The 922,746-nt window shown below is 47.6% G+C and carries 879 protein-coding genes, 11 tRNA genes, 7 pseudogenes, 8 riboswitches and 4 other annotated features (1 of these 909 only partly in view); of the genes and pseudogenes, 677 read left to right on the forward strand and 220 right to left on the reverse strand.

From position 1 onward, the window contains the following. The first annotated feature begins 98 nt into the window (after positions 1–98). From ADS79_RS03530 to ADS79_RS03590, 13 genes and pseudogenes are all read left to right on the forward strand, one after another. A tRNA-Val gene (locus ADS79_RS03530) sits at positions 99–174 on the forward strand. A 28-nt stretch (positions 175–202) separates the two neighbouring features. Further along, positions 203–279 (forward strand) — tRNA-Met (locus ADS79_RS03535). 5 nt (positions 280–284) lie between these two features. Further along, positions 285–361 (forward strand) — tRNA-Asp (locus tag ADS79_RS03540). A gap of 39 nt (positions 362–400) precedes the next feature. Continuing rightward, positions 401–473, forward strand: a tRNA-Phe gene (locus ADS79_RS03545). Between the two features lie 7 nt (positions 474–480). Continuing rightward, positions 481–554, forward strand: a tRNA-Trp gene (locus ADS79_RS03550). A gap of 29 nt (positions 555–583) precedes the next feature. Further along, positions 584–659, forward strand: a tRNA-His gene (locus ADS79_RS03555). Positions 660–686: 27 nt separating this feature from the next. Then, positions 687–761, forward strand: a tRNA-Gln gene (locus ADS79_RS03560). 7 nt (positions 762–768) lie between these two features. Continuing rightward, positions 769–844 (forward strand) — tRNA-Gly (locus ADS79_RS03565). A 27-nt stretch (positions 845–871) separates the two neighbouring features. Then, positions 872–945, forward strand: a tRNA-Cys gene (locus tag ADS79_RS03570). 9 nt (positions 946–954) lie between these two features. Continuing rightward, positions 955–1,036 (forward strand) — tRNA-Leu (locus ADS79_RS03575). A 270-nt stretch (positions 1,037–1,306) separates the two neighbouring features. After that, positions 1,307–2,154: pseudogene (locus ADS79_RS03580) on the forward strand (AraC family transcriptional regulator). A gap of 64 nt (positions 2,155–2,218) precedes the next feature. Then, positions 2,219–3,208: an ABC transporter substrate-binding protein gene (locus ADS79_RS03585; RefSeq protein WP_049737060.1), complete on the forward strand. Its 990-nt coding sequence runs from the start codon at positions 2,219–2,221 to the stop codon at positions 3,206–3,208. Between the two features lie 340 nt (positions 3,209–3,548). Beyond that, positions 3,549–4,880, forward strand: a complete 1,332-nt coding sequence (locus ADS79_RS03590) for a purine/pyrimidine permease (RefSeq protein WP_049737061.1) — start codon at positions 3,549–3,551, stop codon at positions 4,878–4,880. A gap of 19 nt (positions 4,881–4,899) precedes the next feature. Here ADS79_RS03590 and ADS79_RS03595 read toward each other — a convergent pair whose 3' ends face one another. Next, entirely contained in the window at positions 4,900–5,571 is a 672-nt protein-coding gene (locus ADS79_RS03595; protein WP_049737062.1) for a B3/B4 domain-containing protein, read from the reverse strand. A 223-nt stretch (positions 5,572–5,794) separates the two neighbouring features. On the opposite strand from ADS79_RS03595, the gene rnhA reads away from it, so the two are divergent. The 4 genes from rnhA (at position 5,795) to ADS79_RS03615 (ending at position 9,110) form a co-directional block, all read left to right on the forward strand. Beyond that, entirely contained in the window at positions 5,795–6,229 is a 435-nt protein-coding gene (gene rnhA, locus ADS79_RS03600; protein ID WP_174769606.1) for a ribonuclease HI, read from the forward strand. Next, positions 6,226–7,368: a tRNA epoxyqueuosine(34) reductase QueG gene (queG, locus tag ADS79_RS03605; RefSeq protein ID WP_049737064.1), complete on the forward strand. Its 1,143-nt coding sequence runs from the start codon at positions 6,226–6,228 to the stop codon at positions 7,366–7,368. The genes rnhA and queG overlap by 4 nt, the downstream gene beginning before the upstream one ends. A gap of 99 nt (positions 7,369–7,467) precedes the next feature. Beyond that, on the forward strand, positions 7,468–8,016 hold the full coding sequence (locus tag ADS79_RS03610; protein WP_049737065.1) for a methylated-DNA--[protein]-cysteine S-methyltransferase: 549 nt from the start codon (positions 7,468–7,470) through the stop codon (positions 8,014–8,016). A gap of 122 nt (positions 8,017–8,138) precedes the next feature. Next, on the forward strand, positions 8,139–9,110 hold the full coding sequence (locus ADS79_RS03615; RefSeq protein ID WP_049737066.1) for an amidase domain-containing protein: 972 nt from the start codon (positions 8,139–8,141) through the stop codon (positions 9,108–9,110). A gap of 1 nt (position 9,111) precedes the next feature. On the opposite strand, the gene ADS79_RS03620 is transcribed toward ADS79_RS03615, so the two are convergent. Continuing rightward, complete coding sequence (locus ADS79_RS03620; protein WP_049737067.1) at positions 9,112–9,813, reverse strand: ferric reductase-like transmembrane domain-containing protein; 702 nt, start codon at positions 9,811–9,813, stop codon at positions 9,112–9,114. Between the two features lie 149 nt (positions 9,814–9,962). Here ADS79_RS03620 and trmL point away from each other — a divergent pair, with 149 nt between their 5' ends. The 3 genes from trmL (at position 9,963) to ADS79_RS03635 (ending at position 11,904) form a co-directional block, all read left to right on the forward strand. Then, positions 9,963–10,433 carry a tRNA (uridine(34)/cytosine(34)/5-carboxymethylaminomethyluridine(34)-2'-O)-methyltransferase TrmL gene (gene trmL, locus ADS79_RS03625; protein ID WP_049737068.1) on the forward strand — a complete coding sequence of 157 codons (471 nt, stop codon included), beginning with the start codon at positions 9,963–9,965 and terminating at the stop codon, positions 10,431–10,433. A gap of 68 nt (positions 10,434–10,501) precedes the next feature. Then, complete coding sequence (locus tag ADS79_RS03630) at positions 10,502–11,227, forward strand: HAD family hydrolase (RefSeq protein ID WP_049737069.1); 726 nt, start codon at positions 10,502–10,504, stop codon at positions 11,225–11,227. A gap of 110 nt (positions 11,228–11,337) precedes the next feature. Further along, the gene (locus ADS79_RS03635; protein WP_049737070.1) at positions 11,338–11,904 is read left to right on the forward strand and encodes a hypothetical protein; all 567 of its coding nucleotides are present in this window, start codon (positions 11,338–11,340) and stop codon (positions 11,902–11,904) included. A 277-nt stretch (positions 11,905–12,181) separates the two neighbouring features. Here ADS79_RS03635 and ADS79_RS03640 read toward each other — a convergent pair whose 3' ends face one another. Continuing rightward, positions 12,182–12,382, reverse strand: a complete 201-nt coding sequence (locus ADS79_RS03640; RefSeq protein WP_049737071.1) for a hypothetical protein — start codon at positions 12,380–12,382, stop codon at positions 12,182–12,184. Between the two features lie 370 nt (positions 12,383–12,752). Here ADS79_RS03640 and ADS79_RS03645 point away from each other — a divergent pair, with 370 nt between their 5' ends. Both ADS79_RS03645 and yhbH read left to right on the forward strand, forming a co-directional pair. Beyond that, on the forward strand, positions 12,753–14,651 hold the full coding sequence (locus tag ADS79_RS03645) for a PrkA family serine protein kinase (RefSeq protein ID WP_049737072.1): 1,899 nt from the start codon (positions 12,753–12,755) through the stop codon (positions 14,649–14,651). Positions 14,652–14,729: 78 nt separating this feature from the next. Continuing rightward, positions 14,730–15,887, forward strand: coding sequence for a sporulation protein YhbH (gene yhbH / locus ADS79_RS03650; RefSeq protein ID WP_049737073.1), 1,158 nt, complete (start codon positions 14,730–14,732; stop codon positions 15,885–15,887). A gap of 43 nt (positions 15,888–15,930) precedes the next feature. Here yhbH and ADS79_RS03655 read toward each other — a convergent pair whose 3' ends face one another. From ADS79_RS03655 to ADS79_RS03665, 3 genes are all read right to left on the reverse strand, one after another. Next, positions 15,931–16,101: a helix-turn-helix transcriptional regulator gene (locus ADS79_RS03655; protein ID WP_201783397.1), complete on the reverse strand. Its 171-nt coding sequence runs from the start codon at positions 16,099–16,101 to the stop codon at positions 15,931–15,933. A 109-nt stretch (positions 16,102–16,210) separates the two neighbouring features. Further along, positions 16,211–16,594 carry a RidA family protein gene (locus tag ADS79_RS03660; RefSeq protein ID WP_049737074.1) on the reverse strand — a complete coding sequence of 128 codons (384 nt, stop codon included), beginning with the start codon at positions 16,592–16,594 and terminating at the stop codon, positions 16,211–16,213. Positions 16,595–16,835: 241 nt separating this feature from the next. Then, a complete protein-coding gene (locus tag ADS79_RS03665) occupies positions 16,836–17,321 on the reverse strand; it encodes a hypothetical protein (RefSeq protein ID WP_174769602.1) in 486 nt (161 codons plus the stop codon). Between the two features lie 444 nt (positions 17,322–17,765). On the opposite strand from ADS79_RS03665, the gene ADS79_RS03670 reads away from it, so the two are divergent. Then, a complete protein-coding gene (locus ADS79_RS03670; RefSeq protein ID WP_141260914.1) occupies positions 17,766–18,158 on the forward strand; it encodes a hypothetical protein in 393 nt (130 codons plus the stop codon). Between the two features lie 76 nt (positions 18,159–18,234). Here the strand turns inward: ADS79_RS03670 and ADS79_RS03675 are convergent, their stop codons facing one another. Both ADS79_RS03675 and ADS79_RS03680 read right to left on the reverse strand, forming a co-directional pair. Then, the gene (locus ADS79_RS03675; RefSeq protein ID WP_049737076.1) at positions 18,235–19,644 is read right to left on the reverse strand and encodes an alpha/beta hydrolase family protein; all 1,410 of its coding nucleotides are present in this window, start codon (positions 19,642–19,644) and stop codon (positions 18,235–18,237) included. Between the two features lie 125 nt (positions 19,645–19,769). Further along, positions 19,770–20,417: a TetR/AcrR family transcriptional regulator gene (locus ADS79_RS03680; protein WP_049737077.1), complete on the reverse strand. Its 648-nt coding sequence runs from the start codon at positions 20,415–20,417 to the stop codon at positions 19,770–19,772. A 382-nt stretch (positions 20,418–20,799) separates the two neighbouring features. Between ADS79_RS03680 and ADS79_RS03685 the strand changes: the two genes are divergently transcribed. Further along, positions 20,800–21,096, forward strand: a complete 297-nt coding sequence (locus ADS79_RS03685) for a hypothetical protein (protein ID WP_049737078.1) — start codon at positions 20,800–20,802, stop codon at positions 21,094–21,096. Between the two features lie 300 nt (positions 21,097–21,396). After that, positions 21,397–21,735 (forward strand): YolD-like family protein, encoded by a 339-nt coding sequence (locus ADS79_RS03690; protein WP_049737079.1) that lies wholly within the window; start codon positions 21,397–21,399, stop codon positions 21,733–21,735. A 191-nt stretch (positions 21,736–21,926) separates the two neighbouring features. Here the strand turns inward: ADS79_RS03690 and ADS79_RS03695 are convergent, their stop codons facing one another. From ADS79_RS03695 to ADS79_RS03710, 4 genes are all read right to left on the reverse strand, one after another. Further along, positions 21,927–22,487, reverse strand: coding sequence for a YdcF family protein (locus ADS79_RS03695; protein WP_049737080.1), 561 nt, complete (start codon positions 22,485–22,487; stop codon positions 21,927–21,929). Between the two features lie 164 nt (positions 22,488–22,651). After that, the gene (locus ADS79_RS03700; RefSeq protein WP_049737081.1) at positions 22,652–24,121 is read right to left on the reverse strand and encodes a methyl-accepting chemotaxis protein; all 1,470 of its coding nucleotides are present in this window, start codon (positions 24,119–24,121) and stop codon (positions 22,652–22,654) included. Position 24,122: 1 nt separating this feature from the next. Then, positions 24,123–24,671 (reverse strand): GNAT family N-acetyltransferase, encoded by a 549-nt coding sequence (locus ADS79_RS03705; RefSeq protein WP_049737082.1) that lies wholly within the window; start codon positions 24,669–24,671, stop codon positions 24,123–24,125. A 260-nt stretch (positions 24,672–24,931) separates the two neighbouring features. Beyond that, positions 24,932–25,015: riboswitch (cyclic di-GMP riboswitch) on the reverse strand. A 177-nt stretch (positions 25,016–25,192) separates the two neighbouring features. Continuing rightward, positions 25,193–26,620, reverse strand: a complete 1,428-nt coding sequence (locus ADS79_RS03710; RefSeq protein WP_049737083.1) for a sigma-54 interaction domain-containing protein — start codon at positions 26,618–26,620, stop codon at positions 25,193–25,195. A gap of 236 nt (positions 26,621–26,856) precedes the next feature. Here ADS79_RS03710 and ADS79_RS03715 point away from each other — a divergent pair, with 236 nt between their 5' ends. From ADS79_RS03715 to ADS79_RS03735, 5 genes are all read left to right on the forward strand, one after another. Next, a complete protein-coding gene (locus ADS79_RS03715; RefSeq protein ID WP_049737084.1) occupies positions 26,857–28,452 on the forward strand; it encodes an amidohydrolase in 1,596 nt (531 codons plus the stop codon). 372 nt (positions 28,453–28,824) lie between these two features. Next, positions 28,825–30,411 carry an amidohydrolase gene (locus tag ADS79_RS03720; RefSeq protein WP_049737085.1) on the forward strand — a complete coding sequence of 529 codons (1,587 nt, stop codon included), beginning with the start codon at positions 28,825–28,827 and terminating at the stop codon, positions 30,409–30,411. Positions 30,412–30,421: 10 nt separating this feature from the next. Continuing rightward, positions 30,422–31,144 (forward strand): amino acid ABC transporter ATP-binding protein, encoded by a 723-nt coding sequence (locus tag ADS79_RS03725; RefSeq protein ID WP_049737086.1) that lies wholly within the window; start codon positions 30,422–30,424, stop codon positions 31,142–31,144. 42 nt (positions 31,145–31,186) lie between these two features. Further along, on the forward strand, positions 31,187–31,981 hold the full coding sequence (locus ADS79_RS03730; RefSeq protein ID WP_049737087.1) for a transporter substrate-binding domain-containing protein: 795 nt from the start codon (positions 31,187–31,189) through the stop codon (positions 31,979–31,981). Positions 31,982–32,018: 37 nt separating this feature from the next. Beyond that, positions 32,019–32,666 (forward strand): amino acid ABC transporter permease, encoded by a 648-nt coding sequence (locus tag ADS79_RS03735; protein ID WP_049737088.1) that lies wholly within the window; start codon positions 32,019–32,021, stop codon positions 32,664–32,666. 190 nt (positions 32,667–32,856) lie between these two features. Here ADS79_RS03735 and ADS79_RS35175 read toward each other — a convergent pair whose 3' ends face one another. After that, positions 32,857–33,000, reverse strand: a complete 144-nt coding sequence (locus tag ADS79_RS35175) for a hypothetical protein (RefSeq protein WP_161807253.1) — start codon at positions 32,998–33,000, stop codon at positions 32,857–32,859. 332 nt (positions 33,001–33,332) lie between these two features. On the opposite strand from ADS79_RS35175, the gene ADS79_RS03740 reads away from it, so the two are divergent. The 7 genes from ADS79_RS03740 (at position 33,333) to ADS79_RS03770 (ending at position 38,704) form a co-directional block, all read left to right on the forward strand. Next, positions 33,333–34,142, forward strand: coding sequence for a TrmB family transcriptional regulator (locus tag ADS79_RS03740; protein ID WP_049737089.1), 810 nt, complete (start codon positions 33,333–33,335; stop codon positions 34,140–34,142). Positions 34,143–34,284: 142 nt separating this feature from the next. After that, positions 34,285–34,959 carry an AzlC family ABC transporter permease gene (locus ADS79_RS03745; protein WP_049738125.1) on the forward strand — a complete coding sequence of 225 codons (675 nt, stop codon included), beginning with the start codon at positions 34,285–34,287 and terminating at the stop codon, positions 34,957–34,959. Beyond that, on the forward strand, positions 34,950–35,273 hold the full coding sequence (locus ADS79_RS03750; RefSeq protein WP_049737090.1) for an AzlD domain-containing protein: 324 nt from the start codon (positions 34,950–34,952) through the stop codon (positions 35,271–35,273). Before ADS79_RS03745 ends, ADS79_RS03750 begins: the two co-directional genes overlap by 10 nt. A gap of 72 nt (positions 35,274–35,345) precedes the next feature. Further along, positions 35,346–36,053 (forward strand): DNA alkylation repair protein, encoded by a 708-nt coding sequence (locus ADS79_RS03755; RefSeq protein ID WP_049737091.1) that lies wholly within the window; start codon positions 35,346–35,348, stop codon positions 36,051–36,053. Positions 36,054–36,382: 329 nt separating this feature from the next. After that, positions 36,383–37,159, forward strand: coding sequence for an amino acid ABC transporter substrate-binding protein (locus tag ADS79_RS03760; RefSeq protein WP_049737092.1), 777 nt, complete (start codon positions 36,383–36,385; stop codon positions 37,157–37,159). 124 nt (positions 37,160–37,283) lie between these two features. Further along, positions 37,284–37,943, forward strand: coding sequence for an amino acid ABC transporter permease (locus ADS79_RS03765; RefSeq protein WP_049737093.1), 660 nt, complete (start codon positions 37,284–37,286; stop codon positions 37,941–37,943). Between the two features lie 14 nt (positions 37,944–37,957). Then, complete coding sequence (locus tag ADS79_RS03770; protein ID WP_049737094.1) at positions 37,958–38,704, forward strand: amino acid ABC transporter ATP-binding protein; 747 nt, start codon at positions 37,958–37,960, stop codon at positions 38,702–38,704. A 66-nt stretch (positions 38,705–38,770) separates the two neighbouring features. Here the strand turns inward: ADS79_RS03770 and ADS79_RS03775 are convergent, their stop codons facing one another. After that, positions 38,771–39,037, reverse strand: a complete 267-nt coding sequence (locus tag ADS79_RS03775; RefSeq protein ID WP_049737095.1) for a KTSC domain-containing protein — start codon at positions 39,035–39,037, stop codon at positions 38,771–38,773. Positions 39,038–39,507: 470 nt separating this feature from the next. On the opposite strand from ADS79_RS03775, the gene ADS79_RS03780 reads away from it, so the two are divergent. From ADS79_RS03780 to ADS79_RS03790, 3 genes are all read left to right on the forward strand, one after another. Further along, positions 39,508–39,834 carry a PadR family transcriptional regulator gene (locus tag ADS79_RS03780; RefSeq protein ID WP_049737096.1) on the forward strand — a complete coding sequence of 109 codons (327 nt, stop codon included), beginning with the start codon at positions 39,508–39,510 and terminating at the stop codon, positions 39,832–39,834. A gap of 2 nt (positions 39,835–39,836) precedes the next feature. Then, positions 39,837–40,550 carry a VanZ family protein gene (locus ADS79_RS03785; protein WP_049737097.1) on the forward strand — a complete coding sequence of 238 codons (714 nt, stop codon included), beginning with the start codon at positions 39,837–39,839 and terminating at the stop codon, positions 40,548–40,550. A gap of 142 nt (positions 40,551–40,692) precedes the next feature. Beyond that, on the forward strand, positions 40,693–43,020 hold the full coding sequence (locus ADS79_RS03790; protein ID WP_049737098.1) for a glycoside hydrolase: 2,328 nt from the start codon (positions 40,693–40,695) through the stop codon (positions 43,018–43,020). 53 nt (positions 43,021–43,073) lie between these two features. Here ADS79_RS03790 and ADS79_RS03795 read toward each other — a convergent pair whose 3' ends face one another. Further along, a complete protein-coding gene (locus ADS79_RS03795) occupies positions 43,074–44,000 on the reverse strand; it encodes a LysR family transcriptional regulator (protein WP_049737099.1) in 927 nt (308 codons plus the stop codon). 141 nt (positions 44,001–44,141) lie between these two features. On the opposite strand from ADS79_RS03795, the gene ADS79_RS03800 reads away from it, so the two are divergent. From ADS79_RS03800 to ADS79_RS03845, 10 genes are all read left to right on the forward strand, one after another. Continuing rightward, positions 44,142–44,897, forward strand: coding sequence for an SDR family NAD(P)-dependent oxidoreductase (locus ADS79_RS03800; protein ID WP_049737100.1), 756 nt, complete (start codon positions 44,142–44,144; stop codon positions 44,895–44,897). Between the two features lie 38 nt (positions 44,898–44,935). Further along, entirely contained in the window at positions 44,936–45,679 is a 744-nt protein-coding gene (locus tag ADS79_RS03805; RefSeq protein ID WP_049737101.1) for an SDR family NAD(P)-dependent oxidoreductase, read from the forward strand. 140 nt (positions 45,680–45,819) lie between these two features. Further along, on the forward strand, positions 45,820–46,062 hold the full coding sequence (locus ADS79_RS03810; RefSeq protein WP_049737102.1) for a spore germination protein: 243 nt from the start codon (positions 45,820–45,822) through the stop codon (positions 46,060–46,062). Positions 46,063–46,395: 333 nt separating this feature from the next. Further along, entirely contained in the window at positions 46,396–47,208 is an 813-nt protein-coding gene (locus ADS79_RS03815; protein ID WP_049737103.1) for a MetQ/NlpA family ABC transporter substrate-binding protein, read from the forward strand. Positions 47,209–47,297: 89 nt separating this feature from the next. After that, positions 47,298–48,320 carry a methionine ABC transporter ATP-binding protein gene (locus ADS79_RS03820; RefSeq protein ID WP_049737104.1) on the forward strand — a complete coding sequence of 341 codons (1,023 nt, stop codon included), beginning with the start codon at positions 47,298–47,300 and terminating at the stop codon, positions 48,318–48,320. Then, on the forward strand, positions 48,313–48,984 hold the full coding sequence (locus tag ADS79_RS03825; protein ID WP_049737105.1) for a methionine ABC transporter permease: 672 nt from the start codon (positions 48,313–48,315) through the stop codon (positions 48,982–48,984). The genes ADS79_RS03820 and ADS79_RS03825 overlap by 8 nt, the downstream gene beginning before the upstream one ends. 29 nt (positions 48,985–49,013) lie before the next feature. Further along, on the forward strand, positions 49,014–49,793 hold the full coding sequence (locus ADS79_RS03830) for an enoyl-CoA hydratase-related protein (RefSeq protein WP_049737106.1): 780 nt from the start codon (positions 49,014–49,016) through the stop codon (positions 49,791–49,793). Positions 49,794–49,837: 44 nt separating this feature from the next. Beyond that, on the forward strand, positions 49,838–50,983 hold the full coding sequence (locus ADS79_RS03835; protein WP_049737107.1) for an alpha-hydroxy-acid oxidizing protein: 1,146 nt from the start codon (positions 49,838–49,840) through the stop codon (positions 50,981–50,983). Between the two features lie 24 nt (positions 50,984–51,007). Further along, a complete protein-coding gene (locus ADS79_RS03840; protein ID WP_049737108.1) occupies positions 51,008–52,195 on the forward strand; it encodes a CaiB/BaiF CoA transferase family protein in 1,188 nt (395 codons plus the stop codon). Between the two features lie 207 nt (positions 52,196–52,402). Further along, positions 52,403–54,535, forward strand: coding sequence for a bifunctional diguanylate cyclase/phosphodiesterase (locus tag ADS79_RS03845; protein ID WP_049737109.1), 2,133 nt, complete (start codon positions 52,403–52,405; stop codon positions 54,533–54,535). Positions 54,536–54,632: 97 nt separating this feature from the next. Here the strand turns inward: ADS79_RS03845 and ADS79_RS03850 are convergent, their stop codons facing one another. Next, positions 54,633–55,991: an Nramp family divalent metal transporter gene (locus ADS79_RS03850; protein WP_049737110.1), complete on the reverse strand. Its 1,359-nt coding sequence runs from the start codon at positions 55,989–55,991 to the stop codon at positions 54,633–54,635. A gap of 294 nt (positions 55,992–56,285) precedes the next feature. Further along, positions 56,286–57,785 (reverse strand): ATP-binding cassette domain-containing protein, encoded by a 1,500-nt coding sequence (locus ADS79_RS03855; protein WP_049737111.1) that lies wholly within the window; start codon positions 57,783–57,785, stop codon positions 56,286–56,288. A gap of 438 nt (positions 57,786–58,223) precedes the next feature. Here ADS79_RS03855 and ADS79_RS03860 point away from each other — a divergent pair, with 438 nt between their 5' ends. Further along, the gene (locus tag ADS79_RS03860) at positions 58,224–59,126 is read left to right on the forward strand and encodes a DMT family transporter (RefSeq protein WP_049737112.1); all 903 of its coding nucleotides are present in this window, start codon (positions 58,224–58,226) and stop codon (positions 59,124–59,126) included. Between the two features lie 62 nt (positions 59,127–59,188). On the opposite strand, the gene nadD is transcribed toward ADS79_RS03860, so the two are convergent. The 5 genes from nadD to ADS79_RS03885 form a co-directional block, all read right to left on the reverse strand. Then, complete coding sequence (nadD, locus tag ADS79_RS03865) at positions 59,189–59,818, reverse strand: nicotinate-nucleotide adenylyltransferase (RefSeq protein ID WP_049737113.1); 630 nt, start codon at positions 59,816–59,818, stop codon at positions 59,189–59,191. Positions 59,819–59,856: 38 nt separating this feature from the next. Then, entirely contained in the window at positions 59,857–60,414 is a 558-nt protein-coding gene (locus tag ADS79_RS03870) for a cysteine hydrolase family protein (RefSeq protein ID WP_049737114.1), read from the reverse strand. Between the two features lie 36 nt (positions 60,415–60,450). Next, complete coding sequence (locus ADS79_RS03875) at positions 60,451–61,239, reverse strand: NUDIX hydrolase (protein ID WP_049737115.1); 789 nt, start codon at positions 61,237–61,239, stop codon at positions 60,451–60,453. A 197-nt stretch (positions 61,240–61,436) separates the two neighbouring features. Further along, complete coding sequence (locus ADS79_RS03880) at positions 61,437–63,560, reverse strand: RNA degradosome polyphosphate kinase (protein ID WP_049737116.1); 2,124 nt, start codon at positions 63,558–63,560, stop codon at positions 61,437–61,439. Between the two features lie 129 nt (positions 63,561–63,689). Beyond that, positions 63,690–65,225, reverse strand: coding sequence for a Ppx/GppA phosphatase family protein (locus tag ADS79_RS03885; RefSeq protein ID WP_049737117.1), 1,536 nt, complete (start codon positions 65,223–65,225; stop codon positions 63,690–63,692). A gap of 140 nt (positions 65,226–65,365) precedes the next feature. Continuing rightward, positions 65,366–65,605: a binding site (T-box leader), on the forward strand. Positions 65,606–65,684: 79 nt separating this feature from the next. On the opposite strand from ADS79_RS03885, the gene ADS79_RS03890 reads away from it, so the two are divergent. Continuing rightward, the gene (locus tag ADS79_RS03890) at positions 65,685–66,185 is read left to right on the forward strand and encodes an Lrp/AsnC family transcriptional regulator (RefSeq protein ID WP_049738126.1); all 501 of its coding nucleotides are present in this window, start codon (positions 65,685–65,687) and stop codon (positions 66,183–66,185) included. Further along, on the forward strand, positions 66,182–67,366 hold the full coding sequence (locus ADS79_RS03895; protein ID WP_049737118.1) for an aminotransferase: 1,185 nt from the start codon (positions 66,182–66,184) through the stop codon (positions 67,364–67,366). Before ADS79_RS03890 ends, ADS79_RS03895 begins: the two co-directional genes overlap by 4 nt. Before the next feature lie 176 nt (positions 67,367–67,542). On the opposite strand, the gene ADS79_RS03900 is transcribed toward ADS79_RS03895, so the two are convergent. Continuing rightward, positions 67,543–68,217, reverse strand: coding sequence for a CidB/LrgB family autolysis modulator (locus ADS79_RS03900; RefSeq protein ID WP_049737119.1), 675 nt, complete (start codon positions 68,215–68,217; stop codon positions 67,543–67,545). Then, positions 68,214–68,585, reverse strand: coding sequence for a CidA/LrgA family protein (locus ADS79_RS03905; protein WP_049737120.1), 372 nt, complete (start codon positions 68,583–68,585; stop codon positions 68,214–68,216). The genes ADS79_RS03900 and ADS79_RS03905 overlap by 4 nt, the downstream gene beginning before the upstream one ends. Positions 68,586–68,696: 111 nt before the next feature. Between ADS79_RS03905 and cidR the strand changes: the two genes are divergently transcribed. Next, on the forward strand, positions 68,697–69,581 hold the full coding sequence (gene cidR, locus ADS79_RS03910) for a cidABC operon transcriptional activator CidR (RefSeq protein WP_049737121.1): 885 nt from the start codon (positions 68,697–68,699) through the stop codon (positions 69,579–69,581). Positions 69,582–69,744: 163 nt separating this feature from the next. Here the strand turns inward: cidR and ADS79_RS03915 are convergent, their stop codons facing one another. From ADS79_RS03915 to ADS79_RS03925, 3 genes are all read right to left on the reverse strand, one after another. Then, positions 69,745–70,668: a TolC family protein gene (locus ADS79_RS03915; RefSeq protein ID WP_236699873.1), complete on the reverse strand. Its 924-nt coding sequence runs from the start codon at positions 70,666–70,668 to the stop codon at positions 69,745–69,747. A 409-nt stretch (positions 70,669–71,077) separates the two neighbouring features. Beyond that, entirely contained in the window at positions 71,078–72,526 is a 1,449-nt protein-coding gene (locus ADS79_RS03920; protein ID WP_049737123.1) for an amino acid permease, read from the reverse strand. Between the two features lie 120 nt (positions 72,527–72,646). Next, positions 72,647–72,833, reverse strand: a riboswitch (Lysine riboswitch). Between the two features lie 96 nt (positions 72,834–72,929). Next, entirely contained in the window at positions 72,930–73,424 is a 495-nt protein-coding gene (locus tag ADS79_RS03925; RefSeq protein ID WP_049737124.1) for a DinB family protein, read from the reverse strand. 168 nt (positions 73,425–73,592) lie between these two features. On the opposite strand from ADS79_RS03925, the gene ADS79_RS03930 reads away from it, so the two are divergent. Next, a complete protein-coding gene (locus tag ADS79_RS03930; protein ID WP_049737125.1) occupies positions 73,593–74,150 on the forward strand; it encodes a CGNR zinc finger domain-containing protein in 558 nt (185 codons plus the stop codon). 138 nt (positions 74,151–74,288) lie between these two features. Then, positions 74,289–75,041, forward strand: a complete 753-nt coding sequence (locus ADS79_RS03935) for an alpha/beta fold hydrolase (RefSeq protein ID WP_049737126.1) — start codon at positions 74,289–74,291, stop codon at positions 75,039–75,041. Here the strand turns inward: ADS79_RS03935 and ADS79_RS03940 are convergent. The 3 genes from ADS79_RS03940 to ADS79_RS03950 all read right to left on the reverse strand — a co-directional run bounded on the left by ADS79_RS03940 (position 75,019) and on the right by ADS79_RS03950 (position 76,512). Beyond that, entirely contained in the window at positions 75,019–75,417 is a 399-nt protein-coding gene (locus ADS79_RS03940; RefSeq protein WP_049737127.1) for a hypothetical protein, read from the reverse strand. The genes ADS79_RS03935 and ADS79_RS03940 overlap by 23 nt on opposite strands. A 42-nt stretch (positions 75,418–75,459) precedes the next feature. Continuing rightward, a complete protein-coding gene (locus tag ADS79_RS03945) occupies positions 75,460–75,984 on the reverse strand; it encodes an ImmA/IrrE family metallo-endopeptidase (RefSeq protein WP_049737128.1) in 525 nt (174 codons plus the stop codon). A 78-nt stretch (positions 75,985–76,062) separates the two neighbouring features. Continuing rightward, positions 76,063–76,512, reverse strand: a complete 450-nt coding sequence (locus tag ADS79_RS03950; RefSeq protein ID WP_049737129.1) for a helix-turn-helix domain-containing protein — start codon at positions 76,510–76,512, stop codon at positions 76,063–76,065. 304 nt (positions 76,513–76,816) lie between these two features. On the opposite strand from ADS79_RS03950, the gene ADS79_RS03955 reads away from it, so the two are divergent. The 5 genes from ADS79_RS03955 to ADS79_RS03975 all read left to right on the forward strand — a co-directional run bounded on the left by ADS79_RS03955 (position 76,817) and on the right by ADS79_RS03975 (position 86,729). Then, a complete protein-coding gene (locus ADS79_RS03955) occupies positions 76,817–78,709 on the forward strand; it encodes an RHS repeat domain-containing protein (protein WP_049737130.1) in 1,893 nt (630 codons plus the stop codon). An 18-nt stretch (positions 78,710–78,727) separates the two neighbouring features. After that, positions 78,728–84,187 (forward strand): RHS repeat domain-containing protein, encoded by a 5,460-nt coding sequence (locus ADS79_RS03960; protein ID WP_049737131.1) that lies wholly within the window; start codon positions 78,728–78,730, stop codon positions 84,185–84,187. 20 nt (positions 84,188–84,207) lie between these two features. After that, positions 84,208–84,516: a hypothetical protein gene (locus ADS79_RS03965; RefSeq protein ID WP_049737132.1), complete on the forward strand. Its 309-nt coding sequence runs from the start codon at positions 84,208–84,210 to the stop codon at positions 84,514–84,516. A gap of 178 nt (positions 84,517–84,694) precedes the next feature. Further along, on the forward strand, positions 84,695–85,651 hold the full coding sequence (locus ADS79_RS03970; RefSeq protein WP_049737133.1) for a phage lytic cycle repressor MrpR family protein: 957 nt from the start codon (positions 84,695–84,697) through the stop codon (positions 85,649–85,651). Positions 85,652–85,814: 163 nt separating this feature from the next. Continuing rightward, on the forward strand, positions 85,815–86,729 hold the full coding sequence (locus ADS79_RS03975; protein WP_049737134.1) for a phage/plasmid replication domain-containing protein: 915 nt from the start codon (positions 85,815–85,817) through the stop codon (positions 86,727–86,729). A gap of 261 nt (positions 86,730–86,990) precedes the next feature. Here the strand turns inward: ADS79_RS03975 and ADS79_RS03980 are convergent, their stop codons facing one another. Continuing rightward, entirely contained in the window at positions 86,991–87,191 is a 201-nt protein-coding gene (locus ADS79_RS03980; RefSeq protein WP_007722198.1) for a helix-turn-helix domain-containing protein, read from the reverse strand. Between the two features lie 171 nt (positions 87,192–87,362). Here ADS79_RS03980 and ADS79_RS03985 point away from each other — a divergent pair, with 171 nt between their 5' ends. The 7 genes and pseudogenes from ADS79_RS03985 (at position 87,363) to ADS79_RS04015 (ending at position 92,351) form a co-directional block, all read left to right on the forward strand. Next, complete coding sequence (locus ADS79_RS03985; protein WP_049737135.1) at positions 87,363–88,142, forward strand: recombinase family protein; 780 nt, start codon at positions 87,363–87,365, stop codon at positions 88,140–88,142. A 14-nt stretch (positions 88,143–88,156) separates the two neighbouring features. Beyond that, positions 88,157–88,396, forward strand: coding sequence for a hypothetical protein (locus tag ADS79_RS03990; RefSeq protein WP_007722200.1), 240 nt, complete (start codon positions 88,157–88,159; stop codon positions 88,394–88,396). A 139-nt stretch (positions 88,397–88,535) separates the two neighbouring features. Beyond that, on the forward strand, positions 88,536–89,768 hold the full coding sequence (locus ADS79_RS03995) for an IS110 family RNA-guided transposase (RefSeq protein ID WP_049737136.1): 1,233 nt from the start codon (positions 88,536–88,538) through the stop codon (positions 89,766–89,768). A gap of 42 nt (positions 89,769–89,810) precedes the next feature. Continuing rightward, a pseudogene (locus ADS79_RS36830) lies at positions 89,811–89,930 on the forward strand (RHS repeat-associated core domain-containing protein); the annotation flags it as partial. 578 nt (positions 89,931–90,508) lie between these two features. After that, positions 90,509–90,955 carry a hypothetical protein gene (locus tag ADS79_RS04005; protein ID WP_049737138.1) on the forward strand — a complete coding sequence of 149 codons (447 nt, stop codon included), beginning with the start codon at positions 90,509–90,511 and terminating at the stop codon, positions 90,953–90,955. A 245-nt stretch (positions 90,956–91,200) separates the two neighbouring features. After that, positions 91,201–91,428, forward strand: coding sequence for a hypothetical protein (locus ADS79_RS04010; RefSeq protein ID WP_049737139.1), 228 nt, complete (start codon positions 91,201–91,203; stop codon positions 91,426–91,428). 266 nt (positions 91,429–91,694) lie between these two features. After that, positions 91,695–92,351, forward strand: coding sequence for a hypothetical protein (locus tag ADS79_RS04015; RefSeq protein WP_049737140.1), 657 nt, complete (start codon positions 91,695–91,697; stop codon positions 92,349–92,351). 106 nt (positions 92,352–92,457) lie between these two features. Here ADS79_RS04015 and ADS79_RS04020 read toward each other — a convergent pair whose 3' ends face one another. Continuing rightward, a complete protein-coding gene (locus tag ADS79_RS04020) occupies positions 92,458–92,808 on the reverse strand; it encodes a helix-turn-helix domain-containing protein (protein WP_049737141.1) in 351 nt (116 codons plus the stop codon). Positions 92,809–93,054: 246 nt separating this feature from the next. Here ADS79_RS04020 and ADS79_RS35180 point away from each other — a divergent pair, with 246 nt between their 5' ends. The 18 genes from ADS79_RS35180 (at position 93,055) to ADS79_RS04110 (ending at position 112,313) form a co-directional block, all read left to right on the forward strand. Continuing rightward, positions 93,055–93,219: a hypothetical protein gene (locus tag ADS79_RS35180; RefSeq protein WP_161807254.1), complete on the forward strand. Its 165-nt coding sequence runs from the start codon at positions 93,055–93,057 to the stop codon at positions 93,217–93,219. A gap of 251 nt (positions 93,220–93,470) precedes the next feature. Beyond that, complete coding sequence (locus ADS79_RS04030) at positions 93,471–93,692, forward strand: hypothetical protein (protein ID WP_049737143.1); 222 nt, start codon at positions 93,471–93,473, stop codon at positions 93,690–93,692. A 1,451-nt stretch (positions 93,693–95,143) separates the two neighbouring features. After that, positions 95,144–97,306, forward strand: a complete 2,163-nt coding sequence (locus tag ADS79_RS04035; RefSeq protein WP_161807255.1) for a phage NrS-1 polymerase family protein — start codon at positions 95,144–95,146, stop codon at positions 97,304–97,306. A gap of 997 nt (positions 97,307–98,303) precedes the next feature. Further along, positions 98,304–99,086: a recombinase family protein gene (locus tag ADS79_RS04040; protein ID WP_049737145.1), complete on the forward strand. Its 783-nt coding sequence runs from the start codon at positions 98,304–98,306 to the stop codon at positions 99,084–99,086. 248 nt (positions 99,087–99,334) lie between these two features. Beyond that, entirely contained in the window at positions 99,335–100,570 is a 1,236-nt protein-coding gene (locus ADS79_RS04045; RefSeq protein WP_049737146.1) for an IS110 family RNA-guided transposase, read from the forward strand. Positions 100,571–100,704: 134 nt separating this feature from the next. Then, on the forward strand, positions 100,705–101,742 hold the full coding sequence (locus ADS79_RS04050; RefSeq protein ID WP_236699874.1) for a polymorphic toxin-type HINT domain-containing protein: 1,038 nt from the start codon (positions 100,705–100,707) through the stop codon (positions 101,740–101,742). Positions 101,743–101,765: 23 nt separating this feature from the next. Continuing rightward, on the forward strand, positions 101,766–102,095 hold the full coding sequence (locus ADS79_RS04055; RefSeq protein ID WP_049737148.1) for a hypothetical protein: 330 nt from the start codon (positions 101,766–101,768) through the stop codon (positions 102,093–102,095). A gap of 314 nt (positions 102,096–102,409) precedes the next feature. Further along, a complete protein-coding gene (locus tag ADS79_RS04060; RefSeq protein WP_049737149.1) occupies positions 102,410–102,925 on the forward strand; it encodes a polymorphic toxin-type HINT domain-containing protein in 516 nt (171 codons plus the stop codon). Between the two features lie 29 nt (positions 102,926–102,954). Then, complete coding sequence (locus tag ADS79_RS04065; protein ID WP_049737150.1) at positions 102,955–103,209, forward strand: hypothetical protein; 255 nt, start codon at positions 102,955–102,957, stop codon at positions 103,207–103,209. 12 nt (positions 103,210–103,221) lie between these two features. Beyond that, positions 103,222–103,539 (forward strand): hypothetical protein, encoded by a 318-nt coding sequence (locus ADS79_RS04070; protein ID WP_049737151.1) that lies wholly within the window; start codon positions 103,222–103,224, stop codon positions 103,537–103,539. Positions 103,540–104,063: 524 nt separating this feature from the next. Beyond that, the gene (locus tag ADS79_RS35925; RefSeq protein WP_049737152.1) at positions 104,064–104,825 is read left to right on the forward strand and encodes a barstar family protein; all 762 of its coding nucleotides are present in this window, start codon (positions 104,064–104,066) and stop codon (positions 104,823–104,825) included. A 318-nt stretch (positions 104,826–105,143) separates the two neighbouring features. Next, complete coding sequence (locus tag ADS79_RS04080; RefSeq protein ID WP_049737153.1) at positions 105,144–105,689, forward strand: hypothetical protein; 546 nt, start codon at positions 105,144–105,146, stop codon at positions 105,687–105,689. A 173-nt stretch (positions 105,690–105,862) separates the two neighbouring features. After that, the gene (locus ADS79_RS04085; protein WP_141260910.1) at positions 105,863–106,369 is read left to right on the forward strand and encodes a hypothetical protein; all 507 of its coding nucleotides are present in this window, start codon (positions 105,863–105,865) and stop codon (positions 106,367–106,369) included. Between the two features lie 33 nt (positions 106,370–106,402). Then, positions 106,403–106,813, forward strand: a complete 411-nt coding sequence (locus ADS79_RS04090) for a hypothetical protein (RefSeq protein ID WP_049737155.1) — start codon at positions 106,403–106,405, stop codon at positions 106,811–106,813. Between the two features lie 415 nt (positions 106,814–107,228). Continuing rightward, the gene (locus tag ADS79_RS04095) at positions 107,229–108,635 is read left to right on the forward strand and encodes an MBOAT family O-acyltransferase (protein ID WP_049737156.1); all 1,407 of its coding nucleotides are present in this window, start codon (positions 107,229–107,231) and stop codon (positions 108,633–108,635) included. 21 nt (positions 108,636–108,656) lie between these two features. Beyond that, positions 108,657–109,943, forward strand: coding sequence for a DHHW family protein (locus ADS79_RS04100; RefSeq protein ID WP_049737157.1), 1,287 nt, complete (start codon positions 108,657–108,659; stop codon positions 109,941–109,943). Positions 109,944–110,089: 146 nt separating this feature from the next. Then, positions 110,090–110,461, forward strand: coding sequence for a BlaI/MecI/CopY family transcriptional regulator (locus ADS79_RS04105; RefSeq protein ID WP_049737158.1), 372 nt, complete (start codon positions 110,090–110,092; stop codon positions 110,459–110,461). Further along, complete coding sequence (locus ADS79_RS04110) at positions 110,454–112,313, forward strand: M56 family metallopeptidase (protein ID WP_049737159.1); 1,860 nt, start codon at positions 110,454–110,456, stop codon at positions 112,311–112,313. The genes ADS79_RS04105 and ADS79_RS04110 overlap by 8 nt, the downstream gene beginning before the upstream one ends. Positions 112,314–112,681: 368 nt before the next feature. Here ADS79_RS04110 and ADS79_RS04115 read toward each other — a convergent pair whose 3' ends face one another. Then, positions 112,682–113,455 (reverse strand): sulfite exporter TauE/SafE family protein, encoded by a 774-nt coding sequence (locus tag ADS79_RS04115; protein ID WP_049737160.1) that lies wholly within the window; start codon positions 113,453–113,455, stop codon positions 112,682–112,684. A 278-nt stretch (positions 113,456–113,733) separates the two neighbouring features. On the opposite strand from ADS79_RS04115, the gene ADS79_RS04120 reads away from it, so the two are divergent. Further along, a complete protein-coding gene (locus ADS79_RS04120) occupies positions 113,734–114,204 on the forward strand; it encodes a hypothetical protein (RefSeq protein WP_049737161.1) in 471 nt (156 codons plus the stop codon). 79 nt (positions 114,205–114,283) lie between these two features. Here the strand turns inward: ADS79_RS04120 and ADS79_RS04125 are convergent, their stop codons facing one another. Then, positions 114,284–114,718: a Dps family protein gene (locus ADS79_RS04125; RefSeq protein ID WP_049737162.1), complete on the reverse strand. Its 435-nt coding sequence runs from the start codon at positions 114,716–114,718 to the stop codon at positions 114,284–114,286. 239 nt (positions 114,719–114,957) lie between these two features. On the opposite strand from ADS79_RS04125, the gene ADS79_RS35830 reads away from it, so the two are divergent. After that, complete coding sequence (locus tag ADS79_RS35830; RefSeq protein WP_049737163.1) at positions 114,958–115,353, forward strand: hypothetical protein; 396 nt, start codon at positions 114,958–114,960, stop codon at positions 115,351–115,353. Between the two features lie 234 nt (positions 115,354–115,587). Next, complete coding sequence (mobA, locus tag ADS79_RS04140; protein WP_236699876.1) at positions 115,588–116,205, forward strand: molybdenum cofactor guanylyltransferase; 618 nt, start codon at positions 115,588–115,590, stop codon at positions 116,203–116,205. A gap of 22 nt (positions 116,206–116,227) precedes the next feature. Here mobA and fdhD read toward each other — a convergent pair whose 3' ends face one another. Then, a complete protein-coding gene (gene fdhD / locus ADS79_RS04145) occupies positions 116,228–117,025 on the reverse strand; it encodes a formate dehydrogenase accessory sulfurtransferase FdhD (protein ID WP_049737165.1) in 798 nt (265 codons plus the stop codon). A 390-nt stretch (positions 117,026–117,415) separates the two neighbouring features. Between fdhD and ADS79_RS04150 the strand changes: the two genes are divergently transcribed. From ADS79_RS04150 to hmpA, 8 genes are all read left to right on the forward strand, one after another. Next, on the forward strand, positions 117,416–118,687 hold the full coding sequence (locus tag ADS79_RS04150) for an L-lactate MFS transporter (RefSeq protein WP_049737166.1): 1,272 nt from the start codon (positions 117,416–117,418) through the stop codon (positions 118,685–118,687). A gap of 53 nt (positions 118,688–118,740) precedes the next feature. Next, entirely contained in the window at positions 118,741–119,106 is a 366-nt protein-coding gene (locus ADS79_RS04155) for a Na-translocating system protein MpsC family protein (protein ID WP_049737167.1), read from the forward strand. A 205-nt stretch (positions 119,107–119,311) separates the two neighbouring features. After that, complete coding sequence (locus ADS79_RS04160) at positions 119,312–121,660, forward strand: FdhF/YdeP family oxidoreductase (RefSeq protein WP_049737168.1); 2,349 nt, start codon at positions 119,312–119,314, stop codon at positions 121,658–121,660. Positions 121,661–121,707: 47 nt separating this feature from the next. Then, positions 121,708–122,967 (forward strand): molybdopterin molybdotransferase MoeA, encoded by a 1,260-nt coding sequence (locus ADS79_RS04165; protein ID WP_049737169.1) that lies wholly within the window; start codon positions 121,708–121,710, stop codon positions 122,965–122,967. A 3-nt stretch (positions 122,968–122,970) separates the two neighbouring features. Further along, on the forward strand, positions 122,971–123,471 hold the full coding sequence (mobB, locus tag ADS79_RS04170; RefSeq protein WP_049737170.1) for a molybdopterin-guanine dinucleotide biosynthesis protein B: 501 nt from the start codon (positions 122,971–122,973) through the stop codon (positions 123,469–123,471). Between the two features lie 200 nt (positions 123,472–123,671). Further along, positions 123,672–124,217, forward strand: a complete 546-nt coding sequence (locus tag ADS79_RS04175) for a GNAT family N-acetyltransferase (protein ID WP_049737171.1) — start codon at positions 123,672–123,674, stop codon at positions 124,215–124,217. 35 nt (positions 124,218–124,252) lie between these two features. Then, a complete protein-coding gene (locus ADS79_RS04180; RefSeq protein WP_049737172.1) occupies positions 124,253–124,735 on the forward strand; it encodes a DinB family protein in 483 nt (160 codons plus the stop codon). 114 nt (positions 124,736–124,849) lie between these two features. Continuing rightward, complete coding sequence (gene hmpA / locus ADS79_RS04185) at positions 124,850–126,067, forward strand: NO-inducible flavohemoprotein (RefSeq protein WP_049737173.1); 1,218 nt, start codon at positions 124,850–124,852, stop codon at positions 126,065–126,067. A gap of 28 nt (positions 126,068–126,095) precedes the next feature. On the opposite strand, the gene ADS79_RS04190 is transcribed toward hmpA, so the two are convergent. After that, complete coding sequence (locus ADS79_RS04190; RefSeq protein WP_049737174.1) at positions 126,096–126,608, reverse strand: Crp/Fnr family transcriptional regulator; 513 nt, start codon at positions 126,606–126,608, stop codon at positions 126,096–126,098. A 250-nt stretch (positions 126,609–126,858) separates the two neighbouring features. Here ADS79_RS04190 and ADS79_RS04195 point away from each other — a divergent pair, with 250 nt between their 5' ends. The 6 genes from ADS79_RS04195 (at position 126,859) to ADS79_RS04220 (ending at position 134,158) form a co-directional block, all read left to right on the forward strand. Further along, positions 126,859–127,806, forward strand: a complete 948-nt coding sequence (locus tag ADS79_RS04195) for an MBL fold metallo-hydrolase (RefSeq protein ID WP_049737175.1) — start codon at positions 126,859–126,861, stop codon at positions 127,804–127,806. A gap of 166 nt (positions 127,807–127,972) precedes the next feature. Further along, positions 127,973–129,763, forward strand: coding sequence for a M3 family oligoendopeptidase (locus tag ADS79_RS04200; RefSeq protein ID WP_049737176.1), 1,791 nt, complete (start codon positions 127,973–127,975; stop codon positions 129,761–129,763). Between the two features lie 265 nt (positions 129,764–130,028). Beyond that, entirely contained in the window at positions 130,029–130,958 is a 930-nt protein-coding gene (locus ADS79_RS04205) for an ArsR/SmtB family transcription factor (RefSeq protein WP_049737177.1), read from the forward strand. Next, complete coding sequence (locus ADS79_RS04210; protein ID WP_049737178.1) at positions 130,955–132,199, forward strand: MDR family MFS transporter; 1,245 nt, start codon at positions 130,955–130,957, stop codon at positions 132,197–132,199. Before ADS79_RS04205 ends, ADS79_RS04210 begins: the two co-directional genes overlap by 4 nt. Positions 132,200–132,541: 342 nt before the next feature. Beyond that, positions 132,542–133,708, forward strand: coding sequence for a bis-aminopropyl spermidine synthase family protein (locus ADS79_RS04215; protein ID WP_049737179.1), 1,167 nt, complete (start codon positions 132,542–132,544; stop codon positions 133,706–133,708). A gap of 78 nt (positions 133,709–133,786) precedes the next feature. Further along, a complete protein-coding gene (locus tag ADS79_RS04220) occupies positions 133,787–134,158 on the forward strand; it encodes a DoxX family protein (RefSeq protein ID WP_049737180.1) in 372 nt (123 codons plus the stop codon). A 58-nt stretch (positions 134,159–134,216) separates the two neighbouring features. On the opposite strand, the gene helD is transcribed toward ADS79_RS04220, so the two are convergent. Further along, the gene (gene helD / locus ADS79_RS04225; RefSeq protein WP_049737181.1) at positions 134,217–136,550 is read right to left on the reverse strand and encodes an RNA polymerase recycling motor HelD; all 2,334 of its coding nucleotides are present in this window, start codon (positions 136,548–136,550) and stop codon (positions 134,217–134,219) included. A gap of 465 nt (positions 136,551–137,015) precedes the next feature. On the opposite strand from helD, the gene ADS79_RS04230 reads away from it, so the two are divergent. The 3 genes from ADS79_RS04230 (at position 137,016) to ADS79_RS04240 (ending at position 139,867) form a co-directional block, all read left to right on the forward strand. Next, complete coding sequence (locus tag ADS79_RS04230; protein WP_049737182.1) at positions 137,016–137,669, forward strand: helix-turn-helix transcriptional regulator; 654 nt, start codon at positions 137,016–137,018, stop codon at positions 137,667–137,669. A 108-nt stretch (positions 137,670–137,777) separates the two neighbouring features. Further along, entirely contained in the window at positions 137,778–138,722 is a 945-nt protein-coding gene (locus ADS79_RS04235; protein ID WP_049738128.1) for an alpha/beta hydrolase, read from the forward strand. Positions 138,723–138,790: 68 nt separating this feature from the next. Then, positions 138,791–139,867: a M42 family metallopeptidase gene (locus ADS79_RS04240; RefSeq protein WP_049737183.1), complete on the forward strand. Its 1,077-nt coding sequence runs from the start codon at positions 138,791–138,793 to the stop codon at positions 139,865–139,867. Between the two features lie 72 nt (positions 139,868–139,939). Here the strand turns inward: ADS79_RS04240 and ADS79_RS04245 are convergent, their stop codons facing one another. The 3 genes from ADS79_RS04245 to ADS79_RS04255 all read right to left on the reverse strand — a co-directional run bounded on the left by ADS79_RS04245 (position 139,940) and on the right by ADS79_RS04255 (position 142,161). Then, positions 139,940–140,698 (reverse strand): SDR family oxidoreductase, encoded by a 759-nt coding sequence (locus ADS79_RS04245; RefSeq protein WP_141260920.1) that lies wholly within the window; start codon positions 140,696–140,698, stop codon positions 139,940–139,942. Between the two features lie 243 nt (positions 140,699–140,941). Continuing rightward, a complete protein-coding gene (locus ADS79_RS04250; RefSeq protein ID WP_049737185.1) occupies positions 140,942–141,565 on the reverse strand; it encodes a DUF6143 family protein in 624 nt (207 codons plus the stop codon). 221 nt (positions 141,566–141,786) lie between these two features. Continuing rightward, entirely contained in the window at positions 141,787–142,161 is a 375-nt protein-coding gene (locus tag ADS79_RS04255; protein ID WP_049737186.1) for a DUF423 domain-containing protein, read from the reverse strand. Positions 142,162–142,362: 201 nt separating this feature from the next. Between ADS79_RS04255 and ADS79_RS04260 the strand changes: the two genes are divergently transcribed. The 38 genes from ADS79_RS04260 (at position 142,363) to ADS79_RS04440 (ending at position 179,673) form a co-directional block, all read left to right on the forward strand. After that, entirely contained in the window at positions 142,363–142,545 is a 183-nt protein-coding gene (locus tag ADS79_RS04260; RefSeq protein ID WP_049737187.1) for a hypothetical protein, read from the forward strand. A gap of 250 nt (positions 142,546–142,795) precedes the next feature. After that, positions 142,796–143,446 (forward strand): hypothetical protein, encoded by a 651-nt coding sequence (locus ADS79_RS04265; RefSeq protein WP_049737188.1) that lies wholly within the window; start codon positions 142,796–142,798, stop codon positions 143,444–143,446. Continuing rightward, on the forward strand, positions 143,443–143,958 hold the full coding sequence (locus ADS79_RS04270; RefSeq protein WP_049737189.1) for an accessory gene regulator ArgB-like protein: 516 nt from the start codon (positions 143,443–143,445) through the stop codon (positions 143,956–143,958). Before ADS79_RS04265 ends, ADS79_RS04270 begins: the two co-directional genes overlap by 4 nt. A gap of 5 nt (positions 143,959–143,963) precedes the next feature. Continuing rightward, the gene (locus ADS79_RS34110) at positions 143,964–144,110 is read left to right on the forward strand and encodes an AgrD family cyclic lactone autoinducer peptide (protein ID WP_084765618.1); all 147 of its coding nucleotides are present in this window, start codon (positions 143,964–143,966) and stop codon (positions 144,108–144,110) included. Between the two features lie 139 nt (positions 144,111–144,249). Beyond that, the gene (locus ADS79_RS04275) at positions 144,250–145,677 is read left to right on the forward strand and encodes a SpoVR family protein (RefSeq protein WP_049737190.1); all 1,428 of its coding nucleotides are present in this window, start codon (positions 144,250–144,252) and stop codon (positions 145,675–145,677) included. 212 nt (positions 145,678–145,889) lie between these two features. Continuing rightward, positions 145,890–146,672, forward strand: a complete 783-nt coding sequence (locus tag ADS79_RS04280; protein WP_236699877.1) for an SDR family NAD(P)-dependent oxidoreductase — start codon at positions 145,890–145,892, stop codon at positions 146,670–146,672. 33 nt (positions 146,673–146,705) lie between these two features. After that, complete coding sequence (locus ADS79_RS04285; protein WP_049737192.1) at positions 146,706–147,185, forward strand: 2,4'-dihydroxyacetophenone dioxygenase family protein; 480 nt, start codon at positions 146,706–146,708, stop codon at positions 147,183–147,185. 349 nt (positions 147,186–147,534) lie between these two features. Next, entirely contained in the window at positions 147,535–148,203 is a 669-nt protein-coding gene (locus ADS79_RS04290; protein WP_049737193.1) for a GntR family transcriptional regulator, read from the forward strand. Between the two features lie 170 nt (positions 148,204–148,373). Next, the gene (locus tag ADS79_RS04295; protein WP_049737194.1) at positions 148,374–149,306 is read left to right on the forward strand and encodes a 3-hydroxyacyl-CoA dehydrogenase family protein; all 933 of its coding nucleotides are present in this window, start codon (positions 148,374–148,376) and stop codon (positions 149,304–149,306) included. Positions 149,307–149,375: 69 nt separating this feature from the next. After that, entirely contained in the window at positions 149,376–150,596 is a 1,221-nt protein-coding gene (locus tag ADS79_RS04300; RefSeq protein WP_049737195.1) for a M20 metallopeptidase family protein, read from the forward strand. A 204-nt stretch (positions 150,597–150,800) separates the two neighbouring features. After that, complete coding sequence (locus ADS79_RS04305; RefSeq protein WP_049737196.1) at positions 150,801–152,783, forward strand: methyl-accepting chemotaxis protein; 1,983 nt, start codon at positions 150,801–150,803, stop codon at positions 152,781–152,783. A 206-nt stretch (positions 152,784–152,989) separates the two neighbouring features. Then, positions 152,990–153,208 (forward strand): hypothetical protein, encoded by a 219-nt coding sequence (locus ADS79_RS04310; protein ID WP_049737197.1) that lies wholly within the window; start codon positions 152,990–152,992, stop codon positions 153,206–153,208. Between the two features lie 69 nt (positions 153,209–153,277). After that, entirely contained in the window at positions 153,278–154,852 is a 1,575-nt protein-coding gene (locus ADS79_RS04315) for a PucR family transcriptional regulator (RefSeq protein ID WP_049737198.1), read from the forward strand. Positions 154,853–155,227: 375 nt separating this feature from the next. Beyond that, positions 155,228–156,838, forward strand: a complete 1,611-nt coding sequence (locus ADS79_RS04320; RefSeq protein WP_049737199.1) for an OPT/YSL family transporter — start codon at positions 155,228–155,230, stop codon at positions 156,836–156,838. A gap of 23 nt (positions 156,839–156,861) precedes the next feature. Next, a complete protein-coding gene (locus tag ADS79_RS04325) occupies positions 156,862–157,923 on the forward strand; it encodes a DUF917 domain-containing protein (protein WP_049737200.1) in 1,062 nt (353 codons plus the stop codon). Between the two features lie 62 nt (positions 157,924–157,985). Continuing rightward, positions 157,986–158,930, forward strand: coding sequence for a DUF1177 domain-containing protein (locus ADS79_RS04330; RefSeq protein ID WP_049737201.1), 945 nt, complete (start codon positions 157,986–157,988; stop codon positions 158,928–158,930). A 79-nt stretch (positions 158,931–159,009) separates the two neighbouring features. Further along, positions 159,010–159,681, forward strand: coding sequence for an AroM family protein (locus ADS79_RS04335; RefSeq protein WP_049737202.1), 672 nt, complete (start codon positions 159,010–159,012; stop codon positions 159,679–159,681). 97 nt (positions 159,682–159,778) lie between these two features. Beyond that, positions 159,779–160,087, forward strand: coding sequence for a hypothetical protein (locus tag ADS79_RS04340; RefSeq protein WP_236699878.1), 309 nt, complete (start codon positions 159,779–159,781; stop codon positions 160,085–160,087). A gap of 15 nt (positions 160,088–160,102) precedes the next feature. Next, positions 160,103–161,590: an amidase family protein gene (locus ADS79_RS04345; RefSeq protein ID WP_141260906.1), complete on the forward strand. Its 1,488-nt coding sequence runs from the start codon at positions 160,103–160,105 to the stop codon at positions 161,588–161,590. A 165-nt stretch (positions 161,591–161,755) separates the two neighbouring features. After that, the gene (locus tag ADS79_RS04350) at positions 161,756–162,457 is read left to right on the forward strand and encodes a TerC family protein (RefSeq protein WP_049737203.1); all 702 of its coding nucleotides are present in this window, start codon (positions 161,756–161,758) and stop codon (positions 162,455–162,457) included. 396 nt (positions 162,458–162,853) lie between these two features. Continuing rightward, entirely contained in the window at positions 162,854–163,066 is a 213-nt protein-coding gene (locus tag ADS79_RS04355; protein ID WP_049737204.1) for a hypothetical protein, read from the forward strand. Positions 163,067–163,542: 476 nt separating this feature from the next. Next, entirely contained in the window at positions 163,543–164,526 is a 984-nt protein-coding gene (locus ADS79_RS04360) for a ubiquinol oxidase subunit II (protein ID WP_049737205.1), read from the forward strand. Between the two features lie 20 nt (positions 164,527–164,546). Further along, the gene (locus tag ADS79_RS04365) at positions 164,547–166,517 is read left to right on the forward strand and encodes a cbb3-type cytochrome c oxidase subunit I (protein WP_049737206.1); all 1,971 of its coding nucleotides are present in this window, start codon (positions 164,547–164,549) and stop codon (positions 166,515–166,517) included. Between the two features lie 8 nt (positions 166,518–166,525). Next, the gene (cyoC, locus tag ADS79_RS04370; RefSeq protein ID WP_049738131.1) at positions 166,526–167,137 is read left to right on the forward strand and encodes a cytochrome o ubiquinol oxidase subunit III; all 612 of its coding nucleotides are present in this window, start codon (positions 166,526–166,528) and stop codon (positions 167,135–167,137) included. A 1-nt stretch (position 167,138) separates the two neighbouring features. Then, positions 167,139–167,456, forward strand: a complete 318-nt coding sequence (gene cyoD / locus ADS79_RS04375) for a cytochrome o ubiquinol oxidase subunit IV (protein ID WP_049737207.1) — start codon at positions 167,139–167,141, stop codon at positions 167,454–167,456. A gap of 120 nt (positions 167,457–167,576) precedes the next feature. Next, a complete protein-coding gene (locus ADS79_RS04380) occupies positions 167,577–168,101 on the forward strand; it encodes a GNAT family N-acetyltransferase (protein ID WP_049737208.1) in 525 nt (174 codons plus the stop codon). Positions 168,102–168,523: 422 nt separating this feature from the next. Further along, on the forward strand, positions 168,524–169,345 hold the full coding sequence (locus ADS79_RS04385; protein ID WP_049737209.1) for a transporter substrate-binding domain-containing protein: 822 nt from the start codon (positions 168,524–168,526) through the stop codon (positions 169,343–169,345). Positions 169,346–169,396: 51 nt separating this feature from the next. Next, positions 169,397–170,050 carry an amino acid ABC transporter permease gene (locus tag ADS79_RS04390; RefSeq protein WP_049737210.1) on the forward strand — a complete coding sequence of 218 codons (654 nt, stop codon included), beginning with the start codon at positions 169,397–169,399 and terminating at the stop codon, positions 170,048–170,050. A gap of 37 nt (positions 170,051–170,087) precedes the next feature. Further along, positions 170,088–170,816 carry an amino acid ABC transporter ATP-binding protein gene (locus ADS79_RS04395; protein ID WP_049737211.1) on the forward strand — a complete coding sequence of 243 codons (729 nt, stop codon included), beginning with the start codon at positions 170,088–170,090 and terminating at the stop codon, positions 170,814–170,816. A gap of 53 nt (positions 170,817–170,869) precedes the next feature. Further along, positions 170,870–172,297, forward strand: coding sequence for an amidohydrolase family protein (locus tag ADS79_RS04400; protein WP_049737212.1), 1,428 nt, complete (start codon positions 170,870–170,872; stop codon positions 172,295–172,297). After that, a complete protein-coding gene (locus ADS79_RS04405; RefSeq protein WP_049737213.1) occupies positions 172,294–173,913 on the forward strand; it encodes an amidohydrolase in 1,620 nt (539 codons plus the stop codon). Before ADS79_RS04400 ends, ADS79_RS04405 begins: the two co-directional genes overlap by 4 nt. A gap of 154 nt (positions 173,914–174,067) precedes the next feature. Then, on the forward strand, positions 174,068–174,637 hold the full coding sequence (locus ADS79_RS04410) for an FAD-dependent oxidoreductase (protein WP_049737214.1): 570 nt from the start codon (positions 174,068–174,070) through the stop codon (positions 174,635–174,637). Positions 174,638–174,809: 172 nt separating this feature from the next. Continuing rightward, complete coding sequence (locus tag ADS79_RS04415) at positions 174,810–176,336, forward strand: MDR family MFS transporter (RefSeq protein WP_049738132.1); 1,527 nt, start codon at positions 174,810–174,812, stop codon at positions 176,334–176,336. Positions 176,337–176,349: 13 nt separating this feature from the next. After that, positions 176,350–176,877 (forward strand): PadR family transcriptional regulator, encoded by a 528-nt coding sequence (locus ADS79_RS04420; protein WP_049737215.1) that lies wholly within the window; start codon positions 176,350–176,352, stop codon positions 176,875–176,877. A gap of 93 nt (positions 176,878–176,970) precedes the next feature. After that, a complete protein-coding gene (locus tag ADS79_RS04425) occupies positions 176,971–177,261 on the forward strand; it encodes a DUF3817 domain-containing protein (RefSeq protein WP_049737216.1) in 291 nt (96 codons plus the stop codon). 95 nt (positions 177,262–177,356) lie between these two features. After that, positions 177,357–177,554: a hypothetical protein gene (locus ADS79_RS04430; protein ID WP_236699879.1), complete on the forward strand. Its 198-nt coding sequence runs from the start codon at positions 177,357–177,359 to the stop codon at positions 177,552–177,554. A gap of 287 nt (positions 177,555–177,841) precedes the next feature. After that, positions 177,842–179,065, forward strand: a complete 1,224-nt coding sequence (locus tag ADS79_RS04435) for a chromate transporter (RefSeq protein WP_236699880.1) — start codon at positions 177,842–177,844, stop codon at positions 179,063–179,065. 92 nt (positions 179,066–179,157) lie between these two features. Further along, positions 179,158–179,673 carry a DUF2179 domain-containing protein gene (locus ADS79_RS04440; protein WP_049737218.1) on the forward strand — a complete coding sequence of 172 codons (516 nt, stop codon included), beginning with the start codon at positions 179,158–179,160 and terminating at the stop codon, positions 179,671–179,673. A 42-nt stretch (positions 179,674–179,715) separates the two neighbouring features. Here ADS79_RS04440 and ADS79_RS04445 read toward each other — a convergent pair whose 3' ends face one another. Then, positions 179,716–180,816 carry a CdaR family transcriptional regulator gene (locus tag ADS79_RS04445; protein ID WP_161807256.1) on the reverse strand — a complete coding sequence of 367 codons (1,101 nt, stop codon included), beginning with the start codon at positions 180,814–180,816 and terminating at the stop codon, positions 179,716–179,718. A gap of 163 nt (positions 180,817–180,979) precedes the next feature. On the opposite strand from ADS79_RS04445, the gene ADS79_RS04450 reads away from it, so the two are divergent. From ADS79_RS04450 to ADS79_RS04505, 12 genes are all read left to right on the forward strand, one after another. Next, positions 180,980–182,122 (forward strand): glycerate kinase, encoded by a 1,143-nt coding sequence (locus ADS79_RS04450; protein WP_049737220.1) that lies wholly within the window; start codon positions 180,980–180,982, stop codon positions 182,120–182,122. 21 nt (positions 182,123–182,143) lie between these two features. Beyond that, positions 182,144–183,250 (forward strand): 2-keto-3-deoxygluconate permease, encoded by a 1,107-nt coding sequence (locus ADS79_RS04455; protein WP_049737221.1) that lies wholly within the window; start codon positions 182,144–182,146, stop codon positions 183,248–183,250. Between the two features lie 34 nt (positions 183,251–183,284). Further along, positions 183,285–184,547, forward strand: a complete 1,263-nt coding sequence (gene larA / locus ADS79_RS04460) for a nickel-dependent lactate racemase (protein ID WP_049737222.1) — start codon at positions 183,285–183,287, stop codon at positions 184,545–184,547. Between the two features lie 38 nt (positions 184,548–184,585). Further along, positions 184,586–185,401: an ATP-dependent sacrificial sulfur transferase LarE gene (gene larE, locus ADS79_RS04465; protein ID WP_049737223.1), complete on the forward strand. Its 816-nt coding sequence runs from the start codon at positions 184,586–184,588 to the stop codon at positions 185,399–185,401. Positions 185,402–185,661: 260 nt separating this feature from the next. Continuing rightward, positions 185,662–186,048 (forward strand): hypothetical protein, encoded by a 387-nt coding sequence (locus ADS79_RS04470; RefSeq protein ID WP_141260904.1) that lies wholly within the window; start codon positions 185,662–185,664, stop codon positions 186,046–186,048. A gap of 205 nt (positions 186,049–186,253) precedes the next feature. Next, positions 186,254–186,817, forward strand: coding sequence for a GNAT family N-acetyltransferase (locus ADS79_RS04475; RefSeq protein ID WP_236699881.1), 564 nt, complete (start codon positions 186,254–186,256; stop codon positions 186,815–186,817). Positions 186,818–187,101: 284 nt separating this feature from the next. After that, positions 187,102–187,830 (forward strand): amino acid ABC transporter ATP-binding protein, encoded by a 729-nt coding sequence (locus ADS79_RS04480; RefSeq protein ID WP_049737225.1) that lies wholly within the window; start codon positions 187,102–187,104, stop codon positions 187,828–187,830. Positions 187,831–187,866: 36 nt separating this feature from the next. Next, complete coding sequence (locus ADS79_RS04485) at positions 187,867–188,724, forward strand: transporter substrate-binding domain-containing protein (RefSeq protein WP_049737226.1); 858 nt, start codon at positions 187,867–187,869, stop codon at positions 188,722–188,724. 85 nt (positions 188,725–188,809) lie between these two features. After that, positions 188,810–189,463 carry an amino acid ABC transporter permease gene (locus ADS79_RS04490; protein ID WP_049737227.1) on the forward strand — a complete coding sequence of 218 codons (654 nt, stop codon included), beginning with the start codon at positions 188,810–188,812 and terminating at the stop codon, positions 189,461–189,463. Positions 189,464–189,478: 15 nt separating this feature from the next. Next, positions 189,479–190,129: an amino acid ABC transporter permease gene (locus ADS79_RS04495; RefSeq protein WP_049737228.1), complete on the forward strand. Its 651-nt coding sequence runs from the start codon at positions 189,479–189,481 to the stop codon at positions 190,127–190,129. A gap of 179 nt (positions 190,130–190,308) precedes the next feature. After that, positions 190,309–191,580 (forward strand): sensor histidine kinase, encoded by a 1,272-nt coding sequence (locus ADS79_RS04500; protein ID WP_049737229.1) that lies wholly within the window; start codon positions 190,309–190,311, stop codon positions 191,578–191,580. After that, positions 191,577–192,497, forward strand: a complete 921-nt coding sequence (locus ADS79_RS04505; RefSeq protein ID WP_049737230.1) for a response regulator — start codon at positions 191,577–191,579, stop codon at positions 192,495–192,497. The genes ADS79_RS04500 and ADS79_RS04505 overlap by 4 nt, the downstream gene beginning before the upstream one ends. A 79-nt stretch (positions 192,498–192,576) precedes the next feature. On the opposite strand, the gene ADS79_RS04510 is transcribed toward ADS79_RS04505, so the two are convergent. The 4 genes from ADS79_RS04510 to ADS79_RS04525 are packed head-to-tail and all read right to left on the reverse strand — an operon-like array spanning position 192,577 to position 196,057. Continuing rightward, positions 192,577–193,302: an ABC transporter ATP-binding protein gene (locus tag ADS79_RS04510; protein ID WP_141260918.1), complete on the reverse strand. Its 726-nt coding sequence runs from the start codon at positions 193,300–193,302 to the stop codon at positions 192,577–192,579. A 5-nt stretch (positions 193,303–193,307) separates the two neighbouring features. Continuing rightward, a complete protein-coding gene (locus ADS79_RS04515; protein WP_049737232.1) occupies positions 193,308–194,114 on the reverse strand; it encodes an ABC transporter permease in 807 nt (268 codons plus the stop codon). 18 nt (positions 194,115–194,132) lie between these two features. Beyond that, entirely contained in the window at positions 194,133–194,741 is a 609-nt protein-coding gene (locus tag ADS79_RS04520) for a nitrous oxide reductase accessory protein NosL (protein ID WP_049737233.1), read from the reverse strand. Continuing rightward, positions 194,738–196,057 carry a right-handed parallel beta-helix repeat-containing protein gene (locus ADS79_RS04525; RefSeq protein WP_236699882.1) on the reverse strand — a complete coding sequence of 440 codons (1,320 nt, stop codon included), beginning with the start codon at positions 196,055–196,057 and terminating at the stop codon, positions 194,738–194,740. Before ADS79_RS04525 ends, ADS79_RS04520 begins: the two co-directional genes overlap by 4 nt. A 302-nt stretch (positions 196,058–196,359) precedes the next feature. Between ADS79_RS04525 and ADS79_RS04530 the strand changes: the two genes are divergently transcribed. Both ADS79_RS04530 and ADS79_RS04535 read left to right on the forward strand, forming a co-directional pair. Beyond that, complete coding sequence (locus tag ADS79_RS04530; protein WP_049737234.1) at positions 196,360–196,671, forward strand: hypothetical protein; 312 nt, start codon at positions 196,360–196,362, stop codon at positions 196,669–196,671. A 264-nt stretch (positions 196,672–196,935) separates the two neighbouring features. Then, a complete protein-coding gene (locus ADS79_RS04535; RefSeq protein WP_049737235.1) occupies positions 196,936–198,510 on the forward strand; it encodes an FMN-binding glutamate synthase family protein in 1,575 nt (524 codons plus the stop codon). An 83-nt stretch (positions 198,511–198,593) separates the two neighbouring features. Here the strand turns inward: ADS79_RS04535 and ADS79_RS04540 are convergent, their stop codons facing one another. Next, positions 198,594–198,926, reverse strand: coding sequence for a redoxin domain-containing protein (locus ADS79_RS04540; RefSeq protein ID WP_236699883.1), 333 nt, complete (start codon positions 198,924–198,926; stop codon positions 198,594–198,596). A 330-nt stretch (positions 198,927–199,256) separates the two neighbouring features. Here ADS79_RS04540 and ADS79_RS04545 point away from each other — a divergent pair, with 330 nt between their 5' ends. Continuing rightward, the gene (locus tag ADS79_RS04545; RefSeq protein ID WP_049737236.1) at positions 199,257–201,341 is read left to right on the forward strand and encodes a TerD family protein; all 2,085 of its coding nucleotides are present in this window, start codon (positions 199,257–199,259) and stop codon (positions 201,339–201,341) included. A gap of 183 nt (positions 201,342–201,524) precedes the next feature. On the opposite strand, the gene ADS79_RS04550 is transcribed toward ADS79_RS04545, so the two are convergent. The 7 genes from ADS79_RS04550 to ADS79_RS04580 form a co-directional block, all read right to left on the reverse strand. Next, positions 201,525–202,055: a cupin domain-containing protein gene (locus ADS79_RS04550; protein WP_049737237.1), complete on the reverse strand. Its 531-nt coding sequence runs from the start codon at positions 202,053–202,055 to the stop codon at positions 201,525–201,527. Next, complete coding sequence (locus tag ADS79_RS04555; RefSeq protein WP_049737238.1) at positions 202,034–202,843, reverse strand: ATP-binding cassette domain-containing protein; 810 nt, start codon at positions 202,841–202,843, stop codon at positions 202,034–202,036. Before ADS79_RS04555 ends, ADS79_RS04550 begins: the two co-directional genes overlap by 22 nt. Further along, positions 202,840–203,811 carry an ABC transporter ATP-binding protein gene (locus tag ADS79_RS04560; protein WP_084765625.1) on the reverse strand — a complete coding sequence of 324 codons (972 nt, stop codon included), beginning with the start codon at positions 203,809–203,811 and terminating at the stop codon, positions 202,840–202,842. The genes ADS79_RS04555 and ADS79_RS04560 overlap by 4 nt, the downstream gene beginning before the upstream one ends. Before the next feature lie 15 nt (positions 203,812–203,826). Then, positions 203,827–204,717, reverse strand: coding sequence for an ABC transporter permease subunit (locus ADS79_RS04565; protein WP_049737239.1), 891 nt, complete (start codon positions 204,715–204,717; stop codon positions 203,827–203,829). A 15-nt stretch (positions 204,718–204,732) separates the two neighbouring features. Next, on the reverse strand, positions 204,733–205,737 hold the full coding sequence (locus ADS79_RS04570) for an ABC transporter permease (protein ID WP_049737240.1): 1,005 nt from the start codon (positions 205,735–205,737) through the stop codon (positions 204,733–204,735). 25 nt (positions 205,738–205,762) lie between these two features. Beyond that, positions 205,763–207,382: an ABC transporter substrate-binding protein gene (locus tag ADS79_RS04575; protein ID WP_049737241.1), complete on the reverse strand. Its 1,620-nt coding sequence runs from the start codon at positions 207,380–207,382 to the stop codon at positions 205,763–205,765. Positions 207,383–207,443: 61 nt separating this feature from the next. Then, positions 207,444–208,154: a M15 family metallopeptidase gene (locus ADS79_RS04580; protein ID WP_049737242.1), complete on the reverse strand. Its 711-nt coding sequence runs from the start codon at positions 208,152–208,154 to the stop codon at positions 207,444–207,446. Positions 208,155–208,369: 215 nt separating this feature from the next. Then, positions 208,370–208,584, forward strand: a riboswitch (cobalamin riboswitch). 124 nt (positions 208,585–208,708) lie between these two features. Between ADS79_RS04580 and cobO the strand changes: the two genes are divergently transcribed. The 22 genes from cobO to ADS79_RS04690 all read left to right on the forward strand — a co-directional run bounded on the left by cobO (position 208,709) and on the right by ADS79_RS04690 (position 229,313). Then, on the forward strand, positions 208,709–209,257 hold the full coding sequence (gene cobO / locus ADS79_RS04585) for a cob(I)yrinic acid a,c-diamide adenosyltransferase (RefSeq protein ID WP_049737243.1): 549 nt from the start codon (positions 208,709–208,711) through the stop codon (positions 209,255–209,257). Beyond that, positions 209,257–210,363 (forward strand): threonine-phosphate decarboxylase CobD, encoded by a 1,107-nt coding sequence (cobD, locus tag ADS79_RS04590; protein ID WP_049737244.1) that lies wholly within the window; start codon positions 209,257–209,259, stop codon positions 210,361–210,363. Before cobO ends, cobD begins: the two co-directional genes overlap by 1 nt. Next, positions 210,360–210,899: a bifunctional adenosylcobinamide kinase/adenosylcobinamide-phosphate guanylyltransferase gene (gene cobU, locus ADS79_RS04595; protein WP_049737245.1), complete on the forward strand. Its 540-nt coding sequence runs from the start codon at positions 210,360–210,362 to the stop codon at positions 210,897–210,899. The genes cobD and cobU overlap by 4 nt, the downstream gene beginning before the upstream one ends. After that, a complete protein-coding gene (gene cobS / locus ADS79_RS04600; protein ID WP_049737246.1) occupies positions 210,896–211,636 on the forward strand; it encodes an adenosylcobinamide-GDP ribazoletransferase in 741 nt (246 codons plus the stop codon). The genes cobU and cobS overlap by 4 nt, the downstream gene beginning before the upstream one ends. Beyond that, a complete protein-coding gene (locus ADS79_RS04605; protein WP_049737247.1) occupies positions 211,633–212,232 on the forward strand; it encodes a histidine phosphatase family protein in 600 nt (199 codons plus the stop codon). Before cobS ends, ADS79_RS04605 begins: the two co-directional genes overlap by 4 nt. A 17-nt stretch (positions 212,233–212,249) precedes the next feature. After that, the gene (gene cbiB / locus ADS79_RS04610; RefSeq protein ID WP_049737248.1) at positions 212,250–213,209 is read left to right on the forward strand and encodes an adenosylcobinamide-phosphate synthase CbiB; all 960 of its coding nucleotides are present in this window, start codon (positions 212,250–212,252) and stop codon (positions 213,207–213,209) included. 19 nt (positions 213,210–213,228) lie between these two features. Further along, the gene (gene cobJ, locus ADS79_RS04615) at positions 213,229–214,995 is read left to right on the forward strand and encodes a precorrin-3B C(17)-methyltransferase (RefSeq protein WP_049737249.1); all 1,767 of its coding nucleotides are present in this window, start codon (positions 213,229–213,231) and stop codon (positions 214,993–214,995) included. Between the two features lie 48 nt (positions 214,996–215,043). Next, positions 215,044–216,021, forward strand: a complete 978-nt coding sequence (locus ADS79_RS04620) for a sirohydrochlorin chelatase (protein ID WP_049737250.1) — start codon at positions 215,044–215,046, stop codon at positions 216,019–216,021. A gap of 13 nt (positions 216,022–216,034) precedes the next feature. Beyond that, positions 216,035–216,802 carry a precorrin-6A reductase gene (cobK, locus tag ADS79_RS04625; RefSeq protein WP_049737251.1) on the forward strand — a complete coding sequence of 256 codons (768 nt, stop codon included), beginning with the start codon at positions 216,035–216,037 and terminating at the stop codon, positions 216,800–216,802. A gap of 43 nt (positions 216,803–216,845) precedes the next feature. After that, positions 216,846–217,496, forward strand: a complete 651-nt coding sequence (locus ADS79_RS04630) for a precorrin-8X methylmutase (RefSeq protein WP_049737252.1) — start codon at positions 216,846–216,848, stop codon at positions 217,494–217,496. A gap of 4 nt (positions 217,497–217,500) precedes the next feature. Next, positions 217,501–218,637 (forward strand): cobalt-precorrin-5B (C(1))-methyltransferase, encoded by a 1,137-nt coding sequence (locus tag ADS79_RS04635; RefSeq protein ID WP_049737253.1) that lies wholly within the window; start codon positions 217,501–217,503, stop codon positions 218,635–218,637. Further along, positions 218,600–219,829 carry a bifunctional cobalt-precorrin-7 (C(5))-methyltransferase/cobalt-precorrin-6B (C(15))-methyltransferase gene (locus ADS79_RS04640; RefSeq protein WP_049737254.1) on the forward strand — a complete coding sequence of 410 codons (1,230 nt, stop codon included), beginning with the start codon at positions 218,600–218,602 and terminating at the stop codon, positions 219,827–219,829. The genes ADS79_RS04635 and ADS79_RS04640 overlap by 38 nt, the downstream gene beginning before the upstream one ends. Beyond that, positions 219,826–220,536, forward strand: a complete 711-nt coding sequence (cobI, locus tag ADS79_RS04645; protein ID WP_049737255.1) for a precorrin-2 C(20)-methyltransferase — start codon at positions 219,826–219,828, stop codon at positions 220,534–220,536. Before ADS79_RS04640 ends, cobI begins: the two co-directional genes overlap by 4 nt. Then, on the forward strand, positions 220,536–221,318 hold the full coding sequence (cobM, locus tag ADS79_RS04650) for a precorrin-4 C(11)-methyltransferase (RefSeq protein ID WP_049737256.1): 783 nt from the start codon (positions 220,536–220,538) through the stop codon (positions 221,316–221,318). The genes cobI and cobM overlap by 1 nt, the downstream gene beginning before the upstream one ends. Next, complete coding sequence (locus tag ADS79_RS04655; protein WP_049737257.1) at positions 221,315–222,457, forward strand: cobalt-precorrin 5A hydrolase; 1,143 nt, start codon at positions 221,315–221,317, stop codon at positions 222,455–222,457. Before cobM ends, ADS79_RS04655 begins: the two co-directional genes overlap by 4 nt. After that, positions 222,454–223,830: a cobyrinic acid a,c-diamide synthase CobB gene (locus ADS79_RS04660; protein ID WP_049737258.1), complete on the forward strand. Its 1,377-nt coding sequence runs from the start codon at positions 222,454–222,456 to the stop codon at positions 223,828–223,830. Before ADS79_RS04655 ends, ADS79_RS04660 begins: the two co-directional genes overlap by 4 nt. After that, entirely contained in the window at positions 223,823–225,340 is a 1,518-nt protein-coding gene (locus ADS79_RS04665) for a cobyric acid synthase (protein WP_049737259.1), read from the forward strand. Before ADS79_RS04660 ends, ADS79_RS04665 begins: the two co-directional genes overlap by 8 nt. Further along, positions 225,337–226,389 (forward strand): nicotinate-nucleotide--dimethylbenzimidazole phosphoribosyltransferase, encoded by a 1,053-nt coding sequence (gene cobT / locus ADS79_RS04670; RefSeq protein WP_174769600.1) that lies wholly within the window; start codon positions 225,337–225,339, stop codon positions 226,387–226,389. Before ADS79_RS04665 ends, cobT begins: the two co-directional genes overlap by 4 nt. Beyond that, a complete protein-coding gene (cobA, locus tag ADS79_RS04675; protein WP_049737260.1) occupies positions 226,386–227,174 on the forward strand; it encodes a uroporphyrinogen-III C-methyltransferase in 789 nt (262 codons plus the stop codon). Before cobT ends, cobA begins: the two co-directional genes overlap by 4 nt. Positions 227,175–227,212: 38 nt before the next feature. After that, positions 227,213–227,851 carry a precorrin-2 dehydrogenase/sirohydrochlorin ferrochelatase family protein gene (locus tag ADS79_RS04680; protein WP_049737261.1) on the forward strand — a complete coding sequence of 213 codons (639 nt, stop codon included), beginning with the start codon at positions 227,213–227,215 and terminating at the stop codon, positions 227,849–227,851. A 207-nt stretch (positions 227,852–228,058) separates the two neighbouring features. Further along, positions 228,059–228,754 (forward strand): hypothetical protein, encoded by a 696-nt coding sequence (locus tag ADS79_RS04685; protein WP_049737262.1) that lies wholly within the window; start codon positions 228,059–228,061, stop codon positions 228,752–228,754. Next, positions 228,744–229,313: a peroxiredoxin family protein gene (locus ADS79_RS04690; RefSeq protein WP_049737263.1), complete on the forward strand. Its 570-nt coding sequence runs from the start codon at positions 228,744–228,746 to the stop codon at positions 229,311–229,313. Before ADS79_RS04685 ends, ADS79_RS04690 begins: the two co-directional genes overlap by 11 nt. Positions 229,314–229,386: 73 nt before the next feature. Here the strand turns inward: ADS79_RS04690 and ADS79_RS04695 are convergent, their stop codons facing one another. After that, positions 229,387–229,884, reverse strand: coding sequence for a cation:proton antiporter regulatory subunit (locus ADS79_RS04695; protein ID WP_049737264.1), 498 nt, complete (start codon positions 229,882–229,884; stop codon positions 229,387–229,389). A 155-nt stretch (positions 229,885–230,039) separates the two neighbouring features. Between ADS79_RS04695 and ADS79_RS04700 the strand changes: the two genes are divergently transcribed. From ADS79_RS04700 to ADS79_RS04750, 11 genes are all read left to right on the forward strand, one after another. After that, a complete protein-coding gene (locus tag ADS79_RS04700; protein WP_049737265.1) occupies positions 230,040–230,294 on the forward strand; it encodes a hypothetical protein in 255 nt (84 codons plus the stop codon). A 202-nt stretch (positions 230,295–230,496) separates the two neighbouring features. After that, positions 230,497–231,246 (forward strand): copper amine oxidase N-terminal domain-containing protein, encoded by a 750-nt coding sequence (locus ADS79_RS04705; RefSeq protein WP_049737266.1) that lies wholly within the window; start codon positions 230,497–230,499, stop codon positions 231,244–231,246. A 207-nt stretch (positions 231,247–231,453) separates the two neighbouring features. Next, complete coding sequence (locus tag ADS79_RS04710; protein WP_049737267.1) at positions 231,454–232,143, forward strand: response regulator transcription factor; 690 nt, start codon at positions 231,454–231,456, stop codon at positions 232,141–232,143. After that, on the forward strand, positions 232,124–233,539 hold the full coding sequence (locus ADS79_RS04715) for a HAMP domain-containing sensor histidine kinase (protein ID WP_049737268.1): 1,416 nt from the start codon (positions 232,124–232,126) through the stop codon (positions 233,537–233,539). The genes ADS79_RS04710 and ADS79_RS04715 overlap by 20 nt, the downstream gene beginning before the upstream one ends. 230 nt (positions 233,540–233,769) lie before the next feature. Further along, positions 233,770–235,140, forward strand: coding sequence for a sigma-54 interaction domain-containing protein (locus ADS79_RS04720; protein WP_049738138.1), 1,371 nt, complete (start codon positions 233,770–233,772; stop codon positions 235,138–235,140). A 159-nt stretch (positions 235,141–235,299) separates the two neighbouring features. Beyond that, entirely contained in the window at positions 235,300–236,952 is a 1,653-nt protein-coding gene (locus ADS79_RS04725; RefSeq protein ID WP_049737269.1) for a peptide ABC transporter substrate-binding protein, read from the forward strand. A 14-nt stretch (positions 236,953–236,966) separates the two neighbouring features. Then, positions 236,967–237,896, forward strand: a complete 930-nt coding sequence (locus ADS79_RS04730) for a S66 peptidase family protein (protein WP_049737270.1) — start codon at positions 236,967–236,969, stop codon at positions 237,894–237,896. Continuing rightward, entirely contained in the window at positions 237,893–239,104 is a 1,212-nt protein-coding gene (locus ADS79_RS04735; protein WP_049737271.1) for a M20 metallopeptidase family protein, read from the forward strand. Before ADS79_RS04730 ends, ADS79_RS04735 begins: the two co-directional genes overlap by 4 nt. 110 nt (positions 239,105–239,214) lie before the next feature. Then, complete coding sequence (locus ADS79_RS04740; protein WP_049737272.1) at positions 239,215–239,667, forward strand: Dps family protein; 453 nt, start codon at positions 239,215–239,217, stop codon at positions 239,665–239,667. Positions 239,668–240,108: 441 nt separating this feature from the next. After that, positions 240,109–241,047, forward strand: a complete 939-nt coding sequence (gene coaA, locus ADS79_RS04745) for a type I pantothenate kinase (protein ID WP_236699884.1) — start codon at positions 240,109–240,111, stop codon at positions 241,045–241,047. 29 nt (positions 241,048–241,076) lie between these two features. Further along, complete coding sequence (locus tag ADS79_RS04750) at positions 241,077–241,517, forward strand: 2-thiouracil desulfurase family protein (protein ID WP_049737274.1); 441 nt, start codon at positions 241,077–241,079, stop codon at positions 241,515–241,517. Positions 241,518–241,653: 136 nt separating this feature from the next. On the opposite strand, the gene ADS79_RS04755 is transcribed toward ADS79_RS04750, so the two are convergent. After that, entirely contained in the window at positions 241,654–243,177 is a 1,524-nt protein-coding gene (locus ADS79_RS04755; protein WP_049737275.1) for a glycine betaine uptake BCCT transporter, read from the reverse strand. Between the two features lie 178 nt (positions 243,178–243,355). Between ADS79_RS04755 and ADS79_RS04760 the strand changes: the two genes are divergently transcribed. Beyond that, positions 243,356–244,009: an FMN-binding negative transcriptional regulator gene (locus ADS79_RS04760; protein ID WP_049737276.1), complete on the forward strand. Its 654-nt coding sequence runs from the start codon at positions 243,356–243,358 to the stop codon at positions 244,007–244,009. Here ADS79_RS04760 and ADS79_RS04765 read toward each other — a convergent pair. Then, entirely contained in the window at positions 243,990–244,859 is an 870-nt protein-coding gene (locus ADS79_RS04765) for a LysR family transcriptional regulator (RefSeq protein WP_049737277.1), read from the reverse strand. The two genes, ADS79_RS04760 and ADS79_RS04765, sit on opposite strands and share 20 nt — an antisense overlap. Before the next feature lie 144 nt (positions 244,860–245,003). Here ADS79_RS04765 and ADS79_RS04770 point away from each other — a divergent pair, with 144 nt between their 5' ends. Together ADS79_RS04770 and ADS79_RS04775 are read left to right on the forward strand one after the other, a co-directional pair. Next, complete coding sequence (locus tag ADS79_RS04770) at positions 245,004–246,296, forward strand: NCS2 family permease (protein ID WP_084765627.1); 1,293 nt, start codon at positions 245,004–245,006, stop codon at positions 246,294–246,296. A 100-nt stretch (positions 246,297–246,396) separates the two neighbouring features. Further along, the gene (locus ADS79_RS04775) at positions 246,397–247,800 is read left to right on the forward strand and encodes a competence protein CoiA (RefSeq protein WP_049737278.1); all 1,404 of its coding nucleotides are present in this window, start codon (positions 246,397–246,399) and stop codon (positions 247,798–247,800) included. Between the two features lie 111 nt (positions 247,801–247,911). On the opposite strand, the gene ADS79_RS04780 is transcribed toward ADS79_RS04775, so the two are convergent. Beyond that, on the reverse strand, positions 247,912–248,904 hold the full coding sequence (locus ADS79_RS04780) for an ABC transporter substrate-binding protein (RefSeq protein WP_049737279.1): 993 nt from the start codon (positions 248,902–248,904) through the stop codon (positions 247,912–247,914). A gap of 348 nt (positions 248,905–249,252) precedes the next feature. Between ADS79_RS04780 and ADS79_RS04785 the strand changes: the two genes are divergently transcribed. Both ADS79_RS04785 and ADS79_RS04790 read left to right on the forward strand, forming a co-directional pair. Beyond that, positions 249,253–250,605: a DJ-1/PfpI family protein gene (locus tag ADS79_RS04785; RefSeq protein WP_049737280.1), complete on the forward strand. Its 1,353-nt coding sequence runs from the start codon at positions 249,253–249,255 to the stop codon at positions 250,603–250,605. A 264-nt stretch (positions 250,606–250,869) separates the two neighbouring features. Continuing rightward, positions 250,870–251,262 (forward strand): VOC family protein, encoded by a 393-nt coding sequence (locus ADS79_RS04790; protein ID WP_049737281.1) that lies wholly within the window; start codon positions 250,870–250,872, stop codon positions 251,260–251,262. A gap of 68 nt (positions 251,263–251,330) precedes the next feature. Here ADS79_RS04790 and ADS79_RS04795 read toward each other — a convergent pair whose 3' ends face one another. Beyond that, positions 251,331–252,395, reverse strand: a complete 1,065-nt coding sequence (locus ADS79_RS04795; protein WP_049737282.1) for a hypothetical protein — start codon at positions 252,393–252,395, stop codon at positions 251,331–251,333. A 221-nt stretch (positions 252,396–252,616) separates the two neighbouring features. Here ADS79_RS04795 and ADS79_RS04800 point away from each other — a divergent pair, with 221 nt between their 5' ends. The 8 genes from ADS79_RS04800 to ADS79_RS04840 all read left to right on the forward strand — a co-directional run bounded on the left by ADS79_RS04800 (position 252,617) and on the right by ADS79_RS04840 (position 261,159). Further along, positions 252,617–253,105 (forward strand): ferritin family protein, encoded by a 489-nt coding sequence (locus ADS79_RS04800; RefSeq protein WP_049737283.1) that lies wholly within the window; start codon positions 252,617–252,619, stop codon positions 253,103–253,105. A gap of 204 nt (positions 253,106–253,309) precedes the next feature. Further along, on the forward strand, positions 253,310–253,990 hold the full coding sequence (locus ADS79_RS04805) for a queuosine precursor transporter (protein ID WP_049737284.1): 681 nt from the start codon (positions 253,310–253,312) through the stop codon (positions 253,988–253,990). Positions 253,991–254,639: 649 nt separating this feature from the next. Further along, positions 254,640–255,371, forward strand: a complete 732-nt coding sequence (locus tag ADS79_RS04815) for an IclR family transcriptional regulator (protein WP_049737286.1) — start codon at positions 254,640–254,642, stop codon at positions 255,369–255,371. 19 nt (positions 255,372–255,390) lie between these two features. Then, positions 255,391–256,779 carry a dihydroorotase gene (locus ADS79_RS04820; protein WP_049737287.1) on the forward strand — a complete coding sequence of 463 codons (1,389 nt, stop codon included), beginning with the start codon at positions 255,391–255,393 and terminating at the stop codon, positions 256,777–256,779. Continuing rightward, positions 256,776–258,137, forward strand: a complete 1,362-nt coding sequence (locus ADS79_RS04825) for an MmgE/PrpD family protein (RefSeq protein ID WP_049737288.1) — start codon at positions 256,776–256,778, stop codon at positions 258,135–258,137. The genes ADS79_RS04820 and ADS79_RS04825 overlap by 4 nt, the downstream gene beginning before the upstream one ends. A gap of 6 nt (positions 258,138–258,143) precedes the next feature. After that, positions 258,144–259,346 (forward strand): Zn-dependent hydrolase, encoded by a 1,203-nt coding sequence (locus ADS79_RS04830; RefSeq protein ID WP_049737289.1) that lies wholly within the window; start codon positions 258,144–258,146, stop codon positions 259,344–259,346. A gap of 128 nt (positions 259,347–259,474) precedes the next feature. Then, a complete protein-coding gene (locus ADS79_RS04835; RefSeq protein WP_049737290.1) occupies positions 259,475–259,678 on the forward strand; it encodes a DUF3311 domain-containing protein in 204 nt (67 codons plus the stop codon). Further along, a complete protein-coding gene (locus tag ADS79_RS04840) occupies positions 259,675–261,159 on the forward strand; it encodes a sodium:solute symporter family protein (RefSeq protein WP_049737291.1) in 1,485 nt (494 codons plus the stop codon). The genes ADS79_RS04835 and ADS79_RS04840 overlap by 4 nt, the downstream gene beginning before the upstream one ends. A 65-nt stretch (positions 261,160–261,224) precedes the next feature. On the opposite strand, the gene trpS is transcribed toward ADS79_RS04840, so the two are convergent. From trpS to ADS79_RS04855, 3 genes are all read right to left on the reverse strand, one after another. After that, positions 261,225–262,211, reverse strand: a complete 987-nt coding sequence (trpS, locus tag ADS79_RS04845) for a tryptophan--tRNA ligase (RefSeq protein WP_049738140.1) — start codon at positions 262,209–262,211, stop codon at positions 261,225–261,227. Between the two features lie 68 nt (positions 262,212–262,279). After that, positions 262,280–262,545 (reverse strand) — a binding site (T-box leader). A 71-nt stretch (positions 262,546–262,616) separates the two neighbouring features. Continuing rightward, the gene (locus ADS79_RS04850) at positions 262,617–263,408 is read right to left on the reverse strand and encodes an SDR family NAD(P)-dependent oxidoreductase (RefSeq protein WP_049737292.1); all 792 of its coding nucleotides are present in this window, start codon (positions 263,406–263,408) and stop codon (positions 262,617–262,619) included. A gap of 186 nt (positions 263,409–263,594) precedes the next feature. Beyond that, complete coding sequence (locus ADS79_RS04855; protein WP_049737293.1) at positions 263,595–264,605, reverse strand: AraC family transcriptional regulator; 1,011 nt, start codon at positions 264,603–264,605, stop codon at positions 263,595–263,597. A gap of 164 nt (positions 264,606–264,769) precedes the next feature. Here ADS79_RS04855 and ADS79_RS04860 point away from each other — a divergent pair, with 164 nt between their 5' ends. The 7 genes from ADS79_RS04860 (at position 264,770) to ADS79_RS04890 (ending at position 274,683) form a co-directional block, all read left to right on the forward strand. Next, a complete protein-coding gene (locus ADS79_RS04860; protein WP_049737294.1) occupies positions 264,770–266,068 on the forward strand; it encodes a helix-turn-helix domain-containing protein in 1,299 nt (432 codons plus the stop codon). 373 nt (positions 266,069–266,441) lie between these two features. Then, entirely contained in the window at positions 266,442–267,671 is a 1,230-nt protein-coding gene (locus ADS79_RS04865; RefSeq protein ID WP_049737295.1) for a Zn-dependent hydrolase, read from the forward strand. A gap of 62 nt (positions 267,672–267,733) precedes the next feature. Next, positions 267,734–268,918 (forward strand): M20 family metallopeptidase, encoded by a 1,185-nt coding sequence (locus ADS79_RS04870; RefSeq protein ID WP_049737296.1) that lies wholly within the window; start codon positions 267,734–267,736, stop codon positions 268,916–268,918. A 160-nt stretch (positions 268,919–269,078) separates the two neighbouring features. Further along, the gene (locus ADS79_RS04875; protein ID WP_049738141.1) at positions 269,079–269,771 is read left to right on the forward strand and encodes an ABC transporter ATP-binding protein; all 693 of its coding nucleotides are present in this window, start codon (positions 269,079–269,081) and stop codon (positions 269,769–269,771) included. Continuing rightward, complete coding sequence (locus ADS79_RS04880) at positions 269,713–270,912, forward strand: efflux RND transporter periplasmic adaptor subunit (RefSeq protein WP_236699885.1); 1,200 nt, start codon at positions 269,713–269,715, stop codon at positions 270,910–270,912. The genes ADS79_RS04875 and ADS79_RS04880 overlap by 59 nt, the downstream gene beginning before the upstream one ends. A gap of 17 nt (positions 270,913–270,929) precedes the next feature. Then, complete coding sequence (locus ADS79_RS04885; protein ID WP_236699925.1) at positions 270,930–273,809, forward strand: ABC transporter permease; 2,880 nt, start codon at positions 270,930–270,932, stop codon at positions 273,807–273,809. 4 nt (positions 273,810–273,813) lie between these two features. Continuing rightward, the gene (locus tag ADS79_RS04890; protein WP_049737299.1) at positions 273,814–274,683 is read left to right on the forward strand and encodes an ABC transporter ATP-binding protein; all 870 of its coding nucleotides are present in this window, start codon (positions 273,814–273,816) and stop codon (positions 274,681–274,683) included. A 33-nt stretch (positions 274,684–274,716) separates the two neighbouring features. On the opposite strand, the gene ADS79_RS04895 is transcribed toward ADS79_RS04890, so the two are convergent. Beyond that, positions 274,717–275,307 carry a MerR family transcriptional regulator gene (locus ADS79_RS04895; protein WP_049737300.1) on the reverse strand — a complete coding sequence of 197 codons (591 nt, stop codon included), beginning with the start codon at positions 275,305–275,307 and terminating at the stop codon, positions 274,717–274,719. 359 nt (positions 275,308–275,666) lie between these two features. Between ADS79_RS04895 and ADS79_RS04900 the strand changes: the two genes are divergently transcribed. The 4 genes from ADS79_RS04900 (at position 275,667) to ADS79_RS04915 (ending at position 278,128) form a co-directional block, all read left to right on the forward strand. Continuing rightward, a complete protein-coding gene (locus ADS79_RS04900; RefSeq protein ID WP_049737301.1) occupies positions 275,667–275,858 on the forward strand; it encodes a hypothetical protein in 192 nt (63 codons plus the stop codon). 155 nt (positions 275,859–276,013) lie between these two features. Continuing rightward, the gene (locus ADS79_RS04905) at positions 276,014–276,709 is read left to right on the forward strand and encodes a metal-dependent hydrolase (protein WP_049737302.1); all 696 of its coding nucleotides are present in this window, start codon (positions 276,014–276,016) and stop codon (positions 276,707–276,709) included. A gap of 93 nt (positions 276,710–276,802) precedes the next feature. Further along, complete coding sequence (locus tag ADS79_RS04910; protein WP_049737303.1) at positions 276,803–277,585, forward strand: arylamine N-acetyltransferase family protein; 783 nt, start codon at positions 276,803–276,805, stop codon at positions 277,583–277,585. Between the two features lie 84 nt (positions 277,586–277,669). Next, a complete protein-coding gene (locus tag ADS79_RS04915) occupies positions 277,670–278,128 on the forward strand; it encodes a TspO/MBR family protein (protein ID WP_049737304.1) in 459 nt (152 codons plus the stop codon). On the opposite strand, the gene ADS79_RS04920 is transcribed toward ADS79_RS04915, so the two are convergent. Continuing rightward, entirely contained in the window at positions 278,118–279,407 is a 1,290-nt protein-coding gene (locus ADS79_RS04920; RefSeq protein ID WP_049737305.1) for an MFS transporter, read from the reverse strand. The two genes, ADS79_RS04915 and ADS79_RS04920, sit on opposite strands and share 11 nt — an antisense overlap. A gap of 138 nt (positions 279,408–279,545) precedes the next feature. Here ADS79_RS04920 and ADS79_RS04925 point away from each other — a divergent pair, with 138 nt between their 5' ends. Then, positions 279,546–280,382 (forward strand): AraC family transcriptional regulator, encoded by an 837-nt coding sequence (locus ADS79_RS04925; protein WP_049737306.1) that lies wholly within the window; start codon positions 279,546–279,548, stop codon positions 280,380–280,382. Positions 280,383–280,385: 3 nt separating this feature from the next. Here ADS79_RS04925 and ADS79_RS04930 read toward each other — a convergent pair whose 3' ends face one another. Continuing rightward, positions 280,386–281,678 carry an amidohydrolase gene (locus ADS79_RS04930; RefSeq protein ID WP_049737307.1) on the reverse strand — a complete coding sequence of 431 codons (1,293 nt, stop codon included), beginning with the start codon at positions 281,676–281,678 and terminating at the stop codon, positions 280,386–280,388. 215 nt (positions 281,679–281,893) lie between these two features. On the opposite strand from ADS79_RS04930, the gene ADS79_RS04935 reads away from it, so the two are divergent. From ADS79_RS04935 to murQ (ADS79_RS04965), 7 genes are read left to right on the forward strand one after another with little or no spacing between them, the layout of a single operon-like run. Further along, complete coding sequence (locus ADS79_RS04935) at positions 281,894–282,754, forward strand: MurR/RpiR family transcriptional regulator (RefSeq protein WP_049738142.1); 861 nt, start codon at positions 281,894–281,896, stop codon at positions 282,752–282,754. Between the two features lie 17 nt (positions 282,755–282,771). Next, positions 282,772–283,818, forward strand: a complete 1,047-nt coding sequence (locus ADS79_RS04940) for a serine hydrolase domain-containing protein (RefSeq protein WP_049737308.1) — start codon at positions 282,772–282,774, stop codon at positions 283,816–283,818. A gap of 34 nt (positions 283,819–283,852) precedes the next feature. Beyond that, positions 283,853–285,163 (forward strand): ABC transporter substrate-binding protein, encoded by a 1,311-nt coding sequence (locus ADS79_RS04945; protein ID WP_049737309.1) that lies wholly within the window; start codon positions 283,853–283,855, stop codon positions 285,161–285,163. Between the two features lie 57 nt (positions 285,164–285,220). Further along, positions 285,221–286,192 (forward strand): carbohydrate ABC transporter permease, encoded by a 972-nt coding sequence (locus ADS79_RS04950; RefSeq protein ID WP_049737310.1) that lies wholly within the window; start codon positions 285,221–285,223, stop codon positions 286,190–286,192. A 40-nt stretch (positions 286,193–286,232) separates the two neighbouring features. Continuing rightward, the gene (locus ADS79_RS04955) at positions 286,233–287,060 is read left to right on the forward strand and encodes a carbohydrate ABC transporter permease (protein WP_049737311.1); all 828 of its coding nucleotides are present in this window, start codon (positions 286,233–286,235) and stop codon (positions 287,058–287,060) included. Next, entirely contained in the window at positions 287,047–288,021 is a 975-nt protein-coding gene (locus ADS79_RS04960) for an N-acetylglucosamine kinase (RefSeq protein ID WP_049737312.1), read from the forward strand. The genes ADS79_RS04955 and ADS79_RS04960 overlap by 14 nt, the downstream gene beginning before the upstream one ends. 4 nt (positions 288,022–288,025) lie before the next feature. Then, positions 288,026–288,925, forward strand: coding sequence for an N-acetylmuramic acid 6-phosphate etherase (murQ, locus tag ADS79_RS04965; protein WP_049737313.1), 900 nt, complete (start codon positions 288,026–288,028; stop codon positions 288,923–288,925). Between the two features lie 12 nt (positions 288,926–288,937). Here the strand turns inward: murQ (ADS79_RS04965) and ADS79_RS04970 are convergent, their stop codons facing one another. Then, positions 288,938–289,429, reverse strand: a complete 492-nt coding sequence (locus tag ADS79_RS04970) for a hypothetical protein (RefSeq protein ID WP_049737314.1) — start codon at positions 289,427–289,429, stop codon at positions 288,938–288,940. A gap of 304 nt (positions 289,430–289,733) precedes the next feature. Here ADS79_RS04970 and ADS79_RS04975 point away from each other — a divergent pair. The 3 genes and pseudogenes from ADS79_RS04975 to ADS79_RS04985 all read left to right on the forward strand — a co-directional run bounded on the left by ADS79_RS04975 (position 289,734) and on the right by ADS79_RS04985 (position 292,746). Beyond that, a pseudogene (locus tag ADS79_RS04975) lies at positions 289,734–291,043 on the forward strand (MATE family efflux transporter). Positions 291,044–291,177: 134 nt separating this feature from the next. Continuing rightward, complete coding sequence (locus ADS79_RS04980; protein WP_049737315.1) at positions 291,178–291,504, forward strand: DUF3870 domain-containing protein; 327 nt, start codon at positions 291,178–291,180, stop codon at positions 291,502–291,504. A 27-nt stretch (positions 291,505–291,531) separates the two neighbouring features. Then, positions 291,532–292,746: a sensor domain-containing diguanylate cyclase gene (locus ADS79_RS04985; protein WP_049737316.1), complete on the forward strand. Its 1,215-nt coding sequence runs from the start codon at positions 291,532–291,534 to the stop codon at positions 292,744–292,746. Here the strand turns inward: ADS79_RS04985 and nhaC are convergent. From nhaC to ADS79_RS05000, 3 genes are all read right to left on the reverse strand, one after another. Then, on the reverse strand, positions 292,724–294,100 hold the full coding sequence (gene nhaC, locus ADS79_RS04990) for a Na+/H+ antiporter NhaC (protein WP_049737317.1): 1,377 nt from the start codon (positions 294,098–294,100) through the stop codon (positions 292,724–292,726). The genes ADS79_RS04985 and nhaC overlap by 23 nt on opposite strands. Before the next feature lie 528 nt (positions 294,101–294,628). Then, positions 294,629–295,024 carry a hypothetical protein gene (locus tag ADS79_RS04995; protein ID WP_049737318.1) on the reverse strand — a complete coding sequence of 132 codons (396 nt, stop codon included), beginning with the start codon at positions 295,022–295,024 and terminating at the stop codon, positions 294,629–294,631. After that, entirely contained in the window at positions 295,025–295,225 is a 201-nt protein-coding gene (locus tag ADS79_RS05000) for a helix-turn-helix transcriptional regulator (protein ID WP_049737319.1), read from the reverse strand. A gap of 200 nt (positions 295,226–295,425) precedes the next feature. Between ADS79_RS05000 and ADS79_RS05005 the strand changes: the two genes are divergently transcribed. From ADS79_RS05005 to ADS79_RS05070, 14 genes are all read left to right on the forward strand, one after another. Beyond that, positions 295,426–296,349 (forward strand): NAD(P)/FAD-dependent oxidoreductase, encoded by a 924-nt coding sequence (locus ADS79_RS05005; RefSeq protein ID WP_049737320.1) that lies wholly within the window; start codon positions 295,426–295,428, stop codon positions 296,347–296,349. 71 nt (positions 296,350–296,420) lie between these two features. Next, the gene (locus tag ADS79_RS05010; protein WP_049737321.1) at positions 296,421–296,672 is read left to right on the forward strand and encodes a glutaredoxin family protein; all 252 of its coding nucleotides are present in this window, start codon (positions 296,421–296,423) and stop codon (positions 296,670–296,672) included. A 27-nt stretch (positions 296,673–296,699) separates the two neighbouring features. Beyond that, positions 296,700–297,254 (forward strand): peroxiredoxin, encoded by a 555-nt coding sequence (locus tag ADS79_RS05015; RefSeq protein WP_049737322.1) that lies wholly within the window; start codon positions 296,700–296,702, stop codon positions 297,252–297,254. Between the two features lie 776 nt (positions 297,255–298,030). Then, a complete protein-coding gene (locus ADS79_RS05020; RefSeq protein WP_049737323.1) occupies positions 298,031–300,250 on the forward strand; it encodes a hypothetical protein in 2,220 nt (739 codons plus the stop codon). Positions 300,251–300,281: 31 nt separating this feature from the next. Next, positions 300,282–301,466, forward strand: a complete 1,185-nt coding sequence (locus ADS79_RS05025) for a HEAT repeat domain-containing protein (RefSeq protein ID WP_049737324.1) — start codon at positions 300,282–300,284, stop codon at positions 301,464–301,466. Between the two features lie 17 nt (positions 301,467–301,483). Next, positions 301,484–302,923 (forward strand): glycosyltransferase family 2 protein, encoded by a 1,440-nt coding sequence (locus ADS79_RS05030; protein WP_049737325.1) that lies wholly within the window; start codon positions 301,484–301,486, stop codon positions 302,921–302,923. Beyond that, positions 302,920–303,711 (forward strand): response regulator transcription factor, encoded by a 792-nt coding sequence (locus tag ADS79_RS05035; RefSeq protein WP_049737326.1) that lies wholly within the window; start codon positions 302,920–302,922, stop codon positions 303,709–303,711. The genes ADS79_RS05030 and ADS79_RS05035 overlap by 4 nt, the downstream gene beginning before the upstream one ends. Positions 303,712–303,733: 22 nt before the next feature. Next, entirely contained in the window at positions 303,734–305,095 is a 1,362-nt protein-coding gene (locus ADS79_RS05040; protein WP_049737327.1) for a nucleotide sugar dehydrogenase, read from the forward strand. Between the two features lie 48 nt (positions 305,096–305,143). Next, entirely contained in the window at positions 305,144–306,976 is a 1,833-nt protein-coding gene (gene glmS, locus ADS79_RS05045; protein ID WP_049737328.1) for a glutamine--fructose-6-phosphate transaminase (isomerizing), read from the forward strand. 55 nt (positions 306,977–307,031) lie between these two features. Next, positions 307,032–307,214, forward strand: a complete 183-nt coding sequence (locus tag ADS79_RS05050) for a hypothetical protein (RefSeq protein WP_049737329.1) — start codon at positions 307,032–307,034, stop codon at positions 307,212–307,214. Further along, positions 307,211–308,245, forward strand: a complete 1,035-nt coding sequence (gene glmU / locus ADS79_RS05055; RefSeq protein ID WP_084765630.1) for a bifunctional UDP-N-acetylglucosamine diphosphorylase/glucosamine-1-phosphate N-acetyltransferase GlmU — start codon at positions 307,211–307,213, stop codon at positions 308,243–308,245. The genes ADS79_RS05050 and glmU overlap by 4 nt, the downstream gene beginning before the upstream one ends. Then, positions 308,232–309,149 carry a hypothetical protein gene (locus tag ADS79_RS05060; protein WP_049737330.1) on the forward strand — a complete coding sequence of 306 codons (918 nt, stop codon included), beginning with the start codon at positions 308,232–308,234 and terminating at the stop codon, positions 309,147–309,149. The genes glmU and ADS79_RS05060 overlap by 14 nt, the downstream gene beginning before the upstream one ends. 3 nt (positions 309,150–309,152) lie before the next feature. After that, positions 309,153–310,835, forward strand: a complete 1,683-nt coding sequence (locus ADS79_RS05065; protein WP_049737331.1) for a hypothetical protein — start codon at positions 309,153–309,155, stop codon at positions 310,833–310,835. Positions 310,836–310,913: 78 nt separating this feature from the next. Then, positions 310,914–311,444: a hypothetical protein gene (locus ADS79_RS05070; RefSeq protein ID WP_049737332.1), complete on the forward strand. Its 531-nt coding sequence runs from the start codon at positions 310,914–310,916 to the stop codon at positions 311,442–311,444. Positions 311,445–311,495: 51 nt separating this feature from the next. Here the strand turns inward: ADS79_RS05070 and ADS79_RS05075 are convergent, their stop codons facing one another. The 6 genes from ADS79_RS05075 to ADS79_RS05100 form a co-directional block, all read right to left on the reverse strand. Continuing rightward, the gene (locus ADS79_RS05075) at positions 311,496–312,287 is read right to left on the reverse strand and encodes a hypothetical protein (RefSeq protein WP_049737333.1); all 792 of its coding nucleotides are present in this window, start codon (positions 312,285–312,287) and stop codon (positions 311,496–311,498) included. 138 nt (positions 312,288–312,425) lie between these two features. Then, on the reverse strand, positions 312,426–312,902 hold the full coding sequence (locus tag ADS79_RS05080; RefSeq protein WP_236699886.1) for a GNAT family N-acetyltransferase: 477 nt from the start codon (positions 312,900–312,902) through the stop codon (positions 312,426–312,428). Between the two features lie 6 nt (positions 312,903–312,908). Continuing rightward, a complete protein-coding gene (locus tag ADS79_RS05085; RefSeq protein WP_049737335.1) occupies positions 312,909–314,219 on the reverse strand; it encodes a YheC/YheD family endospore coat-associated protein in 1,311 nt (436 codons plus the stop codon). Positions 314,220–314,269: 50 nt separating this feature from the next. Next, positions 314,270–315,646 carry a YheC/YheD family endospore coat-associated protein gene (locus ADS79_RS05090; protein WP_049737336.1) on the reverse strand — a complete coding sequence of 459 codons (1,377 nt, stop codon included), beginning with the start codon at positions 315,644–315,646 and terminating at the stop codon, positions 314,270–314,272. Between the two features lie 2 nt (positions 315,647–315,648). Next, positions 315,649–316,740, reverse strand: coding sequence for a YheC/YheD family endospore coat-associated protein (locus ADS79_RS05095; RefSeq protein ID WP_049737337.1), 1,092 nt, complete (start codon positions 316,738–316,740; stop codon positions 315,649–315,651). Between the two features lie 5 nt (positions 316,741–316,745). Next, entirely contained in the window at positions 316,746–318,176 is a 1,431-nt protein-coding gene (locus ADS79_RS05100) for a YheC/YheD family endospore coat-associated protein (protein WP_049737338.1), read from the reverse strand. Positions 318,177–318,269: 93 nt separating this feature from the next. Here ADS79_RS05100 and ADS79_RS05105 point away from each other — a divergent pair, with 93 nt between their 5' ends. The 5 genes from ADS79_RS05105 to ADS79_RS05125 all read left to right on the forward strand — a co-directional run bounded on the left by ADS79_RS05105 (position 318,270) and on the right by ADS79_RS05125 (position 324,639). Beyond that, positions 318,270–319,427: a DUF445 domain-containing protein gene (locus ADS79_RS05105; RefSeq protein WP_049737339.1), complete on the forward strand. Its 1,158-nt coding sequence runs from the start codon at positions 318,270–318,272 to the stop codon at positions 319,425–319,427. A 212-nt stretch (positions 319,428–319,639) separates the two neighbouring features. Further along, positions 319,640–320,950: a DRTGG domain-containing protein gene (locus ADS79_RS05110; protein ID WP_049737340.1), complete on the forward strand. Its 1,311-nt coding sequence runs from the start codon at positions 319,640–319,642 to the stop codon at positions 320,948–320,950. Positions 320,951–321,126: 176 nt separating this feature from the next. Next, complete coding sequence (locus tag ADS79_RS05115) at positions 321,127–321,741, forward strand: DUF2087 domain-containing protein (RefSeq protein WP_049737341.1); 615 nt, start codon at positions 321,127–321,129, stop codon at positions 321,739–321,741. A gap of 466 nt (positions 321,742–322,207) precedes the next feature. Further along, on the forward strand, positions 322,208–323,440 hold the full coding sequence (dpaL, locus tag ADS79_RS05120; protein WP_049737342.1) for a diaminopropionate ammonia-lyase: 1,233 nt from the start codon (positions 322,208–322,210) through the stop codon (positions 323,438–323,440). A gap of 17 nt (positions 323,441–323,457) precedes the next feature. Then, positions 323,458–324,639 (forward strand): YgeY family selenium metabolism-linked hydrolase, encoded by a 1,182-nt coding sequence (locus tag ADS79_RS05125; RefSeq protein WP_049737343.1) that lies wholly within the window; start codon positions 323,458–323,460, stop codon positions 324,637–324,639. 116 nt (positions 324,640–324,755) lie between these two features. Here the strand turns inward: ADS79_RS05125 and ADS79_RS05130 are convergent, their stop codons facing one another. The 3 genes from ADS79_RS05130 to ADS79_RS05140 all read right to left on the reverse strand — a co-directional run bounded on the left by ADS79_RS05130 (position 324,756) and on the right by ADS79_RS05140 (position 326,707). Then, the gene (locus tag ADS79_RS05130; protein ID WP_049738143.1) at positions 324,756–325,400 is read right to left on the reverse strand and encodes a FusB/FusC family EF-G-binding protein; all 645 of its coding nucleotides are present in this window, start codon (positions 325,398–325,400) and stop codon (positions 324,756–324,758) included. 387 nt (positions 325,401–325,787) lie between these two features. Then, a complete protein-coding gene (locus ADS79_RS05135; protein ID WP_049737344.1) occupies positions 325,788–326,051 on the reverse strand; it encodes a CD3324 family protein in 264 nt (87 codons plus the stop codon). 338 nt (positions 326,052–326,389) lie between these two features. Next, complete coding sequence (locus ADS79_RS05140) at positions 326,390–326,707, reverse strand: YtpI family protein (protein ID WP_049737345.1); 318 nt, start codon at positions 326,705–326,707, stop codon at positions 326,390–326,392. Positions 326,708–327,093: 386 nt separating this feature from the next. On the opposite strand from ADS79_RS05140, the gene ADS79_RS05145 reads away from it, so the two are divergent. The 11 genes from ADS79_RS05145 to ADS79_RS05195 all read left to right on the forward strand — a co-directional run bounded on the left by ADS79_RS05145 (position 327,094) and on the right by ADS79_RS05195 (position 341,631). Further along, a complete protein-coding gene (locus ADS79_RS05145; protein ID WP_049737346.1) occupies positions 327,094–330,522 on the forward strand; it encodes a DNA polymerase III subunit alpha in 3,429 nt (1,142 codons plus the stop codon). A 179-nt stretch (positions 330,523–330,701) separates the two neighbouring features. Then, entirely contained in the window at positions 330,702–331,946 is a 1,245-nt protein-coding gene (gene ystJ, locus ADS79_RS05150; protein WP_049737347.1) for an NADP-dependent malic enzyme, read from the forward strand. Between the two features lie 100 nt (positions 331,947–332,046). Further along, positions 332,047–332,718 carry a FadR/GntR family transcriptional regulator gene (locus ADS79_RS05155; protein WP_049738144.1) on the forward strand — a complete coding sequence of 224 codons (672 nt, stop codon included), beginning with the start codon at positions 332,047–332,049 and terminating at the stop codon, positions 332,716–332,718. 81 nt (positions 332,719–332,799) lie between these two features. Further along, positions 332,800–332,982: a hypothetical protein gene (locus ADS79_RS05160; RefSeq protein WP_049737348.1), complete on the forward strand. Its 183-nt coding sequence runs from the start codon at positions 332,800–332,802 to the stop codon at positions 332,980–332,982. A gap of 20 nt (positions 332,983–333,002) precedes the next feature. Next, complete coding sequence (gene accD, locus ADS79_RS05165; protein ID WP_049737349.1) at positions 333,003–333,947, forward strand: acetyl-CoA carboxylase, carboxyltransferase subunit beta; 945 nt, start codon at positions 333,003–333,005, stop codon at positions 333,945–333,947. Next, the gene (locus ADS79_RS05170; RefSeq protein ID WP_049737350.1) at positions 333,914–334,870 is read left to right on the forward strand and encodes an acetyl-CoA carboxylase carboxyltransferase subunit alpha; all 957 of its coding nucleotides are present in this window, start codon (positions 333,914–333,916) and stop codon (positions 334,868–334,870) included. Before accD ends, ADS79_RS05170 begins: the two co-directional genes overlap by 34 nt. 221 nt (positions 334,871–335,091) lie before the next feature. After that, a complete protein-coding gene (pfkA, locus tag ADS79_RS05175) occupies positions 335,092–336,051 on the forward strand; it encodes a 6-phosphofructokinase (RefSeq protein ID WP_049737351.1) in 960 nt (319 codons plus the stop codon). Between the two features lie 93 nt (positions 336,052–336,144). Next, positions 336,145–337,899, forward strand: coding sequence for a pyruvate kinase (gene pyk, locus ADS79_RS05180; protein WP_049737352.1), 1,755 nt, complete (start codon positions 336,145–336,147; stop codon positions 337,897–337,899). A 511-nt stretch (positions 337,900–338,410) separates the two neighbouring features. After that, a complete protein-coding gene (gene nrdJ, locus ADS79_RS05185) occupies positions 338,411–340,672 on the forward strand; it encodes a ribonucleoside-triphosphate reductase, adenosylcobalamin-dependent (protein WP_049737353.1) in 2,262 nt (753 codons plus the stop codon). A gap of 130 nt (positions 340,673–340,802) precedes the next feature. Then, a complete protein-coding gene (locus ADS79_RS05190) occupies positions 340,803–341,234 on the forward strand; it encodes an acyl-CoA thioesterase (protein WP_049737354.1) in 432 nt (143 codons plus the stop codon). A 1-nt stretch (position 341,235) separates the two neighbouring features. Then, positions 341,236–341,631, forward strand: coding sequence for an FxsA family protein (locus ADS79_RS05195; RefSeq protein WP_049737355.1), 396 nt, complete (start codon positions 341,236–341,238; stop codon positions 341,629–341,631). Between the two features lie 118 nt (positions 341,632–341,749). On the opposite strand, the gene ytvI (ADS79_RS05200) is transcribed toward ADS79_RS05195, so the two are convergent. Beyond that, positions 341,750–342,886, reverse strand: a complete 1,137-nt coding sequence (gene ytvI / locus ADS79_RS05200; RefSeq protein ID WP_049737356.1) for a sporulation integral membrane protein YtvI — start codon at positions 342,884–342,886, stop codon at positions 341,750–341,752. A 396-nt stretch (positions 342,887–343,282) separates the two neighbouring features. On the opposite strand from ytvI (ADS79_RS05200), the gene citZ reads away from it, so the two are divergent. From citZ to ADS79_RS05260, 12 genes are all read left to right on the forward strand, one after another. Beyond that, a complete protein-coding gene (citZ, locus tag ADS79_RS05205) occupies positions 343,283–344,395 on the forward strand; it encodes a citrate synthase (RefSeq protein ID WP_049737357.1) in 1,113 nt (370 codons plus the stop codon). 151 nt (positions 344,396–344,546) lie between these two features. After that, positions 344,547–345,830, forward strand: a complete 1,284-nt coding sequence (icd, locus tag ADS79_RS05210; protein ID WP_049737358.1) for an NADP-dependent isocitrate dehydrogenase — start codon at positions 344,547–344,549, stop codon at positions 345,828–345,830. 51 nt (positions 345,831–345,881) lie between these two features. Then, positions 345,882–346,820, forward strand: coding sequence for a malate dehydrogenase (gene mdh / locus ADS79_RS05215; protein ID WP_049737359.1), 939 nt, complete (start codon positions 345,882–345,884; stop codon positions 346,818–346,820). Positions 346,821–347,752: 932 nt separating this feature from the next. Next, positions 347,753–348,448, forward strand: a complete 696-nt coding sequence (locus ADS79_RS05220) for a response regulator transcription factor (protein WP_049737360.1) — start codon at positions 347,753–347,755, stop codon at positions 348,446–348,448. 14 nt (positions 348,449–348,462) lie between these two features. Continuing rightward, entirely contained in the window at positions 348,463–350,226 is a 1,764-nt protein-coding gene (gene pnpS / locus ADS79_RS05225) for a two-component system histidine kinase PnpS (RefSeq protein ID WP_049737361.1), read from the forward strand. Positions 350,227–350,319: 93 nt separating this feature from the next. Continuing rightward, positions 350,320–350,976, forward strand: coding sequence for a phosphate signaling complex protein PhoU (gene phoU, locus ADS79_RS05230; protein ID WP_049737362.1), 657 nt, complete (start codon positions 350,320–350,322; stop codon positions 350,974–350,976). A gap of 189 nt (positions 350,977–351,165) precedes the next feature. After that, complete coding sequence (locus ADS79_RS05235) at positions 351,166–352,254, forward strand: PRK06851 family protein (RefSeq protein ID WP_049737363.1); 1,089 nt, start codon at positions 351,166–351,168, stop codon at positions 352,252–352,254. Between the two features lie 64 nt (positions 352,255–352,318). After that, positions 352,319–353,257: a VanW family protein gene (locus ADS79_RS05240; protein WP_049737364.1), complete on the forward strand. Its 939-nt coding sequence runs from the start codon at positions 352,319–352,321 to the stop codon at positions 353,255–353,257. 189 nt (positions 353,258–353,446) lie between these two features. Further along, a complete protein-coding gene (locus ADS79_RS05245; protein ID WP_049737365.1) occupies positions 353,447–353,875 on the forward strand; it encodes a MarR family winged helix-turn-helix transcriptional regulator in 429 nt (142 codons plus the stop codon). 9 nt (positions 353,876–353,884) lie between these two features. Then, positions 353,885–354,544 carry an HlyD family efflux transporter periplasmic adaptor subunit gene (locus ADS79_RS05250; protein ID WP_049737366.1) on the forward strand — a complete coding sequence of 220 codons (660 nt, stop codon included), beginning with the start codon at positions 353,885–353,887 and terminating at the stop codon, positions 354,542–354,544. Between the two features lie 6 nt (positions 354,545–354,550). Continuing rightward, on the forward strand, positions 354,551–355,780 hold the full coding sequence (locus ADS79_RS05255) for an efflux RND transporter periplasmic adaptor subunit (protein ID WP_049737367.1): 1,230 nt from the start codon (positions 354,551–354,553) through the stop codon (positions 355,778–355,780). Positions 355,781–355,793: 13 nt separating this feature from the next. Further along, complete coding sequence (locus ADS79_RS05260) at positions 355,794–357,365, forward strand: DHA2 family efflux MFS transporter permease subunit (RefSeq protein ID WP_049737368.1); 1,572 nt, start codon at positions 355,794–355,796, stop codon at positions 357,363–357,365. 47 nt (positions 357,366–357,412) lie between these two features. On the opposite strand, the gene ADS79_RS35545 is transcribed toward ADS79_RS05260, so the two are convergent. After that, positions 357,413–357,562 (reverse strand): hypothetical protein, encoded by a 150-nt coding sequence (locus tag ADS79_RS35545; protein ID WP_162839505.1) that lies wholly within the window; start codon positions 357,560–357,562, stop codon positions 357,413–357,415. Beyond that, the gene (locus ADS79_RS05265) at positions 357,519–358,469 is read right to left on the reverse strand and encodes a DMT family transporter (protein WP_049737369.1); all 951 of its coding nucleotides are present in this window, start codon (positions 358,467–358,469) and stop codon (positions 357,519–357,521) included. The genes ADS79_RS35545 and ADS79_RS05265 overlap by 44 nt, the downstream gene beginning before the upstream one ends. A gap of 126 nt (positions 358,470–358,595) precedes the next feature. On the opposite strand from ADS79_RS05265, the gene ADS79_RS05270 reads away from it, so the two are divergent. After that, positions 358,596–359,333, forward strand: a complete 738-nt coding sequence (locus tag ADS79_RS05270; protein WP_049737370.1) for an N-acetylmuramoyl-L-alanine amidase family protein — start codon at positions 358,596–358,598, stop codon at positions 359,331–359,333. On the opposite strand, the gene ADS79_RS05275 is transcribed toward ADS79_RS05270, so the two are convergent. Beyond that, the gene (locus ADS79_RS05275; protein ID WP_049738145.1) at positions 359,310–360,092 is read right to left on the reverse strand and encodes a divergent polysaccharide deacetylase family protein; all 783 of its coding nucleotides are present in this window, start codon (positions 360,090–360,092) and stop codon (positions 359,310–359,312) included. The two genes, ADS79_RS05270 and ADS79_RS05275, sit on opposite strands and share 24 nt — an antisense overlap. 141 nt (positions 360,093–360,233) lie before the next feature. Here ADS79_RS05275 and polA point away from each other — a divergent pair, with 141 nt between their 5' ends. From polA to ADS79_RS05300, 5 genes are all read left to right on the forward strand, one after another. Then, complete coding sequence (gene polA / locus ADS79_RS05280; protein WP_049737371.1) at positions 360,234–362,888, forward strand: DNA polymerase I; 2,655 nt, start codon at positions 360,234–360,236, stop codon at positions 362,886–362,888. 45 nt (positions 362,889–362,933) lie between these two features. Then, complete coding sequence (gene mutM, locus ADS79_RS05285) at positions 362,934–363,761, forward strand: DNA-formamidopyrimidine glycosylase (RefSeq protein ID WP_049737372.1); 828 nt, start codon at positions 362,934–362,936, stop codon at positions 363,759–363,761. 23 nt (positions 363,762–363,784) lie between these two features. Next, positions 363,785–364,393, forward strand: coding sequence for a dephospho-CoA kinase (coaE, locus tag ADS79_RS05290; protein WP_049737373.1), 609 nt, complete (start codon positions 363,785–363,787; stop codon positions 364,391–364,393). After that, positions 364,390–364,953, forward strand: coding sequence for a lytic transglycosylase domain-containing protein (locus ADS79_RS05295; protein WP_049737374.1), 564 nt, complete (start codon positions 364,390–364,392; stop codon positions 364,951–364,953). The genes coaE and ADS79_RS05295 overlap by 4 nt, the downstream gene beginning before the upstream one ends. 265 nt (positions 364,954–365,218) lie before the next feature. Continuing rightward, entirely contained in the window at positions 365,219–366,265 is a 1,047-nt protein-coding gene (locus ADS79_RS05300; protein ID WP_049737375.1) for a glyceraldehyde-3-phosphate dehydrogenase, read from the forward strand. A 61-nt stretch (positions 366,266–366,326) separates the two neighbouring features. Here ADS79_RS05300 and ADS79_RS05305 read toward each other — a convergent pair whose 3' ends face one another. Beyond that, positions 366,327–367,457 carry an HD-GYP domain-containing protein gene (locus ADS79_RS05305; RefSeq protein WP_049737376.1) on the reverse strand — a complete coding sequence of 377 codons (1,131 nt, stop codon included), beginning with the start codon at positions 367,455–367,457 and terminating at the stop codon, positions 366,327–366,329. A gap of 137 nt (positions 367,458–367,594) precedes the next feature. On the opposite strand from ADS79_RS05305, the gene nrdR reads away from it, so the two are divergent. The 3 genes from nrdR (at position 367,595) to dnaI (ending at position 370,633) form a co-directional block, all read left to right on the forward strand. Then, positions 367,595–368,083 (forward strand): transcriptional regulator NrdR, encoded by a 489-nt coding sequence (gene nrdR / locus ADS79_RS05310; RefSeq protein ID WP_049737377.1) that lies wholly within the window; start codon positions 367,595–367,597, stop codon positions 368,081–368,083. Positions 368,084–368,235: 152 nt separating this feature from the next. After that, the gene (locus tag ADS79_RS05315) at positions 368,236–369,684 is read left to right on the forward strand and encodes a replication initiation and membrane attachment family protein (RefSeq protein ID WP_049737378.1); all 1,449 of its coding nucleotides are present in this window, start codon (positions 368,236–368,238) and stop codon (positions 369,682–369,684) included. 7 nt (positions 369,685–369,691) lie between these two features. Next, positions 369,692–370,633 (forward strand): primosomal protein DnaI, encoded by a 942-nt coding sequence (dnaI, locus tag ADS79_RS05320; protein ID WP_049737379.1) that lies wholly within the window; start codon positions 369,692–369,694, stop codon positions 370,631–370,633. Here the strand turns inward: dnaI and ADS79_RS05325 are convergent. Beyond that, the gene (locus tag ADS79_RS05325; protein WP_236699888.1) at positions 370,601–371,242 is read right to left on the reverse strand and encodes a YdcF family protein; all 642 of its coding nucleotides are present in this window, start codon (positions 371,240–371,242) and stop codon (positions 370,601–370,603) included. The genes dnaI and ADS79_RS05325 overlap by 33 nt on opposite strands. Positions 371,243–371,447: 205 nt before the next feature. On the opposite strand from ADS79_RS05325, the gene ADS79_RS05330 reads away from it, so the two are divergent. Then, on the forward strand, positions 371,448–374,072 hold the full coding sequence (locus ADS79_RS05330) for an Ig-like domain-containing protein (protein WP_049737380.1): 2,625 nt from the start codon (positions 371,448–371,450) through the stop codon (positions 374,070–374,072). A gap of 167 nt (positions 374,073–374,239) precedes the next feature. Continuing rightward, positions 374,240–374,315, forward strand: a tRNA-Ala gene (locus ADS79_RS05335). Positions 374,316–374,494: 179 nt separating this feature from the next. Here the strand turns inward: ADS79_RS05335 and ADS79_RS35930 are convergent. Further along, complete coding sequence (locus ADS79_RS35930) at positions 374,495–374,728, reverse strand: DinB family protein (RefSeq protein WP_236699889.1); 234 nt, start codon at positions 374,726–374,728, stop codon at positions 374,495–374,497. Positions 374,729–375,174: 446 nt separating this feature from the next. On the opposite strand from ADS79_RS35930, the gene ADS79_RS05345 reads away from it, so the two are divergent. The 4 genes from ADS79_RS05345 to ADS79_RS36585 all read left to right on the forward strand — a co-directional run bounded on the left by ADS79_RS05345 (position 375,175) and on the right by ADS79_RS36585 (position 378,930). Next, entirely contained in the window at positions 375,175–376,620 is a 1,446-nt protein-coding gene (locus tag ADS79_RS05345) for a YcdB/YcdC domain-containing protein (protein ID WP_049737381.1), read from the forward strand. 754 nt (positions 376,621–377,374) lie between these two features. Continuing rightward, complete coding sequence (locus ADS79_RS05350; RefSeq protein ID WP_049737382.1) at positions 377,375–377,722, forward strand: MmcQ/YjbR family DNA-binding protein; 348 nt, start codon at positions 377,375–377,377, stop codon at positions 377,720–377,722. A gap of 163 nt (positions 377,723–377,885) precedes the next feature. Continuing rightward, the gene (locus ADS79_RS05355; RefSeq protein ID WP_049737383.1) at positions 377,886–378,443 is read left to right on the forward strand and encodes a DUF1697 domain-containing protein; all 558 of its coding nucleotides are present in this window, start codon (positions 377,886–377,888) and stop codon (positions 378,441–378,443) included. 289 nt (positions 378,444–378,732) lie between these two features. Beyond that, a complete protein-coding gene (locus ADS79_RS36585) occupies positions 378,733–378,930 on the forward strand; it encodes a helix-turn-helix domain-containing protein (protein WP_084765634.1) in 198 nt (65 codons plus the stop codon). Between the two features lie 45 nt (positions 378,931–378,975). Here ADS79_RS36585 and ADS79_RS05365 read toward each other — a convergent pair whose 3' ends face one another. After that, positions 378,976–379,557: a YiiX/YebB-like N1pC/P60 family cysteine hydrolase gene (locus ADS79_RS05365; protein ID WP_049737384.1), complete on the reverse strand. Its 582-nt coding sequence runs from the start codon at positions 379,555–379,557 to the stop codon at positions 378,976–378,978. A 651-nt stretch (positions 379,558–380,208) separates the two neighbouring features. Here ADS79_RS05365 and ADS79_RS05375 point away from each other — a divergent pair. Then, positions 380,209–381,699, forward strand: a complete 1,491-nt coding sequence (locus ADS79_RS05375) for a HelD family protein (RefSeq protein WP_236699890.1) — start codon at positions 380,209–380,211, stop codon at positions 381,697–381,699. Positions 381,700–382,017: 318 nt separating this feature from the next. On the opposite strand, the gene ADS79_RS05385 is transcribed toward ADS79_RS05375, so the two are convergent. Beyond that, complete coding sequence (locus ADS79_RS05385) at positions 382,018–382,680, reverse strand: hypothetical protein (RefSeq protein WP_049737388.1); 663 nt, start codon at positions 382,678–382,680, stop codon at positions 382,018–382,020. 982 nt (positions 382,681–383,662) lie between these two features. Here ADS79_RS05385 and ADS79_RS05390 point away from each other — a divergent pair. The 8 genes from ADS79_RS05390 (at position 383,663) to ADS79_RS34125 (ending at position 390,790) form a co-directional block, all read left to right on the forward strand. Continuing rightward, on the forward strand, positions 383,663–384,673 hold the full coding sequence (locus ADS79_RS05390; protein ID WP_049737389.1) for an ATP-binding cassette domain-containing protein: 1,011 nt from the start codon (positions 383,663–383,665) through the stop codon (positions 384,671–384,673). 23 nt (positions 384,674–384,696) lie between these two features. Next, on the forward strand, positions 384,697–385,485 hold the full coding sequence (locus ADS79_RS05395) for an ABC transporter permease (protein ID WP_236699926.1): 789 nt from the start codon (positions 384,697–384,699) through the stop codon (positions 385,483–385,485). A gap of 188 nt (positions 385,486–385,673) precedes the next feature. Then, on the forward strand, positions 385,674–386,237 hold the full coding sequence (locus tag ADS79_RS05400) for a class I SAM-dependent methyltransferase (protein WP_049737391.1): 564 nt from the start codon (positions 385,674–385,676) through the stop codon (positions 386,235–386,237). 134 nt (positions 386,238–386,371) lie between these two features. Then, on the forward strand, positions 386,372–387,070 hold the full coding sequence (locus tag ADS79_RS05405) for a response regulator transcription factor (protein WP_049737392.1): 699 nt from the start codon (positions 386,372–386,374) through the stop codon (positions 387,068–387,070). Next, positions 387,063–388,139, forward strand: a complete 1,077-nt coding sequence (locus tag ADS79_RS05410) for a sensor histidine kinase (RefSeq protein WP_236699891.1) — start codon at positions 387,063–387,065, stop codon at positions 388,137–388,139. Before ADS79_RS05405 ends, ADS79_RS05410 begins: the two co-directional genes overlap by 8 nt. Before the next feature lie 241 nt (positions 388,140–388,380). Continuing rightward, positions 388,381–388,608: a FeoA family protein gene (locus ADS79_RS05415; RefSeq protein WP_049737394.1), complete on the forward strand. Its 228-nt coding sequence runs from the start codon at positions 388,381–388,383 to the stop codon at positions 388,606–388,608. After that, positions 388,605–390,614, forward strand: a complete 2,010-nt coding sequence (feoB, locus tag ADS79_RS05420) for a ferrous iron transport protein B (protein ID WP_049737395.1) — start codon at positions 388,605–388,607, stop codon at positions 390,612–390,614. The genes ADS79_RS05415 and feoB overlap by 4 nt, the downstream gene beginning before the upstream one ends. A gap of 20 nt (positions 390,615–390,634) precedes the next feature. Continuing rightward, positions 390,635–390,790 (forward strand): FeoB-associated Cys-rich membrane protein, encoded by a 156-nt coding sequence (locus ADS79_RS34125; protein WP_084765638.1) that lies wholly within the window; start codon positions 390,635–390,637, stop codon positions 390,788–390,790. 216 nt (positions 390,791–391,006) lie between these two features. On the opposite strand, the gene ADS79_RS05425 is transcribed toward ADS79_RS34125, so the two are convergent. Continuing rightward, positions 391,007–391,537 carry an ECF transporter S component gene (locus tag ADS79_RS05425; RefSeq protein ID WP_049737396.1) on the reverse strand — a complete coding sequence of 177 codons (531 nt, stop codon included), beginning with the start codon at positions 391,535–391,537 and terminating at the stop codon, positions 391,007–391,009. A 189-nt stretch (positions 391,538–391,726) separates the two neighbouring features. On the opposite strand from ADS79_RS05425, the gene ADS79_RS05430 reads away from it, so the two are divergent. The 11 genes from ADS79_RS05430 (at position 391,727) to ADS79_RS05480 (ending at position 402,197) form a co-directional block, all read left to right on the forward strand. Then, positions 391,727–392,551 carry an AraC family transcriptional regulator gene (locus ADS79_RS05430; RefSeq protein WP_049737397.1) on the forward strand — a complete coding sequence of 275 codons (825 nt, stop codon included), beginning with the start codon at positions 391,727–391,729 and terminating at the stop codon, positions 392,549–392,551. Positions 392,552–392,802: 251 nt separating this feature from the next. After that, positions 392,803–394,110, forward strand: coding sequence for an NtaA/DmoA family FMN-dependent monooxygenase (locus tag ADS79_RS05435; protein ID WP_049737398.1), 1,308 nt, complete (start codon positions 392,803–392,805; stop codon positions 394,108–394,110). Between the two features lie 74 nt (positions 394,111–394,184). Continuing rightward, on the forward strand, positions 394,185–395,177 hold the full coding sequence (locus ADS79_RS05440; protein ID WP_049737399.1) for an ABC transporter substrate-binding protein: 993 nt from the start codon (positions 394,185–394,187) through the stop codon (positions 395,175–395,177). A 121-nt stretch (positions 395,178–395,298) separates the two neighbouring features. Further along, on the forward strand, positions 395,299–396,348 hold the full coding sequence (locus tag ADS79_RS05445) for an NAD(P)/FAD-dependent oxidoreductase (protein WP_049737400.1): 1,050 nt from the start codon (positions 395,299–395,301) through the stop codon (positions 396,346–396,348). Positions 396,349–396,520: 172 nt separating this feature from the next. Beyond that, positions 396,521–397,186: a TetR/AcrR family transcriptional regulator gene (locus ADS79_RS05450; protein WP_049737401.1), complete on the forward strand. Its 666-nt coding sequence runs from the start codon at positions 396,521–396,523 to the stop codon at positions 397,184–397,186. 10 nt (positions 397,187–397,196) lie between these two features. Further along, positions 397,197–397,565: a DUF4180 domain-containing protein gene (locus tag ADS79_RS05455; RefSeq protein ID WP_049737402.1), complete on the forward strand. Its 369-nt coding sequence runs from the start codon at positions 397,197–397,199 to the stop codon at positions 397,563–397,565. Between the two features lie 60 nt (positions 397,566–397,625). Further along, positions 397,626–398,270: a formylglycine-generating enzyme family protein gene (locus ADS79_RS05460; protein ID WP_084765742.1), complete on the forward strand. Its 645-nt coding sequence runs from the start codon at positions 397,626–397,628 to the stop codon at positions 398,268–398,270. A gap of 190 nt (positions 398,271–398,460) precedes the next feature. Next, positions 398,461–398,982, forward strand: a complete 522-nt coding sequence (locus tag ADS79_RS05465; RefSeq protein WP_049737404.1) for a TetR/AcrR family transcriptional regulator — start codon at positions 398,461–398,463, stop codon at positions 398,980–398,982. A gap of 143 nt (positions 398,983–399,125) precedes the next feature. Continuing rightward, entirely contained in the window at positions 399,126–400,085 is a 960-nt protein-coding gene (locus ADS79_RS05470; RefSeq protein ID WP_049737405.1) for an SDR family NAD(P)-dependent oxidoreductase, read from the forward strand. A 269-nt stretch (positions 400,086–400,354) separates the two neighbouring features. Then, positions 400,355–400,885 (forward strand): RNA polymerase sigma factor, encoded by a 531-nt coding sequence (locus ADS79_RS05475; RefSeq protein ID WP_049737406.1) that lies wholly within the window; start codon positions 400,355–400,357, stop codon positions 400,883–400,885. Then, positions 400,869–402,197: a peptidoglycan D,D-transpeptidase FtsI family protein gene (locus ADS79_RS05480; protein WP_049737407.1), complete on the forward strand. Its 1,329-nt coding sequence runs from the start codon at positions 400,869–400,871 to the stop codon at positions 402,195–402,197. Before ADS79_RS05475 ends, ADS79_RS05480 begins: the two co-directional genes overlap by 17 nt. 81 nt (positions 402,198–402,278) lie before the next feature. Here the strand turns inward: ADS79_RS05480 and ADS79_RS05485 are convergent, their stop codons facing one another. After that, on the reverse strand, positions 402,279–402,950 hold the full coding sequence (locus ADS79_RS05485; RefSeq protein WP_049737408.1) for a zf-HC2 domain-containing protein: 672 nt from the start codon (positions 402,948–402,950) through the stop codon (positions 402,279–402,281). Beyond that, positions 402,935–403,435: an RNA polymerase sigma factor gene (locus ADS79_RS05490; protein WP_049737409.1), complete on the reverse strand. Its 501-nt coding sequence runs from the start codon at positions 403,433–403,435 to the stop codon at positions 402,935–402,937. The genes ADS79_RS05485 and ADS79_RS05490 overlap by 16 nt, the downstream gene beginning before the upstream one ends. 501 nt (positions 403,436–403,936) lie before the next feature. Here ADS79_RS05490 and tyrS point away from each other — a divergent pair. From tyrS to ADS79_RS35195, 3 genes are all read left to right on the forward strand, one after another. Continuing rightward, positions 403,937–405,196: a tyrosine--tRNA ligase gene (tyrS, locus tag ADS79_RS05495; protein WP_049737410.1), complete on the forward strand. Its 1,260-nt coding sequence runs from the start codon at positions 403,937–403,939 to the stop codon at positions 405,194–405,196. A gap of 98 nt (positions 405,197–405,294) precedes the next feature. Further along, positions 405,295–406,059 (forward strand): DUF4253 domain-containing protein, encoded by a 765-nt coding sequence (locus ADS79_RS05500; RefSeq protein WP_049737411.1) that lies wholly within the window; start codon positions 405,295–405,297, stop codon positions 406,057–406,059. A 22-nt stretch (positions 406,060–406,081) separates the two neighbouring features. Further along, positions 406,082–406,234 carry a hypothetical protein gene (locus tag ADS79_RS35195; RefSeq protein WP_161807257.1) on the forward strand — a complete coding sequence of 51 codons (153 nt, stop codon included), beginning with the start codon at positions 406,082–406,084 and terminating at the stop codon, positions 406,232–406,234. Here the strand turns inward: ADS79_RS35195 and ADS79_RS35935 are convergent. Further along, the gene (locus ADS79_RS35935; protein WP_049737412.1) at positions 406,231–406,659 is read right to left on the reverse strand and encodes a hypothetical protein; all 429 of its coding nucleotides are present in this window, start codon (positions 406,657–406,659) and stop codon (positions 406,231–406,233) included. The genes ADS79_RS35195 and ADS79_RS35935 overlap by 4 nt on opposite strands. 213 nt (positions 406,660–406,872) lie before the next feature. Here ADS79_RS35935 and ADS79_RS05510 point away from each other — a divergent pair, with 213 nt between their 5' ends. The 4 genes from ADS79_RS05510 to ADS79_RS35945 are packed head-to-tail and all read left to right on the forward strand — an operon-like array spanning position 406,873 to position 409,258. Next, positions 406,873–407,721 (forward strand): SDR family NAD(P)-dependent oxidoreductase, encoded by an 849-nt coding sequence (locus ADS79_RS05510; protein ID WP_049737413.1) that lies wholly within the window; start codon positions 406,873–406,875, stop codon positions 407,719–407,721. Beyond that, positions 407,718–407,897, forward strand: a complete 180-nt coding sequence (locus ADS79_RS35940; protein WP_236699893.1) for a hypothetical protein — start codon at positions 407,718–407,720, stop codon at positions 407,895–407,897. The genes ADS79_RS05510 and ADS79_RS35940 overlap by 4 nt, the downstream gene beginning before the upstream one ends. Beyond that, positions 407,894–409,072, forward strand: coding sequence for an AMP-binding protein (locus ADS79_RS05515; protein ID WP_236699894.1), 1,179 nt, complete (start codon positions 407,894–407,896; stop codon positions 409,070–409,072). The genes ADS79_RS35940 and ADS79_RS05515 overlap by 4 nt, the downstream gene beginning before the upstream one ends. Positions 409,073–409,108: 36 nt before the next feature. Beyond that, complete coding sequence (locus tag ADS79_RS35945; protein ID WP_236699895.1) at positions 409,109–409,258, forward strand: hypothetical protein; 150 nt, start codon at positions 409,109–409,111, stop codon at positions 409,256–409,258. Positions 409,259–409,348: 90 nt separating this feature from the next. Here the strand turns inward: ADS79_RS35945 and ADS79_RS05520 are convergent, their stop codons facing one another. From ADS79_RS05520 to ADS79_RS05535, 3 genes are all read right to left on the reverse strand, one after another. Then, complete coding sequence (locus ADS79_RS05520; RefSeq protein ID WP_049737414.1) at positions 409,349–410,206, reverse strand: amidohydrolase family protein; 858 nt, start codon at positions 410,204–410,206, stop codon at positions 409,349–409,351. A 1-nt stretch (position 410,207) separates the two neighbouring features. Continuing rightward, positions 410,208–413,312: a GNAT family N-acetyltransferase gene (locus tag ADS79_RS05525; RefSeq protein ID WP_049737415.1), complete on the reverse strand. Its 3,105-nt coding sequence runs from the start codon at positions 413,310–413,312 to the stop codon at positions 410,208–410,210. 349 nt (positions 413,313–413,661) lie between these two features. Beyond that, a complete protein-coding gene (locus ADS79_RS05535; RefSeq protein WP_049737417.1) occupies positions 413,662–414,228 on the reverse strand; it encodes a TetR/AcrR family transcriptional regulator in 567 nt (188 codons plus the stop codon). A gap of 164 nt (positions 414,229–414,392) precedes the next feature. On the opposite strand from ADS79_RS05535, the gene lpdA (ADS79_RS05540) reads away from it, so the two are divergent. The 4 genes and pseudogenes from lpdA (ADS79_RS05540) (at position 414,393) to ADS79_RS05555 (ending at position 420,012) form a co-directional block, all read left to right on the forward strand. Further along, entirely contained in the window at positions 414,393–415,796 is a 1,404-nt protein-coding gene (gene lpdA / locus ADS79_RS05540; protein WP_049737418.1) for a dihydrolipoyl dehydrogenase, read from the forward strand. 235 nt (positions 415,797–416,031) lie between these two features. Further along, positions 416,032–418,425: pseudogene (locus ADS79_RS05545) on the forward strand (penicillin acylase family protein). Between the two features lie 169 nt (positions 418,426–418,594). Beyond that, entirely contained in the window at positions 418,595–419,038 is a 444-nt protein-coding gene (locus ADS79_RS05550) for an SRPBCC family protein (RefSeq protein ID WP_049737419.1), read from the forward strand. Between the two features lie 83 nt (positions 419,039–419,121). Further along, positions 419,122–420,012, forward strand: coding sequence for a YwqG family protein (locus ADS79_RS05555; RefSeq protein ID WP_049737420.1), 891 nt, complete (start codon positions 419,122–419,124; stop codon positions 420,010–420,012). Positions 420,013–420,082: 70 nt separating this feature from the next. Here the strand turns inward: ADS79_RS05555 and ADS79_RS05560 are convergent, their stop codons facing one another. The 3 genes from ADS79_RS05560 to ADS79_RS05570 are packed head-to-tail and all read right to left on the reverse strand — an operon-like array spanning position 420,083 to position 423,213. Next, complete coding sequence (locus ADS79_RS05560) at positions 420,083–420,721, reverse strand: cysteine hydrolase family protein (RefSeq protein WP_049737421.1); 639 nt, start codon at positions 420,719–420,721, stop codon at positions 420,083–420,085. A gap of 33 nt (positions 420,722–420,754) precedes the next feature. Beyond that, a complete protein-coding gene (locus ADS79_RS05565) occupies positions 420,755–422,503 on the reverse strand; it encodes a sensor histidine kinase (protein ID WP_049737422.1) in 1,749 nt (582 codons plus the stop codon). Then, positions 422,500–423,213 carry a response regulator transcription factor gene (locus ADS79_RS05570; protein WP_049737423.1) on the reverse strand — a complete coding sequence of 238 codons (714 nt, stop codon included), beginning with the start codon at positions 423,211–423,213 and terminating at the stop codon, positions 422,500–422,502. The genes ADS79_RS05565 and ADS79_RS05570 overlap by 4 nt, the downstream gene beginning before the upstream one ends. Positions 423,214–423,370: 157 nt before the next feature. Between ADS79_RS05570 and ADS79_RS05575 the strand changes: the two genes are divergently transcribed. Next, complete coding sequence (locus tag ADS79_RS05575) at positions 423,371–424,573, forward strand: DUF418 domain-containing protein (RefSeq protein WP_049737424.1); 1,203 nt, start codon at positions 423,371–423,373, stop codon at positions 424,571–424,573. A gap of 80 nt (positions 424,574–424,653) precedes the next feature. On the opposite strand, the gene ADS79_RS05580 is transcribed toward ADS79_RS05575, so the two are convergent. Next, complete coding sequence (locus tag ADS79_RS05580) at positions 424,654–425,706, reverse strand: serine hydrolase domain-containing protein (RefSeq protein WP_141260902.1); 1,053 nt, start codon at positions 425,704–425,706, stop codon at positions 424,654–424,656. Positions 425,707–425,924: 218 nt separating this feature from the next. Here ADS79_RS05580 and ADS79_RS05585 point away from each other — a divergent pair, with 218 nt between their 5' ends. From ADS79_RS05585 to ADS79_RS36590, 8 genes and pseudogenes are all read left to right on the forward strand, one after another. After that, positions 425,925–427,160 (forward strand): amidohydrolase family protein, encoded by a 1,236-nt coding sequence (locus ADS79_RS05585; protein WP_049737425.1) that lies wholly within the window; start codon positions 425,925–425,927, stop codon positions 427,158–427,160. Between the two features lie 67 nt (positions 427,161–427,227). Continuing rightward, positions 427,228–428,271 (forward strand): MerR family transcriptional regulator, encoded by a 1,044-nt coding sequence (locus tag ADS79_RS05590; RefSeq protein ID WP_049737426.1) that lies wholly within the window; start codon positions 427,228–427,230, stop codon positions 428,269–428,271. Positions 428,272–428,539: 268 nt separating this feature from the next. Beyond that, positions 428,540–429,028, forward strand: coding sequence for a GNAT family N-acetyltransferase (locus ADS79_RS05595; RefSeq protein ID WP_161807258.1), 489 nt, complete (start codon positions 428,540–428,542; stop codon positions 429,026–429,028). Between the two features lie 104 nt (positions 429,029–429,132). Continuing rightward, complete coding sequence (locus ADS79_RS05600; protein ID WP_049737428.1) at positions 429,133–429,639, forward strand: phage tail protein; 507 nt, start codon at positions 429,133–429,135, stop codon at positions 429,637–429,639. 48 nt (positions 429,640–429,687) lie between these two features. After that, positions 429,688–430,185, forward strand: coding sequence for a phage tail protein (locus ADS79_RS05605; protein WP_049737429.1), 498 nt, complete (start codon positions 429,688–429,690; stop codon positions 430,183–430,185). A 13-nt stretch (positions 430,186–430,198) separates the two neighbouring features. Then, a complete protein-coding gene (locus ADS79_RS05610; protein ID WP_049737430.1) occupies positions 430,199–430,735 on the forward strand; it encodes a phage tail protein in 537 nt (178 codons plus the stop codon). Between the two features lie 221 nt (positions 430,736–430,956). Continuing rightward, the coding region (locus ADS79_RS05615; protein ID WP_236699896.1) for a X2-like carbohydrate binding domain-containing protein at positions 430,957–433,146 on the forward strand (2,190 nt) is incomplete at its 3' end. A 1-nt stretch (position 433,147) separates the two neighbouring features. Then, positions 433,148–436,030: pseudogene (locus tag ADS79_RS36590) on the forward strand (InlB B-repeat-containing protein); the annotation flags it as partial. A 174-nt stretch (positions 436,031–436,204) separates the two neighbouring features. On the opposite strand, the gene ADS79_RS05625 reads toward ADS79_RS36590, so the two are convergent. Together ADS79_RS05625 and ADS79_RS05630 are read right to left on the reverse strand one after the other, a co-directional pair. Continuing rightward, positions 436,205–437,278, reverse strand: a complete 1,074-nt coding sequence (locus ADS79_RS05625; protein WP_049737433.1) for a hypothetical protein — start codon at positions 437,276–437,278, stop codon at positions 436,205–436,207. Continuing rightward, positions 437,262–437,786 carry an RNA polymerase sigma factor gene (locus tag ADS79_RS05630; RefSeq protein WP_049737434.1) on the reverse strand — a complete coding sequence of 175 codons (525 nt, stop codon included), beginning with the start codon at positions 437,784–437,786 and terminating at the stop codon, positions 437,262–437,264. The genes ADS79_RS05625 and ADS79_RS05630 overlap by 17 nt, the downstream gene beginning before the upstream one ends. A 173-nt stretch (positions 437,787–437,959) precedes the next feature. Here ADS79_RS05630 and ADS79_RS05635 point away from each other — a divergent pair, with 173 nt between their 5' ends. From ADS79_RS05635 to ADS79_RS05650, 4 genes are all read left to right on the forward strand, one after another. Then, complete coding sequence (locus ADS79_RS05635) at positions 437,960–438,469, forward strand: MarR family transcriptional regulator (RefSeq protein ID WP_084765644.1); 510 nt, start codon at positions 437,960–437,962, stop codon at positions 438,467–438,469. Continuing rightward, on the forward strand, positions 438,459–438,695 hold the full coding sequence (locus ADS79_RS05640; protein WP_049737435.1) for a DUF2798 domain-containing protein: 237 nt from the start codon (positions 438,459–438,461) through the stop codon (positions 438,693–438,695). Before ADS79_RS05635 ends, ADS79_RS05640 begins: the two co-directional genes overlap by 11 nt. A gap of 175 nt (positions 438,696–438,870) precedes the next feature. Beyond that, a complete protein-coding gene (locus ADS79_RS05645) occupies positions 438,871–441,999 on the forward strand; it encodes an ATP-binding protein (RefSeq protein ID WP_049737436.1) in 3,129 nt (1,042 codons plus the stop codon). After that, entirely contained in the window at positions 441,965–443,077 is a 1,113-nt protein-coding gene (locus ADS79_RS05650) for a response regulator (RefSeq protein ID WP_049737437.1), read from the forward strand. The genes ADS79_RS05645 and ADS79_RS05650 overlap by 35 nt, the downstream gene beginning before the upstream one ends. A 13-nt stretch (positions 443,078–443,090) precedes the next feature. On the opposite strand, the gene ADS79_RS05655 is transcribed toward ADS79_RS05650, so the two are convergent. Next, positions 443,091–444,089, reverse strand: a complete 999-nt coding sequence (locus ADS79_RS05655) for an alpha/beta fold hydrolase (protein WP_049738148.1) — start codon at positions 444,087–444,089, stop codon at positions 443,091–443,093. A 156-nt stretch (positions 444,090–444,245) separates the two neighbouring features. Here ADS79_RS05655 and ADS79_RS35200 point away from each other — a divergent pair, with 156 nt between their 5' ends. From ADS79_RS35200 to ADS79_RS05700, 10 genes are all read left to right on the forward strand, one after another. Then, the gene (locus tag ADS79_RS35200; RefSeq protein WP_161807259.1) at positions 444,246–444,413 is read left to right on the forward strand and encodes a hypothetical protein; all 168 of its coding nucleotides are present in this window, start codon (positions 444,246–444,248) and stop codon (positions 444,411–444,413) included. After that, positions 444,410–445,420, forward strand: coding sequence for a Gfo/Idh/MocA family protein (locus ADS79_RS05660; protein ID WP_049737438.1), 1,011 nt, complete (start codon positions 444,410–444,412; stop codon positions 445,418–445,420). The genes ADS79_RS35200 and ADS79_RS05660 overlap by 4 nt, the downstream gene beginning before the upstream one ends. A gap of 38 nt (positions 445,421–445,458) precedes the next feature. Beyond that, a complete protein-coding gene (locus ADS79_RS05665; protein WP_049737439.1) occupies positions 445,459–446,001 on the forward strand; it encodes an RNA 2'-phosphotransferase in 543 nt (180 codons plus the stop codon). A 61-nt stretch (positions 446,002–446,062) separates the two neighbouring features. Continuing rightward, positions 446,063–446,944 carry an aminoglycoside 6-adenylyltransferase gene (locus ADS79_RS05670; RefSeq protein WP_049737440.1) on the forward strand — a complete coding sequence of 294 codons (882 nt, stop codon included), beginning with the start codon at positions 446,063–446,065 and terminating at the stop codon, positions 446,942–446,944. Positions 446,945–447,167: 223 nt separating this feature from the next. Then, complete coding sequence (locus ADS79_RS05675) at positions 447,168–447,644, forward strand: MarR family winged helix-turn-helix transcriptional regulator (RefSeq protein ID WP_174769616.1); 477 nt, start codon at positions 447,168–447,170, stop codon at positions 447,642–447,644. Between the two features lie 85 nt (positions 447,645–447,729). Next, positions 447,730–448,932, forward strand: a complete 1,203-nt coding sequence (locus ADS79_RS05680; RefSeq protein ID WP_049737442.1) for an MFS transporter — start codon at positions 447,730–447,732, stop codon at positions 448,930–448,932. A 176-nt stretch (positions 448,933–449,108) separates the two neighbouring features. Further along, the gene (locus ADS79_RS05685; RefSeq protein WP_049737443.1) at positions 449,109–449,789 is read left to right on the forward strand and encodes a Crp/Fnr family transcriptional regulator; all 681 of its coding nucleotides are present in this window, start codon (positions 449,109–449,111) and stop codon (positions 449,787–449,789) included. A 70-nt stretch (positions 449,790–449,859) separates the two neighbouring features. Further along, positions 449,860–450,714, forward strand: a complete 855-nt coding sequence (locus ADS79_RS05690; protein ID WP_049737444.1) for a DNA alkylation repair protein — start codon at positions 449,860–449,862, stop codon at positions 450,712–450,714. A 57-nt stretch (positions 450,715–450,771) separates the two neighbouring features. Further along, positions 450,772–451,003, forward strand: a binding site (T-box leader). 102 nt (positions 451,004–451,105) lie between these two features. Then, positions 451,106–452,656 (forward strand): 2-isopropylmalate synthase, encoded by a 1,551-nt coding sequence (locus ADS79_RS05695; protein WP_049737445.1) that lies wholly within the window; start codon positions 451,106–451,108, stop codon positions 452,654–452,656. Positions 452,657–452,824: 168 nt separating this feature from the next. After that, complete coding sequence (locus tag ADS79_RS05700; protein WP_049737446.1) at positions 452,825–454,399, forward strand: catalase; 1,575 nt, start codon at positions 452,825–452,827, stop codon at positions 454,397–454,399. Positions 454,400–454,488: 89 nt separating this feature from the next. Here ADS79_RS05700 and ADS79_RS05705 read toward each other — a convergent pair whose 3' ends face one another. Next, positions 454,489–455,112, reverse strand: a complete 624-nt coding sequence (locus ADS79_RS05705; RefSeq protein ID WP_049737447.1) for a DUF5701 family protein — start codon at positions 455,110–455,112, stop codon at positions 454,489–454,491. 198 nt (positions 455,113–455,310) lie between these two features. Here ADS79_RS05705 and ADS79_RS05710 point away from each other — a divergent pair, with 198 nt between their 5' ends. Continuing rightward, the gene (locus ADS79_RS05710; RefSeq protein ID WP_049737448.1) at positions 455,311–456,021 is read left to right on the forward strand and encodes a MerR family DNA-binding transcriptional regulator; all 711 of its coding nucleotides are present in this window, start codon (positions 455,311–455,313) and stop codon (positions 456,019–456,021) included. A gap of 131 nt (positions 456,022–456,152) precedes the next feature. Further along, complete coding sequence (gene htpG, locus ADS79_RS05715) at positions 456,153–458,033, forward strand: molecular chaperone HtpG (protein WP_049737449.1); 1,881 nt, start codon at positions 456,153–456,155, stop codon at positions 458,031–458,033. A gap of 58 nt (positions 458,034–458,091) precedes the next feature. On the opposite strand, the gene ADS79_RS05720 is transcribed toward htpG, so the two are convergent. Beyond that, positions 458,092–458,829, reverse strand: coding sequence for a cyclase family protein (locus ADS79_RS05720; protein WP_049737450.1), 738 nt, complete (start codon positions 458,827–458,829; stop codon positions 458,092–458,094). Between the two features lie 179 nt (positions 458,830–459,008). Between ADS79_RS05720 and ADS79_RS35205 the strand changes: the two genes are divergently transcribed. Beyond that, positions 459,009–459,146 (forward strand): hypothetical protein, encoded by a 138-nt coding sequence (locus ADS79_RS35205; protein ID WP_161807260.1) that lies wholly within the window; start codon positions 459,009–459,011, stop codon positions 459,144–459,146. Between the two features lie 76 nt (positions 459,147–459,222). Here ADS79_RS35205 and ADS79_RS05725 read toward each other — a convergent pair whose 3' ends face one another. Continuing rightward, entirely contained in the window at positions 459,223–461,292 is a 2,070-nt protein-coding gene (locus ADS79_RS05725; protein WP_141260977.1) for a 5'-nucleotidase C-terminal domain-containing protein, read from the reverse strand. A gap of 137 nt (positions 461,293–461,429) precedes the next feature. On the opposite strand from ADS79_RS05725, the gene ADS79_RS05730 reads away from it, so the two are divergent. Then, positions 461,430–462,602 carry a PstS family phosphate ABC transporter substrate-binding protein gene (locus ADS79_RS05730; RefSeq protein ID WP_049737451.1) on the forward strand — a complete coding sequence of 391 codons (1,173 nt, stop codon included), beginning with the start codon at positions 461,430–461,432 and terminating at the stop codon, positions 462,600–462,602. 162 nt (positions 462,603–462,764) lie between these two features. After that, positions 462,765–463,535 carry a UPF0489 family protein gene (locus tag ADS79_RS05735; RefSeq protein ID WP_161807261.1) on the forward strand — a complete coding sequence of 257 codons (771 nt, stop codon included), beginning with the start codon at positions 462,765–462,767 and terminating at the stop codon, positions 463,533–463,535. Positions 463,536–463,541: 6 nt separating this feature from the next. On the opposite strand, the gene ADS79_RS05740 is transcribed toward ADS79_RS05735, so the two are convergent. The 4 genes from ADS79_RS05740 to ADS79_RS05755 form a co-directional block, all read right to left on the reverse strand. After that, a complete protein-coding gene (locus tag ADS79_RS05740) occupies positions 463,542–464,420 on the reverse strand; it encodes a DMT family transporter (RefSeq protein ID WP_049737453.1) in 879 nt (292 codons plus the stop codon). Between the two features lie 211 nt (positions 464,421–464,631). Then, positions 464,632–466,023: an amino acid permease gene (locus ADS79_RS05745; protein WP_049737454.1), complete on the reverse strand. Its 1,392-nt coding sequence runs from the start codon at positions 466,021–466,023 to the stop codon at positions 464,632–464,634. Positions 466,024–466,279: 256 nt separating this feature from the next. Beyond that, positions 466,280–466,340: riboswitch (glycine riboswitch) on the reverse strand. Positions 466,341–466,342: 2 nt separating this feature from the next. Then, a riboswitch (glycine riboswitch) is annotated at positions 466,343–466,442 on the reverse strand. 194 nt (positions 466,443–466,636) lie between these two features. After that, positions 466,637–468,466: an adenine deaminase gene (locus ADS79_RS05750; protein WP_049737455.1), complete on the reverse strand. Its 1,830-nt coding sequence runs from the start codon at positions 468,464–468,466 to the stop codon at positions 466,637–466,639. An 85-nt stretch (positions 468,467–468,551) separates the two neighbouring features. After that, entirely contained in the window at positions 468,552–469,454 is a 903-nt protein-coding gene (locus tag ADS79_RS05755) for a LysR family transcriptional regulator (protein WP_049737456.1), read from the reverse strand. Between the two features lie 256 nt (positions 469,455–469,710). Between ADS79_RS05755 and ADS79_RS05760 the strand changes: the two genes are divergently transcribed. From ADS79_RS05760 to ADS79_RS05835, 16 genes are all read left to right on the forward strand, one after another. Further along, positions 469,711–471,324, forward strand: coding sequence for an ABC transporter substrate-binding protein (locus tag ADS79_RS05760; RefSeq protein WP_049737457.1), 1,614 nt, complete (start codon positions 469,711–469,713; stop codon positions 471,322–471,324). 26 nt (positions 471,325–471,350) lie between these two features. Beyond that, on the forward strand, positions 471,351–472,295 hold the full coding sequence (locus ADS79_RS05765; RefSeq protein WP_049737458.1) for an ABC transporter permease: 945 nt from the start codon (positions 471,351–471,353) through the stop codon (positions 472,293–472,295). 19 nt (positions 472,296–472,314) lie between these two features. Further along, entirely contained in the window at positions 472,315–473,235 is a 921-nt protein-coding gene (locus ADS79_RS05770; protein WP_049737459.1) for an ABC transporter permease, read from the forward strand. A 5-nt stretch (positions 473,236–473,240) separates the two neighbouring features. Continuing rightward, complete coding sequence (locus tag ADS79_RS05775) at positions 473,241–474,263, forward strand: ABC transporter ATP-binding protein (protein ID WP_049737460.1); 1,023 nt, start codon at positions 473,241–473,243, stop codon at positions 474,261–474,263. Then, a complete protein-coding gene (locus tag ADS79_RS05780; protein ID WP_049737461.1) occupies positions 474,256–475,257 on the forward strand; it encodes an ABC transporter ATP-binding protein in 1,002 nt (333 codons plus the stop codon). Before ADS79_RS05775 ends, ADS79_RS05780 begins: the two co-directional genes overlap by 8 nt. 15 nt (positions 475,258–475,272) lie before the next feature. Continuing rightward, positions 475,273–476,115, forward strand: a complete 843-nt coding sequence (locus ADS79_RS05785; protein ID WP_049737462.1) for an alpha/beta hydrolase family protein — start codon at positions 475,273–475,275, stop codon at positions 476,113–476,115. A 22-nt stretch (positions 476,116–476,137) separates the two neighbouring features. After that, positions 476,138–477,205: a C45 family autoproteolytic acyltransferase/hydrolase gene (locus tag ADS79_RS05790; RefSeq protein ID WP_236699897.1), complete on the forward strand. Its 1,068-nt coding sequence runs from the start codon at positions 476,138–476,140 to the stop codon at positions 477,203–477,205. A gap of 88 nt (positions 477,206–477,293) precedes the next feature. After that, positions 477,294–477,866 (forward strand): MOSC domain-containing protein, encoded by a 573-nt coding sequence (locus ADS79_RS05795; protein ID WP_049737464.1) that lies wholly within the window; start codon positions 477,294–477,296, stop codon positions 477,864–477,866. Positions 477,867–477,990: 124 nt separating this feature from the next. Then, entirely contained in the window at positions 477,991–478,323 is a 333-nt protein-coding gene (locus ADS79_RS05800; RefSeq protein ID WP_049737465.1) for a hypothetical protein, read from the forward strand. A 102-nt stretch (positions 478,324–478,425) separates the two neighbouring features. Further along, positions 478,426–480,015, forward strand: coding sequence for a sigma-54 interaction domain-containing protein (locus ADS79_RS05805; protein ID WP_049737466.1), 1,590 nt, complete (start codon positions 478,426–478,428; stop codon positions 480,013–480,015). Between the two features lie 228 nt (positions 480,016–480,243). Further along, the gene (locus tag ADS79_RS05810) at positions 480,244–481,389 is read left to right on the forward strand and encodes an iron-containing alcohol dehydrogenase (protein ID WP_049737467.1); all 1,146 of its coding nucleotides are present in this window, start codon (positions 480,244–480,246) and stop codon (positions 481,387–481,389) included. A gap of 14 nt (positions 481,390–481,403) precedes the next feature. Then, positions 481,404–482,786 carry a hypothetical protein gene (locus tag ADS79_RS05815; protein WP_049737468.1) on the forward strand — a complete coding sequence of 461 codons (1,383 nt, stop codon included), beginning with the start codon at positions 481,404–481,406 and terminating at the stop codon, positions 482,784–482,786. After that, the gene (locus ADS79_RS05820) at positions 482,783–484,222 is read left to right on the forward strand and encodes an NAD-dependent succinate-semialdehyde dehydrogenase (protein WP_049737469.1); all 1,440 of its coding nucleotides are present in this window, start codon (positions 482,783–482,785) and stop codon (positions 484,220–484,222) included. The genes ADS79_RS05815 and ADS79_RS05820 overlap by 4 nt, the downstream gene beginning before the upstream one ends. Before the next feature lie 371 nt (positions 484,223–484,593). After that, positions 484,594–485,337, forward strand: a complete 744-nt coding sequence (locus ADS79_RS05825) for a metal ABC transporter ATP-binding protein (protein ID WP_049737470.1) — start codon at positions 484,594–484,596, stop codon at positions 485,335–485,337. Then, positions 485,337–486,197: a metal ABC transporter permease gene (locus tag ADS79_RS05830; protein ID WP_049737471.1), complete on the forward strand. Its 861-nt coding sequence runs from the start codon at positions 485,337–485,339 to the stop codon at positions 486,195–486,197. Before ADS79_RS05825 ends, ADS79_RS05830 begins: the two co-directional genes overlap by 1 nt. A gap of 12 nt (positions 486,198–486,209) precedes the next feature. Next, complete coding sequence (locus tag ADS79_RS05835; protein WP_049737472.1) at positions 486,210–487,154, forward strand: metal ABC transporter substrate-binding protein; 945 nt, start codon at positions 486,210–486,212, stop codon at positions 487,152–487,154. Between the two features lie 424 nt (positions 487,155–487,578). On the opposite strand, the gene ADS79_RS05840 is transcribed toward ADS79_RS05835, so the two are convergent. Next, entirely contained in the window at positions 487,579–488,532 is a 954-nt protein-coding gene (locus ADS79_RS05840) for an ABC transporter substrate-binding protein (RefSeq protein ID WP_049737473.1), read from the reverse strand. A 242-nt stretch (positions 488,533–488,774) separates the two neighbouring features. Here ADS79_RS05840 and ADS79_RS05845 point away from each other — a divergent pair, with 242 nt between their 5' ends. The 4 genes from ADS79_RS05845 to ADS79_RS05870 all read left to right on the forward strand — a co-directional run bounded on the left by ADS79_RS05845 (position 488,775) and on the right by ADS79_RS05870 (position 493,226). Beyond that, complete coding sequence (locus ADS79_RS05845) at positions 488,775–489,641, forward strand: LysR family transcriptional regulator (protein ID WP_049737474.1); 867 nt, start codon at positions 488,775–488,777, stop codon at positions 489,639–489,641. 432 nt (positions 489,642–490,073) lie between these two features. Next, on the forward strand, positions 490,074–491,483 hold the full coding sequence (locus tag ADS79_RS05855; RefSeq protein WP_049737476.1) for a YfcC family protein: 1,410 nt from the start codon (positions 490,074–490,076) through the stop codon (positions 491,481–491,483). A gap of 36 nt (positions 491,484–491,519) precedes the next feature. Beyond that, on the forward strand, positions 491,520–492,629 hold the full coding sequence (locus ADS79_RS05860; protein WP_049737477.1) for a mandelate racemase/muconate lactonizing enzyme family protein: 1,110 nt from the start codon (positions 491,520–491,522) through the stop codon (positions 492,627–492,629). A gap of 204 nt (positions 492,630–492,833) precedes the next feature. Next, positions 492,834–493,226, forward strand: a complete 393-nt coding sequence (locus tag ADS79_RS05870; protein WP_049737479.1) for a YflT domain-containing protein — start codon at positions 492,834–492,836, stop codon at positions 493,224–493,226. A gap of 268 nt (positions 493,227–493,494) precedes the next feature. Here the strand turns inward: ADS79_RS05870 and ADS79_RS05875 are convergent, their stop codons facing one another. Both ADS79_RS05875 and ADS79_RS05880 read right to left on the reverse strand, forming a co-directional pair. Further along, positions 493,495–493,908: a hypothetical protein gene (locus ADS79_RS05875; RefSeq protein ID WP_049737480.1), complete on the reverse strand. Its 414-nt coding sequence runs from the start codon at positions 493,906–493,908 to the stop codon at positions 493,495–493,497. Positions 493,909–493,968: 60 nt separating this feature from the next. After that, positions 493,969–494,277 (reverse strand): YtxH domain-containing protein, encoded by a 309-nt coding sequence (locus ADS79_RS05880; RefSeq protein ID WP_049737481.1) that lies wholly within the window; start codon positions 494,275–494,277, stop codon positions 493,969–493,971. A 221-nt stretch (positions 494,278–494,498) separates the two neighbouring features. Here ADS79_RS05880 and ADS79_RS05885 point away from each other — a divergent pair, with 221 nt between their 5' ends. Next, the gene (locus ADS79_RS05885; protein ID WP_049737482.1) at positions 494,499–495,635 is read left to right on the forward strand and encodes a PP2C family protein-serine/threonine phosphatase; all 1,137 of its coding nucleotides are present in this window, start codon (positions 494,499–494,501) and stop codon (positions 495,633–495,635) included. Positions 495,636–495,685: 50 nt separating this feature from the next. Beyond that, positions 495,686–496,021, forward strand: coding sequence for an STAS domain-containing protein (locus ADS79_RS05890; protein WP_049738150.1), 336 nt, complete (start codon positions 495,686–495,688; stop codon positions 496,019–496,021). Positions 496,022–496,094: 73 nt separating this feature from the next. Here the strand turns inward: ADS79_RS05890 and ADS79_RS05895 are convergent, their stop codons facing one another. Beyond that, on the reverse strand, positions 496,095–496,556 hold the full coding sequence (locus tag ADS79_RS05895; protein WP_152969576.1) for a Dps family protein: 462 nt from the start codon (positions 496,554–496,556) through the stop codon (positions 496,095–496,097). 151 nt (positions 496,557–496,707) lie between these two features. On the opposite strand from ADS79_RS05895, the gene ADS79_RS05900 reads away from it, so the two are divergent. From ADS79_RS05900 to ADS79_RS34130, 6 genes are all read left to right on the forward strand, one after another. Next, on the forward strand, positions 496,708–497,169 hold the full coding sequence (locus tag ADS79_RS05900) for a DUF948 domain-containing protein (protein WP_049737483.1): 462 nt from the start codon (positions 496,708–496,710) through the stop codon (positions 497,167–497,169). Between the two features lie 67 nt (positions 497,170–497,236). Next, positions 497,237–497,683, forward strand: coding sequence for an anti-sigma B factor RsbW (gene rsbW / locus ADS79_RS05905; protein ID WP_049737484.1), 447 nt, complete (start codon positions 497,237–497,239; stop codon positions 497,681–497,683). After that, complete coding sequence (locus ADS79_RS05910; protein ID WP_049737485.1) at positions 497,680–498,441, forward strand: sigma-70 family RNA polymerase sigma factor; 762 nt, start codon at positions 497,680–497,682, stop codon at positions 498,439–498,441. The genes rsbW and ADS79_RS05910 overlap by 4 nt, the downstream gene beginning before the upstream one ends. 107 nt (positions 498,442–498,548) lie before the next feature. Continuing rightward, entirely contained in the window at positions 498,549–501,305 is a 2,757-nt protein-coding gene (locus ADS79_RS05915; RefSeq protein ID WP_236699899.1) for a CHASE3 domain-containing protein, read from the forward strand. A gap of 62 nt (positions 501,306–501,367) precedes the next feature. Continuing rightward, the gene (locus ADS79_RS05920) at positions 501,368–502,195 is read left to right on the forward strand and encodes a CheR family methyltransferase (RefSeq protein WP_049738152.1); all 828 of its coding nucleotides are present in this window, start codon (positions 501,368–501,370) and stop codon (positions 502,193–502,195) included. A gap of 156 nt (positions 502,196–502,351) precedes the next feature. Then, positions 502,352–502,516: a DUF1328 domain-containing protein gene (locus tag ADS79_RS34130; RefSeq protein WP_084765652.1), complete on the forward strand. Its 165-nt coding sequence runs from the start codon at positions 502,352–502,354 to the stop codon at positions 502,514–502,516. A 133-nt stretch (positions 502,517–502,649) separates the two neighbouring features. Here ADS79_RS34130 and ADS79_RS35550 read toward each other — a convergent pair whose 3' ends face one another. Then, positions 502,650–502,802 carry a hypothetical protein gene (locus ADS79_RS35550; RefSeq protein WP_162839506.1) on the reverse strand — a complete coding sequence of 51 codons (153 nt, stop codon included), beginning with the start codon at positions 502,800–502,802 and terminating at the stop codon, positions 502,650–502,652. Positions 502,803–502,876: 74 nt separating this feature from the next. Continuing rightward, positions 502,877–504,874, reverse strand: coding sequence for a serine hydrolase domain-containing protein (locus ADS79_RS05925; RefSeq protein ID WP_049737487.1), 1,998 nt, complete (start codon positions 504,872–504,874; stop codon positions 502,877–502,879). A 267-nt stretch (positions 504,875–505,141) separates the two neighbouring features. Between ADS79_RS05925 and ADS79_RS05930 the strand changes: the two genes are divergently transcribed. Then, positions 505,142–505,729: a sensor domain-containing protein gene (locus ADS79_RS05930; protein WP_049737488.1), complete on the forward strand. Its 588-nt coding sequence runs from the start codon at positions 505,142–505,144 to the stop codon at positions 505,727–505,729. A 4-nt stretch (positions 505,730–505,733) separates the two neighbouring features. Beyond that, positions 505,734–507,539 (forward strand): helix-turn-helix transcriptional regulator, encoded by a 1,806-nt coding sequence (locus ADS79_RS05935; RefSeq protein WP_049737489.1) that lies wholly within the window; start codon positions 505,734–505,736, stop codon positions 507,537–507,539. A gap of 44 nt (positions 507,540–507,583) precedes the next feature. Here ADS79_RS05935 and ADS79_RS05940 read toward each other — a convergent pair whose 3' ends face one another. Beyond that, on the reverse strand, positions 507,584–508,531 hold the full coding sequence (locus tag ADS79_RS05940; protein ID WP_049737490.1) for a helix-turn-helix transcriptional regulator: 948 nt from the start codon (positions 508,529–508,531) through the stop codon (positions 507,584–507,586). A 111-nt stretch (positions 508,532–508,642) separates the two neighbouring features. Here ADS79_RS05940 and ADS79_RS05945 point away from each other — a divergent pair, with 111 nt between their 5' ends. From ADS79_RS05945 to ADS79_RS06045, 20 genes are all read left to right on the forward strand, one after another. Then, a complete protein-coding gene (locus tag ADS79_RS05945; RefSeq protein WP_049737491.1) occupies positions 508,643–509,467 on the forward strand; it encodes an alpha/beta fold hydrolase in 825 nt (274 codons plus the stop codon). A 164-nt stretch (positions 509,468–509,631) separates the two neighbouring features. Further along, positions 509,632–509,737: riboswitch (glycine riboswitch) on the forward strand. Between the two features lie 170 nt (positions 509,738–509,907). After that, the gene (locus tag ADS79_RS05950; RefSeq protein ID WP_049737492.1) at positions 509,908–510,246 is read left to right on the forward strand and encodes an iron-sulfur cluster biosynthesis family protein; all 339 of its coding nucleotides are present in this window, start codon (positions 509,908–509,910) and stop codon (positions 510,244–510,246) included. Between the two features lie 43 nt (positions 510,247–510,289). Beyond that, the gene (gene lpdA / locus ADS79_RS05955) at positions 510,290–511,705 is read left to right on the forward strand and encodes a dihydrolipoyl dehydrogenase (protein ID WP_049737493.1); all 1,416 of its coding nucleotides are present in this window, start codon (positions 510,290–510,292) and stop codon (positions 511,703–511,705) included. Positions 511,706–511,756: 51 nt separating this feature from the next. Beyond that, positions 511,757–511,860, forward strand: a riboswitch (glycine riboswitch). Between the two features lie 207 nt (positions 511,861–512,067). Further along, complete coding sequence (gene glyA / locus ADS79_RS05960; protein ID WP_049737494.1) at positions 512,068–513,318, forward strand: serine hydroxymethyltransferase; 1,251 nt, start codon at positions 512,068–512,070, stop codon at positions 513,316–513,318. A gap of 15 nt (positions 513,319–513,333) precedes the next feature. After that, positions 513,334–513,852, forward strand: a complete 519-nt coding sequence (locus ADS79_RS05965; RefSeq protein WP_049737495.1) for a serine dehydratase beta chain — start codon at positions 513,334–513,336, stop codon at positions 513,850–513,852. Beyond that, entirely contained in the window at positions 513,853–514,725 is an 873-nt protein-coding gene (sdaAA, locus tag ADS79_RS05970; RefSeq protein WP_049737496.1) for an L-serine ammonia-lyase, iron-sulfur-dependent, subunit alpha, read from the forward strand. Positions 514,726–514,747: 22 nt separating this feature from the next. Continuing rightward, a complete protein-coding gene (gcvT, locus tag ADS79_RS05975; RefSeq protein WP_049737497.1) occupies positions 514,748–515,857 on the forward strand; it encodes a glycine cleavage system aminomethyltransferase GcvT in 1,110 nt (369 codons plus the stop codon). 57 nt (positions 515,858–515,914) lie between these two features. After that, positions 515,915–516,304, forward strand: coding sequence for a glycine cleavage system protein GcvH (gene gcvH / locus ADS79_RS05980; protein ID WP_049737498.1), 390 nt, complete (start codon positions 515,915–515,917; stop codon positions 516,302–516,304). Between the two features lie 47 nt (positions 516,305–516,351). Continuing rightward, the gene (gene gcvPA / locus ADS79_RS05985) at positions 516,352–517,659 is read left to right on the forward strand and encodes an aminomethyl-transferring glycine dehydrogenase subunit GcvPA (protein WP_409362420.1); all 1,308 of its coding nucleotides are present in this window, start codon (positions 516,352–516,354) and stop codon (positions 517,657–517,659) included. Next, the gene (gene gcvPB, locus ADS79_RS05990) at positions 517,652–519,172 is read left to right on the forward strand and encodes an aminomethyl-transferring glycine dehydrogenase subunit GcvPB (protein WP_084765654.1); all 1,521 of its coding nucleotides are present in this window, start codon (positions 517,652–517,654) and stop codon (positions 519,170–519,172) included. Before gcvPA ends, gcvPB begins: the two co-directional genes overlap by 8 nt. Beyond that, on the forward strand, positions 519,153–520,031 hold the full coding sequence (gene lipA, locus ADS79_RS05995; RefSeq protein ID WP_049737500.1) for a lipoyl synthase: 879 nt from the start codon (positions 519,153–519,155) through the stop codon (positions 520,029–520,031). Before gcvPB ends, lipA begins: the two co-directional genes overlap by 20 nt. A 103-nt stretch (positions 520,032–520,134) precedes the next feature. Further along, positions 520,135–521,010, forward strand: coding sequence for a formyltetrahydrofolate deformylase (gene purU, locus ADS79_RS06000; RefSeq protein WP_049737501.1), 876 nt, complete (start codon positions 520,135–520,137; stop codon positions 521,008–521,010). Between the two features lie 517 nt (positions 521,011–521,527). Continuing rightward, positions 521,528–522,901, forward strand: coding sequence for a sigma-54 interaction domain-containing protein (locus tag ADS79_RS06010; RefSeq protein ID WP_049737503.1), 1,374 nt, complete (start codon positions 521,528–521,530; stop codon positions 522,899–522,901). 226 nt (positions 522,902–523,127) lie between these two features. Then, a complete protein-coding gene (gene speB / locus ADS79_RS06015) occupies positions 523,128–524,084 on the forward strand; it encodes an agmatinase (RefSeq protein WP_049737504.1) in 957 nt (318 codons plus the stop codon). A 76-nt stretch (positions 524,085–524,160) separates the two neighbouring features. After that, a complete protein-coding gene (locus tag ADS79_RS06020) occupies positions 524,161–525,570 on the forward strand; it encodes a purine-cytosine permease family protein (protein ID WP_049737505.1) in 1,410 nt (469 codons plus the stop codon). Positions 525,571–525,691: 121 nt separating this feature from the next. Beyond that, complete coding sequence (locus tag ADS79_RS06025) at positions 525,692–526,279, forward strand: helix-turn-helix domain-containing protein (RefSeq protein WP_236699900.1); 588 nt, start codon at positions 525,692–525,694, stop codon at positions 526,277–526,279. A gap of 334 nt (positions 526,280–526,613) precedes the next feature. Next, entirely contained in the window at positions 526,614–527,894 is a 1,281-nt protein-coding gene (locus ADS79_RS06030; RefSeq protein ID WP_049737507.1) for a hydroxymethylglutaryl-CoA reductase, degradative, read from the forward strand. Next, entirely contained in the window at positions 527,884–528,321 is a 438-nt protein-coding gene (locus ADS79_RS06035; RefSeq protein ID WP_049737508.1) for a hypothetical protein, read from the forward strand. Before ADS79_RS06030 ends, ADS79_RS06035 begins: the two co-directional genes overlap by 11 nt. Positions 528,322–528,325: 4 nt before the next feature. Next, positions 528,326–529,681, forward strand: a complete 1,356-nt coding sequence (locus tag ADS79_RS06040) for a tripartite tricarboxylate transporter permease (RefSeq protein WP_049737509.1) — start codon at positions 528,326–528,328, stop codon at positions 529,679–529,681. Positions 529,682–529,688: 7 nt separating this feature from the next. Beyond that, positions 529,689–530,594, forward strand: a complete 906-nt coding sequence (locus ADS79_RS06045; RefSeq protein WP_049737510.1) for a hydroxymethylglutaryl-CoA lyase — start codon at positions 529,689–529,691, stop codon at positions 530,592–530,594. A 72-nt stretch (positions 530,595–530,666) separates the two neighbouring features. Here ADS79_RS06045 and def read toward each other — a convergent pair whose 3' ends face one another. From def to ADS79_RS06070, 4 genes are all read right to left on the reverse strand, one after another. After that, complete coding sequence (gene def, locus ADS79_RS06050) at positions 530,667–531,185, reverse strand: peptide deformylase (protein WP_049737511.1); 519 nt, start codon at positions 531,183–531,185, stop codon at positions 530,667–530,669. A gap of 22 nt (positions 531,186–531,207) precedes the next feature. Next, complete coding sequence (locus ADS79_RS06055; RefSeq protein WP_049737512.1) at positions 531,208–531,447, reverse strand: helix-turn-helix domain-containing protein; 240 nt, start codon at positions 531,445–531,447, stop codon at positions 531,208–531,210. Positions 531,448–531,733: 286 nt separating this feature from the next. Continuing rightward, on the reverse strand, positions 531,734–532,915 hold the full coding sequence (locus tag ADS79_RS06065) for an MFS transporter (RefSeq protein ID WP_049737514.1): 1,182 nt from the start codon (positions 532,913–532,915) through the stop codon (positions 531,734–531,736). Positions 532,916–533,013: 98 nt separating this feature from the next. Continuing rightward, on the reverse strand, positions 533,014–533,325 hold the full coding sequence (locus tag ADS79_RS06070; protein WP_049737515.1) for an ArsR/SmtB family transcription factor: 312 nt from the start codon (positions 533,323–533,325) through the stop codon (positions 533,014–533,016). Positions 533,326–533,482: 157 nt separating this feature from the next. Here ADS79_RS06070 and ADS79_RS06075 point away from each other — a divergent pair, with 157 nt between their 5' ends. Together ADS79_RS06075 and ADS79_RS06080 are read left to right on the forward strand one after the other, a co-directional pair. After that, positions 533,483–535,213 carry an ABC transporter ATP-binding protein gene (locus ADS79_RS06075; protein WP_049737516.1) on the forward strand — a complete coding sequence of 577 codons (1,731 nt, stop codon included), beginning with the start codon at positions 533,483–533,485 and terminating at the stop codon, positions 535,211–535,213. A 1-nt stretch (position 535,214) separates the two neighbouring features. Continuing rightward, positions 535,215–537,059 (forward strand): ABC transporter ATP-binding protein, encoded by a 1,845-nt coding sequence (locus ADS79_RS06080; RefSeq protein WP_049737517.1) that lies wholly within the window; start codon positions 535,215–535,217, stop codon positions 537,057–537,059. Between the two features lie 38 nt (positions 537,060–537,097). Here ADS79_RS06080 and ADS79_RS06085 read toward each other — a convergent pair whose 3' ends face one another. Next, complete coding sequence (locus tag ADS79_RS06085; protein ID WP_049737518.1) at positions 537,098–537,853, reverse strand: MBL fold metallo-hydrolase; 756 nt, start codon at positions 537,851–537,853, stop codon at positions 537,098–537,100. A 588-nt stretch (positions 537,854–538,441) separates the two neighbouring features. Between ADS79_RS06085 and ADS79_RS06090 the strand changes: the two genes are divergently transcribed. The 8 genes from ADS79_RS06090 to ADS79_RS06125 all read left to right on the forward strand — a co-directional run bounded on the left by ADS79_RS06090 (position 538,442) and on the right by ADS79_RS06125 (position 548,014). Beyond that, entirely contained in the window at positions 538,442–539,413 is a 972-nt protein-coding gene (locus ADS79_RS06090; RefSeq protein WP_049737519.1) for a sugar-binding transcriptional regulator, read from the forward strand. After that, positions 539,410–540,447, forward strand: a complete 1,038-nt coding sequence (locus ADS79_RS06095) for a galactitol-1-phosphate 5-dehydrogenase (RefSeq protein ID WP_049737520.1) — start codon at positions 539,410–539,412, stop codon at positions 540,445–540,447. Before ADS79_RS06090 ends, ADS79_RS06095 begins: the two co-directional genes overlap by 4 nt. An 18-nt stretch (positions 540,448–540,465) precedes the next feature. Further along, positions 540,466–541,992 carry an FGGY-family carbohydrate kinase gene (locus ADS79_RS06100; protein WP_049737521.1) on the forward strand — a complete coding sequence of 509 codons (1,527 nt, stop codon included), beginning with the start codon at positions 540,466–540,468 and terminating at the stop codon, positions 541,990–541,992. 20 nt (positions 541,993–542,012) lie between these two features. Beyond that, positions 542,013–543,515: a sugar ABC transporter ATP-binding protein gene (locus ADS79_RS06105; RefSeq protein WP_049737522.1), complete on the forward strand. Its 1,503-nt coding sequence runs from the start codon at positions 542,013–542,015 to the stop codon at positions 543,513–543,515. Further along, positions 543,503–544,492: an ABC transporter permease gene (locus ADS79_RS06110; protein WP_049737523.1), complete on the forward strand. Its 990-nt coding sequence runs from the start codon at positions 543,503–543,505 to the stop codon at positions 544,490–544,492. The genes ADS79_RS06105 and ADS79_RS06110 overlap by 13 nt, the downstream gene beginning before the upstream one ends. A gap of 49 nt (positions 544,493–544,541) precedes the next feature. Continuing rightward, positions 544,542–545,540: a substrate-binding domain-containing protein gene (locus tag ADS79_RS06115; RefSeq protein WP_049737524.1), complete on the forward strand. Its 999-nt coding sequence runs from the start codon at positions 544,542–544,544 to the stop codon at positions 545,538–545,540. A gap of 13 nt (positions 545,541–545,553) precedes the next feature. Beyond that, the gene (gene deoC, locus ADS79_RS06120; protein ID WP_049737525.1) at positions 545,554–546,192 is read left to right on the forward strand and encodes a deoxyribose-phosphate aldolase; all 639 of its coding nucleotides are present in this window, start codon (positions 545,554–545,556) and stop codon (positions 546,190–546,192) included. Positions 546,193–546,283: 91 nt separating this feature from the next. Then, positions 546,284–548,014 (forward strand): methyl-accepting chemotaxis protein, encoded by a 1,731-nt coding sequence (locus ADS79_RS06125; protein WP_049737526.1) that lies wholly within the window; start codon positions 546,284–546,286, stop codon positions 548,012–548,014. 49 nt (positions 548,015–548,063) lie between these two features. Here ADS79_RS06125 and ADS79_RS06130 read toward each other — a convergent pair whose 3' ends face one another. Next, positions 548,064–548,960, reverse strand: a complete 897-nt coding sequence (locus tag ADS79_RS06130; RefSeq protein ID WP_049737527.1) for a LysR family transcriptional regulator — start codon at positions 548,958–548,960, stop codon at positions 548,064–548,066. 148 nt (positions 548,961–549,108) lie between these two features. Here ADS79_RS06130 and ADS79_RS06135 point away from each other — a divergent pair, with 148 nt between their 5' ends. From ADS79_RS06135 to ADS79_RS06150, 5 genes are all read left to right on the forward strand, one after another. After that, positions 549,109–550,335 (forward strand): MFS transporter, encoded by a 1,227-nt coding sequence (locus tag ADS79_RS06135; RefSeq protein ID WP_049737528.1) that lies wholly within the window; start codon positions 549,109–549,111, stop codon positions 550,333–550,335. 201 nt (positions 550,336–550,536) lie between these two features. Continuing rightward, the gene (locus tag ADS79_RS06140; protein WP_049737529.1) at positions 550,537–551,007 is read left to right on the forward strand and encodes a hypothetical protein; all 471 of its coding nucleotides are present in this window, start codon (positions 550,537–550,539) and stop codon (positions 551,005–551,007) included. After that, positions 550,982–551,278: a zinc ribbon domain-containing protein gene (locus ADS79_RS35950; protein WP_084765660.1), complete on the forward strand. Its 297-nt coding sequence runs from the start codon at positions 550,982–550,984 to the stop codon at positions 551,276–551,278. The genes ADS79_RS06140 and ADS79_RS35950 overlap by 26 nt, the downstream gene beginning before the upstream one ends. Before the next feature lie 14 nt (positions 551,279–551,292). Further along, positions 551,293–551,511, forward strand: a complete 219-nt coding sequence (locus tag ADS79_RS06145; protein WP_049737530.1) for a hypothetical protein — start codon at positions 551,293–551,295, stop codon at positions 551,509–551,511. A gap of 60 nt (positions 551,512–551,571) precedes the next feature. Further along, positions 551,572–552,399 (forward strand): prohibitin family protein, encoded by an 828-nt coding sequence (locus tag ADS79_RS06150; protein ID WP_049737531.1) that lies wholly within the window; start codon positions 551,572–551,574, stop codon positions 552,397–552,399. Between the two features lie 58 nt (positions 552,400–552,457). Here the strand turns inward: ADS79_RS06150 and ADS79_RS06155 are convergent, their stop codons facing one another. Then, entirely contained in the window at positions 552,458–552,847 is a 390-nt protein-coding gene (locus ADS79_RS06155) for a VOC family protein (protein ID WP_049737532.1), read from the reverse strand. Between the two features lie 153 nt (positions 552,848–553,000). Here ADS79_RS06155 and ADS79_RS06160 point away from each other — a divergent pair, with 153 nt between their 5' ends. Beyond that, on the forward strand, positions 553,001–553,711 hold the full coding sequence (locus ADS79_RS06160) for a YetF domain-containing protein (RefSeq protein ID WP_049737533.1): 711 nt from the start codon (positions 553,001–553,003) through the stop codon (positions 553,709–553,711). A gap of 57 nt (positions 553,712–553,768) precedes the next feature. Here the strand turns inward: ADS79_RS06160 and ADS79_RS06165 are convergent, their stop codons facing one another. Beyond that, positions 553,769–554,581, reverse strand: a complete 813-nt coding sequence (locus tag ADS79_RS06165) for an MBL fold metallo-hydrolase (protein ID WP_049737534.1) — start codon at positions 554,579–554,581, stop codon at positions 553,769–553,771. 168 nt (positions 554,582–554,749) lie between these two features. Here ADS79_RS06165 and hrpB point away from each other — a divergent pair, with 168 nt between their 5' ends. Further along, complete coding sequence (gene hrpB / locus ADS79_RS06170) at positions 554,750–557,290, forward strand: ATP-dependent helicase HrpB (protein WP_049737535.1); 2,541 nt, start codon at positions 554,750–554,752, stop codon at positions 557,288–557,290. A 206-nt stretch (positions 557,291–557,496) separates the two neighbouring features. Here hrpB and bluB read toward each other — a convergent pair whose 3' ends face one another. Beyond that, entirely contained in the window at positions 557,497–558,162 is a 666-nt protein-coding gene (gene bluB / locus ADS79_RS06175) for a 5,6-dimethylbenzimidazole synthase (protein ID WP_049737536.1), read from the reverse strand. 141 nt (positions 558,163–558,303) lie between these two features. On the opposite strand from bluB, the gene ADS79_RS06180 reads away from it, so the two are divergent. From ADS79_RS06180 to ADS79_RS06205, 6 genes are all read left to right on the forward strand, one after another. After that, entirely contained in the window at positions 558,304–558,987 is a 684-nt protein-coding gene (locus ADS79_RS06180) for a response regulator transcription factor (protein WP_049737537.1), read from the forward strand. Next, positions 558,980–560,386, forward strand: coding sequence for a HAMP domain-containing sensor histidine kinase (locus tag ADS79_RS06185; RefSeq protein ID WP_049737538.1), 1,407 nt, complete (start codon positions 558,980–558,982; stop codon positions 560,384–560,386). The genes ADS79_RS06180 and ADS79_RS06185 overlap by 8 nt, the downstream gene beginning before the upstream one ends. Before the next feature lie 153 nt (positions 560,387–560,539). Beyond that, positions 560,540–562,225: an efflux RND transporter periplasmic adaptor subunit gene (locus tag ADS79_RS06190; RefSeq protein WP_049737539.1), complete on the forward strand. Its 1,686-nt coding sequence runs from the start codon at positions 560,540–560,542 to the stop codon at positions 562,223–562,225. 4 nt (positions 562,226–562,229) lie between these two features. Next, positions 562,230–562,952: an ABC transporter ATP-binding protein gene (locus tag ADS79_RS06195; protein WP_049737540.1), complete on the forward strand. Its 723-nt coding sequence runs from the start codon at positions 562,230–562,232 to the stop codon at positions 562,950–562,952. After that, positions 562,949–564,166 carry an ABC transporter permease gene (locus tag ADS79_RS06200; RefSeq protein ID WP_049737541.1) on the forward strand — a complete coding sequence of 406 codons (1,218 nt, stop codon included), beginning with the start codon at positions 562,949–562,951 and terminating at the stop codon, positions 564,164–564,166. The genes ADS79_RS06195 and ADS79_RS06200 overlap by 4 nt, the downstream gene beginning before the upstream one ends. Positions 564,167–564,229: 63 nt before the next feature. Then, on the forward strand, positions 564,230–564,445 hold the full coding sequence (locus ADS79_RS06205) for a hypothetical protein (protein WP_049737542.1): 216 nt from the start codon (positions 564,230–564,232) through the stop codon (positions 564,443–564,445). Between the two features lie 285 nt (positions 564,446–564,730). Here ADS79_RS06205 and ADS79_RS06210 read toward each other — a convergent pair whose 3' ends face one another. Both ADS79_RS06210 and ADS79_RS06215 read right to left on the reverse strand, forming a co-directional pair. Continuing rightward, positions 564,731–565,390, reverse strand: a complete 660-nt coding sequence (locus ADS79_RS06210) for a metallophosphoesterase (protein WP_084765661.1) — start codon at positions 565,388–565,390, stop codon at positions 564,731–564,733. Positions 565,391–565,559: 169 nt separating this feature from the next. After that, positions 565,560–565,892 carry a hypothetical protein gene (locus tag ADS79_RS06215; protein WP_049737543.1) on the reverse strand — a complete coding sequence of 111 codons (333 nt, stop codon included), beginning with the start codon at positions 565,890–565,892 and terminating at the stop codon, positions 565,560–565,562. 236 nt (positions 565,893–566,128) lie between these two features. On the opposite strand from ADS79_RS06215, the gene ADS79_RS06220 reads away from it, so the two are divergent. The 6 genes from ADS79_RS06220 (at position 566,129) to ADS79_RS06245 (ending at position 570,101) form a co-directional block, all read left to right on the forward strand. Continuing rightward, on the forward strand, positions 566,129–566,998 hold the full coding sequence (locus ADS79_RS06220; RefSeq protein ID WP_049738153.1) for a nucleoside hydrolase: 870 nt from the start codon (positions 566,129–566,131) through the stop codon (positions 566,996–566,998). Continuing rightward, on the forward strand, positions 566,995–567,921 hold the full coding sequence (locus tag ADS79_RS06225) for a nucleoside hydrolase (RefSeq protein WP_049737544.1): 927 nt from the start codon (positions 566,995–566,997) through the stop codon (positions 567,919–567,921). The genes ADS79_RS06220 and ADS79_RS06225 overlap by 4 nt, the downstream gene beginning before the upstream one ends. A 23-nt stretch (positions 567,922–567,944) precedes the next feature. After that, positions 567,945–568,409: a large conductance mechanosensitive channel protein MscL gene (gene mscL, locus ADS79_RS06230; protein ID WP_049737545.1), complete on the forward strand. Its 465-nt coding sequence runs from the start codon at positions 567,945–567,947 to the stop codon at positions 568,407–568,409. A gap of 188 nt (positions 568,410–568,597) precedes the next feature. After that, the gene (locus ADS79_RS06235; RefSeq protein WP_049737546.1) at positions 568,598–569,035 is read left to right on the forward strand and encodes a MarR family winged helix-turn-helix transcriptional regulator; all 438 of its coding nucleotides are present in this window, start codon (positions 568,598–568,600) and stop codon (positions 569,033–569,035) included. A gap of 40 nt (positions 569,036–569,075) precedes the next feature. Further along, a complete protein-coding gene (locus ADS79_RS06240; protein ID WP_049737547.1) occupies positions 569,076–569,822 on the forward strand; it encodes a CPBP family intramembrane glutamic endopeptidase in 747 nt (248 codons plus the stop codon). A gap of 3 nt (positions 569,823–569,825) precedes the next feature. Continuing rightward, positions 569,826–570,101: a DUF2277 domain-containing protein gene (locus ADS79_RS06245; protein ID WP_049737548.1), complete on the forward strand. Its 276-nt coding sequence runs from the start codon at positions 569,826–569,828 to the stop codon at positions 570,099–570,101. A 165-nt stretch (positions 570,102–570,266) separates the two neighbouring features. Here the strand turns inward: ADS79_RS06245 and ADS79_RS06250 are convergent, their stop codons facing one another. After that, positions 570,267–571,031 (reverse strand): YheC/YheD family protein, encoded by a 765-nt coding sequence (locus ADS79_RS06250; protein WP_049737549.1) that lies wholly within the window; start codon positions 571,029–571,031, stop codon positions 570,267–570,269. Between the two features lie 83 nt (positions 571,032–571,114). Between ADS79_RS06250 and ADS79_RS06255 the strand changes: the two genes are divergently transcribed. From ADS79_RS06255 to ADS79_RS06265, 3 genes are all read left to right on the forward strand, one after another. Beyond that, a complete protein-coding gene (locus ADS79_RS06255) occupies positions 571,115–571,969 on the forward strand; it encodes a DUF6597 domain-containing transcriptional factor (RefSeq protein WP_236699903.1) in 855 nt (284 codons plus the stop codon). 95 nt (positions 571,970–572,064) lie between these two features. Next, positions 572,065–572,421 (forward strand): MmcQ/YjbR family DNA-binding protein, encoded by a 357-nt coding sequence (locus ADS79_RS06260; protein WP_049737550.1) that lies wholly within the window; start codon positions 572,065–572,067, stop codon positions 572,419–572,421. A gap of 41 nt (positions 572,422–572,462) precedes the next feature. Continuing rightward, entirely contained in the window at positions 572,463–572,840 is a 378-nt protein-coding gene (locus ADS79_RS06265) for a VOC family protein (protein WP_049737551.1), read from the forward strand. 91 nt (positions 572,841–572,931) lie between these two features. On the opposite strand, the gene ADS79_RS06270 is transcribed toward ADS79_RS06265, so the two are convergent. Continuing rightward, on the reverse strand, positions 572,932–573,306 hold the full coding sequence (locus tag ADS79_RS06270) for a winged helix-turn-helix transcriptional regulator (protein ID WP_049737552.1): 375 nt from the start codon (positions 573,304–573,306) through the stop codon (positions 572,932–572,934). Between the two features lie 164 nt (positions 573,307–573,470). Between ADS79_RS06270 and ADS79_RS06275 the strand changes: the two genes are divergently transcribed. From ADS79_RS06275 to ADS79_RS06375, 21 genes are all read left to right on the forward strand, one after another. Next, positions 573,471–574,688 carry an MFS transporter gene (locus ADS79_RS06275; RefSeq protein ID WP_049737553.1) on the forward strand — a complete coding sequence of 406 codons (1,218 nt, stop codon included), beginning with the start codon at positions 573,471–573,473 and terminating at the stop codon, positions 574,686–574,688. After that, the gene (locus ADS79_RS06280; RefSeq protein WP_049737554.1) at positions 574,685–575,527 is read left to right on the forward strand and encodes an aldo/keto reductase; all 843 of its coding nucleotides are present in this window, start codon (positions 574,685–574,687) and stop codon (positions 575,525–575,527) included. Before ADS79_RS06275 ends, ADS79_RS06280 begins: the two co-directional genes overlap by 4 nt. 297 nt (positions 575,528–575,824) lie before the next feature. Then, positions 575,825–577,045 (forward strand): anhydro-N-acetylmuramic acid kinase, encoded by a 1,221-nt coding sequence (locus tag ADS79_RS06285; RefSeq protein ID WP_049737555.1) that lies wholly within the window; start codon positions 575,825–575,827, stop codon positions 577,043–577,045. A gap of 25 nt (positions 577,046–577,070) precedes the next feature. Beyond that, entirely contained in the window at positions 577,071–578,615 is a 1,545-nt protein-coding gene (locus ADS79_RS06290) for an ABC transporter substrate-binding protein (protein WP_049737556.1), read from the forward strand. A gap of 70 nt (positions 578,616–578,685) precedes the next feature. Further along, positions 578,686–579,627: an ABC transporter permease gene (locus ADS79_RS06295; protein ID WP_049737557.1), complete on the forward strand. Its 942-nt coding sequence runs from the start codon at positions 578,686–578,688 to the stop codon at positions 579,625–579,627. A gap of 15 nt (positions 579,628–579,642) precedes the next feature. Next, on the forward strand, positions 579,643–580,476 hold the full coding sequence (locus ADS79_RS06300) for an ABC transporter permease (protein ID WP_049737558.1): 834 nt from the start codon (positions 579,643–579,645) through the stop codon (positions 580,474–580,476). 38 nt (positions 580,477–580,514) lie between these two features. Next, positions 580,515–581,735: a serine hydrolase domain-containing protein gene (locus ADS79_RS06305; RefSeq protein ID WP_049737559.1), complete on the forward strand. Its 1,221-nt coding sequence runs from the start codon at positions 580,515–580,517 to the stop codon at positions 581,733–581,735. Between the two features lie 18 nt (positions 581,736–581,753). After that, entirely contained in the window at positions 581,754–582,728 is a 975-nt protein-coding gene (locus ADS79_RS06310; protein ID WP_049737560.1) for an ABC transporter ATP-binding protein, read from the forward strand. Further along, positions 582,725–583,693 (forward strand): ABC transporter ATP-binding protein, encoded by a 969-nt coding sequence (locus tag ADS79_RS06315; protein ID WP_049737561.1) that lies wholly within the window; start codon positions 582,725–582,727, stop codon positions 583,691–583,693. The genes ADS79_RS06310 and ADS79_RS06315 overlap by 4 nt, the downstream gene beginning before the upstream one ends. Positions 583,694–583,735: 42 nt before the next feature. Beyond that, positions 583,736–584,644 (forward strand): N-acetylmuramic acid 6-phosphate etherase, encoded by a 909-nt coding sequence (gene murQ, locus ADS79_RS06320; RefSeq protein ID WP_049737562.1) that lies wholly within the window; start codon positions 583,736–583,738, stop codon positions 584,642–584,644. A 47-nt stretch (positions 584,645–584,691) separates the two neighbouring features. Then, a complete protein-coding gene (locus ADS79_RS06325; RefSeq protein ID WP_049737563.1) occupies positions 584,692–586,107 on the forward strand; it encodes an FAD-linked oxidase C-terminal domain-containing protein in 1,416 nt (471 codons plus the stop codon). Beyond that, the gene (locus ADS79_RS06330; RefSeq protein WP_049737564.1) at positions 586,100–587,419 is read left to right on the forward strand and encodes a (Fe-S)-binding protein; all 1,320 of its coding nucleotides are present in this window, start codon (positions 586,100–586,102) and stop codon (positions 587,417–587,419) included. Before ADS79_RS06325 ends, ADS79_RS06330 begins: the two co-directional genes overlap by 8 nt. Before the next feature lie 143 nt (positions 587,420–587,562). Then, complete coding sequence (locus ADS79_RS06335; protein WP_049737565.1) at positions 587,563–588,501, forward strand: hypothetical protein; 939 nt, start codon at positions 587,563–587,565, stop codon at positions 588,499–588,501. Between the two features lie 196 nt (positions 588,502–588,697). Next, positions 588,698–590,014, forward strand: coding sequence for a helix-turn-helix domain-containing protein (locus ADS79_RS06340; protein WP_049737566.1), 1,317 nt, complete (start codon positions 588,698–588,700; stop codon positions 590,012–590,014). Between the two features lie 58 nt (positions 590,015–590,072). Continuing rightward, complete coding sequence (locus tag ADS79_RS06345) at positions 590,073–591,023, forward strand: ABC transporter permease (protein ID WP_049737567.1); 951 nt, start codon at positions 590,073–590,075, stop codon at positions 591,021–591,023. Positions 591,024–591,037: 14 nt separating this feature from the next. Beyond that, positions 591,038–591,934 (forward strand): ABC transporter permease, encoded by an 897-nt coding sequence (locus tag ADS79_RS06350; RefSeq protein WP_049737568.1) that lies wholly within the window; start codon positions 591,038–591,040, stop codon positions 591,932–591,934. A gap of 21 nt (positions 591,935–591,955) precedes the next feature. Beyond that, positions 591,956–592,975 (forward strand): ABC transporter ATP-binding protein, encoded by a 1,020-nt coding sequence (locus ADS79_RS06355; RefSeq protein WP_049737569.1) that lies wholly within the window; start codon positions 591,956–591,958, stop codon positions 592,973–592,975. Between the two features lie 52 nt (positions 592,976–593,027). After that, positions 593,028–593,942 carry an ABC transporter ATP-binding protein gene (locus tag ADS79_RS06360; RefSeq protein ID WP_236699929.1) on the forward strand — a complete coding sequence of 305 codons (915 nt, stop codon included), beginning with the start codon at positions 593,028–593,030 and terminating at the stop codon, positions 593,940–593,942. 35 nt (positions 593,943–593,977) lie between these two features. After that, entirely contained in the window at positions 593,978–595,579 is a 1,602-nt protein-coding gene (locus ADS79_RS06365) for an N-acyl-D-amino-acid deacylase family protein (RefSeq protein ID WP_049737570.1), read from the forward strand. A gap of 29 nt (positions 595,580–595,608) precedes the next feature. Beyond that, positions 595,609–597,204 (forward strand): ABC transporter substrate-binding protein, encoded by a 1,596-nt coding sequence (locus ADS79_RS06370; RefSeq protein WP_049737571.1) that lies wholly within the window; start codon positions 595,609–595,611, stop codon positions 597,202–597,204. A gap of 26 nt (positions 597,205–597,230) precedes the next feature. Then, positions 597,231–598,823, forward strand: a complete 1,593-nt coding sequence (locus ADS79_RS06375) for an N-acyl-D-amino-acid deacylase family protein (protein WP_049737572.1) — start codon at positions 597,231–597,233, stop codon at positions 598,821–598,823. 77 nt (positions 598,824–598,900) lie between these two features. Here the strand turns inward: ADS79_RS06375 and ytvI (ADS79_RS06380) are convergent, their stop codons facing one another. Next, the gene (ytvI, locus tag ADS79_RS06380; protein WP_049737573.1) at positions 598,901–599,932 is read right to left on the reverse strand and encodes a sporulation integral membrane protein YtvI; all 1,032 of its coding nucleotides are present in this window, start codon (positions 599,930–599,932) and stop codon (positions 598,901–598,903) included. A gap of 262 nt (positions 599,933–600,194) precedes the next feature. On the opposite strand from ytvI (ADS79_RS06380), the gene ADS79_RS06385 reads away from it, so the two are divergent. The 13 genes and pseudogenes from ADS79_RS06385 to ADS79_RS06445 all read left to right on the forward strand — a co-directional run bounded on the left by ADS79_RS06385 (position 600,195) and on the right by ADS79_RS06445 (position 610,488). Continuing rightward, entirely contained in the window at positions 600,195–601,469 is a 1,275-nt protein-coding gene (locus ADS79_RS06385; RefSeq protein WP_049737574.1) for a cation:dicarboxylate symporter family transporter, read from the forward strand. Between the two features lie 163 nt (positions 601,470–601,632). Further along, the gene (locus tag ADS79_RS06390; RefSeq protein ID WP_084765753.1) at positions 601,633–601,902 is read left to right on the forward strand and encodes a hypothetical protein; all 270 of its coding nucleotides are present in this window, start codon (positions 601,633–601,635) and stop codon (positions 601,900–601,902) included. Between the two features lie 235 nt (positions 601,903–602,137). Next, complete coding sequence (locus ADS79_RS06395; protein ID WP_049737576.1) at positions 602,138–603,046, forward strand: NUDIX hydrolase; 909 nt, start codon at positions 602,138–602,140, stop codon at positions 603,044–603,046. Between the two features lie 24 nt (positions 603,047–603,070). Beyond that, positions 603,071–603,916, forward strand: coding sequence for a TIGR02452 family protein (locus tag ADS79_RS06400; protein WP_049737577.1), 846 nt, complete (start codon positions 603,071–603,073; stop codon positions 603,914–603,916). Next, positions 603,913–604,626 carry a nicotinamide riboside transporter PnuC gene (gene pnuC / locus ADS79_RS06405; RefSeq protein ID WP_049737578.1) on the forward strand — a complete coding sequence of 238 codons (714 nt, stop codon included), beginning with the start codon at positions 603,913–603,915 and terminating at the stop codon, positions 604,624–604,626. Before ADS79_RS06400 ends, pnuC begins: the two co-directional genes overlap by 4 nt. Continuing rightward, complete coding sequence (gene nadR, locus ADS79_RS06410) at positions 604,614–605,657, forward strand: multifunctional transcriptional regulator/nicotinamide-nucleotide adenylyltransferase/ribosylnicotinamide kinase NadR (RefSeq protein WP_049737579.1); 1,044 nt, start codon at positions 604,614–604,616, stop codon at positions 605,655–605,657. The genes pnuC and nadR overlap by 13 nt, the downstream gene beginning before the upstream one ends. A gap of 57 nt (positions 605,658–605,714) precedes the next feature. After that, the gene (locus ADS79_RS06415; RefSeq protein WP_049737580.1) at positions 605,715–606,302 is read left to right on the forward strand and encodes a DUF1802 family protein; all 588 of its coding nucleotides are present in this window, start codon (positions 605,715–605,717) and stop codon (positions 606,300–606,302) included. Between the two features lie 36 nt (positions 606,303–606,338). Beyond that, on the forward strand, positions 606,339–607,319 hold the full coding sequence (locus ADS79_RS06420; protein WP_049737581.1) for a quinone oxidoreductase family protein: 981 nt from the start codon (positions 606,339–606,341) through the stop codon (positions 607,317–607,319). Between the two features lie 23 nt (positions 607,320–607,342). Beyond that, positions 607,343–607,594, forward strand: a pseudogene (locus ADS79_RS06425) (GNAT family N-acetyltransferase); the annotation flags it as partial. 160 nt (positions 607,595–607,754) lie between these two features. Beyond that, complete coding sequence (locus ADS79_RS06430; RefSeq protein ID WP_049737582.1) at positions 607,755–608,195, forward strand: Rrf2 family transcriptional regulator; 441 nt, start codon at positions 607,755–607,757, stop codon at positions 608,193–608,195. Between the two features lie 60 nt (positions 608,196–608,255). Next, positions 608,256–608,648, forward strand: a complete 393-nt coding sequence (locus ADS79_RS06435; RefSeq protein WP_049737583.1) for an IDEAL domain-containing protein — start codon at positions 608,256–608,258, stop codon at positions 608,646–608,648. Positions 608,649–608,679: 31 nt separating this feature from the next. Then, on the forward strand, positions 608,680–609,243 hold the full coding sequence (locus ADS79_RS06440) for a thioredoxin family protein (RefSeq protein ID WP_049737584.1): 564 nt from the start codon (positions 608,680–608,682) through the stop codon (positions 609,241–609,243). Between the two features lie 45 nt (positions 609,244–609,288). Then, complete coding sequence (locus ADS79_RS06445) at positions 609,289–610,488, forward strand: MFS transporter (RefSeq protein ID WP_049737585.1); 1,200 nt, start codon at positions 609,289–609,291, stop codon at positions 610,486–610,488. Between the two features lie 91 nt (positions 610,489–610,579). Here ADS79_RS06445 and ADS79_RS06450 read toward each other — a convergent pair whose 3' ends face one another. The 5 genes from ADS79_RS06450 to ADS79_RS06470 form a co-directional block, all read right to left on the reverse strand. Next, positions 610,580–610,972: an ArsR/SmtB family transcription factor gene (locus tag ADS79_RS06450; protein ID WP_049737586.1), complete on the reverse strand. Its 393-nt coding sequence runs from the start codon at positions 610,970–610,972 to the stop codon at positions 610,580–610,582. Beyond that, positions 610,973–611,398, reverse strand: a complete 426-nt coding sequence (locus ADS79_RS06455; protein ID WP_049737587.1) for an SRPBCC family protein — start codon at positions 611,396–611,398, stop codon at positions 610,973–610,975. Between the two features lie 104 nt (positions 611,399–611,502). Beyond that, positions 611,503–612,378 (reverse strand): alpha/beta fold hydrolase, encoded by an 876-nt coding sequence (locus tag ADS79_RS06460; RefSeq protein ID WP_049737588.1) that lies wholly within the window; start codon positions 612,376–612,378, stop codon positions 611,503–611,505. A 132-nt stretch (positions 612,379–612,510) separates the two neighbouring features. Further along, complete coding sequence (locus ADS79_RS06465) at positions 612,511–613,377, reverse strand: MurR/RpiR family transcriptional regulator (protein ID WP_049737589.1); 867 nt, start codon at positions 613,375–613,377, stop codon at positions 612,511–612,513. Between the two features lie 81 nt (positions 613,378–613,458). Then, positions 613,459–614,817 (reverse strand): aspartate aminotransferase family protein, encoded by a 1,359-nt coding sequence (locus ADS79_RS06470; protein WP_049737590.1) that lies wholly within the window; start codon positions 614,815–614,817, stop codon positions 613,459–613,461. A gap of 96 nt (positions 614,818–614,913) precedes the next feature. On the opposite strand from ADS79_RS06470, the gene ADS79_RS06475 reads away from it, so the two are divergent. The 6 genes from ADS79_RS06475 to ADS79_RS06500 all read left to right on the forward strand — a co-directional run bounded on the left by ADS79_RS06475 (position 614,914) and on the right by ADS79_RS06500 (position 621,594). Further along, positions 614,914–616,155 carry a dicarboxylate/amino acid:cation symporter gene (locus ADS79_RS06475; protein ID WP_049737591.1) on the forward strand — a complete coding sequence of 414 codons (1,242 nt, stop codon included), beginning with the start codon at positions 614,914–614,916 and terminating at the stop codon, positions 616,153–616,155. A gap of 148 nt (positions 616,156–616,303) precedes the next feature. After that, on the forward strand, positions 616,304–616,789 hold the full coding sequence (locus ADS79_RS06480; protein ID WP_049737592.1) for a hypothetical protein: 486 nt from the start codon (positions 616,304–616,306) through the stop codon (positions 616,787–616,789). 658 nt (positions 616,790–617,447) lie between these two features. Continuing rightward, the gene (locus ADS79_RS06485) at positions 617,448–618,404 is read left to right on the forward strand and encodes a Gfo/Idh/MocA family protein (RefSeq protein WP_049737593.1); all 957 of its coding nucleotides are present in this window, start codon (positions 617,448–617,450) and stop codon (positions 618,402–618,404) included. A 182-nt stretch (positions 618,405–618,586) separates the two neighbouring features. Beyond that, a complete protein-coding gene (locus ADS79_RS06490; protein WP_084765667.1) occupies positions 618,587–619,582 on the forward strand; it encodes a C39 family peptidase in 996 nt (331 codons plus the stop codon). Positions 619,583–619,656: 74 nt separating this feature from the next. Next, positions 619,657–620,643, forward strand: a complete 987-nt coding sequence (locus ADS79_RS06495; protein WP_049737595.1) for an LCP family protein — start codon at positions 619,657–619,659, stop codon at positions 620,641–620,643. Between the two features lie 141 nt (positions 620,644–620,784). Beyond that, positions 620,785–621,594, forward strand: coding sequence for an alpha/beta fold hydrolase (locus ADS79_RS06500; protein WP_049737596.1), 810 nt, complete (start codon positions 620,785–620,787; stop codon positions 621,592–621,594). Positions 621,595–621,621: 27 nt separating this feature from the next. Here ADS79_RS06500 and ADS79_RS06505 read toward each other — a convergent pair whose 3' ends face one another. Next, entirely contained in the window at positions 621,622–622,533 is a 912-nt protein-coding gene (locus ADS79_RS06505; RefSeq protein WP_049737597.1) for a LysR family transcriptional regulator, read from the reverse strand. Between the two features lie 138 nt (positions 622,534–622,671). Between ADS79_RS06505 and ADS79_RS06510 the strand changes: the two genes are divergently transcribed. From ADS79_RS06510 to ADS79_RS06520, 3 genes are read left to right on the forward strand one after another with little or no spacing between them, the layout of a single operon-like run. Next, a complete protein-coding gene (locus tag ADS79_RS06510) occupies positions 622,672–623,607 on the forward strand; it encodes a dipeptidase (protein ID WP_049738156.1) in 936 nt (311 codons plus the stop codon). Positions 623,608–623,650: 43 nt separating this feature from the next. After that, positions 623,651–624,718, forward strand: a complete 1,068-nt coding sequence (locus ADS79_RS06515; protein ID WP_049738157.1) for a DmpA family aminopeptidase — start codon at positions 623,651–623,653, stop codon at positions 624,716–624,718. Beyond that, positions 624,715–626,037 (forward strand): serine hydrolase domain-containing protein, encoded by a 1,323-nt coding sequence (locus ADS79_RS06520; protein ID WP_049737598.1) that lies wholly within the window; start codon positions 624,715–624,717, stop codon positions 626,035–626,037. Before ADS79_RS06515 ends, ADS79_RS06520 begins: the two co-directional genes overlap by 4 nt. Before the next feature lie 81 nt (positions 626,038–626,118). On the opposite strand, the gene ADS79_RS06525 is transcribed toward ADS79_RS06520, so the two are convergent. Continuing rightward, positions 626,119–627,003, reverse strand: coding sequence for a fructose bisphosphate aldolase (locus tag ADS79_RS06525; protein ID WP_049737599.1), 885 nt, complete (start codon positions 627,001–627,003; stop codon positions 626,119–626,121). Positions 627,004–627,183: 180 nt separating this feature from the next. Between ADS79_RS06525 and ADS79_RS06530 the strand changes: the two genes are divergently transcribed. From ADS79_RS06530 to ADS79_RS06570, 9 genes are all read left to right on the forward strand, one after another. Beyond that, complete coding sequence (locus ADS79_RS06530) at positions 627,184–627,861, forward strand: response regulator transcription factor (protein WP_049737600.1); 678 nt, start codon at positions 627,184–627,186, stop codon at positions 627,859–627,861. Then, on the forward strand, positions 627,858–629,681 hold the full coding sequence (locus ADS79_RS06535) for a sensor histidine kinase (RefSeq protein ID WP_049737601.1): 1,824 nt from the start codon (positions 627,858–627,860) through the stop codon (positions 629,679–629,681). The genes ADS79_RS06530 and ADS79_RS06535 overlap by 4 nt, the downstream gene beginning before the upstream one ends. 242 nt (positions 629,682–629,923) lie before the next feature. After that, entirely contained in the window at positions 629,924–630,604 is a 681-nt protein-coding gene (locus ADS79_RS06540) for a GDSL-type esterase/lipase family protein (RefSeq protein WP_049737602.1), read from the forward strand. 36 nt (positions 630,605–630,640) lie between these two features. Continuing rightward, positions 630,641–632,047, forward strand: coding sequence for an MBOAT family O-acyltransferase (locus ADS79_RS06545; protein ID WP_049737603.1), 1,407 nt, complete (start codon positions 630,641–630,643; stop codon positions 632,045–632,047). A 14-nt stretch (positions 632,048–632,061) separates the two neighbouring features. Beyond that, positions 632,062–633,210, forward strand: coding sequence for a DHHW family protein (locus ADS79_RS06550; protein WP_049737604.1), 1,149 nt, complete (start codon positions 632,062–632,064; stop codon positions 633,208–633,210). Then, entirely contained in the window at positions 633,207–633,695 is a 489-nt protein-coding gene (locus ADS79_RS06555; protein ID WP_236699904.1) for a DUF4358 domain-containing protein, read from the forward strand. Before ADS79_RS06550 ends, ADS79_RS06555 begins: the two co-directional genes overlap by 4 nt. A gap of 113 nt (positions 633,696–633,808) precedes the next feature. Beyond that, positions 633,809–635,149, forward strand: coding sequence for an ABC transporter substrate-binding protein (locus ADS79_RS06560; protein WP_049737605.1), 1,341 nt, complete (start codon positions 633,809–633,811; stop codon positions 635,147–635,149). A gap of 18 nt (positions 635,150–635,167) precedes the next feature. Further along, a complete protein-coding gene (locus tag ADS79_RS06565; protein ID WP_049737606.1) occupies positions 635,168–636,118 on the forward strand; it encodes a carbohydrate ABC transporter permease in 951 nt (316 codons plus the stop codon). After that, entirely contained in the window at positions 636,119–636,952 is an 834-nt protein-coding gene (locus ADS79_RS06570) for a carbohydrate ABC transporter permease (RefSeq protein ID WP_049737607.1), read from the forward strand. Between the two features lie 74 nt (positions 636,953–637,026). Here the strand turns inward: ADS79_RS06570 and ADS79_RS06575 are convergent, their stop codons facing one another. The 9 genes from ADS79_RS06575 to ADS79_RS06615 all read right to left on the reverse strand — a co-directional run bounded on the left by ADS79_RS06575 (position 637,027) and on the right by ADS79_RS06615 (position 645,313). Further along, positions 637,027–637,479: a hypothetical protein gene (locus tag ADS79_RS06575; RefSeq protein ID WP_049737608.1), complete on the reverse strand. Its 453-nt coding sequence runs from the start codon at positions 637,477–637,479 to the stop codon at positions 637,027–637,029. Between the two features lie 112 nt (positions 637,480–637,591). Next, on the reverse strand, positions 637,592–638,491 hold the full coding sequence (locus tag ADS79_RS06580) for a DMT family transporter (protein ID WP_049737609.1): 900 nt from the start codon (positions 638,489–638,491) through the stop codon (positions 637,592–637,594). Positions 638,492–638,531: 40 nt separating this feature from the next. Further along, positions 638,532–639,860 (reverse strand): sodium:solute symporter family transporter, encoded by a 1,329-nt coding sequence (locus tag ADS79_RS06585; protein ID WP_049737610.1) that lies wholly within the window; start codon positions 639,858–639,860, stop codon positions 638,532–638,534. Continuing rightward, positions 639,857–640,561 carry a response regulator transcription factor gene (locus ADS79_RS06590; RefSeq protein WP_049737611.1) on the reverse strand — a complete coding sequence of 235 codons (705 nt, stop codon included), beginning with the start codon at positions 640,559–640,561 and terminating at the stop codon, positions 639,857–639,859. Before ADS79_RS06590 ends, ADS79_RS06585 begins: the two co-directional genes overlap by 4 nt. A 4-nt stretch (positions 640,562–640,565) precedes the next feature. Next, positions 640,566–641,354 carry a sensor histidine kinase gene (locus tag ADS79_RS06595; RefSeq protein WP_049737612.1) on the reverse strand — a complete coding sequence of 263 codons (789 nt, stop codon included), beginning with the start codon at positions 641,352–641,354 and terminating at the stop codon, positions 640,566–640,568. 94 nt (positions 641,355–641,448) lie between these two features. Beyond that, the gene (locus ADS79_RS06600; RefSeq protein WP_049737613.1) at positions 641,449–642,438 is read right to left on the reverse strand and encodes an ABC transporter ATP-binding protein; all 990 of its coding nucleotides are present in this window, start codon (positions 642,436–642,438) and stop codon (positions 641,449–641,451) included. A 5-nt stretch (positions 642,439–642,443) separates the two neighbouring features. After that, on the reverse strand, positions 642,444–643,466 hold the full coding sequence (locus ADS79_RS06605) for an ABC transporter ATP-binding protein (RefSeq protein WP_049737614.1): 1,023 nt from the start codon (positions 643,464–643,466) through the stop codon (positions 642,444–642,446). A gap of 13 nt (positions 643,467–643,479) precedes the next feature. Further along, positions 643,480–644,400 (reverse strand): nickel ABC transporter permease, encoded by a 921-nt coding sequence (gene nikB, locus ADS79_RS06610; protein WP_049737615.1) that lies wholly within the window; start codon positions 644,398–644,400, stop codon positions 643,480–643,482. Positions 644,401–644,413: 13 nt separating this feature from the next. Beyond that, complete coding sequence (locus ADS79_RS06615) at positions 644,414–645,313, reverse strand: ABC transporter permease (RefSeq protein ID WP_049737616.1); 900 nt, start codon at positions 645,311–645,313, stop codon at positions 644,414–644,416. A 181-nt stretch (positions 645,314–645,494) separates the two neighbouring features. Between ADS79_RS06615 and ADS79_RS06620 the strand changes: the two genes are divergently transcribed. The 3 genes from ADS79_RS06620 to ADS79_RS06630 are packed head-to-tail and all read left to right on the forward strand — an operon-like array spanning position 645,495 to position 649,236. Beyond that, on the forward strand, positions 645,495–646,739 hold the full coding sequence (locus ADS79_RS06620) for an amidohydrolase (RefSeq protein ID WP_049737617.1): 1,245 nt from the start codon (positions 645,495–645,497) through the stop codon (positions 646,737–646,739). Between the two features lie 6 nt (positions 646,740–646,745). After that, on the forward strand, positions 646,746–647,969 hold the full coding sequence (locus ADS79_RS06625) for an amidohydrolase (protein ID WP_049737618.1): 1,224 nt from the start codon (positions 646,746–646,748) through the stop codon (positions 647,967–647,969). Between the two features lie 46 nt (positions 647,970–648,015). Continuing rightward, entirely contained in the window at positions 648,016–649,236 is a 1,221-nt protein-coding gene (locus ADS79_RS06630; RefSeq protein WP_049737619.1) for an amidohydrolase family protein, read from the forward strand. 78 nt (positions 649,237–649,314) lie between these two features. Here the strand turns inward: ADS79_RS06630 and ADS79_RS06635 are convergent, their stop codons facing one another. Next, a complete protein-coding gene (locus tag ADS79_RS06635; protein ID WP_049737620.1) occupies positions 649,315–649,686 on the reverse strand; it encodes a hypothetical protein in 372 nt (123 codons plus the stop codon). A gap of 194 nt (positions 649,687–649,880) precedes the next feature. Here ADS79_RS06635 and ADS79_RS06640 point away from each other — a divergent pair, with 194 nt between their 5' ends. The 3 genes from ADS79_RS06640 to ADS79_RS06650 all read left to right on the forward strand — a co-directional run bounded on the left by ADS79_RS06640 (position 649,881) and on the right by ADS79_RS06650 (position 652,388). Continuing rightward, positions 649,881–650,942: a hypothetical protein gene (locus ADS79_RS06640; RefSeq protein ID WP_049737621.1), complete on the forward strand. Its 1,062-nt coding sequence runs from the start codon at positions 649,881–649,883 to the stop codon at positions 650,940–650,942. Positions 650,943–651,085: 143 nt separating this feature from the next. Next, positions 651,086–652,111, forward strand: coding sequence for an ankyrin repeat domain-containing protein (locus ADS79_RS06645; RefSeq protein ID WP_049737622.1), 1,026 nt, complete (start codon positions 651,086–651,088; stop codon positions 652,109–652,111). Continuing rightward, positions 652,092–652,388, forward strand: a complete 297-nt coding sequence (locus ADS79_RS06650; RefSeq protein WP_141260973.1) for an ankyrin repeat domain-containing protein — start codon at positions 652,092–652,094, stop codon at positions 652,386–652,388. Before ADS79_RS06645 ends, ADS79_RS06650 begins: the two co-directional genes overlap by 20 nt. A gap of 81 nt (positions 652,389–652,469) precedes the next feature. On the opposite strand, the gene ADS79_RS06655 is transcribed toward ADS79_RS06650, so the two are convergent. After that, complete coding sequence (locus ADS79_RS06655) at positions 652,470–653,024, reverse strand: hypothetical protein (protein WP_049737624.1); 555 nt, start codon at positions 653,022–653,024, stop codon at positions 652,470–652,472. A 236-nt stretch (positions 653,025–653,260) separates the two neighbouring features. Between ADS79_RS06655 and ADS79_RS06660 the strand changes: the two genes are divergently transcribed. Both ADS79_RS06660 and ADS79_RS06665 read left to right on the forward strand, forming a co-directional pair. Next, positions 653,261–654,469: a macrolide family glycosyltransferase gene (locus ADS79_RS06660; RefSeq protein WP_049737625.1), complete on the forward strand. Its 1,209-nt coding sequence runs from the start codon at positions 653,261–653,263 to the stop codon at positions 654,467–654,469. A gap of 102 nt (positions 654,470–654,571) precedes the next feature. Beyond that, positions 654,572–655,201 carry a type 1 glutamine amidotransferase family protein gene (locus tag ADS79_RS06665; RefSeq protein ID WP_049737626.1) on the forward strand — a complete coding sequence of 210 codons (630 nt, stop codon included), beginning with the start codon at positions 654,572–654,574 and terminating at the stop codon, positions 655,199–655,201. A 19-nt stretch (positions 655,202–655,220) separates the two neighbouring features. Here ADS79_RS06665 and ADS79_RS06670 read toward each other — a convergent pair whose 3' ends face one another. Next, positions 655,221–656,009, reverse strand: coding sequence for an AIM24 family protein (locus ADS79_RS06670; protein ID WP_049737627.1), 789 nt, complete (start codon positions 656,007–656,009; stop codon positions 655,221–655,223). Positions 656,010–656,169: 160 nt separating this feature from the next. Beyond that, positions 656,170–657,417, reverse strand: coding sequence for an amidohydrolase family protein (locus tag ADS79_RS06675; protein WP_049737628.1), 1,248 nt, complete (start codon positions 657,415–657,417; stop codon positions 656,170–656,172). 429 nt (positions 657,418–657,846) lie between these two features. On the opposite strand from ADS79_RS06675, the gene ADS79_RS06680 reads away from it, so the two are divergent. Continuing rightward, positions 657,847–659,316, forward strand: coding sequence for an amidohydrolase family protein (locus ADS79_RS06680; RefSeq protein ID WP_049737629.1), 1,470 nt, complete (start codon positions 657,847–657,849; stop codon positions 659,314–659,316). A 73-nt stretch (positions 659,317–659,389) separates the two neighbouring features. Here ADS79_RS06680 and ADS79_RS06685 read toward each other — a convergent pair whose 3' ends face one another. The 3 genes from ADS79_RS06685 to ADS79_RS35425 all read right to left on the reverse strand — a co-directional run bounded on the left by ADS79_RS06685 (position 659,390) and on the right by ADS79_RS35425 (position 661,211). After that, a complete protein-coding gene (locus tag ADS79_RS06685) occupies positions 659,390–660,010 on the reverse strand; it encodes a methyl-accepting chemotaxis protein (protein WP_049737630.1) in 621 nt (206 codons plus the stop codon). 152 nt (positions 660,011–660,162) lie between these two features. After that, positions 660,163–660,960, reverse strand: a complete 798-nt coding sequence (locus ADS79_RS06690) for an SDR family oxidoreductase (protein ID WP_049737631.1) — start codon at positions 660,958–660,960, stop codon at positions 660,163–660,165. Between the two features lie 47 nt (positions 660,961–661,007). Next, positions 661,008–661,211, reverse strand: a complete 204-nt coding sequence (locus ADS79_RS35425; protein ID WP_049737632.1) for a hypothetical protein — start codon at positions 661,209–661,211, stop codon at positions 661,008–661,010. Positions 661,212–661,464: 253 nt separating this feature from the next. On the opposite strand from ADS79_RS35425, the gene ADS79_RS06700 reads away from it, so the two are divergent. Together ADS79_RS06700 and ADS79_RS06705 are read left to right on the forward strand one after the other, a co-directional pair. After that, entirely contained in the window at positions 661,465–662,001 is a 537-nt protein-coding gene (locus tag ADS79_RS06700; RefSeq protein ID WP_236699905.1) for an RNA polymerase sigma factor, read from the forward strand. Further along, a complete protein-coding gene (locus ADS79_RS06705) occupies positions 661,994–663,469 on the forward strand; it encodes a DUF4179 domain-containing protein (RefSeq protein WP_049737634.1) in 1,476 nt (491 codons plus the stop codon). Before ADS79_RS06700 ends, ADS79_RS06705 begins: the two co-directional genes overlap by 8 nt. A 51-nt stretch (positions 663,470–663,520) precedes the next feature. Here the strand turns inward: ADS79_RS06705 and pdxR are convergent, their stop codons facing one another. Next, a complete protein-coding gene (gene pdxR, locus ADS79_RS06710) occupies positions 663,521–664,945 on the reverse strand; it encodes a MocR-like pyridoxine biosynthesis transcription factor PdxR (RefSeq protein WP_084765673.1) in 1,425 nt (474 codons plus the stop codon). 179 nt (positions 664,946–665,124) lie between these two features. Here pdxR and hisC point away from each other — a divergent pair, with 179 nt between their 5' ends. The 3 genes from hisC (at position 665,125) to ADS79_RS06725 (ending at position 669,191) form a co-directional block, all read left to right on the forward strand. Further along, positions 665,125–666,195: a histidinol-phosphate transaminase gene (gene hisC / locus ADS79_RS06715; protein WP_049737635.1), complete on the forward strand. Its 1,071-nt coding sequence runs from the start codon at positions 665,125–665,127 to the stop codon at positions 666,193–666,195. Between the two features lie 119 nt (positions 666,196–666,314). Further along, complete coding sequence (locus ADS79_RS06720; RefSeq protein WP_049737636.1) at positions 666,315–667,388, forward strand: branched-chain amino acid aminotransferase; 1,074 nt, start codon at positions 666,315–666,317, stop codon at positions 667,386–667,388. A gap of 198 nt (positions 667,389–667,586) precedes the next feature. Then, the gene (locus ADS79_RS06725) at positions 667,587–669,191 is read left to right on the forward strand and encodes a glutathione ABC transporter substrate-binding protein (RefSeq protein WP_049737637.1); all 1,605 of its coding nucleotides are present in this window, start codon (positions 667,587–667,589) and stop codon (positions 669,189–669,191) included. Between the two features lie 72 nt (positions 669,192–669,263). On the opposite strand, the gene ADS79_RS06730 is transcribed toward ADS79_RS06725, so the two are convergent. Next, the gene (locus tag ADS79_RS06730; protein ID WP_049737638.1) at positions 669,264–669,791 is read right to left on the reverse strand and encodes a GNAT family N-acetyltransferase; all 528 of its coding nucleotides are present in this window, start codon (positions 669,789–669,791) and stop codon (positions 669,264–669,266) included. 540 nt (positions 669,792–670,331) lie between these two features. Between ADS79_RS06730 and ADS79_RS06735 the strand changes: the two genes are divergently transcribed. The 13 genes from ADS79_RS06735 (at position 670,332) to ADS79_RS06790 (ending at position 686,379) form a co-directional block, all read left to right on the forward strand. Further along, positions 670,332–671,930 (forward strand): glutathione ABC transporter substrate-binding protein, encoded by a 1,599-nt coding sequence (locus ADS79_RS06735; protein ID WP_049737639.1) that lies wholly within the window; start codon positions 670,332–670,334, stop codon positions 671,928–671,930. 103 nt (positions 671,931–672,033) lie between these two features. Beyond that, positions 672,034–673,605 carry a glutathione ABC transporter substrate-binding protein gene (locus tag ADS79_RS06740; protein ID WP_049737640.1) on the forward strand — a complete coding sequence of 524 codons (1,572 nt, stop codon included), beginning with the start codon at positions 672,034–672,036 and terminating at the stop codon, positions 673,603–673,605. Between the two features lie 24 nt (positions 673,606–673,629). Beyond that, the gene (locus tag ADS79_RS06745) at positions 673,630–674,865 is read left to right on the forward strand and encodes an amidohydrolase family protein (protein WP_049737641.1); all 1,236 of its coding nucleotides are present in this window, start codon (positions 673,630–673,632) and stop codon (positions 674,863–674,865) included. Between the two features lie 244 nt (positions 674,866–675,109). Continuing rightward, positions 675,110–676,681, forward strand: a complete 1,572-nt coding sequence (locus ADS79_RS06750; protein WP_049737642.1) for a glutathione ABC transporter substrate-binding protein — start codon at positions 675,110–675,112, stop codon at positions 676,679–676,681. 125 nt (positions 676,682–676,806) lie between these two features. After that, the gene (locus ADS79_RS06755; RefSeq protein WP_049737643.1) at positions 676,807–678,132 is read left to right on the forward strand and encodes a purine/pyrimidine permease; all 1,326 of its coding nucleotides are present in this window, start codon (positions 676,807–676,809) and stop codon (positions 678,130–678,132) included. A 109-nt stretch (positions 678,133–678,241) separates the two neighbouring features. Then, the gene (locus ADS79_RS06760; RefSeq protein WP_049737644.1) at positions 678,242–679,771 is read left to right on the forward strand and encodes a methyl-accepting chemotaxis protein; all 1,530 of its coding nucleotides are present in this window, start codon (positions 678,242–678,244) and stop codon (positions 679,769–679,771) included. Between the two features lie 106 nt (positions 679,772–679,877). Next, positions 679,878–680,507, forward strand: coding sequence for an NUDIX hydrolase (locus ADS79_RS06765; protein WP_049737645.1), 630 nt, complete (start codon positions 679,878–679,880; stop codon positions 680,505–680,507). Positions 680,508–680,712: 205 nt separating this feature from the next. Further along, on the forward strand, positions 680,713–682,152 hold the full coding sequence (locus tag ADS79_RS06770) for an MDR family MFS transporter (RefSeq protein ID WP_049737646.1): 1,440 nt from the start codon (positions 680,713–680,715) through the stop codon (positions 682,150–682,152). A gap of 218 nt (positions 682,153–682,370) precedes the next feature. Continuing rightward, positions 682,371–682,820 (forward strand): DUF2268 domain-containing putative Zn-dependent protease, encoded by a 450-nt coding sequence (locus tag ADS79_RS06775; RefSeq protein WP_161807262.1) that lies wholly within the window; start codon positions 682,371–682,373, stop codon positions 682,818–682,820. 166 nt (positions 682,821–682,986) lie between these two features. After that, positions 682,987–684,237, forward strand: coding sequence for a GNAT family N-acetyltransferase (locus ADS79_RS06780; RefSeq protein ID WP_049737648.1), 1,251 nt, complete (start codon positions 682,987–682,989; stop codon positions 684,235–684,237). Between the two features lie 178 nt (positions 684,238–684,415). Beyond that, positions 684,416–684,592, forward strand: coding sequence for a hypothetical protein (locus ADS79_RS35560; protein ID WP_162839507.1), 177 nt, complete (start codon positions 684,416–684,418; stop codon positions 684,590–684,592). A gap of 44 nt (positions 684,593–684,636) precedes the next feature. After that, complete coding sequence (locus tag ADS79_RS06785; RefSeq protein WP_141260969.1) at positions 684,637–685,113, forward strand: PilZ domain-containing protein; 477 nt, start codon at positions 684,637–684,639, stop codon at positions 685,111–685,113. A gap of 117 nt (positions 685,114–685,230) precedes the next feature. Then, a complete protein-coding gene (locus ADS79_RS06790) occupies positions 685,231–686,379 on the forward strand; it encodes a DUF2087 domain-containing protein (RefSeq protein ID WP_049738160.1) in 1,149 nt (382 codons plus the stop codon). Between the two features lie 34 nt (positions 686,380–686,413). On the opposite strand, the gene ADS79_RS06795 is transcribed toward ADS79_RS06790, so the two are convergent. The 3 genes from ADS79_RS06795 to ADS79_RS06805 all read right to left on the reverse strand — a co-directional run bounded on the left by ADS79_RS06795 (position 686,414) and on the right by ADS79_RS06805 (position 687,753). Further along, on the reverse strand, positions 686,414–686,722 hold the full coding sequence (locus ADS79_RS06795; protein WP_049737650.1) for a hypothetical protein: 309 nt from the start codon (positions 686,720–686,722) through the stop codon (positions 686,414–686,416). A gap of 129 nt (positions 686,723–686,851) precedes the next feature. Beyond that, on the reverse strand, positions 686,852–687,301 hold the full coding sequence (gerQ, locus tag ADS79_RS06800) for a spore coat protein GerQ (protein WP_049737651.1): 450 nt from the start codon (positions 687,299–687,301) through the stop codon (positions 686,852–686,854). A 29-nt stretch (positions 687,302–687,330) separates the two neighbouring features. After that, complete coding sequence (locus ADS79_RS06805; protein WP_049737652.1) at positions 687,331–687,753, reverse strand: cell wall hydrolase; 423 nt, start codon at positions 687,751–687,753, stop codon at positions 687,331–687,333. A gap of 182 nt (positions 687,754–687,935) precedes the next feature. Between ADS79_RS06805 and ADS79_RS06810 the strand changes: the two genes are divergently transcribed. Genes ADS79_RS06810 through ADS79_RS06820 form a run of 3 tightly spaced genes read left to right on the forward strand, consistent with a single transcriptional unit; the run spans position 687,936 to position 691,727 of the window. Next, positions 687,936–688,397, forward strand: a complete 462-nt coding sequence (locus tag ADS79_RS06810) for a MerR family transcriptional regulator (protein WP_049737653.1) — start codon at positions 687,936–687,938, stop codon at positions 688,395–688,397. After that, positions 688,348–689,913, forward strand: coding sequence for a class I adenylate-forming enzyme family protein (locus ADS79_RS06815; RefSeq protein WP_049737654.1), 1,566 nt, complete (start codon positions 688,348–688,350; stop codon positions 689,911–689,913). Before ADS79_RS06810 ends, ADS79_RS06815 begins: the two co-directional genes overlap by 50 nt. Before the next feature lie 2 nt (positions 689,914–689,915). After that, positions 689,916–691,727 (forward strand): acyl-CoA dehydrogenase family protein, encoded by a 1,812-nt coding sequence (locus ADS79_RS06820; RefSeq protein ID WP_049737655.1) that lies wholly within the window; start codon positions 689,916–689,918, stop codon positions 691,725–691,727. Between the two features lie 75 nt (positions 691,728–691,802). Here ADS79_RS06820 and ADS79_RS06825 read toward each other — a convergent pair whose 3' ends face one another. Next, a complete protein-coding gene (locus ADS79_RS06825; protein WP_049737656.1) occupies positions 691,803–692,375 on the reverse strand; it encodes a YqaA family protein in 573 nt (190 codons plus the stop codon). Positions 692,376–692,744: 369 nt separating this feature from the next. Here ADS79_RS06825 and ADS79_RS06830 point away from each other — a divergent pair, with 369 nt between their 5' ends. From ADS79_RS06830 to thrS, 4 genes are all read left to right on the forward strand, one after another. Further along, the gene (locus tag ADS79_RS06830; RefSeq protein ID WP_049737657.1) at positions 692,745–692,963 is read left to right on the forward strand and encodes a hypothetical protein; all 219 of its coding nucleotides are present in this window, start codon (positions 692,745–692,747) and stop codon (positions 692,961–692,963) included. A 139-nt stretch (positions 692,964–693,102) separates the two neighbouring features. Then, positions 693,103–694,209, forward strand: a complete 1,107-nt coding sequence (gene mqnC, locus ADS79_RS06835; RefSeq protein ID WP_049737658.1) for a cyclic dehypoxanthinyl futalosine synthase — start codon at positions 693,103–693,105, stop codon at positions 694,207–694,209. Between the two features lie 223 nt (positions 694,210–694,432). After that, positions 694,433–695,353: a putative sporulation protein YtxC gene (ytxC, locus tag ADS79_RS06840; RefSeq protein WP_049737659.1), complete on the forward strand. Its 921-nt coding sequence runs from the start codon at positions 694,433–694,435 to the stop codon at positions 695,351–695,353. 348 nt (positions 695,354–695,701) lie between these two features. Then, positions 695,702–697,615 (forward strand): threonine--tRNA ligase, encoded by a 1,914-nt coding sequence (thrS, locus tag ADS79_RS06845; protein ID WP_049737660.1) that lies wholly within the window; start codon positions 695,702–695,704, stop codon positions 697,613–697,615. 163 nt (positions 697,616–697,778) lie between these two features. On the opposite strand, the gene ADS79_RS06850 is transcribed toward thrS, so the two are convergent. From ADS79_RS06850 to ADS79_RS06870, 5 genes are read right to left on the reverse strand one after another with little or no spacing between them, the layout of a single operon-like run. Beyond that, the gene (locus tag ADS79_RS06850) at positions 697,779–698,810 is read right to left on the reverse strand and encodes a ThiF family adenylyltransferase (protein WP_049737661.1); all 1,032 of its coding nucleotides are present in this window, start codon (positions 698,808–698,810) and stop codon (positions 697,779–697,781) included. Between the two features lie 19 nt (positions 698,811–698,829). Next, complete coding sequence (locus tag ADS79_RS06855; protein ID WP_049737662.1) at positions 698,830–699,570, reverse strand: ABC transporter ATP-binding protein; 741 nt, start codon at positions 699,568–699,570, stop codon at positions 698,830–698,832. Positions 699,571–699,574: 4 nt separating this feature from the next. Further along, positions 699,575–700,237, reverse strand: coding sequence for an ABC transporter permease (locus ADS79_RS06860; protein WP_049737663.1), 663 nt, complete (start codon positions 700,235–700,237; stop codon positions 699,575–699,577). 12 nt (positions 700,238–700,249) lie between these two features. Beyond that, a complete protein-coding gene (locus ADS79_RS06865; RefSeq protein ID WP_049737664.1) occupies positions 700,250–701,125 on the reverse strand; it encodes an ABC transporter substrate-binding protein in 876 nt (291 codons plus the stop codon). 34 nt (positions 701,126–701,159) lie between these two features. Continuing rightward, complete coding sequence (locus ADS79_RS06870) at positions 701,160–702,086, reverse strand: substrate-binding domain-containing protein (RefSeq protein ID WP_084765676.1); 927 nt, start codon at positions 702,084–702,086, stop codon at positions 701,160–701,162. A 238-nt stretch (positions 702,087–702,324) separates the two neighbouring features. Here ADS79_RS06870 and ADS79_RS06875 point away from each other — a divergent pair, with 238 nt between their 5' ends. Continuing rightward, positions 702,325–704,133 carry an aldehyde ferredoxin oxidoreductase family protein gene (locus tag ADS79_RS06875; RefSeq protein WP_049737665.1) on the forward strand — a complete coding sequence of 603 codons (1,809 nt, stop codon included), beginning with the start codon at positions 702,325–702,327 and terminating at the stop codon, positions 704,131–704,133. Between the two features lie 57 nt (positions 704,134–704,190). Here ADS79_RS06875 and ADS79_RS06880 read toward each other — a convergent pair whose 3' ends face one another. Together ADS79_RS06880 and ADS79_RS06885 are read right to left on the reverse strand one after the other, a co-directional pair. Continuing rightward, positions 704,191–704,463 (reverse strand): MoaD-like domain-containing protein, encoded by a 273-nt coding sequence (locus ADS79_RS06880; protein WP_049737666.1) that lies wholly within the window; start codon positions 704,461–704,463, stop codon positions 704,191–704,193. A gap of 1 nt (position 704,464) precedes the next feature. Continuing rightward, positions 704,465–704,740 (reverse strand): ubiquitin-like small modifier protein 1, encoded by a 276-nt coding sequence (locus ADS79_RS06885; RefSeq protein WP_049737667.1) that lies wholly within the window; start codon positions 704,738–704,740, stop codon positions 704,465–704,467. Between the two features lie 68 nt (positions 704,741–704,808). Here ADS79_RS06885 and ADS79_RS06890 point away from each other — a divergent pair, with 68 nt between their 5' ends. From ADS79_RS06890 to leuB, 14 genes are all read left to right on the forward strand, one after another. Beyond that, on the forward strand, positions 704,809–706,041 hold the full coding sequence (locus ADS79_RS06890) for a molybdopterin molybdotransferase MoeA (RefSeq protein ID WP_049737668.1): 1,233 nt from the start codon (positions 704,809–704,811) through the stop codon (positions 706,039–706,041). A gap of 52 nt (positions 706,042–706,093) precedes the next feature. Then, entirely contained in the window at positions 706,094–708,013 is a 1,920-nt protein-coding gene (locus ADS79_RS06895; RefSeq protein WP_049737669.1) for a molybdopterin biosynthesis protein, read from the forward strand. A gap of 40 nt (positions 708,014–708,053) precedes the next feature. After that, positions 708,054–709,073 carry a GTP 3',8-cyclase MoaA gene (gene moaA / locus ADS79_RS06900; RefSeq protein ID WP_049737670.1) on the forward strand — a complete coding sequence of 340 codons (1,020 nt, stop codon included), beginning with the start codon at positions 708,054–708,056 and terminating at the stop codon, positions 709,071–709,073. A 267-nt stretch (positions 709,074–709,340) separates the two neighbouring features. After that, positions 709,341–709,847, forward strand: coding sequence for a translation initiation factor IF-3 (gene infC, locus ADS79_RS06905; RefSeq protein WP_141260979.1), 507 nt, complete (start codon positions 709,341–709,343; stop codon positions 709,845–709,847). 26 nt (positions 709,848–709,873) lie between these two features. Beyond that, complete coding sequence (gene rpmI / locus ADS79_RS06910) at positions 709,874–710,071, forward strand: 50S ribosomal protein L35 (RefSeq protein ID WP_049737671.1); 198 nt, start codon at positions 709,874–709,876, stop codon at positions 710,069–710,071. Positions 710,072–710,160: 89 nt separating this feature from the next. After that, positions 710,161–710,520, forward strand: coding sequence for a 50S ribosomal protein L20 (rplT, locus tag ADS79_RS06915; RefSeq protein WP_049737672.1), 360 nt, complete (start codon positions 710,161–710,163; stop codon positions 710,518–710,520). A 312-nt stretch (positions 710,521–710,832) separates the two neighbouring features. Further along, the gene (locus ADS79_RS06920) at positions 710,833–711,072 is read left to right on the forward strand and encodes a hypothetical protein (protein ID WP_049737673.1); all 240 of its coding nucleotides are present in this window, start codon (positions 710,833–710,835) and stop codon (positions 711,070–711,072) included. Positions 711,073–711,226: 154 nt separating this feature from the next. Continuing rightward, positions 711,227–711,928 carry a phosphoadenylyl-sulfate reductase gene (locus ADS79_RS06925; RefSeq protein WP_049737674.1) on the forward strand — a complete coding sequence of 234 codons (702 nt, stop codon included), beginning with the start codon at positions 711,227–711,229 and terminating at the stop codon, positions 711,926–711,928. A 23-nt stretch (positions 711,929–711,951) separates the two neighbouring features. Continuing rightward, on the forward strand, positions 711,952–713,103 hold the full coding sequence (gene sat, locus ADS79_RS06930) for a sulfate adenylyltransferase (RefSeq protein WP_049737675.1): 1,152 nt from the start codon (positions 711,952–711,954) through the stop codon (positions 713,101–713,103). A 601-nt stretch (positions 713,104–713,704) separates the two neighbouring features. Next, positions 713,705–715,441, forward strand: coding sequence for a biosynthetic-type acetolactate synthase large subunit (gene ilvB / locus ADS79_RS06940; protein ID WP_049737677.1), 1,737 nt, complete (start codon positions 713,705–713,707; stop codon positions 715,439–715,441). A 1-nt stretch (position 715,442) separates the two neighbouring features. Then, entirely contained in the window at positions 715,443–715,949 is a 507-nt protein-coding gene (gene ilvN, locus ADS79_RS06945) for an acetolactate synthase small subunit (protein ID WP_049737678.1), read from the forward strand. Positions 715,950–716,005: 56 nt separating this feature from the next. Continuing rightward, positions 716,006–717,028: a ketol-acid reductoisomerase gene (gene ilvC / locus ADS79_RS06950; RefSeq protein WP_049737679.1), complete on the forward strand. Its 1,023-nt coding sequence runs from the start codon at positions 716,006–716,008 to the stop codon at positions 717,026–717,028. Between the two features lie 57 nt (positions 717,029–717,085). Continuing rightward, positions 717,086–718,621 carry a 2-isopropylmalate synthase gene (locus tag ADS79_RS06955; protein WP_049737680.1) on the forward strand — a complete coding sequence of 512 codons (1,536 nt, stop codon included), beginning with the start codon at positions 717,086–717,088 and terminating at the stop codon, positions 718,619–718,621. Between the two features lie 85 nt (positions 718,622–718,706). Then, entirely contained in the window at positions 718,707–719,801 is a 1,095-nt protein-coding gene (leuB, locus tag ADS79_RS06960; protein ID WP_049737681.1) for a 3-isopropylmalate dehydrogenase, read from the forward strand. A gap of 63 nt (positions 719,802–719,864) precedes the next feature. Here the strand turns inward: leuB and ADS79_RS06965 are convergent, their stop codons facing one another. Both ADS79_RS06965 and ADS79_RS06970 read right to left on the reverse strand, forming a co-directional pair. After that, a complete protein-coding gene (locus ADS79_RS06965; protein WP_049737682.1) occupies positions 719,865–721,211 on the reverse strand; it encodes a TrkH family potassium uptake protein in 1,347 nt (448 codons plus the stop codon). Between the two features lie 88 nt (positions 721,212–721,299). After that, positions 721,300–722,742: an aminotransferase-like domain-containing protein gene (locus ADS79_RS06970; RefSeq protein ID WP_049737683.1), complete on the reverse strand. Its 1,443-nt coding sequence runs from the start codon at positions 722,740–722,742 to the stop codon at positions 721,300–721,302. Positions 722,743–722,914: 172 nt separating this feature from the next. Here ADS79_RS06970 and ADS79_RS06975 point away from each other — a divergent pair, with 172 nt between their 5' ends. The 9 genes from ADS79_RS06975 to ADS79_RS07015 all read left to right on the forward strand — a co-directional run bounded on the left by ADS79_RS06975 (position 722,915) and on the right by ADS79_RS07015 (position 732,380). After that, a complete protein-coding gene (locus ADS79_RS06975; protein ID WP_049737684.1) occupies positions 722,915–723,421 on the forward strand; it encodes a MogA/MoaB family molybdenum cofactor biosynthesis protein in 507 nt (168 codons plus the stop codon). A 127-nt stretch (positions 723,422–723,548) separates the two neighbouring features. After that, a complete protein-coding gene (locus ADS79_RS06980; RefSeq protein ID WP_049737685.1) occupies positions 723,549–725,327 on the forward strand; it encodes a B12-binding domain-containing radical SAM protein in 1,779 nt (592 codons plus the stop codon). 22 nt (positions 725,328–725,349) lie between these two features. Further along, positions 725,350–726,015 (forward strand): DNA alkylation repair protein, encoded by a 666-nt coding sequence (locus ADS79_RS06985; protein ID WP_049737686.1) that lies wholly within the window; start codon positions 725,350–725,352, stop codon positions 726,013–726,015. Positions 726,016–726,187: 172 nt separating this feature from the next. Further along, positions 726,188–726,805 carry a DedA family protein gene (locus ADS79_RS06990; RefSeq protein WP_049737687.1) on the forward strand — a complete coding sequence of 206 codons (618 nt, stop codon included), beginning with the start codon at positions 726,188–726,190 and terminating at the stop codon, positions 726,803–726,805. Between the two features lie 3 nt (positions 726,806–726,808). After that, the gene (locus ADS79_RS06995) at positions 726,809–727,168 is read left to right on the forward strand and encodes a DUF1294 domain-containing protein (RefSeq protein WP_236699906.1); all 360 of its coding nucleotides are present in this window, start codon (positions 726,809–726,811) and stop codon (positions 727,166–727,168) included. A 216-nt stretch (positions 727,169–727,384) separates the two neighbouring features. Next, complete coding sequence (locus ADS79_RS07000; RefSeq protein ID WP_049737688.1) at positions 727,385–728,923, forward strand: spore germination protein; 1,539 nt, start codon at positions 727,385–727,387, stop codon at positions 728,921–728,923. Continuing rightward, the gene (locus tag ADS79_RS07005) at positions 728,920–730,080 is read left to right on the forward strand and encodes a GerAB/ArcD/ProY family transporter (RefSeq protein WP_049737689.1); all 1,161 of its coding nucleotides are present in this window, start codon (positions 728,920–728,922) and stop codon (positions 730,078–730,080) included. Before ADS79_RS07000 ends, ADS79_RS07005 begins: the two co-directional genes overlap by 4 nt. Further along, positions 730,073–731,227 (forward strand): Ger(x)C family spore germination protein, encoded by a 1,155-nt coding sequence (locus ADS79_RS07010; RefSeq protein ID WP_049737690.1) that lies wholly within the window; start codon positions 730,073–730,075, stop codon positions 731,225–731,227. Before ADS79_RS07005 ends, ADS79_RS07010 begins: the two co-directional genes overlap by 8 nt. A 13-nt stretch (positions 731,228–731,240) precedes the next feature. Continuing rightward, positions 731,241–732,380, forward strand: coding sequence for a GerAB/ArcD/ProY family transporter (locus tag ADS79_RS07015; RefSeq protein WP_049737691.1), 1,140 nt, complete (start codon positions 731,241–731,243; stop codon positions 732,378–732,380). Positions 732,381–732,411: 31 nt separating this feature from the next. Here the strand turns inward: ADS79_RS07015 and sspI are convergent, their stop codons facing one another. Beyond that, positions 732,412–732,648: a small acid-soluble spore protein SspI gene (gene sspI / locus ADS79_RS07020; protein WP_049737692.1), complete on the reverse strand. Its 237-nt coding sequence runs from the start codon at positions 732,646–732,648 to the stop codon at positions 732,412–732,414. Between the two features lie 219 nt (positions 732,649–732,867). Here sspI and ADS79_RS07025 point away from each other — a divergent pair, with 219 nt between their 5' ends. Both ADS79_RS07025 and ADS79_RS07030 read left to right on the forward strand, forming a co-directional pair. Beyond that, the gene (locus ADS79_RS07025) at positions 732,868–733,521 is read left to right on the forward strand and encodes a potassium channel family protein (RefSeq protein WP_049737693.1); all 654 of its coding nucleotides are present in this window, start codon (positions 732,868–732,870) and stop codon (positions 733,519–733,521) included. Between the two features lie 2 nt (positions 733,522–733,523). Continuing rightward, positions 733,524–734,351 (forward strand): TrmH family RNA methyltransferase, encoded by an 828-nt coding sequence (locus ADS79_RS07030; RefSeq protein WP_049737694.1) that lies wholly within the window; start codon positions 733,524–733,526, stop codon positions 734,349–734,351. Here the strand turns inward: ADS79_RS07030 and ADS79_RS07035 are convergent. Further along, complete coding sequence (locus tag ADS79_RS07035) at positions 734,348–735,064, reverse strand: DUF2225 domain-containing protein (RefSeq protein ID WP_049737695.1); 717 nt, start codon at positions 735,062–735,064, stop codon at positions 734,348–734,350. The two genes, ADS79_RS07030 and ADS79_RS07035, sit on opposite strands and share 4 nt — an antisense overlap. Before the next feature lie 278 nt (positions 735,065–735,342). Beyond that, positions 735,343–735,626 (forward strand) — a binding site (T-box leader). 50 nt (positions 735,627–735,676) lie between these two features. On the opposite strand from ADS79_RS07035, the gene pheS reads away from it, so the two are divergent. The 5 genes from pheS to larB all read left to right on the forward strand — a co-directional run bounded on the left by pheS (position 735,677) and on the right by larB (position 741,188). Continuing rightward, positions 735,677–736,711: a phenylalanine--tRNA ligase subunit alpha gene (gene pheS / locus ADS79_RS07040; protein WP_049737696.1), complete on the forward strand. Its 1,035-nt coding sequence runs from the start codon at positions 735,677–735,679 to the stop codon at positions 736,709–736,711. A 15-nt stretch (positions 736,712–736,726) separates the two neighbouring features. Next, positions 736,727–739,150, forward strand: a complete 2,424-nt coding sequence (pheT, locus tag ADS79_RS07045; protein ID WP_049737697.1) for a phenylalanine--tRNA ligase subunit beta — start codon at positions 736,727–736,729, stop codon at positions 739,148–739,150. 81 nt (positions 739,151–739,231) lie between these two features. Then, positions 739,232–739,507, forward strand: coding sequence for a cell division protein ZapA (gene zapA / locus ADS79_RS07050; protein WP_049737698.1), 276 nt, complete (start codon positions 739,232–739,234; stop codon positions 739,505–739,507). 75 nt (positions 739,508–739,582) lie between these two features. Further along, on the forward strand, positions 739,583–740,449 hold the full coding sequence (gene larE, locus ADS79_RS07055; protein ID WP_049737699.1) for an ATP-dependent sacrificial sulfur transferase LarE: 867 nt from the start codon (positions 739,583–739,585) through the stop codon (positions 740,447–740,449). Further along, positions 740,442–741,188: a nickel pincer cofactor biosynthesis protein LarB gene (larB, locus tag ADS79_RS07060; RefSeq protein WP_049737700.1), complete on the forward strand. Its 747-nt coding sequence runs from the start codon at positions 740,442–740,444 to the stop codon at positions 741,186–741,188. Before larE (ADS79_RS07055) ends, larB begins: the two co-directional genes overlap by 8 nt. A gap of 115 nt (positions 741,189–741,303) precedes the next feature. Here larB and ADS79_RS07065 read toward each other — a convergent pair whose 3' ends face one another. After that, the gene (locus ADS79_RS07065) at positions 741,304–741,678 is read right to left on the reverse strand and encodes a phage holin family protein (RefSeq protein WP_049737701.1); all 375 of its coding nucleotides are present in this window, start codon (positions 741,676–741,678) and stop codon (positions 741,304–741,306) included. 201 nt (positions 741,679–741,879) lie between these two features. On the opposite strand from ADS79_RS07065, the gene ADS79_RS07070 reads away from it, so the two are divergent. From ADS79_RS07070 to ADS79_RS35430, 8 genes are all read left to right on the forward strand, one after another. Then, positions 741,880–744,237 carry an endonuclease MutS2 gene (locus ADS79_RS07070; RefSeq protein WP_049737702.1) on the forward strand — a complete coding sequence of 786 codons (2,358 nt, stop codon included), beginning with the start codon at positions 741,880–741,882 and terminating at the stop codon, positions 744,235–744,237. Positions 744,238–744,259: 22 nt separating this feature from the next. Beyond that, positions 744,260–744,670 (forward strand): DUF350 domain-containing protein, encoded by a 411-nt coding sequence (locus tag ADS79_RS07075; RefSeq protein WP_049737703.1) that lies wholly within the window; start codon positions 744,260–744,262, stop codon positions 744,668–744,670. A gap of 44 nt (positions 744,671–744,714) precedes the next feature. Continuing rightward, entirely contained in the window at positions 744,715–745,038 is a 324-nt protein-coding gene (locus tag ADS79_RS07080) for a 2Fe-2S iron-sulfur cluster-binding protein (protein WP_049737704.1), read from the forward strand. 245 nt (positions 745,039–745,283) lie between these two features. After that, positions 745,284–746,582, forward strand: coding sequence for a nucleotide sugar dehydrogenase (locus ADS79_RS07085; RefSeq protein ID WP_049737705.1), 1,299 nt, complete (start codon positions 745,284–745,286; stop codon positions 746,580–746,582). A gap of 248 nt (positions 746,583–746,830) precedes the next feature. Further along, positions 746,831–747,418 (forward strand): sigma-70 family RNA polymerase sigma factor, encoded by a 588-nt coding sequence (locus tag ADS79_RS07090; RefSeq protein ID WP_049737706.1) that lies wholly within the window; start codon positions 746,831–746,833, stop codon positions 747,416–747,418. Continuing rightward, the gene (locus ADS79_RS07095) at positions 747,397–748,176 is read left to right on the forward strand and encodes a DUF4179 domain-containing protein (protein WP_049737707.1); all 780 of its coding nucleotides are present in this window, start codon (positions 747,397–747,399) and stop codon (positions 748,174–748,176) included. The genes ADS79_RS07090 and ADS79_RS07095 overlap by 22 nt, the downstream gene beginning before the upstream one ends. Before the next feature lie 99 nt (positions 748,177–748,275). Further along, on the forward strand, positions 748,276–748,476 hold the full coding sequence (locus ADS79_RS07100; protein WP_049737708.1) for a cold-shock protein: 201 nt from the start codon (positions 748,276–748,278) through the stop codon (positions 748,474–748,476). Between the two features lie 155 nt (positions 748,477–748,631). Then, on the forward strand, positions 748,632–748,847 hold the full coding sequence (locus tag ADS79_RS35430; RefSeq protein ID WP_049737709.1) for a hypothetical protein: 216 nt from the start codon (positions 748,632–748,634) through the stop codon (positions 748,845–748,847). On the opposite strand, the gene ADS79_RS07110 is transcribed toward ADS79_RS35430, so the two are convergent. Together ADS79_RS07110 and ADS79_RS07115 are read right to left on the reverse strand one after the other, a co-directional pair. Continuing rightward, on the reverse strand, positions 748,844–749,671 hold the full coding sequence (locus ADS79_RS07110) for a M55 family metallopeptidase (RefSeq protein WP_049737710.1): 828 nt from the start codon (positions 749,669–749,671) through the stop codon (positions 748,844–748,846). The two genes, ADS79_RS35430 and ADS79_RS07110, sit on opposite strands and share 4 nt — an antisense overlap. Positions 749,672–749,824: 153 nt before the next feature. Then, positions 749,825–750,958, reverse strand: coding sequence for a glycosyltransferase (locus tag ADS79_RS07115; protein ID WP_049737711.1), 1,134 nt, complete (start codon positions 750,956–750,958; stop codon positions 749,825–749,827). Positions 750,959–751,271: 313 nt separating this feature from the next. Here ADS79_RS07115 and ADS79_RS07120 point away from each other — a divergent pair, with 313 nt between their 5' ends. Continuing rightward, positions 751,272–752,627 carry a glycosyltransferase gene (locus tag ADS79_RS07120; RefSeq protein WP_049737712.1) on the forward strand — a complete coding sequence of 452 codons (1,356 nt, stop codon included), beginning with the start codon at positions 751,272–751,274 and terminating at the stop codon, positions 752,625–752,627. Positions 752,628–752,700: 73 nt separating this feature from the next. Then, on the forward strand, positions 752,701–753,867 hold the full coding sequence (locus ADS79_RS07125; protein ID WP_236699930.1) for an MFS transporter: 1,167 nt from the start codon (positions 752,701–752,703) through the stop codon (positions 753,865–753,867). Positions 753,868–753,934: 67 nt separating this feature from the next. Here the strand turns inward: ADS79_RS07125 and ADS79_RS07130 are convergent, their stop codons facing one another. From ADS79_RS07130 to ADS79_RS07140, 3 genes are read right to left on the reverse strand one after another with little or no spacing between them, the layout of a single operon-like run. Continuing rightward, entirely contained in the window at positions 753,935–754,753 is an 819-nt protein-coding gene (locus tag ADS79_RS07130) for a hypothetical protein (RefSeq protein WP_049737713.1), read from the reverse strand. Continuing rightward, positions 754,746–756,374 carry a hypothetical protein gene (locus tag ADS79_RS07135; RefSeq protein ID WP_049737714.1) on the reverse strand — a complete coding sequence of 543 codons (1,629 nt, stop codon included), beginning with the start codon at positions 756,372–756,374 and terminating at the stop codon, positions 754,746–754,748. Before ADS79_RS07135 ends, ADS79_RS07130 begins: the two co-directional genes overlap by 8 nt. Before the next feature lie 5 nt (positions 756,375–756,379). After that, positions 756,380–757,645: an O-antigen ligase family protein gene (locus ADS79_RS07140; protein ID WP_049737715.1), complete on the reverse strand. Its 1,266-nt coding sequence runs from the start codon at positions 757,643–757,645 to the stop codon at positions 756,380–756,382. A gap of 330 nt (positions 757,646–757,975) precedes the next feature. On the opposite strand from ADS79_RS07140, the gene ADS79_RS07145 reads away from it, so the two are divergent. Next, entirely contained in the window at positions 757,976–759,613 is a 1,638-nt protein-coding gene (locus tag ADS79_RS07145) for a putative polysaccharide biosynthesis protein (protein ID WP_049737716.1), read from the forward strand. Between the two features lie 57 nt (positions 759,614–759,670). On the opposite strand, the gene ADS79_RS07150 is transcribed toward ADS79_RS07145, so the two are convergent. Further along, positions 759,671–760,522, reverse strand: a complete 852-nt coding sequence (locus ADS79_RS07150; RefSeq protein ID WP_049737717.1) for a class I SAM-dependent methyltransferase — start codon at positions 760,520–760,522, stop codon at positions 759,671–759,673. 20 nt (positions 760,523–760,542) lie between these two features. After that, positions 760,543–761,646 (reverse strand): polysaccharide pyruvyl transferase CsaB, encoded by a 1,104-nt coding sequence (gene csaB / locus ADS79_RS07155; RefSeq protein WP_049737718.1) that lies wholly within the window; start codon positions 761,644–761,646, stop codon positions 760,543–760,545. A 364-nt stretch (positions 761,647–762,010) separates the two neighbouring features. On the opposite strand from csaB, the gene ADS79_RS07160 reads away from it, so the two are divergent. The 18 genes from ADS79_RS07160 to ADS79_RS07245 all read left to right on the forward strand — a co-directional run bounded on the left by ADS79_RS07160 (position 762,011) and on the right by ADS79_RS07245 (position 780,748). Continuing rightward, positions 762,011–762,934, forward strand: coding sequence for a 50S ribosomal protein L11 methyltransferase (locus ADS79_RS07160; protein WP_049737719.1), 924 nt, complete (start codon positions 762,011–762,013; stop codon positions 762,932–762,934). A gap of 67 nt (positions 762,935–763,001) precedes the next feature. Next, on the forward strand, positions 763,002–764,177 hold the full coding sequence (locus ADS79_RS07165; RefSeq protein ID WP_049737720.1) for a thiolase family protein: 1,176 nt from the start codon (positions 763,002–763,004) through the stop codon (positions 764,175–764,177). Between the two features lie 128 nt (positions 764,178–764,305). Beyond that, on the forward strand, positions 764,306–765,298 hold the full coding sequence (locus ADS79_RS07170; protein WP_049737721.1) for an LCP family protein: 993 nt from the start codon (positions 764,306–764,308) through the stop codon (positions 765,296–765,298). Between the two features lie 178 nt (positions 765,299–765,476). Continuing rightward, positions 765,477–767,180, forward strand: coding sequence for a long-chain-fatty-acid--CoA ligase (locus ADS79_RS07175; protein ID WP_049737722.1), 1,704 nt, complete (start codon positions 765,477–765,479; stop codon positions 767,178–767,180). Between the two features lie 235 nt (positions 767,181–767,415). After that, positions 767,416–768,006 carry a TetR/AcrR family transcriptional regulator gene (locus ADS79_RS07180; protein ID WP_049737723.1) on the forward strand — a complete coding sequence of 197 codons (591 nt, stop codon included), beginning with the start codon at positions 767,416–767,418 and terminating at the stop codon, positions 768,004–768,006. Between the two features lie 104 nt (positions 768,007–768,110). Beyond that, the gene (locus ADS79_RS07185; protein ID WP_049737724.1) at positions 768,111–768,884 is read left to right on the forward strand and encodes an enoyl-CoA hydratase; all 774 of its coding nucleotides are present in this window, start codon (positions 768,111–768,113) and stop codon (positions 768,882–768,884) included. 51 nt (positions 768,885–768,935) lie between these two features. After that, the gene (locus ADS79_RS07190; RefSeq protein ID WP_049737725.1) at positions 768,936–769,703 is read left to right on the forward strand and encodes an electron transfer flavoprotein subunit beta/FixA family protein; all 768 of its coding nucleotides are present in this window, start codon (positions 768,936–768,938) and stop codon (positions 769,701–769,703) included. Positions 769,704–769,727: 24 nt separating this feature from the next. Then, positions 769,728–770,687, forward strand: coding sequence for an electron transfer flavoprotein subunit alpha/FixB family protein (locus tag ADS79_RS07195; RefSeq protein ID WP_049737726.1), 960 nt, complete (start codon positions 769,728–769,730; stop codon positions 770,685–770,687). Positions 770,688–770,801: 114 nt separating this feature from the next. After that, a complete protein-coding gene (locus ADS79_RS07200; protein WP_049737727.1) occupies positions 770,802–771,194 on the forward strand; it encodes a hypothetical protein in 393 nt (130 codons plus the stop codon). A 168-nt stretch (positions 771,195–771,362) separates the two neighbouring features. Beyond that, a complete protein-coding gene (trxA, locus tag ADS79_RS07205) occupies positions 771,363–771,680 on the forward strand; it encodes a thioredoxin (RefSeq protein ID WP_049737728.1) in 318 nt (105 codons plus the stop codon). Positions 771,681–771,946: 266 nt separating this feature from the next. Then, on the forward strand, positions 771,947–773,131 hold the full coding sequence (locus tag ADS79_RS07210) for an ABC transporter substrate-binding protein (protein ID WP_049737729.1): 1,185 nt from the start codon (positions 771,947–771,949) through the stop codon (positions 773,129–773,131). Positions 773,132–773,319: 188 nt separating this feature from the next. Further along, entirely contained in the window at positions 773,320–774,186 is an 867-nt protein-coding gene (locus ADS79_RS07215) for a branched-chain amino acid ABC transporter permease (RefSeq protein WP_049737730.1), read from the forward strand. A 4-nt stretch (positions 774,187–774,190) separates the two neighbouring features. Continuing rightward, positions 774,191–775,162, forward strand: coding sequence for a branched-chain amino acid ABC transporter permease (locus tag ADS79_RS07220; protein WP_049738165.1), 972 nt, complete (start codon positions 774,191–774,193; stop codon positions 775,160–775,162). A gap of 1 nt (position 775,163) precedes the next feature. Then, positions 775,164–775,925 (forward strand): ABC transporter ATP-binding protein, encoded by a 762-nt coding sequence (locus ADS79_RS07225; RefSeq protein WP_049737731.1) that lies wholly within the window; start codon positions 775,164–775,166, stop codon positions 775,923–775,925. Position 775,926: 1 nt separating this feature from the next. Next, entirely contained in the window at positions 775,927–776,640 is a 714-nt protein-coding gene (locus tag ADS79_RS07230; protein WP_049737732.1) for an ABC transporter ATP-binding protein, read from the forward strand. 147 nt (positions 776,641–776,787) lie between these two features. Continuing rightward, positions 776,788–777,036 carry a DUF2164 domain-containing protein gene (locus tag ADS79_RS07235; protein ID WP_049738166.1) on the forward strand — a complete coding sequence of 83 codons (249 nt, stop codon included), beginning with the start codon at positions 776,788–776,790 and terminating at the stop codon, positions 777,034–777,036. A 30-nt stretch (positions 777,037–777,066) separates the two neighbouring features. Further along, the gene (uvrC, locus tag ADS79_RS07240) at positions 777,067–778,848 is read left to right on the forward strand and encodes an excinuclease ABC subunit UvrC (RefSeq protein ID WP_049737733.1); all 1,782 of its coding nucleotides are present in this window, start codon (positions 777,067–777,069) and stop codon (positions 778,846–778,848) included. Between the two features lie 194 nt (positions 778,849–779,042). Continuing rightward, positions 779,043–779,230, forward strand: a riboswitch (Lysine riboswitch). A 279-nt stretch (positions 779,231–779,509) separates the two neighbouring features. Then, the gene (locus ADS79_RS07245) at positions 779,510–780,748 is read left to right on the forward strand and encodes an aspartate kinase (protein ID WP_049737734.1); all 1,239 of its coding nucleotides are present in this window, start codon (positions 779,510–779,512) and stop codon (positions 780,746–780,748) included. Between the two features lie 67 nt (positions 780,749–780,815). Here ADS79_RS07245 and ADS79_RS07250 read toward each other — a convergent pair whose 3' ends face one another. Next, complete coding sequence (locus tag ADS79_RS07250) at positions 780,816–781,268, reverse strand: DUF2507 domain-containing protein (protein WP_049737735.1); 453 nt, start codon at positions 781,266–781,268, stop codon at positions 780,816–780,818. 402 nt (positions 781,269–781,670) lie between these two features. Here ADS79_RS07250 and ADS79_RS07255 point away from each other — a divergent pair, with 402 nt between their 5' ends. The 3 genes from ADS79_RS07255 to sdhB are packed head-to-tail and all read left to right on the forward strand — an operon-like array spanning position 781,671 to position 784,826. After that, the gene (locus ADS79_RS07255; RefSeq protein WP_049737736.1) at positions 781,671–782,282 is read left to right on the forward strand and encodes a succinate dehydrogenase cytochrome b558 subunit; all 612 of its coding nucleotides are present in this window, start codon (positions 781,671–781,673) and stop codon (positions 782,280–782,282) included. Between the two features lie 18 nt (positions 782,283–782,300). Continuing rightward, on the forward strand, positions 782,301–784,058 hold the full coding sequence (sdhA, locus tag ADS79_RS07260) for a succinate dehydrogenase flavoprotein subunit (protein WP_049737737.1): 1,758 nt from the start codon (positions 782,301–782,303) through the stop codon (positions 784,056–784,058). Between the two features lie 18 nt (positions 784,059–784,076). Further along, positions 784,077–784,826: a succinate dehydrogenase iron-sulfur subunit gene (gene sdhB / locus ADS79_RS07265; RefSeq protein ID WP_049737738.1), complete on the forward strand. Its 750-nt coding sequence runs from the start codon at positions 784,077–784,079 to the stop codon at positions 784,824–784,826. A gap of 53 nt (positions 784,827–784,879) precedes the next feature. Here the strand turns inward: sdhB and ADS79_RS07270 are convergent, their stop codons facing one another. Further along, complete coding sequence (locus ADS79_RS07270) at positions 784,880–785,326, reverse strand: MarR family winged helix-turn-helix transcriptional regulator (RefSeq protein WP_049737739.1); 447 nt, start codon at positions 785,324–785,326, stop codon at positions 784,880–784,882. Between the two features lie 193 nt (positions 785,327–785,519). On the opposite strand from ADS79_RS07270, the gene ADS79_RS07275 reads away from it, so the two are divergent. From ADS79_RS07275 to ADS79_RS07315, 9 genes are all read left to right on the forward strand, one after another. After that, the gene (locus tag ADS79_RS07275; RefSeq protein ID WP_049737740.1) at positions 785,520–789,281 is read left to right on the forward strand and encodes a S8 family serine peptidase; all 3,762 of its coding nucleotides are present in this window, start codon (positions 785,520–785,522) and stop codon (positions 789,279–789,281) included. A gap of 75 nt (positions 789,282–789,356) precedes the next feature. Then, positions 789,357–789,785 carry a hypothetical protein gene (locus ADS79_RS07280; RefSeq protein ID WP_049737741.1) on the forward strand — a complete coding sequence of 143 codons (429 nt, stop codon included), beginning with the start codon at positions 789,357–789,359 and terminating at the stop codon, positions 789,783–789,785. 44 nt (positions 789,786–789,829) lie between these two features. Further along, entirely contained in the window at positions 789,830–790,288 is a 459-nt protein-coding gene (locus tag ADS79_RS07285; RefSeq protein WP_049737742.1) for a chemotaxis protein CheX, read from the forward strand. Between the two features lie 60 nt (positions 790,289–790,348). Further along, the gene (locus ADS79_RS07290; RefSeq protein ID WP_049737743.1) at positions 790,349–791,599 is read left to right on the forward strand and encodes a M24 family metallopeptidase; all 1,251 of its coding nucleotides are present in this window, start codon (positions 790,349–790,351) and stop codon (positions 791,597–791,599) included. A gap of 219 nt (positions 791,600–791,818) precedes the next feature. After that, a complete protein-coding gene (locus ADS79_RS07295) occupies positions 791,819–792,682 on the forward strand; it encodes an ABC transporter permease subunit (RefSeq protein WP_049737744.1) in 864 nt (287 codons plus the stop codon). Positions 792,683–792,716: 34 nt separating this feature from the next. After that, on the forward strand, positions 792,717–793,640 hold the full coding sequence (locus ADS79_RS07300) for an ABC transporter permease (protein ID WP_049737745.1): 924 nt from the start codon (positions 792,717–792,719) through the stop codon (positions 793,638–793,640). Positions 793,641–794,117: 477 nt separating this feature from the next. Next, positions 794,118–794,312, forward strand: coding sequence for a LuxR C-terminal-related transcriptional regulator (locus ADS79_RS07305; RefSeq protein WP_049737746.1), 195 nt, complete (start codon positions 794,118–794,120; stop codon positions 794,310–794,312). Between the two features lie 104 nt (positions 794,313–794,416). Continuing rightward, entirely contained in the window at positions 794,417–794,953 is a 537-nt protein-coding gene (locus ADS79_RS07310) for a DUF6932 family protein (RefSeq protein WP_049737747.1), read from the forward strand. After that, complete coding sequence (locus tag ADS79_RS07315) at positions 794,950–795,903, forward strand: hypothetical protein (RefSeq protein WP_049737748.1); 954 nt, start codon at positions 794,950–794,952, stop codon at positions 795,901–795,903. The genes ADS79_RS07310 and ADS79_RS07315 overlap by 4 nt, the downstream gene beginning before the upstream one ends. Before the next feature lie 103 nt (positions 795,904–796,006). Here the strand turns inward: ADS79_RS07315 and ADS79_RS07320 are convergent, their stop codons facing one another. Then, positions 796,007–797,245, reverse strand: coding sequence for a hypothetical protein (locus ADS79_RS07320; RefSeq protein WP_049737749.1), 1,239 nt, complete (start codon positions 797,243–797,245; stop codon positions 796,007–796,009). A 45-nt stretch (positions 797,246–797,290) separates the two neighbouring features. Next, a complete protein-coding gene (locus ADS79_RS34850) occupies positions 797,291–797,818 on the reverse strand; it encodes a helix-turn-helix domain-containing protein (protein WP_049737750.1) in 528 nt (175 codons plus the stop codon). Between the two features lie 138 nt (positions 797,819–797,956). On the opposite strand from ADS79_RS34850, the gene ADS79_RS07330 reads away from it, so the two are divergent. The 8 genes from ADS79_RS07330 to ADS79_RS07360 all read left to right on the forward strand — a co-directional run bounded on the left by ADS79_RS07330 (position 797,957) and on the right by ADS79_RS07360 (position 801,786). Then, the gene (locus ADS79_RS07330) at positions 797,957–798,208 is read left to right on the forward strand and encodes a helix-turn-helix transcriptional regulator (protein WP_049737751.1); all 252 of its coding nucleotides are present in this window, start codon (positions 797,957–797,959) and stop codon (positions 798,206–798,208) included. An 83-nt stretch (positions 798,209–798,291) separates the two neighbouring features. Further along, the gene (locus ADS79_RS35565) at positions 798,292–798,441 is read left to right on the forward strand and encodes a hypothetical protein (protein ID WP_162839508.1); all 150 of its coding nucleotides are present in this window, start codon (positions 798,292–798,294) and stop codon (positions 798,439–798,441) included. Between the two features lie 162 nt (positions 798,442–798,603). After that, positions 798,604–798,864, forward strand: coding sequence for a helix-turn-helix domain-containing protein (locus ADS79_RS07335; protein ID WP_049737752.1), 261 nt, complete (start codon positions 798,604–798,606; stop codon positions 798,862–798,864). Between the two features lie 15 nt (positions 798,865–798,879). Further along, a complete protein-coding gene (locus ADS79_RS07340; protein WP_049737753.1) occupies positions 798,880–799,206 on the forward strand; it encodes a hypothetical protein in 327 nt (108 codons plus the stop codon). Positions 799,207–799,688: 482 nt separating this feature from the next. After that, positions 799,689–799,862 (forward strand): hypothetical protein, encoded by a 174-nt coding sequence (locus tag ADS79_RS35570; RefSeq protein ID WP_162839509.1) that lies wholly within the window; start codon positions 799,689–799,691, stop codon positions 799,860–799,862. Further along, complete coding sequence (locus ADS79_RS07350; protein WP_049737755.1) at positions 799,855–800,850, forward strand: DnaD domain-containing protein; 996 nt, start codon at positions 799,855–799,857, stop codon at positions 800,848–800,850. The genes ADS79_RS35570 and ADS79_RS07350 overlap by 8 nt, the downstream gene beginning before the upstream one ends. Before the next feature lie 39 nt (positions 800,851–800,889). Continuing rightward, the gene (locus tag ADS79_RS07355) at positions 800,890–801,069 is read left to right on the forward strand and encodes a hypothetical protein (protein WP_049737756.1); all 180 of its coding nucleotides are present in this window, start codon (positions 800,890–800,892) and stop codon (positions 801,067–801,069) included. Between the two features lie 36 nt (positions 801,070–801,105). Continuing rightward, positions 801,106–801,786: a DUF2786 domain-containing protein gene (locus ADS79_RS07360; protein WP_049737757.1), complete on the forward strand. Its 681-nt coding sequence runs from the start codon at positions 801,106–801,108 to the stop codon at positions 801,784–801,786. A gap of 272 nt (positions 801,787–802,058) precedes the next feature. Here ADS79_RS07360 and ADS79_RS07365 read toward each other — a convergent pair whose 3' ends face one another. After that, on the reverse strand, positions 802,059–802,442 hold the full coding sequence (locus ADS79_RS07365) for a hypothetical protein (RefSeq protein ID WP_049737758.1): 384 nt from the start codon (positions 802,440–802,442) through the stop codon (positions 802,059–802,061). A gap of 146 nt (positions 802,443–802,588) precedes the next feature. Here ADS79_RS07365 and ADS79_RS35955 point away from each other — a divergent pair, with 146 nt between their 5' ends. The 35 genes from ADS79_RS35955 to ADS79_RS07540 all read left to right on the forward strand — a co-directional run bounded on the left by ADS79_RS35955 (position 802,589) and on the right by ADS79_RS07540 (position 828,317). Further along, positions 802,589–803,038 carry a hypothetical protein gene (locus ADS79_RS35955; protein ID WP_236699907.1) on the forward strand — a complete coding sequence of 150 codons (450 nt, stop codon included), beginning with the start codon at positions 802,589–802,591 and terminating at the stop codon, positions 803,036–803,038. A gap of 178 nt (positions 803,039–803,216) precedes the next feature. Then, a complete protein-coding gene (locus ADS79_RS07380) occupies positions 803,217–803,423 on the forward strand; it encodes an XtrA/YqaO family protein (RefSeq protein WP_049737759.1) in 207 nt (68 codons plus the stop codon). A gap of 105 nt (positions 803,424–803,528) precedes the next feature. Then, complete coding sequence (locus tag ADS79_RS35210) at positions 803,529–803,678, forward strand: hypothetical protein (protein ID WP_161807263.1); 150 nt, start codon at positions 803,529–803,531, stop codon at positions 803,676–803,678. Further along, positions 803,675–804,199 carry a sigma factor-like helix-turn-helix DNA-binding protein gene (locus tag ADS79_RS07390; RefSeq protein WP_049737761.1) on the forward strand — a complete coding sequence of 175 codons (525 nt, stop codon included), beginning with the start codon at positions 803,675–803,677 and terminating at the stop codon, positions 804,197–804,199. Before ADS79_RS35210 ends, ADS79_RS07390 begins: the two co-directional genes overlap by 4 nt. Before the next feature lie 78 nt (positions 804,200–804,277). Beyond that, a complete protein-coding gene (locus ADS79_RS07395; RefSeq protein ID WP_049737762.1) occupies positions 804,278–805,579 on the forward strand; it encodes a PIN domain-containing protein in 1,302 nt (433 codons plus the stop codon). 268 nt (positions 805,580–805,847) lie between these two features. Beyond that, positions 805,848–806,447, forward strand: coding sequence for a tyrosine-type recombinase/integrase (locus ADS79_RS07400; RefSeq protein ID WP_049737763.1), 600 nt, complete (start codon positions 805,848–805,850; stop codon positions 806,445–806,447). Between the two features lie 194 nt (positions 806,448–806,641). Next, positions 806,642–806,821 (forward strand): HNH endonuclease, encoded by a 180-nt coding sequence (locus ADS79_RS36530; protein WP_307725613.1) that lies wholly within the window; start codon positions 806,642–806,644, stop codon positions 806,819–806,821. 76 nt (positions 806,822–806,897) lie between these two features. Further along, positions 806,898–807,758 (forward strand): TIR domain-containing protein, encoded by an 861-nt coding sequence (locus tag ADS79_RS07405; RefSeq protein ID WP_049737764.1) that lies wholly within the window; start codon positions 806,898–806,900, stop codon positions 807,756–807,758. 248 nt (positions 807,759–808,006) lie between these two features. After that, entirely contained in the window at positions 808,007–808,630 is a 624-nt protein-coding gene (locus ADS79_RS07410) for a P27 family phage terminase small subunit (RefSeq protein WP_049737765.1), read from the forward strand. Further along, positions 808,623–810,383, forward strand: coding sequence for a terminase large subunit (locus ADS79_RS07415; RefSeq protein WP_141260965.1), 1,761 nt, complete (start codon positions 808,623–808,625; stop codon positions 810,381–810,383). The genes ADS79_RS07410 and ADS79_RS07415 overlap by 8 nt, the downstream gene beginning before the upstream one ends. Positions 810,384–810,397: 14 nt before the next feature. Further along, positions 810,398–811,693, forward strand: a complete 1,296-nt coding sequence (locus ADS79_RS07420) for a phage portal protein (protein WP_049737766.1) — start codon at positions 810,398–810,400, stop codon at positions 811,691–811,693. Then, positions 811,686–812,285 carry an HK97 family phage prohead protease gene (locus ADS79_RS07425; protein ID WP_049737767.1) on the forward strand — a complete coding sequence of 200 codons (600 nt, stop codon included), beginning with the start codon at positions 811,686–811,688 and terminating at the stop codon, positions 812,283–812,285. Before ADS79_RS07420 ends, ADS79_RS07425 begins: the two co-directional genes overlap by 8 nt. Before the next feature lie 43 nt (positions 812,286–812,328). Beyond that, positions 812,329–813,540 carry a phage major capsid protein gene (locus tag ADS79_RS07430; RefSeq protein ID WP_049737768.1) on the forward strand — a complete coding sequence of 404 codons (1,212 nt, stop codon included), beginning with the start codon at positions 812,329–812,331 and terminating at the stop codon, positions 813,538–813,540. Positions 813,541–813,552: 12 nt separating this feature from the next. After that, positions 813,553–813,900: a head fiber protein gene (locus ADS79_RS35960; protein WP_049737769.1), complete on the forward strand. Its 348-nt coding sequence runs from the start codon at positions 813,553–813,555 to the stop codon at positions 813,898–813,900. Between the two features lie 11 nt (positions 813,901–813,911). Next, entirely contained in the window at positions 813,912–814,460 is a 549-nt protein-coding gene (locus tag ADS79_RS07440) for a phage head-tail connector protein (RefSeq protein ID WP_049737770.1), read from the forward strand. After that, complete coding sequence (locus ADS79_RS07445) at positions 814,461–814,937, forward strand: phage virion morphogenesis protein (RefSeq protein ID WP_049737771.1); 477 nt, start codon at positions 814,461–814,463, stop codon at positions 814,935–814,937. A gap of 11 nt (positions 814,938–814,948) precedes the next feature. Continuing rightward, positions 814,949–815,299 carry a hypothetical protein gene (locus ADS79_RS07450; RefSeq protein ID WP_049737772.1) on the forward strand — a complete coding sequence of 117 codons (351 nt, stop codon included), beginning with the start codon at positions 814,949–814,951 and terminating at the stop codon, positions 815,297–815,299. After that, a complete protein-coding gene (locus ADS79_RS07455) occupies positions 815,286–815,777 on the forward strand; it encodes a phage neck terminator protein (protein ID WP_049737773.1) in 492 nt (163 codons plus the stop codon). The genes ADS79_RS07450 and ADS79_RS07455 overlap by 14 nt, the downstream gene beginning before the upstream one ends. Then, on the forward strand, positions 815,767–816,771 hold the full coding sequence (locus ADS79_RS07460; RefSeq protein ID WP_049737774.1) for a DUF3383 family protein: 1,005 nt from the start codon (positions 815,767–815,769) through the stop codon (positions 816,769–816,771). Before ADS79_RS07455 ends, ADS79_RS07460 begins: the two co-directional genes overlap by 11 nt. A 17-nt stretch (positions 816,772–816,788) precedes the next feature. Further along, the gene (locus ADS79_RS07465; RefSeq protein ID WP_049737775.1) at positions 816,789–817,184 is read left to right on the forward strand and encodes a phage structural protein; all 396 of its coding nucleotides are present in this window, start codon (positions 816,789–816,791) and stop codon (positions 817,182–817,184) included. Between the two features lie 26 nt (positions 817,185–817,210). Further along, positions 817,211–817,537 carry a hypothetical protein gene (locus ADS79_RS07470; RefSeq protein WP_049737776.1) on the forward strand — a complete coding sequence of 109 codons (327 nt, stop codon included), beginning with the start codon at positions 817,211–817,213 and terminating at the stop codon, positions 817,535–817,537. Beyond that, positions 817,500–817,685: a hypothetical protein gene (locus tag ADS79_RS35435; protein WP_141260963.1), complete on the forward strand. Its 186-nt coding sequence runs from the start codon at positions 817,500–817,502 to the stop codon at positions 817,683–817,685. The genes ADS79_RS07470 and ADS79_RS35435 overlap by 38 nt, the downstream gene beginning before the upstream one ends. 51 nt (positions 817,686–817,736) lie before the next feature. Next, positions 817,737–819,875, forward strand: a complete 2,139-nt coding sequence (locus ADS79_RS07475; protein WP_049737777.1) for a phage tail tape measure protein — start codon at positions 817,737–817,739, stop codon at positions 819,873–819,875. Continuing rightward, positions 819,875–820,375: a phage baseplate protein gene (locus ADS79_RS07480; RefSeq protein ID WP_049737778.1), complete on the forward strand. Its 501-nt coding sequence runs from the start codon at positions 819,875–819,877 to the stop codon at positions 820,373–820,375. The genes ADS79_RS07475 and ADS79_RS07480 overlap by 1 nt, the downstream gene beginning before the upstream one ends. Before the next feature lie 8 nt (positions 820,376–820,383). Continuing rightward, positions 820,384–820,707 carry a phage baseplate plug family protein gene (locus tag ADS79_RS07485; RefSeq protein WP_049737779.1) on the forward strand — a complete coding sequence of 108 codons (324 nt, stop codon included), beginning with the start codon at positions 820,384–820,386 and terminating at the stop codon, positions 820,705–820,707. After that, a complete protein-coding gene (locus ADS79_RS07490) occupies positions 820,697–821,491 on the forward strand; it encodes a phage protein (protein ID WP_049737780.1) in 795 nt (264 codons plus the stop codon). The genes ADS79_RS07485 and ADS79_RS07490 overlap by 11 nt, the downstream gene beginning before the upstream one ends. Next, entirely contained in the window at positions 821,488–821,880 is a 393-nt protein-coding gene (locus ADS79_RS07495; protein WP_049737781.1) for a Gp138 family membrane-puncturing spike protein, read from the forward strand. Before ADS79_RS07490 ends, ADS79_RS07495 begins: the two co-directional genes overlap by 4 nt. Further along, a complete protein-coding gene (locus tag ADS79_RS07500) occupies positions 821,868–822,227 on the forward strand; it encodes a contractile injection system sheath initiator (RefSeq protein WP_049737782.1) in 360 nt (119 codons plus the stop codon). Before ADS79_RS07495 ends, ADS79_RS07500 begins: the two co-directional genes overlap by 13 nt. Beyond that, positions 822,220–823,398 carry a baseplate J/gp47 family protein gene (locus ADS79_RS07505; RefSeq protein WP_049737783.1) on the forward strand — a complete coding sequence of 393 codons (1,179 nt, stop codon included), beginning with the start codon at positions 822,220–822,222 and terminating at the stop codon, positions 823,396–823,398. Before ADS79_RS07500 ends, ADS79_RS07505 begins: the two co-directional genes overlap by 8 nt. Beyond that, the gene (locus tag ADS79_RS07510; RefSeq protein WP_049737784.1) at positions 823,395–824,036 is read left to right on the forward strand and encodes a DUF2612 domain-containing protein; all 642 of its coding nucleotides are present in this window, start codon (positions 823,395–823,397) and stop codon (positions 824,034–824,036) included. The genes ADS79_RS07505 and ADS79_RS07510 overlap by 4 nt, the downstream gene beginning before the upstream one ends. 1,370 nt (positions 824,037–825,406) lie before the next feature. Beyond that, positions 825,407–825,760, forward strand: coding sequence for a hypothetical protein (locus tag ADS79_RS07520; protein WP_049737786.1), 354 nt, complete (start codon positions 825,407–825,409; stop codon positions 825,758–825,760). A gap of 85 nt (positions 825,761–825,845) precedes the next feature. Then, positions 825,846–825,980 (forward strand): CD1375 family protein, encoded by a 135-nt coding sequence (locus ADS79_RS36385; RefSeq protein WP_255323555.1) that lies wholly within the window; start codon positions 825,846–825,848, stop codon positions 825,978–825,980. Between the two features lie 83 nt (positions 825,981–826,063). Then, a complete protein-coding gene (locus tag ADS79_RS07530) occupies positions 826,064–827,128 on the forward strand; it encodes a C1 family peptidase (protein WP_049737788.1) in 1,065 nt (354 codons plus the stop codon). 107 nt (positions 827,129–827,235) lie between these two features. After that, positions 827,236–827,634, forward strand: a complete 399-nt coding sequence (locus ADS79_RS07535; RefSeq protein ID WP_049737789.1) for a phage holin family protein — start codon at positions 827,236–827,238, stop codon at positions 827,632–827,634. Then, entirely contained in the window at positions 827,631–828,317 is a 687-nt protein-coding gene (locus ADS79_RS07540; RefSeq protein ID WP_049737790.1) for a glycoside hydrolase family 73 protein, read from the forward strand. Before ADS79_RS07535 ends, ADS79_RS07540 begins: the two co-directional genes overlap by 4 nt. A 110-nt stretch (positions 828,318–828,427) precedes the next feature. Here ADS79_RS07540 and ADS79_RS07545 read toward each other — a convergent pair whose 3' ends face one another. Beyond that, positions 828,428–829,450, reverse strand: a complete 1,023-nt coding sequence (locus ADS79_RS07545) for a M57 family metalloprotease (protein WP_049737791.1) — start codon at positions 829,448–829,450, stop codon at positions 828,428–828,430. Positions 829,451–829,661: 211 nt separating this feature from the next. On the opposite strand from ADS79_RS07545, the gene ADS79_RS07550 reads away from it, so the two are divergent. From ADS79_RS07550 to ADS79_RS36535, 5 genes and pseudogenes are all read left to right on the forward strand, one after another. Then, the gene (locus tag ADS79_RS07550; RefSeq protein WP_049737792.1) at positions 829,662–829,892 is read left to right on the forward strand and encodes a LexA family transcriptional regulator; all 231 of its coding nucleotides are present in this window, start codon (positions 829,662–829,664) and stop codon (positions 829,890–829,892) included. Beyond that, on the forward strand, positions 829,865–830,227 hold the full coding sequence (locus ADS79_RS07555; RefSeq protein ID WP_307725631.1) for a YolD-like family protein: 363 nt from the start codon (positions 829,865–829,867) through the stop codon (positions 830,225–830,227). The genes ADS79_RS07550 and ADS79_RS07555 overlap by 28 nt, the downstream gene beginning before the upstream one ends. A 96-nt stretch (positions 830,228–830,323) precedes the next feature. Next, the gene (locus ADS79_RS07560; protein WP_049737794.1) at positions 830,324–830,914 is read left to right on the forward strand and encodes a hypothetical protein; all 591 of its coding nucleotides are present in this window, start codon (positions 830,324–830,326) and stop codon (positions 830,912–830,914) included. 168 nt (positions 830,915–831,082) lie between these two features. Beyond that, positions 831,083–832,543 (forward strand): recombinase family protein, encoded by a 1,461-nt coding sequence (locus ADS79_RS07565; protein WP_049737795.1) that lies wholly within the window; start codon positions 831,083–831,085, stop codon positions 832,541–832,543. Positions 832,544–832,631: 88 nt separating this feature from the next. Further along, positions 832,632–832,718, forward strand: a pseudogene (locus ADS79_RS36535) (helix-turn-helix transcriptional regulator); the annotation flags it as partial. A gap of 432 nt (positions 832,719–833,150) precedes the next feature. On the opposite strand, the gene ADS79_RS36595 reads toward ADS79_RS36535, so the two are convergent. The 4 genes from ADS79_RS36595 to ADS79_RS07585 form a co-directional block, all read right to left on the reverse strand. Next, positions 833,151–833,372 (reverse strand): hemoblobin-interacting domain-containing protein, encoded by a 222-nt coding sequence (locus ADS79_RS36595; protein ID WP_049737796.1) that lies wholly within the window; start codon positions 833,370–833,372, stop codon positions 833,151–833,153. A gap of 291 nt (positions 833,373–833,663) precedes the next feature. Continuing rightward, positions 833,664–833,999, reverse strand: a complete 336-nt coding sequence (locus ADS79_RS07575) for a hypothetical protein (protein ID WP_049737797.1) — start codon at positions 833,997–833,999, stop codon at positions 833,664–833,666. A gap of 281 nt (positions 834,000–834,280) precedes the next feature. After that, positions 834,281–834,535, reverse strand: a complete 255-nt coding sequence (locus ADS79_RS07580; RefSeq protein ID WP_049737798.1) for a hypothetical protein — start codon at positions 834,533–834,535, stop codon at positions 834,281–834,283. A 994-nt stretch (positions 834,536–835,529) separates the two neighbouring features. Further along, positions 835,530–835,940: a hypothetical protein gene (locus tag ADS79_RS07585; protein WP_049737799.1), complete on the reverse strand. Its 411-nt coding sequence runs from the start codon at positions 835,938–835,940 to the stop codon at positions 835,530–835,532. Positions 835,941–836,413: 473 nt separating this feature from the next. Here ADS79_RS07585 and ADS79_RS07590 point away from each other — a divergent pair, with 473 nt between their 5' ends. Both ADS79_RS07590 and ADS79_RS07595 read left to right on the forward strand, forming a co-directional pair. Next, positions 836,414–836,992 (forward strand): hypothetical protein, encoded by a 579-nt coding sequence (locus ADS79_RS07590; RefSeq protein ID WP_236699908.1) that lies wholly within the window; start codon positions 836,414–836,416, stop codon positions 836,990–836,992. A 123-nt stretch (positions 836,993–837,115) separates the two neighbouring features. Continuing rightward, a complete protein-coding gene (locus tag ADS79_RS07595) occupies positions 837,116–837,352 on the forward strand; it encodes a hypothetical protein (protein ID WP_049737801.1) in 237 nt (78 codons plus the stop codon). Between the two features lie 327 nt (positions 837,353–837,679). Here ADS79_RS07595 and ADS79_RS07600 read toward each other — a convergent pair whose 3' ends face one another. From ADS79_RS07600 to ADS79_RS07625, 7 genes are all read right to left on the reverse strand, one after another. After that, entirely contained in the window at positions 837,680–838,057 is a 378-nt protein-coding gene (locus ADS79_RS07600; protein WP_049737802.1) for a hypothetical protein, read from the reverse strand. A gap of 181 nt (positions 838,058–838,238) precedes the next feature. Continuing rightward, complete coding sequence (locus ADS79_RS34865; protein WP_476727176.1) at positions 838,239–838,520, reverse strand: Ig-like domain-containing protein; 282 nt, start codon at positions 838,518–838,520, stop codon at positions 838,239–838,241. 219 nt (positions 838,521–838,739) lie between these two features. After that, the gene (locus ADS79_RS07605; protein ID WP_049737803.1) at positions 838,740–839,147 is read right to left on the reverse strand and encodes a hypothetical protein; all 408 of its coding nucleotides are present in this window, start codon (positions 839,145–839,147) and stop codon (positions 838,740–838,742) included. A 76-nt stretch (positions 839,148–839,223) separates the two neighbouring features. Beyond that, positions 839,224–839,736 carry a GNAT family N-acetyltransferase gene (locus ADS79_RS07610; protein WP_084765691.1) on the reverse strand — a complete coding sequence of 171 codons (513 nt, stop codon included), beginning with the start codon at positions 839,734–839,736 and terminating at the stop codon, positions 839,224–839,226. Between the two features lie 42 nt (positions 839,737–839,778). Then, on the reverse strand, positions 839,779–840,084 hold the full coding sequence (locus ADS79_RS07615; protein WP_049737804.1) for an NIPSNAP family protein: 306 nt from the start codon (positions 840,082–840,084) through the stop codon (positions 839,779–839,781). A gap of 161 nt (positions 840,085–840,245) precedes the next feature. Beyond that, positions 840,246–841,079, reverse strand: a complete 834-nt coding sequence (locus tag ADS79_RS07620) for a lipid II flippase family protein (protein ID WP_049737805.1) — start codon at positions 841,077–841,079, stop codon at positions 840,246–840,248. Positions 841,080–841,091: 12 nt separating this feature from the next. Next, entirely contained in the window at positions 841,092–842,513 is a 1,422-nt protein-coding gene (locus ADS79_RS07625) for a phenylacetate--CoA ligase family protein (RefSeq protein WP_236699909.1), read from the reverse strand. A gap of 1 nt (position 842,514) precedes the next feature. Here ADS79_RS07625 and ADS79_RS07630 point away from each other — a divergent pair, with 1 nt between their 5' ends. Beyond that, positions 842,515–843,144: a GNAT family N-acetyltransferase gene (locus ADS79_RS07630; protein WP_049737806.1), complete on the forward strand. Its 630-nt coding sequence runs from the start codon at positions 842,515–842,517 to the stop codon at positions 843,142–843,144. A gap of 34 nt (positions 843,145–843,178) precedes the next feature. Here ADS79_RS07630 and ADS79_RS35440 read toward each other — a convergent pair whose 3' ends face one another. The 3 genes from ADS79_RS35440 to ADS79_RS07640 all read right to left on the reverse strand — a co-directional run bounded on the left by ADS79_RS35440 (position 843,179) and on the right by ADS79_RS07640 (position 845,154). Next, positions 843,179–843,340, reverse strand: a complete 162-nt coding sequence (locus ADS79_RS35440) for a hypothetical protein (protein WP_162490615.1) — start codon at positions 843,338–843,340, stop codon at positions 843,179–843,181. Between the two features lie 44 nt (positions 843,341–843,384). Further along, entirely contained in the window at positions 843,385–844,287 is a 903-nt protein-coding gene (locus ADS79_RS07635) for an alpha/beta hydrolase (protein WP_161807264.1), read from the reverse strand. 177 nt (positions 844,288–844,464) lie between these two features. After that, positions 844,465–845,154, reverse strand: coding sequence for an S-layer homology domain-containing protein (locus tag ADS79_RS07640; protein WP_049737808.1), 690 nt, complete (start codon positions 845,152–845,154; stop codon positions 844,465–844,467). Between the two features lie 151 nt (positions 845,155–845,305). On the opposite strand from ADS79_RS07640, the gene ADS79_RS07645 reads away from it, so the two are divergent. Beyond that, positions 845,306–845,740: an SRPBCC family protein gene (locus ADS79_RS07645; protein ID WP_049737809.1), complete on the forward strand. Its 435-nt coding sequence runs from the start codon at positions 845,306–845,308 to the stop codon at positions 845,738–845,740. A gap of 141 nt (positions 845,741–845,881) precedes the next feature. On the opposite strand, the gene ADS79_RS07650 is transcribed toward ADS79_RS07645, so the two are convergent. Beyond that, a complete protein-coding gene (locus tag ADS79_RS07650; protein WP_049737810.1) occupies positions 845,882–846,310 on the reverse strand; it encodes a PH domain-containing protein in 429 nt (142 codons plus the stop codon). A 175-nt stretch (positions 846,311–846,485) separates the two neighbouring features. Here ADS79_RS07650 and ADS79_RS07655 point away from each other — a divergent pair, with 175 nt between their 5' ends. From ADS79_RS07655 to cysK, 3 genes are all read left to right on the forward strand, one after another. Beyond that, the gene (locus ADS79_RS07655) at positions 846,486–847,142 is read left to right on the forward strand and encodes a DUF4085 family protein (RefSeq protein WP_049737811.1); all 657 of its coding nucleotides are present in this window, start codon (positions 846,486–846,488) and stop codon (positions 847,140–847,142) included. Between the two features lie 164 nt (positions 847,143–847,306). Next, a complete protein-coding gene (locus ADS79_RS07660) occupies positions 847,307–848,356 on the forward strand; it encodes a hypothetical protein (RefSeq protein ID WP_049737812.1) in 1,050 nt (349 codons plus the stop codon). Between the two features lie 225 nt (positions 848,357–848,581). Beyond that, positions 848,582–849,496 (forward strand): cysteine synthase A, encoded by a 915-nt coding sequence (gene cysK, locus ADS79_RS07665; protein WP_049737813.1) that lies wholly within the window; start codon positions 848,582–848,584, stop codon positions 849,494–849,496. Between the two features lie 39 nt (positions 849,497–849,535). On the opposite strand, the gene ADS79_RS07670 is transcribed toward cysK, so the two are convergent. Continuing rightward, on the reverse strand, positions 849,536–850,726 hold the full coding sequence (locus ADS79_RS07670; RefSeq protein WP_049737814.1) for an amidohydrolase: 1,191 nt from the start codon (positions 850,724–850,726) through the stop codon (positions 849,536–849,538). A 207-nt stretch (positions 850,727–850,933) separates the two neighbouring features. On the opposite strand from ADS79_RS07670, the gene ADS79_RS07675 reads away from it, so the two are divergent. After that, entirely contained in the window at positions 850,934–852,259 is a 1,326-nt protein-coding gene (locus tag ADS79_RS07675; protein ID WP_049737815.1) for an ATP-binding protein, read from the forward strand. 82 nt (positions 852,260–852,341) lie between these two features. Here ADS79_RS07675 and ADS79_RS07680 read toward each other — a convergent pair whose 3' ends face one another. The 3 genes from ADS79_RS07680 to ADS79_RS07690 form a co-directional block, all read right to left on the reverse strand. Next, on the reverse strand, positions 852,342–853,529 hold the full coding sequence (locus ADS79_RS07680) for an MFS transporter (RefSeq protein WP_049737816.1): 1,188 nt from the start codon (positions 853,527–853,529) through the stop codon (positions 852,342–852,344). A 232-nt stretch (positions 853,530–853,761) separates the two neighbouring features. Beyond that, positions 853,762–854,520, reverse strand: a complete 759-nt coding sequence (locus tag ADS79_RS07685; protein ID WP_049737817.1) for a TrmB family transcriptional regulator — start codon at positions 854,518–854,520, stop codon at positions 853,762–853,764. An 83-nt stretch (positions 854,521–854,603) separates the two neighbouring features. Next, positions 854,604–855,863 (reverse strand): MFS transporter, encoded by a 1,260-nt coding sequence (locus ADS79_RS07690; RefSeq protein WP_236699910.1) that lies wholly within the window; start codon positions 855,861–855,863, stop codon positions 854,604–854,606. A gap of 187 nt (positions 855,864–856,050) precedes the next feature. Here ADS79_RS07690 and ADS79_RS07695 point away from each other — a divergent pair, with 187 nt between their 5' ends. The 10 genes from ADS79_RS07695 to ADS79_RS35575 all read left to right on the forward strand — a co-directional run bounded on the left by ADS79_RS07695 (position 856,051) and on the right by ADS79_RS35575 (position 864,801). Continuing rightward, the gene (locus tag ADS79_RS07695; protein WP_049737818.1) at positions 856,051–856,608 is read left to right on the forward strand and encodes a bifunctional transcriptional activator/DNA repair enzyme AdaA; all 558 of its coding nucleotides are present in this window, start codon (positions 856,051–856,053) and stop codon (positions 856,606–856,608) included. A gap of 153 nt (positions 856,609–856,761) precedes the next feature. Then, positions 856,762–858,351, forward strand: a complete 1,590-nt coding sequence (locus ADS79_RS07700) for a spore germination protein (RefSeq protein WP_409362427.1) — start codon at positions 856,762–856,764, stop codon at positions 858,349–858,351. Positions 858,352–858,390: 39 nt separating this feature from the next. Then, positions 858,391–859,587, forward strand: a complete 1,197-nt coding sequence (locus tag ADS79_RS07705) for a Ger(x)C family spore germination protein (protein WP_049737819.1) — start codon at positions 858,391–858,393, stop codon at positions 859,585–859,587. 6 nt (positions 859,588–859,593) lie between these two features. Continuing rightward, positions 859,594–859,827: a hypothetical protein gene (locus ADS79_RS07710; protein ID WP_049737820.1), complete on the forward strand. Its 234-nt coding sequence runs from the start codon at positions 859,594–859,596 to the stop codon at positions 859,825–859,827. 15 nt (positions 859,828–859,842) lie between these two features. Then, positions 859,843–860,976 carry a GerAB/ArcD/ProY family transporter gene (locus tag ADS79_RS07715; protein WP_049737821.1) on the forward strand — a complete coding sequence of 378 codons (1,134 nt, stop codon included), beginning with the start codon at positions 859,843–859,845 and terminating at the stop codon, positions 860,974–860,976. A gap of 204 nt (positions 860,977–861,180) precedes the next feature. Then, entirely contained in the window at positions 861,181–862,011 is an 831-nt protein-coding gene (locus ADS79_RS07720) for an electron transfer flavoprotein subunit beta/FixA family protein (protein ID WP_049737822.1), read from the forward strand. Further along, complete coding sequence (locus tag ADS79_RS07725; protein WP_049737823.1) at positions 862,008–863,030, forward strand: electron transfer flavoprotein subunit alpha/FixB family protein; 1,023 nt, start codon at positions 862,008–862,010, stop codon at positions 863,028–863,030. The genes ADS79_RS07720 and ADS79_RS07725 overlap by 4 nt, the downstream gene beginning before the upstream one ends. After that, a complete protein-coding gene (locus tag ADS79_RS07730; protein ID WP_049737824.1) occupies positions 863,023–864,318 on the forward strand; it encodes an FAD-dependent oxidoreductase in 1,296 nt (431 codons plus the stop codon). The genes ADS79_RS07725 and ADS79_RS07730 overlap by 8 nt, the downstream gene beginning before the upstream one ends. Then, positions 864,318–864,614: a ferredoxin family protein gene (locus ADS79_RS07735; RefSeq protein ID WP_007726971.1), complete on the forward strand. Its 297-nt coding sequence runs from the start codon at positions 864,318–864,320 to the stop codon at positions 864,612–864,614. The genes ADS79_RS07730 and ADS79_RS07735 overlap by 1 nt, the downstream gene beginning before the upstream one ends. Before the next feature lie 16 nt (positions 864,615–864,630). Then, positions 864,631–864,801, forward strand: coding sequence for a hypothetical protein (locus ADS79_RS35575; protein ID WP_162839510.1), 171 nt, complete (start codon positions 864,631–864,633; stop codon positions 864,799–864,801). Between the two features lie 37 nt (positions 864,802–864,838). Here ADS79_RS35575 and ADS79_RS07740 read toward each other — a convergent pair whose 3' ends face one another. The 3 genes from ADS79_RS07740 to ADS79_RS07760 all read right to left on the reverse strand — a co-directional run bounded on the left by ADS79_RS07740 (position 864,839) and on the right by ADS79_RS07760 (position 872,795). Further along, positions 864,839–865,225: a M67 family metallopeptidase gene (locus ADS79_RS07740; protein WP_269083451.1), complete on the reverse strand. Its 387-nt coding sequence runs from the start codon at positions 865,223–865,225 to the stop codon at positions 864,839–864,841. A 5,376-nt stretch (positions 865,226–870,601) separates the two neighbouring features. Then, a complete protein-coding gene (locus ADS79_RS07755) occupies positions 870,602–871,804 on the reverse strand; it encodes a BMQ_0737 family morphogenetic spore coat protein (protein ID WP_049737828.1) in 1,203 nt (400 codons plus the stop codon). A 106-nt stretch (positions 871,805–871,910) separates the two neighbouring features. After that, positions 871,911–872,795, reverse strand: coding sequence for a glycosyltransferase family 2 protein (locus ADS79_RS07760; protein WP_049737829.1), 885 nt, complete (start codon positions 872,793–872,795; stop codon positions 871,911–871,913). A 144-nt stretch (positions 872,796–872,939) separates the two neighbouring features. On the opposite strand from ADS79_RS07760, the gene ADS79_RS07765 reads away from it, so the two are divergent. Continuing rightward, positions 872,940–874,478 (forward strand): hypothetical protein, encoded by a 1,539-nt coding sequence (locus ADS79_RS07765; RefSeq protein WP_049737830.1) that lies wholly within the window; start codon positions 872,940–872,942, stop codon positions 874,476–874,478. An 83-nt stretch (positions 874,479–874,561) separates the two neighbouring features. Here ADS79_RS07765 and ADS79_RS07770 read toward each other — a convergent pair whose 3' ends face one another. After that, positions 874,562–875,659: a peptidoglycan-binding protein gene (locus tag ADS79_RS07770; protein WP_049737831.1), complete on the reverse strand. Its 1,098-nt coding sequence runs from the start codon at positions 875,657–875,659 to the stop codon at positions 874,562–874,564. A gap of 97 nt (positions 875,660–875,756) precedes the next feature. Between ADS79_RS07770 and ADS79_RS07775 the strand changes: the two genes are divergently transcribed. After that, positions 875,757–876,101 carry a DUF1360 domain-containing protein gene (locus tag ADS79_RS07775; protein ID WP_049737832.1) on the forward strand — a complete coding sequence of 115 codons (345 nt, stop codon included), beginning with the start codon at positions 875,757–875,759 and terminating at the stop codon, positions 876,099–876,101. An 8-nt stretch (positions 876,102–876,109) separates the two neighbouring features. Here ADS79_RS07775 and ADS79_RS07780 read toward each other — a convergent pair whose 3' ends face one another. Together ADS79_RS07780 and ADS79_RS07785 are read right to left on the reverse strand one after the other, a co-directional pair. Continuing rightward, positions 876,110–877,297, reverse strand: a complete 1,188-nt coding sequence (locus ADS79_RS07780) for a glycosyltransferase family 2 protein (protein WP_049737833.1) — start codon at positions 877,295–877,297, stop codon at positions 876,110–876,112. Between the two features lie 193 nt (positions 877,298–877,490). Further along, on the reverse strand, positions 877,491–878,339 hold the full coding sequence (locus ADS79_RS07785) for a DUF1698 domain-containing protein (protein WP_049737834.1): 849 nt from the start codon (positions 878,337–878,339) through the stop codon (positions 877,491–877,493). Between the two features lie 219 nt (positions 878,340–878,558). On the opposite strand from ADS79_RS07785, the gene ADS79_RS07790 reads away from it, so the two are divergent. The 5 genes from ADS79_RS07790 to ADS79_RS07810 all read left to right on the forward strand — a co-directional run bounded on the left by ADS79_RS07790 (position 878,559) and on the right by ADS79_RS07810 (position 883,735). Continuing rightward, on the forward strand, positions 878,559–879,407 hold the full coding sequence (locus ADS79_RS07790) for a hypothetical protein (RefSeq protein ID WP_049737835.1): 849 nt from the start codon (positions 878,559–878,561) through the stop codon (positions 879,405–879,407). 158 nt (positions 879,408–879,565) lie between these two features. Continuing rightward, positions 879,566–880,945 carry a sugar phosphate nucleotidyltransferase gene (locus ADS79_RS07795; protein WP_049737836.1) on the forward strand — a complete coding sequence of 460 codons (1,380 nt, stop codon included), beginning with the start codon at positions 879,566–879,568 and terminating at the stop codon, positions 880,943–880,945. A gap of 5 nt (positions 880,946–880,950) precedes the next feature. Beyond that, the gene (rfbG, locus tag ADS79_RS07800; protein ID WP_049738173.1) at positions 880,951–882,042 is read left to right on the forward strand and encodes a CDP-glucose 4,6-dehydratase; all 1,092 of its coding nucleotides are present in this window, start codon (positions 880,951–880,953) and stop codon (positions 882,040–882,042) included. Next, positions 882,039–882,806, forward strand: a complete 768-nt coding sequence (gene rfbF / locus ADS79_RS07805) for a glucose-1-phosphate cytidylyltransferase (protein WP_049737837.1) — start codon at positions 882,039–882,041, stop codon at positions 882,804–882,806. The genes rfbG and rfbF overlap by 4 nt, the downstream gene beginning before the upstream one ends. A gap of 38 nt (positions 882,807–882,844) precedes the next feature. Beyond that, the gene (locus ADS79_RS07810; protein WP_236699931.1) at positions 882,845–883,735 is read left to right on the forward strand and encodes an NAD-dependent epimerase/dehydratase family protein; all 891 of its coding nucleotides are present in this window, start codon (positions 882,845–882,847) and stop codon (positions 883,733–883,735) included. Between the two features lie 118 nt (positions 883,736–883,853). Here ADS79_RS07810 and ADS79_RS07815 read toward each other — a convergent pair whose 3' ends face one another. From ADS79_RS07815 to ADS79_RS07840, 6 genes are all read right to left on the reverse strand, one after another. Beyond that, on the reverse strand, positions 883,854–885,281 hold the full coding sequence (locus tag ADS79_RS07815) for an FkbM family methyltransferase (protein ID WP_049737839.1): 1,428 nt from the start codon (positions 885,279–885,281) through the stop codon (positions 883,854–883,856). A 23-nt stretch (positions 885,282–885,304) separates the two neighbouring features. Further along, positions 885,305–886,411 carry a glycosyltransferase family 4 protein gene (locus ADS79_RS07820; RefSeq protein WP_049737840.1) on the reverse strand — a complete coding sequence of 369 codons (1,107 nt, stop codon included), beginning with the start codon at positions 886,409–886,411 and terminating at the stop codon, positions 885,305–885,307. After that, complete coding sequence (locus ADS79_RS07825; RefSeq protein ID WP_049737841.1) at positions 886,408–887,364, reverse strand: GDP-L-fucose synthase family protein; 957 nt, start codon at positions 887,362–887,364, stop codon at positions 886,408–886,410. The genes ADS79_RS07820 and ADS79_RS07825 overlap by 4 nt, the downstream gene beginning before the upstream one ends. A gap of 32 nt (positions 887,365–887,396) precedes the next feature. Next, entirely contained in the window at positions 887,397–888,638 is a 1,242-nt protein-coding gene (locus tag ADS79_RS07830; RefSeq protein ID WP_049737842.1) for a glycosyltransferase family 2 protein, read from the reverse strand. Next, positions 888,635–889,621 (reverse strand): GDP-mannose 4,6-dehydratase, encoded by a 987-nt coding sequence (locus ADS79_RS07835; protein WP_049737843.1) that lies wholly within the window; start codon positions 889,619–889,621, stop codon positions 888,635–888,637. The genes ADS79_RS07830 and ADS79_RS07835 overlap by 4 nt, the downstream gene beginning before the upstream one ends. A gap of 147 nt (positions 889,622–889,768) precedes the next feature. Then, positions 889,769–890,563 (reverse strand): hypothetical protein, encoded by a 795-nt coding sequence (locus tag ADS79_RS07840; RefSeq protein ID WP_141261054.1) that lies wholly within the window; start codon positions 890,561–890,563, stop codon positions 889,769–889,771. A gap of 199 nt (positions 890,564–890,762) precedes the next feature. Here ADS79_RS07840 and ADS79_RS07845 point away from each other — a divergent pair, with 199 nt between their 5' ends. Further along, complete coding sequence (locus ADS79_RS07845) at positions 890,763–891,344, forward strand: hypothetical protein (protein WP_236699911.1); 582 nt, start codon at positions 890,763–890,765, stop codon at positions 891,342–891,344. On the opposite strand, the gene ADS79_RS07850 is transcribed toward ADS79_RS07845, so the two are convergent. Beyond that, positions 891,341–893,092 (reverse strand): phospho-sugar mutase, encoded by a 1,752-nt coding sequence (locus ADS79_RS07850; protein WP_049737845.1) that lies wholly within the window; start codon positions 893,090–893,092, stop codon positions 891,341–891,343. The two genes, ADS79_RS07845 and ADS79_RS07850, sit on opposite strands and share 4 nt — an antisense overlap. Before the next feature lie 343 nt (positions 893,093–893,435). Here ADS79_RS07850 and ADS79_RS07860 point away from each other — a divergent pair, with 343 nt between their 5' ends. After that, positions 893,436–894,407, forward strand: coding sequence for a GDP-mannose 4,6-dehydratase (locus ADS79_RS07860; protein WP_049737847.1), 972 nt, complete (start codon positions 893,436–893,438; stop codon positions 894,405–894,407). A 70-nt stretch (positions 894,408–894,477) separates the two neighbouring features. Here ADS79_RS07860 and ADS79_RS07865 read toward each other — a convergent pair whose 3' ends face one another. Further along, a complete protein-coding gene (locus ADS79_RS07865; RefSeq protein ID WP_049737848.1) occupies positions 894,478–895,596 on the reverse strand; it encodes a deoxyribonuclease IV in 1,119 nt (372 codons plus the stop codon). A 383-nt stretch (positions 895,597–895,979) separates the two neighbouring features. On the opposite strand from ADS79_RS07865, the gene ADS79_RS07870 reads away from it, so the two are divergent. The 8 genes from ADS79_RS07870 (at position 895,980) to ADS79_RS07905 (ending at position 906,243) form a co-directional block, all read left to right on the forward strand. After that, a complete protein-coding gene (locus ADS79_RS07870) occupies positions 895,980–897,005 on the forward strand; it encodes an asparaginase (RefSeq protein WP_049737849.1) in 1,026 nt (341 codons plus the stop codon). 67 nt (positions 897,006–897,072) lie between these two features. Further along, the gene (locus tag ADS79_RS07875) at positions 897,073–898,746 is read left to right on the forward strand and encodes a peptide ABC transporter substrate-binding protein (RefSeq protein WP_049737850.1); all 1,674 of its coding nucleotides are present in this window, start codon (positions 897,073–897,075) and stop codon (positions 898,744–898,746) included. Positions 898,747–898,818: 72 nt separating this feature from the next. Then, positions 898,819–900,897 (forward strand): sigma-54 interaction domain-containing protein, encoded by a 2,079-nt coding sequence (locus ADS79_RS07880; RefSeq protein ID WP_049737851.1) that lies wholly within the window; start codon positions 898,819–898,821, stop codon positions 900,895–900,897. After that, complete coding sequence (gene pepV / locus ADS79_RS07885; RefSeq protein WP_049737852.1) at positions 900,894–902,327, forward strand: dipeptidase PepV; 1,434 nt, start codon at positions 900,894–900,896, stop codon at positions 902,325–902,327. Before ADS79_RS07880 ends, pepV begins: the two co-directional genes overlap by 4 nt. A gap of 16 nt (positions 902,328–902,343) precedes the next feature. Further along, positions 902,344–903,276, forward strand: coding sequence for an ABC transporter permease (locus ADS79_RS07890; protein ID WP_049737853.1), 933 nt, complete (start codon positions 902,344–902,346; stop codon positions 903,274–903,276). A gap of 9 nt (positions 903,277–903,285) precedes the next feature. After that, complete coding sequence (locus ADS79_RS07895) at positions 903,286–904,221, forward strand: ABC transporter permease (RefSeq protein WP_236699932.1); 936 nt, start codon at positions 903,286–903,288, stop codon at positions 904,219–904,221. A 58-nt stretch (positions 904,222–904,279) separates the two neighbouring features. Then, positions 904,280–905,302, forward strand: coding sequence for an ABC transporter ATP-binding protein (locus ADS79_RS07900; protein WP_049737855.1), 1,023 nt, complete (start codon positions 904,280–904,282; stop codon positions 905,300–905,302). Then, on the forward strand, positions 905,299–906,243 hold the full coding sequence (locus ADS79_RS07905) for an ABC transporter ATP-binding protein (RefSeq protein ID WP_049737856.1): 945 nt from the start codon (positions 905,299–905,301) through the stop codon (positions 906,241–906,243). Before ADS79_RS07900 ends, ADS79_RS07905 begins: the two co-directional genes overlap by 4 nt. 67 nt (positions 906,244–906,310) lie before the next feature. On the opposite strand, the gene ADS79_RS07910 is transcribed toward ADS79_RS07905, so the two are convergent. From ADS79_RS07910 to ADS79_RS07920, 3 genes are all read right to left on the reverse strand, one after another. Then, positions 906,311–906,967 carry an aminoglycoside 6-adenylyltransferase gene (locus ADS79_RS07910; RefSeq protein ID WP_049737857.1) on the reverse strand — a complete coding sequence of 219 codons (657 nt, stop codon included), beginning with the start codon at positions 906,965–906,967 and terminating at the stop codon, positions 906,311–906,313. Positions 906,968–907,043: 76 nt separating this feature from the next. Next, positions 907,044–907,421 carry a DUF3899 domain-containing protein gene (locus ADS79_RS07915; protein ID WP_049737858.1) on the reverse strand — a complete coding sequence of 126 codons (378 nt, stop codon included), beginning with the start codon at positions 907,419–907,421 and terminating at the stop codon, positions 907,044–907,046. 19 nt (positions 907,422–907,440) lie between these two features. Next, a complete protein-coding gene (locus ADS79_RS07920; RefSeq protein ID WP_049737859.1) occupies positions 907,441–908,310 on the reverse strand; it encodes a LysR family transcriptional regulator in 870 nt (289 codons plus the stop codon). A gap of 127 nt (positions 908,311–908,437) precedes the next feature. On the opposite strand from ADS79_RS07920, the gene ADS79_RS07925 reads away from it, so the two are divergent. Both ADS79_RS07925 and ADS79_RS07930 read left to right on the forward strand, forming a co-directional pair. Next, entirely contained in the window at positions 908,438–909,343 is a 906-nt protein-coding gene (locus ADS79_RS07925; protein WP_049737860.1) for a PhzF family phenazine biosynthesis protein, read from the forward strand. Between the two features lie 158 nt (positions 909,344–909,501). After that, positions 909,502–911,070: a sensor histidine kinase gene (locus ADS79_RS07930; protein WP_049737861.1), complete on the forward strand. Its 1,569-nt coding sequence runs from the start codon at positions 909,502–909,504 to the stop codon at positions 911,068–911,070. A gap of 72 nt (positions 911,071–911,142) precedes the next feature. Here ADS79_RS07930 and ADS79_RS07935 read toward each other — a convergent pair whose 3' ends face one another. Then, positions 911,143–912,198: a superoxide dismutase gene (locus ADS79_RS07935; protein ID WP_049737862.1), complete on the reverse strand. Its 1,056-nt coding sequence runs from the start codon at positions 912,196–912,198 to the stop codon at positions 911,143–911,145. A 171-nt stretch (positions 912,199–912,369) separates the two neighbouring features. Between ADS79_RS07935 and racE the strand changes: the two genes are divergently transcribed. Then, positions 912,370–913,182 carry a glutamate racemase gene (gene racE, locus ADS79_RS07940; protein ID WP_049737863.1) on the forward strand — a complete coding sequence of 271 codons (813 nt, stop codon included), beginning with the start codon at positions 912,370–912,372 and terminating at the stop codon, positions 913,180–913,182. Positions 913,183–913,278: 96 nt separating this feature from the next. Next, positions 913,279–914,340 carry a GerMN domain-containing protein gene (locus tag ADS79_RS07945; protein WP_049737864.1) on the forward strand — a complete coding sequence of 354 codons (1,062 nt, stop codon included), beginning with the start codon at positions 913,279–913,281 and terminating at the stop codon, positions 914,338–914,340. On the opposite strand, the gene ADS79_RS07950 is transcribed toward ADS79_RS07945, so the two are convergent. Next, positions 914,337–915,605 carry an MFS transporter gene (locus ADS79_RS07950; RefSeq protein ID WP_049737865.1) on the reverse strand — a complete coding sequence of 423 codons (1,269 nt, stop codon included), beginning with the start codon at positions 915,603–915,605 and terminating at the stop codon, positions 914,337–914,339. The two genes, ADS79_RS07945 and ADS79_RS07950, sit on opposite strands and share 4 nt — an antisense overlap. 220 nt (positions 915,606–915,825) lie before the next feature. Between ADS79_RS07950 and rph the strand changes: the two genes are divergently transcribed. The 7 genes from rph to lonB all read left to right on the forward strand — a co-directional run. Further along, positions 915,826–916,587 (forward strand): ribonuclease PH, encoded by a 762-nt coding sequence (gene rph / locus ADS79_RS07955; protein ID WP_049737866.1) that lies wholly within the window; start codon positions 915,826–915,828, stop codon positions 916,585–916,587. Then, on the forward strand, positions 916,580–917,173 hold the full coding sequence (locus tag ADS79_RS07960; RefSeq protein ID WP_049737867.1) for an XTP/dITP diphosphatase: 594 nt from the start codon (positions 916,580–916,582) through the stop codon (positions 917,171–917,173). Before rph ends, ADS79_RS07960 begins: the two co-directional genes overlap by 8 nt. Before the next feature lie 80 nt (positions 917,174–917,253). Next, positions 917,254–917,778, forward strand: a complete 525-nt coding sequence (locus ADS79_RS07965) for a metallophosphoesterase family protein (RefSeq protein ID WP_049737868.1) — start codon at positions 917,254–917,256, stop codon at positions 917,776–917,778. Positions 917,779–917,918: 140 nt separating this feature from the next. Further along, the gene (gene tig / locus ADS79_RS07970) at positions 917,919–919,211 is read left to right on the forward strand and encodes a trigger factor (protein WP_049737869.1); all 1,293 of its coding nucleotides are present in this window, start codon (positions 917,919–917,921) and stop codon (positions 919,209–919,211) included. Between the two features lie 169 nt (positions 919,212–919,380). Further along, the gene (gene clpP / locus ADS79_RS07975; protein WP_049737870.1) at positions 919,381–919,962 is read left to right on the forward strand and encodes an ATP-dependent Clp endopeptidase proteolytic subunit ClpP; all 582 of its coding nucleotides are present in this window, start codon (positions 919,381–919,383) and stop codon (positions 919,960–919,962) included. A 20-nt stretch (positions 919,963–919,982) separates the two neighbouring features. Continuing rightward, positions 919,983–921,248 carry an ATP-dependent protease ATP-binding subunit ClpX gene (clpX, locus tag ADS79_RS07980; protein ID WP_049737871.1) on the forward strand — a complete coding sequence of 422 codons (1,266 nt, stop codon included), beginning with the start codon at positions 919,983–919,985 and terminating at the stop codon, positions 921,246–921,248. A gap of 199 nt (positions 921,249–921,447) precedes the next feature. Continuing rightward, a protein-coding gene (gene lonB / locus ADS79_RS07985; protein WP_049737872.1) for an ATP-dependent protease LonB crosses the window boundary here: on the forward strand, positions 921,448–922,746 show its 5' portion. 396 nt of this gene lie beyond the right edge of the window; the window shows 1,299 of its 1,695 coding nt (coding positions 1–1,299); its start codon is at positions 921,448–921,450; the stop codon falls past the right edge of the window.

Genomic DNA, 922,746 nt, shown 5'->3' on the forward strand with positions numbered 1-922,746 from the left:
TACTTTACCCCAAAAAGTGAAGTGAAGCTTTGTAGCAACACCGAGTACTTTTCGGGGGCCCCACAACGGTTTGGGAACAGCCAAATTTAGGGAATAATGGAGGCTTAGCTCAGCTGGGAGAGCATCTGCCTTACAAGCAGAGGGTCGGCGGTTCGATCCCGTCAGCCTCCACCACTTATTACTAATAAGTTGATAATAACGTCGCGGGATGGAGCAGCTCGGTAGCTCGTCGGGCTCATAACCCGAAGGTCGCAGGTTCAAATCCTGCTCCCGCAACCAAATATGGAGCTGTGGTGAAGTTGGAGTTCACGCCGGTCTGTCACACCGGAGGTCGCGGGTTCGAGTCCCGTCAGCTCCGCCATTTCTTATCTATTAAGAATGGCATGTATTCATTACATATGGCTCGGTAGCTCAGTCGGTAGAGCAGAGGACTGAAAATCCTCGTGTCGGCGGTTCGATTCCGTCCCGAGCCACTTTTATAGGGGCATAGTTTAAAGGTAGAACGAAGGTCTCCAAAACCTTTGGTGTGGGTTCGATTCCTACTGCCCCTGCCATTATTTAAAAAGCAATGTAACGTAACATGGCGGTCGTGGCGAAGGGGTTAACGCACCGGATTGTGGCTCCGGCACTCGTGGGTTCAAGTCCCATCGATCGCCCCATGAAATTTATAGTTGGGGATTACTTATTGGGGTATAGCCAAGCGGTAAGGCAACGGACTTTGACTCCGTCATTCCTAGGTTCAAATCCTAGTACCCCAGCCATATAGATGCGGACGTAGCTCAATTGGTAGAGCGTCGCCTTGCCAAGGCGAAGGTCGAGGGTTCGAGACCCTTCGTCCGCTCCATTGATTCACCTGTAGTAATTGTTTTACGGAGGCATAGCCAAGTGGTAAGGCACGGGTCTGCAAAACCCTTACCCCCGGTTCAAATCCGGGTGCCTCCTCCAATTATATTTGCCGGTGTGGCGGAATGGCAGACGCGCGCGACTCAAAATCGTGAGGGAAACCGTGGGGGTTCAAGTCCCTTCACCGGCACCATATAAGAAACCAAGCTCTAAGGATATCGCTCCTTAGGGTTTTTTTATTTCTTCTAGCAAAACAGTTAATTGAAAATGATTATCATTATCTATTACAATAAACGAAAAGTAGTAGTTTCGCAAGAGATAAAATTGTTCAATTTAAAAAACGGATAGGTTACAGGAGAAGTAAGAGTTGCTTAGACCTGTTTAGCAAAGTGGTTCAGGTGAATGTGATCGGTATTGATTATCATTATCAATCAAGCTATCATGAGTTACGGGGGTGAATGAAATGAACATAGACATCAATAAGCTCGCAGAGCATCTTGCAAGAATCTCTTTTCAGGTGGAACAAGTATGTCGCTATATGCGTGACCCGGGAAAGAGCTGTGACGACTATACGGAGCCTTTTCCAGGTTTTGTTTTTCCACTAAGGGGCAAGGCAGAATTTGATTTCAGCGGAACATCCTATACGCTTGCTCAAGGAAATGTGCTGCACGGCGGTGCCAATATGCCATTAAATAGGAAGGTCGTGGGGAACAGCAGGTGGGAATATCTGCTGGTTCTATACCGTGTGGACCAGAACCTCCAGGCTATTGTCCTTCCAAAGCACATTTTCAGCTCACTCCGGGACAAAGTCCTCGCCTGACAGAGCTGCTTGAGCTTTTGTGGCGTTCTTCGGGTGAGCCGGGCGGAATTTCGGCTTTTTAGACAGAAACGCTATTTCGCTGTGTACTGGAGGAATTATTTGTTTGTGTCCGCAATCAGAGCAGCGATGGTGAGCAAATATTATTCGAGCAAGTATCGAAATACATACATGAGCACTATATGGATGGTCTTAGTGTGCGAGCTTTGGCAGAACAAAATGAGATAAATGAAAACAGGCTGTTCTATGTCTTTAAAAAATACACGGGTATGGGGCCAGGAAAGTATTTGATGGCTTACCGTCTCAACCGGGCAAAGGAATGTCTGCTGGCAGGTGACGCGCCGATCTGTGAGGTAGCGAATAGCGTAGGATATGCAGATGCTTTGTATTTCAGCCGTATTTTTAAAAAACAGGTAGGTGTCTCCCCAGTCGAATTCCGAGGGAAATTCAGGAATAATCCATATGGATTTCAGGATGGCTCCATTCCTATCTAAAATACGTTTTGCTAAACTGACCGTAGTTTAGTCAGTCAAGCAAAATCCACATGGAGGAGTCAGAATGAAAACAATCATGAGGCTGTTCGTCTCGCTCGCACTTTTGGCTGGTTGCGCTACAGCTCCAGCACCTACTAATAGTACCACATCAAGCAGTACAGTCCCTGCAACAGGGAAAAGCACACCTGAAAAAGTCGATTCAGATGCAGGAAAATGGCCGAGAACATATGTAGATGCTCTGGGACGCGAGATCGTATTGAAAAAGAAGCCTGAGAAGGTCGCTCTCCTATTTTTCCGTAATTTTGAGCATATGTTTTTACTAAATGAATTTCCTGTAGCAGCGACAGACTTGAATGTTCTTGCAGAATGGGAATCGCTTGCTCCATACAAGGACAAGGAGATTGGAGATATTGGGTCAATGACGAGCCCAAATTTAGAAAAATTACTGGAAATCGATCCGGATCTGATCATTATGGTCTCGGGACGATATGAGAGCTACGGCGATAAGCTGGAGAAAATCGCTCCGGTTATTACCGTGGGCAGCAATGAAAACAACTGGCAGGGTGCACTGCGAGGATACGGAAAAATCTTCGGAAAAGAGCAAAAGGCAGAAGATGAAATTACACGGATTGAAGCATTGATTGCCGATTCCAAAGAGCAATTGAAGAAATTTAGCAACAAAACCTTTGGCGTCATAATGCTGGGAGACAAGCAATTCTGGGGCTTTACCACACAATTTGTATTCAACAAGGAAAGCGGTCTCGCCCTGAATCCACCAAGCAAGTATGTTGATATGTCGACAAAAGGGGAGCAGATCTCCATGGAAGGTCTCGCAGCGATGAATCCTGACTATATGTTTGTTGCTGATATCGGAGGGTCCTCCCAAAATTTGCAAGGCTACCTGAAAAAATTAGAAAGCGATTCTGCATGGAATTCGCTTCATGCCATAAAGAGTGGCCATATGTACGCACTAGACAGCTCCATTGCGGCTGGAGGGCCGCTCGGAATTGAGCTCGGGGTAAAAACCATCATGAAAAATATGAGCACCGAGTAGGGCGCACAGCCAAATCATAAGAGGGTGAGAAATTCTCGCAGAGAGTTTCTTGCCCTCTTGCATGTTTGCCTGAAAACCAGATGATGATATTCTTAACTGAAGACTTTTGTTCCACGCATCTCTCACGTATATGGTGAAAACGGCTCAGCTATTTTAAAAGCGACCATGCATGGCACATGGATCTTTACAAGCAGGCGATTGGTCAGCGATTGAAACCGAGTAGCCTGGATTTTTTAGCAAAAAGGATAGATATGACGAGCAGCAGTAGAACATTACTGGTATTTCAGGCGAAGTGAATACGTAGGCTGCGATTATCGGTAAGAAAACGAGGTGGATTCATTTGAAGTACGGATTGTATGACAGGCCTCCAGCTGGCACGAGCATTTTGGCGGCTCTGCAATGGATGATTGTAGCGGTCTCCAGCAGTGTCGCCGTCCCTTTGATGATCGGGGATATATACGGCTTGCAGGTGGATGAGATCGGCAATCTGATGCAGCAGACGATGTTCTTCATTGGGTTGGCATCCTTTCTACAAGTATGGATTGGACACCGTTACCCGATGCTAGAGGGACCGGCTGGACTGTGGTGGGGAATTTTTATCATTCTGGCACAGCTAGGCAGTAGTGCAGGACTTCATCCTCGTGAGATCGGGCAATCCTTTCAAGTTGGGATGGCGATGGCGGGCGTATTATTCCTTTTGTTCGGGATGATGGGGTGGATTGGCAAGCTTCAAAGGTGGTTTACACCATTAGTATCCGGCACATACATGATTCTGCTGGCAATCTCTTTATGCAGTAACATTTTGACAGGAATGCTGGGGATCGGGTTTCAGCATTCCAAAGAAGTTCAGCCTGGCGTAGCACTCGTATCAATTGGAATTGTTGCCCTTGTGATTTTGATTATGCGAACCAAACGTTTTTCGAGCTTTGCTGTTCTGTTTGGAATGGTCGGTGGCTGGGTGTTGTATGCGATATTTGGCTGGACGGAACCAGTTCGCCCCGCTGAACATCTGATTACTTGGCCTTCCTTGTTTTTCTGGGGTGCACCGCGTTGGGATTGGGGCGTTGTGCTGACGAGCATGCTAACGGGCTTTGTTCTGCTCACGAATCTCGTTACGAGCACGGTGGTCATGGGAAAAGCGACAGAAACCGTACCAACCGAAAAGCAGTATAATCGGGGTGGTATTTTTACGGGCGTGTCTCACCTTCTGTCCGGCTTGAGCGGGGTTGTTGGAATGATCCCCCTCTCACTGGCTGCCGCGGTCATTCAGACGACACGGATGGCGTCACGACTGCCTTTTATGCTTGCAATGATCGGGATGATGCTGATTGGCCTGTTTCCACTGGTGGCCCATTTTCTGGCGGCATTGCCTACGCCAGTCGCGTATGCAGCGATGTTCATCTCGTATACACAGCTACTTGGCTTTGGACTGAAGGATTATGTGACCGTAAAAATGGACGAACGGACCATTACGGTTGGAGGAGGCTCTCTGCTGATCGGGATCGGAGTGATGTTCGTTCCTGCGGCAGCATGGCAGCATCTGCCACCACTCGCCAGCTTCCTGTTTGGGAACGGCTTGCTGCTTGGTGTCCTTGTATGCTTGCTGCTGGAGCATGTGATTTTCCGCAAACAAGATGACGAAACAAAAAAGAAAGACGGCCATGCTGCATAAGCGGTCGTCTTTCTTTCTCTTAAGGGAAAACGATGGAAGTATTTGTGACCTCGCCGCCGTTAATTTCGGTGAACATGCGTGCGACTGATCCGAGGATCTCATCCTTTTTATGGGCTTCAACCGCTTCGTGAAAAAAGATCACCTGTAAAAGATCACGGCTTTGATCCGTTACACAGGTGCGCTTGGAATCCACGATAGGGCTGCCAAAAGCGCCTGTTTCGTCAGCCAGCAACAGCTTCCCTTCCATATGTACCTCACGCTCGTTTAAACCCTCGTAACGGTCATCAGCGAGCCCAATGCGGCAAATAACATCGCCTACCAAATGATTTTGATCGTAAATCCCAAAGGGAAGTGCGTGCAGGACGGAGAAGAAATTATTAACGTCTACTGCGGTGTTGATCCAGAAAAACGGATTTCCCTGAAGGAGCCTCCGTAGCAGAGCCTCTGAGGATGGACGGTATCTGGAAGGATCCGTTCCAACTTGTTTAAAGGCAGCACGCCATTCCCGAATTCCTTCGATGTCAGCAAGACGCGAGAGATCATGCTCTAGGCGCATGCTTTCTACGAAATAATTGATTCGGCCTTGCAGCATCTTGGGAGAGTCGCTGACGGAAGCACCACTGTATTGAAGGACGCCAAGGGAGAGACGCGGAAGACGATCGGAAACTGCTGGGTCTAGCTGTACTTTCATCAAGATCACTCCTTTGTAAACGAATAAGGAACTAAAAGTGCGAACGCCTTTACATGTTAGCGTCTATGAGAGCCGTCTGATAAAATATGGATAGTCCTTGAAAGAACGGCTTCGAAACAGGTTTGTTACCCTATTTTTGGTAGTATAACAAAATATTTTTGTGGAAGCGACTAAGCTTCGTTACAATAGAAGAGAACAGAGGAGGTATCCTTGAAAGATGACAATGCGTGAAGTGCAGATTTATACAGATGGAGCATGTTCCGGCAATCCTGGACCAGGTGGTTGGGGGGCCGTCATGATGTACGGCCAGCATATCAAGGAAATGTCCGGTGCCGAACCAAATACAACGAATAACAGGATGGAGCTGCAAGCGGCAATCTCGGCGCTCACTTCGCTAAAAGAAGCCTGCAAGGTTACTTTGTACAGCGATAGTGCCTATTTGGTCAATTGCTTTAAGCAGGGCTGGTTCAAGGGCTGGCTGAAAAACGGCTGGAAGAACAGCAAGGGACAGCCAGTAGAAAACCAGGACCTTTGGAAGGAGCTGCTTCGCTTGATGGACATTCACCAGGTGGAGTATGTAAAAGTAAAAGGACATGCCGACAACAAGTGGAACAATCGCTGTGATGAGTTGGCGACAGGAGCGATCAAACAGCTGTGAATGACCAGCAGTACTGGGAGCAGACCAAGCAGTCCATCATTGACTATGCCATGGAAATAGGTATCGACAAAATTGGCTTCGCCAGTGCCGATCCTTTTACAACCCTCAAAGAACGACTCATCGAGCATAGAGAACAGGGCTATGAGTCTGGTTTTGAAGAACCGGATTTGGACAAGCGGACAGATCCAGGCTTGCTTGTGGAGGGAGCTCGTTCCCTCATTTCCATCGCGCTGGCCTATCCATCCAAGCTGGAGAACCCGTTGAAGTCCGAGCCTGGCGCTTATCGGGGCATCCTGTGCCGTGCGGCGTGGGGAACGGATTATCACCACGTTCTGCGCGAAAAGCTGGATAAACTGGCTCAGTTCATTAAGGAGCTGGAGCCGGGTGCCCTAATCGAATCGATGGTTGATACAGGAGCACTTTCGGACCGTGCAGTGGCGGAGCGGGCGGGAGTTGGCTTTACCGGAAAAAATTGTGCCATTATCACGCCCGAATTTGGTTCCTGGGTCTATCTAGGAGAGCTAGTGACCACCTTGCCGTTGCCTAGTGACCAGCCTATTGAAGAAGGCTGCGGCGACTGTAATATTTGTGTGGATGCATGTCCGACAGGTGCTCTCGTACAAGGGGGACAGTTGAATGCACAGCGCTGTATTGCCTTTTTGACTCAGGTAAAGGATTTCATCCCAGATGAATTCAGAGGAAAAATCGGAAACAGGCTTTACGGCTGTGACACCTGTCAAACTGTTTGTCCGAAAAATCGTCGGATCCATACGAATCATCATCCTGAGTTTCAGCCTGACCCGGAGACGGCCAAGCCACTATTAATTCCGCTGTTAGAGATGAGCAACAAGGAATTTAAACAGAAATTCGGACTGTCCTCTTCATCCTGGCGCGGGAAGAAGCCTATTCAGCGAAATGCTATTTTGGCACTCGCTCACTTTAAGGACAAGTCGGCTGTCCCTCATCTAATCCGTCTGTTAACCAACGACCCTCGGCCTGTTATTCGTGGTACGGCTGCATGGGCATTGGGGAAGATTGGCGGAGAGGATGCGAAGGCAGCATTGGAGCAGTCACGGGAAAAAGAAGACTCCCCGGAAGTATTGCTTGAGATTGAAAAGGGCATGGACTTTATCACGTAACAGATTCACTAGCTATCTGCGGGGTAAGGTGGACAGCTGATGATAGAGGAAAAGTCGTTTTGAAGTGAATACAGGATTACGGGTTGGGAGGAGCGTTAGATGGCAAAAGAACTGGGATATACTACGATGGAATCACCGATTGGTCCATTGGTGCTGGCCTCTACTGAAGAGGGCCTATGCTACATCGAGTTTGCCGACGAAGAGTATGGCCTGGAAACACTGCATCGCTGGTGCAAAAAGACGTTTCTCGGCATCTCTCCAGAGCGGGATGATGCCATAAATGAAACGGCAAAAATGCAAATCAACGAATATTTTGCAGGTGAACGCCAGAAGTTCGATCTTCCCATTGTCCTGTACGGAACGCCTTTTCAAAAGACAGTGTGGAACGAGTTGAAGAATATTCCTTACGGGGAGACGCGTTCCTATAAGGATATTGCTCTAGCGATTGGTGCATCCAAGGCTGTTCGTGCAATCGGTGGGGCAAACAATCGCAATCCGATTCCAATCATTATCCCTTGTCATCGAGTGATCGGCTCCAATGGGGCTATGGTCGGCTATGGTGGCGGATTATCCATTAAAGAGCATTTGTTAACATTGGAGGATGCACAGGTGTCTATGCAGCTCTCTTCTAATTCAGCTGTCCGTTAGCACGGATGGCTTTTCTTTTTCTTCTGAATGAATGGCGATTGACATATTCTTCTTCGTGTAGGGACTTTGAGTGGATTCAGCGGAGAAGCGGGTTGAAGTCAAGCAGGCAGGAGGGACAGAAAATGAGCTGGCGCGTATTTGTTCGAAGCTATTTCGATGCTGTGCATCAATCGTGGATGGATGGGGAATATCAACGATTGCTCCCTTTTTTTATAGACGATAGGCAGGTATACGCAAGGGAGTGGGAGCGGTTAAACCGTGAGCACAGGCAAGCGATGGGGCGGGGAGCCATGCTGCGATCGGTTACAGGACGAGTTGCTCCTATGTACTGGATGGAGACGGATTCCGCAATAGAGGTTACGCTATCCTGGTACGGAAGGCGGCATTACGGGCTGATTCAGCATGAATATGTAGAAGCGAGCCAGCGTCTGCTCCAGCTGCGTCTAAGCAAGGAAAGCGAGCAATGGATGATCATCGCAACAAGGGAGTCGGAGGGAGATTTGAAAGAGGATTTCAGTCATGAGCAGGAGGAGCCGCTGTTGCTTGCTACCGCTATTGAGGATGCCATCACGCAGCCTCTATTGGTCGTGCATGGCGCGGGTGGATATAATCCTGAAAAAGCGGTGGCGTATGCTCAGCAGTACTGGAATACAACCAATTCTGCTTATCCTCGCTTTACTGATGATTGTACCAACTTTATTTCCCAATGCTTGCATGCTGGGGGGATTCCGATGCTTTTCTCCAAAGAGAAAGTCAAAGGATGGTGGATGCGAACCGGAAAAGGTGGGGACTGGAGCTACAGCTGGACGGTTGCGCACAGCTTGTATTTGCTGTTCAAATCAGGTGGGGCACCTATGCGTGCCGTACCGAAAAGCTCTGCGTCTGAACTGATCCCCGGCGATATCATTTGCTATGATTTCGATGGAGATGGTCGTTTTCAGCATAATACAATTGTGGTCGCCAAGGACGCAAATCAGATGCCTTTGGTAAATGCCCATACAACCGACAGCAGCATGCGATACTGGGCGTATGAAGATTCTACTGCGTATACGCCCAACATGCGCTATGCGTTTTTTCATATTAGAGGGATGTAGTCTATCCGCGTTTTCTCTTGACTGCGGTTGTGATAAAACCGACCAGACGTATGAGTAGGACGACTGCAGCCAGCCAGAGAAAGTCTGCTGCGCTGTGGGGCTCGCCTTTGATCGAGTGGATATAAATGAGGGCATGAAAAAGAACCAATAGAAACAGGGCGAAATTGGCGAGATGCAGTCGTTTCCAGCTAGAGCCGCCTAACCATTTTTCTGCACGGCGCGAAGAGGTGAGCCAAAGCGCAAGGAGAATGCAAAAAGCTGTAAGTCCCATGTAATTCGCTATTCCTGTCATTGACCAGTTTGGAATCAGCGGAGTATTCCCATTGTGATCAGAGACAAAAAACAGCTTCAGCCAGCCACCTGCTTTTGGAGCATTTGTGTCGTTCAGGATCATGAGTCGCGGTGTTCCTTGAAACAGGACAAGCACCAGCAGTACATGCAAAAAGCCAGTCAGTCCAGCCCAGATGCCAATATCCCGCCGAAGCGATAGGGAGACTGGCTGCCAGGAAGCAGGGAGCCAAGATTTGATCGGACCGATGACAAGTGTTGCACCGATCAAGACAAGCGACAGGTATCCAAGTATCATGCTCCACGTCTCCATTGGAGGAAAAGCGCCAAAATCGGGCCAGAGCCACCTTGCAGTTGCAGCGAGCAGTAATAGACACAATACATGGTTGCAAAAACGAGACCAAAACAAGCGCATGTCAATCAGCGCTCCTTTCATGTTTTTGGTTAGATGCAGCAGCGGCTGTTTTTGTTACACCAGAAGCGGTGGTCAGCGCTATGTTTGTTTATGTATAATAAATAGGGAGATCATACGTTTAAGTTCGGTACACAAGGAGATTTGACGTTATGCCGTTACATATTGTTTTGCACGAGCCTTTAATTCCAGCCAACACAGGGAATATTGCGCGTTCCTGTGCTGCTACGGGGGCTCATCTGCATTTGATTCATCCGTTAGGCTTTTCTACTGATGACCGTTATCTGAAGCGAGCAGGGCTAGACTACTGGCACGCTGTAAATGTCCATCATCATGAGAGCTTCGATCATTTTGTGATGGCCCAGGGAGAAAACGCAGGGACATTTTACTTCGTGGAAACATGGGGGGAAACCCTCTATTCAGAAGTCTCCTTTAAAGATGGGGACTACATCATTTTGGGCAAAGAGACGACGGGCTTGCCGGAAGAACTAACGGACAAGTATCGAGAGCAGACGATTCGCATACCGATGAGCGGTGCCACTCGCTCTGTGAATTTGTCTAACTGTGCGGCAATCGTCCTGTTCGAAGGCTTGCGGCAGCTCGGCTTTCCAGGATTGAAGTAAGCAGGATCATAGAGGATGCCTGACGGCAATGATCATAGGGTAACTCGCAAAAAAGGGAGAGAACGTAAATGACCGTGAACACCATCCTGTTTGACCTGGACGGTACCTTATTGGAGATGCAGACAGAACCCTTTGTGAAAAGCTACTTGGTAGAAGTTGGACGCCACGTGGGTGATCAGTATGATACGCAAAAGCTGCTTTCCCTCATCTGGGATGCGACGAAGGCCATGATCATGAGCGATGAGCCTGACAAAACCAATGAGCAGGTCTTTATCGAGTACTTCAAAGCACACAGCGATTGGCCTCGCGAGGAAGTTTGGCCGCTGTTTGATTCCTTTTATCGGGATGTATTTCCGACACTCTCCCACCTAACCTATCCATCACCATGGGCAAAGCAAATCGTGGAGGCTGCCAAACAGCAGGGCTTTCGTGTAGCAGTTGCGACGAATCCGGTATTTCCACGTGAAGCGATTCACCACCGGTTGGCTTGGATTGGAATGAGTGCAAATGAATTTGAGCTGGTGACGGTTTATGAAGAATCGCATTTTACCAAGCCGAATCCTGGTTACTTCGCAGAGATTTGCCAAAAGCTTGGAGTCGAACCGACTGATTGTGTCATGGTAGGGAATCACATGCAAGAAGATATGGTCGCGTCCAAGCTGGGCATGAAAACCTTCCTGGTTACGAACTGGATGGAGGATCGCGGTGAACCACAGTACCAGGTAGATCAACGCGGTACGATAGAAGAGCTGCACAAAGCGATTACGGAAAAGAGCGGTGTATTTGCAGGCTAAGTGGCCTGCTTTTTTTACTGACACCTGGTTTTCACATACTTTTCCCAAACCTGTCAGGTAGGCTAGTCTGTGTATCGTATGTCGTTTTTACTGCAAAGGAGGAGCGCTTCGTGAAGAAAATTGTTTCATCATTAGTAGTGATTGGACTGTTGTTCGGTGTGATTTCGGTCGTGAGTGCAGAAGGAAATCAGGCAGTAGCCGTCAAGCAAACGAAGGAAGAGAAGACAGCGCACCAGCTGGAGAAATGGCAAAACAGAGCAGCCAAGCTGGGAATTATGCAAACCGGACAAACGCTTGAGCAGTTGAAGGAAGCTGTCCATGCGGCCAAAGTAGAGCAACGTGCAAAAGCAGAAACCAAGCGCAGCGAAAAAGCAGCGAAGTGGGGAATTGAAACCACTGGGAAAACGAACAAGGAAGTAAAGACAGCGATTCGGGAAGCTAAAGCGGCTCATCAAGCGGCGAAGAAGGAAGAAAAGACCGCCAAAAAAGAGGCAAGAACAGCAAAGCAAGCGGAGCAGTCTGCAAAGCGTGCGGAAAAGGCAGCAAATTGGGGGATGGATCCTGCGGATAAATCGGCAAAGCAGCTAAAGGAAGAAATTCAAAGCAAAAAAGCTGCCAAGCAGGCTGAAAAGAAAGCGCAAAAGAAGCAGGATAAAAAGAAACAAGACAAAAAATAAGCGTGAGCGTACGAAAAAAGCAGGTTGCCCATCACAGGCAGCCTGCTTTTTTGCTGAGAGAAGTGCTTATTATCAAAAAGCAACTAGCTCTAGCATGTCCTTACAGATTCCAGGTTTTGTCCTCGTTGTAGCCAGCTGTAAGAATGAACAACAGAAAAGCTGCGAAGACAAATCCTACGATGAACGTACCCATGTTGGACAGCTCCTTTCGAAACAAACTACTCCCATTATAGCGTAGCCTGCCCACTTTGCAAACGGATTACAGGCCTTGCAAACGTCAAGTCAATGACAATTTACGGTATTTTTTCACCAAGCTCAGAAAGGCACCGAGGGCGATCGGAACGCTCAGTATTTCACCAGTATCCAGCTGCATCCCGGTTATCCATTGGTAAATAAATACAGACAAAATGATGACGGAAGCGATTCCGGTAAGATACAGTCCTTTTATCATTTGAATCCGATCTGAGTGGTTTGACATAGTATGATTCCTCCAGTTGTTTTCTAGTCAATGATTGAAGCATCCGAGGTTGTTTCTCATGTATGTAGTTTATACCTGTCAGGGATATGTAAACCATCGATTTAGCTTACGAAACAAAGAATGAACCTTACATTTCTGTAATTCATGTGTGGTGAGAGAAAGCTGCTACAATTTCCCCATCATTTTTGTGGGAAGATTGCTGAAACTTGTGCGGATGTCTCGCATACACATATGTAAAGGCTTAACGAGCCTGTTGGCAACCGAAGTAAACGGGTTTACGCGCGAATGCGTGACCGCAGGCGGACATATACATGAGAGTACATTGTCGTTGGGGAAGAGAGAGGGGCTTTATGAGGGAGGAGTGTCGAACATGGACATTTTAAAACGGATCGCTGAGCACCGGGCCCGAGAAGAAAACCTGATGTGGAGAGGGACGTTTGCCGAATATTTGCAACTGGTTCGAAAAAATCCACAAATTGCACAGACTGCTCATTCACGCGTCTACAACATGATCAAAGGCGCTGGTGTAGAAGAAAACGAGGATGGTACCCGCTCGTATCAATTCTTTAGCAGGGAAATCTTCGGTCTTGATCGTTCCGTAGAGCGCCTGGTTGAGGAATATTTCCACTCCTCAGCACGACGGTTGGATGTTCGCAAGCGGATTTTGCTCCTGATGGGGCCTGTCAGCGGAGGAAAATCGACGTTGGTGACCATGCTCAAGCGTGGTTTGGAGGAGTATTCCCGTACAGAGGATGGCGCCATCTATGCATTGGAAGGTTGTCCGATGCAGGAGGAGCCATTGCATCTGGTTCCGCATGAGCTGCGAGCAGAAGTTGAAGAAGAGCTGGGAATCAAGATCGAAGGGGAGCTGACTCCGTACAACCGGATGCGTTTGGAAAACGAGTACGGCGGGCGGATTGAGGATTTCCCTGTTTGCCGGATTCTCTTTTCGGAGGCAAATCGCGTGGGGATTGGTACATTTAGCCCTTCTGATCCGAAATCACAGGATATCGCCGATCTGACAGGAAGCATCGACTTTTCTACGATTACCAAGTATGGCTCCGAATCCGATCCGCGCGCTTATCGCTTTGATGGCGAACTGAACAAAGCGAACCGTGGTCTGATGGAGTTCCAGGAAATGCTCAAATGCGACGAGAAATTCCTCTGGCATTTGCTGTCTCTGACTCAGGAAGGTAACTTTAAGGCTGGACGTTTTGCACTTATTTCAGCTGATGAGCTGATTGTTGCCCATACGAACGAATCGGAGTACAAAGCTTTTATTGCAAATAAGAAAAACGAGGCCCTCCAATCCCGGATCATCGTCATGCCAATGCCGTATAATTTGCGCGTCAGTGATGAAGAAAAAATTTATTCGAAGCTGATTAAGCAATCTGACCTGGGCCATGTGCATATCGCTCCACATGCCCTGCGTTCAGCAGCCATTTTCTCGATTTTGACCAGATTGAAGGATTCGAAAAAGCAGGGTGCGGATTTGCTGAAGAAAATGCGCCTGTATGATGGTGAATCCGTCGAAGGCTTCAAGGGAGCTGATCTGGAAGAGCTGCGAAATGAGCATGCTGACGAAGGAATGGCAGGGATCGACCCACGTTATGTCATCAATCGGATTTCGAGCGCACTGATCAGACGCGACACCGAGTGCATCAATGCCTTGGATATTTTGCGGGCACTGAAGGAAGGCTTCGACCAGCATCCATCGATTACAAAAGAACAGCGTGAGCGGTACATGAACTTCATTTCCAGTGCACGCAAGGAATACGATGAGCTGGCGAAAAAAGAAGTACAAAAAGCGTTTGTCTACAGCTACGAAGAGTCTGCGAAAACGCTCATGGATAACTATTTGGATAATGTCGAAGCTTACTGCAATATGAATAAGCTTCGGGATCCTGTAACAGGCGAGGAGATGGACCCAGATGAGCGCCTGATGCGTTCCATCGAGGAGCAAATCGGCATCTCGGAAAATGCCAAACGGGCTTTCCGCGAAGAAATCCTCATTCGAATCTCTGCCTATGCGCGTAAAGGCAAGCGTTTTGACTACAGCACACACGACCGACTGCGCGAAGCCATCGAGAAAAAGCTGTTTGCTGATCTGAAGGATGTTGTAAAAATCACGACTTCGAACAAAACGCCAGATGAGCATCAGCTTAAAAAGATCAATGAAGTGACAAAGCGCCTCATGGAAGAGCATCATTACTGCCCGGTATGCGCCAATGAGCTGCTCCGTTACGTCGGCAGTCTGTTGAACCGATAACCTACATGGCTAGGGTAAGTGGCTGATCGAGCATTTCATAATCGGCGCAGATTGCGCCAGTTACTAGGAGGAGACGGCATGGAAGATTCTTCATCGTTCATTGTCTCCCGGGAAGACTGGTCGCTGCACCGCAAAGGGTACCAGGACCAAAATCGACACCAGGAAAAAGTGAAAGAAGCGATCAAGAAAAATTTGCCCGATCTCGTCAGCGAAGAAAATATCATCATGTCGAACGGTCGGGAAGTAATCAAGATCCCTATTCGCTCCCTGGATGAGTACCGGTTGCGTTTTAACTTCCAAAAAGGGAAGCATGGCGGTCAAGGGAAGGGAAACAGCAAGGTTGGAGACGTAGTAGCCAAGGACGGAGATCAGGCTCAAGGTCCGGGAAAAGGGCAAGGAGCGGGTGACCAGCCTGGTGTGGATTACTATGAGGCAGAGATCAGTGTAGAAGAATTGCAGGAGATGCTATTCGCTGAGCTAGAGCTGCCGAATCTGCAACGAAAAGACGAAGATCAAATCGTCATTGAAGAGACGCGCTTCAACGATGTACGGAAAAAAGGCTTGATGGGCAATATCGACAAAAAGCGGACCTTGATCGCGGCGATCAGGCGCAATGCGCTGGCAGGCTACAGCGATCTGGAGCTCGGCATCACAGATGAGGACCTTCGCTTTAAAACGTGGGAGGAAATCATCAAGCCGCACTCCAATGCGGTCATCATCGCCATGATGGATACCTCAGGGTCCATGGGTGTGTTTGAGAAGTACATTGCCCGCAGCTTCTTTTTCTGGATGGTTCGTTTCTTGCGCACCAAGTATGAAAAAGTGGAGATCGTCTTTATCGCCCACCATACCGACGCCAAGGAAGTCACAGAGGATACCTTTTTCTCCAAAGGCGAAAGCGGAGGAACCATCTGCTCCTCTGCCTACAAAAAAGCGTTGGAGATCATCGATAGCCGCTACCCGACTTCCCAGTACAATATTTACCCGTTCCACTTCTCAGATGGCGACAACCTCACCTCTGACAATGAGCGCTGCGTCAAGCTGGTGAAGGAGCTCATGGACCGGTGCAATATGTTCGGGTATGGCGAGGTTAATCAGTATAATAGACATTCGACTCTGATGTCAGCGTACCGGCATATCAAGGAACCCAAATTCATGCATTGTGTGATTCGGGAAAAAGGCGAGGTTTACAAGGCGCTGAGGACGTTCTTCGGGAAGAAGGAAGTGCAGGTGTAGAAAAGCAAAGAGCAGCGAGCTTACGAGCTTGCTGCTCTTTTTGTTAATGAACGTCTTCTACACTGACCTGGAATTGCTGAGCGATTTTGACGGCTAGTTTGAGAGACGGATTGTACTCTCCTTTTTCCAAAAAACTGATCGTTTCTCTTCTTGCTCCGACCTTTTGCGCAAGCTCTGCCTGGGTGAGATTGAATATTGCTCGAAATTCTTTCATGCGTGTTTTCACTAATACGTAGGCGTACATTCAAGAAATAGAAGACCCGCCTCTGTTTTCATTAGAGATGGGTTTTCTTCTTGACTATTCGTTTATGTCTACGAATGGGTTAGTGTGTATGTGCCACAGCACTTATTTCAATCAGCTGCTCAGGGGAAGCAAGATATGTTACGCCAATGAGACTGCCGGCTGGCCGATGGTCTCCCACGTATTCCTTGAACTGCCGGAGAACCGGTTCGAAATGGGCTTGTGGGTTTGTTAGATAGATCTCTACATAAGCCAGGTTCGATCTTGTAACATCAAATCCCGCGAGCACGCGATCAAGATTTTCCAGTGTCTGTCGGGTCTGTGCCTCGATATCATCTTCGCCAACGAATGCACCCTCTGTATCGTGGGAAAATTGTCCCGAAATGTAGATGGTTCCGTTTACGCAGTAACCCTGGCTGATGCCGTGATCCCAAAGATCGTGATTGTAGCTTTTGACAGTATTCATTTTTTCTCTCTCCTTCACTTCAAAGTAAAGTTAGTATAATTTGAGCAAAAATAAAAATATAGTACGCACTATTATGATAGGTAATACCCAAAAGGATAGTGTAAAAAAAGGGTTTGGCAGGCAAAGTAAATGGGTGGACATCATGATGAATAGAGGGGAGACATCAGCACAAAACCCGCCTGGCAGGATGCTTGGGCGGGCTTCTTCGTAACATATTGATTCAGATCGATTCCCATGCCAGTCAATTCGGCTGAACGAGTCCATTTTTACTATATTTATTGATCCAGTCTGTTCGCCAATCTTGAAAAGACTTAGCTTGAAGCTCCTCAATCGTTTCACCATCCAAAGACCAAAAACCACCATATAATCTCTCTCCATGCGGAAAAGAAGTTCCTCCTATTGGTTGTCCATCTACTTCATAGACGTAAACATCAACTTCCCCTTTGCTTAAGGGATGATTTTTTACGAGAAACTTTTCGACGTTGATTGTCTTACCAAAATACAGTGCAGGCTCAACAGATTGCAAACCCCAATACATGATGTAAGGCAACTCCGTAATTTTTTCTTTTGTCAGTTCGTACGTTTCTGCTAATCCTTCATAAGAAATGACTTGGTACCCTCTATTTTCAAGATAGTCTTTTAAATCTGATTGTTCTTTGGGTATATCGCTGCTATCGGTGCAACCCATTAAGAAAAGGAGCGAAAGAATGGAAAGCAAATACTTCACCGCAGTTCCCCCAATCGAGTTGAAGAAATTTTTTATCTTTTTACACTTTATGTTAAATACTGGTATATTTCAAGTTATCGATTTGGGGTGTTAGAGGTCATAGGTACAAATGCTGTTTAGTTGCCTGACAATGTGCCGAGTCAGCGGACTACTTTTTATAACGGCTTGTTTATTCGTTGTTTATTGTCGAATGCTACAATCGTTTTGCCCATTGTAAAAAATCGAGATGAAAGGATGCCTTCTACTTCGTTGACGGAACGCCGTATGCGATGAAAGTCGCCTGTACGGTGTAGGCTCGTTATAAGCCGAGAGGTATAAGACGAGAAAAGCGTAGTCATTTTAGATGCTGATTCCCTAGGAACTGCAGAAAATTCAAAGATCACGGGACTGACAACTGATAAGGTCTACAAGGTAACAGTGGATCCTGAAGGAACGGCAACCGTTATGTATACGAAAGCAAATGGTACCCTGACTTCTGAGGCTTCTTCAAGAACAAGAATAGCCGGTACAGAAATCACAGGGTTAACGAATGGAACGACCTACAAGGTAGAAGAAGCGTCACCAGCCTATGCAATTAAGGTAAAGGCTGGATCTGAATCAGTAGTTACAAATGTGCACAACATATTCTTCACAGTGAATACGGAAGGTACAATGCTTGTAAGTGAATTACGTGGCGCTGTGGAATCCTTGGAAGGCTCGGTACACTCTTACAAAATTAAAACCGCAGGATACATGGATAAAAACGATACAGATACAGTAAATCAAGACGATCTATTGATCGTATACGTGAACGGAAGCAATACGATGGACGCTGTTTATCGAATTTATGTAGACTAACTGTCACGATGACCCTCAGGAGAAATCCTGAGGGTTTTTTCGTTCAAGCGTTGAGGGGAGCAGCTGAAGCGGTTCCTTAATATCTGGTTAAGTGGATTTCGGGATTATTTTTCTGAATTTGATCCATTTTATTTATGTTGATTCCCTTTAAATTCTTATCAAAGAAGCCAAGCGCCATGTCGTTAATCAATCGATAAATCGCATCTACATCCGCTCCTGCTTCATTGATCAGAGGAGAAACGGCTGCCAAGTCGGTAAAACTGCCATGATTCGTTTTGGGAATAACGGCTGTATATACGCCTGTTTTTTCAATAGTTTTATTTCTCAAATAGCTTTCCACAAACAATTCATCCCTATTGCCAGGCTCCTGGCTATAAGCCTCCTTCATGAATCGGATGGAGGCTTCGGCATTCATCAGCATAAACGGCTTTCCGGGACCGTCCTTCGGCATAGGTGCACCATACAATCCGCCATCCATATCGATTGCTGCTTTAATCCGATCATCCTTCACCAACATTTGAGCGGAAGTGGCACCGCCAAAGGAGTGACCTAACATGCCAATATGATCATAGTCGATTAGCTTGGCAATGGGCTTGAATTTATCATCGAAATCAGCTCGGATGACTTCATCGAGAACGAACGAAGCATCCTGCTCCCAAAGCAAAATCAGGTTGTTTAAAAAAGTGATGGTGTTCTCAATAGGCGTAAAATCAACCTGATCTCCATCCGGAAAAACCGTTATTGCTGCGCTTCCCGTAAAGTTAATCGCAACGATGACATAACCGTGACTCGCCAGCTCCTCTAGCTGGAAGGTGTTTTGCTGGCTATACAGGCTCATTCCATGTGCAAATAAAAGAAGCGGGAATTTTGCTGATGTTTGCAACGGAACCGCGTTTGTATACGAATGCGTTTTGATCAATCCCAAATGAGTGGTTGCGATATAAGGAAATTCCTGGGTAGCAGAGAATTGTTTTGTAAAGGCATCGATGTTTTCGTGATATGGGGCAGGGGTGCCGGTCCCCTTTTCCGCGGGATAATAAACCTGAACCATTAATTCACGGTTAACCCGACTGTTGGGAACAACAAGCTCTTTACGAGTTGGATCAACTAGATGAAAGGCTTGAGTTCCCACCGCATACTCTCCCGTAGGCTTTGGAAATGAGAAAAGGGGGAACAGCGTCGGCACTGCAATCATGGCAACTACTGCCACAACCAAGCCAGCTCCTTTCGCAAGCTTTGCTCCCCAATGCTTGGATACATTGGTGCTGCCGAATTTGATCAAGACCTGCAGTGTCAAAAGAAGTATGACGATATAAGCAGGTATCATTCGCCAGTTTGCTCCGATTGCAATAACAGTTGCCAATAAAAACACATAATCCGCCAAAAGAATGGCCGCATTAAACTTTGTGAAACCGCGCTGAATGAAAAACAACGGAATGCTTGACAATAACAACAGGATGACAAAAATAATCTCTAGGTTGGTCATAGTAAGTGCCTCCATTTCTTTTACATTCATTTGAATGTATGGGAGTAAATTTTTTTACATTCATATGAATGTAATTGAATAAAATAATAAACTACATCGCGTAGTCTATTTTTTAGCTGTAACGCCTACTCCAATTCTTGTGCATGATCAAACAACTCCAGAAATACCCCTTTCAGCTGTTCATTGACGAAAGGAATGCCAATTGCTTCAAACATGAAAGTGATATGTTCGATCTTCTGAACATATTCCTCTCGGCTGACTTGAAAGATGCCTGGATTCATCCAAATGTCAAACAGCATCGTAAAGACTTCTGCAGCTTGCTTGGGATAAGCAACCTGGAACGAGCCGTCTTGATTGCCTTCTTCAATCACTTTTTGAATACCTGGTGCAACCACTCTAGCGCCTTCGATGATTCGAGTATAAATAAATTCAGCTGAATTTATTTTACGAGAAACCGTGGAAAGGTCTCCGTTTTTAATACTTCGCAGAATCGAGAACGAAATTCCAAGCCGTAAGCGATCCAACGCATTTAAGCTTCCCAAGTCCGGTATATCTTGGAACACAACCTGTTCCAGTAACATCTCTTTGGTGATGGTCGAAATGATATCCGAGATGGATTTGAAATGATGATAGAAGGCACCTCGAGTAATGTCTCCTACATCATCTACGATATCCTGAATCGTTACGTTATTCCAGCCCTTCAACGTAAACAGCTTGAACGCCGATTCCATAATTCTTCTTCGTGTGATTTCCGGATATTTGTTTCTGGCCATTTTTACTCTCCTATAGATACATTTAAATGTATCTATAGGATAAGTGAGCCCATGAAAGATGTCAAACAGGGGCTTGCAAATGTGTAAGGACATGAGATGGAGTGCCAAAAGCGAAAGAGGCGATTGCTTGTTTATTCGTTGTTTATCGTCGAATGATAAGATCGAATAGCCCATTGTAAAAAATCGAGATGAAAGGATGCCTTCTACTTCGTTGACGGAACGCCGTATGCGATGAAAGTCGCCTGTACGGTGTAGGCTCGTTATAAGCCGAGAGGTATAAGACGAGAATAGCGAAACTAGTGGAATATTTACCTTAAGGGATAACGTAGTTGATAAATATCCGTATCATTTAATAGCTGGGTCTGTTCAAACAATCCAACCAATGCTTATTGCCAACGAGAAGCTGACGAATGCAACGATTACGATTGATCTTAATGGCGTAATTCCTCCAAGCGTGACCGATTATTTCCAAATTAATGGTACAGGATGGCTCAATATTGGAGCAGACAAAATTGATGGCGATGTCATTACTTTCACTGGGATTAATTTAGATGAGGAGCAATGGTTCATGGTTCAATTAGATAACAAGACAATGCCTGCCGCAGGAAACTATACGATTCTGATCAGTGTTGATTCAGGACCGAATCAAGTAATGACATTAATAACTACCGCCAATTAAGAATCAGGAGATGACCCTCGGGATAACCCCGGGGGTCATTTTTTCGCCAAAATAGGAGCCAGCCTCGAACCGATCGGTGCTATTTTTATTTGCATGTTCGTGAATTGTTCGCATATAATAGGAACAAGCGTTCTTGTTTGAAGGAGACTGATTTTCAAAAGGGAATGAATCATGAACGAACCAGACACGGTATCATGATCGAGGCGAAGGTCTAGCTAAAAAGGCATTCATTGATGGTCAGTGATCAGAGCTAGACACAAAGGTCGTTTAGGAAGCATGGGAAAGGAAGGGGTACAGCATATGACTAGCAGAATAGAAAACCCATTTTCGATGCGATTTGTATTGCCGGAGCAACGGGAATTGTATTTACAGATGAAGGAAGACGATAAACTTGTACCAATGCCAAGCCTTGAACAAGACGAATTAGACTCCTTTCACTATATAATCCGTGATTCAGCTCGGGAGGACTACGCAATCGCCGTTTCCTGGTGGGAGCCTGCAAAAGAAGAATGGGGGAGCATCTGCACCATATGGGGTGTAGTGAAATGGATTGACCAGAATAGAAGGCGGATCAAAATAGTGAACGATGAGGAAAGTCAATGGATCTGTATGGACCAGATAACAAACATCAAAACATAAGAGCTGTAGCTGAAAAATGCTCGTTATAAGTCGAAACCCTCTCCCCGATAACAAATAATCCCTTCAGAGAATTCCTCAGGGACTGTTCTTTTGCGAGGAGTCCTTCGATTACCGACCATGACTGATTTTTCCCGCTATATCTCCTTGGATGATGATGTTTTTATCGTTGAGGGTTTGTGCATCCTCGGTGCTTACCAAAGATAGCGATAGTAGGCAAAAAACTCTCTAAACAATGAAAAAATATCTCTTATTTCAAAAAACTCGGCATGGGCGGAAGCGGTACTACTGATCCCTTCTTTCCAAAAGGCGAGCTTGGTTCTGCTGATGTGATAAATCTGCGTAATGACCATTGCGGACTCCCAGTCCATTTGATCCATCATTTCTTTTGTATTTTTGGCGGTCATCCGCGTATTGATGCCATTGCTGTCTGCGATGATTTTCTCTTCTTCGATTCCATGTTCGATCAGGTACTTTTTCATGACCTGCGCCTCGTCGAAGCCTTCAACACCTACGCCCCCACTGACGATGATGTGCTGAAAATATCCCTTTTTGTATAATTGAATGGCTTTATCCAATCTACCTTTCAGTCGCGCTGACGGTTCCCCGTTCATCTCTACTTTATTTCCGAGAACAACACCGACGTCCACTTTGGCAAGCTCGTCTGACATGCCGTCAACCGTGATCAGAACCGTATGCGCCAGAAACCAGATCACCAAGATCAATGCGGCTATTTTCCCTTTTCTTTTCAACATGCTGCACGTCCTCTATCCGTTGAAATAGTTATCATCGTTGTCACAATCAAAGCGATTCTAGCATTAGTCTATTACCTATTCAAGGCAATTATGAAAGAAAATGATAGTTTGATAGAGAAAATAAAAAAACCGCCCCGGTGTTAGAGGCGGTTCATGCAACTAGCTTAGTGCAGCGTTCTCAACTGATGTTCAATCTTTTCAAAGCCGCTCGAAACTTTCACGACTTCATCCTTTTGTTCTGAAACGAGGACGAGGACATCTTCAAGACTATCCTTGTTCTTGTCGGTAATGTCTGCATTAAGCTCAACTTTGGCACTGACTTCCTGAATCATGCTGTGTACGTTTACGATGAATTCTTGCAAGTATCTGGTCTTATCAGAGAAGTCTCTCATGTAGGTGTCGACGTTGGTGAACATCTCTTGTACTTCATGGATGCCCTCGCTGTTTTTCTCGAAGGAAGCTTGTGATTCAGAGATCATGTCAGATACACGCTTCATTTTTTCGCGAATCGTCATCAACAGAGTAGAGATAGACTCGGTGGACACTTTGGAAGATTCGGCAAGCTTGCGAACCTCATCTGCAACGACTGCAAATCCGCGCCCGTGCTCGCCTGCTCGGGAGGCCTCGATGGTTGCGTTGAGTGCCAACAGATTGGTTTGTGCAGAAATATCTGAGATGGTTTGAATGATTTTTCCAATCGATGCCGTTTCTTCATACAGCTCTTGAATCAAGCGGTTTGTCCCCTGGATATCGGTAATGAAACGCTCGAAATCACTGCCGATATTACCGATCCGTTTTCCGCTTTCATGTGTTGCCTCTTTTGTCGATTCTACGAATTCATGCATTTCGGTAACCGAACGAGTCATATCCTCGACGCGCACATTGGTCGAATTCATTTCGCTGCGTAGTTCATTCGTATTGCCTGTTTGCACCCCGAATGATTCCATAATTTCTTTGAGGGAAGATACGGTTTCAACTGCGCGAATCGTTACACCATCTGTAACCTTGTTCAAATTCTCCTGGTATTCTTGCACGGAATTCAGTGATTGATTGATCTGGTCAAGTACGCGCTGCAAGGATTCTTTTGATTCAATGGCTTCCTGCTTTTGCAGCTCGCTTTCCTTCTGCAGCTTGTTATTGAACAGTGCGTGCATCATGCTCGTCAAGGAAACATAGCAGAAGGTCAGAAGATAGTACAGCAAATCGATTGGCGAAGAAGAATGGAAAATCGTATCTCCTTGTGTAAAGAAATAGTAGGAGACAATTCCGAGGGTAGACAAAATGGTTAAAATGTTAATGATTTTATCCTGGTAAATCCCCATTACAGCGACGAAGAACATCCCTAGCAAAACGTTAACCATATGGGGATCAAGCTGTAACACGACGAATATGAAGGTGCCAATGACAGCAAAATTGAAATACTTCATAAATGAAGCCATTTTGTCTTTTAGACCCGGTCGATTGGAGATGTACGTAAAGGGTGCCAGAACGCCGTACAAGATTCCAAGAACAGTCAGTACAAAGGGAATAGGAGCGCCGCCAATAAATATATTAATGATTTGTACGACAGTGATAATACTGGCAAAAACGACAACGACCCAATTATTTCTTCTTCTCAATAGATCCATATTCATGTTAGCCCACGACCTCAACTTTTATTTGTGAAAACATTGGAGTGTACCACGAATAGTCAGGATGATTTTTATTGACGTAAGCTTCTTTGAGGTGAAACAGCGTAGGTATGGTGTCTGCCCCTTTGTAAAAGATCTTCTCTTTTACCTGGGTCGCCCTGACATGATATTTATTGTTAATTAACTGGAAGAAGGTTGGATCCGCAATACCGACTGCATGTGTATAACCATGCTTTTCAGCGTAATCAAGCATCAGGGAAATGCCCTTTCGTCCCAGTCCGCGATATTTGGGAAGAACAGCGAGGCTATCAAGCTCCATCACTTTCATCTCGTCCGTTATAACATCTTCAAACAACGCGCGAATAAACGGAGTTGATTTGGAATGAGGTGTGAACTCATACGTTCCACCTGCTTCGCCATCATCCGCAATCAGTAGGTACAAATCTGAACCATCTTTTGCATATTCCATATCGAAGCCCATCGAATCCCAAACGGCTTTCTTAATCTGATGGAATAATGCTAAAGACTCGGCTGAATCTACTTGTTTGTACATTTCGTTTCCACTCCATCATAGTAGTCGTTCTCATATTTGCTTTGCTTGGTATTAAAGCAGACACGGTTGACTTTTTATTTACTGCTTTTCTCTCTTTTTCTATATCGGCATTTCAAAAGAACCAGGAAATCGGAAGTTGCTGCAAAATGCATGGCATTCTCCTTTCCAACGATGCAATTTATGGGAAATAAAAAAAGTCATTCCAGAAAATGGAACAACCACTCCAAGCTACCAACATCTGAAAGATAGGTACTGCGATGTATGGCAACCCGGCTATCATGGTCAAAGACTTTAGACCCGTGGTTTTGCGTCCCCACCTTTCGATGGATTTGCCCTTTTCATTTCGTTGATGAAAATTGTAAATGGATGTCGAAATATGAAAAATCGTATCCAAAATAAAGAACTTTGTCAAGTTTTGGTAGGTATCGTTTACCAATTCTTTATAAGTTTGAGAGGGTCAAATGAACTTTTTATCAATAAATGTCGAGTCTGGAGAACTAGATTCCGAGACTCGACTGATTTTACGAGGATGTTTCTTTATTAATATCGTATTTGGCTAGCTTGCGCATGAGCATGGAGTGTGTAATGCCCAGTGCCGCAGCGGTTTTTCGTGTTGTTTTGTGCTCTTTATAGGCATGTTCTATGATCTTTTTCTCCATGTCATGCACGATTGACGTTAAGGAGCTGCCAGAGGGGATTGAGAAAGGCTGATCGTCGCGATGGTCTGCCTCCAAAATACGCTTAGGTAAATCGGCCAAGGAGATGATATCGTCGGCCGCTAAAATGATGAGCTGCTCGACTACATTTTCAAGCTCTCTGATGTTTCCTGGCCACTGATAATTTTGCAACACCTCGACCACCTTGGTGGACATCGTGCGATTCTTTTGATGCCGCAGATTGCATTTTTCCAAATTAAAATAGAGCAGTGGAAAAATATCTTCCTTTCGCTCACGCAGCGACGGGATATTTACTGGCAAAATATTGAGGCGATAAAACAAATCGGAGCGGAATTTTCCGCTTTTGACCAGCTCTTCCAGATTGCAATTGGTGGCAGCAATGATTCGTACGTCCGCTTTTTTCGTTTGAACGGAGCCGATTGGCATGTACGTTTTATTTTGAAGCAGCTGCAGCAGCTTCGACTGGAGAACGAGGGGGAGCTCACTGATTTCATCGAGGAAAAGGGTTCCTTTTTCAGCCTGATGCACAAGTCCGGGCTTTCCATTCGCGCTGGCTCCCGTAAAAGCCCCTTTTTCATAGCCAAACAGCTCAGACTCGATCAGTGTGGCAGGAATCGCGGCGCAGTTGATATGGACAAAAGGCTTGTCGTACCGTTCGCTCGCATGATGAATTTGCTGCGCGTATATATTTTTTCCGACCCCCGTTTCACCAGTGATGAGGACAGTTGTATCGACTGTAGCAATTTTGCTGATCAAATTCGAGAGCTTGGTAAATGACTCACTTCGACCGACGAAGGACCGCTCATGCTCACCTGTGAACATGTTAAGGGCATTCATTTTACGGAGCTCATGAATATAGCGCTGAAGTAAAGACTCGATCTCTTTTAAATCGGAGCCAGGGGCATTCCGAATCTCATCGTTGATCATATCAATTCCAAGTGTGACGAGATATTCGACTTCATTTTTCTCGTTATAAACCAAATTCGCAGTCACCAACACTTTTTTTTCCTTGATTTGCTGGATTGTGGTAACTGTCTCTTTTTTCTCGCGCAGTGCAATGTTCATAGCGGAGGGGGAATATACGCCTTCTTTTTCGAGATCCGCAATATGCTTCCCAATCAATTCCTCCAGCGGTTTACCCAACCCTTTTTGACTGACCCTGTTTACCCAAAGTGTTTTCCCGTGTTTGTCAGCGATGTAGATACCTACTCCAAGCGAGTCGAGAATTTTTAGGAAAAATTCCTGGTTGATCGTGAAGGAATCCGTTGTCATTTCTCATGTCTCCTTTTGATGCGTAGTCGAAAAAAGGGGAGGGCGGTTCATACGATTCCAATCGTGGTTCGAAATCGGAGCAAATGTGTTGTAATCGAAACAATAATATCACAATTCAGATAAAAGGAGGTGGATGTGTATGACATGTATATTGACTGCTTTTGGTCCAGGTTCTATGATTTGGGGGAGTATGGCACGCTTCGCATATTGATCAAAAAGAGAAGGGCGGAGTAACGATGACAAGAACCATTTATACCAATGGCGTAATTCATACGCTAGATGCGGAAAACCCGCTAGTAGAAACAGTGGTAGTGGAAAATGGCAAAATTGCCGATCTTGGTACACATGACGAGATGATCCTGCAATGGGGACGAGCTGGTACGCCCGTTATTGATTTGCAAGGAAAGATGGCCTCTCCTGGTCTGATAGACAGTCACCTGCATTTGTCGGGTGTTGCTTTCCACTTTTTAGATTTGAATGTAACCGGTGTCAAATCAAAGAATGAAATGCTAGATAAAATAAAGGAAAGAGCGGATGCGACTCCTCCCGGAAAATGGCTGATCGGGATGGGATGGGACGAGAATCTGTTTGAGACAGGGACGATCCCGACGATTGAAGAGCTGGATCAGGTAGCGCCCCATTGTCCAGTCTACTTAAAAAGAGTTTGTCATCATGCGTTTCTCGTAAACAGCAAGGCGCTGGAAATCAGCCAATATCATCCTGCTATCGAGGTTCCGACAGGGGGAAGCGTCGTTCTTGATCCGCAGACCCAAAAGCCAACAGGACTATTGCTCGAATCTGCCTCCCAGCTGATCACAAGACACATCCCCGAAAAAACGTACGAGGAAATGAAATTTGCGCTTGGACAAGCGATGAAATATTCCGTTAGCTTGGGGCTGACAGGGGCGCATACGAATGATCCTGCCTATTTGGGTGGGCTCGATCAAACCTATCGGATGTATCACGAACTGCTAAATGAAGGGGAGCATCGACTGCGCTGCAATCTGTTGATCGATTATCCGTACCTCAAACGCCTCCAAGAAAAAGGCATGTACGCAGGCTATGGGAATGAGAGATTGCAAATCGGTTCGATCAAAATTTTTGCTGACGGAGCGTTTGGCAGAAGAACTGCTCTGCTGTCCGAGGCTTATCAGGATGCGCCGGGGCATTTTGGCGATGCGATGCACGAGCCGGAAACATTATTCTCCATGATTAAAGAGGCGAGAGAACATCGGATGCCGATTGCTGTACACACGATTGGCGACAAAGCTCTGGCAGATGTTCTGGACATTCTCGACCAAATGCCAAAAGTGGATTACCGTGATCGCCTGATCCATGTTTCCTTGCTGCGCGAAGATTTGGTGAAGCGTTTGGCTGACCCTAGCCGGATTGCCGATATCCAGCCGAGATTTGTAGTGGGAGATTTCCCATGGGTTAAGGAGCGGGTAGGGGAGCAAAGAGGCGAATATTTGTATGCATGGAAAACGCTGCTATCAGCAGGGGTTTTATGTGCGGGTGGCTCGGACGCTCCTGTCGAGCCTGTTGATCCACTGCTCGGCATCCATGCGGCACTGACACGCCGAGCGCCTTCTGAAACGCATAACGGCTGGTACGAAAAAGAGAAGCTGTCCATGTACGAAGCCCTGAATGTATTTACGATCGGCGGAGCATATGCGACCAACGAAGAGCATCTCAAAGGTACAATCTCAAGAGGCAAACTGGCGGATATGACCGTGTATTCGAAAGACCTCTTTTCCCTCGAAAATCCAGATGAGCTGCTGGAAACCAAAATCGCGATGACCATCATTGATGGTGAAATTCAAAACGGATAAATAAACAATGCACAGACGGAAAAATCCTTGAGCAATCAGGGATTTTTTTGTATGCCAAAAAACGATAAATCCCATTAAGAAATCGGGGCAGACGGGATGATGGAAAGGGCTTCTTTGCAAATCTGTACCGATAGCGATACAGATTCTGCTTCAAGAAAGCAATTGCGGGGGAAAGAATTGAACCGAATCTAGATCGTCTGTATCGGTTTCGAAACAATGTTACATCAAAACACTTAATATTAAGATAATTCAGATTGAAAAACCTGCTCTTTTGCCTCTTGATTCGCTTTTTTCTCTCTTGGTCTTTGGCATGAAACATGGATAAGGAATTTGGGGAACTAAGCATCGATAGATTCAAAGGGGGCTCATCAATTGAACAAGGTTTTTGTAAATGGACAAATCTTTACCTCTCATTCAGATCGGCCGTACGCATCAGCCATGGTCATAAGGGAAGGCAGGATTGCCTGGATTGGAGAGGAAGCCGATCTGCCTGAGTGCGAAGGAGAAAAAATCGACCTTCATGGCAGCAGGGTACTTCCGGGTTTGATTGATACACATATGCACCCGCTTATGCTTGCTCATACGTTCAAGCAGATCGCCTGCACACCTCCTGCGCTGCATTCCATTGAACAATTGTTGGGCGAAATACGTGCCTACCGAGAAACACATCAGGATGCTTCTGTTATCCAGTGCTGGGGCTACGACGAAGGCAAGCTGACTGAAGGCAGAGCGCCAAGTCGCTGGGATCTGGATCAGGCAGCTTCCGATGTACCTGTGATTGTTACCCGCTCTTGTGGTCACATCTGTGCTGTAAATAGCTTTGTTTTGCATAAGCTCGGGATCACCAGAGACACGCCAAACCCACAAGGCGGACAAATTGATAAGGATGAGAATGGAGAACCAACAGGCATCTTGCGAGAAAATGCCCGAAAGCTGGTAGCTGGCCTTTTACCGTCTACTTCGATTGAACAAGATGCAGCTTCATTGGCAGAGCTTGGTCCGCACCTGTTTTCACATGGGATTACAACGATCGCTGAGCTCATGGCCCGCTCCGAGCCTACCGACTATTTTGAAACGTACCAGCGTGCAAAGGAGGTCGGGTTTCAGCACCGCACCGTTATGTACTATTTGTGGGATGATCTGAAAAAAGATCCGTCCTTGGTTACTGAAAAAACGGACCCGCGTGCCCACATTCACATTGGAGGGGTCAAGCTCTTTGCAGATGGCAGCGTTTCCGGTCAGACGGCATGGGTAGACCCTCCCTTTTTGGAAACGGAAATTGACGGCATCGCGATGACCTCTAATGAAGAATTACTGGAAGCGGGAGCGTTTGCCGAAAAGCACGGAATTCAACTGCTGATTCACGCCATGGGCGAAAAAGCGATTCAGCTGATCCTAGACACTTTCAGCGGTAAAAAAGGATGGATTCCAGATGCACCGTCGATTCGTATCGAGCATGCGGCTCTTCTGACCGAAGAAATGATCAGGCAAGCGAGTGAAGCGGGGATTGCCTTGATTCCACAGCCGATCTTTTTGTATGCAGAGATTGAAAGCTATTTGAATAATCTTGGTGCGGAGAGAACGAAGAAGGCTTATCCGATCCGTTCTTTTCTGGAAGCGGGAGTAAAAGTGTCCATATCCTCTGATGCACCGGCAACTGCCTGGGCAGACCCTGCGAACCCGTTTGTGGGACTGAAGTCAGCCGTTACACGGATCGCCTACGATGGAACGGATACGGGACAGGAAGAAAGAATCGATGTGCCTACAGCCGTTATGCTGTACACAAAAGGCGCGCAGCAGGTCACGCGCATTCCTGATATTGGACAGCTTGCCCCAGGCTATTGGGCAGATTTTATCGTCTTGGACCGCGATATTTTTGCGATTGCTCCGGAAGAGATTGATCAGGTTCGCGTCACAAAAACCTATCGAAATGGCGAATTAGTTTATCAGAGAGGATAGGGGATCGAGTATGATTCAAGTAAAAAGCTTGGTGAAAACGTTTGGCCCACTGACCGTCTTGAATGGAGTCGATCTATCGGTCAGTCAAAAGGAAGTAGTCGTGTTGCTGGGGGCAAGCGGATCGGGCAAAAGCACACTCTTGCGCTGCCTCAATTTTTTAGAGCTGTACGACTCGGGTGAAATTCGATTGATGGGCAGTCAGATTGTTCCGCAAAAGACAGATCTGAATCAAGTGCGAGCAGAGGTAGGGATGGTCTTTCAGCATTTCAATCTGTTCCCGCACAAAACCGTTTTGGAAAACGTAATGGAAGCGCCTGTTCACGTAAAAAAGAAAAAGAAAGAGGAAGCAAGAGCATTGGCGCTGAAGCTGCTCGAAAAAGTAGGGCTGAAGGACAAGGCAGACGTCTACCCGGATATGCTCTCAGGCGGACAAAAGCAGCGGGTTGCGATCGCACGAGCACTCGCGATGGAGCCGCGGATTATGCTGTTTGACGAGCCTACCTCTGCACTGGACCCGGAATTGGTAGGGGAGGTATTGCAAGTCATGAAGCAGCTAGCAAGTGATGGGATGACAATGGTGGTTGTTACGCATGAAATGGGCTTTGCCCGTGAGGTAGCTGATCGTGTCGCTTTCATGCACAATGGTCAAATATTGGAGCAGGGGCATCCGAATACCTTTTTTGAAAGCCCACAAAATGAACGAACCAAACAATTTTTACAACGAATTTTATAGAACACTTTTATCAGAAGGATACGAATTCTTGGGGGTATCAGCATGAAAAAGAAGATGTTGGCTGGTTTGATGAGTATCGTTTTGCTAGGTTCGGTTTTGCTTGCTGGCTGTGGTGACCAAAAGGATGGTGCACAAGCCGGCGGGCAAAAAGAGTTTGTTTATGCGATGAGCGGCATTTATAAGCCTTTTAATTATAAGGAAAATGGCGAGCTGGTCGGCTTTGACGTAGAGATTGGAGAGGCGCTGGCAGCCAAGATGGGGATGACTCCAAAAGCGATTACATTCCCGTACGAAACGATTATCCAGGGCTTGATTGACAAAAAGTTTGACGCGATCCTCGGGAGCATGACGATTACGGAGGAACGATTAAAGGCCGTCAATTTTTCTACGCCTTACTATCGTTCCGGCTCGCAAATCTTCGTCGACAAGGACAACGAGGATATCAAGTCAGCGGCGGATTTGAAAGGCAAGAAAATCGGAACGACGCCCGCAACAAACTACGAAAAGGTAGCATTGACGCTGACCGATAAGGAGAACGTCATGAAATACTCCTCCGGGGATGTTCCGGCGATGATGGACTTAAAGACCAAGCGAATAGATGCCGTGATTGCAGACCAGATTTTCGGCTTGCTTGCGATCAAGGATGGCGGGTTGGAAATCAAGCCTGTCGGTGATCCACTTGTCTACGATGAGCAGGGGATCGCTGTGAATAAAGACAACAAAGAGCTGCTGGACAAAATGAACAAAGCCTTCGAAGAGATTGTAGCGGATGGTACGTACGACAAGATCAGTCAAAAATGGTTTGGCACCAATATCCTGGGTGATCCGAAAAAATGAGACAAGCATCGAATAACCTGATGGTGGAAGTGATCCTATGGTAGATATTTTTCTTGCAAACTATGACGCTTTGCTAGAGGCTTTGTTCCTGACGATTCGAGTAACGCTTGGCTCGCTTGTACTGGGATGCGCGATTGGACTTTTATTTGCTTTCTTTCGACTTTCTCATCTTAAAATATGGAACTATATTGCCAATGTGTATCTGGCATTGATTCGTGGCATGCCGATGATTGTACAAATTGCGATTCTTTATTTCGGTATCTCCTCGATTGTGTCCCTCCCCCAGTATTGGGCAGGGGTATTGGCACTCGCCATCCATAACGGTGCTTATATTTCGGAGATTTTCCGTGGCGCCATTGTTTCAATAGATAAAGGGCAGATGGAAGCATCGCGTTCGCTCGGAATGACCTACGCACTAGCGATGCGCCGCATCATTTTGCCACAAGCAATCAAGCGGGCCCTTCCCTCGCTCGGCAACCAATTTATTATTTGCTTGAAGGAGTCTTCCCTCGTCGCTTATATCGGCATGTCAGACCTTTGGGGAACAACCATTGCAATCGCAGGGACGAACTATCAGCCGTTGAAAACGTACGTGGTGACGGGTGTGTACTATTTGGTGCTCGTGCTGATTTTCTCCTATGTGTTCAACAAGCTGGAGGCGAAGTATCGGTTGAAACAGTCCTGAAGTGTAAAGTTAATCGAAAGCGTCGGCATATTGCCGGCGTTTTCTTATTGGAATATGTAACGTGGCTGCGGAGGAGAGAAGCCTGTTTCCATTCTTCGCTCCGGTCTACGTCCTGCAAAGGAGTGGAGACTGTCCGCTCCAAGCCGATTCGCGGGGGATCGGATCGTAAAAGTGGTAGCCGCTACGCAGATTATTCAGGGTTACGCTCCTGTTTCCCGCGAATCGACTCTCCGCTAAGCGGGACTTCGCGAGTCGCTCCGCCTGGAAACATGCTTCTCTGGCGAAGCTTTACAAGCTCCATCGAGATGTACTCAAAAGAAAAGTTCTCAATCACCTCGAAAGCTCGCAGAGAAAAAGGAAGAAACAAGCGAAGCTCTTTGGAACACCTACCAAGGCGCAATGGAAAAAGCGGAACATGCTTTTAGCGTCCACCTCTGAGATGCCCCCAGAACCGACCACTTTGGACGCGGGTTTCGCTTTTGGAATGGAGCCGGCCAGGAATGACCCGAGAGAGTGTTCCAAGAAGCTGGAGCGTTTTCTTCTTTTTTCTCCTCACCACTACAGTCCGAATGAACGTATCATTTGATCGTCTCCCGATTGACATCAAAATCCCAGCACTTTATAGTGAGATTAGTAAGTATAACAATAACTACTACGAGGTCCTTTATGGAAGATATCTATAAAGAGCTGCAAAAGCTCGGCTTTTCCCAATATGAATGCAAGGCCTATATCAGCTTGTTGAAGCATTCCCCAATCACAGGCTACGAAATCAGCAAACGCTCTGGCGTACCGCGTTCCATGATTTACGAAGTTATTGGCAAGTTGCTTGATAAAGGGGCGGTTCATACCGTACCTTCCGAGCCAGTCACGTATGCGCCGTTGCCAGCCAAGGACTTGATCGGGAGGCTGCGCAACAACTTTGAACAATCCTTTGATTACTTGGAAAAAAAGCTCACTGCACTGGAAAGCGAGCAGGAAGTAGACGTCATCAGGCGCATCAGCAGCGATGAGCATGTCCTCATGGAAATCAACGAGATGATTGAGGGAGCCAAGGAAGAGCTCTGGCTATCCGTTTGGGAGCCACAGGTCGAGTTTATCCAGGAGCGGATTGATCGACGCGTAAAAGAGGGAATTCCTGTCTTTTCCGTCCTGTTTGGAAAAGCAGAAACACAGGTAGGAATCACCTACCATCACGACTATATGGCGCCAGAAGTGGCGGAAGAGCGAATGGGCGGTCATCTGACCATCGTGGCACGAGACAAAGAAGAGGTCTTGATCGCAAACTTCGGACCGAATCGGGTAGCATGGGCAGTCAAAACCCAAGACCCGGCACTCGTCCTCGTCGCCATCGAATACATTCGCCATGACATCATGTTTGCAGAAGTAACCAAGGTGCTCGGCCCAGAAAAAGTAGAAGCTCTTTGGAGAAACAAACCGGATCTTTATCAGGTGGTAACAGGAAAACGGTTCATGTAGAGGTGAACCGTATTTTCTTCCTTGTTTTTATAGTCGTTATCTATCTAACATCTAAAGAGAAAATAGGAGAAGAGGGAGACGAGTGAGTCAAGAAGAGCTTCGAGTCAAATCATATGCGACTCCAAGAGATGAAGGCAGCTTTATGCAGGGTGTGAAGGATTGTATTCCAACTCTGCTGGGGTATTTAAGTATTGGATTTGCAGCGGGGGTTTTGGAAAAGACAGCGGGTCTGAGCATTCTGGAGATCATACTTCTGAGCGTCTTGTTGTATGCAGGCTCCGCTCAGTTTATTGCAGCGGGAATGATTGCCGCAGGGAGTTCAGCAACAGCCATTATGATTACGATTTTTTTTGTGAATTTGCGGCATATCCTGCTCAGTGCGGCGCTATCTCCTTATTTTCGGCATCTTACTCCGTTTAAAAATATGCTGGTAGGCTCGCTTTTGACGGATGAAACCTTTGGTGTTGCCATTAACGAAGCAGCGAAAAGAAAACAGCTCCATGAAAAATGGATGCACGGCTTAAATCTGACCGCGTATCTCAACTGGATTTTCGCCAATATTGCGGGTGCCTATTTTGGACAGTGGATTTCCGACCCGGAAAAGTTTGGACTGGACTTTGCACTGCCTGCCATGTTTATCGGCTTGTTGATCCTGGCGATTGTCAGCCGTAAAAAAGTAAAGCTCGATGTCATTGTGGCTATTTGCGCAGTAGTCATTGCGGTAGGTGTCGCGATTGTTTACCCGGGAAATGTGGGGGTAATTGTAGCTACGGTAGTGGCTTCTACGATTGGGATGGTGATAGATAAATGGAAGTAAGATGGGATGTCTTTTTGATTATTATCGGGTCTGCCCTGGTGACATTCCTGCCTCGGGTATTGCCGCTCATGGTTTTAAGCCGGATGGAGCTCCCGGAGTGGGGAATTCGCTGGCTGAACTACGTTCCGATATCTGTCATGGCAGCATTGGTTGGACAGGAGCTATTTGTAAAGGAGGGACAGCTGTCTCTAGTAAACAATGTCGAGCTGCTGGCAGCGATTCCTACGGTTCTCATCGCTATGAAAACAAAAAGCTTGCTAGGAACGGTAGTTGCGGGGATGGTTTCGATCATGGCTTTACGTTACTTCTTGTAGAGGCATGGAAGTGAAAAAGTGCCGATAGATGGTTATGATAGAGGGAGAGAGCGAAACAGGGAAGGTGACGGGATGACTGTAGAGGAAGTCATGCAAAAGCTGAAGGCACTGGGCACGGAGCAAACGAAAAAGACTTTTCTTCGTCACGGAGCCAAAGAGCCATTGTTTGGTGTAAAGGTCGGGGATTTGAAAAAGCTGGTGAAAGAAGTGAAGCGGGATCAAAGCCTCGCAATCGCTTTATATGAAACGGGCAATTCGGATGCGATGTATTTGGCGGGCCTGACGGTCGATCCCAAGACCATGACTAAGGAGCGCTTGAACAATTGGGTCAAAAAGGCTTACTGGTACATGCTCTCAGAGTACACCGTAGCAAGCATGGCGGCGGAAAGTGAGTATGCAATAGAGCTGGCGAGAGAATGGATCGACGCGGAGGAAGAAATGATCGCGGCGTGCGGCTGGAATACGTATTCCAACTACGTTTCCATCACAGACGATGAAAAGCTCGACCTGGCAGAAATCAAGCACCTGCTAAGCCGTGTCAAAGAAACGATCCACAAGGAAAGAAACCGCGTACGTTACACGATGAACCAATTCGTCATCTCCATCGGCGCCTACGTCCCGGCCCTGCACGACGAAGCACTCGAAGTCGCAAAAGCAATCGGCAAAGTCCAAGTCGATGTCGGACAAACCGCCTGCAAAGTTCCACTAGCTACCGAATACATCCAAAAGATCGAAGACCGAGGCAAAATCGGCCAAAAACGCAAAACATGTATCTGCTAATACAAAGCGATAGAAAACGTGGGAGAAGAATCCCACGTTTTTTTGTTCTAAAAACAATCTTCAATGGATATGCTTTCAAAGTGTTATTAAATCCCTAAAAATGGAAGTTGGATATACTACGAGTCTCGAGAGGAAAAGGGGCCCAAGAACCTGGAGCCTTTTCTCCTCCCTACAACCGGCAAAGTGTTTATTCAGCTGGAATTTATTATAAACTCTCTATTTTTTAGCAGATCATCGACTCTTTCTGATTGATATGTTATCATGATAACTTGTTAACGTATTACCACTTTATCAGACTAAAAGATAGAAAAAGGTCTAGGGGGATCACGATGAAAAAATTTGCATTGGTGTCATTACTCATGGGAGCCATGCTCTCGCTCGTTGTAGGCTGTTCCAGCGCGAATACTGGAGCAGGCGCCAATAAAATTGTTGTAGGAATCGATGACAAGTTTGCGCCAATGGGTTTCCGGGATGAAAAAAACGAGTTGGTCGGCTTTGATATTGACTACGCTCGTGCAGCCGGAGAGAAAATGGGAAAAGAAATGGTCTTTCAACCGATCGACTGGAGCTCCAAGGAGTCTGAATTAAACAGCGGTCGTATCGATCTGATCTGGAACGGTTACACCATCACAGATGAACGCAAAGGAAAGGTTCTTTTCACTAAGCCTTACTTGAAAAATGCACAGGTGGTTGTAACACTAGCAAAATCGGATATGAGCAAGCTCGCTGATTTGTCCGGCAAGGTTGTTGGTCTGCAAAAGCTCTCCTCTGCGGCTGATGCCCTGGATGCAAATGAGATCAAAAACCAGATCAAAACGATTACGGAGTTCCCTGACAACGTCCTCGCGCTGAGTGATTTGAAAATCGGACGCATTGATGCGGTCGTTATTGACCAGGTAGTAGCTGACTATTATATGTCTAAAGATAAAGGAACCTTCAAATTTTTGGATGAGTCACTCGCTCCGGAAGAGTACGGAATCGGCGTGAAAAAAGGCAATGAAGCGTTGCTGAATGATTTGCAAAAAGCGCTGGATACCATGAATCAGGATGGAACAGCTGCAAAACTATCGGAAAAATGGTTTGGCGAGGATCGTGTATTGAAATAGGAGGAAGGGATGGCTTCGCCAACAACTTTGGCGGAGCCTCGCTTTTATCGCACAGGTTCAACCAGGAATCGCCAGCGTCATCGGATTTGATGGGGCAAAAACCAAGAAATAGGAGCAAATGCATATGAGTGTAGATTATATCATCTCGATTACAAAGCCTATGCTGGAAGGGGCTCAGATGACAGTATTGCTGTTTCTGATTGCCATTCTGGTGTCCATTCCGTTAGGCTTTCTCATTACGTTGATGGCAGGTAGTGGCAATAAAGGACTTGCCGGGTTCGCAAATACGTATATTTATATCATGCGTGGAACACCACTCCTTTTGCAGCTCTTGTTTATTTGCTTTGGACTGCCCCTTTTGCCAGTGGTTGGCGAATATTTGGTGATGGACCGTTTCGTTGCTGCTTGTGTCGGCTTTGTCCTGAATTATGCAGCTTACTTTGCGGAGATTTTCAGAGGGGGGCTACTTGCGATCGACAAGGGCCAATATGAGGCGGCACAGGTTTTGGGCTTTACCAAATGGCAGGCGACCACCAAAATCATTTTGCCGCAAATGTTTCGTGTCGCACTCCCTGCTGTTGCGAACGAATCCATCACCTTGGTGAAGGATACGGCACTGCTCTACGCTGTTGCGGTTCCCGAGCTGCTGCACTTTGCTCAGACAGCGGTGAATCGAGACTTCACCATTGTTCCGTTTTTTATTGCCGGTGTGATTTATTTGCTCATGACCCTCTTGTTGACTCTGTTTTTTAAGTGGCTGGAAAAAAGGTTCAAATTCGAATAAAGGACTGGCGAGAAATGGCGATGATTCAAGTATCCAATCTTAAAAAATCGTTTGGCAATCTGGAAGTCTTAAAGGATGTCTCCTTTGAAGTAAACAAAAACGATGTCGTTGCGGTAATCGGACCATCTGGATCGGGGAAAAGCACGATGCTGCGAAGTCTCGTTTACTTGGAACAGGTGAGCGGTGGGAGTATCCGAATTCAGGATGAGTATTTGGTCAAGGAAGGCGTCTATGGCGACAGTCAAAAGATCAAGCAGATTACGGGAAAAATGGGCATGGTCTTTCAGCATTTTAATCTGTTCCCTCATCTGACGGTGAAGGAAAATCTGGAGATTGCTCCACGTGTGGTAAAAGGCGAGTCAACAGAGGCGATCAGCCAAAGAAGTACAGAACTGCTAGAGAAGGTAGGACTGGCTGATAAAGCGAATGTCTACCCGGCCAAGCTCTCGGGCGGTCAGAAGCAGCGGGTGGCTATTGCACGGGCGCTGATGATGAACCCGGATATTCTGTTGTTCGATGAGCCTACATCGGCTCTTGACCCAGAGCTGACAGGCGAGGTGCTTCAGGTGATCAAGCAGCTAGCTCAAGAGCACATGACGATGATGGTAGTGACGCATGAAATGGGCTTTGCGAGAGAAGTGGCGAACCAAATCATGTTTATGGATAACGGGGAGTTTGTAGAGGCAGGTACACCAGAGCAATTGTTTACCAATGCCCAATTCGAACGGACAAGGACCTTCTTGCAACGAGCGTTAAAATGATAAGCTGCAGCCAAAAAAGCCCTCTAGCAATCTAGAGGGCTTTTCACATGGGAAAAAAGTGTAAGGCTACATCACTTGATAGTTCAAGTAGCGCAGGTTAATAAAGGAGTGAAAATGCGCACTGAACGATTCCGCATTCAAAAAGGCATTGTAGGCGTAAGGAGTAACACGACAGTACACAAACTCGCGGCCATCCTGAAAACGAATGTATAAATGATTGGCTTCGAGGTCATAGCGTGCCGACTTGATTAAGCTGGAATTCAGCTCCTTGTACGTGAACTCCTCTTTCTCCGGCGCTTTCTTTTGCAAAAATGGGCGAAAAAATGATCTCACTTCGATGTGAACTCCTTTTGCGTAATCTAATGAAGTATTCTATTTCTTCGAGTCTTTTATTTTACTCAAAAATTTGTATTCAGAATACAAAAACAGCACACCGATCATAAAATAGGCCAAGAGAACTGTGTTAAGGGCAATGCTCGAAAAGTTTGCTAGCATGTTAGTTCCTCCTGTTTGAGAGCACGAAGTCACGATATAGAAGTGATTTGCTCGAAATAGGTGAAAGTCTCCCTTTCTATACGTTCCAAAGACCTAGATTCTCGCTGCTTTAGAAAAGAGAAATCATCCGAATGTACTTGTCGATCTATGTTTTACATTGTCGAATTAAGTCTATATACCTATTTTATAATTGTCAATAATTACATAGATTCAAAGTCTATTTATCGCATATTCCCAATGATAAAATACCTTGTATTACGATGTATGCTGTGGTACTCTCAATCCAAGTCAGAAAAGGAGTTGTTTTTGTGAACAAGGAGTTGCTGAAAGGAAGCATCGATCTCTTGCTGCTCTCTCTGATCGCTCAAAAAGATCGATACGGCTATGAGTTGGCCAAAATGATTCGAGAGAAAAGCAACGAGGCTTACGAGATCGGTGAGGGAACCTTATACCCGGCATTGAAACGACTCGAAACACAAAAGGCTGTAGAATCATATTGGGGAGAAGCGAACGAAGGCGGACGTCGAAAATATTACCGCATCACCAAGGCGGGGCGGGAGCTACTGGAAGACAAAATGAAGGATTGGCAGAGACTGAGCCAGCTCGTCACGCTCTGCAATGAGGGAAGTGAGTAACGATGCAGCTACAGGAATATGTGGAGCAGGTGGTTAAAGATTTGCCATGCTCGAAAAGAGAAAAACAGGATATCAAGGATGAGCTGCTAGATCATTTGGGGAGCATGAAGTGGGAATTGATCGAGGAAGGCTATGAGGAAGCAGCAGCATCCGCCATGGCTATCCAGCGCTTTGGTTCGCATGCGACTATCAGTCAACAGCTCAAAGAGTCGATGCCGCTGCTTGATAAATATGTCCGAAAATGGGTCATGTCACTGTTTGGACTCTATCTGGCAATAACTAGCTATCTCGTGCTGCTGTCACCTGATCGATGGCAACGTCGTGCTTTTACGATTGATTGGAAGCAGCGGATGATTGAATACGGGGTACCAGAGTACACCCATCTCTTTCAAAATACGAAGCCGCTGTCTACACTGATCGACTATGTGATTCACTCTAATCGATACAGTGCTTATACGCTCGTCTACAATTTGTTTGGGAATATTGCCCTGTTCATGCCACTGGGGATGCTATTGCCCTTGTTATTCCCAACGTTTCAAAGCATCCATCGCATCTTTTTTACAGCACTGCTTGCGAGCCTGGGCATTGAGTTTTTACAGTTCCTCTTTGCTTTAGGAAGCTTTGATGTCGATGATCTGCTGCTTAATGTGGTGGGAGCCTTGCTTGGTTATGGCGTGTTCAAAACAGGAGCTGCTATCATGAAAAGGAAAAAGTAAAATGACGAAACAGCTTTTATAAGCTGTTCAAACAAAACAAGATGAAGTCACAGGGAATAGGGGCCTCGTATTCTCGCAGACTTCTTGCATTTATGTACATCGTATTACGTTGTATATCGTTATACGTTATTGGGAGGTAACTATGAAAAAGAAAAGTATGGTATTCATCATGTTGACGCTCATGCTCCAGATGGTGACGGGGTGCGAAAGCGAGCAGCCCATCCAACAATCGGCTGGAGATAACGATTCAAATCGTGTCCAGGCAATAGCCAACAAGCAGCCTGTCTTCTCCTTCGATGTCAATCCGGAGACATTTGAGCTGTTTATTGAAAAGGATGGCGTTAAGGAGAGCGCATCTGTCCCCATGTCCAAGCGTACGGTGACGAACCTACATAAAGATGCGAAGGAAATTTCCTGGAGCTACCCCGATGATCAAATGAACATTTCGGTCAAACAGGAAGGAGATCATTTGCAGATCAACCTGACTTCGACTGGCGCAGATGCCTTTACTTGGCCTCATGTATCAGGCAACAGCTACATGCTACCGCTGGGCGAAGGAAAGTGGATTCCCGCCGCGGACAAGGATTGGCAAGCGTTTTTAAACGAGGAGAGCCTGAGCTTTAGTGAATCGTTCTCGATGCGTTTTTTTGCCATCAATAAAAACAAATACGCATTGCTTTACATCGTGGACAACATGTTCAATAACACAGTAGATTTTAAGTCGGATTCCGCGCTTTCTTTTAGCTTTTCGCATGAGTTTCCTTCGATTAACCCAGACAAGACGTACGGGTTTCGCTTGTATGTGACAGACAATGATCCGGTCAGTGTGGCTGGGGTGTACAAGCGCATGATTCAGGAGCAGGGCGGCTTGACGACACTCATGCAGAAAGCGGCTGCTAATCAAGAGGTGGAAAAGCTCTATGGAGCCCCGCATTTTTATTTGTGGAACAAGACTTTTTTGACGGATGCCGATGTGAAATGGGGCATGCTGAAAAACAAGCTGAATGACCGTTTCGTAAACTGGCTGGAGCAGTTGCTGGTGCAAAATGGAGAAGATGGCGCTGAGAGTATGAAACAGTTCAGGGAAATTAAAAAACAGGATTACGTCGCTCCTTTTCAAAAGAAAGCGATCTTGAGCGGCTTCAACTATGCATTGCGCTCTCGGGATTTTTACAATCCGGCAGTCTTTACAGGAATGGATGAGCAGACAACTGCTCTGCTGCAAAAAGGGATCAATGAGCTAACAGAGGTCGAGCTGTACGACCTGAACAAAAGGCTTTTGAAAAGTGTATTGCAGGATGCGGTTCCTGCTGTTGAACGCTGGGGAGATGCTGATTCGACAGAGCTGCTGAAGCAAATGAAAATGGCCGGAGTTGAGCATGCCTGGATTGGTCTGCCGGACTGGACAGCAGCATTTATGAAGCCGGAATTCATCAAGCAGGCAAATGACGCAGGCTATTTGATCGCATCCTACGATTCCTATCACTCCATCCACAAGGAGGAGAATCAGGATTGGAATACCGCTATTTTCAAGGATAAAAGCTTGTATGAGAATGCGACGATCACCAAGAAAAATGGTGAAAAGAAAGGCGGCTTCCTGGGGCAGGGCAGACTGCTCAATCCGACCTTGTCTTTGCCAAGCGTCAAGCAGCGCATGGATGAGCTTCTCACTGGTGGCGTGGCTTTCAACTCATGGTTCATCGATGTGGACGCTGCGGGTGAGTTTCATGACGATTATTCGGCAGCACACCAGACGACAGAAAAAGAGGATATGCAGGCAAAGCTGGAGCGCATGAACTACATTCGTGATGAGAAGAACATGGTGATCGGGTCAGAAACGGGAAATGACTACGCCAGCAGCAGCATCGCTTTCGCTCATGGGATTGAGACGCCGGTCATTAAATGGGCTGACGAGGACATGAGAAAAAATAAAACGAGCCCGTATTACATTGGCGGCTACTGGTCACCAGCGGGTGAGATTCCGGAGCGTTACGCAAAAGAGGTTCCGATCAAGCCCTTGTACAGACATGTGTATATAGACCCGGCCTACTCATTGCCGCTTTTCAAGCTTGTATACAACAATTCCGTCATCACGAGCCATCACTGGGAGTGGGATAGTCTTAAAATCAAAGGAGAAGTCGGCACGCGCATGCTCAGCGAGCTTTTGTACAATGTGCCCCCGCTCTATCACCTGGACAGTAAAAGATGGGAAGAAAATCAGCAAACCATCATGAACCATCTCAAGGTCTGGTCTCCTTTTCATCAAAAAGCGGTACAGCGCGAAATGACTGGTTTTACCGTGCTGACCAAAGACAGATTGGTGCAGCGTACGAGCTATGGAGATGATTTGCAGGTTATCGCCAATTTTTCTACTGAGGACTACAACTATGAAAATCAAGTGGTGAAGGCGAGGTCAGCGATGATCATCGAGGGAAAAGCGACGCAGACGTTTGTGGCGCCAGCAGAATAACAGGAAGAGAAGAGGCTGCGGGGACAAACCAGAGTGCAGCCTCTCTTTTTTGCCTAGGGCTGGAGAGCGGAGCTTTTTTGCTTCAAATCGTATTGCAGCCGGTTCGTAAAGCTCATGGAAATACTTGAATAATGACGCTCCTCTGATCGGACGCAGCCAAGATAAATCGGCTGTTGATCAGGGATAGCGAGATCGAGTGTGACAAGATCCGTATATTGTAAATAAGGCTCATGGATAAAGGAATAGTCCAATCCGATTGTGACGGCCATATTTTCGCGGACAGCATTACGGATGGCGTCCGTATTGTTTGTTGTAAATAAAATATCGACTGGGCCGTATTTGGCGGCGAAATCGTTCGCAAACCATTTTACATAATCATCGTTGTAGAGCACAAAGGAGTACTGACACAACTCGTCCGGTGTAACGGAGTCTTGATAGGCGAGCGGCGAGTTTTTACTGACACCCACCACCATTTTTCCCTTGAGGAGCCGCTCGAATACGAAACCGAGACCAGCGCTTTTTTGAATCAGGCTTTCATACATGATGATCAGGCCAATATCAATTTTGTTTTGACGAATGTCCTCCAAAATTTCCTGTGTGCCTTTTTCAGCGATTTCCGTTCGGATTTGCGGATAATCCTTTTTGAAGCTGGTAATTGCATTCACCAGCAGATTCATGGGACCAGGGATCGTCGCCAGCCTGAGCTCGCCACTAAGCGTGTTTGTATAATTTTGCGCCTCTTCCTGGATTTCTTGAATCTTCATTAAGGCCTCTAATGCTTTTTTAATAATGATGCGTCCTTCTGGAGTAGGGACTGCGCCCATTCGGGAACGGGTAAACAAAGAAACGCCAAGCTCGGCTTCCAGGCTGGACAGGGACTGGCTGATAGCAGAAAGCGTGACATGCTTGTTCTGGGAGGCCTTGGTCAGAGAGCCGGTTTTCGCTATTTCCACGATATATTCGAGCTGCTCTAAATGCATGAGGAGCGACTCACTTCCTTTAGTCATAGTTAAGTAATGATAAGTATGTTTACATATAATTAAATATACGGAAGGTCTATAATGGAAGCAAGGGCAGAGAGAAACAGCCTGCCGTGAATTTTGTAAATGGAGGCGTTTGCAATGGCGAGATTGGAAGGAAAAGTAGCGATTATCACCGGTGGTGGAACAGGCATCGGAAAAACCACAGCTCTTCGTTTTGCGAAAGAAGGGGCAAAGGTAATCGTTACCGATATAAATCTGGACAGCGCCAGTCAGACAGTAGCCGAAATAAAGGAAGCGGGTGGAGATGCACACGCCATTGCCCACGATGTCAGTCGTGAGGAACAGTGGGAGCAAGTGGTCGCCGCGACCGTAAAACAATATGGAAAACTGGACATTCTGTTTAATAATGCAGGAATTTATATCATCAAGCCGTTAGCAGAAATCACGCTGGAGGATTGGAATCGACTGATGGCGATTAACGTCACGGGCGTATTCTTGGGTATGAAGCATGCGATGCCAGTCATGGCGAAGCAGCAAAGCGGATCAGTCATCAATGCATCATCGATCGCAGGCTTGATCGGTGCCCCAGGGCATGTCCTGTATGGAGCGAGCAAAGGCGCAGTCCGCATCATGACCAAGGATGCAGCCATTGAATATGCAGGCCAAGGTGTACGTGTCAACTCGATTCACCCGGGCTATATCGATACCGGCATGGTAACGTATGCATCCGAAGCAACCAAGCATTCCAAAGCGGAGCTGGCACAGGGAGTACCAAGCGGACGTTTGGGCACCGTAGATGATGTTTCCAATATGGTGTTGTTCCTGGCCGCCGATGAGTCGGGACATGTGACAGGAGCAGAATTCGTCATTGATGGCGGCGGAACCGCACGCTAAAGATCGGCATTTGAGTCTTGCAAAAGGAGAGATGACCAATGAGATTCGTGGATAAAGTAGCGATTGTAACAGGAGGAGCCAGCGGAATTGGGGAGACTACTGTTCGTCAGTTTGCAAGTGAAGGAGCCAAAGTAGTCATTGCCGACTTTTCCCCGCGTGGACAGGAGTTAGCAGATCAACTGAACGCAGAAGGTCATGAGGCTCTGTATGTAAAAACGGATGTGACCAAGGAAGACGAGGTCAAACAAATGGTCAGTGCTACTGTCGAGAGATTCGGCAAAGTGGACGTCCTGTTTGCCAATGCAGGGATTGCCAAAGACAATGCCGCTCACAAGCTCTCACTCGATGACTGGCAACGAACCATCGATATTAACCTGACAGGTGTATTTCTGTGCGATAAATACGTGATTGAGCAAATGCTGGCCCAAGGCACCGGGGGCGCAATCGTAAACTGCGGGTCGATCCACAGCCATGCGGGAAAAGCAGGGGTTACCGCTTATTCCTCGGCAAAAGGTGGCGTGAAGCTTTTGAGTCAAACACTCGGCATTACGTATGCAAAAGAGGGCATTCGCGTTAACGCAGTCTGCCCGGGCTATATCGATACACCGTTGATTGCAGGTCGTACCGAAGAGATGAATCAGCATCTGATCAGTCTGCATCCGATGGGCCGACTCGGCAAACCAGAGGAAGTAGCCAAAGCAGTGTTGTTCCTAGCTAGCGACGATGCTTCTTTCGTGACAGGGACAAGCCTGTTGGTCGATGGTGGCTATACCGCACAATAAGCATGAAACAAGCAAGAAGCCGGGCGATTTCGTCCGGTTTTTTTGCTTTATCCAGTACTTGTCAGCCATCGTCCAATCATCATAAATCTGTTATTCATACTGTATAAGTAGTCCCAATGGAAGGGGAAGGAGGAGGGAGCATGCCAGCGAGTATTGGTAGTGTGCAAATTCAAAATAACTTTGGCACGATCCAATTCGGTGACACCGCCAACAATTCTCCGAAAAGCGTTACCAAATCTATTTCGGGTGCAGGCGGGGGCAATAGCGGGAATACAGTGAACGTCACGGTTGAGAACAGCTCCACCAATTCGAACGTTCTTGGAACGAGGGAACGAAAGAAAAAATGCCCGGGAAGGCGCCCTACCAAAAAGCTTAGGAAATGAGTGCGAAAGTGTCTGAAAAAGCGCGTCTGCTTTCCAAAAAAATGAAAAAGAGGATAGACGGATGTCTAAAAAATGGGAGAAATTACAGCAGACAAGCTGTGTAAAGGGACTGCTGGGCTCCTCCGATAAAATAAATATTTTTAAAGTCGAGTAATTGACTTGGTTATTAGCGATATAGTATATTGGTCTATGTAATAATTTTCACATAATTGTATCTTTGTTTTTTGTTCGATCAACACGCAAGAGCGAGACGGCTTGCGTGGGGTAGACTTATGATTGTTATTCATACTAATCCTAGTTGTATACAAGGGAATTTTGGAGGGAACGTACATCATGAAAAAAGCTCTTGGTTTACTTGCTTCAGGCTTCTTGGCATTGGCTCTGACAGCATGCGGAGGATCACAGACATCAAGCACAGCCATTAACGAGAAGAAAATTGTCGTGGGGGTTACTTCGGGCCTGCATGAACAAATCTTGGAGAAAGTAAAGGAAGTAGCGGCAAAAGACGGACTTGAAGTTGAGCTGAAAGTATTCTCTGACTTTCAGATGCCTAATATCGCGCTAGTCGAAAAAGAAATCGATGCCAACAGCTATCAAAGCATCCCGTTTTTGGAGACCTACAAAAAAGAACATAAGGCCGATCTGGTAGGGGTAGGACAAACTGTACTGAATCCGATGGGCATGTACTCGAAAAAGATCAAGAGCCTCGATGAGCTAAAAGAAGGGGACAAGCTGGGTCTGCCAAGCGATCCAACAAACAGTGTTCGCGCGCTGATGCTGTTCCAAAGTGCCGGTCTGATCAAGCTTAAAGATGGCGTAGGCGACGAGGCGACTGTTCTCGATATCGCCGAGAATCCACGCAAGCTGCAATTCGTGGAGCTGGATGCAGCACAAATCGCCAAGCAGCTGGATGATTTGACTGCTGCAGCGATTAACACAAGCTACGCAATCAAAAACAACCTGAAGCCAGGCAAGGACTCGCTCTTCCTGGAGCAAAAGGAATCCAAGCATCATAACATCATCGTGGTTCGTTCGGAAAACAAGGATGATGTCGCGGTACAAAAGCTGGTAAAGGCGTACCAGAACGATGAAGTAAAAAAATTCGTGGAAGATACCTTTGAAGGCTCGGTTATCCCGGTCTGGTAATCCCCACGGCTCCGTCAAATCCTTGGCGGGGCCACTTTTGCGTGAGAAGACCATAATTGGCCTGATGAAGAGGGAGGTTCTGTAGCAGCGTGATCAAGCTAACCAACGTGTCCAAGAGCTTTCAGACAAAAAAAGGGACGATTCCTGCTATTGACGACGTATCGCTAGAAGTCCAGCCAGGTGAGATTTTCGGGGTTATCGGCTATAGTGGTGCAGGAAAAAGTACACTGATTCGCTGCGTCAATCTGCTGGAGTCGCCGACAACAGGCTCGGTAATCATCAACGGCCGGGATGTGACAAACGTATCGGCAGAGGAGCTGCTCAAGGTACGGCGCAAGATCGGAATGATCTTTCAAGGCTTCAATCTTTTAAAAACGGCGACCGTCTATGACAATATTGCTATCCCGCTCAAGCTGACGGATGTAGACAAAAAAGAAATCGATAAGCGTGTTCAAAAATACTTGCAAATTGTAGGACTCGAAGACAAGCATGACGCGTACCCAGGCCAGCTATCCGGTGGTCAGAAGCAGCGGGTCGCAATTGCGCGGGCACTTGCCCAGGAACCAGAAATTTTGCTTAGTGACGAAGCGACAAGCGCTTTAGACCCTGAGACGACAGAATCCATCCTGGAGCTGCTGCTCAAAATCAATGAAGAGCTCGGCATTACCATCATGCTGATTACGCATGAAATGAACGTGATTCAGAAGATTTGTGATCGTGTGGCAGTTATGGAAAAAGGGAAAATCATCGAGCAAGGCAAAACGGTCGATATTTACGCCAGACCGTCACATCCGACCACGAAGCGCTTTGTCAACAGCACGTATCACAAGGAGCTGCCGCCACATGTATTACAGGATTTGATCCAGACTGGCCCAGTGGTTCGGCTGACCTTTGTCGGGGAGAGCTCAAGTAAGCCAGTGCTGGCATCGGTTAGTGCCAAATTTCCGGTTTCTCCGAATATCCTCGCAGGAGGAATTATTGCACTCAAGCAGGAGACGATAGGAACTCTAGTCGTCCATTTGCACGGCGACAAGGAAGAAACCATAAAGGCGATTTCGTATCTGGAGGAACAAGGAGTAAAGGTAGAGGGAGTGGAGGTTACACATGTCTGAGATTCAGCAATTTATTGAGGGACGCCTCCCGATTATTGGAGAATCGGTTGTTCAAACATTTCAAATGGTCTCTATATCGCTTTTGTTCTCCGTCCTGATCGGTCTGCCACTGGGAATTCTCTTGATTTTGACCAGACCCGGCAATGCTTGGGAGAATCGAGCGGTTTATACGGTATTGAATGTGTTGGTCAATATTCTCCGGTCCATTCCTTTTATCATCCTGCTCTTTTTCATTTTGCCGTTTACCAAGCTGATCGTCGGTACATCCATCGGTATCAAGGGAGCGATAGTGCCCTTGATTGTCCACGCTGCGCCGAATATTGCGCGATTGATGGAAAATGCCCTGCTGGAGGTAGACAGCGGTGTGATCGAGGCTTATAAGTCTATGGGGATTCGGACGAGACATATCATTTGGCATGTGCTCTTGCGAGAGGCACGGCCATCGATCATTTTGGGCTTAACCATCGCACTCATTACGCTGATTGGTGGGACAGCCATGGCAGGACTGGTCGGGGCAGGCGGTTTAGGAGATTTGGCTTATCGATTTGGACATCTGCGCTATGAGGTCGATGTCATGTATGTAACTGTCTTTATTTTGATCGTGTTGGTTCAGTGCTTGCAATCGATTGGAAACCGCTTGGCGGCAAAATATAAAAAAGATTAATGCTAGGAAACGGAAGGTGAAGACAAAAAATGGGAGAAAAAGCTTTATATATCGAAAAGGCCGATGCCATTGCAACGATTGTGATTGATCGTCCTGACAAACGAAATGCTTTTACGCTGGACATGTGGAAGACGCTCACGAGCCTTTTGGAGGAGCTGGAAGCTGATGAAGCGACCAAGGTAGTGGTGATCAGGGGAGTTGATGATACAGCATTTGCAGCAGGAGCCGATATTAGCGAGTTTATTTCCAATCGTTCTTCTGCCGAAAAGGCAAAGGCGTACAATGACAAGTCTATGGAAGCGGTAGACCGTTTGCATACCTTTTCCAAGCCGACGATTGCCATGATTCGCAAATACGCGGTTGGCGGAGGATTAGACATCGCGCTCTCGTGTGATTTTCGCTTCAGTGCAGAGGATGGCATCTTTGCCATTACGCCTGCCAAGCTGGGAATCGTATACAACTTAACAAGTACGAAGCGCCTGGTAGATTTGATTGGACCATCCCGAACCAAAGAGATCTTATATACAGCCAGTGCTTTGGATGTGCACGAAGCATATCGCTTTGGCTTGATTGATCGCATTTATACGAGCGAAGAGCTCATAGAAAAAACGTACGAGTTTGCCAGATTGCTCACCCAGCGCTCTCAGGTCTCCATACGAGGCGCAAAGCAAATGATCAGCGCCATTTTGAATGGACATACCGAAGAAGATGAGCAGATTGCACAGCTTGTGCTGCAATCATTTAATTCCGATGACTACAAAGAAGGCGTACAAGCATTTCTGGAAAAGAGAAAGCCGAATTTTCGCTAAACACCAGGAAGTAAAATGAAAGCCAAATGGAAGGAAGAGAGAGCATGGCAGAAACAAACAAGGAGTCCCTCCTTTTTACGAGAGTGAACAAAGATACCCAATCGCTTCCTGTTTCAGTAGAGGATTGGGAACGACAAGCGCGAGAAATCTTGCCGGATGGACCTTTTGACTATATCGCAGGCGGATCGGGGGCAGAGGAAACACTGGCTTCCAACCGGACAGCCTTTTCCAAGTGGGCGATCGTGCCACGGATGATGCGGGATGTGACGAACCGCACCATGGGCATCACTTTGTTCAACCAGTCTCTGCGCACGCCGATTATGCTGGCGCCAGTAGGGATGCAAGCCATCGCTCATCCAGAGGGAGAGCTGGCAACTGCCAGGGCGGCCAAGGAAGCAGGGGTTCCGCTTGTGGTCAGCACGGTTTCAGCTCACCCGATGGAGAGAATTGCTGAAGTAATGGGCGATGCGCCACGCTGGTTCCAGCTGTATTGGTCCAATGACCGCGAAGTTTCAGCGAGCATGGTAAAACGGGCGGAGGCAGCAGGCTATTCTGCAATTGTGCTGACCGTGGACACAATCATGCTGGGCTGGAAGCGCCGTGATTTCCGCAATGGTTATTCACCGCTGCGCGAAGGAAAAGGCATGGCAAACTACATTACCGATCCTGTTCTTTGCTCGCGTCTGACAGAGGTTACTGCTGAAAATGTCGTGGAGGAAATCTTGAAAAATATTTATCATCCAGCACTGAACTGGAATGATATTGCATTCCTGCGTGAACAGACAAGTCTGCCTATTCTGGTAAAAGGAATTCTTCATCCAGATGATGCGCGGCTTGCAGTGGAGTACGGGGTAGACGGCATTATTGTCTCTAATCATGGAGGGCGGCAGATGGATGGGGCGATATCTACACTGGAAGCATTGCCCGCAATCGCAAAGGTAGTAGCAGGTAAAATCCCTGTTTTGCTGGACAGCGGTGTTCGCACAGGTGCAGATGTCGTGAAGGCCATCGCTTTGGGGGCGAATGCTGTGATGATCGGACGTCCGTTCCTGTTCGGCCTTGCCGTCGCTGGTGAAAAAGGAGTGGCTAGCGTACTCGATACACTGATCCACGAGCTGGATGTAGCCATGGCTCTATCCGGAAGCAATTCCGTTGCTGATCTGAACGAAAGCATTCTCGTTCGCGTGTAAAACATCTCTGGGAGGCAAACATTCATGCAACAAGCGCTGCAAAACATGAAGGTAATCGACCTGACGCAAGTATTGGCAGGTCCTTACTGCACGATGGTACTCGGAGATCTGGGGGCAGATGTGATCAAGGTGGAAAAATATCCGCATGGTGATGACAGCCGGATCATGGGCCCATATGTAGAAGAGGAAAGCTATAGCTATATGATGGCGAACCGCAACAAGCGGGGAATTCGCTTAAATATAAAGGAAGAAGCGGGACTAGGAATCCTGCTCGATTTGGTAAAAACAGCGGATGTATTCATTGAGAATTTCCGACCGGGTGTGACCAAAAAGCTGGGGATCGATTACGAGACCCTGCGCCAGCTCAATCCAGGCTTGATCTATTGCTCAATCTCCGGCTATGGGCAGACAGGGCCATACAGTCAAAAGGGCGGCTACGATATTATGGCACAAGGCTTGTCCGGCTTGATGAGCATGACAGGAGAAAAGAACGGACGCCCGGTGAAAAACGGGATTGCCATTCACGATATTGCAGCAGGGATGACGGCGATTTATTCCATACTGGCTGCATATATCCACAAGCTGTCAACGGGAGAGGGGCAGTATATTGATTTGTCGCTTGTCGATTCGGGCTTGGCGTGGACCGTTTGGGAATCGGCTGCGTATTTCGGGGCAGGAGAGGTTTCCAGGGCGAATGGCTCCGCGCATCGTGTGACAGCTCCTTACCAAGGCTTTCCGACCAAAAACGGACACATCCTCGTCGGTGCGGGCAATCAGAAGCTGTGGGAAAAATTTTGCCGGGATGTCATCGAAAGAGAAGAGCTGATCCATGACCCGCGTTTTTTGACAAACAGCGAACGGCAGGCAAATTTGGAGGAACTGGAGCAAGTCATCCAGGATGTTCTCATTCAGGAGGATTCGCAGCACTGGCTCACCAAGCTGGATGAAGCAGGCGTCCCGTCCAGTCCGATTTACAGCTATGATGAAGCTTTGAATGATCCGCATATCCGCTCGCGGGACATGGTCATCGAGTACGACCATCCGCTGGGAGGACGAATCGAAAGCCTTGGGTTTCCAGCCAAAATGTCCAAGACTCCGGGACAAGTCAAACGCCCCGCTCCGTTATTGGGACAGCATACAAAAGAGGTTTTGGCTGAGCTGCAATACTCGGAGGAAAAAATACGGGCATTGGAAGAAAATAAAATCATCTAAGAAAAAATTTGATTGAAATAAAATTTTCTTTCGAGCCGATGATTTCGAAATATTGTTGCATGACTCTCGCTTTCTCTCATTGATCTTTGGAAAATACATGGTAAAATGAAGCGAACTTACCATTGTGAATAACTGGATCCTTCAGAAAAGGGTCCTTTTTTTGCGGCATCCAAAAAGTAGTTCTACTTCCATAGATAGGTGATAGAGATGAGAAACGAGTTAATAGCCATGCTGACGCCCCAAGAGTGGGAAGAGCTTTTGCACGAGAAAGACGAAAAATTGAAAGATGCCCTGCGCGAGCTGGCAGATGTCAGGACCGCGCTGGACCAATCGACGATTGTAGCCATGACCGATCATCGCGGGATTATTTTGCGAGCTAATGACCAATTTTGCCACATCTCCAAATATCCACGGCATGAATTGATCGGACAGGATCACCGTTTACTAAACTCAGGCTATCACCCCAAGACGTTTTTCAAGCAAATGTGGGCATGCATTGGCTCGGGACGAATCTGGCGAGGAGAAATTCGCAACCGTGCAAAGGACGGCAGCTATTACTGGGTAGACACTACGATTGTACCGTTTCGAAATCAAGAGGGGAAAATCTATCAATACGTTTCGATCCGAAGCGACATCACAGCGCGTAAACAAATGGAAGAGGAAGTGCGACAAAGCGAAGAGAAATATCGCATCATCGCCGAAAATACTTCTGATATTATCAGTATGATTGATCGAAGTGGGGAATTTCTGTATCTTTCCCCTGCTCATAAATCGGTCTGGGCGCATGACGTTCCAGATGAAGAGATTCGAAACATGCTTGATTGGATCGCCGATGAGGATAGAGACAATTTTCTGTATGCAATCGAGCACACTTTTTCTACACGAAAAGAATATTTGGTGGAATGCAGGCTAAAAACCAAAAGAGACAAGCCGATCTGGACGGAAACAAAGCTGAACCCGATCATTGATGAGCATGACAATGTCACCTGTTTGATCCAGGTTACGCGTGATACGACCGAACGGAAGCAATCAGAAGAGCTGATTCACTATCTCGCCTATCACGATGCATTGACAGAGCTGCCTAATCGGCGCATGTATGTGCAGCATTTGGGCAAGGAAATCATGCAAGCCAAACGCTTTCAGTCGAATATGGCAGTGCTCTTTCTCGATCTAGACCGTTTTAAAGACGTGAATGATTCGTTCGGGCATGACGTCGGGGATTTGCTGCTGAAAGAGGCCGCCACACGCTTGAAGGCAAGTGTCAAGCCAGGAGACATGGTCGCGCGCCTAGGCGGAGATGAATTTACAGTCCTGATCTCAAATCTGACTGAGCGAGAGGAAGCCGCAGCTGTAGCCGAGCAGATCATGCAGGTGATGCAAGAGCCGTTTTATATGAACGGGCAAGCATTCAACATTTCCAGCAGCATCGGTATCTCCCTGTTTCCAGATGACGGGGACAATGCAGAGGATTTGCTAAAGCGTGCAGATACTGCGCTCTACACAGTGAAGTCACGGGGCAGGAATGGCTTTGACTTTTTTGATCCGTCCATGGAAGCCAAATCTTTGGAGCGCATCCTGATGGAGAATGAACTGCGCAAAGCGATCGAGCAAGAGCATTTCCAAATTTATTATCAGCCAAAAATGGACATCAAAACCGGGACGCTTACCGGAATGGAAGCGTTGGTTCGGTGGATGCATCCTGAGCTGGGAATCATCCCTCCCAACCGCTTTATCCCGATTGCAGAAGAAAGCGGCATGATCATCCCATTGGGCGAGTGGATTTTAAAAGAAGCATGTAAGCAAAACAAAAGATGGCACGATCAGGGCTACGAATTAAAAGTGTCCGTCAATTTATCTGTGAGACAAATTTATCAAAAGGATTTACTGGATATGATCAAGGCGACACTCGAAGAAACGCAATTGGAGCCGAAGTGGCTGGAGCTGGAGATCACAGAAAGTATTTTTGTCAAAATGGATGAGGCGACGATCGTGCTTCAGCAAATTCGGGATATCGGAATTCAGATCTCTATTGACGACTTTGGGACAGGCTACAGCTCCTTTAGCTACATCAAGAGCTTGCCTGTCGATACGATCAAAATCGATGCTTCGTTTATTCGTGATGTTCACCATAATCAGGAGAGCCAAGCGATTGTAAAAGCGATTGTGACGATCGCGGAGAGCTTGAATATGAAGGTTGTCGCCGAAGGCATCGAGCTAAATGACCAAGTAGCGGCACTTCAGGAAAACGGCTGTGGACAAGGACAAGGCTATCTCTTCAGTCGACCGTTGGCAACTGCTGATTTTGAACAGTTTCTGCGCAAAGAACAACTAGGGATATAAACGTCTATGACGGCACGCATTGATTCTGAGCATGGAAAAGCCGGGGGCTAAGCTCCCCGGCTTTTTGTTTTCTCTTATCATGCTGAAGCGATGCAGATTAGCCTAATTCATGACCAGTTACGATGATGTAAGCCACTAAAAACACATTTAAAGCCAGAATGACAATCGTGGAAAGCCAAGACAGAACTTTCACCCATGTTCGATTCGCAAATTCGCCCATTTTCTTTTTATCGCTTGTGAATAAGACGAGTGGGATAACAGCAAATGGCAATTGTAAGCTCAGTACAACTTGACTCCATAAGAGTAATTCTCCTGTCCCCTTTGCCCCCGCAATCCAGGTAACAATAAATGCGGGTACTACGGCTATCAAACGAGTAATGAGACGACGAAGCCAAGGTGCCACCCGTAAGCGTACAAATCCTTCCATGACGATTTGTCCTGTTAATGTTCCCGTAATTGTCGAGTTTTGACCGGAGGCGAGCAAAGCGACCGCGAACAATGTGCTCGCAATGCCTACACCAACCGTTGGACTTAATAATTCATAGGCTGCTTCAATTTCAGAAACATCCAAGCCGGTTCCGTGAAAAGCAGCTGCACCCAGAATCAGAATGGCAGAATTAATCAAGAAGGCGAGCGTGAGTGAAAGGTTTGAATCCAAAACAGAAAATTTGATTGCTTCCTTACGACCTTCTTTGGTTCGTGCGTATTGTCTGGTTTGCACAATGGAAGAGTGCAAATACAGATTGTGCGGCATTACGGTTGCACCCAGGATCCCTAGAGAAATGAAAAGCATCTCGGGATTGGTCACAATCTCCATCTTTGGAACATAGCCACCAAATAATGCTGATAATTCTGGCTTTGAAACGATGACCTCAAAGGCAAATACGACGAATATCGTTGCCATTAATACGATAATGATGGACTCGATGATACGGAATCCTTTCTTTTGTAAGAGCAATAACAGCAGCACATCAAGAGTAGTGATTAAAATCCCCAGCAATAACGGAATCCCAAATAATAGGTTTAAAGCGATGGCAGATCCGATAACCTCGGCCAAATCGGTCGCTACAATGGCAAGCTCAGTTAAAATCCAAAGAGTAATGGCGGTCTTTTTACCAACTGCGTCCCGTGTAGCCTGGGCTAAATCCCGGCCGGTAACAATTCCCAGCCTTGCAGCTAATGATTGGAGAAGCATGGCAATTAAATTGGAAATTAAAATAACGGATAGTAACGTATAACCAAAACGTGCGCCTCCGGCAATGGATGTCGCCCAGTTGCCAGGATCAACATAGCCTACTGCCACTAACGAACCAGGTCCGGCAAAAGCAAAGAATTTTCTCCAAAACTTACCCTTGCTTGGAATGGAGATGGAATTGTTAACCTCCTCTAAGCTCACATTGGAACTGGGGCGTAGCCATCCTGTATTCTCCTCTACTTTGGTCGCTTGACTATTCATAGTTCTCATCGTCCTTCTTTAGAATATAAGCATTTGTTAATAATGTTTCCCTAGGTAAACATTATTTGCGATAGACAAATTTTATTCCCCTGGGCAATTTATTGCAACCCTTTTTTTTTCACTTCTTGGCCCAGTTCAAACAGAAAGTGGATAATAGAAAGCAGTTTGATGCGGATTTTCGGAGGAAAACAAAAATGCCCCATAAGAGATAGGCGCATTTTAAAAGCGTCCATCTTATGGGGCACAGTTCACAGTTCAGGCAGTGAGCGCCGTTTTTTCGATGACTAGACAAGCCTATCTTCCTTTCGTTAGCCCGACAGGAGTTAGCTCGTAAATGACTGTAGCGACCTCATGAAGGTAACGGCGATCGTGTGAAATGCTGATGATAACACCTTCAAAGGCTGTTAAGGCACGACACAAAACAGGAGTGGTTAATGGGCTGAAATTTCGTGTGGGCTCGTCTAAAATCAGCACCTCACACTGATCGAGAATCATTTTTAGCAGGAGCAGCTTGGCTTTTTGGCCACCACTAAGGTTTACCATGGGATGATGCATTTCGTCAGAAGTGAATCTCATGCTGCCCAAATGAGTGAAAGCTCTTGTGATCGCTTCTTTGTTCCCGATCGTTTCCAAAAACTCAATAGGCGTTTTGGATACATCCAGGAGGTCTTCATAGTTTTGCGGCATGTAGCCTATTTTTAGTGAGGAATGCTGCAGCAGCTCATCCTTCACCATTTTTAATAACGTCGTTTTTCCAACCCCATTTTCTCCGATAATCGCGACCCTTTCCGGCCCCGTAATGGATAAATGAATATGCTTCGCCAGCACTTTGTCTGCTATCTGCAAGACATCCAGCGAGAAGTCGAGTATTTTTTTGCTGTTGTGCACATGAATCGTCGAAGCAAATTGAAAGTCACTTGCTTCTTCGACACTCGGCACCTCTTGGAATGCTTCTGCTTCTTTTTCGATGCGTTTCTTTTGGCTTTTTAAAGACTTGATTTTCTTTTGCAGCCTTGGATCTGCCCGAGCAACATTTTGATGCTGATGCTCTGCCTTTTGCCAGACGTCATTCCATTTTGTCATTTGTTTTTTATGATCAGAAGCCTGTTTTTTTGCGATCTGCTCTTGTTTGTTCAACTGGTTCATCCGGGTGGAGAGGTATTCTTCGTATGGTTCCCTCGAAATCGTATATCTGGGTACTTGCTTGCGCTGGGTTTGTTCCAGGTGAATGATACCGTTTGCTGTGTTGGCAATAAAGGTTTCATCATGTGATACATATAAGACGGGGATCGTCGTTTGATTTATAAATTGTTCTAGCCATTCCATCGTTTGCAGATCCAAATCATTCGTAGGTTCATCTAACAAGAGGACGTCAGGATCAGAGGCCAGCAGCTGTAAAAAACGGTATTTAAATCGTTCACCGCCAGAAAGAAAGCCAACCTGTTTCTCAGAAACCAATGATAAAATGCCGAAATCATCCATCGCCTGTAAGAGATGCTTGTTCCAATTGTTTTCCCGGAAGAGGTCGGTAATGGTCATTTGCTTCTCTGCATCTGTCAGTTCCTGAGAAAGAAACCCGAATGAATAATCATTTCGATTGATTTTCCCTTCCCAGGTGCAGTAATTTGCGAGGAGCTGTTCATTGTAAATGAATGTTAATAGCGTACTTTTTCCATTGCCCTCTTCGCCAATAATGGCGAGTTTATCTCCGGGCTGAATCGTTACATGAAAGTCTTTGATGATTGTCCGGTCATCCTTTGTGGAGTAGATCGTTACGTTTTTGATTTCTATCATGCCGACTACCTCGTTTCGTCTTGAATTTGTGAAAAGGTTTAGTTGTTCATTTCATCACCCCATTTTTTCCATAAAAAAAGATGCCTCTGTTTATAAACAGAAGCACCCTGATGAAACGCTATGCCAAAAGAAAGAGAAAGATCTTTGGCATATGAGAATCTATGTCGTATATCCAATTTATTCCATATCGAGATGGGTGAACGCTGCTTCATGTTTATTTATTATGAAATTTGCTTTTCTAATAAATAAACAATTGTTCAAATGATTCACCCTCCATCCATTAAATGTTAGCTGCTCTCATTATACTGCTCACGCTGCTGAATGACAACTAGTTTTCTAGGTAAGCTTTTTAAACTGTAGGAATATGACCGCAGGGTGAAAATCTGTGATACTATGAACTGTATTTTAACTTTTATCGAAAAAAAAAGGAGGTCCCCTGTGGGAAGGTTTTCAATTAAAACAACCATAGCGATTGCAAGTTTAGTATTCATCTGGGGGATCAGCTGGTCGATCTACAAGATGGCACTGGCATATACCCCGCCTATATTATTTGCAGGAATGCGTTCTCTGATTGGAGGCGTACTGCTCGCACTCTGTTTGATGCCAAAGTGGAAAAAGATCAAATGGCGTGAAAATTGGCCGAAATACAGTATTTCAGCCGTATTAAACACCTTGTTGTTCTACGGTATTCAGACAGTAGGCTTGAACTATTTGCCTGGTGGCTTATTCTCTGTGCTTGTCTACTTCCAACCGATTCTCATCGGACTGCTTGCCTGGATGTGGCTGGGGGAGAGAATGACCTGGATAAAAATCACAGGATTGACTCTGGGCTTCCTCGGAATCGTGTCGGTGAGCGCAGACGGCTTCACAGGACAAGTATCTACCATTGGAGTCATTTTAGGATTATTGACAGCATTGGCATGGGCGCTTGGCGTCATTTACGTAAAAAAAGAGAGTGGCAAGGTAGATTCTCTCTGGATGGTTGCCATACAAAATATTTTGGGTGGGGCTGTGCTTACCGTAATGGGAGCTGGCCTGGAGAACTGGTCGGATATCGTCTGGAATACGCAGTATCTCATCGGGCTTGGATATGGCTCTACGTTCGGGGTGCCGATTGCCATTGCGATTTACTTTGGCTTGGTCAATGCGGGGGAAGCCAGCAAGGTTGCCGCTTTTACCTTCCTCGTGCCGTTGATTGCCGTCATCACCGGAACGATTTTTATGGACGAGCCGATTACGTATACGCTTCTTGCCGGGTTAGTGCTGATTGTCGTGAGCATTTATCTCGTAAACTACCAAAGCAAGTCGAAAAGGATCGGACAGAAGGCATACGAAAGCTAAACCAAAGCAGAAAAAACAGCCGACAAAAATGCTCGGCTGTTTTTTTATTTTCTTGCGCAATCTTATCCGCGATAAATACCTTGCTCATAAATATATTTCAAGCATTCATCCGGCAGTAAAAAGCTGGGGTCTCCGCCCTTGCGGATTTCATCGCGAATGTACGTCGAGCTGATTCCCATATTGATGCCTTTGCTCATGATATGGAAATGCTCATCGTTGTTGCGTAGCAGCGCATCCTCCGCAATCAGATCGGCAGTCGGATAGCCTTCGCGAGACATGACGATGAAATGAAACTCACTCAGGAGCTTCTCCGCATTCCCCCAATTCGACATACCCGTAAGCAGGTCTGAGCCCATAATAAAGAATAGCTCATCGGTCGGATATTTTTTGCGCATATGGATCATGGTGTCATACGTATATGTTTCGCCTGGAAGAGCAGTCATCTCAACTGTCGAAATTTCAAACAGGGGATTGCCCATGCTGTTTGTCTTGTTTTGGCAAGTTGCCAGCGCCAATTCCAGCATGCGCAAGCGATGAACGTCATCTGTCTGCATCTTTTTGTCATGGCGCTTGGAGGAGCAAGGGACGAAGATTACTTTATCAAGACGTCTTCGATGAGCCACTGTGGCTGCTGTGAATAGGTGACTATACGTGATCGGGTCGAAGCTACTGCCATAAATGCCGATTCGCATGAGAAATCCCTGCCTTTACGAATAGTGGGCGATGCGAGTTATGACTTTTTGGAATGATTCAAGACAGACATGCCGAGCTGGTTTTTAAAATGGCCGAGTGCCCACGCATGGCCCGCAGCATTGAAGCTGGCCACAGCATCTTCGTGGATGACGACGCGAAAACCGTGATAAAAGCCTTCGATTGCCGTGTGCAGCACACAAATGTCGGTGCAGACGCCAACGAGGTGAATCTCCGTAATTCCGCGTGTACGCAATAAAAGAGCAAGGTCTGTTCCTTGAAAGGCGCTGTAGCGCGTTTTATCCATCCAATGAATCGTATCTTCGAATTCCTCGTACGTGTTCTGGATGCTGCCGTACAGATTTCGGCCAGGAGTGCCGAGGATGTTGTGCGGGGGATACAGGCCCGTTTCCGGGTGATACGGGTCTTGCTCCTTGTGTGCATCAACTGCCATGACCACGAAATCGCCTTCAGCCAAAAAATCGCGAATCAGCTCTTGAATCCGTCCTTCAATCACTTGACCTGGCTCCCCACATGTCAGGGCGCCATCTGTTGCGACAAAGTCGTTCGTGTAGTCAATGACGATCAGGGCTTTCATACGTAAAACCTCCTCGGTCCCTTTCAGGGAATATCTTCAATAAATCATGGCGACGGGCATGTAATCGGTAAATCGGTACAGCTTGGCAGGGGAGTTGGAATACTCCGTTGAGTAGAGTGGAGTACCATCTGCTGCGAGTACCGGCTCTAAAATCCCTTGTCTTCTGGTTGTCGAAAGCAGGCGGCGCTCAAAATTACCGCGGTCGCTTACCTTGAACGCAGGAACGACTGTCTCGATGACTTGTAAAAGCTCGCTGAGAGTGAACTCGTCAGGCAAAAAAGCTTTGGCGATATTCGTCTGAAGCATTTTTTCGCGAATCCGTGCAAGAGCGTCGGTCAATATCTCCCGATGGTCAAAAGCAAGCTGGAGCTCAAAAGCCTCCTCGACTGAAAAAAGACGTGCTTCTGATGCATCATCGTCCGCTTTTGCATGCGCTAGCAAATCCTCGTGAACAAGTGATACATAAGCTACACTCGGAATCCAGCCACGCGGATCTCTGCCAGGCTTGTAGTACGTCCCGAGCTGCTCGATATGAACATTCCGATCGATATTCGTCTCTTCCTTCAGCTCCCGATACGCACATTCATCCAAAGTTTCGCTTTCCTTAGAAAAGCCTCCGGGCAGTGCCCATTGCTCGCCAAAGGTTGTGCTGATCCTTTTGATCAAGAGGACAGAAAGCTGCTTGGTCGGTAGAGATTTCGTCTTTGTATATCTCGCTTTGGAGGTGATGGTAAAAATACAAATATCAGTAGGCAGTCCGTCCGGTGATCGATACTTCTTCGTGCGATAGCGCAGGCGCCTTCTTGGCAACGGTTTGATGGACATAAAACCAATCCTTTCGTGTAGATCCCTCATTGTTGTCTTACTCGTATATTATATTTTCATTTTAACAATGTCAATATAACAATGTTAAAATGTGTGCTTTTCACAAAAGTCATTAGGAGTAGCTAATAAACCTTTCGAAACCAAAAAGACGTCCGCAAAAAGGCAGACGTCAGTGGCGTGTATTCGTTGTTTCATTCCTATTCCAGCAGCGCAGTAATCGGCTTCAGGCGTTGAGCAGAGAAAGCTTTTTCTCGCGATTGATTGAGGCGGAATGCTTCCTCCCAAAAAAAGAGCTGACTGTTCTGGGGAAATGGACTCTCGGGTTGTACACGAATGTATGTACCGTCGGGCAAAAGCATGGATGCTTTGGCATCATCCTTTAGCATGATCTCCAGATAATGAATGACTCTGGCTTTCAAATCGTCCTGGACAACAGGGAATAAAATCTCGACACGTGCGATCATGTTACGTGTCATCCAGTCCGCGCTGGAGAGATAGACCTGAGGATTTCCACCGTTGCAGAACACATAGATGCGGCTATGCTCCAGGTAACGGCCGACGATACTAATGACACGTATATTGGCGCTGACCTCGGGTAAGCCCGGGCGCAGGCAGCAGACCCCACGAACGATCAAATCAATTTTGACTCCGGCACATGAGGCCCGATACAAGGCCTCGATGATTTGTTTGTCGGTCAACGAGTTCATCTTGGCGATGATAAAAGCAGGCTTTCCTGCCAGGCTGTTTTCGATTTCTTTTTCAATGAGTGCCAAAAAGCTCTCCCGCATACCGATTGGCGCTGTGGAAATCTCTCGCCAGGCTGGAGGATGCGAATAACCGGATAAATGATTGAAAAAGTTTGAAGCATCAATCCCGAATTCCTCACGCGAGGTAAGCATCCCGATATCTGTGTAGGTGCCTGCCGTTTTGTCATTGTAGTTGCCCGTGCTCAGATGCACGTATCTTCTCAGCTGGTTGTCTTCTACCCGCACGACCAGCGTGATTTTGCTGTGGGTTTTCAGTCCGGCCACTCCGTAAATAACATGGCAGCCGGCATTTTCCAGCTTTTTCGCCCAAACGATGTTGTTCTCCTCATCAAAGCGAGCCTTCAGCTCAAGCAAGACCGTGACCTGCTTTCCGTTATCTGCGGCTTTAAGCAACGCATTGACGATGGGAGAATCTCCGCTTACCCGATACAGCGTTTGCTTGATGGCCAAAACATTCGGATCGACTGCAGCCTCCTGAACGAATTGGATGATCGGGTCGAACGATTCATACGGGTGATGCAGCAAAACATCCTTTTTTTGAATCGCTGCAAAAATATCCTCCTCGTCCAGCAAATCAAGCGGATGCTGGGAAGTAAGCGGCTCAAACCGCAGATGGTCATATCCTGCGAGCGCATGAAAGCGGAAATAGAAGCTGGGGTCGAGTGGACCGTCCAGTCGGAAAATTTCGAAAGCGGAAAGCTCCAGCCAATCCTGCAGCGTTTCTTTCAAAAAGTCGCTCATGGATGCTGCGACAGCCAAGCGGGAGGGCTCACCCATTTTTCGCTTTTTCAGCTCTTGCTCGATCGCTTCTAACAGGTCTTCCGTCTCGTCTTCGTCAATGGTCAAATCAGCATTGCGTGTGATGCGAAACGGGCTTGCCTCCAGGATGTTGTAGCCCCGAAACAACGTATCCATATACAGGGCAATGACATCCTCGAGCAAGATAAAATGGGCTTCTCCATCAGGGGAGGGCAGCTCCAGAAAGCGCGGTACAACAGCGGGTACTTGTACTACAGCAAACAGCGGCCCCTCGCTTTCTGGATCGTCATCCTCCAATAGCACTGCGAGATTCAAGCTCTTGTTGAGCAGCATCGGAAACGGATGGCTGGCGTCTACAGCCATTGGTGTGAGCACAGGATACAGATGATGGTGGAAAAATTGATGGACAAACTGTTCCTGCTCACAGCTTAATTGCTCTGCTTTCACGAAGCGAATGCCTGCCTGCTGGAGGTCAGGCGTAATTTCGTTTTTCAGGATAGCGTACATGGAGCCCAAAACATGATGCGTCCGCTCCCAAATGGCCTGGAGCTGTTCCCCTGGAGTCATCCCCGATTTGTTGTCTGGCTTGGTGAATCCAGCTTTCACTTGGTCCTTTAGACCTGCTACCCTTACCATGAAAAATTCGTCAAAGTTGCTGCTTGCGATGGCGACAAATTTTAACCGTTCAAATAATGGATTATCCGGATTGGCGGCCTCTGCAAGCACTCGCTCGTTAAAGGCAATCCAGCTTAACTCTCGATTGATATAATAATCTGGAATACTAAAGTCCTTCATCCATGTCCAACCCTTTTATATTTATAGAGGTTATTCAAAAAGTGAAAAGCCAACTTTTTGATCACGCATTGATAGGTAGATGATCCCAACTCTTTAGGACAAGTATAGCAGGCTACTATTAAGGGATTGTTAAGTTTTGGGGCTGTCTGCTACCGCAGTATAGGCAATCGGAATTTTCCATGCCTTGGAGAACTTGATCAATGGTTCGTCCAATAACGAATACTCCAGGTGATCGGTGCGTTTTCCCATGCAACGGAGAAGATACGACCCGTTCGTCTTGATAAGCTGGACGGCATGAATGGATTGGGTCATCGAGCGATCAAGCATCCGGGAAACGAGCAAAAGGGTGCCCAGCTTTTCTATGAGATTTTTGTCCTGCTTGGATACGATATCGGCATGACGGCTGATTTGACCAAGCAGCAGCTTATTGCTTTTGTAGGACGCAAGCATGGCAATGAGCAGCCGCTCCCGGTGCGTGAAGCCTGCCATCAGCACCTGTGAGAGCAAATAAAAGGTATGCTCGGACGATTCGTAGACATTGATGCTGCGACCTGCATCATGTAAGAGGGAAGCGGACGCCAAAAGCTCTCGTTCCTCTTGCCCGAAAGCATGGAGTCGTTGTGCGCCCAGCTGGTCAAACAGCGATAGGGACAAGCTTTTCACGTGCTGGGCATGTATGGTGTCAATGTGGTAACGATTCATGAATTGGGCAGCGGTTTTTGCATGAAGCTCGCTGCCGGTAGCAGGTGGCTCAGCTCCCCAAACAGATTCGTACAGCACACCCTCCCGAAGCCCTTTGTTGCTTATGAGAAGGACATCGCTGCCCGTATAGGAGAGCAAGGATTCAAACGCTGCGATTCCGGAAAGAACGACATCGGCCCTGTCCTTGGACATTCCCGGGACTTGACGTCTTTCTTCGAGCGAGAGGATACGGATATGCTCCAAAATACTGGTCACATTTTCTTTACTGATCGGGTAGTGATGCAGACTGTCCATGCTGTAGTGAACGGAGCGCTGATGAATTTTTCCCAGATTGCGTGCTGTTCCACCAATGGCGATCACGGGACATTGTTTATTTTTGAGCCATGGCTTGGACGCGAACGAATCAGCGAGAAAAGAGCGCAGCTGCGTAAATTCGGCTTCCGTCGGAATATCGCTATGCAGAAACCTTTTGGTCAATGTGACAATCCCAAATGGAAAACTATGACTTTCCTTCAGCTTGCGATTCTGAAAATAAGTGACCTCGGTGCTTCCGCCGCCGATATCAATCGTGATTCCCTCATCCACATTCATGCTATCCATCACAGCGAGATAACCGTAACGGGCCTCTTCCTCGCCGGTTAAAATTTGTATGGTGATTCCTGCTTCGGCTTTGATTCGTTCAAGCAGCTCCACGCCATTCTCTGCTTGGCGAACGGCTGCGGTGGCAACGCCGATTGTTTGCTGTACTTGTCTTGCATCGAGCAGTTCCTTGAATTGACGCAAGCAGGTCAGCGTAATCGCCATCCCATCATCGTCGAGACGGTTGTTTTGCAGGTGATTGCTGAGTCTGAGGCTTCGCTTGATATTGTCTACTTCGGTCAGATTTCCTTGCTCGTCTTGCTGATAAATAACCAGTCTGGCTGTATTTGAACCAAGGTCGATAACACCAATACTTTTTGTCATGTGATTCCCCTGCCATTTTTTTGGTCTTTCCATTATGCCACATAATTTATGAATTCCACCCATTAACTTGTTAGTTGACAACAGCCGAAAACCTTTTTATAATCGGAGACATTCCATCAAGCATGGAACACGCATAGCTAGGAAATGCCGTGAAAAGGAAAGTAGAAAAGGGATTTGACGTCCAGAGAGCTGCCTGATTGCTGGGAGGGTAGCCGCGAACTCTTTTTGAAAGCCACCTTGGAGCTCTGCTTTTGAACGATTGAGTAGAAAGCAGCGACTGGCCCACGTTATCGGGCGCATGTCGATGATGACTGCATAAGATTGTCTTTTGTGAAAAAGGCAAAAAAGCTGAGTGGTACCGCGATACCTTCGCCTCAGCAATCGGATTTATGGGAAACCATGGGTCTGGTTGCTGGGGCTTTTTGCTTTTCAAAAAAGAGAGAAATGGAGTGGTGGGGTATGGATCGAGTGAAGCAACGTGAACTGCTACATCTTTTGGAAGAGGACAGCCGGATGAGTGCCGAGCAAATCGGCAAGATGCTGGGAGAGACGACGGAGGCGGTTGAAGCGGCAATTGCCGCACTGGAAGCTGACAAAGTCATCGTGAAGTACCCAGCGCTCGTCAATTGGGAGCGGGTTGAGGATCATCCGTATGTCAACGCGATGATTGATGTAAAAGTAACGCCGAAGCGTGATGTTGGCTTCGACGAGGTGGCAGAGCGCATTTGTCGCTTCCCTGAAGTAAAGGCAGTCTACTTGATGTCAGGTGCGAGCTATGACTTGTCTATCGTACTGGAAGGAAAAACGATGAGAGAAGTAGCCAACTTTGTTTCGCAAAAGCTGGCGACACTCGATTCCGTGGTTTCTACCGCTACACATTTTATTTTAAAACGCTACAAGCACGATGGGATTGAGCTGGAAGATCGTGACGAAGATCGCAGGATGGTGGTTACGCCGTGAGTACACAAATGACAGTCAACAAAAGCCGTTTATCATCCACAGTCGCTTCGCTGAAGCCATCGGGAATCCGCCGCTTTTTCGATTTGGCCGCTTCGATGGAGGGCGTCATCTCACTTGGTGTTGGTGAGCCTGATTTCGTTACACCATGGCGCATGCGGGAAGCATCGATTTCGTCATTGGAGCGCGGACATACAGCGTACACCTCCAATGCTGGCCTGCTCGAGCTGCGGGTTGAAATCCAGAAGTACTTGGAGGAGCGTTTTTCAGTAAGCTACCATCCTGAGTCCGAGATTCTGATTACGGTTGGAGCGAGTGAAGCGATTGACATCGCGCTGCGCGCCATTTTGGACCCGGGCGATGAGGTGCTGGTTGTCGAGCCGTGCTACGTATCGTACGAGCCCGTCATTCGTTTGGCTGGCGGTGTCCCGGTCTTTTTGAAAACGACGATGGAAAACAATTTCAAGCTGACGCCAGAAGAGCTGGAGAAGCATATTTCTCCTCGAACCAAAGCGATCATTTTCTGCTATCCGAATAACCCGACAGGGGGCACGATGACGGCAGATGAGTGGCAGACGCTGCTGCCAATTATCGAGAAGCATGACCTGTTGGTGATTTCCGATGAGATTTACGCAGAGCTGACGTACGGTCGGATGCATGACAGTATCGCAGCACTCCCAGGAATGAAGGACAGAACAATTCTGATTTCCGGTTTCTCCAAAGCTTTTGCGATGACAGGCTGGCGTCTCGGGTACGTATGTGCCACCCCTGATCTTTTGGCAGGCATGCTGAAAATTCATCAATACACGATGCTGTGTGCCCCAACCATGGCGCAAATGGCTGCGCTGGAGGCACTTCGCCACGGACGCTCAGATATGGAACGAATGATCGAGAGCTACCGCCAGCGCCGGAATTACATCGTAGATGGCTTCAGACAAATCGGGCTGGCTTGCCACGAGCCGGACGGTGCTTTTTACGCCTTCCCGTCTGTTGCTTCAACGGGACTGTCTTCTGCGGCATTTGCAGAGAAGCTGCTGATGGAGGAAAAGGTAGCCGTTGTTCCTGGTGATGTATTTGGAGAAAGCGGTCACGGGCATATTCGCTGCTCGTACGCTACTTCGATGGATCAATTGAAAAAGGCGCTGGAGCGTATGGATAGCTTGATGAGCCGGATGAAGGCTTAAGCTGATTTGCAGAAGCGGTGTATCAACGAAGCGAGAATCATAGAGGAAGCATGTGATGAGGGATGGTCATAAGACCGTCCCTTTTTTTCACGTTGTAAGGGAGGGGAATCAAAAAAAGAGTGCTGGCCCTACGATTGCCAGAGCACTCTCTTATTAATAGAAGAAAAATGATGTGGTCAGGACGACATGATGATCGTAGCAACCAGCTGTGTAACGAGGGCAGCTAGGATCATCGAGATACTGGAGACAGTGCCTGATATCGGGCTCAGCTCGAATGCTTTTGATGTTCCCGCTCCGTGCGCACTTGTACCGAGCAACACTCCTCTGGCGATATCATCGGAGATACGCAGATACGAGATGATATACGGTCCGATGACAGAGCCGAGCAATCCCGTTAGTAATACAAGCACAGCAGTAATAGAAGGAACGCCTCCGATCATCTCCGATACGTTCATGGCGATCGGCGTAGTGATCGAACGCGGCAGCAGGCTGAACAGCACCTGGTGATCGACGTGCAGTAAAAGGGCAAGCAGGGCAGAGGAAACAACGGCCACAACCGAGCCAGCTACGACGCTGATCGTGATTTGCGCAGCGTGTTTCTTCAATAAAGGATAGTATTTGTAAAGCGGAACGGCAAAAGCGATCGTCGCAGGCTGGAGCATGTAAGCCAGCCATTTGCCGCCAGCATTGTACGTATCATAAGAAGTATGAGTACAGAGCAAGACAATAACCAAAACAATAGGTGTAAACAGTAACGGTGAAAAAAGTAAAATTCGTTTGTAACGATATAACCGTTTAGCGATGAGATAAATGAAAATCGTAAACAAAAATCCGAATAAGCCGGCGATCATGAACGGGTATGCTCCTTTCGTTTGGAGATGCTTTGGGCTACCAGTCCACTACAGATCATGACAAATGCAGTGCCAAAGGCAATCACGAGAAAAATTTGGATTCCCTCATGCAGCATCAGGCTTTGATACGAGACGATTCCGACGGATGGCGGAATGAAAAAAAGCAGCAGCTCGGCGAGTAGCCAGCTTGCTCCCGTTTCAATCCATTCCAGACGCAGTACCTTACATTGAAGCAATAAAAACACCACAAACATGCCGAGAAGGCTGCCGGGTATTTTCCAATCGAGGATCGAGACAAGTGCGTTCATTATTATCGAAATAACGATAAAAAAAGCAACCTGCCCCAAGAGGATAAGTAGTCTTTTCATGAAGTTCTCTCCCTTTATGAAAAGTGTACATCACCTCTTTTCATAGGTAAAATGCATATATAGAATCACTGGGATTCATTCTATCTATAGGTGACGCAAAGGAGATGTCTGATGGATATCCGGCATTTGCAATATTTTTTGGAGGTCGCTCGCCACAACAGCTTTACCAAAGCAGCGGAATCCCTCTACATTACACAGCCCACGATCAGCAAAATGGTACGCAATCTGGAGGAAGAGCTGGGCGTTGAGCTTTTTGAGCGATTGGGCAAGCGAGTGGTGCTGACCGACGCAGGCTGGGTTCTGTATTCCCAAGCAGAGGTTATGGTGAAATCGTTTGAAAGCATGACGATTCATATTCATGAAGTCATGGAACTGAAAAAAGGCAGGATACGAATCGGATTGCCGCCTATGGTCGGAGCGAATTTTTTTCCTCGGGTGATTGGGAAGTTTTGCGAGCAGTACCCAGGAATTGTCCTGGAGCTTTTAGAGGTAGGCTCGAAGAAGGTGGAGGCAGATGTGGCTTCCGGCATGCTGGACAGCGGTGTCGTACTACTGCCGATCGATGAGGACATTTTTGAGTCATATTCGTTTGTAAAGGAAGATATTAAGGTCGTTGTGCATCCGACGCACGCATTGGCCGATAGGCAGGAGGTATCGTTGGCCGAGCTAGCAGAAGAACGGTTCCTTTTATTTCACGAGGATTTTGCTTTGCACAATCGGATCATTGACGCATGTGTACGGGTCGGCTTTCATCCCAAAGTCATTTACAAAAGCTCGCAGTGGGATTTTCTCAGTGAAATGGTGGCGGCAAATATCGGAATCACCTTGTTGCCTCAAACGATTTGCAGTGAGCTGGACCCGGCGCGATTTCGCATTCTGTCTTTGGTGAATCCTGAAATCAAGTGGCATCTGGGGATGATTTGGAGGAAGAACGGGTATCTCTCGTACGCGACAAGGGAATGGATTCGTTTTACGCAAGGCATGCTCTCCAAGTGAAGCAGAATCTTACACGCGAAGCAGCTATGCACCAACGTATAGGAAACCCCCAGGAGGTAAAACCATGAATGCTCCCTCTTGGGGGTGTATTTTCAAATTTATATAGGCTGATCGTCAAAAAAGTAGGAAGAAGGAATAGTAGGCCATTTCCATGATAAAACGACTAATCTCCGATGGATTGCTTTAAGGTGACAACTGCTACATGGTACTGATAATTAGAATCAATTGCTTTTATTTCGCTATCTAACAGCTTTGTTTCTCTATCAATCAACTCATCCAGAGATACTTTTCGTATGGAATAATCCGCCTTTGTCTCATCGTATTGCTTCTGTGCGGCATCTCTTGCTGCTATGCTCTCTTCCATTACTTTTTTCGCTGAGATGACTTTATCATAGTTATCTTTTAGTTCTTTTTCTACCGTAGCTTTCGCCTTTTCCAACAAAATCTCCGCTTTATTCAAATTATTTCTTGCGATTTTACCATCGTAGCTACTCTTGAGAGAATACCTCGCAACGATGTTTACCTTTACTTCAGCAAGCTTTCTTTCCTCTTCAACTTTTATCATATCCGGGCGTTTTTCGTAAGCGTTAGCTTGTACTTCTTCCAGCGTAGGCAGATGATAGTGTGTCAGGTCGTAAGTGGACAATCTCCAATTTTTTCCTGGTGCTTCTAGCAGTAAAACATTCAGCTTGGCCAACGCCTGCTCGTGACTGGTTTGAAGCTTAGCAAGCCCTTCTTTGGCTTCTTCATTTGGAGATGGATACCAATAGTGGCGGTTGATGCTTTCCTTGTGCGATTTTATTTTTTCTTCGAGAAAGAAAACCTCCAGATAAGCTTTTTTAACCTGAAACTGCAATGAGCTTTTTAACGCATCCATAGTGGCCTTGCTAGTGGCAATATCTCTTTGGGCTTCTGCTGCCTTCTTGTATTTTGTCTGTGCATCTTTGAAGGTATAAATGGAATTTTCCTTTATTGCCTGACTATCTTGAAGGGTTATGAGTGAATCGTAGTAAGTTGTATCGGCGGCTAATCGGAGCAGCTCCAGATCGGCATTGTTTTTCAGAGTCTTTTCGATAGCCTGGTCCATCGTAATGACATCTATCGTCTTCAGTTCTGCAGCGAATGCGTGGGCAGTGGGAAAAACGAGGGGTGAGCTTGCCAATAATGCAGTAACCAAGGTAGTGCTGTAAATGGTCGAGAAAAGCCTGGACTTCATTAAAGAAACCTCCTGATTTTTATTATGATAACGATTATCATTATCAATTTAATCAACAGTATATATTTCCACTTTTATTTCGTCAACGGAAATAGTTATGACAAGCAGAAAAATATTTGCATAGATTTAGAAAATCTGGTTTCGCCATTCCTTAAGATAGGCAGTGTTTGTACTCATACGGGATAGAAATGAATAATTGCCAACTTGAATAAAAAGAAAAAGAATCTCCTGTGGTGAAAAGGAGATCCTCTGTATCGAATGGTGGAGCAGCAAACTGTGTTTAATGAGAGTTTTCATCCATGCTGAAATCCACTCGCTCAAGCGGTACCAGCTTTGTTTTTTTCGTAAATTTATACACCAACCAGACGATCAGGAACAGGGGAAGACCGACATACGAAACCATCAGACCGTTCCAATCGATCCCTTCGGCAGAAAACGCAGAGTAATTTTGACCGAGAATGACGATACAGCAAATGATGAATGCGAAAATAGGTCCAAACGGGAACCACTTCGCTCGATAAGGAAGCTCCTTCAGATCGCGTCCTTGCGCTAGAAAAGCTTTGCGAAAGCGATAATGGCTGACAGCGATGCCGAGCCATGCAATAAAGCCAGACATCCCGGATGCATTTAATAGCCAAATGTACACTTCTCCATCGCCAAACAGCGAGGACAAAAAGGCGAGCGCCCCGATCAAAGCAGTCAAGATCAAGGAATTGATCGGTACACCGTTACGTGTAACCTTGGCAAACCATTTTGGTGCTTTGCCTTCCTTGGCCAGCACCCAGAGCATACGGGTAGAAGCGTACATGCCAGAGTTACCTGCGGATAGAACCGAGGTGAGAATAACAGCGTTCATCACGGAAGCAGCGAAGGCAAACCCGGCTTTTTCGAACACGATCGTGAACGGGCTGATTGCAATATCCGCAATATCTCCGCTAATCAGATTAGGGTTATCATAGGGCACGAGGAGACCGATGATGAAAATCGCAAAAATATAGAACAACAGGATACGCCAAAAAATCTGGCGAATGGCCTTCGGAATATTTTTAGCAGGGTTTTCACTTTCACCCGCAGCGACACCGACCAGCTCTGTCCCTTGAAAAGAGAACCCGGCGATCATAAAGACACCCAGCAAGGCCATGAAGCCGCCACTAAATGGAGCGTCGCCTTTGGTGAAGTTTTGAAATCCAACGGCTTCTCCACCCATAATGCCGAAAATCATCAGGACACCAATCACGATAAAGACAATAACGGTTACGACTTTAATAAGTGCAAACCAATACTCAGATTCCCCATAGCTTTTAACTGACAACAAATTCAGACCAAACATGAGGACGAGGAACAAGGCACTCCACAGGATAGAAGGAGTATTCGGGAACCAAAATTTCATGATCAGAGCAGCAGCTGATAGCTCGACCGCAATGGTAATAGCCCAGTTGTACCAGTAATTCCAACCGAGGGCAAAGCCCAAGGATGGATCGACGAAGCGAGTGGCATATGTGGAGAACGAACCGGAAACGGGCATGAATGCAGCCATTTCTCCCAGACTGGTCATCAGGAAGTAAACCATGATACTGATAGCGACGTAGGCAACCAAGGCTCCACCAGGTCCGGCAGAGTGGATGGAGCCGCCGCTCGCGAGGAACAATCCTGTACCAATCGAACCGCCAATGGCGATCATGGTCAGGTGACGGGCTTTTAGACCACGTTGCAATTGATTTTCTGACATAACCTACTTGACACGACCTTTCTAAAAAAGAATGTTCGGAAGGAAGGTCGGAAACGAAAAAACCACTTCTAGCCATAAAAAGGGCATGAAGCGGTATCATCAAATCCCCACCAAGCCTTCACTGAAGATAGCACAACACGTCTGCCGGCAAGCAAGACGTGACAGTTCTGTCCCTTTCGGGTACAGCCCCAGCCCATGCGCACAGCGATACGCGATGGACTTCGGCGGATTTTCCTTTTCCTGCAGTCATGAATTTCTGCTGAATCTCGTACAGGATGATATAAAAGCCGCGACCTCTATCCTCACCGTGAAAGATGAGGATACATGTATGAAATTGATTTATTCATCAACTATATAGGATTGCTCAGCATTTATCAATGTAAAATCTAGTCATTGAACGAGCCTACAAATATGGGCGTCGTTCAGGCCATGTGCCTTGCAGCTTGCGAATTTGCACGATTTGTCCGGTGTGGAAAGCATCGTGCCGGACAATGCTCATCACGCTCAGCCCTAAAGGAGTAGTAGGCAATAGCTGATCAAATGCATCTTCGGGGAGCGAGGTGAGCGTTTCACGAATCTGGCGATGGACGCTCTCCATTCGAGCGATCGTTGCTTGCCAGGCTTCGTCATCGTCAGGGCCGCCAGCAGGAGTAAAGGTGTCATCGTTGGTCTCTGCAGATAGAGGGAAATCGGTATTCAGCAAGCGATGCAAGAGCCGTTCTTTGAAATAAAGAAGATGGCTGACGTTTTCCCAGATCGTATTCGCTGCGATGCCTTCAGGACGCCAGCTTGCTTCGGCTGCGGAAAGGCCGGTGAGAGCATCCTTTAAGGGCGGGTACGAATCTTCCCTGTCATAGGTACATTCCCATTCGTGCAATAGTAATTCCATCCTGTTCATGACACATCCTCCTCATCTGTGAAACGGAATAAGTAGACGGTATAATGACTCTAGGAACGAATGATGTAACGATCTAAATTTGTTTTGGTAGTTACTAAAAAGATACCATATCCTGGATGAACATACAAGAGGGATCATGAGTGGGCGGATATGAATGGAGGAGCAGGAGTGGAGTGGCTGTGCATCGATTTTTTAAATAGCGATTGGCGAGATTGGCGTGGATCAGGGAAAAGAGAAAATCGTTTGGACAAAAAGGGATGGCTGGAATCCTTTTTACAGCAATGGAATTTGCCAGTGCCAGCACCAGCAGATGAAAAAGTCAGACTCTCGCTGCTCCAGCTTCGTGAACAGATGCGTAGAATCGTTATGGCAGTGGTCAGAGGCGAAGCTGCGCAGCCAGAGGATGTGGATGCGTTGAATCGAGCACTGGTTTTAGCCCCCTCGTATATGCACGTGACAGCAGATAGCGACGGACTTGGCTATATGCTGGAGCAGGTGAACCCCGCGCAGGGGTGGGAGCTCATTCACGGGCGGATTGCTGAATCCTTTGCACAGCTGTTGACGAGTCAGGATGTGCGTAGAATCAAAATCTGCGATAACGATGATTGCCAGTGGGTCTTTTTTGATGAAAGCCGTAATCGGGTCCGGCGCTGGTGCGACGATAAAATGTGCGGAAACCTGATGAAGGTCCGCCGCTTTCGCGAGAGGCAAAAGGAGAAGGGGTGAGACGTGAGCAGCGTTTCGCCTCTTTGTTTTTTCGTGCCACCATAAATAAAAAAGGGATTTCCGGCAAAACACGCACATGCAACAGAAAAAGGAGACATAATAAGAAGCAGATAGCTGGGAACGGATGGTGGTGAAGGGATGAGTCAGTATCGGAAACGATGGTATCAGATTATTGTCTTGGTCGTATTGTTTGCTGCCTGTACAGTGATTTGGTATTTACGTCCGTACCAGCCTGATCCTGCGGCCACTGCGGCGATGCAAGGCGGAGAAGGAATTACCGTCATGAATACTGGGGACTGGATTGTCTTCGAAGGGGGAGAATCACATGATCCGGGCGTGATTTTTTATCCTGGAGGGCTCATCAAGTCGGAAAGCTACGCTCCCCTGGCCAAATTGTTGGCAGGCTCAGGATACCGCGTATTCATCGCCAGAATGCCGCTTAATTTGGCTATAAGTGATATGGAACGTGCCAATCAAGTGTTAAAAGCCTATCCGAATCGGACTTTTGTTATTGGGGGGCATTCTCTGGGAGGAGCCATGGCTGCCCGCTATGCGAAAATGCACACGGATCGGATTCGTGGCGTGTTTTTACTGGGAGCCTATCCTGACAAGCAAGGCAGCTTACTCGATGCTGGGATTCCTGTTCTTTCGCTGCTGGGCTCACGTGACGGGATCGTTAATCGGGAAAAATTTGAGCTGGGAAAAACGTACTTGCCAGAGAGTACGACGTATATGTCCATCGAAGGGGGAAACCATTCCCAGTTCGGTAGCTACGGGAAACAGGACGGGGATCAGCCGGCTGCCATCACCCCACAGGAGCAATGGCAGCAAGCAGCCGCAGCGTTGAAGGAATGGGTCAGAAAAGAAGTTATGGTTCCAGGTGAGGAATGATTCCACTGACCACGCCTGCGATTCGAATATTTTCCGAAGGAAGTATGAGGGGCGTATCTGCGTCACTTGTGGTTGTAAATACACATTCTACCGGGTTGACGTCAGCAGCAATGCGAACGATAAATTGGCCTTCCTGACGAATCAGAACGGGTCTGTCCTTAATCGGTTCCAGTGAAAAATTGGAGATTAATAAAGCATCACCCGCAGAAATGCCGAGTCCCAAGAGACCTGTATCACGCAGCATCAGCGCAAAATTGGCGACGTGATAGCTGGCAACCTGAATCGAAGGAAAGAGCGAGAGCTCCTCGTCGTTTTCCAGTGGCAAATCAAAAAAATGGGTGGTGTATGCATCTCCTGCGACGAAGACATGCTTCATGGCGTTAGAAGCCCCCTTTCAAGTGGTCGGATTAATTTGACCTTACCAAAATACTGGCACGCCTCGCGCATGCAAGCGAGCGAGGACGCGGTCAAAGCGTCTGGCTGCCAAAGAAAGCGGGACAGTGAAGCGCTGTGCCAAAAGGGCAGGAGCATCATAGCGAGAGCAATCTGTCAGCAGCGGGCTCATCATGAAAAACGGCAGCAGCAAATGTTCGGCAAAGTGATTCGCCTGCGACTCCTGCCAATCGATCATCCATGTCGTGCTCTGTGGCTGCACGCCTTCATGCAAAAGCAAATGCCCAAGCTCATGAGCAATTTTGACCCTTTGGTAGGCAGGCTCCAGGCGGTCGTCTACAGCGATGACGTAATGATTATGCATGGTAGGATGCTCATGAGCCCTGCTGCGGCCGCTGATTTCGATAATTTCGATCCCGTATGTCTCGCATAAACGATGAAGATCGATTTGCTCAGGCTGCTCCATGCCTAGATGGCGAAGGAGTATGTACACACGATCCTCCAGCCATGTTTGCGGCTCGCAGATTTCTTGCAAAAAAGGTAGAAACATCCAGTGTTCCGCCTCCCATACCAATAAAAATGGAACGTACGTTCTGTTTTGTGCGAGAAAGAAAACCCCGCAGTGGGGTTATTTTTTTTTCAATTCTTCCGTTATGTCGAACAGAGAAGGCGGGCGTGTTTCCCTTACTTGACGTACTTTCAGCTGCTTCTTCAAGTCGTACCAGTAACGACGAATCTCTTTTTTCTCTTCCTCAGTGGCATCCAAATAACCATCCAAAAAGTAATAGTCATCCGGGTCGTCGATTTTCTCTTGTAAAAGCTCGTCCAAAGAACGCTGTTCCTTGGCCAAAGGGGCAGAAGCAGCGGTATTTGCTGTTACATCGTTGGTTCGACCAAGCAGCCAATCCGTCGTGACCTCAAGTATATCTGCCAATTGCCGCAGCATATCGTTAGGCGGCGTGCTGTGATTGTTTTCATAGTTGCTGATCGTCCCTTTTGTTGTGCAGACATGCTCTGCCAACTCTTCCTGGGTTAGACCTTTTGCCTTACGGGCTATGCGCAAGCGCTGGGATAGCATGAGCGAGCCAGTCCTTCCATTGAGGATGTACAAATATATTGTACTAAAAAAGAAGAAAAAAGACAAGATTGTATAACTATTTTATTTTTATTGGTTGACGAACAAGAATCTTGTACATTATGATATTTGTACAATTGAATAGGAACGCTTGTTCTGTTTGTGGTGTGGCGAGCGTTTGGAAGCAAGCGCGACGATCCAGCCAATCCGAGAGAAAAGGAGGGACGATGAAAAAGAAGTGACAAGCATGGCAAGTGTGACGAAATAGAAATTGCAAAAAATACAAAAAGAAAGTGGTGAAGAGTACATGAGAAACCGAATCTCCATTTTGGTGTTGATCCTGATGATCCTGTCTGTCATCTCGGTTCCGGCAGGTGAGACGACTGCGGCGCAGGACCCGCTGGAGGAAATCGCTCAGATGGACCAGGAAATTTTGGGGCTGCACCAAACGCTTGCGTTTTTCCAATTCGTTGCTTCCCGAAAAGGGAACGACAAGCTGGCGGATCAAATCTTGCAGCAAACCTCCACGTATTTTGAAAGAGCCAAAGAGCTGCATTTGCAACAGCCAACGACAGATGAACAGTTTCTGGCACAAAAAGAACAAATCAAACAATTACAGGACCAATATGAGCAAGCGGTAGAAGGCTACTGGTCCGGGCTGCTGCCTGAGCTTGGTCCAAAATCTGCTGTGCCAAATCAACAGGCAAAAGGAAAAGCGAGCGTACTCGCAATCGACCCTGCCATCGATCCATTTGAACCAAATGATGACTTTGCAACAAGCTATCCAATTACGAGCGGGAATTACTACGAGTCCAAGCTCTCCACTAGCACAGACAAGGATATTTATCGCTTTGACTCGGGATCGTTAACCGGATTGTTGACAGTGACTTTGACAGTTCCCAAAACCAAGGATTACGACCTTTTGGTGACGGAGGGCCCCAATAATATCGTTGATTTCAGCATGACGGATCAATTAGGGGGAGAAGAAACAGTCAGCTTTCAGGTCAAGGCAAATACCACCTATTACATTACGGTTTTCAGCTTTAACAAGCATTTCAGCACGACTGATTCATACTGGCTCCGGCTTGACAAGGTGACGAACATAATGAATGCAGCTTCGCCTATCGATGTCAGCTTGCCTCTAGGTGAATCACCCGCGTACAAATTTACAGCGCCTGTGACCGGAACGTACCGCTTTTATACAGGACCTTACGGCGGATTTGGCGCAACGACGGATACCGCGCTGTTTCTATTTTCGGACGAGAAGCTGTCAGCACTGCTCGATTTTAATGATGATGCGGTAGATGGCTCCCTGTTCTCCGAGATGAAAGTGAACTTGACGGCTGGAGTATCGTATTACGTCTACCTCACCTCCGCTGACAAGACAAAAGGCGTGCACGCGAGACTGACAGCCGCTTTGGACACAAAGGCAACAGTCACTTCTGCTACGATTCGTGAGTCGACTGCAAACGATGGCACGATTACCGACAAGCAGATTGTCACGCTTGGGGCTGGCACATTTTCTACAGATGTTGCCGCTAGTGTAACGGTAAACAATTTGCCTGCGGGACTACAGCCAAGCGTAACGCGCACTGGCAACCAGCAGCTTACGGTCCAGTTTGGGGGCAAAGCACTCGCCCATGAGAGCAAGCATAGTGTCCAAAACGTAACGATCACGATTCCAAAGGCAAAAGTAGCAGGAGTCGATGCGGATCTCGTGACCAATCCGTTTGCCATTTCTTTTACAGACACAGAAAGCTTGTATGTAACGACGCCACAAGACATCAATCTTGCTGCCGGAGCGAAAAAAATCGTGAAGCTGACAGCGCCAGCTTCCGGAAGCTTTGACATTTTGACGGGCTACTATGGCGGAAATTCAGCCGAGGGAACAAGCGATACATGGCTCGGTGTATATGAGGACTATGCACAGACGAATTTGCTTGCTGCAAACGATGACGGAGGTCAGCCGCCCTTTTCCAAGATCACCCTGCCCCTGCAAAAAGGCAAGGATTACTATGTCGTTTTGGCTGGCGGCAGCAACAACGCTGTACATGCCCGCCTGAGCGCCCGCTATCTCGGAGTGGAGTACGTGTACAACGCCAAAGGACAGCTCGTGCAAATCAAGCAAAACGGTACTATTTTGACGGAATTCACCTACGATGGCAACGGCAATCTCATCAAAAGACAGGTTCATCAATAAAAATGAGGAGGGAAATCAATGCGACTGAAGCGTTGGACTCATAACACGATTAGCATGCTGCTGGTCAGCTCGCTTCTGCTGCCTACGCTCGTTCATGCAGAGGCGGGGAGTGTCTCGTCAGCAGGGACAAACCCAGATCAAGCGAATAAAAGTGCAGTAACAACGAAAGACTGGCTTGCCGCCTATCAGAAGGCAGTTCAGGCAAATGGTGGACAGCAGAATAAACAGCCTGACGAAAAAACGAAATATACAAAAAAGGAAATCATGCAGCTGGAATGGGATACGCTGCTGCCTGAACAGGCATGGAATCTGTATCAGACCTCTGACCCCGCCTTGATTCAATTCGCCGCGTATTTTTATCCTTCTGTGGATCGCTTTTTGTCTCATAACGAGCAGGTAACGAAATATCAGTGGAGCGACGATGACATCACGAAGCGCATCCAGGCGCTTTCGCAAGCGCAGAAAGAAGAGCTGACTACGTTGCTGCCGCAGTTGACCACCATTTTACAAGCATTAACAGCAAAGCCTGTTCCGTCCAAGCAGCCAGAACAGTCGGCAAAAGCGTCAGCACTTGCGAGTATTCCGGACGCCATGTATGATCCCGAGGGCTTGACGTACCAATACAAACGCTCGAATACGGACAACCCCGTGGATGAGCTGTATCGGACAGCCAATGTGAGAGAGCTTGATATTCAGCTGGAAGGAAAGCACGGGCTGGATTTTTCCCTTGAGCGCAGCTACTCTTCCTTGGAAGCACTGACTGAGGAGTTTTACTATTCGAACAGCGGTAAAAATGTAAATATCCCCTCCAGGCATCTGGAGAAGAATTTCTTGCCGATTGGCTGGAAGCTCAATTTGCCCCGGTTTGAAGAAATCTATAAATCAAATGCGTGGTGCAGTTATTATGATGACACCTCCAAGTACAATTGCGGTTATGAAGGAGAGGGCAAACGATATGTCTTCACCTTGGATGACGGAACGGTGCTGGAATCTTCCTCTACAGTTGGGGACTGGGTGAATACACCGTACCAGGGTATTTCCATGAGCAAGTATAAAAAGGGGTACGGAGAATTCGGGTCCAATCATGTGGTGACATTGGAGAAAAACGGCATCACTTATGATTTTGGCGAAGAGTCCCACTATTATAAAGACGATCTGTATCATACGTTTTTGGTGAAAAAGACGAATGCGTATGGAGACTCGATCAGCTACCGAATTAACGAAGATACGAGATGGCCGACCGAGATCACAGATAGTGTCGGGCGTCTGATTACAATTGATAACAGTACAGTGAATACCGTAGTGAAAGTCTATCAGGACAGCTCCCAAAAAACATTGCTGAAGCATCTTGTCTATGAGTGGACTGTAAATACAAACAAGGATCAGGTAAGAGAATACAGCGTGACGGGGACAGATAGCAAAATCATTGCCGAGTATGCGTATCACAGTCCATCTGTTTACGGAGTGAGTGAGTACAACCTGCAGCCGACCTATTCCTTTGCTGCTCCGAACAAACTAATCAATTTCGATGACAATGGGCTGGAGTCGACGGAATATACGAATGTCGATAAAACCAAGAAGGGAAAAGTGAACTACAAGCTTTTGAAGCAGGTTGACTATCCAGTGGAAGGCTTGTCCATGAGCTATACGTACAGCTTGTATCAGCCAGATGTCCCTGGATTTTTGAATCAAGGGCTGGTACGTCTCTATTTGGATAAAGAAGCATTGACGTACATGAGCTATCATCCTGTGACCGCGGTCAATTTCCGTTTTGCCAAAACACCGCATCCGGATCAGGCAACGACAGGATGGTACTCGTACACCAAGTATTATCCGCAGACTAATAAAGAAGTATGGAAATCACCGAAATCAGCCTCTGTGCGCTTTGCCAATCAGCCGATCAACCGAGATGGCTCTAGGGTCGTTACGAGAAGCGTTCAGGACGGATTGCCGAGTGTAGAGAAAACCTTTATCGTCAACCCGGATCGCAACTTTTTGCTGCAATCGGTGAAGACCTTTGTAGGAAATGGTGCTGATTCAGATACGATCCAAGGTGCGCTTACCCTGACAGAAGACGGGAAAACGTATCGTTATTCTCCTGCCTCTTATACGAGCTATATGTACACTCAGCGAGAGACACAGCCGACCCATGTGTACTCTTTTATGGGGCGTCCAAGCTCCATGACTGTGGACTCGGATGTGTATCAATACTTGCTCGCTCCGACAGATAGCCGCCTGTCTAAAGTCAAGGCAAGACTGGCACGTTATGCACAAATTGCAGAGTACAGCTACAACGTGTATGGAGATGTCACCAAGGAAATCGATCCAAAAGGAAACCAGACCACAACCGAATACGTAACTCCGGACAGTCTCACGTCGCTGCGCGTGCCTTCCAAGGTGAAGAAAACAGCGGCCAGCAATTTGAATCATTATCATGAAGAAACATACACATACGGAAGCAACAGGCTGGTAGCAACAGAAAAGGTTGTGGATTCCTATCCAGATGGCACCGCTACCAAACAGGAGCAAGTAAACCGGACCTACAGCTATCAAGACAAGCTGCTTAAATCGATTACAGAAACGAGCACAGGTCCAGATGCCAAAACCATTACGCAAAACATCGACTCCTACGACGCTTTTTCCTTGTATCCAAAAGAAGTGACCATGCATGTGGAAACCTCCACGGGTGTCAACGAACAGCTTTATCACTACTTCCACTACGATGGAATGGGCCGCTTGGTATACCGCATGTACCCGGATGAAATCTATGTCCAGTACCAATACGACCTGCTCGGACGTCGGACAAAGGAGCTCGTGACCAACCGAGATCAGACAAGGACGACGACGTATGACTATGATGATGCGACGAGAAAAGTAACGATGACGCTGCCAGACGGCACGAAGCAATTCTCTCATTTCACGCCATACGGAGAAGTTGAGTACAAAGGCCAGATTGGCAAAGACGGCACCATTCGTCCACTTTTGTACAATACGTATTCACTGGATGGAAACCATCTGTTGTCCAGTGCACCGTATGCCTTAAACGAACGGGCGACCAGCTACGTCTATAATACAGACGGAACGGTGTGGAAAAAAACAGACCCAATCGGCACCACGGTGTTCCTGGCAGCCAATACGCAAAACGATGGGGTAAACTACGTTCCTGGTCGGACTGGCGTAAGCATCGAGCCAAACGGACTGCAAAACACACAATACTACGACCGCCACAGCCAGCTGGAAAAAGAAGTACTACGGACAGGCGATGGCAGCCAGAGCAGAACGACACAGCTCGTTCGCAACGATTTTGACCAAGTAATCGGCAAGACAGAAAAAGATCAGACAGGCAAAAGTCGTGTATGGGAATACCGCTCGAACAACGACGGCAAGCTCGTCTATCTGCTCGATCCCGAGCAAAACAAGTACCAATACGAGTACGATGCTCTCGGCAATCTCGTGACGGTGACGGAGAATCAGCTGTTGACTACCCGCAATCACTACAATGCCCTCTCCTGGAAAATCAGTGAAAAGGATGTTCCATCGGGAGCGATTGAGTCGTATCGTTACAACCGGAATGGTACACCGCATACGTTTACAGACAAAGCAGGGATTCGTCACCTCTATGCCTACACGCCGTTCAACGAGCTATCCAGCCTGACATCTACAAATACTGCGGGCAAAATCATGAATTTGGAGACAAAAGAATACGTCCCGAACACCTCCCTGATTCAAAAAGAGACGAACAGCAACGGAACAGATTTGGGCACAGGCATGAGCAACTACCGCGAAGTATCGTACACCTACGACCCGTTTCTGCGGCTCAAGACTCAGACCGCTTTTGGACGAGTGTACCAGATGGGATACACAGACCGGGATGACCTCATGGATTCCTTGACGTACCCGGACAATGCTGTCGTGACCTATTTGTACGATGCAGCTGGACGTTTAAAAGAAGTAAACAGTGCTGTGACGGGCAAAATCGAATACAGCTATCAGGTAGACACTACGGGCGACAGCTATCAAGCGAAGTACCCGAACGGCCGCATCAACAAGCGAAAAGCCGATTCGTTTGGGCAGGTAGCGACAGTCACCCATGAAAAAAACCAAGCGCCGATCTGGTCAGAGTCCAATCAATACTCGTTTGGCAATGTCGTTTCCATCCAGCGCAATGGGAAAACACATCAATATACCTACGATAAAATTGATCGCCTGACCAAGGAAGTCATTCCAGGAACGACGAATGATTATTCCTATGACGGACGTGGAAACCGCTCGGCATTCGCCGGCACCCTGCCGACAGAGACAGGAAGCGCCACGTATACCTTTGACGAGCGAAATCGTCTGCGCAGCGTGGTAAATGAAACAACAGGCGACACCTCGACGTATACCTATTATGGAGACGGCCTTCGCGCGAGCAAAACCGAGAATGGCATCCAAACCAAGTATGTCTACTTGAGTGGCAAAGTCATCGAGGAGCTCGACGCTGCCAATGCCTCCAAGGCCCGAAACATCTGGGGCAATGAGCTCGTGCTGCGCAAAGATATGAGCACAGGCAAGAGCGGATACTACCACTACAACAGCCACGGCGATGTCGTCGCTATCTCGGACGGCACTGGCCAAGAGCTGAACAGCTATGCATACGACACCTGGGGCAACGTCATCTCGAAAATGGAGGGGATGTCCAACCCGTATCAGTACAGTGGCGAGCCGTATGATGAGAAGACAGGATTCTACTATCTGCGGGCACGGTATTATGATCCGAAGGTAGGGCGGTTTATATCGGAGGATACGTATAAGGGGCAAGTGGATAATCCGTTGACGTTGAATCGGTATACGTATGTAAGTAATAATCCGCTAAAATATGTTGATCCTACTGGTAATGTCCAGCAAATTCATGCAGATTGGGCGCCAGGGAAGAAAAAAATTGATCCGTGGGTGAACGGGTTAATGCTTGGATATCCTGAACAAGTTCAAAAGGTAATGGATACGGAGCCTTTCACTTTAGAAAACTTAGCAGCTAATGCTGAATTATTTATTTCAATAATTCCAGCAGTAAAAATTGAAGGTGAAGTTAGTCAGTTAACTGCAAGTGGATTAAACAAAGCGGTTGGCTCATTCCAATCGATGTTTAAGATGGATCTGCAATTTTTTGCATCTAGTGGTGATAATGCAGTTTTCAAAGCAGGTGAACTGTTTGAATCTAGTATAACAACTGCAAAAGGTATGAACATTGGCGCTTTAGCAGAGGTCCAAGTAAATGGAAAGACTTTAGTTTTAAAGGATCTTAGTATTTACGCAGATGGTTCAAACGTAGCCAATGTTGTTGGACCAAGGGAAATAATCCAATGGAAAAATCAAATTGTTCAAATGGCTAAGGAACAAGGTTTTACACAGCTTGAATTGCATGGAATTCGAGTAACAAATTCTACTTCTGCAAATCCAGGAAAAGAGATTATTCAAGTGATCGATCTAACAAAATAGGAAATAGGATGGTGAGGGGAATGGAATTACTTAGGCAGTATTTCTCGGAAGAAGAAATTGAAGAAATATCGTTATTAAAAGAATTGTGCGATGGGATGCTAGTAGATGGCAAACAAGTAGTATGTTTTGAGGTTTTAGACGATATTCTTAATTCACGAAGTGAAATTAACAATTTGCCAAAAGTAGATTTATTGGTAATGCTTGAGCAGTTAAAGGGATTTAATGCTTTCTGGAAAGATGCAGAGTGGTACGATAATCAGAAAATGGAAACTTTATTACCAAAGTTAAAAAAAATCATAAAACAAGAATTAATAGAAAGAGAAATATAAAACATATTGTCATTTAGAAATACCCCATTCGAGTAACACCTACTCGTCTGGGGTTTCTTTTTTCATAAAAGAAGTAAAAAACTCTTGTTTTAAAATGCAAATTTATAGTAATATCAATTCAAGGAAGTCGAACTATAAATTTATAGTATTTCTGTTTCATCAAGAAAGGTGTGTAACCATGTTTAACCCCGAAACAAAAACAGCCTTTCTTCAAGGATATAAAGAAAATACCCAAAAAGCTTATTCAAGAGTGTTCAACCTGACAATGAAGTTCGAAGTGGAAAAGGATAAGGATTTGCTCCACTTTACACTAGATGAGATTGAAACTGCCCTGTACAGCTTCCATGCTTCTACAGGAGACTCTCTTAATACGGCTGGGAGAACGATTTCTGCTTACTTGAATTGGGCAAGGGCAGAGGGGCTTAGAGAGGACACCAATCCACTGGAGTCCGTTTCAAAAGAATGGTTTAAGAACATGGTAGGTAACACCCACCAACAATTTATTACGAAGCAAGAAATCGATGCAATCATTGACCAATGTAATAACGATCAGGATTCTGTGATTCTCTCTCTGTTATTTGAAGGTGCGGGTGGAAGAGAGGTAAGTGAACTACGCAATCTAAAACGTGAACAAGTCAATGATGAGAAACGAACATTGATATTGATTAACGATAAAGAAGAAACAAGAGAAATTCAAATATCCGAGCAGTGTCTGAAATTAATAAATGGCGCAATTAAGCAAAAGGAATATCTCAAAGGTAATGGGGAGATGAGACGAGATCATCTCAAAGAAACAAGTGAATTAATTGAAACAGGCTATGTAATCAGACCAGCCAAGACAAGAAATGTTCATATGGAACAAGTCAGTCCTCATCTGATTTATGGGAGATTACATGCATTAGAAGAATACTTTGGTTTGGACAATCTACGAGTAAAAACGATTCAACGCAGCGGGATGATCTGGATGGGAAAACAACTGCTAGAACGTGATGGTGAACTCGGAAAAGAGCAGTATTATGAGATATGTGAACGGTTCGGCGTAAGCAAGGTAATGAATGGCAACAAGCTAGAGTATTTGTGGTGGGGATTAAAAGACTTCGTTAATCCAGACATGATTGCTGCATTGTACGAGTAACGCACCTAGAGGATGTAATTCCTCTGGGAAAACAAGATAAAACTAAAAATTTATTGTAAATCGATGAAGGAGGTGATCAAACACATGAGTTGCTATCTTTTGTTATAACAGTCCAAATCATATCTAATATATTAAAATTTATAGTAAAAAGGAGAGTATATTAATGTTTGATTCCATCAAAATGAAAGTAAGTTCCGTATTTATTCAACCTGAAATATTACGACAATATAACTTTGCATCTTTTACATACCGTAATCAGAAAACAGGAATTATGACCACATTCCAAATGCAAGACGAGATTATTCCATACATCAAATATCAGGATGGGAGCAGAACCTTAACGATTCAAGTTTCCATTCCTAAACTGCTTTATGGAAATAATGTCAAAGCAATCGAACAATCAGATATTCCTATCTTCTTTCAACGAGTACAAGAACGATTACAGCAATTATTCGGTATCCATATTGCCCATGAAGATTGGAGAATTACCCGTTTAGATGTATGCTGCAATTTCCATGTTGGGAATCGAACAGGGGAGTATGTTCGTCAGTTGAGCAAAGGGAAAATGCCCTATAAAGATACGCGGAATTTTAATCATGACGAAACAGTAGAATTTTATAACAAGAGTAGCAGAGTCATTCTGTACGATAAATACAAGCAATGTAAGCGAGCGAAGGAACCGAAGGAGATCATTGAGCAATCCAAGGGAATTTTACGATTAGAAATTAGACCGAGCGACAATGACATGAAGAAATATACCAAAGAAAAGAGAGCCATTCATCTCGTCACTCATTCCTTTTTTACCTACATAGTCAAAAAGACACTGGAGGGATTGCCATACACAGAAAATGTGGAAACCATCGATTATGAATGGCTTTTGGAAAATAAGAAGGATATATCAAAAATTGAGACCTATCTAGCCTATAGCATGATCAAAAACTTGTTCCAAGAAAGTGGAATAAGAGCAATTTATACAACATCCACTCTTCCTAATCGTAGGAGTTTGGCAAAGCAAATAACCATCCCGAAAAAGGAAGGTTTAAAAAGATTGGAGATTGTTGATTCAGTTCAGGGCTGAAGACATCCACCCAATTGAATCTGTTACGTTTACGATAGCGATAATAATTACAGAATATTGTATTTGATTTAAGGTGCCAAAGCGTGAAAAGCCGGAGAAATAAGGACAAATTGGTACAACCTATGGAAAAACGAGGGGAAAACGATGCATTGACGATTGGCACGGTGGGGGCAAATTACATCTAAAGCCGAATCTAGCACCGAAGATAAGCGCCTTGCACATCGAGTTCCACGGTGAAGTTGTAGAAATTACAATAAGTAGCTATTCAATTTCAATAAGCTGCTCAATAGGAATGTTTAAAGTCTTGCAGATGAGTTCTAATGTTTCCAAGTAAACCCGATCAACCTTTTCAGAACAAAGATGATTCACTGTGCTGGCTCGCAAACCAGTCAATCTAGCCAACTCACGCTGAGTTATCCCTTTTTGTTCAAGAATTTCTCTTAATTTTATACGAATTGCCATGTAGTTTCTCTCCTGAAAAATGACTCCTAAGAGACGGAATTTGTTTTCATTATAGCATCGAAGAAGGAGGAAGTCATTGAATGTTACGGTTAAGAGTTATATAATAAAACCATAATGTTTCGGTTAAACGTTACATTAATTTCAATTCCTGTAACGGTAGGGGTGAAACGCATGGAGAAAGTAGTCGGTTATGTGAGAGTATCCACCAAAGGACAAGTAAAAGATGGGTACAGCCTATCCTATCAAGTAGAAGAGATCGAGCGCTATTGCAAGGAGAATAACCTAGAATTACTCGGAATCTACAAAGATGAAGGAATCAGCGGAGCAAAGGTGGACGAGGATGGATTAACGATTGAACGTGCAGGTCTACAGGAATTACTTGCTAATCTTCATTGGCAAAAAGTAAGCCATATTATCGTTCTCAACACTTCCCGATTATGGAGAGCGGATATGGTGAAAGTCCTTATCCAAAGAGAGTTAAAACGGCACGCGGTAGATGTAAAAGCAATTGAACAGCCCAACTATAGTATTTACGCCCATGACCCGAATGATTTTCTGATTAATGGCATGATGGAATTACTCGATCAATACCAACGTTTGGAGATCGCACTAAAACTAGGGAGGGGAAGAAAAAAGAAAGCGCAACAAGGAGGATATGCAGGAGGTGGCGTTGCTTTCGGATATACGGCAACGAAAGGGCAGAAGGCTATTCAGATCGATGAGAGACAGGCGGAGACGGTACGTAGATTGTTCTCCTTACGTGAAACAAATCCCACTTGGTCACTTTCCCAATTGGCTGTCCAACTGAATACAGAGGGGTATACTACAACACACGATAAATCCTTTACCAAGGTACAGGTCAAACGAATCATTGATCGTGAAGCCTTCTACAGGGGCACCTATCGCTACGGTCAGATTGAAGCAAATGGTCTTCACCAAGCCATTATGTAGCGGGAGGAACGAACGTGGAAGCTCAATTCACTCATTATAAACAGGAAGAAATACGTTCTCTTGACAAGATTCAGACATGCGAAATAGGTACACAATTAATTTTTGACTATGTTCAACAAGAGAACGCTGTATTTAACATCGCTACGATAGAGGAAATAATAAAAGCCATCTTTCAGGTGGAATTACATCAACGAGAATACTTGCTGCAAATCCGTTTAGCGAAGGCATTGTCTAGCACCAAATTACAACCGTAATGATAGAACGATAATGACATGAAAAGAATGTACGAGCTAACGTATCCGTGCGTGTTCATCTTTGAATAATGCTTGTTCGGAGGGTGCTGGCATTCTTTTCTCTACATCATTACTCATCAAAGATAGGGGTGAAGTCTTTTTGCATCATAAACTGAAGTACCTATATATCGGAGTAGACTTACATAAACGACATCATACAGCGGTGATGATGACCTGTTTCCATGAAAAGAGAGACGAAATCCAATTCGAGAACAAGCCGTCAGCGTTTCCTAAGTTTCTGCAACAAGTAGAAAAAATGGCAAAGAGGGAAGGCTTGACCCCTGTGTTTGGCTTGGAGGATGTGGGGGGCTACGGAAGAGGATTGGCTATGTTCCTTAACGAAAACAAATATGAAGTAAAATCGGTTAACCCTGCCCTTACGATATCTATTCGGAGAAGCAGTCCAAATAACAAGAAAACAGATGCGTGGGATGCAGAGTGTGTGGCTCGCATTCTGATTTCCAACTTGGATACACTGCCAACTGCGAATCCACATGATCTTTATTATGCAATCTCACAGCTTGTCACAAGAAGAGAGAACATTGTGAGTGTTGTAACAGGAATCAAGTTACAGCTTCATCAATTGCTAGGCTACCACTATCCAAGTTACAAGAAATTTTTCTCACAAGTAGATGGGAAAACAGCTTTAGCTTTCTGGCTGAGGTATCCTTCTCCAAGTTGTTTGAGCGGGGTGAATGTGGATGAATTGGCTAACTTCTTATACAAGAAGAGCAATCGCTACATGTCTACCAAGAAGGCAGAAGAAATTCTATCTTTTGTACAGCAAGACGGTGACACATCGAAAGACTATCAAGGAGTCAATGATTTTCTTGTTAAAAATGTGGTTCGGGACTTGATCGCCAGAGACCATCAGCTATCACAAATTGACACAGAGTTGGTGAAGCATCTTGCATTACTGGATTACAAACTAGAGACCATGCACGGAATTAGTACGGTCACGGCAGCGGAACTAATCGCGGAGATTGGCGATATTTCACGTTTTTCCAGTGCTGACAAGTTAGCTAATTTCGCTGGAATTGCACCCGTTCAGCATAGTTCAGGGAACAAGCAGAAGAGTAAAAAGAGCAAGTTAGGCAACCGTAGCCTGTATGATATCTTCTATAACCTTGCCATTCGTCAACTGGGTGTATCAAGGGCGAAGAAACCCAATCATCCTGTTTACCATGCATACTACGAAAGAAAGCTGGCGGAAGGGAAAACCAAGTGGCAAGCGATTATTTGCGTGATGCGTAAATTGGTCAATGTCATATACAGCATGATGAAGAACAAGACGGAATATAAAATGCCAGTCCTTAAAGAACAGGCGGCGTAGTAGCAGGGTGGTAGCGGAAATGTTGCCACCTAACCTTTATCTATTGAGCGCTTTATCATGGAGGATACGTATAAGGGTGTTGTGGATAATCCGTTGAGTTTGAATCGGTATACGTATACGCATAACAATCCGTTGAGGTTTGTGGATCCGAGTGGTCATATTAATGAAAATGCAGGTAGTGATTCAAAACCTGACCCTTTTAAGTTAATTCCTACGGGGAGAGAGCTTGAAGCTCTTATCCATATTTCGGAGGTATACGGCATAGAAGCAGTACCTGCAGAACATAGAGACCTTGTTCGAATAGCAACAGGTTCTATGTTACCGGGTTACGGTGGAGTAAAGAGTGTGGGTGCTGCTGGGAAAATTGGTAAATCAATAGTCAATTCCTTTAAGGGTTCAAAAGCATTACCTCAAGGTATTCGTGATATGATGAAGTCTCAGAAAATTGCACCTGATATCTTGGATAAAGGAGTCCACTTTAATGTAGGAAAAATCGAAATAACAGTTGTTCCTACCAATGCTGGTGGTATTGCTTTTAAACCTACTCATCCAGGTATGGCAGCCAAGAATATAAGCCAATATAATTCTGCTCTTAAACAAGCAGAAGAAGCTATTAAATATCCAGAGTTCAGAGAATGGTTATTGAAACATGCTAATAGGGGATTGGAGTTATCTAAATCTGGAAAACCAGAAAAAGGAGCAGAGTTTAATTTTCTAATAAAAGCATTGGAGAGTATGAAATGAAAATGACAATTGATTTTTTGGAACTAATAACAACAGGAGTCGTAGGAAACTTTCAGGGAGGTGAATCAAAAGAGGAAGTAGTGAATCGTATAGGCGAACCAGAAGTTTATACGCCTGAAAGAAAGTCATACCCGACATATATAATCTATGGAGATTTAGAATTTCGACTTCGTAAAAACAGAGTAGAGACCATAATAATTACTCTTAATGATGAAACGTTGAATATTCCTAGTAGTATAAAAATGAGAAATTTCCCTGAAAGGAACCTAATCAAAGTTGATTTCATCAAGGGGCTATTAACCGAAAATGATGTTTCGTGGGAGCAGGATAGTATAATGTCTGATCAATTTCAGGAAAACTATATTTCAGAAAAAGGTGTTCACTTTGTGTTTGACTTAGAAGAGTCAGGAGTTTTAACAAAGATAGGAATAAATTATAAGTGATTGCCAAAGTTTAACTTTTTAGAACCCCAAACGAGTAATCAACGCTCGTCTGGGGTTTCTTTTTGTAACTTCCCACCGTATCACAAGAAATTAAGAAGATTTGAGTATAGATAAGAACGAGAAAACTCCCCACAAAAAAATCATCTAAAATACAAGAAAAAACCTCCGATTTGGGTCTTTGTACCTCCTCTTACGTTTTCGTATGATCAGGAAATCAAGTGAACCGCAAAAGGAGAGAGGATTAAATGTTGAAATGGGAAGAAGTTCAAGAACAAGTTGATGAGCTGATCGAGCTGTATTCTATAAAAAATGCGAATAAGAGCCTTACTATAAAATTCGATGGAAGGCTAGAGGATGTGTATCAAATTTGCTTGCTAAAAGCATACGACTGCTGGAACCAATTTAAAGACTTACCAATGGAAGAAAGTAGACAAAAAGTACAACAGACTTTAGCGATAGCTCTCGATATGTAGCGCTAACATCCAGAATCGACGGTAGGAGAGTGGTTCCTGCGCATAGATAATCATTTCTTTGGAGCAGAATGAAAATGGATAATTGCTCCATTTAAATCGTCTGTAATCACTTTTGAGCAAAGAGAAGCTAAAAGTAGCGTGTGAACCGTTTAAAACTACAAGTGTCTCTGTGATTGAATGAGCACTCCGTAACCACTCGTTTAAAACGTTTGAGATATCGCCCTATATTTCTTAAAAATATGAGAACGTATACGGGGTGATTAACAATGGCTGTAAAACTCGAAGAGCTTCTGAACTGGAAAAAGCGTCCGATCTTGGACGGGATGTTGGACGAGGGAATAAGTCCGAATAAGTGTGCAGAATGGCTACGGGGTCAAGGTTTCTCCATATCGACTCCTACTGTCTACACCTACGATAAAAAGCGTAAAAAGACAATCTACCAGTCGATCACTCGAGAAGGTACGGGTTCTGTTCGTGAGATTGACCCTGAAACGAAGAAGTTTAAAAAACAGAGTGACGATACGTTCCCTGTGAAGGAAGTCGTTACAAAACGTTCCAAAGCAAAGGTACGAGCCGACCTGGAGATGCTTGATGTGATTATCCAAAAGGGTATGGATACGCTTATGGAGATGCCTGTGATATCTCCACAGACTGCTATCAAGGCTATCGAGATGAAACACAAACTCACAGGTGGACAACATGGTGGGCTCACGATGTACGGTGTGGAAGAGATTAAGCACCGTGAGGCAGGAAGGGAAGCTGCTATCACAGCCGTCTTATTGAAGTTCATACCGGAAGAGAAGCACGAGGAAGTCTTCGCAGAGATGGAAAGAGCCACACGCGAGTATTACGCATCTGTAGGCTTGGGTGAGATATATGATCAAATTGAGGAAGAAGAGTCACTATGCGAAAACAGCCCCTAAAACGTCCGTATTGGTCGTAGGGGCTGTTTCGTTTACCTTGTCTGAGTATTCGTATAGGTCGAGAGGAAGGCGCGAATTTACCCTGTTTAAAACGCCCGTAACCATTTCAATCTAGTCTAAAGGCTCGAATTATTTCCCTGTTTATTTTAGTAACAATGTCGATTTGGTCGGTAGACAGATCACTTGTATTAGCAATAAACTCATCCAATGCCCTACGGTGTGCTTGTTTCTCATCATCTAGATCGTTAGTTGAGCGGAATAACTCTACTGGCGAGATTTCAAGAGCTTTCAATACCTTCTCAAGGGTATCTATTGAAAAGTTTCGTTCTCCTCTTTCTACAGCCCCGATATATGCATCGTCTAAATTTGATCGTTCTGCGAGATTTTGCTGAGTTAGTCCTTTTGCCTTTCTAATAGCCCTGATTCGGCTTCCGACTAAATGACGAAATTCTGGCATAATACCACCTCTCCTAAAGATTAGGAGAGAAGCTCAATAAAGTGCAGGATATTAAGGGCGTTATTTAAAGTTGAAAATACTTCTTTTAAGAAGTATATTAACAATAAATTGGATACTTTGAGCAATTCTTTGTCTTGGCTACAAAAGCCCCAGCTATAGTCTCCTCTATTCATTTCTAGCCCTACGGATGAGGGGTACAAGGTGAGCATAGTTGTCTTAAGCTGAAAAGAAAGGGGAGGAAAGATGATGAGCGATTATCTTGACGATCTTGAGAGAGAACGAGATGGCTATGAGATGCGGAACGAGAAAGAGGGCGTGACAATTAAGTGTGAGGAGAAATTCGTAGAATACTGGAGGAAAAGAGGCTTTGTAATTGTAGACAAAGGCAAAATTAGATTGGTGAAAGAATAATAGAGCGTATTAACGCTTCGGATGATTTGGAGATGAAGTGAATGGGCTTCTTGTACGTAGTTATCTGTTTCATCGGTATATCACTTGTCACTTGGATGCTTCAAAGTCTTATAGGATTTCCTATGGTGCTGTCGGTAGAGATTCTCATACTAATAGCCTTGTCATACCTTTGTAAACTTGGTACGGAGTTCATAAAAGAATACTTTGCAAGGAATCAAAATACAAATTCAAAAGAGATGTGAGGAAGACTGATGGAAAATTATGATCTCAATTTCACCAGCGAGTCGATAAAGCTAATGGAAGTGGTCGAAGATCGGAGGATTTCCAATACCCAATCTATCAAGACGCTCTTGATCGAAAAGGATGGGAAGGAATATATTGCGCTCAATAAATGGTGGAGGAAATCTGTACGTGATCGTGGATTGAAGGAAAAGGATTTCACATGGAGCAAGCTGAAGCGGAGGATTTATTAAAAGCTATGAAGAAGGCAATATTGATGCTGAAATAACTTGTGAAGAATCATTGAAGAAAGTGATGGGAAAATGTTGTGTATTTTACAGCTTTTTGTCTAAGGGTATGGGAGAAAAATTGTCACTCTCGATCACTTTAAAGTAATAGAGTCCAATGCTTGGTGGATGACTTTTTTGCTTTAAAGCTTTAGTTAAAATATAGACGGATATTGAGAAGTAGAATCAATCCACTCCTCAATATCCCCCTTCCTTCAGAAACCCGTGAAGAACCTGAATGATCAAGGAAGGAATTGGAACATAAAAAGGAATGAAAGGTAGGAAAGCCTGAAAGGAATCAAGTGAATGGATGTGAAGAAACAAGCCCTTCAGCGAAGCTGAAGGATTCTGCTTCTCAATTTATGGGCAAGTTATGCCCTCGTTGAGAAAGCGGCTTTCATATGAGAAACACAAGGACTTTAACTGACTAACTCCTCGCTACGCTCGGAGGACTACGCTTCGCTCCGTCCTTGTTTCTTTTTAAATATCTCGTAATTGATGTGCTTGATATGTAATGTAATCGAAAGAATGAGTTGTGATTGAAACCGCTTGTTTTAATTAATACATACTCAGTTCTCTCGGCTCCATAATAGCCCGATTATAGGCATCCACCTTCCAACCTGAGAAATAAACAGGGTAGCTCCTAGGCGAAAAGGACGTTTTAAACGTCTCGAATCGCTGAGGAGCTATTTTTTATTCTTACGATGATTCATTCCTCACGAGAAAACGAGAAACGATTCGTGATGTGTTTCTGTCTCCTGTATCCAGCTCGAAATAGTAAAAACGATTGAAATATCCGATCAAGAAAATTTTATAGGAGAAGCCCATGGACAGCATGGTGCAAAGATACGCTCCCCCGCTTTATTTAAGTATCACAGCGGGGGGAGTGGTAACCTTTATGGTAAATATTTACAGATCGATGAATGACTGAAGAATCAGGTTGTAGCTATCGATGGAGGGGAAGTCCAAAAGGGCATTTGGTCCAAAAGAATATTCAATAGTTTTGTGTAAACCAAGGAAAATGGAGGAGAAGAATTATGTTGTATACATTTGCAAACATCCCTGTGTCTCTACGTGAATTTAAGCAATGGGTACTTTGGGGATATCGAATGAGGGATTCAATAAAGACGAAGGTTCCACTTAATATCGCTGGAATTCCTTCTGATGCACAGGATAGTGATAATCAGTTCACATTTGAGGAAGTTGTGCATATGTACACTGATGAAGAGTTTAATCCTGAAGGAAAACGATTCAACGGAATCGGCTTCGTGTTCAAAAAGGACGGAGGAATCACTGGGATAGACCTTGATAAGTGCGTAGATAAGGAGACGGGGAAGATCGAGGAGTGGGCACAGAAAATCATTGACCGTTTCCAGTCCTATACTGAATTGAGTGTATCGGGAACGGGTGTTCACATCTTGATTGAAGGGAAGATACCTGGGGCTAAGAATCGTACTGGCCAAATTGAGATGTACGACTCTAAGCGCTTCTTTACCGTTTCGGGTAACCGAATTGGAGAGGTTGAGGGGGTTATGGAGCGTCAGGATGTATTGAACTCTTTTTACAAAGAGGTGTTTCCAGAGAACGAGAAGCTGGCAACGATAAAAAACGAGTCTGAAACTGCACTCTCGTTATCGGATAGCGATATTATAAGTCTTTTGATTAAAGAAAAGAATGGGGGAAAGTGGGCGAAACTTTACCAAGAGGGTTGGAAAAATGGCGAGTCTTATTGTCAAAAGTACCCTAGTCAAAGTGAAGCTGATGCCGCTTTTTGTAGTAAACTCGCTTTCTATACCGATGATCCCGAACAAATCGAGCGTATTATGAGCAAAAGTAAGCTAGGCCAACGGGAGAAATGGGAAAATCGCCATGATTACCGAGACAGTGTGATTCAAAAAGCTTTAGCCCAACAAACTGAGCGATATTCAGGAACGAAAAATTCTCCTTCGAAATCTGATAGTGAAGGTCAAGCGGATAAGGTATCCGAAACAAGTGAAGAATGGCCTGATATTGTAGAATTTGAAGAATATGAGTTGCCTGAATTCCCGACGGACATTTTCCCCGATTGGGTACGGGATTATGTGGAGGCGATAGCGGAATCGAGTCAAACGCCCGTGGATATGGCGGGAATGTTGGTTCTAGCTGCGCTAGCTACATGCATACAGCGGAGGTATGTGATCGAAATCGTCCCAGAGTTTGTTGAACCGTTGTGTTTGTATGTGCTTGTGGCTATGCCACCGTCCAATCGGAAGACAAAGGTATTTAGCGAGATCATTCGTCCGATTCGTCGGTACGAAAAATATTTGCGCAGTGAATTTGAGGTGATGTCGGACGAGCGTAAGGTGGAAATTGACATTTTAAAAGCCAAAGAGGACGAATTGAAGAAACGAATGAAAAAAGGTGAGGTAGATGTCAAACATGAGCTGAGCACAATAAAGTCGAAAATAAAAACCTTGCAAGAATTGTATCCACCATCGCTTATTAAGCAGGATATCACAGCAGAAGGCCTTATCCAGGCATTGCGACAAAACCAAAATCGCCTCGGAATACTAAGTGATGAATCCGGTGTCCTTGATATTGCTTCTGGTCTGTATACTGGAGGAAAGACGAACATCGATATTTTTCTAAAGGGACATACAGGTTCTGATTATGTATACGACCGAAAAGGGAGCGAACCAGCCTATTTAGATCGGGCTACGATAACGCTAGGTTTGGCAGTCCAGAATGAAGTGCTACAAGAATTCGTGTCGAAAAAAGTGATGAGAGGAAGAGGATTTATTGCCAGATTCTTGTATTCCGTACCGAAAAGTATGGTGGGGTACAGAAAGGCAGATGGGCTCCCTGTCCCACAACACGTAAAAACGAATTATGACAATAACATTTCCAAAATTCTCGAATGGAAGACAGGGGGAACCGTATCAGATGAAGTGCGAAATGAAAGCCTTGTAGAATTCGTGAAGAATGAAATCGAAAAAGATACGATAGATTACGATGAGGATGCCCCGCCACAATATCTCTGCTTAACCGAAGAAGCGCAAGCGGTGTATAAACAATTCTACGAGGATCATGAGCCAAGGCTTCACCCTGACAAAGGTGATCTCGGTGGTGTAAATATTTTGGAATGGTCTGGAAAACTAGTAGGACATTTGATGCGGATAGCTGGCTTACTACATGTGGCAGAAAATATTGATAAGCCGCGCTTACCTTTGGCAGTCGAAGCTTTTACTGTTAAAAGAGCGATCCGGTTGGGCGACTATCTGATATCCCATGCCCGAAAAGCGTTTGGAGAAGCATCCTTGGGTAATAATTTCGAGAAGCAAAAGAAACTTCTTCTTGCTTTGCTTGGAAAGATTCCGAAGGAGGAGTGTGAAAATAAGCGTACGAAAACGGATATCTGGCGTCTTGTTAAGGGGAAAGGTTTTCCGAACTCTGCTGATATTTCGAAGAATTTACTTGATGGTTTAGTTGAACGAGGATATCTCAGAAATGAATATGTGAAAAGAGGAGGCAAAGGAGCAGACAGCATTGTATACATGATCAATCCGAAAGTCTATGAAATGACGAAGGAAAGCGGAGATTAAGCTCCTGTAGTAGAAAGGTTGGTTGGAGAAGGGGAACGCTGAAGAAGGCGTCCCCTTTGCTTTAGCCAAAATATCTTAGATAATCACTAAAATCCCCTGACGAACGGTATTTATTCAAAGCAATGGAGAAGAGAGCTGAACTATTGTAAGCTACGCAAAATTCCAAAATACCGAAAATATCGGCAAACGAGCCTGATAACAGAAAGGACTTGATCGTAACCTAAATACGTAAAAAGATAAATACTATTCTATTTAATTTTCCTAATATTCTATTTTTATAAACCTACTTGTAGGTTTTAACCTATCCCGACCGTATCCCACTCGTATTTAGGCGTCCTACTTGTATTCTCTATATATTGGGTAATAAATCGCTTCACCTGTAATCGTATACCCCTCCCCTATAGGTATGCTCGGTATTTTGGTATTTTGGCAAGATAATATCCCTTCGTGATACCTCGGAGTTGTAATGAGTAAATACCGAGCTTTTCGGTATCCCACCCGTATTTTGGAAACCCTCTGTATCTTCCCTAAGAGTAGCCATCCTTGATACGAGCACACCTACATTTGAAAATGTTTATGTTCTTCTATGAAGAACCGAAGAGTAAAGATGGTAGTTCCTCCCTTTATTTAGACCAATCAAACACAAGGAGGAACACTGCCGATGAGCAGATGCATGAATGGATCTATGAACGAGGCTATATGGACTGCCCCTTCAATGGGTAGAAAGAGTAGAAGTAAAAGAGCAAATCAAAGAACAGCCAAAAGCTTCTCCCCTCCAATCCACGACCTTTCAGGTGATTTCTGATGAGGAGTCTTAAGAAGAACACTGTAAAGTGAACTGAAAAGTTAACTTATATTGAAAAAAGCTTGGATTTTAGAAACGCCCGAACTATGCTTGCCTACGAGAGTTAATTTCCTAAAATTACCAAAACGGTGTTAACACACCATTATGGGCATATCGTAACGAAAACTTTAATTTTGGAAACTAGGTGGGCGAATGAAGGAACGAGTCGTAGGCTACGTACGGGTTTCTACCCAAGGGCAAGTGAAAGACGGTTATTCTCTGGCTTATCAGGTTGAGGAAATCGAGCGGTTCTGCGCAAAACACAACCTTGACCTGATCGACATCTATAAAGACGAAGGAATCAGCGGAGCGAAGGTAGACGAGGACGGTCTAACCGTAGATCGGGAAGGACTACAGGAGATGTTGCTCGATCTGAAATGGAGGGATGTGAAGGCTGTCGTTGTACTGAACACTTCCCGCTTATGGAGGGCGGATATGGTGAAAGCACTGATCCATCGTGAATTAAAGCGGTATGAGGTAGACGTACGAGCGATAGAGCAGCCGAACTATAGTATCTACGTGAACGACCCAAATGACTTCCTGATCAATGGCATGATGGAATTACTGGATCAATATCAACGCCTAGAGATCACTCTAAAGCTAGGGAGAGGGAGAAGGAAAAAAGCCCAGCAAGGAGGATATGCTGGTGGGCGTGTCGCTTTCGGCTACTCTGCAAAGAAAGGACAGAAAACGCTCGAAGTGAATGAAAAGCAAGCGGAAGTAGTAAAACGTGTGTTTTTCCTACGGGAAGAACATCCGAAGTGGTCGCTGTCGGAGATAGCTACTGCCTTGAATCGAGAGGGATACACCACCACGAAAGGTAAGTCCTTCACGAAGATACAGGTGAAACGAATCTTAGACCGTGAGAGCTTTTACCGAGGAGAATATCAGTATGGGAACGTGAAAGCGAAGGGAATTCACCCACCGATTTTATAAGGCGTTTTACTGAAGAAATATGACGGACGGAACGTAGGAGTTTGCTGACGTGTCTTTGCGGTTCTTCCGCTCGAACTGAGGATGCAACCTTACGAAGCCCCTGTATACCAAGCGAAACGAACTTGTATGGAGTGGTTCTTCATAGGCTGGATTTTTGCTTACGTGTCTTTGTAGCTTGTCTACTTGATCGGAGGATGCAAGCTCTAGCCTGTGAGAAACCATTCCATACGAAGAAAGGGAGACGGAGAATGGAACAACGAGAGAAAATGATCTATGTGGGCGTTGATCTACATAAACAGCATCATACGGCAGTGATTGTTGACTGCTGGAATAATAAGCTGGGAGAAATACAGTTCGATAATAAACCGACCTCCTTTCCAGCGCTTCTGAAAGAAGTAAAGAAGCACCTGAAAAAGGGAATGACGGCGGTGTATGGCTTAGAGGATGTGGGAGGATACGGTAGGGCGTTAGCGGTGTACCTGAATGAATGTGCTTGTTGGGTGAAGGAAGTGAACCCCATCTTATCGAACGCTAGAAGAAAAAGTCACGTTACTGTCCAGAAATCGGATAGCTGGGATGCTGAATGTGTAGCGCGAGTACTGCGAGATGAACCGAATAACCTCCCCGATGCCAAGCCGATAGACTTGTACTGGGCGTTGAGTCAACTCGTTACTCAGCGGAAGTGGATTGTGAAAAATCAGACGGGACTTAACCAGAAGCTTCATCAACAATTGAGTTACCACTACCCGAGTTACAAGAAGTTCTTTTCACAAGTAGACGGAAAGACGGCGCTAGCTTTCTGGGAACGCTATCCATCCCCATGCCATTTGGACGGTGTAGCAGAGAGCACCCTCGCTTCCTTTCTGAGAGAACTAAGTAATTTCTGCTTATCTACTGGGAAGGCTGCTCAGATTTTATCACTTGTGAAAGAAGATGGGGATACGAGACGGGATTTTCAGGAGAAGCGGGATTTTATCGTCCAAAGCATCGTCCGAAACATCCGGTTCAACCAAGAAGAGCTGACGAGGATTGAGGAGGAGATAAGAAGCTTGATAAAAGGGCTAGGTTTCCAGCTAGAGACAATGACGGGTATAGACGTGATAACGGCGGCAGAGCTAGTAGCGGAGATCGGGGATATTCACCGTTTTGCTACGCCCGATAAGCTTGCTCGATTTGCTGGAATCGCTCCGATCTTTGTTGGTTCGGGTGGAAAGGGCAGGAACTATAAGAGTAAGCAGGGAAATCGTGTTTTACACGAGCTTTTCAAGAGCCTCGCCATCCGCCAACTAGCTGTAACGAGAGGAAAGAGAGAGCCACGTAATCCTTACTTCTATTCGTACTATGAGCAGAAAGTAGCTGTAGGGAAGACAAAGAAACAGGCTGTCGTCTGTATCATGAGGAAGCTGGTTAACGTCATTCACTACCTAATGAGAACGAAGGCAGCGTACGTTATTCCACCCGTTCCTGAGAAGGAAGCTGGATGATCGGAGAGGTAGAAGGAACTGGCGGTAAAAGAGGGGAAATTACCGCCTTCTCTCTCCGAAAATAACGGTTTATAAACTAGGATACGTATAAGGGTGCGGTGGATAATCCGTTGTCGTTGAACAGGTATACGTATGTGAGTAATAATCCGTTGCGGTTTGTGGATCCTACTGGACATGTTCAAGTGATTGCTGGTGATGGGGCGACTGGCACCTATTATTACTATGATGAGTACGGTGTTCGATTAATTCATGGAAGTAAAGAGATTGACTGGGATTACTATATAGAATGGTATAGTCGTGATGCTGCCGGGATGGATAAAGCAATGCGCGGCACCAATTTTGGGCAGACAGCGGTTGCTTCGGCGATCTATTTTAAATGGTCTGAAAGAATCGGACTACCCCCTGTTTCCGCTTCTCAGTATACAGGTTCTAAATTTCTAAAACCAAAAAATCAGATAAAGGCGAATGCAAATGTAAAAGATTGCAATTGCTTTACTGCTGGAACTAAGGTGTTGACAGACGAAGGGGAGAAACCTATTGAAGACATTGAGGTCGGAGATAAGGTTTTAGCCAAGGACGATGAAACGGGTGAGATGGCTTATAAGGAAGTCGAATGGCTCTTCCAACGTGAAGTTGAGGAAACGTATAATATTACTGTTGGTGGAGAGGTCATATCGACAACCGATGAGCATCCGTTTTGGGTTGTTGGAAAAGGTTGGGTGGAAGCAAAATACCTTATTGTTGGCGATGTTCTGACAACCTCGAATGAAAAAGAATTAGCCATTGAGAAAATTGAGGTCAAAAATGAACATAAGATCGTATACAACTTTAAGGTAAAAGACTTCCATACGTACTTTGTTTCAAATCTAGGAGTTTGGACGCATAATAGTTGTGGTTATAAAACCAATGATAAAACTAAAGGTGGATTAGTTTTCACTGAACATGGTGCAGAGAGAGCAAATGAGAGAGGTTTTACAGCAGATGTTATTGATAGTATTGTTCAACACAATAAAAAGAATAGATTTAGCAAAGTGGATGCTCAGGGAAGAAAAACATGGGAGTATGTTGATTCTCGAGGGAATAAAGTAGTATTGAATGAACAAGGTGGAATTGTTTCTGTTCATTCTCCTGCTGAGGGTGGAGTATACATTCCAAAACCGAAAAAGAAGTAAATTAGGAGTTGAATAGAAACGAGATGGATAAGCAACTACTTTTAGAAATTGCTAAATCAATTAACTGCGAATATGAAATTGGCATCTGGTCAGAAACAACTGATTTTTTAGAACGTCAAAAAAATATATCATTCTTTGAGATTAAGTATAATGAGGGACACTTTCAATTGAATATCAAGTTGAGTAATTTTAACTTGAATGAAGTGAAGTCAATATTTACATCTTTAGTTAGGTTTCTTGAGTATAATTCAACATTATACGTAAGAGAGGATAAAGATTCTTCTATTGAGTATTATTTCCTATCTTCAATGCTAAATAAAAAGGGTTTCTTGTTTCACGTTATTTTTCAATAACTATTATGAGGCTTCGAAGGACTACCCTCCTTCAAGCCTTTTTTATTCTTTTACCTCCTGTGAATGTTAATCTAATTCTTGACCACCTAGAAGCATAACGCTCACAAAAAAATTGACCACCTGAACACCACTTTCCTGTATCTTGGAGTTGCTACTGGGGTAGTTAGCAAAGCTGCGCATGAATCAGTCATAGACCCCGCCATGAATGATATAAATACGTAAATTGATGACGAATTGACCTGGGATGAAGCTGGTGTGGCAGTAAATACTACCCTGACACTAATTATTTTGGGCGTTCTAAGCAAGCTGCAAGTTTGATAAAAACTACTTGTAAAGAAGTTAAGGTTGTAAAAAATACCTCAGTAAATATATCAGGTTGTAATTGTTTTAGCGCTGGAACTAAAGTGAAAACAGATGAAGGGGAGAAAAATATCGAAGACATTGAAGTCGGAGATAAGGTTCTCGCCAAGGATGAGAATAACCCTGATGGTGAACTTGCCTACAAGGAAGTAACGGCTTTATACCGCAACAAACGTGATGATATTATTAAGTTGCACGTTGGGGAGCAAATCATCGAGACGACAAACAACCATCCTTTCTGGGTTGAAGGCAATGGGTGGGTCTTCGCCGATGAACTTCAAGTAGGCGACAAACTCCAGAAGGCTGATGGAAGCAACCTTACCATTGACAAGGTAGAATTCCTTAAGTTGGATGAGTCTGTTACAGTTTATAACTTTACGGTTGCTGACTTCCATACGTATTACGTAACGGATATTGGTATTTGGGTTCATAATACAAATTGTACTGTAAAATATAAGGTACTGATGTAAGTGTATATCGTGGTGGAAAAAGCTTTAACGTGAAACCAAATGAAATCAAGATTGATCCTAAGACTGGAATGGTGAAAACAACACACGGTGTCTCATTAGATGTTAATCCTGATACAGTTTCTAAGTTTGGTGGGGCCTGTCGAATTGATTCGCTACCCGATGGATTAAGGATAATTCAAAGGGGAAGTAGGGCTGAACATTACGAAATTGTGCCTGCTTACAATATGCCTTTAGATCAGTTCCAAAAGCTACTAAATCAAATTATTGTTTCACCAGGAAAATAAGGAGGAATAAACGTGAGTGATTTTACAGTAATATTTACTGATGATACAGAGTTAGCTGAACACGAAGCAGTAAATAAAGGGTATCGGAATGATGTTTTCGTAAAGATTCAAGAAGATTACTACAACTTGAAAGTGTATGATATTGTAAGATTGAAACAGGATTTTGAGAGTGAGGTTGAAGCATACGGATACTATTCAGTTGAGCCAAACTTAGTATTAGTCACAGAAGTAAGTACAGATAACGTGATGAAAATTATTGCTCAACTTTATGAAGATGGTTATTTTCATCATCTCAAGCCAGTAGACAAGAAAATATTTGATTTAGTGTAACTAAACTTACTTAGACCTTGAGATATTCGCTTCTCAAGGTCTTTTTTACCCCTCCACTGGCAGAATTAATTGAACGTAAAATGATGTGCAAAATCACATTCGAGACATCGTGCAGAAGTTAGACTTCAAACTGAATACCTTTACGGAATTGATGAAGTAACCGCTTCGGTTAAACAATTCCCCTATAACGATGCCATCATGCTTTGCTCTATATCTACTCTTTGGTTTTCTCACGCTTTTCCAAACTGAATGAATTTGAAATAATCGCAACAGATCTCATACTCAAGCCTTTAGGGAGGGGAGCAGGGAACTTTGCAACGGAACGGATGTTTAGCAGACTACTAGGGTGTAAGGAAGAATAAACCGAGTATGAATTTACTTCTCAATATCAGACGCATATGAAACGATGGTTTTAAAGCGTCCTGACGGGAACTGGATATGTAATAGATCATGACCATACTAAGGCCTAGATTCGATGGTATCCAGATGGTGGAAAGAAATAAACTGCAAGTTATGGAGGCTAAATGATACAAAAATATTCTTTAATAGATGCTGAAAGTGATATGGTCATTGGAATTGGCTCTGATCTTACAGGGTTAATGGGGAATAGCACTGTGGAAATAGCTGAAGAAACCTTTCATAAAATTACTCTACTAGATTTTCAATTTAGAGATGACTTTAAGCAGTATTGCCAGACAACAAAAGCATATATAAATAATATATATGTAACAATACTAAATTATGAAGGGTGTTCAATTGGTTCATACTATTTTTATTTAAGGGAGCCGATCTTTTTTCATAAGACTGGGTTTGGAAAAGGATTAATTGAGCTTGAATTGATAGGAACATTATTACAAGTGGCATCAAAAGAAAGTTTGGAAATCTGGGAGATGCGAAGATCACCACTAATTGAGCGAAACTTATGGACACAATTATCAACAGTACAAAGGAGTGGGTGGTTAGAGGTTGCACGACTATATAACAACAAAAATACAAGTTCAAGTACCCAAGACCAGCAAAATGGAGAATATGATATAGATGCAGGAAGCATAACAGATTCTTCTTCATTCTTTTGCGCCCTAGGAGAGGCTACTAATGGTCCTGGTGGTTATTATGGGTTTGATTTAAAGAGCCTTGAGGATTGTCTTTGCGGAGGTTTTGGTGCAACACCACCGTATGTTCTTCATTTGCATAACGCAAATAGTATGTTGAATGAGAGGAACGCTTTTTTCCAACAATTGATGGAAGTATTCCTTAGTAGGAATGTAAAATTGGTTTATCATTAAATTTCCAGACTTATATGGGGATATAAAGGAATTTAAATGAAGATCTAAAGTTTGCCTTTATGGATAAATTAAATCTCATCAAGTTTTTTGTACAATTTGTTAAGTAATGCAACAAAAGAAAGGATAATAGTAAAAATCATTTCACTGCGGTTGGTATTAATCATGGGGATGCTCCTGATCTAGGATTGGCAGCTCCTGCCCCTGGTGCTTTAGCGGGAACGTTGAAAAATACGTCTCAGGGGATGGGGAAAACAGGAGCATATGATGTTATGCCTGGAGAAATTAATTTTCGTGGTTTAAGTTTTGGGGGTTAACAAAGTGGAAGTTTTTTTCGATTTGGGCAAATATAGAAAGGCTGTATTATGGAAAAATGAATTACCTTCGCTTCCGAGGGATATAGATCAAGAGACAAAATTTTCATTGCAGTTAAATGAACCTGTAGTTTCAGAAAACAAAAAACTAGCACTGGAGTTGAAGTTACCAAGGAATAGTTCATATTATGCATTGCTGGGCGTTGAATTTGTACCAAATCAAACCTCAGAATTGTTAGTAAACATAAAATTAAATGATAGTAATGGACCTTCATACAATTCGGAGATAGAACTACACGAAGAGATTTTTTCGGGTATCCCCTCCGAATATGCCAATTCAATTATTAAATCTGCAAAAGAAAAGCTCCTCGAATCAAATTGGCAGTATGCGGGTAACTTAACATTTGTTATTGGGGCTCATAGTTTGGTCGGTTCTAGTGATGCGATTTTTTCGAAAGTGACTAAGACTTTGCTTGCATTATTGTCAATGGATTTATCGCTGACCTCGTCCCTAAGTGATGAATCAGTAATTTGCTCAGAGCTTGATAAGTGAAATAGCCGCGATAAAGTATTGAAATGCAAACCTTGATTGGAGAAATGCCTTTCAAGGTTTCTTTTTCGACCCAAGATTATACCCACTCATCTCGCACCATGTACCTTAATTTTGGCGGGCGGGAGATAATTGTCCAGGAATAGTCCTTTAAAGATACTTTGACTACAGAAAGGGTGAGTAAAATTAAAAAAGTACTCGATGTCACTGGTAAACTATTTGATCTAGTAGACTTTACAGAAGCGACTTTATTCTTCCACGGACATCGACAACTACCCGAGACAATAACTATCGAAACATGGGGCCTTTCATTCATAGAGACACAAAACACCAAAGATTACTATGTATCTGGAATTGCTACTATCAGCTTCGAAGGTGTGACTTCCGGTCTATTAGAGGTTTCGTTATATCAACCAAACGGAAAAGATTTTATTAAGATCGACTATGAGAATTGTTTAAAGTTAACAAAAAGCTGGGGGAAGCCTCTAAATTTTGAAGAATATCAATATCATCTTGGCGGAGTACTAGACTGGCCTAAAGGTTATTGTCAATTAGGTATTCATGCAACTGGAAAAGTAACGGTGTCATTTGATACAGATGATTGTGTTCTTACACGTGACTATGTATTGAATCCAGAAAAATATACTTATATGGATTCTTATTTTCATCACTTTCCACTTTGATCACGCTTAACGAGGTTGCATTGGAGGAATAACATGAAAGTAGTAAACCCACATTTTTTAAATGAATTTTTAGGACCAATAACAGGGCTGGCTGATGACAACGAGTCTATTAAACACTACAAAGATGTAGAATTACGAACAGAGGAACAATATAAAGCAGTCATTAGAGAAACACTTGTCGAACATTTTCATAGCCTTGAGGAAGTGGTAAAGAAAAAATCAAAATTAGCACTTAGCTACTATTTAACGAAACCTGCAGTTGATTTTGAAGGAGTATTTTATTCTTTACTACCGCCATTTGACGCGCCATCAGATCCTCGAGATTTCTTTGTATGGCTTTGGGAAGAATTGTTTATTGGTGAAAGTTATGAGCTAGGAGATGTAGATTCTTACAAAGTTGTTGCTGATATGTATGAGCCACTTCGTTCAACTAGAAAACAGTAAAAACGAAGAAATGCCCCGGATGAGTACTCAAAACTCATCTGGGGTTCTTTTTGCTCCATATATAATTATGTAACAAAAGGCTACTAACTCGAGTTTCTCAACCTAGCCAATTCCAAACATGCAAAACCGTAACCTTTCACAAAGGTTTGACGTCATACTGTCAGGCGTTCCTGAAGTTAATCTTTTTCTTTGCATGGGATTCTCCAAAAACCCACTTATACTTTTCGTGTCTAATATTGGATTTTCTGGAAGGAAAAATAAAAATAGTGTCGAATCTTCTCTACCTATTGTTTTTCTAGCTTATCTACAAATAAAATGCTAAGAGACTCATGAAAGCTTCTCAGTCTACTTTCATGAGTTTTTCCATGTTTGTTAGCGTATATAGTTGAATTGCCGACACCAGGAGGAAATTACTTTGGTCTTCAGTTCCATCAGCTTTTTGTTTTTCTTTTTGCCGCTTGTCTTTGCCTTCTATTTTGCTGTTCCGTTTCGATATAAAAATGCAGTCCTGCTAACCTTCAGCCTACTCTTCTACGCCTGGGGGGAACCGCGATACATCGTTCTCATGATGGTATCCATTATCATGAACTATGGCTTCGGGATATGGATCGATCGGGCGGATGAACAGCCAAAAAAGAAAAAGACGGTCTTAACGCTCGCGATTATTGCCAATATCGGGCTTCTGGGCTTTTTCAAGTATGCGAATTTCTTCGTAGATGTAGTGAACCAGACGCTGCAAACGAATATTCATGTGACATCTGTGCCGTTGCCGCTCGGTATTTCCTTTTATACGTTCCACGCACTCAGCTATCTAATCGATGTCTACCGGAGAGTAGAAAAAGCGCAACGTAATCTGTTCAATTTGTCGCTCTATATCACGTTTTTCCCGCAGCTTGTAGCAGGTCCGATTATTCGCTACAACTCGATCGCCGAGCAGCTCAGCAAACGCGTCTTTTCGTCCATCCAATTCGCAGAGGGGATCAAGCGATTTATATTGGGTCTGGCGAAAAAAGTGCTGTTGGCCAACCCTCTGGGCTACGTAGCAGACACCGTGTTCGCTACTTCAGCGGGGGATCTTTCAACCGGTGCGGCCTGGATTGGGATTATCGCCTATACATTGCAGATCTATTATGATTTTTCGGGCTACAGTGATATGGCGATTGGACTGGCCAAAATGTTTGGCTTCGAATTCGCGGAGAATTTCAACTATCCGTATATTTCCAAAAGTGTCTCGGAGTTTTGGAGACGCTGGCACATTTCGCTTGGTAGCTGGTTCCGGGACTATGTTTACTTCCCGCTCGGTGGTAGCAAGGTGGCGCCGTGGAAAATCTACCGGAACCTAATGATTGTGTGGGCACTGACAGGGTTCTGGCACGGGGCCAGCTGGACGTTTATTGCCTGGGGAGTCTACTACGGTGTCTTGATCGCTTTGGAAAAAGCCGGTCTGGAAAAGCTGTTGTACAGGATTTATCCGTTAAACCATGTTGTCGTGCTGCTTTTAGTCATGATCGGGTGGGTGTTCTTCCGTGCCGACAACTTTGGATATGCAGCGGATTTCATAGGGGCTATGTTCCATACTCGTGGAAACGAGTTCTTTGATTCCCAGGCGCTTGCGCTGTTATCGCTGAACTGGATTCAGTTTGCCATCGCGATACTCATTGCTGCTCCGGTATTTCCCAAGCTGCAAAAATGGCAATGGGGGAAGCCGTTCGCAGGGGTACAAACTGCTTTTGCACTCGTGTTCCACTGCTTCCTTTTTGCAGAAGTAATCTTGTATTTGATTAATTCAACGTATAACCCATTCTTGTATTTCCGATTCTAGTTCAGCCAGAGGAGTAGCGTAATGAGTAAATCGGCTTCAATCGCTTATATGGTTGCTTTCTTGACGATTATTTTTGGGTTTGCCATTGCGAGCAGCTTTTCACCGCATAAAGAAGTTTCAGCGATCGAAAACAGAAAGCTGAGCGGGCTGCCCGATGTCAGCTTGGAGGCTGTGACCACACCCCGTTTTTTCGAAAATATGAATCAGTATTTTAATGACCAGGTTGTCCTGCGAAATGAAATGGTAAGTGTTTATCAGAAGCAGCAAAATTCGAAGCTGTTTAACGCCATGCTGTTTGAGAACATGCTTCGCGACCCGACGCAGCACAAGTCAGAGGATGGCACAGTTGTAACAGATTCACGCGTCGTATCCAATCTGGTTCTGATCAATAGCAAGTGGATTTTGCCAGTTCCCGATAAGGTCGTTCATACAAGTGAAATAGACGCAGCAGCGGCGAAATTAAAGGATGCAGTAGCGTTCGCCAAAGCACAAAAGACAGAAGCGTTTTTCGTCTTTAACCCGTCGCGTACGATATCGCTGATGCATTTGTATCCTCCTTATTTGCAAACGGATGCGTATGCCAGATCGAGAGACTATTTCTTATCCAGGCTGGGCAAACAGGTAAACGTCGTGGATATCAGGAGCAAGTTCGGCTCCTTTACTGACGCGCAGCTGGAAGAGCTGTATTTGGAAACGGACCATCATTGGAATATCAAAGGGGCGTTTTTGGCTTATCAAGAAATGATACGCGAGCTCTCCAAAAGATCGGCGCATTTTAAAGGGGAGCCAATGGCCCTCAGTGATATGGATGTGTCTGCTTTTGAAAAAGGAAGCTTCGATGGGAGCTATAACAGGCAAAGCAACTTCGCAGTCGATACGCAAACAGCTGATCGAACGATGATTTATGAACCGAAAGTGCCGTTCGCTTTTCAGAAGTTCGAAGTGATCAATGGGGATGGAAGCCAAACGATTCGAGATTTCAGTGATTTTTATGGCTACAAAAAAGGACAGAATCCGGTTACGTATGGCACCTTCTTCGGAGGAGACAGACGGAAAATCACCTATGAAAATCCGAAAGCAGGCAATCAATTGAATGTTCTGTTGCTGAAAGATTCCTTCATGAATCCGATTACGCCGTATTTGGCGCAGAATTTTAACAAGCTTACGGTATACGACAATCGCTACTATCCTGAATTCAGCCTGAAAAAAATCCTGTCCAGCGAGCAGTATGACATTCTGATTATTGCGCTGCATGACGATAATCTTTACAGTCAAAATTACCAATTTGAAAAAAAGAAAAGCAAGTAGGAATATAAGGCTCAGTTAGCATTCGTTGCCTCAAACAAGTAACCATCACTTGTTTGGGGTTTTTTGTATTTTAAATTTGACTTTCGTTTCTACAATATGTAGAATGAAAAACAACATGTAGAAACGAAGGGGTGAATGTATCTGAAATGAACATTACAAAAGCAGAAATGGAGATTATGCAGGTCATTTGGGATAGTGGTAAGAGAATGACAACGAAGGAAATTGGTGAAAAGCTGCCGGATAAAAAAACGACGACCATTATTACATTGGCTGGCAGGCTAATCGACAAGGGCGCCCTGCATTCTGTCAAGCTGGGACGCTCCCATGCGTACGAGTATTGGGCAGCAATCACTGAAAAGGAATATCTGAACAGACAAACAGAGAGCTTTTTGGAAACCATACATAACGGCTCTGCCAAAAGTCTGATCAGTTCGCTTTTTCAGGCGGAGAATTTAACGAAAAAAGACATCGAGGAGCTGCGGGCATTTATTAATAGCGAGGCTGACGAAAATGATTAAATGGGTGTTGATGACATCGTTGGCAGGCAGTGTATCAACCCTTTTTCTCATTTTGCTTAAGGCCAGGCTGGCGGGAAAATACGGGGGACGATGGTATTATGGCGCCTGCTTATCGTCACTGCTGCTATTTATTTTACCTCTCCAATTCCCTGTGCCAGCTCTGCCTTCCCATTCCATGACTTTTGAAAAGAACGTCGTCGAAGACAGTGCTAAAGGAGCGGTAGTCCAGATAGACGAGATGATCCCCGGGCAACCAGCGAATCCACTGGCCAAAGTGAATGAAGGGTACGGCAGTCTAAGTCTTGGCATAGATCAATGGCTACTGAGCCTATGGGCGTGCGGGTTTATCGTTACGTTGTGTCGATACCTGCTTGGGTATTTCCTGTATAAACGAAAAGTATTGCGGGAGCACAAATGGATTGGCAAAGTGGAAAAGCTGGATGTAGTGGTTTGCGGCAAAGTGTCTTCGCCTATGCTGATCGGATTCTGGAAGCCGAAAATCGTCATGCCAAACGTAAAAATAGACCGAACCGATTACAAAATGGCGGTACGGCATGAATGGATTCACTACAGACAAAAGGATGCTTGGTTTAAGCTTTTGGCTGTATGCATCAATAGCGTGCATTGGTTTAATCCATTTTCTTATATGGCTTTGGCGAATGTGGGAGAAGCCTGCGAATATGCTGTAGATGAAAAAATGACGCAACATATGAAGGCAGTCGAGAAAAAACGCTACAGTGAGATGATTTTACAATTTGCTGCCAATACTTCACCTGCGCTAAACAATCATTTGGTTGACCATAAAAAGCTGCTGATCAGGAGGTTTCGGCTCATTATGAAGAAAAATTCAGGAAGTGACAAAGCGTTCTCAGGTATCCTGCTAGCCGTCATGATAGGGACTGCTTCTGTCTTCACCTCTTCTGTTGTGTTTGCAGAAGCACCAAAACCGCTTACAGAATATAGCGGTGGAATCACAACCTACTACAATACAGCGCAGACACTTGAACAAAATGTGCAAAGCACGCTAGGCATTCCCTCTCCGACAGAGAAGACGCGAGTTGTAGTCAAATGGAAGGATTTATATATCGATAAGGAAGGGCGAAAAATAGATTATTTCAATCGCACAGAGCCTGCGTATAAGGTAGAGATCAAATGGCAGGACAAAGGATCGGCTGTTGCCAGCATGACAAACAAAACGATGTCCATCGGGGGGCAGGCTGTGACGGTTGCTTTCGGGGATAAAGCAGTCGCCTACAAGGATGATCCTGTCATCGAAAAAATGATCGGGAGCCAGATCTTGTTTGAGATGAACTACCAAACCACTGATCGTCGTTTCATGTATGACCATAAGGCTTTCATGAATGAGCTGGTCAAGCGAGGAGCCTATGTAATTGAAGAGGTTGTGGCACCGCAGCAATTTGCGTATGAGTTCAGGCAAACAAAAGGTGGAGGACAGGCAGGTGCAAAACCGCTAACAGCTTATGACAAGGTGGAAGGGCAAGCTCCTATTTTCAAAGGGAACGTGTTGCTCCCTAAACAGCTAGATGACAACGACGGAAGCAAGGGACTGCAGATCGGCCATTCCTTTGTCTTGAAGCCAGGAGAAACAGTAGCGATTGATCTAAAAGAAACCACAGATAAGACCCCAACAATCAGCCTGGCTATTCTGGATGAAACAACAGGTGAGATGACGTACTGGTATCCGGCGGCAGCAAGTGGTTACCGCTTCATTTTTACACCGGGTCAAAATGGCGTGAACCATACTTATCAAATCATCGCTAGTGGAGAACAGCAGGATACTGTCAAAATGGAGGTTTTTACGTATCAGCTGAAAACCGAAACAGCGAAGTAACGAGTGAGCAATCGAATGAGGTATGAATGACAGGCGAAGCGAAGTCCCAGACGAGTATGAAAGTACTTGTTTGGGATTTTTTTGTGCAATACCACTGTGGTGAGGGAGAAGGCAGTCCCCATGCGTTTTACAAGAGGCTCGGCTTTACACCCAACGGAGATACGTTCTGAGATCAAATATTACTAGCGAGGAAAGAACCCCTAAGTGAAGTAAGCAGTTACCATTACATCATTGTCTCAGGCAGAAGAATTGGCTGAATGGTTAGGGGGACAGCCGAGGCGCAGATAAATTTCCATCATTATAAACAAAAAAGCAGGAGCCCACCCGACTCAATCTGAAGCGGATGAGGTATCCTACTCTTTTCCTGTTCAAATCTGAATAATCTTGATGCCGCTAATAATAATGACAACAGAAATGACGCATTTGAGCCAGATTGTCGGTACTTTGCAGGAGAGCATGCTACCCGCCAGTACACCAGGAACTGAACCGAGCAAGAGCTGGATGACGGTGAAAAAATCAACACTCCCAAAGCTCATATGGGTAAGTCCTGCTGCACTGGTGAGAAAGAAGGCGTGGGCAATGTCGGTTCCGACGACTTCTTTTCCAGAAAGCGTGAAAAAATGCATCAGTGCAATGGCAAATAGTGAGCCGCTGCCAATCGAAGTTAATCCGACGAGAAACCCGAGTATGGCTCCAATGATAATCAGCACAGAACGCTTTTGGATGATCGGCATTTGCTGCCAGTGATTTAGCTGCGGATGCTTTCGGTCTAAAAGGCTTTTGACCAGCATGGCGATCGGAATCAAGATCAAGGCAAAGCCAAGAATCTGTTTAAAAATCTGATCGGCGCCGGCTACGTGCAGATGAATCCAGTTCATGACATGGACAGCGGCGATAGCGCTTGGAATACTGCCAAGAGCCAGATAAATAACGATGGGAAAATGAACGGTTTTTTGGCGCCAGTGCTGCAAGGTGCCAAATATTTTGGTGATGGAATTATATACGAGATCGGTCCCTACAGCTACGGTAGGTGAAATGCCCAAGAAAATCAGAATAGGGGTTAAAAGCGCCGCTCCGCCTACTCCGGTAAGGCCGACGAGAAAGCCTACCAAGAGACCAACAATCGTTAAATGAAAGTCCATCCAGCAACATCCTCTGTCACTCAAGAATGAAAAGCCTACTGATAAAAAAACCTCAACCGAGGCCTGCTCAAGGATGAGCGACCGCGTTTTAGCGGAAAGTTTTTATGCGCTCCAGAATTCATAAGCGTTCGCGCTTATAAATTCTTATACGTTAAGATAAGCGATTGCCCATTGTTCGTGCGCCTAATTTTCCTCATTTTCAAGTTGATGGAATTATATTATCATTAGTGATAATTCCACGAATTCTACTTTTATCGCAAAGGGGAAAACATAAGGCGATGTTTAACGAGCGGAAAGCATTGCAAATGACATTACAGGCCTTACTGGAGCAGCGAATGGTGCTGCGCCGACAATATGTGGACCAGGACAAGCAGCTTGGCGCTGACATCAAGCAGATTTTAAGTCGAATTCGGGAGATGGACGCCCAGGAAGGAATTGAGGAAGACGAGTACACGCAAGAGGTAGCTACTACAACTGAGGAAGCACCTGATGAATTGACGAAGCGAATGAAAGTAAGAAAAGCACATGTTCGTCATGACTATTTGGAGGTAGCCAAGCAGATTAATAGCTTACTACGGGAAACGATGTCCCCCATGTCTCTTGTGGAGCTCTGTGATGAGTTGAAACGCAGGCATGCTGTGGAGTTTGCGAGCCCGTATATCGGTGTACAAAAATCACTTAAATACTTACCGCAGGTCAAAGTGGAAAAGGACGGAAGAAAGCTGATTTTCTCACTGCCTGCGGAATAAAAAAAGGCGATCGTGCTTAAGCACGTCGCCTTTTTTACAGAATCAGAAGCATCTCTGTGTCAAAGTCGTTGCCACGATGTTATTGCAAAAAGGCTTGCAGCATCCAGACGTGTTTTTCCAGACCACTGCGAATGGCAAGGAGCATGTCCGCCGTAGCTTCATCGCCAGTTTGATCAGCAGCTTCCATGGCAAGCTTTGTTTCCTCCAAAAGGATGGCAAAGTCACGGACAACTGTTTCGACCATCTGTTCGGCACTTTCATTTCCCTGTGCCTCGGCAATACTTGCGGTTTGCAGACAAGCGCCAAGTGTCGCGACAGGCTTGCCACCGATGCTGAGGACTCGTTCTGCCAGTGTGTCGATATGACCTGCTGCTTCTGTGTACAGCTCCTCGAATTTTTGATGCAGGGTGAAAAAGTGAGGACCTTTTACATTCCAGTGGAAATTGTGCAGCTTTGTATAAAGGACAGTCCAGTTTGCTACTTGTTTATTTAAGAGGTTAGTTACAGTTGCCATAATAGAATCTCTCCTTTTTAATAACTATTATTTATTTATANTTATAAACTAATACTGCGATTTGTCAACCTGTAAGCACCTGAATTCCCTATGGAAATTCACCCTCATTTATTCGCTCAACATTATATTGGGCTACCATTTTTCTTGAAACAGGCAAGCGAGAGAGGACAGCCATCCAAACCATTTATCGAGCTTCATCGTATGTATAGTATTAACGATTGAGCAGAGGGGGTGTACTGATGGAATTTCAAGAATTAAACGATGAAGTAATGGACGATGAAGAAGAATACGAAGCTGACGATGAAGAAGACAACGAAGAAGAAGACGGCGACGACGAGGACGAAGAAGACGGCGACGACGAGGACGAAGAAGACGGCGACGACGAGGACGAAGAAGACGGCGACGAAGAAGACGGCGACGACGAGGACGAAGAAGACGGCGACGAAGAAGACGGCGACGACGAGGACGAAGAAGACGGCGACGACGAAGACGAAGAAGACGGCGACGAAGAAGACGGCGACGACGAAGACGGCGACGACGAGGACGAAGAAGACGGCGACGACGAAGATGAAGAAGACGGCGACGACGAAGATGAAGAAGACGGTGACGAAGAAGACGAAGAAGACGAAGACTGATGAGAAATTGCTGTTGGGTCTGAAGGAAAATCTGATGCTAGCGCCTGCGCTGAATTCAGAACTGATGATGGCTTTTGTGAGGCGGCGCAGACTCATCGGACAACAATTGCAATATGGTAAATACAGAGCCCGGGCATTGGTCCGGGCTTTTCGCTTGACAACAACGAACCAGACGGGAAAAGTAAGGAATAGGAGTATTATATGAATTCGGTCGCAAAGGAGGGTGGATTGCGTATGCAAAAAATGAGCGCAGTCATCTTGGCTGGTGGTAACAGCAGTCGAATGGGTACCCCGAAGGAATTGCTCACATGGAGAGAGGGGACATTTCTCACGGAGCTGGTACGGGAGGTAAGGCGAGGAGGGATGGATTGTCTCGTTATTTCCAATTATCCTGAGCGTTTGCCAGCAGAAGTAAAACAGCAGCCTGGTGTGAGAATCACGACAGATCTCGTTCCTTCAGCAGGCCCAGTGAGTGGTATCGTCACTGCCTTTCGTGTTTGTCAGGACGAAATGCTGTTGGTGCTATCCTGTGATCTTCCGTTTATGGACCATAAGCAAATGGAAAAATTGATTGCGCATGCGTTAGAACAGACAGAATGGGACGTCGTAGCTGCTCAGGTGGATGGCCGGCTGCATCCGTTGTGCGCTGTCTATCATCGCAGCTCGCAAATGTACTGGGAGCAAGCCTTGCAAAATAACGAGCTGCGGCTTATGGCTACGCTGGACAAGCTGAGACTGTGCAAAACTCCTGATGGTCTCTTGGACAGCTGGGCCGTTTTTAATGCAAATACGCCCGAAGAGTATGAGCTGGCGCAAAATGAGGAAAAGAAGAGAAAAACGGGAGAGCGCTAGGCATGTCCCGTTTTTGCTGTAGTCAGGTAAGGATGATTCGTTGCGCTTGCGTATACACATTCATCTTATCGTTGCGGACAAATCCGACTGCTGTGATGCCTAATTCATCTGCCAGCTGGAGTGCCAAATCTGTTGGTGCAGACTTGGACAAGATGATGCCGGCCCCAATCTTTGCGGCTTTTAATAGTACCTCAGAAGATATGCGTCCGCTAAACACGAGAATCTTGTCAGAGGTAGGAATGTTTTCGCGCAGACAGTGTCCGTAAATTTTATCCAGTGCATTGTGGCGACCGATATCCGAGTACTGCAAAAGCACGCTATCAGATGTGCAGAGGGCAGCATTATGTACGCCACCAGTCTGTTTGTGAATGGAAGAGGAAGCCTGCAAATCTCTCATGAGCTGCATGCACTCGGCTGGTGTGGCAGTAGTCGTTCCTTCTACAGGCTTTGCCGTTCGGGCATCGCTGAAAAAGTAAAAGGACTGCCTGCTCTTTCCACAGCACGAGGTAATCCGTCGCTTGGAATAAAAGCTTTGGGACAGGATCGTTTCCTTGTGCAGATCAACATAGGCAAAGCCCTGCGCCTCATCAATAGTAAGCTGCTTGATCTCCGTATACGATTGTATGGCCCCTTCTGCGGCAAGAAAACCGATCACCATTTCTTCCAGATCAGCGGGGGTACAGACGATTGTGGCAAATTCCTCATCATTTAAAAAAATGGTGAGGGGGTATTCCGTTACGATTTCATCGTCTTCCCAGTCATGTTGATCCGCATTTATTTTTAGTACACTGCGACGGACGGTTTTTGTCAGTTCTGACATGAGGACCTCCTTGTTTCACAGGAAATGATTGTCGAGTGAGCGCTTACATGATAGTATAATATGCGAGGTAAGATCAATCAGAAAATTTTTTCTTTAGGGTCACTCTTTTATAGAACAAGCCTTATCAACTCCAAATCAATATGGTGGGATCAAATCTGCACGGAACAGCGACCCTGTCACCGGTTCATTTGCGTCCCTGCCTGTACATGATAATGAATCACAAGCTCGTTGATGCTGAGGTAGCGAACCTGCCTGACTGATTAACTGCTGTGCTTCATCCATTCCCTTTTTCCGTATGACCGGCAAAGAGGGAATGGATGGGCCCAGCAGTTTTTCTTTATTAAAGAACAAACGGAAGGCACTCTTATTTTAATTGAAGGAGATGTATGTATGGAGCAAAAGGTGAAGAACCGCTGGCTGATTGCGCTGGCGGCTGTAGGTATCCACATCTCGATCGGTTCGGTTTACGCATGGAGCGTATTTACGAAGCCGATTACGACACAGTTTGGCTGGGAATTGAAAGATGTCACATTTACTTTTAGTATTGCCATCCTTTTTCTGGGTTTGTCGGCTGCCTTTTTGGGTCACTATGTGGAGAAACATGGACCGCGTAAAGCAGGTATTCTAGCTTCGATTTTCTTTGGCTTAGGAATCGTTGGCTCTGGATTTGCCATTCAGATGAGCAGCCTGCCGCTATTGTATCTGTGCTACGGTGTGTTAGGTGGAATTGGTCTTGGAGTAGGCTACATTACACCGGTGTCTACTTTGGTAAAATGGTTCCCGGACCGCCGGGGTCTCGCAACAGGCCTTGCTATTATGGGTTTTGGCTTTGCATCGATGATCGCTAGTCCGATCATGAACGCGTTAATTACAAGCGTAGGAATTGCCAATACGTTTTACATCATGGGCATTATTTATTTTGTAGTGATGATCTCAGCCGCACAATACCTTGCTCCTCCTCCAAAAGGATGGCTACCAGAGGGCTTTTCAGTTGAAGGGGCGGGTACCAAAAAAATGAAACAGGATCTGTCCCAATTAACGGCTAACGAAGCCATCAAGACGCGCCGCTTTTACTTGCTGTGGCTCATGCTTTTTATCAACGTAACCTGTGGAATTGCAGTAATCTCCGTCGCTTCTCCAATGGCACAGGAAATGGTGGGAATGTCTGTTGCAACGGCGGCTCTCATGGTCGGTCTAAACGGTCTATTTAATGGCGGAGGACGTATCGGTTGGGCATCGTTGTCTGACTATGTCGGACGCCCCAATACGTATACAGCATTCTTTGCGATTCAAATGGTGCTATTCTTCTTATTGCCAAACTTGACTAATCCTGTGCTGTTCATGATCGCGATGTTCATCATCATGACCTGCTATGGCGGTGGATTTTCTTCAATCCCAGCCTACATCGGCGATTTGTTTGGAACAAAGCAGCTAGGAGCCATTCATGGTTATATTTTGACAGCTTGGGCAGCAGCAGGGCTCGCAGGACCGATTTTTGCGACGTGGGTACGCGATACAACGCAAAGCTATACGGGAACGATGAGTGTGTTCTCAGGTATGTTCGTCATTGCCTTTATCATTTCACTTCTGATTCGTGTAGATATTAAAAAACTGAAAGAACAAGCCAAACAAAAGGAAAAGTCAGTTGAATTGGCTGGTTGACTAATGGTAAAGTTTAAAGTAATGAATGATTGAAGTAAAGGTGAGTATTCTCGATGAATAAGTTCGAAGCAGAATTCAGTAATTTAGTCAGAGCTTTCCGTAAGCGGCATATGGGAAAAGGACCCAGCAAGATCAATACCACGTTCTGCAAGAACTGGGCGATCTGTGAGATGGAGGGGAACCTTTCGCCGGTGGAAAAGTTTATTGCCACTTCGGAAGACGGAAAGCAGACACTACGAGCTGCCCGAACCGAAATGGTCAAAGACATGTATCGTAAATATCAACCAGTCGACATGGAAACGTTTTTGGGTGCAAAACTCATCGATTTGTTCGTCGATATTGACATCGAACGTGATTTTGGTATGTCCATATTTGTTTTTGATCAGGACATCGAGAAAAAATGGAAGGTCGAACCGTAAGTCCTGGGCGAAGCAGCGTTCCTGTTCACCGGATTAGACCATACGGACCTCGCGAGACAAACACGAAGCTTGGACTAGGTAGCGAACCTGCCGTAGACAACCACCGTGAACATGCTCCTTTTCTTTTGGATAAGGGCGGTTTATGGTGGTTTTTTTGTCCCGGTTAACGATTTGTGAAGGCAAGCGAAGAGAGGGGATGCGAGATATGGGCAAGACGAAGCACAGCGGTCCGATCAAACTGGATACCTCCCTGCAGCCCGCTTTGTGGGCATCAATGATGCCGATGGGCTTAGGGAAAATCAAGCCCCATCACATTCGCGATACCATGAAGGTCATGTATGAAAACAGGGACAATCTTGGATACGCTTACAGAATATTGACACAGGGCGTGTGTGATGGATGCGCGCTTGGCGTGTCCGGATTATATGATCAGACCTTGACAGGACCGCATTTGTGCACGACCCGCCTAAATGTTCTCCGCTTGAATACGATGCCCGCGATTGAGTCAAAATGGCTCGAAGACGTCCAGGCCCTGAAGCGGCTATCAAGTGTTGAGCTGCGCAAATTAGGGAGGATTCCGTATCCGCTGTCACGAAAGCCAGGTGACAATAAATTTACTCGCATGAGCTGGGATGAGGCTTTGAATCGGGTAGCTAATAAGATCAAGGATATCAGTCCCAAGCAGCTCGCTTTTTTCCTGACGGCCCGCGGGATTACGAACGAGGTCTATTATACCGCAGGGAAGATGGCGCGCTTTTTGGGAACGAACAATATCGATAATGCCTCACGGATTTGTCACTCGCCGAGTAAAACAGCCTTGAAGCGCTCCGTAGGCATCGGGGCGTCGAGCTGCAACTACCAGGATTGGATTGGCACAGACGTTCTCGTATTTTGGGGGTCCGTGCCCGCGAACAATCAGCCTGTTTCCACGAAGTACATGTATGCAGCCAAAAAGGCAGGGACCAAGATCATCCTGATCAATCCGTACAGAGAGCCAGCTATGGAAAAGTACTGGATTCCGTCTGTAGCAGAAAGCGCTTTGTTCGGAACCAAGCTCGCAGACGATTTTTATCAGGTCAATATTGGCGGAGATATCGCGTTTATGAACGGTGTGATGAAGCATTGGTTCGAGATGGAACAAGAAGCCCCGAGCTCTGCGATCAATCATGCTTTTGTAAAAGAGCATGTGAACGGCCTCGAACAGCTTCGCAAGCATGTGCTGAGCGAGCCATGGGAAAAGCTGGAGAAATCGGCTGGACTTTCGCGGGAGCGCATGAAGGAGTTCGCCTTGCTGCTCGCTCATGCCAAATCTGGCGTGTTTATTTGGAGCATGGGCTTGACGCAGCACCGCTTCGGTACGGATAATATCTCGCAGGTTGCCAATCTGGCTGTACTGCGTGGGTTCCTGGGAAGGAAAAACTGCGGGGTGATGCCAATTCGTGGTCACTCAGGCGTGCAGGGCTCGGGGGAAATGGGCGCTGATCCGTTCAGTCTGCCAGGTGGAGACTTTGATGAAAAAGCATGGACGCGTATCGAAAAGCTGTGGAACTTCACCGTTCCGAAGTGGCAAGGAGATATAGTCGGCATATCGCTGGAGAATGCCATTCTGCCAGACGGTCATGAGCGGAAAACGCGGCTGTTCTATACGAGTGGAGGCAATTTCCTGGAGACGATGCCGGACCCTGATTTTATGCAAAAATGTCTGGAAAGCGTAGAGCTGCGTGTACATCAGGATATTATTTTTAATACGTCGACACTTGTTGATGCAAAGGAAGAAGTCATCGTCCTGCCAGCAATGACGCGCTATGAGCAGCCGGGCGGTGGCACGTCTACGAGTACCGAGCGCATGGTTTATTTCAGTGCGGAAATCGAGGGACCACGCATAGAGGAGGCGCGTGCGGAGTGGGAAATCTACGTTGATTTGGCTGCACGTGTGCATCCGGAGAAGAAGCATCTCATGCATTTCTCAAGCGCAGAAGAGATTCGGGCAGAGATCGCTTTGGCGAATCCTAACTATGACGGCATTCAGCATTTGAACAAGCGGGGCGATGTATTTCAATGGGGAGGTGCGTGGCTGTGCGAAGACGGTGTATGTCCGACAGCAGATGGCCGTGCCAACCTGCTCCCGATTGAGGTCCCTGACTTGAATAAGCCCGAAGGACATTTCTATGTGACGACTCGGCGTGGCAAGCAATTCAACTCGATGATTTACAGCAAGATCGATCCGTTTAACAACGCAGACCGCTATGATGTTTTAATGAATGCCGATGATGCCCGTGATTTGCGAATAAAAGAAGGGGACAACATTGTTGTGTATAATAGCTATGGAACCTTCCAAGGTCGCGCCAAGTTTGAGCAGACGACCAGAGGCAATGTACAGGTGTACTGGCCAGAAGGCAACGCGTTGATTCCCAAGGGTGTTTATGAAACGTATGCGGGTATTCCGGAGTACAATACAGCGGTCAAAATAGAGCGAGCAGATACGTTTTATGCCAATAAAGATTTGCAATACAAAGAGAAACCAATAGAAGATTTGGAAGTAAACATCAGCTAATCAAGAGACACCAGGAGCGGATGTTCAAATCCGGGGAGGTACTGAAGATGCGTTTTTCACGGCAAATGGTTACGGTAGAGGAAGCGGTGGACAGACTCTTGAAACGTCTGACGCACCTGGGGGAAGAGACGGTACAGATCGAGGAGGCATATGGACGGATATTGGCTTCAGATGTTTATGCCACATACGAGCTGCCGCATTTCGACCGCTCACCGCTTGATGGATTTGCCGTGAGGGCTGCCGATACGATCAGTGCCTCCGTAGACCAGCCTGTTTATTTACGTGTACTGGAGACGGTTGCGGCAGGACAGGTTCCGCAGCATGAGGTGACAGCAGGCTGCGCGACGAGGATCATGACTGGTGCGATGATGCCAGCTGGTGCCGATGCTGTGATTATGTTTGAGCAAACGGAAAATCCGGCAGAGCACGCCGCGACCGTAGGCGTCAAACGAGTGCTAAAGCCTGGAGAAAATGTTTCCAGGCGCGGCGAAGAGATCGCGAGTGGCACGGTGATAGCGGAGGCAGGGGAGAGGATCAACGCGGGGACGCTTGCCATTCTCGCTACGTTTGGATATAAGCAACTCTCTGTGATTCGCAAGCCGCGTGTTGGTCTTTTTTCCACAGGAAGCGAGCTGCTCAGGATTGATCAGCCGCTTGTTGCGGGGAAAATTCGTAACAGCAATTCATGGATGCTTTCTGCTCTGATTCAGGAGGCAGGCGGGATTCCTGTATGGCTGCCGGATTTGCCGGATGATCTCGTCAAGGCCAAAACAATCATTGGTGAGCACTTGCAGGAGGTCGATCTGCTCGTTTCCAGTGGAGGTGTATCTGTAGGTGACTTCGATGTGATTGCTTCGCTCGTGGATGAACCAGAGGTCGATCTGTTGTTTAACAAGGTTGCGATGCGGCCAGGCAAGCCGACTACCGGATTGATTCTGCATGGTAAGCCATACATCGCGCTTTCCGGAAATCCGGGAGCGTGCTTTCTCGGTTACGAGCTTTTTGTCCATTTGGCTATCCAGAAAATGTCCGGCATGAGACAGGTAGGCCTTCGTCTGATCAAGGCGAAGCTGGATGTTGCCTATACAAAGCCATGTCCGTATCCGCGGTATTTGCGGGGAAGGCTTTTGGATAGAGAGGGCGAGCTTTTTGCCCGTCCTGACTTCAACGAAAAAGCGGGCAATCTGGGAACGTTAAAAGACAGTGAGTGCTTCATGATCATCCCTGCTGGCGGTAGCGGGAAACAGGCAGGCGAGCTGGTCCATGTGCTGACCCACGCCATGCCGAGCTGGAGAAATGAGGGGTAGGCAATGGCAGCAAAACCATGCGTCGTGCAGCTCGTAGGTTACTCAAACAGTGGGAAAACGACGCTTTTGACCAAGCTGATTCCGCTGTTGGAGCAGGCAGGCGTACGAGTGGGCGTCATCAAGCATGATGGCGGGCATGATTTTGAGTGGGACCAGCCTGGAAAAGATACGTGGCGGTATCGGGAAGCAGGAGCTTCACTCGTGGCGATTACCTCGCAAACAAAAACGGCGATCATCGAGCAACGACCCACATCGCTATCTGTCCTTGTCGAGCGGTTGGCACAGGCAGGAGCCGATCTCATTCTCGTGGAGGGCTTCAAACGAGAAAGCTACCCAAAGCTGGTCCTGCTGCGCAAGCCCGAGGATCAGGAGCTGCTGGACTTCGTTACCCATGTGCGTGGAATCGTAAGCTGGGGGGAAGTGGTCGAGAAAGACTTGCCTCAATTTGACGTCAACGATATCGACGCGATTGTCTCGTTTATTCGAGCAAGCATAAGTAAATAAATTCATCCCATCCTTTTCTTCCGAAGCACGAAAGAGCCGGTTCTCTTGCTTCTTGATAGAAAAGGATTTTTCTTTGAAAAACGTCTCGATGTTTTGAAGAACTGCCATATTCACAACTGCCGTAAGCTGTGATAGGATCATTTTACCAGTCAGGCGAAATCTGCTTGAGGAACGAAGCGATGAGTAGGAAGGGAGACGTCATGATTGTAGACAAGCAAGAATTTGAAGTGAACGGGATGAGCTATACGATTCGTTCTGCGAACCTAGCAGATGCCGAGGAATTGTCTGCATTGCGCGTCCAAATCGATGGTGAAACGGAGAATATGGATAGGGAACCAGGTGAGGCGTTCATCGATGTGCCTGGATTCGAACGGATCATCCAGACGGATGCAGAAAGTCCAAGAAACCTGTTTCTCGTTGCTGTCGTTCATAATCGAATCGTCGGCTTTTCCAGATGTGAGGGCGTCCATTTAAAAAGGTTCGCGCACAAGGTAGAGTTCGGAGTATGTGTTTGCAAGGAATTCTGGGGATACGGGATCGGCAAAAATCTATTAAAGCAATCGATAGAATGGGCAGACGCAAACGGGATCAAAAAAATGACGCTGAGTGTGGTCGAGACCAATGAGAAAGCAATCGAGTTGTATAAAAGACTCGGCTTTGAAATCGAAGGTATGTTGAAAAACGACCGAATCCTTGCTGATGGCAACTACTACAGCGCCATTATTATGGGAAGATTCCATCTATAAAACAGCGCAGATGCGCAAGGAGTGTGACGATTGACATGGCTCATGCAAAAGATGTAGTAGCGGATCAATTGTTAGCCAATGCGAACGATCCAAGCTGGTATCTTCCTTTTTCTGATGCCGTAAAAGATGTAACTGAGGAAGCTGCATTTTGGAAGCCAAGCGAGGACAGCAACAGTATTGCTGAGCTTACACAGCATCTCATCTATTGGAATGAAACGTGGCAAACCAGATACATAGAAAACAACGTTCAGGCAGTGCCTTCCATCGGCGATAATAACAAGAGCTTTGTCATTTCTGACAAGCATACCTTTGCGATGTTAAAGGAAGGGCTGCTAGAGGTGCTGCTAAAGTGGCAGCCGCTGTTATCAGAGGAAAAGCTGGCAAGTGAAGTACACGGTTTTGTGGAAGCTGTGCAGTGGTGGGCGGTTCTTGGCAATGTAACGACACATAACGCTTTTCATATCGGACAAATGGTGTATATTCGCAAGCTTTACAAGATCCATGGGGCAGGGCAGTAACGTCTGCTGTCACAAATCGTTTCGTTTTTCTGTGATTTGAATCACATGGGCAAGGGGAGCCATTCGATAGACTTGAGTCATAAAGATGACACGATGAAATCGAGGAGGGTCCCCATGCTAAGCCAACAAACCATTGACGTGATAAAATCTACTGTACCCGTTTTGGAAGTGCACGGGACAGCGATAACAAAGCGATTTTATGAAATGATGTTCGCGAAGCATCCAGAGCTGTTGGACATTTTTAACCACGTGAACCAAAAACAGGGCAGACAGCAAACCGCGCTGGCAAATGCGGTCTATGCAGCAGCTTTGCACATAGATAATCTGGAAGCGATCTTGCCTGTAGTGAAGCAAATTGGTCATAAGCACCGCAGTCTTGGCATTTTGCCAGAGCATTATCCGATCGTGGGAGAGAACTTGCTTGCTGCCATCAAGGATGTGCTGGGAGATGCGGCAACGGATGAAATCATTCAAGCGTGGGCTGATGCGTATGGAGTCATTGCTGATGCGTTTATCAGTGTAGAGGCACAGATGTATGAACAGGCTTGTGAACAGCCAGGTGGATGGGCGGATTTCCGGGAGTTTGTCGTACAGCGCAAGGTAGCAGAAAGTGATGTCATTCACTCGTTTTATCTGGTGCCAAAGGATGGCAGGCAAATCGCTGCTTATGAGCCTGGGCAATATGTAAGCGTCAAGGTAGATATCCCAGGAGAGAAAAATACGCATATCCGTCAGTACTCTCTGTCGGATGCTCCGGGAAACTCGTATTATCGTATCTCGGTTAAGCGGGAAGACGCACTGGGTGATAAACCGGCGGGAAAAGTATCCGTCTATTTGGCGGAGAAAATAGGCAAAGGGGATGTCTTGCTCTTGTCCGCTCCGGCAGGGGATTTCACACTCGATCAGGAGGATAAGCGCCCTCTCGTTCTGATCAGCGGTGGCGTCGGTTTGACACCCATGATCAGTATGCTTACAGAATCGCTGAAAAAGAACCCAGAGCGTTCAGTAACCTTCATCCACGCTGCGCAAAATGGCAATCTGCATGCCATGAAGGACGCTGTGGAGGGGCTTGCCATGAGACATCCGCAGCTCACGTATTACTGGTGCTATGAGAAACCGACCGACCAGGATCGCGAGAATAAGGCTTTCCACAAAGAGGGGTACGTGGAACTGCCTTGGCTGCAGAGCGTGATTACACAAAAAGAATCGAGCTACTATTTCTGCGGTCCCGTCCCGTTCATGAAAGCGATGAATCGGGCTTTGAAGGAATGGGAGGTTCCGGCAGCAGATATTCACTATGAGTTCTTCGGTCCTGCCGGAAGCTTGGAATAAGCCACGGAACACTTGGGAAAATGCTCATCTATTTTTTCTCTGCCTGTGCCTGAGCGCGCAAAAGGCGGTTGACCGTTTCACGGCGCAAACCAATGAACTGACCGATCTCATCCTGGGTGAGGACCTCTGATAGGGAGGCGACAGGAACAAAAGATTGGAACCAGCGTTGCAGCTTGATCAGCTTTTCAGCGGGAGATACCTCTGATAGCTGATCAATCCGCTGCTGCATCATGCGCAGCTTGCCTTGCAGCTGGAGAGCGATCTCTCTGCATTTGACGTGATTATGCTCCAGCTCCCGGTACCAATCCTGAGCGGACAAAACCTCTACCTCACAGGTGACCAGTGCTACGGCTGTCCCGTAATAGGGATTCGGGCTCAGCAGGGAATGATGGGGGATAATCTCGTCAGGGACGATGACATTCACCAAGGTCAGGGTGCCGTCAGCGTGTACCCGATTGATTTTCAATAGACCACTTTTGAGATGAAAAAGCGGGCCTGCTTCCCCTTGGCGAAACAGTACCTCTCCCTTGTGAAGAATCATGAAAGCCTCCTTGGTTGTGTCATATTAAGCCGCTCGCCGTTATGATGATCGCAGTTAGCAGTATAGCATAAAAACAAGGCGAAGCACCTGATTTCCGTACATACCTGCGGAAACCCAGGTGCTTTTTTTGTGGCGTAATTCCAGTGAAATCTTTTACAAAATCAGCAGTTTGCTCCGCTTTTGCCCTTGCTAGGTCAACAATGCTGTTTTTATAATGAGGGAGTCAGTTTTTAGATAAAGGAGGTCTTCCATGCTTGGCACCTTTTTTCTCTGGGCTGGTTCCCTCCTCGCAGTGCTGATTTTGGCGTTGATTGGATATGTGGGGTATCGCTATTGGTACCACATGGGCCAGCTTCCCAAACCACCGTTTCGGCATTTGGATGCCAAGCCGACACCGGCGAAATGGCGGGATGATGAGGTAACCTTTACATGGGTGGGACACTCGACCATTCTGCTAAATCTATTTGGCACAAAGATTTTGACTGATCCTGTCATTGGAGAAAAACTGGGATTGCGTGTTGCCGGGGTCTTTCACGTAGGTCCTAAACGCTTCACACCACCCGCTCTCACCTTTGACGAAATAGGTGAAGTTAATGTGGTTCTCTTGTCTCATGCGCATATGGATCATGTTGACTTGCCGAGTCTGCGCAAGCTGGCAAAGCGTTCTATCCATGTGATTACAGCGCAAAATACGAGCAGATTGATTCAGCGGATGCCTTTTGGTTCGTATGAAGAAATGCAGCCAGGGGAAATGGTAACCACGGAGGCGGGTGTAACCATTACGGCGATACCTGTACGGCATTGGGGCAATCGTTTTCCATGGAATGGGGATTATGGCTACCAAGGATACATCATCGAGAAAAACGGCGTGCGTATTTTGTATCCCGGCGATACAGCGTACATTTCCATGGAGCATTATCCTCAGCAATATGGCAAGCTTGATCTCGTCTTTATGCCTATCGGTGCGTATAAGCCGGATTCCTATCAGCAAGCACACTGCACGCCGGAGCAAGCGTGGCAAATGTTCAAGCAAAGCGGTGGGCAATGGCTGGTGCCGATCCACTGGAATACATTTGTCCTCTCCCGCGAGCCAGTCGACGAGCCGATCGAGCGTCTGCTTGCTGCGGCGGGCGAAGAAAGAGACCGGATTGTAGTGGAGCGCCAAGGGGAAACCTACTCATTGCCTGTAAAGCAGTGAAAAATGACTGTGTAGTTTGCAGTCTTTTTTTTCTACGCAAGCAAACAAGCGGGCGATGCTCAGATTAGCTAAGAACAGATAGGTGGAAGGAATCAACGAATTATTATAGAAATGAATTTATCGTTAGAGGTTTTTTGTTTTGAGACGATCCATTGGAGGGATACATATGGCAAAAGCATTGCCGCAACGCTGGGATCTGGATGTTCTTTTTCCAGGCGGGAGCGAGTCAGCAGAATTTCGTACGTTTCTCGGGGAGCTTGAAGGGGATATTGCTAGCTTACAGGCACGGATAGAGCAAACAGACCTCGCGTTGAACGAAAAGAATACATTTCTGGGAGTCGTAGAAAAAGTCCAAAGCATTGGAGTGCGCGTGCGACAAGCGGGTGCCTACATTTCTTGCCTGTCCGCACAAAATGTGAAGGACGAGCAAGCGAAGCTGCTGGGCGGACGTGTAAAAACCATTTCTGCTACTTTTGGTGCTGCATTGACTGGCTGGGAAGAGAAGCTGGTAAATATCGAGGAGTCTGCGTGGAAAGCGCTGCTTGCCGACGAAGATTTGCAGCCGATCGCTTTTGTGCTGGAGGAGAGACGTCGCCGTGCCCAGGAAAAATTGCCGCCTGAGCAGGAAGTATTGGCAAATGACCTGGCAGTAGACGGCTATCACGCATGGCAGGACTTGTACAATGCTGTTGTAGGTCGCATGTCGATCGAGATCGAGCTGGATGGAGAAGTGAAGCAGCTGTCCGTGGGGCAAGCTTCTAATCTGATGAGCCACCCTGATCGCAGCGTTCGCGCGCAGGCTTTCGCCAAATGGCAGGAAGCGTGGGGCAAAGAAACAGAGCTATGTGCACAGGCGCTGAATCATCTGGGCGGTTTCCGTCTCGCTTTGTATCGCCATCGTGGCTGGGATTCTGTACTTCGTGAGCCGCTCGATATCGGACGGATGCAAGAAAAAACGCTCGATGCGATGTGGCAGGCTATCGACAATCGCAAGGATCGTCTGGTTGCTTATCTGGAGCGCAAGGCAAAGCTGCTCGGTATTGAAAAGCTGAGCTGGTACGATGTTTCGGCTCCAGTCGGAAATACACACAAAAAAGTGTCTTATGATGAAGCGGCAGAAATGATTGTGCATCACTTTAACCGCTTCAATCCAAATATGGCATCCTTTGCCCAGCAAGCTTTTGACGAAGCATGGATCGAGGCAGAGGATCGCCCTGGCAAACGTCCAGGTGGCTTCTGCACGAGCTTTCCGGTGAGCAAGCAGTCTCGCGTGTTCATGACCTACGCAGGCAGTGCGAGCAATGTATCGACATTGGCTCATGAGCTGGGGCATGCTTACCATCAGCAAGTGATGTGGGATCTGCCGCCGCTCGCACAAAACTATGCGATGAACGTAGCTGAAACCGCGTCTACTTTTGCCGAGATGATCCTGGCTGACGCGGCTGTGAAAAATGCTGCCAATGACGATGAGCGCCTCGTCTTGCTCGAAGACAAGCTACAATCCGTCGTTGCCTTCTTCATGAACATTCACGCACGCTTCCTATTTGAGAAAAACTTTTACGAGCAGCGTAAAAATGGTCTGGTCAGTGCAGCAGAGTTGGATCGACTCATGCTTGAAGCACAGGAGACTGCTTTCAAAGGAGCGCTTACGGAATACGAGCCGCACTTCTGGGCTTCCAAGCTTCACTTTTACATTACGTCCTATCCGTTCTACAACTTCCCATATACATTCGGCTACCTGTTCAGCATGAGCGTCTATGCGCGTGCACTGGCCGAAGGAGAAAGTTTCGCAGACAAGTACGATGCGCTCCTGCAGGACACCGGTCGCTTGATGGTCGAGGACCTGGCGAAAAAGCATCTGGGCGAAGACATGACCACAGTCGATTTCTGGCAAGCTGCTGTTGATCTGGCTGTAGCGGATATCGAGGAGTTCCTGCGTTTGACTGAAGAAGCGTAATTTCATACGTGATATACGGCAAGAGCCTGTCGATTCGTCGACAGGCTCTTTTTTTGCCAGCACCTGTTACAAAATGCTGGGGAAGGCACATTCACTGGGTGATTGGAAGAGTGGAAAAACTTTCTTGCAATGGGCATTTTCATCCTACCAAACGCGTCTCATAAAATTCTCACAAGACACGCAGTAAAGGGGGGAATCTTAGGGCTATGCAAAAGGAACACCCCCATGGTAAACTGATAAAAAATAAATATTCGATGGTGATCGAATGAATAGTAACTATTCTATTAAAGTTGAATGGTCTGCCGCTTACGAATGTATTATCAGCCTGTATGTGTACATCTATGAAAAAGAACGAAAGCACCTCCAATTAGGAGCAGTCTGGAAAGAAGAAACGACGCGAATGCTCCCGGATTCCTTTGCAGCCGAGCTCGCTGATGAGCGTTGGGAGGTCTTGCATCGACTCGTACTCTTGGTGGCGCAGTCTCCGCGTAAAGCATCCGTTGCCGATTTTCTCGAATGGCTGGAGAATGTCCCGCCCGGTGAAATTTATGAACGACTGGCTCCGTGGGTGGAGACGATTCCGCTCAATTTGGGAGAAATACGTGATCATAGTCTCTCCTTGCTGAAACGCTGGAATGAGCATTATTTTTCCAAGGTGGAACCAAGTATTTTGGAAAGTCTGGAAAAGAGCGCCCTGGAAACGGAAAAGCTGGCGCAGAGCCTGTCTGCAATCGAAATGATTGATCAAGTCACGAATGGCATCTGGATTGAATCGACGGGTGAGCTGCAGGAGGTCGTGCTGATTCCGCAGTATCACTGTGCGCCTACCTCTGTGCTTGATTTTCATCGGGGAATCGCGACTTGCTTGTATCCCGTAAGAGATGCGGGGCGTATGCAGCCTGACCCAATATCCGAGCTGCTTCCGATGACCCAATGCCTGGCGGATGAAAAAAGGCTCCAGATTCTTCGTTGCCTAGCCGCCAAGCCATGTACGTTGGGGGAGCTGCAAAAGCAAGTCTCCCTTGCCAAGAGTACAGTCCACCATCACGTCACGGCGCTGCGCCGAGCAGGCTTGATCCGTGCCCATTACACAGGCAGCTCTACTGTCGCTTTCTATAGTTTGCGTGAGATGTTTGTGGACAGGCTGCCTGTCCTGCTGCGTGCGTTTTTGGAAAGCGAGGGAAAACACCAATGAACAAGCTGAAGCAAGCGTGGGAGGCCTACCATCCTGTAGTTCATCTATTGATGGTTGGAACCGTATTTGTCATGCTGACTCAATGCATGAGCTTGCCGTTTTTGGCGATCTATCTTAGTGAAACGACGACACTTTCTCCTGCGTATATCGGGGTCATCGTCGGGGCAGGACCGCTGGCGGGTACGATCGGAGGATTTGTAGGAGGGGTTCTGTCTGATTTGTTTGGCAGACGCAAGCTGATGATATTATCCATGCTGATGATGGCTGTAGCCTTTTCCTGCTTCGTCATATTCAGCCATCCGATTGCTCTGCTTGTAATTAGTCTGCTGCTCGGATTGGCTGCCTCTTTTTATGGCACAGTTTCCAAGGTGATGATGGGGGATTTGACCCCCGAGGATAAACGCTTTCGAGTCTTTTCCAATCGCTATCTGGCCATAAACCTTGGCGTGGCCATCGGACCTGTTCTCGGTGCCTTTTTAGGAATTGCGGGTAGCGGTACTGCATTTATGCTCACAGCGATTTCCTATGTGTGCTTTGCGGCAGTGCTGGCATTTGCCTGTAAAAAGTACGGGATTGTCGATAAACCCGAGCAGCGGGGGACAGGAAATACAGAGAAGCCGAGCCTCAGTAATATGTGGCAAGTGCTTAGCCGGGATGTAGTTTTGCTCATTTTTGTTTTTGGCGGAATTCTCTTGGTGACGGTGCATGGGCAGATGTCTGTTACACTGTCCCAGTATTTGCGGGAAAACATCGCAGAGGGTGTACCCTTGTTTGGCGTAATGATGAGCGTAAACGGGCTCACGGTTCTGCTGCTGCAAATTCCTTTAACCCGGTTGGTGGAGCGTTTCTCCTTATTTTCCCGTATTGCAGGTGGCGCGGTCCTGATGGCTGTCGGCGAAGTTGGCTTTGCGTTTTCAGCATCGTGGACCTGGTTCATCATTGCGATGATCGTCTTTACATTGGGAGAAATATTGATCGTGCCTGCTGAATACGCGCAAATCGACCAAATCAGTCCAGCCAATATGAGAGGGACGTATTATGGCGCACAGAGCATCAGTAATCTGGGCAGCTTCCTCGGTCCATGGGCAGGGGGAATGGTGTTGTCAGCGTATGGTGGACCAGTGATGTTTTTGGTTATGGCAGGTCTGGCTCTTGTCAGTCTGATCTTTTACAGGCTCGGACAAAGACTGCATGAGAAAAAGCAGCGAGGAAGCGGTGCAGTGGTTGAAGCGGCCAGTTAACCATCTGTATTTGGCTTGATTTGGTAACTGATTTTTACTATAATGAAAAGTAACTTTTTCAAAGGGGATGTCTTTGTGTCGGTGTTCGTTCTTAACTAAGGAATTTCATACGGCTTGGTCCATTTTTCGCAAAAAACCATGTAGTTGATGGTGAGTTTGTCGTGCGGAAAAATGACCAGACCTGATTAGTTAAGAACAGCGGTCATCTACCTATCTCAATGTCTACCAGAACCGTGCTCTTTGGCACGGTTTTTTTATTGGCAGAAGGTGAACTATGTTCATTTTCTGCCTTTTTGCATTCTGGTGGGCATCATTCCTTTTGAAAGAGGGTTACCCATAACCATGAAAAATTATATCGAAGAAACATATAAACAGGTTCATCTACAGGAAGGCCAGCGCGTAATCGAGCAGTTCCTCATCGAGTGCTATTTCCATCCCGATATTCCAACCAAAGAGCTGGCGAGGAAAGTGCTGCTGCCGGTGCCTGTTGCTACAGCAATCAAGAAGGAGCTGATCAAGGCAGGGGCGGTGGAGCAAGCAAATGGTGTGCGCTGCACGACGAGTGGACGGGAATATGTAGAAAAAGCATTGGGCTATGGTGGACTGGATCATGACTTATTTCAAAAGCTGATCAGCGAGGACGAGGCGTGGAAGGCAGAGCTTGCTGATGTCCGCACGAGCATGGAGGAAATATTCTCAACCCGGCCACAGGTCGATGTCCTGCTCGATCAGTCGAAATGTACAGTAGAGACGAGCATGCGCCGCGCTCTGCTATGTCTACGTGATCAAGCGTTGCTCGGGAAAAAAATCTTGTGTGTCGGCGATGACGATCTCGTGAGCGTGGCACTTGGACTATTGCTCAAGAGACTGTACCCGTCCGCAGAAAGGCAGGCAGCCAGAATCGATGTAATAGATATCGACCAGCGGTTTTTACAATACATTGAAGCGATCGCAGCAGAACACCAGCTGCCAATTACATGCCACCAGGCGGATTTACGAAAACCACTCCCCAAGCGGCTGCATGGCAAATACGACTGCTTTTTCACCGACCCGCCGTATACACTTTCGGGGATGTCCCTCTTTTTATCGCGGGGGATCAGTGCTCTGCAAAAGCAAAAAGGATTGTCTATTTATTTGTCATTCGCTCACAAATCCCCTGACTTTACATTGGCGATGCAGCGGGAGTTCGTTCGGGCGGGTCTGACAGTGCGCGAGGTCATCAGCCATTTCAATGAATACGAAGCCGCACAGATGATCGGGAATCGCGGACAGATGATTGTGCTGACGACGACAGAAATGACCACGCCAGGTATCCCGCAGGCTTTTCACGATGCGCTGTATACAGGTGAAGAAAAGCAGACTCTGCGCACCTATCGTTGCAAGCGCTGCGATGAAGCTGTGCGAGTGGGGGCGAAGGCAGCGTTCAAGACGATTGAAGAATTGAAGGGACGAGGCTGCCCGCGTTGCAAAAATACGATCTTCAAGCTGGTCTCACGTAAAAAGGCGTAACCATCCAGTTACGAACGTAAAACGATCCTCTACTGATTGTCCAATTTACGGCATAAGGTAGTGATGAGGAGGGATCACATGGCTCATGACAAAGCATTCATCGCTTTACGGATGGTGACCGGGATTATTTTTCTCATGCATGGATTTGCCAAGCTGCAAAAAGGAATGGACGCTGTTTCGGTCATGTTTGTCGACCTGGGATTGCCCGGCTGGCTGGCTTACCCTGTGCTTGCAATGGAGCTGGTGGGTGGGCTTGCCTTGATTCTGGGAGTCGGGGCAGGCTTTGCTGCATGGGGGCTTGCGGTCATTATGGCAGGCGCGATTGTGACGGTTAAATGGAAGAACGGCTTTATCGGAGGACCTGGAAAAAGTGGTTATGAATTTGATCTGATCCTGCTTGCCGTCACCGTATGTGTGGGGCTAAAACGAACAGAAAAAAGACCTGGCTGAACGTGAGTGAGTCGTCAGCCAGGTCTTTTTCGTGTAAATCGGATGTCCAGCATAGCCGCTAAGGTGTAACAGCCGCGAGAAACGGGCTCTTTTCGCCAATGTAGTAAAGATGCAGCTCATGCATGGCGCGAGTGCACGCTGTATAAAACAGCTTTCGCTCACTTTCCCGTTCATAGCAATCACTGGATGCATTGTAAATAATGACAGCGTCAAACTCTACGCCCTTGGCCAAATAGGCAGGGATGAGCAGGGTGCTTGCATCGTACGAGGTGGTTGTCGTGCCGATAAGTCGAATCGGGAGCTTCTCATGCAGGGCTTCGTAGGCAGTCTGTGCCTCCGCAGTTGTTTTGGTGATCACCGCGATTGTTTGATGACCGTTTGCGGACAGCTCCTTGATTCGTGACACGATCATGTCGGTCAGCGCTTCTTGATCGGGCGCCTCAGTCACACTTGGTTCATGTCCGTCCCGATTGAACGGCTCGATCAGCTCGCCACCCGCTACAATTTGACGGGTAAATTCCACGATGGGCCGCGTCGAACGATAGGTTTTTGTCAAAACGAACGTCTCTGTTTCCTGCGGATCATACAGCGAGCTTACGGCGTCGAAGCTGTCGCTTTGGTAGGCATGTGCGTAAATCGCCTGATTCCAATCGCCCAAGACGGTCATTTTCGCGCGTGGAAAGAGGCGCTGGATGAGAGCAAATTGAAATGGCGAGTAATCCTGTGCTTCGTCAATAAAGATGTGGCGAACGAGATTATTCGTTTGGAAGCCCTCCAGCCGCTCCTGCAAATACAAATAGGGAGGAATATCCTCATAAGCGAGCTCACCTTTTGCCAATTTTTCGAGAGTCTGCTCACAGATAACTTCCCAGTAACGAGGAAGCTCTGTTTTGGCAGGGAGTAATGACCGAAGCAAGGCAGGCTGTGAGAAAAGCTGCTGGTAGATGACAGGGGTGTCGATGAATTGCAGCACCCGAATGGACGCACGAACGGGCTGGAAATGCCGTTTGACAATCTTGGCCGCCAGCAATTCCTGTTCCCGGTCAAAATCGTCGAAGGTATCATCACGGAATTGCTTTTTCTTGCGCAGCTCTTGGTAAACGGCGGCATACGTATCTTTATCGAGCAGCTCCATTTCGTCCTCGACCCATGGCTTCGTTCGCTCGCGTTGCTCCAAAATCTTCAGCTCGCCAAGCAATTTTTTAGCCACGAGATTCATTCGATTAGGAATGGGCAGATTGGTATCGAACGAGTAAAAGATGTCCCGAATATGCTCGGCGCTGATCAGGACCTTGCCTCGAAAGATGATTGGGGAAAAGAGAATCCCTGATTGCTTGAGCTGTGATACATATTGATCAATCGCCTGCATAAACAGGACGGACGACTTCATTTGAATTCCTTCCAGACGCTCCTTGTACCCGGGCAGCTTCATCGCAGTCAGCACGTATTCCATTTGCACCAATGGGCTTTCCAGTTCAAACTGGTGGCCAAGCCGGTGCTCGGTATACTCCTGAAAGGTGGTTTGCTGCATATTTTCCTCGCCCAGCTCAGGTAAAACAGTCGATACGTAGCTGTTAAACAGCGAATTGGGGGAGAACAAAACAATCTGGTCGGCGCGTAATATCTGGCGGTAACGGTAGAGCAAATAGGCGACGCGTTGCAAGGCTGCAGAGGTTTTTCCACTCCCTGCTGCACCTGATACGATGACGAGTCGGCTGCGCTCGTTGCGGATGATGCGGTTTTGATCACGCTGGATCGTTGCCACGATGCTTTTCATTTGAGAGTCAGCCTGTTTGCCGAGCACCTCCTGCAAAAGCTCGTCGCCGATCGTAACACCAGTATCAAACATGTGGAGCAGGCGTCCATCGCGGATGACATACTGGCGCTTACCGGTCATTTCCCCAACGACAGTACCGTTCGGTGTCTCATACTGGACGGGTCCAGGCGAATAATCGTAGTACAGACTGGAAATCGGTGCGCGCCAGTCATACACGAGAAAGTCTTCTTCGTTTTCATCAAGCAAGGAGGCAATCCCCAAATAAATCGGAAAAGCGTGCTGCTCGAAATCCTCCCGAAAATCAATTCTGCCAAAATAGGGAGAGTGCAACAATCTGTTCAAGGTTCGCAACTGATTTAGGGCATGGCGATGGATACGCTCTCGCTCCGACAATACCTCAGCTTGCTGCTTGATACTGGCGTAGGTTTCCACCGCTTCTATGGCATCCTCGAAGTTGACGGTGACATCATCCCAAAAATGCTTGCGGATGTTGATGATATCAGCACCGACCTCGCCAACCTGCTCCCGAAGGCCGTCAATCCGCTTATGAATCTCTGCAATCACTTGCTCAACTCGTTGCTGCTCTTGTTGCCTGTCTTGGTCAGCCGCGTTCATGGAACCGCTCCTTTTTCTTTCCCCATTTTTGGTCGAAAGGTTTGGTTTGACAACCAACATCCGATGTGGTAAGATTATATTGGAGATAAATTGTGATGTTTCAAACTGTGTACCTAAAGACCAATTCCCATTTTAGCATAGGAAAGTTGGGCTTTCAACATGGTGGAGAACATTTTTTTGTGTTGTTATCCATAATCACATGAAACCAGCCGGAGTGCCTGTATAGGAGCTCCGTTTTTTTATGGTTATTAGCGTGTGGAAGTTCAAGGCTTTTTGATTCATGCCAGAAAAGTTTATTTTAAAGCAGGTTTTACCGTATAAATTTTTATATAAAATTGTTCATCAATCCACAATGAAAACGGTTACTGCTTATAACGATAGAATAAATTATATGAATTGCTTGAAAAATGTATCTATTCCCGTATAATCAACTGTATCAGGATACGAGTTGATGGAGTGTGAAGCATGGGCAGGCATATAGCCGAATTAAAGCGGTACATACCGGTTGCAGAAGCGATGGCGCTAACCTTCGGAAAAAACGTCGAGGTCGTTCTACATGATCTGAGTTCTCCCCAGTCTTCTGTCATTTACACCGTAAATAATCATGTCACAGGACGTGCCGTAGGACAATCGTTCAATCACCTGATCACGCAGGTTCTCCTGTCACAAAAGCTCAGTAATGATGTTGTGGCCAATTATCGTACTGAGACGGTGGATGGGCGTACGATCAAATCGACGACAGCACTGATACGAGATGTTGCAGGAGAAGCGATCGGAGCGTTTTGTATCAATATCGATATTCAGTCGCTGGTAAACACGCGTGAGTTTCTCGATGATTTTATCCGAATGGAAGAAGAAGCAGTAAAACAAGGCGAAGTGGAAGTCATCGAAAATGTGTGGGAAATAGTAGACAATCTCATTACACAGATGATTACAGAGAAGGATGCAGATGACATGGACAAGAACGAAAAGCTACATATCGTTGGGTTCATGGATAAAAAAGGTGTATTTTTGATAAAAGGTGCACTGGAGAGAGTAGCGGCAGAATTAAAAATATCCAAAGTCACGTTATACAGTTATCTGGATGAAATCCGCAGTCAAAAAAATGAGGAAGCGTGACCTCCCATTGTAATGAGTTTCAGGATGATCTGGGGTCACAGCGTGCGTGAAGATAAAACAGAATATTTCGATAAAAAATATTCAATCCAGTATGAGGAGGCAGGAAAAATGGGAGTACATCCACAAGTGCAGGCAGTGCTAAGCAGACTGGCAGAGCTGAATTTTCCTTCGATCGAGACAGCGCCCCTTTCCGAAATCAGAGAGGCGTTTTCCTATTCACGCACACAGATGAAGGAGGTAATCGCGCCTGTTGCGTCCATTGAAGACAGGACACTTGTTAGCCCGGATACAGAAATCCCGATTCGTATTTATACCCCAGAAGGACCTGGACCTCATCCTGTTCTCGTATTTTTTCACGGTGGAGGTTTTGTGCTTGGTGATCTGGATACGACGCATAACATTTGCCGCTATTTGGCATGGTCTGCGAATTGTGTGGTTGTCTCCGTCGATTATCGACTTGCTCCTGAGCATAAATTCCCGGCTGCGATGGAGGATGCATATTTCGCTACAAAGTGGGTGGCTGAAAACGCGGCGTCATTTGGGGGAGATGCTACGCGGATTGCCGTCGGCGGCGAAAGTGCAGGAGGAAACCTGGCTGCGGTCGTCTCGCTACTGGCGAGGGACGGGGGAGGACCTGCGATTATTTATCAGCTGCTGATTTATCCTGCGGTTTATTTTGGTTTAGACTCACAATCTTGCATCGAATGCGGCAACAAATACAATTTGACTGTGGATGAGATGGTTTGGTTCCGCGATCATTATTTGAACGGTCCTGATGATGAAAAGAATCCGCTTGTAGCTCCACTTTTGGCGAGCGATCTGAGCGGATTGCCCCCTGCTTTGGTGGTCACAGCAGAGTTTGATCCGATTCGTGATGATGGCGAAGCGTATGCAGCACGTTTAGTCGAGCATGGTGTAAAGGCCACTGCAATCCGTTATGAGGGTATGGTGCATACCTTTCTCAATTTTTCGGGAGAAGTAGATCAGAGCAAGACTGCTCTGGATGAGATTGCCGCGGGGCTGCGAAATGCCTTTTTGCCAGGAGAGAAATAGAAAAAACGTCTCAATCGCTTGAAGAAGGACGAAAGAGAATTCATTTCTGGAGTTGGGGAGGGGCTTTCATGGACGGATTGGAGCAACTGGGAAAACGGTTAGCAGAGCTGGATGCGATTCCTGGGGTGTCTGGCGATGAAGAACGAGTAGCTGCCTATATGCAAAAAGAGCTGCGCCCCTGCGTAGATGATTTCTATGAAGATGCTCTCGGCAATCAGGTATTTGTGAAACGGGGAAGCAATGCCGAGCAGAAGATCATGCTCTGCGCTCATATGGACGAAATCGGATTTGTCGTGAATCATATCGATGAAAAAGGATTTGTGTCCTTTTTACCCGTTGGCTATCATGATAGTCGCATGGTCATGAATCAGGTGCTCGCGATTCATACAGATCAGGGGCAGATACTCGGGATCACGGGGAGCAAGCCTGCACATCTTGTATCCGAAGAGGAATCGAAGCTTGCGATTCCTATGGAGGAGCTGTATCTGGATGTCGGTACCACGAATCGGGAAGCAACGCTTGCGCTCGGCGTTCAGGTCGGCGATTACATCACCTTCCACCGGAGGGGCCAGTTTTTGAATGGCAGCACGATGTATACGGGAAAATCCGTTGATAATCGAGCGGGCTGCACAGTGATGATCGAGGTCATGAAGCGACTCGCGGCGAAATCCATTGGTCCCACGGTATATGCGGTAGCATCGGTACAGGAAGAGGTGGGCTTGCGTGGAGCAGGCACGGCAGCGTACGCGATTCAACCTGATGTAGCGCTGGCATTGGATGTGGCTTTATCAGGCGGCACACCAAGAATGGACGAAAAAATCAGCCCGATTGCAATCGGCAAAGGGCCAGTCATTTTGTTTTACGAATGGGAACCGAGCACGGGAGCGGGTAACAACGTGCCGAAACGGTTAACCCGAAAGCTGGTCGAAGCGGCAGAGCGCTATTCGATTCCATACCAGCGGGGCGTCGGTCTTGGAGGATCGACGGATGCGTATACGATGAGTATTTCTGGCAGGGGAGCGGTCACCGGATGCGTCTCTGTTCCTTCGCGCTATATTCATTCTGCGACAGGGATGGTCCAGCTGGAGGATATTGAATACACCATTCAATTAGTCGAGTCGTTTATTGAGGGATACCAAAAATAATAAAGGAAGGTTGCTGGACGATTATCCTGCAACCTTCTTGTTTTTGTATGGACCATAGGTACGCTGTGTGCGCTAAATAAAGCTTGTTTTCCCGCCTGTTACGGGAATGACCGCCCCTGTTATGAAATCAGACTTCTCTTGCGTGAGAAACTCGACGACCCGCGCAATGTCCTCGCCCGTTCCCAGTCGACCGATTGGCGTATTGTTGTTATCCAGTCCGGCGACATCTGCTATACTCGCTTCTTTCCATGGATGAACGATATCCCCGAGATTGACCATATTCACGGTAATCCCATGAGGTGCTTCTTCAATTGCCAGGCTTTTGGTCAGCGAAACCAAGCCTGTCTTTGCAGCGGCATAGGCTGCCCGCTGTGACCAGCCAGGAGCTGTCTCCGCCAGATGATAACCGAAATTAATGATGCGCCCCCACTTTTTTTGCCGCATGAGTGGGACGATGCGTTTTGCCAGATAAAAGACAGAGCTTAAATTGCCATCCACCATATATTTCCATTCGTCCAAATCATAGTCTACGAGATTTTTATAGTCAAATACGAACGGTCCGGCATTATTGATCAGGACGTCAATGGTGGAAAATTGTTCGAGGGCATGATCAACGAGTTCATTTACATCGTCGATGCTCGCGACATCGCCTTTGATACAGAGCGTTTTCACGTGGTAGTGCTCCTCTACATAGGTGGCTACTGCTTTAGCCTCTTTTTCATTTGACCGGTAGTTAATGACGAGATCATATTGATGCTTTGCCATTTCACGTACGATCCGATTGCCAATCCCAGTGGCTCCACCAGTGATTAAAGCTACTTTTCTACTCAACATCTCACCCTATTCTGGTTTCATTACCATTACTATTATGAAGCAATGCTTTGCGCATATTCGATTTGGATAAAAAGAAATCGGTTTGCTCTTCCGTGCGATTCCGGCATAAAAGACAATTCACATCTTACTTTATTACTTCATCCGTTAGCATAAATCCTTTTGCATAGAAGGAAAAGGGGATAATTGTACGCAAGAGAGCTGCGAGCAAAACAAAAAACCGCTCGCGCAAGCGGTTTTCCATTACCCGAATCCAGGTTGTTCCCACCAATCGACGGAGAAAAAGAAGGACGTGGCTTCTTCCGACTGCGGCGCATAAACCATCAATGCCATTCCGGGGCCGAGAATCCATTGTCCATTTGCATGACCCTCTATCGTCGTCATTGGTGGAACGATACGTGTAGAGACTGCGATGCCCTCTCGCGTAATGTCGCCACCGCTACGGCCAAAGAGGAGTTGACCCTGTGCAGCCGGACAAGGCGGCGGCTGGACAAAGCCAGATGTCACCTGCTGCGAGGTTTTGCCACCAACGATGGATTCTGCTTTTCCGAACCATATATGAATGGTGAGAGGCTGCGCAGAGCTGTTTGTGATCGACCAGTTTTGGACGTAGAGAAGAGAATGGGAGCGCAGTGGATTGCTCAAAGCTCCGAAGCCCTGATCGTTGTCATTGGCGACGATCCTTTCGGTTTGCCCCATGTAGTATTTGCTTTGGGACGCCATCGACATGGCATAGGGAACGTGGACATTCATGGGTATTTGTTCTGGTGCAGGCGGGGTAGGAAAAGGATAGTATCCCATCTGCATGTATACATCTGGCATGCCGTAAAAGTAGGAGGACGGCCTGCTATAGGAGGGCTTTGTCATGGGCTAATGCTCCTTTTGGGATGTGCTAGCCCTGTAGTATATGGCAATCGTACAGCTAGGGTGCGGTTGCACGAAACACCTCGGGAGAAAAGATGTCAACCCCCGCCTCCAAAAGCACGCGAACCGCTTCTCTGATCGGCAGGCGACCCTTTCCTCGCAAAAGAAAAGCGCCCGAATCAACTGCTTTGTGCAGGGATTGGGCGCTCGCTTATGACATCATATTAAGAGACTGATTTCCAAGCATGAATGGCGAGCAGGGCCCAGCCGATGAGGAACAGCAAGCCGCCAATCGGTGTGATCGCCCCGAGGACCTTGATTCCAGTCATAGCCAATGTATACAGGCTTCCTGAGAAGATCAGCGTTCCAGCGACAAAGCACCATCCAGCCCACACCAGTCCAGAGGATTCCGGATACCATTTGAGCAGCAAGGCAACCAGCACGAGAGCCAGGGCGTGTGTCGTCTGGTAGGTAACGCCTGTATGGAAGATCCCTATCGAATACTCATCCAGCTTTTCCTTAAGGGCATGGGCACCAAAAGCGCCAAGCGCAACAGAAAGAAAGCCGCTGATACTCCCAATCATCAAAAACAATTTCACGAGTGAGTCACTCCCCTTTTACATTCAAACCTACACCTGTGTCCGATATCTATTTTACCGTAACTGGACTACCCTTGCCCAATTGCAATTTGATGAACGAGGTTTGGACTCGCGTACAGACCGCTTGTCAACTCCGGACATAAATTGAAGTATCACAGCGGACACACTGTCAACCGCTGGGGCGGGAGGTGAAAAACGGACATGAATAAATGGCTCTCTCTTGCTGGTGGTCTTGTTGGCGGATACGCTTTGCTCAAAACACCGTTGGATGGTACATTTCTGAACGGATTGAATCCGTTGGTTGATGGAATTGGCCTGATTGCCATGCTGGTCTTCTCGGGTGCTCTTATCTATACAGGTGTACGCGACTGGTTCCAGCGCTAAAAAGGGATGTATACCCGATTGCACAGACAAAGGTGTCTCCTTAGGGGGATGCCTTTTTCCCTGCGTAAAAAAGACCATGTTTTTTCGTATTTTTTCGCTAGATAAGTAGAATAGTCTGAATCTAGCTTTGTCAATTCTGCAACTTTTTGGTAAAAAAGTCATAAAATTATGATTTGGCGCCATCGTTCGACAGTATCTGTAAAAAATATACAGTATACTGTGGATAGCTAAAGGAGGATTATTGATAAACATGGAAATTATTTTGTTTGTCGTTGGTTCTGTTTTAGAATATATGGCTATCTTTGCTTTTCTATTTTCTCTTATCAAATCAGGATCTCGAGAGTATTTCACAGAAATTTTTATCTCGTGCTTGATGCTCACATTCGTCTCCTTTGCCATGAGATATGGCTTTCAACTAGAAAAATACTCCTCCTTTGTGCAGATTGCTATCTTCTCCCTCTTACTTCGTAGTGTTTTTCACTTCCATTTACTCTATTCCATTCTATTGAGCTCCATTTATGTCATCTATGGTTTTTGGCAAGTGTTTGTTGTTCTAAGCGTTCTCGAATGGCTGAACATCGTGTCTCTCGAGCAAGTACTTAGCAGAGAGGGGCCGTATTATATTTTGCAGGCCATTACGATCCTATCTGTTTTTTTCATGGCAAAAGGCATCCGCTCACTCGTTCCTGGATTCGATATCCCCCATGGAAAAGCTGTCGTATTTAAGAACAAGATGAATTTTATTTTGCTTGGACTCGTTGTCAGCCTCATTTTCATTTTTAGCATGGGCTACTATTTGCTCATTACGGGTGGGAATGGCAGTGAGATCATCGTGATGCTGGCATTGTCGCTGTTCATCATTATCATTTTTTCATACATAATTGCGAGGCGAGCACATTGATAGAAGCGATCGCATTAAGAATTGCTACAGGTATTAAAAGGATAAATCCAGAGGTACCTCAATCAGTTGAGAGGATGGAGTATGCGTTAATCATTTTGTTAAATGGCGTGACGGTCATCATAGCTTCCTTGCTCATCGGGGCGATCTTAGGGACCTTGAAAGCAACCATCATTTTTTTAGTCGCATTTGCCCTATTGCGGCAAGTCTCTGGCGGCTACCATTTGTCTTCTGCACTTGGATGTGCAATCGTATCAATCACGCTGGCTGCAGTCGTTCCCCTCATACCTGTAACGGACAAGCTCTGCCAAATCATGAGTGGGATCAGCCTGATTCTTGTCGCTTGGTTCGCCCCATCCAAAATCGAAAATCAATCGCGAATTCCCAGCAAGTATTATCCGCTGTTAAAAGCGATTTCCATTGCGATAGTTCTGGCGAGTGTGTTTATTGCATGGCCGATCATCACTAAGGCTCTGTTTGTACAATCCCTTTTTTTAATCAGGAAAAGGAGGTGAAAAATATGCGGAAAATGATGGAGAAAATGACCAAAGCAGCTACGTTTGGATTTGCAAGCTTCTTGTCAGTTGTTGCTGTTACTACCGTCAATGTAGCCTCTCCTTGGCTCACGAACAGCCCAAAGGTTCCTAATGAATTGCTCAAAAAGTAAGGGGAAAGGCGCGGAATGCGCCTTTTTTTTCTTTTTCGGGAAATGTGCGAATCACTACTTTTTGGAGAAAATCTGGCTTCTTTTGCACGCGTTCCCCATATACATATTGTAGGCTTTGGCAAATGGGGGGGGAACGGCCTTGACCAGCGACGAGCGCAAAGAGCTTGAGCGATCGATTGATGAGATTACGGAAATCGCCAAGGGCTTCAACTTGGATTTTTATCCGATGCGATACGAGATTTGCCCAGCGGACATTATTTATACGTTCGGAGCGTACGGAATGCCGACGAGATTCTCGCATTGGAGCTTCGGAAAAAGCTTTTATCGGATGAAACTGCAGTACGATCTCAACCTGAGCAAAATTTACGAGCTGGTGATTAACTCCAATCCGTGCTACGCGTTTTTGCTGGATGGCAACTCGCTGATCCAAAACAAGCTGATCGTCGCCCACGTACTGGCGCACTGCGACTTTTTCAAAAACAATATGCGTTTTTCCAATACCAATCGAGACATGGTAGAGAGCATGGCTGCCAGCGGAGAGCGGATTCGGCAGTATGAGATTGAGCACGGAAAAGAAGCGGTAGAAAACCTGCTGGATGCCAGTCTTGCCGTTCAGGAGCACATCGATCCCAGTCTGCTCCGACCGAAACTGCGATGGAAAAAAGAAGGGGATGTCTCACCCAAAAAGTCAAAGGGAGATAGGTCCGCCTCTCCATACGATGATTTATGGGGATTGGACCGAAGCGAGAAGCAGGAAGCGGCTGATCAAACCAAAGCGGTCCGCAAATTCCCGCCTGCTCCGGAGAAGGACTTATTGCTGTTTATTATGGAGTACAGCACTGTGCTAGAGGATTGGCAGCGTGATGTGCTGACGATTATTCGAGACGAGATGCTGTATTTCTGGCCACAGCTCGAGACGAAGATCATGAACGAAGGCTGGGCGACCTACTGGCATATGCGTATCCTGCGGGAAATGGAGCTAACAGAAGCGGAGACGATTGAGTTTGCCAAGCTGCATTCTTCTGTCATCCAGCCATCGACGACCAGTATTAATCCGTATCATCTCGGCCTTAAAATTTTGGAGGATATTGAAAAGCGATGGGATAATCCGACCAAAGAAGAGCAAGAGCGCTACGGCCGCAAGCCAGGAGAAGGTCGTGCCAAAATTTTTGAAGTACGGGAGCTGGAATCAGACATCAGTTTTATCAGCAATTTCCTGACCAAGGATTTGGTGAGCGATCTGGATTTGTATATGTTCGGCAAGCAGGGCAATGAATGGGTCGTGGCCGAGAAGCAGTGGGAGCAGGTACGTGACGGGCTGGCTGGCACAAGAGTCAACGGAGGCTTTCCATACGTGCTCGTTCACGATGGAGATTATTTACGTTCAGGGGAGCTTTTGCTGAAGCATCATTTTGAGGGGCTTGAGCTGGACGTCAAATACGTGGAGAAGACATTGCCGTACGTCTACACGCTTTGGGGGAAAAATGTTCATCTGGAGACGATTGTGGAGGATCGGCAGGTCTTGTTCACGTACGATGGCAAGAAGGTACATCGGAGATTTTTATAAAAGAAGAGGAAAGAAGGATGCCGTATCCTTGGCGATTCTGCCGGGTACGGTTATTTTTTTGTTTATACAAAAGCGAAATATTGAAAAAATTCATTGACAGCTGATGAGGTGGGCGAGTATGATAACCATGAAAAGATCAACTGATACATCAGATATCAGATTTTAGATGATCGTCAGCAAAAGGACTAATGTCTTTTAAAGGAGGGATTCCGTTGGAAAAGAGACGTACAGCGATTGTTACAGGCGGGGCCTCTGGTTTGGGCCATGCCGTGGTGAAGCGGTTTATCGATAAAGGATATGCAGTTGCCATGGTGGATGTGGCCGAGGAAAAAGGAAAAGAGCTGGCAAACCAGCTCAGTGAAAAAGGGGCAGAAGTCCACTTCATCGGGGGAGATGTAACAGATCAAGGGCAGGCTCGCGATATTGCCAAAAGGGCGTTCGATGTTTTGGGGGACATCCACATCCTGGTGAATGCAGCTGGTATTATCAGACGTACTCCAGCGACGGACGTCAAGGACACAGAGCTGCTCGCCGTGCTGCAAGTAAACCTGAATGGCACTGTCTATATGTGCCAGGCCGTTCAGCCGTATATGGCCCAAGCCGAGGATGGGGCGATTGTTAATTTCAGCTCCATGCTTGCTCATTATGGCAGCGAAAATCTGCTTTCGTACGCCGCCTCCAAAGGGGGAATTGTGCAGGTCACCAAATCACTCGCCGTATCGTGGGCCAAGTATGGCATCCGAGTCAATTCGGTCAGCCCGGGCTACATCGAAACGCCGTTATCGTCTGGAGCTACCCAAAACCCAGCGTTCCGCGAGCGGATTTTATCTCGCACACCGCAGGGCAGATACGGCAAGCCGGAGGAAGTGGCAGCCGTTATCGACTTTCTCACCTCGCGTGAGGCCAGCTTTGTAACCGGTGTCGTGCTTCCGATTGATGGCGGACTACTTGCAGGCGACCCGATGCTTTATCCACCCGCAACACCTATTGCTTAACCTATAAATCCGATAAAAAGTGAGGGATTGGAAATGACAATGACTTTGAATCAATTTACCGAAATGATGCAGCTCCCAGATCAGGCAATTGACAGCACAGAAATTCCATGGATTCCACAAACAGATCGTGTATGGTTCAAGCCGGTGCGCTTCGATCTGTCCACAGGCAGCTGGATTAACCTGCTGAAAGTAAAGCCAGGTGGAGCAGTAAACCGCCATCGTCATTCGGGTGGACAAGTTATGGCGTTTACACTACAGGGTGAGTGGCGCTATTTGGAAAGAGAGTGGGTAGCGAAACCAGGCACATTCGTTTACGAGCCGCCAGGCGATATCCATACTCTCGTCGTGGATGGGGAAGAAGAAATGATTACGCTGTTTATGCTCCAGGGTGTGATTCAATATTTGGATGACAACGACCAGATTACGTATCAGGACGATGTATTTACCAAGCTGAAGCTGTACAAGGAATACTGCGAGAAGCACAATATTCCGATGAAAGACCTGCAATTTTAAACGAATCTTTAAGCCTTTTACGACGCGAAAGAAGCCTCTTCGCGTCGTTTTCCTGAACGTATAAGAAATGATAAGCGCGACACTTATGAATTCTGAAGCGCAAGGAACTTTCCGCTAAAAAACGTGGTCGCTCCTCCTTGTGCAAGCCTCGATAGAAGTGGTCTTGTGTAGGCGCAGGTAGGCATCTGGTGTGATTCGTTATTCTTTGGTTGTTGACTACCTGTTCTTTTGATTATACTGGGGGAGATTCCCAAATGGTTGGAAGCTCCTGTAGCGAAAGCGTTTGCAAGGAGATGGGAGAGAGAATATGAATCTGTTACAATAAAGATGAAATAAGGATTGAAGGATGATGGGATTGGGCAAAACAGGGATGTTTGATAATTTAAATCTGCATGAGAGAGTCTATCTCTATTTACGAGACAAAATCGTCCACAATAGCTTAAAGCCTGGTTCGCGCATTGACTATGATGAGCTCATGGCTGAACTGGGGGTTAGTCGCACGCCAGTGCGGGATGCCTTAAATAGACTGCAGATTGACAACTTGATAGAAGTGAGGCCACGGTCTGGTACTTTTGTCAGCACGCCCAATAAAAAAGCCATCGAAGACCTCTATAATGTACGAAAGCCACTGGAGTCTACTGCGGTAGAACTGGCAGCACCACATCTTTCCGATGAAAGCTACCTCGCTCTCCTGGAAGAGGCAGAGCGGGCAGAGGTAGAGCTCAAGAAGGGCAACCCGGATGTCTTTTTTGCTCACGACCGCCATTTTCATCGTACGCTGATCAGTCATTCCGATAACTCCAGACTGATCGCCATCATGGATTCGCTAGAGGTACAGGTCAAATGGTTCGGGATTATTATGACCAAAAATTTGGACAGGCCGTATCGAGCAATTGAAATGCACAAAAGCATCGTACATGCTATGAGAGACAACAAGATTGATGAAGCAAGACAATTGATGGAGCTGCATATCGAGGAAGTCAAACAGGACATCATGAGTGATTTTCCGACAGAGTAGGATGACAAAGGCCATTTTCCAGCGAGGGAGATGGCTTTTCTGTATGAAGAAAGAAAAGCACTTTTACTTTTCTCTCGATTAAGCAGGAACAAACCTCCCATCTATGGAAAGGTTTATTATTCAATGAATGGCATAGTGGCATAGTGGCATAGGAAAGGAGGATGCGCTGCATGACAAAACAAGTAGCAGTGATCGGCTCAGGCGTCATGGGACATGGAATCGCAGAGGCGTATGCACTGGCTGGTTTTGCGGTTGCTTTATATGATTTGCAGGATGAGTTTTTACTCAAAGCCAAAAAGAGTGTGGAGCAAAGCCTGTCACTGCTCGTAGCAGAACAAGTGATTACGGAGCAGGCAAAGCATGAGACGCTGGAACGAATTCAGTTGACGACGGATTTGTCGCAGGCGGTAGCAGAAGCAGACTTCATTACGGAAGCAATTCCTGAAGTGATTGAGCTCAAATGGGAGTTGTTTGCACAGCTGGAGGAATACGCCAAGCCGGATGCGATCATCGCTTCGAATACGTCCACGTTTGCCATTTCGCGTTTGATTGAAAAAGCGAAAAATCCGCATCGATTTATTATTACGCATTTTTTCAATCCGGCACAGCTCGTACCGCTGGTTGAAATTGTACGCCATGAAGCAACCTCTGAGGAAGTAGTGGGCATGACCCAAGCGCTCATGAAGCAAATCGGCAAATCGCCCGTCTTGCTGAAAAAAGACGTTCCTGGTTTTATTGCCAATCGTCTGCAAGCAGCACTGATGCGCGAAGCCTTTTCCTTGGTGGATGCAGGAGTTGCCGATGCAAATGAAATCGATACGGTCATGAAGGATGGCATCGGGTTTCGCTGGGCGTTTGTCGGTCCGATTGAAACGGCTGATTTTGGCGGTCTAGATACATGGAAGCGGGTCATGGATAATTTGGCACCTGTACTGGATCAATCCAAAAGTGCTCCGGCATTGATTGAGGAAAAGGTCGCAAAAGGCGAGCTGGGAACCAAGACAGGAGCGGGGATTTACTCCTACGCTGACATGTCTGTGGAAAAAAAGCTGCATAAGCGTGATGAGCAATTCATTCGCTTGAGCAAAATGAAGCAGGACTGAAAAATTCAAAAAAATATGACAAGTTGATGCGGTTCATTATAAATTCTCGTAGAGAAAGGCTGATGAAACATGAAAGAATTATTGCAGCAGCTTCACGTCGCAGTAGAAGAGCTAGAAGCAGAGATGGTTGCGATTCGCAGAGATTTGCATCGTCACCCGGAGCTGTCGTTCCACGAGGTTCGGACTCCTGCACTGATTGCCGAATATTTGGAGACACTTGGCATCGAGGTGAGAAGAAATGTAGGCGGACGAGGTGTTGTCGGTACGCTAAAAGGCGGCAAACCGGGGAAAACGGTCGCGCTGCGGGCAGATTTTGACGCCCTTCCTATCCAGGATGAAAAAGACGTGGAGTACCGCTCGACTATTCCCGGTGTGATGCATGCGTGCGGACACGACGGGCACACAGCAGCTTTGCTTGGAACTGCAAAAGTGCTCGCGAAATATCGGGATCAGCTACCGGGGACGGTTGTCTTTATCCATCAGTTTGCGGAAGAGCTCGCGCCAGGAGGAGCAAGACCGATGATTGAGGACGGCTGCCTGGACGGAGTCGATGTCATTTACGGATGCCACCTGCAGAGCACGATGCCGTTTGGTCATGTGTATTATCGCGAAGGCTACATCCAGGCTGCTGCTGACAAATTCACGATTACGATAAAAGGAAAAGGTGGTCATGGAGCGATCCCGCATGAAACCGTCGATCCGATCATCATCGGCTCGCAAATTGCCATGAACCTGCAAACCATCGCGAGCAGGAGAGTTGATCCATTGAAACAGCTGGTTGTTTCGATCGGGTCCTTCCATGCAGGAGATGCATTTAATGTGATTCCGGAATCTGCTGTCCTGACGGGAACTGTGCGTACGTACGATCCAGAAGTGAGGGACACCGCAGAGCAGTCCTTGATTAAAATCGCGACCACGGTGGCGCTGGCCAATGATGCAGTTGCAGAGGTCGACTATGCACGGGGCTACGACGCGCTGTACAATCATCCCGAGGAAACAAGGCTCGCACAAGAGGCACTCACCAGCGTTGAGGGAGTAAATGTAGTGGAGACACCGCCTATCATGCCGGGAGAGGATTTTTCCTATTACACACAAAAAGTGCCAGGCAGCTTCTTTTTTACGGGAGCCCAAATGGAGAATCCGGCAGATGTCTATCCACATCACAATGCTAAATTTGATTTTGATGAGCGTGCCATGGCCATTTCCGCGAAAGGATTTTGCTCCATCATTTTAGCCTACCAGCAAAAGCATGCGAGCGAAGCAGAGGAAGGCGCTGTTTACTCAAACTAAGCGCATAAGAAAAACGAATGGCTTGATTCCACGGAAGAGATTTGCCGGGGCATCAAGCTTTCTTTTGTGTCTGAACTGAAAACGATTTTAGTATATTTACAATAATTTTACTAAAGCTTCGTAAGTCACTAACCGATATTAGACATTGGGATTTATTTCTACTCTTATACTCCCTAATACAACCAAGAAAGAAGATGACGACAAATGAAGCTATGGCAGCGTAAGTGGTTCAGAAGCAATTTCAAAACGAAATTAATATCAGCTTTTTTATTGATATTGATTGTTCCTTCACTCGTGATTGGAACATTGGCTTACAACACAGCCAAACGCGAAATTGAAGCACAAATCATGAAAAGTGCCAGTGACAATGTGAATTTGGTCGATTCGATTATCGATAATACCATTGAGCCAAAGATGAAGGATGCAGACTACCTCGCGACGCTCATCAAGGAAAGCCAGTATACACAAGCGGAAGCCTCCGAGGTGCAGGACTATTTAGATCTCTATATGGGCATGCATCCAGAGACAGCGAGTATTAGTGTGGGGACCGAAGCCGGAAAATATATTCGATCACCAAAGCAAGAGGTAAAGGCTGATTTTGATCCGCGTACACGAGACTGGTATATAAAAGCGATGGAGAATAAAGGAGCAGCTATCATTACCGAGCCTTACATATCCTCCGTTACCGGCAATGTTGTTCTAACCATTGCCAAGGCGACTACTGACGGCTCAGGTGTCGTAGCGATTACACTCGGGATTGAACAAATCAAAGACGTTTCTACAGCGGTGAAAATTGGTACCAACGGCTATATTATGATTTTGGATAAAAACAAGAAGTTTGTGGTACACCCGATGATGGCAGCAGGAACAGATACGACGGAAAGCTTTTACGATCAGCTTTATCAAGAGAATGAGGGAAAATTGAAGTATGAGCTGGGCCAGAAAGAAAATGAGATGTTCTTCACCACAAACAAAGTGACAGGCTGGAAAGTAGCCGGTGCGATGTATACGTCTGAGGTTGACGAGTCAGCACAGCCAATTTTTACGAACACATTTTTAACCATCGTGATTTGCATGTTGGCTGGTGGTAGCCTCATGACGATTATTTTGCGCTCGATCATCCAATCGATTCGTACGATTAAGGTCAATGCTGTTCGGGTAAGCGAAGGTGTCTTGACGGAAAAGATCGAGGTTCGTTCCCACGATGAAATTGGTGAGCTGGGACATGCATTCAATACGATGCAGGACAATCTGCGTACGCTTATTCAGGACGTGGAAGCAAGAGCGGAGCTGGTAGCAGCATCATCAGAGCAGCTGACAGCCAGTGCAGAACAAACAAGCAGTGCTACAGAGCTGGTAGCAACCGCGGTGCAGGAAGTCGCAGCCAGCGCGGAAAAGCAAACGGCAGGTATCGATCATAATGTAGATTCCTTACAAGAAATTTCTACAGGGGTTACCCGTATCGTCGAGAGTGTCCATCTCTTATCTGATCTTTCCAACCACACCACGAATCAAGCCAATGAAGGCGGTAATTCTGTTAACCTGGTCATGGGCCAGATGAACTCGATTCACGAATCTGTGGAGAAATCCGATCAGATGATCAAATCGCTGTATGATCGCTCCAAAGAAATCAGCAGCATCTCTGAAGTAATCAGTGGAATATCGCAGCAAACGAATCTACTGGCACTGAATGCAGCGATAGAAGCGGCGCGAGCTGGTGAGCATGGAAAAGGCTTCGCTGTCGTAGCTACAGAGGTGCGTCTGTTGGCTGAGCAGTCCCAAGAATCAGCCAAACAAATCTCGGAATTGATTACGGAAATTCAAAAAGAAACAAAAGAGTCTGTGGAAAATATGGAAAAGGTCAAGCAAGATGTAGCGAACGGTCTGGAGCTGTCTACCAATACGATCCACAAGTTCGAGCAAATCATGGAAAGTACAAAGCAAACGACCCCGCATATTGATGAAGTTTCTGTGGTCGCACAACAAATCGTGGCCGCCGTTCAGGAAGTCAAGGAAACGGCGAATCAGCTGGCGATGATTGCAAAAGGAAATGCAGAAACAGCGGAGGAAGTAGCTGCTTCGACTGAGGAACAGCTCGCGTCGATGCAAGAAATCTCGGCTTCTGCACAATCTCTCTCGGCACTGTCTGAGGAATTAAAGGTACTAATCAATAAATTTACGTATTAATCAGGAAAGGCAATCGTGAACCTGAACAAGCAAAAAGTCCTGCTCTTTGGAATGGAGACAGGGCTTTTGCCTTTTCACTGGGACAAGTGTTACTGGATATCCACCCGTTTTTGGTTGCATTGTAATGGTTTGCGTACTATGATAACAGCAAGAACGGGTATTCCATTGCTACCACATGAATGCTCGTCACCAAAGGAGTGAAAAACATGGCAAAAAGCAGTGCGCGCAAGCAGCGTGAAAAGCTGGAGAGGGAAGGTAAGCGAAACCCGGATCAAAACAGAAGCATCTTTGCTTTCGCAGACCTGAGATCGAAACAAACGAAAACAAAAACGGAAAAACTCCGTCAGCAAAAGCACAAAAGGTCGTATTCCTATCAACAGGAAGATGGCCTTTTTTATTTGGTCGTTGCGAGCTTGCAGTCATAGTTCCTGCCCATTTTCGGTGAAAAATGTGGTAGCATCATGGAAAGAGTAAGAGTGATGAGGTGAGGAAAAGTGGAAAAAACCGAACATCCTCCATTAACGGTAGAGCGGCTTTTGCAACTGCCTGTTTTTCGTGGGGCCAAGGTGATGGCTGGACACGCTGGGATCAATAAAGAGATTTACTACATGACTTCGATGGAAATGCCTGATCTCACCGGGTTTCTCCGGCCAAACGAATTGATCATTACGACAGGCTACTCCGTACGCAATGAGCCTGCACTGATCAGTCGCCTCCTGGATGAAATGCATCAGACTGGCTGCTCGGCAATAGGAATAAAAACGAGAAAGGTCATCCAGGAAATCCCTCAAGAGGCCTTATACAAAAGCGAGCTCTATGGGATTCCGTTATTTGATATCCCGTTAGAAAATTCCTTTATTGATATGACCCATGCGGTTATTGACCAGATTCTCAATCGCCAGGCATTCATGCTGCGTGAGGTCAGGGAAGTGAACCAGCAGTTTACCAATTTGGTGTTAAATCGGCGGACGACAGAGCTGGTCGTTCTGATTGGTCATCTTCTATCCTGCGAGGTTGCCGTACTCAAAGAAAACGGTGAGATAGAGAGCTGTACTTCCCATTTTCAAGCAGCCGAGGTCCTGGTGAAGCGAGCGGTTCAGGTAGGAAGCAGAATCATGGGCCACATCGCTATTACCCGGGAATTAAAAGAACAGGATCGATTCGAGCAGATGTGTCTAGATCATGCTGTTACCGTATTGGCGATTGAATTTACGATTCGCCAGTCACAGCAGCTGCAGCGTGAACGCGAGCAGGAGTCTTTCATGGTAGAGCTGTTTTCTGGCTCTTCTCATCAGGAGGATTTGCTTCGGTATCGGGCGAAGCAGCTGGGGATATCACTGCGTGCCTTTTACTATGTCGTTATTGTTCGCATCACCGATAAGACTGGGCAGGATTTGAGCAGGCAGGAGGAACAGCACACTCTTTTATACAATCACTTTTTGCAAAAGATAAACAAGCCCGGGATGAATACGCGTAAAGGTGTTGTTATCAATGATTCGATGATTGTGCTGTGCTCTTCTGTCCATCAGGAAGTAGAAAAGCAGAGAGAGGATGCCGAAGCCCTGCTGCGGGAGCTGCTTTCTCATGAGGAGGAGCTTGTGGCGGATGTCCAGCTGACCGTAGGAATTGGGGGAGCTCGCCAAATGCTTGTTGAGGTTCCTGCTAGCAGTATGGAGGCACACAGGGCTTTATCTATCGGCCAGCACACGTTGCCCAAGCAAAGAATCGTTCATTTTTACGAGGTACTGGTGGAGGATTTGTTGTTGGATGCAGCGGGGCACCCGGTTTTGCAGATGCTGACCTCTATTTTGATCGAACCGATAGTCACGTACGACAAAGAATATGGCACGGAGCTGGTGGCTACACTGAGCGCCTTCCTCAAATCTGGTGGAAATACGAAACGGGTAGCCGAAGAGTTGTTCATCCACCGCAATTCTGTCTTGTATCGGTTAGAGCGGATCGGAGAAATTTTGCAAATAGACGTGAATGATCCTGAGGTGCGCTTTCGCCTGGATGTGGCGATGCGCGTATGGAAAACCAAGGGAGTCGACGTTCAATCGATTCAATAAAATCATGGGGTTTGTGATCGTGCCCAAAAAGGGGCGCGAAGTTTTGGGTCGCTTTCCATAGGGGAAAACGACTTTTTTTTGTACTATCAGAAAGTATAAAGAATTTAGGGAAGACAGTTTATATTCCCTGCGAGCATAGCAAAGCTTCGAAGTTTTCAGTTAATCGTGAAAAATCACGGAATGAAAGAACAGGAGTGATTGGGAGGAGGAGCAAATCATCAGATTTTATGCCGGTGATCCTGTATGCGCTTTCAGGTAAAAAGCGAATGATTTTTGCTTTCCGTAGCAATTATACAACTAGCTTAGTTGGATAGCTCCACCACGCGATCATTTCATTCTTTATTCAGCAAGTCTATTTACTAAGGAGGCGCTATTATGGCCAAAGAAAAGACTCCAAGAGAAAAACATCCCTCCGCATTTGAACCGTCGACATTGATTTTGAATATTGCCTTGTCTGTATTCGGGGCAATAATCGGGATGCAATTGATCACATCGCTCGGGGTTACGCCAAGCACCTCTATTATCGGGGCGATTGCAGCGATGCTGATTGCACGGGTTCCAATGGAAATCTTCTCAAAATATCGTTCGGTTCATCGCCAAAATCTTGTGCAAACTTCGATTTCCTCTGCCACATTCGGTGCAGCTAACAGCCTCTTGATTCCGATCGGGATTCCTTTTGCGATGGGGCATCAAGAGCTGATTGTGCCTATGCTGATTGGTGCGGGTCTAGCGATGTTTGTGGATACTGCTCTGTTGTACAAGCTGTTTGGCTCCAAGGTTTTTCCGGCGACAGGCACGTGGGCTCCGGGCGTTGCGACTGCGGAAGCGATTATTGCCGGGGACAAAGGCGGCAAGCGTGGCTTGCTGCTTGGTGTCGGCACAGTGATTGGCTTGGTAGGCTCGTATTTGGGAATCTCGATGTCCGCTTTTGGGGTTGCGTTCATCGGAAACATCTGGGCGCTGGCTATGTTCGGGGTTGGGCTTTTACTCCGTCAATACTCCACGCCACTCTTTCACATTGATCTGAATGCGTTGTACATTCCACACGGCTTTATGATTGGTGCGGGTATTGTCGCTTTGTTTCAAGTCGCGTTTGTCATTTTTAAAAAGAAAAAGCCAGCTGCTGTCGTGAATGGCTCTACGCAGCTGGAGGAAGAAAGCTTTACGCAAAGTGAAAAAACAACCTCGCGTATACTCGGCTTTGGATTCATCGCGTATCTCGTTGTGGCACTCATTGTTGCGGTGGCAGGTGGACTAATTACGCACATGTCCTTCGGTATGCTGATTGGCTTTTTGCTCTTTGCAGCGTTTGCCGCTTATGTTCATGAATTGATTGTTGGGATTGCCGCGATGCACTCTGGCTGGTTTCCTGCCTTTGCCATTGCGCTGATCACCTTGATTATTGGGATGATGATGGGCTTTCCACCAGTAGCACTTGGACTGCTCGTTGGATTTAGTGCTGCGACTGGACCTGCTTTTGCTGATATGGGCTACGATTTGAAAACGGGCTTTATTTTGCGGGGGAATGGTGCAGATGCAGCCTATGAGCTGGAAGGCCGCAAGCAGCAGTACTTTACTGGCCTGATTGCTTTTGGTGTAGCGTTGATTACGGTTGCATTCTCTTATCAAAGCTTCTTTTCCCAAGGCTTGATTCCACCAGTCGATGCGGTATATGCGAGCACGATCGAAGCGGGTACCTCCCCGGAAATCGCCAAGCAACTGCTGTTGTGGGCAATTCCAGGAGCGATTTTGCAGCTGGTTGGTGGAGCAAATCGACAAATGGGCGTCATGTTTGCTACCGGATTGTTGATTTTGAATCCATATGCCGGATTTGCTGTTCTGGCAGGGATTTTGATTCGCAGCATCGCGGTTAAAGTAAAAGGCAAGCAAGCAGAAAGCACACTGAGTATTCTCGCTGCCGGCTTTATCGCAGGTGATGCGATCTACAGCTTCTGTAACTCCTTGTTCAAATTCGCGAAAAAATAGACATCATTTGGAGGAGAAACGAAATGGCAAAAATAGCAATCACCAAATCCATGATGGAAGCAGCTGTATATGGAGGTGCCGTATTAGGCGGTGGCGGTGGCGGCTGGATAGAGGATGGCATGGAAACCGGCCGTCTGGCTCTCGAGGTCGGAACCCCATACTTGTATACAGCTGACGAAATGAATGATGAGGATTTGCTCGCTACTGTAGCATTAGTAGGGGCACCAGCAGCTGAAAATCAATTTGTGAAGCCCATGCATTACGTTCGTGCCTTGCAGCTTTTGGAAAGAACGATTGGGCAGCCAATCAAAGGGATCATTACGAATGAAAATGGTGCAGGAACGACTGTCAACGGTTGGTTCCAAGCAGCAGTGACCGGTTTGCCTGTCATTGACATGCCGTGTAATGGACGTGCCCATCCGACAGGCTCCATGGGAGCTATGAATCTGCATCAGGTAGAAGGTTACACTTCCCATCACGCAGCAGTCGGTGGCAAGGATGAGCTGTATCATGAAGTATGTGTCAGCGGACAATTGCAGCAGGCAGCAGGACTGGTTCGCAAGGTATCAGTTGAAGCAGGCGGCTTGGTTGTCGTAGCACGCAATCCGATCATGGTATCGTACGCACGAGAACATGGGGCAGCCGGAGCGATTCAGCAGGCGATTGAGGTAGGCGAGGCTTTGCTTGGAGCAAAAGGTGAGGCTGCTATCGAGGCAGTCTGCAAAAAGCTGGGCGGCCGTGTCGTGACAGTAGGTCAGGTGGATGAATTCGAGCTGACTACAGCAGGTGGATTTGACGTTGGTCGGGTCGTGATCAGCGGTCACGAAATGACCTTCTGGAACGAATATATGACGCTTGAGCAAAATGGAGAGAGACTGGGCACATTCCCTGACCTCATCATGACGCTCGATGCCCAAACAGCCAAACCGATTGTTTCGGCTGAGATTGAAAAGGGTCAAAAGATTGCGGTCATTCACGTACCAAAAGAAAAGCTCATCCTCAGCACAACCATGCACAATAAAGAGCTGCTTGCTGCAGTAGAGGGCGTTGTCAACAAGCCGATTCTCTCCCACATCTTTGGCTAAGATCGATTGACCTGCACTGCAAAAGAATCGACACCATCGCTGGCATCAAGGAGGAAACCAATATGTCGTTAATACAAACCATGACTGTATTTGAAGTAATGGATAGCGCTTATGTAAATGGAGAAGCGATCAAAAAACTGTTCGGTGATTATCCGGAAGTGATCGTGACATCTCAAACCGTGAGCGGAGAAGAAGGCAACACTGATTTTGTCAAAATACTTGTCCCCGGGAAAAACGGCAAATCGATTGGCGGCAGCGCCCCTACTTTCGGGATTATTGGCCGCTTGGGCGGCATTGGTGCACGTCCTAGCCGCATCGGGCTTGTATCTGATGCAGATGGAGCGATTGCGGCTGTAGCGTCCGCGTTGAAGCTTGCCGAGATGCAAAAAAATGGCGATGTGCTGGAAGGTGATGTGATCATCAGCACGCATATTTGCCCGAACGCACCAACACAGCCGCATGAGCCAGTTGATTTTATGGGCTCGCCCGTTGATATTTTGACCATGAACGAATACGAGGTCATTCCTGAGATGGAAGCAATCCTGTCTATTGATACGACAAAAGGAAACCGGATCATCAACCACAAAGGGATTGCCATCTCTCCAACCGTCAAGGAAGGCTATATTTTGCGAGTTAGTGAAGACTTACTGCGTATCATGGAGATGACAACGGGCAAGCTGCCTGTCACCTTCCCGATCACGCTGCAAGACATCACGCCATATGGAAATGATATTTTCCATGTGAATAGCATCCTTCAGCCTTCTGTCGCTACCAATGCGCCTGTAGTTGGGGTGGCGATCACCGCCGAAAGCGCTGTGCCAGGCTGTGGAACAGGTGCAAGTCACGAAACAGATATCGCACTTGCCGTAAAATTTGCAGTTGAGGTTGCTAAAGAATTTACGAATGGCATTACTCATTTTTATGACGCGGCCGAGTATGAGCATATTGTCGCTCGCTACGGTTCGATGAAAGTTTTTCAAACCATGGGCTTCGACACCGGTAAGTAAAACAAGCAGCAGGGAGAGGTTAGTTCTCCCTGCTTTTTTTACACCTAATTTCTGTAGCAAAGAAAAGGAGGTTTTCCTTATGAAGCAAGTAGGAATGATTACGATTGGTCAAGCTCCCCGCAAAGATGTAGCGCCGATTCTCGAGACACATCTGGCAGGGCGTGCTGAACTGACTCAAAGCGGTGTACTGGATGGGATGACGCTGGAGGCTATCAGACAAAATCTTGCGCCTGCACCAGGCGAGTATGTCCTAACCTCACGCTTGTCTGATGGAGAACAGGTTATCATGTCACGCGAACGTATCCAGCCCATTTTGCAGCAAAAGATCAGAGCTTTGGAGAGCTGTGGAATTCGGAATATTTTGCTTTTGTGCACCGGTGTATTCCCAGGACTGCAGACAGAGCATGCAGTCTTGTTTGAACCGGACCAAATGATTCCGCCAATTGTAGCTTTGCTGGCAAAAGGGCGTAGACTCGGTGTAATCGCTCCGCTGCATGAACAAGTGGGTGCATTGCGGGAAAAATATACACCCTATGGACTCGATCCCGTATTTGCTGTTGCTTCGCCGTTTCGGGTGGACAAGCAGGCGTATCAGGAAGCGCTAGAGCCGCTTAAGGATCAAGTCGATCTGCTGCTCATGGATTGCATGGGGTATTCGGAAGAAGCTCGTCAGCTCATGAGTGAGCTGTCTGGTATGCCCGTCATCCTGTCGACAGCTCTGATGGCAAAGCTGATCTCGGAAATGATCTAGGACAAATTGTTCTGTCCATAGTAAAGTGAAGGGAAGGGATACGTCTCCGATCGAACGAATACAGGAGAACAAAGAAAGAGGAAGGGGATTTATCATTTTGTCGAGCAGTCAGTCCATTCATCCAGAGTGCGCACAAGCCATACGACGTCTGATCCAGCTAAAAGATCCGAAAAGACAAGATTTTTTGGAGCTGAGAACGTATGGAACAGATCGGTATTCCGCTATGGGCTGGGACGAGCTTCAAGCCTATATTAATGAAACAACGGTAGTAATCGTGGAGCAATTCGAAAATGAACAAAATATTATGTCTGCCCTGCGTTGGGTAGCAAGGGGACTGCCCGTATGGCTCGCGATCCGAAAGGTGCGTGCGGATTACTCCGTATACGGGTATAAGGGGCAGAAGTAGGAGCGGGGTGTCTTTTTGGAAGCGAAAAGAAACAGCTGGATCATGGAAGCAGATATCACCAGTTTGCAGGCAGCTATGGAGGCAGGTACGCTTAGCTCAGAGCACATCATCGAAGCGTATTTAGAACGAATCAAGCAATTTGATGGCTTGCTTCGCTCTATTATCGAAATCAATCCGGAGGCACCAGCCATTGCCAAGGCATTGGATGCAGAGCGAGCACTGAAAGGAAGCCGCGGCCCATTGCATGGGATTCCGATTTTATTAAAGGATAATATCGAAACCGGCGATCAGATGCATACAAGTGCTGGCTCTGTGGCGCTTGCAGAGTGGAATGCTCCCGAGGATTCTGCTGTTGCCAAGCAGTTACGCTCAGCAGGAGCCGTTTTACTGGGAAAAGCGAATATGACAGAATGGGCCAATTATATGTCTACACAAATGTGGGCAGGCTACAGCTCCCGAGGAGGGCTTACCTTGAATCCATACGGGCCGGGCGAGCTTTTTGTCGGGGGCTCTAGCTCAGGCTCGGGAGTGGCTGTCGCTGCCAATCTTGTCACAGCAGCAATCGGTACTGAAACATCTGGCTCCATCATTAGTCCTGCCAGTCAAAATGGGATTGTTGGACTAAAGCCAACAGTAGGTCTTGTTAGCCAGTCTGGAATCATCCCGCTTACCCGCAGCCAAGATACTGCCGGACCGATGGCTAGAACTGTACAGGATGTAGCGATTGTATTGGGAGCATTGAATGAGATTGGCACGGATTATACGGAGTTTTTAGACGAATCCTTTTTGCAGCAAGCAAGAATCGGTATTCCACGTTATTATATGAAGCATTTGGATGAGGACAGATTGCGGATCGTGGAAGAAGCGATCGATGTGCTTAAAGAAAAAGGAGCGACAATTGTTGATCCTGTCACACTTCCCTGTGAGGATGTAGAGTGGGATTGGAATGTGCTGCGCTATGAATTCAAGTGCTACGTAAATGAATATTTGGCAACACTTCCAGAAACCGTACCTGTTCGCTCCCTGCAAGACGTCATTATCTATAATGAAAAGCATGCAGAAATCGCCCTAAAGTATGGACAGGACATACTGATTTGGTGCGAGCAAACAAGTGGTACGTTAACGGAAGCAGACTATGTGGAGAGTCTGCAACAAAACAAAGAGATGGCTGGCAAGCAAGGAATTGATCATGCTTTGTACGAGCATCGTTTGGACGCCCTACTATTTTTGGGGAATGAGAGTGGACCAGATCTTGCGGCGCGAGTGGGATATCCAGTGATTACCGTGCCGGGCGGGTATGCAGAAAACGGAGTAATCGCTCCTGGCGGATACATAACAAAGGGACCGCAGGGAATAACATTCGTAGGTGCGGCAAACAGTGAACCGACTTTGTTCAAAATAGCATTTGGCTATGAACAGGCAACCAAGCATAGAATATCGCCAGTATTGATGAAGCGATTGGATCATTTGAATACTAGTCAGGTAAAAAATGGATATAAATAAATAATTATTCGTTGATAATAATCTGTCTTTCCAGGCAGATTTTTTCTTTTTATCACACGCTATTTGTAAAGGAATTGAATATATTGCTGAAATTAATGATGCATTATGAAAATGAAAGGTCTATTATTTACAATACAAGTTCATTTATAGAAAGGATCTATCATCATGGCAGATTTTTTTCTTAGTTTATTGCAAATTATTATTGTGAATTTGGTCTTGAGTGGAGATAACGCGGTTGTGATTGCCCTTGCCTGTCGCAATCTCAACCCAGAGCTGCAAAAGAAGGCTGTTTTTTGGGGAAGCTTTGGCGCCATTGGACTTAGAGTGATTCTTACCGTTGTCGCCATTTGGTTGTTAAAAATTCCGTTTGTGCAAGTAGTGGGAGGGCTTTTGCTCATCTGGATTGCAATCAAGCTGCTGAAGGGTGAAGAGGAAGAAAGTCATATTGGCGGTGGCAGCAGTATGATGGAGGCTTTGAAGACGATTATTTTTGCCGACCTGATTATGAGTCTGGACAATGTAATTGCCGTAGCAGGAGCAGCCAATGGTAATCTGCTGTTGGTTATTATTGGACTCGCAATCAGCATTCCGTTGATTATTTGGGGGAGTCAGCTGCTAATGAAGCTGATGAATCGCTTTCCCATTATTGTTCTGTTGGGGGCAGCATTGCTCGGGTATACAGCAGGAGAAATGATTGTGGGAGACAAGGTTGTAGGAGCATTCCTGGAGGGAATCCTGCCAGCATTACATATTATTTTGCCGGTAGCATTGGCATTGATTGTCATCGCCGTTGGTAATTACCTCAAGCGTAAGGCAGAGAAAGCAAGGGAAAATAAAATCGGACAGGACGAGCCTGAAATCCTGTAAGCAGAAATACCAAACACCAAAGACCACTGTTGTTGGACATGCCCTACATGTGTATGTCTAATGGCAGGTGGTCTTTTTTTACACGTAAACGAATTTCCTTTTCCCTGCCTTCTCCTATGACTGGATCATGCTGGTATCCGCCTATTTCCGGGATTCTCTTCACAGAAGAATGGCGTAGGATGTGACGAAAAGAAATTGTTTAACAAAGTATTTTTGACGTTTTCACATTTGAGACACAAAGGGAAATTGTAACAAGTGCTATTTCAATAGGTTTACGTAAAAAGTTTTGACAATTTTTTAATAAAAATTTGAACAAAACGTGACCAACAAATGAATTTTGTGTTACAATATAGCTATCAGATGAAATGAAATCTTAAGTGACGGGGGTCATGATATATGAATAACGAGAAAAAAGCAGCAGATATGCTCAAATGGATGGCTTGGACGACAACCATCATCGGCGCTTTGTTAATGGCATTCAGTGTAAGCGATTTCAGATCGGAAAATTTCACATTGATGGTTTCGATCGGTTTCCTGATCGCAGGTATGAACATTTTCCTCTTGAGCACAGTGTTCCGCCTGATGAACATTCGCAAACAACAAGTGTAACTGCGATGAATACAAAACCATAAGCAAACCTCTCATGCTAGAAATACATGGGAGGTTTTTTTGTTGTGAATGAGTGGGTATGAAGGACGCAAAGAGAAGATGTAAGCGTTCCAATTACTATAGAAGAAACTAGGGAGCCTTAGGGTGACAGCCTTTTAGAGGGATTTGTCTCTAAGGGCTTTTTTTATATATAGTGAAAGCGTTTTATTAATTTTGCGGAATTGGGCATATCGGCCAATTATGGTTACGGATGTGTATTAGAGGAGATTCGTAACAATATTATGATCAACTCGTGACTGCCATGTGAACACTTTGTCACAGAAATACTACGAAATAATGAACGTGCAAAAAAACAAGTACAAAAGAGGCTTCTCTCTGATAGTATGTAAATGCGATTAGGAGATGTGTTCACCTATATTGAAAAAAACGAAAAGAGTTACATGTTTTCTGCTTGTGAAAGAGGAGGGATTAGGAGAATGAGTGGAGGAAAAATGCTGAGGCAAATCCAGTTTTGGATCTTGGCAGCGCTAGCAACCGTCCTGCTTTCGGGATGTGGTAGTGAATATCTTGTCTTGAATCCTAAAGGACCGGTAGCCGAGACGCAGTACAATCTCATCATTATTTCTACGATTTTGTGCGCGGTCATCATCATTCCGGTTCTTGCGCTTACCGCTTTTATTGTATATCGCTATAGGGATACGCCAGGCAATAAAGCACCGTACAAGCCGGAATGGGCACATAACACGGCGCTTGAGGTAATCTGGTGGGGAATCCCAGTGGTTATTATTGCGATCCTGGGTTACTTTACCGTTCGAGATGTTTATGTCTTAAAAGAATCTCCTAATAAAGAAGTTGCACCAATGACTATTCAAGTTACGGCATTGGATTGGAAATGGATGTTTACTTATCCGGATCAAAACATCGCGACAGTTAACTACCTAGAGATTCCTGCTGGAGTTCCGATTCACTTCCAAGTGTCTGCAGAAGCTCCGATGAACTCTTTCTGGGTACCAGAGCTGGGTGGTCAAATTTACGCGATGGCGGGAATGGCTACTGAGCTGTACTTACAAGCAGATAAACCAGGTGAGTTCCAAGGCTTTAGCTCTAACTTCTCTGGAAAAGACTTTGCTCATATGCAGTTCAAGGTGGTTGCCAAACCACAAGATGAGTTCAATAAGTGGGTGGATGAAGTAAAAGGTACGACTCCAGCCATGTCTAAAGAAGATTACAATGAATTGAAAAAGCCTGGATTGACTGAGAAGAAGCTGTACTCCGCTTTCCCAGAAGGCTTGTTTGAAGAAATTCTTGCTCGATACAGCCATGGTCATGATATGCACCATGTTATGCAAAAACAACCTGCCGAGGCAGATGATAAGTCAACAGAAACATCTAGTGAAACACATCAAATGTCTGATATGAGCAGTATGCCGGGTATGGATCACTCCGGTATGAAGCATTAGAGAGGGAGGAGGAATACCAAGTGTGGGAGAACATTAAGGAATTTGCATCCACGTTCTTTGTAACTGGTGACCCGCTAATTTACGGTGCGGACGTTTCGATTGCCCTTACCATGATCGCAATCGTGTTTGTACTAACGAAGTATAAAAAATGGGGTTGGCTGTGGCGCGAATGGCTGACTACGGTTGACCATAAACGTATCGGTATCATGTACTTGATCGCATCACTCTTGATGCTGTTCCGCGGTGGGGTCGACGCCCTGCTGATGCGTTTACAGCTGGCATTCCCGAATATGGAGTTTTTACATTCGGAGCACTACAATGCCATCTTTACAACTCACGGTACGATCATGATTTTGTTCATGGCGATGCCGATGATGTTTGGTTTGTTCAACATGGTAGTTCCGCTTCAATTAGGTGCGCGTGACGTAGCGTATCCTTTCCTGAACGCACTTAGCTTCTGGCTGTTCATGCTTGGTGCGATGCTGTTCAACCTTTCGTTCGTAATTGGTGGATCTCCAGAAGCTGGTTGGTTGTCTTATCCACCGTTGTCACAAAATGATTTCAGTCCAGGACCAGGACAAAACTTCTGGATCTGGGGTATTCAGATTTCTGGTATCGGTAGTTTGGCTACGGGGATTAACTTCATCGTAACCATCCTGAAAATGCGTGCTCCTGGCATGAAATTGTCTCAAATGCCATTGTTCAGCTGGTCTGTATTGTCTTCCAGCATCATGATCATCTTTGCTTTCCCGATCTTGACTGTAACAATCGCACTGTTGTTCCTTGACCGTTTTGCAGGCGCCCACTTCTTTACAATGGACGGCGGCGGAAATCCGATGATGTATTTGAACCTCATCTGGATGTGGGGTCACCCTGAGGTATATATCGTTGTTGTACCAGCATTTGGTATCTTCTCTGAGGTTGTAGCAACCTTCTCGCGTAAAAAGATTTTCGGTTACAAATCCATGGTTTGGGCATTGATGGCGATTGCCGTTGCGTCCTTCTTTACATGGGCTCACCACTTCTTCACCATGGGTACTAGTGCAAGTGTTATTGCATTCTTTGCGATATCGACGATGGTCATTGCGATTCCGACCGGGGTTAAGGTATTTAACTGGTTGTTTACGATGTTCCGTGGTCGGATATCCTTTAAACAACCAATGCTGTGGACTATCGCTTTTATCCCTTGCTTCCTCGTAGGTGGAGCGACAGGGGTTATGCTTGCGGTAGCACCGGCAGACTATCAGTATCACAATAGTTACTTCCTGATTGCCCACTTCCACCAAGTGTTGATCGGTGGTGTAGTGTTCGGTTACCTGGCAGGTATTTACTACTGGTGGCCAAAACTGTTCGGCTTCAAGCTCGATGAGAAATTGGGCAAATGGGGCTTCTGGTTCTGGAATATCGGTTTCTATGTATGCTTCATGCCACAATACGCACTCGGCTTCATGGGTATGACTCGCCGTTACTATACGTACGGCTGGGATCGCGGTTGGGCAGATATGAACCTGGTTTCTACTGTCGGTGCTTTCATGATGGGGATCGGTTTCATCTTCCAAGTATGGCAAATTGCTTACAGCATCAAGCATGGGGAGCGCGACAAAACAGGTGACCCATGGAATGGACGTACACTGGAATGGTCGATTCCATCGCCAGCTCCGTTTTATAACTTCGCTGTCGTACCAACTGTGAAAGACTCTGACGATTGGTGGGCAACGAAACAAGCGAAAGCAAATGGTACGTATAAAGAAGAACCTGTGCATCTGGAGCCAATCCACATGCCGAAAAACTCGGGCATACCGTTTATCATGTCGCTGTTCTGGTTCATGGTCGGATTTGGCTTCACGTTCGGATGGGTTTGGATTGCAGTAATTGGATTCATTGGAGTGTTTGCGTGCATGTGGGTACGTTCCTTCCAATATGATACGGATTATTATGTACCGGTGGATGAAGTGCGACGCACCGAGGCTTCACTGGGGAGGGTATTGTAATGCAACAGATGGCTAAGCATCACGACCATGGTCACGGACATGACCATGACCATGGTCATGAAGAGCATGAACAACTAAAGGTTCTAGGGTTCTGGATCTTTGTTGTTACGGACTGCATTCTGTTCGGTTCGCTGTTTGCCACCTATGCGGTAATGATGCATAGCTTTGCTGGTGGGCCGACTGCTAAAGAATTGTTTGAGCTTCCTGGGATTATCGCTTCCACCTTTATCTTGCTGACAAGTAGCTTTACCAGTGGTTTGGCTGTCCTGGCAATGAACAAAGGCAAAGTAAAAGAAATGATCGCGTGGCTGGCTGTAACAGCTGTCCTCGGTCTGTCCTTCGTAGTGCTGGAGATTAACGAGTTTACGCATTTGATGCATGAAGGAGCAACTATGGCCACTAGTGGTTTCTGGTCCGCTTTCTTCACGCTGGTTGGTACGCACGGATTGCACGTATCCGTTGGTTTGTTCTGGATGGTAGCACTGATGATTCAGCTGAAACGCCGCGGAATCACACCAGTTACTCGCCGCAAAGTAACCAACCTGAGCTTGTACTGGCACTTCCTTGACGTAGTGTGGATCTTCCTCTTCACAGTCGTCTATCTGATGGGGGTGATGTAAGATGACGCAACATGAAAATCATGGAGATCATCACAATCATGGTTCGTTGAAGTCGTACGTAATTGGTTTCATCCTGTCGATTGTGCTCACCATTATTCCATTGGTGCTAGTCATGAATCAGATGATGAGTAAAACAGCTACGCTGATTACCATCATGGTGATGGCCATCTTGCAATTCGTGATTCAGCTGTTCTTCTTCATGCATATCCGCGAGGGAGAAAAGCCGCGTTACAACGTACAGACCTTGATCCTGGGGCTTGTGATTGTTTTGACAATCGTGCTTGGTTCCATTTGGATCATGACCTTTAACAAATACTAAAATAAGTTCAAAACCTCTCGGGGCAATCCCGAGAGGTTTTTTGCTGTTCGTTGCTTGATAGCGCTCGGATAGCATGGTAAGATGTACAAAATTTCCAGAGGGAAAACGGGGAGTGGGAGTATGGAGGAGCAGCTGCAATTGGTGAAGCCTACGAGCGAATACTACGAAGAATATCTTTCTTATTATGAGGAATGGAAACATAGCAAAGAGCAGATTGTTCCATGGGTAGTGGACAAAGATCCATACGACTTTGCAGCGTACTTGCATTTTTTGGAGAGCGAGAAAGATGAGAGCCTACTACCACACGACTTTGTGCCGCATTCTACGTACTGGCTCAGAAGAGGGGACGGGAGAATTGTGGGTGCAGTCAATATTCGTCATCGGTTAAATGAGCGCTTGCTACGGGTAGGAGGCCACATCGGTTACGGGATCAGACCATCGGAGAGACAAAAAGGCTATGCCACAGCTATTCTGGCTCAGTCATTGGAAAAAACAAGAGAGCTGGGGCTGGAAAAGGTTTTGGTCGTCTGTGACAGCTGGAACACGGCGTCGGAAAAAACGATTTTGAAAAACGGTGGTGTGCTGGAATCTGATTATACAGAGGAAGATGGCAACGTGGTAAGAAGATATTGGATCGAGCTGTAAGCAAACAAAAAGAGGGAGGCTTCTCACCGAGGTTTCTCTCTTTATTCGTTTTGATAATAGGCGGTAAATAATTATATAAATATTCTTTATATTCAGAATTATACTCTTGCCTATTTATTACGCTGGAAATAAAATATCTAGTAAATATGAGCATTTTCCAAAACTGCGTTACATACGGCAACATCTTATCACCCACAAAGCTCTGATTTCCTTGCCCCTTTCAACTACGATCGGCTACCACCCGGCACAATTCCTGTTTGCTACCGTTTGGACAAGACTTCCCTTGTATATAACCCAGCAGCTGTTGGCTTATATAGATAACTACCACCCTAGTTAAGGAGGGACTCGTTTTTTTCTTTTCATCCAGTTCTTTTCGAAGTAAGTGGCAAAACCAATTTTTTAATCGACTAGGGGGTAAAGAGATGAAAAAGTGGACGTTTGTATGGCTGGCGCTGTTGCTTGTGATCGTGACAGGATGTTCCCAGGAGGCGGGGGCAGGAGTGAGTGGTCCATCTACGATTCAAAAAGTAGTGGACAAGAAAAAGCTGGTGATCGGGACCTCAAGCGGTTATTTTCCGTTTGAGATGAAGGACAAGGAAGGGAAGTTTGTCGGGTATGACATGGACTTGGGAAAAGCGATCGCGGATGCTTTGAAGGTGGAGGTAGAGTTCAAGGATTATAGCGACTTTGGTGGACTCATTCCTGCCCTGCAAACAGGAGATATCGACATGGTTATTTCCGGCATGACCATTCGCGGGGATCGAGCACTCGCCGTCAGCTTTTCCGATCCTTACTACTCTTCGGGTCAAGTCGTCATGGTACCGAAAAAAGATACAACAACCAAAAGCTGGAAGGAATTGGACCAGGCCGGTAAAAAGATTGCTGTAGGTCAGGGCTCCACCGGTGCTCTGCTAGCCAAGCAGCTGTTCAAAAACGCAACCATAATGGATTTCGATGGCTTTACCAACGCAGCCTTGGCTGTGAAGCAGGCACAAGCAGACGCATTGGTTTTTGACGAGCCTGGAGTTCGAGTTTTTGAAATCATGAATGCTGATTCTGTTCGAGGTGTGTACGAAGTGCTATCTACGGAAAATCTGGGAATCGCGTTACCTTTGAATGATCAGGCCATGATCCAATGGGTGAATTCCTTCCTGGCTTCCTATCGAAACGGCTTGGACGACCAGATTTCGGTCAATAAATGGTTCAAATCAAACGAATGGATCAATCAGGTACAGCAACAGTAAAACATACGCCATCGCTTGGAGCATGAGCGTATAGAAGGAAGGGGGTTAAACATGGGTAGCGCCTGGAATGTGATTCCTCAAAATATGCATTTATTATGGGATGGGTTGTTGTTGACGCTACAGCTGTCCGCGTGTGCACTGCTCGTGAGTATCCCTGTAGGAATTTTGCTTGGATTGTGCAGAATCTCCGGCAATCGGATCGTTTCGTTTCTGGCAGTCAGCTATGTGGAATTTATTCGTGGTGTTCCTTTGCTTGTATTGTTGTTCTGGATTTATTTTGTTCTCGGCAAGTATCTGAAGATGGGGCCGTTTTTGGCTGGAGTCTTCGGACTGGGATTGTTTTCTGCTGCTTTTATCGCCGAGATCGTACGGGCAGGAATTCAAGCTGTGCCTCGGGGGCAGATGGAGGCCGCCCGTTCCTCGGGCATGACGTATGTGCAAGCAATGCGCTTTATCATTTTGCCGCAAGCGATGCGTAAAGTATTGCCGCCGATGGCTTCCCAGTTTATTACGCTGATCAAAGACTCCTCTCTCGTATCTGTCATCTCTGTGGTCGACCTGACGCTGGTTGCCAAAAACCTGGTGTCGACTACATTTCGCTCGCTGGAGGTATGGACGTTTGTCGCGATTATGTATTTTTGTATCACGTTTTTCCTTTCGCAAATCATCAGTGCGCTGGAGCGGCGCTATCGGGTGTCCGAATAGGGGATGCACATGATCAACGGTACAAGGAGGCCAGCACGTGATCCAAATCAAACAGGTGAACAAGAGCTACGGAAGCGTGAACGTCCTGCAAAACATTAATCTGGAAATACCCGAGTCCAATGTGTACGCATTAATCGGTCCGAGCGGGGCAGGAAAAAGTACACTGATTCGCAGCATGAATGCACTGGAGACGATCCAGGCGGGCGAAATCATTGTAGACGGGACTTCTGTACACGATCGGAGGACGAATATAAATAAGCTACGATCCGATATCGGCTTTGTGTTTCAGGCATTCAATCTGTATCCACACCTGACAGCAGTAGAAAATGTAGCAATAGCTCCTGTTCAGGTGAAAAAGGTACCCAAGGATGAAGCAACAGAAAAGGCTAAAAAGCTGCTGGCATCTCTGGGGCTGGGTGAGAAATATGACTCGTTTCCGGGGCAGCTTTCTGGTGGACAGCAGCAGCGGGTAGCCATCGCCAGGGCACTCGCCATGGACCCAAAGGTTATGCTGTTCGATGAGCCTACATCAGCTCTAGACCCGGAGATGATCAAGGAAGTGCTGGATGCGATCAGGGGCTTGGCATCTAGTGGAATGACCATGGTAGTCGTCACGCATGAGATGGGCTTTGCCCGGGAAATTTGCGATCAAATCGTATTCATGGCAGAGGGCAAAATTGTCGAGGTAGCCCCGCCGGAGCAGTTTTTTACGCAACCCTCGTCAGACCGGGCGAAAGACTTCCTGTCAAAGGTTTTGAATCACTAGCGGCTCTTCCTAATTCCAACGTTTTCATCAGAGGCTGGTTTGGAGGTTTTTGTATGAAGGTGGATTTGATTATCGCCCATGCCTTTGTTCTTACGATGGAGGGTGCGGGTGTCGGGATAGTGGAAAACGGGGCAGTCGCCATAAACGGAGATTCGATTGCCGCAGTGGGAGCAACGGACGAGATATTGGCAGGATATCAGGCGGATCGAGTCATTGACGCAAGCGGCAAGCTGGTGATGCCAGGACTCATTGATGCGCATATGCACACAGGTCTGTCCATCTTTCGGGGAATGGCTCAGGACATGTCTCACTGGATGCGAAAAGGCATGTGGCCCTTGATGAAGAATTCAACGAAAGAAGAGACGCTGAAAGGTTCATTGGTGACGATTATCGAGGGGATCAAAGCCGGAACGACTACGTTTTGCGACTTCGATCATTCCATGGGCCGAATTGTCTCGCATTATGCCAAAATAGGAGCGCGTGCCAGAGTAGCAGAAACAGTGAATGAACTATCAGATGATATCGGGAAGCTTCCTGTTGGTGAGCTGTATCCGCTTGACCCAGCTATCGGCAACAGGAAGCTTGTGGCAAACATCAAGCTGTTCGAGGAGTGGCACGGAAAAGAAAACGGGAGAATCACCTGCCTGTTTGGGCCGCAGGGAGCGGACATGCTCGGAAAAGAGCTGCTGCTGGAAGTAAAGGCGTTGGCACAAAAGTACGATACCCGGATTCATATGCATGTCGCCCAAGGGGACAGGGAAATCGAGCAGATGGTGAAACGGCATCAGAAACGCACCATTCCTTATTTGGATGAGCTCGGTTACCTCGATTCCCGGCTCATGGCTGTCCATCTGACAGAGGCGACAAAAGAAGAGACCCAGCTGGTTGCAAAACGAGGAGCGTCCATGATCTACTGTGCGGGGAGCATCGGCATCATTGACGGCTTGGTGCCTCCGATTATGGATTTTTTGGAAGCAGGTGGACAGGCCGCTCTCGGATCGGATCAGGCTCCGGGAAACAACTGCAACAACATGTTCAATGAAATGAAGTTTGCCGCTATTTTGAATAAGGTGAAGCGAGCCGACCCAAAAGTGTTTCCTGCGTGGCTTTCCTTGCGACTCGCGACTATTGAATCGGCCAAAGCGATTGGCCTGGATCACGAGGTTGGCAGCTTGAAAGCAGGAAAAAAAGCAGACGTCATCATCCTGGATCTAGAGGCTCCGACTCTGTGTCCGATTTATACAGACCCCATCCGCAATATCGTTCCCAATCTGGTTTACTCGGCACGAGGGAACGAGGTGGAGACCGTCCTCATTGATGGACAAGTGATTATGGAGAATCGCAAGCTGCTAACCGTAGATGAAAAAGAAGCCTTCCGGCAAGCACAAGAGGCCGCCGATCAAATCAGCCGTCGTTCGCGGGATGATATCGCGGCAGCAGACAGTGACGTTTACAGGATGATGGAGGATGGGTATTTATGACGACGATATTTACCAATGGCAGGTTTTATACATTCGATTCGTCTCAGCCTATGGCTGAATCTGTAGTAGTAAGGGATGGGAGGATCGTGGATCTGGGGAGCCACCGGGAGATGCTGCTGCAGTGGGGAAGACCAGAGGCAAATGTGAGAGACCTGGATGGAAAAATGGTGACGCCAGGTCTGATCGATAGCCATCTGCATTTATCCTCAATCGCAACCAAAATGTTGTCGATGGACTTAGGCAATATCACCTCAAAGGATGACATGCTCCAGATGATCAAGGAGAGGGCAGACCAAACACCAGCAGGCGAATGGTTACAAGGAAGAGGCTGGGACGAGAACCGCTTTGTTGAAGGGGGCTTACCCTCAATCGAGGAGCTGGATCATGTGTCGCCGCATTGTCCGGTTCTACTGACACGCGTTTGCGGTCATGTCGTATTGGTCAACAGCAAAGCGCTGGAGATCGCTGGCTATTCGGCGGATATGGATATTCCGGCAGGGGGAACCGTTGTACTTGATCCGCAGACCCAAAAACCTACGGGACTGCTGCTGGAAACGGCGTCCAATATAGTTCAGAGGCATATCCCCAAGCTTACTTACGAGCAGTTGAAGCAAGTATTGAAGCAGGCGATTCAGCTAGCGATGCAGTGCGGGCTTACGAGCGTACATACCGAGGATTTGCGCGGACTAGGAGGACTGGATCAGACCTGGAAGCTGTATGACGAGCTGTTAAACGGGGAGGGACTAGGGCTCCGGTGCAACCTGTTGATTTATTATCCGCATGTGAAGCGGCTGGTTGAGCGTGGGATGTACGCAGGGTATGGAAATGAGAAGCTGCAGATCGGCGCCGTGAAAATATTTGCTGATGGCAGCTTTGGCGGGAGAACGGCCTATCTCTCCGCACCCTATACGGATGATCCAGGGAATGTGGGAAGCGAGATTCATGACGAAGAGACCTTATATCAGCTGTTTAAGCAAGCACGCGATGCCAAAATGCCGATTGCTGTCCATACGATTGGCGATCAGGCCCTGGAAAATGTGCTCGACATGCTGGATAAATTTCCGACTGTAGGGTATCGGGACCGCATGATTCATACTTCCTTGCTTCGCCCTGATTTGCTGGAGCGGTTGAAGAGTCCAAGCATCGTCGCGGATATTCAGCCGCGGTTCGTAGTAGGGGATTTCCCGTGGGTTGCAGAACGGATTGGAGAGAAGCGGGCACAGCAAGCCTACATTTGGAAAAGCATGCTGAACGCAGGGATTATGTGTGCAGGAGGCTCCGATGCTCCTGTTGAACCGCTGGAGCCACTTTTGGGCATTCATGCAGCCGTTTCACGTCGTGCACCAGAGGACAGGCATGAGGGATACTATCCAGGAGAGAATTTGACAATGGAAGAAGCGCTTCGCATTTTTACGTATGGTGGCGCTCTGGCGACCAATGAAGAAGCAGTCAAAGGGACGATCAGCAGAGGAAAGTATGCCGACATGACCGTCTATTCAAAAGATCTGTTGCAGGTGGAGTCGGATGAGGTACTTTCTACAAACATCGAGATGACTGTCATCAATGGAGAAATTTGTTACGAACGCGGCGGTAATAAAAATTTGTGTGAAATCTAGAACGGCTTGACATACTATAGGGAGCCCGTTTTCCTCTGCTGGAGGGAAGCGGGCCTTTTAAATTTCATCACTACGACTGATTTAGGACTTTTTCTTTTACGAAACTAAGTATATAATTATGTTGTGAAACACATTTTGGAAAGGGGAGTTACCTATGTTCGATATCGCGATTATTGGAGCAGGCCCAGCAGGGGGAAGCGCAGCATTGTTTGCAGCGAAGGCAGGCAAAAAGACGCTGTTGATTGACAATGATAAAAGCATGACGAAGCGTGCCTGGTTAGAGAATCACTACGGCATCCTGGAAGCTACTGGCCCGGACCTCATTGAAACAGGCAAGAAGCAAGCAGCCAAATTCGGTGCGGAGCTTGTTACTGACCAAGTCAACAATATTACGAAAACCGAGCAAGGTTTCGTTGTGGAAACAGCAGAAAAAGGCTCCTTCGAAGCAAAGCATGTCATTTTGGCTACAGGTGCTCTGGTTACGCTGGCTGAAGCTATCGGGGTAAATACCAAGGAAGGCACAGAGCCGCGAATCAAAACCGTTGTTGATGTAGATCAGCAAGGGAAAACAAATGTAGATGGAATCTGGGCAGCTGGGACGTGTGCTGGCGTAAGCGTACATACGATCATCACTGCTGGTGATGGAGCCAAAGTAGCGATCAATGTCATTAGTGAAATAAACGGCGAGCGCTATGTGGACCATGATGTACTGAAAACGAACTAAGTAAGCGAGAGATAAATACAAGCCATCTTCTTTGTTTGACTCGTGTTCAGACAAAGAAGATGGCTTTTTTATTTGAAGCTTTACAAAGCCGAGTAAATTTCTTACAGACTTTTAGTCAAATTTGAATATAATATTTAGAGTAATCATCATGGATACGATGGGAGGAGCTTGCTTGATTGCCAAAGAAAGCAAAGTGAATTTTGTCCTGGCAGGGTTATTGCTAGGGTTATTGATGGCATCGATGGACAATACGATTGTAGCAACAGCAATGGGCACAATTGTTGGCGAAATGGGCGGCATGGATAAATTCGTCTGGGTTACGTCTGCATATATGGTTGCTACGATGGCAGGGATGCCGATTTTCGGAAAGCTCTCGGATATGTATGGAAGAAAACGATTTTATGTGTTTGGACTCGTTGTCTTTTTACTTGGTTCCATCCTCTGTGGAACCGCTAGCAGTATCGTGGAGCTAAGCATTTATCGGGCGATTCAGGGGATCGGTGGCGGCGCCTTGATGCCGATCGCATTTACGATTATTTTTGACGTATTCCCGCCAGAAAAACGGGGGAAAATGACTGGTTTGTTCGGTGCTGTATTTGGTACCTCCAGTGTATTTGGTCCGTTACTTGGTGCGTACATAACAGAGTATGTGGGCTGGCATTGGATTTTTTACATCAACGTACCGATCGGAGCCTTGTCGCTCTGGTTCATCTCTGTTTATTATCGCGAGTCTCTGGAACACCGCAAGCAAAGCATTGACTGGTGGGGGGCTGTTACCCTGGTGGGAGCCGTCATTAGCCTGATGTTTGCTCTTGAGCTGGGTGGAAATCAGTTTGCATGGAATTCCGTTCAAATCATTGGACTGTTTGTTTCCTTTGCTGTGTTGTTCGTGATCTTTCTGTTTGTGGAGACAAAAGTACCAGAGCCTATCATCTCCTTTACCATGTTTAAACGACGTTTGTTTGCCGCCTCGAATGCGGTAGCACTCTTGTACGGATCAGCTTTTATTATTACGACTGTCTATTTGCCGATCTTTATCCAAGGCGTATTCGGTGGATCAGCGACGAATTCCGGCTTGCTCTTGACGCCGATGATGCTAGGCTCCGTGGTAGGTAGCCAGCTGGGCGGATTTTTGACGACCAAAACGAGCTTCCGCAACATTATGCTTCTCTCGTCCGTCTTCTTCGTACCAGGTATTTTCCTGTTGAGTACCTTGTCGCCGGACATCTCGCGTGGCATGGTTACGTTTTATATGATCATTACCGGTTTCGGCGTAGGGTTTTCCTTCTCCGTATTGGGGATGGCAGCCATTCATGGGTTTGATATGCGGCAGCGTGGGTCAGCCAGCTCGACAGGCTCCTTTTTCCGTTCGCTTGGGATGACGCTGGGGATTACGGTCTTTGGAATTTTGCAGCGCAACCAGTTTGAGAATGGGATGTCCACAGCTTTTGCCGGACAACAAACAGGGATTGGAGCGATTACGGACCCGCGTGCCATTTTGACGCCTGAGACGCGTGCAGCCATTCCAGCACCTGTATTGGACAAAATTACGGACATCCTCGCCACGTCGATTGCCCATACGTTTATGTGGGCACTGGTTCCAGCTGTGCTTGCGGTCGTATGTATTGTCCTGATGGGAAAAGAACGCGTGCTGATTCCAGGCGCGAATCAAAATCGTCCGAATCCTGAACATCACTAGAGGAGAAGCGGATATGAGTATAAAACTGCTGATTCTTGGTCTGTTGATGGAGGGTGAAAAGCATCCTTACGAGGTCCAGCAGCTAGTAAAGCAGCGAGGAATCGATTGCTATATCAAATTTGCCAAAGGCTCTTTGTACTATGCCTTTGACCAATTAGCCAAAGCAAGCCTGATCGAGGTCGCAAACATTATCCGGGAGTCCAATCGCCCGGATAAAACGACCTATCGCATCACGGATAAGGGGAAAGAAGAGCTCCAGCAGCTTTTGCTGACGGAGATGCGTCGCCCAATCCAGCTGCATAATCCGATATATGCTGCTCTGACATTTGCTGCTTATGGCGATCCGGCAAAAATGGAGGAAGCATCTGCGGAAAATATGCGTGAGGTTCAGCGTGTGGCAGAGCTGCTCGAATCCATTTTGGAGGAGCCCAAGCAAGCATTGGACTTCGGGGCGAGAAACATTTTGATAGGGGCGATTGAGCATCTGCGTGCTGAAGCGCGGTGGATTGAACGCGTACGCCAAGAGGGCTTCGGTCATTGATTTTGAAATTATTATGAACATTGGACAATTGTTATCATTTCGATAGTTTTTCGTTTATAATGATGGTAATTACTTTCAAGGATGGTACCCCTCATGATGAATACTCCACTTGGACGTTTTCGCGTAATCGGCATTCTGGAAGGAATCTCGTATTTGGTATTGCTCGGGATTGCCATGCCACTCAAGTATTTTCTCGATGTACCAGCCGCAGTAAAAATCGCTGGATCTCTTCACGGTGTGTTATTTGTTCTTTATATTTTGGCACTTGCCCATGTGACGCTGAAAAACAGATGGTCAATCATTCGGGTAATTGGTGCTTTTATCGCATCCCTGCTTCCTTTTGGAAACTTTGTGCTGGATGCGCGTTTGAGAAAAGAGCAATAGTTGGGTTGTTTTGATGGTGAAGGCGGGTAAATCGTACCCGTCTTTGCTTCATATAGAAATATATATTTTTCGGGAAAGAGATGGGGAGGATTCGTGTGGAGACCAGAATATTAGCGGGAAATCTAGTATGGGACGAGGAAGGTCAATTGCTTCTCGAAACCGTGACGGAGGATCGGTTTGTATTGGTTCTCCCACAAATCATTACGCTCACGGAAACAGAGGAAAAGCTGGCAAGCGATGAGCTGAGCGAGAAGCATAGCGGTCTGAACGTGATTGCACGCTGCTTTGTATAAAAAAAGCAGAGAGCCGGGTAGTCACGGCTTGATCTGTTTCGTTAAAACTGATAATTCCGAAAACAGATCACAAGAAACCAGTTCATTACTTGCGCATGATGAGCTGGTTTTTTGCGTTGGTATAAAAGCAAATGCTAGGCTCATGATTCTAAAATGTAAGGTTATTGTATGGATTTCGCCTCTTTCGTTTACAGAAAGGAATAAAGGGAATATCGTATTCTTACAGACTGAATTCGTTTCTTTCCAGATAGAATCACGTACTCTCGAGATAAAATACAGGTGGAGGGTTGAGCATCCTGAAGACGAAACAGGAACAGCCACTTAGAGAAAACAGCAAGCTGAAAAGACTGCTCGAATTATTTCTCGTTTCAACGAAGCTAGGGATTACTTCCTTTGGCGGACCAATTGCTCATCTTGGCTATTTTCACGAGGAATATATCAAACGCAGAAAATGGCTAGATGAGCGAAGCTATGCCGAGCTTGTAGCGGTATGCCAAATTCTCCCTGGTCCAGCGAGCAGTCAGGTTGGTATCGGGATTGGGATCATGCGTGGCGGGCTGCTTGGAGGGCTTGTTGCCTGGTTCGGCTTTACGCTGCCTTCTGTTCTTGCCCTCGTATTGTTCGCGTATTTTTTGCAGGGGGTAGATACGGCTCATGCAGGCTGGATTCACGGATTAAAAATCGTAGCTGTTGCCATCGTGGCACATGCTGTCATGGGAATGGCGAAGAAACTTGCCCCTGATCGAAGCCGGGCAACAATCGCCATTTTGGCAGCTGCGGCTACTTTGTTATGGCCAACTGCCTTTACGCAGATAACGGTCATTTTCTTGGCTGGACTGCTCGGCTGGAGCTTCTATCGAACCGAGGATACCCCTGCTGTACCAGTTATTCACGTACCCATAAAGAGCTCAGCCGCTGTGCTTTGTCTGACGTTATTTGGTGGATTGCTGATCTTCCTGCCCGTATTGAATGGCATGTTGTCCTTCTCATGGCTTGCGATGTTTGACAGCTTTTACAGGGCAGGCTCCCTTGTTTTTGGGGGAGGGCATGTCGTTCTTCCTCTACTAGAAAGAGAAGTATTGCCAGCGGGCTGGTTAACAAAAGAACAATTTTTGGCCGGGTACGGAGCGGCTCAAGCGGTACCAGGTCCATTGTTTACTTTTGCCGCCTATTTGGGGGCTGTCAGGAATGGATGGACAGGTGCTGTCATTGCGACGATTGCTATTTTTTTGCCTGCCTTTTTATTGGTTGCAGGGACACTGCCATTTTGGGATACCCTCCGCCAAAAAAGAGGGGTACAAGGTACTTTGGTAGGAGTGAATGCAGCTGTAGTCGGCATCCTGTTAGCTGCGCTCTATGACCCGATCTGGGTTAGCTCGATCCAGGCTCCTGCCGATTTTGTGCTTGCTGCCATTTTGTTCGGGCTGCTCACATTTTGGAAAGCTCCACCGTGGATCATCGTACCGATTGGGGCTTTAGGCGGTATTTTCATAAACAGCGTAATAACCTAGTTTTTCATCTGGTATTTGCCATATGGATGGCTTATATTGAAGTCACGTGACAAAATGACAAAGTGCCCGGTTCGGGTGGGGGTAGGAGAGCAATGGGTTTTGAGTTTGTTTTGATCATCATCGGGATTAACATTCTGTATGTATCCTTTTTTACATTGCGATTGTTAATGGTGATCAAAGGGTATCGTGTGATGGCATCCATTTTGGCTATGGTAGAAGTTTTTGTTTATTTGAAAGGATTGGCAATTGTACTCGACAATCTGGACAATTGGGTGAACCTTGCCGCATATTGCATCGGTTGGGGAATGGGTGTTTTCATCGGCAGCAAGATCGAGGAGTATTTGGCCTTGGGCTACGTAACGCTTCAGGTGGTTGTAGACTCTGTTGATCTGGAGGTTCCTGTGAAGCTGCGTGAGCATGGCTTCGGCGTAACATCCTGGGTAGCTGAGGGACGTGACGGACACCGCTTGATGATGCAGGTATTGACCAAACGTACGAACGAAAAAAAGCTCTGGAAGCTCATTAATGAGATTGCTCCCAAAGCATTTGTGATTTCTTTTGAGGCAAAGCAATTGAAAGGCGGGTTCTGGGTTAACCGCCTTCGTTAATCTATCATTTCATTTCGCCGTTCCGAGCAGGAACGGCTTTTCTCATTCGGCAGCACTTGTCCGATTTTGATGAATCCAAACGGCCAACTGAAGGGATACAGCTTCCTTGAATTGCTGTGGGTCATAGCCAGTTAGCTCCTTGATTTTCGCTAAGCGGTACAGGAGCGTATTGCGGTGAATGAACAGGGCTTTGGCCGTTTCGGTAATGCTGAGATTGTTTGCGAAAAAGGCTTCTGCTGTCTCCACGTATTTCGGAGTGAGGTGGGCAAAAACCCGCTCCGCATATTTTTTCTTTACCTCAGGGTCCATTCGATCAACGAGCGCGATCGTTTCAATATCCGCGTAAGCCGTTACGCCTTTGCTTCTGTTCCCAAGCAACAGGGCTAATTTGGCCTCATCCCGTGATCTCCAAATATTTGTTTGTTCTGCGACGGGCGCTCCCATTCCAATATGATAGTGGATTCCTACGTGCTGGAGGTAAGCACCGACCCCTTCCAGCCTTCGCTTGATCACTTGCTCGGGGGTAGCGGAGGTAAGAACGAACAATCGGTTTACTTTTAAAAAGCCGACCAACAGATGCTGCACATCGAGCAATTCCTCCATTTTTTGAATCAGCTCTTGGTTCGGCAGTGGATTTTCTCTGAGCTGAATCAGTGACACTTGAAGAGGGGCCAGCAATTTCACGTTCAACAAATTTAAACGTTGCTCTACCGCGTCATAGTTTGGATCTGATTTCACCAGCTCTTCGAAAATCATTTCTTTCATCCGCTGCTTCCACTCGATTTGTGAAGCGAGGAACGACTGGTTAATCATCATTTCTGTGATCATTTTGACCAGTTCGCCGAATTCGAGAATCTCTTCCGGATGGCCGGTAATCCCAATGGCGCCAATGATTTGATCTTGAAACTCGATCGGCAGATTAATGCCAGGACGTGCGCCTTTGTACTGCTCCTGATTATCTTTTGTGATCAGCAAAGGCGCCTTGGTTCGAATTACATCCGACGCACCTTCATGGATCTGGTTTACACGAGCAGGATCACCGGATGCGATGATAGTGCCGGTATGGTCCATGATATTGATATTTCGATTTAAACGGTTCATTGTTTCCCGGACGATGTCTTGCGCGATTTTCTCCGTCAGCATGCAACCACGCACCATTTCTTCGTTTTTGTTAATTGTATACAAAATAATCAGTGAATTCGAGATCCTTTTTTGTACGTTATGAACGATGATTTTCAAATGCCTCCAGCCTATAATGAGGAAAAGATAAAAATGTAAGCGCTTTATAAAGGAGGGATTGTGGAGAGTGAAGATCATCATCGCCCCCGATTCATTCAAAGGAAGTTTGTCCGCACCCGAAGCAGCCGGAGCAATAGAGGCAGGAATAAAAAAAGTATTGCCCCAGGCGCAGACCGTTTTGGTGCCCGTGGCGGATGGTGGGGAAGGAACGATGGAGAGCCTCGTTGCTTCTACCGATGGACGAAAAGTAGAGGTAGACGTGACAGGGCCGATGAATGTGCCAGTAAGAGCGGCTTACGGCATATTGGGAGATCAGGTAACATGCGTCATTGAAATGGCGAGTGCATCCGGATTGATTCTGGTTCAACCGGAGGAGCGAAATCCTCTGATCAGCACTACGTACGGCACTGGAGAATTAATCAAGCGTGCGCTGGATGATGGCTGCCGGCGGTTTATTGTCGGAATTGGCGGCAGTGCAACGAATGACGGTGGAATCGGCATGCTGCAGGCACTCGGTATGAAGCTGCTTGATGCCGAAGGGAATTCAATCGGCTTTGGCGGTGGAGAGCTCCACCGCATTCGTGAAATTGACGACCAGCATTTTGATCCAAGAATCTCGGAATCTCATTTTTTACTTGCATCGGATGTACAAAATCCTTTAATCGGACCGAATGGAGCCTCTCACGTCTTTGGTCCGCAAAAAGGTGCGACTGTGGAAATGGTTAAAGCTCTGGACCACTCGCTTGGCATGTGGGCAGATTTGGTCGAGGCAAAAACGGGAATCTCGCTGCACAATCTGCCTGGTGCAGGTGCAGCCGGTGGAATCGGTGGAGCGTTTCAAGCCTTTTTTCCATCGAGGATGGAGCGTGGAATCGATATTGTCATCGAGTACACAGGGCTTGGAGAAAAAATGCAAGACGCCGCCATCGTCTTCACTGGCGAAGGGCAGATCGATTTTCAAACAGCATCAGGAAAAACGCCGATGGGTGTAGCGCAGGAAGCACAAAAATGGGGTGTTCCTGTATTCGTACTCGCAGGATCAGTCGGTAGCGGAACAGATATCCTGTACGGATACGGAATTCACAGTATCAACAGTATCATGAGCGGGCCGATGACATTGCAGGAAGCCATGAGCCGCGCTCCTGAATTGCTTGCGCAAAAGGCTGAGCAGGTGCTTCGGACTTATCTCGCGGGCTTGCATTCCAAATAAACAGAAACAGGGGGTTGCTGCATGCAAATAAAGAAGGCGATTGAAAAAGTGCCCGGCGGGTTAATGGTAGTTCCGTTATTGTTTGGAGCTTTATTAAACACAGTAGACCAGATGCACATACCAGTTGTGATGGACGTACTACAATCGATTGGCGTAGCCCCAACCAAGGATGGACATTATGAGCTATTGCGGATCGGTGGATTTGCCGAGGCTCTCTTTAAAAACAGCGCAATTGCTCTTATTGCCTTATTTCTTTTCTGCTGTGGAAGTCAGATGAATTTGCGAGTGGGTGGAAAAGCGCTGAAAAAAGGAGTCCTGCTGACGGCATCCAAATATTTCACGGGTGTAGGTGTAGGTTTTCTGTGGGGCTATCTTTCCGGTGATATGATGAACGGATTCCTCGGATTATCCGCACTTGCGATTATCGCGGCGATGACGAATGGAAATGGAGGGATGTACGCGGCTCTCACCTCGCAGTATGGAAACCGTTCGGATGTTGGTGCAGTAGCTGTTCTCTCACTTAATGACGGTCCCTTTTTTACCTTGATGGCATTAGGGATGCTCGGTGCCAACTTCCCTGTTATCGCATTTATCGCGGTTTTATTGCCCATCGGGATTGGAATGCTTCTCGGCAATCTTGATCCAGACATTCGCGAATTCCTGAAGCCAGGTGAATTTTTGCCGGTCCCATTCTTCGCATTTGCCCTTGGTGCCGGGATGGATTTTGCCACCTTCCTGAAAATGGAAGTGCTGCTTGCGGGTCTTGCCCTTGGTCTGATGACTACGATTTTGACAGGCTTTACTGGAATGGTTGTATTCAAAATTTTCCGAGAAAAAAGCCAGATCGCTCCGATTTCCGAGGCCTCTACGGCTGGTAATGCAGTAGGAACGCCGGCAGCAATTGCTGCGGCTGCTGTTGTCGCATCAGGTTCGGGGATGATGTCTGCGGCAGATGCCCAAGCTTATCAGGACTTGGTACAAATCGCTACCGCCCAAATCTCGATTTCTACCCTGACCACCGCGATCCTTTGTCCGATCGCTGTCATTATCATCGATAAATGGCAGAAGAAACGAGGAATTGATGGAAAGAGTGAGGAGCATACACCAGGAAAACCAATCAATGTCTAACCTGACTACAAATAGATAGGAAAAGGAGAATGGAATGAAAACGACGCTGCTTTACGGAAAAGAAGGATTGACGATAGATGTGCCGGATGACTCCTTGATCGTTGAACCGAAGAATCTGTCGGGTCTGGAGGACGAAGAAGCAGCAGTAAGACAAGCTCTCCAAGCTCCGATCGGCACACTGCCATTGCGTGACATGGTAAAAAATACAGATAAGGTAGCGATCGTGATCAGCGACATCACCCGCCCTACTCCCAATCACAAGCTGGTTCCGTGGATTTTAAAGGAGCTTTCGCATGTGCCCCTTGAAAATTTCGTGGTGATCAACGGGACAGGCACGCATCGGGATCAAACGCGCGAAGAGTTTGTGCAGATGCTGGGTGAGTGGGTGGTGGATAATGTCCGTGTCATCAACCATCATTGTCATGAAAAAGAGGAACTGATCAAAGTCGGAGATAGCCGTTTTGGCTGCGAGGCTTATTTAAACAAGGAGTATGTTGAGGCAGATTTTAAAATTGTGACAGGCTTTATCGAGCCGCATTTCTTTGCCGGTTTTTCGGGAGGACCCAAAGGGATTATGCCAGGAATCGCGGGAATTGACACGATCATGACGTTCCACAATGCCCGAATGATTGGTGACCCGCTAGCAACATGGGGAAACATGGAGAACAATCCGGTGCAGGATATGGCTCGTGAAGTAAACCGCATGTGCAAACCTGATTTTATGCTGAATGTTACGCTCAATCGTGAAAAGGAAATTACCGCCGTGTTTGCAGGTGAACTGTTCGAAGCACATGATCAGGGCTGCGCTTTTGCGAAAGAACATGCAATGATTCGCTGCGATCATCGCTTTGATGTGGTCATCACGTCAAATTCCGGCTATCCATTGGATCAAAATCTGTACCAAGCAGTAAAAGGCATGAGCGCTGCCCACAAGATCGTCAAAAAGGGCGGAGTGATTATTTGCGCCTCCGAATGCTCTGATGGATTGCCCAACCATGGCAATTACGCCGACATTTTGAAGATGCGCAAGACCCCGCAGGAAATTTTGGATATGATCAACGATCCTGCCTTTAAAATTTTCGACCAATGGCAGGTACAAAAACAGGCCGTCATTCAGGTCTGGGCAGATGTGCACGTGTACTCGAGCTTGTCGGATGAAACAGTCGAGCTGGCTATGTTTACACCAACAAGCGACATCAGTGCAACCCTGGAGGAGCTGAAGAAAACGTACGGCGAGAAAATGACAGTAGCCGTGCTTCCGCTTGGCCCGTTAACCATTCCCTACGTCGAGGAGTAAGACAGCTTTGGGTATGCAGCAAAAGGGGGAGAGAGCATATGGTGTATGAAGAAAAAATGGAGAAGCTGCGTAGCTCGCTAATGGAGATGGAGAGAGTCGTTGTCGCTTTTTCCGGTGGTGTGGACAGCACATTTCTCGTAAAAGTGGCAGTGGAGACATTGGGTGCGGACAACGTGCTGGCTGTGACCGCTGATTCGGAAACCTATCCCACAGCAGAGCTGACAGAAGCAATCGAGCTGGCAAAGCAAATCGGAGTAACCCATCAGGTGATCGAGACCTCCGAGCTGTCGATACCAGGCTATGCTGAGAACACACATAATCGATGCTACTTTTGCAAAAAAAGTTTGTTTGAGCATCTCCTGCCCATACTGGAGCAGCAAGGCTTCCGCAATCTCGCTTACGGACTGATTGCCGACGATATGACAGACCATAGACCGGGAACTCGTGCAGCCCAGGAGCTAGGTGTGCGTGCGCCCTTACAAGAAGCTGGCTTATATAAAGAAGAAATACGTGAGCTGTCACGAGAGCTAGGACTGCCTACGTGGAAGAAGCCATCCTTTGCTTGCCTGTCCTCACGCATCAGCTATGGTGAGCAAATCACCCTGGAAAAGCTGATAAAGGTCGATCGCTCTGAGGCCTATTTGAAAGGGCTGGGAATCCACCAGGTACGTGTCCGGACACATGGTGAAATCGCCCGAATCGAAGTAGAGGCTGTAGATATCCCGATCATTCTTCATCATAAGGAAGAGATAACGAATCAACTCAAAGCGTACGGGTATTCCTATGTCACCATGGATTTGCTTGGCTACAAGAGCGGAAGCATGAATCTGGGGGTAGCGAAAACGGGTGCGTGATGGATAGAAGCAATGAAATGAGCTGTTCCCTGGCAGAGCAAACTGCTGGAGGGCAGCTTTTTTTCTTTTCATTTCGTAGCTGTCGTGGGGAGAAGCCTCTTTCCATTCTGTGCTCCGCCTGGAAACAAGCTTCTCTAGCGTAACTTTTCAAAAGGAAAACAGGATTGTTGTAACAATATTTACCATAAGTTCGTCATTGTTATAGCGGGTGCAGCACTGGAATCATTGAAAGCCCATTTCTTACTGTCATGAGGTGAAAAATGAAGAGGATAACGGCTACACTCTGTTTGTTTTTGGCCATCTCTGCTTTTGTGGTGGGGTGTGGAAGCTCAAATGTAAGCAACCCTGAAATTACCGAACCGAATACGCAAGCAAGCGATTCGGTAAAGCTCGCTGAAAGCGAAGTAAAGGATACTCTCACGGGGCTTATCCCGAAGGCAGTCGATATCTACGGTATATTTAACGGAAATGGAGCTTTCAAAAGCGATCCGAAAAAAACGATTCCAGGTGAAGAGGATTATTGCCTTGTAATCGGACAGAACGGGACTTCGCCAGTTGATATTGATAACGTTAAGTCCATTGCGGATTTAAAAAAGGTAGTAGAGGACGTATTTACAAAAGACATGGCTGGGCAGAAAAATTTCTGATTGATACCGCCAAGCTAAAGGAGCAGAAAGATCGTGTTGTGGAAATTGAGCTAGATAAGACAACAATGGACTTCCCACCTGAAAAATTAACTATCAGCATAGCCTATGTAAATGATAAATGGCTCATGGCATCACCACTTGTTCAGTAGGAGAGAGCAGTGGGATAGAACGAACGTGTACGAATAAGCATGTAGGGGGAAGGACCGTGACTGGATTTACGAATATCGCTATAACGTTATCTGATCAGGATGAAGCGTACATCATTAAAAATATGTATCCTCTTTATCTTCACGATTTATCGGGACATTACGGACTCATTCCTGGACATATTCCCAATAAGCATGGAATTTTTGAGGATAGTAACGATTATAGAACGCTTACTGATCAATACGATGTACAAAAAATTTGGTGGGAAAAACCTAATTGTCTCTACCCGTTCTTAATAAGAGTCGATGATATTCCTGCCGGATTTGCACTGATTGCCACATCACCATATTGCGCAAAAGGAATTGACTATTTTGTAAATGATTTTTTTCTGTTGCAACCATTCAGAGGAAAAGGGATTGCAGAACATTCTGCTACCCAAGTATTTGACAAATGGAAAGGAAATTGGGAGCTATATACCAATCCATCCGAACGAAATATCACCGGCCAAAAGTTTTGGCGTAAAACGGTATCAAAATATACGAAGGGTAAATATAAGGAGGAGTTTGGAACAACAATGGACGGATACAAGCTAATCTTTAGATTCACGAATTCGAATGGATAAAGAAATACAATTTTGCTTCGCGAACCAGAAAGCACAGCACGGAAAAACGTCAGAACAATCGTCCAATAAAGCAGCGGCTAGTCTAAGACTTATTTTCAGGTCTTAGGTAGCTGCTGCTTGTTTTATTTGAAGTAAAATTCCCCCATTTCCGCAAAATTTTCATGCAATATCCCCTATTGTTAGAAAATTATAAAGAAAAATAATATTTTCTTGGTCTTTTTGAGTAGTTTTGGGTAGAGCGCTCTTACGATACGAATTAGGAAAGAGAGCAAGGGGGAATCTGGTTGATTAGTTTTCATCAAGTGAACAAACATTATGGCAACTTTCATGTCCTGAGGAACATCGACCTGCATATCAACCAGGGAGAAGTCGTCGTGGTTATTGGTCCATCTGGATCAGGCAAAAGCACAATGGTTCGCTGCATCAACAGATTGGAAACGGTTACAAGTGGAGAGCTCGTCGTTGACAATGTACAGGTGAACGACAAAAACACGGATATTAACCAACTGCGTCGCAATATCGGTATGGTTTTCCAGCACTTTAATCTGTATCCGCACAAAACCGTACTGGAAAACATTACACTGGCACCCGTCAAGGTATTGGGAGTTTCCCAAAGAGAAGCTGATGAAACAGCATTGTACTACCTGGAGAAGGTTGGCATTCCGGAAAAGGCCGACAATTACCCGACCCAGTTGTCCGGTGGGCAGCAGCAGCGGGTGGCTATTGCGAGAGGACTTGCGATGAGACCGAAAATCATGCTTTTCGATGAGCCAACTTCCGCTCTTGACCCAGAGACAATCGGAGAAGTGCTGGATGTGATGAAAAAGCTTGCGCAAGAAGGAATGACAATGGTTGTCGTGACGCACGAGATGGGCTTTGCACGGGAAGTAGCGGATCGCATCGTCTTCATGGACCAAGGCAGAATCTTGGAAGAAGCCACGCCGGAACAGTTCTTTGCCAATCCAAGTGAAGAGCGCGCGAGGTTGTTTCTGAGCCGTATTTTGAATCATTAGAAATCAAAATAAAAAAGAGAGAAGAGGGGTATTCAGATGAAAGCAAATCGGGTATGGAAAAAAGTGGCTGGACTTGGACTGGTTCTCATGCTTAGCGCAACTGCGCTCGCAGGCTGTGGAGGCGGCAAGACTTCAGAAGGAGCAGCGCCAGGCGGTCAATCTACTGGAGCAGCCGGAACAGGAACACTTGCTAAAATCAAGGAAAGAGACAAGTTCGTAGTCGGCGTAAAGTATGATTTGAACCTGTTTGGTCTGAAGGACCCTGCAACTGGAAACGTAGAAGGACTTGATATTGATATTGCCAAAGCAATCGCAAAAAAGGTACTCGGTGATGAAAATAAAATCGAGTTGAAGGAAGTAACCTCCAAAACGCGGATACCGATGCTGAAAAACGGCGAAATTGATGCGATTATTGCAACGATGACCATTACTGAAGATCGCAAAAAAGAAGTAGACTTTTCTGATGTGTACTTCCTGGCTGGTCAATCCTTGCTCGTGAAAAAAGATAGCAGCATCAACGGACTCAAAGACCTGCAAAAAGGCATGAAGGTCGTAACAGCAAAAGGCTCTACATCCGCTAAAAACATTCGGGAGAGTGCACCGGATGCAGAAATTCTTGAATTCGAAAACTACGCAGAAGCCTTCACAGCGCTAAAAGCGGGTCAAGGTGATGCGCTCACGACAGATAACGCTCTCTTGTATGGAATGGCAAAGCAAGATCCGAACTACCGTGTGACAGAAGAAACTTTTACTGAGGAACCATACGGAATCGCGATGAGCAAAGGCGATGCGGAATTCGTAAAAACGGTAAACGATCTCTTGAAGGAAATGAAAGAAAACGGCGAGTACGACAAGATTTATGAAAAATGGATTGGAGAAAAGCCGAAAAAATAATGCTGTTCGACTCCATTACGGATGAGCGGTTGCAACTACCGCTCATTCCCTTATTTTCATACGCCAGAGGGGGTTCGTAACAGAGATGATTGATTTTTCAATCTTGACTAATCACTGGGATATGTATCTAGAGGGATTTGGAAACACCTTGAAGGCGAGCCTGCTCGCACTGATTGGCAGCTTTGTTTTGGGAACGATCTTTGCTATCTTCCGCATTTCTCCGATTCGCCCACTCAACTGGATAGGCGCAGCATTCGTGGAATTTGTCCGTAACATTCCATTGATCCTCGTAGTCTTTCTCTTTTTCGTGGGACTACCCTCTATCGGAATTAGGCTGAATCCATTTCTTGCGGGAACGATGGGCCTAACCGTATATACCGCCGCTTTTATCGCAGAGACCATACGTGCAGGAATCCAGGCCGTCCCGAAAGGACAAACAGAAGCCGCGCGTTCTTCAGGTCTGACTTATTTGCAAACGATGCGCTACGTCATATTGCCACAGGCGATTAAAGTGGTCATTCCTCCCATGGGCAACCAGTTTATCAATCTGGTCAAAAACTCATCTGTTTTGGGTGTTATTGCAGGACTAGATCTGATGTATTTCGGTGATCTGATCGCAGCTGATACCTTTGTCACATTTGATGTGTATATTTTCGTGGGTCTTTTCTATCTAATTCTAACCCTTCCGTTAAGCTCGTTCGTAAGCTATCTGGAACGACGCTTGGCGAGAGGGCGCTAACAAGGAGGGGACACCATGGACTTCATCGGAGCTTATACGCCAAGTCATCTGACCTTTCTCCTAGAAGGTTTCTGGATCACCTTGCAGGTGGCATTCCTATCGATTATCTTTAGCTTTGCGATTGCGATTGTGGTTGGGGTGCTTCGCTACGCTCGCATTCCGGTTTTCTCTCGCATACTCGCTACCTTGGTTGAGCTGGTGCGTAATCTGCCGCTGCTCTTAATCATTTTCTTCACGTATTTTGCTCTTCCAGAAGTGGGCATCAAGCTCGACAAATTTTATGCCGCGGTTCTGGCACTGGTTATTTTTGAGGCGGCGATGCTGTCTGAGATCGTCCGAAGTGGGTTAAACTCAGTGGAAAAGGGACAAATTGAAGCTGCACGTTCCTCTGGACTCAATTACGTGCAAACGCTCTGGCATGTCGTGCTGCCTCAAGCACTTCGACGAATGGTACCGCCTATCGTCAGCCAGTTTATCTCGCTGTTAAAGGATACTTCCCTGGCAGTCATTATTGCTCTGCCTGAGCTGATGAACCATGCACAGATCATCAACGGTCGCAACGTCAATTATGTCATTCCGACGTTTTTGCTCGTAGCGGTTATGTATTTCGTAGTCAACTATGCCTTGTCGATTGTCTCCAAGCGTTTGGAAAACAAGCACGCTTAAATTTTTCATCTGTGCAGATCTCCGATTCTTTGTAAAATAGGAATGGGAGATTTTTTCTTTACTTTCGAAAGGGTTCATTTCGCTCCAGCGATAAGAGCTGAAAGTATAGGAGAAACGAAGGTTTTCGCGATGGTAACGGGCGATGGGGCCGACGTTTTTCTACTCAGAAAGGGGCTATTATGCGCGAGCGTTTACTGATACTCTTCGTAATCATGCTGGCATCGGCTTTTTTCGGGGAAATGAAGGTGAATCCTTTGGGAGGTAGCTTTCGTTTCTCGCTGGGAATTGCCGCTTTCTTTTTCGGATTACTCTGGTTTCAGGCCGTACCTGTTCTTTTGACAGGTTTTTTGACGGGTACGTTCATTCTCGGCTTTCGGGTATGCCTCGATGTACTCATCGATTATCGGACGTGGGGAGAGAGCTTTTTTGTCCATCTTCCTTCTGCCTTTTTTTATTTCAGTTTTTCGCTCTTGATTTATTTCATCCGGGCGAGAAAGTATTTAGAATTTCCTCTATTAGTAGGCTTGATTGGGGCTTCGGTAGATTTTCTCTCCAATATCGTGGAGCTGCAAGTACGGCAAATTTTTAGTGATACACCGCTACTCACTTGGGAGAGCGCTTCCATGCTTCTTTTCTTCGGCGCTTTGCGTAGTTTTTTTGTCGTTGGTTTGTACAACAGCTTTTCGATCCGGCAGGTCCGAGCGGTAGGCGCGGTGCGTCAGCAAGAGCTGGAGCGATTGCGCATGATCAATACCGAACTGTATGAAGAAGCTTTTTACTTGCGGAAATCGATGACACAGCTCGAAGAAATCACACGAGAAAGCTATCAGCTATACACGCGGCTGCGAGAGTCTGAGCATGAGGAGTCACCTACAGCCCTCACGATTGCTGAGCATGTACATGAAGTGAAAAAAGACTCGCAGCGCATGCTCGCCGGACTGTCCAATCTCATGAATCAGGAAGGTCTGTCACCCAAGCTGCCGATAGCTGAGCTGTGTGGACTGGTGATTCGGGCAAATCAGAAGTATGCCGAAATGCTGGACAAAGAAATTGAATTTACGTGGAATTGTCAGGTGAAATTGTCAACGAGCCAAATCTACGCACTGCTTTCGGTACTGAACAACCTCGTAGCCAATGCAGTAGAGGCTATCAACAAAAATGGGCATGTCGAATTGCTTGTTGCGCTGGAACATCGTAATCTAGTGTTTCACGTACTGGATAGTGGACCGGGGATTCCACGCGATGAAAGAGAATGGGTTTTCCAGCCTGGGTATACGACGAAATATGATGCGCAAGGAAATTCATCTACGGGTATCGGACTTACGCATGCTAGAGGGATCGTCCAAAGCTTGCAAGGCAGCTTACGTATTTTGCACGATCGGGAAGGCATGACGCATTTCGAAGTGGAAATTCCAACCGATCAACTGCTCAGAAGGGAGGTCGTGTCGTGATCCGTTTTTTTCTGATTGAAGACGATGCGGTCGTGAGAAGAATGTTGGAGCGAATTATTCAGGATAGCGGCCTGGGGGAGATCGTAGGTCAGGCAAGTGATGGGAATCAGGTGTCGATTGATCAGCTGTTTGGCGTCGATGTGATCATCATTGACCTGCTGATGCCGGAGCTGGATGGAATTCAGACTATCAAAAAGCTCCAAGGAGAAGGCTTTGCAGGCAGATTTATCATGGTCTCGCAGGTGGAAAACAAGGAGATGATCGGAGAAGCGTATTTGCAAGGCATTGATACCTTTATCCAAAAACCGATCAATCGTCTGGAGGTCATGTCTGTCCTCAAACGAGTGGCGGATTACTTGTCTTTGGAGGCTTCGCTTTTAACGATTCGCAAGTCCTTGCAAATCCTCGATATAAAAGGAAAGCCGGAGTCAGCTGAATATGGTTCGAAGTCAGCCTCATTTTCTGAACAGGGTGGGGTAGCACAGCGGGCACAGCAGCTCCTGTTGCAGCTTGGCATTGCCAGTGAAGCGGGAGCGCCCGATCTGGTATTGATCATCCAGTGGCTGGCTCAGGAAGAACGCAGGGGAGATCAGCTGCGGGATATTCAGCTCAAGGAGCTGTACTCGCAGATTTTGCTAAAGCTGCACGGGACGTTGGATGAGCAGTCGATGGGAAAAGAAGTGCGTGCGATGGAGCAGAGGATCAGAAGAATGGTGCTGCAAGCCTTCAACCACTTGTCCTCGCTTGGTTTAACCGACTATGCCAACCCGACCTTCGAGCATTTTGCTCCACGCCTGTTTGATTTTCAAGAAATTCGCCAACGCATGCAAGAGCTGGAGGCAGGCGAAAAAACAACCAAATGCCGCATCAGCGTGCGAAAATTTTTATCTGTCTTTTTTATGGAAGCAAAAGCATAAGCCATCATACCCGAATACAAAAAAGGAAAAAACAGACCGCATGTACAAGTGAGATACGGTTTGCTTTTTCCTTTTTTAGTTAGACCTGCGCTTTTGAAAAAAGCTCTGAAAACGCCCCGTACAAACCCGCAGCTCCATACTGCTCCTGATATTCCTCAATTGGGCTGTCGCGCATGATTTTCCCGTTCATTAAAAAGATGGCACGGTCAGCAATCGCATCGGCTACCTGCAGCTGATGCGTGGAAAAGATAACGCTCTGACCCGCGAGCTTGATTTCCCTCACCAAATCAACAAACCCGTCCATCCAATATGGATCGAGCCCATTCGTTGGCTCGTCGAGAATGACGAGAGCAGGCTTGGCCAAGATCGCTTGAGCGAACAGCAGGCGCTGCTGCATGCCTTTGGAGAACTGGGAAACACGTTTGTTTCGATGCTCGTGCAAACCCACTGCTGCCAGTACATGATCTGCTTCCTCAGCGGAGCGACTACGAAGTGAGGCGTAGAAGCGTATCGTTTCACTAGCGGTGAGTCCAGGTGAAAAAGTAAAGTGATCGGGCATATAACCGATTTGCTGCAAGTAATCGACCCGATGATCGTTCCAGTTCAAGCCATTTAGCTGAATCGTTCCCGCCGTGGGACGCAAAATACCGACGATCATCCGCAGAATCGTACTTTTCCCTGCACCATTGCCGCCGCACAAAGCGATGACTTCTCCTGGCTCAATTCGCAGGCTGAAAGGATGTACGATCGTTTTCCCGTCGATCGTTTTTTCGACCTGATCGATTTCCAAACCAAATACGTCCACGTGATTCACCTTCTCTCCCATGCTTTGATGGCGATAAACATCGTTACGCCGATCCAGGCCAAGCAAAGTGCAACGAAGCACATATCTCCCAATGGCGAGTCGACCCAGTACATCCATTTGTAATACTCAGGTCCAAAGATCGAGCCTCCACCAAGTCTGGCAACGGAAAAGACACGGACGAACTCTGCCGGATTTAAAAGCGTGACGATTTGAAGAATAGGCTTGATCCACGTATACGGTACGAAGCTGAGCAGCGAGATGAGCAAGGTAGGCCAAGCCATTATATAGAAGAACCAGACGCTAACACCCATCGTCAGAGCTTGCCAACGATTCCGGCTCAATGCCCCGATCAATAGCGCAATCCCGAGAAACAACAGGATAATACAGAGCGAGAAAACAAACAAAAACAATAACGTCGTCGCTGAAAAGCTTTTTCCAAGCAAAGCCCCGACCAAGCCGGAAAGCCCATAGCCAAAGGATACGATTGAGACCAGGACAACCGCTTGCCCGAGATATTTTCCGAGTAAAAAGGAAGAGGTGGTCATCGCGTAGGTGGACAACAGCTGCCAGCTTCCCTCCTCCTTCTCCGCGGTAAGCGAAAAGGAGGAGAGGAGCATCGTCATGAGTGGCAGCAGGTACAAAATCAGATTAAGCATCGTGCCTGTTGTATACGTATAGCCTTGCATATAGGACTGAGACTGGATGACCAACAGCCCGAGACTAAACAGGGAGAACAGGGCCATAAACGAATATGACCAAGGATTGCGGAAGCCTACCTTCACTTCCCGTTTGGCAATCAGATTGATGTGCACGTTCTCCACGTCCCTTTACTAGTGTTTTGATTGAGTGCTGCTATCCGCTGCCGGAGTGCTTTCTGCATGGCTGTCGGCAGAGTGTCCATCCTGCTGATGCTGTCCTTCCGCCTGGTGACCCCCGTGATTTTGCGCATCAGAGGAATGCCCGTCCTTGTTCATATTCATATGACCGCTCATGCTGCGTTCCCATGTATGGTTTTTCAGGTCAGTTACAGCACCTTTTTTCTGCTCCTGCACGAAAGATTCTGCGGCTGCCTTATCTTTAAAAGAGTAGATGCCATAGCTCATCGGAGTCTTGAAGGTTGCGTCGTATGCATAGACTGCCTGATCGGCTTTCATCCATTCAGCGGTGTAGTAATCACGGACAAACTCAACATCTACCTGCTCTGTGCCATTTTTCTCGGTCCATTCATGCATGCAGCCAATATCATCAAATTTCAGGACCTTCCCATCTTTTAGGACGATCTCGGTCGCGTTGTGGTCGTTAGGGACATGCATGTGACAAATATCACATTTGTCGACGCCCTCAGCGATGTCAGCAGGCTGTGCTTCCTGTTTGCCGCAGCCCATCATCATTAAGCTAATTCCTACAATTGCACCTAGTGTTGTTACCCATTTTTTCATTGTTTTTTCACTCCTGTATAAATAATCGTACCGCTTCCGAGCAATAAGAGTGCTCCTAAAATACCTGTTACCCAGCTGCTGCTGCCCCCGGTATCACTGGATTGCGAATCGGGTGGATTCATCAGCGGAGCTGCATCGCGAATCGTTATGCCCGTTCCATTGGTAAAGAGTCCTTCGAGAAAGACAAACCCTGGCGCCTGGAAAAATAGCTGATAGGGAGGAACGGCATCCGTCAGCCCAAGGTAAAAGGGATTCATTTCATAAGGAAGGTCGCTGCGGTTATCCCCGTCAACGTCTAGTCCCTGCAGATTGTCCCAGTAGTTTCCGTCCAGACGGTCAGTTGTACTGTCTTGAGCTTGTGCCTGAATGACGTTTGATACAAACACATTCTCAGTAAGCACATTGTCACGGGAATTGAGGAGCTGCATCCCGATAAAATTGAGCTTCAGCTGATTCTGCCGGACTTCAATTCCCTGGGATCGTTCCAGATAAAGCCCGACCCGATTGCCCTCGATCTGATTTCCTTGCAGCTTGGAATTCGTCACCTCATAGAGGAGAATTCCTTGCGAGTTAGGGTTTTTTTGCTGCTTGAGAAGCTGATTGCCTAGAACCGTAGCTTTTGTCGTCTCCATCAGCATCGCGCCGGTCACGTTTTCACTCCCGGTATTTTCCGAAAGGATGGTGTCAGATGTCCCCATGAAATGGTAGCCATACCGCGATTTCTCGACGTGATTTTGTGTGATTTCATTGCCATTGCTGCGCTCCACATAAATACCGTCAAATGCATTTGTGACTTGATTGGATACGATCCGGTTCTGATGAGAATCGTACAAGTCGATTCCATTTCCCTTTTGCGCGATTTCGTTACTCTTCGGTGTCTCCTGGCCTTTTATCAGGTGCTTGCTGTGATCATGTCCAGCATCGTTTCCTGTGCCTCTCTCTTTTACCTTGCCGATGACCTGAATGTTGTGAAGGGTATTGGAGCTGGCCTGACGTAGCTGTATGCCTGTACTCATCGTCTCGATGACGATATTCTCCAATACGTTTTTATTGCCCCTGATTAATAAGGTTGCGTCTTCACTGTTAATCCGTTTGTCCACGATTTTGATTCCCTGGATCGTGACCTTGTCGCTTTGGATCGTGACAGCAGCTTCTTCACTGGGATTGGTAATTTTCACATTCCCGTTTGCCAGCAGGACGAGGGGCTTGGTTATGCGTATCGGTCCTTCATAATCCCCCTCAGGGATGGTGATGGTATCCCCGGGGCGAGCCTGATCAAGCATCGCTTGCAGGGTAGTGGGTTCTGCTGCCCTCATGCCAGCTGGAACCAGAAAAACGATGAGAATAGCCATGCTAGCCAGTGACAGTTCGCGGAAAAAACTGCGGCGTTTCCATCTCCGAATCAGGGTTCTTCCCCCTTTCCGCTCCTTGTTTGAGCCACTTTTAGCATAGCAGTCCGGGATTCATTTCGGATGACTCAACCGGGCTATAAAACGTGTCAAAAATCGCAACGATTTTACAAAAATGGAAATGATGAGCGAAAAATACGAGTTGGCAATCTGTGAGGAATCGGTTCATAATGAGGAGAAATTGTGACAGCTGGAGGGGGAGACGAGGCATGGATGCGACGATCGAAAAGGCACTACATACGATGCTGGAAAATTGGGAGCGTATGAAAAAGAGCCACGAGGATGACGCCGAGGATGATGCAAACACATTCGAGGCTTCCTTTTATCAGTTGATGGAGCGTATTCGCGAATGGTTTGGACAGCTGGAGGCAAAGCCAGCGACATTGGATGATGCCTTACTGTTGCCCGATATGGCTCAGCTGGAGGAACAGCTGCCTGTGGAAATCCTGTTGAACTTCGAGACAGAGCTGGAGCTGATCGTAGAAGGAAAGACGAGGATTGAGGACGAGAAATACGACTAGTGGTATACATAGGGGATGTAACAAAATCACCTTTCATGAAAAAGGGGCAACCGAAAGCAAGGGAGACTGGCTTTCTGGACTGTCTCTTTTTTTATTGCAAGCAGTCAGACTCGTCAGGAAGCAGAGCCTTATCGCCTTGCATGAATAGCCGTATAGGTGGTTGAAAAACCGAAACACGTGAGAATGCCGAATGAGAATTGGAAATGGACGTATTCTATGTATAGGTAAATCATGGACACCTGCGTTTTGGGAGGGAGTAGCAAGATGACAAATACGATTTTGTTAGTCATTGTACTGATCGTAATTGTTTTGCCACCGCTGGTCTTTTTGAGTTATATGTACATGTTGTCGAAGCAGCCGAAGCATTCCATCATTCGCTCACATCCGTTTTTGGGGTGGGTGCGTTATTTGCTTGAAAAGCTTGGCCCGGAATTTCGCCAGTATTGGTTTGACAACGATACGGAGGGCAAGCCATTTTCCCGTGCAGACTTTGTTGGTCTTGTCTATGCAGCAAAATATCGGACGGATCTGATTTCATTTGGCGGCAGACGTGATTACGAGAAGCCGGGCTTTTATTTGTCCAATGCCATGTTTCCCAAATTGACAAGTGAGCTGCGGGTCAATAACGAAAAGACTGTTCCGGGTAAGAAGTATGTCATCACGGACGAGGGATTGTTTACTCGAAGGGAAAAATTTATATCGGGGGAAGTGTCGCCTTGGCTTTTGCATGATACGGATGTCATTGTAGTTGGCGAAAATCGTCGGCATCCTTGGCGGCTGTCGGGCATGTTCGGTGCTTCTGCGACTTCGTATGGGGCAGTCGGTGAAAACTATATTTTGTCTACCGGGAGCGGAGCGCATATGGCTGGCGGCTCGTGGATCAATACCGGGGAGGGCGGAGTGGCAGAGGTGCACCTGTCTACAGGCGTGGACATCATTTCGCAGATCGGTCCTGGCATGTTTGGCTTCCGCGATGATACTGGCCATTTTTCAATCGAAGAGTACAAGCGCAAGTCGGAGATTCCAACGATCAAGGCATTCGAGCTGAAGTTTCATCAGGGGGCAAAAATCCGGGGCGGACACCTCGAAGGCTCGAAGGTCACGGAGAAGGTAGCGGCTGCCCGATTGGTTCCTGTCGGAAAAACGGTGAATTCCCCCAATCGCTTTGAGTTTTTGACCAATCCCGAGCATGCCTTGCGCTTCATCGGAACATTGCAGGAAGCAGGGGGAAAGCCAGTCGGGGTAAAAATTGTCGTGGGCGATCCAAAGCGACTTGAGCCGTTCTTTGCGAGCATGCTGGAGCTGGATATTTATCCTGATTTTATAACGGTTGATGGCTCAGAGGGTGGCTCTGGTGCTACCTTCAAGGCGATGGCAGATGGCATGGGGTTGCCGCTCTATCCAGCCTTGATCATCCTCGACGATACCGCGAGGAAGTTCGGGGTGCGTGACCGGATCAAAATCTTTGCTTCTGGAAAGCTGGTTACACCAGACAAGGTAGCGATTGCGCTTGCACTGGGTGCAGACTGCGTCAACTCGGCACGTGGCTTCATGATGGCGAACGGCTGTATCATGGCAATGCAATGCCATACAGGAAAATGTCCGACAGGGATTACGACAACCGATTCCAAATACCAGGAGGCGCTTGCTCCAGAAGAAAAACAGTGGCGTGTCATGAACTATATTTTACAGCTACGAGAAGGCTTGTTTTCATTGGCTGCGGCCTGTGGCTTGGAAAGTCCGCGAGAATTGAGGCGCGAGCATGTCGTGTTTACAAACGAGAGCGGAGAAAGTGTGCGGGTAGTCGATTTATTTCCGTATCCAGCAGTGTCGAGGTAAGGTCATAGCTACGAACAAAAAAGCGGGTGGCAATCAAGTGCCCCCGCACGCAGCGGGGCTTTGCTAGCCTCGTCGAGCACACCTTAAGCGAGAGTAGCTTCCTTGCTGTAATCAGAAGCGAGCGGGAAAGAGAGGGGGCCGATTCCTTCACTGGATCTCATCCAAGCTTTGTGCGTATGGATGCTGTCGCCGCTCACGCCAAGCACTTCGACATTCAGGTCAGTGAACTCCTTGATTCTCCGGTTCAGGCTCAAAATTTCCGTTGGGCAAACCTTGGAAAAGTCAAACGGGTAAAAGAACAAAAGAAGCCATTTGCCGCGATAGTCTACCAGGCTTTTTGGCAAAGGAAAGCCGTTGTCAAAGGTAACCGTGTCCATCGTAAAATCAGGTGCAGGAAGTCCAATGCGTGCTGTCATCGTAATCTCTCCTCGTTTGAGCTATCATATATGTAAGGTTCTGGTATTAAAGTAGCATGGAAAATAATTATAATCAATATTAAATTAAAATAATTTTNTTTAAAATAATAACACTTTACGTACAACCAAAGAAACGTTAAAATGGGTAAAAATAACAAAGTTCATAAAAAATCAGGCTATTGTACACCTTCCTTCTAATCCAATTGAGCTATAGGGGTACTACTTTCCTGATTTTTTTTATACCCAAATTACGTGCAGCCCGGGCAAGGTCAAAAGACTGGTCGTAGCCAGGCTACTGCTGTAACGAAGAATGGATGGGTGCTTGCTCTTATGAAAAATCAAGTGTACCTTTGGCGGAAAAATAAAATCGTGGTAGAGAAAGGGAGCAATGAGCTGCCTGTCTCTTATTTGGCTGCGGCCTTACGCAATATCGAGAGTCTCGGTTATACGTTTTCTCTCGAGCTGCTGGAGAGAATCCGGACATTATCAGAAGGCGAGTTTTTCGCGCTGTATTCCACAGTCGTATCTGTACTTAAGGAAAAGGTAGGGGCATCCAGACGCTTCAAGCCGATGTATCCGAATTTCCCCAAGCAGGTGATGGAAGCAAACGATGGAGAGCTTTATCTGCAAGCGATACGTCATTATTTGACATGGCAGCTGCCCGTGCATGAGGTGAAAAAAAGACTGCCGCTGTTAAAGGAATCCCGATTGAAGCTGATTGAACTGGGAACGGATGAAGAGCTTTTGCAGGTAGGAATGAACCTGTTGCGTGCGAAAAGCTCGTTATCTGTGAAAGACAAAGAGGATTTGGACGTGTTGCTTCAGGAGTGTACAGGAATCACTGAAGCCTTGCCACCGGAAATCCCGCACAAAGAAAATGTCGCCATCGTAGCAAGTATTTTGCTAAAGCATGACAAGCTCCCAGCCGATTTTTTTGCGAACTACTGCAAAACAGCGACCGACGTGCTGCGAATTGCGGTAGCACTATCCGACGGGGATGTGAGTCTGGCTGCACCGACCAAATTCCGCAAATTCAGACGCTCTGAAAGGCGTTTGCTCCTGCGATTGCTTGAAGCCAGTCCCAATCTAATCGAAGATATGCTGCGCTACAAAAATCGCTGGATTCGTCTTGGAGAAATCTTGCACCCATTTGAGTATCAGGATCGGTATCCAAAAACGGCAGAAGCGTTTGACGCATTACGCAACAATCATAAAATCGAGACGATGGGCAGCAAGGTCGAGCAAGCTTTGCTTTATAGGAATGTAGACGAAGCTGTACAGCTCCTCGGTCAGCGGCCGGGGGAGTTCGCCCGCAGATTGGACCATATGCTTCGGATATCTGAAAATGGGGAAGTCGTGCTGGAGTCATTTGCAAAGATCGCTGCATCTGTATCCACACCCGTGCTGCTGCAGGTAATGAACCATTTCGTCAAAAGAGAAGCTTACGGAAAATGGCGAACCTTTTTTCCAAAAGGAGAAGTGGCAAAAGTACAGGCAATCCCAAATACGCTTGTGAGTCTGGAGGAACCTATCCGGCAGAAAGCGGCAACGATTTGCCGCGAGGTGCTTTTGCAGCGGTTTGCAGCTTTGCCGTCACTCGGAAAAGTCTATATGGACCCGCGCCTACATGAACATCTCGTCCCGTTTTCCCAGCGTTCAGCGAGCAAGGCGCTTCGTACGCTGGTTCGTGGCTCCAGAATTGCGATTCCAGAGGGTGGAACCATCCGCTTTTTTACATGGTGGAGGGAAGGGCAAGTAAACGGTGTGCCAACAGGTCGCGTCGATGTCGATTTGTCAGCAGTACTGTATAGTGCGAAATGGAAGTACCTGGAGCATATCTCCTATACCAATTTGCGCTCTGCAAAGTATCAGGCATACCATAGCGGTGATATCGTAGAAGCTCCCAATGGTGCCTGTGAATTTATTGACTTGGATATTGAGTCCATCATCCGGTATGGCGGGCGGTATGTCGTGATGTCGCTGAATTCATTTACCAATCAGCCGTATTGCGACTTGCCGGAATGCTATGCAGGCTGGATGATCCGTACAGAGCCCCAGTCAGGCGAAATTTTTGAACCGCAGACTGTTCAGGACAAGGTCGATCTCGCTTCCAATACTTCGATCAGTATTCCCGTCATACTCGATCTGGTAGAACGTAAAGTGATCTGGACAGATGTCGCACTGCGCTCACACCCACGCTTTGTCAACAATGTAGAGGCAAACAGTGGTGGAATGCAATGGATGGGGAAAGCACTGACCACGCTGGTAAAGCCAACGCTCTATGAGCTATTCTCGCTTCACGTCGAGGCAAGAGGCACACTGACAGATCAGGAGGACAACGCAGATACCGTCTTCTCGCTGGATCGTGGAATCACACCGTTTGACACCGAGATCATCATGGCCGATTTTTTATAGACCTTGTAAACTTGTAAAAGAAATGCGTAAAAGCCAGCTTTGTTGAGCTGGCTTTTTACTACGTCATTACGTTTTTCAAGGAGCCGTGCAGGAACGACCCCTGAGCAGAGGATCCAAGAAGCTGGAGTGTTTTTACCCTTTTCTGTTCCTCCACAAAAGCTACTCAAACCACTTATCTAAAAGCTATGTCGCCCGCGCCCAAATCGCAAGCGAGACGGTTTTTCCCGGATTAATAAATCGGTGCGGAGCCGTGCTGCTGAACCCAATGCTGTCACCCTCGTACAGATGGTATTCCCTCTCTGCCAAAAGCACCTTCAATTCTCCCTGCAAAATGTAGCCGCATTCCTCACCAGAGTGCGAGATTTGCTCCTGCTCCAGCGTTTCACCTGGCTCAATCTCGATCAGCAAAAACTCAATTTTTCCTTCTTGCAGGGGAGTGAGCACATGGTATTTCGTCATCGTATTTTTCAATTGAATGATCTTGTGCATGCCTTTGCGAATCAGAGGCTCATGGTCATCCTTTAGTCGAAAGAAGTGATTGATCGGAACATCTAGGGCAGAGCATATTTTCCAGAAGGTGCCCACGGTAGGGTCTACCAATCCACGTTCGATCTGTGAGAGGAGGCTCATACTCAACCCAGTCTTATCTGCGAGATTTTGCAACGTCAATTGCTTTTGTTTACGGATTTCTCTTAATTCTGCTCCGTTAAACATGTCGTATCAACCCTCTTTGCGTGAAGACTTGGAAGTGAGGACAACAATGTTTTCGTGTACGCATCCTCGGGATGAGAAAAAATATCCGCGACGCTTCCTGTTTCAACGATCCGTCCCTGTTTCATGACGGCCATGCGGTCGCACATATAACGGATGACAGCCATGTTGTGTGAAATGAAAAGGTACGTAAGATTGCGCTCACGCTTTAGCTCTTGGAGCAAGTTCAGGACATGTGCCTGAACAGAGACATCGAGTGCAGAGGTGGGTTCATCCAAGACAACAAAGGCAGGGTCGGTAATGAGTGCCCTGGCGATAGCGATGCGCTGTCTTTGTCCACCGCTGAATTCGTGCGGATAGCGGTTCAGATGCTCCACTTTAAGGCCTACACGTGTGATCAGGGCATGTAGCTTTTCTGTACTTCCTTTTGCTGCCCGTTCGGCAGGGGGGAGTGCCAGCAGCGGCTCCGTAATTATCGCCTGAATCCGCATCCGCGGGTCCAGAGAGGATTGCGGGTCCTGAAATACGATTTGCATTTCTCCTGGCTTCAAGCGGGAAAATTTGCTTCCTTGCCAAAGCGGACTTCCTTTATAGAGGAGGGAGCCACTTGTGGGATGCTCCAGACCGGTGATCATTTTCCCCAGCGTACTTTTCCCCGACCCGGATTCTCCAATTAAGCCGAATGTTTCACCCTGTGCGATAGAAAAGTCAACCTGTGACACAGCGAGGAAGCTTTGCGAGCCTTTCTTATATTCCTTGCTAACACCTGATACCTCTAGTAATGAATTCATCCGGTTTCTCTCCCCCAGCACGATACTTCATGTGTAGCTGACCCCATCTGTGCAAGCTCCAGGGTAGGGTGATCCTCGAGACAAATAGGTAAGGAGCGGGTGCAGCGGGAAGCGAAAACGCATCCAGGTGGTCTGTTCCGCAAATCAGGTGATTCTCCGGGGATAGCCAGGAGCGGTTGATCCGGAGTCGCCAGATCGGGTAGGGCACCGATCAATGCCTTGGTATAGGGATGCTGCGGCTTTTGCAAGACTTCTTCTGTCGTCCCTGTCTCTACGACTTCTCCCGCATACATCACCACAACACGCTGGCAGACCTGTGCGACGACTCCCAAGTCATGTGTGATAAGCATAATCGAAGTGCCGCGCTTTGCAGCCAGGTCCTGCATGAGCTTTAGAATTTCGCTTTGAATCGTCACGTCAAGCGCGGTCGTAGGTTCATCAGCAATCAACAGATCAGGCGGAGCGGACATGGCGAGGGCGATGACGACCCGCTGCCGCATCCCACCACTCAGCTCAAACGGAAATTTTCGTGCAACGAGGTGCGGTTCGTTGATCTGGACCTCTGCGAGGCTGAGCACAGCTTGCTGGTACGCTTCCTTGTACGAAATCTTTCTGTGGCGATGAATGACTTCTGCGAGCTGGTCGCCAATGCGCATCGTAGGATGCAAGGCAGTCATGGGCTCCTGAAAAACCATGCCGATCTCTTTGCCACGAAGTGCCTGCAGCTCTTTCTTTTCGAGAGAGAAGATGTTTCTTCCTTTATAGTGAATCGAGCCTGATGAAATCGAAGCGTTTTTTTCCAAAAGTCCAAGGATCGTCAGAGCGGTAACGGACTTGCCGGAGCCAGATTCACCAACAATCCCGACGATTTCTCCTTGCTTGATGGAAATGGATACATTTTGCAGCGCTTTGATTTTATCCTGCATGGATGAAAATTCAACTGTCAAGTTTTTGATTTCCAGCAGCATACGCTTGCCCTCCTTTTAAGAACGGTTCGCTTTTGGATCGAGAATGTCCCGAATTCCATCACCGATCAGATTAAAGCCGCAGGAAGCAAGGAACAGTGCCAGACCAGGAAATGTTGGATACCACCAATAATCGAGCAGGTATTTCCAGCCGATACTGATCATTGCGCCCCATTCCGGGGTCGGAGGCTGTGCACCCAAGCCGAGGAAGCCCAGGGTAGCGACTAGCAGAATCGCGTCGCCGATATCCAGTGTGACCTGAATGACGACGGGTGAGAGAGCATTCGGAATGATGTGACGTGCAATAATACGCCAGGGCTTGATCCCGAACGTAACAGCGGCTTTCACAAATAGCTTTTCGCGTAAAGATAATGTTTCGGCACGCGCAAGCCGCACATACACGGGAATTTTGATAATCGCAATGGCGAGCATCGCATTTTGCAGATTCGGACCGAGAGTGGCAGCGACCGCCATAGCCAAAACGAGTGAAGGAAAGGCAAGCACGATGTCCATGAAGCGCATGATCGTCTGATCCAGCTTTCCTCCGAAGTATCCAGAGATGCAACCGATAACGGTACCAATGAGTCCTGCCCCAAACACGACTGAAACCCCTACGCCCAGCGAGAGACGAGCGCCGTACAAGATACGAGTGAAAATATCCCTGCCAACCTCATCTGTACCAAACCAGTGATCGCTGCTTGGTGGAGCAAATCGCTCAGCGATATTGATTTTGGTAGGCTCATAGGGGCTGATAAAAGGTGCAAATAAAGACAAGACCAAAATAATCAAAAGAAGCAACAAACCAAAGAGAGTCAGCGGGTTTCTGCGGATTTTGTACCAAAAGGGGTTGACCGCTTTCGTTGCTGTCACTGCTCTTCCATTTTCCGTTTTCGCAGCTATGCCAGACACAAGATGGCCCCCTTTCTATTCCTTGATTTGCGGATCAAGCGCGTAATAAGTGAGATCGACGAGCAAATTGATGATCACATAGCCAAACGAGATGACAAAGGTAAAGCCCATGATTGCCGGGAAGTCGAGAAAGGCGATCGATTCCACGACGTATTTGCCCATGCCCGGCCAGCTAAATATCGTTTCGGTCACGACTGCTCCGCCTAAAAGTGAGCCAAACGAAAGACCGACAACGGTAATCGTAGGAATCAGGGCATTGCGCAGGGCATACCGGAATAACAGAACAGGTCCGTGAATTCCGTTTGCGAGCGCTGTACGAATATACTCTTGACCGAGAACCTCCAGCATACTGGCGCGCACTTGTCTGGTGACGATGGCAAGCTGGGCAAAAGCAAGCGTGCAAGCAGGCAGAATGAGATGCCACAAGCTGTTTGTAAATGCGGCCCAATTGCCTGTCAAAAGGCTATCGAGCAAATAGAGCCCTGTAATAGAGGGGGGTGGTGTAATCATCAAATCAATCCGACCGCTGGAAGGTAATAAATTGAAAAATTTGTAAAAAATCAAAATGCCGATCAGTCCACTCCAAAAAACAGGGGTGGATATACCAGCGATCGAGAAAAAGCGTCCGGCATGATCCCAGTTCGTATCTTTTTTAACTGCGGTGAGAATACCGATCGGAATCCCGATAACAATCGCAATGACAAAGGCAGTTAAGGCAAGCTCCAGCGTAGCAGGGAAAAACTTGATCAGATCATCGACGACGGGCTGTTGTGTGCGAATGGAATTGCCAAAGTCACCTGCAACAAGTCCCTCCATGTAGGTAAAATATTGGACCCAGACCGGTTGGTCTAGGCCCAATTGACGGCGGACTTCCTGCAGTGTTTCCTCACTGGCTCGCTGCCCCACCATCATTCGTGCCGGATCTCCAGGGATGACGTGTGAGAGGAAAAAGGTAATGAGCGTCACTCCCAAAAGGACCAGAACGAGCATGGCGAGTCGTTTGACGATGATTTGTCTCATGAGGAAAGCACTCCTTCAAGCGGCTTTATTTGGACATTTCGGCCAGGTTGTAAATGCCCTCCAGCATCGGATTGTAAACAAAGCCTTTGACAGACTTGCTTACCGGAAGCAAGAAATCCTTTTGATACAGATAGAGGTATGGCGCTTCATCAATCACGATTTTTTGGGCTTCTTGATAAATTTTTTCGCGTTCTGCTTTATCGTTGATAGACGCGGCCTTGCGAACCAGCTCGTCCACCTTGTCATTTTTATAGAAGGCACGGTTGCCGGCGAGACCGAAGTTGTTGGAATCAAACCAGTAGTTCATAAACATGTACGGATCACCGAAGTCAGGGCTCCATACACCCATGGCGAGATCAAATTCGCCTTTGTCGATCATTTCGCGGGAAGTTGCGTAGGCGATTTTTTTCAGGTTCAGCTTGACGCCGATATCCGAGAAAAAAGCTTGCAGGGTCAGCGCTTCTGTTTCCCACCATGCTTTGTTGTCCGAGTACAGCAGGTCGATGCTCAGGTTGGTCGCCCCGGCTTCTGCCAGCAGTGCTTTTGCTTTTTCTACATCGCGCTTGTATTGGTGTGCGGATTCGTCGTGTCCCCACAGACCTTTTGGAATCGGTCCGCGCATTTGGGTAGCGAAGCCTTCCTGTACAGATTCGGTCAGTGCGTCGTAATCGATTGCGTAGCTGAGAGCCTGGCGTACCTTTGGATTTTGCAGGGCTGGGTTACCTTTGGTGGAGTTGACGTAGATGTAATCGACAAACAGGCTAGGCTGCTGCAAAACTTCCAGGTTTGGTTGATCCTTGATTGCTTTGAGCTGTTCATTCGGGATGCCTTCGGCGATGTCGATCTCGCCTTGCTCTAGTTGTAGGCGTTGGGCTGTTGAGTCTGGGATGATTTTAAAGAAGATGTTTTGCAGTGCGGGTTTGACAGAGGAGTTAGGGTTTGGAGTAAGCTTGATGTATTCGCCTTTTCTCCATTCAGTAAGCTGATAAGGGCCGCTGCCCATGGTGTTGTTTGAGAGGAAGTTTTGGCCAAGGTCACCGTTTTGCTCTTTTTCCATCACCTTCGGATTGACGATACCGCCATAGTTGGCAGCCAGTGTGGAGAGAAACGGCGGGAAGTTCTGGGAAAGAACGAATGTAACACTTGTTGGTGAGTCTACTTTCACTTCTTTAATCACGCTGTAGACATCTGCCGGACCTTTTTTGATTTTGAGTATACGGTCAAAGGTGAATTTGACAGCTTCAGCGTTGACAGGTGTACCGTCAGCAAAGGTGTTTCCTTCGGCAAGGGTGAACGTCCAGTTGAGTCCATCCTCGCTTACCTTCCAATCCTTTGCCAATCCAGGCTTTACTTCTGTGGTGGCTCCGTCGTACTCAACGAGACGCTGGTAGGTCGGATACGTAATTTTCCAGGCACTGTTGTCGAAGGTGACGGCGGGATCTAGTGTGCCTTGGTCGGCGGTGATGCCTACGAACAGGGTGTCAGCCGGAGTTGCCGATTTTGCCTGCGAGGAATCTGCCGGCTTGTTTTCCGCTGGCTTTGCTTCGCCTTGGGATTGACTTGCAGGAGTACTGCTACAAGCTGCGGTTAGCATGGTGAGGATTAGCAGAAGGGTAGTGAATAAAAAAGACCAGCTACGCTTCAATGAATTCGACCCCCAAATGTAATATATTTAATTATTTTTTAATATATTGCAAAAATTCTATTTATTCAACTATTATTTTTTCCATGGACAAAATGCCGCCATAGATCGGTTTCTGGTGCATTTGCTGTCCCCAATTGCGTGTTCCGTATTCAAAATGCCACCATTCTTTTGCGTAGTTGACGAAGCCTGCACTGGTCATGAGGTGGTAGAGCAGACGACGATTGTCGCGGATTGCGATTTCTTTCTCTGTTGGATGCAAAAGCTCTTCAAAATGCCTCGTCGCGGCTGCTTCAGTGAAGTCGTCGAAGCCTGTTCCCATATCCAGCCAGCCAGCTGGCCCGGAGATTGTCAGATCAACGGCACCCCCGGAAAGATGGGGCGAGGGCTTGGAGATATCCGTCGTGGGCGGAGCGACGAATTTGCGCAGCTCCTCGACGAGTGCGGCGCCGTCTTGCCAGCCGCGCATAAGCAATGAATGACGAAAGCCATCATAAAGCGATGCTTGTACCTCAAACGAACGCCAGCCGTCCAGCACAACCAGCTTATAGCCTTCAGGCAGCTGATCGGCAGCGGAAACGAGTCTTTGTGCAGCTTCTTTTCGCAGGTACGCTTCTGGGGTTGTCCCCGCATACCCTTGGGTGAAGTAAGCAGGATAAACCGTGATTCTTGCAGATAAAGTGGAGAGCGGGATCATTTCCTCACCGCATTCTCTCACTGGAAGTGTGTCTGGGAGGATGTGATCTGATAGTTTCGGAATGGGGAGAGATACCATAAAATTCACCTCCTTTGGATGGCTTTGGCAATATGGTAGCGGAAAAAATGTTTTTAGTAAATTGTAATTTTATTTAATTTTCTGCAATTATGTGTTTGTGGGGTAGAAAAGTGTTACTTTGCACACCAGTTTTGCTTGTTCCACAGCTTTTGCTTGAATCCCGACCAGCATTTGCTATTATTAAAACAAGTGCTTGTCATAGAATGAAAAATGAATTGAATACGATACAAACAGGTCCTTGTTACTGCGAAAAAGCTCCGGTAGCAGGGTTAAAAGGGAAGATTGGTGAAAAACCAACGCGGTCCCGCCACTGTAAGAGAGTAGCTATTCTTCATGGCAACGGCGCCATCCACTGCCCACAAGGGTGCGGGAAGGAGAAGAATAGCGATGATCCTCAAGCCAGGAGACCTGCCTGTTCTTGTTTTTGCACTGCATTCCTTCGGGTTAAAGGAAGAGGTGAGGATCGGTGAAGTATGCTATCCACACGCTTTGTTTTCCTTTCACGCTAAGAGGAGAACAAGGCGTTTTTTTATTTCGATGAGGGGGTGGCTTTGATGAGTCAGCAAGACAAAAAGCGGGGCTTGCTTTTGGTTTATACAGGTGATGGCAAGGGGAAAACGACAGCAGCTATCGGGCTGGCTGTGAGAGCGACCGGCCGTGGAAAAAAAGTATTGATGGTTCAGTTTATTAAATCGCCGGAGCGCACATATGGAGAGAAGATCATCTTTGATCGTCTTGGGATCGAAATTGTGCAAAAGGGTGTCGGCTTTACGTGGACAAAGACTCCGGAAGAGCATCGGGCAGCTTTGCAGGAAGCGTGGAGCTTTGCGCGTGAAAAGCTGATGGGCGGAGAGTACGACGTAGTCATTTTGGATGAGCTGAACAATGCGCTGGCAATCGACCGTTTTCCAATCGATGATGTGCTGCCACTGGCAGATGTCTTGGAGACGATTCAGAGTCGTCCGCGTCACATTCACCTCGTAATCACAGGACGCAGTGCCAAACAAGAGATCATGGACATGGCGGATTTGGTTACCGAGATGAGACCGATCAAGCATTACTATGATGAGGGAATTCCAGCTGTGCTGGGGGTCGAATTTTAATGGGCATACTCGAAACCTACGGGCACGGCGGGGATCTGCTGTCCGCAGCCCAGCGCTTTGGTGTAGCCCAAGGCGATTTCCTCGATTATAGCGCCAATATCAATCCACTGGGAATGCCAGTTAGCGTCACAGAAACGCTGCTGGCTTCATTGTCTGCGGTAATCCGTTATCCGGACCCTGGACATCGTTCGTTTCGCCATGCATTAGCTCGGCGTCTCGGACTCCCCGAGGAATGGCTGCTACCGGCAAATGGAGCAGCAGAAGCAATGGCGCTGGCGATTTTGGGCCTCAAGCCGCAAACCGTTGGTGTCGTGTATCCATGCTTTTCCGAATATGAGCAACTTTCCAAGCAGTTTGGCGCACATGTGATCGGCTGCTATGGAAAAGAGGAAAATGGCTTCAAGCCTGACATGCGCGAGCTTCACCGCCTGTTTGAGCAGGCGGATCTGGTATTTATCGGGTCGCCGAACAATCCTACGGGGATTTTGTATGAACCAGATGAGCTGGTACAAATTGCGCAGTGGGCCACCGAGACAAACACTTGGTTGATTGTGGATGAAGCGTTTCTCGATTTTGTCGCAACGGAGCGGCAATTTACGCTAGCGACACAGCTGGAGCAGTATCCGCGGGTAATTTTGATGCGCTCGATGACAAAAATGTACGCGATTCCAGGCCTGCGTCTCGGCTATGCGATCGCGCATCCAGACGTGATCAAGCAGATGCGCGAGAAGCAGGTGAGCTGGAGCGTCAATTCGCTGGCACTGCTCGCAGGAGAGCTATGCTTGCAGGAGCATGTGTACGAGGAAAAAACACGTGCGCTGGTTGCCAAAGAACGAGCCTTTCTGTCGGAGATCATTACACATGAGCTGGGCTGGAAGGTATGGCCAGCAGAAGCGAATTTTCTTTTGCTTCGCTCACCGAAGCATTTGCCAGCAGAGCAATTGCAGGCGCGACTTGGCAAAAAAAGAATCCTGATCCGCAGTTGCGCGATGTATCCGGGGTTGACTGAGCACGATGTGCGGATCGCAGTCCGCAGTCGAGAAGAGAACGAAAGACTGATTGCTGCTCTGCGCGAGGTCGCTGCGGAAGGAAGTGGACACGCTTGAGTCTGATTGTAGTAACCGGCGGTGTCCGTTCGGGTAAAAGCCGTTTTGCCGAGGAGCTGGCGGCAGAATCAGGTAGACGTGTTCTGTATGTAGCCACAGGTCAGGCCTGGGATGCTGAGATGCGTACCAGGATCGAGCTGCACAAAAAACGTCGTCCAGATGACTGGGGCTGTGTCGAGGTAGGCGAGCGCTTATCTGATTATACAGACGCAAGTGCTCATTACGATGTCGTACTGATTGACTGTCTCTCGACTTGGGTCAGCAATCGGTTAATGAATATTTCGGAAGAAGAATGGCGCAGCGAGGAGCATACAGCGGCCCTTTTGCAGGAAGCAGAGGCTTGGCTGGGGCAGGTTCAGGCATCCAGTCAAACCGTTATCGCTGTCACAAGCGAGGTCGGGCTGGGTGGTGTCGCCATGAATCGACTTGGAAGATGGTTTGCTGATGTGCTCGGAGATGTCAACCAGATGAGTGCGCAACAAGCGTCTACCGTCTATGCCGTCTTGTCGGGAATACCGTGGAGGATCAAGGGATGAATGCTTTTTTTCACGCTATCGCCTTTTTTACCCGAATCCCTGTCCCATGGCTGCGACCATCTGAAGCTGCCTGGAAAAAGAGCGTCAACTGGTATCCGGCTGTCGGTGTAGTGATTGGGCTTTTACTATGGGGTGTGCATCAGGCAAGCGTGCACTTGTTTAGTCCGTGGCTCGCTGCCATTTTGACGCTTGGCGCTTGGGTTTATGTGACAGGCGGACTTCACCTGGACGGCTGGATGGACTTGGTGGACGGACTTGGCAGTAGCAGGCCGCGCGAGCAGGTGCTCGCAATAATGAAGGACAGCCGCGTGGGTGCGATGGGCGTCATAGCTGCGATTCTGCTGCTCCTGATAAAAGCGGGAGGTGTAGCAGAGCTGGCGCACCCCGGCTGGGGACTATATCTGCTTTTTGTACCGTTTGCCGCCCGTACACATGTATTGCTATCGATTCGGCTATGGCCATACCTATCGGTAGACAAAGGGATTGGAAAAGGAATCAGTGAAGGTCTATCCGCTTTCTCGGTGATCGTTAGCTATGTGCTTTTGCTCGGGGCTGGCTGGTTCTTAGGCAGCTGGCAGGTAGTGGCAGCGATCGTGATATCACTCGTATTTGTTCTCTTGTTTTCTCGCTCCGTCGCGAGCAAGCTGGGCGGGCTAAATGGAGATTGCTACGGAGCCGTCATCGAAAGCAGTGAGGCTGTGATGCTTCTGGTACTTGTAGGGAGCTGGTGGGCATGAATTTGATCTGGGTCCGGCATGGCGAGACGGAAATAAATCGACAGAGCCGCTATTTGGGGCACAGTGACGTACCGTTACATGAGCATGGAAAAAGACAGGCTTTGGAGCTGGCAGCGCGACTCCTGCACATAATCGAGCTTCCCAAAGCATTGTATACAAGTGACCTGCTTCGCTGCATACAGACCGCAGAACCGCTATCAACAGGATGGCAGCTGCCGGCGTCGACTGTGCCTGCCCTGCGCGAATTGTCGTTTGGAGAATGGGAGCTTTTGACCTACGACGAGATCATGCAAAAGGATGCCGAGCGTGCTACGAGCTGGTATGACGATCCTTTCAGGGAGTGTCCGCCGCAGGGCGAGAGCTTGGAGCAGCTGGGCAATCGAGTGGATACTTGGCTAGGTAGTATCCTGCGAGATTCGGAGCCTTCAGAGGCTGAAACGGTCGTGATCGTGACACATGGCGGGGTGATCCGCTGGGTTCAGGCAACATGGGTACTTCAAGACCCGAGTGCGTACTGGAAAATGGACGGTTTGAAGCACGGGGAAGCACTGTTTATGAGCTGGGATGGGCAGCGACTGATACAAGATTTCCTGTAGGGTGAGAGAGGGACAACATGACTGAAATATGGATACTTTGTGCTGCCTACCTGATTGACAGGGTAGTGGGCGATCCGTGCAGCCTGCCCCATCCCGTCGTCATTATGGGCTGGTGGATTACACGACTGGAGCGTGTCATTCGGGCAGTCGTCAAACAGGAGTCGCATCTGAAAATAGCAGGGATACTGTTTCCACTCCTGATCGTTTCAGGCAGCTATATGGCGGTTTGGCTCCTTTTGTGGGGGGCGTCATTCGTGCACCCGCTGCTCTCGTGGGCGCTGGCAGCCTGGCTTTTGTCCACGACGATCGCGACCAAAGGACTCGCGGATGCAGGCATGGAGATTGCCCGTCACCTGCTCGCCGGCGATATGGTGGCGGCCAGACAATCGCTATCCATGGTTGTGGGCAGGGATACAGAGAGGCTGGATGAACCACAAATTTGCCGGGGAGCTGTGGAAACGGTTGCCGAAAATATTGTGGATGCGATCGTCTCTCCGTTGTTTTATGCCGCGATCGGTGGTGCTCCGTTGGCGATGGCTTACCGAGCAGCGAATACACTGGATTCGATGGTTGGCTATAAAAATGAAAAATATCAAAATCTCGGCTGGGCATCTGCCCGCTTTGATGATGTATTGAACTACATACCTGCACGACTGACAGCAGGGCTATTGATTGTAGTGAGCTATTTGATGCGTCTGGATTGGAAGCAAAGCTTGGCGATGATGCGTCGCGATGCGCATCTTCACCCGAGTCCGAATAGCGGCTTGCCTGAAGCGGGCGTAGCCGGTGCTTTGGGAGTCCAGCTAGGCGGGCTCAATTACTATCAGGGAGTGCCTTCGAATCGGGCGAAGCTGGGGGACGCGCACAGACCGCTTAGAGCGCAGGATATCAAGTCGACGGTCCATATGATGTATTTTGTTTCGTTGCTTTGTCTGGTTGTATGTGTAGCCATTGCAGCAATGATAAATAGCGTGTGAGCAAAAGGGGGAGGACCTAATGAGCGGCAAATTGTTTGTGATTGGATTTGGCCCGGGGAGCTTTGAGCATATCACCAAAAGGGCTCGGGAAGCACTTCAGGAAAGTGATGTCATCATTGGCTACTCGACGTATGTGGACTTGATCCGAGGACTGTTGACCGATCAGGAAATTGTAAGTACAGGGATGACCGAGGAAGTGACGCGTGCGCGCGAAGCGGTTCGCCTCGCTGAGGAAGAAGGCAAAAAGGTAGCCGTTATTTCCAGTGGGGACGCTGGTGTGTACGGGATGGCGGGACTGGTCTATGAGGTACTCGTGGAAAAAGGCTGGACCGAAGCGACAGGCGTACCGATTGAAATCGTGCCGGGGATTTCCGCGATCAACTCCTGTGGAGCAATCCTCGGAGCGCCGATCATGCACGATGCTTGTACGATCAGTCTGAGTGACCACTTGACTCCGTGGGAGCTGATTGAGCGGCGGATTGATGCAGCAGGAATGGCTGACTTTGTGATCGCCCTGTATAACCCGCGCAGTGGACGACGGACTCGCCAGATTGTAGAAGCGCAGCGAATCCTGCTTCAATATCGCTCGCCAGATACTCCGGTCGGTATCGTCAAAAGTGCGTATCGGGAACGGGAGCACGTCGTCATTACCACATTGGCGCAAATGCTAGAGCATGATATCGGCATGCTGACGACTGTGATCATCGGGAATACATCGACATTCGTATACGATGGCAAAATGATTACTCCGCGCGGATACCAGCGCAAATATACGCTGTCGGCAGATGAGCAGCCACTGAAGCCTCATCAGCGCTTGCGGGTGGAAAACGAGCCATGGTCTCTGGAGGCAACAACTGATACGCTCGGGTCCACACCAGCGGCTCCTGCTGCCCCGGCAAAGGATAGACCCGTGATGGTCGAAACAGAACCGGCAAAAGCGGCTCCGACCAGCTCAGCTACAAGTACAGCTGTGTTGGAAGCGCCACCAGCTGTAACGGAAGAAGCAGTGGCTCGAAGGGCGCAGCCAGCCCCATTTGACTGGGCAATGCAAGCACTGAATGCAATCAACGCAGCCAAAGGAATGGCCACAGAGCCTTCTGTGAAAGCTCCTAATCGTCCGGTTTCCTCATTCCAACCAGAAATGATTTTTGAAGTCGCAATAAGCCCGGGTGTGGCCAACAAAAAGATCACGCCGCAGCAGATGATGGCGATCGCAGAGGTGGCAGGTGAAAAAGGGGAAATCGAATATACCCCGCATCACCAGATGATTTTGCGTGTTCCTACATCCGACCCTAATTATGTGACGGGAAGACTGCGCGAACTGGGGCTGATCTTAAGCCCAATCGGGGACGTTTTGCAGGTGAAGGCGTGCGACTTCTGCGACGGAGAGAAAAAGGACAGTATCCCGTATGCGGAGGAGCTGGCGCAAAAGCTGGGCGGCAAGGAAATGCCGAAGGAAATGAAAATCGGCTTTAACGGTTGCGGGATGGCATGCTACAGAGCGGTACAAGAGGATATCGGAATCGTGTTCCGCAAAGGCAAGTTTGACCTGTTCCTCGGTGCCAAAACAGTGGGGCGCAACGCTCACTCAGGTCTTCAAGTAGCGGAAGGGATTCCAAAAGAAGAAATCGTGCCACTCGTCGAGCGAATCGTTGCACGGTTCAAAAAAGAGGCATTTCCAAATGAGCGGTTCCACAAGTTTTTCCAACGCGTGGGTGTAATCGAAGGCTACAAATGGCGTGAGCCTGCTAAAGAAGAAATCGAGAACGCGGCTTGCGGAGACTAAGTTCAATCCAGTAATCCATAACCGATAAGAAGATGAGGAGGAACTACCATGGACGCAGTATTATTTGTAGGTCACGGGAGCAAGGACCCAGAGGGCAATGAAGAGATTCGCCAGTTTGTAAATTCGCTCGCACCTGAGCTGGATGTTCCCATTATCGAAACATGCTTTTTGGAGTTCGCACGCCCTGACATGCTGTCCGGCTTGAATAAATGTGTAGAGCGAGGAGCGACACGTGTAGCTGTTATTCCGATCATCCTGTTCTCAGCAGGTCATGCCAAAATTCACATCCCTGCGGCGATTGACGAGGCCAAGGAGCTTCACCCACATGTGCAGTTCATCTATGGACGCCCGATCGGTATTCATGATGAAGTGATCAACATTTTGACGACGCGTATGGAAGATGCTGGATTTGCTTCCGGTGAGGAGCATGAGGATCTGGCTGTGCTAGTGATCGGACGCGGAAGCAGTGACGCAGATGCTAACAGCGATATTTACAAGATGTCCCGACTGTTTTGGGAGCGCTACAAGGCGAAATGGGTGGAGACCGCATTTATGGGCGTGACCTATCCGCTCTACGATGAGGGAGTCGAGCGCTGCCTGAAGCTGGGGGCAAAGCGCATCGTGCTGCTGCCGTACTTCCTGTTTACGGGTGTGTTGATTAAACGGATGAGCGATCAGCTGGAAAAATTCCGTGAGCAATATCCAGACGCACAGTTTGAGATGGCTGAGTATTTCGGGTTCCATCCGTTGTTAAAAGAAGTGCTTAAGGACCGTGTCGAAGAGGCTCTGCATGGTGAAGTGAAGCTCAACTGCGATACCTGTCAGTACAGACTGGCAGCGATGGAGCATATCGACCATCACCATCACCACCATGACGATGAACATGGACATCACCACCATCATGGGCATCATCATCACCACGATCATGACCACCATGATCACAGCCACGATCATGACCACGATCATGACCACGATCATGATCACAAGCACGACCACAAGCACGACCACGACCACGTAACCAAGTAGGAGGGACGTTAGGATGATTCTGGTACTGGCTGGGACGAGCGATGCACGCGAGTTGGCCCTTTTGATCAAAGGCAGCGGATACGATCTGTTGACAACTGTTGTGACTGACAATGCCGCCAAAAGCATGGAGGAGGCGGGTTTGCCTGTTCAGGTAGGGCGCTTGACTGCTGACGATATCCAGCAATTGATTGTAGAGAAAAGCGTGCAGTGCGTAGTAGATGCCAGCCATCCCTTCGCTGAGGAAGCCTCCAAAAATGCGATGGCAGGTGCCAAGGGTGCTGGTGTCCCCTACATTCGATATGAACGGGAAAGCTTGTCTTCTCCCGGCAGTGAAAAGCTGATTGTCGTCGAGGATTATGTACAGGCAGCTGAGCTTGCCGCTGACAAACGAGGCGTCATCATGCTGACGACTGGCAGCAAGACATTGAAGACTTTTACCGATCGCTTGCTGGGTCTGCCTGATACGACACTCGTAGCGCGGATGCTGCCGCGACTAGACAATATGGAAAAATGCGAGGAGCTGGGCCTGGAGCAGAAAAACATCGTTGCGATGCAGGGACCTTTCTCCAAGGAATTGAACAAAGCGCTCTACGATCACTACGGGGTGACACTCATGATCACCAAAGAGAGCGGAAAAGTAGGCGCTTTTGATGAAAAGGTAGAGGCGGCACTGGAAATGGGCATCGAAACCATCGTCATTGGCCGTCCGAAAATCGATTACGGAACCAAGTTTTCCGATTACGACAGTGTGCTGAACCAGCTAAAAGAAGCTGTTCAATAAATCGCTGGAATTACGTACGAAAAAACGACTGGAGGAACGAATCATGGATTTTAAAACGGATTTCAAACCAATGACCGTACAACCGCAAGAGATCGAGGAGATGAGCTTTCAAATCATTACAGATGAGCTGGGCGAGCATCCGTTTACAGAAGAACAATATCCGGTTGTTCAACGCGTGATCCACGCATCTGCTGACTTCGATTTGGGGCGCAGCCTCGTTTTCCACCCGGATGCGGTGAAATCAGGGATTGAAGCGATTCGCAGCGGGAAAATCGTCGTAGCAGACGTACAGATGGTGCAAGTCGGCATCAGCAAAAACCGCATCGAAAAGTTCGGCGGAGAGGTAAAGGTATACATCTCTGACCGTGATGTAATGGAGGAAGCAAAGCGTCTGAATACGACGCGCGCCATCATTTCGATGCGCAAAGCGATCAAGGAAGCGGACGGCGGCATTTTCTGCATCGGGAATGCGCCTACAGCTTTGCTGGAGCTGATTCGCATGGTGAAGGAAGGCGAAGCGAAGCCAGGACTGGTTATAGGGATGCCAGTTGGTTTCGTATCTGCTGCAGAATCCAAGGAAGAGCTGGCGAAGCTCGACATTCCATTCATCACAAACATCGGGCGCAAAGGCGGAAGCCCGGTAACAGTAGCGGCACTGAATGCGATTTCCATCATGGCTGAGAAGTTGGGATAACAATATGGCGGCCAAAGCAGCAACGGACGATAAAGAGGCAAAGCCCCTCCGCCACGGATATACGACGGGATCATGTGCAACGGCGACGACCAAGGCTGCTTTGATAGCGCTGATTACACAGGAGCAGCAAAGCGAAGCCACTATTCGTTTGCCGATTGGCGAGGAGGTCACCTTCCAGATGGAGGGCTGCGAATTCACGTCAGAAAAGGCTACGGCAGGTACGATCAAGGACGGTGGAGACGACCCGGATGCGACCCACGGTGCTTTGATCTTGAGCACGGTGGAGTGGACGGATGAGCCAGGAATCATCCTCGATGGTGGAATCGGTGTAGGACGGGTGACCAAGCCAGGGTTGCCCGTTTCCATCGGCGAGGCGGCAATTAATCCTGTCCCGCGCAAGATGATACGAGAAACGGCTCAAGCCGTTCTTGATGAATATGAGATCGAGTGCGGAATCAAAATCGTTATTTCCGTCCCGGCAGGCGAGGAAATAGCCAAAAAAACATTAAATGGACGGCTCGGCATACTCGGTGGCATCTCCATTTTGGGGACGCGCGGAATCGTGGTGCCGTTTTCCACTTCTGCCTACAAAGCGAGCGTGGCGCAAGCGGTCAATGTCGCCAAGGAAGCGGGCTGTGATCATATCGTGCTTTCGACGGGCGGCAAGAGCGAATCGTTCGGAATTGCGACCTACCCGGAGCTGACTGAAGAAGCTTTTGTGGAAATGGGTGATTTCGTCGGTTTTTCGCTTACACAATGCAAACGAAAGCAGATGAAGAAGGTCACACTGGTCGGGATGATGGGCAAATTCTCCAAGGTGGCGCAGGGCGTGATGATGGTTCACTCCAAAAGTGCACCTGTTGACTTCGGATTCCTCGCCCAGATGGCGAGAGATGCTGGAGCGTCGCAGGAGACAATCGATGAGATACTGGGAGCAAATACAGCCTCGCAGGTAGGCGATCTGATGGCGGATACCCCAGCTTTTTTTGAGATTATGTGCGAGAATTGCTGTCGTGCGGCTCTCAAAGAGGTTGGCGGCGGCATCGCGGTCGAAACCATCATCATTACAATGAAAGGGTCCCTGTTGGGAAGGGTGACGATCGATGACACAGATAATGAAAGTGATCGGGATCGGGGATGACGGACAAGCGAGCCTGCTGCCGTTGTACCGGACATGGATAGACGAGTGTGAGCTGTTGGTCGGAGGAGAGCGGCACCTCGCCTTTTTCCCGGAGCATGCAGGTGAAAAGCGTGTGTTAAAGGGCGGCTTGACGGCTATGGTAGAGGAGCTGCGCACAGAGACGCGCAAGACGGTCATTCTGGCTTCTGGAGATCCTCTCTTTTACGGAATCGGCAGCCTTTTGTCAAAGAAGCTGAACGTCGAGATCTACCCGCACCTCAGCTCCATCCAGCTCGCTTTTGCCAAAATGGGTGAAGCATGGCAGGATGCCACACTCGCAAGCGTACATGGACGCAGCATCAAAGGGCTAGCGCAGCGGATCGATGGCAAAGACAAAGTGGCGCTGTTGACCGATCTGGAAAACTCGCCGTCTGCAATCGCCCGTTACCTGCTTTCTTTTCAAATGACAGAGTATGATGCATTCGTGGCTGAGAATCTCGGGAGCGCAGAGGAGAAAGCGGGTTGGTATTCCCTTGAGGAAATGGCGGACGGCGTATTTTCCGATCTGAACGTCGTGATCTTGAAAAAGCGTCGTTCAAGCCCGGTATGGCCATTTGGGATTGCGGACGAGGAGTTTTCCCAGCGCAAGCCGGACAAGGGTCTGATTACGAAAAAAGAGGTGCGCATCCTGAGCATCGCTCAGCTGCAATTGCACACCAAGAGCATCGTGTGGGACATCGGCACCTGCACAGGCTCAGTCGCCATCGAGGCGGCACGTATCGCTCGGGAAGGCGCAGTATACGGCGTCGAGAAAAACGCGGATGATCTGGAAAACTGCCGTCAGAACATGGCAAAGTTTCGCACGGATTTGACCGTAATCAACGCTCGTGCGCCGAAAGGCCTGGATGAATTTCCGGACCCGGATGCCGTCTTTATCGGTGGCAGCGGCGGTGAGCTGCGTGAGCTGTTGAATATTTGCTGTACGCGTCTACGCACTGGCGGAAGAATCGTCGTCAATGCAGCTACCATCGAGACGTTGTATGAAGCGACACAAGCCTTTGCAGCAGAAGGCTTCGAGACATCGGTGACACTGGCGCAGCTATCGCGCAGCAAGCCAATTTTGTCTTTGACGAGGTTTGAAGCATTGAACCCGATCTATATCATCACAGCCTGGGCCAAGCAGGAGGAAGAACAAGGAGGAGACAGCAAGTGAGCAAGATCGGAACACTGTACGGACTAGGAGTAGGTCCTGGCGATCCTGAGTTGATTACCGTCAAGGCTTTTCGCCTGTTGCAGCAATCACCTGTCATCGCGTACCCGAAAAAACGGATGGGCAGCAAAAGCTACGCACACCAAATCGCGGAGCTATATGTGCAGCCAGGTGACAAGGAAATGCTCGGACTCGTATTCCCGATGACGCGGGAAAAAGAAATTTTGGAGCGCGAATGGAATAAAACTGTCGAGATCGTGTGGGAGCGTCTATCCGAGGGCAAGGACGTCGCTTTCGTAACTGAAGGCGACCCGATGTTTTACAGTACCTTCATCCACATGATGCGTGTCATGCATGAAGAGCATCCAGAAGTACCAGTCGTGACGATCCCTGGTGTTTCCTCCTTCCTGGGGGCGGCATCTCGCTTCAATTTGCCGCTTGCTGACGGAGATGAACAGATTGGAATCATTCCGGCCACAGAAGACAAGGAAGCGATGCGCAAAGCGATTGAGAATCACGATACGATCGTTTTCCTCAAGGTAGCAAAGGTTTTGCCGATGATTATCGACCTGCTGAAAGATATGGGTCTGGCAGAGAAAGCGGCTGTGGCGACCAAGGTTACTTCCGCCGAGGAAATGGTATGGACGGACATGCGGGAGCTGGAGCGCGCGGAGCTTAGCTATCTTACACTGATGGTGGTGAAAAAATAATGAAACTGTACATAGTAGGAGCGGGTCCTGGCGATCCGGATTTGATTACTGTAAAAGGCTTGAAGCTTTTGCAAAAGGCTGACGTGATTTTGTATACCGATTCACTTGTAAATGAAGAGCTGGTGGCGCTCTGCAATCCTGACGCTGAGGTGCTGCACAGCTCCGGTATGGCACTAGAAGAAATGGTAGAGCTGATGGTAGAGAGAATCGGCAATGGCAAGACGGTTGTTCGCCTGCATACCGGTGATCCGTCTGTTTACGGCGCAATCATGGAGCAGATCGCACTGCTCAAAGCAGAAGGCATCGAGGTCGAGATCGTTCCAGGTGTCAGCTCCGTATTTGCAGCAGCAGCGGCAGTCGGTGCCGAGCTGACCATTCCAGAGCTGACGCAGACGCTGATTCTTACTCGTGCCGAAGGACGTACACCTGTACCGGAGAGAGAAAAGCTGCGTGCACTCGCTGAGCATCACTGCACACTCGCTTTGTACCTCAGTGCAACCTTGACCAAAAAAGTCGTGCGCGAGCTGGTTGAAGCAGGCTGGAGCGAGGATACGCCAGTAGCAGTCGTGCAACGGGCGAGCTGGCCGGATCAATTGATCATTCGTACGACGCTGAAAAATTTGGACGAGGATATGGGCAAAAACGGGATCCGCAAGCATGCGATGATTTTGGCAGGCTGGGCGCTCGACCCGGATATTCACGAAAAAAGCGAGCAGTACCGCTCCAAGCTGTATGACAAAACCTTCACACACGGCTACAGAAAAGGTGTGAAAGAGGTATGATCATCGAGCTGAAAGAAGGCGAAATCCCTGCGATTCGGCAAACGGGAGAATATGCCATCGTCGCGATTACGAAGCACGGTGTAGAAATGGCTCGCGATCTTGCGCAAAAGTTTCCGGGGACGGATCTGTACTACATGAGCAAATTCGCTCGTGGCGACGAGGAAACGCGAGGCATTCAGCTTTTCTCCAACAGCGTGCGGATGCTTTTTCCTGCCCTTTGGCCAGCTTACAAGGGCCTCATTATCATTATTTCGCTCGGAGCGGTTGTACGCATGATCGCTCCGTTGCTCGAGGATAAAAAGAAAGATCCAGGAGTCGTCGTCATCGATGACCGTGGAGAAAATGTGATTAGCGTGCTGTCCGGGCATTTGGGTGGAGCAAACGAGCTGACTCACGAGGTGGCAGCTGTCATGGGCGCACGTGCGATTATTACGACTGCATCCGATGTGCAAAAAACAATCCCGGTCGATCTGTTCGGACGACGCTTTGGCTGGGAATGGGATTCCGATGAAAAGCTGACACCTGTAAGTGCGTCTGTTGTCAATGAAGAGCAGGTAGCCGTTGTGAACGAATCAGGAGAGCGTGATTGGTGGATGCATGATGCCCCAATGCCGCCATCGATCAAAGAGTACCCGTCCATTGCGGCAGCACAGGCAGCTTCGCCACAGGCAGCGCTCATCGTTTCCCATCGGTTACTCACTCCTGGGGAACAGACGATATTGAACAACGGCGTCCTTTATCGTCCAAAGGTAGTCGTGCTGGGCATGGGCTGCAATCGCGGAACATCTGCAGACGAAATCGAGGCAGTCATCAAGGAAACACTGGATGAGCTGCAATTCTCGATCAAAAGCGTCAAGGCACTGGCAACGATCGAGCTGAAAAAGGATGAAGAGGGCCTGATTGCTGTTTGTGAAAAATACGGCTGGCCGTTTGTGTACTATTCTCCTGAGCAGTTGAACCAGGTGGAAATCAGCGACCCGTCAGATACGGTCTTTAAATTTACGGGCGCTTACGGAGTCAGTGAGCCGGCAGCCAAGCTGTATGCGGGTGTAGGCGAGCTGGTGCTGACCAAGAAAAAATCGGGCAATACGACGATTTCTGTGGGATTGATGCCTTATCACGAGGAGGGACGCTCATGACTGACAGCCGCCGTATCGTTATCGCCGGTACAGGCAGTGGAGCAGGGAAAACGACTGTCACCATTGGTCTGATGGCTGCTTTGAAGCGAAAAGGACATACCGTGCAAGGATTCAAATGCGGTCCTGACTATATCGACCCAACCTACCATACGGCAGTGACGGGCAGAGCATCCCGCAATCTCGACAGCTTTATGCTTTCGCACGACATCGTAAAAGAAATTTTCGTTCGTGGCAGTGCCCGTACAGATATCTCCATCATTGAGGGTGTCATGGGGATGTACGATGGCAAGGAAGCGACCAGCGACAAAGGAAGCACTGCTGAAATCAGCATTTTGACAGAATCTCCGGTGATACTCGTAGTCAATTGCCAAAGCATGGCGCGAAGTGCGGCAGCGATCGTCAAAGGCTTTCAGCTGCTCAATCCGCAAGCGAGAATCGTGGGTGTCATCGCCAACAAGCTCGGGAGCGACGGACATTACAAAATCATCAAGGCAGCAATCGAGCAGGAGTGCGGAATCCCTGTCGTGGGTTATTTGAAGCGGGAAAATGAGCTCGAGATTCCGGAGCGCCATCTCGGTCTGGTTCCATCAGTAGAGCGTGGCGAGCTGTCGCCACTCTTTGATAAATTGGCTGATTTGATCGGAGAAACAGTCAATTTGGAATTAATCTGGGAGCTTGCCAAAGCAAAACCGCTGCAGGCTGAGCCAAAGCTGTTTGCTCCACAAGAGGTGGCAGCAGCCGTTACGATTGCGGTTGCCAAAGACCCAGCGTTCCATTTTTACTATCCAGAAAACCTGGAGCTGCTTGAAGCGTACGGAGCCAAGCTGGCCTTTTTCTCACCGCTTGCTGGTGAGGGCGTGCCTGATCACGCGGACGGCCTGTACATCGGGGGCGGATTTCCCGAGGAGTTCGCAGCCCAGCTTTCGCAAAACGAAGAAGTGCTGAATTCCGTACGTAATGCCATCCAGAAAGGCTTGCCGACGCTTGCCGAGTGCGGCGGATACATGTTCTTGACAGAAACGATTGTGACGACAGATGGGAAGCGTTATCCGATGGTCGGCCTGATTCCAGGTCAAGTCACGATGCAAAAGAAGCTGGCAGCACTTGGCTATCGCGAGGTACGTGGAAAAGAGGGCAACTTCCTGATCGGAACAGAAGAACAGGCAAAAGGACATGAGTTTCACTATTCCACGTATTCGACTGAGGCAGAGCTGCCGCACGCCTATGAGACGAAAGGACTGCGGGGAACCAAATCGGAAGGGTACGCCGAAGGTAATTTGGTCGCAGGCTATACACACCTGCATTTCGGATCGAATCCAGAGCTGGTAAAAAGGTGGCTGAACCGCTGCGCGGAGGTGGGAGCGCGTGCATAAAAGCCTCCCGCTGATGATTCAAGGCACAAGCTCGGACGCAGGAAAAAGTGCGATTGCAACAGCCCTGTGCCGCATTTTTGCCCAGGATGGCTACAAAACGGCTCCGTTCAAATCGCAAAACATGGCACTGAATTCGTACGTGACTCTAGATGGGAAAGAAATCGGGAGAGCACAGGGAGTTCAGGCAGAGGCAGCGGGGATTCTTGCTACGACGGACATGAATCCGATTCTGATCAAGCCGACTCGCGACTCCGAATCGCAGATTGTCGTGAACGGGGAGCCGTATCGCAATATGAAAGCGTTGGCCTATCGAAAGGAGTTTTTTGACGAGGGCTTGCGGATTATCAAGGAAGCGTATCAGAGACTGGCAGCCTCCTATGAGCGGATTGTAATCGAAGGGGCTGGAAGTCCGGCTGAAGTTAATTTAAACGACCGCGAGTTGGTCAATATGCGGGTCGCCCGTTTGACCAATGCCCCGGTTATTCTGGTTGCTGATATCGAGCGGGGCGGTGTTTTTGCGAGTCTCGTCGGAACCCTGCAGCTGCTGGAGCCACAGGATCGTGATCGTGTCATCGGAGTAATCATCAACCGGTTTCGCGGAGACTTGACATTACTGCAGCCAGGCTTGGACTGGTTCGAGGAGTATACAGGTAAGCCTGTGCTCGGTGTAGTACCGTTCATTCCCGATTTGTGGATTGATGCTGAGGACTCCCTGATCCTGCACAAGTATCAGGGGCAGCGCGAGACACCGCGTGAGATCGACATTGCGGTGCTGCGTTACCCACGTATTTCCAATTTTACAGATGTGGACCCGTTTTTTGTGGAACCCGATTGTCGGCTGCGATTTGTGACGAGGGTCGAGGAGCTTGGCGAGCCCGATCTGATCGTCCTGCCGGGAAGCAAAAATACGCTGGAGGATCTGCAATTTTTACGGGATACGGGACTGGCATCGGCAGTGCAGCAGCTGCATCAACGCGGTGGGACCTATGTAGTAGGTCTGTGTGGTGGATATCAAATGCTGGGTGAATCCATCCATGATCCCGACGGTGTAGAGTCTCCCATCAAGCAGCTCGATGGCCTCGGATTGATTCCGATGATTACGACGATGGAGCAAAAGAAAACGACGGTTTTGTCCTGCGGTGAGGCTGAATTTGCCGGAGAGCGTGTAACAGTGGAAGGCTATGAGATTCACATGGGACAATCCGTATACGATAAAAATGATGCTCCGTTTATTCAAATGGAAGAGCGAGTAGAAGGGTACTGTCACGAAGAGCGTCAACTGATCGGTACTTACTTCCATGGCTTGTTCCATAATGACGGACTTCGTACACTCTTGCTCAATACGATCAGAGAGAAAAAGGGGCTATCGCCTCTTGCAGATCGACCATCCTTCGTTGCTCTTCGGGAGCAGGGCTACAACCTGCTGGCTGAAACCGTTCGGAGTCACTTGCGATTGGATGTTATCGAAGAGCAGATGAGGGCTTATCAGGAAAAAGAGGTGGGTGTATGATGGCTAGCGAGGAAAAGCAGCATAGAACGATAGAGCCAGTGAACCACGAGGTCAGAGAGCAGGCAAGACTGCATGTGGACCAATTGACCAAGCCGCTTGGCAGCTTGGGACGCTTGGAGGAGCTTGCCATCGAATTGGCAGGAATGACAGGTGAGGCGTTTCCTGTAGTGACGCCGCCTGGAGTTCTTGTTTTTGCCGCAGATCACGGTGTCGCGGTAGAGGGGATCTCTGCCTACCCACAAGAGGTTACTGCGCAAATGGTGCTCAATATGGCTCATGGCGGCGCCGGAATTAACGTTTTTGCCCGTCAGATCGGTGCACTCCAAAAGGTTGTAGATGTTGGGGTTTGCTCGCCAGTCGAGGCACCGGGTGTATATAGCAAACGGATTCGAGCAGCCTCCGGCAATATGCTGCGGGAAGCCGCGATGTCAGTAGAAGAAGCAGAACGCTCTCTTGCTGTAGGCATTGAAATGGCGGAAGCGATCATAGATGAAGGTGCCAAGGTATTGATTGTCGGAGAGGTAGGCATCGGGAACACAACTGCCTCCAGCGCCGTTTTGGCAGCTTTGACGGGTGCTGACCCGCAAACCATTGTCGGACGGGGAACCGGGCTCGACGACGCTGGCTGGCAGCGCAAAAAGGCAGTCGTAAGAGAAGCACTCGCTTTGCACAAGCCTGATGCTGACAAGCCGCTTGACGTTTTGGCAAAGGTCGGAGGACTGGAAATCGGGGCGATGGCAGGTGCTATTCTGGGGGCAGCATCCAGACGTGTTCCCGTCTTGCTGGATGGCTTTATCGCGACGGTAGCTGCACTTTTGGCGGTGAAAATCGATGCTGGCGTCTCCGATTACTTGATCGCAGGACATCGCTCGCAGGAGCCGGGTCATGCATTTGTACTTGAGGCACTCGGCAAGGAGCCGCTGCTTGATTTGCATCTGCGTCTGGGTGAAGGAAGCGGAGCGGCTGTGGCTTTCCCGATTGTCGAGGCAGCTGCTCGCATGATTAAAGAGATGGCGACATTTGCATCCGCAGGAGTAAGTGACCGATGAGAGAAATAGGGAAAGTATATCTCGTTGGTGCTGGCCCTGGTGATCCCAAGCTGATTACGGTAAAAGGGATGGAATGCTTGCAGCAAGCAGATGTCGTCGTTTATGATCGGCTTGCAAACCCGGCTTTGCTGGAATACGCGCCAAAAACAGCGGAACGCATCTATTGCGGCAAGCTGCCTGATCATCATACGATGAGGCAGGAATCTATCAATGAGCTGTTGGCGGAAAAAGCGTTGGAGGGAAATATCGTCGTACGGTTAAAAGGTGGCGATCCATGCGTATTTGGACGCGCAGGGGAAGAAGCAGAGCACCTGGCAGAGCGAGGCATCTCCTTTGAGATTGTGCCGGGAGTAACAGCAGGTATTGCTGCTTCTGCCTATGCGGGCATTCCTGTGACACATCGTGATCATGGTTCATCCTTTGCAGTTGTTACGGGTCATTTGCGTGAGGATAAGCCGGAGCTTGCAGTTGATAAGTGGCGGGCGCTTGCTGGAGGAATCGATACAGTTGCGTTTTACATGGGAGTCGCTAACCTTCCGCTTATTTGCACGCAGCTGATGCTGCATGGTCGTGATCCACAAACGCCTGTAGCAGTGATTGCGTGGGGAACGCTCCCGAATCAAACGACCGTGACAGGTACGCTGGAAAATATCGAGGAGCGAGTCGCAGAAAATCCGCGCATTTCCAACCCGGCGATCATTTTGGTTGGAGATGTCGTAAAAATGCGCGAGAAAATTAACTGGTTTGAAGCGACGCTTGGCGCAGATTCAATCGCGAATAGCTAACGTGTAGACCAATCTGTCCGGAAAAGGAGGGACCTTCGATGCCTTACTACCCCATGATGGTTCAGTTGCGCCAGAAGCACTGTCTGGTTGTCGGTGGCGGGCAGATCGCTGAACGAAAAATCGGCAGTCTCATCGCCGCTGGTGCCGATGACGTGAGGGTAGTCAGTCCCTCTGTCACGGATATGATCATAGCGTGGGAGAGAAGCGGACAAGTCATGATTCATCACCGTCCCTTTGAACCTGCGGATGTACAGGCAGCTGTGATTGTCATTGCAGCGACGAATGATTCGGCAGTAAACCACGCTGTGTACAACGCCTGCCTGCCACACCAGTGGATCAACATCGTAGATCGACCCGATTTATGCAGCTTCACGGTCCCCTCTCTCGTTGAGCGTGGAGACTTGCAAATCGCTATCTCTACCGGAGGGCATAATCCAGGCTTGGCCAAAAAGCTGCGCAGACAGCTGGAACAATGGATTGGTCCCGAGTACGAAGCATACACGCTGTTTCTGGGAGAGATGAGGCGGCAAGTGCGGGCACTTGATCTGCATGAAAAAGACAAGCGAGCCATTCTATCAGAGCTCCTGGACGATCGGTTTCTGCACTGGACCAAAACAGGGGAAACCCGGCGAAGAGATCTGGAAGCGGAATTGCTCCTAACGAAAAGAAAAAGTTAGAATAACCGAAGCTAAAAAGCTCCTGCTACCCCAAGCGGGAGCTTTTTTTTCGTAGACTTTGCCTGGCGACCTGCTTATTTTTTGCTGCTCATAAAAGATAGTGTTGACCATTCCTTTCTCCAGCATTTCCTGATATTGTGAGAGGATACATGCGTCATTCATCTTGAATGAGAGATTCATGGCTAGCAGACAGGGAGGAAAACACAATTGTCTGATGCTTTTCAACTAGGTCCATTACTAGTAAAAATGAGTATGCTGGCGGCGGTCGTTTCACTCGCTTGTGGCTTTTTGGCGATTACACTGCGACTAAAAAAAGAAAAGGTAGAACGAGCTGCGATCATTGAGCTGCTGAGTAATGCTGTCTTCCTGGCGTTTTTGATCTGGAAGCTCAGCTATATTCTCCTTCACTTTTCAAAAGCAATCCAAAATCCCTCTTCGATCCTGTATTTCTCTGGTGGAGAGAATGGTGCTTGGCTGGCTGCTGTGGCAGTTATGATTTATCTTGTGCGAGGCATTCGGAAAAAAGCGATTACGGTTCATCTCGTTGTTCTTGCCTTTGCAACAGGCTTTTTGGCTGCAAGCGGCATATACCATATGCTCACGGTCCTCTTGGAAAATAGTGATCGCTGGTTTTATATTCAGCAGGTCGTCATTCATGCGATTTTTCTCTGGTGGCTGTTTACCAGTAAGCAGGATCAAACGACCATGTCTTTCTGGTTGACCCTATCGCTCTGGTTCGGAATCAGCCAAGTCTATGTCCAATTTTTTATCGATACAAGAAATACTCTGTTTCTTGGGCTTTCGAAGACACAAATCGCTTTCTATTTGCTATCGCTTCTCGCTTTATTTTTATCTTCACGGCTCCAGACTCCGGTAACAGGAGGATCATCCGATGAAACATAAAAATGCACTGGCAGCTATCGTGCTGATAGGCTTACTCGCTTGGGGAATAATGGATACTGGAAAAACGCCTGCTGCATCATCTGCAACAGGCAGTGCCGAGCAAGCAGCTGGGAAGGGGAACATAGCAATTGGCATCGAAAAAGGAAATCTGGCACCCGACTTTGAATTACAGGCATTGAATGGGGAGAAGATGAAGCTCTCCGATTTGCGTGGTAAGAAGGTCATTGTAAATCTATGGGCAACCTGGTGTCCTCCCTGCCGGGCTGAGATACCAGACATGCAGAGCTTTTATGAGGCCAACAAAGATAAAGGAGTCGTGATTCTTGGTGTCAATCTGACCTCTACGGAAACAAATGTGGAGGCTGTTTCTGCTTTTGTACAGAGATATGGCATGACGTTTCCGATTCTGATGGATGTGGATAAACAGGTATCCGGCGTGTACAAGGCAATTTCAATCCCTACCAGCTTCATCATTGATTCAAGCGGCGTGATACAAAATAAATATATCGGACCGATGAATCAGGAGATGATGGAGAATATGCTGTCTGCGATTGAATGAAAAAACTGACAGCCCTTTAAGCAGGCTGTCAGCTGGTTTCCTTATGCAAATCGCTCAGATGAGAGGGCGAATATCATTTGCTCTCGGTGCAGAGTATTGATTTTAGCGCTTGGACTTGCTTGCGCTCGCCGGCAACGACCAGGGTAGCTCCTGTACAGAGGACGTACTCAGGACCGGGGTTGATCGTTTGGCGATGGTCTTTTTCAATAACGGCAATAATCGTTGCTCCCGTTTCTTGACGGACATCGAGCTCGCCAATCGTTTTGCCGATTGAAGCAGAGCCGTTCTGTATTTTGTACCATTCGATAATGAGCTTGTCCAATGCGACTTCGACTGTTTCCAATGCTGTTGGCTGATAGGTCAAACCGCCGACAATCGCAGCAATTTTTCTCGCTTCGTCATCGTCGAGAGTAATCATGGAAATGGTTTCATCTGCATCGTCATTGTCAAAATGGTACATCTCTCTGCGACCATCATCATGAATAACAACGACCAGTTTATCCCCGCTTTTTGCTTCAACTTGGTACTTCCTTCCGATTCCTGGCAAATCGGATTCTCTAATCGAGAACATACAGCAGTCTCCTTTACTAACTTCTGGTTGTTCAGCTGAAATAACCGATACCTTATTTATTATACATCAAGTGGCATCATGATACATGCATATGAGAATAACTGCAAAAAATTGAGTCGCTTCCCGTAAGCAAGATAGAGTAAGGGTGATGAAAGATGGCAAACAAGCAGTATCGTTTAACAGAAGCAGAATGGCATTTTATATCAGAGATGCGAGAGATCGACATGGATGGTCTATTAGATATCGTGATTGCCCTGCGCAGTGAGGTGCGGGAGCTGGAGAAAAAAGCAGAGCTGATCCGCGGTCGTGAAAGTGAGGATTGGCAGGCGGATTATCAGGCGACCCAAAAGCGTATTCAGCATTTGCGTCAATTTGAGCATGACATACGAAAAACATGGCCCATCGAATAAAGCCTGGGATATTATTTCCCAGGCTTTTCTATTGCCGTTTTGTTAATGAGGGATTAGCAAAACCCATTGAATCTCCCCTTACCAAAATGTGGTAAGGAAAAAATCGACGATTGACATCCGTTCGACACGTTCAATAGGTAAAGTAGGATATGTACATAGGAACACGTATGAAATACACAACTGGAAGAATGGAGGACTTTCCATGTTCAAAAAACAGTACCTGGCGATTGCATCTGCGTTGGTTCTTACCGTAGGATTATTTCCGACAAGCTCTTCTGCATCCGTTGCAAAGAAGAATCTTCAAGTAAACTACAATAACATCAAAGTGTTGTATAACGGTAATGCGGTTTCTACTACAGTAGAGCCTTTCATTGTGAATGGTACGACTTACATTCCGCTTCGCATGATGGCAGGCGTATTCAACAAAGAAGTTACTTGGGATGGAAATTCGTATACAATCAACGTCAAGGATCAAGCGGATTCCCAGCATGCAGCTGAACTGGCAGCACGCGATGCTCAAATCAGAACGATGCAAGCCAAGATTGACAGCTTGAACAAAGAGATTTCCGACTTGGAAGACGATCTCGACAAAAAGAAAAATAATAAAGATGACGAAGATTTCGACGATCGTTTGAATGATTTGGAAAAGCAATTGAATAAAGACTACGGCGATTTTGAGGACCTCGAGTGGGATATCACACTTGACGGAGATGAAGACGAGATTGAAGTCGAAATCGAGATTGACCTCGATGAATACGGCGATGATTTCGATGATCTGGGTACTTCAGATTTCAAAAAATTGGTGAAAGATATCGTGAATGACATCTGGGATGAATTCGATGATGCGGATGTAACAGGTAAAATCATCGATAGCGACACTGGCAAGAAAAAATATGATTTCGAAGGTGACGTTGATAGCGACAAGATTTTCTTTGACGGATCCCGCATCTAAGCGACTCTTTCAAAAGCCTTGCTTCCTTTTTCAAGAGGGAATGCAAGGCTTTTTTCCTATTTTCCAAAATCAGCAAATCCATTTCTAATGAGAAAGAGGTAAACTGGTAGTATAGAAGGATAGTCGAAAATGAAGTAGAATAGGTGTCCATGCAGGGAATGAAAAAATGGGGAATGATCATATGCCTCTCAATTTGGAAGGTATTCGATGAAAAGCATATTGTTAGTAGAAGATGAGCTGGTTATTTCACGTGTGTTAAAAGCTTATTTACAAAAAGCTGAGTATCAGGTGTGGCAGGCAGAGGATGGAGACGAAGCGACGCAGCTCTTTGACGAAAAAAAGCCTGACCTGGTCCTGCTAGATATCATGCTTCCCGAGAGAAGCGGATGGGATGTTTTGCAGTACATTCGGGAAAAAAGCGCCTGTCCGGTCATTATGATCACGGCTCTGGGCCAGACTGATCAAAAGCTGAAAGGGCTGAATCAAGGGGCAGACGACTACATAACGAAGCCGTTTGAAGCGGAGGAAGTAGTTGCCAGGGTGAATGCTGTGCTGCGACGCTCAGCTATTTTAATCAAGGACCAGGAAACCAGATTTTTCGGAAGCCTGAAAATAAACTTCCAGTCGCACAACGTGACGCTTCATGGGTTGGAGCTACTGTTTCATCCACGCGATTTGTCTCTGTTGCTGTTTTTGGCGCAAAATCCGAATCAGACCTTTACCCGCGAACAATTAATTGAGCAGGTATGGGGAATGGACTACGGCGGAAGCGATCGCGCAGTTGATTTGGCGATCAAACGAATCCGCAAGACATTAGAAAATTGGCCTGCCTCCGAAGGTGAGATCAAGACGCTCAGAGGGGTGGGGTATCAATTCTGTGTTTATCAAAAACAATGAACCAGTCTCACTCCTGCATTATTGGACAACACGCTACTTGCTTACTCTTTGTATCGGCCTCGTACTCATCGGTGTTGTATCCGCCTATTGGATCAAATACGCGGCGATTGAGAAGCAATTGGAAGTAACGCGACTCTTCGCAGAAGAAGTGGCTGACCGTGTCGTAGATGATGATGGAAACGTTCTAGTAGGGGACAAGCTCCATCAGGTGCTGGATAATCGTCGCAAGTTTATGGGCGTCGATCGCAATCTGCTTCTTTTTGTTCAGAACAAAAAGGGAGAAATCATCTACAACCGCACGGGGATGGTAAATCCGGCGTTGAAGCAGGCACTTCCTCGCATGCTGGAGCAGGCCAATACTGCCGACAAGGTGAAGCAGCCGTCCGGAGACACGCTGTACGTCATTCGAAAAGATTTGGAATATAATGACGTTCCGGTTGGGCAAGTGATTCTGCTCTTTCCAGAAACGGATATCAAGGTAGGAAGGGAGCAAGTCCAGTACTTGGTGATCATGCTAGGTAGTCTGGGCATTCTCGGGTGGGCAGTTATTTATTTTCACGCCCGTAAGCTGTCTGATCCGATTCAGGATGTCGTGCTGTCTGCCAGGCGGATCGTAGAAGGAAATTACGACGTTACGATCAATAAAACGATCAAGGAACGTGAAATTCACGAATTGGTCTATACATTCAAGGAGATGGCAGACCGACTCCGGCAGCTTGAGAGCATACGTACCGAGCTATTGGCAGGAGTTACTCATGAGCTGAAGACACCCGTCACCGCGATCAGTGGGCTGGTTCAGGCGGTTAATGACGAAGTAGTCACGGGTGACGAGAAAAATGAGTTTTTACAAATTTGCTTGAAAGAAACCAAGCGGCTGCAAAAAATGGTAGAGGATTTGCTCGATTTCAATTCTTTTGCAGTTGGTGCCATTGCCGTACAGCTAGAAGAGCAAAACCTGAGCAAGCTCATCCCTGAGATTGCCTCGCAGTGGCGGGTTACGCAGGATTTAGAAAACGTGGAGTTCATTACACAACTCCCCGAGAAAGAGACGATTATCAACATCGATCCAAGCCGTGTCCAGCAGGTGGTGATCAATCTTTTGAACAATGCCAAGCAGGCTGTTGGCAAAAAAGGTAAGATCGAGCTGGTTTTATATGCAACTGATTCTGATATGCGCGTGGATGTAAGAGACGACGGACAGGGAATTCCACTCGACGAGCAATCACTCGTGTTTGAGCGCTTCTTCCGCGGTCGTAACAAAAAGGAGAAGGTGAGAGGATTGGGACTCGGCCTGTCCTTTTCCAAAATGATCGCGAAGGCGCTCGGGGGCGATCTGATCCTCGGCCAAAGCTCTCCGCAAGGCTCGACCTTTACACTTATTTTGCCGAAAAAATAATGCTTGTATGCTTAAAGCAGCGCTCAGTTGAAGGCTTTCACTACATGATGGTGAAGCCTTTTTTGTTACCCTATGGCCACTTTCAGAATTTTTGAAGGAAGGAAGCTGTCAAATGGAGAAGGAGTACACGCATCATTTTATCGATGTATCGGCAGCAGATGATTGATTTCAAAAGTGTATGGGTTATGCGCCCAGCCTTTACCATAATACAGCAGGCAGGAGTGGGCTCTATGATTGACTTTGAAGCGGTGCTTGGCTCCATCTATGATATTGTTCACGTTACAGACGCGGAGGGCAGAACGCTCTATTGCTCCCCAAAATACGGTGAGTATTTCGGCATTGATCCCAAGGAAATGATCGGGAAGCCTATTGAGGAATTTTATCGTCTCGGTTATTTTGCTCCAACCATTACGATGCGCGTGATTCGCGACAAGAAAAAAGTACAGACGATCCAAACCACGCTGCGAAATCGCAGACTGTTCGTAGAAGGGACTCCGATTTGGGACCAGGATGGCAACCTCAGTGGTGTCGTCAATACATCGATTGACATAACGGAACAGGAGCAGCTGCAGCAGGAATTGAATGAAGTGAAGTACATCGGAACTCTGTTTCAAAGTGAAATGACTAAAGAAAAAGGCAGACAAAAAGGAAATACCTGTCTTATCTATCGTAGCCAATCGATGCAACAAGTGGCTGTGATGGCAGAAAAGCTGGCACAGGTTGATTCATCCATGATATTGCTCGGCGAATCAGGTGTCGGAAAAGGTGTCCTGGCTAAATACATTCATGAGTGCAGTCCGCGCGTAGACAAGCCGTTCGTGCACATTAACTGTGGGGCGATTCCTGAGACGCTGCTTGAGTCGGAGCTGTTCGGTTATGAAAAAGGAGCCTTCACTGGAGCCGACAAGGATGGAAAAGCTGGATTAATTGAAAAAGCAAACAGGGGAACACTGTTTTTGGACGAGATCGGCGAAATGCCGCTTGCTTTGCAAGTGAAGCTCCTGACTGTTCTTCAAGACAAAACGATAACTCCGGTAGGAAGCTCTGTATCCCGTGAGATAGACGTGAAGCTGATTACAGCGACAAACAAGAATCTGCGGAAAATGGTGAGAGAAGGCAAATTCCGCGAAGACCTGTATTACCGAATTCATGTCGTGCCGCTGGAAATCCCGCCACTGCGCGAGCGTAGGGAAGAGATTCCCGTACTGATTCATTATTTTCTCAATGTATTCTCGCAAAAATATTGTCTCGAAAGGAAATTGAGTGACGTATGCTACCCGATTCTCGAAGAGTACGACTGGCCAGGAAATGTACGGGAGCTGGAAAACGTAGTAGAGCGTCTGGTTGTTACTTCTCATGATTCTCTGATTACGCCTGCGCAAATCCCGCGTTACATCCACAATCAGCAAAGCAGTGCTCATAACGGGGTAAAAGTGGATCGTCTAATGCAGATGCAGGATGCTATGGACGAGGTAGAGCGTCAGCTTGTACAGCGCGCTTTTGAGCAGCATAAAACAACGACGAGGATTGCAGAAGCATTGGGAATCAGTCAGCCGTCAGCAAGCAGAAAAGTAAGGAAATGGGTATTCACCGGTGAATGATTCCTATTCACCAGAGAATAACGGCTAAAAGTAAGAAATTTCAATCTTATTTGTTTTTGTATGCATGAATGAATAGTTTCAAGACGAGACATGCGCTTTTTCGTGTGGCACCAATTTTGCAGCATATATACTGTATTGGCAAAAAGGGGGCTTTCGATCATGAAAAAAACCATCACTATGCTAGTCAGCTCGTTGCTCGTAGCAGGAAGCATGCTTGCAGCCTGTAGCAGCGGGTCGGGTAGTTCTTCGCCAGCCAGCTCATCTGCACCTACATCCCAGCCGCCAGCTTCGACGCCAGCAGCAGAGCCAGCAAAACCAGAGGCGCAAATTCTGCGTCTCAATACAGAAGAGCCGACTACCCTTGACCCGACATTTGCGGAGGATGCAACCTCAGGGTCTGTTATTAGTGCTATTTATGACGGATTGACGCGTTTGGATGAAAAAGGGGAGCCGATTAACTCGATTGCAGAGAATATGAAGCTTTCCGATGATCATTTGACTTACACCTTTACGCTGCGTGATGCCAAGTGGACAAACGGTGATCCTGTGACAGCACATGACTTCGAGTTTGCATGGAAGCACGCGCTTGATCCGAAAACAGGCTCCCCTGCATCTTACAATTATTATAGTATCAAGAATGCTCAGGCATTCACCTCCGGCAAGGCGAAGGAAGAGGATGTCGGAGTCAAAGCACTCGACGATAAGACCCTGCAGGTAACAATGGAGCATCCAACGCCATTTTTCCCGACCCTGGCTTCCTTTCTCCCGCCGGTTAACAAGAATGTGGTTCAGTCCAATCCCAAATGGGCGAACGATCCGAAAACATTGGTCAGTAACGGACCGTTCAAGCTGGATACCTGGGAGCATAAAAATAAGCTGATTCTCGTAAAAAACGATACCTACTGGGAAAAAGATGTGGTAAAACTTGCGCGTATCGAATTTTCCATGATTTCCGATACCAATACGGAGCTGTCCATGTTCCAAAACGGCGATCTGGACTGGGCAGGCGGTCCGATCAGTGGTCTGCCCGTAGATGCAGTCATGCCTTTGAAGCAGGAAGGCAAGCTGTTGACCAAGCCAAAAGCAACCTCCTACTATATTCGCTTCAATGCTGAGCGCCCGCCATTTACAAACTTAAAGGTACGCAAGGCCTTTGCTTATGCGATCAATCGTCAGGAGATTGCTGATAACATCGGTCAAGCTGGCCAAACACCGCTGATGGGTATTACACCAATTACAGCTAGCCTCAAGCCAGAAGGTTTTTTTGCCGACAACCAGCAGGAGGAAGCGAAAAAACTGCTTGCGGAAGGCATGGCTGAGCTGGGAATAACCAAGCTTCCCTCGATTACGTACCTGTACAACACGTCTGATCGCAACAAGGCGATTGCAGAAACCCTCCAGGCTACCTGGAAAAACGTATTGGGTGTAGATGTAAAGCTATTGAACAAGGAAACAAAGGTGTATTTGGATGATCAGGAGCAAGGGAAATTTGAAATTACACGCTCTAGCTGGACAGCCGATTACAACGATTCTATCAACTTTTTGCAAAAATTCGTTGAGAAGTACAGTTCTTCCAACATCACTCGCTGGCATAGCCCGAAATATACAGAGCTGATTAATCAGTCTAACAAAGAGGCAGACCCGGCAAAGCGCAATCAAATTTTGCTTATGGCAGAGACGCTCTTGATGGATGAAATGCCACTGACTGGCATATTCAGTGATGTAAACGCCTGGGTTCAAAATGACAAGGTAAAGGGCGTTCGCATTGATCCACTCAGCAAGATCGACTTCAAATGGGCCTACAAAGAATAAGGAGAGATACAGCTATGAATAAAGGAAAAGCATTGCGTGCAGGAGATACAATCGGGGTGGTTGCCACCTCGAGTCCTGCAACAGAAGAAGTATTGAACAAAGCGATAACTGAATTGGAAGCATTCGGATTCAAAGTGAAGGTTGGCGCAGCGTGCAGAGAAACCTATGGAGGCTACTTGTCCGGTTCGCCCGAGCAGAGAGCCATGGAGCTGAATGCGATGTTTGCCGATGACGAGGTAGACGGCATCATGTGCATGCGCGGGGGATATGGTGCCCCACAAATTCTGAATTTGCTGGATTATGACTGTATTGAACAAAATCCAAAGCTGTTCATTGGCTATAGCGATATTACCGCCTTGCATTCCGCTTTTGGACAGCAAGCGAGACTAGCCACCCTGCATGGACCGATGGCGACTTCTGACATCGCGCACAATCTGGACGACTGGTCCAAGCAATATTTGCTGCGTGCGATGACGCGTCCTGAGCCATTGGGTGCAATCGTGAACCCTCCTGGGGAAGAAATGCTTTGTCTGGTAGAGGGTCAGGCATCCGGTCCCGTTGTTGGAGGCAACCTGGCGCTTATTTCCGCGTTGATGGGAACACCATTCCAATTGGATACGCGGGGCAAGCTGCTGTTTCTGGAAGATATCGACGAGGAGCCGTACCGAATTGACCGCATGCTGACTCAGCTGGCTTTGGGAGGCTTGTTCGACGATTGTGCAGGGATCGTGATCGGAACATGGACGGACTGCGAATCGAAAAAGCGGGAAGGCTTCTCTGTTTGGGATGTTTTCCAAAATATCGTCGTGCCGTATCAAAAGCCGACTGTCTGGAACGTGCAAATCGGGCATGGAGCGTACAATATGGCTTTGCCACTCGGTGTGGAAGCGAGCCTGGATGCGACAAGCTGCCAGTTTACCATTGAGGAGAGTGTGACGGTATGAACATCAATAAAGAACAAGTAAAGCGCCAAGCCGAAGACATTTTGCCATGGCTGCAGGAGGTACGTAGGGACTTCCATCAATTCCCTGAGATTGGCTTGGAAGAGTTCCGTACACAGGAGCAAATTATGCGTTATCTCGATGAAATGGGGATTCCCTATACCAAATCGGCAGGAACGGGAATCGTTGGACTGATTCAGGGAGAGCATCCGGGAGCAACGGTTGCTCTGCGCGGGGACATGGATGCTTTGCCAATTCTTGAGGCGAACGCTACCAGCTACCGATCACAGGTAGAAGGAAAAATGCACGCGTGTGGACATGACGCCCACATGACATGCTTGCTCGGAGCAGCTCGTATTTTAAACGAGCACAAGAGTGAGCTGGCAGGCTCTGTGAAGCTGTTTTTCCAGCCAGCAGAAGAGACAGTCGGTGGTGCGCTGCCAATGATCCAAGAGGGCGTGCTGGAAAACCCGCGCGTGGAAGCTGTATTTGGACTGCATGTTTCTCCTGAGCTGGAGGTTGGTCGTATCGGGGTCAAATACGGACAAATGAATGCAGCATCTGATGACGTACATATCACGGTTTTCGGAGAGAACGGACATGGCGCGTATCCGCACAATGGAAAGGATGCGATTGTGATCGCCGCACATGTCATCACTGCTTTGCAGACGATCGTCAGTCGCAATGTAGACCCGCGCCAGTCCGCTGTACTATCGCTTGGTATTATTTCAGGTGGGACAGCAACCAATATCATCGCGCAGGAAGTAAAGCTGTCTGGTACGATTCGTACACTGACAAAAGAAGTGCGAGCGCTGGTCAAGGAGCGTGTACGTGAAATCGCGGATCTAACAGCCCGCAGCCTGGGTGGCCGGGCTGAGATTAGCTTTGAAGAGGGCTACACATCGCTCATCAATGACAATGCCATGGTCGATCTGGTCAAAGCCACGGGAGAAGAGCTGCTTGGCGCAGATAACGTCAAGGTTAACGAGATGCCGAGCCTTGGCGTAGAGGACTTTGCCTTCTTTGCCGAGCATGTTCCAGGTGCCTTTTACCATTTAGGTGTACGTAATGAAGAGCTGGGCTGCACATTCCCGGTGCATCATCCACGCTTTGATCTGGATGAGCGCAGCTTGGCAGTAGGTGCGGCGATGCAGGCGTGCAATGCCATGGTCTTTTTGCAGGAGCGTGCCCGCAGTCTCCAGCCTGAATAAAGAGATGGGACCTTTTTAACATAAATCCATACCATTCTCGAATAGCAGACAGCTCAAGGCGGAACACTACAGACGCAATCTCTATTTCCATGGAAGGAAGGAGCGTCGAAATGAGTATTACGATAAGCCGTCCCGTAACCGAGGTGCTGAACAAGCAGGTTGCAAGCTGGTCTGTCTTGTATATAAAGCTGCACCACTTTCACTGGTATGTGAGTGGTCCCAACTTTTTTACGCTGCACGCCAAGTTCGAGGAACTGTACAATGAGGCTGCGAAATACGTAGATGAGCTGGCAGAGCGCCTGCTTGCTGTCGGAGGCAAGCCGGTTTCCACGATGAAAGCCTGTATGGAGAAATCGTCTGTTCAGGAAGCGGCTGGTGGCGAGTCTGCGGAACAGATGGTGCAGGTCGTGGTGAGTGATTTTACTAAGCTCATCGCTGAGCTGAAGGAAGGAATCGTGGCAGCAGAAGAGGCAGACGATGATGCTACTGGCGATATGTTTTTGGGGATGAGCGAAAGCCTGCAAAAGCATGTATGGATGCTGCAAGCTTTTTTGGGAAAATAATTTGGAAGAAAAATGAAAATGAGCTGATGCCTGAGAGGGGGTCAGCTCGTTTTTTTGTGTTTGAATGAAAAGGGTTTTGAAATATTTGTAAGAAAAAATGAAGTGATGTATCTAATTGTTTAGGGGGGAGGAGAATGGCTTATACAAGACAAGATTACGGCGGAGGATGTAGCTCAAGATGTTTTTTTGCGTGCGTACAAAAGCTTGCCTGATTTCGCGGTGAAGAGCAAGATTATCGCTGGGATCAAGCTACAAAGGGCGTGGATACTGGAGCAAAAGAAGAGTGTTCAAGGAAAGAAGCGAAAGCGTGAATGAGGACGAAAGTGCCGTTCTGCCCCAGATGAGATAAGCCTCTTGTTCCCAAGAAAGGCCTGCTGGTGTAAACTAACGTTGTGATGATAGTAAGAAAGCACTTTCATGATGGAAAGGATGTTCGTTCCCATGGCATCACCTTACGTGACGTTTACTCGCGAGCAGTGGAGAGCACTGCGGGCTTCCACGCCGCTGACCATATCAGATGAAGAGCTTTCCTGTTTGCAGGGGTTGAATGAAAATGTTTCAATGACTGAAGTGGCGGAGATTTACCTGCCTTTGTCGCGTCTGCTCAATCTGTATGTGGGTGGTACACAGGAGCTGTATCAGGCTACCCATACGTTTCTTGGCAATCAGGACGGCAAGGTTCCGTTTATTATCGGGATTGCAGGCAGCGTGGCAGTAGGAAAAAGCACGACAGCTCGGATTTTGCAGACGCTGCTCTCCCGTTGGCCGAATCATCCCAAGGTGGATTTGGTTACAACCGATGGATTCCTCTATCCGAACCGTGTGTTAGAGGAGCGGGGGATCATGAAGCGCAAAGGCTTCCCTGAAAGCTACGATTTGCGTAGATTCATCAACTTTTTAGCGGATGTAAAATCGGGGCTGCCAGAAGTATCGGCACCCGTCTACTCCCACCTGGTCTATGACATCGTACCAGATGAATGGCAGACCGTTCGTCAGCCAGATATCCTGATCGTTGAAGGCTTGAATGTACTTCAGCCGCCGCGCGGGGATGAAAACGAGCCACGAATTTCAGAAGTAATTGTATCGGATTTCTTTGATTTTACGATCTATGTTCATGCGGATGAAAAGGATATTTTGCAATGGTATGTGGAGCGCTTCAAGCTTCTGCGCCAGACCGCTTTTTCCAATCCATCCTCCTATTTCCGTCGGTACGCCAGCTTGTCTGACGAGGAAGCGACAGAAGTTGCGACTGGGATCTGGAATGAGATCAATGGAGCGAATTTGCGCAGTAACATTTTGCCAACGAGGGTTCGTGCCCAGCTGATTTTGGACAAGGGTCAGGATCATATGGTGCAAAGCGTGAAGCTGCGTAAGCTGTAGATATCGGAAGTGGGAGTGGAGGATTTGCCATGAAAATGATCAGTGCCTGTTTGATCGGTTGTGAGTGTCGTTATGATCAGAAGTCGTGTCTGGATGCAGACCTGGAACAGCTTTTGCGAGAAGGAAAGGTCATTCCGGTATGTCCAGAACAACTCGGAGGATTGCCAACTCCCCGGCCGCCTGCTGAAATCATCGGAGGCGATGGCTTTGATGTTCTGGATGGGCGTGCACGCATTGTTGATCAAACAGGTAATGATGTGACGGATGAGTTCCTCGCGGGGGCACAGCAAGCACTGAGGCTGGCCAAAACGGTCGGAGCAACGTCAGCCATCCTCAAGGAAAACAGTCCGTCCTGTGGCAGCTCTTTTGTGTACGATGGCAGCTTTTCCGGGAAAAAGGTAACGGGGGTTGGTCTGACCGCGGCTTTGTTCAAGAGAAGCGGGATCGAGGTTCGTTCTGAAGGTAAGTAGGCGGGAACGTAATGGGGCGTAATGATCCATAATGGATCTAACGTCCCTTTATATTTTTACAAATGATACCATAGGAAAGAGACCTTGGATGAACTTCACTCAAGGTCTCTTTTCATTTCCTGCAAAGGGTCTGTCCTCACAGCTGCTCTAACAGCTTCTCCAGCTTTCTCTGCTGAGCCTTTCGCTTCTTTTTTGCTTGGCGTTCTTCTTCGCCTAGTGCCAGCAAGAGAGAATAGCACATCAACACCATGATGATGGCAAACGGTAAGGCGGCAACAATAGAGGCAGTTTGCAGTCCTTCTAATCCGCCACTCAAGAGCAGAACGACGGCGATGGAGGACTGGAGGATACCCCATGTTATTTTTACTCGATTGGATGGATTGAGTTTGCCATCGGAGGATAGCATGCCAAGCACAAAAATGGCTGAATCGGCTGAGGTGATAAAGAACGTAATGATCAGCAGTGTCGCAACGATAGCGAGGACGAATCCCATCGGTAAATGCTCAAGTGTGAAAAACAAGGCAGTCGATATATCTCTTTGTACCGCTTCGCCGATCGGAGCTCGATCGAAAATTTCCAGATGAAGTGCCGTCCCTCCAAATACGGAGAACCAAATGAAGCTGAGTAGGCTGGGAACAAGCATGACACAGATGACGAACTCCTTGATGGTTCTACCCTTTGAGACACGAGCGATAAACATTCCAACGAATGGAGCCCAAGCGATCCACCATGACCAGTAAAACAATGTCCAGTTTGCGACCCAGTTGCCTTGTGTAAACGGCGTGAGGCGCAAGCTCATCGAGATAAGATTGTTTAGATAGCTGCCCAGTGTGCTGGTGAATGTGTCAAATAAGAACGAGGTAGGACCAAAAACTAAGGTAAGAAACAAAAGCGCCATAGCCAGAAAAAGATTCGTATTGCTAAGAAGCTTGATTCCTTTATCGAGACCCGTCGTAGCGGATAACAGAAAAAGCACCGTGATGATGGCAATAATCGTGATTTGCACAAAAGTATTGGAAGGCAGTCCAAAAAGATGGGACAACCCGCCATTTATCTGTAGGGTTCCAAGCCCGAGTGAAGTCGCAACTCCAAAGGCTGTGGCGATGACAGCTAAAATATCGATCGCTTTGCCGATAGGACCATTCGTTTGACCACCCAGCAAAGGAGCAAAGGTGGAGGAGATCAATCCTTTTGCCCCCTTGCGAAATTGAAAGTAAGCGAGGGATAGAGCAATGACGGCATAAATGCCCCATGGATGAAGCCCCCAGTGGAAAAATGCGTAGCGCAAGGCTGTTTGAGCAGCTTCTGTCGTTTGCCCAGTAATGCCTGCTGGCGGGGCGAAATAATGGGAGACAGGCTCGGCTACTCCCCAAAAGACAAGACCAATTCCCATGCCAGCGCTAAACAGCATAGCAAACCAGGTTGGGAGTGAATACTCCGGTTCATCATCATCTTGACCTAATGGAATTTTTCCGTATTTGCTAAACGCAAGGAAAATGCAAAAAAGCAAAAAACCAAACGTGACGATCAAATAGAACCAGCCAAAATTTGTTGTAGTAATATGCAGCACGTAATTTGCTGCATTGGCAAACAGCTCAGGAGAAAAAACGCCGAATAAAACAATAATAAGGACAATCGAGAGTGAGATGATAAACGTCATTATATTCCTCCAGGGGATGGGTCTTTCAAAAGCTGACGATAGTTTATAGTCCCGCGCTGTTTCCAATTTTATTCCATGAAAAGGAAGGGGAAATTGACCCTCTTCCATCCCGAAAATCTGCCCCTAGGAAAAACAAAATCAGATGCTAGGATAGGAAAAAAGAGAGGAGAGAAACTTCATGTACGTGCCAAGCTATTACGCTGTAACAGACAGAGAAGAGATCATTGCTTTCATGAAAAATCATCCGTTTGGGCTGATTATTTCCTCGGATGGAGCGGAGCCGGTAGCAACGCATATTCCACTGGAGGTAGAGAGTAGAGGGGAAGACCTGTATTTGACTGGTCATATTGCTCGGGTGAACCGACAAAGTGCTTTGCTGGAGCAGGAAGCTAGTTCTGTGCTCGCTGTCTTCCACGGTCCGCACACGTATATTTCATCGTCCTGGTACGCGCGACCGGATGCACCTACCTGGAACTATACAGCGGTTCATGCCTATGGGAAGTTACAGACGATTACATCAGCGCAGCGAGTCGAGCAAATGATTAGAGACCTTTTGCTAAAGTATGAAGGAGGACAAGAGCAGCCTGTTGAATGGGACATGGTTCCGGCAAAAATGATGCAAGCCATGTTGAAGGAAATTACCTGCTTTGAGATCAAGGTAGAGCGTTTGGACGCCATTTATAAATTGAGCCAAAATCGAACAGACAGTGATCTGGAAGCCGTTGTGACCAAGCTGGATGAGCTTGGCTGGCAGGATCGGGAGGTAGCGGAGCAGATGCGGGCGATTCGGAGCACCAAGACCAACCGCTTGTTTACGAAAACGTCTCAATAAAGCGGTTGGCTGCTTTGGAAAGGTGTCGCCCGGACTGCCAGACGACGGCTGCTGAGGAATAGATAGAGGTTCCCTCCAGCGGAATGCCGTGGATTTGTTCACTTTGATGTCTTTTCCAGGCGGAGATCGGAACGATGGAGGAGCCGACGGAAGCAGCTACCATGCTGACGATCAGGGAAATATCGGGACATTCGCAGATGACATGAGGCTCTACGCCAAGACGCGAAAACTCTTTGACGATCAGATCGTATATGCCAAGACCAGGGGTACTCGGCATGATTAGAGGGAGCTGGGCGATTTCACTCATGTGTATTCGCTCGTAGGAAGCATAGGGAGAGCTGGCGGGAACAATCAGAACGAATGGCTCTTCCTCTAGTGGAATCATCATGCAGTTATTCAAGGAATGAGGCAAGCGGACGATCGCAACCTCGATGGTACGTCTCTCCAGCCATTGATTGAGCAATTGCGTGTCACCTTTCCACACTTTGTACGTAATCAACGGGTATTTTTGCTGAAACAGGCGAATCTGTTCGGGTAGTCGGTAGGCGGACAACGCACTTACGCCGATGGACAAAGTCCCACGAATTCCTTCGCCTGTTTCTTTTACTTCCGAGAGAGCTTCTTCCATTTGGTGAACAATATTCAGCGCTTGCCGATACAAGGTGTGACCTGCCTCGGTCAACTCCATGCGTTTCCCGGAGCGCTCCATCAGAATGACACCTAATTCATCCTCCATCTGCCTGAGCTGCTGGCTCAAGGGAGGCTGAGCGATGTTCAGACGTTTGGCAGCACTCGTAATTTGGCCTTCTTCAGCAATGGCGATAAAGTAACGCAGCTGGCGGATATCCACGCAAAATCCCTTCTTTCTTGATCGATCCATATGAAAAACATATGAAAGACAGATTAACTGGATATTTTTCATATTGATGTGGCTATGATAGCATAATTTTCACAGGAATTCATGAAACATGCATAAAGAAAGAAGGGAATAAACGTGCGTACGTGGTTGGATAAGATGTTTCACCTGCGTGCTTGCGACACGACGTTTCAACGGGAAATCATTGCTGGCTTCATCGGCTTTGTCACCATTGTATACATTGTTGCCGTAAACGCTTCGATTTTACAGGATGCGGGTATTCCGATGGAAGCCGGCATCCTTGCGACTGTTTTGACAGCATTTATTGGCTCGCTCATTATGGCTTTCTGGGCGAATGCACCCATTATTTTAGTTCCCGGCATGGGAATCAATGCGCTGTTTACGTACACGCTTTGCCATTCGATGGGTCTTAGCTGGCAGGAGGCCTTGGCTGCGGTTTTTGTTTCGGGTCTGATTTTTACGGTAATTGCCTTTACCAAGGTGGCTACCGTCTTGTCTAATGCGATTCCTTCCTCGCTAAAAGAAGCGATCACAGTGGGGATTGGGCTGTTTTTGACATTTATTGGATTGCAAAAGGGTGGTCTGATCGTGACCAATCCCTCGACCTTTGTGGCGCTTGGAGATTTGTCCAGCCCGCATGTCATCGTGACGCTGGTAACACTTATTTTGACGCTGATCCTGTTTGTTCGGGGTGTACCTGGCAACTTTTTGATCGGGATTGCAGGAGGAACCGGGCTTGGCATTTTGCTCGGGATTGTTGAGCCAGGAGCTGGCAGCTCGTTTTCTTTTGCCGAATACAGCCATGTATTTGCTGGAATGTCTTTTTCCGGGATGTGGACATTGCCATTTTGGATTGCCACTTTTTCACTTGCCATGGTGATCGTCTTTGAAAACATCGGGTTGATTCATGGGCATACTGCCATGTTTGGTCAGCCGCAAAAGTTTCGCCGCTCCTTGCAAGCAAATGCCCTGTCAGCAGCCATTTCGGGGATCATGGGCACCAGCCCAACGGTTTCTACAGTAGAAACGGCGGCAGGTATTACAGCGGGTGGACGTACCGGCCTGACTACGCTTGTTACAGGTACACTGCTGCTTCTATCTCTCGGTCTCATTCCGCTCGTCAAAATGATTCCGGATGGAGCTGTGGCTCCGGTTCTGATTATCATCGGTGCTTTGATGCTGCAAAATGTGCAAAACATCAATCTGAAGGACTTCTCAGAAGGATTCCCGGCCTTTTTGATCATCGCGATCATTCCGTTGTCGTACAGCATTGTGGACGGAATCGCCTTTGGCTTTGTCGCGTACCCGCTGCTGAAGCTGGCGCTTGGAAAACGACGGGAAGTACCAGCGCTGCTGTATGTGATCGCAGGACTGTTTTTACTTAACTTGATGCTACCGATATTCACGTAATTAATTTACCCCTGACCGTATGAGTGGGTGCTACATGCGGTCAGGGGTATTTTTTTGTCTTAATCTAGGACTTTAGAATGATGGAATAGGAGGTGAAGTGGTGGATAAATGTATGCATGTAGATGGTTTCATAGTTGAACCTGAAAAGTACTCTGATGATTTTCTACGCTTGTGGTCGAGAAAACAGTTGAGGTGTCAGCAATGTGGAGGAGCTGTTTATTATCGTCATGGTTCACGAGTAAAACCACATTTTGCTCACGTAGCCAAAACTCGATGCGAATATTCAGAGCCGGAGACATTAGAGCACATTATGGGGAAAAAACTGCTAAAAACATGGATTGAAATGACTTATCCTTCAAACGTGACTAGACAAGAATATTATTTGGAGGAAATTAATCAAAGAGCGGATATTATTACTGTTTTTCCAAATGGACATCGACTTTGTATTGAATTTCAATGTTCACCAATATCTGAAAGGATTTTAAAAAGAAGGATAGATGGATATGAAAGTATAAACGTTTCCCAGGTGTGGATCTTAGGTTATAGCCTCTTTACAGAAATAGCATCGTATCGCTTTAGATTGCTTGCATGGCAAGATATGATTCAACGTCAGCAGAATAAAATGCTGTATTTACTTGATTCCTTAGAAAGCGAGTGTATGTTTACACTTGCTAGAGTAACAGCTCAAAGAGATAGAAAAACCATATTTACTTGTGAAAAGATAACTCGTCGGGCACTGATGGAACACAGAATGTCTCATGAGGGAAGCATATCTTTAGTAAATACGTCTTACTTATGGAAGCAGAAGTCGACAATGAGGGACTTTGCTTCACGTGAAATAAAGATCTCGAAGCAAATAGAAAAAACTCCTTATTTACAACAACTCATTCATCGTCGAGGTGAAGAATTTCTTTCTAATCCGTTAAGACAATTTGCTATTTCAAGGATTGGTGATTATTTGTCCCATCCAGTGATGAATCAAAAAATTGCGGGTGATCATCTGTTTGATATTGATCATCGTTTGTGGCAGAGCTTCTTATTTTTAACAGAAATACATAAAGTTTATCAGAGAAGGTCTAGTTACGGAACACATAAGCAGGTTCCCAAGCTGATTATTAAGCACATCCTGGAAAGAGATGTGCGCTTTCCAGAAAGACCATTTCGGATTGTGTTGAAAAAGTACGTGAAACATGAGTTAGCTCATTATTTGCGTGATAATAGAACGGAATTCCTACATGTTAAAATGATTCATGAGGTAATATATGAATATTTTTGCAGACTTGAATATCTTGGGTTTCTCAGAAATATCACACCAGAACATGAGTATATTACGCCTGAAGGAAAGTATTTTGGTAAATTTGAAGTTCGATTTGATCGATTTTGCCCTGAGTTATTTGGAAAAACGGAGACCGAAATCAAAGAATTCTTTCGTATTCATAGTCTTTGTTATATAAGAAATAGGTGGTTTGATTGTAAAACTAACCGAAAGATTCCATTGTTATAGGAGTTGATAGAAAAGGGAGCCGAGATGCCAATAAGCAAGAGAAAGAAATTTTATAGGAAAAATTAAACGAGCCAAAAAAGTCACTCTTTCGGCTCGTTTTTTCGTAAAGGTTTACTGAACCTGCGTCAGCAGTTTCACAGCATCCTGCAATTGCAGCTCGATGTCATGAGGGGTATAGCCGAGCCACGTGTCCATGTTGATCTCGTATACATAACTATTTTTCACTGCAGGGAGGTTCTTCCAGATAGCACTAGACTTGATCTCATTGTATCGGCCAGCAGCTTCCTCGCCTGGGAGTAGACTAACGAATACATAATCTGCAGCATAGTCCGGCAGTAGCTCCATAGAAATCGGTGCTGCCCAGAAGTTTGGGTCTTTATCGAGCTCCTTTTGAATCGCTGGCGGTGGTGTCAGTCCAAGCGCTTTATAAAACGTAAAGCCCATGTTTCGAGCCCCGTATACGTAAAACTCCTTTGGATCGATACGATAAATGGCAACAGTTTTACCTTCGCCAATTTTTCCGAGAATCTGTTCTTTTGCTGTCGTCAATTTTTTATCAAATTCTGCTTGCCAGGCGGCGGCTTCCTGCTGCTTGTTCAAGATGTCGCCAATCGCTTTCACATGACCGTACATGTCGTAATCCATCCATGGAAGATCAACAGTCGGAGCGATCATGCTCAGCTTATCGTAAACGTCCTTATCAATATCGGCAGTGATGATTAGATCAGGCTGCAGGGACAAGATTTTTTCATAATTGATCGCTTCCAATGTTCCGACATCCTCGATGCCCTGAAACGCGGGATCTGTGTTTTCGAGCAAGTGACTTGCTGCTCCGATCGGTTTTACGCCAACGGACAGCATCTGGCTGGCATATTGCAGCGTCACGACTCTTTGCACAGAGACGGGAATTTGTATTTCTCCGAAGGCAGTCTTGTATGTACGAGTGGTAGCAGAAAGATCAGTGGATGCCTTGTCAGTAGACGGAGGAGCTGTGTCGTTGTTGCCGGTTGGAGCTGAGCCTGGTTGTGTTCCAGATGTTCCGCATGCTGCCAGAGAGAACGAGAGGAGCAAAATACTTGCAAAAACCAACCACTTTATTCTCATGATGATTCCTCCAGAACGTACAAAAGTATAGTGGTGAGGGAGATAGTCAATAACATTTTCCCTACGCAATAATGATAAAGATTATCATTATCAGATATACTCGTCAATGCTTTTCAAGAAAAGATAAGGTTACATTTAGAAACAATCTCTTGTGGATCAATAATCTCTTCAGGCTAGGAGAGCTTTGATAGCCCTATCGAGTCATGTGAAAAAAAGGATAGAGTCTTGAGTCCAGTGGCAGCTCCAGCAACAGGCGAATGCCTCTATCGGGCTAGGGACTGACGATAAGTTGGGATTGGTTTGTTACATTTTATGGGTAAGAATTTTATCATGAAGGAGAGTAAGCATGTGAAGACTGTATTGCGGATCAGCATTTATCTCATCGTTTTTGTTGTCGTAGTAGGAGGCGCAGGCACAATCGGGTTCGTCAATACAATGAATGACGTAATGTCGGTTTACGATAAAGCCGCTCCAGCATTGGCGAATGTGCAGGTACCGAAATACGACGCAAACAAACCAACAGTGGCTGTGCTGCTGGCGAATGAATCGACGGAAGTATTCGATTTTCTCGTTCCGTACGAGATGTTTGCGATGACGGAAGCTTACAATGTATACGGCGTTGCCCCCGATCGTGAAATCAAATCACTAACCGGGGGACTCGATGTCGTTCCGCATTATTCGTTTGACGAAATGGATGCGATGCTCGGTAAAAGCCCGGACATTATCGTCATTCCGTTTATGCCGATTCTGGACGAGAAAAAATATGCACCTGTCCGTGAATGGATTCGGAAAAACGCGAGCGCCCAGACGACATTGCTCTCCATTTGCAATGGGGCAGAAAACCTGGCCGATACTGGCTTGCTGAACGGCAAATCGGCTGCGACGCACTGGGGCGATATTGACCGGCTCATGAAACAGTATCCGGAAGTCCAGTGGGTGAAAGATCGACGCTTCGTCCCGCAAGGCAATATCGTTTCATCTGCGGGTCTGACATCGGGAATCGACGCTACGCTATACCTCATCTCCCAGCAGCTTGGCGAGGATGCGGCGAAGAAAGTGGCGGTAGAGATGAACTATCCATCCTATGATTACGTGAAAAACCCGCAAATCAAACCCTTCACTGCCGGGCTCAGTGACATAACGTTCATACTGAACAACGCTTATCAATGGAACAAAGTAAAGGCGGGCGTTCTGCTATATAACGGTGTCGATGAACTAGATTTGTCCGCTGCATTCGATACGTACGCTGCTTCCGGCACGACGACGACGTTAACCGTTTCCAGCTCGAACGAACCGATCGTAACGAAGCATGGCCTGAGCTTGGTCGCGCGTTATCAGATAAAAAGCGTACCGAAACTGGCAAAGATGATTGTCGTTGGTGCGGACGCCGAATCTGCAGTCGTCAAAGACATCAACGAATGGAACGACAGCGGTAACAGCGCGAAGCTGCTCTACTTGCACCGCGAAGCGGCGGATCGATTTGCAATGGATCCCGCATTCGAGGATTTGGCAAAGCAGGAGGATATAGGGACGGCGAGATTTGCTGCCAAGCGACTCGAATATCGCGCCACCGACCACCTGAGGCTAGAAGGCAGATCTTTCTCTTTTGAAGCGTTTTGCATACCGGTTTTGCTCGGTGCCCTATCCTTGCTCGTCTCCTTTTTCATCGATCAGAGATTCATCCGCAGGAAAAAGATATAAGCAGTGTCATTTTCTAATTGTAATAACGTATCATTTTTTGAAAAAGTAGTTTTAGATCTAAGATGATCGATTGCCATTAGCGCGTTCGACATCCTGGATAAAATTGGGTTCCACCTTTCATGACCACCTTTTTTGCTTTCTATACCATTAGAGTGAATTCAGCGGCATTTGGTTGAAGCGAGTGTCATTTTGTTTTACAAATTTTTCTACAACTCCCATCTATGCTACAGTGGAAAGAAGAAAGTGGGTAGGGGAGGATTTTCGATGATTCACGAGATGACGATTCAAACACGCGTTGCGGATTTTGCCAAAGGACAAGCCTGGTACGAGGTACTGCTCAAGCGTGAGCCTGATTTTATTCCACATGAAGGCTTTGCCGAATGGGAAATCATTCCGGGATGCTGGCTGCAGGTTGCAGAAGGGCTTGCTGCGGAAGGAAGCGGACCGATGCGCTTTGCGGTGATAGATATTGAGGCAGAAAGGGAAAGACTCGCCGCGAGCTTGGAGATTGCACATTTTGAGATTTATCAGCGCGAAGAAGTGCCAGTGAAGTGGGGAACATTTGCGGACCCATGGGGAAATCGAATCGGATTTTTTGAATACCTGGATGAAGCCGAGAAGGCAGAGAAACTAAGAAGATTTCAACAGACAATATAGAGGACAGACGAACACCCCTCGCGATCAATCGATTGCAAGGGGTGTTGACGTCTTCAGGTTCATTAAAATTAGCGTTTTACCAGCACAAATGCTTGTTTTACTTCTTTCAAGGACAGGGCAACAGATTGGAACTTTTTGCCGAGGTCTGTTGCGGGATCAAACACGCTGTCTTGTGGCAGGGCGGCTACATATACCATATTGGTCGCTGGATTTTGGGCAATTTCCGTACCGATCGGTGGTTCGGCTGGATTGTTGAGCTTTTTCCAGTCGTTTTTGTCAAAAGCGAGAATCTCTACGACAGTAGCCTGGTCCTCTATGTTTTTGCTGTTGAAAATGAAACGGGTAATATGTTTTGCCTCAGGCACGTACTCAGCAGCCTTTGTGCCTGTCAGCTCGTCCACCAGGATATTGCCATTCCATGATTTTGGAGCGAGGAACGCATAGGCAGAATCACTACTTTTAAAAGATCCATTATACACATCCAGCTGGCGAACAGTTGGCTCAAAATGAGCACTCATCAGCTCCCATTTGGTCTTGTTCCACTTCCATTTGGATTTGAGGTAACCACGCACGTCCGCATTGTAATCCCCTGTCAGACGTTCTGTACCCTCCAGCACGTAAATGCCGTTTTTGTTCAGGTCGATTGGTTTTAGCTGGATAAATCCACCACCGACGACACCTTCTTTGTCTTTATCGAGTCCAGGCAGGCTCAGCTGCTGCGCCTTTTGCCCTTTGATGGTGTAAATGCGATTGGTCTGATATCCGCCACTTCCGCCCGTGTCAGCTGTCACCATGATTTCTTTTGCCTTATCATACGTAAAGTCTTGCAGGGAAAGCTTTGGCTCATACCCGCCGTCCTTTACGTCAATCGTAATCGTTTTTTTCGTGCTGCCATCTGTTACCTTGATGGTGAGATCGGAGACGTAAGGGCTATTTTTGTCTGCTTTTTTCCCATATAGATAGACGGTATCTGCCTTGTTGTCGCCTGTGACGTCCGCAGTTTTTTGCGAGAGCAGCTGCATTCCTTTTGGAGCCAGGCTGCTACTGCTTGTATTTGTTGCTGCCAGTGCTTGTCCAGTAAAAAGAACGGATGTGAGTACCGTACCTGTTACGATTTTATTCCAGTGCTTCATGATGGATTCCCCTTTTACTTGTTGTCTGATCATGGTGTGTCGTTCGTTGATGTTCTTGCACATTCATTATGTACGATTGGGAAAATGAGAGGGTTACAGATAAATGACATGGGAGGAACAAAAGAGTGACAGGAAAAAAGAGGCGGTCATCTGGCAAAGCATGAACAAATAGAGGTGTAGGCGAATATCTTGATAATAATGTGAAGGAAAGGAGCATGACCATGAACGGTTATTGGTATGGACCTTACTCCTACGCCTCCTATGAGCCTCATGTCCCCGTCCCGCAGGAGCAATATGAGGAACGGATGCAGACGGTTCTAAGACTCATTCAAGAAGCGATTGAAAACGAGCGTCATGACGAGATTTTTTATGAATGCTTGATCAGTGCCGCGCCAACGGAACAAGAAAAACAAGTCATCACGAGCATATGGGATGATGAGTGCAAGCACCGTAGTTTGTTTCGTCAAATCTACACACAGCTAACCAGTAAACGCGTCAGCATTTCAGGCCAGGAAGAACCGTTTCATAAGCCCGCCAGCTATTTGGAGGGGATCGAAAATGCGCTTATGGACGAGCTGAAAGCATTTGAAAAATACAGAGTGATTTACAAACACATCCCCGTGCAATTCCGGGATACTATCTTTGAAATCATGACCGACGAAATGAAACACGCGAGCTACTACAATTGGCTGTATTCCAAAAATAAATGAGCGGGGAAGTCCGCGCTTGATTGTGCCTGTCGGGCGTTATTGCTGCGACAGGCTTTTTTGTATGCGGTGAAGTCCTGTTTCCACTATAGACCCCCAAGTATTTCAATTGCGAAATCAAACGAAAAAAAGTAAAATGATGAAATGCCCAAAAGGGCCGCGGTTCGAAATCTTCCCGCGTTATCAAAACTAGGAGGCACTATTATTATGTATAATCTTACCTTGGGCGTCGTATTTGCGATCGTCAACTTTGGACTCTTTCTCCTTTGTTATCGCCTGTTTGGTAGAATGGGACTCTACGCATGGATCGGAATGGCCACTGTACTCGCCAATATTCAGGTGGTCAAAACCATTGAAATGTTCGGACTCGTCATGACGCTGGGCAACACCATCTATGCGTCCATTTATTTGGTCAGTGACCTGCTCAACGAAAAGTACGGGGAAAAGGCAGCCAAAAAAGCAGTTTGGTTCGGATTTTTCACATTGATCGCCACGACGATCATCATGCAGCTTGTTTTACTCTTCGAACCTGTCGAGACAGACATCGCGCAGGAACCGATGGAAATGCTGTTTGGACTCATGCCGAGACTCGCCTTGGGCAGCCTGTGTGCGTACCTCCTCAGCCAATTTGTGGACGTTAAAATCTACTCCTGGCTAAAGAAAAGATGTCCAAAGCCAAACCAGCTGTGGATTCGCAACAACGGAAGCACCTTATTCAGCCAACTACTAGATTCCCTCACCTTCTGCACAATCGCCTTTTTAGGCGTCTACCCGATGGAGGTATGGTGGCAAATCCTGCTAACCACGTACTTGATCAAATTCGTGGTGTCTGCAGCATCTACACCCGTCCTATACATCGCACGCAGCATGAAGGTGCCAGAGGAGTAATAAAATCAATAAACAAAACCGCCAAAAGGCCAAGCCTGCTGGCGGTTTTTTTTGCGTGTTTGACATAAGAAGATGCCCCTACGACAAGCTACGTTTTCAATCCTTTCCACTCCAAGCATGTTCCTTTGAAATATTTTGTCTTTCACGTTCCCATCCCAGCGTAGCGACACTTTCAACCACCAGCCGAGAAGACAACAACGGCTGGTGAGAGGGAACAGGAGAAAAGCGAAGATCTTTGGGACGCCTCCGAGGCACAGTGTAAAAAGCGAAACACGCTTTTTAGCGTCCACTCTGAACAGCCCACAGTACAGTCTGCTTTGGACGTGGGTTTCGCTTTTGAAATGAAGCCGTGCAGGAACGCCCCCAAGCAAGTGTCCCAAGAATCTGGAGCCTTTTCTCCTGTTTCCTCTCCTCCCCAGCAGCCGCTTCACCCGAGCCTTTAAAGTGGCGCTTCTGCGCCCACCCTCCCGATTTATTTTTCTGGCAAATGAAAAAATGAGTTGTGTTTTCCCGCCGACCTGCGCTATAGTAAAAACATAAAATTTAATAAATGATAATCAATTATCAAATATTGATAATGGAATGAAAAGCCATCGTATGCTAATCTGTTAGGAGGGATATCACTTACGAAAGAAGGAACAAGAAACAGATGAGTGCTGAGAAAACATTAGACATTTTGGATTTATTCGATTTCGACACAAGAGCGTTGAACGTTCCACAGATTGCAGAAAAGCTGGGTCAACCCCAAAGCTCTGTTTATCGTCACCTACGACTGCTCAAAGAAAAAGGCTACGTCATGGAATCAGCCAACGGCTATTACAGCCTCGGCTACCGTCTTTTAAAGCTCGCTAAAATCGTCCGGCTGGACATCAATATAACTGCTATTGCTCAACCCGTTATGAGACAGCTGACCAAAGACACAGAGGAAACCACGATTTTGCTGGTCCACTCCAATCTGCAGGCTGTTTGTCTAGAAACCGTATCCTCTCATCAACCGATCAAGGTTTCTTCGGAGCAAGGACAAATCGTCCCATTATATGGGGGAGCATCGTCCAAGGCATTGCTCGCTTTTCTGGGCGAAGAGGTAGTAGACGGCTTGTTTGCCGGGGGATATGTTCGTAAGCATACGGAGTTCACCATCACGGACAAGGCGGCCTTAAAAGAAGATTTGGTTACCATCCGCGAGAAGGGCTATGCCTTTTCAGACGGAGAGATCGATGAAGGGGTAGTCTCTTATGGAGTACCAATCCTCGATTCGAATCAGCAAGTGATCGCATCTTTGAGTATCGCAGGACCGCGAGAGCGGATGCTGGAAAAGGACGAAGGAGAACTGGTTGCCCATCTCAAATCTGCAGCCCAGGCGATTCAGCGCTATCTGTAAAGATAGGTGGGAGATTAGGATGGAAAAATACGATTTGGTCGTGCGTGGAAAAATTGTTGCGGAAGATGAGGTAGTACAGGGACAAATCGGGGTAAAGGATGGCAAGATTGCGACCATCCAACCAGCAGATGCAAAGCTCGAAGGTGAAAAGGTTCTGGATTTCGCAAACGCTTACGTATTTCCAGGAACGATTGACGTTCACGTTCACTGCTTTAGCAACCCGAACGAAGGGATCATTCCAACAAGCATGTCTGCGGCAGCAGGTGGAATCACGACTTTTCTGGACATGCCCTACGACCTGCCAAATCCGATTGCTAATGTAGAAATCTTTGAAAAAAAAGTAAAACAGCTGGAAGAGGAAGCTGTTGTTGATATGTGCTTGTGGGGAACCATTGCCAAGACAGGCGGAACGGATCAAATCGTTCCTCTGGCAGAAGCGGGTGCAGTCGCTTTCAAAATGTCGACCTTTGAAACCGACGCTTATCGTTTTCCGAGAATTCCTGATCCAGAGATTCTCAAGGCGATGGAGTTGATCAAGGAAACGGGACTTCGCGCTGCTTTCCACTCGGAAAATGACGAGATTATCGTAGACATGATCGATCAGTATAAGCAAGAGAACAAGGTGTATCCAAAAGCACACAACGAGACGCGCCCACCAGTTACTGAAACGAGTGCCGTACTCAAGCTGATGGAATTTGCTTACTGGACAGGGGTTAAGCTGCACATCGTCCATGTCAGCCATCCGCGCACGATTGATTTGATCAATGCGTTCAAGGCACAAGGCGTCCAGGTAACAAGCGAGACCTGCTATCCATATTTGCTGCTGGACGTGGATGCACTGGACAAATTCGGTCCAAAAGCGAAAAACAACCCGCCTCTGAGACAGCCCGATGAAGTAGCTGGACTATGGAAGCATCTTGAAGCAGGAAATATCGAGCTGATTTCCTCCGACCATGCGCCGTGGGGACCCGAGCACAAAAATCCGGGCAACGACAACATTTTCAAAGCATCCTCTGGTATGCCTGGAGTAGAGATCATGACGCCGCTCATGTTTGATAGCACCGTAGCAAAAGGTAAAATGACTCCCGTACAATTCGCCAAAGTGATGGCGCAGCATCCGGCAGAAGTATTCCAAATCCCGGGCAAGGGAAAAATTGCGGTAGGCTATGATGCCGACTTCGCCGTGATTGACCCTGAACAAACATGGGTAGTGGACGAAACCAAATTCCGTTCATACTCCAAAATGTCACCGTTCCACGGGCAGGAAGTGAAAGGCAAAGTCATTTCCACCATTGTTCGGGGAACGACTGTATATGACGGTGAAGAGGTGACAGTAGAACCAGGCTTCGGCTCCTTTGTCCCTGGTTCTGCATACAAAGGAGCGGCTGTTGGGGGGCGCAAGCTTTGAGCATTACAGGGTTTACAGACATGCTAGATGAGCTGCTCGACAAGCAGCTGGCTGATATCCCGGCTGATACAGCCCAGCGTGCTACATGGATGATCGCAGATACGTTGTTTGCAGCGGTCTTTGGCTTTCAAACACCTGAATTAAAAGCCTATCTCCTGGAGGCAGGCGTCGCTACACAAGATGAGGTAAACACGATTCCACTTCTTGGAACAGGCCTGTATGCCACGAGAGAACAAGCAGCGATGCTGTACGGTACGGCTATTGTGAGCAACGAGCTGGACGAAGGAAACCAGTTCGCCAAAGGCCATCCAGCAGCGCATATGCTGGCTCCTGCTTTGATCACAGCACTTGCGCAAAAGTCATCTGGAGCGGAAATGATCCGCGCCTTTGTGATTGGGTACGAGGTAGCGTCTCGGCTGGCATACGCGAGCAATATGAATGACGACATGCACCCGCATGGAACATGGGGAATTGTCGGTGGCGCTGTCGCTGCTGGGCTTTTGCAAAAGAAAGGGAAAAAAGAGATCACGGAGGCCGCTTTGCTTGCTGCCTCCCTCCCGATCGCTACCTCTTGGGAAGCGGCAGTGACTGGTATGACAGTCCGCAACCTATACACAGGGGTAGGCAGCTTTCTCGCCCTGCAAGCATGGACGTTCCAGTCCGCAGGCTTTGTGAGCAGCACACATGTAGTCGATCATCTTTGGGGAAGCATCATGTCCAAAGGAATCAATTACGAGCTGTTCCATCAGGAGCTGTGGGCACCGCCACTGCTTAGCAAAAACTATTTCAAGCTGTATCCGTCCTGCCGCTTTTCTCATTCGGCAATCGATGCGCTACTTCCGCTTTTGAAGGAGAATAAGCTGGACGCTGCTCAGATCGAGTCACTCCACGTAGAAACGTACGGTCTCGCAGCGAGATTGGACAATCCGGATCCGGATAATGCGCTTGCAGCCAAGTTTTCGATTCCGTTTTTACTGTCAGCACTGGTCCATGGGCACTCCCTCTATGATTGCTTCTCTGGTGAGCTGTTTCACGATGCATCCGTGCGAGAGCTGGCAAAACGCATCAAGGTCACAGAGGATGGGGCGATGACGGCTTTGCTGCCAGGCAAACGTGCAGCGAGAGTCACGATTGCAACCCGCGAAGGAGCAGAAATCAGCTCTTACGTAGATGCGGCTTCCGGTGGATTTGATCAGCCGTTCCCAGCTCGTGAGCTGAGAGAAAAGTTCACCAGCATGCTCGCCCAGTGGGATGAGCGAGCATCCAGTCAGATGGTGGAAGAGGCACTTCTTTTGCCAAAAGCCGACGAGGTCAGCGAGTGGCTGGAGCGAATCAACCGCCAGACTGCGAAGGGATGAAGACAGATGAAGACAACTAGAATCAATTTGGAGCGCTTGAAAAAGAATTTGCTCGAAGTCGGAGCTGTAGCCAACGCGGGGAGTGAAGGATATACCCGACTGGCGTACTCCCCGGAAGAAAAACAGGCACTGAACTGGCTGCAAGAAAAAATGAAAGCTCTTTCTTTGACAGTTCGTCAGGATCGTTTGGGCAACGTAACGGGAAGATGGGGAGAGGCGGATAAGCCCGCGATTGCATTTGGCTCCCACCTCGACACGGTACCAAGCGGCGGCTTGTACGATGGAGCCCTAGGCGTTATCGCCGGCCTGGAATGTCTGGAAGCCTTAAAGGAGGCCGGCGCTTTGCCAGATGTTCCTCTCGAGCTTACTGCGTTTGTCGGTGAAGAAGCGAATTTGCTGGGCGGTACATTTGGCAGCCGGGCAATAGCGGGGTTGGTAAAGGGGTCTGAAGATTTTGAAAATAAGCTCCGCCAGCACGAATTTACATGGGAAGACGTACAGTCGGCAGGGCGGAGCAAAGACGATTATCATTGCTACCTGGAGCTTCACATCGAGCAGGGAGCGCTTTTGGAGACGAATCAAAAGCAAATCGGCATCGTGACGGCCATTGCGGGAATCCTGAGATTAGTGGTAGCGGTGGCAGGACGTGCCAGCCACTCGGGTACCACACCAATGCATCTGCGTCAGGACGCGCTGCTGGATGCTTCCCGTCTGATCCAGGAAGTAAATCGCCTCGCAGTCGCGGCAAACAGCGATATCGTCGCAACCGTTGGCGAAATTGCGATCTCACCGAATCTGGCTAATGTCGTTCCAGGACAAGCCGACCTGATGATCGAAATCCGCGGCAGCAGCTGGGCAGAGATGAAAGGGATCGAGGAGCAGATTCGCTCGTGGGCAAATGCCAATATTGATGCAAGCATTTCTGTTGCAGTTGAAAAGCATCCGATGTCGCTGCCAGCTTCGATTCAAGCATGTATCGACGAAGCCTGCCAAAAGCAAGGCAAATCGTATCAGTATATGTTTAGCGGAGCGAACCACGATGCCAATTCTATGACAGCCTTGGCTGATGTCGGAATGATTTTTGTTCCAAGCAAGGACGGCGTGAGCCATCATCCTGATGAGTATACCTCGTGGGAAGATATCGAGGCAGGGGCGAATGTCATGCTGGAAACCTTGCAGCTATTAATCGAAAAATATAGACAGGTATAGGTAGAAATAGCGTACACCTTTTGAAATAGGGGACTGGCCGGGCGTTTTACAAAAAAGACACAAGCCAAGCTAGCGACACGCTCCCGGTCAGAGAACCTGTTTACAGCTACGAAAAGGGGGCTTTATTGATGAAAGTATACTATCTGCTGGGCATCATCCCTTTCTTGGCGATCCTGGTAGGAACGGGATTCGTCAACAGGGTGGAACCATATGTGTTTGGACTTCCTTTCTTGTTATTCTGGTTCTTTTTCTGGACCATCATGTCATCGGCCATCATGGGCATTATTTTCAAGCTAGATCCGATTAACAAGCAAGAGGAGGAAACCGAATGAATAGTGCAATGATCATCATTTTCGGCGTACTTTTGCTCAGTCTGTTTTTGGGCATCATGGCCCGAAGAGGAAAAAATATGGATATGGAGCAGTGGGCAATTGGCGGTCGAGGCTTCGGCAGTATGTTTGTCTTCCTTCTGCTCGCTGGTGAAACCTACTCGATCTTTACTTTGCTTGGAACAAGTGGTCTGGCATATTCCAAAGGGGCTGTCGGCTTTTACCTGATCGCCTTCACAACCTTGGGAGCGATTACGTCCTACTGGCTGCTTCCTCCAGTCTGGCGCTATGCGAAGAAGCATAATCTGGTCTCTCAGTCCGAGTTTTTTGCCTCCAAATACAACAGTCCGATTTTAGGCGTATTCATCACGATTGTCGGTGTTGTTGCTCTCGTCCCTTACATTGTCCTCTTGTTTAAGTCGATGGGAATTCTGGTGTCCGCTACCTCGTATGGAGCGATCTCGCCGACGGTTGCGATTTGGTTCGGGATGATTGCCTTGGTCGTATACGTGATGATTTCCGGTATTCACGGCTCTGCCTGGACCTCGATCGTCAAAGACATTCTGATTTTCTTTGTCATCCTGTTCCTCGGCGTCTATTTGCCACTGCATTACCACGGCAGCTTCCAGCACATGTTCGAAGCCGTGAATGTAGCCAAGGAAGGCTTCCTGACATTGCCTGATAAAGGAATGAGTCTCTCCTGGTTTATTTCTACGGTAGCGATCAGTGCGTTTGGTTACTTCATGTGGCCGCACAATGCACCAACGATTTTTGCGGCAAAAAATGCACGCTCTTTCCGTACGAATGCGATCCTGCTTCCGCTCTACGCGATTATGATTTTGTTTGTTTACTTTGTCGGCTTTACGGCGATTGTACAAGTTCCCGGCTTGCAGGGAGCGGACGGCGATTATGCCCTGCTGAAGCTGTCCATGAAAAGCTTTGATCCATGGTTTGTCGGTATTATTGGAGCAACAGGCTTGCTCGCTACACTTGTACCAGGCTCGATGATGCTCATGTCGGCAGCGACGATGCTAACGAAGAATGTATACGGTTACATGTTCCCGAAAGCAGAAGGAAAGAACTCGGCGATGGTAGCAAAACTGTTTGTGATTGCGCTGTCTCTGGTATGTACATTGATGGCTCTCGGTGAAAACAATACATTGGCTACCCTCTATCTCACATCCTTCAGTCTGGTTACACAGCTGGCACCAGCGCTGTATTGCAGCCTGATGAAGCGCAATTTCGTCACCAAGCAAGGTGCGTTTCTCGGCATTTTCTCTGGGGTAGGGATTGTCGTGTACATGACCTTCACGAAGACGACGATGGCGATGCTGTTTGCTGGCATGCCACAATGGATTCAAGATTTGAACAATGGCGTCTTTGCACTGGTGGTAAACATTTTCGTGATGGTGGTAGTTAGCCTCGTAACAAAAAAGGCTGCTGACGCAGAACGGTTGACACAGGTTTCAGAAACGATGAAATAAAGGATTCGCCAAAGGATAAAAAAAACGGGCTGGGAGCTAATTCCCGGCCCGTTTTCAATTGCCGTCTACAAGCGAGCCATACCCATCGCTTTTTCAACTTTATGCAGCATTTGATTTGCAGTCTGATTTGCTTTTTCTGCACCCGCGCTCAGGATATCATCCAGCTCGGAGGAGTTAAATAGCTGTTCATAGCGTTCCTGGATCGGACGGAGCGTCTCGACGACAACTTCAGCCAGCTCGGTTTTAAATGCGCCGTAGCCTTTGCCCTCGTACATCGATTCGACCTCTTCAACTGTTTTGCCAGAGCACAAGGAGTAGATCGTCATCAGGTTAGAGACGGCAGGCTTTTCAACCTTGTCATAACGAACCGTGCTGTCGGAATCGGTTTGCGCCCGTTTGATTTTTTTCGTAATCGTGTCTGCATCATCCAGCATGGAGATGAAGGCGCCCTGATTCGGGTCGGACTTGCTCATTTTTTTCGTGCCTTCAGCAAGAGACATAATCCGTGCACCTGTCTCAGGCAGACGAACCTCTGGAATGGTGAAAATGTCACCGTAACGGTTGTTGAAGCGAGCAGCCAGATCACGGGTCAGCTCGAGATGCTGCTTCTGATCCTCTCCAACCGGAACAAAGTCAGTACCGTACAGAAGGATGTCTGCTGCCATAAGTGGCGGGTAAGCGAGCAGTCCGCCAGGGATGGATTCACCGCGCCCGTCGGATTTGTCTTTGAACTGGGTCATGCGCTCCAGCTCGCCCAAATAGGAGGTACACAGCATGATCCAGCCGAGCTTGGCGTGTGCAGGAACCTCAGATTGGATGAACAGCGTAACCTTGTTCGGATCAAGGCCGACAGCCAGGTACAAGGCAGCGAGGCGACGAATGTTTTCGCGCAGAACGGCAGGCTCCTGTGGCACGGTAATCGCGTGCTGGTCGACGATGCAGTAGAAGCAGTTGAACTCATCCTGGAGCGGAACGAAGTGCTTCATTGCACCCAGGTAGTTGCCCAGAGTCAAAATACCGCTGGGTTGAATTCCGGAAAAGATCGTTTTCATTGGTTTGTTGCTCCTTTCAATACCAAAATAAAGTTTTTCGGAAAATACAAAAAGGTCCATCCGCCCTGGACAGGGACGAATGAACCGTGGTGCCACCCTTGTTATTTTACGTGAGGGACTAATCCCGTAGGTAAAATCTCTTTGATCCGTACATATCATACGGAGTCCGTTATAACGTGTGGACGTGCACGCCAAGGCCTACTGCCGCCAACTCGCGCGGGTTCGGTTTGGAGCTCGGAAGCCCATTCATCATTTCCGCAAACACTGATTTGCACCAACCATCAGCTCTCTGGAGTTTCGTAAAATGACTACTCTTCTTCCTCATTGCCATAAAATGATACCCTTTGAGCAAACATTTTACCGAGTGTCGGACAAAAAAGCAAGGGGGAGTCGAAATACCATTGATTAAAAAATGGTTGGCACCATGCCGCCGTCCATACGGATTGGAGAGCCTTTAAATGCGGATGCATAAGGGCTGCAAATGAATGCAGTCAGCCTGCCAACTTCAAATGGCTTGATAAACCGCTGAATTTCGGATTGGGGCAGGTTTGCCACCATAAAGCTTTTCTCTTTTTCTGAGAAATCCATCTCATCAGGAAACAGGCTATCAATGATTTGATGCACGTTTTCGGATAGTGTTGGTCCTGGAAGAATGGTATTGGTCGTGACTTCCGTTCCGATTGTTCGTTTGGACAAGCTTTTGGATAGAGATAATAGCATCGTTTTGGTCATACAATACTGCGGCATTTGCCCTGAAGGCATAATCGCTTCTTCACTTGCGATAAAGATGATGCGCCCAAAATTTTTATCCAGCATTTTAGGGAGATAAAATCTCGATAGCCCATTGGCAGCAAGGACATTCGTTCGGAAGTACTTTTCCCATACTTCATCGTCAATGTCCTCATAGGACATGATTTCATATATGCCCATGTTATTCACGAGAATATCGACGTGTGGATATTTCTCAAATAAAGCTTCTCTTTGCTGCCTATCTACAAGATCGGCGGTCGCATTCTGTGGAGAAGTAGTAGGGAATTCTGATTTTAATTCCTGTACGGTTCGTTCTACCTCTTCAGGGTTCCGTCCATTTACGAGGACGTGGACACCTTCTCGGGCAAGCTCGGTAGCAATCGCCTTCCCTATACCTCTGGTCGATCCAGTTACTAAAGCTGTTTTGTTCCGTAATCCCATATCCATGACAGTTGTCTCCTTTGTTGTCATTCACGGTGTGCTAATGAAAAGCTCGTGCTCCGACTAGAGATAATCGTACGCTGTCTGGACCGTTTGGTAACTAGCGTGCAACGACAAACTTCTTGCTTAAACCGCCAATTGATGAGTACGGAAAATGCTAACCGAACGCAGAATTGGTTTGGCCAGGGGATTCTATGATGACGAGTGAGTTCTTAGGTATTCCATACGCCAGTTGGAAGGAGTATCGCCTTCCCAAAGACGAAAGGCCCGGTAAAACGAGTTCTGATCTTCATATCCGACTAAGAAAGCGACTTCTTTTATATCTAGCTTGGGGTCGGACAAGTATTCTCGCGCCTGTTCATGTCGAGCTTGTGTCAACAGTTGCTTGAAGGTAGTGCGTTCATCCGTAAGACGGCGCTGCAAGGTACGGTCACTCATGGAGAGCTCTCTCGCCACAGCCTGAATATCAAGGGGGCCACCGGACAGACTTCGCTTCAAGATCCACTTGACCATTTCGGCGGTTGAACGTTTGTGCTGCTCATCCACAGAACGATCTAATACAGGCGTCAGAATTTCCAGCAGCTCTTTGTTATACGAGAGAAAGGGCAGGTCCAGATCTTTTCGATGCAGCGTCAAACGATTAACAGTAGCACCAATCTGGACCGGGCACCCGAAGTAGGCTTCAAGGGTATCGTCATTCCCCATCGCGTGCGAAAATTCTACGGACCGCGCAGTAATATGCTGCCCCGTCCCCCGTCGTCCAAGCTCTAGCAGAAAGGCGAGTGTGATTCCAACCAGTAGTGGTGGTATGAGGTGTTCGCTGTCCATCCATTCCAATTCGATTGTACATTGCTCGTTCTCTTCGGTTATGCGCAAGCTTTCCGGGGGACAAAGCTGTTTGTAGCGAGCCATTCGATTCAGAGCGTCGCGATAGCTGCGTGCATGGTAGGTCGCCAAGACGTCCGGTGGATATTGTGTTGTTTCAAAGGCGGTTGCAAGCTTGATGATTCCGCTGGCCGTGTCACCTACGAGCTCAGAGTAAGCTTCCCAGATTTTGTAGTATTGGGCAGTGGTAACGGTCGTTGATTCTGTAAGGATGGTGAGGGGCAGCTGTGCTTTGCGAGCTACCTCGTTTGGGTCAATGCCTAATCGTTGTAATCCCGCCCAAAATCCTGTCGGGAATTTTATATGGTCAGATTTCATTCCATCTGAATCTCCTTTGGCTGCTTACCTGTTCGTTCCGGTTAGGATTTAGTATACAGCAAGGATGTTCGTATCTTCATGGAAGGATACGGCAAGCAAGCTGTTGGAATCCAGACATTTTTGCTATTCTGTAAGGAAATAACCGCGCGAAAGAGTGACGTGTATTGAAACTGCGACTAGGCGTAATGGGCGCGGATGATTCGTTGGAAATCATTCAATCGGTATTGCCCGATTTTCCTGAAATCGAATGCTTGCCCATTGTGTATTGGAAAGAAGAAGATATCGTCGATTTGCTTTTGCCACACGTAGATGAGGTAGATATGTGGTTGTTCTCCGGAAAGGTTCCGTATGCACTGGCAAAGGCGACTGAAAGGGTTCAGGTACCCATGGCTTACGTACCGCACATCGGGGCGAGCCTGTATCGAACCTTGCTGCACTTGTCCCACGAGATTGGGATCCAGGTGAACGAGGTGAGCTTTGATACATTTTCCTCAGATGAGCTGGAGCACTTTCTGCAAGAAGCGGGAATCGCGGATGGATACAGCTGGCTGAGGCATTATGAGGGAGCGATTTCTGCTACCGAGCTGGCTGACTACCACGAGAGCCTCTGGCGAGAGAAAAAAACCAAAGCAGCCGTGACTTGCTTGCGAACCGCAGATTTGGAGCTGAAAAAGCGCGGCGTCCCGTCCTATCGGGTACTGCCGACAAGAGCAGGTGTGCTCTCCGTGCTTCATATGCTGCTGAGAACCAATGAAATGCTCCATTTCAAGGATTCGCAGATTGCCGTGCAAATGATGGAGATCGATCCGTTCCGGGAGCTGGCAGGAGGGACCTTTTCCACAGATGAATGGCAAAATGCCGAGATCAAAACCATGGAAAAGCTGCTGCGTTATACCAAGTACCTCCAAGGCTCGCTGAAAACGGCAGGTCCTGGACGCTATGTTATTTTTACAACCAGAGGCAGACTGCAGGAAGTGACACATGATTACAAAACCATTCCCGATCTCGAAGGAATGTTCGGCATACGCGCAGACCTGGTCACCTGCGGAATCGGCATTGGCAAAACGGCGTATGAAGCAGAAATCCACGGAGGAACTGCACTGCTGCACGCCAAAGAGCGGGGAACCGGCAACTGGATGGTATTTTTCGACGACAAAAGCGTCGTAGGACCGCTCGGGCGTGACGAGCAAATCGCCTACCGCTATTCCTCCCAGCAGCTGCAGGAGGTAAGCCGCCAGACCTCACTGAGCGTCGCCACCTTGTCCAAGCTCGATTCCATTTTGAAAAAACGCGGAACAGCAATGATTAACGCCCACGAGCTCGCCCAGCATATGCAAATCCTGCCCAGAAGCGCGAGACGAATCCTGATCGAGCTAGAGTCAAAAGGAATCGCCGAAGTCGTAGGAGAAGAAAGCCCAAACCCAAGAGGAAGACCCCGCAAAGTCTATAAAATTACACTCTAAAAACTTCTCTGAACGACCTTCAAAACGCCAGTAACGAAAAAGAGAACCGGCTCGTGAGAGGAAAATGGAGAAAAGGCGAGGTCTTTGGGGCACCAGCAGAGGTGAAATGGAAAAAGGAAACACGTCTTTGCGTCCAACCTTGCAATCACTTCCTGAAACCGCTACTTTTGGACGCAGTGTTCCCTTTTGCAATGGAACCGCCCTGTGATACCCCCAGCAGGTGACCCAAGAACCTGTAGCCTTTTCTCCATTTTCCTCTCCTCCCCAAAAGCCCCTTCCGCCAGAGTGACAAAATAGACAGACTATTATACAATTAAGGTCATAACCGTAAATCAGCCGATATGCATAACCTAAATACAGGAGATGATAAGCCATGATCAATGCAGAACGACTATGGGACAGATTGATGCAGCTTGGTAAGATCGGTACTGTGGAAGCAGGCGGGATTACGAGGTTATCGTTTAGCGCCGAAGAGCGCGCAGCCAAGGATCTGATCGCAGGCTTCATGAAAGAAGCAGGTCTTTCCGTGCGTGAGGATGAGGTAGGAAATCTGATTGGACGCAAGGAAGGGAAAAACCCAGAAGCTCCTGTTGTGCTTATTGGCTCCCATATAGACTCCGTGCCGAGTGGCGGCAACTTTGACGGACCACTTGGCGTGCTGGCAGGCGTTGAGGTACTGCAAGCGATGCATGAACAAGGTGTGGAAAATGAACATCCAATTGAGGTACTTGCCTTTACGGATGAAGAAGGAACGCGTTTTGGCTTTGGCATGATCGGCAGCCGGGGAATTGCCGGAACACTTACGACAGATGAGCTCGTGCCACAGGATGCGCAAGGCATTTCCATTGCCGAAGCGATGAGAAAAAGCGGCCTTGACCCAGAAAAAATCAAGGGAGCGGCACGCACTCCTGATTCTGTGAAAGCCTATGTCGAGCTCCACATTGAGCAAGGAAAAGTACTGGAAACAAACGGGTTATCCGTTGGGGTCGTGAGCGGTATCGCAGGTCCGCTCTGGGTGAAGTTTGTACTGGAGGGCGAAGCTGGCCATGCGGGTGCGACGCCGATGAATATGCGCCGCGATCCTTTGGCGGCAGCTGCGGAAGTGATGCTGTGCATTGAGCGAGAAGCAGCGAAGAGACCGATTAGTGTCGGTACCGTTGGCAAAATGCAGGTTTTTCCTGGCGGGGTGAACATCATTCCGGGCAGAGTCGAGTTTTCGCTTGATCTGCGTGATATCGACAAAGCGATTCGCGATGAAGTGGAACAAAGCATCATGCGTGAAGCGGAAGCCATTTGTGCCAGACGCAATGTGAAGCTGACAGTCGAATTGCTACAAGATGTTCCGCCAGTCGCATGCGCCGAAACGATTCAGACAGCAATCCGTGAAGCGTGTGCAGCAGAAGGACTGGAGACGATGACCCTTCCGAGCGGCGCTGGACACGACGGTATGCAGCTCTTGGACCTGTGTCCGGTGGGGATGATTTTTGCCCGTTCCAAGGATGGCATCAGTCACAATCCGGCGGAGTATACCAGCAAAGAAGATTGTGCTAACGGAGCGAAAGTCCTGTATCGTACCGTATTGTCCTTGGCAAGTGAGCAATAGACGTCAGCGATAGATAGAGAACCCGGGGTGCGTGGGATTATCCCGGACGAGGAGGAACTAGGATGACAACAGTAGCAGCATTGAATCAGGCAGTAGAAGCAATGAAAGAAGAGGTCGTTGCTTGGAGACGCTATTTGCACGAAAATCCGGAGATTTCCTTCCATGAAGAAAAAACAGCGCAATTTGTATTTGAAACGCTCAGTTCCTTCGGTAATTTGGAAATTTCAAGACCGACAAAAAATAGCGTCATGGCTCGCCTGATTGGCTCAGAGCCGGGTAAGGTTTTGGCGATGCGCGCTGACATGGACGCTTTGCCGATCACGGAGGAAAACACGTTCGAATTCATTTCTAAAAACCCTGGCGTGATGCATGCGTGTGGTCACGATGGACATACATCCATGCTGCTGGGCACGGCAAAAATTTTGTCCGGCATGAAGGATCAGGTCAAAGGTGAAGTGCGCTTTTTGTTCCAGCATGCGGAAGAAGTATATCCAGGCGGAGCCGAGGAAATGGTGCAAGCAGGTGTGATGGATGGCGTAGACATGGTCATCGGTACGCATTTGTGGTCGACTATGGAATTCGGAACAGTCGGAATTTGCCCTGGCCCGATGATGGCAGCACCAGACACGTTCTGGATTACTGTGCTTGGAAAAGGCGGACATGCTGCCCTGCCGCATGAAACGATCGACAGCATCGCGATTGCGGCTCAGGTCGTAACAAATCTTCAGCACGTCGTTTCCCGCTATGCCGATCCACTAGACAACCTGGTTCTCTCCGTTACACAAATCATCGGGGGTACGACGCACAATGTTATCCCAGGTGCAGTCAAGCTGTGCGGAACAGTCCGCAGCTTTGACAAGAATTTGCGCGAGTCAGTTCCAGCTACTATGGAGCGTGTCATTAAAGGGATTACCGACGCACATGGAGGAAGCTACGAGTTCAAGTACGAGTTTGGCTACCGCCCGGTAATCAATGACGCTGAAGTCACTCAGCTGATGGAAGATGTCGTGGTTGAATCACTGGGAACAGAGTGGGTCGAGCATATGCGTCCAACCATGGGCGGCGAAGATTTCTCCGCATTCCAGCAAAAAGCCCCAGGCTGCTTCTTCTACGTAGCCGCTGGCAACAAGGAAAAGGGCATTACTTATCCGCATCACCACCCACGCTTTACCATTGATGAAGACGCTTTGGAAGTGGGCGTGAAGATGTTTGTCAACGCTGCGAGAAAAATCGTAATGGAAAGCTAGACTGATCAAGACACATGAACGAACCTCCTGTTTCTTTTCGAACAGGAGGTTTTTATTTTTGTTTATATTAATTTATTCCAGTTTTATTAAAAAATGGTTGATGTTTCGTGTACTATTATTAATACTCATACTATTCAGACATGTATTTGGGGGTGTCATTTTGGCTTTCATCTCAGAGGCGAGAGCCGTAGAACGTGTTTTTGGAAGAGGAGCCACAGCCGTACGCGCGCTTCAGGGCGTAGCGATACAAGTAGAAAAAGGCCGCTTGCTCGTCTTAAAAGGCAGGTCAGGGTCAGGAAAAACAACACTACTGAATCTGCTGGGAGGTCTTGATCGACCAACAGCGGGAAGTGTGTATTTTCAGGGAAAGGAAATCGGACAGCTGTCTGATCGTGAACGGACCAGGATCAGGCAGAAAAATATGGGATTTATTTTCCAGTCATTTGGCTTGTTTCCGCTCATGTCCGCAGCCGAAAATGTCGAGTTTGGATTACGACTTTCTGGCGTCCCTGTCATGGAATGGAAAGATCGCGTCCGTGACTCGCTGGATTTGGTCGGGTTGTCCAAGCGGGCCCATCACCGTCCTTTTGAAATGTCGGGAGGGGAGCAGCAGCGCTGTGCCATCGCTCGTGCGGTTGCGGGCAAGCCACTATTGCTACTAGCGGACGAGCCGACTGCTGAGCTGGATAGCAAAATGGGCATGCATATTAGCCATGTGTTTCGTCGTCTCGTCGAAGAAGAGGGCATGAGTATTATCATGACAACCCATGATCCGAGTGTATTGGAGGTAGCAGATGATGTATGTGAACTGGAGGACGGCTTCATCTTGGGCAAAGTGCATCCTCAGACATAAAGGGATAGCATATGCCACTGTTTTATTGGCGGCAATGCTTGCGGGCTGTTCGATTTTCCCGAAAGAAGAGGCAGTCTTGGCACCACCCCTAGTAGAGCCCGCTCCGATTCAATATGAAGTAGCCGAAGTGGAGCAGGGAAATATCGTAAAAAGCGTGAAGGGAAGCAGCACGTTCACGACTGTAGACAAGCGGGAGCTCTCTTTTCCAGAAACAAAGGGCTTCAGGCTGAAATCGTTCTCTGTTCAAAGTGGTGATCTGGTGAAAAAGGGACAGGTGCTGGCCGAACTGGACGCAGGTGAGCTGGAAAGAGATATCGAATCGGCACGCTATGAGGTAGAAAAGGCAAAGCTGGAAGTATTGGAAGCGGGACAGGATAACCACTATGAAGTGGAGGTAGCCAAGCTGGATGTACGCAAAGCAGAGATGAACGCCAAAGTGAGCGAGACCAAGCTGGCCCAAATCGAGTGGGACAAGTCCTTGTTAGAACTAGCCAAATTGCAGGACCCGAAGCGCAAGGAATATGTAGTAGAGCGCGCCAAGCTAAATCTCAAGCAAAAACAGATGGAGCTCGGAAATCTTCAAAAACGGTGGACGGAAACCAAGCTGATATCACCGCTTGACGGGATTGTCATCTTCGTCAGCAACGAGCAGGTGGGGGATGAAGTGGATGCGCATCAAACCTTGGTAACAGTTGGCGATCCGAAGAAGCTGTTCATTTTGTATACGGCTCCGGAGAAAGAAGCGATTAAGGACGTCGTGGAAGGAATGAAAGTGACACTCGCTTTGAGTAATGGAGCGAAAGGGGAAGGAACGGTCGTGCAGACGCCGCTCAGCGTTCCGGACAATTTGCCCGAAGATTTGTCTCGATTGTACCAGCGAAGCCTCCTCATCTCACCGAAGAATCTCGCTGAGGACATCGAGACTGGCACTAGCGTTTCGATAGAGGTAATCGTGGACGAAAAGGATCAGGCGTTGATCATACCGAAGCGAGCGCTTCATGATTTTTCCGGCAGACAATATGTCCGGGTGCTGGAGGGCAAGAGCAAAAAAGAAATCGATGTGGAAGTCGGAATCATCAATCAGACGCAGGTTGAAATTCGCAGCGGGCTGAAAGCAGGTCAGTTGGTCATTTTGGAATAGGGGGACAAGGCGTGGCAATGTTGCAAATGATCCTGCGGAAAATGTTGAACAACCGCTGGCTCGTCGGCAGCCTGCTGATGGGGCTGATAGTCGCGGTTGGACTGGCTTCGAGCATTCCCGCATTCACGACAGGCGTACAGCAGCGCATGCTGACCAAGGACCTGGAGCAATACCAAAAGGATAGCAAGCATTTTCCAGGCGGGCTGCTAGTTTCGATCAATTTAAACAAGCTGGCACAGGATAGCTCCACACTTCTTCAGCAGATGGAAAGCTATCTTCAGAATAAAGTAATAGAGCCGCTTCAGGTGCCTGTATATGAACAGGCGACAGTCATGCGGACAGTTCCATTCCAGGCAATTTTGGCGGACCAAAAAAAGGAGCGAGCCACGCTGCCTGAAAGCACACCGCTGTATATGCTCAGCGAGCTGGAAAAGCATATGACACTTGTCGATGGGCGGCTGCCAGAAGCAGCTCCTGTAGATGGCGTGTACGAAGCGCTCGTGACAGAAAAAGCTTTGAAGGATCGACGGATGGTACTGGGAAGCATATACGAGCTTACATCCGACAAAGAGGCTACATCCAAAATGTTGATCAAGCCTGTCGGGGTTTTTAAAGAAAAAGAGGGGAACGATCCGTACTGGTTCGCTTCTACTGGCGAATACACGAAGGGCTTTGTGATCAATGAGCAGCTGTTTCGCAAATGGCTTTTGCAGGAACAAAAGCTGGTCAGCTCGATCCAGCTGTACACTGCCTTTCACTATCAATCGTTTCGCGCCATGGATAAAGACCGGCTGATCTCGACCACCTCTGACGTTGAAGTACAGCTACTGCAGCACGGATTGAAGAAAAATGAATTCAGCGTTCAATTTCCTGCCAGCAACATCGTCAGCAAATATGATGAACAGAGCAAACAATTTCGGATGATTCTCTGGTCACTCTACGTTCCTATTTTTGTCATGCTGGGGCTGTACCTCGTTATGGTGTCGGGATTGATTGTGGAGCGCCAGCGTACAGAAATCGCTGTATTGAGCAGCAGGGGAGCTAGCCGTTTTAAGGTGTTTTTCATTTTTTTCATGGAGATTGTCATCCTTGGGCTTTGCGCACTAGCGATCGGTCCGTTTGTGGGAGTACTGCTTAGCAAAATGCTTGGCATTTCCAATGGCTTTCTCCAGTTCGTCGATCGGACGGGACTGGATGTTACCCTGAACGAGGAAGTATTTATTTACGCTGGCTGGACGGTCGTCTTGTGTGTCGCATTGAATCTGGTGTCGGTTTTTATGGCGACGAGAAAAAATATTGTATCCCACAAGCAAGAGGTAGCGCGGATGACTGGGCAAATCATTTGGCATCGCCTGTTTCTGGATGTCCTGCTACTTTTGGTCTCTTGGTATGGCTGGTATTCCTACCAAAAGACGCTTGATTTTGTAGCTGGGTCAAGCGAGAACACTCCAGTGATGTCTGTTGATTTCTTGCTCTTTTTTGTGCCGGTTTTCTTTGCTTTGGGGTTTGGCTTGTTTTGTCTGCGAGTCTACCCGTGGATTCTGAGGATTGTATTATGGGCGGGGGGTCACTTATTTCCTCTTTCTCTGCATACTACCTTAGTACAGGTCGGGCGAGCTTCCCGGCACTATCAGTTTCTTATGCTGTTTGTCACCATCACCGTAGCTGTAGGGATGTTCAGTGCGAGTATGGCACGTACAATCAATCAGAATGCAGAAGAGCGCATACGCTACGACACAGGTGCAGATATTCGCTTGAGAGCAGACTGGAATAGTGATAAGCCTGCCGTTTTGATTCATCGAAAGCCGGTGAGTGGACCAGAAGGGGAAGCCGTGGAACGTAACGAGCCAGAGGCAGTGCCTACACAGTATGAGGAACCAGATTTTGCGGTTTACTCACAGCTGCCAGGGGTGAAGCATGCAGCCAAAGTTTACGTGAATGAGTTGGCGGAGGCGTCTATCGGCGATCGCTCGGTTAGGGGAGTGTCCCTGATGGGCATCGATCCACAAGATTTCGGGCAGGTCGCATGGTGGAAAAGAGCAATATTCCCGCATCATTTCTATGAATATTTGAATCTTTTAGCCCAAGAGCCTCAAGCAGTTATCGTGTCACGAACTCTTGCAGACAAGCTGAATGTGATTGAGGGACAAACGATTGTAGTCGGTTGGAAGGATGCGCGTCCGGTGGAAGCTATCGTGTATGCCATCGTAGATTATTGGCCGGGCTGGAATCCGGTGCCGAAAAAAGGAACATACAGCAATGGAAAAGAAGAGCGGTATCTGGTAGTGGCCAATCTTCCGTTCGTACAAGATAAAATGCGTATGGAGCCGTATCAAGTCTGGCTCCATATGAACCCCGAGGCATCCACCGAGGAGCTCTATGAAGGTCTCTCTCAGGCAAATATCAGGCTGAGTCAGCTGGATAATGCGGGGCAGCAATTGATCAAGGTGAAAAACAGTGCCTACTACCTAGGCTTGAACGGAGCTTTGACACTTGGATTCCTCTTGTCCATGCTGATTACGTTTATCGGGTACATCATGTACTGGGTGCTTACGCTTGGAGCGCGCAAATTGCAGTATGGTGTGTTTCGTGCCATGGGAATGCCATTTGGGCAGCTGGTACGGATTCTCGCATGGGAGCAGCTGCTGACGTTTGGTATTGCGTTTGCCATTGGTATGACGGCGGGGAAGCTTGCAAACATGCTATTTCTTCCTGCACTAGGTTTGTATCTTCAGGCGGACAAACAGGTGCCGCCCTTTTCAGTGGTCTCTAACCCGCAAGATGAACAGATCATTTATACGTTTACTGCGATCACATTGATGATTGGAATCGGGGTCGTGGGCATCCTGCTATCTCGCTTGCAGATTCATCAAGCGGTGAAGCTGGGGGAGGATTAAGCGGATGATTGTATGTGAAAATTTGGTCAAAATCTTTAAAGCAGCCGATCTGGAAGTGGTTGCGCTGCAAGGACTTGACTTAAAGGTAGAGAACGGAGAGCTGATGGGGATTATCGGGAACAGCGGTAGCGGCAAATCGACACTCTTAAACATGCTAGGAGGATTGGACCGTCCCTCCGCAGGCAAGCTGTTCGTAGCGGGATCGGACCTCTTTCGGCTGACGAACGCAGAGCTGGTCAAGTATCGTCTGGAGACGGTAGGCTTTGTCTGGCAGAACAACGCCCGCAACCTGATTCCCTATCTCACTGCCCAGCAAAATGTGGAGCTGCCGATGCTTTTGCGGGGCAAGCGAAAACGAGAGCGAGCAAAGGAATTATTGGATTTGGTTGGATTGAGTCATCGAAAAAACAACAGGCTCAGTGAGCTGTCTGGTGGTGAGCAGCAGCGAGTAGCCATTGCGATTGCACTCGCCAATGAACCGAAGCTGCTATTGGCGGATGAGCCGACTGGAAGTGTAGATACACGAACGGCTGCCATGATCCTTGACCTTTTTCAGGAGCTCAACCGCTCGATTGGGCTCACTGTAGTCATCGTAACGCATGATTTGGAGCTGGCACGAAAGGTAGATCGGGTCGTAGCTATCCGAGATGGAAAAACGTCCAGTGAGATCGTACGGCGAAAAGGTGCGGCCGATGAACAAGATGGGCCTCTAGAAGGAGAGTCGGAAGAAGGGGCTCATGATGAATGTGCTGTGCTGGACCAGGCAGGACGTCTGCAAATTCCCGAGGAGTATCTACAGGCCATCGGAGCGGAGAGGAAGCTGCGGATTGAACTAGAAGAGGATCGCATCATTCTTTTCCCGCCCCGCCGATGACTGCTATTAGAGGTTGTTCTGAACACGAAAGGATTACTGAATCCGAAACAGCTTCTGCCAAATCGTCGTTTTCCGTTCGGCATCCTTTATTTTCGCCAGCTGTGCTTTGGCGTCCATAATATCATTCATTGCTGTAGTCAGGCGGCGGTCGCGTTCCTTCAGGCTGTTGCGGATGTACGCCTCCTGTTTTTCCACACGTGCCAGCAGCTCCTGATGGGCAGCATCCTGCTCTTTCATATGACTGGCCAGGATGTGCAGCTTTTGGTCCAGCCGGTCGATTGATTCATCCTTTACATGTGGGTGGAGCACGGGGGCTGGAGCGAGTGCTACGGCAGCTTCACTACGAGGTGCGGGCTCAGAAGAATTATGTGTGACGATCATTTGGGCAGCTTCTTCCTGCGGAACAAGCTGGTCCTTGGTCAGGCGGTAAAATCGCTGGAGGGCATTGATATCGATCTGGCGGTACTCCCGGCGATTTTGATTATCGCGCAAAAACCAGTAGCCGTGTGATTCCAGAAGCATGCTCCATTTGCGGAGTGTACTTGCCCCGATCCCGAGTAGATCCGCAACCTCTCTGCCACTGTATGTCCGCTCTCTTGCTACCAATTCAATTACATTCCCCATGAGAGTCCCTCCTGTCCTGTTTTCCCGATTATCCTTGTATAACCGTTTCTGTGTGCGCTGGACTTTTCCTGTAGGAATCGTGCGACAAATACTTGCAGTGTTCGTCTGCGATCGTAGAAGTTTTCCATCATTACGGCATCCGCCGACAAATCTCGTCCTCGCAGCGACAATCCTCATCAAGAGCGGTGTAAATAGGAAATCGCCCGAGTAGCTAAAGAGGGTGCCAGAATACGTGATTTCAAGGCAGGGCAGAGGGACAGATGGTTACGGGTACAAGTACATTTTCATTCCACCTGTGCATTTGCTCTAGTAGGGCTATGCCAAATGTACATAGGATGGATGAGAAGGAGGGATTAACGATGGCATTCAGAGACCAGATGAGAAAATTCGAAGGGAAAAGTGTAAAGATTGAAACAAGATGCGGGATTTTTTTTGGCTGCATGGTTGGAGTAAAATCGACGACTATCATTATACGCGAACATGAAAATAATCGCCGTACCATTATCCGTAATTCTCAAATTGTTGCAGTAACAGAGCAAGAGCATCAATAATCGAAGCATGATCTTTTGGAAAAGTAAGCAAGTAGTTGTCCCTCGGGCTGCCTGGCATTAGGCGGCCTTTTCCCCTGTCTCCTGTTTTATTCTGTCTTCTCTTCGTGGTAACATGATAGAGCAATGAAAAGATTACCAAGAAGGCAGGGGATACCATGTTGGATATTAAATTTCACGGTCATGCCTCCGTACAATTGACTACCGAAGGGCACTCTATCATGATTGACCCGTTCATTTCAGGCAACCCGCTGGCTGCAACCAAGCTGGACGACATTTCTGTGCAGTTCATTTTGTTGACGCACGGACATATCGACCATATTTTAGACGCAGTGGAGCTGGCAAAAGCAAATGACGCAACGATTGTTGCAACACATGAGCTAGCTACATATTTAGGATGGCAAGGGGCCAAAACCCTCGCATTGAACCTCGGTGGATCAACTACTCTTCCATTTGGAAAAGTGAAAATGACGCAAGCATTTCACAGCTCAGCAGTCGTTCTCGATGACGAGCAAAAAATCGTCTACATGGGAATGCCAGGCGGATTTATTATTGAGATTGGTGGAAAAACCGTTTACCACGCAGGAGATACTGGACTGTTCGGTGATATGAAGCTGATTGGTGACAGCCATGATATCGACCTTGCGTTTTTGCCGATCGGAGATGTATTCACGATGGGTCCAGAGGATGCTCTGAAGGCAGCAGAGTGGGTAGAAGCCGATTTTGTTGTACCGATTCACTTCAATACATTCCCGCCAATCAAGCAGGATGGAGATGCGTTTGTAGCAGAGCTGGCTGAAAAAGATATTCGCGGAAAAGCGTTGAAACCAGGAGAGTCTCTGCGCCTTTCGTAAGACAGGATGTTGAGAGAAAAGGGGTAGCACTTATGCTATCTCTTTTCTTATATATACTTTCTCCAAATGACCCTTATCGAGGAGGTAGGAAACATGAGTGAGATCAACGCACTCTTTCGAAACAGAATCGGCCTTTCTGAGACGGAGCCTGTTACGTTTGAATCACTGGGGATGGTGCTCGATAAAACAGCGAGCCACATTCCGTTTGAAAATGGATGCATCCTTCAAAAAGACATGAGCAGCATCACCAAAGACTACCTGAGAACGAAAATGCTCGTCAAAAAAGAAGGCGGGCTTTGCTATGAACTGAATTCGCTATTCTACTTTTTCTTGATCGAAAACGGATTTCAAGCAGTCCTGACACGTGGCGTTGTCTACAAGCCCGCGACACAGCAATTTTTGACCATCGGCAGAACGCATGTCACGATCCTACTAACGCATGAAGGACAGACGTATGTGATCGATACCGGCTTTGGAGGAAATTTGCCCCTACAGCCTGTTCCACTGACGGGCGAGACTATCTCCTCGCGAAATGGAGAATTTCGGGTGAAGCAAGCAGCGACCGAGTACGGAAACTATGTTTTGGAAATGAAACTCGCATACAAGGATACCGATTGGAGGATTGGCTACGCGTTTGATTCCAATAAGCCGGTGACGAATGTATCCGAGTTCGACGAAATTCAGGAGATTATCGCCAATCACGCTGAATCTCCTTTTAACAAAACGCCGTTGCTCACTCGCTTCACGAATACGGGCACGATTACCTTAACCGATAGCTCGTTCACGCAATGGGTGGATGGCAGGATGTCTAAAGAGCAAATAGATAGCGAGAGATTCAAAGAGCTGAGGCAGCAGCATTTTGGCATTAACCAGTAAAGCAAATCTGTGAAAACGGCATGAAATTGGTAGGATCGCTCATAGACTGGGAAAGAGATACTGGGCAAAGGAGCGAAATCGTTGATGATAATCCTGCGCGATGGACTGTTGTTTCTGGTAGTGCTTGCACTTTACTCTCTGGCAGGCTTTGCTTTTCCAGGCGGTGGGGCTTGGTATGAGTCCTTGACCAAGCCCGATGGAACACCGTCTCCCTCTCTCTTTGCGGCCATTTGGTTTGTCTTGCATCTGTTGATTGCTTTCTCCGTTGTCTTGCTCGTTCGCAGAGGCCAAATGAATCAGGAGCTTTCGTTGCTGTTTGGAATAAATTGGTTTTTCAATCAACTATTTCTCTTCCTATTCTTCGGACTCCAGCAGCTTTTTTTAGCCGCTTTCGATATGGTTTTGGTGATGTATTCGACGTGGGTATTGATCCGGGTTAGCCGTCCACTCAATAAGATTGCTTCTTCTCTTCTAATTCCGTATTTGCAATGGAGTGCCTTTGTCATTTGTCTGGCGTGGGGATTTTGTTGGATCAATTTTTAAGAGAGCCGCTAGTAGCGCATTTTGCTTGCTGACTCTTTCGCTTTTTTTCGTCCTGTAAAAAAGGGATATGCATCAAAAGCTTCAACATCATTCCGATCCCGAGAATGACAATCGGGTATAGAAGCGGATACGAATCAAACAGCTTGCCATATAGATGAAACCCTGCAAATCGACTGATCGCAAACAGCATGGCCATGACGGAAACAAAGCGCCCCAGCATGATGGAATCGATCGTCTGCTGATAAAAGGTCCGAAAAAATACCCCATACGTACCGAAAGCAAAAAACAAAAGAAAGCTGACAGCTCCGAAATAGCCGACAACGAGCAAAGGCTGGTGCTGAAGAGTCTGGAAAAATCCGGGGTGGACCAGGAAAAGCAGTGGACAAACAAAAACGATCAATCCGATGATGCCAATCCCGATATTGACGGGGAGCGTGTACCTTTTTTGCAAAAGCATGACCCCGGTGATGGAGCACAAAGAACCCGCTGTCTGCAAGCTCTCAACCAACCCGAAATCAAGATCACTCCCCAAAAAGACCTGCTTGATCAGGAACGGAAAACCGAGAAGCACAAAGGGAAAGAGAAAGAGATGTGTCAGCATGCCGTTTAAGACCAAAGAAAATATTCGCTTGTCTTGTGTAAAGGACTGCAACCCCGTTTTCATATCATGTAAAATGGTGGAAGCAACGTCCTTTTTTATTGCCTGCGGGATCACAATCAAGCATGTGGCAGCTACGGAAAACAAGCAGAGAACTGCGTGGATGAGAAAGACAGTGCTGATCCCGTATTGGCTGTAGACGACCGTTCCTAAAAAGGGAGCAAGCACGCGGACGGTTTCTACGATAGTCGTATCCAAAGCGTTGGCATCATTCAGCTCTTCCTTTTTGACGATAGAAGGCATCAGCGTAACATAGGCTGGTGCTGCGAAGACATCACAGGCGGAAAACAGAATCACGCAGATGTAAAGCACCTCTGCCTGGATGGGAGACAGCAGAGAAGAAACAAACAGCATGAATAGACAGAAGGCTCGCCCGGACTCCAGAATGAGAATTAGTGTGCGCTTGTTCATTCGATCGACAATCACACCTGCCAGTGGACCAAGTATGAGATGCGGTATGATGGCGAGTGACAAAACCGATGCGAACTGGGTTGCAGAGCCTGTCAAAGCGAGGATGTAGAGGGCGAGCGAAATATTGAGAAAGATCGTTCCGGATAAAGAAAGCGACTCCCGGATTAAAAATAGCACGAAATTGCGATTGCGAAACAAGGACACATTCATCTGTAGAAACTACCTCGCTATCTTACGTGTGATGGTCCTATTATTGCGGAAGACGGGGAGGCAGTCTCGGCGATTCTTGCGCTTTGATTTCGGCAATAATTGCGCTGCCAGACAAAAGGCTTGGAGAGGATAAAGGCTATGGGGGACGTATCCAGATTGCTAAAGCTGGAAATGGAGCAGTGCTCCATCGTGATATATCAGGTGGCGGCCTATTCTGCGGATGAATTGCATGAGCATGATGGCTTCTATCAAATGAGTATCCCGATAGATGGATCTCCCCGTATGGAATGTAACGGGGAGATCAGAAATGTGACGGGGGATCAGCGGCTTGTGCTGTCTCCTGGCTATCGTCATCGACACTATGCCGGAGACGAGGCGAGCCGAATGATGCTGATCTTTTTTAAGGAGGCGTTTTTGCGCGATGTAGAGGAGGAAAGACTGGGCAAAACAGCTTCCTCCATCGAGTTTGTTCCGTGGGCAGAGGGGGCGACAGATTCGTTTCGCAGATTGGCGGAAAATGCCGTTTTGCAAACGATGTCGAGCCCGCTTGATCAGTTGGAATTGCAAGAGACAGAGCTGGAGCTGGCTCGTCTGCTTTTGACATTGCAGGATGGGACGCATGACAACAAGCGCGAGGAGACAGGCTTGCTGATTTCCCATCCAGGGCTCCGCCGTGCTGTCGATTATCTTCATGCGAAATCTTCTGAGCAAATCCAGCTGGATCAGCTGGCAGAAGCAGTCGGTTTGAGCAAATACCATCTGATTCGGATGTTCCGTGCGCAGCTGGGCCAAACCCCTGCACAATACTTATCTGATTTACGGATAAACAAAGCGAGGCAGCTTCTCCAGAAAACAAACCTGGATATTACCTCTATATCCTTTGAGGTGGGGTTTGGCAGCCTCGGCACTTTCGAGCGGGTTTTTAAAAGACGAACGGGTCATAGCCCCAGTCATTTCCGTCAAAGCAAGGAGTAGATCCTACAGACCTTCAACCAGTCTCGCCGCCCGTTTTGCAGACTGCGTGTGCACTTCCTCCCACGACATCGTTAGCAGCTGTCGATGACGCATCAGGATTTGTCCGTTGACGATTGTCGTGTCCACATCGGCTCCGGTTACGCTGTAAGCAGCGAGGGCATGCAGATCGTGAATGGGCTGCAGATGCGGCTTGTTCAGATCGAGCAGGATCAGATCGGCCCGTTTTCCTGCCTCAAGCGTCCCTACCTCATGGTCAATACCGAGCAGCTTGGCACTTTCAATCGTCGCCATCCGCAGCGCTTGTTCAGCAGGCAGTACCGTTGGATCACCATGCCCCAGCTTTTGCAGCCAGGTGGCAGCCTTGATTTCGGCAAACATGTCCAGTGTTGTGGCACTGCCTGCTCCGTCGGTGCCAAGTCCAACTGTTATGCCGTTTGCGATCATTTCGGTTACGGGTGCAATTCCGCAGGCAAGCTTGAGGTTGCTCACGGGGTTATGGGAGACGCCGCCTTTCATCCCGTGCAGCAGCTGGATGTCACTACTCGTCAGATGAACAGCGTGGGCGAGCAGGACGTGATTGTCTTGAAACAGTCCAATCTCATGCAAGTATTCAGTTGGTGTCTGGTTGTATTTTGTCTTGATATTTTCGATTTCCTCGCGGGTTTCTGCGAGGTGAATATGGATCGGGATGCGGCGTTCCCGTGCGAGCTGGACGACTTTAGCCAAAGGCTCGGGCGGGCATGTATAAGGGGCATGTGGTCCGAGCATGGTTGTGATTCGTCCATCGCCAGCGCCTGAGTAGTTGTCGATCAGATCCATGGCTTCAGTCATGCGCCGCCCTCCGTCGTCCTCCAAAAAGACGAGTCCGCGCGTTAACGAGGCACGCATACCGCTATCGAGTATGGCCTCAGCAACAGCGTCCATATGCACATACATATCGGCAAAGGCAGTCGTTCCCGAAGCAATCATTTCTGCTGAGCCGAGCATGGTGCCCCAATAGATGTCCTCTTTGGTCATACGTGCTTCCGCGGGGAGCATTTTTTTGTCTAGCCAATCCATGAGCTTCAGATCATCGGAAAAAGCGCGCAAAAGTGACATGCTGGCATGGTTGTGCGCATTGATGAGGCCAGGCATCGCAAGCATCCCTTTGCCATCGAGGATCTGATCGGCCGTTTCGTCAATAGATGGCGCAATCCTGGCTATTCGCTGTCCCGCGAGCAAAATATCGCCAACAAACGGCTTTTCCCCGGTTTTCATAGTCAAAATGGAGCATCCCTTAATCAAAATACGTTGCAAAGCGCATTCCTCCTTGAATGGTTGATGGCACCAAGCGTAAACGTTCACGCGACGGTAAAGTCAAGGGGGAATTGAATTGGAAAAAATAGAAAGAATCATGTGAGTAGTGAATATCTTTCCTCTTTTGAAATATTGTTTATTAGATAACAATTGACGAAAGAAATAAAGCTTCATAAAATGAAGGTAAGATTTGGGGGAAGAAAGCGGTGTCACACATGTTAAATGGAGGTCTTGTCAGTCTGCAGGCTATTTTGGACGAGTTAAAACCATCAGAGCGTAAAGTCGCTCAATTTATTCTTGCCCATCCCGAAGATGTAGTGAAGCTATCGGTACAGAAACTGGCGGAGCTGAGTGGTGTATCCGAAGCAACGATCATCCGTTTGGCCCGCTCCTTGAATATGAAAGGCTACCAGGAGCTTAAGCTGCGCATTGCTGGCGATCTGACGAAGCAGACAGCCACTTCAGGTAGCTATCAGGAAATCATGATGGAGGGCTCTGTCGAATCCATCATGCAGGCAGTGAGCTGGAATAATGTCCAATCTATTCAGGATACGCTGTCTGTCCTGTCCAACGAGGAAGTAAAGAAGGCAGTAGATGCCCTGTCGGGGGCGCGCAAGATTGATGTATACGGTGTCGGCGCGTCGGCGGTCATCGCAGATGATATCAGGCAAAAATTTTCCCGGATTAATCTGTGGTGCGAAGCATACTCCGATTTTCACGCGCAATTGACCTCTGCCGTCAATCTGACCGAGAAAGACGTCGTGATTGGCATCTCCTACTCTGGGCAAACCGAGGATATTATCCAGTCCTTGACGGAAGCCAAGCAGCAGGGAGCGACGATCATTACTTTGACCAAATTCGGTCCTTCTCCTGTCGCTGATTTGGCGAATATCCGCCTTTTTACCAGCTCGGTTGAAAAAAGCATCCGAAGCGGAGCAATGGCATCGCGGATTGCGCAGCTGAATGTCATTGACATTTTGTTTATCACGATGGTTAGCCGCAAACAGGAAGAAGTCATCCCGCTTTTGGAAAAGACGAGATTGGCTGTCAGCAGAACGAAGCGCACATCGAACTGAAAAGAAGGAGGGGGAGCATGGAAGTCGTGAGGGTACTTTTGCAGGATTGGGTAGACAAAGGCTTGTTGCCTGGTGCTGCTCTGCGGGTGATTCACGATCAGCGAGTCTGGTATGCCTGTGATGTAGGAAAGACGAGCATTACAGGAGATCAGTCGGTGACAGCAGAGACATTGTTTGATCTGGCGTCATTGACCAAAGTGACGGCTACGTTGCCTGCTCTCCTGCTTTTGTTCCAGGAAGGCAGCCTCGCGCCGGACGATCAGATCGGTACGTATTTTCCGGATTGTCCGGCCGACAAATCTGCGATTACCATCTCCCAATTGCTCACACATACATCCGGGCTGCCAGCCGATTTGGCGCAGCGAAGGAGAGATAGCCAAATTACTTTGCCACAGCTGCTTTTTCAGCAGGAATTGCTACATGCTCCAGGCACACAGGTTATCTACAGTGATCTGGGGATGATTTGGCTGGGATTGTTGATCGAAAAAGTAACAGGTGAAAAACTGGACGATTATGTGGCGAAGCATATCTTCAAGCCGTTGGGGATGAATCATACTTTTTATTGTCCGAATACTTTCGGTTTTACGAATATTTCGCATACGGAGTATTGTTTATTAACCAAGAAATATATCGCTGGCGAGGTTCACGATGAGAAAGCCTTTGTGATGGGGGGAGTCGCCGGTCACGCAGGATTGTTTTCGACCGCCGATGACCTTTGCCGCTACGCGATGAGCTGGCTGTACGGGTTTCCGCCACTCCTTACAGAAGAGTGGAGAAAACAAGCGGTTTACTGGCATACGGTGCGAGCTTCTGGCAGCAGGGGATATGGATGGGAGCTGAATGGTTCTGAGACACCGATCAGCTGCGGGAGCGGCTTCCACCCTTCAAGCTATGGACATACAGGTTTTACGGGAACCAGCATCTGGATTGATCCCGTACAGGATTTAGCGGTCATCTTTTTGACGAATGCCATTCATCTGGGACGTAACCATCAGCTTAGGCAATTGCGACCGCTTCTACATGACGCTGTCACGGCTCAGCTACACAAGAGCCTGACTGAATAGAGCTAGGCGCAAAGAAAAAGGGGGAGGGTTTAGGATGAAGCAATTTCGTTTTCATGCAGCAGCTTCGGTCGTACTGGCAGCAGCGATGGCACTTGCCGGATGTAGTGGTGGCAGCAGCACGGAGCCAGCAAAGCCAGGTGGTGAGCCGGCCGGCAACGCAGGTGGTCAAGGGGGTGGCCAGCAAGTAACGTTGTCCATGCACAGCTGGCGCGTGGAAGACACAGATGGCTACAAGCAAATCATCAAAGCGTTTGAAGCTGATAATCCGAACATCAAGATTGAATTCAAGCCGTTCAAGGCAACTGAGTACAATACGATTTTGAATACAGCGCTTCAAAGCGACAGTGGTCCTGACATTTTGCAGCTTCGCCCGTATGCACCAGGTGTTTCCTTGGCGGAGGCAGGCTTTTTGGAGCCGCTCGACAGTGTAGCAGGAATCTCCAGCTTTCCAAAGGACGTTCTCGCAGCCGCAACAGCTAAGGATGGCAAAGTGTATGGTGTGCCGCTATCTTTGAACTCCACACAATTTTATTACAACAAGAAAATTTTTGATGAAAATGGATTGAAGGAACCAAAAAGTTGGGATGAATTAATCGCTCTTTCCAAGACGCTGAAGGAAAAAGGAATCGTTCCGATTTCCTTTGGAGCAAAGGAAGGCTGGCTGCTGTCCCTGAGTCATGGTGTGATTGCTCCTTCGAATTACAATGGTACTGGTTATCTCGAAAAGCTGAAGACAGGGGAAAGTGATTTGAAGAGCCCTGAATTTTTGGGCAGCGTGAAGCGCATGCAGGAACTCATCCCTTATTTCCCGGAAAATTATGTGGGTCTGGAACTGAATGATATGAGAACGTTGTTTGCCACTGGCAAAGCAGCGATGTTCATCAATGGAAGCTTTGAACTAGAAGGAATCAAAAAGCTCAATCCTGACCTGCAGCTCGATTTCTTCCCGATGCCGACAGATGATGGCAAAGCAGTCATTACGACATGGGTAGATGGCTCGTATGCAGTCAACAGCAAATCGAAGCACAAGCAGGAAGCGATGAAGTTTATGGAATTCATGGCAACCAAGAAGTTTGGAGAGCTGTTCGCGAACCAGTTTAAACGGATCAGTGCAGTGCCAGGTGTGACAACTGACGATGCTCTCGTAAACAAAATGGCAGAGCTGTCCCAGTCCAGCTCCACACCGTATTTGATGGTTGTCGATTTTGCAGAAGGCAAGCCTACGACAAAGCAGACCTTGGAAAATGCCCTGCAAGGAATGTATTTAGGCAAATTGAGTCCGGAGCAGGTAGTGGATGAAGTGCAAAAATCCGCTGCCACTTGGTACCCGGCATTCAAAAAATAGAGTGAGTAGACATGGACAGCGGGAGTGGATCAATCGATTCGCTCCCGTCATCCTACAATGGATTGTTCGAAAAGGAGGGTGGGCGTCATCAGTACCTATCACCGACCAACCATCCGACCAAAAGGCCGGGCACGCTGGCTGATCCACCTGTTTCCTATTCCTGCACTGATCGTATATGCGCTGTTCGTGGTCTATCCAATCATTTCGGCGTTTCTATACAGCTTGTACGACTGGGATGGAATCAAGCGTGGAGTGTTTGTCGGACTGAAGAACTTTGTGACCCTGTTTACCGTAGAGCCGTTTAACGAGATGTTTTGGAATGCGTTTGGGCACAATGTCTACTACTTTATTGTGGAAATGATTGTGCAAAACGGAATTGCCTTTGGATTGGCGTTTCTCATCTATAGAAAAATACGAGGCTCTGGTTTTTTAAAGGTCGCGTACTTTATGCCCAGACTTCTATCTGTTATTGTGATTGGGTTTTTATGGAAGTTAATATTAAACCCAAACTATGGTGCGCTAAATACGCTGCTGACCAAGATCGGCCTTCAGGAGTGGGCAAAACCGTGGCTCGGTGATCCGGATACCGCATTGCTTGCGATCATTCTGATTAACTGCTGGTTTGGTATCGGGTTTGCGATGCTGATATTTTTGGCGGGGCTGCAATCGATTCCCGAGGAGCTGATTGAGGCTGCCAGACTGGATGGCGCACGAGGCTTCAGCTTATTGTGGAAGATTATTTTGCCGCTTTGCATGCCAGCGATCACGATCATGACGATCTTTACGTTTATTCAGGCATTCGAGGCATTTGAGCTGGTTTATGCCATGCAAGGCTCGATGGGTGAGCCGTTTCGCTCGACAGATACACTGGCTGTCTACTTTTATCGCATGGCGTTCAGCAGTGCGGGAGGTGCCGGTGATGTGGCTGTCGGCTTGGGCTCCGCGCTTGCCGTTGTGCTCTTTTTTATCGTCGCGTCTGTATCTGCGCTCTCGCTTTATTTGATGCGCAAGCGCGAAGTTCAGCATTGATTGATGTACATGGAAAAGTCTTAGAAAGGAGGGACATGATGTGAAAACGAGTGTGGGTGGCCGCACGGTGCAGTACGTCGTGGCCTATCTCTTCATGCTGATATCCCTTTATCCGATAGTGCTAATGATTGCTTCCTCCTTCAAAACAAATAGGCAGATTTTTGAAAGCCCGTTGTCGCTTCTTCCCGAAGCGTTTAGTCTGGACACATACAAGAGGCTGTGGGAAGTTGTTCCGTTTGCCGATTTTTTGATGAACAGCATATTTGTAAGTGTCATGTCTGTTCTGCTGATTACCATTTTCTCAGCGATGGCAGCCTTTTACTTAGCCAGATTTTCGTATAAATGGACGGGAGTACTCTACTTCTTTTTCCTGCTGGGATTGATGATCCCGATTAAGCTTGGAATTCTTCCCTTGTTTATTTTGATGAAAAATCTCGGTTTGCTGGGCTCGCTTTGGTCCTTGATCATGATCTATACGGCGAGTGGAATTCCCATTTCGGTGTTCATTCTGACTGGATTTTTCCGGACGCTGCCTGTGGAGCTGGAGGAGGCGGCGCGAATTGACGGCTGCAACCATTTCCAAGTCTTTTGGCGTGTGCTGTTGCCTTTGATTCGACCTGCCCTGGGAACGGTAGTGATCATTAACTTCATCCATGCCTGGAACGATTTCTTCTTTCCGCTCATCTTTATCCAGACGGATGCACTCAAAACGATTCCGGTAGGCATGATGGTCTTGTTTGGCGAATATGAAACGGATTGGAGCCTGTTGTTTGCCGGGCTTACATTGTCTGCTTTGCCGATGATCGGAGTGTTTTTGATGGCGTCGAAGCAGTTCATGGAAGGATTGACAGCAGGTGCGGTCAAGTAATGAAAAAAAGTGGTTCATCGGAATAGATGGTGGCGGAACGAAAACAAAAGCGGCGATTTGTGACCGGGCTGGACGCGTGATGGCAGTGGAGGTTGGGGAAGGCTCCAACCCGCTTTCACGTCCCTGGGAAGAGGTAGAGCATACGCTGCGCACCTGCATGAACCAGGTACAGCAGCAGGCTGGTGCCAAACAGGAGGATGTAGCGGGTCTTTACATTGGCTTGGGTGGTGCCGAGCATCAGCCAATCAAGGAGTTGCTTCGGTCCGCTTTCAACGATCCTTGGCAGGGGCGCTTGTTTATCGACAACGATGCGATAGCGGCTTTGTACGCAGGAACATGGGGAGAGCCCGGAATTGTTCTGATTTGCGGCACGGGGTCGATTGCCTATGCATTGACTGAGCAGGGAGAGCGGCATCGCGTAGGTGGCTGGGGGTATTTGGTAGGAGATGAGGGAAGCGGTTTTGATCTGGGAAAAAAGGCGGCAATAGCCGTCTTGCGTGCCCATGACGGACGAGGAGAGCAGACCATGCTGACAGAATTATTTCTCACCCATTACAAAGTCCAGCAACCTAATGAGCTCATTAGCCTGATTTACAATGCGGCGAACCCGCGTATGGGATTGGCACAGGCGAGTGGACTGGTCGAGAGTGCTGCTGCCTCAGGAGATACCATCGCCAGCCAATTGATCAGCGATGCTGCAGATTCATTGATCGAGCTGGCTACAACTTGCTTGAGGAAAACAAAGGAATCGTTGCCTGTCGTATTGGCAGGCGGCTTGCTGACTGCAAAAACGATGCTCTGTCAGGAGCTGAAGCAAAAAGCGCCCTTTGCAACCGTAGTCCCGTCTGTCTCGCCGGTCATTGGTTCATTGGTAGCAGCCATGGTACGCAGTGGGAACGGTTTGGATGAGGGGATAAAAAGTCAGCTGCTGACAAGTGGGACCGAACTTGAAAAGGGGTGAGCTAGTGGGCGAAAACTTGCACCAACTCCATACAGAGAGTCGAAATACGGCCAGTGAACGACTAGATCAGATGTCGGCTATCGAAGTTGTCACACTGATGAATCAGGAGGACCATAAGGTAGCATTTGCTGTTCAGCAGGTGCTGCCTGAAATCGCAGAGGCAGTTGAGCTGATTGGGCAGGCGCTGGAAAATGGCGGGAGGTTGTTTTATTTTGGCGCGGGAACGAGTGGACGGCTAGGGGTTCTGGACGCAGCAGAATGCCCGCCTACCTTTGGCACCGATCCCGCTATGGTGCAAGGAATTATTGCCGGAGGAGCTGCGGCTATGCTGAACGCCATCGAGGGAGCCGAGGATTCACAAGAGCTGGGGCAACAGGACGTACGGCTTCATGATGTGAAAAAGGGTGATGCGGTTGTAGGGATTGCGGCAAGCGGAAGAACCCCTTATGTAATCGGAGCGCTGAAAGAAGCAAAGGCACTTGGGGCGCAGACCATCTCGCTTTCCTGTAATCCTGATCCCGTCATCAGCAAGGAAGCGGACGTTTCTATTAATATGCAGGTGGGCCCAGAGGTCGTGACGGGTTCCACGCGACTCAAGGCAGGCAGTGCAACAAAAATGGCCTTGAATATGCTGACAACGGCCAGCATGGTCCATTTGGGCAAGGTATACGGTAATTTGATGGTGAATGTACAGGCGACCAATTGGAAGCTGAGAGAGCGAGCCAAGCGAATCGTCATGGAAGCAACAGGAATTCTGTACGCTGAAGCAGAGCGTTTGCTGCAGGAAGCGGCAGGAGATGTGCGCGTCGCAATCGTGATGCAAAAGACCGGGCTGCCTGCTATAGAAGCAAAGCAACGTCTGATTCGAGCTGACAACAGAGTGAGAGAGGCGATTGAGGGGTAGCAGAGGGAGCCGTTAACGATGTTCTTCCATCACCTCGTCTACATATGCCAGGAAACTAGGATAGGGTGAGTTTCCTTCCAGGAATCGTCTAACGACAGAAAAAGGGAATAGAACCTCATCTCTTGCTTGGGAGTAAAGGACAATCTCACCAGAAACAGCCTTGTGCACATTTGCCAGTTTCGCAGAATGGTGATACACAGAATCAAAGTCATACCAAGCAAAGTCTTGCTGACTGTTTCTTTTTATCACTTCACCTATATAGGCACCTAACCGGATCATGAACGAGTCAAAATGATTTCGCAGCTGAGTTGCACCTGCTTCGCTAGCCGCCAGACGTGTGGCATACGCATCGATATAATGAATGCTATCAACAGAAAAGTCCAAATTGCGCTTGGTCAGATTCTCTTGATCCCATCTATCGCTAGACACATCTACATACATCAGTTGTGCAAAGACTGTCGCATCGACTTTTTTTAACTTTTTCCTTTGTAAGAAATGAAACATTCGTTCATATCCCTCCTTCATCCGCTATCAGCACGACACGTTACCTTTCCTTATGGCCCTATCAAATTGCTGAACATTACTAAGTATCATTATAGCAGGAGTATTGACAGCGAGACGATTTCACACCCGCAAGCCAACAAAAAATGCTAGAACAACCTACCCTTTTGCAGTATGATTGGCAACGTGATGGTTTAGAGATGTAGAGGCAAAAGGTGTGGACAATATGGCATCATTGGTTTTAAAAGACCAACAGATATCCAGGAAGCAAAAGATCGGTCTGATTTTGTCGCTGGCAATCCCGGCGATGCTCGAACAAATATTACATACCCTCGTAGGCTTTGTCGATCTGTTTTTCGTATCCAGTCTCGGAGCAACGGCGATTGCTGCGGTCGGTGTGGCAAATGCGATAGTTTTGGTCGCTATGGCGATTTTTATGGCAGTCGGTGTCTCTGCTTCGTCCTATATAACACAAAGTATTGGAGCAGGACGCAGAGAGGAAGCTGCTGCTTATGCCCGTCAAGCTGTTGTTCTCTCCGCAGGAATCGGACTCCTGTTTGGGATCGCAGCGATTTTTTTTGCTGCCCCGATCTTGCGAATCATGGGTGCAGAGCCGATGTGCTGGCAGAGGCAGTAACGTATTTTCGCATTGTTGGCGGATTCTCTCTTTTTATATCGTTAATGGTTACGTTGGGGAGTATTTTGCGTTCCAACGGGGATACTCGCACGCCGATGAAGGTCAGTCTGTGGATCAATATTGTGCACGTAGGACTGGACTATGTCTTCATTTTCGGAGTTGGTTCTTTCGGAGGATGGGGTGTAGCTGGTGCAGCTTGGGCGACGGCATTGGTGCGAGTCATTGGCGCTGTAGTTTTGTTTATCGCGGTCCATAAATCCTCGGAGGAAATAGGGGCAGGTTTTTCCTGGCGGGAGCTGTTGGGCAAGCCGGCACAGGAGATGGCTTGGCGGTCGCTGCCTGTTTTGGCGGAGAAAATGATGATGCGCTTCGGTGTTCTACTGTATTACGGGGCGATCATAAAAATGGGAACAAATGCATATGCCGCCCACATGATTGCATCGAATCTGGAGTCGCTCATGATCTTGGCGGGTGCAGGCTTTGAGGTTGCAGCCACGGTGTTGGTCGGCCAGTATTTAGGGGCGAAACGGTCACAGGAGGCGTACTCCTTTGGGATGATTTGCATGTGGCTGGGGCTTGGGCTGATGTCGATTTTTGGTTTGGCCTTGTACCTGTGTGCCCCGATGATTGCAACGATTTTTACACAAGATGCACAGATCATCCATTATGTAGTCATCGCGCTCACCTACATGGCACTCTATCAGCCACCGCTTGCTATGCTTCTGATCTTGAGAGGCGGCTTGCAGGGAGCAGGAGACACCAAAGCACCGATGTACGCGACAGCTGTGGGAATGTGGCTGGTGCGCATGGTTGGTGTGTACCTGTTTGGTTTTCACATGGAAATGGGACTTTCGGGAGTATGGCTTGCTATCTTTCTTGATGTCTCGATTCGTGGCATTTTTCTACTTTATCTCTATAAAAGAAGATTTCAGCACATTAGACGTGCTGAAGGGATGGAAAGAACAGAGCAAATAGGGTAAAATTGGTTTTGATACGTACGTCAGAACGGATAAGGCTATTTCCGCATGCAGGAGTAGCCGTTTTCTTGTCTCAGGGCTGATACAAGAAGTTTTTGCAAAACTCGGAAAAAGTGGTACGAACGGGGGACAAGCGGATGGGAAACGAGGCAACAAAAAATACGGTTCTGACAGCAGGATTTGCCCAGATTCCAAAAGGAACTCCTCTGCATGAGATTTCCTCTATGGTAGGCTGTGTTCTCATCATCGATGTGGACAAGGATGAAATCTGTGATGCCAGTTTTACATTTGTCATGGACAAGACTAGTGAATTTTTGGTCCAATTACTAGTAGGTAAGACAGTTGTAGACGGATTAAAAGAGATTACAGAAGTCATACAAGAGCGTTTTCTGGCTCCTGGCCAGGGGGCGGTCTTGCAGGCAATCCGCGCAGCAGTGGAACGCTATGTGGAGAAGAAATCGTAAGCCTATCCAATGGCTGGAGGGTTGTACATGCAGGAAGACTTTACGGTAAAAGAAGCGTATGGGAGGCAGCTGTTGGAGCGTTATGGTCAATGGCTTAGCCGCATTGAGCACGTAGATCAGGAAGAGTTGGAAGCGGTCTCACGCGAGGTTAACGAGCTGCTCGCTGATCAGGATGGGGCATTGCACACAGAGCTGCTGAAACAAATTGGACAGCTGCGTGACAAGGTATCCGAAATGCTTTGGATGTCTGAGCACATGAAAATTTTGCATGATTTGAGCCATATTTTTGCGAAAACGTATGAACAGAAGCAAATCCTGTGGAAAGCGTTTGAGCTGGTTTCGCGTGTGATGCGCGCAGATGCTTTTTTCATTGCCTTTTTTGACGAGGGTGACTGCGAAATTCAAGTGCCGATCAGCATCGACAGCGGGATCAATTATGGGCCGCTCACGATTCCGTACGGGCAAGGAATGATTTCAAAAGTAATCGATACACGCCAAACGATACATATCCGAACCATGAGAGACGAGCCGAGTGAACCTGAGATGATTCGTTGGGGCAGTCCGGAAATCGATACGAATACGTGCATCTTTGTTCCACTGATGCTAGGGAATCAGATGAAGGGGGTCATTTCGGTCCAATCGTACCGAGAATTCGCCTATAAAAAAGAACACGAGGAGCTCTTGAAAATCATTGGATTCCAGGTGGCGAGTGCAATTGAAACGGCACGTCTGTATGAACGAATGTACCAGATGTCCTTTCAGGACGAGCTGACAGGTATTGCCAATTACCGTGCCTTTCACCGTGATTTGGAGGAGCTGCTCAGCAAGGAGGATTCTTCTGTTGCCTTGATCATGCTCGATTCGGATAGTCTAAAGGCGCTAAACGATCATTATGGTCATCATGTGGGAGATGCGATGATTCGCCGTATAGCGGAAGCGATGAAGGCAGTCGCCGGTAAAGAGGATACTGCCTACCGGTATGCAGGTGATGAATTCATGCTCTTATCGCCGGAAGCTACAAAAGAGGAAGCAGAGGAAAAGGTGCGGGCAATCAGGGAGTATTTGCGTGTACGTCCATTGGTGCACGACAACTGCTGTATTCCGGTAGCAGTCAGTGTCGGAATTGCTCGCTATCCGCAGGATGAGAAAACAGCCGACGGCTTGAAGCGGGCGGCCGATGAGGCGCTATACCGCTCCAAGCGTCGAGGAAAAAACTGCACTACCGTGTATGCGATTGGCTAAGCTTTTGCGCACGCCAAGCGAAAAGCATGGTCAAGATGGGAGAAATCCATAAGTAGATGACGTAGGGCAAGTACTCGAGAGTAGCTACGTGCAAAGTACTGGTAAAAAAGGCACCGCTTACTCCCCACGGAATGAGTGGATTGACCAGTGTACCGCAGTCCTCCAGCGTACGTGACAAGCGTCTTCCCTCGATGCCACGCGCAACGAATGCTTCGCGAAACATTTGTCCGGGCAGTAAAATCGACAAGTATTGCTCGCCAGTCAGGACGTTGACCAGGATCGAAGAGGAGCCGGCTAGCCCGACCATGCCCGCATCGCGCTTGATGCGTTTGATGAAACCGTCAAAGAGCGCATGGAAAACGCCGCTGTACTGGAGAATACCTCCTAGCGACAGTGCGATAAGGATGAGAGCAAGCGACCAGGTCATAGACAATAAACCACCGCGATTGACAATCGCAGTTACGGCTTCGTTGGTGATCGAACTGACGAAGCCATTTTGCATGACATTCATCCATTGAACAGGAGAATAGACGCCCTGCGCAAAGGCAGCTGTCGCAATCCCGCTGAGAATCCCGAATACAAGCGTTGGCAGGATCGGCTTGCGTAGCGCTGAGCAGACCAAAACGACCAGTGCTGGCAGCAGGGTGATGAGTCCAAGTGAAAAGTTTTGCTCCAAGGCCAGCTGAATTTCCGCAATCGCATCCAGGTTGACGTTCACAGTTTGTCCCTGAAGACCAAAGAAAAGGGCAGTCAGAGCCACAGCCGGGATCGAGGTGTGCATCATGAATTTCACATGTGTCATTAGAGAAACATCGGCGACAGCTGCTGCAAAATTGGTCGTATCGGACAGTGGCGACATTTTATCACCAAAGCAGGCACCACTGATGATGGCACCTGCGGTCAGCAGCGGGTCCAACCCAAGAGCGGTAGAAACCCCCATCAAAGCGACCCCAACCGTGCTGATGGTCGTAAAAGAGCTTCCTGTAACGGTAGAGACGATAATGGTTAGAAAAAGGGCACTGATCGTGAAATATTCAGGAGAAATAATGGAAATCCCGATATGCAATATCATTGGGACCGTTCCACTCATCATCCATACACCGATTAGAATACCGATTAGGGACAGAATGAGCATGGGAGCGATGGCTGTTTGAATTCCTTTGATCAGCCCATCCTCCATCTGTTTCCACGGAACACCGAACAGGCGAAGGAGTGTGGCAGCTGCGATAGTCGCTCCAAGCAACGGCATATGCGGTTCTACTTTTCCCCAAAAAAGAGCGGGAAACAATATGCCAAAAACAGCGAGCAGCACCCACAGGCTTTTGACAAAGGTTAATGATGATGGCTTGTTCATGCTGGCAACTCCTTGTTGAAATCAGGCTAACCCCCGTCAAGTTGAGAGGGGTTTTTTCATTTGGCGCTTTCTTGCTTTTTCGCTTTTGTGCGTTCAAGCGATAGGCGTACTTTATCTTGAAATACCAGATTCGTCAACGAGTTGGACTATATTCTCAATCGTAAAATAATACGGAGTAGTGAGGCTTTTTTGCAGGAAAAATATGCTTGATGTTTATATGGACGAAATGCCGGTTGGTACATAGAGTATGCGAACGTGGTCCCGTTGTTTGAGCTTCTATTGATAGAAAGTAGGCTTCGAGAGCCAGTTCTTTATGAACCTGGCTCTTTTTCTGTGAAAAACGTCTCGACGTTTTTACCGAAGCTAATGCTAGATGTTACGCTGAGGCACTCTGTCAGAAAAGTGGATGTGACCGCCTGTGGTCAAACACTTTTGTCCCCCGACGAGAGGGGAAAACGGTCATGACCGTTTTGTTGCAAAAAGACGTGTACGGGAAGTCATATGTACGCACTGGATGTCTGAAATCGATCAACGATATTGCTTGGACACGATCCACTCCGTCAAAGGCAGCACGATCATGGAGATGGCAAATACCAGGAGGAGTGTCATGTTTTCTCTGCCAAAAATCCACTTGTCTGCAACGAGTGCGAGCAAAAGAAGAGCCATGAGGACAAAGTAGCTGATTTTAGCGCTTTTGTAGGTGATATGTTGCCCAAGCTCATCTTCTTGGCTAGGACCATCTCCTTCTTCACGGCTTCCCCATGTAATCGCTGAGAGCAATGAGCTGAGGACAATGGAGCAGGACATGATTTCATTGAAGCTGACCGTATCGCCAATGATCCATTTGTAGATCGTAAATCCGATAATGATCACGGAAGCCATACCAAAAATGGCAGCACCCCATTGGCGGGTTGTTCCTTTCATTTATAACTCCTCCTCAAAGTGGAATAGCTCGTCTACAGTTACAGCCAGCTTTTGTGCCAGCAAAAAGGCGAGCTTTAAGCTGGGGTCGTACTTGTTGTTTTCAATGGCATTGATTGTCTGACGAGAAACATGACATGCTTTGGCCAAATCATCTTGTGAGATGCCGAGTTGTTTGCGTAGCTGTCTGATTTTGTTTTCCATGGCAATACTCCAATATGTAAAAGATGTTTTACATTTTTAGAGTACGCAAATCGGCGTAGAATGTCAAAAATGTTTTACATTTTGTTCGTTATTTAAAATCATTATAAAAAGATATTGACTTTTATTTTGTATCTTGTAAAATGAGAAGTGTTCCTAGTTGATAATAATTATAAATTGATAATCAGAAAGGGGGAGCCGACATGTATGATGTGATCATTATCGGTGGAGGCCCAGCAGGTGCATCCGCCGCCATCTATACAGCACGAGGAAATTTGAAAACGCTCGTGATCGATAAAGCGCCAGGTACAGGTGCTCTTGCCTTGACTCATAAAATTGCCAACTACCCTGGCGTGGAAGGCGAGCTGTCCGGAAAAGAATTGCTAGACAAAATGCGTAGACAAGCGGAGAGCTTTGGCGCTGAATTTATCCAGACCACGATTTCGGCAGTTGATGTGGAGGATGAAGAGAAAGCCGTATTTACCGCACACGGTACTTTTGAAGCAAAAGCAGTGATCGTGGCAACAGGTGCCAAAGGACGCAACCGTATGCTTCCTGGGGAAGAAGAGCTGTTGGGACGCGGCGTGAGCACATGCGCTACATGTGACGGAGCTTTCTATGAAGGCAAGCACGTTGCTGTCATCGGTGATACAGAGGAAGCTTTGGAAGAAGCACATGCTTTGACCAAATTTACGGATAAAATTACCTTCCTGGTTCCACGCGCTGATTTGCAAGGCGTGGAAGGCACACCTGAGCTGCCAAATACAGAGATCAAATTCCGTACGCGCCCACTGGAGATCATCGGTAACAGCTCTGTTGAAGGGCTTCGCCTCCGTACAGCGGAAGGGAATGAAGAAGTGCTTTCGGTAGACGGCGTGTTCGTATTCCTGTCTGGCAGCAAGCCGGGCACAGATTTCCTCGACGGACAGGTTCCCCTGGACGATGAAGGCTTTATGATTCTGGATGAATTCATGCAATCCTCTGTTCCGGGCGTGTTTGGAGCAGGAGAAGTGCGCAAAACACCAGTGAAGCAGGCTGTCGTAGCAGCTGCGGATGGAGCAATCGCGGCAATGGCTGTCGACCGATATATTAACAAGCGCTCCAAAGTCGTCCCACAATACAAATAAGAAATGGTTCAACAAGCCAACTTTTTGAACACACATACTTAAGCTGACTATTTAAAAGGAGAGAATTTCACATGGCACAAGCAATCGTATATTCCAGCACAAACTGCAGCTTCTGCAAGCAATTGAAGACGTATTTGACAGAACAAAACATCGCTTTCGAAGAGCGTAACATTGACGAGAAGGAAGAATACGGCCAAGAGCTGAGCCGTTTGGGTGTGATGTCTGTTCCGTTGACAGTGATTGGGGACAAGCAAATTTTGGGCTTCAATCCAAATCGTATCAAAAAGGCACTCGCAGCTCTGGAAGAAACAGCAGCACAATAATCTTTTATAAAAAGGGAGAGAACATCTATGACTACACAACAAATCGTTCAATTGCAAGTAGGAAAACCTGCACCGGATTTCAACATGCTATCTACCAAAAACCTGGAGACGCTGGAAGAGCGCGTATCTCTGGCTGATTATAAAGGCAAATGGCTGATTCTGTTCTTCTGGCCATTCGACTTCACATTTGTATGCCCAACAGAAGTAACCTCCTTCAGTGACAATGTAGAAGAGTTCCAAGACCTGGATTGCGAAGTTTTGGGTGTGTCTACAGACAGCGTACACACGCATCGCGCTTGGATCAAAACGCCTCGCGACCAAAACGGTATCGGCGATGTAAACTTCCCGCTGGCTAGTGACTTCAACAAGGACGTTGCGCGTGCCTACGGCATCCTGGATGAAGAAGCAGGTGCAGCTCACCGCGGCCTGTTCATCATCGATCCAGAAGGTATTCTGCGCTACCAGGTTGTAACTGACATGAACGTAGGACGTAGCGTAGAAGAAACGTCCCGTATTCTGCAAGCACTCCAGGCAGGCGGCCTGTGCCCAGCGAACTGGAAGCCAGGAATGAAAACCCTGTAAGCAAGGCATGCAGGTATAAGTGAGTAGTGATAAGGACACTCCCATAAGTGGGGGTGTCTTTTTTTGCTAGGAATCGTGGCGGTGGAGCAAAAGAAGAATAGTTGCATTCTGTGGTCTGGTTTCGTCCTTCTCTGAAGAGCAGACTGTTCGCTCCGCAGCGATTGTCGGGGAAACACAAAAGCAGTAGTCGCAAGGATGTAGGAGCAAGGTTGTGTTTCTGTCTCCCGTCAATCGCTGCTCCGTTAGGCTGGACTACACAGTCGCTTCGACTGAAATTAATCTTTTCCGTCGTGCCCTCCTTCTGATTCACCTCAAAGTGCCCGCCGCGCTAGTGATCCAAGAACCTGGAGCGTTTTCTCCTGTTTCCCCTCCTCCGTCACAGCTCGACTAATCGAGCATTTCCCCTTACTGTTTAATTTTCGTAAATTTCTATGATATTAGAAAAATAAAAAGATTTCCAAATAGTTGCAACCTCCCATTTTTACACGTCAAAAGGAAAATATAGTGTCACGTACAAATACCTAGTGGCGAAAAAAGTTGGGACAGATGGCAGGGAGGGTTGCAGGACTTCGCACCAAAAAACGTAGGACAATAGAGGGTAAAACGGTCTTACATTACATTTTCATGACAAAATTGTAAAAGTGACAATAGTGAATTTCGTCTATGGGAACCCTCTGCTCCCTATGTTTACAATGACTATGACGTTTGGGCGAGAAACGAGCCTGGTCGTCCAAAAGTTCAATAGCTCGTGGCAACATATCGGAGGTTGACGGGAATTGGAACCAAAAAAGAAAAGCCGAGCAGGATGGATAGGCCTCTCGCTTCTCATGGTAGTAGGCATCAGCGCCCTGTGGTGGTACTGGGATGCGGACCGTGTAGAAAGCATGGAAACGACGACTGGCGTTCAAGTGAAATTCCGTACAAGTGGTGACCATATCGAAATCTATCAAAATCAGAAGTGGCAGCCTTTCTTTGCCAAAGGGGTGAACCTGGGAGCATCCCTGCCTGGACATTATCCGGGTGAGCTGCCTATTACAAAAGAGGATTATACCCGCTGGTTCATGATGATCGACGAGATGGGGGCGAATGTGATTCGTGTTTATACGATTCATCCCCCGGCATTTTACGAGGCATTGGTTGAATTTAACCGGAAGAAAGCAGGTGATCCCCTCTATTTGATGCAAGGGATCTGGAGCCCGGAAGAGCTGCTTATCGAAAAGAAGGACGCGTATTTGCCAGAAATTCGCGAGCAGTTTTATCAGGAAATTCATGATGCAGTAGGTGCTGTCTATGGCGATATCACGATTCCGGAAAAGCCGGGAAAGGCAAGCGGAAAATACCGGGCAAATGCAGGACCTTATCTGATTGGCTGGCACACAGGGACAGAGTGGGACCCGGTCATGGTGCAAAAAACAAATCAGCTTCATGCGCAAATCAAGCCATACCAGGGAGCGTATTTCCAGGCGACGGAAAAAGCGAGTCCGTTTGAAAGCTGGCTGGCTGAAGTCGTAGACACCGTGGCACAGGAAGAGAATAAGCAGGGCTGGGAGCATCCAATGACCTTTACCAACTGGGTAACGACAGATCCGCTCTCTCACCCAGGCGAGCCGATGTTTCACGAAGACTTGGTTAGCGTAGATCCGACGCATATTGTGCCGACTAAATGGGACGCAGGCTATTTTGCTTCCTATCACGTTTATCCGTATTACCCGGACCTGTTCCGCTACGATACGAATCTGCAAAACGTCAAGAATGATGCGGGGCAGATTGATACGTACAAAGCGTACCTGCGTATGCTGAAGGCGCATCACAAAGACATGCCGATCATGGTCACCGAATTCGGGGTACCAGCTTCACTCGGGACGGCGCATTTCGGTAATCTGGGACGCAATCAGGGTGGTCATACGGAAAAAGAACAAGGCGAAATCGACGCAGCGCTGATGAAGGAGATTCACGAGGAGGGCTACGCCGGTGGCATCCTGTTTGTGTGGCAGGATGAGTGGTTCAAAAAGACGTGGAATACAATGCGATTTGAGCTTCCCGAGGATCGTCGTTCGTTCTGGCTCAATGTCCTCACAAACGAATCATTGTTTGGCATTTTGGGGATGCACCCGAGTAAAGAGGACGTACTCACGATCGATGGGGACAGAGCCGATTGGGATAAGCTCGCTCCAGAAGACAAACAGCGCCTTCAGGTGCAGCTTCCAGGGATTGATGAGCTTTGGATGACGCACGACGAGGGGTACGTGTACATCATGGCTCAGCTACAGCAAGACTTTCATCCAGAAAAACAAAAGCTCTACATCGGAGTGGATACAACTCCGGGTGGAAACAAGCATGGGCCACAGCTAGCGAACGTCAAACTGGATGAAGGACTGGAGACGCTGATCCAGATTGGAAAAGAGAGTGATATCCGCATCGCTTCCAACTATGATTTCCACACCCGCCTGTACGGAAAAAGGTACGGCATGCTAAAGGTCAAGGAAGCGGAAATGAAGGATGATTCAGGAGCGTTTTCACCATGGAAGCTCGCTGTCGGTTTGGAAATGGAGCCGCCAGACAGCAAGCAGTACCACCCGATGGAAGAGGTCGTCGTAGGGAATCTGCTTCGTGGAACGACAGATGCGAATGATCCTGCGTACAACTCCTTGGCATCCTGGCAGGCAAAAGGAAAGATCGTGGAGATGCGTATCCCATGGATGCTGCTCGGTTTCACCGACCCGAGCTCCTTGCAAGTGATGAGTTATCGGGAGGAACCGAAAGCCTTTCTTACGGAAACGACAAAAGGAATCCGTCTCCTTCCGTGGATCGTCGATGAAAATGGACAATCGACACTCGGCAATGCACAAGGTGAAACGATCTATCCGGTAACGAAGCTGCCTGTCTATACATGGCCAGCGTGGGAGCAGGTAGGCTATCACGAACGAAAAAAACAGAGCTACTCCATTTTGAAAAAAGCATACAGCGAGATCGAGACATCGACCGCTACAAGATAGACAGCCATAAGTGGAGAGGAGAGTGACAAATGTGGAAACACCACTCACGACTGCCGTTCTTTTTCTATACGCGCTATGCGTGGTGATGATCGTAGGGCTGTTCGTATTGTTCTCGCTAAAGATAAGCAACATTCGCGCAGAGAAAAAGGCCCGACTTTGTCAGGAAAAATACCGTGATTACTTCGTTTATTTGCAAGCGCACGGCGAGGAGGAAGAACGTCTCAAAGTGCCGCATGGCGAAGTAACACAAAACGAAAAGCAGATCATGCAAAAAAAACTGTTTGAGCTGATGGAGCTGTTCACAGGTGTTCATCGCCAAAAGCTCATTTGGCTCTGCGAGGATTTGGGACTGGTCGAGTTGGATCGCAAACGATTGAACGGCTGGCGGAAATGGACGCGAGTGGATGCCGCCTACAATCTGGGAATGATGCGTTCCAAAGAGGCACTCCCCGACCTGCTCAAGCTGCTTGAAAATAGCAGCTACGATCCGACCATCTTTATTATTGCTCGCTCGATTGCCAGATGTGCACAAGATACAGGTGATTTGCGCGAATTGGTTGTGCTTCTGGTCAGATACAAGAAAAACTTTCACGAGCTTGTCGTCGATATTTTGAGTGATTCACCAATCGATACAGCGCCTCTGTTTGCCTCCTTTTTACGGGAGAAAAACACGGATTTGGTCAAAATCGGGCTGGTGGGCTTCCTTGCACAGACGAAGCCAGAAAACGAGCCGGCGCTTTACCAACTACTCGAATCCGAGGACAAGGATATCCGCATTAAAGCAGTGAAGCTGCTGTGCCAAGATGCCCGTTATTTGACGGACCAACGAGTAAAAGAGTTCATGAATCACAAGGATTGGGAAATTCGCGCCATGATGGCAAAAGCGGTGGGAGCCTTGGGGCTCACAGAATATATTCCGCTGCTCAAATCGGCAGTTGGGGACTCCAGTTGGTGGGTGCGCCATCACAGTGCATATAGCTTGACTGAGCTTGCGGTCGAGGGCTTTGCGGCATTATGCGAGATTCTGAAAGAAGAGAGGATGGGCAACAAGCTGCAAATGGCTCATCAAGTGATCCAGGAAGAGCTCGAAAAAGGCAAGCAACAGCTGGCGACGTCGCAGGATGTGGATAGGCAGCTGCAGTACAACCAAAAGCTGCACCTTTACCACAAGTCGTATCGCAAAACGATTTCTGCCGTAGCGGCGCTGGAGAGATAAGCGGAGAGGAGGCAGTCATGAGAGACTTTTTACTATACTACGGGGTTTTCGCCATCTATTACGTGATCGCGATTAACTCACTGTACTTCATCATCATGATGTTTTCTTTCAAAAGCATCATGGGAATTTTGAAAAGCTCAGTCTATTCCAGATTTCAGGCGCTTTCGGGCTCGAAGCATGTTCCGCCCATCTCGATTCTGGTACCAGCCTATAACGAAGAGCTGACGATCATCGAAAATGTACGGTCGCTGCTCTCGCTGAACTATCCGAAATACGAGGTAATCGTCGTCAATGATGGATCAAAGGACGAAACGCTGCAGGTACTGATTGAGGAGTTCCAGCTTGCTTCATCTGACCACATGCCGATGCAGCCAGTTCTGCAAACGTCCAAGGTTAGAGGAATCTATCACAATCCGGCTTTTCCGAACTTGTATCTAATCGACAAAGAAAACGGCGGAAAGGCTGACTCGCTCAATGCCGGAATCAATCTGTCACACTACCCGTTAATCGCTTCGATTGATGCGGATTCCCTCTTGGAAAAGGATGCTTTGATCCGAATTGCCAGAGTGTATATGGAAAATCCAGAGGAGACGGTGGCGATCGGTGGCGATATCCGAATCGCCAATGGCTGCAAAATTGAGGATGGCGTGGTCAGTGATATCAGATTACCTGACAAGTTTTTGCCAATGCTGCAGTGTGTTGAGTACCTCAAGGCCTTCCTCGGGGGAAGAATCGGATGGAGTGCAATAAATGGTTTGATCATCGTCTCTGGAGCATTCGGCGTATTTCGCAAAGATTACGTCATCAAGGTCGGTGGGTATCGTGAAGGCTACCCTGGTGAGGATATGAACATCATCATCAAGCTGCATAAATACATGCTGGAAAACAAGCTGCCATATCGCGTAGCCTTTTGCCCGGATGCGGTTTGCTGGACGCAAGCTCCTGATTCGTTCCGAATTTTGGGCAGTCAGCGCCGCCGTTGGGGCCGGGGTAATCTGAAAAACATGATTGAGTACGGCAAAAACATGGTACTGCGTCCAAAGTACAAGGTGTTTGGGTTGATTACATTGCCGTACAACATCTTGTTTGAGACATTGAATCCGTATTTCCGAATCACAGGGCTGCTCGCTCTCATCGGCTATACGCTGATGGATATGACGAATGCTAATGTCCTTCTGATTTACGGCCTGCTCAATTTGATGTATGGCGTACTTTTGGGAATTGGTTCCCTATTGCTTGAAGAAATCGCATTCCGACGTTATCCACGCTTCAAGGACATCGTCAAAATGCTTTTCTATACAGTTTTGATGTTCTTCGGCTACCGCCAAATCGGCGTCATCTGGAGATTCCTCGGTCACATCGAATATTTGCGCAATAACAATTCGTGGGGAACGATGACGAGAAAGAGCTGGAAGACGGAGAACAAAAACATTTCAAGTCTGGAGGCAAGAGGATGAGTAATCTCGTACCGGTATTTTACCAGCTTCTCACCAACATGGAGGCAAGTCAGTCGGCGTGTGGGGTTATTCTTGTCGCTTGCAAGAACCTCGCAAAGGAATCGCTGGAGGCAATCAAAAGAGATTTTGCTCCAGAAGAAAAAGCGGCGTGGGAAGCTCATTATGCCTATGACAAGACCAAAAACTTGTTAGGCATCTTGATCGAGCAGCACAACCTCGCAGATACTCATTTTTTCGCTTTGCGGGTAAAGGATTATTTGCAAGAGAGTCAGCTGCTGTCCGGGAGCTTGCTCATCGCCAGCTTCCCAGAAAGCTCATCCTCGTCTGGTCAGCTGTTTATGCGGATGATGCAGGAGATCAAAGACCTCGAAGGCCATGGTGAGATCAGGATTTACGATCAGCGCAAGGGTGACGAAGCTGCGGATCAAGCAAGCATTTTGCTTGTCAATCACGATCAGCACGTCAATGAGTTTCTACGCATTTATTTAGAGCGAAAAGGCTACCAGGTGACAGTAGCCCAAGACGGGATGGACGGGATGGAGAAATATCGTGAATTGTCCCCAGACCTTATCATCACGGATTTGAATTTGCCGATCTTAAACGGCTATCAGCTCATGGAGAGAATCAAACATCACGGGACTACAGCAATGAGCAAAATTGTGGTGCTCACAGACAAACGACTGGAGGAAGATGTACAAAAGTCGTTTGCACTTGGGGCCGCTGACTATATTACCAAGCCTTTCTCACCTATCGAACTAGAAGCTAGAGTGAGACGGCTAATTTCATAAAGAGAAAGGGAGAGAAGTAAGTATGGGTAGATTCGAGGAGCTGAAACAAAAAATTCAACAAAAAACCGCAAAAGTAGGTGTCATTGGTTTGGGGTACGTGGGGTTGCCACTCGCCATAGAAACGGTGAAAAGCGGCTACACAGTCATCGGTGTCGACCTGCATAGCGGAAAAGTCGAAAGCTTGAAGGCGGGCATTTCGTACGTTCAGGATATTTCAAATGAAACGTTGCAGGAATGCCTGTCAACCAATCGTTTCCACCCAACAACCGATTATCGCGTGATTGAGGAGCTAGATGCGATCAGCATTTGCGTTCCGACTCCACTGAGTCCCAACCAGGACCCGGATACCTCCTATATCACCAATGTGGTAAATGAAATTAAGAGATATATGAAAAATGGATTGCTAATTACACTGGAGAGCACAACTTATCCGGGCACGACAGAGGAATTGATTCAGCGGGAGTTTGAAAAGCTCGGCTATCGTGCCGGCGTAGACTTTTTCCTCTGCTATTCGCCAGAGCGGGTAGATCCAGGAAATCGGATGTTCTCTACCTATAACACGCCGAAAATTATTGGCGGAACGACAGAGCGCTGCATGGAGCTGGGAACGCTCTTGTACGGCAATCTGGTCAAAACAGTCGTGCCTGTCTCTACACCAAAGGTAGCGGAAATGTCGAAGCTGCTGGAAAATACGTTCCGCAGCGTCAACATCGCTTTTATGAATGAAATGGCGATGATGTGCGACAGAATGGGCATCAATGTTTGGGAAGTAATCAAGGCCGCATCGACCAAGCCATTCGGGTTCATGCCATTTTATCCGGGACCTGGAATCGGTGGGCATTGCATACCGCTCGATCCGATGTACCTGTCGTGGAAAGCAAAGGGCTTTAAATTCCACAGCCAATTTATTGAAATTGCCCAGTCTATCAACGATAACATGCCAGACTACGTGCTGAACAAAACGGGTCAAGTACTGAATATCAATGCAAAAGCGATTAACAGCTCCCGCATTTTGATTCTGGGAATGGCGTACAAGCCGGATATTGATGACCTGCGTGAATCACCTGGTCTGGAAGTATACGAGCTGTTTAAGAAAAACGGAGCGTCTGTGGATTATTACGATCCTCATGCGCAAAGCTTCGTGAATAAAAAGGGTGAAGTCGTTCATTCGATTGCCAACGATTACGAACTGTTTCAAACATACGATTGCATGGTGCTGATTACCAATCACGGCTCCTTCCATTATCAGGAGCTGGCTGATCTGGGAGTTTCGATCATCGATACGCGCAATGCATTCGATGGAATTACCAATTCTAATGTATACCGAATCGGTACATCGGTAGCGATTCGTCAGGAAAAAGAAATCGTCAGCATGCTCGCGTAAAACACGCGAGCAGTGCATGGGAAGCGTGAAAGAGGGAGGAAGAAAAATATGTGCGGAATCATGGGATATATCGGATTTAGAGAGGCACAGCCGATCTTGATCAATGGACTGAGAAAACTGGAATACCGTGGCTACGATTCGGCGGGTATCGCCATCTGCGACGGTTCGAGCATTGCAATCAGCAAGGCAAAAGGGCGGATCGATGTCCTGGAGAACCAGACCAATGAATCACGTTTGCACGGATCAATCGGGATCGGTCATACACGATGGGCAACCCATGGACGTCCATCTGATGAAAACTCCCATCCCCATTTTGATCAGACAGGAAAGTTTTCGATTGTGCATAACGGGATTATCGAAAACTACCTGGAGCTAAAAGAAGAGTTGATAGAGCGAGGCGTCGTGTTCACGTCGGAGACGGATACTGAGGTCATCGCGCATCTGCTCTCGGAAAATTATGATGGGGATCTGGTCACCACTGTGCAAAAGGTAGCGACCAAAATTCGTGGTGCGTTTGCGCTGGGAGTCATGTCAGAGCATGAGCCAGACAAGCTGATCGCGGTTCGAGTGGCGAGCCCGTTAATCATTGGGGTAGGCGCCGGCGAAAACTTCATCGGCTCAGATATCCCTGCTGTTCTTGAGCATACGCGGGATGTGTACGTGCTGGAGGACTATGATCTGGCCGTATTGACGAAAGATTCGGTCAGTGTGATGAGCCTGCAAACGAATGAGCCGATTGAGCGGGATCTGATGCGAATCGAGTGGGACAAGGAGCAGGCGGAAAAAGACGGCTACGCCCACTACATGCTCAAAGAAATTCACGAGCAGCCGCGTGCTTTGCGCAATACGATGACAGGACGTATTGATGAAGCTCAGAAAAAGGTTATTTTCCCAACACTCCAGCTGACGCCAGAGTCTGTCCAAAAGCTTGAAAAAATATATATCGTGGCGTGCGGGACTGCCTACCATGCTGGTGTGATCGGTAAGCAGGTAATTGAAAGATTGGCACATATCCCAGTCGAGGTGGACGTTGCATCAGAGTTTCGCTATCGCCAGCCATTGTTCCAAAAAAATACGCTGACAATTGTTGTGAGTCAGTCAGGGGAGACAGCAGATACACTGGCTGCGCTGCGGGAAGCAAAACGGAACGGTTCCGCTGTACTCGCCATCACGAATGTAGTGGGCAGCTCGATTGCCCGTGAAGCAGATGATGTCATCACGACAAATGCTGGACCCGAGATCGCAGTCGCTTCTACCAAAGCCTATACGTCACAGCTGATTGGCTTCTACTTGCTGGGATTGTACCTCGCGCAAGGAAAAGAGACGGTCGATCAGCAAGCGAGAGCGGAAGTGTTATCTGCCCTGCAAGAGCTGCCTGATCAGGTAGAAGCCATTCTTGCCCATGCAGACGGGATTCGTCAGTATGCAGAATCGATCAAAGAAGAAAACCAGCTGTTCTTCCTGGGACGCGGTCTGGACTATGCCGTTTCTATGGAGGGCTCACTGAAGCTGAAAGAAATCTCCTATATTCACTCCGAGGCGTATGCAGCAGGGGAGCTAAAGCACGGGACACTTGCTTTGATTGAAGAAGGGACACGAGTTATCGCGCTGTCTACCCAAGCTGATCTGTACGAGAAGATGGTCAGCAACATTACAGAAGTAAAAGCGCGAGGAGCAGTCGTTCTCGGCATCGCACTTGCCAATAACATGGAATTGCATCGCTCCGTTGATGAGGTGTGCCTGATTCCAGTAACCAACGAGCTGTTAACCCCGGTTCTCAGCGTCATTCCGCTGCAGTTGATCGCTTATTACACATCTGTAGCACTGGGCCATGACGTAGATCGTCCCCGTAATTTGGCAAAAAGTGTAACAGTCGAGTAAAAACGTATGTCCATTAGTACGTAACCTGTACAAATAAAAAAGGAGGCACGATCAAATGAGCACCTCGAATCGGACGTTGAATCAGGAGATTTTACTGGAGATAATGCTTCAGGCCTATCAGCTGGGCGTGCAGAGGAAAGACGTAGATGTAGATATGATGATTAACACATTAACATATGAATTGAAGCCCTACCTCGAAGGTCAGGTACAACAGGGCAGGACGGAGGCAACAGGATGAACATTCATGCAATCGTTTTGGCAGCTGGAAAAGGGACAAGAATGAACTCTAGCTTGTACAAGGTGATGCACCCGGTGTGCGGAAAACCAATGATTGAGCATGTGACCCTGCTTTTGGAAAGCCTGTCCTTACATAATCTCGTCGTGGTGATTGGTCATGGGGCAGAAGCAGTAAAGGAGCAGCTGGGAAATCGTGTACAGTATGCGTACCAACACGAGCAGCTGGGCACAGGACATGCGGTGTGGATGGCCAATCACCTTCTCGCCGATCAAGAGGGAGTCACGATTGTAATCAACGGAGACACCCCGCTTGTAAAAGCAGACACCTTGCGCAAGCTGCTTGAGCATCATCAAAGCAAGCAGGCAGCTGCGACTGTACTGACTTCAATCGTGGATGAACCAACAGGCTATGGCAGAATCATTCGCGATGAAAACGGGGATGTCAGACGAATCGTGGAAGAGAAGGATGCCACGCTCGGTCAAAAAAAGGTGCGTGAGATCAGCACCGGAATCTTTTGCTTTGATAACCAAAAGCTGTTCCAGACCTTGCCGCAGGTCACAAATGAAAATGCCCAAGGGGAGTATTACTTGCCGGATGTACTCGCACTGCTGCAAGAACAGGGCAATCTCATCGGTGCTTATGCAACGGATGATCCGACAGAGGGTACAGGTGTCAACGATCGTGTGCAGCTGGCTCATCTGGAGCTGCTTTTGCGCAAACGAATCAATGAGCGCCATATGCGAAACGGCGTAACGATGGTGGACCCGGCAACGACCTATATCGATTCCGATGTGGAAATTGGGCGAGATACCGTCATCTATCCTGGGACCGTATTGCGCGGGAATTCCCAGATTGGGGAAGGCTGCCAGATTGGTCCTCATGTACAGGTAATCGATACAAAGGTCGATGATTTCACGAGAATTCCTCCGTTTACTGCTGTCGGAGATGTGAAAAAGGGCAACAAGTTACGGGCTGTAGGAGGCGCAGCTGGTCGGGAAGAGATTTTGGTAACGGCGGATGCGCGTCGTTAAGCGTTATTCGTGGCTATGGATCGGGCTGTTATTACTCATAACAGCCTCGATCTCCATGCTGCTTTTGAACGCGAACAATCGCCCTTCATTGACGACGGCTACATGGATTTGGAATGCCAAGCTGATCTCTTCGCAGACAGAGGAGATCGTCGCCTTTGCTCGGGATAACCAAATCAATTTGATCTATCTCCATATTGAGCCTACAGGTGTTTCGCCACAGGCATACCGAGCGTTCATCAAACAAGCGAGAGACGCAAACATCAAGGTCGAAGCGCTTGGTGGCGATCCGAATTGGGCCTATACTGCTAATCGCCAGAGCATTAGTGATCTCATTTCCTGGGTGAAGGCTTATAACCAAACGGCAAAGGCAGAGGAGCGTTTTTCGGGGATTCACGTCGATATTGAACCCTATTTGCTGCCAGAATGGAAAAAAGATCAGGCAAAGATTGTGAACCAATGGCTGAAAAACGTCGATTATCTCATCGCCGAAACCAAAAAGGATACCAAGCTTCAGGTGAGCGCAGATTTGCCCTTCTGGATTGATACCGTGAACGTTCCGGATGATACGGAAAAGGTCAGCAATTGGATGCTGCAAAGACTGGACAGCATCACGCTCATGGCTTATCGCAATCACGCGAAGGGACATAACGGTATTGTTGACATTGTCGAAAAGACAGTAGCGGCTGCAAATAGCGAGAACAAGGCAACGGTCATCGTCGGTGTCAATATTTTGGAATCTTCCGAAGGCAGCAATGTGAGCTTCCACGAAGAAGGTACACACGAGATGAAGCAGCAGCTGGTCATTTTGCAGGAGGAATTAGCAGGTAACCCTGCCTTCGCAGGAAGCGCCATCCATGATTACGAGAGCTGGAAGCATGCGACCCAACGAGAGGAGCAACTTTGACGAATGAAAGCCGCGCGCATCTACTTAAGTGTCCTCTGCCTATCGCTCGGCTTTCTTTTCGGATTTTCCCCTGCGGAAAAGAAGAGTAAAGCCACGTGGATCTGGCAGTCTGAAATCATTGGACAGGACAAGCAGCAGGTCCTTGAATTTTGCGAACAAAACGAAATCAATCTGATTTACCTACGGATTGATATGAACAAGCCGAGCGACTATTATCGTTCGTTCATCCGTGAAGCGACAGCCCAAGGAATCGAGGTTCATGCGGTTGCCGGACATCCGGCATGGGCTTTTGAAAGTAATCAGAAACGGATGATGAACATCGTAGCCTGGGTCAAAAAGTACAATCTGGAAAGTGAGAAGGACGAGCGAATTCGCGGGATTCAATTAGACATCGAGCCGTATTTGCTTCCACAGTGGGAAACGGAAAGAGAGCGTGTCATCCGGGAATGGCAAGCCAATGTTGAAGTATTTACGGAAGCTGTACGTGATGAGACGGGGCTGACGTCAAGTGTGGCTCTTGCCTTCTGGCTGGACGACATTCCTACGCCTGACGATCCTGACATGCCCTTATCCAAATGGATGATTGATCAATTTGATACGATTTGTATCATGGCCTATCGTGATAAGCTTGAAGGCTCCAACGGTATCTTGGCCTTGATCGAGCAGGAGATGCATCAGGCAGATGAGCTGGGAAAAAGAGTGCTCGTCGCGGTAAACATGAAAAAAGATGTGAATGACCATGTTTCCTTTGCGGAAGAAGGCGTCGTAGAAATGAACCGCGTGCTGTCGCTTTTACCCGAGCATCTGGAGCAGCATCCTTCTTATAACGGCGTAGCGATTCATGATTACCGGTATTGGAGGGAGGCAGCAGCGAGCATGCCAGATGTACCAAGCGATCGTTACATGGGCACATACATATGGCGGGCAGAAACGATCCGTTCGGAAAAGGATGAGATTCTCTCGTTCGCCAAAGAAAATGATGTAAATCTGCTTTATGTTCGAATCGACATGGAACAGCCAATCACGATGTACCGAGAGTTTGTAAAGGAAGCAAAGGCAGCCGGAATCGAAGTACATGCGATGGGCGGGCATCCGATCTGGGCATTGACCGAGAGCAGGGGGAAAATCCTGAAGCTGGTAAACTGGGTGAAAGCCTATAATCAACAGGTTTCTCCATCTGAGCAATTCCGTGGCGTGCATCTGGACATCGAACCTTATGTGATGCCGGTCTGGCGTGAAGACAAGGAAGCAGTACTGCGTCAGTGGATGGGAAATATCGAGGTGTTTGTGGAAGCGACGAAGGATGGAACGAACCTGGAGACGAGTGTCGATCTGGCTGCTTGGCTGGACAAGACACCTACTCCCGGACAGGAAGACAAGCCGTTTTCACATTGGATGATTGAGCAACTGGATCATACGACACTCATGGCGTTCAGGGACCATGCTGCGGGAATCATCGGGTTGGTTGAGAATCAGATGAAGTTTGCCCAAACCATCAATAAAAAGCTGGTAGTTGCAGTTGAAACCAAGGAGAGCCATGAAGGGGATTTTGTTACTTTTTTTGAAGAAGGGCGAAGTGAAATGAATCGCCAGCTCCGATTGGTGGAACAAGCACTGGAGCGTTACTCCTCGTATACAGGACAAGCGATTCATGCCTATGAATATTGGAAAGATAGCAAAGAGTAGTGGCTGCTGGCAAATCCATGCCTTGCTAAGCTGTTGTACAATAGAAAAAACGAGTGCAGGAAATGAGGCGAACGAGTCATGCGAGATGTGTCAAACCGCCATAGTGGACTTCCTCCACGCTCGCCAGAAATGTTGTACAACGTCATTCGCAAGTTTTACAGGGGTGCAGTCAGCCATTACGATTTGATCCAAGAGAAAAAGAGTGATGTTGTTGCAGCACGGGAGCGTAGCCTGACAACCAAGGATGATTCCGAGCTGCGACAGGCGCTGCACACACTCTTTTTAGAGTTTCATTTTTATGTAACCTGCTGGCTGCAAATCGAGCTGGCGCTATATCGGCTGGCAAAGCAGGACGCCGCTCAAGCGGTCGTGCTCGCCAAATTTCAGTCAATTCTGGAACGGCATGTAGCAGTTCGAGAGCAGCTGGATCAGACCGAAGCCTGCGTGAATCAGCAAGCTGTTGACGGTGAGGTCGCCTGGTCATGTGTGGAGCAGGATGCGTACTGGTTTGACGGGATTTCTTTTACGGTAGATCAAGCAAGCTTAAATAGTCTGCATCAGCTGTTCCAAGCAATTCAAACGGCAAAAAATGAGCCCCCGCTCAAGTGAAAAGCGTGACCGTCATGAATAAGACGGTCACGCTTTTTGTTAATCAAAAACCTAGAAGGTTCCCGGGAAGATGGAGCCTGTTGTTTGTTGCCCCATTTGGCCTGGAGCATTTAACTGGCGAACTTCCTGAACGTTGGTACCGGCGAAATTAGGGGAGTACATAGACTGTGCTCCCATGCCGAGCTGGTTTTGGTATTGCTGCTGCTGAGCTTGTCCCTGATACCCGCTGCTCATGATAGAGGTAGGTGCATAGCCGCCTTGGTTCAAATGGCGCACCTCCTGAACATTGGTTCCAGCGAATCCAGGAGAGAAGATGCCTCCGCCAGCTGTGTTTCCAACTTGGTTTGTGTAACCGGTTTGTCCAGTGTAGTTTGTGTAACCGCTGTTGTTACGAGCTTGTACTTCGTGCACATTGGTGCCGGCGAAGCCAGGGGAGAAGACAGAGCCTGCTTGTGCTCCGTAGCTGGTCTGCTGATAGGACGGCTGTGCTTGCATATAACTGGTTTGGTTTTGCATGTAGCCCAGAGCCTGATTTTGGCCATAGCCGCCGTGTTGCTGCTGTTGTGCGGAATAACCAGCGTTTAGATGACGCACTTCTTGCGTATTTGTTCCTGCAAAGCCAGGAGAGAAAATGGACTGTGCACCGCCCATACCACCACCGTAGGACATGCCATATGTAGGAGCAGGAGTTCCTATAGACTGAGGGTGTCCACCGTGATTCCAATGCTGCACTTCATGTACGTTTGTACCCGCATAGCCTGGTTGGAACATGGCGCCTGCGCCCATTGCTCCTGAAATATGTGGTTGTTGGGATTGCATGATGTTGTTATTGTTGTAGGTCATGAGAAAGACCACCTCCTGACTTGTATGATTTCCAAGGAAGGTCAGGTAATGCATGGATGGACGAATCAAGAGAATTCAAATTTAAAAGAAAACAAAACGGTCATGACTATTATTTACAGAAAAGAACATGCCGGTTCTCTATCCGGCATGTTCCTGTAAATCATTTGGGTTCCAAAGACCGTAAGCGAGCCACAAGGTGGGTTTGCCCGTCGGACCGATGCTTGCTTTGACTGGCTCAAATCCCATCCCTCGAAACAAAGTGAGGCTCGCCTCGTTGTCGAGGGCTACACGAACATATAGCTTCGGTAGGCTTTGGCAAACATGAGCAGTCAAGGCTTTGCCAATCCCCCGATTTCGATAACGTTTATCGACCACGAGAAAAGAATGCCCGAGACCGCATCTGGAAACGGCAAACAAACCGACTACCCGCTTTCCGTTCATGGCGAGAGCCACACTGGTATCATTTTTGGAAAGCATTTTGGGGCTAAGGCGAGTTAACCATTCAATAGCGTGCTTTGTTATTCGCCGATCCCCCTCTTGACGGGCAAATCGGACCAGCGTGGCCTGGGATTCCGCTAACACTTGCGGTGGCAGGATCACGTATTTCAGCTTCATTTTCACTTACCCCGCTTGAACCCCTCGCCCGTTTTGCAGGCGAGATACGTACTGTGCATAGTGGATCAGATTGGATAAGGATAAGCGGCGAATTGAGGGTTCGTCGAATTTTTCAGGCTTTGCGTTGGCTTCAAAAAACCAGAGCTTTCCATCATCGGTCAGCCCCAAATCCATAGACATTTCCGCCAAATTCTCAATTTCATGATTTAAGGCTTGCGCGATGGACAGGGCGGTTTGATGAATCATCGATTCCATTTTTTCCGGATCGGATTTGAAGACGGCGTGCAGAACGGCAGATAAGGAATGGATCGAACCGCCACGAGGTACATGCGTAGTAATGCTTTGAGAGCCGGCCCGCCTGATGCCGACACCGGTCACGCCCCATTCGCCATCACCGTTTTTCTGTATGAGGACGCGGACATCAAAAGGCTTTCCACGATAGTGCGCCCGCTTTATTCCTTGTTGCATGATGTACTTTTGCTGACGTACATGGCTTTTGACATGCTTCCAGACTTGATCGAGGTTTGCAAAGCGACGGGTGACCGCTTTTTGTTCCTTCAATCGCTGGAGGCGCCAGGCATCATTTTTATATTCAATGCGCATGATTCCTTCTCCAGCCTTCCCGCGAACTGGCTTCAAATAGACAAATTGGTGCTCTGTACAGAAGCTGCGAAATCGCGGCAAGGTATCCAATTTTTGCGTGTCAGGCAGAAACTCTTTGACCGTTGTGCTGTTCTCTAGCATCGCAAAGAGCTCCTGTTTATCAAAAAAGCAGCTGTTGAACAAGGTTACATTCGGCATTTCCGCCATCTTGGCAAGCGCTTTGCGCACTTCTGGTCGCTGCTCTGCTTTTCGGGTAGGGATGCGATTGTACACCACATGCGGGAACGGCAGTATCGCTTCCTGCCACAGATTTTGCCGCGTGTTGTACAAATAGCCGCGAACCTTCTTTTTTTCCCAGTTGATGCCTTGCGGGGTAAAGACGTACACGAGCGCTCCCCATTTTGTTCCTGACTGTGAGATATCCTTGAAATTTTCGCGATTTCCCAAAAATGCTGCTCTGTCGCCTACCGTCAGAATTCCGATTAATGGACCAAGCCTCAGGGAGTTGTTCGCCATCTTCCAATTAATCCGTGTGCGTATGCGGCCGGGTTGCTGACTGGGCAGACCCGCATGCAGCCGTTTCTGATGAGAGAACGGACCAAGACTGGCAACCAGAGGTTTTGGAATGCGTTTCGCCAGAGTTTGCCGTGGTAGCTGAATGAACCATTTGCCGCTAGGGAGGATCGTCAGCCACCCGGAACGCTGCTTTAGCATGGGTGTTCCTCCTTCCTGAAAAACGGTGCTCTTCATGTCGCGTTTCGGCCTTAGAAGTTGGCAAGATAGCAGCTGTAATCGACTAACAGCTTACGGGATTCCTGGTCGGCCTGCTTTAGCCGTGCATGCTTGAAGATCGAGCGTCCCGGTTTGGAGTTTGCCTCAAACATCCAGACGTGACCATGCGTATCGATCCCCATATCCAGTCCCAGTTCTCCGAGGTCAACACCTTTAGCCAGCTCAATCGCTGTAGCGAGTCTTATGGAGGCTTCTGAGACGCGCTCTGTCATCATCGCTTTTTGCTTGCCAAACAGATGGTTGAGCAGCTCATCACCAGGGATGACTGTACCACCGGTGCGAACATGTGTCGTGACACTGCCTGAGCCGGCTACCTTTGCGGCAGTGCAGGAGACGACCCACTCATTTTGCTGGTTTTTATGAAGATGAACACGGAAATCAAACGGGCGTCCGTGGAAGGTCATCAAAGGAATCCCTTGCTGTGCCAAATAAGCGCTTACGCGTCGACTGCGGAATACATGCTGATACAGGCTGGACAGCTTGGCGAAATGCCGTTTTACATTCCCGCTGCCATTGTGGTAAGAGGCGTCGTAGCCTCCACTGTTTTGCTTCACGACTTTGACGATCCCATAGCCCAGACTGCCGTTTTTCGGCTTCAAATACACAATCGGATATTTACGTAGCAGGTTGCGGACTGTCACGAGGGAAGGAGATGTATACGTTTCAGGAATATGCTCATTCACTTCAGGGTTTGGATAGAGCAGCTGATGAACACCCCATTTGTTAAAGAAGCCCTGGTTAAACATCGGGGTATCAGGGTAGCTGGCCAGCTTGTATTTAAACTCCTGTACAGCTTCATGCTTTTCAGCAGAGCGCGATGGAATTCGGTCGTAAATAACATCTGGCATGGCGGTTAGCATCTTTTTCCAAAGATAGCCGCCATTCTTGCCTTTTCGTAAAAACCAGGCGCTTACCTGGTTGTTTTTCCAGTCCACATCGTGAGGAGAGAAGATGTAGTAAAAAACTCCTTTTCCTTCCTGGGCCTGGAGCAGCTTGTGGAAAAATGAGGTGCGCGGGCCGATTGGCTGCTTGGGATCTCTGCGTATTCCTGTAGTGACGATTCCGATTGCGGGACCGATGCGCAGCGAATTTCCCTCCTGCTTGAGGTTGAGCAGTCCACCGTGCGGGATGCTCAATTCATTTTGAAGCAGCGTGGTCATTTTGACGACATTGCTTTCAGGGCTTCGTTTATCTTGTAGTACGGTTGCGACGACTTCTTTTTTTCCCAGCATGATCGTTATTTTTTGCCGATGTCGAAGCTGCAGCTTTTGGAAGAGATTGTTCGGCAGGATGATCCCACATATGCTGGGGTGTGAAAGAAAACGGAGCCGCACTCTAGTCGTTTCCATGCTTAGTAACCTCCTACACGCTCTTTCATGAGATAGTTAGCATATCGAACAGGCTGGGTAATGGAATGAAGCTGTGCAGTCGGGTCGTCGATCATACGAAAGACAGTACGGCCCGGCCGGCTATTGACTTCAATAATCCAGACGTTTCCTTTCGTATCAATCCCGACATCGATGCCCAGCTCGACCAATCTTCCATGTGACTGCTCCAGAAAGCGAGGAAGCTCGTCGGTTAGTTTGTGGATGACGTGATCGATTCGGGTAACGATTGCTGAGGGAAAGTGTTTGCTTAGAAATGAAGCAAGAGGCACGGCTTTGCCACCTCCGTGCAGATTGGAGGTAATACTTTGTTTGTCCCCAAGCCGTACCGCTCTCCCCGTTGTCTCCCAATTGCCCTGGCCATTTTTTTGAACCAATACACGTACATCAAAAGGGGTGCCGTCCGAGGTGTGCAGCTCCAGATACGGCTGCACTAAAAATTTTCGCCCAGCGGTAAAGGAAGCGACGAATGCTTTGAGCTTCTTTTTTTCACGAATAAGCCTGCGAAAAGGCTGATTCTCGCGATTGCGGCCGGATACTTCATAACCTCCGCGGGCTTCTTTAATGCGCACAACACCAATCCCATGTGTGCCTGCCATGGGCTTAATGATGGCTGCCCCGTATTTATTCAGCGTGCCATCCAAGGCAGGTAGTGTGAGGAGATCCGTCGGAGGCAAATGAGGGGCGAGCACTGCTGACTTTACAAGCATCTGATGCACCTGCCATTTGCCGGACAGGCCGTGCCCCAAAAACGTAATGTTGCGATCGTTTTGCAACTTCTCCACAAATGGTTTATAGTGGCGGTAAGATGGGCCGACAAAACAGCGGTCGTAGATCAAGGCAGGTATAGGAAAAACATTGGATTGCCACGCGCCATTGCGGAATTCAAAGCCGTTGACCTTTCGCGAAGAAAAGTCAACCTGACGCGGAGAAAACACAAAGACGCGGATGCCGTGCTTGCGTCCGTACTGCGTCAGCTTTCTGTAATATCCTTTGTCTACAAAATGGGAGCCTTGGCATCGAGTCATGATGCCCAAGCTTCGCTGATTTGCTGTCATGTAGGTCACCTTCGCCTGTAATTCTTGCCGGTTGTTTTTCTCTTGATGCCAGATTTTGCTTTGGAGGCACGAGGAAAACCGCTCACATATGATGCATATTCAAGCATGCGAACAACGGATGGGCGTGCGCGTCTGGGTGGTTCTTCCATCCCATCTGGCAGTGGAATCGTGTTCGCCGTTTTGGAAGGCTTGCTGTTTACTTCCAGGAGCCAGACATGACCGCGTACGTCAACTCCGAGGTCGACGCCAAACTCGGCATAATGACCAGGAAGCGCCTCTTCCAGAAGAATCGATAGCTTCAGTGCCACATCTCGCAGCAACTGCGGAGAAGGTTTGTTTGAAGTCGCCCATGGCCCACAGACGCGCAGTGCATGGAGTGGTGTGAGCATGGAGCCGCCGCGAGAAATATTCGAGACGATCCGATTTTGTCCGAGACGGGCTACCATTGAGGTGACGGACCATTCTCCCGCGCGGTTTTTTTGTACCAAAACGCGAAAATCAGTTGGACGTCCGCTGATGCCGATTAACGGTAAACCTTGCTGCAACAAGTAAGGTTTGCCTTTTGTCCGTTTTGATAGGAAATGATGCAAGCCTTGCAGGCTGGAAAAGGACTGATTCATCCCCCCTGGCCTTGCGAGAGAGTAACCCACTTGGGTTCTGCGCAGCCGGAAAATTCCTTTTCCCATGCTGCCATTTGCTGGTTTTGCATAAATCGTTCGATACGTGGAGAGCATCTGACGTAAATCTTCCTGACTTTGGTAGCGAACCATACTGGGGAGATGTAGGGCTGCCGCCTCTTGCTGCTCAAGTGCAGCATGCACGTGCCATTTGTTCAGGAAACGCTCGTTAAAAAATGGGATGTTTGCGTCTTTGCATCTTTGTACCCAAGCGGTCATTTGCTCGCTTCGTTCCCGCTGACGGGAAACGAGCCGGTTGTATATGCATTGGGGGAGAGGAAGTACCTTTTGTCTCCATACTCCGCCTCTTCGCACCAGACCGCGAACAATTCCGGCATCCCAATTGACATCCTGTAGCCGGAAAGCACAGACAATCCCACCGCGTTTTCGATTGATGTCAGCCACTTCGTTGAAAAACGCAGATAAAGGGCCGAAGGGAGATTGTGGATATTGGGCATTGTAGGTAGATACTAGAATTCCTACATAGGGACCGAAAACTAGCTTCTGCTGGTCCGGGAGGTAGCGTATAAGCAGCGGAGATCCCGTGGGCAGATGAAGAGATTGGGCCAAAGATGGACGAATCAGGGTACTACCATTTCGTTCCATGCTGCCAACGCGGGCGCAAACTGTTTTGCTTCCAAATTGGACGTCGAGGGTCGAGGACTGAAGTTTCCATTTGCGCATTTGCGCTTGGGGCAGGTAAAGGTCTACTTCAGACTTTGGCTCGTATGCAACAACGATGGTTGGAACGTCAGACATGATTATCCCCTTCCCATCAGGCATGAAGTTAGTCTATGGTATGAGTAGCCAAATGGATTGGTGCCATGCACAGAAGAGAGGTTGTTAGTATTTATGAACTTATGGGTAATTTTATTGAACATTGGAGTAGGCTCCGTGATTGGAGGAGTGACCAATGAGCTGGCGATTCGGATGCTTTTCCGACCGCTCAAGCCTTGGTACATCGGGAGATGGCGCGTTCCTTTTACGCCGGGATTGATCCCTCGCAGGCGCGACGACATCGCGATACAAATGGGCAGATTAGTGGAAGAGCATTTGTTGACGACGGAAGGTATCAGGCGTTCTCTTGCCCAGAGCGGACTGGAAAATACGCTGGCGGGCTGGATGAGGAATGTCGCGGATGATTGGATGTCGGACGAGCGGACACTTCGCGAGGTGTTGCAAAAGACAATGCCTGATTCCTTTAATGAAGCGGGAGGCTGGAGCGATCGTATTCGTACTCCTGTCCAGCTGCATTGGCAAGCCTTTATCGACCACACACTCTATCAATATGAACAAAAGACATTGCGAGAGCTGCTCCCGGAAAATGGGGAAAAACGTCTTGAGGATACAATCGGTACCGTGAGCCAGCTGCTTTTGACTCGTTTTCGCGAGTACCTGCATTCCCCTGAGGGACATCAGACTTTGCAAAATATGGTTCGAGGCATGCTAGGCGGAGGCGGGGGAATGTTTGGCGGTCTCGTCGGCATGTTCCTTGGTGATGACAAAATTTTGGGCAAGCTGCTTCCTCACTTGGACGAGATTCTCCAGCGGCCGGAGCTCGCGGAGCGAATCCATCAGTTTTTGCAGGCGGAGGCGGACAAGCTGCTTGATAAAAACGTAGGCGATGTTGTTGCTTGGCTTGGGCGTGAACAGGTCAACGAATGGGCGAACGCGATTTTTGCCAAGTTCGAAGAAAAAAGCATCCAAATCGTGGACAAGCCGATGTCTAGTCTGACTGCACCGTTCAAGGAGAGTGTGACCACCCAGTTGATCCCGCGGGTAGCGAGCTGGATGGTAGATACGCTACAGAAAAATGTGGAACGCATCTTTCAACGTCTCGCAGTACGCGATATTGTTACAAAACAAGTAGAAGGATTTCCAATTGAAAGAATAGAAGAAATGGTGGTAGGCATTTCAGGAAAAGAGTTTCGGATGATTACCTTCCTAGGCTTTGTTCTTGGCGGGATTATCGGGCTTGTACAAGGCTTGCTGGCAGGCTGGTTAAGTTAGTAAAACTGAAAAGAAACTGTAAACCGTCTGTAATATTCCTGTAATATTCCAGGGGTAAGATAAAAGCACGATGAAAACCCCCTTAATGATATACTTTCTGATTAGGTAGCTTGAAAAAGCTACCCTTTTTTTTTGTCTCGCCTTCGGGTATATTGATCGAAGGAGCGGGAGTATAAGGAACGGCTGAAACAAGTGGAAGGGGGAAGGGCAAGATGGCAACCAAGCATGAACAAATCTTGCAACATATTGATCGCCTTCCGATCGGTTCGAAGATTTCCGTGCGGCAGATCGCCAAAGACCTGGATGTAAGTGAGGGTACGGCATACCGTGCGATCAAGGAAGCGGAAACACAAGGATACGTCAGTACGATCGAACGTGTCGGAACAGTGAGGATCGAGAAGAAGCAGAAAGAAAATATAGAGCGGCTTACGTTCGCGGAGGTCGTCAATATCGTCGACGGTCATGTATTGGGCGGACGGGAAGGACTGCACAAGACATTAAATAAATTTGTCATAGGCGCGATGCAGCTGGAAGCGATGATGCGCTATATCGATGCAGGCAGTCTGTTGATTGTAGGGAACCGTTATCAGGCCCACAAGATTGCCTTGCAGCAGGGAGCAGCTGTACTTATTACGGGAGGCTTTGATACGAGCGAAGAGATCAAGCAGCTGGCAGATCGACTCGCGCTCCCGATTATTTCATCGAGCTATGACTCCTTTACGGTCGCTTCCATGATCAACAGAGCGATATACGACCGCTTGATTAAAAAAGAAATTGTCATGGTAGAAGACGTATTGAAGCCATTGGCTGAAACACCCGTGCTGTTAACCTCCGACTCCGTTGCCAAGTGGCATCAATATACAGAGCTGTATCAAGATACGAGATTTCCTGTTGTTGACGAACAGATGCGCCTGATCGGGATTGTCACCTCCAAGGACATCATCGGTCATGAGGAAACAGCGACGATTGATAAAGTGATGACGAAAAATCCGATTACGACTTCACCGCGTGTCTCCGTAGCATCCTCTGCGCACACGATGGTATGGGAAGGAATTGAATTATTGCCCGTCGTTGATAATCATCGCAAGCTGGTCGGTGTTCTGAGCCGCAACGATGTATTAAAAGCGCTGCAATTTACGGCGAAGCAGCCGCAAATGAGCGAAACCTTCCCGAACCTGATCATGTCTCATTTCCGCGAAGAGCGGCAAGCCGATGAGGTTGTGTATTTAGGAGATGTAAGTCCGCAGATGACCAATCATCTCGGTACGATTGCGAGTGGAATCATGACGACCGTTATGGTTGAGGCAGCCTGTAATCTTTTGCGTCTGCATAAAAGGGGCGATATGATGCCAGAAAATATTATGGTCTATTTCCTGAAGCCAGTTCAGATGGAGAGCCATATCGAGGTGCAGCCGCGTTTGCTTGACATCAGCCGTCGCTTTGGAAAAGTAGAAGTTTCTGTGTACCATGGCGAGCAGCTGGTTGGGCAGGCAATGGTTACGGCACAAATTATTGAGCGATAGTTTCAAAAAAAGAGCAAAGGTCATTCAGCGAAAGGAAGAGTACTTCGCTGGCTGGCCTTTTTATTTTGGCGTGAGCACAACAGAGGATAGCGGCATTGACATGACGATCCTGTTCGGATACGATCTTATTAGAAAGGTATCTAATTAGTTTGTTCGTGGAAATGGAGGAAACAGCCTTGCAATTAGATCAACTCGTTACTTTTTATAAAGCGTTGGGTGATCCGACACGCGTGCGCATTCTGGCTATTTTGGCAAACGGGCCATTACACGGACAGGCGCTGGCTGGCAAGCTTGGAGTGACACCTCCAACGATTACCCATCACATGGCTAAGCTGCGCGAAGCAGGTGTTGTTTATGAACGGCGCGATAAAAACACCATTTACTTTTATTTGCACGAAGCCAACATGAAGGGGCAATCTGGGGCCATCCTGCATGTACTGGAAAAGGCGAAAGAGAACGCTGACGATGATTTGCTTGTAGACAGTACAGATGTGGAGGAGAAGAAAACACAAATGGCACTTGAAAAAATGCAGGTCATTCGCAGCTTTATTACGCCAGAGGGCAAGCTGAAGCAAATTCCGGCTCAGCGCAAGAAAAAGCTGATTGTTTTCGAACACATGGTACGCGGATTGGAAAAAGGGCGGAAGTACGCTGAAAAAGAGATCAACGAATACATCAGGCAATTCCATGATGATTACGCGACGATCAGGCGGGAGTTCATCATGAATCATTACATGTATCGAGAAAATGGGATCTACGAGTTGAACCCGGAGAACATGTGGGCCAAATAAAGCGGCGCTTGCTCGTATACGGAATTTTATGTATAAAAAAGGACAACCTTCGGCACTACGCTCAGGTTGTCTAAAGAATTAGAATGTCACACAAAGATTATTATAGGACGGTGCTGCCAGGGAAGCTAGAATAAACAGCTGGTAGCAGAGGCGAAAGCTGGTAGTCCGAAAATATTGATAAAAGTCTCAAAATGATATTCGTGTCAATTTGAGACTTTTCTTCGCATAGCTTGCGATTTCCAGGTTTCAGGATCGTAATTCAGTCACTGGGTATCATTTTGATACCTGGATGGCTGTTTTTTTATTTTCTAGACGTGAGCTAAACGATGAAGGGACAACAGATCGCAACACCTAAACATACGTCAACAGAAGTGGAGCTTGTCTTTTCCTCGCATGAAGCGACTCTGGCATGGTTTGTGCAAAACAAAAAAGGGAGACGAGGGTGCACAGCAAAGGAGGAATGACCATGCAATCGCAAGTCGTTGGCGAGGTGAAATGGGCGAAAAACAAGTTCCACTCCATCGGATATAACGAAGAGGAGCTATCGATCTTTGCCAAAAGCGAAATACAAGGTGTCCATGCCTTTCAGCAATCACACAGCGCGTATACCAAAACGCCGCTGCATCAGTTGAAGCATTTAGCAGAGCATTTACAGGTAGCAGATATCCGGGTAAAGGACGAATCGTATCGATTCGGGCTAAATGCATTCAAAGTCATGGGTGGTATCTACGCTATCGGCAAGTATGTGGCACAGCAGCTGGGAGAGAGGGTGGAAGACTTGTCGTTTGAAGCCTTGCAATCTCCCCGTGTAAAAGACAGGCTTGGCGAAATCACGTTCATTTCCGCCACTGATGGAAATCATGGGCGCGGGATTGCCTGGGCAGCCAGAGAGCTCGGGCAAAGGTCCGTAATCTATATGCCCAAAGGCTCGTCCAGGCAGCGTCTGATGGCGATTCAAAAAGAGGGCGCTGATGCAGATATTACCGAGTTCAATTACGATGAAACCGTCAGAATGTGTGCGGACCTCGCGGAAAAGAACGGCTGGGTCATGGTACAGGATACAGCATGGGAGGGCTATGACGAAATCCCGCTGTGGATTATGCAAGGATATGCATCGATGGCCAAAGAGATCGAGGAGCAATTGCTGGTGAGCGGTGGGAATCCGCCGACGCATGCTTTTCTTCAGGCGGGAGTCGGTTCCTTCGCAGCCGCAATTGCAGGGTATCTTGTATATGCATATCGTGACAATCCTCCTGTCATACTCATCGCAGAGCCGGATCAGGCAGACTGCTATTATCGGTCATTCGCTACTGAGGACGGAGGACGGGAAGTAGTTAGCGGAGAAATGAATACGATTATGGCAGGACTTGCATGTGGGGAACCAAACACGAGAGCGTTTCGCCTTCTGAGTGGGTGTGCGACTGGAGCTTTTTCATGCCCCGATTCCATCTCTGCACTCGGCATGAGAGTGTATGGCAATCCACTGGGGAGCGACCCCCGCGTAATATCAGGAGAATCAGGTGCAGTAACCTTGGGCCTGCTCTACTATTTACGCAAGCGATCGGCTGATCCCATGCTATGCTGCGAGCTTTCACTGGATACGAGCTCTCGCATACTGTTGATCAGTACGGAGGGAGACACAGACCCGCAGCAATATCAAAAGATCGTATGGGAAGGACACTACCCAGCGTACACATAGAAAAGGAGTGAGAAGCGATGGAACAGCTAAATAGCCTGAATGTGATTTTGAAAGAAACGGAAAATGAACTGATCTCCTTTACCCAAGAGTTGATTAGAATTCAGAGCTACTCCGGCCTTGAACGAGAAATTGCTGCGTGCATTGAGCAAAAAATGCTTGAGCTCGGGTTTGATGAAGTGTTTATTGACGCAATTGGAAATGTTGTTGGGCGAATCGGAAACGGCGAAAAGGTGATCATGTTCGACTCCCATATGGATACAGTAGAGGTAAATGACCCGGAAGCATGGGAGGTGCCGCCCTTTAGCGCAGAGATTGTAGGGGGAAGACTTTACGGCAGAGGCTCCGTTGACATGAAATCGTCGATCGCTGCATCCATTTATGCGGCCGCCCTAGCAAGACAAGCAGGCTTTTGTGAAGGGAAAACGATTTATGTTTCATGCACGGTCGATGAAGAGTATTGCGATGGCGAAAATTTGAGGCATTTATTCAGAGAGCGCGAGATCAGGCCCGACTACATGGTGATTTGTGAGCCGTCCAATAACAAGATTACGCTCGGGCATAAAGGCAAGGCGCAAATTGTCATCAAGACAAAAGGTGTCTCTGCTCATGGCTCCGCTCCGGAAAAAGGCAAAAACGCGATCTATGAAATGGCTGAAATCATTCAGCGAGTAGAACAGACGAATACGGAGCTGATGAAAAGAGAAGGTCCAAGAGGCACGCTGGTGATGTCTCGAATATCCAGTGTCAGTGCTTCGCTGAACGCAGTTCCGTCGGAATGTGAGGTGTATTTGGACCGGCGCTTGGTACTGGGAGAAACCGAGGAGACGATCAAAAGCGAAATGGACAGAATTATTCAAGGCAAGGAAGCAGCTTGGGAAATCGGGACACTGCGCCGTAAAAGCTGGACGGGTGTCGAGATCACGTACGATCCTTTTCATTTGCCCTGGAAAATCGATGAGAAGCATGAGCTGACCCAAGCGTGCAATGCAGCTTTTGTCCAGACCTTTGGCAGTGAGCCGCAGGAGTATGATTTTTGGGACTTTGGAACAAATGCCGTAACGCCTGTCAGCATGGGCATCCCGACTATCGGATTTGGTCCTGGCGATTACAAGCTGGCGCATATGACCAATGAGAGCTGCGAAGTGAAACAAATTGTAGAGGCCTGCCATTTTTATACGACGCTCATACGTGAAGTGTAAAACGGCAGAATCATAAAAAAACGGCGTAACAGAACTGTGGTCAGTTCGTACGCCGTTTTTGCATAGAGGACTTGCTGCAAGCTTCTTCCAGCAGAGTGACAACCACGGCTTCCCACCTACTTTTGGAGCTGCATGGTGTGGGCAAAATCGTGCAACCTGCCAAGCTCTGTGATATTTCGATTGCACTGGTGGCTATCCTCGCAAATGTAGTTGCCTTTTTTCAAATAGGTACCATCACCGGACGCTTTTATATCCGCAATAAACATACCCAAATCGGCAAAGCTGTTACAAATCGCACAAACTCCTTTTTTGTTGATGCTTGAAAAGGTCCCGTGCAGGCCGATCAGCTTGTTATCCAGATGAGTGACGATGTACTTTCTGGAGGAGCCTTCATCAAACCAGCCCAGGTAAGAAAGCTCCTTCCAATCGATGTCGTCAGCTTTTGGCACCTTCAGCTTTTTCACTTTCGGAAATAGCTTCTTCAGGGTTTGCTCCGTCACGCCTTTAAACGGGATAACGCAGGGAGACAGCTCTGCAAGCAGTTTTTTCGCCTCAGCTCGATCCTCAATGTGATGAATGGGGCTCAGAAGCTTCTGTTGCTCCTCGGTCAGTTCCGGAAATAGCTGGAACACTTTTTCTTTTGCCATATCTTTTAGCGCATTGAGTACGGAACGATCACTACTGTTTGCATAACCATTGATCAGGGCCTGTGTTTGCGCCTTGATAAAGTTATATTCGTGACTTTTGATAAACGGTTCCATGATAATCACCTCTGTCTTTCCTGTTCTTATTTTAGCCTGAGCGTGGGTGGAGAGGAAATGTAGAGGATGAGTCGGAAACAAACTCGCCATACTGGGGAGGGAAAAGACCCCCGACGGAGCGCTGGTGTGGTGGGAGGAAAAAGGAGAAAACACTTCAGCTTCTTGGGACTTAGCGTTGGGGTCATCCCTGTTCGGCTTCACTCCAAAAACGAAACTCGCGTCCAAAGAGCTGGCGCTTATTTCTCCTTTTTCCTAGCAAACTCTTGGTGTCCGCCAGCGTTTTTTAAGGCTTTAGAACAATTAAAAACATAAAAAAACGCGTTCACATAAAAGCAGCACCGACAATCTGTGATTTCAGATCATCTGTGCTGCTTTCGTTTGCCGAAATTATTTGGTATAAACAATTTTCTTGATCGTTTCAATGGAGAGGAAGTAGTCCTCAGCCAATTGGGCGATACTGCTGCCGTTTTGAAACAAATGCTTGATTTTGCGATTTCTGTCATCAAGTAGCTTTCTTCCTCCAGAACGTGTACCCCATTTTTGATACGTTGCCTCTGGCTTTGGTATATAAATGGCTTCGCCTTGTACATACTTTTGAATTTCAGCGATCAGTGTTTCAGGCAAAATAGCGGTTGCTTTTACATATTTCACTTCTGCCAGCTCCTTATTCTCGAGTAAAAAAAGAAATAAGGTGCAAAGCCGTCAGAAATAGAAATGAGATAAGCTCACGTAGGCGATGATATGGTCAATCTCCGCCTCATGCAAAGTATCGCCTCTCTAAATCCTAGGCTTTGCATGAGACGCTGCAGTATCTGGCAACCCAGAATTCGTTACCAATGGATGCACCCCCTCAAAATCCGTGTATGCTCTGTATTATAAAAGAAATGAAGGATGATTACATCTTTGCTGCAGCAAAAAGGTAAAAGAAAAAAATGGCGTGCAAACGAATAAGCCCGTTCGCACGCCATTTTATTTATTCTCACCTTGCATTAGGTCAGCTTTTCTTTATTCAGCTCTGCCTGCCAAGCCGTGCGGTAACGAAAATAATTGCGGGTTCCCAAAAACAGATTGATGACACCGACAACGAGCATGATCAGGGCAACGACGATCCGAATTGTATCCAGTGACTCAAAAGTGAACTGATTGAGGCCAAACAAAGTAACCAAAACACCCAAAGCGACGTTCATTTTCCCCAGCGTCATGCGGGATTCCAGTGGATGGACACCTCGTCTGCGGGCATGCATGCTGAAATAGACACTGGCAACCAGTGAAGCGAGAACGCCGGTCAAATAAATAGCTGACCACATAAACGGATTCATCCTCTCTTGCAATCTCGTATTATCCTACCAAAAGAGGGGGAGAATGGTCAAATGATCCAAGGAACATTCGTTCTTATTTCTCCATACTCGTTGCTTTTTCCGTTATAATAAAGAAGAGAGATAAAAAAACCTCTATCGAGGCCAGCTCACCGAGGAACGACCGCGTTTTAGCGGAAGGTTTTTATGCGTTCCGGAAAGTTTAAACAAGGACGCTTTAACACTGTGAAGTACTTGAACTTTCCTATACGTTTAGAAAACCTGGCTTCGCCCTGCCTTTTGGCGGTGCCGCGGTTATACTTATATTGGATAAGAATTTTATAAATTCTTATCTGTACAAAAAACGATTCGGAATGCTAACAGAGAGGAAGAACATCATGACCTCCTTTGTTCATTTGCATGTTCATACAGAATATAGCTTGCTTGATGGGGCAGCTCGCATCGATGCATTGGTCGAAAGAGCGGCTACGCTCGGCATGCAGGCGCTCGCGATCACCGATCATGCCAATTTGTACGGCGCTGTGCCGTTTTATAAAGCTTGTCTGGAAAAAGGAATCAAACCGATTATCGGGATGGAGCTGTACCTGATCGAAGGCAATCTGCAGGATCGTGTTCGCAACGCCCCTGCCCCGAGCCATCTGGTCGTACTTGCTGAAAACGAGCAAGGCTACAAAAATTTGTTGAAGCTGGCGACGATTGCCAATACAGATGGAAACTATATCATCCCGCGTATGAATAAAGAGGTGCTCGCTCGACATAGCACAGGGCTGATTGCTCTTAGTGCTTGTCGCGAAGGGGAAGTGTCACGACTCTTACTGGCTGGTGAAGCAGAGGAAGCCAAAGAAAAAGCTTTGTGGTATCGTTCCACATTTGGACCCGAGCACTTTTATCTGGAGCTGCAGGATCACGGGCTGGAGATTGAGCGCAGACTGAATACGCGACTGGTCAAGCTCAGTCAGGAGACAGGCATCCCGCTCGTAGTCACGAACAACGTCCACTATCTTTTCCAGGAGGAGCATCAGCAGCACGACATTTTGCTTGCAATCGGAGAAGGCAAAACCGTCGATGAGGAAAAACGGTTCCGCTATGAAACGGATCAATATTTTTTGAAGACCGCTGAAGAAATGGCTACGGCATTTGCCTATGTCCCAGAAGCTCTTGAAAACACCGTCGCAATTGCGGAGCGGTGTCAGCTGGAGCTGTCGCTTGGGGCTCACATTTTGCCGGAATTTCCCTTGGCTGCTGGACAAGATTCGACGACCTTTTTGCGTGAGCTTTGTGAAAAAGGCTGCATTGAGCGTTACGGTGAAATTACCCCATTTTTGCAGCAACGACTCGATCATGAGCTGTCGATCATCACAGGAACCGGCTTTACGGATTATTTTTTGATTGTTTGGGACTTTATGCGATATGCCCATGAGCATGGTATTCCGACAGGCCCTGGAAGAGGCTCGGCAGCAGGCAGTCTGGTTGCGTACGTCCTGCGAATCACCAATGTCGATCCATTGCGCTATCACTTGCTTTTTGAACGGTTTCTCAATCCGGAGCGTGTTACGATGCCCGATATTGATATCGATTTTTCCGTGGAGCGTCGTGATGAAGTGATTCAATACGTAGCGAGAAAGTACGGACATGACCGCGTAGCGCAAATCATCACATTCGGAACGATGGCAGCACGGGCAGCCGTGCGTGACGTAGGACGCGCTTTGGGATTATCTTTGGCACTGATTGACCGTGTGGCGAAAATGATTCCGCAATCCCCAGGCATGACGATCGATCGGGCAATGCAGCTAAATCCTGATATCGGCAAGCTGTGCGCGGAAAACCAGCAGGCAGCAAAGCTGATCGAAACCGCCAAAGGAGTAGAGGGTTTGCCGCGGCACGCGTCTACACATGCAGCCGGGGTGGTCATCTCCCGTGAACCGCTGACACAATACGTACCTTTGCAGACAGGAAATGAAGGTCTCGCTCTTACCCAATATCCGATGGAGATTTTGGAAGAAGTGGGCCTGTTGAAAATGGATTTTCTCGGCTTGCGCAACTTGACGATTATTCAGGAGACCCTGCGTCATCTCAGCGAACAAGGAACGCCGTTGGATCTGGAAAGCATGCCGACGGATGACGCGCGTACGTTTCAAATGCTCACGCGCGGCGAGACGACGGGTGTGTTTCAGCTGGAATCCGCAGGCATGCGCAATGTCCTGCGTGATCTGAAGCCTACGACGCTGGACGATATTATCGCGGTGCTGGCCTTATACCGTCCGGGACCGATGGAGATCATTCCACAATACATCGCAGCGAAGCACGGACAGAGCAAGGTGCAATACGCGCATCCGATTCTCGAGCCGATTTTGAAGGATACGCATGGCTTCATGATTTATCAGGAGCAGATCATGCAGATATCCTCTACTCTTGCCGGGTTTAGTCTGGGAGAAGCAGATATTTTGCGACGCGCAGTCGGGAAAAAGAAAAGAGAGCTGCTCGCCGAACAGCGGGAAAAGTTCGTAGCAGGCTGTGTTCGTCAGGGCCATGACGAACAGCTGGGCAATCAGGTGTACGATCTTATCGTGCGCTTTGCCGATTACGGCTTTAACAAGGCCCATTCTGTCGCCTATGCAATGATTGCCTATCAGATGGCGTATTTAAAAGCAAATCATCCGCTCGCATTTATGGCGGCTCTGCTTTCCTTGTCGATTGGCAGCCAGACCCGGATTGCCGAGTATACAGAGGAAGCTCGCCGCTTGCGTCTTCCTGTGCTGGGGCCTGATGTGAACAAGAGCAGTGCGATGTTTACGGTGGAGCAAAACGCCATCCGTTTTGGTCTTGCCGCCGTGAAAAACGTAGGCTACAGCGCGATTGACTCCATCACGGGCGAGCGCGCAAAAAGACCGTACCGCGATGTGTTTGATTTTTGCGCTCGGGTGGATGCGCGCTTGGTGAACAGACGTGTCGTCGAATCACTGACGCTTTGTGGCGCACTGGATAGCTTACCTGGCCACCGCAGTCAGCTGCTCCTGCTTTTGGATGAAGCCGTAGGTAAAGCGAATAGCAAAAGAATCGAGCGAAACGCAAACCAGCTTGATTTGTTTGCGGGTGAAGAGGGAGCAGCTCCCGTTCGTGAACCAGCGGAATATCCGGAAGTACCACCACTTTCCCAGACCCAGCAGCTAAAAGAAGAGCGTGACCTGCTCGGCGTTTACATATCAGGTCACCCGCTCGATCAATTTGCCCATGTGGCGAACCGTCCCGAGGTGACTGCAATCTCTGCTTTGGGAGAGCTGCCGCGTGACAAAACGGTAAAGGTCTTCGGAATGGTGACGCATGAACGCAGAATCCAGACCAAAAAAGGCGATCCGATGGCTTTCATAACGATTGAGGATAAAACAGCACAGGTGGAAATCGTCGTATTCCCGCAGGTGTATGTGAAGTATGCAGCGGTATTGGGGCTAGAGCGAATGGTTATTGCAGAAGCGCGTATCGATCATCAGGATGACACGGTAAAACTTTTGTCCTCTCGTTTTTGGGATGCACAAGCATTGCCGCAGCCCACGGTAGAAAACGTTCTTTTTGTCAAAATAAGTCCGGCACAAGAACAGGATTCGACCCTGCAGCAGCTCAAACAGTTATTTGTCGAAAAAAAAGGAACGATTCCCGTTATCCTCTATTACGAGGGAAAAAGACAGACAATTCGCCTTCCGAGCGACATTTCGGTAGAGGTGGACGAGTCATTTTTGGAGCTAGCGCGAGAAATTGTGGGACATGACAGCGTAATTCAGAAAGAATTGCCCATAAATTGGGGAGGATGAGGAATGTCCTCCCTTTTTCGCCGTTTTCGGCAGGTTTACAGGATAATAGGTTTTGCTATATATTGAACTCATAACTTTAAAAGTGGTCAGACCACTTAGGCGGGTTCAATGTTTTTCGTGAGAATACATGGGCTCTCAAGCAATCATAGAACAGATAAACGTGAAATGGAGTGGTTATGATGTCCAATCTGAGAGAGGAAGCCCTCGCGCTTCATAGCAAACATCAGGGGAAACTGGAGGCAGTGACCAAGGTACCAGTTCGCAATGCTTACGATTTAAGTCTTGCCTATTCTCCAGGGGTTGCAGAGCCATGCAAGGAGATTTTTGATGACAAGTCTAAAGTTTACGATTATACGATGAAAGGTAATCTGGTAGCGGTAGTCAGCGATGGAACGGCTGTACTTGGCCTTGGCAACATCGGTCCGGAAGCGGCTATGCCGGTTATGGAAGGGAAAGCAGTTCTGTTTAAATCCTTTGCAGGCGTGGATGCATTCCCCATTTGCTTGAATACAACAGACGTAGATAAAATCGTGGAAACAGTGAAGCTTCTGGAGCCTACCTTTGGTGGCGTAAACCTGGAAGATATCGCTGCTCCAGCGTGCTTTGAAGTAGAAGAGCGCCTAAAGCGCGAAACCAATATTCCTATTTTCCACGATGACCAGCATGGTACTGCAATCGTAACAGCAGCGGGCCTGATCAACGCACTTCGCGTAGTTGACAAAAAGCTGGAAGACATTCGTGTGGTAGCAAATGGTGCAGGTGCTGCCGGTATCGCGATCATGAAACTTCTGCTCTCCATGGGCGTAAAAGAAGTGATCATGTGCGATACAAAAGGAATTGTGTACGAAGGTCGCGAATTTGGAATGAATCCAGTGAAGGAAGAAATGGCAAAGATCACAAACCGCAGCAAGCTGCAAGGTGATCTGGCAGATGCGATGAAAGGCGCAGATGTTTTCATCGGCGTATCCGTAGCTGGCGCTGTTACACAAGACATGGTTCGCTCCATGAATCGTGATCCGATCATTTTTGCAATGGCAAACCCTATTCCAGAAATCATGCCTGAGGAAGCAAAAGCTGCAGGAGCAGCTGTTGTAGGAACAGGTCGTTCCGATTTCCCGAACCAAGTAAACAATGTACTGGCTTTCCCAGGAATCTTCCGCGGAGCGCTTGATACACGTGCTACAGAAATTAACGAAGCGATGAAGCTCGCAGCTGTTTACGCAATTGCTGATCTGATTACACCAGAAGAGCTTTCCTCTGATAAAGTAATCCCTGCGCCATTCGATGCGCGCATAGCACCGAATGTAGCTGCTGCTGTTGCGAAAGCGGCAATGGATAGCGGTGTAGCTCGCATCACGATTGACCCAGAAGAAGTAAAGGCTAAAACAAACAGATTGGCTGCCATTTCCTATCAACAAGTATAGGATGAGCGTGTAGTCAGTACCCTCCGAAGGCGAAAAAGGCAAGTGTTCGTCCTTGGGGGGTGCTTCACTTCACACCAGGCAGTTCATGAGGAGGATCATGGTGCTCGACTCTACCCAAGATCGAAAGGTATACGAAGGCATTCTCCTGCAAATTCACGAGATTATTCAGGAGCAAAACTTGCGACCGGGTGATAAGCTTCCATCCGAGCGCGAATTGTCGGAGAAGCTGGGGGCGGGTCGTTCCTCCGTACGTGAAGCACTCCGGGCTCTCGAGCTACTCGGTCTGATCGAAACTCGACGCGGTGAAGGTACATTTCTCAAGCACTACCGGCATAATCGCTTGATTGATATTCTCGGCTTTTTCATTCTACGGGATGCCAAAACCAAGAAGGACTTGATCGAGATGCGCCGGATGCTGGAGCTGGACGCTGTCCGACTAGCCTGTAGACGGGCGACAGACAAGCATTTTGAGGAAATGGAACGCGTGCTCGCTATCGCTGAGGAACGGGTAGAACGAGGCGAGGTACCGGCAGAGGAAGACTACCAGTTTCACCGTGTCATTTGCCGCTCCAGCCGCAATTCGATCCTGCACCGCATTTGGACACCGTTGGTTGAGTACAGCAATAGTGTGAGGATCGAGTCGTTGTCTCGAGAAGGCAGAGCACGCACTGCACTGATGGAGCATCGGCAAATCATGGAGGCAATTCGTGAAGGAAATGTCAACGTGGCCGTTGAAAGAATGAGGCACCATCTGGAGAATAGCAAGCTCTGATTTCCCTATTTGCGAGTGGCGCTGGCGCTGTGATATGATGATGCAGACCTGTATTGGACGATGAATGGGGGAAGCTTCTGCATGTGGACTGTCATCTACATCGCTCCTAGCGCTAGAATCGCAGAACGGATACAGCAACGTTTGACAGATGAAGGATTTTTGGTCAAGGTTCGCGAAGCAAAGGTCTCCAAGCAATACGAGATTCTCGTGCCGGAGGGCGAGCTAAACGAAGTCCGGGATATACTCGGATCAATCCTTCACTGATGAGAAAGGTGGGTGTACCTGTGCTTAAAGATCTTTTTGGGAAAAAGCGTAAGTTTGCTACCGTCCCTTCAGAGACACTGGCACGCGTCCCTGCTTCCACTGATATAGCGAAGGAAGCGGGAATGAAAGAAAAGGAAGTCCCTGAGGGATTGATGAATAAATGCCCACATTGTGGGACGATTCACTACTCCAAGGACCTGGAGAAGAATCTGCGCGTCTGCAAAGGCTGCCAGTATCATTATGCCATGTCTGCTCCAGAGCGTTTGCAATCTCTTTTGGATGAAGGCACGCTGACAGAGGAGTTTGACACCAATTTAATTACAGCGAATCCGCTCGACTTCCCAGGATACCTGGAAAAAATAGAGCAGGACAAGGCTAAAACCGATTTGAACGAGGCAGTCATTACAGGAGAAGGAATCCTGGGTGGAAATCGAGTCGTTATCGGTGTGATGGACTCGCGTTTTCGCATGGCCAGCATGGGCTCTGTTGTCGGGGAAAAAATCACCCGTGCAATTGAGCAAGCGATCGACCGCCGACTGCCATTTATTCTGTTTTCTGCATCGGGCGGAGCACGTATGCAGGAAGGCATTCTGAGTCTGATGCAAATGGCGAAAACAAGCGCGGCATTGTCTCGTTTGGATCGGGAACGACTGTTGTTCATTTCGATCATGACCAATCCTACATACGGTGGCGTTTCGGCTAGTTTTTCTTCGCTCGGAGATTATAATATCGCAGAACCGGGAGCTATGATTGGCTTTGCCGGACGTCGCGTCATTGAGCAAACGATCCGCCAGGAGTTGCCAAAAGACTTCCAAACAGCCGAATTCTTGCTGAAAAACGGGCAACTGGACATGGTGGTACACCGTAAGGATATGCGGACAACGCTGTCCAAGCTGGTAGAGATGCACACGTCACGGGAAGGAGTGGAAGCATGGCAGGAGAGCTCCCCTTTGAAAAGCCATTAGTAGAGCTACAAGACAAGATTAAAGAATTGCGTCGTTTCACAGAGGAAAAAGGAATTGATTTCTCTGATGAAGTACAACGTCTGGAGCAAAAAGCGAAAGATCTGGCGCAGCAAATTTATGGTAACCTGACACCATGGCAGCGCGTGCAGCTGGCGCGTCATCCAGAACGACCAACAACACTGGACTATATACAACTTCTTTTTACTGATTTTATCGAAGTGCATGGAGATCGCCTGTTCGGTGATGACCACTCCATAGTAGGCGGAATTGCCAAGTTCGACGGACGTCCGGTTACTGTCGTTGGCCACCAAACGGGGAAAGACACCAAAGACAATATCAAGCGTAATTTTGGTATGGCTCACCCAGAGGGCTATCGGAAGGCTCTTCGCATTATGCAGCAGGCTGATAAATTCGGTCGGCCTATCATCTGCTTTATTAATACAAAAGGCGCTTATCCAGGAAAATCCGCTGAAGAGCGTGGCCAGAGTGAAGCGATTGCCCGTAATTTGCGGGAAATGGCTACCTTTCGCGTTCCGATTATTTGTATTGTGATTGGGGAAGGTGGCAGTGGCGGTGCGCTTGCGATTAGCGTAGGCAACCGTATCTTGATGTTGGAGAATTCCTGGTACTCTGTAATCGCCCCAGAAAGTGCGGCAGCGATCCTTTGGAGAGATGCTAGCCTTGGTATGCGTGCGGCAGAGTCGATGAAAATCACAGCTCCTGACTTGTTCGAGCTGGGAGTGATCGATGGAGTGATTCCAGAGCCTTTTGGCGGGGCACATCGCGATTTGATTACGCAGGCGAGCGCAGTCAAGACAGTGATTGCTGACCAACTAGAACAGCTCAGCCATTTGTCTCCTGATGAATTGATACAGGATCGTTACGAGAAATTTAAAAACATCGGAAAATACGCCACTCTGTAAAATCAGGGGGCGTTTTTTGGCTTTTTTCTGCAAGGAAAATCTGCTACAATCGTAGTCGAATGAAGGATTTATCTGATCTTTCAAAAAGTATGGCACATATCTGTAGTTGGTATAACAGATATAAGAAACGGAGTAATACAGCATGTTTTATAGTGAATATAGTACATACTGTTTCCGTTTCAAGAGATGCTAAAGACGATACGATTGGAGAGGTGGATTCCATGCAAAAGCTCGCAGTTTTGACCAGCGGTGGGGACTCTCCTGGGATGAATGCTGCTGTTCGGGCGGCAGTTCGTCGTGCCGCTTACCACGGGGTACAAATGTATGGCGTGTATCACGGCTACGAAGGTTTGATGAACGGAGATATCCAGGAAATGTCGCTGGGTTCCGTAGGGGATATTATTCAACGGGGCGGAACCATTCTGTATTCAGCCCGCAGCCAGGAATTCAGAACAGAGGCTGGACAGCAAAAAGCGGTAGAGCAGCTGCGCGAATTCGGCATCGAAGGCTTGATCGTCATTGGTGGAGATGGCTCCTTCCGAGGTGCTCAGAAGCTGACAGAAAAAGGCTTCCCGACGGTTGGCGTACCAGGAACAATCGACAATGATATTCCATGCACGGATTTTACCATTGGCTTTGATACCGCGTTGAATACGATTGTAGAAGCGATCGATAAAATTCGAGATACGGCAACTTCGCATGAGCGTACGTATATCATTGAAGTAATGGGACGAGATGCAGGCGATCTGGCGCTGTGGGCAGGTCTTGCTGCTGGTGCGGAATCAATTATCATCCCGGAAGAATCTCAGGATATGGATGATATTTTGGACCGTCTGCACGCAGGACAACGACGCGGGAAGAAGCATTCCATCATTATTGTTGCGGAAGGCTGCGGCAGTGCATCCTCCTATGCAGAGGCCATTACAAAAGCAACAGGCTGGGAGACGAGAGTGACCGTTCTCGGCCATATCCAACGCGGAGGTTCTCCTACCGCAATGGACCGCATGCTTGCCAGTCGCATGGGAGCAGCGGCAGTTGATCTTTTGCTGGAAGGCAAAAAGGATCGGATGGTAGGAATCAAAAACAACATCATCGTAGACGTTGATTTTAAGGAAGCATTGGCACAGAAGCATCAGCTCGATATGTCCATCTATCAGCTGGCTCGCACGCTTTCGATATAACGAGTCATTTTCCACGAAAAAAGTTCAACCTTGGCTGTGCCAAAAGAAATGGCGCAGCCGGGTTTTCTAAGAGTTCAGAGGAGGCATTATCCTATGTTGAGGAAAGCAAAAATCGTATGTACCATTGGTCCGGCTAGTGAATCCGTTGAAACACTGAAAAAGCTGATTCATGCGGGCATGGATGTGGCTCGGCTGAACTTTTCGCATGGCTCTCATGAAGAGCATGCTGCTCGTATTGTAAACATCCGCAAAGCATCAGAAGAGACAGGAAAGGCTGTTGCCATTCTACTGGATACAAAAGGCCCTGAGATTCGCACGGGGACATTGGCAGTTGACGCTGTCGAATTAGTAGAAGGAAATACGATTACGCTCACGACTGAGGAAATCGCAGGGACAGAAGAGCGTGTCTCCATTACGTATGATGAATTGCCACAGGATGTCAAAACCGGCGATACCATTTTGATTGATGATGGCCTGATTGGTTTGACTGTCCAGGAAGTACAGGGAAAAGACATCGTCTGCCTGATCAAAAACGGCGGAACGCTGAAAAGCAAAAAAGGTGTAAACGTCCCGGGTGTAAGCATCAACCTGCCTGGCATTACCGAGAAGGATGCACAGGATATTGAGTTTGGAATTGCACAAGACGTTGACTTCATCGCGGCTTCTTTTGTGAGAAAAGCGAGTGACATTTTGGAGATCCGTCAAATTCTGGAGCGCCACAAAGTTCATATTGATATCATTGCGAAAATCGAAAACCAAGAAGGCGTGGAAAACGTCGATGAAATTCTGGTCGTAACAGATGGAATCATGGTCGCACGCGGAGATTTGGGTGTGGAAATCCCGGCAGAGGAAGTTCCACTCGTTCAGAAAAAGCTGATTAAAAAATGTAACGAGCTGGCGAAGCCGGTCATTACGGCAACGCAAATGCTTGATTCCATGCAGCGCAACCCAAGACCGACACGTGCAGAAGCAAGTGACGTGGCAAACGCAATCTTTGACGGCACCGATGCAATTATGCTTTCTGGAGAAACGGCTGCAGGAAAGTATCCGGTAGAATCCGTCGAAACCATGCATCGTATTGCTGTTCGTGCCGAGCAAGAGCTGAACTATCGTGAGATTTTATACGCGCAAGCACAGCTTAAGCAAGTAACGATTACAGATGCGATCAGTCAGGCTGTTTCCAATGCAGCGCTCGACCTGGACGCTGCTGCGATCATTACGGCAACAGAAAGCGGACATACCGCGCGCATGGTTTCCAAATTCCGTCCAAAGGCGCCAATCGTGGCCGTTACACCACATGCATATGTCATTCGCCGTCTTTCGCTGGTCAACGGTGTTTACCCTGTCCTTGGTGTGCTGGCGAACACGACAGACGAGATGCTGGAAATGTCTGTTCAGGAAGCACTTGATGCTGGCTTCGTACGTCACGGTGACCTGGTTGTGATCACAGCGGGAGTGCCTGTTCGCGAAGTAGGCACAACTAATCTAATGAAGATCCATGTGATTGGCGATGTTGTAGCCAAAGGCCAGGGGATCGGCAGAAAGGTTGTTACAGGGAAAGTTGTGACTGCCCGTTCCGCAGAGGAAGCGCTGGCTAAGGCGGAGGAAGGCTGCATTTTGGTGACGATCGGAACAGACTCTGACATGATTGAGGCCTTTAAAAAGGCTGGAGCGGTCATTTGCGAGGAGGGGGGACTTACCTCTCATGCAGCGATCGTTGGCCTGAATGTGGGGGTTCCTGTCATTGTAGGCGTGACCTTTGCGACCGAATTGTTGAAGGACGGTCAGATCGTTACAGTCGATTCCGAGCGTGGACACATTTACTCTGGACATGCCAGAATTCTTTAGGTACAAAGATTCATTTTAACTGGGAAGTATATAGAAAGGGTGACAAAGAGTCACCCTTTTTTGGCGTGGGTTGAGAGGGGGTTCTATACAGTAGGGTCCCCCATTCATTTCCAGGAAAAGGTGGCTTTTAGGTGGTGCAATGCCCGTCGGAATCTGTTAAAATCGGTCGGTACGTTCCCAAACGGGTATCCTCTACTTTCGGGAACGGTGAAATTTTACTAGCAATAGATGGATGCAAGACTAACAGAACGTTCGACATTTCCCGTTAGGCAAGTATCGGGAAGAGAGGCGAATTGTGCCAGTTCCATGTGCCAATTTGTATGATTGATGGAAGACAATGCGAGTGGAAAAAGGCACCTAATGTTCGGGAATATATGTCAAGTGTTTTTTCTAAAATAACACTACATATTGTGTTGTCGAAATTTATTTCGCACAACATATAGGTAAAACTATTGAGTTTTTTAGATAAAGATAGTTAACTAGAGAGGAAAGATTTGAAGGAGGAACCGATATGCTGGCCACTGATACCGTTATCCGCACCCAATTTCTGCGGGATGAATTTTTAGACCAATACGCTGACTTCCCAGCGCATATGAGTCCGTTGGGACAGTTCGTTTACTACCGTACTTATTCTCGTTTTATTCCAGAAAAAGGTAGACGCGAGACGTGGAAAGAAACTTGCCGCCGCTCGGTGGATTACAATATTAAGCTGGCTTATCAACATCTGAACAAGATTGGTCTGCATGCAGACCTGCGCTTGATGGAGAAAGAGGCAGAGGGATTGTTTGACAACATGTTCAATCTCCGCCAATTTTTGTCCGGACGCACCCTGTGGGTGGGCGGCGCGGAAAATGGCGTAGCCGATTTGTATCCATTGGCGAATTTCAATTGCTCCTTTTTGAACATCAAATCTTGGGATGATTTGGGAGACTTGTTCTATCTCTTGCTCGTCGGTACAGGTGTTGGCTTCAAGTGCACCAAAGAAATGGCGGCAGGACTGGGACCAATCCGTACAAATGTATCCCTGTTGTCCTCCGAATACAAGCCGCTGCCAAAGCATCAGCGTCTTGAACGCTCTGAGCTGAATGTCCTGGAGAATGGCTTTGCCAAAATCTACGTGGGCGACAGTAAAGAAGGCTGGGTAGAGTCACTGCGTCTCTATCTGCAAATTTTGACGGACAAGGCTTACGAGCATATCCATACAGTGAAAATTTCCTACAACAGTGTCAGGCCAAAAGGCGAGCGTCTGCAGCGCTTTGGTGGAACAGCGAGTGGTCATGAACCGCTTCGCGAAATGTTTGAAGGTATCGATAAAGTATTGAAAAACGAGATTGACAAGCATTTGGCAAAGATTGAGAGCGACGAAAAAGGGTATGGCAAAATTCGTCCGGTACATATCCTCGACATTGGCAACCTGATCGGTGCAAACGTAGTAGTAGGCGGCGTGCGCCGGACTGCGGAAATCTTCTTGTTTGACCATGATGACTATGAGTGCATGCTGGCGAAATACGGAATTAATGGATTTTGGACAGAAGATCAGCTGGCCCATCACCGCCGAGTAGGAGAGCTTTTGGGTGAACACAAGCCAGTGTGGTTTGACGGTATTCAAAACGTGGGAGACAGTCGCGTTGGTCTGGACCATCGCCGCATGTCCAACAATTCGATTGCTTTTACAAAGCAGCCATCCAAAGAGTTCCTGAATCTCGTCTTTACTTTGATGCAGCTTGAAGGTGAGCCTGGATTTATTAATCTGGAGGAAGCGAATCGTCGCCGTCCGAATGCAGAGGGCTTGAATCCTTGTGCGGAGATTTTGCTTGATTCCTATGGGGTATGCAACCTGACTACGGTAAACCTCGTTGAATTCGTAAAATCAAACGCTGACGGCTCCAAGTATTTGGATCTCGATGGTTTACTGGAAGCTCAGCGCAAATCGGCTCGTGCAGGTCTGCGGATGACATTGGTTACCTTGGAACTGTCGCACTGGGATACCGTTCAACAGCGTGACAGACTGCTTGGCACGTCGCTGACAGGGGTAAAAGACGCACTTGCATCTCTTGGCTATACCGAAGAGCAAGAGCTGGAGCTGCTTCGTCAGCTGGGCAATGCAGCGCGTGATGAGGCAAACCGTTATGCATACGAGCTGCGTGTCAATTCACCGCTTCTCGTGACCACTGTAAAGCCGGAAGGTACGCTGTCACAGGTAGCTGGCGGGGTTTCCAGCGGACTGCACTGGTCCCACTCCCCACACTACATTCGCCGTATCCGCATCAATGCAGAAGATCCACTGGCGAAAGCAGTACAAGCACTTGGCTGGACAGTCAATCCAGAGGTAGGCACACCGGGTGACACCTACGAAGAGCGCATGGCGAATGCACGGACGCTGGTAATTGACTTCCCGGTAGCATCAGGGGCAGAGGAAACGAAAAACGAAGTAAGTGCAAAACGCCAATTCGATACGTATTTCCGTTTCCAAAAGGAATACACCGAGCATAACTCCTCCAACACGATTACCGTTCGCAAAGAAGAGTGGCAAGAGGTGGAAGATATCGTTTATGCAAACTGGGATAATTTCGTAGGGGTATCCTTCTTGCAGCTCGATGGAGGAAACTACCAGCTCGCACCGTACGAAGAATGCACGAAGGAGCAATACGAGGCTCTCAAACAAACGATGAAACCATTTGATCCGGCTATTTTGCAGCAATTCGAAACAGGTGGAGAAGCAGACCTGTCTACAGCTGAATCTTGTGAGGGTGGGGCTTGCCCGATTCGTTAATCAAGTAGCAGCATAATAGATATAGTAAAAACGGAGGGGACTGCAGGACAGTTCCACTCCGTTTTTTGCTTTTTAAAAGCATCGCTTGTCTATGGTACAATAAACATAGAATGAAAGGGGAGAATCGCGCTTGCGTCCAATCATATTTACTCATCGCGTGCGGGCTCGTTATCAAGAGACTGACCAGATGGGTGTCGTGTACCATGCGAATTACTTGAATTGGTTTGAAGTCGGACGGACTGAATTTATTCGCCATGCGGGCCTTACGTATAGAGAGCTGGAGGAAAAAGGTATTTTGCTTCCCGTGATGGATGCCAGAATTACTTACAAAAAGCCGGCAAAATATGATGATGAGGTAGATATCCGGACATGGGTGGGTCTCCTTAGTCCCGTTCGGCTGACGTTTTGCTATGAGATTATCCGGGTGGCTGATCAGGAGCTTTTGGTGACGGGAGAGACGATGCACGCGTTTACCAACAGTGACCTGAAGCCAATCAGACTGTCCCGTTCCGAGCCGATTGTGTATGAGTGGCTGGCTACCAAGAATAAAGGGGAGGAATAGCATGCTGCGTATCCTCGTTGTCCTTTTCGTTGTCGTTTTTGGAATAGAGCTGTGGGGTTTGATCGCAGTAGGTTCATTGATTGGCGGCTGGAATACGGTTTTCCTGGTCATTTTGACAGGGCTGTTTGGGGCATGGATGGCGAAGCAGCAGGGCATTCAGGTGTTTCGGATGGTGCAGTTTCAGCTGGCCCGCGGTCAAATGCCTACCGAAACCTTGATTGATGGGGTTTTAGTCTTGATCGGTGGACTTCTTTTGCTGCTCCCGGGCTTTATTTCAGATGTGATCGGCTTGATTTTCTTGATTCCGTATACACGCATGATTTTGCGCCATTTGTTAAAACGCTGGCTGTGGTCGCTCATTTCATCCGGCCGGATACAGCTTTTCTTCCGTAGATAAGGAAAAGAACCGCTCTGGTAGACCGAAATTCTGGTCTTCAGAACGGTTCTTTTTTTCTATCCGAGCGAGCCGTAGAGGCTTCCATGAAAAGGGCTGCAATGTCATGGCTGCAGGCTTCTTACTGCGTCTGCTGCTTTCCTCTTATGTAGTTCCACACATCAGTGAAGACGTCAGCTTTTACTAAAGCATTGATTAATACAAGTGAAACCGGACCGATGATCAGACCCAGGAAACCGAACAATTGAAGTCCGACAAACAGAGCGACTAACGTCAGGAGCGGGTCCAGACCAACACTTTCTGCAACGACCTTGGGTTCGATGATCTGACGGAAAATCAATACGACCGCGTACAGGATGGACAAGCCGATCACCATGCTGTAGTTGCCTTTAAAAAAGAGGTAGACAATCCACGGAACAAATACAGTACCTGTGCCCAGATAGGGGAGTAAATCAACCAGTCCGGTGAGCAGTCCGATCGTGATGGCATACTCGACGCGCATGATCAAAAGACCGATGATCACGATGGCGGCAGTCAGGGAAATAAGCGTCAGCTGCGCTTTAATAAACCCGACCAGGGCACCGCGCAGATCGCGAAAGATTTGATCCAGACGATTGTTTACGCCGTTCGGTAAAAGTCTGCGAAAACGTGCTTCCCACAAGTAGAAGTCCTTGGAGATAAAGAAGGCACCCATCAACGAGATCACGGATACCGTAGCCAGATTTGGCAACGAGACTAGCAGATTTTTCAATCCATTAAGAAACTTGACAACCAGGTCCTGGCCAGCGTGTGTGATTGTTGTAATGCCGCTTCCGATCGTACTGTCGACCTTTAGCTTAAAGTCGGGATCAAGCTGCGTGTACATCCACTGAATCTGATTGTAGATACCCATCAAAAATTCTTGGGAGATTGTGCGCTGCAAGTATTCAGACAGCTCAGAGGCAAATCCGGGAAGCCGTTTTGCCAGCTCGCCAATCTCGACGACAGTTTCTGTTACAGCCAGTGTGACGACTCCGATAGCCAAAAGCATCAGAAGCAAAAGGGCGATGGTAACAGACAGCCAGCGAGGAATTTTGAACTTTTTGGTAATGAAGGTAACGGGTCTGTTGATGATGAGCGCGATGACTAAAGCAATTAGAAATGGGTACAGTAAGGGTGTTGCGAACTGGAAAAGCCAAATTCCTACATATACTACCAAACAAACCCATAGCAAACGGATGATTTGAAACAGGCGCTCCACCCAATTTTCCTGATTCAAAAGTGTCTCCTTTCTGCCGCAAGCAAGCGGACAAAAGCTGTTGGTACTATTATGCAATATGCTGGATAGGCAGAGCAAGCTAACGAAAAAACAAAACCGGGTTTCACCCTTTGAAACATTTTTTCGCCAATCTTATTCACAAAATGGCAATAATCTTTTATAATTGGGTCGACTTAAAGTGGATTCTTTTCTCTCGCCTCTCCCCATCGCATGATCGAGGATGCATGAATGGTTATGCGTGGATTTGCGTGGATACATTCCCTGACAAGAGTGGTGGATGAAAGAAACCGCTGCTTATAATTTCATATAGCTTTAGATTAGGGAGCTTATCCATCAACATGACTAGCACAGACTGGATAAGCATTACTACTTGAGTGGAAAAGGAGAGGGAGTTCTATGACAGCTACTCGTGGACTAGAAGGCGTGGTTGCAGCTCAATCATCTATCTGTTCTATCGTCGATGGTGTTCTTTGCTATGGCGGGATCAACGTCGATGAACTCGCAGAACATGCAACTTTTGAAGAGGTTGTATACTTACTCTGGCATGGAGCGTTACCGAAGCGTGATCAGCTGGACGCTTTGAAAAAACAATTGGGTGAACAAGCAGTAGTGGCAAAAGAAGTACTGGATGGCATCCGTCACTATCCGCAAGGCGTACATCCAATGGCAGCGTTGCGCACAGCTGTCTCTTCGCTAGCGCTCTACGACACAGAAGCGCAAGAAATGACACCTGAAGCCAACTATCGGAAATCAATCCGCTTGATGGCACAAACTCCTACCCTGATCGCAGCGTATGCTCGTATGCGTAAAGGTTTGGAACCAGTTGCTCCACGCGCTGATTTCACAATCGCACAAAACTTCCTCTACATGCTGACAGGCGAAGAGCCTACTGAAACGGCTGTTAAAGCGTTTGACGTTGCTTTGATCCTGCATGCTGACCATGAGTTCAACGCATCTACCTTTGCTGCTCGCGTAACCGTTGCTACATTGACCGATATTTATTCCGGTGTTGTATCTGCTATCGGCACACTCAAAGGTCCTCTGCATGGAGGAGCGAATGAAGCAGTAGCAAAAATGCTGACTGAAATCGGCGGTCTGGACAATGTGGAATCTTATGTAAGAGGCAAGCTGGACAACAAGGATAAAATCATGGGCTTCGGACACCGCGTCTACAAAGATGGCGATCCGCGTGCAAAATGGTTGAAACAAATGTCCAAAGCATTGACTGCTCAAGTAGGTCATCCTGAGCTGTACGATATGTCTGTAAAAATCGATGACATGGTAACTGGCGAAAAAGGTCTGAAGCCAAACGTTGATTTCTACTCCGCATCCGTATATATTTCTCTGGGTCTGGAAACGGATCTGTTCACACCGATTTTTGCAATCAGCCGTATGTCCGGTTGGACGGCTCACATCATGGAACAGTATGAAAATAACCGTCTGATCCGTCCTCGTGCGGATTACACTGGTCCGGTGGGTCAGCACTACGTGCCAATCGACCGCCGCTAAAACTTGCTATTTTCGAGTGTGGAGGGCAGGTATTCAGCCATGCTGTTCACTCCTTAAGCGCAAGCTTGAGAACTACCACAGGCAGTGGTAGTTCTCCTACGTCTGGAAATATTCCAAATCAACTACTAACTTCAACACTGGAGGGATTCTTGTGTTTAAAAACCTGACTAACCCAACTGCCGGCGAAAAAATCCAAGTGGATAACGGCAAACTCGTAGTTCCAAACAACCCGATCATTCCTTTCATCGAGGGTGACGGTACTGGCCCTGATATCTGGAATGCATCTGTTCGCGTTTTGGATGCAGCTGTAGAAAAAGCATACAACGGCGAAAAGAAAATCGCTTGGTTCGAAGTATTCGCTGGTGAAAAAGCGTTCAACCAATACAACGAGTGGCTGCCAGAAGATACGTTGACTGCAGTTCGTGAGTACCTGATCGCAATCAAAGGACCTTTGACTACTCCAGTAGGTGGCGGAATCCGTTCCATCAACGTAGCACTGCGTCAAGAGCTGGATCTGTATGCTTGCGTACGTCCTGTTCAATACTTCGATGGCGTTCCATCCCCAGTGAAACATCCTGAATTGACTGATATGGTAATCTTCCGCGAGAACACTGAAGACATCTACGCTGGCGTAGAGTGGGCTGAAGGTACTCCAGAAGTGAAAAAAGTAATCGAGTTCCTGCAAAAAGAAATGGGCGTGAAGAAAATCCGTTTCCCAGAAACTTCTGGTATCGGTATCAAGCCTGTTTCCAAAGACGGTACAGAGCGTCTGGTTCGTGCAGCAATCGACTACGCGATTGACAACAAGCGCAAATCCGTTACCCTCGTACACAAAGGCAACATCATGAAGTTCACAGAGGGTGCTTTCAAAAGCTGGGGTTATGCACTGGCTGAAGCAGAATATGGCGACAAAGTGTTCACATGGGCACAATACGATCGCATCAAAGCTGAAGGCGGCGACGCTGACAAAGCACAAAAAGAAGCAGAAGCAGCTGGCAAAATCATCGTAAAAGACGTGATTGCTGACGCGTTCCTGCAACAAATCCTGACTCGTCCAGCTGAGTACGATGTAGTAGCAACCCTCAACCTGAACGGTGACTACGTATCTGACGCTCTGGCTGCACAAGTAGGCGGTATCGGTATCGCTCCAGGTGCAAACATCAACTACCTGACTGGCCATGCGATCTTTGAAGCAACACATGGTACAGCTCCTAAATACGCTGGACTCGACAAAGTAAATCCATCCTCCGTGATTCTGTCCGGAGAAATGATGCTGCGTCACCTGGGCTGGAACGAAGCAGCTGATCTGATCATCAATTCCATGGAAAAAACCATCTCCTTGAAAACTGTAACATACGATTTCGCTCGTTTGATGGATGGTGCTTCCGAACTGAAATGCTCCGAGTTTGCTGACGCTTTGATCAAAAACATGTAAGATAGTTTCAAGCATCAGTTTTCACAATTTACCATTCGGAGGGGAATAATCATGGCATTCCAACGCAAAAAAATCGCTGTTATTGGTAGTGGTTTTACTGGAGCAACGACTGCATTCATTCTTGGACAAAAAGAACTGGGTGACGTCGTGCTGGTTGACATTCCTCAACTTGAGAATCCAACTAAAGGGAAAGCATTGGACATGATGGAATCCTCACCGGTATTGGGTTTTGATTCCAACATCACTGGTACTGCTAACTATGAAGATATCCAAGGTGCTGATCTCGTCATCATCACTGCTGGTATTGCTCGTAAGCCTGGCATGTCCCGCGATGACCTGGTGAATACCAACGCCAGCATCATGAAATCTGTTGCTGAGCAAGTGAAAACTCATGCGCCAAACTCGATCGTCCTCGTCCTGTCCAATCCGGTCGATGCGATGACTTACACCTTTTTCAAAACGTCTGGCTTCCCGAAAGAGCGCGTAATCGGTCAATCCGGCGTCCTCGATACAGCACGCTTCCGTACTTTCGTTGCGATGGAGCTGAACGTATCTGTAGAAGACGTATCGGGCTTTGTACTCGGTGGTCACGGTGATGACATGGTTCCATTGGTTCGCTACTCATATGCTGGCGGCATTCCACTGGAAACATTGATCCCGAAAGATCGGCTTGAGCAAATCGTAGAGCGCACGCGCAAGGGCGGCGGAGAAATCGTCAACCTGCTGGGTAACGGCTCTGCGTACTATGCTCCAGCGGCTTCCCTGGTACAAATGGCTGAAGCGATCATCAAGGACAAGAAGCGTATCCTGCCTTCCATTGCTCTCTTGCAGGGCGAGTACGGCTACAACGACATCTACCTTGGTGTACCAACTCTTTTAGGTGCAAACGGTATCGAGCGAGTAATTGAGCTTGAGCTGACTGCAGACGAAAAAGCAGCTCTCGACAAGTCTGCTGATTCTGTTCGCAATGTCATGGCTGTTTTGAAATAGCTTTCTGATCGAATGAACAAAGACGTCTTTCTTCTTGAAAGGCGTCTTTTTTGTTGCTGGTGGGTGGTCGTGGCTTCTGTGGAGGGGAGGAAACAGGAGAAAACGCTCCAGGTACTTGGGCCTCTAGCGGGGAGAGTGTCACTGTCCGCTTCCGGGGAAAAAGGGAAACCGCGTCCAAAGTGGTCCTTGCAGGATGAGTGTTCAGAGGTGGACGCTTAAGAGCCTGTTTCCCTTTTTCCCCTCCAGCTTTGTAGGAGTCCCAAAGACCCCGCTTTTTTCTCCTGTTTCCTCAGCCAGCTGTAGAGACATTTGAAGCTTGAATGACATAGCTTGTTAAACAAGGATGGAGGGCTTTGGTCAGCTAGAGGGCTTTGGGAATAGAAAATCAGCTTCAATAAATGGAAGCGGCCTCTGTATCGGCAATCAAAATCTCTTTAAAGGGAATCTTTGCAAGCTAGTTTCGGACCCCAAAAAAAGCTACTGATGAGGAAAGAGGAGAAATAAGCGAAAGCTCTTTGGGATACCAACCGAGGCGCAGAGGAAAAAACGAAACACGCTTTTAAGCGTCCACCTCTGAGAGACCTCCCTGAAGCAGCCACTTTGGACGCGGTTTCGTTTTTTCCTCGGAGCCGGGCACATACGGCTTCCCAGCTAGTATCCCAAGAAGCTGGAGCGTTTTCTCCTCTTTCCTCGCCTCCACCATAAACAACGATGAAGTATGCACTGATGCCCGGGCCCAATCCGAGGAATACTACTTCACAACAACATGCGTATATACCCTTTACAGACTAGCCCTAATCACCTTTACAAAAAAATAACTTGTCTTCCGGTTTCAGCATTGGCAGACTGAGAGTTGTAGAGAGAAGAAACAAAAGAGGACAAGGTCTGTGTAAAAAATTTGCAGCATTGCATTGCTAGGGGGAAACGAACCGATGATTAAGGTTTTGGTAGTGGATGACGAAGTCTCCATTGTAAAACTGTTGCAATTTAATCTGGAAAAGTCAGGTTTTCAGGTGGTCACCGCTTTTGATGGCAGACAGGCATTAGATATGGTGAAAAGTGAGCAGCCCGATTTTATTATTCTGGACCTCATGCTTCCAAAAATGGACGGGATGGACGTTTGCAAGACACTTCGCCAAGAGCGAATCAATACACCGATCCTGATGCTGACCGCTAAAGATGACGAGCTGGACAAGATTCTGGGCCTCGAGCTCGGAGCGGATGACTATTTGACTAAGCCTTTTAGCCCGCGAGAAGTCATTGCCCGCGTCAAAGCCATTCTACGTCGTTTTCAAGCGACACCAGAGGCAGCTACAGCCCCTGAAGACGTGGTTTTGCAATTTGGCGAGATTCGCATCTACCCGGAAAAATATGAAGTGTTCTGCAAGGATGCAAAGGTCGAGCTGACTCCGAAGGAATTTGAACTTCTTCATTACTTGGCGAGCCACCATGGCCGGGTATTGACGCGCGACCAGCTGCTCAATGCGGTATGGAATTACGACTTTATTGGTGATTCTCGTATCGTCGACGTTCATGTCAGTCACCTGCGCGAAAAGCTTGAGGATGATACGAAAAATCCTCGCTATATTAAAACCGTACGCGGATTAGGATACAAACTGGAAGGATAACTGGAGGCACTACCTTGACTCGCTTTCGAATTAAACTCACGCTGACCATACTCGGATTAATATCGTTGGTCCTTTTGCTAATGGGCATGTATTTTGCTAAGGTGCTGGAAAATTCCTATCTCCAGTCGCTGCATGAGCTGTTATCCCGTGAGTCCAAGCTCGTCGCACAGGCTGTTCGTTTTCCAGATGTCTTTTCCAATCAGTCTACACTTGAGGAGCGCGTCAAGCAGGTTGCGCCAACCGAGGAAGTACGGCTTACGGTCATCGATGAAAAAGGCCAGGTGCTCTACGACAACAGCTCTCATGCAGACGAGATGGAGAATCATTTTAACAGGCCGGAATTTATGTCAGCACTAAAGGGCCAAACGGGCATCTCGCGGCGTTATAGCGAGACGCTCCGCTATGACATGATGTATGTCGCCGTACCGGTTGAGCAGGATTCAAAAATCGTCGGTGCCGTACGATCTGCCATGTCGATGAAAGACATCACTGACACGATTCACAATATGTGGTACAGCCTTCTAACGGGGCTGTTGGTTACGCTGGTGGTTGGTTCGATTGTCGTATCTCGCATTTCTTTTTCCATCATTCGGCCAATCGAGGAAATTACTCGCGTAGCCCGGAATATCACACAGAGGCAATATGAAAGTAGGGTACGGATCAAAGCCAAGGATGAGATTGGGCAGCTGGCCGGAGCGATTAATTTCATGGCTTCAAGCCTGGAGCAGCAGATGTACGAGATATCAGAAAACCAGCAGCGGCTATCCGGGGTTCTGACAAACATGACCAGCGGTGTAATTTTCATCTCGGAGCAGCGCCGAATCATGCTCGTCAACCCGGCTGTCGAGAAGCTGCTTGGAACACCTGGACATGAAATTGTAGGCAAGCTCCATATCGAAGCGGGAAAAAGCTTTGGGCTCAGTCAGTATATCGATCGTTGTCTGGACAAAAGCGAGAAGTTTCGGCAGGAAGTGCATATCTACTACCCACAGGAACGCGTCCTAGACGTCAATTTTGCCCCCTACATCAATTTCAAGGGAGAGGCGAGAGGGGTAGTCGTGGTCCTGCACGATATTACCGAAATTCGGCGTCTGGAAAAGATGCGTAGTGATTTTGTTGCCAACGTATCGCACGAGCTGCGCACACCTATTACCTCGATCAAGGGCTTTACCGAGACGCTGCTCGAAGGGGCCATGCAGGATGAGGAGACATGTCGCAACTTCCTGCAAATCATCTCGGATGAGAGTGAGCGACTTTACCGGATGATCCGCGACATCCTGGACCTGTCCAAGATTGAGCAAAAACGGATTCCTCTGCAAGTGAGCAGAATTCATCTGCAGGATATGATTTCTTCCGCAGTTGCGATCATGAACGATCAGGCGCAGCGCAAGGAACTGACGATTACATTGCCGACCCCGCAGCCTGAGATTTATCTGATGACCGATCGGGATTGCTTACAGCAAATTATTTTGAACCTGTTGACCAATGCGATCGCCTATACCCCAGAAGGCGGAGCGATTACCATCCGCACAGAAAAAGAAGACCAGATCGTGAAAATTCAGGTGATCGATACGGGAATTGGTATCCCGGAAAAAGACCTGACGCGTATTTTCGAGCGTTTCTACCGGGTGGATAAAGCTCGCAGCAGAGATTCTGGCGGGACAGGACTGGGTCTGGCTATCGTCAAGCACCTGGTCGATAACCTGCACGGGCATATTCGTGTCGACAGTATCGAAGGAAAAGGAACCATCTTTACCGTTACTATCCCGTATACCTAAAATATTTACACAAAGATCATAGTACCTTTACCTGTACAATATAATCCCCTTGTACTATTTGTCGTGACAGACAATTGAAGGGGGATAAGGGAAATGACGCGGCATGCTTTTGAAGAGCAACTGGATGTTCTACACCGGAAGCTCTTGACGATGGGGACATTGGTTGAAGAAGCCATTCACAAGTCCATTAAAAGCCTGGTAGAACGAGATATGATGCTGGCAGAACAGGTGATTACGCATGACCCTGTTATCAACGAGCTGGAACAGGAGATTCAAAGCGAATGCTTTCGCTTGATTGCGCTTCAGCAGCCAGTTGGAAGCGATTTGCGCCTGCTGGGAACGATGCTGAAGCTGGTTACGGACCTGGAGCGAATGGGAGATCATGCGGTTTCGATCGCCAAGACGACCCGTCGTTTGATGGCTGAGCCATATGTCAAGCCATTGATCGACATCCCGTTAATGGCTGATCACGTGAAAGCGATGGTCCGAGATTGCTTGAATGCCTATATCGCGCGCAACAAAGAAGCAGCAGAAGAGATAGCGGCACGCGACGATATTGTAGACAAACTGTTCTCGACGATCTTCCGTGATTTGATTGAGGTCATGACCAAAAACGGAACGGCCATCTCGCAGGGAACGCATCTTTTGCTCGTTGCTCAGTATCTCGAGCGGATCGCTGACCATGTTACCAACATTTGCGAGTGGATCATCTACATGTCTACTGGCAAAATGACTGATTTAAACAAGTAAGGAAATGACAGTATAAATAAACGAATAGAAGTCGTTGTGAGCCCATGCTTGCAACGGCTTTTTGGCGTTGTGCGAATGGCGTCTTCATGGATAAAAATGATTGTACAGGTCATGACAAATGCCCATTTTCCTCTTCACTGCATACAATACATCGTTCGCTACGGCAGACGAAGCACTGGAGGGATTGACATGGCTAAAAAAGAGCGCCATATCTATGCGGCTGGCAATACTGCGAGAGGATACAAGACGTTTTATGATTCCGTGCTGGAAGGACTGGATCGAGTCTATATCCTGACAGGAGTCGTCGAAGGGATCACGTCTAGCGTGATTGAGACGATCGGGAAGGAAATGGGCAGAAAAACGAATCAAATCGAGTGGATACACTCTCCTTTTATGAACGGACAGTATGACGGCGTCATTTTTCCGGAATGGAAAGCAGCAATCGTAGACGGCAGCTATCCACGCATCTGGAGGCCATCTGCGCCAGGTGTCACGGAAATTCATGTGAACCTGCAGACTTCAGTAGGTGTCGACCACCTGGAACGTTATAAAGTTCATATTGCCGCCTGGTACGAGGAGATTTTCCGTAAAAGCGAGGAGGCGTATGCAGCATACGGCGAAGCCTTGCGTATTCACGATGAATGGGAGGCGCCCTACATCGCCAATCTCGACCGGGAGAAGGCGAATCAGGTAACCGAAGAGGTCCTGGGCCTGTTCTTTGGAGAAGAAAATCTGGAGAAGAAGTCCAAGGTGCGGCGCATGTATTTGGGAGCGGCAACTCCCCAAGGTCCCGTGGATCATATCATGAAGCTTACGGATGATATGCAGAAGCGCTATTTTATCAAAGGACGTCCAGGCTCAGGAAAATCTACCATGCTGAAAAAGCTAGTCACAGAGGCAGAAAAACGTGGCTTTGATGCAGAGGTGTATCATTGCGGTCTCGACCCTCATAGCTTGGACATGGTCATTATTCCTGAAAAAGGTCTCGCTATCTTTGACAGCACCGCACCTCATGAGTACTTCCCAAGCAAAGAAACAGACGAAGTCATTGATATGTACGAACGGGCCATTGACCCAGGCACTGACGACGCGTACGAGGCAGAGCTAACGCATATCAAGGCCCGATATCGCCAAAAAATGCAAGAGGCGACCGCCTTGCTGGCATCAGCACAGGAGCTGCGGGAGCAACTTAATAGCGTCTATGTGGAGGTCACGGACCAGCCCCGACTCAAAGCGGTAGCTCAGGCCATCATGAGCAGACTTGAGCGTATGGCGTAATCCTTCCAATATCGCATGAAACCCGTTCGACTGCTCATACTACAAGAAGGAGGTGAGCAGTCGGATGGGTTTTGCTTTGACAATGGCCCTGCTTCTAGTGGCGAATCCCCTGGATCCCATAAGCTTCTTACAGGTACAAATGGAAGAGCAAACGGTTGCCGTGGCAGATCGGGGTGACTACACACTGCCATTCGACGGGGTATCCCTCGTGGATGTGAATCGCTTACAGACAATGATGGAAGCCTTGACGAAGCTGGCGTATAAAGAACCAGTCAATGCGACAATTAGTAATAGTGGCGCAATCGTCCCTGAAAAAAAGGGGCGTAAGCTGCATGAAGAAAAATTTCTTCAGCAGTTTTATGAATACTATTACGGCGAAGGCCCACGTACTTTACAAATACCACTTCAAGTTATTTATCCAAAAGTAGACCAAGCCCTGATGAGCCAGGTCAGGAAAAGAACGATTGGGCAATATACCACTTATTTCAATTCGCGAAACAAAAATCGCTCTCATAACATCATGCTGGCTTCGAATGCGATCAACAATTATGTCGTGCTGCCAGGTGAGATATTTTCCTTTAACAAGGTCGTAGGTAAGCGTACGAAGGAAAAAGGCTACCTGCAAGCACCTGTCATTGTTAGAGGAGAGCTGTCAGAAGGAATTGGGGGAGGGATCTGCCAAGTTTCTTCGACGCTTTTTAACGCCGTGGACAAGGCTGGCTTGCATATTGTGCAGCGGTATTCCCACAGCAGAGATGTCGCTTATGTCCGTCCGGGAAGGGACGCCACTGTGAGCTGGTATGGTCCTGATTTTGTTTTCCAGAACAAATACGCCTATCCGATCATGATCCGGGCACGTTCCTACAATGGCAGCATGTATGTATCGGTTCATTCCTTTCCAGAAATTGAGTACGAGCCAAGACATGTACCAAGCGTGAATCAAAGTACCCCGGAAGAAGGCCCAGCGAGCCCGCCAATCTTAACCGAACCAACAATGCCTTGAGGTATTGTTGGTTTTTCATTTTCAGAGGAAAAAAGCTCTCGGGAGGGGTTCGGGTGAGCTGGAGAAAAGTTTTGTTACCTAGTTAAAATTTAATGTAAAGAAATAGTTGCCACAGACCCAAAAAAGTCGTATAGTGTTTCGTGTGATAAAATTTCGCGTACGAAATATTAGGTAGGAAAGGAGTGTATCATGAACAAACCATTGCATATCCGGGACTTGCTAAAACGTTTGAATAAGACGTTTGGCACAATGGCTACTAAGGAACTGTGCAAATACGGCCTAACGGTCCCGCAGTTGGTGGTCATTCGGCAGATTCAATGCGAGCCCCGAACGATCGGGCAGATAAGCAAAGCCGTTGATCTTTCGTATAGTACAGTTTCTGGTATTATTGATCGCCTGGAGAGAGAGCAACTGGTCGAGCGGGTGCGTGACGAAAAGGATCGTCGTGTAGTCTGGATTCGAAAGACTGAAAAAATAGTAGAACTGTTTGAAAAAGTGGACCTTCTGTCAGGCGAATATTATAAACGAAGCTTCCACGGATTTTCCGAGAAGGATCTGGATGGCATTATTCACTCATTGGAAACGTTGATTACGAAATTAGAAGAGATAGAAAGTTGAGGAGAAACCATGAAGCGAAAACTGGTATTGTATGTCATTTTGCTCCTGCTCGTGGTAGGTGGCGGAGGCATCGGTTATTACTACTGGTATCAAGGTGCACACTATGTGACCACGCAGGACGCTCGCATTGCTGGAGACATTTATCGCGTCATGCCCAAAATGACAGGCAAACTGACCGGACTCGCGGTAAAAGATGGCGACGCCGTAGTAGCTGATCAAATCGTTGGGCAGCAGGACACAACAAACGTTGCAGGCAACCTGTTGGAAAACAGCGTGTTGCGTTCTCCTATCACAGGTACCGTCATTAAGACCCAGGCAAAAGAGGGAGAGGTTGTCTCGATGGGACAATCAGTTGCTCTCGTCATTGATGAAAGCAAACTGTACATCTCCGCTAACCTGGAAGAGACAGAGATCGAGCGCTTGAAACTTGGCCAAAAAGTGGATTTCACGCTGGACGCATACCCAGGCAAGAAGCTGAGCGGACACTTGATGGAGATCGGGAAAGCAACAAACTCTACGTTCTCCTTGATGCCAGCTACCAATACAAGCGGTAACTTTACCAAAGTAACCCAGCGTATTCAGATCAAAATCGCCATTGATGACACAGCAGGTCTTCATTTGGCCGCCGGTTTGAACGCCGAGATCAAAGTGCACGTGAAGGAGTTGTAATGAGGCATGAAAAAAGCAGCACAATGGAAAACAATCGCTGTAGTGATGGCGGCCGTTTCGCTTATTGCCGCTGGCTGTAGTGATTCGTCTTCGCCATCTTCCGCATCAGAATCGCTCCCGGTTGTGAAAGCGTGGAAGGTGACCTCGAATGCCTCAGGCTTGATTGCAGGCGGTAAAATTGTTCCGTCTGAAGAGGTTTCCGTCGTTTCCAAAGTTTCCGGCAAAGTAGCGAACGTAAGCGTAAAAGAAGGCTCCGTTGTAAAGAAGGGTGACGTTCTCGTTACGCTGGAGCAGGCCGACTACCAACAGCAAATTAATCAGGCACAGGCTGCAATTGCAGGGGCACAGGCAAAGCTTCGTGACACAAAGGCAGGAGCACGTACAGAGCAGCTCCAGCAGCTGTCCAGTGGCTTGCAACAGGCAGAAGCTACCCTGAAAGTATCCGAGAGCAACTACAACCGGATGAAGGCCCTGTTTGACTCGGGGGCATTATCTGCAGCGGAATTGGAAAAAGCTACGCTTGATCTGGAAAAATCCCGTTCTGCGGTAGAGCAGTCCAAGGCTTCATACGATCTGGCAAAAGCCGGTCCAACCTCTGATACGGTTGCAGCCCTGCAAGCAGAGGTAAGCCGTCTGAACTCCAGCCTGGAGATGGCTAAAAACGGCTATGACAACACTGTGGTTCATTCGCCAATCACTGGTATTGTAGCGAAGAAAAACATTAATCCAGGCGAGATGGCAGGAGCAGGCGCACCACTTCTGGTCGTCGTGGATATGAATGAAGTCAAAGTGGAAGCAAGCGTTTCCGAGGATCAGATCAATAATGTAAAGGTTGGCTCTACTGTTGATGTGAAGGTAGGCAGCCTTGGCGGTAAAGTAATGACAGGAACTGTTGAATTCGTTTCTCCGATTTCTGACACCAACAGCACTTCGTTCCCGATTAAAGTAAAAGTAGCAAATCCGGATGGACTGCTGCGCGCTGGTATGATTGCGGAGGTTGTACTGCAAGGGCAAGCAGAACAAGGAACCAAAGTACCGACAACCGCTGTTCTTGAAAAGGGCGGCAAGCATTACATCTATACGCTTGATCAAGACGTTGTACATGAAGTAGAAGTGACAGTCGATAGTGCTAGTGGTGATTGGACTACAGTCTCAGCTGGTGTAAAAGACAACGATCAAATAGTGCTAAACCCGACGGACAAATTGTCTGAGGGCAGCAAGGTGATCGCAAACTAACGGGGGTGATGACATGGCGGAAGCGGTGGCACAGCGGGAGGAAAAAGGCGGAAACGGCGGAATGTGGTTGTCTCTTCTCGCTATCCTCTCGGGAACCTTCGTTGCGATTCTGAACAACAGTCTGATTAACGTCGCCTTACCAACAATGGTCAGCATCTTCGGCTCCTCTACGGAGACGATGCAATGGGTGCTGACCGGATATATGCTGGCAAACGCGGTCATGATCCCGATGAGCGGTTCCTTGTCAGCAAAGTTTGGAGCTAAAAAAATATTTGTTCTATCGCTATCGTTCTTTACAGCTGCCTCCGTCTTATGTGCACTTGCCTGGAGCGACACCTCGCTTATCGCGTTTCGTGTCATCCAGGGGGTAAGTGGAGGAATGATCATGCCGATCGGAATGTCGATGATCTACATGATCGTACCACGTGAAAAAATCGGGATGGCACTCGGGATTTTCGGGATTGCCTCGATGACGGCTCCTGCTCTTGGCCCAACCTTGGGTGGGTACCTCATTGAATTTTTAAGCTGGCAATTTCTGTTTTTAGTAGGGGTGCCATTTGGAATTTTTGCGGTCATCATGAGTATGGTGCTGCTCAAGGAAACGCCGAAAAAGCCGGAGCTGAAGTTTGACTTCCTCGGAGCAACCTTGGCGATCGTTGGTTTTGGTACTCTCCTCCTCGCGTTTAGTAAAGGGCAGGCGGAGGGCTGGACATCCTTTTTCATCGTGAGTTTGTTTTTCGTTGCGATTATGAGTCTGGCGCTTTTCATTTGGGTAGAGCTGGGCAAGGAAGCGCCGCTTTTGGACCTGAGGTTGCTGAAAATCCCTGTCTTTTCGATCAGTATTCTGACATCTGGCTTTGTCATGATGGGGATGATGGGCGGGATCTTCCTGATGCCGATCTTCCTGCAAAACATTCAGGGCATGACCGCGATGGAGTCTGGTCTCTTATTGATGCCACAGTCGATTGCCATGGCGATCATGATGCCGATCAGTGGTAAGTTGATGGATAAATATGGAATCGGCCCGATTGGACTCATCGGCTTATCGATCATGAGCATTACCACATTTGAGCTGCACAATCTGGCAGCAGACAGTATGCATTCCTGGATGAACATGATTTTGACGATCCGTGGAGTCGGAATCGGTCTCTGCATGATGACGCTGTCTACAGTAGGGATGAACGCTGTTCCGCGTACAAGTGTAGGGGATGCCTCACCGCTCTCCAACGTATTACGGCAAGTGTTGAGCTCGTTTGCGATTGCGATTTTGACCGTTATCATGCAAGCGCGTCAAACCTTCCATCTGGCATCGATCTCCGACAATTTGAACAGCGACATGGCCACACAATTTATTAGTGGCATCTCTGGCATGTATACACAGGTAGGTGTCGATGCTGCCAGTGCATCTGGTGGAGCGAGTACGATCTTGTTCGGGATGATGGCGAAAGAGGCGATGGTTCAAGGAATCGGGGACACGTTCCTGATTTCTGCCATACCGATTGTAATCTCGATTCCATTGCTTTTTTTCCTACACAAAAAGCCGAGAAAGCCGGATGCTCCACAATCACAAAAAACAGCAGCCTAAATCTGGCTGCTGTTTTTCTCTGTATACAGGTTGTCCGATCCGAAAAGTTACGAGGTGATCAGCTTGAAAAGGAAGAAAATGATTCGCCCTACGATATATCCCAGCAAAATCGTCCAGCCGATTTTTGCCCAGACGTTCAGGCCCGCTATAAACTCACGCAAGCTTTTCCGGCGAGGTGGCTGCTGGTTTTGATTCATCGGTGCTCACTCCTTTGGCGCTTTGATTGTAACGAATGAACAAGTAAATACCTGCGATAATAATGAGGCCACCGATCCATTGTGGCAGCGTTACGACTTCGCCGAGGATGAAGTAAGCCAGGATTGCAGTTCCGATCGGTTCTCCAAGAATCCCCATCGAAATCGTGGTCGTGTTTAGCCACTTAATGATCCAGTTGAAAATCGAGTGACCGAGCAATGTTGGAAAGAGGGCGAGACAGAAGAACCAGCCCCAGTCAGCAGCAGGATACCCAATTAACGGGTAGCCCAAAACAAGATCATACGCAACCAGGATCAAGCTTGTCGCAGAATATACGACCAGCGTATAGGCGAACGATGACATGTGCTGACGGACATATTGCCCGACGAGCCAATATCCAGTTACCGTGGCGGCACCAAGCAGTGCGAGCGCGTCACCTAAGAGCGCCATGCCTCCTACCTGAAAATCCCCCCAGCCAATAACAAAGCTGCCAACAACGGCAAGCAAGCCACCTGTGAGTGCCAGTAAGCGAACCTTTTCGCCAAAGAAAAAATAGCCTCCAATAAACGCAAATAATGGCTGCAGCGTAACCAGAACTGTAGAGCTGGCTACAGACGTGTAGTTAAGCGACTCAAACCAGAGCAGGAAGTGACTCGCTAAAAAGGCGCCTGACAATAGACAGAGTAGCCACACTTTTTTTGGCATTTTTACAATTTCGCTGACTGCTCCGCGATTCCAAAACAGAAAAGGCAGTGTCAGCACGACAGAGAAAACAAGCCGATACGTAGCAATAATCGGTGCTGGCGCAGCAGACAGCTTGACAAAAATTGCTGATGTTGAGATGGCGATGACACCGATTAGCAGTGCCAAATAAGGCGGAAATAACGGTTTGTCCAATGATTTTTCCATGTGTACACCTTCTTGTGCTGATTCATCCACGATGGACTCTATTGTACCGTTCAGGTGAAGAATTCACAATGTTATGCGTACCCAGTTGATTGAAAGGTTTTTTTTCAAACGGGAAATCCTACAAGCATGAGACGCCGATATCCTAGAACCTTCATCGCTACGCTCCTGCTTGTGCTTATCTGTTTTCCAACCAAGAGTGAGGCAATACCGCTTACACCGATTCACATTTTAATTGACGTTGGCCATGGAGGTGTAGATTCCGGCACATCTTTTGGCAGCCTCTACGAAAAGGACATTAATTTGCAGGTTGCCAAACGCTTGTATCAGCAGTTGACAGATGTTGGCTACAGTGTAGCCCTGAACCGGGAAGAAGACATTGCCCTCAGTGACGACAATCGCTGGCTGAACAGTCGCTCCAGGCATCTTCGTGATCTCGCTCAGCGCAAAAATCTTGCCAAGGAAATGGTTCCGCAAATGATGCTCAGCCTGCATGTAAACTGGTCCTCCGATTCCGGACGCAGAGGTCCTGTAATCCTTTACCAAAGCAATGAGCAAAGCTACATGCTTGCAGACCTCTTGCAGAACTCGTTGAACCGTTTGGCAGGAAGCAAAGACAAGCCGGTAAAGGGCAAGACGTATTACGTGCTGCGGCATAATTACTGTCCCTCAGTCATCGTGGAGATGGGCTTTATCAGCAACGCAGCAGACCGACAGCTTTTGACAGACCCGAAAGGACAAGAAAAAATCGCCCAGGCCATTACGGATGCCGTGAGCGAATATGTGACCTTGACGGGGAATCTGAAAATGGAGGTATTTGCCGAAGAAAGCTGGTGGCAAAAGCTAGTGAACGGTTTGGTGAACTAATTTTGAGATCGTGACGAATTCGGCCTCCTTCTGAATGCGCGGAATGTACTGCCGCAGAACGGAGGCTGTTTTCTTGCCCGGAGGACCGACATGTCCGATCGCCACACAAATCGGATGAGTACCGATTCGCTTGCATATTTTTTCCATTTGTTGGGTGATGTGTGGGACCGAATACACATCGTCGAGAAAGATTTGGTTCTCGGTATGGGGAACCCCCATCTCTTGAGCAATTTTTGACGCTACGCTCTTATCCGTAGTGCGGCTGTCCAAATAAATCAACCCGCGTTCTTTGACGACACTCATGATGATGCGCATGATCCGCTCGTCTGCGGTTACCTTTGAGCCCATATGATTGTTCATCCCGATGGCATGCGGGACATCATCGATTGCCTTTTGGACCCGACTACGAATTTCCTCATCAGAGAGATCGGTCGTAATCGCACCTGGACCAAGCCAGGAACGCTTTCCTTTTACTGGCTCCATCGGCATGTGTACGAAAACATCATGTCCTTTTTGATGAGCGAGCTCGGCATCCTGCTTGGTGCTTGGCAAAAACGGCATGACTGCGACAGTGAGCGGTACAGGCAGCGCCAAAATTTCTGCGGTGCCGGACATATTGTTGCCGAAATCGTCGATGACAAAAGCAACCACCTTTTTCAGAGGGGTCTCCTGCTGCGTAGAGAGTGTAGCTGCACTGGTTTGACTGGTAGACACGAATAGAAGAACCGCTGCAAGCGAAAGTAATTTCCTCCAATACATATGATCGCCTTCCTTGTCCAATTTTTTCTTAGTTTGTTCAAGCGATTCATTCTTTACCCGCTTATTCACGGACTTGGCTTACATGATTCCCCTATGTTACGATTAAATATAGTAGTTTTGTAACGAGAGGGGTCGGATTCCTTGAGTCATTTTGTATTAATTGATGGAAACAGCGTTGCCAACCGGGCGTTTTATGCGCTTCCTTTGCTGTCCACTTCAGCAGGATTGCATACCAACGCCGTGCTGGGCTTTACTACCATGCTTTTAAAAGTGCTGGAGGAAATGAAGCCTACACATATCATGGTTGCGTTTGATGCAGGGAAAGTCGTATTTCGCCATACCGAGTATGCCGAGTACAAAGGAGGGCGCAGCAAAACCCCACCTGAGCTTTCTGAACAGTTTCCGCTGATTCGGGAGCTTTTGGACGCCTTTGCGATAAAACGCTTCGAGCTGGAAGGCTATGAGGCGGACGATATTATTGGAACGCTGACAAAAGAAGCAGACCAGAAGGAATGGAAAACGACGGTCATTACGGGTGACAAGGACATGCTCCAGCTCGTATCGGACCATGTTTCTGTTGCGTTGACCCGTAAAGGAGTCAGCGAGATTGAGCTGTACACGCCAGAAGAAATTCAGGAAAAATACGGCTTGAAGCCGCTGCAAATTATTGATCTCAAAGGGCTGATGGGCGATTCCTCCGACAATATTCCGGGCGTGCCTGGAGTTGGGGAGAAAACTGCGCTGAAGCTTTTACATGAATACGGTTCAGTAGAAGAGGTTTTGGCAAATGTCGATCGGGTCTCCGGGAAAAAGCTCCAGGAGAACCTGCGTGAAAATGTCGACAAGGCAAACATGAGTAAAGCATTGGCAACGATTTTGCGAGAAGCACCAGTCGAGCTGGATGTGCAGCAGACGGAGTTCCCTGGCTATGATGGTCTCGCCCTTAGCGATTTCTTTAAAAAGATGGAATTCAAATCGCTGCTCTCCAAAATCAAAGTAACGCAGGATATGAGCGAGAATGGAGAAGCAAGCGAGGCAACGCCGTTTGCTTTTGAAATCGTCACGGAGGAAACGACTGAAAAATACACGGATAAGCTGACGACCCCGATGGCTGTCTACATCGAAATGGATGGCGACAATTATCATCATGCGCCGATTCTTGGCTTTGGTATCGCGGCGGAAGGGACGACCCTGTACGTACCATGGGATGTAGCCAAGGAGTGGAAGGCACTCGGGTCCTGGCTGGCAGATGCGTCCAAGGAAAAATGGGTGTTTGACGGCAAGCGTGACACGGTTGGACTGGCTTGGCATGAGCTGCCCGTGGCTGGTATCGGCTTTGATGTTTATCTGGCCTCGTATCTTTTGAACGCGACCGAAAGCAATCATACGCTGGACAGCATTGCGAGCCAATATGCGCAGGTCAGAGTGAGACCAGACGAAGACGTATACGGCAAAGGGGCAAAGCGACTCGTGCCGGAGACGGACGTGCTGAGCGAGCATGTGGCGCATAAAGCAGCAGCGATTTGGCAAAGTGTTCAGGTGTTGCGCGAGCAGCTTGTGGAGAATGAGATGGGATCGCTTCTAAACGATCTTGAAGCTCCCCTGAGCATGGTTCTGGCTCTCATGGAGAAGCAAGGCATCAAGGTCAATCGGGAGCGTCTCGAGCAGATGGGCGAGGAGCTGGATAGCAAGCTGGCGGACTTGACCACGCAAATATATGAACTCGCAGGCGGAGAACCTTTTAACATCAATTCACCGAAGCAGTTGGGCGAGATCTTGTTTGACCGACTGGCACTGCCTGTCTTGAAAAAAACAAAGACGGGTCCATCCACGAGCGCAGACGTTTTGGAAAAGCTGGCACCGTATCACCCGATCATCGATGCCATTCTCACCTTCCGTCAGCTCGGCAAGCTGCGCTCTACGTATATTGAAGGCTTGACTAAAGAGATTCACACGAAGACGAGCAAGGTTCATACGCTCTACAATCAGGCGACAACGGCTACCGGCCGTCTGTCCAGCACGGACCCGAATCTGCAAAATATCCCGATTCGAATGGAGGAAGGCAGAAAGATCCGCGAAGCGTTTACCCCGTCTGAGGATGGCTGGTACATGCTTGCGGCTGACTACTCCCAAATCGAACTGCGTATTTTGGCGCATATTTCCGGTGACGAAAACCTGATCGATGCTTTCCGTAAAGGCATGGATATTCATACGCGCACCGCGATGGATGTATTTGGCGTCAGCGAAGAGGACGTGACTTCCTTGATGCGTCGCCAAGCCAAGGCGGTTAACTTTGGTATCGTGTATGGAATCAGTGACTATGGTCTGTCGCAGAACCTGAACATTACTCGCAAGGAAGCTGCAGACTTCATCGAGCGATACTTCGACGTATTCGCAGGGGTGAAGCAGTGGATGGAAGAAATCGTGAAAGAGGCCAAGCAGGACGGCTATGTGACGACCTTGCTGCACCGCCGCCGCTACCTGCCAGATATCCGCAGCAGCAATTTCAACCTGCGGTCCTTTGCCGAGCGTACCGCGATGAATACGCCGATCCAGGGAACAGCAGCAGATGTGATCAAGCTCGCAATGATTCGCATGCAGGAGGCACTGGTCGAAAAAGGACTTGCCAGCCGTATGCTTTTGCAGGTACACGATGAATTGGTCTTCGAGGTGCCGGAAGATGAACTGGAGATCATGCAGAAGCTGGTACCAGAGGTTATGGAGAGTGCGCTTGCGCTTAATGTCCCACTAAAGGTAGACGTCAATTACGGTCGCAGCTGGTATGAGGCAAAATAAGCCCAGACAGAAAAGACAGCTCTAGCAGCGAGAGGAGGAGGCCATATGCCAGAATTACCTGAGGTAGAAACCGTCGTTCGGACACTTAAAGGGCTGGTATTGGGGAAAACAATCGAGCGAGTCAGTGTCTTTTTGCCCCGCATCATTCGTACGCCGGATGATGTGGAGGCATTTAAGGCGCATCTTGCTGGACAAACCATACAGGACATCACGCGACGTGCGAAATTCATTCAATTTTTTCTTGACCAGGACGTGCTCATCTCCCATTTGCGCATGGAAGGACGCTATGGGCTGTATCAGTACGATGAGCCGGTAGAAAAGCATACGCATGTCATATTCCACTTTACGGACAAGACAGAGCTGCGCTATCGCGATGTTCGTCAGTTTGGCACGATGGATTTGTATCCGCGCGGGATGGAGACCAGCACGGGACCGCTCGCCAAGCTTGGTGTGGAACCACTTGAGGAGAGCTTCACAGCTGATGCTTTGAAGCGACTGTTAAAAGGACGTCCAACAAAAATTAAACCACTTCTTTTGAACCAGGAATGTATTGTAGGACTGGGGAATATTTATGTGGACGAGTCCCTTTTTAAAGCGGGGATCCATCCTGAGCGTCCTGCCGGGAAGCTGACGGGAAAACAGGTCATTTCACTACACCAAAGCATTGTTGCGACACTGTCTGAAGCAGTGGAGCAGGGCGGCAGCTCGATCAAGTCATATGTGAACGGACAAGGCGAGATGGGCATGTTTCAGCAATCGCTTCTGGTGTACGGCAGAAAAGAAGAGCCTTGTGTCAATTGTGGAACAGAAATTATCCGTTTTGTCGTGGGTGGTAGAGGGACACATATTTGCCCTCTTTGCCAGAAAAAGTAAAGAAGTACGATCGGGAGAGGAGGATGAACATGATATTAGGATTAACGGGCGGAATTGCTACTGGAAAAAGCACGGTGACAGCCATGCTCAGAGAACGTGGCATCCCAGTCATCGATGCTGACCAGATTGCTCGCGAGGTTGTCGAGCCAGGAAAGCCTGCTTACGAAGCGATTGTCCGTCATTTTGGCCGTGATATTTTGCTTGAGGATGGTCAGATCGATCGTAAAAAACTGGGCGAAGTCGTTTTTTCAGACGAGTCCGAGCGTCAAAAACTGAATGCCATCGTTCATCCCGAGGTGCGGCGAGTCATGAGGCAAGAAGCGGAAGCAGCAGAAGCGAATGGTGAACAGATCGTATTTATGGATATTCCGCTCTTGTATGAAAGCAAGCTGCAGTATTTGGTGGAGAAAATTGTCGTGGTCTATGCACCTGGCGACATGCAGCTGGCGCGAATGATGGAACGAGATGAGCTGGATGAAGAGCAGGCGAAGAAACGGCTGCGAGCGCAATTTCCCATTGATCAGAAGAAGCTCGAAGCGGACTTTTTGATTGATAATTCCCAGTCTCGCGAAGAAACACAACGTCAGGTGGAAGACTTATTGACTGTGATTCGCGCGGAGCCTGGATCATGAAATCAAGCCAACGGGCAGCGGTGATTTTGCTTGTTTTGATGAGTGTTTTTTTGCTGCTCAATACGCCCCTTGTTTGGAAGTGGATGTACCCGATCAAATTTCAAAACGAAATCGTGAGGGCATCTCAAAAATTTCAGGTGGACCCTCATCTGATTCTCGCGGTGATCCGCTCCGAGAGTGGGTTCAAAACCGATCGTGTCTCGAAAAAGGGAGCAATAGGCCTGATGCAAATCATGCCGGATACGGCTGAGTGGATTGTAAAACAGGCGAACCTGCGCCCGAGAGATAATCAATATTTATATGATCCGGTCATGAATATAGAGATTGGTACGTGGTATTTGAATTTTTTGCTTACACGCTACGAGGGTGATGTCACCAAAGTCATTGCCGCCTATAATGCGGGCCCAGGAAAAGTAAGCGGCTGGCTGACTACGGAGCAATGGAACGGACGCCGGGAGTCGATCGAGGATATTCCGTTCGGAGAGACTCGCTTGTACGTACAGCGCGTACTATATTATCATGATCGTTACAAAAACATTTACGACTTCCAATTGCACTAAAGGCCGCTTCTCTTATTCAGGGGAAGCGGCTTTCGTCATATCGAGGTACTTGATCTGTGATAAGGATTTTTACCTCTGTCAAAAGACATAGTTTAGCCAGGCATTCGCAGAGAATGGACAGCCTAGAGGAAAACACAATGAGCAAAATAGCAGGGGTAAATCGTCCAAATATTTATTTTTCAGTAAAACACATTGATAATTGTGTCATACTTATTATAATGAAGATAACAGATAAGCGTAGCTTAATTGCGAAAGGGGTTTCTATATGACAATCAAAATTGCTATTAATGGTTTCGGCCGTATTGGACGCATGGTATTCCGCCGCGCTGTTCAAGACCCCAACATTGAAATCGTTGCAATCAATGCCAGCTATCCAGCGGAGACGCTTGCCCATTTGTTGAAGTACGACACCATTCATGGACGCCTGCAGAATAAAGTGGAAGTACAAGACAACAAAATCCTCGTAGATGGCAAACCGACCATTGTTTTGTCTGATCGTGATCCGCTCAAGCTGCCTTGGGGAGAGCTCGGCGTAGAGATCGTAGTAGAAGCGACTGGCAAATTCAAAGATCGCGAAGGTGCTGGCAAGCATCTGCAAAGCGGTGCGAAAAAAGTGGTTATCACTGCACCAGCAAAAGAAGAAGATGCAACCATCGTGATGGGTGTAAACGAAGGCATCTATGAGCATGCGAATCATCACATCGTCTCCAATGCTTCCTGCACAACCAATTGCCTCGCTCCAGTGGCAAAAGTGTTGAACGACGCATTCGGAATCGAGCAAGGCTTGATGACTACGATTCACTCACTCACAAACGACCAAGTAAACATCGACAATCCACATAAAGACCTGCGTCGTGCGCGTGCAGCAGGTGAATCCATCATTCCTACCACGACTGGTGCTGCTCGTGCGGTAGGAAAAGTATTGCCTGAGCTGAACGGCAAGCTCAACGGCTTCTCCCTGCGTGTACCTACTCCTAACGTTTCTGTTGTGGACCTGGTTGTAAACACCAGGAAGCCAGTAACTGTTGAAGAAGTGAATCGTGTACTGCGCGAAGCGAGCGAAGACAGCATGAAGGGTTACATTGAATTCTGCGAAGAGCCACTCGTATCGAGCGACTTTATCGGCAATGACAATTCCTCCATCATTGATGCTCTGTCTACGATGGTGATGGGTACAAACCAAGTGAAGGTGATCGCTTGGTACGATAACGAGTGGGGCTATTCCTGCCGTGTCGTTGATCTGGTGCGCCACGTATCCGAGATGCACAATCAATCCACACAAAAAGAAGCAGCTGCCGCAGGTGTAAACTAATTTTTTTGCACAAAAGGAAACACCCCCTTGCAAACGGAGCAAGGGGGTGTTTCCCTATGATTTAGGAAGGGGTATCCTCAGACATACCACCGAGACTAAATAACTCATCATCTTCAAAGCCAACAATGAACAGCTTGATATTTTCTTTAAGATTCAAATCGAATGGAGTGTGAACGTCGTTGCCGCGACCGTCCTTTAAAATTCGTACGATAGGGCGATGGGAATAGTCGGGATCGACTTTGGAGACGACTCCGATTTCCCCGGTGTTCAGGACGACGCTGCTTCCGATTGGGAAAATGGCGATATGCTTGATAAAGGCATTGACCAGCGTGTGCTCAAACAAATGACCGCCAGAACCGAGCAAATATTCAAGCGCGTCTTGAGGCATGTAGCGCTTTCTCCACGGGCGTGGGGAGGTCAGGGAATCATAAATGTCGCAAATACCAACGATCTGCGCATATTCATGAATTTGCTTACCCGAAAGCCCTTGCGGATAGCCACTTCCATTTAGCCGCTCGTGGTGCTGCAAACAGACATGTGCAGACAAAAGTGAGATGTCATGCTGTTTTCTAAGCAGGTTAAAACCGAGCGTAGTATGCTGTTTGGCGATTTCCCGTTCTTCTTCGGTCCAACGCTCTTTCTTTTGGACCAGCTCTTCTGGTAAGCTGACTTTTCCGATATCATGCAGCATGGCGCCAACACCGAGCTGCATCAGCTGTGTCCGATTGTAGCCCAGAGACATGCCTACAGCAGTCGCCAGTACAGCTACGTTGACAGAATGATGATACAGCGATGGCGAGTGCGTAGAGATCGTTGTCAGATGTCCAACCATTTGCTTGTTTAGCATCAGGTCGTCCAGAATGGAGCTGAAGGCACGTTGAAAGTGAAGACCCATTTCTTTAAGTGAAATTTTCCGAGCCAATTTGTTTGAGTTGGTGATCTGCTTGATCGTCTTTTCGATTGCCTCCACAGCGACTTGTCTGGTTTGCGGACGAATAACCTCTTCAACCACGATGTCTGCCGTGCGGGGATCATCAATGTAGACGGAATCAATGCCAGAACGCTCCAGTCCCCCAATCAGGCGCTCTGTGAGGAGCATCCCGACCCCTAGCAATACTTTGCCGTCTTCAGTGAAAACGGTACGGCCCAGCTTCATACCTGGCTGGACATGTCTTAAAGATACTAAACGCATTCCAATCCCTCCAACAGTACCCATATTGTACTCCATTCGACTTATGCTTTAAATAGGTACAAGGATTGACTTGACTTATGAAGGGAAGATGAGGGACACTGTAGACAAGTATCGTAGGCATTGGAGTTGATTTTGATATGCGTTGTCCATTCTGCGAGTATAATGGGACTAGAGTCCTAGATTCACGTCCTTTCAATAATAATAAATCCATTCGTCGTCGGCGCGAATGTGAACAATGTGAACGTCGTTTCACTACATTTGAAATGGTAGAGGAAACCCCTCTTTTAATTGTAAAAAAAGATGGCACCCGTGAAGAGTTCAATCGGGACAAGATTTTGCGGGGCTTGGTTCGCGCATGTGAAAAGCGGCCAGTACCACTGGAAGTATTGGAGCATGTCGTAAATGACATTGAAAAAGAGCTGCGCAGCTGCGGCCAAGCGGAGGTCCCCAGCAATGATGTCGGGGAAAAGGTCATGGAGCGTTTGTACCACGTAGATGAAGTGGCATACGTTCGTTTTGCCTCCGTTTATCGCCAGTTCAAGGATATCAATGTGTTTATGAAGGAACTGGAGGAGCTTTTGGCTCAAGCTCGCAACAGCCATTCCCTCTTTCCGCCCAAGGAGTAAGGAGCGGCTGATTGATTCCCATATTTGTTCCCGCCTTGCTCTCGCGAATCACTCGCAGGAGCTTCTTTGGCTTTCCCACTGATTTAAACAGCGATTGCTTACGTGCCATGCTATAATAAGAGAATCGAGATTGGTCAGGAAGGAAAGAGCCGATGCGTCGTTTAGTTTGGAACGAATTGTTGCCAAAGGATCGTTATGTGGTGCGAATAGTGAGACCGATCAGCTTTGCCGAGACAGGCTTTGTTACACAGCTGTATTTGCCGCTCATCGGCGTCGAGTCGTATTCGCTCTATCAATTGCTCGTCCATGGCGTACAGGAAATCAGTGCGGCTACGACCGAAGGGACACATCGCAGCTTGATGCTCACCACCTCCTTGTCGCTTGATCGGCTTTTGGATGCGCGTGAACGCTTGGAGGCGATGGGACTTTTAGAGGTACGCCGTCGCGAAAATCAGCAGCGTGATTACTACTATGAATATTTGGTGAAGCCGCCGCTTACTCCGAGCGAGTTTTTTGCCGATTATGTACTGTCACTGATGCTGTTAAACAAAATTGAAAATATCCGCTTCCAGCAGTTGCGACAGCTCTATGCTGACGTGCTCGGGAATCAGCTGGATCAGGAATATTCCAACGTCGAAAATATAACCAAGGATTTTCATGAAGTTTTTCAATCCTTGAAGCCGTCAGAATTAGAAGTCAAGAAGGGCTCCGAGAGAGAGCAATTTTTGACGGAAATGGAGACGAGCTTTCCGCAGGCAGCTCTCAAATCGAACTATGAGGCGCAGGTGAACCATCCGCTCAGTGTCTCATCGTTACGTCTTTATTTGCCGGACAATGCAGATTCAGCTAAAGTGCTGGATGGCAGCAGCATGGAGCTTTTGTACCAGTTGTGCCATTTTTATCAGCTGGATAGCTGGGGAATGGGCCAGGAGCTGCGTGATTGGACGTTGTACAAGGCAGATCGGAGTCTGGATGGGGAAGTACTGCGCAAGCGCTTAGTTCAGCGCTACACGGAGGACAAGCTGTACCGCAATACACCAGCAGCTACAACTGGTGACGATGAGTGGGGGCCTGGCAGATTGCCCGAGCCAGGCAGTGAAGCATTTGTACGGGCCTGTCGCCTGTTGTCTCCTCTTGCCCTGTTGGAACGGGTAGTGGGCGGCAGAGTCAGCAAGGTGTTTCTGGATCGTGCGGAGACGCTTGTATTTGCTGATGGACTGCAGCCTGAGGTAGCCAATGCATTGATTTTGCACACACTTGCCAGTATGCAGATGGAATTGCCAAAAGCGTATATGGAGACGATTCGCGATAGCTGGAAGGCCAAGCGGATTGCAACCGTAGACGAGGCTGTGAAGCAAATCCTTGATCGGGCCGACCAGCGGGCACAGACCCAGGAGAAGACAAAAGGCAGCAAGAAGGAATCTGCCCCTGTGCGTCGGAATGGTCGCGCTGTCCTGCAAGACAAGCTGCCAGCGTCAGTAGAGTGGCAATTGGCGCAAGAGAGCAGCGCAAATGAATCTACAAAAGGGAAACTCATATCAGATGATCCCGAACTGAGCAAGATGCTGGAATCATTACGCAAAAGACCGAAAGGAGAGTGAGTGCTAGATGGAATCCATCGGTGATTTTATGAAAGAGCTAACCAAAAGGACACCGCGCCAAATATTGTCTCCCGATGAGCAGCTGGACAAGATGTTTCGCTCCAGTGCTTATTTGCAGGCATTTTCACAAGAGCATCCAGAGATAAGCCGAGATGACTACTTGAGCTCTCTCTCCAATGTATATACGGCGGTAAAGGAGCAGTACTGGTGTGAGCGTTGCCCGGGACTCGATCATTGCCCCAATTTGGTAAAAGGGCATCGAACACAGCTTGATCGGGTCAACAATACGATTGTAAGCGCCATTGCTCCCTGTAAAAAGCAGATGTCGCATGAAGAGGATTTGAAGCGTAGACGCCTGATGCGCAGCTACTATGCTTCTGAGGAAACAATGACAGCGAGCTTTGACAAGCTGGAGCACGATATGGGCAATCGGGCAGCTGTGGCAGCAGCTATCCAGTTTTGCAATCAGCTTGAGGCTGGTGAGCGGGTCAAGGGCTTGTATCTCCACGGTCCGTTTGGTGTCGGGAAAAGCTATTTGATGGGGGCGATTGCTCATCAGCTTTCCTTGAGCCATATTGCGTCGCTGTTGGTCTACGTCCCTGACTTTATCCGCGAGATGAAGGACTCGATTTCAGACCAATCCTATGTAGGAAAGCTGGAGCTGCTCAAGGATGTACCTGTGCTCATCCTCGATGATATCGGCGCGGAAAATTTGACACCGTGGGTACGTGATGAGATTTTGGGTGTGATTTTAAACCAGCGGGCGAATAATCATTTGCCGACACTGTTCACCTCCAACTACTCACTGGAAGAGCTGGAGGAGCACTTGTCTATCTCCAACGGAAACCGGATTGAACGAACCAAAGCGGCTCGAATCATGGAACGCATCCGCCATTTCGTGGAAGTACATGAGATTCTACGCAAGAATCACCGCGTGGAGCGAGTGTAGTAAAAAACGAGAGAACTCCCAGTGAGTGAGGGCGAGCACCTCACGAGAACGGTGATAAGGTCCAAACAAGACCTTGGACTCTATACCGACTGGCGAGACAGACATTCCTAAAGAATCGGCCATGACTACTGCGCGAGCGAGATGGTAGTCGTGGCTGATGATAAGTGCATCCCGCATATTGTGTGCTTCCATGACCTGCTGGCTATACAGCAGGTTTTCGTATGTACTCGTAGACTGTGACTCTAGCAGGATTTTTTCTGCCGGGACGCCATGCTCGATTAAATAGTTTCTCATGGCGGCTGCTTCTGTTACTTTTTTGCCTTCTCCCAAACCACCCGATACCAACAGATACGGGACATACCCGTCCTGATAGAGCGAAAGCGCCTCATTCAGACGCTCTTGCAGACTTGGACTTGGCTTCTCACCCCACACAGCTGCTCCCAGCACAATGCCTACATCGGCGTGCGTGGGTACGGCTTTTTGCAAGGTTTGCTCGATCTGGTACCAGCAGTAGCCGGACCACGAGACACAGATAGCAAGCATGAGAGCAAGGCAAACAAGGAACCTTCGCAGCATGCTCTTTTTTGATCGTTTATGTGTGTAAGTCACGTTTCGTCGTCTCCCTTGTTCGAAGCATTTGCCAGAAAGAGATAGTCTCTCCCTCCTATATAGACGAGCGAAAATCCGCGTAGTTACAGGGCTTGACACATACCTGACATAAAAAACTAGTAAATTATATCCCTGAGTAGCCGATATAGTAAGGGTGGAATGGTTTCGAAAAACAGCAAATTACATACTTGCGGGGAGGCTAGCAATGTTCTGGAAAAAAACGATGCTCTTGTTTCTGGCCGTCCTACTATTTGTAGGAACCGGAAACGCAGGGAAAGGATTGGCTGCAGAGGAAATCAGCCGCTTGGTTCTTTCCAAGAATGAAGTGACGTTGGAGAATGGAGATTCCGTACTTTTGACCGCGACAGCGATTTATGTGAGCGGGAAAACGGAGGACGTCGGAGTCAAGACAAATTGGTCCAGTCAAAACCCGGAGATCGCTTCGGTATATGCAGGACAAATTACGGCGAAAAGCGTAGGGACAACGGTCGTGACGGCAGAGTACATGGGCAAGCCCGTCATTGTAAGTGTCACTGTTACGAAAAAAGTGAAAGCACTGACTTTGGATCAACAGAATTTGAATGTTCGTATCGGCGACTCAAAGGACGTTAATCTGACTGCGATTTACAGCGAAGGTGAACCGGAAGTGGTAACTGCAAAAGCAGACTGGACGGTTGACAATACCGCTGTTGCAGCAGTCATTAACGGTAAAATTACGGGACTGAGCTCCGGTACTGCTACAGTAACGGCTAAGTTCGGTAGCAAGACAACGAGTATTCCGGTCAGCGTCGAGATCGCCCACAGACTCGAGCCGAGCAAAACACAGGTATCCTTGCTTCTGGGCAATGAGCAGCTGAAAAGCGAAACGATCACGGTGAGTGCCATTTTCCCTGATGGCAACGTGGAACAGGATGTAGCAGCGAAAGCAGAATGGTCCTCGGACAACCCGGATGTCGCAGATGCCCTCAAAGGTAAGATTACTGCGTACGGAGCGGGAACAGCTACGATTACAGCAAAATACGGAACAAAAACGGCTACGATCAAAGTAGATGTAGATACAACACAGAAGCTTGAAGTAACGCCACAAAATATGTTCCTGCATGTAGGCAAGGATCAAGCGGTTGAGCTGAAAGCCACCTATGCAAACGGTGGAACAGCAACGATAGTAAACGACAAAGCAGAATGGTCTTCGGATCGTGAAAGTGTTGCGTATTACAGCAACGGCAAAATTTTCGCTGTATCTTCTGGTGAAGCAATCATCACAGCCAAATACGGAAACAAAACGATTCAAGTGAATGTTGACGTAGAAGTGCCGCGTGCGCTGGATATCGTTCCTTCCTACTTGACGATGAAAAGTGGAGAGACCAAAGCGATTGGCGATACAAACGGCGTAACGGTAAAAGCAACGTATGCAAATGGAACAACCGAGACGATCACGGACAAGCTGGAATGGTCCTCGGATAATGCAGACATCGTGTTTGCAGGTGGCAACAAAATCTCGGCTTACAAGGCTGGGGCAGCTACCCTGACAGCTAAATACGGTGGCAAAACTGCAACACTTATTGTAGATGTAGACGTTCCACAAAGCCTGACAGCAGATGTAACCAAAGTCGCTCTGCAAATTGGTGATGGGAAGCAAGTAACGGTAACGGCTACGTATCCAGATGGAAATTCTACAAGTGAAAATGTGACGCAAAAAGTCGTTTGGACTTCTAGCGCTCCTGCAGTCGCAACAGTGCGTCAAGGCTTGATCACAGGGGTAGCGACTGGTTCAGCAACGGTAACAGCTACCTACGGCACACGCACGATTTCCATCCCGGTATCGGTTGGTGTGGTACAGTCCTTGACCGTAGACAAGAAAAAGCTCGTCATGAGCAAGGATGATTCCGAAAAAGTAAAACTGACGGCTACTTATTCAGATAACACGACCAAAGATGTCAGTGCGGATGCGACCTGGAGCACAGCTTCTGCTGCAATCGCTGAAGTGAACCAAGGAAATATTACAGCAGTTGGATCAGGAAAAACGACCATTACCGCCAGCTTTGACGGCAAAACCATCACGATTGCAGTAGAGGTCGACCAGGCATCCACCCTGTCTGTAGATCCAAAAATGCTGATTTTAAACGTAGGTGAGACAGCAGATATCAAGCTCACTGCAACAGACTCTTCGAATGCTTCAAGCAATGTGACCAAGGATGCAGAATGGACCTCCACGAACCTCAAGGTTGCTGATGTGACCAACGGTACAGTGAAGGCTCTCACCAGCGGACGTGCGACGATCACAGCCAAATACGGTGGAAAATCCATCAGCATTCCGGTTGAAGTCGGCATTGTAACCAAGCTGGAGGCAGACAGACGCTTTGTTTCTACCAAGACAGGAAGCACAGTGAACGTAGTATTGACCGCGACCTTCTCCGATGGACGTACGATGAATGTTACCAGCTTGGCCGATTGGAAAACGAGCAACTACAAAGTAGCAGACGTTACCAAAGGACAAATCACTGGTCGTGCTTACGGAAAGGCGACTGTCACTGCAAAATACAACGATAAGACCGTATCCATCCCTGTAGATGTCGATACATTGAAATACTTGAAAACGGATGTTGTCCAGATCGTGATGAGCAAAGGGGAAGTCAAGCAGGTAAGTGCGATTGCTACCTATATGGACGGCTCCGAAACGAATGTCACCAAGCCGGCTCTCTGGACCACCTCACGCTTGCTCGTAGCGGATGTGAAGGATGGCGTGATCAAGGCGACAGGATCGGGTAAAGCGACGATTTACGTGTCCTACGGCGGCAAGAAAACGCCGATCGTGGTAACAGTGAAGTAGGGAAGATAGACAAGCTTGCATGGGGATTAAAGAAAGAGCCAACCGGTGATTTTGTCGGTTGGCTTTTTCAATGGGAAAGGGGTTTTTTAGGTATTTTTTCTTGCAGTGTAATATGGCGTTATGCTATACTAAATTCACTGAGGCGGTAAACGCTGGAAGAACAATATGGGGCATTAGCTCAGCTGGGAGAGCGCTACACTGGCAGTGTAGAGGTCAGCGGTTCGATCCCGCTATGCTCCACCATATGATAGACATTAAAACCCTTGAGAAATCAGGGGTTTTCGTCATTTTAGGGATGGCAGCCAACCAGAGGATATGACCATTTAGGTCTGTTGGGGACGAATTGGGGACGGATTATTTTACACCTTTCTTCAACCCGCTGAACGCGACTGCCGCTCTTTTATTCATGTCTGCAAGGACAATTATCTCACAAATCTAATAAAGTCAACATGAACTGGTTCAATACCAACTGCTCGAAGTCGTGAGTTAATCTGTCCTCGGTGATACTGACCATGCAATGCTACATGAGTTAAAATATCCCGTACAGAATACCTAAACTCTCTTCCTTTACTATTCGTGCAGGCGATTATTTTATCTAGGTCAGTATTTGCCAAATTCGTAAAAAAAGCTGTGAAGCTCTCTTCATTTTGTTTCATAAGTTCTGCTCAGATCTCTAAATCGCTCTCCGACCATATGGGAAGTTGTGAACAGTCCATTCCACGTAATCTAGTAATCCATATTTTTTCTGCATGAAGGATATGGGAAAATAAACGCCATATCTCCTGATTTTCACCTTCAATACTCTGCAGTGTTTTAAAAATACGTTGGTTAGCCCAGTCTAAATGCTCATACATCTTTTGGATCGTTTTCAATACGAATCACCCTCTACCAATTCTTATGCCCGATAGTTGAGCAATGCCGTCAGCCTACCTCTTTATTATTTCAGTCTACAACATTATTATCTAGTCTAAATTTTTTCTATTTTCGGACATATGAAGTCGTTTTTCTTGTGAGATATGTTTTCTTATCATGTGACAATCATTTCCAAATATCGTCTTAATTGTGTGAGCTTCAACGTCAAAAAAAGATGGAGGATACACGTATGACCACTCAAAGGCGTTATCCTGTACTGGCAGGCATCGTACTAACAGCCGCACTGCTCCTGTCACCAGCCATGGGCACAGTCATGGCAAATCAGGCGGGCAACCAACAAGCAGCAGCTAACCTTCAGGAAAATCAATTAAGCGAAAAGGCAAAACGAACGGAGCAAAAGCTGCAAATGCTCTTCCCAGCGCTCGATGACACATCAAGACAAATTACCTTGGAAACGAAAGACCACCTGCCTGTGTACGAAATCCGTTATGAAAAAAATAATGAATTCTTTGCCAGAGCCTATATCCATGCAGAAACCGGGAAACTGCTTACGTTTTTATTGAATGACAAGGATCTAGAAATTCCTGATGACAAGCTTGCCTATAAGAGCGCCGATATCTTTATGGAGGGGTGGATCGGTGAAATGCGCAGCCTGTACAAGGTAACGCGGCTTGGTGTAGGCGATGTCATCTATAGCCGCTATGTAAATGGCATTGAGGTAGTTGGTGATGAGTTTCAGCTGGAAGTAAACAGTGCGGGACAGGTAACCAGCGTTTCGGAAGGAGAAAACACGCTGACAAACGTCAATCCTGCTGACTTCCTCCCTCCAGCCCAGGCTGTGAAGAAAGATCAGCTCAATCGTTTCATCGCACCTCATCTGCAACTCATGTACACCCTTGGTGAAAATAAGACCGATCTCGTCTACTCCGCTGTATTCTCCGGTTATGTAGACGCAGTAACAGGAGCTGAGTTGATCCCTGTTCGGCAATACAAAACCTGGAGATGGAACCCAATCTCCCTCACACCCGGTGGAAAGGTAGTAAAGGTGAAGAATGAGCAGGAGGCAACGCGGATTTATGAAAGCGAGTTTGGTATCAGCTTGAAGGGTAGTACCTTCAACGGTGTCAGAGACGAGAAGGAAAGAGTCTATGTTTCCCCTGATGAAAATGAGGTTTTGTTTACGAAGGATGGCGTTGTGATCGGTTTTATAAGCTATTCGAACGCCGAACCCAAAAAAGGGAAGCCAACATTGTCGGAAAAGCAGGCTCTTGAGAAAGCTGTTCAGTTCCTGCAACCATATCTCAAACAGGAAGAAAAGGAGTTCTACTACAGGGTGAATCCAGATACGCAGAATCCACATGAGTATGTAGTAGAGTTTGTGCCATCTGTTGAGGGACTTCCGCTGAAATACGGACCAAGTATTGGTATTTGTGTGAATGGAGTTACGGGGAAAATCACCAGGTACCATCAACAACTCGACCAAAAGCCTGCCAAGCTCCCGGATAAGAGGAAGGCTGTCTCCACAGATGCAGCAGCCAAGGCATTGCTGGCGAAGCCCACTGAACTGCTATACATCTATCCACTTATTAATGGAAAGAGGTTGGCCAAACCGGTTCTTGCCTATTCAATTCATATTAACAATATCAATGCCCTGACAGGTAAGGTCGAAGAGTAGGACTCAAGGATGTTGTCAGGCAGAAACTGGTATGTTAAAATCGTGCTGACAATTAACGATAGGAGATGAAGAGGATAATGTAATCATTCTTGCCACTTTTTTAAAGAATAAAGCAGAATTTGTCTTATTCTTTATTGGCAAGATCGTTACCTTATTCTTTTCTCTCAGAAAATATATCCTTTTTATACCCTGAATGGGTTGGATGTGCCGTATTTTTTGAGCTACAGGAAAGGTAACTTTCTTGTAGCTCTTTTTTATTCTGACAAAGGACCATTTCTAGGAGGATGAAAGCGATGGAGATTGAGGTTGTAGATGATTATGTGGACCGGTTCCTGTTAGCTGAAACGGTTCACCAAAAAACAAATCGGTTGCCGGAGGTTTACCAATCTATCGACAGGTGCACGTAGCGATTCGTCTGCAAACGCATATGTTCTGTATAGTTGGTTAATGACGTGTCAAAGCGCTAACTGACGGCTGCTTTTTTACGTTTTCTCCGGCGGTAAGGAGAAGACATGAGACTAACCTCAAAATAGGAAACGATTCGGCGAATATTGTCCGACTTCAAGCAGCCCGGTATCGGTATGCTCAGAGAGTGGACGCGATTTTCAAGCAAAACATCGGCGAATACGGAAGGATGACCATACTACCTAAATTTTTGCGCGATGAGTTGACCCGGATACTTGGTTCGAACGTCTGTAGCATCGTTCCGGAAAAGGAACTCGGTATATCGCAACTTTTACGGGAGGTGAGGGGCGTGGTTACTACGGATGATGTTCGAGATTTAGCGCTTTCCCTGTCGGAAACAGAAGAACACGAGCATTTGGGAAAATTATCGTTTCGGGTGAGGAACAAAATTTTTGCAGTGATTCAGCCTGACGGGGTATCTGTTGCAATGAAAACGACGCATGATAACCGGGAGGCATATACGTCAATCGCCCCGGAGGTCTTTCGAGTGCCTGACAGTTTCGCGAAACTTTCCTTCATGATGGTTCGCATCGATCGTATCAATCAAAAAGAATTTGGTGATTTACTGATACAAGCATGGAAGCTTGTATCACCTAAAAAACTGGTTAAAGCCTACAGTGAATCTTGCAATCGATAGTTTAATCAAGGCGGGTAAAGATCGCTTCATGAAACAGGCACACATATCATACGAAACCATACCAATTATCTGGATTCATATGTTTTTTCGGTAATTTCTGTTAACATTGATATTCAAGGATATTTAACTTCCTTCTGAAATGAAACCAATCCAGGAGGTAATGATGGTCTATACTGCTCTGCTCCGCGGGATCAATGTCGGCGGAAAAAACAAAGTAGATATGAAAATACTTAAAAAATCATTCGAGCAAGCCGGAATGAAAAACGTCGTAACGTATATTAATTCGGGCAATATTATTTTTACAAACGCCGACCACTCCAAAAATGATATAGCGCATATTCTTGAAAAAGCGATTCTGAATACCTTCGGATTGCATATCAAGGTGCTGGTGCTTAGTTTAGAAGACATGAAGAAAGTAATGTCCTCGCTTCCCGAATCATGGACAAACGATGATAAAATGAGGAGCGACGTCCTTTTTTTATGGGAAGATATCAACGACGAATCCGTTCTCGATCAGCTGACCTTCAAACCGGAGATCGAAACGGTGAAGTATGCTCCAGGTGCAATTCTATGGGCGATTGACAAAATTAACGTGACGAAAGGCAGCATGACAAAGATGGTTGGTACGAAATTGTATAAACAGATGACGATCAGGAATGTAAATACGACACGTAAAATATATGAGCTTATGCTGGAAACAGAAAAACAATGGATAGGATGAATGCGGACGTCATCATAAAAATCCAATATGACAAGACACTTATGTACACATGTTTCGTGATGGAATTTTAAGTAATCGTGAGTTGGGCAGCCACGATGGGAAAGCGCTACACTGGCAGTGTAGAGGTCAGCGATTCGATCCCGCTATGCTCCACCATATGATAGACATTAAAACCCTTGAGAAATCAGGGGTTTTCGTCATTTTAGGGATGGCAGCCAACCAGAGGATATGACCAATTAGGTCTGTTGGGGACGGATTATTTTACACCTTTTTTTAAAATTTTCGGGAAATACTTGCTGAACGGGGATTATCAGAGCGCCAATTTGCACTTGCAACAAAAATTATGGTGGGTACGCTTTACCAAATATGCAACAATAAAACAGAACGATTGGCTTTGAAAACCATTGAAGCTATCTGTAATGAATTGAACCTAGATCCGAGTGACAGGATCAAAAGAAAAAAGGAAAAAGAAAACGGGACTCTCTAATAGAATCCCCGTCTCAGGTTACACATTATTACCTAATTGTCCCTATTACCAACTACCAATCTTAGCTACTACGCTAGTATCGTCTAAATCTAAAATATCATAGGGCATAAACATTTGAACACTATTTGGCCTCCGGTCATTAAAATTGACATCCGCTCCATAGTAATAAGCTTGCCAAACTATTTTGGAGCAGTATGTAGGCGAGGCACCACTCAATTTATTAGTTAGACCGTATGTTGCATCTGAGTATTCTTCTGCAAACTCAGTTGCCCACGCGCCAGCTTTTTTAGCTGCTTTACTACTGCTATAACGGACAACCTTAATATTTGATTTATACCTTTTGAAAAATTTTGAAATAGATATATCTTTGGGATTCTCACCATATCCTCCTATATGCACAACGGTATAATTATCCGTTACGATGGCTGCATGTCCAGTCAATCCAGCTGAAGAGGTCTGATTAGTTACCAGCATATCTCCTATTTTTACTTTTACACTTGTGCCAGGATACGTGACCCCTGGGTCTACTTCTAGTGTAGTAAAATCAGCAGCAAAACTTACTGGGGTACATAAAGCAAAGATCATCAAGAAGAGAAAGAGTATTCTGGAAAAACTTTTGTAAATCATTCCAAATACCCCCATTTTTTAACAATATACTATTTTTACCATAAATAGACACCATTTTCAATATTCTTCCTGTATAATACGAATGAACCACTCGAAATATGGGAGAGTGAACAAAATGACTTTATTTAAGAGATTTAGTTTTTGGCTTGTTTTTCTTAGTTTTTTAATATGCTGTTTCGATTATTTCGGAAACGATGCCAAGCATATTTTGTTATTTGTAACGAATCCACTCTTCGATTACATCAGTTATGTTGAACCATTCCGTAGTTGGATAATTAAAGTAAGTCCAGATGCTGATAGTGTCATTCTTCCTACTGGATATTTGCTACACATGGTTATTTTTTTCTTGTTTGGATTGTTAATTGATACAATACTTTTGTTAAGGAAAAGAACCATAAATACCTGAGTCCCAACAGCAAGCCGGTTATTTCCTTATCATAGGAATTACCGGCTTTTTTCACCTTCAAAATCTCTTAGCTTGGGTTCTATGTTTGGTTTGCGTGGTTTGCTGGCGGTTACCTTTGGAGCCGTATCCGGGGAGGGCTTTTTCAATTTTTATTGTATATATCCATGTGAATGTCAATTGAGAGCTCCATGAACATCAACGACGACGTTCTGCAAAAGGAGCTCAGTCAAACCTCGAATGAGAAAATGAAAAATATTGTTGCCACCATTCAAAAGGAACAAAATACGATCATACGCAATGAGCATTCCCATGAACTGATCATTCAAGGTGTTGCTGGATCGGGTAAAACCTCTGTCGCACTTCACCGGGTTGCCTTTTTATTGTATAGAAATAAAGGGACAGTAACCTCTCAAAATATATGGATTCTCTCTCCGAATAAAGTGTTTTCCGACTATATTTCCAATATCTTGCCGGAACTAGGTGAAGAAAAAATGATGGAGCTTGGCATCGAGGAGATCGCGGCTAGAGAACTAGAGGGTATATGCAAATTTCAAACCTTTGGCGAGCAGGTGTCGGAGCTTGCGGTTTCGGATGACCAGTCGCTAATTGAGCGTATCCAATTTAAATCCGGCATAGAAATGGTAGAACTTTTGGATCGATTTCTTGCTGATAGGAGAGAATCTTACTTTATTCCCGTCGATGTAGCATGGAGTGACGTTCAAATTGCAAAAGAGGACATCATAAGCGCTTATCGAAGTGCGGGGAATTTGCCAATCAAGCAGCGATTGGAGAAAACGGTGTCTGTCCTTATGGCAAACACGAGAGATAACAACGGAGAAAAATTAGCAACTCCAACCGCTAAAAAACTCAAGGCAGCAATCAAAAGAATGTTTGCATCTCTGAATTTGCTTGTGATTTATAAAGATTTCTATGAATATGTGGGAAGGCCGGAGCTATTCAAGTTTAAACGAGCTAAGATATTGGAATATTCTGATGTATTTCCCTTGGTTTATTTAAAAATCCACATAGAAGGAACAAAGGGTTTCGAATCGGTGAAGCATCTATTGGTGGATGAGATGCAGGACTACACGCCCGTGCAATACGCTGTTTTGTCCCGTCTATTCAAATGCAAGAAGACAATTCTGGGGGATAGCAATCAATCTGTGAATCCTTACTCGTCCTCTTCGATACAAGAGATCAAAATGATTTTTCCAGAAGCGGATACCGTTGAATTGTTAAAGAGCTATCGGTCGACAATCGAAATTATTAGATTTGCCCAGCAGATAAACCAGAACAGCCGGATTATCCCGATTGAGCGCCATGGTCCTTGCCCCGAGATCAAACAGGCGAATAACTCGAACGACGAGATTACACAGATTAAGAGAATCATCGAAGATTTCCAAGGATCAGAGCAGCGTTCTTTAGGCATCGTCTGCAAAACACAAAGTCAGGCGCAAAAACTGTATCAAGAGATTATGGATGCTAATAGCAGCAAATCAGCCTATTTATTGGATTTTGGGAGCGATAAGTTCCATGAAGGGATTATTGTCACCTCGTCACATTTGGCAAAAGGTCTTGAATTTGATCAAGTCATCGTGCCTTTTGTTGATGCGGAGAATTATAAAACAGACATGGACCGAAGCTTGCTGTATATCGCCTGCACAAGGGCGATGCATGGTCTTACGCTTACTTATTCAGGGGAGGCTTCTCCATTTTTATTACATTTGGGGCAGTGAAGCTTTTCAAACGGATGTGGCAGCAGGCATTGCGAGACGGTACCGTAGAACGCATAGGGATAGCATCCGGTAAGAGATGGGATGAATCTAGCAGAGGGATTATGCCGGTCTCTCCATATATGATCTGCGGGCTTCCGATTTGGGGCAAATTGTCTGCCATCCGGAATGGGAAGTATATCTGTGGATGAAAATTAGTCATGGTATCGGGACACGATTACCGTGCAAGGACAAATAAACAACTTAGCTGAATGGATTACTGATGTCGCCAAAAAGTAGGGGACTAACTGCTAGTTGTAGTCCCCCTTTAAAGCATTACGTTTAGTCATTGCAACTATATTTATATTCAGGGCCTGTTTGAATAAAGTAACCACTTCTTACTTGCCCTGCCCAGTTCTGCAATGCTTCCTTCCACTGGACACTTTCAAAAAACTCATTCACGGTTACCCCAGTAGAAGAGTGCCAAGTCAGTGGCGTGTAGGGAGCAAGCGGCCCCGCATCACCCCAAATCCCTCCTGCTGAAATGGTATCTTGCTTAACAAGAATCAAAGGGAGTCCATATTGTAGTGACATGGAAGGCTCAATCTGCAAGAAGGGTGAATAGGGCTCTCCTTGACCTGTTGCCCTTGTTGGCTTCAATAATGCTGCTATCGTACCGTAACTTGAGTTGATCATCGTGCGGATATTTTCCAGGGTAGTATTCGGGTATTGGTCAGTATTCGGTATCGTCCTTGGAAAAAGAAGCACCTTCTGAATTTCCTTAAACAACCGAATGATAAATAGCTGCTCCTGAGATAATGGGGGTTGCGATGGTCCGAGAGTAAACAGGTTTTGGTGGCTAAAAAAAACAGGGATGCGAAAAAACGCGCTTGCCGCATCATTTAAATCGTTCATATCAGCGTAAGCCTGCTTATGCTTTTCATTAGAGATAGCTTCCTTTGAAGAACTATCGTGATGTTTATCTTTCAATTTGTCTTTACTCAACTTAAAATCACCTCCATTGGAATAACATATTCTGAAGTGGAGATGAAAGATTGGACAAATATACTGTTGATAGAGAATTGGTCTGAATCCCATTAGTGGGTAGACTACTTGAACGGCGTGTGCAATGAAAGGTGCAGGGGACTTTTTTCCGCCATCACCATCAGAAAGCGGGGGTGGTAACCATTCACAACTCGGCTGGCGTATTTTGTCGGAAACAAATTCTGTCAATTAAGCTGTAGTCGTTGTACGATAAAAATGCCCGTTGTAAATTTTAACCAGTTTATCCGTTGATGGAACGCCGTATGCGCTGAAAGGTGCCAGTACGGTGTGGGCTCGCAGAGGGAAAAGACGAGAATAGCGGACCCATACATGATCTTGTTTTTGTTAGAGATAGAGATGTTTTGAATTTCACTTTTAGTAAACCTGTAGGTGCAACTAGTGTAAAAGTAGAGTGTACGGAAAATGGAGGGACAAGATGGGTTACTTATCCTTCATCATTAAACGAGGAATCTACTACCTTCCAAATTTTCATAAACGAAAGCTATACATTCAATATGAGAATAAAACTGGTTGTAGAAGGTGGAATGAGAGCAGGCGATTCGAATGTTGTTCATTTTGTCCTTAATCATTGAGGGAACCATAAGCAGTTAACTTTCACTCCGATGAAAGAAGTAGGATGTTCAGATTGTCAAACTGGCAAGCTTGGAACTTCAAGCATTTCGTGTAAAATCAATCAACCACTATATGAAATGTACGAAACGGCAGAAGATGCCGTTTTTTTGTTGTACATAAAAAGAATAAATGGAACAATACCGCTCGTCACTCCTTCCGTCTCCAGACCGATCCCCACCCCCATCTCATGTAGGTGTTAGAACCAACCAAAAAGCCCTAAAATGAAAAAATGTCAGCCAGTTTACATTCAGTTTAAATCCGCAAGTTATTGTATCCATATCAAATAAACAGTGAGTAAGGAGAGGCGAGAATGAACAATGGGCATAGCAATGAATGGGCAGTAGAAGCCCGTGGGCTTGTAAAAACATTCGGGAGCAATCGTGCTGTAGACGGTGTGGATTTGAACGTGCGTGCCGGGTCGATTTACGGTGTGCTTGGTCCCAACGGAGCGGGGAAAACCACGACAATTCGCATGTTAGCGACTTTGCTCCGACCGGATGCCGGGGAAGCACGCATTTTCGGGCATGATGTGGCAAAAGAGTCGCATATCGTACGGCAGCTGATTGGAGTGACGGGACAATATGCCTCAGTAGATGAATCGCTGAGCGCCACTGAGAACCTGATTATTTTCTCCCGGCTACTTGGACTAAGTCGTTCCGAGGCACGGCGTAAGGCAGCGGAGCTATTGGAGGAATTCGGTTTGACCGAAGCCGCGAAGCGTCCGTTGAAGCATTTTTCTGGAGGCATGCGCCGCCGTTTGGATTTGGCAGCCAGTCTCATCGCACAGCCCCCACTCATTTTCCTGGACGAACCGACGACCGGTCTGGACCCGAGAACACGCTCGCAGATGTGGGATACGATCCGGCGTTTGGTGGATACAGGGTCGACTGTGCTGCTCACCACGCAATACCTCGATGAGGCAGACCAACTAGCCGACCGGATTGCGGTGATTGATCGTGGGCATGTCGTGGCAGAGGGTACCGTGGATGAACTGAAAGCATCCGTTGGGACATCGGCGCTGCATTTGCGCGTTCAGCATGAGGGAGACGTCACAAATGCCAGGGAAATTGTGGAGCAGGTGCTGGATGTTCGTTCCAGCATAACAGCAGAAGCTGGCAAGATCACAGCGCCAATGGCGGACGCCGATCAGGTAACGGATTTGCTAATCGCGCTTCGCACCCGGGGAATTCATTTGGCCGAAATCAGTGTACAGAAGCCAACATTAGATGAGGTATTCTTAACAATCACCGGGCACGATGCAACCGAGAATGTGCCGCAATCTTCCGAACAGCCGGACAGAATGGAGGAAGTTAGTGTATGAAAAGCACATCCTTGGGACGAGAGATGAACCGTCCATTAAAAAATCATTCAGGTCTCGGGCAAGCGATCCGCAACTCGCTGACGATGGCCTACCGGGGACTGCTGAAGATTCGGCGCACTCCCGAGCAATTGTTTGACGTCACGCTTCAGCCTATTTTATTTACATTGATGTTCACGTATATATTTGGCGGCGCTATTTCAGGAAACGTAGAAAGCTACTTGCCAATCATTATTCCAGGTATCCTGGTACAGACTGTCATCGGCACTTCCATCGTCACGGGTGTCCAGCTTCGCGAGGACATGGATAAAGGCGTATTCGACCGGTTCAAATCGTTGCCGATCGCCCGTATCGCGCCATTAGCCGGAGCCCTTCTCGCAGACACAGTGCGCTATACCATCGCTACCGTGCTCACCTTTGTGATGGGCTATATCATGGGCTATCATCCTGCTGGGGGACTTGGATTTGTCGCTATCGCTGCACTGCTTGTCATTGCCTGCTCATGGGCAGTTAGCTGGATTTTTGCCTTTTTCGGAGTCATTGCCCGTACGGCCTCAAGCGTACAAGGGATCTCCATGATCGTGCTGTTTCCGCTGACCTTTCTTTCCAACGCGTTCGTACCTGTGGAAACCATGCCAAATTGGCTCCAGTGGTTTGTAAACCTCAACCCGATTTCCCATTTGGTCAGCGCTGTCCGTGAATTGACGAATAGCGGCATGATAGGCTTCGAGTTTATCATCTCCCTTGTTAGCGCTGCAGTCATCGTAGCTATCTTCGCACCGCTCACTGTACGTGCATATATGCGCCGCACTTAAACTTTCATTATTGTGAAATGCTTATGGATAGCAAGCAACGTCAAAAACGGCAGAGATGCCGTTTTTTTGTTACAGAAAGATCGAATCTTACACATCCGCTCATCTTCAGAAATCCTTTAGAATTTCCTTTGCTCGTTCCGAAGAAATATTTCTTAGCATAAGGATACCGATCTGCGGGAGGGAAGCTTATGCTAGAAAATATCCAAGAAAAGCTGTTGTTTCTATACAAATTTTCACGTGCACCCAAACAAATAGGCAGCCTGACGCCGAGCTCGATCTTTTTGGCCAAAAAAATGCTCGAGCCTGTAAAGTGGAAACGGGTTGCACATATTGCAGAGCTAGGGGCGGGCACGGGTGCCATTACCAAACATATCGCAGCTGCCAACACGGAAAAGGCGAAGGTGCTGCTTTTTGAAAAAGATACGTTGTTGCGCAACAATTTAGCGAAAAGATTCTCCGCCTATGCCTGCTACCCAGATGCGTGCGAGCTTCAGGAGGCACTTCATAACGAAAAAATTGCTCATCTGGATTGTATTTTGAGCGGTCTGCCGTTTTTCAACTTTCCACAGCAATTGCGTGACCGCCTAATGGAGCAAATTGTGACTTCACTTGCGCCAGGCGGCTTATTCATCGCCTTTCAATATTCGCAGCAGATGAAAAAACAGCTAAGCGGCCTGTTCGAGATTGAGGAAATTCATTACGTACCATTGAATATTCCACCAGCATTTGTATACGTCTGTCGCAAACGCTAACGGCGAAGCAAGCAGAGACACTCTTCAATATTTGTGGTAGCTTTGCAGTAGGGAGAAGTCATTCTTTTCCAAATAAGTGTCGCATCATGCCTTCGGTGCTAGCCGAAGCAAACCTTGCAAGGGAGTGATCGAGCTTGACTCACAAAGTGCTTGTCGTTGATGATGATCCGGAAATTCGCGATGTGGTGCATATTTTTTTGCGAAATGAAGGATTTCATATTTTTGAGGCGGAGGACGGCTTGCAGGCCTTGCAAATTTTGAACCGCGAAGGAATCGATCTGATTATCCTGGATGTGATGATGCCGAATCTCGATGGGATTAAAGCATGTTTTAAAATCCGCGAAACGTCAAACATTCCGATCATTATGCTTTCCGCCAAAGGTGAGGATATCGATAAAATAACCGGGCTGACGACGGGAGCTGACGATTATGTTTCCAAGCCGTTCAATCCGTTGGAGCTGATCGCCCGGGTGAAGGCGCAGTTACGCAGGCAGAAGCTGGCCGAAGAAAGCTACGGGAAGTCTGCGACCGACAGTGGGATCATTGAAATCAACGACCTGATCATCGATAAACGGCGCCATGTTGTGACGGTGAACAAGAAGGAAGTATCGCTCACTCCACTTGAGTTTTCGATTCTGGAGCTGTTGGCTAGCCATCGCGGACAGGTGTTTCATGTGGAAAAGATCTACCAAAGCGTGTGGAAAGAGGACAAATATTTATCCGACAACACCATCATGGTTCATATCCGCAATATACGCGAAAAAATTGAGGACAACCCGCGAGAGCCCAGGTATATCAAAACGGTATGGGGAGTGGGGTATAAAGTTGAATAAGCAGTCGTTTAAAAGGTTCCTCTCTACCCTAACAGGGAGAAAGAATATCCGCGTCCGCATGTTTTGGGCCGCTCTTTTAAGCTTTTTCTATATGGCCGCTTTAAGCTGGATTCTCGCGTATTTTTCCCTCGATCCTGGGTTTTTGGGGACGGTTGGCGACTTGATTTTTATGATCATCATGTTTTTATTCTTCTTTTTCCTACTGACACGACATATCGTTCGTTATTTACGGACGCTTGCCGAAGGGCTATTAACCATAGCGGGCGGGAATCTGGATTATCGGCTGCCGGTGTCCAACGAGGATGAGCTTGGAGAAGTCGCGAAGAGCATCAACTATATGGCGGAGCAATTACAGGAAAAAATAAATCGGGAACGCAGAATCGAAAATTCGAAAATGGAACTGATTACGAATGTTTCTCATGATCTGCGCACGCCCTTAACCAGCATCATTGGTTATTTGAACTTGTTGAAGAATGACAATTACGAGGATATCGAAGAGCATAAGCGCTATATTAACAACGCCTACAACAAATCGCAACAGCTGAAGAAGCTGATCGACGACTTGTTTGAATACACGCGATTAACAAGCGGGTCGGTGAATCTTACTTTTACGAAATTGGATTGGAACGCTTTAGTGGAGCAGATCATCAATGAATTCGAGCCGATTGCCCAGGAAAATTCGCTTACGGTTCGTACCATAAGGGATCAGACGCCGATTTACGGTTATGTGGATGCGGAAAAAATGGTGCGTGCTATCGATAACCTGCTCATAAACGCACTCAAGTTTTCGATCAAGCCCGGTGAAATTACGGTACGGCTGATAGCGGATGAGCAGCATATTACCTTTGCGGTTGAAAATTGGGGCAAGCCGATATCGGAAGAGCAGGAAAAACTGTTATTCGAGCGATTTTATAAGGCCGATCCCTCCAGAAACGACCAGCACGGGTCTCCCGGTGCAGGCATGGGACTGTCCATTGCCAAAAACATTGTCGATTTGCATGGGGGGCGTATCGGGTTGAACCATCAAAATGGGCAATTTACTTTTTTTATGGAACTGGTGAGAATGTAGTCGTTCCAGGACCCACTTACTGTAAAAATACAATATACATGGAAATGGTTGGTACAAAGTGTTCAATTCCGCTATGCTTCACTATATGATAAACGCTGAAACGTTCGGATTTCCGAGCGTTTTTTTATTCGCCAGCTTGTCTCAACATGGATGTGAGTATCATATTAATTCATTTACAATTGATTTTCGTTCTCATATAATTTTATGAGTAGTAATTGTCAGGTAAATAGAGGTGGACGGATTGATTTTAACAGATATTCACGCAGGGCAAAAAGCACGAATTACGAATACGAACATGATGAGTGAACTTGTTCAGCGTCGTTTGTTGGATTTTGGAATTATGGAAGGAACCCTCATTAAGATTAAGCGTATTTTACCATTAGGCGGGCCGATTGCCATCGAAGCAGAAGGTCAACTAATAGGAATCCGCCGATGCGATGCGAAAATGATGCGGGTGGAAATTGTATGATCACTATCGCATTAGCTGGCAACCCCAATACAGGCAAAACTTCATTATTCAACAGGTTAACGGGGTCCTATGAATATGTTGGTAACTGGACAGGAGTAACGGTTGAAAAGAAAGTTGGCGTCCTGAAGGAGAATGGCCAGCACCTGGTTGATTTACCGGGAGTATACTCCCTAAATCCCTTATCCAAAGATGAGAGTGTTGCCACTCAGTACCTTCTCTATGAGCAAGTATCAAATATTTTAAATATTGTCGATGCTTCCCAACTGGAACGGAACCTGTACTTAACCGTGCAGCTTTTAGAGTATGGAAAACCGTTGACCATAGGGTTAAATATGGTGGATGTCGCGAAAGCAAGAGGGATTCATATCGACAGCCAACTTTTATCTGAGCGCCTAGGCTGTCCTGTTGTTCCCATCGTTGCTCGATCCGGAGCAGGCTGCGATGAATTAGCCAAAAAACTATCGCAATCCGGGGGTCAACATACAGCATTATCTATTGATTACGGACATGTACTTGAGAATGCTATCCGACATTTAGCTTCATTGCTTCCGGAGAATCTAGATTTACCACCGGGCAGATGGTTAGCCATTCAAGTTTTAGAAGGAAACCCTTTGGTACGCGAATTATTTTTGAAGCATATATTGGAATCTACATTGGCTGAATGGATTGAGAAAACAGAAAGAAAAATACAATCCGAAACGAAGGCAAATTCGATCGCACACCACATTCGGAGCGTTCGTGGAAACTACATTAAGTCACTATTAGCATGCTGTATGACGATAACAGGAAAGCATGAATATACGCTTACAGATCGAATCGATAGTATTGTAACGAATAAGTTTCTGGGGCTTCCCATTTTTCTGTTATTTACCTATCTAATCTTTAAACTAACGTTTGATTGGGTGGGGACATATCTATCTGATGGATTAGATGGTTTCATTACAGGACCGTTTACCGATACGCTTGAAAGCTGGCTGAAAGCTGCCGGTGCTACTCAGTTTATTGAGGACCTGATTTTACAAGGAATTGTAGCTGGTGTTGGAGGAGTTATCGTTTTCATACCGCAAATTTTTATGCTTTTCTTTCTGATATCTTTTATCGAGGATTCAGGTTATATGGCACGAGTTGCCATGGTTATGGATAAAATTATGGAGAGCATCGGTCTAAACGGAAAAGCTTTTATTCCCATGATTATCGGGTTTGGCTGCAATGTACCAGGCATTATGGCAGCGAGGACGATTGAGCAACCAAAAGAACGACTCCTCACCATTATATTAACGCCTCTCATGTCTTGCTCAGCTCGATTGACCGTGTACAGTTTATTTGTAGGGGCATTTTTTAAAGAAAACCAAGCATTGGTTGTGCTCTCTCTTTATTTATTAGGTATTATTCTTGCTATGACATTAGCGAAAATTTTCTCGTCTACCATTTTAAAGCAATCCAGTTCGTTTTTTGTTATCGAGTTACCCCCTTACCGAATTCCACAACTAAAGATTTTATTGCAAAGCACATGGGAAAAAGGGAAAGGATTTGTTCGCAAAGCAGGTACATTTATTTTCGGGGGATCCGTCGTTATTTGGTTACTAACCTATGTAGGTCCAGGTGGATTAAACGTCCCGATGAATGATAGTTTTCTGGCAATTATTGGTGGAGTCATAGCGCCGATTCTGCATCCAATTGGATTCGGCAATTGGCAAGCCGGAGTGGCATTGATAACCGGTTTTCTTGCAAAAGAAGTCGTTGTTTCCACAATGAATATTATTTACGCTGCTCCAGACATGTCCACATTGCAAGGTGTGATGGCTGACTTTTTCACACCACTTTCAGCCTATAGCTTTTTGGCTTTCATCTTATTGTATGTTCCATGTTTGGCAACGGTGGCAGCTATTCAGAAAGAAACAGGTTCCTTGAAGTGGACATGGTTCTCCGTCATGTATGCTCTTGTCATCGCTTATCTTGTTTCCATTCTCATTTATCAAGGTGGTCTCCTTTTGGGATTCCATTAACCAGGAAGAAGGGTTACGAAATGATCATTAGTGTCATTCTCGGTGTACTCATATTTGGATATGCTGCCTTTACCCTTTACCGTTTTGTCAAAAGAAGCAAAATGGGTAAATGTGCAGGATGCTCGCTAAACGAGAAGTGTTCTTCAGCCTGTTCATACCCAGAAGAAGTCCGCTAGCAAGCAAGTAGCCGAACGATTAAAAAATAATGCATAAAAGTATCCCGTGAAGCCATCACGCGTTATTTCAGGAGCGTTATTCTCTAATCGAAAAAAATGCTCAGGGGAAAAATATGATCCTCTGAGCATTTTTGAAGTTTGAAACGGAATAACATAAGTCCAGATTATTTCGTAGTCTCCTTGGCACGAAAAATAAAAATGATGAAAACAAATGCCCTAAACCTGCCCCACAATCTTCTTCAAACGCCCTGCCAGCGGAATCACAATAATCCCCGCAACGACTACTTGAAGAAAGTTCCCAGGGATGGAGCCAAACGGCTGAATCCAGTTGCCATAAAGGATAACCTCGACAAAATAATAGCCCACAATTTTAATGATGAGTGCAACAACAACTGCCAATGAATAAACAACTACGCTTTTGCCAGGTACTTTTTCGGCGATGAGTCCGGCGACATAACCCATAGCACCCACAATGACGAATGTAAACGGTGCCCATGCTGTCCAACCCGAGATGAGGTCAAACAAGCCCATCCCAAAAGCGCCTGCAATCGCTCCGGTTTTTCTGCCGTAAACAAAGGCTGCAATCAAAAGAGGCACGTTACCCAGATGGATGAGACCTCCGTTGCCCATGATAGGGAGCCTGATGTTGATGAACATAGTCGCTGCAAGGGTAAAAGCGATGAAAAGGGCATTAATGACGATCGTTTTGGTTTTTGTTGTATTTCTTGGTGAGAGAGATGAATCCATATGATAGCCTCTTTCTTTTTTATCTATTATCATACTCGGAATCAGATACTTAATAAATACACTTCTCCTAATTATTTGTGCAGGGAATTCATGCTAGTGGTGAAGCAACTTGATGCACCGTGACAACAATGGTTTAATTTGGCGTAGAGTCCGCTACAACGTTTGGATAGGGAGCAGGTGCACAGGATCATGATCGATTTGAATAAACTAGCTGAGAATTACGCGAACGATTCCTTTGAAATAGAAGAGGTATATCGTTTGGTCATCCAGCCAAAAAGTACATTGCGTGAATTTACGACAGAAAAGTACGGTTTTCTTTTTATCATTCGTGGGGAAGCCAGAATGCGTGTGAATGGAACCGTCTACGAGCTGCAGCCAGGATCTGTTTTTCATGCGGCTCCGAATATGTTGATGGACGCGCAAGTAATGAGTGCAACAGAGTACGAATACTTTGCCCTTTTTTATAAATGGGACGAGTCTGTCGATGAAAAGAGTGGTCGTAAATGCGACGCTCATTTCAAGTTGGAGCCAGCAGCGAATCCGAGATTGCTGTCACTTTTGACGATGCTTCAGCAGAATGCTCATCCCCGGGACTGGATCGGGAAGCTGCGCGTGAAGGAACTGTTTTTCCGCATTCTGCATCAGGTTTTGATCGGGTGCAGTCACAGGGAGAGTGATAACTCGCCGAGTAAAAGGGTGATTGAGGAAGCAGTTGTCTATATTCACGGTCATTATATGCACCCGTTTACACTAGACGATTTAGCCGAACAGTACGGCATGACTACGAAACGCTTCTCCTATTTCTTTCACAAATACACGGGGTTTCGCCCGATTGATTATGTCATCCATTACCGAATGGAAAAAGCGCAGGAATTACTGAGAACAGGCAATTATCCTGTCAGTGATGTTGCGGTCAGCGTAGGGTACGCTAACGCCCTTTATTTCAGCAGAGTATTCAAAAAGAAGGTCGGCGTAGCTCCCTCCGCATATGCAAACCAGGAAGAGCATTCGTGATAGTGAGCGCAAAATTAGACAATGATGCATATGGCATTCGAGATTTGTGTATTTCCATTTCGCACATCCCTTGCTACACTTTTTATTGATAATGATAATCATTTCTAGTATGCTCAAGGAAAGGTAAGTAAAAATTTGGGGCTTGCTCGACCGACCCTTGCCAGCTTGACTGGTCGTGGGAAGTAGGGCAATTCTCAGCCGAGCCGTGATAAAGCTTGTGCCGATCCGGGAGCAGGAGAGGTAGGGTATGTATGGCTGGAAGTAGACAACTGTGTATTGGATTTTCGCTTTCAACCACCTGGATGAAGGGAGAAGACTGGCGGCGCCCGGACAGTGATGTGGAAAAGATGGGTTCGATTGACTATTACATCACTTTGGCAAAAAAGGCGGAGCAGGCAAAGCTCGATTTCCTTTTCAGGGCGGATTACCTATATGTAAGTCCGCAAATGATTGGGGATGTGGCTAGCTTTGGCAGTCCTGACCCGACACTGATGTTCGCAGCGATCGCTCGTGAGACCGAGCGCATCGGGCTGGTTACGACCGTTTCTACGACGTTTAATCCACCGTATGTCGTTGCCAGACAGCTTCAATCCTTGCATTGGCTGAGCAACGGACGTGCTGGCTGGAATATCGTAACCTCGATTGAAGGCGCCGAAAATTTTGGTGATGGTCCGATGCCTTCTCCGCAAGAAAGATATGTAAAGGCTGCGGAATTTACGGAGGTTGTACGAAAGCTCTGGAACAGCTTTCCGAATGAAGCGATTATTATCGACCGTGAGTCAGGCATTTTTGTGGACCGAGCTAAGGTTTCTGCGATCAATCACGCGGGCGAGCTGTTCAATATCCGTGGACCGCTAACCCTGCCTGCCCATCCATCCGGTGACATTCCTTTCTTTCAAGCAGGTGCGTCGGATACGGGACGAAATTTTGCCGCTTCCGTAGCAGATGCTATTTTTGCGGCGATGCCAGATCTGGAATCGGGAGTAGAGCTGCGAAGCGACCTGCGGAGAAGAGCCGAGGAGCAAGGGCGTAATCCGGACAGCATCAAGGTTTTGCCAGGCTTGTATTTTTTCCTGGGCGAGACTCGCGAGGAAGCGCTTGAATTACATAAGATCGCACATGCGCATTTGAGTCTGGAGCGCAGGCTTGCATCGCTCAAATCCGTTCTTGGCCTTGATGCACATGGCCTGGCTTTGGATCAGCGAATGACAGCTGATATGCTGCCCGATCCCAATCTGCCTGTCCGCAGCCGCACCCATGCAGAATTATTGCGTCGGTACATTGTCAAGTATGAGCCAACCTTGGAAGAGGTGCTGGCAAGGCCGGAGGTTGTCGGATCTGCCCACTGGGTTTCCGTAGGGACGGTGGAGGATGTCTTAGACGATATTATTGCGCGATACGAGGCTGGCGCGATTGACGGCTTCATCGCACTTCCGGGCGGTTCAGAGAAATCCATGGATATTTTTTATGAGAAGCTGCTGCCGTTGTTGGTGGAAAAAGGCTTGTTTAGAAGCGAATATACGGGTGCTACCTTGCGTGAGCATTTAGGGGCTTACTAGGCAATTACTCGCAGTGAAAGAGATCATGAGCTAGAAAATCGGAGATAGAACAGCGAAAAGGAGTTCAGAGAAGCATGCCTAAAAAGCTTATGCTGGTAAGTATCGTCGCACTATTCATGCTCGTATTGGTCGCATGCGGTGGAGCAAAACCGAATGAATCAAGTTCAGCCCCTAGCACGGGTGACCAAGCCACACAAGCAAATGCAGATAATACCGCAACAAAGGAAACAAGAACGATTGAATATCTCGGTAAAACGTATACCGTTCCGAAAAAGGTAGAAAAAATTGTAATCACGGGTGCGATGGAAGCGATGGAAGACGCGCTAGTCCTGGATGTTCATCCCACTGGGGCGATCGCGATTGGTGGAAAGTTTCCAGAAATGTTTGCTCCGGTAACGGGCGAGTCGGAATCGATTGGCGAAAAAATCCAGCCAAACTTTGAGAAAATCTTGGAGCTGAATCCAGACGTTATTTTAGGTTCAACCAAATTTCAAAAAGAAGCGGTTGAGAAAATGGAAATGATCGCTCCTACCATCCTGGTTTCACACATTGCGACAGACTGGGAATCCAACCTGAAGCTCATGGCTGAACTGTCCGGTAAGCAAGCGGATGCAGAAAAGATTCTCTCTCAATATCAAACAGATACAAAAGCAGTAAAAGAATCTCTAAAAGAAAAGCTTCAAGGCAAAACCGTTGTGGCTGTTCGAATTCGCGGGTCACAAGTATACGTTTACCCGAGGGATGTTTACTTTAACCCCGTCTTATACGACGAGATCGGTTTGGAGGTTCCAGAGCCGGTCAGCGCGGCGAAAACGCAAGAAGCGATCTCGGTCGAGAAGCTGGCAGATATGAATCCGGATTATTTATTTGTGCAGTACTCAACGAGTGAAACGCAGGAGGCGCAAACGGCCTACGATGAACTCAAAAAGAATCCGGTTATCCAAAATCTCAATGCCTTCAAACAAAATCACGTATTTGTCAACGTCGTTGATCCGCTGATGGAAGGCGGTCCGGCGTACAGTCGAATCAAGTTCTTGGAAAGCGTGCAGAAGCATCTGGGTCAGTAAAAACGGGGGAGCAAGCGCCTTGCTATACAAGCACTGCGAGTCGGCCGTACAGAGTTTTTACTGGCGGCCACTTGCATCGTGTCGACATCAAAATCAACAAAAGAAGTGAGGAGATTAAACCATGCAAGCAAAAGAATTGTTTGATGTAACGATTATTGGCGGTGGTCCAGCCGGATTGTTTGCCTCTTTTTATAGCGGATTACGTGAAATGAAAACGAAAATCATTGAGTTCCAACCGTATCTCGGTGGCAAGGTGCATGTATACCCAGAGAAAATGATCTGGGATGTGGGTGGCTTGACGCCTGTTCCTGGCGCACAGCTGATCGAGCAAATCGTCGCCCAAGGACTGACGTTCCAGCCGGAGGTTGTTCTAGGGGAAAAGGTCACGTCTATTGCCAAAGAGGAAGATGGCAGCTTCGTTTTACATACGGCTTCGAACCAAAAGCACTATTCCAAGACCGTAATTTTGGCTATTGGTGGAGGAATCCTGAAGCCGATTAAACTGGATATCGAGGGCGCAGAGCGATTCGAGGTTACGAATTTGCACTACACCGTAAAATCACTTGCTCGCTTTAAAGATAAAACCGTACTCATCTCAGGAGGCGGGAATTCTGCCATCGACTGGGCAAATGAGCTGGCACCGATCGCCAAACAGGTGTATTTGACGTACCGCAAAGATACATTGAAAGGCCATGAAGCAGAAATTTCACGCCTGGCAAACAGCTCTGTTGAGTGCTTGCTGAACACCTCGATTGAAAAGCTGGTCGCAGGAGAAAATCATGAAAGCATCGACACGGTACTGCTGAAAAGAATGGAAGACGAAAGCCTGTTTGAGCTGGCAGTCGATGAAGTGATCATCAGCTACGGCTATGAGCGAGACAAAGAATTACTGTCAAACAGTGATGTGAAGGTGGAGCAAAAGGATTACTGGATTGCCGGATCTTCGATGAGCGAGACTTCGGTGCCGGGCATTTATGCTGCCGGGGATATTTTGCATCATGAAGGGAAGCTGCATCTGATTGCCGGGGCGTTCCAGGATGCCGCGAATGCAGTGAACAAAGCGAAGCAATACGTTACACCTGATGCAAACGCGTACGGAATGGTTTCCTCTCACAATGACCTGTTCAGACAAAAAAATCGCGAGCTGATGAAGAGCTTGTATACGACATAAAGGCAAATAGTCCGCTAGCCAAGCTACAGACTTCTGCCGAATCTTTACCTACGATGTAACGCAGTCTATATAATGGCTGCGTTTTTTGCTGTTTGACAAAACGAGCCTAGGTTAGATACACTCTATTTATTCTGACCGTTCAGTATAAATAAAATGAAAACAAGGTGAAAGTATGCCCAAAGTGGGAATGGAGCCGATGCGCAGAGCAGAGTTGATTAATGCCACATTAACCTGCATCAGCATGTACGGAATGGATGGCATGACACTGGATAAAGTCGCGGATTATGCGGGTTGCTCAAAAGGTGTTGTCGTCTATTATTTTAAAAATAAGGATAACTTGACGATCGAAGCCTACAAGGCGTTTCTGGACTATTACGGTAGAAAAATTGAATCTGAGATTAAGCCGACGATGACAGCGGGTGAAATGCTTGACGTTACCTTGCACAATATTTTGACGCCATACAAAGATGACCGTGAGAAACAGATAAATGTCTCGCCGCTCGATGGAATAGAGAAGATGTATATCCCCTGCGAGGATCAAGGAAGACTCTTTGTCCAGTTTTTTTCGAAAGCCGCGTTGGATCGCAATTTGCAAGAAGTCGCATCCACGAGCTATTTGGCTAATCTGAATGGCATAGCCAAGATTTTTGATTACGGCAGCAGGACGGGGGAATTAGCCGTAGAGGATTCACCAAGCGCTGCCTATGGACTTTTGGCGATGGTCATCGGACTGAGCTTTTTCCGGGTGGCGAACATTCCGCCGATGAATGGACAAGACAATCGATACATTTGCGAGGATTACGTCAAAGGGTTTACGACAAGTCGAGAGGACAAATAGGGAGGACATGATGAAAATAACAAAGGTAGAATCAAACGGGATAAATATAGCAGTGGTGCATAGCAGCGAGATCGTGATTGAGGATGTTCAATCGGCACTGGACCTTATGGCGACTGTAAAATATGAAGTAGACTGTGAGCGGATCGTCATTGACAAAGCGAACCTGATTGAAGGCTTTTTTGATTTGAAAACACGGATTGCAGGAGAGATTCTGCAAAAGTTCATCACCTATCGGGTGAAGCTAGCCATCGTTGGCGATTTCTCTGTGTATACAAGTAAAAGCTTAAAAGACTTCATCTATGAATCAAACAATGGGAAGGATATCTTTTTCATGCCAACTGAGCAACAAGCTATTGAAAAGCTAAGCACGGCGAAGTAGGAGAAAGAACGGGAGGAAGCTGGGGTGTCAAAGACTCGACGTAGCTATATAGAATATCCAATGGTGAACATTCCTGCCGGTGAGGTTGTTCTACGGGATGATCGGATCAGGACGACATGGAGCGTTTCTGTGAATGCATTTTTGCTTGCGCCCGTCCCTGTTACCAAGGAGCTCTATCACTCCATAGGGGAAAAGGCAATCGGGACAAATGATCATCCGCAGTCTCCGATGGTCGAGGTTTCTTGGAATGAGGCGATCGCATTTTGTAATTTGCTGTCCCGCAATGACGGTTTGCAGGAATGCTATACGATAAGCGATAACGATGATAGTGTCGTCTGTGACTGGAGCGCGGATGGATATCGTCTTCCTACCGAGGCGGAGTGGCAGTATGCGTGCAAGGCAGGAACAACCGGGTATCGTTATGGCGAGCTTGCTGAGATTGCTTGGTTCCAGGATAACGCAGAGGGCAGAGTACATGAAGTAGGGAAAAAGCTGCCGAATGCATGGGGCCTCTATGACATGCTAGGGAATACCTGGGAGTGGTGCTGGGATGTATACGATGAAAAAGTATACGGCTCCTATCGGGTGTTCCGCGGAGGAAGCTGGGCAGAAGAGGCGCGGGGCTGTGGGGCTACATGTCGTCGCCGGAGTCACCCTACATTTCGAATTGACGATCTTGGCTTTCGTCTTGCCAGGTCTTTGTAGCGTGGCAACTATGTACGAGAAGATAATAAGAACCAGCAGCCAAATACCAAAACCGCCGATGGATCAGTTGTCGGCGGTTTAATTGAAGCTACAATGTGTCCCGTCGTCAAATTGTTTTGAACCGCTTTCTGGTATATAATATAATAAATGATTGATGAATCACTAACAAGCAAAGGGGGCTGCAAAAACGATGGCGAAATCCGAGACGACCTCAGTTAATCGCAAAACGGAGATTATTTCGGCAGCAATCGAGGTGTTCGCAGAGATTGGATATTACCGCGCAACGACAGCACAGGTAGCGACCAGAGCTAACATATCGCAGCCGTATATCTTTCGCTTTTTTTCTACGAAAGAAGCATTGCTGTTGGCGGCATTGGAAGTATCCTGGGCGCGTGTGATCGAGTCTTTCCGCAAAGTGGTGGAGTCCGCGTCACCGGAGCAGCTCGAGACCGACCTTATTCGTGCTTATTCTGATATTTTGAATTCCTACCAAAATGAAATGTTGCTGCAAATGCAGGCTCAGACTATTCAGGAAGATGCAATCCGGGAAGCGATGCGCCATGGCTTTGGAGAAGTGCGAGGCATGGTTCTGGACGCTTTTCGTGCAGCTGAAATTTCGAATCCGGAAGAGCGGACGCTCCTATTTTTGGCACGGGGAATGCTATGTAACATTTCAGCGGCACTGAACATGCCCGAGTTGATGGAAAACTAAGAGGGGAATCATTTTTAAAATGTTGTGATTGACTGATCACTAGCAACATGGTACATTTTCATCAAGTTAGTGATTGATCAATTACTAATCTGCATTTTATAAGTTAGTGATTAATCAATAACAAAAAAGATGAGGTGGTCCAGATGGAAAAAGCATTGGTAGTAGGAGCAACCGGCGGTACGGGTGCAGCAATCACGGAAGAGCTGGTCAGACGCGGAATTCGCACCGTTGCATTTGGCAGGTCCATTCAGAAGCTGGAGCAGCTCAGAGCGAGTTTGGGTAACCCGGAGAATTTGGCGCTTGCAGCAGGCGACGCTTTCCGACCGAGTGATATCGTCAAGGCAGCGGAGGGCGTGGATGTCCTGTTCCACTGCGCAAACGTACCTTACCACGAGATGGTGAACAAGCTGGTCCCCCTAGGTGAATCTGTGATGGAGGCGGCCGATCAGCTTGGTTTGAAGGTGGTAGTGATCGACGGCATTTATCCGTATGGTAGAAGTAAGATGGATCGCGTGACAGAAGAGCATCCGAAGCAGCCTCATACCAAAAAGGGAAAAATCAGACATGCGTATGAGAACATGCTGTTTGACGAAAGATGGATTCACGCAAAGGTAATGATTGTTCGCTTGCCAGACTATTACGGACCTACAGCCAACGAGGCATCCTATCTCGGCTCTACGCTGGAGGCGATTGCGGCGGGCAAAATGGCATTGTTTATCGGTAATATGCGTGTTCCACGGGAGTTTGTTTTTTTGCCAGACGCCGCATTTATGATCGTGCAGTTGGCCGCCCGTGATGAAGGCTGGGGGGAGAACTGGAATATTCCCGGTGCAGGATTGATTTCAGGCAGGGAAATCGTTCGTATCGCACAGCAGGCAAGCGGGAGCACGAAGCCAGTCATTCCACTTGGTAAATGCGGATTATCCTTGCTTGGCTTGGGAGTGCCGGTGATGAAGGAAATAGTGGAAATGCTTTACTTAACAGAAGAACCGCTTGTGTTGAGCGGAGGAAAATACGAGAGGCGAGTTGGACCGATACGGGCGACATCATTTGAGCAGGGTATTACCGATACGATTCGGACGCTGCAAAAAAATAAACTATAGTAATTGATCAATCACTAACATAAATGAAAGCGAACGCCCAACTCGTAGATCGCCAAAAAAGAAAAGAGTGAAACGTCTCTTGTGCAGGGAGTATCGTGCAGGAGATGCCAGAGCCTGAGAGAAAGAAGTAAATAGGAAGCGCTAAAAACGGCTGCCCCAGAGAGTAACACACAACTGGGACCAGCTTTTTCTTTTTTTGGAACAAAAACTGTAAGCAAATTTCATTTTTGCGTCTAATAAGGTACAAGATCAAAAAAAGGAGCGTACGAATGGAGTCGGATGATCGAATAGAGCGATGGTTTCAGCAATACGGCAATGATGTTTACAATTATATCGCGTATTTTACCGGACGAAGAGATGTAGAGGATTTGGTCCAGGAGGTATTTACAAAAGCGCTGCATGCATTATCAGGCTACGAAGGCCGAGCACAGCCGAAGACCTGGCTGCTGACGATTGCACGTCATGCAGCAATTGATTACATGAGGAAGCAAAAGCTGATGGACTGGTTTCCCGAAACGGTCCTGGGCTTCCTTACTTCCAGAGAGCGTACACCAGAGAAAGCTTTGGTGCTGAAAGAACAATTGCAAGAGGTTTACCAAGCCATGAACCAGCTCAAAAGAACGTACCGAGAAGTCCTGATCCTGCGTTTGATCGAGGGAGTATCTACCGTAGAGACAGCAGAAATATTGGGCTGGAGCGAAGCGAAGGTAAGCACCACGTTGCACCGGGGCATCAAGGAAATGCAAAAACAAATGTCCAAAAGCAGCAGGGAGGTCAAACTACATGACGCCATCTTCTGAAGAAAAAGAAATTCGTGCGCTGTTTCATTCCTTTCCATTGCTTCGAATAGAGGAGGACAAGCAGCAGATGATCGCGGGGCATATTCGTGAGGAAAAGGAGCTGCTTATGCGTATGAAAAGACGAAAAACAGTTAGCAAGGTAATCGGGGCCATCGCTGCTTCGTTTGCTCTTTTCCTGATCGCCTACCAGGTGGTGATCTCTATGGAATCCCCATCTGTGCAAAGTGCACAAATTAAAAATGAGCCAGTGAGTCCGGGCACAACCGCTGCAGGAACGGCTGAACAAAAGGCGAAAGTCACGACGATTAATCCACAAATTCAAGCGTATGTGGAAGAAGCGCTAAACAAAACCAATCAAGTCTACAGCCCGGAAAGCATGACGGTAATTGTAACCGATCCACATACTGGTGAAATTCTGGCCATGGCGAACCGTATGCCTAATAAGATGGCAAAGGAGCAGGAATATGCAGGGAGAGCGGTGCCTGACCCCGTTCCGGCTTATCCCATCGTGACTCTGGCGGCAGCGATCCAGGAGGGGAAGTTTGATCCCAATGAAATTTATGATTCTGGAACCTATGAAGTTGCTCCAGGTAAACTAATAAAAGACCCCAATAATGGCATAGGGTGGGGGGAGATTACCTACCTGGAGGGGGTCCTGAGTTCCTCTAACGTAGCATTCGCCAAGCTTGGCAATGAACGTTTACAAAAGGGCGTGCTTGAGGAGTACTTGAAGCGGTTTGGTTTCGGGAACCAGACAGGAATCGAGCTTGAGGGAGAAGAGGCGGGTAGTCTGCCAACCATGGAAAAGCCCTACGAGGTAGCCAATGCTGCTATGGGAAAAGGGGCTACGGCAACCGCCTTACAGCAGGTAGCTGCACTGGGGGTCATTGCTAATGGTGGTGAGCTGATGAGGCCACATCTGTATAAGAACGCGGATACGGATACGAGAAGTCAGTACATGGTTCGTCAAGTCATATCGGAAGAAGCAGCGAAACAGGTTAGGGAGATTTTGGAATCAGCTGTAAGTAGCAAGTTCGCTTCACTTAGAGTACTTTTTAAGTTGGACGAATATTCCGTTGCCGGGAACTCCGGTGTAGCACCAAAGTACGATGCACAAGGAAACGTCATCGACGGTAAAAATATCGCTACCTTTATCGGATATGCTCCCAGTGATGATCCTAAGCTGCTGATTTACGTATCCGTTGATGAGCCAAAGACTGACCCGATGGTAGCATTATGGTGGGGGCCAATTATTTCACCGATATTCAAAGAGGTCATGGCAAACAGTTTACAGCACCTTCAGAAGGAGTGATTGTGTCAGATACAATCTGAAAACGTTCCTGCCAAATGTCCAGGCTGTCGAGCATGAGCACTCGACAGCCTTTCTTTGATCCTACCTAGTTTTCTTCTCCAGATATTCTCTATATTTTGCCTCCTGTTCAGCATTTGCCTTTGGAATATTCATGCCCTTTTCCCAAATGATGATCCTGTCGTTTTTACCCGTACCTTCGTAATAGATTCCCGTTGTAACATGACTCGTATTGGAATGCTTCACGGATGTCCATCTATCTGGCAAGGATACAAAGCTCTTCCCTTCATCGGAAGTCAGTCGTCGATTCTCATAGATTCGGTTGATCTCGGTGATGCCATCATTGTATGAGGTAGTAGTGCTGATATAGGCTTGAACATTGGCAGAAATGATGTAGTGAATCGTACCGTCGCTCAGTTCATACACATCGCTGACCGACACACTATTGCTTGGAACGGGAAAGTCACGACTTCCGAAGAAATAATAAACTCCGAGTAAAATCAGGACGGAAATGACTACGCTGCGAATCGCAATCGTCCACTGTCTGCGCTTAATCTTTTTCAAGAAGTTGATTTGCTTGTAGGGGACTGCCTTGATTTCTTTGGTTTCTTTTGTCATGCTCTCTAATACTTTTTTGCAATCCTCACACGTAGCCAGATGCTCCTGTATGGCTTGATTCGTTATATTGCTTGTTAATCCCTCGATATAGTTGGGGAGTAAATCCTGCACAATTTTGCAATTCAATCGCTGTTCCATTCTGATCTTCCTTTCATCATTTTTTGTTTGCCGCGATAAAAGGTAACGCGTGCCCAGGTCTCACTTTGTCCCAGAATGTCTCCAATTTCGCTAAAGCTCAAATCCCCCGAGAGGCGAAGGTACATCACTTCTTTCGTTTTCTCGTCCAATCGATGCAGCATGCGAAACAAAGCAAGCTTTTCTTCATTTTGCAAGACAGCGGCTTCTACGTTTTTCCCTGTATGTACAGGGATTTCAAGATCATCTATAGAAATCGATCGTGTTTTGTTTTTCTTGTTGATTTCGTTGTACCAGAGGTGTTTGGCGATCTGGCATAACCAAACAGAGATTTTGCACTCGCCGCGGAAATGGTGAATGGTTTTCATCGCTTGGTAAAACGTTTCTTGTGTAAGCTCTTCGGACAAGTCGGCATTTTGCGATAAGCTGAATAAATATTTATAGACGGTTTGAGCATACTCTTCATACAAATGCTCAATATTCTCCATTTTGTCACCTCCCACAACATAAGTACGAAAAACCGGGATTTCGTTACAGCGTGGTGAATGTTTTTTTCGTGAGTGATGTATCATCCTGCCCCAAAAAGGAATACTGGAATGAGTAGCGCCCTTTTCTGCCAGCGCAGTTGACACTGATCTAGGAATTCACTATACTGTCTGTAATCTTATATATGACATACGTTGAAAGAGCCCAGTAGCAGCTTGGTCCCTGTTCTAGAAAGCCGGGGGTTGATGGAACCCGGTACACACGAAGCCTGCGAATTACAACTCTGGAGTATCTCGGGTAATGCTGAGCGGAAGTGGCGAACGATAACTCGTCAAAGAGTGGCATGAATGGCGTGCGAATAGCGCAACGTCCATTGGTGCAAGCTGGGTGGTAACACGGTTATTCAATCGTCCCTATGTCTACATAGACAAGGGGCGATTTTTTGTTTTACAGATACGATGTTTGATTACAAGTTGTCTACGAGCATAGGAGAGTGGTTGGCTGTGAACATTATCGACGAATTGCAATGGCGCGACGCGATCAATCAACAAACGGATGCAGAGGGCCTGAGAGAATTAACGGAACAAAAATCGATTTCACTTTACTGTGGTGTAGACCCGACAGGTGACAGTATGCATATTGGTCACTTGATCCCGTTCATGGTGCTGAAACGCTTCCAGCTTGCTGGGCACCGTCCGGTTATTCTGATTGGTGGGGCTACGGGTACGATCGGTGATCCAAGTGGTCGTCAAACAGAGCGTTCGTTGCAAACCTTGGATCAAGTCCAGGAAAACGTAGACGCGCTGACCGCACAAATGAAAAAGCTGTTTGTGACCGATGGAGATAATCAGATTCGTCTGGTCAACAATTACGACTGGACACATAAAATCAACGTAATCGAATTTTTGCGCGACTACGGCAAAAACTTCAGCATCAATACCATGCTGGCAAAGGATATCGTATCGAGCCGACTCGAAACGGGCATTTCCTTTACCGAGTTCTCCTACCAAATCCTGCAGTCGCTTGACTACCTGCACCTGTACCAGAATGAAGACGTACAATTGCAGATCGGCGGCTCAGACCAATGGGGGAACATCACAAGCGGCCTTGACCTGATCCGAAAAAAAGAAGGTCCAGAATCAAAAGCATTCGGTCTCACCATTCCGCTCATGCTCAAATCCGACGGAACCAAATTCGGGAAAACAGCTGGTGGCGCGATCTGGCTGGATCCGAACAAAACCACGCCATTTGAATTCTACCAGTTCTGGGCAAACACAGATGACCGTGATGTTGTGAAATACTTGAAATACTTTACATTCCTTTCCAAAGAGCAGATTGATGAGCTGGCAGAAAAAGTGCAGACAGAGCCGCACAAGCGCGAAGCACAAAAAATGCTGGCAGAGGAAATGACCCGATTTGTTCACGGCGAAGAAATGCTGGAGCAAGCCAAACGCATTACCGCAGCATTGTTCAGTGGAGACATCAAATCACTGACTGCGGATGAGATCGAGCAAGGCTTTAAAGAAATGCCAACGTTTGAAGCTACGAACGAAGCGAAAAATATCGTCGATTGGCTTGTTGATTTAGGCATTGAGCCGTCCAAGCGTCAGGCACGCGAAGATATCAATAATGGAGCGATTTCCATGAATGGTGAGCGCATCAGCGACCTTGGACTCGAAGTAACAGCTGACCTGGCTATCGGCGGCCGTTTTATCATTATCCGCAAAGGCAAGAAAAACTACAGCCTGGTGAAAATGTCATAGTCTATGTGATCAACGAGAAGCTTCCCGCGAAACGATCAAGGGAGGCTTCTTGTCTTTTAACGGATTGAGGAGCTTATTTTAAGAAAAGAGGGATACATATGGTAGAAGAGCTTTCCCAACATTTCAAGGAATGTGACATCGAAGTAGTTTCTGTGCAGGATGTGTCTATACCTGCTCATGAGGAAGGGAAGCACAGCATTTGCATCCTGCCTAGCGGTAATTTGGAGGAAATGCTGGAGGATGCCATCGAGGAAGCGGGCACACTTTCTGATTATGTTCATCAACAGCTGGAAGAGGCTCGCAGCATGACAGTGGAGGATGCGTGGCGGCATATCATAGCGTCACAGCTGATGTATACAGATCTACCTTCAGATCAAATCGATTTGGAGGGCAAAAGCTTCGAGGACTTGTACAAGGCGTACGCATTGATTTGGGAAGGCGAGGAGCTTTTGGATGAGCGACGCAGTGAGGCAGAGAAAGCACCGCTCCATTTCGATGCAAAATGGCTTCAGGAGTATGCCGATGAAGATGATTCGCTGATTGTTTTGAAGCTGCCGCAAGAAGCCGGGAATGAAGCTCCGCTGTGGGTTCCGATGGGTGGCTTCAATGATTGTCCTCTCCCGTTACACCAGTCAGTGATCATGAAGCATTTTCAGGAGAAGTATGCGATTACGATTCTTGCAGTTACGGACGATACATGGATTGTTCAGGCAGGTAGTCGACCACAGACATATGAGGATGCTTTGAAGCTCGCCAAGGAGCATTTTATATTTTGCCATTATGTTCTGGATGATTGTCCAACATTAGGTTACTACGCGGATTATTTAATGAAGCATGATACGTGGTATTTTTGGTGGGATTAAGGCTCCCAAGCAGTTCTCTCATATGGCAAGCGTGGGCAAGACCTTTTACTTCAGTGATTCTGTCCCAATTGGTCGAAAAAAGGCTGCTTTATTTTCCAGGCGGGTGAACGACGAAAGGCTGTCGATTTATACCGACAGCCTGTACGTAGCGAGCGAACTGCAAGAACCGGATTAGGTTCTCGTTTTAACGGCTAGCCCACTAAAAGATATTGGACCGACAATATCCGCTCTTGTATTTGCGGTTTGGTTTTCAGCAGTTACTGTGTAGACATGACTGCCTGATCTTACATTTCTATCAATCGCCTGGAATGTGACGATATAGTTTTGTTCAGACCCAGTGGATTCAATACCTTGGATTGTGTTGAAAATCTCTCTTCCATCACGAAAGATTCGAAACCGGATTTGAGCAATACCGGTAATCCCCCGGACACCAACAGATGCTACTAGTTCAACCTGGTTAGGTCGAGCATTCATAGCGGGTATTCTGATTCGGATGGATGCTAGACGAGACCTTCCTGGTGAACGCCTAATCGTAAATGATCTTGCTAGGTTGAAGCTGCTACGTGGTTGAACCGCAGCTTTGTCGAGAATTCGTGCCAATCAATCATCTCCTTTTGTTTGATAATTTCAGAGTATGTTGGACAAAGCGAGAGTGATTGGACGAGTATACAGCTTTCTATAAATTAAGGCAGATAGATGAGTGGTAAATGATGCTATGCAGTTTAGGATCAATAAACAAGGAGCTTGTTTCTGGCAAACAAGTTGAGGACAATAGAGGTGGAATCTACACATAACCAAAAGGGATTAAAAAGAATGCGTAACTATAAAGCTTGGGAAAAAATATTATTTTTGCCTACTCATTTGGACGAGAAGAGGCTAGCCAAGGCCATTCACGGGAAAACGATCATGATCACAGGTGCGAGCTCCGGGATTGGAGAGCAGCTGGCCTATCTTCTGGCTGAATATGAGGTTCATTTGATCCTTGTAGCCAGGAGAGAGGAAAAGCTGAAGAAGATAAAAAACGAGATTGCAGGAAAGGCTGCTAAAATAAGTGTTTTTCGGGCTGATTTACGTGACTCCATCGAGCTGGAGGCGTTTCTCCGTTTTGTTCGGAATCAGCCAGCAGGTGTCGATATAGTCGTGAGTAATGCTGGACACTCCATCAGACGTCCGATCATGGAGTCCTTAAACCGTTATCACGATTTTACCCGGACGATGGCAATCAACTATTTTGCGCCGGTCCAATTGCTGTTGTCCCTCATTCCTCAAATCCAACAAAACAAAGGACAGATCATTAACATCTCTACCATAAACACGTCGCTGATTCCGCTTCCCTATTGGGCTGCTTATCAGGCTTCCAAGTCCGCCTTTGATACATGGCTTCGTTCAGCCGCCCCCGAATGGAATGCTCTGGGAATTACGACGACGTCGATTTATCTCCCACTAGTGAAAACACCGATGATCGAGCCCACAGCCGCCTACCAAAACGCGCCTGCCATGAGCCCGGAGCATGCAGCCCGAATGATCGCCAAATCCATGTATACCAAACGGAAAAGCGTGATGCCGTGGTGGTTGATTTTTGGACAGCTGGCCTCGGTTTTGGGGAGAGGGCCATGGGAATGGGGAATGCAAAGAAGGCTGCGAAAAAGGGGAAAGCCATGATGCGGTTCGTATCCTTGCTTGCTGTTCTGTACAAAATGAAAATGCTCTCCCCCGTCGGTTTGTACCGACTGATCGTTGCTATTTTTCAATACGGGATGAATGTAATGATGCTTGCGAAGGTTGCAGCGAGCATGTACGGTCAGAAAGTCGCTGTGGTGGATGTCAGGAAACCATGACATTTCAACAGCTGTTGGACCAATCAGAGCGTCTTTCACTCCTTTTAAAGCAAAAATACAGACTTGCGAGCGGTCACAAGGTTGGCTTTTTATGCAAAAATCATGCTTCCCTGGTGAAATCTATGTTTGCCGCCTCTTTTACGGGCTCTGATATTTTCTTACTGAATACCGAAATGAGCCTGGAGCAGTTTAATCAGATTGTGGAGGCGCATGAGCTGGACCTGCTGATTTATGACGCGGAGCTGACAGGCCTCATCGAGCAGTCGATCTATGCAAAAGACAAGCTGCTCAGCTACCACGAGCACTTGCCTGCCGTCAATCAACTGTCTCGTGCCTTCGGAGGGGAAAAGGCTCCGCGACAGAGAACGTCTTCCAGCAAGATCATACTCCTTACAGGAGGTACGACGGGAAAAGCAAAGAAAGTCGCGCATCAGCCATCCTTATTCAATTATTTGCCTCCTTTTTCAACCATGCTTACCAGGCTCCAGCTATTACGCTATCAAACTGCCTATATTGCTACTCCTATGTACCATGGATATGGGCTTGCTCTCTTGCTGCTATTCATCGCATTAGGGAAGAAAATCGTAATCACCTCCAGATTTGAGGCGGAAAAAGCGTGTGCGCTCATTCGAAAACATGAGGTCGAGGTCGTCACCGTCGTTCCGCTGATGCTCCATAAAATGCTGAAGCATCATGTAGAAGATTTAAAATCACTTGCTTGTATCGCATCCGGCGGTGCAGAGCTCAATCCCAAGCTGGTGACAGAGGTGCACAGGAAGCTGGGGCATGTATTGTACAATTTGTACGGTACGTCAGAGGCAGGATTGAATCTCATTGCCAATCCGCAGGATTTAGCCGATTGTCCGAATACGATTGGAAGACCAATCAAAGGTGTTCGATTACAGGTGCTTGACTCTCAGAAAAAGCAGTGTAGAGCCGGTCAGGTAGGTGAGTTTTGCATCAAAAATCATTGGTCGATGCGAAACCGAAATCGGTCGTGGATTGCGACAGGGGACTTAGGGTATCGGGATGAGGGGGGCTACTATTTTTTATGCGGCAGAACAGATGACATGGTAGTTTCTGCTGGTGAAAATGTGTATCCAATCGAGCTTGAGCAAGTCCTGATGCAGCATCCGTTGATCGAAGACGCAGCGGTGATCGGACTTCCTGATTAACGGTTTGGTCAAAGGTTAAAAGCAGTTGTTCAGCTTGTGGCACATGCTGAGCTGACGGAAGCGGCTTTAAGTGAATGGCTGCGCTCAAAGGTTGCCCGCTATCAAATGCCGAAAGAGATTGTGTTCGTACACCGGATCGCGTATACCCATCTGGGGAAGCGGGATAAAAAGCAGCTAAGCACGTAGAACTGTCAAGGAGAAAGAAATCCCCCGTAGCTTCACGAAAGGCTTGTGAGGATACAGGGGATTTTTTTGATTGTAAATGGTAATTACCAGCTACTCAACGAGCGGCTTGATCTTTGGAAATACTTGCAAAGCCGTATGGTAAAACACGTCCTCATGAAACTGTACTGGAATCAGCTCTTGTACGAATTCGATGTACGATTTCACTGGAGCTAGTGGCCAGTCGGTACCAAACAAAAATTTGTCGTAGTGATCACAATAAGTGATCGCATGACGCAGATGAGAGAAAAAGAGTGGGGAATCCTTTAATCGCTGACAATTCGCTGCGTCACCCACCATCAAGCCAGAGAGATCAGCGAACATGTTGCGATTTTTGTACACGACTTCAGCTCCATCCAGCACCCACGGATCACCAAAATGAGCCATCATGAAATTAACATCACGATGCTTTACGGCGACTTCGTCCAGCGTGAGTGGATGAGAATACTTCAGCAGCCCTCGTTCTGAATACGTATCTCCGGTGTGGAAGACAACAGGCACCTGATAAGTCGCGGCGAGCGCATAGATCGGATCATAGACATGATCGTAAGCATAGAACGGATAGTAGCCGAGATATATTTTTAACCCGACTACATTCGGTTTTTGCAAATCTTGTTCCATTCGCTGCAACGCTGCTTCATCCAGCTTGAATGGGTTGATTCCCAGGCAATAGACGAGGTTTTGCGGCAGCTCTTCTGTCAAATCGAGCCCCATCGGGGTGATCGCTTCTGCGTCAGGAAAACCGTTCTTTTGTGTCTCCGTCAAGCCCATGCCAATCCCGAGCACGACTCCGTTTTCCGCATATTCCTGCAGGAGTCCCTCTACCGAGTAATCAACAAACGACTGTTCTGTCGCTGTCCGCTTGAACTCTTCGATGTGGGATAAATGCATATGGGCATCAATGATTTTCATTTCAATCCTCCCTTTTGTTCATAAAACGGATGGCGCGCAAGGCAGACAAGGAGTCAGATGGAATCGGCTTGTCCGCAAACAGGAAAAAGAGGGGCGCAGTAAAGGTCGTGCTCTTGTTTGGCAGGTTCAGCTCCCGCTCGAGTGAGGCGACAGCTACTTCCTTGTTGGAGTAGAGCTGCAGCTCTGCCGCGTCTAGATCAGTTACGATTTGCAGCTGATCCTTGTGAGAAGCAGAACCAACGATATAGTCGGAAACTTCGGTCACGGACAGCTCTCCTTGTGCCAGCTTGTAGCTCAATTCCTCGCCATTGGCCCCGATTGTTTTCAGCCAAACGGCATCCGCCGTGTCTTCGGTTTGCAAAAAGATGTTAGTTGTCCAGCTCTTGTCAGCAAAATAGGTTCCGGTGTTTTGCTCGATCTCAACGGTATGACATAATACCGGTACTCCAGGCAGAAGCAAGTAATACTGATGGCATGTCAGACCGCGATATTTTTCCTGCTTTTTCACCGTGTAGCTCAGCTTGATGCCTTGCCACACATTTTGCCGATTGTCTTTCCGCTCGACGAATGAGGCTGTGCACTCTTCCTTGACTAGTGAAAATGCACTCATCTCATCGATCGAGTTGCTGATTCCACCTGTCCACGGGTTCCACCATGATTTGGGCTGCCTTTCCGGGAAGGAGCTAGCCAACCACTCCTGGCCGTTGGTTGCGAGAGAATACAGAGTAGGATAAAAATCAGGAGCTGCCTTGATCCGCACGATGCCGTTGTCAGCGACAAAGACACGCTGTCCACTTTCCTCCACCTGTTCTTGCGTGACCGTGCCGCTACCGATTGGGAAAATGGCGCTGCGCAGCTTCGTTTCATGGGTAGCGAAATGTCCGTTTACCTGCACCAGCTCATACGATGACCCCGTAGCATCGAAAGTAAAGTCAGATTCGGTCGCTTCTTCTTCCTCCGTGTAGCTGCACGCTTGTTTGGAAGCAGCATCACCCTCCAGAGATGCAGACAATTCACCCTCCAAATACTGCTGCTTGTACTCTTTTACCTGTACCTCTATTTCTGCACGATCAAGGAACGGGTTCTGCTTGTTTGCAGTCAGCTCCAGGTGAGAAGTCAGGGATAAGTCCGCTGGCATTGCTTCTTTTCGGGCAAAAGCGCGGAACTCCTTCCAGTCTGTAAAGCTGCCGTGCATGAGGTAGACCGGACCGAGTATGGTTTTGCCCTGCGGCTCGAATTCGGCAATACTGGTCTCCAGAGCCACCTGCCAGCCTTGAAAATCGCTGTGGTATTCGTCTGGCCAGCACATTGCCCATGGGCTTGCTTCATCCCTTGAAAACACCCAGTTCTCACTGAGCAGCTCACCATCCCAATATTCCATATCGCTGCCGTAGGAGGAAGGGACTTCGATATATCGCCCTTGATACGGCAAAATGGGACGGGAAAACGGATGAGCGAAGCCTTGGCTGAGCCAAAGCTCAGTTGCAATCTTTTCTGTAGAAAGGTTCTCCAGCTCCAGCTCATGCACAACCGTGCCGTCTCCGAAGAGAAGTGTTTTTGCGGTCAGGGCAAGCTGAGGATAAGCTCCAGAGCGATATGTGATGCGGATACCGATTGCTCCCTTTTCAAAGAGATAGTCTACTTTCTCGGCACGCTTTTTCGAGAACTCGCTGGAATACGGCTTGCCAATTTTCGGGTAGGAGAAATAGGTTGGCTGTGAACCCGTACCACTGACGATGGTTAGCTCATTGTCGTCCTTGTTTACGTAGAGAGTATGGCTGCCATGGTGAATCTGCCAGGTTAGCTCTGTTTCTCCTGCGAGCATCGCACCCAATCCGGTGAATGCGGCGCCGATCTTTTTGGCAAAAGAGACAGTGCTGCCATCTGCAAGGGTCGCTTTCACCTTTACATCTGCCTCATAGTAGCCGTGTTCATGCAAATCTCCGGTCAAGTATAGCGAGGTGCGCTCCTTGCCCTTTAATCGCAAGGTGTAATGCTGCTCGTGGAGGTTCAGAAACGGCTGAGAGGGTAGCTCAAATGTAAATTCTGCTTCTTCTTCAAAGCTGTTCTCTACATCCAAATAAAATGTGGCTTGCTGTCCCGGATAGGAGAAGCCCGGTACATGCATGGTTAGGGTGGCAGGAAATTTGGGGAGAATCCCTACCTGAAACAAAGCTTTTTTGCCGTTAATCAGGATATGTGTGCAGACGCGGGGATGCGTGCGCCAAATACTTTGCTCTTCGGTGATCTCATCAACAAAAAAGCTGGCAGTCAGTGTCGCTTCTTTCGTTACTTCCAGATCCTGCCCATATTCGAAGCGGATCGTCTCGGATGACTCGCCTTGAAGGGATAGGTGCAGCGGCTTGCCGGATTTGTTGATGATCCGGTACTGAATCTGGTATTCCCGGCCAAATACGAGCTCCAGTTTTTCTACCTCGGCGGACACCAGATAATCATCTGTCTCAATCAGGCGCAGGCCACGACCACGGCGCTCAAACTCAACCCGCAGGTTCGTTTCTCCTTTTGCCCAGGAGTAAGTGAAATAATCAAAGCCGTTTTCTTTTCGACCGTCCGGCTCTACTACAATTTCGCGAGTAGAGTCGTGATACCAATCTATGTCTTCGAAGTAATGGGAGATGGCCTCCGTAGAGAGCACAGTGGGAATCAGATTCATCAAATGCGTGGAATCGTCCCGATCCTCCCAGAAAAAACCGAACTTTTTATACAGGGGAACTGCTTTGGTGTTCCCTGCCCATGTATACAGATCAAGTCGCGGCCAGCCGAGCTGGATCGTTTGCTCGAGTGCGCGCGCAAGCAGCATGCGTCCTACTTTTTTTCCTTGATATTCAGGACGGACATTGAGCAGCGGGATGTAGAGGGCACCTGTATCCTCCCGATATTCTCCCAGGCTGCAATAGCCGGCCACCGTTTCGCCATCCATAGCCAGGTACACAACGAGTGCATCTGATCTCGCTTCTTCCTGGCGGATTTGTTCTGCTGTCGTAATCGAGTTTCCGCCGCCCCATCCATCGCGGCTGGCGTTCCACATATCGGCGACTGCTGCTGCGAGCTCGGGACGATAGGGAACGATTGTAAGAGAATCCATGTTTGCTTGCACCTCGATTTCATTGTCAGTTTTTGTATATTACTAGAGATACGTTTGAGAGGCAGGATCGGTTTCTTAAAATACAAGACCAAAGTATGTTGTTGAAACAGGTTGCTATGAGTTTAGTAGGAATGGATTGCGCTGGATACACTGATCTGGATGGAGTTAATCCTGGAGTGAGTGTGTAGGGCGATAACGAAGGCTTGTGGAATCGCTCGACGCTGTGAGGGTGAAAATGAAGTCATAAATAATTGGTTATTTCGAGGAATAGGTCAAACCGGCGCCGTTTTAGACGAACGCCGGTCTTGTTTTCATGCTGTAGTCAATTAGGCTTGAGAGGATCGCAATACTAGGCGACAAGTATCGTTTGGGCATACTGCTTTCCTGCAGCCAGAAGATCGTCACTCAGTTTGGAATCGTGAACAGAGCGTGCCAGCACGAGAGAGCCGACCATAGAACTGAGCAGGGCGCTGGCTTTGGACGTATCGAGCTGTGCCAGATCAGCGATAAAATCAATCATTCGCTGAACCTCTTGGGTGAAGACTTGCCGAACCTCGTCTGAGGAGCGGGACATTTCACCAGAAAGAGCAGGGAGAATACAGCCGATCTCTCTTCGATCACGGTGCTCCTGACTTAAATAGTATTGAATAATGGCATGGATTTTGGGGACATCCTTCGCCTGGTCTGCGGCTTGTTGTAAAAGAGCGATTGTATCGCTGATGGCATAACGGCAAGCTTCAACAACGAGTTGATCCTTGTTTTCAAAGTGTGAATAGAACCCTCCATGAGTCAGCCCGGCCCCTTTCATGATGACAGGAACACTTATATCGCGGATACCATTCGTACGGAAGGCTTGAGCAGCACTTTCAATAATTTTGCCTCGAACTTTTATTTTGTGTCCTTCTGGATATGGCATTGTTATCACTCCGTCCCGTATCAATTTGCTTTAAAATATTATATCCATCATAATAATTGATGTCAAAGCACGAATCGGGATATTGACTATTTTTGAATATGATGAATATAATATATTATGATTATCATATTTAAATGTCTTTTAAAATTTAGGGGGACCATTTTATGAGTCAACTTGAAAAGGTAGATACATTCGTAATTGGATCAGGGCCGGGTGGCTATGTAGCAGCTGTCCGATCTGCACAGCTAGGGATGAAGACGGCAATTGTGGAACGTTCCCAGATCGGTGGAGTCTGCACTCATGTGGGCTGCATTCCGTCAAAAGCATTGATTGCAGAAGCACATCGTCATGATTTGCTCCGACAGTTGAACAAGGCTGATACTGCGGGTTCCTTTGAGATCGCACAAGCTTTCAAGCAGAAGGTTGTGGACAAACAGGCTGGTGGGGTCGGTTACTTGCTCAAGACGGCTGGTGTAACCGTTGTGCAAGGAGAAGCAAGCTTTGTGGATGAGCATACAGCAGCTATTCATCTGGCAGGAGTAGAGCAAACGATTTCCTTTCAGCATGCGATTCTTGCAACAGGCTCGCGTCCGATTGAGCTGCCAGCATTGCCGTTTGGTGGACGTATTTTGTCTTCTACAGAGGCACTGTCGCTTTCGCAGATTCCAGCCAGCATGGTCATTATTGGAGGCGGCTATATTGGTATTGAGCTGGGGCAGATGTATGCCAAATTTGGAGCAAAGGTGACGATTCTGGAGGGCGGCGGACAAGTACTACCAGGGTTCGAGTCGGAGCTTGTGGCCCCTGTTATTCGACAATTAAAAGCGGACGGAATTACGATCATAAATGGAGCGAAGGCAACAAAAGCACAGCAGGATGAGGATCATGTAACACTCTATTATGAAAAAGATCAGGTGCATCAATCGATTACAGCAGAATATGTGCTAGTGACGGTTGGAAGAAAGCCAAACACGGATGGAGGACTGGGACTGGAGCGTATCGGATTGCAGGTTACGGGCAGAGGACTGATTGAGACAGATGAACAATGCAGAACGAATATCCCGCATATTTTCGCCATTGGTGATATTACGGCTGGCCCGGCACTTGCCCATAAAGCCTCCTATGAAGCCAAAGTTGCCGCAGAAGCGATTGCAGGTCAAGCTGCTGTAGTTGATTACAGAGCCATCCCACTTGTCGTTTTTTCAGAACCGGAGCTGGCAAGCGTTGGACTCAGTGAAACAGAAGCAAAAGCGCAAGGCATCCCGGTAGTTACAGGGAAATCATCATTCTCCATTAACGGCAGAGCATTGGCGCTCCAGGCAACAGAAGGATTTGTCAAAATCATTGCAGATTCCAGCTCGGGATTCGTAATTGGAGCACAAATTGCCGGAGTAGAGGCGTCAACTCTCATATCGGAGCTGGCACTTGCCATCGAGCTGGGAGCAACTGTAGAAGATCTGGCGCTGACCATTCATCCCCATCCTACTTTGGGAGAAGTGATCATGGAGGCAGCTGAGAACACTGTCAAAAAAATGAACATGAAAAAATTTAGTACGACAGCGGTGTAAACGAAAGCCGAGGCACAGCTGCATGCAAATACGATAATAAATCAGAACGAGCGAGAATCTACGGCAGAAATGCCGTATTTTTTTTGTGCTCGAAAACTTGCACTACAGGACGTGGGGGAGCGCCATCTCTTGTGGTCTGTGTGCTATACTGAAGCAACACTGAATAGTCATTCATTACCTCGGTTGGAAATATTATGATAGAACAAAAGTAGAAACGATATGGGGGGATATAGCAATGGAGGCTGCTCTGAAAAAGCAAACAGCGAGCAGGGGGAAAAAGGCTGTCAAAATTTTGGCTGGCGTAGTCATTGTACTACTTGTCGTAAGTGCTGTTTTATTCGGAATCGCAAACGCATATATCTCCAAATCGTTGCCGCAAATCGAAGGCACGATCCAGGTAGCAGGCCTTCTGGAGCCTGTAACCGTAACGAGAGACGCCAATGGGGTGCCCCATATTTTCGCCAAAAACGAGCATGATTTGTTTGCATCGCAAGGGTACGTGACGGCACAGGATCGTCTGTTTCAAATGGATTTGAGCAGAAGACAAGCATCCGGTGAGCTGAGTGAAGTGATTAGCGAGAAGGCTGTGGATCGGGATAAATATTTCCGGACGCTCGGCTTGCGCAGGGCAGCCACGCTTTCACATGAAGTCTACTCACAGGAAGCCAAGGATGCCCTGTAGTGGTATGCAGATGGCGTGAATTCCTACATAAGGGAAGCAAAAGAAAAAGGAGCGCTGCCTGTCGAGTTTACACTGCTCGGCTATGAGCCAAAAGAATGGACACCGCTCGATTCTCTCACCATCGGAAAGTACATGGCGTACGATTTGGGTGGACATTGGGAAGGGCAAGCATTTCGCTATTATCTGTTAAGCCATTTTTCCAAGGAAAAAGCATACGATCTGTTCCCTTCTGATGAAAAAGGGGGCCCTCCCATTATTGCAACACTAGGGGAAGAAAAAATCGACGTCGAAAAAAGCTTTGCCAAAGCAGTCGTCCCGCCAGAATTCAATGGAAGCAATAACTGGGTAGTCAGTGGAGCAAAAAGCGCATCAGGCAAGCCGCTTCTGGCCGATGACCCGCATCTGTCCCTCGCTACCCCAGCGATTTGGTACCAGACTCATCTGAATGCTCCGGCGGTAAATGTGAGTGGGGTTATTTTTGCCGGGATTCCGGGCATTATTTTGGGACATAACGATTCGATCGCATGGGGTGTGACAAACACGGGGCCAGATGTACAGGATTTGTATATCGAAAAAAGAAACCCGAACGCACCCAATCAATTCCTTTATATGGACAAATGGGAAGACGCACAGGTCATTGACGAGCCGATAAAGGTAAAAGACAAAGAAACGATTCCGTACCAGGTAACGATCACGAGACATGGTCCCATTATTTCGGAGTTTGCCGAGGAGAGTGGGAAGGATACCGTTTTCGCACTCAAATGGACAGCGCTTGAGCCGTCGAGAGAGCTGGAAGCGGTGCTTAACATGAATAAAGCAAAAAATTGGACCGAGTTCGAGAAGGCGCTGGAAGACTTCCACACGCCTGCGCAAAACTTTGTGTTTGCGGCGCAGGATGGGACGATCGCCTACAAGGCAAATGGAAAAATTCCAATCCGAAAAAACGGAGACGCACTGCTACCTGTGCCTGGATGGACAGAAGAGCACGAGTGGACGGGGTACATTCCGTACGATCAGCTTCCGAAGACCGTAAACCCGAGCGCAGGCTTTATCTCCAGCGCGAACTACAAGGTTACCGATAACAGCTATCCATACCACATCAGCAATATTTGGGCACAGCCGTATCGTCAAATGAGAATTCAACAGGTGCTCGCCGAAAAAGAAAAACTGACGGTGGAGGACATGCAAAAGCTGCAGATGGATCAAGTCAATTTGCAAGCGCAAGAATTTGTCCCCATCTTTTTGGAGCAGGTGAAAAAAGAAACGCTCACCGACAAGGAAAAAGAAGTCCTCGCTCTCCTCGAAGGCTGGAATTTCGTCGACGACAAGGAATTGGCAGCCCCGCTTATTTTCAACAAATGGATGCAGCAGGTGGGAGCAGCCCTCTTAGAAGAGCAAATACCAGATTCCATGAGAAGCTTGTTTAGAGGAAGAGCGCAGGTCATTGACGATCTGGTCCGCAGAGCGCAAGCTGGCAAGCCTGGTCCGTGGATGGAGGAAAAAGGGGGACTCTCCAAAGTGCTCCATGCTTCACTGAAAAATTCGATCGCGGAAATCGAGACTTCTTGGGGAAAAAGCAGCCAAGCATGGAAATGGGGCAATGCTCACCAGGCATCTTTTGTTCACCCGCTATCCAGTGTGACAGGACTGAACTATCTTTTTAACTGGGCAGCGCCAATTCCGGCAGGGGGAAGTTCAGTAACCGTGCAGGCAGCCGGATACAATCCAAAGTCGGGCGTCATCAACCACGGAGCTTCCTGGCGGTTTGTCGTAGACACCAGCGATCTGACGAAGGCGTATCATATTGTCGGACCAGGCCAATCCGGGCATTTTAAAAGCAGCTGGTACGATGATCAATTCCGGGCTTGGGTAGAGGGAACCTATCATACAACTTCTCTGACGGAAACGATTGATAACGGGCATGTACTCACACTTGAGCCAAAATAAGCGATAGGAAAAGATATGGAGGATTGCAACTGCCAGTGCATTTCCGTATTAGAAGCGGTGTGTACTGGCTTATTTCCCATCCCGGCTTCGAATTTTCCGAAATATATCGCCTCCCGCTGCAATACATTTAACAGGATAGCTAAAGACAGCGGGAAAGGAATGAACGGTCATGCCTCAAGGAATACATGTCATTGATTTAGATTTGGGAATGAATACGATTTGGGAATTTGTCAGCGTACTGGAAAACTGGATTCCGCTGGTGCCTGGTTACATAAGTCACGAGATCATCAACGACCGTAAAGTGAATTGGACCTTTTTAGGGGACATTGGGATTATGAAGAAAAAGATAAGTCTGCAAGTGGACATAACCGAATGGAAAGAGCCGACTGAAGTAAGATTTACTTTGACCGGTATCAACGATAATTTTGCCGGAGAAGGCTATTTCCAAGCCAAGGCATTGGATGAGCGACGCACAAAAATGACGGGTTTCCTCGACATCACTGCGAAGGGGCTAAAGGCACCGATGGTCAATTCGATTTTGAAAACCCATGTTCCACAGCTGACGACCGATCTGGCGGAGGCTATTGCCAAACGGATGAAAGAAGCTGCATAAAAGCATGGGTAAAAGGGATGATGGAAGCATCTGGGATAATCGTATAAAATGGGGCTATCAGATTGCCATATGGGAGGATCAACGTGAGTTTGAATGAACGAAACCGTAAAAAGCTTGAGGAGCACATATTTGAGCAAAATGTAGCGCATGCTTCAACCTATTTGCTTGAGACTACGCGCCAAGGGATTCGATGTGAAAAAACGGCGATCGAAAACTATGAAACTCCTTGTCTATCACGAATCGGCGGAGATCCTGACCTGCCGCCCCAACTCGAGTGGCCCCAGACGACGGATGGGACTCCGATGACGTTTTTGCTTCAGCTCAATTTGCAAGAATTGGTAAAGCATGATGAATCTTCACTTCTGCCAGCGAGAGGCATGCTCTATTTTTTTGTAGGGATAGATGAGCCGGCCTATGATATCGAGCATCGTGTGTTATTTTTGCAGGATGATCAGCTCGTCTCCGCTACGCGTCGTCATTCCCCGGGAGAGACTGCCCTGGAAGAGCAATTTGCTGGGTATCAGCTCGGGGCGAGAGCAACGCTCGAGCCTCCAAATTACGCTTATGTAGATTATGACCAGATCGAGACGGATTCGTTCAGTTTCGAGGATTACGAGGATTTTCGCTTTTTGCTCACGGATATGATGGATCATGATGATGTGGCTACGTTGTTCGGGTATCCTACGGGCCAGCACGATGATAGTGAGTACGAAGCAGCACTGATGCTGCTCACAGGAAAGCAATATGACTACAAGATGGAAAAAGCCCTCCATGAGATTACTGCGCATTTTGCAGGAGATGAGACGAAGGCGAAGCAAGAAATCCAGGATACGCTCATGCTGGTGGAAATCGAGTCGGATAACGAGGTTGGTTTTTGTTGGTGGGATGCAGGGGTATTGCAATTTTTCATTCGCAAGGAAGATTTGCTCGCAGGTCGATTTGACCGTACCTATTGCTCACTGTATTCGAGTTGAAATCACGTCTGTACACAGGAATGCTTGATTCAATCGAAGAAAACGGGAAGAACCTGTCCACACCGAGTGGTCAGGTTCTTTTTTGGTGAAGAACATCCTCCAGATCGCAAACATGCACTCCGATATTGTTCATTTCCTGGATGCCTTTCTCGTACACCTGTGACATCGAATCAGCTACCATGACGACGCGGAAGTCCCGCTCACTTGCTTCGTACATGGAGGTGCGCGGGCAGTTGGGGAAGTTGCAGCCTGTAAACACAAGCGTGTCGACCCCGCGCTCTCGAAGAAATGCTTCCAGCTCCGTCTGATAAAATGCACCCCAACGCGGTTTATACATGACCCACTCATGTTCCCCGACTGTCTGAAACTCACCGCTAAGCAGCTTGTCCGTATCCAGGGATGTATAGTGAGAGGAACGGAGCTCGCGGACCAATTCTGCCCCTTCGGTATGTGGAGCAGCGATTTTGGCGCCTTTTTCGATTGCCTCTCGCCGGCAAATATCCACGTTGGAGCCATCCTCCTTGTACAGGCGGATGACGTGAATAATCGGCAGACCTTTTGCCCGATATGCGTCCAGCAGCCTTACCATGTTTGGCAGCACCTGATGTGTACCCATAATTTCAGCCGGGGCGCTTGGTAAAGTGAAATCATTTTGCGTATCAATCGTGATCAGAACGGAAGTATTCCAATTTGGACTCGTATAGCTCATGACTGTCCCCCCTCAATAATGGTTGATCATGAGTCATATTTTACCTTCTAGGCGTGGAAATAACAGTAAAATTTTTGTCCCAGTACCAGCTTCTGACTCGACCTTGATCGTGCCTTGATGAGCGTCGACGACCGCTTTTGCGATACTCATGCCAAGACCAGCCCCTTCTGTACTTTCTTCCGTATTTGTACCTCGATAGTAACGCTCGAACAGTTTGCACTGTGTTTCCTCATCCATACCAATTCCGTTGTCTTCTACGGCAATCCAGGCACAATCTGACTCTGTACCTGTACGCAAGGTGATGCGGGTGCCGGGTGGATTATGCTTGATCGCATTCATAATCAGATTGTCGAGCATTCGCCCGAACCATTTGGTGTTTCCTTTTACAAACAGCTTGTTGGCGTGCTCCTCAAAAATAAAGTCAATCTGCTGGATCGTTGCGTCGTTTACGTAGCGAAGCACGGCTCGACGGACAAACTCATTGAGCTCGATGCTTTCTTCAAACCGAAAATGATTATTTTTCAATTGAAAGGTGAGAGAGAAGTCTTGAAGTAGTTCCACCATATAGTCGCCCTTGCTCCGAATCATCGCCCCCATTTCCGTAAGCTCACTTGGTGAAAAGCTGAATTGCCCACTCTCCAGCAAATGCCCATATCCTTGAATGGTAGCGAGCGGGGTGCGAAGATCATGGGAAATACCTGTCATCCACTCTTCACGCGTCTTTTCCAGGCGAATGCGTTCTTTTTCCGATGTTTCCAGCTTTGTCGCCATGTCATAAAAGCCATCGATCACCTCTTTATACAAACGATAACGCATACGGAGCTTGCCGTTTTTTCGAAATACTTTTTTCCTGTCCTTTTGCGTCAGAGGCTCATGATAATGTCCTTTTCCCATTCGTTCAAACCAATCCGTCAGCAGCAATAAAGGCTGTCCATACCGATATCCGTGCCAAGCTGCAAAAACAAGTGTCATGAGCAGTATGCCAGAGCCGAGGTACACAAGAACGAGAATAACCTCTTGCAGGATCGGTTGACTGGCAACAGCGGGTTTTTCCTCGCCAGCATGTAACAGCCAGACGTTGCCCGTTGATTCATCCGTGTAAGCAGCCATTTTGGAATTGTGCAATGCTGGCTCCAGACGCATGGAAACAAGTTCTAACGGCTGATATTGCTCGCGATGCTTTTCTCCTCCAACTGTTTGGACAACTTCGCCGCTGGTATTTACAATTTCGAGGAACAAGCCTGCTTCCTTGAGCCTGGTCTCTAGCTGGGCAACTGCATCCAAGCGAACGACCCCGAGCTCACTGAAGGCTCCAACCCACTCGCGTAGCTGGTCTGCTCCCGGGTCCTCTACCCCGAGCAAATAAAAGTAAGGATGCTGTTCGGTTGTATCCAGGTGAGTAAACACCCGGAACGACTCAAAACGGCCTGTATCCTGAATCTGTAAAAGCTCCGTTGAACGGTATGAAGACTTCAAGCGGTTGTCCGGGATATTAAAGGAATAGATGACATTCCCATTCTTGTCGACGATTTGCACCCAACAGCCTGCTTCCTTTAGCTGATCAGTCCAGCGCTCGGGGATTGTCGCGATATTTTGCTTAAAGGAGGTTTCTGTTGCAATATTTTCAATCGCCCCAAGCGGAAACGTTTTTTGCAGATCCTGATTCACCAAATAACGGATGAGAACGAGGGTGCACACCAAAAAAGCAATGACAACGAACACCCATAAAGACAGAAACTGAAAGGTAAAATGAAAGGCGATTCGGCTGCGGAGTCGGCTCATAAAGCTCTCTCCTTGAGGAGCTTGTAACCTAGACCACGTATCGTAACCAAATATTTGGGGTCGCTCGGATCGATCTCGATTCGCTCGCGAATTTTGCGAACATGGACCATAACAGTGCTATCGTCTCCAAATCCGTCCAAGCCCCAAACAGCGTCATAGAGCTGCGATTTTGAAAAAACGATATTAGGATGCTTGCACAAATAGAGCAGCAATTGAAAAGCTTGCGCGGGACAAGTGACAGACTCTCCATTCACGATCAACTCACCGGCACTCTCATTGACGAGGAAGTGCCCAAAGTCATATTGGATAGGGTCGTCATTTCCTTTATGGATAGGAAAGGAGGTACCTCTGCGCAGTCTTGCCTTGATTCTCGCCACCACCTCCAGTGGGTTGAACGGTTTGGTGACATAATCGTCTCCGCCTGTTGCAAAGCCGGTGAGCACGTCAAATTCGGATGTTCTTGCGGTAACAAAAATGATGTGCGCATCTGACAGCTCACGGATTTTCGGGCATAACTCGAATCCTGTCTTATCTGGCAGCATGACGTCCAACAAGATAATGTCTGCACCGTGCCTTTCAAGCAAATGAAGTCCCTCTTGCGCTGTTGTGGCTGTGTATATGCGTTGAAAGCCTTCTTTTCGCAGTGTGATTTCCAACATTTGTAAAATTGATTTCTCATCGTCGATCAGTACGATTTTTGCGTCTTGCATCGAATTCACTCCGTTTTCAGAACAATCTTCCTGGTTGTATTGTACAAAACCTTCCTTAATTTTAGCTAAACAAGGGGAGATTGTGTTTAGCAAACGGTAAGGAACCTTTTAGGGTCACTTTAGCTTGCCTTGCTACAATCAAGCCGAGGTGATCATGGTGGACAGCAAACAAAATCGAATCCACATCATAGATGGTTTACGAGGCTTTAGCCTGTTTGGAATTTTGATGGCAAATCTACTCATCTTTCAATACGGGATTTGGGGGAAGGATGAGATTGAACTGTATGCCATTACTGTATTCGACACGGGTATTTACAAGCTGGTCAAAATCTTAATTGAAAGCAGCTTCATGCCGATTTTCACGTTTCTATTTGGCTTTAGTATGATCAAGATGAAAGAAAGCCTGGAGGCAAAGGGATTGGGGACAAAGCGATATTTTGCCCGCCGGTTTCTTTTGCTGCTCGTACTCGGGACACTCCATTCAGAATTTTTATGGGAAGGCGATATATTAGGGTTTTATGGCATGATGGGTTTCTTTCTTTTACTGTTCATGAACCGTAAGCCGAAAACGTTGCTTGCTTGGGGAATCGTCGTCCTATGTGTAATCAGCTTGATAGGGCTCATTCCTGCGGAAAAGAATAGTCCTGAAAATGCAGCCGATCATGCCCGCATGGAGGTCTACGTTCAAAAAACCATGACTGTGTACGGTACGGGGACGTATGACGAGATTAGGCATCACAGGTTAACGAGTGATCCGCTTGGATTGCCTGACTATGTCATGGCCATCATCCTTCTGCTTGCGCCAATCCTGACGGTACCGATGTTTTTATTTGGGATGTACGCTGCAAAAGCGCGCTGGTTTGAAAGGCCACAGGAGGAACGCGCATCGTATTTTACGAAAATGCTCATTTTCCTGCCAATCGGACTTTTCTTGAAAACAGGAAAGGTTCTCGCTCCAGGCTATTGGTGGAGTACAATCGGGGATATTTCAGGGGGAGTTATACTCGCTATCGGTTATATTTTCGCGTTTGTATGGCTTTTCTCCAGCAGACCATCGTCGTCGTGGCTAATGCGGTTCCAAGCCGTCGGAAAATTATCACTGACGAATTATTTGCTGCAAACCGTCATATGTACAACCATTTTCTATGGCTATGGATTTGGCTTGTTTGGAAAGCTGGGTGTATTGGCAGGTTGTGGGGTATCGCTCGTCATTTATATCGTACAGCTTTATCTCAGTCCGTTGTACGTAAAAAGATTTCGTTATGGACCAGTTGAGCGTCTCTTACGGATGTGGACGAATTTTTCATTGTCAGGAAATCCGAAAGCAAAACTGCGCGAGGAAAAGCCTGTTTCCATGTAAGGAAGGAGAGGTGAGAAAGGGTGACATGCCCAATCGCGGCTACGCCAAAATGTATGGCGTAGCCAGGCTATCTAAATTCATCATGCTTTTTCAAACAAGCGGGTAGTGAGAATGCGAGCCAGCTTGTCCACATTCATTCTGCGCATTCCGATGAGTGGTAGTTGACTCCATGCATCGAGACCGTGATTGGAAAAGACCACAAGTCCAATCCCTTTGTCGCGATTAAATGCCGCAAAGCTGCTCGATCCGTAGGTTCCTCCATTGTGCCAGTGAGTGGTGGAGCCATCCTTTTCACGGTAAAACATCCAGCCGTAGCCGATCCCAATACCTTTGCCCGGAAAAATGGAATAGTGCTCCTTGCTACTCTCATCAAGAGCAGGGCATAAGGGATGATCATCGAGTGTCAAATACGCTTCGATGTAGGTGAGCATGTCAGACAGGGAGGATAAAACACCACCGGCAGCTGCAAAAGTATCGTGGAAATCCCAATGGGGCGTCGATTTTCCTTTGGAGGTGTAGACAGGGAGAATCTCATCAGGATGGTGTACCTTCGAGCCAATTCCAGAAGAAGTCATCCCAAGCGGTTGAAAAATCTCTTCATAGAGGGCATCATGCAAGCTTTTCTCTATCTTTCGTGAAAGAAGCCATCCAAGTATTCCAAAGCCAAAATTGGAATAACGATGGCTTGTTCGCGTTGTAGGTCTTTCTGCCATGACAGCATCTATGAGATGGCTTTCCGTATATTTCGCATAAGGGTTCCGTTTATCTGTAATGGTTTCTCGCAGATTATCAGGAATCGGAGGCAAGCCCGCTGTATGTGTGACAAGCTGCAGCAGAGTTGTTTGCTGCGCAAACGAACTAGAAGACCATTCGGGCACAAGATCAGCCAATCGATCAGAATGGTGCCAAAGCCCTCTCTGTTCCCCGATTGCAAGTAAGAGTCCAGTCATTGTTTTCGTGATAGAGCCAATCTCATAGAGAGAATCCGACTGTACGTCCTCGGTCAGCTGCTCTCGCGTCCAAATATGTCTCTGGGTTTTCGTGACCAGCCCAATGGTAAGCTGGTGCGTAGGAGGACTCACGAAGCGATGAATACGCTCCTCTGTCATCACATCTATCAGTGTGATTTTCACAAGTTCACTTCCCTTGAAGGATATCGTGCGGATGCTGCTCTCACTCTAGTCTTACGGTTGAAGGAAATGATGGTTACAGCGATTTCAAACGAGATCTTTTGTTTGAAAATTCAGTTGAATCTCCCCTGAGAGGAGGTCCTATAATTTGTGAACAAGAGGCAACATGGTAGGTCCAAACGGAGCAAGTCGAAAAATAGAGACAAAGGAGATTACCCAATATGAAACAATTCGTTGCAGATCGCGTGATTATCGGAGATGGAGAACAAATCATTGATCAGGGAGCTGTCGTAGTGGACGAGCAGGGAAAGATCGTATCCATCGGCTTACAAGGGGAGCTGCTGCACATTTTTCCTCAAGCGGAGGTGATCCGCTATGACGGCTGTACCATTTTGCCTGGTCTAATCGATTTGCACGTTCATATCGGTTATTGGTGGAGCAAGCCAGATGTGGCCCAGTACAACGATGGAATGATCGCTCTAATGGCGGCAAAAAATTTGCAAGAAGCATTGTCGCTTGGTGTGACGACCATTCGAGATGTTGCTGGCCCAGATGGACTTTGCCGAACCTTGAAAACAGCATGGAAAAAGAAATATATTACATCTCCCCGCATTTTTGATGTGAATCAAGGCATTATTATGACTGGTGGGCATGGCTGGCAGCTTAAGGGAGGGATGCGTGAAGCAAATGGCCCGTGGGAAGTACGGACAGCAATAAGGGAGCAGGTGAAGGCTGGGGCAGACTGGATCAAGTTGATGACCAGTGATCGCACGCCTACTCCCGAATTTACACAGGAAGAGCTGGATGCTGCAGTGGATGAATCCCATCGGTTGGGAAAACCGTGTTGTGTCCATGCTTCACTGCAGCCAGCGATTCAAATGGCAATTGATGCTGGATTCGATACGATTGAGCACGCGACTTTCATGACCGTCGAGCAAGCCAAGCAAATGGCGAAAAAGGATATCGTCTGGGTACCTACGATGATTACGTTTTTTCAAATTGCAAACTACTGCAGAAAATCACTGGAGCAAGCTCAAAAAACAGAAAGCTTTGTTCACGAGCATCTCAAGCAGCAAGCAGTCTTTTTCATTGAATCACAAAAAGCATACAGCGAAAACTTTGCCAGGCTGATGGAGACAGGGGTTAAAATCGCGACTGGAACAGATATCGTGTTGGAGGGCTTCCCGATCACACCTGTGGCTGACGAAATCGGGTTAATGGTAGAACTGGGCATGAAGCCTATCAAAGCTATTCAAGCCGGCACCCAAAATGCTGCTGAAGTGCTTGGTCAAGGCCAAAGATTTGGTACACTTCAACCTGGTTGCCATGCCGATTTGATAGTAGTAAAAGGAAATCCGTTGGACGATATCACCGCGTTAAAAAGTGTGATGGAAGTATTCCAGGAAGGAGTTTCTGTATTTTCGAAAGGGAGGAGGGACAATCAGAGCAGGGAATAATGGCTGAAAAGGGAATTCTTCTCATAAAAGGATTCTCTTTTCTTTTATGAAGAGGCGGATAGACGTTTTGAAGTCTCATTTTGTGGGGTGCTCGAATCTGGGAGAGGAGCTGTGGGCAATGGTAGATGTGTCTGTTCAAAGTGGCAGATATTCAATCGGTGAAGTTGCGAAAATTACCGGAACTACGGTAAAGACGGTACGATACTATGATCAGATCGGTTTGGTAAAGCCAGTAAACCACACGGAAGGTGGCCACCGCCTTTATACAACAGAAGAAATATGGCGACTGGAACTGATCCTGACTCTCCGCTATTTGAGCTTTGGCATTGAGGATATTCGCAAGATCATCTCAGGAGAAATCTCTGTTTTTACTGCGCTTGATTGGCAGATTGAGGCTTTGAGCACGCAGCAGCGGATGATTTCCAATATGATCTCCATTTTGCAACGAGCCAAAGAAAGCGACCACGGAGAAGAATCCCTGCGTCATATCCGCGAGCTAGTCGAGTCCGTCCATATCAGTACGAAGGAACGGAAAAAATTCATTTTAGATAAAATTCAAGAGTCCATGTTCATTGATCAATTTCCTCCCGATTGGCATGAATCCTTGGTGCAAAGTGTGATCGGTGTCTTGCCGCAAGAAGGGAAGCTGACCTCTGGCCAATCAGCTGCGTGGACTGAACTGGAAGAGCTGTTGAATAGCACTGAATTTCACCAGGAATTTCGCGAGAGTATGGGCGTTTTTATAAAAGTGGTCAATCAATATTTGATTGATGCGGAAAAATGGAACAACAAGATGTTCGACTCCTTTGAACGGCTAAGTGTGGCCATTCAAAACCGGGAATCTCCAGATAGCCAAGCGGTACAAGAGGTTGTTGATGATTACGTAGCCGAGTTTGCGGATATGCTGCAGGCCCCTGTTACTCCAGAGCTGCTTCGCCTGTTTATCGGGGTAGCTCGTATTTCGGGAACTAACCGTGTCAGGCGATTTTGGGAGCTGCGTTCGATCGTAAATCCGGACATGAGATTTTTAATCCACACGAAAAACTTGATGTACCAAGGGATACAGTGGAAAATTGCGCAGCTGGAGGCAGGAGAGAGGCTCCATTCGTAGATGAATGAAAAGATCAGTCACAATGTTTGAAGGCCACTTGAAAGGGTGGTCTTTTTTCCAATCTCTGGTATAAGTATAGCCCTAGTGGCGAACCGGTTTTTCTAAAAGTTTGTTTATGAAAAAAGGGTTAAAACGTTTTCAAAAAATTTACAAAAATCTGCATAGGAAATCGAAAGAAGTCGTGGAATTTTTATTTTTTGTCTAATTTACTAACAGAGATACAGAGATTTCTGTAGAAACAAAGGCGGTGCATCTGAGTTATATGTCGATGGAGCAATCGTTGCGAACGGTAGAGGCTATCAAAGAAGAGGAGGACTTTCGGTTTCAGGTATACGCCAGTACTCGCAGAGAAGAGGTATCGGCATGGGGGTGGGAAGTGACACAGCAGGAAGCTTTTTTGCGGATGCAGTTTGAAATGCAGCAAAAGTCATATCGGCTCCAGTATCCAGATGCAAACTATCAGCTTATCGTTGCCGATGAGGAAGCCGTCGGTCATATGCTTTTAGTTCATAGAGATGACAAGATCATCCTGGCTGATCTGGCATTGCTTCCTTCTTCCCGTGGATTTGGAATTGGCTCCACTATCATCCGTCAATTGCAGATGCAGGCGGAACAGCTTGCAAAGACCATCAGGCTTCACGTGATGATCACAAACGAGGCAAGACATCTTTATGAGAGACTTGGGTTTCGAGTAATTGGCGAAAAAGGGCTTCATATGGAAATGGAGTGGAAGAGTGAGGGACTCAGTCTCCTGTGAAAAATTGAGACAAAGTTGAGACTCCTTGGAAAAGTCTGCGTGCTACTATGGAAAAGCTGTGAGACCTACATGTACAAGAACGTATTCTAGCAGAGGTGATAATCATGAGTGAGGCATATTTAGGAGAAATTCGGATGTTTGGAGGCAATTATGCTCCGCAGGGTTGGGCTTTATGTAATGGTCAGCTCTTGGATATTTTTGACAATGAAGCGCTGTATTCGTTACTTGGAACGACATATGGTGGAGATGGGCGGACAACATTTGGGTTGCCGGATTTGAGAGGGAGAATCCCGGTTCACCGTAGCTCAACAATTCCTTATGGCAGTAAGGATGGTGTAGAGTCCGTAACGGTGACAAGCGCCAATCTCCCAGCACATACGCACCTAGCAAATGCGTCCACGGACGGAGGAACGCTAACTTCTCCGAATAATGCCGTCTGGGCGACCTCGACCTTAAAGAATTATTCGGATGGGACAAGCGGGTCCCCCGTCCAAATGAATGTTCAGAGTGTATCTTACGTAGGCGGGAATCAGCCACACGATAATTTGATGCCGTCATTAACTATATCTTTTATTATTTCGCTGTATGGCACATACCCGCCACATTCATAGAGTTAGTTGCGGAATCATATCCATTATTTTTGATAGAGGAGGATTCAAATGTCAGAACCATTTGTAGGAGAACTTCGTCTGTTTCCAATCAACTATGCTCCGAGAGGCTGGGCATTTTGTGACGGACAAATTCTTCAAATCAATCAAAATCAGGCATTGTATTCATTATTAGGAACTACATATGGAGGAGACGGAAGGACTACATTCGCTCTTCCTGATTTACGTGGCAAGGTACCGGTTCATGTTAGTACGTCAATCCCTTATGGAACATCGGCAGGAGAAGCTAGTCACACGCTTACGATAAACGAAATTCCACAGCATACGCATCAGGTCGTGGCGTCTTCGGCCAATGCGACAGCAACCAACCCAGCAGGTAACACATGGGCTCAAGTAGCTGAACCCTATGCTCAAGCAAATTCGTTGACACAGATGAATCCAGCAGCGATAGGAACCGCTGGAGGCAGTCAAGCCCACAATAATATGCAACCCTATCTAGCCATGCACTTTTGTATTGCAGTACAAGGCATTTATCCATCACGCAACTAAGGAGGATTAAATAATGGCAGACGCATATTTAGGTGAGATTCGAGTATTTGCTGGAAACTTTGCTCCCAAAGGCTGGGCACTATGCAATGGACAATTGTTGTCGATTACGCAAAATACGGCGCTTTTCTCTATTTTGGGGGTGCAATATGGTGGCGATGGGAAAGCGACTTTTGCTTTGCCAAACTTGATGGGCTCTGCACCAATGGGACAAGGGGAGGGACCAGGATTGACACCGAGAACTGTAGGTCATCAGGTTGGTTCAGCAACGGTTACCTTATTAACTACAGAAATTCCAGCACATACCCACATCCCAAACGCCTATCAAGCTCCAGGGGGGCTAAACGAGCCTGATAACCATGTTTGGGCTGAAACACCAGCAGCTGGTAGACCCGCTAAACAAACGGAGTTATATTCTGCCACTCCAAATGTGGCAATGTCCCCTCTTGCTTTGTCTGTAGCTGGTGGCAGTCAGCCACATAATAATAGGCAGCCCTATTTAGCGATGAATTACATCATATGCTTGCAAGGGGAATTCCCTGCCAGAGGCTAGTAGCTTTACATTTACATGCATAAAAGCTGCGTACTTTACCATTTCGCAGCTTCTATGTGTGTAAAGGAACGAAGGATAACGGACGCCGACCAGATCATTTGAACAAGGATACTGGTCATTTTGTGATAGATCAAGGCAAAAGCAAGAATGGGAGATGAATTATGTGGGGAAATCGGAGTAGGTTGGGAAGGGAACGGTCGGTTAGTTTGAGAGGGGATCGAGTGAATTCGATTGCACGTATGTCATTCCTGCTTTTTTTAGCGCTAGTGATATGTGTCAATATGGTTCCGCCTAGAATCTATGCAGCATCTACTGGATTAACTGATGGTACGTACGATTTTGGAGGATTAGGGGCAGTTGACAGTGGGGGAGCTGGTTTTAAAAAAGTCGGGGACAAATTTGTCGTCCCAAACGGGTTTTCTCAGGACGGGACAGCGATATGGTCCGAGAATCAGCAGAACCCGAATACAACTGGACAACTCACTATTAAGACAGAGGGTATAGATAAGTGCAGGACGTTTACTTTTCAGAATTTGGGAATTAGCGCTTATGACAATAGCGGATTAAGCTTGCAATCGTTGTCGGTATCTCTATACGATGCTAACCATAATTTGCTCTCAAACTTTTCCACAGGAGCCACCCTTCAATTAAATACAACTGTAACCCAAGTAGGAACGTTACTGAATAATGGCAACTCTTTCAATGTAAATGGTGTTGCATCGTTGGAGCTTTCATGGAAATTTACGAATAATAGAGAGCCCTCCAACTTAAACATTCACAATATTACGATCGCAAATGTAAAAGGTGTAAGTACGATTTCCCCGACAACAGCTTCCTTCGACAAATACGTGTCGGCTGCGAATTATAAAGATATTACTACGACGATGGATTTGAAAGGAAACGTGCTGAGTGGTATTAAAAACGGCAGCACCCCTCTTGTTTTGGGCAGCGATTATACTGTCTCGGGAAGCACGGCAACAATTAAAAAAGAGTACCTCGCAACGCAGGCAGTTGGAACAAGCATTTTGACGTTTGCCTTTGATGGCGGAACGGAACAGACACTGACCATTACAGTTAGTGATACATCCCCCAAGGACAGCACGTTTACCCCAACGACTGCTTCTTTCGATAAGTACCATTCATCAGTGAATTATAAAGATGTTCAAACAACCATGACAATGAATGGGAATACCCTGAGCTCTATCAAAAACGGAAGTACGCCCCTGGTGCTAGGAACAGATTATAGCGCATCAGGGAGCGTAGTAACGATCAAAAAAGAGTACTTGGCTACGCAAGCAGTTGGAACGACCAGCCTGGTTTTTACCTTCAGTGCTGGTGCGACGAAGACGTTGGCAATTACGATAAGTGATACGACACCTCAGAATAGCACGATTAGCCCAACGACAGCATCCTTCGATAAGTACACATCGGCCACTAATTATAAAGATGTACAGACAACGGCGACATTGAACGGGAATACTCTGAGTTCTATCAAAAACGGAAGTACGCCTCTTGTGCTAGGAACAGATTATACGATATCTGGAAGCACCGTAACGATAAAAAAGGAGTACCTGGTTTCGCAAGCAGTTGGAACAACAAGCCTAATTTTTACGTTTAGCGCAGGTGCGACGCAGACGCTAACAATTACAATGAGCGATACAACACCGCCACCCACCTACACCGTAACGTATAACGGCAACGGTGAAACCAGCGGAGCAGCCCCAACAGATAACGGCACCTACGAACAAGGCGACACCGTATCGATACTGGGAAGTGGAACACTCGCGAAAACTGGGTACACTTTTGCAGGATGGAACACAGCAGCAAACGGAAGCGGAACTTCCCATTCAGCAGGCTCGACGCTGACAATGGGCACAACCAACGTCACACTGTACGCACAGTGGACCCCAGTCCAAGCACCGAAGTACAACGTAACGTATAACGGAAACGGATCAACCAGTGGAACAGCACCAACAGATAGCGCTACCTACGAACAAGGCGATGCCGTAACGGTATTGGGAAGTGGAATACTCGCGAAAACCGGGTACACTTTTGCAGGATGGAACACAGCAGCAAACGGAAGCGGAACTTCCCATGCAGCAGGCTCGACGCTGACAATGGGCACAACCAACGTCACACTGTACGCACAGTGGACCCCAGTCCAAGCGCCGACCTACACCATAACGTATAACGGAAACGGAGAAACCAGCGGAGCAGCCCCAACAGATAACGGCACCTACGAACAAGGCGATACCGTATCGATACTGGGAAGTGGAACACTCGCGAAAACAGGGCACACTTTTGCAGGCTGGAACACAGTAGCAAACGGAAGCGGAACAGCCTATGCGGTAGGCTCCACACTGACGATGGGCACAGCGAACGTCATACTATACGCACAGTGGACCCCAGTCNACGAAAACCGGGCACACTTTTACAGGCTGGAACACAGCCGCAAACGGAAGCGGAACTTCCTATGCAGCAGGCTCGACGCTAACCATGACCGCCGCGAATGTCATACTATACGCACAGTGGACCCCAGTCCAAGCCCCGGCGTACACCGTAACGTATAACGGCAACGGAGAAACCAGTGGAACAGCACCAACAGATACCGGCTCCTACGAACAAGGAGACATTGTAACGGTACTGGGAAGTGGAACCCTCGCAAAAACAGGGTACACTTTTACAGGATGGAACACAGCAGCAAACGGAAGCGGAACTTCCTATGCAGCAGGCTCCACACTGACGATGGGCACAGCGAACGTCACACTGTACGCACAGTGGACTCCAGTCCAAGCGCCGGCGTACACCGTAACGTATAACGGCAACGGAGAAACCAGTGGAACAGCACCAACAGATAACAGCACCTACGAACAAGGCGACACTGTAACGGTACTGGGAAGCGGAACGCTCGCGAAAACTGGCCACACTTTTGCAGGCTGGAACACCGCAGCAAACGGGAGTGGCACGGCATACAAGGCAGGCTCAACATTTACAATGGGCACGTCCAATGTAACCCTTTACGCTGAGTGGAAGTACACGCCCGTACCTGTCTTCGATGAAATCGTGTCTGTCACACAGCCAACAGAAATGACCGACATACCAAACGGTACCGCCAAAACTCCCTCTGCTCTCGGACTGCCTTCACAGGTAGAGGCAAGTTTGTCCAATGGCAGAACAATGAATATTGATGTTATCTGGTCAGTAGCAGATGCGAACTACGACCCTGCGGTAAAGGAAGAGCAGCGTTTTACAGTAACCGGCAAATTGGTCAATTTACCAAGCGATGTGCACAATAGCCAAAATCATTCAGCCACCATTCGTGTCACGGTAAATGCAGCAGATGATGAAGCTGAACCGAAAGACATTGTTTCCGTCCAAACGCCAGACGAGATTACAGGTGTGGCAAATGGGACAGCCAAAACGGCAAAAGCACTGGGCTTGCCTCAGCAAGTAAAAGCTTTCCTGGATGACGAGAGCAGCATCAATATTCGTGTGGACTGGGACGTGGAGAGCGCAGACTACGATCCCGAAATGGAAGAAGCACAGACATTTACGATACATGGACAGCTGATCCTGCCAAAAGGAATTACCAACACCCATAACAAGCAGGCAAGCATACGGGTCAGTGTTGACGCAGCAGACACAGAGGGTGAGGAGGGGGACATCGTTTCGGTAACAGACCCTGATGACATTTCAGGTGTCGAAAACGGGACGAGGAAAACTGCATCTGCACTCGGTTTGCCATATGAAGTAGAAGTCACGCTGGATAATGGCAAAACGATCTTTGTTGGCGTCAATTGGAATTTGAATGAAGCGGATTACAATCCTTCCAGCGATAAAAAGCAGCGCTTTACAGTCGAGGGAGTGCTGACGAAGCTTCCTTCGGGGGTCAGTAACAGTAAAAAGCTGAAAGCGAAAATCCAGGTGACAGTAGCTGCAGCCCCTCGGGATCGTGACCGGGATGATGAAGATCGAGGAAAAGGTTCTGGAAGCAGCTCAAACACAAAATCTGACTCCACACGTACTGGTATTGTAGAAGCAGGAACTTCCAGTGGATTGCGGGAGCAGATCAAAATTACGAGGAAGCAAAACTCCAAAGGCAAAAAGATCGATGAAGTTGTGTTCGATACAAACGACGCAAGAGAGATCTTGAACCTTGCCGAGGAAAACAACAAGGGAACCATCCGAATCATTGTAGACGATCTGCCAAATGACCCAGCGGATGAAGTGGTCATCAACATCATGAAGAGAGCATTGGAACGGCTACAAAATGAAGTTGCGCTGGAAATCCAGACACCGTCACTGATCATCACCATTTCCAAAGAAATGCTGGCAACCATACCAATCGATGAATTGTTCTTCCGCATTGTGCCTGTTCCTGATAGAAACGCGCAGCAAGCGGCTATCGAACGAGCTATCAACGCAAAAGAAGTGAAGCAAGCAGCAGGAGGACAAGACGTTCAAGTGATAGGAGCTCCGATGGTGATCGAGGCCAACTATCAAAATCGAACCACATCGATCCTGTTCCAGTTGAAAGACTCCGGCTTGCCTACCAATTCTGTTGAGCTGCAAGCACTGCTTGCCTCTTTGTTCGTGTATGTGGAGCATACAGATGGAGAGACAGAGCTGCTGAATGGCAAGCTCAAATACGATCAAAACGGAAAATTGTTAGGAATCGAAATTGAAATTGATAAGTTTAGTACATTCACCATTCTGTCGTTGAAGGGCAAAAAACAGCAGCCGTATTTAGCAGGATATCCAGATGGAACGTTTCGACCAAACAGCCATTTGACCAGAGCGGAAGTGGCAACGATCCTGTACCAATTCCTTCAGGCAGAAGGAAAAAAAATGACGACTTCTGTAAGCTATCGTGATGTAGGACCAGACCACTGGGCAGCTAATGCGATCTCGCTGGCATCTAGTGAAAAGCTAATGGCAGGAGATACAAGCGGCTTGTTCCAGCCAAATGCAAAAGTCAGCCGAGCTGAGATGGCAAGCATCATTGCAAAATGGAAACACCTTGCTTCCAGTGGTAAGACGTCATCTTTTGCAGATACAAAAGGGATCGCCCAAGAAGCCAGCATCGCTGTAGTGGCAGAAAAAGGATACATGATCGGGTTTCAGGATGGATCATTCCGTCCGGATCAAATACTGACTCGTGCAGAAGCTGTCACCATCATCAATCGCTTGACGGGAAGAGCGTCAGTAACCGATGCAGTGCAAACCTGGTCAGATGTTCCAGCTAGTTTCTGGGCATTTGCTGAGATTATGGCAGCGACAGGGTACAAGAAATAGGAGTAAGCAAGGAAACGAATACAATAACCAATCCGCTCAGGTGAACCGCTACGCTCGCCTGAGCGATTTTATGTAAATGGTAGCTGGCTCCGAAAGTGAAACAGCGACAACCAAGGATGGGACATATCATCCTAGGCTGTCGCTGTTATTTTCCTGATATTTCTGTTGGAGACTCTACCATTTCACAGTAAGAATACTAATATTGCCAATATCCAAGCTTTCGATGTTTACGGAAATTTCCGGTTTGCCCTGTTGTTTTAATACATAGCCTCCCCAGTTTCTTCCGCCATAAGCCGTATACCCTGAGATATCCAATCCAAACATGTCTTGGATAAGCGGTTTTGTCACAGAAATAGCCTCATCTATGGACTTGATTTTATACTCCGATACGTAGCGGGTGTAATATATTTTTCCAGTGATAGCTCCCACTTTTACGGAATACTTGTCTTTTGTATTGCTAAGGGTCCAGACCTCTTCTTTCTTATCCGTTGATTTCCTTGCTTCAGTAAAAGAGATGGGTTTGTTATTTGCCAGACGCATAAGCGATTTTTGGGCGAGCGATACGACCTTTTGATCGACATCCGCAGGTTGATGATCAATTGAGAAAGCGGTCACTTTATTTGTTTTCAGGTCAACGCTAACATACTGATTGTTGTTTGGCTTCGAGACATCTGAATAGAAAGAAAGGGTAGTTCCTTCCAAGTCTTGAAAGAGATGAGCTTGTTCTATACGAACCTCTTGCTTCGCATCCTGAAAGGCAGCTCGTGCCGTATTCGCATAGGCTTGGTACATTTCAGGCAATTCATCTCCAGCTAGAATTACGGAGACAGTACGAACATCCTTCGTATTCGCTAAAAATGTTACGATTGCCTCACGATCCTTTGTCCTTACGATAAAGGTATCTGCATCTTGTTCCGTTTCTTCAAAATTGAATTTTTTGGTAATGCCAACAGCTTCAATCGCTTTTTGGGCTGCCGTACTATATGTTTGGTCCACGGTAGAAGTGCTACCGGTTGTTTCTGTCGGGAATACGATTGGTTTCATCCAAATAAATACAAAAAGCAAAGCACAAGTGACGAATCCGTTTGCCACCCATACCAAATATTTTCTCTGTCGTTGCTGTGAAAGCATCTTTCGGCGTTCCTCTCGAATGTTCTCCAGTATTTTTTCGTTTTGGTCCCTGGGCTGAACCTGATCCGGGAAATCCCGTAACTCTTCCAAAATGATCTGCTTATCGTATGAAAGCATCTGTCATCGCCTCCGTTACAGGTGCATTCTTGCTATTTTGAACAGCTTTTAATGCGCGATGCAAAGTAATGTGGACTTTGGCTTCGCTCCATCCCAAGACCTCTGCGGTTTCTGTGCTGGATAATCCCTTGATCCCTCGCAAGATCAAGACGTCCCGATACGAGCTTTTCAACCGGTTGATGGTTTCATAGAGAATCCGTTTGTTTTCACCAAGCTCCAAAGACTCTTCTGGAGTTTTGTCATGCGAGACTAGATGCTGCAAGAATAGATCGGGCAGCCAGTTTCGCAGTTTTTTCTTACGCTTCTCATCGATGGCGACATTTCGCGCAATGGCAAAAAGCCATGTCTTTGGGTTCGAGATCTGGGATTGCTGGGGAGCCTTTAATGCTCGGATAAAGGTTTCTTGAACAAGATCATCGATATCCTTTCGTCCTGTGTAATAAACAAGAAAACGATAAACATCATGGCTGTATGCTCGAAACCATTGTTCGATGCGATTGTCATCCAATTGTTTTCCACCTCCTATTTCCACTGTAAAGACGGAAAAGAGGCCTACCATCTTTCACTTTATATGAGGAATTTTTTTAACCTTGTTAGAAGAGAGTTGACGAATCTGAAAGGGTACAGTAAAGTAATGTATTATTGTTAACTGGTTAACGATGCTGGAAGGTGGTTATATCGTTGTCGCTTAGTCAGAAAGAAAAAGCGTTACAGGCAATCAGGCTATTCATTTTGCAGAGAGACAAAAAAGCAAAAGAGCGCACCACGCTGCTAAGCTCTCTTGAAAATGAATGGACGATGACACAGCTGCACATCGTTTCACTTATACAGGAGCATTCTTCTTCAGCGAACAACGCTTTTCTCGCCTGTCAGTTACGTCTATCCAAACCCGCCATTACGAAAGCAGTAAATGGTTTGCTGGAAAAGGGGATAGTCGTCTCAGGCAAAAAAGAAGATGATCAAAAATGCGTGTACTACTCGCTGACAGAGGCAGGTCAAAGGCTCGCAATCAAGTATGACGAACAGCATCAAAAAGTAATCCAGCGCTATAAAGAAATGCTGAACTCTTTTCAAAATAATGAATTAGAAGTCATTACACGATTTATGAATGCGTGGACACAGCTGATCGACAAGCCATTGCTTGTGGATGAAGCAGCAAATGCGACGAAGGGTGATTGTGTTGAAGATTAATAAAAAATACGAGCATGTTTTGTTTACCTTTTTCATGGCATTCGGGATGTCTTGCCTGATCTCTTTTTTCATGATGGCAGTTAATTTTGGATTTAATTCACTTTTATTAGAAAAATGGCTACATGCCTGGCCGATGGCGTTTGCACTGGCTTTTCCATGCGCCTATTTTTTGCCGAAAGCAATCAGAAAGCTTATGAAGAAAATCACGTTCGTCGAAAGCGACTGATTCGATTTCAAATATGATTTCTTGCATGACGCTTGGATTTCCAAGTGTTTTTCTTTTTCGGCAAAAAGTGCTGTTCCCAAGGGTATACCTGGTCGAAAAATGTTGAATCGTCCGCAATCTGTCAGTAAAATCGAGAAGAAATGAAAAGATGCAGCCTCATTAAGGGGAGATACGATTGCTCAGAAGAATCTTGCTCATCATATTTATTAGCTTGCTCTCTTTCTCTCTCCTACCTTTATCCGTTTTTTGGGATATCGATGAACCAAAGAATGATTGGGTTGTTCGACATGGCGTCATGGATTTGACGACGTGGGATTTTGAGCATGACAAAAGAATCAAACTGGACGGAGATTGGGAATTTTATTGGAATCAACTGTTAACCCCCGACGACTTCAAACGAACAAACAAGCCTTCTCCCACTACTTTTATGTCAGTACCTTCGCAATGGAACGGAAAACTTATCGATAACAAGCCATTGCCTGCATATGGTTACGCCACCTACCGGATGGTCCTCAAAAATGTTCCCTACAGTGGAATTTTTGCCTTGAAGAAAACGAATATCCGTTTTTCAAGTGCTATTTACGCCAATGGCTATAAACTGTTTGAGGATGGCAAGCCATCAAGTAAAAGCAGTACATATCTCGCGGGTAATGTCTCGAAGCTCGGTTCTTTTTCGAGTGAAAAGGGAGACGTCGAAATTATTGTTCAGGTCGCCAATTATGATTACATCAATTCAGGTATTCCGTTGTCGATTTACTTTGGCGGGCAAGCAGACATGAATGAAATTCAACAGAAAAATATGGGGTACGAGCTAGGTACTTTGGTTATTCTGGGTACATTGGCGACGATTTACTTCATTTGTTTCATAACCGCGAGCCTATACGGAAAAAAAGATTATTCCCTGTTGTTCTTCGCTATCGTTTGTTTCCTCTATGCAATATACAACGGGTTGATCAGCGAGCGGCCGCTTTTGCTGTTTTTCCATCATGTTTCATTTGAAGCGATGTACAAATGGAAGGATATAGTTTCTACGATCTGCTTTATTGTTCTCGCTGTTTTCTTCTACCAATTGCAAAAGAACATTATTTCTTTGAAATTTACACAAATCGTATCTGCCTTTTTAGGAGCCTATCTGTTGCTCATTATTTTCCTGCCGATTCATGTTTATATGGAATTTCAGGCTTATATTATGGTCTTGTACGAGCTGATGCTTTTCTGGCTATTGCTGAGAACGGCCACTTTGTATCTCAAAAAAACGAGTAATAGCTCCTTTAAATCATTTTTGATGTTTATGGCAATTCTCACGATTAATTTGTACTCTCTTGACCTTATCCTGTTTGCCTTTTCCATCAAAGATAACATTTGGCTAGGACAGCTTTATATCGTCGCGTTTAATATCATCATGGTCTTTTTGATCGTCCTTCGCTTTTTCGAAGCTTATCATACCATCGATGAAATGAAAGACCAATTGCTTCAACTGGACAAGATCAAGGACGATTTTCTCTCAAATACTTCACATGAATTAAAAACACCGCTTAATGCCATCGTGAGTATTACGGATACGCTGATCAAGGGTGTGGAAGGCCCTGTATCGGAAAAGCAAGCGTACAATCTGGCTGTTGTTTTAGAAAGCGGGAGAAGACTGACCTATCTCGTCAATGAATTGCTTGATTACTCCAAAATGAAACATGGAGATATTTCGTTGTATAAAAGCAAGATTGACCTGAAGGCTGCTGTCGATTCGGTTATCGGAATTCATCTGTTCTTGCTGGGAGGAAAGCAGATTACGCTTGTCAATAAAATTGCGGAAGATGCTCCACATGTTTTTGCAGACGGGAACCGCTTGATCCAGATTTTGCATAATCTGCTAGACAACGCAATCAAATTCACGGAAAAGGGAAGCGTGGAGATTAGCGCAGTTTCCGTCCGGGAATTGATAGAAGTTCGTGTAGCCGATACCGGAATTGGGATCGGAAGAGAAATGCAAGAACGTATTTTCTATGCTTTTGAACAAGAAGATGCTTCGGTAACGAAGAACTATGGAGGAACGGGCCTCGGTTTGAGCATAACCAAAAAGCTTGTAGAGCTACATGGAGGGGAGATTCGTGTAGAATCTAGCCCGGGACGAGGCTCGGTATTCATCTTCACGATACCTGTTGCCAAAAAGGAAGATCGTACAGTCAAACGGCGTACGGAGCAACGCTTGCACCAGATTCCACCGATTTCTCATGGAGATTATCCGATCTGGATCGAAGGGCAACGAGAAGAAACGATTTTAGTTGTGGATGATGATTTTGCGAATTTACAAGCCATGATTAATTTGCTTAAGCTGGAAGGTTATTCGATTGTTGTCGTGAATCGCGGGCGATTAGCACTGGAGGAGCTCACCAGGAAAAACAATTTTTATCTGGTGATAGTAGACATCATGATGCCAGATATGTCAGGCTATGAGGTGCTGAAAATCATTCGAGAGCGCTTCTCGACCTCGGAGCTGCCCGTTCTGATGCTAACCGCTAAAAACAGGGTCACGGATATGATGGTGACGATGGAGAATGGGGCCAATGACTTTGTTGGAAAGCCATTTGAGGCAGAAGAGCTGATGGCACGAGTGAGGAGCTTGACCCGCTTGAAGGCATCCGTAAAAATGGCCAAGGACGCGGAAATCGCCTTTTTACGTTCCCAAATCAAGCCTCACTTTTTGTTCAATGCTCTAAATTCCATTGCGGCACTATGCATGGATGAACCACAAAAAGCAGAAGAGCTAACCCTGCAGCTCTCGGATTATTTGAGAGGAAGCTTTGATTTTAGGCAGCTCGATTCTTTGACAACGATTGAAAATGAATTGAGCCTGGTAAACGCCTATATTATGATCGAAAAGGCAAGGTTTGGGTCCAGGCTTCAAGTGGAATATGATATAGAAGCGAACCTGGAGCTACAGCTCCCGCCGCTCATCTTGCAGCCTCTGGTAGAAAATGCGATCAGACATGGATTGATGTCCAATTTCCGCGGAGGAACGGTAAAAATAGTGATCAAGCAACGAAGCGACGATGTGGTCAGCTTTACGGTAGAGGACGACGGATGCGGGATGAGCGACGAAAAAGTCGAGGAAATCATGCTCACCGATGTTCGTAAAAAAGGTGTAGGGCTGTGGAATATTAGTCAGCGAATCAAGCTTCTTTATGGGAAACGTCTGCGGATTGAAAGCAAGGAAGGAACCGGGACGAAGATTTCTTTTGACATACCTGCTCTGCCAAGGATAGAAATGGGGGATGGAAGCGTTGCTGCGAGCCATTATCGTGGATGATGAAGAGCTATCCGTGAAACGGTTGAAAAAAATACTATCTGACAGCAGTATGATTGATTTGAAAGAAGCGTTTCAAAATCCGCTCGATGCGTTTGAATATGTGAAGGAAAACAAGATCGATATTGCTTTTTTAGATATTTCCATGCCAGAAATTAATGGCATGAAGCTCTCCAGCCTGCTGCGCGAGCACAATGCTGCTGTTGATATTGTTTTTGTCACCGGGTTTGATGAGTATGCGGTACAAGCCTTTGATATGAATGCACTGGACTATTTAATGAAGCCCGTTTCTGCTACGCGTATGTCCAAAACACTGGATAAAATCAGAACGAAGCATCGGTTTACAGCTGCTTCTCCGACCTTAGCTGTCCATCTGTTCAATGGCCTAAAAATTTGCTGGAACGATCAAGAAAAGCAGCCGATCAAATTAAGAAGCCCGAAAACAGAAGAATTATTTGCTTTTTTGATGTACAAAGGCACGGTCAGTCGCGAGGAAGTCATCGATATGCTGTGGAGAGAGCTGGGGCATGAAAAAGCGCTGAAAAATTTGAATTCTAACTTGTATTACATACGAAAAGCCATTGGTGCAAGTGAAGCGGGTGATTATATCCAGGCAGGCAGAAGTGAGATTGGGATTGACCGCGACCTCGTATATTGTGACTTGTACGAATTTGAGCAAGTCATGAAACAAATCAGGCTGGAACCTGACAAAAATGAGAGCTTGATCGAACGCGTCGAAGCGCTGTATACGGGCGCATTTTTAAGTGGGAAAGCGTATGAATGGGCTAGTGAAAAGGCGAGACGGCTCGAGCAGGATTACATTTCGATGCTGGAGCTAGCAGCAAGATTTCAGCTAAAACAAAATCAACTTAACAAGTCCTTGCATTATTTTCTGGAAATACTCAAAGTGGACGGACTACGAGAAGATATCAGTCATGAAATCATCCTGATCTATATCGAATTAGGGAGAAAGAATGACGCAATCAGGCAATATCGATTACTGGAGGAAACGTTGCAGCATGAACTGGGGACTCAACCTGATCCGTACATTCAAAATGTGATGATGAGCCTGACGAAATAAAAAGGTCATCCCTTTAACGTACATCGTTCTTGGGATGACCTTCTTTTTCGACTTTACGCAGTATTTCCACCAGCTTCGAAGCAACCATTTCCTTGTGAGACCAATGAAGATAATGCTGAGATGCGGGAATGGTTTCTTGGACGCTGGTAGTTGACCAATGCAATAACTGCTGCTGCACCTCTCCCCATTCCTGATCCCCATCCGAAGATAGAATCAGTAGTGGAACATCGTGCAGATATCCTCCCTCCATTACCGCTTGTGCATTTTCATTCATATGGGCAATGAACGATAGATTGCTATCATCACCAAGATGATTGTAGTACATGGAAGCGTCTATCTCTTTCACTTCGTCAGGCAGTAAATCATAACGTACGTTTTCACCAGACAAAGGAAGGAGGATGCCTACATTACCCAACGCCCTGACAATCCCTGTCATCCGTAATCCAGCCATCAAGCGATTCAGTGCATAGGCCTTGACTTCCGATTCATTTGCATAGTATTCAGGACTGCCTCCATCGAGCAAGACTATCCCTTTTACCTCATCAGGATATTTTTGGGCAAACCGTAGTGCCTCCAGAGAGCCTAAAGAATGAGCGGCTAATAAATACGGACCTGATTCATCTGCTTTTTCGAGCAGCTCATGGAGCTCCTCTGTGATGGTATCAATTGTTCTCGGACTTGATGTCTGTACACTCCAGCCGTATCCGGCACGGTCATAACTGACGGTTCGAGCGTAGGGCTGCAATTCCTTTTGCAAATAGGTAAAGTCGGTAAAAGCATTTGGAGTACCCGAGCCCGGAATGAAAACAACGGTGGACTTACCAGTGCCTGTCCCATAAATATGCATGTCATGAGACTGGACGGAAAAGATATTTCCTGGTGGAGGAAACAGCTGAGATTCTTTTTCTTGCATCACATTTTGCCAAATGCCTCCGATGATGAGGGGAAGGATTACTAACCCCAAGCGCTTGATCCATTTTTTCGCGATTTGCCTAGGCTCGATTTTTTTCATGATCATGATTGATCCTTTGATCTTTAGTCTATAAGCTATTCTCTATCATTCCAGATTTTCTCTGTCATTCCTTTTTTTCTCGTGGATCTGTCATGAATTTGTCTTTCGTTGTATAAGAGCTAAGGGAATAATCATCTATGAGAATGGTCATCAATTATGGTGGAGATAGATTTAGTAGACTGGGATGCTGTAGAGATGGTGAGCTGTGGAAGAACTTTCCTGCTACGAGAGGAAGGAAGCTTCATGAAAAAAGGAAATGAGCACCCAAAGGATAATAATAAGGGAGGCAGAAAAGAAGCAGATCTCAAGGAGGAACTCAGATGACCACAAAGACAAAGCTCTGCTTCATCGGAGCAGGTTTTCATGCGCAGACGAATATTTTCCCGGCAGCAGTTGAAGCTGGTGCAGAAATAAAAGCAATTGCAACGAGAAATCTCGAACGTTCAAAGGCGGCTCTATTGAAATTTGGAAGCACCGGTACACCCTACGATAGCTATGAGCAGATGCTAAAAGAGGAAGAATGCGACGGTGTAGTTGTGGTTGCCCAGCCCGCTGACCAAATGAGGCTTGCCATGGAATGTATTCGAGCGGGGAAAAATGTGTACGTAGACAAGCCGTTAGGATGGAATGCAGTGGAAGCTTCCGAGGTAGCAAAGGCTGCTAAAGAAACAGGTGTAGTGGCAATGGTGGGCTTCATGAAACGCTACGCACCGATCTATATGAAGCTGAAAGAATTGATCAACGATGAAAAGCTGGGGGCAGCTCGTTCGTTTGAAGCGAGATTTGCTGTAGACAGCACGCCATTTTGTAAAACAGAAGATGAGTTTATGAAGCTGGTCGCCATCCATTTTGTTGACCTCATTCGCTTTTTGTTTGGTGAAGTGGTGCAGGTCAGTGGCTTTTCCAATAACAGAAGCGAGCATATCTCGCAAACCCTTTCGGTGAAATGTGCAAACGGCGTTGTAGGCAGTGTGTTTTTCTCAGGAATGACTGCGTGGACACGAGAAAGTGAACGAATGATGGTTACGTTTGATCACGGGTTTGCCAGTGCAGAAGAGGTCAATACGTTAGTGGTCCACCATTCCTCATCGACTTTGGAAAAGACATGGCAGTTTCTTGGTGAGCAGGATTACGTCTATTCACCGTCAGCTTCCGCCATGTCGGGAGCGTACAGAGACCTGTATGTAAGAGGATTTGTCGGGGAGATGGCTCATTTTATGGAGTGCTGCCAAAAAGGTCAAACACCTGTTTCTAGCGCAGAGGATAATATCGGAACAATGGAGCTATGTGACCGGATTTTGTCTGTAATACAGACGAGCACAAGGGACTAGCTTGCGTATTTGCCGAGAAGAAAGGATGTGGGAGGAGAATGGATTACCAAAAATTAAGCAAGGAGCTGTCCTATGCGCTTCGTCACGCGCCACATGAATACGAGCTTGAGCTGGACGAGTATGGCTGGGTAGATATCCAGCAGCTCCTTTATTCATTGCAGGAGCAGCGTGTGTGGCATCACTTGAGCGAGAGCGATTTGCATACGATGATCGCACAATCAGAAAAGAAGCGTCATGAAATCAAAGAGGGGAAAATCCGTGCTCTCTACGGTCACTCGCTTCCGAAAAAAATCATCAAAGCGAAAAGCGAGCCACCCGAGCTGCTTTATCATGGAACTCCGAAAAGATTTGTCGATGCGATTATGAAGCAAGGGCTTGTTCCAAAAGGAAGACAATACGTTCATCTTTCTGAAGAAACAGACACGGCTCTGCAAGTTGGTAAAAGAAGAGATGATCAACCAGTCATTTTGAAGATAGAAGCCAAAAAAGCGTGGAGAGATGGCGTCAGCTTTTATCACGGGAATGAGATGGTATGGTTAGCTGACAAGGTGGACAGCAAGTATATTTCGATTTGGAAATAAGGACGAGCATCTGTGCCTAGCAAAAAAAGCTGTGACAAGATGAGAGGGGAGGTGTCCACTTGTGAGAACGGAAAAAGAAATGTTTGAACTGATCCTCGGGATTGCCCAAAAAGATGAACGTATTCGAGCGGTCTACATGAATGGCTCGAGAACGAATCCGAACGTACCCAAGGACATGTTTCAAGACTACGATATTGTGTATGTCGTGACGGAGACCACTTCTTTTATTCGCGATGAGCAATGGATCGAACAGTTTGGCGAGTTGATTATGATCCAAGAGCCTGACAAAAACGATCAAGCGATTGGTATGCAAATGGATGTGGATCGATCTTACGGCTATTTAATGCTGTTTACCGACGGAAACCGGATCGATCTGCATCTGGAGACAAAAGAAGCGATGCTGGAGAACTACATAAAGGATAAGCTTACGACTCCCTTGCTCGACAAGGACGACTGCCTGCCGCATATCCCACCCCCAACAGATAGCGACTACCATGTCAAAAAGCCAACGGAAGCCCTCTATTTTAGCTGCTGCAATGATTTTTGGTGGTGTCTGCAAAATGTAGCAAAGGGCATTTGGCGAGACGAATTGCCTTATGCCAAGCAGATGTATGAATTAACAAGTCGGACTTCCTTGGACCAGATGGTTTCCTGGTGGATTGGCTCGAAGCATGATTTTCAAATCTCTACGGGCAAGCTGGGAAAATATTTCAAGAATGATCTTCCCGACGTCTATTGGGAAATGTACAAGCAGACGTACTCCGATAGCGATTATGATCGGATTTGGACGTCTTTGTTTGTCACCTGCGATTTATTTCGCCAGCTAGCTATTGATGTAGCAGAAGCACTGGGGTTTACGTATCCGCATCAAGATGACACGAACATGACGGACTATCTGAAGCGTGTCAGAAGCTTGCCGCCAGACGCAAAGGAAATAGAGTAGAAAGTGCGAGCTCGGTATATTGCCGGGCTCATCGCTTATGCTCTGCACAGATGGATATGAAAAAGAGGGGTTGCAAAGAAATGGTAAGATGCCGTATAGTTTGAATATAGTTAGATAATCTAATTTATTGTTTCGAGGTGAGCATGTGCGCAAGAAAAATCAAAACGATCATGCAGCGGCCCAAGCTTTGCCCAAGCTGGGAGTGCAGCCCTATCTGGAGCTGATGGACAAAACGGCTTCCAGCGATACCAATAAGCATGAAGCCCAAATGGGGCTATTAATGGTCTGGCTTTCGGACAATATACTGGACGTCATTGATCTGGATTTGGCAGCGTATAACATAACGGAAAGCAAGTTTGATTTGCTGCTGCTGTTGACGCTTCATGAGGGGAGGGAACAGATCACTCCTTCTGCAATTGCCGATCGTCTCGGGATTCGACGGGCTTCGGTAACAGCCCTGCTGGATTGGCTGGAGAAGAGAAATTGGATTGCCAGAGAGCAGAGCTCCACAGACCGCCGCATGGTTCATGTTCGGATTACAGCAGAAGGGCGCGCATTGGTTGCAGAGGTTCTCCCTACCTTTTGGTTGACCTGTTCCTCGCTAGTCAAAGACCTTGAGCCAGAAGAGCAAAAAGTATTCGAGAAAGTACTGGTAAAGCTGAATAGCGTAATAGAGAGTCGTTTAGGGGTAGGAAGATAAATTTTTTTCGAATGATAATTAGATTATCTAACTATAATATTGCAGCTACATTTTTTAGTCAAAAGAGAGAAAGAGGTGCGTTTTGATGGGAAGCAGACCTATCGGAAATCGGAATTATCCGATCATGACCGCGATACTATGCTGGGCCGGCATGGTTGTCATGACGAGCTTGTACGTGACGATTCCTTTACTACCAATGTTTGCGGAGCTTTATCAAAAAACGTTGACAGAATCAGCGGCTACGGGGAGCGTCTTTTCGCTCGGATTTGCTATCGGTTGCCTGCTCTATGGAGCGATTTCGGATAAGTATGGGCGCAAGCAGGTCATTTTTACCGGAATGATTACTTTGGCGCTGATTACGTTGCTGCTTGGAAGCGTGGAGCAGTTTTCGTGGATCATTGTCCTGCGAGGATTGCAGGGAGCAGCGGCAGCCTCCTTTTCGCCAGTAGCTCTGGCTTATGCCGTAGAAATGTTTCCTGTAGACAAAAGGGTGACTACCATCGGATTTATCAGTACAGGTTTTCTCGTGGCAGGAATAATCGGGCAAGTGTTCAGCTCATGGGTCAGTCAAATGTACAGCTGGCATCACGTCTTTTATTTACTTGCTGCTGTGTATGGCATCACTGCTCTGATTGTATTTCGCTGCTTGCCAAAAGGGGAGGTCCAGCAAGCCCATACGAGCATTTTGCAGCCTCTGAAGCAAATCAGTGATGTGATCCGACAAAAAAACCTGCTGCTCAGCTATTTGATAGCACTGGTGCTCCTTATGTCTTTTGTGAGCATGTACATCGTGCTTGGCTCCTATTTGAGCGGCCCTGATTTCGGGATGAATGCACAAGAAATGATTTATGTCCGGGCAGTCGGGGTTTTCGGGATGTTGATCTCACCGCTCGCTGGTAAACTGACGAGACAATTTAGTGTGCGTTCCTTGCTGCGCTTTGCCCTTGCCCTCGCGATTGGTGGACTCGCAGCCATGGGGTTGACCACATCTCTTCCGCTTTTACTCGTAATCAGCGTCCTGTTTGTTGTTGGAATCGCGTTGGCTGTACCATCTCTCGTAGCACTCGTGGGTCAATTGGGAGGGAAGTCTCGCGGGATTGCCGTTTCCGTTTATACGTTTATCCTGTTTGCGGGAACGAGCCTGGGCCCGATAATCTCGATTCGCTTCATGGAGATGGGGAGCTATACTCAAACGTTCTTTTTGCTGGCGCTGATCCTGACTCTTGGCTTAGTAGCGGCGTCGTTAATCCGTGAAGACGCTCCTGAAAGTAAAAATGCTGCGCAGTGACAGCAAGAAACTTGCTTCGGCACTGCGCCTGGATAACGATCCATGACGTTCAATGAAGGCATTCCAATTAGAGGAGGAAGGGGAACGATGAAGGTTTGTGGAAAAACATATGGAGACCTGTCATGCTTTCGAACAACTTAGTGAACAACAGCTCGGAATAACTGTGAGGGGATTCAATGGACTACATTCAATATTTATCGCAATTCAATTTGCTCAAAGAGCTTTCGACCAAAGATTTACTGGAAATGGATCAGCTAACATCCATTACGGTTTTCCAAAAGAATACGTTCATTCAAACCCCTGAAACCTATCGAGAAGGATTTTACTTCATAAAGAAGGGCAAGGTGCGCCTGTATAAGCTGAGCGCCGAAGGAAAGCAATTTACCTCAGATATTCTTGGGGAAGGAAATGTGTTCGGTGAAATGGATGTGCTCTCACTCGGGACACGTGAAAATTACATCGAAGCGATCGAGGAAAGCCATATTTGCCTGATGAATCGAGACCGATTCGAGTCGTTCATTATCCACCGCCCTGGATTTATGATGAACCTGTTAAAAGTGTTGAGTGAGCGGATTAACGGGATGAGTCAATTAACGGAGAATTTAGCTATTGGTAATTTGCATGAAAAAATTGTGTTTGTGCTACTGAAGCTGGCGGATCAATTTGGCGTTACCGAAAACGATGATTATTACCAGATCAACTACTCCCTCTCCCATCAAGAAATCGCCAATTTGGTTGGAGCGACGCGAGAAGCTGTGTCCGTGTCGATACAAGAGCTTGCGAAAGACAAACGAATCAGGACAGGATTTAAAATAATTGCTGTCCATCGTGACTTGTTTGTCGCGCGAAAGCTGTAATCTACCTTACATCCGCACATACCGAGTTCGCCGTATGCTAGTAAAAAAACAGGCATGAGGTGTTTAGCGGATGACGAAGAAGCCCGTTCAAAAACTGCAAGCTACGTTGGATGAAGTTTTACTCCGAAAAGGTGCGCGAAAGGTTGAAGAGATTCCTGAAGATGTCATCAAACTTCTGCAAAAGGGGCAAATACAGTCGGTTAATTTGACAGAGTGGCTGGCGATTGATCATTTGCAGCTGCTCAGCGTTATTGTCGACGAGCTCGATTTGCGAAAAGAAGTAGACCCCATGCTGCAACGATGCAGTCAATGGAGCGAAACAAGGATCATGAAAATAATCCCGGCGATTGCAAGCGAATGGCTGCAGTTGCTTGAAACATTCAGTACAAACGATCAACAGCGTATTTTTCATGGCTTGGCAACTCACGAATCAGATAGTGTACGCTGCTGGGCTGCCTATATGATCGGGCTTGACCCACAATTGGGCTTGGCAGAAAAGCTGGAAACGATGCGGCCATTTGCTGCCGATGCTCACTTTGGCGTACGCGAAATCTCCTGGATGGCTGTCAGGGAGTCTCTGTCACAGGAAGTGATGGAAGCAATCACATTCCTCGCAGAGTGGGTGCAGGAGGAAGATCCAAACATCAGGAGATTCGCGGTAGAAGCGACCCGTCCCCGAGGGGTTTGGGCAAAGCATATTCCTGAGTTGAAAGAAAATCCAGAGCTGGGGCTACCCCTGCTGGAGGCTGTCAAAGCCGATTCTTCCAGGTATGTTCAAGACTCTGTAGCCAATTGGTTGAATGATGCGAGTAAAACAAAGCCAGATTGGGTACAACAGGTATGCGCTGAATGGCTGGAGCGATCAAATTCAAAAGAAACAATACGGATTGTGACGAGAGCCCAAAGAAGCCTGATGAAAAAGTGAAATTTCATGTGTTGACAACACAGAATGAATGCGATATTATTTCCAATAATCAAACAATCAAATGTTACGATTAGAAATAGTAGAAGTGCAATGATCTTTCAGAGAGCCGTTGGTTGGTGCGAAACGGTAGTAGAATTCACTTCGAACTCATCTATGAACAGCTGCCTGACAATGTAGGGTAAGCCGGAATTCCACCGTTACAGGGATAGATGGTGATGGCCATCGAATGAGCTCATTTCTTAAATGAAATGAATTAGAGTGGTACCGCGGGTTCAACCTCGTCTCTATACATAGAGACGGGGTTTTTTTGTTGGTTAAATTCCGGGTTTAACCAACCCCGCTTGATATATAGAACTGATAAAGAAAAAACATGGTCTAGGAGGAAATGAAGATGAACCGTAAAATTATCGTGTTGGATACGACTCTGCGCGACGGGGAGCAAGTTCCGGGCGCCAAGCTGAACGTCAATCAAAAGGTAGAGTTTGCCCAGCAGCTAAAGCGTCTTCGCGTAGACATGATCGAAGCCGGTTTTCCTGCCTCATCTGAAGGTGATTTTCAAGCGGTACAGGAAATTGCACGCAGTGTTGGAGATGCCGTTTCCATTACTGCCCTGGCACGTGCAGTCAAAGGCGATATCGATGCCGTATACAATAGCATCAAGCTTGCGCAAAATCCGTTCATTCATATCGTCTTAGGCACATCGAACATACATGTGGAAAAGAAATTCAACCGCTCTAAGGATGCTGTTATGCAGCAAGGGGTAGACGCGGTAAAATATGCGAAAACATTACTCCCGCACGTGCAATACTCGACAGAGGATGCATCGCGGTCGGAGTTTGAATATTTGTGGAAAACGATAGAGGCTGTTGTTAAAGCTGGCGCGACGATCATTAACGTGCCAGATACGGTCGGCTACGCGGTTCCTGAGGAATTCGGCGATTTGATCCGTCGCATTAATGACCGCTTGAAAAACCTCAATCCCGACGTGATTCTCAGTGTCCATTGTCATAATGACCTTGGGATGGCGACAGCCAATACACTCAGTGCGATCAAGAATGGTGCAGAAAAAGTAGAGTGTACAATCAACGGATTGGGTGAGCGGGCTGGTAATACATCACTGGAGGAAGTAGTAATGGGTCTCAAGGTGAGAGAGAACTTCTACCAAGCCTCTACTGGTATCAAGACGCCAGAGCTACTGCGTACTTCCCGTCTGCTTACATACCTGACAGGTCTGGACGTTCAGGTAAACAAAGCCATTACGGGTGAAAATGCTTTTGCCCATTCCTCCGGTATTCACCAGGATGGCTTGCTGAAGGATAAGCAGGTATACGAAATTATCGAGCCGGAAGAGGTCGGAGCAGAGAGCATGGAATTGATTCTGACGGCTCGTTCTGGACGCCATGCTTTTAAAAATGCCGTCGAAAAGATGGGCTTTGAGATTGGCGACGCCGAAGACTTTGAGGTGCTGTTCGATAAGTTCCTCAAATTGGCTGACTCCAAAAAAGAAGTATACGACCACGATGTGTTCTACCTAGTGACGAATCACCGGATGATGGATGTAAGCAGCGGTCATCTGTATGAGCTGGAAGCCTTCCAGGTCGTCACCAATGACGTTTATCCGACAGCTACCGTAAAACTGCGCAAGGGTGGAGAAATCTTCAAGGACAGTGCTGTTGGAGACGGTCCAATCGATGCTCTGTATACGGTCATCAAAACATTGGTCGGACTGGATGTAGAGCTCAAGGATTACAAAATCAACAGCTTGTCCAGAGGAAAGGAAGCGATTGGACGGGTCAACATCCGCATCGCTTACCAAGACAAAGTTTATTCCGGCCGCGCGATGGACACCGATATCATCAAGGCGAGTGCAATGGCCTTCTTAAACGGAATCAATGCTGTTTTGCTTGATGTAACAAACGAGAGCCTCAGCCCAGTGAATTAATTTCGTAATAGGACGAGTACACATGACAGGACCGCAAAACCCGTTGGCACGCCAATGGGTTTTTTGCTTATACGAAATGAAAGCGAACCAGAATATTTATCCAGTCCTAGTGGCAAAATATGGCTTGTATCGGAACGGTTCGACTACAACGATTCAGGAGGGCTACAGGTGACGAAAGAGCCGCAAGACAACCAGATTTTGACGAATCGGCAAGGACATCCCATCACAAATAATCAAAACATCCGAACCGTCGGCAATCGCGGACCGGGTACATTGGAAAATTACGATTTCATCGAAAAAATCAGCCATTTTGATCGCGAGCGGATTCCCGAGCGTGTCGTTCATGCCCGAGGAGCCGGGGCGCACGGGTATTTCGAGGCATATGGAGCGGTAGGTAACGAGCCGGTGTCCAAATATACGAGGGCCAAGCTGTTTCAGGAAAAGGGCAAGCAAACCCCGGTATTCGTCCGCTTTTCCTCGGTTATTCATGGAGGTCATTCCCCGGAAACCTTGCGCGATCCCCGTGGCTTTGCCGTCAAGTTTTATACTGAAGACGGTAACTGGGACCTGGTCGGAAACAACCTGAAGATTTTCTTTATCCGCGATGCGATGAAATTCCCGGATATGATTCATGCGTTTAAACCAGATCCGCTGACCAACATTCAAGATGGCGAGCGTTTCTTTGATTTTTGTGCCAGCTCTCCTGAAGCCTTTCACATGGTGACCTTTGTGTATTCGCCTTGGGGGATTCCTGCGAACTATCGGATGATGCAAGGCTCTGGTGTGAACACATACAAATGGGTAAACAGTGAGGGAGAAGCCGTCCTGGTGAAATACCACTGGGAACCGAAGCAAGGCATCAAAAACCTGACGCAGAAAGAAGCGAGCGAGCTTCAAGCGACAAATTTCAATCATGCAACACAGGATTTATACCAAGCGATTGAGCGTGGGGAGTATCCCGAATGGGAGCTGCTCGTCCAAATCATGAGCGATGGAGAGCACCCAGAGCTCGATTTTGATCCACTCGACGATACGAAGCTGTGGCCAGAGGATAAGTTCCCTTGGCTGCCAGTTGGGAAAATGGTACTGAATAAAAATCCGGAAGACTATTTTACAGAGGTCGAGCAGGCCGCATTCGGTACGGGTGTTCTGGTAGACGGACTTGACTTCTCAGATGACAAAATGCTGCAAGGCCGCACGTTTTCCTATTCCGATACACAGCGCTATCGTGTGGGTCCGAACTATTTGCAGCTGCCGATCAATGCCCCCAAAAAACAGGTAGCGACAAATCAGCGAGGTGGTCAAATGCAATACAAAGTCGATCTCGCACCTGGGCAAAACCCGCATATCAATTATGAACCGTCGATTTTGGGCGGGCTAAAGGAAGCGGTTCAGCCAGGAAAAGAATACACTCCGTTCATTGAGGGTGAGCTGGTCCGTGCATCGATCGACCGGAAAAGCAACACGAAGCAAGCAGGGGAGACGTACCGCAAATTTGAGGCATGGGAAAAAGACGATCTGATCTCCAATCTGGTCGCTGACCTCGCTCCCTGTGATGAGCGGATTCAAAAGAAAATGATTGCACTCGCCGAGGAAGCCGATGGGGAATACGGCAAACGGCTGCGGGAAGGCTTGGAAAAAGCGGTGAAGAGCGGCTCCAGCCAAAAGCCGCTGGGGAACCGGGGCGGAGATAAAGCGCCACAAGAGGCAGTGCAGAAGGGGCATGAAGCAGAGCCGTATTAAGAAAATAGTTAGCAGCCAGGAGGAATAAGGACAGTCCTCTTGGCTGCTTTTTTCATTAGTTGGCTGCCATGAATAGCCAAACTGTTTGTTCATCCAAAGCGGTACTGACAAGATGCCGAACCCAGCCACGTATGAGGATTGCCTGCCCAACACCAGCCGAGCTTTGGCCTGCCCTCACTAATCCATAAAGCAGTCACTCTCTTATCGCCGCAGCGAGAACCGAGCAGAGAAAAACCGTTATTTTTCTTTACTACCTCGGGAAAATGGGTGATCAGGGCAACTCCCTCTTCGATTGTTAACGGAGAGCGATTTTCGTTTTTGATCATCTCCATCGCTTGATTCGGGGTGACATTCAGCATTTCTTGCCCTGTATCGATATCGACGAGCAAATAGGCTATCCCTTCAGGCAGTTCAATTCCTTTGATTGATGTAAAACGATTGATTTCCTCAGAAGCCATGATGCTAAACCCGACTTTATTTTTTCTTTCCACTAGTTGCATCGCTCGTTCCGAGTCTATCCAATCACGTTTGATCACGATGACGAACGGAACCTTCCCCTTTTGGGCGGATACCCCAGCATGTTCCAGCTCCACGACCTTTTTGCGGAGAGGTTCGAGTTGCTTTCGGAAGTCCTCTTCACTATGGCCTGTGATACTGAGATAGCCTTTCTGAATGAAATTGTTGATCTGACGCTCAAATTCTTGCTGCAACATACGGCACGGTCCTCTCCTTCAAGTCTCACAATGATCTTTTTCTGTAGCTGTTTTGCGAATACGATTTTATCTTACAACAGTGAAGCTAATTGGAAGCATTGGTGATATAAAGTGCTTAATAAATGTACTTATACTACAATAACCTTATAACCAAGCTTTAAGCTTATGAGGAAATGGAACGTGAGGTGATCACGATTGATGAGGCCGATCGACATCTCGAGGAGACTTGGACTGAGCACGAGTACCTTACGTAATTATGAGAGACAAGGACTGGTTCCACCCTGTCAGCGCTCCCAGGCCGGATATCGGATTTACACAGAGGAACATCTCGCTTATTTCGAATGTATTGAGGCGATGTCTCTAGGTTTTGGGATGGAAATAACCGTACAGGTCGTTCGGGGGCTGCAAGCAAAGAAGATGGATTCTGTCCTCTGGCTGGTTACGAATTCACAAGCGAATTTGTACCGTGATCGACAGCTGGCAAAGAGCAATATTCAGATGCTTGAAAGCCAAGAAAAGGAGACGAGCAGCAGGGAAGAGAGCACAGAGCAAGAGTGGATGACGATCGGAGAGGCTTCCGCAAAGACCTCGATTCCCGCCTCAACCATACGTCACTGGGAAAAGATAGGGCTGATCACTTTGGCGCGTGACCCGCAAAATGGCTACCGCTGGATCAATCGCTCGCAGCTGCGCAAAATTTCGCTCTTGCGCACATTGCGTTCGGCTGTTTATTCAGATACGGTTGTTCAGCTCAAACAGGCTATCGCAGAACTGAATCATGAAGATGTAGCCCACGCGAGAAAAATTGCCCAAGAGACGACGCAATATTTAGACAAGATGAATCAAAAACAACTACGTGGCATGTACTATTTGTATGCCTTGTGCCGATCCCTTCATCTAATAGAGTAAGGATACGTATTGACAGAAAAATGGAAGACTGCTATAAAAATAATGAATAGCACTCTCGTAGCGAGAGTGCTAACATAACACTATAATCAAAAAAACTCTTTCATGACGTAGCTGAGAAGGGAGCAATTCCGATGGAAAAGAAACAGTTTCAAGCAGAATCTACCCGACTATTGGATATGATGATCAACTCCATCTATACGCAAAAAGAAATCTTTCTCCGTGAGCTTATCTCCAATGCGAGTGATGCGATCGACAAGATTTACTACAAAGCGCTAACAGATGAGAGCCTGGTTTTTGATAAAGAGAAGTATTTTATCAAGGTAAGCGTGGACAAGGAAAACCGGACGTTGACAATTCGCGACACCGGAATTGGTATGACCAAAGACGAGCTGGAAAACCACCTCGGTGTGATCGCCAAGAGCGGTTCGTTGTCGTTCAAAAAAGAGAATGAATCCAAAGACGGCTACAACATCATTGGTCAATTCGGCGTGGGCTTTTATTCTGCTTTTATGGTCGCGGATGTCGTTACGGTGATCAGTAAAGCACTTGGCAGCGATAGCGCCTACAAGTGGGAATCGAGCGGGGCAGATGGCTACACGATCGAACCATGGGAAAGTGATTTTGTCGGTACAGAAATCACGTTGAAAATCAAAGAGAATGCTGAAGAAGAAAGCTACGACGAGTATCTGGAAGAGTACCGCCTCAAAGGGATTATCAGAAAATACTCCGACTTTATCCGTTACCCGATTAAAATGGACGTCGTTCAACAGCGACCTGTCGAAGGCAGCGAGAACGAGTTTGAAGAGTACGTAGAAGAGCAAAACGTCAACAGCATGGTTCCGATCTGGCGTAAAAACAAGAACGAGCTGACGGATGAAGATTACGAGCAATTCTACACCAGCAAGCACTATGGCTTTGATAAGCCACTCAAACATATTCATATCAGTGCGGATGGGGCAGCTGTCTATCAGGCAATCCTCTACATCCCGGAGAACATTCCATTTGACTACTATTCCAAGGAGTTTGAAAAAGGCTTGGAGCTGTATGCCAATGGTGTGCTGATCATGAACAAATGCGCCGATCTGCTCCCGGACTATTTCAGCTTTGTTAAAGGGATGGTAGATTCAGAGAGTTTGTCGCTCAACATTTCCAGAGAGATGCTCCAGCATGACCGTCAACTGAAGCTGATCGCGAAAAACATCACAAGCAAAATCAAGAGCCAGCTGCAAAGCATGCTGAAAAATGAACGCGAGAAGTACGAGCAGTTCTACAAAGCATTTGGACGCCAGCTGAAATTCGGAATCTACAGCGATTTCGGAACGCACAAGGACGTCTTGCAAGACCTGATCATGTTCTACTCCTCCAAGGATAAGGCATTGGTCACCTTGGATGAATACGTATCCCGTATGCCAGAGGATCAGAAATACATCTACTATGCTTCCGGAGAGTCAATCGAGCGAATCGACAAGCTGCCGCAAACCGAGCTGGTTGCAGATAAAGGCTACGAGATCTTGTATTTCACTGAGGACATCGATGAGTTTGCGATCAAAATGATCATGAACTACAAGGAAAAAGAATTCAGATCCGTATCCAGCAGCGATCTCGGGATTGAAGCAGATGAAAGCGACAAGGAAGCGGATGCAGAGACCGAGGAAAGCAAAGAGCTGTTTGCTTATATGGCGGACCAGCTGGCTGGCAAAGTAACCAAGGTCAAAGCCTCCAAGCGTTTGAAATCACATCCGGTTTGCTTGTCTACCGAGGGTGAGGTTACGATTGAGATGGAAAAAATCTTGAACGCGATGCCGAACAACCCGAATGTGAAGGCAGACAAGGTGCTGGAGATCAATCTTCATCATAGCGTTTTCCAATCGTTGAAAGACGCTTTTGCAAACGACAAGGAAAAGCTGAGTCTGTATACGAATCTGTTGTACAGCCAGGCGCTTTTGATCGAAGGCCTGCCGCTGCAAGACCCGGTTGAATTCACAAACGATATTTGCAAAATTATGGTGTAAAAGCGATAGAAAAACACGCCTGCGAGGAAGCGGGCGTGTTTTTATGTCTGTACGGAGTTTACGGCAAAATGGCAAAGGAGCGGACAGGGAAGCCGGATGCTTTTTCCGGTTTGGGTACGATATTAAAAATGATTGCACCAGTTGCCGGGACTTTGTCCAAATTCTTCAACAATTCTACCTGGTATGTATCTTGTTCAAGTACATAATACTCACCAAGCAGTGCACCGTTTTTCAGGTAATCGATACTGGCGTCTGTATCAAAGGTTTCATGGCCAACTGCCTTGATTTTTCTTTCCTGGAATAAAAACTGGAGAGCTTCAAGCGACCAGCCAGGAGCATGGTTATTGCCATCTGCATCCTTGTTGTTGAAGGCTTCTTTATCCGGCCAGCGCTTGCTCCAGTCTGTACGCAGGGCTACGAACGTTCCTTCCTCGATTTTGCCGTGCTCATCCTCGAACTTCAGAACATCGTCCATGCTTATGGAATAATCGTGATTGGCTTCGGCTTCTTTGGATTTGTCGATCACAACGAGTGGCAGAACCAGTTCTTTCAAATCCAGTTCATCCAAGAACCGTTTATTTCGAACAAAATGAATCGGAGCATCTAAATGAGTGCCGTACTGCCCAGCGAATGAAAAGCGTTGAGCGAAAAAACCGTCATCATGATTGAATAAGGTCGTAAATTCAGCATCGGCAAAAGCGGCAAAATGAGGAGATTCCGGACCAAATGTATGTGTCAGGTCCACCCATTCTTTTTCTTTCAATAATTGGAATGCTCTGATTAATTCGTTTGCCATAAGCCCACCTCATCCTCGTTCCTGGTATAGTTGATCGTTACCATTATCTTACACGTTTTTATATCCGAGTATCAAAGTGTGAATTAAAAAAATTACAAAAGAGAATAAAATGGTTGTAAATATGTGGCAAAACACTGGCGGAGAACGTCTTATTCAGTAGAAATCATGGAGGTGACAGGATGAAGCTCGGTCTCATTTCCTTGACGCTCATGTTTTTAGTGGAGGGGACGACTCCTGCTTCGTACGAGGCTGCACAGGTACAGAAGCCCGCAAAGGTGCCAATGCTGATCCAGGTTCCTCGTCCTCCAAATCGGTAGTAGCTGTATAAAAGAAAAGCATCCCGCCCCCACAAATAAAGTGAAAACGGGATGCCTACGAAACGAGTCGCTACGTTTATTTTGCTTGAATGATACCTGCCTGCAAAAGCTCGTTTACATTCAAAGATTTTGCATAAGGCACTTCAATCTTGCCATTGTTCACGAGCTTGATGACTTCATCACGGTATGGACTGCTGAGGTCGATGCCGATGACTTCCCAGTTGTTGTCCACCTCTGGGGAAACTACCTTTTGTTCCTGAATGTATTCCACCAGATAGTCACGAATGCTGCGCGGAGATTCCCAGTCTCGGTTTGCACTTACGAGCTTGAGAGCTTTCAGTCCACTGCTGTAGCGGTAATTGTTGACTGCGAGCTTCAGCTCTTCTGTATCAGACAGAGGCTTTCCTTTGTACATGACATCAACAATACGCTCTCCGGCTGGCTTGGACAGATCAATTTTATAATCGACGCCAGCAAACATATCATACAGATATCCCGGTACATCTGGATTGAAGCTGATGGAAATATCGCCTTCCTTCCACTGGTTATAGTGGCTCGCTGACCATTCCATGTACGCTTTCAGTTCTTTGCCGGTTACTTTTACGGTATACAGGGTGTTGTCGAATTTGTAGATATCAAAGATGTTCGCGTAGGTGATATCGCCTTTTTTCAGGTTGGACGTATCTTTGAACAATGCTGCAGCGGAGACGTCTGCTCCCGTTGCTTTCAATTGTACTTTATTAATGAGATCTACAACAGCAGTGTCTCTCAGCTTGCCTTCTGGAATTCCGTTGATTTCATTTTCAGGCTGGAAGTCCGCGCTTGCTTGTCCAAAAAGACCTCCGCTTCCACCAGCCTCACCAGCGCCGCCGCCACCAGCAATGAACGAGATCGTTGCTTCATGGGCGTCTTTGATGATATCTCTGATTTTTTGATCAGGCTCGTAGCCAGTCATATCGATAACTTCTACCTTGCGATCCACGACGGATGCTTTGCCAGCTTCTTTTTTCACTGTCAGATCGAAGCGTACGATATCGCGTCCCAGGTTGCGAGGTCCACCGACGACTGTTTGTCCAACCTGATCTTTTACGATGATGTGCATATGTCCTACGAGCAGGGCATCCAGATCAGGAACCATTTCGATAATTTTGGAGGCAGCATCTGATCCGCCGTCCTCGTCAAACTCGGCAATCATTCCAGAGTGAGCACTCGCGATGAGCAAATCTACCTTTTCTACTTCGCGGAGCTCTTTGGCATATTTTTTCACGGTTTCACCCATGTGCTGGAAGGAAAGACTGTCTACCTTTTCACCATCCCAGCGTGGAACGTTCGGTGTCGTTACGCCGATGATGCCAATTTTGAGTCCATCTACATGGGCAATCGTATATGGTTTCACAAATGGCTTTCCATCCTTGGTCGTAATATTTGCGCCAAGGACAGGGAATTTCACTACTTTTTCGATGCGCTTAATCAGGTCGAGACCAAAATTGAACTCGTGATTTCCTAATGTCATCGCATCATAATTCATAGCATTCATCGCAACTGAAACTGGGTGCATTACTTCAGGTTTTTTTCGATAAATATCGTCGGTCAAAATATTACCTTGGTATGTATCGCCGTTATCGAGAAGTAGAACATGTGGATTGTTTTTCTTTACTTCATTTACATAGGTAGCGATTCGAGCCAGACCGTTGTTTGTGGTTTCCTTTCCATCCTCATACACGTATCCGTACAGGTTGCCGTGAACATCAGATGTACCAAGAATCGTGATGGTGGTTGTGTCAGGTTCTTTAGTTGCGACTGGAGTAGGTGCAACCGGTGCAGGCGCTACAGATGGCTTAGGTGCCGGGACTGGCTTTGAGGTAGCTGCTGCTTGCTGTGTCGGTGCTGGTCTCGCCGCAGGAGCTGCTGTTGCCACAGTCCCATCTGGTAATTGGAGAACTTGTCCAATACGCAGGAAGTTTACATCAGGCAGTTGATTGACCTCTTGCATGGCGGAAACAGTCGTTCCGTGATTTTTCGAAATGCGCCATAGGGTATCCCCTTTTTTCACCGTGTAGGTTTGAGCAGCTGCCATACTAGCAAAAAGCGTAGAGAATAGCAGGAAAAACGATAAGAGCAGTGTAACGTGTTTTCTTTGCCTCATGAAGTCCTCCTAAAGTGAGTCAATTTGGTTACCTTTCCCATTATAAAGAAAAATAAGAATCAAACGATATAAAGTAATAAAAATATAACGAAATATTTATATTAGAAAACCATAAAATGGAAATCAGGTGAATCATCATGAAAGTAAATTGGCTGGAGAAAATGATGCTTTGTATGATCTTGCTTTTTTTCCTTGGACTGTTTGGGTTCATAGCGATGTTCTTTTCGTTATTCTCTGAGGATACGAAGTTCTACTCCCTATATATCATCATAGTAACGGGTGTACTCGCCGTATTTATCATCTGGCGCATTTTCATACCGGTTCGTGCACGCGTTTTTAATCGCTCCCTAGCTGCCTTTTTCGTTCTCGCAGCACTGTCTGCCGGAGTCTATGAGATCAGGGAAGCGTATATTAGCAGCATTCCAACTGTCAGTGAGCAAGATTTTAATCTGGAAGAATATCGGCCTTACCGGGAGAATACCAAAGCCGTTAAGCTAGACGAGCCGTCTGTGCTCAAGCTGGAAGGCGATTTACCGAAGCTGGACGGAGCGACTGCTCTGTATCCCTTGTACGCTGCTGTTGCCCAGGCGGTTTATCCAGATAAGCAATACGATCAATTCGATAGTGAAGTAATGGCGAGTAAAACGCCAGAGGCCTACAAAAATCTGATGGAAGGCAATGTAGATATCATCTTTGTGGCTGGACCATCGGAGCAGCAGCTGGAAGAAGCGAAAAGCAAGGGAGTGGAGCTGAAGCTGACCCCAATTGGACGCGAGGCTTTCGTGTTTTTTGTCAACGCAGCAAATCCGGTCAAGGGACTGACGACGGAGCAAATCCAAAGCATTTATGGAGGCAAAATGACGAACTGGCAGGAGGTAGGCGGTCGAAATGAAGAAATTCGTGCCTTCCAGCGTCCAGAAAACAGCGGGAGCCAGACGATGCTGGAAAAGATCATGGCCTACAAAAAAATCATGACCCCGCCTCAAGATGATGTAGTAGGAGGAATGGGGGGAATTATTGAAAGAACGTCCAACTATAAAAATTACAGCAATGCGATCGGGTATTCATTCTTGTTTTTCGCTACCGAGATGGTGAACAACGGAAATATCCGACTACTTGAAATAAACGGGGTTATGCCGGAGAAGAGGACCATCGTGAATAGGGAGTATCCATTTGCGGCAGAATTTTACGCTGTGACCGCAGGCAGCAAAAATCCAAATGTTCCACATTTGATCGAGTGGATATTGTCCGAGCAGGGACAGTCTCTCGTAGAAAAGACGGGATATACACCCGTAGCTGCTACCCGATAGAAAATAATGTGGAGCAAGAAAACCAATCCGACTTGATCGGGATTGGTTTTTTTTCGAAAGCAGTCATCTCCGAGCTATTCTTAGCGCATGAGTAGTAATGGTATGCGTGCTTGCTTTACAATTAATAAAAAAAGAAGCGTACTTGTATCGGAGGTTACAGACTTGGAGTGGTTTCATGATTTTGATTGGAAAATTGCTTTTCCGGAAAAGCGAATCTATCTCATGCGGCAGCATAACTGGGCATTTGCTGCATGGGAGATAGAAAGACTGAAAGGGAATCTGCAACCAAAGTCACTGCTGATGCATGTGGATGCCCATTTGGACGATACCCCGGATGGTGTGTTCGTTCCGGGCTTGCATGAGGCGCAGAGCGTCGAGCAGCTGATTACCGTGGCACAAGGACACGACTATGCGAGCGGGCGTGTATGTCCGCCCGATTGTATGCAAATCGATAATTTTATATGGGCAGCGGTAGCAAGAGACACGATCGGAGAAACGATTTTTGTGTCTCATCAGGATGACGAGGTGCTGTCACTAGAAATGCTTCGCTATGATGCCGTTCATAAACGAAATGAAAACTGTCAAAACATCATCGCCAGACTGCCCGAAGATTGCTCGTATAAGCATCAGCGCTATATGGATGTGCCTGCTTTTTTAAACGAGTGTGACGATCAGGCGTGGAGCCCGAAGCAGACCAAGATACTCGATCTCGATCTTGATTATTTCAATTTATCCGAAGAAATTGAGCACAAGCTCATGCCAGAAGCACAGATTCGCGACGAATTACGGGCCTTGCGTAACCTTCACCAATGGGATGTGATTACCGTAGCTCTTTCTCCTGAGTATTGCGGAGGAAAAGAGGAAGCCGCTTATTTACTTGCGATATTTTTGGAGACATTCGAGCTAGACGTTGTGGCGGGACAACGCTGGTAATGCGATCTATCTTTTTTCGCTTATGGCCAGAGAGATGAAAATTACGACAAGCGCGGCAATGGAGTTCCATGTTACTTGATCACCTAAAATGAGCGTTCCGAGCAGGATACCGAATAAAGGGACCAAATAGTTGGTTAGGGATGCAAACGCGGCGTTCGTGCGCCGAATGAGCGTATTGTAGAGCATGTAGACAATTCCGGCTTGAACCACACCCAATATTACGACGTCTATCACCTGCTGCCAGCTCAAGCTGATGTGAAAGGGATCTTCAAAGAGAAAGGCAAGTGGCAGCAAAAGGACCGAGGCAACAAATAAAACATTGCGCATGGCTAAAATCGATGAAATGGGTGGCAGGTGCTTCAGTAAAATAAGAGAGAGCGCAAAGCTCATGGATGCTCCGACGAGAGCTAAATAGCCCATTATATTTCCGCTAAAAGAAAGGGAGGAAAGAGTAGGGCCAAACAGCAAGCACAAGCCTCCAAAGCCGCTGAAGATGCTGACCCATTTCCAGGGTGAAAGCTTCTCACGTGGTGTTGCTATTTTCATGAAGATCAGGGTGAAAATCGGCACTGTACCGAGCAAAATGGAAGCTGTGCTGCTATTGATGTACTGCTGCCCCCAGCCGATCAAAATAAAAGGAATAACAGCCTCAAGCAGTGCAATCCAAATAAATAAGCTCCACACTTTTCGACTAAGGCCAGCTGACCGTTTTTCTTTATTTCCATGAAACAAATGGAGAATGGCAAGGGTGACAGTGCCGAGCATGGCTTTGTACGCAGCTAGCGTAATTGGCGTAATAGAGCCGATAACCAGATCGACGAAGAAAAATTGTGAGCCCCAGATGATTCCGATACCAAGCAGGAGCAAGTAATTGATTGTATTCATAAGAGGTGTCCTCGCTTTTTAGTAGATGGGTTGAAAATGCGGCAAAGCTATTCATTATTCACAGGCGCCTTGACATCATCGTAAGTCGAGCGAGGCCGCTCTTCAATGTAGAAAAAGACTAATTGTACCGGTACAGATATAGGAAGAAGGCATCCAAACAAAAATATCCCGCTCTCACCAGTTCAAGTGAAAGCGGGATGCTTGCGTTTACTTAGCTTACAGATTTATTATCTGCTACGCTGCCATGATTGATTTGATCAGCATTTGGCTTGCGCATTTTGTAAATCGCTACCAGCAAAATAAACCATACTGGAGTGACGAATAACGCCACACGCGTGTCTTCTGCCAGTGCCAGAACGACGAGAATAAACGCGAGGAAAACAAGTATCAAATAGTTGGAGAAAGGAAACAGGGGCAGCTTGAATTTATTTACGGCTGCCAGATCCGGTCTTGTTTTCCGGTATTTCAGGTGACAGATAACCGTAATTCCCCAAATAAAAAGGAAGCAAACTGTTGATACGCTTGTGATGAGGGTAAATACGCCTTCAGGCATGACATAGTTCAATACGACAGAAATCAGGATGACAATCGTGGAAAAGAACAGTGCATTGGACGGTACTTTTCCTGCTGTCAGCTTTGTAAATGGGACAGGTGCATTTTTCTCTTTTGCCAGCGAGAAGACCATCCGGCTTGTACTGAAGATGGCGCTGTTACATGCCGAAGCTGCCGATGTGAGCACGACGAAGTTAACGATTCCAGCAGCTGCTGCGATACCAATCACCGCGAATACTTGGACAAATGGACTCTCTGTTGGAACGATGGCGCTCCATGGATAAATGCTCATGATGACGATCAATGCCCCGATGTAGAAAATCAGGATACGGATCGGGATGTTGTTGATTGCTTTCGGGATTACTTTTTCAGGGTCTTTGGTTTCACCGGCGGTCAGACCGACGAGCTCAATACCAACGAACGCAAACACGACCATCTGGAATGAGAGTAGGAAGCCGTTTATCCCATTCGGGAACATACCTCCGTGGCTCCAGAGATTGGCGAAGCTCGATGGACCTGAACTGGTAGAGAACCCTTTGATAATCATGAAGAGTCCAATCACAATTAAACCGAGAATCGCGATGACTTTGATTAATGCGAACCAGAATTCCATTTCACCAAAAAGCTTTACAGTCGCCAGGTTCATAACGAGTAACACAACGAGAGCAATTAATCCTGGCATCCACTGCGGTACTTCTGGAAACCAATACTGGGTATAGAGACCGACTGCAGTCAAGTCAGCCATGGCAATCGAGATCCAGCAAAACCAGTACGTCCAGCCGGTAACGAATGCTGCCATATTGCCCAAGTAGTCTTTGACAAAATCAACGAAAGAATGGTAGTTCAAATTCGATAGAAGCAGCTCTCCCAACGCGCGCATGATTAAAAAACAGATGATCCCGGTAATCAGGTAGGCAAATAAAATAGAGGGTCCAGCCAAATGAATGGATTTACCTGCGCCGAGAAATAATCCGGTACCAATAGCTCCACCAATTGCGATTAATTGTACGTGTCTGTTTTTCAGACCTCTTTCTAGTGTTTGTTCTTGCATATGATCCCCCACTTTCTCGTGTGTGTAAGCAGTTTGCAAGTAAGATGATTTTATATATGTTAATAATAAATATAAATCAGTGAATTGCAAATTAAATTTCCAATAAAAGTTATTTTTTTGTACAATTATTATTGGAAAAAACGCTTACAAATTTGAAAATAACGAAAATTTTGTTTAGCAAGAATGACTTTCGATTTAGCGAAATGACATAGGAAAGTACAAAAAAGGGCAGAGAAAAATAGGAGTAGTCCCATTTTCTCTGTCCTTTTACCTGAGAGTATAACTCCTTTGGTGGCCACGAAGGCTCTCTCCAGAGATGCGTCCTATTGTGGTCCTTTTACCTGAGAGATTTGCCCCTGTGTTCAGGACTTGCTCCTTCGGTGCCGAACATTACGTCCAGTCTCTCCCACAATACTCAACCGCTTATGCGTTTCATATGCGTACCTTACATATTAATGATTAGATAGACGAAAGTCAAACGAAAAATTATGAATTAAGCAACTATTTAAAATATAACTTGATAGATGCATCAGCTTTTTATGTAAAGCATAAAAAAGACAGCAGAGAGATTGAAGTCCCTGCTGCCCTTACAAATAGTACATATACGCTTGGATTATTCAGCAAAGAGAGAGACTCTCTCGAAGCCCGCATCCGAAATTCGAATTAATCCCGTATCCGAAATATGCAGGGTAGGGATGACCACGAGAGCGAGCAAGGATAGCGTCATAAAGGCGTAGTTCATCGTGCAGCCAGCTTGGACGAGGGCACGGCTGATCGCCATGGATTGCTCCACGACTGTCTCGTAAGGTTCAGTCGACATCAATCCGGCAAGACGCAGCGGCAATTGGACGATTTCGTTTCCAGAGGAGGCGACGGCAATTCCCCCTTGCATGGCGATTACGGCATTCGCTGCTTTTGCCATTTGCTCGTCGTCGTTTCCGATGACCAGGACATTGTGGCAGTCATGAGCAACTGTCATGGCGATTGCTGCGTGCTGATCGAATCCGACATTTCCCACAACGCCGATGGCAGATCCACCTGTTTTTCCGTGACGCTCAAAGATAGCCATCTTGCACAGGGTGCTCTCGGGAGTAATCGCGAGCAGTCCATTCTTTACGGGAACGTCAATGAATACTTCTTCGGTTTCGACATGGTTCTCTCGGACCATCGCTACACGCGTTTTGATCGTTCCCGATTGGTTCGGTGTCTGGATCTGGAATCGGGCAGGTGTCAGCTCAGGGGTGAGCTTGACCGAGTTGATGGCAAAATCGGGATAATCAAAAGCAGCCAGCTCTACGGTCATTGCGCCATTTTCCGCCACGACCTCACCACGAGCGATGGTCATCACGACACTTACATCCGCGATATTCCCGTCGAGCAAAATAATATCTGCGATTGTGCCAGGTGTTACCGAGCCGACATCTCGTGCTACGCCAAAGCGCTCAGCCGTATTCAGCGTCGCCATCTGGAAGGCAGTCACAGGTTTTACTCCCTGGGAGATGGCGTGTCTTACGATGAAGTTCATGTGTCCTTCTTCTTTTAAGGAATCGCAAATGCGGTCATCCGAGACAAGCATCATCCGTCTGGAATCAATCCCATGCTCCGTATGGGCTTTAATCGTAGCAGCGACATCGTGCCAAGCGGAGCCACGGCGCATTTTGGCGTACATCCCGAGGCGTACGCGATTGATCACATCTTCCTTTGTCACACATTCATGGTCGCCGGAAACGCCTGCCGCAGCATAGGCAGCCAGTCGCGGATCGTTGGACGGCCAGGTGTAATGTCCATCGACGACTTTGCCAGCCCGCAATGTTGCTTGAATTTCTCCAATCATTTTCGGATCGCCATAGACGACACCCGGGAAGTTCATGACCTCGCCAAGTGCGACCATGTCTTGCCCCCAGCTCAGTGCCTCCGCTACCTCTTCAGGTCCAAATTCTGCACCAGCCGTTTCAAAAGTGGAGTTGGTGGAGGGGACGCACGAGGCTACTTGCATGTATGCAGCCATTGGTGTCTGGCGTGCTTCATCCAGCATGATTCGCAACCCGGGGAGTCCGAGAACATTTGAAATTTCGTGTGCATCAAAAAAGCCGCCAGTCGTTCCAAGCGGAAGCACCGCATTGGCAAACTGCGTGACTGACAACATGCTGCTCTCAATATGACAGTGCCCATCCAATAGACCTGGCGCTATGTATTTTCCGTCTGCATGAATTACATGGGTGGAGTCATCAATCATTTCCTCCACATAGGGACCGACGTAAGCAATGCGGGTGCCAACGACTGCTACGCATGTGTCGGGCAATATTTCTCCTGAAACGACATTGACCAAGGTGCCATTACGGATAAAGAGTGTTGCTTTCTTTTCCCCTCTGGAAAAAGCAACGAGGTCTGGGATGCAATCTGCGAGTTGCGGTCTAGCGAATTTCGTTGCTACATCGTTCATGTTCTTCTATCCCCTCTTAAAGATCTGGTTTGCGTTATATCATATCTTACCTAGGGGATGAAACATAGTCTAGTCGATGAGAAGACTATTCCCTCACATAATGCTCTTTCAAATACTCCACAAATCGATCTACTACATTCAAGTGCAAGGAAGCCTTTCGGTAGAGCATCCATGTTTTTCGGGTGATCGCTTGCCCGTCCAAGGTGATCAGGTCCGTGCAGTACAATCCGTCCTCGGGCTTTACAAAGACGCTGGGGACAATGGCGTAGCCCAACTGATTTTTGACCATTTCTGTACAGGTTTCGTAGCTGTCTACTTTCATCGTAATGTTGGGGGGAGCGAAAAATCGTTCGTTCCACCAGCTTTCGATAGTTTGGTGTAGGGAGGAGTACGTATAGTTTTTGTATTTATGTGCTGCCTTTCGCTCGATTTTGGGGATGATTCGCGGCAATTGAGGCAGTTGATCCAACGGAATATCTTCATTGGAAATGACGCAGATTCGTTCTTCGTCAATTAGATGCTTTTGGTCAAACCACTTGTAATCTCCTCGTATAATCGCCACATGAATATCTTCGCTTAATAACAATTCGAATATTTCAGAACTCAATCCCGAGTCCACGTTAATATCAATTTTCGGATACAGATGGATAAATTCTTTCAAAAGAGGCGGAAGCTTGTAGCGGCCAAAATAACTGGTAAAGCCAATTCGTAGAGAGCCTTGCACCTCGTTTTGCATGTTGGCGAGATGATCCTTCGTTTTTCGCAGGTCGATCAACAGCTTGTTTGCGTACGTAACCAAATATTCACCTTCGGCAGTGAGCTTGATGCTTTTTCCCCGTTTGGAAATAATCGCAACCCCAAATTCTTTTTCAAGCTGAAGAATCCGATAGGTGAGTGCTGGTTGGGTAATGAAGAGACGTTCTGCTGCACGGGTCAGATTTTGCTCTTCGTAAATGTACTGTAACAATAAACAGTCACGTTCATTCATCTTGATCCCTCCCTGAAGCCAGCCTTCTATACTCTTTGTTTCGTCAGCGTCCTTCTTTTTCCTCTCGTTTCTCTGACCATGAAGAATGGTGAAAGAGTAAATACCAAAAAATTTTTTTGGAAAAAAGCAAAAAAAACTAAAATATACAGCGTGTAATTAGGGGTGTATATTTTGAATAGATAAAATTTTTAGAAATTGAACTTGTCCTGTTTTAGGTAAATCTTTCATGTTGAATGAACAAAAAGGGGGAATTGTCATGAGGTCCAGGCGTTACGCAAAGTGGGTTGGTTTGGCGAGTCTAGTAGCGGTTCTTGTATTTACCGGCTGTAGTCAGCAAGCCCAAAGCCCGAATCCAGAAGCAGCCAAGCAGCAGCCTGGTGCGACAAGCAGTCCAGAACCACAAAAGGGCGGGATCATTAAAGTTGCCTTTGATTCAGACCCGTCCACACTTGATTGGATGAGCACTTCGTCAAGTGCAACCAAGCTCGTTGCCTTCCATATGTTCGAACAGTTGTTTTCGCTGGATGAGGGCATGATGGAGAAACCGATGCTGGCAAAAGAGTTCCAACTGAGTGAAGACAGGAAGGTTTATAAAATTGTCCTCCGCGATGGGGTCAAATTCCATGATGGGTCAACGATGAGTGCGGACGATGTGGTGGCATCTTTCAACCGGTGGGGGGAAATGTCGGCAGTCGGCAAGCGATTATTTAAAAGTATGGAAGAGGTAAAAGCAGTAGATCCCCAAACAGTAGAAATCGCGTTCAAGGAGCCGTATGCGCCGCTGATTCGGAATTTGGCAGATCCCACGCAGGCGATGGTAGTCATTCCTGCCAAGATTGCAGAGTCAGCGGGGACGGCTCCGTTGAAAGGGGAACAGCTCATCGGTACAGGCCCCTATCGCTTGGATAGCTGGAAGAGGGGACAACGGATTACATTGAAACGCTTTGACGAGTATACAGCCAGAGATGAGGACTGGGGCGGTCTGAGTGGAAAAAAGGTCGCTTATGCGGATGAGGTTCGCTTTGATATGGTGCCGGATGCTCAAGTACGGATCGACGGAGTGCGCACTGGTCAGTATGACTTTGCACTAAGAATTCCACAGGACCTGTATCCACAGCTAAAAGATTCAACAGAGTTAACGACACGTGTCTCTAAGCCAGATAGCTGGATGGCTGTTATTCCAGACAAATCGGAGCCTCCTTTTGATGACATCCGCATGCGCCAAGCCATTCAATATGCGCTGGATAAGGAAAAAATTGCGATTGCAACGTACGGAAATTTTTATGAGATGGATGGTTCGATCTTTTTCCCGGATCAGCAAAGCTTGTACACCAAAGAAGGAACCGACGCTTATCTTTCCTACAACCCGGAAAAGGCCAAAGAACTGCTGAAAGAAGCGGGATACAAGGGAGAGCCTGTGAGGTTGATTGCGACAAGCAGCTACGACGACCATTTCAAGACAGCTCAAGTGGTTGCATCACAGCTCCAGGATGTAGGCTTTACGATTGATTTGCAAATTTATGAATGGGCGACGCTGCTAGAAAAGGAGAAAAATACATCCAACTTTGATTTGGAGATACAAGGATTTTCACCTAAATATGATCCGACGACCATTCCTTGGTTTTATCCTCAGTTTCCAGGCAAATATGAAAGCACCAAGATCATGGCGCTGTTAGATGAGTGGTCAAAATCAACCAATGCAGATGAACAAAAAAAGCTGCTCGGTGATTTCAACAAGACCATGTATGAAGAATTACCGGTCATCAAAATTACAAATGAAGTCGGCATGAGTGTAATCGGAGCAAAGCTGGACGGGTTTGGCGAGAGAAACAACGTAACGTTCTGGAACACGTGGCTGAAAGCGAAGTAAGAAACAAAAGGTGAGGAGGGAAGCAATTGCTACAGTATATCGGACGTCGGTTACTTGCTTTACTACCTGTATTAATTGTGGTTGGGGTCATCGTTTTTACCATTATCCATCTGACTCCCGGCGATCCTGCATCCGTCATTTTGGGAGAGTCTGCTACACAGGAAGAAGTAGACCAACTGCGGCAGGCGCTCGGCCTCGACCAACCGTTGATGTCTCAGTTCATCACTTGGATAGGTCAGGTCGCTACAGGCAATCTCGGCACGTCTGTTTTTTCGGGGGAGCCTGTCGCTCAAACGATTATAGATCGTCTCGGTCCAACGGTCAGTTTAGCCATCGTAGCCTGTATGGTGTCCCTGTGCATCGCAATTCCAACCGCTATTTTGGCTGTGTGGAAGCGTGATAGCGTACTCGATCCGGCTTTTATGTCCGTGACGCTCCTCGGTGTTTCCATTCCGAATTTTTGGCTGGCGCTTCTGTTGATCCTTTTGTTTGCGGTTGTTTTGAGGTGGTTGCCTGTTGCCGGGTATGTCCCTATCAGTGAGGGAGTGTGGTCGTGGCTAAGTCATTTGATTCTTCCAGCGGTGGTGCTGTCAGTTCAACAGGCGGGGATTATTTCCCGGATGCTTCGAGACGGTATGCTGGACATTATGCATCAAGACTACATCCGGACAGCGCGTGCGAAAGGGCTGAAAGAGCGTGTTGTGCTCATCAAGCACACCTTGAGCAATGCGATGATACCGACGACAACGGTGATTGGTGCGAGTATCGCGGGGCTTTTGGGGGGAGCAGTCGTTACAGAAACGATATTTGCTATTCCGGGAATTGGCGGACTGATCGTCGAGTCAATCGCCCGGCGGGATTATCCAGTGCTACAAGGGACTGTACTGTTTGTAGCTACGGTGTATGTGATCGTCAATCTCCTGGTTGATTTGACGTATGCCGTTCTTGATCCACGAATCAGGTATGACTAGAGCGAAAGGAGGGCCGCGGATGGAGAGTAAGCATAAAAAGGTCAAGGGACATAGTATTGGTGTACTGGCAGGTGTGGTACTGCTGCTGCTTGTCCTGATGGCGGTTTCAGCACCACTGTGGGTTAGTGCTTCCCCCGTTGAAATGGCACCCGATCAACGGCTATTGCCGCCCTCGAAAGAGCATTACTTTGGTACCGATCACTTTGGTCGCGATATTTTCAGTCGAGTCGTCTATGCAGCGCAGATTTCCCTCAGCATCGGTTTCATTGTTGCTCTTTGCACAACCATTTTGGGAACGGTTACCGGATTGGTCACGGGCTATTTTCGGAATTTAGACAATGTGTTGATGCGGATTGTGGATGGCGTCAGTGCCTTTCCGTCTATTTTGCTGGCGATTTCTTTGGTAGCTGCACTGGGTGGCAACATGCTGAATTTGATCATCGCGTTAGTGTTTGCCTTTTGGCCTTTCATGACAAGAGTGGTTCGGTCCTCCACTCTGCAGTTGTCCAAAATGCAGTATGTAGAGGCAGCGAGAGCAGCAGGAACGAATCATTTTGGTGTCTTGTTCTTCCATATCTTACCGAATGCGATGACACCCATTATTGTGCAGGCTACGTTTATCTTTGCAGAGGCCATTCTGGCAGAAGCGGCACTTAGCTTTTTAGGCTTGGGGATTGTTCCGCCTACACCGACGTGGGGGAACATGCTCGGAGAGTCGCGGATTTATTTGACGGTCTCCCCGTGGTTTTCCATTTTTCCCGGGATTGCCATTGTCATTACCGTATTATCTCTCAATCTATTTGGTGATCTATTGCGTGATTGGCTCCATCCGCATTCGAGAAGAAGGCGCAGAGCAAAAACAATTCTATCGAGTCGAGGGCAGGAATCGACTCACCGTTTGCCAATGGCCGTCAAGATATCAAAGTGGATGGAGAGGTGATACCAGTGGATTTACTCAAAGTAACGAATCTAAAAACCTACTTTCACACCCCGGACGGATTGGTAAAGGCAGTCAATGGCATCTCGTTCACATTGAACCGTGGCGAAATACTTGGAATCGTCGGAGAATCGGGCAGCGGCAAAAGCGTGATGTCCCTCTCCCTGATGCGTTTGAACCAAACACCACCCGCTTTTTATCCAGAGGGCGAAATTTTGTTTGAGGGGAAGAATCTGCTTGAAATTAGTGAAGACGAGATGAAAAAAATACGTGGCAACGACATTGCCATGATCTTTCAAGACCCGATGACGAGTCTGAATCCCGTCTTTACGATAGGGGATCAGATCATGGAAGTGATCAGGGCTCATCAAAAGGTCTCCCGACAAGAAGCGCGAGAACGAGCGATTGGAGTCCTGCGAGATGTTGGAATTGCCAATCCCGAGACAAGGATGAATGAATATCCGCATCAGTATTCAGGAGGGATGCGTCAACGGGCGATGATTGCGATGGCGCTTGCTTGCAATCCAAAGGTACTGATTGCGGATGAACCGACGACGGCTTTAGATGTAACCATACAGGCACAGATTTTGGAGCTCATGGTGAGTCTGCAGGAAAAGTATGGGACGGCCATTATTATGATTACGCATGATCTCGGTGTTGTCGCACGCCTCGCTGATTGGATTATGGTGATGTATGCCGGGAGAGTGGTGGAGGAGGGGAGTACTGACGATGTATTCTACCAGCCTGCCATGCCGTATACATGGTCCTTGTTGCGCTCGCAGCCCCGTCTGGACACGACTGAGAAGGTGAGACTGCTTCCAATAAAAGGACAGCCACCCAGCTTGATTTCGTTACCTGAAGGCTGCTCCTTTCGTCCGCGATGTCCGTTTGTGCTGGAGGATTGCTCTGTTACGGTTCCCGAGCTTGTGGAAAAGGGTACTGCACATCGTGCGGCTTGTCTTCTGGACAGGGCAGAAATGGAGCGGAATATCAACCTGGTAGAAACGGGAGGGAGGGGAGGCAATGAGTGATATCTTGCTGGAAACTCGCGATCTCAAGATGCATTTTCCGGTGTCGAAAGGGATTTTGCAGCGGAAAGTCGGCTACGTGAAAGCTGTAGATGGAGTGAATCTGCAGGTGCGGCGTGGGGAGACGCTCGGGATCGTCGGTGAATCGGGCTGCGGAAAAAGCACGTTAGCCAGACTCATGCTGCGGTTGCTGGAGCCTACTTCAGGTGAAGTATTGTTTGAGGGAGAAAATATTCTGAACTACAACCAAAAGCAGATGCTTCGATTGCGCAAAGATATGCAAATTGTTTTTCAGGACCCTTTTGCCAGTTTGAATCCGCGAATGACAGTAGGCAATATTATTGCACAACCACTAAAGACACAACGGGCAAAGACAAATTTGAAGCGTCAGGTGCAGAACCTCTTGGAGATTGTGGGATTGAATCCGGAGCACTACAATCGTTACCCGCATGAGTTTTCCGGGGGACAGCGCCAACGGATAGGGATTGCTCGGGCCATTGCGCTGAAACCAAAACTGATCATATGTGATGAGCCAGTCAGTGCATTGGATGTATCCATTCAAGCACAGGTCATCAATTTACTTGAAGATTTGCAAAAGGAATTTCAGCTTACGTATATTTTTATCGCCCATGATCTGTCTGTTGTTAAACACATATCGAATCGTGTGTCGGTGATGTATTTGGGACGAATTGTGGAAACAGCAGAATGTGCCAGACTGTACGATCATCCGCACCATCCGTATACAAATGCACTACTGTCAGCGATTCCGTTGCCAGATCCGCGACTGGAAAGGAAAAGGCAGCGCATTGTCCTAAAGGGAGATCTTCCCTCACCAAGCAATCCGCCATCAGGCTGTACGTTTCATGTCAGATGTCCACGTGCCGAGGAGCATTGTCGCAACCATATACCGACTCTCGTTCATCACGAGTTGGAATCCCATCAAGTATCATGCTTCTTTCCGCTGGTGGAGGAGCAAAGACTGGAAAACTCAATTTGAGGAGGATGACACCCTATGAGTCAATCGGCAAACCGTCTTTCATTTTATGAGCGTGGTGCTACTACCATGTTTGCATGTCAGTATGATAGTCGTTTTTCATTCTGTGCCTACATCCCCCAAAGCTATAAAGATGAAGAAGAACAGGAGTGGCCGCTGGCTGTCGTTGTTCATGGAACGGCGCGCACTGCCCAAGCCTACCGGGATGCATTTGCGGATTTAGCGGAGGCAACAGGCACGATAATTCTGGCCCCTTTGTTCCCGGCCGGGATCGTGTCGCCATGGGAAGTCAGTTCTTATAAGTACATAAAGTGGGATGACATACGCTTTGATCACATTTTACTCGCGATGATTGATCAGCTTTCCGAGAAGGTGCGCATAAAAAAAGAGCGATTCCTGCTTTTCGGCTTTTCCGGGGGCGGCCATTTTGCTCATCGCTTCTACTATTTGCATCCTGAGCGTCTTTTGGGGGTTTCGATCGGCGCACCAGGCATCATCACCTATTTGGATTCGTCCAAACCGTTTTATGTGGGCACAAAAGACTTGGAGGAGGTATTTGGAAAAAAGCTGGATCTCGAGGAAATGCGGCGCGTTTCTGTGCAGATGGTCATAGGCAGCGAAGACAATGAAACATGGGAGATTAACAATAAAGCGTCCGCTCATTGGATGGAGGGGACGGATGCATATGGGCGGACCAGGCTCGAGCGGCTCGCCGCCCTCCGGGACAATTATGAACGGGAAGGGATTGGCGTTCGCTATGATGTAGTTCCCGGTGTTGCTCACGATGGGAGCAAGGTTCTAACAGAAGTAAAAGATTTCTTTACCTATGTTCTCGCAAACTCAAAAGTAAGCGGTCGATGATAGCCCAAGGAGGAGCATGAAAATGAATCAAAAAACCTTTCCGTTTTACCGGTTTGAAGGCAGCCATCGTGAAATCGGCAGACAATACGGCGAAGCTTGCGCGGACTTGATCCGCAAGCATCGCGATTACGCATTGGCACGTTTGGAAGCCAAGGTCAAGATCCCGTCCATGCAAGCATTGGAAGAGGCGGCATTGCGTTACAGGGAATACGTACTGAAATATGCGCCTTTTTTTGATGAAGAAATTCAAGGGATCTCGGAGAGCACTGGCCTCACGCTTGGAGAGGCTTACTTGCTTCAACTTCGGGCAGAGCTTTACTACGAATTTGATTCCAATGACGAATGCACCACTTTCGCTATACAGACGGAGGCGACAGCAGACGGTACACCACTGATTGGACAAAATGCTGATCTGCCGAATTTTTACTCAGAAATCGGAATTGTCGCTGAATTTGTACCGGACGATGGTCATACATGTCTGATGCTTACTCCGGCTGGTCAGATTTCGTACATCGGGATTAACAAGCATGGGCTCGGGGTATTTGCTAATTTCCTCACGTGCGACGGGTGGAGAGTCGGGTTTCCGCGCTATCTTCTCTCAAGACTGGCATTGACAAAAGAGACGGTTCCAGAAGCGATTGCCCTGGTGCGCAGTGTTCACCGAGCATCTTCACGTAACTTGATATTGTTGGATAAAAAAGGAAACGCAGCTGATTTGGAAACAACGCCGACGACTGACATGCTCATCGAGCCTGTGAATGGGTTATTGGCGCACGCCAATCACTACATCGGGCAGGAGCTGCTTGCGGAGGAGAGATTGACCGGAACGCATCTGGATAATTCGAAGACACGCTATGCTCGTATGCGCAGCTTGCTGGAAAGCCATCATGGCAAGTTGGATGCACAGGCGATGCAGAGCATTTTGCGCGATCGTGGAAGTGAGCCGTATCCATTGTGCAGAATGCCTGGTGACGATGGGACGGATTCCATTACATTTGCTTCGGTGATTGCCGAACCATCCAAAGGACAGCTATGGATCGCGATTGGTCCTCCGAATCAATTCGAGTACAAGTGCTACTCTTTTTCCTAATAAAGGGAGACGTTTCGTGCTACAATGAGCGGAGAAGAGATTGTGATACTGGAGACATCATCATCAATCACTAAAGAGGGAGTTTGCCATGAAGGAAATCACAGCATCCGTTGCAGCAATACTCATCGCTGATACACCTGATACATTTGTAACACGTCGCTTGCCAGAGACACGGCTCGAATTTGGCGGCATTCCGGGTGATCGTCATTTTGGCGTCACATTTGGGGCAGACTCACGTCAAAAGATGTACCCTCGCGGAACCGAGATTTTGAATCGGCGCCAAATCACTGTTGTATCCGAAGAGGATTGCGCGAGAATCGCCGAGAACTTGGGCATTCCTACAGTCTTGCCAGAATGGCTGGGAGCAAATCTTTTGATCGGCGGTTTTCCAGATTTGACGAGTTTGACACTGGGTTCTCGAATCTTGCTGCCTTCTGGTGCGGGCCTCATTTGTATGGGAGAAAATCTTCCTTGTCTCCATCCGGGAGAAGAAATCGAGAAAAACTACGATGTGCAAGAGCATCCGAGGCTGGCAGCGCGATTTGTCAAAGCAGCGTATAAGCGCAGAGGCATTGTATGTGCTGTTGAATGCCCCGGGACGATCAAAGTGGGAGATGCAGCAAAGGTATTGATAAATGATTACGCAAATCCGATGCAATAAGCGGATGTGAGAGAAAGCTGGGCCATTCGTAGGAAATCTACTTGTGGACCAGCTTTTTTACGTAAAGCAAATACTCGCAGCATGTTTTTTCTGTAATATATTGGAAAAGGGAGGTGGGTTTATCATGATCACACAAATTACGATTCGATGGATTAAGATTTCTTCTTACATAAAGCTGTGTGTATGGGCGGCACTTTCGATTGGTATCTTGTATGGACTGGTCAGCTTTCTGTTCAATCTGATAGCGGGAAGCTCGGGAAGTGCTGAAGTACAAATCGTGAGTATGACAGTCACAGGGGTATTGGCAAAAGTCCTGATACTCCTGGCGGTGCCGCTCACCTACGCAGGCTTCGGATTGATTTTCAGCTTGATTTCGTACTATCCATTCATGTTTATCCTCAAGAGGTGGAACAAGTTTACGATCGAAGGCGAGTTCGAGTTCGAGAGTAAGCAATAGTTCACAGTTGCGTTTTCGTTTTTGGGTCAATCACGTGTAAAATGAAAGAATAAGTACTTCATTATGCGATGTATGTCCAAAGACACCTAGGAGAGAAGAATCATGAACTATCTGCGGGCCTCGATGACCGTTGAAGAAGCAGTCGCTCATTTTTCACCGGACAGGAATGAAGTTCAGGAAGTGTACAGTGAAACAGACGAGTTTATCGGTTATTTGACCGTAGAGGCGATTGCTCATGCGATTCATTGTGGAGAGCTGACGCGCCCGATCCGTGAATTTGTCGTGCCTGAGGTGAGCTTGCCTGATCAGGAGCGGCAAGCCAGCTCGCAAGCGCAGCTCCACGCTTTTTTTCAAAGCCCGACCTGTCAGATTGTTTTCAATGCGCTCTACGATGGCGTGTATATAACGGATGGCGCTGGTATCACTTTGTTTATCAATCAAGCCTATCAACGAATTACCGGCATCAGTGAGCAAGAGGTTATTGGGGTTCATATGGGCAACCTCATCAAGCAAGGAATTATTTCTGTTTCTGCCTCTCTGGAGACGATTCGTACAAAACGGCCGGCGACGCTGATCCAAACCATACGCAACAGCCGCAAGATCATTGTTTCGGCTACTCCTGTCCTGTCCGCGGCGAATGAGATTTTGTATATTATCTCTAGTGTTCGGGATATTACCGAGCTGATTCGGCTCAAGCATGAGCTGGATAGTCAAAAGCTTTTGCGAAGCGACCTGCCTCAAGCAGATCAAACCGGATTGGAAAATGTCGTGTTGGGGACGGCGACTCGTTCGTTATTTCGCTTGGCGGACAAGGTTGCCAAAACGGACGCGAAAGTGCTCCTACAAGGGGAGACGGGCGCAGGGAAAAGCATGATCGCCAAGTACATTCATGCCCGAAGTGCGCGAAGCAGTGAAATCTTCATGGAGCTGAACTGTGCGGCAATTCCTGGTCATTTGGTCGAAGCCGAGCTGTTCGGGTATGAGCCAGGTTCATTTACTGGCGCGCTGAAGCAAGGGAAAATCGGGATTTTGGAGAGTGCACATCGGGGGACGCTCTTTTTAGATGAAATTGGCGATTTGCCGCTGGAGCTGCAAGTCAAGCTGCTTAAAGTCGTAGAAGAGAACCAGTTTATGCGTGTCGGCTCCACCGAGATGCGTCATGTTGACGTACGCATCATTACAGCTACCCATCGCGATTTGGCAACACTGGTGCGGCAAGGCTTGTTTCGGGAGGACCTGTATTATCGGCTTAACATCGTGACCTTTGAGGTGCCTCCGTTAAGACAGCGCCGTGAAGAGATCGTGCCTTTGCTGGAAACGTATTTGGAGAAATTCAATGAAAAATATAACGAGCAAAAGAAAATGACGCTGGAATGCTACGAGTGGCTGACGAACTACGACTGGCCGGGCAATATCAGGGAGCTGGCAAACCTGGTAGAGCGTCTGGTCGTGACGACTTATCATGACACGATTGATGTAGGAGACTTGCCTGGCTTCCTCCAGCAGGTTTTGCCGCGAAGAGAGCCGACATCGCTGCGCGAAGCAGTAGCGAGACTGGAGCGTATGATGATTGCCGAAGCTCTGCAAAACCACAAGACAACGAGGGCGGCAGCAGAGGCTTTGGAGATTAGCCAAAGTGCGCTTGTACAAAAGATGAAAAAACTGCAGATGCGAGTAGAAAACGAATCATAATCGATTTTTTGATTCGTTTTCTACTCATTTTTGTAATGTAAACGATTCCTTTCTAGGATTGAGGATGCGACTGGTAGGAATGTGACAAAAAAGTGAGAAATGACGTTTTTTCGCGATCAATTCAGACTTTTTCAACCAAATATAGCAACGTACCTTATGGTCTTGCGAATGAGTTGGCACGGTAGTTGCTATAAAGTTGGCTGCATAGAGAAAGGAGAGAGTGACAACATGAATATTTCAACATTTGCTGCAGCTAACAAATTGGTGACAGGACGTGATTCACTGACTCAGCTGCCAGAAGAAATGACGCGTTTGGGTGTGCAACGACCTCTGATTGTAACAGACAAGATTCTGATCCAGGCAGGCGTGGTTGCGCAAGTAGAAGAGCTGCTGCCGATGAAGGTAGGGATTTTCCAGGATGTGAATCCAGAGCCGGAGATTGAAATTGTAGATCAGTGTGTAAGCATGATTCGTGAAGGAAATTATGATGGACTGATTGCCGTCGGCGGAGGAAGCGCGATTGATATCGCGAAAGCGGCGTCGGTCATGGCGACCAATGAAGGCAGCATCGAGCTGTATTTCGGTACAAATCTGGTGAAAAAGCCGGGACTGCCGCTGATCGCCATCCCGACTACGGCTGGTACTGGCTCTGAGGTAACGAATATTTCGATCCTGTCTGACACAAAGGAGCAAGTCAAAAAAGGGATTGTAAGCCCTTACTTGCTGCCGGACGTGGCGATTGTATCTCCCGTGATGACGCTTACATGCCCGCCGAGCGTCACGGCAGCGAGTGGTGTGGACGCATTGGTCCATGCGGTCGAAGCGTACATTTCCAAATTTGCTTCCCCCTTAACCGATGCGCTGGCGATTGGGGCGATGAAGCTGATTGCTGTGCATTTGCCAAAAGCATATGCGTGCCCGGACAATATCGAATCGCGTGAAGCCATGATCACGGCATCCCTCATGGCTGGACTGGCTTTCGGCAATGCGGGTGTAGGTGCGGTTCATGCGCTGGCTTATCCATTAGGTGGTCGCTATCATATGGCACACGGCGTGAGCAATTCCTTGCTGCTGCCTTATGTCATGAAGTGGAACAAAATCGCGTGCATGGAAAAACTAAGCGATATTGCGGAAGCACTCGGAGAAAAGGTAGATGGACTCAATCGTGATCAGGCAGCAGAAGCTGCAATCGAAGCGATGACACGTCTGTGCCGTTACGTGGAAATCCCGCAATCATTGCGAGAATTCAATATTCCAGAAGAAGCAATTGCCGAGATGGCAGAGGAAGCGATGAAGCAGACTCGGATTTTGAAAAATAATCCCCGAACCTTGCGGAAAAAAGACATCGAAGACATCTATAGAGCAGCTTACTAAGAGGGGGATATTTTATGAAGTGGAAGCAACGCAAGGATGGTGCCGAGACCCCGTACATGGCGGCTGGCCCATTCAAGATTCGTTTGCCGTTTATTCATTATCGCTTTGAATGGCCGGATTATTTGCAAGGTCTGTTGATGTGCGCAGTTGACCTTGGTGCCATCACTTTGCTTGCTGATCATTTGGGAATGCCGTTTGAGGTTGGCTTGGCTGTTGTCATTTTGAATGGATTCTTGTATCTTTTACATCACCTGCTCGGTGACCCTGTCATCCCTGGCTGGATTACTCCGGCGATTCCCTTGATCGTCCTGTTTGTGGAGCAATTCCCGGAAGGTCAGGACCGCGTCTATGCGTTGATCGCCTTCCAGCTGACACTTGGTTTGTTATCTGTTTTGCTGGGTGTGACTGGGCTTGCTAAGCGTGTTGTAAATTTTGTACCGAACGCGATTAAATCGGGGATCATTCTCGGCGCGGGTATCGGCGCGATTACATCGATTTTTGAAAAAGGCGGGAAGTTCGATCTGTTCCCGTACACGATTGCGATTTGTATTGGTCTTTGCTTTTATCTTGTATTTTCCAAGCATTTTGAAGGACTGAAGCAAAAAGGAAAGGGCTGGGCGCTGCTCGGCAACCTGGGAATTTTGCCAGCGATCCTGCTTGCGGTCTTTGTCGCACCGATTTTTGGGGAGGCAAAATGGCCAGACATTCAGTGGGGCTTCAGTAAGCCAGACTTTGGCACGCTATGGTCGGAGTATACGGTATTCGGGTTGGGTCTGCCATCGCTCTCATTCTTTCTAACCGCAATTCCGGCTGTTTTCGCCACGTATCTCGTTGTTTTTGGCGATGTATTGAAGACAAAAGCATTGTTGTCCGAATCGGACCAAGTACGTTTGGATGAAAAAGTAGATTACAACGCGGACCGTGCACACATGATTTTTGGTGGTCGCAATATGCTGATGAGTATGATTGGCCCTGATATTACGATGTGTGGTCCGATGTGGGCAGCGATGCAGGTCGTCGTTGTTGAACGTTTCAAAAAAGGCAAAAAAGCAATGAATTCCTTCTTCGGAGGAGCTGGCTCCTTCCGTTGGGGAACCAATACAGGATTGTTGCTGCTGCCAATCGTGAGCCTGGTTCAGCCGATTCTCGGTGTTGCAGTTGCCCTCACGCTGCTCGTTCAGGGATATGTAAGCGTGCGGATTGGCGTCATGCAGGCTCGCAGCCAGCGCGATTTGGGAATCGCCGGGGTAGTAGGAGCGATTCTTGTGATCAAAGGGGCAGCAATGGCCTTTGCAGCAGGCATTTTGTTGTGCGTCCTCTTGTACGGCAAGGATTGGATGCGTGGAGAAAAAGAGAAGTTGTTCACAGCAAACGAAAAAGGAGATAATGCAGCGTGAATCAACAAGAATGGAACAAAGGACTATACGTAAATGGAGAATGGCTGACACTGGCTGAGACGATCCCTGTGCAAAATCCAGCGACACGTGAGGTCATCGGAAGCGTTCCGGATGGCTCCGTAAAAGAAGCAAAGCTCGCTGTGGATGCTGCGCACAAAGCGTTTGAGGCATGGTCGAAAACAACGGCGTATGAACGTGCTGCTCTTTTGGAGCGGTGGCATCAAGTAATCGAATCGCGTTTGGACGAAATCGCGTTCGTGATGACGATGGAGCAAGGCAAACCACTTGCGGAAGCAAAAGGCGAGGTACAGTACGCCAACAGCTACATCAAATGGTACGCGGAGGAAGCAAAGCGGATATACGGAGAAACGATCCCGGCTTCATCCGGTTCCAAGCGCATCCTCGTACAAAAGCAGCCAGTTGGTGTGGTCGCAGCAATCACCCCGTGGAATTTTCCAGCCGCAATGATTACACGTAAAATCGCTCCAGCACTTGCTGCGGGCTGCACAACCGTAACCAAGCCAGCTGAGCAGACGCCGCTAACGGCTCTTTTGCTCGCAGAGTGTGCGCATGAAGCGGGAATACCTGCCGGCGTTATCAACATCGTGACGACCTCGAAAGCAGGTGAAGTCGTCGATGTATGGCTCGATGACTCCCGTGTGAAAAAGCTCACCTTTACCGGATCTACCCCTGTCGGCAAGCTTCTGATGCGCAAAGCTGCAGATACTGTGAAAAAAATCTCGCTTGAGCTTGGCGGCTTGGCACCGTTTATCGTGGCAGAGGATGCAAACATCGAGGCGGCGGTAAAAGGCTTGATCCAATCGAAATTCCGCAATGCAGGTCAAACATGCATTTGCGCCAACCGTATTTATGTGCATGAGGCCGTGAAAGAGTCGTTCTTGCAAGCATTGACGCAAGCAGTCGAGGCACTCCGCGTTGGCAAAGGAACCGAGGACAAGGTAGAGATCGGGCCGTTAATTGATGACAGAGCCGTTCAAAAGGTTCAGCATCAAATCGACGACGCGATCGCCAAAGGGGCTACGCTCCATGGCAGCCCTGTAGTGGAAGGCAGCACAGGATACTTCATGAAGCCGGTCGTGCTTTCAGGTGTAACAGATGATATGGTGTGCATGCAAGAGGAAACGTTTGGACCAATTGCTCCGGTCAGCACATTTACGGATGATCAGGAAGTAATTCAGCGTGCAAATGCGACTCCATATGGACTGGCAGCGTATGTATTCACACAGTCCTTGACCAAGGCGTTCTATTTCTCGGAAAACCTCGAGTACGGAATCGTTGGTGTAAATGACGGCGGCCCGTCTGTTGCCCAAGCTCCGTTTGGTGGCATGAAAGAGAGTGGTCTTGGTCGCGAAGGAAGTCACCATGGTCTCGAGGAGTACCTGGAAGTGAAGTATATTTCCCTGCAATTCGTATAACCAGCAATAACGAAAAAATAACAAGCACAGCTCTTTTGCAACGAGGGCTGTGCTTGTTTGTTTTTTTTGGCACGATTTTCCTTGATTTGCGAGACTTCGGGAATTGATATCACACACTTTTTTACCCATGCGCTGTCTGGGCGGAGGACTTTTTTTACCATCAAAAATGAAAATCATTATTGACAGATAGCTGGAAATCGATTAATTTTGCACTAGGGAAACTTTTTTATACAAAACCACATTATTTAGTTGTGGTGAATACTATTGGTATATGCTCACAATTTTGTGTATGAGCATGATGGGAATGCAATACGTGATGGATAAATGCCATTTTGTATAGAGAGCATTCAACTCACCTAGGAGGGAAACAAATGGTTCAGGCAATCACAGTCAGGGAGCTGTACGTCTCCTACTTTGGGAATGAGGTTGTTTCAGATGTCTCGTTTTCGATTGAAAAAGGAAGCATGGTAGGGATTATTGGACCGAATGGAGCCGGGAAATCAACCTTGATCAAGGCGATGCTCGGGCTGATCCCAAAGGATAAAGGTGACATTCGTTTTTATGGCAAAGAGACAAATGAGGTCAGAAAGCAAATCGCGTATGTACCGCAGCGAAGCCAAATCGATTGGACCTTCCCTATCACGGTCATGGATACTGTTTTAATCGGAACATATCCAAGCGTCGGATTATTCAAATTTCCGAAGAAGAAGGAAAAAGCATGGGCACTTGAATGCTTGAAAAAAGTTGGCTTGGAGGGATTTCGCGACAGACAAATCGGAGAGTTATCCGGTGGACAGCAGCAGCGGGTATTCTTGGCACGAGCCTTGGCACAAAAACCGGAATTGCTCCTTCTGGACGAGCCGTTTGTGGGCATCGACGTTGCGAGTGAGGAAACGATTATACACATTTTGAAGGAGCTTCAGATGCAGGACAAAACGATCGTGGTCGTTCACCATGATTTGAGTAAAGCAAACACCTACTTTGATCAACTGATTTTGCTGAACAAGGAGTTAATCAAGTTTGGTGCAGTCGAAGAGGTTCTGAATCGAGAGGTTATGTCCAAAGCATACGCCCATCAGCTCCAATTTCTCGAGAAGGCTGAGGTAACTGCGTGATGGAATTTATACAAGCGATTGGACAATATGAATTTTTGCAAAAAGCGTTGTTTACATCAGTGGTGGTCGGCATTATATGTGGGATCATCGGGAGCTTTATCATTTTGCGGGGCATGTCGCTGATGGGTGACGCCATTTCCCACGCGGTATTGCCGGGGGTCGCGCTCTCGTATGCTTTTGGGATGAATTTCTTTATCGGAGCGGTCGCGACTGGGGTACTGACAGCGGTTGGAATCGGCTACGTCAGTCAGAACAGCCGGATCAAGAACGACACGGCGATCGGGATACTGTTTACCTCCGCATTTGCACTGGGGATCATCCTGATCACGATGCTAAAAAGCAGTACCGATTTGTATCACATTCTGTTCGGGAATGTACTGGCGGTACGTCCGTCCGACATGTGGGTAACTGTAGGCATCGGTGTTGTCGTGATCGTGACCGTCTACGCCTTTTTCAAGGAGCTGCTGCTGACCTCGTTTGACCCCACGATTGCTGCGGCATATGGACTGCGGAACAACCTGATCCATTACTTGCTGATGACGCTTTTGACATTGGTGACGGTAGCATCCCTGCAGACAGTCGGGATCGTTCTGGTCGTTGCCATGCTGATTACTCCGGCAGCGACTGCGTATCTTCTAACGGATCGCTTATGGGTCATGATTTATTTGGCCGCAAGCTTCGGGGTGATTTCAGCGATTATCGGACTGTACTTTAGCTTTACCTACAATCTGGCGTCCGGTGCAACGATTGTCATGGTTGCGACAGCGCTCTTCCTGCTGGCATTTCTTTTCTCTCGCAAGCATGGGGTTGTATGGAAATCCATTCGAGCTCGGCAAAAACGAGTCGAGCTTTCAAAGTAAAGGAGAACGAAGATGAAAAAGTGGAATTTGTTTCTTGTTTTTCTCGTATCAACCGTACTAATGGCCGCATGCGGCGCACATCAAAGCAATGGGGAGCCAGGAAAATCGGATAACGACAAGCTTCACGTCGTGACTACGTATTCGATTTTGTATGACATCGTCAAAAATATCGGGGGAGATCGGGTGGAGATTCACAGCTTGGCTCCAGTAGGCTCCAATCCCCATGAATATGATCCACTTCCTGCCGATGTGAAGAAAACGACGGATGCTGACGCTGTATTTTATAACGGCCTGAACCTGGAAGCAGGTAACTCGTGGTTTGAGAAGCTGTTGCATACAGCAGGAAAATCAGGTTCGGATGCACCTGTATTCCGCATGAGTGAAGGCGTAGCCGCGAAGCATTTGACTACGAAAGGCAAGGAAAGTGAAGAAGATCCACACGCTTGGCTGGACATTCGCAACGGGATAAAATACGCAGAAAATGCGAGAGATGCCCTCATCAAAATTGACCCGAGCCACAAGGAAACGTATGAACAAAATGCCAAGAGCTATATCGAAAAGCTGGATGCCCTGCACCAGGAGGCCGTCAAGCAATACAATCTGATCCCGAAAGAACAGCGCGTATTGGTTACGAGCGAGGGCGCATTCAAATATTTTAGCGAAGCATATCATTTTGATGCGGCATACATTTGGGAAATCAATGCAGAAAATCAAGGGACCCCGGAACAGGTTCGCGAGGTAGTCGATATCATCCGTGAGAAGAAGCTCCCTGCGCTATTTGTAGAAACCAGTATCGACCCACGCAGTATGGAAATGGTATCGAGAGAAACAGGTGTGCCAATCGTCGGAACGGTATTCACAGACTCTCTTGGAAAGCCGGGTGAGGACGGTGACACCTACATCAAGATGATGGAATGGAACATTAAGACGATTTATGATGGATTGACCAAAAAATAACGGAAGAAAGCACGGTTCCCTTGTCAGGGGCTGTGCTTTTTCGCATGAAAAAACGGTCCACGAACATTAGAAAACCTGGCTTCGCCATGCCTTTTGGCGGAGCCGCGGTTGCACTTATACTGGATAAGAATTTTATAAATTCTTATCTGTAAAATAAAACCGCCTCCTAAAAGGAGACGGCATATATCGAGCTCGTTAGTTTTGGGGTGTTACCGATCATCACGTGCGACGCATCTACCTCCAGGTTGAGTTAGAAGCTTTTCTTACGTGTTGCTCAGGTTTCCCTTATTCACTAGGTGATCGTGTAAATCATCCATGGCACATCGCCTCCTAGAAGACTAAACGCCTTTTCGAAAAACACACCACCGAGCTCGATGAAGTTAGTATGATCCATATTCCTTTTTTCATACACCCGGCTCCACAATTATTTCAGGAGATGTTTTTGTAAAGCCATCAGAAACTGCTGGTTGCTGTAAACGGTACCGCCAGCGAGTACGGGATCGACTGCATTGACGTATGCCTGATTTGCTTTTACTGCTTTTAAGTCCGCCCATGGGGCACTTTGCTGCAGCTGATCGAATGCTGCCGAATCGGTAGGGGCTCCAATTTTATCGACCATGACAAACAGATAGTCTGGGTCTGCTTGTGTCAGCATCTCCATGGATACCGGCGTGCGCTCTTTTGCCTTTGCGACAATGTCAGGTAGTGTAAGGGCTAATTCGGTATAGAGCAGATGGTTGTACCGCTCGTTCTCTGGATAGACGAAAAAGTCGCCCTCTTGATACCATACGGTCAGTACTTGCTTGTCCTTAAGGGGAACGAGCTTGTCATGCATCGTCTGTGTGTTCTGAGTGAGCTTGTGAATGAGCGTATCGACATTCTCTTCTCTTCCGCGGACATCTGCCACCAGACGCAGGTTATCGGCCCAGTAAGCACCGTTCGTGGATACAGGGATGACGGTTCCTGCAGCTTGCAGCTTTTGGATGTCTTCCGCAGAGGTTTTATCCGTGGTCAGAATGACATCAGGTGCGAGGGTCGTCAATTCTGTGATATTGTCTGCGACGTTCCACGGAAGATGCGTTGCATTTTGGGTGATGGTCGCATACTCATGTGGGAATGTACCATTTTTATCCGTCGTTGCTGCAAAAGGCGGAATTCCGAGCAGTAACGCATCCTCATACGTACCATGAGAGCCGACGAGTGCGATTTGCTTCGTACGCGCTGGAATCTGGTAACTGTTGCCGAGATATTCGACTGATCTTTTCGGTTTCGATTCTGCTGTATTGTCCGTATTGTTTCCCGCAGATCCGCCTGAGCTGCAAGCAGCCAGCAGGATGAGCATAGCAGCCATAGGCATCATTAGTAGTCGTTTATACATACACGTCACTCCGTTCTACCGTTCGTTTGGTTTTGCATAGATGAGTCGTCACAGTAAATTATAGGCTACCCGATCCGGCAGGAGTTCTTGTAATCCTGAACATTTTTAAACGTTCTCATGAATCCTTTTTCTCCCAGGATGATAAAGATGCGAGTTTTTCTTGTCTGAATCCATGAGATGTTCTACGATGGACAAAACCGGCCTGAGGAGGATCAGACTGAGGATTTCTGAGGTGATAGTATATGGAATTACGTCATTTGAAGACATTTCATGTCGTTGCAGAATGCCTCAATCTGACGAAAGCAGCAGAGATACTCCGTTACAGTCAACCGACAATCAGCTTGCAAATTCAAGCGTTGGAGAAGGATATCGGCCACTCTCTGTTAAACAGGGTAGGGAAGCGAACCTTTCTGACACCAACGGGCAAGCTTTTGAAAAAGCATACGGATAAACTGTTTCGGGATTTGGAAGAGCTGGAGCAGGATTTGCGCAGACTGAAAAAGCCCTTCGGGAACTTGAGCATATCGGCACCTGAGTTTTATTGCAGCTATTACTTGTCGCGGCTGTTGAGCATTTATTTGAAGCTCCATCCGCAGGTTCAGATGAAGATGCTTTGCTACAACAGCAAGGAAACCATCAAGCTGGTCGATACCAGTCAGGTGGACATCGGAATCATTGCGGGATCATGCAACCGGCCGGGGATCGAGGAGATTTTGATCGATCAGGAGGATATGGTGCTGGAGGTCAATCCACTGATTGTCAAAAATAACTCCCCACAGGAGCTATTTGAGCAATACCCGTTTATTTCCTACGATTTGGAGGGTGTTATCAAGGAATGTCTGGACGAAATCAACTGTGTTCCTCATTCTACGATTGAATGCGGAAGTGAAGAAACAATCAAGCGAGCCGTCATGTCTCAGGCAGGAATCGCCCTGATCAGCGACGTCATCATCGAAAAAGAACTAAAACAAGGCACACTCCAAGAACTGCACCGCTTCCCAAAGCGGCTGCTGACACACCTGATCTATCCCAAAGACCAGAGAGAGTACAGCACAGTAAGCAGCTTCATTGATGTACTCCTGGACGTATGGCCAACATTCCGCACCTGATAAGGAAAGAACGAAAGCGAATTCGGTTCTCACCAGAGTTCGCTTTTTTCTTTTTGCATTTCCATCCCTGAAATACTTTCCACCGACCCAAGTGAGGACAAAAGCTGGCAGAGGAAAAAGGAGAAAAGGCAAAGCTCTTTGGGGCTTCACCCAGGCGGAATGGAAAAAAGAGAAACACGCTCTTAAGCGTCCACCTCTGAGAGGCAACATGAGTGGACCACTTTTGGACGCGGTTTCGCTTTTTTCCATGCAGCCGGACAGAAACACTTCCCAGCAAAAGCCCCAAGAAGCTGCAACCTTTTCTCCTTTTTCCTCCCACCACTAAGCTCCGAACGCCCAACCTAAGATTTATTAATGGTTACCATTGAACAAACTAATTTTTCATGAATACTCAAATGGACTACTATAAATAAACAGAATTATGAAAAAGGAGTGATCGGTGTGCAAAACGACAAGGTAAAAGCAACAGGCCGAAAAAAAGCGATCAACGTTTTTGTCCTACTGTTTGGTGTTCTGTTAATCGCGACAATCCTTACCCACATCGTGCCAGCTGGTGAATACGCCAGAGTCGATATGGATGGTAGGAGTGTTGTAGATCCGCACTCATTCAAACAGGTAGAATCATCCCCTGTCTCATTCTTTCAATTATTTAGTGCCATTCATACGGGGTTGGTAGAAGCCGGGGACATTATCTTTTTCGTTTTTATTATCGGAGGAACTTTTGGGGTACTGACAGCTACGGGGGCAGTGGATGCGTTCATTCGTACCTTGTCCAAGAAGCTGAGCAACAAGGAAAAATGGTTAATCCCGATCATGATGCTGTTTTTCGCATTTGCGGGTGCCTTCACGGGAATGGCGGAGGAATCGCTGGCGTATATTCCGATGCTGGTGCCACTCGCCGTATCTCTTGGATTCGATGTCATTACCGGTACAGCAATCGTTTTGGTAGGGGCGTCTATTGGTTTTACGACAGCGATTATGAATCCGTTTACAGTAGGGATTGCCCAAGGCATTGCCCAACTGCCTATCTTCTCAGGAATCGGATATCGCATTGTATTGTTCGTCATCATGTATGTCGTTTCCGTTGCTTTTATTTATCGCTATGCAATGAAAGTGAAAAAGAACCGTTCGCTTGGCTTTTACGGTGAAGGAGTCACCTATGATGTAAGCCAGCAGATTGACGACCAGCCTTTATCGAGAACGCACAAAATAGTTCTTACGTGCTTCCTGCTTAATTTTGTTGTTTTGATTTATGGGGTTCTCCAATTCAAGTGGTACATTACAGAAATTTCTGCCTTGTTTGTCGTACTGTCTATCGTGATCACGCTCATTGGGCGACTGTCCGCCAACCAGTACATTGAAGCATTCATGAAAGGTGCCGCTGGCATGCTGGCAGGCTGCCTGATCATCGGGCTTTCCCGCGCGACACTGGTTGTATTGAACGAAGGACATATCATTGATACACTTTTGTTCCACGCCTCCAGCGTATTGGATGAAATCCCGTCCACGATGAGTGCAGGCGGAATGTTTATCCTGCAAGCGATGATCCACTTTATCGTACCGTCTGGCAGTGGACAAGCAGCACTAACGATGCCAATCATGGCGCCACTCGCAGACCTGGTGGGTGTAACGCGCCAAACAGCGGTCCTCTCCTTCTCCTTGGCTGACGGGATTGGAAACATCATTTTCCCGACATCGGGCTATTTTATGGCTGGACTCGCTTTGGCAGGCATCCCATGGAGCCGTTGGGCAAAATGGATTTTGCCTTTGATTTTGACTCAATTTGCCATCGGACTTATCGCTGTTCTGGTCGCAAACCTTATGCATTATGGACCCTTTTAAAACAAGCATGAACAATAAATGGAACGGAGGTTTCGCATGAAAATAGTGTCGATCGAGGTTTTTGCCACCGAGCTTCCTTTGCTGCGCCCGTTCATCGTTGCATACGATGCCTTTCATGAGCTGCCGAGTATTATTGTAAAAATGACTACAGATACCGGGATTGTCGGCTATGGCGAAGGAATGCCGGACCCGCACGTGACGGGAGAAACCTTTTACAGCACATACGAGATGTTGAGCCGGGATGTAGCACTGCTGCTGCTTGGTGAAAATCCATTCGATATTGAGAAGATTCATAAAATCATGTCTGCTGCCGTGTATCATGCTCCTAGCGCAAAGGCAGCAATCGATATTGCCTGCTTTGACGTCATGGGCAAAGCAACAGGCCAGCCTGTGTACAATCTGCTCGGTGGGAAGGTGCACTCGTCGTTATCCGTCCCTTATGTTATCAGTATTTTGCCGCCGGAAGAAATGGCCAGCCAAGCAGCAGACGCCGTGAAAGCTGGATATACAAGCATCAAAATCAAGGTGGGAGACGATCCGGGAACAGATGTCAAACGGATTCGAGCGGTCCGAGAAGCAATCGGAACAACGATCCAGCTGCGGGTAGATGCCAATCAGGGATGGCGAAATGTAGCAACGACGATGCGTGTTCTGAAGCAAGTCGAGGATTGCGAGATGGAATGGATTGAGCAACCCGTGCTGGCGGATGACATCATTGGTCTGGCAGAGGTGCGGCAGAAAACAACCATCCCGGTCATGATTGATGAGGGACTGCATGGTGACAAGGAAATGAGAGAAGTCATCATGAGGCAGGCAGCAGATTTGATCAATATTAAGCTGATGAAATGCGGGGGGTTGTATCCTGCATGCAAGCTCGTAGCTCAGGCAGAGATGGCTGGCATGGGATGTCAAATCGGCTCTATGGTGGAATCATCGATTGCAACTGCGGCAGGAGCACACCTTTCGATTGCCAAGAGCATGATTTTTTCCAATGAAATGGTGGGACCACTCATGTTTTCTCGTGACTTTGGTGTACTGACTTATGAGAAAAATGAGTTGCTGGTTACGGATGCCCCAGGCTTGGGTGTAGATGTAAACGAGGCAACCGTGCGAGAATTAAGCGTTCAATCGACACTTATTCAATAGCGCGTTCAAAAAATGGTTGTAGAAATGGCTGCTTTCCTGGATGTAACGGGGAGCGGCCATCGGCTTTTCTGGATCGTCTCATAAAATGCTCCGTGCTTGTTTCAGTCGCGATGCTCATGGGTAATACAGCATAGCAAGACGAACAAGCTGGATTGAGACCATCGTCTCCATCCTTCATCCACATTCCACTTAGGAGGGATTTCGATGAATACTTTGGAAACGAAAGTGAAAACAGTCCGAAATGTAAATGAAGCCAGGCTGCAGGTCGCAAAGTTTAGACAAGACGGCTATCGGGAAGACCAAATTTACGTGCTTGCCTACGACAGGGATCGTACCGAGCGTGTAGCAAACGAAGCAAATGCAGAGCAGATTGGAGTATGGGAAGAAGGCTTTGGCACGGCGATCGCTAACGTATTTCGCTCTCGCGATGAAGAACTGCGAGCAAAGCTCAGATCCATGGGATTCATTTCGTCAGATGCAGAGCGTCTCGAAATGCAAATGGAAAATGATCACATCGTCGTGATTGCCTGGGGTGGAACCTACTACGACGGCAACGACTATGATCCTACGATCTATTACTATCCACCGATGTTCTAACGCAAGGATACTCGAGGAGAGCTTTTTCCCAGCGGTTTTTGGGAAAAGCTCTTTCTTTGGGAATGACTCGTCATCACCATTATGAAAAAGGGGATGAATGAATCAAGAGGAACAGGGAGAGGGCCATGAGCTTCTCTCACAAACCAGAGGCAGGGGTAAGCTGGAAATCCATCTCGGTGGATGTCCGGCTTTTTTTGTACCAGCACGAAACAAAAAAACAACCATAGTCACTGTCAAGATCAGACTATGGTTGTAAGGATCAGCGAAGCTATTGGATTGGGTCAGGAATCTGGTTCTTATCAATGATCTCACTACCTGTTTTCAAATCCTTCATTTCATCTCCGAGCTTTTTCATTTCATCCATGCTTTGCGCCATCGAGCTGTTTTGTGCCCCTTCCAGCGTCATTTGTGACCACTCGCACAACTGCTGCTCCAGCTCGATAAGTTTATCAAGCGCCGCTTTTTGTATGTGCAGAGGAACATTTTTATCGCCTGCAAATTCGGCTTCTTCAAAGTTAATAATGTGGTGCCCTTGCTCATAGGTAACAGTGTTGACGAGCAGTGGATAAACGGCTCCTGTCTCTTCGCAGATGATGCTGAGACGATACGTCGAAGTGATGGCATGATGGATTCGTTCCAGGCCCAGCTCTACCAATTGCTGATGCATCTTCGTTGGTTCCATATAAATCTCCCCTTTTGAAAAGAATTCATATTGGCGATGGACTTTTGGAGAAGCTTAAGCTTACCCTTGCATGTCTTCCTTAACCGTCTGGAGGGTATCTGAGATGATTTGTTTTCCCTCCTGTGCTTTTTCGGAAAGCTCAGAAGCTTGTATACTAATGGTGTCTGCTGCATTCGTTGCTCTCTGTTTTAAGGTGGAGGCGAGATCGCGTGTTTTGTCGCTGAGAGAATGGATCGCGTTGGACAAATCCTCGCGCAGAGCTGAGCCAGATTTCGGTGCCAGCAACAGGGAAGCGGCAGCTCCGATCGCACCTCCGATCAGAATTCCCGTCAAAAGACCGCTTTTATTGTTTTCAGGTGTTTGATTCATCGTCCATCTCTCCTTTTTGTTTCTCGAATTTTGCTGCTTACTTTTCTATAAACTTGTTTTTTGGCTTTGAAACAGGAAAATGCCTCATCTTGAAAAAACAGCTGTTTGAATCTGGAATCGGGTGGGTAGTAAAGGGAAGGAGCTCTCTACCAAATCGTGCTATGATAAAAGGAATGGACGTGGAGAGCGTCCCCTGATTTTTTCTTTGATAGGGGGTTGCTATGAATATTGTCATTGTGGACGACAACGAAACCAATCTGGTCATCATCGAAAAAATTTTGCGAAAAGCTGGCTATCAAGATTTGGTTCTGCTCTCGTCAGCCAAAGAGCTCTATCAGTTTCTCGGCATGGATTCACATACAGCTGGAGAGGTCCCCGTAGATTTAATCCTGCTAGACTTGATGATGCCGGAAATTGACGGCGTAGAAGCATGCCGAACTATATTGAATCAGGAGAGGCTACGCGATCTTCCTATCATTTTTGTCACAGCGATGGGAGATTCTTATAAGATGGCCGAGGCACTGGATGCTGGTGCCCTTGATTATGTCATGAAGCCGATCAACAAAGTGGAGCTGCTGGCCCGCATCCGTTCGACCCTGCGCTTGAAGCGCGAAAAGGATTTACGCAAGGAGCGGGACAAACGAATACAGAATGAGCTAGCTTTAGCCAAACAAGTTCAACGCAGTATGCTCAGCAGTCCTATTCATGATCAAGCGATAGATATATCGGCTGTCTACGAGCCTTCCTCAGAGCTGGCAGGGGATTTATACGCCTGGTATCAAATTGCTCCAAACCGTTATGCCGTCCTATTGCTGGATATGATGGGGCATGGGATTTCCTCCTCGCTTGTATGCATGTACATGTACGCTGCCCTAAAAGATACGATGATGGGGGTAAGTGAGCCAAAAGCGGTCATGAAGGAGCTCAACCGTCGTATGAACCAGCTGCAGATGACAGATCGTTTAATGAACTACTACTTTACGGCGATTTACCTGGTGCTGGATACGGAACAGCGAACGATTCAATACGTGAACGCCGGTCATCCTGCAGGCGTTGCCGTGGTTGATGGAAAAGCGGTTTCGCTCGACAAAGGTTGTTGTGCCTTGGGGTTTTTTGAGAAAATAGAGATCGACCAAGTCGAGATTTCATACGACAAGGAGTCTCGTATCATTCTGTTCACTGACGGTTTGGTTGAAAGCCTGGAGGGACGCTATGAGAATGGCGCAGTCCCGTTTATGAGCAGACTGCGAGAGCAGGATGTACATGATCCGATTGGCTTCGTACAAAAGCTGGAGCAGGGGACAGGAGACGCCGAGCCAAAGGACGATAGGTGCTTGGTCATGATTTCTACCAAATGATGATTGTGGATGGAAAGCTACCAAAAAAATACATAGAGGGAGTGAGGGAAATGACAACGGACAAATTCTCGATTGTTCAGCAAGAAACCGATAAAGCGATCGTTCTTTATTTCCATGGAGAGCTAGATTTGGAGGTAGCTGCGACATTGTTCCGCGATCAATTGGAAGCGGTGGTGTCCGGTACGGAAAAAGAACTCATTCTCGATTTAACGGAGCTCTCTTACATAGATAGCACCGGAATTGGTATCCTTGTTTCTATCTTGAAAATACGCGACGCGAAAAAAGCACCGCTGACTGTTCGCAATATTCCACCAGGTGTACTTAAGCTGCTGGAAATTACGGGAATTGCCAAATTTCTGCTGCAAGGGGTAAAAGGCGGGGCGTAAAGTAAACATCCTTATTCAAAGAAAGACCCACGGGCTGACAATTTTGCTGTCAGGTCCGTGGGTCTTATTCGCTTTACTTGCCTAGATAGGCACTGAGCATCCAGCGATGTTTTTCAAAGGAAGTGTGGATGGCAGTGAACAGATCGGCTGTTGGCTGATCGCGTTGGTCCTCAGCCAAGGTGATGCCGATTTTGAGCTCCTTCATGATATTTTCCATGTCTTCTGACAGGGTCTCGACCATTTGCTCGGCGTTTTCCTCGCCAGTAGCTTCCTTGACGGTCGCCATTTCCAAATGCTCCTTGAGTGTCGCGGTCGGTACGGACTGAAGAGCCAGCATCCTTTCGGCAATCGTATCGAGATGGAGGGCGACCTCCGTATACAGCTCCTCAAATTTGACGTGTAGCGTGAAAAAGTTCTCGCCTTTTACATACCAGTGATAGTTGTGAAGCTTCATGTACAGCACTGAGAAGTTGGCAACCTGCTGATTAAGCGTTTTCGTCAAGTAAATGGAATACGTTACGGTGTTTGTCATCATAAAGTACCTCCGTTTATTGAAGAATGGTGTGGATAGAAATGGTTACCCGCTATACGGTAGCTTGAAACAGGCAATTTTTTTCAGGATTACTGTTTCAGCCTGGAGTCGGGTGGGTAATGGTTGCTAAATGGTTTAAGAGGGAGGGTATGTTATGTTACTCGAAATGAGCGCAGTATTGGTAGCGATTGCGTTTGTCATCCTGACGTTTTTCCTGATTCAGACACTCCAATCAGTGAAAAGCTCCCTGGACGAAGTCACACAGACCTTGGGGCAGATGAAAATAGAAGCCAGAGAAATAGGCGATGAAGTCAAAGCTGTAGTGGGCAATGCAAATGAAATGGCCGTGGATTTGCGGATAAAGCTAACGAAGCTGGATCATTTGTTTAGCAGCGTTCATGATGTCGGCCAGGTTGTTCATGAGCTAACCACGACGATGAAAGAGTCAGCGAGCGGATTTATGTCCTCCATGAAGCAGCAGAGGAACAAACAAGCGGGAACGCAGCGGGCAGAAAAATGGCAAGCTGTGCTGGAAGGAGTCCTTGTCGCGACCGATGTTTGGCTGTCTATGAGGTCTGTACGAGCGAAGCCCTCGAGCAAAACCTCGGCAGACTGAGCCCTCGCAGTCGAATCTGTTACACTGATAGGAAGAGCAAGAGTCAGGAAAGGAAAGAGGAGCGAACATGAATCCATTTGTGAGCATTACCATACCCGCAGAGGCGGAATATTTAGATATTGTCAGATTGACGTTATATAGCTTTGCGACGAAAGCGGGTTTTTCTTTCGAGGAAATCGAGGACATGAAGGTAGCGGTGTCAGAGGCCTGCAATAATGCCATTCTGCACGCATATGGTGATGCCGAAGCGGGGATGATCGACCTGCGTTTGGAAAATGACGGGGAGCAGTTGACGATCTCAGTGCAAGACTACGGGCAGAGCTTTGTAAATACAGGAGAGTCGGGGAGCAGTGTTTCTGGCAAAGAAAAAGAAATTAGCGAGCTTTCGGTGGGCGGCCTTGGTATTTTCCTGATGGAAGCCCTGATGGATGAAGTCCATGTGCACTCAGAGAATGGCAAAGGAACCAGAATCGTGCTATCGAAACGGCTAAGCAGAAATGAGGAAAGGGTATGAGTCCAAACCAACCCCCGGAGGCATTGTACAAGCTGTACTCCAAAATGAAAATTTATCGGGAAACCGAATGTGAGGAAGCCGCGACCGAGCTGCTCATGCATTACGATCAGATCGTTCGAATGGCAGCAGCGAAGATGTCGCGTAATCGTCCGGACCTGAATGAGGACTTGTATCAGGTTGGACGAATTTCTATGCTTCGCTTGTTTAAGCTCTACGACGTTTCTCTGGGAATTCCGTTTGAAGGCTATGCCATGAAGCATCTGATCGGACATATGAAAAACTACCTGCGAGACAAGTCATGGTACATACAGGTGCCTCGAAAAATTAAAGAAAAAAGCTCACTTGTTCAGCGGATGATTGACGAGCTGACGGTCAAGCTGGAGCGATCTCCAAAAGTAGAAGAGATCGCAGGGGAAGTAGGGCTGACCGTGGAGGAAACCATTGAGGTACTCGTTGGGCGTGACTACTACAACTATACGTCGCTGGATACTCAGCTCTCACCAGAGGGAGAAAGTAATGCGACGATTGCCGACGTGATTGCCATTCCTGCTGATGATTATCAGTTGCTGGAGAAGCAGCTTGATTTGAGTAAAGCGCTTGGTTGCCTGAAAAAAGAGGAGCAAAAGGTGATCACGCTGATTTATGCAGAAGGGCAATCCCAAAGACAAGTTGCGGAGCAATTGGGTGTTTCCCAGATGAGTGTTTCCCGCATCCAGAAGCGGGCAATCGATAAATTAAAGCATGCACTGTCAGAGTAAGCTCATGGGATGCGTGCCACTCCTTTTTTCCCGTTTCGTGCAGGGAATATGGTAAAATATTGGGTATATTTTTTCTGGCACGAAGCGTATGGAAGGAGGCGGGATTGGTGAAAGTTTTTCATCTGAACATTCAGGCGAAGATTTTTATGGTGTACGTATTGATCGTAGCTTGCCTGGGCATATCTCTTGTCATCGTGAATCATGCCATGAAAGATTTGCAAGCGGAGATCGAATTCATATCCAATCATGACATGACCGTACACGAGCTTACGAGTCAGGTGCAAAAAAATATTTTGGATATGGAAACAGGGATACGGGGCTATGTAATTACAGGAGATGAGCAGTACCTGGAGCCATATGAAATCGGAAGCCGCAGCTGGCAGGACAACTACAGCAAGCTGTATACGCTGCTTGCGGATAATCCCGGGCAACAACGGAATCTGGAGCAGATCAGGCCGCTGATTTTGAGCTGGATTGCGAATACCGGAGAATACGTTGTCCAGAAAAAAAGGGAAGACAATCAAGAGGCATTGCAGCATCACTTCGAACAACATACAGGCAAAAAAATCATGGATCAGCTGCGTACCCAGCTTGATTCTTTTCTTGTGGATGAGAAGCGGGTGACAGCCGAACGCATCGAAGGGCTGAATCAGAGCAATGAAAAAGTGCTCTATATTTGGTATGCGATTATCGCTTTCGTCACCATTATCACGTTCGCTTTGTCGCTTTTTCTATCCAGATCCATCGTCAGCACGATTAAGCAAGTCGTGAAAACGATCCGGGAGATTACCGATTCTTCATCCCATGTCGATCTGACGGCACGGATTGAGGTGCAGACAAAGGACGAGCTTCAAGAGCTGGCGTTTGCGACGAATGATTTGCTGGGCAGTTTGGAGCGTCAGAGCTGGATTCAAAAGAGCTTGACGGAAATTTCAACGATTTATCAGGGAATCACCGATATTCATACGCTGGCAAAAGCATTTGTATCGAGGCTGGCACCGAAGCTAGGAGCGGCATACGGCATCGTCTATTTGCGAAAAAATCACAGCGTGGAGACGGTATTCATTCGGGTGGCGGACTATGCTCTGGCCGATCAAGAAAACGCCACAGACAGCTTTCGATTAGGCGAAGGCTTGGTGGGGCAGTGTGCAGTGGATAAACGAATCTTTCTCATCGATCATTTGCCAGAGGACTATATCAAGGTGACGTCTGGTTTAGGTGAGGCCACCCCACGTCATCTTGTCGTCGCTCCGATCATGGTGGAAGGAAGAGTCGAGGCAGTCGTCGAGTTGGCAGCATTTCAGCCGTTTGAAGCGTCCCATCTGACATTGCTGGATTTGCTGCAGGAGAAATTTGGGCAGGCGATTGTAAACGTGCTGGGCAGGATGGAAGTCGAGCGGCTGCTAGGTGAATCCCAGGTGATGACCGAGGAGCTTCAAACGCAATCCGAGGAGCTGCAAGCCCAATCAGAAGAGTTGCAGGTGCAGCAAGAGCAGCTGCGCATGACTAATGAATTTTTAGAAGAACAAAATCTATTTGCCCAGCAGCGGGCAACTGAGCTGCAAAAGGCGAGAGATGAACTGGCAGACTATGCACGAAAGCTGCAGGAGAGCTCGCAGTACAAGTCTGAATTTCTGGCAAACATGTCCCATGAGCTGCGTACGCCGCTGAACAGCATCCTGATCCTGTCACAGATGCTCATGGAAAACGATCAGGCAGATCAGGAAGAGTCGGAGGTCGGGGAGTATTCGCGGGTCATCTATACAGCGGGTCAAGACTTGCTTCGCCTGATTGACGATATTTTGGACTTATCCAAAATCGAGGCTGGAAAAATGGAAATCATGATGGATGAAGTAAATGTATCGGAGATTCCACAGCTGATGCAAAGCATATTTGATCCGGTGGCTGTGAAAAAGCAGCTGGCATTTGAGGTGCACGTACACCCGGATACTCCAGATGTGATGCTGACGGACGGACAAAGACTCCTTCAAATATTGAAAAACCTGTTGTCAAATGCGTGCAAATTCACTGAGCAGGGCAGGATTACATTACGAATTGAGCCGGCGAATCCAGCGAGTGTGAGAGAACTGCTACCTGAGCTCGAGGGCGAAACGGTACTGACATTTTCGGTAACGGATACAGGCATCGGTATTCCAGCGGACAAGCAGGAGCTTATTTTCGAGGCGTTCCAACAGGTTGACGGAACGACCAATCGACAGTTTGGCGGGACAGGTCTTGGGCTATCGATTTGCCGTGAATTTACGCGACTATTGGGTGGAGCCATCCTGGTTGAGAGCGAACTGAATCACGGGAGTACGTTTACGTTGTACATCCCGAGCAGACGGGAAAACACTCATCAGGCAGGGCAAGTCCCGGAGCTTTTGGCTGAAAAGGAAGTGGCTGCAGCAAAGAGCTCGGTCATACGAGAGCAGGAGCCCACTGAAGCAGACACACCGAATTCTGCCACATCCACCTCTGAAGACAGGCTGTTTCAGGAAAAGTGTGTGCTCCTCGTGGATGATGATGCCCGTAATGTATATGCGCTCGTCACTACCCTGGAAAGAAAAGGGATTCGTGTAGAGGTGGCAGAAAACGGGAAGCAGGCATTAGAGATATTACAGGGGGGGCAGGAGTATGATTTGGTCCTCATGGATATCATGATGCCCATCATGAATGGCTATGAAGCGATGAAGGCCATACGTGAGGAGCTAGGGATGGACGAGCTGCCCATCATCGCTCTAACGGCCAAGGCGATGAAGCAGGAACGAGAAAAATGCCTGGAAGCCGGGGCTTCCGACTACATTATGAAGCCATTGAATATCGACCAGCTGCTCTCGCTGATGCGGGTGTGGCTGACGAAATAGAAGTAGGTGAACTCGAGATGGACGCTCCATTCAAGTACCCATCCATCAATGCTTTCCCATCTATGGAGAAGATGGCCCACGACGAGCTGCAACAAATCGAAATCAACTTGCTCCTGGAAGGTCTCTATCAAATGTACGGCTACGATTTTCGCGGGTATGTGCGTGCATCACTGCGCAGGCGAATCTTGAACCGCGTGAGTGCGGAGGGACTGTCGACGATTACGTCCTTGCTGGAAAAGGTGCTGCATGAGCAAGGGGCACTCGATCGTTTGCTAAATGACTTGTCCATTCGCTTGACGGAAATGTTCAGAGACCCGAGCTTCTTCGTCGCCTTTCGCAAAGAGGTCGTGCCCATGCTGCGAAAGCTCCCGGAGATTCGTATCTGGCACGCTGGCTGCGCTACGGGTGAAGAGGTCTACTCGATGGCGATTCTGATGATGGAGGAGGGGCTGGCAGACAAGACGAAAATTTACGGAACCGATATGAATGAAAAAGCGATTGAAGCTGCGCAAAAGGGGGCTTTCCCGTTAAAGCAGATGCAGCAGTATACGAAGAATTATTTAGAAGCCGGTGGGACGAAAGCCTTTTCTGAGTATTACACGACTGATCATCGCTACGCGTATTTTCGCCCGTTCATAAATGAGCATCTTATGTTTGCACAGCATAATTTGGTGACGGATGGCTCGATCAATGAGTTTCATGTGATCCTGTGCCGCAATGTGCTGATCTATTTCGATCAGGATTTGCAGCATCGTGTGCATCGCTTGATATACAGCAGTTTGGCTGATGGCGGATTTCTTGGGCTAGGAAGCAAGGAATCCATACATTTTGTGCAAGATCGGCTAGCTTACACTGATTTTGTGCCACAGGAAAAAATTTATCGAAAATAGATCGCTCTAAGCAAAAGAAAAGAGTGGACCGCCACGGATGCAGATGGAACTCATCGCTTTCGAGGCGGTTTTTTCTGTTTCATACACGAGAATACTGGTTAATAGAAAGCAGGAACGAGATGACAGGAAGAAGCAAACCAGGAAAGGGTGATCCACATGTTACGATGGTCTATGCTGTTTCTGATCATTGCCATTATTGCGGCGATATTCGGGTTTACGGGGATTGTTTCGGCAGCGGTGGGTATCGCGAAATTCTTGTTTGTTGTTTTTTTGATCTTGTTCGTCCTTTCGCTGATCTTTGGAAAGCGCAGCAGCTACTAGAAAACGATGAAGGTACTGACGAGAGTCCGTCTTCGATAGGCGGATTCTTTTATTTACACGAAGACAGGCTGCCGAGGTGCTCGACAGCCTAACAGTGGGGTAGAGAGTTTCCCATTCTTTATTCTTCGTACCTTTAATCCTTCAGCTCGGTAATCACTTTTGAAGCACGCTTTTCATCCGGGGTAGGGAACATTTGATATTGATGCTGCAGCTCGATTTCCTTTTCATTTAAATCACTTGAAGCTTTTTGCTCAGCTTGTCCCTCGTGTTTATTGCTATTTTCCACGACCAGTCACCTCCCTCAAAGGAGTAAGGTATACAACAATTCCCTACTTTATCCCAAAAAGAGGAAAAAACGGATCAGTGTTTTATTGGCAGTGAATAATAGCCAAATGCTAAATCAAGCAAGGCGCTTGCTTCCTGGCGCTTCAGTAAATCTTTTGCGCGGAATGTGAAAGAGCCATCTGCGTTTACCTTTGTATCAGGATCGACGATGCCCTGTGAAACAAGAGCAGTGATCGCCTCTGCTGCCCATGCATCGGCAGTGTCCTGTAGCTTCACTTTGCTGGTTGCAATCGGCTGGAGCTGCTTCAAATTTTGGATCATGACAGCAGCGACTTGTCTTGTGATTGGTGCCGATGGGTTTAAATTAGGGATGCCTGCAACCATTTGCTGTCTAATCCCATCCGCTTGCCCGGGAAATACGCTCCAGCCATGTGCTTTAATCAGAGCATCAGTAAATTCGCCTTGCGTCATGGTTCCTGTCGGATCAAACTGGTTTCCCGTTTTCGCGCTCATAATGGAAAGTGCACTGAGGTTGTTGATATAGTTCTTATAGCTGCTGGCGTTCGGAACATCGGAGAACGATTGCTTCTGATTCATTTTTTGTGAATGAGCGACGACTCCGACGCCTTTTTGCGTGGAATAATAGAAATACGTAATGTTGCCGGCCTTATCTTCCTTAAATGCGATTTTATTGCCTTCCTCATCTACAAAGAGCAGCGGGTGAATCATTCGCAGCTTTTGCTTTCCGTTAATCTCATCTTCTAGCACGAGTGATCCATTCTCATACACAAAAGAAGTGCGGATCGCCAATGCACGCGTGTTTTGGTACATGCCGATATATTTTTGTGCATTTTTTTCACTCAAAGGCAAGTAAGCAGGCTCTGCCTTTTCTTTTTCCGGGAAATAATGATCCATGAATTCCTGGTAGATATCGACACTCATCATGGAATCATTGTTGTAAGACATGAAAAACGCGGTTTTTTGCTCCGGGATCAAAACCATCAGGGAAGAATGGCCTGGCATGTTTCCGCCCTTCAAAACAACGTGCTGACCATTTGCCAGCTCATTAAAATACGTTTCAAAGCCTACGGTCGCGATTGGGATGTCCTTTTCCACGAAAATCTGGTAAGCATGCATCAAGTCCATGCTTTTCTTGCTGACGATTTCTTTGCCTTCAAATTGTCCGTTTTGCAGCTGCATGATCATGTACTTGGCCATGTCTTCTCCGGTTGATAAAATGCTACCCTGTGGTCCATCGGTCGGAGCATGACCAAATGTCGGATGTGGCTCGCCAGTCGGCCCGTAATGAGCAGCCATTCGTTTTAAAAGCTCGGGCTTAAAGCGTACGCTTGATGAGTTCATTCCGAGAGGCTTGAACACTTTTTCATCCATATACTGTGCAAATGGCATTCCACTTACTTTTTCAACGGCGTATCCAGCGAGTAAGAATCCAAAATTGTCATAGGTATAGGCCTCTCCAGGAGGGCGAATGACCGTCGGCATATGCTTCGGAAGAAATTCTTCCATCGAGATGTCCTGCCCGATATATTCCGGTCCGATAAAGGTAGTGATATCAGGCAGGTCTACGCCGCTTGTATAGGTCAGCATGTCATAGAGGGTGAGCGGTTTTCCTGTCGTATTGGGAACCTTTAGCCCGCCTAGGTATTCCTCTACATTGTGATGCAGGTCCATTTTGCCCTCATCAACTTGTTGCATGACTGCCAAGGCGGTAAAGGTTTTCGTTACAGAAGCAATTTGGAATACCGTGTCTTTATCAACAGGGATGTTCTTTTCCTTGTCAGCGAAGCCATAGCCTTTGTTTATGATAACCTTGCCATCACGGACGACAACAAAGCTGGAACCATTCACATTAAATTTCTTCATTTTATCTGCAAATAGTGGATCGGCAAATGCTTCTACTTCTTTGGCATCCAGTGGACCTTTTATGCTGGGGGCAGCAGATGTGGCCGTCTGTTTTGATTCCACGGCACCGAGGGGCTGCGTGCATGCAGCAACCAACGTTGTGGAAAGCAGAAAAATAGTGAGACTCATTTTTTGAAAAGCTTTTTTCATGTGCGATTCTCCTTTTGTTTTTGGTGAGCAAGTTTGAGGGCGTCGACTCTGAGAGTGAGCGCTTAGGCACAGTATGGCAAAGCACACGTCATACCCAGTAGTTACTTCCTGTCATCACTTTCTGCTCCACCAAAAAGCTGCTGTCACTGATGAATGCTGTCATATGACATTTTGGCACTAGCTCATATGACGCGCTACGGATTACGGTAAGGACAGACCGTCATCAGTGTGTCGGAAAAAGGGATAGACAGGAGAGAGTTGGCTTTGATGAAAAGAGCGATCATGCGAAACGTGCAAAATTTTATCTTCTTGATGTTTACATTTGCTTCAGGTGTGTTTTACTTTTGTTTTTATTTGAGTGCGATTGCACTCGGTCTGGCTTTGTCATTTACCGTAGTGGGAATTCCATTGCTGACGAATGTATTGCGGACATCTCAAACCTTTGTCCAGTATGAACGTATTCAGACAAAGATTTATACCGATATCTCGATTGAGCCGCTGGCAGCCAGACAAAGAGCAGAGGGAAATCAATGGATGCAAGCAAAGGCTGAACTAACGGATGGAAGAAACTGGAGAATAGTTTATTGGCTGATGCAAAAGTTTACAATTGGAATTAGTAGTCTTTTGATCGGAGTCATTATTTACATTGCACCGGTTTTGTTTGTGCTCGTACCGCTGTTCTACCGATATACGGAGATAAATTTTTGGGGGATGGCTGTGGATACGGAGTTGAAGGCATTACTTATTATGAGTTTAGGAATCATCCTCATGATCGGGTGCTCCAAAATAGGGAACGGACTGGTACAATTGATTGGTGGGTACACACGCTTAATGTTCAAAGCAATTAGGGGATGATGGTTTGCTTGATATTGTGAAACAATGGGTCTGGTATGACTGGGTGCTACTTTTTCTACGTCTGATCACTTGCTTTTCACTCACTGTTAAGATAGTAGAAGTGGGAGATCATCTCACACTGCCCCTATGGATTGTCTTGTTATGGGAAATTATGGCCTTTTCTGTGCCGTGGATTTGTTTATTGCTCAGTTATCGTTACTACCTGATCACAGAAATGCTCTTGTTTGGCGGCGTTTGTCTGTATCTCACGTCCTTGTTTCCAGAGGCTAATCTTACTTTTTTGATGCCAGCTTTTATGATTGCTGCAAACAGTGCGGAGAAATCGTATCGCTGGTCGGCTCCCATTACGATTATCCTTTTACCCATGCTGATTGTGCTTTTTTCACATGGGATTGAGGCGATACAGATTATTTCACAAGTCGGAATCGCTTATTTGATGGGGTTTGCTTTTCATTTACTCATCGTCAATCACCGGCAAAATGAAATTATTCGCAAGCAAAACAGTGTGCTGGAGCAGTACCTCACCCAAATCGAGAGAGTAACGCTGCTGGAGGAGCGAAATCGGCTTTCCAAGGATCTGCATGACACGATGGGGCATTCGTATACCTCGATCATCATGGGTCTGGAAACCTTGCGGCCGGATGTGGCTACGCAGGAAGGGGAGCAAAAGCTCGAATCTCTCTTGCAGCTCGCTCGAAAAAGCATGGAGGAAGTGAGAGGGTATTTGCATCAGATGGAGTCCCCACAAGAGACGCTTCCTTTGGTCCATACGTTGAGGCAGGTTGCGGAGGAGTTTCAGACACATGCAAACGTGAATGTGCGTTTTCGTGCGATTGGGGACGAATATCCTGTCGCGAAGCAGGTGAAAATGACCATGTTTCGCTGCTTGCAGGAATCTATGACGAACGCGGTACGCCACGGTCAAGCGACGGATATCGTCGTTTCCTTGCATTTTGAGCCGCAACAAACGAGATTGGAAGTACAGGATAACGGTCACGGGGTAGAAAACTGGAAGGACGGCTTCGGGATCACGGCGATGAAGGAGAGGGCCGCTCATTTGCAAGGAAGAGTATCCATTTACTCAGAGCGGGGAGAAGGGACGCTCGTTACCTGCTTCGTGCCGAGGCTGGTGGAGAGCGTCGATGAAACGATTCGGTTGTTAATCGTTGATGACCACTCGTTCATTCGGGAAAGCCTGCGCACCATACTCGAGGGACAGCGGGATTTGCAGGTAGTTGGGATGGCCGAGGATGGGGCGCAGGCTCTGGAGCTGTGCGAGGAACTGGAGCCAAACCTCGTGCTGATGGACCTCGAGATGCCGAATATGGACGGGATCACTGCGACAAAACGGATGAAGGAAAAATGGCCCGGTATTCGTGTCCTCGTCCTGTCTACGTTTCAGGATACCGAAAAAGCCAAGGAAATCATGCGCAGTGGCGCAGACGGCTATCTCTTGAAATCGATTGAATCGCGCGAGCTTGCGGAAACGATTCGCCTCGTTCATCGTGGCGGTACGATGATTGCGCAGGACCTGTTTCATAAAATGCTGGATGCACCAGTGAACGAACAGGAAGAGCTGCACGTTGTACCGAATACAAGCGAAAAAGACAAGAATCATTATGGTTTAACGAAGCGGGAGCAGGAAATATTGCAGATGCTGTCCAAAGGAATGCGCTATAAAACAATCGCCTCCAAGCTGTATTTGTCAGACGGGACAGTGCGCAATTATGCGTCAGCTCTGTATGACAAGCTCGGTGTGCGGAATCGGGATGATGCGATACAAAAAGCGCAAGAGGAAGGATTGCTGTAGCGAATGAAAGCCAGGGAGAGTGAGCCCTGGCTTTTTCTCTTTGTTCATGAAAACGAATAGTGAGAGGAAAGCTCTGACAAATAGCTTTTCATACAGTCTAAAAGCTCTGGGGGGTGCTTCACCGTCGCATCTTTTCCGGCACCAATGAAGAACTTGGCAAAAAACAACAGGTCTCGCTTCGCTATGCTTCCTTCGAGCCAGCCGGTCCCATCCTTGCGAATATGGAGCTGGGCTGCTAGACCTGGCTCAGCCTCGCATGCCTGCACGCCTGTTTTGGTCAGCTCTGCCAACAGTGCAAGTTGCTCCTGCTCTTCGATCGGATGACTGGGGCTGTTATCGAGGTGCATATGCCATAGATCCCTCGGTTTTGTGTCGGATGGGACAGCAGAATGGATACGATCACAGCGGAATACGCGAATGTCATCGTTTTGGAAGCAATAAGCGCGGCAATACCAAAGGCCGTTTCTTGTATAAATGCCAATCGGCTGTATAAGACGATCAGCCCGTTTCTCTGTGGATTCGTAATCGATACACAGCACCCTTTGCTGGATCGCGGCTTCGAGGAGGACGGATAAATACGGTGAGCTGGCTTGTCTGGTCGGGGTAATGAAATCGACACGGTTCTTCATTTGCTCAATCCGATCTCGGATGTCCTGTGACATGAACTGAGTAAACTTTTTCAATGCAGAAGAAGCCTCAGCCGAAAAAGGCAGCGAGGAATAGTGGCGTAGGGCATGAATGGCAAAAAAGATGGCAACGGCTTCTTCTTCAGAGAAAGCGATGGGCGGCAAGATTCTCTCCTTGAGCACCTGGTAGCCACCATGTGGACCGACTTCCGAATATAGAGGCACGCCAAGCTCGCTCAGCTCTTGCAAATCTCGCAGGATCGTTCGCGTGGATACGCCAAACTCGTAGGCAAGCTCGCCGGCGGTGAATTTCCGTTTGCGATTGACGGTCAGCATTAATTCCAGTAGTCTTTTGGATTTAGACATGGATTTTACTGTACTCCCGTTTTTAATTATGACATGATCTGTCACTATTGTCTGTTAGAGTGAAGGGGAAAGCAAGTCATTTACGATTCAAAAGAAAAAGGAGGAAATGACATGTCTCATTCCACGGACAATCATTTGGCTACAAGAAAATACTTTCAATCGGGTGATATCAAGCTGTCTTACCTCGATTATGGGGGAGAGAGTACAAATGTGCTACTCCTGCTGCACGGACATATGAATGATGCACGCACCTTTTCCGCATTCGCCGAGGCATTCCAAAAAGATTGGCGAGTGATTGGTTTGGATCAACGGGGCCATGGCTGGAGCGAGCATCCGCCGCAAAAGGATTACACAAGAGACAGCTACGTCAATGACATCCTGAACCTGGTTCGTACGGAGCTAGGCGGACGATCTGTGACTGTTGTGGGACATTCCTTGGGTGGAGTCAATGCGTATCAGTTTGCTGCGCGCCACTCTGAATTGGTCAAAGCCGTTATTGTGGAGGACGTCGGTGCAGACATTTCCGCTGATTTATCTTTCGTGGAGCAGCTCCCCGAGCGTTCTGCTTCGCTAAAAGAATTGAGGGAATCGCTAGAGCGTGCAGGTGTGCGTGCCATCGATTATTTTTCTGAAAGTGTATTTGAGGATGAAAAAGGATGGGGATTTCGTACTGATTTAAAAGGAATGAACAGCTCGCAGCAAAACATCAATGGTAGCTGGTGGGAAGAATGGCTTTCCTCTACATGCCCAATCTTGCTGATTCATGGCAAAAAAAGCTTTATCCTAGACGCAAACCAGGCAGAGCAGATGGTATCGCGAAGACCAAACACAAAGCTGGAAACCTTTGAGCAATGCGGTCACGGGGTCCATTCTGATGATCCTGACGGTTTTTATCAGGTAGTAAAAACGTTTCTAGATGAACAGGTTGCGAGGTAAAATACAATACAACAAACAAAGGGAGAAGGGAGCAAGCCACCTTTTCCCTATTCGCAATCAACTGAAGAAGAATTGCATGAATAATATTTTTTTTCAGAATTGACACCGATATCATTCCTGTGATTTACTTAATGAAAAGTTATCCATCAATTGAATAGCGGCGGATGATGATTGTAGGAGAGACTAAACAAACCGGTTTAGCACCGAAGGAGCAAGTCCCATAAAACCCTTGGGATCAATCTCTCAGGTACCAGATACTACAATTGGACGCACCTCTGGAGAGCGCTTGAAAAAGCCACCCAAGGGGAATACTTCGGGCTAGTTGGACGAAGTTAAACTCTCAGGTAAAAAGGACAGAGGAAAGGTAGAGTATCGTCACTCTATCTTTCCCCTGTCCTTTTTTGGTGTTCGCAAAAAGGGTTTAAGCGGAGGATGGCGGGATGGGAAAGGAGGCAGGGAACGAGAACATGGAGCTATCGGTGAAGGATGCTGCTCACAGTGAACTCAGCAAGCTCAGCTTTCCAAAGGACACTGCTCTGCGGATAGACGTAGTGATGTCGGGAGATTGTGGATGTGCTTTTTCCGTCCAGCTGGCGGTTGATGAGTTGAGAAAAAACGATACGCTGGTCTATCAGAACAAAATTCCGTTCTGCATCGATCTTTTGACGAAGCGCAATCTGGGTGAGGTATTGACGATTGACTACAATCCGGACCAAGGCTTTACGCTGTCGAGCCCAGAGGAATTGTTTTCAGATCGGCTGCGTATTCGCACAAGCTGATCGAACTAAGCGTGCAAATAGAGAGAAAAAGTGGGGGAAAACCATGGCAGAGAACGGAGTAGTGGAGCAGCTTGATGTCCTGGTCATTGGCTCTGGACCAGGGGGATATGTCGCAGCGATTCGAGCGGCTCAATTAGGCAAGCAAGTAGCGATTGTGGAAAAAGAAGCGGTGGTCGGCGGTGTTTGTTTGAACAAAGGCTGCATTCCTTCCAAGGCGCTCATTTCGGTAGCCCATCAGTACGAAGCGACTACTCATTCCCGGGAGATCGGGTTGCAGGTAGCGGGAGTCAGTGTCGACTTTGCCAAAGTGCAGGAATGGAAGCAAAGTGTGATCGATAAACTAACGGGCGGCGTCAAGTCGCTGCTCAAAGGAAACAAGGTCCAGCGAATCCAGGGCGAAGCGAAGCTCGTGGGAGATGATCTGGTGCAAGTGACAAACGGAGAGGAAACGAGTCTTTACCGCTTTGCACATTGTATCCTCGCTACTGGCTCCAGACCGATTGAGCTAAAAGCTTTCCCGTATGAGGGGCGCATCCTTTCCTCTACGGAAGCGCTTACGCTCCCTGAAATTCCGAAAAGCCTGGTTGTGATCGGTGGAGGCTATATCGGAATCGAGCTGGGGCAAACGTATGCCAAACTCGGTGCCAAAGTCACGATACTGGAAGGATCGGACTCGATTTTGCCCGGGTTTGAGAAAGAAATGTCCCGTTTCGTTGGACGAAAGCTGAAAAAGCTGGGTGTAGAGGTGCAGACGGGAGCGATCGCCAAAGAGGCGCAGCAAACAGTGGGTGAGGTCACGATCACGTATGAAGTGAAAGGCGAGCTGCATCAGGTATCATCAGAATATTTGCTGATTACCGTAGGCAGACGTCCAAATATTGATCAGCTCGGGCTTGAAACTGTAAATATGAAGCTGACCGAGCGCGGTTTTATCCAGGTCGACCAGCAGTGCAAAACAAGTGTCCAGAGCATTTATGCGATTGGCGATATTGTAGAGGGTCTGGCCCTGGCGCATAAGGCATCCTACGAAGGCAAAATCGCAGCAGAAGTCATTGCAGGTCTGAACAGCTCCGTCAGCTATAAAACGATACCCGCTGTCGTCTTCTCAGACCCGGAGATCGCAAGTGTCGGTCTGAATGAGACAGAAGCCAAAAACCAGGGATATACGGTTTCGATCGGGAAATTCCCGTATGCTGCAAATGGGCGTGCACTATCCCTGAATGCGGGAGACGGATTTGTAAAAATCATTGGAGACAGCGCCACGGGTGCAATCCTGGGCGGACAAATCGTTGGACCAGAAGCATCCAACCTGATCGGGGAAATTGGTCTGGCGATTGAAAAAGGTCACAAGCTGCAAGACATTGCACATACGATCCATGCGCATCCAAGCTTGGGTGAAATCATCATGGAAGCGGCAGAAGGAGCACTTGGGCAAGGAATTCATCAGCTGAGCCGATAGATATTCCGAGCAGTTGTTTTTCTCAGGAAATGACAAAATTTCATATGGCGGATGATGATTGTAGGAGAGACCAGATGATTTAACTGGCACCGAAGGAGCAAGTCCCAAAAACCCTTGGGATTAATCTCTCAGGTAAAGAGTACTACAATTGGACGCACCTCTGGAGAGCGCTTGAAAAAGCCACCCAAGGGGAACGCTTCGGCAACTGCCTGCTGTCATGTACACAGGAACGAGCGCCAAAGCTAAACTCTCAGGTAAAAAGGACAGAGGAAAGGTAGATTACACGTTAATCTATCTTTCCTTCGTTCTTTTTTTCTTGTTAGGCAGAGCACGAGGAAAGGTAGCAAATAGGAGGAGCTTTCATGGGTTTGCGGGATCATGACTTTGAAATTTTTTCGGCCATTGAAAATGAAAACAAGCGGCAGCATCGGACGTTGGAGCTGATCGCATCAGAAAACTTTGTCAGCGAAGAGGTCATGCAAGCGATGGGCTCGGTACTGACCAATAAATACGCAGAGGGCTACCCGGGCAAACGATACTACGGTGGCTGCGAGCATGTAGACGTGGTTGAGCAGCTCGCCATTGATCGCATCTGCACCTTGTTTGGCGCCAAATACGCAAATGTTCAGCCCCACTCTGGCGCACAGGCGAATACAGCGGTCTTTTTCTCCCTGCTCCAGCCTGGCGATACGATTATGGGCATGAATCTTTCCCATGGAGGGCATTTGACCCACGGAAGTCCGGTTAGCCTGTCGGGGAAATGGTTCAACGTGGTCGCTTACGGCGTGAGAGAAGACAATCATCTGATCGATTATGACGAGGTAGAAGCGACAGCGCTGCGCGAGCGTCCAAAGCTGATCATCGCTGGGGCAAGCGCCTATCCGCGCCAGATTGATTTCGCCAAATTCAAAGAAATCGCTGACAAAATCGGAGCCAAGTTCATGGTAGATATGGCACATATCGCCGGTCTCGTAGCGGCAGGCTTGCATCCATCTCCTGTTCCCTACGCGGATGTGGTGACGAGCACGACGCACAAAACATTGCGTGGTCCACGTGGCGGCATCATTTTGACCAACGACGAGGAAATTTTCAAAGGCATCAACAAGGCGATTTTCCCCGGTATCCAGGGCGGTCCGCTGATGCATGTGATCGCAGCAAAGGCAGTTTCCTTTAAAGAGGCACTGCAGCCGAGCTTTAAAACCTATGCAGAGCATGTTGTCAAAAATGCTTCCACGCTGGCTGCTACCCTGCTCCAAGAAGGCGCTACATTGGTGTCTGGCGGAACAGACAATCATCTCGTGCTTTTGGATGTACGCCCATGGGGATTAACGGGCAAGGAAGCAGAGGCTCTCTTGGAGGAAGCAGGAATCACGGTCAACAAAAACACGATTCCGTACGAAACAGCCAGTCCTTTTGTGACGAGCGGAGTACGTATCGGTACGGCAGCAGTTACTACACGCGGCATGAGAGAACAGGAAATGCAAGTGATTGGACGTGCGATTGCTACCGTATTGAAGGCAAAAGGCAACGCTGCTGTCAACGATCAGGTGCGTGAGCAAATCGGCAAGCTTTGCGAGGCTTATCCATTGTACGAAAAGATCGCAGTCCAGTAGGTAGGAGGCACAGCAATGATATACAATAGCTGCTTTGATATTATCGGTCCGATCATGGTAGGTCCGTCCAGCTCTCATACGGCGGGAGTGGTATCGATCGGAAAGTTTGTCTATGACTTTCTCAGAGGAGAACCGGAAGCAGTTCAAATCATTTTCTACGATTCATTCTCGGAGACCTACAAAGGGCACGGAACGGATAAAGCAGTCATTGGCGGCTTGCTCGGTATGGACACCGATGACAAGCGAATCAGGGATGCCATTGAGATCGCAGCAGAGCGCAGTGTAGCATTTACGTTTGTATGTGAAGGGGAGTGCCCTTATTACGATCATCCCAATACCGCTCTCATCACAGCGCGAAAAGAAAATGAATCGGTGGTTATCGGCGGAGTCTCAATCGGGGGCGGTATCTCCAAAATCTTTCATATCAATGGATACACGGTCGATATCCCCTTGAATGCTGATTATGACCTGGCTGAGATCAGAGCGCGGTATGCGGAGAAACCACGCTGTGCGGCGTACGTAGGGGGATTGTAAATGAACTTCACATCAATGATAGAGCTGCAAGAGGTTTGCGAAAGCAGCAATAGGAGCATTGCCGAGGCGATGCTTGCGCGCGAAAGCAGCAAGTCGGGACAGTCCGAACAGGAGATCAGCGAAAAAATGAAGCTGCGCCTGGTCAAAATGAAGGAAGCAATCGATCAGGGGGTCATAGACCAAAGCCTTGCTCCGAGTGGGATTTCTGGTGGAGACGCCTACAAGATGGAGCGCTATCTGGAAAAAGGCGAACAGCTCACGGGCAATCTTGTCGCCGATGCGATGAAGTTCGCTTTTGCCACTTCTGAAATGAATGCAAGGATGGGGATTATTGTAGCGACTCCGACGGCTGGCTCAGCAGGAATTTTGCCAGGCTGCCTGTTCTCGCTTCATGAAAACCAGAAGTTTACGTTCGAGCATCTGGTTATGGGATTGTTTACGGCGAGCGCAATCGGATATGTAATTGCCAACCGTTCCTTTATCTCAGGTGCAGCGGGAGGCTGTCAGGCAGAAGTAGGTTCAGCGACTGCAATGGCTGCTGCTGCCATCGTGGAGCTCAAGCAAGGCACGCCTCGGCAAGCGATAAATGCTGCGGCGATTGCGCTTAAATCCATGCTGGGTCTGGTGTGCGATCCGGTAGCGGGACTGGTGGAAGTGCCTTGCATCAAGCGAAACGTCATCGGATCGTCCATCGCATTTTCCGCAGCGGATATTGCACTGGCGGGCATCGAAAGTCAGGTGCCATGCGATGAAGTGATCGGTGCAATGTATGACATCGGCAGAAAAATGCCGCGGGCACTGCGGGAGACAGCACTTGGCGGTCTTGCCGTAACACCGACTGGAGCAGCGATTAAAGAACGTATCATGAAATAAATGATTAGGGGAGAAAACCAGGATGGAAGCTTTAAAAAGAACGCCTTTGTTCCCGCTCTACGCCGATTATGGCGCCAAGGTTATCGATTTTGGCGGCTGGGAGCTGCCTGTTCAATTTAGCAGCATTATCGACGAACATCATGCCGTGCGGACGCAAGCTGGCTTGTTCGATGTATCCCACATGGGGGAAGTAACGATAGAAGGACCAGACGCAACCGCGTGTGTCCAATATTTGATTACAAATGACATTTCGAATTTGCAAATCAATCAGGCGGTATACGCTGCACTGTGCTACCCGAACGGTGGCACCGTAGATGATTTACTCGTTTACAAGCAGGGAGAGCAAAAGTATCTTCTCGTCATCAACGCATCCAACATCGACAAGGACGTGGACTGGATTTTGTCCCATGCCACCGGCGATGTGACCATCGAAAATGTTAGCAGCAAAACAGCGCAGCTAGCCCTGCAAGGACCGGTCGCAGAAAAAGTGCTGCAACGAATGACCGCAACAGACCTGTCCGAGATTGCCTATTTCACCTTCAAGGACGATGTAGAGGTAGCAGGCATCAAAGCATTGGTGTCGCGTACTGGCTACACCGGTGAAGACGGTTTTGAGCTGTATCTGGATGCAGCGGAAGCGCCAGCCCTGTGGGAAAAAATTCTTGAGGAAGGAAAAGCAGATGGCGTCGTTCCGTGCGGATTAGGTGCGAGAGACACGCTGCGCTTTGAAGCCAGACTCCCGTTGTATGGACAGGAGCTTGGCCCGGACATCAGCCCGCTCGAAGCAGGAATCGGCTTTGCTGTGAAGCTACAAAAGGAAGCAGACTTTATTGGCAAAGAAGCGCTGCAGAAGCAAAAAGAAGAGGGCGTATCCCGCAAGGTTGTCGGAATTGAGCTGATCGGACGCGGAATCCCGCGCAACGGCTATCCGGTCTATTCGGCAGATGCCGCGGAAACAGACGAAGCGATCGGCTATGTCACTTCGGGAACTCAATCGCCTACCTTGAAGAAAAATTTGGGTCTGGCTCTGATCAAAGCAGATTATGCGTTGCTCGGAACAGCCCTCACCGTCGAAATTCGCGGCAAAAGAATCGAAGCCGTTACGGTAAAAGCCCCATTTTATAAACGATAAAGCAAGACTTGCAAAAACAAATCAACCACTAGCAGATACATTGGAGGAGAACAAATCATGAGTAAAGTAGTAGAGAACTGGCTGTACAGTAAGGAACACGAGTGGGTAGAAGTATTGGGAGAAAATCGCGTACGTGTAGGGATTACAGATTTTGCCCAAAACCAGTTAGGCGATCTCGTTTTCGTAGAAATTCCGCAAGTAGGAGACGAAGTAACCGCAGATGAGACGATGGGAACGGTTGAATCCGTAAAAGCTGTATCCGACCTGTTTTCTCCAGTAAGTGGGAAAGTCGTAGAAGTAAATGCAGAGCTCGAGGACAGTCCAGAAGTCATCAACTCCGATGCATATGGTCAGGGCTGGATGATCGTGATTGAGCTTTCCAATCCAGATGAGCTTAAGGGGCTGCTTACTGCCCAACAATACGCGGCATTCGTTGAGGAGGAATAAAGGTGAATTATCGCTACCTGCCTACTACCCCAGAAGACAAAGCTGAAATGCTCTCCTTTCTTGGAATCGAGAGCGTCGAAGAGCTTTTTGCAGATATTCCTGAAAGCGTGCGGTTCAAAGGAAGCTTGCAAATTCCTGCAGCTTTATCGGAGCCGGATACTGTTCGGCATTTCACCAAGCTAGCCAGAAAGAATGTAGACGCCAGTGAGTATGCCTATTTCCTCGGAGCAGGCATCTATGATCATTACATTCCAAGCACGGTCAACCATGTGATTTCGCGCTCCGAGTTTTATACAGCCTATACACCATATCAGCCGGAGATCAGCCAGGGAGAGCTGCAAGCGATTTTTGAGTTCCAGACGATGATTTGTGAGCTGTCTGGAATGGAGGTAGCCAACTCCTCCATGTATGACGGGGCTACTGCTTTTGCTGAGGCAGCGAACCTGGCAGTTGGCGGCGCATCCGGGAAAAACGTGGTTGTATCCAAAGCTGTTCATCCGGAAGCACGTGAGATTTTACTTGTCAATGCAAAAGGTCAGGGCTATGAGGTCATTGAGGTTGACTGTAAAGGCGGCGTGACTGATTTGGCGGCTCTGGAGAGTGCCGTCAATGAGAATACCGCAGCGATAATGGTTCAATACCCGAACTTCTTCGGTGCGATTGAGGATTTGGCTTCGATCGAAAAGATTGCCCATAAACAAAAGGGTTTGTTTGTCGTCAGCTCCAATCCATTGGCGCTGGGCGTTCTTCAGCCACCGGGAGCGTACAACGCAGATATCGTTGTGGGCGAGGTGCAGCCATTGGGTATTCAAATGCAGCTAGGCGGACCATCCTGCGGATATTTCGCGGTGAAAGAAAAGCTGATGCGCAAAATTCCTGGACGAATCGTAGGACAAACGACAGACCAGGAAGGCAAAAGAGGCTTCGTTCTTACCCTACAAGCGCGTGAGCAGCATATCCGCCGGGAAAAAGCGACGTCCAACATTTGCTCCAACCAAGCATTAAATGCACTCGCTGCCTCTGTCGCCATGTCTGCATTGGGCAAAACAGGCGTACAGGAAATGGCACGGTTGAACGTACAAAAAACACAATATGCGATTCGTGAAATCGCCAAGCTAGCTGACTACAGCTTGGTTTATCACAATCCTGTATTCAATGAATTCGTTGTAAAGGCTCCAAAAGCTGTGGCAGAAGTAAACCGCGAGCTACTCAAGCGCAAAATCGTCGGTGGTTACGATTTGGGACGCGACTATCCTGAACTTGCGGGCCATATGCTGCTGGCTGTGACAGAAGCGCGTACAAAAGAAGAAATTGATGCACTTGTCCAAGGATTGGAGGAAATCGGCCGTGGGTAACAACAAGGAGAAAGAACTTATTTTTGAAATGAGCAAAAAAGGTCGCGTAGCGTACAGCTTATCTGAATGCGATGTTCCAGAGGTTGCGCTCGATTCTGTGTTCCCTGCCGAGTACCTGCGTCAAACACCGGCTGAACTGCCAGAGGTATCCGAGCTGGACCTGATGCGTCACTATACGGAGCTGTCCAATCGCAACATCGGGATTGATACTACCTTTTATCCACTCGGATCTTGCACGATGAAATACAATCCGAAAATTAACGAAGATGTGGCACGCTATGCGGGCTTCGCCAAAATCCATCCATACCAGGCAGAAGATACGCTGCAAGGCGCTCTGCAGGTGCTTTATGATTTACAGACTGAGCTATGTGAAATTACCGGCATGGATGAAGTGAGCCTGCAGCCTGCGGCAGGTGCTCAAGGCGAGTGGACCGCTTTGATGATGATTCGCGCTTACCATGAGAGCCGTGGCGAGAATCGGAAACAGGTTATCGTACCGGATACTGCGCACGGAACCAACCCTGCGAGTGTAGCCGTAGCTGGTTTGGATACCGTCACGATTTCGTCTGACGAGCAAGGAAACGTAAACCTCGATGAGCTGCGTAAGGCAGTAGGACCAAACACAGCTGCCCTTATGCTGACGAACCCAAGCACGCTCGGTCTGTTTGAAGAAAACATCGTAGAAATCGCCAAAATCGTTCACGAAGCAGGCGGGATGCTCTACTACGATGGAGCGAATACAAATGCGATCCTGGGGATTACACGTCCGGGCGACATGGGCTTTGACGTGGTTCACTTGAACATGCATAAAACGTTCACGGGGCCACATGGCGGCGGCGGTCCTGGTGCGGGTCCGATTGGCTGCAAGAAGGAACTGGTGCCGTTCTTGCCTCGTCCAAAAGTAGTAAAGGATGGCGAGACGTATCGCCTGGACTACGATATTCCACAATCCATCGGGCGTGTGAAGGCATACTACGGCAACTTTGGTATTTTGCTGCGTACGTTTGTCTACATCCGCGCGAACGGTCCAGTAGGATTGCGACGTGTTTCCGAAGAGGCAGTGCTCAACGCCAACTACATGATGCGTAAGCTGGCGCCTCACTACGATCTTGCTTATGACCGCGTCTGCAAGCATGAATTTGTCTTGTCTGGTCGCCGTCAAAAGAAACTGGGTGTGCGCACGCTCGATATTGCCAAGCGTTTGCTTGATTTCGGCTATCATCCGCCGACCATTTACTTCCCGCTCATTGTTGATGAATGCATGATGATTGAGCCGACAGAGACAGAGTCCAAAGAGACTATGGATAAATTTATTGATGTGTTGATCGAAATTGCCAAGGAAGTAGAGGAAAATCCTGCAATTGTTCAGGAAGCACCTCACACTACGGTCGTCTCCCGTCTGGATGAAGTAACAGCAGCACGTAAACCGATCCTGCGTTATCGTAAGACTCTTCAAGAGCAAGCTGCGCTTCAAGAGGAGGGGAGTAACGTAAATGAGGGTGTCAACGTCTGAGCGCAAGCCTGATTGGTTAAAAATAAAGCTAAACACAAACGACCAGATGAAAGAGCTAAAGGCGATCATGCGTGGCAGCGAGCTGCACACCGTATGCGAAGAGGCCAAGTGCCCCAATATTTATGAGTGCTGGAGCAATCGAACAGCGACGTTTATGATTCTGGGAAGCATTTGCACGCGGGCATGCCGTTTTTGTGCCGTGAATACAGGCTTGCCTACCGAGCTGGACAGGGAAGAGCCGGAAAAGGTAGCGAAGGCAACAGCGCAAATGGGATTAAAGCATGTGGTCGTGACCTCCGTGGCGCGTGATGACTTGCAGGATGGCGGAGCAGCGATTTTTGCGGAAACGATTCGTGCCATTCGCACGCGTAACCCAATTACCGGAGTTGAAGTGCTGATCCCTGATTTTAACGGCTCCGAGGAATCACTAGCGGTCGTATTGGCAGCGAAGCCGGATATTTTGAACCACAATATCGAGACGGTAGAACGTCTGTCCGATCGCGTACGGGCGAGAGCGAAATATCAGCGCTCTCTGACACTCTTGGAAAATGCCAAGAAGCTTCGCGAAGGGCAAATGACCAAGTCGAGCATCATGCTCGGGCTTGGCGAGACGATCGAAGAGATTGTACAAACGATGCGCGACTTGCGAGCAGTAGCGTGCAATATTCTCACGGTCGGTCAGTATTTGCAGCCAACCAAAAAACATCTGCCTGTCATGAAGTACTACACGCCAGAAGAGTTCCGCGAGATAAAGGAAATCGGCCTCGAGATGGGCTATGATCACGTAGAATCAGGCCCGCTTGTCCGCAGCTCTTATCACGCTCATGAACAAGTAGAGAAAGCAACCATGGCCAAGTAAAACGATATTCATTGCGCAGCAAAAAGAAGATCTCCCGTGCTTGTTTAACAGGCAACGGGAGCTTCCTGTTTGTACGTGGAATTGAAAAAACGGAGGAATCAGTATGGATCGCAACATGACGAAAAACGGAAACAGAGCTGTACTCTTAATTTCTTGCCCGGAGCGTCTGGGCATCATCTCCGCCGTATCCAACCTGCTTTTCAGCTACAAAGCGAACATCGTTCAATTCGATCAGCATACGACAGATTCACGCGACGGCATGTTTTTCATGCGGATTCAATTTGATTTGGACACGCTTCCTGAAGCCTATCCGAAGCTTGCGCAGGACCTGTCTGCCATGGCCGAGGAATACCCGATGGAATGGCGCCTCAGCAAGGAAAGTCAGATCAAGCGCATGGCTATTTTTGTATCAAAGATGGACCATTGCCTCGTCGAGCTGTTATGGCGCTGGAAATCCAAAGAAATTCTCGTGGATATCCCGATGGTCATCAGCAATCACCCAGACGCCAAGGAAACGGTAGAGGCGTACGGTATTCCTTTTTACCATATCCCGATGTCCTCGCAGAGCAAGGAAGAATCAGAGCGTGCAGCTCTTGCGCTTTTGCAGGATAAAGTAGACTTCATCGTGCTGGCGAGATACATGCAGATTCTTTCCCCACGCTTTATAGCGAAGTATCCAAACCAAATCATCAACATCCACCACTCCTTCCTGCCCGCCTTTATCGGGGCTAATCCATACCAGCGTGCCTTCACTCGCGGTGTAAAGCTGATCGGTGCCACTGCACACTACGTCACAAACGATCTCGACGAAGGACCAATCATCGAGCAAGACGTCATCCGCGTCAACCATCGCCAAAACGAAACCGACCTGAAAGTAGCAGGACGCCACGTCGAACGCAACGTTCTTGCCCAAGCCATCTCCTGGCACGTAGAAGACAAAGTCATCGTCTACGGCAATAAAACAATCGTATTCGCGTAAGGGGTTTCGTACGTATTCACATCCATGAATCACCCAGACGCGCTTCCGATGTTCTCGTTTAAAAAACACGAGGACGAGTACAGCTAGTCCGAGGAAAAAGGAGAAGAGCGAAGATCTTTGGAACACCGCCCAGGCGGAAGGAAAAAAAGCGAAACACGTTTTAAGCGTCCACCTCTGCGAGGCATCCTGAAAGGGCGACTTTTGGACGCGGTTTCGCTTTTTTTCTACGTAAAAGAATTTATAAGCGTGACGCTTATGAATTCTGCAGCGCATGGAAACTTTCCGCAAAACGCGGTCGCTCCTCCTTGGGGAAGCCTCGATAGAGGTTTTCTTATGCAGCCGGACAGGGATGACCACCTAGCAAGTGTTCCAAGAATCTGGAGCCTTTTCTCCTTTTTCCTCGCCCCCACAATAGCACGACGTCAGCAAGCAATCGCCCTCAGTTCCCCCTCCCCCTCTAGGCAAGTTAGTCTTTTTTGACTATTCTATAATCATTAATGACTAGGTGGTGCAAGCAATGGAAATCAAGCATGATGTTTTTCTCCAACATATCATTCAAAACTCGTTTGACGAGATCTTTGTAATTGATACAAAAGGAAATGTCATCTTTGTCAGCCCTACCTGTAAGGAAATGTTCGGCATCCCCGCAGAGGAAATGGTCAAGCAAAATGTCTATGACCTCGAAGCCAGAGGCATATTCGCTCCATCTGTAACCGCATTGGTACTGAAAACGAGAAATAAAGAAACGGTCATACAGGACACCCAAACGGGAAGAAAAAATGTCGCTTCTGCTTATCCGATTTTTGATGAACAGGGTGAATTCGTGGGTGCCGTCAGCTTTTCCAGAGACATTACTGAGCTGGAATACTTGAAAAAGCGCGACGACCAGGTAGCCAAAACGATGCACTACTACCAAAAGGAGCTGGAACAAAGAAAGCAGAGAAACTCACCAAGTTCGTACGTGCGATCAGGGAAAATGGAAAAGGTCTACGATGTCGTTTCCAAAGTGGCGGGGCTCGATGTGACCGTTTTACTTGTCGGTGAGTCAGGAGTCGGGAAAAACCATCTGGCACAGACGATCCATGAGATGTCCAAAAGAAGAGAAAACCCGTTTATCGAGGTCAACTGTGGAGCTATTCCGGAGACTCTGATGGAATCCGAGCTGTTTGGCTATGAGGACGGAGCGTTTACAGGAGCGAAAAAAGGCGGGAGAAAAGGCTATTTCGAGGCGGCTGAAGGGGGAACCATCTTCTTGGACGAGATTGCCGAGCTGCCGCTGCATTTGCAGGTGAAGCTGTTGTCCGTGCTGCAAAATCAAACGATTACGCGCGTGGGTGGCAATCAGAAGATCGAGTTAAAATGCCGCATTATTTGTGCGACAAATCAGAATTTGGAACGCAGGATTGCAGAGAAGACATTTCGTGAGGACTTGTACTACCGGATCAATGTCATTAAGATCGAGATCCCTCCAATCAGGGAAAGACGCGAGGAGATGGTGTCACTCATTTACGATCTCACGGACGAAATCAATCAGAAGTACAAAATGAACAAGCAGTTTTCGACCGCGATGGTGACATGGCTCGGCCAGCAGGATTGGCCGGGGAATGTGAGAGAGCTGCGGCATTTTATTGAAAAAACGATCATTACCGCCAATGATCAGCTCATCGAGTGGGATGAAGAGATGACAGGGCAAAAACAGCAGCAGGGGGATCACGAGCAGGAGCTGACACTGGATGGGTATATGGAGATGCTGGAAAAGGACTTCATCCTGCGCATGTACAGAAAATACCCGAGCAGCGTAAAGCTCGCAGAAAAATTAGGGATTAGCCAGTCAACGGCGAACCGAAAAATCAGAAAGTACCTGAGTCAGGAGCTAGTCAAAAATGACTAGGAATAAGGGTGAATAACCCCCTCCTTTTTAATAATTGGCTTGAAAACCCTTACAACGGCGGGAATCGACAATTTCCTTCAATATCCTCCATCCGTTTGGCATCGGAATTGCTATATAGAGAGGCAAGTGCAAAACGAAAGGGGATAGTCGAAGAGAGAGCCTCACGAGTTTTTAGATAGGAGCATGTGACCGAAAAAAGGGAAAGCCAAAATAAGGAGGAGTAACAATGGTTGATAAAAGCGAAAAACAAGTATTGAATTTGCCGTACACAGGAATCTGTTCATTTGGGAAATACCCGATTTGCACAGATTTGGACCAACTGGATGCAGATGTCGCGATCATCGGTGTCCCATACGATATGGGTGCTCAATGGAAGTCCGGTGCCAGAATGGGTCCGAGAGGCTTGCGTGAAGGCTCGACGCTGTACAGCTTTGGCCTGGATGGTGCCTATGACATCGAGCGTGACGAAATGTATCTCGGACCTGACTGGCGGATTGTGGATTGTGGCGACGTGGATATGGTGCATGGAGATTTGTTCCAATCTTTCGAAAATACAGAAGAAGCGATCCGGAAAATTGTTGAAAAGGGAGCGATGCCCATCGTTTTGGGTGGTGATCACTCGATTACGATTCCTGTCGGTAAAGCCCTCGATTCGGTTGGACCTTTTCATGTGATTCAGATCGATGCGCATATGGATTGGGCGGATCATCGCTCTGGTCAACGTTTTGGACATGGCAGTTGCATTCGTCGTCTGTCCGAAATGGACCACGTAAAGCAGATTTTCCAATTTGGAATTCGTGGAATCAGCAGCAGTAAAAAAGAGGACATTGATGCTGCCAAGGATTATGGAAGCGTAATCATGTCTCCTCGACAAATGCGAAAAGCTGGCTTGGACGCTGTACTGGAGCAAATCCCTGCTGGAGAACGCTATTTTGTCACGATTGATATTGATGGGCTTGATCCTTCCATCGCACCTGGCACAGGCACACCATCACCAGGAGGGCTCAGCTACGACGAGGTGAATGAGATGCTGGAGGGAATTGCGAAGCGCGGACAGGTCATCGGCTTTGATTTGACGGAAGTCTCGCCGCCGTATGATACGACGGGTATTACGAGCCAAGTGGGCGCGCGGATCATTCTCGATTTTGTCAGCTTTATATTAAAAGAGAGAGAAAGAAAGTAGTCAGGAAAGCGACTAGGTGTTGGGAGGCAGAATCACCTTCTGCCTTCCACTACAACAAATGATGGGGGGAGCTAGCATGAAGGTAGAGACGAGGAGTATTGAGTTTGTTCCTGTAGATGAGCGGCACGGCAAGGCAAAAGACTTGTTTCCGGTCTGGTTTGGCGCACAAATGCATATCACGACGCTGGTCACGGGTGCACTTTGTATCAGCTTTGGCTTGAATCTGTTCTGGAGTATCGTCGCCATTATCGTCGGGAATTTACTAGGTGCATTATTCATGGCTTCACACTCGGCGCAAGGGCCCAAGCTGGGAATACCGCAAATGATCCAGAGCCGTGCGCAGTTTGGTGTCATCGGCGCGATTATTCCGCTTTTGATCGTGATTTTTATGTACCTCGGATTTTTTGCGAGTAGTGGCTTGTTCGGCGCACAAACCTTGGCCAGTGCATTCAATCTGGATCTTACGTGGAGCATCATTTTGATGAACGGTGTTACGTTCCTGATTACGTTATATGGTCATGACATTATCCATAAAATGCAGAAGTATTTATCATGGCTGTTCTTCATCGTTTTCATGATTGCCACCTACATGGTCTTTCAATTGCCTTTGCCAGCCGGAAGCTGGTCTCCTGGCAGCCTCAATCTCTCTGCTTTCATGCTTTCCGTCGCAGTCGTTGCTACGTGGCAATTATCCTTTGCGCCTTATGTCGCTGATTATTCCCGCTATTTGCCGGTCAAAACCTCTGTGGCGAAAACATTCTGGTACACGTACGCAGGTTCTGTTTCCGGTACGATGTGGATGATGGGGCTCGGGGTCATTTTAACAGTTGCCATTCCTGGCTATCTCGATCAGGCAGGTGCGAATTTTGCCAAGATGTTCGGAGTGTTCTCTCTGTTTATGTATCTCGTTCTGGTAGCCGGACAGCTATCCATCAACGTGTTTAATCTCTACGGTGCCTTCATGTCCCTGACAACGACGATTGAGCCTTTTATGAAATTGCGTATTACGCCCAAAGTGCGTTTCGTCCTCATGCTTCTCGTAACGGTGCTCGGTACGGCAATCGAGATCGGTGGACAAGGCAATTTCCTCAAGTTGTTCGTCAACTTCATCTTGTTTATCAGCTACTTCTTGATTCCGTGGACTGCGATCAATCTGGTGGATTACTATCTGCTGCGCAGAGGAGAGTACAGTGTAAAAGACATTTTTGATCGCAATGGGAAGTACGGTGCGGTTAACTGGATTACGGCGATCGCGTATATTGTATCGGTCATCGTCGAGATCCCCTTTATCAACACCTCGTTCTATGTAGGACCAGTCGCCGAGGCGCTGGATGGAGCAGATATCGCTTGGATTCTGGGGCTTATCGTTCCATCTGTGCTCTATTACTATCCGATGAAGCGTAAGATCCAAAGAGAGCAGGAAAAGCAGCAAAGTGTTTCCGAAATGACAACCGAAACAGTTCTGGAAAATATTGTTGCAAAATAAAAAAATTGAAACGAATCGCCTCCATTTTTAAAGGGAGGCTTTCTTTTTATTTACGGATGTATTGGATAAATTGAATTTTGTTCAACTTTGTTGATCGATCAATCATGAGTCGGTATAATCAATGAGTGAACAACGGAAGAAGGGGATGGTTGTCATCGATCTATCAGAAATTGGGAAACGAATCAGAAAAGCAAGACTTAGTCAGGGCTTTACACAACAAGATCTCGCTGACCGTTGTGGGTTCACCAAGAGTCTGCTTTCTAAAATAGAAAACGGCCAAACCGCTTCAGCTGTTGCGACACTATCAAAAATTGCCGATCACCTGAAGACGCCACTGGCGTGGTTTCTCGAAGAAAATCGCGAGGAGCATCTGGTTCTGTCCCCTCAAAACAAACGCACCTCCAAAATCGGCAGCAAGGAAATGGGCTATTTGTACGAAACACTCGCAAATCGCTCGCGGTTCAGCAAAATCGAGCCTGTGCTTGTTACCGTTCCGTTGGATATTGATACAACAGAGCCGTTCACTCATCCGGAAGAAGAGTTTATTTATATCGTAAGTGGAGCCATCGTTTTGTATTACGATGGGGACAAGCATATCCTCGAAGAAGGGGACACCGCTTATTTTTCAGGCAGCAAGCCGCACATTTTTCTCCCCCATGGCGATCAGGAAGCCAAGGTACTGAGTGTATTCATTCAGCCGTCCACCTAACCTGACCTTTTCTAGCAGAACGACCCTCGATGATCACGTCTCATGCGATGTTTACCGTACCTCTTCATTGGCAGGTACGGTAAATAGTCCTTCCCTCAGCTATATTTGGTATCACCTCTTCAAACCCGATCTCGTGAAAATTTTGAATCATCCCCATTTACAGAGCAATGCAACATGTAGTAGTATATGGTCATTCAACAAAGTTGAATAAAAAGAAACAAAATTGAGTGGCATTGTTATCTTTTATGAAAGCGTTTTACAAATCGAGCGCTCGATTAGGCAGGCAAGATGGATAGAACGAGCTAAAAATCATCATAGAGTAGGAGAATGCACAATGAGTACAAGTCGCGTATCCGGATTTTACAAAATATCTCCAGAGGAGCGCCTGAATTTGATTGCAAGCAGCAAACAACTGAGCGAGGAAGAAAAGCAAATTCTTTCCGGAGCTACACCTTTTCCGCTCAAAAGTGCAAACGCCATGATTGAAAATGCGGTTGGCGTTATGTCGATCCCTTTGGGAATTGCCACAAACTTCAAGATTAATGGAGTCGACCGCTTTGTTACAATGGCGACAGAAGAAGCATCTGTCGTAGCGGCAGCGAGCAATGCTGCACGGACAGCTTATGAGTTGGGCGGATTTTTTACCTCACTGAGCGGGTCGATCATGCGTGGACAAATTCAGGTCGTTGGCTTGCCAGACCCGTATGGAGCGATGGCTCGCATCTACGAAAACAAGCAGGGAATTCTCGATCGCTGTAATGCCAAAGATCCTACGCTTGTGTCGCTTGGCGGGGGAGCCATCGATGTAGAGGTTCACGTCATCGAACGTGCAAAAGAACCGATGCTGGTGGTCCATCTGCTGGTCGACACTCGAGACGCGATGGGGGCAAATGCCGTAAACACCATGGCTGAAGCGGTGGCGCCTTACATAGAGGAAGTAACGTCAGGACAGGTCGTTCTCCGAATCATCTCGAATCTGGCTGACCGTCGTCTCGTACGTGCCAGAGCCGTTTTCGCCGCAGAGGAATTGGGCGGTGCTGAGGTTGTTCGTAACATTATCCGCGCTTACGAGTTTGCGGAATGTGACCCCTATCGTGCGACAACACATAACAAGGGCATCATGAACGGAATATCGGCTGTCGTGCTGGCAACTGGAAACGATACGCGTGCGGTTGAATCGGGAGCACATGCCTATGCGTCTGTATCTGGACGCTACCGTTCTTTGACCCGCTGGGAAATCAACCAGGACGGAAATCTTGTTGGAACCATCGAATTGCCGATGGCGGTCGGAATCGTCGGGGGCGCAACTAAATCCCATCCGACAGCACGTACGGCACTCAAGGTGATGGATATTCAAAACGCCGAGGAGCTGGCAGGAACGATTGCAGCAGTTGGCCTTGCGCAAAATCTGGCTGCGATGCGCGCACTCGCTGCCGAAGGAATTCAAAAAGGTCACATGGCTTTGCATGCGCGCAATCTTGCAGTAATGGCAGGTGCAAAGGACGACCAGATTGATGAAGTAGTGAAGCAGGCGATCTTGGTCAAAGACGTTCGGTACGATCGCATTTTGGAGCTGACAAAACAATTGCAGGCGGGGGTTGCGAATGAAAACTGAAGCGGTCGTGAAAGAAACGAAAGTAAACACGTCCAAGCAAGAGTACATTGAGATTTTGGGAGATACGGTTGTGCCAGCACGTATTCTCCTGGCGGTTATCATCAGCGTCATCGCCAGTATCGGTGGCTACTTTCTGGGGAAAAGCATTTTTCCCCAGATCGCTGAGGCAAAAATGGTCTCCTCTTACTCGCTGCTGCTTGGTATCGGCGGGAGTGTAATGGCCCTCGTTATTTGCTCCAAGCTGTTTAAGCCAAGTCGCATCCTGGTGGAGGAAGAGACTTCCTCTGAGGGCTTGGAAGAGATTTTGCGAGATTTGCAAGCGGATGCCAAGTCCGAGTACGAGCTGATCAAGAACGACCCCGTGACGAAAAAAGAGATGGAAGAACTGGGGATTTTGGAAACATTCAAGCGAAGCGGGGAGCGATAAGCCTATGAGCGTATTAATGATTTCGATTTTGTTTGCCTTAGCAGGTGCGCTGATCTTTACCTTGATCGGTTTAGTTTCGGGTACTGATGAAACCGCTATCATTGTTCCGTTTACTTTGCTCGTCATTTTGCTTGGGGCACCACCGGAAGCAGTCTTTTCCTTCTTCATGGCAGCTGTCTTATCCAAACATTTGACGCATGCCATCCCGACCGCCCTCATGGGGGTACCGGGAGATACGACAGCTGTTCCGCTGATTGACCATGCATCTGCACTGCGCAGACTCGGTGTTCCTCACGTGGCGCTGCGCAAAATGCTGTCTGGTGGATTGATCGGTGCGTTCATCGCGCTGCCAACCGCTGTATTGTTCGGACAGTTTCTTGGACAGTTCGCAGACTTCTTCAAATCGGCTTCCGGCTTGATCTTTACCCTTGCTGCGATTCTCATTGCCTATTTTTCCAAAGGGAAATGGGTTAGCGTCCTGATGATTATCCCGTTTGCCTTCTTCATTAAAAGCATCGATACATTCAGCTTCAGTGTTGTAGAGAAGCATTTGAGCATCAGCTTTTTCCTAGGGATCGCGATCGGTCCGATGTTTTCCGATATCCTCGTGTCCCTGTCGTCGAGTGCGAGAAAATCACTCGTACGCACAGCACCAAAAGAGTATCATCTGGCACCAGAGGTCAAGAGCTGGAAAGGGTTTTTCCCGAATCCGTTTAAGGTATTGACTGGCAGACAGACGGCTCATACTGCTGCAACTTCTTTTGTGTCTTCGCTTACCTTTGCTTTTAGCCCAGTGGGAATGACCTCGCTGATGGGGGAGATTGTCGGCTCGCGAAACAAAGGCGTTTACAAAAAGTCGACCTCCAGTTTGGCGGCGATGAATGGGGTAACAGAGTCCACGTATATTGCAGAAGCGATCATTCCGCTTTTGGCATTCGGGATTCCGCTCAGCCCGGTTGCACTCGGACCTGCTTCTCCGTTGTTTAACGCACCGCCAGTATTTACGAGTGATCCAGTTAACAACCTGCACAATATGCTGACACCATGGGAGTTTTTCCTTTATGGTCTGATCGGTCTGGTCATCGCTTCGATCATTGCTTATCCGTTTGCGATGAACTACGCGCGTACGGCGACTGTGTTTGTTATGAAGCATATCAGCCAGGAAGCGATTGTCGGAATGTTTATCGGTCTTGCGTGTCTACTTGCTTTTCACGAGGCAGGGCTGGTGGGAATCATGCTGACACTGACGATGGCAACTGTCGGCGGATTGTTGAACCGCGTACTCGGTGTGAGTTCTGGTGTGCAATTCATGATTTTTTACGGCTCCACGTACATGATGACTAAACTCTTGGGAGCGTGATGAAAACGTGAGGATCGAACCGAGATCGATTTGCATCAAGGAAGTGGGACCACGAGATGGCTTGCAAAATGAATCGGTCTTTGTGGATACCCAAGACAAAATCGCGTGGATCAATCAGTTGTCGCACTCTGGCTTGTCCTATATTGAAATCACTTCCTTTGTCCATCCGAAGTGGATTCCGGCGCTCGCGGATGCAGCAGAAGTCGCACAAGGCATTGAGCGGGTACCGGGCGTAACGTATGCGGCATTGGTACCAAATGCTCGTGGGCTGGAAAGGGCGCTTGCCGCCAATATAGACGAGGTTTCGATCTTTCTGTCTGCCAGCGAAGGGCATAACCAAAGCAATATTAACAAGTCGATTCAGGAGACGCTGCCGATCCTCGGAGAAACGGCGAGAGAAGCACTGGCGGCTGGAAAAAGCGTGCGTGGGTATGTCTCGACGGTATTTGGCTGTCCATTCGAGGGGGCGGTTCCAGTCGAGAATGTCATCCGTGTCACAGAAGCCTTGTTCGAGATGGGCGTCCGAGAGGTATCGCTGGGCGATACGATCGGGGTAGCAAATCCAAGGCAAGTACACGACGTGCTGGAGGTGCTTCTCAAGCATTTTGATGCTGGTCAGCTAGCGATGCATTTTCACGACACACGAGGCATGGCGGTGGCGAATGTCCTCACATCCATCGAGATGGGCATGTCGATCTTCGATAGCTCTGTTGGCGGTCTTGGCGGGTGTCCGTATGCGCCAGGGGCATCTGGCAATCTGGCTACCGATGACCTCTTGTACATGCTGGATGGGATGGGGATGAAAACAGGGGTCGATGCCGAAAAATTGAAAGCGGCAGCTCTTTTCATCCAGCCCAAAATGGGGAGATCGTTGCCAAGTCATAGTATGCAGGCTTGTCAGACGGAGGTATAAATAGCAAGACCAAAAAATCCACTCTGGTCATCAGGTGGATTTTTTGGTGCCTATAGGTGGGAGTATGAAGATTTACACGTTTTGATTCGTGAGCCGTAGCACTTCTAATAGGTTTGCTTTTCGCTTGGAACGGTCGTGATAAAAGCTGGTGCCCTCGATGCGATCCACGTAGAGGATGCCGTCTAAATGATCGATTTCATGCTGAATGCAGCGAGCCAGGTACTCTTCTGCTTCGAGAATAAAGCTATCCCCAGTGCGCGTGCTGCTCTTTATTTTGACATAGTTGGTTCGTTTGACTATCCCGGTATACCCCGGTAAAGAAAGACAGGCTTCCGGGCCGATTTGTTCGCCGTAACTCTCCAGAATTTCCGGATTAATCAGCTCAATCAAGCCGTCCCCGCAATCCATGACGACAACTCTTTTCAAAATTCCGATTTGAGGGGCGGCCAGTCCTGCTCTGCCTTCTGCGGCGTACAAAGTATCCACCATATCATCTACCAATTTGGCGAGCCTGTCATTGAAATCTACTACCGGTTTTGCGACCTTTCGGAGAATCGGATCTCCAAAAGGAACGATTGTTTTTTCTGCCATAGCCATCCTCCGCGTGGTTTATTTAAGCGCCCTTTGATTTGGATCGAGTATGAACCCACAGATCATTTGGGGTGCACTCCAGAGCGGTACACAGCGCATCAAGCGTATCAGCTTTCATCTGTTTGGGCTGTCCATTCAGCAATGCGCTGATCGATGGCGCTGAAATGTCATAGTCTGCTTTTTCCTTCAACAAACGAGCCAGTGCGGCTCCAGACCAGATGCCTCTGTCAGCCATAACCTTGCGCAGCATCCATACCAGCATGCCAAACCCCACCTTTCCATCTGTTTAATCTTATGCTTAGTTATTTAGTTGTTGACTAATTATATTAGGTAATACCTAATATACCTGATCGATAGAAAAATGCAAGAGGAGGATAGAGCAGGCATCTTTTCCAGCTGGTTGCTAAAATCGATTGCTGTAGCCTTCACCTGTTGTGGAGTACAGCCTAATTACCGAGCAGCGACAGGGATCATCATTATAGAAGAAACACGAAAAGACAGCACAGAGAATGATGCTGTCTTTTGCTTGTTGTTTTGCTTCATCTGAATCATAAAGCGTTTTGTTTGTCTGCTTGCCCACTAATCCCAATGCCTTTGATTCCTGCCGCGATTGTAAGAAAAGCGAATCCGGCAAACAAGACTCCGCTCCAAATGAGCTGATGCACACCCCATTCTGAGATGAACCAGCCGCCGACGTAAGAGCCGAGCGTGATACCCAGATTAGAAAATGATACGAACAAGCTGTTGCCAAATTCCGGGGCTTCTTTCGCTTCCTTCATCAGCCACGCTTGACTGACAACGAGTCCCCCCGAATGTACGATTCCCCAAAGGAACACAACAACTGTCATCCACAAAAACGAGGGACCAGCCAAATATACGATCAGGTACACAGCCCCATAGAGCAGCGGATAGGCGGCAACGGTTTTCGTCAGGCTTTTTTGCAGCATGCCTCCGAACAAAAAATTCCCTGCAATCATGATCACCCCAAAGGCCATCAGCATGAAACTGATCCACGAGCCACTCATCTGCGTGACTTGTCCCAAATACTCGGCGAAGTAGCTGTACACAGAGAACATCGCGGCAAAAATAAAGACGACCGAGGCGATCTGCAGCCAGAGACGCGGATTGCGGAGTATGCCAAGCTGCTTGCCATACGTCATTTTTTCCGAAACCGGCATGGACGGGAGCCAGGCGAGAATTCCCACAAAGGCAATCAGGCTGACCACCGCGCTAAACAGAAAGGCTGCTTCCAAAGAAATGGTCTCAGCGAGATAAGACGTAAGCGGGACACCAAAAGCAAATCCGACTGTAATCCCAGCGAATACCTGCGTGACTGCCTGACCGCTCTTTTCGGGTGGAACCAGCCTCGCTGCCGTCACCAGCGCTACAGAAAAAAAGACGGGATGAAACAGGGCAGGGAGTATGCGAAAAGCGAGCATGATCTCAAAGTAGGTCGTATACGCATAGGCCAGATTTGAAATGGCAAAAAGCAGCACGGCTGTCAAAAGAATGACTTTGCGGTTGATGCTGGATGCCAGCAGCGTCAAAAAAGGTCCTGAGATCGCAACGACCAGGGCAAAAATACTGACCAAAAAGCCTGCTTCAGCCGTCGATACATGGAATTTTTGTGTGATTTGGGGAAGAACCCCGACGATGCCCATCTCGGTGGTGATGATACCGAACACGCCCAGCGCCAGCAGCAAGATGAGCAACGGATTTTTTGTTGTCATATCAAAATCGTCTCCTGTTCACTTAAAATACAACAAACTATATATCTAGATAAATAGATGTGAAAAGAGAAAAAAACCCTCCCTTCTCCATAGAATGTTTACAAGTCGTTTTGGATGTACGCAGCAAATTCGCGTATGGTCTTTTCGTTGCGGCGGTAAAAGGTCCATTTTCCGACACGCTCTGATTCCAGCAATCCGGCATTTAGCATTGTACACAAATAGCTTGAAATGACGGATTGGGCCAGACCTGATTTTATCTGAATATCGCTCACGCACACCCCTGTTTGAAAGCTGATTCCTTCCCGGACATACGGTGTATCATCAAAGTACTCTGCGGGATTTTTGAGCCATTCCAGGATTTGACGGCGAGTATCGTTCGACAGTGCTTTATAAATCAGAGCAGGTTCCATATGAGTCATTATATCTATTTTTATAGATTTGTAAATGCAGTGGTGAAACCCGCCTTGCCACTAAAATATTTCTCTACGTGACAATTCAAAAATCAAGAGGTATCGTGGTACTTAGAAGCTTCACGAGAGAAAAGCAGCACAGGGATGAGGTGAACAAATGAATTTTTATCGGAAATACATAAAGAAATACGGCTTTATCGCTTCCGTGTCGATGATCTTTTTGACGATTGAGGCATTGTGTGATCTTCTACAGCCAACCATCATGTCACGGATTATTGACATTGGCGTTGCGGAGCGGGACATGGATTATGTGCTTCGGACAGGGGGACTGATGCTGCTCATTACGGCTATCGGAGCAGTCGCTGCCTCGGTGCGCAACATTCTGGCTACGTATGTCTCACAAAATTTTGGGGCGCAGCTTCGCTCGGATTTGTTTTCCAAAGTGCAATCATTGTCCTTCGATAATTTAAACAAGTTCGACAAGGCTTCACTAGTAACACGCCTGACAAATGACGTCAATCAGGTCCAGGTCTTTGTGAACGGGATGATGCGGATTTTTGTCAAAGCCCCGCTGATGTGTATCGGGGGGCTGATCATGGCGACGCAATTAAATGCCAAGCTGGCTATCGTGCTCGCCATCGTCGTTCCGATCGTAGGGTTATTCATTTATTTGAATATGAAAATCGGGTTTCCGTTCTTTCTCAAGGTCCAGCAAGCACTTGACCGGGTGAACGGAACGATGCGCGAGTATTTGTCCGGTGTACGTGTCGTGAAGGCGTTCAACCGCTTTGATTTTGAGGTTGGCAAGTTTACCACGGCTAACCAGGAGCTGCAAAAGAAATCCGTATCCGCTACGCGTGTCATGTCCATATTCAGTCCGGCGATTATGCTGACAGTCAATCTCGGGATCGTTGCCGTTCTTTGGCTGGGTGGACTGGGCGTCGAGCAGGGCAGCATCCAGGTCGGGCACATCATTGCATTTACCAACTACATGACGCAAATCCTGTTTTCCTTGATGTTGATTTCGATGGTGTTCAACATGTTTGTACGAGCAAAAGCATCCTCTGGTCGTATCGGTGAGGTCTTCGCCGAGGAAAACCAGATGACCTGGAAGCTCAATCACCCACAGAAAGAGGGTGCTGAGAAAGGCCGCATTGATTTTGAAAACGTCAGCTTTTCCTATGAAAGCAAGGACGGAGAGCCTGTTCTCAAGCAAATTTCCTTCACTTGCTTGCCAGGAGAGACCGTCGGGATCATCGGATCGACGGGATCGGGTAAAAGCAGTCTGGTCGGATTGATTCCCCGCTTTTACGATGTGACAGACGGAACGGTTCGTGTCGACGGACAAGATGTTTGCGAGATCGATCCGAAAAAGCTCCGTGAAAAAATGGCTGTCGTGCCGCAAAAGACGACGCTGTTTACCGGAACAGTGATGGACAACATCCGTTGGGGCAAAGAGGATGCGACGTTGGAAGAGGTGGAAAAGGCGGCCACGATGGCACAGGCCCACGATTTTATCGCCGCCACGCCAGAGGGCTACGACACCCGAGTGGGGCAGGGTGGAATCAATTTTTCCGGTGGTCAGAAGCAGCGCCTTTCTATTGCAAGGGCATTGGTGAAAAATCCGGAAATCCTGATCCTCGATGACAGTACGAGTGCGGTTGATGTAGCGACGGAAGGCAAAATAAAAGAAGCGTTAAAAACCTATGCGCAAGGTCTTACCTGCATCCTGATCGCACAGCGGATCACCTCTGTCATGGATGCCGACAAAATCGTGGTGGTCGACAACGGAGAAGTCGTGGATATCGGGACACATGAGGCATTGCTGGACCGCTGCAAGGTGTATCAGGAGATCTTTCAGTCGCAAATTGGCAGGGAGGTGAAATAGGATGGCACAGGAGCAAAAGGAACAGATTGTGATTCCTACCCGACCTGGTCGCGGCTTCGGGCATGGAGCAGCGCGAGGACCTGTAAGCAAGCCGAAAAACTTTTTGGGTACCGTAAAAAGGCTCTGGCAAGCATTTGGTCAGGAAAAACGGCTTTTGCCATTCGTTTTCCTCATTGTCTTGGTAGATTCGCTGCTGATGCTCTCCGCCCCGTATCTGATCGGAAAAGCGATTGATACGATGACGGGGAGCGAAGAAGGATTCAGCATTTTATCCATCATCATTCTGGCACTGCTCAGCTCATATGTCCTGGATGGGGCATTGACGTTTTTGCAAGGCTGGATGATCGCAGGCATTTCACAGCGTGTCGTTTCGAGTATGAGACAGGCGCTGTTTAAAAAGCTGCAAAAGCTGCCCGTCGCGTTTTTTGATTCGCGCACACATGGGGAGCTGATGAGCCGCCTCACCAATGATATCGACAACGTCAGCAATTCGATCTCGCAATCGACGACGCAGCTTATGTCAGGGGCAATTGTTCTCACAGGCTCCCTGGTGATGATGCTTGTGCTGTCCCCGATTTTGACTGTCGCTTGCCTGATCACGGTTCCTTTGGTGTTTTTGCTGACCCGGTCGATCGCGAAAAGAACGAGCGTGCTGTTCAAAAATCAGCAGGTCGAGCTGGGCAAGCTCAACGGTCACATTGAGGAGACGATCTCCGGGATCGAGGTCGTGAAAGCATTTAACCATGAGCAAAAAGCAATCGAGGATTTTGACGAAATCAATGATCGACTTTGCAAGATCGGAATGAAGGCGCAAATCTGGTCAGGCTTTCTGATGCCGATCCTGAACGTGATCAATAACCTCGGCTTTGCGATGGTCGCCATCGTTGGAGGCGTGCTCGCGGTCAAAGGTCTTATCACGGTCGGTATCATTGCCAGCTTTCTCAGCTACTCCAGGCAGTTCGTTCGTCCGCTGAATGATTTGGCCAGTATTTTCAACGTTCTTCAATCCGGTGTTGCCGGAGCCGAGCGCGTATTTGAAGTGCTGGATGAGCGGGAGGAGCCGGATGACGCGCCAGATGCTGCCTTGCTCGAACAGCCCACTGGACAAGTCGTCTTTGATAATGTCAGCTTTGGCTATCGTCCCGATCAGCTAATTTTGAAAAATGTCAGCTTTGAATCAGATGCAGGCAGCATAACCGCTCTGGTGGGTCCAACCGGCGCGGGCAAAACGACAATCGTCAATCTGTTGACGCGGTTCTATGATGTGACAGCTGGCAATATTTATTTGGATGGCAAAGATATTCGGGAGTACACCCGGGATAGCTTGCGCAAAAGCTTTGGTTTCGTTTTGCAGGATACGTACCTGTTTTCCGGAACGATCAAGGAAAATATTAAATACGGCAAGCCAGATGCGACGGACGCCGAAATCGAAGCAGCGGCGTCGCTTGCGAATGCGGATGTGTTTATTAATCGATTGCCCAAGCGATATGATACGCTTTTGACCGAGAATGGAGGCAATCTGAGCCAGGGGCAGCGACAGCTTTTGGCGATTGCCCGCGTAATTCTCGCCAAGCCATCCCTTTTGATTTTGGATGAGGCGACCAGCAGTATTGATACGCGTACGGAGCTGCACATTCAGGATGCTTTGCTTGGCATTATGCAAGGACGAACGAGCTTTGTCATCGCCCACAGGCTAAATACGATCAGGGATGCAGATACGATCATGGTTGTGGAACGCGGCGAGCTCGTTGAAAAAGGCAGCCATGATTCGCTGATGCAGCAGCAAGGCTCGTACTATCAGCTGTTTTCTAACCAGTTTAAAAATATCCAGACGGCTTCGGAATAAAAGAGACGGCTACCTCATTGGGTAGCCGTTTTTTTTGCTTACTTTTCAGACTGTTCATCAGTCGTATACATGTGAATAACCTGTTGCAGCGCTGGTCTGGCGTCACCCGCAAACAATCCGCCATGATAGCAGATAAGCTGCTGGATGTCGTAATCAAGTAAAAGCTGGACGGAACGAATGGCTGCTGCCAAATCCATTGTAAACTGGGGGTTGGCAATTTCGAGCTTGCCAGAAGAGGCGACAACGGCATCACCTGTGATCATGGTCTTGCTTGCAGGCAGATACAGGGAGATATGACCAGGCATATGACCCGGCGTATGGATGATCTCAATGCCGCCACACCAAGGCAACTGTTCTTGATGAGTCACAGTCCTGTCGACATGGGCAGGCTCAATCGTTTCCAGAAAGCGAATGAATGCTTCCGCATGCGGCTTTTCCTCAGGGGAGAGGTTATCCAGAGTTGCTTCCGCCTGCTCGATGCGCAGCGATTTTTTGCTTCCGGCAAGGTACGGAACCTCCGACTCATACGCGATGATTTCGATCTGAGGATATGTGCGCTTTAAGGCAGCGAGCGATCCAATATGGTCCATGTCGTGATGGGTGACGATCACAGCTGTCAGCGATTGGAGAGAGATGCCATGTTTCTGCGCTGCCTTTTCCAAGAGAGGGAGAAAATCCGGGTAGCCACAGTCGATGAGAATGGTATGCTGCTCGTCATGTAGCAGGACGGGTGTGATGATTTGTTTTTGTCCATTGTGTTCAAATTCAATTTCAAGCAAGTGTACGGTGTTCATAGAAACCTCCTGATAGGCAAAGTTGATACATAAAAGTATAATTCACGAATTGGAAAGTGTAGTGGACGATCATAAGTCAGGCTCAAAGATGTTCGTCTACGATTCATAGAATCTCCTGGCAGAGGGGCGTCAGATTCAATGGTAGACATGGAAAATAAATCTAAATACCCGTCACGCCAAAGCGGATTGTCTCTGACCTGTATTTGGGACCTTTGATCAAATGTATTACTATGATCCGTTTGCTATCGAGGGACAGCTGGATCTTGGTTGAGCAGCTTGTTTCTCATCAGAAGAAGTAAGCAAGGAAGGAAGTACAAATAACCTCGTTGGCCCTTGTTTGCGCAAGGGTCTTTTCAGCATGTGGAAGTGACAGCAAAACGAGCGGTGGCATAGCTCAATTTCACATGTCTAACAGAATGTTACCGGCGAAAATAAAAAAGTTGCGTATAGGCAAAATTGAAATTATGTGCAATATTTTAACGATTAGTAAAATTCTGTAGCGTAATGTACCCCTGCTGGCTATAATCAAGGTGTGAAATGAAACAAAGTGCAAGTGCGTGAACAAAATTTCACGAAAGGAGGGACATGATGTACTCCCAAAGAGAAATGATTCGTGTAGCCAAGCTTTACTACGAAAAAGGTTTGACCCAGCAAGAAATTGCGGTGTTGGAGAATATATCGCGCCCGACTGTCAGCCGTATTTTGGACGCGGCGATTCAGGAAGGAATTGTCACCTTTTCTATTCAGTATCCACTGGAGTCAGTTGATGATCTGGAAGACGAGCTAAAAAAGCGGTTTGACCTTATGAAGGTTTGTGTCGCTCCAGTCATTATTCCTGAGCCCTCCTTTATTCTGACAGATGTGGGCAAGCTGCTCAGTGATTACTTAAACGAGCTGGTATCGGACGGAGATACGATTGGCATTTCCTGGGGGAATAGTCTCACGTATGCAGCAAAGCAGCTGTTGTCAGCGAAGCGCAAAAATGTTCGTGTGGTGCAATTGAACGGGGGAGTCAGCACAACTGCTTTCTCAACCGGTGCGACAAATATTCTCGATCAGTTTGCGAAAGCATTTGAAGCACAGCCGCATGCCTTGTCTGTACCGACCATTTTGGATTCACGCGAGATTGCATCTGCTCTTATGAGTGATTCAAGCATTCGTGAAATTATGGCGGTAGGGCGAGAAGCGAATATTGCGGTCTTTGGAATCGGTCGTACTTCTTATCAGTCCGTGCTGAATCTGGCAGGCTACTTTAAACAGGACGAGTACGACAAGCTGCTGCAAAAAGGGGCCGTCGGCGATATTTGCTCCCGTTTTTATTCCATCGACGGAACGATAAGTGACGAGCAGCTCAACGACCGGACAATCGGCTTGCAGCTGGAGGATTTGCGCCGCAAGAAGCATACGATTGCCATCGCTTGCGGAGAGGAAAAGGTTCCGGCTGTGCTTGGCGCAGTGCGAGGCAAATATTTCAATACTTTGTTTACCGATGAAAACACGGCAAGAGAATTAATCAAGCAGCATGATCAAGTGCAAACAGCGGAGGTGCAGCAAAAATGAAAGCGGTTAAACTGTATGAGCCTGGAAATTTGCAAGTAGAAGAGATTGACGTACCAGAAATCGGAGCGCGTGAAGTACTCGTTGAGGTAAAAGCGGTTGGGGTCTGCGGATCGGACATTCCACGCGCGTTGTATAAAGGAGCTTACTACAAGGGCTTGACACTTGGACATGAATTCGCAGGGCAAATTGCCAAGTGCGGTCCAGAGGTAACGGGCTGGCAAGTAGGTGACCGGGTTTCCGTAGCTCCCCTGATTCCTTGCAATGAGTGCAAATACTGCAAGCAGGGCGATTACTCCCTATGTGAGGACTACAATTACTACGGCTCCCGTACAGACGGTGCGATGGCTCATTACATCAAGGTCACGCAAGAAAATCTGATACGTCTCGGCGATTCCGTTTCCTACGAGTCGGGTGCGATGATCGATCCGGCAGCCAACGCCATTCATGGATTGTGGCGCGGTAACTGCAAGGCAGGAGATACCGTCGCAGTGTTTGGTCTTGGAGCAATCGGGCTGTTCGCGATTCAGTTTGCCAAAGTTCTCGGGGCAAAGCAGGTGATCGCAGTAGATATTCACGATGAAAAGCTGGAGCTGGCAAAAGAGCTTGGAGCAGACATCGTGATCAACTCCTTAAAGGGCGATCCGGCAAGCGAAATTGCTGCACAAACTGGCGGGGCAGATTTCATCCTCGACACCTCGGGGTCCCCGATCGCACAAAACCAAGCGGTAAGCGCAGCAGCCAAGCAAGGACGTATCGTATTCCTCGGTATTTCCAACAGCGAATTGACCCTGAGTAAAGAAGCGATGAACAACGTTTTGCGATATGAGCTTGCTCTGTTTGGCTCATGGAATTCGTTCTCCAATCCATTCCCGGGACGTGAGTGGTCGTTTACAGCTGAACTGATGGCAGAAGGAAAGCTGAAAGCAGAACCGTTGATCTCGCACCGTTACCAGCTTGATCAAGCGCCAGAGGTGTTTCAGAAGATTAAGAATAAAGAGCTGGTATTCAATAAAATAATGTTTCTGCCCAATTAAGCAAAGGGGGGAGAAAACATGATCAATCATCATAGCATCGTTGCTGGCTTCGATTTTGGTACACAAGCATTGAAGGTCAGCATGTTCACACTAGATGGAAAGCTGGTCTGGCGAGGGGAAAGCTCGTATCCGACGGACTTCCCCCTCACTGGGCGAGCGGAGCAAAAGCCGGAGCACTGGTGGGAAGCGCTGACAGAGCTGCTGGCTGATGCAGCGAAAACAGTTTCACTTTCCCGGATCAAAGGGATTGGGGTATGTGCGACCTCCTCTACCGTGTTGGTTACGGATAAAGAGGGCGTACCGCAAACACCAGCTCTCATGTGGATGGATAAAAGGGCTGTCGCGCAGGCAACGGCAGTCAATGAAAATAGAGATCCAATTGTAAAAGAAGTGCTTCGGTATTCAGGAGGAAAGGTTTCTGAAGAATGGATGGTCGCCAAAGCGCTTTATCTCAAGGAAAATGGCTTTTTGACACCAGGAACAAAAGTTGTGGAGCAGCTGGACTGGATCAATTACAGGATGACGAACAGATGGGTAGCCTCGCAATGCAACGCGGTTTGCAAGTGGAACTACCAGGGCGGCAAAGGATTTTCGCCAGCTTTTTATGAAGCAATCGGTTTGCCCGATTACCACGAGCTGTGGCCGGATGAAGTGATTTCCGTCGGCAGTCAGGTAGGAGAGATTACCGAGGAAGCTGCTGCCAAGCTCGGCATCACAGCTGGGACTCCCGTGTTTCAAGGCGGGATCGATGCCCACATCGGAATGCTCGGAGCTGGTGCAGTAGAACCGGGAATCATGAGCCTGGTAATGGGGACGAGCTTTGTTCACCTGGTTCATACAGAGGAGCCAGTCTTTCACGAAGGGCTGTGGGGGCCATATGAGAATGCCATCCTTCCTGATAAATGGTTGATTGAGGGGGGACAGCTCTCTTGCGGATCATTGACGACCTGGTTTTTGCAGCAGTTTTACCCGCATGTTCCGGCAGACGAGCTCGGAGCGGTGTACGAGGAAGTGGTTGCAGAAGCAGGAAAGATTGCACCCGGCAGCGATGGGCTGGTCATGATGGACAGCTGGCAAGGCAATCGCACACCGTATCGAAATCCGCATGCGACAGGCTCATTGGTCGGATTAACCCTGGCTCACACACGTTTTCATATTTTCCGCGCGATCCTGGAAGCGACCGCGTACGGTACACGCAATATCATTTCTACCTTTGCAGACTCCAATGTACCGATTACGCGAATCATCGCGTGCGGGGGCGGTACCAAAAATGCGCTTTGGATGCAAATTTTAAGTGATGTGACCGGGCTTGTCATCGAGACGCTGGAGGAAACGGAGGCAGGCAGCAAGGGAGCAGCCATCCTCGCCACCTACGGATTGGGTCATTATCCGAGTCTGGCTGAAGCTGCCAAGACCAATGCGGCAAAAGCCCGTATGTATACACCGCAGCAGGATGCCAACGAACAGTACAATCGATATTTTGCCACCTATTTGGATTTGCATAAAGCACTCTTTCCTATCATGAAGGAGCTTGGCACCACCTGAGAAAGGGGACTTGAGATGCGATGAGCGAGATACTCAAGATGCAGAATATTTCCAAGTCATTTCCCGGTGTAAAAGCGCTGCAAAACGTGAATTTCTCTGTAAATCAGGGGGAAGTTCACTGCTTGATCGGCGCCAACGGGGCAGGAAAATCCACACTGATGAAAATTCTCGCCGGCGTCTATCCAAAGGACGAGGGTGAGGTCTATCTGCAAGGGGAGAAGGTCACGATGTCTAGCCCGGCTGACAGCAAACGTCTTGGTGTGATCACGATTCACCAGGAGCTGTCACTGGTTGAGCATTTGACCGTGGCTGAAAACATTTATCTCGGATCGTACGCACAGCCGCGATTTGGTTTTGTTTCATGGAAGCGCTTGCGGAAACAGGCACAGGAACTAATCGATCGTCTTGGGATCGCGATCGATGTCGATACACCGGTGTCAGAGCTCAGCATGGGTCATAAACAGATTGTGGAGCTGGCGAAGGCTCTGGAGGGAAATGCCAAAGTCATCATCATGGACGAGCCTTCCACGACCTTGTCAGAAAACGAAATTCGCACGCTGTTTACCATCATTGAAGAACTGATCAAGCAAGGGATTACGATCATCTATATTTCACACAAGCTGGAAGAGCTGTTCGCAATCGGTGACAGGGTAACGGTCCTGCGTGATGGCAAATGGGTTGCGACACAAAAGCTAGACGAGCTGGATCAAGCCAGTCTCACAGAGCTGATCATCGGCTACAAGATGGAAAAGCAGGTACGTAGCACGGAGCAGCCAAACTTTACAGAGCTGCTGCGAGCGGAAGCACTTCATACAAGGCAAATCTCCAATGTTTCCTTTTCACTGGGCAAGGGAGAGGTACTCGGGCTGTACGGATTGGTCGGAGCGGGACGGACAGAGCTGTTAAAAGCACTGTATGGGGTTGATCCATTATCCGCCGGGGCCATTTATTTAGATGGCAATCAGGTGAAAATCGACAGCCCGAGCAAAGCCATTCGCGTAGGGATGGGACTCGTGCCCGAAAACAGAAAGACGGAAGGTGCGATTCTCGGCCTTTCTGTAGAGGAAAATGCTGTATTGCCAGCCTACGACCGTTTTGCCAATGGTGGCATTATCAGTCTTGGCCGTATTCGCAGCGAGATTGCGGATAAAATTCGCGAGTTAAACGTGAAAACTCCGGATGCGCTGACTTTGATGGGGAATTTGAGTGGTGGAAACCAGCAAAAGGTCATCATCTCGAAATGGCTGATCCGAAAGTCTCAAATCATCTTATTTGATGAACCGACACAAGGCGTGGATATCGGAGCCAAGCAAGAAATTTACAAGATCATTCAACGGCTCGTAGCGGAGGGAGCAAGCGTCATCGTCGCTTCGTCGGAAATCAATGAGCTGCAGGAAATATGCAATCGGATTCTCGTCATGTTCCGCGGCAGTATCGTCGGAGAGTTCCGCGATCCGCAAGCGCAGAAGGAAGAGATTCTAAAATCTGCAGTGACAGGGGGGACAACGTTATGGAACACGTAAAGGAAGTCAGCAGCGTGAAAAAGAAAGCGCCCTCATTTGACCTAGGAAAGTTTTTGCGCAAGTATAATCTTTTTTTCTTGCTGGTTGTTTTCATCGCGATCGGCTCTACGCTGTCGCCTAAATTTTTTACTGTTCAAAACTTCTTGAACTTGCTGCAGCAATCTGCTGTTGTCGGGATTATCAGTATTGGAATGACGTTTGTCATCATCGTTGCCGGGATTGATTTGTCAGTCGGCTCGGTTCTCGCTTTGGCGGGTATGGTCATGGCACTATCAATTCCGTACGTGGGAGTTTTTGGAGCTGTCATCCTGGGAATCATCGCAGGGGCTGCCATGGGCTTAATCAATGGTTTGGTGACAACCAAGCTAAAGGTACCTGCTTTTATTGCGACGATGGCGATGATGGTGGCAGCCCGCGGTCTGGCCTTACTTTTCACAGACGGAAAGCCTGTCTACAACCTGCCGGAATCGATTCGTTTTTTTGGGGCCAATCTGTTTGACCGGATTCCAGTCTCGGGAATCATCTGGATTGCTCTAACGATTCTGGCTGTACTCGTATTGCGATACACGACGTTTGGACGCAAGCTCTACGCTATCGGCGGCAACCCGCAGTCCGCACATTTGTCCGGGATTAATGTGAACAGATATATCACCTACACGTACATTATCTGCGGTGCGCTTTCTGCCTTGGCGGGAATCGTTCTGGCCTCATGGCTCACCGTAGGACAGCCTACTGCAGGTAAGAGCATTGAGCTTGATGCGATTGCAGCTGTTGTTCTCGGCGGGACAAGCCTGTTTGGAGGCGTGGGCAGCGTCGGAGGAACCTTCGTAGGAGTTTTGTTGATGAGTATTATCACCAACATCTTCAACCTGCTGGGCCTATCCTCGTACTACCAATCCATTTTCATGGGCGTGATTATCGTCCTGGCGCTGGTGCTCAACCGCTTTGTCATCTCCAAGCAAAGCAAAAATGGATGACAAATGAACTAGGTTTCACATTCTCTAAAAATCATAAGGGGGATTTTACATGAAGAAGGGAAACAAACTGTTCGTTGTTTCAGCACTATTAACGAGCCTGGTATTTGCGGGCTGCTCTCAACAGCCTGCTGCAGAGGGAGGAGGCGCAAATGCTGGCGGTGGTGACAAAAAGATCGTCATCGGCTTCTCTCAGGTGACATCTGAATCGCCATTCTACACAGCACTGGTAGACGGCGCCAAGGCAGAGGCACAGAAGCAAGGCGTAGAATTGGTTGTCATGGATGCGCAGAACGACATCGAAAAGCAAAATGCAGATGTTCAGGATCTGATTACCAAAGGAATTGACGTACTGATCCTGAACCCGACCAACCCGACAGCTGTGGTGCCAGCGCTGAACGCAGCGAAGCAGGCAAACATTCAAGTAGTGACAGTTGACCGTCCAACCGAGGAAAAAGTAGCAGCATTCGTAGGTCGTGACAACAAGGAAATGGGACGTATTGCAGGGAAGCAAGCTGTCGCTCTCCTGGGCGGAGAAGGCAAAGCTACAGGGAAGGTTATCGAGCTGCAAGGCGACGCGGGCGGCAAGGTCATGATGGATCGACATGATGGCTTCCATGAGATCGTTGGCAAGGAATCTGGCGTAAAAATCGTGGAAGGACCATATGCAGACTACGTACGCGCGAAAGCCGTAAAAGCGTTCCAGGATCTTTTGCAAGCAAATCCTGACGTGAATCTCGTTTACGCGCATAACGACGATATGGCACTGGGTGCCCTGCAGGTACTGGAACAGGCGAAAATGCTGGACAAAGTAAAAATCGTGGGTATCGACGGTCTGTCTGAAGCAGTAAAAGCAATCGTAGACGGTAAGTATAGCGCAACGGTATTCAACGATCCTACCAAGCTCGGCGCCATCGTAGTAGACACAGCACTGAAAGTGGCAAAAGGAGAGCAGGTACTGGAGTATGTGGATGGCGGAACTGGCTTGATTGATGCTTCCAACGCCAAAGATGTGTACAACGAAAAAGACGTATTTGCCCAAATGAAATAAGGAGGCTACAAAAATGATTGCATCTTACATTGACCATACCCTATTGAAACCGGAGACAACGAAAGAGCAAATCATCAAGCTATGCGAGGAAGCTCGCGAGTATCATTTTGCCTCGGTTTGCATCAACCCTGCATTTGTTGAGCTGGCTAGCTCGCTTCTCGCAAACACGGATGTAAAAGTATGCACAGTGGTAGGCTTCCCACTCGGGGCAAACACAGCTGCACTCAAAGTGGCGGAAACGAAGCAGGCGATCCGCGATGGCGCTGAGGAAATCGATATGGTAATCAACATTGGCGCTTTGAAAGCAGGCGATACGAAGCTGGTCGAGGATGAAATCCGTGCGATCGTAGAATCATCCGAGGGCAAGCTGGTGAAGGTGATCATTGAGGCGTGCCTTTTGACTCGCGAAGAGAAGGTTCTCGCATGCCAATTGTCTGAGAAGGCAGGGGCACACTACGTCAAAACCTCCACAGGCTTTTCTACAGGGGGAGCTACTGCTGAGGATGTCGCTCTGATGAGAGAAGTAGTGGGAGATCGCTTGGGCGTGAAAGCTTCCGGCGGAGTCCGTGATTTGGCAACAGCGCAACGCATGATCGAAGCAGGCGCTTCTCGCATCGGTTCGAGCAACAGTACAGTCATCGTGAACAGCTAAAGACTTCTTGTGCAAACAGCGGATGGGAGAGATTGCTCCCCATCCGTTTTTTTCGCTCACTTTTTACGTGAACACATCAGGAGGAAAAATTGTGAAGAGGTTCTATCAATTGCGGATTTTTCCGCGTATCATGCTGATGCTGGTCATCATGATGCTAACCATGACAGGGATCTGGTTCTCCGGCTTTTACTATTTGGATAGAGCCAATGATAGTATGCATCACGTACATGAGGACAATCTGGTGCCGATTCTGGAGATTGGCAAGGTGCGAACTAATCTGCGTACGCTGGAAACCCATTTTTATCAACTGACGCTGGAGACGGAAACGGCAAAGCATAATGCGATTATTGGGCAGATGATGGCGCTGATCAGTGAAAACAACCAGCTGATTGCTTCCTTTGCCGATTCTGTGAAGGAGCAAGAGGAAAAACAAAAGCTGGATGAGCTGATGGCTATGCTGAAGGAATACCAGGGAAAGCGTACAGAACTGATTCAATTGGTGCTTCATCAGGAGGGCAGTGAGGCAGCAAGCCAGTATCAGGCGCTCTCGCCTTTGCTGCAAAACATCAATAACGGCTTTCAGGAGCTAATGACCGCGAAGGAAACGGAAGCATTCGAAAACTACAACAGGACAGCTGCGAATGGCAGTGAGGCTAACATAATCATGATCGCCATTCTGGTAGGAGCGGGCTTGCTGTCCATCCTGTTTGGAATCGGGATTGCACGCACGGTGTCACAGCCCGTACAAAAGGTAACAGAATGGATTACGACCTTTGCAGAGAAAACAGCAAACGGTGAGTCAGACCTGACTGATCGGGTACAAGTGAAGGCATCTGGTGAAATCGGTACGCTAATCTCTTCGTTTAACCTGTTTATCGAAAAGGTACAGGAAATCGTTCATACCACGCAAGAAAGTGTTGACGAACTGCTGTATACAGCGGAGAGCCTGCAGCAAAGTGCCACGCAATCCTACACTTCCTCGATGGGTGCTCAGACAGCGATGCATGAGGTGTCCGCCTTGACAGCAGAGCAGCTATGCAGCACAGAAGAGGTAGCGGCGGTCGTGGTACAGGTGAGCTCAGGTGTCCAGGTCATTGCTGACAGAACGACAGCTATCGCGGATGCGTCTTCCGTGATGACAGGCAAAGCCCAGCAAGGAGATGGCTTGTTGCGAGCTGTCATGGAGCAAATCGGGTTTATGGATGAGCGGGTAAAAGAAGCAGCAGCCACAATCCGCAATCTGGGTGAGAAATCACAGGAAATTGTCCATGCACTTGGTGTAATCTCAGGGATTTCCAAGCAAACGTCGCTGCTTGCCCTCAATGCAGCAATCGAGGCAGCAAGGGCGAACGAGCATGGGCGTGGATTTGCAGTGGTAGCTGACGAGGTGCGAAAGCTATCCGAAGAATCCCAGCATTCCGCTGCCCAAATTGAACAATTGATCACAGAGATCAAGAGCGGCTCGCAAAATGCGGTCAGCGCGATGGAGGGAATGGTTCTGGGCGTGGAGTCGGGACTTGATTCTGCCAATCAAACGGGACAGGCATTTGAACGAATCATGAGCTTGATCGAAGAGGTAACGGCACAATTGCAGGAAATTTCCGCTACCTCCCTACAGGTAAGCGCAGGCGCTCAGCAAACCTCGGCATCTGTTCAACAGCTCACCTCCGCTGCCCAAACAGTATCGACCCACAGCCAGGACGTTGTCACGCATGCGGCCGAGCAGTTGACCGCCTCCGAGCAGGTCAGCCATATGGCAGAGATGATTGGTGCCCGAGCAGAGCATTTGAAATCGATTGTAGCCGGGTTTCATACGAGGTAAATGAAAGCACATACGATTGAAAAAAGGGGAACCATGGAAAGTGGTTCCCCTAGCTGCCGTATGGCGTACCGGAAAAATGATTCAATACAAACTCCTTAAATCGGGTAGCAGCCGGAGAAAGATATCCGCCTTGCACGAGAGCCATCCCAATCACCCGCTGACACTTCGGCTCACGAATGCGGAGTTGTACAATTTTGCTCATGTTAATCCCGTGCAGTTCAGGCAGCAGCGACACACCCAGCCCCGCTGCTACAAGCCCCGAAACCGTAGCCGCTTCCTCTCCCTCAAACGTAATTTGCGGAGTGACCCCGATTTGCTGAAACAACTGGTCGGTCGTTCGACGCAGGGCGTAGCCCTTTTTCAAAAAGATAAAAGACTCGTTTGCAATTTCCGACAGTAAAATGCTTTCTCGATCAGCAAGAGGATGACCGAGCGGTACGACCGCGAACAGCTCCTCGCTCCATAAAGGTGTCCAATGGATCGGCAGCTTGGTTTCAGTAGGCTCTGCCAGCAGGCACAGATCCAGCTCGCCCGCACCTAAATGCTCTAGCAGTGAGTAGCTGTGATTTTGGATGAGGGTAAAGTTGATCGAAGGGGCTGTAAGACGAAAGGCCCCGATCAAATCAGGAATCAGACTCGTTCCGAGCGTGTGCAAAAATCCTAAGCCTACCTCACCATGATCAGGGTGCACCAAATCCTGCAGCTCTTGCTTCCCGTCGTTAAATTCCTTGAGAATGCGATTGACCCGTTTCAAAAAAAGCTGTCCGTATCGATTCAGCATGATGTTTCTGCCTTGTCGTTCAAACAGCTGGACACCCAGCTCCTCCTCTAGCCGGGCGATCGAACGGCTGAGTGCAGGCTGAGAGAGAGACATATGCTCGGCAGCACGCGTCACATGCTGAAGCCGTGCCAAGGTTTGAAAGTATTCAAGCTGTTGCCACTCCATCGGATTCATCCTCCTACGCGAATCAGAATAGCAAGATCAGATTCATTACCTGTATGCATGAAAATCATGATTACAATAAATTATACATTATGAATTGGGGGTGATAGTATAACGGTGAGAGGGAAAGGATTTAGGGAGGTTCATCATCATGGGCTACATCCAGCAAGGAACTGCTGCTTTTCGCAAGTCCAATCTTGCCTTTTTTGCTGCGGGGTTTAATACGTTTGCGATTTTGTACAGTACTCAGCCGCTCATGCCGGAATTCACCAAAGATTTTCACATCTCGCCGACGATGGCAAGCCTGTCGCTTTCCATGACGACGATATCGCTTGCGATCAGCATGCTGTTGTTCGGTACAATGTCAGAGGTGTGGGGACGAAAACCCGTCATGATCAGCTCCATGCTGGTAGCTTCTGTTCTATCGATTTTGACTGCCTGCAGCTCGACCTTTGAATCCTTACTCCTATTTCGGATTATCCAGGGGATAGCCTTGGGAGGCTTGCCGTCGATTGCGATGGCGTACTTGGGAGAGGAAATGGAGCCCAAAAGCCTCGGAGTTGCGATGGGGCTCTACATAAGCGGGAATTCACTCGGAGCGGTATGTGGCCGCATCATTTCCGGCACACTGACTGACCTGTTCAACTGGCATGTAGCGATGGGCTCGATCAGCTTCATCAGCCTGATCGCGAGCCTGATCTTCTGGCTTTGCTTGCCAAAATCGCAAAATTTTCATGCACGGTCACCTGAGTTTAAAAAGCTGATGGCATCGATGGGAAGTCATTTGAAGGACCCAGGTCTATTATGTCTGTTTGGGATCGGCTTTCTCATTTTGGGCAGTAATGTAGCGATGTACAATTACATGGGCTATGTACTGACGCGAGAGCCCTATTCACTTAGCCAAACGCTTGTCGGCTGGATTTTCATCGTGTTTTTGGTAGGAATGTTCAGCTCGGTATGGATGGCGAAAATGGCGGATAAATACGGCCGACAAAAGGTTTTGATGATCTCGCTCCTGCTTACGCTGATCGGGGCTTGTCTGACCTTGCATGACTGGCTATGGATCAAAATTCTCGGACTGCCAATTCTCACATTTGGTTTTTTTGGGAGCCATTCGATTGCGAGCGGCTGGGTAGGACGCCGTGCTCTGCATGACAAAGCGCAGGCATCCTCACTCTATCTTTTCTTTTACTATGCAGGCTCAAGCATTGGTGGGACGATGGGTGGCATATTCTGGTCCTCTTTTGGCTGGGGTGGAGTCGTTGGGATGATCGTCGCCTTTATGCTGATCGGTTTTGTTCTCGTCCATCAATTAGCCAAAGTCGCTCCTGTGAGCAGTCCTGTTTCAACAGAAAATCATGTGCCTGTGAAAGGCTAGCCTTTTTGCATGCTAGTAATTTGAGAACCGCGGAAGCAATCTTGCCGCGGTTTTTTTGTATTTGTTAGCCGTATTCGCACAGAAAGTACTTGTTGATAAAAGCATCGGATAGATAGTAAGGTGAAGTTTTATTTCCTCTGCTCCCAAAGAAAGGGTATCATTATAGAAGTTTGGTAAAAAGGATGAGAGGTGGAAAGGTTTATGATTCGCAAAATAGTGGTCGCGCTACTGACAGCGATCATCTTTTGTCTGGGACTTGCCTGGTTGAACTACACCCCGCTGGATGAGCAACAAGCAAATACATATTCCTGGTCATTCGCTTCATTAGTCATGGTGTATCTGATTTACGCGGCACCTGTCTATGTACTCGGAGGAGTACCGTTGGCGCTTTTGATCGAGTATATAACTGAAAAAATTGGTTGGGTAAACCCTGTTGTGAATTATGTATTCCGTTTGATTGCGTATGGATTGGCGGGATTGGTTGTCATGATGCTGTTTGGGCTCATCATGTCTGGTGGAAAATCGATCCAGTCCACTCTGCTCTCAGACGGGTGGATTCGGTTAGGAGTCGTTGCTTCACTGCTCTATCTTCATGTCTGGCTCCTCAGCTTTGTCATTGTCAAGCCAAAAAGAGGAGACTGGAGCCATGGCCAATATTTGCGGAATCTGTAAAGAGCAACTCGATTATCGATTCCAGTGCAGCTGTACGAGGAAAACGATTCGGGAAGCAGCGGGTCAGAGTGCCAAAAGAGGCTGCCTTAAATGTGGCTGCACTTCTGCAACGATTACGGAAATGTCGGCAACTGGTGGAATATTGTCACGGATGTTCAATTTGCAGTATCAACGGTTCGATGTCGTGAGCTGCGTCGCTTGTGGATATAGTGAGATGTATAAACGAGATTCCTCTGCCACACGCGATATTCTCGATTTGTTTTTTGGATAAAGGATGGTGTTTAAATGACCGGTGGTGGTTTTCAGAGTGGGTTTCATGCCCGAAACGTACCTCGCGCCCAGGTAAAATGGGAACAGTTTCTTATTTGTAGCCACGGGTGCGAGGAAGTCATTCAGCTCATTTCGCATGTATCAGGCGAGGTGGAGTTTGAATTGTGCAAGCTCGAAGCAGAGCGCATGGGAAGAGTATTGTTGGAAGCGTCAGCGAATACAGAAAGTTTTTGAAACTAAATCATTTCTGAAACGTATGCATAAATGATGATATATAAAAAGGGGAGGCGGAACATGAGCGACAACAATGTAGTGAAGATGAGTCCCTTTCAAGCAGGGGGCAAGCTGATTGCGACAATCCTGGTTCTTGCGGTATTGGTACTACTCGGAACTCAATCCTTTACGATTATATCGGCTGGACACAGCGGAATTGTGTTGCAACTCGGAGCAGTACAGCCAAAGGTAATGCAAGAAGGCATGCACTTCAAAATTCCGTTTATTCAAACCGTAATACCAATGGAGGTGCGAGTACAGAAGTCGGAGATGAGTCAAACCTCTGCTTCTCGTGACCTGCAAACCGTATCAACTACGATCGCAGTTAACCACCATCTGGACGCTGAAAATGTAAACAAACTGTATCAGCAGGTTGGCTTGGAATACAACAGCCGAATTGTTGATCCCGCCATCGCAGAAGCGTTGAAAGCGGTTACTGCTCAATATACAGCAGAAGAGCTCATCTCCAAGCGCTCTGAAGTAAGCGCCAAGGTAAAAGAAGTGTTACGCGAAAAGCTGTCCACCTATAACATCATTTTGGATGAAATCAATATTCGCGAGTTTACGTTTAGCGATGAATTCAACCGCGCTATTGAATCCAAGCAGGTTGCCGAACAGCAAGCGCTCAAGTCCAAGCTGGATCTGGAACGGATCAAGATCGAGAAGGAACAGGAAATTACGAGAGCGCAGGCTCAAGCGGAAGCATTGCGCTTGCAAAAGCAGGAAGTCACACCGGAATTGATCCAGCTCAGACAGATCGAAGCACAGCTGGAGGCGATTCGCAAGTGGGATGGCAAACTGCCTAACGTAACAGGCGGAGCGACTCCGTTTATCAGTGTGGAGAAATAAAACGAAGACCATCTGGGGCTTGGCTGCCTGGATGGTCTTCATTTCGTTGATAAGTTTTTTAGCGAGTGCTTTCGAATAACTCCAGCCATTCTCCATCCGGACCTTTGAAGAATATGTAGCGTGACCCGTTCGGCAATGTCGTAATTTCCGCGTCGATAAAGGCAACATCCAGCTCCTTGAGACGCTCGATTTCCTCTTCTAGATTGTCTACGGCAAAAGCGAGATGGTGCACTTTGCCTTCTTCGGGAAGCGAATCGCTGTACCCCTGGATTAATTCGAGTTCGGTTTCCTTGCTGCCAGCAAGACCGAGAAAAGCAAGGGTAATGGCAGGATTGGTATGCACCAGCTTGCCCAAGCACTCCATCCCGATCACCCTAGTATAAAAGTCGATGGAAGTATCCAGGTCTTTTACCATCAACCCGACATGCTCTACTTTTTTGATCGCCATTGATTTCACTCCTAACCACGCATGAGATTACGATTTATTGTAGAAGATTTTTCTGCAAAAGTCTGTACATAGCCGATGCAATTGATTTGGTGGGTCAAATACTGGATATAACTATAGGAAGACGAACATATCGACTATATACGGCGGTGGATGATGGAAGCGGTTATCGAAACGATCGGAAGAGCAATTCTCGCTTTTACCATTATGATGATCATTACACGACTGCTGGGCAAGCAGACAATCGCCCAAATGACATATCATGATTTTGTGGCAGCGATTACATTAGGAGCGCTTACGGCCAACCTCGCTTTTAACCTTCAAATCAAAATGGCTCAGCTGATTGCGGCCTTGCTTACTTTTAGTTTAATTGCCTATTTGTTAATGATTGTGTCCCTCAAAAATCGTTATTTGCGGAAGTGGTTCTCCGGACAGCCGACGCTCATTATTCAGAACGGAAAAATATTGGAAGATAACATGCGAAAGCTAAAGTTTTCCCTGGATACACTGAATCAGGAGCTACGGGAAAGAAACATTTACAATATTGAGGAAGTCCAGTTCGCGGTGCTTGAGCTGAACGGTGAGTTATCTATTTTACGCAGAGCGGAATACCTTCCTGTCACACGGAAGGATCTCAAGCTAAAATATAATAAACGACAATGGTTTCCCATTGAGTTGATCATGGATGGCAAGATCATCCACCACAATTTAAAGCAGAATCAGCTCCAGCCCGATTGGTTGATGGAGCTTTTGAACAAAAAAGGTCTGCGCCTCGATGAGGTGAATTACGCAGTAAAAAACTCCAATGGGAAAGTGATTTTCGATTTGTACGATGATCAGATGTCCAATCCGATTGATAAAGAATAGAGACCGACAAAGCAGTCGGTCTCTTCGTTTTGGTATGCAGCATCAAATGGGGTGCTCCTAGCTTTTTGATTCCCTTATACGACCAGCTAGCACCGAGCGAACGATGTGAAGCGAATCAAATTCCCCTTCGGATATTTCGACGATCAGCTGATTACCTGTAAACAGTCGTGCCTGGATTTCATTTTCCGCAAGGCCCAGGGAGTGGAGATGACATACCTCTCCCGACAAATTCTCCAGATAGTCCAGTTTTTGTTGCAAGACAGCGCGTCCATCTGCGATGTATCCAGCATGGGCGCAATACATGGCACCGAAGTCATGGGAGAGAACCAGCCGGATAGATTCGATCTGAAGCGGGATGGATTCTTCCTGCAAAATCACTTTTGTCTTGATTCCTAAAAATAAATCACCTGAGAATAGGCGTCCGGTGGCATCGTGAATGAGGGCGATGTGGTCGTGGGCATGCCCCGGCGTATACAGTACCTTCCAATCAAGGGTACGGGACTGAAAGGTAGCTCGTATCGGCAAAGCCGTAAATGGCGCGCGAACGCCCCAGGTGAGCTGACGGTACTTGGGATAGCTAGCTTGCTTGGCGCACGCGTCTACTCCCGTTTCATGAATGTAGATCGGTATCTGTCTGTGCGCTTCGATCCAAGCCGCATTCCCGACATGATCCTCGTGGCTATGTGTCAGCACGACGGAATCAAAGGATGCTTCTTGAAGAAAGGGGATCAGGTCTCCTGCGATAATTTGGGGACCGGTGTCAATGATCATGCCATCTGTAATAAATACATAAATCGAAGCGTCCCGGCCAGCTTTTTGCACCATTCCTTCTACGCAGGTGACTGCTTCATGCTGGTGGATGTGGAGCACATCGCACACCTCCTTCTAGTTCCTGATGGTTTCTATCAGTCGAAAAGAAAGGCAACGCTTCTAGTATACTATTGAATGATTATTCAGTCATTTATAGAAATGCTTTTTTGATGAGACGGATTGTGTGTATGATGGACAAATCAGGATATGCAAGCAAGAGGTGAAGAGATGAATCAACTGCCCATCGATCAGGTACTGCCGCGATTGAAGGCTGTTCTACAGGAGACAACAAGCGCCGTACTCGTTGCCTCGCCAGGTGCCGGAAAAACAACCAGAGTGCCACTTTCGCTCCTTGATGAGCCGTGGTTGGCAGGACGGAAAATCTTGATGCTGACGCCACGGCGTTTGGCTGCGCGGGCATCCGCCAGCTTCATGGCTACTCTGCTGGGGGAAAAGGTGGGGGAGACGGTCGGCTATCGCGTGAAAATGGATGCAAAAGTAGGGCCTCATACCCGAATTGAAGTTATTACCGAGGGTGTTCTCACTCGCATGCTCCAGGCTGACCCGGCATTAGAGGGAGTTGGACTTATCCTTTTTGATGAATTTCATGAGCGCAATCTCAACGCAGATTTGGGACTTGCCCTTAGTCTGCAGGCACGCAGCCTTTTTTGTGAGGACCTGCGAATTCTCATCATGTCCGCGACCCTCGATGCAGAGCCAGTGGCTGCCTTGCTCGGCGATGCTCCCGTGCTTGTGAGTGAAGGGCGGCAATATCCCGTGGAGACACGCTTTTTGGCTCGTCCACTGGAAGGGCGTGTGGAGCCTGAGCTTGTGAAGGTGATTGGGCATGCCCACCGGGCTGAATCCGGAGACATCCTCGTTTTTTTACCTGGGGTTGGGGAGATTCGCAGGGTAGAGGCTTTGCTTCAGGAGGCTGGCCTGGATGCAGGAACACAGATTACTCCCTTGTACGGAGCACTTTCACAGGAAGCACAAGACCGGGCGATCAGACGAGCAAATCCCGGAGTAAGAAAAATCGTGCTGTCTACCTCTATCGCCGAAACGAGCTTAACGGTAGAAGGCGTGCGAATCGTGATAGACAGCGGCTTGATGCGTGTGCCGAGATTCTCCCCGCGAACAGGAATGACGAGGCTGGAGACGATCAAGGTATCCAAAGCATCAGCGGATCAAAGACGAGGCAGGGCAGGACGATTGGAATCAGGCATCTGCTATCGAATGTGGACCGAGCAGGAGGACCGAGTGCTCATAGCGCAGCAGCTGCCTGAAATCAAGGAAGCTGATCTAGCTCCGCTTGCTCTGGAATTGGCAGCGTGGGGTGTGGCTGACACAGACGAGCTGTCATGGCTGGATTTGCCACCAAAGGCGGCCATGGCACAGGCTGGCGAATTGCTCCAGCAGCTAGGAGCGATGGATGCAGGCAAGCGAATTACGCAGCATGGCAGACAGCTGGCACAAATGGGACTACATCCGAGGCTGGGACATATGATCTGGAAATCAGGGGAGCTGGGACTTCGCTCACTTGCCTGTGAGCTCGCGGTGTTGATCGGGGAACGAGATATCGTGCGCGGCAGAGGGGCAACCCAGGACGCAGACCTGCAGCTACGGGTAGAGCTGCTCAGAGTGATCGGTCACCACGGTCACCACAAGAAGATGGATCGCGCGCAGCTTGGCGAGCTTCAAATCGATGAAGGCGTTTGCCGCCGCATATGGGAGGAAGCCGCACAATTGAAGCGGCAATGGGCTGCGAGCGAGAAGCAACCGCTGGCACAAGCCTCAAAAGATGTATCAGCGACGGGAAGACTGCTTGCTCTTGCGTACCCGGATCGCATCGCCCAGCGCAGAGGGGACGGACGGTATTTGCTGCGCAATGGACGAGGTGCCGCTTTTGCATGGGAGCAGCCACTTGCTTATGAAAAGTATGTGGTAGCAGCTATGCTTGATGATCAAGGAGCTGATAGTCGCATCACGCTGGCAGCCAGGCTTGAAGAAAGCGATCTGGAGCACGACTGCGCAAGCGAGATACGAGAGGAGCATGTATGGTGGGAGCGGTCGACCCAATCTGTGCGTGCCAGAATTCGCAAGCATTTGGGAGCTTTGACGATATGGGAGGCTCCGAGTGCAATGGCTGACCCGGATGCTGTGCTCCATGCATTGCTTGGGGGAATTGCGGAACAAGGGCTGGACCTTTTGCCATGGGATCGTCACGCGCGGCAGCTTGCACAACGGCTGCAGTTCATGCATAAGCTCGATGCAGCTTGGCCGGATGCTTCCGAAGAGGCATTGATCCGTTCTCTTCCAGAGTGGCTTGGACCGCATGTGTATGGATGGAAAAGACTGGACGAGCTGCGCAGCCTGTCCCTGTCGTCCATTCTGGAGTCCATGCTGAGTTGGGATCAGCGGCGAGAGCTGGATGAAAACGCACCTACACATATCGTCGTTCCGAGCGGCTCACGTATTCCAGTCGATTACAGCCATTCCGGTGCGCCTGTTCTTTCCGTTCGATTGCAGGAGCTGTTTGGCTGGCAGGATACACCGCGGATTGGAAGAGGGCGGGTGCCACTGACTCTCCATTTATTGTCGCCGGCCCATCGCCCTGTGCAGGTGACACAAGATTTGTCCAGCTTTTGGAAAAACACATACTTTGAGGTAAAGAAGGACTTGAAGGGACGCTATCCCAAGCATTACTGGCCGGATGATCCCCTGCAAGCCATGCCTACGAACAGGACTCGCCCCCGCCCCCGCACTTAGACCCAAATCGAGTCTGCTTTGGCTTGTACTATCTACCCTGAGCCTGGGTGAACGTTCCCATTTTGTTAGTTCTATGTTCGTGAGTAAGCTGTTTTTTGAAACCTATACGAAAACAATTACGTCTGGAAGGTACTGTTTTATTCACGTACTACCTCTCCATTGCATCTAGGTTGCTCAAACAAGTGAGCAACCCTTTTTTTGTTCTGCTACTTTTTTCCAGATGGCTTGATTCCCCAACGATCCCGGTAGATCAACTCCTGCAAATCTTCTCGCTCTCTCCATTTATAGAGCTCCAGCAGCGGTCGATCCGGGTAGTGGTCAGTATAGCCAACGGATAGTAGTGCGACCGGATCGATATGTGGCGGAATATCCAAAAAACGGCGAACATCCGCCTTTTTATAAAAGCTGACCCAGCCCATAGCCAAGTCCTCTGCGTAAGCGGCAAGCCACATATTTTGAATCGCGCAGCTGACGGACATAGTATCGGTTTCGGGGATGGAGTTGCGTCCTAGGACATGATCACCGCCGCGAGTTGGATCACAGGTGACACAGATCGTGACCGGAGCTTCCTTGATCCCCTGAATTTTCAAATCGAGAAAGGTTGATTCTCTGCCTGTCCCTTCATAATGAATAGCAAGTGCGCGACGCTCTTTGTCGGCGCAATCGGCCAGCTCCTGCTTCAACTCATCGTCCTGAACGAGAATAAAATTCCATGGCTGCATAAACCCGACGGAAGGAGCGTGATGGGCGGCTGCGAGAATCATTGTCAATTTTTCGGATGGAACCGGATCCTTGCGAAACGTGCGTATATCTCTGCGATTGCTTATGGCCTTGTACAGCCCGTTTTTTTCTTCCTCGGTCAAGCGATTCATCTTCGAAAACCTCCTGATTTGCTTATAAGCCTTCTTCCCATTTTAATAGGAAAGAAAGGGCCATTCCAGACTTCCGCTTGACATATTCCTGATTTACTCTTAAAAAAGAGTCTGTCCTAGCGAAAGAGGAGGGAACCGGGAATGAAAAACATCCTGATTGTGGAAGACGAGTTGCCCATCTCCCGTGTATTGAAAGCGTATTTGGAGAAGCACCATTTTCAAGTGGAACAAGCATTTACCGGAGATGAGGCAGAGCGTAAATTTGACGCAATGTGCCCGGCTCTTGTCCTGTTAGATGTGATGCTGCCAGGCCGGAGTGGATGGAGCATTTTAGAATACATACGAGCAAAAAGCTCATGCCCCGTTATTATGCTGACTGCACTTGGTCAGATTGAAAACAAGCTGGCTGGTCTCGGTCAGGGAGCGGATGATTACATAACCAAACCTTTTATAGCAGACGAGGTGGTGGCACGTGTTCAAGCGGTGCTGCGCCGTTCGACACAAGTGATCGAGGGGGATGGTGTGAAGCAGTTCGGGAGTCTCAAGGTCGATTTCAAAGCGTATTCCGTCACACTGTACGGAGTCGAGCTCACGTTTACGCCAAAAGACCTCTCGCTGTTTCTGTTTCTTGCTCAGTATAAGAATCAGACCTTTACCCGTGATCAGCTTATTGAGCAAGTGTGGGGACTGGATTATGAGGGGAGTGATCGAGCCGTGGACCTGTCTATCAAGCGGATCAGAAGATCGTTGGAAAACTGGCCCGTTACCGAAGGAGAAATAAAAACCTTTCGAGGTTTGGGATACAAGTTGTGTGTGTATGAGTAAACAAAAAAGGATATCACTCTTCCGTTATTGGACAACACGTTATGTCATTACCCTTTGTATCGGGCTGCTCGTCATTGGTGTCCTCTCCAGCCTGTGGATTACGTACAGTGAAACCCAGAAGCGACTGGATATTATGCGCTTGATGGCAGCAGAGATTTCGGATCGCATGGTCGATGCAGATGGGAAGCTCAAAACAGACCCGTTCTTGTTTCGTATTTTAGACAGGCGGCAAGAATCTCTACGTCTCAATGTCAAGCCATTTTTTCTCATTCTCAATGAAGAGAAGCGCCCGCTTTTCAATGCACCTGGCCCCTTTTCCTCGGAGCTTACCAGTTTAGCCGAGCAACTGGTAAATGCGAATGATAATGCGACACAGGTCAAGCTCGCTCGGGGTGATGAGCTGCTTTTCGTAAAAAGAAGCATACAAGTCAATCAGAAGCACGTCGGCTGGGTCGTTCTGTTTACGCATAAAAAGGACATAACGAGAAGCAGCACAGAATTCGAGTTGCTGTTTATCATGCTGGGTGGCCTCGGACTGCTCGGCTGGCTGGTTATTTATTTGCTGACGAGAAAGCTGGCACAGCCGATCAAGAATGTAGCTGACGCAGCCAAGCAGATTGTCATGGGCAATTATGAGATTCATTTGGACAAGGACAGTCGGGAAAATGAAATATATGACCTGATTCACTCGTTTAAGGAAATGGCTGATCGGTTAAAGCAGCTGGAATTGATGCGCACAGAGCTGCTGGCTGGTGTGACACATGAGCTGAAAACTCCGGTCACCTCGATAAGCGGCCTCGTCCAAGCCGTCAAGGACGATATCGTTACGGGCGACGAAGCCAAAGAGTTTTTGGACATATGCACAAAAGAAACGACCCGCCTGCAAAAAATGGTGGAGGATTTGCTCGACTTCAATACGTTTGCCGTAGGAGACATTCGTATCCGGCGAGAGAATCAAAATCTGGGTGATCTGGTGCAAGAAATTACGCATCAGTGGCAGAACGGCCGAGAAGAGGATCGGCTGGAGCTGCGGGTCAACAAGCCGCCAAATGAGATTACGGTTACAACAGATCCACTGCGAATACAGCAGATTATCTACAACCTGTTAAACAATGCGGCGCAAGCGATACAAGGGGAAGGTCAGATTGAGGTAACCCTATCGGAGACGACGCAGGAGATTATGATTGAAGTAAAGGATAACGGCAAGGGAATTCCTGTTGAGGAGCAGTCCTTCATTTTCGACCGGTTTTACCGTGGCGAAGAGAAGAAACAACTCGTGCGGGGGCTTGGGCTTGGCCTGTCCTTTAGCCGGATGATTGCACAGGCGATGGGTGGAAATTTGGTGCTTACCACAAGCTCTCCACAGGGCAGCGTCTTTACGCTGATCTTGCGAAAATAATGGTTGTAAAACGACACACGACTTTGCGATTGAGCAAGGTCGTTTTTTCTTTTTTACGAGGGACAATCTGACTTTTTCCTGACGTATTCGTTACGTATATTGATCCCATCAGTTGCGGACACGTACAACCGCAGAGGGTAGGAGGGTCTTTTTGTGGCGGAAACAGAAAAGAAGCAATCATTTCTTTTGAAATCAAAAAGCAAGAAGAAGATCATTTTGGCATGCCTGGCTGTTGTATTGATTGGCGGGGGAGGCGTGTATGCATACAAGACTTTTATGACGCCCCAAAGCGCACAAGCCGCGTTTTTGATGGAAACGGTAAAACGGGGGGATATCTCAGCGACGGTGCTGGCTTCTGGTACTGTCCAGGCGTCCAAGCGCACCTCTCTTTCCTTCTCTGACGCAGAGGACGCCAAGGATGCGATCTCGTCCATTGAAGTAAAAATCGGCGATCAAGTAAAGGCAGGACAGGTACTGGCGACGATGGATGATTCCGTCGCGAAAATTCAGGTGACGAATGCAGAGGCGAATCTGCTCTCCGCCCAGGCAAGGCTGGAGGATGCCCAAAAACGTAAAACGGCAGCGGAAATTAGCTCCCTGCAAGCAAACGTAAACCAGGCTAAATCCGAGCTGGACATGGCGAAGCAGAGCATTGATACCCAAAAGGCGGCCAATGACGAAGCAAAGGCGAAAGCGAATTTGGAGACCGCACAGAAAACCTTTAGCTCGCAAAAGGCGTTGTTTGAGGCAGGCGCGATTTCCAAAACCGAGTATGACAGTGCGCAAAATTCGCTGGATCAGGCACAGCGGGACTACAATACAGCGGTCCTGTCAGCTGGTCAGACAAAGGGGCAGTCATCGACAAAGGTGGAGCAAGCCCAGGCAGCGTACCAAACAGCGCTTGAGGCACTAAATGATGCGCATGAAGGTCCTGACGCAGCTACGGTTCTTGCTGCCAAAGCATCTGTGGAGCAGGCAAAGGCACAGCTTCAGCAAGCCCAAAAAGCATTGAATGCGGTGACGCTGAAAGCACCGATGGACGGCGTCATTGTCCAGCTCAACGGTAATGTCGGGGAAATCCCGTCCAATGATTTCATCATCATGGACAATTCGAATTCTGGCGATCTGGAAGTATTGGCCGAAATCAGCCAAAGCGACATTGGAAGAGTAAAAGAAGGGCTGAACGTTTCGTTTACAACAAGCTCCTATCCAGATCAAACCTTCAATGGAAAGGTGAAGCTGGTTTACCCGGAAGCGAAAACAAATTCTGGCGTTACGACGTATGACGTGCTGCTTTCTGTCGCAAACAAGGACAGCATGCTCAAAATCGGGATGACGATGAACGTTACCATAGAGATTGGTACGCACCAAAATGTCCTGCTTGTTCCTGCCCAAGCCTTGCAAACCCGCAACGGTCAGGATGGGGTTTATGTGATGGCGGGCAATGCAGACGGTGCAGCGCAGACAACAGAGCCGGCAGCAAACGAAGCGCAGCAGCAAGGGAAGAATCGGGAAGGAGCAAGAGAAGGAGGAAGGTCCGGCTCAGGGTCAAGAGCAGGAGCAGGAGCAGGAGCAGGAGCGAGTGAAGGTAGAGCAAACATGCCGTATCGTTTCCAGCCGGTCAAGATCGGGTACTTCGCTTCTGACAAGGTAGAAATCACCGAAGGTTTAAAAGAAGGGGATCGTGTCGTCATTCTCATGAACACAGCTACGTCTAGCTCCAACCAAAACTCTGGTCGCACGGGTGGTATGCCAGGTATGGGCGGTTTTGGAGGCGGTGGAGGCTTCCAGGGTGGAGGCTTCGGTGGCGGAGGCGTCGTCCAGATGAGAGGACGATGATGAGATGAAACCGGTTATTCAAATCGAATCGTTGAAAAAACAGTATCAGATCGGTGATCAGGAAATCCAGGCGTTGCGCGGAGTAAGCCTCACGATTGAGGAGGGGGACTTCGTTGCGATCATGGGTCCATCCGGCTCTGGCAAATCGTCGATGATGAATGTGATTGGCTGCCTGGATAAGCCTACCTCTGGTGAGTTTTACTTGGATGGCTTTCCTGTCTCAGAGGCTCATGATGATGAGCTGGCGGAAATCCGTAATCAAAAGATCGGATTCGTATTTCAAAATTTCAATTTGCTTCCGCGGACGACGGCTGTTGAAAATGTAGAGCTTCCTTTGCTTTATGGTGGCGTTTCGGCTAAGGAGCGGAGACAGCGAGCCGTCCAGGCACTGATCAGTGTCGGTTTGGCAGAACGGTTGAATAATAAGCCAAACGAGCTGTCCGGGGGGCAGCAGCAGCGTGTTTCCATTGCCCGTGCTTTGGTGAATGATCCGGTTATTTTACTGGCGGATGAACCAACAGGAGCTTTGGACACCAGAACGAGTGAAGAAATCATGGGGATTTTCCAGCAGCTAAACGATGCAGGAAAAACCGTCATTCTGGTTACGCATGAGCCGGATATCGCGGAGTACGCCAAACGGATCGTCCGTTTTCGTGATGGTCAAATCATCGCGAACGAACTGGTGACAGAGCGTAGAAGAGTGTTGTCAGAGGAAGTGAGCCAATGAGCTTTTTGGAATGTGTACGCATTTCGTTTCGAAGCATCAAAGCAAATGGTCTGCGCTCCATTCTCACGATGCTGGGGATCATTATTGGGGTCGCAGCGGTTATTGCCATGGTTGCGATTGGGGAAGGAACGTCCTCTAGCGTTGCTTCCCAGATCAACGGGTTGGGCAGTAATCTTTTGATCGTAGCGCCAGGACAGGCGACACAAGGGCGAGTGAGCTTGGGTGCAGGCTCCTTGAACACGTTGACGCTGGCTGATGCAGAAGCGATTGGGCAGAAGGAATCGGTCGCAGGTGTAGCTCCGAGTGTGAACGGCCGCGCACAGATCGTTTGGGGCAGCAATAACTACTCAAGCTCGCTGGAAGGAACAACAGCAGCCTTTCCAGATGTGCGCAATGTAGAGGTAGCACAAGGACGTTTTTTTACAAACTTCGAAGTAAAACAGCAGTTTAATGTAGCTGTAGTAGGTACAGAAGTAGTAAACAACTTGTTTGCGAATACGAATACAAACCCGATCGGACAAACCGTTCAGATCAACAGAATTCCTTTCACCATTATCGGTGTGCTCAAAAGTCAAGGAAGCTCTGGTATGACAAACAATGACGACCGTATTCTCATCCCGATTACATCAGCAATGAGCCGCTTGACCGGTGGGAAAAATGTCGGAACGATTTATGTTTCTGCCGCTTCGTCTGACCAAATGGATCAAGCCAAGCTGGATATCACGTCTACGATCCGCGCGCAGCATAATCTCAGACCAACAGCAGCAGATGATTTTCGGATCACCTCACAGTCAGACATCCTGAACACGGCGCAACAGGTATCCAGCTCGATGACCGCACTGCTTTCGGGAATCGCTGCGATCTCGCTGATTGTAGGGGGAATCGGAGTCATGAACATCATGCTCGTGTCCGTTACCGAGCGTACGCGGGAGATTGGGATTCGCAAAGCGATCGGGGCAAAACGAAGCGATATTCTTCGGCAGTTTTTGATCGAGGCTGTTACGCTTAGCCTGATCGGCGGCGTCGTGGGGATTTTGTTCGGAGTAGGCGCTGCTCTCGTCATCAGCAAGCTGGGGGGCATGGCTACCTCGATCAGCATGTCACCAATCTTGTACGCGTTTTTGACATCGTCCTTGGTAGGCGTTATCTTCGGTGTGTATCCGGCGAGAAAGGCAGCACAGCTCAAGCCAATTGATGCGCTTCGCTACGAATAGAAGGAAGGGACGTGTTACTTTTTTCCAATCCGGGGCATACTAGCCGGGTGAGGTGTATGTACAATGGAAAAAAACGTCCAATTTTCCGTACCGTGGCGGGAAGCGACCCGCATCATGAAAAAAATCAAAACGAGTAAATTGCGGTATTTCGTCAGACAAATGGAAGGAAAAACGAACATTGCGTTTGTTTTTCCGCGTGTAAGTGTCAGTCAATATGTCTATTTGTACATCATCTTCGGTCCCAGAGCAGCAGATGTTGTAGGGAATGATAGCAAGTAAAAATCACCCTGATTCACTCAGGTGGATCAGGGATTTTCGATTTTTTACCGAATTCTTCATATAAAATCCCACAATTTCGCTATAAAACAAAACCTGACACTTTTCGATAGGACAGTTTCATAGTACAATTCCTGTATGAACGAACTTGGGGAAGTTCGGGATGGCGGCACCCAAACTGTGCAGGAGGGCCGCCTCTTTTTTTTAGAGATGGCCAAGAGGGAGCTTTCCCTCACTAAATAGAGAGACGTGCGTACCCAGGTTTGAAAGCCTGGGCTTTTCTTATGCTCATGACGAGATATCCCGTTCATCCACCGATTGCTGGACGATTTCAAGCACTTTTCCTCGATCACTGATTCGAATAGCGCTCAAAGCGACTTTTTGATAGGCGCCAGTGTCTATATTCCACGAATGAGATTTCTCTTCGTACTCCGGATATCCGGAGAGACAGGGGGTGTGTCCAATGATTTGCAGCTTTTGGATGTTTGCGAGCGGGGTACGATTCCAGAGCACGCCTAGAGGATTTTCTTCGAGTAGCGGGTCTTTAGTTTGATCAGTGATACCTGCATGACTAATGAGGATATGCTCGTTTTCCCAGACGAGAGGCAGATGAGAGATCCAATTGGCCACCTCCTGCTCGTCCATATTCGCTTCACGCAGCTGTGCGAGAGTTTCATAGCCACATTGGGGAAGCCAATACTGGTTTGGGCCATGCTCAATATGCTGGGTAAACTCATACTCGTGATTGCCTTTGAGAAAGATGGCGTTTGGACCATGAGATTTCTTCAATGACTGGGCAAAACGAAGCGTCCCAGGTGTATCTCTCCCTCTGTCGATCAAATCACCGAGCTGAACAAGAATCTCTTCTTGCGGATTCCAATATCGCGCCAGTAATCCTTGAAAGGTATTCAAACAGGCATGTACATCACCGACAACGAATACATTCATAGGGCTGTTGCACCTCCTTTTGTCTTGGACTCCTATTTTTCCTGTGCCGTCCTTGGTAGAGCAGTGATCTCCATATTATACCAGTCGTTCGCTAGAGCTGACAGCGCATGAAAAAGAAATAAGCCGCCTCAGGAAACGATTCATAGGCGTCTCCATAAACGGCTACTCGCTATTTATGTACAGTCGACGGTGCAAAGCTGCCTTTCATCAGAGCGTCGATCAGTTGTTCATGAGAAAGAGAGATGGTGATGGAGTGATCTGGCAGGTCAACAAGAAACAGATCCTCTTTATAGCGATACCAGAGGCTGCCAGAGGGATCGACGTGATAGACCAAAAGATTTTCCTGCCGCTGTCGTCCAAACTTGGCAATTTCACGCAAGGCATGGAACAGCTCTCCCCAAATGGGTAAATAGGGCTTCTTTTTATGTAAAGTCAGCGCGTTGATGAGTTGGTTGGATGCTATTGAAATCGATTCAGTAGCTTGCTGAGTCTGAGAAAGCATGTTTCATGCTCCTTTGCTCTTTTATGTAGAGGCTTCTGCATCAATCAGGGGTCTTAGAAATCTGACGGATTTTGTCGAATTCACGATTAAGTGTAAAATAGTTGCTGGCAGGAAGCAAGAGTGAATCACAGTATACGTATAGGTGAATAGTCATTTGACGACTTCTCTTGATTTGGATAGCATAAGAACAGCTATTTTTAATAGAAACCGATGTGAGAGATTGAGAGGTGATGGTTTTGGCTCAAGAACAGCGTTTGCTCATCGATTTTTGTGGAGGAATGGATCAGGCTATTGCTTTGGCCTATGCGCTGCAGGCTACGGAAACCAAGGTTGTTGGGGTCATTTGTAGTGATACGGATGCCGGGCGCGGGATGGCGCTGGCACAAAAAGTAATGGATTGGGCAAAGCCAGGATATGAGATTGACGTCGTCTCAGGAGAACCACGTGCTTTGTTTGGGGCAGCTCCTGACGCTCAGGCAACAGAGGGAGTACGTCTTCTGTTAGAGAAAGCGCAGGAAGCAGACGGGGACCTAACTCTTGTTACGTTTGGACGTTTGACGACATTGGCAAAAGCAGCAGCGAGCGAACCGATGCTCGCAAAGCACCTGAAGCGCGTCGTGGTACAAGGTGGAGCGATTCGTGTACCTGGTGATGTAACACCAATCGCACAAGCCAATATGTATGGGGACCCTGAAGCGGCTGCTTTTGTGCTTGCAGCAGGCTTGCCGTTATTGCTGGTGCCAACAGACGCTACCCAGCAGCTCGCTTTGACGAATGAGCAGGTACAGGCCATTATTTCGATTGCAAAAAATACAGGGATGATTCGCTCTGAAGAGATGGAACACTGGCAGCCAGAAGGATCTCATCTGCGCTTGGATGCGTGGGGAGCGATGGTCGCTGCGCTACATCCTTCTGCAATCGTTATCCAGCAAATGAAGCTGACCGTTGATTGCACGAGTACTTTGTCTCGCGGGGCGGTGCTGGCTGACCTGCGAGCGAAGCCGAGTGTAGGTCGGGATACAGACGTTTGTGTGCAAATCGATATAGAGCAGCAGCAGTCTTGGCTGCAAGCTGCTTTGGAACGGGAGGGGGAGATCAGACGATGAAAAAAATCATCATAGACGTGGATACTGGCATTGATGATGCCATGGCCATTTCGTACGCTGTTCATTCACCTGCTGTTCACGTATGCGGTGTCACGACGACCTTTGGCAATATTACGGTAGAAGAAGCGACACGCAATACGCTGCAAGTTCTTGAGCTGATCGGGGCAGCGGATATCCCTGTTTATCAAGGGGCTTCCAAGCCACTCGTTCGTGAAGTAACTGCGAAAGCGAGACTGTTTCATGGGGAGAATGGCTTGGGTAATGTAGTTTTGCCAGCTCCTGTGGGATCGGCACAGGCGCAAAATGCCGTGCAGTTTCTGATTTCTACGATCAAGGAAAATCCGCATGAAATTACGCTCGTTACGGTCGGCAGCATGACTAATCTCGCTTTGGCAATTATGGCAGCACCAGAAATCGTTTCCTTGGTCGAAAGAGTTGTGGTGATGGGCGGAGCTGTCACAGTTCCAGGCAACCGCACGCCAGTCGCAGAGGCGAATATTTGCGCCGATCCAGAAGCGGCTTCCTATATTTTTCAATCGGGCATACCACTTACTCTGGTCGGACTCGATGTGACGATGCAAACACTGCTCACGCGTGAGCATCTGGTGCAATGGAGAGCACGTGATACGAAGCTCAGCCATTTTTTTGCCGATATGTGCGATGTGTACATGGATGCGTATGTGACGGTAGGAAATGTTCGCGGCTGCGGGCTGCATGATCCGTTGGCCGTGGGTGTTGTAATCGATCCTTCATTTGTTCGTACCGTCCCGATGCATGTGGAGGTAGATACTTCTGGTGGACCAAGTGATGCCCGCACGATTGGAGACAGACGTGAGCATCCTGAGAAGGCACCGAATGTAGAGGTGTGCTTGGAAGTAGATTCGGAGAGGTTTGTCAGTCACTTTTTGAAATATGTCATGTAATGGATTAACAGGAGGGATTTGCTGTGTTAAAAGAATTTAAAGAGTTTGCCTTAAAAGGGAACGTCATGGACCTCGCAGTCGGGGTTGTCATCGGGGCTGCTTTTGGTAAGATTGTGACGTCCTTGGTCAATGACATTATTACGCCTCTCATTGGGCTATTACTAGGGAAAGTGGATTTTTCCAATCTGTTTATCAGTCTTACCGGGACGCACTTCAATACGTTAAAGGAAGCAAAAGATGCAGGAGCAGCTACTCTGAATTACGGTCTGTTCATCAATACCGTGATCGATTTTGTTATTATTGCGTTCTCGATTTTTATCGTGATCAAGCAATTGAATCGTTTCAAACGCAAGCAAGAAGTGGTCAAAGCTCCTGACACAACCAAGGAATGCCCGCACTGCATTACGTCTATTCCGATCAAGGCGACTCGTTGCCCGAATTGTACTTCTATGCTGGAAGCAAAAGGAACAGAGCCTGCGCACAGCTAGCATAATTTTTGCGACATAAATGGTTTTGGAAAATAGTGGGTACTATGTGGACGTAGGCATAGTCATCCACTATTTTTTTGTCAGGGAAGTAGGGAATACAATGGTGGCATCACTTGACATTTCCCTCACTTTAACATTAAATGAATATAAACAGTTTAAGTTCTTGAAATATCATGAGGTGCTTTTCGATGAAGATAGAAACAATAAAGGAAACACTCAAAATGATGGATAAAATCAATGCCTTGCTAGCAGAGGATTTTCAAGCCCTCTACCATTTTGAAATTACCCCAAAGCAATCCATCCTTCTCCAGCAGGTGCAGGAGCATGAAAAGATCACAATTGGTGAGCTCGCCAAGCATTTGAATATGTCTCTTAGCTCAACTAGTCAGCTGGTTGCGAAGCTAGAGCAGGACGGCTATGTAAAACGTGAAGTAAATTCAGCGAACCGGCGTGAGACATTTGTCAAGCTGGCAGAAAAGGCGATTAAGATGTATGCAGAGATCGAAGCTGTCGACGATGTCGTCATTGAAAAATACTTTTCCAAACTGGAAGAAGAAGAAATGATCCATTTTCAACGATTCACAAATAGACTGCATGACTTGATACTTGCGGAAAAATCGAAATAACGGGAGCCTGATAACGCGTTGGTCAAGGGGGAGAAGGGGCATGGATTGGCTAGTGGCAGTGCTGCTGTTCGCGTTGGCATTACCGGGTGTGTTCACGATGCTAAGAATAGAGCCAAAACTCATCAAAGAAACTGGAGGTGAAGACATCCCGTTTTTCGCTCGTTTGGTGAGCCACATGGTGCTCGTTGTCCCGAGTGTTCTGGCTGGCACCTGGTTATACAAGGACGCAGGCTTCGCAGCACCAACTCTTTCTGAGATAGGAGCAATGACCTTCCTTATCTCTTTCCTATGCGCTGGTGCACATCTGATTTATTACTACGGTTACCTCGTAAAGGTCACTGGAAAAAACGTAATTGCAAAGATCGATCGGGCAAGACAAAATGTAGGAATCGATACGAGGGTATTATATGGTGGGATTGTCGAAGAGCTGATCTTCCGTTGGGGACTCATGAGTACTCTCGTTTGGAGCATGAACAAGTGGTTGGCAATTAGTGATGTGAATTTGGTGTACTGGCTGGCGATCGCGATTTCCGCTCTGCTGTTCGCCTTGATTCACCTCCCGGGAGCCCAGCAAACTGTCGGAAGGCTGACGACGCCCTTACTTACGTACGCGATCACAGCCAATATCTTTGTCGGTATTTGCTGTGGGTGGTTGTTCTGGAAAAGTGGCTTGTTATCCGCTATCATTTGTCACATGCTGTTTCACATCGTCTGGTATGGCTTTGAAAAATCAAAATGGGCTCGTCCACAAGAGGAAGTATATATGGCAAATAGCCGAAAGGAGTAAGCCATGTGCCGAAATATCAAGACATTGTTCAACTTTGATCCGCCAGCAACAGAAGACGAGGTTAAGGCCGCAGCGCTTCAGTTTGTTAGAAAACTTTCAGGCTTTCAAAAGCCTTCAAAGGCAAATGAAGCTGCTTTTGACCAGGCTGTAGAAGAAGTCACTGTGGCGGCGCAAAAATTGCTTGATTCACTTGTGTCCAACGCAGAGCCAAAAAATCGTGAAATCGAGATGGAGCGTGCACGTGTCAGAAATGCAAAACGATTCGGGACACAGTCGTAACCATAAACCAACCCGAAAAGGATAGAGGCGTAGCTGACAACGGGCGCCTCTATCCTTTTTTGTAGAAGAGGTTGTTAAAATTGAAATTAGACTTTCTTCTTTTTTCGGTGAAAAACGTCGCGACGGTTTTCATAAAAGTGGATGTGACCGCTTGCGGTAAAACGGTTATGACCGTTTTGTTTTCACTCGATTGCGGTATTGGAAGTGAAGGCGCTTGATGGTACGGAAATACGTTTTGTCCTTGAGCTTGGCGAACAAGGCGTGAGAGGGAAAATCGTAATTGACCTCGATAATCGAAATATTCCCTTGCTTATCAATGGCAAAGTCGACTCCGATCTGAGAAGTATGTCTATACTTTTTGAAGTGGGTGCAGACGCGATGACTGATTTGGATCAATTGCGCCACGACACTTTTGACTTTAGAAGCATCTACCGCTTTTGATTTCACAAGTGCGAGTGGGACCGTAACCGCATACCCTCCTCCGCGTGCTACGTTCGTAATCACGCTGTCTGAGCCCGCTACCTTGGCGAGCATCCCGGCGTATTGCCATCTGCCTCGGCCGTTGCGCATCATCATGACCCGAATGTCAAAGGAGCGTCCATCGATTTGGGCTAAATCAAGCCCTTTCTGGATGATATAGTTTTTCTCACTGCATTTATTTGCAATTTTGTTTTGCAAGTCCTCCAGGGATCTGGCGTGTTCAGGCTCACCTCGCTCCTTTACAAATTGATAGCCTTCCTCCGTTTTCCAGACCCGGATGATTCCTTTTCCCATATGGGTCCGGGTCGGCTTGATATAGACAGTTTGGTATTTGGCGAGATAAGTACCCAAAAGAGCTGGCTGATAAAGAGAAGTGGGAGGCAAAAATGGACGGATGTATGCATTCTTGGAAAAGAACTGATGCAGGCTCCATTTGGAAGAAGAGATCAATTCATGCACCTCGCTTCGAAAAATCCATTCCTACCCATGATATACGTTAAAATGGCAATGAGTGAGCAGGAGTCAGACCGTTTATGGAAAATAGGAAAGGGGAAGAGAATGTGCAAAGGATGCGAAATCAGATGCAATTGTTTCGTCCTGTCCAGCCGCCTGTATTGAAACATAGCCAGATGTCTGCTTATTATCGGGAATACGCACCTAGCAAAAGGCTAGAGCAATATGTGGCATGCTATTGGACCTCAGTTACCGGGGAAGTCGATGGGGATCAATGGAATCGGGTTATCCCGGATGGCTGTGTGGACATCATTTTTGACCTGAGGACTACCTCTGCTGCAAAAGGGGCGTTTGTTTCAAGCTTGATGAGAAGCTATGAGCTCATGCCGATCATGGGGCATCAATCGTTATTCGGGATTCGCTTCTATTCGGAAACGGCACATCTTTTTCTGCGCTATCCGATATCCTTGATCAATGGCAACCGGGTGTATCTGGAGGATTTATGGGGGCTAGGTGCCCACAGGATTGTAGAGGGCTTATGCGAAGCAACAGATATCGCTGGTAGAATCGCACTGATCGAAGATAGCTTGCTACAGCTTTTTCAGAAGAGCCCTATCCGTGCAGGCGGTTTGCTTGAGACAAGCATGCAATACATTTACGAGTGTCGAGGTAGCATGACGATCGGTTCTTTGGCAGAAAAGGTAAACTACAGTGAAAGAAATTTGCGCAGAATCTTTCAAAGCGAGCTGGGGGTCAGTCCCAAGGAGTTGATTCGCATTATTCAATTCCAAAGCTTGCTGCAGGAACTGTTCCGAGGCACCGAAGCGACCTTTACAGATGTCGCACTCAAATATGGCTATTATGATCAATCGCACGTCATCAAAAATTTTAAAGCGTATTATGGCGTGTCACCTCGGCACATTTTTTCTACTTGAGCAGGGGATGATTGGCTCGCGACTTGAACATGTCCGTTTTTTACAATTCAGGAAGGAAGAAAGCTGATATCCTAAGGATCGGAAGGAGAATTACTGTGGACAAACAAACAGTAGATGCATTATGCCGCAAACAAAAGGGATCGACGCATGATTATCAGATGGATTGGGAAGCGGACCGTTACCATATTGGCGGCAAAATATTTGCGATGCTGGGAGCAGATAGCAAGGGCGTACCGATCCTCACATTAAAATGCGATCCGGCTCGTGCAGATGAGCTGCGGGAAATCTACGAAGGAATTGTTCCCGGGTACCATATGAATAAAACCCATTGGAATTCTCATTATTTCGATACGGATATTCCTGAGGAGCTGTGGGAAAAGCTGATTGAGCATTCTTATACGCAGGTCTTGCAAAAGCTCCCCAAGCGTGTGCAGCAGGAAGTTGTTTTGTAAGTGACCGTTTTGAAAAAGAGTAGGAACAGGAGTGAAGAGCGATGCGAGTAAAGCTGGATATGGTTGGTATTGTTGTGGCAGACATGAAAAAAGCATTGGATTTTTATCGCCTGCTTGGTTTGGAAATTCCAGAGAGTGCAAATGAAGACCATCACGTAGAAGTGGCCGGAGACGGGGTTCGTTTGGCGTTTGATACGATTGAGATTGCGAAAAGCGTGTATGGAGGCTGGGAGGCAGCAAGCGGTCATCGGATCGAGCTTGCTTTTGCATGTGATGACGTCGACTCATTAAACGAATTGTATGCAACGCTCACTGCGCATGGATATGAAGGCCACAAAGAGCCGTGGGATGCCGTTTGGGGGCAGCGCTACGCCATTGTCAAAGACCCGGATGGAAATCTCATCAGTCTGTTTGTGTAGTGTATTTCCTTCCTTCACCAGCAGTACGAAAAGTCGACGCCTGTCACTTACAGGGAATCGGCTTTTTTGCATGTCCAAAAGGAAAAGCGGGTTATGTGGTCTTCTTCTGATTGAGGATGCTGTCCTCAAGCATATCGGTGGTGTCACCGTAGACGCGAATGATATGTCGTTCTCCCCACGCGCAGAGTGTGTCTAATATGCCCTTTAGACTCCAGCCATATTCACTAAGCTCGTACACCACTTTGGGCGGTACCTGATGGTGGACAATCCGATTAATGATTCCGTCATCCTCTAACTCGCGTAGCTGCTGAGTCAGCATTTTTTGCGTGATTCCGGGCATGAGCCGCTTTAATTCGTTCGTGCGTTTTTCCCCGTGGGTCAGATGACACAAGATCACACATTTCCACTTGCCGCCGATGACCTCTAGTGTGGCTTCCACGGATATATTGTATTTCTTTTTCTGCATGATCGCTCCTTCTTTCTATAGGAACTAAAAAGTGCCTATCGTACTTATTAGTATCTATGGCACTTAAAAGTGTGTACTTTTCAATATCTACCCTATCATCCATAATAGCATTTGCCAGCTGGTAAACACCATACTCAAATTGATGAAGGGGGAGGAGATACCTCGTGAAGGAAACAAATCGAAGCACATTAGCCCTGCTCGCTTTGGCAGTGAGTGCTTTCGCTATTGGAACAACCGAATTTATCAGCGTGGGTCTGCTGCCACTGATCGCCAATGATTTGCAGATTCCGGTCACTACAGCAGCATTGACCGTTACTTTATATGCATTGGGAGTTACATTTGGAGCACCAGTTCTCACCGCAGTAACGTCCAGAGTATCACGCAAGCAATTATTGCTCTGGATCATGATCGTTTTCATTATCGGAAACAGTATCGCTGCAGCATCGACAAGTATCGGCGTGCTGCTTGTGGGAAGGATCGTATCGGCATTGTCCCACGGAATTTTCATGTCGATCGGCTCCACTATTGCAGCGGATTTGGTCCCCGAGAATCGGCGAGCCAGTGCCATTTCCATGATGTTTACAGGACTGACAGTTGCCACAGTAACGGGTGTGCCGCTGGGAACGTATTTGGGTCAGCAGGTTGGCTGGCGGTTTGCTTTTGTCGCCATTGCCGTTGTTGGTTTGATTGCCCTTTTTGCTAATAGCATACTCATTCCTAGCCGTTTGCAAAAAGGTGTACGAACTACAGTCCGCGATCAGCTGAAGCTGGTGACGAATGGCCGTCTTGTCCTCATGTTTCTGATCACTGCGCTGGGATATGGTGGGACGTTTGTCGTCTTTACTTATTTGTCCCCAATGCTGGAGAGTATCACCGGCTTTTCTGGTGGAGCAATCGCAGTCATTCTGCTCGTATACGGGATCGCCATTGCAATCGGTAATGTGATTGGAGGGAAGGTCGCCAATAAAAATCCGCTGTCTTCCTTGTTTCGCATGTTTATCGTGCACGCTCTCGTCCTGTTCATCCTATATTTTACAGCACCATTCCCGATTGCCGGCTTGATCACAATTATGTTCATGGGGCTTATGGCTTTTATGAACGTGCCTGGATTGCAGGTATACGTCGTAATCTTGGCTGAACGCTACGTACCAAGCGCGAAGGATGTGGCTTCTGCCGTAAACATCGCCGCTTTCAACGCTGGTATTGCAATCGGTGCTTATCTGGGTGGAATCATCACAGATTCGATCGGTCTGATCCATACGACATGGATTGGAGGATTCATGGTGATGGGCGCGGTTATCCTCACAGGGTGGAGTCAAATGCTGGAGCGAAAAGGCTCAAAGCAAGCTTATAACAATAAACAGGAGGCACAACTATCATGACAACTCATCTGCAAGCAACAACTACATTGAATAACGGTGTAAAAATGCCGTGGTTTGGACTTGGTGTATTTAAAGTGGAAGAAGGACCAGAGCTGGTTCATGCTGTACAGGCAGCGATCAGAAATGGTTACAGAAGCATTGATACAGCAGCGATCTACGGTAACGAAGAAGGCGTTGGGCAAGGTATCGTACAGGGACTCAAGGAAACAGGGATCAGCAGAGAAGAGCTGTTTGTGACGTCAAAAGTATGGAATGCAGACCTCGGTTATGAGTCTACACTGTCTGCCTTTAAACTCAGTCTGAAAAAGCTCGGACTCGACTACCTGGACCTGTACCTGATTCACTGGCCAGTAGCTGGTAAATACAAAGATGCATGGCGCGCTCTGGAGCAGCTATATAAAGAAGGCAAAGTAAAAGCAATCGGCGTAAGTAACTTCCAGATCCATCACCTGCAAGACTTGATGCAGGATGCCGAAATCAAACCGATGATCAATCAGGTAGAATTCCACCCACGCCTGACGCAAAAAGAGCTTCGTGATTTTTGCCAGCAAGAGGGGATTCAAGTAGAGGCATGGTCTCCACTGATGCAGGGACAGCTTCTGGATAACCCGGTGCTACAAGAAATCGCGGAACGCCATGAAAAATCGATCGCCCAAGTCATCCTGCGCTGGGACCTGCAGCACGACGTCGTAACCATTCCAAAATCAACGAAGGAACCACGGATCAAGGAAAACGCGGATGTATTTACCTTTGAGCTGACAGCTGAAGATATGGAGAAGATCGATGCCCTGAACGAAAATCACCGTGTAGGTCCAGACCCGGATAACTTTGACTTCTAATAGAAGAAAGACAAAAAGGGACGTGCAATGCGTCCTTTTTTTGTGCCTGGATTTTAATGGAAATGAATTCCAATCCGTTGTCTTCGCATGACTTCTCACTGTTCATTCTTGAACGATAAACAACCAAAGCTCCTTTTTTCTCTATTCCGCTCACAGGGATGAGAGAATAATTGTTGCCAAAAAAGAAATAAAGTTTACTATTATTAAGTTGACTGACGTAATTTTATTACATATAATGAAAACGGAAACACAATGAATATTTCTACTATTCTCGAATCCCAAATGGGGGGCGATGACTTGAATCAACCAGCAAATTTACTAGATTATCGCACAAAGAGTGAACATCTGCTCATTGGCCTTATGTCTGGCACATCCCTGGATGGAATTGACGCAGCATTGGTTGCGATTCGCACTGATGAGCAAGGAGAGATTGCTGACGTTACACTCCGCGATTTTTTCTATATGCCATATTCAGAGGATCTGCGTGAATGGGTGATGAGCCTGTGCAGTGTCGAGACTGCCAGACTGGATCAGCTCACAGCTGTGCACTATGGATTATCCGAGTGGTATGCGCATGCGGTCGAGCAGTTGATCAAGCAGGCCAATGTAACAGCTGAGGAAGTCGATGCTGTTTGCACGCATGGTCAAACGATTTGGCATATCGCAGGACGTACACCGTTTCCAGGACCTACGGGAATGACTGAGGTTAGAGCATCCCTGCAAATCGGCGAGCTGTCTACACTGGCGGAACGCACAAGAATTCCGGTGGTAGGAAACTTCCGAGCCCGAGATCTGGCGGCGGATGGCGAAGGTGCACCGCTCGTGCCGTATGCGGATTACATCTTGTTCCGTGACCCTCAAAAAGGAAGGCTTTTGCAAAATATCGGCGGGATTGCAAATGTCACGGTACTTCCTGCTGGAGAGAGTATTGAAAAAGTCGTTGCATTCGACACAGGGCCTGGTAACATGATCATGGATCAAATCGTACAGGTCATGACCAAGGGACGATTGCGCTACGATGCAGGGGGAGAAATTGCAGGGAGTGGCACCGTTTCACAAGAGCTGCTGGACCGTCTGCTGCAAGACCCGTATTACCAGATCCAACCGCCAAAAAGCACAGGTCGGGAAGTATACGGAAAAGCTTTTGCACAGGAGCTGCTGGCCCAAGCGACACAGCTCGGCATCAGTCAAGCTGATTTGCTGGCTACCGTTACTGCCTTGACCGCTACTTCTATAGCTAATGCGTACAAGCAATTCGTTTTACCAACTACCAAAGTGGAGGAAGTGATTGTCTCCGGTGGAGGCGCTCATAACCAGACTCTTCTTCGCATGCTGCAAGATCGATTGCCGGCAGAAATAACCGTCACGACGACACAGCAATTCGGCATGCCGGATGACGCGAAGGAAGCAGTTGCTTTTGCCATTTTGGGCCATGAGACACTAATGGGACGTCCTTCCAATGTTCCTTCTGTTACAGGAGCGAAAAGGGCCGTACCGTTAGGAAATATATGCTTTTAACTAGAATACTGTAGGGGGTACCATCGTGAAAAAACGAGTGTTGGCAGGCTTTTTCCTATCTTTATCCCTCATGCTTTCCGCCTGTTCCGGTGGAGGAACTGCTCCGGCTGACCAAGCCAAGCCAAAAGACGGACAAGCTGCTTCGGCAAAAACGGAGCTGATTGTTGCTGCTGAGCAGGAGCCAGTGGGCTATGACCCGCACAAGGTTCCAGCGGCATCCAGTGTGCGTGTGTATGCACTGATTTATGACAGCTTGACCAAGCTGGATGACAACATGGAAATCGTTCCGAGCCTGGCAGAAAAATGGGAGATTGCACCGGATGGCAAAACCATCACCATGTTCCTGCATGCAGGTGTGAAATTCCACAACGGCAAAGACATGACAGCTGAAGACGTAAAATACAGCTTCGAGCGCATTCTGAACCCAGATACGGGAGCGATCGCAAAATCGTACTTCTCTTCCGTAGAATCTATTGAAGCAAAAGATGCGACGACTGTCGTATTCAAGCTGAAAAATGCAGATGCAGCGTTCATCGCAAACACAGCGAGTGCGTATGCTTCTATCGTTCCAGCAGGATCTACTGACCTGACCAAGGAAGCAATCGGTACAGGGCCATTCAAATTGGAAAAGGCTGAGTCTGGCCAGTATGTTCTTCTGAAGAAAAATGCGGACTACTTCAATAAAGACTTGCCAAAAGTAGAAACTATCAAATTCCAAATCATGAAGGATGAAGCAGAGCGTCTGGCAGCAATGCGCTCCGGCAAAATCGACGTAAGTGTGATTTCTGCTGACTCCGCGAAGCTTTTGGAAGGCAAGCCTGGCGTACAGGTGAAAAACTATCAATCCCTCGAGTACAGCTACCTGGGTATCAACGTGAACAAAAAACCGTTTGACAACCCAAAAGTTCGTGAAGCGATCAGCTATGCGGTTGACCGTAATCAAATCGTTCAAACCGTATGGAAAGGCGAAGCGGCTCTGACTGGACCAATCGCACCTGCGCTCACAAACTGGGCAGTAGATACAGCTTCTTACCCAAGCTACAAAACCGATGTAGAAAAAGCAAAGGCATTGCTGGCTGAAGCAGGCTTCCCGAATGGCTTCGAAACCCAGATTGAAACAGCAGCTACGTACCCAGACATGGTAGAAACAGCACAAGTGATCCAGCAACAGCTTAAGGCAATCGGTATCAATGCGAAAATCAACCAGCTTGAGTGGGGTAACTACATTGATACATGGAAATCCAAAGATATGAACCTGATGGTTGGACGCAACACTTCCGGTGTAGATGCTGACCGTTCCATGCGCTTCTTCTTCTCTACAACTGGCTCTGCTAACGTTTGGAACTACTCCAATCCGGCATACGACGAGCTGGTAGCAAAAGCACTCTCCACAGTAGATCAAGCAGAACGCAAAAAACTGTACGAAGAAGCACAAATGATGCTGGTTCAAGACGCACCGAACCTGTTCCTGGCTTCTCCGAAAAACTACTATGCTGTTCGTGACAATATCGACTTCACACCGACAGCAGCAGGTGAAGTGTACTCTCTGACCAAAACATCTATCAAGTAATAGTACGAGTTATTTACGGCTCCGCCAGTTGCTAGGCGGAGCCAAGTTTCTAAATATGGAGGGAAAAAAAGTGGGGTCTTATCTACTTAAACGCGTCGCCAGCTTGATTCCCATCCTGTTTGGCATTTCCGTATTGGTCTTTACGATCCTGCACTTGGTGCCAGGTGATCCAGCCTCTATCATGCTGGGGACCAATGCCACACCGGAAGCGATTGCGGCTCTGAATAAAAGCATGGGTCTGGACCAACCATTGCTGAGTCAATACATGAGTTGGATTACAGGAATGCTGCAAGGGAATTTCGGGGTATCTGTTCATACTGGCGAAGATATTTTGCCGCAGATCCTCAAACGTTTTTCAATCACATTGCAACTGACAGTATTTGGCGTTTTGATCGGTTGGGCATTGGCGATCCCGTTTGGTATTTTGTCGGCGATTCGCGCCCATTCCAAAACAGATATCGTCGTACGTGTTGCCACATTATTAGGAATTTCTGTACCGAATTTTGCGATTGGAACACTGCTTTTGCTGGGCTTTTCCCTCTATTTCGGCTGGTTCCCGCCAATTGATGTTGTCAGCTTCTGGGAAGACCCGGTAGAGGCTTTCAAAGTCTTTATTTTGCCAGCGATAACGATGGGAATTGTAGTAGCGGCAGGTGTCATGCGGATGACACGTTCTGCTTTTTTAGAAACGATGGACAAAGATTTTATTCGTACGGCGCGGGCAAAAGGAAACAGCCAATGGACCATCGTGATGGGCCATGCGTTTCGTAATTCCTCCATTCCGATTGTTACGATTGCGGGAATGCAAATCGGATACCTGCTTGGCGGGTCCGTTATCGTAGAGCAGCTGTTTTCGATTCCTGGCCTTGGCCAGTACATTCTGGAGGGTATTTATCAGCGTGATTATCCGGTGGTGCAGGGAGGCGTGCTTTTCGTCGCTCTGGTATTTGTCCTGGTCAATCTGCTCATCGACCTGATCTATACCTGGATTGATCCGCGTATCAAGTATTGACAAGGGGAATGCGACATGAGCACTTTTCGTAAGCGTTTTTTGACGAATAAAACAGCCGTCTTCTGCTCCATATTGCTGGCATTGCTTTGCTTGACAGCAGCGCTGGCACCGGTCTTGGCTCCGCATGACCCAACTGAAATGTTTCAGGACCATCGGATGGAAGGCAGCTCTGGTGATTTTTTGTTAGGAACTGACCAGTTTGGGCGCGATCTTTTGAGTCGAATTATTTATGGAGCGCGCGTATCGCTGGTTGTCGGGATTTCTGCCGTACTGGTTAGCGTGGCCTTTGGTACATTGTTTGGTTTGATTGCAGGGTACTTCGGTCGTTGGATCGATGGCTTCATTATGCGTGTCATGGACGTGCTCTTTGCCTTTCCGGAAATTTTGCTGGCATTGGCGATTGTGGCCGCACTTGGACCTGGTACGTTCAACACGATTATGGCGATCGGTATTGTGAATATCCCGATCTTTACACGCACAGTGAGGGGCGCTGTCCTCTCGATCAAAAACCTCGAATACGTAGAAAGCGCCAGAGCTATTGGGGCGAGCACAAAGCGTATTTTGTTCCTGGAAATTTTTCCGAACGTAACAGCACCACTGCTGGTTCAATCCTCGCTCGCAATCTCGGGTGCCATTTTGACCGAATCGGCGCTCAGCTTCTTGGGACTTGGTATCCAGCCGCCAGACCCTTCATGGGGTGGCATGATTTCCGAAGCACGTCGTTACATGGAGCTTGCTCCTGGCATGATTATTTGGCCATGTATCGCCATGACGGTGACAATTCTGGCATGCAATATGTTCGGAGACGCGATTCGCGACATTCTGGACCCACGTCATCGGAGTAAGTAAGGTAGCCCAAAAAGGATTTACAGCGTGGAGGAGAAGCAATGAATACAGAGCAGATCAGGGAACGTATAGAACGTAGCTTGGATAGCGGCATTCACCAGGGAATATTTCCAGGGGGCGCAGTCAGTGTTCTGCGAGGGGGCAAGTCAGCCCTGACCGTTTGCAAGGGCATGACAGGAAACGGTCCCGATGCTCAGCCTGTAGATATTCATACCGTGTACGATATGGCTTCTTTGACAAAAGTGATGGTTACGCTGCCGCTGATCCTCATCAGTGTGCAGGAAGGCAAGCTCTCGTTAACAGATTCGGTTATGACCTACCTGCCTGAATTGGCAGAAGGAGAGGACAAAGAGAGCAAAGAGAAGATCAAGGTGATTCACCTCTTGACCCATACATCCGGTTTACCAGCGTGGCGTCCCTTCTTTTTGTTCGGAGCGGGCAAGAGTGAGTATCTTCGCCTGATCGCTCATGAACAAATGACAGATGCTCCGGGGCGGGCTGTTATCTACAGCGATCTAGGATATATGCTGCTCGGCTTTCTGCTCGAACGAATTTGGGACGAAGAACTGGATACACTCGCCAAACGGCTGATTTTTCAACCGAGCGGGATGATGCAATCGAGTTACGTGCCGCAGGCGCAAGCTGGCAGTGCTGAATGGACGATTGCCCTGACGGAAAAAGGCAACTCCTTTGAGCGCAATATGGCAGCGGGCTATATGGCGGAGCTGTCAGCAGGACAACCACTCTTTGAAAAGGAATGGAAACAAAAACTGGCCAGCTATAACTGGCGAAAAGGCATCATCAGTGGAACCGTACACGATTGCAATGCTTACTATGGTCTCGGAGGCATCAGTGGGCATGCCGGACTGTTTTCCACCTTGGCTGATACAGAGCGCTACATGCAGATATGGACGACAAACGATGCTCCTGTGAGCATTGATCCTACGTTATTTTCATTGTCCACTCGCTCACTCACAGACCCGTCTGTACACCGCAGAGGGTTGGGCTGGATCGTTTCCTCTACAGGTGGATCACTCGAGCAAATCGCCGCAGGCTGTACCGGAGGAGATGTGGTATCAGCGAGCGGTTTTGGGCACACAGGCTTTACCGGCACGTCAATCTGGTCAGACCCGGCCAGAGAAGTGACCATTCTTACGCTGACCAATCGCGTGCATCCAGAGGTAAGTCCATTGATTGGTTCCTGGAGGCTCGCTCACCATAACCAGATTTTTTCAGGCTTCAAAATTGTCGGCACATCCTAATGAAAAGGGGGAGTACCCATGGCAGCAATGCTTACGATCAAAGATTTGCGAACATCTTTTAAACAAGCAGGCAAAAAACTGACCGTGATCGAGGGCGTCAGCTTGAGCGTCGAACCGGGAGAAACCGTCGGGGTGGTCGGCGAATCAGGATGCGGCAAAAGCGTGACCAGCATGTCGATCATGCAGCTATTGGGACGAAATGTAGAGATGACAGGCAGCATCCGTTTTCAGGAGCAAGAGCTGCTTTCGCTTTCAGATAAACAAATGCAAGCAATCCGCGGGAATCAGGTTGCGATGATCTTTCAGGAGCCGATGACTTCCCTTAACCCTTTGCATCCGATCGGCAAGCAGATCAGTGAGCCGTTGCGACGTCACCTGGGCTTGTCCAAGCAAGAAGCAAAAGACAAGACGGTTCAGCTTCTAGGGCAAGTAGGTATTCCGCGTGCGGAGGAAATTTTCTCGGAGTACCCGCACCAGCTGTCTGGGGGTATGCGTCAGCGTGTGATGATTGCGATGGCGATGTCTTGTTCACCCAAGCTGTTGATCGCCGACGAGCCGACAACGGCATTGGACGTGACCATTCAGGCGCAAATATTGGAATTGATGAAAAAGGTGCGTAACGAACAAGGCACTTCGATCCTGCTCATCACACATGATCTCGGAGTCGTCGCGGAAATGTGTCATCGCGTCATCGTGATGTACGCTGGACAAATTGTTGAGGAAGCCACAGTGGGACAGCTGTTCGATGATCCGAAGCATCCATACACCAGAGGACTATTAAAGTCCATGCCGAGTGTCAACATCAATCAGGAGCGTCTGGACGCCATTCCGGGTGCGGTTCCACTGCTTAGCGAGATGCCTGCGGGCTGTCGGTTTGCGCCACGCTGCGCTTCTGTGATGGACATTTGCCGCGAGAAAAATCCTGAGCTGCTGCCTGTCTCAGACACGCAAAAGTGCCGGTGCTGGCTGTATCGTGAGGAGGAAGGACAATGACAAAACCATTGCTCGAAGTCAACTCGCTGACCAAGCATTTCAAAAGCAAGCAAGGTTTTTTCGGTCAGGAGAAGGTCGTGCGCGCTGTAGATGGTGTCAATCTGACCGTTTATCCTGGTGAAACCGTGAGCATTGTGGGTGAGTCTGGCTGTGGGAAATCGACTACGGGTCGCTGTATCTTGCGCTTGATTGAGCCGACTGACGGAGAAATTTTGTTTGAGGGTCAGGATATTCGCAAATTGAACGAAGCTGAGCTGCGCCGTGCCAGACGAAATATGCAGCTTGTTTTTCAGGACCCGTTTGCATCGCTCAATCCTCGCAAGACGATCGGCCAGCTATTGGAGGACCCGCTCATTATCCACGGAATCGGTACCCCGGCAGAGCGCCGCAAGCAGGTCGAAGAGATGATTGGCATCGTCGGGCTATCCAAGCAGCAGCTGGACAGATTTCCGCATGAATTTTCGGGAGGACAGCGCCAGCGGATCGGGATCGCACGGGCATTGATTTTACGTCCGAAGCTGATTATTGCCGATGAGCCAGTATCAGCGCTGGACGTGTCCATTCAGGCGCAGATCCTGAATCTGATGCAAGATTTGCAAAAGGAATTCAAGCTCACCTATTTGTTTATTTCTCATGACCTCAGTGTCGTTCGCCATATATCCGACAGGGTGGCTGTCATGTACTTGGGCAAAGTGGTTGAGGTGGCTGACAAGCATTCGCTGTATGAGAAGCCAACCCATCCGTATACACAGGCTTTGCTCTCGGCAGTACCTGTCCCTAATCCGCACCTGACGACTCAGAGAATTATTTTAGAGGGAGATCTGCCTAGTCCTGCAAATCCGCCATCTGGCTGCACATTCCATCCACGCTGCCGCCATTGTATGGAGATTTGCAAAACGGTTGCTCCTGCAGCTAAAGAAGTGACAGCTGGCCATTATGTTTCTTGCCATCTGGATCACGCGTAAGAAAAAAGGCTGCTAGTACATTAAGAGGAGGTTCGTCAGAGCATGAAGCTGGAGAACTTGCAACAATTAACGACTGAAGGAAAAAACGAAAGCTCCAAGGACCTGGATCGGTTGAGTGCCCGGGGCATCGTACAAATGATGAATGATGAAGATAAAAAAGTTCCCTATGCAGTTGAGCGTGTATTGGATCACGTATCTGAAGCGGTAGAAGTAATCACACACGCACTGGAGAACGGAGGAAGACTCTTTTATTTCGGAGCAGGTACGAGTGGACGTCTGGGAATCTTGGACGCTTCCGAGTGCCCTCCTACCTTTGGGACAGACCCGGAGCTGGTTCAGGGCATCATTGCGGGTGGTCCATCAGCAATGATTCGTGCGGTAGAAGGCGCGGAGGATTCCTTTGAGCTGGGACAAGAGGATATCCACAAGCACGGAGTGACCAAAGCAGACGTTGTTGTTGGTATTGCGGCTAGCGGCAGAACCCCCTATGTACTCGGCATATTGGCTGAAGCACAGAGTATCGGGGCCAAAACGATTGCGCTATCCTGCAACCAGCCATCTTTTATCAACAAAGGTGTAGATGTAGCGATCAATGTTGTGGTCGGCCCTGAGGTGTTGACCGGATCAACGAGACTCAAGGCAGGGACAGCCCAAAAGCTGGTGCTCAACATGCTCACAACAGCAACGATGATTAAACTGGGCAAGGTGTATGGAAATCTGATGGTGAATGTGCAGGCGACCAATCTCAAGCTGAAAGAACGCGTAAAGCGGATTGTCATGGAAGTGACCGGTGTGAGCTACGCCGAAGCAGAGCGTTTGTCCGAGCTGGCTGAAGGAGACGCCAAGACAGCGATCCTGATGAAATTGACTGGTGCGAGCAGGGAAGAAGCAATGCGTCTGTTGAATGTAACCAATGGAAGAATTCGGGAAGCGATTCAGCAGTTCGGTTAAACGTTTGTAGCCAAATCATTTCGATTTCACAGGGAGGAGGGATTCCCATGTTGTCAGAATCGATACGCTCCGAGCTTGTAGCCATCGTCGGAGAAAAACATTGTCTCGATCGGCAGGAATCGCTGGTTGCCTATTCGTATGACGCCACACCGATGCAGCAAGCATTGCCAGACGTCGTGGTTTTGCCAAAAAGTACCGAAGAGGTGCAGCAGGTGATGCGGGTAGCAGCTCATCACCAGATTCCGATTGTGACCCGTGGAGCAGGCTCAAATTTGTGCGGAGGGACAATTCCTGTTAGTGGTGGAATCGTACTTGTCCTCTCCCGGATGAACCAGATTGTGGAGATCGACGAGCAAAACTTGACGATTACCGTTCAGCCAGGGGTGCGGACGGTTGATATTCATCAGGCAGTAGAAGCGCGTGGATTGTTTTATCCTCCAGACCCGGGAAGCATGGTGATTTCGACCATCGGCGGAAATATCGCTCTTAATTCCGGTGGGCTGCGCGGATTGAAATACGGAACGACCAAGGATTATGTGCTCGGGCTGGAAGCTGTGCTGCCAAACGGTGAGATCATTCGCACCGGCGGCAAGCTGATGAAGGATGTAGCCGGATACGATCTGACCAAGCTGCTCGTAGGCAGTGAAGGCACACTGGCGATTATTACACAGGCGATCCTTAAGCTCATTCCCAAGCCACTATCGCAACGGGTCATGCTGGCGATGTTTGCTGATATGGATCAGGCAGCACGCTCGGTTTCGGACATTATTGCCAATCGGATCATCCCGGGAACCTTGGAGTTTTTGGATCAGGGAACGATTCGTGTGGTTGAGGATTTTAAAAAGATAGGTTTGCCAACAGATGTAGCCGCCATTCTTTTGATCGGTCAGGACGGAGAACCTCAGACGGTTGACAAGGATATGGAACGGATCGCAGCCATTTGCGAAAATAACGCAGCGGTTCAGATTAAAGTCGCAACGACACCAGAGGAAGCGGATGACGTTATGACGGCGAGACGCAGTGCACTTGCTGCCTTGTCCCGGATGCGTCCGACAACGATTTTGGAGGATGCGACTGTGCCGCGTGCGCAAATCGCGCCGATGGTTGCTGCTATCCAGGAAATTACGAGCCGTTACGGCTTGCAGATTTGCACCTTTGGTCATGCAGGTGACGGCAATTTGCATCCGACCTGTATGACGGATGCGCGTAACGAAAAAGAGATCGAGCGGGTCGAGCATGCCTTCGAAGAAATTTTTGCCGCAGCAATCGATCTCGGTGGAACGATTACCGGCGAGCATGGTGTTGGAATCGTCAAGGCGCCTTACTTGGAATGGAAAGTGGGAGCAGCTGGCATGGAGGTCATGAAGGGTATCAAGCATGCCTTTGACCCTCACAACCTTCTGAATCCCGACAAGATGTTTGCGAAGCAATCGCGGAACAGAGTGGTGGTTAATCGTGCTTAAAGAAGCGCTCATAAATAAACTGGATTACGATGAACTGTCCAACTGTATGCGCTGCGGCTTTTGCCAGCCAGCGTGTCCGACCTTTCGCGAAACCGGGTATGAGGCAGCCTCGCCGCGTGGGCGCATCGCTCTGATGAAGGCCGTAGCGGATGGTGTGATGGAGCCGGATAAAGACTTTATCGACCAAATGAATCTTTGTCTCGGGTGCCGTGCCTGTGAGCCTGTTTGCCCGGCGGGTGTCCCGTATGGACAATTGATTGAGCAAACGCATGAAGCGATCGAAGACGTACAAGAGCATCCATGGTGGGTAAGCTCGATGCGCAAGGTAGCTTTTACGCATCTGTTCCCTCACCAGAAGCGGATGAATCAGCTAGGTAGCTTGCTGCGTTTTTATCAGCGCTCAGGTCTGCAAAAAACGGTTCGCAAGATGGGTGTCATGCGCATTATGCCAAAGCAATTGCGTGAGATGGAAGCGATCATGCCAGAAGCCTCTGGGAAAGGAACGCGTGAGCTTCTCGGGGCTACAGTGATTCCAGCAGTCGGTGAGAAGGTGATGCGTGTCGGCATGTTCCACGGTTGCATCATGGATGTGCTGTTCAGTGAAACCAATCTCAATACCGTTCGTCTATTGACCGAAGCCGGTTGTGAAGTAGTCATCGCTCCCGATCAGGTATGCTGTGGCGCACTGCATGCGCATAGCGGCGAGCGAGAAGGAGCACGCGAGCTGGCAAGGAAAAATATCGCTGCATTCCGCAAAGCAGATGTAGACATCATCGTCTCCAATGCAGGCGGTTGTGGAGCCTTGCTCCAGGAGTATGATCATCTGCTGGCAGAGGACGATGAGTGGCATGAACAGGCAAAATGGTTCTCTTCACGCGTGAAGGATATCAGTGAGGTATTAAGTGATTTGGTAGAGCCGCAGACATGGCAAGCGCTGCCGCAGCGGGTAACGTATCAATCCTCCTGTCACTTGCGCAATGGAATGAAGGTGACGAAGGAGCCGGTGAGCCTGCTGCAAAGCATTCCTGGTGCCACCTACGTACAGCTTTGTGAAGGCGATCGCTGCTGCGGCTCAGCAGGTATCTACAATCTCGTGCAGCCAGAAATGGCGGGAAGCCTGCTGGATGAAAAGATGGAGCATGTAGCAGCGACCCAGGCGGATATTCTCGTGACTTCCAATCCGGGCTGCCTGCTGCAAATGAAAGCAGGTATCCAGCGTGCTGGTCTGGAAGGAAAGATGGAGGCTGTCCATCTGGTAGATTTGCTGGCGCGCGTGCAGAGTGGAAAAGATGCACAGCTGCAAACAAAATAATCGTGATTGATGACCAGTCCTGGCTAAACCGTGATGAAACCGGAATAGCAAGGGCTTTTTTCTTCCAGCAGGTTCCAGATACTTGAAACGAAATCGGACTGCCAGACGTATAAAAAAGGAGAGATAGAGGGGGAGTGTTATCGATGTTTCAAGAGATAAATGAGCGGCTGGCAGCCAAAAAAGTAGAGCTGCGCCAGAAGCTGCACAGAGAGCATAATAGCAAAAAGCTGAGAGAGCAGCACGAGCAAGAAGTGATCAAGCTCCAAACCCTACATAAAAAGCTCCAGTCTGAACAGCAAGATGTTGATAAGTTAATGGGGATGTCCTTTGGTGCATTTTTTTATAGCCTGATTGGAAAAAAGGATGAAAAGCTCTCAAAGGAAAAAGAAGAGCTGCTACAGGCGAAAATCAAATACGAAGCAGTGCTTGCCACTGTCAAGGACTTGGAAGAAGAAATGGCGACGACAAAGGAGCAGCTCTCTCGCATGTCAGACGTGGAAAGCGAGTACGCGGACCTATTGCTGCAAAAGGAGCGATTGATTCAGGCAAAGCGCCCCGATCTGGTGAGGGTGCTAAGAGAATACAGTGAGCAGCAATCACAGCTCGAAGCAAGCCAAAAGGAATTGGACGAAGCACTTGAAGCGGGACGAGCAACGATACAGCATTTGGATAAAGCGATCGACAAGCTGAAATCGGCAAGCTCCTGGGGAGCGTGGGATATGCTCGGTGGAGGAGCAGTGTCCACCTATATCAAGCACAGTAGGATTAACGAAGCTCGTGACGCAGTCCATGAGGCGCAAAAAAGCCTGCGTAGATTTGAGCGGGAGCTGTATGACGTCCAGCGCGAAAGCCGAATTCAGATCGACATTGGCGAAATGCTGACCTTTGCGGACTTTTTCTTCGACAACATCATTACCGATTGGATTGTTCAGGATCGTATTTCCACATCGCTGCAGCAAGCGAAGGATAAAATGGAGAAGGTCATAAAACTGCAGGATGAGCTGCTAGTGGAAAGGAAAGTGGTGGAGACAGAGCTGGGTGATATTCGCCACAAATCACTTGATTTGATTGAATATGCTTGATCAACTAGCATGAATATCCAGTAAAAAGACGCGGGCGCTCCCCGCGTTTTTTTCTCATTCAGAAGCAGAATATACGGACAACTAACGGAAATTGCATAGTAAGATGACCGAATGTATGATGATGGAAAGAATTTTTTGAATATTACGCAAAGTTTATGCGGAGGGTAAAAAATAGGGGAGGAAGTGGTAGGGTACGATGGAAATCAGAGTTGCAGTGATAGGTCCTTATGATTTGCTTGACGAGGTATTGTGTATTGCAGCAACGTATCCAGCCTTAGCGGTGCTTCCAATCGGTTACAAAGACGTTCAAGAAGTCAAACATATCGTCCTTCAATGCAAAGATGAGATCGATGTTTTTTTATTTGCCGGTCCGATTCCGTACCAAATCGCTCGTGAGCATATTGGCGATCCGAAGCCTATGGTTTATTTGCCCTACAATGGAACGAGCCTTTACCGTGTATTCTTTCAATTACTGAGAGAAAGCGGCACCCTTTTTTCTGAAAGGCGTTTGCGCTTTAGCATCGACGTTTTGAATTTGGAAGAGGTGGAGCAGAGATTGGATGAGCTATCGATCCATGTCGATCACATGTATGCGATGGAATATCAGCTCAATCAGCGCGCAGAAGACATTCTTCGGTTTCATTACGATTTGTGGACAAGCAAAAAGGTGGATGCGATTTTTACTTGTGTGGCCTCTGTTTATTGGGAGCTGACGCGACTTGGAGTCCCCTGCTATCGGGTTACTCCTACGAAAACAACGATTCAGGATGGCTTACAGCGAGCGCAAATCGAAGGAAGGAACTTTCAGTTAACGGACACGCAAATCGCGATAGGCATCATTAATATCGAAAATATCGTGAAAAAGTGGAGTGCCTCCGAATACGAGCTGCAGCGCAAAAAAATCGCGATTCAAGAAATTTTGATCGATTACGGGGAAGAAATTCAGGCATTAATGAATTGGCCGGATCGAAATGAGGTCATCTTTGTTACGACTCGCGGGGTAATCGAGCGAACGACAAGCATGTTCACCCGCTTTCCCCTTTTGGAGAGAATTGACCACCGCTTAAATATATCCGCCAGTATCGGAATCGGGTTGGGACGTACCGCGAACGAGGCGCAGAGCAAAGCCTCGGAAGCACTGTCAAAAGCAAAACTCGGTGATGGCGGAAGCTGCTTTATCGCTATGCACGACGGAAATGTGGTCGGTCCGCTTGGGAAAGAATTTCATCTGGCATACTCCCTCCGAAGCAATGACCCGCAGCGATTGAATGCTGCACGCAAATCAGGCCTTAGTATCGGAACGATAAACAAACTCATCTCGTTTTGCCAAAATTATGGGAGCTCACAAATTACCGCCGCAGATTTGGCCAATCGATTTGGCGTTTCATTACGCAGTGCCAGGCGGATTCTGAGCAAGCTAGAGCAAAGTCAGCTAGCTGAAATCATTGGCGAAGAGCAGCCGCTCTGTAAAGGAAGGCCCAGGCAAATGTATGAGTTGAAATTGCAAATGTGAAACACTGATTTTGCGATTGGATACCGCACTCAATTTATGCAAGGAGGGGCAAGCGTATATGGGGGGCTACTTGTTAAAGCGAATCGTGTCATTACTGCCTGTGCTTTTTGTGGTAGCAATTGTGGATTTTATTATTATTCACCTGACGCCGGGCGATCCTGCTTCTGTCATGCTAGGGTCACAAGCAACGGAAGAGGAGCTGGCAAATTTACGGGAGCAGCTGGGCTTGACGCTTCCCATATACACTCGGTTTTTTCAATGGATAATCGGTATCCTGCAAGGAGATTTAGGCTGGTCGATCTTTATGGATATGCCTGTAACTGAGGCAATTTCGGAGCATTTGGGGCCGACACTTTCCTTGACGATTCTGGCAGAGATCATCGCGATTTTGTTTGCGATACCACTTGGGATAATGGCAGCCAATAGACGAGGCTCCTGGATGGACCAATCCTTTATGACATTTGCCATGCTCGGCATTTCGCTCCCGAGCTTCTGGATCGGGTTGAATTTGATCTTGCTTTTCGCCGTCCAGTTTAACTGGCTGCCTGCTGCGGGCTATCAGCCGCTATCCAGCGGGATTGTCAACCATTTGAAATACTTGATCATGCCAGCCGTTTCACTGGGCATTATGCAAGGAGCGCTGATCGCTCGTATGACCCGATCTTCAATGCTGGAGGTGCTGGGTGAAAACTATATACGTACAGCCGAAGCGAAAGGCTTGAAGATGTGGATCGTGACGTACAAGCATGCACTACGTAATGCGTTCATCCCGATCCTCACAGTAATTGGGCTATCCTTTGCGACACTCATTGGCGGAGCTGTCGTAACCGAGACGGTGTTCAACATTCCTGGGATTGGCAAATTAATCGTCAACTCTGTATTAAGACGAGATTACGAGGTCATCCAAGGGACCGTACTGATGATTGCGGCTGCATATGTGTTCATCAATTTGATTGTGGATATCTTGTACGCGTACATCGATCCGCGTGTGCGATACGACAAAAGCTAAAGGAGGATGGATGAATGGAAACATCTTCTGTAACGATGGTGGGAACTGGGTCTGCTACACCTCCAATGCATCACGCAAAAATTGTTGTGAACCGCTTCTTTGCAAACCGTTTGGCGGTATCCGGAAGCATCCTGGTTTTACTCATCACCATGATTTGTATCCTCGCTCCTTTGCTCACCTCCTATGATCCAATTGAGATGAATGTACAAGAGCGGTTAAAGCCGCCGAGCACAAGTCACTGGTTCGGCACTGATGAATTCGGAAGAGACGTATTCACCCGGGTTGTATACGGAAGCCGGATATCGATGGGAGTCGGATTCTCGGTTGTCATGATTACTTCGGTTGTCGGGCTGATGTTCGGACTATATTCAGCCTACTATCGAAAGTTGGATAACTTCTTGATGCGGATCAATGACGGTTTAATGGCATTCCCCGCGATTTTACTTGCGATTGCGATTCTTGCAGCGCTTGGACCCAAAATGAGCAATGTCATTATTGCGCTGAGTGTCGTCTATATACCTACCGTCGCCCGTGCAATCCGGTCGGCAGCGATTACCGTGAGAGAACAGACTTATATTGAAGCCATTCGCGCACTCGGTGGGAAGTCGTGGAGAATCATTTGGCTGCATATCGCTCCCAACTGTTTGTCTCCATTGATCGTCCAAGCCACGTTTATTTTTGCGTATGCCGTCATCACCGAGGCGTCACTTAGCTTCTTGGGTGCGGGAACGCCACCGCCAGAGCCAAGCTGGGGAAACATTTTGAATGATGGCAGGACAATCATGAAGCAAGCATGGTGGATGACCGTATTTCCTGGCGTCTCCATCATGATGACTGTTCTTGGACTCAACCTGCTTGGAGATGGTCTCCGTGATCTATTGGACCCACATACAAACAAGGCGAAAAAATAAGCGCTGTCAGCCGGGAAGGGGATGGTTTATGTGCCGCTCTTGGAAGTAAAAAGCTTAAGAACGAGCTTCTCTACAGAGCTCGGGGAGGTAACCGCTGTCGACGGAGTCTCCTTTCATGTGAACGCCGGGGAAACAGTCGGACTGGTTGGGGAGTCGGGTTGCGGGAAAAGTGTTACATCCTTATCGATCCTGAGATTGTTCCGTAAGCATAGTGGAACAAAGCTGGGAGGCGAAATCTTTTTTGAGCAAAAAGAGCTGCTCACATCGTCCATGAATGAGCTTCAAGAGATTCGCGGCAACCAAATCTCTATGATTTTCCAGGACCCTATGAGCTCTCTCAATCCCGTGTACACAGTAGGCAATCAGATCAGTGAGTCGATTATGCTGCATCAAAAATTGTCCAAGAAAGAGGCGTTTGAGAAAACGATCGAAATGCTTTCATTGGTCGGGATACCCTCTCCAGAAAAAAGAGTAAACGACTATCCGCATCAGCTGTCAGGAGGGATGAGGCAACGCGTGATGATCGCGATGGGGCTGTGCTGTCACCCGAAGCTGTTGATTGCGGACGAGCCAACGACAGCGCTGGATGTTACGATTCAGGCGCAAATTCTTGACTTGATGAAAGGTTTGCAAGAGCAATTGCAGATGGGAATTATGCTTATCACTCACGACCTGGGTGTAGTTGCGGAGGTTTGTGATCGCGTTCTCGTGATGTATCTGGGGCAAATCGTAGAGGAAGCGACTGTGGAGATATTGTTTGAGAATCCAAAGCATCCGTATACGATCGGTCTGATGAAATCGATTCCGACAATTGACGGAAAACGGGGAGAAAAGCTGCATGTGATTGAAGGGATGGTCCCGTCTTTGCACCAGATTCCGGCAGGCTGTCGTTTTGCCCCAAGGTGTCCGTTTGCCGATGAAAAGTGCAGGCATCATTCACCAGATTTAATTGGGGTGGGTGACGGGCATAAAGTCAGGTGCTGGCACCATGAAAGAATCGGTATAGGGGGAGGGAACGGCATTGCAATTGGAAACCAATGAGGTCAAGGAAACGCCACTCTTGCAAGCATCCAATCTCGTCAAGCATTTCCCGATGAAAAGAGGCTACTTCGGAGAAAAATCCTACGTAAAAGCGGTCAGCGACCTTTCCTTGACGATCTACCAAGGTGAAACATATGGACTGGTAGGAGAATCAGGATGTGGAAAAAGTACCACAGGCCGCATGATCCTGCGCTTGCTTGAACCGACGTCAGGCAGTGTACGCTATCGGGGCAAAGAAGTGACCCATTTTTCTGAGGAAGAACTGAGAAGCATCCGAAAAGAGATGCAGATCATTTTTCAAGATCCATACTCGGCACTCAATCCCCGTAAAAAAATTGGAAAAGCCATTCAGGAGCCAATGAGTATCTACAACATCGGGGATGCGAAACAGCACAAAGAAGCGGTCTTGGAGCTTTTGCGAAAAGTCGGTCTGCAGCCGGAGCATTACGACCGATATCCGCATGAGTTTTCAGGCGGACAAAGACAACGGATCGTGTTGGCGAGGGCACTGGCGGTGCATCCTGCTTTTATCGTTTGTGATGAACCGGTGTCTGCGCTTGATGTATCCATTCAGTCTCAAATCCTTAATCTCCTGGAGCAATTGCAGGAAGACTTTGAGCTTACTTACTTGTTTATCGCACATGACCTTAGTGTTGTCCGCCATATTTCTGATCGTGTCGGTGTGATGTACTTGGGACATTTGGTAGAAGAAGCTCCTACTGATGTTCTTTTCTCCGAGCCGTTGCACCCTTATACCAGGGCATTGCTGTCAGCAGTCCCTGAACCGAATCCAAAGAAAAGAAGAGAAAGGATCGTCCTTTCCGGCGATGTGCCTTCCCCCATCAATCTACCGAGTGGCTGTGTGTTTCATCCGAGATGTCCACAAGCGATCGAGACCTGCAAGAAAGAGGTTCCGATTTTGCGAGAATTAGCCAAACATCATCGTGTCGCCTGTCATCTCATTTAAATAATGGATTTGAAAAGAAGAAAGGAGTAATGACAATGCTGGATATGATCATTCGCAATGGGCAGGTGTATGACGGGACAGGTAATCCGTGGACCTATTTGGATGTGGGAATCAAGAATGGAAGGATCGTCAAGCTAGGCAAGCTCCATGAGCAGGAAGCGAAGGTAGAGATTGACGCAAAAGGATTGGCTGTATCTCCCGGTTTTATCGACACACATGTTCACTCGGACTTGTTGTGCACCAAGCCGGACATTCACAAAATAAAAGTACTCCAGGGCGTAACGATGGAGCTGCTCGGTCAAGACGGCATTTCTGTTGCACCAGTCACTGACCAGACGAAGCCGTTATGGCAAAAGCAGCTCCGCGGATTGAACGGAGACATCGGAGAGTGGCCGTGGCATTCGATTGAGGAATATCTCGATTTTTTAAGCGAATCTGCTTTAGCGGGCAACGTTACCTATCTGGTTCCGCATGGTGCTGTCCGGACACTGGTGATGGGGTTTGAAGGACGCAGAGCTACAAATGAGGAAATGCAAAAAATGCGGGAGCTCGTAGAAGAAGGAATGCGCCAGGGGGCAGTCGGGCTATCCTCAGGACTTATCTATCCACCGAATCTCTATTCATGCAAAGAAGAGCTGATCGAAATATGTAAAGGTGCTGCCAAATACGATGGCTGCTTCGTCGTCCACATGCGCAATGAAAGCAACCACATCCTCGAAGCGATTGACGAGATGCTTGATGTGGCTCGCGGCTCGGGTGTTCGTCTCCATATTTCTCACTTCAAAGTCATTGGGCGAAGAAACCGCGCCAGCTTTCAAAAGGCACTCGAAAAAATGGATCAGGCTCGGGCTGAAGGAATTGAGGTTACATTTGACCAATATCCGTACACCGCCGGCTCGACGGTACTGCACGCTTTGCTGCCTCCATGGATGCATGACGGGGGAACGGAAGAGCTGCTTGCCAAATTAAAGGACGAGGATATTCGCAGCAAGATCAAAGCTGACTTTGACCACAACCATGATTTTGAAAACTGGGTGGAGAGTTGTGGCTGGGGAAATATTGTCATCGCCTCCGTGACAACCGAGAAAAACCGCGCAGCAGAAGGAAAAAATCTGCTTCAGATCGCGGCTATGCGGGAAACATCGCCTGCTGATGCGGTCTTTGACCTGCTCTTGGAAGAAAATGCGGGGGTCACAATGGTTATTTCCTGGGGAGAAGAAGCGGATATCACCAATGCTCTGGGACATCCGTTGCAAATCGTCGGGTCGGACGGAATCTTTGGAGGAAAACCGCATCCCAGACTATACGGAACCTTCCCGCGAATACTTGGACGCTTTGTCCGCGAACAACAGATTCTCACGATGTCAGAGGCGATTCGCCATATGACGGGCGCCCCTGCTCAATTGCTCCGATTAAAGGACAGAGGATACATCGCTGAAGGGTACTGGGCTGATATTGTGATTTTTGACCCGAACACAGTGGCGGATCAAGCGACATATGAGGAACCGCTTCTTGAACCGATCGGTATCCACTATGTGCTTGTGAATGGAGAAATGGCTGTGAACAACTCGATTTTTACTGGCAAGACGGCAGGAAAAGTGATTCGTAGGGAAGAGATCAGCTTGAAAATTACCTGAGTATTCGAATAAAGATAGGGGGATTTTCCATGATCAAAAAGCCGGTCGGAATTCTTTTGACATTGGTACTGAGTGTCACGCTATCGCTCTTGGGATGTTCTTCTTCCTCACCATCGGCAAACCATTCGAGTCAAACTAACGAGCAGGCTGAGGTAGTGCCCAAGGACAAAAATGAGCTGCGTGTAGCCTTGTCCGTTTCTCCACCTTCGATTGATTTGGTGAAAACATCGACGACCGTTGCCCTTCAGGTAGGCTGGCATATTTTTGAGCCACTTGTCACACTTGATAAAGATTATAAACCTACGCCAATGCTAGCGAAGTCTTTTGAAGTAAGTGAAGACGGGAAAGAAGTGACGTTTACGCTTAGGGAGGGCATTACTTTTCACAATGGAAAGACATTAGGTGTCGAGGATGTAATCGCCTCCCTCAATCGATGGAAGGAGCTATCTCCCAATGGAAAAACTGCGCTGGTGGGTGCGACGATCTCGTCAAAGGAAAATGACAAGGTAGTCATTACGCTAGAAAAACCGTCCGGCACGTTGCTCACATCCCTGGCTTTTCCCCAGCAAGGTGCTGTCATCATGCCGAAGGAAGTCATCGATGCGGCTACAGAAGAAGGGGTAAAAGAATACATTGGCACTGGGCCATTCAAATTTGTGGAATGGAAGCAAGATCAGTACATTCTTCTGGAGAAGTTTGCCGATTATAAAGCACTGTCCGAGCCAGCCAATGGACTTGGTGGGAAAAAGGAAGCAAAGGTAGATCGTATTTACTTCCACACCGTTCCAGATGCAGCAACGCGGGTTGCTGGCCTGCAATCAGGAGAATACGATTTTGCGGATGAGCTTCCCTACGATAATTACGAGCAGTTAAAAGCCGACCCGAACTTGGTGACAGTCGTCGCGAAGCCGCAAAAGTATGTCGGTCTGATTTTCAACAAGAAGCAAGGCTTGTTTTCAAGCGCTGTGGCACGGCAAGCGGTGAATGCGGCACTAGATCAGGAAGTCATCATGATCGGAATAACCGGAAACCCGGATTTCTTCCGTCTGGACCATAGTCTGATGTTTGCGGAGCAGCCGTGGCATTCAGATGCGGGGAAGGAAAAATACAATCAAAAGAACCCGGAATTGGCCAAGAAGCTGCTGAATGAAGCTGGATACAAAGGAGAGCCGGTCACCATCATCACGACAAAGGATTACGACTATATTTATAAAAGCTCCCTGATGGTCAAAGATCATCTCGAAAAAATCGGTGTCAAAGTCAATTTTGAATTATACGACTGGCCTACTATGGTCAGCAAGCGTTCGGATGAAACGAAATGGAACATCTTCTTTACCGGATTTCCTACGTACACCAACCCAGTTCAAACCTTGTACCTGGATTCTCGTAACAAATGGCCCGGCTGGTACAACAATCCCGAGATGGATGCTTTGCTAGACGAGCTTCGCCATACGATCAAATTTGAAGATCAAAAAGCGATTTTTGATAAGATCCAGACGCTGTACTGGGAAGACCTCCCGAGTGTGAAGCTAGGTGATTTGCATGGACTGGCTGCCCATCGGAATTATGTCAAAGGCTATCAATACTTCATGGATTCTCCATTCTGGAATGTGTCTGTCCAATAGATTGCGCGAAAAGAGTGAAGTGAAAAATGGCAGAAAACACGTATGATCTCATCATCCGTAACGGTATGGTTTGCGACGGCACAGGAACTCCATGGACGAGACTCGATATTGGCATAAAAAATGGCGTGATTCCGAGCGTAGCCCATTTAGGATCAGCGAGAGGAAATACGGAAATAGATGCTACTGGCCTCGTTGTAGCTCCCGGATTTATTGATGCGCATGTTCACTCCGATTTGTGGTGTACAAGGCCTGATATTCACAGCATCAGGGTAATGCAAGGAATTACTACCGAGCTGGCGGGGCAGGATGGAGTCTCTGTTGCCCCTGTTACGCCGGAAACGAAGCCTTTATGGAGAAAGCAATTGAATAGAGTCAACGGCGATATCGGAGAGTGGCCATGGAATAGCATTGATGAATATTTGCGTTTCCTGGAAAATACCCAAATGGCTGGAAATGTCGCCTATCTCGTCCCACATGGAAATATCCGTTCCATAGTGATGGGCTTCGAAGGCAGGGAGGCTACACCAAAAGAAATTGCTTCCATGCAGGAGCTGGTGGAGGTGGGGATGCAGCAAGGAGCATTCGGAGTGTCATCGGGCATTCAATACCCACCCTGTGTCTACGCGAATAAAGAGGAGCTGGTTGGAATCTGCAGGGGTACTGCCAAATACGATGGCTGCTTCGTCGTGCATATTCGCAACGAAAGCAATGATTCGGTGGAGGCTTTAGACGAGGTGATCGACGCAGCTCGCATCTCAGGTGTTCGGCTGCATGTGTCTCATTTTAAAGTATGCGGCGAACGAAACCGGGATAAGCTGGACATCGCCTTGGAGAAAATGGAGCGGGGACGTGCTGAGGGAATCGAGATTACGTTTGATCAATACCCGTACGCCGCAGCATCTACTTTTTTACATGCGATTTTGCCGCCATGGATGCATGATGGGGGTGTCCCCAAAATGCTTGAGCGGTTGGGTGATAAAAAGATGCGGAAGCGGGCGACGGAAGAGATCTTACACAGCGGAGAATACGACAATCCGGTTCGAAACAATGGCTGGGGCAATCTCGTTATTGCGTCAGTCTCCTCTGAAGGGAACCGGAAGCTGGAAGGGTTGAGCCTGCGTGAATTGGCTGAGCAAAAAGGGACCGAACCTGCGTACGCAGCATTTGACCTGTTGCTTGAAGAAGAGGGTGAGGTCATGATTATTATTCACTGGGGGAATGAGGAGGATGTCGAACGAGTCATGAGGCATCCACTGCAAATGGTCGGTTCCGATGGAGTATTCGGTGGAAAGCCGCATCCACGTCTCTACGGATCATTTGCTCGTGTGCTGGGACATTACTCACGAGAGAAAAAGGCCTTTCCGATCTGGGAAGCTGTCCGAAAAATGACGAGCGCACCTGCACAGCTATTGCGTCTGCGAGATCGAGGCTTTCTGCGCGAGGGATACCGGGCCGATGTGGTTGTCTTTGACCCAACTGCGATTGTGGATCAGGCGACCTATGACTATCCGTTACAGCAGTCTGTCGGTATACGGCATGTGCTTGTGAACGGGCAGGTGGCGATAGCGAATGGGCAGTTTACCGGTGTGACTTGTGGAACCGTTATCCGTCAATCGTAATGTCAAGTGAATAGGGAAAGTCAAAAGCCGCTCGGTACTCCGCCGAACGGCTTTTTCGTTGCGAGGGTCATGAAATATCAGAAATCAATTTTGAAATTCAGGAAGCCGGCTTTGCGCAGCGCCTCGTAAATAATGACCAGAGCAGGACCTACTATAAGCCCAAAGAATCCGATGATCTGAAAGCCGAGAAACATGCTGATCAATGCCGCGAGAGCGCTGATTCCCAAATGGGAGGCAAGAATTTTGGGCTCGATGATCCGGCGAACAACCGTAATCACGATAAAGAGTATGATCAAGCCGATTGCCAATTGCGAGCGGCCTGTAAAGAAATGATAGATAGCCCAGGGTACTAGAAAAGAGCCCGTTCCCAAAATCGGAAGGATATCGACGAGAACGATTAATAACGCGATGACAGCGGCATATTTGACCTGTAAAATCAGGAGCCCGATAAATGACATGCCAAAGGTCATGAGGCTGAGGATGATTTGGGCGCGTAAAAATCCGATGGTCGCACGGTTTAGCTGAGACAGGACGACATTTACTTTTTCCCGAGCTGAGGTTGTAAACATGCGCATGAATCCGGCACGCAGTCTTGGCAGGTCCAGACTCATAAGGAATACGGCGACCAGGTAGATGATGGTGGAGATCAAAAAGCCAGGGATGATCGCAGCCACACCCAAAATGCCTTTGGCAAAACTGGAGGCCCCATTGATCGCCCACGTTTTCAAGCCTGCAAAAACGGATTGGATCTGATCGATCGCTTCTGTCGGTAATGATGCGTAATAAGTCTCCCAGCTTATTAAATTGGATTCGACAAGTTCAAATAAATGTTGGGAAAAAGCGGGCAAGCGCTGCGCCAGTTCAATGCCTTGGATGACAATTTGTGTCCCGATCCAATACAAGCCGAGGCCAAACGTGACGAGAAATATCAGGAAGCACAAGATGACAGAGGTCATTCTGTTGACTTTGAGGAGGCGAATGAGAACCAGGACGAGCGGCTCTAGCAAAATTGCGGTCAAGAGCGCAAGCAGAAAGGGAATCGAGTACGGCAGCAAGTAGAGCGTGATCGCGAGGAGTATTACGAGCAAAAGAATTTTACGAATCGTCATCAAAAGACTCCATTCTTTTAGCGGTCGTTGCGGATATAATGGTTCCCTTATTTTAGCATCTTTACCAGAAGGAAAACAAACGGACCGCATCAGAAAAGACTTTTCAATAAAACTCAAAATAGTTCGAGTAAATGAAAAAATATAAAAAAGGAAGTTTTAAAAAAACCGTGCTATGATTTTAATCTATATTATCAACAGACATTTGTTTGTTATGAATATGGTGTTAAAAACGACAATCTAATACTTTTAGCGAGGTGTCAGAATGAAGCGGTTTGGATTAGCGATTCAGATTGTCATCGGTCTCATTCTGGGTATCCTGGTGGGTGCCATTTTCTTTGGTAACCCGGCCGTGGCAACCTATTTGCAGCCGATTGGTGATGTTTTTCTTCGGTTGATTAAAATGATTGTCGTGCCGATTGTCATTGCCACTCTTATTGTCGGAGTAGCAGGGGTAGGGGACGTCAAGAAGCTAGGAAAGATCGGTGGAAAGACGATTCTCTATTTTGAAATCGTTACCACTGTTGCCATTGTTGTTGGTTTATTGGCAGCAAACGTGTTTCAACCAGGTGTGGGCGTGGATATGTCCCATCTGACAAAAACGGATATTCATAGTTATGTAGAGACTGCTGAGTCGACACAAAGTCACAGCATGATTGATACCTTTGTGAATATTGTTCCGAAAAACATTTTTGACGCCATTGTCCGCGGGGACATGCTGGCCATTATCTTTTTCTCTGTATTGTTTGGTCTTGGTGTCGCTGCAGCAGGAGAAAGAGGAAAGCCTGTTCTCAACTTTTTCCAAGGTGTAGCAGACGCGATGTTCTGGGTAGTAAATGCGATCATGCGTTTCGCTCCGTTCGGGGTTTTTGCCTTGATTGGTGTCACCGTTTCCAAATTCGGTCTCTCATCACTCTACCCGCTAGCTAAATTGGTCATATTGGTCCATTTGGCGATGATGTTCTTTATTCTCGTTGTTCTGGGAGCGATTGCGCGGATCAGCGGTATCAAAATTACGATGATCCTGAGAGTATTGAAGGACGAGCTGCTTTTGGCATACTCTACCTCCAGCTCGGAGACAGTATTGCCGAAGATCATGGAAAAAATGGAGAAGATGGGCTGTCCGAAGGCGATTACCTCTTTTGTTATTCCGACGGGGTACTCGTTTAACCTGGATGGTTCTACCTTGTATCAGGCTATTGCCGCTTTGTTCATTGCCCAAATGTATGGAATTCATATGCCGATCACTGCGCAAATCACGCTGATGCTCGTGCTGATGGTTACTTCTAAAGGGATTGCCGGGGTACCAGGCGTATCGTTCGTGGTTTTGCTCGCTACCCTGGGCTCTGTAGGTATTCCGCTTGAAGGTCTAGCCTTCATTGCCGGGGTTGACCGCTTGCTCGATATGGCACGTACTGTGGTAAACGTAGTCGGTAACGCTTTGGCCGCTGTTGTCATTTCTCGTTGGGAAGGACAGTTTGATAGAAAGAAAGCGGGCGATTACGTTGCTGAAGTAAAGGCAAACCCGAACGCAGCTTAACGAATGGATTCGCTTATGAAGCCTATTGTCAGGAGAAGTCTGGCAATAGGCTTCTTTTTGTATAGAGCAAATTCCCTTTAGGTTGCGACAGAGGGAGAGAATTGTTAGACTAATGTTTGTCAGGAATATGTTGGAAAACATTCGGAGAGAAGGTTATCAACCAATGAAAAGCGGCTCACTTCTCATCATAGGCATATCTATCCTTGTAACGGTTCTCATTGCTTGCAGCGTATTTTGGAATGTAAACACCAATGCACTGAAGCCAGTGGGACAAACAAACGAAAACCGCTACGAATTCATCCGAGTAAACGACAATAACGTTGTCTTATTCGATAAGCAAACAGGTGAAATGTGGAGAAAATTTATCCCGAGCAACGAAGGACCAACCAACTGGGAGAAAGAAGATTTGCCTGTAGAAATGAATAAGCGGTAATTTATAAGTCTTGTTTTTAAAACCATACTCTTAAAGCCTTTTTAAGAACTCCAATCTTTCATGATTGAAGTTCTTTTTTTATGCGCCGTTTTCCTCTCCTCCACTACAGCCCGAACAAATCAGCCTTGACACCATTTGCTGGAAGCAGTACTATGATACCAATAACTTGATAATAACATTTTGATAATAACAAAACACAAATAACGAAATTTGTATGAGAGGTGTCCCAGTTGCCATGAATCATTCATCGCCTGAAAATAAACAGGGGCAGACAGAGCAGCAGTTTCTTGAAGCCTACGATGTAAGCCAGTTTGAGCGACCTTCCGTTACTGTCGATATGCTTATTTTTACCGTCGCTGATGAAGAAGAACAGAACTATCGCAAGCTGTCAGCGAAATCACTGAACATCTTGCTGGTCAAACGTGGTGATCATCCGTTTATCGGACAATGGGCATTGCCAGGGGGGTTCGTCTCACCAAACGAAAGCCTGGAAGAAGCAGCCAAGCGCGAACTGCGCACCGAGACGAATATTGACAACATTTATTTGGAGCAGCTCTACACCTGGGGTGAGGTGGACAGGGATCCGCGCACTCGTGTAATCAGTACCTCATACATGGCATTGGTGAACAGTGAGGCGTTGGAGGTAGTGGCAGGGGACGATGCAGCAGAAGCAGAGTGGTTCCAAATTGAGGACAAATGGCTTCGAGAAACGAAAACAGCAACACCAGACGGCTCGATCACAGAAAAATGGTTCGAGCTGCGTCTCCAACATGAAGAAGTGGAATTGACAGCGACGATCAAGGTTACCAAAACGGTCGCTGGTCGAATCATTCGGGAGCATCGAGAAATTGTCGAGGCGAATCAAATCGCTTTTGACCATGCCCAAATCATTCAGTATGCACTTGAGCGACTGCGCAACAAGATCGAGTACACAGATATCGCCTTTGCACTCATGCCAGAGCTGTTTACATTGACGGAGCTGCAGCAGGTGTACGAAGTCATTTTGGGCAAGGAGCTGTTGGCAGCCGCCTTTCGCAGGAAGGTCGCCGATAAAGTCATTGAAACCAATCAATTTCGAAAACACGCGGGGCATCGGCCGTCCAAATACTTCCGCTTTAATCCGGAGTGGATGGATCAGGCATAGCTCCTTTCCTGGGAGGAAACAAACATGAAGCAGGGACATAATCGCAGTCAACGCGTAAAAATCGCGGAAGAAACGCTGCACATATTGGAACAAGGATCTTACAGAAATGCACAAGGAACGAAGATCATTCTGTCACAAGAGCTGGCGTATGCGATCCAGCATTCTGTCTTGTATCGGCCGGATGATCTGGGGCAACAGGTGATAACGAAACAAGGCAATGAAGTCAGAGCGGTGATCGAGGTCACCTCTGAATCGAGCCTGGAAGTAGCCGAACGGCTGGTCGTCACGGAAAATCGGCTGGACACGGTCTGCCTCAATTTTGCTTCCGCCAAAAATCCGGGCGGGGGCTTCCTGGGAGGAAGTCAGGCACAGGAAGAAAGCTTGGCAAGATCATCCGGATTGTATCCATGCATCGTACAGATGCAGGAGATGTACAGCTACAATCGCCAGTTGAAAACATGCTTTTATTCGGACTATATGATCTACTCTCCGCGCGTACCTGTCATCCGCAATCACGCTGATCAACTGCTGGAGATGCCGTATCTCGTTTCATTTATTACCGCTCCGGCTGTGAATGCAGGAATCGTAAGGGAGAGGGAGCCGGAAAATGTTGCGAGGATACGGGATGTTATGAAAGAAAGAATTCGCAAAGTGCTGAGAGCGGCTGTTTTGCATGAAAACCGTACGATCATTTTGGGAGCGTATGGATGTGGTGTATTTCGGAATCGTGCTGAAGACGTTGCGGACTACTTTGCAGAAGTGCTCCTGGAAGAAAAGCTCGCGAACCATTTTGAGCGAATCGTATTTGCTGTTTACGACAAATCTGCTCGTCAGGAGAACCTGCGGGCATTCAAGGAGAGATTCGCATGAGTGCCAAACGATTTGACGTATTTGCTGATTGGAGCTGGTTTGAGCGTCTGTGGCTACTCTCCTTTACGTTGATTACGGTTTACCTGTTTTTTGCCCTGGATGATACCGTGATTGGCTTGTTGGCGTCGCTGACGGGCATGCTGTGTGTGGTACTGGTCGCCAAAGGAAAAACGTTCAATTACTATCCGGGGATTGTCAATGTCGTGCTGTACGCGTTTATCGCTTATGGGCAAAAGTATTACGGGGAAGTCATGCTGAATCTCCTGTACTTTTTACCGATGCAGTTTATTGGACTTTTGATGTGGCGCAAAAACCGGGTGTCAGAAACGAAGCAAAACGATGTAAAGGTAACCGTTCTGACCAATCGTGCACGTTTGGGGTGGGGTGCGCTTAGTATTGCAGCGACGATTGCCTACGGCTTGGCGCTGAAGCATATGGGAGGTGCATTGCCTTTTGTGGATTCCTTGACAGCGGTCCTCTCGATTCTTGCCATGATTTTTATGGTGAAGCGTCTGGTTGAACAGTGGGTAGTATGGGTCATCATCGACATTTTCACGATTTATATGTGGTTGGTCGCATTTATGGCAGGTGGCGATGATGTCTCGATCCTCGTGATGTGGTGTGCCTATTTGGTCAATGCCGTCTATGGACTGATGAACTGGATCAAGCAATATCGGCTGCAAAAGGAGGAAAAAGCATGGGTACAGTAGGCTTCATCGGCGGAAAGTTTTTGCCTCTGCACCAAGGGCATGTATACGCGATTACCCAGGCAGCCTGCCGCTGTGATGAGCTGTATGTCGTGCTTTCGCATAGTCCAGAGAGGGATCAAAAGCTGTGCCAGGAGGCAGGAATCAAGGGAATGCCTTACGAGGTCAGGCTGAGGTGGCTTTCCAGGCTCGTCAAGGATATGGAGAATGTCCATGTCATTGAAGTAGAGGATCGGGCAGAAAGCGATGAGACGTATGATTGGGAGGCTGGGGCGGCAGACATAAAGCGCAAGATCACCAAGAAAATTGATTTCGTATTCAGCTCGGAAGCCGTATACGAACCGATCTTTCGTCGTCTCTACCCGGAAGCTGAGCACATCATTCTGGACGCTGATCGCTCTCATGTATCGATTTCTGGGACACAAATCAGAACAGAGGGGATTTTTCGCCACTGGGAGCATATACCGGCTTGTGTGCGTCCTGATTTTGTCAAAAAGGTCGTGATTGTCGGAACAGAGAGCTGCGGGAAGTCGACCTTGACGCGCTATCTCGCAAAGCTGTACAACACAGTATGTGTAGAGGAATACGGGCGGACGATGTGCGAGGAGATCGGTGGCTGTGAAACGATTATGACCAAGGAATTCTTTCCGCACATCGCCTACGCGCATAAAGTGAAGGAATATGAGGCGCAGCGGCAAGCAAACAAACTGCTATTTATTGATACAGAGGCGGTCGTTACCCAGTTCTACTCGCAGCTGTATGCTGGTCATTCCTTTACCGTCCTCGACCAAATCGCGCGTGAGCAGGAGTACGATTTGTGGCTGTTCCTTGCGCCAGACGTGACCTGGGTCGAGGATGGGCTGCGAGTCCACGGAGAAGAGCAGGTACGAAAAGCCAATCATGAGAAGTTAAAGCAGATGGTGGAGGAGCGCGGCATTCCCTATGTCATGATCTCTGGTACGTATCAAGAGCGTTTGAACAAAGCAATCGAGCAAGTGGACAGAATGCTTCATACGGCTTCCCAGCAGGCATGAAAATTTGCTAGACTGAAGTCAGCAAATGATTTTGTCATAAGAAGGGAGCTGTGCGTCATGCAGACGATTGTACAGCCGTCATCACCTTTGAGCCTGAAGGAATGGGCGGTTGCCGTCAAAGCCCTCGGAGAAGGAGTGCAGATCATCACGATCCGCAAGGGTGGGTTATACGAAGAAACACGAGAATTCCGCTTGGAAAATAATCAATTTTATTTGTATCCAACGTATGAACACCAAAAGCGGGAAATGATCAAGCCTGATCATCATCATTTGCTGGACGCTACCTATGTGGGCTGGACGAGTGACCAGAAAACAGTGAAGATCGAATATTTTGCCGAAGTGACTGATGATGTTGAGCTGATGAACGAAGACAAGCTGCGTGCGCTCGCTCCGCATCACATCTGGACAGATAATTTCGCCGATGTCCGTTTGCACTGGAAGAAAAAGCAGCCCCTTCATATTTTGTTTGTTCGCATGTACCGCTTGCAGCAGCCAGTTGAAATTCCGATCGAAACCGCTTATCAAGGCTGCAAATCGTGGCATGACCTGCTTGTAGAGATCCCAAGTCATGATTTTGTACCGGTTTTGTCAGACGATGAATTTGCACAAAAGAAAGCTGTCATCCTGGAAATTCTGCAAAAGTAAAGCGAAAATGCTACTACAAATTTGGAGGGGTCTGCGATGAAAGCGATATTGGTTACGGAGCTCGGCGGTCCTGAAATGATGAAATATGCAGAGGTCGAAATGCCCTCTATTCATCCTACGGAAGTTTTGATCCGTGTGGAGATGACAAGTGTCAATTTTGCAGATATTAAGGCCAGATACGGAAAAAAGGGAGCGGCAAAGCTGCCTTTTATTCCGGGACTGGATGCCACAGGCGTGATCGAGCAGGTTGGATCGCAGGTTCAGCATCTGGCAGTCGGACAGCGAGTCATTGCCTTTCCTGCTAATGGATCGTATGCGCAGTATATCGTTGCTGACGAGAAGCTGACCTTTGCTCTTCCTGATCAGATTAGCACCGAAACAGCTGCGGCTTGCCCTGTTGTATCATTTACTTCCTATCAATTGCTTGCCAAGGTCGCCCGCATCGAAAAAGGGGAAACGGTGCTGATCCACGCAGCAGCTGGTGGCATCGGGACAACAGCGATTCAATTAGCCAAGCTTTTAGGCGCAGGGCAGGTCATTGGCACAGTCGGAAGCAAAGCCAAAGCCGAGCTGGCCTATTCTGCCGGAGCTGACCACGTTATTTGCAATGACAGTGAGGACTTTGTAGAAAAAGTACGCGAGCTGACGGACGGAGCAGGAGCAGATATCATTCTCGATTCGATTTCCGGAACCGTGAGTGAACGTAGCCTGGAGTGCCTTGCCTGGTATGGTCGCCTCGTTCATTTTGGCAATGCCAGCGGTCAAATCGGTCAAATCAAAACTATTGATCTGCACGCAAGCTGCCGCTCTGTGCTTGGCTTCAGCTTTGGAACGACGAGAAAGCTGCGCCCTCATCTACTCCAGGATACCGCAAAGCAAATACTGGATTATTTGGCTGCGGGAAGTCTGGATATTAAAATCGGGAAGCATTTTGCCCTGGAAGATGCAGCAAGTGCACATGAGTGGGTAGAGAGCAGAGCCAGCACAGGCAAAGTTCTGCTCGACGTGCGTTCCTGACTGGCGTAAGTAAACGTCAATAAAAAGGAATCGGGACGGCACTCGTACATAAAGCAGAAGAAACCGCCAAGCAAGCTGGTTGCCATGAAATGAAGCTCGTGACGACCAACGACAACCTGCACGCGCTCGGCTTTTACCAAAGACGTGGATACCAATTCAACGAGCTGTTCGTAAACGCAGTGGACAAGGCCCGCAGGATCAAGCCAGAGATTCCACTGATAGCGGATAATGGAATCCCCATCCGCGATGAAATATTGTTGGTGAAAATGCTATAAGAAATGATGGAAGGAAAGGCACTTCTTGCAAAGGAAGTGCCTTTTTCCTCCATTCCACTACAGCACCTCATACCACAACACTTCCCAGTCCAAAGTTTATTGACAATCCAAACTGTACGTTTTAAGATTACAGTATCGTTCCCGAAAGGACGTCTGTGACGTGAATAGTGAATTTACTATAGCTGTCCACAGCCTAGCCCTCTTGGCACATGTACCGGACCATATGGCTAGCAGTGAGCTAATCGCAAAAAATGTACGTACCAATCCAGCGAGAATTCGCAAGATCATGAGTAGTTTGCGCAATCAAGGCTTTGTGAAAACCAAAGAAGGCATTGGTGGCGGATATATACTGGCCTGTGATCCAAAAGAAGTGACCCTCGCGCAGATTTATCGCAGTGTTTCCAATGGAACGCTTAAGCCACACTGGTGCTCAGGAGATCCAGAAGAATCATGTATGGTCTCTTCTAATATGCATAATGTTATGGACCAAATTTTTTGTGAAGCAGAGGTTTACTTTACGAACTATCTGGATCGGATTACGATTGCATCCGTACTGGAAAAAATCAAGCAAGGACCTTGTCAGCAAGGTAATGAGGGGTAGGAACTAGATTCCTTAGCCAAACTGTAACTTTTTTAACAACAATTAAGGTGGTGCGACAGTATGAATCACGAAGAGCTTGTAGAAGTTGGTGACTGGGTCAAGGGGAAAACCAAAAACGGAGAGTTGATACATGGCTTTGTGGAAAGCACGGATTCATTACGAGGCACCGTCAAAGTCTATGTGGTGAATAGCGACAACGATGTTGCTGTAGGGAAAAGCATCGTCACCGTCAAGCAATGGATTGATCTGTTGCCCCTGTCTTCCTTCGACGATGAAGAACAGCTGAACGACTTGATCGATTTGGCTCTTGTAACCAAGGATAAAGAGTGGTTTACTGAACTATCTGCACAAAGCGCAACGAAAAAGCAATCGAGCCGTATTACTGAGGAAGACCGTGCCAGAAAATCGGGAGTTCGAAATCGGTTAGGCAGATCAGCTATTTGGGAGCAATAACACATTTACAATAAAGGCAGGGGAATGTACGATGGCAACGGTTGATCAAAGCGCTTGGTTTGAAAAAGGCATGACATTTGCACAGTATTTGGAAAGCATGAAGGTAAATCGTGACGAATTGACACGCGTTTATGAACAGCTCGAATTTACCGATGAAGATCGTGCTCTTTGGCAAGAGCTCGCTGCGAAAAGCAGCAAAGGAATCGTTCTTACGGCTGACTGGTGTGGAGACGCTGCGCTGAACGTTCCTGTTTTGCAGCGCATTGCCGAAGCGGCTAATCTCGAATGGCGGTATCTCATTCGAGACGAAAATCTGGAGCTGATGGATCAGTATTTGACCAACGGGACATCCCGAGCCATTCCGATTTTCATTTTCCTCGATGAGGAAGGACGAGAAACGGCAGTATGGGGACCGCGAGCACCAGAAGTGCAGGAGATGATTACTTCTTTGAGAACGACACTGCCAGCCGCAGATGCGCCTGATTTTGAAGAAAAGCAAAAGCAACTGTATCGTTCCTTCAAAGAAACCATCACCTCCGACCCAACTATCTGGCGTGCTGTTATTGAAAGTGTGAAAGCAAAGCTAAAAGGATAAAGAGAGAGAAAAAATCTATAAACGGATAGGAATGGATAAACGAATATGAGTTCTTCAGGGAATAGTCAACGACCGATTCTCTTTTTGATGATTAATATGTTTATTGCAATGCTGGGAATCGGCCTAATTATTCCGATTCTGCCCGAGTTTTTAAAAGAGTTCGGCGCGGGTGGAAAAACAGCCGGTTACCTGGTTGCTGCATTTGGATTAACCCAGTTTCTCTTTTCACCCATAGCAGGGGAATGGTCAGATAAATACGGTCGAAAAATCATGATCGTAGCGGGTCTCGTGCTTTTTACGATTTCCAATCTGATTTTTGCCTTGGCTGAGCATACATGGGTACTCTACCTCTCGCGTCTGATCGGGGGGATTGGCGCAGCAGCGATGATTCCATCCATGCTTGCGTATGTAGCTGATATTACGTCCGAAGAAAATCGTGGAAAAGGTCTGGGACTTCTTGGTGCTGCCATGTCTCTCGGATTCGTTATTGGACCTGGAATCGGCGGTTTTCTCGCCGAGCTGGGATTGCGGATGCCGTTTTATATTTCCGCAGCGGTTGGTGCTGTAGCCGCGATTGGCTCCATGCTTTTCTTGACTGAATCGCTTGCCAAAGAAAAACAACTGGCGGCACGAAACGATAAGTCAAAGAAGGAAAACATTTTTATTCAGCTCGGTACTTCCTTCCGTTCCTCGTATTTCATCATGCTCGTGCTGATTTTCACCATGACCTTTGGATTAGCGAATTTTGAAGTCATCTTCCCGCTGTTCGTAGATGCCAAGTTTGGCTATACACCGCGTGATATTTCAATCATTATCACTATCGGGGCACTTGCCGGAACGATCGTTCAGGCAGCGCTGATTGGCAAGCTCATTACTCGTTTTGGCGAGAAAAAGCTGATCAACTGGACCTTCTTCTTTTCCGCTGTGTCTATGGTATTGATGCTATTGTCAGGAAATTTCTGGTATATGCTCGTGCTTACTGTTCTGTTCTTCACACTGACCTCGATCATGCGCCCGGCGATCAACACGCTGATTTCGAAGCGAGCTGGGGATGAACAAGGCTTTGTGGCAGGGATGAACAATGCGTATATGAGTTTGGGAAATATTTTTGGTCCAGCCGTCGCAGGTACCTTGTATGGCTTCCATTTGAACGCGCCTTACTTGTTTGGAGCGATCATACTGGTGCTCAGCTTGTTCCTGTCGCGAATAGAAGGCCGCCGCAAATTGAAGCAAGTCGCAGCATAACGGAATAAAAGAAACGAAAAAAAGAGTAGAGCAAAGTCGATTTGAGACCTTGTTCTACTCTTTTTGTATTTTGCCGAGGTGCAGCGAATATCTAACGTTGCTCTGTTGTCGGACTCGTCTTCGTTTGAACAAGACGAGGACCTGACGGAGTGTTGGCAGAGCCTGGATCGTCCTCCACCAGTCGCTTGAGTGCGTGTAGCTTATTATCCCAGAAACGCTCATAATAGGCGAGCCAGCTTTTCAGCTCTTGGAGAGGCTCTGGCTGCATGCGGTATCTCGTTTCGCGGCCGATTTTTTGCTCCTTGACCAGTCCAGCCTCTGACAGAATACGCAGATGCTTGGACACAGCCGTTCGACTCATCGGGAAATGTGAGCTGATTGCCGTCACAGCCATCTCCTGCTCGGTGAGCAATTCCAATAGCTTGCGACGAGTCGGGTCGGCGATCGCTTGAAATACATCATGCTTGGGAGCAGACGCGTTCATTTACGCTTCCACATACGCTTTCAGTTTTGGTAGAACACTGGAATCCCAGCCTTGGTTCATTCTGTCGCGGACGATAGTATGAGCCTCGCCAAACTCGGTAACGGTATCTTCAGACCAGCCAGCATGGATAAGAGTAAATTCTGTTTTGCCCTCGAGATCCTTCAAGGAGAAGGTAATCGTCCAATCCTTTCCCCAACCAAAGACGAGGCGGTTTGGGGGATCGATTTCTTTTACCATACATGGGGAATCGCCATATGGAGAATGGATGGTAAAGGCTTGTCCCGCAATTGGTTGAAAGTCATTCGGCATGAACCAGGCGGCAATTCCGTCAGCTGTTGCGACGGCATCCCATACTTTCTGCAGGGGAGCGTTAAGTACGAGGGTTTGTACAATATCAGAGATGGAATGGTTAGCATTGTTCGTCATAAGTAGCCTCCAAAAGTAAGTAGTTTTTGTGCAGGATGGAAATCTGAAAAAGGGAAACCAAAAAGTTTCGCTTTTTGGAGTATATGAAACCAAATGGTTTCGCGTCAAGTGTCTAATCGGTTTACATCTATCTGATCTAAAAACATCAGGATGACCTGACACAATGACGCGGCATGCTCAAAAACCATGATGTGCTCGGTTTCCGGGAGTATGACTGATCGGCTTGGAAAAGGGAGGTCGCTTATTATCCTTTGAATGAACTGATTTTTCCATTCAAAGAATTGATGCTTGGCAGCAGGTAAAAACAAAACAGGACACTTGATCTTGGCATAAAGCGGCTCCAGCTTGAGGTCGTAGAGAGCTGTCATGATTTGTGTGTAGGTGTGATTCGTAGTTGCAGGGGAAAGGAACCCTCCTTCACTAACCCGTAGAGAAGACGCCCAGCCCTCGAGAACAGCCTTTTCAACCAGCGAATTCCATGCTTTACGCCGCTGCTTTTCGTGCTGCACATAAGCTGAAACGGAGGGAAACAGGAGGTCAGGCTGCTGCAGCTGTCTGATGTGTTCATCTCGCGAGGTTGCAAACTTACCACGAGGGCCGGAGTGGTTTTGCATGGCGCCGTCGGAAAGACTGATCGAGCGTACACGTTCGGGGAAGGTAGCAGCAAAAAATAAGGCTACATAACAGCCGAGAGAGCTGCCCACCAGATGAACAGATTCCAGCTCCAAAGCATCCAGAACCCCAAGCAAGTCGATTGCAAATACCTCGATTTCATAACCATAATCAGGCTGGTCCGACTCCCCATGACCGCGCATGTCAATGGCGTAAGCTTGGTAGCAGCTTGTGAATGCGGGAACTACACCATTCCAGACAAATGCATTACCTGAAATAAAATGCAAAAATAGAATTGGCGTCCCTGTGGAGCTGTATTGATGAACCATGATTTCGATGCCATTGGTTCTGACCTTCCTTTTTTTCATAGACCCTCCCAACCATCATGACGTTTTGCTAAAGCTTTTGAAAGAGGCGAGACAAGGAAGCTTTGGCAGCATATAAAAATAACCCGAGTTACAGCGACTCGGGTTTTGCTTTTCTTCTTAGTAGTAGCCTCTTTATTTGTCAGAATCGACATAGATGCCAAGTCCATTCCACGCATCCTCCAGATCGTGCAGCAAGCCTGTTGCTTTATCTGACTCCTGATGAGAGACGGAGCGCAAAATCGCTGTCAGCAACGAGAGTGGGGCAACGAAGGACTCCATATGAGAGGCAATTCCAGTTGGTGTATACAAGATTTCATCTGCGTATTTACAGAGTGGGGAAGACGGGTAGTCGGTTATGACGACAATACGAGCGCCACGTTTTTTGCCGACCTCCAGGCAGTCCACACTAAAGCGAGTATATCGGGCAAAGCCGATTCCCACGATCACATCATCAGCATCAAGCCGGTGAATACGGTCAACCGTCCGCGGATCACCGCTAAACAAGAGTGTATCCTTGTTGAGCAAATTGAGATAAAAGTCAAAGAACATGCCAAGAGACAGGGTGCTCCGTGAACTGACGATACCGATGCGTTTGGCAGAAGACAAAAGCTGGACGACTCGCTCAAATGCATGCAAATCAATTCGCTCCATCATCAGGTTCAGGTTGTGGATGTCCTCTTCAAAATGCTGCAAGACGGCTTGTTGTCCATCCGTCGTGACATTACGCGATAGCTGGAACCGCTCACCGGTTGTCAGTCGGGAACGCACCATTTCCTGGAGCTCGCGAGACATACCCGGAAATCCGGAATAGCCGATGAAGGTGGCAAAGCGGGTAACCGTCGATTCACTGACATTGGCTTCTCTTGCCATTTTCGCTACGTTATAAAAGGCAGACGATTCGGGATCATGCAGAATGACGTCTGCAATTGCTTGTTGGGAAGGACTCATTTGCTGATACATCTGAGAAATCTTTTGTAAAACGGTAGGACCTGGATTCAAGCAAGATCACCTATCTTTGTCCAGCATCAATTTCTGGAATAAGTATACGATAGGATTTCTTGAGTGACAATCACCACGCGATCAAACAAAGGGATCTTGCTTGAGGGCAGCAAAGCTCTTTTCAAAGGCATCCAATGTCGCGTTAATCTCTGTCTTGGTATGGGCAGCAGAGAGCGAGAAGCGGTTTAACGGTTTTGAATACACACCGTTCTCCATTAGCAAAAAGTCGAGTGCCAAACGCAGCTGGTTATGGTTGGCACGCAGATCGCGATAATGACGGACGGGTTGCTCCGTTGCAAGCACGTTAAAAATCGTTCCCTCTCCGCATGTCGTAAATGGCAGATCATATTGCTTGGCCAGAGCATCGATTCCTTTGCGCAGATCATTGGTATTTTGAACGATTTCTGCAAAAGCTCCTGGCTGCTTCAAATAGCGAATGGTCGCCAAGCCAGCAGCTATAGACAAAGGATTGCCATTGAACGTTCCGCTATGGAACACGACTTCAGAGCGTATGTCAGAACGCAACGGTGAGGAGAGCTCCATGAAGCGACGCTTTCCACCGACTACCCCAATCGGGAAGCCTCCACCAACAACTTTTCCGAGAGCAGTCAAATCAGGCTCGATTCCATAAAATGCTTGTGCGCCGCCAAGCTCGATACGGAAGCCGGTTTTCACTTCATCAAAAATGAGAACAATACCTAATTGGGTCGTTAGCTCTCTCAGGTTTTGCATAAACGAGTGATCCGCTGCGATATAGCCAGAAAGCATCGGTTCCATGATGACAGCAGAAGTAACCGCTGCCTTTTCGGTTAGGATACGTTCACACGCCTCCCAATCATTGAACGGAAGGATAATACTGTGCCGACGATAATAGTCGGGCGCACCAAAAGAATCCGGTACCGCATGTGGGGATGAAGACTCGCCAGCCCGATCTGCAACAGGATTTACGCTTTGCAAAACATGATCATGTGCGCCATGGTAGTGCCCTTCAAATTTGGCTATATGGGTTTTTCCGGTATAGGCAGAGGCGAGTCGCAGGGCAAACAGAGTCGCTTCCAGGCCGGAATTTGTAAAACGAACCTGATCAAAAGAAGGATAGAGCGCAAGCAGCTCATCTGTCATCTCCAGCTCGAGAGGATGCGTGGCACCAAAGCTGCTGGTGCCTTGTTCGGACCAGGTTCTTTGGGCAGCAGCCAGGATTTCAGGATGTGCGTGGCCGAGCATCAACGCGCCATAGGAGAGAAGGTAGTCAACATATCGATGACCATCGATATCAATCAGGCAAGCTGAATCTGCTTTTTCAAAAATGATCGGAAACGGTGCGAAATAGCGCAAATTCCCGTTTACACCACCGGAGATAGTATGCTTGGCACGTTCAAAAAAGGCAGCAGAATTAGGTCTGTTTGCTTGAAAGGTATGTTGCAGCGATGAAATATTCATTTCATGACCCCTCCGTTTTTGAAAATATTATTGCATGATGATATTTAATTTGCAATAATATTTTCATGCCATAACTTTTTGAACAGGGGGAATTGTATGAAAACTAGATTTGCCTTTTATATTTTGGGCGCTACTGTACTCGGTGCAGCATTTGGTCACTTCTTCCCGGAAATAGGGAAGGATATCAAAATTTTAGGTGATGCATTTATCCGCTTGCTCAAAATGATCGTCATCCCGGTAATCGTCACGACCTTGTTAGTAGGCATTGCTGGCATTGGAGACATCAAGAGAATGGGAAGAATCGGTATAAAAACTGTGATCTGGTTTGAAGTGATTACGACGGCCATCCTGTTCATAGGGCTCGCGATCGCGAATATTGTGAAGCCTGGCAAGGGCTTGGACCTGGCGAATCTCCCGCAAGCAGATTTGACCACAATTGCTTCCAATACATCAAAAGTGCTTGATGGCAAGACGCTTCTCCTCAACATTATCCCGACGAACATTATTGATGTGATGGCGAAAAATGATTTACTGGCCGTTATCTTTTTTTGTATCCTGTTTGGGGTTGCCCTCGTAAAGCTTGGGAATGAGTCGAAGCCATTTGTGTCAATGATTGAAATTGCATCGAAGGCTTCCTTCAAGCTGGTGAATATGGTCATGATGTTCGCGCCGATTGGCGTATTTGCCTTGATGGCTGCAACGATTGGTACGTATGGAATCACCTTGATTATTCCACTGTTAAAGCTAATTGGAACCGCTTACTTGGGACTGGCTGTCGTTGTCTTTGGGCTTTTTTCGCTCATCGCACTTATGCTGCGAGTCCCGATCAAAGAGATTTATCGCATGGTCTGGGATTTGATGATTGTCGGTGCATCTACAGGAAGCACAGAAACAGTGGTGCCTCAGCTGATGCAGCGTTTGGAAAAATACGGAGTTCCCAAGTATATCACCTCGTTTGTCATCCCAGCTGGCATGCCACTCAACTCTGATGGAACAACGCTTTACTTGACGATCGCCGGCCCGTTCATTGCCCAAGCGTTTGGGATTGATATGAGCTGGCAGCAGCAATTGATGATGGTTTTGTTCTTCATTGTGACGAGCAAAGGGGTAGCGGCTGTTCCTTCGTCATCCATGGTTATTTTGCTGGCAACTGTTACAGCAGTAGGCTTACCGCCTGAAGGAGTAGCCCTGATCATCGGCATCGACCGCATCATCGATATGGCACGTACAGCCGTTAACGTATTTGGACATGTCTTTTCTTGTATCGCTGTAGCCAAATGGGAGGGCGTGTTCCGCAAAGAGACCGAGACTGTTGAGCCAAGCTCGGCTTCGGCATGATCACAGGAGTATGAAAGAGAGTCCCGATTGGGGCTCTTTTTGCTATGACCTTGTAGATAAACATGTAGAGCTAAGCAATTCAGCTGATGAGCCAATGGAAATGATATGATAAACTGGAAACTAACGATAGAGGAAAGGCTGAGTATGTATGAACCCAAAAACGACAAGAAGCGGACTTGTTACAGAAGTGATTCAGTACATTGCGGGAGCAATTATTTTGCTATTTGGATTTATTATGATCTGTGGGGCAATAGCTTCTGAGCAGACAAAGTTGACCGTAACGAAAGATTTGGTACTCTTTCTTCTGCTCGGGGTTCTTCCCGTCCTGTTAGGTGGCTGGCTATTGTTCGTGGCACGAAAAAATACCAAACTTCGAAGAGTAGATGCATTGGAAAATTTGGTGCTTCAAATTGCTTCGCGTCACGGTGGCAATTTAACCGCTACCGAGCTCGCGATGTATTCCAAGTTGTCAATCATGCAGGCAAATGAAGTGTTGGAGCGTTTTACGAAGCAGAACGTAGCTTACGTCAAGATTTCGGATAATGGCACGTACGTGTATCAATTTGAGGGAATCGTCAGTCAACAGGACAAAGATCAGGCAGAATCGTTAAACTCCTTGATATATAAAGAATAGGATCGTCTGCACATCACGCTGAAACCTCATCCTTTGTTGATGAGGTTTTTTCATTAACAATGGGTGACATAGAGATGGCTGCGGTGAGGGAGAAACAGGTTTCCGATCTGCGCTCCGGTCTTCACCCTGCGAGGAAGAGGAGGCTGTCCGCTGCGCAGCGATTTACGTGGAAACGTCAAAGTGGTAGCGGCTTCGCCTGGAAACCTGTTTCTCCAGCGAGCGTTAGTGCTTTCTAGGTGCTTATTCATGTTGCTCTATCAAAAGAAAAGCCAGACAAAGCCCAACAGCTGTCCAAGGAAAAAGGAGAAAAAAGCAGAAGATCTTTGGAACACAGCCGAGGCGTAGTGAAAAAAGAGAAACACGCCCTTAAGCGTCCACCTCTGAGAAGAATCCCGGAACCGACCACTTTGGACGCGGTTTCACATTTTTCCCGGAGCCGTCCAGTGAATCATCCAGCAAGTGTTCCAAGAATCTGACGCGTTTTCTGCTTTTTCCCCCGACCACAACCGCCCGAACCTCCAGGATTTTTCCCTTCTTAAAAACCTCCGAAAACAAAACAATTGTTTATAAACAAGGAAAGTTCAGATAAATGGAGAAAAAGGGTATGTGTACATAATGGTGACAAAACAATACTTCCAGGAAAAAGCGAGGGAACAAAATGAGCCAGAACAAACAAAACGTTGGGGTCATCGGGGCAGGTGTCATGGGAGAGCGCATGATGAATGCGATTCGCACCCACGATAAATTTCGCGTAGCAGCAATCAGTGATGCTTCCGCTGATCGCGCACAGGAAGCAGCGAAGCTGTCCGGCGATGTGCCGTGGTATACCGACTATAAAACCATGCTCGAAAAAGAAGAGCTGGATGTCATTTATTTAGCTGTTCCACCAAAATTTCATCACGCCATTGCACTGGATGTACTCGCCAAGAAAAAACATCTGCTGTGCGAAAAGCCATTGGCGAACTCACTTGCTGAAGCAGAAGAAATGCTGGCAGCAGCAAAGGACGCGGGAGTTGTCCATGCAATGAATTTCCCACTCTATTATCAGGCGATTTTCCCTGAGCTGCGCAGCCGATTGGAAAAGCTCGGAACAATTCGTCGCATCGACATCCTGACTCATTTCCATCAATGGCCACGTCCGTGGCAGCAAACACCTTGGTTGTCAGGTCGTGAGCAGGGCGGATTCATCCGCGAGGTTCTCCCTCACTTCACCCATTTGACATACGCCTTGTTTGGCGATCTGCAGGTAGTTCGCTCCGAAGTAGAATACCCAGCAGACCCAACACTTTGCGAGACGAGTGTCTCCGCTTATTTGCGTCTGGCAGACGGCACGCCAATCACTATCAATGGCTTGGCAGGCATTGGGCACCAGGAGCATTTGGATTATCGGATTTATGGTACAGAAGGTACACTAAGTGTTGTGAACTGGGGCAACCTTTTTGTTGGCGGCAATGGCGAAGCGCCGGCAGCTGTCGAGATTCAGCCGTTGGATCGTCTGTCACTCCTGCTAGATGAGCTGTCGATTGCACTAGCCGGTGGGGAAGCGCGTCTGGTAACCTTCGAGACAGGTGTAAAAGTACAACGAGTATTAGAAGATTTGTTGGGCGAAGAATAATCATACGAAAATTTGCATCGTCTTCTTTGTGGGTTGTCGAGATCATCTCGGCAACTCTTTTTTATTGCGCGCACATTTTCAAATTTGTCGTTTTTTAGTAGAAATCGGGAATAGAAAGGGAAAAGAATCGAATTGTCGAATAGCAAACGGATGCCAAGAAAATTGTGAAGGACAAAAAACAGATGAATATCTCGTTGATAATCAAGAAATGGAAGAGGCCTCTACTCATCGTTTTGATGATCAGCCTGATACAGATCACCGTTTTTTTGGTGTTCTATCTACAACAAAACAAGCAGCTTCCTGAAAAATTGCTGCAAATCGCCCGTTCATTAGCCACAGCATTCCAGCAGGCCGAACAAACAGTGACGCAGCCAAAAGTCATGAGCAAAAAGTTTACCGTATACCAAGGGGAGCATGCTGTTGGCGACTTCGACGATCTGAAAGAAGCGATTCTGCATGCGAAGCAAGCATCGCATACAATGAGTATCAGGCTGACCAAAGAGGATCGAACGCTATGGTCGAATGAAGACCAGAAAAAGGAGGCACGCAAGCTTACTATCGTGGATGCGCCCTATTACAGCCAATTACCGGAATTGCCGCGGGGATGCGAAGTGACTACACTCGCGATGCTGCTTGGGGTTAATGGGTTTTCTGTGGATAAAATGGTCTTGGCCCGTGAGATCGTGAGGGACCCTACACCCCTTTCCTATGACAGTGAGCAGAACATGCGATGGGGCAACCCGTATAAAGGCTTCGTAGGCGACATGTATGATGCGAAAAAACCGGGCTTCGGTGTCTTCCATAAGCCGATTGAGGAATTGGCACGAAAATATGCGGGTCAGCAGGTAATGAATTTGACCGACCTCGATTTTTCCGATATTACGAGCATCGTAGGGCAAGGGATTCCTGTCTGGGTAATCGTAACATCAACGTTCGCACAGGATAATAGCCGTTCGGTTAAATGGCTAACCGCGGATGGCCCGATTCAGACTACGCGCAATGAACATTCCGTTTTGCTGACAGGGTTTGACGGAACGTACGTGTATTTTCATGATCCGTTGCGACAAGCGGGAAAAGGCAGCCGAAGAGCAGTGTCGACATTTGAACAAGGCTGGAACCAAATGGGGAAGCAGGCGATTACCATCATTTTGCAAAATGAGAAAATTGTCGACAATTGATATTTTTGATATGATGTTAGCCAAGTAAGCATCAGCTTACAGGTATTGCTAAATGAGGAAAGGAATATTTTTTCATGCTTAAAAAATTGAAGCGGATATCGTTGTTGATTCTTATTTTCTGTTTGGGGATCGTAGGATACTATACGTACTCCTTTGCTCAGTTTGCAATGACGATCAGCAAACCCAAAGTAGTAGCAAGCGGCAATACGTCTCAAGAGTCTGAAGTACAAAAGCCCCCTGTATACGAATTGCCAGAGTGGGAAGGGACAGAGCGGGTAAATATTTTGCTGCTTGGTGGAGACGGTCGAGTAGTAGAAGACGCTGGTCGTTCAGATTCCATGATGCTTGTCTCGATTGAACCTGGAACGAACCAAATCCATCTCTTCTCGATCCTGCGGGATACCTATGTAAACATCCCTGGGCATGGAAAAAACAAAATCAACGCAGCGCTTGCCTTTGGTGGTCCTGAGCTTTCGATGAAGGCAGTAAGTGATCTGGTCGGACTTCCGGTCCATTATTACTATTACATCGACCTCGACAGCTTTATTAAATTGGTAGATGCCGTTGGCGGTGTAGAGCTTGAAGTTGAAAAAGATATGAAATATTTGGACCCAACCGATAAGCCGGAATACCAAATCAATTTGAAAAAAGGAACGCAGCTTCTGGATGGTAACAAGGCATTGCAATACGTGCGATTCCGTAAAGATGCCATGTCAGATTACACACGAACCGAGCGTCAACGCAAATTCCTGGGCGCGATGGCTGAGAAGCTGCAATCAACATCCACGCTGGTAAGCCTTCCGAGCCTGCTGAAGGAGATTGCACCCTACATCCAGACAAACATGAGTCCGGAAAAAATGCTGAAGCTGGCGGTAAGCTTGCACAAAGGCGGTACGCGCACCATCCACACGGCGCAGCTTCCACCTATGGAGCTGTTGCGTGAAGAAAAGATAAATGGAGCTGCCGTCATTACAGTGAATGCCACACAGCTGCAAAAATACGTCACAGGTCAATTGCAGCAAACAGAGACGAAAAATGAGGAACAGCAATCGGTGCAATAGCATTGCTGCATAAAACAGGCTGTCGAGAAATTCTCGGCAGCTTTTTGTTGTCTTTTCACAAAAATTCCAAAACTTACCTATTGGTTTCTATGCTAACATGAAAAGGAAGAGTCCAAATTCTCAGAATAGAGGGTGACGAATATGGGACAGTCAGGATTTAAGTCGGTAAACGGGGCAGATATTTATTATGAGATAGCTGGAGAGGGAGAGACAATCGTACTTGTGCACGGCGCGCCCTTGGATAGTCGGATGTGGGAGCCGCAAATGGAAGTTCTGTCCAAGCAGTTTCAAGTGATCCGTTATGATATGAGAGGACTCGGAAAATCGAAGGACCCGGGTCAGCCGTTTACCTTGTATGAAGACCTCTATTCTTTGCTGCATGAGCTCGGGATAAAAAAGGCGACATTCGTCGGGGCATCATTTGGCAGCTATGTCAGTGTCGAATTCTCATTGGCCTATCCGGAAATGGTAGAACGGCTTCTTCTCGTTTGCCCAGGCGGCTTTGAAGTGCCTTCAGAGGACAGACAGCAATGGTTTAAAAAGATCATGGAGGCCATGAGCTATGGTCAAATAGAAGCAGCGCTCGAACTCAATCTGAATCTCATTTTAGATGGACCGGATGCAGAAAAAGGGCGAGTACAAAAGCGCCGAGAATGGATACATGACATATATCGTGATATCTTTAGCCAGCCGCCAAAAGAGGTCAACAAACCAAATGCGCTCCAGCCTGATCCGAGAGAGAGGTTAGCTGAGGTGAGCGTACCTGCCTGTGTTGTATACGGTCAATTAGACCATCCTGACTTTATAGAAACGGCCAAATGGCTCGCAAGTGAAATCCCGCAGGCCAAGTCCGTTAAGTTTGAAAACTCCGCTCATCTGCCCAATATCGATAGCCCAGAGGAATTAAACGCTCTGATCGTAGAATGGTGTTCAAACTATCGCGTGGAATAAAATAACAAAAAGCTCGTAACCGATTGGCTACGGGCTTTTTTTGTTTTGGGGCTCCATGACCTTGCTCTGCATCAAGAAGTCAACAAATGTACGCATAATCCCGTGAAAAGGCGTATCCTTTAAATAGATCAATTCAAAGTTTCGGTTGATTTGCGGCAGGTTGAGGACAGCTACTTCCTGTAATTGCCCTTCTTCCAGGTCGTTTGTGATAGCAAAACGAGGCAAAAAGGCAATTCCCAGCTTTTGTTTGACCATCCGTTTGACAACCTCGATATTGTCTGCTTCCATGACCACGTTGTTCTGGAGCTGATAATGACTGAATGCATTGTTAATCAGCTTCCAGTCGAGAGAGCCACGGTTAAACAGAATCAATGGTTCACGGGCCACCTCTTCAATCGATACCTGATGACGAAAAGCAAACGGATGCTCTGGGAAAATCGCCAGCACCATATCATCCGACATGAGCTGTATCCGATTGATTTGAGGATGGGTGACGGCTCTGGCAATTCCGAAAGAAACCTCATGATTCAGTACCATATCCAGTACCTGATGGGAATGGCCAGTAAGAATCGTCAGCTTGATCTTGGGATAGAGCAGCTGAAACTGCTCGATTAGTGCCGGTAAAATGTAAAAGGCGGAGACGAAAACAGCAGAAATCGTGAGCTCGCCTTCGACGTCGCCATGTGATCGCTGAATAGCTTGTTGACCTTCCTGCAGCATATGCAGGATACTTTTGGCATAAGGGAGGAACAAATCTCCTTCTTTGGTCAGGGAGATCATATGTCCCGTGCGTTGAAACAATTTGCAGTCCAGTGAGGTTTCTAGTGCTTTAATTCGCATGCTGACAGTTGGCTGGGAGAGATATAACAAATCAGCTGTTTTACTGAAGCTCCCAGTCAGGGCGACGAAAATAAACGCTTCAATTTGCTCCATGTTCATAGGTTATGCTCCATTATGCAAATTTTTGAAGATGCCTATAGTAATATTTTATTGGAATCGCTCTCCAAAATACCTTACCGTAAAATCAGGAGAATAGGTAGTATGCTTTAAAGAAAAAAATGAGGGACGGCGATGGTTATGACAAGCATGAATATCATTGATTTTCATTGTGATGCATTGTTGAAAATCTGGGAAAAACAAGGGAATCTGGCCTTTGCGGATGCAGAGGAGCTGGACATCAACAAACAGCGCCTGCTGCAAGGCGGAGTCAAGGTGCAATGCTTTGCCATCTTTACGTCTCCAGATATGTCGTCTGAGCAAAGATTTCAGGTAGCATTGGATCAAATCCACTATTTTTATGTAGAAGTACTGGGAAAAAATCCTGAGATGAAGCAAATTCGGGAATGGCACGAGCTGGATCTGCTACAGGAAGGTGAAATCGGCGCGATCCTGACGCTGGAGGGAGTCGAGCCGATCGGCAATGATCTGAAAAAGCTGAACATTCTTTATCAGTTGGGTGTGCGCTCGGTAGGACTAACATGGAATCCGGCGAATCTGGCAGCAGACGGAGTCCTGGAGCCAAGGAATGCGGGACTGACTTTGTTTGGCAAAGAAATCATTCACTTTCATAACGAGCATAAAATTTTGACCGACGTTTCTCACCTGTCTGAGACGAGCTTTTGGGATACAATGGAAATAGCGAAATATCCGATCGCCAGTCATTCCAATGCAAGAGCAATATGTGATCATCCGCGGAATTTGAATGATGAGCAGGCAAAAGCGATGTTTGCAAAAGACGCAAACGTGCATGTCGTCTATTGCCCGATGTTTATCAAAGAATCAGGTGTAACCACGATTGACGATTTGATTAGACATATCGAGCATTTCTGCTCACTGGGTGGAGTACGGAATATCGGATTGGGCTCTGATTTTGATGGCATCACGACAAAGGTAGTTGGGCTGGAGCATGCGGGTGTCAGCCAAAATTTGATTAATGAGCTGCTCAAGCGATATACAGAGGATGAAGTACGCGGCTTTGCTTACGAAAACTTTTTGCGCAATCGCCCTCGGTAAGCATTCCTTGCCGAGGTGACGACAGAAAGGACTGGAATGAATGATGACTCAAAAGAAAAGGCAAAAAATTCGGGAATATGGAATTACGATCGGACAGCTCCCCACAGGGGAAAAGAATGATATTACGGACGTAGCAGGCGTGCGCGTAGGTCATGTGACCATGAAAGAGGAACTTGCGGGAGCAGACGAGGAGTATGCTTGCACAGGTGTGACCGCGATATTGCCACATGGAGACAGTCTGTTCCGAGAAAAAGTAACCGCTGCCAGCTATGTGATAAACGGCTTTGGCAAAACGACGGGGCTGGTTCAAGTAAACGAGCTTGGTGTGATCGAGTCGCCAATTATGCTGACCAACACCTTCTCCGTGCCGGCTGTCACGCAGGGCACGCTTCAGTACATGCTCGACACGAATGAGGAGATCGGCGATACGACAGGGACGATTAACATCGTGGTTGGCGAATGCAATGATGGGCATCTCAATTCGATCCGGCGCTGTGTCGTAAGGCCAGAGGATGCACGCGAAGCGATTCTGCGTGCTTCTGATGCTCCCGTCGAGGAAGGGGCGGTAGGTGCCGGGACAGGCATGGTTGCCTTTGGCTACAAGGGCGGCATCGGTTCTTCTTCACGTGTAATTACGCTCGATGAGCAGTCGTTTACAGTGGGGGCACTGGTGCTCAGCAATTTTGGAAGCAAGTCAGAATTTTTAGGAGACAAGCTGTTTGCTGAAAAGATGAAGGAAGCGCCTTCTGTTGAAAAAGCAGAGGACGGCTCGATTATCATGGTGCTTGCTACAAATGCGCCACTAAGTGATAGACAGCTGCTCCGCGTTGCAAAGCGGGCCGGAATCGGCCTTGGACGTACAGGAAGTCATTTTGGGCATGGCAGTGGCGATATTGTGATTGCCTTTTCTACGGCTCAGCGCATGATGCACAAGTCAGAGAGCTATCAGGAAACACGCGTGCAGGTGCGGGAGGATCATCCGATCATGAACCAGCTGTTTGCAGCTGCAGCTGAGGCAACGGAAGAAGCCATCTATAATTCACTGACACAAGCGGTAACGACAAAAGGGAGAAAAGGACGCACCGTCCATGCATGGGGGGAAATGCCATGAATCTCGCACTTGAATCGAAGCTGGACGCATACGTAGAAGCGTTCATGGAGGAGCATCGCATACCAGGGCTTTCTCTTGCCATCTCGCGAGATGGTCAAATTATGTATCAAAAAGGCTTTGGAGTACGTGATCTGGATACGAGGGAGCCCGTTACACCAGAAACTTTGTTTGGGATTGCCTCTGTCACCAAGTCGTTCACGGCAGTTGCAATCATGCAGCTGGTGGCGGCAGGCAAGCTTTCTCTGGATGATCCTGTGAAAAAATACATTCCATCTTTTCGGCCAGGTGGACAAGCAGACCCCGAAAAAATCAAGATCCGGCATCTTTTGTCTCACACATCAGGAGTACCTCCGCTATTGCGCCGTGAGGAATTGACGAAATTAAACGACCATTTGGAGTATGTAGGGGCGCTTGCATACGAGCCTCTAGGAGAGCCAGGTGAGTACATCAGCTACTGCAATGACATGTTTTTGCTGCTCGGGGCCATCATCGAGCGCGTAACAGGACGACTCTACCGCAGATATATGACGAATCAGCTGTTGGAGCCACTTGAGATGCATCGGAGCACATTTAGTCTCGAAGAGGTAGCGCGTCTGGATGATGTATCTGTCCCCTATGTGCAAAGAGGGGACGGCAATCCAGTCGAGAAGGCAACATGGCCAACGCTCGGAAATTATGAGGTCGGCGGCGGGATTCGCTCCAACGTTGTCGACTTGATGAAATACGGTCAGCTGTTTGTCAATGAAGGCTGCTATGAGAATAAAGAAATAGCGAGTGCAGCGCTGCTACGCACGATGTGGCAGCCTGTCCACAAAGTGACGAGAAATGCTTGGTACGGCTACGCGCTCAAAATGACTCCTGATTATGAGGGAGTGACACTTGTTGAGCACGGGGGAGGGCAGCCAGGAGTATCCTCCAACTTCGGATTTGTACCAGAAAAAGGACTGGTAGTCGCTGTCCTGTCCAATCTCGACAACGTACCGGTGCGCAATGTATGGCTCGCCGCTGTCAATGCGGCGATGGGGCTGCCAGTTGAGCAAAAAGAGCCGCAGGAGCCAACCTACGAAGCGAGCAAAGACGAGCTGGAGAGACTGGTCGGGACATATCGCTCGGCAGAAGGTGGAGATTTACGCATTTTTCTGCGTGATGGAAATCCAGTAGCTGACGTAGCGGGAGCCGAGTTTGAGCTGCGTGCAAGTGCTGGCGACACGCTCGTTTTTGTGCAAGGTGAAATGCCCCTCCGCTTCTTTTTCAAGGCAGAACGCCAGGCTTGGGCTGCTTTACTCGGGCTGCGGATGCTGGTTCGGGAGAAAGTCTAGAGCGTATTCTCTGCCATATAAAAAAATCCCGTTTCACAATCAACGTGGAACGGGATTTTTGCTGTCTAATTTTTTACAGGATTACAGGGAGGCTTTGTAAATGCTTTGAACGGACGAAGAAAGTGTCGCATTGAATTCCTCGTCGGACTGCCCGGCAGCAAGGTCCTGCGACAAGGCGCGGGAGAAGCTGGCGATCAATCCGTCGTTGCGGGACAGCTTTTCGTTTGCTTCTGCTTGCGAGTAGCCGCCTGACAAAGCAACGATTCGCACGACATGTGGATCGTCCATGAGATCGCGGTAGAAGTTATCTTCTGTCGGTATAGACAGCTTCAGCATGATTTTCACATCTTTGCCAAGTGCGGCTAATTGAGTGGAAATCTCATCCTTCAACAACTTTTCTGATGCTGCCTTATCCGCACTGTAAATATCCACTTCCGGTTCAATAATCGGAACCAGTCCCATCTGCGCGATTTGGTTGCCGATCGCAAACTGTTGCTCCACGACTTTTTTGATCCCAGCAGGATTGGCTTCCTTGATCACCGAACGCATTTTCGTGCCGAAGATATTGCGCGAAACTGCCCGCTTTAGCAGGTCATCCAGACCGGAGATCGGCTTCATGAGCTGAACGCCGTCTTCCAGCTCGGCAAGCCCTTTATCGACTTTCAAAAAAGGCACGATGCCTTTTTTCTCCCAAAGATAATCGGCGGTCAATTGCCCGTCAATAAAACGATCCATCGTGTTCTCAAAAAGAATGGCACCCAAAATATGCTCGGAATCAAACGCAGGACTTTTGATAATACGCGTTCTCATCTCATGCACAAGGGCATACATCTCTTCTTCCGTAGAATAGCTACTCTCCGTAATACCGTATTGCAACAGCGCCTTAGGCGTGCTTCCACCACTTTGGTCCAAGGCAGCGATAAACCCTTTTCCCGTGTGGATTCGATCCAATTGCTTCGTATTCATGCGTGAGTCTCCTTCCTTTTTCAGAACGTAAATGGCATCTTGAACGATTTCATTATAGCACCTTTCGTTACAGGTATACTCTTGAACGTGTTTGTCTAGTTTTTGCAATCGTGATAGGATAACCAGTAAATCAGGCAGGTACAGAAGTGCTGCTTTCACAAAACGTAGTGGGGTTGTTGCATGGCAAAGACGATATTGATTGTGGAAGACGAACCTATTTTACGGGAAGTCATCAAGGATTATTTGCTCGAGGAAGGTTTTGAAGTATTGGAGGCGGGCGATGGGAAACAGGCGTTGGCGACATTCCAGGAGCATGACTTGCATTTGATTATTTTGGACATCATGCTGCCTGAACTGGACGGATGGTCAGTGTGCCAGCGCATTCGCAAGGTGTCGAACGTACCGATCATCATGCTGACCGCGCGTTCAGACGAGGATGATACATTGCTTGGCTTCGAGCTGGGCGCAGACGACTATGTAACGAAGCCATACAGTCCTGCCATACTACTGGCACGGGCAAAACGGCTACTGCAAAGACGAGATCACCCTGAATCAGAGGACGATACCCTGTCCATCAGCGGTATTACCGTCCATTTCCCATCCCGTACCGTTTCGGTCGACGGGGCGAGCTGCAACTTGACGCATACGGAATTTGAAATTTTGGCGTATCTGATGAAAAATAAAGGGATCATTATCTCAAGGGAACAATTAATCACGAAAATTTGGGGATATGATTTCGTTGGGGACGATCGTACGGTCAACAGTCATGTTCGCAATCTACGTTCCAAGCTGGGTGAGCATGCCAAATTCATCGTCACCGTCGTTCGATCAGGCTATAAATTCGAGGATCAGCCATGAAAAGAGGAATTGTGCGGAAGCTGTTTCTCGTAACGACCGGGTTGTGTCTGTTCATTTTGGCGATCATTTTTGTGGGACAAACCGTATTCTTCAAACAATTTTATGAGCATCAAAAGGTAGAAGATGTGAAGACAGCTCTCCAGTCTTATCAAGAGGACTACCTGAAAAATGACAGCGGCGCAGAGGACACGGCCAAACTCGAACAGGAATTTTATCAAAAACACAACACCTGGATTACGGTCGTAGATGCCATGGGCAATCTCGAACAGCTCGACGATTTTTTCATGGAGGTCAGGCTGGAGCGCTCCGACAACTTCCCTGAGCTTTCGGGTAAAACGATAACCATTCCGCTGTACACTGTCATGCAGGTGGAGGACTTCAGCAGAGGCACTTCGTTTCCTGGTCCATGGATCAAAGAAGGGGAAGGGATCGCCATTGAAGGCTTGATCATGAATAATCATCTGGTGCCGCAGCGGATGGGAAGAAGTAGACGCAATTTGAGAGAGGAAGATCAACTGGCGAACCAGCAGATGGTGAATAAAGAATATGAAGTCGTTCCCCGATTTAAGAATCCGATTGCTTATCATGAAAAATATCCTTCTGTGCTTGTCAGCGGAACCATTATGAAAGTTCGGATTCCAGATGGGTCAGGAATCTCGCGCTATACCAACCATTTGTTTCTGAATCGGATAAAAGCCTTTCAAGCGGATCTTCTATACGGAGACTATGACAGCAGCGCAAACGAAAGTCAGATGATGAGCTTTGAAGAAAACCATGTGAATTACAAAATATTCGTGGACCGCATCGAAGATCGAAAAGGGAAGACCGCATACATGTTTGCGATGACTTCTCTGCAGCCCGTGAACGATGCTGCGAGAGTGATGCAGCGATACTATATTTATATCATCGTCGCCACACTGCTGCTCGTGCTCTTGGCATCGTTCTATTTTTCCCGCTGGCTTGCCCGTCCGCTGCTGCGGATCAACCAGACAACACAAAAAATGGCTAGACTGGACTTTTCTGAGAAAATTCAGGTAACAACCAACGATGAGATTGGCGAGCTATCGAGCAATATCAACGAGCTTTCGGAACGTCTGCATTCCCACATCAATCGGCTGGAGCAAGACATTGAGAAGGAAAAGCAGCTGGAGAATACGCGTAAAGAATTTATTTCCGGGGTGTCGCATGAATTGAAAACCCCGTTAAGCGTCATTCAAAGCTGCCTCTCTATCCTTCGAGACGGAGTAGCGAGCCATAAGCGGGAGCATTATTTTGCGGCGATGGAAGATGAAGTGAAAAGGATGGATTTGCTGATCGTAGATATGCTCGAGCTGGCCAAGTATGAATCGGGCACATATAAGCTGAAGCTGGACTCGTTTTATATCGATTCGGTGATTGAACACATCTGCCGCAATTTGCAGTTGCAGATGGAGAACAAACAACTGCGCTTGCATACCCGGCTTGCTCCGGTCGAAGTTGTGGCTAATCAAAGCCGGATTGAGCAGGTGATCGTTAATTTTCTCACCAACGCCATTCGCTACACACCAGAACAAGAATCCATCATGGTGTCGGCCATTGAAGAGCTGAATACCGTGAAGGTAATCATCGAAAATAAGGGGGCCCATATTCCAGAGGAGCAATTGGAGAAGATATGGGATCGTTTCTATCGTGGCGAGCCTTCCCGTCAGCGTTCAAGTGGAGGAACCGGGCTTGGACTTGCTATCGCCAAGAAGCTACTGGAGCTGCATGACATACCGTATGGTGCAAGGAATACATCAGAAGGTGTGATGTTCTATTTTTATCTGAACAAAAAAGAGTAGGCAATTTCAGACACAAGGAGCTTTCCTTAAGGGTTTTTTTGACCTTTGGGGGAAGCTTCTTTTTTTTGTTGCTGCGCAGCTCCCTGCCGCGCCATGTTTCTATAATTCAAATTGATAGAATCTGCATCTGATCTTTATCTCGCCCTAGTAAACTCTCTGTGGAACGGACAAGAAAGAGGGGGAGGCTCAATACAGACGGCATGAGGAAAGAGATGAATTTCAAATAAGGAGAGAACAATAAAATGGTAAAAAAAGTAATTTCAATGCTGTTCATGGGAAGCATCGCTTTGGCATTGTCAGCATGCGGCAATGAGCAAGCTGGCCAAAACCAACAAAGTACGTCATCCCACATTCAAGCCAATCCAGCGGAGGCAGCAACTGCAGCTTCCTATAAAACAATCTTTCAAAACAGCGTGTTTCTGGGTGATTCCATTACAGAGGGGTTGTCCTACCATGACATTTTGGAGGAGGCAAATGTAATGGGAGACGCGGGAAAGATAACCGAGCTGGCGTTAGAAGACATCGATGATTTGACCAAGCGCAACCCGAAACATGTGTTCATCATGCTGGGATCGGATGATCTCTTGCTGCCTCCCCAAATAACCGACAACCCCATGCAATATTCGCTGAAGTATTACGAGAAATTGATAGAGGGTATCAAGAGGAAGCTTCCCGAAGCATCCATAACGGTTTTATCGGTTACTCCGGTCACGGCAGAAGTGGAGCAGGAAACGCCAGCTTACAAACATATCAGCGAGTATAATCACTGGCTGAAAGAACTGGCTGCCAAGCAAAAGATCGCGTATGCGGACGTATCCTCCATCGCTTCGGACGATCAGGATGTGTACACTTCGGACGGCATTCATTTTAAACCCAAGTTTTATACCCGTATGCTGGACTTTCTGAAAGATCAGGTGAATTAACCTGCAAACGGGTCAACGAATGGAGGTGACGGGTGATTGGTCTTTAGCAGCCTTGTATTTCTATTCCTTTTTCTACCGGTAACTATTCTGATCTACTACGCATCGCCCAATACGCTCAGAAATGCCGTCCTGCTCATCGCAAGCCTGATTTTTTATGCATGGGGCGAGCCTGTCTACATTTTCCTCATGATCTTCTCAACCGTATTTGACTATGTGAATGGGATTCTAATCGAGAAATACAGGCACCGCAAGGCGATTGCGCGCGGTGTTCTGCTCCTATCCTTGATGGGAAGCTTGGGAATTCTGGGCTTCTTCAAATATGCTGGCTTCGTCATCGACAATGTGAATTTGTTGTTTGCCTTGAACTTGCAGGCAGAAGCGCTTCCACTCCCGGTAGGGATATCCTTCTACACATTCCAAACGATGTCTTACGTTATCGACGTCTACCGGGGGAAGGTGTCTGTTCAGAGGAATCTGATTTCCTTCGGAGCCTACGTGACGATGTTTCCGCAGCTTGTCGCAGGACCGATTGTCAAATACGGAGAGATTGTCGAGCAATTGACCACCCGCAAGGTCACACTGGACCGGTTCGGGGAAGGGGCGGAATTAGTGATTACGGGACTCGCGAAAAAGGTGCTTCTCGCCAATAATATCGGACTATTGTGGACGAGTGTGAAAGCGGCGCCTGCGGGGGAGTTGTCGGTTCTTTCAGCCTGGCTGGGCATTATCGCTTTCACTTTTCAAATTTATTTTGATTTTAGCGGGTATTCAGATATGGCGCGCGGTTTAGGGAAAATGTTTGGCTTTGAATTCATGGAAAATTTTCGATATCCCTATATTTCTAAAAGTATTACGGAATTCTGGCGGAGGTGGCATATTTCTCTGGGGACCTGGTTCCGTGAATATATCTATATTCCGCTCGGAGGCAATCGGGTTGGTATGCAGAAGCAATTCAGAAACCTGTTTGTGGTGTGGTTTGTCACTGGATTGTGGCATGGAGCGAGCTGGAATTTTATCATATGGGGTCTGTATTTTGGCTTTTTTGTCACGGCCGAAAAGCTGTTTCTCTTGAAATGGCTTCAGCGCTTGCCGGCCTTCATCAGCCATGTCTACACACTGTTCATCGTGATCATCGGCTGGGTATTTTTCGAATTTGAGCATCTATCCGCAGCCATGACCTTCATCGGAACGATGTTTGGCGTGGGAGCACATGGATTCGTGGACGACCAGTCGCTTTACGATTTGTCAACGAACATTCTGCTGCTGCTCATCCTTGGACTCTGTGCTACCCCGGTGCCTCGCAAAGCGCTGTTGTCTATCAGAAGCAGGTTTGCACGATTCGGATCGGTTGCCGCTTTTGGCCTTTCTTTCATCCTGATCGTGGTGTCAACAGCCTATCTGGTACATGTAACGTACAATCCATTCCTATACTTTCGTTTTTAAGGAGGGGATATATTTTGAAGGGATGCGTCCAAGCCTACTATCGAGCAATCGCCATTTTGCTGCTGCTGTTTACTGGAGCGATATTAGCTGTCAACCTCTTGACCCCAATTGAAGACTTTTCTGAATCGGAGAACCGGATGCTGCAGCAGCTCCCGAAATTCTCGCTTTCCAAACTGCTGTCAGGCAAGTTTGCTTCTGAATTTGAAGCGTACCTATCTGACCAGTTTATGCTAAGGGACCTGTGGATTGGACTTAAGGCCAATGTTGATCGGGGGATGGGGAAGAAAGAGAGCAACGGAGTTTACCTCGGCAAGGACGGGTATTTGCTTCAAAAGTTTACCCGTCCCAATCAGGGAGATGTACAAGACAAGATAAAAGCCATTCAAGCTTTTGACGAGGCTTCGCCCAAGCTTCGCAAATATGTGATGCTGGTCCCTACGGCTGTTACTGTGCTTGCGGACAAATTGCCGCACTATGCCTCAGGCGGTGATGAACGGACCTACTCTGACAAGGTCAGGAGAGCTCTTCCCGACCGTATTCGATGGATCGATGTATATCCGGCACTGGAGGCAAACAAAGATCAGCCGATCTATTATAAAACAGACCATCACTGGACGACCAAGGGTGCTTTCATCGCCTATCGGGAGCTGGGGAGGTCGATGGGATTTACACCAAAGTACGAAGAGGATTTCACCATTCGCCAGGTCACCAGCGGGTTCTATGGTTCTCTGTATTCGAAAAGCGGGTTCAGGCACGTACAGTCTGACTCCATTGAGCTTTACGAGCCGAAGGAGCCAGAGAGCTTAACCGTGGAGAATGTCGATGAGCAGAAAAGCTCAGATTCGATGTACGCCATGGATAATCTCGCCAAGAAGGATAAATACACCGTGTTTTTCAATGGGAATCACGGCTTGATCCGAATCACAACGAGTAGTCAGGAGAAAAGAAGGCTGCTCGTCGTCAAGGATTCGTATGCCAACAGCTTTCTCCCCTTTTTGACGCCACATTTCAGCGAAATTGACGTAGTGGATCTCAGGTATTACGACGGGGATGTATGGAAACTTGCGAGAGAGCGGCACATGGATGAAATGCTGATCTTGTATAACACCACTACCTTTTTTGAAGATCCGTCCATAAAAAAAGTAGGAGGGCAAGAACGATGATGAGCAAAAGAAATCGGAAGGGTCTGTCTGTCCTGTCTGTCGTCATGATCTTATGCGGGAATTTGGTAGGTTGTTCCGGCATGAACGAAGACAGCAAGGACGTTTCCGTAAGTGCAGTTGAGGAGCGTATCAAGCAAGCTGTCTCATTGGAAGAGATGGAAAAAGGGGATATGAACAGGCTCAAGAAGCTGTACCATATCGACGAAAAGGAAGTCCAGGACTTCGTACTTTATACCGCAGTCTCCAACGTAAAGGCGAATGAACTGGTTGTGATTAAAGTGAAACAGGCGGATCAAGTAGAGAGCGTTCAGGAAAAAATCAGAGAGAGGATCGAGGCTCAGAAGGTTAAGCTGAAGGACTACCGCCCGAAGGAATTTTACCTCGTCGAGCGATATGTATTAAAAGCCAATCAATCCTATATTTTGTTTGTAGTTTCTGAGGATGCTGATACAATCGAAGCTGCGTTTGACGAAGCCCTTTCCTAACAGCGAAAACGAGTAAAGATAATGCAAAGATTGGTAAAGATAGTAAAACTAATTATTCTGAATATTTATTATAATACGAACTGTCCTGCAAATATCAGTAAGGGGGTTCGTATATGGGAATTCGTTCCTGGATTTCGATGGCACTACAGATGAGTATCGTGACAGCTTTATTGGTAGGATGTAGCCAGCCTTCTGCCGTACCAGACGCTCAGGCACCGTCGTCGGGAACAGGCGATGAGAGAAGTGGACAAACCGTCAGATTAAAGATGGTTGAGAGCATTACGAGTCCACAACGGACCGAGCTGCTAAAAGGGATGCTCGCCCAGTTTGAAGAAAAAAATCCGGGCATCAAGGTCGATTTGATTTCCCCTCCGTTTGAGGGAGCAGACCAAAAAATTACGCAAATGCTCATGGCAAAGGAAGAGCTGGATGTACTGGAAGTGCGGGAATTCAATGCGAAGCAGTTTTCGATGAATGGCTTTATCGAGAATCTGCAGCCGTACACGGACAAATGGCAAAATTACGATCAGCTCACAGACGTAGCCAAGCGCCGCGCGACATGGGTCGATAACACCCCGTACTACATTCCGAATGGGCTGTATCAGCGGGTTCTGTATTACCGGACAGACTGGTTCAAGGAAGCGGGCATAGAGGTGCCGAAAACGTGGGACGAGCTGTTGACAGCAGGGAAAAAACTGACCGATCCCGCCAAAAACCGCTTCGGCTACAGCTTCCGTGGCGGCTCGACCGGCTGGGATTACGCGCTGATCACGATGTGGGCATACAACGGTACACAAGTTGACCCGGCTTCCGCCTTTTTCTTAAAGGATGGACGCACACTCTTCTCTACACCGGAGTCTCTGGAAGCCATGCGTTACTACAAGCAGCTTTATAAAGAAGCATCGCCAGCGGATTCGGTCAGCTGGGGCTTTCAGGAGATGGTTCAGGGCTTTGTAGCAGGCTCTACAGCCATGCTCATTCAAGACCCTGACGTGATTGACGGCGCCAAAGAAAAGATGGAGGAAGGTACATGGGCTACTGCCCCTATCCCCGTAGGACCATCTGGAGTGGCACAGCAAGTCGTAGGCGGACCGGGCTGGGGGATGACTGCGTATTCCAAGCATAAGGAAGAGGCGTGGAAGCTGATCGAATTCCTATCTGATCCTGAGCAAGCTACGCTATTTGCCAAGAAGACATCTGTCATTCCTGTCGTGAAGAGTGCAGCCGAAGATGAGTTTTACAAGACAGGCTACTTCAAGCCGTTCATCGAAATGAATCAGCAGCCGTCTACATTCCTGGATGTTTCCAGACCAGTCGACTACAAAGGCTGGGGAGCATGGCAAAGCACGGCAGACAAAGACATTCAGAGCTATTTATTAGACCAGCTGTCTGTAGAGGATCTCTTGAAGAAGTGGGATCAATATTGGTCGAAAGAAAAGGCAGAACGGAAATAGGCGAGGGGGAAGACAGTCTTGCAAACAGAAAAACCCATCGTCATGAAGACGAAGAAGCTCGCTTCGGAACGGAAAAAAACATTTCGCGTCTCGAAGGAAGGAGTGTTCATCCTCCTATGCCTTTTGCCAGCGTTCCTGTTTGTTTTGGTATTTACGTACTATCCGCTTTTGCGCGGCGTGATTATGTCCTTTCAAAACTACACCTTGTTTGATCTCTTAAATATCGAGTTTATCGGATTGGACAATTTTGTAAATGTAGTCACGAGTCCCGAATTCCCACGGGTTGCGATGAACAGCTTTTACTGGGTCGTCATCTCCTTGTTCTTTCAGCTGCTGTTTGGCTTTGCGCTTGCTCTGATGATGCGCCGTCGTTTTCGGGGGAGGGGAATTTATCAAGCGTTCGTCTTCTTCCCGTGGGCTATGTCCGGCTTTCTGATCGGATTGATTTGGCGCTGGATGTTCAATGCACAGTTTGGCGTAATCAATGATCTGTTAATCAGGTTTGGCTTGGTTGATGCGCCGATCCCTTTTTTGGCGGATGGAAAATGGGCGATGGCTGCGGTCATTATCGCCAATATTTGGTATGGCGTCGCTTTCTTTGCGATCATGATTCTGGCTGCACTTCAGTCGATTCCCGAGGAGCTGTATGAAGCAGCAGCGATGGATGGAGCAGGGCGCTTCCAACAGTTTTGGAGTGTAACACTGCCGTATATCATGCCAACCATGCTCGTAACGATTTTGCTTAGAGTGATCTGGATACTGAATTTCCCGGATATCATCTATTCGATGACAAATGGAGGTCCCGCAGGCTCAACGCATATTTTTGCGACTTACATGATCGATAAAGTGATCTTCGGCCAGGATTATGGACAAGCATCAGCAATTGGCGTCATTATCGTATTGATTCTCCTTCTGTTTACGGTTTTCTACGTGAAAGCGACCAAAGTGGAGAAGGGAGGGGACTTTTAGATGGACCGCGATCATCTCTGGTGGAAAACAGGCAGAGTAGTTGTCCTGGGTGGCTTTTTGGCTTTTGCCATTTTTCCTCTGTACTGGATTGTAATCACATCGCTGAAGGGTCAGAAGGAGATCTTTTCTCTGCCGATCAGCTATTGGCCTGAGCAGGTTACATTTTTGAATTACATTGAAATTTTTCGAATATCCCACTTTCAGGTGTACATTTGGAACAGCTTTCTCGTATCGCTTGTCGCATCGTCCATTGTCGTTGTGATTGCAATGCTCGGCGGCTATGTGCTGGCACGCTTTTCCTTCCGGGGCAAGCGTCAGGTCATGTTCGGGTTTCTGATTACCCAAATGATCCCGATGTTCATCGGAATGGCGCCACTGTATGTCATGATGTCCAAAATGCATATCTTAAACAGCCTGGCCTCTCTCATGCTAATCTACACGGTCATGCTGATTCCGTTTTGTACAATCATCATGTCTGGGTTTTTCCAGCGTATCCCGACCGCTTTGGAGGAAGCAGCGATGATGGACGGCTGCTCCCGAATCAGCGCCTTGTTTCGCGTCATCGTCCCGATCATGCTCCCAGGGATTGCAGCTACATTCATCTTTGCCTTTGTACAGTGCTGGAATGAGCTGATTATGGCGGTGTTGTTCATTGATGAAGAGTCCGTAAAAACGATTCCGGTTGCGATGAACGCCTTTATTAAAAAGTACGATATTGAGTGGGGAGCGATGTCAGCAGCGACTGTTCTCTCTGTCATCCCTACCATGCTATTGTTTGCGTTTTGCCAGAAGTACCTCGTTGAAGGACTGACACAGGGTGCGGTAAAAGGTTGACCCGTCGTTTGCGCATAAAAAGAGCACTCTCCCTAGCGGAAAGTGCTCTTTTGATTATGATCAGCTTGTGTTTTTTACGATGGGGTGTTTACCAGCTCAAAGCGCACGATGGTATCGCCTGAATCAGTTCGCTTTTCCAGCTCGACAATTCGCCAGTTTTTGGAGATGGCTTGTCTCACCCAAGAGAGTGCATGGTCTTTTAACGGCACCCGATCCAATGAGTCGCCATTGATCTGATAGTCCCTGTCTGCCTGAATATCATAGCGCTTATTCAAAAGAAATTTAATTCCGTTAAAAGTCGTGAACTTGATCTGATAGCCATCACGGATTGCGGTCTCCAGCGTATGTGGATCGTTTTTGGACAGATCGAACAGATGGGTGAAATCGAATTTACCGCCTTCTACATCCAAAAAAGCTTCGGTGTTCTCGGATCGCAGCTTGTGAATGATTTCTTCATCAACAAATCCATGGGAACGAGCTGCCTCCAGCAACATCATTTCCCATTGCGATAGCTTTACGATAGACATGGATAGCTCCTCCTCACTTTACTGCTAGTATACTCCAGAGGATTTGTAAATCTCAACCACAATTCCGACCTTTTTTGTATGAAAAGGATTTTTCGATGCTTTGAAACAGGCATTACGAGGAGAAAGACTTGAGCTTACGTTGTTGAAGCTGCTTCGGATCTTTGGAGGTAGTCGTCAAGGTTACGCCACCAATGATCAGCACCGCACCAAATAATTGAACAGCCGTAACCGGCTTCGCCAGGAGGAAAAATCCAAAGACCATAGCGATAAAAGGCTCCAGGTTGGAAAACATCGCTGCTTTGGCAGCTCCCACCTTTTGCAGCTGACTATTCCAGATCAGCGTCACGATTCCGTGCATGATCACCGCCGTGACAAACAAAAGCAGCCAGGAAGAAAGTCTCGGGCTGATCGTTTCCGTAGGTAGGCTGATGAGCACAAAAGGAAGCATGGAGCCAAATCCGATCAAGTTGGAGAAAAGCGTCGTAACGAGTGGGGGAAGTCGATGTCCGAGCACCCGTACGAGAATAATGGATGCAGCAAACGTGAGCATCGTCAGAAAAATCCACAGAATCCCCGCGTCAAAATGCAGCTCAGCGCCTGTGTAAATCACGAACAGTACACCCGCCGTACCAATAACGGATCCAATCGCCATGCGCCCGGTCAAGGACTCCTTTAAAAGCAAGGCAGCCAAAAGTGCTGTCGTGATTGGCGTTAGGGCCAAAATGAGGGCGGAGGTAGTCGGATCAGCAGTCACAAGACCCTTATAAAACGACCATTGGTTAATAAAGACGCCCACGATCCCAAGTGCCGCTAGCAGCACCCAGTCTTTTCTGGTGAGCGCAGGAATTTTCAAGCGGCCCTTAGCCCAAATCAGCAAAAAGACAGAAATAAACAATAAGCGCATCGCCGACAAAAATAAGGGGGAAAACTCGGCGACCAGCATTTTTCCGAAGACAAAATTACTGCCCCAGGCGGTGACACAAAAGATGAGCAGTAAATAGGAGCGTAGCATGACATTCGTTCCTTTCTGTTCAATCAAAGTGGTATTTTGTTTACTCCGTTCGTTCTGGTGATCGGAAATAATGTTTCCAAAGCCAGGTGACACACAAGTACGCAAGCAAGGTCAGGGCTGTGCTGGAGGAAGCAATCCAGATCGCTTTCATATTGTCCACAAATACCCTGCTGCCATAGCCGGCGGCTAAACCGATGACCGCGCTGATCAAAATGAAATTGTGTGCTTTTCCCTTTGTCAAAACGATAACGATAACAGGCAAAAACAATGAAGCGTAGATGATCCCAAAGAAAAATAACAGGTCAAGCAAAGTTGGTTGAAAATAAAGAGTGAGGCAAAAAGACAAGGCACCGATGGCGATCGCCAGAGTGTAGCTCAAGCGAATCTTTTGCCGCTCTGTAGCGTACGGGCGGAACAATTGATAGACATTATTTACCATGAGGCTGATCATCGAATGAAGACCCGCACCAAAGGCAGACATGATGGCACCAAATGAGCACAGCACAAACAAGATGAGTAAAAACATCGTATCGATTTTCCGTACCAGATCAAAAAGCAGCGAGTAAATATCATCGAAGCCGCCCGTGAAAATCACAATGATGATGAGCGAAGAAAAAGAGAGGGGAACTGTAGCAAAGATCAGTCCAGACAAAAGAAAGGTTGGAACTACCTTTTTTTCCTCCATCATGTACAGTCTCTGCCAGGAAGCCTGATCGACGAAGACTTGTCCAAAGCCGATCAAGAGCCCTGTGATGATAAAAAAGAGACCTTCATAATTGTTTAGCACCAGCAAATACGGATGGTATAGTCGCAAGCCGTTGTAAACATGCTCTACGCCTTTTCCCACAAAAAAGTAGACGGGAATCAGGATCGCCGCCGCAAAGGTAATGACAATTTGAACGATGGCAAACCGGTGGATAGAGCGAATCCCGCCAATTCCGGCAAACAGAACGCAAAAAATAAAAAAGCAGAGCAGACCAAGTGGAATGGGCAGACCAAACAGGATATTCAGAAGCACGCCGCCAGCCATGCCTTGAACGAACATACCCTCAACGGTCGTGATGAGCAAAATGATAATCATCAGCCAGTAGCCAAAAGGATGGAGCTTACCCCGCATGTAGTCTCCGATCGTCATCCCCTCGGAAAATTCACGCCGCACCCTACGCCCCAAAAACCCAAAGGCACTGAGTGCAAATGCTCCCATCAACGCAAAGCCAATTCCGCCAAAGATCCCGTATTTGACCAAAGCCTCAGGCGAACCAAAGATGGTGTTGCCCGTTACCCAGCGAGCGAGAATCGAGACGACCCCAAGACCAATCCCGATCTTGGCGGCACCCATCACATACTCGCGAAATGATAAGTAGGTCAAGTTACATTCCCCTTGTCCCGATATTCTTTCGGTGTTTTTCCGACCACTTTTCGAAAAATGGTGCTGAAGTAATGCTGGCTGTTGAAGCCTGTTCGCTCTGCTACGGTTGAAATGCTCCAGTCCGGGTGGCCAATCAGGAATTTTTTGGACATTTGGATTCGGTATTGCATGAGATATTCGGAAAAGGAGACGCCCACTTCCTCATGAAAACGCCGACTTAAATAAGTAGGGTTGATATGCACCTCGGAAGCCAAATCTGCCAGATTCAGCTTTTCGGCAAATTTTTGATGAATGATGTTCATCGCATCGGAAATGATTCGTGTGTATGCCGAGAGCGCTGGACTCTTTTGATATTTGTTCAAAATCTCGACGAGCTCATTTTCGATGACAGGCTTCGTTATATAATCCACAACACCGAGACGGATGGATTGCTTGGCATAATGAAAATCTTGATAGGCTGTGACGATGATCAGCTCAATCTCCTTATGCTGGGCTCGCAGCTCTTCACCAAGTGCCAATCCTGATTTTCCCGGCAGATTAATATCCAGAAAGGCGAGATGAAGAGGCACCTTCTGACTGATCGCCATGGCTTGACTGCCATCTGCCGCCTTGTACAGGTTCCACAAAGGAAACATCGGCTGGATCAAATACTCCAGTTGTTCCAGCTCTAACGGTTCGTCATCCACTAACAGTACGTTCATGCTCTCACCTCACGTCGATTTGTTCATAAAGAAAGGGCCATTGCACAGTTACATGTGTTCCGCCTTCTGTCACAGGTGACAGGTCCAGGCTAGCATGATCACCAAAACAAAGGTGGAGCCGTCTGCGGATGTTGTCCAATCCGTGACCGCTCTTCTCATGATGTTGGTCGGTTTCTGCTAGATTCTCATCCTGAAAGGCGGTGAGGCCGGAGGAGCCGTTATCGATGACCTCCAGTAGCACATTGTCATCCTTGTGGCTAATGCGAATTTGCAGCAGGGCTTCTCCCATTTTTCGCTCCAGTCCATGCTTGAAGGCATTTTCTACCAGCGTTTGGAGGACGAAAGGAGGGATGGAGGCCAAGAGCAGATCATCGGGACAGTCCAGCTGGATCGAGAGGCGGCTGCCAAAACGCAGCTTTTGAATCTCCAAGTACTGCTCCGTATATTGGATTTCTCTGGACAACGAAATCAGCGGCTCGGTTGACTTGTATTTGAATTTGAGGAACTGGGAGAGAACCTCTAGCGCTCTCACCAGCTCCTTCGTTCGGTTTAGCCTGGCTAGACTCAAGATGACATTTAGCGTATTGAACAGAAAATGGGGCTGAATCTGTTGATTTAATTGATTGTAAAGGGCCTGTTGCAGCTCCTTTTCCAGCTCGATCTTTACATTGCGATTCTCTAATAGATCAATCCGCTTCTCAAAAATAAACAAAAACAATAAAGCAATAGCTCCTATGATAGGAGCCAAGATAAACAACAGAATGAGCAACGTAAAACCCTCGAAGCTTATCATGAGATCCCTTCTGTACGGATGCCGTAGTGATTTTTCGCAGTTACATCATATCATGTTGCCTGAGTTTTATTTTCTTTTTAGAAAAATTTAATCTCTATTGAACGAGATGGCAAGCTACCTGATGGGTATCGTGCAGACTCGTGAGCGCCGGAGCCTCTGTTTTGCAACGCTCCACTGCATGTGGGCAGCGAGTGTGGAAGCGGCATCCCGTTGGCGGATTAATTGGAGATGGTACATCACCGCGCAGGATGATGCGCTCCTGTTTTTTGGTTGCGTCTGGAACTGGAATAGCAGACAAAAGTGCCTGGGTATAAGGATGCTGCGGGTTGTCAAACAGCGATTTCTTATCAGCGATCTCGACGACTTTTCCGAGATACATAACCATGACCCGATCCGAAATGTGGCGAACAACGCCCAAATCGTGCGAGATGAACAAATAGGTTAGCTGAAATTGACGCTGCAATGATTTCAACAGATTCAATACTTGCGCCTGAATGGATACGTCCAGTGCGGATACCGCCTCGTCACAAATAATCAGCTTAGGTTGCATGGCGAGTGCCCGGGCAATCCCGATCCGCTGACGCTGTCCGCCGCTGAATTCGTGCGGGAAGCGGTCAATCTGGTCTGGACGTAATCCTACGTAGCCGAGCAGCTCGATGATTCGCTCGCGACGCTTGCCCGCAGGAACGATGTTTTGAATCGCCAGCGCTTCACCGAGAATTTGGGACACGGATTGACGTGGGTTTAGAGATGCAAATGGGTCCTGAAAAATAACCTGGAGATGCTTGCGCATGTCGCGCATTTGCGACTTGGACATGGCGAGCAAATCTTGTCCCTCAAACAATACGGAGCCGCTCGTTGGTTCGTCCAGACGGAGAATCGCACGACCCGTGGTGGATTTTCCGCAGCCGGATTCGCCAACGATACTGAGTGTCTCCCCTTCGTAAATCGTGAAGCTGATATCATCAACAGCTTTTACGTGATTGACGGTGCGACCAAGGATTCCGCCTTTGATCGGAAAGTGCTGCTTGAGATTGGTTACTTCCAGCAACGGCTTTTTCTTCAATTCTGCTTGTGTAATCATGTTTGTTATACCCCCGTTCCCGTAACAGTCTGGTTGGCGCCGTCCCACTCAGAAGTATAGATCCAGCAGCGCACTTTGCTCCCGTCCTCCTGCTCCAGCAGCTCAGGCAGCTTATCGTGGCACAACTGTGTCGCGTGAGGGCAACGAGGTGCGAAGCGGCAGCCCTGTGGCATATTGAATGGGCTAGGAACGTTTCCTTTGATTGCCTGCAGCTCTTCCACATCCTCATCCAGACGGGGGAGTGAGTTCATCAGACCGACCGTGTACGGATGCTTCGGATTTGCAAACAAGTTTTTCGCTGTTGTATATTCCACAACTTTTCCTGCATACATAACGGCAACGCGGTCACATGTCTCAGCGACGACTCCAAGGTCATGCGTGATCATGATCGTGCTCATGCCCATTTCTTCCTGAAGCTTTTTCATCAGCTCCAAAATTTGCGCCTGAATCGTTACATCCAGAGCAGTAGTCGGTTCGTCAGCGATCAGAATCTCAGGGCGGCAAGCCAGTGCCATCGCAATCATGACACGCTGACGCATACCGCCAGACAGCTCATGTGGTTCTTGTGTCGCACGTTTTTCAGGGGAGGGAATACCGACGAGTCTGAGCATTTCCACAGCTTTTTCCCATGCTTCCTTGCGCCCCATTTTTTGGTGCAAGCGAAACACCTCGGCAATTTGTTCACCCACGGTATATACCGGATTGAGTGAAGTCATTGGCTCCTGAAAAATCATCGAAATCTCGTTCCCACGAATAGAGCGCATCTCGTATTCCGTTTTGATTACGAGGTTTTGCCCTTTAAAGATGATTTCTCCTCCTACAATTTTTCCCGGAGGACTGGCGATCAAACGCAGAATCGAGAGGGAGGTAATACTTTTTCCACAGCCCGATTCACCAACTAGCCCCAGCGTCTCTCCTTTGTTCAGAGAGAAATCAACGCCGTCCACTGCTTTGCTGACGCCATCATCCGTGAAAAAATGCGTTTGCAGGTTGCGAACCTCCAGGATTACATCTTGTTGCTTTGGCATGATTACTCCCTCCTTAGCTCAGATCAATTCGTTTATTGAAGTAACGGTACAAAACATCGACTAAAAGGTTCACGAAGACGAAAATGACGGAAGCGATCAAAACGCCGCCTTGTACGACTGGAAGGTCACGCATGCGAATCGCATCTACAATCAAGCGACCCAAACCATTGATGGCAAAGACGGATTCGACGAGAACGGTACCGCCAAGCAAGAAACCGAATTGCAAGCCAACGACAGTAATGATCGGAATCAACGCATTTTTAAGCGCATGCTTGTAAATGATGACTTGCTCTTTGAGGCCCTTTGCTTTTGCTGTACGAATGTAGTCCTGACGTACAACGTCGAGCATGCTGGAGCGTGTCATCCTGGCTACAATCGCAGCGCCGCCTGTACCGAGTGTGATCGCTGGCAAAATCATGTGCTGCCATGTACCCCAACCGGCAACAGGGAATAGATGAAGCTTCACGGAGAAGTAGTAGATCAAGCTGAGACCGAGCCAAAAGCTAGGCAAGGATACACCAAGTAATGCGATGATCATGATCGTAATGTCTGCCCAGGAATATTGCTTGGTAGCAGAGATGATCCCTGCGATCATACCGAGTACGATCGTTACAAAAATACTTGCAAGAGCCAGCTCAATCGTAGCAGGCAGACGAGCCATAATTTCATCAAAAACCGGCAAGTTGGAACGCAGTGACGTACCTAAATCACCAGTAGCTACATCTGTAACGTAGTGGAAGTACTGGACCATGATTGGCTGATCGAGGCCAAGCTGTGTACGGATTTTGGCGATAGTCTCTGCGGAAGCGCCTTCACCTGCGAGCAGAACAGCAGGGTCGCCCGGAACCATCTGCATGATCAAAAAGACGACCAGAATGACACCGAGCAGGACGGGAATCATCTGCAGCAAGCGACGAATAATGTAGACAAACATTGAGCATTCCCTCCTATTGTTTCATTCTTGGGTCGAGAGCGTCCCGGAGGCCGTCTCCGAAAATATTGAAGCCGAGAACCAGTGTCGCAATGGCGAGACCAGGGAACATGGCCAGATAAGGAGCCGTAAACAAAAAGTCGCGTCCATTACTGAGCATCGCACCCCATTCAGGCAGTGGTGGCTGTGCACCAAGACCGAGGAACGACAGGCCAGCTGCTGATAGAATCGCAGTCGCCAGACGCATTGTCGCTTGAACAATGATTGGAGACAGAATGTTTGGAAAAATGTGTTTGAAGATGATGGTGAAATCACTTGCTCCCAGAGAGCGAATCGCATCGATGTACTCCAGCTTTTTCACTGTCAGAGTAGAACCGCGAACAATCCTTGCAAAGACCGGAATCGAAAAGACACCGACAGCGACCATGACGTTGAACAAACTCGGGCCAAGTGCACTCACGATGGCCAGGGAAAGCAGGATACCAGGGAATGCGAGCAGAACATCAATGACACGGGAGATAATCGTATCTACCCATTTTCCGTAGTAGCCGGAAAGCAAACCAAGAATAATGCCGAAGAAAGCGCCAATAAACACAGAGACAAAACCGACAGACATCGAGAGGCGTGTTCCATATAAGAGACGGCTAAGCACATCTCTTCCCTTGTCATCAGTGCCCATCCAGTGCTCAGCGGATGGTGGTTTCAGCTTGTTGACCAAATCAATGGCGTAAGGATCGCTAGGTGCGATGAGTGGTGCCAAGAGGGCGATTGCGATGTAAAATACGACAATACAGCCGCCTACCATGGCCAGTTTGTTTTTGCGCAGTTTCCTGTAAAAAGTCCGCCATCTGCCTGGACGTGCAGTCGTTGCCTTTGGCGGAAGAGCTTGATTGGTTGGAGCGTACTCAACCTTCATGATGCAACCCTCCTTTTGCTTATGTCTCAAGTTATCAGAAAAATGTATGAAGTAAAGGCAATTTGAACAAGTCGTAAAAATAGTGAAAATAGACGTAAAGATTGTGCAAATCAAGTATTCGCGGTTCCTAGATAATGGGTAGGGAAGGCATGGATAGACAATTAGAAAGGATGGATGGTGTATGAGTGTTACCTATTGGTTGACCAATGTTCGTTTGGAGACGGGCTACCGTGTGGAAAACGGTGTCGTGAGTGGAACAGAGGCTTCCTTGTTTCACATCTTGATAAAAGACGGAAAATTTGCACGGATTACACCGGCTACCGAGAAGCTCGAAGACGGAATTGCGCAAAAGGATGCCAATGGTCTTCTGGCGCTCCCATCGTTTGTAGAAAAACACGTGCATCTGGACAAGACACTCATGGGAGAACCATGGCGTGCAGTCATTCCGGTATCGAACATCATTGAGCGTTGTGAAATGGAAAAGCGTACGCTCCCGGGTCTGCCAACGACTACACAGGAGCGCGCCAAAAATTTGCTCGCGATCCTGCAATCGTATGGGGCAACCCATGTACGCACACATGTAGACATTTATCCGGAAGCTGGCATCACGAATCTCGAAACGGTCAAAGAGGCGTTGGCTGACTATTCTACGAGATTGTCACATGAGATCGTGGCATTCCCGCAGCACGGCTTGCTGCGTACAGAAGCAAAAGGGCTGCTCAGGGATGCCCTGCGCCAAGGTGCGACTCATGTAGGTGGCGTAGACCCGGCCAATGTAGATGGCGACATCGAGGAATCCTTGAGCCAGATGATGGAGCTGGCTGTAGAAGCAAATGCAGGAGTAGACTTGCATCTGCATGATCCTGGGCATCTGGGAACCTTCACGATGAAGCGTTTGGCACAGATGACGGTAGATGCTGGCTGGCAAGGACGAGTAGCGATTAGCCATGCGTTTGCACTTGGCGATATACCTGTCGCAGAAGCGGAAGAAATGGCGGCGATTTTACGCGAGGCAGGAATTACGATCATCACCAGCGTTCCGTACAGCCGGATCATTCCACCTGTTCAGCTGCTGCATCAAAATGGCGTGGACGTAGCGGTAGGCTGCGACAATATTTTTGACACCTGGCAGCCATATGGCAACGGGGATGTGCTGGAGCGCCTATGGAGACTGGCAGAACGCAACCGTTATTTGGATGAGCTGGCGCTGTCTCAATCTCTGCGCTTTATTACGGGCGGCAAAACAACGCTGGATGCACAAGGTACACAGCAGTGGCCAAAAGCGGGTGATGAGGCGAGTCTCGTGCTGGTCGAGGCCACTTGCTCTGCAGAGGCGATTGCCCGTCGTGCAAAGCGCCACGCTGTATTCTTTAAAGGGACTCTGGCTGCAGGTCAAGTGGAAGAAGCGACCGAAGCAAAGGAGTGATCGGGTATGAAGGCATCCCCGTATTGGATCATCAATGCCCGGTTGGAGAGCGGGTATGTGTGGGACCAAGGAGCCATCAGGGAAACGCAAACAGAGCTTTGCGATTTGCTGATTGAAAACGGGAAGATCACCCGGATTGAGCCCTCCAGTGAAATTTTGGAGGACGGGATTCCCAAGAAGGATGCAAAAGGCTTGCTCATTTTGCCATCGATGGCAGAGAAGCACATTCATTTGGAAAAAACGTACTACGGCGGTTTATGGAAGGCGACGACACCCGTGAAAAACCTGTTTGAGCGTCATGCCGAGGACAGAGGTCTTCTACCGATGTACCTGAAGCAAGCGCAGAACGGGGCGGAAAGCATCCTGTCGTTGCTCGTCCAGACCGGTGTCACACATGTTCGGACACATTGTCACGTTGATCCGCAGGTAGGACTCGGATTTTTGGAGGGCATGCTTAAAGCATTCAACACGTTTGAAGATCGCTTGTCCTATGAGATAGTGGCGTTCCCCCATTACGGGATGCTTCGCACGGATGCCAAAAGCTACGTGCGTGAAGCGCTGCAAAGCGGAGCGACCCATGTGGGAGGCGTCGATCCAGGCGGGGTAGACGGAGATATTGAGCGTTCACTGGCAACGATGATGGAGCTAGCAGTGGAAGCGGATGCCGACATTGATTTGCATCTGCATGACCCGGGCCATCTCGGGGTGTTTACGATCAAGCGCCTCGCTGCGATGACCGAGGAGGCTGGCTGGCAAGGACGCGTCACAGTAAGCCATGCACTCGGACTTGGCGATGTATCGCCGGAGGAAGCAAAAGAGGTAGCAGAGCGTCTCGCAGCATTAGGTATTTCCATTGCCTCAACCGTTCCGATCAACCGTCCGACCATCCCGATACCACTTCTGCATGAGGCAGGGGTAGCCGTGATGCTGGGGAACGACAGTCTGACAGATAACTGGACACCTTTTGGCAGTGGAGATTTGCTTGAAAAGGCAGGTCGACTCGCAGAGCGTTTCCGACTGACTGACGAGCGTATACTAGGTGTCGCTCTCGGTTTCGTCACAGAAGGGCGGATTCCGCTCGATGATGCAGGGAACAGGATTTGGCCATTGATCGGAGACGAGGCGAGCCTGATGGCTGTCGAAGCCTCTTGTAGCGCCGAAGCTGTAGCCAGAAGGGCCAAACGCCGTGTCGTTCTCTATCAGGGAACACGGGTAGCTGGTGAGTGGTAAGCTCTTTTTCGTTCCTACTTTCAAATGGAAAGGATGTCATGAATAGATGTCTACAGCTTATTGGATAACCAATGTTCGTTTGGAGAGTGGATATCACAAAGAAAATGACAAGGTGGTTGCAACCGATACCGAGGTCGCTCACCTGCTGGTAGAGGGTGGACGCATCGCGCAAATCGTTTTCGGTGCTGATGTGCCGCAGACAGAGCTGCCTACGCAGGATGCACGAGGCCTGTTAGCGTTGCCGTCTTTTCGCGATATGCACATCCATATTGACAAAACGTACTACGGTGGCCCATGGAAAGCGGTCACTCCGGTTAAAAATATTTTGGGCAGATTGGAAGAAGAAAGCACGCTAATGCCAAAGCTGCTGCCTACAGCGCAGGAGCGTGCGGAAAAAATGCTGGCATTGCTTCTGTCAGCAGGGTCTACCCAGATTCGTTCGCATTGCAACATCGATCCTTACATCGGTTTGAAAAATCTCGAGGCGACAATGGCTGCCATAGAAACCTTTAGAGGCAAGCTGCAATGTGAGGTAGTCGCCTTCCCGCAGCAAGGTCTTTTGCGCAGCAATCAGGTGGAGAACATCCGCCAGGCGCTGAAAATGGGTGCGACTTACGTCGGTGGGGTCGATCCGGCAACGGTTGACCAAAATATCGAAAAGTCACTCGCAACTATTTTCGAGCTGGCAGTAGAAGCGAATGCACCAATCGATGTTCATTTGCACGACCCGGATCACCTGGGCATTTTCACCTTCAAGCGACTGGCGAAAATGACTGAAGAAGCAGGCTGGCAGGGACGCGTCACGATCAGTCATGCGAACTCCTTGGCTGATATCAGCCTGGAGGAAGCAGCAGATGTAGCTGAAATGCTGGCTGGGCTTGGCATTTCGATCACATCTACTGTTCCGGTCATCAAGCCGACCATTCCGATTCCGCTTTTGCATGAAAAGGGTGTGTCCGTTTCGCTCGGCGATGACAGCATCACGGATCACTGGTCCCCGTTTGGTCAGGGAGACAGCCTAGAAAAAGCGGGACGCTTGGCTGAGCGTTTCCGCATGCAGGATGAGCGCTCCCTGTCACAAGCGCTGGGCTTTATTACGGGCGGCAAAACACCGCTGGATAGAGAAGGAAAACGTATGTGGCCAAATGTCGGGGATGAAGCGGACATCGTATTTGTCCATGCAGCGTCTGCTGCCGAGGCAGTTGCCCGCCGCGCGCAGCGTCAGGCAGTCATGTTCCGTGGGAATGTGGTTTCGGGCGCTTTGTAAAGGAAGAAAGAATGGAAAAAAGAGGCAGACCCTTTGGGGGGCCTCTTTTTTCTGCCTGGGCATAAAAACAACAGCAGTCTAGTGATAGGCTCCAAACTTACGATCTAGATCCTTGGCAATGGCCCAGCCTGCGGCTTCAATCATTGCAATACTAATAGTTGGAGCCACAACCTGACCTAAAATAGGAACGAATTTAGATAATTCTTTTGTTAATGTCTGAATCGGCTGCTTTAACATTGAATTTTTAATTCCAGTAATCGCCATAGCTTTAGCCGCTTCTTCTGTTAAATTACCTCCAAACACACTCGCTAAACTCATTGTCATCGTTGTCATCGCAACGATATCAGCTGCAATTCCAACACCGGGTACTGGAATCAAATTACCTCCGGCCGCTCCAATCGCTGCTGTATGTATAATCGCATGGCATTTTTTCTCTTGAGCACTTGTCATTGCTTTCACCCTCTTAAGACCAACTTGATACGACAATTTGTTTTGACATTCGACTATTCCCATCCAAATTCCTTTCCGGCTCATAGGCTTCGAAAGTTGAAATCCGCATACTGATGCCGGCAAATTCACGTTCTTGGAAAACGGGGAGTTAAAATATGGTAAAATGATCAGAGGAAAGACGGAGGTGAAAGAAAGTGAAGCGACTTTTTCTCTTCAGTCTCATTATGGTCATGAGTTTCATGACTGCTGCTTGTACAAGTAAACCAACAGTTGAGCTGGTTCATGTGTCCGCAGAAATCGTCAAAGACAAATCGGTAAGCGGACAAACAGGCATTATGGATGGAAACAAGGTAATGAAATATGTTACCCCGACAGTTCTTTCTTACAAAATTCTGGTGAAAAACACGAGCAATCAAAAGATAGGTGATAGTAAGAAGCCGGTCAGGTTCAAACTCGCACCAAGTGATGAGCTCATATCAGTAGTAACAGAAACAGTTGGGTCAAATGTGCTGGATTTTGAGAAGATGAATGGCGGTTATACAGGGAATGGTGAGATTCTCAGTAACGGAACGGCAGAATATTCCCTTTTTTATGAATTGGGAACCGATGAGGATTTAGGTTCATATCAACAAATTCCCCTTTTGCCCTCCAAAGAAAAAATGGATGAACTACAAAACAAAAAATTCGACGCTGTATTGATTCTCACGGTGGGCGAAGAAGAAATCGCTCGTTTTGACCTTCGGACGTATGCGACCGGATTGCCACCGGACATCCATCAAAAAGTGGAAAAGGAATTGGGAACGAAATTTGTAGTTCCTGTATTGGATCATTTTCAAGTCAAATTGGCAGAGATGATGTATCCTCCTCTTGTGAATAATGAAGTGATAGGAGATCGGCGGGTAGCAGTGATCGTCTACACGGATCAAAAAGGACCACTCATCGAATTGACCAACGAACAGAAGGAGCAGCTCGAAAAAAAGCAACGAAGGAAATTTTATTACGGAGAATATGAAGGCAAGCCATTGATCAGGATGGAGATCAGTAACGAGAAAAATTCGCTTTTTGATGCGAAGCTCCAACAAATTGAGGGTGTAGAGGTGGAGTACTCTTTTAAAGAGGTCGAGTCAGGGAATTACGGTGTGTATGCCTTTCAACTAGAGAGGAGTTCTTACTTCATCATCTTTCAAATTAGCGATAGATTTACAGATAAAGATGCTGTGGAGTTTATTCGGCGCATTCTCACTAATCACAAGTAAATACTGCATAAAAGCTCTGTATGGGGGGAGCACTGTTATACGGGTGTGAAGCAACTTTGAGCATTACACGTTGGCGGATTTTTTGCGGATTATGGTTGCATCCTAAGGGATGTAATTTTGGAAGAAGGAGAGATGATAGTGCCATGACCGAGACGAACAACGATTTGAATCTTTCAAATCATGATGTAGAGACCATGGCCATCGAACAATTCAGACAGGCCGTTGAGGATAACAACCTGGAAGCTACTAGGCGCTTACTGCAGAGTCATCCAACACTTGTCACTCGGATTGACGAGCCATGGTTTATTTTTGATACACCAGCGATTGTAATTGCTGCGTATAGAGGAAACCGTGAGATGGTTGACATATTGCTGGAGTACGGGGCGAACATCAATGTGAAAAGCAGTTGGTGGGCGGGAGGATTTGGTGTACTTCATCATGACCATCACGACTTATCCCGTTATCTGATTGAACGAGGAGCGCATGTCGATCCGCATGCTGCGGCTGCATTGGGAATGCTCGATATCCTGCAAAAGCTGGTGGAGATGGATCCGGACGTTGTTAATCAGCGTGGCCCAGATGGACAGGTTCCTCTGCATTATGCTGTTTCTCCCGAAGTCATCGACTTTCTGCTGGATCATGGGGCTGACATTGACAAGCGAGATATTGATCACAATAGTACGCCTGCTCAATATGCTGTCACTCACCCAGAAAAATGCAGACATTTCATTAAGCGCGGTGCCCGGACGGATATATTCATGGCCTGCAAGCTGGGGGACAGCGAGCTTGTCCACAAAATTTTGCGGGAGAATCCGCATGCCCTTCAGACACAGGTGGGAAAAGGAGACTTTGTCGCCGTTGGTGGGCACATATATGAGTACAATATCGGTGTTGCTGTGAAGCCGATCTTTCTTGCGGAGCGTTTGGGTCATGAAGACATGGTGGAGCTGATGCTGTCGTACAGTTCCATTGAGCAGAAATTCCTGCTTGCCTGCATGCGGGCGGATACAGAGATTGTCTATAGCTTGCTCCAGGGAAATCAGGATATTGTCCGATCACTGGAGCCAGAAGAACAGAGCGTCATGGTTGATGCTGCGAGGGACCATCATGCAGATGCGGTACGACTCATGTTAGAAGTTGGTTTTAAACGTGGATGCACGCCGCAATGATCATTCGATGACAGCCCTTCATCGTGCGGCTGAGCATGGAGACGATGAAATCGTTCGACTGCTACTTGAACATGGTGCATCAATAGACATTCTGAATGAATTCGGCGGGACAGCACTAAATAGCTGTATATGGGGGTCACTTCATACTCGGGATTCAAAAGGGGATTATGCTGCTGTTGCAGAGAGCCTCATAGAAGCAGGGGTTAAGCTGCCAGACCAAGTAATGGGTAGTGAGAATGTGAGGCAGGTTCTTATTCGGCACGGGGTACGGGCGTGAGAAGTTCCCTCCATGGATTGTAAAAGAGGAACAAAAACGCGAACGAGCCCCATGACGCGAGTGAACTCGTTCGCGCTATTTTTATTCTTTTTTATTCGTTTCGTCGATCCAGGTGATCACGACCGTCGTCTTTCCCTTGTCTTCGTCGGGCTGGGATACGATTTGCAAGGTTTGCTTATTGAGCGTGCCTGAATTCAGTGACATGTCATTCGTTACCGTTTCCATCGTGTTTTGGTAGCCGTTATCCTTCATAAATTTGCTGTACAACTGGCTGACATCGTTGACGGACATATCTGTGAAAAGTGTAACCATGACCGTATTTGTTCCGTCGATCGAGGATTTGACCGATCCGTCAATAGCCGCGTTATCAGGGAGGGGAACATCTTTCGGGAACGTATCTGGCAGTGTCTTGTCTGAGGTAATTTCAGTCTTTCCGCCATTCTCAGAATTGATGGTAACTTTTTGATCAGTTGCTTCCACCTTGGAGCCATTGCTACTCTCGGCTGTTACGGACTTTCCATTATCCGAGATGGTCACACTTCCATCTGACGTCGTGATGGTTTTCGTGCTTCCACAAGCAGAAAGCACAGCAATACTTGCTACGACAAGCAGCAATACTACCCCAAATTTTTTCATTTCCTCACCTATCCATTGATTTTCTAAGATCTCGTTCGATCACCAATAAGGTGCGATCTAAAAAAGAGTATATGACGATAAGGAAAAGTATGTCAATTCTCCCTGGATATATAAGTGGGGAGAAGTCGTACTGATTTTGAGCTGTAAGGATGGCTATGATAAACTTAATTCCATTCTTTTCAGTGAAGTGATGGTCTGGGGCAGGGCCCATTTTACATAGCGAAGGAGCGATATATATGGCACGTGTTTTATTTATTAATGCTGGATCAGAAGGACATGTCAATCCAACAGTTGGAGTGGTGAAAGAGCTCGTCTCGCGCGGAGAAGAGGTCGTCTACTTTTCAATAGAAGCTTATAGGGAACGTACAGAGAAGACGGGAGCTACTGTGCGAACATTTGATGGGCAGAAATTCATTAAAGCGTTCATATCGGGCGGAAGAAATTATTTACTCGAAAGGGTCAACGGTCTTTTGCATACGGCAGATGTTGTCATCCCTAGCGTTCTTGAACAGATCAAAGGAGAGCATTTTGATTACATGATCCACGATTCCATGTTTGGTTGTGGCCGGATGCTTGCCCAGATTCTAAAGCTTCCTGCCATTTGCTCCTGTACTTCTTTTGCAGAGACGAAGGAATCTTTTGCTCATACGCTGGAACAGCTTTCTGCGAGAATTCCTGCCGAAACATTGAATACGATACAAGATGAATATCACAGACTGACGAACATGGTAAAAGAAAAATACGGAGTAGAGATCGATTCTCCGTATGAAGTTTTTTGTAATCCTGCACCACTTACAATCGTTTATACAGCGAGGGAGTTTCAGCCTTTTGGAGACACATTTGACGAGTCATACAAATTCGTAGGTCCATCCATTTCACCGCGATTCACGCAGGAAAGCTTTGATCTAGACGAAATCAAGGGTAAAAGCCCCATCTATATTTCTCTAGGTACTGTCATGAACCTAGCGGTTGATTTCTATCAGCTTTGTTTTCAGGCATTGGGGAACACCGATTGTACCATTGTCATGTCTATTGGAGATAAAGTGCAAATGGCTGATTTGGGTGAGATCCCCAAGAACTTCATTGTGAAAAGCTATGTTCCCCAAATTGAGGTACTACAAGAAACAAAACTATTTATAACACATGGTGGGATGAACAGCACGAATGAAGGTCTCTATTACGGGGTTCCGCTCATTGTAATCCCACTAAGCGCAGATCAACCAATGATTGCTCGGCAGGTTGCCAAGATCGGAGCCGGCATCACCTTGCAAATGCAAAGCTTGACCGCGAATCAATTACGCGAAGGTGTAGATCATGTGTTAAGCGACTCATCCTTCAAACAAGCTGCATCAAATATTCGGGAGTCCTTCGGGCGATCAGGTGGATATCAGCAAGCAGTTGAAGAGATTTTGGAATATAAGGCGGCTGCAACCAGCGAAAAATAAATCATAATGATCAAGTTTGAAAACTTTACTGACCGTAGATGTCAGTAAAGTTTTTTTATAGTGGGGGAGACCGATTCCTTCATTACAAAAGGAGTGTGCGCGATGCATACAAGAAAAGTATACCTATACGTATTTGATACGATGGCAGACTGGGAGGCAGGCTATTTAATTGCGGAGCTAAACTCGGGAAGGTATTTTAAAAAAGGATTAGCGCCTTTAGAGGTGGTTGCAGTAGGCGTAAATAAAAATCCCGTGACCACAATGGGAGGAGTACAAATTTTGCCTCGTATTTCAGTTGATGAGTGTACGCTGGAACGTACGGATGTTTTAGTGCTTCCAGGTGGAAATACTTGGCTAGAAGCAATTCACGAGCCTATTTTGAAAAAAGCTTCTATCTCCTTACACGAAGGTATAGTTGTTGCCGCGATATGTGGTGCAACATTGGGACTAGCAAAGATGGGAGTGTTAGACGCAAGAAGACACACTAGCAACGATCTGGAATATATGAAAATGTTTTCTCAGCATTATAGGGGAGACGCCTATTATGAAATGGAGCCAGCCGTAACGGATGGGAATTTAGTTACTGCATCAGGAACGGCTCCATTGGAATTTGCGATGCATGTATTGAAGTTGTTAGATGTATTTGCACCAGAGACATTAGATTCATGGTTCAATCTTTATCAGACGCATGAGCCCAAATACTTTTTCGCGTTAATGAATTCTATCAAATAACTTCATCCGAGGTGCTATTTTAGCTGGTAGCTGGTCGACCGACACTATTATACATAAGCGGCGCTAGCCATACCATACCGGTTCCCCGATACACGTTGACCAGCCCTTCGCCCGAGGCGGCAGATCCCATTAAGGATTTCCCTGACTTCTCAACGGTGAAGTTCAGCGAATTCGACCACATAAGTGCAAAGCTTCCATCGACTTTCAGCACATCATTCTGCAATTCGACTATGACAGCTTCTTCGGAAGGAATGGGCGCTTCCAATGCTAGAATGCCTCTCCCTTTGGCACTAAGATTGAACATGCCTTCATTGCCAAGAACCGCAGAGGAGATGGTCTTGCGCGCAGAGACTCCGAGCTCCAGTGTTCCCTCGGAAGCCAGGAACATGCCGTCCTCGAATACAATGTGGTCGTTGTCGACATCGATTAACCATATATGTTTATAGGTGGTTTCTAGCAGAATCGTACCGGTACCTTTGTAATGAGGCTTGATTGCACTGGTACCGGTCACTGTACTGGAAACGAGATTTCGCATCAAGCCCCCAACACTTTTTATCCCTGTGGTTATGTCAATATTGCCAATCATATACTGCATGGCTCCTGCGCTCATCATGATCTCACTGTTATTGAGTTCGATCATCAGCTGCTTTTTGCGCATATTAGCCTGGTTCATGTAGAAGTTGGTTTGTGCCTCTGACAGTGTGTTGATGCTCAGATCCTCTTTATACTCAATGACCGTAAATCCGCCAAGCTGTCCCTTAATCACCACATTATCATTATCTTTTAGATTATGTATTTTAAAAGCCATATTGATGAATGCCTCCAATGACAGTTATTCTCTTAAAAGTTTGACAAATTTTCCTTCTATCATTCGGTATTCGACAAAAAGGTCAGGTTTCCTTGCCACTAAAGCACGACCTGAAAACAATAAAAAAAGGCTTCGCCAAAAATCAGCGAAGCCAACTTACCTATTTCTTTCCCTTTCCGTCCACTCTATCAAGTGCCCCATGTACGATTTTTCCCTTGAACATGACAGCAGCACGTCTGGATCTTCTGGCAATTGCCTCAGCGGAGCAGGAGCTTTCCGCAAAGACAATACTCGCTTCATCGCCAATCTTCGGCCAAGCACGGTTTCCTTCCTTGTCCAGTGTCGTTTTCCCTCCTGTAATAAAGAACAGGGATTGAACGAGAGAACGTTCATCTACCCAACGATAGCGCTCGACCAGCCGGTTCAGCTTTTCCAGCATATCTCCGGTTCCATACGGCGACCAGGAATCGTAGAAGCCGTCATAACCGAGTGCGACACGTACTCCTTTTTCATGGAGGATCGGAACGGGCGGCATCGCTCGATTGATCGGAACGGTCGTCATGATCATTGTGCCAAGGCGAGACAGGCGCTCTGCCATTTCCGTGCTTTCTTCCACGGAAACATCGCCGAGTGCAAATGCATGGCTGATCGCCATTCGGTTCTGCCAGCCAGCCTCCTCCGTCAAATCGAGAATGCGCTTGATCGTATAAAAGCCTAGCGTGCCCGGATCGTGCAGATGAATATCGACATCCGCATTTGCTTCTACTGCGATGTCCATCATTTCACGCAAGGAGCCTTCCAGCTCGTTGTCAATACCAGCAGGGTCGAGTCCGCCGACCAGTGTTGCGCCTTCCTTCATCGCTTGTCTCATCAGAGAGCTGGCTTGTGTGCGCAAAATTCCTTGCTGAGGGAAAGCCACGATCTCATAGGTCATCCGATCGCTGAAATTCTCTAAGGCTGTGCGAACGCCTTCCAGGTTTTTCAGCCCGATATACGGGTCGATGTTGACATGGGTTCTGACGTGAGTGGCACCACCTTGCAGCAGCCATTGAAGCATCGCTTCCGCGCGTTGTGTAGTACTACCCGCTATGGCTGGCATTTCAGTCGCTTCGAATTCCAGACGATCAATTAGCTTTTTTGGAGGAAGACAAGACTTCCAGGCAGCACCTGCATACGTTTTATCCAGATGATTATGCTTCTCCACGAAAGAGGGGAGAGCGAGCAACCCTTTTGCGTCCTCAGTGGGCAGAGTCGTGTCCAGCGGCTCGTTAGCGGATGCGATTTGCATGATTTTGCCGTCCTCAATGCGGAGATGACAGATTTCGGATATCGTATGTACGACTCCATCATGCCCAGTCTCAAACCCGCTGTCCAAGCGAACATTGGTTAACCAGAAAGCGTGACTCACAATAAATCAGTCCCTTCTTTTTACAAGATAAGATCTTTACTTATGCTCGTTTACTCTAGCTCTCGTTGTACTTTCTAAATTGTAGTGAATATTTCGAACAAGCGGTTTCAGCATTTTTACTTGTTTTTGCATGATCTTTACGTATTGCCAGGAATGTTTCTTGTTTTCTAACTAAATCAGAAAGTATAAACTTCACGTTTTACATCCTTATTTAGCAAGAATAACCTTCCGCAAAAACGCGGTCGCTCCTCCTTGAGGTGGCCACGATAGAAGTTTTCTTAAAGTAGTAAAGATTGTGCAAATAGATGTAAAGCAATTGAAACATATTTTACAGAATATTTCCTATAATGATGGAGGATTCAAGCTGTTAGGACTGGCAGAGGTACGAGAGGTACGGATGATCTCGAAATGTGATAAGGGAGGCAGGGCATGAAAAAGAAAATAACCGCTAAATATGTGATTGGCTTTGATGGAGAGGACCACGTCATTATTCGAGATGGTGAGGTCGTATACGAAAACGACACGATTTTGTTTGTGGGTCATGACTATGCTGGAGAGGTAGACGAAGTCATTGATGCTGGAAACGCAGTGGTCAGCCCAGGCTTTATCGATTTAAATGCACTTGGTGACATTGACCATGACGTGGTTCACTTGGAAGCCTCAGTAGGCAGAAACAAGAATCTGCTCTGGTCGGAGGACTACTATCGCAAAGGCTACCATGAAGTGATGACACCGGAAGAAGAGGCATTCAAGTCGCTTTTTGCCTACAGTCAGCTGATATTAAATGGAGTTACTACAGCGATGCCGATCACGTCTGTCTTTTACAAGCGTTGGGCGGAAACGTATGAGGAGCTGGCAGCCGCAGCTGATCATGCAGGAAAACTGGGTCTGCGCATGTACATGGGGCCAAGCTATCAGTCCGGAATGCGTGTGGTCAAGGCAAATGGCGAAATCGAGGTTCTCTGGAATGAAGCAGAGGGACAAGCAGGATTGGAGCGTGCCGTGCAATTTGTCAAAGATTTTGACGGTGCACATAATGGCCTGATCCGCGGAATGCTGGCTCCTGAGCGAATCGAGACGCAAACGCCAGAAAACCTGGTCAACACCAAGCGCTACAGTGATGAGCTGGGTTGTCCGATTCGTTTGCACGCGGCACAAGGTGCTTATGAGTACAATGAAATGTATCGTCGTCATAATAAATCGCCTGTGCAATTTTTGCATAGCATCGGTTTTTTAGGTCAGAAAACCGCTATCCCGCATGCCCATTTTATTCCAGGTTATAGTGAAGCTACGATTGGGGAGGGCGATGACCTCGCACTGCTCCAGGAAACAGGAACGACTGTGATTCACTGTCCGCTTGTGATTGGACGCCACGGCTCGGCTCTAGAGTCCTTTGCTCGCTACAAGCGCCACGGAATCAATATTGCGATCGGGACGGATACGTTCCCTCCTGATTTCATCCAGAATATCCGCACGGCAAGCATGTTCTCCCGTTTGCAGGAAGGTGATGTGGCTGATTCCAGCTACGCGGACATTTATCGGGCAGCGACGCTGGGTGGAGCGCGTTTCCTGGGACGAGATGATCTGGGACGTCTGGCACCAGGAGCAAAAGCAGATATTATTGCCATTGATCTGGATGGCTTCCATCTGGGTACGATAGATGATCCGATTCGCTCGCTTATTATGTCCGGCTCGGGTCGTGACGTGAAGCTTTCGATCATCGCGGGTCGTATTGTGATGAAAGATCGTGAGCTGCCAGGTGTGGATCTGGAGGAAGTGAAAGCCAAAGGACAGCGTTACTTTGATAAAATGCGCCTGGGCTATGTAGAAAGAGACTACCAGCAGCTTGGAGCGGAGGAGCTGTTCACGCCGTCTTTCCGTGTCGTAAAAAAAGGATAACGAGCAAGGAAAAAAGAGAAAGGCACAGTCTGGCTGAAAATAGCAGATTGTGCCTTTTGTAGCATATCGTCTTTTATAATTTCGTAACCAATAGATTGAGCTTTTCTGCCATGGAGGCAAGCTCTTCCGTAGCAGAGGCAGTTTCTTGGGTACTTTCTTGCATCGTATGTACAAGCTGGATAATGCCTTTTGTCGATTCTCCGCTCTGGTTTGCCAATTTGCCTACAGAGTCTGCCACGACTGCAAAGCCTCTGCCGTGCTCGCCTGCACGCGCCGCCTCAATTGACGCGTTTAACGCCAACAGATTGGTCTGATCCGCGATATCCTTTATTGTGGTGACAATCAGGTCAATCTGCTTCGAATTGTCCAAAAGATGATGCACCTTTGTGGAAATATCCTGCATCCCCACCAAAGCGTTGCCCATCATTTTGCCTCCATTTTCTGCAATGACGGAAGTTCGGTTTACCAGGCTGCTTGTCTCTTCAATATTGGACGCAATTTGTCCGATTGCTTTATCCATTTGATCGATCATTTCGGAAATGCCGTTTACCATGTTCGTTTGATGGTGCGTACCGCTCGCTACTTCCTGGACGCTCGCCGAAATTTCCTCGGAAGAGCTGGCAACGGTTTGGGATGCTGCATAAATATTGTCTGCCACATTGCGAATGTCACGGAAAATGATGAAGGTGAGCACGAGTCCCAAGAGGATCGCGACGGCAATGACGATGCTAATGCTTAGCAGCGCACCGCTCCTGATGGTTAAATACCCGCATTCTGGGGAGGTAAAACCAGATAAACGATTAAATTTGTAGATAGATTCCGTATACCAAGCAGGGAGGACGACGGCTATCTCCGCCTGTACCCACCCTCGGAATGAATGACTTGTCCGGTAATCCAGCTCGCTTCCTCACTTGCCAGAAAAGCAACCAACCGTGCGGCATCTTCAGGTAGTCCGATACGTCCAAAAGGGCTTTTTGTCAAAAGGAATTGCTTGGTTTCCTCCGACATCCAGCCTGTGTCAGTAGGGCCGGGATTGACAGCGTTCACTGTTATTCCAAGCGGAGCGACCTCAGCAGATAATGTGAGAGTAAGTGCTTCGACCGCGCCTTTGGTAGCCGCATACGCGATTTCACCTGGCATTGGTCCTTTTGCCTGACCGGACGTCAGGTTGATGATTCTCCCCCCTGAGCCTTGGGAGAAACGGCGGGCAAACTCAACGCTAAGCATGGTGGTCGCACGTACATTGATTGCATAATGATTATCGAGGCTTGTGCTGTCCAGCACCTTATAGCCGTCAGTTGTGGAGAAGCAGGCGTTGTTAACCAAAATGCTGGGATCACCCAGTCTCCTTTTCCCTTCATCCAGCACAGTGAGATACGCATCAGCTGCTGACAAATCTACCTCCAGATACTCACAGCGCACGCCCTGCTTCGTTATTTCTTCCCGCAGGATTCGCGGTTCATCGGGCTCAACTCCCCAGGGCATAGATTGATCGTATTTGCTCCAGTAGGTAAAGAAAATATCGACTCCTTCCTTGGCGAGAGCACGACAGATGGCAGCACCGATTCCCTGTCTCCGACTCGCCCCTGTAATGACGGCGACCTTTTTTGGCTTCGTTTCAATGGGCTGATTTTGAATAGACATATGTAACCTCCCAAAGTGGTGATGGTGTGGAAGCAAGGGAGTGATTTCTAGGAGACTGGTGTAAGAATCAAGTGTCCGAAAAGGAAGTAGGAAAAGAGAAGGATAAAGCAAATACCAGCTACAATCAAATTCCACTTCTTTTGCTTGAATAATCCAAGCAGCAGACACGTAAACCCAATCGTTCCTAATAGAAAAGGAATGATGATTAACCACACATTATTGATGATGATGCCGTCACTCACTCTGTACACAAAGATCCCTCCTACACAATGAATGGATGTGATTGCGTTGTGCGATGTGTAAAAAGCGCCGTTCTTCACGATTGACAAGCAAAATCGATTGGGTTTTTGGTTTTTCTTCTTGATCTGTAATTATTTTCATTATATATAAATTCTACACTAGCAGAGCAGGAGTGAAACGGAGAAAATTTTTTTGAACTGTTTGTGAACCGAAAACAGCTTGGAGGTGAATAGAGAGAGAAGGAATTCGAGGAGGGTTTTGCAAGTGAAGGAACATGATTTTGAACAGCTTGTACAACCGCATCTGGGCACCGCTTTTCGAACAGCTTTTCTACTCATTCATGATTATCATCTGGCTCAGGATGCTGTCCAGGAGGCCCTGTGGGAGGCGTATCAATCCCTTCATCGATTTGACGAGCGAAAAGGGACATCGTTTCGGGCGTGGTTTATGAAAATCGTAACACATCGTGCACTCAATCTGGTACGGCGCAAGAAACCAACGACAGAGATTACTCCAGATTCCATTGGAGATGCGCAAAGCCCATTGGAGAGTGTGCTACAGCAGGAGACTGAGCAACAAATTTGGCGTGTCATTCAGACGATGAAGCCTGTGCATCGGTCGACAGTCGTCCTGTACTACTACGGAGACTTCAATATTGCGGAGATAGCCAAAATGCTTGGTGTGTTTGAAGGTACCGTAAAGTCCCGATTACATAAGGCGAGAAAGCTGATCGGTGAAAAGTTGAATGAGGGACAAGCTCTACGAGGAAATGCGGAGATGGGAGTGATCGCAAATGACTAAACTCGACCAGCATATCTCACAAACGTTAAAAAAGGTGGCTGATGAGCAAGGCATTCCTTCTTTTGAGTTTCCAAGTGAGCGTGCAGCTCTTGCAAGTCGCAAGCGTGACTCTCGTTTTCCAGGCTTGCTGCTTTTTCCGACAACTGCGATCATTGCGTTCTTTCTGATCATTACGCTAGGGACACAAGTTTCTCCAAGTATTGCAGCGTATATGAAATCATTATTTACAGAAAAGGGTGCAGACGAGGGACTTCAGCAGGCAGCCCAAAATGGATACTCTCAAGCAGTAGGGGCATCTGCAACAGACCAGGGTATTACGTTAGAGGTTATGGAAGTGATGGCAGACTCCGTACGAATCAATATCGTTTATCGTCTGGTGGATCAAGCGGGTAATGTTCTTTCACCTGATCAGCTTGACTCTTATGATGTGGAGATTACCGATCCGAATGGAGAGTCTGTGCAAAATAGCTCTTCGACAAGTCTGCGATACGAAAAAGAATATGGCTATCTGAGGATCAGCAACAAAATAGAGACGAGTGATCAAAAGCTTATTTTACGGCTAGATACAGCGCAAATCGGTAATACGAAAGGAAATTGGTCCGTTAGCGTTCCATTTGATATCACAAAATCTACTGCTGCGACAACTACCTTCCCTCTCGACAATACGTATGTTACTCCACAAGGGCTACAAATCAAGCTGACGGGAATAACCCATTCGCCAACAGCAACTCGTCTGGAGTATGAAACGTCATGGACGGAAGAAGCTTTTAAGAAGCTTGAACAAGTGGGGGAGAAACTCGCTGAGAAAATTGAAACAACAGGTATTGCTCGCTATCGTTCTTTTGACCATAATCGTGCCTTCCGAATTGAACGTGAAAAAAACGGAGTTAAAATTGGCGAAGTCAAACCTTTGTCTGGGGGAGCAAGTGGGAAAAAGGAAGGACATTTATCCCATCAAGATGTCTACCAGCCTTTTATTCCAGGGGAAACGTATTACCTAGTGCTTGATTCGATCACCAAAGTAGAACCGTTTGAGTTGTCCATTTCCTTTGATCCGAAGAAAATAGATAAGCAATCAGCGAAAGCTACCAAGGATGACAACGTGTTTCAAATAAGCGCGTATGGGATCGGAAAGAGTGATGACGAGATAAGTAGAACTGAAGTTACGATAGACGCTTATGTACAAGGAATGATTCCTCATATCGATTCAAGGTTTTTGCTATTAACAGATGAAAAAGGCAGAACCTATCGTTTCAAGGGTGCTTCCCATGATTATTTTGAAACAGATGAGAAAGGACGACAGCATATACAGGCGATACTGAAGGTTGAGGAACAGCTCGATCCCATTCCGGAAAAGCTCACCCTCAACTTCTACGGCATCCCAAAACGCTACACAAACGTCAACTGGCGCGTACCTTTGCCCACTTCCACAGTAGAAGATAAAACAAGCACAGAAGCTAAAAAATAAGATTACAAAAAGAAGCTGCTTGAGTCAGGCAGCTTCTTTGCATTCCGTTGTTTATTCTCTGCCAAATGTCTTTGCCAAAAGCCCGATTCCTGCACGTATCTCCTCCTCCGCAAGCCCTCCAAATCCAAGTAAAACAGTAGCGGGCATCGACCATTCCGGCGAAAGGGCGTAAACAGAGGTAGGATAAACCTTCACGCCCACTTGTTCAGCAGCTTGCACCAACTCTACCTCGTCCATACCATTGCCAGGCTGAAGCAGCACATGCAAGCCAGAGCCCGCCCCGATTACTTTTGCCGACTTAGGAAAATGCTTTGTCAAGGCTTCAAGCAAGACATCATGCTTTCGATGATACAAGGTACGCATTTTACGCATGTGCCGCTCGAAATCGCCAGATTGCATGAAGAGCAGCAGTGCCTTTTGCAAAATAGGTGAGGAGAGCTGATCGTAGCTGTGCTGTTTCTTCCAAAATCGATCAAGCAGGGAAGGGGGCAGGACGAGATAGCTGAGGCGAAAGGCAGGGCCAAGGGCACGAGAAAACGTTCCCAAATAAATCACGCGGCCACTCTCATCCAAGCTTTGCAGCGAGGGAATCGGTCTTGTTCCATAGCGGAACTCGCCGTCATAGTCATTTTCGATGATGTATGCACGACGCTCGGCGGCCCATTTCAACAGCTTCATCCGTTTGCCAATAGAGAGGGTCATGCCAAACGGAAATTGATGGGAAGGTGTTACATAAACGGCATCGGCTGCGCTGTTAACGACATCCTGGATGCTGATCCCATCGTTCTCCAAACCAAGCGGATGACAGGCAAATGGATACTGCTGGACAAGCGATTTCACGCCATCGTTGACGGCTGCCTCAAGGGCGAGTGTGGACACATCCTTTTTCATTAACTGAAACAACAGATCGAGCGAATGATAGGTGCCAGCCCCGATGACAATCTGATCCGGCGTACAACGGACACCGCGTGTCTGGTGCAGGTACTGTGCGATGTGTGCACGTAGTTCGGCTTCCCCTTGCCAATCGCCATAGAGGAGCATCCGGTTGTTTTCTGGCAACAGGCATTGATTGACGAGCCTGCGCCACTTTGTCCAGGGAAAATGGTGCACATCGATACTGCCGTAACCGAAATCGTAGGGTACAGATTCTGTATGGGAAGCGTGATAAGCACGGGGAGGGGAAGGCGTAGCGTAGGTCTGCTCCAAAGTCTGCGCCCGATTGCCTGTCTCCAATTCAGCCGCATAGAGTCCACTGCGTGGCTTGCTGATCACATAACCCTCAGCCAGCAGTTGATCGTAGGCCAGCGCAACGGGCGTCCTGCTTACCCCGAGCGTTTCAGCCAATCTTCGGATGGATGGCAGTCGGGCATCAGCAGGGATTCGTCCCGCTATCATTTCGCCCTGAATATAGCGATAAAGCTGAAGATACAATGCTTCTTTCGCTCCCTCATCGAGCTTTGGCGTCAATTGAAGCAAATCGTCCCACCTCCTGATCTGGCCCGAAAAACTGTCACTCAAAATATTTGTAAACTGGCCCTTTTTCTAATGCCAAAATACGGATATTCTACATCGTAACATCCGGTGGGATGAACGGGAAGCGGGATGTACATGATGAGCCGTATTTTGATCGGCCTACCAAAAAGGGGAGAAAACAAATGACCATGATCTTGCCACACATCGAACGACTGTCGGGATATGCCCAGGGAGAGCAGCCACCAGAAGGTACTAATGCCATTCGACTTAATTTGAATGAGAGCTCATATCCACCGTCACCAGAAGTGATAAAAGCTTTGAAGTCGATACCGGAGGAGACCTTGCGCCGTTATCCGGATGCCAAATGTGACAAGCTGCGTTCTGCCCTTGCAAAGCATTATGGCGTGCGGGAGGAGCAGACTTTTTGCTCGAATGGCTCCAGTGAAATTATTTCGCTGCTGATGAAAGTGTTTATCGGGCCGCGTGGTCAAATTGCCATCCCCGATCCTTCCTTTCCTCTCTATCATTCGGCAGCCGCCAGCTATCAGGTGGAATGCATCGGGATTCCTACCCTGGATGATTTTTCCATTGATGTCGAACACCTGATTGATAGCAGCGCCCAAGCCGTTGTACTGGTGAACCCAAATGCGCCGACAGGCTTGCTGCTCTCGATGGAGAACGTCGAGCGATTGGTGAGAGACTTCAAGGGACTCATCATTCTTGATGAAGCCTATATCGATTTCGCGAGTGGAGAGGCTTCTGCGATCTCATTGATTGATCGTTATCCCAATCTGCTAGTGATCCGGACTTTTTCTAAAGCGTATGCGCTCTGCGGCGCAAGGATCGGGTACTGTTTTGGCAATGAAAAGCTGATTGCTGCACTGGAAAAAGGAAAGGACATCTACAATGTAGACTCTATTAGCAGAGAGCTGGCACTGGCAGCCTTGAATGATCAAAGCTATATGCAAGCGACGACTGATGCGATCAAACGCACGCGCAACCATTTTTCTGAGCAGCTCACTCGACAAGGCTTTACAGTCGTTCCCTCGCATACAAATTTTATTTTGTGCAAACCGCCTGCTGCCCTTGGTTATCCGACTGCGAGTGAGCTATACGAGATATTGATGGCCCAAAACATTTACGTACGCTACTATCAGCAGCGGCGCCTGAGGGAATATTTGCGAATTACGATTGGAACAGATGCAGAGATGGATGCCGTTTTGCTGGCGATGAGCCAAATACTAGGGCAATAGAATATGAAATGTGAGGTCTGAGAGAAACTTAGGCTAGCAATCATTCAAAATAGTTGCTATTTTAGTAACAATATGTAGTACTAGAGAGGTAGGATCTAATACCAAGGGAGATGTGGAAAATGGAGTGTCAGTTATCGATTGCCCTCGCAGAACAGAAAAGAGAGAAGCCAGCGACTGACAAGCTGGGATTTGGTGTACATTTTACTGATCATATGTTCACCATGGACTATACGGAAGGAAAAGGATGGCATGATCCACAGATCGTACCGTATTCCCCGCTTTCGCTTGATCCGGCAGCGATGGTGTTCCACTACGGTCAGGCCGTCTTTGAAGGACTCAAAGCGTATCGGAATAAGGAAGGCAAGGTTTGGTTGTTCCGACCTGATCAAAACTTCAAGCGTATGAATCGTTCTCTGGAGAGACTGAGCATGCCGTCAGTCGATGAGGAATTTATGGTCGACGCTTTGAAAAAGCTGGTGGCGACTGACAAAGAGTGGATTCCAACAGAGAGCGGCACGTCGCTATACATCCGTCCATTCGTGATTGCAACCGAGCCATGTTTTGGGGTTCGTGCTTCCCATACGTACAAATTGATCATTCTGTTGTCTCCAGTAGGAGCGTATTATGCAGGTGGTATGAATCCGGTAAAAATTTATGTAGAAAACAACTACGTCCGTGCGGTTAGAGGCGGTACTGGTAACGCCAAAGTAGCGGGCAACTATGCAGGTGGCCTGAAAGCACAGGTGGAAGCAAAAGAAAAAGGCTATGAGCAAGTGCTTTGGCTCGATGGCGTGGAAAACAAGTACATTGAAGAAGTCGGCAGCATGAACGTATTCTTCAAAGTAAAAGGCGAGGTATGGACACCTGCCTTGAACGGAAGTATTCTGGAGGGCATCACGCGCGATTCCACTATCGCTCTGCTGAAGGACTGGGGCGTACCTGTTATCGAGAAGCGGATTTCTATAGAGGATCTGCACGCAGCATACACTAATGGTGAGCTGGAGGAAGCTTTTGGTACAGGCACAGCGGCGGTCATTTCTCCAATCGGAGACTTGAACTGGAATGGTCACCAAATGATCATTAACGGCGAGAAAACCGGCGAGCTGACCACGAAGCTGTATGAAACCATGACAGGTATCCAATATGGTGAAAAAGAAGACAAGTTCGGTTGGGCTGTATCCGTAACCGAATAAAAGATAGAGCAAACAATAGACACGACCTTCTCTGCTGAAGAGAGGGTCGTGTTTTTTAGTATCGAACCAAACGAAAAATAGTAAAGATATTGCAAAGAGAGGTAAAGATCCTAGAAAGATAAAATGTTAGAAAATTGATAATATTTCTACAGTAATCATCTTTTCTCTATTTTCTACATAAAAAAGGGGGCGTTATTCATGAAACGAAAACGATTGCTTGGTTCTGTTCTCGCTTTGTCCCTCATGCTTGTATCTGCTTTGACCGGGTGTGCTTCGGGACAACAGACAAGCGGAACAGGTACGGCACCTAGTACTGCGGCTCCTGCGGGAAATCAAGCGGCACCAGCTCCTGCATCGCCAGATGGCGGCACCCTCATCATCGCTCGCCTGTCTGATGCGAATAATTTGGACCCGCATTTCAGTACCCAGATCAACTCCATGGCGGTTACGCAGCACAAGCTTTATGAGGGGCTTGTCATGATGGACAAGAGCAGTGAGTACAAGCCTCTTCTGGCAACGGAATGGAAGCAGCTGGATGACGTCACGTGGGAGTTTACCCTGCGTGAGGGAGTTACCTTCCATGATGGAGCGCCGTTTAATGCAGAGGCGGTGAAAAAGACAATTGACCGTATTCTCGACAAGGATCAGCCAACACCAAAAGCCAACATGTTCGGGATGATTAAAGAAGTGAAGATTATTGATCCGCAAAAGGTTCAAATTATTCTGCATTATCCGTTTGCCGGACTTCTGTCTGTCTTGGCGAGTGCCGAGGGTGGAATCATTAGCCCCAAAGCAATCGAGCAGTATGGAAAAGATTTGGCGAAGCATCCGGTAGGAACTGGCCCGTTCACATTTGAATCGTGGACGCCTGGACAAGAAATCGTCATCGTCAAAAATGAAAACTACTGGGGAACAAAGCCCAAGGTGGACAAGGTCGTCTTTAAAACCATTCCTGAGGATGCGACGCGTGTAGCGATGGTCGAAGCAGGAGAGGCGCATGTTGCCGAGCAGCTTCCTGTAACCGAGCTGGAGCGTGTACAAAACTCAACAAGCATGTCTTTGGGCCGCTTTGAATCATTCGCCGTCGATCATATCGGGATGAATGTCACATTAAAGCCATTTGATGATGTGCGTGTTCGTCAAGCCATTGCCCATGCAGTAGACAAAGAATCGATTATCAAAGGCGTTTACAATAATGTAGGGAAAGCAGCGATCTCATCACTCGGTCCAAAAGTAATCGGGTACAGCCCCAATATAAAAACACCTGAGTATGATCTGAACAAAGCAAAGCAGCTGCTGACGGAAGCAGGGTATGGCAACGGCTTCAAAGCAACCATTTATTTAAATGACAACAAGGCGCGGATCAATGTTGCCGAGGTACTGCAATCCCAGCTAAAAGGAATCGGCATTGATTTGCAAATTCAAGTCATGGAATTCGGCGCTTATCTGGATTTGGCAGCAAAAGGCGAAGCCCAGATGTTCATCAGTGGCTGGGGAAATGCAACGGGAGACGGTGACTATAACCAGTACAATCTGTTCCATAGCACATCGAAAGGCGTTCCCGGCAACCACTCCTTCTACAGTAATCCTAAAGTCGATGCTTTGATTGAAGCAGCACGGAAAGAAAAAGATCCCGAAAAACGTAAAGAAATCTACGCCGAGGCACAACAAATCGAGATGGACGAGGTCCCGCTGCTTCCATACCGCAGCAGTGAAAACCTCGCTGCTATCGCGAAAAACGTGGAAGGGGTATACATCAGTCCGTCAGGCTATATCGAAGTAAACGACATCACCATTAAGTAGCAGTAAAAAACGAAAAGGCTCTCTCCACAAAAACGGAGAGAGCTTTTTTGGCGTCCATAGCCTAATTTTTTCTTATACAAATTTGTACATCAGCACATCATCTACATATTCATTTTCACTCATTTTGAATTCCTTTACTTTGCGCCCTTCCTCAATAAATCCCATTTTTTGATACAAAGCAATCGCCCGATGATTCGTAGATAGCACGCCCAAGCTTACTTTTTCGATCAGCGGATGCTGCTCAGCCCAGGCCAGCAGCTCTTGCAACAATACCCTGCCCAGTCCCTTGCTTCGGTGTTCTTTTGAAATCATCATCATTATCGATCCGGTATGAGCAAGTCGCTTGCGATTAGGCGAAGAAAAACCAATCACGCCAACAACCCCACCATCTATTTCAGCGACAAAGATCGTCTCCCTATCACTTTCCAGCACCCGAGAAATCCACTCCCGCTGCTGTTCCACCGTTTTGTCAAACTCCTCGGAAACCGCAATAAAATATTCCCCTTCCCGTACAATCTCACACTCCAGCTCCCATATCGCATCTGCATCCTCCAGACGAACAGGACGAATGAAAGCATTACCATGCTGTACAACTGACATTTCTACCACCTCTCTTGTTATTCTTTAGTAGATTCCACAATCCAAGTGATTTGCCTTCTTTTTCGTGCCCTTATGAGGTTCTGCCAATAAGCGCAGCGACATTGGCAATTCTTTGCCCTGTCGCCAAGTGGAAGTACAACGGCTGGTGAGAGGAAACCGGAGAAAACAGCGAAGGTCTTTGGAACACAGCCGAGGCGTAGGGGAAAAAGGGAAACACGCTCTTAAGCGTCCACCCCTGAGACGCTTTCGGTGAGGACTACTTTGGACGCGGTTTCCCTTTTTCCCCGGAGCCGTGCAGTCAATCCCCCGCGCAAGTGTTCCAAGTACCTGTCGCGTTTTCTCTGGTTTCCTCTCCTCCCCAACAGCCGCGCTACTGAAACGCGCCCTTTGTTTAAAAATCTGAAAAAATAGTAAAGAAAGTGAAAATTCTAGTAAAGAGAGTGAAAAAATATTAGCTGAATAGTAGGTAAAATGAAACATGCGCGAATCATTAAAAAATTTAAAATTAAGAAAGCGCACACGAAAGAGGGGGACATCTACATGAAAAAGACGCGCTTTTTCCAGACGCTGATTGCCCTGACTGTTGCAGTTTCTGCCGCATTGGCAGGCTGCTCATCAGCGCCGCAAGCAGGAACAAATGCAAACACAAATGCATCCGGACAAACAGGCACAGCCGCACCAGATGCAACCAAAAAAGCAGGAGGCACTCTCGTTATTGCCAGACTGTCTGATGCAAACAATCTAGACCCGCATTTCCTTACCCAAATTAACTCTGCTGCAATCATTCATCACAAAGTATACGAGGGTCTCGTTCGCATGGACAAAGAAAGTAAATACGTGGGAGCACTTGCGACCGAATGGAAGCAATTGGATGATGTGACATGGGAGTTCAAGCTGCGCTCCGGAGTTACTTTCCATGATGGCACTCCATTTAATGCAGAAGCTGTGAAAGCGACGATTGCACGTGTTCAGGACCCAGCAGTTGGCTCTAATCGCGCCAATCTGTTTGAAGCAATCAAAGAAGTAAAAGTAGTGGATGACCAAACCGTTCAATTTATTCTTCACTATCCATACACACCACTCTTGTCTGTTCTCGCAAGTGCAGAGGGTGGCATCCTATCGCCAAAAGCAATCGAGCAGTATGGCAAAGAGCTGACCAAGCATCCAACTGGAACCGGGCCGTACAAATTTGAATCTTGGACACCAGGACAGGAAGTTGTACTGGTGAAGAACGACAGCTACTGGGGTGACAAGCCTAAGCTGGACAAAGTTGTCTTCAAGACTGTCCCTGAGGATACAACCCGCCTCGCCATGGTAGAAACAGGCGAAGCTCAAGTAGCAGAGCAGCTGCCTGTAACGGAGGTAGACCGCGTACAAAACTCTACTTCCATGACACTTGGCCGATACGCTTCCTTCTCCAGTGAGCATATTGGAATCAATACGAAGAAAAAGCCATTTGACGATGTGCGCGTGCGCCAGGCAATTGCCCATGCGATTGACAAGCCATCGATCATTCAAGGTGTTTACAACGATGTAGGGACGGCAGCACACGCATCTGTTTCTCCTACAATGGTTGGCTACAGCCCGAACGTAAAAGATGCGAAATACGATCTGGAGCTGTCCAAAAAGCTGTTGGCTGAAGCAGGCTATGCAAATGGATTCAAAGCAACCATTTACCTCAACGACAACAAAGCACGTATTAACGTAGCAGAGGTTCTGCAACAACAGCTGAAACAAATCAACATTGACCTGGAAGTAAAAGTGTTGGAATTCGGTGCTTACATCGATGCAGCGACCAAAGGCGAGACAGACCTGTTCATCAGTGGTTGGGGTAATGCGACAGGCGATGCTGACTATAACCAGTACAATCTGTTCCACACCAAATCACAAGGTGCTGCTGGCAATCACTCCTTCTATAGCAATCCAGAGGTGGACAAGCTGATTGAAGAAGGACGCAAGGAAAAAGACGAAGAAAAACGCAAGCAAATCTATGAAAAAGCACAGCAAATCGAAATGGACGAAGCAGCATTGGTACCATATCGCTACTCGGAAAACCTGGCTGCGATTGAAAAAGGCGTAGAGGGTGTATGGATCAGCCCAGCTGGTCACATCGAAGTCGATGACATAACACTTCCATAAGACTGCACGATTAGCAGCATAGCGACATTCCTTTTTGGAAAAGAGCTATGCTGCTAATCTTTACGAAAAAGAAGCCATATAGAAAAAACACGGGGGCTAGAACATGAACAAGAACAAATGGTGGAATACGTTGCTTGTCAGTGTGCTTGGCGTAGGAATTGTGCTTGCTGGATGTTCTTCGGGCAACGAACAAGGAGCGACTACTCCTACAGCTGGAGCAGATCCTGCACCAAAAAATCAAACCTTGATCATCGCGCGTCAATCGGATGCCAACAATTTGGACCCGCATTTTATTACTGCCATCAATGCGGCAAGTGTGGTGCATCACAAAGTATACGAGGGCTTGATCGCACGGGACGAAAACATGGTTTTCAAACCAATGCTCGCGACAGAGTGGAAGCAGCTGGATGACGTTACATGGGAATTCAAGCTGCGCGAAGGCGTAACCTTCCACGATGGCACGCCGTTCAATGCCGAAGCGGTAAAAGCGACAATCGGGCGCGTACTGGACGAAAAAGTAGGGTCTCCGCGTGCGGGTCAGTTCCAGATGATTACCGAAGTAAAAGTCGTGGATGATTATACGGTCCAATTTAAGCTGGCTTACCCGTACTCGCCGTTGCTCTCGATTCTCGCCAACCATGAGGGCAGCATCATCAGCCCGAAAGCAATCGAGCAATATGGTAAGGATTTATCCAAGCATCCGGTAGGAACAGGGCCATTTGTGTTCGAATCGTGGACACCTGGGCAGGAAATCGTCTTGGTGAAAAATGATAAATATTGGGGAGAACAGGTGAAATTCGACAAGGCCGTCTTTAAAGTCGTGCCAGAGGATACGACAAGAATTGCCATGGCGGAAATCGGAGAGGCACATATTGCGGAGCCTTTGCCAGTGACTGAGATTGAGCGTGTGAAAAATTCTCCGCAGATCGATCTGTATCGAACTGCTGGATTAGGTACTGATTTTATTGGCTTTAATAATAAAAAGAAGCCTTTCGATGATGTACGCGTCCGTCAGGCTATCAATTATGCGATTGAGACAGATGCCATTATTCAAGGGGTGTACAACAATATTGGAACCAGAGCCAACTCCGCCATGAGCCCAAAGGTTCTCGGTTACAGTGAGAGCTTGAAAGGCTACAGCTTTGATCCGAATAAAGCAAAAGCCCTTTTAAAAGAAGCGGGCTATCCGAATGGCTTCAAGACAACGCTTTGGACAGGGGACCGAAAAGAGCGGATCAATGCTGCCGAAGTCATTCAATCCCAGCTAAAAGGAATCGGAATCGACGTAGAGATTAAGGTATTGGAATATGGTGCTTATCTGGATGCTGAAGACAATGGCGAAACCGACATGTTCATCAGTGGCTGGGGCAACGCGACAGGTGATGCTGACTACAACCAATACAATCTGTTCCATTCTGCTTCGCTCGGAAAAGGTGGAAATACAACCTTTTACGTAAACCCGGAAGTTGATAAACTGATCGAGCAAGGACGTCGTGAGCAGGACACGGAAAAACGGAAACAAATTTATGCACAAGCATTGCAGATTGAGGCCGACGAAGCGCCAATGGTTCCGATTCGCAATTTGGAGCACGTGGCGGCTGTCGGGAAAAATATAAAAGGTTTCTGGATCAGTCCATCCGGCTACATGATGATCAATAACATCACGATTCAGTAATCGGTATAGGAAGGAAGAAATGTGATGAAAGAAAGCTTCTGGATCGCCAATGCTAGTCTGGAGTGCAGCTTTTCGATGGAAAATGGGAGAGTGAATGGGACAAATACGGAGCGATTTCATGTATTTGTAAAGGATGGACGCTTCGAACGGATCGTTCCAGCCACACAACCACTGCCAGAAGGAGAAGCGGTTTGGGATGCAGACGGTCTTCTCATGCTTCCTTCGTTTAAAGAGATGCATATTCATCTGGACAAAACGTTTTATGGAGGTCCGTGGCAAGCCGTAATCCCGGCACCCAACCGCTTTTTCCGGATTGAACAGGAACAGGAGCTGTTGCCTCGCCAATTGCCAGTAGCGAAAGAGAGAGCAGAAAAGCTGTTGCAACTGATTCAATCTCATGGCGCTACGCATGTGCGGACGCATTGCAATATTGACCCGGTCATTGGGCTAAAAAACCTGGAAGCCACCCTGCAAGCACTGGAGACGTTTAGCGGGAAACTTTCCTGGGAAATGGTCGCCTTCCCGCAGCACGGATTGCTGCGCAGCGATTCCGTTTCACTGGTACGGGAAGCGATGAAGCATGGTGCGGGACTCGTTGGGGGTGTTGATCCAGCTACGTTTGACGACGATATAGAAAAATCGCTATATACGATGATGGATATCGCGGTAGAAGCGAATGCTGACGTCGATCTGCATTTGCACGAGCCAGGGCATCTGGGGCTGTTTATTATGAAGCGACTTGCTGCGATGACAGAGGATGCCGGGTGGCAAGGGCGTGTAACGATCAGTCACGCCTATGGACTCGGGGAACTGCCGATACCACTTGTCGAGGAGATGGCCGAGCGTCTGGAAAGCTTGCAAATCGCTATCATGACTGCCATTCCGATTGATATGCCGACGATCCCCGTTCCGCTTTTACATGCAAAGGGCGTGCATGTAGGCTTGGGCAACGATAATATTACGGATCATTGGGACCCGTTTGGCACAGGAGACATGCTGCAAAAAGCCAATCGTCTTGCAGAGCGTTTTCGCTGGATCGACGAGGTTTCACTCTCTCGCGCCCTTGGATTTGTGACTGGTGGACTGACTCCATTGGACAAGCAAGGCAATCAGATTTGGCCAAAAGCAGGCGATGCAGCTGACATTGTTTTTGTACGGGCAAAATGCTCAGCCGAAGCAGTTGCTCGTCAAAATCCGAAGGAAGCTGTCATGTATGCAGGAAAAATGGTCTGGCAAAATGATCGTGCAAAAGAGAAATAATCAGTACGAAATCCGGTGTTTCTTGCTTCGGCAAGGGCAGCGGATTTCTTCTTGTTCGCTCAAAAAAACATGCTATTTGTTCATATTCATATAGGTAATCAAAAGTTGAATAAAAGTAAAAATAATATAAATAGATGTAAAGATGCTGAAAAGCTAGTCAGATAATATCCCGTATAATGCAAATAAGACGTAGATTCAGAATTTTCGACAGTATTAGGCAAAAATCGACAGGGGGTAAACTTACATGAAGAAAACACGCTTGTTCGGCTCTTTGCTCGCTTTGACGCTGACAATCGGCACAGCACTAGCGGGATGCAGTTCGGGAGCAGAACAGTCTACTACAGGCAATACGCCAGCCGCAGAAGCTTCAAAAGAAGGCGGTACGCTGATCGTAGCACGCAAAGCGGATGCCAATAACCTGGACCCGCATTTCATTTCCAACATTCCATCGGCTAACTATATTTACGGAAAAGTATACGAGAGTCTCGTTTCTCGTGACAAAAACGCCGATTACAAGGCAACCCTTGCCACCGAGTGGAAGCAAGTAGATGATCTGACATGGGAATTCAAGCTGCGTGAGGGCGTTACCTTCCACGATGGTGCGCCGTTTAATGCGGAAGCAGTGAAAAAGACGTTTGAGCGCGTATTGGACCCGAAAGTCGCTTCTCCACGCGCATCCAATTTCTCGATGATCAAAGAAGTGAAGGTCGTGGACGACAAAACAGTACAATTCATTTTGGATTACCCATTTGCACCACTCTTGTCTATCCTGGCTAGCTCGGAAGGCAGCATCCTTAGCCCGAAAGCAATCGCTGAGCATTCTGACACATTGTCCAAGCAGCCTGTCGGAACAGGACCTTTCAAATTTGAATCATGGACACCAGGTCAAGAGATGACATTGGTCAAAAACGATAGCTACTGGGGTGAAAAACCAAAAGTAGATAAGGTTGTATATAAAGTAGTTCCAGAGGATACGACTCGTATCGCGATGGTAGAAGCAGGCGAAGCTCACATCGGTGACCAGCTTCCTGTAACAGAGGTAGAGCGTGCACAGGCAACTCCTAGCATGAACATGGTTCGCGCAGAAGGTCTCGGAGTAGAATACATCGGCTTCAATGTACAGAAAAAGCCGTTTGACGATGTACGCGTACGTCAGGCAGTAGCGCATGCAATCGAGAAGGAAGCAATTGTCAAAGGCGTATACAACAACGTAGGAACAGAGGCTGTCTCGTCCCTGTCTCCAAAAGTGATTGGGTACAATGCAAATCTCAAGGATTACTCCTATGATGTAAATGAAGCGAAGGCACTTCTGGCTGAGGCTGGTTATGCGAACGGATTTAAAACATCCATCGTAACGGATGATCGTAAAGAGCGGATGAACGTAGCAGAGGTGATCCAATCCCAACTGAAGGGAATTGGCATCGATTTAGAAATTAAAGTGATGGAATACGGTGCATATCTGGACTTCACAGACAAAGGTGAGCATGCGATGTTCATCGGTGGTTGGGGTAACGCAACAGGCGATGGCGACTATAACCAGTATAACGTTTTCCACAGCTCCTCCAAAGGAAGCGCGGGTAACCTTGCTTTCTACAATAATCCAGAAGTGGATAAATTGATCGAAGAAGGTCGTCGTGAAAAAGATTCGGCTAAACGCAACGAAATCTATGCGAAGCTGCAAGAAATCGAGCTGAAGGAAGCTCCAGTGATTCCGATTCGTACGATTGACCACGTATCCGTTACATCCAAGGATGTAAATGGTTTCTGGCTCAGCCCTGTAGGCTATCTGATGCTGGATGAAGTAACGATTAAATAAGAATTGAACTCACGGGGATGGCGTATTGCGCTATCCCTTCGTTTTGTCTGAATGAAACGGAAAAAGAAATCGCTGGCTGCGTCAATCGTGTTTGGCGAAGCCTTGCTTTTTAAGGGGAGGGGCGCATGGTCAGAAACTCACAGACGGCTGGATGGAGTTATTCTTTGGGGGCAGTGCAATGGTTTGTTTATTTACTGGTGTATTCTATTCCAATCCCGATCGTCATCGGAGGCTTATACCATTTGTCCATCGATGAGATTGCGAGCTTGATGCAACGAACCTTTCTCATCGCAGGTGCTTCCACCATTTTGCAGGGGCTTGTGGGGCATCGCTTACCGATTGCGGATGGCCCGGCTGGAATCTGGCTCAGTGTTTTTGTGATTTTGGGCGATATGGCCTTGCGCCAGGGGGAGGATTTGGCAACTACCCTGCATATTTTGGAGGGCGGAATGCTTGTTGCTGCTCTTGTGCTGTTTGCAGTGAGCGGCATCGCAGAGCGGTTTGTGAGTTTGTTTACACCCTTGGTGACAGGCTCGTTTCTTTTGCTGCTCTCCTTTCAGCTCGGCGGTGTATTTATCAAAGGCATGCTGGGGGCGGGAGAAGGACCGTTAACTGGTGAGCGAGCATGGGCTGGACTGATTGCGGTTGGTGTTTTTGTTCTCGTCTTTTGCCTTTCGACCTGGGGGAGAGACTGGTGGAAAAGCTACGCGATTCTCATCGGGATAGTAGCGGGCTGGCTCGTTTTTTCCTGTATGGGGATGGGAGGCGCTACGATTTCAGATACCAGCTGGTTTCGCCTGCCACAGCCTTTTGCCTGGGGACCTCCCGAGTTTGATCTGGGGATGACAATTGCCGTTTTCCCGCTCGTTTTGATGCTGCTGTCCAGCACGCTCGCTGCAACAGATTCGATGGAGCAGGCGATTGGGGGGCAGCAGCAGGTAGATCCAAAGCGTTTCTCGCGGGGCACCCTGATTGGTGGATTTACTCATCTGCTGTCTTCCGTGTTTTCAACAGTTGGCATCGTTCCTTTGGGTGGTAGTGCAGGCTTTGTCAGCGTGACGGGGCAAAGCAGGATGGGACCTTTTCTCATCGGTGGGCTGACCATGGTTTGCCTGTCATTTATCCCCGCTGCCATCGGCCTGCTGACGAAATTGCCAGGGCCTGTCGCCTATGCAGTCGAGCTGGCTGCTTTTGTGCCGATGGTCGGTTTAGGCGTGCGAGCCGTTATGCGGGAGCCACTAACAGAAAGAAGACTGACGATTCTGGGCGTGACACTATTACTCGGGCTGTCGATCATGTTCCTGCCTTCTGATATGTTCCAGGGGCTACCGACAGTTGTCCAGTACATCGCAGGGAACGGGCTGTTGGTTGGAGTCGTAATGGCTATCGTATTGGAAAAGCTTTGGAAGGAACGTCCAGCAGCAGGGTACGGCAAGAAGCAAGTCATCTGACAATAAGCGTTGGATAAGAGAGTTTCAGAAATGGTTCAGATTCCTTTGCTAGAATGAAAGTGCACACGCTACTGGGAAGAAAATCAAATGATGAAACGAAGGGAAGACCATGGCTACGCCTATGCTAATCAAAAAGAATCGCTTGATGCTGATACTCTCTCTTGCTGCCGTATTGCTGAACGTCATTGTCTTTATCGTGACAAAAGTATTTGATCCGTTTCAGCATTCTATGGGGATGCATGATTCAGGCTTACCTATAAACGCTTCTCTTGTTGCAGGTCAAATCGCTATTTGCCTGTTGCCTGTCCTCTCTACTATCTTTGCTGTTTATTTGTATGTACGAAGCAAGGGAAGCGAGCTGCTGCCCTGGATGAACACGCTGACACTGACATTTTCGAGTATGGGAATCATCAGTGGCGGAGGTGGGGCTGTAGAATTTCATTTCTCCATTTTTATGGTGATTGCTGCTACCGCCTATTATGAAAATACGAGACTGATTGTGATGATGACTTCGCTGTTTGCCATCCAGCATGTACTGGGATTTCTTTTTGTACCTCGCCTTGTGTTCGGAGCTGAATCATACTCGTTCCTCATGCTTCTTCTCCACGCCGGTTTCTTGCTGCTGACATCTGGCGCCACGTATTTGCAAATCAATTCCAAAAAGCAAATAACAGAGCAGCTGGAGCAAGAAAAAAAGAGCAAGGAAGAAGAAATCGTAGAATTGTTGGAGCAGGTACGCTCGCTTGCAGGGCAAATCGGCTCCACGTCTGACATCGTGTCAGGGAAATCTGAGCAAAATGTCAAAACAAATCAGGAGATGCGCCAAGCTTTTACAGAAGTGGCTCATGGGCTAGGTGATCAAGCCAACGCAATCGAGCAGATGGAAAACAATCTGCAAAGTATCCATCAGTCTATCGAGGATGCTTTGACCTCTTCTGTAGAGATGAAGGAGAATGCGGGGCAGACCGAGCAAGCCGTAGCAAACAGTTATGATAAGCTCCAGAACCTGCATCTGCACATGCTGCAAATAACAGCGGCAATCAACATGGTAGTAGAGCGAATGACCTCTCTCAAGCAATCATCTGATCGTGCCAAAAGCATGATTCATCTGATTCAAAAGGTAGCAGATCAAACTAACCTGCTCGCTTTGAATGCTTCGATTGAGGCGACCCGGGCAGGAGAACATGGCAAGGGCATTTCTGTTGTCGCTGAAGAGATCAGAAAGCTGGCAAATCAAAGTCGTGATGCTGCCACAGACATTCAGACGAGCATGGAGGCGATTCAGCGAGAAAGTGAACTGACCTCTGCCCAGATTCAAAAGGGACAATCCGTAATCAAGCTATCCGAGGCGGAGGTAGACGCGTTCGCTGCTGAATTTGATCAGGTGAAAGAAACGGTTGCGCAGTGCCTTGCGTTTATTCATACGTTGAACAAACGAATGCACGCGATCAAGTCAGATTCAGTCAATGTTACAGGAGAAATCGCACAAATCTCTACCGTCATCGAGCAAGGGACTGCAGCCATGGAGGAGCTGGCCCATATGAGTGCGCGTCAGATTGAATCGGCTATGCTGGTTGACGGAGAAGTGAAGCGTTTAACCATGTTGAATCATTCACTGCAAGAGCGCTTTATTGCCTAGTAGTATAAAGAACTTCTTTTTGCTTGGAAGGAAAATTCCACCTAAGTCATGAATGTAAGAGTGACGGAAGAGTCAGAGACATAAGTGGGCGAGGTGGAATCATTACATGCAACAAGAACAACTGGATATTTTTGATGAAGCAGGACAGCATATCGGGGTGGAAGCACGCAGCAAGGTGCATCAATTGGGACTGTGGCATCAAACGTTTCATTGCTGGATCTATCGGGTTGCCCATGAGCAGATCGAAATCCTGTTCCAAAAAAGACATCCGCAAAAGGATACTTGTGCGAATTTGCTCGACATCACTTCTGCCGGTCATTTGCTTGCCTCTGAGCAGCCTGCCGATGGTGTTCGGGAGCTGTACGAGGAGCTCGGGTTGTCTGTTCGCTTCGAGCAGTTGAGCGAGATCGGGATGATTCGTGATGTGATGAGCTCACCAGGAATTATAGACAAAGAAATATGCCACACGTTTGCGCTTGAGTGTGAACAGCCTCTCCATGAATATGTGATCCAAGAAGAAGAGGTAACCGGTTTGTTGTGGGTTCGGTTGGAGCCGCTCACGAAGCTATTTGCGGATGAATTAGCCGAGATTGCGGCAACAGGATTTTTGCTAAATGAGAGCGGAGCCGCCATCGATACAGCATGCAAGGTGACCAAAGCTGAATTTGTACCGCATGAGGAGCATTACTACGCTCAAGTGTTCACGGCCATAAAAAGGCTGGCTGGCAAAGAATAAGCGGTAGAAGAACGGCCTCGCTTGGCAGTGGACAAGCTGAGGCTTTTTGTTTCCACATGCCATCTCTGCCATGTAGAACCTTACAGGCTCGGAATCACCGATTTTTCTTCAGGAGACAGACGACAGGCAAAAGAAATTGTGTGGTATACTATGACAATGCTTTTTGATGGATCGTGATCTAAAAAGAGCTGGAGAGGAGAGCAAGATGAGAGGAAAAATTATGATGGCGCTGATGCTCTCGACATTCCTGGCCGCAATGGAAGGAACGATTGTGAGTACAGCCGTACCGCGAATCACCAGTGATTTGTCGGGATTTGAGCAAGTTAGCTGGGTGTATGCGATTTACATGCTGGCTACTGCGGTATCCGCTCCGATTTACGGGAAGCTGGCGGATTTGTTCGGTCGCAAAAATGTTTTCTTGGCAGGGATCGGAATCTTTTTGTTAGGGTCCACCCTCTGTGGTGTGGCTTTTTCCATGGAGCAGCTGATCATCTACCGGGCGATTCAGGGGCTGGGTGCAGGTGCAGTTATGCCGATTACGATGACGATTATCGGCGATTTGTATACGGAGCAAACAGCTAGAGCGAAAGCACAGGGATGGATTAGTGCAGTGTGGGGACTGTCAGGTGTTGCGGGTCCATTGGTCGGAGGATTTTTGGTTGATACGCTGACCTGGCGTTATATTTTTCTCCTCAACCTGCCATTTGGGTTGGTATCATTTTTTATGCTTATGGTGCTGTATAAAGAAAAGCTGGCTGTCAAAGCGAAGCGTCATATCGATTATCCAGGTGCCCTTATTTTTTCAGTAGGTACGATTGCGCTGTTGTACGCATTGCTCACTGGAAGCCAGCATCAGTCATGGCTGAGTCCGGTTACGATTTCTTTGATCGTGTTTGCACTGGTTACTTTCTTGATCTTTGTGTCCGTAGAGAAAAAGTCGCCAGAGCCGCTCATCCCGCTCTCGCTTTTGACCAATCGGAACGTGATGCTGATTAACCTGCTTACCTTGTTAACAAACGGGATTGTGATCAGTATGGTCGTGTATTTGCCGATTTGGAGTCAGGGCGTTTTGGGAGAGAGCGCGACGATGGCAGGTTTTGTTCTCATGCCAATGCCAGTATGCTGGACGATTGGTGCAGTCCTGTCTGGGAATTTGCTGGGCAAGCTGCGTGCAGAACAGCTGATTACTGCGGGAACAGCAGTCCTGACGATTGCAGGTTTCCTGCTTACTTTGCTCGTTTCCCATTCTGCTGGTTATCTCATCTATTTGGCGGTCGGCATGATTGGGCTTGGCATGGGGCTGATCAGTCCGATTATCATGGTGAAAATCCAGGCGTCGGTAGCAGTAGACAAGCGGGGGACAGCGGTAGCGCTCAATACGTTTACCGGTACCTTTAGCCAAACCTTTGGCGCAGCAGTTTTTGGGATGATGTTCAACCTGATGACCGTAGGAAGTGGTCAGGGGAATCTCGGAGCGTCGTTTGAAACAGGGAATATCCCTGCTGGACAGCTTGAGCAAATCAGAGATGTTCTCGCATCGGGGGTACATGTCGTATTTATAGGCTCACTTGTTTTGGCTGTATGTACTTTCTTTTTGTCACTGGTCATCGCCAAGGCCCAGAAGGAGCCTGTTAGGAATCTGTAGAAGAAAAAGCGTCGGCCTTGAGCTGGCGCTTTTTTTGCTGGGATGAAAAGGACGTTACTTTTCCTTATGCTTACACGTACAAGTGGAAGAGGTGATCCAATTGAAAAAAGATCAAGCAAGAACGAGAATAATCGAAAAAGAGGGGGATCTTTATCCATAGGAGCCGGCTTCTCATAACGATATTGGCAGCAGTCATTTTTGCAGCAGCATGCATGAGCATGAGCGAGAGGGACGCGACAAAAGACTCGCTTTTTCCTGCAGAGAACTTTACCATAGAAGCGAATGGAGAGAGTCAAGAGTTCCATATCATTCAACTGCATACAGCGATGAAGGACTACATGACGAAAGCAAATGCGAGTCATGAAACGAACCTGCGCAAGCTGTATGAGGAAACGATATTTCAACCTGTAGCACAGGCTTGCTTCGGACAGGGAGAATACATGGGCATCATCCAAGGCATCAGAGAAAATCCCCCCACGCAAAATGTATCCTCAACGAACTACCCCCTCATGCAAAAAATTATGTTCGGCGGAGACGAGCTTCCTCGCGGTTTTGGCTACAGTGAGGGCTATCGAATCGCTCAAGCATTTTTGGACGCTCATCCAGCCCTGGACGTGGAACAATGGTCAGCCGCCTCGCCTGCTGAAATCTACCAGCTGCAGAAATAATACTACATATATGGACCTAGTATTTCACCCGGGTTCGCCACATTCTATACACAAATTACCAGAAAATACAAATTTCTTATTGCCTAAATGCACTCCCATTCGTTACTATTTTCTGTAAGTAGATTATGGTATTCCCCTATTTCAACAGACAGGAGTGCAATGATCGATGGAAGAGATTCGCCCCGTTACAAGTGAGGAAGTCAGCGAGGTTGTCAGAATTACAGGGATGGCGTACCCAGGCAGCAATCTCTTGGCATCTGAGAATGCTCAGCGTTTTAGCGAACGAGTAAAGGATACCTTGGAAAACGATCCAAACGTCAGTTTTCACGGGTGCTATCGCAATGACCAGCTTATTGGTATGATGAGATGGCATGACCTGTCGATGAATGTACACGGCACCCAAATGCTCACGGGTGGAATCGGGATGGTAGCGGTAGATCTCTTGCATAAAAAAGAGAAGGTAGCAAAGACGATGCTGGAAGGCTTCATTGGCAGCTATCGGGAGCGTGGAGTCAGTCTCGTCTCTCTATACCCGTTTCGCGTCGATTTTTACAAGCAAATGGGCTTCGGGGTGGGAACCAAAATCCATCAATATCGGATAAAGCCATCCAGTCTGCCCTTTGGAAGCAAGGACAAAATTATTTACTTAGGTATGGAAAATAGAGAAGAGATGTTAGCCTGTTCTCATCGGATTGTTCGCCAAACACATGGAATGATCAGAAAAACGGATCGAGAACTGAAAAAGTTTCTGGAGCAGCCAGAGCAAATTGTCGTGGGCTATAAAAACGAAGGAAAGCTCGGTGGCTATCTTGCCTTCCAGTTTCAGCGCGCCCACGAGGAAAACAAGATGATCAATGATCTGGTCGTCAAAGAGTTTGAATATGAGTCGCAAGAAGCTTTGAACCAGCTGCTTTCCTTTTTGCATAGTCAGGCCGATCAAGTACATCGAATCGTCTTGACTACGACTGATGAAGATTTTCATCTTTTGCTGTCCGATCCGGGGAACGGCACTAACAACCTCTTGCCCAGCGTGTATCATGAGAGTCACACATCGGGTGTCGGACTGATGTATCGTGTCATTGATGTACCTGGCTTCTTCTCCAAGCTTGCGCAGCCAATGTTCGGGACGGAGCAGTTGACACTGCGGTTGACCATTCGAGATTCGTTTTTACCAGAAAATGAGGGAAGCTGGCTCATCCAGTTCAGCGAGGGACGTCCAAAAATAATCGTGGATGGAGAGGCGGAAGTAAGCGTGAGCATGGATATTTCCGATTTCTCTTCGCTGGTGATGGGAGCAGTGAGCTTCCGCAAGCTGTATACGTATGGTCTGGTTGAGGTTGATGCTGCTGAGGCGATAGCCAAGCTGGACAGGCTGTTTTTCATCAGTGATAAACCGAGAAGCACCACTCCTTTCTAATTGGTAGCGCTTTATTTAAATTCGTCACATTTTTGTCACAAAAGGTAATCTTTTTTCGACCCCTCCCATATCATGTAACAAAACGGTCATGACTGTTTGATTTGACCGCAAACGGTTACATCCACTTTTATGAAAAGCGTCGAGACGTTTTTCACTGAAAAAGGGAGGGGATTACACTATGATCTATTTAACGCTCGTCATCTTTGCTGGGTTTCTCCTGATTGTCTGGTTTCTCGTCAAGCTCCTCTTCCGACTGGAACGGAAGGACTCTATCGAGCATGACCAGAGACAGCTCTGGGAAAATTCCAATGTAACCTTGAAGGAAATGCGCTATCAGAAGCAGAAAAATAAATAAAGGCGCCTATGGATCGGCGTCTTTCTTATGGGAAGGTGAGCGAAGTGACGATCGTATCAGAGGGACATCAACGAGAATATTTTCGACTGAAGCTGGAGCACGCCCTCTGCGCCGATATGACGATTGTCCTTGTAAAAGGGAAGACCATGGAGATCGGTAGTGCGACCGTTCTGATAGAAGATATAGGGGCAGGTGGGCTGCTTTTTCTCTCCCATTTAAAAATGCCGGCAAATGATCAGCTTGTCCTTCAATTCGAGACAGAGCTGTGTGGACAGCCACTAAAAATGTATGGGCACGTGGTTCGCACTGCTTCCTGGGAGCAGGATTTCTATGAGTATGCGGTTCGCTTTACGATGGATGAGGTCCAGCATCTGGAGATCAATCGTCTCGTTAATCGATTGGCGATTCGCTACAGGCAGAGAAGGGAAGCGACAGATGGACGGTTTTGGAAGGGAGACCGCAGTGAGTTTTTGCGGGGAATGGCAGAAAAAAGTCTGGTCTTGCAGGCTAATGAAAGATAAACAACAAGCTCTTCTGTCTGTGGATTTATAGACAGGAGGCTTTTTTGTTTGACTAAAAATAGATATAGTGGTAAGGTATCTATAGTAAAACAAACAAATGAAGGTTGTGTTTATCAGATGAGTGTACATGATCAGTTCTGGAGCGCATCTGTAGAAGAGCTAAAGCGTGGCTATATCGAAAACGAGCATGAATACCTGTGCCTGTTGTGTGGAGAAACCGTTGAAAAAGGAATCATTTTTCCGGTAGATGATGTGTTATACGATGCTCAGCGATACATGCGGCACCATATAGAGAAGGAACATGAGTCTGTATTTGATCACTTGAGTAAGCTGGATAAAAGGCTGACTGGCTTGTCTGATCATCAAACAAGTCTTTTGCGTTTATTTTATCAAGGAAAAAATGATAACGAGGTTCAAAAGGCGATGGGCATCGGAAGCGCGTCTACGATCCGAAATCACCGCTTTGCCTTGAAAGAGAAAGAACGTCAAGCCAAAGTATTTCTGACCATGATGGAGCTGCTTCGGGAAAGCGACAAACAAACATCCTTTTCCGCTTCAGGTAGTGTGAAGAACAGCAAGCCAGCAAAGGAATCACAGGATTCAGCGCTGCCAGCAACGGAAAAAGAAGTGGCAGAGCTTGTAAGCAAGTACTTCCCGGAAGGAACAGACGGTTCTTTAGCTAGCTTCCCGCGCAAACATAAGCATCGATTGTTTGTCCTGGAGCAAATCGCACAACGGTTTGACCCGGAGCATATTTACAATGAAAAAGAAGTAAACGCTGTTCTTGAGGAAATTTATGCGGATCACGTTACTTTGCGCAGATATTTGATTGATTATGCATTGCTCGATAGAAAGCCCGATGGCAGCCAATATTGGGTAAATGATAGGGAACAGGAGGAATCACAGATGGATCGAAAACAAGAGCTGAAGCAGATGTACAAGGAAGTGAAGACGGAAGCAGGCGTCTATCAAATCAAAAATACAAAGAATGGTAAAGTGTTTGTCACCAGCAGCAGAAATTTGAAGACGATGAATGGAAGAAAATTCATGCTCCAGCATGGTTCCCATACAAACCGGGAATTGCAAAAGGAGTGGAATGAATTTGGGCCAGAAGCCTTTGAATTTGAAGTGCTAGAGGTATTGGAGATAAAAGACGTGCCGTACTTTGATGAGGCGGAGGAGTTAGAAAAATTGGAAGACAAGTGGCTGGAAAAACTCACTCCGTACGGTGAGCGCGGCTACAATAAGGAGAAAAAACGAAAATAGGCTGCCTGCGGGCAGTCTTTTTCTTGATCCTCGTCTATTTGTCTAGCAAGCCAAAGCGCTCAAGCTGATCCCAGCGCCCTTCCTTTTGTAATATTTCCTTTTGTCGGGAACCAAGCAGGTCAAAATGTGGAAAAGGAGGGCGGTCGTGAATATAGACCGGATTCAGCCCATGTGAAAGGCACCACTCGATTAAGCGCTGACGGTTTGCACAGCCTACCTTGGTGACTGTTTTCACATCTGGAAAGCGCGGATCGAGCCAGTAATGCGTCAAAAAAGCGATTTCCTCCCTGATTACAGCTTGCTTCCATTTATTTAATTCATCTCTGGTAATTCCGAATGCCAATGTACGTCATCCTTTTTCGCTATGGTCTGATGAGATGCAGCATCTCCCTATTATAACAAACAGTATGACGCACAAAAGAGGCAGCCTTTCTTCAATGAGCGAAGAAGAAAGGCCGCCGATATGTGATGTTTAGCGAATCCCTTGTGGGAGTGTAGGAGGAATGTAATTCAATTCCTCGTCTGCCGTAATGTAATCGGTATTGACCATGAGTAGCAAATAGCGTTTTCCGGTTTGCGGATCGCTCAAGATGATATGGTCGCGTCCTGCCGTTTCCAGAACGCCACGGAAGATTTTAGCGTTCCATTGGCTGTTGTTTTCAAAAGTTTGGTATACAGTGATTACTTTACCGCGATTCAAGCGCAAAATGTTCTCGATATACGATTCCTCTACGAGTTGACCTGGCGTTATGGGCGTGCCAGGAATCCAGGTGCCGCTTGGCTGCATCGGTACCAATTGCGGCTGTTGCTGTTGAGGCATTCCAAATGGCTGCTGTTGAGGCATTCCCATTGGAAACTGTGTAGATTGATACATATCATACCCGTATTGTTGGTAAGAAGGGTATGGCATTTGTTGACTCATGATGAACTCGCTCCTTTATCTATCTTCCTCTAGTAAACACGCGGACATTCTGATGGTTTTGGTACAAAGAAGCAATGTGCTTTATAGCGTCCGGAGTTTTGTTGATCCCACCAGGTAGCAGGGCAATTCCCTGTCGGACGGTAAAACCACAAAGCATTCGAAGCAGGGTGTGTCCGTTCTCCATTAATAGTACGCTTTGCCAGACGTTTCTCTCGATCGCGTGCACGCTGATAAAAATACGGTTTTTGGACGGATTCATAGCCACCTGGCGATTGATAAACCATGTCACTCATGGAACGGATGTTTTTGAAGTCCAGACAATTTCCGAGAATCCGGTTCACACCGACGTTTCCCACCATCAGCATGCCAAGCTCGCCTTCCCCTTCTGCCTCTGCACGCATTAACCGTGCAAGTAATGCCACGTCATTTGCGTTTGTTTTGATAACGGCCATTGCTTCACCTCCTCGAAAAACTCACAATAACAATATATGGGCGACCCGCAGATGGGTGATTGACTCTGGAAATTTTTCCGTGTGGGTTAGGCCTAGTTGACGTTAACGTAAACGATAGGTAAAATATGTATAATCAGTTATTTCTGAATTTTTACTAAATATTTCAGGAGGACCTCCAAAACATGACCAGAGAAGAAATTGGTAGACAAGAATCTTGGCCCATCTCTGCTCTTGCTCACGAATTGGATGTCAGTACGAGAACCATACGCTATTACGAAGAGCTGGGCTTGATTATGCCTGGTCGAACTGAGCGGGGGATCAGATTTTACAGCCGCGGGGATCGTGCGAGATTGCGGCTGATTCTGCGTGGTAAACGCTTCGGCTTCTCCCTGGATCAAATCCGCGAGATGATCGAATTGTTTGCAGAAGATCGAACAGGCCGTTTGCAGCTGTTACGCACGATTGAGTACGGCAATCAGAAGCTGACGGAAATTGACGAGAAAATCAGCGAGTTGAGACAGCTTAGGGAAGACATTCTCGTCTACAAGCAAAGCTTTGAACAAAAATTGCTTGAAGAGACTAGGAGGATGACCGATGAATGTATCAGCTCTGCTTGCAGCAAATGGACGCAAATTTCCGAATAAACCTGCATTAATCGCAGGTGAGGATGAAGTGAGCTTCTCGTTGTGGGATGATATGGCAAACCACTGGGCATGTCATTTGCGTGAACAAGGTGTTGCGTTCGGCGATCGGGTCATTCTCATGATGCCCAATTGTCTGGAATTTGCGTTTATGTACATAGCGGTTATTCGATGCGGTGCCATCGTCGTACCGATCAATGCTCGATCTACTCAGGAAGAGGTGCGCTATATTTGTGAGCACGCCCAGGCGACAGCGCTAGTGGTTCATGAGGCTCTCGTACCATCAGTCAATGAACTGGTCGAGGAAAATGGAAAAATCGTCGCGATCAAAACTGGAAAAAGCCAGGGCGAATGGGTAGGAACTGCGGATTGGTCGCTAGAGGAGATTCTCTCCGATAAGCTGGCAGCCCACGTGATTGATCCTGAAGCAAACTGGGCAACCGAAGACACCGAGGTCAGTATTTTGTATACGTCCGGTACGACTGGACGCCCCAAAGGAGTTTTATATACTCATCGCAGCTTGCTGACCGTAGCCAAAATGATGTCGATCGAGATGGGAATGACACACCTCTCGCGAGTCTTGCAGCTCATGCCACTTAGTCATTCGGCTCCACTGCATCTCTTCTTTATCCCTGCCCTGATGCTTGGCGCCACACAGGTCAGTGCGCTGACTTTTTCGCCTGAACTGCTGCTGTCACTTGTCCAGAAGCATAAAATCACGCATTTCTTTGGCGCGCCAGTCGCGTATTTGCTGACGATGAAGCATCCCGCGTTCAGCCAGTTTGATCTTTCATCTGTCGAGTGTTGGATATATGGCGGAGCGCCGTTGTCCAAAGAAATGGCGGAGCATATGGAACAGGCATATGGCCGCGACAAGCTGGCATGTGTTTATGGATTGACAGAGGCAGGACCGACTGGTACGTGTCTGTTCCATCGTGAGCACCCGGATAAGGTAGGGAGTATCGGCAATCGGGGCGTATTATTTGCCGAAATCGAAGTGGTAAATGAAAGCGGAGAGAAGACGGCAGCGGGTGAAGCGGGCGAAATCCGTGTGCGCGGGGAAGGCATGATGAAGAGCTATTACAACAATCCAGAAGCGACAAGCGAGACGCTGCGGGATGGTTGGATTTATACAGGCGATATTGGCCGCATGGACGAAGATGGATTTTTGTGGATCGTTGATCGAAAAAAGGATGTCATGATTACAGGTGGCATCAACGTGTATCCAAAGGAAATCGAGCTGCAACTGGAGCGTCATCCAGCGATTCAGGAGGTAGCGGTCGTTGGATTGCCGCATCCTGAGTGGGGTGAAACGATAACGGCTTATGTCGTTCTGCGACCAGATACAGAGGGAAAAAACGATTGGAATCAGGAAATCCGTGACTTCCTTGGAGGGCGTCTCGCTGATTACAAGCTTCCGCGGCAAGTGGTCGTTCTTCCAGCTTTGCCCCGTAATTCAAGCGGCAAGATTTTGAAGCATAGCCTGCGCGACACACATTCTTTACAGGGAGTGGAGTAGAGATGAGCAGCCTGCAGTCGAGCATTGACCGCCGGACGTACAGTGACAATATCCCTCACCCACGATTAGCCTCTGAGCAAAACTTTTATATAGCCGATCCCAACCTGGAATATTTGCTCGTACGCTATTTGCCTACAGAGCTCCATGAATGGGCAAAAAGTCAGCTAACGGAGCTGGGTGCCTATGTGGCAGGTCCAATGGATGAACGGGCAGCCTATACCGACCGAGAAGGAAAGCCGCGTTTGCGTAAATACAACCGGCTCGGCGAAGATGTTTCCGAGATTGTAACGAATGAAGGCTATAAAGAGACGGTTGCAGCTATCTATGGTGCGGGGATTGTCCGTCACTTGTATCATCCTGTGCCTGAGCTCGGCAGGACAGTTCCGTATACCTATTCCTTTTTGATGGGCTATTTGGTGAGCCAAACAGAGCCGGGCTTTTATTGTCCGGTTACTCTGACGATGTCAGCGGCATATTTGATTGATCGCTATGGTGACGAAGAGCAGAAGCAGAAATACTTGTCAGGTCTCACTTCATCTGACCGAGCGTCCTTGTACGAGGGCGCTACGTGGTTGACCGAGCGGCAAGGCGGCTCGGATGTGGGAGCAAACGCAACGGTGGCGCAAGCGGTCGAGGGGCGTCCGGGTGTGTATCGGCTGACTGGTGAAAAATTTTTCGCGAGCAATGCAGGGGCGATGGTGGCCACCGTACTCGCGAGAATAGATGTTGAACAGCCTGGAACAAAAGGGCTCGGGCTTTTCCTCGTACCATGGGTCAAACCAAATGGAGATAGAAACCAGATTCAGGTACGCCGTTTGAAGGATAAGCTTGGCGTCAATGCGGTTCCATCTGCGGAGGTGCTGCTGGAAGAAGCAGAGGGCTATCTGATCGGACAGCCCGAGAAAGGCTTCAAGTACATGGCAGAAGCGTTGAATTTATCTCGCATTTGCAATGCAGTCGCATCCATCGGCATTATGCGCCGGGCATTGTACGAGGCACAATATTACGCTCACGAGCGGCGCGCATTCGGCAGCCCTATTGACCAATATCCAATGGTCAGACAAATGCTGGTCGAGCTTTTACTGGATGTTGAGGTGAGCAGTGGGGCAATTTTTGATATGCTCCAGGTCTATGATCGCTTGCAGTCGCCAGATGGCAATAAAGAGGATCTCGCTTTAGCACGGCTGCTTATCCCCGTTCTGAAATATCGAACAGGAGAAGAGGCTGTCGAGGCAGCACATACGGCGATCGAAATTCACGGGGGCAATGGCTTTATCGAGGAATATGTGACGCCTCGCTTGTTGCGGGATGCACAGGTTCTGACCGTGTGGGAGGGGACCTCCAATATTTTGGCTTTGGACTTATTTCGTGTCATGCAAAAAGAAAATGCGCATCACGTTTTTCTAATAAAAATGCGTGAGCGTGTCGAAGGCTGGAGTCATGATTTATCGAGGCCGTTTGCCCAGCTTGTAGTAGCCGAGCTAGCAGTGCTGGAAGAAAACATTGCGTATCTGCTGCGCCAATCTCCACACTATGTGAGCTCTAAACTGAAAGCACTCGCGAACCACATGGCCGATCTTTATTCCTTGACGTGTATCGTGAGTGAAGCCGAGGATCAGGCAATTAGCCATGGAGATGTGCGCAAATACATTTTGGCCCGCTTGTATGTCAACAAGCATATGCACAAGACGACGAAGCGTGGCATCCAGGAGGATCAGCTTCTCGATGTTCACTTTTTCGCCGAGCTGATGGAGTATAGGCCCGTTTCTCGGGAAGCATGGGAGAGCGTCATCTCAGCTACAGTACACGAGTAAGCTTCTTTCCCTTCATTCACAACGAAAAGCGCTCATTGCCACTGAAACTTTTGGCTTGAGCGCTTTTTGGTCCTTCTATTTCATTGCGTAGCGCTTCCGCCGCTTGTTCCAAATGAACCAGGCGATTGCAACCATAGCGGCTACTCCAAGCAGAGTTACCTCCAAATAATCATCCAAAAGCACCTTTGCGTGTTTTCCATAGAAATGAAACAGCGTCCCGATGAGGAAAAATTTCAGGCCTCGTCCCACAATGGCGAAAAACATCAGCTTGGTCAGGGAGTAATTGAAAACTCCGCTCAAAATCGTAAATACCTTAAAGGGAATGGGTGTAAAAGCGCCAATCAAAACGGCAGCATCCCCATTTTTTGCAAATTTCTCCGTTGCCAGCACGACCCATTTTTCCGGGAGCAGCTTTTCCAAAAGAGGTTTACCCAGCCATTTGCCCAGCATAAAGCCGATCGGCGCACCAAGTATGGATGCAGTAAAAGCGACGGTAGCATAACGGAGTGCAGACCCAGGATCGATCAGACTCATCGCAATTTGCATAAAAAAGGGCGGAATTGGACTTATGAACGAGTCCAAAAATGCCATGCCAAAAAGTCCCCATATTCCGTAATTCATGAAAAGTTGCGTTATTTGTTCGAGCATGAGCATCTCCTTACGACGTTTCCTCTCGTTTATGATTATACAGAAAAGGTTCGGGTTTCTGTAGTTAGGTTATGCCACTTTGTCCAAACAAAGACCGACAGATGACTCCGGCAAGCTGTAAAAAATCTTTCATGAAGCAAGTGACGACAATAACAGATACGGTTGCCGCCAAGGTTGGGTTACATGCTTGAAAATTTGTGAAAATGGTAATTTTGTCCCAGTTTTGCTCGAGAGGCAAACGGGAATGAATGAAAAAGGGACGGGTGCAGTTGTATAATCATGGTTATTTAGTCCTCTGTTTTTTATTGACGCTAGGAAAGTTTATCCATTAGTATAGAAAAATAGGACAAACAGCATTGGGAGGAACCCATGAAGACATTGGGATCGGGGAAAGTCGTTTACTATGCGCCAGACGGGACCAGCTTGCAGCTGTCAGGAGAAATCGACGTACGTGGTGATCGTGTATCCGTGACGGAAATCATTTATTTCAATGGACAGCCAAATGGAGCACGTGAAACGAATCTGCCGCTTGCTCAAACCGTAATTTACTGGGAACCAGAAGTGTATGAGTCAATCGGATTTGAATAAAAATCTGACAGCCCTTGCCAGCAGCAGGGCTGTTTTCTATTTCGGCAAAAGCGCAGGCGGCACCCGCGGTATAGCCGGGGTGTTTGGATTGTGATATCATGTGGAGTGGAATTTACGTATGGTACAAGGAGTGATCCTTATGATCGACAACATACTGGAACGTGCCCTGAAAGGCGAACGCTTGGGCCTAGAAGATGGCCTAGCCTTGTTCGCAAGCAATGATATTGAAAAAATCGGCCATTATGCGAACCAAGTGATGCTAAAGCACCATCCTGATCCGATTGCAACATTCGTGATTAGCCGCAACGTGAACTACACAAACGTTTGTGACACGTACTGCCGCTTTTGTGCTTTTTACCGTGCTCCTGGCTCTCCGGAAGGATATGTTCTCCCAAGAGAGACTATTTTCCAAAAAATTCAGGAGACAGTTGATGTAGGTGGTACAGAAATCTTGATGCAGGGTGGAACCAATCCAAACCTGAAGCTGGATTACTATACCGATCTGCTGCGTGCGATTAAAGAGCGTTTCCCACACATCACGATGCACTCCCTGTCTGTTGCTGAAGTAATCAAAATTGCTGAAGTTTCCAACATGACCGTCGAGGAGGTTCTGGGGGAACTGAAAGCAGCCGGACTGGATTCATTGCCTGGCGCAGGCGGAGAAATTCTGGATGATCGGACTCGCCGGAAAATTTCGCGTCTGAAAGGCTCCTGGACCGAGTGGATTGACACGCAAAAAGCGGCACACCGCGCAGGCCTGCCTGGTACAGCTACCATGGTAATCGGCTTTGGTGAAGAAATGGAAGAACGCGTATTGTCCTTGATGCGCATTCGCGAAGCACAGGATGAGACAAACGGCTTTAAAGCATTCATCGTTTGGACCTTCCAGCCAGACAATACGAATATGAAGGCAGTAAACAACACGCCGGAAGAGTATCTGAAGACACTGGCAATTAGTCGACTAATGCTAGACAATGTTGAGAATTTCCAATCTTCCTGGGTGACGATGGGTCCGCACTACGGACAGCTTTCCCTGTCGTATGGAGCAAACGACTTCGGTCAAACCATGATGGAGGAAAACGTGGTTTCCGCAGCGGCGTGTACACACAAGGTAAACACGAACCAAATTCTCGAGCTGATTCGCGGCGCAGGTAAAATCCCTGCACAACGCAACACTCAGTACGACATTCTGCGCGTATTCAATGACGGCGAGATGGCGGAAAGAGATTTTGTCATGCAAAACTAATGAAGTAGATAACGAGTTTTCCAAGCACGCATTTCTGTCATGTACTCGCCTGAAAATGGTGGGAAATGAGGGAGAGGCGTGCTTTCTTTTTGGGTATGTGGTGGGTGACAAAAGCTTCCTGCCGCGGTTTTCTGCAACCTTCCCGTAGTTTCCAACCGTTTAAAAGTATATCGCTCCTAACAGGACATATACTGTAACTACAATTGCGGTTGGGGGGATGGTTATGCAGACGTTCCGCGTATTGCTGGAGAATGTCCCTGCGCATTGTGGCACGTATCGCGCCATCGTAAATGAGATGACGGAACGGGTCAACACGGCGCCAGTGCGAATTACATACAAGGAGCAAGAACAGGATGGCTACCACCTGTTTTTCTTTCAAAGCTGGTGCGAACAGGAATACGATGCGCAAACAATTGAGTGGGCGAGAGCTTTTGTAGCTCTCACGTTGGCTGAATGGGTCATACAGGTCAAGGACCCGGAGATCCTGGAGGAAATCGCAGCAGATTTGTTGCAAGCCGAGGAAGTTGAAGACGAGTGGATCGAGATTTTTCCATACATTCAGCGGATGTGCGAGGAAGATGATCTGGTTGGACGAGATCTGTTGACGGCGACTACACGCAAAGCAAATGTGTATCGCAAAGCATTCAATTATTTAGAGCACGAGCGCTCGATTAACGTACTTGGATTTGTCCGTTTCCGTTTGCAGGAGCATTGGAACGAACTGTTTGAGCTCGTGGAGGCTGGCATTGACGAATACCTGGAAGACAAGCAATACCAGGAGTTTGTAGAGCTGCTCCGCTATTTTATCGCCGTTCAGGAAACGAAACAGGAAGTCGTCCACGTCATCCCTAGTGTGGACAAACCTTTCCATCTTTATGATAAAAATGGGGATCGTCTTTGGCTCGATCAGTTAGATGCGGTGCTGAGTATGGATGAGCAAAAATGCAGGGATGAGGATTATTTGGTGAGTGCGTTGGTTACACTGGCACCTGAGAGCATCGTTTTGCATATGACCACAGAAAAGCCCGGGCTGGCCCAGACGATTCGCAGCATTTTTGACAGCCGCCTGACGACCTGCCACTCCTGCAGACTTTGCCTAGCACACAGACGTGTACTTGACGTGCACAATCCGACTAAACTATAATAGCAACAACAAAACTTTACATGCCTACAAATACGATGAGAAGGACATGGACAATATGCAGGTCGCTATAGAGAGGCGGGCCATTGGCTGGAAGCTCGCTGCGCACCGATATGGATCTACCCCCTTCGAGTAGCAGTCGGGAACGAAGCGTGATGGCTTTTATTATCGGCTAGCCGGTTAAATACCGTTACAATGACTTGAGGAGTTTGCTTGCAGGCGATGTTTTTTTATCGACCGTGTTTTTAAAGCAGACTTGAACTAGGGTGGTACCGCGAGAATACACTCGTCCCTTTTTGGGATGGGTGTTTTTTTATTTTCTCAAAACATGAACAGGAAGGAAGATCCAAGGTGGCACAAATTAACGTAACTTTCCCAGATGGCGCAGTACGTCAGTATGATGCTGGGACTACCATCGAAGAGATCGCAGGCTCGATTAGCGCTAGCCTGAAGAAAAAAGCAGTAGCTGGTAAAAAAGACGGCAAAGTAGTCGATCTGTATACCCCGTTGGAAGAAGATGCGGCGATTGAAATCGTTACACTTGATTCTGCTGATGGAGTGGAAGTATATCGCCACAGTACAGCTCACTTGCTGGCTCAAGCGGTTAAACGCATCTACGGCAATGAAGTTAAATTCGGTATCGGTCCTGTGATTGAGGACGGCTTCTACTACGACATGGACATTCCAGTTTCTATTTCGTCTGAAGACCTCAGCAAAATTGAAGCAGAAATGGAAAAAATCGTGAAGGAAGATTTGCCGATTCGTCGCAAGGTTGTAAGCCGCGCGGAAGCAACCGAGATTTTCCAAGGCATGAACGACCACCTGAAATTAGAGCTGATTCGCGATCTGCCTGAGGATTCCACTATCACTTTGTATGAGCAAGGCGAATTCTTTGACCTCTGTCGCGGACCGCACTTGCCGTCTACTGGCTTCATCAAGGCCTTCAAATTGATGAGCGTGGCTGGTGCTTACTGGCGTGGAAAATCAGAAAACCAAGTGCTGCAACGTGTATACGGAACCGCTTGGCCGAAAAAAGCAGAGATGGATGAATATCTGCATTTCATCGAAGAAGCGAAAAAGCGCGACCACCGCAAATTGGGTAAAGAGCTGGAGCTGTTCATGTTCTCCGAGGAAGCTCCTGGCATGCCATTCTACCTGCCAAACGGCTTTACTGTTCGTAACGAGCTGGAACAATTCTCCCGCCGCCTGCAACAGCTGGCAGAGTACACAGAGGTGCGCTCTCCGTTCCTCATGAACGAGCGTCTTTGGAAAGAATCTGGTCACTGGGACCACTACAAGGAAAACATGTATTTCTCTGAGGTAGACAACGCGACTTATGCACTGAAGCCGATGAACTGCCCGGGACACATGCTCATCTATAAAAATGCGATGCACTCCTACCGTGACCTGCCAATCCGTTATTCCGAATTCGGTCAGGTACACCGCCATGAGTATTCTGGCGCGTTGAACGGCATGCTTCGTGTTCGGACTTTCTGCCAGGATGACGCGCACGTATTTGTTCGTCCTGACCAGATCGAGGACGAGATCAAGAACATGATTCAACTGATCGACAAAATTTACAAAGTGTTTGGTTTCGAATACAGCGTAGCACTCTCGACTCGTCCAGAGGATTCCATGGGCTCCGATGAGCTGTGGGAAACTGCGGAAAGCTCTTTGAAAAAGGTACTGGAGCACTTGGAGATGCCTTACGAAATCAAAGAAGGAGACGGTGCGTTCTACGGACCGAAAATCGACTTCCAAATTACCGATGCGCTGAAACGCCGTCACCAATGTGGTACTATTCAGCTTGATTTCCAAATGCCAGAGAAGTTCGACCTGACTTATGTGGGTCAAGACAATGAAAAGCATCGTCCGGTTGTTTTGCACCGTGCGATGTATGGTTCCATGGAGCGCTTCATCGGTATTCTGATTGAGCACTATGCGGGTGCATTCCCAACATGGCTGACTCCAATTCAGGCACGCCTGATGAACATCAGTGAAGTACACGTTCCATATGCACAAGAAGTAAAGGCGAAGCTGTCAGCAGCGGGTATCCGTGTCGAGCTGGATGTGCGTAACGAAAAAATCGGCTACAAAATCCGCGAAGCTCAAGTGCAAAAAATCCCGTACATGCTCGTTATCGGCGAAAAAGAGATGGCGGACGGTACCCTGTCTGTGCGCAGACGCGGCGTAGGTGACGAAGGTGCAATGACTGTAGACGAATTCGTAGAAAAAATTCGTGCAGAAATCAATGAAATGAAGTAATTGCTTTGATGATGAATAGGAAAAGGGCAGTCTGCTATTAGCGGATTGCCCTTTTTGTACTATCGGAAGGTATAAAAATTCTGAGGAAGATAGTATAAGCGCAACTAAGGCCCTGCCTGCGCCAAAAGGCTTTGCAAAGCCAAGTTTTCTAATTATGAGTGACCTAGTGCCCAACATATTTCGCATACAGGGAGCGGGCAATGGCTGTATCATGAGTCCCTTGCACAAGCACACGTCCATCTGCAAAAAAGACAAGCGTGTAGCCATCTACATGAAAACGCAGCAGGAATCGGTTTTGCTCCACTTTCCCAAGAGCACAAAATCGCTGTGCAAGCACGGAGAAATCGACGGTGTAGGGCTTGGTAGGAGTGATTTGTACTGTATCCCGGCCACATAGGGTGACGAACTCCTCTGCTTCTGTTTCATGGAGATCGAGATAATCGAACTGTTGACGTCCGCAGGCTGGACAGCTTGGATTTTTACCATGACGGATAGGGAGCGAATCAAAATCGTTTTGCCACAAATCGATTTGCTCTAGATGGGGATTAAGCTGATCCATAGCTCCTAGCAGTAGCTTGAGAGCTTCTGTGGCTTGGTATGAAGCGATAACATAAACAAGTGGTCCGATGACACCTACTGTATCGCAAGTTTCTCCTCTCCCTGTAGGAGCGTGAGGGAAGAGGCAGCGAAAACAAGGCGTAGCTCCCGGTCTGATTACGGCAAACATCCCCCGGGAGCTGACCGCCCCGCCATATACCCAAGGGATATGATACTTGACTGCGACATCATTCATAATATAACGAATCTGGAAGTTGTCAGAGCCATCCAGAATGACATCTGCATCAGCAAGTAAGGCTTCCGCATTGCCCGCATGTACATCAGCCACGATTCCTTCCACGATGACAGAGGAGTTAATGGCTGTAAGCTTTGTAGCAGCTGCCATTGCTTTAGGCAGATGCTGCTGGGCATCCTCTTCATCATAGAGCATCTGTCTTTGCAAATTGCTTTCTTCGACGAAGTCTCTGTCAATGATACGGACGTATCCAACTCCAGCACGTACCATATGATTAGCCAGCACCGTGCCTAATGCGCCCGCCCCAACGATAGCTACCTTTTTTTGCGCTAGCAGCGCTTGGCCGTGCTCACCGATGGGAGCAAAACGAGTTTGCCGAGAGTAGCGGGAGGAAAAGTCCATGGATAGCTCCTTTCTTCTTTCAACAGATCATACGGCCGGAGACAAAATCCTGGAGCTCATGGCACGCAGGTCGGGTAAAGAACGTTTCCGTTTCGCTGTATTCCACGATTCGTCCGTGAAATAAAAACAGGCAAACATGTGCAAGTCGCCTTGCCTGTGGCAAATTATGCGTAATCATAAGAATAGTAGTCTTCTTTTTTTGATTAATCATTTGAATGACCCGCTCAAAAATTTTGATGTTGGCTGGGTCGAGGCTGGCGGTAGGCTCGTCAAGCAAGAGCAGGGCCGGTTCATAAACAAGTGTCCTGGCAAGAGCGATTCGCTGGGCCTCTCCACCAGAGAGCGTATTTGCTCTTTGGTTTGCCAGATGTGACAGCTCAACGTACTGCAACGCTTCGTGGACAAGAGCGTGAATCTGTGACTGGTCCAATTTACGATAGCGTAGTCCCAAAGCAACATTGTCAAAAACAGAAGCGTGAAACATCGAAGGCTTTTGTGCGACATAGCCCATCTGACGTTGAATGGACAATCCTTTGGCATGAGTCAGGGATGCCAGCTCTACCTGCGTTCCGAAGAACCCCAAGCTGCCTCGTTCCGGTTTCTCCAACAGGTTTATGACCCTGAGCAGTGTGCTTTTACCAGCTCCGCTAGGACCTACAATCCCGTACATTTTTCCTCGTTCAAACGAGATGTGATCTACGTCCAAAATGGTGCGTCCATCATGTCTTACCGCAATATTTTGCAGCTCCAATCGATTCATCAGATCACCTTTTCCTTGCTTTCATCTGGTTCAGCATTCCGACCATCATAAAGCTGTTGAACAAAAAGCTGATAGCCAGCAAAACAAAACCCATTTGCAGTCCGCCGGAGAAGTTCCCTGTTCTCGTCTCCAGTATAATTGCAGTTGTCATGACCCGGGTATGGTGCTCAATATTGCCGCCGACCAGCATGACGGCGCCAACTTCAGAAATAGCGCGTCCATAGGCGGCAGCAATACCAGACCAGATCCCGCCGCGAGCCTCCTTGATAATGGTAAGCATGAGTTGAAACGGGCTTGCCCCGAGGCTTTTGGCTGTCTCCCAGTAGGCGTTTTCTTTTGCCTGTACGGCGGCCATTGTCAAGCCAGCGATGATGGGAGTTACCAGGATCACTTGCGCAATAATCATGGCTTCTGCACTGAACAAAAGGTCCAGTGAGCCGAGCGGACCATAGCGAGAGAGAAGCAGGTAGACGACGACACCTACTAAAACCGGAGGCAGGCCCATGCATGTGTAAATCAGGATGACGATCAAACGCTTCCCTGAAAAGGAATACAATCCGAGAAAAGTACCTGCCGGGATGCCGATGAGCATTCCGATCAGCACGGAAGTCGTCGTAACCTGCAAGGAAAGCCAGATAACCTCCCATACTTCAGGGGCAAACATCATCGTGAAAAACTCCTATCGTTTTTTTGCATCAGGTACGAACAGACCTTTTCCATAAGTGGCTTGTCCGAATTCTCCAATGAGCTTTTGACCTTCTTCACCTGTGAAAAACTGAATCAATTGCATGCCTTCCTCTTGCTTGGAAGAAGATTTGACCTGAATAATCCCGTATGGATTCAAAAGAGACTTGTCTCCTTGCATGACGATTTCGAGACCGAGCTTGCGAGACAAGAATGTTGCTTCATCTGTCAAGGTATAGGCTTTCTTCTCATCTGCCATTTGCAACGTTTCGCCCATTCCTTGCCCAGAGGAGAGATACCAGTTGCCCTCAGGCTTGATTCCTGCTTCCTTCCAGATGCTCTTCTCTTTTTTATCTGTTCCGGAATCATCTCCACGAGAGACAAAGCTAGACTTTTTCTCAGCTATTTTTTCCATCGCTTCCTTTGCCGTTTTCGTCTGCTTCAATCCGGCAGGATCATCAGAAGGTCCCACGATGTAAAACTGATTGTACATGACATCGTAGGCGTTGATTCCAAAGCCCTTTTCCATGAATTCATCCTCGGATTTGCGAGCATGCACAAGCAGCACGTCGGCATTACCGTCTTCACCCAGTTTGATGGCTTGTCCAGTGCCGACAGCAACGACCTTCACTTTGATACCAGTCTTCTGCTCAAATACGGGGAGTAGGCTATCCAGAAGACCAGAGTCTTGTGTACTGGTGGTGGTAGCCAGTATGATCTCCTTGGTTTCCTTGGCGGCTGAGGAGGGAGCAGAGGATTGTGGCGAAGGCGCCGCCGAACTCGATTGGGAATACTGCGGTGTACAGGCAGCAAGTAGCATCAAAACAAGGACTAGAAAAAGTGGGTAGACGAAAGAAAATTTCTTTACCATGACGGTTTGCTCCTTTATATAAGAGATAGAAACTTCAATTGATTCTGGAAATTTGTTTGCCAGTCATCGAGATGTTGTATCCACCTTGTGCAACGACAGCTTGTTTAAAGGCAGGGTCCTGTAGGATGCTCAGCAGATCTTGGAAACGTTCCTGCTTGCTCAAATGGGCGGGGATGACCAAATCGTAGCGTTCCTCATGAATGGGGAAAAAATCAAGTCCAAGCCCGCGTGCCACACTCTCGATTCCCAAAGCAGCATCCGCAGTTCCCTGAAGTACGGCAGAGCCAGTAGCGTAATGGGTGGTTAATTCCAAATCGTAACCTGGAATTTGTTCCGGTAATACCCCGAGCTGTTGCATGTTGAAGTCAAGGAGGACTCGCGTACCGGAGCCGCGCTGCCTGTTTGCAATGCGATGACGCCCGCTTAACAATTCACTCCAGCTTGTAATCATTTTGGGATTGCTCCTCGGTACCATAAAGCCTTGCCAGCGACTGACCAGATTGATGACCAATACGCCCTCGTTCGGCAGCAGACAGCGAATGTACGGCAGATTGTATTCACCGCTCAAGCGATCCAGCAGATGAGTTCCGGCCATCTCTACCCGTCCTTTGTACAACTCGATCAAGCCATCCAGACTCCCGCAAAAAGCAGGCAAGAGAGTGATCCCTCGTTCCGCAAGCTTGCGTGTGAGCAGGTCGATCGTAAGGTCATGGCTTCCGGCAAAAAGAATTTCGAGAGGCTGCTTCCGCAGAACTACGGGATTTGCCAGGGGATATGGGGCTAGCTCCTCTCGAGATTTATTTCTGTGTATAAAGCCATCCAGATCGGTGCGCAATATACGAAGCGCTCTGCCGATTTTAGCGGCAGGCAATTCACCGCGTTTGATCATCTCGTAAACAGTATATCGAGTGAGCTTGAGCGCGGCGGCAACCTCATCCGGAGTCAAATACTCATTCTCCAAAACGTCACCCCCTTTTTTAGTTTGGTTGAATTGGTTTGAGTTAGTTTTAGTTAGTTTTACATGCTTTTACCTATAAATAACATACTTTACCACAGGGGAGCTAAGCAAGAAATTAATCGAAATATTGCTAATTTTGCTGAGTTTCACTGGAATTTAGAGAGGAATTCCCACATAATAGTCGAACTAGGTACTTATTATTTCCGATTTTAATAAGAATGAAGAAAGGGAGGAGTCAATGATGAACCTCGGTGGGTTTAAAAATCGCGAAATTTTGGTCGACCTGTCATCGGGTGTAGTTGGATATCAGGAAATCAATGAGGAGCTGGCAAAAAAATATATTGGGGGACGGGGGCTCGGGGTGAAGTATGTGTATGACAATGGCCCTGAAGTGGAACCGTTTTCCGCTGAAAACATCCTTTGCATCATGACCGGACCGGTAACAGGCTCGCGCTCGTCCATGAGTGGTCGTTTGTGCATGGTTACCAAGTCACCTTTGACTGGAACCGTTACGGATTCGCATATGGGAGGTTGGTCGGCAGCACGTCTCAAATGGTCTGGCATTGATAACGTCATTTTCAAAGGGACCAGTGACAAGCCTGTCTATCTCTATATCGAAAACGGTCAAGCTGAGCTGAGAGATGCAAGCGATTTGTGGGGAGAAGGGACGAGGGCGACCGTACGTGCGATGCAAGACCGCTATGGCAAAGAAGACCTCAGCGTGATTTGTATCGGACAAGCGGGTGAAAATCTCGTGCGCTACGCTGGTTTTATGAATGAGCACGACCGTGCGGCTGGACGTGGTGGGACAGGTGCAGTTGCTGGCTTTAAAAAACTGAAGGCGATTGTCATCAAGGCTGCGCAAAAAGGAAATATGCCACAGCCAGCGCAGGATGAGGAATACAAGAAGGCAAATCAAAAAGCACTGAAAGCCATTATGGAGGGCGGACTGACTGCTCCGAAAAAAGGCGGCCTCTCTGTATACGGAACGAACGTTTTGACGAGCATTATCAATGAGGTAGGGGCTCTCCCGACGATGAACTCGAAGTTCACCCAGTGGGATGCTGCTGAGGGACACAGCGGCGAAACCGTAAACGCTACCTTGCTTGTAGCTGACAACACCTGTCACGCCTGTCCAGTCGCTTGTAAGAAGGAAGTAGAAGTAAAGGAAGGCAAGTACAAGACGCGCGTGGAAAGCTTTGAATATGAATCAGGCTGGGCGCTTGGTGCAAACTGCGGTGTAGGGGACGCAGCGCCTATCTCTTTTTTAATCAACCTGTGCAACGAACATGGCATGGACACAATCGAGCTGGGGAATACGCTCTCCTGTATGATGGAGGCGTATGAGCGGGGGTTAACGGAGGAAAAAATCGATTGGGGCGATGCAGATCGCATGATCGAGCTGACAGAAATGATGGTCTTCCGTAGAGGAATCGGTGATGTGCTTGCTGAGGGAACTGCACGCGCTGCGAAGCATTTTGGTGACGAAAACCTCGCGATGTGCGTAAAAGGTCAAGCGATTCCTGCCTATGACCCACGTGGTATTCAAGGGATTGGCCTCGGCTATGCAACGAGCAATCGTGGAGCTTGTCATTTGCGTGGTTATACCGTTGCCAGTGAGATCGCAGGCATTCCGATGCCGACGGATCGCCTCGTGCCAGAAGGAAAAGGTGAGCTGTTAAAGGTGTTCCAAGACCTGCTCGCTTTCTCTGATTCCATGAATATTTGCAAATTCTCCTCCTTCTCGGAGAATGCAGAGAATTACGCAGAACAGTATTCCACGATGACTGGCGCTCAAGTGTCAGCCGATGATGTGATGAAAATCGGTGAGCGCATTTACAATCTGGAGCGCCACTATAACAACATGGCTGGATTTAATAAGCGTGAGGATGATCACCTGCCAAAACGCTTTACAGAAGAGCCGGCAACCGGAAACAGTGCAGGGCATGTCAGTAGAATGGATGTCATGCTGGATGAGTACTATCAAGTACGCGGCTGGGTGGACGGTGTCGTACCAGAGGATAAGCTAAAAGAATTGAACATCGTGTAAACAGGCAAAAAGAAGGTGGAAACCTGTTTCCACCTTCTTTTCTTCCACTCCTATCAATCAGCCGCCGACTCTAAGTAGCTTGGTGCGAAAACGTTTCATGATGGGAGCAAACCGTTCTTCATCGTCACACCTGAAGCGGACAAATACGGCGTTTACATGAAAACGGGAGGTTATTGTTACCGTTTCTTCCCGTAGCAAATCGGCTTGCCAGCAATCTCCTAGCACACTGATCGGCCAAGAGTCGGATTGGACGCTTCCGCCGCACTCCACCAGGTACGTGACTAAATGAGTAACTGGAATGCCTCTGATCTCCAAGGTTTGATCCATCATTTTATCCTCCTGCCACCGGCGGGAACAGCGCAAACTGATCACTTTCCAATACGCGGGTCTGCAGTCCATCCGCATGAATGATGTTGCGTCCGTTGATAAATACATGCACAAACGGTTTGAATGTTCGCTCCGGTGTAAAGACCTCCTCTTCTAAAGCAGGATACATTTGGATGAGTGTCTCCATGATGTCAATGACCCGATTGCCATTGTCCATCGGTACTTCTACCGTTTTGGCTTGGCAAATTTCACGGAAGTTGGCGAATACCTTTACGATCATTTTTGAATATTCCCCTTTTTCTTTTTATTATAAATGATTTTGACAAGTAAGAAACGATGGAGGCAATCATGAAATTTTTCATTGTGAAAACGGTAGCGGAAACGTTGGATGTGATTGCAAATCACTTTCATCCGATTGTAAAGCCTATCGAGGTACCTTTGATAGAGGCGTTGGATATGGTTCTGTCCGAAGATATTGTAGCTGGTGGGCAGGTTCCGCATTTCGACCGATCTACCGTAGATGGATTTGCCGTCAGAGCGAAAGACACGTACGGAGCGTCTGATTCACTGCCAGCCTTTCTGACCGTCACGGGCAAAATTGAGATGGGGAAGGAAGCTGATCAGGCTCTGAAAGAAGGTCAGGCACAGGCTATTCCTACCGGAGGCATGCTCCCGGCAGGTGCAGATAGTATTGTGATGATCGAGCATGTAGAGGAAATAGATGATTTGCTCAATGTGTATCGGCAGGTTGCGCCAGGAGAAAACATCATAAGAGCAGGTGACGATGTGAATGCTGGGGATCTGGTCATGGCGGCGGGACAGCGACTGCGTCCACAAGATCTCGGGGTCCTTTCTGCGATTGGGATCACAACTGTGCGAGTGTATCCACGTCCTGTTGTTGCGATTTTATCGACTGGTGACGAAATCGTTTCTCCTGACAAAAAAGAGCTCGCTCCTGGTGAAGTGCGAGACATCAACAGTATGACAATCGGAGCCGCGGCCAGTCAATGCGGTGCTCAGGTGATTTATGGAGGCATTGTAGCCGATAATTACGAAGCATTTGCGGCAAAAGCATATGAGCTATTCAATCAAGCTGACCTCTTGCTTCTTTCTGGGGGCAGCTCTGTCGGGACGCGCGATTACACGGAGCAAGTCATGCAATCGTTGGGGAAGCCGGGAGTTTTAGTCCACGGTGTGGCAATCAAGCCAGGAAAGCCAACGATAGTTGCTAAGGCAGGGGAAAAGCCAGTCATGGGATTGCCAGGGCATCCTGCATCGGCATTAATCATATTTCACCTGTTTGTCGTACCGTTGCTGAAGAAATTGCAGGGTCAATCGCCTGCGCAGATTGATCAGCGAATCCGTGCACGTATATCCCGCAATATTCCTTCTGCGGTTGGGCGATCAGATTACATCCGTGTCAAGCTGGAAGAGCGTCCAGACGGATTGTGGGCTGTACCTGTTTTCGGCAAGTCGGGCTTGATCTCTACCTTGGTTCGAAGTGACGGCATGGTGGAAATAGAGGCAAACAAAGAAGGGATTTTAGAAGGGGATATGGTCTCGGTTCATTTGTTTCAATAATGGATCTTGAAAATAGCACGTATGGAAACAATGAAATTTCAGGAGGAGAAAGATGCGTAAAATCTACCTAGAAGATACGCCACTGAAGGAAGCGCAGGAGAAAATTGCTGGCCGCATCCGTTTTAAACCTACGATTGAAGTAATCTCGACAAGAGAGGCCCTGGGGCGTGTGACAGCTGCTTCTATTTATGCGAAAGTATCGATGCCCAATTTTCATGCCTCTGCGATGGATGGCGTTGCAGTTCGTACAGAAAAAACGTATGGAGCGTGTGAGCAGCATCCTGTACGGCTCAAGCATCATGTGGACTACGTAGAAGTAGACACTGGTGATCCAATTCCTGATGGCTATGATGCGGTTATCATGATTGAGCATATTCATCAGGTGGATTCGGAGACGATTGAGATTCTTGAGGCTGTGGCTCCCTGGCAGCATATTCGTCCGATTGGCGAGGATGTTGTTGTAGGAGAGATGATTGTCCCTGACCGGCATAAGCTGAGGCCTGTTGATTTGGGAGCGCTGCTAGCAGGTGGAAATGTAACAGTCCCTGTGCTAAGGAAGCCGCGTGTAGCGATTATTCCTACAGGTACCGAGCTGATCGAGCCCACTGCAAAGGTCGCCTCTGGAGAAATCATCGAGTTCAACGGAACCGTTTTTGCGGCTTATTTGCAGGAGTGGGGTGCGGAGCCTGTTTACTATGGTATTGTAAAAGATGACTATGAACTGATCCGAACTGCAGTAAGTGCCGCCTTAGAAGACGCAGATATGGTACTCTTAAATGCAGGATCATCTGCAGGGCGAGAAGATTTTACGGTTCATGTCGTAGAGGAGCTGGGCGAGGTGCTGACACATGGTGTAGCGACCCGTCCTGGGAAGCCTGTCGTGGTCGGTGTGGTGAATGAAAAACCAGTCATTGGCTTGCCAGGCTATCCGGTTTCCGCCTATCTGAATCTGGAGTGGTTTGCCCGCTCATTGGTGTATCATTATTACGGATTGCTGGAGCCTGTGAGGCAGCGCGTTAAAGTGATCATGGGCAGGAGGATTGTCTCGGTGATGGGTGCGGAGGATTTTATTCGTGTGACGATTGGCTCGATTGACGGGCAATACATCGCGAATCCTTTGACTCGCTCAGCCGGGGTGACGATGTCCATGGTGCGAGCGGATGGACTTTTGCGGATTCCCCCAGGAGATTTGGGATATGAGCAGGGGGAGGAAGTAGAGATTGAGCTGTATCGTCCGCTTGAGCAGATTCAGAATACCATGGTAGCAACTGGTAGCCACGATCTGGCGATGGACGTGCTTCATTCCTTGGTTCGCAAGACGAATCCAGAGCGTTTTCTCGTTTCGTCGCACGTAGGGAGCATGAGTGGTATAATGGCGATTCAAAAAGGAGAGGCGCATGTAGCAGGTGTTCATCTGTTTGATGAGCATACTGGGGAGTACAATCAGCCCTTTATTGAAAAATATCTCCGTGATAAAGAAGTTGTGCTGATTCAGTTGGTCTACCGACAGCAAGGGTGGTTTGTGAAGAAGGGAAATCCGCTTGGAATCACATCTGTTCAAGATTTGATCAAACCAGGCGTAACGTATATGAATCGACAGCGAGGAGCAGGCACACGACTGTTATTTGATTACTTGTTAAAAGCGAGCGAGATAGATCGGGAGCTCGTATATGGCTATTCGCGCGAGGCGGTATCTCATCTGAGTGTGGCCGCCGCAGTAGCAGGCGGGACGGCTGATGTCGGACTAGGCATTTATTCTGCGGCACACGCGATGGATCTCGACTTTATTCCTGTCTCCGAGGAGCGGTACGACTTGGTGATGAGCGCCTCTTTTTACCGAAGTAGTCAAGGCCAGGATCTACTTGCTTGTATTCGCTCCAACGAGTTCATGGAGGAAGTCGAGGCATTGGGCGGCTACAGCTGCCGAGATTCAGGAAAGATTCTCTATTCATCGTTTTCCTTGGGAGAGTAATGAGGGTATCAAGGTAGTAGATAGAAAGGGGGACACTGCCATGCACGAACAAGTGCTTGATTTACGAAAGAGGCCTCTTCGGGATCTGCGCATTTCTGTAACGGACAAGTGTAATTTTCGGTGTCGTTATTGCATGCCTGCTGAAATTTTTGGTCCGGATTTTGAATTTTTACCGCAACATAAGCTGTTGTCCTTTGAAGAGATTACCCGTCTCACAAGCATGTTTACCTCCCTTGGCGTAGGCAAAATTCGGATTACTGGCGGTGAGCCATTGATGCGGAAAAATTTGCCTGAGTTGATTAAAATGATTCGTCAGGTTGATGGTGTCCAAGACATCGCTATGACTACAAATGGTTCATTGCTAGCGAATCATGCCCAAGCTTTGAAGGATGCGGGACTGGATCGGGTTACGGTCAGTCTGGACAGCTTGGACAATGAACGCTTTGGACAATTGAACGGCCGGGGCTACCAGGTAGAATCGGTATTGAAAGGAATTCGTGCGGCAGCAGAGGTAGGATTATCGATTAAAATCAACATGGTTGTTCAGCGCGGCGTGAATGATCATGACATTTTGCCGATGGCTCGCTACTTCCGTGAGCAGGGACATACCTTGCGCTTCATCGAATTCATGGATGTGGGCAATAGCAACGGCTGGAAGCTGGATCAGGTCGTCCCTTCCAGTGAGATCGTGCGCATGATTCATGAGGAGATGCCGCTTGAGGCAATCGATCCTAACTATTTTGGCGAGGTGGCGTCGCGTTACCGTTATGTCGGTTCTGACCAGGAGATCGGTCTGATTTCATCCGTGACCCAAGCGTTTTGCTCCACCTGTACGAGAGCCCGCTTGTCAGCAGAGGGGAAAATGTACAACTGTCTGTTTGCCTCCGCGGGCGAGGATTTGCGGGAGCCACTTCGTACGGGCCGAAGTGACGAAGAAATCAAGGAACTGATTTGTTCCATCTGGGAGCGGCGCGATGATCGCTACTCAGAAGAGCGCCTGAAAGAAACGCCGGGTCTTGCCAAACGCTCAAAAGTAGAAATGTCCCACATCGGGGGATAAATAGTGATAAGCCTTGACAAAGGTAATGTGGCCCTGTATTATAAGAGGCGTGTATAAATTAACACTTCATACTTCGAGAACAAGCAGAGGCGCACAGCTTCTCACCTGGGTCGACGTCCTAATCGATTGTTGACAGGTAACTCTTACGCAAAGATCCTTGGATCTGATGAATTTGCTTAGGTGAGATATGTGCGAGCGCGATATGCGTTCGCATATTTTTGTTCCTTCTCGAAATTGACGGGGGTGGCAAGTATTAGCAAGGATCAAATGTTGATTAACGAAGCGATCCGTGCCCGTGAAGTCCGATTAATCGGCGCTGACGGGAGCCAATTGGGAGTTGTGCCCTTCAGAGAAGCACTACGCATCGCCCAAGAAGCCGAATTGGATTTGGTAAACGTTGCTCCTACAGCCAAGCCGCCTGTATGCCGTATCATGGACTATGGAAAGTTCAAGTACGAGCAGGCGAAGAAGGAAAAGGAAGCACGTAAAAACCAAAAGATCATCGAGCTGAAAGAAGTGCGTTTTTCTTCCAACATCGAGGAACACGATTTTCAAACAAAGCTTCGCAACGTCCGCAAGTTCTTGGAGGATCATCACAAGGTGAAGTGTTCGATCCGTTTCCGTGGACGTGAAATCACCCACTCCGAAATCGGACTTGCTGTTATGGAACGTGTAGCTGCCCAGTGTGAAGATCTCGCTGCGCCTGAGCGCAAACCGAAGATCGAGGGCCGCAGCATGATCATGATTCTGGCTCCGAAAGCGGAAAGTAAGTAAGTAGTTTAGACAGGAGGATTTTTCAGATGCCTAAAATGAAAACCAACAAGGCTGCTGCGAAACGTTTCAAGAAAACTGGAAGCGGCCAATTGAAGCGCGACCGCGCATTTGGTAGCCACTTGTTTGCCAACAAATCGACAAAAGCGAAGCGTCATCTGCGCAAAGCTTCTCTCGTATCCAAAGGCGATCAAAAACGCATTGAGCAAATGCTCACATACCTGTAAGTTTTTTTCATCACAACCATCACGCAGCATGAGCTCCCTAAGCGCCTAGCAGTAGGCCGCCATGCTGGAAAGACCAGGAGGAGTTTAGTATGCCAAGAGTAAAAGGTGGCATTGTTACACGCCGTCGTCATAAGAAGATCCTGAAGCTGGCGAAAGGTTACTTCGGTTCCAAACATCGCCTGTTTAAATCTGCAAACGCTCAGGTAATGAAATCCCTGATGTATGCTTACCGTGACCGTCGTCAAAAGAAACGTGATTTCCGCAAACTGTGGATCACTCGTATCAACGCACAAGCTCGCATGAACGGTCTGTCTTACAGCCGTTTGATGCACGGGCTGAAAGTTGCTGGCATCGAAGTTAACCGCAAAATGCTGGCTGACCTCGCTGTTAACGACAAAGCTGCGTTCAACGAATTGGCAACTGTTGCTAAAGGTAAACTGAACGCGTAATTCGCGTTTCACACAAAAGTCGATCTTTCCATTTGGGAAGGATCGGCTTTTTTTGTTTGCAAAAACAAGCTAGTACCGGATAACACCTGTCCACACGGGAGGAGAAGAGCACTCATAGAGTAACAGAGTAAGACAAGAAGAGGTGATTAAGCAGAGCCATTTTTTGCTTGCACAATCAACGGGTTGGAGGGGGATATTGGAATCAGACTTAAGATGGAGAGAAAAACAATCCCCCGTCCGTGTCGAGCAGGCTGCTTGATGCCATACAATGAGAAGCGTGGAAGGAAAACATTGGATAGGGGAGATTACTATATGAAAAAACAAAAATGGATGATGATGGGTGCTACTGCAATCGTTTGTTCGGCCTTGCTCGTTCCAGGAGCATTTGCAAAGTCAAAGGATGACGTAGATGCACCACCAGTCTTCTTTAGTAACGGACAGGCGACACATGCCAAGCTTGGTGTGGATACAACTCCAAATCCGACTGTAACGACTCCTGCTGGAACCTCCTTTTTGTTTCCAGCAACGGCTGAAGGCAAAAAAGATAAATAAGGCATGCACCTTCTGAAAAAGCTGTCAGGCACTCGTCTGATGGCTTTTTCATTTGCAAGCACAGTTTGCTGTCAAGATTTGTAGGACGAATCGCCACTTGACGCTAACCCACATATGATGATGGATGAATCCTAGCAAGAAAGGAGTTTCGCTGATGAGTAATCGCCACTTGATGGCGGATGAGGAATTGCAGGTATGGGCCGATCTTCTGGAAGCGAAATCGCCGCAGGAAGTATTGGTGAAAGCGGTCGAGAATTATGCCGGTGGACTGGTTCTCGCTTCCAGCTTTGGTGCCGAAGATGTTGTCCTGATCGATATGCTGCATAATTTGGCACCGACCATTCCTGTTTTTTACCTCGATACCAACAAGCATTTTGAAGAAACCTATGCCACACGTGACAAGCTGCAGGAGAGATACGGTACGAAATTTATTCAGGTTTTGCCGAAAATGACGCTTGATGAGCAGGCGAGAGAGCATGGGGAAAAGCTGTGGGAGAAAGACCCCCATCTCTGCTGCCAAATTAGAAAGGTAGAGCCATTGCAACGAGTTCTTTCGAGCTATCAGGCATGGATTACGGGGATTCGTCGCGAACAGTCTCCGACCCGAGCGAATGCCAAAAAAGTGGAGTGGGATGAAAAATTCGATCTGGTCAAGTTTAATCCTCTTGCGGATTGGACGAATGGCCAGGTATGGGAATATATACATGCGCATGATGTTCCATACAACCCTTTGCATGACAATCACTATCCCAGTATCGGCTGCAGTGTGTGTACCAAAGCTGTTCAACCAGGTCAAGACCCGCGCGCAGGACGCTGGGCGGGCTTTGCGAAGACAGAATGTGGTCTGCACAAATGATTGGGACAGGAGGACAGCTTGAGATGCATACCATTTTGCCGCATGGCGGGTCGCTCATTCATTTGCTGACAGCAAGGCAGCATACAACAAGTCTGCAGGGGATAAAAAAAGCCATTACGGTTGATAAATGGACATTGTCTGATATTGATTGCCTGGCAATCGGAGCATTTTCGCCATTGACAGGGTTTCTGGGCGAAACAGATTACCATTCCGTTGTCGAGATGATGAGGCTTGCGAATGGTACAGTCTGGCCGCTGCCTGTCACATTGGCAGTAGACGCTGTGGAGCATGATGATATACAGATCGGTGATCGGGTTCTCTTGCGGGGAGAGGACGGAGTAGATTATGCATTTTTGCAGGTGGAGAGCCGCTTCCAACCGGATAAAGCGCATGAAGCTGTGCAAGTATTTCGCACGGATGATCTCGCTCATCCAGGAGTGAAGAAGCTGTTTGACAAGCCAGATTTGTACTTGGGCGGACCGATCGAGGTGCTGGAGCGACCACGTCCGGTGAAATTCTCTGACTATTATTTGACTCCGCTTCAGACCAGAGAGATATTTCGCGAAAAAGGCTGGAAGACGGTCGTAGGCTTTCAAACGCGGAACCCTGTGCATCGGGCTCACGAGTACATCCAGAAGGCAGCGCTTGAAATAGTGGACGGTCTTTTTCTCAATCCACTGATGGGGGAAACAAAGGCAGATGATGTGCCAGCAGAAGTACGGATGAATAGTTACCTGACCCTGCTGGAAAACTACTATCCGGCAAAGCGCGTGCTTTTGGCCGCCTTTCCTGCAGCAATGCGTTACGCTGGCCCAAGAGAGGCAGTGTTTCATGCATTGGTCCGAAAAAACTACGGCTGCACACATTTTATCGTTGGCCGTGATCATGCGGGAGTAGGCGATTACTACGGAACTTACGATGCCCAGCATATATTTGCCGAATTTGCACCCGAAGAGCTGGGGATACAGCTGCTATTTTTTGAACACAGCTTTTATTGCACAGCATGCCAGGGAATGGCGACGACGAAAACGTGTCCACATGAAGCGAGCTATCACCTTACACTTTCTGGAACAAAGGTAAGAGAAATGCTGCGGAATAAAAAGACGCCACCCCCGGAATTCACACGTCCCGAAGTTGCAAATATTTTGATCGAGGGGATGCAAGACAGGGGGTAAAAAGAGAGTAAGACGTGTATGAGGGACGGCAAAACCGTTCCTCTTTTTTGCAAAAGCAGGGGACAAGAATGTGGAAAAATGTATCCGCTTACAGCTAAAATACGCGCTGTTATGCCGTTTCCTACTGAGCATTCGTTCGGACGAAAGTCTAGAAAAATCTTTTTGTTTCCGTTGACACCCCCTAGGTGCCTAGCTATAATCAAACGTAACACTTTATATTCTGACAACAACAATATTGAAAATATTGTTTTAATAGTAGGCCAAGACGAGGATGGTGCACGTTACCCCTTTTACAGAGAGCCCTGATTGCTGAGAAACGGGTATAGGGTACGATGCATTGCTCACCTCCGAGCCGTTTTGCTGAAATCTACATCACGTAGGCAGTAGGCCAAACCGATTAACACCCGTTAGCGTGTTACAGTCCACATTAGTTGTGACTGGCTGAGATCGGCTGCCGCGAGGAGTCGATAAAGTTGGGTGGTACCGCGAACCCTTTCGCCCCAAAAGACATGGAAAAAGAACCGTGTCGGGGCGAAAGGGTTTTTCTATGTGTCTATAGTTATTTACAATACCTGCTTAAGAAGTGGGAGGAGGAGAAAAAATGAGTGTTGAAATGGCCGAAATGCAGAAAAAGAATGGCATTCCACCGATTCAGTTCGGTGAAGAAGTGACAGGAGCAGAAACGCTCTTGCGCTGTCTCATTCTGGAGCAGGTTGAATACATCTTTGGTTATCCGGGTGGGGCTGTACTTCCCATTTACGACTCGCTGTACGGGAGCTACTTCAAGCACATTTTGACCCGACACGAGCAGGGAGCCATCCACGCTGCCGACGGGTATGCTCGTGCAACCGGCAAGCCTGGCGTATGTATCGCCACTTCTGGTCCAGGAGCAACGAACCTGGTGACCGGGATTGCTACAGCACAGATGGACTCCGTTCCACTGGTTTGCATCACCGGTAACGTAGCTCAGTCGCTCATTGGAACAGATGCTTTCCAAGAGGCAAATATCACAGGGATTACGATCCCGATCACCAAGCACAGCTACTTCGTTCGCGATATTCGAGATTTGCCGCGAATCGTGAAAGAAGCGTTCCACATCGCGACAACTGGTCGCCCAGGCCCAGTCCTGATCGACATTCCAAAAGATGTCGCCAATGCATCAGCACCGTTCACTTATCCGGACAAAGTTGAAATCCGCGGTTATCGCGATACGCTTGTCCCAAGTGATGAAGACGTGCAGGGATTTGTCCAAGCGATTGGTGAAGCAAAACGACCTGTGATCCTGGCAGGAGGCGGAATCATTGCAGCAAGTGCAGACAAAGAATTGCTAGCCTTTGCTGAAAAAGCCCGCATTCCAGTTATCAATACCTTCATGGGCTTGGGTGGGTTTCCAGGAACGCATGAGCTGTCGCTGGCGATGCCGGGAATGCATGGCAACTACACAGCCAATCAGGCGCTTCTAAATGCAGACTGTGTAATCGGTCTGGGAGCTCGCTTTGATGACCGAATCACAATGGGACGAACGAAAGAATTTGCTCCAAAAGCTCGTATCGTTCACGTGGATATCGATCCAGCTGAGCTCGGGAAAAACGTTTCGACGGCAGTAACTGTAGCAGGTGATGTGAAAAGCACGCTGGTAAAAGCTCTGCCTCTGATTGAAAAATGCGATTCGGAAGCATGGATTAGCCAGCTAAAGGAATGGCAAGTACAACAACCATACAAGTACAACACAAATGGAGATGTATTGAAGCCACAAGCGGTCATCGAGCTTCTGTACCGCTCCACAGATGGGGAAGCGATCGTCACCACAGACGTGGGACAACACCAGATGTGGACAGCTCAATACTACAAGTTCAAGCACTCTCGCTCGTTTATCTCCTCTGGTGGTCTCGGAACAATGGGCTTTGGTTTCCCTGCTGCGATCGGCGCGCAAATTGCCCATCCAGATCGCACGGTAATCGCCGTAGTAGGGGATGGAGGCTTCCAGATGACCAATCAGGAGCTGGCAATTGTCTCCCAGTACAATATTCCGGTCAAAGTAGCGATTGTGAACAACCAGTGCTTGGGTATGGTTCGTCAATGGCAGGAGCTGTTCTACGATAACCGTTACAGCCAGATCGACCTTACCTGCAGCCCTGATTTTGTCAAACTGGCCGAAGCTTATGGAGTGAAGGGCCTGCGAGCTAGCACGCCACAAGAAGCAGAAGCAGTTTGGGCACAAGCGCTCCAGCATGATGGTCCTGTCGTTGTTGATTTCCGTGTAGAACAGGAAGAAAACGTGTATCCGATGGTGGCCACAGGCAACACATTAGATCAGATGGAATTGGGGGACGAATAGGATGCAACAGCATACCATTTCCGTACTCGTCAACGATCAACCCGGTGTTTTGACCAGAGTAGCAACACTGTTTGGTCAACGCGGCTTTAACATCGACAGCATTACAGTAGGTGGTTCGGAGGAAAAAGGTCTTTCCCGGATGATTATTAGCACCGGTGGAGATGACCAGCAAATCCATCAATTAATGAAGCAACTGCACAAACTCATTGATGTGATCTCGGTGACCAACCTAAGCGAAAATCCTTATGTATCCAGAGAGCTCGCAGTGATCAAGGTGAGTGCATCACCTAGCCAGCTTGCAGAGCTGAACGGGATTGTCGAGCCGTTCCGCGCAGCGATCGTCGATGTGGGCCCAACCTCATTGATCGTACAAGTAACGGGAGATACCGAAAAGATTGACGCGCTTCTTGTTCTTTTGCAAAACTACGGTGTTCTTGAACTGACGAGAACAGGCTCTGTAGCTATGGCGCGTAGTATTGTTCCAGCAACAGCTGCAGCAATGGTTTAAATTGCAAAATTCAGAATTGAAATTCAAACTAACATATTTTTAGGGAGGCTATACAAATGGTAAAAATGTATTATGAAGCAGACGTAAAACAAGAGGCACTGCGTGGTAAAACAATCGCAATCATCGGCTACGGTAGCCAAGGTCATGCGCAAGCACAAAACCTGCGCGAAAGTGGTTATAAAGTAGTAGTGGGTCTGCGTCCAGGGAAATCCTGGGATGTAGCAGCAAAAGACGGTTTCGAAGTACTGACTGTAGCAGAAGCTACAAAACGTGCAGACCTCATCCAAATCCTGCTGCCAGACGAGCGTCAAGCAGATGTATATCGCAATGAAATCGCTCCAAACCTGAAAGCTGGTTCTACACTGTGCTTCTCCCACGGTTTCAACGTTCACTTTGCTCAAATCGTACCACCAGCTGACATCGATGTTATCCTAGCAGCTCCAAAAAGCCCGGGTCACCTGGTTCGCCGTGTATACCAAGAAGGCTTTGGCGTTCCTGGCCTGATTGCAATCCACCAAGACGTGACTGGCAATGCGAAAGACATCGCACTCGCATACGCAAGCGGTATCGGTTGCACACGTGCTGGCGTAATCGAAACCAGCTTCCGTGAAGAAACAGAAACAGACCTGTTCGGTGAGCAAGCAGTATTGTGTGGTGGCGCAAGCGAGCTGGTGAAAGCTGGTTTCGACACATTGGTAGAAGCAGGATATGCTCCTGAAATGGCATACTTCGAGTGCTTGCATGAACTGAAACTGATCGTTGACCTGATGTATGAGGGTGGACTCGCTCGTATGCGCTACTCCATCTCCGACACTGCCGAGTATGGTGACTACAGCATCGGTCGTCGCATCATCACTGACGAAACTCGCAAAGAAATGAAAAAAGTTCTGACAGAAATCCAAGATGGTACATTTGCACGCAACTGGATCTTGGAAAACCAAGCGAACCGTCCTGGCTTCACTTCCCGTCGCCGCCTCGAATCCGAGCATGGCATCGAGGTAGTAGGTGAGCAGCTGCGTGGCATGATGTCTTGGCTGAACAAAGATACGAAAAAAGAAGAAGCGAAAATCGGTCAATAAGAAACAGGCTGAGACGCTATATATTAGGTAGGAAAAAAATGTGGAGGTGAAAAGTTCATGCGGACCATTGAGATTTTTGATACGACACTACGTGACGGGGAGCAGTCTCCAGGCGTCAACATCAGCACGAACGAAAAGGTGGAGATCGCCCTTCAACTCGAAAAGCTGGGAGTAAACAGAATTGAGGCGGGCTTCGCAGCTGCTTCCCCAGGTGACCAAAAGTCCGTGGCCGAAGTGGCGAAGCGGGTGAAAAATTCCACCATCGTCAGCCTGGCTCGTGCCGTCAAAGACGACATGGATAAGGCATACGAAGCGCTACGCAACGCGCAAAACGCATCCCTCCACGTCTTTCTCGCAACATCACCGATCCATCGTCAGTACAAATTGAACATGAGCAAGGAGCAAGTCCTTGCTCGTGCAGTGGAAGCGGTCACCTATGCGAAAAAGTACTTCACTGAAGTACAATTCTCCGCAGAGGACGCGGCACGTACTGAAATCGACTTTTTGGCAGAGGTAGTAGAGGCTGTCATCAAGGCAGGCGCTACGACAGTCAACATTCCGGATACGGTGGGCTACATGACACCGTATCAGTACGGAAACATTTTCCGTGAGCTGAGACAGCGCGTTCCTGCGACCGAAAATATTCGCTTGAGCTGTCACTGCCATGACGATCTCGGCATGGCTGTAGCAAACAGTCTGGCTGCGGTCGAAGGTGGGGCAACACAGGTAGAAGGCACCATCAATGGTATTGGTGAGCGTGCCGGTAATGCTGCTCTGGAAGAAGTGGCACTCGCACTCGAAACACGTAAGGATTACTATCAGGCTACTACCAAGCTGAATCTGAAGGAAATTGCTCGTACCAGCCAACTGGTGAGCCGTTTGACGGGTATGATCGTTCCGGGGAACAAAGCAGTAGTAGGTGCGAATGCCTTTGCACACGAATCTGGTATTCATCAGGACGGCGTGCTGAAGGAAGTCACGACGTATGAGATTATCCGCCCTGAATCCGTTGGCTTTAAGTCGAACAAACTCGTTCTTGGCAAGCACTCCGGACGCCATGCGTTCAAGGAAAAGCTTGTAGATCTCGGCTATCACCTCGAGCAAGAAGAGGTAAACGCAGCATTCGCAGCGTTTAAAGTACTGTGCGACAAGAAAAAGGAAATCAGCGACGACGATATTCTCGCCCTCGTGGATGCCAAAATGGTACGCGGCCCTGAAGCATTCCAGCTTGAATCCGTTCAGCTTGCCTATGGCAACATTTCCGTACCGACAGCCAGCGTGCGTCTGGCTCGCCCGGACGGCTCCGTTGTGGAAGAGGCGGCATGTGGAAATGGTTCGGTCGACTCCATTTACAAGGCGATTGACCGTGCAACAGGTGAAGAGGTAACCCTTGTCGATTACAAAATCCTTTCCGTTACTCATGGAAAAGATGCATTGGGTGAAGTATTCGTCCGATTGCAACAGGGTGATTTGACTGTGACAGGACGTGGAGTAAGCACGGACGTACTGGAAGCGAGCGCAATTGCTTACATCAGAGCAATCAACAAGATTTTGGAGCGCCGTGGAGAGTCCGTACCGGTAGCCGCGAACTAACACATTTTGATCTGCAACTGGATAGGAACTACAATGTACCAGTAGAAACTTCAAACCACTACAGAAAAGAAAAGCGGGATAAACGATGAAGAAAAATTATCGCATCGCCGTTCTTCCGGGAGACGGTATTGGGCCGGAGATTATGCAGGAAGCGGTCAAAGTCCTCACCCTCGTTGGGGAACGGGAAGGCGTCACTTTTACATGTGAAGAAGGCCGTATTGGTGGTATCGCCATCGATACGGATGGAACACCATTGCCAGAAGAAACAATCACGCTGACAAAGCAGGCAGACGCTGTTCTGCTTGGAGCGGTGGGCGGCCCGAAATGGGATCAAAATCCGGGACATTTGCGCCCGGAGACAGGTCTGCTCGGAATTCGCAAGGCATTGGGGCTGTTTGCCAACATTCGCCCAGCGAACATGCATAGCTCACTGGTAGATGCATCAACGCTGAAACCAGAGGTCGTTTCGGGCGTAGATCTGATCGTCGTTCGCGAGCTGACTGGAGGCATTTACTTCGGTGAGAAAAAACGCTATGACGGTCCGAATGGTGAAGTAGCTGAAGACCAATGCATTTATAATGAAGCGGAAGTAGAACGGATTATCCGTGTCGGCTTTGATATCGCTCGCAAGCGTCAAAAACGACTGGTTTCTGTTGATAAAGCAAACGTACTGGAAAGCTCCCGCCTCTGGCGCAAGGTAGCTGAGCGCGTAGCAAAAGACTACCCGGATGTAGAGCTTTCTCATCAGCTGGTAGACTCTTGCGCCATGCAGCTGGTACGTGCACCCAAACAGTTTGACGTCATCGTGACGGAAAATATGTTTGGCGATATCTTGAGCGACCAGGCAGCGATGCTCACTGGCTCAATCGGTATGTTGTCCTCTGCAAGCCTCGCAGCAGGAAGCTTTGGACTCTACGAACCGGTACACGGCTCTGCGCCAGACATTGCAGGTAAAGGCATTGCCAACCCACTCGCAACGATTCTTTCTGTAGCAATGATGCTTCGTCTCTCCTTGGAGATGGATGAAGCCGCCGCTGCTGTAGAAAATGCCGTGTGGTCTGTGCTGGAAGCAGGTCATCGCACTGGCGATATCGCTTCAGACCGAAGCAAGGCGATTGGTACAGTCGAAATGGGACAGTTGGTTCGTGACGAACTGTCGAAGCTGCTACCGCAGAAATAATAAGCAAAAACCCTGCCCGTCATCTCTTGTTTCAGATGGTTGGCAGGGTTTTTTGCTGTGTATTTACCCGATCGTAATCTTTCCTTTTGGGTAACGAAAGTATTCTTTTTGTTTTCGCTGTGCCAGGGCAAAAGCGATTGTCAGCGGACCTACCCGGCCTGCAAACATGGTGAGGACGATCAGGCATTTTCCGATCGGTGAGAGCATAGGAGTCAATCCCATCGACAAGCCGGTAGTGGCAAATGCTGATGTGACCTCAAAAAGGACCATTTGAAACGTAGCACCGGGCTCGGTGATCGATAGCGCCATCGTCATCGCCATCACGATAAACAGCCCAATCATTGTCACTGTTAACGATTTGTAGATCATATGTGGCAAAATTCGCTGGCGGAAGAAGATCACGTCTTCTTTTCCCTTGATTTGCGCGATGACGGCACCAATCAAGGTAGCGAACGTAGTGGTCTTGATCCCGCCACCGGTCGAGCCAGGAGAGGCGCCGATAAACATCAACAAAATGATGAGAAACAGTGATGACTGGTGCATATCACCGATACCCAGTGTGTTAGATCCTGCCGTCCTCGCAGTGACAGACTGATAAAGCGAGCCAAGCACTTTGCCCATAAAAGAAAGGGGCTGCAAGGTTTTGGGATTCGTGTACTCAAGTACGAAAATAAGGGCTGTACCGGCTACTACCAATATAGCAGTCGTCGCCAAAACAATCTTGGTATGTAGCGAAAGTCGGTGTGTGCGGCGATAGTCGTACACTTCACTAACAACGAGGAAGCCGATCCCGCCGACAATAATCAATGCACACACAACGAGTGTGACAAGCGGGTCATCTACATAGGCAGTCAGGCTGGAGAAATTCCCCATTAAATCAAAGCCGGCATTATTGAAATTGGAGATCGCATGAAAAAAGCCGAAGTAAATCGCCTTGCCGAGCGGGAAATCAAAGGCAAATCGGATCGAAAGAAGAATGCCGCCGATAAGCTCCGCCAAGCCAGTAAAGATCAAAATCATTTTTGCTAAACGGACGACACCCTCCATCGAGATATGATTCAACGATTCTTGAAGGATGAGCCGCTCACGCAGGGAGATTTTTTTACGCATGATCAGGGCAAAGAAAGTGGCTAGCGTCATAAAACCGAGCCCGCCAATCTGAATGAGGGACAAGATCACGATCTGTCCAAACACCGTAAAGGTCGTCCCTGTATCAACCACGACGAGTCCCGTCACACAAGTGGCAGAGGTTGCCGTAAACAACGCATCCAGCCAGGGCAAACCGAGTCCGTCTTCTGTCGCAGATGGAAGCGTTAAGAGTGTGGTCCCAATCAGGATAATCAAAGCAAATCCAATCACCAGCGTTTTTGGGGGATCAAGATGCAGCTTCTCTACGATTTTTCTGATCATATTCGGTTATCCCTCGACTTTTTCTCGATTCTCTATTTTTTACTCAAGGAGAAAACTCTCTTCCTTAGTATGGCATTCTTTCAGCCAATTACCGGATGAGTGCTGCACCTAATCGATGAAGCCAATGCTTGAGCTCCCGTTCTTCCATCGGTGCCAGAGGGAAGCGAACGGCTGGACGACGAACCGTATCGTCTGGTTCATCGGCGACGCGAAACGCATGCCCACCTGTCAGCTCCAGGCCTTCTTCCTTTAGTATGGCGATTATCCGATCTTCTGCTTCTGTTGCTTTAGCGGTAGGGTTCCCCCATTCGATCCACGTATTAAGTCCGCCTGAGATCGGATACATGTGCGCATGTGCGGGTAGAGCTTGGCGTTTTTCCTGCCAGAGACGTAAAAAGCGTTCATGAAACAAAGCGCGTCTATCAGCGAGGTATACCTCAGAAAACCACGGATCATCGAGAAGGCGGACAGCAGCCTCTACGACGAGCAAGGATGGCTCAGCGCCTGTCATGGAGACGATTTGACGATATCGTTCCAGCTCATCATCATTCAAAGCGGAAGGAAGCAGCAGGACGCCTAGCTGCAAATCCCTGGCCAATGTTTTTGATAGCGAATGGAGGTAATAGACCTCTACCGGGCTTTCTTTCTCGATAGCCAGCTGGTAGAGAGGGTGGCTGGGCTGCTCGAACCATAGATCGCCGTAGTGATCATTCTCCACGAGCCGGACATTATGGCGCTTAGCCCAATCGAGTATTTCCTCCTTGCGTTGTTCGGAATAGCTGATTCCCGTAGGAAAGTGATAGTGCGGGTTGATCAAAAGCCAGTTGGCTGGATAATGCTCCTGTTCGCTGTCCAATGCCGCAAGTGATACACCATCTTCATCCATTTTGATTGGGCGCACCGTAATTCCGCATTGGCTGAGCAGGCGAAGAAACACGGGATAGCTGTATTCCTCGACATAGACGACATCACGTGGATTCATAATGCGTTGGGCGAGAAAGGCAAAGCCGCTCGTGCTTCGATTAAAAAGAAGCAGCCGTTCTGGATAATGCGGAAGCCCGCGGCGACTCAGGTGATCGGCAAATACCTTGGCAGCCTGCGTACGCCTGATTTTCTTTTGCGCAGATGGTTCATCCAAAACAGTGAGGCTTTCGTAAAAAGCCCCTCGCAAACGTTTCACAAGCTCTTCACCGGGACGCGGGGAAGAATCAGCGAGCGACGCGATCGGGATATCCGTCAGCGGTAAACGATTCTCCAGACGAGCTTCCTTGGCTGTCTGCGTCAAATAATAGCCCTTGCCATGCACAGCCTCTAGCCAGCCCTCCATAGCGAGATGATCATACGCTTTTTTCACGGTTTCCAGCGAGCAGCCGCTGACTGTTTTCATATCGCGCAATGAAATAAGCTGTTGTCCGTCCACAAGAAAGGCCCCACGTAAAATAGCGGTTTGCAATTGCTCTGCGAGCTGTACGTAAATGGGCGTGTGGGATTGTTTATGGAAATGGAAAGAGAAAAAAGGGCGGTTTGACATCCGGCCACGCCTCCTTGTCGTTCAAAAATAGCAGTCATCAGCATTATATAGGAAAGAGAAGCAACTAGGGTATAGGGTAAGCATAATTTCTTCGGGGATGTGTCACGGGTAACAGGCCCACGAAAATGGTATCATGAAGGAAGAGAAAGCCAAGGAGCAGGAGGAGTGCAGGATGAGCACACAAGAGCACAAAGCGCTGTCGCCAAAGAAAGTAAGCTGCATGGTCATCACAGTTTCAGATACACGCACGGAAGAAACAGATAAGAGCGGAGATTTAATGAAGCAATTGTTAACGGAAGCAGGTCACGATGTCGCCTTGTACAAACTGGTGAAGGACGAGCCCGCTCAAGTAATTGCAGCAATAGAGGAAGGGATTGCGCACAGCCGGGTTCAGGTGATTCTTTTGAATGGGGGAACGGGCATTTCACCAAGAGATAACACCTTTGAGGCAGTCTCTGGTCTGTTAGAAAAAGAGATGCCCGGTTTTGGAGAATTATTTCGGATGCTGAGCTATACCGAAGACATCGGATCGGCCGCCATGCTTAGTCGAGCTGTTGCCGGAACGCGCCAAGGGACAATGATTTTTTCTACCCCAGGCTCCACTGGAGCGGTAAGATTGGCAATGAACAAACTGATTGTTCCGGAGCTGGGGCATGTCGTTCGGGAATTGAATCGGTAGGACAAAATTTGCCGTTTTCTTGCCCCATATGTTACTGTAACGAAAGGAATCTGATCGGCGATGCATCAACCATCCAAACATGCGATGGTTTTTCGTGCCGGATAGTGCAAGGAGAGTAGAACCAGACATGAACATCTTACTATCAACGCTAAACGCCAAGTTTATTCACTCGTCGCTGGCATTGCGATATTTGCGCAGCTACGCTCAGTCGTCTTTTCCTTCCATCGACCTAGTAGAATATACAATTAACGATGTGACCTTGAATGTGGTAGCGGACATTTACAAAAGGCAGCCCGATGTTGTTGCGTTTTCCTGTTACATCTGGAATATACGCGAGACATTGGCCGTGATCCGCAATCTGAAAAAGGTGTGCCCGGATGTGCCTGTTATTCTCGGGGGTCCAGAGGTTACCTATGATGCAGATGAATGGATGAAAAAGCATCCCGAGATTGATGTGATTGCCATTGGAGAGGGCGAGCAAACCTTCCTGGAGCTGCTACAGGTTTACCAGGAAGCTTTGGAAACCAAACAGCCTCCTCGACTGCGCGACGTAGCCGGAATCGCCTATCGCGAGGGAGAGTATGTGCGTTTTTCCATGCCTCGGGCACAGATTGAGGAGATGGACAGTATCCCATCCCCTTATGCGGGCCATTTAGACGAGCTCAACAATCGTGTCGTCTATTTTGAAGCGTCTCGCGGCTGTCCATTCAAATGCCAATACTGTCTGTCCTCCATTGAAGACGGCGTACGCTACTTCAGTCTGGAGCGTGTGAAGGACGAACTAATGAGTCTGATTAACCACGGGGTGAAGACGATTAAGTTCGTTGACCGTACATTTAATATCAATAAAAAGTATGCCTTGGAAATTTTCCAGTTTCTCATTGATAACCATAACGGTACGGTCTTTCAATTTGAGATTACGGCCGATATATTGCGGGCAGATGTTCTGGACTTTCTGACCGAGAATGCACCACCAGGCGTTTTCCGTTTTGAGATCGGGGTACAGTCAACAAACGATGAAACGAATCGACTCGTCCAGCGTATCCAACGCTTTGATCGACTCTCTCGTACGGTAACACAAATCAAGGACTCGAAAAAAATCGATCAGCACTTGGACTTAATTGCAGGCTTGCCGGAGGAAGACTACCACTCCTTCCGCAAAACCTTTAACGATGTATTCGCCCTGCGCCCGGAAGAGCTTCAGCTCGGTTTCTTGAAAATGCTGCGGGGAACAGGTGTGCGCGCACGAGCTGCAAATCACGGCTACGTATTTATGGACGAGGCTCCATATGAAATTTTGGGCAACAATGTTCTTTCGTTTGCCGATATGCAAAAGATCAAGCGGGTAGAGGATGTCCTGGAGAAATATTGGAATGCCCATCGTATGGATCATACGCTCGAATGGATTTTGGCTCATCAGTTCGAGACCCCATTTGATTTCTTCCAATCGTTCGGCGATTATTGGGAAAATCAAAACTGGAGCCGTATTGGACATCAGCTGGAGGATTTGTTTACCCGTCTCCACCGCTTTTTGCAGGTTCAACAAGTGGAAGGGCTTGACCATGTTGTCAGTCTGATGAAATTTGATTATCTCAGCAACCAGAAGCATCGCCCACGTAAACTATGGTGGGAAGACGTGATGAATAAAGAAGAGATACAGGAGACGTTTTCCACAGTCTACGAACAGCGGGATCGACTTCGTGAGGATTTTGCTCAGCACGCATCGGTAGAAAAAGACTACTTCAAGCATACGCTGGCAACAAAAGTTTCGTTTGATATCGAAGCGTGGATGAAAACAGGGGAAGTCATCGCAGGCGACTATACTCTTGTTGTGTACTATCCGTACAAGGATGAATCGCAGAATTCCTTTACCATCGTGGAGCAAAACGTGAATGTAGCAGGCTAAAGCTGCGAGGGGGAAGACAGGCATGTCCAGCACATTTACAGACGCTGCAAGGCAGGCATTTCAGGCTAGGGCTGATCAAGCGTTGGCTGGGCCGATGGAGAAGTATATGAAAAACCTTTTCCCTTTTCTCGGGATCAAATCCCCCTTGCGCAAAGAACTGAGCAAGCAGCTGTTTCGCGAGCAAGGGATTCCTGATAACTGGGAAGAGATTGTACGCGAGTTATGGGTGCTTCCAGAGAGGGAATACCAATACTTGGCGCTCGACGTGGTGGCCAAGGTAAAAAAGCGACTGACAGAGCAGCATCTTCCTTTGCTAGAGGAATTGGTCACAACCAAGTCGTGGTGGGATACGGTAGATTTTCTCGCATCGCATATGGCAGGCACCATCCTTTGGCGTTCGCCTGAGCTGGTTGGACCAAGTACTTCTGCATGGATGGAGAGTCATAATATGTGGCTGCAGCGGACTGCTATCCTGTTTCAGCTTTTGTATAAACAAGAGACGGACCAAGAGCTTTTGTTCACCTATATTCGAGCATGCGCAGCATCCAAGGAGTTTTTTATCCAAAAGGCAATCGGCTGGTCGTTAAGGGAATATGCCAAAACAAATCCCGAAGCAGTACGCGATTTTGTAGATAAGACTCCTTTGGCGAGCCTCAGCAAGCGGGAAGCGCTCAAGCATTTGGCTTGAGCAGGGGTAGGAGATTTCTAGCTTGATAAAAAGAGCGCTTCTATTGCAAAATAGACAAGTAGCTTTTTGGTAGGTTCGTACGTATTAAAAGGTGTCATATAGATCGCAAGAAGCCACTGCGCCTCAACAAGGGAAACAGCTGAAAAGTGGCGAAGATAGGGGATTTTGCCTGATGGAAATCAACCTGCTAATGTCAATCATAGAGCAATACGGTTACTTTGCCATTTTCTTTTTGCTATGGCTCGGAATCGTTGGCTTGCCCATTCCTGATGAGCTGGTCGTAGCTACAGGGGGATTTTTGGCATCCATCGGCCTGCTCAACCCATACTACTCCTTTTTAGCGGGGTATTTAGGTGTGGCTTCAGGCTTGACAATCGGATTTTTGCTTGGAAAATATTTCGGACGGCCTATCTTGCGGTGGCTGTCAAAGAGCGAGAAAATGCGCCATGCCGTAGACCGGTCGACGATTATGCTGGAAAAATACGGGACGACTGCGTTGTGCATCAGCTATCTCTTTCCCGTCGTACGTCATGTGGTGCCTTATTTGGTTGCGCTCGGTGGAATGAGCTATCGGCGCTACGCATTGCTTTCCTATCCCATTGGTTTGGTTTGGACGACTGCCTTTTACTTTTTAGGGTACGTTTTTGGCAACAATGTGGAAGCGATCATCGGGATGATTCGTAAATACGGATTTTACGCTCTTCTCGTCGTCGTTGGGGTGCTGGTGATCGGCCTCATTGTACGCAAGGTCGTTTTGGGAAATCGGGCTTACCGAGCAAAAGGAGAGTAAGCAATGATATTCCATAAACAATTGGCGCAGCATAGACGGAATCGAAACCTGCTTTTATGTGCGGGGTGGGCTCTGCTTTTGGCAGGTTCCGTTCTTTCTGTGATTTGGGTGGCAGTGGCTGGCGGCTTGCTCTTGAATGGCTACGCATGGAACCTGATGAGAGTTGACAAGCATTTGGCTCCGAGAAGAGGATTTCGAATTCCGGAAGCGAGCCTCTTGCTCGTTGCTTTTTTAGGGGGAGGAATAGGGGCGCTGGCAGGTATGCTCGGTTATCATCACAAAACGAAGCATACTCGCTTCCTTATCCTGGTTCCACTATTCTGTATGTTGCAAGTTGTCCTGCTTATTTGGTTAAAAGGATAAATAAACAAGTAAGGATACCCGTGTCGGTCAAAAGGCACGGGTTATTTTTGTTTCTGTTCCCAAAATGTCTTCTGAATATCTAAGGGTCCAGCATCTGCTGGATCTTCTTTTTATCTCCATGTGCCAACCCATCAGCAGGGATTTCATTTCCTTTCTTGGGTACACTATCCGTACCTGTAGACGATGGATGAACCTAGGATGCGAGGGGGGAGAGCGTTGAGCCAATTTTGGAAAGCATGGCAAAAACGGAAGGATACCCTTCAGGAAAACGGATTGAAGGATCATGCAAACAAAAGCATGGAGAGTGTCTCGGACATTCGGCTGACGACAAGTGTGGATGAAAATATTAGCTTGATCGAGCATCAGCTAGGGAAAAGTGATGATCTGGTTGTGCGGCGATTTCAGGTGAAGTCGGGAAAGGATGCGGCGATTGTTTTTCTCGACGGGATGGTAGATCGAAATATTATTAGCGATTTTATTATTCGCCACATGTCCAACCCGAACTCAACCTACGATGATCCAGCGACCAATGAGCTGGATTCAACGGACGGGTTAAGACAGGTGATCCGCAACATCCTGTCAGGAAGCGCGGTTTTAATGATCCAAGGAAACAGGAATGCATTTCTTAACAATACGCGGGGCTGGGATCGCCGATCAGTAGAAGAGCCGCAAACTGAATCTGTTGTTCGTGGTCCACGGGACGGTTTTTGTGAGACGTTATGCGTGAATTCGGCTCTGATTCGCTTTCGGCTAAAGGACCCGAATCTTAGAGTTCGCCATATGGTGGTTGGCCAGCGGACGCAGACGGACATTTATGTGATGTATATCGAGGGACTCGCTCATCCTCCAATGGTGCAAGAGGTTCTCTCGCGAATTGAAAATTTAAATTTGGATTCGGTATTGGAGAGCGGCTATATCGAGCAAATGATTCAGGATCGCAGATGGTCCCCTTTTCCGCAAATACAAAATACAGAGCGGCCAGATAAAGTAGTAGCCAACCTGCTAGAAGGAAAAGTGGGGATTCTTGTCGATGGTACGCCTTTCGGATTAATTGCCCCTGCTGTCTTTTCTCAATTTTATCAAAGCCCTGAGGATTACTATGAGCGGTTTTATATCGCAACACTGATTCGATTTATTCGGGTAATCAGTATCAGCATCGCTTTGCTGCTACCCTCTCTCTATATTGCCTTTAGTGCGTTTCACCCCGAGATGATCCCGTCCCGACTAGTAATTGCGATGGCGGCAGGAAGGTCGACTGTTCCGTTTCCGTCGCTCATCGAAGCGTTATTCATGGAGCTGGCGATCGAAATATTGCGGGAGGCAAGTGTACGATTACCTGGGCCAATCGGTCCGACGATCGGGATTGTAGGGGCGCTGGTTGTTGGGGAAGCGGCTGTTTCCGCAGGACTTGTAAGTCCGGTTATGGTCATTATTGTAGCGGTCACAACGATCGGCTCCTTCGCCTCTCCGAGCTACAGTGCCGCGATTGCGATTCGCATGCTGCGTTTTCCGGTCATGCTGCTGGCAGGGATGTTTGGCTTGTACGGCATTATGCTGTTCTTGATTGTTATACTGATTCATCTGTCATCGCTCAAGTCGTTCGGTGTGCCGTATATGACACCGCTCAGTCCTCTGAATCTTACCGGCATGAAGGATCTGTTTTTACGGGCCCCCCATCATCTGATGAACAAACGTCCAACGATGTTTCATGTACATGACAAAATTCGGATAAGAGAGGAGGAAAACAAGGAATGAGTACGGGGAAGGGAATTCCGGAACACCAAACCTTATCGTTATGGCAGCAAATATGCCTGATTACAAGCACTTTGATTGGTGTCGGCGTTTTAACCCTTCCTCGTGCAACGAGTTCGAAATTATTTGAGGCGGGATGGGTTGTACCTATTATTGGCTCTGTAGGGGCATTCTTTTCCCTGTGGCTGATTGCCCGGTTAAGCAGACGTTTTCCTGGAAAAACGTTTATTGAGTACAGCCAAATCGTTTGGGGGAGTGTCAAATGGCCACAGCTCGGCAGGTGGCTCAGCATTCCGTGGATCATGATTTATTTGCTGTACATGTACCTCTCCACAGGAATTGCTTCCCGCTTGTTTGGGGAGGTAGTGGTCACATCTGTCTTATTGAACACACCGATAGAGGTCATTATTATTACGATGTTTATGCTGGCACTGGTCTTGTGTTGGCATGAGGTTGAGGTTGTAGCACGCGTCAATGAATTGCTGTTCCCGTTAATCCTCCTGCCCCTTTTGTTCATCGCACTTGCGTCATTCCAAAAGGCAGAGTGGTCAAATCTTTTGCCCATTTTCCGCGGGACCCCGAGATCTGTAATTGAGGGGGTATACGAGGGGATTTATTCATACTCCGGTTTTGAAATCATGTTCATGTTTTTTGCCTATGCCCATAAAAACACGAAAAAAGAGGTTGCAGGATTTTATGGCATATTGATCGCTTTGGTGATCTACACCTTGATCGTTGGCGCGAGCATTTCCGTATTTGGCTACGAAGAGCTGCAACGAGTGACATGGCCTACTCTGGAACTGGTCAAAACGACGCAGGTCCCTGGCTTGATTTTGGAAAGAATGGAGTCTGCCTTTTTGGCGGTGTGGGTAGCAGCGGTTTTTACAACAGTGGCAAATGCCTATTACGTAGTTGTTTACGGTCTCCGACAGCTACTTCACAAAGACATTACTTTTCAGAGAGTGATCGCGACCGTTTTATTAGTGCCGATGTTCTTTTTTGCCTTATGGCCACAAAATATCGTAGAGATTTTTAGTGTGACATCTTATCTGGGCTTATCGAGCTTGGTGATTAATTTGGCAATCCCTATCATCTACTGGGTAGTTATTTTGCTAAAAGATTGGATGTTCAAGCCAGAGAGGCGGAATGTTGATGGCTAAGAGCCTTCACTGCTTCATTCTGTTGATCGTTTGCCTGATTCCAATGATTCTCGTAACAGGTTGCTGGGATAGAAGAGAGCTGGAGGAGCGTACATCGGTTCTTGCCATTGCGATTGATCGGGCAGAAACGAACAGGGAGCACTACCAGTTAACCGTTCAAATTCCGATTCCCATAAAAATTGCAGGGAGCAGTGGGAAGGGTGGGGGCAGCAACTCTGATGCGGTCAAAATTATGAGTGTGACGGGAAGAACGGTATCGGATGCGGCGAACAATCTGCAAATGCGTTTGAATCAGCGTCTTTTTTTAGGACATACGCGTGTACTTGCGATCAGTGAGGACATTGCGAAGCAAGGCATTCAAGATATCATGGACAATTTCCGTCGTGAACCGCAAATTCGCCGACTTATGTGGCCGATCATCGTAAAAGGCAAAGCGTCGACGCTGCTGGAAATCAAACCTGGGCTTGCTCAAATTCCGGTCGTATTTTTGATGGACTTGGTGGAAAACGGCTCAAAGATGGGAACAATTCCTGATCAAACGCTGGGAGATTATTTCAATCAAACCTCAAACAAAACGATGGAGCCTTTTATGAATATGGTGGAGGCGAGCAAAAGGGAAGTGAGCTGGAAAGGCATCGGGGTTTTTCGCGGACATAAGATGATCGGGCAATTGGATCGCGAACAGACGTGGTCACTGTTGCAGCTCCGCGACGAAAAGAAAGGCGGAGATATCATAATCCCACTACCGAACACAAAAAATGGGTATGTAACCTTTCGTCCGCATTTTGTAAAAAAAAGACTGCATATCAATAAAGATACGTCTACGAATACATTCATCGCCACCTATCACTGTGAGCTTCAGGGCGATATTGTCGAGCTGACGGAGAACATGAAGGTATCCCCGGAGAAATTCATCTTGCAAATGCAGGCGCTCATTAAAAAGGAGATGGAAAGTCGCGCAAAAAAGATGCTACAGCCTTTGAAGAAGCAGTATAACAGTGACATTTTGAAGCTGGGACTTACCCTTAGGGCCTTGCACTACCGAGATTATTGGGAGACTCACAACTGGAAAGAGGATTTTAAGGACTTTCCGATCCGTGTCATCTACACGATCAAGCTGCGCCGCCTTGGCATGGAAATGCAATAGGGGAGCGATGAACATGGAAAACCAGCAACGCAATATAAGCACCTGGCAGCTTTCAAGCATATTGATCAGCTCCATGATCGGAGTAGGAATACTGACCATCCCCCGCACCTCCACCACTGATCTTCATCAAATGGGGTGGCTGGGTACGATCACGGGTGCTTTGATTGCTGCGATTGCAATAGTGGCGATCGTCTATTTAGGAAAACAATTTCCAGGGACTACCTACATCGATTACATCCCGAAGGTTTTCGGACATCATGTAGGGAGTGTACTCAGCTACCCGATAATCCTTTTATTTATCACCTTTCAATTTTTCAATGCGGGAATGGCAGCCAGAGGATTCGGTGAAGTGGTGATTACATCCGTTTTGCAGGACACGCCTCTGGAGGCTATTCTCATCACGCTGTTCGTAATGGTTCTGTTTCTGTGCTGTCATGAGGTAGAAGTCGTGGCAAGGGTCAATGAATTGCTGATACCTTTCATCCTCATCCCGGTATTCTTGATTCCGTTGGCATCGTTTATGAATGCAGAATGGTACAACTTAATGCCTATTCATATTGATTCATGGAAGCAAGCAGGAAAAACGACCTTTAATACCTTTTCGGTTTATACAGGGTATGAGCTGTTAATGTTCTATTTTGCTTTTGCCATGCCAGGCGCAAAGCTGGGTGTAGCCAGCTGGACTGGCTTGATCTACACGTTCGTAGCCTATTTCCTGACTGTCATTGCGGGAATTACAGTATTTGGATATGAAGAACTGCAGAGATTGATCTGGCCGACGCTTGAGCTGGTGAAAACGACGCAACAAACAGGCTGGTTTCTGGAAAGATTGGAATCTGCCTTCCTCGCGATCTGGGTTGCCTCTGTATTCACAACGATTGGAAACATGTACTATGCCATGATTTTTTCTCTTCGCCTCTGGTTTCGCAAGGGTATACGCTTCCAGCGAATTTGTGCGCTAGTGATCACCATCCCGCTGTATTATTTCACCCTGATGCCACAAAATATCGTCGAGATGTTTACGTATATGAAGAAATTGACTGTATACGGTTGCCTTCCCACGATTTTTATCCCCGTTCTGTTGGCAGTAACCCAATGGATACGGGTGAAGCTGGGGAGTCGTCATGAAAAAAGCAAAAAGGGAGGGACGTAGTGTCTCTCCCTTTCTTCGTGAGAAAGTTAGCTTAGATTGGTTTTTCTGTTTGTTCTGGAATGTGCGAAGCGATGGTTTGCACAATGTCTTGTCGGGAAGACGCATCGCTGTTTTGCCACAGCACTTCAAACAGCACGCCAAGCCCAGGCAATGTTTTTTCCTGACCGCTGGTTATCGCATCACTGATCGTCTCTTCTACAGCATTTGGATCAGAGCCCTGCATTTTGTACATGATGGCTTGACGCAAATTGAGTGAGGCAATGTTCATAGACGTTCTACACCTCTCTTATCGGAATCAATTCTGGCATAGTATTTGTCATGCCCAGTTCGCTCATACCCTTTTGTAGCACAGGTTTGGGATATGCTATACTACATGGATGTATGAAATATCTCAGAGTGAAGGAATCGGCTACGTCGTGTCTAATCACTCTACGTATTGGAAAAAAGCCCCCAGGGGATTTACGCTCGAAGAAGGAGTAGATAAAGAATGTCGAAGCAATTTGCCATTATTGGAATGGGGCGTTTCGGTGCTAGTGTCGCGCGTACCCTGTACGAAATGGATTATGAAGTGATGGGAATCGATGAAAACGAAGAACGCATCAATGAAAATATACAATTCGTGACACATGCAGTAGCGGCTGATTCCACAGATGAGCGCGCATTAAAGGAAATTGGCATTCGCAACTTTGATGTTGTGGTCGTTGCCATCGGGGTAGACATCCAGGCTAGCATCCTTACTGTTCTTACACTGAAAGAGCTAGGCGTGAAAAAGATTGTGGCGAAGGCCCAGAATGAACGCCATGGACAGGTTTTGTATAAAGTAGGAGCAGACCGTGTGGTTTTCCCTGAGCGTGACATGGGTGTGCGAGTTGCGCACAATCTGATTTCTGCCAATGTCCTGGACTTTATTGAATTGGCGGAGGATTACAGTGTGGCAGAGGTAGTGGCCTCGTCCAAAATGGTTGGGAAAAACATGCGTCAGTTGGACATTCGAAAAAAATATGAAGTGAACGTAATTGCGATCAAAAGCGGCGATAAATTCAACATCGCGCCAAGCCCGGATGATCTCATCCAGTATGGGGATGTTCTTGTCGTGATCGGAAATAACAAAGACCTGAAAGCATTTGAGGAGCGCGCATAAGCATGGCACATGAAATGATTACTTCCGTACAAAATCCGCTGGTCAAGCGGCTGCACCAATTACTGGATCGAAAAGGGCGCGAGGAGCAGGGGCGTTTTCTCGTTGAGGGTGCGCATCTCGTGCAAGAAGCGCTGAAAAGTGGAGCAGAGGTAACGACCATCCTGTATGACCATGATCGTGATATGGACCCTGCCTGTCGCAGGGCGCTGGAAAGCCATCCACTCGATGTTCATGTAGTTGCCGCTTCGTCTGCGGTGCTGGGCAAGCTATCGGAAACGAAGTCTCCACAGGGTATTGTAGCTGAAGTGAAGAAAACAGCAGCTGACTGGAGAACGTGGCTGGATCAAAAGGGAAGCGCGGTGGGCGATTTGCTCGTGCTGTTTCTCGACGAAATTCAGGACCCGGGCAATTTGGGGACGATTTTACGAACCGCGGAGGCAGCCGCGATTGATGCAGTTGTGCTGGGCAAAGGGAGCGTAGATGTGTACAACGGAAAAGTTGTTCGCGCTACGATGGGGGCATTGTTCCGTCTGCCTGTGTTCACCCGATCCTTGTCAGAGACCGCATCGGAATGGAGAGCGGATGGAGGTCGATTGCTCGTCTCTTCTCTGCAAAAGGAAAGTGTTTCTTATGACGAGGCAGATTATTCGAAACGGACCGCAATTGTAATCGGTAACGAGGGAAGAGGGGTTTCGCAGGAGCTGATGAGCGAAGCGGACCAATTCGTACATATTCCGATTTGTGGGCAAGCAGAATCACTGAACGCTGCGGTCGCAGCAGGCATTTTTGTATTTGAAGCACAACGAAAAAGAAAAGATCGGCTGCGCTAGCCGATCTTTTGCTCTTTTTTCTCTTTGTATTCCTCGCGTGCAACTTGCCATTGATCCTGTGCCATCCGGATGATTCCGCTTTCGATCGTATGGTTGCGGAAGGCGAGTGCTTTTCCAAAATACTTGATGGCGAGATCAAATTTTTCCAACCGGCGGTACAGCTCGCCAATCAAATACAAGAGGCGTACCTCAGACATTTCCTTATCGCTGCGCAAATAGTCGGTATGTATATAAGACAGCTCGTATTCATTCACAGCCATGTCGATAAAGCGAATTTCTTCTTCTGTATTTTCCTGCGAGCGGTATAACCACGCTAGGCGCAAATACAGACCTGCTTTTACAGCGTGAGGCTGATCAGTCAGCTCAGCCGCGTAAATGGCCAGCTTGTAGCTGACGATCGCTTCGGTAAGCTGGCGGATGTGGCCGAAGTCCTTTGGCGTCCATTTGGCCGAAATTTGTTCGTCTACTACCTGCTTTTGCCAGGGGGCGAGCTTGTCCCTGAATTGATCAGTAAAAGCAAAGCCGCATTCTGGGCAAACATTTACCGTATAGTAAATCGGATTTAAGGATTGCTCCGTGAATATGGTATAAAAATCGCTATCTCTTTTGACCATCGTCAAGGTGCCGCTTCTGATGCGCTTGGTAGTAAAGGTGGCTTCGCAGTGACGGCAGTGGCAATTCTTATCATAGAGGGCGGAAACATTAACAATCATGTCAAAAGTCCCCTTTCTGAACGTATAGGAATTTATAAGCGTGACGCTTATGAATTCTGTAGCGGATGGAAATCTTCCACTAAAACGCGGTCGCTCCTCATGAGGAGGCCTCGATAGAGGTTTTCTGAATCAAAAAGATGTGACCAGGGCATACTAGCATGTACATGTTCAAAAAGTTGGCTAAAGCCTTGATAGAGGTTTTCTTCACGACCTCTAACAAGATGAGAATTGAAAGTTCTGTCTTGTTGCGCTATAATTTTTCTACGTCTTAATTATAACGCAAAGCGATGACGGAGACTAGTACGCAGGACCTATGTGTTTTTCAGGGAGAAGATGCCGTAGACTGAGAGCATCTTTAACATCATAGCTGCAGAAATTCACTCCAGAGCCGCACTCTGAACCGCTTTTGCGCAGTAGGAGCAGCCGGGTCATTCCCGTTACCAATGATCTTAAGTGAGACAGAAGCCTTGCCTGACCTAGTGATATTGTCACAGACATGTCACAGCTGGCGCTTTTGTCTAACAAGGGTGGTACCGCGAGAAAAAAGTAACTCGTCCCTTTTTGGGGCGGGTTTTTCTTTTTTTCCAACACAAGATAAAGGAGCGATATGAAGTGCAAACTCGGTTGCATGAAATGAAAGAGTCCGCACTGGGCCAAATCAGCCAGGTGACGGAAAGCTCACAACTGCAGGACTTGCGTGTCAAATACCTGGGAAAAAAAGGGGAACTGACAGAGCTTTTGCGTGGAATGGGTAGTCTTTCCGCAGAAGAGCGTCCTGTAGTGGGTCAATTAGTCAATGAAGTGCGAGCAGCACTGGAAGCAGCTTTTTCTGATAAACAACAAGCTTTTGAACAAGCGGAGCTAAATGCCAAGCTGTCGTCCCAAACCGTTGACGTAACCCTGCCAGGCAGACCAGTGCCAGCGGGAACGATGCATCCACTCTCCCGCATCATCGAGGAAATCGAAGATATTTTCATCGGACTGGGCTTTGAGGTAGCAGAAGGTCCAGAACTCGAAACCGATCTTTTCAACTTCGAAATGCTCAACCTGCCAAAAGGCCATCCGGCTCGCGACATGCAGGATACCTTTTATGTAACGGATGAGCTGTTGATGCGTACACAGACTTCACCGGTACAAGCGCGTACCATGCTGAAAAAAGAAGGCAAGACACCGCTCAAAATGATCTGTCCGGGTAAAGTGTATCGTCGTGACGATGACGATGCGACTCACTCCCACCAGTTTACACAGATCGAGGGTCTTGTTATCGATAAAAAAATCGGAATGAGCGATCTGAAAGGAACACTCTTGACCTTTGCTCGCCAAATGTTTGGGGAAAACCAGCAAATTCGCCTGCGTCCTAGCTTCTTCCCGTTCACCGAGCCAAGTGCCGAAGTAGACCTGCAGTGCTTCAACTGCGGTGGACACGGCTGCCGTGTATGTAAGCAAACAGGCTGGATTGAGATTTTGGGCTCTGGCATGGTGCATCCACGTGTGCTGGAGATGGCCGGTTACAATCCAGAGGAAGTCAGCGGCTTTGCCTTCGGGATGGGTGTAGAACGGATTGCCATGCTGAAATACGGAGTAGAGGATATCCGCCATTTTTATACCAATGACGTGCGTTTCTTGCGTCAGTTCAACCGAGGCTAGAGAGGAGAGGCAAAGATGAAGGTATCATACCAATGGTTAGCGGAATACGTCGATTTAAGTGAAACAAACCCGCATGAGCTGGCAGAAAAGCTGACTCGTTCCGGTGTTGAGGTAGACGCAGTAGAATCCCGCAATGCAGGAGTCTCTGGTGTTGTAATCGGTTATGTAAAAGAGCGCAGCAAGCACCCGGATGCAGATCGTCTGAATGTATGTGTCGTTGATGCAGGACAAGGCGAAGACCTGCAAATCGTGTGTGGCGCACCAAACGTGGATAAAGGACAAAAGGTGCTGGTCGCCCTAATCGGCGCCAAACTGCCAGGCGGCCTCAACATCAAGCGCTCCAAGCTGCGCGGTGTAGAATCCCAAGGGATGATCTGCTCTGCAAAAGAATTGGGTCTAAACGACAAGCTGCTGGCAAAAGACCAGCAAGAAGGCATCATGGTCCTGCCGGGCGATGCAGAAATCGGCATGGATGCGATTTCTTATCTCGGATTGGATGACTATGTATTGGAGCTGGGACTTACGCCAAACCGTTCCGACTGCTTGAGCATGCTGGGCGTAGCATACGAGGTAGCTGCAATTTTGGGCAAGGAAGTTTTGCAGCCACAGATCGAACTGAACGAAAATGGTGGAGACAACCCACTGCAAGTCAAAATCGAAGCAACTAACGAAAGCTATCAATATAATGGTCGTCATTTCACGAATGCGAAGATCGCGTCTTCTCCACAATGGATGAAAAATCGCTTGATGGCAGCAGGCATCCGTCCGATCAACAACGTAGTAGACGTTACCAACTACGTATTATTCGAATACGGTCAGCCATTGCATGCATTCGACGCAGCGCAGGTAGACAATCGCTCGATCATCGTGCGTCTGGCTGGCGAAGGCGAAAAGCTGGTCACCCTGGATGACCAGGAGCGCACACTTGATGCTGAGACACTGCTGATTGCTGATCTGACAAAAGGCTTGGCGATTGCAGGTGTCATGGGTGGAGCCAACTCCGAAATTACGGGAGAAACAACCGAAATTATCTTGGAGGCTGCTTGGTTCACGCCACAAACCGTTCGCCGTACAGCTCGTTCTTTGGGAATGCGCACGGAAGGCTGCGTACGCTGGGAGAAGGGTGTTGACCAGACGCGGGTAGAAGAGGCTGGCGAGCGTGCTGCTTCTTTGATTCAGCAATTGTCCGGAGCAACGGTTTCCAAAGGCATAGCGAAAGCAATCGTAAAAGAAGCCGCACCTGCTGTCGTAAGTGTTACTCTGCAAAAAATCAATCAGCATTTGGGGACGTCGATGGTTGATTCTGACGTATCCCCGATTTTCGATCGCTTGAAGTTCCCGTACGAGGTTGCAAATGATACGTGGACAGTTACAGTGCCGACCAGACGAGGAGACATTACGCTGCCGGAGGATCTGGTAGAGGAGGTTGCACGTCTGTATGGTTACGACAACATCCCGACGAGCTTGCCAACAGGCTCTACCACACAAGGTCAGCTGACGCTGGAACAGCAGCTGCGCCGCATTATCCGTCATCATCTGATCGGTGCAGGTCTGAATGAGGCGATCTCCTATGCGTTGGTTCACCCGGACCGTGTAGAAGACGTATCAGGACTGCATCAGGAAGCGGTTAAGCCGATCAGCTTGCTCATGCCAATGAGTGAAGAGCACAGTGTACTGCGTACGAGCCTCATTCCGAGCTTGCTCCAGACAATCGCGTATAACAAAAACCGTCAGAACCATGACATCGCTATTTTTGAGCTGGGGCGCGTGTTCCTGACTGCAGAAGAAGCACTGACACAGCTTCCAGATGAACGCCTCTATGTAGCAGGTGCCTTGACTGGTCAATGGTTGCCGCCAAACTGGATGGGTGCCAAGCAACCTGTCGATTTCTACCAGGCAAAAGGTGTTGTAGAGTCCCTGCTCGCACGTCTTGGAATTCAAGCAGCAGAGTACAAGGCAACAGCTGATCTGGCTGGCATGCACCCAGGCCGTACTGCCGAGGTATGGGTTGGCGAGCAGCGCCTCGGTTACTTGGGACAAGTACACCCGGGTACTGAAAAAGACTATGATCTGTCTGAAACGTATGTGTTCCAGCTTGATGTAGCACAGCTCATCACAGTGGCAGCGGACGCTGGTCATTACAATCCATTGCCAAAATTCCCGGCAGTAACACGTGACCTCGCATTGGTTGTAGATCGCAGCCTGCCTGCTGGCGATTTGGAAAAAACCATTCGCGACGCAGCTGGAGAACTGCTCGAATCGTTGACACTGTTCGATGTATATACAGGTGATCGAATCTCCAGCGAGAAAAAGAGCATGGCCTTTGCACTCGTATTCCGTCATGCTGAGCGGACGTTGCAGGATGAAGAGATTCAGCAAGTGACGACTGCTGTCATTGAAGCGTTGAAAAACAACAATGATGCAGAACTCAGAATGTAGTATGGCTTGACGAAATCTGACATTTTCAGTAACCTAAATAGGATACAGTAGAGCAAAGGTCGCAGTAGGGAGGAACCCCTCGTGCAAGTTGATGGGAAAAATCGTTTGACGGTGGATATCTTCGGCCAACAATACCGGCTCAGTGGCAAGGCAAGTGTCAATCATATACGCATGGTGGCCGGTTTCGTTGATGACAAGATGAACGAAATCGCAAACGGCAATCATCGTCTGGACACGGCCAAGATTGCGGTACTCTCTGCCGTGAATATTGCGGATGAATATTTTCGTTTACGTCAAGAGTACGAAGAACTGCTGAAGATCCTTCAGGAAGATGCAAATGGAAAAAAGATAGATTAAGGGAAAAGAGGGGCTTTTTGCCTCTCTTTTCACGTTATACATAAACAGCTTGGAGCAGAGGGGGAGGAAAACGCCATGAGTGCAAATGACCAGCAGGCAGTGGAAGCAACTATATTGTCTCTTCATGAAAAAAATCAAAAGCTGGGTCGTCTTTTACAGGACATGGGTACGGTGCTTGTCGCATTTTCCGGTGGTGTAGACAGTACGTTTTTGTTGGCGAGAGCTGTGGAGGAGCTGGGGGATCGTGCGATTGCGGTAACAGCGGCATCTGAAACGTTTCCGACCCGTGAGTTTGAGGCTGCGAAGCACTTGGCAGCCCAGCTTGGCGCTCGTTTTGTGACCACGGAAATCCGCGAAATGGAGAATCCCAATTTTGTTTCCAATCCGGTGAACCGCTGCTTTTTTTGCAAGGATGGTTTGTATGAGCATCTAGGCTTGCTCGCGGAACAAAATCAATGGCAAGCCATCATCTGTGACGGTGCGAATGTGGATGACCAAGGGGATTATCGTCCAGGGCGCGTAGCAGCCGCACAGCGCGGGGTTCGCAGTCCTTTGCAAGAAGCTGGCTTTTATAAAGAAGATATTCGTGCGCTTTCAAAAGAAATGGGCTTGTCTACATGGAATAAGCCGTCCTTTGCTTGTCTTTCCTCCAGAATTCCCTATGGATCACAAATTACGCTGGAAAAAATTGATCAGGTTGACCGAGCGGAAGGCTACCTGCTCAGTCTGGGATTTCACCAGGTGCGGGTCCGTCATCATGACACGATTGCCAGAATCGAGGTTAGTCCCGAAGACTTCAGTCGCGTTCTGGAGCACCATGCGCAGATTCAACAGGAATTGCAGAAAATCGGCTTTTCCTACGTGACACTTGATTTATTCGGATATATGACGGGAAGCATGAATTCGGTGCTGGAAAAGGACGTGAAGCAAAAGCATGGCTGACCTAAAAGCGATCTTGGAGCAAGTGAAGGCTGGGCATTTGAGCATCGAGCAGGCGGAGGAGCAGCTGGCGGGAGCAAGCCAACTGGACTATGCGACTCTGGATTTAGATCGAGCAGGCAGAACCGGATTTCCAGAGGTTGTTTACGGCGCGGGAAAAAGCGTGGAGCAGCTCATCGGAATCATCGACCGACTGCAAGCGCATCAGGATCTGGTACTGGTCACGCGTGTTAGAGAAGAGCAGGCTTTACGGGTGCAAGAGCGCATGCCTGAAATCCAATACATTGCGGATGCAGGCTTGCTTGTTTATACCCGCGAACCAATAGTTCCGAAGCGACCAGGCTATGTAGCTGTGGTGGCAGCAGGAACCTCCGACTGGCAGGTGGCGCAGGAAGCAGCATGGACGGTGCGCTGCTTTGGTAGTGAGGCCAGAGTAATTGTAGATGTCGGAGTGGCAGGGATTCACCGCCTGTTCCATCGTCTGGAGGAGATTCGCGGGGCATCTGTCATCATTTGTATTGCTGGCATGGAGGGAGCACTCACGAGTGTAGTGGCAGGCCTCGTGGACAAACCAGTCATTGCCGTTCCTACCAGTGTTGGATACGGCGCCAATTTTGGCGGAGTCGCAGCGCTTTTGGCTATGCTCAATTCCTGTGCAAACGGGGTCGCTGTCGTCAATATTGACAACGGGTTTGGAGCAGGCTATATGGCAGGGATGATTCATCGGCAAACGGATCGGTAATGTATGGTAGAAAACGTGGCCATGCTTTTAGCGGGGCTGCGACAATAGACAACTTCCTGACTGTGCAAAAAAAGAGCCAACCCGTATGACCCGGGTGGCTCTTTTTCCCATATCCTTACGTTTCTTGTTTATTGCCGGCGTCTCCATTATGCAGGTCCATATGCGTTTTGATCGGGATAAAGAGGTCAATAATCCCGATGACCAGGGATGCAAGGAGTGCGCCCAATACAGTTACATGGAAACCGGTGACGATAAACTGGGTCAGGTAAATAACGACGGCACTGACCAAGAAGCCGATGATGCCACGATTATAGGGCGAAATGCGATCCCCAAACATGGCTTCTACGACCCAGCCCAAGAGGGCGATGACAACCGCGGCTAGAAACGCAGTCCAGAAGCTGCTTACAGAAAAGCCGGGAACTAAAAACCCGACAAACATCAGGACTACGGCAGCGACGATAAAGCGAACAATATGGCGCATGATCGTCAAGTGTACTCCTCCTTTGGGATTGTTTCATCTTCATTGTGGCTCTTTGCGTGTCGAACTATGCTAGATCGGGACGTGTAAAATTATCCTTGAAACGGTTAGCGTGATATAATGAGTAGATCATCAGGATTGCCGGGTTAAACTGCGGCCTTACTTCTGTGTGAGACGATCGGGCGCAAGCTTGCGGATCTAAGGAGGATCAAAGTGGAACAACGGGTTTTAAAAACATTAGAGTACGATAAAATGGTCGCCCTGTTAATCGACAAGGCATCGTGCACATACGGGAAAGAAAAGGCTGCGGAGCTGGTTCCTTTTGTACGGCTGGAAGAAGTAGTTACAGCCCAGCAGGGGACAGCTCAGGCTGCGACAGTTTTGCGTCTAAAAGGCAGCGCGCCTCTGGGGGGAATTCGTGATATTCGCGGTCCCGTACAGCGAGCGAGACTGAATGCGATGCTTGCTCCTATGGAATTATTGGATATCGCCAGTACGATCATGGCAGGTCGCAGGCTCAAGACATTTTTGCTGGATATGTGTGATGATCACGAGTTGCCGCTCCTTCAGCAGCAAGCGGAGCGCATCGAGGGTTTACGCGAGTTGGAGACAGAAATCCGTCGCTGCGTCGATGAAAACGGTGATATTTTAGACAGCGCGAGTCTGGAGCTGCGTCAGGTACGTCAGGAAATCAGGCAAGTCGAGTCCAGAATCCGGGAAAAGCTGGATCAGATGACGCGCTCCTCTTCTTACCAAAAAATGCTTATGGAAAACATCGTAACCATTCGTGGTGATCGATTTGTGATTCCGGTGAAGCAGGAGTATCGACATGTTTTTGGCGGGATTGTACACGATCAGTCAGCCTCTGGTGCGACGTTGTTTATCGAACCGGAAGTGATCGTTACGATGAACAACAAGCTGCGGGAGCTTCGTCTGCGTGAGGAGAATGAGGTAGAGCGGATTCTGTATGTGCTCACAGAGCAGGTATCCTTTGTTGTGGAGGAATTGCTGGTAAATGTAGATGCTCTGACAGAGCTTGATTTTATGTTCGCCAAGGCACAGCTGGCCTGGAGCATGAAGGCGATCTGCCCGGGTCTGAATGATCGCGGATACCTCCATCTGAAAAAAGCGCGTCACCCGCTGATTCCACGGGAAGTTGTCGTACCAGTGGATGTCGAGCTGGGTGGAGAGTATCAGGCGATCGTCGTGACGGGCCCAAATACAGGGGGAAAAACGGTTTCCTTGAAAACGATTGGACTTTTGTCCTTAATGGCGATGTCTGGACTGCACATTCCGGCAGAGGAAGAAAGTGAAATGACAGTCTTCTCGTCTGTATTCGCTGACATCGGCGACGAGCAATCCATTGAACAAAGCTTATCGACCTTCTCCAGTCACATGACCAACATCATTCACATTTTGGCAAACATGGATGAAAATAGCCTGGTGCTGTTTGACGAGCTTGGAGCAGGGACCGACCCGACTGAGGGTGCAGCTTTGGCCATGTCGATTATTGACCACGTAATCGAATCCAAGGCACGTCTGGTTGCTACTACCCACTACAGTGAACTGAAGGCTTACGCCTATGACAGACCGGAAGTCATCAATGCGAGCGTGGAGTTTGACGTAGAGACGCTCAGACCGACCTATCGACTTCTGATCGGGGTACCTGGACGCTCGAATGCATTTGCTATCGCGAGACGTCTGGGACTGCCTGAGCACATCATTGAGGTAGCTCGCGGCTCGATTAGTGAGGAAGATAATCAGGTGGAAAGCATGATTGCCTCCCTGGAGCGCAACCGCAAGACAGCCGAGGCAGAGCGTCAGCAGGCAGAAGCACTCAGACGGGAAGCAGAGGCCCTGCGCCGACAGCTGGAGGAAGAGCGTGCCCAGTTCGCTGAGGAGAAAAACAAGCGGATGGAGCGTGCGGAGGACGAGGCGCGAATTGCTGTTCAGCTAGCAAAAGAAGAGGCAGATACGATCATTCGCGAGTTGCGTGAAATGATGGCAGAAGGTATGGAGATCAAGGAACATCGTCTGATTGATGCCAAGAAGCGACTCGGTAATGCCGTCCTAGAGCTGGAAAAGGAAAAGGTCAAAAAGCCAGCCAAGGCAGTACGTGCAACCCAGATCAAAGTTGGTGATGAAGTCATGGTCACAAGCTTTGGACAAAAAGGAACCGTGCTGGAAAAAGCGGGAAATGATGAATTCCTGGTGCAAATTGGCATCATGAAAATGAAAGTAAAGCGCGAGGACATGCACGTGCAAAACACGATGCAGCAAAAGCCTCAGGCTGCCCCATATACTTCTGTCAAGCGCAGAAGCGACAACATTAAAATGGACCTCGATTTGCGTGGTTACAACGTAGAGGATGGCATCCGAGAGATCGATCAGTTTTTGGATGACGCACTGCTTGCAGGCTTGCACTCGGTATCTATCATCCATGGCCACGGCACGGGCGTCCTGCGCAAAGGTGTGCATGAATACCTGAAGCATCACCGCAACGTTAAATCCTTTCGCTTGGGTGGTCAGGGAGAAGGCGGCGTAGGTGCTACGATTGCCGAATTGAAATAAGCAGATAAGTGGGAGGGGTATTATGGCAGGCCTTCTGCACAATCCATACTTTGCTGCTGCCGCGTATTTTACCGTAACCGGACTGGCTATGATCCTATTTTTGTCCGTCTTTGAGCTGGTGACGCGTTATCGGGTTTGGCATGAGCTAAAGCAGGGGAATCTGGCTGTTGCAATGGCAACTGGGGGAAAAATATTTGGCATCGCCAATGTCTTCCGCCATTCGATCCAGGCGCATCAATCGCTGGGGCAAGCGTTGATTTGGGGTACATTCGGCTTTTTGCTGCTCCTGATCAGTTATTTCGTTTTTGAATTCATGACGCCAACTTTCAAGATCGATGACGAAATAGCCAAGGACAACAAAGCGGTCGGCTTTATCGCGATGGTGCTGTCCATCGGCTTTTCCTACATTATTGGAGCAAGTCTGGCGCGGTAAACTATCGCTTGGCTTTTCACCAGTTAATCAGGGGAGGAGAGCACATGGAGCAGGAGAAGAAGCAGCATGCGCTTGCGATTACGGTCTGGGCAGGAAACAAGCAACATCAGCTTAATGCGGCTTGCGGGGATAACCTGCTCATGGTATTGACACGCGCCAAGCTGCCTGTTGAATTTTTCTGTACGACTGGAAAATGCAGAACGTGTATTCTGCGCCTGCAAGCTCCGGTTGGCTCGGCCTCCCCTGCTTCTGCAACCGAGCAGTATCGGGTAGGGAGAGAAGCATTGGCAAAAGGGTTTCGCCTAGCCTGTCAGGTGTTTATCAGCGGTCCTATGACCGTCTTTTTGGATACACCTGGCTCTGCTTGAAAAGGAAACCCATATTGAACGATATTTCAATCAAGAGTATAATTAGGCTTTGGCAGAGGCCAAGCCCAGACTATGAGCATGGGGAGGAACCACCTTGGAGACGTTGTACAAGGTCCTCATAGGATTGTGCGTACTATTTATTGTCGCAGGTATTTACTACCTGTCGTAAGCATTTTGCAAATGGCCGTGCAGCTTACATAAGTTGCCTGGACCTTACTTAGAGAACGTGAAAGAGGAGATACGCAATGACTCAACCTGTACGCGTAGCTGTTGTAGGATTGGGGTTTGTTGGCTTACCGTTGGCGCTTACCTACGCTATGAAGGGAGCAAACGTCGTCGGTGTCGATGTCGTACCTCACGTTGTTGATGAGATCAATGCGGCTCGTTCCCATCATCTGGAGTCCTATCAGGGGAAAAACCTTGCGGAGATTCTTCGCGAGCAAATTGAAGCAAAACGTTTCCGGGCAACGACTTCTTATGAAGAGGCAGCAGCGGAAGTAAATCATTATATCGTAACAGCAGGTTTGCCTGTTCATAATGGCGATCCAGACCTGGGTCCATTGAAAAACTGTGCGCAAACCTTGGGCGGTGTGCTGAAAAAAGGCGATTCCGTGATGATTCGCAGTACGGTTGTACCAGGAACAACGGAGGAAGTTCTCCTACCGATTCTGGAGGAAGCAAGCGGCCTTAAAGCAGGCGTAGATTTCTACCTGACTTATTGCTCTGAGCGAATCGCCGAGGGACGAGCTTTCGAAGAGTTCATCCACATGCCGCTTGTACTTGGCGGAATCAACGAACAAAGCGCTGAAATAGGAAAAGAGCTGCTCTCCTTTATCAATGAAACAGAAGTAACCGTTTCTGATATCCGTGTGGTGGAAACAGCGAAGGTTATCGAAAATATTCAGCGTGACGTCAATATCGCAATGGTTCAAGAGTTTGCCCGTTTTTCCGAGGCGTTTGGCATAGATACCTTCGAGCTGATCAAGGTTGCCAATACACATACACGTGTGAACCTTTTGACGCCTGGACCTGGCGTAGGCGGCTTCTGCTTGCCAAATGCGCTTTACTATCTCCAGCCAAAAGCGCGTGAGCTAGACGTGGCACTTCCGCTCTTGCAGCAAGCTCGTTGCACGAATGACGCTGTTCCAGAGGTATTGATCGGCATGCTGGAGGCGGCATTGCAAGAAAAAGGCAAGACACTGGCAGGCAGCCAGGTAGCTGTTTTGGGGATGGCGATGAAGGACTTCTCCAACGATGACCGTGTCAGCCCTGTTCATGATATGATCCAGCTTCTTCTGGCAAAAGGTGTAGACGTGCGTTCCTACGACCCAGCCGTGCCGACTGTATACGAGCACAAGACAAGCACACTCGAGCAAGCGGTCAAAGGAGCAGACGCTTTGTTCCTGACTGCTGTCCAAAAAGAATTCGCAGAAGCAGACTGGGCGGCAATTGCCAATCAAATGGCTGATTCCCCAATCCTGTTTGATACCAAAAACCGTATCTCCCGCGAATTGCCGAGCCATGCTACGCTAATTCGCATCTAACCTGTGAAAACCATATAACAGAAGACTCTTATCAAAAACTTCTATGAACGTACTACGGTGCGTTTGTAGAAGTTTTTTTGCGTTCTAACGTAACGCTCGGATTTGACCACGCGTAATAAAGCCTTGTACAAGCAACTAACCATCTTCCAGGTTGCGAAAAGTTTTTTTCAAAAAAAGGTGGAAAACAAGTGAACGATCCCAAGTGAGAGAGCCAATACATGGTGTATACAATTTCAGGGGGCCCTCCGATGAATGATCAAATGGTAGACATATGGCTGGACCGATTGATGGATGGAGACCAGGAAGCATTTGAAGTGGTCTACAGCCTGACTCGTACGAAAATATACGGTACGGTGGCAGCCATGGTCAGTAATAAAGAAGATGTGCACGATATTGTAAATGAAATCTACTACCAGCTGTGGAGAGCGTTGCCAAGCTATGACCGAAAGCGACCGTTTCTTTTCTGGCTGAATGGGATTGTCATCAGGCAAGTCAAAAACTGGCGTAGACAAATTTGGAGAAGATTCCGTTTGCTGGAGCGAAAAAACCGCTTGAGGGAAGAACCGCATGTCGAGACGCTGGATGAACCTTTGCTGAAAACAGAGTCCTCACAAGAAATGCAACGTGCGATTATGGCCCTGCCTTTTAAGCTGCGGATCGTAATTGTTTATCGGTATTACTACGAGTATTCTTACGATCAGATAGCGGAATTACTTCAGATTCCACCGGGTACAGCCAAATCGAGAAGTCATCTGGCGCTAAAACGCATACGAGCATGGTTCGACACCGAAATGGACGGGGAGGAGCACAAGCAATGTCTATCTCCAAAAAGCTGAAAAAAACAGTAAAAAACCAAATTGAGGAGACCGTGGTACCGAAAGAGCTCGACGATCAGATCAGAGCATCCTTCATTCGCTATCACGAAAAAAAGGAGAAGTTTTCTATGAAAAAAAGAGTACTTACGATATGCTTGGCTGCTGCTATCTTGCTTCCAACAGGAGTGTACGCAGCGCTAAACAGCTCCTCTTATTTTACCGGAGAAAATAATTTGAACGGATTGGTCAATGAGGGTGTGAAACGAGCGGTAAGCGAGGGACTGTCTGTGCCGATGGATCAAAAAATTACAGACCAGGGCATCTCCATCCATTTTCAGGAAGTGTATGTAGAGGATACGAAAGTCCTCATCCATTACCGTATTGAAAAAGAAGATGGCGGGCTGGTTCCTTTCGAGTTCGATACGACTGGTCTGGATGTGATCTCGGTTGAGCCAGACGGTAGCAAATATGTGGAGAACCCAACCTACCAGGAAAAAGGCGTAGAAGGATTCCGTGTATTGAACTTTATTGGAACGGATCGGGAAGATAACATTCCATACTATTTGACTGATGCAGAAGGTAAAGAAATCATGACGGGAATTGCGGACCATGATCGACCAGAAGGCATTCTTGCATTTGTGACAGATGGAAGTAAGCTGCCACAGTCGATTACACTGAACGTCGATGCCAATCGGATCGGAAAAACTAAAGGAAAATGGAGTGGAAAGGTAGTCATCGATCAGAGCAAGGCGCAAGAAGCTACAAAGGCTGCGAAGTAAAGGATTGGAAAAAAGTATAAGAACTAGTTTAGCCGGGAATACTAGCAGGGTAAGACAAAATTTCAACTTCATGTTATGGGTACATGCTAGGAGGCTAAAATGGAACGTGGTAAAGTAAAGTGGTTCAACAGTGAGAAAGGCTTTGGTTTTATCGAGAGAGAGGGCGGCGAGGATGTATTCGTCCATTTCTCCGCAATTCAGGGTGATGGATTTAAATCATTGGACGAGGGACAAGAGGTTACCTTTGACGTAGAAAATGGTCAACGAGGTCCTCAAGCGACGAACGTTCAAAAAGTATAAAAACGACACCGACAAACAGACTCAGATGATGAGTCTGTTTTTTTTTTTGCACTCGCGCATATTTTGTGCGCGGATATACCATGTCCCACACGCTTTGTCCGCCCTGCGCGCAGCAACAAAGTGTCGGGGCTGGGGGGCGGGCAAAAAATTCGGGGATGAGAGGCAAGCAATCAGAACTCGGCAAGCATCGGAAGGGTAAAAATGGAAAAGAGGCTGTCATTATCATCAACGACCAGGAAGTGAAGGTGGCGAGACGTCAATCGGGCGCAGGCAAGCCCGGACCAAGAGAAGACGAAAGTAATGAAAAAAAGGAGACCAAAGCCAAGGTAGTTCACAAGGCGTTGCTCTCCTTTTCGTTGCTATTCAATTAGAAAAACTCAGCGCCACCTGCAAGGTTCAGCATGGCACGCATAGTTGTATACATATCCTGCTGATTGGCAGCGTTGTAGTATACGGTGTTTGTTTCTGTCTCGTAGCGCGAACCTGGAACAATGGCTGCAAACTCAGCTTGTCCGGCATGAGAAAATTCAATAGCAAGCTCCAGGGGAAGAGCAGTGTGATACGGCTGGATTTGCTTTACATTGCCAAGAGCCAGTGCAGTCTGGCGTTTCAACTCGGCAGTGGCTTCCTCGCGGGATAAACAGATAGCTGCTGTGCGAGACACGGCTTCTTTTACGATGGCGGTATGGATGCCAGGAATCAACTCAGACGCTTCTTTCGCGATGAGGTTATCACCGGAAACCATCACGACTGGAACGTTGTACATACCTGCATAAGCAGCGTTAAATCCGAATTCGCCTACAATTTGACCATTGATATACATGTTGCGGATGACACCTGACATGGTGTGGCTGAGAACACCAGGAATGCCCTGACGCGTATGGTAGCCGATGAACATCGCAGCATCAAAGCTCTCATCAAGGCCGTGTACCATAGAGGAATCACGAGGCGAGCCCGCCAATAGCTTTGCTTTTGGATGGAGAGATTCCCACAAAATATTGTTCATTGTGTTGTGGCTGTCAGAAACCAGAATTTCTGTCACTCCACTTTCGAGAGCGGCTTCAATAACAGCGTTGGTGTCAGTTGTCATGAATTGGCGTCCGCGCTGATAGTTGACCCCGGAGTCAGGGTTAATATAGCTGGTGTCAACAATGCCGGAGATGCCTTCCATGTCTACTGATAGAAATAGCTTCATCTTTTTCATCCTCTCACATGCGAATCTAAATCGTTCCCATTCTATGTAACCAGATTGCGAGAAAGTAGGCAACTATGAAAACTGATTCTTCAAACAAAAAGATACCATCGAAAAAAGCACGACTTGCGCTGCAAAAAGCGAGTCGTGCTCTGATTACTTCAACAGCTTGCGGTAGAGAGCGAGAATTTTTTCAGTCATCTGCTGGATCGTGAACGTTTCTTCGACTTTTTTCAGTGCATGGCTTGCCAATTTCTCACGGAGCTCGGCTGATGCATACAGTTCTTGCATGGCTTGAGCCAATAAGCCGGGATTTCCAGGTTCCACAACCAGACCTGTTTCTTTTGGAAAGACGAATTCCTTCACACCACCCACGTTGCTTGCGACCACAGGCACTTCAGAAGCCATCGCCTCGATAATCGTGTAGCCAAGACCCTCATACAGGGAAGAGTGAACAAAGCCGTCTAAGGCATGTAAACAGGTCGGAATGTCCTGACGAAATCCGGTAAAACGCACATGCGCTTCCAAATTCAGCTCTCGCACCTTTGCTTCCAAATGCTCACGTTCTCCCCCATCGCCAATCATGACGAGAAACGGTGTCTTTTCCTGTTCCTTGACTACCTGGGCGAATGCCTCAAGGAGTATGGGCAAGCCTTTTACAGGAACAAAGCGAGCGACTGTACCAAACAGAAAGACGTCCTCGGGAATGTTCCACTCAGCACGTAGCCGGCTTCGGTCGGAAGCACGCTCTTGTTCCTGGCGGTAAGGAGTGATGTCCATTCCGTTGTAAATGACGCTGATATCCGAAGCGGGAACACCTTGCCCACGCAGGTTTTCAGCAAGTGCTTCGCTGACGGCAATATAGTGTCGATTCCAGAGCCTGGTGCCTCGTTCCATGATGCTGACGATCGCATAGGCAAGCGAGCCGGAATAATCGTAGCGCAGCGCGCTGTGTACAGTCGTCAGCAGCGTCACCTTCATCCCGCGGGAAGCCACTCGTGAAAAAAAGTTGGCTTTGATACCATGCGTGTGGATGATAGCTGGCTGAAAGGAGAAAAAGGTGCTTCGCAGGGCACGAAGAAGTCTCACATCGAATCGTCCAAACTGATTCAGTGTGAGTACCGTAATGCCTGCGTCCCGAAGCTTGCTCGCAAAAAGCGAGTCATAGAAGCAAACGACCGCTACCTCAATTTCATCAGTAGGGAAGGTAGAGACGAGATTAAGTATATGCTGTTCCGCACCGCCAAATTCCCCCCCGCCAATTACGTGGAGGATTCGCAATTTGCCCATGTAAATTCACCCGAATCGTAATAAGAAAACCTCCAACGCAGTGCGCGCAAGCATAGAAAAAGCGCCTGTGTTCAAGAGGAATATATACTGAAATATAAAAAATCTTTCGTGTGGCCAGCTTTATGGAGGAGCAACAGCTCTCTAGTGGAAAGTTTTTGTATGCTCCAAAATGGATAAGCGTTAGCGCTTACCAAATCTTAGACGTAAAACAAAGCCATTCTCACTATAGCAGATGCAAGGTAGATTCGCAATAAGACAGCACTTGTGGTATCGTTTATGATGGAAAATGACAAGGTGAAGGACGGTTACAAGAATGAATACGCGCAATGTGTTGATTATATGCTATAACTTCCCGCCAATCGGTGGCGGCGGTGTTCCACGACCTCTCAAAATGGCAAAATATTTGGGGGAATACGGCTGGGGAGTACATGTTCTAACTGTTGACCCTACCTACCATGCTACATTAGATCCGTCATTGCTGGCGCAACTGCCAAGTGATGTTGCGATTCATCGGGCAAAGGAGCTGTCCTTGTTCCCACGAGGTGGTCAAGCTGCACAGCCAGTTGTGGCAACTTCGGGTGATGGTGCAGCTGCTCAGCGTGCCTCGATGAAATCCGTACTCAAAAAACAGCTTGTTCAATTCTTAAAAAAAGCGAAGCCGTATTTGATGGTTCCTGACGATCAAATATTGTGGATGCCGGGTGCGATTAAGCTGGGACGAGAAATCATGCGCCGTGAAAAGATCGATGTCATTTTTTCTACGTCTGGTCCTGTGACCAATCATCTGGTCGCTCGCAAGCTGGCAAGTGAGTTCTCCTGCAAATGGGTGGCAGACTTTCGCGATCCATGGACGCAAAACATGCATACCTCGGGGATTGCTTGGCGCGAAAACTGGGAAGAGCGCATGGAGGATCAGGTTATGGCACAGGCTGATGCGGTTACAACCGTTACAGCCACGTTTGCAACGAATTTCCTAAAAAAACATAAGCAACGGATCAAGCGAATGGAGCTCATCTATAATGGATTCGATCAGGCTGATTTCGAAGGATTAGAGCCAAGCTTTGAGGCTCCCAATAAATTTCATGCGGTGTACGCAGGCATCCTGTATCAAAAGAGAAACCCGCGTCTTCTCCTGCAGGCGATTCGTGAGTTGATCGATGCAGGAGAGGTCGATCAAAAAGACATTTTGCTCAGCTTTGCGGGTGTCTTCGATTATCCAGGCTATTCAGAAAATCAGGATTGTGTGGAAGCGCTCGGCCTCGGGGAAAATGTTCGCTTGCTAGGCAACCTGCCGCACAAAACGGCGTTGGGGTTAATGAAGGGGGCAGACGCCCTGCTATTAATCGGGGATGTGTCGGCTGATGCAGGAGCCTATATTCCTGGCAAGCTGTACGAGTATATGGGCATCGGAAATCCGATTCTCGCACTGAACAAGCCTGGTGAAGCGACAGAGATCATTCGGAATTTCCGATTGGGTCAGGTTGCTGATCCGGAACAAAAGGATGCGATCAAGCACGCATACCTGGAGCTGTACAAAGAGTGGAAGAATCAGGGGCATACGGACGGAGAGGGGCGCGGGTCTGATTTCGCAGAACGGGTGAGACCGTACGAACGGCGTGAACAGGCAAGACAGCTCGCAAAGCTGATGGATGAGCTGACCTCCCAGTAATCGAAAATGACAAGCCTCGGAGCCGTCCATGGCTGCGAGGCATTTTCCTAGGAGGTATATTTAGGCATTGTGGGTGAGAAAAAAAGTGAACATGGGAATCGCTAGCTTACGAGCGTACAATTTCTTTTACTTTTCTTTGCTTTCTATCTTTATTTCATTTTTACCCGTTTATCTTACTTTTCGGGACGTCACGCCTTCCCAGATCGGGGTTTTAATTGGCGTTGGCTCTTTCATCGGTATTTTGTCTCAACCATTTTGGGGCATGGTTAGCGATCGTTATCAAACGATCAAGAAAGTCATTCTTTTTACGCTCGGCTTCTCTATCGTGGCTGGTGCCATCCTGTTTCTATCTGCCCCGTTATATTTGTTGTTTCTGCTTGTAGGTGCGATGTATTTCTTTCTGCTTCCGACCGATCCTTTAACCGAAAGTCTTAATTTTCGGATTGCACAAAAGCACAGTGTCAGCTTTGGCTCCATACGTACGTTTGGGGCGATTGGTTATGCGACAGCATCCTTGATTATTGGCTGGACGATAGATCAGGTAGGAATGGAGCAGCTTGTCTGGCTTTTTCTTGGCTACGGTATCTTGGCCTTTCTTTTCATAGCCATAGTCTCAGATGCTCCGGCAAGTGGGAAAAAGCTGTCCTGGCTAGAGCTGAAACAGTTCTTTCTCTATCCGAAAACGTTGCGCTTTTTTCTACTCGTACTGCTGGCGGCTACCCCACACCGGACGAATGACAGCTTTCTCGGTGTCTATGTACAAAGCCTTGGGGGAAGTACAGGAGACGTCGGGCAGGCCTGGTTTTTGGCAGCGATGAGTGAGGTTGCCTTTTTTGCAATTAGCGCCCGGATTTTGAGCCGTTGGAGTGAAATTAAGCTGATCATGGTGGCATCTGCTCTCTATACGATTCGTTATATACTTTGTGCCATCGTGCCATCAGCGGAGTGGGTTGTCTATTTGCAATTGACGCAAGGAATGACCTTCGTCATTTTTTATACAGCGACGATTCAATACTTGTACAAAATTATTCCGGAAGAGTGGAAGGCTACAGGGCAAACGGTGCTCGCAGTACTATTTTTCGGGATTTCCGGTATTATCGGCTCCATAGCTGGGGGATGGGTGTTTCAGCAATGGGGAGGCTCTGCTCTCTACATGGCGATGGGCGGCTTTTCGCTGGTTGCCTTTGGATACAGCCTGTTTTTGTGGAAGTCGAAAAGAGTCGGGGAGCGGATCGGATAATTTCAAAGGAATCTCTGCAACTAACGAAAAAGGATCTGACCGAATGGAGTCAGATCCTTTTTTCTCGTTAGTACAACAAATACTTTTCTACGTCTTCAGGCTCACTAAGGTTGATTCCGCCTGTATCGCCGTATTTAAACATGTTGAAATGAACTTGCTGGTCCATTGTTCCTGCTCCTGGAAGCGGCAAAATGATCCAGGTCTCATACTGGTGAATCAGGTGGTCATCCTTGCCGAACCAGAATGTCGTCTTGATCGTGGATTGCTTCAGGATGTAATCCAGATCAGGACGGTCGCCGAGCTGTTGCTTCAACGGTTCAAATAATGGACTCTTGCTTGTTTTCAACCAATCTGCTCCGGTCATTTTTAATTGGAACGGAACGGAGAAGACACCGATTATTTTTTCGTCTGGCAGTTGAACAGCCTGATCCATAAAAGGCAGCCAGTCATCGAAGCCGGCCAGCACATCAAAGGCGAGGGGCTCGTCTGTTGCTGTCACCCAGTTATCATTGGCGCGGATGTACTGCTTGTCGTTGACACGATAGTACGAATAGGGCTGAGCCGCGATGCGGGCGTCCACATTGTAGCCTTTGCCGTTGATAACCGCTCCGCTGAACATACTCGTTGTTGAACGGGAGAGAATCATATTTTTGACATGCCCCTTGTACCAATACGTTTGCGCCTTTTTGTCCGTTTTTGCATTTGCCAGAGCGTTTTTCAGCCACTCAGCACCTGATTCTGTCTGTGCTGTCGTTGTTTTCTCAGGAGTGGTGTCAAAATTAGTAGTGGCAAATGCCTTCGTTCCAGACTCATATGTGCAGCCGCCGAGTAGGGACGCGGTGCACATCGCAAACAGCAGTGCCCATGCTTTCGTCGATTTACGCATGACGAAACCTCCTTACCACGCCATATCCCAACAGTCCGACAAACACAATAATGGTCAGGGTCAGAACCGGAATATGGTGCTGCTTAAATACGAGAATGCGGTGTGTATTGTAAATGCTGGCGATGATTTCGTTCTCTCCGTCGCCGTCAACATCACCAATCTGTACATTGATCAGCGGCAAGTAAATCCGCCAGTTTTCCTTCAAGCCACCCGGAGTGTATTCAAAACCGGACAAGTAGCGAGAATCCGTGTTGCTAACCCAGCTCTTTGCTTTCGCGATGATTTCTGGCCGCTCATTACCGCCAATCGCAGCAAAGTTGGAGAAGCGGAAGCTCTTGTCTTTATCGGCGCTTGCCCACAGGATATCCCATGTGCCATCTGGCTTCGGTTTCAGGATGTAGGATGGTGTAGCAGCCACCAGGAGCTCATCGACGTTATCGTTATCAATATCGGCAGGAATGAACTCTCCTGTCGCCAGCTCAGTTTGCTTGCGCGTCAGTGTGTACGCCTCGGTGAGTGAACCATCCGGATCGACTACCATCACGCTCAGATGCTCGCCCATGATGATCAGACCTTCACGACCGTCTGGCAGCATCATGGTTGTGAGCAGCTTGGTTGCTTTTGTCGTACCCGCAAAAGGCTTGCCATCATACGTACCAGTCAGCATACCGTCCTTGATATGCAAATCCTTGTAGTACTTCCCAAGCTCATGACGAACGTCCATGCTGCCTTTGTTTTCTTCTAGCTTCTGAGCGATATTCCCCATGTCCAGCATGAAAGCGCGATAAGGAGCTGTTCCGATTTGCAGCATTCCTTCTGCATATGGCTGCCGCTGTACATTTGGTACAAGCTGATCGTCTTTTATGGTGTAGTAAGGGAAGCCAGGGTAATCAATTGGCAATTTTTCCTTGATCAGAGCCATAGTTTCAGGAGAGATCTGATCATTTGGCATCCGTACCATCTTGCCATCCTGCCATGTAAGGACGTAGATGGAGAGTGGCTCCGCATGCAAATGGCGCAGCTTTTCAGCCAACGCTTTCTTTTCTTCCTCTGTCTCTGGTTTTTCTACTTTTTCAGGCAAAGGAAGCTCGTCGGCATTTCCGTAGGTGATAATCTCCATTTTGCCATCATGATTGACATCGTACAGGGCGACCGGGAAGTAATCGACCCAATCTCCGTTGTAAAGGCGATCGGATTCGTATTGAATCGTAAAGTGATTCAAGGCTTTCAGTGTATCCCGATTAAAAGTCACATTCACGAGGACAGCGATCAGCACGAGAGCGCCAATAGCACGCCAATTCAAACGCCCGTACCATTTTCCCAGTAGCGCAATCACAAGGATTGCAATGGCACCACTAACGAGCAGGGTTGCTGTCGTTCTGATGTTTACACGTGTCAGGGCGAGGTCTAATATCAGGAAGCCGATGGTAAAGACGAGCACCTGGCGCCGTTCTGACGGGTGAATGATATAGTAGCAAAAAGCGAGAAAAGGTAAAAACAGAAGCAAAGCGATCCACGTCAAATCTAGGAACGCAGGTTTGATAAGCAAATGGTAGATCAGAAACAGGGCGACGGCATACAAAGCCCAGCCCAGTGTGGACAAAATAGGATTGCGGCGCATTAGGTTCACCACCTTTTTGTTTGTGTCTGGTCGGCGAATAACGCACATAGGAAACCACCAAACAGCCAGAAGTAGAGGGTCATAAATGGAACCTCGAAAATATTTTCCGCAAGATTATGCGTCGCTACAGCAATTAATCCACCGAATAAGCCCAAAGCCGGGAAGAAATGCGGCGATTGCTGCAGCTTCAAAATGGCCTTGGCTGAGTAGCGAAACATCGAAATGATCAGACCGATCAGCATGATGAGCCCGATCAGGCCGTACTCTGCCAAGCTTTTAAACAGGTAGCTGTCTGTGTATGTCGTGCCAAAGCGTCTTGCCGCAACGGCACCGCCGTAATGGCCGAGGCCGACCCCAAACAACGGCTCCACGCGCATCTGGTCGTATGCTTTTCCCCAACGACCAATACGTCCGCCTTGGCTGCTCGCTTCAAAGTAATCAGATGTAAACAAGGTGAAAATACGATTTTTGACAGTACCAACCATCGGCACGGATTCAGGCACGAAAAAGAGAGCTGTCACACCGATGATTCCTGCCAAGACAAGATATCCGGCAACGCGTTTTTTCCATATGAAGAAACATACAAACATGCCAAACGCAAGAGCAAACCATGCTCCGCGTGAGCCGGTCAGAAGCAGCGCTAGCAAAGTAGTCAGGGTCACGATCGCCCAAAGCGCTCTTTCTTTTAGGCTGGATGCTTTCACAAACAGACCGACTGCGACAGGCACGACAAGCGCCATGTAGCTGCCCAGAACATTGGGGCTGGTAACGAAGGAAAAGGCGCGAGTTGTAATTGTTTCCCCCTCCTGTACCCATGCCTCAGGCGTTTTTACGCCCAACACGACTTGTGCGACACCGTACAAGCCAGTAATGAAGCCGACGATGACGAGCGCCTTCAAAAGCTTGTCCAGATCTTCAACAGACTTTAATAAATAAAAGCCTATCAAAAAGGCAATGATGTACTGGTAGACAGAGCGGAAGCCTTCAAAGCTGGCTTGCCAGTTTGTCATGTCGGTGACAGTCAAGGCAATACCCAAGACGAAAAAGGCGCCAAATAGATGCTTGATACCAGGCATTACCCGATTACTACCCAAGAAAGCAACAAACGTAAACAACAGCAGGATGATGAGCAAAGCCTTATCCCACAAAGACGAAACGACGACGGGAATCGGTAGTATCTTTCGCATAACGAAGTCAATTACCGGATAGGCCAACAGCACATACAACCACGTGGTCCTTTGGCTTCCCCACTTCAACACGGTTTCTCTCATTTTGATTGTAGTCCTCCTACATGCAGGGATTAACCCATCCATTATAATGAATCCAGCATCGAAGTAGCAAGCCGGGCGGGAAATAGGTTGGTAGGAATGATAGAAATGAGATATGATAGCAAGGGGTTCATGCTGCTTTCAGCAGGCTGTCCCCAGTATTTCTGCGAAATTCCATCGTTATACCTGTTTGCTGGAACGGTGATTTGATAGTAGGATAGAGATTGGGTTTATGTCGGACTTTGAACAAGCCCGGGTTTCGGATAAAAGAGGATGTTAAAACGTTCTGGAAACATAGCAGTCGAACTGGCTCTATAAGAAAAGGAGTTACCCATGCTGAAAAAAAGTCATTTTCTCGCAGGCGCACTGATTCTGGCCATTGCGGGGATTTTGTCAAAAGTGATTGGGATGTTTTACCGTATCCCGCTACAGGAAATCGTAGGGGATAATGGCCTTGGACTCTATCAGGAGGTTTATCCGCTGTATCTGACCTTCCTGATACTCGCTACAGCGGGCGTGCCCGTAGCCTTGTCCAGAGTGATTGCAGAAGCATTGGCCGAAGGAAAGCAGAGCTCGGTTGGACAAATTCTCGCTCGTAGTATGGTCATGATGGGGGCTATCGGAATTGGGCTGTTTGCCATTCTGTATGTGAGTTCTCCGCTAATTGCCAAAATGATGGGGAATCCGCATCTGGTGGAGCCGATCCGTGCGATTTCGCTCTCCTTGCTGTTTGTTCCTTTGATTGCGGTCATTCGCGGCTTCTTTTACGGGCATCAAAAAATGCTGTATGTAGGTCTTTCACAAATCGTGGAGCAGTCGCTTCGGGTAGCATTTATCCTGATTGCCTCCATCTATCTCGTTTCACTTGGCGAGGATACAGATACCGTCATTACAGGTGTTAATTTTGGGACGATGATCAGTACGATGCTCAGTCTCGGCTTTCTCGCGTTGCTCATGTGGCTCTATAACCGGAAAAGCTCGGTATTCGTGGGAGCGCAGTGGAACAGGCTTGATTGGTGGTATGATCGCTCCTTTTTCCAATCGATGTGGCGCATTGCCTGGCCAATTTGTGTCAGTGCGCTGGTGATTCCGATTTTCAGCTTGACGGATTCGTTTCTCGCGATCAATATTTTCCGCTACATATGGAATGTGGACGGTTTGACAGCAGATACGTGGTTCGGCATCTACAGCCGTGGTGGTCCGCTGCTTCAAATGGCGAGTCTGTTCGGTTCCTCTATCGCCCTCTCGATCGTTCCAGCTATTGCTGAGGCAAAGAGACAAGGGGATGAGGAGCGTGTCACAACGCTTACCAAGCTGTCGCTTCGGTTTGCCTGGCTGATCGGACTCCCGGCGGGACTTGGTCTCACAGCCGTTGCTGAAGGGGCCAATCTGGCTCTCTACGGAGACATGGAAGGGACACGCGCAATGGCGATTCTGGGTGTCACGGCGATTCCGCTGTCGCTGCTGTTGGCTACGAACGGAATTTTGCAAGGCGTAGGCAAAGAAAAGATTCCTGCTCTGCATTTGTTCTATGGAGTGCTGGTCAAAATCGGAGCGACACTGTTATTCACCTCGTTCCTGGGAATGGACGGTCTCTCTCTGTCCTGGCTGTGTGCGACGGCATTTGTATGTGTCCTCAATATGCGTTCGATCAAAAAGCTCGTCTTTGTGCCGATCAACTGGCGTTTTGACACCGTGTATCCGCTTCTGGTAGCGAATCTGATGCTGCTATTGGCATGGGGGGCAACAGAGGCTACCGGTTTGCTCTTCGCGGGGAAAGAAAAGGTTCGTCTGTTGGGAGCGATGGAAACGGTGGCAGGGGTAGGCATAGGTCTGATTGTCTATTTAGGCCTGCTGCTGCTCATCCCATTGATCGATGACAAAGAGCTGGATTGGCTGCCGGGTGGAAATAAAATACGAAGTTTCATGAATACGATTCGAAAAAAACAGACCTCGTCGAAAGCACAATAAACGAAAGCCCCATTCTCCAGATGTAGTGGAGGATGGGGCTTTTTACGAGTACGCAGCCTATTTTTCTTTTTTATAGACACATACGACCATTTTGACAAAGAATTCGCGAAATCCTGGTAGTGTAGCCATGCCTTTTAACTGATTGCGAAGCGGGATTTCCTGTTCATAGACCGCAGGCTGGATGACGCCTTGCTGAATTCTGCGAAACCGCTTGATGGTCATCTGATTGATGTAGGAGATGGTGTCACTGCCATCGGGACGCTTGTCAAAGCGGAAAGCGATCCGGTCAGAACCGTCAGGCAGATCGCGCACAAGCTCTTTGTAGGCATCTATCAAGGCTTGCTCAGAGAAGAGAGCATGTACCCAAGGGATACCGATAGCATCGGATAAATGGGCACCGTATGGATGGTAATACGGCGGGAAATTAATGTAGAGATGGCCGCCCGGCTTCAGGATGCGGAAGCATTCCTCCAGCGTTTTTTCCGGTTCGCCTACGTGCTCCATCGCGTCATTCATAATAATCGTGTCAAACGTGTCGTCAGCGTACGACATGTTGGCTGCATCGCCGGTTACGAAGGATACGACATCATCGAGTCCTTTTTCCTTGGCAAAAGCGTTCCCCTCCTCGGCATAATGAGGAACGATGTCGATGCCTATCATTTTTTTGGGGCCAAAGGTAGCGTAGTAGCACGTTTTACCACCGCCACCACAGCCAATATCAAGGACGGTTTTATCCTTGAACATTTGCTCCTGGCTGTGAAAAGGGAGGAAGAATTGAATCGTCTGATCCCCTTTTTGAAATTGCCATTCTGTATAACTCATGTTCCCGCTGTTCGCCAGATTGAACGGGTGGACGGGGAGCGGAAACATTCGATTTAAACCGATTAGCACTTGAGAGGAAATGGACATGGATGTGTCCTCCTTTCCGATCAACGTTTTTTGTGAAGTGCTTGAAGCACGAGTTCACTGCTTTTGGCAGCTTCGATTTCCAGTGTACGGGAGTGCTCCGTGACCACTTCGATTTCCTGTTCGAGCCTGTCCAGCTTCTGCTCAAGCAATTGCAGCAGAGAGGCTTCATTTAGCTGTGTAATATGTCCGGCATTCGGCATACCTGCACGCTCTACGAAGCGATCAATTTTCGGATCGTAGGAAATACCGATAAAAGGAGTACGAAGCATACAGGCGAGAATCAGGGAATGAAGCCGCATGCCTACAACATAGTCGCACTGTTTTAAAACAGACATGATATCATGGAATGTAACGGGGGCATCGAGCAGACGAGCCCCTGCCTGTTTCATTTGCTGCATGATTTCACGAGAAGGAGACAAGTCACTCGGCACATGCATAGGCAGGAACAAAACATTCCAGCCACGCAAAATGAACCAATCTGCCGCTTTGGCGATTGTCTGTTTAAACTGCTGCTCTTGCTTCCAATCGCGTACAGAGATGGCGACAAGCGGCTTGGTCGGGTCTGCAAACATGCCGTCGAGCAGCTCGCGGCCGCGCTCATCCGAGACGTCCTCGGGTGAAATGGTAAGCGCAGGGTCAGCTGTTATATGGATAGGCGCTTTTTTAACGCCACAAGCTTTGAAGTCTTCTCCTGACTCGTAATCGCGAGCCGTGATCACATCGACGCGATTCACCACGCGTTTGATCATGGAGCGACTGAGAGGCTTGAGGATGGGTCCAAACCCCTGTGCGTAGAAAACCACGGGTTTGCCCAATAGCTTGGCAATGGTGACGATGCCCAGGTAGTAGAGAACGCTACGCGGACTGGTTACGTCCTGCATCAAGGTTCCGCCGCCCATCACAAGCATGTCACTTCGCGAAAGCTCGCGGACGATGGTTCCGAAGCTCCAGCGGTTAAAAGCCTCAATCCCAAACAATTCCGCCGTCCGTTCAGGTTGATTGGACAAGACGGCCAGAGAGATATTCGGTTGTTCCCGCTTGAGGGAGCTGATGATGCCGTAAAGGACCACATCGTCTCCGGCATTATTAAAGCCGTAGTACCCGGAGATGAGAATTCGCGACATGGAGTGAACCTTCTTTCTATATCAAACGTACAGGAAAAATACATTCTCAAGTATAATCGAGTAAACAAGGGGAAGTAAAGCAACCCTAGAACAAATAGAGGAAGCCCATTGCGAACATGCCGATGCCGAGAATAATCAAGGCAATCATAACAAAGTAAAGTCCTTTGTTTTTGCGGCGTCGGTAAAAAAATTCGTCGAACATGGTTAACCTCCCTGCGGTAAAATAGTCCATTCTATTATCATAACATGTATCCTATCATCCTTGCCATCCGCAGATGGAAAGTAAGAGAATCGTTGTCTCGGCAAGCACCCTTTTCTGTCGGACAGCTGAAAGTAGAATACATGAAAAGGAGCTAACGAAAGCATGGAAAGTATGTGGCTAAAATACACCTTACTGGTAGAAGCAGATATCGAGGACTTGTTTGTAGCTGAGGTTTTGGCAAGTCCGTATACACTCGGCTGGATTGAGCCGCAAATTGAGGTTCTCACCACTGAAAATGGATACGATTATGCCGAGAATACCGAAGGCCCACTCGTTGGCTATTTGTTTGAGCCTGAGCAAGACAGTGAGGAAGAGCATGTGGCGCGGCTGAAAGAATTCCTTACTCGCTGGGGTGGTCAGGTGACCTTGAAAGAGGTTGAGCAGGTGCCGGAAGAGAACGATTCATGGAAAGAGGAATTCCGCGAAGTACAGATTGGCAATTGGTGGGTGGCACCAACTTGGACAGATCCGGCTATTTTGGAAAAGGCAGAGCATGTGCTGTGGATTGATCCAGGGGCGGCATTTGGCACAGGCTATCATGGGACGACGCAGGATGTGCTGCTCTTTTTGCAAGAGCTGGAGATCGCAGGCAAAAAAGTGCTCGATATTGGTGCCGGCTCCGGCATTTTGACCTTGTACTGTGCCTTGAATGGTGCAGCTTATCCGGTTTGGGCAGTCGACATCAATTCCCAGAGCGAATATCAAGTGAGGGTCAATACAGCAAACAATCACTTGCCACAGGAAGCTGTTCAGATCGTAATCGGGGATGTATGTAAAAATGAGATTGCGAATCAGCTTCTCGAACAGGCTGACCTGATCTTGGTTAATATTGGCGGCGATGAGAACATAGCGATGCTCCCGGTAGTCTCCGAGCGAATCGCGCCAAATGGAATGGTGATTCTGTCCGGTATCGTAGACTGGAATCGTGATGCAGTTCTTTCTGCTTACGAGGAAGCGGGCTTTGCAGCTGCCGGGGAACGACATTCAGACGAATGGGTAACCATTCTAATGAAACGAAACGCGTAGATCCAATTGTAACTCACATATGCGACAATAGAGAAAAATACGATAGCATAATGGAGGGGGAAACGAGATGGAGCATGTAGTCATTGCTGCTGCTGGACGAACGCCAATAGGCACGTTTGGTGGGGTCCTGAGAGATGTAAGCGCTCGCAAGCTGGCAGAAACAGTCATTCGCGGAGTATTGGAAAAATCGGGAGTAGAGGCTACCCAGATTGATGAAGTCGTTCTGGGCAATTGTATTCAGCGCTCGGATGAGGCGAATATCGCCCGTGTAGTGGCGCTGGATGCAGGGCTTGGCAAGGAGGTAACTGGCTATACGATTCAGCGGCAATGCGCGTCCGGGATGCAAGCGATGGTCAGCGGAGCCTCGCAAATCCTCTTGGGTGACAGTGAAATTGTCATCGCAGGTGGAGTAGAGAGCATGAGTAATGCGCCTTATGTGCTGAAAAATGCGCGCTGGGGCAAACGGCTCATGCATGGAGAAATGACAGACGCCATGTGGGATTTGCTCACAGACCCCCACCACAAGATCTTGATGGGAGAGACAGCGGAGCGCTTGGCAGACCGCTATGGCATCACACGTGAGGAGCAGGATGAAATTGCCGTGCGCAGCCAGCATAACGCGATTCAAGCGATTGACAACGGGATTTTCGCGGAAGAAATCATCGGGGTTCCCATCAAAAAACGCAGTGAGGAAACACTGATCACGCAAGACGAGTTTCCGCGCAGAGGAGTGACCATGGAATCTCTCTCCAAGCTAAAGCCGGGCTTCCGTGATCAAGGCACTGTGACAGCAGGGAATGCTTCTGGTCTAAATGATGGAGCATCCGCTACGATTTTGATGAAGGAGAGCAAAGCGAACGAGCTGGGCATTACTCCGCTAGGCAGAATCGTTTCCTGGGCGGCCGCGGGAGTAGAACCCGACTTGATGGGCTATGGTCCTGTCCCTGCCGTAAAAAAGGCGCTGGCGAAAGCCGGTATGAACTTGTCCGATATCGAGCTGATCGAGGTCAATGAAGCATTTGCGGCGCAGTACCTGGCGGTTGAAAAGCTGCTGGAGCTTCCGCGGGAGATCACCAATGTAAACGGCAGCGGTATCTCGTTAGGTCACCCCGTCGGTTCTACGGGCTGTCGGATTGTCGTAACACTCCTCCATGAAATGAAACGACGCCAGCTCAAACGCGGTCTTGCTACCATGTGTGTTGGTGGTGGTATGGGGATGGCAATGATCGTTGAGCGAATCTAATCATCCATACGTTTAAACAGGCTCTCCCCGGTTAAAAATGGAAGCAAGCCCCTGTCCTGCGAACGATCAAGGTGGGACAGGGTTTTTTGCATCTATAAGAACACGGATGATAAGGGGGAGGGTCTTTTATGTTCTTTCTATCCTTTTTGAAACGCTATAGAAAACAAGTTTTGTTCCATACGTTATCCTGTCTCGCGATCGGGGCTTTACTGGCTGTAGGGTATAGTGCGTATCAGTACAAGCAGATGACGAACAATTGGTACAGTCCTCTTGAGGGATCGGGGAAAGGAACAGCGAAGCAGGCAGGGGCTTCTTTGCCGCCGCGCGATCTTTTGACAGGCACTGAGCCGTTAAAGCCGTTTGTTGTCCTCATGCTTGGAGTCGATAGCCGGGACGGAGAAAAGGCCAGGTCGGATACGATGATGCTGGCTGCAGTTCATCCTGCGAAGCAATCGGCTTACCTCATTTCCATTCCTAGAGACAGCTACATGGAGCTTCCGGGAAAGGGCTTTGATAAAGTCAATCACGCCATGGCCTTTGGCGGGCCCAAGCTGGTCAAGGAATCTCTGGAGCAATTTCTGGATATCAAAATCGATCGCTATGTCTCCGTCGATTTTGACGGATTCAGACAAATTATAGATGAACTCGGCGGTGTGCAGATCAACGTGAAAAAACGGATGAAGTACAGTGACCCAACTGATGGAACGTATATAGATTTACTTCCCGGAATGCAAACCCTCTCTGGGAAACAGACACTCGATTACGCACGTTACCGCAAAAGCGACCTGGGAAAAGAGGATAGCGACTATCAGCGAATTTCTCGTCAGCAGGAAATTCTTAAAGCACTGGCAAACAAAGGAGCTTCGGCCCAGACGTATTCCAAGGTATTTTCACTCATGGAGATTTTGGGGCAGCATGTCAAAACGGATCTGACAGATCTCGAAATCGCTTCATTACTGCTCTCGTATGGTGATCCGACGCCGAATGCTATCAAAACCGATACATTAGTAGGGCAAGATGAGAGGATTTGGCGTAATGGGGTTCTCGGCTGGTTCCATCTGGTGCCAAGTACAGAACGGGAACGGGTCCAAAAGCAAATTCTCAAGTCGCTTACGCCATGACCAGAAGGATGAAAAGAAAGGCGCTAGTCTGGATAAGAGGCAGCGCTTTTTTCGTGATTCATTTTGGTTTAATTAGTTGGAAAATAAAATATTTTTCGAATAGAATAGATGGAGGGAGAGTTTATTAATGTCAATCATAGGGGGAGGCAAGGCCATTTAAGGGATGGAGGGAATGACCATGTCAATTGCCAAGCCTTGGATAGCCAATTACCCACCCGAAACTGCACCGTCGCTGGAATACCCCCGTGTTCCACTGACCTATTTCCTCGAAGAGTCTGCAGCCACCTATCCAGACAGCACCGCCATTTACTTCATGGGAAAGCGTATTACGTATCGCGAGCTACTGCTTTTGTCGTACAGCTTTGCCAACGCTTTGATCAAACGAGGTGTAAAAAAAGGGGATCGAGTGGCGATTATGCTGCCGAATACCCCGCAGACGGTCATCAGCTACTATGGCGCTCTGTTTGCCGGTGCCACTGTGGTCATGACAAACCCCCTCTACACGGAACGAGAACTGATTCATCAGCTTACCGATTCAGGAGCAGAAACGATTATCACTCTGGATTTGTTGTACAGCCGTGTATCATCCATCCGTTCATCTACTCCCTTAAAACGGCTGATTGTCACTAGCATCGGCGATTACCTTCCTTTTATGAAAAAACTACTGTATCCGATGGTTCAAAAAAAACAAGGCCAAAATCCGCAAGTAGCGTATGGGGGCGACGTAGAGTCATTTCAAGCACTCATTGATGAGCAAGATCCTGAGGTGGTCTATTCTTCTATAAACCCGGAAGAAGATATTGCGCTTTTGCAGTATACCGGCGGTACTACGGGTGTGGCCAAGGGTGTGATGCTGACGCACGCAAATCTCATCGCCAATGCCATCCAATGTCAGGCAGTGCTCTACAAGCTTGTGAAAGGGAAAGAACGCATCCTCGGGGTTCTCCCCCTGTTTCACGTCTACGGCATGACAACTGTGATGAACAAAGGCATTTCGATTGCAGCCGAAATCATTTTGGTACCCAAATATGAGGTCAAAGAAATCTTTTCGATGATTGATAAAAGAAAGCCTACGCTGTTTCCCGGTGCACCTACGATGTACATTGCCCTGATCAACCACCCTGATTTGCAAAAGCATGATTTATCCTCGATCGAGGCATGCGTGAGCGGATCGGCTCCATTGCCCATTGAGGTCAAAAACAAATTTGAGGAGCTGACAAAAGGCAAGCTTGTAGAAGGTTATGGGCTTACCGAAGCCTCTCCAGTCACCCATTCCAACCCGATTTGGGGAAAAGGCATTACAGGAAGTGTAGGCTTGCCTTGGCCTGATACAGATTGCCGTATCATGGACATGGCAACGGGCGAGGAGCTTCCCCAGGGGGAAATCGGCGAGCTGGCAGTTTGCGGCCCACAGGTTATGAAAGGCTACTGGAATCGACCAGAGGAAACGGCTGCGGTGCTCAAGGATGGCTGGCTATTTACCGGGGACATGGGGTACATGGACGAACAAGGTTACTTCTATATCGTAGACCGGAAAAAGGACATGATTATTGCGGGAGGCTTCAATATTTATCCGCGTGAAGTCGAGGAGGTATTATTTGAGCACCCCGCGATCCAGGAGGCAGCAGTTATCGGTGTGCCAGATGCGTACCGGGGAGAAACGGTAAAGGCATTTATTGTTTTCAAGGAAGGTCAGACTGCAGGCGAGGAAGAGCTGGAGGCTCATTGCCGTCAGCGGTTAGCTGCCTACAAAATCCCGCGACAATATGAATTTCGTTCTACCCTTCCCAAGACGATCGTCGGAAAAGTCCTCAGGCGACAGCTTCAGGATGAGGATCAAAAGCGGAGAGAAGAAGCGACAGACGATATCAAAACGAGCTGATGGGAAGAAGGGACACCTGGGGTCGCTTTCCCGCCAGGAAGGCGCCCTGTTTTATGCTATTTCGGTGTATGACAGTTCTGTTAATCAGACTTTTGCGCTGCAAAGGAAAATCGCATCATCGCTAAGAATTACTGACCAGAGGCGATGTTTGACACGTTGCTATGCCTATATTAAACTGCATATGAATGAGTCATCATTCATTTTATTGTCAGCGCGAGTAAAGGTGGAGGTATGTATGGCAAAGAAGACGGGGGAAAAGTATCAGGCCATTATTGATGCTGCTGTTCGTGTCATCGCACGGCAGGGCTATTATAGCGCCCAGGTATCAAAGATTGCAAAAGAGGCGAAGGTAGCAGACGGCACCATATACCTCTATTTTGAAAACAAGGACGATATTTTGATTTCGCTTTTCAATGAAAAGATGGGGCAGTTTGTGGAGACGAATCGTAAGCGCGTCTCGGAAGCGAAGACGGCCGAACAAAAATTATACGTACTCGTCCATACGCATCTCAGTCAGTTATCAGAGGATCATGACTTGGCAAAAGTGACGCAGATCGAGCTTCGTCAATCCAATCAGGAGATCAATGAAGGAATTGGCACTGTGATGAAGCAATATTTCAACCTGATTGAAGAGGTCATCATGGAAGGGATGAAGCAAGGTATTTTCCGTCCAGACATTGAAGTGCGGATTGCCAGAAAAATGATCTTCGGAACATTGGATGGAGTGACGACATCATGGGTTATGAAGCAGTGTAAGTACGAGCTTGTCTCCCACGTTGATTCTATTTATAATCTCTTCCTGTTAGGAATGAAGGGAAAAGAATGAAAGAAAAGCTTTTTTTGCTTCCCAACGTTTGTTACAATGAGTAAAATGATACTGAGCGGTCGCTCGGTAAAGACTTTTATTTGATAGAGTCTGGGGGGAGAGGGATGGATTTGCAATGGAATGTGCAAGTAGTTGATCGTGTAGCGCTGGTGACAATCAACAATCCACCGGCTAATGCGCTCAGTAAATCCATGTTTGAGCAATTGAGCGAACTTTTGGATCAATGGGAAAACGATGAGCAAATCAAGACGATCGTTTTTACCGGCGAGGGACGTTTTTTCATTGCTGGGGCGGACATTAAAGAATTCACCCAACTGCAAAGTGAAGACGCGGTGGTATTGTCCAAGTTTGGCCAACGGGTGTTTGACCGCGTGGAAAAATTTCCGAAGCCGATCATCGCAGCTATTAATGGTGCATGCCTCGGTGGAGGACTGGAGCTCGCAATGGCGTGCCACATCAGACTAGCTGCTGCAGATGCCAGATTGGGACTGCCGGAGCTGAATCTCGGACTGATTCCTGGCTACGGTGGAACACAGCGCTTGCCTAGATTGGTGGGCCGTGGAAAAGCAACGCAAATGACCCTGACCTCAGAAATGATCAGTGGCGAGGAAGCCCTGCGCATCGGACTTGTGGAAGCGGTTTATCCGGTTGAAGAATTAGTAGATGCAGCTAAAAAGCTGGCCGAAGTCATCTCCCAAAAGAGTGCAGTCACAATCAAGCTAGCACTTCAAGCCATCCATGCTCGCGAAGAACTCTCCCTGTCAGAAGGTTTGGATTATGAAGCGCAGCTGTTTGGAGAAGCGTTTGCCACTGAAGATGCAAAAGAAGGCGTAGCTGCCTTTCTGGAAAAGCGCAAGCCGCAGTTTTCAGATCGGTAGAAACCATATAGCGTCACCAGTATGAAGTACCACTTAGGAGGAGGCATCCTGATGAATATCCTGGTTGTGTTGAAACAAACCTTTGACACCGAAGAAAAGATCGTCATCCAAAACGGACAAATTTCTGAGGATGGCGTTGAATTCATCATTAATCCATACGATGAGTACGCTGTAGAAGAAGCGATCAAGCTCAAGGAAGATCACGGCGGTGAGGTAACGGTTGTCAGTGTTGGTCCTGATCGTGCAGAGAGCTCCTTGCGTACAGCATTGGCAATGGGTGCAGATAAAGCGGTATTGGTAGACGATGAGTCTTTGTTCGGAGACGAGTTCACGACTGCAAAGGTACTTGCTGCGGTTGCGAAAAAAATTGGCTTCGACATCATTATTGGCGGTCAAATGGCAGTTGACTCTGGAGCAGGTCAAGGCGGACCACGTCTGGCTGAAGAGCTTGGAATCAATCACGTTTCTACTGCAGTTAAGCTTGAAATAGATGGCACAAATGTACGTGTAGAGCGTGACATCGAAGGTGATCTGGAAGTTGTGGAAACCAGTCTCCCTGTTTTGATCACTGCACAGCAAGGCCTGAACGAGCCGCGCTATCCTTCCCTTCCTGGGATTATGAAGGCGAAGAAAAAGCCGTTGGATCGTTTGTCCGCAGATGATTTAGATCTGTCGGTAGCAGATGTCGCCGCAAAAACCGAGATTGTGGGTCAATCCTTGCCAGCCCAAAAGCAGGCAGGTCGAATTCTCACAGGCGAGCTGGCGGCTCAAGCGTCGGAATTGGTGCAACTATTGCGCAATGAAGCAAAAGTGATCTAAGCAAGCGAGAGGGAGAGGATATCCATGAAAAAAGTACTTGTACTCACAGAAGTACGTGACGGACAGCTTCGCAACGTATCACTGGAAGCATTGGCAGCTGCACAAACTCTGGCTGAGGGCGGCGAAATCGTAGCGGCTGTTTTTGGCACAAATGCCAGCGCTCATGCACAAGTTTTAGGACATCATGGCGCTACCACTGTCTATACAGCAGATCATCAGGCACTCGCGCAATATACGCCAGATGCCTATACGCAAGCTTTGACACAGCTGATTGAACTGGCAGCCCCGGATGCTGTAGTTATCGGACATACTGCAATCGGTCGCGATGTCGCACCTCGTGTTGCATCAAGATTGGGCTATGGCTTGGTTTCCGATGTGACAGGCATTGAAGCTGGTCCAGTATTTGTTCGACCGATTTATGCAGGAAAAGCTTTCCAGCAACGTAAATTTGTTGATGGAAAAACTTTTATCACGATTCGTCCAAATAACATTTCGATTGGTGCTGCAGATCCAGCGAAAACAGCTGTTGTTGTTCCGGTAGATTTGGAAATCAAAGACCTGCGCACGATTGTAAAGGAAGTTGTCAGCAAAACGAGCGGAAAAGTGGACCTGTCCGAAGCGAAAGTGGTCATTTCCGGCGGTCGTGGCGTAAAGAGTGCAGAGGGCTTCCAGCCGTTGTACGACTTGGCTGAGGTTCTGGGCGCTGCAGTGGGCGCTTCTCGCGGTGCGTGCGACGCTGATTACTGCGATTACTCGATGCAAATTGGACAAACGGGTAAAGTGGTTACCCCTGATTTATACATTGCGTGCGGAATTTCCGGAGCCATTCAGCACTTGGCCGGTATGTCCAGCTCCAAAGTGATCGTAGCGATCAACAAGGACCCGGAAGCTCCGATTTTCCAAGTGGCTGATTACGGTATCGTTGGTGACTTGTTCGAGGTTCTGCCACTTCTGACGGCAGAATTTAAAAAAGTACTGGTCTAATAGTGGCAAGTAGGAGGAAGCGTCCCTTTGTTTAAAGGGCGCTTTTTTTGTCCGCACCGCTCACTCTATGCTTAGAAAGATTGCTATAATAGGCACTAGGGAGAGGTGAGCGACATGAGTGAAGACTTGTTGCATCAGTTGATTCATATGGTGGGTGAGAACAATCGCCTTGTGAAAGAAATGAAGGAAGAACTGAAAGAATTTAAAACAGAAATGTATGCATTTCGAGAAGAGATGTACACATTTCGAGAAGAGATGTACACATTTCGAGAAGAGATGTACACATTTCGAGAAGAGATGTACACATTTCGAGAAGAGATGTATGCATTTCGAGAAGAGATGTACACATTCCGAGACGAAATGTACGAGTTTCGCGATGACACGTACCGCAGGCTTGACAGTATCGATCGGCATGACAAGCTGATCGAAGCAGACCTCGACTTGCTACATAGAAAAGCAAACGACAATGAACGGGAAATTAACCGACTAAAGCATGCGGGCCAATAAGGCGTTGGATTTGGTTGGAAACGATAAGGTAAGTGTGTACTGGATACACTAGCATGGAGAAGTGCGGATAAAGTGTTGCGTGCCGTAGTCATTTCAGATTTTGAATGATATACTGATTAGCGTATGAAACCTTTTTTTAGCAATTGAATTTTGAGGAGGTAACTTTCCATGGCAATTGTAAATGGAACTGACCAAAACTTTTCCCAGGAAGTAGAGCAAGGCGGTACAGTCCTGGTTGACTTCTGGGCTCCATGGTGCGGCCCTTGCAAAATGATCGCTCCTGTACTTGAGCAAATCGATGGCGAAGTGGGCTCCAAGCTCAAAATCGTCAAAGTAAACGTGGATGACAACCCGGATTCTGCAGGCCGTTTTGGTGTCATGTCTATCCCTACGCTGATCGTTTTCAAAGATGGTCAACCAGTTGATAAAGTGATTGGTTTTCAACCAAAAGAAGCACTGATGGCAACTGTAGGTAAGCACCTGTAAGATAAAGGATGATTGGCGAAGCGGTGTTTGCGCCTAGGTGCAGATGCCGCTTTTTTCTATCTGAATCGGACTGAATAGTTAGAAATTTATAGGAGTACGAAAATGGTCTGAATCCAATAATGGTCGGCGTCTACACGAAAATTCTGAGCGGTCGTTTGTCAAAAAATTAAGTTTACTTAGAGAAAATTATTTGCGTTTTTTAAATAGTTTTATTAAACTTCATATATTCCGAATAATCATTTAGAAAAATTAAGGGAGGCTTTTCAATGAAGGGGTTTCATTTATTACGATCTCTGGCAACCATCTCCTTGGGTGCAGTTTTGATGGTGGGATGTTCCAGTGGCAACACCAGCGCGCCCGCAGCAAATGATGGTGGAGCCAAGCAAGAAGCGAGTGCAGATGGACAAGAGCTCACTGCTAAAATCGGCGTAGTCAGCTTTCTTTCCGGATCAGGTGCGGCTTATGGTGAAGCGCAAAAAGCAGGCCTGGAGCTGGCTTTGGGAGAGCTGAACGAAGCGAATAAAGGGAAGCTCAAGATGGAATTAAAGTTTGAAGATTCTGGCGGGGAAAAAGAGGGAGCAATTAACGCGGTAAATAAACTGATTAATCAGGATAATGTTGTCGCGATCATCGGCCCTACTCTTTCCGGTGAAATGTTCGCTGCCGGTCCCGTTGCGAACGAAGCAGAAACGCCAATCTTCGGTATCTCCAATACATCCGAAGGAATCAACGATATTGGTGAGTACGTGTTCCGCAACTCCTTGCCAGAATCGATCGCCATCCCAACAGCGATGAAAGCAGCGGTCGAGAAAAAAGGCTTGAAAAAGGTTGCGCTCATCTACGCATCCAACGATGATTTCTCAGTAAATGGATACAAAGTAATGAAAGCAACTGCTGAAAAAATGGGTTTGGAAATCACGGGTGAAGCGACATTCTCTAATGGCGATGTTGACTTCTCTGCTCAATTGACCAAGCTGAAACAATCGAATCCAGATGCACTGTTGGTTTCCGCTCTGTATAAAGAAGGTTCCATGGTTGTGAAAAAAGCGCGTGAGCTGGGCTTTACAGGCACGATCCTTGGCGGCAACGGCTTCAACAACCCGAAAGTATTTGAAATTGCGGGTCCTGCAGCAGAAGGCTTGATCGTAGCGACTCCTTTTAGCCCAGAAAAACAAGATGATAAAGTACAAGCCTTTGTAAAAGCTTTCGAAGCAAAATACAACAAAAAGCCTGACCAATTTGCTGCACAAGCATACGATTCCCTGTACATCATGTCTCAATCCCTGCTCGGAGCAGGCAAGGCTGATCGTGAAGCGTTGCGCGGACAGCTGGCACAGCTGAAAGACTTTACAGGTGTATCTGGCAAACTCTCCTTTGACGAAAAACGTAATCCAATCGGTGATGCGGTTGTTGTTGAAGCAAAAGAAGGAAAGTTTGTGCCGTTTGAATAAGCGGATTGTCCGGGCTCCCGGGCTCTAGAGGTTTTCTTACAAGGGAAGGCAAATGCTCCGTCACTCGGCGGAGCAAAGTTTTCTCGCTGGATCAGAAAGGACGAGTTCTCTACCATCGATTCCTGATCCAGCGAGAACAACTTCAAGCATTCAAACTATTTAAACGACTTTTGGTGAGGTGAAGCAGTTTGTTTTGGCAGCAATTAGTCAATGGTTTAACGGTAGGGAGTACCTATTCCTTAATCGCATTGGGCTATACTCTCATTTTCGGGGTTTTAGGAATCATTAACATGGCCCATGGTCAAATTTTTATTTTCGGATCGCTAGTTGGACTTGTCCTCATGACCAGCCTGAACTTGCCGCTTGGTGTAGCTCTCGTTGTGGCTGTGGTGGTTTCGGCGTTATTGGGATTGGTTTTAGAGTATACAGCACTTAGACCGCTTCGCAAGAAAAACGTACCTCATTTGGCGTCTCTGATCAGTACGATCGGCTTTGCCATTTTGGTCGAGGAAGCGATGCACAAATTGTTTGGAGCGGATTCTCGCGCTTTTCCGCAGTCCTTTGGAGATAAACCGTTTGATTTGGGAATCATTCAAATCCGTAGCGTCGATCTCGTGATTTTAGGGATTTCAATCGTATTGATGTTTGTTCTGCATTTTTGGATTCAGAAGACCAAGATGGGGAAAGCGATTCGTGCTACGGCTGAAAATACGGATACCGCAAACATTTTGGGGATCAATACCAACATGGTGATTGTCGTAACCGTGATGATGGCATCTGCTCTTGGAGGCGTCGCCGGTATTTTAATCGGAATGGCTTACTCTGCACTTATTCCAACGATGGGGATGACGCTTGGCTTCAAAGGCTTGGCTGTACTGATCCTGGGTGGAGTCGGAAGCATACCGGGAGCGATGGTGTGTGGTGTTTTGCTTGGAATTATTGAGGTCTTTACAGTCGCATACGGTGATTCGTCGTATCGCGATGCCGTTGCATTTGGCCTCATCATCATCATTTTGTTGCTAAAGCCAGAAGGACTATTTGGACGCAAAGCGTAAGGAGGTGCAAGCATTGGATATTCTCAATCCGTATAATTTACAGGTTTTGACCTTTATTTTATTAAATAGCATTCTTGCTATCAGTATTTACATCACGCTATCAACCGGTCAGCTGTCCTTGGGGCATGCCGGTTTTATGAGCATTGGTGCATTTACGGCAAGTATTTTAACCAAGCAGGCGGACATGCCGTTGCTTATCGCGATTATCATCGGAGGATTGGCAGCAGGGCTCATTGCGCTGTTGATCGGTGCGCCAACATTAAAGCTCCATGGCTTGTACCTCGCGATTGCGACCTTGGGCTTTGGTGAGGTGATTCGGGTTATTTTGCTCAATCTGGAAATTACCAATGGAGCGTTGGGTCTTACCGGCCTGCAATCGATCGGAAACTACTTATATGATTTTGAAAAAGCGATTGGTTTAAAAGCGCAGACTGTCGGTGTATCTGTCATTCAAATGAAGGCACTGTCTACTTTTGTTTTCATGCTCCTGTTTTTCGCTGCCATTCTTTTCTTGACGCTGCGTTTGAACCGTTCAAGACTCGGACGTGCGTTTGAAGCGATTAAAGCAGATGAAACGGCAGCACGTGCAATGGGCTTGCAGGTGGCTTATTACAAAATGCTCGCGTTTATTATCGGCTCTGTGCTGGCAGGAGTGTGTGGGGGACTGTTTGCCCATATCACGACTACGATTACGCCAGACGATTTCAACTACCATAAAGTTGTAGAGATCCTCTCTTATGCGGTTATTGGTGGCAGCGAAGTGGTATGGGGGCCGTTGTTTGGCGCTCTCATTTTAACCGCCCTGCCAGAAGTGCTGCGCGGTTTAGCCGAGTACAAAATGCTCATGTACGGCTTAATCATGGTTGGGGTTATGGCTTTCCGTCCTCATGGCCTGATCGGGTCGGATACGTTCCAAAAGCTGTTCCGTCGCCGCAAGGGCAAACCGTCCGGAAACGAAGCGAAAGGGGGACTGTGACATGTTGCTGGAACTTGCAAATGTAGGAAAAAGCTTTGGCGGCATCACTGCCCTACGCGATGTTTCGTTTTCAGTGCGAGAGGGTGAAATTGTAGGGTTGATCGGTCCCAATGGAGCTGGGAAAACGACGATTTTTAACATGGCGACAGGGATTTTTGAGCCGACAACCGGTACGTTTTCTTTTGCTGGTCAAAAGCTGAATGGCATGCAGCCAAATAAAATTACGGAAATGGGCATCGCTCGAACGTTTCAAAATATTCGCCTGTTTGGTCATATGAATGCGCTGGATAATGTCAAGGTAGGCTGCCATTCACGGATGAAGGCGGGTTTCTGGTCTTCTCTGCTCCGAACGTCTGGGCAGCGAGCAGAAGAAAAAGTCGTCACGAAAAAAGCAGAGGAGCTCTTGGAGTTCGTTGGCTTGTCTGATGTCGCCGAAGTGCGTTCCGATACACTCGCCTACGGGCAGCAGCGGCGATTGGAAATAGCACGGGCCCTTGCCACAGAGCCAAAGCTGCTGCTGCTGGATGAGCCTGCAGCAGGTATGATTGAGACGGAGACCAAGGCGCTCATGGAGCTGGTACGCAAAATTCGCGATGATGGCACAACGGTCCTCTTGGTGGAGCATGATATGGGCCTGGTCATGAATTTGTGTGAAAAAGTCGTGTGCATTAACTTTGGTGTCAAGATCGCTGATGGTACGCCGGAAGAGGTACAGAATAATCCAGACGTGATTGAAGCTTACCTCGGCAAGGAGGACGAATAACATGCTCAGTATACAAAACCTGACGACCTCCTACGGTCAGATCAAAGCGATTCGGGGTATCTCCCTCGAGGTGCCAGAGGGGAAGATCGTTTCCCTCATTGGTGCAAACGGGGCTGGGAAAACCACGACGATGCGCACCATCGCAGGCCAGCTCAAGCCAGAGGCAGGGACCATTACTTTTCGTGGGCAGCGTATTGAAGGGTCGAAGCCACACCAGATTGTAAAAACAGGACTAGCCCTTGTTCCAGAAGGCCGTGCGATTTTAGGGAAAATGACCGTGCTCGAAAATTTGGAAATGGGTGCATTTCAACGAAACGATGCACAAGGTATCAAGGACGATATGGAGAAAATGATGGCGTGGTTCCCTATTTTACGGGAGCGCTTGACGCAGTTAGGTGGAACCATGTCTGGCGGACAGCAGCAAATGCTGGCGATTGCCAGAGCGTTGATGTCGAGGCCCAAGCTGCTGCTTTTGGATGAACCGTCGATGGGGCTTGCGCCGATTGTCGTATCGGATATTTTCAAGGTTATCAAGCAGATCAATGCAGAAGGAACAACTGTGCTGATCGTTGAGCAAAACGTCAAGCAGGCATTGAAAATCGCTGATTTTGGCTATGTGCTTGAGGCTGGACAAATTGTGTTGGAAGGCACGGCAGAATCCCTGTTAAATGACGACCGTGTCAAAGAGGCGTACCTGGGAGGACGCAAGCACTAGCTGATGACATAACGGACCTATATCCGTGGAAAAAACTGTCGCGGGAAACATGAGGCGGCAGTTTTTTTCATGTGGTATCCGTGGTACTATGAAGAGTGGAACGTATATTCCTATCACGAAGTTGTTGAGGAAGGGTGCCCTGAGCGAATGGCAGCAAAACTGACCAGAGAACAAACTGAATATCTTGTTCATCAAGTGCAGCGATATTTTCAAGAAGAACGATCGGAACAACTCGGCAATCTGGAAACAGAAGATCTCATTGCCTTTTTTTCCAAAGAATTAGGCCCCCTCTATTACAACCAAGGGGTGCAAGATAGTCGCAAGCTATTGACTGAACGCATGAGCTCCCTCGAGGATGAGCTATACGTCCTGGAGAAGCCTATTAAGATGAAGTAAAAGAGAAACCGTCAAGAGGAGGGAGCAGCCATGAATAGCTCCTTGAAAGATAAATTGGCCGTCCTGCCAGAGAAGCCAGGCTGCTACCTGATGAAAAACGCAAGCGGGGAAATCATTTACGTAGGGAAAGCCAAAGTGCTTAAAAACCGCGTCCGCTCTTATTTTACAGGCAGTCATAACGGTAAGACACAGCTGTTAGTCAGTGAAATTGTTGACTTTGAATACATCGTGGTGTCGTCAGCGATTGAAGCACTCATTTTGGAATGTAATCTGATCAAAAAGCATGATCCGCGCTACAATGTCATGCTGCGTGACGACAAGACGTACCCGTATATCAAGATTACGAATGAGGCTCAGCCACGTCTGGAAATCACGCGCAAAGTACTAAAGGATAAGGCCAAGTATTTTGGTCCCTATCCCAATGCTGGCGACGCTTCAGAGGTGAAAAAGCTGCTCGACAGGCTCTATCCGCTGCGCAAATGCCGCAACATGCCGAAGCAGGTATGTCTTTACTACCATTTGGGGCAATGTCTCGCTCCCTGTGTGTACGAGGTGACTGAGGAGGAGAATCGGCGACTGGTAGAAGAAATAAGTCGATTCCTCGATGGTGGTCACGAAGAGATGAAGCAGCAGCTGACCGAAAAAATGCTGCATGCAGCGGAAAACATGGAATTCGAGCGGGCAAAGGAATACCGCGACCAGATCAAAAGTATCGAAGCCGTGATGGAAAAGCAGAAAATTACCTTCACGGATACAATCGATCGCGATATTATCGGTTTTGCGGTCGAAAAGGGCTGGATGTGCATCCAAATTTTTTATATGCGCCAAGGCAAAATGATCGAGCGCCAGACGACTTCTTTTCCTTATTACGGCGAGGAAAACGAAGATTTTATGTCCTACGTCAGCCAGTTTTACTACGATAAGCAAAACGCTCTGCCAAAAGAAATCCTGCTTCCTGAGCAAAGCGATACAGAGCTTCTGAGCGACTGGCTTGGAATCAAAGTCCATGCTCCCAAACGGAGCAAGAAGCGTGAGTTGGTACAAATGGCATCAGAGAACGCCAGGATTGCCCTGCAGGAGAAGTTTGCGCTGATGTCAAAGGATGATGCGCGTACCGTTCAGGCTGTCCACAATCTGGGGCATATTCTCGGAATCGGTGTGCCACATCGCATCGAGGCGTTTGACAACTCCAACATCCAGGGAACCGAGCCGGTATCCGCGATGATCGTGTTTACAGATGGTCGTCCAGACAAAAAGGAATACCGCAAATTCAAAATCAAAACCGTCGAAGGTCCGGATGATTACGGGTCCATGCGCGAGGTTATTCGCCGCCGCTATTCGCGGTTATTGAAGGAAAACCAGCCGATGCCTGACCTCATCGTCATGGACGGAGGAAAAGGGCAAATCACTGCCGCCATGGATATTTTGGAGAATGAGCTAGGACTTTATATTCCTGTCTGTGGTCTGGCAAAAGACGAGAAGCACAAAACGGCGCAGCTGCTGTACGGTGATCCGCCTGAGCCCGTCAATTTGAAGCGGGATAGCTACGAGTTTTATTTGCTCCAGCGTATCCAGGACGAAGTGCACCGATTTGTTATTACCTTTCATCGTCAATCCCGTACGAAAACGATGCTCTCTTCCCAGCTCGATGAGATCCCAGGGATCGGAGAAAAGCGCCGCAAGCTCCTCTTTACACATTTTGGCTCCATGAAAAAAATGCGGGAGGCTACGGTAGAAGATTTTCGGCAGCTTGGCATCGGCGACAAGCTGGCCAGAGAAATTATCGCCCATCTGCGCAAGCTAGAGTCGTAGAAATAAGAAAACCTCTATCGAGGACTTTGCAAAGATGAGCGACCGCGTTTTAGCGGAAGGTTTTCATGCGCTCCGGCATTTATAAGCGTCACGCTTATAAATGCCTATACGTTAATTAAAAAACAATTGAAGCATTTGTTGCCTTATGATATAATGCCTTTCAAACAGAATAGTTAGCCTCACTTCCATATATGGAGTGAGGTAGAGGCGCGAAGACCAAGAGTACCACCCTGAGATCGGGTATCTGTGAAGGGTACGGGAAAGGGGAATTCGCCGAAGTCTGGAGGAAAACCCGCTTTTCTCCATGCTGGGTCTGCATTGAAAAAGTGCAGGACTGTCATCTCGGCAATCACCAGTTGCCAGATGGAGAGCTATCTCACGGTGAGTCCGTGCGTGAATCATGATGGTTGATTCTGTCATGCTGCATGGACCGCGTGTATTGGAAGGGAGGAACCGGTATGTCGAAACAATAGGCAGCGGCAGGTCTTATTCCTAGTCGATGCCTTTTTTTAATAAATGCGACAGTGATGTAAGCAATCATAGTCAGAAATAGAGAAACCATACAAACCATACTAAAAATAAAATAGAGATTATACAAAAAACAAAAAAAGAAAACCATACAAACAAACACATTGGATATGAGAAAAGGGAGAGAAGCCGCATGGGGTTGATCGTGCAGAAATACGGAGGCACCTCTGTAGGTACCATTGAGCGAATTTTACGAGTAGCGGATCGAATCATCACATACAAAGAGGAAGGGCATGATGTGGTCGTTGTCGTTTCTGCAATGGGCAAATCTACTGATGTATTGGTAGATATGGCGAAGCAGATTACACCGTTCCCATCGGAGCGGGAAATGGATATGCTGCTGACCACGGGGGAGCAGGTATCCATCTCGCTTTTGGCTATGGCCTTGCATACAAAAGGCTACGATGCCATTTCCTTGACCGGCTGGCAAGCTGGCGTAACCACTGAAGCCATTCACGGCAGAGCGCGAATCAAGCAGATTGAATCAAAACGGATTCAAGCCGAGCTTGGTCGTGGGCGTGTCGTGATCGTGGCAGGCTTCCAAGGAATCAGTGATGAGGGTGAAATTACAACACTCGGCCGTGGTGGATCGGATACATCCGCGGTTACATTAGCAGCAAGCATCGGAGCAGACAAATGCGAGATCTTTACTGACGTGTCAGGTGTTTACACAGCAGATCCGCGCATGGTTCCAGCCGCAAGCAAGCTGGACAGCATTTCTTATGATGAGATGCTGGAGCTTGCAAATCTGGGAGCAGGTGTACTACATCCACGTTCGGTAGAAGCTGCTAAAAAATACAAGGTAAGGCTGGTGGTCCGCTCCAGCTTTACAGCTGAAGATGGTACGTACGTTGAGGAGGTTGCCAACATGGAAACAGGAAGAGTAGTTAGTGGAGTTGCGCATGATGAGGATGTCGCAAAAATTACGGTTGTCGGGATGCCTGCCAAGGTAGGTACACTCTCTCGCCTATTCAATACACTGGCGGACAATCAAGTAAACGTAGACATCATTATTCAAAGCTCCTATGATGCCGCAGTGACGAACATCTCGTTTACTGTAACAGGAGAAGATTTGACCAAAGCGCTGAATACGCTGAGTGCCAATCAGTCCGAGCTTGGATTTGAAAAAGTGGATTATGAAGAAAACCTGACCAAAGTATCCATTGTCGGCTCTGGTATGATCAACAATCCTGGTGTTGCGGCTGAAATGTTCCGCGTTTTGGCAGAAAGAGAAATTTCTATTAAAATGGTCTCCACTTCCGATATCAAAGTTTCATGTGTGATTCCTGCAAGCTTGACCGAGCTTGCGGTTCGCAGTCTGCATTCGGCCTATGGCCTCGATGTTGCTGAAACGGCGGTTGTACACGGCTAATCATTCACTTCATCATGAATCCCCCTCTCCTCTAAAGGTAGAGGGGGCTACTTATGTGAGCGGATGCTCACTTTTTGCTGCGTGCAATTATCTGAATCGTATGGCTTGTATCTATTTCCAACTTAGCTACAACCTCCGTTTGCCTCCATGTCTCCAAGGCTCCGGCAATGATCCCTGCTTCCAGGGATAGCGTGCGGCAGAGTCGATCGGCTGATTGGTACTGGTAAATGGAATGAGAGAGTTTATAAGTCGTCTCTGCATCTGATGACGTGACGAGATCGAGTTGTCCAAGTCCAAGACGCATAAATGGGTGAATAATACCGGCTTCCGATTCAATGTGGATTTGTCGCCCGATTTCTTTGCCCAGCCAGTACAGAATAGGACTTTCGCTGTCTCCTAAAAGGGCATTGGTTAGCGTTTCCCGAAGAAGATGGTAGCCCAGATAGGGCATGCTCATTCTTTCGGCATAAAGAATAGTTTGGGCAGGCAACAGGGCTGCCAGTTGATCCTTCTCTTTCATCTTGCTCCCTCCTGTCTGTACTAGACTATGAGAGAAACGCTATTTTCAGTACCAATAATGGAGAGAAAAATAGCGAAAATGAACAAAGTTATTCTATCAATGTATTTAGTCTATTGATTGGCTTGACGCTCTCAGTCGACAAGAGTACAATTGGATTTGGTCAAAGTTTTGCCCAACTTTTTTTCGTATTTTGACACATTCCGACAAAGTGGGACGAGGCGAAAGACGGCTTTTTCGTCATGTCTAACGGGTATCGCAATGGGTTACGATATTGGAGAAAGGTATATGAAAACGATAGCGTCCAATTTGTTGATCGTTTGCGGGCAGATCAGATTTTTGGAAAAACGTTGAGACGTTTTTCACAACAAAGAGCGTTACATACATTGAAAGGGGGACCATGGTATGGCGAAAGGCCATAGCTTTCTCAGCCACAAGCTGCACTCACTTCTTGGTTTGTTTCCGATCGGGCTCTTCTTGCTGTTTCACTTGACAGCCAACTATCAAGCAACCCGCGGAGCAGAAGCTTTCAACACGACGGTTGGTATGATCGAAAACGTTCCACTTCTCTTGGTAGTTGAATTCATTTTCATCTACATCCCAATCCTGTTTCACGCTGTTTACGGTCTCTACATTGCGTTCCAAGCGAAGCAAAACGTAGGGAACTTCGGCTACTTCAGGAACCAAATGTTCCTGTGGCAACGGGTTACAGGTATCATTACCCTCATTTTCATTGTTTGGCACGTATGGGAAACCCGCATCGCAAAAGCAATGGGTGCACACGTAGACTTCGATATGATGGCAAACATTTTTAGCAGTCCTGCAATGATCGTATTCTACACAATCGGGATTATCAGTACGGTTTTCCACTTCTCCAACGGACTCTGGTCGTTCCTGGTTCACTGGGGAATTACGGTTGGACCGCGTTCCCAGCGAATTGCAACATACCTGACTATGGTCGTATTCGTAGTCGTAACCTTCATCGGCTTGCGTGCGATGTCAGCTTTCATTTTGTAGGGATAGGGGGACTAAACAATGGCAAAAGGTAAACTAATCATTGTCGGTGGCGGTTTGGCCGGCTTGATGGCTACCATCAAAGCAGCAGAAAAAGGTGTTCCCGTAGAGCTTTTCTCCCTGGTTCCGGTTAAACGTTCCCACTCTGTTTGTGCACAGGGCGGTATCAACGGTGCGGTTAATACAAAAGGGGAAGGCGACTCCACTTGGGAGCACTTCGACGATACAGTATATGGCGGAGACTTCTTGGCTAACCAACCGCCAGTAAAAGCAATGTGTGACGCGGCGCCAGGCATCATTTACATGCTGGACCGTATGGGTGTAATGTTCAACCGTACACCAGAAGGACTTTTGGATTTCCGCCGTTTTGGTGGAACCAAACATCACCGTACCGCATTTGCAGGGGCGACTACTGGACAACAGCTGCTTTACGCACTGGATGAGCAAGTTCGTCGTTATGAAGCAGAGGGTCTGGTTACTAAGTACGAATATTGGGATTTCCTCGGAGCCGTTTTGGACGATACAGGAACCTGTCGCGGGATAACTGCGCAAAACATGCGTTCCGGTGAAATTCAATCCTTCCGTGCAGATGCCGTTATTTTGGCAACAGGTGGTCCTGGTATCATCTTTGGTAAATCGACGAACTCGATTATCAATACAGGTACAGCGGCTTCTGCTGCATACCAACAGGGCGTTATCTACTCTAACGGTGAAATGATCCAGATTCACCCGACTGCAATTCCTGGCGACGACAAGCTGCGTCTGATGTCCGAATCCGCTCGCGGTGAAGGTGGACGCGTTTGGACTTATAAAGATGGTAAGCCATGGTACTTCCTGGAGGAAAAATATCCAGCGTATGGTAACCTGGTACCGCGTGACATTGCAACACGCGAAATTTTCTCCGTCTGCGTAGACTCGAAGCTCGGTGTCAACGGCGAAAACATGGTATACCTCGATTTGTCCCACAAAGATCCAAAAGAATTGGATGTAAAATTGGGCGGTATCATCGAGATTTACGAAAAATTCGTTGGGGATGACCCGCGTAAAGTTCCTATGAAGATTTTCCCTGCGGTTCACTACTCGATGGGTGGAATGTGGGTAGACTACAATCAAATGACAAACATCCCTGGTCTGTTCGCAGCAGGTGAGTGCGATTACTCTCAGCACGGTGCAAACCGTTTGGGTGCAAACTCTCTCTTGTCCGCGATCTACGGCGGTATGGTTGCCGGTCCAAAAGCGATCGAGTACATCAAAGGCTTGAACCAATCCTCTGATGATCTGTCTTCCACGCTCTTTGACGGCGCTACAAGCAAAGAGCAAACGAAGTACGAAAACATCCTGAAAATGGATGGAACAGAAAATGCTTACCTGATTCACAAAGAGCTGGGTGAGTGGATGACTGACAACGTAACGGTCGTTCGTTACAATGACCGTCTGCAAAAAACAGATGACAAGATCGTTGAATTGATGGAGCGCTACAAAAAAATCAACATCAACGATACAAACAAATGGAGCAACGCTGGTGCTTCCTTTACTCGCCATCTGTGGAACATGCTCGTATTGTCCCGTGCGATCACAATCGGTGCACTCAATCGTAACGAGAGCCGCGGTGCTCACTACAAGCCTGATTTCCCTGAGCGTGATGACGAAAACTTCATGAAAACAACAATGGCGAAGTACAATGCTGAAACAACTGCGCCAGAAATCTACTACGAAGACATTGACGTTTCGTTGATTGCACCACGTAAACGTGACTATACGTCTGAAAAGAAGCACTAAGAGAGGAGGAAACTGATCATGGCAGAAAAATTGATTCATCTGATTATCACTCGCCAAGATAGCCCTGACAGCACTCCGTACAAGGAAGAGTTCAAGATTCCATACCGTCCTGGTATGAACGTAATTAGTGCGCTGATGGAGATTCAACGCAACCCGCTCAACGCACAAGGCCAAAAAACGTCTCCAGTTAACTGGGAATCGAACTGCTTGGAAGAAGTTTGCGGTGCGTGCTCAATGGTAATTAACGGTAGACCACGCCAAGCGTGCTCTGCCTTGGTAGATAAACTGGAGCAGCCAATTCGTCTGGAACCAATGAGTACTTTCCCTGTACAGCGCGACCTTTCGATTGACCGTAGCCGTATGTTTGATGCATTGAAACGTGTAAAAGCATGGGTTCCAATCGATGGTACGCATGATCTCGGACCTGGTCCTCGTATGCCAGAAGTAGAGCGTCAATGGGCATATGAGCTCTCCAAATGCATGACTTGCGGTGTGTGCCTGGAGGCATGCCCGAACGTAAATGCGAAGTCCGAGTTTATTGGTCCATTTGCTATTTCTCAAGTTCGTTTGTTCAACCAGCATCCAACAGGTATGATGAACAAGCATGAGCGTCTGGAAGCGTTGATGGAAGATGGCGGTATCGGTGATTGCGGTAACTCGCAAAACTGCGTACAGGCTTGTCCAAAAGGAATTCCACTCACGACTTCGATTGCTCACATGAACAAAGAAACAACGAAACATGCCGTGAAGAAATTCTTCTTCTCGTAATAGCTATAACGAAAAAAGGCGTGCGCCGGTTATCCGGTTTGCACGCCTTTTTTCTATTCTTTTTGAGCTGAAGCTTGTGCCGAACGCGATAATTTTTCAAAGGTAGAAACTAAGCTTTCTAATTCTTCTGGCGTCAGGCAAGAGAAGTATTGCTGGAGCAATTCCAGCCTTTTTTGCTTGGCTTGCAGCAATATGGATTTTCCGGCATCTGTCAGGCGAATATGTACCACACGTCGATCTTCTTCGTCACGATCACGTATTACGTACTCATGCTTATCTAAGCGATCAATCATAGCTGTTATCGCGCTTGGTTTGACGACCATAGAGTCCGCCAATTCACCGACAGTGCATTTTCCCTTTTGCTCCAGCTGATAAAGAATATAAAACTGTGGACCTGTTAAACCTGGGACGGGCTCAGACAATTGTGGTCCGATTACGCGCATGGCTGAACGAAACGCCTCCTGAAGACGCTCGATCGCTTCTTGCACATTGTATGACATGCTGTTTCAGCTCCTTGTACCGATAGGCATCACACCTTATTATACCAAAAATAAGTGAACTGTAATTTGACGCCTTTTCGTACTTTCTGTTTCCTTCGATATCGTGTGTCCATTTGTGAGGAAAAGGGAATACCTTCGAGCTTCCCAGTGAAAACTTAAAACAATGGATGCTTTACCATAAAGGGGGCAAACGATGAAAAAACAGGTATTCAGCATAGGGTTGGCGTTGGTTTTGCTTCCCATAACGACTGTGAATACAAGCAGAGTCCATGCGCTTGCAGGCATAGACACGACTAGCTTTCAAACCCAAATCATGCAGGATTTACGGAATGCAGAGTTTCCTGCCAGTGCTCAGGGTCAGATGGCGAAGGAAGGGGGAGATGCCCATTTTTCCGTTGCTGATGAATGGCTGCGAGCGGAGCATTCACTTTTAAGTGAGCAGGTATCGAGCGCACAGACCTCCTCCCTTGATATGATTGAGGCTACGAAGGCTTGGGAGGATGCAGGGGTTAAAGGAGAGGGCATGGTTGTTTCTGTCGTCGATACTGGTGTCAATCCGAAGCATCCGGATATGCCTGCCCCACGTGACAAGCGATTGGCGCAGCAAAAGTCAGGCTCTACAAAAAAGGTCATCCCCGGATACAACTGGGCAGACCGCAATCAAACAACTGAGGACGTCGGGGAATCCCAGCATGGTGTTCACGTATCAGGCATTATTGCTGCAAATGGAAAAATGAAGGGTGTTGCTCCAGAAGCCCAAATCATTAGCGAAAAGGTGTTTTCCAACTATCAAGGGGAAGTGCCCGGATTAAGTGAATCCATCTTGTTTGCTATTAACGATTCGATCACGAAAAAAGCGGATGTCATCAATCTGAGTCTTGGCTCCTCGGCAGGGTATGTCGATGAGGTCAACACGGAGCAAATGGCTGTCAAGCGTGCGGTAGACAACGGCGTGATTGTTGTTGCCGCGGCAGGCAATGACGCGTATTTTGGCAGTGACAAGGTGCGCGCGCAAAATCCGGATATAGCCATGATCGGTTCCCCCGGCCTTGCTCCGGATGCATTTGCAGTGGCCTCTGTCAACGCGACTTCATTGGCTGGCCACAGCTTTAGTATCCAAGGAGTGCCAGGCCTGGAACGGGTAGTTTACCTGCATGGTCATGTGGCGGCAGGAACAGCAATCAATCCAGTTACGACCTTATTGAAATCCTACCCGCTCGTCTATATGGGAAAAGGCAAAAAGGAAGACTACAACGTTTCTGTAAAAGACAAGGTTGTTCTTCTGGAACGGGGAGACATTTCATTTGACGAGAAGCTCCGTATGGCGAAAGAAGCTGGAGCGGTTGGTGCGGTTATTTACAATAATGAGACAGGCCCGCTTTTGATCAGTGCAGAGCATCTGAAGCAATTCCCTGCTGTATCCGTCTTGAAACAGATGGGTGAAAAAATGGCACAGGCGATTAAAAAGGGGAAGAAAGTAACGATCACCTTTGATGGCGAATATGCACAAAACCCGATGCCATATCCTGATGGCGGGACGATCTCTGCCTTTTCTTCCTGGGGTCCGACTCCAGATCTGCAGTTCAAGCCTGAAATCTCAGCGCCAGGCGGTGGCATTTTATCTACGGTAAAAGACTCTGATTATGCAGTGAAGAGTGGAACGTCCATGGCGACGCCTCACGTTGCAGGGGGCATGGCGCTGCTGAAGCAGGCGTACCAAAAGCAGGGGAGGAATCTGCAAGGCAGGCAGCTCGTTGAGACCCTCAAAGCAGCAGCGATGAATACTGCACAGCCGATTATGGACCCACAGCAAAGTGTAGCTGCCTTTGAAAAAGCACGGACACCGAAAATGCCATACAGTCCGCGTGTCCAGGGTGCAGGATTAATGCAAATCAACAAAGCGATCGCAACTCCCGCAATGATTGTTGATGCAAAAGGGAAGGCTGGCGTTTCCTTGGGAGAAATCGGACCAGCGACGACCTTCTCCTTGTTTGTAGACAACAAATTTGGCAAAAAGCCGGTTACGTATCAGCTGCAAGACGAATTCGGCGTATTGACTGATGCACGCAAGGATGGTTTGAATCTCTTGACGGAGGGCCCACTCGAAGGGGCGAAGCTGCAATTCTCAAATCCCCAGGTTACAGTAGCTCCGGGCAAGCGCAGCGAAGTGAAGGTGACTCTATCCATTCCCCCGGGCACAGCGCGTAATTTATTTGCTGAGGGCTATATCGCTTTTCAACCGGATGACAAGACGTTTCCAACCTTGCGTGTTCCTTATTTCGGCTTTTACGGCAACTGGAACGAGCCGCGCATCATGGACGAGCCGATGTGGGAGCCAGGAAGTCAGGAAAAGCGTACAGGCGTCAAAACGACCTGGTACCACGATAAGCGCAATGACAAGTGGAAGTACAAGGATTACCTGGGCGTAACAGGGGTTGGGGAGGCAGGCGCGGCAAAAATCGATCCGGCGCAAATCGCTTTTTCGCCAAATGGCGATGGTCATTACGACACGGCTGCTCCATCCATAACGTTTTTACGCAATGCTCGTCAGGTAGTCGTGGAAGTAACCGACCAATCAGGCAAGCCGATTCGCACGCTGGTGCGTGACGAAAAGGTCGTCAAATACGATCAGTCCAAGCTCGGAACGCCGTATTACTATACCGAACGTGAAGCGTGGAGCTGGGATGGCAAAGCGTACGTCCCCGAAAAAGGAGCCTACGAGCAGGTAGCAGATGGTCAATATCATTTTTCCATCAAGGCGAAGATCGATGGGCGCAATGCCAACTGGCAAACGTTGACCTTGCCGATCCGTGTAGATACGAAGCCACCTGCCATTTCAGCGTCTGTGTCCGGGAATCGCGTGCAATGGAGCAGCCGGGACAAGGACATTCAGGGTTATTTGCTCTATGTGAACGGTAAAAAGGTTGGAGGGCCTTATTCCCCAAAAGTAACGAGTACGATTGTGAATCAGCCTGACAAAAAGATGAGTGTGGTTGCTTACGATTACGCCGGAAATATCAGTGTGGCACATTTGAATGGCAAAAGCGATACGACCCCACCATTTGTCGAGTTTCCGGACGATCTGTTCACCTACGTGAAAATTTCCAAGCAGCCGGATGTCGCCTTGCGAGGGAAAGTCACGGGGGAAGACATGCTGGACAGAGTCCGTTTGTCGATCAACAAGACGGTGGTAAAGGTCGAGGCAGATGGTTCGTTTGAGACCATTCTAAGGCTTCCGGAAGGACTCAATTATGTCGTGTACAATGCTCGTGATATGTATGGAAATACACGGCAATTTACGCAGCGAGTCATTGTGGACACGACCCCGCCGATTTTGCAGTTCCAAAATGATGGCACAGAGGATGTCCAATTCGACCCTTCGACCAAGCAAATGCTGGTTCCGATCCGGTTTATGTACCGTGACCAGACGTATAAGGGACAAATAAGTATAAACGGTCAAATTGTGAGCAGCTTTGAAGAAGATCAGCTTGAGGTACCTGCACAAAAGTATTTGACACAGACGCTGCCGTTGAAGCATGGGGAGAACCGCATTCTGATTGAGGGCAAGGATGGGGCAGGAAATCAAAGCTCCCTGTTGCTATACGGATATGTGGATGCTAGCGCAGGTGCCATCGTCTTGAATCAGGGAGAGCAGCGGCTAAACTACAAAGCAAGGGCAGTCCCGGCTCCAACTGTGAAATTAACGCAAAGCCTGCTGGAAGCCAAAGGGGGCGAGTCGCTGCCGATCGAAGGAAAAGTAACAGGGACTGGTGCTGTCAGCCTGCACGTTCAGTATGGAAATCAGGAGCTACAGGCGGATGTCAACGATCAAGGCGCATTTCGACTCGTCCTCGATCGCATTGAAGAAGGGAAGCAAAAGCTGACTGTTGTTGCAACCGACTCGTTAGGGAGAGAAGCCCGAGCAGAAATGAATGTGATCGGTAAAAAGCGGTAGAACAAAGGAAAGATACCCGGCGTAGCGGATGATTTGGCTGCTGTCGGGTATTTGTGTCTTGGGAGGGAAAATTTGATGTTTTATCATGGGATCAAGTGGGAATATGTAATGAGGGAGTATCCGTTGCTTTCCCCGCGACGCATCGTTAGCAAGCATCGGAAGGATCAAGCCCTCGATCGTAAGCATTTGCTTCAACAATTTGGCTTGGAGCCGGTTCATTTACTCGAAGCTGATGAGAACTACCCGCCTGAGAGATGTATCCTCGAATGCTTTGAGTTTGGAGATACCGTCTTTGCGTTTGAACGTTTGGAGCTTCCGATCTGGCAGTTAAGTAACCATGAAGTAGGAGTCGAAGTGCTTGATTTGCGGTCCTGTACGACTATTTTTTCTATACGATATGAGACTAAAGTAGAATCGTTTTTTCCGGGAATTCCGTATATAAGAGACTTTTTTCCTACATTTTCTGGTAATGACTCTTGCAACTGCCAAAAATCGACATTATGATATGAATACGACAGATAATTGCCCGGGAAAGGAAGAGAGTGAAGATGCTAGTCCAATACTTAGATCCGTTTTTAGAATCTGCCTCATCGGTGATTTCGCAGGTGTGCAATGTCGATATCACTCGTGGAGAGTTGGCCGAAAAGGAATGGATACATCGAGAGGGCCATACCTGGATTCGTATTGGGATGACCGGTCAATTGCAAGGAGATGTATTTTTTGGTCTCCAGGAGGAATTGGCTCTGCGAATCATTTCTGCTATGATGGGCGGTTTTCCTGTCAACAAAATGGATGAAATTGGAAAAAGTGCAATTTCAGAGCTGGGAAACATGATTTCGGGGAATGCGAGTACGATTTTGTCCAATCGGGGTGTGTTGGTTGATATTACGCCACCACTATTTTTGCTGAATCGGGAGTTGCAAGAGATCACAGGAATGGCACTGACTGCGCCACTGGATTTGCATGATATGGGTACGATGGAAATTCAGATCGTGATCATCAGATAGGCGGCAGAAGCCGTCTTTTTTCTATGGAAGCATAATAAGCAGACATGGGGAGGAAGAGCAATGGACGCTTTGCACATGCAAATGAGCATTTTACCTTTACACATGCGTGATCAGGTACGCGATCGTTGGCTGCAACTCAGATTAGACACGATTTTGCCAGTCATCATGGCAAAGCATCAACTGGATATGTGGGTGCTTATCGCTCGAGAATACCACGAGGATCCGATTATGGAGACGCTGTTTCCGGCTGCCATTGACAGCTCAAGGAGATTGACGATCATCGTGTTTGTGTTAAACCAGGATAAAACAGTGGAGAGGCTAGTCATACATACGAATCCTAGCTTTGAGCCGTTTTATCAACGGGTGTGGGAGCCGGCAGAAGAAGATCAGTGGAAGTGTTTGGCTAGAATTGTTGCCGACAAAAAGCCGCAGAGCATTGGAGTGAATGTATCTGATGATTACAGCTTTTGCGATGGGCTGTCACACTCGTATTATACAAAATTGCTGCATACACTGGGCGAGGAGCACGCGGCCCTCGTAAGGAGTGCAGAGCAAGTGGCACTGGATTGGCTGCAGCTGCGCAGTGACGAGGAATTGATGGCATATCCGACTATCGGGGCAATAACCAGAAAGTTGGCACAAGAGGCGCTTTCCAATCAAGTGATTCATCCAGGGATTACAACTACGACGGAAGTGGTACGCTGGATCCGGCAACGTGTAATTGATTTGGGAATGCAAACCTCATTTTATCCGACGGTAGATGTCATTCGGAAAGGATGCGGAAAGCTCGATGATGTGGTAATCATACCAGGTGACATCATTCATCTGGACTTCGGGATTCATTACTTAGGGCTTGCAACGGATACTCAGCAGCTTGCCTATGTTTTGCACATAGATGAGCATGAGGTTCCAAAAGGCTTGCAGGATGCCATGCAGACAGCCAATCGACTGGAAGACATCATGTGTGAGAATTTCCGTGAAAAGCAGACAGGGAATGAGCTTTTTGCCGCATGTATCCAGCAGGCTCAGGACGAAGGAATACGAGCGATGATTTACTCGCATCCGATTGGCACGCACTGTCACGCGGCAGGACCGCTCATTGGCTTGTATGACAGGCAGGAAGCCATTCCGGTCAGAGGAGAGCTTGTGATCCAGAATCAGACATGCTACGCCATGGAGTTTAATATCCGTCAGTACATACCCGAGTGGGATGAGGAAATCCCTATTTATTTGGAGGAATCGGTTGCTTTCAAGGACGATCAGGTACTTTACCTGGCGAAAAGGCAAACAGACTTTTACATCATCCGGTAAAGGGAATGAATCGGACCTGTCCACTCTGAATGGGCAGGTTCTTTTTAGCAAGTTTGGGCCGCCATAAATGTAACTGTCACTTCTTTGCCAAAAAGCCTCAGGAAGGGTTATCTCCCAAATCCATTATCTGAAATATAAAAAAACATAAAATATTTTTGATTGTCTGGATGATTTTTTTTAGATGGTGTATTGTTGGAAATAGTGAGGGGGTATGAAGGCTTGTCATATGTAAGACAACTGCTCGGAATGTTCATTTTAGTGATCGCTGTTTGTGGCGGGCCGTTCATGCTGTATACGGTCAAGGAAGAGATTGTGTTTGAACCTGAAAATGTGGTCGTACGGTCGGTTTACCTGATTCAGCAGATCGCTACAGGCTCGCTTGGCACCTATTACTTGGGCGACAATGAGAGAAGCATCGCTGAGGATATTCTTCCTTTTGCTCTGAGTACGTTTGAGCTGCTATTTTCGAGTGTCTGTATTGCTGTTATTGCAAGTTTGATTTTTGGTCTGTTTCTACAGCGGTTCGGCATGGTGCGGCAGTTCCAAAAGCTGTTGAACCTGTTATCGACGATACCGGACTTTATTCTGATTTTTTTGTCGATTTTGGCTGCCGTCAGTTTTTACAAGCTGACCAATATCCGGATTATTACCTTGTCACCAACGAGTGATTCAGCGAATACCTGGTTTCCGATCACGCTTCTGGCCATTGGACCTACGATCTTCCTGATGAAGGTAGTGAGTCTCAAATACGTTCAGATTGGCGGGGAGGACTACATCAAGACTGCTTTGGCAAAAGGGATGGGGATTTGGCATGTTCTCATCCATCATGTATACAAAAACATCAAGCCATTCTTACTGGCTGACCTGAAAAAGACAATTGCGATTACGGTGGCGAATCTGTTCGTCGTGGAATATTTGCTGAATGTGGTCGGCTTGACCCGCTTTATTTTCAGCAAAAACGCACCGTATCAGTTTAATTCCGCTGTCATGGGACTACTTGGTATCATCCTTTTGTCTATTCTTGTGTATTTCCTGGTTCGCGCCGTTCTGTACTTGTTTGAACGAGCGGTCGTCTATAAGTAGTCGCTACATTTATCGGTATGAGTGAGGTTTTTCTATGCAGAAACGATTCAATTGGTCTTTATGGACAGGCTCGATCCTTGTACTGCTCCTGGTTGTGATTGCCTTGGTCGGTCCCATTGTTGCCCCGTATGAGCTGGACTTTCAGGAAAAGACTCGGAATGAGACCGTGAACGGCAAATCCGTCATCATTTCACCGCCACTTCCACCGTCGGATGCGCATTTATTCGGTACGGACAAGTGGGGCTATGACCTGCTCACATTGCTTTTGCACGGGGCTCCCTATACGGTGTTCGTGACACTGGCTATCGCGGCAGTCAGAGTGGTTCTCGGCTCAGTGATCGGGCTGTATATCGGTATTCAAGACAAACCACAGCGCTGGTGGCTGGCAATTGAGAATGCTTGGGGCTATATGCCGATTTTCATACCGGTCTACTTTCTGCTAAAAGGGGTGAGTATCAATCCGCTGATGCCTACCTCGACATTAGTCACGCTATTCATTGGAGTTGTCGCGGTTTTGGGTGCACCGAGTGTCGCCTCGTCCATCCGCCAGAAGACTGAGCAAATCAAAGATACCCAGTATGTTCTGGCTGCTACTTCACTTGGAGCGGGGCGGGAGCAAATTATTTTCCGTCATATCTTGCCCCATTTAAAAGAGCAGCTGATTATCATTCTGGTGACGGAAATGGTTGCGATCATGACCTTGATGGGGCTATTGGGGATGTTCGATTTATTTGTGGGTGGGACCAAAATGACGACGGATCCCGTCATTTACCACTCCATTACACATGAGTGGGCAGGGCTTTTGGGATCATACAGAGGCTTTGTATACAGCAATTTTACCTGGATTTTCCTCACCCCATTGATTGCGTTCGTTGTAGCGGTCGGTTCATTTTCGTTGCTCGCTAAAGGGCTGCGGGAGAAATTTGAGCAGACCTACCATCGGACTCCGTTTATTTAACCTTGAAAATGGTGATTGTGGCTCCCTTTATCGAATGAGATGAGGGGAGCTTTTGTTTTGAAGGCAGAGCCAGATTGATTCAAGCGGAAGCGAGCCAGAAATAAAGATGGTAAACCAAAATAAAATGAGGGCGAAAATACGGGAGCAGTACGTATGCCATTTGAATAGACTGGAGTGTCGGGGGCGGTGTTGGCTATGGGTTCCGACATCAGCTTCCTACAGAGTCATTCGCGCATTGACCGGGAGCCAAAGGCATTAGACGAAGAACGTCGTCCCAAAGTAACGTGTTCACGGTATTATTGATGATCTTTGTTTTCAGCGTTCGGAACCCATTGCCCTTTTTCTGAATAGGATGTATGGCAAAAGCCTAAAATCCTTGAAATTCCGGCACCATCACCCACCCCCCATCATAGGATAAGGTGACTCTGTAATCCCTCAACCTTGTTCCTGTAGAGCCCACAAGGAGGGGTGGCACGATTGAAGGGTAGCGACCAAACCAAGCCGTTGTTAACGAATCGCGAAAGAGAAGTGTTTGAACTCTTGGTCCAAGATAAGACAACCAAAGAGATTGCCGGACAACTCTTCATCAGCGAAAAGACTGTGCGGAATCACATTAGTAATGAAATGCGTACCTTTTGCAAACAAAAAAGAGCTTTACTAATCAATATGTAAAGGGTATTTTTAATTAGTGCAAAGTGTGAAAACTACCACATTCTTACAGCGGAGATTAGTATGCACTTTGGCTAGAATGGATAGTAATAAGGAGTGACAAGCCTTTGAATCCCACTACTCAAAGTATCATTGCAAAATCGTTCGATGAAAATGGAAACTTAATATCTGGCATACATACTTATGATCCAGAAACATTTATTTCTCAATTCATAAAAGGTTTTCCTGCTTCAGATACTCGCCAGCAAATATTTGATAATTTCTTGGTGTGGTTAAAAAAGCTAATTTTGATTGCTCCACCAAATGCCATTTGGTTAGACGGTAGTTATTTGACTCAAAAGGTTAATCCAAATGACATTGATTTGATCGCCTTTTATATTCCAGAAGATTTGCCGAATGAAGCAAAGGCGAAAGAGGTGCAAGCAATGTTTGGTGCCTATGCAAAGCAGTTTAAGTGCGATGCTTATCATTGCTTAACTTTTGATCATTGGCCATCAGAACAGCAGCAGCGTGTGGATGATACATTAAGGACGCTGCGAACCTACTGGATGGGGCAATTTGGATTCGATAGAAATCGCCATCCTAAAGGACTGGTTGAATTTCTACAGGATGATATAATAAAGCTAGGAGGTGAGGGCGCATGACAAACATTCTAGATTTGTCTTTACGTACGCAAATTTCAGAAACTGAAGCTGTAATTGAAAAGATTAGCTCAGGTTTATCTGCTCACTTACCTGATTACCTAGTTCAATTTCAAGTAGGCTCGTTGCAAGACAGACTTGCTGATCTGCGTAGTCAGTTAGATGAAGCAGAAGCAGTTGAGGATAGAGAAGAAATAGAATTGACTTTCCACCCCCCAGGACTACCGTCAGGTCAGATTCCGGTACGGACTTTGACAATTGTACTAGGAGGACTCCAAACGATAGTAGACAGTATTTCTAATACCCTGTATAACCAGCCCAGCGAACAAGGCAGAATACCAGCAGATTTATTAGAAAGAAATTCGCTCATTTTTAAAGAGGCGCGCGCTGGATCATTCAAAGCTATTCTAGATTTACCTCACACTGAGCAGAATTTGGTTGATGATCCGATGCAGACAGAAACGATGGAACATCTTTTCTCGTTACTGGACTCGTCTGATAATGTAGATATGTTAGTGGACAAAATATCTGATTTGGGTTTACGGACACTTAAACACTATACTGAGTGGACAAAGAATTTGAAGGAACTGGGTACGACAGTCGATGTTGATTGGAGATCTTCCATTAAAGGTTCATCAAGAGTCTCCATTAGTCCTGAAAAGGCCGATAGAGTATTAGAGGTCCTAACTAATACTACCGATACAAAGCAAACTGACGAAGAAGTGTTGGGGAGATTGACAGGAGCAAATGTAAGGACAAAAACTTTTGAAATTTGCACTCCAGATGGTTTGAAAATCTCCGGGAGAATAGCAGCAGACATTCTTTCTTCCGTACCTCAGTATCTCGATAAAAAATGCAAAGCACAATTGTTTAAAGTTCAGACAATCAATCGCTCTAGTGGCAGAGAAAGAGTTAATTGGACATTAAAAGGGTTGGAACCTCACGAATATTAATTTGATAAAGGAGCGCTTATAGGCGCTCCTTTTGGTTTACTCTTTATTAAAATAATATTTATTAACTAACGTGAAAAAAATAAATTTGTCTTTGAACCTTACTTCATCCTTTTACGAATATAAACGGTTGCCATTTTTCATTAACCTCATCAATCTTCCACGCATCTCCCACCTTTTTTAATTTAAACACAGTGTAACGTACCTGGCTTTTCCAATGCTCTTGAACCCAGATAGTATCTTCCTCAGGTACAGACATTTCCATCCCGATGTATTCATTTTTAGGTAACCCATTATAATTTTCCAGAACAGCCCATTCTTTCTTCAGAAGAACAGGAGATATTAAACCCATTTTAAGCTGATAGCACTCAGCCGTTAGTAAAGATAACCATTTCTCTGTGTCTTTTTTTCCTAACACTCCGTATTCATAAAAGTTATTTACTAATGCTGTCTGCGCTTTAGCGTCATTAGTAATTTGCTGAGTATGGTCATCAGGAAAATATTTCTTTACTTCTTTGAATTTTGTAACAGCAAACGTTTCAATTTTACTAATTCTATCCTTAGGGATTTTATCGATACTCTTAGTATCAAGGTTGTAGCCAATAAAGTAATCGTTTGCAAGGTCTATAGATATGTAATACTCTACATTATTTTTCTGATTATAAACGACTGATATTGAACCTTTACTAGTCCCGTGATTAAATGTGGCGTCTATTCTATCTTTTTGAGCGAGGCTACCTTGAATAAAGACGTGTACAGTCAACGCTAAAAGGTTGGTTACAAGAGATATAATAAGAAAGAGGGAGACAATGAGCTTTTCAAAGTGACGAGTCCGGTTCTTACCATATTCATTATTTATGATAAGTATAGAGATTAAAAACGAAGCAACTCCGAATGAGCCTATGTACTTAATGAAAGAAGGATTGTTATACAGTCCATAAAGATAAATGCAAAGCATCGGAGCAACAATAAAAAATAATTTAAACCCGTAGTTTAAGTATTTCTTCGAGCGATATGCGTCAATTGTTCCCCAAAAAGAATTGTTTTGTCTTCTTGGATAATAAAGGAGCACGTAAAAAATAAGGGTAAATATTCCTCCTAGGATGCTTTCGTATAATTTGTTATGCAAATATGTAATGCCATTTATTAGATAAAGTGAGGAGCTAGCAGGTACGTACTCAAAACCAATGTTCCAGATATTTGATAATTGAGTAAAAGCCATTACTGAACCCTGAACGAAAATAAACCCTATATAGTAAGTAACAGCAGCTATTATTGCCGAAAAAGAGATGATTCGTAGCCCGATTTTATTGAAAAGTGGAGCAAGTACAATTCTACGATTCATTACTGTCCCCCTATAGACATTAGTAATATCACGATGAAAAAAGCCCTAATCATTTTTTGGGCTTTTTTTGATGTCTTCTGTTATCTCAAAAAGAGATCTAGATCTTGTTGATTTTATGTTGTTTTCTCGCATTTGCCGTTTAATATCCATGAAATGTTTTCTCAATTCCTTTTTTTCTTCTTCAGAAGCATCTAAGTAACCATCCAAGAAATAGAAGTCATCTGGATCATCGGTCAATTCCTGGAGCAATTCACCTTTTGTAAGAGGTTTAGATACTGAGTAAATGGGTTTTGATTCTGCAAGGTCCATATTAAGCGGCATATCATCAGTACGTTTAACATATTGCATCTTCTCCGGATCAAAAGCATATGAAATCCCAGTTAAGAGATAGTCAACAGATACGTTAAATATTTCAGCTAGCTGTTTAATGTTATCCAAAGAAGGTTCTCGACGACCTTGCTCATAAAAGCCATAGGCACTTTCAGAAATGCCTAACTTATCGGCAACGTCTTTTTGCATTAGCTTGTGTTGTTTTCTTAGAGACTTGAGCATACTCGCAATGGTAGAAGTCATACAAACACCCCCTCCGATATTACAATTATACAACGGTCTGTTGGATTCGGAAAGAAAACCAACAAAATGTATGATATTGATTGACATCCTACAGATAGTTGGGTAAGATAAGACTACAAAACGTTGGGAGGTGGTACTTTGAAGAAGCGTCTGTTACTCACTCAACTTAGAAAAGAACGTAAATGGTCGCAGAAAAATGTTGTTGAAAAGATCTATTTACATAGCGGTTTAGTGATATCTGTGAGCTATTACGGAATGATTGAACAAGGAGTAAGGACTCCGAAACTAGAGCTTGCGTTAGCGATTGCTAGCTTAATCGAAAGAACACCTGATGAAATTTTTTTTGAACAGGAAACCAACAATGTGTTGGGAAATAGAACAACTGCATAATTGAAAGTAGGTGAAGCAGCATGAATTCTCTCGGGTCGTCCTCCTATCCGCCCTGCATAAGTAAATTATATGGGGGTGGCGACATGGCGAGACGCAAGAAGACAACGTTGAAAATTGGGAAGGTCACGTATGGGGAAAGGGATCGTCTGGAAGCGTTCACTGCTGCATTTGCCCCGTACTTCGCCAAAGTTGAACCGAAGCCAGAGTTACAAAAGAAGGTTGCAAATGAGTAACGATTCCGGGTTATCCCGGCGTCGATGGACAAGCTGCTCAATAAAAGGATTCCCCCGGAGTAACCGAGGGAGTCGAAAGATGAGCACACCTTTATTGTAAAACCAAACTAAATAATTGTCTGTTCCACATTGGAAACTTTTGAAGAAAAAGGATGATTGAAAGTGAAATTTGGAGCCATTATTCAAGCATGTCGTGAACGGGCTGGATTAAGCCAGGAACAAATGGCTGAAAAGCTAAATCGCTCAAGGAGCTGCATCAGCAAATATGAGAACGACAAAAAGACGCTCGATGCTGAAACCTTGATGAGATGGGTGGAGGCGACTGGGGCCAAGGATGTAGCGGTTGCTTTCTTTTGCGGAATGGACGGACTGTCAATCATGCAGAACGTTATTGGATTGATGTTTACATTTTGGTTGATTTAAGGAGGGACGAGCTCCATGACAGGTAAGCAATATGGATATGTTGTACAGGCACTGGCTGAGGTTCGACATTTTGGGAAGGTTGATGAATTTAATCGGAGCAAACTGACTGAAACATTGCAAATAGTTCTGAATATCAAACTGTTAAATAGCTTTTTTGATCGGTTCGATGAAGAACAATTGTATCTAATCGCACAGGCATTGGATGATACAGCTGATCGTCGGCAACACGCATTTGCACACGACACTGAGAATATGCGCGAGACAGCCAAGCTCATTAGGGACACCAAGGCACGCCGAGAAACTGAATGGATCAATAACCGTTTCAAGGAGGGAATAGCGTGAAGCAGCCATATAGACTGACGGCGAATGGCAGGTACGTTGGAGCGTTATGTAAGGGGTGGGAAATTCGCAAATTCCTAGAAAATGAAAAAACCTCTCGCGGGAACGAGAGGCGACTTATTGGATAAGAGAATCATACCATACTTGAATGAGTGTGGACAAGCAGTAACGTGAGGCTTCGGCCCCGCGTGGAGGGTTCAGAGTTCTCCAGTATTAAACGGGAGATTGCACAGTCGCTGAGCTTTCCACGGGTGGTCGATATCACCCAATACATAAAGAGGTCCTATGGAGCCGCTATCAGGGCGGCAGTGCTGGCAGAGTGGGAAGGGCTGTTGGTGGCCTCCAAAAGAAAGAGGGGTGCATTATGCGTATCAAAAATGAAAAAGACCCCGCGTAGCAGCGCGGAGCCTCGAACATGTTTATTTACTTGTAGTATATCACAACGGACGAAAGTATTCCAAAAAATTACTGGGAGTACATTGGTTATGTGCAAATTAGTACGATGGTTTCCGCTTCCTGATTTGTATGGTGCGATTAACAATCCCGCGTTATTAAAGCGTTATGCGGTAGCGTATATGTACCGGAATTACCCGGATTGGAAACCAAAAACAATACAAAATTACAGAGTGTTGGCAGAGAGGAGCTGCTCGGATGGCTAGAGCAAGGAACATCAAGCCAAGTTTCTTTAAAAACGAAGACCTATCAGAATTAAGTGCTCATGCAAGACTACTGTTTGTTGGGCTGTGGTGCCTAGCAGACCGCGAGGGATTTTTGGAAGACCGACCAAAGCGCATCAAAGGCGAATTGTTTCCGTACGAGAACGTCAATGTTGACGAACAACTACAGGAATTACACCATATGGGTTTTATCTTGAGGTACGAAGTTGACGGAGAACGATTTATCAGCATTCCAAAATTTGTAGAGCATCAAAATCCACATCACCGTGAGGCGGCAAGTAAAATCCCGAAACCGCGCCAAACAGTTGGTAAGACAGGGGATGACGACCAAGGTAAGGCACAGCCCGAGTACAGCCTAGGGCTTTCCTCGGAATTTCCGAGCCAAGGCAATGCCGAGCCTACTGAAAGCCGTGCTGATTCTCTGATTCCTGATTCCCTTAAACTGATTCCTGATACTCTGATTCCCCCACCACTTAATACTCCAGCTGGGCAAGGGGATCAAAGAGAGGTCATGGTAGTCGGCGGCAGAAACTTGTATGTTTTCAAAAGTGTTATTGACCAGTACAAGCACTATTTTACCTTTGAACCAAATCTAGCATTAGTGGAGCTGCTTCACAGCTACCTTGATGATGGAATGGAGATTGATCTTATCGCGTGGGCAATGCGTGATGCAGCAGAGAAAGGCAAGGTTTGGAACTACGCTAAGGGTACAATCCAAAACCTTTTCGCTAAAGGTGTGAAGACAGCAGAGCAAGCCGAAAAGGCTGATCAGGAATACCAACAGAAACGGGAGATCGGTTCCTCCGGTAAAGTTGTGAAAATGACAGACAAGCTTCCCCAAGCCGTTCAATGGCAGATGGAGCAAGAAAAGAACGGTACGCAGTTTGAGCGAGGAAAATCGATTGCTGACGATCCAGAGTTAGCTGCAATGCTTGCAAATCTGAATAGCAAAAAGGCTTCTGGCAAGTAATCTCCGCGATCATACCAGTATCTAAAAGGGGTGGTTGAAATGGCGAACGCAACAGGCAAGGGCTCTCGAAAATCCGCGAAAACGGAGAAATCAGAGTTGACACAAGGACTGGAAAACAAGTCTGGAGCTCCGCAATCTGAGGATTTTATCGAGGTACACGTCAAGTCAGGAAAGCAAAAGTGGTATCAACTGGCTTGGTGCTATGAAAAAGCTAATTAGGTGACTGCATCAAAACAAGGCGAGGAGAGGGATATTTTGTTAAACGAGAACATTTTGCGGAAAGTCCGTAAAGCCCTGGCTCTAGCTAGTAACAATCCATCAGAACAAGAAGCGCAATCCGCAATGTTAATGGCGCAGCGTGTTTTGGCAGAACATGGTTTATCTATACAGGATGTTCAAGAGTCGGAAAACGAGCAGGAAAAGAACGTGATTCATGAACATGCCACTGAGTACGGAAAGACTATTTGGTGGAAGAAGCGTTTATCTGCGATTGTAGCTGAGAATTTCCGGTGCTTTAGTTACATCAACAAGAGAAGCAACGCATCCCAAATTAGGTTTGTTGGACTTGATTCTGATGTATCACTGGCGATTGAAATTTTCAAATTTGCTTGCGAAACAATCCAGTACCATTTATCAAAATACCGACAAGAACTAAAAGAAAGCGGGTACCGGAAAGTGGAAGTCACATACATGGGCAACGATTACTTGAAGGGTTATCTTCGTGGCCTGGATCAAAAATTCAAAGAACAGGTTGAAAAAAATAACTGGGGTCTTGTTCTGGTGAAGGATGCACTCGTTGTTCAGGAGCACGAAAGTATGAACCTGAAAAAGAGCAAGCCAACAGGTGCATCCTTTGGCGGCAATAACGGAGCGTATGAACGCGGGTTTACGGACGGAAAGAGTTTCGATTCGAGCAGAAAAATGATTGCTAACTAGAGATTTAACACAATGCTCATTAAGGAAAGTTGGTGATTTGCTTGTACCTTTCCAATGAAGAGCTAGACATGCTGAAAATTATGATTGATTGCTTAAATGCTCAAGTTGAACTAATCAAAGAAGAGCAGGAGCTTGTAGAGAAAATCCATCAAAAGGTGCTCAAGGAGAAAGCGAAAAGGGTCACTTAACAAATTGTGTAAAAGGAATAACCCTGCAGCAGCTTCTCCCACAGGGTTTCCATCATTGTAGCTGAAAGAATCCAGCCGAGACAGTTAAAAAGTTCTTCTAATCACTGGGATTCTCCGTGCTCCATTACGAATAAGCCTTTGCGCTCGTTCACGGCTGATTCTAACAAGTACTGAAATATCTGTTGAGTTTTCAACATCGAAGACTGAGAAAAACCGACCGTTGGCGGACAGTACTCCTTTAAACTCAACTTTCGTTCCAGGGCGAGCTTGTGGGCGTCTGTTCTGAATAATTGTTCGCATTACACCCGCATTAATGAGACTTCTAGCTTGTTGGGGCGTTGTACGAACTGCAAAAACGGGGTCAATTTCAACACCAGGCGCCTTTGCTTCCACTTCAACAATTAGGAAAAATCGATCTCCGATCCGTGCAATGCTATTTGCCCCGATTGTAATCGGCTGTGTTGCCATGAGATATATCACCTCCTTGTACCAAAATATTCAGGAGGTCACGAAGGGGACAAGGGCATCACCACAATTTTCGATTTTTGGTATTTTGACTAGAAGAATAGACGGTCCATGATTCTTATTTACTTATTAGTTAGGGAGGAAAGAAGATGCTGAAAAAGGGTGACAAGGTTGTCATGCACACTTGCTTGGCGGCTAGCATTCCTGCTTATCAAGGGAAAGTATGGACTTGCAAATCGGAAGAGTCCATAGCGGAGAACGGAAAGCCTGTGGTGCTTTTGGAAGGGTTTCAAGGACCATTTACAACTGAATACTTGCAAAAGGTTAATATGCCAAATGTAAGGGAGCCAGTCCTTTGGTTCGCTGAGCAGATGGAGCTCAAGCTTCAGGAGAACGACCACAAAGGCGGCTGGGAAAATTGCGGGATCTTCTGGTTGAGGGGAAGGCTACTCGAAGAAGCCAATGAGCTTAGTGGTGTGATGTACGCAGGTCACAACAGCGAATCGGGTCTTGACTTAGAAAATATTATCCGAGAGGCATCAGATGTTGCCAACTTCGCGATGATGATTGCTGACCAGGCCCGGAAGCGTTTGGCTTAACAAAACGGTAATTTAAATAAGTACTTATATACAAATTTTGAAAGTGATATGAATAAAACAAAAGCAAGTAATTAAACACAACATTAAGGAGTAAAAAAAGAAAAGCCCCCAAACGGGAGCCCGAAAATATGTTCGCAAAACTATTATAACACGGGTCACCTGACAGGGGGAACAGAAGATGAGCACACGAGCAACAGAAATAGACATTGATTTAACGAAAATGACAGTCACTGTACCGATAGGACAAGGTATACAAATGGTATTGATTGATCCAAGGCAAGGGAAGGCAAAGGTTGTACCGATTGTCCATCACGGCGAGACAATCGTGAAATCGAGCCAAGGACGAATTTCAAAACTGGATTTTAACGAAAGTGAGCTTTTTTAATCAAATATCAAGCCTGATACCGAGATACGGGAGGGCGTCAGACATACCCACATGGAGGGGTGTGTTCTGGCGCCCTTTTTATTTTGCGAAGAAAGGGATGCTCTCATGAAAACAGATTGGAATAAAGGGCGGAGACAACAGCAGCAGCAGTATTCGTTTGGCGAGATTAAGCGATTTATGGGCGATACAGGTGGGCGTCGTTTTCTCAAAGACAAAGCCGATAATCGCCGCAAAACAAAGGAGGATGCTCAATGAAAGACTTGTTGAAATCATATAAAGCAACGCGACGACAATTGAAACAAATTCATAAAACCGAGGAGTCTCCAGCTATTCGTTCTTATTGGTCTGGAAGTATTAGGGATGTTGATTTTATTATCGAGTGGCTTGAAAGCGGGCGGCAGCCTGTAAGTATAAGAGGGATGGAAAGGCGATCTAAGAAACAGCGGGAAATACTTGTTGATCCATTTAAAATGCAAAGCTATGTAAGGCCTGGTACTGGCGGTTGTCGAGTGCATGCAAACGAAGAAGATAGAAATCTAATAGACCTCTATCTAAACGTTTTGTCTGAACGGGAGCAAGAATGTTATCTAATGGTTTACGGGGGTGGGATGACACACGCAAAGGCAGCGGAATTACTAGAAATTAGTAGGGGAAATGTCTCGACACTCCTTTCTAGGGCACATCAGAAAATTGAATTATTACAAGCACTTATAGCTATCCTTGTGATGGCTATTTTTTTAACGGGTGGCTATAATGTGAGAGAAAAAGGAGTATAAAATCTATCTGGGATAAATTATAATAGATGTATTACTGGAAAATATATCCTTGTTTAAAGGGTTGGAGGCTTAAAGTGCATGAATATTTTTATTGATGCAAATATAATTTTCAAAGATCCATTTTTTAATAAAAATAATTTCAACAGAACGCTATTAGAATTAACTGAACATGAAGAAGTTACCATCTATATAAGTGATGTTGTTATTCAAGAAGTCAAACGAGGGCACAATGAATTCATTAAAGCTAAAATTAAATCTATTACTGATTCAACTGCGGATATTCAAACATATCTTACATCTAAATCTATTTTAGAAGTTAAGCTGGATATAGATGATTTTATGCAAGAGTTTGATGATTTCTTTACACTCTTAAACAATCAAGGGAAAATTAAAAAAGTAGGATACTCGGTTAGGGTAATTGACGAACTTATTAACCTAGATATGCATAATATGCCTCCTTTTATAGCCAAACATGAAGTCGGATTAAAGAATAATCAATTATTAAGATACTCAAATAAATCTATTAGAGATGCAATCATATGGTTCTCTTACATTGAATATATACAGAGTCAAGAACTCAAGAATTGTTATTTCATCTCAAATAACACTAAAGATTTCAGTGATTTACAATTATTTAAGAAAATGGAAGATAGGAAGGATTCAGAGCCGTATGTCCTTCATCCTAACTTGACCCAAGATGTGTTAACACCGTATATCTCATCAGAGGCATTTCTTAAGCATAATCAAAGTAAAGTGGAAAAATTCTTGAATGAAATAGCTGAAGAAAAATTCCAACAGCAACAAATAAATTTTATCAGTAATTCAAAATACCTCTTCTCCTTAATGAGTGCTCAAGACATAATTAATGAACACAAAGTTAAAGAAATCATCGAATTAAATTATAATAAGCAAATTGTAAACGAAATTGACGACTATATAGATGGACTACAAGCAGAAGATATTCATTCTGATTACTTTATGGGTGGTTACGTACAACCAGAATCACTAAGAATTGGTGATCCGCAAGTATACCTGGTATCCATCGAAGAATATGGAGGCGAATTGATAGTTTCTGCTGATCTTACTTTTAAATATGATGTGAGTGTATACATCTATAACCCCGTTCATGATAGCAGAGAAGATAAATTCCAGTATCACGAGACTGAGACCTTAGAGTTTGATATCTCCGTAAACTTTGTAATATCTTATCCTAACGATGATAAGATTTTAATACAGCAGAATCCGGATTTTGAAGATTATGAAGTTACGGATTTTATAGTCGAACATTTCGATATAGAATCTATTAACAGTCACGAAGTTATTAACCATAAGCCGCTTTTTCCAGAAGACTATGAAATGAATTTTATCAAATATATGTAATTGGTTAGAAACAAATTCCCCTTTTCGTATAGTAAATACCTCGGTGATGTAGGTAGTTATTATGCCATAATAGGGGGGTTTTTATTTATAAATAGATACAAATGATTTAGTGTGGGGCAGAAGCCACCTATTTGTAAGAGCAAAAAATTTGATTCAAAGAGATTCTGTAAGATTGTAATTCAGACCAAGAGCGCCAAGCGCTAAATAGCAATTTTGCCTTGCCTGTGAGGAAGCCAAAAAATCTGACGAAACGAGAGGGGGGAGCAAAGTGGAAACCGTACAACCATTCCGAGATCGACAGCAGATCAAGACGATGAAGATTTTGCTTGGTCATCGGAATAAGCGGGATAAGCTTCTTTTCGTTCTCGGATTGAACAGCGGCTTACGGATCAGTGATATTTTGCCCTTGTGTATCGGGGATGTAATCGATAAGCGAGGGCGGCCAATCAAGCAACTTGAATTGATCGAACAGAAGACAAGAAAACGAACGAAGCGTAAAAAGAAGCTAATTGAGATTAGCGATACGATACGGGAAGCGATTGCTGAGTATTTAGCTGAGCTGGATGTGGTAGAGCGGGATCGACCGTTATTCTCCAGCCAGAAGCGGGACAAAGACGGTAACTATAAATCGATCACGAGGCAGCATGCTTGGGCGATACTTAATAGGGTTGCTCGCCAGATTGGTATTGAAGATCGCATCGGATGTCACAGTATGCGAAAAGCCTTTGGTTATCATGCTTGGCACAATGGTGTTCCTTTGGAATACCTAATGCGAATATTCAACCACTCAGATAAGCGGATCACGTTGGATTACATTGGAGTTACTCAAGAGGCAATACAAGAAGTGTATAAGACAATTAGGTTGTAGCAGGAGGTGTATCGCTAATAGCACTGAAAAAGTTTTGTCGTAAGCAGGGGTGTTCCAAGCTAACGGCTGACCAATACTGCGAAGCTCATAAGGATCACGTCAAGCAATACAACCAGGAGCGGGGCACTGCTGCACAACGCGGTTATGATGCAAGGTGGAGGAAATCAAGAGCAAGGTTTCTCCGCGACAATCCATTGTGTAAGGATTGTCTTGATGTCGGAAAAGTAATAGCTGCAACTGTCGTTGACCACATCACTCCGCATAGGGGTAATGTGGTTTTGTTTTGGGATGAAAAGAATTGGCAGGGGCTTTGTTCTACTTGCCATAGCAGGAAGACAGCGAAGGAAGATGGGGGCTTTGGTAACGGCAAATAAGTCTTTTTCTTAATGCTTGATGAAAAAAGGTAAACACCTCTAAATGTAGAAATATGTAGAAAGTGGAGGTGTTATTGTGGATCAATACAAAAATATGAAGTGCTTTATTGTAACTCCTATCGGTCCAGATGATTCAACAATTAGAAGGGCAGCGGAAGGAGTAATAGATGCTGTAATTGTGCCTGTTTTAACAAAAGAACTGGGATTTAAAGAGCAAAATATCCTTGTTGCACATCGAATGCCTAATCCGGGTTCAATAAATAGACAAGTTATATCACTTATTCTTGATGCAGATTTGGTAATTGCAAATCTCACTGGTCTTAACCCAAATGTTATGTATGAGTTGGCAGTACGTCATGCTGTTAGAAAACCAGTAGTACAGATTTGCGAGAAAGATACTCGACTCCCATTTGATATTGCGGAAGAGAGAACAATCAAATATACGAATGACATTGCGGGTGTAATAGACTTGCAAAACAAAGTCAAAGATATGGTCTGCCAAGCGTTGGGCGAATCAGAGCCCGACAATCCTATTTATAGGGTTATCCAAAGTAATATCATCCAACAAGCTCCTATTGCGGACGCAGATAAGTATTTAGCAAATCGGTTAGAACGTATAGAAGATTTATTATTTTCTATGGCACGAACATCAGGAAAGAAGTCAAACTATGTTAAAAATGAACCTTATATATATCATTACAACATTTACATTCAGGTCATCAAGTGGGGCCCAGATGACTTACAGACATTCTTATCATCGTTAGCCCCTACTTGGACGGAATTCACAGTTTCATCAAGCATATTAAACGAAAAAGAAATGATGACCATAAACATGACTACATCTTTGGATTCTGGGATGCTTAAATCTTCTCTTCATAAACTTGAAAAAGAAGGTCTTATTAAAGTTATTGATTTGAAAGAATATGCTATGGCTTAAACCACTTTTTAATAAGTGGTTTTTTATCATTTAAGGGGAGTTAGTTGAAGTAATTATTGCTCTGACTATAATGCCAATCAGTTAATTGGAATGAGTATCTCTGTGGGCTTATCTGTAAGGTAACAAAAGATAAGAGGTAACCCCCCTCCCCTTAAAATCTAGGGAAGACACACTATAGACCGCGTGCCCCCTTAATCGCGTAAAAATTCGTTTTATCAAATTTTCGGAGAATCTGGGAGGTGAACCCGATGGGACGGAATGCAAAGCCAACTTCTCTGCACCTCGCGGAGGGGAATCCGAACCGGTTAACGAAAGAACAAATTCGTCATCGGCAAGAGAACGAAATTAAGCTTGGAAAAAGTGAGCTTGATAAGCTAAAGCCCCCGTCATTTGTGAAGAATGACGTGGTTGCCTTCGCTCACTGGAAACAATGCTTGAAGGAATACAAAGCGGCAGCTGAACAGAATATTGAGCTGCTAACAAGCTCTGATGTAGGCCTGCTGGCGATGTACTGCCGGACATATTCGGAGTATGAAAAGCTGCTCAATCAGTATCAAAAACTAGAGAAAATTGCAATCAATCAGGACGTTTTTGAGGACTATTTCGAGGGGATTTATGAAAAAGCGGCAGTAAATGATGAGGACGTTAAACTATTCGGCCTAAAGGCACAAATGTATCTCTCTCAACTGGCGTCAATCGAAGGTGTACTTAAAATCGAGACGGCGATCAATAAGAAAATGGACATGCTGATCAAAATGCAGGATCGGCTGTTCCTGAATCCATTGTCAAAAGTGAAGAGCGTGCCAAAGCCGAAGAAGGATGACAAGCCACCAAGTAAGTTCGGTAAGTTTGGAGCTGGTCGGAGTGGTTAGGGAACAGAGATATCCTTACAACACGGTGCAGGAATGTGACCGAGTTACCGCCTACGCTCTTGCAGTCGTAAATGGTGAGATTATAGCGGGGCAGACTCAGCGTCAAGCGTGTGAGCGACACCTGAACGATTTGAAACGGCAGGGCACAGAAGAATTTCCCTACGTCTGGAACCCGGATAAAGCCCACGAGATTATCGAATTTGCTGAATCCCTAACGATTGCAGAGGGAGAGGAGCCACAGCCACTTGAGTTGTGGGGCTTCCAAGATTTTATTTTTGGGAGCTGGAATGGATGGGTAACAGAAGACGGCTACAGGCGTTTTCGTACCTCCTACGTTCAGGTAGCTAGGCAGAACGGGAAGTCGCTTGGGAATGCAGTTCCTTCTCTCTTTTATGGCAACTTTGATGGATACAACTACCCGCAGATTTATTGCACGGCTACCAAAGAGCTGCAGGCACGGATCGTGCTCAAGGAATGTATTAAGTTCATTAACGCTGATGAAGAGCTCGGCGGGTCGCAATACGAGGACGGGTTATTTGTCGTCAAGGAATATGCGGCAAAGATTGAATGCAAAGTTACGAACGGCGAGATTCGAGCGCTGGGCAGGGACACGAAATCGATCGACGGCTTCCGGCCATACTTTGCCAGTGTGGACGAGTACCACCTGCACAAAGACAATCAGATGTATAAGTTACTCGCTGACGGGACGAAGAAGCTCAAACAGTGTCTTATTTCAGTCATCACGACAGCTGGCTTCGATATTAATGGCCCGTGTTATGAGCTGTACGAATACTGCAAAATGGTGTTGTCTGGTGCTCACAAAGATGAGACGCAGTTTGTTTTCATTTGCGAGCTGGACAAAGATGACGACGTTTGGGACGAGGCCAACTGGCCCAAGGCAAATCCACTTTGGACACCTGAAACACTGGTAAGCTTGCGTGCGGATGCGGTAAAGGCGAAGCAGATGCAAGGAACGGAGCTGCGCAACTTCTTGACCAAATCATTGAATCGCTGGGTAATGTATGCTGACAACCAGTACATGAACATGGAGCACTGGAAGGCTTGCGAATCCGATACAACGATTGAGGACATGGCAGGACGCGAGTGTTACCTTGCTTTTGACTTGTCTTCCGGCGGTGACCTTACCTCTGGTGCTTTGGAATTTCCTCTGAATGAGGGCGCCTGCCAAAAATACTACATTCATTCGCATAGTTTCATACCAGCCAAGCGTGTCGCGGAACATGTAAAAACAGATCATGCACCATACGATATGTGGATCATGGAAGGGCTGTTGACGCCGACCGAAACGTTAGGTGGGGTCAAAACGGACTACAAGTACATCATCCGGTACTACCGAGACTTGATAGCTAAATATGACTTGAAACTCAAAGGCATCGCATATGACCCACATAATGCGGATGCTTTTTTGTCTGACCTGGAAGAGTTTGGCGTGGATTGCGTGGAGATCACTCAAAGCGCAAAGAGCCTCAATGATGCAACGGTGGATTTCAGGCTCGAAGTAGAGGCGGGGAACGTCATCTATGATAGTCGAAACAAGCTGCTGACTTGGAGCATGGCCAATGCAAAAACAACAAGTAACAGCTTCGGGGAAATCAAGATCGATAAAGACCCAATGGCTAAAACTAAACGGATCGACCCGATAGACGCCATAATCGATTGCCATAAGCTGGTCATGTCACATCGAACAATAGACCTGAACAGCCACATTATGAGCGATGACTTTTCGTTCTAGGGAGGAGGTGAAGCATGAGACGAAAGGGATACTTCCGGCGATGGTGGGAGCAGCGGTCCGGCGAATTATCAAATCTATTAAACCCCAAGCAATGGTTTTTAGACCTCTTCGGAGGCGGAGCCAAGACCTCCAGCGGGCTAAGGGTTACAAGCTCATCAGCCCTACTAAATAGCAATGTTTATACCTGTGCATCGATCCTGGGCGGGGACATAGGAAAGCTGCCGATTCAAGTTTTTAAAAAGCGTGGGAGCGGGCTAGAAAAAGACGACTCCCACCCTGTTGCCAAGCTGCTAGGAATCCGGCCAAACTCGCACATGAGCGCCTACACCTTCAAAGAGCTGCTTCAAGTGCATTTAGTTGCATGGGGAAACGCCTACGCAAATATCGAGTGGTACGATAGTGGTCCTTACAATGGACAGCCAAAGGCGCTTTGGCCCCTCGATCCATCCAGAACGGATGTCCACCTTGACCCGGTGACAGGGGAGCTATGGTATGTAACCACTCTCCCGAGCGGGGAGACGAGAAAAATTCGCTCTGCAGATATCCTGCATCTCAAGTCTATTAGCCGTGGTGGAATAAAAGGAATCACCCCTATCGCTGTCATCCGAGAAGAGATTGGCGTACAGCAAGCTCAAAAGAAATTCCTTGGTTCCTTTTATGCAAACGGGACAACTACCCGAGGCATCTTGAAAGTTCCAGGCAGTCTCGATAAGCCAGCCAAGGACAAGATACGGGATGAATGGCAAAAGGTAAATTCGGGCCTCAGTAACGCCCATCGAATCGCCATTCTCGATGCTGGTTTGGACTACCAAAGTTTGGGGATGAACCTGGATGATGCTCAGTTTATCGAAACGCATAAGTTTGGGATTGGTGAGGTAGCAAAAATTTATAAGATACCACCGCACAAGCTTGGCTTAATGGACAAAGCGACATTTTCCAACATTGAACACCAGTCTTTGGAGTATGTAAAAAGCACCCTGCAACCGATCATTACGAACTGGGAGCAAGAGCTAATCTATAAATTATTCACGGAAATGGAACGAAGACGATACTATGTGAAATTTAATCTGACCAGTGAGCTTCGCGGCGATAGCATTAGCCGCGCACAGTTCTACAGAGAAATGATCACAATGGGCGCCTATACCATTAATGAGGTCCGTGAATTAGAAGAGCGAGACAGCATTGGAGACCTGGGCGATAAACATTTTGTCAGCCTGAATTTTGTGAGTCTGGACAAAATGGACCAGTACCAAATGCTAAAAGCTGGCCTTGGAAAAGAGGCACCGAAAGGGGGTGAGAGTAGTGGGTAAAAAAGAAATCAGATTTCTCCCAGTCGAAGATATTGAAGTCCGTAGCTCAGGTGATGAAGGATCAACGACAAGCACGATTGCTGGATATGTCGTCAAGTTCAATCAACGTAGCCAATTGATTTGGGGGGAATTTTACGAGAAGGTTGCCAAAGGTGCCTTTGCCCGTAGCCTTGCAGAAAACGTAATCAAAGCGTTTTGGAATCACCGAAGTGATTTTGTATTGGGGTCCACGAAAAACGGTACTCTTCGTCTATGGGAAGACAATACTGGTCTTCGGTTCGAGTGCGATTTGCCAAACAGTACATGGGGAAAAGACGCGTTTGAATCTATTTCGCGCGGGGATGTGGACGGCGTAAGCTTTGGGTTCAGTGTCCGGCAAGATTCGTTTACGTATCTCAAAGAAGAGGATGTATACGAGCGTACGTTGATCGATATAGACTTACGCGAGATTTCACCTACCCCATTCCCGGCTTACCCGGACAGTGAGGTTTCCCAACGTAGCATTGATCAATTGGGGATCACGACAAAGGAACAACGAAAGCTTGAAAAAGAAAAACTGTTACTCGAAATCGATTTGATTGGCTTGTGCTGATCGTCGATTTTTTTATTTCCTAATTCGAAGGAGGACTTTACTCATGGACGAAAGAGAACGCGAATTACGCCAGCAGCTGGCAGCAAAGTTGGAAGAAGCACGCAGCCTCACCAATGAAAACAAATTAGAGGAAGCGCGTGCTGCTGCGGAGGCGGCTAAAAACCTGCGCAAACAAATTGACTTGCTCCAAGAGCTTCGGGAAGCAGACACCCCTGCAAGCACCGTCCCGGCTGCCGCGCAAGAAGATGACCCTGGTCAAGAGTTTGATTTGAAAAAAGAGCACCGAAGCGCATTTGACAAGTACCTCAAACACGGCAAAGAGGCAGAGCTGACCACCGATGAACAACGTGCCTTCAAACAAATGCAACAGCAGGCACGTTCGATGTCGGAAGGAGACAAGGCAGCAGGCGGCATCCTCGTTCCAGAGGACATTTCTAAAGAGATCATCAAACAGAAACAGACGAAGCAATCTATTCGTAATTTGGTAGGTGTGAAGCCTGTTGGCACACTCTCAGGAAGTCGTGCAAAACGCCGTGGTACAAATCTCCGAATGAACAATGTGGATGAGAAACAGCCCATCAGTAAGATGGATACACCTCAATACCAAGAGGTCAAATACAAGGTACACCGTTTCGCAGGTATCTTTGAAGCTACTAACGACCTAATGGCCGACAGCGCAGTGGATATCACCGATGAATTGCGTGACTGGTACACCGAAATCTCATTGAACACGGAAAACGACGAGGTGTTTTATGGGATTGGCGGCGATGATTCCTGCGAAGGTATTTTTGTAACCGATAAATACCGTACACTGCCATGCACTACATTGGATATCAAGACCTTGCGGAAGCTGAAAAACATGGTGGACAAGGGATATAGAAACGGCGCGAAATGGGTCATGAACACAGCTGCAACGGAAGCGCTGGCCGACATGAAATATTCGGATGGCAAGAGTGTCTTGGTTCCCGATCCAAGCAAAGCGGATGTCTTTACGCTGTTCAGCTATCCAGTGGAAGTGTTTGACGAAATCAAAAATGAAGGTACTACTGAGCAAAAGACAAAACTTGCTTTTGGTAATTTTGAAGCCGGTTATTTCTTCTTTGATCGCAAGTCACTGGAGGCGAAGACCACCGACGTCGGCGGGGACGCATTCGACAACGACACTACCTTGACGCGAGTCATTCAACGTTTTGATGGCAAGCCTGCAAACGAAGACGCGATCGTAATTCTAACAGGCGTGCCAGTGAACGGATAAGGAGCGATAGCCATGGGCCATCAAACCAAAAACTACGTCACTGATAACGGGAACCGGACAGTCATAGGTGGAGTCCTTGAAATTGCGGGAGGCGGGCAGATCGTAAAAGACGGAGTTCCAATTGAATTAGGGGGCAACGCTTCTGACATTACGGATTCGTCGATTACTACTTCCAAGCTTGCAGATGGGGCAATCACACTTGCCAAGTTCGGAGCGGACGCAACCAAATCCTTAAATGGCAAGCTGACCGCCAAAAAAGCAGCTGCACAAGCAGACAGCACAGCAACTGGTGTAGAGGGTCTGGTTGCCGATTTTAACGAGCTGCTTGCGAAATTACGGGCAGCTGGCATCATGTCATAGGGGGTGGAAGTATGCTCGCCTCTCTTGACCGTGCAAAAAGGGTCATGCAGATACCTACAGAAGATACCAGCATGGATGAAACACTGTCACTCTTGATTGCCGCGGCTTCCCAAGCCATCGAGAACCATTGCAAGCGTTCGTTCCGGAAGAAGCTGTATACGGAAAGGATGAGTGGGTATCCCTCCCTGTATCTGAATCTCAGAAACTACCCGATCCATCACATTGAGGAGGTTCGGGCCGATCAAATTCTTGGTGATTATGAAGAGATCGGGGACGGAAGGCTGTATCGGGAATGGGGCTGGCCTATTGGGGAGCATAACATTTCTGTCACCTATTTAGGTGGATATGTCTTACCAAGCGAAGCCACGAAGGAGGAGCCACGTACCCTACCGGAGAGCATTGAGCTGGCTTGCCTTTTATATATCCAGATGATTGGTCGTAACCCTGGTGCAAAATCTGAACGGGTGGGGGATATATCCGTCACATACAGCGATGATTCTGAGGCACTGCCTGCCCCCGTTGCGGCGCTTCTGACGCCTTATGTGGGGAGGTGGGTGTAATTGGCTGGAGCGAGAAGAACAAGGGCAAGACGCGCAAATGTGGAGGTTACAGAGTCAACCTTTCTACCTGCAATCATCGCGAAGCTACGCGGTCTGACCCAAAAAGAGGTTCATATTGGTGCGCAGGGCGATGCTGAACTGGCTATGATTGCAGGTATCCATGAATACGGATCCCTAAAAGCAAAAATACCAGCGCGTTCTTTCATCGGCACAGGGAAAAAGAAATCGCAGGCAGCGATCTCCAAGCAAGCAAGGGCTGGTGTAAACAACATTGTTCAAAACAGCGAGACAGCAATGGGCTTGCTAGAAAAAATCGGAGCGATTGGGAAAGAGAAAACACTCAAAAACTTTGATAGGATTCGTACACCACCACTGTCCCCACGTTATGCCTGGAGAAAAAAGGGGCAGAAAAACAAAATCTTGGTGCAAGAAAAAGCCCTCCGGGATTCAATTACTTTCATAATCGTGGACAAATAGAGGTGGTCAAGGTGTTATCGTTTCGGTTTTCTCCCATTTTGTCGAGATACAATACACCATATGTTCTGGTCCGACCGGGTACATGCGGCTCCCATGATCCTGACGGTGTATGGATACCAGCCGTACCCATACGAACCACGTACATGGGACACATTCAACCTGTCAGCGCTGCCCTGCAACAAGAAGAGGGCGGTAACTATACAAATGAGGATCGAACCTTGTACACAATAAACAAGCACCTTGCTGGGGACCTGATTGAATACCAAGAAAAGCAGTACACAGTCCACGCGCCTGAAGAGCGGGACTACAGGGATGTAAACAAATACATGTTAAAGAAGGTGGTCGCCCGTGATCCCGTTTAAAGCCATCCGGTCGGCCATTGTTCAAAGTCTATCAGCTCATCTATCATTACCTATTATTGAAATGAATGGCGGAGGCGACATGCCAACGGGTCCATTTCTCACGTATGATTTTGCTGACTTCGAGAGCGCCCGTGGCTTTCCTATCGAATACCAGGAAGACAACAACCTTCGGCAAGTAGGGACGGTTCATTTTACTGTCTCTTTTTTGTCTTACGCGGACGATAAGGCAACCAGCATTGAGAATGCGATGAAAGCCCAAGATTGGTTCAAACGAGACGGACGTGAGCTGCTAAAAGATCAAATCAATGTCATCGTGGCTGAAATTGGGAGAAACGAAAATAGGGACATCCTTATTGCAGGCGAATGGGAGCGGCGTCAAGGGTTTGAGGTAACGTTTCGTACCCTGGATGTAACAGATGGTGAACTGATAGCAATTGAGAAAGCACAAGTGAAAGGAGTGTTTGGGCTTGGCGGTTAAAAGTGACGTTACTGTAACGATTGACATTCAACGACCTACGCCAAAACTAGGCTTTGGAAAGCCGTTAATTATCGGTACCAGTGCAGATGGCATGGATTATAAAACCTACTATGATCTCCCAGCTGTAATGAAAGATTTTGCAGAGAACACAGAGATTTACAAAGCTGCCTTTTCTTTGTTGAACCAGGAAGACAATTCTCCATCAGAAATTGCGGTCATGATGCGCAAGACAGAAGACGAGACGTGGACACAATTCATGACAAAATCTTTTGCAAAGGACTGGTATTTCCTAGTTTCGACCAGTGGCCTGGTAACGGACATCACGGCCATTGCTGATGTAATCGAACAAAACAATTCAAGGCAGTATTTTTTCAGCACATCGAGCAAAGAAGATCTTGCAACGATCAAAGCGAAAAAGTACACCCGCACCACGGGATTTTATCACACAACAACGGACAATTATCCAGAAGCAGCATGGCTTGGTGTAGCTGCTTCAGCAGATGTTGGAAGCATCACATGGAAATTCAAGACGCTGAAGGGCATTACTCCTTTGGATATAGACACAACAGAGTTAAATGAAATTCACAACCTGGGCGCAAACACTTATGTAACAAAAGCTGGCGATGATGTGACCAGCGAAGGGAAAACCGTTTCTGGTGAATACATCGACATTATCCATGCCCGGGACTATCTAGTATTTAGTATTCAGTACGCTATTCAAAAGCTGCTGAATCGTTCGCCTAAAGTACGCTTTGACAATACTGGTATTGCTCAGTTGGAAGGAGAGACTCGGACCATTCTGAAACGTGCTGATTTGAATGGGATGATTGCCCACGATGCAGATGGTCAGGCACTCTTTTCCACGTCTTTCAAAGGGCGAGACGAAGTAGATCCAGCCGATCGGGAGAAGCGTGAATACAACCATGGGAAATTCCGATTCGAATTGGCTGGTGCGATTCATGCTGCCGCAATTAAAGGAACGATTGTTCTGTAAAGAGGAGGGGAACGGATTTGAAAGCAGCTACGTACGATCCGAATGATCTTGCAGTCATTGTAGACAGTGTGTATCTTACTGGATTTTCAGAAGATATGGTGGAGATCGAAAAAGCGGAAAACAACTATGAAACCAAAGTGGGAGCTCAGGGGGACGTGGTTCGGACCAAGGTAAACAACCCATTGGCGACAATCTCTGTAACACTACTCCCAAGCAGCCCACAAGTTGCCTACCTGGACAAGCTTGCTAACTCAGGAAAGTTGGTGCCTGTGAGTGTCATATATTCCGGCACACCAAAAGAGACCACAACGGTGACAGAAGCCTATGTGGTGAAACCAGCCTCGCGTTCATATGGCAATGAGGCAGCAGATCGAGAGTATGAGATCCAATGCCTTGATATTGACATGCAATAAACCACATCCAAAGGAGACGATCAAGAATGAGTGCATTTAAACAGAAAACCTTTACTTCCAAATCAGGAAACACCTACATCTTCCAACACCCTGGCGTACGCATGGTATCCAAAATCAATGACTCCAGCAAAAATAAGCATGGTGTCTTGATGGAAGAGAGACTGGCTGAAGAAGTGTTAAAGCACGTCATTGTCCAACCCAAAATGAAAATAGACGATTTTGGTGACTATCAGGAATATCAAGAGACCATTAACAAGGCCTATGCCTTCATCGCAGGTAAAGATGAAGATGACGAAGAGCCAAAGGGTGATCCACATGACCATCAGCAAACAGGAAGCGAAACGACGAGCTAGGGAACGATGGCCATACTGGCGTTTGCTATTGTCTGATATCAACATTTCGTATTCAGACTTGAACAGTATGGATGATGACGATATTGCCGAAGCGAACGCAGCACTGGACATCCATATAGAGCAACAAAAAGAGAACCAGAAAAAGTAAGGAGCGTCCACATGGGCGCTCTTTTTGTTGCTGGAAGGTAGGTGCACAAAGATGGGTGTTATTAGTAATTTAATGTTTGCGGTTGGCTTCAAGATATCAGATCGTGGATTACGCGATGCCCAAAATCAAGTAGATGGGTTGAAAGCTGGTGTCATCGGCCTTGGTGTAGCAGCGGGTGCAGCCTTGGCTGGTGTTGGGATTGCTGCCATCAATGCAGCATCTGGATTTGAACGGGCAATGTCTCAGTTTCAAATGGCAACGAATTCAACAAATGAGCAAATGGAAGAGACAAAAGAAATTGCCAAAGACTTGTACGCGCAAAACTTGGGAAGTGATTGGGACGACTTAGGTAATGCCATGACACTTGCAAGACAAGTGACACAGCAAACAGGGGACGAGCTTCAACGAACAACGAGGGACGCCATCCTTTTGAGAGATACTTTCCAACTTGAGTTAAATGAATCTCTCAAAACATCCGACACGATGGTGAAAAACTTTGGAATATCTTCAGCAGAATCCTTTAACCTGTTCGCCCAGGGTGCACAAAATGGGTTAGACAAATCAGGCGAGCTGCTTGATTCTGCAAACGAATATGCTCCACAGTTTAAATCACTTGGCTTTACAGCAAATGAAATGTTCGATACCTTCTCAGCTGGCTTAGAAGGTGGAGCATTTAACCTGGACAAAGTCGGTGATGCTGTTAAGGAATTCAACATCCGGTCGAAAGATGGTTCAAAAAGCTCCATCGAAGCGTATGAAATGCTTGGGTTGAATGCAGAGGAAATGATGAGTACATTCGCCCGTGGCGGACCAGAAGCCAAGAAGGCATTTACACAGATCATGCAGATGATTTCAGACGTAGAGGATCCAGTTGCCAGAAATACCATTGGTGTTGGGCTTCTGGGTACGCAGTTTGAGGACCTAGAAGCTGGTGTAATTGCGGCGATGGCAACCACCAAGAGTAAATTTGACATGACGAAAGACACCATGGACGAAATAAACAAGGTCAAATTCGACAAACCTGGGGAAGCCTTTGAAATGTTCGGTAGGCAAATCGAAGTCGGTATTTTGATCCCGATCGGACAGAAAATGCTGCCGTATCTGAATCAATTCGGTCAATGGATGGCTGATCATCAACCACAAATTCAAGCCGTTGGGGAAATCATCGGAGATAAACTTGGCGCTGCTATTACGTTTGTGAGTGATGCCACAGGTTTTCTAGTGGAAAACATCGACATCATTGGACCAGCACTTGCAGGATTCGGAATTGTCATTTTGTACTCTTTACTCCCTGCATTTACTGCATGGATTGCAGCACAATGGGCCACAGCTGTAGCTGGTTGGGCAGCTATTGCTCCCTGGCTACCGTTTATCGCCATTGGTCTGGCTGTAGCAGCGGTGATCGCAGGCATTATCTATGTGTTCAAAAATTGGGGAACCATTAGTGAGTGGCTTGCTCAAAAGTGGGAAGCTTTCAAGGCGTGGACAATCAGTATTTTTAATAGCGTGGTTGAATTCTTCCAAACGTGGGGATCAACTATCTTGGTCATCCTTGGTGGCCCGGTCGCGTGGGTGGTTGCACTTGTTGTGAGCTATTGGGATGAGATTGTTGCTTTTACAAACTCAACATTCACAAGCATATGGACCTCGATAACAGGAACATGGGACAGTATCATTGGGTTTCTTTCCAGGATCAATTTGTTTGATATTGGCAAAAACATCATCCAAGGCATGATTGATGGAGTCGGATCCATGGCAGATCTAGTTATGGAGAAGATCACAGCCATTGGGGATGGCATCACCGACAAGATCATGAGCATTTTAGGCATCCATTCCCCTTCCCGAGTCATGATGGATGTGGGGGTTTACACGGGCGAGGGCTTGGCTCAAGGGATTGAGAGCATGCAATCACGGGTAGCTGGAGCGTCTGCAGGCCTAGCAGATGATGTCACAGCTCCACACGAAACACCCGTTGCAAGCCTACCACCAGCACGAGCAGCAGGAGTTTCCTCAGCAGCCGGCGGAGGAATCATGAAAATGGAATTGGTCATTAAAATTGATGTAACTGGTGGATCTGATGCAAGACAAACAGGGACGGCGATCGCATCCGAGTTAAAACCAGCCCTCCATGAAATCATTCAAAGCGCCGCACGTAGATTAGGCGTCCCATTGGTGGTGGAACATGCATAATGGCAACCATTAACGGTATGTATGTCCTGGCAGAAAGCGAAGATCCCAATTATGAGGTAGACGTCACGGATCAGCCTGTGGAGGACGGCGTTGACACGAGTGATCACGTACAGCGGAAACCTCGGCAGATGAGCATAACTGGCGTTATTGTAGGAAATGACGCCGCGCAGATCCGGCAAAACTTGATTTCGTTATCGGACAATGGCGAGATTGTCAAATTTATGGGACGAAATCTCTTCACAGGTGTGATTGTCTCTTTTAGCAGCAAACATGATTACAAGATCGCAAATGGATTTTCCTTTTCCATGGCACTCAAAGAAATCCGGATTGTGAAATCCTCTTACGTGGAAACCTTGCCTCTTCCCATCAAGGCGGCAGCTGCTCCTGTTATCAGCTCGGGACGAAAGCAGACAAAATCGAAAGGGAAAGGGAAGGAAAAGAAAGAGGAGAAGGTTGAAAAAGTGAAATTCAAGGCTGGAAGCCCTTGGGCTGAAAAGTAGGTGAGGCTATGGAGTTCATCGAGATCGAAAAAGACCTCATACCGTATCGTTTTGAGATACCTCTTAGCGATACGGTTTTTACATTTGAAGTCCATTACAACAGCGAATATGACTTCTTTACCGTTGATTTGGAACGTGAAGGAACTGTTCTGGCAACAGGAGTCAAATTGGTCTACGGTGTTCCTCTTTTTGGGGATTGCATGGATGGTCGTTTTCCAAAGGCTGAATTGATCCCGTTCGATGTATCAGGTAGCGACCAGGAAGTAACATGGTCATCACTTGGAGAAACCGTATTTTTGTATGTGCTTGAAGGTGAAGAAAATGGCGAATAATTTCGGCAGAGTAGTAGAAGTAATGGTTAGTAACATGTTGTTTTCGATGGACAAATACGCAATAGAAGGCACGATCCCCTTTGACAATGATCTTTTGCCAAACGAAAGCGAAATCAAGCTATGGAACTTGTCGAAAGACACGATCAGCCGGATCAAACGAAACGAGACACTTATGATCAATGCTGGCTACCGTGGAGATGTGGGCGTAATTCTCCATGGTTTTGTATCCAGTGTGCTCACCAAACGTGAGGGAGTAGATGCGGTTACAAGCATCCATGTGCTGGATTCTCAAGACCTTTCCAAACGTAAGGTAAAGGACATCACCTATGCAGAGGGGACCCTAGCGAGCTACATTTTGAAACAAATGGTTGGACAATTAGGGTTGCCAATCGCTCAGTTTGAGCTCAACCAGGATTATCGCTATGAAGAGGGATACACAGCAAGTGGGGAAGTAACGGATATCATCGGTAAGGTAGCGAAAGATTGCGGGACATCAGCTTACATCAACAAAGGGAAAGTGTATATTCGCAACCTGAGAAGGGGAGCTGATGACGTCTTTGCTCTTTCAAAAGGGACAGGACTCATTGGCTCCTCAGAACCGTTTGAGGAAGAAAAATTTAAGGGGTATCGCATCAAGTCCCAACTGCAGTACCGGATCACTACTGCATCGGTTGTCGATCTGAAATGCAAGGATTTTGAAGGGCGTGTCCATGTCCGCAGTGGTACCCATACGTTTAGTCGAACAGGTGATTTTATGACAGATGTGGAGGCGATTTTACCATGACACCTGATCCCTCAGGCGACTTAGCCAAACTGATTGATGGACTCGTCAAGAAACGACTAGCTGAGATCAATGTTGCCTTCCCTTGTAGTATCCTTTCTTACAACAAAGAAAAAGGAATTGCCGTGGTTCAACCGTTGATCCAATTTTCTGAGGATCCACCAACACCTATCCAAAATGTTCAAGCGCTAGGGATGAAAAAATTTGTCAGTATCGATAGACCTCCTGATATCCATTTTCCTGAATTAGAAAATGGGGATGTGGTCTATGTTGTATGTGCTGACAGACAGATTCGGGATGCACTAACAGGAGCAGTAACCCAACCAAGTAGTAAAAGAATTCATGATCGAAACGATGCTGTGATCGTGGGGGTGTTCCCATGCTCTCTTTAAAGCTGGTTAATGGAGACTTAGCTTTTGACGAAGATGGTGAGCTGCTAACGATTGAGGGACCAGAAGAAATAGCCCAGTGTGCCGCCATAACACTCGGCACCAACAAAAACGAGTGGTTTCTCAATCCACAAATGGGCATTAGGTTCATGGCCTTTCTTGACAAAAAACAGTCTGAAGAAGAAATGCGGGAAGAAATACGGCAAGGCTTATTCCAAGAACCGCGCATAAAAACAGTGGAATCCATTGATTTTTCTATTGACCGTAAAAAAAGAGAGCTGGAAGTACGCTTCCAAGCGACAGCGATCGATGGAGCCCTGATCAACGAGGTGGTGACCCTCCATGCTTGATGAAAAAGGCTTTAAACGCAAGCGTTTTGCCGACCTCTTTGAGGAGATGGAAGCCAAAGCACAAGAAGCATTTGGAGAGAAGGTCAACACGTATGAACGATCACCATTAGGGATTATTTTAAGGCTGTTTGCATGGTTTCTCTCCATACTCTGGCAAAATACAGAAGATGTCTACAATAGCGCTTACCCTCATACAGCCCAAGGAGCCAGCCTTTTCCGATTGGGGCCATACTCGGGGATTACACGGTTACAGGCAGGGTACGCAACTGGATTACTGACCATAACAGGCACACCTGGATATACCGTCGAGAAGGGTTTTCGTGCTTCGGATAAAAAGGTGGTTTTTGAAACAACTGAGATCGTCACTCTGGGGGATAATGGTTCTGGAACCGTTGTGATAAAAGCGGTTGAACCCGGTACATCTGGCAACCGACCAGCAAACGCCATTGCAACCATTGTCAATCCGAACGGAAACATCACAAGCGTCACCAATCCCATTCCGACCAGGAAAGGTCGTAACCTTGAGTCGGCCCAAGAATTCAGGGACCGTTTTTCCATCTCTACGGAAGGTCGAGGGAAAGCGACTGTCCCAGCGATTCGAAAGGCAATGCTAGAGGTTACAGGTGTGCGAGCTGCTGCTGTAGTGGAAAATTATAAAAATACAGCCGATACTGCAGGCAGACCACCTAAATCAGTCCAAGTTTATGTGCTCGGCGGGGAGCCAAACGAGATTGCTCAAGCCATCTTTGAAAACAAAGCTGGCGGTATTGAGCCATATGGCAACCAAAGTGTGGTTGTGAAAGACGAAGCTGGTTTTGAACATACCATGAAGTTTAGTTATGCAACGGAAGTATACATTCATTTACGGATAACTGTCACCCGATCAAACACATTTCCATCCAACGGAGCCTCGTTGATCAAAACAGCCTCTATCAAATATGTTGGCGGAGAGGATGAAGATGGGATTATCTATACCGGATTAAATCTGGGGGAGAGTGTTATCCATTCTGCTCTTGTTGCTGTGCGCACAGAAGTGGAAGGCATCACCGATTTGAAGGTTGAGATAAGCAAAAATGGCGGTACTACCTGGACACAAAGCAACATCGTGATTCAGCCGAGTGAAGTAGCGCAGACATCCTTTGACCGCATTAGTGTGGTGATTCAATCATGATCACTGCAAAAGATTTTCTGCGAAAACTAACGGATGTATTTACGAAGAGGCCAAACAGCAATCTAGGAAAACTCTTCACCATTTTGGCGGATCAAATCAGGCAGCTGGAAGAGACGCATGACCGTATTCGCGCATGGCGGGACATTGATCAAGCTGAAGGAACTACACTGGACAAGATCGGTACGATCGTCAACCAGCCACGAGGCGTTGCAACGGATGAAGTTTACCGAATTCTCCTGAAATCCAAAATTGCGCGGAATCTCTCAACTGGGGACATCAACACGATCATTCGCATCCTGTCGCTTGCACTGAGTACCGATCCTAGCAATATTGAAATCAAAGAGACATGGAATGATCCTGTTGATCCGGAGCCAGCAGGAATTAGCGTAATTAAACTTCCTATCGAAGCGATTAATCAAGCTGGATTACCGCCAGGACAGTTTGTTCGAATGGTTCAAAAAACAGTAGTAGCTGGCGTGCGTGTAAGGGAGATTGAGCTTACAGGTACGTTTGAATTTGCCAGTGGAAGTGAGACCGAAATTGATGTAAATCGAGGCTTCTCCAATTTGGAAGGGACTTCTGGAGGAACGCTTGGCTATGCATACACTCCTTCCGACGATACTGATCTACCGATTTAAAAGGAGTGATTTCCGTGTCCTATAATGAAAAACTTCCTGAATGGTATGCGCCTGGAACAGAGCCGCCAGAGAGCAAAAAAACAGCCGGGTGGGACCCCGGCGACAAGCCACCAGCCGGTTATTTTAACTGGTTATTTAATAAAGCCTATCTCGCTCTCAAAGAGTTACAATCCAAGGCAGCTGAGAAAACCATTTTTGATGGTCATGCAAGTGATCTTACCAAGCATCCTCTCTATGGCGTTACAGCAGGGACAGTCAATGCTTATACCGTTACATTTAACCCTGCACCTACTGCTTATACAGATGGCATGGCTATAGCGTTGAAAATTCATGCGAACGCAAGCGCTGGATCGGCAACGATCAATGTAAACGGGTTGGGTGCAAAGTCGTTGAAAAAAGCAAATGGACTTGATGCAACCAATCTGAAAAAAGACGGGATTTATACATTCCGATACAATACCACAACAGGAAATTTTATCTTACAGGGTGAAGGGGGGGCAGGAAACGCAAACCCGAGTGATGTACTGGTAGGAAAAACATTCTCCAATGATTCCGGAGATCAAACGGGTACAATGCCAGATCGAAGCGCAGTTATCATTACACCAAGTACAGCAAACCAAACTATTGCAAACGGGTATCACAACGGTGCAGGTTATGTGAAAGGTGACGCCAATTTGATTCCCGCAAACATTTTGTTGGGTAAATCTATTTTTGGGGTATCTGGTTCGGTAAGACAATACCCAACTAAACTACGAAACGTAAAAGTAGGCAATCCAATTTGGACAAAAACATATTCCTGGACTGGGCCAGGGAATGTGGAATCACGGATATATATCCCTGATAAATTTGACGCTTATATTTACATGACGAGTGATTCCGCCAATAAGGTGCTTGAAAAGAGGGCACAAAGCAACGGTGTTATTGCATGGAGCAGCACTTTGCCTGAATTCATCCAGGATGCAGTGTTAGATTCGCAGGATAATTNTAGCAGTACAACGGCAAAACTTATCGATAAAGGCGTAGTTACGAAGGATGGAACCATTTATTCTGGAGGCGGAGGAGCTTTTTATAAGACTGATAAAAACTTAATCAGTTTTGCAATGGCACCTGGATTCAGGTATGCTACAAGTCTCGTAAAAGACGAAAATGATAATATATATGTTGCAGACGACAATGCTTCTAACGGTATTTTGATTGCACTTAATGACGATCTATCCCGACGAACAACTCTTAGCGTGCTTAATGCTTCATCAAGCCCAAGAGCGCTTGGTATAACAAAAAACGGGCGGCTAATTTTCAATGCGCGGAGTGAGATACAAATCTATGATTTAGAATGGCTGATTTTTGTATAAAAGAAGGGGGCGCTTTCCATGGTCTATATTCAGTTTGAGAAGGAAACAGAAGCAAGGGCGTTAGTCACCTTTATTCATTACAAACCACTCGATCCCAACGAAGGATTAGGAAAAACAGCGGACGAACTTTCATTAACAGGTGTTTTTATCGACGCTTTGCCACAAAGGGAAAGGCCACTAGGCAAGGATGCAAAACTTTACTTCAACCCGCAGACGAAAGAAACGTGGTATGAATATGTCGATATTCCACTGCCAGATAATGAGAGAATCACTCAGGTAGAAATTTCCACAGAGGAAAATAAAAAGGCAAACCTAGATACACAAGAAGCCGTATTACAACTATACGAAATGGTCACTGGACCACTGACATAAGCCCGCATAGAAGGAGGCATGGAACATGCTTCAACGACTATGGATATGGCTTATTTTTTTATGCTTGAAAGGAGGTGAATTCACGATGGTAATGGTATGCGTAAGCTTGATTGTTAATGGCCGTCGCACATTTGATCAGATTCCCGTAAATTTGCAGGATGACGTAAAAGCTGATCTTAAGGCTATGGGTCTGGGAACGGACGGTAAGCCTTTGGCGTAACGCTCTTTCCAAGTGGAGAGGGCTTTTTTATTCCGCGAGAGCAAAGGCTCTCAATTTTTTCAGAAGATGAGAGGAGAATATCAATGAATACATTTTTTATCCAAACAGGAGTAATTCCATCACCGAAGGATGATAGGGATTACAACATCAAAAAATTGACGAATGCTACTATCACCACTTTCCCAACAAGTTTTCGCATTCCATATAACGGAACGATAAAAAATCAAATGGATATTGGATCTTGCGCAGGACACTCATTGGCATATTGCAGAGAGATCGTAGAGGCAAAGCAGAGCGGCGTTTTTAAGGAGTTTTCCCCCGGATTCATTTATGGGAACCGCCTCCCTAGTGATTATCAAGGAACTGGAATGCATTTAAGAGAAGCATTAAATCAGTTGGTTAAAGTAGGAGTTGTTTTACAAACCGACTTCCCCTATAACATCGAGTACCCTGCCATTAGGAGTAAATTTTCTGGTAAGGAACAACTACTTGCAGATAAAGCTGCACCATATAGGATTAGTGCTTATGCAAGACTCACAACCGTAGATGAAATTCGACTTGCGTTAATGACACTGGGGCCAGTTACTTTTGGAATGAAAGTGTATTCAGAGTATGAGAAGCCTCTTGGATTAAACAATAATATTGCAACTCCTCCAAAACGGGATGCGTGGATTACAGGCGAACACCAGATGACAATTGTAGGCTGGAGGGAGGATAATACTTTTATCATTTTAAATAGCTACGGACGAGGTTCTTATGATAATGGCTACCTGTATATTCCCTTTGAAATCATGGTGAATCCAAACTATGGTGCTTTTGAGATTTGGAGTATCACGGATCAAATACTTCCTGACAAGAGTAAATATTTCGGAACAGGTAGTACAGGAGAGCCAACAATTCTTGTTTTCGCTCCTACAGGTGGGGAAGTAATGATCTTTATTAGCTCCTTAGATGAGATGCTCCAAAAAGGGTACAAGCTTCCTACTGATGTTACAACAACAGATGTTAACAGACTGAAAGCGATTAAAGAGGGAGTGGATAAAGACGGGGATAAAACTGTCAAATGCTACACACCTGATCTAAAAATTGCTTGGCTTAAAGAGAAAGAATTATCCTATTGGCTCACTAAAGGCTATAAAAGGGCCTAGTACAAGAGATAGTGTTCAGAATCAAATTTTACACCAAGACTACCAGTTTGCCTCGTTCCTAGCGGGGCTATTTTTATTGCCCACCAAGGGAGAGAGGAAGAGAGCATATGGAGGGATTTTACAAGGTCGCGTTTGCGGGTGGAAGTGCAGCAGTTACATTCTTATTTGGTGGCTGGCCAGCACTGCTCAGCGTCCTGGTTGCGTTCGTCATTTTTGACTTTGCAAGTGGACTTATAGCTGCTGGGGTTGAAGGCAAGCTGAAAAGCAAAGTCGGACTTATCGGTATTGCTCGCAAGGTTTTCATTTTCGGTATGGTTGCAGTGGCACACCTTGTGGACGTTGCTTTAGGTGACCAAAACTTTATTCGTGATGCGACGATCTTCTTTTATCTAGCCAACGAGCTGCTTTCCATCATCGAGAGCGCTGGGCGTATTGGTCTGCCAGTCCCTGAGTTAATCAAACGTGCTGTAGAAGTATTAAAAGGGAAGGGAGAGACGCAGCGATGACCCAACAAGAGTTTATAGCCAAGATAGCGCCTGCAGCAGTGGGGGATATGAAAAAGACACGAGTCCCTGCATCGCTGACGATTGCTCAAGCCATTTTAGAGAGCAACTGGGGAATGAGTGGACTGACTGCTAAAGCTAACAATCTGTTCGGTATTAAAGGTAACGGAACGGCCGGTAGCGTATCGATGCCGACAACGGAATATGTTGGTGGGAAACCGATCACAACGAACGCTAATTTCCGGAAGTACAATTCTTGGGCGGAGTCGATTGCAGATCACTCTGCCTTGATCCTAAACGGTACGCGGGACAAGCCTACTCGATACCACGGAGTCCTTGGAGCTGATTACAAGACAGCTTGCCAGAAGATCAAAGATGGTGGGTATGCTACCGATCCAGCATATCCTCAGAAGCTGATAAGCCTGATTGAGAAGTACGAGTTACACAAGTTCGATGTTGATAAGTCTGACAACTCTGTGGATAAAGAAGCAGCATTGAAACTGGAGGACTGGGCGCGTGAAGCAGGCCTAAATGCAATTGACAGCCTGGCTGTAAAAGGATTGCTAAACGATCCTGAGACATGGAAACAGCGACTAATAGACGACCCGAAAAGTGTTCTTGAGGAATTGCCGTGGTTGGTGTTTACACTGCTTGACCGTGCAACTGATAAAAGACTGCAGAAGTAAAATGCCCTCATAGGAGAAAGATGCTATCCCCTGAAATAAACGTGATCTGTAATAAACATTGCAAAAAGACTACAAAATAATCCCTTCATCTAATGATGAAGGGATTAGAACTATTCGTCCAATTGTAAGTCATTCATATTGTTTATTTCTGATAAACGGCCATCTAATTTCTTGCTTTCTTTTATATTTCCGTTTTTATCGAGGTTAAATTTACCTTGATATGCACCTAGAATTACGTATGCATCATCGGCAATCGGGCCTTCGTACTTTTTAAGGAATACAATGGTTTTATCCCCTTCTTTTAATACCTCATTATCTTCGAAAAGATAATTCTTACCCTCGTAATAGCCACCTGTTTCTAATATTTTTATCTCTTTATCCTTAAATTTCTTACCGGCTTTGAATTCCTTTTTAACTTTTGCATTTATTAAAGTGAATACAATATTTTTATATTCTAAGCTGCTGCTGTCGGTTGCTTCTATTTCTAAGACGAGATCAGCATCCTTTTTTAATTCATCAGCCGTCTCATAATTCTTGACTAGATGTCCACTATAACGGACTGAATCTGCATCTGTAAGTGTAACTGAAGGATTTACATTACTATAGGATTGTCCATATAAATAATTTATTCCGTCAATATCATCACTGCCAGGAACATAGACTTTTCGCCCATTAGCAGTAGTACACATGATCTGTGTTTTGTCATAAACATGATCGAGTCCCATTACATGTCCCATCTCATGTCCATAAAGTCCTTTTATATAATCAAAGTTAGCATAGTTTAATAGATCAGTATTGATAATAATGCTGGCATATGTATAATAACCACCAGATGGTCCTGAAACAGCATTCATCCCGTCCCAAGAAGTGTTCCCATAACTGGCAGGAACCTCAAAATGAACTTCAATTAATTCATCAATTCCTGATTTAATAAAGGATATTGGCGTATTAGTGTCATTCCATGAATCTACAGCAGCCTGTAAGGGACCAGAGTATTTGGATGGGAAGGTACCTTCTAATTTGTAGTAAAAATCATTGTCACTAAATTTATTACCCAATACATTGTAAGCAAACGAATGACTTGGTATTGAAAGAATACCTAACAATGCAGCAACTGTGATTATTCTCTTCATTATTTCTCCTCCTATTATAAAATAGTACAACGTTTAGTATAATTAGAAAATTATGTAATAACAAGGATTATATCCTGAACATGGATTTATTGGGAATATGTATTTTGTTATTCTCATATCACGAAGATTGTTTTTTATTTACACGTTCGTAATCGTTCGCATATAATACAAACAAATGTTCTTGTTTATTTTTGATAAAGTGGTGAACAATATGTTGTCTGATATTGAGCGAAAAGTCCTTCGGGTGATCGGAAATTATTCGGCAGGCAGGCGCAGGACTCCTAGTGTGGACGAATTATGCGTAAAGACGGGCCAAAGTCGCGGCGGGATCATGACAGTGCTTGACGTGCTGGCGAGCGAAGAGTATATCGAGTGGCAGCGGTCGGAGCCGGATAAAATCGAGGTGTTAGAGGCGTGGGAGCGAAAGGCGACGGGCAGATGACGAGTAGAATAGAAAATCCGTTTTCAATTCGATTTGTGTTGCCGGAACAGCGTGCTATGTATCTGCAGATGAAAGAAGACGATAAGCTTGTGCCCATGCTAGTAATTGAACAAGATGAATTGGAGTCTTTCCACTACATAATCCGTGATTCTGCATGTGAGGATTACGCAATAACAGTAAAGTGGTGGAAGGCTGTTAAAGGTGAGCGTGGTACTATCTGTAGCATGTGGGGAACGGTCAAATGGATCGATCAAAACGGCAGGAGAATCAAGTTGATAAATGATGCGGATAGTCAGTGGATTAGTATCGATAGCATTACGTGTGTTATTTCCTAGTTGAATTTGTCGATATTTGTCAATTTGTTGTTCTTGTTCAATGTAAGATTATGGATTATGGTGGTAGTGCTATAAAAAGAACAGGGGGATTTCAAAGTGAAAAAAGCATCAATTATTGCACTAACTCTAGGCACTATTCTTACTGGCTGTAGCGCTGCAACTTCAGAGAGTGTAACTCCAGCAACAGTCACAACAGCTACTTCTGCACCCACCCCAGCACCTGAAGTAAAAGCGATGTCCGCGGATGAAGTGAATAGATTTAAAGAGTACGCTACTAAACTCAAAGGCGGGACGTTTATTACGGAAGCTGAAATTGTAAATCAAAATGAAGCTATTATTACATATGCGGATTACGATTCATTAAAAAAGTCAAAGCCTGACTCAACAATAACTAAAGATGATTTTAATGGATATTGGGGTTCCGGTGACGCTGTTAATAAAACTTTAATGGAGGAACCAATCCGTTTGTTAAGAGAGTTCCCTGAATTAAACAAAGTAAAATTAACATTGAATCATGAAAAAGCACACTTGATTGAGGTGGACAGAGCAACAACTGAAGATTATTTTAAGGTAAATCTAAGTGAAATACATGCTGATAAGTCTAATGAAAAATGGCGGAATGAAATAGTTAATAAGTTCTTCACGAAAGACGAGAGAAAGAAATATATAGAGAAATTTGTTAAATAACGACAAAATGATTTTGAAAAAGCCTCTCCTCTAAAAGAGGCTTTTTTTGTTAGCTCAGTTCGAATTTAATGGAATCCACAATTACCAATTAGGGGATAGCGAAGAGGAGGTTGTCTTATGATACAATCAGTTCAAGTGAACCAATTGCAAACCAAAGGGAGATAAACAATGGCAAAAGATTATGCTGTTTATGCGCGTATCTCCACTGACAAAGACGAGCAGATTTCGTCAATAGAGAACCAAATTGACATATGCAGAAACTGGCTTGAACGCAGTGGATATGAGTGGGACGATAACTGCATTTATAAAGACGAGGGGATAAGTGGAACGCTGTTCCTGGAGCGTCCAGCCATTCAGTTAATTCTGGAAAAAGCCAGAAAAAAAGAGATCAACATGGTTGTGTTTAAATCCATTTCTCGGCTAGCTCGTGATTTAAAAGACTCGTTGGAGATCAGGGAGGTTTTACAGGGTCATCATGTAAGAATCATCTCAGTCGAAGAGGGCTATGACTCTGAAAAAGCTGGAAAAAATGATATGGCCTTTGAGCTATGGAGTCTTTTTGCAGCTCAGTATAGTCGGACGCTATCCGCAGGGGTTTCAGCAGCGTTGGCCGCCAAGGTTCGAAGAGGCGAACACATTGGAAAAACTCCTTACGGATATGACAAAGAAGATGGAAAACTGCTCATCAATCCTGATGAAGCGAAAACAATTAGCCAAATTTTTGAGTGGTATAACCAGGGATGGGGTTATAAGCGAATTGTGAAGGAACTCAACTCGATGGGGATATCTCCGAAGTCAGCCCGCGTTTGGCAAATAACTTCAATACATCGAATTATTCACAATCCACTATATTGTGGTGACTTTGTAATGAATCAATACTCGAATGTGAAAATCGGGGGACACAAAAAACAAGTCAGGAATCCAGAGGAGCAATGGATCATTTTCCGCAACCATCATCCTGAGATTGTTGATAGGGCGACTTGGGAAAAAGCCAATAACAAGGTGGAAAAAGCAGAGAGAACGAAAATAACTCCTTGGAATGAATTTCGCGGTCTAGCGAAATGTGCAGTATGCGGCTCCAACATGGTGATAGTACAATCATGGAAGAAGAAAAAGGACGGCAGTAGATCAAGCTGGCAGTATCTCAAATGCAGTCAATACCGAAGGGCGGCACAAGACGGATGTGTTAATCATGCTCCAATTCGGTACGGAGAATTCAGAGCATTGATCATCAATCAGCTTCAACAAGAAGGGAAAGACCTGCATTTGAATTTTAGCAGCGATTTTGAAAAACGGAGAAGTGAAGATCTTGCTGTTTTACAAAAGCAACTACAGCAGCAGAAAACGAAAAAGTCAGGACTCTTGGATCTTTATTTAGAACAACTGATTGAGAAAAACGAATTTGAAGAGAAACGTCGTGAAATTGATCATGCGATAAATAACCTTGAGGATCGGATATATCTTTTGGAGAATCAGCACAGCGCAGAAAGTAGCATTCGGTCTGCAAAAGAAGCATTTAAGGCTTTGGATAATCAAGAACAGGACCTGTATACAGCCTTTCGTAATTTAATTAAGCAAATTGTCATCTGCGAAAATGGAACGGTCGATTTGGACCTTACATTTCGTTGAATTTTTCATTTGCAAAAGGTACGCATAAGGAATGNCGGTCGATTTGGACCTTACATTTCGTTGAATTTTTCATTTGCAAAAGGTACGCATAAGGAATGTCATGCAAAAATTAGGTGTCAAAGGTCGATCTCAGGCAGTAGTCGAACTCGTTCGACTTGGTGAACTAGAGATTTGAGCCCAGTCCACCCAGCCTCCCTTTTCTTCCCCTGGTCGGAAGGGAGGGTTTTTTATTTTGGAGTGGGAAAAGGGAGAGTGTACATATGTAATCGCATGTAGTGGAATGTATGAGGGCATGGGCTAAGTACAGGGATCAGAGGAGATGAAAGAGAAGAGCTGGCTTTGAAACCTAGTAAACTCGGTACATCGGGTGGAGACTATTCTTTCGTAGACAAGAAGTGGCAAAAGAAAAAGAGAACGAGGATATCGTGACTTTACCTAGAACCATATTTGGGACTCATAGAGGGCCTGATTTAACCTTCGAGAAATCAGGCTGAATTGAAGATTTAACAAAATAGTTATTTTGGATAGGGGAAAGGAATCCAACAGGTGTGTAAAAAACCCCCGGGATATCTCCCAAGAGCCATTGATGATTATTTAATTTTGTGAATCAATTTACTACTGCATCTTTATAACCGGTAGCGATGATTTTTATCAGTTGTGGATCCCAAGCAGCTGTAAACAAAATGGTACCGTTCGCAATTACGTAATCCATACCTGGTCTCAGTGCATAATTACCAACAAGTACTGAAGTAATAGACTGTCTCCACGCTGCATCATCAGGAAATGATAATTTTAGATTCTGCTGACTTCCACTAGTTTTTGTCAACATTGGAGGAGTTATTCCGCTATTCTCGACTTATTCCCTTCTATTTTTGAGGGTTTTCATTCGAGCCTACACCGTGCAGGTGACTTTCATCGCACACGGCGTTCCATAAACAGATAAGAATAAAAGTTACAATGGGCAAATTGATTGTAATACAAAAGACCCATGAAAAGTGTATTTGAGACAAATGTGAGACTAGTTTGAGACTGAACAACAGAACATTGAGTTGTACAAAACGGTAATTGAAAAAAACACCCTCGGGTAATCCCGAGGGCCGTGGATGGAAAGTATGGATGACTAGTGGATTCGTAATTCATTCCAGTCAAAGGATACAGGATAGAAACCATCATTTTCATTTCCATAATTGCTTTGTTTCATAATGAACGTTATCTTTTGATTTTGCTCATCGATTTCAATGTCTTTTGCATAACGATAGTCCGATTTTTGCCAGCGCTTTACTTCGATGCCATCGGAATCAAAAGCGATAACAATCAAGTAATAATCATTGTTTTCTGGTGTTAATGCGTAATACGAATATTGGTCCCACCGCACCAGCTTAGAAGTATGGCTCTTTAATCCAACTACTTGTGGGATAGTACCGGTAATAACGGTTGGATCAGGGTAGCTATTCACGACTTATTCCCTTCTGTGTTTGAGGGTTTTCGTTCGAGCCTACACCGTGCGGGCGACTTTCATCGCACACGGCGTTCCATCAACGAAGAAGAAAGAAAATTTACAATGGGCAAGCAAATATACCGCTCATATGTCCTTACTTACATATGATTTTTTCGACAGAATCATCAGTAAAAGAGTTTTACAAACCAATCGATTTGTTAAATGAAAGGTAAACAGAGCGGTAATTGAAAAAACACCCTCGGGTAATCCCGAGGGCTGTTGATGGAAAGTATGGATGACTAGTGGATTCGCAATTCATCCCAGTTAAAAGAAACAGGATAGAATCCATCAACTTCATTACCATAATTGCTTTGTCTCATAATGAACGTTATCTTTTGATTTTGCTCATCGACTTCAATGTCTTTTGCATACCGATAGCCTGATTTTTCCCAACGCTGCACTTCGATACCATCGGAATCAAAAGCGACAACAATCAATTTGTCGTCATTATTAAGCGTTGAATACGCCCAATACGTGTACTTGCCCCACTTCACATGTTTTCCAGTATCACCTTTTAGTCCATTTACTGGGGGGGTGTTCTGTAAGGGACCAGTAATTACAGTAGGTGTGCTATTCTCGACTTATTCCCTTCTCTTTTTGAGGGTTTTCGTTCGAGCCTACACCGTGCGGGCGATTTTCATCGCACACGGCGTTCCATCAACAGATAAGAAAGATAGTTTAACAATGGGCAAACGTAAGGTTACACCATCCCAGTTTTACTGTCTGCTAACTAAAGTTATAAGTTTCTGTGATCCTGTTTTCAAAAAGCTGATTTAACAAAACATTACTTCCGTTTAATTCTGAAAAATGCACCTACTACACCAACAAAACCGCATACGGCAAATAGAACTGGAATGAATGACATTGGTTCAGTCAAAAGGCGATAAACACCGACAGAACAGATCATTATGCTACTGACGAATAGGATAAATAATCTCATTATTTAACACCTCAAAACCAATTGTATCATATTGGGAATCACAGCTTAACAAAAGAGAAATTGTGAGAAATGAGGTGGTTGCAATTGATTGAAGACAAAGGGCGAAAATTATACTCACGTGTGTAGACTGCAATCATCGCCAGCCAGGCTGGTCCGGCAGGGCCGGGTACACTTGCGAGAAGTGTGGAAGCTACGTCAATTCAATTGGTTGGTGGGATGACATAATGGCAGAGGATTTCATTCAGAAGGAGGAAATTTTAGGTAAGAAGGGGGAGGGAAAATGATGAATGCTGCCAAAACATTGCGCTATTTGATCAGATAGCATACGAAATGGAACAAGAAAAGGACAAAATTACCACCCATGTGCATAAGTGTGTCGGATTCCTTTTTGATGAAGTTATCAGATGGAGAAGAGAATACTGCTGACGTGTTAAGGGAGAAGAAATGCAGCGAGATTTCATAAAGTTTTGTAATGCGTACTCAAAAGCAAAGTGCCCTACCTATTGTGAGGTAGGACACTTTCGAAAATACCTAGTGGAGACAGGCACCTAATTTACTGCTATTTTTACAGTTAAATCAGAGCCGCCGTTCAATACAGCTCCCTTAATGGTTATCGTTCCTTCGCCTGAATTTCGGACGATATTGCCGTTCACACTAACTAAGATTACCTCAGTATCGCTTACCGATTGGGCACCACTTACTATTAAACCTGAAAAGTCTCCACCAAATACGACATGATTCCAATTAAAACCTTTGAAAGTGTCTCCATCGAGGCTTAAGGTTATATTTCCCCAATAGAAGCCTTCGGTTACAGCTGTTGGGTTACTCATTAAAGTTCCTAGTAAAGCTTCTTCAACTTTATAAGTTGTGCCATTCGTTAGTCCTATGATCTCCATTCCCGATAGTGCTGCTTTTGAAGTAGCATCTGAAGTCAACGCACCATTCGCTAGTGTATACAATACAGTTGCAGATCCTGTTGGATCTACAGTAACCTTGTAGATTGTGCCAGCTGTTAATCCTGTAATCTTTGTATTTTCAGCTGTACCTACAGATCCTGGCGTGAGTATTACGGTTGTTACGCTATTCTCGACTTATCTCCTTCTATATAGGAAGGTTTTCATTCGAGCCTACACCGTACGGGCGCCTTTCAGCGCATACGGCGTTCCATCAACGGATAATAAGAACTCCTTTCGGGATAATCTTACAATGGGCATCCTCAATATATCATGATGCAATAAACAAAGAATAAACAAACCGGAATTGAGGAGGCACTACCGCCCTAGTAGTATCCTTTCATGTGGAACTTTATTTATCCCTCCATCTTATTTGGTCGCTAATCCGTGCTGAAAAAGACTTTACTCAGCGAAGCCTTTTGTATGAATTGTCGCTAGAAGGCATTTAACACAATATTTCGGGAGTAGAGGAGATAGAAATGATGCGCTTTGTTGGAATAGATCCGTCTACCAAAACAGGATTTGTCGCGTTGGACAAACAAGGTGACGTACTTCGAAGGAAAGAACTCAATGGTATCGGAAGCAAGGACCCATTGCGAATGACCACACTGGTTGACGAAATCATGGAACACGAACAGACAGGGGATATCATTTGCATCGAAGGATTTGGGTTTTCTTCGCAGCAGGCTATCCAGCTTGGTGGAATCGGCTGGGGAGTAAGAATGGCATTACATCGAAAAGGTTTCAAATATTTCGAAGTAGCTTCCATGGCTCTTAAAAAATTCTGCGGTGCAACAGGTAACAGGGGACCAGAGGGTAAGGCAATCAAAGCGGACAAGATCGAGGTTTCCAAGCAAGTGCTAAAGCGCTGGGGATTCGAGAATGGCAGCGACAACGTAACGGACGCGTTTGTATTAGCTAAGGTCGCGGAAGGTATTTGCATGCATAATACAGACAACCTAGTCCATAAATACCACCAGTTCCAGCTTGAAGTTCTGTCTTCCGTACTCAATCCGCCTGAGAAAAAGAAGAAGACTCGCAAAAAAGCAACCATTTAACCCAATTAAATAATCACGAAACGGAAGCTGTACATTTAGTTGGCTACAATCATCTACCACGAACTAGTCGTTCAGAATTTCATGATTAGTTAGTCACGAATTCAGCGAAGATTGGGGGGAAACGTGTCCTATTCAAACGACGAGAAAGAAACGACATGCGTGTATAAATACATCTCTGATACCTGGACTGTATACAGCTGCGTGCCGCGTCATATGAACAAGCTTCGGAAGATCGGTGGCGTCCATTACTGGAAAGAGGAGGCGCCGGGCGCGGATGGTGAGCTACGGTTAATCGCTGGGAAGTGGAAGCTAAAAAGCAATCAACTGCTGAACAAAGGCAGGCTGCGAGTGAACGTATGAAACAATTTCATCAAAAATAATAATGTTGGAGGAATTATTCATGAAAACAGAAGTAAAAGCATTAAACTCGGTACATGCGGGGGTGGAGACTTTTCTTTCGTAGACAAGAAGTGGCAGAAGAAAAAGAGATCGAGGATATCGTGCCTTTACCTAGAACCATATTTGGGACTCATAGAGGGCCTGATTTAACCTTGGAGAAATCAGGCTGAATTGAAGATTTAACAAAATAGTTAATATGATAAGTCGTTATGTTTGAGTATGTCCGTTTCAATTTATTTAAAAAGAAAACCACTCTTGTCGAGTGGCCTGATACGTTGATGGAATCGATTAAATATCTGCACCTAAAAGCTTTGCTGCTTCCATTTTTACTCTTACAAACTCATTGACCGATTCTTTCAGATCTTTTTTATCAAGAATCAAATATGTTTCGCTAATTATTTCAACTGACCTATCCATGCTGATTATATAGGCTGAGAGTGCCCTCTCATCTTTACTAAGATCCTGTAACATGGCGGTATACTTTTCATCATACGCCTTAAGATTCTTCTTGTCTTCTTCGGTGTATGTCTCTATCGCCATTACTCTTTCGTTTAGCAAATTGTAGTATTTCAGTGAATCATCATACAATTCTTTGCGGATGGAAGAGTCATTGCATGCAGATAGTTGGAATGATAAGAGCACGAAAATAATTAAAAACTGCTTCATTAGGGTTTAGTCCTCACAATGTTTTTGGGAATATTATACAAATTGTTTGTGAATTACAGCAAGCTAGTCTGTTATCTTTGCTGGATTTAGAGGCTCCGGTTGTAGACGTGATCCAGCGCTTAACAAAACGGTAATGATGTTTAAAAAAGACCTCTAGGTTTCCCTAGAGGTTGTTGATGGATTATAAAAGTCTAACCGTGAAGCTAGTTGATACGAATGCACCGTGAACATCACTTGCAGTAATCGTAATCACTACAGTACCTGTATTATTATTAACTCTTTGTAATTCAACTTCTTCAGTGTTAACGAAGGAAGCTGTTAAAATACTAAGTTCACTCGACGCAATTGTATATGTCAGAGGCTCCCCTTCTGGATCGCTAAAGTGATCATTAAGATTAAGGGCGTAAGTAAAGGCATTCACACTTGGATCAAAATCTAGATTCATATATCCCACTAAAACAATAGGTGGTTGATTGCTATTCTCGACTTATTCCCTTCTTTGTGAGGGTTTTCGTTCGAGACTACACCGTGCTGGCGACTTTCATCGCACACGGCGTTCCATCAACGGATAAAAAGGTGAAAATTTACAATGGGCAATTCCATTATGTCACAAATGATAACGAGGAAATGTAATTGAGATTACATTGAGAGATTTATTTGTAGCAATTCAACACACGATTTGTTAAAAGTATCGACCTTCGGAGATCCGTTTCAGAACATGAGCTCTCAGTTCATCATCTTTGTCTTGACTGATAATTTGCAGGGCTTTAAATGTTGCTTTCTTGTTATAGGCAATACGTTGTCTAACAAAAAATTCGGGATCGCTCGCAAGCTTGAGTTGCAATTCTTCAGGGAGCTTGTTTTTTGAAGCAACCATGCTTCGAACTTCCTCCTCTGGGTGACTTGCCAAAATGCAAAGAATTTCAACAGGTACTGATTTATTTTGAGCAACCCAAAATGACATGTCCGGGTAATTTTGAATTACTTCATGCCAAACATCTAGTGGGGCGTCATCCCAAGCTGCACGAAAATATTCCTCAGGATTTTTACTCGTTCTAAGTCTTACAAATTCTTCAGCAGATGTAATCACACAATCATTCCTGTTCCAGATGATTTTGGGATTATCTTACATCGGTTTTTTGTTATATCGAGAAGTAGATTAGGGACTACTTTTGATCGGTTGACTCACTCTTATTTAGTATCAAAATGAATTCTTCCACTTCAGCACAGCGAGCGTCGGAAAATCCCTTGTCCTCGCCTGTGATCTTGAAACCGCATTTTTCTAGAACCTTAATCGAGGCGAGATTGTCCTTGGCAGCACGCGCATAGAGAGGTCGAATATTACTATCACGAAGAAGCGACAAAAGTGCCGCAGTTGCAATTCCTTTTCCCCAGTAATCCTTACCGATCCAGTAGCTGACAGATGGAACTCCAAATTGCTCAAAGCTCGAGATATGGCCTGCGACTTCACCATGAAACAAAATGGTCTTTTTTTGGATGGTCTGATCAGTTAAAATCTTGGCCCAATGTGCTAAAAAGGCGTCTTTGTTCGTGGGGTCTTTTGCAGTAAAAGCAGCCATATAGTTCGCAGTCGAGTCAAGCTGTTGCTCGAAAAACACGGGAAGATCCTCTTCGAACACATTCCGTAGCTGAACATCACATTTCATCAAGTGTTCCAATACTTTCACCCCAAATTCATTTATTGAGAAAATATTCGCATTCTATTCAAGTACTGGGCGCACGAAACTTCTTTCGTAGCTGATAATGCACTTCGTTTTATCTGCGAGAGCCAAAGCTTCCTGGCATTCTTCATCTGCCGGGATTTTCTTGCGGTACTCTTCGTATTCAGCCAAACTTGGAAAGCTGAACAGGGCGTAGGCGATGTTATTGGCCCCTTCATGTGGCAGAAAATAACCATGATGCTGTCCGCCGAACTTTTTGACAAGAGGTATCCACATTTTTGCATACTGTTCAAAAACATCAATTTGATAGGGATCGATAACGTATTTCAAGTAACAAGTGACCATGGTTTCCACTCCCTCATGACTTTTCCTAAATTTTACTGTACCCTCGTATCATGAAACAAGAGGGGGATGCAGCGTCCGCGCCACACGATCAATAAAAAAAGAGCCAAGAAAGAATTCTCGGCTCTACTTTTTTTGCAAATATCGTCTTCCATCAATATAGATCAGAAGAATTTCGTTAAGAAAGAAATTCCTAAAGCAGCGGGATACAGCGTAAAGATCGCCAGGATATTTCCACAAAAGCGGCTGATTCCCAGAAAGACCATGGCGGACCGAACAACTTCCATCGGGATTTTCCGATTTAATCCTCTGTCCACGATGATGGCGCTTTGGGCGTCTACAAAGAATAGCAGTAGAAATGCGCCAACGGCATTAATCGCAGGAGAAAGGCTGCTGGCACGCGCCATGTACTCAGGATTTAACCAAGCGGCGTAGTAAGCAGCGATTGCTCCCATGCTGAAGAACGTATACAGCACGATGTTCAGGATTACCATGCTTTTGGGAACGCCATCGAGCTTCAGTTTTTTCACCATCTCAAAGCGAGCGGGAGTCCAGCAGTCTTTTATAGCCGTTAAACCTTCTTTTGAGAAAATGAGAAACTTGAAAACCCGGACGATACTGCCGTCCTTTTCTAAACGTTCTACACCAATGTCATAAAATTTTACGATAGTCGGCATAAAAAAGATCGCGAGTGCAGTTCCAAGTACGCCACCAACCAGTGTAAACTGCAGCATATGTAAGGGATCAAAGTTACCTTTTACAGCGCGGTCAATAATTCCCCCGATTGGTGCAAGAAAAAACAGCGTCGCGGTCCGGGAACCGAATGAAATCATGGCGTATAGGGAATTGGAAATGGCAATTTTTTGCCCACGAACTCCAGCCAGGCGTGACCAATAAGAGGTCGTTTCAATAAAGTTGGTCAAGGCTATCATCAAAAAAATGAAAAGGAGCCGCTCAATGCTCACCTCACCCAAAAAGCTAGATTCGAGTATATCCACCTGGTTCACATCCTAGAAGTGTAATGTTGTATATTCCTTTTCTCTTTCCTTCTCAACGATCGGTAGCGTGGAGGGCAGAGGAAATTCTCTGACTGCATATCTAATTTTACCCGAACTGCTGCGAGGAATTTCATCTACAAACGAGATTGAGAGATAGACATCGCCTAATTTTTTCATAATCTCGTTGCGGAAATACTGTTCGTCCCGTTCAAAGTCATGGCTGCCAACGTTTTTGACCAATTTTAACGATACATCCTCATAGGTATGCTGGATCAACTGATAGCCAGAAAAGCTCTCCAGACTCCACATGACTTGGTTAAAGTAATTTCCGTGAACATAAGAGCCATCACGTGCAACAAATACGTCGTCTTCGCGTCCTTCCAAGCTGGCGAGAATCGGGAGGTGATTCCCGCACCCGCATGGTTGATCCGAAAGCGATACGACATCTCCTAGCTGATAGCGGATTCTGGGCATCGAATAGTTATTCAAATCGGTAACAAGCAGCAATCCCTTTTCATTATAGCCAACGGGCTCTTTGGTATGGATATCAACGACTTCCAGATAGCAGTTTTTGGTGGAAATATGCATGTGTCCCTTTGGACATTCATAGGCAATAATACCGCCGTCTCTGGCTCCGTATTCATTAATAACGTTGCAGTCAAACGCTTTTTGAATGACTTCTCTCTGTTGTGGCTGCAGTGTCTCCGCTGTCGTCACGACTGCGTTCAGCTTGATTTGAAGCCTCAGATTGTTGCGAATCATCAGCTCCGCTAACAAGGCGAGGGCAGATGGATACCCATACAGATAAATGGGTTTAAAAGAATGGATCTCATCCAGGTATTTTTTGATGTTCTCTTCGCGTAAATCATAGGCAGAAATAATGGTTCGGTTTTTTAATAGAACTTCTTTTAGCTGATGAATTTGACTTTGATTTTTGGACAGCTCGATGGATGATCCCCAAACCATGATGGAACGATCACCAATTTGAATCCCGCTCCAAGACAAACCGAGCCACCGGGCTGCTTCAAAATGCTCGACAGTTACGCGGTCCAAATAAAATTTTGTAGGCTCGCCAGTAGAACCACCCGTACGATTGGCGATTAGCTGCGAGCGGTCAGCAGTGTTTGCTATATAACTTTCGCTATTTTGATTGAAATATTTTTTGGTAAGAATCGGAAAATGCTGAATCGCTTCAGCAGGGTTATCGATGGAGCGGATCAGCTCTTGATCGAGATCCTGATAGGCAGGAACATTTTTCATTGCATGCTTCAACAGCTCGCCTAAACGTTCAGATTGATACTGAGAAATCTCCTGCTTCGAAAGACTCTGAAACTTTTTCATCTCAGCCATATAGGATCGGATTTTATTCCCTTTCTTTCTTTCCATATAGGGCCACAGAATGTTTCTGATTGACCAACCAATAAGAGATGACACAATGTACACTCCTTTTTTCCGTGCTTCATCATATGTAAGCTTGCTGCCTTACACTTCTAAAACGCCGGTCTTCCTTCAAAACGAATTATACTATAACACAAGATTCCTTTGTGAAAAAGCGGACAGGAACTCACGCGTAAATATCCAGCTGGGTCATGCTGGTACATACGATTGGCAGGCAGTACGAGTTACAGGACAGGTAAATGAGCGTGGTTTTAACACAAGCAGGATTGTACAAAGCAGTATCGCTCCTAAAACGGAGGTGAAGATAGCTGGGGACAACCTCCTCTTTCAAAATTGTTTTGGCTGGGTTGATCTGAAAAACATCGATAGGGCAAATAAAAGTGCAGAGCTTGGCATTGCGATAGGGGATAAACTCTTCTGGGGAAAAGGGTACGGAGCCTCGGTATTACGAGCGATGATGGGAGTGGGCTTTCACGAATGCGGGCTCACTACAATCTGGCTGCGCGTGGATGCAGATAATAGGCAGGCCATCAGGTCGTATCTTAGCAATGGATTTCAAGTGGAAGAGACCCTGCATCAGGATCGATTGCGCAATGGTCAGTATGTAGATCGAGTACGGATGAGCTTCGCCCGAAAAGATTTTGAACGGTTCATACCAGAAGACTAAGCAAAGAAAAAACGGGTGGGATACCCGTTTTTTCTCAATCCTCTGGTGTGCGATCCACAAAAAGCCTCGTAACTGAAGTATAGTCTCCCTTTTCTATTTCTTGCTCGCTCGCTTTTTCCTCAAGAGGATCATGACCGTACATGCTTGGAGCTACAGTGGGCTCGTCCTTTGGAGCTGCTTTTTCCTTGTCCATCATTATCCACCACCTTTTCCTAGTAGCGTGTGATGGAATGGACGTCCTTATGCTTCCTGCTTGCTGAATGCAGCAGACTGGTCAACGAAGTATTGAATCAGGATCTTTTCCTCAGCTCGACTTTGGGCAATTTTTTCAGGGGTATCCTTAGTTTTTGTCAGCTGCTTTTGAAAAAAGAGGAGAATGTAGTCCAGAATTTCATCGCTGGATAGGTTTCCACCAACAAGTCCATGGTCAGCACCTTTTACGCGAAGAAAGCTGGCATTCTCCAGCGCCTCGTACAGAAGCTCGGCTTGATGGATGGGGACGATGCTATCGGCATCACCATGAATGATGAAAAAAGGAGGGGCTTGATCTGTGATGTAATGGATGGGGTTGGCAAGAGCTACCGCTTGTGGGTTATCAGCAAGAGCTCTGATACCGATGAGACGAGCTTCTGGGGAGTAAGCAAGATCATGCCAGCCACCCATCTGTAGCAAATCGGTTGGTCCAGACAAGGTACAGACTGCTTGGACTGCGCATGAGCTTGATTCGCTTCCACCCGATTCCTCAAGCTCACTGGCAAAAGCAGAGATACCCAAGAGTGATGCCAGGTGGCCGCCGGAGGAATGACCCCATACGCCTATTTTCACAGGATCGATGTTGTATTCGTGTGCATGGGAACGAATAAATCGTACGGCGGCCTTCACATCATGAATTTGTGCAGGAAAACTGGCTTCACCACTGAGGCGATGATTGATGTTTACACACACGAAACCGTGCTTGGCAAATCGGGCATTCCAGTCGCGTCCGCCTAACCCCCTCTTATCTCCTCTAAGCCACCCGCCACCGTGAATGTAGATGATTGCCGGCTGTGGAGCAGCGGCTTCTTCTGGCATGATGATGTCAAGGCAAAGGGGAGAGCCGTCCACCAAAGTAAAAGGGATATCTTCAATTCGTTTCAGCTGCATGTACTTCATCCTTTCCTTCCTGAAAATGGAATCGATACAAAGAGCATATCATGACTGACTCGTGCAGCTTCTTGTTCGCTTGTGAATATTCATCGAAACTTTCAGACTTTTTTGTTCCGAAAAATAAACCCACCCCCAGCAAGGTTTATGCAAGCTGGGAAGGTGGGCACTAATACTTTATTGGTCTGGCGTAGTTGTGTCATCGCCTTTTGGGCCTGGATGTGCTTTCAAATATTCAACAGCATTGTAGATGATTTCTGCAGCTTCCTTGCGTGTGATCGCATCTTTTGGATGGAGTAATTTGTCAGCGTCTAACGCGGTAATTCCCAGAACAAGGGCGCGCTGGATCGTACCTTGGTATTGAACAGTCAGTTGATCGGCATCACCAAACTCGACAGGAGCAATCTTGATCATTGGCAATTTTCCATGCTGCTCCATTGCGAGCATGAGCTGGTGGATAAACTCTTCTTTAGACCAGACTTGATTAGGGTCCAGGTCTGCTTTCAGATCAAAGCCGTTGTGTGCTGCGATGATAAGTGCATTTGCATACCAGCCATTGTTGTCCGCTTTAGAAAAATAGTCGGTTGCTTTTGGCTCTTTTATAAATCGGATATTATCCAGATTCAGGTCGAGTGCCTTTACAATCAATTGAATTCCTTGTGCGGCAGTCACTGTAGCATCTGGCATAAAATGATTGTTTTCTACACCTTGTATGGTACCCATTTGTTGCAGGGCAATGATTTTATCCTTGGCAGCTACATTCGTCAGATCGGTAAAAGGAGTTGTTGCCGCAAAGCTTTGCTGGGCAAAAGACAGCGTCATGACAGCAAACGTAGAAAGAGTAAGCAGAGTTCGATTGATTTTCATAGGAATCACCTCATCTGGTTGTTAGTGTTACACTTCGTTTGACGAGGTATGTTTTGGAATGTTTCAATGGAAGTAGATTTTTTTTGCCTGCTTTTTGAAAATAGGGTAACCAATCAATAGGGACCATATGGAAAGAGGGATGAGAGCCAAGATGAACAACGTTACGAAATTTTCGATCTCGCGACCCGCTCATGAAGTATTTGAAGCCTTTGTTGACCCTGCAAAAATCGGGAATTTTTGGTTCTCCACAAGCTCGGATAGATGGGAAGCAGGCAAAAGCATTACGTTACGCTACGAGGAATACAATGCCAGGGTTGCTATCAATGTAACGGAGGTAGTGCCCAACCAAAAAATCGTGTTCGTGTGGGAAGGTCCTGGGGAAGAGCATGTCGTTACGATCACCCTGCAAGAAGTAGAACAATCTCGGACTGTGATAGAAGTTGTTGAAACTGGCTTTTCACAGGCGGACCTCGAATATGTAAGCAAGCTGGTCGATAATAAAGAAGGCTGGGTGTTTGTATTGAGCTGCTTGAAGGCGTATCTGGAATTCGGTGTGAAGCAGCTGCGTGCGGGATTAGTGAAATAAAAGCAGCATACCATACATAAGCCCTGTTCCTTCTCATGAAGCGGTTACAGGGCTTGTTTGATGTTATTCGCCTATTATTTTGCCTACATCGATTAGGGAGGGATCTACTAGCTGTTGGTTCTTCATGCTGCTTAGGAGAGGCTAACGAGTGTGAACAGTAGCACGAGGGCAGCGTTTTTGAACTTCTGCCAAAAAGGCTTCCTCATCCAGGGGAGAGATGTAGATGATATCGTACTTGTTGTAGAGAATCTCAAGTCTTTGGGCGGATGTAGCTGCACTTGCAACGACGGAACGAACAGACTTAACACTTGTGATGCTTTCGAGAGGAATGATTTTTTTGAACGGGCCGTTGTGAATCACCAAAGTGGATTCGGTTACGTAATAGACGGTACCAAGCCAGATCCAGAGCAACAATCCAGCTACACCAAAGGAGATAATGAAAACCACGGTTCCACCCACAGCATCCGCACCGCTGATGAGAAGAGGTGAGAGGCCAGAAAAAATAGCGAGCAAAACGCAGGCCCAAATGGTGATAGATAACCATAAATCCCGTCTGGTAACAAACCTCATGTCACACCCCATCCTTTACCTGTAAAAAGATTGCTGTAAATCTATTCCAAATTATAACATGCTTATATGGCTGTATCCAGTTGAGGTGTACGAAACTTTTGGATTTTGAAACAAGTCAAAGTTGTGCTACGCTATTTGTGTTAATTTTATCCATCAATGACAAAGGAGCGAGTCCATGAACTATTTTACGAAGGACTGGTATGGAGAAATGCAAGTATACGGATTTTTAACCTTTCCTGAAACGATAGAAGATTGGGAAGAGAACCTCGCCTATTATGAATCAGAAGGAATCAATTACAAAGAGAATTTGCAGCGGGAGATAGAAGACCGCAAAGAAGACTTGCTGCGGTTTTTGCCAGCTTCGTTTCATCCGTATATCCTCGATTATTCCATAAGATCCGAGTACCCTACACCCGAGCTGCGTGCGATGGCACAGCAATGGGAAGAGAATTATCGCAAACGAATGGAGCTTATCTGGCAAGATTACAACGCAATCTATCTGGCGAATAAGCATCTACTCCCCGAAAACGTCGTGCAATTACATGAAAAATCCCTGCATGATGCAACTGTTAAGGCATATGAAGTCCCATCGGATGATGTGCTTGTTCTTACACTGGATTGCAGCGGGGGTTTCCATTACTTCACGGATATCCAGCTGATCTTTACAGGTGTAAAAGAGCTTGTGATTCCGAAAAAGTGGCAGGGTGCCTGGTGGCTCTACAATGAGATTTACTCTACGGAACAGGGATTTGAGCTGCACGTCTTGTTTGATTGTCCCTTGCTAGAGTGGAAGATCGTTGCAGAAAATGTTCAGATCAAGGAAGTAAAATAGACGTGGTACGTGGAGCCTTTTGGAATGAGGAGGTTCTTTCATGTGAATTGGCCTTTTGACTCATAGGGTTTGGCCCAAGCCTTCATGTATGATGAATCTATGGGGCATTTTGGCAATCTGAACAGGCCGATCGTCACACTATTAGCAGGTAAAGGGGTAGCACTATGCGGGGAAAAAACAAAGCCATCATTTTTATCGCACTGATCGTCGTAGCGGCGTTAGGATTCGTGGGTTACCGTTACTGGAGCCCAGTTTCACTGGCAGAAGGGTATTTGTATGAAGATAACTCCCATCTTCTTTATGCAAAAGTAATCCCGAATGAAAAGAATGTAAGTGTGAAAATTGTAGCGACAAAAGTAGAAAAAGAAACGGACGATATTCCTACTCTTACCAATCAGACGCTTCAGCTTACCGGGACGATCGATGGAGACAAGCTGGTTCTGACGCAGGCAGAGGGAACTGGGGAAGTACAGGCGAGGGTGAGTGCAAATGAGCTCGTTTTTCAAGGATCGATTGCAGGCATCGAGGGGAGTGAAACCAAGCTGCGCGCAAGTCAGGCGGCTCCCTATGAAAATAAGCTGCAAGCATTAACTGCACAGGTCACACAGGAAGCGGAGCAAAAGAAAAAAGAAGTGGCAGAACGCAGGGCCAAAGAAGCGGCACGAGTTGATTTTGCTAAAAAGGTGGAACGGTCCGGCAAGCTCGCAGCGGATTTGCTGGAAACGTCACAGTATTTGACTGACATTCAATTTTCTGACGAGACCAGCTTCAACCAGGAGCAAGTGACTGAATTACAGGGGCTTTTGGACGAGCTGAACCAGTATGCCAAGCAGTCAGGTATGAACAAGACGGAATTTGAAGTGATGCAGGGTACAGCGGGCAGTATGAAGGTACTGGTTGATGGCATGAACACGATGGATGCATCCATTCAGGAAAAGAAAAAGAGCATGAATGATCTGATCGCTGTTCTGGAAACGGATATAGTGGATATCAAAACAGTATGGGATGAAATCAAGGCAAGTGTCCCCGATGCGCAAAAGCGGGAAGAAGCCGTGAACCAAGCGATTAAGACGGGGACAGATGCTGTACAAAAGGCGAAGCAGCAGCTGGCTTCCATTGAAAAAGAACAAACGGCATTAAAGCAATCAGCAACCAAGCTCTATCAAGATGCAGTCAGTGTTGTTAGCCAAACGAAGGCCAAATACGCTTTTTAAGCAAAATGTGGATAGCATAAATTTGCTCGCGTTTTTCCATAGAAGAGTGGAGAACGTGGGCTTTTTTTGTACAACCAGCCGAGAATTTATCAAAGGCAGGGCAAGGTTTTTGGATGTAACGATCTTTTCGGGTTTTCAGGATGGATTAATTATATTATTCTTAGTGTAATACTGTGGAATTGCAGGGGATCAAACACGAGAACATGCTTTTGCAGGAGGATGGCCATGAGTGTCTATCAAAATATAACAGATTTAATCGGAAATACGCCGCTTGTTCGCTTGAATCGGATCGTTCCTGAGGGAGCCGCTGAAGTATTTGTGAAGCTGGAAAAATTCAATCCTTCGGGGAGTGTAAAGGATCGCGCTGCTTACAATCTGATTTTGACAGCTGAGCAAGCCGGTTTGATTCAGCCAGGCGATACGATTATTGAGCCGACGAGTGGCAATACAGGAATCGGTCTTGCTATGAACGCGGCTGCCAAAGGCTATCGGGCGATTCTGGTCATGCCAGACAATATGTCCAAGGAGCGTATCAATATTTTGAAGGCATACGGTGCCGAGGTCGTCTTGACTCCCAGTGAATTGCGGATGCCCGGTGCAATCGCCAAGGCGGAAGAGCTGCAAAAAGAGATTCCGCGCAGCTTTATTCCCCAGCAATTCGAAAACAAGGCGAACCCGGACATTCACCGTGTGACTACAGCAAATGAAATCTATGAGCAAACAAACGGATGCCTGGATGCATTCGTCGCTACTGCAGGAACGGGTGGAACGATTACCGGAACAGGAGAGGCGCTGCGTGAAAAATTGCCCGAGCTCTATATCGCCGTCGTAGAACCAAAAGGCTCTCCAGTGCTATCAGGAGGGAAACCGGGACCGCATAAGCTGGTGGGAACGAGCCCAGGCTTTGTTCCGAAAATCCTCAACACGGACATTTATAACGAAATTATCCAAATCGCTGATGAGGATGCCCTGCAAACGATGAAGCAGCTAGGAGCACTGGAAGGAATACTGGTCGGGCCGTCTTCGGGGGCGTCTGTCTTTGCAGCGATTACGATTGCGAAAAGATTAGGTGCTGGCAAGCGTGTTGTCTGCATTGCTCCGGATACGGGCGAGCGCTACTTGAGCATGAATCTTTTTTAATAAAAAAAGGCAGGGGAAGTTGTCCCTGCCTTTTGCCATTTATTTATTCTGATGACGCTCTTGGTATGCGAGCAGTGCTGCGATAAATACTTGTCCGGTCTGAATCATGGAACGCTCATCCACATCGAATTTTGGATGATGGTGTGGGTATGTCGCCTGGATTTCCGGGTTGCGTCCACCGACCATAAAGAAAGTTGCTGGGCGCTCCTGTGCATAGTAGGCAAAATCCTCTCCGCCCATTCCAGGAGGCATTCGCAGAAGTCCTTCCTCGCCAAACAGGCGCAATACCTCGGCTTCTACATGAGCTGTTTCTTCCGGGTTATTCCATGTTGCCGGATAACCACGTTCGTAGCTTACCTCGCAGCTCGCACCAACAGCATGGCAGGTAGCTTCGACAATACGCTTCAACGATTGTTCTACAGCGGTGCGCACTTCCTCGTCATAGGTACGCACGGTTCCTTTCAGCTTGACCTGATCAGGAATGACATTGTATGCTTCTCCGCCGCCGACGAACGAGCATACAGACACAACTACCTGTTTCAGAGGATCAACTTGACGGCTGGCGATTTGTTGCAGGTTCATAACCACCTGACTGCCAAGAACGATTGGATCGATGGCAGTATGAGGATACGCCCCATGTCCACCTTTTCCATAGAGTACAACCTCAAAGCTGTCTGCAGCAGCAGTCACATATCCATTCGCGATGCCAACTTTGCCAACGGCGAAATCGGAAGCAACGTGTGCGCCGTATACAACGTCTACGCCATCAAGGCAGCCGTCCTCTACCATCGCTTTGGCTCCGCCTGGAGGCAGCTCCTCAGCAAATTGGTGCAGGAACACGACGTTTCCTGGCAGCTCGTCCTTGAATTCACTCAATACTTGTGCAACACCTAGTAAACCGGAAGTATGAATATCATGTCCGCAAGCATGCATCACACCTGGGATGCGCGATTTGTATTCCACGTCTTTTTCATCCTGAATTGGCAATGCATCGAAGTCGGCACGTAGCGCGACAGTCTTGCCGGGCTTGCCACCTTTGAGAAGACCTACTACACCCATGCCGCCTACACCTGTGCGCACCTCGATACCCAGCGAGGTAAGCTTGTCTGCTACTTTCTTCGCTGTGTTCTCCTCTTTAAAGGAAAGCTCAGGGTACATGTGCAGATCACGTCTGAATTGAACCAGCTCGGGATAAATTTCCTGCAATCTGGCAAACAGTTTTTCTTGCATGGAACCCACTCCTTCTCACTTGGAAAAATATTGGATAGATACACTCTCATTCATTATAGAAATATTCGAAATGATATTTCAATCTATGTTTTTCTGATTTATGACGGTTGAGAGGGGCAAGAGGGCGTTTAGTAGACATAAGTAAAGGTATTCGACTAGAATGGAGGAGGATACTGTCGAAAAACGTCGGAAATTGTTGGAGAGAACATGGCCACTATTCATTATAAAAATCCGAGAGTCCTGATCATCCTCTTGATATCAGGAATTCTTTTTTTCGTTATGACCTGTATTAGTATTGCGGCATCCTACTATAATACGATTCAAGCGGTCCGCCTTTCCGTTGCTAATCAGAGCATGAAGGCGGCTACTTCTGTTGCCGGAAATTTGGATGTCGCTACCTATCAGGCCTTTTTGGCTCATCCGGTAAAAGAGAATGCTGCGTATGAGCAAATCAAAAAACAACTGGAAGATATGCGTGATCAATTGGGGGTCCTGCATCTATACACGCTGCGGGTCAACGATGATAATCAGGGGGCCAAGGTCATGATCGGTGCATTTCCACCTGATTCCAAAGTGGAGTCGACAATCGGCGATCCTTGTCATGTTTACCCGGAGCAGATCGTTAGCATTATGAATGGACAAACCTATTATTCCGCGATTATTCATGATCCTCTTTTCGGTGTATATATGTCTGCAGGTGCGCCGCTTCATGACAGTAATGGGAAAGTGATCGGCATCATCGGTGTGGACACGGATATGGAGCAGGTAGATGGGATTGGCAGTGAGGTTGTCCGCCGCAGTATTCCTATTTTTATATTTCAAGGAATATTTGTCATTGTTCTCGTGCTGGTGATTTTAGGGTTACAGTGCTGGTATCGCCGCGAGCTCAGGAAGGCAATCGGAGAAACAGAAGAGACGTATCAGGATGAGCTGCGCTCCGTGATTTCCTCGATGCGCTCGATTCGTCATGACTTTGTCAATCATATGCAAGTATTGTACGGGTTGATCGAGTGCGGTTATTTTGACAAAGCGCGTGATTACGTCCAGTCGCTGATGAAGGAGACCAAACTGCTAGACTTGACTGTACGGATTGGAAATCCTGCGCTGATGGTCCTTTTCCATACGAAATGGGAGCAGGCAAAGTCCCGCAAAATCGTGATGCAATTTGCTGAATGTCCAGATACATTTGAACAGATTCCCTCCATTGATTTAATCAAAATCTTATCGAATCTGATCGATAACGCCATTGATGCAGCGGCCGTATCGAGTGGGGAAAAACGAATCAGCATCGCTTGCCGGAAAGAAAAGAAGAAATATGTGTTTGAAGTGGAGAACACGGGTCAAGAGATTTTGCCCGAGCAGAGAGAGCAGCTGTTTGTGAATGGGTATTCTACGAAGGAATCGACAGGTGATGCCCAGCGAGGAACAGGCTTGTATATCGTAAATGACGTGGTACATAAACACAAAGGCACCATTGAAATAGAGTCGAATCAAGGCGTGACCCGATTTACGGTTCATTTGCCCGTCAAGTAATGGAAGCATAGCTCTATTCTGCATGAGAAAAAGCCGTCTGCGTAAGGGACTGAACCCGTATGCGAACGGCTTTTTTGTTAACTTAAGCAGTTTGGTTGGAAACAGATTGATTCGTCGCAGCAGCTCCAGCATTGACTGGACGCGTGATGGAAAAAATAGCGAAGCCAAAGGAGATGACAACAAACAAAGCTCCTACCCACGGAGTGTAGATGACTGAGGATTGTTCTACGACCATTCCCCCTGCTATGGAACCAAAAGCAATACCGAGATGCAGGGCAGACGTATTCAATCCGAGTGGAATGTCTGGAGCAGCGGGAGAAGAATAAATCAAATAATTTTGCTGGGCAGGTGAAATTGCCCAACTAAGCGCACTCCAGATGACCATGATAACCAAAAAAACAGGTAGTGATTGGGTGAAGAAGGGCAGTACGCCCATCACGAGAGCAAACAGCGGCACGATCCATAAAATCGCCTTTTGTGCCCCCCATTTATCGGAGAACCATCCCCCGACACCGCCACCAGCGACAGCTGCAAGACCAAAAACAAAATAGATCAGGCTGAGCGTATTCGCTTCAATGCCCATGGTTGTCTTCAAGTAAGGTGTGAAGTACGCGTACAGCGTCAAATGACCAGTCAGCATGAACAAGGAGACGAGCAAGGCGCTGATGATCTTCCCGTTTTTCAGGATCGCAAATTGCTTACGTATGGGAACAGGCTCTGGTGTCTTTACCTTGGGCAAGAAATAGATCAGGAACAGCATCGAAATAATGCTTAGGGCTGCGATCAGCCAGAAAGGTGCGCGCCAACCAAATGCATGGCCAAGTGCCAGACCAACTGGGACTCCCAAGACGAGTGAACCGCTAATCCCCATAAAAATGATGCCGATCGCCCGGCCGCGGTAGGCAGGATCAACAATGCCAGCAGCGATCGTAATTGACAAAACAACCAAGAGCGAGCTGCTTGCGGCTGAAAGAATACGGGCTACCATAAGGACAGAATAAGAAGGGCTTATGGCTGCAAGTACATTGCTGAGGAAAAATACAGCCAAGGTGTACAAGTACAACGGCTTGCGCTCTACACGTCTGGTCAGGTGCAGAAGTAACGGAGCCGAGATCGAAAACGCGAGAGAAAAAATCGTGATCAGTTGTCCAGCAGAGCTGATGGTGACTTGTAAATCCTGAGCAATCAAGTCAAGGGTACCGCCAATAATCAGCTCCACTGTTCCAACGACAAAGGTAGCAATCGCCAAGATGAAAACACGTGGATTCAAAACAGAAAGCTCCTCTCAAAAAGGTTACTACCATGATAGTAACCTTTTTGGTTTTGCGCAACTTGAAAATCATGCTTTTTCCATAAGAAAACCCCTATCGAGGCATATTCAAGGAGGAGCGACCGCGTTTTAGCGGAAGGTTTCCATGCGCTCCAGAATTTATAAGCCTCGTGCGTATAAATTCTTATACGTTAAAAAAGACTCTGGCATGGTAGCCAGAGCCAAAAACAGACTAATAGCGCAAACGAATGAGCATGCTGCGAATTTCTTCATCACCAAACAGTAAGTCAAAATGCTTCTGCGTAATCCGCGTAAGCGCGACGTCATGGTAAAACGAATCAGCAAAAAATTTTACAAAAGGCTGTGCGCGTGTTTTGATTGCTTGCCAGCCATTTTGCTCTTCGCCAGCAAAAATCAATTCATCCTGATCAACTACGATCAGCAAAACGCGCTCCAGTCCTTCGTGTCCCTGAGCCGGAACAAAGGAGTGTACGCGAGAGAGCTGTGTACGATTTTCCCCGATGATCAGTGCCTCTATCTCAACGCCGCTACGTTCTTTTTCTTCCAGCAACGGCAAAAATTCGTGGAATTCATCTTCCCAGGCTGATATTCGGATCGAACAGGTTGCACCTTGAATCAGTTGTTTGCACTCCGCTCGAATTGATTCTGCTACTTTCAAGCTCCACACACGATCATCCCGCACCGTTTTTGGGGAAAGCGAGGAGGTCAGCTGCTTCACATCTGCTTGAAACTGTTGGGTCAGCTTTTCCACCAAGCTTGCCAAAGGAAGAGCTGTATATCTTTTTTTCTTTTCCGAGATCGTATCGAGCACCATCCCTTTTTCGACCAGACGATTCAGTACCTCGTAGATTTTGGCTTTGGGAACACCGGAATGCTTGACGACCATCGCAGCGTCCAATGGTTCTGCACTCGAAGCCAGTGCTTCATATACTTTACTCTCATAGAGGGAAAAACCGAACGATTGCAGCATAAATACATCCTCCAACCCAATCCGTATCATTTTTCTTGATGGTAACTGGAATGGTTGGTTTTTGCAACAGAGCGAGTATACTGTTATCCGCGATGAAGCTCCTTCATTGTCTTTTCCTTGCTTTTTAAAAAGGGCGTAAAAAGTAGTGTCAATACCGCGATCATCAAGCCAGCAGCGCCTGCAAACAAGGCGATTTGCATTCCAAAATGATCGCCAATTACACCACCAGCAAGTGAGCCGAGTGGATAGGCCCCCCATGCAGCAAAGCGGACGGTGGCGTTAACTCGCCCCTGCAGGTGAGCAGGTACGATCGTTTGACGTAGGCTGAGGGTGCTGATGCTCCACATGGACATGCCGAGGCCAAAGAAAAATTGTCCCATCATCAACAGAAATACGGCCGCGCTTCCTGTCCCAAGCGCCAAAGGAGCAAATGGCCCCCCGCAAGATGCAATCGCGGCTGAACCTACGACGACAGGCCCCATCCCGAATGTTTGGATCGCTTTATGGACAAGCACAGCACCGAGGAAAAATCCGACACCCATCCCTCCATAAACAAATCCGAGCCAGCCAGATGAGATGTGCAGCTCAGAGATGGCGTAGAGGACATACACACTGAACATCATATTCCAGGAAAAGTTGAAGATCGCCGAACACCGAATGACACCGAAGAGCAGTGGCTCGGAAAAAGAAAGCTGCAATCCTTCACGGATGTCCTGCCAGAGACTTCGTGCTCTATCAGGGCGAGAGGGTGTGGGCTCTTCCGTTTTAATGAAGCAAAGTGATAGTGCGGAAAGAAAAAAGGAAAGGGAGGTCACCAGCATCGTGACTGGTGCAGAAAGCATCTGGATGAGTACGCCTGACAGTCCGGGCCCAGCCATTTGTGCAGCAGAACGACTGCTCTCCAGTAAGCTGTTTGTACCGACAAGCTGTTCCCGGCTGACGAGTGTCGGCAGATAGGATTGATAAGCGATGTCAAAAAATACGGTGCAGACCCCGGTCAGAAAAGCGATGGCATAAATCCATTCCATCCGCAGTATGCCGAGAAAAGCGATGAGTGGAATCAACGCCAAAAGCAGTGCCCGCCCCATATTCGAGACGATGAGCAGGGGACGTCTGCGGGCACGGTCTGCCCAGACACCAGCGAATAATCCAATGAGCAGAAAGGGTGCATACTCCAGAGCGCCAAGTATCCCCATCTGGAGCGGCGAGGCAGCAAGAGTGAGAGAGGCGACCAGGGGCAGCCCCAATAAAGCTACCTGCGTGCCGAATTGAGTGGCTGTATGACTGAGCCAAAAGGTACGGAAATCTTTGTGATGCAACATGCTATTCAATTTCTGAAACACGATCTTGCCCTCCCTATGTTGTTGAATGATTGACATGCTTTAGCATAGGAGACAGTAGGGGTGGTGTCTTTCCGGATCTTGCTCTCCCATCGATTCGAAAATGTTGCTCTTCCATTCGATGACGCTTACGGATAAAACGGATCGTAGGGTATACTGGGGGAAGAAAACGCGAGAGGGAGGATGGCCAATGAACGAAGAATACTGGCAGGCAATCGTCGAGTGCGATCATGCATACGACGGACAATTTTGGTACGGAGTGCTAACGACGGGCATTTTTTGCCGTCCATCCTGCAAATCCAGAGTGCCCAAAAAGGAGAACATTCGCATCTTTGCCAATACAGTGGAGCCAGAGAAGATTGGACTGCGTCCTTGCAAACGATGCCAGCCGCATGTACAGCACTGGCGACCGGCGGATGAAGAGCTGGCGAGTCGTGTGGAGCAATTGATCGATGCTTGTTATCAGGAGCCGCTAACCTTACAGGAGATCGCCTCACGTCTGTTTGTGAGCCCTTATTACTTGCAGCGCTCGTTTACGAAACTGAAGCTTTGTTCACCTACGCAATATTTAAGTCAAAAGAGAGTGGAAGCTGCCAAAGAGCTATTAAGTGAAACAACGGGCAGTGTCACAGATATCGCCATGCAGGTAGGTTTCCGTACGAGTGCCTATTTTGCGCAAGTATTTCACAAGGTAACAGGACAGACGCCTACGCAGTATCGCACGCAAATGATGAGAGAGCTGAAATAAAAGAAATTGGTTCCGGGTGGTTGGGTTGCAAAACTCAATCACCCTTTTTCTTTGGAGAAAACGGTCACACCAAGAGCGTTTTTTGACTAAATGCCTCTCCCGAAGACAATACTGAAATACTAGAATAGCAACGTAGAGTCGAGGGAGATTGACATGAAATTTAAGGACTTTTGGAAACGTGCTTCGCATGTCAACAGCAGTGAGCCCACAAGCTTGGACGAGATGCAGCCGCTTTCCCCGAGTCTTATGGCTAATATTCAAAAGATCAAAGACGATCTGGGGAATAGCACCGATATTATCATTCGAGAAATCCGTTTTGGCCGGGATAACGACCGAGTGATGGGGATCATGTATACAGATGGTTTAGTGGATCGGAATGTCATTACCGGGTTCACCATGAAGGCAGTCACTCTCGATAGCCAGTTTATCCGGGAGGAACAGCGACAACATGACGCTTATCACGATATTTTTCATACCCTGAAGGAATATGCACTCTCGATTGGTGATCACGGTGAAATCGATAACTTTGCAGCTTTGTACAATGCACTTTTATCTGGTGAGGCTATCATTTTGATCGATGGCTATGAGAGGGGGTTTACTGCCAGCACACAAGGCTGGAAAGACCGCGGTGTGAACGAGCCCTCAGCAGAGTCGGTCATTCGTGGGCCACGCGAAGCATTTTCGGAAACCTTACGAACGAATACGGCGCTGATTCGGCGCAAAATCAAGGATCCGAATTTGTGGCTGGAAACAAGGCAAATTGGGCGTGTGACAAAAACAGACGTGGCAGTCATGTACGTGAAAGGCATCGTAAACGAAAAAGTGGTGGAGGAGGTTCGGGCGCGTCTTGACCGGATCGACATTGACGGCATTTTAGAGAGCGGTTATGTGGAAGAATTTATTCAGGACAGTACGCTGTCGCCTTTTCCGACGGTCTACAATACAGAACGGCCCGACGTGATCGCAGCTGAGCTCTTGGAAGGGAAAGTAGCGATTCTCGTAGATGGAACACCGTTTGTGCTCGTTGTTCCCGCATTATTTGTATCCTTTTTGCATGCGGCGGAGGATTACTATCATCGTGCAGATGTCAGCAGTCTGATTCGGATTCTGCGCTATGTCGGCTTTCTCATCGCTTTGTTTGGACCGTCGATGTATGTAGCCATCACGACGTTTCATCAGGAAATGCTGCCGACTCAGCTGCTCATCAGCTTGGCTGCACAACGCGAAGGAATTCCATTCCCGGCCTTTATAGAAGCTGTCATGATGGAGGTGGCTTTTGAAATCCTTCGAGAGGCCGGACTGCGTATGCCACGAACGATTGGACCTGCTGTTTCTATCGTGGGAACACTCGTGATCGGACAAGCGGCAGTGGCAGCAGGGATCATATCGGCTGCGATGGTCATAGTAGTATCAACGACCGCTATTGCCAGCTTTGTATTTCCAGCGTACAGTCTGGCCAACTCAATCCGTATGCTGCGTTTTCCCTTTATTATTCTGGCAGCTACGTTTGGGGTATTTGGGATTATCGTTGGGGTCATTGCGCTGGTTCTACATATGTGCAGCCTACGCTCATTTGGGATTCCGTACATGAGCCCATTTGCACCACTGATCCTAAAAGATCAGAAGGATGCCATTTTCAGATTGCCCCAGTGGTTGATGTTTTCGCGTCCCCGTTTGATCAACCAGAATAACGTGAGGCGTGGGCATATTCAGCCGACACAAAAACCAAAGTCAAGAGTGTAAAGAAGCAAAAGCTGCGCATTCATAAAAGGGGGACAAATCGTGAGGCGTCCAGCGATCCTGTTTCTCATATTTCTCGTTTGCTTGCTGTTCACCACAGGCTGCTGGAGTCGCCGGGAATTAAACGATCTGGCTATCGTGGCTGCAATTGGCATAGACAGAGTTGAGAATAAAGTGCAGGTGTCCGTTCAAGTGGTTGATCCTGGGGAGGTAGCTGCACAAAGAGCATCGAGTGGCCGTGCCCCCGTTACCATGTACCATGCGAAGGGGGACACGGTGTTTGAGGCGATCCGCAAAATGACGACAGTCACGCCTAGGAAGCTGTATTTTGCCCATCTGCGGATATTCGTTCTAAGTGAAGAGGTGGCCAGAGAAGGAATCGGTAAAATCCTGGACCTGTTTTCCAGAGATCATGAAATCCGTACAGATTTTTTTATGGTGGTCTCCAAAGGCGCAAAAGCAAAAGACGTTTTAAACGTATTAACCCCATTGGAAAAAATTCCAGCAACCAAGATGTTTACTTCCCTGGAAGTATCAGAGAAGTCATGGGCTCCAACAGTTGCCGTCCAATTGGATGAGCTGATCACGGATCTCGTAAGCGAAGGAAAGCATGCGGTCTTGACTGGTATTCGAATTCAAGGTGATCCGCAAGCAAGCAAAGGGAGGCAAAATATCGAGCAAATCGATGCTCCTTCATTCCTGCAGTATGACGGCATTGCTGTGTTTCGAAAAGACAAGCTGGTCGGTTGGCTGAATGAGGATGAGAGTAAAGGATACAGCGATTTAACAGACAAATTGAAGAGCACCGTCATTGAAATTGCTTGTCCTAGCGGTGGAAGAATGGGTGTCGAAGTAATCCGTTCTAAGTCAAAGGTCAAAGGACAGGTGAAAAATGGAAAGCCTGAGGTTGAGGTCACTGTCCATACAGAAGCAAACATAGCAGATGTGGAGTGTGAGATCGATCTCACAAAAACCAAAACGATCTATGAGATAGAGAAAAAAGTTGAGCAGGTCATGAAAGAAAATGCAAAGCTTGCAGTGAGTAAAGCAAAAAAGCTGCAAAGCGATGTCTTGGGGTTTGGTGACGCCATCCATAGAAGAGATCCCGTCTATTGGAAAAAGGTCAAGAAGAACTGGAACAAGGAGTTCTCCCAGGTACGCTTCAAAATGAATGTGGATGTCAAAATTAGAAGACTCGGGACAATAAGCGAGTCCTTTGTCAATAAATTGAAGGAGTAAATCCGTATGGTGTCAGTATTTGGGATTGTACTCGCAGCAGTTGTCATCACGTTGTTTGAAGTACCGCTTCTGTTAAAAAGTCACCTGAAAAAGGAACTGTGGATCTTTTCGTTTCTGCTGTTGCTAGGAGTAGGCATAAGTATCGCTCATAGCTTGCACGTCAAGGTGCCGAATCCGATCGATGGGATTATCCAATTATATAAGCCCGTGAGTGACTATATCGATCATGTGTTGAAATAAAGGGGGGACAGGAGCATGGTGACGGAAGTACAAATAAGTGCTCGCCAATTCGGCATTTTAGTAGCGCTATTTACGATTGGTACCCCCATCTTGATTATTCCGGCTGGTCTTGCAGGTATTGTCAAACAAGATGCATGGCTTGCAGCTGTGCTCGGTGTTGGACTGGGACTGTTGATAACCGGAATCTATACTGCGTTAGGCAGACGGTTTCCTACGAAGAGTCTGGTCGAGATGAATGAGCTCGTCTTTGGAAAATGGATCGGGAAGACGATTTCGATCACCTTTATTTTCTTCAATCTGGTTACTGCGGCAGAGCTGCTTTTTTTTGTAGGAAATTTCATGACCACTCAAATTATGCCGGAGACGCCGATTCAATCTGTCCATATTCTCTTTGCTTGCATTGTCATGATGGGTATACGCCTAGGAATTGAAACGCTTGCCCGTTCCGCGGAGGTGCTGTTTCCGTTGTTTGTTCTCCTTTTTATCATCCTAGTGATTTTTCTTTCCCCCCAAATCAAAATAGAAAATATCCAACCCGTTCTGGATACCAATTTTAAGGTCCTGCTGAAGGGAACGATTTTTTTTGCCAGCGTTTTTTCGTTAGCTCCTGTCGTGCTGCTCATGATTTTTCCTGCAAGCGTCAATCGAAACAAGGAAGCCAAAAAAGCTTTTTTTTCTGGAACCATGATTGGCGGGTTTGTACTGATCATGATTATAGCGTTGACGATTCTCGTGCTTGGGGCAGATACGACTGCAAGACAAATGTATCCCAGCTACACGCTCGCAAAGAAAATCAATGTGGGTAATTTTTTGCAGCGAATTGAGATCATCATGGCTGGCATGTGGTTTATTACGATTTTTTTCAGGGTTTGCTGCTATTTTTATGCTTCGGTCATCGGTCTGGCACAAACCTTGAATCTGAAAGACTATCGCTTTTTGGTGCTGCCACTAGGAATAATCGTGCTTGCCTTGTCCTTGATTGTGCATCCCAATGTCGTTCATTCAGAAGAATACAATAAGCGTGAGTGGATTCCCTATGCCACGACTTATGGGCTGGTCCTCCCTCTGCTGTTGCTTGGAATCCAGTCGCTTAGAAAGAAAGAGAGCGATGGTGATCCTCCTAGTCAAGATGTCGGAGGGCAGAAGTGAGCAAAAATAACGGAGAGCCCTGTCCAGTCAGGGATATTTGGTCTGTGCACATACCTGTTTACTGGTCTAACCCCTACCGTTTTGCAATACGTTATAACAATGAACGACAAGCTGCCTGAACCATTGCGTGAAAAAGAGACAACCTTTTTGAACAGCATCTTTAGGAATGCCTAATTACGCGCCGGCAGCAAAGGGGGATGATTCATGCTGCATATAGTTGCTTGTATCAAACAGGTGCCGGACACCAAGATCATCAAAATGAACCCGAAAACGAATACGATGGATCGTGCGAGCGCACCTGCGATCCTCAATCCGTATGATGCACATGCCGTTGAAGAGGCAGTTCGTCTCAAAGAGCGCTACGGGGGCATCGTCTCTGTTGTTACGATGGGGCCTCCGCCTGCTGTCAAGGCGATACGGAAGTGTGTGGAGATTGGAGCAGATGAAGGATACCTGGTCACGGATCGAGCGTTTGCAGGAGCCGATACACTGGCAACCAGCTACGCAATCACCATGGCGATTAAGAAAATTGCGGAAACACAGCCAGTGGATCTCGTTATCTGCGGAAAGATGACGATTGACGGGGATACAGGACAGGTAGGACCTGGTATCGCCAGAAGGCTGAACATTCCCCCACTTACCTGTGTGAAAAAGGTAGTGGAAGTAAACAAAGAGCAAGGCTACACGATCGTTCATCGCAAGTTGGAGGATGGATACGAGGTCATCCAGTCAGCCTTGCCCTGCCTGTTTTCAGTCGAAAAGGAAATTAATGAAGTCCCTTATTCACCCTTGCCCAATATGCTCCGAGCTGCCAGGTACAATCCGATCATCTGGTCGGTTAACGATTTGGGGGATATTGACCGAACGCTGCTTGGATTAAAAGGCTCTCCGACGATTGTGGCGAAGGTATGGCCTCCTGAAAAGCCTAAGGGTGGCGAAATGCTACAGGGCTCATCCAGCGAGCAGGTGGCACATCTCATGGACATTTTGCAAGATAAACGGGGACTGTTTCGGGTGAAGGAGGGGCAAGCATGAATCTGGATGAGTATCGGGGCATATGGGTGTATGTTGAAGTGCGCGACGGACAGATCGCACCCGTCTCTCTGGAGCTCTTGGGTGCGGGACGCCAAATGGCAGATAAGCGTGGTGTTCCTCTCGCAGGTCTAATGATTGGAGAAGGGGTATTGCCACTGGCCGAATCGATCTTTCCGTATGGGGCCGATCAGATTTATGTCTACGACAACCGGATTTTTAACGATTACCGGACTGAATCGTATATGCGTGCTGTTATTGAATGTGCCCTGAAGCACAAGCCGGAGATTATTCTGTACGGCGCTACATCCACTGGAAAAGATTTGGCGAGTGCAGTCGCCACCGATTTGGAAACAGGGCTGACCGCAGATACGACCATGCTCGACGTCAACGCAGAGACGGGACTGCTTGAAGCAAGTCGACCAGCTTTTGGCGGAAATATTATGGCTACGATTCTGTGCAAAAAGCATCGGCCACAGATGGCGACTGTCCGCCCAAAGGTGATGAAAGCGCTTGAGCCTGACCAGTCGCGTACAGGTGAAGTCATCGAGGAGCAAATCAGCTTGAGTGAAGAAGACATTCGTACCAAGGTGCTGAAAATCGTCCGTGAAACAAAAGAAAAGGTGCGCCTTGATGAAGCGGATGTGATTATTGCAGGCGGAAAAGGACTTGGAAGCAAGGAAGGCTTCTCACTCATTCATCGTTTTGCAGCAAAAATTGGAGCTACGGTTGGCGCGAGCAGGGATGCTGTGGAGGCAGGCTGGATCGAGCATGAACATCAGGTAGGTCAGACAGGCGTAACCGTCACGCCAAAAGTTTACTTCGCCATCGGTATTTCCGGAGCGATTCAGCATTTGGTCGGCATGCGGAATTCGGGATTAATTATCGCCATCAACAAGGACCCGGATGCGCTCATTTTCCAGTCATGCCACTACGGGATTGTTGGCGATGCCTTTGAAATCATTCCGATGTTGATGGAGGCATTCCAGGTAGAGGCTGACAAGGAGGTGTCATATGGCTGAGAAGTTTGACGTGATCGTGGTCGGAGCGGGTCCAGCAGGTACAGCCTGTGCCTATACATTGGCAAAAGCGGGCGTAAATGTCCTGTTGCTGGAAAGAGGAGAATACCCTGGCTCCAAAAATGTAATGGGCGGTGTCTTGTACCGTAAAACGTTAGAAGACATTATTCCAGGCTTTTACAAAGAGGCTCCTGTAGAGCGTCCGATTGTTGAGCAACGCTTCATGATGCTCGACAAGGAGTCCGCAATTAATTTCAGCTACAAGGGGCTGGAGTGGGCGCAAGAGCCCTATAACAATTTCACCGTCCTGCGGGCGAAGTTTGACCAATGGTTTGCGGATAAAGCCGTACAGCAAGGTGCTCTTTTGCTCAACGAAACGGTAGCACTGGAATGCATCCAGGAAAATGGAAAAGTGGTCGGGATACGGACAGATCGTCCAGACGGGGATCTTTATGCGGACGTGGTGGTTTTGGCTGATGGGGTTAACTCGCTACTCGCGAAGTCACTTGGCTTCCATAAGGAGTTCCGCCCGGACGAAGTGGCGCTTGCCGTTATGGAAGTGCTCAAGCTTGACCGGAAAATCATTGAGGACCGGTTTAGTCTGGAGGGCGACCATGGGTGTACCATTGAGATATTCGGTGATTCGACCAAGGGCATTTTGGGGACAGCCTGGCTATACACAAACAAGGATAGTCTGAACATCGGTGTGGGTACGATGCTGTCAGGCTTGATCAAAAACAAGATCAAGCCATATGAGCTTTTGGATTATGTCAAAAACCACCCGATGATCCGTCCGTATATTCAGGGGTGTGAGCAGCAGGAATATTTGGCTCACCTTATACCTGAGGGCGGCTACCGTTCCATGCCTAGGGTTGTTGGAAATGGAGTCATTGTCGTTGGGGACGCTGCACAGCTCGTTAACGCCATACATCGCGAAGGCTCGAACATGGCTATGGCATCGGGAGTGCTCGCTGCGGAAACGATTATGAAAGCAAAAGAGGCAGGGGATTACTCTGAGCAAATGCTGGATTCGTATCGAACGAATCTTCTGAATAGCTTTGTTGGGCAAGATTTGAAAAAGTACAAGGACGCAACACATCATTTTGAAAAGTACCCGCAATATTTTGAGCAGTATATCCCTTTAATGAATAAGGCAGCGAGTCAGATGTTTACGATTGATGGAACCTCCAAGTGGAGCAAGCAGAAAAAAATCTGGCAAGACCTCGGTTCAGCCAAGGATAAATGGAAAATGGCACGCGATCTGATGAATGCGTGGAGGGTGATGAAGTGATGCAGGATCTCCCAAAAGGCCAGTCGATTGAAGAAAAGCAGTATCTTGTACGCTTCAAAGCAGATACAGAGTCGCATTTGCATGTGCTAAGCGCAGATGTTTGTGCAACGCAATGCCCGGATAAGTTATGCACAATCTTTTGCCCGGCGGAAGTATACAAATGGGAAGAGGTGCGGATGCATGTAGGCTACGAAGGCTGCCATGAATGCGGAAGCTGCCGAATCGGGTGTCCGTACGAGAATATTAAATGGGTATACCCGAAAGGCGGTCATGGCATCATCTTTAGACTCGGGTAAAGGGATGCGATGCGATGTGATTCAGATTGGGGACATGGTCGTGTATGTGAAGGATGGAGCCAGAGGGATTGTGATCGGATTACAGGGAGAGAAGTACCACATCAAGTGGGAGGATGATTTTGTAAGCTGGGAAGTAAGAGAGTGGCTGCGTCCCGAATCGAGCGAAAAAACAGAACAGCGGGAATGATCTCCCGCTGTTTTGGGTTTCTGCTATATAACGAGCCCTATATGAGCTTGAAAGGGAGACGAAATGCCTGCTTCTGCAAAATGCGATAGCAACAAAGCTCGGGCTTGTTTGCGGAAAGGGAGAGGATCAGATACGCTGCTTCTGGGTAGTAAGCAAAGGCAATATCCTCACGTGATGGGATCGGTGGAGCAGTAGGGTGGGAGTGATAGATCCCCACCAATACTTCACCTTTTAAGGACATTTTTTGCAATACTTTTTGAAGCTGACGCGTATCCATGGCAAAAGCGACCGGACTTTTTTCCGTATTTTCCATTCGCCAGATCGTTTCAGCTCTCCCATTTCTTCCCGAGAGTAATCCGCATGCTTCGTTTGGTCTCTCCTCGTTACAATGTCTAACCATTTCTTCCCATATGGGGCGAGCTATAAGGAATGGTTTTTCATGAAACTGACTAGCCCTGCCAGCGCCTGCCGCAGCAGCCTCCTTTAGTCTTGGGTGGCGTCAGCGGTTTAACGTTGTTTACTGGGCTTTGTTTTGGCAATGGTGAAGCAGGCATGCCCATCGGATTTTGCATGGGCCGAACGGGACGTTGCTGGCGCTGATTGTATAGCGCACGGAGTTGCTCTGGTGTCATGGTTTTTCTCCCCTTTCTGAACTGTAATATGTTTTATTCAGTATTTCAGCTTGGTGGAACGGCATTTGCACATTCCCACGGTCATTTGAACGGGTTGAATGTGTTGCCGTTCTGTGTAAAGGGAGGTGTCTGGTATGGAACTTGAGAAGTCGGAGACATTTTAATCGGTGTTGTGATCGGACCATTGCTGGATGTTTTCGGAGGTGCAGCGAATTGGCTGAGAGCTTTATTCGCGCGTGCTTCCTTTTGCGTGTAGCTTTTAATAGCTTGTCTGTAACTCTCCTCTTTTTCTTGAAAATCCTTAACCATCTGTTTTAGCCCGGCAACAGTCTTTTTCAATACCATTTCCTGCTCGGAAACTAGCTGGAGCTCTTTTTCCTTCTCTTTGAGCTGACGCTGGTATTGCTCGCTTTGCTTGTTGGCTGCCTCAAGCAATTGATTCCATTTATCATCCTTTGGTGAGGATGTCTTGCTTTGCTCCTCGAGCGTTTTGAGCTGTTGCTCTAGCTCGGATATTTTTTGGTTGGCATCTGTCAAGTGATCTTCGGTGATTTTTGAGTTCTGGTTTGCTTCGGTTAGCTGTGTTTGAAGGCCTTGTTCCAGGGTGCGCAGACGATCCAGATTCTGGTCGCGAGCGAGGAGAGCAGCCCTCCATTCCTGCTGAGCGAGCTCGTGCTTCTCTTGTGTTTCGGCAAGCTGAGACGCAAGGCTTTGCCAGGAGGAACGTACAGCTTCTAGTTCTTGTTCGCGATCGAGCAGGGAAGCCTTCCATTCTTGCAGAGAGTTGTTGTGGTCCGCCTGTGCATCGGCAAGCTGAGAGGCGAGAGATTGCTCGGATGTGCGTACGGCATACAACTCGTTATCGCGAGCGAGTAGCTGAGCCTCCCACTCCTGCTGGGCCACTTCAAGCTTTTCATTTGCCTCGGCGAGCTGGGTAGTTAGGCTTTGCTCTGTATTATGCAGACTAATGAGCTCATGGTCAGCGGTTTTGAGCTTTTCAGTAGTGTCGGCAAGCTGAGCAGTCAGGCTTTGCTCGGTACTGCGCAAGTTATTGAGCTCTTCGTTTGCCTCGGCAAGCTGAGCAGTCAGGCTTTGCTCTGCACTACGTAAGTTCTCGAGCTCATGGTCAGCGATTTCGAGCTTTTCGGTAGTGTCGGCAAGCTGTGCAGTCAGGCTTTGCTCTGTATTACGCAAGCTCTCGAGCTCATGGTCAGCGGTTTCGAGCTTTTCGGTAGTGTCGGCAAGTTGTGCAGTCAGGCTTTGCTCTGCACTGCGCAAGTTATTAAGCTCTTCGCTTGCCTCGACAAGCTGTGCAAGCAGGCTTTTCTCTGCACTACGTAAGCTCTCAAGCTCATGGTCAGCGGTTTCAAGCTTTTCGATAGTGTCGGCAAGCTGAGCAGTCAGACTTTGTTCGGTACTGTGCAGGTTACCAAGCTGTTGGTCAGCGATTTCGAGTTTTTCTGTTGCATCGGCAAGCTGAGCAGTCAGGCTTTGCTCTGTACCACGCAAGTTATCGAGCTGTTGGTCAGCGAATTCGAGTTTTTCGATAGTGTCGGCAAGCTGAGCAGTCAGACTTTGCTCGGAACTACGCAAGTTCTCTAGCTGTTGGTCAGCGATTTCGAGCTTTTCTGTGGCATCGGCAAGTTGAGCAGTCAGACTTTGCTCAGTACTGCGCGAAATATCCAGTTCTTGGTCAGCAAACTCGAGCTTTTCGGTAGTTTCCGTAAGCTGAGCATTCAGGCTTTGCTCGGTATTGCGCAGGCTCTCGAGCTCTTGGTCAGCGAATTCGAGCTTTTCGGTTGTTTCCGCAAGCAGAGCAGTCAGGCTTTGCTCGGTACTGCGCCGGCTCTCGAGCTCTTGGTCAGCGAATTCGAGCTTTTCGGTTGTTTCCGCAAGCAGAGCAGTCAGGCTTTGCNGCTGCGCAAGCTATCAAGTTCTTGGTCAGCAAGCTCAAGCTTTTCGGTTGTTTCCGCAAGCTGAGCATTCAGGTTTTGCTCGGTGCTGCGTAAGCCCTCAAGCTCTTGGTCAGCAAGCTCGAGCTTTTCGGTTGTTTCCGCAAGCTGAGCATTCAGGCTTTGCTCGGTATTGCGCAGGCTCTCGAGCTCTTGGTCAGCGAATTCGAGCTTTTCGGTTGTTTCCGCAAGCAGAGCAGTCAGGTTTTGCTCGGTGCTGCGCAAGCTATCAAGTTCTTGGTCAGCAAGCTCGAGTTTTTCGGTTGTTTCCGCAAGCAGAGCAGTCAGGTTTTGCTCGGTGCTGCGTAAGCTCTCGAGCTCTTGGTCAGAGATTTCGAACTTTCCGGTAGCTTCTGCAAGCTGAGAAGTCAGGCTTTGCTCTGTCTGGCGCAAGCTTTCGAGCTCATGGTCAGCGAGGTCAAGCTTTGCACTAGTCTCGGTAAGCAGAGCAGTGAGGCTTTGCTCATTGGTACGCAAGCTCTCGATTACCTGATCAGCGAGCTCAAGCTTCTCATTTGATTCGGCAAGCTGCGCAGTGAAGCTCTGCTCTGTGGTGCGCAAGCCATCGAGCTCTTGGTCAGCGAGTACGAGCTTTTCATTTGACGCGGCAAGCTGAGAAGTCAGGCTTTGCTCTGTGCTACGTAAGCTCTCGATTACCTGATCAACGAGCTCTAGCTTTTCGTTTGACTCGGCAAGCTGAGCAGCCAGGCTTTGCTCTGTACTGCGCAAGCTGTCGATTACCTGTTCAGCGAGTACGAGCTTTTCGTTTGACTCTGCAAGCTGAGTGTTTAAGCCTCTTTCGGTGTCTCGCAGCATATTGAGCTCCTGGTCACGAGACAGGAGTATAGCATCCCAATTCTGCTGAGCGAGCAGTAGCTTTTCGTTAACCTCAGCAAGCTGTGTAGACAGTTTTTCTTCAGTCTCGTATAGGTTTTCGAGCTCCTGGTCACGTGCGAGAAGAGTCGTCTCCCGATCTTGCTGAGCGAGACGAAGCTTTTCGTTTGCTTCGGCAAGCTGAGCAGCCAGGCTTTGTGCCGTATCGCGCAGGCTTTCCAGTTCCTGGTCGCGAGATAGAAGTATAGCGTCCCATTCCTGCTTGGTGTGCAGCAGCTTTTCGTTAGCCTCAGCAAGCTGCGCAGACAGCCCTTGTTCGATGCTTCGCAAGCTTCCCAGCTCTTGGTTATGAGTCAAAAGCACTGCCTCCCACTCCTGTTGAGCGAGTTGGTGCTTCTGATTCGCCTCAGCAAGCTGCGTTTTGAGTATATTCTCCAGAGCACGAAGTTCATCTAGCTCTTGGTCGCGCGAGTGAAGAGTAGCCTCCCAATCGTTCTGTGCGAGCTCAAGCTTCTGGATTGCCTCATGCAACTGAGTATTCAGACTTTGCTCTGTAGCGCGCAAACTTTCCAGCTCCTGGTCACGCGAATGAAGGGCAGCCTCCCATTCGCGCTTGGCGAGCTCGAGCTTTTCGGTTGCGTCTGTCAGCTGAGTAACGAGAAGCTGCTCCGTATGACGCAAGTTTTCCAGCTCCTGATCACGATTCAGAAGGGTAGTCTCCCATTCCTGCTGAGCGAGCTCGAGTTTCTCGGTTGCCGCTCCTAACTGAGTTGTCAGACTTTGCGCTGTATCGTGCAGGTTCTCCAGCTCCTGATCACGAGACAGGAGAGTCATTTTCCATTCGTGCTGAGCGAGCTCAAGTTTCTCGGCTGCCTCTGCCAATTGAGCCGTCAAGCTTTGCTCCGTGGTGCGAAGTTCATCCAGCTCGTTCTCACGGGAAGAAAGGGCAGCACTCCAATCCTGCTCAGCCAGGAAAAGCTTCTGATTTGCCTGGGCGAGCTGTGCAGCAAGGCTTTGCTCTGAACTATGCACGATACTAAGCTGAGCAGTCAGGCTTTGCTCCGTAGCTCTTAGATTCTCCAGTTCTTGATCGCGAGCTTGAAGGGTTTCCTTCCATACTTCCATGGAGAGCTCCAAGCGTTCGTTTGCTTCGGCAAGCTGTGCAGCAAGACTTTGTTCTATGGTACGTACATTTTCAAGCTCAACGCTTCTGGCTTCTAATGCTTGTTTCCATTCATCTTCGTGCTCTGCCCATTGCTGAATCGCTTCCTCTAACTGACTTCGTTCCTGGTTATATTGTGCTTCCTTTTGCTGTGCAGATCCTAGCTCTTGATGCGCCTGAGCCAATTGTTGATCAGTTTCGTCCAGCTTCTGCTGCAATTCTGCAATTAAAGCCTCATTGTTTTTATTGGCTTCATGAGCGTTCTGAAGCCCGGCAATGATCCCTTCTTGATCTGCTACCAGCTGGATCAGAACAGATTCCTTTTGCTTGGAGTCCTCCAGTTGCTGGATTGACTCTTGTAAAAGCTTGCTCCAATATTCTTCTGCGTTTGGGATAGATTCCAGATGGAGCTGCAGCTCAGCGTATGCTTCTTTCCATTGTGTTTCTTTTTGTACGTATTCGTTTAGTTGCTGGCGAAGTGCTTCGAGGTCAGAATTCTTATGCTGGAGGCTTTGTTCAGATTCACTTAGCCGATTTCGATATTCCTCTCGATCGCGTTCGAGATGCTCGATGACTTGTCGCAGGCTGGTTTCGAGTTGTTCTTGTTGGCTTACGTATTCGGCTTGCTGCTTCGCGCTCAATGCTTCTGTGGTCTTTCTCGATTTTTTTTCTTCTTTCAAATCGCCTTTTAAATCCTCTATGGTCTCTTTCAACTTGGTTTCACGTTCTCTGTACGAAGCGATGGCTTTTTCCCGTTGATCGAGCAGGTTATTTTGATGCTCAACCTTTGTTTCCCATTCGCTGATCACGGCTGAAGTACGGTCTACTGCTTCTTTCCACTGGTCTTCCTTGCTTCGGAGCTCAGAAACAGTTGCTTGCAACTCTTCTAGCAGCTCGGCTTGCTCCTTTTCTCTTGAGCGGTACACTTCCAATTGTTCAGTCAGCTCTTGTGCCATGATACTAAATTGAGTAGCTTTTTCTTCGTAGTAATAGGCTTGCTTTTTAAGCAAAAGGAGTTTTTCATTCACTATTTTCCCTTTGGTTGGGTTGGAGGTCCTTTTCTTTAGCACCGGTGTTGTCCTCCTTATGAAGTGGCTTTCCTAATAGTCATATGTAACGGATAGGGAAGGGTGCATGTATCCCGGAATTGGAATAGGAAAAGAGAAACGGGAGAAGATATGGTTCTTCTCCCGTTGGCAAACGATTTTGTTGTATGCGGATTAAGGGGTGGTAATAACAATATCTCCAAAGGTGATGCAATCGCGCACGATCAATTCTGTGTCTGGAACGACTGTAATAGTTGCTGTAAATACAAGGACACCGTTTTGATCGGTGAGTGTCAGGAGAATGATATCTGGCAGACCCAGGGCGGTTTCTGCAAGAGTGAGAGAGTAGGTTAATGTTTCTTGAACACCTGTAGCTGTAAATGTCCGTACACCTGTACCAGTGACAGTCAAGCCGAGCAAGATAGCAAGGCCAGGCAAGACGGTGATACAAGTTGGAGAACTGATCGTAGAAGGCGAGAAGCTAAAGCTTTGATCGCCCAACAGATCAGTAAGGACAGTATCAAAGAAGTTAAAGGTAAACGAGCTGCTGGATGGATCGCAGCTTGGGCAGATATCTGCGATGAGCTGGATCGTACCGATTGCGACTGTGAGTGGAATGCCAATAGAGATGGAAACATTCGGTACCAGAGCATTTACAGACGCCTGGCAATCGCAGTTGCGGACTGGGAAGATTGGTGGGCATTGTGGTGGGAATGTAATTGGTGGGCAACGGAAAGAAGGAGTCGGCGATGGTACAGGAATGTTGTTTGGACGCGGAGAGCAGAATTTCGCCAGCACTTCCAGTTTCACTTCTGCTTCTACCTGGATTTCGACGCAAACGATAACATCGAGTTGAACCATTCCACCAAGGAGGACGCTGCCAGATGGATTGCACTCAAGAGCGCTGATCCGGCAAACGATGTTGTGCTCATCCAGTGGTTCAGGCAGGCAAAGCACGACTTCTTGATCGAACTGAACAGTAGTTGCGAATGTGCAGAGAGGCGTTCCATCTGCAAATACAGTCAACTGGACAGTTGCACTGAAGACGAAATTAACGACGCCTACGCGAACGGATGTTCCACCAACAACAATTGTTTCGCGGCGAATACCGACCACACTGCAACTAGGTGCAGGAGAAACAGGCTCTACGCAGGAAAAGGTGATGTCTTGCCCAGCGCGAATAGCAGCGTCTACCAGTGCTTGACAATCGGCAGGAATGGCAATCTTATTCCGGTAGCTGTTTGCGAGAACAACCCAGTCATACACCTTGTTGACGCGAATACACTCTTCCTGCAGGTTATTCGGTATAGGAGGAGTTGCGGTTGGCGTCGGTGTAGGGAGCTGGCGACCCATAATGGGCTTCACGATATGGTTCACCGTAAGAATCCTTCCTTTCCTAGGGGATTTGCTTTGCAGTTACATACTATGTGGGCAATGGGAAATTTGCTTGTCAACGAATGCCCATTTTTAGGTAAGTGTGGTGTTAAAAAGGAATTTGGAAGCGCTGGAAGAACCAATTGTCATCAAATTTTCTTTGGGCAAGATAGCGCAAACGCTGTGCAGCACCCCCAAAAGTCAGCACTTCATCTTCGATTTCTTCAGCGTTGGTATAGACGATTAGTTTTTTACTCGCCTCGATGCGCGCCTCACTGAAGTGACTGTACGCCATGCGCAGCATGTTGTAATATACATGCTCGTGGACAACCGTATAGGGGTGGGATTGTCGGAAAAGGTGCAGGATTTTGACGGAGGGCTGAACGAAGCAGGTATAGCCAAACAGCCACATTTTTATCGAGAATTCGATATCCTCAAATCCCCACACACGAAATCCGCGATCAAACCCGCCTACTTTTGTAAAAACCTCTTTGGACACGATAAAACAGCCACCTGGCAAGATGGCTACAGGGGAGGGACGGTGAGGATTCGGATTCCAAACCACACCGAGCTTCTGATCCAGCTTTTGCCCGTAGCCTATTTTATGTGGCTCTGTCATAGAAGCGATCCCAGGTGCAACGCCATCTGCTTTTTTGCTCAAAATCAGCTCCAGCATCCGGTCAATCCAAAAATTTTCGAAGGTCAGATGGGCATCGCAAAATACAAGATAGGTGCCACGAGCATGATCTGCCCCTAAATTTCTAGCAGCTGCGGCCCCGATTCCTTCAGTCGTAATGAGCTTGATTTGCGGTGTTTTCATTTGATGCTCTAAAAAATAGCAGCAGTTATCCGTAGACGCATCATCCACCACGATCACTTCATATGAATAATTGGTTCGAGTATTAAAAAGGGAAGTTATCGTCGAGCGCACATTATCTCCTTCGTTTTTTACAGGAATAATAATGGAGATCAATGGCGTTTGGCCGGCGGACATATGACCACTCCTTTCTTGATGCCATGGTATGCCAGTGAAAGTTCAGTGGAACGTGAGCCGAGCAAAATTGCTCACTTAAAATACTAGGCATTCATACAATATTCACGGATACCCGTATGCGAGTGACCTGAAGGAGTGAGCAGGATGGATGTGGAGGTATATTACAGTGGGCAACGTGGTGGAACCATGCCGTATGCGGCTCTGCCTGCTTTTCGATTGTTTTGCAAACAAAACGGCTTTCAATTGAAATGGGACCCGAAAAACAAGCGAATTGATCTGGATTCAGGGTTAAAAGGGAAGGTTTGCGTCCTGTTCACCGGGAAGAGCACAACCGAGACCCCGTATGAGTGGGATGTTCTGGGACGCGTGCAAAAGTTTGTTGCAGATTACGGTATGGAAGTTGTGTTAGCGCAAAACAATCTTGCTCTAGCGAAAAATACAGATATTGCCATTCGATTTAGCATAAAGGAACTGCGCTTGCTGGAGAAGCCAAGACTGGTCCTGTTTCAAACAGAGGATGAAAAGCGTAGAGAGCTGATCAGATGCTTGCAAGCGGAGCTGAAGCAGACCGGAATTCCATGTCATATAAAAGCAGGAAAAGAGGGAAAGCCAACTAGCTCCATTGTTCATTTGCAGCTGCAGATTCCGAAGCATACAGAAATCTTCAAGCGCAAAGCGTATGGAGAGAAGATTGCCTTTTATCTGGCTTCCGGTATCCTGGGCTATCTCCAGGTAGGGATGCAGATTCAACCACTGGCATATTTACCCCCAAACCTGTTAAAAGTGTTTTTCGGAAGTGTACTGGCAAACACGTCGTTTACAAATGAGTTAACCACCCAGGAAGTACAGTCTGCAGAGCCAGTGGCAAGCGAAGAGGAGTATGGACAGGAAGCGTTCAATGAGTTGGGGCTGTTAGAAGCAGATGAGCAGCTTATCGAGCTCGAAGCAGAAATAGCAGAGGAATTCGCGGAAGAGGAAGAAGAAGATGCGAACCATGACACTGAGCTCCATGCTGATAAAAGCCCCGACCAAACCCTGACGCATGAGAAAGAACGAACAGAAGAGCCCGAAGTGAGGAGTGTTGGAGCACTCCCGCAGGAACCAAGCCAGACTGTCTTGGCAGTAGAGACCATAGAAGCAGAGACTGAAGCAGCGGAAACGGTTGCCTCGCCAGACCAGTCCAGACAGCCCGAATGGATTCAGCCAAGTGAGTCCAGAACAGAAGCAGAGGTGTTTTTTGACTATACTTTGATCCATTCCGATTCGAATGAAAAACCGTATCTATTAATTGGCACGCTACAGGTAAAGAACACGGGAACCGAGGAGCTGTTCAATCCGATTGTTTGTTTGCGGGTGACTCCGGCGGACTCGATCAAAATGGGCGGTCAGATTTTGCCCCCGAAGCTGGTCGAGACGATGGCGGTCCAAGGAATGAACGGATTAAAGGGCTGGAGATATCTAGAGGATGATTGGTTTGCACAGGCGATGGAACGGGGAGAATATTGGATTGCTCCGATTGCTCCTGTCAGCATTGCTCCCAAAGCAACCGAGTCTTTTCAAAACTTTCAAATCTCATTCTTGAGACAGGATTCTGGGAAGTCCGTCATTGTGGAGGGTGTCGTTGTGTGTAACAACCAGGAGATTCATTTTCCGGCGAACAATCGAATTGCTGTTTCGTTTTAATGCTTGGCCCCAATAGGCTGATATACCGTAACGAAAAAAAGCCACCATTTCCATAGAAATGATGGCTTTTACGTTCCAAAAACTTATTTTTTCAAGAACATCTGCACAAAGGTTTTACCATATGGTCCACCGTTCACTACGGCAATCCCCACATAATCGTAAGTAGCGCTCATAATATTGGCTTTATGTCCCGAAGAATTCATAAACATCTGATGAGCACTACTAACGGTTTGATTCTGAGCAATGTTCTCGGCTGCGGCACGATAATTGATGCCAAAGGTCTCCATCATTTGGAATGGCGAGCCATACGTAGGTGAGGTGTGGCTGAAGTATCCTTTATCCACCATTTCCTGTGCCTTCACACGTGCTACCTTCACGAGTTGCATATCTACCTGATAAGGTGCGAGGCCGCTGTTGGCACGCTCTTTGTTAACGAGCTGAACCATTTCCTTCTCGTCAGCAGTCAGCTCAGACGGCAGTGGAACACTTGGATTTACTGTGCCTGTGCCAGGCTTTTGCGGTTGATCCGGCTTGGAAGGAGTAACAGGTGGTTGTGGAACCGGGTCAGGCTTCGTTTGTCCTTTATTGTTCTTATATTGCGTTTGGATTGCACTGTATGTTTGGGTGTCCGCCTCACCAGTCAAAGTCTGCTTGTTTCGAGATTGGAACAGCATCACGGCAAAGCGGGTAGATTCATCATATGTTCCGCTTGCGGTTACTTTATAGCCCAAATCCGCGAGCATACTTTGCAGCTCTTTTACTTTCGAACCGGTAGAGCCCGGCTTCAATGTTCCCGTTTGGTCAGCCGGTTTTGATGGTGTATCCGGTTTCGTTTCTGGCTTTGTTTCCGGCTTTGTTTGTGGTTTTTTGCCCAAGTCCGTATACGCCTTTTTCAAATTATCATACGTTGCTTTATTCACAATTCCTGTTTGCTTTAGCTTGTACTTCTTTTGAAATTGCTTGACGTTGTAAGTCGTTGAACTGGTGAAGAGCTTGTCTACCTTTAAATTGTGGTCAAATTTCAAAGCCTCGAGCATCTTTTCCACTTCTAGCACCTGTGCGTTATTCATCCCTTGTTTTAGAGGGGTAAAAGTCGTTTTCGCAAAGGCAGGTTGTCCGATCATGGTGACGGAGACGGACAGGGAAAGGATAGCGGCAATCTTCTTCATGCTGCGATTCATGTCATCACGCCTTTCTCTGGTTGGTAGCTCCCTGTAATGGTACTAAACTTCCAGTGGAATAAAAAAGCTCAAAATATTGGAAAGAGGTGGAGAAAAGGTGTTTGAACTATCCGTGATTGACATGCTCATCCTCGTGCTGGCAAGTTTTCGCCTTACTCATTTAATTGTCTTTGATGAGATCACTTCATTCTTACGCGAGCCCTTTCTGACGATCACATACGTAACGGATTCGTCCGGTCAGGTCGTTCGTGATTTCCAATTTAAAGGAGGAAGGGTGCGACAGTGGATTGGGAAGCTGCTTAGCTGCCACTGGTGTGTCGGTATCTGGATCGGCATACTCATTGTTGTGCTCTATTTGTATGTACCAACCGCCTATCCGATCCTGCTTATTTTAGCGATAGCGGGAGCGGCGGCTGTAATCGAAACGAGGCTATACATGTGACGAGTCAATCAGTTGCGTGAGAAGGTATGGTAGACGATGAACTCATCGTGAGAAAGCGGAATCACTTCATCTGCACGGTAACCACCGACAAGCTTTTTGTGAATTTGCGGTGGGGTCCCGGCAATGATGCTGGAAGAGGCAATGTCGACCCGATGGATATGCGTCCGTGGATCAAGAGGGATTTCAATCGCAAAAATCGGTTTGTCAATCGTAAACGTTTTAGTCTTGAGGCCATTTACCATAGCAGTCAAGGTGAATGGTTTTATCGTTTTCGCTGATGGTCCTGGAACAGAGCCTTTCATCAGAAGGATGTGTGACGGGTTCGTTGGATCAGATTCAACCATGACCCGCAGGACGGGAGGAGCCCATAAATCAGGAAAGCGGTTCATGCTTGTAATTCGCGTGGAATTGGAAGGGAAGGTCTTGTACTGTTTTAATAAGTCGATGACGCCCATCCCCCGATATTGTGATACATGGGACACCCAGCCACTAGGTATGTTCAAATAATGCTTGGCTAGCGATTTAAACACCTCGGGTATCCCAATGGAATGCCACTGTGTCGCGGATTTGCAGGTGGCGTGAACGCGTGCATTTGCGAAAAATTCAGGGACAAAGCCGATTTGATGAAATTTGGCAATCCGCATCCATAGCTCGTAGTCCATGCAGAAGTGAAGCTTTTCATCCACGCCCCCCATCTGTTTGACAACGTGACTGCGAATAAAGGCCGCAGGCTGACAGACGCAGCACGTATAAAACAGTCGCTTGGCATCAGCGTGCTCGGAAGGAAATGTATTAACAGCTTGGCTGTGCTCGTTTATGACCTGACATTTGCCATGAACCATGCCCCAACCGGGGTTTTGTAAAAATGCATAAACCGCCTTGCGAATCGCACCAGGCAAGTAAGTATCATCAGAGTTCAGCCAGCCAATGATGGCTCCTTGTGCTCTGGCGAAGCCTTTGTTTATCGCATGAGATTGTCCGCGGTCAGGCTCAGAGATATATCGAAAACGGCTGTCTGCTTCTGCATACTCCTGCAAAATAGCCAGTGTATCATCCGTTGAACCGCCATCTATGACAATCATTTCGATGTTGGTGTAATCCTGAAGAAGTACACTGTTAATCGTCTCACGGATAAATTTTCCCTGATTATATGAAGGGGTTACGATGCTGACGAGAGGAAGCTGGGAGCTAGACATATGTGTCACTCCTTTCAAGAAGTAGGGCGCCTGATAAAACGGCGTGTCTAAAATAGGATATGTACAAGGAGATAGATTTGCATCGGGATACATTTCTTATTTTGAAAAAGGATACTGGTGGGTGTGAAACAAAACAACAAAAGAGTGCCGCCACTCGTTGGAATGGCAGACACTCTTTTGGAAAATGCTTTCTTTACAAATAGTCCGGGACTAACCCAGGATTGCGATAGATGCGCAGTAATTCAGCGTAAGAATCTGCGGCTGTTTCCTTGCCGCTGATTGCTCTGGCTACCATGGTGACACGGCCAATCGGATAGTTGTTTTTGGTGCCCGAGCTGATTGTTTGAATGGTGTGTGGAAGCGGTTCGAACAATGTACTGGCAAGCATCTCCTTGAGACATTTGATCGAAGGCACCCAATACGTGGTGATATCGTGATAAATCCGATTCATGTTTCCGGGTGGACCGTTAAAGATCATTCTCGATTCAGTGTCATCAAGAATACAGGCTGTTTCGAGCAGCAAATGCCCCCCCGTTTTGACGACACTGCGCGCTTGTGAGATCGTCCATAACGGATCGCGTACGTGATATAAAAGTCCAGTATGCTGAACGATATCGAACAAATTGTGGCGTATATGCTGAGGGAAAGGGAGGGGTGTACTGAAATCGTCCATCAACAACACTTTCAAGCCTTCCCATAAGGTATAGGGAGAAATGTTGTACAAAGGAAGTACTTTACTACCCAATATGTCCTTGCAAAGCTCAAAGTTGGAGTAAAGTGGCTGCATGCAATCAGTAGCCACGACAAGCGAAGCTCCGAGCTTTTCTGCCTCAAAGGCCCACATGCCATCGAAGCTGGCAATGTCGAGGACGCGTTTTCCTGCATAATTCAGATGTTGCCTCGCTTTGCGCGTGCTTTCCCAGAGCGGTTCCAAAATAGCGACACCTGGTGTAGATATCGCCGGACGTAGTGTGATTTTATGGTACCAGCTGCGCTTATTGATCTCAGCTAGAATTTCACTGTCTGTCCATGTTCCTCCCACTAAAATCCCTCCTTTTGGCAAAACCCAATCAAGCAAAGTCATTATGCTATCTTTACGATATGTGCACATAGGAAGACGGGAAACGGGGGAGAAGCCCCAAATTCCATACATAGGATTTAAAAATTTAGGCGGGAAGCCCACGACAGTTGGCCGTTTCCGAGCCTTCTTCCGAGGAATAGGGTGAAAGGAACAATGAATGGAAAAGGAGGGGTGTAAGCGATGACCTTGCCTATCATTTTCATGCACAGGGGAGACGATGATTATCTAACCTTCAGCCTACGGCAAGCCAAGTTAAGCAACCCCCATTCGCCTGTCTATCTGCTTGGCAAAGAGGCGAATCGAAAATTTGCTACCGCCGGAATCATTCATGAACAGCTAGATAACCATATGACAACCGCAAAAGCCTTTGCCCAGGTTTATCAACATATGCACGTCATGAGCTATGAATATAACCTATTTTGCTTCCAAAGATGGTTTATCCTGCGTGATTTTATGCGAAAGAATGGAATGCAGAGCTGCTTTTATCTGGATTCGGATGTGATGTTATATACAAATATTTCTAAGTTGGAGTATCAATCATTTTCCATGGAATTCGCATGGACAAGTTTTGTAGGCATCGATACATTGGATCGCTTTTGCAATCTCATGATGAAATATTTTGTCCATCCGGTCATGTTCAGTCAGCTCGTTCAAAAGACGATTGAATACGATCAGGTAATCAACGGCGTTCCACTTGTCTCTGACATGGTCCTCTGCTTGTTGTATTATCGCCACTACTCAGGCAAGGTGCATACCCATGGAACTTTCGGCGATACGTTCTTCGATGAAAACATTAATCGTCCATTATGGGCTGAGGCTTTGGACAAAAAGAAAAAAGTGTATGTATATGAAGGGATCCTTTATTGCAAGGATGAGGCGAGCGGCACCTTTAAACGAATCAATTCGCTTCATTTTCAAGGACTAAATTCCAAAAGCTATATGGGGGATTTTTTATGCTCTAACATTCCGCAAAGCACGGGAGCTCACTATTACGACTATATGACAAGACGATGGACGCCAGTGAAATAATTGCATAGGCCGTGTACCTGGCAGGCGGGGGTTTTTGCTATCGCAGACAATCGCAATAGTCGGGAGAATCGACCATTTTAGCGGGTAAAACGGTCATCCCTATATCTCTGTTCATATGATGATTCATGCGTAAAGTATAACGGACAGAGGTGGCCTAGATGAAACTGGTATTGCTGTCGGGCGGTTCAGGGAAAAGGTTGTGGCCGCTCTCCAACGATGTTCGCTCCAAGCAGTTTTTAAAGCTGATCAAGAGTCAAAGCAGTGGACCTGAGTCAATGGTCCAGAGAATGTGGAGACAGCTCGCTTCCACTCAGTGTTTGGATATGACCTTTATCTCGACGAGCCAATCACAAGTAGACCTGATAGATAGCCAACTTGGAATGAATGTCCCTCTCATACTGGAACCGCAGAAACGGGATACTTTTCCTGCTATCTCCCTGATCGCGAGCTATTTGCATAGTGTAAAAAAGTTCAGTCTGGACGAAATTATAACGATCATGCCCGTTGATTCCTATGTGGAGGATCATTTTTTCCAGAAGCTAAAGCAATTGGAGAAGGTGATCGAAGCATCCGGCGCAGATTTGGCATTGATGGGTGTGAGACCTACGTATCCATCAACGAAATATGGCTATATCGTTCCTGAGCCACCAGCTCCAGATGGAAAGAAGAGCTCCCCGCTTTATCAAAAGGTAGCCGGCTTTACAGAAAAGCCTACGGAAGAACAGGCGAAAAAGCTGCTTGCCAAACAGGCACTCTGGAATTGCGGCGTCTTTGCTTTTCGTTTGGGCTACATGCTTGAGGAGATGGACAAAAGGAAGCTTCCGACCGATTACGGGCAATTGATGGAAAAGTATTCAGAGCTTCCGAAAATCAGCTTTGACTATGAAGTGGTGGAAAAAGCAAAGCATGTGGTGGTCGTTCCCTACGACGGAGAATGGAAGGACTTGGGGACCTGGAATACGCTTACAGAGGAAATGAGTGATCTTTCTGTTGGGCGCGTGCATCTGGAGGAAAGCAGTAATACACATGTCATCAATGAGCTGGACTTGCCGATCGTGTCCATAGGTGTGTCTGATTTGGTGATCGCTGCCAGCCCGGATGGCATTCTGATATCTGCGAAAGAAAAAAGTCATGTCATTAAGGATATCGCAAGCGACTGGAGCCAGCGCCCGATGTTTGAAGAAAGACGCTGGGGCTGGTATCATGTGCTGCAATTTCAGAAGATGAGTGAAAAGGTAGAGGTTTTGACGAAGCGGCTCCATATTCATGCCGACAAAAATTTGAGCTATCAATACCATCACTACCGAAGCGAGGTATGGATGGTAGTGGAGGGCGAAGGAGATTTTGTGCTAAATGACCGCTTATTTCGCATTCGCCCTGGTGATGTGCTCGAAATACCAGTGGGTGCTAAGCATGCCATCAAAGCCATTAGCGATCTGGACATTATCGAGGTGCAAATGGGCAGTAGATTAATAGAAGAAGATATTGTTCGCTTAGGCATGAGCTGGAATGACATTCTCGAAATGGTCAGTGAGTAGCGATGATGCTAGATAAAGGATTCTGGAAGAGCAAAAATGTTTTTTTAACAGGGCATACAGGCTTTAAAGGGTCATGGATGTGCCTGGTTCTTCATGCGCTAGGCGCCCAGATAACAGGGTATTCGCTTGCCCCGCAGACAAAGCCGAGTTTGTTTCAGCATTGTGGTATCGAAGCTTTGCTCCATTCCCATATTTGCGGAGATGTTCGCAATAAAGACGACGTAACCAAAGTACTCCTGGTTGCGCAGCCTGATATCGTGATTCATATGGCAGCCCAGCCCTTGGTCGGCATGTCGTATGTCGATCCGCTTACAACCTACGAGACAAATGTCATGGGGACTGTGCATGTATTCGAAGCGATACGAAAAGCTTCTCTGGTACAGGCGCCGATCAAGGCAGTGATCAATGTCACAACGGATAAATGCTACGAAAACAAGGAATGGTCCTGGGGTTATCGCGAGGTGGACACGCTGGGTGGGCATGATCCGTACTCCAATAGCAAGGCTTGCTCTGAATTGGTAACGGCCAGCTATCGACAATCCTTTTTCCGATCTGGTGCTGCCGCTCATCAGATCGGTATCGCAACAGCACGGGCGGGGAATGTGATAGGAGGCGGGGACTGGACCGAAGGCCGGCTCATTCCTGACCTGCTGCGATCCTTATTAAATGGGGAGAAGGTCGTGCTTCGTCATCCGTATGCGATACGACCGTGGCAGCATGTTCTTGAATCCGTATGCGGATACTTGCTGCTCGCAGAAAAGCTCTGGAAAGACGGGCAGCGCTATTCCTCAAGCTGGAATTTTGGTCCGTCCCCTGAAGATGCAAAAACGGTAGAGTGGGTTACGGCACGGCTTTGCGAGAAATGGGGGGCAGAGGCATCCTATCAAATTACGGGCAGCTCGCCCTTCCATGAAGCGACTTATTTAAAGCTCGACTGCTCAAAAGCGATTACTGAGCTGGGCTGGCGTCCTCGCTGGTCGCTGGAGCAAGCACTCGATGCTGTTGTGGAGTGGACAAGAGCCTACCAGCAGAAAAAAGAGATGCAGCACTTTTGCCTTGAGCAGATTGATCATTATTTGAAGGAGGGGGCTTCATGAAGGTGGTCATTTTGGCTGGTGGATATGGCACGCGGATTGGAGAGGAATCACAGCTGAAACCAAAGCCCCTGATTGAAATAGGAGAAAAACCAATCATTTGCCATATCATGTCGATCTATTCGCGGTACGGCTATAACGACTTTATTATTTGTCTGGGCTACAAAGGCTACATGATCAAGGAATATTTCGCACATTATTTTTTGTACCAGTCAGATGTTACGTTTGATTTTTCTAAGGGAAATGAACTCATTCTACACAATCAATGCCAGGACCCGTGGAAAGTAACGCTGATCGATACAGGCAAGGATACGATGACGGGTGGCAGAATCAAGCGAATCCAACCGTATGTGGGAGATGAGCCCTTCATGCTCACCTACGGAGATGGTGTTTCCAGCGTGGATATCGAAAAACTGGTGTCCTATCATCGTTCACATGGAAAGATTGCGACCATTACAGCAACCCAGCCCCCCGGACGCTTTGGCGCTCTGGATCTGACAGCAGACGATCAGGTGAAGGGCTTTCAGGAAAAGCCGAATGGTGATGGCGGTTGGATAAACGCAGGCTTTTTCGTTCTGGAACCACAGATTTTTTCCTTTTTGATAGGAGACGAGACAGTCTTTGAGCGGGAGCCGTTGGAGCAGCTGGCTCAAAATGGACAATTGGCGGCTTACAAGCATAATGGTTTCTGGCACCCGATGGATACGATGCGGGATAAAAATTACCTCGAGGCTTTATGGAAAAGCGGGAAGGCGGAATGGAAGTAAGAGGACTTTCAGCGGGGAGGTAAATGGGGTTGAGAATCATGCTTACAGGAGCGACTGGATTTTTGGGAAGCCATTTGGCGCGGGCTCTCGTACGAAACAAGCATCATGTGGTCATCCTCAAGCGAAGCTTTTCAGATTGCTCGCGACTGGGAGATATAGCAGGGGAGCTCACAAGCTATGACCTGGATAAAACAGAGCTGCGTATCCCGTTTGAACGGCATCAGCCATTTGATGCGATCATTCATACAGCAACCGCGTACGGGCGTCGTGATGAGTCGGACGCAGCACTGGTTGAGACCAACGTCACCTTCCCGCTCCAGCTCCTGCAAGCTTCTATTCAGCATGGAACCGAACTATTCCTGAACACGGATACATTCTCACGAACAGCCCTTGCTTGGCAGGCAACGTATATGCTTGGGTATCACCTGACGAAAAAGCAGTTTGCGGAGTGGGGGAGCCATTTGTCCGCCATTCATCAAACTACGTTTGCAAATCTCAGGCTTGAGCATATATACGGACCCTTTGATCAATCGTCAAAGTTCATCCCGTTTATTACCAATTGGTGCCTTCGAAACATAGCAGAATTGGCCGTGACCGCCGGTGAACAGAAAAGGGACTTTGTATATGTCGATGACGCTGTCAACGCCTATCTGGTTTTGCTTGAAAATCGGTCGGCATTGCCGAAGGGGTTTGTGGAATATCAGGTGGGAACGGGTCAGGCTACCTCGATTCGTGAGCTGGTCCAAAAAATACATGCGCTGACCCATTCGTCTATTGAACTAAAATTCGGCGCCATTCCTTATCGAGAAAAGGAAATCATGTGCTCACAAGCTGACACGACAGCCCTCGAAAGGCTTGACTGGAAAAGCAAAGTGCGGCTCGAGGATGGGCTTGCCATGATGCTGGAGAGTGAAGAATTCGCCAAATGAAGAGAAGGATAGGATAAGAGCAGGGAGATGCTTCTCCTGCTCTTTTTCGTTTCAGAGAAAGCCAAAAAACATGGCTAGCAGTAGCTGCCACGTTTCCTGGCCCTTTTTTATAGGGAACTCAGAGCTGAATCGTTTTGTTTGTGCAGAATAAATCACCATGGAACGGCTTGATGAGCTCCAGCAGTTCCTGGTAGGTACTGATTTTGACGAAGGAATCATCCCTTTTGATCAAATAAACATGATGGTAGAGAGAAAAGATGCGTACAAAAAGCTCGTTGGGATCTTTGGCGAAATAGCCACGCAAATTGTCAGGATTAAATTCAATCACCAAATCAGGATCGAAATGCTGCAAGGTCTGAATGGCACCGGCTAAAGCCTGAACCTCCGAGCCCTCCACGTCGATTTTGATCAGGTCGATTCGGGATAACTGATTGTCTGCTACCCAGTCATCCAGACGCGTGCAGGTGATCGTATTCGTTGCCGCAGAGGTTGCTTCGCTGGCGATGAAGGACCAACCGCCACCACGATCTACCTCGCAAAATTCGATGGTTCCGTTTCGATCAAATACGCCAAGTGGAACGGACTCTACATTTTGAATGTGGTTCTCCTCCAGCGTTTTCGTTAAAAAGCTGTAGTTGACGCTGGATGGTTCAAAAGCGTACACCTTGCCGGCAGAGGCAAGATAGCTCAGGGCGAGTGAAATAGTGCCGAGATTGGCGCCGATATCGAGACAAACATAGTCGGGCTGAACCACTTTTTTCAACAGCTTGATTACATAATCCTCGTACAGGCCATCAGCCATTTCTACGTAATGAAGAACGCTTTGGTCTGAATGGCTGCCGTGGATCAAAAAGCTTTTCTGGTCGAAGGGCAGGCGGAACTGGACCGTTTTTGTCGCACTCAATGTCAGTGGAGGATGAATGCGAATTATATCATTTCTTACCTCAAAATGAAGGTCAGGACGCAGGGTAGCAACGTATTGCTGCAATTCCTGAATGGTCGGATAATCGTTGAGCAACGGATTTGGTCCGATAAAGCAGCGGGCATCGTCGATCAGAATGACATGATTTGTGATGGAATGAGATAAAATGGTGGCCAGTTCCTCTAGAATAGGTGTATCAAGATTGCCTTTTGCTGACTCTATGGAAAGAGGGATGTAATGACCGTCGAGCCAGAACAGGCAGGGCTCGTTGATTGTCTCCAATACGCGCGGAAGCACTTTGCCGCTGTCTCCGTGCAGGATCGATATATGAGGCTCTGCCGCAAAGTTGTTTTTGGCTGCCAGGAACAGGGCATCGTCCAATTCAACGGAATAGATCTGAGAGAATTCCTGCTTCTGGGCGGCTACCATGTATCCGTGAAACGTTCCTGTTTCGATCAGTGTTCCCAGCTTAAACCGGGCTCCATATTCTTTGACAGCGGCAGTTTTCACATCATAAGGAGGCGATTCCAAAATCCAGAAATCCCAGGCCTCCTGCGCGGTCAGACCAGCAGGTACGCGCATTTCCGTTTGCCACATATGGCGAATTTCATTCATTCGCGACATAATCATACTCCTTTCTGAAACGATTATTTCCCAGCGACACGATGGAGGACTGACAACGTTTGTTGTGCGCATTTTGTCCAGGAAAACCGGCTTGCCTGCGCAATGCCCTTTTGAATCAGGTCTTGCCGCATCGTTTGATCGTGTATTTCTACGATTTTTTTGGCGATATCCTCTGGAGACATAGGATCGAACTGCAGAGCAGCATCACCCACAATTTCGGGGATACTGCCAGAATTGGAGCAGGTGATGGGAAGCTCAGTCCGCATCGCCTCAACCAAAGGAATACCGAAGCCCTCAAAAAGCGAGGGGAAGCAGAGGAAGTACGCGTTCCGGAACACGTAGGGCATTTCATTTTGAGGAATGTAATCGAGCCATGTAATCTGATTTTCTAAGTGATGCATGGCAATCGAACTCATCACTTGCCCATGGGCTTCCTGTGGGGCGCCGGTGAAAACCATGTGAATCCGTACCTTGTGTACGTCGCGCAAATGAGCGATGGCTGCAAGCAGGCTGACGTGATTTTTATGCCACCACGTATTGGCTGGATAAAAGCCGTAATGATCAGGTAATGCGTACTTTTGTTTGACATGCTGGTTCATCGCCGCATCAAACGGAAGTGAGAACTCATGCGCAGAGTCGAGATGGATGGCATGAACCTGATGGGCTGGTAACCCGAATTTGTCAATCATGCTTGCCCGTGAAAACTCGGAAAGCGTCAGTACGGCATTGGTTCGCAGAGCTGATGCCTGATAGGTTGTTTTTCTCCAGGACAATTGATTTGCGTCAAAAAATTGCGGATAGTACTCATGTTGAATGTCCGGAATGTTTATCACACTCGGAATAGAGACATCGTATGGATTTAGCACCAGCAAGGGACAAAACCACAGATCCAGCTGCAGACTCCGAATCCAGTTATGGAACTGGCCGTGAGAATCGATATGGTCATGTATCATGACCTTTTGAATTTTGGAGTGATTTGGAAATGTATGGTAATTGGTTTTTGTCAGAAACAGAAACCACTGATTTTGGTCGTGGGTTTGGATCGAGTAGGAAAGCAGATTGCGTACGTACTGCTCCATCCCCCCGATTTTTCCTGGGATGCAAGCAAGCAGGTTAACGCCAATTCTCATGGAGACTTCACCCCGTTGCCCACGACATGCTGACAGTACCATGCAATCGTTTTTTGCAAACCCGTTATAAGCGGCGTGCTTGCCTCAAAGCCGAAAGCTGTTTTTGCTTTGCGTGTATCGAGCTGTCTGCGTGGTTGGCCATCCGGTTTTTTCGCATCCCAAACGATGCTTCCATCATAGCTGCAGAGCTCCTGTATCGTTTCTGCCAGACGTCGAATCGTTGTCTCTTCGCCAGAGCCGATGTTGATGGGATCGGAGGAATCGAATAATTCCGTAGCGTTAATAATGGCAAGTGCTGCGTCCTCTACGTAAATAAATTCGCGGGTGACGTTGCCGGTTCCCCACAGGACAATCTCCCTTTCCTTTCGTTGCTTTGCTTCGACGCATTTTCGAATGATCGCCGGGATCACATGAGACGTTTCGAGGTCGAAGTTGTCATGTGGACCGTACAAATTGACGGGTAGCAAATAGATGGAGTTAAAGCCATACTGCTCACGGTAAGCCTGTGATTGCACCAGCATCATTTTTTTAGCCATGCCGTAGGGGGCGTTCGTTTCTTCCGGGTACCCGCTCCACAGGTCTTCTTCCACAAAAGGCACTGCCGCGAATTTGGGATACGAGCAAATCGTTCCGATCGCCACAAACTTTTCTACGCCAAACAGTCTAGCTTGCTCCATTAATTGCGTGCCCATAATCAGATTGTCATAGAAAAATTTGCCCGGATTTTTCTGGTTGGCGCCGATCCCGCCTACGACAGCCGCGAGATGGATAATGATTTCTGGCTTGAAGGCTTGCAGCATGTGGCGGATGTCGTCTTCTTTGCGTAGGTCAAAGTCGCGACTTCGGGGTACAAACACGTGCTGACACTTCCTGGCTTGAAGCTGATCGACGACGTGTTTGCCCAGAAATCCTGCTCCGCCGGTAACGACGATTCGTTTTTCCGACAGATTCATGAATGCAACACCTTCCTTTTTTGGGGAGTAACTCATAAAGACGGTATCGGATGACGGTTCTTCAACAACCAACCAGCGACTTGCTGGGGATTTTTCTTGTACTGCAAATAAAATTGATGCTCATCTGCGGACAGGGGAAATACGTGCTGGACTTGAAAGCTGACAGACTGGCGAATCGACTCGTCTTCTGGAAAGGAAATGATTTGCTGGCGGCTGCATACGAGTTCAACTGTAGACTCAGGATCGTGGACAGGCAGCGTGATGCACGTCTCAAATTGTCCCACAGGAATGACATGGAAGGTGGAGGGGACATTGTTGATCAGTACATGAGCGTGTACTGGCTGGTTGAACAAAAGATTTACACCCTTGATGAGCAGTGCCTGCATGGGACGTAGCGGGTCGACATACAAGGATAAACGGTAGCGTGGCGGAATCCATGAATTAGGATAACGGTTGCTGTCCACCAAAATGGGGGTATTTCCAAAAATCTTGTGTGCCTTAAACAGATCGAGGAACCAGTACACGCCTTTTTGCGGATAATGGGTTAAGAAATGATACAGCCAGTCGTTCGCTACGGCTCCAAAATGACGGATGCTCGTCTTGAGGATTTCGGGAAGTCCCAGCTCAATCTCCAAAGCAATGGACTTACAGGCAGCATGTAGGCGGGAGGCTGCAAGAAAATCCCCAATGTGACCAACCTGATGAGTTTTGGAAATTCTCATCCACAGATCATAATCCATGCAATAATGAAGCGCCTCATCGACACCGCCGACTGCTTGAAATACATCTTTTCGCACAAAAGCGGATGGCTGGCAAATGATGCAGAATGAAAACAGGCCTTGGCGTGTAAAGGGCTTCGTAGGGTATACACTGATGAATTTGCTTTTCTCATCAATGTGGTAAGCGTTGCCGTACACCATCGACCAAGCAGGATTCAGGGTCAAGGCATGCATGGCTTTGGAAACAGCCCCTGGCAAGTAAGTATCATCTGAATTTAACCATCCGATAATCTCGCCCTTCGCCATATTCAAGCCTTTGTTAATGGCATCCGATTGGCCGCGGTCCGGTTCGGATACATAGCGAAAACGTTCGCCTAAATAATGGTAGCTGCGCAAAGTGTCCAGGGTTCCATCGGTTGAACCTCCATCTACCACGATATGCTCGATATGGGGGTAATCCTGCATAAGCACACTTTCAATGGTTTGTTTGATGAAGCCTGCCTGATTAAAGGAAGGGGTAATGATGCTGATCAGAGGAAGTCCCTGATGACTCATTCGTTGTCTCCCTCCTTTTGTTTCGTGCAGCGCAGAATGCTTCGCCAGTATTGAAGCAAGTCCTCCATTGTTTGATGAAAGGGAATTTCTGGTTTCCATCCCGTTTTCTCCTGAAACAGACTCGAGTCACCGAGCAGAACGTCAACATCGGAAGGGCGAAGTCTTTTGGAATCAACCCGAATCTGTACATTGGCTGTCGTAAAGGTAAGGAGTGTTTGCAGAACTTCTTCAATGGTTCGCGTCGTCCCGGAGGAAATATTATAGACACTGCCTGGCTCTCCATGTGTGAGAGCTAGCCAGTACGCCTTGACGACATCTCTGACATCTGTGAAATCACGTCTGGCCTGCAGATTTCCCACATCGACAAAGGGAGGCTGCAAGCCTAGTTCGATTTGTGCAATTTGTTTCGCGAAATTGGATGTCACGAAGTGTTCGCCGCGTCTTGGACCTGTATGGTTGAAGGTGCGTGTTCGAACGATAGGTAGACCATAGCTTTGAAAGTACTGATAGCCGAGGAAATCCTGGGCGATTTTACTAACTGCATATGGGCTGAGTGGACGCAGCGGATTATTTTCTTGTACCGGAATTTCTCCTGGATAAACCATGCCGTATTCTTCACTTGAGCAAGCTACTTGAATTTTGCAATCCACGTCCCATTTTCGTACGGCTTCAAAAAGATGAAGTTGACTGACGATATTGTTCATCAGCGTATCTGCCGGAGAGTTCCAGGAGGTGGGGACAAAGCTTTGTGCTGCGAGATGGTAGATCTGTTCTGGACGGGAGAGCTTGATCATCTGATCGACAGCATGGGGGTCCTTCAATTCGCATTCGACTAGCGTAATTTGGTCTACTAGATGCGAAATATGGTCCATCCGGCTGCGTGCGCGGTATGTTCCATAGATTTCGATATTGCCGCGGGCGAGCAAATACTCAGCCAAATGACTCCCAGCAAAGCCGGTAATGCCCGTAATGAGTGCTTTCAAGAGGCGCCCCCCCTTGTTCATGATGTTCCTTACAAAGCAAGCTGGATAATCATTTGTCAAGGAAGCAGATGCTTTATATATAGTAAAATCAACCGCATGCTGGCACGGCGAATGTCTTCTTGTTCGAGATCGATCACGAAAAGCTTGCTAGGTGGCGGGGACCCACTGACTGGTCAGATAATCAAAAAAGAAAAGGGTGGAGGAGTCTCGAGCAGAAAGGCGAGGAGAAAAAAAGTATTTCAAAAATTGCTTAGCAGCGCCTTGAAAATGCAGGGAGCAGACATAGAGCAGCTCATCGGTTCCCACCTTTTTGCAATAGAGCTGGTTATTGAGAAGGTACACCTTCTTTTTGCCGGCCAATTGCTCTAGTGGGAACAGGTAATCTGGTAAGGGACAGTTCAGGTTATGATCGAAAAAGCAGTCAGAAAAAAGGCCAAAGCATTTTGGGAGCTCCGGGTGATCAAGATGAAAGAGATCGCACAAAATCATATCGGATAGCAGACCATGCCCAAGCTTTTTAGCGTAGAACATGGCCCTAGAAAGAAGGGCGGGAGTTTGAAACTGCTTCATTACGTAGCTGCAAAAGTCGTATGCCATTTCGCGGGAGACAAATGAAGTCCATGAAAATTCCATGGAAAAGGAGTGAAAGTCGGAAGAATCAATGGAAGTGTACAAAAGTACATCAGAGTCTAGTACCAGGCAGCTGTCCAGACTTTGCAGATGCATAAAGTCCTTCAGGATAAACCAGCGTTGAAAATTAAAGAGGCTGTAGGCATATTGATTCGTGGATCGGTGCTGATAAATAGGTTTAAATTGCTGAGCGCTTGAGAAGTGATCGCTGATTAAGAAATGCTCAATACTTCCATGACACATAGATCGCGTGTCTGGTGTTCCAAGGAGGATGACACGAGAAGATTTATTGCTGAGCTTTGCTTGCTGCATACTGTAGACTACATGATCTTGCGGATTTTGCTGAAAAAAGATAATGGGTATACCCATTGGTTGCACTCCTTTCCCTGACTCGTTCATTCTATGAATACGCAAATGCTTGGAATTGCCCTTTTTTAAATAGGGAGCAGAAGACTAATACATTTAGACGAAATACGATGAAGGAGAGAGGGAGCAAAAGGAGGCTATCCTAATGGATTCCATTAATCTCTATGAGAAACGCATTTTTTCACAAAATGGTGAAGACGGTATCCTCGAAGAGCTGTTTTCTCGTATTGGGACGATCAACCGCTATTTCGTAGAATTCGGGGTACAGAGTGGTCTCGAGTGCATGGCCAAAAATTTAGTTTGCTCGCATCACTGGTCTGGGGTCATGATTGAGGGGCACCCACTGAACTACCAGCATCTGCGAGCCAATTATGCTTCATTCCCTAACGTCATTACTCACTACTCTTTTATCACAAGAGAAAATATTACCGAGATCTTCTCACAACTGCACGTGCCGAGAGAATTTGACCTGCTTTCGATTGACATAGATGGTATTGATTACTGGGTGTGGAGAGAACTGGCTGCTTACAAGCCACGTGTCGTCATTATGGAGTACAATGCGTCCTTTCCACCTCCGCTAAAGATGGTAGTCGCTTATGACCCTCAATTTATGTGGAATGGAACGACATATTTTGGTGCCAGCCTCACATCCTTGACGGAACTGGGCAAGCAGCTCGGCTATGCATTGATTGGGACTGACTGGAGCGGCCCCTATTTGGAAATTTAGCTGGGCAAATGGCCGCGCAGAAATGCAAATACATGCTGTTTCAAGGTCGCAAGCTCATGCTGTGCCCGCTCATCAGAGAATTCCTTGACGCCGAAGTAAAGTTTTAGCTTTGGCTCAGTACCCGAGGGACGGATGCAAAACCACGCTTCCTTTTCCAGGTGGAATTTCATCACGTGGCTTTTGGGTAGGGAGAGCGTGGAGGCTTCACCGGACAAGAGCTCTAGACGTATTCCTGTCTCATAATCCTCGATAGCTGTGATGCTTCGGTTGCTGATGGTGCCGGGCGGATTACTGCGGATGGATGAGAGCAGGGTTGCCATTCTTTCCATCCCGTCTTTCCCGGCGTACGTAACTGAGACCAGGTCTTCCCGATAGTAGCCGTGTTTCTGAAAAAGCTGCTGTAAATGCTCATAGAGGCTTCTGTCTTGCGAGAGCTGATGGGCACAGGCATCAGCGAGTAAATAGGCGGCTTGCACACCATCCTTGTCACGAACGAAATCACCGTATAAATAACCGCAGCTCTCTTCTAGTCCGAATAAAAAATGATACTGCTTGGTTTGTTCATATTCGTATATTTTTTCACCGATGTACTTAAAACCCGTGAGCGTGTCTACTGTGTCAATCTGATAGGCTGCTGCGATCGCACGGACCATCTCAGAGGTTACAATCGTTTTTACGACGACGCTATTTGCTGGGAGGCTGGTGCTCTCGGCTTTTTTTTGTAACAAAAGATAATCAAGCAGAAGCACGCCTACCTGATTGCCAGTCAGGATCACATGCTGATTAGGCCCCGTCCGAACAGCAACACCGAGTCGATCGCCGTCCGGGTCTGTACACATAATCAGGTCAGCTCCCTTTTTGCGGGCAAATTTCAAGGCGAGTCTGAAGGCATCCGGGTTTTCGGGATTCGGTGAGCTTGCATACGTAAATTCAGGATCTGGATTTGCTTGCTCAGGCACGACCCTTACTTGTTGGAAGCCACGCTCCGCCAGTCCATGCAAAATTGGGTCGTGCGTAGTGCCATGCAAAGGGGAAAAAACAATACGCGGCTGGTGTGTTTGCAAGTCGAGGCGAGCAGAGGAAAAGCGAAGCTGCTCCTGAGAAGCCAGATACGCGTCAAATATCTCATTCTCTACCATGTAAAGAGACCCGGATTCGAGCAATTCACTTTCATTGGTGATCTCGACAAGCAGCTCATCGCCCACTTCATCCATTTTTTCAAGAATTCGTGACGCTGTATGGGGCGGGATTTGTCCTCCGTCACTGCCGTATATTTTATAGCCGTTATATTCGGGAGGATTATGGCTGGCAGTGATCACGACTCCTGCACAAGCACCGAGATGGCGCACCGCAAATGAGAGCAGGGGTGTTGGGGTCAATTTGCTGAATAAGCAAGAAGTAATGCCTTGCTGACCAAGAACTTTAGCGGTTTCCAAGGCAAATGTGTGAGAGTCCTGCCGGGAATCGTAAGCAATGACGACCTTCAGCGAGGCAGCATCTGGATTTTGCTCAAGCAAATAGCGGGCAAGGCCAGCACTCGCTTTGCGAATCGTATAAATATTGATGCGATTGGTTCCGGGTGCCATAATTCCGCGCATACCGCCAGTTCCAAAGGCAATCGATGTATGAAAACAGTCCTCCAGTTGGGTAACATCGCTTTGGAGCGTATCTAAATGCTGCCGTAGCGCAGGATCGAGGGAGGCAAACTCATTCCAGCGTGAATAATTGATTTGCCAATCAGCTTGCATGATTTCTCTTCACTCCTTATCTGAAAAAGGTCGTCGTTACTTAAGGTATTACTGGTGCCAGCAGGGAGTGAAGCTTTGGCGTACTTCGACATGAATGGAGCGGCTAACGAGTATAATTTTGGTAAAACCTTCACGATGGTTCAAAAAGCGGATGGCAAGTGTTCCATACCACCTCTCAGATGGTATGGGATTATTTGTCTCGTAAGGGATCACTCTTTGTTTACTCCCGTCACTATCTTTGGCATAGAACGCATCAGAATGGTCTGGCATATGCTTAAAAGGTGGTCAATGGAACTTTCGGGAGAGGAAATCTCGACAGAGCTTTAGGAAGGGGGAAGTGTTGATGAAGACGGCTTTCCTTACAGGTATCACCGGACAAGACGGTGCTTATCTGGCGAAGCTATTGTTGGAAAAAGGGTATCGGGTGGTTGGACTCGTTCCTCGTCGCAGCACTGTGGACAGGTGGCGACTGGAATACTTGGGGATTGCCGATCAAGTGGAATATAAAGACGGAGATTTGCTTGATGGTTCATCGTTGACGCGTGCGATAAAAGCGTGTAAGCCTGACGAGGTCTATCATTTGGCTGCCCAAAGCTTTGTGGGCTCGTCGTGGGAACAGCCGATTCTTACTGCACAAGTGACGGGGCTGGGTGTCCTGCACGTATTGGAAGCGATCCGTGAAACCAACCCCGGAATAAAAATGTATCAAGCTTCGTCTAGCGAGCTGTATGGGCTGATTCAAGACCCGATGCAATCAGAAGCCACCCCTTTTTATCCACGCAGTCCATATGCTGTTTCCAAGCTGTTTGGATATTGGATGACGAAAAATTACCGAGAAAGCTTCCAAATGTATGGTTGTAATGGCATCTTGTTTAATCATGAATCACCACTGCGCGGGTTAGAGTTTGTGACCAGAAAGGTAACATATGCTGTTGCCAGAATCGCGAGCAGAAAGCAAAAGGAGCTGCGCCTGGGTAACATTCATGCAAAACGGGACTGGGGCTTTGCAGGCGATTACGTCGAAGCGATGTGGCTCATGCTTCAGCAGGAGAAGCCGGATGATTATGTCATCGCTACGGGGAAGACGTCTACGGTAGAGGAAATGTGCAAGATCGCTTTTGATTATGTCGGGCTGGACTACCAGGATTATTTGGTGATCGACCCACAGCTTTATCGACCGGCAGAAGTGGATGTATTGCTGGGCAATCCGGAAAAAGCGAAACAGGAATTAGGCTGGTCACCAAAAACGAATCTGGAGCAACTCATTCACATGATGGTAGAAGCTGATTTGCAGCGAATTGCAAATACCTCATAATTCCATCGTTGGAGATAAGAGAAGAGGCTGCGCAGTGGCAGCCTCTTCTTTGATTAAGGAATATAGTTGGTTAAAATGCTTGTTTTCCTGCAAACCAGGCGACCATGCGCTGATTGATCTGTTCTTCGCTCAGTTCCTCGAACAGCTTTGCATCTACGATCATGTCATATAGTCGTTCCATTGGTTCACGACCGTCAGCCTTTTTCGCTTTGGCGTCGTTTTTGAGCAGGTTCCAGGTGTTTACGACAAACAAACGGCGGTCTATCTCATGCTTGTGGAAGAAGAACTCCAATCGCTCTACGTGATCCAGGAAATCGCTGCCGAGGCGACTCTCCACGTTTCCGCGAAGCAAAGCGATTTCTGCCTCGTACATAGGGCGCTCATTGCCTTTTTCCTTCGAAATCCAAGGCGTCTCCAGAATGAGCGGCAGGTGGCGGATTTTCTCGTGATCGACGATATATTTCATCGCATCAAAGCCAATCAGTCCAGCACCTACTGGCGCATGGCGGTCCTTGCCTGCAGCTCGGAAGTTTTTACTGTCGTTCAAATGGACAACGGAAAGACGATCCAGTCCGATGATCCGATCGAATTGTTCCAGCACGCCGTCGAAGTCGTTGACGATATCGTAGCCGGCATCGTGAATATGGCATGTATCCATGCACACCCGCAGCTTGCTGTTGTCTTCTACTTTTTCCATGATGCCTGCAAGCTCTTCAAAGCTTCGGCCAACCTCAGTCCCTTTGCCAGCCATCGTTTCAAGAGCGATGTTTACATCCGTGTCCTTAATGCCGGTCAGCACTTCGTTCAGACCCTCAGCGATTCGTGCAACACCGTATTCTGCATCCTTTTCGGTAAAAGCACCAGGATGAAGCACAATGTTTTTCACGCCAAGGTAGTCCGTGCGGCGAATTTCCTCCTGTAAAAAGCGTACAGCAAGCTCATAGGTATCGTCTTTATAGGAGCCCAGATTGATGATATATGGCGCATGGACGACAATTTCTTTCATATCGTGCTTGTCCATGAGCTCTTTTCCTTCTGCGATGAACTGCTCTTCAATCGGTTTGCGGCGAGTATTTTGCGGGGCGCCCGTATAGATCATGAACGTACTTGAGCCATAGGCAGTGGCTTCCTGGGCAGCATTCAGAAGACCTTTACCTGAAAAAGATACGTGTGAACCTATTTTCAACATAGATTGAAATCCCTCTTTCTTTCTATAAGAATGTGCACGGTTTACTAATCAAATCTCTATACATAAAGGTAACGTAAGATCCTCATTTCGTCCAATGGGAAGATCGTCTTGTATGGATTGGAACCCCTATTTCCTGAATGATTGGGAAAAAGGGGTATTTCTATTCGTATTTCATAAAAAATCAACCTATTAACAGAACGTAACAACCTATTTATATAAAGTGGTCATCCCATTAGAGGCGATAGGGAGAATTCAAGCCAGTCCAGATTATTGATAATAGGCTGAAAATTCCCCTTTGTGGGTTGATTGTCAATGTTGGCACAGACCTTGCTTGTAAAGAAAAGTACAAACATTCCAATATTCACAGTCAAAGGAGACTTCTTATGAACGTGGTAGCAAACGTATATCGGGGAGAAAAGATCGAAAGCTCCCATCTCGGTCATATCGCTGTTGTCAATTCAGAAGGTAAACTGCTTTATTCATATGGTGATCCGTATCGCCTAACATACGCACGCTCCAGCATGAAGCCGTTGCAAGCCATCCCAATCATCGAAACAGGGACGGCAGATCGCTATCAATTGGAGCCGGCAGACTTGTCTCTATGCTGTGCGTCGCATAGCGGAGAGCCTCGCCACCGCTCGCGTGCAATGTGGATGCTGGAGCGCGCAGGGCAGCCGGAGGAAGTATTGCAATGCGGCACTCATGTACCACGTGACGAAGAGAGCTACAAGCAGTTGATTCGTGAAGGCAAATCACTCACACCAATCTATAGCAATTGCTCAGGCAAACACTCGGGAATGATCGCAACTGCTACACATATGGGAGAGGACGTTGCAACGTACCATCTGCCAGAGCATCCAGTCCAACAGCGTATTCTCGATGTCGTAGAAGACTTGACGGGCTATCCAAAAGAAAAGATTTATATGGGAACGGATGGCTGCGGTGTTCCGGTCCATGAATTGCCACTGGCCAACTACGCTTGGGCATTTGCCAAGCTCGCAAAGCCTGAAGTGATTTCTAATCCGGAGAGACAGCAAGCTGTTATCCGGGTTACGGATGGGATGACCAGTCACCCTGAAATGGTAGGAGGAAATAACCGCTACTGCACCGATCTGATGACAGCTTTTCAGGGCAGAATCGTCGGAAAAGCAGGTGCTGAATCCGTGTACTGTCTGGGTGATCGTCAAACCGGGCTTGGGGTTGCAGTGAAGATCGAGGATGGAGGACCACGCGCCATCAATCTGGTTGTCAACGAAGTGCTGCGCCAGCTCGGAATAGGCATCGATGGACCGCTCAATGATCTTGCAGAATACACCAATCCTGCAATCACTAACATGAGCGGCAACGTTGTCGGACGTATCGAAGCGGCGTTTACGCTCATCGCAAAAGATGAGTCCTTACGTGCATAAATGGCATCTCATTCGGGAGCCGTTTATCTATAACCATTCCTTCACAAAGAAAAAGGGGGTCACATGAATGAAGTTGCAAAAAGGATGGAGGCTTCTCAGCACAGCTGCATTGGTAGCTGTACTGGCAGTGACTGGCTGTAGCCAACAGGCAGCGCCAACACAGCCAGGAGGCTCGGGAGGAGCTACAGGACAATCACCACAAACAGAGAGTGGACAAGCGGATATGACCGCGATGCTCAAGCTCAATTTGAAGACGGAACCACCTTCTCTTGATCCGCCAAAAGGCTTCGACAGTACTTCCAATGAGGTGCTGAATGCGACGATGGAAGGCTTGGCGCGTCTCGACAAGGATCACAAGCCGCAGCCTGCCATGGCAGAGAAGTGGACTGTAAGCGAAGATGGCAAGACGTATACCTTTACCTTGCGTGACAGCAAATGGTCCAATGGAGATGCGGTTACTGCTCAAGATTTCGAATTTGCCTTCAAGCGCATTCTTGATCCGAACAATGCATTCCCATCTGCGTTCCTCGCTTACTACATCGATGGTGCAGAGGAATACAACAACGGAAAAGGAAATGCCGATGGAGTCAAGGTAAAAGCGGTGGACGACAAGACATTGGAAGTACAGCTCAAATCACCTGCAGGCTTTTTCTTGCATATTCTCACGCAGCCAACTTTCTTCCCTGTGAACAAAAAGGTTGCTGAGAGCAATCCGAAGTGGTCTGAGAACGCTTCCACTCTCGTGACAAACGGTCCTTTCAAAATGGAGGATTGGGTACATGATCAATCTGTAAAAGTAGTGAAAAACGACGGATATTGGGATAAAGATTCCGTGAAGTATGCGGGAATTGACTGGGTCATGGTAAACGATGAAAATACCCAGTACCAAATGTATACAACCGGTCAGCTCGATATGGTGCAGACTGTTCCGAATGACATGAAAAAGAAGCTGATTGATTCGGGCGAGGCAAAAGTAGAATCCGAAGCATCGATCTACTACTATCGCATGAATACCAAAATGCCTCCATTCAATAACGTCAACATCCGCAAAGCGTTTGCACTGGCAATCGATCGCCAAACCCTGATCGACAACGTGGTACAGGGTAAACAGGCTCCTGCGCTCGCCCATGTACCGTTCGGCTTCCCTGAGCCGACTGGCGGAGATTTCCGTGAAAAAGGCGGAGATTTCATCAAGGACAACGATGTTGAACAAGCAAAAGCCCTGTTGAAAAAGGGAATGGAAGAAGAAGGCTGGACAACACTGCCGCCAGTAACCATGACCTATAATACTAGCGATGCTCACAAATCGGTTGCGCAGGTTCTGCAAGAGATGTACAAGAAAAACCTCGGTGTCGATGTAAAGCTGGAAAACAAGGAATGGAAAGTGTTCCTGGCAGATCAGCGCGCACGTAACCTGCAGTTCTCCCGTTCGACCATTCCAGCTGATTATGGCGATCCTGTCAACTATTTGGAGCTGTTCGTAACTGATCACCCAGGCAACCGGATCAACTACAGCAACCAAGAGTACGATGCACTGGTTGGAAAAATTCGCAACACTGCCGATGAAACCGAACGCTTCAAGTTGATGCATGATGCAGAGAAAATTTTCATGGATGACATGCCACTCGTGCCAATCTATTTTGCTACCAAAGTATTCATGGATCAGCCGAATGTAAAAGGAATTATTCGTCACCCAGTAGGAACACTCGACTACAAGTGGGTAGAAGTCGGTAAAAAATAGTAAGATAGACGAAGACAAGAGCTACGCTTCTTTGCAGCTCTTGTCTTCACTTTACATCCTGGAGCGAGTGAAATGGAGAAAAAAACAGTCACCTTTGTTGCAAAAATGGATGAGTTTTTGCAAAACGTTGTAAGTCAATGCCATGAACTGGGCGTTTCTGAAGATATCCATATTGAGGCGATCCGGGTCGATCAGCTGCCACTTCGATCGATCAGCCCGGGAGCGTTGGTAGTCATTTCGACCAATAGCATCATGCCACTTGTAGAGCCGTACGTACCGCAGAGCTCGAAGATAATTGTGGCGACACGGATGCTGCCGTACAACAATTTGCGCGGCGTTCTGGAAATTCCAAAAGGAGTCAAGGTGCTGCTCGTCAGCGACACCGAAGAGACGGCTTTTGAAAACGCTGAATTGCTGCGTGCATCGGGAATGGATTTTGACATTTACCCGTACTATCCGGGTGCAGATTATCCGGCAGATATCGAGATCGCAGTAACGCCGGGCGAGCCCGAGCATGTGCCTGCTCATATACGCAAGGTGGTCGATATCGGCTCGCGCAGCATTGATTTGTCTACGTGGCTTGCGATATACGCTCATTTTAACAGCGGCAATTTCCAAAGAGTGACAGCCCGTGCCATGCAATCCCTTGTGTACATCACCAAGCAATTGAGTAACGAAATCCAGCATGCTCACCTGCTCGGTAAATATTTGGAGTCTATCGTCAACCGAATCGAGGACGCAGTCATCGCCTTTGACGAAAAAGAGCTGATTCGGTTTGTCAATCAAAAAGCGATCGACACCCTAAATCTTGTAGAAAGCCAGGTAGTAGGAGCGAGTGCGGCGAGCTGCTTGCCGCCGGATTTCTATGAATGTATCCAGCAGTGCGAAGAAAATGAGGATATTTTGGTAGATTGGGCGAACAAAACCTTCTTTTTCCGCAAAATGCATATCGTCATGGAAGGCAGCTTTCTCGGAAGCCTGCTGTTGTTTCGCAAGGCGGCAGAAATTGAAAAGCTGGAGCATGACTATCGCATGCGCCTCTATAGCAAAGGGCTGGTAGCGAAATATCAGTTCGAAGATATATACGGAGAAAGCCCTTCGTTTCAAAAAGTGATCCAGATTGCCAGGAAGATTGCGAGGAGTAACTCCACTGTACTCTTGCTGGGAGAGACAGGGACAGGAAAGGAATTGCTCGCCCAGGCTATCCACAATGCCTCCCCGCGGAGGAGAGAGCCATTCGTAGGCGTCAACTTTGCAGCCATTTCCGAAACGCTGTTGGAAAGCGAGCTGTTTGGTTACGAAGAGGGTGCCTTTACAGGAGCAAGAAAAGGCGGGCATATGGGGTGGTTCGAGCTAGCCCACAAAGGCACGATTTTTCTCGACGAGATTGGAGATGCCAGTGGAGCGATTCAAAACCGACTGCTTCGCGTTCTGCAAGAGCGTCAAATCATGCGGGTAGGGGGCAATAAAGTCATTCCTACAGATATTCGCGTCATTGCAGCAACGAATCAGGATTTGCCACGCATGATCCGCGAAGGCTCCTTTCGCGCCGATTTATATTATCGCTTGAATATACTGCCGATCCATCTGCCTCCACTGCGCAGTCGCCGTGAAGACATCGGTTGGCTCATCCAGCAATTTGTGAAGAAGTATTCCTTTGACTTGCGGCGAGCTCCCTTTACGTTGACGAGTGAGGCGCTAAAGGCGATGGAGCAGTACGAGTGGCCTGGAAATATTCGTGAGCTGGAAAATGTCGTAGAGTATTTGGCTCATGTCGTAGAAGAAGAGGCGTATGTCTATCAGTTGCCGTTTCTTCGCGAAGCGCAGGATTCGCCATTGCCTACAGATGGTCTTGCGGACGAATGTGCTGCGAGCTATTCAGAGTTCGAGAAGCGTGGGTTTTTGGAGGAAATGGTCTTGATTCTTCAAAACCTGAAGCAAGGCGCTTCGGGCAGATACGTATTGCAGGAGCAGCTAGAGGAGACGGGGCTTGCAATGTCATCCCAGCAGCTTCGCTACCGGTTAAAGCTGCTGCAGCAGGAAGAACTGATTCATGTCGGGAAAGGAAGACAAGGGAGTCAGATTTCATCCAAGGGCGAAGCATTTCTGACCTATTTTCATGTGAAGAGAAATGGAGGCAAATTGACATGAGGGAGTACTGGGAGCAGCAGGCGCTTTTGCAAAAAGACGCATTCCTGGCAGATCTGAAATCGTTTCTTGCCATTAACAGCATCGAGGACATGTCGACAGCAGCAGCTGGAAAACCATTCGGCGAAGGGGTCGCACAGGCTTTGGAAGCAATGCTTGATCGCGGTGTTCATGACGGTTTTCAAACAAAAAATCTCGAGGGGTATGCAGGTACGATCTCCTATGGTGAGGGTGACGACGAGATTGGTGTCCTGGTTCATGTTGACGTCGTAACCGTTGGAGAAGGCTGGATTACTCCTCCCTTTGAACCGAGCATTCGGGACGGGAAAATCTATGCGCGTGGAGCAATTGACGACAAAGGCCCAGCGCTGGCTGCCTATTATGCCTTGAAAATGGTAAAAGACTCCAGTCTGCCACTACAAAAACGAGTTCGCCTCATCATCGGAACGGATGAGGAAAGTGGATGGCTCTGTATGAAATATTTTGCCGAGCATGATCAAGTTCCACAGGTCGGCTTCTCACCAGATTCCTCTTTTCCGATGACGCATGCTGAAAAAGGACAAATCAATCCGACGCTGACAATACCTCATCATGTGCCTCTAGGCAATCCAAAAGGCTTGCGTTTGGTATCGTTCATCTCAGGTGATCAGGGGAATAGTGTTCCGGACAAAGCGATTGCCGTGATTGACTTCGATCATGACGCAAAGGATGAAGCAACCTTTCAGGAGATTGCAGGGGGATGGGCGGAGTTTCTTCGCTTGCATCAAGCGACGGGCAATCTGAAGCAAACGGAAGCTGGGCAGCTGCACTTTTCGATAGCGGGCAAGCCTGCACATGGGATGGAGCCATTCCGAGGAGTGAATGCCGGAACACTGCTCGCTTTGTTTTTGAAAACGCTCTCGTTCGAAGCTTCTGAGTATTCGTTTCTTTCGCTTCTCTCAGACATTTTGCACGAGGATCACTACGGGGAATATTTGCACATGGCATGTGAGGACGAGGTGTCTGGCAAGCTGACGGTCAACGCAGGGATACTACGTTACAACCAGCAAGAGGGAGGCAGTGTCCGCCTGAACATCCGCTACCCAGCCACCATTTCCTGTCCGGAATACGTTGAAAAGCTGGAACGGCGGGTGGACGAGCTGGGCTGGACGATCTCCAATCTGCGCACCTCCAAATCGCATTATGTACCAAAGGATCATCCAGTTATTCAAACATTGTCTCGCGTCTATGAGGAGCATACTGGTATGACTGCCCATCTGCTATCCTCGGGCGGTGCTACTTACGCGAAAATCATGAATGCTGGTGTTGCTTTTGGACCGCTTTTCCCAGGAAAAGAATCCACCGCTCATTTGGCGAATGAGTACGCCGAAATCGATGATCTGCTGAAGGCGATGGCTATTTATGCCGATGCGATCTACCAACTGGCGAAATAAAACGAGGAGGACTTCGATGTCGAACTATCTAGTAAAACGCGTTTTGATGATGATCGTCACGCTCTGGATCATTGTGACGCTGACGTTTTCCTTGATGCATGCGATCCCGGGCAACCCGTTTGCCTCTGAATCGGATCAGCTTCCAGAGCAAATTCTCAACAACCTGCGAGCCAAATACAATCTGGATCAGCCTTTGCCTGTGCAATACGTGCTTTATTTGAAAAATTTGCTGATGCTTGATTTGGGTCCGTCCATTAAATCCGATTCGCGCGGGGTCAATGACATGATCTCCGATGGCTTTGGCGCTTCTGCTTGGCTTGGGGCGCAAGCGATTAGTATTGCTCTCATATTTGGCATTCTGTTCGGAATTATTGCTGCACTCAACCGTAACAAGTGGCTGGATTATGTGGCAATGGCGCTCGCTGTCATGGGTGTTGCGATACCGAGCTTCATCATGGCACCTCTCCTGATTAACTATCTTGCAATCAAGGTTAAGATTTTTCCAGTTGCGACATGGGGAACGTGGATGCATACAATTCTGCCGTCGCTTGCTCTTGCTTTTGGACCAGTCGCAGTCATTACGCGATACATGCGTGCGAGCATGATTGAGGTCATGAATCAAAACTACATCCGTACAGCGGAGGCAAAAGGGATTCCGATGTGGATCATCGTCATTCGCCACGGTATTCGCAATGCGATTTTGCCAGTCGTTACCTTTCTGGGACCACTGATTGCTTCTTTGATTACAGGAACCTTTGTCGTGGAGAAAATCTTCGCCATCCCGGGTATCGGGAAGTACTTCGTAGATGGCATTTTCAACCGCGACTATCCGGTGATTTTGGGGACAACGATCTTTTATAGTGCGATTTTGATCGTCACGATCTTTTTGATCGATATCGCGTACACCCTGATTGACCCACGAATCAAGCTGACCAATAAGGAGAGATAACCATTGGCAATGGAACAAAGAATAGACCCGTTATTTCGCCCTTTGGCCAAAAACACGCAGGCCAATGTCATCTCACGGCCGAGTCTTAGCAATGCGCAGCAAGTAATTCGCAAGCTGATCAAAAACAAATTGGCGATGCTAGGACTGATCATCATCGTATTGCTGGTGGGCATGGCGATCATCGGACCGAGCATGGTTCCGTATAGCTATTCAGATCAGAGCTTGTTGACCAAAAACCAGGAAACTTCCTCGGAGCATTGGTTTGGTACCGATGAGCTTGGACGCGACATGTTTGCCCGTACATGGTATGGAGCGAGGATTTCACTCACGATTGGTGTCGTAGCAGCGCTCATCGACCTGGTGATCGGGGTTACAGTCGGAGGTATTGCTGGCTACATGGCAGGGCGTGGCAAGCGCGGTGATCGCATCGATACGATTATCATGCGTGTAATTGAAGTGCTGTATGGGCTTCCATACCTGTTGGTTGTCATTTTGCTGATGGTAGTCATGGAGCCAGGAATGCTTACGATTATCATCGCTTTGTCTGCGACTGGCTGGACCGGGATGGCGCGTCTAGTGCGTGGGCAAATTTTGCAGCTGAAGAACCAGGAATTTATTTTGGCAGCTCAAGTACTGGGAGCCAAATTTACACGCATTTTATTGAAGCATTTGATTCCGAATACGATTGGCGTCATTATCGTGAATCTGACCTTTACGATTCCCTCTGCGATCTTTGCCGAGTCGTTCCTGAGCTTCTTGGGGCTGGGTGTACAAGCACCTGTAGCGAGCTGGGGTACGATGACAAACGATGGCCTTGGTGTTATTTTGACAGGCGATTGGTGGCGTCTGTTTTTCCCTGCCTTGATGATTTCATTGACGATGTTTGCCTTCAACGTATTTGGTGACGGCTTACAGGATGCACTGGACCCGCGACTGCGTGATTAAAGGCTCCTTGTGAAAGGCGAGGAAACAAGAGTGACGAGAGACGGGGGGAGAAATGACGATGAAGCAGCATTTGCTAGAAATCGATGATTTAAAGGTGAATTTCAAGACGTACGGTGGCGAAGTCCAGGCTGTACGGGGCGTTTCCTTCCATGTAGACAAAGGGGAAACGGTCGCGATCGTGGGAGAGAGTGGCTGTGGCAAGAGTGTGACGGCTCAGGCGATAATGGGGCTCATCCCTAATCCCCCGGGGAGAATTATTGGAGGCAAGGTCGTTTTCGAAGGAAAAGAGATCACGCATTTGCCGAAGAAGGAACTGCTTGGCATTCGGGGGACGCAGATCGGGATGGTCTTCCAAGACCCGATGACAGCACTGAATCCGACGATGAAGGTAGGAACCCAGATTGTAGAAGGCTTTGTTCGCAGTCAAAAGGTGACGAGAGAAGAAGCGCGAAAACGGGCGATTGAAATGCTCGGACTGGTCGGTATACCGGACCCGGAAAAACGGATCGATCAATATCCACACCAATTCAGCGGAGGAATGCGTCAGCGTGTCGTTATCGCTATCGCACTCGCTTGTCAGCCAAAGCTGGTTATCGCAGATGAACCGACGACAGCACTCGATGTAACCATCCAGGCGCAAATTCTTGACCTGTTGAAGCGACTGCAGGAAGAGCAGGAGCTGTCTGTTGTCATCATTACCCATGACTTGGGAGTGGTAGCAGAGGTTGCTCACCGCATGGTTGTCATGTACGCAGGAATGGTCGTAGAGACGGGAACCGTCGAAGATGTGTTTGCCAATCCTCGTCATCCGTACACATGGGGATTGATGCGTTCACTGCCACGTTTGGATGAGGGTGAAAAGCAGCGCTTGATACCGATTGAAGGAAGTCCGCCAGACTTGTTCCAACCGCCAAAGGGCTGCCCGTTTGCCGCTCGTTGTGATTTTGCCATGGAAGTATGCGATCAACAAATGCCAGTAACGAGTGAGTTTGCAGAGGGGCATCAGGCAGCATGCTGGCTGCACGACCCGCGGGCGCCACGTATCGAAGAGCTGGTTGCAGCAGGGAGGCAAGGAGTATGACGCAGGCACTTGTGGAAGTACGTAACTTGAAAAAGTACTTTTCGATTGGACAAGAGTTTGACCTCAAAGCGGTAGATGGTGTTTCCTTTACGATCAATAAGGGGGAAACGCTTGGACTGGTAGGGGAGAGCGGATGCGGGAAATCCACGCTTGGACGTACGATCATCAGACTCTATGAGAATACAGACGGCGAAGTTTTGTTTAAAGGGAAGAATGTGCACAAGCTGCGCGGCAAGGAAATCGGTCAGTTTAATCGGGATGTGCAGATGATATTTCAAGACCCGCAGGCGAGTCTGAACCCGCGGATGACGGTGGAGGATATCATTGCTGAAGGGCTGGATATTCACGGTCTAAACCGGGGAATGCGCCGGGAGCGTGTGGCGGAGCTGTTACAGCTGGTAGGATTGCATCGTGATCACGCGCAGCGCTTCCCACATGAATTCAGTGGTGGTCAGAGGCAGCGGATCGGGATCGCAAGAGCGCTGGCTGTCGAGCCAGAGTTTATCATTGCTGATGAGCCGATATCTGCGCTTGATGTTTCCATTCAGGCACAAGTTGTAAATCTGCTGGAGGACCTGCAGCAAGATCGGGGACTGACCTATTTGTTCATCGCCCACGATCTGTCTATGGTGAAGCATATTTCGAATCGCATCGGTGTGATGTATTTAGGCAAAATGGTGGAGCTGGCTACAAGCAAGGAGCTGTATGCTCGTCCGCTTCATCCGTATACGCAGGCACTGCTTTCCTCTGTTCCAGTACCGGACCCGACTGTAAAACGGGAGAGAATCGTACTCCAGGGTGATTTGCCTAGCCCAGCGAACAAGCCGAGTGGTTGTGGCTTTCGAACTCGTTGCCCATTGGCGACGGCTCGCTGTGCGGAAGAGGAGCCAGTATGGCAGGAGGCAGAGGCGGGGCACTGGGTTGCTTGTCATCTGATTTAAGGCAATCGTTCTTTTGTGCATGTGAAAAGACGTTCCGAAGCCGGAACGTCTTTTTGGCGTTACTCGTTTACGCCCATTGCTTATGTATGCTTTCCGTATACGTGCTGATGGCTTGGTCATAATCAGGATATTCATATCCGAGGCCATTGGCAACCGCTTTGGAGTATTTTCGAAACAATGCATAGCAAGTGAATAAAGACTGCCACATGCGTGGATAGCTGCTTCCAGAGTACGTAGATACATACCAAAATTCATTACAGCAATCATCAAACTCTCTTGCCGTAGGCTTTTTTATCCAATACTGACGATCGCTCGCAATCACTTCAGCTTCGATGCGACTATCCTTATCCAGCAAGACCTCAACCAGACCATCACTATCAGCAAAATAATCGTTTACCTCATTGATCAGAATCAGCGTCAGATCCAATTTGTTGCCATCCTCAAAAAGAATCAGATAGGAAAACCAATTTCCTAACTCTGATGGAAACAGCTCCATATCCTCAGGCTTTTGCATCATGATCCGCTTCCCGAATTGGTCGAGCCAGTGATCATTTTCCTTGAAGGAATCCATATCGGTGACGAAATAAGAAAGATCATAATCCTGAAATGCGTCGGGGGAAATGTTTTTATTTGTCCGAGATCCTTCCAGAGTGGCCAGGCGGATTCGATCATCCTTCGCAGCAAAATCTATAATCATCTTCATCATTTCATGCTCTGTTCTCAACGCGAGGAACCCTCCCTATCGGTGGTGCGGATGTTTATAGTAGGCCTCTATAAAGTGTGTAAGTCTCGCAATCTGCTTAGATATAGTAGAAGCAGGTAAGAATCAGAGAGAATAAAATCAGACAGGCTCCTATTGTCAAAAGTAGATACGTTCCAAACCGTGCGATTGTTTCCTTTTTTTGTTCAAAAGCAGGATCGTTTGATTGGAACATATCATTCTCGATCATGCGGGGCTTGCGGAAGAACATGCCTTTCAGCTGTTTGAAGCCACGCAAGAAGACGACAAAGAAACCGGAACGAACAACAAGGGCAAGGCATCCGACCATCAAAAAGAACAGACCCAATAAAAAGCTTTGATTAATGATGGATAACAAATGAGTAGGTTGCAGAGTCATTCCGAGGAGTAGGCTGCTAATAACAGCCAATGCGAGTAGGAGAGTTATCCATTTTTTCACGTACAAAACACTTCCTTATTTATAAAGTAGGAGCGATACGCTCGGCTTCTCGCATAAAAGCGAGCACTGCGGGTGAGGCTTTCGCCAGAGAAGGTACAGCTAATCCAATGTGACGGGTCACGGTTGGGGAAAGCTCTACGACTGCTACCTTGGGTAAGGAGGCTGGAAGGGTAAGCGCAGGTATGACAGTCACACCGACGCCTGCTTCTACCATAGCCAGGATCGTAGCGTTGTCTGCTACCTCAAATGCAGTCTGAGGCTCTAAGCCATTCTTTTGAAACGCGCTGCCAACCAATCGGTCACAGCCCGCCATAGGCATGATGAAGGGTTCATCTGCTAACTGCTCCAATGTCACCAGGGACTTTGTAGCGAGTGGATGGTGAGCTGGCAGTACAGCATGCAGGTTGTCGCTAATCAGCAAGGTTACTTCCAATCCTGCTTCGGGCCAGGGATGAAAACCCACATCAACCACGCCAGTTTGCAGCCATTGTTTAATTTCCTGATAGGAGCCTTCGAATAGCCGTGTCTCCATCTGTGGATACAACTTATGAATGGATTTTAGCAGAGCAGGCAAAAAGCTTTTGGTTATGCTGGGAAAGGAACCGATGCGGATTGTAGCTTGGTGAATGCCGGCAGCTTGGGCAGCGATTCTCTTGATAGCCGCGGTCTGTTCTAAAATGATTCGTGCACTCGCGTCTACCTGCACCCCGGCTGCTGTCAGCTTGACGCCGCTGCGACTTCGTGTGAACAGGCTGATACCCAGCTCCTTTTCCAACGCATGGATGGTATGACTGACTCCTGATTGGCTCAAGCCGATTTTTTCACCTGCACGGGTGAAGCTGCCACTATCACTGACTGCAACTAGTACCTCCATTTGAAACAAAGTCATTCGATTTCTTCCTTCCATGAAGTTTTATTCATGTTATGTATGCAAAACCTTCAGTTTACTTGGAATCTTCTTGTACTTATGATGAAGAGCAAGAAAGATTCCATCCGTTCATGAAGGAGAGAATACAATGAATGCTTTGAAGGTATACCATGTAGACGCATTTACGAAGAAACCGTTTGCTGGAAATCCAGCAGGTGTCATCCCAGATGCAAGTACTTTGACTTTACCGCAAATGCAGCAAATTGCCAATGAGCTGAACCTGCCTGAATCCGCATTTTTGCTGCCGTCTTCGCATCCAGAGGCAGATTATCGCATCCGCTATTTCTCACCGACTGTCGAGATCGATTTTTGTGGGCATGCAACAGTTGCCTCAACATGGGTATTGGCTACCGAGTTTGGTTGGCTGGAAAAAGGAAATCGACTCGTATTCGAAACCAATGTGGGTTTGATTCCCGTTGAGCTTGAAGCGCAGGATGGTCAACTGCAACGGGTAAAGATGACGCAGATCACTCCCTCCGTCAAGGAAATAGATTTGAATCTTGAAGAAGTAGCGAGGATGGTGGGGATACGCATAGATGATATCGATGCTCGTTATCCCATGAAGCTGGCCTCTACGGGAGGGCTGCATCTGCTTGTCCCCGTGCAAACAAAAGAGGCGATTAATCAAGCAGTACCCTCCCTGGCTGAGCTGGCTACAATGAACCAGGAGCATGGTATCACGACTACACATTTGTTCACCTGGGATGCCCCAGATGGCTACAATCTGTATACGCGTGACTTTGCACCTGCTATCGGGATTCCGGAAGATCCGGTGACAGGTGCTGCCAACGGGGCGCTAGCCGGGTATCTGGCCATAGAGAATTTGCTCCCTGCAGGTGAAGAGCATCACCTCGTGATCGGACAAGGTCACGCCATTAATCGACCGGGCACGCTTTACATTACAATCGATACATCGGCACAAGACCCGGTTATTCGTGTTGCCGGTGAGGCGCATATAACGATTGCAGGAGAAATACGTTTGCCGTTGGAATAAAGCAACGAGCCAGTCCCCCTTGAGACCGAAACAGGCAGGTCTTGCGGGGGATTTTCCTTTTTTGCCATTTAACGTATTCAGGACGGGATTCTCATGGGAAAATATACGAATTTTTACGTTATAATAGGGACAGGTAGAAGCAGAGAGAGGGAATGCAGGTGGAACATCTTAGTGGTTCACACGACTCGGCACTCGTAGTATTATCGTATATCGTTGCAGTTGTGTCTTCCTACACGGTTCTTGACTTGGTTGGGAGAATCAGCACGATTACAGGAGAAAGACGATGGTTATGGATTTCGTTTGGAGCAGTTGCCATGGGAATGGGGATCTGGTCGATGCATTTTGTTGGCATGCTCGCTTTTTCTCTGCCAGTTCCTGTGGCGTATGATCTGGTCATTGTGTTTCTCTCGGTTGTCGTAGCCATCATTGCATCCTTTATCGCACTGCATGTGGTCTGTCAGAGGCATGTTTCGTCGCTCCAATTGCTTGGAAGTGGTCTATTGCTTGCTGCTGGTATTGCCTCGATGCATTACATCGGCATGTCCGCGATGCTCATTAACATTACATATGATCCGCTCTATTTTTCTCTCTCCATCGTAAATGCGATTGTGGCTTCTCTGGCTGCACTGTGGCTGGCGTTTTATTTTCGCAAAGGGGAAACGAAGGGGGCGGTATGGAGAAAGCTCGCTAGCGGGCTGGTCATGGGAGCGGCAATCACAGGCATGCATTATATGGGCATGATGGCTGCTCATTTTACGCCCCTGGAAAAGGCAGCTCTGTCTTCTGGAAAAATACTCAATCAAGAATGGCTTGCCTATCTGATTGCGGCGGGTACCTTGATGACATTGGGGCTATCACTGCTCGGTATCGTGATCTCCAATCGCTTTTCTAATAAAGATTCGGAGATTGAAGCAAAGACGAACGAAATATATCTCATGAATCAGGAATTGCGTGAGCTGAACGAGAATTTGGAACAGCTGGTGAAAGAAAGAACGGCTCAGCTGGAGAAAGCGCATGATGACGCAATCCAGGCGAATCAGGTCAAAAGCCAGTTTTTAGCCAATATGAGTCATGAGCTGCGTACTCCTCTCAATGCGATCATCGGGTACAGCGAAATGCTGATGGAAGATGCAGAAGAGCTGGGAGAGCTTGTCTTCCTAGAAGATTTGGAGAAAATCAACAAGGCGGGAAAGCATTTGCTCTCGCTTATCAATGATATTTTGGATATATCCAAGATTGAAGCGGGGAAGATGGACGTTTTCTACGAAAGCTGCGATTTACCCGCATTAATAGCTGACGTACAAAATACGATATCGCCCCTGATCGAACGAAATGGGAATCAGTTGGTTACGTCAAGTGTGGAGGGGCAGATTCATACGGATATTATGAAGCTGCGTCAAATCTTGATGAACCTGCTCAGTAACGCAAGTAAATTTACGAAAGACGGAACGGTCTATTTTGATTGTTATCCGCAGTCTCGTGAAAATAAGTCGGGCTACTGCTTTCGGATTCGGGATACAGGCATCGGCATGACACCGGTACAAATGGACAAGCTGTTCCAGCCTTTTATGCAAGCAGACTCATCAACCACGCGCAAGTACGGAGGGACAGGTCTGGGACTTGCCATCAGCAAGAATTTTTGCCTCTTGATGGGCGGGCTGATCGAGGTTGAGAGCGAGCTTGGAGCAGGGAGCACGTTTACTGTCTGGTTGCCTGATCAGAACTAGGAAACACAAATTCACCCCCCCTCCCCGAACGTAGGGATAATCGAGGGGGTGCTTACTTATTCCCGAGGCTGATCAATGGGGTTCCCAACGCAGCTTGCGTGCTTGCGCAAATCGTTCCTGAACATAAGGCCAATTGACGATGTTCCACCAGCCCTCTACGTATTTATCGCGCTGGTTTTGATACAAAAGAAAATAAGCATGCTCCCACACATCGAGAACAAGCAGCGGAATGATGTCCCACTGGGAGAGGTTTTGATGCTTTTCGGCGGTGAGAATCTCCAGATGCTGGGCGCGAGGGGACCAGACGAGAATTGCCCAACCTGGCCCTTCCACTTTTTCAGCTGCCTGGCTAAATTGGTTTTGAAAAGCTGCAAAGGAACCGAAATATCGCGTGATTGCCTCGGCCAGCTCACCAGATGGCTCGCCTCCACCATTTGGACTCATGGAAGGCCAGAAAATCGTATGCAAGTAGTGACCGGCTCCATTAAAAGCCAGCTCGCGCGTCCAGTGCCGGATCAAATCAAAATTACCGCTGTTGCGTGCATCAGCCAGCTTTCGTTCTGCAGTATTGAGATCATCCACATACTTTTGATGCAGCTTGTCGTGATGGATGTGCATGGTAGCTTCGTCGATATAGGGCTCTAGCGCATTGTAGGCATAGGGCAAGGGTGGTAGGGTATGTCGACCGACCGCGACTGGCCTGGCGACACGTACGGGCTCACGTGCAGACGGATAGGTGACCGGTGTGGGAACGGTGATGACTGCGTCAGTAACGGGCTCAGCAATCGCCTCTGGCTGCTGGATGATGGGTGCCGATTGGACCGGGAGGGCCTCGGAGGCAGTGGTTGTCTCTTCGGGAAGCTCCTCCTCATGTAATTGGGCCAGTCTCAGGAAGTGATGGAATTGTTTCTGCACCTCTTCTGCTTTGGACAGAAGGGCGGGGAGTTCTTCTTGATGATTATTTGCATCAAGTAAAGAAGCCTTTCTTCCGATTTGGGTGAACGTCTCCTCGAATTTGTGCAAGTGCCGTTCCAACTCGCGACCCAGCGGCTTGCTTTTTCTCAGATGCTCGATCCATTGGCGGCCCCACTGGCTCCAATCCAGTAAATGTTTTGTTTGCTCATCCAATTTAGGTCCCTCCTTCTTACGGGCAAATCTCCTCTACAATCTATGACAGGAGCCCAGAGAAGGTGCGGCATTCGCGGAGTACAAGAAATTTAAGCACCGCATATGGTAGTAGCACAAATGCCATAGTGGTATGCTGTACTATATTCAATACAACAGGGGAGACACATTTGCATGAGTAAAGAATATGCGATAGCCGTAATTGATTCAGGAGTGGGAGGATTAACCGTAGCCAAGGAAGTTATGCGACAGCTGCCCGAGGAACGGATCTTATATGTAGGTGATAACGCACGTTGTCCGTACGGCTCCAAGTCACCGGAGGAGATTCGCGCTTTCAGTTTTCAAATGATTGACTTTGTTCGACAAACACCACTAAAAGCATTGGTCATTGCCTGCAATACAGCAACTGCCGTCGTCTTGGAAGAAGCGATGGCCTATTTACCGTTACCCGTAATTGGCGTAATCGAACCAGGGGCACGTGCAGCTGTTCAGGCTACGAAAAGTGGACGAATCGGAGTGATTGGCACCGAAACTACGATTCGAACCAAAGCGTATGAGCGTGCCTTGCTGCGTGCCCAGCCAGATCTGTTTGTGGCGGGCTTGGCTTGTCCTGATTTTGTTCCGCTTGTAGAAAATCATCTGGCGAGCTCGCAAAAAGCGCGGGAAGTGGTGAAGGAGACGTTGAAGCCCTTGATTCGCGAAGAGCTCGATACCTTGATTTTGGGCTGTACGCACTACCCACTTTTGGCACCTGTTATCCAGGAGGTCATGGGAGATCAGGTGCGCTTGATCAATTCAGCAGAAGAGACAGCGCGTGAGTTGTCTACGCAAATTGCTTCGGACCCGCAGGGTGGCCAGCTCGTTTTGCCGGAGCATCTGTTCATTACCAGTGGCGATCCGCATCGCTTCCGTTCTATTGCAGAAGAGTGGCTGGATTGCCAAGTCGAGGTACAGCATCACTCTCTGGAAAAATCAGTAGAAGCATAACTTTCAACCAACAGCCGTCAGACAAACTTTCAACGCATAAACCCAAGCCCTGCTCGTATACATGGTAGTACAAAGTGTCTGGAGGAGGCTGGGGAAATGAAGAAAAGACACATAGGCAAAGTGACGGCAGTGCTGGGGGTCAGCGCCATGCTGTTATCGGGCTGCGGTCTCTTTGGCCCGGAAAAAGAAACCATCAGTATTGATGCGCCACCACAGTCGGAGGTAGTTGTAGGGATTGATAATGGAACTCCGACTACTGGTACAGCAACAGGAGGAACAGAAGGGACGGGGCCTGCAGTCCAAGCGACCTCAGAACAAACGCTGTATCTCTTGGATGCGAATGGATATGTGGTACCCGTTTCGTTGGTTCTTCCCAAAGTGGAAGGCCCTGCCAAGCAAGTATTGAGCTACATGGTGAAGGGTGGACCCGTAGAAGGAATGTTGCAAGGCGGATTCTCCGCAGTATTGCCGCAGGGCACCGAGGTCAAAGGACTTCTCATCAAAAACGGAGTCGCAACAGTCGATTTTTCCAAAGAATTTAAAACCTATGATGCAAAAGATGAAAAGCGGATTTTGGACGCTGTTACTCGTGCAATGACAGAGTTCAGCACGGTAAAAACAGTACAAATCTGGGTGAACGGAACCCCGTTGACCGAGATGCCTGCGGCGAATACGCCAATTACCCAGCTTGATCGAAATCACGGGGTCAATCTGGAGCTCGCGGATGGCGCTATCCCTGGAAACACCTCGTCAGTAACGGTTTATTTCCAGGGACAGCTGGATGATGCGCGTACGTATTATGTGCCTGTCACTCGACTAGTTCCTGAAACTGCAGACGTAGCGAAGGCGACAGTGGAGGAATTGATCAAGGGTCCAAAGCAAGGCTCCCAATTGTTCAGCTCACTGCTCCGGACTACACGTGTACTGGATGTCAAGCAAGAGAAGGAAATGATTACCGTCAACCTGAGCAGTGATATCCTCAAGTACGATGACGGAAAAGATGCCAGTCCGGAAGCCTTGCAGTCTCTCGTGCTTTCCCTGACAGAGAGTACAGGCGCCAAGAAGGTGCAGCTCCTGGTCGAGGGCAAGCCGCTAGCTAGCGGAGACTACACAAAGCCTGTCAGTCGTCCAATCCAGCTCAATTCGATGCAATTTTAATTTGTGAAGGTCTCTGTACCACGCCCGTCCCCTCGAGCGTGGTTTTTTGCTTGCTTCCCTTTTGCTGTTTTCCAGATGAATCGTCCAATTAGAATCGAGGAGAGAGTCACAAAAACTCCGGCGACAAACCCGACAATTCGCGGCTCGGCGACAGTAAGCACCCAACCGCCAGTCAGCATGGATAAACCGATGAGAACATTGGAGAGAGTCATCTCCAGCGCGAACACTCTTCCGTGGTAGCGAGAGGTGACATGACGCATCAAGAGTGTATTCAGACACGCGTTGCCCATGCCGCCTGCGATCGTAGAAAGTGCGTAGAAAAGCGCTGTGACATAAATAGTGGGGGAGAAACTGGTCAATAAAAAGGCAAATCCCTCGATAGCAAGGCCAACAGAAGCAACCTCATACGGATAGCGCTGAAGTCGCTGGGCAATCAGTCCACCAACGATAAAGCCGAGTCCGATAGCCCCGTACAAGAGACCGATCCCCATTTTCCCTGCATCAAAAACTTGATAAGCATATACACTGATCAAAACGTTTATGATTCCACCACCGATCGGCCAAAGCGTCGTTAAGAGCAAAATCGCATACACAATCGGTGTCTTTTGAATAAACCGCAGGACATTCTTGTAAGTGGCAGCCTGTTCTAGTGATTCGCCCTCACTGTCTGATTCCTGGTGCTCCTGCTGCTTGGAAACGGTCAGTCTGACGAGCAAAAGGGCAGAAGCAAGAAAAGAAAGGGAGTTGTACAGAAAGGCGATTTCACTGCCCCACAAGGCAATAAATACGCCGCCAACCAGTGAGCCGATAGCCATGACGATGCCAAATACACTCTGATCAAGGGCGTTTGCTGCTGCCAGTTCATCTCGGGAAACGATTTGTGGCAAAAGAGACAGACGGGACGGATTGTACATGGCTGAGAAGGCAACGAGTAAAAAAGTTCCCGTATACACAATCCACAAATCAGCTTCATGGGCGACGAGCAGAAAAGACAGGGCGATGAGCGCGCGGGCCAAATCACACACAATTAGCACTGTTTTCCGGTTAAAACGGTCGGCTACCAGTCCGCCAATAGGACCAAAAAGCAGATGCGGCAAAGTTCGCAGAGCGAGCGTAATCCCGACGGCCATAGCAGTGCCAGTAATTTCGAGCAGCAAGCTGAGAACAGCTACGCTGTTGAACCAATCGCCTATCCCACTCAGCAAGTTTGCAGAGAGCAGCCTGCGCAAATTCGGTTTTCGAAGCAGTGGATACAAGTACGCCATAAATAAATCCCCTTTTAATTGGTTAACAATCTAATTAGATAATATTCAAATCAAATCAAGCTCGCAAGTATTTTTCTATTTGCACATGGGGGTAGCCCTGAGTCATGCGAATATTTGCAATTGCTGTAAATAGGGGATTGGTGTTTGGGCAGTGGCAGACCGTTTCCTGCCTCTGGTATAATGAGCGGAGTGTATCAAAGTGATTTAGGAGGAACTTGGAATGAGAGTGGATGGCCGTGCCCATGACCAGTTGCGCCCCGTTACGATTACGCGCAACTACATTAAACACGCAGAAGGATCATGCCTGATCGAAGTAGGAGATACCAAGGTGATTTGTACGGCGACTCTGGAAGATCGGGTTCCACCCTTTATGCGTGGTGGCGGGAAGGGCTGGATCACAGCCGAGTATTCCATGCTTCCCAGAGCAACAGCGACACGTAATGCCCGGGAGTCGTCCAAAGGAAAGGTTGGAGGACGCACCATGGAAATTCAGCGCCTCATCGGACGCGCACTTCGATCGGTAGTTCATTTAGAAGCGATGGGAGAACGCACGATTTGGCTTGATTGTGACGTCATACAGGCAGATGGCGGTACGCGTACGGCTTCGATTACAGGGGCGTATGTTGCGATGGTCGATGCGATGCAAAAGCTGGTGGACAGCGGTACATGGAAGCAATTGCCGTTGAATGATTTTCTCGCGGCAACATCAGTTGGTGTCGTTGGTGAAGAGACCGTACTTGACTTGAACTATAAGGAAGACTCGTCCGCGACTGTAGATATGAATATCGTCATGACAGGCAAAGGCAAATTTGTTGAGCTGCAAGGAACTGGGGAAGATGCACCGTTCTCACCTGAACAGCTTCAGGAAATGATCGCTCTTGCCAAAGTCGGGATCGAAAATCTCATTCAAAGTCAAAAGCAGGCCCTCACTGGTGTGTCACTTTCCTTTGCAGAAAACGTAGCGGAGCAAAGCCATGTCTGAGCGCAGAAGGGTCGTACTGGCCACACGCAATCAGGGGAAAGTAAAAGAATTTAATCGGCTGTTTGCTGATCTCGGCTGGGAAGGTATCAGTCTGGCAGAATTTGAGGGCGTGCCAGAAGTGATCGAGGACGGCGAGACCTTTGAGGCCAATGCCTTGAAAAAGGCGATCGAGATTTCTACATACTTGAATTTGCCAGCACTTGGCGATGATTCCGGGCTGGAGGTAGACGCACTGGACGGTCGGCCAGGCGTTTACTCCGCCAGATATGCGGGCGAGGATGCGACAGATGAAAAGAACTGGCGCAAGCTTTTGGATGAGTTGGAAAGTGTCCCAATGGAACAGCGTACAGCCCGATTCCGTTGCACGATTGCATTCGTAGTGCCAGGGGCTGAGCCGGTGATTACGACAGGCTCGTGTGAAGGCTTGATTGCACGCGAGCCAAAAGGAACGAATGGCTTTGGATATGATCCGGTCTTTTACATTCCGGAAATGGATAAGATGATGGCGCAGATTTTGCCGGAGGAAAAGAATCAGATCAGCCACAGAGCGAAAGCCATGAACCGATTGCTTGAAGTGCTTAAGTAAGACGGGTGAGCCGTTTTTAAAAGGAAGCTGTCAACTGAAAAAAGCCTCCGAGGAGAGAGGGAACAGGGGAGTGAGCCGAGATGGGGATTCTCGTAATGAGTGACAGTCACGGACTTGTACACGAGGTCAAGCAGGTGGCAGACAGACATACTGTCGATAAAATCTTGCACTGTGGAGACTTTTGTGTAGATCACGAGCGCGAGCCGTTTTCCTTGATGACACTTGTCCGGGGCAATTGCGATACGACTCAGACGGTGCCGACAGAACAACAGACTGAGTGGCGCGATCTCCATATTTTTCAAACCCACGGGCATCTGTACGGCGTGAAAAGCTCTCTCTTGCGTCTTCATTACCGGGCAGAGGAGACTGGAGCGAATGTCGTTGTCTTCGGACATTCCCATGTTCCAGCTTGTGGCGTGGAGAGAGGAATCCTGTTCCTGAACCCGGGAAGCTTGCAGATGCCAAGAGGCTTTGAAGTCCCTACATACGCGATTGTGGAGGAAACGGGCGTCACTCCAAAGGCTGTGAATGTGACGGTTTCGTTCTATGATTATAAGGGCAATACAGTAAAGCAGCTGGGCGGGAATTATTCGCTCCGCCGCTGAATCGTGGCTTCTTGTAAAGTAAAAGATTTATGCTATACTAGAATGGTTAAAATGGCTAGAATATTATCATCCGAGCCTGCGAAGATTTCACGGCGCGGCTGGCGATGTTCTGTTGATTCGATTTAGGAGGGGAAGTTTACGTGGCAGCAAATTGGGAAAAGGTAGAGAATAACCAGGGAGTCCTGACGGTTGAAGTAGATGCTTCGCAAGTAGACGCAGCATTGGATCAGGCGTTTAAAAAAGTGGTACAAAAAGTTCAGGTTCCAGGTTTCCGCAAAGGAAAAGTTCCACGCAAAATGTTCGAAGCTCGTTTTGGTGTAGAATCCCTGTACCAGGACGCTCTTGACATCCTGTTGCCAAATGCATACGGACAAGCTGTTCGTGAAGCTGGTATTGAGCCAGTAGATCGTCCAGAAGTAGATGTAGCGCAAATGGAGCAAGGTAAAAACCTGATCTTCAAGGCGACTGTAACTGTGAAGCCTGAAGTGAAGCTGGGCGACTACAAAAACCTCAGCATCGAAGAAAAAGAATTCACTGTAACTGACGAAAGTGTAGACGCTGAACTGAAGCGTATGCAAGAGCGTCACGCAGAGCTCGTAGCAGTAGAAGAGGGCGCTGCGCAAAGCAGTGACCTGGCTGTAATCGATTTCGAAGGCTTCCAAGATGGCGTGCCTTTCGAAGGCGGTAAAGCGGAAGACTACTCCCTGGAGCTGGGTTCCGGTACTTTCATCGCTGGTTTCGAAGAGCAAGTAGTAGGCATGAACGTAGGCGACGAAAAAGAAATCACAGTAACCTTCCCAGAAGAGTACCACTCTCCTAACCTCGCAGGTAAAGAAGCGGTATTCAAAGTGAAGCTGACCAGCCTGAAGCGCAAAAACCTCCCAGTTTTGGACGATGAGTTCGCAAAAGACGTGAGCGAGTTCGACACACTGGAAGAGCTGAAAGCTGACACCAAGAAAAAGCTCGAAGAAAAAACAGCGCAAGAAAAAGATCAGTATGTTCGTGAACAACTCGTACTGAAAGCTGCTGAAAATGCAGAAATCGAATTGCCTGCTGTAATGGTTGAGCATGAGTTGGATCAAATGGTATCCGAATTTGGTCAACGCCTGCAATACCAAGGCATGACGCTGGAGCTGTACTATCAATTCTCCGGCATGGATGAGAGCCAGCTGCGTGAACAACTGAGCGCAGATGCTACATCCCGTGTTCGCACTTCCCTGACATTGGAAGCAATCGGTAAAGCTGAAAACATCGAAGCGACAGAAGAAGACGTAACTGCTGAGCTGGAAAAGCTGGCTGCAACTTATGGCCGCCCTGCAGACGAGCTGCGTAAAATCTTCGCTGCTCAAGACGGTATGGCAGCACTGTACCGTGATGTGCAAACTCGCAAAACCGTTGATTTCCTAGTTGCAGAAAGCAAGGTAAATGCATAAGCTTAGGAAGAACGCATGATTGGTCAGTGGTCAGGCTAATCCTGAATGCTGGCTGGAAGGCTACAAGGCACGAGAAGATCGTGCCTTGTTTTTCCACCATTGGACTTTTTTGCGCGATCCTTCTCAATTAAAGGGGAATCCCTTTTACCGGTAAAGGAGGAAGATACATATGTTAATACCTATGGTCATCGAGCAAACCAGTAGAGGCGAGCGCTCCTACGATATTTACTCGCGCCTCTTGAAAGATCGGATCATTTTGCTGGGCACGGAGATTGACGATGAGATTGCCAATCTGGTAGTAGCCCAACTGCTCTTTTTGCAGGCAGAGGATCCGGACAAAGACATATCCCTATACATAAACTCACCAGGTGGTTCTGTAACAGCAGGCATGGCAATCTACGACACGATGCAGTACATAAAACCTGATGTGTCCACCATTTGTGTGGGCATGGCTGCAAGTATGGGCGCATTCCTACTCGCGGCTGGTGCAAAAGGGAAACGTTTTGCATTGCCAAACAGTGAAGTGATGATTCACCAACCACTTGGCGGCGTGCGTGGCCAAGCTGAGGATATTCGCATTCATGCCGAATGGATTCTCAAAACGAAACGCCAACTCAATCAGATTTTGTCCGAGCGTACGGGTCAGCCATACGAGAGAGTAGAGCAAGACACTGATCGCGACAATTTCATGAGCGCAGAAGACGCAAAGGCCTATGGATTGATTGACACGATTATTGAACGCAAAAACTGACCTGTTGTGAGGTGAAGCGCATGTTTAAGTTTAACGACGACAAAGGCCAACTGAAGTGTTCCTTCTGCGGCAAGTCCCAGGAACAGGTGCGCAAGCTGGTGGCTGGTCCTGGTGTATACATTTGTGACGAGTGTATCGAACTGTGCAACGAAATTGTACAGGAAGAGCTGGGTACTGAAGAAGAAATCGACATGAAGGAAATTCCAAAACCGGTAGATATTCGCAAAATCCTTGACGATTATGTAATCGGACAGGACATGGCGAAGAAATCTCTTTCGGTAGCGGTGTACAACCACTACAAACGGATCAATTCCGGCGCAAAGATTGAGGATGTCGAGCTGCAAAAATCGAACATCATGCTGATTGGTCCTACCGGTAGCGGGAAAACGTTGCTGGCTCAAACATTGGCGCGTATCCTGAACGTACCATTTGCGATTGCGGATGCAACCTCTTTGACGGAGGCGGGTTACGTTGGGGAAGATGTGGAAAACATCTTGCTCAAGCTGATTCAAGCGGCTGATTACGATGTAGAAAAAGCTGAAAAAGGCATTATCTACATCGATGAGATCGACAAAGTAGCACGCAAGTCCGAAAACCCATCCATCACTCGTGATGTTTCCGGTGAAGGCGTACAGCAGGCTTTGCTCAAAATTTTGGAAGGTACGGTTGCGAGTGTTCCTCCACAAGGCGGACGCAAGCATCCACATCAGGAATTTATCCAGATCGATACCTCCAACATTCTGTTCATTTGCGGTGGTGCGTTTGACGGCGTAGAGCAAATTATCAAGCGTCGTTTGGGCAAAAAGGTAATCGGCTTCGGGGCAGACTTTGGCGATGGTGTCAAAGCAGATCTGAAAGCTGGCGAATACTTGAAATACGTATTGCCAGAAGATCTGCTGAAGTTTGGTCTGATTCCAGAGTTTGTGGGCCGTTTGCCGGTTCTTGCGACTTTGGAGCCGCTGGATGAAGAAACACTCATCCGTATCCTGACTGAACCGAAAAACTCCTTGGTCAAACAATATCAAAAGCTGCTTAGCCTTGATGGCGTAGAGCTGGAGTTTGATGCTGGTGCTCTCTTGCAAATCGCAAAAGAAGCGATCAAGCGAAACACAGGTGCACGTGGATTGCGTGCGATCATCGAGCAAATCATGCTGGATATGATGTATGAGCTGCCATCCCGCGAGGATGTCACCAAGTGCGTGATTACGGAAGAGACCGTGCGCGACAAGGTGAAGCCACAGCTCACTACCAAAGACGGCAGAGAGATGCGCGGCGAAACCGCTTAATCGAGTAATAACCAAACACAAAACCATTCCGTATATGCGGGGTGGTTTTTTCGTTTCCGTCTTGAATGATTTGGTAACTCCTGCACGGACAGCGGTTTATGGTTTATGACTTCGTTTGCGGGGCAATACTACTTGATATCGTTCAAGAGACGCTTTTACATATCGGTAAAAAGCTGCCAGCGCAATGGGAGGGATTCACATGAACTATACATTGGTCATTGCAGTTATAGAAGTAGTGGTTGGAATCATCATCGGCACCTACTTCTGGAACTTACTGCGTGCGCAGAGAAACACCAAAACATCGACGGAAAAAGAATCACGCAAGGACCTCGACACGATTCGTAAAATGAGAATGATTGCTTTGACAGAGCCGTTATCTGAAAAAACGAGACCGAGTAAGCTGGAAGAAATCGTAGGACAAGAAGACGGGCTTCGTGCTCTTCGCGCTGCCTTGTGCGGACCGAATCCACAGCATGTGATCATCTATGGACCGCCGGGTGTGGGTAAAACAGCAGCAGCCAGGGTGGTTCTGGAAGAAGCCAAAAAGAACCAGCTCTCACCATTTTCTGCGGACGCCAAGTTTATCGAGATTGATGCAACGATTGCTCGCTTCGATGAACGTGGAATTGCTGACCCATTGATTGGGTCTGTTCATGATCCGATTTACCAAGGTGCCGGTTCACTAGGTCAAGCCGGAATTCCACAGCCCAAGCCAGGAGCTGTGACCAAGGCACATGGCGGGATGCTGTTTCTCGATGAGATTGGTGAACTGCATCCGGTTCAAATGAATAAACTGTTAAAAGTACTGGAAGACCGCAAAGTAATGCTGGAGAGCGCCTATTATAGTGAGGAAAACAACCAGATTCCATCGCATATTCATGATGTGTTCAAGTACGGACTTCCTGCGGATTTCAGACTGGTTGGCGCGACGACAAGGCTGCCGGATGAACTACCTGCGGCGCTGCGCTCTCGCTGTCTGGAGATCTTTTTCCGCCCATTAAAAGCGGGGGAAATAGGAAGTATCGTTCGTACTGCTGTCCTCAAGATGCAGCTGACGATCGCAGATGAGGCAGTTTCCGTCATTGAACGCTATGCAACGAATGGACGTGAAGCGATCAATACACTGCAGATTGCAGCAGGTATAGCTTTGACGGAGCAACGCCGGGAAATCCATGCTGCTGATGTAGAATGGGTCATGCACAGCAGTCAAAAATCACCGCGCCCCGAAAAGCAAGTACACGATTCCCCACAGATCGGACTGGTCAACGGTCTTGCGGTTTATGGCCCGAATATGGGAAGTGTCATGGAGCTGGAGGTCACGGCATCACGCGCAGAACTGCCAGGGCAAGGTCGTATTGCAATGACCGGCATGGCAGAAGAAGAAGAGATGGGCAGTCGCAGTCGGACCATCCGCCGCAAGTCAATGGCCAAGGGCTCGATTGAAAATGTGATGACAGTTTTGCAACGCATGGGTGTTCGTCCGTATGATTACGACCTG

Origin of the sequence: Brevibacillus reuszeri (assembly GCF_001187725.1) — a bacterium.
GTDB lineage: Bacteria > Bacillota > Bacilli > Brevibacillales > Brevibacillaceae > Brevibacillus > Brevibacillus reuszeri.

What these genes read in the sequence shown, in the direction of transcription:
- ADS79_RS06105 (WP_049737522.1), top strand. Translation starts at nt 542,013, where the DNA reads ATGAGCGAGATACTCAAGATGCAGAATATTTCCAAGTCATTTCCCGGT.
- ADS79_RS07645 (WP_049737809.1), top strand. Translation starts at nt 845,306, where the DNA reads ATGAACAACGTTACGAAATTTTCGATCTCGCGACCCGCTCATGAAGTA.
- ADS79_RS04755 (WP_049737275.1), bottom strand. Translation starts at nt 243,177, where the DNA reads ATGACGTTTATCATCTCACTCTCGATTGTCCTTATTATTGTTTTATTC.
- ADS79_RS07285 (WP_049737742.1), top strand. Translation starts at nt 789,830, where the DNA reads ATGCTAGTCCAATACTTAGATCCGTTTTTAGAATCTGCCTCATCGGTG.
- larE (WP_049737699.1), top strand. Translation starts at nt 739,583, where the DNA reads ATGAGTGCAAATGACCAGCAGGCAGTGGAAGCAACTATATTGTCTCTT.
- ADS79_RS06400 (WP_049737577.1), top strand. Translation starts at nt 603,071, where the DNA reads ATGAAGCAGGGACATAATCGCAGTCAACGCGTAAAAATCGCGGAAGAA.
- ADS79_RS04125 (WP_049737162.1), bottom strand. Translation starts at nt 114,718, where the DNA reads ATGGCAACTGTAACTAACCTCTTAAATAAACAAGTAGCAAACTGGACT.
- ADS79_RS05315 (WP_049737378.1), top strand. Translation starts at nt 368,236, where the DNA reads ATGCGTCGTTTAGTTTGGAACGAATTGTTGCCAAAGGATCGTTATGTG.
- ADS79_RS05455 (WP_049737402.1), top strand. Translation starts at nt 397,197, where the DNA reads ATGAAAATAACAAAGGTAGAATCAAACGGGATAAATATAGCAGTGGTG.
- ADS79_RS05655 (WP_049738148.1), bottom strand. Translation starts at nt 444,089, where the DNA reads ATGAAAAAAATCGAGCCTAGGCAAATCGCGAAAAAATGGATCAAGCGC.
- ADS79_RS04880 (WP_236699885.1), top strand. Translation starts at nt 269,713, where the DNA reads ATGATGTATGTGAACTGGAGGACGGCTTCATCTTGGGCAAAGTGCATC.
- ADS79_RS06020 (WP_049737505.1), top strand. Translation starts at nt 524,161, where the DNA reads ATGAAGGTAGAGACGAGGAGTATTGAGTTTGTTCCTGTAGATGAGCGG.
- ADS79_RS05260 (WP_049737368.1), top strand. Translation starts at nt 355,794, where the DNA reads ATGGCGGAAGCGGTGGCACAGCGGGAGGAAAAAGGCGGAAACGGCGGA.
- hrpB (WP_049737535.1), top strand. Translation starts at nt 554,750, where the DNA reads ATGAATCAACTGCCCATCGATCAGGTACTGCCGCGATTGAAGGCTGTT.
- ADS79_RS06755 (WP_049737643.1), top strand. Translation starts at nt 676,807, where the DNA reads ATGGTCAGAAACTCACAGACGGCTGGATGGAGTTATTCTTTGGGGGCA.
- ADS79_RS04530 (WP_049737234.1), top strand. Translation starts at nt 196,360, where the DNA reads ATGGATGCGACGATCGAAAAGGCACTACATACGATGCTGGAAAATTGG.
- ADS79_RS03585 (WP_049737060.1), top strand. Translation starts at nt 2,219, where the DNA reads ATGAAAACAATCATGAGGCTGTTCGTCTCGCTCGCACTTTTGGCTGGT.
- ADS79_RS06455 (WP_049737587.1), bottom strand. Translation starts at nt 611,398, where the DNA reads ATGACGAACAATGCTAACCATTCCATCTCTGATATTGTACAAACCCTC.
- ADS79_RS04485 (WP_049737226.1), top strand. Translation starts at nt 187,867, where the DNA reads ATGAAAGCAAATCGGGTATGGAAAAAAGTGGCTGGACTTGGACTGGTT.
- ADS79_RS05510 (WP_049737413.1), top strand. Translation starts at nt 406,873, where the DNA reads ATGCGTAACTATAAAGCTTGGGAAAAAATATTATTTTTGCCTACTCAT.
- ADS79_RS04710 (WP_049737267.1), top strand. Translation starts at nt 231,454, where the DNA reads ATGAAAAGCATATTGTTAGTAGAAGATGAGCTGGTTATTTCACGTGTG.
- ADS79_RS07720 (WP_049737822.1), top strand. Translation starts at nt 861,181, where the DNA reads ATGCTGCATATAGTTGCTTGTATCAAACAGGTGCCGGACACCAAGATC.
- cobJ (WP_049737249.1), top strand. Translation starts at nt 213,229, where the DNA reads ATGAGCGGCAAATTGTTTGTGATTGGATTTGGCCCGGGGAGCTTTGAG.
- ADS79_RS05710 (WP_049737448.1), top strand. Translation starts at nt 455,311, where the DNA reads ATGAGGCCGATCGACATCTCGAGGAGACTTGGACTGAGCACGAGTACC.
- mqnC (WP_049737658.1), top strand. Translation starts at nt 693,103, where the DNA reads ATGATCGACAACATACTGGAACGTGCCCTGAAAGGCGAACGCTTGGGC.
- ADS79_RS06995 (WP_236699906.1), top strand. Translation starts at nt 726,809, where the DNA reads ATGATATTCCATAAACAATTGGCGCAGCATAGACGGAATCGAAACCTG.
- ADS79_RS07505 (WP_049737783.1), top strand. Translation starts at nt 822,220, where the DNA reads ATGCTTGATGAAAAAGGCTTTAAACGCAAGCGTTTTGCCGACCTCTTT.
- ADS79_RS04705 (WP_049737266.1), top strand. Translation starts at nt 230,497, where the DNA reads ATGTTCAAAAAACAGTACCTGGCGATTGCATCTGCGTTGGTTCTTACC.
- yhbH (WP_049737073.1), top strand. Translation starts at nt 14,730, where the DNA reads ATGGAAGATTCTTCATCGTTCATTGTCTCCCGGGAAGACTGGTCGCTG.
- mobA (WP_236699876.1), top strand. Translation starts at nt 115,588, where the DNA reads ATGCAAAAAATGAGCGCAGTCATCTTGGCTGGTGGTAACAGCAGTCGA.
- ADS79_RS04985 (WP_049737316.1), top strand. Translation starts at nt 291,532, where the DNA reads ATGCAGGAAGACTTTACGGTAAAAGAAGCGTATGGGAGGCAGCTGTTG.
- ADS79_RS05750 (WP_049737455.1), bottom strand. Translation starts at nt 468,466, where the DNA reads ATGAACGATGTAGCAACGAAATTCGCTAGACCGCAACTCGCAGATTGC.
- ADS79_RS03830 (WP_049737106.1), top strand. Translation starts at nt 49,014, where the DNA reads ATGGGAGAAAAAGCTTTATATATCGAAAAGGCCGATGCCATTGCAACG.
- ADS79_RS04835 (WP_049737290.1), top strand. Translation starts at nt 259,475, where the DNA reads ATGAAAGTATACTATCTGCTGGGCATCATCCCTTTCTTGGCGATCCTG.
- ADS79_RS06470 (WP_049737590.1), bottom strand. Translation starts at nt 614,817, where the DNA reads ATGAATATTTCATCGCTGCAACATACCTTTCAAGCAAACAGACCTAAT.
- ADS79_RS06440 (WP_049737584.1), top strand. Translation starts at nt 608,680, where the DNA reads ATGGCAACGGTTGATCAAAGCGCTTGGTTTGAAAAAGGCATGACATTT.
- ADS79_RS07350 (WP_049737755.1), top strand. Translation starts at nt 799,855, where the DNA reads ATGGCTAGAGCAAGGAACATCAAGCCAAGTTTCTTTAAAAACGAAGAC.
- ADS79_RS05650 (WP_049737437.1), top strand. Translation starts at nt 441,965, where the DNA reads ATGGAAGCGTTGCTGCGAGCCATTATCGTGGATGATGAAGAGCTATCC.
- ADS79_RS06680 (WP_049737629.1), top strand. Translation starts at nt 657,847, where the DNA reads ATGAAAAAGAAAATAACCGCTAAATATGTGATTGGCTTTGATGGAGAG.
- ADS79_RS06265 (WP_049737551.1), top strand. Translation starts at nt 572,463, where the DNA reads ATGCGAGTAAAGCTGGATATGGTTGGTATTGTTGTGGCAGACATGAAA.
- ADS79_RS07965 (WP_049737868.1), top strand. Translation starts at nt 917,254, where the DNA reads ATGGGGATTCTCGTAATGAGTGACAGTCACGGACTTGTACACGAGGTC.
- ADS79_RS07790 (WP_049737835.1), top strand. Translation starts at nt 878,559, where the DNA reads ATGACCTTGCCTATCATTTTCATGCACAGGGGAGACGATGATTATCTA.
- ADS79_RS06150 (WP_049737531.1), top strand. Translation starts at nt 551,572, where the DNA reads ATGAGCGACAACAATGTAGTGAAGATGAGTCCCTTTCAAGCAGGGGGC.
- ADS79_RS06255 (WP_236699903.1), top strand. Translation starts at nt 571,115, where the DNA reads ATGGAAAATAGGAAAGGGGAAGAGAATGTGCAAAGGATGCGAAATCAG.
- ADS79_RS06085 (WP_049737518.1), bottom strand. Translation starts at nt 537,853, where the DNA reads ATGAACACCGTACACTTGCTTGAAATTGAATTTGAACACAATGGACAA.
- ADS79_RS05600 (WP_049737428.1), top strand. Translation starts at nt 429,133, where the DNA reads ATGAGTGAGGCATATTTAGGAGAAATTCGGATGTTTGGAGGCAATTAT.
- gcvT (WP_049737497.1), top strand. Translation starts at nt 514,748, where the DNA reads ATGGAAGCTTTAAAAAGAACGCCTTTGTTCCCGCTCTACGCCGATTAT.
- ADS79_RS07115 (WP_049737711.1), bottom strand. Translation starts at nt 750,958, where the DNA reads ATGGGCAAATTGCGAATCCTCCACGTAATTGGCGGGGGGGAATTTGGC.
- ADS79_RS04695 (WP_049737264.1), bottom strand. Translation starts at nt 229,884, where the DNA reads ATGTTCTCGATTAGAGAATCCGATTTGCCAGGAATCGGAAGGAAGTAC.
- ADS79_RS06975 (WP_049737684.1), top strand. Translation starts at nt 722,915, where the DNA reads ATGAGCACACAAGAGCACAAAGCGCTGTCGCCAAAGAAAGTAAGCTGC.
- trpS (WP_049738140.1), bottom strand. Translation starts at nt 262,211, where the DNA reads ATGAAAACGATCTTTTCCGGAATTCAACCCAGCGGTATTTTGACTCTG.
- ADS79_RS06645 (WP_049737622.1), top strand. Translation starts at nt 651,086, where the DNA reads ATGACCGAGACGAACAACGATTTGAATCTTTCAAATCATGATGTAGAG.
- ADS79_RS07895 (WP_236699932.1), top strand. Translation starts at nt 903,286, where the DNA reads ATGGAACAAAGAATAGACCCGTTATTTCGCCCTTTGGCCAAAAACACG.
- ADS79_RS07825 (WP_049737841.1), bottom strand. Translation starts at nt 887,364, where the DNA reads ATGAATCTGTCGGAAAAACGAATCGTCGTTACCGGCGGAGCAGGATTT.
- ADS79_RS06875 (WP_049737665.1), top strand. Translation starts at nt 702,325, where the DNA reads ATGAACCTCGGTGGGTTTAAAAATCGCGAAATTTTGGTCGACCTGTCA.
- ADS79_RS07475 (WP_049737777.1), top strand. Translation starts at nt 817,737, where the DNA reads ATGGGTGTTATTAGTAATTTAATGTTTGCGGTTGGCTTCAAGATATCA.
- ADS79_RS04445 (WP_161807256.1), bottom strand. Translation starts at nt 180,816, where the DNA reads ATGCTGACGGAGAAAATCGCGCAAGACATCGTCCGGGAAACAATGAAC.
- ADS79_RS03880 (WP_049737116.1), bottom strand. Translation starts at nt 63,560, where the DNA reads ATGAAGGACTTTAGTATTCCAGATTATTATATCAATCGAGAGTTAAGC.
- ADS79_RS04205 (WP_049737177.1), top strand. Translation starts at nt 130,029, where the DNA reads ATGAATAGTAACTATTCTATTAAAGTTGAATGGTCTGCCGCTTACGAA.
- ADS79_RS04220 (WP_049737180.1), top strand. Translation starts at nt 133,787, where the DNA reads ATGGCTCATGACAAAGCATTCATCGCTTTACGGATGGTGACCGGGATT.
- ADS79_RS07095 (WP_049737707.1), top strand. Translation starts at nt 747,397, where the DNA reads ATGTCTATCTCCAAAAAGCTGAAAAAAACAGTAAAAAACCAAATTGAG.
- ADS79_RS07110 (WP_049737710.1), bottom strand. Translation starts at nt 749,671, where the DNA reads ATGAAGCTATTTCTATCAGTAGACATGGAAGGCATCTCCGGCATTGTT.
- ADS79_RS07675 (WP_049737815.1), top strand. Translation starts at nt 850,934, where the DNA reads ATGGCCACTATTCATTATAAAAATCCGAGAGTCCTGATCATCCTCTTG.
- ADS79_RS06090 (WP_049737519.1), top strand. Translation starts at nt 538,442, where the DNA reads ATGTACTCCCAAAGAGAAATGATTCGTGTAGCCAAGCTTTACTACGAA.
- ADS79_RS07010 (WP_049737690.1), top strand. Translation starts at nt 730,073, where the DNA reads ATGGCTAAGAGCCTTCACTGCTTCATTCTGTTGATCGTTTGCCTGATT.
- htpG (WP_049737449.1), top strand. Translation starts at nt 456,153, where the DNA reads ATGGAAAAGAAACAGTTTCAAGCAGAATCTACCCGACTATTGGATATG.
- ADS79_RS06815 (WP_049737654.1), top strand. Translation starts at nt 688,348, where the DNA reads ATGAATGTATCAGCTCTGCTTGCAGCAAATGGACGCAAATTTCCGAAT.
- ADS79_RS04550 (WP_049737237.1), bottom strand. Translation starts at nt 202,055, where the DNA reads ATGTTTAACGGAGCAGAATTAAGAGAAATCCGTAAACAAAAGCAATTG.
- ADS79_RS06435 (WP_049737583.1), top strand. Translation starts at nt 608,256, where the DNA reads ATGAATCACGAAGAGCTTGTAGAAGTTGGTGACTGGGTCAAGGGGAAA.
- ADS79_RS06460 (WP_049737588.1), bottom strand. Translation starts at nt 612,378, where the DNA reads ATGAAAAAAAGGAAGGTCAGAACCAATGGCATCGAAATCATGGTTCAT.
- ADS79_RS04455 (WP_049737221.1), top strand. Translation starts at nt 182,144, where the DNA reads ATGCAAATAAAGAAGGCGATTGAAAAAGTGCCCGGCGGGTTAATGGTA.
- ADS79_RS06655 (WP_049737624.1), bottom strand. Translation starts at nt 653,024, where the DNA reads ATGAAAAAATTTGGGGTAGTATTGCTGCTTGTCGTAGCAAGTATTGCT.
- ADS79_RS03855 (WP_049737111.1), bottom strand. Translation starts at nt 57,785, where the DNA reads ATGATAGAAATCAAAAACGTAACGATCTACTCCACAAAGGATGACCGG.
- ADS79_RS06450 (WP_049737586.1), bottom strand. Translation starts at nt 610,972, where the DNA reads ATGAACGCGTCTGCTCCCAAGCATGATGTATTTCAAGCGATCGCCGAC.
- cobM (WP_049737256.1), top strand. Translation starts at nt 220,536, where the DNA reads ATGAAACTGTACATAGTAGGAGCGGGTCCTGGCGATCCGGATTTGATT.
- ADS79_RS06780 (WP_049737648.1), top strand. Translation starts at nt 682,987, where the DNA reads ATGGAAGAGATTCGCCCCGTTACAAGTGAGGAAGTCAGCGAGGTTGTC.
- ADS79_RS07100 (WP_049737708.1), top strand. Translation starts at nt 748,276, where the DNA reads ATGGAACGTGGTAAAGTAAAGTGGTTCAACAGTGAGAAAGGCTTTGGT.
- ADS79_RS05720 (WP_049737450.1), bottom strand. Translation starts at nt 458,829, where the DNA reads ATGGCAAACGAATTAATCAGAGCATTCCAATTATTGAAAGAAAAAGAA.
- ADS79_RS06110 (WP_049737523.1), top strand. Translation starts at nt 543,503, where the DNA reads ATGGAACACGTAAAGGAAGTCAGCAGCGTGAAAAAGAAAGCGCCCTCA.
- ADS79_RS07820 (WP_049737840.1), bottom strand. Translation starts at nt 886,411, where the DNA reads ATGAGAATTGGCGTTAACCTGCTTGCTTGCATCCCAGGAAAAATCGGG.
- ADS79_RS06145 (WP_049737530.1), top strand. Translation starts at nt 551,293, where the DNA reads ATGACCGGTGGTGGTTTTCAGAGTGGGTTTCATGCCCGAAACGTACCT.
- ADS79_RS06625 (WP_049737618.1), top strand. Translation starts at nt 646,746, where the DNA reads ATGAAGGCATCCCCGTATTGGATCATCAATGCCCGGTTGGAGAGCGGG.
- ADS79_RS05725 (WP_141260977.1), bottom strand. Translation starts at nt 461,292, where the DNA reads ATGAGGCAAAGAAAACACGTTACACTGCTCTTATCGTTTTTCCTGCTA.
- ADS79_RS04055 (WP_049737148.1), top strand. Translation starts at nt 101,766, where the DNA reads ATGGATAAGCAACTACTTTTAGAAATTGCTAAATCAATTAACTGCGAA.
- ADS79_RS06185 (WP_049737538.1), top strand. Translation starts at nt 558,980, where the DNA reads ATGAGTAAACAAAAAAGGATATCACTCTTCCGTTATTGGACAACACGT.
- ADS79_RS06075 (WP_049737516.1), top strand. Translation starts at nt 533,483, where the DNA reads ATGAATTTTTATCGGAAATACATAAAGAAATACGGCTTTATCGCTTCC.
- ADS79_RS05305 (WP_049737376.1), bottom strand. Translation starts at nt 367,457, where the DNA reads ATGCGTTTAGTATCTTTAAGACATGTCCAGCCAGGTATGAAGCTGGGC.
- ADS79_RS06065 (WP_049737514.1), bottom strand. Translation starts at nt 532,915, where the DNA reads ATGACAACAAAAAATCCGTTGCTCATCTTGCTGCTGGCGCTGGGCGTG.
- nrdR (WP_049737377.1), top strand. Translation starts at nt 367,595, where the DNA reads ATGCGTTGTCCATTCTGCGAGTATAATGGGACTAGAGTCCTAGATTCA.
- ADS79_RS07410 (WP_049737765.1), top strand. Translation starts at nt 808,007, where the DNA reads ATGGGACGGAATGCAAAGCCAACTTCTCTGCACCTCGCGGAGGGGAAT.
- ADS79_RS05005 (WP_049737320.1), top strand. Translation starts at nt 295,426, where the DNA reads ATGTATGATGTGATCATTATCGGTGGAGGCCCAGCAGGTGCATCCGCC.
- glmU (WP_084765630.1), top strand. Translation starts at nt 307,211, where the DNA reads ATGAACATTCATGCAATCGTTTTGGCAGCTGGAAAAGGGACAAGAATG.
- ADS79_RS07920 (WP_049737859.1), bottom strand. Translation starts at nt 908,310, where the DNA reads ATGACTTTGTTTCAAATGGAGGTACTAGTTGCAGTCAGTGATAGTGGC.
- ADS79_RS03840 (WP_049737108.1), top strand. Translation starts at nt 51,008, where the DNA reads ATGCAACAAGCGCTGCAAAACATGAAGGTAATCGACCTGACGCAAGTA.
- ADS79_RS04905 (WP_049737302.1), top strand. Translation starts at nt 276,014, where the DNA reads ATGTTGGATATTAAATTTCACGGTCATGCCTCCGTACAATTGACTACC.
- ADS79_RS04040 (WP_049737145.1), top strand. Translation starts at nt 98,304, where the DNA reads ATGAAGGAACGAGTCGTAGGCTACGTACGGGTTTCTACCCAAGGGCAA.
- cobS (WP_049737246.1), top strand. Translation starts at nt 210,896, where the DNA reads ATGAATGCTTTTTTTCACGCTATCGCCTTTTTTACCCGAATCCCTGTC.
- ADS79_RS04870 (WP_049737296.1), top strand. Translation starts at nt 267,734, where the DNA reads ATGACAACAGTAGCAGCATTGAATCAGGCAGTAGAAGCAATGAAAGAA.
- ADS79_RS03805 (WP_049737101.1), top strand. Translation starts at nt 44,936, where the DNA reads ATGAGATTCGTGGATAAAGTAGCGATTGTAACAGGAGGAGCCAGCGGA.
- ADS79_RS07535 (WP_049737789.1), top strand. Translation starts at nt 827,236, where the DNA reads ATGGAGGGATTTTACAAGGTCGCGTTTGCGGGTGGAAGTGCAGCAGTT.
- ADS79_RS04545 (WP_049737236.1), top strand. Translation starts at nt 199,257, where the DNA reads ATGAAAAATCAAGTGTACCTTTGGCGGAAAAATAAAATCGTGGTAGAG.
- ystJ (WP_049737347.1), top strand. Translation starts at nt 330,702, where the DNA reads ATGTCCAATCTGAGAGAGGAAGCCCTCGCGCTTCATAGCAAACATCAG.
- nadR (WP_049737579.1), top strand. Translation starts at nt 604,614, where the DNA reads ATGGGTACAGTAGGCTTCATCGGCGGAAAGTTTTTGCCTCTGCACCAA.
- rsbW (WP_049737484.1), top strand. Translation starts at nt 497,237, where the DNA reads ATGAATCCATTTGTGAGCATTACCATACCCGCAGAGGCGGAATATTTA.
- ADS79_RS07960 (WP_049737867.1), top strand. Translation starts at nt 916,580, where the DNA reads ATGTCTGAGCGCAGAAGGGTCGTACTGGCCACACGCAATCAGGGGAAA.
- ADS79_RS07230 (WP_049737732.1), top strand. Translation starts at nt 775,927, where the DNA reads ATGCTCAGTATACAAAACCTGACGACCTCCTACGGTCAGATCAAAGCG.
- ADS79_RS35195 (WP_161807257.1), top strand. Translation starts at nt 406,082, where the DNA reads ATGGCAAGCGTGGGCAAGACCTTTTACTTCAGTGATTCTGTCCCAATT.
- ADS79_RS06810 (WP_049737653.1), top strand. Translation starts at nt 687,936, where the DNA reads ATGACCAGAGAAGAAATTGGTAGACAAGAATCTTGGCCCATCTCTGCT.
- ADS79_RS07765 (WP_049737830.1), top strand. Translation starts at nt 872,940, where the DNA reads ATGGATGTGGAGGTATATTACAGTGGGCAACGTGGTGGAACCATGCCG.
- ADS79_RS05900 (WP_049737483.1), top strand. Translation starts at nt 496,708, where the DNA reads ATGTTACTCGAAATGAGCGCAGTATTGGTAGCGATTGCGTTTGTCATC.
- ADS79_RS05100 (WP_049737338.1), bottom strand. Translation starts at nt 318,176, where the DNA reads ATGTCTGACGTTCCAACCATCGTTGTTGCATACGAGCCAAAGTCTGAA.
- ADS79_RS04500 (WP_049737229.1), top strand. Translation starts at nt 190,309, where the DNA reads ATGCGCGAGCGTTTACTGATACTCTTCGTAATCATGCTGGCATCGGCT.
- ADS79_RS04005 (WP_049737138.1), top strand. Translation starts at nt 90,509, where the DNA reads ATGAAAATGACAATTGATTTTTTGGAACTAATAACAACAGGAGTCGTA.
- ADS79_RS06825 (WP_049737656.1), bottom strand. Translation starts at nt 692,375, where the DNA reads ATGCTCGAACAAATAACGCAACTTTTCATGAATTACGGAATATGGGGA.
- ADS79_RS05015 (WP_049737322.1), top strand. Translation starts at nt 296,700, where the DNA reads ATGACTACACAACAAATCGTTCAATTGCAAGTAGGAAAACCTGCACCG.
- ADS79_RS06095 (WP_049737520.1), top strand. Translation starts at nt 539,410, where the DNA reads ATGAAAGCGGTTAAACTGTATGAGCCTGGAAATTTGCAAGTAGAAGAG.
- ADS79_RS03740 (WP_049737089.1), top strand. Translation starts at nt 33,333, where the DNA reads ATGGAAGATATCTATAAAGAGCTGCAAAAGCTCGGCTTTTCCCAATAT.
- ADS79_RS03595 (WP_049737062.1), bottom strand. Translation starts at nt 5,571, where the DNA reads ATGAAAGTACAGCTAGACCCAGCAGTTTCCGATCGTCTTCCGCGTCTC.
- ADS79_RS03690 (WP_049737079.1), top strand. Translation starts at nt 21,397, where the DNA reads ATGACTAGCAGAATAGAAAACCCATTTTCGATGCGATTTGTATTGCCG.
- sdhA (WP_049737737.1), top strand. Translation starts at nt 782,301, where the DNA reads ATGGCAAAAGGTAAACTAATCATTGTCGGTGGCGGTTTGGCCGGCTTG.
- ADS79_RS06660 (WP_049737625.1), top strand. Translation starts at nt 653,261, where the DNA reads ATGGCACGTGTTTTATTTATTAATGCTGGATCAGAAGGACATGTCAAT.
- ADS79_RS06570 (WP_049737607.1), top strand. Translation starts at nt 636,119, where the DNA reads ATGGACCGCGATCATCTCTGGTGGAAAACAGGCAGAGTAGTTGTCCTG.
- ADS79_RS06195 (WP_049737540.1), top strand. Translation starts at nt 562,230, where the DNA reads ATGAAACCGGTTATTCAAATCGAATCGTTGAAAAAACAGTATCAGATC.
- ADS79_RS05585 (WP_049737425.1), top strand. Translation starts at nt 425,925, where the DNA reads ATGAAACAATTCGTTGCAGATCGCGTGATTATCGGAGATGGAGAACAA.
- ADS79_RS06200 (WP_049737541.1), top strand. Translation starts at nt 562,949, where the DNA reads ATGAGCTTTTTGGAATGTGTACGCATTTCGTTTCGAAGCATCAAAGCA.
- ADS79_RS07390 (WP_049737761.1), top strand. Translation starts at nt 803,675, where the DNA reads ATGAAAGACTTGTTGAAATCATATAAAGCAACGCGACGACAATTGAAA.
- ADS79_RS05875 (WP_049737480.1), bottom strand. Translation starts at nt 493,908, where the DNA reads ATGGAACCAACGAAGATGCATCAGCAATTGGTAGAGCTGGGCCTGGAA.
- ADS79_RS05930 (WP_049737488.1), top strand. Translation starts at nt 505,142, where the DNA reads ATGAAAAGAGCGATCATGCGAAACGTGCAAAATTTTATCTTCTTGATG.
- ADS79_RS05870 (WP_049737479.1), top strand. Translation starts at nt 492,834, where the DNA reads ATGAATACTTTGGAAACGAAAGTGAAAACAGTCCGAAATGTAAATGAA.
- ADS79_RS07255 (WP_049737736.1), top strand. Translation starts at nt 781,671, where the DNA reads ATGGCGAAAGGCCATAGCTTTCTCAGCCACAAGCTGCACTCACTTCTT.
- ADS79_RS07540 (WP_049737790.1), top strand. Translation starts at nt 827,631, where the DNA reads ATGACCCAACAAGAGTTTATAGCCAAGATAGCGCCTGCAGCAGTGGGG.
- ADS79_RS04730 (WP_049737270.1), top strand. Translation starts at nt 236,967, where the DNA reads ATGAATAAAGGAAAAGCATTGCGTGCAGGAGATACAATCGGGGTGGTT.
- ADS79_RS07545 (WP_049737791.1), bottom strand. Translation starts at nt 829,450, where the DNA reads ATGAAGAGAATAATCACAGTTGCTGCATTGTTAGGTATTCTTTCAATA.
- ADS79_RS04660 (WP_049737258.1), top strand. Translation starts at nt 222,454, where the DNA reads ATGACTGACAGCCGCCGTATCGTTATCGCCGGTACAGGCAGTGGAGCA.
- ADS79_RS06030 (WP_049737507.1), top strand. Translation starts at nt 526,614, where the DNA reads ATGAGTACAAGTCGCGTATCCGGATTTTACAAAATATCTCCAGAGGAG.
- sspI (WP_049737692.1), bottom strand. Translation starts at nt 732,648, where the DNA reads ATGAACATTGCCTCACTCAATTTGCGTCAAGCCATCATGTACAAAATG.
- ADS79_RS06740 (WP_049737640.1), top strand. Translation starts at nt 672,034, where the DNA reads ATGAACAAGAACAAATGGTGGAATACGTTGCTTGTCAGTGTGCTTGGC.
- ADS79_RS04290 (WP_049737193.1), top strand. Translation starts at nt 147,535, where the DNA reads ATGGGATTGGGCAAAACAGGGATGTTTGATAATTTAAATCTGCATGAG.
- ADS79_RS06360 (WP_236699929.1), top strand. Translation starts at nt 593,028, where the DNA reads ATGAAAAGAGGCTACTTCGGAGAAAAATCCTACGTAAAAGCGGTCAGC.
- ADS79_RS06245 (WP_049737548.1), top strand. Translation starts at nt 569,826, where the DNA reads ATGTGCCGAAATATCAAGACATTGTTCAACTTTGATCCGCCAGCAACA.
- ADS79_RS04885 (WP_236699925.1), top strand. Translation starts at nt 270,930, where the DNA reads ATGTTGCAAATGATCCTGCGGAAAATGTTGAACAACCGCTGGCTCGTC.
- ADS79_RS05250 (WP_049737366.1), top strand. Translation starts at nt 353,885, where the DNA reads ATGAAGCGAAAACTGGTATTGTATGTCATTTTGCTCCTGCTCGTGGTA.
- ADS79_RS04940 (WP_049737308.1), top strand. Translation starts at nt 282,772, where the DNA reads ATGGAAGTCGTGAGGGTACTTTTGCAGGATTGGGTAGACAAAGGCTTG.
- uvrC (WP_049737733.1), top strand. Translation starts at nt 777,067, where the DNA reads ATGAATAGCTCCTTGAAAGATAAATTGGCCGTCCTGCCAGAGAAGCCA.
- ADS79_RS05500 (WP_049737411.1), top strand. Translation starts at nt 405,295, where the DNA reads ATGGTAGAAGAGCTTTCCCAACATTTCAAGGAATGTGACATCGAAGTA.
- ADS79_RS07810 (WP_236699931.1), top strand. Translation starts at nt 882,845, where the DNA reads ATGCTTACAGGAGCGACTGGATTTTTGGGAAGCCATTTGGCGCGGGCT.
- ADS79_RS04215 (WP_049737179.1), top strand. Translation starts at nt 132,542, where the DNA reads ATGAAAAATTATATCGAAGAAACATATAAACAGGTTCATCTACAGGAA.
- leuB (WP_049737681.1), top strand. Translation starts at nt 718,707, where the DNA reads ATGAAGAAAAATTATCGCATCGCCGTTCTTCCGGGAGACGGTATTGGG.
- phoU (WP_049737362.1), top strand. Translation starts at nt 350,320, where the DNA reads ATGACGCGGCATGCTTTTGAAGAGCAACTGGATGTTCTACACCGGAAG.
- ADS79_RS07480 (WP_049737778.1), top strand. Translation starts at nt 819,875, where the DNA reads ATGGCAACCATTAACGGTATGTATGTCCTGGCAGAAAGCGAAGATCCC.
- ADS79_RS06070 (WP_049737515.1), bottom strand. Translation starts at nt 533,325, where the DNA reads ATGGAACCTGCTCTGATTTATAAAGCACTGTCGAACGATACTCGCCGT.
- ADS79_RS05910 (WP_049737485.1), top strand. Translation starts at nt 497,680, where the DNA reads ATGAGTCCAAACCAACCCCCGGAGGCATTGTACAAGCTGTACTCCAAA.
- glmS (WP_049737328.1), top strand. Translation starts at nt 305,144, where the DNA reads ATGTGCGGAATCATGGGATATATCGGATTTAGAGAGGCACAGCCGATC.
- ADS79_RS03620 (WP_049737067.1), bottom strand. Translation starts at nt 9,813, where the DNA reads ATGCGCTTGTTTTGGTCTCGTTTTTGCAACCATGTATTGTGTCTATTA.
- ADS79_RS05890 (WP_049738150.1), top strand. Translation starts at nt 495,686, where the DNA reads ATGACAACGGACAAATTCTCGATTGTTCAGCAAGAAACCGATAAAGCG.
- ADS79_RS06365 (WP_049737570.1), top strand. Translation starts at nt 593,978, where the DNA reads ATGCTGGATATGATCATTCGCAATGGGCAGGTGTATGACGGGACAGGT.
- ADS79_RS03955 (WP_049737130.1), top strand. Translation starts at nt 76,817, where the DNA reads ATGAGAAACCGAATCTCCATTTTGGTGTTGATCCTGATGATCCTGTCT.
- ADS79_RS04520 (WP_049737233.1), bottom strand. Translation starts at nt 194,741, where the DNA reads ATGAAAAAATGGGTAACAACACTAGGTGCAATTGTAGGAATTAGCTTA.
- ADS79_RS04720 (WP_049738138.1), top strand. Translation starts at nt 233,770, where the DNA reads ATGATTGACTTTGAAGCGGTGCTTGGCTCCATCTATGATATTGTTCAC.
- ADS79_RS06480 (WP_049737592.1), top strand. Translation starts at nt 616,304, where the DNA reads ATGAACCCAAAAACGACAAGAAGCGGACTTGTTACAGAAGTGATTCAG.
- ADS79_RS05565 (WP_049737422.1), bottom strand. Translation starts at nt 422,503, where the DNA reads ATGAGCCGACTCCGCAGCCGAATCGCCTTTCATTTTACCTTTCAGTTT.
- ADS79_RS05475 (WP_049737406.1), top strand. Translation starts at nt 400,355, where the DNA reads ATGGAGTCGGATGATCGAATAGAGCGATGGTTTCAGCAATACGGCAAT.
- ADS79_RS04920 (WP_049737305.1), bottom strand. Translation starts at nt 279,407, where the DNA reads ATGAATGTGTCCTTGTTTCGCAATCGCAATTTCGTGCTATTTTTAATC.
- ADS79_RS05835 (WP_049737472.1), top strand. Translation starts at nt 486,210, where the DNA reads ATGAAAAAGTGGAATTTGTTTCTTGTTTTTCTCGTATCAACCGTACTA.
- ADS79_RS03900 (WP_049737119.1), bottom strand. Translation starts at nt 68,217, where the DNA reads ATGATCGCCGGCTTATTCGGATTTTTGTTTACGATTTTCATTTATCTC.
- ADS79_RS07160 (WP_049737719.1), top strand. Translation starts at nt 762,011, where the DNA reads ATGGAAAGTATGTGGCTAAAATACACCTTACTGGTAGAAGCAGATATC.
- ADS79_RS06525 (WP_049737599.1), bottom strand. Translation starts at nt 627,003, where the DNA reads ATGAATACGAAGCAATTGGATCGAATCCACACGGGAAAAGGGTTTATC.
- ADS79_RS05730 (WP_049737451.1), top strand. Translation starts at nt 461,430, where the DNA reads ATGAAAGTAAATTGGCTGGAGAAAATGATGCTTTGTATGATCTTGCTT.
- citZ (WP_049737357.1), top strand. Translation starts at nt 343,283, where the DNA reads ATGACAGCTACTCGTGGACTAGAAGGCGTGGTTGCAGCTCAATCATCT.
- ADS79_RS03945 (WP_049737128.1), bottom strand. Translation starts at nt 75,984, where the DNA reads ATGTTTCTACCTTTTTTGCAAGAAATCTGCGAGCCGCAAACATGGCTG.
- ADS79_RS04900 (WP_049737301.1), top strand. Translation starts at nt 275,667, where the DNA reads ATGGCATTCAGAGACCAGATGAGAAAATTCGAAGGGAAAAGTGTAAAG.
- pyk (WP_049737352.1), top strand. Translation starts at nt 336,145, where the DNA reads ATGTTGAGGAAAGCAAAAATCGTATGTACCATTGGTCCGGCTAGTGAA.
- ADS79_RS04265 (WP_049737188.1), top strand. Translation starts at nt 142,796, where the DNA reads ATGGAAATTATTTTGTTTGTCGTTGGTTCTGTTTTAGAATATATGGCT.
- ADS79_RS06630 (WP_049737619.1), top strand. Translation starts at nt 648,016, where the DNA reads ATGTCTACAGCTTATTGGATAACCAATGTTCGTTTGGAGAGTGGATAT.
- ADS79_RS06600 (WP_049737613.1), bottom strand. Translation starts at nt 642,438, where the DNA reads ATGATTACACAAGCAGAATTGAAGAAAAAGCCGTTGCTGGAAGTAACC.
- ADS79_RS06270 (WP_049737552.1), bottom strand. Translation starts at nt 573,306, where the DNA reads ATGCAGAAAAAGAAATACAATATATCCGTGGAAGCCACACTAGAGGTC.
- nrdJ (WP_049737353.1), top strand. Translation starts at nt 338,411, where the DNA reads ATGCTGGCCACTGATACCGTTATCCGCACCCAATTTCTGCGGGATGAA.
- gerQ (WP_049737651.1), bottom strand. Translation starts at nt 687,301, where the DNA reads ATGAGTCAACAAATGCCATACCCTTCTTACCAACAATACGGGTATGAT.
- ADS79_RS04230 (WP_049737182.1), top strand. Translation starts at nt 137,016, where the DNA reads ATGGGCAGGCATATAGCCGAATTAAAGCGGTACATACCGGTTGCAGAA.
- ADS79_RS05790 (WP_236699897.1), top strand. Translation starts at nt 476,138, where the DNA reads ATGAATCAAAAAACCTTTCCGTTTTACCGGTTTGAAGGCAGCCATCGT.
- ADS79_RS07235 (WP_049738166.1), top strand. Translation starts at nt 776,788, where the DNA reads ATGGCAGCAAAACTGACCAGAGAACAAACTGAATATCTTGTTCATCAA.
- ADS79_RS06555 (WP_236699904.1), top strand. Translation starts at nt 633,207, where the DNA reads ATGATGAGCAAAAGAAATCGGAAGGGTCTGTCTGTCCTGTCTGTCGTC.
- racE (WP_049737863.1), top strand. Translation starts at nt 912,370, where the DNA reads ATGAGTAAAGAATATGCGATAGCCGTAATTGATTCAGGAGTGGGAGGA.
- ADS79_RS05240 (WP_049737364.1), top strand. Translation starts at nt 352,319, where the DNA reads ATGGGTTTTGCTTTGACAATGGCCCTGCTTCTAGTGGCGAATCCCCTG.
- ADS79_RS05085 (WP_049737335.1), bottom strand. Translation starts at nt 314,219, where the DNA reads ATGCTAAAGCAGCGTTCCGGGTGGCTGACGATCCTCCCTAGCGGCAAA.
- ADS79_RS04360 (WP_049737205.1), top strand. Translation starts at nt 163,543, where the DNA reads ATGAGTGGAGGAAAAATGCTGAGGCAAATCCAGTTTTGGATCTTGGCA.
- ADS79_RS07120 (WP_049737712.1), top strand. Translation starts at nt 751,272, where the DNA reads ATGAATACGCGCAATGTGTTGATTATATGCTATAACTTCCCGCCAATC.
- ADS79_RS06155 (WP_049737532.1), bottom strand. Translation starts at nt 552,847, where the DNA reads ATGGCGATCAAAAAAGTAGAGCATGTCGGGTTGATGGTAAAAGACCTG.
- ADS79_RS03725 (WP_049737086.1), top strand. Translation starts at nt 30,422, where the DNA reads ATGATTCAAGTAAAAAGCTTGGTGAAAACGTTTGGCCCACTGACCGTC.
- ADS79_RS05485 (WP_049737408.1), bottom strand. Translation starts at nt 402,950, where the DNA reads ATGGAACAGCGATTGAATTGCAAAATTGTGCAGGATTTACTCCCCAAC.
- ADS79_RS04240 (WP_049737183.1), top strand. Translation starts at nt 138,791, where the DNA reads ATGGACGGATTGGAGCAACTGGGAAAACGGTTAGCAGAGCTGGATGCG.
- ADS79_RS05400 (WP_049737391.1), top strand. Translation starts at nt 385,674, where the DNA reads ATGCTAGAAAATATCCAAGAAAAGCTGTTGTTTCTATACAAATTTTCA.
- mutM (WP_049737372.1), top strand. Translation starts at nt 362,934, where the DNA reads ATGCCAGAATTACCTGAGGTAGAAACCGTCGTTCGGACACTTAAAGGG.
- ADS79_RS04175 (WP_049737171.1), top strand. Translation starts at nt 123,672, where the DNA reads ATGATTGTAGACAAGCAAGAATTTGAAGTGAACGGGATGAGCTATACG.
- ADS79_RS05800 (WP_049737465.1), top strand. Translation starts at nt 477,991, where the DNA reads ATGATCACACAAATTACGATTCGATGGATTAAGATTTCTTCTTACATA.
- ADS79_RS03960 (WP_049737131.1), top strand. Translation starts at nt 78,728, where the DNA reads ATGCGACTGAAGCGTTGGACTCATAACACGATTAGCATGCTGCTGGTC.
- ADS79_RS06080 (WP_049737517.1), top strand. Translation starts at nt 535,215, where the DNA reads ATGGCACAGGAGCAAAAGGAACAGATTGTGATTCCTACCCGACCTGGT.
- ADS79_RS06790 (WP_049738160.1), top strand. Translation starts at nt 685,231, where the DNA reads ATGAGTGTACATGATCAGTTCTGGAGCGCATCTGTAGAAGAGCTAAAG.
- ADS79_RS05815 (WP_049737468.1), top strand. Translation starts at nt 481,404, where the DNA reads ATGAAGTGGAAGCAACGCAAGGATGGTGCCGAGACCCCGTACATGGCG.
- ADS79_RS05030 (WP_049737325.1), top strand. Translation starts at nt 301,484, where the DNA reads ATGAGAGACTTTTTACTATACTACGGGGTTTTCGCCATCTATTACGTG.
- ADS79_RS06225 (WP_049737544.1), top strand. Translation starts at nt 566,995, where the DNA reads ATGAAAAAAATCATCATAGACGTGGATACTGGCATTGATGATGCCATG.
- hmpA (WP_049737173.1), top strand. Translation starts at nt 124,850, where the DNA reads ATGCTAAGCCAACAAACCATTGACGTGATAAAATCTACTGTACCCGTT.
- ADS79_RS05610 (WP_049737430.1), top strand. Translation starts at nt 430,199, where the DNA reads ATGGCAGACGCATATTTAGGTGAGATTCGAGTATTTGCTGGAAACTTT.
- ADS79_RS05825 (WP_049737470.1), top strand. Translation starts at nt 484,594, where the DNA reads ATGGTTCAGGCAATCACAGTCAGGGAGCTGTACGTCTCCTACTTTGGG.
- ADS79_RS04535 (WP_049737235.1), top strand. Translation starts at nt 196,936, where the DNA reads ATGACAAATACGATTTTGTTAGTCATTGTACTGATCGTAATTGTTTTG.
- clpP (WP_049737870.1), top strand. Translation starts at nt 919,381, where the DNA reads ATGTTAATACCTATGGTCATCGAGCAAACCAGTAGAGGCGAGCGCTCC.
- coaE (WP_049737373.1), top strand. Translation starts at nt 363,785, where the DNA reads ATGAACATGATATTAGGATTAACGGGCGGAATTGCTACTGGAAAAAGC.
- ADS79_RS05945 (WP_049737491.1), top strand. Translation starts at nt 508,643, where the DNA reads ATGTCTCATTCCACGGACAATCATTTGGCTACAAGAAAATACTTTCAA.
- ADS79_RS07780 (WP_049737833.1), bottom strand. Translation starts at nt 877,297, where the DNA reads ATGTCTAGCTCCCAGCTTCCTCTCGTCAGCATCGTAACCCCTTCATAT.
- ADS79_RS05660 (WP_049737438.1), top strand. Translation starts at nt 444,410, where the DNA reads ATGACCACAAAGACAAAGCTCTGCTTCATCGGAGCAGGTTTTCATGCG.
- ADS79_RS03785 (WP_049737097.1), top strand. Translation starts at nt 39,837, where the DNA reads ATGCAGCTACAGGAATATGTGGAGCAGGTGGTTAAAGATTTGCCATGC.
- ADS79_RS07090 (WP_049737706.1), top strand. Translation starts at nt 746,831, where the DNA reads ATGAATGATCAAATGGTAGACATATGGCTGGACCGATTGATGGATGGA.
- ADS79_RS07635 (WP_161807264.1), bottom strand. Translation starts at nt 844,287, where the DNA reads ATGCAGCTGAAACGAATTGAAGATATCCCTTTTACTTTGGTGGACGGC.
- ytvI (WP_049737573.1), bottom strand. Translation starts at nt 599,932, where the DNA reads ATGACGATTCGTAAAATTCTTTTGCTCGTAATACTCCTCGCGATCACG.
- ADS79_RS06595 (WP_049737612.1), bottom strand. Translation starts at nt 641,354, where the DNA reads ATGATAAGCTTCGAGGGTTTTACGTTGCTCATTCTGTTGTTTATCTTG.
- ADS79_RS05550 (WP_049737419.1), top strand. Translation starts at nt 418,595, where the DNA reads ATGCCTCAAGGAATACATGTCATTGATTTAGATTTGGGAATGAATACG.
- ADS79_RS07075 (WP_049737703.1), top strand. Translation starts at nt 744,260, where the DNA reads ATGGCAGGCCTTCTGCACAATCCATACTTTGCTGCTGCCGCGTATTTT.
- ADS79_RS07250 (WP_049737735.1), bottom strand. Translation starts at nt 781,268, where the DNA reads ATGAAAGAGAAGGATCAACTGGCAGCCCTGTTGCCTGCCCAAACTATT.
- ADS79_RS04105 (WP_049737158.1), top strand. Translation starts at nt 110,090, where the DNA reads ATGAACATTACAAAAGCAGAAATGGAGATTATGCAGGTCATTTGGGAT.
- ADS79_RS06205 (WP_049737542.1), top strand. Translation starts at nt 564,230, where the DNA reads ATGGAAAAAAACGTCCAATTTTCCGTACCGTGGCGGGAAGCGACCCGC.
- ADS79_RS07195 (WP_049737726.1), top strand. Translation starts at nt 769,728, where the DNA reads ATGAAAAAAGTACTTGTACTCACAGAAGTACGTGACGGACAGCTTCGC.
- ADS79_RS07210 (WP_049737729.1), top strand. Translation starts at nt 771,947, where the DNA reads ATGAAGGGGTTTCATTTATTACGATCTCTGGCAACCATCTCCTTGGGT.
- ADS79_RS05330 (WP_049737380.1), top strand. Translation starts at nt 371,448, where the DNA reads ATGTTCTGGAAAAAAACGATGCTCTTGTTTCTGGCCGTCCTACTATTT.
- ADS79_RS05390 (WP_049737389.1), top strand. Translation starts at nt 383,663, where the DNA reads ATGAACAATGGGCATAGCAATGAATGGGCAGTAGAAGCCCGTGGGCTT.
- ADS79_RS05755 (WP_049737456.1), bottom strand. Translation starts at nt 469,454, where the DNA reads ATGAATGAACGTGACTGTTTATTGTTACAGTACATTTACGAAGAGCAA.
- ADS79_RS06325 (WP_049737563.1), top strand. Translation starts at nt 584,692, where the DNA reads ATGTTGTCAGAATCGATACGCTCCGAGCTTGTAGCCATCGTCGGAGAA.
- ADS79_RS05160 (WP_049737348.1), top strand. Translation starts at nt 332,800, where the DNA reads ATGTGGACTGTCATCTACATCGCTCCTAGCGCTAGAATCGCAGAACGG.
- ADS79_RS03795 (WP_049737099.1), bottom strand. Translation starts at nt 44,000, where the DNA reads ATGCATTTAGAGCAGCTCGAATATATCGTGGAAATAGCGAAAACCGGC.
- ADS79_RS05130 (WP_049738143.1), bottom strand. Translation starts at nt 325,400, where the DNA reads ATGGAACCGTTTATCAAAAGTCACGAATATAACTTTATCAAGGCGCAA.
- lipA (WP_049737500.1), top strand. Translation starts at nt 519,153, where the DNA reads ATGAGGGTGTCAACGTCTGAGCGCAAGCCTGATTGGTTAAAAATAAAG.
- ADS79_RS07395 (WP_049737762.1), top strand. Translation starts at nt 804,278, where the DNA reads ATGAATATTTTTATTGATGCAAATATAATTTTCAAAGATCCATTTTTT.
- ADS79_RS05780 (WP_049737461.1), top strand. Translation starts at nt 474,256, where the DNA reads ATGAGTGATATCTTGCTGGAAACTCGCGATCTCAAGATGCATTTTCCG.
- ADS79_RS05885 (WP_049737482.1), top strand. Translation starts at nt 494,499, where the DNA reads ATGAATATTGTCATTGTGGACGACAACGAAACCAATCTGGTCATCATC.
- pfkA (WP_049737351.1), top strand. Translation starts at nt 335,092, where the DNA reads ATGCAAAAGCTCGCAGTTTTGACCAGCGGTGGGGACTCTCCTGGGATG.
- ADS79_RS04725 (WP_049737269.1), top strand. Translation starts at nt 235,300, where the DNA reads ATGAAAAAAACCATCACTATGCTAGTCAGCTCGTTGCTCGTAGCAGGA.
- dpaL (WP_049737342.1), top strand. Translation starts at nt 322,208, where the DNA reads ATGCAATCGCAAGTCGTTGGCGAGGTGAAATGGGCGAAAAACAAGTTC.
- ADS79_RS06335 (WP_049737565.1), top strand. Translation starts at nt 587,563, where the DNA reads ATGTTTCAAGAGATAAATGAGCGGCTGGCAGCCAAAAAAGTAGAGCTG.
- ADS79_RS05785 (WP_049737462.1), top strand. Translation starts at nt 475,273, where the DNA reads ATGAGTCAATCGGCAAACCGTCTTTCATTTTATGAGCGTGGTGCTACT.
- ADS79_RS04890 (WP_049737299.1), top strand. Translation starts at nt 273,814, where the DNA reads ATGATTGTATGTGAAAATTTGGTCAAAATCTTTAAAGCAGCCGATCTG.
- ADS79_RS06040 (WP_049737509.1), top strand. Translation starts at nt 528,326, where the DNA reads ATGAGCGTATTAATGATTTCGATTTTGTTTGCCTTAGCAGGTGCGCTG.
- ADS79_RS04210 (WP_049737178.1), top strand. Translation starts at nt 130,955, where the DNA reads ATGAACAAGCTGAAGCAAGCGTGGGAGGCCTACCATCCTGTAGTTCAT.
- ADS79_RS07865 (WP_049737848.1), bottom strand. Translation starts at nt 895,596, where the DNA reads ATGTTGAAAATAGGTTCACACGTATCTTTTTCAGGTAAAGGTCTTCTG.
- ADS79_RS07175 (WP_049737722.1), top strand. Translation starts at nt 765,477, where the DNA reads ATGTCAATTGCCAAGCCTTGGATAGCCAATTACCCACCCGAAACTGCA.
- ADS79_RS04440 (WP_049737218.1), top strand. Translation starts at nt 179,158, where the DNA reads ATGGGTTTTGAGTTTGTTTTGATCATCATCGGGATTAACATTCTGTAT.
- ADS79_RS07085 (WP_049737705.1), top strand. Translation starts at nt 745,284, where the DNA reads ATGACTCAACCTGTACGCGTAGCTGTTGTAGGATTGGGGTTTGTTGGC.
- ADS79_RS03845 (WP_049737109.1), top strand. Translation starts at nt 52,403, where the DNA reads ATGAGAAACGAGTTAATAGCCATGCTGACGCCCCAAGAGTGGGAAGAG.
- ADS79_RS05110 (WP_049737340.1), top strand. Translation starts at nt 319,640, where the DNA reads ATGGCAACCAAGCATGAACAAATCTTGCAACATATTGATCGCCTTCCG.
- ADS79_RS07030 (WP_049737694.1), top strand. Translation starts at nt 733,524, where the DNA reads ATGGCACATGAAATGATTACTTCCGTACAAAATCCGCTGGTCAAGCGG.
- ADS79_RS05740 (WP_049737453.1), bottom strand. Translation starts at nt 464,420, where the DNA reads ATGAATACAATCAATTACTTGCTCCTGCTTGGTATCGGAATCATCTGG.
- ADS79_RS05795 (WP_049737464.1), top strand. Translation starts at nt 477,294, where the DNA reads ATGAAGGAAATCACAGCATCCGTTGCAGCAATACTCATCGCTGATACA.
- ADS79_RS06180 (WP_049737537.1), top strand. Translation starts at nt 558,304, where the DNA reads ATGAAAAACATCCTGATTGTGGAAGACGAGTTGCCCATCTCCCGTGTA.
- helD (WP_049737181.1), bottom strand. Translation starts at nt 136,550, where the DNA reads ATGAACGCGGCTGACCAAGACAGGCAACAAGAGCAGCAACGAGTTGAG.
- ADS79_RS05270 (WP_049737370.1), top strand. Translation starts at nt 358,596, where the DNA reads ATGAGACGCCGATATCCTAGAACCTTCATCGCTACGCTCCTGCTTGTG.
- fdhD (WP_049737165.1), bottom strand. Translation starts at nt 117,025, where the DNA reads ATGTCAGAACTGACAAAAACCGTCCGTCGCAGTGTACTAAAAATAAAT.
- rfbG (WP_049738173.1), top strand. Translation starts at nt 880,951, where the DNA reads ATGCTAGATAAAGGATTCTGGAAGAGCAAAAATGTTTTTTTAACAGGG.
- ADS79_RS35205 (WP_161807260.1), top strand. Translation starts at nt 459,009, where the DNA reads ATGAAGCTCGGTCTCATTTCCTTGACGCTCATGTTTTTAGTGGAGGGG.
- ADS79_RS03940 (WP_049737127.1), bottom strand. Translation starts at nt 75,417, where the DNA reads ATGAAGCATGTCTTCGTCGCAGGAGATGCATACACCACCCATTTTTTT.
- ADS79_RS06580 (WP_049737609.1), bottom strand. Translation starts at nt 638,491, where the DNA reads ATGCTACGCTCCTATTTACTGCTCATCTTTTGTGTCACCGCCTGGGGC.
- ADS79_RS05430 (WP_049737397.1), top strand. Translation starts at nt 391,727, where the DNA reads ATGATCGATTTGAATAAACTAGCTGAGAATTACGCGAACGATTCCTTT.
- ADS79_RS05445 (WP_049737400.1), top strand. Translation starts at nt 395,299, where the DNA reads ATGCAAGCAAAAGAATTGTTTGATGTAACGATTATTGGCGGTGGTCCA.
- ADS79_RS07600 (WP_049737802.1), bottom strand. Translation starts at nt 838,057, where the DNA reads ATGAAGCAGTTTTTAATTATTTTCGTGCTCTTATCATTCCAACTATCT.
- ADS79_RS03920 (WP_049737123.1), bottom strand. Translation starts at nt 72,526, where the DNA reads ATGTCAGAAAATCAATTGCAACGTGGTCTAAAAGCCCGTCACCTGACC.
- ADS79_RS05065 (WP_049737331.1), top strand. Translation starts at nt 309,153, where the DNA reads ATGAAAGCCGCGCGCATCTACTTAAGTGTCCTCTGCCTATCGCTCGGC.
- ADS79_RS06965 (WP_049737682.1), bottom strand. Translation starts at nt 721,211, where the DNA reads ATGATCAGAAAAATCGTAGAGAAGCTGCATCTTGATCCCCCAAAAACG.
- ADS79_RS04915 (WP_049737304.1), top strand. Translation starts at nt 277,670, where the DNA reads ATGATAATCCTGCGCGATGGACTGTTGTTTCTGGTAGTGCTTGCACTT.
- ADS79_RS06390 (WP_084765753.1), top strand. Translation starts at nt 601,633, where the DNA reads ATGAAAAGCGGCTCACTTCTCATCATAGGCATATCTATCCTTGTAACG.
- ADS79_RS06135 (WP_049737528.1), top strand. Translation starts at nt 549,109, where the DNA reads ATGGGCTACATCCAGCAAGGAACTGCTGCTTTTCGCAAGTCCAATCTT.
- ADS79_RS05275 (WP_049738145.1), bottom strand. Translation starts at nt 360,092, where the DNA reads ATGTATTGGAGGAAATTACTTTCGCTTGCAGCGGTTCTTCTATTCGTG.
- ADS79_RS03710 (WP_049737083.1), bottom strand. Translation starts at nt 26,620, where the DNA reads ATGACAACGGATTCCTTCACGATCAACCAGGAATTTTTCCTAAAAATT.
- ADS79_RS03800 (WP_049737100.1), top strand. Translation starts at nt 44,142, where the DNA reads ATGGCGAGATTGGAAGGAAAAGTAGCGATTATCACCGGTGGTGGAACA.
- ADS79_RS07770 (WP_049737831.1), bottom strand. Translation starts at nt 875,659, where the DNA reads ATGAATCGCAGCATGAAGAAGATTGCCGCTATCCTTTCCCTGTCCGTC.
- purU (WP_049737501.1), top strand. Translation starts at nt 520,135, where the DNA reads ATGGATCGCAACATGACGAAAAACGGAAACAGAGCTGTACTCTTAATT.
- ilvN (WP_049737678.1), top strand. Translation starts at nt 715,443, where the DNA reads ATGCAACAGCATACCATTTCCGTACTCGTCAACGATCAACCCGGTGTT.
- ADS79_RS07145 (WP_049737716.1), top strand. Translation starts at nt 757,976, where the DNA reads ATGCTGAAAAAAAGTCATTTTCTCGCAGGCGCACTGATTCTGGCCATT.
- ADS79_RS06475 (WP_049737591.1), top strand. Translation starts at nt 614,914, where the DNA reads ATGAAAACTAGATTTGCCTTTTATATTTTGGGCGCTACTGTACTCGGT.
- ADS79_RS07340 (WP_049737753.1), top strand. Translation starts at nt 798,880, where the DNA reads ATGACAGGTAAGCAATATGGATATGTTGTACAGGCACTGGCTGAGGTT.
- ADS79_RS35560 (WP_162839507.1), top strand. Translation starts at nt 684,416, where the DNA reads ATGATCTATTTAACGCTCGTCATCTTTGCTGGGTTTCTCCTGATTGTC.
- ADS79_RS05105 (WP_049737339.1), top strand. Translation starts at nt 318,270, where the DNA reads ATGAACTTATGGGTAATTTTATTGAACATTGGAGTAGGCTCCGTGATT.
- ADS79_RS04560 (WP_084765625.1), bottom strand. Translation starts at nt 203,811, where the DNA reads ATGCTGCTGGAAATCAAAAACTTGACAGTTGAATTTTCATCCATGCAG.
- sdhB (WP_049737738.1), top strand. Translation starts at nt 784,077, where the DNA reads ATGGCAGAAAAATTGATTCATCTGATTATCACTCGCCAAGATAGCCCT.
- ADS79_RS06620 (WP_049737617.1), top strand. Translation starts at nt 645,495, where the DNA reads ATGAGTGTTACCTATTGGTTGACCAATGTTCGTTTGGAGACGGGCTAC.
- ADS79_RS35565 (WP_162839508.1), top strand. Translation starts at nt 798,292, where the DNA reads ATGGCGAGACGCAAGAAGACAACGTTGAAAATTGGGAAGGTCACGTAT.
- ADS79_RS04910 (WP_049737303.1), top strand. Translation starts at nt 276,803, where the DNA reads ATGAGTGAGATCAACGCACTCTTTCGAAACAGAATCGGCCTTTCTGAG.
- ADS79_RS06100 (WP_049737521.1), top strand. Translation starts at nt 540,466, where the DNA reads ATGATCAATCATCATAGCATCGTTGCTGGCTTCGATTTTGGTACACAA.
- ADS79_RS07870 (WP_049737849.1), top strand. Translation starts at nt 895,980, where the DNA reads ATGAACGTGGTAGCAAACGTATATCGGGGAGAAAAGATCGAAAGCTCC.
- ADS79_RS04400 (WP_049737212.1), top strand. Translation starts at nt 170,870, where the DNA reads ATGAAGGTGGATTTGATTATCGCCCATGCCTTTGTTCTTACGATGGAG.
- ADS79_RS07700 (WP_409362427.1), top strand. Translation starts at nt 856,762, where the DNA reads ATGAAATTTAAGGACTTTTGGAAACGTGCTTCGCATGTCAACAGCAGT.
- ADS79_RS03660 (WP_049737074.1), bottom strand. Translation starts at nt 16,594, where the DNA reads ATGAATACTGTCAAAAGCTACAATCACGATCTTTGGGATCACGGCATC.
- ADS79_RS06350 (WP_049737568.1), top strand. Translation starts at nt 591,038, where the DNA reads ATGGAAACATCTTCTGTAACGATGGTGGGAACTGGGTCTGCTACACCT.
- rnhA (WP_174769606.1), top strand. Translation starts at nt 5,795, where the DNA reads ATGCGTGAAGTGCAGATTTATACAGATGGAGCATGTTCCGGCAATCCT.
- ADS79_RS05435 (WP_049737398.1), top strand. Translation starts at nt 392,803, where the DNA reads ATGGCTGGAAGTAGACAACTGTGTATTGGATTTTCGCTTTCAACCACC.
- ADS79_RS07670 (WP_049737814.1), bottom strand. Translation starts at nt 850,726, where the DNA reads ATGCAAGAAAAACTGTTTGCCAGATTGCAGGAAATTTATCCCGAGCTG.
- ADS79_RS05895 (WP_152969576.1), bottom strand. Translation starts at nt 496,556, where the DNA reads ATGATGACAAACACCGTAACGTATTCCATTTACTTGACGAAAACGCTT.
- ADS79_RS03970 (WP_049737133.1), top strand. Translation starts at nt 84,695, where the DNA reads ATGTTTAACCCCGAAACAAAAACAGCCTTTCTTCAAGGATATAAAGAA.
- ADS79_RS05300 (WP_049737375.1), top strand. Translation starts at nt 365,219, where the DNA reads ATGACAATCAAAATTGCTATTAATGGTTTCGGCCGTATTGGACGCATG.
- ADS79_RS05070 (WP_049737332.1), top strand. Translation starts at nt 310,914, where the DNA reads ATGCGAGATGTGTCAAACCGCCATAGTGGACTTCCTCCACGCTCGCCA.
- ADS79_RS04385 (WP_049737209.1), top strand. Translation starts at nt 168,524, where the DNA reads ATGAAAAAGTGGACGTTTGTATGGCTGGCGCTGTTGCTTGTGATCGTG.
- ADS79_RS04995 (WP_049737318.1), bottom strand. Translation starts at nt 295,024, where the DNA reads ATGAAAGGAACAACCCGCCAATGGGGTGCTGCCATTTTTGGTATGGCT.
- cyoD (WP_049737207.1), top strand. Translation starts at nt 167,139, where the DNA reads ATGACGCAACATGAAAATCATGGAGATCATCACAATCATGGTTCGTTG.
- rplT (WP_049737672.1), top strand. Translation starts at nt 710,161, where the DNA reads ATGCCAAGAGTAAAAGGTGGCATTGTTACACGCCGTCGTCATAAGAAG.
- ADS79_RS07550 (WP_049737792.1), top strand. Translation starts at nt 829,662, where the DNA reads ATGTTGTCTGATATTGAGCGAAAAGTCCTTCGGGTGATCGGAAATTAT.
- ADS79_RS04200 (WP_049737176.1), top strand. Translation starts at nt 127,973, where the DNA reads ATGGCAAAAGCATTGCCGCAACGCTGGGATCTGGATGTTCTTTTTCCA.
- ADS79_RS04735 (WP_049737271.1), top strand. Translation starts at nt 237,893, where the DNA reads ATGAACATCAATAAAGAACAAGTAAAGCGCCAAGCCGAAGACATTTTG.
- ADS79_RS05295 (WP_049737374.1), top strand. Translation starts at nt 364,390, where the DNA reads ATGAAATCAAGCCAACGGGCAGCGGTGATTTTGCTTGTTTTGATGAGT.
- ADS79_RS05525 (WP_049737415.1), bottom strand. Translation starts at nt 413,312, where the DNA reads ATGGATTCTCTTACAATCGTTCCCTATCGTCCCGAGCTCGCAGCAGCA.
- ADS79_RS06140 (WP_049737529.1), top strand. Translation starts at nt 550,537, where the DNA reads ATGATTCGCAAAATAGTGGTCGCGCTACTGACAGCGATCATCTTTTGT.
- ADS79_RS07495 (WP_049737781.1), top strand. Translation starts at nt 821,488, where the DNA reads ATGACACCTGATCCCTCAGGCGACTTAGCCAAACTGATTGATGGACTC.
- ADS79_RS35950 (WP_084765660.1), top strand. Translation starts at nt 550,982, where the DNA reads ATGGCCAATATTTGCGGAATCTGTAAAGAGCAACTCGATTATCGATTC.
- ADS79_RS04620 (WP_049737250.1), top strand. Translation starts at nt 215,044, where the DNA reads ATGGACGCAGTATTATTTGTAGGTCACGGGAGCAAGGACCCAGAGGGC.
- mobB (WP_049737170.1), top strand. Translation starts at nt 122,971, where the DNA reads ATGGCAGCAAAACCATGCGTCGTGCAGCTCGTAGGTTACTCAAACAGT.
- ADS79_RS07510 (WP_049737784.1), top strand. Translation starts at nt 823,395, where the DNA reads ATGATCACTGCAAAAGATTTTCTGCGAAAACTAACGGATGTATTTACG.
- ADS79_RS03885 (WP_049737117.1), bottom strand. Translation starts at nt 65,225, where the DNA reads ATGACAAAAAGTATTGGTGTTATCGACCTTGGTTCAAATACAGCCAGA.
- ADS79_RS07150 (WP_049737717.1), bottom strand. Translation starts at nt 760,522, where the DNA reads ATGTCCATTTCCTCTCAAGTGCTAATCGGTTTAAATCGAATGTTTCCG.
- ADS79_RS04020 (WP_049737141.1), bottom strand. Translation starts at nt 92,808, where the DNA reads ATGCCAGAATTTCGTCATTTAGTCGGAAGCCGAATCAGGGCTATTAGA.
- ADS79_RS05080 (WP_236699886.1), bottom strand. Translation starts at nt 312,902, where the DNA reads ATGAAGCTGAAATACGTGATCCTGCCACCGCAAGTGTTAGCGGAATCC.
- ADS79_RS03610 (WP_049737065.1), top strand. Translation starts at nt 7,468, where the DNA reads ATGGCAAAAGAACTGGGATATACTACGATGGAATCACCGATTGGTCCA.
- ADS79_RS05860 (WP_049737477.1), top strand. Translation starts at nt 491,520, where the DNA reads ATGAAAATAGTGTCGATCGAGGTTTTTGCCACCGAGCTTCCTTTGCTG.
- ADS79_RS03825 (WP_049737105.1), top strand. Translation starts at nt 48,313, where the DNA reads ATGTCTGAGATTCAGCAATTTATTGAGGGACGCCTCCCGATTATTGGA.
- ADS79_RS06130 (WP_049737527.1), bottom strand. Translation starts at nt 548,960, where the DNA reads ATGGAGTGGCAACAGCTTGAATACTTTCAAACCTTGGCACGGCTTCAG.
- ADS79_RS06395 (WP_049737576.1), top strand. Translation starts at nt 602,138, where the DNA reads ATGAATCATTCATCGCCTGAAAATAAACAGGGGCAGACAGAGCAGCAG.
- ADS79_RS05145 (WP_049737346.1), top strand. Translation starts at nt 327,094, where the DNA reads ATGACCTCCTTTGTTCATTTGCATGTTCATACAGAATATAGCTTGCTT.
- ADS79_RS04310 (WP_049737197.1), top strand. Translation starts at nt 152,990, where the DNA reads ATGGCAAAAAGCAGTGCGCGCAAGCAGCGTGAAAAGCTGGAGAGGGAA.
- ADS79_RS05705 (WP_049737447.1), bottom strand. Translation starts at nt 455,112, where the DNA reads ATGTTGCAGCAAGAATTTGAGCGTCAGATCAACAATTTCATTCAGAAA.
- ADS79_RS07760 (WP_049737829.1), bottom strand. Translation starts at nt 872,795, where the DNA reads ATGTCCGCCGGCCAAACGCCATTGATCTCCATTATTATTCCTGTAAAA.
- ADS79_RS05345 (WP_049737381.1), top strand. Translation starts at nt 375,175, where the DNA reads ATGACCACTCAAAGGCGTTATCCTGTACTGGCAGGCATCGTACTAACA.
- ADS79_RS06765 (WP_049737645.1), top strand. Translation starts at nt 679,878, where the DNA reads ATGCAACAAGAACAACTGGATATTTTTGATGAAGCAGGACAGCATATC.
- ADS79_RS35430 (WP_049737709.1), top strand. Translation starts at nt 748,632, where the DNA reads ATGAGAGGCAAGCAATCAGAACTCGGCAAGCATCGGAAGGGTAAAAAT.
- ADS79_RS07430 (WP_049737768.1), top strand. Translation starts at nt 812,329, where the DNA reads ATGGACGAAAGAGAACGCGAATTACGCCAGCAGCTGGCAGCAAAGTTG.
- ADS79_RS04030 (WP_049737143.1), top strand. Translation starts at nt 93,471, where the DNA reads ATGGAAAATTATGATCTCAATTTCACCAGCGAGTCGATAAAGCTAATG.
- ADS79_RS04160 (WP_049737168.1), top strand. Translation starts at nt 119,312, where the DNA reads ATGGGCAAGACGAAGCACAGCGGTCCGATCAAACTGGATACCTCCCTG.
- ADS79_RS05880 (WP_049737481.1), bottom strand. Translation starts at nt 494,277, where the DNA reads ATGAATCAAACACCTGAAAACAATAAAAGCGGTCTTTTGACGGGAATT.
- ADS79_RS03670 (WP_141260914.1), top strand. Translation starts at nt 17,766, where the DNA reads ATGTATACGAAAGCAAATGGTACCCTGACTTCTGAGGCTTCTTCAAGA.
- ADS79_RS03760 (WP_049737092.1), top strand. Translation starts at nt 36,383, where the DNA reads ATGAAAAAATTTGCATTGGTGTCATTACTCATGGGAGCCATGCTCTCG.
- ADS79_RS03685 (WP_049737078.1), top strand. Translation starts at nt 20,800, where the DNA reads ATGCTTATTGCCAACGAGAAGCTGACGAATGCAACGATTACGATTGAT.
- ADS79_RS05690 (WP_049737444.1), top strand. Translation starts at nt 449,860, where the DNA reads ATGACGAAGAAGCCCGTTCAAAAACTGCAAGCTACGTTGGATGAAGTT.
- ADS79_RS05925 (WP_049737487.1), bottom strand. Translation starts at nt 504,874, where the DNA reads ATGAAAAAAGCTTTTCAAAAAATGAGTCTCACTATTTTTCTGCTTTCC.
- ADS79_RS04970 (WP_049737314.1), bottom strand. Translation starts at nt 289,429, where the DNA reads ATGTTTCATTTCTTACAAAGGAAAAAGTTAAAAAAAGTCGATGCGACA.
- ADS79_RS35930 (WP_236699889.1), bottom strand. Translation starts at nt 374,728, where the DNA reads ATGAAACAAAATGAAGAGAGCTTCACAGCTTTTTTTACGAATTTGGCA.
- ADS79_RS07950 (WP_049737865.1), bottom strand. Translation starts at nt 915,605, where the DNA reads ATGGCGTACTTGTATCCACTGCTTCGAAAACCGAATTTGCGCAGGCTG.
- ADS79_RS34110 (WP_084765618.1), top strand. Translation starts at nt 143,964, where the DNA reads ATGCGGAAAATGATGGAGAAAATGACCAAAGCAGCTACGTTTGGATTT.
- rfbF (WP_049737837.1), top strand. Translation starts at nt 882,039, where the DNA reads ATGAAGGTGGTCATTTTGGCTGGTGGATATGGCACGCGGATTGGAGAG.
- ADS79_RS06345 (WP_049737567.1), top strand. Translation starts at nt 590,073, where the DNA reads ATGGGGGGCTACTTGTTAAAGCGAATCGTGTCATTACTGCCTGTGCTT.
- ADS79_RS04165 (WP_049737169.1), top strand. Translation starts at nt 121,708, where the DNA reads ATGCGTTTTTCACGGCAAATGGTTACGGTAGAGGAAGCGGTGGACAGA.
- ADS79_RS07280 (WP_049737741.1), top strand. Translation starts at nt 789,357, where the DNA reads ATGTTTTATCATGGGATCAAGTGGGAATATGTAATGAGGGAGTATCCG.
- ADS79_RS05830 (WP_049737471.1), top strand. Translation starts at nt 485,337, where the DNA reads ATGGAATTTATACAAGCGATTGGACAATATGAATTTTTGCAAAAAGCG.
- ADS79_RS05170 (WP_049737350.1), top strand. Translation starts at nt 333,914, where the DNA reads ATGGCAGGAGAGCTCCCCTTTGAAAAGCCATTAGTAGAGCTACAAGAC.
- ADS79_RS06535 (WP_049737601.1), top strand. Translation starts at nt 627,858, where the DNA reads ATGAAAAGAGGAATTGTGCGGAAGCTGTTTCTCGTAACGACCGGGTTG.
- ADS79_RS04300 (WP_049737195.1), top strand. Translation starts at nt 149,376, where the DNA reads ATGAAAGAATTATTGCAGCAGCTTCACGTCGCAGTAGAAGAGCTAGAA.
- ADS79_RS05470 (WP_049737405.1), top strand. Translation starts at nt 399,126, where the DNA reads ATGGAAAAAGCATTGGTAGTAGGAGCAACCGGCGGTACGGGTGCAGCA.
- ADS79_RS06240 (WP_049737547.1), top strand. Translation starts at nt 569,076, where the DNA reads ATGGATTGGCTAGTGGCAGTGCTGCTGTTCGCGTTGGCATTACCGGGT.
- ADS79_RS04865 (WP_049737295.1), top strand. Translation starts at nt 266,442, where the DNA reads ATGATCAATGCAGAACGACTATGGGACAGATTGATGCAGCTTGGTAAG.
- ADS79_RS35180 (WP_161807254.1), top strand. Translation starts at nt 93,055, where the DNA reads ATGAGCGATTATCTTGACGATCTTGAGAGAGAACGAGATGGCTATGAG.
- ADS79_RS07035 (WP_049737695.1), bottom strand. Translation starts at nt 735,064, where the DNA reads ATGATTGTTAATGTTTCCGCCCTCTATGATAAGAATTGCCACTGCCGT.
- ADS79_RS03735 (WP_049737088.1), top strand. Translation starts at nt 32,019, where the DNA reads ATGGTAGATATTTTTCTTGCAAACTATGACGCTTTGCTAGAGGCTTTG.
- ADS79_RS04780 (WP_049737279.1), bottom strand. Translation starts at nt 248,904, where the DNA reads ATGAGAATAAAGTGGTTGGTTTTTGCAAGTATTTTGCTCCTCTCGTTC.
- ADS79_RS07900 (WP_049737855.1), top strand. Translation starts at nt 904,280, where the DNA reads ATGAAGCAGCATTTGCTAGAAATCGATGATTTAAAGGTGAATTTCAAG.
- ADS79_RS07290 (WP_049737743.1), top strand. Translation starts at nt 790,349, where the DNA reads ATGGACGCTTTGCACATGCAAATGAGCATTTTACCTTTACACATGCGT.
- ADS79_RS07130 (WP_049737713.1), bottom strand. Translation starts at nt 754,753, where the DNA reads ATGCGTAAATCGACGAAAGCATGGGCACTGCTGTTTGCGATGTGCACC.
- coaA (WP_236699884.1), top strand. Translation starts at nt 240,109, where the DNA reads ATGGCATCACCTTACGTGACGTTTACTCGCGAGCAGTGGAGAGCACTG.
- cobK (WP_049737251.1), top strand. Translation starts at nt 216,035, where the DNA reads ATGATTCTGGTACTGGCTGGGACGAGCGATGCACGCGAGTTGGCCCTT.
- ADS79_RS06035 (WP_049737508.1), top strand. Translation starts at nt 527,884, where the DNA reads ATGAAAACTGAAGCGGTCGTGAAAGAAACGAAAGTAAACACGTCCAAG.
- ADS79_RS07270 (WP_049737739.1), bottom strand. Translation starts at nt 785,326, where the DNA reads ATGTCATACAATGTGCAAGAAGCGATCGAGCGTCTTCAGGAGGCGTTT.
- ADS79_RS05235 (WP_049737363.1), top strand. Translation starts at nt 351,166, where the DNA reads ATGGCTAAAAAAGAGCGCCATATCTATGCGGCTGGCAATACTGCGAGA.
- ADS79_RS05680 (WP_049737442.1), top strand. Translation starts at nt 447,730, where the DNA reads ATGGGAAGCAGACCTATCGGAAATCGGAATTATCCGATCATGACCGCG.
- ADS79_RS05560 (WP_049737421.1), bottom strand. Translation starts at nt 420,721, where the DNA reads ATGAGCTATACGAGTCCAAATTGGAATACTTCCGTTCTGATCACGATT.
- ADS79_RS04260 (WP_049737187.1), top strand. Translation starts at nt 142,363, where the DNA reads ATGAATAAATGGCTCTCTCTTGCTGGTGGTCTTGTTGGCGGATACGCT.
- ADS79_RS06920 (WP_049737673.1), top strand. Translation starts at nt 710,833, where the DNA reads ATGAAAAAACAAAAATGGATGATGATGGGTGCTACTGCAATCGTTTGT.
- ADS79_RS07830 (WP_049737842.1), bottom strand. Translation starts at nt 888,638, where the DNA reads ATGAGTCATCAGGGACTTCCTCTGATCAGCATCATTACCCCTTCCTTT.
- ADS79_RS35200 (WP_161807259.1), top strand. Translation starts at nt 444,246, where the DNA reads ATGGTGGAGATAGATTTAGTAGACTGGGATGCTGTAGAGATGGTGAGC.
- ADS79_RS03810 (WP_049737102.1), top strand. Translation starts at nt 45,820, where the DNA reads ATGCCAGCGAGTATTGGTAGTGTGCAAATTCAAAATAACTTTGGCACG.
- ADS79_RS04155 (WP_049737167.1), top strand. Translation starts at nt 118,741, where the DNA reads ATGAATAAGTTCGAAGCAGAATTCAGTAATTTAGTCAGAGCTTTCCGT.
- ADS79_RS06590 (WP_049737611.1), bottom strand. Translation starts at nt 640,561, where the DNA reads ATGAACGTACTGTTAGTGGATGACGAACCGTTAGAGCTGGAACAACTG.
- ADS79_RS07530 (WP_049737788.1), top strand. Translation starts at nt 826,064, where the DNA reads ATGAATACATTTTTTATCCAAACAGGAGTAATTCCATCACCGAAGGAT.
- ADS79_RS04800 (WP_049737283.1), top strand. Translation starts at nt 252,617, where the DNA reads ATGAACGGTTATTGGTATGGACCTTACTCCTACGCCTCCTATGAGCCT.
- ADS79_RS07245 (WP_049737734.1), top strand. Translation starts at nt 779,510, where the DNA reads ATGGGGTTGATCGTGCAGAAATACGGAGGCACCTCTGTAGGTACCATT.
- ADS79_RS05255 (WP_049737367.1), top strand. Translation starts at nt 354,551, where the DNA reads ATGAAAAAAGCAGCACAATGGAAAACAATCGCTGTAGTGATGGCGGCC.
- ADS79_RS06820 (WP_049737655.1), top strand. Translation starts at nt 689,916, where the DNA reads ATGAGCAGCCTGCAGTCGAGCATTGACCGCCGGACGTACAGTGACAAT.
- ADS79_RS07165 (WP_049737720.1), top strand. Translation starts at nt 763,002, where the DNA reads ATGGAGCATGTAGTCATTGCTGCTGCTGGACGAACGCCAATAGGCACG.
- ADS79_RS07655 (WP_049737811.1), top strand. Translation starts at nt 846,486, where the DNA reads ATGAACTATTTTACGAAGGACTGGTATGGAGAAATGCAAGTATACGGA.
- ADS79_RS06300 (WP_049737558.1), top strand. Translation starts at nt 579,643, where the DNA reads ATGAGCACTTTTCGTAAGCGTTTTTTGACGAATAAAACAGCCGTCTTC.
- ADS79_RS36595 (WP_049737796.1), bottom strand. Translation starts at nt 833,372, where the DNA reads ATGTTGACAAAAACTAGTGGAAGTCAGCAGAATCTAAAATTATCATTT.
- ADS79_RS06520 (WP_049737598.1), top strand. Translation starts at nt 624,715, where the DNA reads ATGAATCTCGCACTTGAATCGAAGCTGGACGCATACGTAGAAGCGTTC.
- larA (WP_049737222.1), top strand. Translation starts at nt 183,285, where the DNA reads ATGAAAACGACGCTGCTTTACGGAAAAGAAGGATTGACGATAGATGTG.
- ADS79_RS06055 (WP_049737512.1), bottom strand. Translation starts at nt 531,447, where the DNA reads ATGCTGGTATGGATGCTGCGCAAGGTTATGGCTGACAGAGGCATCTGG.
- ADS79_RS03890 (WP_049738126.1), top strand. Translation starts at nt 65,685, where the DNA reads ATGGATCGAGTGAAGCAACGTGAACTGCTACATCTTTTGGAAGAGGAC.
- ADS79_RS06605 (WP_049737614.1), bottom strand. Translation starts at nt 643,466, where the DNA reads ATGCCAAAGCAACAAGATGTAATCCTGGAGGTTCGCAACCTGCAAACG.
- ADS79_RS04350 (WP_049737203.1), top strand. Translation starts at nt 161,756, where the DNA reads ATGGCAGATTTTTTTCTTAGTTTATTGCAAATTATTATTGTGAATTTG.
- ADS79_RS35440 (WP_162490615.1), bottom strand. Translation starts at nt 843,340, where the DNA reads ATGATGGACAAGGAAAAAGCAGCTCCAAAGGACGAGCCCACTGTAGCT.
- ADS79_RS04580 (WP_049737242.1), bottom strand. Translation starts at nt 208,154, where the DNA reads ATGGTATCTCTCCCCATTCCGAAACTATCAGATCACATCCTCCCAGAC.
- ADS79_RS05000 (WP_049737319.1), bottom strand. Translation starts at nt 295,225, where the DNA reads ATGGAAAACAAAATCAGACAGCTACGCAAACAACTCGGCATCTCACAA.
- feoB (WP_049737395.1), top strand. Translation starts at nt 388,605, where the DNA reads ATGATCACTATCGCATTAGCTGGCAACCCCAATACAGGCAAAACTTCA.
- ADS79_RS04420 (WP_049737215.1), top strand. Translation starts at nt 176,350, where the DNA reads ATGAGTATAAAACTGCTGATTCTTGGTCTGTTGATGGAGGGTGAAAAG.
- ADS79_RS36385 (WP_255323555.1), top strand. Translation starts at nt 825,846, where the DNA reads ATGGTAATGGTATGCGTAAGCTTGATTGTTAATGGCCGTCGCACATTT.
- mdh (WP_049737359.1), top strand. Translation starts at nt 345,882, where the DNA reads ATGGCATTCCAACGCAAAAAAATCGCTGTTATTGGTAGTGGTTTTACT.
- cysK (WP_049737813.1), top strand. Translation starts at nt 848,582, where the DNA reads ATGAGTGTCTATCAAAATATAACAGATTTAATCGGAAATACGCCGCTT.
- ADS79_RS05090 (WP_049737336.1), bottom strand. Translation starts at nt 315,646, where the DNA reads ATGGAAACGACTAGAGTGCGGCTCCGTTTTCTTTCACACCCCAGCATA.
- ADS79_RS04390 (WP_049737210.1), top strand. Translation starts at nt 169,397, where the DNA reads ATGGGTAGCGCCTGGAATGTGATTCCTCAAAATATGCATTTATTATGG.
- ADS79_RS05220 (WP_049737360.1), top strand. Translation starts at nt 347,753, where the DNA reads ATGATTAAGGTTTTGGTAGTGGATGACGAAGTCTCCATTGTAAAACTG.
- cobD (WP_049737244.1), top strand. Translation starts at nt 209,257, where the DNA reads ATGGGCATACTCGAAACCTACGGGCACGGCGGGGATCTGCTGTCCGCA.
- ADS79_RS05535 (WP_049737417.1), bottom strand. Translation starts at nt 414,228, where the DNA reads ATGCCATATCCAGAAGGACACAAAATAAAAGTTCGAGGCAAAATTATT.
- ADS79_RS04570 (WP_049737240.1), bottom strand. Translation starts at nt 205,737, where the DNA reads ATGAGACAAATCATCGTCAAACGACTCGCCATGCTCGTTCTGGTCCTT.
- ADS79_RS07565 (WP_049737795.1), top strand. Translation starts at nt 831,083, where the DNA reads ATGGCAAAAGATTATGCTGTTTATGCGCGTATCTCCACTGACAAAGAC.
- ADS79_RS04815 (WP_049737286.1), top strand. Translation starts at nt 254,640, where the DNA reads ATGAGTGCTGAGAAAACATTAGACATTTTGGATTTATTCGATTTCGAC.
- rpmI (WP_049737671.1), top strand. Translation starts at nt 709,874, where the DNA reads ATGCCTAAAATGAAAACCAACAAGGCTGCTGCGAAACGTTTCAAGAAA.
- ADS79_RS06670 (WP_049737627.1), bottom strand. Translation starts at nt 656,009, where the DNA reads ATGGCTTTTAAAATACATAATCTAAAAGATAATGATAATGTGGTGATT.
- ADS79_RS06490 (WP_084765667.1), top strand. Translation starts at nt 618,587, where the DNA reads ATGAATATCTCGTTGATAATCAAGAAATGGAAGAGGCCTCTACTCATC.
- ADS79_RS06495 (WP_049737595.1), top strand. Translation starts at nt 619,657, where the DNA reads ATGCTTAAAAAATTGAAGCGGATATCGTTGTTGATTCTTATTTTCTGT.
- ADS79_RS06010 (WP_049737503.1), top strand. Translation starts at nt 521,528, where the DNA reads ATGGAAATCAAGCATGATGTTTTTCTCCAACATATCATTCAAAACTCG.
- ADS79_RS05950 (WP_049737492.1), top strand. Translation starts at nt 509,908, where the DNA reads ATGGGAAAGGAGGCAGGGAACGAGAACATGGAGCTATCGGTGAAGGAT.
- ADS79_RS07520 (WP_049737786.1), top strand. Translation starts at nt 825,407, where the DNA reads ATGGTCTATATTCAGTTTGAGAAGGAAACAGAAGCAAGGGCGTTAGTC.
- cbiB (WP_049737248.1), top strand. Translation starts at nt 212,250, where the DNA reads ATGACTGAAATATGGATACTTTGTGCTGCCTACCTGATTGACAGGGTA.
- ADS79_RS06880 (WP_049737666.1), bottom strand. Translation starts at nt 704,463, where the DNA reads ATGATGGATCAAACCTTGGAGATCAGAGGCATTCCAGTTACTCATTTA.
- ADS79_RS34850 (WP_049737750.1), bottom strand. Translation starts at nt 797,818, where the DNA reads ATGACTTCTACCATTGCGAGTATGCTCAAGTCTCTAAGAAAACAACAC.
- ADS79_RS07490 (WP_049737780.1), top strand. Translation starts at nt 820,697, where the DNA reads ATGGCGAATAATTTCGGCAGAGTAGTAGAAGTAATGGTTAGTAACATG.
- glyA (WP_049737494.1), top strand. Translation starts at nt 512,068, where the DNA reads ATGGGTTTGCGGGATCATGACTTTGAAATTTTTTCGGCCATTGAAAAT.
- ADS79_RS35210 (WP_161807263.1), top strand. Translation starts at nt 803,529, where the DNA reads ATGAAAACAGATTGGAATAAAGGGCGGAGACAACAGCAGCAGCAGTAT.
- ADS79_RS04355 (WP_049737204.1), top strand. Translation starts at nt 162,854, where the DNA reads ATGAATAACGAGAAAAAAGCAGCAGATATGCTCAAATGGATGGCTTGG.
- ADS79_RS04950 (WP_049737310.1), top strand. Translation starts at nt 285,221, where the DNA reads ATGGATTGTTCGAAAAGGAGGGTGGGCGTCATCAGTACCTATCACCGA.
- ADS79_RS07080 (WP_049737704.1), top strand. Translation starts at nt 744,715, where the DNA reads ATGGAGCAGGAGAAGAAGCAGCATGCGCTTGCGATTACGGTCTGGGCA.
- ADS79_RS03925 (WP_049737124.1), bottom strand. Translation starts at nt 73,424, where the DNA reads ATGAACAGGATGGAATTACTATTGCACGAATGGGAATGTACCTATGAC.
- ADS79_RS06860 (WP_049737663.1), bottom strand. Translation starts at nt 700,237, where the DNA reads ATGATGTTTGCCCCTGAAGTATGGGAGGTTATCTGGCTTTCCTTGCAG.
- ADS79_RS04740 (WP_049737272.1), top strand. Translation starts at nt 239,215, where the DNA reads ATGAGTATTACGATAAGCCGTCCCGTAACCGAGGTGCTGAACAAGCAG.
- ilvB (WP_049737677.1), top strand. Translation starts at nt 713,705, where the DNA reads ATGAGTGTTGAAATGGCCGAAATGCAGAAAAAGAATGGCATTCCACCG.
- ADS79_RS06445 (WP_049737585.1), top strand. Translation starts at nt 609,289, where the DNA reads ATGAGTTCTTCAGGGAATAGTCAACGACCGATTCTCTTTTTGATGATT.
- murQ (WP_049737562.1), top strand. Translation starts at nt 583,736, where the DNA reads ATGAAGCTGGAGAACTTGCAACAATTAACGACTGAAGGAAAAAACGAA.
- ADS79_RS07180 (WP_049737723.1), top strand. Translation starts at nt 767,416, where the DNA reads ATGGCAAAGAAGACGGGGGAAAAGTATCAGGCCATTATTGATGCTGCT.
- ADS79_RS03850 (WP_049737110.1), bottom strand. Translation starts at nt 55,991, where the DNA reads ATGAATAGTCAAGCGACCAAAGTAGAGGAGAATACAGGATGGCTACGC.
- ADS79_RS05770 (WP_049737459.1), top strand. Translation starts at nt 472,315, where the DNA reads ATGGAGAGTAAGCATAAAAAGGTCAAGGGACATAGTATTGGTGTACTG.
- ADS79_RS06890 (WP_049737668.1), top strand. Translation starts at nt 704,809, where the DNA reads ATGAAATTTTTCATTGTGAAAACGGTAGCGGAAACGTTGGATGTGATT.
- ADS79_RS05840 (WP_049737473.1), bottom strand. Translation starts at nt 488,532, where the DNA reads ATGTATAAACGACTACTAATGATGCCTATGGCTGCTATGCTCATCCTG.
- nikB (WP_049737615.1), bottom strand. Translation starts at nt 644,400, where the DNA reads ATGTTTGTCTACATTATTCGTCGCTTGCTGCAGATGATTCCCGTCCTG.
- ADS79_RS05760 (WP_049737457.1), top strand. Translation starts at nt 469,711, where the DNA reads ATGAGGTCCAGGCGTTACGCAAAGTGGGTTGGTTTGGCGAGTCTAGTA.
- ADS79_RS03675 (WP_049737076.1), bottom strand. Translation starts at nt 19,644, where the DNA reads ATGACCAACCTAGAGATTATTTTTGTCATCCTGTTGTTATTGTCAAGC.
- ADS79_RS03975 (WP_049737134.1), top strand. Translation starts at nt 85,815, where the DNA reads ATGTTTGATTCCATCAAAATGAAAGTAAGTTCCGTATTTATTCAACCT.
- trmL (WP_049737068.1), top strand. Translation starts at nt 9,963, where the DNA reads ATGCCGTTACATATTGTTTTGCACGAGCCTTTAATTCCAGCCAACACA.
- ADS79_RS35435 (WP_141260963.1), top strand. Translation starts at nt 817,500, where the DNA reads ATGACCATCAGCAAACAGGAAGCGAAACGACGAGCTAGGGAACGATGG.
- ADS79_RS03965 (WP_049737132.1), top strand. Translation starts at nt 84,208, where the DNA reads ATGGAATTACTTAGGCAGTATTTCTCGGAAGAAGAAATTGAAGAAATA.
- ADS79_RS07135 (WP_049737714.1), bottom strand. Translation starts at nt 756,374, where the DNA reads ATGCGCCGCAATCCTATTTTGTCCACACTGGGCTGGGCTTTGTATGCC.
- def (WP_049737511.1), bottom strand. Translation starts at nt 531,185, where the DNA reads ATGGCAGAAAAAACAATCGTTCCTTTTGGAGATCCGATTCTCCGAAAG.
- ADS79_RS35830 (WP_049737163.1), top strand. Translation starts at nt 114,958, where the DNA reads ATGGAATTTCAAGAATTAAACGATGAAGTAATGGACGATGAAGAAGAA.
- ADS79_RS04380 (WP_049737208.1), top strand. Translation starts at nt 167,577, where the DNA reads ATGGAGGAGCAGCTGCAATTGGTGAAGCCTACGAGCGAATACTACGAA.
- ADS79_RS07440 (WP_049737770.1), top strand. Translation starts at nt 813,912, where the DNA reads ATGCTCGCCTCTCTTGACCGTGCAAAAAGGGTCATGCAGATACCTACA.
- ADS79_RS35960 (WP_049737769.1), top strand. Translation starts at nt 813,553, where the DNA reads ATGGGCCATCAAACCAAAAACTACGTCACTGATAACGGGAACCGGACA.
- ADS79_RS06305 (WP_049737559.1), top strand. Translation starts at nt 580,515, where the DNA reads ATGAATACAGAGCAGATCAGGGAACGTATAGAACGTAGCTTGGATAGC.
- ADS79_RS03655 (WP_201783397.1), bottom strand. Translation starts at nt 16,101, where the DNA reads ATGAAAGAATTTCGAGCAATATTCAATCTCACCCAGGCAGAGCTTGCG.
- ADS79_RS07365 (WP_049737758.1), bottom strand. Translation starts at nt 802,442, where the DNA reads ATGGCAACACAGCCGATTACAATCGGGGCAAATAGCATTGCACGGATC.
- ADS79_RS04320 (WP_049737199.1), top strand. Translation starts at nt 155,228, where the DNA reads ATGGCCAAAGAAAAGACTCCAAGAGAAAAACATCCCTCCGCATTTGAA.
- ADS79_RS05365 (WP_049737384.1), bottom strand. Translation starts at nt 379,557, where the DNA reads ATGATTTACAAAAGTTTTTCCAGAATACTCTTTCTCTTCTTGATGATC.
- cobT (WP_174769600.1), top strand. Translation starts at nt 225,337, where the DNA reads ATGATGGCTAGCGAGGAAAAGCAGCATAGAACGATAGAGCCAGTGAAC.
- ADS79_RS06850 (WP_049737661.1), bottom strand. Translation starts at nt 698,810, where the DNA reads ATGGACTTTTCCTCCCGCTACTCTCGGCAAACTCGTTTTGCTCCCATC.
- ADS79_RS04115 (WP_049737160.1), bottom strand. Translation starts at nt 113,455, where the DNA reads ATGGACTTTCATTTAACGATTGTTGGTCTCTTGGTAGGCTTTCTCGTC.
- ADS79_RS03770 (WP_049737094.1), top strand. Translation starts at nt 37,958, where the DNA reads ATGGCGATGATTCAAGTATCCAATCTTAAAAAATCGTTTGGCAATCTG.
- ADS79_RS06705 (WP_049737634.1), top strand. Translation starts at nt 661,994, where the DNA reads ATGACTAAACTCGACCAGCATATCTCACAAACGTTAAAAAAGGTGGCT.
- ADS79_RS07815 (WP_049737839.1), bottom strand. Translation starts at nt 885,281, where the DNA reads ATGTCGCGAATGAATGAAATTCGCCATATGTGGCAAACGGAAATGCGC.
- ADS79_RS07005 (WP_049737689.1), top strand. Translation starts at nt 728,920, where the DNA reads ATGAGTACGGGGAAGGGAATTCCGGAACACCAAACCTTATCGTTATGG.
- ADS79_RS06750 (WP_049737642.1), top strand. Translation starts at nt 675,110, where the DNA reads ATGAAGAAAACACGCTTGTTCGGCTCTTTGCTCGCTTTGACGCTGACA.
- ADS79_RS06720 (WP_049737636.1), top strand. Translation starts at nt 666,315, where the DNA reads ATGGAGTGTCAGTTATCGATTGCCCTCGCAGAACAGAAAAGAGAGAAG.
- trxA (WP_049737728.1), top strand. Translation starts at nt 771,363, where the DNA reads ATGGCAATTGTAAATGGAACTGACCAAAACTTTTCCCAGGAAGTAGAG.
- ADS79_RS04190 (WP_049737174.1), bottom strand. Translation starts at nt 126,608, where the DNA reads ATGATTCTTCACAAGGGAGAGGTACTGTTTCGCCAAGGGGAAGCAGGC.
- ADS79_RS04655 (WP_049737257.1), top strand. Translation starts at nt 221,315, where the DNA reads ATGATCATCGAGCTGAAAGAAGGCGAAATCCCTGCGATTCGGCAAACG.
- ADS79_RS06865 (WP_049737664.1), bottom strand. Translation starts at nt 701,125, where the DNA reads ATGGTAAAGAAATTTTCTTTCGTCTACCCACTTTTTCTAGTCCTTGTT.
- ADS79_RS05075 (WP_049737333.1), bottom strand. Translation starts at nt 312,287, where the DNA reads ATGACCTACAACAATAACAACATCATGCAATCCCAACAACCACATATT.
- cyoC (WP_049738131.1), top strand. Translation starts at nt 166,526, where the DNA reads ATGGCTAAGCATCACGACCATGGTCACGGACATGACCATGACCATGGT.
- ADS79_RS06855 (WP_049737662.1), bottom strand. Translation starts at nt 699,570, where the DNA reads ATGAATCGATTGGAGCTGCAAAATATTGCGGTAAGACATGATGGACGC.
- ADS79_RS05665 (WP_049737439.1), top strand. Translation starts at nt 445,459, where the DNA reads ATGGATTACCAAAAATTAAGCAAGGAGCTGTCCTATGCGCTTCGTCAC.
- ADS79_RS04235 (WP_049738128.1), top strand. Translation starts at nt 137,778, where the DNA reads ATGGGAGTACATCCACAAGTGCAGGCAGTGCTAAGCAGACTGGCAGAG.
- ADS79_RS07320 (WP_049737749.1), bottom strand. Translation starts at nt 797,245, where the DNA reads ATGAATCGTAGAATTGTACTTGCTCCACTTTTCAATAAAATCGGGCTA.
- ADS79_RS03905 (WP_049737120.1), bottom strand. Translation starts at nt 68,585, where the DNA reads ATGAAAAGACTACTTATCCTCTTGGGGCAGGTTGCTTTTTTTATCGTT.
- speB (WP_049737504.1), top strand. Translation starts at nt 523,128, where the DNA reads ATGGTTGATAAAAGCGAAAAACAAGTATTGAATTTGCCGTACACAGGA.
- ADS79_RS34125 (WP_084765638.1), top strand. Translation starts at nt 390,635, where the DNA reads ATGATCATTAGTGTCATTCTCGGTGTACTCATATTTGGATATGCTGCC.
- ADS79_RS04410 (WP_049737214.1), top strand. Translation starts at nt 174,068, where the DNA reads ATGTTCGATATCGCGATTATTGGAGCAGGCCCAGCAGGGGGAAGCGCA.
- ADS79_RS04750 (WP_049737274.1), top strand. Translation starts at nt 241,077, where the DNA reads ATGAAAATGATCAGTGCCTGTTTGATCGGTTGTGAGTGTCGTTATGAT.
- ADS79_RS05040 (WP_049737327.1), top strand. Translation starts at nt 303,734, where the DNA reads ATGGGTAGATTCGAGGAGCTGAAACAAAAAATTCAACAAAAAACCGCA.
- deoC (WP_049737525.1), top strand. Translation starts at nt 545,554, where the DNA reads ATGATTGCATCTTACATTGACCATACCCTATTGAAACCGGAGACAACG.
- ADS79_RS03935 (WP_049737126.1), top strand. Translation starts at nt 74,289, where the DNA reads ATGAGTCAGTATCGGAAACGATGGTATCAGATTATTGTCTTGGTCGTA.
- pnuC (WP_049737578.1), top strand. Translation starts at nt 603,913, where the DNA reads ATGAGTGCCAAACGATTTGACGTATTTGCTGATTGGAGCTGGTTTGAG.
- ADS79_RS04150 (WP_049737166.1), top strand. Translation starts at nt 117,416, where the DNA reads ATGGAGCAAAAGGTGAAGAACCGCTGGCTGATTGCGCTGGCGGCTGTA.
- ADS79_RS06615 (WP_049737616.1), bottom strand. Translation starts at nt 645,313, where the DNA reads ATGAAGGTTGAGTACGCTCCAACCAATCAAGCTCTTCCGCCAAAGGCA.
- ADS79_RS05010 (WP_049737321.1), top strand. Translation starts at nt 296,421, where the DNA reads ATGGCACAAGCAATCGTATATTCCAGCACAAACTGCAGCTTCTGCAAG.
- ADS79_RS07850 (WP_049737845.1), bottom strand. Translation starts at nt 893,092, where the DNA reads ATGCAAGCTGATTGGCAAATCAATTATTCACGCTGGAATGAGTTTGCC.
- ADS79_RS05395 (WP_236699926.1), top strand. Translation starts at nt 384,697, where the DNA reads ATGAACCGTCCATTAAAAAATCATTCAGGTCTCGGGCAAGCGATCCGC.
- ADS79_RS05440 (WP_049737399.1), top strand. Translation starts at nt 394,185, where the DNA reads ATGCCTAAAAAGCTTATGCTGGTAAGTATCGTCGCACTATTCATGCTC.
- ADS79_RS06690 (WP_049737631.1), bottom strand. Translation starts at nt 660,960, where the DNA reads ATGTCTATTCAAAATCAGCCCATTGAAACGAAGCCAAAAAAGGTCGCC.
- ADS79_RS07725 (WP_049737823.1), top strand. Translation starts at nt 862,008, where the DNA reads ATGAATCTGGATGAGTATCGGGGCATATGGGTGTATGTTGAAGTGCGC.
- ADS79_RS06980 (WP_049737685.1), top strand. Translation starts at nt 723,549, where the DNA reads ATGAACATCTTACTATCAACGCTAAACGCCAAGTTTATTCACTCGTCG.
- ADS79_RS03680 (WP_049737077.1), bottom strand. Translation starts at nt 20,417, where the DNA reads ATGGCCAGAAACAAATATCCGGAAATCACACGAAGAAGAATTATGGAA.
- ADS79_RS04090 (WP_049737155.1), top strand. Translation starts at nt 106,403, where the DNA reads ATGAAAGTAGTAAACCCACATTTTTTAAATGAATTTTTAGGACCAATA.
- ADS79_RS06635 (WP_049737620.1), bottom strand. Translation starts at nt 649,686, where the DNA reads ATGACAAGTGCTCAAGAGAAAAAATGCCATGCGATTATACATACAGCA.
- ADS79_RS07875 (WP_049737850.1), top strand. Translation starts at nt 897,073, where the DNA reads ATGAAGTTGCAAAAAGGATGGAGGCTTCTCAGCACAGCTGCATTGGTA.
- ADS79_RS04935 (WP_049738142.1), top strand. Translation starts at nt 281,894, where the DNA reads ATGTTAAATGGAGGTCTTGTCAGTCTGCAGGCTATTTTGGACGAGTTA.
- ADS79_RS07880 (WP_049737851.1), top strand. Translation starts at nt 898,819, where the DNA reads ATGGAGAAAAAAACAGTCACCTTTGTTGCAAAAATGGATGAGTTTTTG.
- pepV (WP_049737852.1), top strand. Translation starts at nt 900,894, where the DNA reads ATGAGGGAGTACTGGGAGCAGCAGGCGCTTTTGCAAAAAGACGCATTC.
- ADS79_RS04700 (WP_049737265.1), top strand. Translation starts at nt 230,040, where the DNA reads ATGGCAAACAAGCAGTATCGTTTAACAGAAGCAGAATGGCATTTTATA.
- ADS79_RS06735 (WP_049737639.1), top strand. Translation starts at nt 670,332, where the DNA reads ATGAAAAAGACGCGCTTTTTCCAGACGCTGATTGCCCTGACTGTTGCA.
- ADS79_RS06770 (WP_049737646.1), top strand. Translation starts at nt 680,713, where the DNA reads ATGAGAGGAAAAATTATGATGGCGCTGATGCTCTCGACATTCCTGGCC.
- ADS79_RS06990 (WP_049737687.1), top strand. Translation starts at nt 726,188, where the DNA reads ATGGAAATCAACCTGCTAATGTCAATCATAGAGCAATACGGTTACTTT.
- ADS79_RS05675 (WP_174769616.1), top strand. Translation starts at nt 447,168, where the DNA reads ATGGACAAAACGGCTTCCAGCGATACCAATAAGCATGAAGCCCAAATG.
- ADS79_RS04840 (WP_049737291.1), top strand. Translation starts at nt 259,675, where the DNA reads ATGAATAGTGCAATGATCATCATTTTCGGCGTACTTTTGCTCAGTCTG.
- ADS79_RS04630 (WP_049737252.1), top strand. Translation starts at nt 216,846, where the DNA reads ATGGATTTTAAAACGGATTTCAAACCAATGACCGTACAACCGCAAGAG.
- ADS79_RS04470 (WP_141260904.1), top strand. Translation starts at nt 185,662, where the DNA reads ATGAAGAGGATAACGGCTACACTCTGTTTGTTTTTGGCCATCTCTGCT.
- ADS79_RS06235 (WP_049737546.1), top strand. Translation starts at nt 568,598, where the DNA reads ATGAAGATAGAAACAATAAAGGAAACACTCAAAATGATGGATAAAATC.
- cobA (WP_049737260.1), top strand. Translation starts at nt 226,386, where the DNA reads ATGAGAGAAATAGGGAAAGTATATCTCGTTGGTGCTGGCCCTGGTGAT.
- ADS79_RS05940 (WP_049737490.1), bottom strand. Translation starts at nt 508,531, where the DNA reads ATGTCTAAATCCAAAAGACTACTGGAATTAATGCTGACCGTCAATCGC.
- hisC (WP_049737635.1), top strand. Translation starts at nt 665,125, where the DNA reads ATGACCATGATCTTGCCACACATCGAACGACTGTCGGGATATGCCCAG.
- ADS79_RS05805 (WP_049737466.1), top strand. Translation starts at nt 478,426, where the DNA reads ATGAACTATCTGCGGGCCTCGATGACCGTTGAAGAAGCAGTCGCTCAT.
- ADS79_RS06730 (WP_049737638.1), bottom strand. Translation starts at nt 669,791, where the DNA reads ATGTCAGTTGTACAGCATGGTAATGCTTTCATTCGTCCTGTTCGTCTG.
- sdaAA (WP_049737496.1), top strand. Translation starts at nt 513,853, where the DNA reads ATGAACTTCACATCAATGATAGAGCTGCAAGAGGTTTGCGAAAGCAGC.
- ADS79_RS03695 (WP_049737080.1), bottom strand. Translation starts at nt 22,487, where the DNA reads ATGTTGAAAAGAAAAGGGAAAATAGCCGCATTGATCTTGGTGATCTGG.
- sat (WP_049737675.1), top strand. Translation starts at nt 711,952, where the DNA reads ATGCATACCATTTTGCCGCATGGCGGGTCGCTCATTCATTTGCTGACA.
- ADS79_RS04180 (WP_049737172.1), top strand. Translation starts at nt 124,253, where the DNA reads ATGGCTCATGCAAAAGATGTAGTAGCGGATCAATTGTTAGCCAATGCG.
- ADS79_RS07315 (WP_049737748.1), top strand. Translation starts at nt 794,950, where the DNA reads ATGACAAACATTCTAGATTTGTCTTTACGTACGCAAATTTCAGAAACT.
- ADS79_RS06760 (WP_049737644.1), top strand. Translation starts at nt 678,242, where the DNA reads ATGGCTACGCCTATGCTAATCAAAAAGAATCGCTTGATGCTGATACTC.
- ADS79_RS07380 (WP_049737759.1), top strand. Translation starts at nt 803,217, where the DNA reads ATGAGCACACGAGCAACAGAAATAGACATTGATTTAACGAAAATGACA.
- ADS79_RS07470 (WP_049737776.1), top strand. Translation starts at nt 817,211, where the DNA reads ATGAGTGCATTTAAACAGAAAACCTTTACTTCCAAATCAGGAAACACC.
- ADS79_RS04555 (WP_049737238.1), bottom strand. Translation starts at nt 202,843, where the DNA reads ATGAATTCATTACTAGAGGTATCAGGTGTTAGCAAGGAATATAAGAAA.
- ADS79_RS04295 (WP_049737194.1), top strand. Translation starts at nt 148,374, where the DNA reads ATGACAAAACAAGTAGCAGTGATCGGCTCAGGCGTCATGGGACATGGA.
- ADS79_RS06340 (WP_049737566.1), top strand. Translation starts at nt 588,698, where the DNA reads ATGGAAATCAGAGTTGCAGTGATAGGTCCTTATGATTTGCTTGACGAG.
- ADS79_RS05355 (WP_049737383.1), top strand. Translation starts at nt 377,886, where the DNA reads ATGGTCTATACTGCTCTGCTCCGCGGGATCAATGTCGGCGGAAAAAAC.
- ADS79_RS06970 (WP_049737683.1), bottom strand. Translation starts at nt 722,742, where the DNA reads ATGTCAAACCGCCCTTTTTTCTCTTTCCATTTCCATAAACAATCCCAC.
- ADS79_RS06370 (WP_049737571.1), top strand. Translation starts at nt 595,609, where the DNA reads ATGATCAAAAAGCCGGTCGGAATTCTTTTGACATTGGTACTGAGTGTC.
- ADS79_RS06530 (WP_049737600.1), top strand. Translation starts at nt 627,184, where the DNA reads ATGGCAAAGACGATATTGATTGTGGAAGACGAACCTATTTTACGGGAA.
- ADS79_RS06315 (WP_049737561.1), top strand. Translation starts at nt 582,725, where the DNA reads ATGACAAAACCATTGCTCGAAGTCAACTCGCTGACCAAGCATTTCAAA.
- ADS79_RS07200 (WP_049737727.1), top strand. Translation starts at nt 770,802, where the DNA reads ATGAGTGAAGACTTGTTGCATCAGTTGATTCATATGGTGGGTGAGAAC.
- ADS79_RS04305 (WP_049737196.1), top strand. Translation starts at nt 150,801, where the DNA reads ATGAAGCTATGGCAGCGTAAGTGGTTCAGAAGCAATTTCAAAACGAAA.
- ADS79_RS07225 (WP_049737731.1), top strand. Translation starts at nt 775,164, where the DNA reads ATGTTGCTGGAACTTGCAAATGTAGGAAAAAGCTTTGGCGGCATCACT.
- ADS79_RS04285 (WP_049737192.1), top strand. Translation starts at nt 146,706, where the DNA reads ATGACAATGACTTTGAATCAATTTACCGAAATGATGCAGCTCCCAGAT.
- ADS79_RS06895 (WP_049737669.1), top strand. Translation starts at nt 706,094, where the DNA reads ATGCGTAAAATCTACCTAGAAGATACGCCACTGAAGGAAGCGCAGGAG.
- ADS79_RS03790 (WP_049737098.1), top strand. Translation starts at nt 40,693, where the DNA reads ATGAAAAAGAAAAGTATGGTATTCATCATGTTGACGCTCATGCTCCAG.
- ADS79_RS35955 (WP_236699907.1), top strand. Translation starts at nt 802,589, where the DNA reads ATGCTGAAAAAGGGTGACAAGGTTGTCATGCACACTTGCTTGGCGGCT.
- ADS79_RS05195 (WP_049737355.1), top strand. Translation starts at nt 341,236, where the DNA reads ATGCTGCGTATCCTCGTTGTCCTTTTCGTTGTCGTTTTTGGAATAGAG.
- ADS79_RS05245 (WP_049737365.1), top strand. Translation starts at nt 353,447, where the DNA reads ATGAACAAACCATTGCATATCCGGGACTTGCTAAAACGTTTGAATAAG.
- ADS79_RS07890 (WP_049737853.1), top strand. Translation starts at nt 902,344, where the DNA reads ATGTCGAACTATCTAGTAAAACGCGTTTTGATGATGATCGTCACGCTC.
- ADS79_RS04820 (WP_049737287.1), top strand. Translation starts at nt 255,391, where the DNA reads ATGGAAAAATACGATTTGGTCGTGCGTGGAAAAATTGTTGCGGAAGAT.
- ADS79_RS07730 (WP_049737824.1), top strand. Translation starts at nt 863,023, where the DNA reads ATGGCTGAGAAGTTTGACGTGATCGTGGTCGGAGCGGGTCCAGCAGGT.
- ADS79_RS07795 (WP_049737836.1), top strand. Translation starts at nt 879,566, where the DNA reads ATGAAACTGGTATTGCTGTCGGGCGGTTCAGGGAAAAGGTTGTGGCCG.
- ADS79_RS07140 (WP_049737715.1), bottom strand. Translation starts at nt 757,645, where the DNA reads ATGAGAGAAACCGTGTTGAAGTGGGGAAGCCAAAGGACCACGTGGTTG.
- ADS79_RS05810 (WP_049737467.1), top strand. Translation starts at nt 480,244, where the DNA reads ATGAATATTTCAACATTTGCTGCAGCTAACAAATTGGTGACAGGACGT.
- gcvPA (WP_409362420.1), top strand. Translation starts at nt 516,352, where the DNA reads ATGCTCTCCTTTCTTGGAATCGAGAGCGTCGAAGAGCTTTTTGCAGAT.
- ADS79_RS05520 (WP_049737414.1), bottom strand. Translation starts at nt 410,206, where the DNA reads ATGAAAATCATTGATGCCCATATGCATTTATCCCACATCGAAGAGTTC.
- ADS79_RS04690 (WP_049737263.1), top strand. Translation starts at nt 228,744, where the DNA reads ATGAAACATAAAAATGCACTGGCAGCTATCGTGCTGATAGGCTTACTC.
- ADS79_RS06830 (WP_049737657.1), top strand. Translation starts at nt 692,745, where the DNA reads ATGAAGACATTGGGATCGGGGAAAGTCGTTTACTATGCGCCAGACGGG.
- ADS79_RS07420 (WP_049737766.1), top strand. Translation starts at nt 810,398, where the DNA reads ATGAGACGAAAGGGATACTTCCGGCGATGGTGGGAGCAGCGGTCCGGC.
- ADS79_RS06505 (WP_049737597.1), bottom strand. Translation starts at nt 622,533, where the DNA reads ATGAACATGGAGCAAATTGAAGCGTTTATTTTCGTCGCCCTGACTGGG.
- ADS79_RS06575 (WP_049737608.1), bottom strand. Translation starts at nt 637,479, where the DNA reads ATGTCTATCGTAAAGCTATCGCAATGGGAAATGATGTTGCTGGAGGCA.
- ADS79_RS06515 (WP_049738157.1), top strand. Translation starts at nt 623,651, where the DNA reads ATGACTCAAAAGAAAAGGCAAAAAATTCGGGAATATGGAATTACGATC.
- ADS79_RS03700 (WP_049737081.1), bottom strand. Translation starts at nt 24,121, where the DNA reads ATGAATATGGATCTATTGAGAAGAAGAAATAATTGGGTCGTTGTCGTT.
- ADS79_RS07650 (WP_049737810.1), bottom strand. Translation starts at nt 846,310, where the DNA reads ATGAGGTTTGTTACCAGACGGGATTTATGGTTATCTATCACCATTTGG.
- ADS79_RS06355 (WP_049737569.1), top strand. Translation starts at nt 591,956, where the DNA reads ATGGTTTATGTGCCGCTCTTGGAAGTAAAAAGCTTAAGAACGAGCTTC.
- ytxC (WP_049737659.1), top strand. Translation starts at nt 694,433, where the DNA reads ATGCAGACGTTCCGCGTATTGCTGGAGAATGTCCCTGCGCATTGTGGC.
- ADS79_RS03715 (WP_049737084.1), top strand. Translation starts at nt 26,857, where the DNA reads ATGACAAGAACCATTTATACCAATGGCGTAATTCATACGCTAGATGCG.
- ADS79_RS05570 (WP_049737423.1), bottom strand. Translation starts at nt 423,213, where the DNA reads ATGCAAGACGCAAAAATCGTACTGATCGACGATGAGAAATCAATTTTA.
- ADS79_RS04925 (WP_049737306.1), top strand. Translation starts at nt 279,546, where the DNA reads ATGGGGGACGTATCCAGATTGCTAAAGCTGGAAATGGAGCAGTGCTCC.
- ADS79_RS04945 (WP_049737309.1), top strand. Translation starts at nt 283,853, where the DNA reads ATGAAGCAATTTCGTTTTCATGCAGCAGCTTCGGTCGTACTGGCAGCA.
- ilvC (WP_049737679.1), top strand. Translation starts at nt 716,006, where the DNA reads ATGGTAAAAATGTATTATGAAGCAGACGTAAAACAAGAGGCACTGCGT.
- ADS79_RS04525 (WP_236699882.1), bottom strand. Translation starts at nt 196,057, where the DNA reads ATGAGGGCAGCAGAACCCACTACCCTGCAAGCGATGCTTGATCAGGCT.
- ADS79_RS04830 (WP_049737289.1), top strand. Translation starts at nt 258,144, where the DNA reads ATGAAGACAACTAGAATCAATTTGGAGCGCTTGAAAAAGAATTTGCTC.
- ADS79_RS06745 (WP_049737641.1), top strand. Translation starts at nt 673,630, where the DNA reads ATGAAAGAAAGCTTCTGGATCGCCAATGCTAGTCTGGAGTGCAGCTTT.
- ADS79_RS06985 (WP_049737686.1), top strand. Translation starts at nt 725,350, where the DNA reads ATGTCCAGCACATTTACAGACGCTGCAAGGCAGGCATTTCAGGCTAGG.
- ADS79_RS07925 (WP_049737860.1), top strand. Translation starts at nt 908,438, where the DNA reads ATGAATGCTTTGAAGGTATACCATGTAGACGCATTTACGAAGAAACCG.
- lpdA (WP_049737418.1), top strand. Translation starts at nt 414,393, where the DNA reads ATGAGTCAACTTGAAAAGGTAGATACATTCGTAATTGGATCAGGGCCG.
- ADS79_RS05465 (WP_049737404.1), top strand. Translation starts at nt 398,461, where the DNA reads ATGGCGAAATCCGAGACGACCTCAGTTAATCGCAAAACGGAGATTATT.
- dnaI (WP_049737379.1), top strand. Translation starts at nt 369,692, where the DNA reads ATGGAATCCATCGGTGATTTTATGAAAGAGCTAACCAAAAGGACACCG.
- ADS79_RS05060 (WP_049737330.1), top strand. Translation starts at nt 308,232, where the DNA reads ATGCGCGTCGTTAAGCGTTATTCGTGGCTATGGATCGGGCTGTTATTA.
- ADS79_RS07015 (WP_049737691.1), top strand. Translation starts at nt 731,241, where the DNA reads ATGGAAAACCAGCAACGCAATATAAGCACCTGGCAGCTTTCAAGCATA.
- ADS79_RS06885 (WP_049737667.1), bottom strand. Translation starts at nt 704,740, where the DNA reads ATGATCGTAAAGGTATTCGCCAACTTCCGTGAAATTTGCCAAGCCAAA.
- ADS79_RS07275 (WP_049737740.1), top strand. Translation starts at nt 785,520, where the DNA reads ATGAAAAAACAGGTATTCAGCATAGGGTTGGCGTTGGTTTTGCTTCCC.
- ADS79_RS04635 (WP_049737253.1), top strand. Translation starts at nt 217,501, where the DNA reads ATGGCGGCCAAAGCAGCAACGGACGATAAAGAGGCAAAGCCCCTCCGC.
- ADS79_RS04045 (WP_049737146.1), top strand. Translation starts at nt 99,335, where the DNA reads ATGGAACAACGAGAGAAAATGATCTATGTGGGCGTTGATCTACATAAA.
- ADS79_RS07685 (WP_049737817.1), bottom strand. Translation starts at nt 854,520, where the DNA reads ATGCTGCAATCGTTCGGTTTTTCCCTCTATGAGAGTAAAGTATATGAA.
- ADS79_RS35925 (WP_049737152.1), top strand. Translation starts at nt 104,064, where the DNA reads ATGATACAAAAATATTCTTTAATAGATGCTGAAAGTGATATGGTCATT.
- ADS79_RS07845 (WP_236699911.1), top strand. Translation starts at nt 890,763, where the DNA reads ATGGATTCCATTAATCTCTATGAGAAACGCATTTTTTCACAAAATGGT.
- ADS79_RS07715 (WP_049737821.1), top strand. Translation starts at nt 859,843, where the DNA reads ATGGTGACGGAAGTACAAATAAGTGCTCGCCAATTCGGCATTTTAGTA.
- ADS79_RS06115 (WP_049737524.1), top strand. Translation starts at nt 544,542, where the DNA reads ATGAAGAAGGGAAACAAACTGTTCGTTGTTTCAGCACTATTAACGAGC.
- ADS79_RS05745 (WP_049737454.1), bottom strand. Translation starts at nt 466,023, where the DNA reads ATGCAAGAACAAACACTAGAAAGAGGTCTGAAAAACAGACACGTACAA.
- ADS79_RS07500 (WP_049737782.1), top strand. Translation starts at nt 821,868, where the DNA reads ATGCTCTCTTTAAAGCTGGTTAATGGAGACTTAGCTTTTGACGAAGAT.
- gcvH (WP_049737498.1), top strand. Translation starts at nt 515,915, where the DNA reads ATGAGTAAAGTAGTAGAGAACTGGCTGTACAGTAAGGAACACGAGTGG.
- ADS79_RS06485 (WP_049737593.1), top strand. Translation starts at nt 617,448, where the DNA reads ATGAGCCAGAACAAACAAAACGTTGGGGTCATCGGGGCAGGTGTCATG.
- ADS79_RS05625 (WP_049737433.1), bottom strand. Translation starts at nt 437,278, where the DNA reads ATGCTTTCATACGATAAGCAGATCATTTTGGAAGAGTTACGGGATTTC.
- bluB (WP_049737536.1), bottom strand. Translation starts at nt 558,162, where the DNA reads ATGAATCGCTTGACCGAGGAAGAAAAAAACGGGCTGTACAAGGCCATA.
- ADS79_RS03705 (WP_049737082.1), bottom strand. Translation starts at nt 24,671, where the DNA reads ATGTACAAACAAGTAGATTCAGCCGAGTCTTTAGCATTATTCCATCAG.
- ADS79_RS07660 (WP_049737812.1), top strand. Translation starts at nt 847,307, where the DNA reads ATGCGGGGAAAAAACAAAGCCATCATTTTTATCGCACTGATCGTCGTA.
- ADS79_RS35940 (WP_236699893.1), top strand. Translation starts at nt 407,718, where the DNA reads ATGATGCGGTTCGTATCCTTGCTTGCTGTTCTGTACAAAATGAAAATG.
- ADS79_RS35570 (WP_162839509.1), top strand. Translation starts at nt 799,689, where the DNA reads ATGTGCAAATTAGTACGATGGTTTCCGCTTCCTGATTTGTATGGTGCG.
- ADS79_RS07590 (WP_236699908.1), top strand. Translation starts at nt 836,414, where the DNA reads ATGATGCGCTTTGTTGGAATAGATCCGTCTACCAAAACAGGATTTGTC.
- ADS79_RS06665 (WP_049737626.1), top strand. Translation starts at nt 654,572, where the DNA reads ATGCATACAAGAAAAGTATACCTATACGTATTTGATACGATGGCAGAC.
- ADS79_RS03870 (WP_049737114.1), bottom strand. Translation starts at nt 60,414, where the DNA reads ATGAAAGCCCTGATCGTCATTGACTACACGAACGACTTTGTCGCAACA.
- ADS79_RS05685 (WP_049737443.1), top strand. Translation starts at nt 449,109, where the DNA reads ATGGACTACATTCAATATTTATCGCAATTCAATTTGCTCAAAGAGCTT.
- ADS79_RS03765 (WP_049737093.1), top strand. Translation starts at nt 37,284, where the DNA reads ATGAGTGTAGATTATATCATCTCGATTACAAAGCCTATGCTGGAAGGG.
- ADS79_RS07905 (WP_049737856.1), top strand. Translation starts at nt 905,299, where the DNA reads ATGACGCAGGCACTTGTGGAAGTACGTAACTTGAAAAAGTACTTTTCG.
- ADS79_RS07640 (WP_049737808.1), bottom strand. Translation starts at nt 845,154, where the DNA reads ATGAAAATCAATCGAACTCTGCTTACTCTTTCTACGTTTGCTGTCATG.
- ADS79_RS04425 (WP_049737216.1), top strand. Translation starts at nt 176,971, where the DNA reads ATGATGAATACTCCACTTGGACGTTTTCGCGTAATCGGCATTCTGGAA.
- ADS79_RS04895 (WP_049737300.1), bottom strand. Translation starts at nt 275,307, where the DNA reads ATGGGGAATGTAATTGAATTGGTAGCAAGAGAGCGGACATACAGTGGC.
- ADS79_RS06160 (WP_049737533.1), top strand. Translation starts at nt 553,001, where the DNA reads ATGGAAGCGGTTATCGAAACGATCGGAAGAGCAATTCTCGCTTTTACC.
- ADS79_RS04790 (WP_049737281.1), top strand. Translation starts at nt 250,870, where the DNA reads ATGATTCACGAGATGACGATTCAAACACGCGTTGCGGATTTTGCCAAA.
- ADS79_RS04100 (WP_049737157.1), top strand. Translation starts at nt 108,657, where the DNA reads ATGAGTAAATCGGCTTCAATCGCTTATATGGTTGCTTTCTTGACGATT.
- ADS79_RS06560 (WP_049737605.1), top strand. Translation starts at nt 633,809, where the DNA reads ATGGGAATTCGTTCCTGGATTTCGATGGCACTACAGATGAGTATCGTG.
- ADS79_RS06805 (WP_049737652.1), bottom strand. Translation starts at nt 687,753, where the DNA reads ATGGCCGTTATCAAAACAAACGCAAATGACGTGGCATTACTTGCACGG.
- ADS79_RS06375 (WP_049737572.1), top strand. Translation starts at nt 597,231, where the DNA reads ATGGCAGAAAACACGTATGATCTCATCATCCGTAACGGTATGGTTTGC.
- ADS79_RS07860 (WP_049737847.1), top strand. Translation starts at nt 893,436, where the DNA reads ATGAAGACGGCTTTCCTTACAGGTATCACCGGACAAGACGGTGCTTAT.
- ADS79_RS05125 (WP_049737343.1), top strand. Translation starts at nt 323,458, where the DNA reads ATGGAACAGCTAAATAGCCTGAATGTGATTTTGAAAGAAACGGAAAAT.
- ADS79_RS05695 (WP_049737445.1), top strand. Translation starts at nt 451,106, where the DNA reads ATGAACCGTAAAATTATCGTGTTGGATACGACTCTGCGCGACGGGGAG.
- ADS79_RS06420 (WP_049737581.1), top strand. Translation starts at nt 606,339, where the DNA reads ATGAAAGCGATATTGGTTACGGAGCTCGGCGGTCCTGAAATGATGAAA.
- ADS79_RS05965 (WP_049737495.1), top strand. Translation starts at nt 513,334, where the DNA reads ATGATATACAATAGCTGCTTTGATATTATCGGTCCGATCATGGTAGGT.
- ADS79_RS04335 (WP_049737202.1), top strand. Translation starts at nt 159,010, where the DNA reads ATGAAGCAAGTAGGAATGATTACGATTGGTCAAGCTCCCCGCAAAGAT.
- rph (WP_049737866.1), top strand. Translation starts at nt 915,826, where the DNA reads ATGAGAGTGGATGGCCGTGCCCATGACCAGTTGCGCCCCGTTACGATT.
- ADS79_RS04680 (WP_049737261.1), top strand. Translation starts at nt 227,213, where the DNA reads ATGCCTTACTACCCCATGATGGTTCAGTTGCGCCAGAAGCACTGTCTG.
- ADS79_RS04405 (WP_049737213.1), top strand. Translation starts at nt 172,294, where the DNA reads ATGACGACGATATTTACCAATGGCAGGTTTTATACATTCGATTCGTCT.
- ADS79_RS04195 (WP_049737175.1), top strand. Translation starts at nt 126,859, where the DNA reads ATGCTTGGCACCTTTTTTCTCTGGGCTGGTTCCCTCCTCGCAGTGCTG.
- ADS79_RS03985 (WP_049737135.1), top strand. Translation starts at nt 87,363, where the DNA reads ATGGAGAAAGTAGTCGGTTATGTGAGAGTATCCACCAAAGGACAAGTA.
- ADS79_RS34130 (WP_084765652.1), top strand. Translation starts at nt 502,352, where the DNA reads ATGTTACGATGGTCTATGCTGTTTCTGATCATTGCCATTATTGCGGCG.
- ADS79_RS06955 (WP_049737680.1), top strand. Translation starts at nt 717,086, where the DNA reads ATGCGGACCATTGAGATTTTTGATACGACACTACGTGACGGGGAGCAG.
- ADS79_RS07190 (WP_049737725.1), top strand. Translation starts at nt 768,936, where the DNA reads ATGAATATCCTGGTTGTGTTGAAACAAACCTTTGACACCGAAGAAAAG.
- ADS79_RS04495 (WP_049737228.1), top strand. Translation starts at nt 189,479, where the DNA reads ATGGACTTCATCGGAGCTTATACGCCAAGTCATCTGACCTTTCTCCTA.
- ADS79_RS05490 (WP_049737409.1), bottom strand. Translation starts at nt 403,435, where the DNA reads ATGGAGAATATTGAGCATTTGTATGAAGAGTATGCTCAAACCGTCTAT.
- ADS79_RS07170 (WP_049737721.1), top strand. Translation starts at nt 764,306, where the DNA reads ATGTTCTTTCTATCCTTTTTGAAACGCTATAGAAAACAAGTTTTGTTC.
- ADS79_RS06500 (WP_049737596.1), top strand. Translation starts at nt 620,785, where the DNA reads ATGGGACAGTCAGGATTTAAGTCGGTAAACGGGGCAGATATTTATTAT.
- ADS79_RS03915 (WP_236699873.1), bottom strand. Translation starts at nt 70,668, where the DNA reads ATGGACCAGGCTATCGAAAAGACTCTGAAAAACAATGCCGATCTGGAG.
- ADS79_RS05095 (WP_049737337.1), bottom strand. Translation starts at nt 316,740, where the DNA reads ATGACAGCAAATCAGCGAAGCTTGGGCATCATGACTCGATGCCAAGGC.
- ADS79_RS07355 (WP_049737756.1), top strand. Translation starts at nt 800,890, where the DNA reads ATGGCGAACGCAACAGGCAAGGGCTCTCGAAAATCCGCGAAAACGGAG.
- ADS79_RS07025 (WP_049737693.1), top strand. Translation starts at nt 732,868, where the DNA reads ATGTCGAAGCAATTTGCCATTATTGGAATGGGGCGTTTCGGTGCTAGT.
- clpX (WP_049737871.1), top strand. Translation starts at nt 919,983, where the DNA reads ATGTTTAAGTTTAACGACGACAAAGGCCAACTGAAGTGTTCCTTCTGC.
- ADS79_RS03755 (WP_049737091.1), top strand. Translation starts at nt 35,346, where the DNA reads ATGACTGTAGAGGAAGTCATGCAAAAGCTGAAGGCACTGGGCACGGAG.
- ADS79_RS03640 (WP_049737071.1), bottom strand. Translation starts at nt 12,382, where the DNA reads ATGTCAAACCACTCAGATCGGATTCAAATGATAAAAGGACTGTATCTT.
- ADS79_RS04250 (WP_049737185.1), bottom strand. Translation starts at nt 141,565, where the DNA reads ATGACAAAGCCCTCCTATAGCAGGCCGTCCTCCTACTTTTACGGCATG.
- ADS79_RS05375 (WP_236699890.1), top strand. Translation starts at nt 380,209, where the DNA reads ATGAAAAATATTGTTGCCACCATTCAAAAGGAACAAAATACGATCATA.
- ADS79_RS03835 (WP_049737107.1), top strand. Translation starts at nt 49,838, where the DNA reads ATGGCAGAAACAAACAAGGAGTCCCTCCTTTTTACGAGAGTGAACAAA.
- ADS79_RS04490 (WP_049737227.1), top strand. Translation starts at nt 188,810, where the DNA reads ATGATTGATTTTTCAATCTTGACTAATCACTGGGATATGTATCTAGAG.
- ADS79_RS07735 (WP_007726971.1), top strand. Translation starts at nt 864,318, where the DNA reads ATGCAGGATCTCCCAAAAGGCCAGTCGATTGAAGAAAAGCAGTATCTT.
- moaA (WP_049737670.1), top strand. Translation starts at nt 708,054, where the DNA reads ATGCACGAACAAGTGCTTGATTTACGAAAGAGGCCTCTTCGGGATCTG.
- ADS79_RS03630 (WP_049737069.1), top strand. Translation starts at nt 10,502, where the DNA reads ATGACCGTGAACACCATCCTGTTTGACCTGGACGGTACCTTATTGGAG.
- ADS79_RS06280 (WP_049737554.1), top strand. Translation starts at nt 574,685, where the DNA reads ATGACAACTCATCTGCAAGCAACAACTACATTGAATAACGGTGTAAAA.
- ADS79_RS04605 (WP_049737247.1), top strand. Translation starts at nt 211,633, where the DNA reads ATGAATTTGATCTGGGTCCGGCATGGCGAGACGGAAATAAATCGACAG.
- ADS79_RS06310 (WP_049737560.1), top strand. Translation starts at nt 581,754, where the DNA reads ATGGCAGCAATGCTTACGATCAAAGATTTGCGAACATCTTTTAAACAA.
- infC (WP_141260979.1), top strand. Translation starts at nt 709,341, where the DNA reads ATGTTGATTAACGAAGCGATCCGTGCCCGTGAAGTCCGATTAATCGGC.
- ADS79_RS06925 (WP_049737674.1), top strand. Translation starts at nt 711,227, where the DNA reads ATGAGTAATCGCCACTTGATGGCGGATGAGGAATTGCAGGTATGGGCC.
- ADS79_RS06775 (WP_161807262.1), top strand. Translation starts at nt 682,371, where the DNA reads ATGAGCGAGAGGGACGCGACAAAAGACTCGCTTTTTCCTGCAGAGAAC.
- nhaC (WP_049737317.1), bottom strand. Translation starts at nt 294,100, where the DNA reads ATGAACAAGCCATCATCATTAACCTTTGTCAAAAGCCTGTGGGTGCTG.
- ADS79_RS03745 (WP_049738125.1), top strand. Translation starts at nt 34,285, where the DNA reads ATGCAGGGTGTGAAGGATTGTATTCCAACTCTGCTGGGGTATTTAAGT.
- ADS79_RS06510 (WP_049738156.1), top strand. Translation starts at nt 622,672, where the DNA reads ATGACAAGCATGAATATCATTGATTTTCATTGTGATGCATTGTTGAAA.
- ADS79_RS05480 (WP_049737407.1), top strand. Translation starts at nt 400,869, where the DNA reads ATGACGCCATCTTCTGAAGAAAAAGAAATTCGTGCGCTGTTTCATTCC.
- ADS79_RS06385 (WP_049737574.1), top strand. Translation starts at nt 600,195, where the DNA reads ATGAAGCGGTTTGGATTAGCGATTCAGATTGTCATCGGTCTCATTCTG.
- ADS79_RS04850 (WP_049737292.1), bottom strand. Translation starts at nt 263,408, where the DNA reads ATGGATATGGGATTACGGAACAAAACAGCTTTAGTAACTGGATCGACC.
- ADS79_RS07630 (WP_049737806.1), top strand. Translation starts at nt 842,515, where the DNA reads ATGTACACTCCTTTTTTCCGTGCTTCATCATATGTAAGCTTGCTGCCT.
- ADS79_RS04325 (WP_049737200.1), top strand. Translation starts at nt 156,862, where the DNA reads ATGGCAAAAATAGCAATCACCAAATCCATGATGGAAGCAGCTGTATAT.
- ADS79_RS04120 (WP_049737161.1), top strand. Translation starts at nt 113,734, where the DNA reads ATGTTTAACGAGCGGAAAGCATTGCAAATGACATTACAGGCCTTACTG.
- ADS79_RS05595 (WP_161807258.1), top strand. Translation starts at nt 428,540, where the DNA reads ATGGAGCAATCGTTGCGAACGGTAGAGGCTATCAAAGAAGAGGAGGAC.
- ADS79_RS04540 (WP_236699883.1), bottom strand. Translation starts at nt 198,926, where the DNA reads ATGACAGCACGCATTGGACTTCCTGCACCTGATTTTACGATGGACACG.
- ADS79_RS07485 (WP_049737779.1), top strand. Translation starts at nt 820,384, where the DNA reads ATGGAGTTCATCGAGATCGAAAAAGACCTCATACCGTATCGTTTTGAG.
- ADS79_RS03875 (WP_049737115.1), bottom strand. Translation starts at nt 61,239, where the DNA reads ATGTCCATCAAACCGTTGCCAAGAAGGCGCCTGCGCTATCGCACGAAG.
- ADS79_RS05845 (WP_049737474.1), top strand. Translation starts at nt 488,775, where the DNA reads ATGGAATTACGTCATTTGAAGACATTTCATGTCGTTGCAGAATGCCTC.
- ADS79_RS06210 (WP_084765661.1), bottom strand. Translation starts at nt 565,390, where the DNA reads ATGAATGTATTCGTTGTCGGTGATGTACATGCCTGTTTGAATACCTTT.
- ADS79_RS03950 (WP_049737129.1), bottom strand. Translation starts at nt 76,512, where the DNA reads ATGCTATCCCAGCGCTTGCGCATAGCCCGTAAGGCAAAAGGTCTAACC.
- ADS79_RS05050 (WP_049737329.1), top strand. Translation starts at nt 307,032, where the DNA reads ATGAGCACCTCGAATCGGACGTTGAATCAGGAGATTTTACTGGAGATA.
- ADS79_RS04795 (WP_049737282.1), bottom strand. Translation starts at nt 252,395, where the DNA reads ATGAAGCACTGGAATAAAATCGTAACAGGTACGGTACTCACATCCGTT.
- ADS79_RS04110 (WP_049737159.1), top strand. Translation starts at nt 110,454, where the DNA reads ATGATTAAATGGGTGTTGATGACATCGTTGGCAGGCAGTGTATCAACC.
- ADS79_RS04760 (WP_049737276.1), top strand. Translation starts at nt 243,356, where the DNA reads ATGTACGTGCCAAGCTATTACGCTGTAACAGACAGAGAAGAGATCATT.
- ADS79_RS06540 (WP_049737602.1), top strand. Translation starts at nt 629,924, where the DNA reads ATGGTAAAAAAAGTAATTTCAATGCTGTTCATGGGAAGCATCGCTTTG.
- ADS79_RS05515 (WP_236699894.1), top strand. Translation starts at nt 407,894, where the DNA reads ATGACATTTCAACAGCTGTTGGACCAATCAGAGCGTCTTTCACTCCTT.
- ADS79_RS05035 (WP_049737326.1), top strand. Translation starts at nt 302,920, where the DNA reads ATGAGTAATCTCGTACCGGTATTTTACCAGCTTCTCACCAACATGGAG.
- ADS79_RS05140 (WP_049737345.1), bottom strand. Translation starts at nt 326,707, where the DNA reads ATGTGGTCAGCTATTTATTTGACCGGCGTTCTCGCTTCACTGGTTGCC.
- ADS79_RS06725 (WP_049737637.1), top strand. Translation starts at nt 667,587, where the DNA reads ATGAAACGAAAACGATTGCTTGGTTCTGTTCTCGCTTTGTCCCTCATG.
- ADS79_RS06415 (WP_049737580.1), top strand. Translation starts at nt 605,715, where the DNA reads ATGCAGACGATTGTACAGCCGTCATCACCTTTGAGCCTGAAGGAATGG.
- larE (WP_049737223.1), top strand. Translation starts at nt 184,586, where the DNA reads ATGGTGTATGAAGAAAAAATGGAGAAGCTGCGTAGCTCGCTAATGGAG.
- ADS79_RS07840 (WP_141261054.1), bottom strand. Translation starts at nt 890,563, where the DNA reads ATGCAGCAAGCAAAGCTCAGCAATAAATCTTCTCGTGTCATCCTCCTT.
- ADS79_RS03730 (WP_049737087.1), top strand. Translation starts at nt 31,187, where the DNA reads ATGAAAAAGAAGATGTTGGCTGGTTTGATGAGTATCGTTTTGCTAGGT.
- ADS79_RS06215 (WP_049737543.1), bottom strand. Translation starts at nt 565,892, where the DNA reads ATGCTTTCTCAGACTCAGCAAGCTACTGAATCGATTTCAATAGCATCC.
- ADS79_RS05605 (WP_049737429.1), top strand. Translation starts at nt 429,688, where the DNA reads ATGTCAGAACCATTTGTAGGAGAACTTCGTCTGTTTCCAATCAACTAT.
- ADS79_RS07945 (WP_049737864.1), top strand. Translation starts at nt 913,279, where the DNA reads ATGAAGAAAAGACACATAGGCAAAGTGACGGCAGTGCTGGGGGTCAGC.
- ADS79_RS05920 (WP_049738152.1), top strand. Translation starts at nt 501,368, where the DNA reads ATGGAGAAGATGGCCCACGACGAGCTGCAACAAATCGAAATCAACTTG.
- ADS79_RS05425 (WP_049737396.1), bottom strand. Translation starts at nt 391,537, where the DNA reads ATGGATTCATCTCTCTCACCAAGAAATACAACAAAAACCAAAACGATC.
- ADS79_RS05450 (WP_049737401.1), top strand. Translation starts at nt 396,521, where the DNA reads ATGCCCAAAGTGGGAATGGAGCCGATGCGCAGAGCAGAGTTGATTAAT.
- ADS79_RS06025 (WP_236699900.1), top strand. Translation starts at nt 525,692, where the DNA reads ATGAGTGAACAACGGAAGAAGGGGATGGTTGTCATCGATCTATCAGAA.
- nadD (WP_049737113.1), bottom strand. Translation starts at nt 59,818, where the DNA reads ATGCGAATCGGCATTTATGGCAGTAGCTTCGACCCGATCACGTATAGT.
- ADS79_RS03615 (WP_049737066.1), top strand. Translation starts at nt 8,139, where the DNA reads ATGAGCTGGCGCGTATTTGTTCGAAGCTATTTCGATGCTGTGCATCAA.
- lpdA (WP_049737493.1), top strand. Translation starts at nt 510,290, where the DNA reads ATGGCAGAGAACGGAGTAGTGGAGCAGCTTGATGTCCTGGTCATTGGC.
- ADS79_RS04015 (WP_049737140.1), top strand. Translation starts at nt 91,695, where the DNA reads ATGGCTGTAAAACTCGAAGAGCTTCTGAACTGGAAAAAGCGTCCGATC.
- ADS79_RS07300 (WP_049737745.1), top strand. Translation starts at nt 792,717, where the DNA reads ATGCAGAAACGATTCAATTGGTCTTTATGGACAGGCTCGATCCTTGTA.
- ADS79_RS35545 (WP_162839505.1), bottom strand. Translation starts at nt 357,562, where the DNA reads ATGAATCAAAACCAGCAGCCACCTCGCCGGAAAAGCTTGCGTGAGTTT.
- pheT (WP_049737697.1), top strand. Translation starts at nt 736,727, where the DNA reads ATGAAGGTATCATACCAATGGTTAGCGGAATACGTCGATTTAAGTGAA.
- ADS79_RS04640 (WP_049737254.1), top strand. Translation starts at nt 218,600, where the DNA reads ATGACACAGATAATGAAAGTGATCGGGATCGGGGATGACGGACAAGCG.
- ADS79_RS04010 (WP_049737139.1), top strand. Translation starts at nt 91,201, where the DNA reads ATGTTGAAATGGGAAGAAGTTCAAGAACAAGTTGATGAGCTGATCGAG.
- ADS79_RS04980 (WP_049737315.1), top strand. Translation starts at nt 291,178, where the DNA reads ATGGGAAACGAGGCAACAAAAAATACGGTTCTGACAGCAGGATTTGCC.
- ADS79_RS03750 (WP_049737090.1), top strand. Translation starts at nt 34,950, where the DNA reads ATGGAAGTAAGATGGGATGTCTTTTTGATTATTATCGGGTCTGCCCTG.
- ADS79_RS07695 (WP_049737818.1), top strand. Translation starts at nt 856,051, where the DNA reads ATGAACGAAGAATACTGGCAGGCAATCGTCGAGTGCGATCATGCATAC.
- cobO (WP_049737243.1), top strand. Translation starts at nt 208,709, where the DNA reads ATGAGTCAGCAAGACAAAAAGCGGGGCTTGCTTTTGGTTTATACAGGT.
- larB (WP_049737700.1), top strand. Translation starts at nt 740,442, where the DNA reads ATGGCTGACCTAAAAGCGATCTTGGAGCAAGTGAAGGCTGGGCATTTG.
- ADS79_RS05265 (WP_049737369.1), bottom strand. Translation starts at nt 358,469, where the DNA reads ATGGAAAAATCATTGGACAAACCGTTATTTCCGCCTTATTTGGCACTG.
- csaB (WP_049737718.1), bottom strand. Translation starts at nt 761,646, where the DNA reads ATGTCGCGAATTCTCATCTCCGGGTACTACGGCTTTAATAATGCCGGA.
- cidR (WP_049737121.1), top strand. Translation starts at nt 68,697, where the DNA reads ATGGATATCCGGCATTTGCAATATTTTTTGGAGGTCGCTCGCCACAAC.
- ADS79_RS03815 (WP_049737103.1), top strand. Translation starts at nt 46,396, where the DNA reads ATGAAAAAAGCTCTTGGTTTACTTGCTTCAGGCTTCTTGGCATTGGCT.
- ADS79_RS04330 (WP_049737201.1), top strand. Translation starts at nt 157,986, where the DNA reads ATGTCGTTAATACAAACCATGACTGTATTTGAAGTAATGGATAGCGCT.
- ADS79_RS07615 (WP_049737804.1), bottom strand. Translation starts at nt 840,084, where the DNA reads ATGGTCACTTGTTACTTGAAATACGTTATCGATCCCTATCAAATTGAT.
- ADS79_RS07710 (WP_049737820.1), top strand. Translation starts at nt 859,594, where the DNA reads ATGGTGTCAGTATTTGGGATTGTACTCGCAGCAGTTGTCATCACGTTG.
- ADS79_RS04855 (WP_049737293.1), bottom strand. Translation starts at nt 264,605, where the DNA reads ATGAAATCTGACCATATAAAATTCCCGACAGGATTTTGGGCGGGATTA.
- ADS79_RS07185 (WP_049737724.1), top strand. Translation starts at nt 768,111, where the DNA reads ATGGATTTGCAATGGAATGTGCAAGTAGTTGATCGTGTAGCGCTGGTG.
- ADS79_RS03980 (WP_007722198.1), bottom strand. Translation starts at nt 87,191, where the DNA reads ATGGCAATTCGTATAAAATTAAGAGAAATTCTTGAACAAAAAGGGATA.
- ADS79_RS05460 (WP_084765742.1), top strand. Translation starts at nt 397,626, where the DNA reads ATGGTGAACATTCCTGCCGGTGAGGTTGTTCTACGGGATGATCGGATC.
- ADS79_RS04805 (WP_049737284.1), top strand. Translation starts at nt 253,310, where the DNA reads ATGTATAATCTTACCTTGGGCGTCGTATTTGCGATCGTCAACTTTGGA.
- ADS79_RS03645 (WP_049737072.1), top strand. Translation starts at nt 12,753, where the DNA reads ATGGACATTTTAAAACGGATCGCTGAGCACCGGGCCCGAGAAGAAAAC.